Annotated in this window: 957 protein-coding genes, 20 pseudogenes, 2 CRISPR repeat arrays, 9 riboswitches and 4 other annotated features (2 of these 992 cut by a window edge); of the genes and pseudogenes, 504 read left to right on the plus strand and 473 right to left on the minus strand. The window is 37.3% G+C overall.

Features of this window, described 5'->3' with window-relative positions; translation table 11 throughout:
• The 5 genes from LCP48_RS09685 to LCP48_RS09705 all read left to right on the plus strand — a co-directional run.
• A protein-coding gene (locus LCP48_RS09685) for an S-layer homology domain-containing protein (protein WP_253294153.1) crosses the window boundary here: on the plus strand, nucleotides 1–259 show its 3' portion. It extends 182 nt beyond the left edge of the window; only the last 259 of its 441 coding nucleotides appear in the window; its start codon lies beyond the left edge, outside the window; the stop codon is at nucleotides 257–259.
• Nucleotides 260–270: 11 nt separating this feature from the next.
• Nucleotides 271–612, plus strand: coding sequence for a hypothetical protein (locus LCP48_RS09690; protein WP_225340905.1), 342 nt, complete (start codon nucleotides 271–273; stop codon nucleotides 610–612).
• 210 nt (nucleotides 613–822) lie between these two features.
• Nucleotides 823–1,476 carry a hypothetical protein gene (locus tag LCP48_RS09695; protein WP_004228876.1) on the plus strand — a complete coding sequence of 218 codons (654 nt, stop codon included), beginning with the start codon at nucleotides 823–825 and terminating at the stop codon, nucleotides 1,474–1,476.
• A 126-nt stretch (nucleotides 1,477–1,602) separates the two neighbouring features.
• Nucleotides 1,603–1,755 carry a hypothetical protein gene (locus LCP48_RS09700; RefSeq protein WP_004228874.1) on the plus strand — a complete coding sequence of 51 codons (153 nt, stop codon included), beginning with the start codon at nucleotides 1,603–1,605 and terminating at the stop codon, nucleotides 1,753–1,755.
• Between the two features lie 179 nt (nucleotides 1,756–1,934).
• Nucleotides 1,935–3,095: an MFS transporter gene (locus tag LCP48_RS09705; protein ID WP_009370987.1), complete on the plus strand. Its 1,161-nt coding sequence runs from the start codon at nucleotides 1,935–1,937 to the stop codon at nucleotides 3,093–3,095.
• A gap of 339 nt (nucleotides 3,096–3,434) precedes the next feature.
• On the opposite strand, the gene LCP48_RS09710 is transcribed toward LCP48_RS09705, so the two are convergent.
• The 3 genes from LCP48_RS09710 to LCP48_RS09720 all read right to left on the minus strand — a co-directional run bounded on the left by LCP48_RS09710 (nucleotide 3,435) and on the right by LCP48_RS09720 (nucleotide 6,036).
• The gene (locus LCP48_RS09710) at nucleotides 3,435–4,601 is read right to left on the minus strand and encodes a Ger(x)C family spore germination protein (RefSeq protein ID WP_225340906.1); all 1,167 of its coding nucleotides are present in this window, start codon (nucleotides 4,599–4,601) and stop codon (nucleotides 3,435–3,437) included.
• Nucleotides 4,602–4,731: 130 nt separating this feature from the next.
• Entirely contained in the window at nucleotides 4,732–4,977 is a 246-nt protein-coding gene (locus LCP48_RS09715; protein ID WP_202341897.1) for a YkuS family protein, read from the minus strand.
• Nucleotides 4,978–5,058: 81 nt separating this feature from the next.
• A complete protein-coding gene (locus tag LCP48_RS09720) occupies nucleotides 5,059–6,036 on the minus strand; it encodes a dimethylarginine dimethylaminohydrolase family protein (protein ID WP_225340907.1) in 978 nt (325 codons plus the stop codon).
• Between the two features lie 118 nt (nucleotides 6,037–6,154).
• On the opposite strand from LCP48_RS09720, the gene LCP48_RS09725 reads away from it, so the two are divergent.
• The gene (locus tag LCP48_RS09725; protein ID WP_009371000.1) at nucleotides 6,155–6,352 is read left to right on the plus strand and encodes a hypothetical protein; all 198 of its coding nucleotides are present in this window, start codon (nucleotides 6,155–6,157) and stop codon (nucleotides 6,350–6,352) included.
• Between the two features lie 137 nt (nucleotides 6,353–6,489).
• Here the strand turns inward: LCP48_RS09725 and LCP48_RS09730 are convergent, their stop codons facing one another.
• On the minus strand, nucleotides 6,490–7,065 hold the full coding sequence (locus LCP48_RS09730) for an LOG family protein (protein WP_009371001.1): 576 nt from the start codon (nucleotides 7,063–7,065) through the stop codon (nucleotides 6,490–6,492).
• 64 nt (nucleotides 7,066–7,129) lie between these two features.
• Between LCP48_RS09730 and LCP48_RS09735 the strand changes: the two genes are divergently transcribed.
• Together LCP48_RS09735 and LCP48_RS09740 are read left to right on the plus strand one after the other, a co-directional pair.
• Nucleotides 7,130–7,462, plus strand: coding sequence for a MazG nucleotide pyrophosphohydrolase domain-containing protein (locus tag LCP48_RS09735; protein WP_009371002.1), 333 nt, complete (start codon nucleotides 7,130–7,132; stop codon nucleotides 7,460–7,462).
• Between the two features lie 10 nt (nucleotides 7,463–7,472).
• Nucleotides 7,473–7,916 (plus strand): GNAT family N-acetyltransferase, encoded by a 444-nt coding sequence (locus LCP48_RS09740; protein WP_225340908.1) that lies wholly within the window; start codon nucleotides 7,473–7,475, stop codon nucleotides 7,914–7,916.
• A 33-nt stretch (nucleotides 7,917–7,949) separates the two neighbouring features.
• Here the strand turns inward: LCP48_RS09740 and LCP48_RS09745 are convergent, their stop codons facing one another.
• The gene (locus tag LCP48_RS09745) at nucleotides 7,950–8,402 is read right to left on the minus strand and encodes an NUDIX domain-containing protein (RefSeq protein WP_004228856.1); all 453 of its coding nucleotides are present in this window, start codon (nucleotides 8,400–8,402) and stop codon (nucleotides 7,950–7,952) included.
• Nucleotides 8,403–8,497: 95 nt separating this feature from the next.
• Here LCP48_RS09745 and LCP48_RS09750 point away from each other — a divergent pair, with 95 nt between their 5' ends.
• Complete coding sequence (locus LCP48_RS09750) at nucleotides 8,498–8,998, plus strand: hypothetical protein (RefSeq protein ID WP_225341028.1); 501 nt, start codon at nucleotides 8,498–8,500, stop codon at nucleotides 8,996–8,998.
• Between the two features lie 67 nt (nucleotides 8,999–9,065).
• On the opposite strand, the gene LCP48_RS09755 is transcribed toward LCP48_RS09750, so the two are convergent.
• Nucleotides 9,066–10,238, minus strand: coding sequence for a multidrug effflux MFS transporter (locus LCP48_RS09755; protein ID WP_004228852.1), 1,173 nt, complete (start codon nucleotides 10,236–10,238; stop codon nucleotides 9,066–9,068).
• A gap of 288 nt (nucleotides 10,239–10,526) precedes the next feature.
• On the opposite strand from LCP48_RS09755, the gene LCP48_RS09760 reads away from it, so the two are divergent.
• From LCP48_RS09760 to LCP48_RS09775, 4 genes are all read left to right on the plus strand, one after another.
• Nucleotides 10,527–11,378, plus strand: coding sequence for a GNAT family N-acetyltransferase (locus LCP48_RS09760; protein WP_004228850.1), 852 nt, complete (start codon nucleotides 10,527–10,529; stop codon nucleotides 11,376–11,378).
• 103 nt (nucleotides 11,379–11,481) lie between these two features.
• Nucleotides 11,482–12,015, plus strand: a complete 534-nt coding sequence (locus LCP48_RS09765; protein ID WP_004228849.1) for a GNAT family N-acetyltransferase — start codon at nucleotides 11,482–11,484, stop codon at nucleotides 12,013–12,015.
• A 160-nt stretch (nucleotides 12,016–12,175) separates the two neighbouring features.
• Nucleotides 12,176–12,391, plus strand: coding sequence for a hypothetical protein (locus LCP48_RS09770; RefSeq protein ID WP_004228847.1), 216 nt, complete (start codon nucleotides 12,176–12,178; stop codon nucleotides 12,389–12,391).
• Nucleotides 12,392–12,527: 136 nt separating this feature from the next.
• The gene (locus tag LCP48_RS09775; RefSeq protein WP_009371006.1) at nucleotides 12,528–13,307 is read left to right on the plus strand and encodes a class I SAM-dependent methyltransferase; all 780 of its coding nucleotides are present in this window, start codon (nucleotides 12,528–12,530) and stop codon (nucleotides 13,305–13,307) included.
• A gap of 170 nt (nucleotides 13,308–13,477) precedes the next feature.
• Here LCP48_RS09775 and LCP48_RS09780 read toward each other — a convergent pair whose 3' ends face one another.
• Complete coding sequence (locus LCP48_RS09780) at nucleotides 13,478–13,873, minus strand: hypothetical protein (RefSeq protein ID WP_004228841.1); 396 nt, start codon at nucleotides 13,871–13,873, stop codon at nucleotides 13,478–13,480.
• 193 nt (nucleotides 13,874–14,066) lie between these two features.
• Between LCP48_RS09780 and nagZ the strand changes: the two genes are divergently transcribed.
• The 5 genes and pseudogenes from nagZ to LCP48_RS09805 all read left to right on the plus strand — a co-directional run bounded on the left by nagZ (nucleotide 14,067) and on the right by LCP48_RS09805 (nucleotide 18,930).
• On the plus strand, nucleotides 14,067–15,755 hold the full coding sequence (gene nagZ / locus LCP48_RS09785) for a beta-N-acetylhexosaminidase (RefSeq protein ID WP_225340909.1): 1,689 nt from the start codon (nucleotides 14,067–14,069) through the stop codon (nucleotides 15,753–15,755).
• Between the two features lie 87 nt (nucleotides 15,756–15,842).
• Nucleotides 15,843–16,067, plus strand: a pseudogene (locus tag LCP48_RS09790) (nucleoside transporter C-terminal domain-containing protein); the annotation flags it as partial.
• 156 nt (nucleotides 16,068–16,223) lie between these two features.
• Entirely contained in the window at nucleotides 16,224–16,652 is a 429-nt protein-coding gene (locus LCP48_RS09795) for a hypothetical protein (RefSeq protein ID WP_004228838.1), read from the plus strand.
• 165 nt (nucleotides 16,653–16,817) lie between these two features.
• Nucleotides 16,818–17,756, plus strand: a complete 939-nt coding sequence (gene trhO / locus LCP48_RS09800) for an oxygen-dependent tRNA uridine(34) hydroxylase TrhO (protein WP_004228837.1) — start codon at nucleotides 16,818–16,820, stop codon at nucleotides 17,754–17,756.
• A 280-nt stretch (nucleotides 17,757–18,036) separates the two neighbouring features.
• Nucleotides 18,037–18,930: an SDR family oxidoreductase gene (locus LCP48_RS09805; protein ID WP_009371012.1), complete on the plus strand. Its 894-nt coding sequence runs from the start codon at nucleotides 18,037–18,039 to the stop codon at nucleotides 18,928–18,930.
• Between the two features lie 166 nt (nucleotides 18,931–19,096).
• Here LCP48_RS09805 and LCP48_RS09810 read toward each other — a convergent pair whose 3' ends face one another.
• Nucleotides 19,097–19,588, minus strand: coding sequence for a DinB family protein (locus tag LCP48_RS09810; RefSeq protein ID WP_004228833.1), 492 nt, complete (start codon nucleotides 19,586–19,588; stop codon nucleotides 19,097–19,099).
• Nucleotides 19,589–19,815: 227 nt separating this feature from the next.
• Here LCP48_RS09810 and LCP48_RS09815 point away from each other — a divergent pair, with 227 nt between their 5' ends.
• From LCP48_RS09815 to LCP48_RS09880, 14 genes are all read left to right on the plus strand, one after another.
• Nucleotides 19,816–20,022: a helix-turn-helix transcriptional regulator gene (locus LCP48_RS09815; protein ID WP_009371016.1), complete on the plus strand. Its 207-nt coding sequence runs from the start codon at nucleotides 19,816–19,818 to the stop codon at nucleotides 20,020–20,022.
• Complete coding sequence (locus LCP48_RS09820; RefSeq protein ID WP_009371017.1) at nucleotides 20,022–20,513, plus strand: hypothetical protein; 492 nt, start codon at nucleotides 20,022–20,024, stop codon at nucleotides 20,511–20,513. Before LCP48_RS09815 ends, LCP48_RS09820 begins: the two co-directional genes overlap by 1 nt.
• Before the next feature lie 164 nt (nucleotides 20,514–20,677).
• Nucleotides 20,678–21,271: a VanZ family protein gene (locus LCP48_RS09825; RefSeq protein WP_004228827.1), complete on the plus strand. Its 594-nt coding sequence runs from the start codon at nucleotides 20,678–20,680 to the stop codon at nucleotides 21,269–21,271.
• Between the two features lie 156 nt (nucleotides 21,272–21,427).
• Entirely contained in the window at nucleotides 21,428–21,739 is a 312-nt protein-coding gene (locus LCP48_RS09830; protein WP_004228825.1) for a hypothetical protein, read from the plus strand.
• A 128-nt stretch (nucleotides 21,740–21,867) separates the two neighbouring features.
• On the plus strand, nucleotides 21,868–22,098 hold the full coding sequence (locus LCP48_RS09835; protein WP_004228823.1) for a hypothetical protein: 231 nt from the start codon (nucleotides 21,868–21,870) through the stop codon (nucleotides 22,096–22,098).
• Between the two features lie 89 nt (nucleotides 22,099–22,187).
• On the plus strand, nucleotides 22,188–22,694 hold the full coding sequence (locus LCP48_RS09840; RefSeq protein WP_009371020.1) for a GNAT family N-acetyltransferase: 507 nt from the start codon (nucleotides 22,188–22,190) through the stop codon (nucleotides 22,692–22,694).
• Between the two features lie 134 nt (nucleotides 22,695–22,828).
• Nucleotides 22,829–23,332 (plus strand): hypothetical protein, encoded by a 504-nt coding sequence (locus LCP48_RS09845; RefSeq protein ID WP_009371022.1) that lies wholly within the window; start codon nucleotides 22,829–22,831, stop codon nucleotides 23,330–23,332.
• A 243-nt stretch (nucleotides 23,333–23,575) separates the two neighbouring features.
• Nucleotides 23,576–24,073, plus strand: a complete 498-nt coding sequence (locus LCP48_RS09850; protein ID WP_004228816.1) for an RNA polymerase sigma factor — start codon at nucleotides 23,576–23,578, stop codon at nucleotides 24,071–24,073.
• Nucleotides 24,060–25,175 carry a hypothetical protein gene (locus LCP48_RS09855; protein WP_225340911.1) on the plus strand — a complete coding sequence of 372 codons (1,116 nt, stop codon included), beginning with the start codon at nucleotides 24,060–24,062 and terminating at the stop codon, nucleotides 25,173–25,175. Before LCP48_RS09850 ends, LCP48_RS09855 begins: the two co-directional genes overlap by 14 nt.
• A 214-nt stretch (nucleotides 25,176–25,389) precedes the next feature.
• Complete coding sequence (locus LCP48_RS09860; protein ID WP_225340912.1) at nucleotides 25,390–26,214, plus strand: copper amine oxidase N-terminal domain-containing protein; 825 nt, start codon at nucleotides 25,390–25,392, stop codon at nucleotides 26,212–26,214.
• A 147-nt stretch (nucleotides 26,215–26,361) separates the two neighbouring features.
• Nucleotides 26,362–26,679 (plus strand): hypothetical protein, encoded by a 318-nt coding sequence (locus LCP48_RS09865; protein WP_009371033.1) that lies wholly within the window; start codon nucleotides 26,362–26,364, stop codon nucleotides 26,677–26,679.
• A 501-nt stretch (nucleotides 26,680–27,180) separates the two neighbouring features.
• A complete protein-coding gene (locus LCP48_RS09870) occupies nucleotides 27,181–28,281 on the plus strand; it encodes an alpha/beta hydrolase (RefSeq protein ID WP_054548772.1) in 1,101 nt (366 codons plus the stop codon).
• A 163-nt stretch (nucleotides 28,282–28,444) separates the two neighbouring features.
• Complete coding sequence (gene topB / locus LCP48_RS09875; RefSeq protein ID WP_004228801.1) at nucleotides 28,445–30,574, plus strand: type IA DNA topoisomerase; 2,130 nt, start codon at nucleotides 28,445–28,447, stop codon at nucleotides 30,572–30,574.
• Between the two features lie 107 nt (nucleotides 30,575–30,681).
• Nucleotides 30,682–31,527 carry a hypothetical protein gene (locus tag LCP48_RS09880; RefSeq protein WP_004228798.1) on the plus strand — a complete coding sequence of 282 codons (846 nt, stop codon included), beginning with the start codon at nucleotides 30,682–30,684 and terminating at the stop codon, nucleotides 31,525–31,527.
• An 80-nt stretch (nucleotides 31,528–31,607) separates the two neighbouring features.
• Here the strand turns inward: LCP48_RS09880 and LCP48_RS09885 are convergent, their stop codons facing one another.
• Nucleotides 31,608–32,219 carry a TetR/AcrR family transcriptional regulator gene (locus tag LCP48_RS09885; RefSeq protein ID WP_004228796.1) on the minus strand — a complete coding sequence of 204 codons (612 nt, stop codon included), beginning with the start codon at nucleotides 32,217–32,219 and terminating at the stop codon, nucleotides 31,608–31,610.
• Nucleotides 32,220–32,421: 202 nt separating this feature from the next.
• Here LCP48_RS09885 and LCP48_RS09890 point away from each other — a divergent pair, with 202 nt between their 5' ends.
• From LCP48_RS09890 to LCP48_RS09980, 19 genes are all read left to right on the plus strand, one after another.
• Nucleotides 32,422–33,174, plus strand: a complete 753-nt coding sequence (locus LCP48_RS09890; RefSeq protein ID WP_004228793.1) for a glucose 1-dehydrogenase — start codon at nucleotides 32,422–32,424, stop codon at nucleotides 33,172–33,174.
• Nucleotides 33,175–33,735: 561 nt separating this feature from the next.
• Complete coding sequence (locus tag LCP48_RS09895; protein ID WP_009371041.1) at nucleotides 33,736–35,094, plus strand: aspartate kinase; 1,359 nt, start codon at nucleotides 33,736–33,738, stop codon at nucleotides 35,092–35,094.
• Between the two features lie 104 nt (nucleotides 35,095–35,198).
• Nucleotides 35,199–35,384 carry a hypothetical protein gene (locus tag LCP48_RS09900; RefSeq protein ID WP_004228787.1) on the plus strand — a complete coding sequence of 62 codons (186 nt, stop codon included), beginning with the start codon at nucleotides 35,199–35,201 and terminating at the stop codon, nucleotides 35,382–35,384.
• Between the two features lie 204 nt (nucleotides 35,385–35,588).
• The gene (locus LCP48_RS09905) at nucleotides 35,589–36,272 is read left to right on the plus strand and encodes an adenosylcobinamide amidohydrolase (RefSeq protein WP_004228781.1); all 684 of its coding nucleotides are present in this window, start codon (nucleotides 35,589–35,591) and stop codon (nucleotides 36,270–36,272) included.
• Nucleotides 36,269–37,225 carry an adenosylcobinamide-phosphate synthase CbiB gene (gene cbiB / locus LCP48_RS09910; RefSeq protein ID WP_009371044.1) on the plus strand — a complete coding sequence of 319 codons (957 nt, stop codon included), beginning with the start codon at nucleotides 36,269–36,271 and terminating at the stop codon, nucleotides 37,223–37,225. Before LCP48_RS09905 ends, cbiB begins: the two co-directional genes overlap by 4 nt.
• Nucleotides 37,212–38,306 (plus strand): pyridoxal phosphate-dependent aminotransferase, encoded by a 1,095-nt coding sequence (locus LCP48_RS09915; protein WP_009371046.1) that lies wholly within the window; start codon nucleotides 37,212–37,214, stop codon nucleotides 38,304–38,306. The genes cbiB and LCP48_RS09915 overlap by 14 nt, the downstream gene beginning before the upstream one ends.
• A complete protein-coding gene (locus LCP48_RS09920) occupies nucleotides 38,303–38,911 on the plus strand; it encodes a histidine phosphatase family protein (RefSeq protein WP_004228778.1) in 609 nt (202 codons plus the stop codon). Before LCP48_RS09915 ends, LCP48_RS09920 begins: the two co-directional genes overlap by 4 nt.
• Before the next feature lie 12 nt (nucleotides 38,912–38,923).
• On the plus strand, nucleotides 38,924–39,499 hold the full coding sequence (locus LCP48_RS09925) for a bifunctional adenosylcobinamide kinase/adenosylcobinamide-phosphate guanylyltransferase (RefSeq protein ID WP_009371047.1): 576 nt from the start codon (nucleotides 38,924–38,926) through the stop codon (nucleotides 39,497–39,499).
• A 20-nt stretch (nucleotides 39,500–39,519) separates the two neighbouring features.
• A complete protein-coding gene (cobS, locus tag LCP48_RS09930; RefSeq protein ID WP_009371049.1) occupies nucleotides 39,520–40,296 on the plus strand; it encodes an adenosylcobinamide-GDP ribazoletransferase in 777 nt (258 codons plus the stop codon).
• Nucleotides 40,269–40,865 (plus strand): histidine phosphatase family protein, encoded by a 597-nt coding sequence (locus LCP48_RS09935; RefSeq protein ID WP_225340913.1) that lies wholly within the window; start codon nucleotides 40,269–40,271, stop codon nucleotides 40,863–40,865. Before cobS ends, LCP48_RS09935 begins: the two co-directional genes overlap by 28 nt.
• Nucleotides 40,817–41,209: a bifunctional adenosylcobinamide kinase/adenosylcobinamide-phosphate guanylyltransferase gene (locus LCP48_RS09940; RefSeq protein ID WP_004228774.1), complete on the plus strand. Its 393-nt coding sequence runs from the start codon at nucleotides 40,817–40,819 to the stop codon at nucleotides 41,207–41,209. The genes LCP48_RS09935 and LCP48_RS09940 overlap by 49 nt, the downstream gene beginning before the upstream one ends.
• 31 nt (nucleotides 41,210–41,240) lie before the next feature.
• Nucleotides 41,241–41,735 carry an ECF transporter S component gene (locus LCP48_RS09945; RefSeq protein WP_009371052.1) on the plus strand — a complete coding sequence of 165 codons (495 nt, stop codon included), beginning with the start codon at nucleotides 41,241–41,243 and terminating at the stop codon, nucleotides 41,733–41,735.
• A complete protein-coding gene (locus tag LCP48_RS09950; RefSeq protein ID WP_004228770.1) occupies nucleotides 41,732–42,415 on the plus strand; it encodes a hypothetical protein in 684 nt (227 codons plus the stop codon). The genes LCP48_RS09945 and LCP48_RS09950 overlap by 4 nt, the downstream gene beginning before the upstream one ends.
• A gap of 437 nt (nucleotides 42,416–42,852) precedes the next feature.
• Nucleotides 42,853–44,586 carry an ABC transporter ATP-binding protein gene (locus LCP48_RS09955; protein ID WP_225340914.1) on the plus strand — a complete coding sequence of 578 codons (1,734 nt, stop codon included), beginning with the start codon at nucleotides 42,853–42,855 and terminating at the stop codon, nucleotides 44,584–44,586.
• Nucleotides 44,583–46,394 (plus strand): ABC transporter ATP-binding protein, encoded by a 1,812-nt coding sequence (locus LCP48_RS09960; protein WP_225340915.1) that lies wholly within the window; start codon nucleotides 44,583–44,585, stop codon nucleotides 46,392–46,394. Before LCP48_RS09955 ends, LCP48_RS09960 begins: the two co-directional genes overlap by 4 nt.
• A 41-nt stretch (nucleotides 46,395–46,435) precedes the next feature.
• Complete coding sequence (locus LCP48_RS09965) at nucleotides 46,436–46,855, plus strand: DUF1801 domain-containing protein (protein ID WP_004228761.1); 420 nt, start codon at nucleotides 46,436–46,438, stop codon at nucleotides 46,853–46,855.
• Between the two features lie 126 nt (nucleotides 46,856–46,981).
• The gene (locus LCP48_RS09970; protein WP_004228757.1) at nucleotides 46,982–47,965 is read left to right on the plus strand and encodes an alpha/beta hydrolase; all 984 of its coding nucleotides are present in this window, start codon (nucleotides 46,982–46,984) and stop codon (nucleotides 47,963–47,965) included.
• A gap of 2 nt (nucleotides 47,966–47,967) precedes the next feature.
• Nucleotides 47,968–48,639 (plus strand): response regulator transcription factor, encoded by a 672-nt coding sequence (locus LCP48_RS09975; protein ID WP_004228754.1) that lies wholly within the window; start codon nucleotides 47,968–47,970, stop codon nucleotides 48,637–48,639.
• A complete protein-coding gene (locus LCP48_RS09980) occupies nucleotides 48,636–49,625 on the plus strand; it encodes a sensor histidine kinase (protein WP_004228752.1) in 990 nt (329 codons plus the stop codon). The genes LCP48_RS09975 and LCP48_RS09980 overlap by 4 nt, the downstream gene beginning before the upstream one ends.
• Nucleotides 49,626–49,659: 34 nt before the next feature.
• On the opposite strand, the gene LCP48_RS09985 is transcribed toward LCP48_RS09980, so the two are convergent.
• On the minus strand, nucleotides 49,660–50,529 hold the full coding sequence (locus LCP48_RS09985) for a DMT family transporter (RefSeq protein WP_004228749.1): 870 nt from the start codon (nucleotides 50,527–50,529) through the stop codon (nucleotides 49,660–49,662).
• Nucleotides 50,530–50,638: 109 nt separating this feature from the next.
• Nucleotides 50,639–51,496, minus strand: coding sequence for a LysR family transcriptional regulator (locus tag LCP48_RS09990; RefSeq protein ID WP_004228746.1), 858 nt, complete (start codon nucleotides 51,494–51,496; stop codon nucleotides 50,639–50,641).
• Nucleotides 51,497–51,632: 136 nt separating this feature from the next.
• Between LCP48_RS09990 and LCP48_RS09995 the strand changes: the two genes are divergently transcribed.
• The 22 genes from LCP48_RS09995 to LCP48_RS10100 all read left to right on the plus strand — a co-directional run bounded on the left by LCP48_RS09995 (nucleotide 51,633) and on the right by LCP48_RS10100 (nucleotide 80,453).
• Nucleotides 51,633–52,841, plus strand: a complete 1,209-nt coding sequence (locus LCP48_RS09995; protein WP_216486904.1) for an MFS transporter — start codon at nucleotides 51,633–51,635, stop codon at nucleotides 52,839–52,841.
• A 29-nt stretch (nucleotides 52,842–52,870) separates the two neighbouring features.
• On the plus strand, nucleotides 52,871–53,251 hold the full coding sequence (locus tag LCP48_RS10000) for an SRPBCC domain-containing protein (protein ID WP_004228732.1): 381 nt from the start codon (nucleotides 52,871–52,873) through the stop codon (nucleotides 53,249–53,251).
• A 112-nt stretch (nucleotides 53,252–53,363) separates the two neighbouring features.
• The gene (locus LCP48_RS10005) at nucleotides 53,364–54,080 is read left to right on the plus strand and encodes a toast rack family protein (protein ID WP_004228730.1); all 717 of its coding nucleotides are present in this window, start codon (nucleotides 53,364–53,366) and stop codon (nucleotides 54,078–54,080) included.
• Between the two features lie 121 nt (nucleotides 54,081–54,201).
• Entirely contained in the window at nucleotides 54,202–54,726 is a 525-nt protein-coding gene (locus LCP48_RS10010) for a tubby C-terminal domain-like protein (protein ID WP_004228727.1), read from the plus strand.
• 32 nt (nucleotides 54,727–54,758) lie between these two features.
• On the plus strand, nucleotides 54,759–54,989 hold the full coding sequence (locus LCP48_RS10015; RefSeq protein ID WP_216486902.1) for an alpha/beta hydrolase: 231 nt from the start codon (nucleotides 54,759–54,761) through the stop codon (nucleotides 54,987–54,989).
• 466 nt (nucleotides 54,990–55,455) lie between these two features.
• Entirely contained in the window at nucleotides 55,456–56,022 is a 567-nt protein-coding gene (locus LCP48_RS10020) for a hypothetical protein (RefSeq protein ID WP_004228722.1), read from the plus strand.
• Nucleotides 56,023–56,645: 623 nt separating this feature from the next.
• Nucleotides 56,646–57,539 carry a DoxX-like family protein gene (locus LCP48_RS10025; RefSeq protein WP_225340916.1) on the plus strand — a complete coding sequence of 298 codons (894 nt, stop codon included), beginning with the start codon at nucleotides 56,646–56,648 and terminating at the stop codon, nucleotides 57,537–57,539.
• A 5-nt stretch (nucleotides 57,540–57,544) separates the two neighbouring features.
• Complete coding sequence (locus LCP48_RS10030) at nucleotides 57,545–58,156, plus strand: DUF4166 domain-containing protein (RefSeq protein ID WP_004228720.1); 612 nt, start codon at nucleotides 57,545–57,547, stop codon at nucleotides 58,154–58,156.
• The gene (locus LCP48_RS10035; protein ID WP_009371063.1) at nucleotides 58,125–59,681 is read left to right on the plus strand and encodes a YndJ family protein; all 1,557 of its coding nucleotides are present in this window, start codon (nucleotides 58,125–58,127) and stop codon (nucleotides 59,679–59,681) included. Before LCP48_RS10030 ends, LCP48_RS10035 begins: the two co-directional genes overlap by 32 nt.
• A 62-nt stretch (nucleotides 59,682–59,743) precedes the next feature.
• Entirely contained in the window at nucleotides 59,744–60,187 is a 444-nt protein-coding gene (locus LCP48_RS10040) for a hypothetical protein (RefSeq protein ID WP_004228713.1), read from the plus strand.
• 162 nt (nucleotides 60,188–60,349) lie between these two features.
• The gene (locus tag LCP48_RS10045) at nucleotides 60,350–62,032 is read left to right on the plus strand and encodes a methyl-accepting chemotaxis protein (RefSeq protein ID WP_009371065.1); all 1,683 of its coding nucleotides are present in this window, start codon (nucleotides 60,350–60,352) and stop codon (nucleotides 62,030–62,032) included.
• A gap of 71 nt (nucleotides 62,033–62,103) precedes the next feature.
• A complete protein-coding gene (locus LCP48_RS10050) occupies nucleotides 62,104–63,063 on the plus strand; it encodes a hypothetical protein (protein ID WP_216486900.1) in 960 nt (319 codons plus the stop codon).
• 142 nt (nucleotides 63,064–63,205) lie between these two features.
• A CRISPR array of direct repeats spans nucleotides 63,206–65,170; the repeat unit is 29 nt; unit sequence ATTTAAATTCCACTTAGTTAATGAAAACC.
• A gap of 776 nt (nucleotides 65,171–65,946) precedes the next feature.
• Nucleotides 65,947–66,684 (plus strand): CRISPR-associated endoribonuclease Cas6, encoded by a 738-nt coding sequence (gene cas6 / locus LCP48_RS10055; RefSeq protein WP_004228706.1) that lies wholly within the window; start codon nucleotides 65,947–65,949, stop codon nucleotides 66,682–66,684.
• Nucleotides 66,685–66,696: 12 nt separating this feature from the next.
• Nucleotides 66,697–68,400, plus strand: coding sequence for a Cas8a1 family CRISPR/Cas system-associated protein (locus tag LCP48_RS10060; protein WP_009371070.1), 1,704 nt, complete (start codon nucleotides 66,697–66,699; stop codon nucleotides 68,398–68,400).
• Nucleotides 68,393–69,271 carry a type I-B CRISPR-associated protein Cas7/Cst2/DevR gene (cas7i, locus tag LCP48_RS10065; protein WP_004228700.1) on the plus strand — a complete coding sequence of 293 codons (879 nt, stop codon included), beginning with the start codon at nucleotides 68,393–68,395 and terminating at the stop codon, nucleotides 69,269–69,271. Before LCP48_RS10060 ends, cas7i begins: the two co-directional genes overlap by 8 nt.
• A 12-nt stretch (nucleotides 69,272–69,283) precedes the next feature.
• Nucleotides 69,284–70,018 (plus strand): type I-B CRISPR-associated protein Cas5b, encoded by a 735-nt coding sequence (gene cas5b, locus LCP48_RS10070; RefSeq protein ID WP_004228695.1) that lies wholly within the window; start codon nucleotides 69,284–69,286, stop codon nucleotides 70,016–70,018.
• A gap of 46 nt (nucleotides 70,019–70,064) precedes the next feature.
• Complete coding sequence (locus LCP48_RS10075) at nucleotides 70,065–72,293, plus strand: CRISPR-associated helicase/endonuclease Cas3 (protein WP_004228693.1); 2,229 nt, start codon at nucleotides 70,065–70,067, stop codon at nucleotides 72,291–72,293.
• A 33-nt stretch (nucleotides 72,294–72,326) separates the two neighbouring features.
• The gene (gene cas4, locus LCP48_RS10080) at nucleotides 72,327–72,839 is read left to right on the plus strand and encodes a CRISPR-associated protein Cas4 (protein ID WP_004228691.1); all 513 of its coding nucleotides are present in this window, start codon (nucleotides 72,327–72,329) and stop codon (nucleotides 72,837–72,839) included.
• Complete coding sequence (gene cas1b, locus LCP48_RS10085) at nucleotides 72,836–73,822, plus strand: type I-B CRISPR-associated endonuclease Cas1b (protein WP_004228689.1); 987 nt, start codon at nucleotides 72,836–72,838, stop codon at nucleotides 73,820–73,822. The genes cas4 and cas1b overlap by 4 nt, the downstream gene beginning before the upstream one ends.
• Before the next feature lies 1 nt (nucleotide 73,823).
• Nucleotides 73,824–74,087: a CRISPR-associated endonuclease Cas2 gene (gene cas2, locus LCP48_RS10090; RefSeq protein WP_004228688.1), complete on the plus strand. Its 264-nt coding sequence runs from the start codon at nucleotides 73,824–73,826 to the stop codon at nucleotides 74,085–74,087.
• A 252-nt stretch (nucleotides 74,088–74,339) separates the two neighbouring features.
• Nucleotides 74,340–78,052: a CRISPR direct-repeat array (repeat unit 29 nt; unit sequence GTTTTACATTAACTAAGTGGAATATAAAT).
• Between the two features lie 213 nt (nucleotides 78,053–78,265).
• Complete coding sequence (locus LCP48_RS10095; RefSeq protein WP_004228686.1) at nucleotides 78,266–79,807, plus strand: right-handed parallel beta-helix repeat-containing protein; 1,542 nt, start codon at nucleotides 78,266–78,268, stop codon at nucleotides 79,805–79,807.
• 454 nt (nucleotides 79,808–80,261) lie between these two features.
• The gene (locus LCP48_RS10100) at nucleotides 80,262–80,453 is read left to right on the plus strand and encodes a hypothetical protein (RefSeq protein ID WP_004228683.1); all 192 of its coding nucleotides are present in this window, start codon (nucleotides 80,262–80,264) and stop codon (nucleotides 80,451–80,453) included.
• Nucleotides 80,454–80,515: 62 nt separating this feature from the next.
• On the opposite strand, the gene aac(6') is transcribed toward LCP48_RS10100, so the two are convergent.
• Nucleotides 80,516–80,950 (minus strand): aminoglycoside 6'-N-acetyltransferase, encoded by a 435-nt coding sequence (aac(6'), locus tag LCP48_RS10105; RefSeq protein ID WP_004228681.1) that lies wholly within the window; start codon nucleotides 80,948–80,950, stop codon nucleotides 80,516–80,518.
• A gap of 125 nt (nucleotides 80,951–81,075) precedes the next feature.
• Between aac(6') and LCP48_RS10110 the strand changes: the two genes are divergently transcribed.
• The 5 genes from LCP48_RS10110 (at nucleotide 81,076) to LCP48_RS10130 (ending at nucleotide 83,985) form a co-directional block, all read left to right on the plus strand.
• The gene (locus LCP48_RS10110) at nucleotides 81,076–81,672 is read left to right on the plus strand and encodes a class I SAM-dependent methyltransferase (RefSeq protein ID WP_004228679.1); all 597 of its coding nucleotides are present in this window, start codon (nucleotides 81,076–81,078) and stop codon (nucleotides 81,670–81,672) included.
• A 27-nt stretch (nucleotides 81,673–81,699) separates the two neighbouring features.
• On the plus strand, nucleotides 81,700–82,275 hold the full coding sequence (locus tag LCP48_RS10115) for a DNA-3-methyladenine glycosylase I (protein ID WP_004228676.1): 576 nt from the start codon (nucleotides 81,700–81,702) through the stop codon (nucleotides 82,273–82,275).
• Nucleotides 82,265–82,948 carry a DUF1963 domain-containing protein gene (locus LCP48_RS10120; RefSeq protein ID WP_225340917.1) on the plus strand — a complete coding sequence of 228 codons (684 nt, stop codon included), beginning with the start codon at nucleotides 82,265–82,267 and terminating at the stop codon, nucleotides 82,946–82,948. Before LCP48_RS10115 ends, LCP48_RS10120 begins: the two co-directional genes overlap by 11 nt.
• A gap of 377 nt (nucleotides 82,949–83,325) precedes the next feature.
• The gene (locus LCP48_RS10125) at nucleotides 83,326–83,526 is read left to right on the plus strand and encodes a hypothetical protein (protein WP_004228669.1); all 201 of its coding nucleotides are present in this window, start codon (nucleotides 83,326–83,328) and stop codon (nucleotides 83,524–83,526) included.
• Nucleotides 83,527–83,685: 159 nt separating this feature from the next.
• Nucleotides 83,686–83,985 (plus strand): GPW/gp25 family protein, encoded by a 300-nt coding sequence (locus tag LCP48_RS10130; protein ID WP_004228664.1) that lies wholly within the window; start codon nucleotides 83,686–83,688, stop codon nucleotides 83,983–83,985.
• 116 nt (nucleotides 83,986–84,101) lie between these two features.
• Here the strand turns inward: LCP48_RS10130 and LCP48_RS10135 are convergent, their stop codons facing one another.
• A complete protein-coding gene (locus LCP48_RS10135) occupies nucleotides 84,102–84,335 on the minus strand; it encodes a hypothetical protein (RefSeq protein ID WP_225340918.1) in 234 nt (77 codons plus the stop codon).
• A gap of 504 nt (nucleotides 84,336–84,839) precedes the next feature.
• Here LCP48_RS10135 and LCP48_RS10140 point away from each other — a divergent pair.
• From LCP48_RS10140 to LCP48_RS10150, 3 genes are all read left to right on the plus strand, one after another.
• On the plus strand, nucleotides 84,840–85,226 hold the full coding sequence (locus LCP48_RS10140) for a hypothetical protein (protein ID WP_004228661.1): 387 nt from the start codon (nucleotides 84,840–84,842) through the stop codon (nucleotides 85,224–85,226).
• Nucleotides 85,227–85,302: 76 nt separating this feature from the next.
• Nucleotides 85,303–85,923 carry an NAD(P)-dependent oxidoreductase gene (locus tag LCP48_RS10145; RefSeq protein ID WP_004228659.1) on the plus strand — a complete coding sequence of 207 codons (621 nt, stop codon included), beginning with the start codon at nucleotides 85,303–85,305 and terminating at the stop codon, nucleotides 85,921–85,923.
• Between the two features lie 354 nt (nucleotides 85,924–86,277).
• Nucleotides 86,278–86,433, plus strand: coding sequence for a hypothetical protein (locus tag LCP48_RS10150; protein ID WP_004228656.1), 156 nt, complete (start codon nucleotides 86,278–86,280; stop codon nucleotides 86,431–86,433).
• A gap of 196 nt (nucleotides 86,434–86,629) precedes the next feature.
• Here the strand turns inward: LCP48_RS10150 and LCP48_RS10155 are convergent, their stop codons facing one another.
• The gene (locus LCP48_RS10155; RefSeq protein ID WP_004228654.1) at nucleotides 86,630–86,830 is read right to left on the minus strand and encodes a hypothetical protein; all 201 of its coding nucleotides are present in this window, start codon (nucleotides 86,828–86,830) and stop codon (nucleotides 86,630–86,632) included.
• A gap of 197 nt (nucleotides 86,831–87,027) precedes the next feature.
• On the opposite strand from LCP48_RS10155, the gene LCP48_RS10160 reads away from it, so the two are divergent.
• The 3 genes from LCP48_RS10160 (at nucleotide 87,028) to LCP48_RS10170 (ending at nucleotide 88,275) form a co-directional block, all read left to right on the plus strand.
• On the plus strand, nucleotides 87,028–87,231 hold the full coding sequence (locus tag LCP48_RS10160; protein WP_004228651.1) for a hypothetical protein: 204 nt from the start codon (nucleotides 87,028–87,030) through the stop codon (nucleotides 87,229–87,231).
• Between the two features lie 209 nt (nucleotides 87,232–87,440).
• Complete coding sequence (locus tag LCP48_RS10165) at nucleotides 87,441–87,653, plus strand: O-methyltransferase (protein WP_009371080.1); 213 nt, start codon at nucleotides 87,441–87,443, stop codon at nucleotides 87,651–87,653.
• A gap of 64 nt (nucleotides 87,654–87,717) precedes the next feature.
• Nucleotides 87,718–88,275: an isochorismatase family protein gene (locus LCP48_RS10170; RefSeq protein ID WP_004228647.1), complete on the plus strand. Its 558-nt coding sequence runs from the start codon at nucleotides 87,718–87,720 to the stop codon at nucleotides 88,273–88,275.
• 37 nt (nucleotides 88,276–88,312) lie between these two features.
• Here LCP48_RS10170 and LCP48_RS10175 read toward each other — a convergent pair whose 3' ends face one another.
• Nucleotides 88,313–88,525, minus strand: coding sequence for a hypothetical protein (locus tag LCP48_RS10175; protein ID WP_004228646.1), 213 nt, complete (start codon nucleotides 88,523–88,525; stop codon nucleotides 88,313–88,315).
• A gap of 561 nt (nucleotides 88,526–89,086) precedes the next feature.
• Here LCP48_RS10175 and LCP48_RS10180 point away from each other — a divergent pair.
• Complete coding sequence (locus LCP48_RS10180; RefSeq protein ID WP_004228643.1) at nucleotides 89,087–89,968, plus strand: AraC family transcriptional regulator; 882 nt, start codon at nucleotides 89,087–89,089, stop codon at nucleotides 89,966–89,968.
• 12 nt (nucleotides 89,969–89,980) lie between these two features.
• On the opposite strand, the gene csaA is transcribed toward LCP48_RS10180, so the two are convergent.
• The 3 genes from csaA to LCP48_RS10195 all read right to left on the minus strand — a co-directional run bounded on the left by csaA (nucleotide 89,981) and on the right by LCP48_RS10195 (nucleotide 90,996).
• Nucleotides 89,981–90,313 carry a chaperone CsaA gene (gene csaA / locus LCP48_RS10185; RefSeq protein ID WP_004228641.1) on the minus strand — a complete coding sequence of 111 codons (333 nt, stop codon included), beginning with the start codon at nucleotides 90,311–90,313 and terminating at the stop codon, nucleotides 89,981–89,983.
• Nucleotides 90,314–90,400: 87 nt separating this feature from the next.
• Nucleotides 90,401–90,577 carry a hypothetical protein gene (locus tag LCP48_RS10190; RefSeq protein WP_004228639.1) on the minus strand — a complete coding sequence of 59 codons (177 nt, stop codon included), beginning with the start codon at nucleotides 90,575–90,577 and terminating at the stop codon, nucleotides 90,401–90,403.
• A gap of 77 nt (nucleotides 90,578–90,654) precedes the next feature.
• The gene (locus LCP48_RS10195; RefSeq protein WP_009371082.1) at nucleotides 90,655–90,996 is read right to left on the minus strand and encodes a DUF7668 domain-containing protein; all 342 of its coding nucleotides are present in this window, start codon (nucleotides 90,994–90,996) and stop codon (nucleotides 90,655–90,657) included.
• Between the two features lie 116 nt (nucleotides 90,997–91,112).
• Here LCP48_RS10195 and LCP48_RS10200 point away from each other — a divergent pair, with 116 nt between their 5' ends.
• From LCP48_RS10200 to LCP48_RS10215, 4 genes are all read left to right on the plus strand, one after another.
• Entirely contained in the window at nucleotides 91,113–91,397 is a 285-nt protein-coding gene (locus LCP48_RS10200) for a DUF5316 family protein (RefSeq protein WP_004228636.1), read from the plus strand.
• A gap of 272 nt (nucleotides 91,398–91,669) precedes the next feature.
• Nucleotides 91,670–91,978 carry a hypothetical protein gene (locus tag LCP48_RS10205; protein WP_004228634.1) on the plus strand — a complete coding sequence of 103 codons (309 nt, stop codon included), beginning with the start codon at nucleotides 91,670–91,672 and terminating at the stop codon, nucleotides 91,976–91,978.
• 106 nt (nucleotides 91,979–92,084) lie between these two features.
• Nucleotides 92,085–92,504, plus strand: a complete 420-nt coding sequence (locus LCP48_RS10210) for a hypothetical protein (protein WP_216486897.1) — start codon at nucleotides 92,085–92,087, stop codon at nucleotides 92,502–92,504.
• A 269-nt stretch (nucleotides 92,505–92,773) separates the two neighbouring features.
• Complete coding sequence (locus tag LCP48_RS10215) at nucleotides 92,774–93,586, plus strand: DnaD domain protein (protein WP_009371083.1); 813 nt, start codon at nucleotides 92,774–92,776, stop codon at nucleotides 93,584–93,586.
• Here the strand turns inward: LCP48_RS10215 and LCP48_RS10220 are convergent.
• Nucleotides 93,572–94,492: a phosphotransferase family protein gene (locus tag LCP48_RS10220; protein ID WP_009371084.1), complete on the minus strand. Its 921-nt coding sequence runs from the start codon at nucleotides 94,490–94,492 to the stop codon at nucleotides 93,572–93,574. The genes LCP48_RS10215 and LCP48_RS10220 overlap by 15 nt on opposite strands.
• Nucleotides 94,493–94,860: 368 nt before the next feature.
• On the opposite strand from LCP48_RS10220, the gene LCP48_RS10225 reads away from it, so the two are divergent.
• Nucleotides 94,861–95,637, plus strand: a complete 777-nt coding sequence (locus LCP48_RS10225) for an N-acetylmuramoyl-L-alanine amidase (RefSeq protein WP_004228624.1) — start codon at nucleotides 94,861–94,863, stop codon at nucleotides 95,635–95,637.
• A 105-nt stretch (nucleotides 95,638–95,742) separates the two neighbouring features.
• Entirely contained in the window at nucleotides 95,743–96,027 is a 285-nt protein-coding gene (locus tag LCP48_RS10230) for a hypothetical protein (protein WP_004228621.1), read from the plus strand.
• A 43-nt stretch (nucleotides 96,028–96,070) separates the two neighbouring features.
• On the opposite strand, the gene LCP48_RS10235 is transcribed toward LCP48_RS10230, so the two are convergent.
• The 4 genes from LCP48_RS10235 to LCP48_RS10250 form a co-directional block, all read right to left on the minus strand.
• The gene (locus LCP48_RS10235; RefSeq protein ID WP_004228612.1) at nucleotides 96,071–96,679 is read right to left on the minus strand and encodes a copper amine oxidase N-terminal domain-containing protein; all 609 of its coding nucleotides are present in this window, start codon (nucleotides 96,677–96,679) and stop codon (nucleotides 96,071–96,073) included.
• Between the two features lie 140 nt (nucleotides 96,680–96,819).
• Nucleotides 96,820–97,311, minus strand: coding sequence for a DUF2975 domain-containing protein (locus tag LCP48_RS10240; RefSeq protein ID WP_004228610.1), 492 nt, complete (start codon nucleotides 97,309–97,311; stop codon nucleotides 96,820–96,822).
• Between the two features lie 140 nt (nucleotides 97,312–97,451).
• Nucleotides 97,452–98,141 (minus strand): DNA alkylation repair protein, encoded by a 690-nt coding sequence (locus tag LCP48_RS10245; RefSeq protein ID WP_404805896.1) that lies wholly within the window; start codon nucleotides 98,139–98,141, stop codon nucleotides 97,452–97,454.
• Nucleotides 98,142–98,324: 183 nt separating this feature from the next.
• Complete coding sequence (locus LCP48_RS10250) at nucleotides 98,325–98,945, minus strand: hypothetical protein (RefSeq protein WP_009371086.1); 621 nt, start codon at nucleotides 98,943–98,945, stop codon at nucleotides 98,325–98,327.
• Between the two features lie 225 nt (nucleotides 98,946–99,170).
• Between LCP48_RS10250 and LCP48_RS10255 the strand changes: the two genes are divergently transcribed.
• The 8 genes from LCP48_RS10255 (at nucleotide 99,171) to LCP48_RS10290 (ending at nucleotide 103,739) form a co-directional block, all read left to right on the plus strand.
• Nucleotides 99,171–99,560 (plus strand): KGG domain-containing protein, encoded by a 390-nt coding sequence (locus tag LCP48_RS10255; protein ID WP_009371087.1) that lies wholly within the window; start codon nucleotides 99,171–99,173, stop codon nucleotides 99,558–99,560.
• Nucleotides 99,561–99,739: 179 nt separating this feature from the next.
• Complete coding sequence (locus tag LCP48_RS10260; protein ID WP_004228603.1) at nucleotides 99,740–100,294, plus strand: hypothetical protein; 555 nt, start codon at nucleotides 99,740–99,742, stop codon at nucleotides 100,292–100,294.
• Nucleotides 100,295–100,365: 71 nt separating this feature from the next.
• Entirely contained in the window at nucleotides 100,366–100,548 is a 183-nt protein-coding gene (locus LCP48_RS10265) for a hypothetical protein (RefSeq protein WP_225341029.1), read from the plus strand.
• A 126-nt stretch (nucleotides 100,549–100,674) separates the two neighbouring features.
• Nucleotides 100,675–100,893, plus strand: a complete 219-nt coding sequence (locus LCP48_RS10270; RefSeq protein ID WP_225340919.1) for a hypothetical protein — start codon at nucleotides 100,675–100,677, stop codon at nucleotides 100,891–100,893.
• A 417-nt stretch (nucleotides 100,894–101,310) separates the two neighbouring features.
• Nucleotides 101,311–101,778 (plus strand): NUDIX hydrolase, encoded by a 468-nt coding sequence (locus LCP48_RS10275; protein ID WP_004228595.1) that lies wholly within the window; start codon nucleotides 101,311–101,313, stop codon nucleotides 101,776–101,778.
• Nucleotides 101,779–101,807: 29 nt separating this feature from the next.
• Nucleotides 101,808–102,845, plus strand: coding sequence for a threonine aldolase family protein (locus tag LCP48_RS10280; protein WP_004228592.1), 1,038 nt, complete (start codon nucleotides 101,808–101,810; stop codon nucleotides 102,843–102,845).
• A gap of 94 nt (nucleotides 102,846–102,939) precedes the next feature.
• Complete coding sequence (locus LCP48_RS10285) at nucleotides 102,940–103,491, plus strand: DUF1697 domain-containing protein (protein WP_225340920.1); 552 nt, start codon at nucleotides 102,940–102,942, stop codon at nucleotides 103,489–103,491.
• 35 nt (nucleotides 103,492–103,526) lie between these two features.
• Complete coding sequence (locus LCP48_RS10290; RefSeq protein WP_225340921.1) at nucleotides 103,527–103,739, plus strand: hypothetical protein; 213 nt, start codon at nucleotides 103,527–103,529, stop codon at nucleotides 103,737–103,739.
• A 45-nt stretch (nucleotides 103,740–103,784) separates the two neighbouring features.
• On the opposite strand, the gene LCP48_RS10295 is transcribed toward LCP48_RS10290, so the two are convergent.
• Nucleotides 103,785–103,976: a hypothetical protein gene (locus LCP48_RS10295; protein WP_216486888.1), complete on the minus strand. Its 192-nt coding sequence runs from the start codon at nucleotides 103,974–103,976 to the stop codon at nucleotides 103,785–103,787.
• Between the two features lie 130 nt (nucleotides 103,977–104,106).
• Nucleotides 104,107–104,664, minus strand: a complete 558-nt coding sequence (locus LCP48_RS10300) for a carbon monoxide dehydrogenase (protein ID WP_216486886.1) — start codon at nucleotides 104,662–104,664, stop codon at nucleotides 104,107–104,109.
• Between the two features lie 176 nt (nucleotides 104,665–104,840).
• On the opposite strand from LCP48_RS10300, the gene LCP48_RS10305 reads away from it, so the two are divergent.
• Complete coding sequence (locus LCP48_RS10305) at nucleotides 104,841–105,641, plus strand: SDR family NAD(P)-dependent oxidoreductase (RefSeq protein ID WP_004228582.1); 801 nt, start codon at nucleotides 104,841–104,843, stop codon at nucleotides 105,639–105,641.
• A 64-nt stretch (nucleotides 105,642–105,705) separates the two neighbouring features.
• Here the strand turns inward: LCP48_RS10305 and LCP48_RS10310 are convergent, their stop codons facing one another.
• Nucleotides 105,706–106,209: a DinB family protein gene (locus LCP48_RS10310; protein WP_004228581.1), complete on the minus strand. Its 504-nt coding sequence runs from the start codon at nucleotides 106,207–106,209 to the stop codon at nucleotides 105,706–105,708.
• 468 nt (nucleotides 106,210–106,677) lie between these two features.
• Between LCP48_RS10310 and LCP48_RS10315 the strand changes: the two are divergent.
• Nucleotides 106,678–108,240 (plus strand): annotated as a pseudogene (locus LCP48_RS10315) (IS1182 family transposase); the annotation flags it as partial.
• 101 nt (nucleotides 108,241–108,341) lie between these two features.
• Here the strand turns inward: LCP48_RS10315 and LCP48_RS10320 are convergent.
• The gene (locus LCP48_RS10320) at nucleotides 108,342–109,214 is read right to left on the minus strand and encodes a DMT family transporter (RefSeq protein WP_009371094.1); all 873 of its coding nucleotides are present in this window, start codon (nucleotides 109,212–109,214) and stop codon (nucleotides 108,342–108,344) included.
• Nucleotides 109,215–109,427: 213 nt separating this feature from the next.
• On the opposite strand from LCP48_RS10320, the gene LCP48_RS10325 reads away from it, so the two are divergent.
• Complete coding sequence (locus LCP48_RS10325) at nucleotides 109,428–109,844, plus strand: GNAT family N-acetyltransferase (protein ID WP_004228579.1); 417 nt, start codon at nucleotides 109,428–109,430, stop codon at nucleotides 109,842–109,844.
• 418 nt (nucleotides 109,845–110,262) lie between these two features.
• On the opposite strand, the gene LCP48_RS10330 is transcribed toward LCP48_RS10325, so the two are convergent.
• Together LCP48_RS10330 and LCP48_RS10335 are read right to left on the minus strand one after the other, a co-directional pair.
• Nucleotides 110,263–110,712, minus strand: coding sequence for a DinB family protein (locus tag LCP48_RS10330; protein ID WP_004228578.1), 450 nt, complete (start codon nucleotides 110,710–110,712; stop codon nucleotides 110,263–110,265).
• Nucleotides 110,713–110,840: 128 nt separating this feature from the next.
• A complete protein-coding gene (locus tag LCP48_RS10335) occupies nucleotides 110,841–111,386 on the minus strand; it encodes a DUF7010 family protein (protein WP_004228576.1) in 546 nt (181 codons plus the stop codon).
• Nucleotides 111,387–111,755: 369 nt separating this feature from the next.
• Here LCP48_RS10335 and LCP48_RS10340 point away from each other — a divergent pair, with 369 nt between their 5' ends.
• Nucleotides 111,756–111,905, plus strand: a complete 150-nt coding sequence (locus LCP48_RS10340; protein WP_225340922.1) for a TetR family transcriptional regulator — start codon at nucleotides 111,756–111,758, stop codon at nucleotides 111,903–111,905.
• Here LCP48_RS10340 and LCP48_RS10345 read toward each other — a convergent pair.
• The 3 genes from LCP48_RS10345 to LCP48_RS10355 form a co-directional block, all read right to left on the minus strand.
• On the minus strand, nucleotides 111,873–112,283 hold the full coding sequence (locus LCP48_RS10345; protein ID WP_004228574.1) for a hypothetical protein: 411 nt from the start codon (nucleotides 112,281–112,283) through the stop codon (nucleotides 111,873–111,875). The genes LCP48_RS10340 and LCP48_RS10345 overlap by 33 nt on opposite strands.
• An 89-nt stretch (nucleotides 112,284–112,372) precedes the next feature.
• Nucleotides 112,373–112,564, minus strand: coding sequence for a hypothetical protein (locus LCP48_RS10350; protein WP_009371097.1), 192 nt, complete (start codon nucleotides 112,562–112,564; stop codon nucleotides 112,373–112,375).
• A 37-nt stretch (nucleotides 112,565–112,601) separates the two neighbouring features.
• Nucleotides 112,602–113,135 carry an HXXEE domain-containing protein gene (locus LCP48_RS10355; protein WP_225340923.1) on the minus strand — a complete coding sequence of 178 codons (534 nt, stop codon included), beginning with the start codon at nucleotides 113,133–113,135 and terminating at the stop codon, nucleotides 112,602–112,604.
• A 604-nt stretch (nucleotides 113,136–113,739) separates the two neighbouring features.
• On the opposite strand from LCP48_RS10355, the gene LCP48_RS10360 reads away from it, so the two are divergent.
• Nucleotides 113,740–115,512 carry an oleate hydratase gene (locus LCP48_RS10360; protein ID WP_225340924.1) on the plus strand — a complete coding sequence of 591 codons (1,773 nt, stop codon included), beginning with the start codon at nucleotides 113,740–113,742 and terminating at the stop codon, nucleotides 115,510–115,512.
• Between the two features lie 187 nt (nucleotides 115,513–115,699).
• Here LCP48_RS10360 and LCP48_RS10365 read toward each other — a convergent pair whose 3' ends face one another.
• Nucleotides 115,700–116,161 (minus strand): GNAT family N-acetyltransferase, encoded by a 462-nt coding sequence (locus LCP48_RS10365; protein WP_004228553.1) that lies wholly within the window; start codon nucleotides 116,159–116,161, stop codon nucleotides 115,700–115,702.
• Nucleotides 116,162–116,239: 78 nt separating this feature from the next.
• On the opposite strand from LCP48_RS10365, the gene LCP48_RS10370 reads away from it, so the two are divergent.
• From LCP48_RS10370 to LCP48_RS10395, 6 genes are all read left to right on the plus strand, one after another.
• Nucleotides 116,240–116,635 carry a pyrimidine dimer DNA glycosylase/endonuclease V gene (locus tag LCP48_RS10370; protein ID WP_004228549.1) on the plus strand — a complete coding sequence of 132 codons (396 nt, stop codon included), beginning with the start codon at nucleotides 116,240–116,242 and terminating at the stop codon, nucleotides 116,633–116,635.
• Between the two features lie 15 nt (nucleotides 116,636–116,650).
• On the plus strand, nucleotides 116,651–117,274 hold the full coding sequence (locus LCP48_RS10375) for an HAD family hydrolase (protein ID WP_004228548.1): 624 nt from the start codon (nucleotides 116,651–116,653) through the stop codon (nucleotides 117,272–117,274).
• Nucleotides 117,275–117,674: 400 nt separating this feature from the next.
• Complete coding sequence (locus LCP48_RS10380; protein WP_004228545.1) at nucleotides 117,675–117,995, plus strand: PadR family transcriptional regulator; 321 nt, start codon at nucleotides 117,675–117,677, stop codon at nucleotides 117,993–117,995.
• A gap of 56 nt (nucleotides 117,996–118,051) precedes the next feature.
• Nucleotides 118,052–118,393: a DUF1048 domain-containing protein gene (locus LCP48_RS10385; RefSeq protein WP_004228543.1), complete on the plus strand. Its 342-nt coding sequence runs from the start codon at nucleotides 118,052–118,054 to the stop codon at nucleotides 118,391–118,393.
• Nucleotides 118,394–118,554: 161 nt separating this feature from the next.
• Nucleotides 118,555–119,316, plus strand: coding sequence for an ABC transporter ATP-binding protein (locus LCP48_RS10390; protein ID WP_004228541.1), 762 nt, complete (start codon nucleotides 118,555–118,557; stop codon nucleotides 119,314–119,316).
• A complete protein-coding gene (locus tag LCP48_RS10395) occupies nucleotides 119,317–120,066 on the plus strand; it encodes an ABC transporter permease (protein WP_225340925.1) in 750 nt (249 codons plus the stop codon). It abuts the gene before it with no gap.
• Between the two features lie 102 nt (nucleotides 120,067–120,168).
• Here LCP48_RS10395 and LCP48_RS10400 read toward each other — a convergent pair whose 3' ends face one another.
• Both LCP48_RS10400 and LCP48_RS10405 read right to left on the minus strand, forming a co-directional pair.
• Entirely contained in the window at nucleotides 120,169–120,405 is a 237-nt protein-coding gene (locus tag LCP48_RS10400; RefSeq protein WP_009371104.1) for a DUF362 domain-containing protein, read from the minus strand.
• An 11-nt stretch (nucleotides 120,406–120,416) separates the two neighbouring features.
• A complete protein-coding gene (locus tag LCP48_RS10405) occupies nucleotides 120,417–120,926 on the minus strand; it encodes a YwhD family protein (RefSeq protein WP_004228535.1) in 510 nt (169 codons plus the stop codon).
• A gap of 590 nt (nucleotides 120,927–121,516) precedes the next feature.
• Here LCP48_RS10405 and LCP48_RS10410 point away from each other — a divergent pair.
• The 3 genes from LCP48_RS10410 to LCP48_RS10420 all read left to right on the plus strand — a co-directional run bounded on the left by LCP48_RS10410 (nucleotide 121,517) and on the right by LCP48_RS10420 (nucleotide 123,130).
• On the plus strand, nucleotides 121,517–121,867 hold the full coding sequence (locus tag LCP48_RS10410) for a PadR family transcriptional regulator (protein WP_004228532.1): 351 nt from the start codon (nucleotides 121,517–121,519) through the stop codon (nucleotides 121,865–121,867).
• A complete protein-coding gene (locus LCP48_RS10415) occupies nucleotides 121,854–122,852 on the plus strand; it encodes an HAAS signaling domain-containing protein (RefSeq protein WP_004228530.1) in 999 nt (332 codons plus the stop codon). Before LCP48_RS10410 ends, LCP48_RS10415 begins: the two co-directional genes overlap by 14 nt.
• Nucleotides 122,853–122,992: 140 nt before the next feature.
• Entirely contained in the window at nucleotides 122,993–123,130 is a 138-nt protein-coding gene (locus tag LCP48_RS10420) for a hypothetical protein (RefSeq protein ID WP_004228528.1), read from the plus strand.
• A gap of 169 nt (nucleotides 123,131–123,299) precedes the next feature.
• Here LCP48_RS10420 and LCP48_RS10425 read toward each other — a convergent pair whose 3' ends face one another.
• Both LCP48_RS10425 and LCP48_RS10430 read right to left on the minus strand, forming a co-directional pair.
• Nucleotides 123,300–123,710 carry a DUF3888 domain-containing protein gene (locus tag LCP48_RS10425; protein ID WP_004228526.1) on the minus strand — a complete coding sequence of 137 codons (411 nt, stop codon included), beginning with the start codon at nucleotides 123,708–123,710 and terminating at the stop codon, nucleotides 123,300–123,302.
• A 454-nt stretch (nucleotides 123,711–124,164) separates the two neighbouring features.
• Nucleotides 124,165–124,803 (minus strand): hypothetical protein, encoded by a 639-nt coding sequence (locus tag LCP48_RS10430; RefSeq protein ID WP_004228524.1) that lies wholly within the window; start codon nucleotides 124,801–124,803, stop codon nucleotides 124,165–124,167.
• Nucleotides 124,804–124,944: 141 nt separating this feature from the next.
• Here LCP48_RS10430 and LCP48_RS10435 point away from each other — a divergent pair, with 141 nt between their 5' ends.
• Complete coding sequence (locus tag LCP48_RS10435) at nucleotides 124,945–125,826, plus strand: gluzincin family metallopeptidase (RefSeq protein WP_202342820.1); 882 nt, start codon at nucleotides 124,945–124,947, stop codon at nucleotides 125,824–125,826.
• A 402-nt stretch (nucleotides 125,827–126,228) separates the two neighbouring features.
• Here the strand turns inward: LCP48_RS10435 and LCP48_RS10440 are convergent, their stop codons facing one another.
• On the minus strand, nucleotides 126,229–126,351 hold the full coding sequence (locus tag LCP48_RS10440; protein ID WP_081456919.1) for a YjcZ family sporulation protein: 123 nt from the start codon (nucleotides 126,349–126,351) through the stop codon (nucleotides 126,229–126,231).
• A gap of 238 nt (nucleotides 126,352–126,589) precedes the next feature.
• On the opposite strand from LCP48_RS10440, the gene LCP48_RS10445 reads away from it, so the two are divergent.
• The 3 genes from LCP48_RS10445 to LCP48_RS10455 all read left to right on the plus strand — a co-directional run bounded on the left by LCP48_RS10445 (nucleotide 126,590) and on the right by LCP48_RS10455 (nucleotide 128,391).
• A complete protein-coding gene (locus LCP48_RS10445) occupies nucleotides 126,590–126,934 on the plus strand; it encodes a hypothetical protein (RefSeq protein WP_225340926.1) in 345 nt (114 codons plus the stop codon).
• Between the two features lie 7 nt (nucleotides 126,935–126,941).
• Nucleotides 126,942–127,364 (plus strand): hypothetical protein, encoded by a 423-nt coding sequence (locus LCP48_RS10450; RefSeq protein WP_004228510.1) that lies wholly within the window; start codon nucleotides 126,942–126,944, stop codon nucleotides 127,362–127,364.
• Between the two features lie 61 nt (nucleotides 127,365–127,425).
• The gene (locus tag LCP48_RS10455) at nucleotides 127,426–128,391 is read left to right on the plus strand and encodes an alpha/beta hydrolase (protein WP_225340927.1); all 966 of its coding nucleotides are present in this window, start codon (nucleotides 127,426–127,428) and stop codon (nucleotides 128,389–128,391) included.
• A gap of 656 nt (nucleotides 128,392–129,047) precedes the next feature.
• Here the strand turns inward: LCP48_RS10455 and LCP48_RS10460 are convergent.
• Nucleotides 129,048–129,401, minus strand: coding sequence for a hypothetical protein (locus LCP48_RS10460; RefSeq protein ID WP_004228501.1), 354 nt, complete (start codon nucleotides 129,399–129,401; stop codon nucleotides 129,048–129,050).
• A gap of 189 nt (nucleotides 129,402–129,590) precedes the next feature.
• On the opposite strand from LCP48_RS10460, the gene LCP48_RS10465 reads away from it, so the two are divergent.
• From LCP48_RS10465 to LCP48_RS10510, 10 genes are all read left to right on the plus strand, one after another.
• Complete coding sequence (locus tag LCP48_RS10465) at nucleotides 129,591–129,815, plus strand: toprim domain-containing protein (RefSeq protein ID WP_004228499.1); 225 nt, start codon at nucleotides 129,591–129,593, stop codon at nucleotides 129,813–129,815.
• Nucleotides 129,816–130,066: 251 nt separating this feature from the next.
• The gene (locus LCP48_RS10470) at nucleotides 130,067–130,972 is read left to right on the plus strand and encodes an NAD(P)/FAD-dependent oxidoreductase (protein ID WP_004228497.1); all 906 of its coding nucleotides are present in this window, start codon (nucleotides 130,067–130,069) and stop codon (nucleotides 130,970–130,972) included.
• 182 nt (nucleotides 130,973–131,154) lie between these two features.
• Nucleotides 131,155–131,652, plus strand: coding sequence for a P-loop nucleotide/nucleoside kinase family protein (locus LCP48_RS10475; RefSeq protein WP_225340928.1), 498 nt, complete (start codon nucleotides 131,155–131,157; stop codon nucleotides 131,650–131,652).
• A 207-nt stretch (nucleotides 131,653–131,859) separates the two neighbouring features.
• Nucleotides 131,860–132,111 (plus strand) — a binding site (T-box leader).
• A gap of 78 nt (nucleotides 132,112–132,189) precedes the next feature.
• Complete coding sequence (locus tag LCP48_RS10480; protein WP_004228495.1) at nucleotides 132,190–133,551, plus strand: amino acid permease; 1,362 nt, start codon at nucleotides 132,190–132,192, stop codon at nucleotides 133,549–133,551.
• A gap of 199 nt (nucleotides 133,552–133,750) precedes the next feature.
• Complete coding sequence (locus LCP48_RS10485; RefSeq protein ID WP_004228493.1) at nucleotides 133,751–134,221, plus strand: peptide-methionine (S)-S-oxide reductase; 471 nt, start codon at nucleotides 133,751–133,753, stop codon at nucleotides 134,219–134,221.
• 305 nt (nucleotides 134,222–134,526) lie between these two features.
• Entirely contained in the window at nucleotides 134,527–135,960 is a 1,434-nt protein-coding gene (locus tag LCP48_RS10490; protein WP_225340929.1) for a hypothetical protein, read from the plus strand.
• A 64-nt stretch (nucleotides 135,961–136,024) separates the two neighbouring features.
• On the plus strand, nucleotides 136,025–136,315 hold the full coding sequence (locus tag LCP48_RS10495; RefSeq protein WP_039884734.1) for an RNA polymerase alpha subunit C-terminal domain-containing protein: 291 nt from the start codon (nucleotides 136,025–136,027) through the stop codon (nucleotides 136,313–136,315).
• Between the two features lie 18 nt (nucleotides 136,316–136,333).
• A complete protein-coding gene (locus LCP48_RS10500) occupies nucleotides 136,334–136,894 on the plus strand; it encodes a DUF4256 domain-containing protein (protein WP_004228486.1) in 561 nt (186 codons plus the stop codon).
• A gap of 250 nt (nucleotides 136,895–137,144) precedes the next feature.
• The gene (locus tag LCP48_RS23480) at nucleotides 137,145–137,261 is read left to right on the plus strand and encodes a DUF3953 domain-containing protein (protein ID WP_232735592.1); all 117 of its coding nucleotides are present in this window, start codon (nucleotides 137,145–137,147) and stop codon (nucleotides 137,259–137,261) included.
• A 407-nt stretch (nucleotides 137,262–137,668) separates the two neighbouring features.
• A complete protein-coding gene (locus LCP48_RS10510) occupies nucleotides 137,669–137,869 on the plus strand; it encodes a hypothetical protein (protein ID WP_004228479.1) in 201 nt (66 codons plus the stop codon).
• A gap of 173 nt (nucleotides 137,870–138,042) precedes the next feature.
• Here the strand turns inward: LCP48_RS10510 and LCP48_RS10515 are convergent, their stop codons facing one another.
• Entirely contained in the window at nucleotides 138,043–138,300 is a 258-nt protein-coding gene (locus tag LCP48_RS10515) for a hypothetical protein (RefSeq protein ID WP_225340930.1), read from the minus strand.
• A gap of 660 nt (nucleotides 138,301–138,960) precedes the next feature.
• Between LCP48_RS10515 and LCP48_RS10520 the strand changes: the two genes are divergently transcribed.
• From LCP48_RS10520 to LCP48_RS10555, 8 genes are all read left to right on the plus strand, one after another.
• Nucleotides 138,961–141,081 carry an S-layer homology domain-containing protein gene (locus tag LCP48_RS10520; RefSeq protein WP_225340931.1) on the plus strand — a complete coding sequence of 707 codons (2,121 nt, stop codon included), beginning with the start codon at nucleotides 138,961–138,963 and terminating at the stop codon, nucleotides 141,079–141,081.
• Nucleotides 141,082–141,225: 144 nt separating this feature from the next.
• Nucleotides 141,226–141,984 (plus strand): hypothetical protein, encoded by a 759-nt coding sequence (locus tag LCP48_RS10525; RefSeq protein ID WP_225340932.1) that lies wholly within the window; start codon nucleotides 141,226–141,228, stop codon nucleotides 141,982–141,984.
• A gap of 767 nt (nucleotides 141,985–142,751) precedes the next feature.
• Entirely contained in the window at nucleotides 142,752–143,063 is a 312-nt protein-coding gene (locus LCP48_RS10530; protein WP_004228469.1) for a hypothetical protein, read from the plus strand.
• Between the two features lie 50 nt (nucleotides 143,064–143,113).
• Nucleotides 143,114–143,722, plus strand: coding sequence for a hypothetical protein (locus tag LCP48_RS10535; RefSeq protein ID WP_009371237.1), 609 nt, complete (start codon nucleotides 143,114–143,116; stop codon nucleotides 143,720–143,722).
• Nucleotides 143,723–144,164: 442 nt separating this feature from the next.
• Nucleotides 144,165–144,362: a hemolysin XhlA family protein gene (locus LCP48_RS10540; protein ID WP_004228466.1), complete on the plus strand. Its 198-nt coding sequence runs from the start codon at nucleotides 144,165–144,167 to the stop codon at nucleotides 144,360–144,362.
• 703 nt (nucleotides 144,363–145,065) lie between these two features.
• Nucleotides 145,066–145,764 carry a hypothetical protein gene (locus LCP48_RS10545; protein ID WP_004228464.1) on the plus strand — a complete coding sequence of 233 codons (699 nt, stop codon included), beginning with the start codon at nucleotides 145,066–145,068 and terminating at the stop codon, nucleotides 145,762–145,764.
• Nucleotides 145,765–146,599: 835 nt separating this feature from the next.
• Nucleotides 146,600–147,031, plus strand: a complete 432-nt coding sequence (locus LCP48_RS10550; RefSeq protein ID WP_004228455.1) for a BrxA/BrxB family bacilliredoxin — start codon at nucleotides 146,600–146,602, stop codon at nucleotides 147,029–147,031.
• Nucleotides 147,019–147,807, plus strand: coding sequence for a class I SAM-dependent methyltransferase (locus tag LCP48_RS10555; protein ID WP_004228453.1), 789 nt, complete (start codon nucleotides 147,019–147,021; stop codon nucleotides 147,805–147,807). The genes LCP48_RS10550 and LCP48_RS10555 overlap by 13 nt, the downstream gene beginning before the upstream one ends.
• Nucleotides 147,808–147,977: 170 nt before the next feature.
• On the opposite strand, the gene LCP48_RS10560 is transcribed toward LCP48_RS10555, so the two are convergent.
• Complete coding sequence (locus LCP48_RS10560) at nucleotides 147,978–149,774, minus strand: UvrD-helicase domain-containing protein (protein ID WP_004228451.1); 1,797 nt, start codon at nucleotides 149,772–149,774, stop codon at nucleotides 147,978–147,980.
• A gap of 700 nt (nucleotides 149,775–150,474) precedes the next feature.
• Between LCP48_RS10560 and LCP48_RS10565 the strand changes: the two genes are divergently transcribed.
• The 4 genes from LCP48_RS10565 (at nucleotide 150,475) to LCP48_RS10580 (ending at nucleotide 153,474) form a co-directional block, all read left to right on the plus strand.
• Nucleotides 150,475–151,269 (plus strand): nucleotidyl transferase AbiEii/AbiGii toxin family protein, encoded by a 795-nt coding sequence (locus LCP48_RS10565; RefSeq protein ID WP_004228446.1) that lies wholly within the window; start codon nucleotides 150,475–150,477, stop codon nucleotides 151,267–151,269.
• 193 nt (nucleotides 151,270–151,462) lie between these two features.
• Nucleotides 151,463–151,942, plus strand: coding sequence for an RNA polymerase sigma factor (locus LCP48_RS10570; protein WP_216486709.1), 480 nt, complete (start codon nucleotides 151,463–151,465; stop codon nucleotides 151,940–151,942).
• Complete coding sequence (locus LCP48_RS10575) at nucleotides 151,939–152,448, plus strand: hypothetical protein (protein ID WP_216486704.1); 510 nt, start codon at nucleotides 151,939–151,941, stop codon at nucleotides 152,446–152,448. The genes LCP48_RS10570 and LCP48_RS10575 overlap by 4 nt, the downstream gene beginning before the upstream one ends.
• 249 nt (nucleotides 152,449–152,697) lie before the next feature.
• The gene (locus tag LCP48_RS10580) at nucleotides 152,698–153,474 is read left to right on the plus strand and encodes a basic amino acid ABC transporter substrate-binding protein (RefSeq protein WP_009371242.1); all 777 of its coding nucleotides are present in this window, start codon (nucleotides 152,698–152,700) and stop codon (nucleotides 153,472–153,474) included.
• Between the two features lie 59 nt (nucleotides 153,475–153,533).
• Here LCP48_RS10580 and LCP48_RS23420 read toward each other — a convergent pair whose 3' ends face one another.
• Entirely contained in the window at nucleotides 153,534–153,782 is a 249-nt protein-coding gene (locus LCP48_RS23420; RefSeq protein ID WP_004228442.1) for a hypothetical protein, read from the minus strand.
• Between the two features lie 351 nt (nucleotides 153,783–154,133).
• Nucleotides 154,134–154,571 carry a MarR family winged helix-turn-helix transcriptional regulator gene (locus LCP48_RS10590; RefSeq protein WP_004228438.1) on the minus strand — a complete coding sequence of 146 codons (438 nt, stop codon included), beginning with the start codon at nucleotides 154,569–154,571 and terminating at the stop codon, nucleotides 154,134–154,136.
• Between the two features lie 150 nt (nucleotides 154,572–154,721).
• Between LCP48_RS10590 and LCP48_RS10595 the strand changes: the two genes are divergently transcribed.
• The 4 genes from LCP48_RS10595 (at nucleotide 154,722) to LCP48_RS10610 (ending at nucleotide 157,242) form a co-directional block, all read left to right on the plus strand.
• Nucleotides 154,722–155,126: an Ohr family peroxiredoxin gene (locus LCP48_RS10595; RefSeq protein WP_004228436.1), complete on the plus strand. Its 405-nt coding sequence runs from the start codon at nucleotides 154,722–154,724 to the stop codon at nucleotides 155,124–155,126.
• Nucleotides 155,127–155,148: 22 nt separating this feature from the next.
• Nucleotides 155,149–155,775 (plus strand): nitroreductase family protein, encoded by a 627-nt coding sequence (locus LCP48_RS10600; protein ID WP_004228434.1) that lies wholly within the window; start codon nucleotides 155,149–155,151, stop codon nucleotides 155,773–155,775.
• A gap of 67 nt (nucleotides 155,776–155,842) precedes the next feature.
• Complete coding sequence (locus LCP48_RS10605; protein WP_004228431.1) at nucleotides 155,843–156,202, plus strand: DUF1304 domain-containing protein; 360 nt, start codon at nucleotides 155,843–155,845, stop codon at nucleotides 156,200–156,202.
• A 431-nt stretch (nucleotides 156,203–156,633) separates the two neighbouring features.
• Nucleotides 156,634–157,242, plus strand: a complete 609-nt coding sequence (locus LCP48_RS10610; RefSeq protein ID WP_004228428.1) for a hypothetical protein — start codon at nucleotides 156,634–156,636, stop codon at nucleotides 157,240–157,242.
• Between the two features lie 538 nt (nucleotides 157,243–157,780).
• On the opposite strand, the gene LCP48_RS10615 is transcribed toward LCP48_RS10610, so the two are convergent.
• Complete coding sequence (locus LCP48_RS10615; RefSeq protein ID WP_004228426.1) at nucleotides 157,781–159,439, minus strand: methyl-accepting chemotaxis protein; 1,659 nt, start codon at nucleotides 159,437–159,439, stop codon at nucleotides 157,781–157,783.
• 1,117 nt (nucleotides 159,440–160,556) lie between these two features.
• Entirely contained in the window at nucleotides 160,557–161,756 is a 1,200-nt protein-coding gene (locus tag LCP48_RS10620; RefSeq protein ID WP_225340933.1) for a site-specific integrase, read from the minus strand.
• 710 nt (nucleotides 161,757–162,466) lie between these two features.
• Between LCP48_RS10620 and LCP48_RS10625 the strand changes: the two genes are divergently transcribed.
• The 3 genes and pseudogenes from LCP48_RS10625 to LCP48_RS10635 all read left to right on the plus strand — a co-directional run bounded on the left by LCP48_RS10625 (nucleotide 162,467) and on the right by LCP48_RS10635 (nucleotide 167,408).
• Nucleotides 162,467–162,991 (plus strand): GNAT family N-acetyltransferase, encoded by a 525-nt coding sequence (locus LCP48_RS10625; protein WP_225340934.1) that lies wholly within the window; start codon nucleotides 162,467–162,469, stop codon nucleotides 162,989–162,991.
• A 1,446-nt stretch (nucleotides 162,992–164,437) separates the two neighbouring features.
• On the plus strand, nucleotides 164,438–165,265 hold the full coding sequence (locus LCP48_RS10630; protein ID WP_004228418.1) for an SH3 domain-containing protein: 828 nt from the start codon (nucleotides 164,438–164,440) through the stop codon (nucleotides 165,263–165,265).
• 796 nt (nucleotides 165,266–166,061) lie between these two features.
• Nucleotides 166,062–167,408, plus strand: a pseudogene (locus tag LCP48_RS10635) (IS1182 family transposase).
• A 174-nt stretch (nucleotides 167,409–167,582) separates the two neighbouring features.
• Here LCP48_RS10635 and LCP48_RS10640 read toward each other — a convergent pair.
• A complete protein-coding gene (locus tag LCP48_RS10640; protein WP_225340935.1) occupies nucleotides 167,583–168,104 on the minus strand; it encodes a helix-turn-helix domain-containing protein in 522 nt (173 codons plus the stop codon).
• A gap of 151 nt (nucleotides 168,105–168,255) precedes the next feature.
• Here LCP48_RS10640 and LCP48_RS10645 point away from each other — a divergent pair, with 151 nt between their 5' ends.
• The 16 genes from LCP48_RS10645 (at nucleotide 168,256) to LCP48_RS10710 (ending at nucleotide 176,498) form a co-directional block, all read left to right on the plus strand.
• Nucleotides 168,256–168,447, plus strand: a complete 192-nt coding sequence (locus LCP48_RS10645; protein WP_225340936.1) for a hypothetical protein — start codon at nucleotides 168,256–168,258, stop codon at nucleotides 168,445–168,447.
• A gap of 84 nt (nucleotides 168,448–168,531) precedes the next feature.
• Nucleotides 168,532–168,810, plus strand: a complete 279-nt coding sequence (locus tag LCP48_RS10650; protein ID WP_225340937.1) for a hypothetical protein — start codon at nucleotides 168,532–168,534, stop codon at nucleotides 168,808–168,810.
• A gap of 177 nt (nucleotides 168,811–168,987) precedes the next feature.
• The gene (locus LCP48_RS10655) at nucleotides 168,988–169,359 is read left to right on the plus strand and encodes a hypothetical protein (protein ID WP_225340938.1); all 372 of its coding nucleotides are present in this window, start codon (nucleotides 168,988–168,990) and stop codon (nucleotides 169,357–169,359) included.
• A 21-nt stretch (nucleotides 169,360–169,380) separates the two neighbouring features.
• Nucleotides 169,381–169,947: a Rha family transcriptional regulator gene (locus LCP48_RS10660; protein ID WP_004231498.1), complete on the plus strand. Its 567-nt coding sequence runs from the start codon at nucleotides 169,381–169,383 to the stop codon at nucleotides 169,945–169,947.
• Nucleotides 169,948–170,043: 96 nt separating this feature from the next.
• Nucleotides 170,044–170,250: a hypothetical protein gene (locus LCP48_RS10665; protein WP_004231497.1), complete on the plus strand. Its 207-nt coding sequence runs from the start codon at nucleotides 170,044–170,046 to the stop codon at nucleotides 170,248–170,250.
• A 93-nt stretch (nucleotides 170,251–170,343) separates the two neighbouring features.
• Nucleotides 170,344–170,772 (plus strand): ArpU family phage packaging/lysis transcriptional regulator, encoded by a 429-nt coding sequence (locus LCP48_RS10670; RefSeq protein WP_225340939.1) that lies wholly within the window; start codon nucleotides 170,344–170,346, stop codon nucleotides 170,770–170,772.
• Between the two features lie 32 nt (nucleotides 170,773–170,804).
• Nucleotides 170,805–171,185, plus strand: coding sequence for a hypothetical protein (locus tag LCP48_RS10675; RefSeq protein WP_225340940.1), 381 nt, complete (start codon nucleotides 170,805–170,807; stop codon nucleotides 171,183–171,185).
• A gap of 26 nt (nucleotides 171,186–171,211) precedes the next feature.
• Nucleotides 171,212–171,385, plus strand: coding sequence for a hypothetical protein (locus tag LCP48_RS10680; RefSeq protein ID WP_225340941.1), 174 nt, complete (start codon nucleotides 171,212–171,214; stop codon nucleotides 171,383–171,385).
• A gap of 24 nt (nucleotides 171,386–171,409) precedes the next feature.
• Nucleotides 171,410–171,544, plus strand: a complete 135-nt coding sequence (locus tag LCP48_RS23315) for a hypothetical protein (RefSeq protein WP_263643095.1) — start codon at nucleotides 171,410–171,412, stop codon at nucleotides 171,542–171,544.
• A complete protein-coding gene (locus LCP48_RS10685; RefSeq protein WP_225340942.1) occupies nucleotides 171,541–172,047 on the plus strand; it encodes a hypothetical protein in 507 nt (168 codons plus the stop codon). Before LCP48_RS23315 ends, LCP48_RS10685 begins: the two co-directional genes overlap by 4 nt.
• A gap of 61 nt (nucleotides 172,048–172,108) precedes the next feature.
• Entirely contained in the window at nucleotides 172,109–172,468 is a 360-nt protein-coding gene (locus LCP48_RS10690; RefSeq protein ID WP_216486826.1) for a hypothetical protein, read from the plus strand.
• A 587-nt stretch (nucleotides 172,469–173,055) separates the two neighbouring features.
• The gene (locus LCP48_RS23320) at nucleotides 173,056–173,178 is read left to right on the plus strand and encodes a hypothetical protein (RefSeq protein WP_263643096.1); all 123 of its coding nucleotides are present in this window, start codon (nucleotides 173,056–173,058) and stop codon (nucleotides 173,176–173,178) included.
• 299 nt (nucleotides 173,179–173,477) lie between these two features.
• Nucleotides 173,478–173,849 carry a hypothetical protein gene (locus LCP48_RS10695; RefSeq protein ID WP_225340943.1) on the plus strand — a complete coding sequence of 124 codons (372 nt, stop codon included), beginning with the start codon at nucleotides 173,478–173,480 and terminating at the stop codon, nucleotides 173,847–173,849.
• Between the two features lie 43 nt (nucleotides 173,850–173,892).
• Nucleotides 173,893–174,948 carry a hypothetical protein gene (locus tag LCP48_RS10700; protein ID WP_225340944.1) on the plus strand — a complete coding sequence of 352 codons (1,056 nt, stop codon included), beginning with the start codon at nucleotides 173,893–173,895 and terminating at the stop codon, nucleotides 174,946–174,948.
• Nucleotides 174,949–175,696: 748 nt separating this feature from the next.
• Nucleotides 175,697–176,233 carry a hypothetical protein gene (locus LCP48_RS10705; RefSeq protein ID WP_004224258.1) on the plus strand — a complete coding sequence of 179 codons (537 nt, stop codon included), beginning with the start codon at nucleotides 175,697–175,699 and terminating at the stop codon, nucleotides 176,231–176,233.
• Nucleotides 176,234–176,258: 25 nt separating this feature from the next.
• Nucleotides 176,259–176,498, plus strand: a complete 240-nt coding sequence (locus tag LCP48_RS10710) for a hypothetical protein (RefSeq protein ID WP_004224260.1) — start codon at nucleotides 176,259–176,261, stop codon at nucleotides 176,496–176,498.
• A 460-nt stretch (nucleotides 176,499–176,958) separates the two neighbouring features.
• Here LCP48_RS10710 and LCP48_RS10715 read toward each other — a convergent pair whose 3' ends face one another.
• The 4 genes from LCP48_RS10715 to LCP48_RS23485 all read right to left on the minus strand — a co-directional run bounded on the left by LCP48_RS10715 (nucleotide 176,959) and on the right by LCP48_RS23485 (nucleotide 184,850).
• Nucleotides 176,959–181,251, minus strand: coding sequence for a leucine-rich repeat protein (locus tag LCP48_RS10715; protein WP_225340945.1), 4,293 nt, complete (start codon nucleotides 181,249–181,251; stop codon nucleotides 176,959–176,961).
• 681 nt (nucleotides 181,252–181,932) lie between these two features.
• Nucleotides 181,933–183,717, minus strand: coding sequence for an ABC transporter ATP-binding protein (locus tag LCP48_RS10720; RefSeq protein ID WP_216485352.1), 1,785 nt, complete (start codon nucleotides 183,715–183,717; stop codon nucleotides 181,933–181,935).
• 228 nt (nucleotides 183,718–183,945) lie between these two features.
• Nucleotides 183,946–184,311, minus strand: coding sequence for a TlpA family protein disulfide reductase (locus LCP48_RS10725; RefSeq protein WP_225340946.1), 366 nt, complete (start codon nucleotides 184,309–184,311; stop codon nucleotides 183,946–183,948).
• Complete coding sequence (locus LCP48_RS23485; RefSeq protein ID WP_404805852.1) at nucleotides 184,308–184,850, minus strand: MauE/DoxX family redox-associated membrane protein; 543 nt, start codon at nucleotides 184,848–184,850, stop codon at nucleotides 184,308–184,310. The genes LCP48_RS10725 and LCP48_RS23485 overlap by 4 nt, the downstream gene beginning before the upstream one ends.
• Nucleotides 184,851–185,835: 985 nt before the next feature.
• Between LCP48_RS23485 and LCP48_RS10730 the strand changes: the two genes are divergently transcribed.
• The 4 genes from LCP48_RS10730 (at nucleotide 185,836) to LCP48_RS10745 (ending at nucleotide 191,469) form a co-directional block, all read left to right on the plus strand.
• A complete protein-coding gene (locus LCP48_RS10730; RefSeq protein ID WP_192807122.1) occupies nucleotides 185,836–187,158 on the plus strand; it encodes a M1 family metallopeptidase in 1,323 nt (440 codons plus the stop codon).
• A 1,134-nt stretch (nucleotides 187,159–188,292) separates the two neighbouring features.
• Nucleotides 188,293–188,832, plus strand: coding sequence for a GNAT family N-acetyltransferase (locus LCP48_RS10735; RefSeq protein ID WP_004224263.1), 540 nt, complete (start codon nucleotides 188,293–188,295; stop codon nucleotides 188,830–188,832).
• Between the two features lie 748 nt (nucleotides 188,833–189,580).
• The gene (locus LCP48_RS10740) at nucleotides 189,581–190,720 is read left to right on the plus strand and encodes a hypothetical protein (RefSeq protein WP_225340947.1); all 1,140 of its coding nucleotides are present in this window, start codon (nucleotides 189,581–189,583) and stop codon (nucleotides 190,718–190,720) included.
• 11 nt (nucleotides 190,721–190,731) lie between these two features.
• Nucleotides 190,732–191,469 (plus strand): hypothetical protein, encoded by a 738-nt coding sequence (locus tag LCP48_RS10745; RefSeq protein WP_216486188.1) that lies wholly within the window; start codon nucleotides 190,732–190,734, stop codon nucleotides 191,467–191,469.
• A 126-nt stretch (nucleotides 191,470–191,595) separates the two neighbouring features.
• Here LCP48_RS10745 and LCP48_RS10750 read toward each other — a convergent pair whose 3' ends face one another.
• The 3 genes from LCP48_RS10750 to LCP48_RS10760 are packed head-to-tail and all read right to left on the minus strand — an operon-like array spanning nucleotide 191,596 to nucleotide 192,705.
• Nucleotides 191,596–191,889: an RlpA-like double-psi beta-barrel domain-containing protein gene (locus tag LCP48_RS10750; RefSeq protein WP_004224163.1), complete on the minus strand. Its 294-nt coding sequence runs from the start codon at nucleotides 191,887–191,889 to the stop codon at nucleotides 191,596–191,598.
• The gene (locus LCP48_RS10755; protein ID WP_004224158.1) at nucleotides 191,819–192,049 is read right to left on the minus strand and encodes a hypothetical protein; all 231 of its coding nucleotides are present in this window, start codon (nucleotides 192,047–192,049) and stop codon (nucleotides 191,819–191,821) included. The genes LCP48_RS10750 and LCP48_RS10755 overlap by 71 nt, the downstream gene beginning before the upstream one ends.
• 14 nt (nucleotides 192,050–192,063) lie before the next feature.
• A complete protein-coding gene (locus tag LCP48_RS10760; protein WP_004224156.1) occupies nucleotides 192,064–192,705 on the minus strand; it encodes a hypothetical protein in 642 nt (213 codons plus the stop codon).
• A gap of 685 nt (nucleotides 192,706–193,390) precedes the next feature.
• Here LCP48_RS10760 and LCP48_RS10765 point away from each other — a divergent pair.
• Entirely contained in the window at nucleotides 193,391–194,083 is a 693-nt protein-coding gene (locus LCP48_RS10765) for a hypothetical protein (RefSeq protein ID WP_004224154.1), read from the plus strand.
• 234 nt (nucleotides 194,084–194,317) lie between these two features.
• Here the strand turns inward: LCP48_RS10765 and LCP48_RS10770 are convergent, their stop codons facing one another.
• Nucleotides 194,318–194,752: a hypothetical protein gene (locus LCP48_RS10770; protein ID WP_004224152.1), complete on the minus strand. Its 435-nt coding sequence runs from the start codon at nucleotides 194,750–194,752 to the stop codon at nucleotides 194,318–194,320.
• 216 nt (nucleotides 194,753–194,968) lie between these two features.
• On the opposite strand from LCP48_RS10770, the gene LCP48_RS10775 reads away from it, so the two are divergent.
• From LCP48_RS10775 to topB (LCP48_RS10985), 44 genes are all read left to right on the plus strand, one after another.
• Nucleotides 194,969–195,583, plus strand: coding sequence for a recombinase family protein (locus LCP48_RS10775; RefSeq protein WP_004224151.1), 615 nt, complete (start codon nucleotides 194,969–194,971; stop codon nucleotides 195,581–195,583).
• A gap of 283 nt (nucleotides 195,584–195,866) precedes the next feature.
• Nucleotides 195,867–196,754, plus strand: coding sequence for a hypothetical protein (locus LCP48_RS10780; RefSeq protein WP_225340948.1), 888 nt, complete (start codon nucleotides 195,867–195,869; stop codon nucleotides 196,752–196,754).
• 69 nt (nucleotides 196,755–196,823) lie between these two features.
• The gene (locus LCP48_RS10785; RefSeq protein WP_225340949.1) at nucleotides 196,824–197,612 is read left to right on the plus strand and encodes a hypothetical protein; all 789 of its coding nucleotides are present in this window, start codon (nucleotides 196,824–196,826) and stop codon (nucleotides 197,610–197,612) included.
• A 122-nt stretch (nucleotides 197,613–197,734) separates the two neighbouring features.
• A complete protein-coding gene (locus tag LCP48_RS10790) occupies nucleotides 197,735–197,896 on the plus strand; it encodes a hypothetical protein (RefSeq protein WP_004224145.1) in 162 nt (53 codons plus the stop codon).
• A 79-nt stretch (nucleotides 197,897–197,975) separates the two neighbouring features.
• Nucleotides 197,976–198,137: a hypothetical protein gene (locus LCP48_RS10795; protein ID WP_004230910.1), complete on the plus strand. Its 162-nt coding sequence runs from the start codon at nucleotides 197,976–197,978 to the stop codon at nucleotides 198,135–198,137.
• A gap of 91 nt (nucleotides 198,138–198,228) precedes the next feature.
• On the plus strand, nucleotides 198,229–198,432 hold the full coding sequence (locus LCP48_RS10800) for a hypothetical protein (protein ID WP_225340950.1): 204 nt from the start codon (nucleotides 198,229–198,231) through the stop codon (nucleotides 198,430–198,432).
• A gap of 3 nt (nucleotides 198,433–198,435) precedes the next feature.
• Complete coding sequence (locus LCP48_RS10805; protein WP_004230916.1) at nucleotides 198,436–198,669, plus strand: pilin; 234 nt, start codon at nucleotides 198,436–198,438, stop codon at nucleotides 198,667–198,669.
• Nucleotides 198,670–198,712: 43 nt separating this feature from the next.
• Nucleotides 198,713–199,171, plus strand: a complete 459-nt coding sequence (locus tag LCP48_RS10810; protein WP_225340951.1) for a hypothetical protein — start codon at nucleotides 198,713–198,715, stop codon at nucleotides 199,169–199,171.
• A gap of 39 nt (nucleotides 199,172–199,210) precedes the next feature.
• A complete protein-coding gene (locus tag LCP48_RS10815; RefSeq protein WP_225340952.1) occupies nucleotides 199,211–199,690 on the plus strand; it encodes a hypothetical protein in 480 nt (159 codons plus the stop codon).
• On the plus strand, nucleotides 199,677–201,077 hold the full coding sequence (locus LCP48_RS10820) for a toprim domain-containing protein (RefSeq protein WP_225340953.1): 1,401 nt from the start codon (nucleotides 199,677–199,679) through the stop codon (nucleotides 201,075–201,077). Before LCP48_RS10815 ends, LCP48_RS10820 begins: the two co-directional genes overlap by 14 nt.
• Before the next feature lie 20 nt (nucleotides 201,078–201,097).
• Complete coding sequence (locus LCP48_RS10825; protein ID WP_004230920.1) at nucleotides 201,098–201,523, plus strand: hypothetical protein; 426 nt, start codon at nucleotides 201,098–201,100, stop codon at nucleotides 201,521–201,523.
• Nucleotides 201,524–201,582: 59 nt separating this feature from the next.
• A complete protein-coding gene (locus LCP48_RS10830) occupies nucleotides 201,583–202,782 on the plus strand; it encodes a hypothetical protein (RefSeq protein ID WP_225340954.1) in 1,200 nt (399 codons plus the stop codon).
• Between the two features lie 91 nt (nucleotides 202,783–202,873).
• Nucleotides 202,874–204,310 carry a hypothetical protein gene (locus tag LCP48_RS10835; protein ID WP_225340955.1) on the plus strand — a complete coding sequence of 479 codons (1,437 nt, stop codon included), beginning with the start codon at nucleotides 202,874–202,876 and terminating at the stop codon, nucleotides 204,308–204,310.
• A gap of 200 nt (nucleotides 204,311–204,510) precedes the next feature.
• Entirely contained in the window at nucleotides 204,511–206,733 is a 2,223-nt protein-coding gene (locus LCP48_RS10840; RefSeq protein WP_225340956.1) for a VirD4-like conjugal transfer protein, CD1115 family, read from the plus strand.
• A gap of 1 nt (nucleotide 206,734) precedes the next feature.
• Nucleotides 206,735–207,442, plus strand: a complete 708-nt coding sequence (locus tag LCP48_RS10845) for a hypothetical protein (RefSeq protein WP_004230931.1) — start codon at nucleotides 206,735–206,737, stop codon at nucleotides 207,440–207,442.
• A 35-nt stretch (nucleotides 207,443–207,477) separates the two neighbouring features.
• Entirely contained in the window at nucleotides 207,478–207,717 is a 240-nt protein-coding gene (locus LCP48_RS10850) for a YdbC family protein (RefSeq protein ID WP_004230933.1), read from the plus strand.
• A 3-nt stretch (nucleotides 207,718–207,720) separates the two neighbouring features.
• Nucleotides 207,721–208,857 (plus strand): ATPase, T2SS/T4P/T4SS family, encoded by a 1,137-nt coding sequence (locus LCP48_RS10855; protein ID WP_225340957.1) that lies wholly within the window; start codon nucleotides 207,721–207,723, stop codon nucleotides 208,855–208,857.
• Nucleotides 208,854–209,594 (plus strand): hypothetical protein, encoded by a 741-nt coding sequence (locus LCP48_RS10860; RefSeq protein WP_225340958.1) that lies wholly within the window; start codon nucleotides 208,854–208,856, stop codon nucleotides 209,592–209,594. The genes LCP48_RS10855 and LCP48_RS10860 overlap by 4 nt, the downstream gene beginning before the upstream one ends.
• 371 nt (nucleotides 209,595–209,965) lie before the next feature.
• Complete coding sequence (locus LCP48_RS10865; RefSeq protein ID WP_004230939.1) at nucleotides 209,966–210,241, plus strand: hypothetical protein; 276 nt, start codon at nucleotides 209,966–209,968, stop codon at nucleotides 210,239–210,241.
• Nucleotides 210,238–211,137, plus strand: a complete 900-nt coding sequence (locus tag LCP48_RS10870; RefSeq protein WP_202341713.1) for a zeta toxin family protein — start codon at nucleotides 210,238–210,240, stop codon at nucleotides 211,135–211,137. The genes LCP48_RS10865 and LCP48_RS10870 overlap by 4 nt, the downstream gene beginning before the upstream one ends.
• 13 nt (nucleotides 211,138–211,150) lie before the next feature.
• A complete protein-coding gene (locus LCP48_RS10875) occupies nucleotides 211,151–211,384 on the plus strand; it encodes a hypothetical protein (protein ID WP_225340959.1) in 234 nt (77 codons plus the stop codon).
• Nucleotides 211,385–211,581: 197 nt separating this feature from the next.
• Nucleotides 211,582–212,700, plus strand: a complete 1,119-nt coding sequence (locus tag LCP48_RS10880) for an S-layer homology domain-containing protein (protein ID WP_225340960.1) — start codon at nucleotides 211,582–211,584, stop codon at nucleotides 212,698–212,700.
• A 74-nt stretch (nucleotides 212,701–212,774) separates the two neighbouring features.
• On the plus strand, nucleotides 212,775–214,826 hold the full coding sequence (locus tag LCP48_RS10885; protein ID WP_225340961.1) for a hypothetical protein: 2,052 nt from the start codon (nucleotides 212,775–212,777) through the stop codon (nucleotides 214,824–214,826).
• Nucleotides 214,827–215,002: 176 nt separating this feature from the next.
• Nucleotides 215,003–217,774, plus strand: coding sequence for a pLS20_p028 family conjugation system transmembrane protein (locus tag LCP48_RS10890; RefSeq protein ID WP_225340962.1), 2,772 nt, complete (start codon nucleotides 215,003–215,005; stop codon nucleotides 217,772–217,774).
• Nucleotides 217,774–218,097: a DUF5592 family protein gene (locus LCP48_RS10895; RefSeq protein WP_225340963.1), complete on the plus strand. Its 324-nt coding sequence runs from the start codon at nucleotides 217,774–217,776 to the stop codon at nucleotides 218,095–218,097. The genes LCP48_RS10890 and LCP48_RS10895 overlap by 1 nt, the downstream gene beginning before the upstream one ends.
• A complete protein-coding gene (locus LCP48_RS10900) occupies nucleotides 218,090–218,731 on the plus strand; it encodes a hypothetical protein (protein ID WP_225340964.1) in 642 nt (213 codons plus the stop codon). The genes LCP48_RS10895 and LCP48_RS10900 overlap by 8 nt, the downstream gene beginning before the upstream one ends.
• A gap of 22 nt (nucleotides 218,732–218,753) precedes the next feature.
• On the plus strand, nucleotides 218,754–220,697 hold the full coding sequence (locus LCP48_RS10905; protein ID WP_225340965.1) for a VirB4 family type IV secretion system protein: 1,944 nt from the start codon (nucleotides 218,754–218,756) through the stop codon (nucleotides 220,695–220,697).
• Nucleotide 220,698: 1 nt separating this feature from the next.
• On the plus strand, nucleotides 220,699–221,304 hold the full coding sequence (locus LCP48_RS10910) for a hypothetical protein (protein ID WP_225340966.1): 606 nt from the start codon (nucleotides 220,699–220,701) through the stop codon (nucleotides 221,302–221,304).
• Entirely contained in the window at nucleotides 221,301–222,341 is a 1,041-nt protein-coding gene (locus LCP48_RS10915) for a C40 family peptidase (protein ID WP_225340967.1), read from the plus strand. Before LCP48_RS10910 ends, LCP48_RS10915 begins: the two co-directional genes overlap by 4 nt.
• Nucleotides 222,342–222,357: 16 nt before the next feature.
• The gene (locus LCP48_RS10920) at nucleotides 222,358–223,275 is read left to right on the plus strand and encodes a hypothetical protein (RefSeq protein ID WP_225340968.1); all 918 of its coding nucleotides are present in this window, start codon (nucleotides 222,358–222,360) and stop codon (nucleotides 223,273–223,275) included.
• A 274-nt stretch (nucleotides 223,276–223,549) separates the two neighbouring features.
• On the plus strand, nucleotides 223,550–223,843 hold the full coding sequence (locus LCP48_RS10925; protein ID WP_066036880.1) for a hypothetical protein: 294 nt from the start codon (nucleotides 223,550–223,552) through the stop codon (nucleotides 223,841–223,843).
• On the plus strand, nucleotides 223,843–224,190 hold the full coding sequence (locus LCP48_RS10930; RefSeq protein WP_066036879.1) for a hypothetical protein: 348 nt from the start codon (nucleotides 223,843–223,845) through the stop codon (nucleotides 224,188–224,190). The genes LCP48_RS10925 and LCP48_RS10930 overlap by 1 nt, the downstream gene beginning before the upstream one ends.
• Nucleotides 224,171–224,632, plus strand: coding sequence for a hypothetical protein (locus tag LCP48_RS10935; protein ID WP_066036878.1), 462 nt, complete (start codon nucleotides 224,171–224,173; stop codon nucleotides 224,630–224,632). Before LCP48_RS10930 ends, LCP48_RS10935 begins: the two co-directional genes overlap by 20 nt.
• A gap of 19 nt (nucleotides 224,633–224,651) precedes the next feature.
• Entirely contained in the window at nucleotides 224,652–225,884 is a 1,233-nt protein-coding gene (gene mobP2 / locus LCP48_RS10940) for a MobP2 family relaxase (protein WP_225340969.1), read from the plus strand.
• A gap of 13 nt (nucleotides 225,885–225,897) precedes the next feature.
• Complete coding sequence (locus tag LCP48_RS23325) at nucleotides 225,898–226,023, plus strand: hypothetical protein (RefSeq protein WP_263643097.1); 126 nt, start codon at nucleotides 225,898–225,900, stop codon at nucleotides 226,021–226,023.
• On the plus strand, nucleotides 226,020–226,280 hold the full coding sequence (locus LCP48_RS10945) for a hypothetical protein (RefSeq protein WP_225340970.1): 261 nt from the start codon (nucleotides 226,020–226,022) through the stop codon (nucleotides 226,278–226,280). The genes LCP48_RS23325 and LCP48_RS10945 overlap by 4 nt, the downstream gene beginning before the upstream one ends.
• Nucleotides 226,281–226,293: 13 nt before the next feature.
• A complete protein-coding gene (locus LCP48_RS10950; RefSeq protein WP_225340971.1) occupies nucleotides 226,294–227,997 on the plus strand; it encodes an LPD25 domain-containing protein in 1,704 nt (567 codons plus the stop codon).
• A gap of 258 nt (nucleotides 227,998–228,255) precedes the next feature.
• Nucleotides 228,256–228,417 (plus strand): hypothetical protein, encoded by a 162-nt coding sequence (locus tag LCP48_RS10955; protein WP_318528175.1) that lies wholly within the window; start codon nucleotides 228,256–228,258, stop codon nucleotides 228,415–228,417.
• A gap of 98 nt (nucleotides 228,418–228,515) precedes the next feature.
• A complete protein-coding gene (locus LCP48_RS10960; protein WP_225340972.1) occupies nucleotides 228,516–228,749 on the plus strand; it encodes a hypothetical protein in 234 nt (77 codons plus the stop codon).
• A 138-nt stretch (nucleotides 228,750–228,887) separates the two neighbouring features.
• A complete protein-coding gene (locus LCP48_RS10965; protein WP_225340973.1) occupies nucleotides 228,888–229,295 on the plus strand; it encodes a hypothetical protein in 408 nt (135 codons plus the stop codon).
• Nucleotide 229,296: 1 nt separating this feature from the next.
• Nucleotides 229,297–229,476 carry a hypothetical protein gene (locus LCP48_RS10970; RefSeq protein ID WP_225340974.1) on the plus strand — a complete coding sequence of 60 codons (180 nt, stop codon included), beginning with the start codon at nucleotides 229,297–229,299 and terminating at the stop codon, nucleotides 229,474–229,476.
• The gene (locus LCP48_RS10975) at nucleotides 229,473–230,273 is read left to right on the plus strand and encodes a hypothetical protein (RefSeq protein ID WP_225340975.1); all 801 of its coding nucleotides are present in this window, start codon (nucleotides 229,473–229,475) and stop codon (nucleotides 230,271–230,273) included. The genes LCP48_RS10970 and LCP48_RS10975 overlap by 4 nt, the downstream gene beginning before the upstream one ends.
• On the plus strand, nucleotides 230,270–230,932 hold the full coding sequence (locus LCP48_RS10980; RefSeq protein WP_225340976.1) for a hypothetical protein: 663 nt from the start codon (nucleotides 230,270–230,272) through the stop codon (nucleotides 230,930–230,932). Before LCP48_RS10975 ends, LCP48_RS10980 begins: the two co-directional genes overlap by 4 nt.
• 43 nt (nucleotides 230,933–230,975) lie before the next feature.
• Nucleotides 230,976–233,111 carry a type IA DNA topoisomerase gene (gene topB, locus LCP48_RS10985; RefSeq protein ID WP_225340977.1) on the plus strand — a complete coding sequence of 712 codons (2,136 nt, stop codon included), beginning with the start codon at nucleotides 230,976–230,978 and terminating at the stop codon, nucleotides 233,109–233,111.
• A gap of 449 nt (nucleotides 233,112–233,560) precedes the next feature.
• Here topB (LCP48_RS10985) and aspS read toward each other — a convergent pair whose 3' ends face one another.
• Nucleotides 233,561–234,853 carry an aspartate--tRNA(Asn) ligase gene (gene aspS / locus LCP48_RS10990; protein ID WP_048394617.1) on the minus strand — a complete coding sequence of 431 codons (1,293 nt, stop codon included), beginning with the start codon at nucleotides 234,851–234,853 and terminating at the stop codon, nucleotides 233,561–233,563.
• A 105-nt stretch (nucleotides 234,854–234,958) separates the two neighbouring features.
• Nucleotides 234,959–235,172, minus strand: a binding site (T-box leader).
• A gap of 599 nt (nucleotides 235,173–235,771) precedes the next feature.
• Here aspS and LCP48_RS10995 point away from each other — a divergent pair.
• A complete protein-coding gene (locus LCP48_RS10995) occupies nucleotides 235,772–236,380 on the plus strand; it encodes a YpjP family protein (protein ID WP_009371247.1) in 609 nt (202 codons plus the stop codon).
• A 586-nt stretch (nucleotides 236,381–236,966) separates the two neighbouring features.
• On the opposite strand, the gene LCP48_RS11000 is transcribed toward LCP48_RS10995, so the two are convergent.
• The 3 genes from LCP48_RS11000 to LCP48_RS23490 all read right to left on the minus strand — a co-directional run bounded on the left by LCP48_RS11000 (nucleotide 236,967) and on the right by LCP48_RS23490 (nucleotide 239,937).
• On the minus strand, nucleotides 236,967–238,466 hold the full coding sequence (locus LCP48_RS11000) for an SH3 domain-containing protein (RefSeq protein ID WP_036219132.1): 1,500 nt from the start codon (nucleotides 238,464–238,466) through the stop codon (nucleotides 236,967–236,969).
• A gap of 623 nt (nucleotides 238,467–239,089) precedes the next feature.
• Nucleotides 239,090–239,527, minus strand: a complete 438-nt coding sequence (locus tag LCP48_RS11005) for a carboxymuconolactone decarboxylase family protein (RefSeq protein WP_225340978.1) — start codon at nucleotides 239,525–239,527, stop codon at nucleotides 239,090–239,092.
• A gap of 167 nt (nucleotides 239,528–239,694) precedes the next feature.
• Nucleotides 239,695–239,937 carry an NAD(P)H-dependent oxidoreductase gene (locus LCP48_RS23490; protein ID WP_404805860.1) on the minus strand — a complete coding sequence of 81 codons (243 nt, stop codon included), beginning with the start codon at nucleotides 239,935–239,937 and terminating at the stop codon, nucleotides 239,695–239,697.
• A gap of 169 nt (nucleotides 239,938–240,106) precedes the next feature.
• Here LCP48_RS23490 and LCP48_RS11015 point away from each other — a divergent pair, with 169 nt between their 5' ends.
• A complete protein-coding gene (locus LCP48_RS11015) occupies nucleotides 240,107–240,607 on the plus strand; it encodes an Rrf2 family transcriptional regulator (RefSeq protein ID WP_004230296.1) in 501 nt (166 codons plus the stop codon).
• 150 nt (nucleotides 240,608–240,757) lie between these two features.
• On the opposite strand, the gene LCP48_RS11020 is transcribed toward LCP48_RS11015, so the two are convergent.
• Nucleotides 240,758–241,060 carry a gamma-type small acid-soluble spore protein gene (locus LCP48_RS11020; RefSeq protein WP_225340979.1) on the minus strand — a complete coding sequence of 101 codons (303 nt, stop codon included), beginning with the start codon at nucleotides 241,058–241,060 and terminating at the stop codon, nucleotides 240,758–240,760.
• Between the two features lie 194 nt (nucleotides 241,061–241,254).
• On the opposite strand from LCP48_RS11020, the gene LCP48_RS11025 reads away from it, so the two are divergent.
• The 3 genes from LCP48_RS11025 (at nucleotide 241,255) to LCP48_RS11035 (ending at nucleotide 243,121) form a co-directional block, all read left to right on the plus strand.
• Entirely contained in the window at nucleotides 241,255–242,151 is an 897-nt protein-coding gene (locus LCP48_RS11025) for a TetR/AcrR family transcriptional regulator (RefSeq protein WP_225340980.1), read from the plus strand.
• A 226-nt stretch (nucleotides 242,152–242,377) separates the two neighbouring features.
• Nucleotides 242,378–242,824 (plus strand): HTH domain-containing protein, encoded by a 447-nt coding sequence (locus LCP48_RS11030; protein ID WP_225340981.1) that lies wholly within the window; start codon nucleotides 242,378–242,380, stop codon nucleotides 242,822–242,824.
• Between the two features lie 120 nt (nucleotides 242,825–242,944).
• Complete coding sequence (locus tag LCP48_RS11035) at nucleotides 242,945–243,121, plus strand: hypothetical protein (RefSeq protein ID WP_202342864.1); 177 nt, start codon at nucleotides 242,945–242,947, stop codon at nucleotides 243,119–243,121.
• Between the two features lie 283 nt (nucleotides 243,122–243,404).
• Here the strand turns inward: LCP48_RS11035 and LCP48_RS11040 are convergent, their stop codons facing one another.
• The gene (locus LCP48_RS11040; RefSeq protein WP_009371251.1) at nucleotides 243,405–244,058 is read right to left on the minus strand and encodes a FusB/FusC family EF-G-binding protein; all 654 of its coding nucleotides are present in this window, start codon (nucleotides 244,056–244,058) and stop codon (nucleotides 243,405–243,407) included.
• Between the two features lie 935 nt (nucleotides 244,059–244,993).
• Here LCP48_RS11040 and LCP48_RS11045 point away from each other — a divergent pair.
• Together LCP48_RS11045 and LCP48_RS11050 are read left to right on the plus strand one after the other, a co-directional pair.
• Nucleotides 244,994–245,641 (plus strand): class I SAM-dependent methyltransferase, encoded by a 648-nt coding sequence (locus LCP48_RS11045; RefSeq protein ID WP_009371252.1) that lies wholly within the window; start codon nucleotides 244,994–244,996, stop codon nucleotides 245,639–245,641.
• On the plus strand, nucleotides 245,631–246,614 hold the full coding sequence (locus tag LCP48_RS11050) for an HD domain-containing protein (RefSeq protein ID WP_004230286.1): 984 nt from the start codon (nucleotides 245,631–245,633) through the stop codon (nucleotides 246,612–246,614). Before LCP48_RS11045 ends, LCP48_RS11050 begins: the two co-directional genes overlap by 11 nt.
• Nucleotides 246,615–246,629: 15 nt before the next feature.
• On the opposite strand, the gene LCP48_RS11055 is transcribed toward LCP48_RS11050, so the two are convergent.
• The gene (locus LCP48_RS11055; RefSeq protein WP_225340982.1) at nucleotides 246,630–246,926 is read right to left on the minus strand and encodes a hypothetical protein; all 297 of its coding nucleotides are present in this window, start codon (nucleotides 246,924–246,926) and stop codon (nucleotides 246,630–246,632) included.
• Between the two features lie 186 nt (nucleotides 246,927–247,112).
• Between LCP48_RS11055 and LCP48_RS11060 the strand changes: the two genes are divergently transcribed.
• The 10 genes from LCP48_RS11060 (at nucleotide 247,113) to thrS (ending at nucleotide 253,659) form a co-directional block, all read left to right on the plus strand.
• A complete protein-coding gene (locus tag LCP48_RS11060; protein ID WP_216486265.1) occupies nucleotides 247,113–247,478 on the plus strand; it encodes a hypothetical protein in 366 nt (121 codons plus the stop codon).
• A gap of 165 nt (nucleotides 247,479–247,643) precedes the next feature.
• Entirely contained in the window at nucleotides 247,644–248,042 is a 399-nt protein-coding gene (locus LCP48_RS11065; RefSeq protein WP_036219134.1) for a MarR family winged helix-turn-helix transcriptional regulator, read from the plus strand.
• Nucleotides 248,042–248,389, plus strand: coding sequence for a DUF3147 family protein (locus tag LCP48_RS11070; protein WP_016993931.1), 348 nt, complete (start codon nucleotides 248,042–248,044; stop codon nucleotides 248,387–248,389). The genes LCP48_RS11065 and LCP48_RS11070 overlap by 1 nt, the downstream gene beginning before the upstream one ends.
• A 15-nt stretch (nucleotides 248,390–248,404) precedes the next feature.
• Entirely contained in the window at nucleotides 248,405–248,890 is a 486-nt protein-coding gene (locus LCP48_RS11075; protein WP_225340983.1) for a GNAT family N-acetyltransferase, read from the plus strand.
• Nucleotides 248,891–248,938: 48 nt separating this feature from the next.
• Nucleotides 248,939–249,403, plus strand: a complete 465-nt coding sequence (locus LCP48_RS11080) for a hypothetical protein (RefSeq protein ID WP_216486268.1) — start codon at nucleotides 248,939–248,941, stop codon at nucleotides 249,401–249,403.
• Nucleotides 249,404–249,526: 123 nt separating this feature from the next.
• Nucleotides 249,527–250,033 carry a hypothetical protein gene (locus tag LCP48_RS11085; RefSeq protein ID WP_009371258.1) on the plus strand — a complete coding sequence of 169 codons (507 nt, stop codon included), beginning with the start codon at nucleotides 249,527–249,529 and terminating at the stop codon, nucleotides 250,031–250,033.
• Between the two features lie 121 nt (nucleotides 250,034–250,154).
• Nucleotides 250,155–250,751, plus strand: a complete 597-nt coding sequence (locus tag LCP48_RS11090; protein ID WP_004230271.1) for a hypothetical protein — start codon at nucleotides 250,155–250,157, stop codon at nucleotides 250,749–250,751.
• Between the two features lie 11 nt (nucleotides 250,752–250,762).
• A complete protein-coding gene (locus LCP48_RS11095; RefSeq protein ID WP_004230270.1) occupies nucleotides 250,763–251,119 on the plus strand; it encodes a hypothetical protein in 357 nt (118 codons plus the stop codon).
• 14 nt (nucleotides 251,120–251,133) lie between these two features.
• Nucleotides 251,134–251,364, plus strand: coding sequence for a hypothetical protein (locus tag LCP48_RS11100; protein ID WP_004230268.1), 231 nt, complete (start codon nucleotides 251,134–251,136; stop codon nucleotides 251,362–251,364).
• A gap of 378 nt (nucleotides 251,365–251,742) precedes the next feature.
• Complete coding sequence (gene thrS / locus LCP48_RS11105; RefSeq protein WP_009371261.1) at nucleotides 251,743–253,659, plus strand: threonine--tRNA ligase; 1,917 nt, start codon at nucleotides 251,743–251,745, stop codon at nucleotides 253,657–253,659.
• A 124-nt stretch (nucleotides 253,660–253,783) separates the two neighbouring features.
• On the opposite strand, the gene LCP48_RS11110 is transcribed toward thrS, so the two are convergent.
• Both LCP48_RS11110 and LCP48_RS11115 read right to left on the minus strand, forming a co-directional pair.
• A complete protein-coding gene (locus LCP48_RS11110; RefSeq protein ID WP_004230266.1) occupies nucleotides 253,784–254,254 on the minus strand; it encodes a hypothetical protein in 471 nt (156 codons plus the stop codon).
• A gap of 172 nt (nucleotides 254,255–254,426) precedes the next feature.
• On the minus strand, nucleotides 254,427–254,597 hold the full coding sequence (locus LCP48_RS11115; protein ID WP_004230265.1) for an aspartyl-phosphate phosphatase Spo0E family protein: 171 nt from the start codon (nucleotides 254,595–254,597) through the stop codon (nucleotides 254,427–254,429).
• Nucleotides 254,598–255,210: 613 nt separating this feature from the next.
• Here LCP48_RS11115 and LCP48_RS11120 point away from each other — a divergent pair.
• A complete protein-coding gene (locus LCP48_RS11120) occupies nucleotides 255,211–255,669 on the plus strand; it encodes a hypothetical protein (RefSeq protein ID WP_100069633.1) in 459 nt (152 codons plus the stop codon).
• Nucleotides 255,647–256,204: a histidine phosphatase family protein gene (locus LCP48_RS11125; RefSeq protein ID WP_004230262.1), complete on the plus strand. Its 558-nt coding sequence runs from the start codon at nucleotides 255,647–255,649 to the stop codon at nucleotides 256,202–256,204. Before LCP48_RS11120 ends, LCP48_RS11125 begins: the two co-directional genes overlap by 23 nt.
• A gap of 50 nt (nucleotides 256,205–256,254) precedes the next feature.
• Here LCP48_RS11125 and LCP48_RS11130 read toward each other — a convergent pair whose 3' ends face one another.
• Nucleotides 256,255–256,806 (minus strand): GNAT family N-acetyltransferase, encoded by a 552-nt coding sequence (locus LCP48_RS11130; RefSeq protein ID WP_216486270.1) that lies wholly within the window; start codon nucleotides 256,804–256,806, stop codon nucleotides 256,255–256,257.
• Nucleotides 256,807–257,006: 200 nt separating this feature from the next.
• Between LCP48_RS11130 and LCP48_RS11135 the strand changes: the two genes are divergently transcribed.
• From LCP48_RS11135 to LCP48_RS11145, 3 genes are read left to right on the plus strand one after another with little or no spacing between them, the layout of a single operon-like run.
• Nucleotides 257,007–257,594 (plus strand): SMI1/KNR4 family protein, encoded by a 588-nt coding sequence (locus LCP48_RS11135; RefSeq protein WP_216486274.1) that lies wholly within the window; start codon nucleotides 257,007–257,009, stop codon nucleotides 257,592–257,594.
• 2 nt (nucleotides 257,595–257,596) lie between these two features.
• On the plus strand, nucleotides 257,597–258,079 hold the full coding sequence (locus LCP48_RS11140; RefSeq protein WP_404805898.1) for a GNAT family N-acetyltransferase: 483 nt from the start codon (nucleotides 257,597–257,599) through the stop codon (nucleotides 258,077–258,079).
• On the plus strand, nucleotides 258,076–258,510 hold the full coding sequence (locus LCP48_RS11145; protein ID WP_009371266.1) for a GNAT family N-acetyltransferase: 435 nt from the start codon (nucleotides 258,076–258,078) through the stop codon (nucleotides 258,508–258,510). The genes LCP48_RS11140 and LCP48_RS11145 overlap by 4 nt, the downstream gene beginning before the upstream one ends.
• Nucleotides 258,511–258,524: 14 nt before the next feature.
• Here the strand turns inward: LCP48_RS11145 and LCP48_RS11150 are convergent, their stop codons facing one another.
• Nucleotides 258,525–259,262: a class I SAM-dependent methyltransferase gene (locus LCP48_RS11150; RefSeq protein WP_225340985.1), complete on the minus strand. Its 738-nt coding sequence runs from the start codon at nucleotides 259,260–259,262 to the stop codon at nucleotides 258,525–258,527.
• A 343-nt stretch (nucleotides 259,263–259,605) separates the two neighbouring features.
• Between LCP48_RS11150 and ccsB the strand changes: the two genes are divergently transcribed.
• On the plus strand, nucleotides 259,606–260,775 hold the full coding sequence (gene ccsB / locus LCP48_RS11155; RefSeq protein ID WP_216486281.1) for a c-type cytochrome biogenesis protein CcsB: 1,170 nt from the start codon (nucleotides 259,606–259,608) through the stop codon (nucleotides 260,773–260,775).
• A gap of 164 nt (nucleotides 260,776–260,939) precedes the next feature.
• Here ccsB and LCP48_RS11160 read toward each other — a convergent pair whose 3' ends face one another.
• Together LCP48_RS11160 and LCP48_RS11165 are read right to left on the minus strand one after the other, a co-directional pair.
• A complete protein-coding gene (locus LCP48_RS11160) occupies nucleotides 260,940–262,130 on the minus strand; it encodes an amidohydrolase (RefSeq protein ID WP_004230253.1) in 1,191 nt (396 codons plus the stop codon).
• A gap of 13 nt (nucleotides 262,131–262,143) precedes the next feature.
• Nucleotides 262,144–263,673 (minus strand): AbgT family transporter, encoded by a 1,530-nt coding sequence (locus LCP48_RS11165; RefSeq protein ID WP_216486284.1) that lies wholly within the window; start codon nucleotides 263,671–263,673, stop codon nucleotides 262,144–262,146.
• Between the two features lie 150 nt (nucleotides 263,674–263,823).
• On the opposite strand from LCP48_RS11165, the gene LCP48_RS11170 reads away from it, so the two are divergent.
• Nucleotides 263,824–265,122, plus strand: a complete 1,299-nt coding sequence (locus LCP48_RS11170; RefSeq protein WP_004230250.1) for a hypothetical protein — start codon at nucleotides 263,824–263,826, stop codon at nucleotides 265,120–265,122.
• Nucleotides 265,123–265,271: 149 nt separating this feature from the next.
• On the opposite strand, the gene LCP48_RS11175 is transcribed toward LCP48_RS11170, so the two are convergent.
• The 3 genes from LCP48_RS11175 to LCP48_RS11185 all read right to left on the minus strand — a co-directional run bounded on the left by LCP48_RS11175 (nucleotide 265,272) and on the right by LCP48_RS11185 (nucleotide 268,483).
• Nucleotides 265,272–265,472 (minus strand): cold-shock protein, encoded by a 201-nt coding sequence (locus LCP48_RS11175; RefSeq protein ID WP_004230248.1) that lies wholly within the window; start codon nucleotides 265,470–265,472, stop codon nucleotides 265,272–265,274.
• Nucleotides 265,473–265,701: 229 nt separating this feature from the next.
• Complete coding sequence (locus LCP48_RS11180; protein WP_009371271.1) at nucleotides 265,702–266,328, minus strand: response regulator transcription factor; 627 nt, start codon at nucleotides 266,326–266,328, stop codon at nucleotides 265,702–265,704.
• Nucleotides 266,303–268,483 carry an ATP-binding protein gene (locus LCP48_RS11185; protein WP_009371273.1) on the minus strand — a complete coding sequence of 727 codons (2,181 nt, stop codon included), beginning with the start codon at nucleotides 268,481–268,483 and terminating at the stop codon, nucleotides 266,303–266,305. Before LCP48_RS11185 ends, LCP48_RS11180 begins: the two co-directional genes overlap by 26 nt.
• Before the next feature lie 190 nt (nucleotides 268,484–268,673).
• Here LCP48_RS11185 and LCP48_RS11190 point away from each other — a divergent pair, with 190 nt between their 5' ends.
• From LCP48_RS11190 to LCP48_RS11225, 8 genes are all read left to right on the plus strand, one after another.
• On the plus strand, nucleotides 268,674–269,582 hold the full coding sequence (locus LCP48_RS11190; RefSeq protein WP_004230246.1) for a hypothetical protein: 909 nt from the start codon (nucleotides 268,674–268,676) through the stop codon (nucleotides 269,580–269,582).
• Between the two features lie 47 nt (nucleotides 269,583–269,629).
• The gene (locus LCP48_RS11195; protein ID WP_004230245.1) at nucleotides 269,630–270,607 is read left to right on the plus strand and encodes a thymidylate synthase; all 978 of its coding nucleotides are present in this window, start codon (nucleotides 269,630–269,632) and stop codon (nucleotides 270,605–270,607) included.
• A 183-nt stretch (nucleotides 270,608–270,790) separates the two neighbouring features.
• Nucleotides 270,791–270,976 carry a hypothetical protein gene (locus tag LCP48_RS11200; RefSeq protein ID WP_225340986.1) on the plus strand — a complete coding sequence of 62 codons (186 nt, stop codon included), beginning with the start codon at nucleotides 270,791–270,793 and terminating at the stop codon, nucleotides 270,974–270,976.
• Nucleotides 270,977–271,020: 44 nt separating this feature from the next.
• Nucleotides 271,021–271,227 (plus strand): thymidylate synthase, encoded by a 207-nt coding sequence (locus tag LCP48_RS11205; protein WP_225340987.1) that lies wholly within the window; start codon nucleotides 271,021–271,023, stop codon nucleotides 271,225–271,227.
• A 105-nt stretch (nucleotides 271,228–271,332) separates the two neighbouring features.
• On the plus strand, nucleotides 271,333–271,746 hold the full coding sequence (locus tag LCP48_RS11210; protein ID WP_004230242.1) for an Rrf2 family transcriptional regulator: 414 nt from the start codon (nucleotides 271,333–271,335) through the stop codon (nucleotides 271,744–271,746).
• A gap of 70 nt (nucleotides 271,747–271,816) precedes the next feature.
• Nucleotides 271,817–272,443: an NAD(P)-dependent oxidoreductase gene (locus LCP48_RS11215; protein WP_225340988.1), complete on the plus strand. Its 627-nt coding sequence runs from the start codon at nucleotides 271,817–271,819 to the stop codon at nucleotides 272,441–272,443.
• A gap of 154 nt (nucleotides 272,444–272,597) precedes the next feature.
• Entirely contained in the window at nucleotides 272,598–274,016 is a 1,419-nt protein-coding gene (gene aspA, locus LCP48_RS11220; RefSeq protein WP_004230240.1) for an aspartate ammonia-lyase, read from the plus strand.
• Nucleotides 274,017–274,176: 160 nt separating this feature from the next.
• Nucleotides 274,177–275,421: a methyl-accepting chemotaxis protein gene (locus LCP48_RS11225; protein ID WP_216486291.1), complete on the plus strand. Its 1,245-nt coding sequence runs from the start codon at nucleotides 274,177–274,179 to the stop codon at nucleotides 275,419–275,421.
• A 126-nt stretch (nucleotides 275,422–275,547) separates the two neighbouring features.
• On the opposite strand, the gene LCP48_RS11230 is transcribed toward LCP48_RS11225, so the two are convergent.
• Nucleotides 275,548–275,937, minus strand: a complete 390-nt coding sequence (locus tag LCP48_RS11230) for a YhfM domain-containing protein (RefSeq protein WP_004230237.1) — start codon at nucleotides 275,935–275,937, stop codon at nucleotides 275,548–275,550.
• Between the two features lie 110 nt (nucleotides 275,938–276,047).
• On the opposite strand from LCP48_RS11230, the gene LCP48_RS11235 reads away from it, so the two are divergent.
• Nucleotides 276,048–276,428, plus strand: coding sequence for a PH domain-containing protein (locus LCP48_RS11235; protein ID WP_004230236.1), 381 nt, complete (start codon nucleotides 276,048–276,050; stop codon nucleotides 276,426–276,428).
• Nucleotides 276,429–276,590: 162 nt separating this feature from the next.
• Here the strand turns inward: LCP48_RS11235 and LCP48_RS11240 are convergent.
• Nucleotides 276,591–276,725, minus strand: a pseudogene (locus tag LCP48_RS11240) (acetyltransferase); the annotation flags it as partial.
• Between the two features lie 172 nt (nucleotides 276,726–276,897).
• Here LCP48_RS11240 and LCP48_RS11245 point away from each other — a divergent pair.
• The 3 genes from LCP48_RS11245 (at nucleotide 276,898) to LCP48_RS11255 (ending at nucleotide 279,638) form a co-directional block, all read left to right on the plus strand.
• Entirely contained in the window at nucleotides 276,898–277,173 is a 276-nt protein-coding gene (locus LCP48_RS11245) for a hypothetical protein (protein WP_009371280.1), read from the plus strand.
• A gap of 228 nt (nucleotides 277,174–277,401) precedes the next feature.
• Nucleotides 277,402–278,007, plus strand: a complete 606-nt coding sequence (locus LCP48_RS11250; protein ID WP_004230232.1) for a hypothetical protein — start codon at nucleotides 277,402–277,404, stop codon at nucleotides 278,005–278,007.
• A 464-nt stretch (nucleotides 278,008–278,471) separates the two neighbouring features.
• A riboswitch (cobalamin riboswitch) is annotated at nucleotides 278,472–278,656 on the plus strand.
• Nucleotides 278,657–278,882: 226 nt separating this feature from the next.
• The gene (locus LCP48_RS11255; RefSeq protein WP_225340989.1) at nucleotides 278,883–279,638 is read left to right on the plus strand and encodes a hypothetical protein; all 756 of its coding nucleotides are present in this window, start codon (nucleotides 278,883–278,885) and stop codon (nucleotides 279,636–279,638) included.
• 161 nt (nucleotides 279,639–279,799) lie between these two features.
• On the opposite strand, the gene LCP48_RS11260 is transcribed toward LCP48_RS11255, so the two are convergent.
• On the minus strand, nucleotides 279,800–281,737 hold the full coding sequence (locus tag LCP48_RS11260) for an elongation factor G (RefSeq protein WP_225340990.1): 1,938 nt from the start codon (nucleotides 281,735–281,737) through the stop codon (nucleotides 279,800–279,802).
• A gap of 182 nt (nucleotides 281,738–281,919) precedes the next feature.
• Nucleotides 281,920–282,106: riboswitch (cobalamin riboswitch) on the plus strand.
• 162 nt (nucleotides 282,107–282,268) lie between these two features.
• Between LCP48_RS11260 and LCP48_RS11265 the strand changes: the two genes are divergently transcribed.
• The 3 genes from LCP48_RS11265 to LCP48_RS11275 all read left to right on the plus strand — a co-directional run bounded on the left by LCP48_RS11265 (nucleotide 282,269) and on the right by LCP48_RS11275 (nucleotide 286,050).
• Complete coding sequence (locus tag LCP48_RS11265) at nucleotides 282,269–283,261, plus strand: ABC transporter substrate-binding protein (RefSeq protein ID WP_004230227.1); 993 nt, start codon at nucleotides 282,269–282,271, stop codon at nucleotides 283,259–283,261.
• Between the two features lie 51 nt (nucleotides 283,262–283,312).
• Complete coding sequence (locus LCP48_RS11270) at nucleotides 283,313–283,990, plus strand: precorrin-3B methylase (RefSeq protein ID WP_004230226.1); 678 nt, start codon at nucleotides 283,313–283,315, stop codon at nucleotides 283,988–283,990.
• Nucleotides 283,991–284,061: 71 nt separating this feature from the next.
• Nucleotides 284,062–286,050 (plus strand): S9 family peptidase, encoded by a 1,989-nt coding sequence (locus LCP48_RS11275; RefSeq protein ID WP_004230225.1) that lies wholly within the window; start codon nucleotides 284,062–284,064, stop codon nucleotides 286,048–286,050.
• Between the two features lie 470 nt (nucleotides 286,051–286,520).
• Here LCP48_RS11275 and LCP48_RS11280 read toward each other — a convergent pair whose 3' ends face one another.
• Both LCP48_RS11280 and LCP48_RS11285 read right to left on the minus strand, forming a co-directional pair.
• Nucleotides 286,521–287,717 (minus strand): class I SAM-dependent rRNA methyltransferase, encoded by a 1,197-nt coding sequence (locus LCP48_RS11280; protein ID WP_004230224.1) that lies wholly within the window; start codon nucleotides 287,715–287,717, stop codon nucleotides 286,521–286,523.
• Nucleotides 287,718–287,779: 62 nt separating this feature from the next.
• The gene (locus tag LCP48_RS11285) at nucleotides 287,780–288,697 is read right to left on the minus strand and encodes an alpha/beta hydrolase (RefSeq protein WP_225340991.1); all 918 of its coding nucleotides are present in this window, start codon (nucleotides 288,695–288,697) and stop codon (nucleotides 287,780–287,782) included.
• A 160-nt stretch (nucleotides 288,698–288,857) separates the two neighbouring features.
• Here LCP48_RS11285 and LCP48_RS11290 point away from each other — a divergent pair, with 160 nt between their 5' ends.
• Together LCP48_RS11290 and LCP48_RS11295 are read left to right on the plus strand one after the other, a co-directional pair.
• On the plus strand, nucleotides 288,858–289,334 hold the full coding sequence (locus LCP48_RS11290) for a dihydrofolate reductase (protein ID WP_004230222.1): 477 nt from the start codon (nucleotides 288,858–288,860) through the stop codon (nucleotides 289,332–289,334).
• A 59-nt stretch (nucleotides 289,335–289,393) separates the two neighbouring features.
• On the plus strand, nucleotides 289,394–289,888 hold the full coding sequence (locus LCP48_RS11295) for an HIT family protein (RefSeq protein WP_225340992.1): 495 nt from the start codon (nucleotides 289,394–289,396) through the stop codon (nucleotides 289,886–289,888).
• Nucleotides 289,889–289,902: 14 nt separating this feature from the next.
• Here the strand turns inward: LCP48_RS11295 and trhA are convergent, their stop codons facing one another.
• Entirely contained in the window at nucleotides 289,903–290,538 is a 636-nt protein-coding gene (gene trhA / locus LCP48_RS11300; protein WP_009371293.1) for a PAQR family membrane homeostasis protein TrhA, read from the minus strand.
• 275 nt (nucleotides 290,539–290,813) lie between these two features.
• Here trhA and LCP48_RS11305 point away from each other — a divergent pair, with 275 nt between their 5' ends.
• The 5 genes from LCP48_RS11305 to msrB all read left to right on the plus strand — a co-directional run bounded on the left by LCP48_RS11305 (nucleotide 290,814) and on the right by msrB (nucleotide 294,512).
• A complete protein-coding gene (locus tag LCP48_RS11305) occupies nucleotides 290,814–291,656 on the plus strand; it encodes a DegV family protein (protein WP_004230219.1) in 843 nt (280 codons plus the stop codon).
• A 373-nt stretch (nucleotides 291,657–292,029) separates the two neighbouring features.
• Nucleotides 292,030–292,959, plus strand: coding sequence for a GDSL-type esterase/lipase family protein (locus tag LCP48_RS11310; protein ID WP_009371295.1), 930 nt, complete (start codon nucleotides 292,030–292,032; stop codon nucleotides 292,957–292,959).
• 4 nt (nucleotides 292,960–292,963) lie between these two features.
• Nucleotides 292,964–293,545, plus strand: a complete 582-nt coding sequence (locus tag LCP48_RS11315) for a YpmS family protein (protein ID WP_004230217.1) — start codon at nucleotides 292,964–292,966, stop codon at nucleotides 293,543–293,545.
• 12 nt (nucleotides 293,546–293,557) lie between these two features.
• Entirely contained in the window at nucleotides 293,558–294,091 is a 534-nt protein-coding gene (gene msrA / locus LCP48_RS11320) for a peptide-methionine (S)-S-oxide reductase MsrA (RefSeq protein ID WP_004230216.1), read from the plus strand.
• Nucleotides 294,084–294,512, plus strand: coding sequence for a peptide-methionine (R)-S-oxide reductase MsrB (gene msrB / locus LCP48_RS11325; RefSeq protein ID WP_004230215.1), 429 nt, complete (start codon nucleotides 294,084–294,086; stop codon nucleotides 294,510–294,512). The genes msrA (LCP48_RS11320) and msrB overlap by 8 nt, the downstream gene beginning before the upstream one ends.
• A 199-nt stretch (nucleotides 294,513–294,711) precedes the next feature.
• Here the strand turns inward: msrB and LCP48_RS11330 are convergent, their stop codons facing one another.
• Entirely contained in the window at nucleotides 294,712–296,553 is a 1,842-nt protein-coding gene (locus LCP48_RS11330; protein ID WP_004230214.1) for a methyl-accepting chemotaxis protein, read from the minus strand.
• A 248-nt stretch (nucleotides 296,554–296,801) separates the two neighbouring features.
• Between LCP48_RS11330 and LCP48_RS11335 the strand changes: the two genes are divergently transcribed.
• Both LCP48_RS11335 and deoD read left to right on the plus strand, forming a co-directional pair.
• Nucleotides 296,802–297,020 carry a YozE family protein gene (locus LCP48_RS11335; RefSeq protein ID WP_004230213.1) on the plus strand — a complete coding sequence of 73 codons (219 nt, stop codon included), beginning with the start codon at nucleotides 296,802–296,804 and terminating at the stop codon, nucleotides 297,018–297,020.
• Between the two features lie 111 nt (nucleotides 297,021–297,131).
• On the plus strand, nucleotides 297,132–297,839 hold the full coding sequence (gene deoD, locus LCP48_RS11340) for a purine-nucleoside phosphorylase (RefSeq protein ID WP_004230212.1): 708 nt from the start codon (nucleotides 297,132–297,134) through the stop codon (nucleotides 297,837–297,839).
• 334 nt (nucleotides 297,840–298,173) lie between these two features.
• Here deoD and LCP48_RS11345 read toward each other — a convergent pair whose 3' ends face one another.
• The 3 genes from LCP48_RS11345 to LCP48_RS11355 all read right to left on the minus strand — a co-directional run bounded on the left by LCP48_RS11345 (nucleotide 298,174) and on the right by LCP48_RS11355 (nucleotide 299,647).
• Nucleotides 298,174–298,314 carry a hypothetical protein gene (locus tag LCP48_RS11345; RefSeq protein ID WP_202342116.1) on the minus strand — a complete coding sequence of 47 codons (141 nt, stop codon included), beginning with the start codon at nucleotides 298,312–298,314 and terminating at the stop codon, nucleotides 298,174–298,176.
• A gap of 183 nt (nucleotides 298,315–298,497) precedes the next feature.
• A complete protein-coding gene (locus LCP48_RS11350; RefSeq protein ID WP_216486297.1) occupies nucleotides 298,498–298,656 on the minus strand; it encodes a hypothetical protein in 159 nt (52 codons plus the stop codon).
• Nucleotides 298,657–299,428: 772 nt separating this feature from the next.
• Nucleotides 299,429–299,647, minus strand: coding sequence for a GNAT family N-acetyltransferase (locus tag LCP48_RS11355; RefSeq protein ID WP_225341032.1), 219 nt, complete (start codon nucleotides 299,645–299,647; stop codon nucleotides 299,429–299,431).
• Nucleotides 299,648–299,906: 259 nt separating this feature from the next.
• Here LCP48_RS11355 and LCP48_RS11360 point away from each other — a divergent pair, with 259 nt between their 5' ends.
• The 4 genes from LCP48_RS11360 (at nucleotide 299,907) to LCP48_RS11375 (ending at nucleotide 301,968) form a co-directional block, all read left to right on the plus strand.
• The gene (locus LCP48_RS11360; protein WP_004230210.1) at nucleotides 299,907–300,359 is read left to right on the plus strand and encodes a calponin homology domain-containing protein; all 453 of its coding nucleotides are present in this window, start codon (nucleotides 299,907–299,909) and stop codon (nucleotides 300,357–300,359) included.
• Nucleotides 300,360–300,457: 98 nt separating this feature from the next.
• Complete coding sequence (locus tag LCP48_RS11365) at nucleotides 300,458–300,832, plus strand: hypothetical protein (protein ID WP_009371299.1); 375 nt, start codon at nucleotides 300,458–300,460, stop codon at nucleotides 300,830–300,832.
• An 8-nt stretch (nucleotides 300,833–300,840) separates the two neighbouring features.
• Nucleotides 300,841–301,341, plus strand: coding sequence for an NUDIX hydrolase (locus LCP48_RS11370; RefSeq protein WP_009371300.1), 501 nt, complete (start codon nucleotides 300,841–300,843; stop codon nucleotides 301,339–301,341).
• A 72-nt stretch (nucleotides 301,342–301,413) separates the two neighbouring features.
• On the plus strand, nucleotides 301,414–301,968 hold the full coding sequence (locus tag LCP48_RS11375) for a hypothetical protein (protein ID WP_225340993.1): 555 nt from the start codon (nucleotides 301,414–301,416) through the stop codon (nucleotides 301,966–301,968).
• A 5-nt stretch (nucleotides 301,969–301,973) separates the two neighbouring features.
• On the opposite strand, the gene LCP48_RS11380 is transcribed toward LCP48_RS11375, so the two are convergent.
• Nucleotides 301,974–302,117, minus strand: coding sequence for a hypothetical protein (locus LCP48_RS11380; protein WP_202342122.1), 144 nt, complete (start codon nucleotides 302,115–302,117; stop codon nucleotides 301,974–301,976).
• 83 nt (nucleotides 302,118–302,200) lie between these two features.
• Between LCP48_RS11380 and LCP48_RS11385 the strand changes: the two genes are divergently transcribed.
• The 3 genes from LCP48_RS11385 to LCP48_RS11395 all read left to right on the plus strand — a co-directional run bounded on the left by LCP48_RS11385 (nucleotide 302,201) and on the right by LCP48_RS11395 (nucleotide 304,571).
• Entirely contained in the window at nucleotides 302,201–302,782 is a 582-nt protein-coding gene (locus tag LCP48_RS11385; RefSeq protein WP_009371302.1) for a hypothetical protein, read from the plus strand.
• A 601-nt stretch (nucleotides 302,783–303,383) separates the two neighbouring features.
• Nucleotides 303,384–303,797 carry a GNAT family N-acetyltransferase gene (locus LCP48_RS11390; RefSeq protein ID WP_225340994.1) on the plus strand — a complete coding sequence of 138 codons (414 nt, stop codon included), beginning with the start codon at nucleotides 303,384–303,386 and terminating at the stop codon, nucleotides 303,795–303,797.
• A gap of 120 nt (nucleotides 303,798–303,917) precedes the next feature.
• Nucleotides 303,918–304,571 (plus strand): DUF2306 domain-containing protein, encoded by a 654-nt coding sequence (locus LCP48_RS11395; protein ID WP_004230203.1) that lies wholly within the window; start codon nucleotides 303,918–303,920, stop codon nucleotides 304,569–304,571.
• Nucleotides 304,572–304,641: 70 nt separating this feature from the next.
• On the opposite strand, the pseudogene LCP48_RS23495 reads toward LCP48_RS11395, so the two are convergent.
• Nucleotides 304,642–305,238 (minus strand): annotated as a pseudogene (locus LCP48_RS23495) (YetF domain-containing protein).
• Nucleotides 305,239–305,495: 257 nt separating this feature from the next.
• Here LCP48_RS23495 and LCP48_RS11405 point away from each other — a divergent pair.
• Nucleotides 305,496–306,515: a serine hydrolase domain-containing protein gene (locus LCP48_RS11405; protein WP_004230201.1), complete on the plus strand. Its 1,020-nt coding sequence runs from the start codon at nucleotides 305,496–305,498 to the stop codon at nucleotides 306,513–306,515.
• A 52-nt stretch (nucleotides 306,516–306,567) separates the two neighbouring features.
• Here LCP48_RS11405 and LCP48_RS11410 read toward each other — a convergent pair whose 3' ends face one another.
• Nucleotides 306,568–307,245, minus strand: a complete 678-nt coding sequence (locus tag LCP48_RS11410; RefSeq protein WP_009371304.1) for a hypothetical protein — start codon at nucleotides 307,243–307,245, stop codon at nucleotides 306,568–306,570.
• A gap of 134 nt (nucleotides 307,246–307,379) precedes the next feature.
• On the opposite strand from LCP48_RS11410, the gene LCP48_RS11415 reads away from it, so the two are divergent.
• On the plus strand, nucleotides 307,380–307,853 hold the full coding sequence (locus LCP48_RS11415) for a hypothetical protein (protein ID WP_004230199.1): 474 nt from the start codon (nucleotides 307,380–307,382) through the stop codon (nucleotides 307,851–307,853).
• 20 nt (nucleotides 307,854–307,873) lie between these two features.
• Here LCP48_RS11415 and LCP48_RS11420 read toward each other — a convergent pair whose 3' ends face one another.
• From LCP48_RS11420 to LCP48_RS11430, 3 genes and pseudogenes are all read right to left on the minus strand, one after another.
• Entirely contained in the window at nucleotides 307,874–308,071 is a 198-nt protein-coding gene (locus LCP48_RS11420) for a hypothetical protein (RefSeq protein WP_009371305.1), read from the minus strand.
• A gap of 32 nt (nucleotides 308,072–308,103) precedes the next feature.
• Nucleotides 308,104–308,445: a hypothetical protein gene (locus LCP48_RS11425; RefSeq protein ID WP_004230197.1), complete on the minus strand. Its 342-nt coding sequence runs from the start codon at nucleotides 308,443–308,445 to the stop codon at nucleotides 308,104–308,106.
• Nucleotides 308,446–308,542: 97 nt separating this feature from the next.
• Nucleotides 308,543–308,847: pseudogene (locus LCP48_RS11430) on the minus strand (hypothetical protein).
• 254 nt (nucleotides 308,848–309,101) lie between these two features.
• Here LCP48_RS11430 and LCP48_RS11435 point away from each other — a divergent pair.
• A complete protein-coding gene (locus LCP48_RS11435) occupies nucleotides 309,102–309,626 on the plus strand; it encodes a GNAT family N-acetyltransferase (protein ID WP_225340995.1) in 525 nt (174 codons plus the stop codon).
• A 32-nt stretch (nucleotides 309,627–309,658) separates the two neighbouring features.
• Here LCP48_RS11435 and LCP48_RS11440 read toward each other — a convergent pair whose 3' ends face one another.
• Nucleotides 309,659–310,816, minus strand: coding sequence for a Ger(x)C family spore germination protein (locus LCP48_RS11440; protein WP_009371308.1), 1,158 nt, complete (start codon nucleotides 310,814–310,816; stop codon nucleotides 309,659–309,661).
• A 156-nt stretch (nucleotides 310,817–310,972) separates the two neighbouring features.
• Here LCP48_RS11440 and LCP48_RS11445 point away from each other — a divergent pair, with 156 nt between their 5' ends.
• Nucleotides 310,973–311,767, plus strand: coding sequence for a PhzF family phenazine biosynthesis protein (locus tag LCP48_RS11445; protein ID WP_004230192.1), 795 nt, complete (start codon nucleotides 310,973–310,975; stop codon nucleotides 311,765–311,767).
• Nucleotides 311,768–312,017: 250 nt separating this feature from the next.
• Here LCP48_RS11445 and LCP48_RS11450 read toward each other — a convergent pair whose 3' ends face one another.
• The gene (locus LCP48_RS11450; protein ID WP_009371309.1) at nucleotides 312,018–313,397 is read right to left on the minus strand and encodes an MATE family efflux transporter; all 1,380 of its coding nucleotides are present in this window, start codon (nucleotides 313,395–313,397) and stop codon (nucleotides 312,018–312,020) included.
• Between the two features lie 17 nt (nucleotides 313,398–313,414).
• Nucleotides 313,415–313,894, minus strand: a complete 480-nt coding sequence (locus LCP48_RS11455; protein ID WP_004230188.1) for a DUF6530 family protein — start codon at nucleotides 313,892–313,894, stop codon at nucleotides 313,415–313,417.
• Between the two features lie 243 nt (nucleotides 313,895–314,137).
• Here LCP48_RS11455 and LCP48_RS11460 point away from each other — a divergent pair, with 243 nt between their 5' ends.
• The 7 genes from LCP48_RS11460 (at nucleotide 314,138) to LCP48_RS11490 (ending at nucleotide 322,207) form a co-directional block, all read left to right on the plus strand.
• Nucleotides 314,138–315,769, plus strand: a complete 1,632-nt coding sequence (locus LCP48_RS11460) for a diguanylate cyclase (protein ID WP_004230187.1) — start codon at nucleotides 314,138–314,140, stop codon at nucleotides 315,767–315,769.
• A gap of 22 nt (nucleotides 315,770–315,791) precedes the next feature.
• A complete protein-coding gene (locus tag LCP48_RS11465; RefSeq protein ID WP_004230185.1) occupies nucleotides 315,792–316,154 on the plus strand; it encodes a response regulator transcription factor in 363 nt (120 codons plus the stop codon).
• Nucleotides 316,147–318,939 (plus strand): ATP-binding protein, encoded by a 2,793-nt coding sequence (locus LCP48_RS11470; protein ID WP_225340996.1) that lies wholly within the window; start codon nucleotides 316,147–316,149, stop codon nucleotides 318,937–318,939. The genes LCP48_RS11465 and LCP48_RS11470 overlap by 8 nt, the downstream gene beginning before the upstream one ends.
• Before the next feature lie 511 nt (nucleotides 318,940–319,450).
• On the plus strand, nucleotides 319,451–320,644 hold the full coding sequence (locus LCP48_RS11475; RefSeq protein ID WP_216486367.1) for an MFS transporter: 1,194 nt from the start codon (nucleotides 319,451–319,453) through the stop codon (nucleotides 320,642–320,644).
• Nucleotides 320,645–320,761: 117 nt separating this feature from the next.
• Nucleotides 320,762–321,298, plus strand: a complete 537-nt coding sequence (locus tag LCP48_RS11480) for a TlpA family protein disulfide reductase (RefSeq protein WP_004230180.1) — start codon at nucleotides 320,762–320,764, stop codon at nucleotides 321,296–321,298.
• 100 nt (nucleotides 321,299–321,398) lie between these two features.
• Entirely contained in the window at nucleotides 321,399–321,737 is a 339-nt protein-coding gene (locus LCP48_RS11485) for a hypothetical protein (RefSeq protein WP_004230178.1), read from the plus strand.
• A 245-nt stretch (nucleotides 321,738–321,982) separates the two neighbouring features.
• Nucleotides 321,983–322,207, plus strand: a complete 225-nt coding sequence (locus LCP48_RS11490; RefSeq protein ID WP_004230176.1) for a hypothetical protein — start codon at nucleotides 321,983–321,985, stop codon at nucleotides 322,205–322,207.
• A 50-nt stretch (nucleotides 322,208–322,257) separates the two neighbouring features.
• Here the strand turns inward: LCP48_RS11490 and LCP48_RS11495 are convergent, their stop codons facing one another.
• Both LCP48_RS11495 and LCP48_RS11500 read right to left on the minus strand, forming a co-directional pair.
• Nucleotides 322,258–322,770: a GNAT family N-acetyltransferase gene (locus LCP48_RS11495; RefSeq protein ID WP_216486369.1), complete on the minus strand. Its 513-nt coding sequence runs from the start codon at nucleotides 322,768–322,770 to the stop codon at nucleotides 322,258–322,260.
• Between the two features lie 395 nt (nucleotides 322,771–323,165).
• Nucleotides 323,166–324,041, minus strand: a complete 876-nt coding sequence (locus LCP48_RS11500) for a DMT family transporter (RefSeq protein WP_237497287.1) — start codon at nucleotides 324,039–324,041, stop codon at nucleotides 323,166–323,168.
• Between the two features lie 206 nt (nucleotides 324,042–324,247).
• On the opposite strand from LCP48_RS11500, the gene LCP48_RS11505 reads away from it, so the two are divergent.
• Together LCP48_RS11505 and LCP48_RS11510 are read left to right on the plus strand one after the other, a co-directional pair.
• A complete protein-coding gene (locus tag LCP48_RS11505; RefSeq protein ID WP_004230168.1) occupies nucleotides 324,248–324,739 on the plus strand; it encodes an Lrp/AsnC family transcriptional regulator in 492 nt (163 codons plus the stop codon).
• 22 nt (nucleotides 324,740–324,761) lie between these two features.
• Nucleotides 324,762–325,145, plus strand: a complete 384-nt coding sequence (locus LCP48_RS11510) for a VOC family protein (RefSeq protein ID WP_004230167.1) — start codon at nucleotides 324,762–324,764, stop codon at nucleotides 325,143–325,145.
• Nucleotides 325,146–325,193: 48 nt separating this feature from the next.
• Here LCP48_RS11510 and LCP48_RS11515 read toward each other — a convergent pair whose 3' ends face one another.
• Both LCP48_RS11515 and LCP48_RS11520 read right to left on the minus strand, forming a co-directional pair.
• The gene (locus LCP48_RS11515; RefSeq protein WP_004230166.1) at nucleotides 325,194–325,367 is read right to left on the minus strand and encodes a hypothetical protein; all 174 of its coding nucleotides are present in this window, start codon (nucleotides 325,365–325,367) and stop codon (nucleotides 325,194–325,196) included.
• Nucleotides 325,368–325,458: 91 nt separating this feature from the next.
• Nucleotides 325,459–326,304, minus strand: a complete 846-nt coding sequence (locus LCP48_RS11520; protein ID WP_225340997.1) for a copper amine oxidase N-terminal domain-containing protein — start codon at nucleotides 326,302–326,304, stop codon at nucleotides 325,459–325,461.
• Nucleotides 326,305–326,526: 222 nt separating this feature from the next.
• Here LCP48_RS11520 and LCP48_RS11525 point away from each other — a divergent pair, with 222 nt between their 5' ends.
• From LCP48_RS11525 to LCP48_RS11535, 3 genes are all read left to right on the plus strand, one after another.
• On the plus strand, nucleotides 326,527–326,691 hold the full coding sequence (locus LCP48_RS11525; protein ID WP_004230164.1) for a hypothetical protein: 165 nt from the start codon (nucleotides 326,527–326,529) through the stop codon (nucleotides 326,689–326,691).
• 99 nt (nucleotides 326,692–326,790) lie between these two features.
• Nucleotides 326,791–327,282, plus strand: a complete 492-nt coding sequence (locus tag LCP48_RS11530) for a GNAT family N-acetyltransferase (RefSeq protein ID WP_225340998.1) — start codon at nucleotides 326,791–326,793, stop codon at nucleotides 327,280–327,282.
• Between the two features lie 5 nt (nucleotides 327,283–327,287).
• Complete coding sequence (locus LCP48_RS11535; protein ID WP_225340999.1) at nucleotides 327,288–328,226, plus strand: DUF2268 domain-containing putative Zn-dependent protease; 939 nt, start codon at nucleotides 327,288–327,290, stop codon at nucleotides 328,224–328,226.
• Nucleotides 328,227–328,249: 23 nt separating this feature from the next.
• Here LCP48_RS11535 and LCP48_RS11540 read toward each other — a convergent pair whose 3' ends face one another.
• Together LCP48_RS11540 and LCP48_RS11545 are read right to left on the minus strand one after the other, a co-directional pair.
• Entirely contained in the window at nucleotides 328,250–328,729 is a 480-nt protein-coding gene (locus tag LCP48_RS11540; protein WP_225340195.1) for a DinB family protein, read from the minus strand.
• Nucleotides 328,730–328,815: 86 nt separating this feature from the next.
• The gene (locus tag LCP48_RS11545) at nucleotides 328,816–329,433 is read right to left on the minus strand and encodes a LysE family translocator (RefSeq protein ID WP_009371318.1); all 618 of its coding nucleotides are present in this window, start codon (nucleotides 329,431–329,433) and stop codon (nucleotides 328,816–328,818) included.
• 212 nt (nucleotides 329,434–329,645) lie between these two features.
• Here LCP48_RS11545 and fabZ point away from each other — a divergent pair, with 212 nt between their 5' ends.
• The 4 genes from fabZ to LCP48_RS11565 all read left to right on the plus strand — a co-directional run bounded on the left by fabZ (nucleotide 329,646) and on the right by LCP48_RS11565 (nucleotide 332,102).
• Complete coding sequence (gene fabZ / locus LCP48_RS11550; RefSeq protein WP_009371319.1) at nucleotides 329,646–330,071, plus strand: 3-hydroxyacyl-ACP dehydratase FabZ; 426 nt, start codon at nucleotides 329,646–329,648, stop codon at nucleotides 330,069–330,071.
• A gap of 283 nt (nucleotides 330,072–330,354) precedes the next feature.
• Nucleotides 330,355–330,849, plus strand: a complete 495-nt coding sequence (locus LCP48_RS11555; RefSeq protein ID WP_225340196.1) for a hydroxymyristoyl-ACP dehydratase — start codon at nucleotides 330,355–330,357, stop codon at nucleotides 330,847–330,849.
• Nucleotides 330,833–331,279: a DinB family protein gene (locus LCP48_RS11560; RefSeq protein ID WP_225340197.1), complete on the plus strand. Its 447-nt coding sequence runs from the start codon at nucleotides 330,833–330,835 to the stop codon at nucleotides 331,277–331,279. Before LCP48_RS11555 ends, LCP48_RS11560 begins: the two co-directional genes overlap by 17 nt.
• Nucleotides 331,280–331,355: 76 nt before the next feature.
• Nucleotides 331,356–332,102, plus strand: a complete 747-nt coding sequence (locus LCP48_RS11565; RefSeq protein ID WP_225340198.1) for a polysaccharide deacetylase family protein — start codon at nucleotides 331,356–331,358, stop codon at nucleotides 332,100–332,102.
• Nucleotides 332,103–332,145: 43 nt separating this feature from the next.
• On the opposite strand, the gene LCP48_RS11570 is transcribed toward LCP48_RS11565, so the two are convergent.
• The gene (locus tag LCP48_RS11570) at nucleotides 332,146–332,418 is read right to left on the minus strand and encodes a hypothetical protein (protein ID WP_009371322.1); all 273 of its coding nucleotides are present in this window, start codon (nucleotides 332,416–332,418) and stop codon (nucleotides 332,146–332,148) included.
• A gap of 131 nt (nucleotides 332,419–332,549) precedes the next feature.
• On the opposite strand from LCP48_RS11570, the gene LCP48_RS11575 reads away from it, so the two are divergent.
• The 9 genes from LCP48_RS11575 (at nucleotide 332,550) to LCP48_RS11615 (ending at nucleotide 344,432) form a co-directional block, all read left to right on the plus strand.
• Nucleotides 332,550–333,323 (plus strand): GNAT family N-acetyltransferase, encoded by a 774-nt coding sequence (locus LCP48_RS11575; RefSeq protein ID WP_004230149.1) that lies wholly within the window; start codon nucleotides 332,550–332,552, stop codon nucleotides 333,321–333,323.
• A 300-nt stretch (nucleotides 333,324–333,623) separates the two neighbouring features.
• Nucleotides 333,624–335,138, plus strand: coding sequence for a lmo1851 family serine protease (locus LCP48_RS11580; RefSeq protein ID WP_009371323.1), 1,515 nt, complete (start codon nucleotides 333,624–333,626; stop codon nucleotides 335,136–335,138).
• A gap of 68 nt (nucleotides 335,139–335,206) precedes the next feature.
• Entirely contained in the window at nucleotides 335,207–336,109 is a 903-nt protein-coding gene (locus tag LCP48_RS11585) for a CobW family GTP-binding protein (RefSeq protein WP_004230148.1), read from the plus strand.
• A 442-nt stretch (nucleotides 336,110–336,551) separates the two neighbouring features.
• Nucleotides 336,552–337,241, plus strand: coding sequence for a CAP domain-containing protein (locus tag LCP48_RS11590; RefSeq protein ID WP_225340199.1), 690 nt, complete (start codon nucleotides 336,552–336,554; stop codon nucleotides 337,239–337,241).
• Between the two features lie 221 nt (nucleotides 337,242–337,462).
• A complete protein-coding gene (locus LCP48_RS11595) occupies nucleotides 337,463–337,654 on the plus strand; it encodes a helix-turn-helix domain-containing protein (RefSeq protein WP_225340200.1) in 192 nt (63 codons plus the stop codon).
• A 179-nt stretch (nucleotides 337,655–337,833) separates the two neighbouring features.
• A complete protein-coding gene (locus LCP48_RS11600) occupies nucleotides 337,834–340,788 on the plus strand; it encodes an EAL domain-containing protein (protein WP_225340201.1) in 2,955 nt (984 codons plus the stop codon).
• A 119-nt stretch (nucleotides 340,789–340,907) separates the two neighbouring features.
• Nucleotides 340,908–342,341 (plus strand): spore germination protein, encoded by a 1,434-nt coding sequence (locus LCP48_RS11605; RefSeq protein WP_004230138.1) that lies wholly within the window; start codon nucleotides 340,908–340,910, stop codon nucleotides 342,339–342,341.
• Nucleotides 342,338–343,366 (plus strand): GerAB/ArcD/ProY family transporter, encoded by a 1,029-nt coding sequence (locus LCP48_RS11610; protein ID WP_225340202.1) that lies wholly within the window; start codon nucleotides 342,338–342,340, stop codon nucleotides 343,364–343,366. Before LCP48_RS11605 ends, LCP48_RS11610 begins: the two co-directional genes overlap by 4 nt.
• Nucleotides 343,356–344,432: a Ger(x)C family spore germination protein gene (locus tag LCP48_RS11615; protein ID WP_225340203.1), complete on the plus strand. Its 1,077-nt coding sequence runs from the start codon at nucleotides 343,356–343,358 to the stop codon at nucleotides 344,430–344,432. The genes LCP48_RS11610 and LCP48_RS11615 overlap by 11 nt, the downstream gene beginning before the upstream one ends.
• 43 nt (nucleotides 344,433–344,475) lie before the next feature.
• Here the strand turns inward: LCP48_RS11615 and LCP48_RS11620 are convergent, their stop codons facing one another.
• Nucleotides 344,476–345,822, minus strand: coding sequence for an MATE family efflux transporter (locus LCP48_RS11620; protein ID WP_048392901.1), 1,347 nt, complete (start codon nucleotides 345,820–345,822; stop codon nucleotides 344,476–344,478).
• A gap of 171 nt (nucleotides 345,823–345,993) precedes the next feature.
• On the opposite strand from LCP48_RS11620, the gene LCP48_RS11625 reads away from it, so the two are divergent.
• Nucleotides 345,994–347,070, plus strand: a complete 1,077-nt coding sequence (locus LCP48_RS11625; protein WP_225340204.1) for an undecaprenyldiphospho-muramoylpentapeptide beta-N-acetylglucosaminyltransferase — start codon at nucleotides 345,994–345,996, stop codon at nucleotides 347,068–347,070.
• A gap of 80 nt (nucleotides 347,071–347,150) precedes the next feature.
• Here LCP48_RS11625 and LCP48_RS11630 read toward each other — a convergent pair whose 3' ends face one another.
• Nucleotides 347,151–347,699 carry a GNAT family N-acetyltransferase gene (locus LCP48_RS11630; protein WP_004230128.1) on the minus strand — a complete coding sequence of 183 codons (549 nt, stop codon included), beginning with the start codon at nucleotides 347,697–347,699 and terminating at the stop codon, nucleotides 347,151–347,153.
• Nucleotides 347,700–348,241: 542 nt separating this feature from the next.
• Between LCP48_RS11630 and LCP48_RS11635 the strand changes: the two genes are divergently transcribed.
• From LCP48_RS11635 to LCP48_RS11675, 9 genes and pseudogenes are all read left to right on the plus strand, one after another.
• On the plus strand, nucleotides 348,242–350,269 hold the full coding sequence (locus LCP48_RS11635) for a diguanylate cyclase domain-containing protein (RefSeq protein ID WP_004230125.1): 2,028 nt from the start codon (nucleotides 348,242–348,244) through the stop codon (nucleotides 350,267–350,269).
• A 113-nt stretch (nucleotides 350,270–350,382) separates the two neighbouring features.
• Nucleotides 350,383–351,057, plus strand: a complete 675-nt coding sequence (locus LCP48_RS11640) for a response regulator transcription factor (protein WP_004230122.1) — start codon at nucleotides 350,383–350,385, stop codon at nucleotides 351,055–351,057.
• Entirely contained in the window at nucleotides 351,054–352,439 is a 1,386-nt protein-coding gene (locus LCP48_RS11645) for a HAMP domain-containing sensor histidine kinase (RefSeq protein ID WP_004230121.1), read from the plus strand. Before LCP48_RS11640 ends, LCP48_RS11645 begins: the two co-directional genes overlap by 4 nt.
• A gap of 232 nt (nucleotides 352,440–352,671) precedes the next feature.
• Nucleotides 352,672–355,497, plus strand: coding sequence for a 2-oxoglutarate dehydrogenase E1 component (locus tag LCP48_RS11650; RefSeq protein WP_004230119.1), 2,826 nt, complete (start codon nucleotides 352,672–352,674; stop codon nucleotides 355,495–355,497).
• Between the two features lie 91 nt (nucleotides 355,498–355,588).
• On the plus strand, nucleotides 355,589–356,857 hold the full coding sequence (gene odhB, locus LCP48_RS11655; RefSeq protein ID WP_225340205.1) for a 2-oxoglutarate dehydrogenase complex dihydrolipoyllysine-residue succinyltransferase: 1,269 nt from the start codon (nucleotides 355,589–355,591) through the stop codon (nucleotides 356,855–356,857).
• A gap of 338 nt (nucleotides 356,858–357,195) precedes the next feature.
• A riboswitch (Lysine riboswitch) is annotated at nucleotides 357,196–357,382 on the plus strand.
• A gap of 119 nt (nucleotides 357,383–357,501) precedes the next feature.
• Entirely contained in the window at nucleotides 357,502–358,359 is an 858-nt protein-coding gene (locus LCP48_RS11660) for a transporter substrate-binding domain-containing protein (protein ID WP_004230114.1), read from the plus strand.
• Between the two features lie 170 nt (nucleotides 358,360–358,529).
• Nucleotides 358,530–359,255, plus strand: coding sequence for an amino acid ABC transporter permease (locus tag LCP48_RS11665; RefSeq protein WP_004230111.1), 726 nt, complete (start codon nucleotides 358,530–358,532; stop codon nucleotides 359,253–359,255).
• Nucleotides 359,256–359,267: 12 nt separating this feature from the next.
• Nucleotides 359,268–359,999, plus strand: a complete 732-nt coding sequence (locus LCP48_RS11670) for an amino acid ABC transporter ATP-binding protein (protein ID WP_004230107.1) — start codon at nucleotides 359,268–359,270, stop codon at nucleotides 359,997–359,999.
• A gap of 262 nt (nucleotides 360,000–360,261) precedes the next feature.
• Nucleotides 360,262–360,459: pseudogene (locus tag LCP48_RS11675) on the plus strand (DUF6501 family protein).
• A 48-nt stretch (nucleotides 360,460–360,507) separates the two neighbouring features.
• On the opposite strand, the gene LCP48_RS11680 reads toward LCP48_RS11675, so the two are convergent.
• Nucleotides 360,508–361,575: a toxic anion resistance protein gene (locus LCP48_RS11680; protein WP_009371332.1), complete on the minus strand. Its 1,068-nt coding sequence runs from the start codon at nucleotides 361,573–361,575 to the stop codon at nucleotides 360,508–360,510.
• The gene (locus LCP48_RS11685) at nucleotides 361,572–362,222 is read right to left on the minus strand and encodes a 5-bromo-4-chloroindolyl phosphate hydrolysis family protein (RefSeq protein WP_004230101.1); all 651 of its coding nucleotides are present in this window, start codon (nucleotides 362,220–362,222) and stop codon (nucleotides 361,572–361,574) included. The genes LCP48_RS11680 and LCP48_RS11685 overlap by 4 nt, the downstream gene beginning before the upstream one ends.
• 416 nt (nucleotides 362,223–362,638) lie before the next feature.
• Here LCP48_RS11685 and LCP48_RS11690 point away from each other — a divergent pair, with 416 nt between their 5' ends.
• Nucleotides 362,639–362,851: a hypothetical protein gene (locus LCP48_RS11690; protein WP_004230097.1), complete on the plus strand. Its 213-nt coding sequence runs from the start codon at nucleotides 362,639–362,641 to the stop codon at nucleotides 362,849–362,851.
• Nucleotides 362,852–362,935: 84 nt separating this feature from the next.
• Here the strand turns inward: LCP48_RS11690 and LCP48_RS11695 are convergent, their stop codons facing one another.
• From LCP48_RS11695 to LCP48_RS11705, 3 genes are all read right to left on the minus strand, one after another.
• A complete protein-coding gene (locus LCP48_RS11695; protein ID WP_004230095.1) occupies nucleotides 362,936–363,202 on the minus strand; it encodes a CPCC family cysteine-rich protein in 267 nt (88 codons plus the stop codon).
• Nucleotides 363,203–363,268: 66 nt separating this feature from the next.
• The gene (locus LCP48_RS11700; RefSeq protein WP_009371334.1) at nucleotides 363,269–363,550 is read right to left on the minus strand and encodes an acylphosphatase; all 282 of its coding nucleotides are present in this window, start codon (nucleotides 363,548–363,550) and stop codon (nucleotides 363,269–363,271) included.
• A 45-nt stretch (nucleotides 363,551–363,595) separates the two neighbouring features.
• Nucleotides 363,596–365,323 (minus strand): globin-coupled sensor protein, encoded by a 1,728-nt coding sequence (locus LCP48_RS11705; protein WP_225340206.1) that lies wholly within the window; start codon nucleotides 365,321–365,323, stop codon nucleotides 363,596–363,598.
• A gap of 123 nt (nucleotides 365,324–365,446) precedes the next feature.
• Between LCP48_RS11705 and LCP48_RS11710 the strand changes: the two genes are divergently transcribed.
• The 3 genes from LCP48_RS11710 to LCP48_RS11720 all read left to right on the plus strand — a co-directional run bounded on the left by LCP48_RS11710 (nucleotide 365,447) and on the right by LCP48_RS11720 (nucleotide 366,857).
• Nucleotides 365,447–365,731: a DUF1033 family protein gene (locus LCP48_RS11710; protein ID WP_009371335.1), complete on the plus strand. Its 285-nt coding sequence runs from the start codon at nucleotides 365,447–365,449 to the stop codon at nucleotides 365,729–365,731.
• 221 nt (nucleotides 365,732–365,952) lie between these two features.
• The gene (locus tag LCP48_RS11715) at nucleotides 365,953–366,153 is read left to right on the plus strand and encodes a cold-shock protein (RefSeq protein ID WP_004230088.1); all 201 of its coding nucleotides are present in this window, start codon (nucleotides 365,953–365,955) and stop codon (nucleotides 366,151–366,153) included.
• A 212-nt stretch (nucleotides 366,154–366,365) separates the two neighbouring features.
• The gene (locus LCP48_RS11720; protein ID WP_004230084.1) at nucleotides 366,366–366,857 is read left to right on the plus strand and encodes a YkvA family protein; all 492 of its coding nucleotides are present in this window, start codon (nucleotides 366,366–366,368) and stop codon (nucleotides 366,855–366,857) included.
• Nucleotides 366,858–366,918: 61 nt separating this feature from the next.
• Here LCP48_RS11720 and LCP48_RS11725 read toward each other — a convergent pair whose 3' ends face one another.
• Both LCP48_RS11725 and LCP48_RS11730 read right to left on the minus strand, forming a co-directional pair.
• Nucleotides 366,919–367,734: a S1C family serine protease gene (locus tag LCP48_RS11725; RefSeq protein WP_225340207.1), complete on the minus strand. Its 816-nt coding sequence runs from the start codon at nucleotides 367,732–367,734 to the stop codon at nucleotides 366,919–366,921.
• Nucleotides 367,735–367,792: 58 nt separating this feature from the next.
• Nucleotides 367,793–368,431 (minus strand): hypothetical protein, encoded by a 639-nt coding sequence (locus LCP48_RS11730; RefSeq protein WP_004230080.1) that lies wholly within the window; start codon nucleotides 368,429–368,431, stop codon nucleotides 367,793–367,795.
• A 168-nt stretch (nucleotides 368,432–368,599) separates the two neighbouring features.
• Between LCP48_RS11730 and LCP48_RS11735 the strand changes: the two genes are divergently transcribed.
• The 4 genes from LCP48_RS11735 to LCP48_RS11750 all read left to right on the plus strand — a co-directional run bounded on the left by LCP48_RS11735 (nucleotide 368,600) and on the right by LCP48_RS11750 (nucleotide 371,904).
• Nucleotides 368,600–369,070 (plus strand): DinB family protein, encoded by a 471-nt coding sequence (locus LCP48_RS11735; protein ID WP_225340208.1) that lies wholly within the window; start codon nucleotides 368,600–368,602, stop codon nucleotides 369,068–369,070.
• An 80-nt stretch (nucleotides 369,071–369,150) separates the two neighbouring features.
• Nucleotides 369,151–369,708 (plus strand): TetR/AcrR family transcriptional regulator, encoded by a 558-nt coding sequence (locus LCP48_RS11740; protein WP_004230071.1) that lies wholly within the window; start codon nucleotides 369,151–369,153, stop codon nucleotides 369,706–369,708.
• A gap of 27 nt (nucleotides 369,709–369,735) precedes the next feature.
• Nucleotides 369,736–370,971 (plus strand): beta-ketoacyl-ACP synthase II, encoded by a 1,236-nt coding sequence (gene fabF / locus LCP48_RS11745; protein ID WP_004230069.1) that lies wholly within the window; start codon nucleotides 369,736–369,738, stop codon nucleotides 370,969–370,971.
• A 186-nt stretch (nucleotides 370,972–371,157) separates the two neighbouring features.
• Nucleotides 371,158–371,904 (plus strand): amidohydrolase family protein, encoded by a 747-nt coding sequence (locus LCP48_RS11750; protein WP_004230067.1) that lies wholly within the window; start codon nucleotides 371,158–371,160, stop codon nucleotides 371,902–371,904.
• Between the two features lie 58 nt (nucleotides 371,905–371,962).
• Here LCP48_RS11750 and LCP48_RS11755 read toward each other — a convergent pair whose 3' ends face one another.
• Both LCP48_RS11755 and LCP48_RS11760 read right to left on the minus strand, forming a co-directional pair.
• A complete protein-coding gene (locus tag LCP48_RS11755; RefSeq protein WP_004230064.1) occupies nucleotides 371,963–372,682 on the minus strand; it encodes a metallophosphoesterase family protein in 720 nt (239 codons plus the stop codon).
• A gap of 130 nt (nucleotides 372,683–372,812) precedes the next feature.
• Nucleotides 372,813–374,417, minus strand: a complete 1,605-nt coding sequence (locus LCP48_RS11760) for an ABC-F family ATP-binding cassette domain-containing protein (protein WP_004230062.1) — start codon at nucleotides 374,415–374,417, stop codon at nucleotides 372,813–372,815.
• Between the two features lie 595 nt (nucleotides 374,418–375,012).
• Between LCP48_RS11760 and LCP48_RS11765 the strand changes: the two genes are divergently transcribed.
• From LCP48_RS11765 to recQ, 5 genes are all read left to right on the plus strand, one after another.
• Nucleotides 375,013–376,992: an FAD-dependent oxidoreductase gene (locus LCP48_RS11765; protein WP_318528152.1), complete on the plus strand. Its 1,980-nt coding sequence runs from the start codon at nucleotides 375,013–375,015 to the stop codon at nucleotides 376,990–376,992.
• Nucleotides 376,980–377,199: a binding site (T-box leader), on the plus strand. Its footprint overlaps the gene before it by 13 nt.
• Nucleotides 377,200–377,243: 44 nt before the next feature.
• Nucleotides 377,244–378,917 carry an arginine--tRNA ligase gene (gene argS / locus LCP48_RS11770; RefSeq protein WP_004230056.1) on the plus strand — a complete coding sequence of 558 codons (1,674 nt, stop codon included), beginning with the start codon at nucleotides 377,244–377,246 and terminating at the stop codon, nucleotides 378,915–378,917.
• A gap of 130 nt (nucleotides 378,918–379,047) precedes the next feature.
• Nucleotides 379,048–380,223, plus strand: a complete 1,176-nt coding sequence (locus LCP48_RS11775; protein WP_004230052.1) for an MFS transporter — start codon at nucleotides 379,048–379,050, stop codon at nucleotides 380,221–380,223.
• Between the two features lie 208 nt (nucleotides 380,224–380,431).
• A complete protein-coding gene (locus LCP48_RS11780; protein WP_004230050.1) occupies nucleotides 380,432–381,580 on the plus strand; it encodes a TcaA NTF2-like domain-containing protein in 1,149 nt (382 codons plus the stop codon).
• Between the two features lie 7 nt (nucleotides 381,581–381,587).
• Nucleotides 381,588–383,360 carry a DNA helicase RecQ gene (gene recQ / locus LCP48_RS11785; protein ID WP_004230049.1) on the plus strand — a complete coding sequence of 591 codons (1,773 nt, stop codon included), beginning with the start codon at nucleotides 381,588–381,590 and terminating at the stop codon, nucleotides 383,358–383,360.
• Nucleotides 383,361–383,421: 61 nt separating this feature from the next.
• On the opposite strand, the gene msrA (LCP48_RS11790) is transcribed toward recQ, so the two are convergent.
• On the minus strand, nucleotides 383,422–383,943 hold the full coding sequence (gene msrA, locus LCP48_RS11790; RefSeq protein ID WP_004230048.1) for a peptide-methionine (S)-S-oxide reductase MsrA: 522 nt from the start codon (nucleotides 383,941–383,943) through the stop codon (nucleotides 383,422–383,424).
• A 173-nt stretch (nucleotides 383,944–384,116) separates the two neighbouring features.
• On the opposite strand from msrA (LCP48_RS11790), the gene LCP48_RS11795 reads away from it, so the two are divergent.
• From LCP48_RS11795 to LCP48_RS11805, 3 genes are all read left to right on the plus strand, one after another.
• Nucleotides 384,117–385,067 carry an LCP family protein gene (locus tag LCP48_RS11795; protein ID WP_004230047.1) on the plus strand — a complete coding sequence of 317 codons (951 nt, stop codon included), beginning with the start codon at nucleotides 384,117–384,119 and terminating at the stop codon, nucleotides 385,065–385,067.
• A gap of 64 nt (nucleotides 385,068–385,131) precedes the next feature.
• On the plus strand, nucleotides 385,132–386,331 hold the full coding sequence (locus tag LCP48_RS11800) for an AI-2E family transporter (protein WP_004230045.1): 1,200 nt from the start codon (nucleotides 385,132–385,134) through the stop codon (nucleotides 386,329–386,331).
• Between the two features lie 101 nt (nucleotides 386,332–386,432).
• Nucleotides 386,433–386,798, plus strand: a complete 366-nt coding sequence (locus LCP48_RS11805) for a cupin domain-containing protein (RefSeq protein ID WP_004230043.1) — start codon at nucleotides 386,433–386,435, stop codon at nucleotides 386,796–386,798.
• Between the two features lie 56 nt (nucleotides 386,799–386,854).
• Here the strand turns inward: LCP48_RS11805 and LCP48_RS11810 are convergent, their stop codons facing one another.
• Nucleotides 386,855–388,030, minus strand: a complete 1,176-nt coding sequence (locus LCP48_RS11810) for an aminotransferase class I/II-fold pyridoxal phosphate-dependent enzyme (protein ID WP_004230041.1) — start codon at nucleotides 388,028–388,030, stop codon at nucleotides 386,855–386,857.
• Between the two features lie 232 nt (nucleotides 388,031–388,262).
• Between LCP48_RS11810 and LCP48_RS11815 the strand changes: the two genes are divergently transcribed.
• Together LCP48_RS11815 and LCP48_RS11820 are read left to right on the plus strand one after the other, a co-directional pair.
• Nucleotides 388,263–389,144 carry an aminoglycoside 6-adenylyltransferase gene (locus LCP48_RS11815; protein WP_004230039.1) on the plus strand — a complete coding sequence of 294 codons (882 nt, stop codon included), beginning with the start codon at nucleotides 388,263–388,265 and terminating at the stop codon, nucleotides 389,142–389,144.
• Nucleotides 389,145–389,158: 14 nt separating this feature from the next.
• The gene (locus tag LCP48_RS11820; protein ID WP_004230037.1) at nucleotides 389,159–389,974 is read left to right on the plus strand and encodes an ATP-binding protein; all 816 of its coding nucleotides are present in this window, start codon (nucleotides 389,159–389,161) and stop codon (nucleotides 389,972–389,974) included.
• Nucleotides 389,975–390,020: 46 nt separating this feature from the next.
• Here the strand turns inward: LCP48_RS11820 and LCP48_RS11825 are convergent, their stop codons facing one another.
• Entirely contained in the window at nucleotides 390,021–390,815 is a 795-nt protein-coding gene (locus tag LCP48_RS11825; protein WP_004230036.1) for an enoyl-CoA hydratase/isomerase family protein, read from the minus strand.
• A gap of 367 nt (nucleotides 390,816–391,182) precedes the next feature.
• Here LCP48_RS11825 and LCP48_RS11830 point away from each other — a divergent pair, with 367 nt between their 5' ends.
• From LCP48_RS11830 to LCP48_RS11835, 3 genes and pseudogenes are all read left to right on the plus strand, one after another.
• Nucleotides 391,183–392,058 (plus strand): tyrosine-type recombinase/integrase, encoded by an 876-nt coding sequence (locus tag LCP48_RS11830; protein ID WP_225340209.1) that lies wholly within the window; start codon nucleotides 391,183–391,185, stop codon nucleotides 392,056–392,058.
• Between the two features lie 320 nt (nucleotides 392,059–392,378).
• Nucleotides 392,379–392,518: pseudogene (locus LCP48_RS23500) on the plus strand (IS1380 family transposase); the annotation flags it as partial.
• Nucleotides 392,519–392,971: 453 nt separating this feature from the next.
• The gene (locus tag LCP48_RS11835) at nucleotides 392,972–393,814 is read left to right on the plus strand and encodes a hypothetical protein (RefSeq protein ID WP_004230034.1); all 843 of its coding nucleotides are present in this window, start codon (nucleotides 392,972–392,974) and stop codon (nucleotides 393,812–393,814) included.
• A gap of 2 nt (nucleotides 393,815–393,816) precedes the next feature.
• Here the strand turns inward: LCP48_RS11835 and LCP48_RS11840 are convergent.
• Nucleotides 393,817–393,976, minus strand: a pseudogene (locus LCP48_RS11840) (IS256 family transposase); the annotation flags it as partial.
• A 96-nt stretch (nucleotides 393,977–394,072) separates the two neighbouring features.
• Here LCP48_RS11840 and LCP48_RS11845 point away from each other — a divergent pair.
• A pseudogene (locus LCP48_RS11845) lies at nucleotides 394,073–394,182 on the plus strand (transposase); the annotation flags it as partial.
• 574 nt (nucleotides 394,183–394,756) lie between these two features.
• Here the strand turns inward: LCP48_RS11845 and LCP48_RS11850 are convergent.
• The 3 genes from LCP48_RS11850 to LCP48_RS11860 all read right to left on the minus strand — a co-directional run bounded on the left by LCP48_RS11850 (nucleotide 394,757) and on the right by LCP48_RS11860 (nucleotide 398,082).
• Entirely contained in the window at nucleotides 394,757–395,611 is an 855-nt protein-coding gene (locus LCP48_RS11850) for a transglutaminase family protein (RefSeq protein ID WP_216485466.1), read from the minus strand.
• A gap of 61 nt (nucleotides 395,612–395,672) precedes the next feature.
• Nucleotides 395,673–396,638 carry an alpha-E domain-containing protein gene (locus tag LCP48_RS11855; protein WP_009371340.1) on the minus strand — a complete coding sequence of 322 codons (966 nt, stop codon included), beginning with the start codon at nucleotides 396,636–396,638 and terminating at the stop codon, nucleotides 395,673–395,675.
• Entirely contained in the window at nucleotides 396,592–398,082 is a 1,491-nt protein-coding gene (locus LCP48_RS11860; RefSeq protein ID WP_004230029.1) for a circularly permuted type 2 ATP-grasp protein, read from the minus strand. The genes LCP48_RS11855 and LCP48_RS11860 overlap by 47 nt, the downstream gene beginning before the upstream one ends.
• A gap of 76 nt (nucleotides 398,083–398,158) precedes the next feature.
• Between LCP48_RS11860 and LCP48_RS11865 the strand changes: the two genes are divergently transcribed.
• The 13 genes from LCP48_RS11865 (at nucleotide 398,159) to LCP48_RS11925 (ending at nucleotide 412,483) form a co-directional block, all read left to right on the plus strand.
• On the plus strand, nucleotides 398,159–398,572 hold the full coding sequence (locus LCP48_RS11865) for a hypothetical protein (protein WP_004230028.1): 414 nt from the start codon (nucleotides 398,159–398,161) through the stop codon (nucleotides 398,570–398,572).
• Between the two features lie 312 nt (nucleotides 398,573–398,884).
• Nucleotides 398,885–399,847: a tyrosine recombinase XerC gene (locus LCP48_RS11870; RefSeq protein WP_225340210.1), complete on the plus strand. Its 963-nt coding sequence runs from the start codon at nucleotides 398,885–398,887 to the stop codon at nucleotides 399,845–399,847.
• Nucleotides 399,848–399,904: 57 nt separating this feature from the next.
• On the plus strand, nucleotides 399,905–400,399 hold the full coding sequence (locus LCP48_RS11875) for a DinB family protein (protein ID WP_004230026.1): 495 nt from the start codon (nucleotides 399,905–399,907) through the stop codon (nucleotides 400,397–400,399).
• Nucleotides 400,400–400,561: 162 nt separating this feature from the next.
• Entirely contained in the window at nucleotides 400,562–400,711 is a 150-nt protein-coding gene (locus LCP48_RS11880; RefSeq protein ID WP_004230023.1) for a hypothetical protein, read from the plus strand.
• Between the two features lie 214 nt (nucleotides 400,712–400,925).
• Nucleotides 400,926–401,096 (plus strand): hypothetical protein, encoded by a 171-nt coding sequence (locus tag LCP48_RS11885; RefSeq protein ID WP_004230019.1) that lies wholly within the window; start codon nucleotides 400,926–400,928, stop codon nucleotides 401,094–401,096.
• A gap of 391 nt (nucleotides 401,097–401,487) precedes the next feature.
• The gene (locus LCP48_RS11890; protein ID WP_009371342.1) at nucleotides 401,488–403,206 is read left to right on the plus strand and encodes a putative bifunctional diguanylate cyclase/phosphodiesterase; all 1,719 of its coding nucleotides are present in this window, start codon (nucleotides 401,488–401,490) and stop codon (nucleotides 403,204–403,206) included.
• A 367-nt stretch (nucleotides 403,207–403,573) separates the two neighbouring features.
• The gene (proS, locus tag LCP48_RS11895; protein ID WP_225340211.1) at nucleotides 403,574–405,010 is read left to right on the plus strand and encodes a proline--tRNA ligase; all 1,437 of its coding nucleotides are present in this window, start codon (nucleotides 403,574–403,576) and stop codon (nucleotides 405,008–405,010) included.
• A 309-nt stretch (nucleotides 405,011–405,319) separates the two neighbouring features.
• Nucleotides 405,320–406,393 carry an SRPBCC family protein gene (locus LCP48_RS11900; protein ID WP_225340212.1) on the plus strand — a complete coding sequence of 358 codons (1,074 nt, stop codon included), beginning with the start codon at nucleotides 405,320–405,322 and terminating at the stop codon, nucleotides 406,391–406,393.
• Nucleotides 406,394–406,406: 13 nt separating this feature from the next.
• Nucleotides 406,407–407,093, plus strand: coding sequence for a Dph6-related ATP pyrophosphatase (locus LCP48_RS11905; RefSeq protein WP_202342171.1), 687 nt, complete (start codon nucleotides 406,407–406,409; stop codon nucleotides 407,091–407,093).
• A 287-nt stretch (nucleotides 407,094–407,380) separates the two neighbouring features.
• Nucleotides 407,381–407,707, plus strand: a complete 327-nt coding sequence (locus LCP48_RS11910) for an ArsR/SmtB family transcription factor (protein ID WP_202342172.1) — start codon at nucleotides 407,381–407,383, stop codon at nucleotides 407,705–407,707.
• Nucleotides 407,704–408,114, plus strand: a complete 411-nt coding sequence (locus LCP48_RS11915) for an SRPBCC family protein (protein WP_202342173.1) — start codon at nucleotides 407,704–407,706, stop codon at nucleotides 408,112–408,114. The genes LCP48_RS11910 and LCP48_RS11915 overlap by 4 nt, the downstream gene beginning before the upstream one ends.
• A gap of 103 nt (nucleotides 408,115–408,217) precedes the next feature.
• Nucleotides 408,218–411,388 (plus strand): ATP-binding cassette domain-containing protein, encoded by a 3,171-nt coding sequence (locus LCP48_RS11920; RefSeq protein WP_225340213.1) that lies wholly within the window; start codon nucleotides 408,218–408,220, stop codon nucleotides 411,386–411,388.
• Nucleotides 411,389–411,532: 144 nt separating this feature from the next.
• Nucleotides 411,533–412,483 carry a nucleoside hydrolase gene (locus LCP48_RS11925; protein WP_225340214.1) on the plus strand — a complete coding sequence of 317 codons (951 nt, stop codon included), beginning with the start codon at nucleotides 411,533–411,535 and terminating at the stop codon, nucleotides 412,481–412,483.
• Here the strand turns inward: LCP48_RS11925 and LCP48_RS11930 are convergent, their stop codons facing one another.
• From LCP48_RS11930 to LCP48_RS11940, 3 genes are read right to left on the minus strand one after another with little or no spacing between them, the layout of a single operon-like run.
• Nucleotides 412,484–413,608, minus strand: coding sequence for a Ger(x)C family spore germination protein (locus tag LCP48_RS11930; protein WP_225340215.1), 1,125 nt, complete (start codon nucleotides 413,606–413,608; stop codon nucleotides 412,484–412,486).
• The gene (locus tag LCP48_RS11935) at nucleotides 413,595–414,716 is read right to left on the minus strand and encodes a GerAB/ArcD/ProY family transporter (protein WP_004229999.1); all 1,122 of its coding nucleotides are present in this window, start codon (nucleotides 414,714–414,716) and stop codon (nucleotides 413,595–413,597) included. Before LCP48_RS11935 ends, LCP48_RS11930 begins: the two co-directional genes overlap by 14 nt.
• Nucleotides 414,717–414,732: 16 nt before the next feature.
• The gene (locus LCP48_RS11940) at nucleotides 414,733–416,259 is read right to left on the minus strand and encodes a spore germination protein (RefSeq protein WP_004229997.1); all 1,527 of its coding nucleotides are present in this window, start codon (nucleotides 416,257–416,259) and stop codon (nucleotides 414,733–414,735) included.
• Between the two features lie 416 nt (nucleotides 416,260–416,675).
• Here LCP48_RS11940 and LCP48_RS11945 point away from each other — a divergent pair, with 416 nt between their 5' ends.
• Nucleotides 416,676–417,557, plus strand: coding sequence for a GNAT family N-acetyltransferase (locus tag LCP48_RS11945; protein ID WP_216485473.1), 882 nt, complete (start codon nucleotides 416,676–416,678; stop codon nucleotides 417,555–417,557).
• A 333-nt stretch (nucleotides 417,558–417,890) separates the two neighbouring features.
• Nucleotides 417,891–418,406 (plus strand): hypothetical protein, encoded by a 516-nt coding sequence (locus LCP48_RS11955; RefSeq protein ID WP_225341035.1) that lies wholly within the window; start codon nucleotides 417,891–417,893, stop codon nucleotides 418,404–418,406.
• A 246-nt stretch (nucleotides 418,407–418,652) separates the two neighbouring features.
• On the opposite strand, the gene LCP48_RS11960 is transcribed toward LCP48_RS11955, so the two are convergent.
• Complete coding sequence (locus tag LCP48_RS11960; RefSeq protein ID WP_004229988.1) at nucleotides 418,653–419,510, minus strand: PhzF family phenazine biosynthesis protein; 858 nt, start codon at nucleotides 419,508–419,510, stop codon at nucleotides 418,653–418,655.
• Nucleotides 419,511–419,648: 138 nt separating this feature from the next.
• Nucleotides 419,649–420,857, minus strand: a complete 1,209-nt coding sequence (locus LCP48_RS11965) for an MFS transporter (protein WP_039884837.1) — start codon at nucleotides 420,855–420,857, stop codon at nucleotides 419,649–419,651.
• A gap of 134 nt (nucleotides 420,858–420,991) precedes the next feature.
• On the opposite strand from LCP48_RS11965, the gene LCP48_RS11970 reads away from it, so the two are divergent.
• Nucleotides 420,992–421,543, plus strand: coding sequence for a helix-turn-helix domain-containing protein (locus tag LCP48_RS11970; RefSeq protein ID WP_004229978.1), 552 nt, complete (start codon nucleotides 420,992–420,994; stop codon nucleotides 421,541–421,543).
• A 653-nt stretch (nucleotides 421,544–422,196) separates the two neighbouring features.
• Here the strand turns inward: LCP48_RS11970 and LCP48_RS11975 are convergent.
• The 3 genes from LCP48_RS11975 to LCP48_RS11985 form a co-directional block, all read right to left on the minus strand.
• A complete protein-coding gene (locus tag LCP48_RS11975; protein ID WP_225340216.1) occupies nucleotides 422,197–422,742 on the minus strand; it encodes a hypothetical protein in 546 nt (181 codons plus the stop codon).
• 301 nt (nucleotides 422,743–423,043) lie between these two features.
• A complete protein-coding gene (locus LCP48_RS11980) occupies nucleotides 423,044–423,676 on the minus strand; it encodes a hypothetical protein (RefSeq protein WP_004229970.1) in 633 nt (210 codons plus the stop codon).
• A 239-nt stretch (nucleotides 423,677–423,915) separates the two neighbouring features.
• Nucleotides 423,916–424,056: a hypothetical protein gene (locus LCP48_RS11985; RefSeq protein ID WP_004229968.1), complete on the minus strand. Its 141-nt coding sequence runs from the start codon at nucleotides 424,054–424,056 to the stop codon at nucleotides 423,916–423,918.
• 532 nt (nucleotides 424,057–424,588) lie between these two features.
• Here LCP48_RS11985 and LCP48_RS11990 point away from each other — a divergent pair.
• From LCP48_RS11990 to LCP48_RS12000, 3 genes are all read left to right on the plus strand, one after another.
• Nucleotides 424,589–426,118: a DHA2 family efflux MFS transporter permease subunit gene (locus LCP48_RS11990; protein ID WP_225340217.1), complete on the plus strand. Its 1,530-nt coding sequence runs from the start codon at nucleotides 424,589–424,591 to the stop codon at nucleotides 426,116–426,118.
• 154 nt (nucleotides 426,119–426,272) lie between these two features.
• Nucleotides 426,273–426,494 carry a TetR/AcrR family transcriptional regulator gene (locus LCP48_RS11995; protein ID WP_004229963.1) on the plus strand — a complete coding sequence of 74 codons (222 nt, stop codon included), beginning with the start codon at nucleotides 426,273–426,275 and terminating at the stop codon, nucleotides 426,492–426,494.
• Complete coding sequence (locus LCP48_RS12000; protein WP_225340218.1) at nucleotides 426,412–427,287, plus strand: MFS transporter; 876 nt, start codon at nucleotides 426,412–426,414, stop codon at nucleotides 427,285–427,287. Before LCP48_RS11995 ends, LCP48_RS12000 begins: the two co-directional genes overlap by 83 nt.
• Nucleotides 427,288–427,476: 189 nt before the next feature.
• Here the strand turns inward: LCP48_RS12000 and LCP48_RS12005 are convergent, their stop codons facing one another.
• A complete protein-coding gene (locus tag LCP48_RS12005) occupies nucleotides 427,477–428,385 on the minus strand; it encodes a C40 family peptidase (RefSeq protein WP_216485367.1) in 909 nt (302 codons plus the stop codon).
• 650 nt (nucleotides 428,386–429,035) lie between these two features.
• Nucleotides 429,036–429,638: a YczE/YyaS/YitT family protein gene (locus tag LCP48_RS12010; protein ID WP_216485366.1), complete on the minus strand. Its 603-nt coding sequence runs from the start codon at nucleotides 429,636–429,638 to the stop codon at nucleotides 429,036–429,038.
• A gap of 126 nt (nucleotides 429,639–429,764) precedes the next feature.
• Between LCP48_RS12010 and LCP48_RS12015 the strand changes: the two genes are divergently transcribed.
• Nucleotides 429,765–430,283, plus strand: coding sequence for a spermidine/spermine N(1)-acetyltransferase (locus tag LCP48_RS12015; RefSeq protein ID WP_004229956.1), 519 nt, complete (start codon nucleotides 429,765–429,767; stop codon nucleotides 430,281–430,283).
• A 45-nt stretch (nucleotides 430,284–430,328) separates the two neighbouring features.
• Here LCP48_RS12015 and LCP48_RS12020 read toward each other — a convergent pair whose 3' ends face one another.
• Nucleotides 430,329–430,946: an FMN-binding negative transcriptional regulator gene (locus LCP48_RS12020; protein WP_004229953.1), complete on the minus strand. Its 618-nt coding sequence runs from the start codon at nucleotides 430,944–430,946 to the stop codon at nucleotides 430,329–430,331.
• Between the two features lie 166 nt (nucleotides 430,947–431,112).
• On the opposite strand from LCP48_RS12020, the gene pdxR (LCP48_RS12025) reads away from it, so the two are divergent.
• Nucleotides 431,113–432,528 (plus strand): MocR-like pyridoxine biosynthesis transcription factor PdxR, encoded by a 1,416-nt coding sequence (pdxR, locus tag LCP48_RS12025; RefSeq protein WP_225340219.1) that lies wholly within the window; start codon nucleotides 431,113–431,115, stop codon nucleotides 432,526–432,528.
• A 69-nt stretch (nucleotides 432,529–432,597) separates the two neighbouring features.
• Nucleotides 432,598–433,029, plus strand: a complete 432-nt coding sequence (locus tag LCP48_RS12030) for a DUF2935 domain-containing protein (RefSeq protein ID WP_004229948.1) — start codon at nucleotides 432,598–432,600, stop codon at nucleotides 433,027–433,029.
• Between the two features lie 78 nt (nucleotides 433,030–433,107).
• Here LCP48_RS12030 and LCP48_RS12035 read toward each other — a convergent pair whose 3' ends face one another.
• The gene (locus tag LCP48_RS12035; protein ID WP_004229945.1) at nucleotides 433,108–433,473 is read right to left on the minus strand and encodes a hypothetical protein; all 366 of its coding nucleotides are present in this window, start codon (nucleotides 433,471–433,473) and stop codon (nucleotides 433,108–433,110) included.
• A gap of 348 nt (nucleotides 433,474–433,821) precedes the next feature.
• On the opposite strand from LCP48_RS12035, the gene LCP48_RS12040 reads away from it, so the two are divergent.
• The 3 genes from LCP48_RS12040 to LCP48_RS12050 all read left to right on the plus strand — a co-directional run bounded on the left by LCP48_RS12040 (nucleotide 433,822) and on the right by LCP48_RS12050 (nucleotide 438,544).
• The gene (locus tag LCP48_RS12040) at nucleotides 433,822–436,869 is read left to right on the plus strand and encodes a sensor histidine kinase (RefSeq protein ID WP_225340220.1); all 3,048 of its coding nucleotides are present in this window, start codon (nucleotides 433,822–433,824) and stop codon (nucleotides 436,867–436,869) included.
• The gene (locus tag LCP48_RS12045; RefSeq protein ID WP_225340221.1) at nucleotides 436,866–437,969 is read left to right on the plus strand and encodes a response regulator; all 1,104 of its coding nucleotides are present in this window, start codon (nucleotides 436,866–436,868) and stop codon (nucleotides 437,967–437,969) included. The genes LCP48_RS12040 and LCP48_RS12045 overlap by 4 nt, the downstream gene beginning before the upstream one ends.
• 71 nt (nucleotides 437,970–438,040) lie before the next feature.
• Nucleotides 438,041–438,544, plus strand: coding sequence for a GNAT family N-acetyltransferase (locus LCP48_RS12050; RefSeq protein WP_004229940.1), 504 nt, complete (start codon nucleotides 438,041–438,043; stop codon nucleotides 438,542–438,544).
• A 95-nt stretch (nucleotides 438,545–438,639) separates the two neighbouring features.
• On the opposite strand, the gene LCP48_RS12055 is transcribed toward LCP48_RS12050, so the two are convergent.
• Both LCP48_RS12055 and LCP48_RS12060 read right to left on the minus strand, forming a co-directional pair.
• Nucleotides 438,640–438,858: a hypothetical protein gene (locus tag LCP48_RS12055; protein WP_225340222.1), complete on the minus strand. Its 219-nt coding sequence runs from the start codon at nucleotides 438,856–438,858 to the stop codon at nucleotides 438,640–438,642.
• Between the two features lie 40 nt (nucleotides 438,859–438,898).
• A complete protein-coding gene (locus LCP48_RS12060; RefSeq protein WP_225340223.1) occupies nucleotides 438,899–439,372 on the minus strand; it encodes a DUF3888 domain-containing protein in 474 nt (157 codons plus the stop codon).
• A 90-nt stretch (nucleotides 439,373–439,462) separates the two neighbouring features.
• On the opposite strand from LCP48_RS12060, the gene LCP48_RS12065 reads away from it, so the two are divergent.
• Nucleotides 439,463–439,882, plus strand: a complete 420-nt coding sequence (locus LCP48_RS12065) for a hypothetical protein (RefSeq protein WP_036219159.1) — start codon at nucleotides 439,463–439,465, stop codon at nucleotides 439,880–439,882.
• Between the two features lie 32 nt (nucleotides 439,883–439,914).
• Here LCP48_RS12065 and LCP48_RS12070 read toward each other — a convergent pair whose 3' ends face one another.
• Nucleotides 439,915–441,396 carry an Lsa family ABC-F type ribosomal protection protein gene (locus LCP48_RS12070; RefSeq protein ID WP_225340224.1) on the minus strand — a complete coding sequence of 494 codons (1,482 nt, stop codon included), beginning with the start codon at nucleotides 441,394–441,396 and terminating at the stop codon, nucleotides 439,915–439,917.
• A gap of 699 nt (nucleotides 441,397–442,095) precedes the next feature.
• On the opposite strand from LCP48_RS12070, the gene LCP48_RS12075 reads away from it, so the two are divergent.
• From LCP48_RS12075 to LCP48_RS12115, 9 genes are all read left to right on the plus strand, one after another.
• A complete protein-coding gene (locus LCP48_RS12075; protein WP_004229931.1) occupies nucleotides 442,096–442,461 on the plus strand; it encodes a DUF2089 domain-containing protein in 366 nt (121 codons plus the stop codon).
• A 13-nt stretch (nucleotides 442,462–442,474) separates the two neighbouring features.
• A complete protein-coding gene (locus LCP48_RS12080) occupies nucleotides 442,475–442,861 on the plus strand; it encodes an SHOCT-like domain-containing protein (RefSeq protein WP_202342201.1) in 387 nt (128 codons plus the stop codon).
• Between the two features lie 9 nt (nucleotides 442,862–442,870).
• A complete protein-coding gene (locus LCP48_RS12085; protein WP_216485892.1) occupies nucleotides 442,871–443,152 on the plus strand; it encodes a hypothetical protein in 282 nt (93 codons plus the stop codon).
• Between the two features lie 360 nt (nucleotides 443,153–443,512).
• Nucleotides 443,513–443,690: riboswitch (cobalamin riboswitch) on the plus strand.
• 118 nt (nucleotides 443,691–443,808) lie between these two features.
• Entirely contained in the window at nucleotides 443,809–444,033 is a 225-nt protein-coding gene (locus tag LCP48_RS12090; protein ID WP_004229925.1) for a glutaredoxin family protein, read from the plus strand.
• Nucleotides 444,030–444,389 carry a class Ib ribonucleoside-diphosphate reductase assembly flavoprotein NrdI gene (gene nrdI, locus LCP48_RS12095; protein WP_048392755.1) on the plus strand — a complete coding sequence of 120 codons (360 nt, stop codon included), beginning with the start codon at nucleotides 444,030–444,032 and terminating at the stop codon, nucleotides 444,387–444,389. The genes LCP48_RS12090 and nrdI overlap by 4 nt, the downstream gene beginning before the upstream one ends.
• Entirely contained in the window at nucleotides 444,386–446,479 is a 2,094-nt protein-coding gene (nrdE, locus tag LCP48_RS12100; RefSeq protein WP_202342204.1) for a class 1b ribonucleoside-diphosphate reductase subunit alpha, read from the plus strand. Before nrdI ends, nrdE begins: the two co-directional genes overlap by 4 nt.
• Entirely contained in the window at nucleotides 446,467–447,435 is a 969-nt protein-coding gene (nrdF, locus tag LCP48_RS12105) for a class 1b ribonucleoside-diphosphate reductase subunit beta (RefSeq protein WP_004229921.1), read from the plus strand. The genes nrdE and nrdF overlap by 13 nt, the downstream gene beginning before the upstream one ends.
• A gap of 12 nt (nucleotides 447,436–447,447) precedes the next feature.
• Nucleotides 447,448–447,885: a dUTP diphosphatase gene (dut, locus tag LCP48_RS12110; RefSeq protein WP_004229918.1), complete on the plus strand. Its 438-nt coding sequence runs from the start codon at nucleotides 447,448–447,450 to the stop codon at nucleotides 447,883–447,885.
• Nucleotides 447,886–448,028: 143 nt separating this feature from the next.
• Complete coding sequence (locus tag LCP48_RS12115) at nucleotides 448,029–448,877, plus strand: stalk domain-containing protein (protein ID WP_225340225.1); 849 nt, start codon at nucleotides 448,029–448,031, stop codon at nucleotides 448,875–448,877.
• 83 nt (nucleotides 448,878–448,960) lie between these two features.
• Here the strand turns inward: LCP48_RS12115 and LCP48_RS12120 are convergent, their stop codons facing one another.
• On the minus strand, nucleotides 448,961–449,452 hold the full coding sequence (locus LCP48_RS12120) for a PaaI family thioesterase (protein ID WP_009371368.1): 492 nt from the start codon (nucleotides 449,450–449,452) through the stop codon (nucleotides 448,961–448,963).
• Between the two features lie 308 nt (nucleotides 449,453–449,760).
• On the opposite strand from LCP48_RS12120, the gene LCP48_RS12125 reads away from it, so the two are divergent.
• Nucleotides 449,761–450,357, plus strand: a complete 597-nt coding sequence (locus tag LCP48_RS12125) for a hypothetical protein (RefSeq protein WP_225340226.1) — start codon at nucleotides 449,761–449,763, stop codon at nucleotides 450,355–450,357.
• A 110-nt stretch (nucleotides 450,358–450,467) separates the two neighbouring features.
• Here LCP48_RS12125 and LCP48_RS12130 read toward each other — a convergent pair whose 3' ends face one another.
• Complete coding sequence (locus tag LCP48_RS12130) at nucleotides 450,468–450,854, minus strand: hypothetical protein (protein WP_004229908.1); 387 nt, start codon at nucleotides 450,852–450,854, stop codon at nucleotides 450,468–450,470.
• A 192-nt stretch (nucleotides 450,855–451,046) separates the two neighbouring features.
• Between LCP48_RS12130 and LCP48_RS12135 the strand changes: the two genes are divergently transcribed.
• The 11 genes and pseudogenes from LCP48_RS12135 to LCP48_RS23505 form a co-directional block, all read left to right on the plus strand.
• On the plus strand, nucleotides 451,047–451,541 hold the full coding sequence (locus tag LCP48_RS12135; protein WP_004229906.1) for a DinB family protein: 495 nt from the start codon (nucleotides 451,047–451,049) through the stop codon (nucleotides 451,539–451,541).
• Between the two features lie 47 nt (nucleotides 451,542–451,588).
• Nucleotides 451,589–452,143, plus strand: a complete 555-nt coding sequence (locus tag LCP48_RS12140; protein ID WP_004229904.1) for a GNAT family N-acetyltransferase — start codon at nucleotides 451,589–451,591, stop codon at nucleotides 452,141–452,143.
• Between the two features lie 14 nt (nucleotides 452,144–452,157).
• On the plus strand, nucleotides 452,158–452,919 hold the full coding sequence (locus LCP48_RS12145; RefSeq protein ID WP_004229896.1) for a glycosyltransferase: 762 nt from the start codon (nucleotides 452,158–452,160) through the stop codon (nucleotides 452,917–452,919).
• A gap of 201 nt (nucleotides 452,920–453,120) precedes the next feature.
• Nucleotides 453,121–454,065 (plus strand): serine hydrolase domain-containing protein, encoded by a 945-nt coding sequence (locus LCP48_RS12150; RefSeq protein ID WP_225340227.1) that lies wholly within the window; start codon nucleotides 453,121–453,123, stop codon nucleotides 454,063–454,065.
• Between the two features lie 332 nt (nucleotides 454,066–454,397).
• Nucleotides 454,398–454,964 (plus strand): TetR/AcrR family transcriptional regulator, encoded by a 567-nt coding sequence (locus tag LCP48_RS12155; RefSeq protein WP_004230345.1) that lies wholly within the window; start codon nucleotides 454,398–454,400, stop codon nucleotides 454,962–454,964.
• Nucleotides 454,965–455,021: 57 nt separating this feature from the next.
• Nucleotides 455,022–456,902, plus strand: a complete 1,881-nt coding sequence (locus tag LCP48_RS12160) for an alpha/beta fold hydrolase (RefSeq protein WP_004230346.1) — start codon at nucleotides 455,022–455,024, stop codon at nucleotides 456,900–456,902.
• Between the two features lie 719 nt (nucleotides 456,903–457,621).
• Nucleotides 457,622–457,810 (plus strand): GntR family transcriptional regulator, encoded by a 189-nt coding sequence (locus tag LCP48_RS12165; protein ID WP_009371371.1) that lies wholly within the window; start codon nucleotides 457,622–457,624, stop codon nucleotides 457,808–457,810.
• Nucleotides 457,811–458,277: 467 nt separating this feature from the next.
• Nucleotides 458,278–459,126, plus strand: coding sequence for an acetyl-CoA carboxylase, carboxyltransferase subunit beta (accD, locus tag LCP48_RS12170; protein ID WP_004230349.1), 849 nt, complete (start codon nucleotides 458,278–458,280; stop codon nucleotides 459,124–459,126).
• Entirely contained in the window at nucleotides 459,119–460,075 is a 957-nt protein-coding gene (locus LCP48_RS12175) for an acetyl-CoA carboxylase carboxyltransferase subunit alpha (protein ID WP_004230350.1), read from the plus strand. The genes accD and LCP48_RS12175 overlap by 8 nt, the downstream gene beginning before the upstream one ends.
• A 567-nt stretch (nucleotides 460,076–460,642) precedes the next feature.
• Nucleotides 460,643–460,834, plus strand: a complete 192-nt coding sequence (locus LCP48_RS12180) for a site-specific integrase (RefSeq protein ID WP_004230351.1) — start codon at nucleotides 460,643–460,645, stop codon at nucleotides 460,832–460,834.
• A gap of 515 nt (nucleotides 460,835–461,349) precedes the next feature.
• Nucleotides 461,350–461,448, plus strand: a pseudogene (locus LCP48_RS23505) (hypothetical protein); the annotation flags it as partial.
• Between the two features lie 45 nt (nucleotides 461,449–461,493).
• Here LCP48_RS23505 and LCP48_RS12190 read toward each other — a convergent pair.
• The 9 genes from LCP48_RS12190 to LCP48_RS12235 form a co-directional block, all read right to left on the minus strand.
• Nucleotides 461,494–462,375, minus strand: a complete 882-nt coding sequence (locus tag LCP48_RS12190; protein WP_039884867.1) for an alpha/beta fold hydrolase — start codon at nucleotides 462,373–462,375, stop codon at nucleotides 461,494–461,496.
• A 1,079-nt stretch (nucleotides 462,376–463,454) separates the two neighbouring features.
• The gene (locus LCP48_RS12195; RefSeq protein WP_004230355.1) at nucleotides 463,455–463,937 is read right to left on the minus strand and encodes a hypothetical protein; all 483 of its coding nucleotides are present in this window, start codon (nucleotides 463,935–463,937) and stop codon (nucleotides 463,455–463,457) included.
• A gap of 772 nt (nucleotides 463,938–464,709) precedes the next feature.
• Nucleotides 464,710–465,198 carry a GNAT family N-acetyltransferase gene (locus LCP48_RS12205; RefSeq protein ID WP_225340228.1) on the minus strand — a complete coding sequence of 163 codons (489 nt, stop codon included), beginning with the start codon at nucleotides 465,196–465,198 and terminating at the stop codon, nucleotides 464,710–464,712.
• A 57-nt stretch (nucleotides 465,199–465,255) separates the two neighbouring features.
• Nucleotides 465,256–466,608: an NAD(P)-binding domain-containing protein gene (locus LCP48_RS12210; RefSeq protein ID WP_039884869.1), complete on the minus strand. Its 1,353-nt coding sequence runs from the start codon at nucleotides 466,606–466,608 to the stop codon at nucleotides 465,256–465,258.
• 102 nt (nucleotides 466,609–466,710) lie between these two features.
• Complete coding sequence (locus LCP48_RS12215) at nucleotides 466,711–466,917, minus strand: hypothetical protein (RefSeq protein ID WP_004230360.1); 207 nt, start codon at nucleotides 466,915–466,917, stop codon at nucleotides 466,711–466,713.
• Between the two features lie 46 nt (nucleotides 466,918–466,963).
• Nucleotides 466,964–467,380 (minus strand): arsenate reductase (thioredoxin), encoded by a 417-nt coding sequence (gene arsC, locus LCP48_RS12220; protein WP_004230362.1) that lies wholly within the window; start codon nucleotides 467,378–467,380, stop codon nucleotides 466,964–466,966.
• A 12-nt stretch (nucleotides 467,381–467,392) separates the two neighbouring features.
• Nucleotides 467,393–468,451 carry an ACR3 family arsenite efflux transporter gene (gene arsB, locus LCP48_RS12225; protein ID WP_004230364.1) on the minus strand — a complete coding sequence of 353 codons (1,059 nt, stop codon included), beginning with the start codon at nucleotides 468,449–468,451 and terminating at the stop codon, nucleotides 467,393–467,395.
• Nucleotides 468,444–468,770 (minus strand): ArsR/SmtB family transcription factor, encoded by a 327-nt coding sequence (locus LCP48_RS12230; protein ID WP_004230366.1) that lies wholly within the window; start codon nucleotides 468,768–468,770, stop codon nucleotides 468,444–468,446. The genes arsB and LCP48_RS12230 overlap by 8 nt, the downstream gene beginning before the upstream one ends.
• A gap of 334 nt (nucleotides 468,771–469,104) precedes the next feature.
• Entirely contained in the window at nucleotides 469,105–469,545 is a 441-nt protein-coding gene (locus LCP48_RS12235) for an NUDIX hydrolase (protein ID WP_216485907.1), read from the minus strand.
• Between the two features lie 460 nt (nucleotides 469,546–470,005).
• Between LCP48_RS12235 and LCP48_RS12240 the strand changes: the two genes are divergently transcribed.
• Nucleotides 470,006–470,458 (plus strand): hypothetical protein, encoded by a 453-nt coding sequence (locus tag LCP48_RS12240; protein ID WP_221683289.1) that lies wholly within the window; start codon nucleotides 470,006–470,008, stop codon nucleotides 470,456–470,458.
• 402 nt (nucleotides 470,459–470,860) lie between these two features.
• Here LCP48_RS12240 and LCP48_RS12245 read toward each other — a convergent pair whose 3' ends face one another.
• From LCP48_RS12245 to LCP48_RS12260, 4 genes and pseudogenes are all read right to left on the minus strand, one after another.
• Nucleotides 470,861–471,334: an EVE domain-containing protein gene (locus tag LCP48_RS12245; protein WP_004230371.1), complete on the minus strand. Its 474-nt coding sequence runs from the start codon at nucleotides 471,332–471,334 to the stop codon at nucleotides 470,861–470,863.
• Nucleotides 471,335–471,345: 11 nt separating this feature from the next.
• Nucleotides 471,346–471,882: a DinB family protein gene (locus LCP48_RS12250; RefSeq protein WP_004230372.1), complete on the minus strand. Its 537-nt coding sequence runs from the start codon at nucleotides 471,880–471,882 to the stop codon at nucleotides 471,346–471,348.
• Between the two features lie 67 nt (nucleotides 471,883–471,949).
• Nucleotides 471,950–472,897, minus strand: a complete 948-nt coding sequence (locus tag LCP48_RS12255) for a helix-turn-helix transcriptional regulator (RefSeq protein WP_004230373.1) — start codon at nucleotides 472,895–472,897, stop codon at nucleotides 471,950–471,952.
• A gap of 141 nt (nucleotides 472,898–473,038) precedes the next feature.
• A pseudogene (locus LCP48_RS12260) lies at nucleotides 473,039–473,433 on the minus strand (NUDIX hydrolase).
• Nucleotides 473,434–474,041: 608 nt separating this feature from the next.
• On the opposite strand from LCP48_RS12260, the gene LCP48_RS12265 reads away from it, so the two are divergent.
• On the plus strand, nucleotides 474,042–474,188 hold the full coding sequence (locus tag LCP48_RS12265; protein ID WP_004230375.1) for a YrzI family small protein: 147 nt from the start codon (nucleotides 474,042–474,044) through the stop codon (nucleotides 474,186–474,188).
• 856 nt (nucleotides 474,189–475,044) lie between these two features.
• On the opposite strand, the gene LCP48_RS12270 is transcribed toward LCP48_RS12265, so the two are convergent.
• Entirely contained in the window at nucleotides 475,045–476,400 is a 1,356-nt protein-coding gene (locus LCP48_RS12270; RefSeq protein ID WP_225340229.1) for an FAD-binding oxidoreductase, read from the minus strand.
• A 515-nt stretch (nucleotides 476,401–476,915) separates the two neighbouring features.
• Between LCP48_RS12270 and LCP48_RS12275 the strand changes: the two genes are divergently transcribed.
• Nucleotides 476,916–477,170, plus strand: a complete 255-nt coding sequence (locus LCP48_RS12275; RefSeq protein WP_318528176.1) for a hypothetical protein — start codon at nucleotides 476,916–476,918, stop codon at nucleotides 477,168–477,170.
• A 94-nt stretch (nucleotides 477,171–477,264) separates the two neighbouring features.
• On the opposite strand, the gene LCP48_RS12280 is transcribed toward LCP48_RS12275, so the two are convergent.
• From LCP48_RS12280 to LCP48_RS12310, 7 genes are all read right to left on the minus strand, one after another.
• Nucleotides 477,265–477,810 (minus strand): TlpA family protein disulfide reductase, encoded by a 546-nt coding sequence (locus LCP48_RS12280; protein ID WP_225340230.1) that lies wholly within the window; start codon nucleotides 477,808–477,810, stop codon nucleotides 477,265–477,267.
• Complete coding sequence (locus LCP48_RS12285) at nucleotides 477,807–478,493, minus strand: ABC transporter ATP-binding protein (protein ID WP_004230380.1); 687 nt, start codon at nucleotides 478,491–478,493, stop codon at nucleotides 477,807–477,809. The genes LCP48_RS12280 and LCP48_RS12285 overlap by 4 nt, the downstream gene beginning before the upstream one ends.
• Nucleotides 478,490–479,239 carry an ABC transporter permease gene (locus LCP48_RS12290; RefSeq protein WP_004230381.1) on the minus strand — a complete coding sequence of 250 codons (750 nt, stop codon included), beginning with the start codon at nucleotides 479,237–479,239 and terminating at the stop codon, nucleotides 478,490–478,492. Before LCP48_RS12290 ends, LCP48_RS12285 begins: the two co-directional genes overlap by 4 nt.
• Nucleotides 479,240–479,283: 44 nt before the next feature.
• Nucleotides 479,284–479,736, minus strand: coding sequence for a nitrous oxide reductase accessory protein NosL (locus LCP48_RS12295; RefSeq protein ID WP_004230382.1), 453 nt, complete (start codon nucleotides 479,734–479,736; stop codon nucleotides 479,284–479,286).
• Nucleotides 479,733–480,998, minus strand: coding sequence for a right-handed parallel beta-helix repeat-containing protein (locus LCP48_RS12300; RefSeq protein ID WP_225340232.1), 1,266 nt, complete (start codon nucleotides 480,996–480,998; stop codon nucleotides 479,733–479,735). The genes LCP48_RS12295 and LCP48_RS12300 overlap by 4 nt, the downstream gene beginning before the upstream one ends.
• Nucleotides 480,970–481,611 carry a nitrous oxide reductase accessory protein NosL gene (locus tag LCP48_RS12305; RefSeq protein ID WP_004230385.1) on the minus strand — a complete coding sequence of 214 codons (642 nt, stop codon included), beginning with the start codon at nucleotides 481,609–481,611 and terminating at the stop codon, nucleotides 480,970–480,972. Before LCP48_RS12305 ends, LCP48_RS12300 begins: the two co-directional genes overlap by 29 nt.
• 200 nt (nucleotides 481,612–481,811) lie before the next feature.
• Nucleotides 481,812–482,405, minus strand: coding sequence for a class I SAM-dependent methyltransferase (locus tag LCP48_RS12310; protein ID WP_004230386.1), 594 nt, complete (start codon nucleotides 482,403–482,405; stop codon nucleotides 481,812–481,814).
• Nucleotides 482,406–482,726: 321 nt separating this feature from the next.
• Here LCP48_RS12310 and LCP48_RS12315 point away from each other — a divergent pair, with 321 nt between their 5' ends.
• The 3 genes from LCP48_RS12315 (at nucleotide 482,727) to LCP48_RS12325 (ending at nucleotide 486,135) form a co-directional block, all read left to right on the plus strand.
• Nucleotides 482,727–484,055, plus strand: a complete 1,329-nt coding sequence (locus LCP48_RS12315; protein WP_004230387.1) for a c-type cytochrome — start codon at nucleotides 482,727–482,729, stop codon at nucleotides 484,053–484,055.
• The gene (locus tag LCP48_RS12320; RefSeq protein WP_004230388.1) at nucleotides 484,052–485,092 is read left to right on the plus strand and encodes a cytochrome ubiquinol oxidase subunit I; all 1,041 of its coding nucleotides are present in this window, start codon (nucleotides 484,052–484,054) and stop codon (nucleotides 485,090–485,092) included. The genes LCP48_RS12315 and LCP48_RS12320 overlap by 4 nt, the downstream gene beginning before the upstream one ends.
• 614 nt (nucleotides 485,093–485,706) lie before the next feature.
• On the plus strand, nucleotides 485,707–486,135 hold the full coding sequence (locus LCP48_RS12325) for a HEAT repeat domain-containing protein (RefSeq protein WP_004230391.1): 429 nt from the start codon (nucleotides 485,707–485,709) through the stop codon (nucleotides 486,133–486,135).
• Nucleotides 486,136–486,544: 409 nt separating this feature from the next.
• On the opposite strand, the gene LCP48_RS12330 is transcribed toward LCP48_RS12325, so the two are convergent.
• From LCP48_RS12330 to LCP48_RS12345, 4 genes are all read right to left on the minus strand, one after another.
• Nucleotides 486,545–487,717 carry an anti-sigma factor gene (locus LCP48_RS12330; protein WP_004230392.1) on the minus strand — a complete coding sequence of 391 codons (1,173 nt, stop codon included), beginning with the start codon at nucleotides 487,715–487,717 and terminating at the stop codon, nucleotides 486,545–486,547.
• Nucleotides 487,707–488,249, minus strand: coding sequence for an RNA polymerase sigma factor (locus tag LCP48_RS12335; RefSeq protein ID WP_225340233.1), 543 nt, complete (start codon nucleotides 488,247–488,249; stop codon nucleotides 487,707–487,709). The genes LCP48_RS12330 and LCP48_RS12335 overlap by 11 nt, the downstream gene beginning before the upstream one ends.
• Before the next feature lie 347 nt (nucleotides 488,250–488,596).
• Entirely contained in the window at nucleotides 488,597–489,613 is a 1,017-nt protein-coding gene (locus LCP48_RS12340) for an LCP family protein (protein ID WP_009371664.1), read from the minus strand.
• On the minus strand, nucleotides 489,606–490,130 hold the full coding sequence (locus tag LCP48_RS12345; protein WP_004230396.1) for a sigma-70 family RNA polymerase sigma factor: 525 nt from the start codon (nucleotides 490,128–490,130) through the stop codon (nucleotides 489,606–489,608). Before LCP48_RS12345 ends, LCP48_RS12340 begins: the two co-directional genes overlap by 8 nt.
• Before the next feature lie 475 nt (nucleotides 490,131–490,605).
• On the opposite strand from LCP48_RS12345, the pseudogene LCP48_RS12350 reads away from it, so the two are divergent.
• A pseudogene (locus LCP48_RS12350) lies at nucleotides 490,606–491,116 on the plus strand (LysE family translocator); the annotation flags it as partial.
• A 565-nt stretch (nucleotides 491,117–491,681) separates the two neighbouring features.
• On the plus strand, nucleotides 491,682–491,957 hold the full coding sequence (locus LCP48_RS12355; protein ID WP_009371666.1) for a YqhV family protein: 276 nt from the start codon (nucleotides 491,682–491,684) through the stop codon (nucleotides 491,955–491,957).
• Between the two features lie 548 nt (nucleotides 491,958–492,505).
• Here LCP48_RS12355 and LCP48_RS12360 read toward each other — a convergent pair.
• Entirely contained in the window at nucleotides 492,506–492,826 is a 321-nt protein-coding gene (locus LCP48_RS12360; protein ID WP_004230401.1) for an ArsR/SmtB family transcription factor, read from the minus strand.
• Nucleotides 492,827–493,322: 496 nt separating this feature from the next.
• Between LCP48_RS12360 and LCP48_RS12365 the strand changes: the two genes are divergently transcribed.
• Complete coding sequence (locus LCP48_RS12365) at nucleotides 493,323–493,943, plus strand: class I SAM-dependent methyltransferase (protein WP_004230403.1); 621 nt, start codon at nucleotides 493,323–493,325, stop codon at nucleotides 493,941–493,943.
• A 162-nt stretch (nucleotides 493,944–494,105) separates the two neighbouring features.
• On the opposite strand, the gene LCP48_RS12370 is transcribed toward LCP48_RS12365, so the two are convergent.
• Nucleotides 494,106–494,999: a DMT family transporter gene (locus LCP48_RS12370; RefSeq protein ID WP_225340234.1), complete on the minus strand. Its 894-nt coding sequence runs from the start codon at nucleotides 494,997–494,999 to the stop codon at nucleotides 494,106–494,108.
• A 183-nt stretch (nucleotides 495,000–495,182) separates the two neighbouring features.
• On the opposite strand from LCP48_RS12370, the gene LCP48_RS12375 reads away from it, so the two are divergent.
• Nucleotides 495,183–496,052 carry a LysR family transcriptional regulator gene (locus LCP48_RS12375; RefSeq protein WP_225340235.1) on the plus strand — a complete coding sequence of 290 codons (870 nt, stop codon included), beginning with the start codon at nucleotides 495,183–495,185 and terminating at the stop codon, nucleotides 496,050–496,052.
• 45 nt (nucleotides 496,053–496,097) lie between these two features.
• Here LCP48_RS12375 and LCP48_RS12380 read toward each other — a convergent pair whose 3' ends face one another.
• Together LCP48_RS12380 and LCP48_RS12385 are read right to left on the minus strand one after the other, a co-directional pair.
• Nucleotides 496,098–498,254, minus strand: a complete 2,157-nt coding sequence (locus tag LCP48_RS12380; RefSeq protein WP_225340236.1) for an ATP-dependent helicase — start codon at nucleotides 498,252–498,254, stop codon at nucleotides 496,098–496,100.
• A 226-nt stretch (nucleotides 498,255–498,480) separates the two neighbouring features.
• Entirely contained in the window at nucleotides 498,481–498,930 is a 450-nt protein-coding gene (locus LCP48_RS12385; protein ID WP_225340237.1) for a GNAT family N-acetyltransferase, read from the minus strand.
• 487 nt (nucleotides 498,931–499,417) lie between these two features.
• Between LCP48_RS12385 and LCP48_RS12390 the strand changes: the two genes are divergently transcribed.
• The gene (locus tag LCP48_RS12390) at nucleotides 499,418–499,567 is read left to right on the plus strand and encodes a hypothetical protein (protein ID WP_004230408.1); all 150 of its coding nucleotides are present in this window, start codon (nucleotides 499,418–499,420) and stop codon (nucleotides 499,565–499,567) included.
• A gap of 98 nt (nucleotides 499,568–499,665) precedes the next feature.
• Here LCP48_RS12390 and LCP48_RS12395 read toward each other — a convergent pair whose 3' ends face one another.
• From LCP48_RS12395 to LCP48_RS12410, 4 genes are all read right to left on the minus strand, one after another.
• Nucleotides 499,666–500,484 carry an SPL family radical SAM protein gene (locus tag LCP48_RS12395; RefSeq protein ID WP_009371676.1) on the minus strand — a complete coding sequence of 273 codons (819 nt, stop codon included), beginning with the start codon at nucleotides 500,482–500,484 and terminating at the stop codon, nucleotides 499,666–499,668.
• 30 nt (nucleotides 500,485–500,514) lie between these two features.
• Nucleotides 500,515–501,048 carry a methylated-DNA--[protein]-cysteine S-methyltransferase gene (gene adaB, locus LCP48_RS12400; protein ID WP_009371678.1) on the minus strand — a complete coding sequence of 178 codons (534 nt, stop codon included), beginning with the start codon at nucleotides 501,046–501,048 and terminating at the stop codon, nucleotides 500,515–500,517.
• Nucleotides 501,032–501,652 (minus strand): bifunctional transcriptional activator/DNA repair enzyme AdaA, encoded by a 621-nt coding sequence (locus tag LCP48_RS12405; RefSeq protein ID WP_225340238.1) that lies wholly within the window; start codon nucleotides 501,650–501,652, stop codon nucleotides 501,032–501,034. The genes adaB and LCP48_RS12405 overlap by 17 nt, the downstream gene beginning before the upstream one ends.
• Before the next feature lie 85 nt (nucleotides 501,653–501,737).
• Nucleotides 501,738–502,451, minus strand: coding sequence for a 2OG-Fe(II) oxygenase (locus LCP48_RS12410; protein WP_216486241.1), 714 nt, complete (start codon nucleotides 502,449–502,451; stop codon nucleotides 501,738–501,740).
• 162 nt (nucleotides 502,452–502,613) lie between these two features.
• On the opposite strand from LCP48_RS12410, the gene LCP48_RS12415 reads away from it, so the two are divergent.
• Entirely contained in the window at nucleotides 502,614–503,525 is a 912-nt protein-coding gene (locus LCP48_RS12415; RefSeq protein ID WP_216486244.1) for a DNA glycosylase, read from the plus strand.
• Between the two features lie 1,646 nt (nucleotides 503,526–505,171).
• Here the strand turns inward: LCP48_RS12415 and LCP48_RS12420 are convergent.
• The 12 genes from LCP48_RS12420 to LCP48_RS12475 all read right to left on the minus strand — a co-directional run bounded on the left by LCP48_RS12420 (nucleotide 505,172) and on the right by LCP48_RS12475 (nucleotide 518,139).
• Nucleotides 505,172–505,591 carry a hypothetical protein gene (locus LCP48_RS12420; RefSeq protein WP_004230419.1) on the minus strand — a complete coding sequence of 140 codons (420 nt, stop codon included), beginning with the start codon at nucleotides 505,589–505,591 and terminating at the stop codon, nucleotides 505,172–505,174.
• Between the two features lie 286 nt (nucleotides 505,592–505,877).
• Nucleotides 505,878–506,798: an ABC transporter ATP-binding protein gene (locus LCP48_RS12425; RefSeq protein WP_004230421.1), complete on the minus strand. Its 921-nt coding sequence runs from the start codon at nucleotides 506,796–506,798 to the stop codon at nucleotides 505,878–505,880.
• Between the two features lie 11 nt (nucleotides 506,799–506,809).
• Complete coding sequence (locus tag LCP48_RS12430; protein WP_225340239.1) at nucleotides 506,810–508,021, minus strand: ABC transporter permease; 1,212 nt, start codon at nucleotides 508,019–508,021, stop codon at nucleotides 506,810–506,812.
• 17 nt (nucleotides 508,022–508,038) lie between these two features.
• Complete coding sequence (locus tag LCP48_RS12435; protein ID WP_192807162.1) at nucleotides 508,039–509,163, minus strand: ABC transporter; 1,125 nt, start codon at nucleotides 509,161–509,163, stop codon at nucleotides 508,039–508,041.
• Nucleotides 509,164–509,556: 393 nt separating this feature from the next.
• Entirely contained in the window at nucleotides 509,557–509,973 is a 417-nt protein-coding gene (locus tag LCP48_RS12440) for a GNAT family N-acetyltransferase (protein WP_004230427.1), read from the minus strand.
• Between the two features lie 603 nt (nucleotides 509,974–510,576).
• Complete coding sequence (locus tag LCP48_RS12445) at nucleotides 510,577–511,458, minus strand: phosphotransferase family protein (RefSeq protein WP_225340240.1); 882 nt, start codon at nucleotides 511,456–511,458, stop codon at nucleotides 510,577–510,579.
• Nucleotides 511,459–511,694: 236 nt separating this feature from the next.
• Nucleotides 511,695–512,951, minus strand: a complete 1,257-nt coding sequence (locus tag LCP48_RS12450) for a DUF4179 domain-containing protein (RefSeq protein ID WP_004230430.1) — start codon at nucleotides 512,949–512,951, stop codon at nucleotides 511,695–511,697.
• A complete protein-coding gene (locus tag LCP48_RS12455; protein ID WP_009371691.1) occupies nucleotides 512,948–513,448 on the minus strand; it encodes a sigma-70 family RNA polymerase sigma factor in 501 nt (166 codons plus the stop codon). The genes LCP48_RS12450 and LCP48_RS12455 overlap by 4 nt, the downstream gene beginning before the upstream one ends.
• A 169-nt stretch (nucleotides 513,449–513,617) precedes the next feature.
• Nucleotides 513,618–513,980, minus strand: coding sequence for a hypothetical protein (locus tag LCP48_RS12460; RefSeq protein ID WP_004230432.1), 363 nt, complete (start codon nucleotides 513,978–513,980; stop codon nucleotides 513,618–513,620).
• Nucleotides 513,981–514,020: 40 nt separating this feature from the next.
• Complete coding sequence (pdxR, locus tag LCP48_RS12465) at nucleotides 514,021–515,460, minus strand: MocR-like pyridoxine biosynthesis transcription factor PdxR (protein WP_216485444.1); 1,440 nt, start codon at nucleotides 515,458–515,460, stop codon at nucleotides 514,021–514,023.
• A gap of 133 nt (nucleotides 515,461–515,593) precedes the next feature.
• On the minus strand, nucleotides 515,594–516,886 hold the full coding sequence (gene hemL, locus LCP48_RS12470) for a glutamate-1-semialdehyde 2,1-aminomutase (RefSeq protein ID WP_225341037.1): 1,293 nt from the start codon (nucleotides 516,884–516,886) through the stop codon (nucleotides 515,594–515,596).
• Between the two features lie 26 nt (nucleotides 516,887–516,912).
• A complete protein-coding gene (locus LCP48_RS12475) occupies nucleotides 516,913–518,139 on the minus strand; it encodes a benzoate/H(+) symporter BenE family transporter (RefSeq protein ID WP_009371695.1) in 1,227 nt (408 codons plus the stop codon).
• A gap of 1,195 nt (nucleotides 518,140–519,334) precedes the next feature.
• Here LCP48_RS12475 and LCP48_RS12480 point away from each other — a divergent pair.
• Entirely contained in the window at nucleotides 519,335–520,294 is a 960-nt protein-coding gene (locus LCP48_RS12480; RefSeq protein ID WP_004230439.1) for a DUF2268 domain-containing putative Zn-dependent protease, read from the plus strand.
• A 1,274-nt stretch (nucleotides 520,295–521,568) separates the two neighbouring features.
• Here the strand turns inward: LCP48_RS12480 and LCP48_RS12485 are convergent.
• Together LCP48_RS12485 and LCP48_RS12490 are read right to left on the minus strand one after the other, a co-directional pair.
• The gene (locus LCP48_RS12485; protein WP_225341038.1) at nucleotides 521,569–523,170 is read right to left on the minus strand and encodes a DUF4179 domain-containing protein; all 1,602 of its coding nucleotides are present in this window, start codon (nucleotides 523,168–523,170) and stop codon (nucleotides 521,569–521,571) included.
• A gap of 1 nt (nucleotide 523,171) precedes the next feature.
• Complete coding sequence (locus tag LCP48_RS12490) at nucleotides 523,172–523,708, minus strand: RNA polymerase sigma factor (RefSeq protein ID WP_004230443.1); 537 nt, start codon at nucleotides 523,706–523,708, stop codon at nucleotides 523,172–523,174.
• 365 nt (nucleotides 523,709–524,073) lie between these two features.
• Between LCP48_RS12490 and LCP48_RS12495 the strand changes: the two genes are divergently transcribed.
• A complete protein-coding gene (locus LCP48_RS12495; RefSeq protein WP_004230444.1) occupies nucleotides 524,074–524,541 on the plus strand; it encodes a GNAT family N-acetyltransferase in 468 nt (155 codons plus the stop codon).
• Nucleotides 524,542–524,833: 292 nt separating this feature from the next.
• Here LCP48_RS12495 and catA read toward each other — a convergent pair whose 3' ends face one another.
• From catA to LCP48_RS12520, 5 genes and pseudogenes are all read right to left on the minus strand, one after another.
• The gene (gene catA, locus LCP48_RS12500; RefSeq protein ID WP_225340241.1) at nucleotides 524,834–525,484 is read right to left on the minus strand and encodes a type A chloramphenicol O-acetyltransferase; all 651 of its coding nucleotides are present in this window, start codon (nucleotides 525,482–525,484) and stop codon (nucleotides 524,834–524,836) included.
• 454 nt (nucleotides 525,485–525,938) lie between these two features.
• Nucleotides 525,939–526,481: a pyridoxamine 5'-phosphate oxidase family protein gene (locus LCP48_RS12505; RefSeq protein WP_004227952.1), complete on the minus strand. Its 543-nt coding sequence runs from the start codon at nucleotides 526,479–526,481 to the stop codon at nucleotides 525,939–525,941.
• Nucleotides 526,482–526,834: 353 nt separating this feature from the next.
• Nucleotides 526,835–527,832: pseudogene (locus tag LCP48_RS12510) on the minus strand (NADP-dependent oxidoreductase).
• Between the two features lie 31 nt (nucleotides 527,833–527,863).
• Nucleotides 527,864–528,174 (minus strand): annotated as a pseudogene (locus LCP48_RS12515) (ArsR/SmtB family transcription factor).
• Nucleotides 528,175–528,388: 214 nt separating this feature from the next.
• A complete protein-coding gene (locus LCP48_RS12520) occupies nucleotides 528,389–528,985 on the minus strand; it encodes an SCO family protein (RefSeq protein WP_004227948.1) in 597 nt (198 codons plus the stop codon).
• A gap of 585 nt (nucleotides 528,986–529,570) precedes the next feature.
• On the opposite strand from LCP48_RS12520, the gene LCP48_RS12525 reads away from it, so the two are divergent.
• The 5 genes from LCP48_RS12525 (at nucleotide 529,571) to LCP48_RS12545 (ending at nucleotide 534,107) form a co-directional block, all read left to right on the plus strand.
• Complete coding sequence (locus LCP48_RS12525) at nucleotides 529,571–529,906, plus strand: DUF485 domain-containing protein (RefSeq protein ID WP_004227946.1); 336 nt, start codon at nucleotides 529,571–529,573, stop codon at nucleotides 529,904–529,906.
• Complete coding sequence (locus tag LCP48_RS12530) at nucleotides 529,907–531,460, plus strand: solute symporter family protein (protein ID WP_004227944.1); 1,554 nt, start codon at nucleotides 529,907–529,909, stop codon at nucleotides 531,458–531,460.
• Between the two features lie 481 nt (nucleotides 531,461–531,941).
• Complete coding sequence (locus tag LCP48_RS12535; protein ID WP_004227943.1) at nucleotides 531,942–532,280, plus strand: DUF485 domain-containing protein; 339 nt, start codon at nucleotides 531,942–531,944, stop codon at nucleotides 532,278–532,280.
• Nucleotides 532,281–532,288: 8 nt separating this feature from the next.
• A complete protein-coding gene (locus tag LCP48_RS12540; RefSeq protein ID WP_004227940.1) occupies nucleotides 532,289–533,833 on the plus strand; it encodes a solute symporter family protein in 1,545 nt (514 codons plus the stop codon).
• A gap of 97 nt (nucleotides 533,834–533,930) precedes the next feature.
• Complete coding sequence (locus LCP48_RS12545) at nucleotides 533,931–534,107, plus strand: hypothetical protein (protein ID WP_004227938.1); 177 nt, start codon at nucleotides 533,931–533,933, stop codon at nucleotides 534,105–534,107.
• A 25-nt stretch (nucleotides 534,108–534,132) separates the two neighbouring features.
• Here the strand turns inward: LCP48_RS12545 and LCP48_RS12550 are convergent, their stop codons facing one another.
• The 7 genes from LCP48_RS12550 to parE form a co-directional block, all read right to left on the minus strand.
• Nucleotides 534,133–534,882, minus strand: coding sequence for a TatD family hydrolase (locus LCP48_RS12550; protein WP_004227935.1), 750 nt, complete (start codon nucleotides 534,880–534,882; stop codon nucleotides 534,133–534,135).
• Entirely contained in the window at nucleotides 534,872–535,621 is a 750-nt protein-coding gene (locus tag LCP48_RS12555; protein ID WP_004227933.1) for an ABC transporter ATP-binding protein, read from the minus strand. Before LCP48_RS12555 ends, LCP48_RS12550 begins: the two co-directional genes overlap by 11 nt.
• On the minus strand, nucleotides 535,596–536,369 hold the full coding sequence (locus LCP48_RS12560; protein ID WP_004227931.1) for an ABC transporter permease: 774 nt from the start codon (nucleotides 536,367–536,369) through the stop codon (nucleotides 535,596–535,598). The genes LCP48_RS12555 and LCP48_RS12560 overlap by 26 nt, the downstream gene beginning before the upstream one ends.
• Nucleotides 536,369–536,659, minus strand: coding sequence for a thiamine-binding protein (locus LCP48_RS12565; RefSeq protein WP_004227928.1), 291 nt, complete (start codon nucleotides 536,657–536,659; stop codon nucleotides 536,369–536,371). The genes LCP48_RS12560 and LCP48_RS12565 overlap by 1 nt, the downstream gene beginning before the upstream one ends.
• 1 nt (nucleotide 536,660) lies before the next feature.
• Nucleotides 536,661–537,656 carry an ABC transporter substrate-binding protein gene (locus LCP48_RS12570; protein ID WP_216486820.1) on the minus strand — a complete coding sequence of 332 codons (996 nt, stop codon included), beginning with the start codon at nucleotides 537,654–537,656 and terminating at the stop codon, nucleotides 536,661–536,663.
• Nucleotides 537,657–537,811: 155 nt separating this feature from the next.
• Nucleotides 537,812–537,922, minus strand: a riboswitch (TPP riboswitch).
• Between the two features lie 108 nt (nucleotides 537,923–538,030).
• Nucleotides 538,031–540,469 (minus strand): DNA topoisomerase IV subunit A, encoded by a 2,439-nt coding sequence (parC, locus tag LCP48_RS12575; protein WP_202340949.1) that lies wholly within the window; start codon nucleotides 540,467–540,469, stop codon nucleotides 538,031–538,033.
• Entirely contained in the window at nucleotides 540,466–542,442 is a 1,977-nt protein-coding gene (gene parE / locus LCP48_RS12580) for a DNA topoisomerase IV subunit B (RefSeq protein ID WP_004227922.1), read from the minus strand. The genes parC and parE overlap by 4 nt, the downstream gene beginning before the upstream one ends.
• Before the next feature lie 564 nt (nucleotides 542,443–543,006).
• On the opposite strand from parE, the gene plsY reads away from it, so the two are divergent.
• From plsY to LCP48_RS12610, 6 genes are all read left to right on the plus strand, one after another.
• Complete coding sequence (plsY, locus tag LCP48_RS12585) at nucleotides 543,007–543,609, plus strand: glycerol-3-phosphate 1-O-acyltransferase PlsY (protein ID WP_009371708.1); 603 nt, start codon at nucleotides 543,007–543,009, stop codon at nucleotides 543,607–543,609.
• Between the two features lie 19 nt (nucleotides 543,610–543,628).
• Complete coding sequence (locus tag LCP48_RS12590; protein WP_004227919.1) at nucleotides 543,629–543,919, plus strand: HesB/YadR/YfhF family protein; 291 nt, start codon at nucleotides 543,629–543,631, stop codon at nucleotides 543,917–543,919.
• A 187-nt stretch (nucleotides 543,920–544,106) separates the two neighbouring features.
• Complete coding sequence (locus LCP48_RS12595) at nucleotides 544,107–545,651, plus strand: spore germination protein (RefSeq protein ID WP_404805405.1); 1,545 nt, start codon at nucleotides 544,107–544,109, stop codon at nucleotides 545,649–545,651.
• A 25-nt stretch (nucleotides 545,652–545,676) separates the two neighbouring features.
• Complete coding sequence (locus LCP48_RS12600) at nucleotides 545,677–546,876, plus strand: Ger(x)C family spore germination protein (RefSeq protein WP_225340242.1); 1,200 nt, start codon at nucleotides 545,677–545,679, stop codon at nucleotides 546,874–546,876.
• A gap of 4 nt (nucleotides 546,877–546,880) precedes the next feature.
• Nucleotides 546,881–547,114: a hypothetical protein gene (locus LCP48_RS12605; RefSeq protein ID WP_004227917.1), complete on the plus strand. Its 234-nt coding sequence runs from the start codon at nucleotides 546,881–546,883 to the stop codon at nucleotides 547,112–547,114.
• 31 nt (nucleotides 547,115–547,145) lie between these two features.
• Nucleotides 547,146–548,294, plus strand: a complete 1,149-nt coding sequence (locus LCP48_RS12610; RefSeq protein ID WP_009371712.1) for a GerAB/ArcD/ProY family transporter — start codon at nucleotides 547,146–547,148, stop codon at nucleotides 548,292–548,294.
• Nucleotides 548,295–548,333: 39 nt separating this feature from the next.
• On the opposite strand, the gene metA is transcribed toward LCP48_RS12610, so the two are convergent.
• Both metA and LCP48_RS12620 read right to left on the minus strand, forming a co-directional pair.
• Nucleotides 548,334–549,269, minus strand: coding sequence for a homoserine O-acetyltransferase MetA (gene metA, locus LCP48_RS12615; protein ID WP_004227915.1), 936 nt, complete (start codon nucleotides 549,267–549,269; stop codon nucleotides 548,334–548,336).
• 123 nt (nucleotides 549,270–549,392) lie between these two features.
• Nucleotides 549,393–549,504, minus strand: a riboswitch (SAM riboswitch).
• 325 nt (nucleotides 549,505–549,829) lie between these two features.
• Nucleotides 549,830–550,564 carry a hypothetical protein gene (locus tag LCP48_RS12620; protein ID WP_009371713.1) on the minus strand — a complete coding sequence of 245 codons (735 nt, stop codon included), beginning with the start codon at nucleotides 550,562–550,564 and terminating at the stop codon, nucleotides 549,830–549,832.
• Nucleotides 550,565–550,929: 365 nt separating this feature from the next.
• Here LCP48_RS12620 and LCP48_RS12625 point away from each other — a divergent pair, with 365 nt between their 5' ends.
• Nucleotides 550,930–551,301, plus strand: a complete 372-nt coding sequence (locus LCP48_RS12625) for a nucleotide excision repair endonuclease (protein WP_216486832.1) — start codon at nucleotides 550,930–550,932, stop codon at nucleotides 551,299–551,301.
• 50 nt (nucleotides 551,302–551,351) lie between these two features.
• Here LCP48_RS12625 and LCP48_RS12630 read toward each other — a convergent pair whose 3' ends face one another.
• Together LCP48_RS12630 and LCP48_RS12635 are read right to left on the minus strand one after the other, a co-directional pair.
• On the minus strand, nucleotides 551,352–551,738 hold the full coding sequence (locus tag LCP48_RS12630) for a hypothetical protein (protein WP_216486816.1): 387 nt from the start codon (nucleotides 551,736–551,738) through the stop codon (nucleotides 551,352–551,354).
• 23 nt (nucleotides 551,739–551,761) lie between these two features.
• Nucleotides 551,762–552,544 carry a TrmB family transcriptional regulator gene (locus LCP48_RS12635; protein WP_004227908.1) on the minus strand — a complete coding sequence of 261 codons (783 nt, stop codon included), beginning with the start codon at nucleotides 552,542–552,544 and terminating at the stop codon, nucleotides 551,762–551,764.
• Nucleotides 552,545–552,669: 125 nt separating this feature from the next.
• Here LCP48_RS12635 and LCP48_RS12640 point away from each other — a divergent pair, with 125 nt between their 5' ends.
• Complete coding sequence (locus LCP48_RS12640) at nucleotides 552,670–553,440, plus strand: TSUP family transporter (protein WP_225340243.1); 771 nt, start codon at nucleotides 552,670–552,672, stop codon at nucleotides 553,438–553,440.
• A 40-nt stretch (nucleotides 553,441–553,480) separates the two neighbouring features.
• Here LCP48_RS12640 and panF read toward each other — a convergent pair whose 3' ends face one another.
• The 15 genes from panF to LCP48_RS12710 form a co-directional block, all read right to left on the minus strand.
• Nucleotides 553,481–554,926, minus strand: a complete 1,446-nt coding sequence (panF, locus tag LCP48_RS12645; RefSeq protein ID WP_216486813.1) for a sodium/pantothenate symporter — start codon at nucleotides 554,924–554,926, stop codon at nucleotides 553,481–553,483.
• Nucleotides 554,926–555,189, minus strand: coding sequence for a YhdT family protein (locus LCP48_RS12650; protein ID WP_009371718.1), 264 nt, complete (start codon nucleotides 555,187–555,189; stop codon nucleotides 554,926–554,928). The genes panF and LCP48_RS12650 overlap by 1 nt, the downstream gene beginning before the upstream one ends.
• A gap of 253 nt (nucleotides 555,190–555,442) precedes the next feature.
• Nucleotides 555,443–555,574, minus strand: a complete 132-nt coding sequence (locus LCP48_RS23330) for a Rossmann-fold NAD(P)-binding domain-containing protein (RefSeq protein ID WP_263643088.1) — start codon at nucleotides 555,572–555,574, stop codon at nucleotides 555,443–555,445.
• Nucleotides 555,575–555,709: 135 nt separating this feature from the next.
• Nucleotides 555,710–557,185 carry a class I adenylate-forming enzyme family protein gene (locus LCP48_RS12655; RefSeq protein ID WP_216486811.1) on the minus strand — a complete coding sequence of 492 codons (1,476 nt, stop codon included), beginning with the start codon at nucleotides 557,183–557,185 and terminating at the stop codon, nucleotides 555,710–555,712.
• A gap of 15 nt (nucleotides 557,186–557,200) precedes the next feature.
• On the minus strand, nucleotides 557,201–557,932 hold the full coding sequence (gene fabG, locus LCP48_RS12660) for a 3-oxoacyl-ACP reductase FabG (RefSeq protein WP_004227896.1): 732 nt from the start codon (nucleotides 557,930–557,932) through the stop codon (nucleotides 557,201–557,203).
• A complete protein-coding gene (phaZ, locus tag LCP48_RS12665; RefSeq protein WP_009371720.1) occupies nucleotides 557,916–558,827 on the minus strand; it encodes an intracellular short-chain-length polyhydroxyalkanoate depolymerase in 912 nt (303 codons plus the stop codon). The genes fabG and phaZ overlap by 17 nt, the downstream gene beginning before the upstream one ends.
• A gap of 12 nt (nucleotides 558,828–558,839) precedes the next feature.
• Nucleotides 558,840–559,844 carry a 3-oxoacyl-ACP synthase gene (locus tag LCP48_RS12670; protein ID WP_009371721.1) on the minus strand — a complete coding sequence of 335 codons (1,005 nt, stop codon included), beginning with the start codon at nucleotides 559,842–559,844 and terminating at the stop codon, nucleotides 558,840–558,842.
• On the minus strand, nucleotides 559,841–560,857 hold the full coding sequence (locus tag LCP48_RS12675) for a branched-chain amino acid ABC transporter permease (protein ID WP_004227890.1): 1,017 nt from the start codon (nucleotides 560,855–560,857) through the stop codon (nucleotides 559,841–559,843). The genes LCP48_RS12670 and LCP48_RS12675 overlap by 4 nt, the downstream gene beginning before the upstream one ends.
• Nucleotides 560,854–561,726: a branched-chain amino acid ABC transporter permease gene (locus LCP48_RS12680; protein WP_004227888.1), complete on the minus strand. Its 873-nt coding sequence runs from the start codon at nucleotides 561,724–561,726 to the stop codon at nucleotides 560,854–560,856. Before LCP48_RS12680 ends, LCP48_RS12675 begins: the two co-directional genes overlap by 4 nt.
• A gap of 16 nt (nucleotides 561,727–561,742) precedes the next feature.
• A complete protein-coding gene (locus tag LCP48_RS12685) occupies nucleotides 561,743–562,450 on the minus strand; it encodes an ABC transporter ATP-binding protein (protein WP_004227885.1) in 708 nt (235 codons plus the stop codon).
• The gene (locus LCP48_RS12690) at nucleotides 562,425–563,201 is read right to left on the minus strand and encodes an ABC transporter ATP-binding protein (protein WP_131520136.1); all 777 of its coding nucleotides are present in this window, start codon (nucleotides 563,199–563,201) and stop codon (nucleotides 562,425–562,427) included. Before LCP48_RS12690 ends, LCP48_RS12685 begins: the two co-directional genes overlap by 26 nt.
• Before the next feature lie 60 nt (nucleotides 563,202–563,261).
• Nucleotides 563,262–564,497 (minus strand): substrate-binding domain-containing protein, encoded by a 1,236-nt coding sequence (locus LCP48_RS12695; protein WP_225340244.1) that lies wholly within the window; start codon nucleotides 564,495–564,497, stop codon nucleotides 563,262–563,264.
• Nucleotides 564,498–564,850: 353 nt separating this feature from the next.
• The gene (locus tag LCP48_RS12700) at nucleotides 564,851–565,384 is read right to left on the minus strand and encodes a GNAT family N-acetyltransferase (protein WP_004227879.1); all 534 of its coding nucleotides are present in this window, start codon (nucleotides 565,382–565,384) and stop codon (nucleotides 564,851–564,853) included.
• 1 nt (nucleotide 565,385) lies between these two features.
• Entirely contained in the window at nucleotides 565,386–566,204 is an 819-nt protein-coding gene (locus tag LCP48_RS12705; RefSeq protein ID WP_004227877.1) for an alpha/beta fold hydrolase, read from the minus strand.
• Nucleotides 566,205–566,406: 202 nt separating this feature from the next.
• A complete protein-coding gene (locus LCP48_RS12710) occupies nucleotides 566,407–569,595 on the minus strand; it encodes a winged helix-turn-helix domain-containing protein (RefSeq protein ID WP_225340245.1) in 3,189 nt (1,062 codons plus the stop codon).
• 287 nt (nucleotides 569,596–569,882) lie between these two features.
• Between LCP48_RS12710 and LCP48_RS23335 the strand changes: the two genes are divergently transcribed.
• Nucleotides 569,883–570,011: a hypothetical protein gene (locus LCP48_RS23335; RefSeq protein WP_009371726.1), complete on the plus strand. Its 129-nt coding sequence runs from the start codon at nucleotides 569,883–569,885 to the stop codon at nucleotides 570,009–570,011.
• Between the two features lie 55 nt (nucleotides 570,012–570,066).
• Here LCP48_RS23335 and LCP48_RS12715 read toward each other — a convergent pair whose 3' ends face one another.
• A complete protein-coding gene (locus LCP48_RS12715; RefSeq protein WP_009371727.1) occupies nucleotides 570,067–571,047 on the minus strand; it encodes a diaminopimelate dehydrogenase in 981 nt (326 codons plus the stop codon).
• A 284-nt stretch (nucleotides 571,048–571,331) separates the two neighbouring features.
• On the opposite strand from LCP48_RS12715, the gene LCP48_RS12720 reads away from it, so the two are divergent.
• The gene (locus tag LCP48_RS12720; RefSeq protein ID WP_004227864.1) at nucleotides 571,332–571,643 is read left to right on the plus strand and encodes a hypothetical protein; all 312 of its coding nucleotides are present in this window, start codon (nucleotides 571,332–571,334) and stop codon (nucleotides 571,641–571,643) included.
• Between the two features lie 22 nt (nucleotides 571,644–571,665).
• On the opposite strand, the gene LCP48_RS12725 is transcribed toward LCP48_RS12720, so the two are convergent.
• The 3 genes from LCP48_RS12725 to yeiL form a co-directional block, all read right to left on the minus strand.
• Nucleotides 571,666–573,360 (minus strand): methyl-accepting chemotaxis protein, encoded by a 1,695-nt coding sequence (locus LCP48_RS12725; protein ID WP_009371729.1) that lies wholly within the window; start codon nucleotides 573,358–573,360, stop codon nucleotides 571,666–571,668.
• Between the two features lie 32 nt (nucleotides 573,361–573,392).
• Nucleotides 573,393–575,144, minus strand: coding sequence for a methyl-accepting chemotaxis protein (locus LCP48_RS12730; protein WP_009371730.1), 1,752 nt, complete (start codon nucleotides 575,142–575,144; stop codon nucleotides 573,393–573,395).
• A gap of 385 nt (nucleotides 575,145–575,529) precedes the next feature.
• Nucleotides 575,530–576,192, minus strand: a complete 663-nt coding sequence (gene yeiL, locus LCP48_RS12735) for a transcriptional regulator YeiL (protein ID WP_216486804.1) — start codon at nucleotides 576,190–576,192, stop codon at nucleotides 575,530–575,532.
• 97 nt (nucleotides 576,193–576,289) lie between these two features.
• On the opposite strand from yeiL, the gene LCP48_RS12740 reads away from it, so the two are divergent.
• A complete protein-coding gene (locus LCP48_RS12740; RefSeq protein ID WP_225340246.1) occupies nucleotides 576,290–577,441 on the plus strand; it encodes an MFS transporter in 1,152 nt (383 codons plus the stop codon).
• A gap of 36 nt (nucleotides 577,442–577,477) precedes the next feature.
• Here the strand turns inward: LCP48_RS12740 and LCP48_RS12745 are convergent, their stop codons facing one another.
• Together LCP48_RS12745 and LCP48_RS12750 are read right to left on the minus strand one after the other, a co-directional pair.
• Nucleotides 577,478–578,662: an oxalate decarboxylase family bicupin gene (locus LCP48_RS12745; protein WP_225340247.1), complete on the minus strand. Its 1,185-nt coding sequence runs from the start codon at nucleotides 578,660–578,662 to the stop codon at nucleotides 577,478–577,480.
• Nucleotides 578,663–578,914: 252 nt separating this feature from the next.
• Nucleotides 578,915–580,357 (minus strand): aminotransferase-like domain-containing protein, encoded by a 1,443-nt coding sequence (locus tag LCP48_RS12750; protein ID WP_004227859.1) that lies wholly within the window; start codon nucleotides 580,355–580,357, stop codon nucleotides 578,915–578,917.
• Between the two features lie 110 nt (nucleotides 580,358–580,467).
• Between LCP48_RS12750 and LCP48_RS12755 the strand changes: the two genes are divergently transcribed.
• Nucleotides 580,468–581,070 carry a LysE/ArgO family amino acid transporter gene (locus tag LCP48_RS12755; protein WP_054550253.1) on the plus strand — a complete coding sequence of 201 codons (603 nt, stop codon included), beginning with the start codon at nucleotides 580,468–580,470 and terminating at the stop codon, nucleotides 581,068–581,070.
• A gap of 42 nt (nucleotides 581,071–581,112) precedes the next feature.
• Here LCP48_RS12755 and ileS read toward each other — a convergent pair whose 3' ends face one another.
• The 6 genes from ileS to LCP48_RS12785 form a co-directional block, all read right to left on the minus strand.
• Complete coding sequence (gene ileS / locus LCP48_RS12760; protein WP_225340248.1) at nucleotides 581,113–584,205, minus strand: isoleucine--tRNA ligase; 3,093 nt, start codon at nucleotides 584,203–584,205, stop codon at nucleotides 581,113–581,115.
• Between the two features lie 61 nt (nucleotides 584,206–584,266).
• Nucleotides 584,267–584,505: a binding site (T-box leader), on the minus strand.
• 59 nt (nucleotides 584,506–584,564) lie between these two features.
• Entirely contained in the window at nucleotides 584,565–585,407 is an 843-nt protein-coding gene (locus tag LCP48_RS12765; protein ID WP_225340249.1) for a DUF2785 domain-containing protein, read from the minus strand.
• Nucleotides 585,408–585,426: 19 nt separating this feature from the next.
• Complete coding sequence (locus tag LCP48_RS12770) at nucleotides 585,427–585,993, minus strand: hypothetical protein (RefSeq protein ID WP_225340250.1); 567 nt, start codon at nucleotides 585,991–585,993, stop codon at nucleotides 585,427–585,429.
• A gap of 176 nt (nucleotides 585,994–586,169) precedes the next feature.
• Entirely contained in the window at nucleotides 586,170–587,138 is a 969-nt protein-coding gene (locus tag LCP48_RS12775) for a DUF3221 domain-containing protein (protein ID WP_004227846.1), read from the minus strand.
• Nucleotides 587,131–587,649 (minus strand): sigma-70 family RNA polymerase sigma factor, encoded by a 519-nt coding sequence (locus LCP48_RS12780; RefSeq protein WP_009371736.1) that lies wholly within the window; start codon nucleotides 587,647–587,649, stop codon nucleotides 587,131–587,133. Before LCP48_RS12780 ends, LCP48_RS12775 begins: the two co-directional genes overlap by 8 nt.
• 61 nt (nucleotides 587,650–587,710) lie before the next feature.
• On the minus strand, nucleotides 587,711–588,154 hold the full coding sequence (locus LCP48_RS12785; protein WP_004227844.1) for an Lrp/AsnC family transcriptional regulator: 444 nt from the start codon (nucleotides 588,152–588,154) through the stop codon (nucleotides 587,711–587,713).
• 141 nt (nucleotides 588,155–588,295) lie between these two features.
• Between LCP48_RS12785 and LCP48_RS12790 the strand changes: the two genes are divergently transcribed.
• On the plus strand, nucleotides 588,296–588,880 hold the full coding sequence (locus LCP48_RS12790; protein WP_225340251.1) for a DJ-1/PfpI family protein: 585 nt from the start codon (nucleotides 588,296–588,298) through the stop codon (nucleotides 588,878–588,880).
• A 52-nt stretch (nucleotides 588,881–588,932) separates the two neighbouring features.
• Here the strand turns inward: LCP48_RS12790 and LCP48_RS12795 are convergent, their stop codons facing one another.
• Both LCP48_RS12795 and acnA read right to left on the minus strand, forming a co-directional pair.
• On the minus strand, nucleotides 588,933–590,423 hold the full coding sequence (locus LCP48_RS12795; RefSeq protein WP_225340252.1) for an S-layer homology domain-containing protein: 1,491 nt from the start codon (nucleotides 590,421–590,423) through the stop codon (nucleotides 588,933–588,935).
• A 216-nt stretch (nucleotides 590,424–590,639) separates the two neighbouring features.
• Entirely contained in the window at nucleotides 590,640–593,345 is a 2,706-nt protein-coding gene (gene acnA, locus LCP48_RS12800) for an aconitate hydratase AcnA (RefSeq protein WP_225340253.1), read from the minus strand.
• Between the two features lie 557 nt (nucleotides 593,346–593,902).
• Here acnA and LCP48_RS12805 point away from each other — a divergent pair.
• Entirely contained in the window at nucleotides 593,903–594,565 is a 663-nt protein-coding gene (locus tag LCP48_RS12805; RefSeq protein WP_004227838.1) for a hypothetical protein, read from the plus strand.
• Between the two features lie 648 nt (nucleotides 594,566–595,213).
• On the opposite strand, the gene LCP48_RS12810 is transcribed toward LCP48_RS12805, so the two are convergent.
• From LCP48_RS12810 to LCP48_RS12835, 6 genes are all read right to left on the minus strand, one after another.
• A complete protein-coding gene (locus LCP48_RS12810; protein WP_225340254.1) occupies nucleotides 595,214–595,930 on the minus strand; it encodes a peptidoglycan recognition protein family protein in 717 nt (238 codons plus the stop codon).
• Nucleotides 595,930–596,196, minus strand: a complete 267-nt coding sequence (locus tag LCP48_RS12815; RefSeq protein ID WP_004227831.1) for a hypothetical protein — start codon at nucleotides 596,194–596,196, stop codon at nucleotides 595,930–595,932. The genes LCP48_RS12810 and LCP48_RS12815 overlap by 1 nt, the downstream gene beginning before the upstream one ends.
• A gap of 1 nt (nucleotide 596,197) precedes the next feature.
• Nucleotides 596,198–596,521 carry a hypothetical protein gene (locus tag LCP48_RS12820; RefSeq protein WP_009371739.1) on the minus strand — a complete coding sequence of 108 codons (324 nt, stop codon included), beginning with the start codon at nucleotides 596,519–596,521 and terminating at the stop codon, nucleotides 596,198–596,200.
• A 426-nt stretch (nucleotides 596,522–596,947) separates the two neighbouring features.
• Nucleotides 596,948–597,346, minus strand: coding sequence for a hypothetical protein (locus tag LCP48_RS12825; protein WP_004227822.1), 399 nt, complete (start codon nucleotides 597,344–597,346; stop codon nucleotides 596,948–596,950).
• Nucleotides 597,347–597,626: 280 nt separating this feature from the next.
• Entirely contained in the window at nucleotides 597,627–598,112 is a 486-nt protein-coding gene (locus LCP48_RS12830; RefSeq protein WP_004227819.1) for a GyrI-like domain-containing protein, read from the minus strand.
• Between the two features lie 168 nt (nucleotides 598,113–598,280).
• Nucleotides 598,281–598,619 carry a winged helix-turn-helix transcriptional regulator gene (locus tag LCP48_RS12835; protein ID WP_004227817.1) on the minus strand — a complete coding sequence of 113 codons (339 nt, stop codon included), beginning with the start codon at nucleotides 598,617–598,619 and terminating at the stop codon, nucleotides 598,281–598,283.
• Between the two features lie 105 nt (nucleotides 598,620–598,724).
• On the opposite strand from LCP48_RS12835, the gene LCP48_RS12840 reads away from it, so the two are divergent.
• Nucleotides 598,725–599,108 carry a RidA family protein gene (locus tag LCP48_RS12840; RefSeq protein WP_004227814.1) on the plus strand — a complete coding sequence of 128 codons (384 nt, stop codon included), beginning with the start codon at nucleotides 598,725–598,727 and terminating at the stop codon, nucleotides 599,106–599,108.
• Nucleotides 599,109–599,213: 105 nt separating this feature from the next.
• Here LCP48_RS12840 and LCP48_RS12845 read toward each other — a convergent pair whose 3' ends face one another.
• Genes LCP48_RS12845 through LCP48_RS12890 form a run of 10 tightly spaced genes read right to left on the minus strand, consistent with a single transcriptional unit; the run spans nucleotide 599,214 to nucleotide 608,130 of the window.
• The gene (locus LCP48_RS12845) at nucleotides 599,214–599,372 is read right to left on the minus strand and encodes a hypothetical protein (RefSeq protein WP_004227812.1); all 159 of its coding nucleotides are present in this window, start codon (nucleotides 599,370–599,372) and stop codon (nucleotides 599,214–599,216) included.
• Nucleotides 599,372–599,662: a hypothetical protein gene (locus tag LCP48_RS12850; RefSeq protein ID WP_004227810.1), complete on the minus strand. Its 291-nt coding sequence runs from the start codon at nucleotides 599,660–599,662 to the stop codon at nucleotides 599,372–599,374. The genes LCP48_RS12845 and LCP48_RS12850 overlap by 1 nt, the downstream gene beginning before the upstream one ends.
• A gap of 13 nt (nucleotides 599,663–599,675) precedes the next feature.
• Complete coding sequence (locus tag LCP48_RS12855) at nucleotides 599,676–601,385, minus strand: phage tail protein (protein ID WP_004227808.1); 1,710 nt, start codon at nucleotides 601,383–601,385, stop codon at nucleotides 599,676–599,678.
• A gap of 15 nt (nucleotides 601,386–601,400) precedes the next feature.
• Nucleotides 601,401–602,012, minus strand: coding sequence for a putative phage tail protein (locus tag LCP48_RS12860; RefSeq protein ID WP_004227806.1), 612 nt, complete (start codon nucleotides 602,010–602,012; stop codon nucleotides 601,401–601,403).
• Nucleotides 602,009–603,100, minus strand: coding sequence for a baseplate J/gp47 family protein (locus LCP48_RS12865; RefSeq protein ID WP_004227803.1), 1,092 nt, complete (start codon nucleotides 603,098–603,100; stop codon nucleotides 602,009–602,011). The genes LCP48_RS12860 and LCP48_RS12865 overlap by 4 nt, the downstream gene beginning before the upstream one ends.
• On the minus strand, nucleotides 603,093–603,509 hold the full coding sequence (locus tag LCP48_RS12870; RefSeq protein ID WP_004227801.1) for a DUF2634 domain-containing protein: 417 nt from the start codon (nucleotides 603,507–603,509) through the stop codon (nucleotides 603,093–603,095). Before LCP48_RS12870 ends, LCP48_RS12865 begins: the two co-directional genes overlap by 8 nt.
• Complete coding sequence (locus LCP48_RS12875; RefSeq protein ID WP_004227799.1) at nucleotides 603,503–603,943, minus strand: DUF2577 domain-containing protein; 441 nt, start codon at nucleotides 603,941–603,943, stop codon at nucleotides 603,503–603,505. Before LCP48_RS12875 ends, LCP48_RS12870 begins: the two co-directional genes overlap by 7 nt.
• Nucleotides 603,940–604,905, minus strand: a complete 966-nt coding sequence (locus tag LCP48_RS12880) for an XkdQ/YqbQ family protein (protein WP_004227797.1) — start codon at nucleotides 604,903–604,905, stop codon at nucleotides 603,940–603,942. Before LCP48_RS12880 ends, LCP48_RS12875 begins: the two co-directional genes overlap by 4 nt.
• 1 nt (nucleotide 604,906) lies before the next feature.
• A complete protein-coding gene (locus LCP48_RS12885) occupies nucleotides 604,907–605,605 on the minus strand; it encodes a LysM peptidoglycan-binding domain-containing protein (protein WP_004227795.1) in 699 nt (232 codons plus the stop codon).
• Complete coding sequence (locus LCP48_RS12890; protein WP_225340255.1) at nucleotides 605,602–608,130, minus strand: tape measure protein; 2,529 nt, start codon at nucleotides 608,128–608,130, stop codon at nucleotides 605,602–605,604. The genes LCP48_RS12885 and LCP48_RS12890 overlap by 4 nt, the downstream gene beginning before the upstream one ends.
• Nucleotides 608,131–608,438: 308 nt before the next feature.
• On the opposite strand from LCP48_RS12890, the gene LCP48_RS12895 reads away from it, so the two are divergent.
• Nucleotides 608,439–609,788, plus strand: a complete 1,350-nt coding sequence (locus LCP48_RS12895) for an IS1182 family transposase (protein WP_225340256.1) — start codon at nucleotides 608,439–608,441, stop codon at nucleotides 609,786–609,788.
• Nucleotides 609,789–610,114: 326 nt separating this feature from the next.
• Here LCP48_RS12895 and LCP48_RS12900 read toward each other — a convergent pair whose 3' ends face one another.
• Nucleotides 610,115–611,002: a hypothetical protein gene (locus tag LCP48_RS12900; protein WP_004230318.1), complete on the minus strand. Its 888-nt coding sequence runs from the start codon at nucleotides 611,000–611,002 to the stop codon at nucleotides 610,115–610,117.
• Between the two features lie 168 nt (nucleotides 611,003–611,170).
• Nucleotides 611,171–611,608 carry a LuxR C-terminal-related transcriptional regulator gene (locus LCP48_RS12905; protein ID WP_009370438.1) on the minus strand — a complete coding sequence of 146 codons (438 nt, stop codon included), beginning with the start codon at nucleotides 611,606–611,608 and terminating at the stop codon, nucleotides 611,171–611,173.
• Between the two features lie 141 nt (nucleotides 611,609–611,749).
• Here LCP48_RS12905 and LCP48_RS12910 point away from each other — a divergent pair, with 141 nt between their 5' ends.
• Complete coding sequence (locus LCP48_RS12910; protein ID WP_004230322.1) at nucleotides 611,750–611,989, plus strand: hypothetical protein; 240 nt, start codon at nucleotides 611,750–611,752, stop codon at nucleotides 611,987–611,989.
• A 200-nt stretch (nucleotides 611,990–612,189) separates the two neighbouring features.
• Here LCP48_RS12910 and LCP48_RS12915 read toward each other — a convergent pair whose 3' ends face one another.
• The 7 genes and pseudogenes from LCP48_RS12915 to LCP48_RS12940 form a co-directional block, all read right to left on the minus strand.
• Complete coding sequence (locus tag LCP48_RS12915) at nucleotides 612,190–612,894, minus strand: YetF domain-containing protein (RefSeq protein ID WP_004230323.1); 705 nt, start codon at nucleotides 612,892–612,894, stop codon at nucleotides 612,190–612,192.
• Nucleotides 612,895–613,165: 271 nt separating this feature from the next.
• A pseudogene (locus LCP48_RS12920) lies at nucleotides 613,166–613,884 on the minus strand (PBSX family phage terminase large subunit); the annotation flags it as partial.
• Between the two features lie 32 nt (nucleotides 613,885–613,916).
• Nucleotides 613,917–614,048 (minus strand): hypothetical protein, encoded by a 132-nt coding sequence (locus LCP48_RS23510; protein ID WP_404805418.1) that lies wholly within the window; start codon nucleotides 614,046–614,048, stop codon nucleotides 613,917–613,919.
• Nucleotides 614,049–614,144: 96 nt separating this feature from the next.
• Complete coding sequence (locus LCP48_RS23515; RefSeq protein ID WP_004230328.1) at nucleotides 614,145–614,372, minus strand: hypothetical protein; 228 nt, start codon at nucleotides 614,370–614,372, stop codon at nucleotides 614,145–614,147.
• 220 nt (nucleotides 614,373–614,592) lie between these two features.
• The gene (locus LCP48_RS12930) at nucleotides 614,593–614,829 is read right to left on the minus strand and encodes a DUF3953 domain-containing protein (protein ID WP_004230330.1); all 237 of its coding nucleotides are present in this window, start codon (nucleotides 614,827–614,829) and stop codon (nucleotides 614,593–614,595) included.
• A gap of 239 nt (nucleotides 614,830–615,068) precedes the next feature.
• Entirely contained in the window at nucleotides 615,069–615,590 is a 522-nt protein-coding gene (locus LCP48_RS12935; protein ID WP_009370434.1) for a GNAT family N-acetyltransferase, read from the minus strand.
• 175 nt (nucleotides 615,591–615,765) lie between these two features.
• Complete coding sequence (locus LCP48_RS12940) at nucleotides 615,766–616,200, minus strand: helix-turn-helix domain-containing protein (RefSeq protein ID WP_004230332.1); 435 nt, start codon at nucleotides 616,198–616,200, stop codon at nucleotides 615,766–615,768.
• Nucleotides 616,201–616,793: 593 nt separating this feature from the next.
• On the opposite strand from LCP48_RS12940, the gene LCP48_RS12945 reads away from it, so the two are divergent.
• Nucleotides 616,794–617,030, plus strand: coding sequence for a hypothetical protein (locus tag LCP48_RS12945; RefSeq protein WP_009370431.1), 237 nt, complete (start codon nucleotides 616,794–616,796; stop codon nucleotides 617,028–617,030).
• Nucleotides 617,031–617,145: 115 nt separating this feature from the next.
• Nucleotides 617,146–617,268 (plus strand): hypothetical protein, encoded by a 123-nt coding sequence (locus LCP48_RS23340; protein ID WP_004230338.1) that lies wholly within the window; start codon nucleotides 617,146–617,148, stop codon nucleotides 617,266–617,268.
• A gap of 386 nt (nucleotides 617,269–617,654) precedes the next feature.
• Here the strand turns inward: LCP48_RS23340 and LCP48_RS12950 are convergent, their stop codons facing one another.
• The 3 genes and pseudogenes from LCP48_RS12950 to LCP48_RS12960 form a co-directional block, all read right to left on the minus strand.
• Nucleotides 617,655–617,876, minus strand: coding sequence for a hypothetical protein (locus LCP48_RS12950; protein ID WP_004225265.1), 222 nt, complete (start codon nucleotides 617,874–617,876; stop codon nucleotides 617,655–617,657).
• Nucleotides 617,877–617,974: 98 nt separating this feature from the next.
• Nucleotides 617,975–618,797, minus strand: a pseudogene (locus LCP48_RS23520) (DUF2785 domain-containing protein).
• 257 nt (nucleotides 618,798–619,054) lie between these two features.
• Entirely contained in the window at nucleotides 619,055–619,240 is a 186-nt protein-coding gene (locus LCP48_RS12960) for a hypothetical protein (RefSeq protein WP_004225257.1), read from the minus strand.
• A gap of 146 nt (nucleotides 619,241–619,386) precedes the next feature.
• On the opposite strand from LCP48_RS12960, the gene LCP48_RS12965 reads away from it, so the two are divergent.
• Together LCP48_RS12965 and LCP48_RS12970 are read left to right on the plus strand one after the other, a co-directional pair.
• Complete coding sequence (locus LCP48_RS12965; RefSeq protein WP_004225253.1) at nucleotides 619,387–619,647, plus strand: hypothetical protein; 261 nt, start codon at nucleotides 619,387–619,389, stop codon at nucleotides 619,645–619,647.
• 177 nt (nucleotides 619,648–619,824) lie between these two features.
• Nucleotides 619,825–620,355 (plus strand): hypothetical protein, encoded by a 531-nt coding sequence (locus LCP48_RS12970; protein ID WP_009370427.1) that lies wholly within the window; start codon nucleotides 619,825–619,827, stop codon nucleotides 620,353–620,355.
• Nucleotides 620,356–620,397: 42 nt separating this feature from the next.
• Here LCP48_RS12970 and LCP48_RS12975 read toward each other — a convergent pair whose 3' ends face one another.
• The 4 genes from LCP48_RS12975 to LCP48_RS12990 all read right to left on the minus strand — a co-directional run bounded on the left by LCP48_RS12975 (nucleotide 620,398) and on the right by LCP48_RS12990 (nucleotide 621,572).
• A complete protein-coding gene (locus LCP48_RS12975) occupies nucleotides 620,398–620,583 on the minus strand; it encodes a hypothetical protein (protein ID WP_004225249.1) in 186 nt (61 codons plus the stop codon).
• Between the two features lie 135 nt (nucleotides 620,584–620,718).
• Entirely contained in the window at nucleotides 620,719–620,919 is a 201-nt protein-coding gene (locus tag LCP48_RS12980; RefSeq protein WP_082431438.1) for a terminase small subunit, read from the minus strand.
• Between the two features lie 51 nt (nucleotides 620,920–620,970).
• Entirely contained in the window at nucleotides 620,971–621,153 is a 183-nt protein-coding gene (locus tag LCP48_RS12985) for a phage terminase small subunit-related protein (protein ID WP_036218687.1), read from the minus strand.
• Nucleotides 621,154–621,305: 152 nt separating this feature from the next.
• Complete coding sequence (locus LCP48_RS12990) at nucleotides 621,306–621,572, minus strand: hypothetical protein (protein WP_004225240.1); 267 nt, start codon at nucleotides 621,570–621,572, stop codon at nucleotides 621,306–621,308.
• A gap of 1,230 nt (nucleotides 621,573–622,802) precedes the next feature.
• On the opposite strand from LCP48_RS12990, the gene LCP48_RS12995 reads away from it, so the two are divergent.
• The 3 genes from LCP48_RS12995 to LCP48_RS13005 all read left to right on the plus strand — a co-directional run bounded on the left by LCP48_RS12995 (nucleotide 622,803) and on the right by LCP48_RS13005 (nucleotide 624,103).
• Entirely contained in the window at nucleotides 622,803–623,144 is a 342-nt protein-coding gene (locus LCP48_RS12995; RefSeq protein ID WP_004225235.1) for a hypothetical protein, read from the plus strand.
• Nucleotides 623,145–623,366: 222 nt separating this feature from the next.
• A complete protein-coding gene (locus tag LCP48_RS13000) occupies nucleotides 623,367–623,630 on the plus strand; it encodes a hypothetical protein (protein ID WP_036218739.1) in 264 nt (87 codons plus the stop codon).
• A gap of 50 nt (nucleotides 623,631–623,680) precedes the next feature.
• Nucleotides 623,681–624,103: a ferritin-like domain-containing protein gene (locus LCP48_RS13005; RefSeq protein WP_009370424.1), complete on the plus strand. Its 423-nt coding sequence runs from the start codon at nucleotides 623,681–623,683 to the stop codon at nucleotides 624,101–624,103.
• Nucleotides 624,104–624,347: 244 nt separating this feature from the next.
• Here LCP48_RS13005 and LCP48_RS13010 read toward each other — a convergent pair whose 3' ends face one another.
• Both LCP48_RS13010 and LCP48_RS13015 read right to left on the minus strand, forming a co-directional pair.
• Complete coding sequence (locus tag LCP48_RS13010) at nucleotides 624,348–624,506, minus strand: phosphatase PAP2 family protein (protein WP_269799429.1); 159 nt, start codon at nucleotides 624,504–624,506, stop codon at nucleotides 624,348–624,350.
• 578 nt (nucleotides 624,507–625,084) lie between these two features.
• Entirely contained in the window at nucleotides 625,085–625,333 is a 249-nt protein-coding gene (locus LCP48_RS13015; protein ID WP_004225224.1) for a hypothetical protein, read from the minus strand.
• A gap of 193 nt (nucleotides 625,334–625,526) precedes the next feature.
• Here LCP48_RS13015 and LCP48_RS13020 point away from each other — a divergent pair, with 193 nt between their 5' ends.
• Nucleotides 625,527–625,724 (plus strand): hypothetical protein, encoded by a 198-nt coding sequence (locus tag LCP48_RS13020; protein WP_004225222.1) that lies wholly within the window; start codon nucleotides 625,527–625,529, stop codon nucleotides 625,722–625,724.
• A 215-nt stretch (nucleotides 625,725–625,939) separates the two neighbouring features.
• Here LCP48_RS13020 and LCP48_RS13025 read toward each other — a convergent pair whose 3' ends face one another.
• The 3 genes from LCP48_RS13025 to LCP48_RS13035 form a co-directional block, all read right to left on the minus strand.
• Nucleotides 625,940–626,260 (minus strand): DUF1827 family protein, encoded by a 321-nt coding sequence (locus LCP48_RS13025; protein ID WP_004225220.1) that lies wholly within the window; start codon nucleotides 626,258–626,260, stop codon nucleotides 625,940–625,942.
• A gap of 715 nt (nucleotides 626,261–626,975) precedes the next feature.
• A complete protein-coding gene (locus tag LCP48_RS13030; protein WP_009370423.1) occupies nucleotides 626,976–627,365 on the minus strand; it encodes a VOC family protein in 390 nt (129 codons plus the stop codon).
• A gap of 460 nt (nucleotides 627,366–627,825) precedes the next feature.
• On the minus strand, nucleotides 627,826–628,386 hold the full coding sequence (locus LCP48_RS13035; RefSeq protein WP_225340258.1) for a hypothetical protein: 561 nt from the start codon (nucleotides 628,384–628,386) through the stop codon (nucleotides 627,826–627,828).
• A gap of 273 nt (nucleotides 628,387–628,659) precedes the next feature.
• On the opposite strand from LCP48_RS13035, the gene LCP48_RS13040 reads away from it, so the two are divergent.
• A complete protein-coding gene (locus tag LCP48_RS13040) occupies nucleotides 628,660–629,601 on the plus strand; it encodes a DMT family transporter (protein WP_225340259.1) in 942 nt (313 codons plus the stop codon).
• Between the two features lie 136 nt (nucleotides 629,602–629,737).
• Here LCP48_RS13040 and LCP48_RS13045 read toward each other — a convergent pair whose 3' ends face one another.
• From LCP48_RS13045 to LCP48_RS13085, 9 genes are all read right to left on the minus strand, one after another.
• Nucleotides 629,738–630,217 (minus strand): GNAT family N-acetyltransferase, encoded by a 480-nt coding sequence (locus tag LCP48_RS13045; protein WP_009370420.1) that lies wholly within the window; start codon nucleotides 630,215–630,217, stop codon nucleotides 629,738–629,740.
• A 456-nt stretch (nucleotides 630,218–630,673) separates the two neighbouring features.
• Nucleotides 630,674–631,042, minus strand: coding sequence for a hypothetical protein (locus LCP48_RS13050; RefSeq protein WP_004225208.1), 369 nt, complete (start codon nucleotides 631,040–631,042; stop codon nucleotides 630,674–630,676).
• Between the two features lie 95 nt (nucleotides 631,043–631,137).
• On the minus strand, nucleotides 631,138–631,512 hold the full coding sequence (locus LCP48_RS13055; protein WP_225340260.1) for a DUF6713 family protein: 375 nt from the start codon (nucleotides 631,510–631,512) through the stop codon (nucleotides 631,138–631,140).
• 45 nt (nucleotides 631,513–631,557) lie between these two features.
• Complete coding sequence (locus tag LCP48_RS13060) at nucleotides 631,558–631,875, minus strand: YqfO family protein (RefSeq protein WP_004225206.1); 318 nt, start codon at nucleotides 631,873–631,875, stop codon at nucleotides 631,558–631,560.
• 121 nt (nucleotides 631,876–631,996) lie between these two features.
• Nucleotides 631,997–632,602 carry an ABC-2 transporter permease gene (locus LCP48_RS13065; protein ID WP_225340261.1) on the minus strand — a complete coding sequence of 202 codons (606 nt, stop codon included), beginning with the start codon at nucleotides 632,600–632,602 and terminating at the stop codon, nucleotides 631,997–631,999.
• Nucleotides 632,595–633,461, minus strand: coding sequence for an ABC transporter ATP-binding protein (locus LCP48_RS13070; RefSeq protein ID WP_004225204.1), 867 nt, complete (start codon nucleotides 633,459–633,461; stop codon nucleotides 632,595–632,597). Before LCP48_RS13070 ends, LCP48_RS13065 begins: the two co-directional genes overlap by 8 nt.
• A 5-nt stretch (nucleotides 633,462–633,466) precedes the next feature.
• Nucleotides 633,467–633,838 (minus strand): GntR family transcriptional regulator, encoded by a 372-nt coding sequence (locus tag LCP48_RS13075; RefSeq protein ID WP_004225203.1) that lies wholly within the window; start codon nucleotides 633,836–633,838, stop codon nucleotides 633,467–633,469.
• A 15-nt stretch (nucleotides 633,839–633,853) separates the two neighbouring features.
• Nucleotides 633,854–634,159: a YfzA family protein gene (locus LCP48_RS13080; RefSeq protein ID WP_225340262.1), complete on the minus strand. Its 306-nt coding sequence runs from the start codon at nucleotides 634,157–634,159 to the stop codon at nucleotides 633,854–633,856.
• 342 nt (nucleotides 634,160–634,501) lie between these two features.
• Nucleotides 634,502–635,347, minus strand: coding sequence for an MBL fold metallo-hydrolase (locus LCP48_RS13085; protein WP_036218683.1), 846 nt, complete (start codon nucleotides 635,345–635,347; stop codon nucleotides 634,502–634,504).
• Between the two features lie 485 nt (nucleotides 635,348–635,832).
• Here LCP48_RS13085 and LCP48_RS13090 point away from each other — a divergent pair, with 485 nt between their 5' ends.
• From LCP48_RS13090 to LCP48_RS13100, 3 genes are all read left to right on the plus strand, one after another.
• On the plus strand, nucleotides 635,833–636,339 hold the full coding sequence (locus tag LCP48_RS13090; protein WP_225340263.1) for a DUF3231 family protein: 507 nt from the start codon (nucleotides 635,833–635,835) through the stop codon (nucleotides 636,337–636,339).
• 442 nt (nucleotides 636,340–636,781) lie between these two features.
• Complete coding sequence (locus LCP48_RS13095) at nucleotides 636,782–636,898, plus strand: YjcZ family sporulation protein (RefSeq protein WP_004225198.1); 117 nt, start codon at nucleotides 636,782–636,784, stop codon at nucleotides 636,896–636,898.
• A 218-nt stretch (nucleotides 636,899–637,116) separates the two neighbouring features.
• Nucleotides 637,117–637,515 carry a hypothetical protein gene (locus LCP48_RS13100; protein WP_004225196.1) on the plus strand — a complete coding sequence of 133 codons (399 nt, stop codon included), beginning with the start codon at nucleotides 637,117–637,119 and terminating at the stop codon, nucleotides 637,513–637,515.
• A 225-nt stretch (nucleotides 637,516–637,740) separates the two neighbouring features.
• On the opposite strand, the gene LCP48_RS13105 is transcribed toward LCP48_RS13100, so the two are convergent.
• The 7 genes and pseudogenes from LCP48_RS13105 to LCP48_RS13135 form a co-directional block, all read right to left on the minus strand.
• Nucleotides 637,741–637,941: a cold-shock protein gene (locus LCP48_RS13105; RefSeq protein WP_004225195.1), complete on the minus strand. Its 201-nt coding sequence runs from the start codon at nucleotides 637,939–637,941 to the stop codon at nucleotides 637,741–637,743.
• Nucleotides 637,942–638,213: 272 nt separating this feature from the next.
• Nucleotides 638,214–638,342: pseudogene (locus tag LCP48_RS13110) on the minus strand (RCC1-like domain-containing protein); the annotation flags it as partial.
• A 95-nt stretch (nucleotides 638,343–638,437) separates the two neighbouring features.
• Nucleotides 638,438–639,313 (minus strand): cation diffusion facilitator family transporter, encoded by an 876-nt coding sequence (locus LCP48_RS13115; protein WP_318528153.1) that lies wholly within the window; start codon nucleotides 639,311–639,313, stop codon nucleotides 638,438–638,440.
• A 343-nt stretch (nucleotides 639,314–639,656) separates the two neighbouring features.
• Complete coding sequence (locus LCP48_RS13120; protein ID WP_004225193.1) at nucleotides 639,657–640,412, minus strand: SDR family oxidoreductase; 756 nt, start codon at nucleotides 640,410–640,412, stop codon at nucleotides 639,657–639,659.
• Nucleotides 640,413–640,572: 160 nt separating this feature from the next.
• The gene (locus LCP48_RS13125) at nucleotides 640,573–641,229 is read right to left on the minus strand and encodes a hypothetical protein (protein WP_004225190.1); all 657 of its coding nucleotides are present in this window, start codon (nucleotides 641,227–641,229) and stop codon (nucleotides 640,573–640,575) included.
• A 46-nt stretch (nucleotides 641,230–641,275) separates the two neighbouring features.
• On the minus strand, nucleotides 641,276–641,749 hold the full coding sequence (locus tag LCP48_RS13130; RefSeq protein ID WP_004225188.1) for a GNAT family N-acetyltransferase: 474 nt from the start codon (nucleotides 641,747–641,749) through the stop codon (nucleotides 641,276–641,278).
• A 269-nt stretch (nucleotides 641,750–642,018) separates the two neighbouring features.
• The gene (locus tag LCP48_RS13135) at nucleotides 642,019–643,494 is read right to left on the minus strand and encodes a methyl-accepting chemotaxis protein (protein ID WP_004225187.1); all 1,476 of its coding nucleotides are present in this window, start codon (nucleotides 643,492–643,494) and stop codon (nucleotides 642,019–642,021) included.
• A gap of 137 nt (nucleotides 643,495–643,631) precedes the next feature.
• Between LCP48_RS13135 and LCP48_RS13140 the strand changes: the two genes are divergently transcribed.
• On the plus strand, nucleotides 643,632–644,594 hold the full coding sequence (locus LCP48_RS13140) for an MBL fold metallo-hydrolase (protein ID WP_004225184.1): 963 nt from the start codon (nucleotides 643,632–643,634) through the stop codon (nucleotides 644,592–644,594).
• A 214-nt stretch (nucleotides 644,595–644,808) separates the two neighbouring features.
• Here LCP48_RS13140 and LCP48_RS13145 read toward each other — a convergent pair whose 3' ends face one another.
• On the minus strand, nucleotides 644,809–646,626 hold the full coding sequence (locus LCP48_RS13145) for a DNA ligase D (protein WP_004225182.1): 1,818 nt from the start codon (nucleotides 646,624–646,626) through the stop codon (nucleotides 644,809–644,811).
• Nucleotides 646,627–646,732: 106 nt separating this feature from the next.
• On the opposite strand from LCP48_RS13145, the gene ku reads away from it, so the two are divergent.
• A complete protein-coding gene (ku, locus tag LCP48_RS13150; protein WP_004225181.1) occupies nucleotides 646,733–647,554 on the plus strand; it encodes a non-homologous end joining protein Ku in 822 nt (273 codons plus the stop codon).
• A 31-nt stretch (nucleotides 647,555–647,585) separates the two neighbouring features.
• On the opposite strand, the gene LCP48_RS13155 is transcribed toward ku, so the two are convergent.
• Nucleotides 647,586–648,107, minus strand: coding sequence for an AAA family ATPase (locus LCP48_RS13155; RefSeq protein WP_004225179.1), 522 nt, complete (start codon nucleotides 648,105–648,107; stop codon nucleotides 647,586–647,588).
• 139 nt (nucleotides 648,108–648,246) lie between these two features.
• Here LCP48_RS13155 and LCP48_RS13160 point away from each other — a divergent pair, with 139 nt between their 5' ends.
• Complete coding sequence (locus tag LCP48_RS13160; RefSeq protein ID WP_004225178.1) at nucleotides 648,247–649,254, plus strand: serine hydrolase domain-containing protein; 1,008 nt, start codon at nucleotides 648,247–648,249, stop codon at nucleotides 649,252–649,254.
• A 14-nt stretch (nucleotides 649,255–649,268) separates the two neighbouring features.
• Here LCP48_RS13160 and LCP48_RS13165 read toward each other — a convergent pair whose 3' ends face one another.
• Nucleotides 649,269–649,799, minus strand: a complete 531-nt coding sequence (locus tag LCP48_RS13165) for a dihydrofolate reductase family protein (protein WP_004225176.1) — start codon at nucleotides 649,797–649,799, stop codon at nucleotides 649,269–649,271.
• Nucleotides 649,800–649,899: 100 nt separating this feature from the next.
• Between LCP48_RS13165 and LCP48_RS13170 the strand changes: the two genes are divergently transcribed.
• Together LCP48_RS13170 and LCP48_RS13175 are read left to right on the plus strand one after the other, a co-directional pair.
• Nucleotides 649,900–650,853, plus strand: coding sequence for a helix-turn-helix transcriptional regulator (locus tag LCP48_RS13170; protein ID WP_225340265.1), 954 nt, complete (start codon nucleotides 649,900–649,902; stop codon nucleotides 650,851–650,853).
• A gap of 90 nt (nucleotides 650,854–650,943) precedes the next feature.
• Nucleotides 650,944–651,990 carry a DUF418 domain-containing protein gene (locus tag LCP48_RS13175; protein ID WP_004225170.1) on the plus strand — a complete coding sequence of 349 codons (1,047 nt, stop codon included), beginning with the start codon at nucleotides 650,944–650,946 and terminating at the stop codon, nucleotides 651,988–651,990.
• A gap of 360 nt (nucleotides 651,991–652,350) precedes the next feature.
• On the opposite strand, the gene LCP48_RS13180 is transcribed toward LCP48_RS13175, so the two are convergent.
• Nucleotides 652,351–653,205 carry a hypothetical protein gene (locus LCP48_RS13180; protein ID WP_004225166.1) on the minus strand — a complete coding sequence of 285 codons (855 nt, stop codon included), beginning with the start codon at nucleotides 653,203–653,205 and terminating at the stop codon, nucleotides 652,351–652,353.
• 427 nt (nucleotides 653,206–653,632) lie between these two features.
• Here LCP48_RS13180 and LCP48_RS13185 point away from each other — a divergent pair, with 427 nt between their 5' ends.
• A complete protein-coding gene (locus LCP48_RS13185; protein ID WP_004225164.1) occupies nucleotides 653,633–653,869 on the plus strand; it encodes a hypothetical protein in 237 nt (78 codons plus the stop codon).
• A gap of 52 nt (nucleotides 653,870–653,921) precedes the next feature.
• On the opposite strand, the gene LCP48_RS13190 is transcribed toward LCP48_RS13185, so the two are convergent.
• Both LCP48_RS13190 and LCP48_RS13195 read right to left on the minus strand, forming a co-directional pair.
• Nucleotides 653,922–654,314: a RidA family protein gene (locus LCP48_RS13190; RefSeq protein ID WP_004225163.1), complete on the minus strand. Its 393-nt coding sequence runs from the start codon at nucleotides 654,312–654,314 to the stop codon at nucleotides 653,922–653,924.
• A gap of 685 nt (nucleotides 654,315–654,999) precedes the next feature.
• Complete coding sequence (locus LCP48_RS13195; protein WP_004225161.1) at nucleotides 655,000–655,551, minus strand: hypothetical protein; 552 nt, start codon at nucleotides 655,549–655,551, stop codon at nucleotides 655,000–655,002.
• Between the two features lie 216 nt (nucleotides 655,552–655,767).
• Between LCP48_RS13195 and LCP48_RS13200 the strand changes: the two genes are divergently transcribed.
• Complete coding sequence (locus LCP48_RS13200) at nucleotides 655,768–656,433, plus strand: response regulator transcription factor (protein ID WP_004225159.1); 666 nt, start codon at nucleotides 655,768–655,770, stop codon at nucleotides 656,431–656,433.
• Between the two features lies 1 nt (nucleotide 656,434).
• Complete coding sequence (locus tag LCP48_RS13205; RefSeq protein ID WP_004225157.1) at nucleotides 656,435–657,682, plus strand: sensor histidine kinase; 1,248 nt, start codon at nucleotides 656,435–656,437, stop codon at nucleotides 657,680–657,682.
• Between the two features lie 148 nt (nucleotides 657,683–657,830).
• On the opposite strand, the gene LCP48_RS13210 is transcribed toward LCP48_RS13205, so the two are convergent.
• From LCP48_RS13210 to LCP48_RS13280, 15 genes are all read right to left on the minus strand, one after another.
• Complete coding sequence (locus LCP48_RS13210) at nucleotides 657,831–658,379, minus strand: ferric reductase-like transmembrane domain-containing protein (protein WP_004225155.1); 549 nt, start codon at nucleotides 658,377–658,379, stop codon at nucleotides 657,831–657,833.
• Entirely contained in the window at nucleotides 658,369–659,274 is a 906-nt protein-coding gene (locus tag LCP48_RS13215; protein WP_225340266.1) for an FAD:protein FMN transferase, read from the minus strand. Before LCP48_RS13215 ends, LCP48_RS13210 begins: the two co-directional genes overlap by 11 nt.
• A gap of 28 nt (nucleotides 659,275–659,302) precedes the next feature.
• Nucleotides 659,303–659,563: a hypothetical protein gene (locus LCP48_RS13220; protein WP_004225151.1), complete on the minus strand. Its 261-nt coding sequence runs from the start codon at nucleotides 659,561–659,563 to the stop codon at nucleotides 659,303–659,305.
• Nucleotides 659,564–659,579: 16 nt separating this feature from the next.
• Complete coding sequence (locus LCP48_RS13225; RefSeq protein WP_225340267.1) at nucleotides 659,580–660,230, minus strand: copper amine oxidase N-terminal domain-containing protein; 651 nt, start codon at nucleotides 660,228–660,230, stop codon at nucleotides 659,580–659,582.
• Between the two features lie 310 nt (nucleotides 660,231–660,540).
• Nucleotides 660,541–661,746 carry an EAL-associated domain-containing protein gene (locus LCP48_RS13230; protein ID WP_004225145.1) on the minus strand — a complete coding sequence of 402 codons (1,206 nt, stop codon included), beginning with the start codon at nucleotides 661,744–661,746 and terminating at the stop codon, nucleotides 660,541–660,543.
• Nucleotides 661,747–662,200: 454 nt separating this feature from the next.
• Entirely contained in the window at nucleotides 662,201–663,304 is a 1,104-nt protein-coding gene (locus tag LCP48_RS13235; RefSeq protein ID WP_009370398.1) for a TFIIB-type zinc ribbon-containing protein, read from the minus strand.
• A gap of 14 nt (nucleotides 663,305–663,318) precedes the next feature.
• Nucleotides 663,319–664,650 (minus strand): SPFH domain-containing protein, encoded by a 1,332-nt coding sequence (locus LCP48_RS13240; protein WP_004225140.1) that lies wholly within the window; start codon nucleotides 664,648–664,650, stop codon nucleotides 663,319–663,321.
• A 162-nt stretch (nucleotides 664,651–664,812) separates the two neighbouring features.
• Nucleotides 664,813–665,187: a DUF423 domain-containing protein gene (locus tag LCP48_RS13245; protein ID WP_225340268.1), complete on the minus strand. Its 375-nt coding sequence runs from the start codon at nucleotides 665,185–665,187 to the stop codon at nucleotides 664,813–664,815.
• 11 nt (nucleotides 665,188–665,198) lie between these two features.
• On the minus strand, nucleotides 665,199–665,624 hold the full coding sequence (locus LCP48_RS13250) for an acyl-CoA thioesterase (protein WP_004225136.1): 426 nt from the start codon (nucleotides 665,622–665,624) through the stop codon (nucleotides 665,199–665,201).
• Nucleotides 665,625–666,060: 436 nt separating this feature from the next.
• Nucleotides 666,061–666,789 (minus strand): M23 family metallopeptidase, encoded by a 729-nt coding sequence (locus LCP48_RS13255; RefSeq protein WP_004225135.1) that lies wholly within the window; start codon nucleotides 666,787–666,789, stop codon nucleotides 666,061–666,063.
• Between the two features lie 210 nt (nucleotides 666,790–666,999).
• Nucleotides 667,000–667,170 carry a hypothetical protein gene (locus LCP48_RS13260; protein ID WP_153802591.1) on the minus strand — a complete coding sequence of 57 codons (171 nt, stop codon included), beginning with the start codon at nucleotides 667,168–667,170 and terminating at the stop codon, nucleotides 667,000–667,002.
• Nucleotides 667,171–667,982: 812 nt separating this feature from the next.
• Nucleotides 667,983–668,111 carry an IS3 family transposase gene (locus LCP48_RS13265; protein WP_004225126.1) on the minus strand — a complete coding sequence of 43 codons (129 nt, stop codon included), beginning with the start codon at nucleotides 668,109–668,111 and terminating at the stop codon, nucleotides 667,983–667,985.
• 208 nt (nucleotides 668,112–668,319) lie between these two features.
• The gene (locus LCP48_RS13270) at nucleotides 668,320–668,508 is read right to left on the minus strand and encodes a hypothetical protein (protein ID WP_004225125.1); all 189 of its coding nucleotides are present in this window, start codon (nucleotides 668,506–668,508) and stop codon (nucleotides 668,320–668,322) included.
• A gap of 197 nt (nucleotides 668,509–668,705) precedes the next feature.
• The gene (gene pbfA / locus LCP48_RS13275; protein ID WP_225340269.1) at nucleotides 668,706–670,076 is read right to left on the minus strand and encodes a (R)-1-hydroxy-2-aminoethylphosphonate ammonia-lyase; all 1,371 of its coding nucleotides are present in this window, start codon (nucleotides 670,074–670,076) and stop codon (nucleotides 668,706–668,708) included.
• A gap of 810 nt (nucleotides 670,077–670,886) precedes the next feature.
• Nucleotides 670,887–671,471, minus strand: a complete 585-nt coding sequence (locus LCP48_RS13280; RefSeq protein ID WP_004225119.1) for a type II toxin-antitoxin system HicB family antitoxin — start codon at nucleotides 671,469–671,471, stop codon at nucleotides 670,887–670,889.
• 566 nt (nucleotides 671,472–672,037) lie between these two features.
• Here LCP48_RS13280 and LCP48_RS13285 point away from each other — a divergent pair.
• Both LCP48_RS13285 and LCP48_RS13290 read left to right on the plus strand, forming a co-directional pair.
• Nucleotides 672,038–672,793, plus strand: a pseudogene (locus tag LCP48_RS13285) (glycosyltransferase).
• 233 nt (nucleotides 672,794–673,026) lie between these two features.
• Nucleotides 673,027–673,473: a GNAT family N-acetyltransferase gene (locus tag LCP48_RS13290; protein WP_004225115.1), complete on the plus strand. Its 447-nt coding sequence runs from the start codon at nucleotides 673,027–673,029 to the stop codon at nucleotides 673,471–673,473.
• A gap of 224 nt (nucleotides 673,474–673,697) precedes the next feature.
• On the opposite strand, the gene LCP48_RS13295 is transcribed toward LCP48_RS13290, so the two are convergent.
• On the minus strand, nucleotides 673,698–674,009 hold the full coding sequence (locus LCP48_RS13295; protein ID WP_009370389.1) for a hypothetical protein: 312 nt from the start codon (nucleotides 674,007–674,009) through the stop codon (nucleotides 673,698–673,700).
• A 271-nt stretch (nucleotides 674,010–674,280) separates the two neighbouring features.
• On the opposite strand from LCP48_RS13295, the gene LCP48_RS13300 reads away from it, so the two are divergent.
• Nucleotides 674,281–674,481, plus strand: coding sequence for a hypothetical protein (locus LCP48_RS13300; protein WP_004225113.1), 201 nt, complete (start codon nucleotides 674,281–674,283; stop codon nucleotides 674,479–674,481).
• Between the two features lie 440 nt (nucleotides 674,482–674,921).
• On the opposite strand, the gene LCP48_RS13305 is transcribed toward LCP48_RS13300, so the two are convergent.
• Nucleotides 674,922–675,623 carry a TraR/DksA C4-type zinc finger protein gene (locus LCP48_RS13305; protein ID WP_225340270.1) on the minus strand — a complete coding sequence of 234 codons (702 nt, stop codon included), beginning with the start codon at nucleotides 675,621–675,623 and terminating at the stop codon, nucleotides 674,922–674,924.
• 955 nt (nucleotides 675,624–676,578) lie between these two features.
• On the opposite strand from LCP48_RS13305, the gene LCP48_RS13310 reads away from it, so the two are divergent.
• Complete coding sequence (locus LCP48_RS13310; protein WP_004225108.1) at nucleotides 676,579–676,761, plus strand: hypothetical protein; 183 nt, start codon at nucleotides 676,579–676,581, stop codon at nucleotides 676,759–676,761.
• A gap of 124 nt (nucleotides 676,762–676,885) precedes the next feature.
• Here LCP48_RS13310 and LCP48_RS13315 read toward each other — a convergent pair whose 3' ends face one another.
• Both LCP48_RS13315 and LCP48_RS13320 read right to left on the minus strand, forming a co-directional pair.
• A complete protein-coding gene (locus LCP48_RS13315; RefSeq protein WP_225340271.1) occupies nucleotides 676,886–681,013 on the minus strand; it encodes a chitobiase/beta-hexosaminidase C-terminal domain-containing protein in 4,128 nt (1,375 codons plus the stop codon).
• A gap of 823 nt (nucleotides 681,014–681,836) precedes the next feature.
• Nucleotides 681,837–682,346, minus strand: coding sequence for a ClbS/DfsB family four-helix bundle protein (locus LCP48_RS13320; RefSeq protein ID WP_004225105.1), 510 nt, complete (start codon nucleotides 682,344–682,346; stop codon nucleotides 681,837–681,839).
• 233 nt (nucleotides 682,347–682,579) lie between these two features.
• Between LCP48_RS13320 and LCP48_RS13325 the strand changes: the two genes are divergently transcribed.
• Together LCP48_RS13325 and LCP48_RS13330 are read left to right on the plus strand one after the other, a co-directional pair.
• Nucleotides 682,580–682,783, plus strand: coding sequence for a hypothetical protein (locus tag LCP48_RS13325; RefSeq protein ID WP_004225104.1), 204 nt, complete (start codon nucleotides 682,580–682,582; stop codon nucleotides 682,781–682,783).
• Between the two features lie 162 nt (nucleotides 682,784–682,945).
• Nucleotides 682,946–683,407: a DinB family protein gene (locus tag LCP48_RS13330; protein ID WP_225340272.1), complete on the plus strand. Its 462-nt coding sequence runs from the start codon at nucleotides 682,946–682,948 to the stop codon at nucleotides 683,405–683,407.
• A gap of 465 nt (nucleotides 683,408–683,872) precedes the next feature.
• Here the strand turns inward: LCP48_RS13330 and LCP48_RS13335 are convergent, their stop codons facing one another.
• Nucleotides 683,873–684,034, minus strand: a complete 162-nt coding sequence (locus LCP48_RS13335; RefSeq protein WP_004225101.1) for a hypothetical protein — start codon at nucleotides 684,032–684,034, stop codon at nucleotides 683,873–683,875.
• 413 nt (nucleotides 684,035–684,447) lie between these two features.
• Here LCP48_RS13335 and LCP48_RS13340 point away from each other — a divergent pair, with 413 nt between their 5' ends.
• Nucleotides 684,448–685,872, plus strand: a complete 1,425-nt coding sequence (locus LCP48_RS13340; RefSeq protein WP_225340273.1) for a VanZ family protein — start codon at nucleotides 684,448–684,450, stop codon at nucleotides 685,870–685,872.
• A 1,715-nt stretch (nucleotides 685,873–687,587) separates the two neighbouring features.
• Here LCP48_RS13340 and LCP48_RS13350 read toward each other — a convergent pair.
• The gene (locus LCP48_RS13350) at nucleotides 687,588–688,022 is read right to left on the minus strand and encodes a hypothetical protein (protein ID WP_004225096.1); all 435 of its coding nucleotides are present in this window, start codon (nucleotides 688,020–688,022) and stop codon (nucleotides 687,588–687,590) included.
• 134 nt (nucleotides 688,023–688,156) lie between these two features.
• On the opposite strand from LCP48_RS13350, the gene LCP48_RS13355 reads away from it, so the two are divergent.
• Complete coding sequence (locus LCP48_RS13355) at nucleotides 688,157–689,071, plus strand: class I SAM-dependent methyltransferase (RefSeq protein WP_225340274.1); 915 nt, start codon at nucleotides 688,157–688,159, stop codon at nucleotides 689,069–689,071.
• Between the two features lie 161 nt (nucleotides 689,072–689,232).
• On the opposite strand, the gene LCP48_RS13360 is transcribed toward LCP48_RS13355, so the two are convergent.
• Complete coding sequence (locus LCP48_RS13360; protein WP_225340275.1) at nucleotides 689,233–689,616, minus strand: VOC family protein; 384 nt, start codon at nucleotides 689,614–689,616, stop codon at nucleotides 689,233–689,235.
• 142 nt (nucleotides 689,617–689,758) lie between these two features.
• On the opposite strand from LCP48_RS13360, the gene LCP48_RS13365 reads away from it, so the two are divergent.
• Entirely contained in the window at nucleotides 689,759–690,952 is a 1,194-nt protein-coding gene (locus tag LCP48_RS13365; RefSeq protein ID WP_225340276.1) for a Ger(x)C family spore germination protein, read from the plus strand.
• 47 nt (nucleotides 690,953–690,999) lie between these two features.
• On the opposite strand, the gene LCP48_RS13370 is transcribed toward LCP48_RS13365, so the two are convergent.
• Nucleotides 691,000–691,755 (minus strand): class I SAM-dependent methyltransferase, encoded by a 756-nt coding sequence (locus LCP48_RS13370; protein WP_225340277.1) that lies wholly within the window; start codon nucleotides 691,753–691,755, stop codon nucleotides 691,000–691,002.
• Nucleotides 691,756–692,022: 267 nt separating this feature from the next.
• Between LCP48_RS13370 and LCP48_RS13375 the strand changes: the two genes are divergently transcribed.
• Nucleotides 692,023–692,889: an AraC family transcriptional regulator gene (locus tag LCP48_RS13375; RefSeq protein WP_036218674.1), complete on the plus strand. Its 867-nt coding sequence runs from the start codon at nucleotides 692,023–692,025 to the stop codon at nucleotides 692,887–692,889.
• Nucleotides 692,890–692,905: 16 nt separating this feature from the next.
• Nucleotides 692,906–693,481, plus strand: coding sequence for a GNAT family N-acetyltransferase (locus tag LCP48_RS13380; RefSeq protein WP_004225089.1), 576 nt, complete (start codon nucleotides 692,906–692,908; stop codon nucleotides 693,479–693,481).
• Between the two features lie 645 nt (nucleotides 693,482–694,126).
• Here LCP48_RS13380 and LCP48_RS13385 read toward each other — a convergent pair.
• Entirely contained in the window at nucleotides 694,127–694,969 is an 843-nt protein-coding gene (locus LCP48_RS13385) for an alpha/beta fold hydrolase (RefSeq protein WP_009370372.1), read from the minus strand.
• A gap of 185 nt (nucleotides 694,970–695,154) precedes the next feature.
• Here LCP48_RS13385 and LCP48_RS13390 point away from each other — a divergent pair, with 185 nt between their 5' ends.
• Nucleotides 695,155–695,550: an SMI1/KNR4 family protein gene (locus tag LCP48_RS13390; protein WP_009370371.1), complete on the plus strand. Its 396-nt coding sequence runs from the start codon at nucleotides 695,155–695,157 to the stop codon at nucleotides 695,548–695,550.
• 77 nt (nucleotides 695,551–695,627) lie between these two features.
• A complete protein-coding gene (locus tag LCP48_RS13395) occupies nucleotides 695,628–696,113 on the plus strand; it encodes a tetratricopeptide repeat protein (RefSeq protein WP_004225081.1) in 486 nt (161 codons plus the stop codon).
• A 35-nt stretch (nucleotides 696,114–696,148) separates the two neighbouring features.
• Here the strand turns inward: LCP48_RS13395 and LCP48_RS13400 are convergent, their stop codons facing one another.
• From LCP48_RS13400 to LCP48_RS13420, 5 genes are all read right to left on the minus strand, one after another.
• Nucleotides 696,149–696,382 (minus strand): DUF3955 domain-containing protein, encoded by a 234-nt coding sequence (locus LCP48_RS13400; protein WP_009370370.1) that lies wholly within the window; start codon nucleotides 696,380–696,382, stop codon nucleotides 696,149–696,151.
• Nucleotides 696,383–696,657: 275 nt separating this feature from the next.
• Nucleotides 696,658–697,701, minus strand: a complete 1,044-nt coding sequence (locus LCP48_RS13405) for a phosphotransferase family protein (RefSeq protein WP_004225077.1) — start codon at nucleotides 697,699–697,701, stop codon at nucleotides 696,658–696,660.
• 13 nt (nucleotides 697,702–697,714) lie between these two features.
• Nucleotides 697,715–698,491: an SDR family oxidoreductase gene (locus tag LCP48_RS13410; RefSeq protein ID WP_004225075.1), complete on the minus strand. Its 777-nt coding sequence runs from the start codon at nucleotides 698,489–698,491 to the stop codon at nucleotides 697,715–697,717.
• A complete protein-coding gene (locus tag LCP48_RS13415) occupies nucleotides 698,488–699,723 on the minus strand; it encodes an acyl-CoA dehydrogenase family protein (RefSeq protein ID WP_004225074.1) in 1,236 nt (411 codons plus the stop codon). The genes LCP48_RS13410 and LCP48_RS13415 overlap by 4 nt, the downstream gene beginning before the upstream one ends.
• Nucleotides 699,724–699,873: 150 nt before the next feature.
• Entirely contained in the window at nucleotides 699,874–700,761 is an 888-nt protein-coding gene (locus LCP48_RS13420; RefSeq protein WP_004225073.1) for a LysR family transcriptional regulator, read from the minus strand.
• Nucleotides 700,762–700,901: 140 nt separating this feature from the next.
• Between LCP48_RS13420 and hutG the strand changes: the two genes are divergently transcribed.
• Nucleotides 700,902–701,867 carry a formimidoylglutamase gene (hutG, locus tag LCP48_RS13425; RefSeq protein ID WP_004225071.1) on the plus strand — a complete coding sequence of 322 codons (966 nt, stop codon included), beginning with the start codon at nucleotides 700,902–700,904 and terminating at the stop codon, nucleotides 701,865–701,867.
• A complete protein-coding gene (gltS, locus tag LCP48_RS13430; RefSeq protein ID WP_004225070.1) occupies nucleotides 701,864–703,048 on the plus strand; it encodes a sodium/glutamate symporter in 1,185 nt (394 codons plus the stop codon). The genes hutG and gltS overlap by 4 nt, the downstream gene beginning before the upstream one ends.
• A gap of 48 nt (nucleotides 703,049–703,096) precedes the next feature.
• On the opposite strand, the gene LCP48_RS13435 is transcribed toward gltS, so the two are convergent.
• From LCP48_RS13435 to LCP48_RS13460, 6 genes are all read right to left on the minus strand, one after another.
• Nucleotides 703,097–704,359: a polysaccharide deacetylase family protein gene (locus tag LCP48_RS13435; RefSeq protein ID WP_004225069.1), complete on the minus strand. Its 1,263-nt coding sequence runs from the start codon at nucleotides 704,357–704,359 to the stop codon at nucleotides 703,097–703,099.
• 467 nt (nucleotides 704,360–704,826) lie between these two features.
• The gene (locus tag LCP48_RS13440) at nucleotides 704,827–705,663 is read right to left on the minus strand and encodes a D-alanyl-D-alanine carboxypeptidase family protein (RefSeq protein ID WP_004225068.1); all 837 of its coding nucleotides are present in this window, start codon (nucleotides 705,661–705,663) and stop codon (nucleotides 704,827–704,829) included.
• 78 nt (nucleotides 705,664–705,741) lie between these two features.
• Entirely contained in the window at nucleotides 705,742–706,359 is a 618-nt protein-coding gene (locus LCP48_RS13445; RefSeq protein WP_004225061.1) for a histidine phosphatase family protein, read from the minus strand.
• Nucleotides 706,360–706,403: 44 nt separating this feature from the next.
• Nucleotides 706,404–706,823 (minus strand): DUF3995 domain-containing protein, encoded by a 420-nt coding sequence (locus LCP48_RS13450; RefSeq protein WP_004225058.1) that lies wholly within the window; start codon nucleotides 706,821–706,823, stop codon nucleotides 706,404–706,406.
• A 92-nt stretch (nucleotides 706,824–706,915) separates the two neighbouring features.
• Nucleotides 706,916–707,425: a TetR/AcrR family transcriptional regulator gene (locus tag LCP48_RS13455; protein ID WP_225340278.1), complete on the minus strand. Its 510-nt coding sequence runs from the start codon at nucleotides 707,423–707,425 to the stop codon at nucleotides 706,916–706,918.
• A 198-nt stretch (nucleotides 707,426–707,623) separates the two neighbouring features.
• Entirely contained in the window at nucleotides 707,624–709,312 is a 1,689-nt protein-coding gene (locus LCP48_RS13460) for an AAA family ATPase (protein ID WP_004225052.1), read from the minus strand.
• A gap of 93 nt (nucleotides 709,313–709,405) precedes the next feature.
• Between LCP48_RS13460 and LCP48_RS13465 the strand changes: the two genes are divergently transcribed.
• Nucleotides 709,406–709,837 carry a hypothetical protein gene (locus LCP48_RS13465; protein ID WP_225340279.1) on the plus strand — a complete coding sequence of 144 codons (432 nt, stop codon included), beginning with the start codon at nucleotides 709,406–709,408 and terminating at the stop codon, nucleotides 709,835–709,837.
• Between the two features lie 32 nt (nucleotides 709,838–709,869).
• Here LCP48_RS13465 and LCP48_RS13470 read toward each other — a convergent pair whose 3' ends face one another.
• From LCP48_RS13470 to LCP48_RS13485, 4 genes are all read right to left on the minus strand, one after another.
• Nucleotides 709,870–710,790 carry a helix-turn-helix transcriptional regulator gene (locus LCP48_RS13470; RefSeq protein WP_225340280.1) on the minus strand — a complete coding sequence of 307 codons (921 nt, stop codon included), beginning with the start codon at nucleotides 710,788–710,790 and terminating at the stop codon, nucleotides 709,870–709,872.
• A 398-nt stretch (nucleotides 710,791–711,188) separates the two neighbouring features.
• Nucleotides 711,189–711,503, minus strand: coding sequence for a YbjQ family protein (locus LCP48_RS13475; protein WP_004225046.1), 315 nt, complete (start codon nucleotides 711,501–711,503; stop codon nucleotides 711,189–711,191).
• A complete protein-coding gene (locus tag LCP48_RS13480; RefSeq protein ID WP_225340281.1) occupies nucleotides 711,503–712,219 on the minus strand; it encodes a nucleoside 2-deoxyribosyltransferase in 717 nt (238 codons plus the stop codon). The genes LCP48_RS13475 and LCP48_RS13480 overlap by 1 nt, the downstream gene beginning before the upstream one ends.
• 143 nt (nucleotides 712,220–712,362) lie before the next feature.
• Nucleotides 712,363–712,545 (minus strand): hypothetical protein, encoded by a 183-nt coding sequence (locus LCP48_RS13485; protein ID WP_009370365.1) that lies wholly within the window; start codon nucleotides 712,543–712,545, stop codon nucleotides 712,363–712,365.
• Between the two features lie 270 nt (nucleotides 712,546–712,815).
• Between LCP48_RS13485 and LCP48_RS13490 the strand changes: the two genes are divergently transcribed.
• Together LCP48_RS13490 and LCP48_RS13495 are read left to right on the plus strand one after the other, a co-directional pair.
• Nucleotides 712,816–713,982, plus strand: a complete 1,167-nt coding sequence (locus LCP48_RS13490) for an immunity 26/phosphotriesterase HocA family protein (protein WP_004225040.1) — start codon at nucleotides 712,816–712,818, stop codon at nucleotides 713,980–713,982.
• A 115-nt stretch (nucleotides 713,983–714,097) separates the two neighbouring features.
• Nucleotides 714,098–715,132, plus strand: coding sequence for a YdcF family protein (locus LCP48_RS13495; protein ID WP_004225038.1), 1,035 nt, complete (start codon nucleotides 714,098–714,100; stop codon nucleotides 715,130–715,132).
• A gap of 61 nt (nucleotides 715,133–715,193) precedes the next feature.
• On the opposite strand, the gene LCP48_RS13500 is transcribed toward LCP48_RS13495, so the two are convergent.
• From LCP48_RS13500 to LCP48_RS13535, 8 genes are all read right to left on the minus strand, one after another.
• A complete protein-coding gene (locus LCP48_RS13500; RefSeq protein ID WP_004225036.1) occupies nucleotides 715,194–715,661 on the minus strand; it encodes a hypothetical protein in 468 nt (155 codons plus the stop codon).
• A 21-nt stretch (nucleotides 715,662–715,682) separates the two neighbouring features.
• Nucleotides 715,683–716,150 (minus strand): DUF4259 domain-containing protein, encoded by a 468-nt coding sequence (locus LCP48_RS13505; RefSeq protein WP_004225035.1) that lies wholly within the window; start codon nucleotides 716,148–716,150, stop codon nucleotides 715,683–715,685.
• Between the two features lie 176 nt (nucleotides 716,151–716,326).
• A complete protein-coding gene (locus LCP48_RS13510) occupies nucleotides 716,327–717,127 on the minus strand; it encodes a hypothetical protein (RefSeq protein ID WP_004225034.1) in 801 nt (266 codons plus the stop codon).
• A gap of 17 nt (nucleotides 717,128–717,144) precedes the next feature.
• Complete coding sequence (locus LCP48_RS13515) at nucleotides 717,145–717,840, minus strand: DUF4274 domain-containing protein (protein WP_004225032.1); 696 nt, start codon at nucleotides 717,838–717,840, stop codon at nucleotides 717,145–717,147.
• Between the two features lie 13 nt (nucleotides 717,841–717,853).
• A complete protein-coding gene (locus LCP48_RS13520) occupies nucleotides 717,854–719,515 on the minus strand; it encodes a DUF6138 family protein (RefSeq protein ID WP_004225030.1) in 1,662 nt (553 codons plus the stop codon).
• Between the two features lie 65 nt (nucleotides 719,516–719,580).
• Nucleotides 719,581–720,642: a suppressor of fused domain protein gene (locus LCP48_RS13525; RefSeq protein WP_004225027.1), complete on the minus strand. Its 1,062-nt coding sequence runs from the start codon at nucleotides 720,640–720,642 to the stop codon at nucleotides 719,581–719,583.
• Between the two features lie 374 nt (nucleotides 720,643–721,016).
• Entirely contained in the window at nucleotides 721,017–721,565 is a 549-nt protein-coding gene (locus tag LCP48_RS13530) for a hypothetical protein (protein ID WP_004225024.1), read from the minus strand.
• A gap of 797 nt (nucleotides 721,566–722,362) precedes the next feature.
• Entirely contained in the window at nucleotides 722,363–723,085 is a 723-nt protein-coding gene (locus LCP48_RS13535; RefSeq protein ID WP_004225017.1) for an SDR family NAD(P)-dependent oxidoreductase, read from the minus strand.
• 374 nt (nucleotides 723,086–723,459) lie between these two features.
• Between LCP48_RS13535 and LCP48_RS13540 the strand changes: the two genes are divergently transcribed.
• Entirely contained in the window at nucleotides 723,460–725,016 is a 1,557-nt protein-coding gene (locus LCP48_RS13540; RefSeq protein WP_225340282.1) for an S-layer homology domain-containing protein, read from the plus strand.
• A 671-nt stretch (nucleotides 725,017–725,687) separates the two neighbouring features.
• Here LCP48_RS13540 and LCP48_RS13545 read toward each other — a convergent pair.
• Nucleotides 725,688–726,668, minus strand: a complete 981-nt coding sequence (locus tag LCP48_RS13545) for a DUF2268 domain-containing putative Zn-dependent protease (protein WP_225340283.1) — start codon at nucleotides 726,666–726,668, stop codon at nucleotides 725,688–725,690.
• A gap of 198 nt (nucleotides 726,669–726,866) precedes the next feature.
• Here LCP48_RS13545 and LCP48_RS13550 point away from each other — a divergent pair, with 198 nt between their 5' ends.
• From LCP48_RS13550 to LCP48_RS13570, 5 genes are all read left to right on the plus strand, one after another.
• Nucleotides 726,867–727,091, plus strand: coding sequence for a hypothetical protein (locus tag LCP48_RS13550; protein WP_004224247.1), 225 nt, complete (start codon nucleotides 726,867–726,869; stop codon nucleotides 727,089–727,091).
• Nucleotides 727,092–727,367: 276 nt separating this feature from the next.
• A complete protein-coding gene (locus LCP48_RS13555) occupies nucleotides 727,368–727,475 on the plus strand; it encodes a YjcZ family sporulation protein (protein WP_004224244.1) in 108 nt (35 codons plus the stop codon).
• Nucleotides 727,476–727,838: 363 nt separating this feature from the next.
• The gene (locus tag LCP48_RS13560) at nucleotides 727,839–728,123 is read left to right on the plus strand and encodes a hypothetical protein (RefSeq protein ID WP_004224241.1); all 285 of its coding nucleotides are present in this window, start codon (nucleotides 727,839–727,841) and stop codon (nucleotides 728,121–728,123) included.
• Between the two features lie 87 nt (nucleotides 728,124–728,210).
• Entirely contained in the window at nucleotides 728,211–728,687 is a 477-nt protein-coding gene (locus LCP48_RS13565) for a GNAT family N-acetyltransferase (protein WP_004224240.1), read from the plus strand.
• 206 nt (nucleotides 728,688–728,893) lie between these two features.
• A complete protein-coding gene (locus LCP48_RS13570) occupies nucleotides 728,894–729,634 on the plus strand; it encodes a hypothetical protein (protein WP_004224237.1) in 741 nt (246 codons plus the stop codon).
• Nucleotides 729,635–729,695: 61 nt separating this feature from the next.
• Here LCP48_RS13570 and LCP48_RS13575 read toward each other — a convergent pair whose 3' ends face one another.
• The 4 genes from LCP48_RS13575 to LCP48_RS13590 are packed head-to-tail and all read right to left on the minus strand — an operon-like array spanning nucleotide 729,696 to nucleotide 731,858.
• On the minus strand, nucleotides 729,696–730,049 hold the full coding sequence (locus tag LCP48_RS13575) for a YhjD family protein (protein WP_009370358.1): 354 nt from the start codon (nucleotides 730,047–730,049) through the stop codon (nucleotides 729,696–729,698).
• Nucleotides 730,033–730,368: a YolD-like family protein gene (locus tag LCP48_RS13580; RefSeq protein WP_004224231.1), complete on the minus strand. Its 336-nt coding sequence runs from the start codon at nucleotides 730,366–730,368 to the stop codon at nucleotides 730,033–730,035. Before LCP48_RS13580 ends, LCP48_RS13575 begins: the two co-directional genes overlap by 17 nt.
• 12 nt (nucleotides 730,369–730,380) lie before the next feature.
• Nucleotides 730,381–731,640 carry a Y-family DNA polymerase gene (locus LCP48_RS13585; protein ID WP_009370356.1) on the minus strand — a complete coding sequence of 420 codons (1,260 nt, stop codon included), beginning with the start codon at nucleotides 731,638–731,640 and terminating at the stop codon, nucleotides 730,381–730,383.
• Entirely contained in the window at nucleotides 731,637–731,858 is a 222-nt protein-coding gene (locus LCP48_RS13590) for a hypothetical protein (protein ID WP_004230548.1), read from the minus strand. The genes LCP48_RS13585 and LCP48_RS13590 overlap by 4 nt, the downstream gene beginning before the upstream one ends.
• Nucleotides 731,859–732,097: 239 nt before the next feature.
• On the opposite strand from LCP48_RS13590, the gene LCP48_RS13595 reads away from it, so the two are divergent.
• Both LCP48_RS13595 and LCP48_RS13600 read left to right on the plus strand, forming a co-directional pair.
• Nucleotides 732,098–732,754, plus strand: a complete 657-nt coding sequence (locus LCP48_RS13595; protein WP_036218725.1) for a cupin domain-containing protein — start codon at nucleotides 732,098–732,100, stop codon at nucleotides 732,752–732,754.
• A 97-nt stretch (nucleotides 732,755–732,851) separates the two neighbouring features.
• On the plus strand, nucleotides 732,852–733,334 hold the full coding sequence (locus LCP48_RS13600; protein WP_004230551.1) for a DUF3231 family protein: 483 nt from the start codon (nucleotides 732,852–732,854) through the stop codon (nucleotides 733,332–733,334).
• 48 nt (nucleotides 733,335–733,382) lie between these two features.
• Here LCP48_RS13600 and LCP48_RS13605 read toward each other — a convergent pair whose 3' ends face one another.
• The 5 genes from LCP48_RS13605 to LCP48_RS13625 form a co-directional block, all read right to left on the minus strand.
• A complete protein-coding gene (locus LCP48_RS13605; RefSeq protein WP_004230555.1) occupies nucleotides 733,383–735,989 on the minus strand; it encodes a cation-translocating P-type ATPase in 2,607 nt (868 codons plus the stop codon).
• A gap of 253 nt (nucleotides 735,990–736,242) precedes the next feature.
• Nucleotides 736,243–737,433 carry an MFS transporter gene (locus LCP48_RS13610; protein ID WP_004230558.1) on the minus strand — a complete coding sequence of 397 codons (1,191 nt, stop codon included), beginning with the start codon at nucleotides 737,431–737,433 and terminating at the stop codon, nucleotides 736,243–736,245.
• Between the two features lie 74 nt (nucleotides 737,434–737,507).
• A riboswitch (purine riboswitch) is annotated at nucleotides 737,508–737,607 on the minus strand.
• Between the two features lie 399 nt (nucleotides 737,608–738,006).
• Complete coding sequence (lepB, locus tag LCP48_RS13615) at nucleotides 738,007–738,567, minus strand: signal peptidase I (protein WP_004230559.1); 561 nt, start codon at nucleotides 738,565–738,567, stop codon at nucleotides 738,007–738,009.
• A 149-nt stretch (nucleotides 738,568–738,716) separates the two neighbouring features.
• Nucleotides 738,717–738,827 carry a hypothetical protein gene (locus LCP48_RS13620; RefSeq protein WP_004230560.1) on the minus strand — a complete coding sequence of 37 codons (111 nt, stop codon included), beginning with the start codon at nucleotides 738,825–738,827 and terminating at the stop codon, nucleotides 738,717–738,719.
• A 351-nt stretch (nucleotides 738,828–739,178) separates the two neighbouring features.
• Nucleotides 739,179–740,114: an LCP family glycopolymer transferase gene (locus tag LCP48_RS13625; protein WP_004230561.1), complete on the minus strand. Its 936-nt coding sequence runs from the start codon at nucleotides 740,112–740,114 to the stop codon at nucleotides 739,179–739,181.
• Between the two features lie 282 nt (nucleotides 740,115–740,396).
• Here LCP48_RS13625 and LCP48_RS13630 point away from each other — a divergent pair, with 282 nt between their 5' ends.
• Nucleotides 740,397–741,485, plus strand: a complete 1,089-nt coding sequence (locus LCP48_RS13630) for a M24 family metallopeptidase (RefSeq protein WP_004230564.1) — start codon at nucleotides 740,397–740,399, stop codon at nucleotides 741,483–741,485.
• Nucleotides 741,486–741,499: 14 nt separating this feature from the next.
• A complete protein-coding gene (locus tag LCP48_RS13635; RefSeq protein WP_004230565.1) occupies nucleotides 741,500–742,711 on the plus strand; it encodes an aminotransferase class V-fold PLP-dependent enzyme in 1,212 nt (403 codons plus the stop codon).
• 15 nt (nucleotides 742,712–742,726) lie between these two features.
• Here LCP48_RS13635 and LCP48_RS13640 read toward each other — a convergent pair whose 3' ends face one another.
• From LCP48_RS13640 to LCP48_RS13660, 5 genes are all read right to left on the minus strand, one after another.
• Complete coding sequence (locus tag LCP48_RS13640; RefSeq protein ID WP_004230566.1) at nucleotides 742,727–743,500, minus strand: IclR family transcriptional regulator; 774 nt, start codon at nucleotides 743,498–743,500, stop codon at nucleotides 742,727–742,729.
• Between the two features lie 364 nt (nucleotides 743,501–743,864).
• Nucleotides 743,865–744,293, minus strand: coding sequence for a MarR family winged helix-turn-helix transcriptional regulator (locus tag LCP48_RS13645; RefSeq protein WP_004230567.1), 429 nt, complete (start codon nucleotides 744,291–744,293; stop codon nucleotides 743,865–743,867).
• 25 nt (nucleotides 744,294–744,318) lie between these two features.
• A complete protein-coding gene (locus LCP48_RS13650; RefSeq protein WP_004230568.1) occupies nucleotides 744,319–745,074 on the minus strand; it encodes an SDR family NAD(P)-dependent oxidoreductase in 756 nt (251 codons plus the stop codon).
• A 159-nt stretch (nucleotides 745,075–745,233) separates the two neighbouring features.
• Nucleotides 745,234–746,238 carry an anti sigma factor C-terminal domain-containing protein gene (locus LCP48_RS13655; protein WP_225340284.1) on the minus strand — a complete coding sequence of 335 codons (1,005 nt, stop codon included), beginning with the start codon at nucleotides 746,236–746,238 and terminating at the stop codon, nucleotides 745,234–745,236.
• Nucleotides 746,228–746,731: an RNA polymerase sigma factor gene (locus LCP48_RS13660; protein WP_004230570.1), complete on the minus strand. Its 504-nt coding sequence runs from the start codon at nucleotides 746,729–746,731 to the stop codon at nucleotides 746,228–746,230. The genes LCP48_RS13655 and LCP48_RS13660 overlap by 11 nt, the downstream gene beginning before the upstream one ends.
• 195 nt (nucleotides 746,732–746,926) lie before the next feature.
• On the opposite strand from LCP48_RS13660, the gene LCP48_RS13665 reads away from it, so the two are divergent.
• Nucleotides 746,927–747,295, plus strand: coding sequence for a hypothetical protein (locus tag LCP48_RS13665; protein WP_004230571.1), 369 nt, complete (start codon nucleotides 746,927–746,929; stop codon nucleotides 747,293–747,295).
• Nucleotides 747,296–747,341: 46 nt separating this feature from the next.
• On the opposite strand, the gene LCP48_RS13670 is transcribed toward LCP48_RS13665, so the two are convergent.
• Complete coding sequence (locus LCP48_RS13670) at nucleotides 747,342–749,078, minus strand: ABC transporter ATP-binding protein (protein ID WP_009370345.1); 1,737 nt, start codon at nucleotides 749,076–749,078, stop codon at nucleotides 747,342–747,344.
• Complete coding sequence (locus tag LCP48_RS13675) at nucleotides 749,075–750,817, minus strand: ABC transporter ATP-binding protein (RefSeq protein ID WP_004230573.1); 1,743 nt, start codon at nucleotides 750,815–750,817, stop codon at nucleotides 749,075–749,077. Before LCP48_RS13675 ends, LCP48_RS13670 begins: the two co-directional genes overlap by 4 nt.
• Nucleotides 750,818–751,728: 911 nt before the next feature.
• Here LCP48_RS13675 and crcB (LCP48_RS13680) point away from each other — a divergent pair.
• Genes crcB (LCP48_RS13680) through LCP48_RS13690 form a run of 3 tightly spaced genes read left to right on the plus strand, consistent with a single transcriptional unit; the run spans nucleotide 751,729 to nucleotide 752,782 of the window.
• Nucleotides 751,729–752,094, plus strand: coding sequence for a fluoride efflux transporter CrcB (gene crcB, locus LCP48_RS13680; protein ID WP_036218665.1), 366 nt, complete (start codon nucleotides 751,729–751,731; stop codon nucleotides 752,092–752,094).
• On the plus strand, nucleotides 752,091–752,420 hold the full coding sequence (gene crcB / locus LCP48_RS13685) for a fluoride efflux transporter CrcB (RefSeq protein ID WP_009370342.1): 330 nt from the start codon (nucleotides 752,091–752,093) through the stop codon (nucleotides 752,418–752,420). Before crcB (LCP48_RS13680) ends, crcB (LCP48_RS13685) begins: the two co-directional genes overlap by 4 nt.
• Before the next feature lie 14 nt (nucleotides 752,421–752,434).
• Nucleotides 752,435–752,782, plus strand: a complete 348-nt coding sequence (locus LCP48_RS13690; RefSeq protein ID WP_004230577.1) for a hypothetical protein — start codon at nucleotides 752,435–752,437, stop codon at nucleotides 752,780–752,782.
• Nucleotides 752,783–752,812: 30 nt separating this feature from the next.
• Here LCP48_RS13690 and LCP48_RS13695 read toward each other — a convergent pair whose 3' ends face one another.
• The 3 genes from LCP48_RS13695 to LCP48_RS13705 all read right to left on the minus strand — a co-directional run bounded on the left by LCP48_RS13695 (nucleotide 752,813) and on the right by LCP48_RS13705 (nucleotide 755,351).
• The gene (locus tag LCP48_RS13695) at nucleotides 752,813–753,514 is read right to left on the minus strand and encodes an SIR2 family NAD-dependent protein deacylase (RefSeq protein WP_004230578.1); all 702 of its coding nucleotides are present in this window, start codon (nucleotides 753,512–753,514) and stop codon (nucleotides 752,813–752,815) included.
• A 54-nt stretch (nucleotides 753,515–753,568) separates the two neighbouring features.
• A complete protein-coding gene (locus LCP48_RS13700; protein ID WP_225341040.1) occupies nucleotides 753,569–754,195 on the minus strand; it encodes a trimeric intracellular cation channel family protein in 627 nt (208 codons plus the stop codon).
• Nucleotides 754,196–754,424: 229 nt separating this feature from the next.
• Nucleotides 754,425–755,351 carry a helix-turn-helix transcriptional regulator gene (locus tag LCP48_RS13705; protein WP_004230582.1) on the minus strand — a complete coding sequence of 309 codons (927 nt, stop codon included), beginning with the start codon at nucleotides 755,349–755,351 and terminating at the stop codon, nucleotides 754,425–754,427.
• A 162-nt stretch (nucleotides 755,352–755,513) separates the two neighbouring features.
• On the opposite strand from LCP48_RS13705, the gene modA reads away from it, so the two are divergent.
• Nucleotides 755,514–756,299: a molybdate ABC transporter substrate-binding protein gene (gene modA / locus LCP48_RS13710; protein ID WP_004230583.1), complete on the plus strand. Its 786-nt coding sequence runs from the start codon at nucleotides 755,514–755,516 to the stop codon at nucleotides 756,297–756,299.
• A gap of 3 nt (nucleotides 756,300–756,302) precedes the next feature.
• Nucleotides 756,303–756,959 (plus strand): molybdate ABC transporter permease subunit, encoded by a 657-nt coding sequence (modB, locus tag LCP48_RS13715; protein WP_004230584.1) that lies wholly within the window; start codon nucleotides 756,303–756,305, stop codon nucleotides 756,957–756,959.
• A gap of 37 nt (nucleotides 756,960–756,996) precedes the next feature.
• On the opposite strand, the gene moaD is transcribed toward modB, so the two are convergent.
• The 5 genes from moaD to LCP48_RS13740 are packed head-to-tail and all read right to left on the minus strand — an operon-like array spanning nucleotide 756,997 to nucleotide 760,507.
• Nucleotides 756,997–757,230 (minus strand): molybdopterin converting factor subunit 1, encoded by a 234-nt coding sequence (gene moaD, locus LCP48_RS13720; RefSeq protein WP_004230585.1) that lies wholly within the window; start codon nucleotides 757,228–757,230, stop codon nucleotides 756,997–756,999.
• Nucleotides 757,227–757,703, minus strand: a complete 477-nt coding sequence (locus LCP48_RS13725; RefSeq protein WP_004230586.1) for a molybdenum cofactor biosynthesis protein MoaE — start codon at nucleotides 757,701–757,703, stop codon at nucleotides 757,227–757,229. Before LCP48_RS13725 ends, moaD begins: the two co-directional genes overlap by 4 nt.
• Nucleotides 757,700–758,218 carry a molybdopterin-guanine dinucleotide biosynthesis protein B gene (mobB, locus tag LCP48_RS13730; RefSeq protein WP_004230587.1) on the minus strand — a complete coding sequence of 173 codons (519 nt, stop codon included), beginning with the start codon at nucleotides 758,216–758,218 and terminating at the stop codon, nucleotides 757,700–757,702. The genes LCP48_RS13725 and mobB overlap by 4 nt, the downstream gene beginning before the upstream one ends.
• Nucleotides 758,188–759,477, minus strand: a complete 1,290-nt coding sequence (locus LCP48_RS13735) for a molybdopterin molybdotransferase MoeA (protein WP_004230588.1) — start codon at nucleotides 759,475–759,477, stop codon at nucleotides 758,188–758,190. The genes mobB and LCP48_RS13735 overlap by 31 nt, the downstream gene beginning before the upstream one ends.
• 13 nt (nucleotides 759,478–759,490) lie before the next feature.
• Nucleotides 759,491–760,507 (minus strand): thiazole biosynthesis adenylyltransferase ThiF, encoded by a 1,017-nt coding sequence (locus LCP48_RS13740; protein ID WP_004230589.1) that lies wholly within the window; start codon nucleotides 760,505–760,507, stop codon nucleotides 759,491–759,493.
• Between the two features lie 107 nt (nucleotides 760,508–760,614).
• On the opposite strand from LCP48_RS13740, the gene LCP48_RS13745 reads away from it, so the two are divergent.
• Genes LCP48_RS13745 through moaC form a run of 3 tightly spaced genes read left to right on the plus strand, consistent with a single transcriptional unit; the run spans nucleotide 760,615 to nucleotide 762,171 of the window.
• Complete coding sequence (locus LCP48_RS13745; RefSeq protein WP_004230590.1) at nucleotides 760,615–761,109, plus strand: MogA/MoaB family molybdenum cofactor biosynthesis protein; 495 nt, start codon at nucleotides 760,615–760,617, stop codon at nucleotides 761,107–761,109.
• A complete protein-coding gene (mobA, locus tag LCP48_RS13750; RefSeq protein ID WP_004230591.1) occupies nucleotides 761,106–761,696 on the plus strand; it encodes a molybdenum cofactor guanylyltransferase in 591 nt (196 codons plus the stop codon). The genes LCP48_RS13745 and mobA overlap by 4 nt, the downstream gene beginning before the upstream one ends.
• The gene (gene moaC, locus LCP48_RS13755; RefSeq protein WP_004230592.1) at nucleotides 761,689–762,171 is read left to right on the plus strand and encodes a cyclic pyranopterin monophosphate synthase MoaC; all 483 of its coding nucleotides are present in this window, start codon (nucleotides 761,689–761,691) and stop codon (nucleotides 762,169–762,171) included. Before mobA ends, moaC begins: the two co-directional genes overlap by 8 nt.
• A gap of 49 nt (nucleotides 762,172–762,220) precedes the next feature.
• Here the strand turns inward: moaC and moaA are convergent, their stop codons facing one another.
• From moaA to LCP48_RS13770, 3 genes are read right to left on the minus strand one after another with little or no spacing between them, the layout of a single operon-like run.
• Nucleotides 762,221–763,237: a GTP 3',8-cyclase MoaA gene (gene moaA, locus LCP48_RS13760; protein WP_004230593.1), complete on the minus strand. Its 1,017-nt coding sequence runs from the start codon at nucleotides 763,235–763,237 to the stop codon at nucleotides 762,221–762,223.
• A complete protein-coding gene (gene fdhD, locus LCP48_RS13765) occupies nucleotides 763,238–764,053 on the minus strand; it encodes a formate dehydrogenase accessory sulfurtransferase FdhD (RefSeq protein ID WP_202341078.1) in 816 nt (271 codons plus the stop codon). It abuts the gene before it with no gap.
• Nucleotides 764,054–764,065: 12 nt separating this feature from the next.
• On the minus strand, nucleotides 764,066–764,413 hold the full coding sequence (locus LCP48_RS13770; protein WP_004230595.1) for a Na-translocating system protein MpsC family protein: 348 nt from the start codon (nucleotides 764,411–764,413) through the stop codon (nucleotides 764,066–764,068).
• A gap of 575 nt (nucleotides 764,414–764,988) precedes the next feature.
• On the opposite strand from LCP48_RS13770, the gene fdhF reads away from it, so the two are divergent.
• From fdhF to LCP48_RS13785, 3 genes are read left to right on the plus strand one after another with little or no spacing between them, the layout of a single operon-like run.
• Nucleotides 764,989–767,925, plus strand: a complete 2,937-nt coding sequence (gene fdhF, locus LCP48_RS13775) for a formate dehydrogenase subunit alpha (protein WP_225340285.1) — start codon at nucleotides 764,989–764,991, stop codon at nucleotides 767,923–767,925.
• A 4-nt stretch (nucleotides 767,926–767,929) separates the two neighbouring features.
• Nucleotides 767,930–768,409, plus strand: a complete 480-nt coding sequence (locus tag LCP48_RS13780) for a helical membrane plugin domain-containing protein (RefSeq protein WP_004230597.1) — start codon at nucleotides 767,930–767,932, stop codon at nucleotides 768,407–768,409.
• Between the two features lie 12 nt (nucleotides 768,410–768,421).
• Complete coding sequence (locus tag LCP48_RS13785; RefSeq protein WP_202341081.1) at nucleotides 768,422–769,468, plus strand: Mrp/NBP35 family ATP-binding protein; 1,047 nt, start codon at nucleotides 768,422–768,424, stop codon at nucleotides 769,466–769,468.
• A gap of 469 nt (nucleotides 769,469–769,937) precedes the next feature.
• Here the strand turns inward: LCP48_RS13785 and LCP48_RS13790 are convergent, their stop codons facing one another.
• From LCP48_RS13790 to LCP48_RS13830, 9 genes are all read right to left on the minus strand, one after another.
• Nucleotides 769,938–771,590, minus strand: a complete 1,653-nt coding sequence (locus LCP48_RS13790) for a M20/M25/M40 family metallo-hydrolase (protein WP_004230599.1) — start codon at nucleotides 771,588–771,590, stop codon at nucleotides 769,938–769,940.
• 30 nt (nucleotides 771,591–771,620) lie between these two features.
• Nucleotides 771,621–772,343: an amino acid ABC transporter ATP-binding protein gene (locus LCP48_RS13795; protein WP_004230601.1), complete on the minus strand. Its 723-nt coding sequence runs from the start codon at nucleotides 772,341–772,343 to the stop codon at nucleotides 771,621–771,623.
• A complete protein-coding gene (locus LCP48_RS13800) occupies nucleotides 772,318–773,013 on the minus strand; it encodes an amino acid ABC transporter permease (RefSeq protein WP_004230603.1) in 696 nt (231 codons plus the stop codon). The genes LCP48_RS13795 and LCP48_RS13800 overlap by 26 nt, the downstream gene beginning before the upstream one ends.
• A gap of 207 nt (nucleotides 773,014–773,220) precedes the next feature.
• On the minus strand, nucleotides 773,221–774,048 hold the full coding sequence (locus LCP48_RS13805; RefSeq protein ID WP_004230606.1) for an ABC transporter substrate-binding protein: 828 nt from the start codon (nucleotides 774,046–774,048) through the stop codon (nucleotides 773,221–773,223).
• Nucleotides 774,049–774,069: 21 nt separating this feature from the next.
• Nucleotides 774,070–774,816: an SDR family NAD(P)-dependent oxidoreductase gene (locus LCP48_RS13810; RefSeq protein ID WP_004230607.1), complete on the minus strand. Its 747-nt coding sequence runs from the start codon at nucleotides 774,814–774,816 to the stop codon at nucleotides 774,070–774,072.
• 11 nt (nucleotides 774,817–774,827) lie between these two features.
• The gene (gene gcvPB / locus LCP48_RS13815; RefSeq protein WP_225340286.1) at nucleotides 774,828–776,414 is read right to left on the minus strand and encodes an aminomethyl-transferring glycine dehydrogenase subunit GcvPB; all 1,587 of its coding nucleotides are present in this window, start codon (nucleotides 776,412–776,414) and stop codon (nucleotides 774,828–774,830) included.
• Between the two features lie 22 nt (nucleotides 776,415–776,436).
• Nucleotides 776,437–777,825, minus strand: coding sequence for an aminomethyl-transferring glycine dehydrogenase subunit GcvPA (gene gcvPA / locus LCP48_RS13820; RefSeq protein WP_004230611.1), 1,389 nt, complete (start codon nucleotides 777,823–777,825; stop codon nucleotides 776,437–776,439).
• A gap of 27 nt (nucleotides 777,826–777,852) precedes the next feature.
• Complete coding sequence (locus LCP48_RS13825) at nucleotides 777,853–778,623, minus strand: SDR family NAD(P)-dependent oxidoreductase (protein ID WP_225340287.1); 771 nt, start codon at nucleotides 778,621–778,623, stop codon at nucleotides 777,853–777,855.
• A gap of 320 nt (nucleotides 778,624–778,943) precedes the next feature.
• Nucleotides 778,944–780,335 carry a sigma-54 interaction domain-containing protein gene (locus LCP48_RS13830; protein WP_225340288.1) on the minus strand — a complete coding sequence of 464 codons (1,392 nt, stop codon included), beginning with the start codon at nucleotides 780,333–780,335 and terminating at the stop codon, nucleotides 778,944–778,946.
• Between the two features lie 552 nt (nucleotides 780,336–780,887).
• On the opposite strand from LCP48_RS13830, the gene rpoN reads away from it, so the two are divergent.
• Complete coding sequence (rpoN, locus tag LCP48_RS13835) at nucleotides 780,888–782,207, plus strand: RNA polymerase factor sigma-54 (protein ID WP_225341042.1); 1,320 nt, start codon at nucleotides 780,888–780,890, stop codon at nucleotides 782,205–782,207.
• A 113-nt stretch (nucleotides 782,208–782,320) separates the two neighbouring features.
• Here rpoN and LCP48_RS13840 read toward each other — a convergent pair whose 3' ends face one another.
• From LCP48_RS13840 to LCP48_RS13855, 4 genes are all read right to left on the minus strand, one after another.
• Complete coding sequence (locus LCP48_RS13840) at nucleotides 782,321–782,611, minus strand: hypothetical protein (protein WP_004230616.1); 291 nt, start codon at nucleotides 782,609–782,611, stop codon at nucleotides 782,321–782,323.
• A 93-nt stretch (nucleotides 782,612–782,704) separates the two neighbouring features.
• Complete coding sequence (locus LCP48_RS13845) at nucleotides 782,705–783,814, minus strand: PA2928 family protein (RefSeq protein WP_004230618.1); 1,110 nt, start codon at nucleotides 783,812–783,814, stop codon at nucleotides 782,705–782,707.
• 23 nt (nucleotides 783,815–783,837) lie between these two features.
• Complete coding sequence (locus LCP48_RS13850) at nucleotides 783,838–784,668, minus strand: CbrC family protein (protein ID WP_004230620.1); 831 nt, start codon at nucleotides 784,666–784,668, stop codon at nucleotides 783,838–783,840.
• Between the two features lie 25 nt (nucleotides 784,669–784,693).
• Nucleotides 784,694–785,002: an antibiotic biosynthesis monooxygenase family protein gene (locus LCP48_RS13855; protein WP_004230621.1), complete on the minus strand. Its 309-nt coding sequence runs from the start codon at nucleotides 785,000–785,002 to the stop codon at nucleotides 784,694–784,696.
• 88 nt (nucleotides 785,003–785,090) lie between these two features.
• Between LCP48_RS13855 and LCP48_RS13860 the strand changes: the two genes are divergently transcribed.
• On the plus strand, nucleotides 785,091–785,777 hold the full coding sequence (locus LCP48_RS13860) for an ArsR/SmtB family transcription factor (protein ID WP_004230626.1): 687 nt from the start codon (nucleotides 785,091–785,093) through the stop codon (nucleotides 785,775–785,777).
• A 26-nt stretch (nucleotides 785,778–785,803) separates the two neighbouring features.
• On the opposite strand, the gene LCP48_RS13865 is transcribed toward LCP48_RS13860, so the two are convergent.
• The 14 genes and pseudogenes from LCP48_RS13865 to LCP48_RS13930 all read right to left on the minus strand — a co-directional run bounded on the left by LCP48_RS13865 (nucleotide 785,804) and on the right by LCP48_RS13930 (nucleotide 799,341).
• Nucleotides 785,804–786,670 carry a DMT family transporter gene (locus LCP48_RS13865; protein WP_039884904.1) on the minus strand — a complete coding sequence of 289 codons (867 nt, stop codon included), beginning with the start codon at nucleotides 786,668–786,670 and terminating at the stop codon, nucleotides 785,804–785,806.
• Between the two features lie 184 nt (nucleotides 786,671–786,854).
• Nucleotides 786,855–787,817, minus strand: a complete 963-nt coding sequence (locus LCP48_RS13870) for an alpha/beta fold hydrolase (protein WP_004230631.1) — start codon at nucleotides 787,815–787,817, stop codon at nucleotides 786,855–786,857.
• A gap of 148 nt (nucleotides 787,818–787,965) precedes the next feature.
• Entirely contained in the window at nucleotides 787,966–789,327 is a 1,362-nt protein-coding gene (locus LCP48_RS13875) for a sensor histidine kinase (RefSeq protein WP_004230632.1), read from the minus strand.
• Nucleotides 789,324–789,998, minus strand: coding sequence for a response regulator transcription factor (locus tag LCP48_RS13880; RefSeq protein ID WP_216486028.1), 675 nt, complete (start codon nucleotides 789,996–789,998; stop codon nucleotides 789,324–789,326). Before LCP48_RS13880 ends, LCP48_RS13875 begins: the two co-directional genes overlap by 4 nt.
• 148 nt (nucleotides 789,999–790,146) lie before the next feature.
• The gene (locus LCP48_RS13885) at nucleotides 790,147–790,935 is read right to left on the minus strand and encodes a lipid II flippase Amj family protein (protein ID WP_216486030.1); all 789 of its coding nucleotides are present in this window, start codon (nucleotides 790,933–790,935) and stop codon (nucleotides 790,147–790,149) included.
• A 560-nt stretch (nucleotides 790,936–791,495) separates the two neighbouring features.
• Nucleotides 791,496–791,975: pseudogene (locus LCP48_RS13890) on the minus strand (kinase).
• Nucleotides 791,976–791,978: 3 nt separating this feature from the next.
• Complete coding sequence (locus tag LCP48_RS13895; protein WP_004230637.1) at nucleotides 791,979–793,247, minus strand: MFS transporter; 1,269 nt, start codon at nucleotides 793,245–793,247, stop codon at nucleotides 791,979–791,981.
• Between the two features lie 153 nt (nucleotides 793,248–793,400).
• On the minus strand, nucleotides 793,401–794,588 hold the full coding sequence (locus tag LCP48_RS13900) for an MFS transporter (protein ID WP_004230646.1): 1,188 nt from the start codon (nucleotides 794,586–794,588) through the stop codon (nucleotides 793,401–793,403).
• A gap of 222 nt (nucleotides 794,589–794,810) precedes the next feature.
• The gene (locus LCP48_RS13905) at nucleotides 794,811–795,680 is read right to left on the minus strand and encodes a metal ABC transporter permease (protein WP_004230650.1); all 870 of its coding nucleotides are present in this window, start codon (nucleotides 795,678–795,680) and stop codon (nucleotides 794,811–794,813) included.
• Nucleotides 795,677–796,549 carry a metal ABC transporter permease gene (locus tag LCP48_RS13910; RefSeq protein WP_216486032.1) on the minus strand — a complete coding sequence of 291 codons (873 nt, stop codon included), beginning with the start codon at nucleotides 796,547–796,549 and terminating at the stop codon, nucleotides 795,677–795,679. Before LCP48_RS13910 ends, LCP48_RS13905 begins: the two co-directional genes overlap by 4 nt.
• An 11-nt stretch (nucleotides 796,550–796,560) precedes the next feature.
• Nucleotides 796,561–797,289: a metal ABC transporter ATP-binding protein gene (locus LCP48_RS13915; RefSeq protein WP_004230653.1), complete on the minus strand. Its 729-nt coding sequence runs from the start codon at nucleotides 797,287–797,289 to the stop codon at nucleotides 796,561–796,563.
• Between the two features lie 9 nt (nucleotides 797,290–797,298).
• Nucleotides 797,299–798,213 carry a metal ABC transporter solute-binding protein, Zn/Mn family gene (locus LCP48_RS13920; protein WP_004230655.1) on the minus strand — a complete coding sequence of 305 codons (915 nt, stop codon included), beginning with the start codon at nucleotides 798,211–798,213 and terminating at the stop codon, nucleotides 797,299–797,301.
• A gap of 152 nt (nucleotides 798,214–798,365) precedes the next feature.
• Complete coding sequence (locus tag LCP48_RS13925) at nucleotides 798,366–798,527, minus strand: hypothetical protein (RefSeq protein ID WP_004230657.1); 162 nt, start codon at nucleotides 798,525–798,527, stop codon at nucleotides 798,366–798,368.
• A 205-nt stretch (nucleotides 798,528–798,732) separates the two neighbouring features.
• On the minus strand, nucleotides 798,733–799,341 hold the full coding sequence (locus LCP48_RS13930; protein WP_202341097.1) for a TetR/AcrR family transcriptional regulator: 609 nt from the start codon (nucleotides 799,339–799,341) through the stop codon (nucleotides 798,733–798,735).
• A 161-nt stretch (nucleotides 799,342–799,502) separates the two neighbouring features.
• On the opposite strand from LCP48_RS13930, the gene LCP48_RS13935 reads away from it, so the two are divergent.
• Together LCP48_RS13935 and LCP48_RS13940 are read left to right on the plus strand one after the other, a co-directional pair.
• Nucleotides 799,503–800,240, plus strand: coding sequence for an SDR family NAD(P)-dependent oxidoreductase (locus LCP48_RS13935; protein ID WP_004230659.1), 738 nt, complete (start codon nucleotides 799,503–799,505; stop codon nucleotides 800,238–800,240).
• Between the two features lie 125 nt (nucleotides 800,241–800,365).
• Entirely contained in the window at nucleotides 800,366–801,394 is a 1,029-nt protein-coding gene (locus LCP48_RS13940) for an S-layer homology domain-containing protein (protein WP_225340289.1), read from the plus strand.
• 40 nt (nucleotides 801,395–801,434) lie between these two features.
• Here the strand turns inward: LCP48_RS13940 and LCP48_RS13945 are convergent, their stop codons facing one another.
• The 4 genes from LCP48_RS13945 to LCP48_RS13960 all read right to left on the minus strand — a co-directional run bounded on the left by LCP48_RS13945 (nucleotide 801,435) and on the right by LCP48_RS13960 (nucleotide 804,821).
• Nucleotides 801,435–802,316 (minus strand): LysR family transcriptional regulator, encoded by an 882-nt coding sequence (locus LCP48_RS13945; RefSeq protein WP_004230666.1) that lies wholly within the window; start codon nucleotides 802,314–802,316, stop codon nucleotides 801,435–801,437.
• 208 nt (nucleotides 802,317–802,524) lie between these two features.
• The gene (locus LCP48_RS13950) at nucleotides 802,525–803,073 is read right to left on the minus strand and encodes a flavodoxin family protein (RefSeq protein ID WP_004230668.1); all 549 of its coding nucleotides are present in this window, start codon (nucleotides 803,071–803,073) and stop codon (nucleotides 802,525–802,527) included.
• 181 nt (nucleotides 803,074–803,254) lie between these two features.
• Nucleotides 803,255–803,857: a hypothetical protein gene (locus LCP48_RS13955; protein ID WP_004230670.1), complete on the minus strand. Its 603-nt coding sequence runs from the start codon at nucleotides 803,855–803,857 to the stop codon at nucleotides 803,255–803,257.
• A 253-nt stretch (nucleotides 803,858–804,110) separates the two neighbouring features.
• A complete protein-coding gene (locus LCP48_RS13960; protein WP_225340290.1) occupies nucleotides 804,111–804,821 on the minus strand; it encodes a TspO/MBR family protein in 711 nt (236 codons plus the stop codon).
• A 353-nt stretch (nucleotides 804,822–805,174) separates the two neighbouring features.
• Here LCP48_RS13960 and LCP48_RS13965 point away from each other — a divergent pair, with 353 nt between their 5' ends.
• The 3 genes from LCP48_RS13965 to LCP48_RS23430 all read left to right on the plus strand — a co-directional run bounded on the left by LCP48_RS13965 (nucleotide 805,175) and on the right by LCP48_RS23430 (nucleotide 808,901).
• Nucleotides 805,175–806,074, plus strand: a complete 900-nt coding sequence (locus tag LCP48_RS13965; RefSeq protein ID WP_004230677.1) for a MerR family transcriptional regulator — start codon at nucleotides 805,175–805,177, stop codon at nucleotides 806,072–806,074.
• 394 nt (nucleotides 806,075–806,468) lie between these two features.
• Nucleotides 806,469–808,040 (plus strand): phytoene desaturase family protein, encoded by a 1,572-nt coding sequence (locus LCP48_RS13970; protein WP_004230679.1) that lies wholly within the window; start codon nucleotides 806,469–806,471, stop codon nucleotides 808,038–808,040.
• Nucleotides 808,041–808,097: 57 nt separating this feature from the next.
• Nucleotides 808,098–808,901 carry a methyl-accepting chemotaxis protein gene (locus LCP48_RS23430; protein ID WP_288584739.1) on the plus strand — a complete coding sequence of 268 codons (804 nt, stop codon included), beginning with the start codon at nucleotides 808,098–808,100 and terminating at the stop codon, nucleotides 808,899–808,901.
• A gap of 115 nt (nucleotides 808,902–809,016) precedes the next feature.
• Here the strand turns inward: LCP48_RS23430 and LCP48_RS13985 are convergent, their stop codons facing one another.
• The 3 genes from LCP48_RS13985 to LCP48_RS13995 all read right to left on the minus strand — a co-directional run bounded on the left by LCP48_RS13985 (nucleotide 809,017) and on the right by LCP48_RS13995 (nucleotide 812,066).
• The gene (locus tag LCP48_RS13985; RefSeq protein ID WP_004230683.1) at nucleotides 809,017–809,553 is read right to left on the minus strand and encodes a DUF6143 family protein; all 537 of its coding nucleotides are present in this window, start codon (nucleotides 809,551–809,553) and stop codon (nucleotides 809,017–809,019) included.
• Nucleotides 809,554–809,803: 250 nt separating this feature from the next.
• Complete coding sequence (gene ade, locus LCP48_RS13990; protein ID WP_225340291.1) at nucleotides 809,804–811,549, minus strand: adenine deaminase; 1,746 nt, start codon at nucleotides 811,547–811,549, stop codon at nucleotides 809,804–809,806.
• A gap of 94 nt (nucleotides 811,550–811,643) precedes the next feature.
• On the minus strand, nucleotides 811,644–812,066 hold the full coding sequence (locus LCP48_RS13995) for a pyridoxamine 5'-phosphate oxidase family protein (RefSeq protein ID WP_004230687.1): 423 nt from the start codon (nucleotides 812,064–812,066) through the stop codon (nucleotides 811,644–811,646).
• Nucleotides 812,067–812,230: 164 nt separating this feature from the next.
• Between LCP48_RS13995 and LCP48_RS14000 the strand changes: the two genes are divergently transcribed.
• From LCP48_RS14000 to LCP48_RS14010, 3 genes are all read left to right on the plus strand, one after another.
• The gene (locus LCP48_RS14000) at nucleotides 812,231–812,857 is read left to right on the plus strand and encodes a YczE/YyaS/YitT family protein (RefSeq protein WP_004230690.1); all 627 of its coding nucleotides are present in this window, start codon (nucleotides 812,231–812,233) and stop codon (nucleotides 812,855–812,857) included.
• A 145-nt stretch (nucleotides 812,858–813,002) separates the two neighbouring features.
• Nucleotides 813,003–813,290: a PadR family transcriptional regulator gene (locus tag LCP48_RS14005; protein ID WP_036218718.1), complete on the plus strand. Its 288-nt coding sequence runs from the start codon at nucleotides 813,003–813,005 to the stop codon at nucleotides 813,288–813,290.
• On the plus strand, nucleotides 813,277–813,882 hold the full coding sequence (locus tag LCP48_RS14010; protein ID WP_004230695.1) for a DUF2812 domain-containing protein: 606 nt from the start codon (nucleotides 813,277–813,279) through the stop codon (nucleotides 813,880–813,882). Before LCP48_RS14005 ends, LCP48_RS14010 begins: the two co-directional genes overlap by 14 nt.
• Nucleotides 813,883–813,930: 48 nt before the next feature.
• Here the strand turns inward: LCP48_RS14010 and LCP48_RS14015 are convergent, their stop codons facing one another.
• The 8 genes from LCP48_RS14015 to LCP48_RS14050 form a co-directional block, all read right to left on the minus strand.
• Entirely contained in the window at nucleotides 813,931–814,566 is a 636-nt protein-coding gene (locus LCP48_RS14015; RefSeq protein WP_004230698.1) for a 50S ribosomal protein L25/general stress protein Ctc, read from the minus strand.
• 82 nt (nucleotides 814,567–814,648) lie between these two features.
• Nucleotides 814,649–815,845: a staphylopine family metallophore export MFS transporter CntE gene (gene cntE, locus LCP48_RS14020; RefSeq protein ID WP_004230700.1), complete on the minus strand. Its 1,197-nt coding sequence runs from the start codon at nucleotides 815,843–815,845 to the stop codon at nucleotides 814,649–814,651.
• The gene (locus tag LCP48_RS14025) at nucleotides 815,842–816,654 is read right to left on the minus strand and encodes an ABC transporter ATP-binding protein (RefSeq protein WP_004230702.1); all 813 of its coding nucleotides are present in this window, start codon (nucleotides 816,652–816,654) and stop codon (nucleotides 815,842–815,844) included. The genes cntE and LCP48_RS14025 overlap by 4 nt, the downstream gene beginning before the upstream one ends.
• Nucleotides 816,648–817,520 carry an ABC transporter ATP-binding protein gene (locus tag LCP48_RS14030; RefSeq protein WP_004230704.1) on the minus strand — a complete coding sequence of 291 codons (873 nt, stop codon included), beginning with the start codon at nucleotides 817,518–817,520 and terminating at the stop codon, nucleotides 816,648–816,650. The genes LCP48_RS14025 and LCP48_RS14030 overlap by 7 nt, the downstream gene beginning before the upstream one ends.
• Nucleotides 817,521–817,537: 17 nt before the next feature.
• Entirely contained in the window at nucleotides 817,538–818,341 is an 804-nt protein-coding gene (locus LCP48_RS14035; RefSeq protein WP_004230707.1) for an ABC transporter permease, read from the minus strand.
• Nucleotides 818,341–819,282 (minus strand): ABC transporter permease, encoded by a 942-nt coding sequence (locus LCP48_RS14040; protein ID WP_004230709.1) that lies wholly within the window; start codon nucleotides 819,280–819,282, stop codon nucleotides 818,341–818,343. Before LCP48_RS14040 ends, LCP48_RS14035 begins: the two co-directional genes overlap by 1 nt.
• A 5-nt stretch (nucleotides 819,283–819,287) precedes the next feature.
• Nucleotides 819,288–820,895: a nickel ABC transporter substrate-binding protein gene (nikA, locus tag LCP48_RS14045; protein WP_004230711.1), complete on the minus strand. Its 1,608-nt coding sequence runs from the start codon at nucleotides 820,893–820,895 to the stop codon at nucleotides 819,288–819,290.
• Nucleotides 820,896–821,056: 161 nt separating this feature from the next.
• The gene (locus tag LCP48_RS14050) at nucleotides 821,057–821,761 is read right to left on the minus strand and encodes a YjjG family noncanonical pyrimidine nucleotidase (protein ID WP_004230713.1); all 705 of its coding nucleotides are present in this window, start codon (nucleotides 821,759–821,761) and stop codon (nucleotides 821,057–821,059) included.
• 273 nt (nucleotides 821,762–822,034) lie between these two features.
• Here LCP48_RS14050 and yfkAB point away from each other — a divergent pair, with 273 nt between their 5' ends.
• Entirely contained in the window at nucleotides 822,035–823,147 is a 1,113-nt protein-coding gene (yfkAB, locus tag LCP48_RS14055; RefSeq protein WP_004230715.1) for a radical SAM/CxCxxxxC motif protein YfkAB, read from the plus strand.
• Nucleotides 823,148–823,251: 104 nt separating this feature from the next.
• Here the strand turns inward: yfkAB and LCP48_RS14060 are convergent, their stop codons facing one another.
• The 6 genes from LCP48_RS14060 to LCP48_RS14085 form a co-directional block, all read right to left on the minus strand.
• Nucleotides 823,252–824,469, minus strand: coding sequence for a hypothetical protein (locus LCP48_RS14060; RefSeq protein WP_009370308.1), 1,218 nt, complete (start codon nucleotides 824,467–824,469; stop codon nucleotides 823,252–823,254).
• 13 nt (nucleotides 824,470–824,482) lie between these two features.
• Nucleotides 824,483–825,310 (minus strand): hypothetical protein, encoded by an 828-nt coding sequence (locus LCP48_RS14065; protein ID WP_004230717.1) that lies wholly within the window; start codon nucleotides 825,308–825,310, stop codon nucleotides 824,483–824,485.
• Nucleotides 825,307–825,996: an ABC transporter ATP-binding protein gene (locus LCP48_RS14070; protein ID WP_004230718.1), complete on the minus strand. Its 690-nt coding sequence runs from the start codon at nucleotides 825,994–825,996 to the stop codon at nucleotides 825,307–825,309. Before LCP48_RS14070 ends, LCP48_RS14065 begins: the two co-directional genes overlap by 4 nt.
• Nucleotides 825,993–826,382, minus strand: a complete 390-nt coding sequence (locus LCP48_RS14075; protein WP_004230719.1) for a GntR family transcriptional regulator — start codon at nucleotides 826,380–826,382, stop codon at nucleotides 825,993–825,995. The genes LCP48_RS14070 and LCP48_RS14075 overlap by 4 nt, the downstream gene beginning before the upstream one ends.
• Before the next feature lie 703 nt (nucleotides 826,383–827,085).
• On the minus strand, nucleotides 827,086–828,081 hold the full coding sequence (locus tag LCP48_RS14080; protein WP_004230720.1) for an LLM class flavin-dependent oxidoreductase: 996 nt from the start codon (nucleotides 828,079–828,081) through the stop codon (nucleotides 827,086–827,088).
• A 74-nt stretch (nucleotides 828,082–828,155) separates the two neighbouring features.
• Nucleotides 828,156–828,581, minus strand: a complete 426-nt coding sequence (locus LCP48_RS14085) for a hypothetical protein (RefSeq protein ID WP_004230721.1) — start codon at nucleotides 828,579–828,581, stop codon at nucleotides 828,156–828,158.
• Between the two features lie 215 nt (nucleotides 828,582–828,796).
• Between LCP48_RS14085 and LCP48_RS14090 the strand changes: the two genes are divergently transcribed.
• The 5 genes from LCP48_RS14090 to LCP48_RS14110 all read left to right on the plus strand — a co-directional run bounded on the left by LCP48_RS14090 (nucleotide 828,797) and on the right by LCP48_RS14110 (nucleotide 833,875).
• Nucleotides 828,797–829,564, plus strand: coding sequence for a sulfite exporter TauE/SafE family protein (locus LCP48_RS14090; protein WP_004230722.1), 768 nt, complete (start codon nucleotides 828,797–828,799; stop codon nucleotides 829,562–829,564).
• A gap of 154 nt (nucleotides 829,565–829,718) precedes the next feature.
• Nucleotides 829,719–830,237 (plus strand): RNA polymerase sigma factor SigV, encoded by a 519-nt coding sequence (locus LCP48_RS14095; RefSeq protein ID WP_004230723.1) that lies wholly within the window; start codon nucleotides 829,719–829,721, stop codon nucleotides 830,235–830,237.
• Complete coding sequence (locus LCP48_RS14100; RefSeq protein WP_004230726.1) at nucleotides 830,230–831,120, plus strand: anti-sigma-V factor RsiV; 891 nt, start codon at nucleotides 830,230–830,232, stop codon at nucleotides 831,118–831,120. The genes LCP48_RS14095 and LCP48_RS14100 overlap by 8 nt, the downstream gene beginning before the upstream one ends.
• A gap of 149 nt (nucleotides 831,121–831,269) precedes the next feature.
• Entirely contained in the window at nucleotides 831,270–832,394 is a 1,125-nt protein-coding gene (locus LCP48_RS14105) for a GerAB/ArcD/ProY family transporter (protein ID WP_004230728.1), read from the plus strand.
• On the plus strand, nucleotides 832,394–833,875 hold the full coding sequence (locus tag LCP48_RS14110) for a spore germination protein (protein ID WP_004230729.1): 1,482 nt from the start codon (nucleotides 832,394–832,396) through the stop codon (nucleotides 833,873–833,875). Before LCP48_RS14105 ends, LCP48_RS14110 begins: the two co-directional genes overlap by 1 nt.
• Nucleotides 833,876–833,914: 39 nt before the next feature.
• On the opposite strand, the gene LCP48_RS14115 is transcribed toward LCP48_RS14110, so the two are convergent.
• Nucleotides 833,915–834,334: an SRPBCC family protein gene (locus LCP48_RS14115; RefSeq protein WP_225340292.1), complete on the minus strand. Its 420-nt coding sequence runs from the start codon at nucleotides 834,332–834,334 to the stop codon at nucleotides 833,915–833,917.
• Between the two features lie 290 nt (nucleotides 834,335–834,624).
• Complete coding sequence (locus LCP48_RS14120) at nucleotides 834,625–836,385, minus strand: ABC transporter ATP-binding protein (protein WP_202341111.1); 1,761 nt, start codon at nucleotides 836,383–836,385, stop codon at nucleotides 834,625–834,627.
• Between the two features lie 415 nt (nucleotides 836,386–836,800).
• Between LCP48_RS14120 and LCP48_RS14125 the strand changes: the two genes are divergently transcribed.
• On the plus strand, nucleotides 836,801–837,562 hold the full coding sequence (locus LCP48_RS14125; protein ID WP_016994674.1) for a TerC family protein: 762 nt from the start codon (nucleotides 836,801–836,803) through the stop codon (nucleotides 837,560–837,562).
• 199 nt (nucleotides 837,563–837,761) lie between these two features.
• On the plus strand, nucleotides 837,762–838,271 hold the full coding sequence (locus tag LCP48_RS14130) for a ferritin (protein ID WP_009370301.1): 510 nt from the start codon (nucleotides 837,762–837,764) through the stop codon (nucleotides 838,269–838,271).
• Between the two features lie 638 nt (nucleotides 838,272–838,909).
• Here LCP48_RS14130 and LCP48_RS14135 read toward each other — a convergent pair.
• From LCP48_RS14135 to LCP48_RS14215, 17 genes are all read right to left on the minus strand, one after another.
• The gene (locus LCP48_RS14135; protein WP_004231442.1) at nucleotides 838,910–840,082 is read right to left on the minus strand and encodes an iron-containing alcohol dehydrogenase; all 1,173 of its coding nucleotides are present in this window, start codon (nucleotides 840,080–840,082) and stop codon (nucleotides 838,910–838,912) included.
• 17 nt (nucleotides 840,083–840,099) lie between these two features.
• Nucleotides 840,100–840,945 (minus strand): AhlS family quorum-quenching N-acyl homoserine lactonase, encoded by an 846-nt coding sequence (ahlS, locus tag LCP48_RS14140; RefSeq protein WP_004231440.1) that lies wholly within the window; start codon nucleotides 840,943–840,945, stop codon nucleotides 840,100–840,102.
• A gap of 23 nt (nucleotides 840,946–840,968) precedes the next feature.
• Nucleotides 840,969–842,390 (minus strand): aldehyde dehydrogenase family protein, encoded by a 1,422-nt coding sequence (locus LCP48_RS14145; protein WP_004231438.1) that lies wholly within the window; start codon nucleotides 842,388–842,390, stop codon nucleotides 840,969–840,971.
• Between the two features lie 100 nt (nucleotides 842,391–842,490).
• Nucleotides 842,491–843,492 carry a LacI family DNA-binding transcriptional regulator gene (locus LCP48_RS14150; RefSeq protein WP_225340293.1) on the minus strand — a complete coding sequence of 334 codons (1,002 nt, stop codon included), beginning with the start codon at nucleotides 843,490–843,492 and terminating at the stop codon, nucleotides 842,491–842,493.
• A gap of 72 nt (nucleotides 843,493–843,564) precedes the next feature.
• On the minus strand, nucleotides 843,565–844,785 hold the full coding sequence (locus LCP48_RS14155; protein WP_004231433.1) for an RtcB family protein: 1,221 nt from the start codon (nucleotides 844,783–844,785) through the stop codon (nucleotides 843,565–843,567).
• 104 nt (nucleotides 844,786–844,889) lie between these two features.
• Nucleotides 844,890–846,740: a dynamin family protein gene (locus LCP48_RS14160; RefSeq protein ID WP_004231431.1), complete on the minus strand. Its 1,851-nt coding sequence runs from the start codon at nucleotides 846,738–846,740 to the stop codon at nucleotides 844,890–844,892.
• 256 nt (nucleotides 846,741–846,996) lie between these two features.
• On the minus strand, nucleotides 846,997–847,881 hold the full coding sequence (gene rbsK / locus LCP48_RS14165; RefSeq protein WP_216486051.1) for a ribokinase: 885 nt from the start codon (nucleotides 847,879–847,881) through the stop codon (nucleotides 846,997–846,999).
• Between the two features lie 301 nt (nucleotides 847,882–848,182).
• On the minus strand, nucleotides 848,183–848,773 hold the full coding sequence (gene leuD, locus LCP48_RS14170) for a 3-isopropylmalate dehydratase small subunit (RefSeq protein ID WP_004231426.1): 591 nt from the start codon (nucleotides 848,771–848,773) through the stop codon (nucleotides 848,183–848,185).
• 32 nt (nucleotides 848,774–848,805) lie between these two features.
• Nucleotides 848,806–850,215 carry a 3-isopropylmalate dehydratase large subunit gene (gene leuC, locus LCP48_RS14175; RefSeq protein ID WP_004231424.1) on the minus strand — a complete coding sequence of 470 codons (1,410 nt, stop codon included), beginning with the start codon at nucleotides 850,213–850,215 and terminating at the stop codon, nucleotides 848,806–848,808.
• Between the two features lie 17 nt (nucleotides 850,216–850,232).
• Nucleotides 850,233–851,333: a 3-isopropylmalate dehydrogenase gene (gene leuB, locus LCP48_RS14180; RefSeq protein WP_004231422.1), complete on the minus strand. Its 1,101-nt coding sequence runs from the start codon at nucleotides 851,331–851,333 to the stop codon at nucleotides 850,233–850,235.
• Nucleotides 851,334–851,517: 184 nt separating this feature from the next.
• Nucleotides 851,518–853,053, minus strand: a complete 1,536-nt coding sequence (locus LCP48_RS14185) for a 2-isopropylmalate synthase (RefSeq protein ID WP_004231420.1) — start codon at nucleotides 853,051–853,053, stop codon at nucleotides 851,518–851,520.
• The gene (ilvC, locus tag LCP48_RS14190) at nucleotides 853,040–854,074 is read right to left on the minus strand and encodes a ketol-acid reductoisomerase (protein WP_004231418.1); all 1,035 of its coding nucleotides are present in this window, start codon (nucleotides 854,072–854,074) and stop codon (nucleotides 853,040–853,042) included. The genes LCP48_RS14185 and ilvC overlap by 14 nt, the downstream gene beginning before the upstream one ends.
• Before the next feature lie 86 nt (nucleotides 854,075–854,160).
• On the minus strand, nucleotides 854,161–854,676 hold the full coding sequence (ilvN, locus tag LCP48_RS14195; protein ID WP_004231416.1) for an acetolactate synthase small subunit: 516 nt from the start codon (nucleotides 854,674–854,676) through the stop codon (nucleotides 854,161–854,163).
• Complete coding sequence (gene ilvB, locus LCP48_RS14200; RefSeq protein ID WP_004231414.1) at nucleotides 854,673–856,439, minus strand: biosynthetic-type acetolactate synthase large subunit; 1,767 nt, start codon at nucleotides 856,437–856,439, stop codon at nucleotides 854,673–854,675. The genes ilvN and ilvB overlap by 4 nt, the downstream gene beginning before the upstream one ends.
• 485 nt (nucleotides 856,440–856,924) lie before the next feature.
• Nucleotides 856,925–858,595 (minus strand): dihydroxy-acid dehydratase, encoded by a 1,671-nt coding sequence (gene ilvD / locus LCP48_RS14205; protein WP_004231412.1) that lies wholly within the window; start codon nucleotides 858,593–858,595, stop codon nucleotides 856,925–856,927.
• Between the two features lie 360 nt (nucleotides 858,596–858,955).
• On the minus strand, nucleotides 858,956–860,278 hold the full coding sequence (locus LCP48_RS14210; protein WP_004231409.1) for a D-arabinono-1,4-lactone oxidase: 1,323 nt from the start codon (nucleotides 860,276–860,278) through the stop codon (nucleotides 858,956–858,958).
• Nucleotides 860,266–861,441, minus strand: coding sequence for an amino acid deaminase/aldolase (locus tag LCP48_RS14215; RefSeq protein WP_004231407.1), 1,176 nt, complete (start codon nucleotides 861,439–861,441; stop codon nucleotides 860,266–860,268). The genes LCP48_RS14210 and LCP48_RS14215 overlap by 13 nt, the downstream gene beginning before the upstream one ends.
• Before the next feature lie 798 nt (nucleotides 861,442–862,239).
• On the opposite strand from LCP48_RS14215, the gene LCP48_RS14220 reads away from it, so the two are divergent.
• Entirely contained in the window at nucleotides 862,240–862,497 is a 258-nt protein-coding gene (locus tag LCP48_RS14220) for a GlsB/YeaQ/YmgE family stress response membrane protein (RefSeq protein WP_004231402.1), read from the plus strand.
• A 35-nt stretch (nucleotides 862,498–862,532) separates the two neighbouring features.
• Here the strand turns inward: LCP48_RS14220 and LCP48_RS14225 are convergent, their stop codons facing one another.
• Entirely contained in the window at nucleotides 862,533–863,231 is a 699-nt protein-coding gene (locus LCP48_RS14225) for a lytic transglycosylase domain-containing protein (protein WP_009370296.1), read from the minus strand.
• 186 nt (nucleotides 863,232–863,417) lie between these two features.
• Here LCP48_RS14225 and mscL point away from each other — a divergent pair, with 186 nt between their 5' ends.
• From mscL to LCP48_RS14240, 3 genes are all read left to right on the plus strand, one after another.
• Entirely contained in the window at nucleotides 863,418–863,807 is a 390-nt protein-coding gene (gene mscL, locus LCP48_RS14230; protein ID WP_009370295.1) for a large conductance mechanosensitive channel protein MscL, read from the plus strand.
• A gap of 394 nt (nucleotides 863,808–864,201) precedes the next feature.
• Nucleotides 864,202–865,317, plus strand: a complete 1,116-nt coding sequence (locus LCP48_RS14235; RefSeq protein WP_026023403.1) for a methionine biosynthesis PLP-dependent protein — start codon at nucleotides 864,202–864,204, stop codon at nucleotides 865,315–865,317.
• Between the two features lie 3 nt (nucleotides 865,318–865,320).
• A complete protein-coding gene (locus LCP48_RS14240; RefSeq protein ID WP_225340294.1) occupies nucleotides 865,321–866,481 on the plus strand; it encodes an aminotransferase class I/II-fold pyridoxal phosphate-dependent enzyme in 1,161 nt (386 codons plus the stop codon).
• Nucleotides 866,482–866,534: 53 nt separating this feature from the next.
• On the opposite strand, the gene LCP48_RS14245 is transcribed toward LCP48_RS14240, so the two are convergent.
• Nucleotides 866,535–866,963, minus strand: a complete 429-nt coding sequence (locus LCP48_RS14245; protein WP_216486058.1) for an NUDIX hydrolase — start codon at nucleotides 866,961–866,963, stop codon at nucleotides 866,535–866,537.
• Nucleotides 866,964–867,032: 69 nt separating this feature from the next.
• Between LCP48_RS14245 and LCP48_RS14250 the strand changes: the two genes are divergently transcribed.
• A complete protein-coding gene (locus tag LCP48_RS14250) occupies nucleotides 867,033–867,524 on the plus strand; it encodes a GNAT family N-acetyltransferase (protein ID WP_225340295.1) in 492 nt (163 codons plus the stop codon).
• A gap of 30 nt (nucleotides 867,525–867,554) precedes the next feature.
• Here the strand turns inward: LCP48_RS14250 and LCP48_RS14255 are convergent, their stop codons facing one another.
• The 16 genes from LCP48_RS14255 to LCP48_RS14330 form a co-directional block, all read right to left on the minus strand.
• Nucleotides 867,555–867,893 (minus strand): cupin domain-containing protein, encoded by a 339-nt coding sequence (locus LCP48_RS14255; protein ID WP_004231385.1) that lies wholly within the window; start codon nucleotides 867,891–867,893, stop codon nucleotides 867,555–867,557.
• Between the two features lie 20 nt (nucleotides 867,894–867,913).
• Nucleotides 867,914–868,450, minus strand: a complete 537-nt coding sequence (locus LCP48_RS14260; RefSeq protein WP_004231381.1) for a hypothetical protein — start codon at nucleotides 868,448–868,450, stop codon at nucleotides 867,914–867,916.
• A 120-nt stretch (nucleotides 868,451–868,570) separates the two neighbouring features.
• A complete protein-coding gene (locus LCP48_RS14265; RefSeq protein ID WP_004231380.1) occupies nucleotides 868,571–868,723 on the minus strand; it encodes a YpzG family protein in 153 nt (50 codons plus the stop codon).
• A 108-nt stretch (nucleotides 868,724–868,831) separates the two neighbouring features.
• Nucleotides 868,832–870,004 (minus strand): amidohydrolase, encoded by a 1,173-nt coding sequence (locus LCP48_RS14270; protein WP_225340296.1) that lies wholly within the window; start codon nucleotides 870,002–870,004, stop codon nucleotides 868,832–868,834.
• A gap of 18 nt (nucleotides 870,005–870,022) precedes the next feature.
• Entirely contained in the window at nucleotides 870,023–871,210 is a 1,188-nt protein-coding gene (locus tag LCP48_RS14275) for a hypothetical protein (protein WP_225340297.1), read from the minus strand.
• Between the two features lie 224 nt (nucleotides 871,211–871,434).
• Nucleotides 871,435–871,749, minus strand: a complete 315-nt coding sequence (locus LCP48_RS14280) for a DUF3784 domain-containing protein (protein WP_054549218.1) — start codon at nucleotides 871,747–871,749, stop codon at nucleotides 871,435–871,437.
• An 11-nt stretch (nucleotides 871,750–871,760) separates the two neighbouring features.
• Complete coding sequence (locus tag LCP48_RS14285; protein ID WP_225340298.1) at nucleotides 871,761–873,044, minus strand: alpha/beta hydrolase; 1,284 nt, start codon at nucleotides 873,042–873,044, stop codon at nucleotides 871,761–871,763.
• A 13-nt stretch (nucleotides 873,045–873,057) separates the two neighbouring features.
• Nucleotides 873,058–874,137 (minus strand): DUF1648 domain-containing protein, encoded by a 1,080-nt coding sequence (locus LCP48_RS14290; protein WP_225340299.1) that lies wholly within the window; start codon nucleotides 874,135–874,137, stop codon nucleotides 873,058–873,060.
• A 7-nt stretch (nucleotides 874,138–874,144) separates the two neighbouring features.
• Nucleotides 874,145–874,522 carry a GntR family transcriptional regulator gene (locus tag LCP48_RS14295; protein WP_009370283.1) on the minus strand — a complete coding sequence of 126 codons (378 nt, stop codon included), beginning with the start codon at nucleotides 874,520–874,522 and terminating at the stop codon, nucleotides 874,145–874,147.
• Between the two features lie 555 nt (nucleotides 874,523–875,077).
• Nucleotides 875,078–875,455: a carboxymuconolactone decarboxylase family protein gene (locus LCP48_RS14300; protein WP_216486064.1), complete on the minus strand. Its 378-nt coding sequence runs from the start codon at nucleotides 875,453–875,455 to the stop codon at nucleotides 875,078–875,080.
• A gap of 203 nt (nucleotides 875,456–875,658) precedes the next feature.
• Nucleotides 875,659–877,038: an argininosuccinate lyase gene (gene argH, locus LCP48_RS14305; RefSeq protein WP_004231367.1), complete on the minus strand. Its 1,380-nt coding sequence runs from the start codon at nucleotides 877,036–877,038 to the stop codon at nucleotides 875,659–875,661.
• Nucleotides 877,039–877,119: 81 nt separating this feature from the next.
• Nucleotides 877,120–878,313: an argininosuccinate synthase gene (locus LCP48_RS14310; RefSeq protein WP_225340300.1), complete on the minus strand. Its 1,194-nt coding sequence runs from the start codon at nucleotides 878,311–878,313 to the stop codon at nucleotides 877,120–877,122.
• A 288-nt stretch (nucleotides 878,314–878,601) separates the two neighbouring features.
• Nucleotides 878,602–879,408 (minus strand): CPBP family intramembrane glutamic endopeptidase, encoded by an 807-nt coding sequence (locus LCP48_RS14315; RefSeq protein ID WP_225340301.1) that lies wholly within the window; start codon nucleotides 879,406–879,408, stop codon nucleotides 878,602–878,604.
• Nucleotides 879,409–879,482: 74 nt separating this feature from the next.
• On the minus strand, nucleotides 879,483–880,277 hold the full coding sequence (locus tag LCP48_RS14320; protein WP_004231362.1) for a MerR family transcriptional regulator: 795 nt from the start codon (nucleotides 880,275–880,277) through the stop codon (nucleotides 879,483–879,485).
• Nucleotides 880,278–880,388: 111 nt separating this feature from the next.
• Nucleotides 880,389–881,144, minus strand: a complete 756-nt coding sequence (locus tag LCP48_RS14325; protein WP_225340302.1) for an SDR family NAD(P)-dependent oxidoreductase — start codon at nucleotides 881,142–881,144, stop codon at nucleotides 880,389–880,391.
• An 8-nt stretch (nucleotides 881,145–881,152) separates the two neighbouring features.
• Nucleotides 881,153–882,142 carry an MBL fold metallo-hydrolase gene (locus tag LCP48_RS14330; protein WP_016995064.1) on the minus strand — a complete coding sequence of 330 codons (990 nt, stop codon included), beginning with the start codon at nucleotides 882,140–882,142 and terminating at the stop codon, nucleotides 881,153–881,155.
• Between the two features lie 347 nt (nucleotides 882,143–882,489).
• Between LCP48_RS14330 and proC the strand changes: the two genes are divergently transcribed.
• Both proC and namA read left to right on the plus strand, forming a co-directional pair.
• The gene (proC, locus tag LCP48_RS14335; protein ID WP_225340303.1) at nucleotides 882,490–883,293 is read left to right on the plus strand and encodes a pyrroline-5-carboxylate reductase; all 804 of its coding nucleotides are present in this window, start codon (nucleotides 882,490–882,492) and stop codon (nucleotides 883,291–883,293) included.
• Nucleotides 883,294–883,341: 48 nt separating this feature from the next.
• Nucleotides 883,342–884,352, plus strand: coding sequence for an NADPH dehydrogenase NamA (gene namA / locus LCP48_RS14340; RefSeq protein WP_048392367.1), 1,011 nt, complete (start codon nucleotides 883,342–883,344; stop codon nucleotides 884,350–884,352).
• A gap of 49 nt (nucleotides 884,353–884,401) precedes the next feature.
• Here the strand turns inward: namA and LCP48_RS14345 are convergent, their stop codons facing one another.
• Complete coding sequence (locus tag LCP48_RS14345; RefSeq protein WP_004231354.1) at nucleotides 884,402–884,680, minus strand: YuzB family protein; 279 nt, start codon at nucleotides 884,678–884,680, stop codon at nucleotides 884,402–884,404.
• Nucleotides 884,681–885,059: 379 nt separating this feature from the next.
• A complete protein-coding gene (locus tag LCP48_RS14350; protein ID WP_004231352.1) occupies nucleotides 885,060–885,275 on the minus strand; it encodes a DUF3955 domain-containing protein in 216 nt (71 codons plus the stop codon).
• A 224-nt stretch (nucleotides 885,276–885,499) separates the two neighbouring features.
• Between LCP48_RS14350 and LCP48_RS14355 the strand changes: the two genes are divergently transcribed.
• Nucleotides 885,500–885,943, plus strand: coding sequence for a hypothetical protein (locus LCP48_RS14355; protein WP_225340304.1), 444 nt, complete (start codon nucleotides 885,500–885,502; stop codon nucleotides 885,941–885,943).
• An 86-nt stretch (nucleotides 885,944–886,029) separates the two neighbouring features.
• Here the strand turns inward: LCP48_RS14355 and LCP48_RS14360 are convergent, their stop codons facing one another.
• From LCP48_RS14360 to LCP48_RS14485, 26 genes are all read right to left on the minus strand, one after another.
• Nucleotides 886,030–886,704 carry a serine/threonine protein kinase gene (locus LCP48_RS14360; RefSeq protein WP_225340305.1) on the minus strand — a complete coding sequence of 225 codons (675 nt, stop codon included), beginning with the start codon at nucleotides 886,702–886,704 and terminating at the stop codon, nucleotides 886,030–886,032.
• 356 nt (nucleotides 886,705–887,060) lie between these two features.
• Nucleotides 887,061–887,627, minus strand: coding sequence for an NADPH-dependent FMN reductase (locus LCP48_RS14365; RefSeq protein ID WP_225340306.1), 567 nt, complete (start codon nucleotides 887,625–887,627; stop codon nucleotides 887,061–887,063).
• Between the two features lie 13 nt (nucleotides 887,628–887,640).
• Entirely contained in the window at nucleotides 887,641–888,696 is a 1,056-nt protein-coding gene (locus tag LCP48_RS14370) for an LLM class flavin-dependent oxidoreductase (RefSeq protein ID WP_225341043.1), read from the minus strand.
• Nucleotides 888,697–888,712: 16 nt separating this feature from the next.
• Complete coding sequence (locus tag LCP48_RS14375; RefSeq protein ID WP_112118364.1) at nucleotides 888,713–889,654, minus strand: ring-cleaving dioxygenase; 942 nt, start codon at nucleotides 889,652–889,654, stop codon at nucleotides 888,713–888,715.
• A 56-nt stretch (nucleotides 889,655–889,710) separates the two neighbouring features.
• On the minus strand, nucleotides 889,711–890,154 hold the full coding sequence (locus tag LCP48_RS14380) for a MarR family winged helix-turn-helix transcriptional regulator (RefSeq protein ID WP_004231341.1): 444 nt from the start codon (nucleotides 890,152–890,154) through the stop codon (nucleotides 889,711–889,713).
• A gap of 99 nt (nucleotides 890,155–890,253) precedes the next feature.
• On the minus strand, nucleotides 890,254–890,874 hold the full coding sequence (gene cdaS / locus LCP48_RS14385; protein ID WP_004231336.1) for a sporulation-specific diadenylate cyclase CdaS: 621 nt from the start codon (nucleotides 890,872–890,874) through the stop codon (nucleotides 890,254–890,256).
• Between the two features lie 708 nt (nucleotides 890,875–891,582).
• Nucleotides 891,583–891,813, minus strand: coding sequence for a hypothetical protein (locus LCP48_RS14390; protein WP_009370265.1), 231 nt, complete (start codon nucleotides 891,811–891,813; stop codon nucleotides 891,583–891,585).
• Nucleotides 891,814–891,878: 65 nt separating this feature from the next.
• Entirely contained in the window at nucleotides 891,879–893,873 is a 1,995-nt protein-coding gene (locus tag LCP48_RS14395) for a methyl-accepting chemotaxis protein (protein ID WP_004231332.1), read from the minus strand.
• Between the two features lie 323 nt (nucleotides 893,874–894,196).
• A complete protein-coding gene (gene rnz, locus LCP48_RS14400) occupies nucleotides 894,197–895,129 on the minus strand; it encodes a ribonuclease Z (protein WP_004231330.1) in 933 nt (310 codons plus the stop codon).
• Between the two features lie 98 nt (nucleotides 895,130–895,227).
• Nucleotides 895,228–896,064: a class I SAM-dependent methyltransferase gene (locus LCP48_RS14405; protein ID WP_004231327.1), complete on the minus strand. Its 837-nt coding sequence runs from the start codon at nucleotides 896,062–896,064 to the stop codon at nucleotides 895,228–895,230.
• Nucleotides 896,061–897,560 carry a cobyric acid synthase gene (locus tag LCP48_RS14410; protein WP_225340307.1) on the minus strand — a complete coding sequence of 500 codons (1,500 nt, stop codon included), beginning with the start codon at nucleotides 897,558–897,560 and terminating at the stop codon, nucleotides 896,061–896,063. The genes LCP48_RS14405 and LCP48_RS14410 overlap by 4 nt, the downstream gene beginning before the upstream one ends.
• A gap of 132 nt (nucleotides 897,561–897,692) precedes the next feature.
• Nucleotides 897,693–898,229, minus strand: a complete 537-nt coding sequence (locus tag LCP48_RS14415) for a cob(I)yrinic acid a,c-diamide adenosyltransferase (protein WP_048392354.1) — start codon at nucleotides 898,227–898,229, stop codon at nucleotides 897,693–897,695.
• A 13-nt stretch (nucleotides 898,230–898,242) separates the two neighbouring features.
• Complete coding sequence (locus LCP48_RS14420; protein ID WP_225340308.1) at nucleotides 898,243–898,803, minus strand: nitroreductase family protein; 561 nt, start codon at nucleotides 898,801–898,803, stop codon at nucleotides 898,243–898,245.
• Between the two features lie 33 nt (nucleotides 898,804–898,836).
• Nucleotides 898,837–899,604: a uroporphyrinogen-III C-methyltransferase gene (cobA, locus tag LCP48_RS14425; protein ID WP_004231320.1), complete on the minus strand. Its 768-nt coding sequence runs from the start codon at nucleotides 899,602–899,604 to the stop codon at nucleotides 898,837–898,839.
• Nucleotides 899,601–900,239: a precorrin-2 dehydrogenase/sirohydrochlorin ferrochelatase family protein gene (locus LCP48_RS14430; RefSeq protein WP_004231318.1), complete on the minus strand. Its 639-nt coding sequence runs from the start codon at nucleotides 900,237–900,239 to the stop codon at nucleotides 899,601–899,603. Before LCP48_RS14430 ends, cobA begins: the two co-directional genes overlap by 4 nt.
• Nucleotides 900,232–901,599, minus strand: coding sequence for a cobyrinic acid a,c-diamide synthase CobB (locus LCP48_RS14435; protein WP_004231317.1), 1,368 nt, complete (start codon nucleotides 901,597–901,599; stop codon nucleotides 900,232–900,234). The genes LCP48_RS14430 and LCP48_RS14435 overlap by 8 nt, the downstream gene beginning before the upstream one ends.
• Nucleotides 901,600–901,610: 11 nt before the next feature.
• Nucleotides 901,611–902,732, minus strand: coding sequence for a cobalt-precorrin 5A hydrolase (locus LCP48_RS14440; protein WP_004231314.1), 1,122 nt, complete (start codon nucleotides 902,730–902,732; stop codon nucleotides 901,611–901,613).
• Nucleotides 902,725–903,510: a precorrin-4 C(11)-methyltransferase gene (gene cobM, locus LCP48_RS14445; protein WP_004231312.1), complete on the minus strand. Its 786-nt coding sequence runs from the start codon at nucleotides 903,508–903,510 to the stop codon at nucleotides 902,725–902,727. The genes LCP48_RS14440 and cobM overlap by 8 nt, the downstream gene beginning before the upstream one ends.
• The gene (cobI, locus tag LCP48_RS14450) at nucleotides 903,510–904,217 is read right to left on the minus strand and encodes a precorrin-2 C(20)-methyltransferase (RefSeq protein WP_004231310.1); all 708 of its coding nucleotides are present in this window, start codon (nucleotides 904,215–904,217) and stop codon (nucleotides 903,510–903,512) included. Before cobI ends, cobM begins: the two co-directional genes overlap by 1 nt.
• A complete protein-coding gene (gene cbiE, locus LCP48_RS14455) occupies nucleotides 904,210–905,430 on the minus strand; it encodes a precorrin-6y C5,15-methyltransferase (decarboxylating) subunit CbiE (protein ID WP_202341163.1) in 1,221 nt (406 codons plus the stop codon). Before cbiE ends, cobI begins: the two co-directional genes overlap by 8 nt.
• Nucleotides 905,387–906,520, minus strand: coding sequence for a cobalt-precorrin-5B (C(1))-methyltransferase (locus tag LCP48_RS14460; RefSeq protein ID WP_004231305.1), 1,134 nt, complete (start codon nucleotides 906,518–906,520; stop codon nucleotides 905,387–905,389). Before LCP48_RS14460 ends, cbiE begins: the two co-directional genes overlap by 44 nt.
• On the minus strand, nucleotides 906,520–907,179 hold the full coding sequence (locus LCP48_RS14465; protein ID WP_225340309.1) for a precorrin-8X methylmutase: 660 nt from the start codon (nucleotides 907,177–907,179) through the stop codon (nucleotides 906,520–906,522). The genes LCP48_RS14460 and LCP48_RS14465 overlap by 1 nt, the downstream gene beginning before the upstream one ends.
• A 12-nt stretch (nucleotides 907,180–907,191) precedes the next feature.
• Nucleotides 907,192–907,953, minus strand: coding sequence for a precorrin-6A reductase (gene cobK, locus LCP48_RS14470; RefSeq protein ID WP_004231302.1), 762 nt, complete (start codon nucleotides 907,951–907,953; stop codon nucleotides 907,192–907,194).
• The gene (locus LCP48_RS14475) at nucleotides 907,950–908,858 is read right to left on the minus strand and encodes a sirohydrochlorin chelatase (RefSeq protein ID WP_225340310.1); all 909 of its coding nucleotides are present in this window, start codon (nucleotides 908,856–908,858) and stop codon (nucleotides 907,950–907,952) included. The genes cobK and LCP48_RS14475 overlap by 4 nt, the downstream gene beginning before the upstream one ends.
• Before the next feature lie 14 nt (nucleotides 908,859–908,872).
• Nucleotides 908,873–910,540, minus strand: coding sequence for a precorrin-3B C(17)-methyltransferase (cobJ, locus tag LCP48_RS14480; protein ID WP_216486083.1), 1,668 nt, complete (start codon nucleotides 910,538–910,540; stop codon nucleotides 908,873–908,875).
• Nucleotides 910,541–910,544: 4 nt separating this feature from the next.
• Nucleotides 910,545–910,916, minus strand: coding sequence for a (2Fe-2S) ferredoxin domain-containing protein (locus LCP48_RS14485; protein ID WP_004231296.1), 372 nt, complete (start codon nucleotides 910,914–910,916; stop codon nucleotides 910,545–910,547).
• A 146-nt stretch (nucleotides 910,917–911,062) separates the two neighbouring features.
• A riboswitch (cobalamin riboswitch) is annotated at nucleotides 911,063–911,244 on the minus strand.
• A gap of 252 nt (nucleotides 911,245–911,496) precedes the next feature.
• Nucleotides 911,497–911,681, plus strand: a riboswitch (cobalamin riboswitch).
• Nucleotides 911,682–911,830: 149 nt separating this feature from the next.
• On the opposite strand from LCP48_RS14485, the gene LCP48_RS14490 reads away from it, so the two are divergent.
• From LCP48_RS14490 to LCP48_RS14510, 5 genes are all read left to right on the plus strand, one after another.
• The gene (locus LCP48_RS14490) at nucleotides 911,831–912,577 is read left to right on the plus strand and encodes an energy-coupling factor ABC transporter permease (RefSeq protein WP_225340311.1); all 747 of its coding nucleotides are present in this window, start codon (nucleotides 911,831–911,833) and stop codon (nucleotides 912,575–912,577) included.
• Nucleotides 912,578–912,580: 3 nt separating this feature from the next.
• On the plus strand, nucleotides 912,581–912,853 hold the full coding sequence (locus LCP48_RS14495; protein ID WP_009370241.1) for an energy-coupling factor ABC transporter substrate-binding protein: 273 nt from the start codon (nucleotides 912,581–912,583) through the stop codon (nucleotides 912,851–912,853).
• A 5-nt stretch (nucleotides 912,854–912,858) separates the two neighbouring features.
• Nucleotides 912,859–913,632, plus strand: a complete 774-nt coding sequence (cbiQ, locus tag LCP48_RS14500) for a cobalt ECF transporter T component CbiQ (protein ID WP_225340312.1) — start codon at nucleotides 912,859–912,861, stop codon at nucleotides 913,630–913,632.
• Nucleotides 913,629–914,465, plus strand: coding sequence for an energy-coupling factor ABC transporter ATP-binding protein (locus LCP48_RS14505; RefSeq protein ID WP_004231286.1), 837 nt, complete (start codon nucleotides 913,629–913,631; stop codon nucleotides 914,463–914,465). Before cbiQ ends, LCP48_RS14505 begins: the two co-directional genes overlap by 4 nt.
• 179 nt (nucleotides 914,466–914,644) lie before the next feature.
• Nucleotides 914,645–918,145 (plus strand): S8 family peptidase, encoded by a 3,501-nt coding sequence (locus tag LCP48_RS14510; protein ID WP_225340313.1) that lies wholly within the window; start codon nucleotides 914,645–914,647, stop codon nucleotides 918,143–918,145.
• Between the two features lie 100 nt (nucleotides 918,146–918,245).
• Here the strand turns inward: LCP48_RS14510 and LCP48_RS14515 are convergent, their stop codons facing one another.
• Together LCP48_RS14515 and LCP48_RS14520 are read right to left on the minus strand one after the other, a co-directional pair.
• Complete coding sequence (locus LCP48_RS14515; protein ID WP_004231281.1) at nucleotides 918,246–918,686, minus strand: GNAT family N-acetyltransferase; 441 nt, start codon at nucleotides 918,684–918,686, stop codon at nucleotides 918,246–918,248.
• A gap of 118 nt (nucleotides 918,687–918,804) precedes the next feature.
• A complete protein-coding gene (locus LCP48_RS14520) occupies nucleotides 918,805–919,893 on the minus strand; it encodes a glycosyltransferase family 4 protein (RefSeq protein WP_225340314.1) in 1,089 nt (362 codons plus the stop codon).
• A gap of 257 nt (nucleotides 919,894–920,150) precedes the next feature.
• On the opposite strand from LCP48_RS14520, the gene LCP48_RS14525 reads away from it, so the two are divergent.
• From LCP48_RS14525 to LCP48_RS14535, 3 genes are read left to right on the plus strand one after another with little or no spacing between them, the layout of a single operon-like run.
• A complete protein-coding gene (locus LCP48_RS14525; protein WP_004231279.1) occupies nucleotides 920,151–920,750 on the plus strand; it encodes a glycosyltransferase family 2 protein in 600 nt (199 codons plus the stop codon).
• A 30-nt stretch (nucleotides 920,751–920,780) separates the two neighbouring features.
• Nucleotides 920,781–921,809 (plus strand): polysaccharide biosynthesis protein, encoded by a 1,029-nt coding sequence (locus tag LCP48_RS14530; RefSeq protein WP_009370234.1) that lies wholly within the window; start codon nucleotides 920,781–920,783, stop codon nucleotides 921,807–921,809.
• Nucleotides 921,806–922,660, plus strand: a complete 855-nt coding sequence (locus LCP48_RS14535; protein ID WP_009370233.1) for an SDR family oxidoreductase — start codon at nucleotides 921,806–921,808, stop codon at nucleotides 922,658–922,660. The genes LCP48_RS14530 and LCP48_RS14535 overlap by 4 nt, the downstream gene beginning before the upstream one ends.
• A gap of 47 nt (nucleotides 922,661–922,707) precedes the next feature.
• Here the strand turns inward: LCP48_RS14535 and LCP48_RS14540 are convergent, their stop codons facing one another.
• On the minus strand, nucleotides 922,708–922,746 hold the end of the coding sequence (locus tag LCP48_RS14540) for an alpha/beta fold hydrolase (protein WP_004231273.1). Its footprint extends 714 nt past the window's final position; only the last 39 of its 753 coding nucleotides appear in the window; the start codon falls outside the window, past its right edge; its stop codon occupies nucleotides 922,708–922,710.

Raw genomic sequence — 922,746 nt, forward strand, 5'->3', positions numbered from 1 at the left:
ATTACTGTCAGGCTATGAAGATTTCACATTCAAGCCAAATGGCAATACAACACGTGCCGAAGTAGCAACTATCCTTATCCGCTTCATGGATGCAATGAAGAAAGCACCAGCCGATTTCACAGGGGTAAAAGAACTTCGTGAGGTTGCTAGTACTGGAACGAATATCTTAACTATGTCTAGTTTCGAGAAAACGAAATACGGTGGATATGAAGATGTTCTTGGAAAACCCCATAAAATAACACTGGGGTTGCTACAATAGAACATGCCATTGTGGATACAACTGGCTCTAAACCAAAAGATATTTTTAAAGATATGTTCTTTAATGAACAGAGCAACGATGAAGCTTTACTGAATAAAGGAATTTACGCTATCTACTATGAATACACATTCAAGCCAAGTAAAGACGTGAGGCTTCTAAGTGTTAGCAATGGTTCTGACATGCACTTTGCTTCAAACTTAGTTGTAGATAAAAATAAAGTTGAACAGTTTCATATAACATCCCCAACAGGTACATCAAAAAATGAATTTATGAAGGGTGAAACCTATCGCTTTTGGGCTTTAAATGGAGTAAAGGTTAAATCTGATGAAAAAGCTAAGTGGAAGAACAGATGATGGAAGCACGTTTATTTATGAAGTACCTAAATAGGAGTTGATAATTCCATTGAAACTAATATTTCCTATAGACGGTGCTACATCTCAGCCTACAGACGGATTGACTATTTTTAAATCGAGGCTTTTTTATAGGTTTCATTCCTTTTTTAGGTTATATATGTTAAATTTGGTATGTGATTCTTATATATTACCTTAGAAAGGAGGCAGCATATGGTTAACAATAAAAAGGCGTTTATCGGGTCAATCGTTATGTTGGGTATTTGTATGTGTCTGTTTTTTCCATATCCTTACAATGAAGCAAGTATGGCACATACTACATTCATGTCAATTCCTATCGAAACACAAGATGGATACGTGTTACTTGGCATCTTTGGCTCGATTTTATTTATAATTGCTATGATTTTACTACTTAGGAGCATCAACAAATATCATTTTCGAACATTTGTTATTGTAGTATTAATTTATTCATTTTTACCTCATTTGCTTATCGTGGCGTATCAAGAAACCTTTGCTAGTGGCATTATGGCCATTTCATACAAAGGGGATGGAGAATGTCGTTTTGATATGGTGGAAAAAGACTTAATGAATGGGGAATGTACCATTGTCTTACATAATCGAAGCAATGAAGCTGTGTCCTTTGATTTACAATTTATCGATACGAATTTTTTTAAAGGCGATAAGCGGATGGATTCACTTATGAATATAGCAGGGCCATATCATGTGACCATCGAGGCCAATCGTGAAAAAGCTATTCATCTAAAGGAATTACTCAATTTAACAAATGTTCCTAATCATATAGAGGGAGGTGGCTCCTCCGAGGTGCATGTTCAATTAATAGACGGTGACAAGGAAAGAACTTTATAAATAGTCCATGCGTGGAAAATATTTTGCGTCTTATACATAGTTTCAACGTTGCATTTGCTTTTGTGGTAAATTTGTATTAAATTATAGTAAGCTATGAATTGATCTTGAGAGAGGAGGCAAAAAGTCATGGAAACGATTTTCAGAAGAACGGCAATTGAGGTAAAGGCATTTTTACAATTAGATGATTTAGGCTCAAAGGGACCAGTCTGTGGTTTTTTAAGAAAACAGCATAGTGAAGGTAGTAACCGGAAGCTTTTTGCCTTTGTTAGTCATGTGTGAAAAATGACTTTTGAACCATACAAAGTAATTGGTAGACGCCGGTTTTATGGCGTCTTTTTTGTTGTGATAAAACGGAGAGAGGGTGAGTGAATTGCTAAAAAAACTAAGACAATTAAGGAATGTTGCAGTGTTCCAAGCGCTTCTAATTTAGAAAAATAATTAGAAGCGAGGAATTTACTATGAAAAAACAACCAATTTTTACTTCATCATTTCTTTTTCTATTCATAAGTAATTTTTTCATTTTTATAGGATTTGAAATGCTATTGCCTATTTTACCAGCCTATTTATTAAGCATAAACGCCAATCCAATGCAGGTAGGCTTGGTGACGACGGTATTTACAATAGGTGCCATTACGATAAGACCTTTTATAGGGTACTATTTAATGGATCATAAGCGGAAAAAACTAGCGATTGTGGCAAGTATAGCCTTACTCATAATTACAATGCTGTATCCATTGCTTCACACGATTTGGATTTTCCTATTACTCCGACTTTTCCATGGAACAGCGTGGGGTGTATCCACGACAGCCAATAGTACAATGGCTGTAGATAGTATCCCTAAAGCTCGATTAGGCGAGGGAATGGGCTATTTCTCGGTATCCACAACCGTGGGAGCGATTGTTGCACCAAGTCTCGGTATCCTTATTTACAGTACCTTTTCTTTTCACACGCTGATTTGGTCGTCAGCCCTCCTAAGCCTATTTGCGATCATAATGCTTTCCTTTGTGCATTCCACGGCCCCTACTCAAAATGATAAGCAGCCATTTCGATTTATGGAAGCGGTATTTGAAAAAGAAGTAAGGTTTCAGGCAGTATTGACTGTTGTGACGACGCTTGGTTTTGGCGCGATTATTACATTCTTAGTTCTTTTTGGTGAACAAAAGGGATTAAAGCATATTTTTCTATTCTTTCTTATCAACGCAATTGTTTCCACTTTAATACGCCCATTTACAGGAAAATGGTTTGATAAGCATGGACCATGGTCGATCATTATTGTGTCAGCGATTTTCGGTTTTCTATCATTAATCGTGTTATCCTATACTACAAATAATTTCACATTGATGATCGCCGCGATTTTATTTGGTGCAGGCTATGGCACCGTTATGCCGTGCCTACAAACCTGGGCTGTTCAAAAAGTAAGTGAAGCCAAAAATGGTGCAGCCAACGCCATTTTTCTTTCCAGCTTCGATGTTGGGGTAGGTGTGAGCGCATTTATCTTAGGAATTTTAGCTGAATGGATAAGTATAGAAATGATTTTCCGTCTTGTTAGCCTTAGCTTCCTTCTTGTCGCTCTGTTAGTCTATCGGGATTACATTCTTAATAAGAAAACAAACCATTAATATAGGAAGAAGGACCAGTCTCAAGTACTGGTCCATTTTCCTTTGAACTATAAAAACGTATTGGATCTTTAGTCCTAATAAACTTGCCAAATTTGATACTCTCTAGAGGTTTTGAGGTTTAAAGATTGTCCCACTCCAATCGTTTAATTCTAGCATCAAGGTTTCGATCTACGGTTATTTTACATAATAGCTTCTTTGTTCGCCAAACTATTCCTCCAAACCTTTATATCATCGTCTTGATCTCCTGTCTGTTAAAAGTTTCCTAAATCTTTTCCATTAATAGAGCATGACAAGATGGCCATAAGAAAGAGACCATGCCATTTGGATGGTCTCTACCTATTATTCAGTAATTGTTTCTGCAAATGTTTTACGGCCAGGGCTTACTTTATTAATATGAATATCGATTTTGCTAATGGAATCTTTGCTTAAAGGAATTTTGCCATCCTTCTCTAATCTCTTCCAAGCCTTTACATTACTACGATAGAGATATTCGGATAGACGAAAGACATCCGCATCCATTTTTAGTCCTTCCTCAAAGGTAGTTAGGATTTCTTCCTTGACGGCTTTTTCTACTTTTTTTCTTACCTGATTGGGTGTCAGCTTTCCTTTAAAACCATTTAAAATCGTATCGAATTTTAAATTTACCTCAAACTTTACGTCATTACCATTCACAATTGGCTTGACTTTGACATCTAGCTTTTTAATATCGACGGTTAAGTAATCACTTTTTTCATTATTTTCTAATTCGACGGTAATTTCTCCTTGCTTTGTTTCATCATTCATCCACTCGATTCCACGTGCCGATTTGCCTTTAATATAGCCTTTAAAACTATCCTTTGAAAGAATACCGACACCAGCAAAAACGGTTTCTGTTTTGGAGCCATCCATTGTTTCCCAGTTTTCGTTGACGGTTACGTAAGGAATTTTCATTTCGTGATTGGGCTCATTTAAGCCAATGACGAGCTGTCTTAAATTAACAGGCTCTACAAATGACTCCTGCTTCGCTGTGTTTTTAGGATTACTTAATTTGGTGGCAGTTGGTGATTTCTCTAACAATGGAGAAACTAATAAAACATCCTCAATAGGATCTTGGGTACAGTAAACCCAAATATGATATCTTGTCTCTCGAAAGCGTAGAAAAGTATCAATAACCGCAATCGCATGTTCATCTTTCATAGCACTCTCTGAGAAGAGAAGAAAGGTCATATGTCCCCAAAATACTTCTTGATCCATTGAACGATACAATTTGTAAATGGCTTCTTCTATTGTCTTACCCTTCGCTTGACCAATTTCGGTAGGCGCTGCATTAGGGTTAGCTGATTCTGTTTTCGCTACGTTAGCAAAGTTGATAATTTGTAAGTATGCTGTATATTCATTATCCTTATAGTCAACCCCCACACCTTGTACGTAATACATTCGTTGTGGCTCTGTTACATCCCAACAGCCGGATAGCAGTAGTGTAGTCGTCAGCATTAAAATAACAAGTGCAATCTGTTTTTGGCTCATATATCTCCCTACTTTTTGAAGTTCGTGTATATTAGTTTGTACAAGAACGCAAGGTATTATAAGTAGCGACCATTTAGTATGTAGGAAGTGCTGCTCTCGTCAAAATGACGTAAAGACAGCACTAATGATTTTAGTGGAAATATTTTTGGACGCGTTCAACGACCTCGTTTGCCGATAGTCCATCCGCATCTATCACAGGACCTTCCATAACTGGATCACTAATTCCCATGACATCACGATCCTGACCTGTAATGATACAAGCATCACATTTTTTCGCATCCTCTTCATTGCGAAGCTGGATGACTTCATAGCCTTGTGCTTTTAAAGCATCCTCGATATTCGTTAATGATTGTTCCACACCAATAATTCTAGACATTTCTTGTCCACCTCCTACAAGTAATGTGCCATTTCAGGTTGCTCATTATTCATACTATTTTTTAGTGGGGAGAGATAATTGCTAGAGATCCGTGCGTAATAGGGGTTGTGTACTACATTTAAAAGAACCGCCAAAGCTTCGAGAAATCGTAAAATCAACATATTCTACGGTGACACCTCTCTTCGCTAGTTGCTCGCCCATCCATGTAAATTCTTTGTCTGTCATATAGACTTCTTCATTAATAGGTAAGCCGTTAGTAGCAAGTTTTGCGGCATCCTCTAGGGAAACGTTAATTTTATCCCAATCTCTTAGCTGTTCGGGAATACCATCAATGAGTGCTTCCTCGCAGACAATCATTAGACCCTCTCTAACGAGGCTAAGCGCACAGTCGAGATGAAGAATGGTTGGATGAAGCGACACTTCGACCACCGTATAATCAAAGTTACTTGCTAAATTACGCAGCCACTGCACACCATTTTTATTGGAGGCTAGTCCTGAATTCCCGACGAAAACTGTTTTATCTAACACTAACACATCGCCGCCCTCTAAGAACGGGCCAGCTTCAGAATCTAAACCATCTGCCATATCAGGCTTTGGAATGGAGACATAGAAACATTGATTTTCATTTGCTTCCTGTGCTAAAAGATTACGTACTGGCAAAATTTCGTTGCGTCTATGTGGGAATCGAAGGGAGCCCTCGATTAAGAAATGGCCGATAGTGAAAAAGGGATCGCGAACGAAGAAATTGCTATAGCCATCTTCTTTTCCTACTTCTTTTTCATAGTCTGTTAAACGTCTTGGTACTTGTACTTCTACCCCGTATTTTTCTAATACTTTTTTTAAATTTGCTCGTTCCAATTCCCATTGCTGCTGTCTTTCTGGAAAGACATCTTTAAAATTTTTACCGAGTGTATCTACGCTTGCATAAAGTGCTAGTGTTTCTTCTGTTAAAAATTCATCATCTGTTGGAGCCTCCTTAGCTGGAAAAGCAAATTCCGATTGCGCCATGACAACTCGTTTTAAAGGAGCAAACTCACTTTTTACAAAAATATTCGTCATCTTACTGCCTCCTGTTGTATGATTTAGAAAAAGTAATGAAAATTTTTCCTGTGATGTTCCTTATCGTAAGATATATAGTTACTATATAGTCAAGGATGGGCTGTAAGGTGGTGAAATGATGGGCATTGCAGAAGTGTTGACCATTGTCTTTGTCGTATTAAAGCTAACAGATGTCATTACATGGTCGTGGTGGCTGGTATTATTACCAGCGATTCTTTCGTTTAGTCTGTATGCCATTATTGGGGTGGTGAAGCTTGGAACGGTATTGATTGCTGTGGTAGCAGTGAAAAAGAGGGAAAAGAAGGCGGACTTATGAAATCATAGTAGCCAAATCGCTAGTAATCTGAACGACTAGAACCATCATTTTTTTCGCGTTGTCATGTAGGATAGTAGTGGAGATTAGGTCAATAAAGAGGTGAGGTTCGTCCAATTAGGTCCAACCTCACCACGTTATTATTTGCTTAATTCATAGGTTTTCACAGCTGGAGGAACAAAGCTTTCGCATTTATCTAATAGGGCTGCTGCGTCCTCATCAACAATAAGTGCCTCACGATATTGTGCTTTTAAAAATTGTTCATTTTGCATATGGTCAAAGAATGATATTAATAAATCAAAATAGCGTTCCATATTGAAAATAGCACAAGGTTTTTGAAGCAGACCGATTTGATTCCACGTAAATACTTCAAAAAATTCCTCTAATGTTCCAGGTCCACCAGGAAGGGCAATAAAGCCATCTGCTAATTCCATCATTTTACTTTTGCGTTCATGCATCGTCTTTACAACAATCAGCTCTGTCAGCTGTTGATGCGCAATTTCACGTTCTTCTAATAATGTCGGAATCACCCCAATGACCTTGCCGCCTTCTTCTAGCACTGTATTCGCTACTGTTGCCATGATGCCTACAGAAGCACCACCATAAATAAGCGTAATTTGTCTTTTAGCTAATTCTTTTCCTAGTAAAATCGCTCCTTGACGATAAGCGTCGGAAGCCCCTAGACTGGATCCACAAAATACGGCAATACTTTTCATAGCTGATTTCCTCCATATCTGATCGAATTCTTTTATAGTATAATTTATTTTGAAGAGGAAGGAAATGGAGGAAGTAGAATTGGAACTAAATGACTTTCAACGCTGGGTAAAGGATTACTATGAAGCACGTGGCTGGTCAGAGCTTAATATTTTTACACGTATTGGCTTCTTGGCAGAAGAAACAGGTGAGGTAGCAAGGGCGATTCGAGCAATCGAGATTGGTAGAGATCGACCAGATGAAAAAACACAATCCTTTGAAGAAAATAAACAGGAGCTAATTGAAGAGCTAGGGGATGTCCTAGGAAATCTAATCGTGATTGCTAATCAGTACGATATTCCATTAGAAAAAATATTTGCAGCTCATCAAGACAAGCTGTTAAAGCGTTATCAGGAATAGGAGGAGCGAGATGCAATATCAAGTAGAGGTTTTACGGGGACAGCATGAGGATTTTACAAATTTTTTAAGCGAAAAAATTCGTGCCTATAATAATGAGCAATCTCCTTATCATCGCGAAAGTAGAAAGAAGGGTGCGGTTCTTCCTTTACAGTTAATCGTCACAGATCAACATCAGCAATGGATAGGTGGTATAACAGCTGAAGTCTACTGGGGATGGATAGAAATACATAAATTTTGGTTTAGTGAAGAATATCGTGGAAAGGGAATGGGCACAAAGCTCTTAGCACAGGCAGAGTTAGTAGCCAAGGACATGGGCGCAACAAAAGCCCTACTGACAACCTACGAGTTTCAAGCGCGTACCTTTTATGAGGCACATGGCTATCAAGTAGTGGGAGAAATTAAAGATTATCCACCAGGCAGTAGCTATTATACGATGGTGAAAGTGCTTCTTTAAGAATAGGCTGTCTAAGGAAATAGACAGCCTGTTTTAATTGACATCGCCCAAATAGATTGTTGTTTGCTGTCCTCGTATAAATTTCTGTAATGGTTGGGTAAGCGCTTTGGGGTAAAGTCTATATGTATGAAGCTTTTCAATCGGTATCCATTGTGTCCCAATTTGAAGACTATCTGGATTGGTTGGTTGACAAGTTTGCGTATTTACCTGACAGAGGAAATAATATTCTACCTGATGTACATCAGCGTCAAAGGCGGCATGCTCATGATTTTGTCCGATGTATTCACGGATAAATAACAGCTCTCCAATGTGAACGGAGGAGCCAATTTCCTCCAGGCATTCCCTTTGCAATGTCTTGTGAAAGGTCTCTCCATGCTCCTGTCCACCACCTGGGCAAAGGTAAAAGTAGCCCTCGACATCTTGATTTTTTGTTAGCAATAGTTTCCCATCCATGATGATGATGGCTTTGACAGAATTTCTAATCATCGACTTCTCCTTTTAATTGTTATTTTTCGTGATCATGACTAAAACGCTTCATGAATGTCTACCTTAGTAAAAAGGGGAGATGAAGCGTGTATTCAATGTCTAATTTTAAATTACTTGTCGAAAAACAGACTGAAATAGATACCATTTATCAGAAATGTAATGATTTAATTCAATCCAATGTTACACCAAAGCTAGATGCAGAGGTCGAGCAGTTTTTAAAGCTGGTTGAACAGCATTTGACACAGCAAGGTTTTACAGTTACGAATACATCAACAGGGCTAATCGCCAATTATCAAGAGGCTGTCATTAATGTAGACAAACATTCAAAGCATTTGGAAGAATGCTTTTTTATCAATTTAAATAGTTATGCTGAGGATCAAGTCTCTATTGTACTCGATATCTCACCAACGATGCTACCGAAAATTTCAAACCAGCTCGATGGCTACACAGATATTATTGAGCAAATGACGGATAAGCTAAAGCAAGCAAAAAGTCTAGAGAAAGCCTGTACGAATCCCAAATTTCTTTATAATACGCAAAGCAACAAAGTTTTTCATACCCCTCAGGAAGTGTTGGATTATTATTTTCAAGGATAGGAGAAGCCACCCTAAAATTTTAGGGTGGCTCATCTATTTTATAGGATTGGAAGCCCGCTTTCTTCCATTATCGAATAAACTTTCTCCCGCCAAGCCACATCATCAAGGATAGACCTAAGAAATAAAGTGGCATTGTTAGTAAAGAACCGTTGTGCAGTAAGCTCATGCCAGATGTGATGGCACTGACGAGTAAGTAATAGCCGAGACTAAAAATAGCGCCTGCTGTGCCAATCACATCCTGAAAATCTACTAACGCTAAACTTAAGCAATTAGGAAGTGCAATGCCTGAGCCTAGCAGTGTGATAAAAATAGTAATCAGCATACCGATGGCCATCATGCTCGCGTGTAAAGGTAGCGTACAGACGATGGTCAAAAGCAAAGTGCCACCAAGCATTACCAAACAGCCAACATGGATGATTTTTTGAGGCGGATGGCTGATGACGAGTCGCTTTGAAATCATAGCCCCTATTATGGAAGCAAGGGCAACGATAATGCCAAGAAATCCGTACAGGCCAGGTGACAGTCGGAAATGCTCAATGAATATAAAGGGTGCTTCGGCATAGTAGCTAAATAGAATACCATTGATGCCTCCAATTAGTAGACCATAGACAAGCACGATGGGTGAAGCGAAAATGCGTTTGACGACAGGCAAAATCGCAGTTCTTTGTCTTGTTGCAGGATTGGTTGTTTCTGGAAGTCTGCAATAAGCATAGATAAATAACAAAATACTCATGATGACAAGGACAAAAAACACGGCTCGAAAGCCCAGTGCTTGATCCACCCAACCACCAATCAACGGCCCTACCGCTGGGGTAAAGGCAATGACGGCTGAAATTTGAGCAAACATTGCATGGCGTTGACTTCCCGTCACACTTTCACGCAAAATGGTTTGCGTAATAATGGAGCCAGTGGCAGCGCCGAATGCTTGTAGCAATCGACTTGCTAATAGAAAAGGAATTGTCTCTGCATAAAAGCAGAGTAGGCTACCTATTCCATAAAAAATTAAACCGCCTAGCATGGCAGGTTTACGGCCAATCAAATCAGAAATCCATCCCCAGCAGAAAACGCCGAATGCAAAGCCAATAAAATAGATACTTAATGTTAATTGGACAGAGCTATTGGCTACACCAAGTGCAGAGGCAATGTCCGGAAGTGATGGTGTGTATATCGTTTCACTAATCTGTGGAAAAGCCACAAGAACAATCATTAATAATAAAGATGGTACTGCCTGTTTGTTCAACATATTGCCCTCCTACAAGCAAAATTCTACTTTGTTAGATACAAGTAGATTGCGTAGCTAGGGAAACGGCGGGACCATTATAAGAATACGTTCATAGGATGTCATGTTGAAATCACCTTTATATGCTTGAAGTAGGAGTGCATAGTCTAGCAACTATTATAGGCTATTTTACAATAATTATATAGTAATAATTGCTAAAGCTAAGAGATATTGCTTGTATATGGAAGGGGGATTTTGTAAAATGGAACAAACGTTCTTTTAAATTTGGATGACAGAGGGTGTATCTAATTGAATTTTGAGCTAACTTTATTTACTTCTACCGATATTCAGGGATTAATCGAGCTATCAGCTTCGGTTGGATGGGATTACGATGCCTACGAAATTGAAACGATTATGGCAGCAGGTAGAATAGTAGGACATAAAAATAGGGAAGGAAAAATAGTTTCCTGTGCAGCCATTATTCCCTACGATACAAATGTAGCTTCCATTGGCATGGTGATTGTGCATGAGCAATGCAGAGGTTTTGGCTTAGGTAGAATTGTTATACAAGCCTGTATCGATAGTGTTTCAGTAGAAACAGCGATTATGCTCGTAGCTACAAAAGAAGGACAACCTTTATATCAAAAGATGGGCTTCACGACGGTTGAGCATGTACATAAATATTTGGCAGACAAATTTGTTGAGACGACAAGAGAATCCGATTTTTTAGGCACCATCAAAGAATTTCAAGAACAGGATTTTGAACAGCTTGCCAAACTTGATGCAGCAGCATTTGGGGATAGTAGAAGAATCTTTCTGCGTAAAAGAATACAGCAGGCACAGCGCTGTGTTGTTGTGAAAAATCAAGACAATCAAATGATTGGCTATGGCTTAACGATCGCGGGGCCGATTTATCTTCTTTTAGGACCAATCGTCGCGCCAAGTAAAGAAATAGCGCATGATATTATCAATGAATTGGCTAAGGGCTATCAGGGGAAATTACGTATCGACTGTCCATCTGTTCAAATGGAGCTTGGTCCAATTTTACAACAGAGTGGTTTTACGATGGCTGCAACACCACCTGTCATGATCCGTAATGCCAAAAAAATACCTACAAGAAATCAAACATTATTTGCTCTAGCAGCACAAGCCTTTGGTTAATCAAACGTGCAAGCCTACTTTGAGGTTTGCACGTTTATGTTGCTAAAAAAGGATTTTGAAGGAAGAGTAGAGAATGATATGGATGGTAGAGGAGGGGAACAGCATGTTTCCAGAATTAGAGACAGCAAGACTGAGATTAAGAGAACTCACAGAGGAGGATGTTCCAGCAATTTTTCGTTGCTTTTCCAATGAGGCTTTAACACGCTATTATGGGCAGGAGCCTTTTGCCGACTTAAAGCAGGCCGAGCAATTAATCAAGCAATTTGCCAAAACCTTTGAGGAAAAGCGCGGGATTCGTTGGGGAATTGAACGAAAAGACTCGAATGAAGTGATTGGTACAGTTGGCTTCCATTTATGGTCAGCGGCACATCAGCGAGCAGAAATTGGCTATGAAATTCATCCTGATTACTGGCGGCAGGGTTATACAAAAGAAGCTGTGCAGAAAGTAATTGCTTATGCTTTTGGGGATATGAACTTAAACAGGATTGGAGCCGTTGTTTTTTTAGAGAATGAGGCATCTTCCAAGCTTTTAATTCAGCTTGGATTCCAACAGGAAGGTATATTGAGGGACTATATGTTTCAAAAGGGACAAGCACATGATACATTTATCTATTCTTTGTTAAAAAAAGATGATTAACGTAGCTTTAGCGCTTTTATAGAATAATCATTTACTTGGAAATGGATAATAAATAATAATTTAGATCGAGTTTTGAGGCTGCTTTTTTCGGTTATAGTTCTTATATGAACAACAATTCATAAGTTCGTGTAAAAAAGTAACAGATGAGGGGCTGGGTGTTATGGAGCAATATAGCACAGCTTATTTTCAAAAGCTAGATTTACTGTCAAGCTTATACGCAGGACAGGCTGCTTTAAAGGATTCCATTCCAACAGAGAAGGTCAAGCGAATGGAGCGGTATCAACAAATTGAAGCGGCGATTACAAAACTAAATAACGAAATTAGAATAATTGAACGGACCATATTAAAGTCCTCCCATCCTACTAGAAATAGTTAATGGTAGCTCAACCCATGCATAACCTTGCATGGGGTTTTTCATTTGATAAGGTAATCTTATGAATTTTTATAATAATTATAGATTTTTCTTATGGGTGATCTACTAGTACACTAAAATAAAGGGGAGTGTGAAGAGAATGGGGATTGATTTCCACAATCAGCAACATCGTACGTCTTATACAACAAGACAGGCAGATAGCTTATGGAAGGCAGCGTTAGCGAAACATATTCCTTTTCATCGTATGGGAAAGGCCGTAGATATCGGCTGTGGCGGAGGAATTTATGCCAAGGCACTTGTCGACATGGGGGTGGCATCTGTAACAGGTGTAGACTTTTCACTAGCCATGCTAGACGGAGCGAAAGAAAATTGTCGAGCATATCCGCAAATCACATTTGTCCAAGGAAATGCTTTCAATACAGGGCTTGCAGGGGATACTTTTGATATCGTGCTTGAACGAGCCTTAATTCATCATATACAAGATGTCAAAGCATGCTTTCAAGAGGCTTTTCGGCTTTTACAGCAAGGCGGTTATTTTATCGTACAGGATCGCACCCCAGAGGATTGTTTACTTCCAGGGGATGCTCATCATATAAGGGGCTATTTCTTTGAAAGTTTTCCTTCGCTTATTCAAAAGGAAGTAGAGCGCAGACACACTAGTCAGTTGGTGACAGAAAGCTTACAAGAAGTAGGCTTTCAAGAAATGAGTGAGTTAAAACTATGGGAGACGAGACAGGTCTATGCCAATAAGGAGCAATTATTGGCTGATTTACAGGGCAGGGTGGGGCGTAGTCTATTACATGAATTGAATGACAACCAATTATCGACCCTTCTTGAGGATATAAGGAATGCGATCACAACAGAAGGTTCCATCATGGAAAAGGATCGATGGACGATTTGGATCGCTAAGAAAAAATAATAACCACCTTCTGGAGAGGATCAACCCTCTCCATTTTTATTCGATTGCAGCAACAAAATCTTCCTCCGCTTTCACAGAGCTATCCGTCAATTTACAGGATTTATCCGTCACTTTAGGATTGCTATCCACTACTTTACACATTTTATCCGCTTTCCCAGAGCAAACCCTCATTATTTAGCAAGTGCTAGCAAAAATTCATCGCGGTCTGCTTCTTCCTGCATTTTACTATCGACAAGCATTGCACCTGATTGAACACTTGTGATGTCGTTGTCTACAAGAAACTGTACATTGACCTTGGCTACTTCATTGTTAACCGTGCAATCACCCTCAAACTCTACAACATCCTGTCCCTTTTGTGTTTCAAAATAGACCCAATATGGATTTTCACAGGCAGAGGCAAAGGCACTCTCCAAAGTTTTTGTGCTATTTTCATAGGAATAGTTTTTTACGTATGTAATATATTCATTGTCTGTAATATCTTTTTGTGGACCATAGAAGTACCAAAATACCGCTAAGATACCGATTGGCACAATCCACAATATATTTCTTTTACTTAATTTCCCCATATGTTATATCCCCCTTTATGTGAATATTTTAACATCTTCTTTTGCATTTTTGCTAGCTTACGATAATATTTTCTATTGAAGGCTGCGATTCTGTAAAACAGCGTGCGCTTTGAATTCAGGTGGCAGTTATGATAACGTTAGTTGATAGATTTGTTTCGATGTCGCCAAATGGCTTGGTGAAGGAGGTTTTTACATGCATAAAAGAAGACGTGGTGTGTTGCTAATTCTTGTGCTGATGTTAATGGGTCTAGCCTTTTTTATCGGCATGAAAATGAGACCAGTCACACAACCGACTAGAAATCCTGAGACAACGCCCGTTCAAGAGGATGCATCCCAACAGGAAGGTGGTTCAGAGAATAGAGAGGTTCTCATACAGGATATTGCTCAATTCGCACGAGAAGGAAAAGTACCTGATGTGCCATTTGCAGCAGGAGATACAGAACAACAAGTGGTTCGTGAGCAATGGGGAGAACCGCAGCAAGTTACTGAAATTGCCAATGGACAATATGAAGATTATGAGGATGTGACGATTGGTTATCGAGGTTCACAGGCCTTCGATATCCGTTCATCGAAAGAGACTATCAAAAGCATTCATTTAGCAGATATTAAAAATAAGTTGGGTGAAGCTGATGAAGTTCGTTACTATCAGGATCCATCAACCAATCAAATTATTCTTGTCTACCATGTAAATGCCAGTTATCAACTAAAGTGGATCTTACCGAAACCGACTGACAGTGATGCCAATCCTACCGTTCATCATATTTCGGTCTATACGGAACTGAAGCCACAAGCGCCAGATATGGTGGAACAAATGACATTGGACGAGAAAATCGGTCAAATGATGTTTGCAGGTGTTTCAGGCACGACGCTTCAGCCGGAGACAACAAGTCTTATTCAAAAGGCTAAAGTAGGTGGCTTGATTCTTTATGGCAATAATCTTGAAACACCCCAGCAAACGGTCACATTGATGAATGACATAATGGCTGCCAATTCGAAGAATCAGCTACCACTTTTCCTTGGCACCGACCAAGAGGGTGGAAAAGTAGTCAGATTACCAGGCGCTTTAAACAATTTCCCAACGAACCGAAAAATTGGGGACATTAACCAATCCAAGTTTTCATTTCAAATAGGCCAATTATTAGGGGAGCAATTAAGGGCATTTGGCTTCAATCTGGACTTTGCGCCTGTATTAGATGTCAATAGCAATCCGAATAATCCAATTATCGGGGATCGTTCGTTTTCCAATGATCCAGCTATCGTCAGCCAATTGGGCATTCAAACAATGAAGGGTCTGGAGTCGGAGCATGTTATTCCTGTCGTGAAGCATTTCCCAGGGCATGGTGACACATCTGTGGACTCCCACTTAGAATTGCCAAAGGTGACAAAAAGCTTGAACGATTTGAATCAGCTAGAGCTTGTCCCATTTAAAGAGGCCATTAACAGTGGTGCAGATGTCGTCATGGTCGCACATATTTTATTGCCAAAGATTGATCCCCAGTATCCTTCCTCAATGTCGAAGGAAATTATCACGGGTATGCTAAGAAAGCAACTGGGCTTTGATGGTGTTGTGATGACTGATGATATGACGATGAAAGCCATCACGAATCATTATGCGATCGGGCAAGCAGCTGTTGATTCAATCAAGGCTGGTAGTGATATTATTTTAATCGCGCATGAATATGCCAATATGACAGCAGCGATAGAAGCGGTGAAGGTAGCTGTCAGCAATGGGGAAATAACAGAGGAACGCATAAATGAAAGTGTCCAAAGAATCCTAAAACTAAAAGAAAAATATCAGCTTGTCAATCAGCCCGTGCCAGCAGTCGATATCAACAAGCTTAATACGGACATCGAAAAAGTTTTGAATACGTATATGAAATAAACGCTAAAAGGGACATACAGCTACCAGTGTATGTTCCTTTTTGTGAATGATGGATAGGGTGAGAATGGGGATAAGGAATTCAAATATGAATTCGTTGCCATGCTGGACTTCGTTAAAATCCAAGATAGCTTCAGTGAGCGTACAGCAGCGATTGTCTCTGTTTTCCTCATATCCTTTGCTAACGTTGGCTCGATTGGTACTATCGTAGATGCCGTAAAAGGGTTAAATGAAAAGCAGGGCAATGTGGTGGCACGCTTTGGATTAAAATTGCTATACGGTGCCTCACTTGTAAGTGTAAATAGAAGAAATTAGAAGAGCATATTTTAGGCGTATTAATCCCTAAAATAGGCTTTTTATTGATCTTTTGACGGGTGAAAAGCATTGTAACTTTCTTCCACAATTTTCGTTTGATATAGTATGAGGTTTAATTGTACCAATAGTATAAGATTCAGAAGAGGATGGATTAGAATGAGAACTTTCTATCATTGTTTACTCATGTGGATACCTTTTTTAGTGCTGTTTGCCTTAGCAGGATTTGGCTTAGAGGTTTTAGAAGGAAGAAAAATCAGAACATCAGAATATATGATGGGATTTCGTGATTTAGGCGTTGGTTATATGTTCTTAATGGGTTCTTTTGCTTTTATTCTCTATCCGATTTCGTTTTTACCGCTAACATTTATTGTGGGTCGTTTTATGAAAAATGGGCTGTTCAAAGTGGTTCCCTTTACTTTATTTGGTGGGGCAATAGGGGCTTTTTCTTTAACAATCATCTATGATTCGCGATTTATAGAAGAATATAATGTAAGTATTGTTAATTCCATGCTTATTTTTGGGATTGCGGGTTTACTCTACGCTTTAGTAGAAAATGCGGTGAAGAAAAATATAAAATTTGTTTAACGAATAAATGTGTCTTTTTTCATCTAGCGGAATATGGAAAAATATTTCTACTCATTTCAGTCTAATTACCGATAGCATATTAACGGATTATCCTTTATGGTTAATAGGTCGTAAAAGACACTATCAGGAATATCCTGCAAATATTGAAATGATAGGTGGAAAACAATGAATTATCAAGTTTTATTATATTACCATTACACGAAGATTGAAGACCCAGAGACGTTTTCAGCAACGCACTTAGCAATGTGTAAAGAAATCGGTTTAAAAGGTCGTATTTTAGTAGCCAATGAGGGCATTAACGGGACTGTTTCGGGGACGATTGAGCAAACAGAGCAATACATGGCAAACATGCAAGCAGACCCATTATTCGAAGGCATTGTCTTTAAAATGGATGCGGCAGATGGTCATGCATTCAAAAAAATGCACGTACGCCCACGACCGGAGTTAGTCAACTTAGGCTTAGAAGAAGACGTTAACCCACATGAATTAACAGGTCGCTACCTGTCACCAGAACAATTCCTTGCTGAAATGCAAGATGAAAATACAGTAGTATTAGATGTGCGTAACACGTATGAATACGATGTCGGCCATTTTCGTGGCGCGATTCGACCAGAGGTAAAAAATTTCCGTGATACACCAGAATGGGTCCGTGCAAACCGTGAGCTATTCGAAGGGAAAAATGTTTTAACCTATTGCACGGGTGGTATTCGTTGTGAGAAGTTTTCAGGTTGGATGAAACGTGAAGGCTTTGGCAATGTTGGTCAATTACATGGTGGTGTGGCAACATATGGAAAAGATCCGGTTGCAAAAGGTCAATTATGGGATGGGCAAATGTACGTTTTCGATGAGCGTTTAACAGTGCCAATCAATCAAGTAGAGCATGTGATTGTCGGTCGTGATCACTATGACGGTGAACCTTGTGAACGTTACATTAACTGTGCAAATCCTGAATGTAACAAGCAAATCATCGCATCCGAAGAAAATGAAGCAAAGCATTTAGGTGGCTGTACAATCGAATGTACAAAGCATGCGCGCAATCGCTACATCGTGCGTCACAATTTAACAGAAGAGCAAGTAGCTCAAGCAATTGAGGCGTTAATTTAAACAAACAAAGCGTTATTAAATATCTTTCATAACCTAGTTTATAAAGGTTCTTAAAACACTCAATGTAAGTGTTCAAACTATCCATTTCAACATTGGACTAGTCTGCTCGCTTATATAGGGTGTTTTTTCTTTTGTAAGAAGAGTAAATGACTCAATCATTGGTTCTGATGCTGTTTAAAGTAAATGTTCAAAGGGTATTCAACAAAATGTAACAGGATTTAAAGAGTGCAAGCACGCAAAGTGTTTGTCACTAACTATTCAAAATAGGAGATGATAGTTGATGGGAAACCCACATCTAACCGATCCACGTAAAAAATTTCATACCGAAAAATTCCCAAATCAAGAACAGAACACGCCAGCACTACAGCATGGAATGATCCCCAAACCTGACTGCGGAGAAGAATCATATAAAGGATACAATCGTCTAGAAGGGCGCAATGCCTTAATTACAGGAGGCGATTCTGGGATTGGCCGTGCTGCTGCTATTGCCTATGCACGTGAAGGAGCCAATGTAGCCATCCAATTCTTCCCTGGTGAAGAGGAAGATGCCAACGTCGTTAAAGAATTAATTGAAAAAGCAGGAAGAAAAGCATTACTGCTACCGTATGACTTGCGAGAAGATAACGCAGCGACAGAGATTGTTACAAAAACCGTGGGAGCCTTTGGCGGATTGGACATTCTTGTATTAAATGCTGCGCAACAGATCGCACAGCCATCCCTAAGTGACTTAACAATTAAACAAGTGCAAGACACTTTCAAAGTAAACATCATCAGCATGTTCGAGAGCGTAAAAGCTGCTGAAGAACATTTGGAACCAGGAAGTGCAATTATCACCACCACATCGGTTCAATCTTTCGATCCATCCTCATCTTTAATGGATTATGCCGCGACAAAAGGTGCTATAAGCAACTTTATGGTATCCCTATCCTCGTACTTTGCTTCTAAAGGTGTCCGTGTCAATGGTGTTGCACCTGGCCCGATCTGGACGCCGCTTCAGCTGGATAACGGGAAATTAGAAGGAGAAATACCTGAGTTTGGTCAAAATACTCCTCTCGGCCGTGCGGGACAGCCAGTAGAGCTTGCACCAGTGTATGTTCTGCTTGCCTCCGATGAAGGAAGTTATATCACGGGTCAGATTTATGGAGTGACAGGTGGTAAGCCGATAGACTTGTAAACTTACTAAAACCACTTTTGACATTAGTGATGTTCCACTGATTATGGTAGAGAAACAGCTTAAAATGGATAATGAAAACGAATTAAATGATATGCCCCCTATAGTTAGTAGTTTGTCTCTAACTTGAGGGGGCATCTGCATTTCCATCACCAATTGGAATCATCGATTATAAGTAGGAGCGCTTAGCAGGCCATGAACCTTGTAGTTTACGAAGTTGAACAATTTGTCCTGTATGGTAAGCGTCGTGCAAAAGGATATTTAGATATTGTTGCCAAACTGGAAGAGCGGGACTAGGTTGATCTAATGCCTCTTCTTGAAGGGATGCTAATGAAGATTTTAAGGCATCATGTACGTGAAGTGTTCGTTTCACTGTTTCTTGCCAAGCATCTTCATCATGGGCTTCTCCTTGGACAAACGTTTCATCATTATTTTGTGGAGCAACAAATGTCTCCTCTTTATGTAAGCGAGAAAGTAAGCGCTCTTTAAAGATTAATAAATGGTTTACATTTTCCCAAATCGTATTAGCAGCATTACCTTCTGGTTGCCAACTAGCTTGCGCAGCAGTGAGATTCTTTAATGCGTCTGATAACGGTGGGTACCATTCCTCTTCGTAAAACACCTGATTGACTCCATTTTGCAAGAGCTCTTTTTTACTCATTTGGATAACCTCCTTTTTGTAACGCTCAAAACATTCCTTACTATTAATTTATCAAATTTTCCGAAAGTAGTACATAGTAATAGAATTTTGTTGTTCTTTACTCGACATTGCCATTTCATCTAACTAAAAATCAAATTGTAAAGTTTGCTTGACATACGTAGTGATGTAAAGTAAACTTTACTTAACATTAAATGTATAGTTTGCTTTACATTTATAAAGGAGGCATTATGAAAAACAGAATTCGAGAATTACGAAAATTGAACAAGATTACGCAGGAAGAGTTGTCGAAACAAGTTGGCGTTTCACGGCAATCAATCATTGCTATTGAATCAGGCAAATTCAATCCATCCTTAGAGCTTGCCTACAACATATCCAAAGCGTTCAATAGCACAATTGAAGAAGTGTTTATATTTGAAGAGGAGGAGAATGAGTGATGGAGATTAATATCTGGGGTATGATTGGTTTGTATGGGGGAGTGATTGGTGGACTCCTTGGATGGTGGCTAGGACGAAAGAAAGCTAGAAAAAACAGTGGTTTAGACGAGCTGTACTATCATATTTGGCAAAAGGCCAGATCCTATTCTTGGTATGTGACATTAGGAGCGCTGTATGTTTTCTTTACGTTACTCAATTTTGGGATTGAATTAAGCACTGCTATGGTTTTAGGTATCCTTTTATTAACACACGTAGCGAGTTGGGGAATCATTGGGATTATTTTGACCATCAATATGTCCAGTGCAGCCCCGTTACAGCCTACGCGTGTGAAGGTGGGCCTATTCGTCTTCATGACGTCCATTATTGTATTCACGATCATCTCGATCCTGACGACAAACTGGCTGTTTTTATTATTTAGCATTCCACCTAATTTAATTGCACTTTTTACGGCACTTATTCCGAAGCGAAAAGATTCCGAGGTAACCTACTAAACTTCATACGAATATCGTACCGTTTTTTCTCCTATAGATATGGTGGTCTATAGGGGTATTTTTTTATATATGACATTAAAAGCATCTAAATGGAAAAATGGTTTTGACTAACATTGTTAAAATAAGTAAAATGATAGTTGTTACAAAATTTAGGAGGTGTTTACTTGCATACAAATTATGTTCTATATAATATTGTTCCTTTCGGATTTTTAGTGTTGTTGGTCTATATTTTTATAGATGTATTTCTTGATTACTTTAGAAAGGAAATCAAGCCTAATAAAAGACGCGTTACTTTATATAGCTTTCTCTTCTATTTACTATGTTTACTTCAAATTAAAGTAGGGGGAATAACACTTTTACCTCTAAATCCAGCAGACAAAAGTAGGAGTTTTATTACAGCTAATGATTGGTTTGGAATTTTTGATGGTATCCACTTCAGTATGTATTTGTGGAGCTATTCAGCTATAGTTTATAATTTTTTATTATTACTTCCTTTAGGGATATTTTTATTCGTTCTTTTCCATTTTAAAAATCGAAATAAAGCCTTTTTTCTAGTGATATTGTGTTGTTTAGGTATAGAGCTTTTACGTCTACTATTAGGGTCGTTTAGTTTAGTTCCTAGGAACATTGGTTCTGTAGATGGTATCTTCTTACTATGTAATATGCTTGGTGGAATAGTTGGTATATTAATAGTGAAAATATGTACGCAAATACAAATGAAGCGAAAAGATAAAGTTTATAATGGTAGTTTTAATTGAATAATAGTTTTCGGCAATGGGGCGCGTTTATAAATCAACGTGTCTTTTTCTTTTAAAGGGCAATATTGTTGAATAATACAGTTATTTGAAACCTTTCCTGCAATTTACCGTTAAGTATTGTTAAACAGCAATACAAAATAGAAAGAGGGATTCGTTATGATTGGTTGGCTTACTATTGGCAGTCTCTTACTAGGCCTAATCGCTTGGATTCTTCCAGTTATCTATCTAATGGGAAATAAAAAACATGAACATTCTAATTGGGGCGTCCTTTCCGTTCTCAGCATCAGTGCCTGTGCTATTTCAATTAGTTTTCAGATGTTCTATAATTATCATTTAGTAAAAATTGAGGATTGGACGGCACTCATGGACACGACACGTGCAGTCGTGATAGCCACAGCAGTTCTTCTCATTTTTACATTTATATTAAATGGACTTACTTTTATTGTATACCGACAGAACAAAAAGTAGGATAGTAGTTTCCAGTGTTTTAAGAGGGAGCACATTTCGCTAATAAGATGGGTTTATTGTGATCTTTGTAGTATCTAATTATTATAATAAATTGCGGTGAAATTCAATTCTATAAAGGGAGTGTAAAGGTGGACCTACTACTTTGGGTAACAATTGGTTTCATAATAATTGGATTTGTTGTGCTCGCTTCTATGAAAAAAGATATGGAAAGTAAGGTCGCTTTTTTAAAATTGAATATGGAAGAAGAGGAAAATTCATCAAAAGCCAAATCTGTAGTTTGGTGGATATGGAGTACCACTGCTTGGGGGATCGTAAGTCTGTTTCTTGTTGTTTGGTGTTTTCATCATTACTTTGGGTAACTTTTTGCTTCAAATGGGTAAAAACAGGTACTGCACATTGCTAAATGAAATATTGTAGCAAAATAAATTAAAAGCAAAGGGTGGGCATTTTGCAGATAATCGAGACGGAACGATTATATCTTAGAGCGTTAAAAATGGACGATCATCATGAATTATCAAAAGTGCTTTCCGATCCAGAGTCTATGCAATATTATCCTCATCCCTTTAATCAAGAAGAGGTTAAAAATTGGATCAGATGGAATGAGAAAAATTATAAGCAATATAATCACGGACTATGGGCAGTTATTTTAAAAGATGGGCATAAATTTATCGGTGATTGTGGAATAACCATGCAGAACATTGACGGTGTATGGTTACCTGAAATCGGGTTTCACATTATTAAAGCGTATTGGAATAAAGGGTATGCGACAGAAGCGGCATCTGCTTGTAAGGAATATGCATGGCATGTTCTGGGTTATTCTGAACTATTTTCATACACGACCTTAAAAAATATCCCATCCCAAAAAGTTGCGGAAAAAATCGGGATGGAAAATTATAAGATTTTTGAGAAGAATGGTGAACAACAAATCGTTCAAGTTGCCTACAAAAATATATGAATATGGAGTAACTCATTTTTTATTCCAGAAAAGAGCGCGTTTATATAGGAACGTGTCTTTTTCTTTTATAGAGTTGAATAGCATTCTTTTTGGGAATTTAATATTTATGCGAAAATTTGTCAAAGGGGGATGGAATGAAGAAGCATATAAAAGGTTTAGTACCTTGCGTTTATTTGATGTTGTCGTTCTTTGTACTATCTGGCTGCAATGCTCAAAAAAGTGGTAATACTTATTATTTATTATTGATGGGTGAAAGTGAAAGCTGGAATCTAACTGGGTATGAAATTGTTATCACACCAGAAGACTTTAAAGCAGGATTTGGGACCTTAAAAATGAAAAACGTCAATACGTATATGACAGATTTCTTCCACTTTGAAACGCATGTGGTTATCGAGAGTGATGATTCGGTAGTTCATACTGGTTCAGTTACTGGTGAGACGAATATAGCAGAATATACAACTGGTGCTATTGCAGGGCCATACATCAATAAAAATGGTGACTTTATTACACTGAAAGATATACATGAGATTTATGTGGTCGTTGAATGGTGGGATACTAGTAAGAACGAAAGTATAAAAGAAAGAATAGATTTATTTAACAAATCGAAAAAAGAACAGTCCTTCTTGAAAGAACTATAGGTAAAGTTGAATAACGATCTTCTGGGACGCTTTTCTGAAATAATAGAAAAGCGTCTTTCTTCATGAAAAGGGCCACTATCAGTAAGCCCATCTAATACATAGGTACTGTTGCATCATCTAGAAGTGCATTGCATACTACTGCAATCTTGATAAAAAGGCTACTCTAAAATATTTCCAGGAGATTGAACAATTTTTTAGAAAACGAGCGTCTAAGTAGTAGGATTGAAACGAGGTGAGTTGTTGTTGGAACAAATCGTAGAACAATATGGTGAATATTTGTATCATCTTAGCTATTTATATATGAAGGATTTTCAGCTTGCAGAGGAGATTACACAGGACGTACTCATGAAGTACTTATTACGTAAAGACGATTTTAGAAAAGATGCTTCATTGAAAACGTATTTAACCCGTATCGCTATTAATTGCTGTCACGATGAACTACGTAAACAAAAGAGAAAATCATTTATTTCAAAGCTTTTACCACTAGGTAGAACGGAACCCTCCGTAGAGCAAACATATATAGCAACTGAAGATTTTGCAACTTTACAGCAAATTGTCTTTGCATTACCACTTCATTATAGGGAAGTTATTGTACTGTTTTATTATGAAGAATTTGATGTTTCTGAAATTGCTAGTTTATTAAACGTCTCACAAAACACTGTTCGTACAAGGATTCGTCGAGCGAGAGAATTGTTGAAAACAAATCCGGAACTGGAGGCAATATTTTATGAAGGAATTTAAAGACAAGCTAAAAGAAGAATTGCGACAAGATGCCCCATTTACAAACGACATAAAGCAACGAATATTGCAAAAGAAACCCATAAAAAGAAAGTTTAACTGGCAGGTAGTCTCTGTATCTATTGCAGCCTGTTTCATTATTGGGTTAATGCTATTCGTCGAATTTTCTCAAAAGAATAACCTACAAACTGCAAGTCAGCAAACTGAGCTACTACCGATTGTCGATGATGTTTCTTCGTTAGACATCATTCAACCGCAATATGCCCATCTACTTGGGGAACAATGGATGCTGCATTTTTTGCCAATGATTATCGATAAGGAAGCCCCCATTACGTATGGAGATTACATTGCTTTTTATGGAACGGATGGGCTTGTCGTTTCAACTGTATTAGGATTAGGGAATGATCGTGTAACAATGAAGCAAGGGCAAATTTTAGTAGATGATACCCCGTTAAAAGTTCATGGATTAAATGAGCAAATAAAAAAAGAGGAAATGAATGACCCAATGAAAAATCCTTACTTTTTTCATAATTTTGGAACAAGACCAGCGCCATTCAATGACAAATCGATTTCTGCGAAAGAAAAAGAAATGGTTGTTTATGACAGTGACGAGGGTCATACCATTATGAAAATTAGTGAGGGGCAATTAGTCGGTAAGGTCGTAGGCTTTCAAAATTTTGAGCTAACATTTGAATTGACTGAACAGGAGCAGCAAGTTTTTGATGCCTTTAAAGCGGATTATAATATTGAAAAGTTAAAAAATATGACACCCCAAGCGATTACTAAAATGTTTTTAATGAGTGATATGGAAAAAGATTTTGAAACATATGAAGCATTGTTCACAACAAATAGGAACGATGAAACTGAAAGTGTTCGAAGATATTATGAGAAATCGAAAATCGTACGACAGGAGTTGTTTACAAAGGAAATAAATCGCCTTATTATCGCACATCTCTTCGCGGGGTTAGAACATGCAAAGTTTGAGCAGCAAACAGATACAACAGGGGTTATAAAATTTATTTCACTTGAAGGACCAATAGAGCTAAGTATGGAAAAAAATGCCCAAGGAATTTGGCAGCCAGCCTTTAGTAGAGGAATTTATTAGAGAAAGTATATCAATTCTAGTTGATAATTTTCATCAGTATCCTTATCTAACAATTGGACGCGTTTATTTCGAAACGCGTCTTCTTTTAATAGGTCATGTAGATTGAATAAAGAATAGAATAGTTTAACGATATATGTGGATTTTTATGGTAAAATATTTAGTGAAATGTATTTTTGGGGAGAATAGTGAGTTTTAAGAAAAGGAGTGTTCAAAGTTGAAAAAAGTGTTCTCAGGAATTTTTCTTGTGTTGATTCTAATCATGACTTCATCACCTACATATGCAGCCGATTTTCAAATAAAAGTTGACGGTGTTACCATTGCATCTGATGTAAATCCAGAAGTTAAAAGTAATCGGACAATGGTTCCTTTACGTGTAATTAGTGAAAATTTAGGGGTAAATGTTGTATGGACGGATGCCCAAATCACCCTTACTAAAAACGATATACAGGTAACACTAAAACTTAATCGTAATCAAGTGGTGAAAAACGGTAAAACAGAAACGCTTGATGTAAAGCCATATATGAAGAATAATCGTACTTTTGTTCCGATGCGTTTTCTTGCCGAAACATTTGGCAGCAATGTCACTTACAATAACGGTACAGTAACAGTTGAGACACAGCCTCTCTTTATTGATGGTATAAAAGTAAAAGCATTGCAATACGAATATCATATGACATTAGGCGGAGTCATACAGCAAATTAATGGGAATGGTTATAACGAAGCTATTTATAATACTTTTATAAAAAATAATAGAAGTAAAGTCGAAGCACCTACTTATAATCCTTGGGATGCTCATCCCATTCCAGTAGGGGACTATGATAAAAATGCGCAATTTGATTTTTTAGACCAAGACTCGAACAGTATCAAACGGTTTGATATTTATTTTTCAACAGGGGACTTAGGCGGAGTATTGGTGCATGATACTACTGCAAATCATTGGTATGCATACAGTGATACCGCAAGACTAGGCATACTTCAATTAATTGATAATGCCTCGATGAACGGCTTTGTGACGGTTATGAGTAATACAGTTCCATAAGGTGGATAATAGTGTTTTACTATTGTTTTAACGGAATTACTTTAATAAGGAGTAGAGCCTTTTTCTACTTAAACAAAATTGCAACTTTGTTTGTACCATTACGCAGGTTTATATTTTCATGTTGTCAGAAGAAATGAGGTAATTTATTTGGATGAATGGAAGAAAGTTGTACTTAGTTTACTCGAAATCATTGTAATTCTATCGATTGGTTTACTTTTTACAACTTATATTTTAAGACCTATATACGAGAATTTTGGAATTCAATTTACAGGTGACGTATGGGTAAACTGGTTTGGATTATCGTATATTTTATTCGTCTTATACTCGTTGATTGTCGGTATTTTTATTTTTCAGGAAAGTAATATCTTTAAACAGCGACGTACATCCGTAATCTTTTGGCTCATTTTTATTGGTTCAATTTATGTAGTTTTTATTCCTTTTATAAAAGGTGAAAATCCATTTTAAGACTTCTATTATAGTTCATTATTTCAACAATCCCAAAATCTATTACCGACACAAAGTAGGATAAAAATCAAAAACTGCATCCATTTAGATGCAGTTTTATTTTTTTCTAATCAATATTTCACCAAGTGGGATTCCAACCACAACAACCAAAACCGTTAAAATTAACAGCGCTCTAAAAATAAAATATGCAGCTTCATCAAACATCGTATCCCTCCTTTTTTTACAATACCTACCCCATCTTTAGAAAAAATTATTGTTGTGTTTTAATAATATAGTTTACGCAAGGTACGTATGCAGTTTTTTTAAAAAATTTGTGGTCTTCAGACATTTCTTTAGTAAGGTCATTTTAATCCTTTAGAAAATGGAAGAATAAAAATTTTGTAATGCTATACAAGATCTTCAATCGTTATTTGCTAAAGAATGAGCTAAAGGTTAATAATCCTTTACCCGAGATAATAAATAGTAAACGATACATAAGTAAATTTAATGGGGGTTATGATGATGAGGGTAGCGAAGAAAATAGCCAAGATAGCAGGAATCCTTCTAGTTATACTAACTTTGTTTATGGGGATTGGATACGCTATTCTTGTGATTAATCCGTTAGGAAATAAACCAGGCAAGCCAGTTGCGGATATTGAAGACAAGGTGGAGATTTGGGGAGAAGAAGTGGCAGGTAATCATTCGGGAAGTAAGCTTGATGATATGAATATTAAGGGCAATCCTAACAGACTTTTGGCGACATTCAAATTTTCCACTGGCATTGTGGGAGAAGACTATAAAGACAATGAAGCGGCCATTGATACCTTTACCTATGTCCATGAAATTGAAGGGGGCTATGAAAAATCAACCTATGAAGATGAGCCCTATCTGATTCCTTATACGGTCGCGAACAGTGACAGTGCCGTCATTATTATGCCAGGTGGTGGTTATGGCTTTAAGGAAATGGATGGAGGAACAGCGGAAGGAAAGGAAGTAGCTGCATCATTAAATAAAGCAGGTATTAATGCATTCGTTCTCCACTATCGTTCCAATCCCTATGAGTGGCCTATTCCACAGCTAGATGTTCAGCGTGCCGTCCGATTTCTACGTTATCATGCCAATGATTATGGTCTCCATCCAGATCGAATTGGTTTAATAGGTTTTAGTGCTGGAGGCTATCAAACGGGTAGCTTTATTAACCTTATTCAGGGAGAAAATCTGTTTCCTGCTAGTTATCAGCCTGATGCCATTGATGCTGTTGATGATCAAGTAGCATCAGCTGCTATGATTTATCCTGCATTGACGTATCGCTATAATGTGCCCATGCTCTTTGCTTCTTTTAATGATGAAGATGTCAGAAATCCAGAAAAACGTGAAGAGCTCTTGCAGCAGACAGATTTATCTACGCATTTCAGAACAGCTCATATACCTCAGTTTATAGCTTATGGGACAAAGGATTTAGCAATCGGGGTAAAAGGTCCACAGGAATATATCCAATCTGCACGAAACGCAGACGCGGATGTGACTGTGATAGTAGCAGAGGACCAGAATCATGGCTTTAAGCAGGAATACTATATGCGAGCGTATCTTGAATGGGTAAAGAAAATTTTTGCTTCTTTATAATTCGCTTTAAAAGAGCTCAAAGATTTTAGTAAGTGCTATTTTATATGGTTTAAAGTAAAATAGTAGGAAGGTATTTCACCATCAACTCAACTAATCTGATTAGTTGAGTTTTATGTTTTTATAGAAAAGCTACTAAAATATTGTAAAGAAGATGTGATGATTAATGGGGAAAATTGCTATATTAGCAGAGAAACCATCTCAAGCAAGAGCATATGCAGACGCCTTTAAAGTGAAGCAAAAAGAGAAAACCTTTATTGAACTGGAACCTTGTTCTACTTTTCCTCATGGTGCAGTTATTACCTGGGCGGTTGGTCATCTTGTTGAATTAAAGGAGCCGAAAGAATATCACAAGGAATGGGAGAAGTGGTCGCTTGCTTCATTACCGATCATTCCGCAAAAATTTGAAGATAAAGTGGTCTCTAAAATGTATCCACAATTCAATGCAGTCAAAAAAATCTTTAGTGATCCCCAAGTAACAATGATTTACAACTGCTGTGATAGTGAACGGGAGGGTTCAAATATTTTCTACTCCCTTTTGAAAATGACAAAAGTCAATAAGCCAGTTAAACGTTTATGGATCAATTCATTAGAAGTGGAGGAAATCCGAAAAGGTTTTAATCATATGCAAGGTAATGAGCGGGACTTGCTGATGTACCAAGAAGCTAAAACGCGTCAAATTAGCGATTGGTTAGTGGGTATGAACTGTAGTCGCCTCTATACGCTGCTGTTGCAGAAAAAGGGCTTCAAGGGCAGTATCTCCATCGGACGAGTACAATCGCCAACCGTCTATTTAATTTATAAAAGACAGCAGGAAATTGAACAGTTCAAGCCTGAGAAATTTTATGAAATCGAAGGGGTATTTAAAGCTCAACATGGTGTGTATAAAGGGAAGGCAAAGCTAAAGACAAAAGAGCGGGCTGAGGCAGTGCAGTTATTGCAACAGCATGGGATTGAACCGCATGATACAGGTCTCATTACAAGTGTCACGAACAAAACGAAGCGGATGGCACCACCTAAACTACATGCGCTATCAACTTTACAAGCGGCTGCCAATAAACGTTGGAAATACAGTCCATCACATGTGTTGAAACTTACGCAATCACTTTATGAGAAAAAGCTCGTTTCTTACCCACGTACCGATTCACAGCTCATTACGCATAATGAGTTTCTCTATTTAAATGAATCATTAGGAAACTATCAGCAGCTCGTGGGAAAAGCATTTCAGCCAATCAATCGAGGGAAGAACAAGCGCTATGTCGACAGTGCCAATGTTGGGGAGCACTATGCGATTATTCCAACGAAAAAAATACCGACGGCCAAAGCGTTGCAATCCATGAATGCGGATGAACGAAATATTTATTTTGAAATCCTCAATACGACACTCGCTATGTTTCATCAGGATTATGAATACGATGAAAAAACGATTATCACGAATGTCAAAAATGTAGAGTTTAAAACCGTAGGGAAAACAGAGCTTGTCAAAGGTTGGAAAGAATTATTTTCAAATGAGACAGAGGTGCAGGCGCGTGAGGAGTCTTTACCTGTTGTGTTCCAAGATGAGCTGGTACAAAGTAAGATTGCTATACTAGAAGGCACGACAACACCTCCGAAGCCCTATACAGAAGGTCAACTCATTACGATGATGAAAACCTGTGGTAAATCGGTTGAGGATGAAGAGGAAATCGAGGTGCTGAAATCGATTGAAGGGATTGGGACGGAAGCAACTCGGAGTGGCATTATCGAGACGATTAAGAAGCATGGATTTATTGAAGTACGAAAAAATATCGTGAGCATTACACCTAAAGGGGAGCTTTTATGTCAGGCAATTGAAGGGACATTACTGTCAAGCCCTTCCATGACGGCTAAATGGGAAATTTACTTACATAAAATTGGTAAGGGGGAAGGCTCTGCCAAGCATTTTATTGAAAGCATAGGCAAGTTTATTCATCAATTAATAGCAGAGGTGCCTAAACAGTTAGAGTCTCTGACAATTGAAGCTGAGCAGTTTAAACCAGCCGTGGTAAAAGATATTGCCATCTGTCCAGCATGCAAGGAAGGGAAAATAGGCTTGCGTAAAAGCTTTTACGGTTGTTCGAATTATAAAAATGGTTGTAAGCAAACGTTCCCACAAAGGCTATTAGGAAAAAAACTAACGGAAAAAAACATTCATGATTTATGTAAGAGTGGTAAAACTGCTTTGATGAAAGGCTTTAAATCACAGAGTGGCAAACCATTTAATGCAGCCCTACGTTTGGTAGAAGGAAAAATTGAATTTGAATTTAAAGAAAAGTAAATGCTGATAGTTTCAAAGGACTTCCAACATGAAAGTAGGTTAGTGTGTTTGTATAGGACATGCTATCCTATTTTTAAGTAAATCAGTCACCTAAAAGGAGCGATGTAATGACGACTATAAAAGAAATTGGCAGCTTATGTCTGACAGATAGTGATGGATACATTATTAATCAAGCAGATTGGAATAAAATCAACCCTATTTTTCTTCCTGTCATCAACGATGTGGTTCATACCTATCGCACCCTTCTCCAAGATGACTTACATAGCCTATATATAAGGGGATCAATTCCAAAGGGGATAGGTATTGAAGGGGTAGCTGACTTAGACACCATAGCGGTTACGAAGCAAAAGCCTAAAAAACAGCAGGTAAAGCGGATAAAAGAAGTAGAACAAGCGTTAACTCAAAACCATCCTTGTGTAGATGGGATTGAGCTAAGTGTATTCGGCAAAGAAGATATTTTAAATACGACATCTTTTTCAATCATTAGTTTCATCCTCCAAACCCATAGTATATGTGTCTTTGGAGAGGATTTAATACCTCGATTATCAAGATATAAAGCGGACGAGGCTTTAGCGAATGACCACCTTATTCATTTGCAGGGGCAAATAAAAAATGCCTGTGATGATCTTCAAGATAATGCGGATACAGAGGATATTAAAGATTGTTGCAAGTGGATTATGAAAATTATTGTAAGAGCAGGGCTTGCACTTGTCATAACGAAGGAAAACACCTATACAAGGGATTTATACCCCGCCTACAAACGGTTCTCGGAATATTTCCCTGACAAGGAAAGCGACATGAGAAGGGCACTTGAATATGCAATAACACCCATAATCGATACGAACGTTTTGTTATTGTTTTTAAATGAATTTGGAACGTGGATGGTCAGTGAAGCTGAGAAATGGTTACAATTCTATAACCCTACTAGAGAATTAAACATGAAAATCGTATAACTTTCGAGACAAATAGAGAAAGGTAATCACATATGCGTTGTGATTACCTTTTGTTGTTAATTGGAATTTGGTGTTCTGCTTTATTTTTCAAAAGGGTTGTCAATATAAGGGCCTTTAATGGTAATACGCATTAACTGGGTCGCCATAAATTTGGGGGTATAGGGCATATCATTTTCTAACCACCAGACGATTACTTCAAGAAAGGCGGCTGCATAAAAACGGACGGCCATTTCGCGCGGCACGGTCAGCTTTTGGTCGTCAGGCTCCATCATTTGAATGCCGCTCGAGACAAAATTGATAATAATGTCTTTAAGGCCATCGGAGAAATAAGGGATATTTTTTTCCGTGAGATAGACCTTGTATAGCTTACTATTCAGCGCTATTTGTTCAAATAAATGCATAAATGTCTCATGTGGTTGGTCATAATTTGGTAATAAATCAAAATCCTTCTTCTCTTCGAAGGGTGGATGAATACTACTTACAAGCTCATGCAAGGCTTCTTCTGAGCTTTGATAGAGAAGGTCTAATTTATCACGGTAATGTAAATAAAAAGTGGCACGGTTTAATGTAGCCCGTTGTGTAATATCTTGTACCGTAATCTTTTCATAGCCTTGTTCATCAATTAATGCCACTAGTGCATCTCTTAATAATTGGCGCGTTCTGATGACGCGAGGGTCCATTTTTTTCGACATGTTAAAGCTCCTTGTATTAAATTTTCTATTTAAACAACAGTCCGATTGCAAGTGTTGTGAAAGCATCATGATGGGCTTTGGTGTTGTTTGCCCTTTTTCAATTGCGCGTTATAATTATATTAACGACACCGTGTCGATAATACAACTAGTTGTTAACGTATTCACGAATTGTTCATTTATATAGAAGAAAGGGAGTTTTATGATGGGTCGTTTAAATGGGAAAGTAGCAATTATTACAGGAGCAGCAATGGGAATGGGCGCTTCTGAGGCAAAACTATTTGCACAAGAAGGCGCAAAGGTCATTGCAACCGATGTACAAATCGAGCCCTTGAATAATTTAGTAAAAGAAATTAAAGAAAATGGTGGCGACATTATTGGTCTTCAACATAATGTTACTTCTGAGGATGAGTGGAAAGCAGTGATTGCCGAGGCTGTAAAGGCATATGGCAAAGTGGATATCCTCGTCAACAATGCGGGCGTTTCATCACCTAAAACAATTGCCAACATGGAAATGGCTGAATGGAATAAAATTATGGATATTAACCTGAATGGTTGTATCATTGGCATGAAATATGTGATTCCTGAAATGCAAAAAGCTGGCGGTGGTTCAATTATCAATATTTCTTCGATCGGTGGAATCGTGGGAATGGCTGGTACAAGCCCTTATACAGCAGCAAAAGGAGCGCTTCGTGTGCTTTCTAAATCGGCTGCGATTGAATATGGTAAAGATAAAATTCGTGTGAATTCTGTTCATCCAGGCATTATTGTAACACCAATGACAGCGCCTACGATGGAAGAGGGCGGTGCATTGCCATACTATCAAGCTTACACGCAATTACCATACTTCGGTGAACCTGAAGATGTAGCTTATGGCGTAGTGTTCTTAGCGTCAGACGAATCCCGCTTTATGACAGGCGCAGAGCTCGTAATCGACGGCGGCTGGACAGCCATTTAATCCAATAGCAAAATCAAAACTAGGCATCACTCAACGTGAGCCTAGTTTTTTTATGCAGATGAGGGAGAATACCCGCGAATCGAGTGAAGATACACGCGGTAGAGAAATGAATACCCGCGAATCGAAGGGAAAAACACGCGGTAGAGAGGCAAATACCCGCGATTGATCAATAACCCCTCGATACGAGAGAGAACCCTCATAAATAAAAGAAAAAGCCTTGCTGAAGGAATCAACGATACATATAAAAATAGCACAAACATAGTGGATATTTGTGCATATCATAAATGGAGAAAGCGTTTTCTTCATTATATAGAAGAAAGTCAAAACGAGAAATTTCACGATTATGTCAACGTCACGAAAAAAAATTCACAAAAACCTTAACTATTTCATGTGAAATCCGTATAATAAATCAAACAGTACGAAAATTGTCCATATTTCTCGAAAAATTGCGTGAATTTTTTAAATTGTATTGACGTAGGAAACGATAATTTGTACACTGTGTACAGTCAATTGTTTTGTGGAGGAATACAATTAATTTGAAAAAGTTAGGATTTGATAGATATGATCGTGTGTAAATTTGGTGGAACATCTGTAGCAAGTGCAGAACAAATACAAAAAGTAGCAACCATTGTAAAATCTAATCCGGCGCGTAAGATTGTTGCCGTTTCAGCACCAGGGAAACGTTCTGGTGACGATATAAAAGTAACAGACCTATTAATACAATTAGCAAATGCAGCGTTACAACAAGAGAATACAGAGGAAAAATTGCAGACTGTTGTGGATCGTTTTAGAGCGATTGCGGACGGTTTGGGGCTAGATAATGCCATTTGTGACGTAATCACAGAAGATTTACGTGAACGTGTACAAGGTGACAAAACAAATGTGGAATTATTCATCGATAGTATTAAAGCAGCAGGTGAAGATAATAACGCCAAGCTTATTGCCGCTTACTTTAATGCCGTTGGTATGCCCGCACGCTATGTCAGTCCTAAAGAAGGTTTAGTGGTCAATGATTTACCAGAAAGAACCTTTGCATTACCTGAAGCGTATGCTAATTTAGCCCCTTTAAAAGACACAAAAGAAATTATTGTGTTCCCAGGGTTCTTCGGTTACACTAAAGCGGGCGTATTGCGAACATTTGACCGCGGTGGCTCTGATATTACAGGCTCCATTTTAGCAGCAGCCGTTGAAGCGGAGCTGTATGAAAACTTTACGGATGTGGATTGTGTGTTCTCCGCGAATCCGAAAGTCGTCAACGATCCAGTGGAAATTAAAGAAATTACGTATCGCGAAATGCGCGAATTATCATATGCAGGCTTTTCAGTGTTCCATGATGAAGCGTTAATGCCTGTCTACAAGATTGGGGTGCCCGTTAACATAAAAAATACAAATAATCCAACAGCCCCAGGTACACGTATTGTACCAAGCCGTCCTGCAACAGGTCGTCCAGTTACAGGGATTTCGGCAGACAGTGGCTTTTCAACTTTATATGTCTCTAAATATTTGATGAATCGTGAGGTAGGCTTTGGACGTAAGCTACTCCAAATTTTAGAAGATGAGAATATTTCTTATGAACACACACCATCTGGTTTAGACGATATTTCTGTCATCATGCGTTCGAATCAACTAACACCAGAAAATGAAGCACGCATTCTTAGTCGTGTGAAAGAAGAGCTACATGCAGAGTATGTAGAAATGCGTCACGGTTTTTCCATGATCGTGATTGTGGGCGAAGGGATGCGTCATAACACAGGATTAGCTGCCCGTGCTGCCACAGCGATTTCAAAAACTGGCGCAAATATTGAAATGATTAATCAAGGTTCTTCTGAAGTGAGCCTCGTGTTTGGTGTCCTTCAGGAATATGAAAACCGCATTTTACAAGCGTTATATGAAGAGTTTTTTGCCCATGCAAAAGCATAATGACACAATCATCACTAATCCAAGTGTTTCTTGCTTGGATTAGTGTTTTCTTTTTGCTGAGAATACGGTAAAATCGAGGGCGTACATAGTTGGGAGGGTTATTCGTGAAAAATTTAACAATTGGTATGCTTTTTTCAGTCATTGGAATACTTTTTGTCTGTTTAACGATTATGGATATTTTACCGTCATCGACAAAAACAATGAAAATTGTTTACATAGGCATTGGGTGGGTCTTTATTATCGTTGGCTCTGTTATCCGCTTTAAGAATCTCAAACAAAAGCAGCAATAACACTTTGAAAATGGAATTGTGACAATCGCCAAAGTTGTGATACAATTTCAAAGAAAATAAATAATTTGAGTATTATGAAGTTGTTATGCTGTACAAATGTTCAGAAGGTTCAAATTTTAATAAAGAATCGACCGTACAAATTCTTCTTTGTAAGAATTTGTTTTTTTATGTTCCGTCATAACTTTATCGGGAGGAGGCGATTGATTGCCTATACTTACTAAGGACTGCATTCATATTTTTGACGATTATGTTGCCCTTCAAACAGCTTCAGCCATGAAGGTTGTATCCTCAGCCATGCATAACCCAGGCTTTGGTTATTATACGTATCTGATGAATCGAACGGTGCCTATTACCTATGATGAACGACAGCCACATCAGGAATTGCTGCAGTTTTTGCAGGCACAGCATTTCCCGCATGACAAGACAGTGGCTATGATGACGGCTGTCCAAGCTAAGTTTGCGACTATTCGTGACTTTACATATGAGGGAATCCACCTTGTCATTATGATTACCGCAGGGCTTGGCAATGCGGTGGATATTACCCGTGCTTTTCAACGAGAGGAGCAGTACCATGCAGGCACCATTAATACTTGGGTGCTGATCAATGGCAAGCTGTCTGATGAGGCACTTTTTCAGGCAATGATTTCAACTACGGAAGCCAAGGTCAAGGCTTTAGTAGATGAAGGTATTACAGATCCAACGACAGGCACACTAGCTACAGGTACATCTACTGATAGCTTACTTATTGCCTCGACAGAAGAAGGGGACTTCCATCAATATGCAGGTCCCATCACCATGCTGGGCAAGGTCATTGGCTATGGTGTTTATGAAACGATGTGTGAGGCGGTTAGGAAATACAAAAAAGATAAAGAGGAGAGGTCTAAATGATTGCTATCGTGATTGCCTGCATCATAGGGCTTATTTTTGATTTAGTAGTAGGGGACCCTCCGAAGCTTCCTCATCCTGTACGCTGGATTGGACACTTGATTCAATCGCAAACAGCTTTATGGAATAAGGGTAAATGGCGCAAGCTACGTGGGACAGTGATGGCACTTGCTGTTGTTGGCACGACCATGTTTGTAGTGACGCTGGTTCTATTATTAAGCTATCAGGTGAGTATCATTTTTGGCATCCTTGTAGAGGGTCTTCTGATTGGTATCGGACTGGCACAGCGGAGCTTGAAGGAGGCGGCGATGGCTGTCTATGTGCCACTTGTCAAAGGGGATTTTGCCGAAGCACGTGTTAAGCTGTCTTGGATTGTCGGACGTGATACCGATAAACTAGGCGAGGATGAAATCGTGCGTGGTGTGGTAGAAACGGTTTCTGAGAATACAAGTGATGGTGTGACAGCTCCACTCTTTTATGCCTTTTTATTTGGGGCAATTGGTTTATGGGGCTATAAGGCTGTCAATACATTGGATTCGATGGTGGGCTATAAAAATGAAAAATATAAAGACTTTGGTATGTTTTCAGCCAAGCTTGATGATGTACTGAATTTTATTCCAAGTCGCATTACAGGCTTACTGATCGTGCTTGGTACGAAAAATGAAACAGATCGTTCGCTTGGCAAGCGCTTAAAGCGTTGGGTACAGGACGCAAAGAAGCATCCTAGTCCAAATAGTGGCTATTTAGAGGCAGCGACTGCAGTGCAGCTTGGTGTACAGCTAGGAGGAAAAAATACGTATCAGGGCGTTGTCTCTCATCGAGCAATTATGGGGGAAAAATTAGTGCCATTAACGAAAGAACATATTGCAACGTCCATTATTCATATGCGTATTGCCACAGTGCTGTTTGCGCTTGTTATGTTAGCGGTGGAGGTGTTAATTTATGCAGTTACCTAATCATGGTGCAAATCCGCAAAATGTTTATCAGCAATTAGGTTTAATGATGCCTGAGGTGGTGTATGATTTCAGCGAAAATGTCAATGCGGCAGGACCACCAGCCTTTGTGGAGGCACGTTGGCGTACTTTTTATCCACTAATTCAGCGCTATCCAGATCCAGATGGAGAACCTTTTTTAACAAAGGTCGCTGCTTTTCATCAAGTAGCGAAGAATACGATTTTACTAGGCAATGGGGCTTCAGAGCTTTTTAGTGTACTAGCAAGACGCTATGCCAATAAGCGTGTCATCATTGTGCATCCGACTTTTTCAGAGTATGAGCGAACATTGCGTGCAGCAGGTGCTACGATTGTTCCTATTGTCGTGACGGATTTTATCGATTACACATTGCCATTAGAGCAGCTACAGCAGGAAATGATGACGGCAGATGCTGTTTATCTTTGTACACCTAATAATCCGACTGGCGTACTGCCAAATAAGAAAGATTTACTCGCCTTAATGGCACACGGAGCAATCGTTAACTGTGAGCTTGTGATCGATGAGGCATTTATGGATTGGGTAGATGAGGCGCATTCGCTGATTCCGTTTAGTGCACAAAACCCACATGTTATTGTTGTTCGTTCGATGACTAAAATGTATGCGATCCCAGGTTTACGACTTGGGTATTTGGTTGCACAACCTACTATTGTGAGCTCCTTAAAAGATCTGCTGCCGCATTGGAATTTAAATGCCTTTGCGCTTGTAATTGGGGCAAGCTGTTTAGACGAGCAGCACTATTGTCAGCAGGCAATTTCCTATGCCACAGCGCAAAGGGAATGGCTGCATCGTTACTTACAAGACAATGGCTGCCAAGTAACGAATAGTGTGACGAATTATGTGTGCTTCTCCTTACCGAAAACACAGCAAGCCGATGCCTTTTTCACCTATTGTCTTGCACAGGGTGTTGTGCTGCGTCACACAAAAAACTTTCAAGGTTTGCAGGGTGAGTGGTTCCGTATTGGCATAAAAGACATTGCAGCCATGACATCTTTACATAATTGTCTACAAGCGTGGTTTAACGTAAATAAGGGGAGAGAAAAGTGACAACTTTTTATCTAGTAAGACATGGGGAAACGAAATGGAATCAGGAGCATCGACTACAGGGGTGGCTGGATTCTCCATTAACGGAAAACGGTAGAGCAGCGGCTGAAAAACTTCACAAGCAACTGCAACAGATTCCTTTTACCGCTGCATATTGTAGTTCAAGTGGTCGTGCAAGAGAGACAATGGCTATTTTGATGGCCAATCGCAAGCTGCCTATTGCCTATGAAGATGATTTACGGGAGATCTATTTAGGGAAATGGCAGGGGCAGACAATCGACGATATACTGGCGACATATAAGCTTGATTATGAGCTATATACGAACTACCCTGCGCAGTTTGTTGCGAGTCATACAGAAAGCTTTGGAGCCGTAACAGAAAGAGCGATGTTTACATTAAAAAAAATAGCAGCCCAACATCGCAATGAAATTATCCTCATTGTCTCCCACGCTGTAACGATTAAATGCATCATCAATGCTATTTTACAGCGCAGCATTAGTGAGCTATGGGCAGCCCCGTACATTCATGGGACAAGTGTGACAGTGATTGAACGGCAAGGTCAACAATGGCTTGTGAAGGATATTGGTAATCTACAGCATTTACAATAGGAGGTGTCCTACATGCCGCTTATTTTTATTACAGGTGGTGTACGTAGTGGTAAATCCCATTTTGCAGAGCAAGCAGCGCTTCAGCATTATGAGGCGCAGGCAAGTACAGCGAAACGCTTGCTCTATCTGGCTTCGGGTATTGCCTTAGATCATGAAATGGAAAAAAGAATCTTACGGCATCAGGCAGATCGCCAGGCCCAGCCTATTCAGTGGCTGACGGTGGAGGCTCCCTATGCAATTTCTGAAGTATTTGAGACACTTCAGGAGGGAGATGTGGTGCTGTGGGATTGCGTGACAACGTGGCTGACCAATGCTTTTTACGAAGGCTATGACAAGGGGACACCCTGTTTACAACAGCCTGGGTGTTTAGCTAATAAGCTACAGGCCGTCAAGCAGGCGATCTTGTCACTACTGAAGAAGGATTTGACTTTTTTTGTGGTATCCAATGAACTGTTTGATGAACCTCCTTATGCTAGTGATGAAGTAGAATTATACCGACAAACGCTCGGACAGTTCCATCAATGGTTGGTTTCTATGGCACAGGAGGCCTATGAAATGAACTATGGCATTGTAAAGAGATGGAAATAATCAAGAAGGAAGGCAAGAGGATGAAAAATTTTTGGCATAGCCTCCTACTGGCATTTCAATTTTTTACGGTATTGCCAGTACATAAAGAGCTTCCGTTAACGAGGTCCACCATCACAGGCATGTTTGCTTGCTTACCATGGATAGGTGCTTTAATGGGAACAACGGTGGCAGCCGTACTTTATAGTCTTATGCAGTGGACAGCAAGCAGTGAAGTGATGCTAGCTTTCACTGTGATAGGGCTATTTGCTTTATGGACAGGTGGTTTGCACTTAGACGGCTTTATTGATATGGGCGATGCCTATTTTTCCTATCGAGATCGAGAAAAACGATTGGAGATTTTAGATGACCCTCGTGTGGGAGCGTTCGGAGTATTGGCTGTGGTGTTTTTATTAATGGGGAAATTTGTTATTCTACATGAGCTTTTTGTGCAGCAGAGGTTCGCCTTGTGGATGGTACTATTCGTCCCATTTCTAACAAGAGTGGGCATGAGCTTTTATTTTATGTCACTCCATTGCTCAAAGGAAAAAGGTCTTGCTTATTTTTTTAAGTCTCATATGAAGGCTAATCGATTAAAAGTGATCATGCTGTTATCGCTCGTATTGGCGATGACGGTTGTTTTTATCAGCACGCAGCTCTTACTTCTTCCCGTTGTCCTAGTCGTCGTTTTAGCTATTGCACTTTTTATTTTTCGACAATTTACGTTGCGTAATTTTGGTGGAGTATCTGGCGATTTACTGGGTGCCTCCATTGAAGGAATGGAGGTTGTACTATGGGTGACATTGTTACTGTGTGCTTAATGCGGCATGCGCCTACAAAAGAGAATCTTGAAAAGCGTTACCTTGGTTGGACGGACGCACCATTAGCAGATACAGCCAAGCTTGCTGTTGTGGATGCATTTGTTAAAAAAGTATATGGCAGTGATCTACAGCGCTGTCGACAAACGGCTGCTCATTATTTTCCCAATGCTAGCTACCAGGCAGAGGCATCCCTTCGAGAGACGAACTTTGGTGCATTCGAAGGGAAAACCTATGAGGAGCTAAAAATGGATGCTCACTATCGGGCATGGATAGATGATCCAATCCGTACACCCCCTCCACAGGGGGAGGCATTCGATGATTTTATGAAACGTGTTGTAGATGGATTTCATTATTTACCTAAAAATGAGGATAGCTATTATTTAGTGGTTCATGGTGGGGTTATTCGTGCCTTACTTGTTGCCTTTGCGCCAACAGAACAGCCTTTTTGGTCCTATCAGGTGCCACATGATAAACAATTTGCTTTAACATTTACAAGAAAGGCTTGGGAGGAGGGAGCACGATGCATGTCTTTATCGGAGGTGCCTATAACGGCAAAACCGACTATGTGAGGCGCTTGTATGAACAGCAACAGATGGTTATGATTGCTGGCGAACTACCTGAGGTAGCGCCCGCCTGTGATGTCCTTGTCCTAAAGAACTTAGAAAAATGGCTTGTGACACAAAATTTGGAGGAAGATGAACTAATCGTTCAAAAGGTGCTAGCAACCTTACAAGAGATTGAGCAGCATTGCACACTCGCACTTATTGTGACGGATATGGGGCGTGGAGTTGTGCCAATGGAAAAACAAGCCCGACAGCTACGCGATACCTGTGGTCGTCTATACCAAGCTTTGTTCAAGGAAGCAGAGCAAGTTGTACGGATTTGGTATGGAATAGCTGAGCCATTGAAGTAAAGTAGACATTCAACAGAAAAGAGGGAATGAAATGGAACGACAAAAATTAAGAAAAATGGTTTTGACAGCAATGGTAGCGGCCATCTGTGCAGTAGGGGCAATGATTAAGGTACCAACGTTTATTTCAACGGCTGCACTGGATTCGGCTCCTGCCTTTTTAGGTGTTGTCTTTCTATCCCCCATCTTAGCAGGGGTTGCTGGATTGATCGGGCATTTTATTACGGCATTAACATCTGGCTTCCCATTAGGACCATTACATATTATTATCGCGGTAGAAATGTGGATTGTCGTATGGGTCTTTGGGGTGATGCATAAAAAAGGCTTACACTTTTGGAAATGGCCTGTTGCCTTAGTATTAAACGGTATTGTAGCGCCACTCCCATTCTACTTTATTATTAGTCCAGCATTTTTCTGGGGTGCTTTAGGCAGTATTCTGATGGCAACGGTGATCAATTTAATTATTGTCGCGGTAGTTATGCCCATTCTATCAAAGGTTTTTGTGCGTAAGGAAGGTCGTGTACAGTGAGAAATGCGATGAAAGTTGGCACGTTCATTGCAACAATGGATAATGCTGCAGCCATTGGACAAAAACCGCAAGATGTTGTGTCAGCACCCGATCAACTGACGGCCTATATGACAGCACGTGTGACCTTTTTAGAACAGCTAGCGGCACAGGCACTACCTGTTCAAGTTCTACTTGCGAATTTTTCTGGAGATGCCGCATGGTCTCGCTATGAAAAAGGTATACAGCAAGTGTTTGCAGAGGCAGATCTTACATGTCCAGCCATTGCGGGGAGTACGGAATCCAATATGCCCACATTGCAGTCAGGCTTAGCTGTTACAATGCTTGGAGAAATCCAGCAGCGTCGAGCATTTGACCACGATCAGCTTAGCTGGTACACCTATGGCCTGCCGCTTGTAGGGGAAGAGGTGTTGGCACAACCTGAAGATGTGGCGCAGTTGCTGCCTATATACAAGGCATGGCAGGCAGAAATTGTTCAGCAAATATGGCCAGTCGGATCAAGGGGGCTACAAGGAGAATTTGCCCGTCTGTTTGGGGAGCGACATGTGGAATGCGCCCTTGATGGTGCAAAATCAGCAGGCCCCTGTACGGTCATTTTGCTAGGAATTGCTGCAGACAATGAGTCACAGGCACAAAAAATTTTCCTGCGAAATTTTGAGAAACTACACATTTCTGAAAAGTGATGGGGCTTGGTTTGAGCAAATGATTGTTTCTTGGGACAGGTCCAGATAATCCAGAGCGAGTGTTATTTTACTTCGATCTAATCCTTGCTCTGGGTGGTTCCTTACTTAATTAACAGGATGACGCTGAATCTAAAGTAGCTGGCTGCTGCTTGTAAAGGAAAATGCCCGCTCTGAAAGGTGAGGAAGTCGCTCCTGAGCATGGTAACCACACTCCAAAGTGGAAGAAAGCCGCTCCTATAGAAGTGGAAATTCGCTCTAAAAAGTCACCCCTCTCCAAAATCTGCATAGAAATCAGATTTTTTCTCCTTATGAGACTCTTCAACTCAATTAAACCACTCCAATAATATTACGAGACCCGAAAAATTATTTATCAAATGGGAATGATTTTCAGTTATAATGAGGAACGAATGGGATTTAAATAGAACGGAGACGAATGTATGCAGGCAATTAAACAATTAGGGCAGTATTTAGGGCCTTATAAATTTTTCACCTTGATTGCACCGCTATTGATGGTACTGGAGGTGACGATGGATTTAATTCAGCCGACTATCATGCAGCATATGATTGATACGGGGATTGCCAATGGGGATAATCGCTACGTATTGACTATGTTTGTGTGGATGCTTGGCAGTGCAGGGCTCGGACTTATTGGTGGGGTTGGTTGCTCGTATTATAGCTCAAAGGCGGCGATTCATTTTGCGTCGGATGTTCGTCAGGCTCTTTATGAGAAAATGATGACTTACTCAGCCAAGGAGCGAGATGCTTTTACAACAGGGAAGCTGATTACGATTTTAACGAGTGATGTGGAAAGTATTCAGCGTGCTTTTATGATGACGCTGCGTATTTTTGTGCGTGGGCCATTGCTCTTTATCGGCGCAGTGATTATTGTGTTTGTCACAGCGCGTGAGCTTTTTTCCATATTGCTCATTATCGTGCCATTGTTGATTATCGCAATGTACTTTTTCACAAAGTATTCGGGTGTATTGTATCGTCGTGTTCAGGAGGCGATTGATGCCGTCAATACGAAGTTACAGGAAAATTTGGCGGGTATTCGTGTAGTTAAAGCCTTTCGCCGTGAAAAACAGCAGGTAGCACAGTTTGGAGAATTAAATGAGGCGTTGACGAAACGTTTTATTACAGCTGAGCAAATTGTCGGCGTGCTTGTACCCTTTACGATGTTTGTTGTCAATCTAGGGATTGTAGCGGCGCTTTGGCTTGGAGCCATTAAGGTAGATGCGGGTACGCTTCAAGTGGGCGTTATTCTTGCGTTTATCAACTATTTAACGATTATTTTAAATGGACTGATGTCCTCTAGTATGGTGCTGATGCAAATAGCGCGAGCCTTGCCTTCAGGAGAACGCATTGTGGACGTATTAAACAAAGAGATTGCTGTTAAGGAAGCTGAACATACGCTGACAGATCCAATAAAAGGGGCCATTGACTTTGATCAGGTGAGCTATCGTTACTATGAAACAGCTGAGGATGTCCTTAAAAAGATTTCATTTTCGGTCAAACCAGGGCAAACGGTCGGCATTATTGGGAAAACAGGTAGTGGTAAATCGACGCTGGTGAAGCTATTACCTCGCTTATTTGATCCCTCTGGTGGCGAAATCCTCATAGACGGAAAACCGCTAAAATCCTACTCACTCGCAACCCTACGTGAGCATATCGGATTTACCTCTCAGAAAGCATTATTGTTTTCTGGGCCGATTGAAAAAAATATTCGTCTCGGTAAGGATGATGCCACAGCTGAGGACATACAGCAGGCATTAGAGGCCGCCTGTGCCAGTGAATTTGTAGAGCGACTTGATAAGGGCATAGCGCATGAATTGTTACAGGGTGCTACGAATCTTTCGGGTGGACAGAAGCAGCGACTTGCATTAAGTCGTGCGTTTATTCGAAAGCCTGCCATTTTGGTGCTGGATGATACAACGTCAGCGCTCGATAGTGCATCGGAACAACATGTGCAACGAGCTATTGCCACCTATTATCAAGACACAACGACCTTCATCGTAGCGTCGAAAATTGCCTCCATTCAGCAGGCAGATGTTATTTTGGTACTAGAGGATGGCGACGTTGTTGGGCAAGGAACCCATCAGCAGCTTCTACAATCCAATGCGCATTATCAAGCAATTTATGCGTCACAGCAAAAGGCTGGTGAACAAGAATGAGCCAAAGTCAACCAAAGCAAATGAATTTTGGACGTGGACCGCGTATGGGGAGACCAGCTGAGAAGGCGAAAAATCAAAGGGAGACATTGTCACGTGTATGGCACTATGTCAAGCAACAAAAAGTAGGGCTGTTTTTCTCTATCCTTTTTGTCATTGCCTCGACCTTTTTAAGCCTTGCGGGGCCCTATATGATTGGACATATTATAGATGATTATATTATGAAAAAGGATATCGACGGAACGATTCGTTTAGGCATCCTGTTGGCCGTTATTTTTACAGTAGCCTCTATTCTGACATGGCTGCAAACCTATGTCATGATTCATGTGGCGATGAAAACCATTCGGACATTGCGATTGGAACTATTTCAAAAGCTTCAGACGCTGACATTACGTTTCTTTGATCAGCGGGCACTTGGGGATCTAATGAGCCGTGTGACCAACGATATTGATAATTTAAATACTGCACTTGCGCAAAGTGTTACGCAAATCGTGTCGTCCATTTTAACTGTAATTGGTGTCAGTATCGCCATGTTTACATTAAGCTGGCAATTAGCAATCGTGACATTGATTATTATTCCGCTGATCGTTTTCACAACCAAGCAAATCATTAAACGCAGCAGTAAAAATTATGCTGCACGGCAACGGGATCTTGGGAAGCTAAACGGCTATATTGAGGAAATGATTACAGGTTCGGAGGTACTTACGCTTTTTGGTAAGGAACAGCAAACGATTGATACGTTCCATCAGCAAAACGAAAATCTACGAAACTCTGCCCAACGAGCAGAAATTACCTCTGGCTTACTAGGTCCGATTAATAACTTTATGAATAATTTAGGCCTTGCTGTCGTCATCGGAACAGGTGCCTTTTTAGCAGTAAAGAGTATTGTTACAGTGGGGATTATTGCCGCCTTTGTGACCTATACACGGCAATTTTTCCGTCCGCTTAACCAGCTATCTAATCTATTAAACACCTTCCAGTCTGCTATTGCTGGGGCAGAGCGTGTTTTTGAGATACTAGATGAACCCTCAGAGGTAGCCGACAAGCCTAATGCTATCAAGACGGCATCGCTCAAGGGGGATGTTGTTTTCAAGCAAGTATCATTTAGCTATGAGCCAAATAAGCCTGTGTTAAAAAACATTGACTTCCATGCCAAGGCAGGAGAGACATTTGCTCTTGTTGGCCCAACAGGCTCAGGCAAAACAACGATTATCAATTTATTAACACGTTTTTATGACGTCGATCAAGGTGAGATTTTGATTGATGGGCATAATATTGAACACTATCAGATGGCGACGATTCGCCAAAGAGTCGGTGTGGTTTTACAGGACACCTATTTGTTCTCGGGAACGATTCGTGAAAATATTCGCTTTGGGAAGCTAGATGCGACAGATGAAGAGGTTGTGGAAGCGGCAAAAATTGCGAATGCCCATCATTTTATAAAATATTTACCAGCCCAATACGAAACGCCCGTACAGGCAGGGGGAGCCAATTTAAGTCAGGGGCAGCGTCAGCTTATTGCGATCGCGCGTGCGATATTAGAAAATGCAGATATTTTAATTTTGGATGAAGCGACATCAAGTGTGGATACCCAAACAGAGGTGGATATTCAAAAAGGCTTACAGCATTTAATGCAGGGACGCACAAGCTTTGTCATTGCCCATCGACTCAAAACAATCGAAAATGCCGATCAAATCCTCGTGATTCAGCAGGGAGAAATTGTCGAGCAGGGCAATCACCAAGAGCTGATGCAGCAGCAGGGGATCTATCGTCATCTTCAACAAAAACTATTGTTAGAGCAGGTAGAATAGGGAATAATAAAGGTACATCTTCCAGAAGGCGAGGGATTGACATGTATGAATTAAAGACCAAAGAAACCGATGTAAGTGTCATTGAATTTATTGAAAGTGTAGACCATCCAAAAAAGCGAGAAGACGCCTATCGATTATTGGACATCTTTACAGAGGTCACAGGCTATGAAGCCAAAATGTGGGGACCGAGCATTATAGGTTTTGGTAAATATCATTACAAATATCAAACAGGCCATGAAGGAGATGCCCCACTAGCTGCCTATTCCCCTCGCAAAGCGAAAATTAGCTTATATTTTGCTCCAGGGGATGAACGTGAGCAATTATTACAACAATTTGGTAAACACACAACAGGAAAAGCCTGCGTTTATATTAATAAGCTAGCTGATGTGAATGAAGACATCTTAAAAGCCCTTATACAACAAACGATCGATTTTTTACGAAAAACCTATCCAGATGCTTAATCAAGAGAGCTGCCTATTAGTTAGGTAGCTTTTTTGTATGAAATTTATCTATTTTCTCCAAAAGTTTAGTAGAAATTTATTTTTACCGTGTATCCTTGCAAGTATCAACGAAAAGAGGAGATACGTATGAAAAAGAAAGCAAAGAAAATGATTGTCTATATGGGGGCATTGATTGTGCTCGGAATGGTGATAATTTGTATTTATCACTATAGCTTAATACAGAAGGAGTCAACTATTTTACAACCTAACGGCACATTAAACAATGTAGATGGACAAAACATCCATGTTTATCAGGAGGGGGCTGGCGAGGATACATATATTTTTATGGCTGGCTCAGGTATCGCAGCACCCGTATATGAGCTAAAAGGGCTGTATCGTAAGTTTTCACAGCATCATCAAATTGCAGTAGTGGATCGAGCTGGCTATGGCTATAGCGACGTAGCCCATGATGATAGAGGAATCGATACGATTGTAGCGCAAACACGACAGGCACTTCTGCAAAGTGGGCTTGAACCGCCCTATGTTCTTGTGCCACATTCCATTTCTGGACTAGAGGCCATTTACTGGGCGCAAAAATACCCAGAGGAAGTAAAGAGCATCATCGCTCTGGACATTGGCTTACCTAGTCAATATGTAAAGCATAAAATGGGGACGGTCGATCGTTGGATGGTAAGGGGAATGCATCTCGCTACTAAGCTGGGCTTACATCGACTTATGCCATCTCAGGTCCATAATCCGCAAGTATTGAACATGTCCTTTTTAACAGCACAGGAAAAGGAAATCTATCAGGCATTGTCCTTTAAGCAATTTTTTAATGAGGATATGCAAAATGAGCTGTTACAGGTCTACGAAAATAGTTTACAATCAGAACAGCTCAAAAAGCCGCAAGACACGCCTATCTTACTGATTGATGCGATTGCGGAAGAAAATAAACATTCGAAATATACGAAGCAAAACCGACAGGATTATGCTGACTTTGCAAAGCAATTCACTAATGCACAGGTGAAGGAGGTCAGTGGGACACATAGTATTTATCTCTATCAGCCAGATGCAATCTATCAACTGGCAATGGAATTTATGAAAACAACGGGTGATGAGAAAGGTCGATAAGTATGAAAGGATTTAGAATCTTAATTATAGAAGACGATCACATGATTGGTGATCTACTACAAAAAATAGTGAAGCGTGAGGGCTATGAGGCAATCTGGAAAACAGATGGCAAGGATATGATGGCGCTGATTCAGCAGGTGGATTTAGTCATAATGGATATTATGCTGCCAGGAGAGGATGGCTATCAATTAAGCAAAAATATTAAACGATTAGGCTTAAATATTCCAATCATTTTTCTATCGGCACGTAACGATATTGAAAGTAAGCTAGAGGGGTTGATGGTCGGCGAGGATTACCTAACAAAGCCATTTGATCCGCGAGAGCTGTTGCTAAGAATGCAAAAAATGCTAGCACAACAGTATGGTACATTTACGCAAATTCAGCATTTATTGATTGATGGGGAGCGCCGTCAAGTATTTCATCGTAGTATCCATGATGAAATCGCCCTGACAGCGATCGAGCGAAAAATTTTCTTTTATTTATTTGACAATCGAGACAGAGTGTTAACAAAGGAACATTTTTTTGATTATCTTTGGCCGCTCGATGAACGCAATCATAATATTTTGAATGTCCATATTAAAAAAATTCGAACAAAGCTACAGGACCCAGCAGGCACTATTGTGCAAAACATTTATGGAGAAGGGTATCGTTTAAATACCTATAATAAAAAATGACCTTAAAAACAAAATACCGTACTTTATTATTTGTAGCCATTGGGAGTGTGCCGGTTGTACTATTAGGCATTAGTGTGGCCATGTCAATTTTGTATGACAAGGCCTTTAAAATGAAAAATGACGGTATTCCGTTTCATGAGTCTTATGCCTATCCTGTGATGCTGATTGCGTTTGTGCTAGCGTTAGGAATGCTCGCATGGCTATTTTCCACATCGATTCATTCGTTACTATCCAAAATCACACTACTTAATAAAACAATACGAGAACTAGCGAGTAATGAGCGAATACCTGACACGTTAACGATAAAAAGTGAGGATGAAATCGGGCGGCTTAGCCAATCTGTCAATCTCTTAATTGAGCGTACAACTTACCGAGAATTAGAGCTTGCCCAGCAACAGGAGCTTCAAAAAGAGCTGCTACAAAAGTTGCGACATGACATCCATACGCCGTTAACGGCTATCCGCTTGCAGCTGTTTTATCTAGAGGATCAACTACAGGGGCAGCCCAAATTAGTGGAATCCTTACATGCACAAATTCAATATATCACGAATTTAACAAATGCATTTCAGTTACAGTCCTTTGATACGAGTGAACAGTCCTATGTCATGCAGGAGGAGGTTCAACTTGTCCCATTGTTACAAATGATGATAAAGAAGTGGCAGTATCTATATCGTATGCAGAATATTACGCTGCATTTTCAGCATGATGATTTACAAGCAACTTGGCTTAGCAATGAATTGTGGCTACAGCGTTTATTCGATAATGTCTTTCAAAATACATTAAAGCATGCCCAAGCATCCAAGCTAGAGGTAACGATCAAGGACGGGCAAGTTGTCATGTGTGATGATGGTATTGGCTTTACGCCTGAAGATGAGCATGGCGGACTTGGGCTTAAAATCATTCAGGATATTGCTAAAACACTGAATATCGAAGCTCTCTTACAATCAAACAAGCAAGGCACGACCTTCTACTTTACACACCAATAAAAAACAACGGCAGCCTTTGCCGTTGTTTTTTCTTTTACACTGATTTTCGTTGCTGCAGTAAGAACAGGGCAAGTCCTAGTAAAATGACCAAAATACCGATCCCCTGTTGAACGGAAATCATCTCATCTAAAATAAAATAAGCTAATATACAGGTGCCGATTGTTTCGCCTAAAATACTCATGGAAATCACCGTTGTACTTAACCATTTCAACAGCCAATTAAAAATAGTTTGCCCAAAAATCGTTGCAATGACAGCCAGCCCTACAAGGGACCACCAGGTGGAGGCTGAATAATCGAAAAATGATTCTTTCATAAAGAGGGCATAAACGGCTAAAAAGATCGAGCTACTGCCATAGCCGATAATGGAATAGGGAATGAGCGATAAATCCTTGCGCACTGATTGCCCAATAAAAAAGTAGGCTGTAATAATACCTGCCGCAATAAAGGCAAGAATATCGCCATAAAGGGCTTGTCCACTAATCTGGAAATCTTGCCAGCCAATAATGAAGCAGCCGATGATCGCTACGAAGCAGCCAACAATCGCTCCTTTCGAAAATCGCTCTTTAAATAAAAAATAGCTACCTACTAAAGAAAATAGTGGCTGTAGTGTCACAATGACGGTTGAACTAGCCACAGAGGTGTAGTTTAATGATTCAAACCATAACACATAATGACAGGACAAAAATAAGCCTGATAAAATGCCAAGTCCCCACTGCTTTTTCGATAGGCTAGCAAGCTCCTGCCGCAAGTCCTTCTTTGCCAATAAAAATGGAAGAAGCACTAGCATCGCAAAGAATAGTCGATAAAAGGCCGTAATCGCTGGTGGCGCATCAGCTAGCTTAACAAAGATTGCTGAGGTAGATAATGCAAATACTGCAAAAAATAACGAGATGTAATAAAACATGATGTACTCCTAAGCATTTACAAGATTAATAATGACAAACCTATTATAGTGTAGTCCGTGTGAATAATATAGGGTTTTTAGAATATTAGCACCAAATAGGTTTATGGAGCTAATTCTGCTCAAGCAAGGATTCAATGACCTGTTTTAATTGCAGGATGAAGGGCTGCTTACTGTCATCTTTTTTATAGATATAAACTGTTTCGATCGCATTGTGAAGCCCGTCTAAATCATAAAAATGCAGGTCAGGACAAGGATAAAGTGCTAGTAATTTGGTATTTAATACAGCCAATGTGTGCTCGATTTCAAGAAAATCTAAAATACTACTAACCGATTTAATCTCCTTCATCGTAAAAGGTACCTGTTTGTCAGTGAGCCATTGTGCTAATGCATGGGTATACATGCAGCCCTTACTTAACACAAGCAATGTGACAGGTGTTCGTTGTTCAAAGTCGATGATAGGAGCGGAGCTTGAGATAACTTCAAATGTCTCTGTGGCTAGTACATCATAGTGTAGATCGCTATAATGCTTGATTGGATTACTTGTTAATGCGCAATCTATTTCCGCCAAATGAACTTTGTGATTTAAGGCTGTACTTGATTCCACAGTGAAATCAATATCTATCGGACTTCGACTAGTTTGCAGTGCGTTCATGATGGATGGACCATATATTTTTATGGTTGTATGAGATGTACCAACCAAAATGCTCGTTTGTGTAGGGCCGATGGTATGTAAAAAGTCTTCATATTGCTCGGTAACTTTCTTTAAAAACTGTAAATAATGTTGACCTACCTCTGTCAGCTTTAAGCCTTGGGGTGTTCGTTTAAAGACGTCCTGCCCAATTTCACGCTCCATTTTTTTCACCTTTGCTGTTAAGGCAGATTGTGTATAATTGGTAATTTCAGCCGATTTACTCAAGTTTTGCCTCTCTAAAAGCTCCATTTTTAAGGCAATTTCTTCAATGTTCATGTTGTTCCTCACATACCTATAGATTTTTTTAATAGCCGCTATCATTTTCCTCCATTTTACGTACGCTAGCTGTCCACGTACACTCTAGATAATGAAAAGGTAGACTGCAAAAGCAGTAACCTGATGGAGGGTTATGATGCATACATATTATCGATGGGTCGTATTGCTTGTGGCTACACTTTCGCAGACAGCCGCAACCTTTGTGACCTACGGAATGGGGCCAGTTGCCTCTTTTTATCAAATGGAATGGCACTTAACGTCCTTCCAAACAGGGCTAATTGTTTCAGCCGTCAATATAGGGCCAATTTTCTCCATGCTACTATTCGGCTATCTCATGGATAAAAAGGGAGAAAAGCAGATTATTGGATGGGGCTCGATACTACTGGGCCTGTCAGCCTTATTGCTAATACCCGTGAATCATTATACGACATTGCTTCTCGTATTAATAGTTGTGGGGATATGGTATGGCAGTGCGCAAACAGGTGGCAGTACTGCTATTGTGAAATGGTTTCCTAACAAGCATCGAGGACTGGCTATTGGGATTCGCCAAACAGGTATTCCGATTGGAGGTGCATTGGCTTCCACTTTGCTGACCTATTTGTATCAACATCATCATCTATCCTCTGTCCATTTAGCACAGGGCTTGATGGCGGTTGGTGGGGGACTATTATTTTTATTGCTGTACAAAGAGCCAAAACAGCATGCCACCGCTACGGCACCTCTCATTCCTTTTAAAGAGAAGATGCGTGCTATTCGGCACAATCGAGCGCTCTATCCTTTATTTTTTGTGGGCATGGTCATGATGTCCCTCCAAATGATTATCATTGCTCACTTTATGAGCTATTTACATCATGAAGGTGGGTATACATTAACCGAGGCAGGGCGCTATTTAAGTCTGATTTTACTTGGTGGGATGCTTGGGCGAATTGTACTTGCTTGGATGAGTGATCAATATTTCGCTCAAAAACGAGAGCCTTTATTAGTGCTCGTCATGGTCGCTACATTTCTGATGGTGGGCTGTTTGCCCTTTGTCATACATAGCAAGGGCCTCATGATTATTTTTTGCAGTGTATTTGGGTTTTTAGCGCTTGGCTGGTATTCCATATATATCACTTGTGTCACGGAACAATCCGATTCGCAAGCAGTAGGACTGACAGTTAGTGCAGCGTTAACGATTAACCAGTTCTTTATTGTTTTGGCACCAACAGTTTATGGATTATTGGTTGCTGTTTTTTCCAGCTATCAGCTCGCTTTGGATGTCATCGCTGTGATGGTCATACTGGGGGCATTTCACTTATACAGAACATCCCAAAGTAGTATAACTACTGAAAGTTCGGTAAAATAATGGAAAAGAGGAAATGGAGGTTGCTGCGAATGACCAGTTCGATTTGGATTGAGGCAAAGATTGATAAAGTATGGCAAGCGATTACAGAGGAGCAATCCCTCTCCCAATGGTACGCAACAGGCTCCACATGGGACATCCCTATTCTAGCAGCTGGAGAAAAAATGACATGTACTTTAATGCCAAATGCACATAATCAGCTTTCTGAAAAACTGCCGATGGAGCTAACGATTCAGCAAGTGAAGAAAAATAAGGAATTTTCCTTCTATCTAGAAGTGCCTGAAACATTAATTGCTATTACGCTAGCCGAACAGGGTAATGGCACTACAGTGAGCTTTAATTCGCCAGGCTATGCTGCCTCTCTAGCGAATTTAAAGGCATTGCTTGAGGGGCATAACATTCCTTATCAGTAAGCCTCTCTACGTCTTAGGTCTTAGATGAAATTCAAGCGTAGGGTCGTATTTTAATTTCCCTTCTCCTATATAATGAAATTATTGGTAGATTATACGGTGGGAGGAAATAATAGTGAAAAAATTAGTGGGTTTAGGTGTCGTGATAGGCACGTCAGCATTGGTATTATCGGGGTGCTTTTCCTTTATTCCAAATAAAATGCGAGAGGAAGCCATTTTGGTGGAAAAGGATAAAGCGAAAGCATTAGAGGTAGATATTGATTTAGGTGTTGGCGAAATGAATGTATCGAGTGGTGCAAAGGAATGGGTGGAGGGCAACGCAGAATATAATGTAAAAAAGCTAGCCCCTCAGGTAGACTATGATGTACATGGCGATACAGGAGAAGTAGAAATCAAGCATAAGGGCTCAACAAAGCTGGGGCTCTCCAATATTAAAAACACATGGGCGATTCAACTGAACGACAGCATCCCGATGGATCTGACTGTGGAAACAGGTGCCTCTCTTGCCAACCTCGATTTACAGGGTCTTCAGCTGGAAAAACTCGATATTGAATCGGGTGTCGGTGATCTAACGGTTAATCTAGGTGGCGACTGGAAGAAGAGCTTTACAACAACTATTGAAACAGGTGTCGGTCAAACAACAGTTATTTTACCTTCAAAGGTTGGCGTGAAACTAACGACGGAAAAAGGCATTGGCTCGTCTAATGTGGAGGGTCTTATGTCAAAAGGGAATGGTGTCTATGTCAACGAAGCTTACGACAAGGCAGATGTCGTGCTAGAGGTCAATTCGGAATTGGGCATCGGGGAAATTACCTTTAAGTTAGATCGATAGAAAATGGAGTAGGCCACTTTATTGAAATAGCCGCAATAGGAGCGTCAAATACATCCTTTGTATTTGACGCTTATTTTATGGTAGCTTTAAGAAAAGCAATTGTTTCAAAGGAGCGAATAGATTGAAGACCTATACATACAAGCAACCAGCGGCCATTGAGTCAACAGAGACCGTTACGATTTTAAATGAAGCGGGGGAGGAATCGTCCACCGTTCAACGCGTGTATGCCAATGCACTAAAAAAAGCATTCGATAAAACGATGGACTATCGTTATTTCGTTCGTTTTGATGTCCACGATCGCAATGGTCAGCCACTTTTTACGTGTAAAAAAGTATCCCGTCGTGGGCGCGTCCATTTCCGTGGCAAGGATTTAGTAACAGGTAAAGACTATATGATTGCTTACGATGGCTGGCAAATCATGATTCCCGATTTAGTCATTACCGATGGCGAACAGCAAATCAAGCTTAACAAAGAAATGGAGGACTGGTCTGTTTTTACTGTGAATGAACAGCCTATCGCACGCTGGCAAGCGACTTTCTGCGAGACACATTTTGACATTACGCTGCAAATTGAAGACAGCAGCCCCATTCAGCAGGAAGCCTTTTTTATTGCCATCGGACAGGCAGTGCTGTTTGTTGGGGCTTAAATAAAGGTAGATGGAAGAAAGGGCTTGATGAAGTGCTAAACATATTACCAGCAAAAGAGATTTATTTAGAGGGAAATGAGCATGCCCTATTGCTTTTACATTCCTTTACAAGTCATACAAGAGATATGAAGAAAGTAGCCACTGCACTACATAACCAAGGCTATACTTGCTATGCACCGTTATATCGTGGACATGGCACTCATCCAGAACAGTTATTACACGATCAGGTAGACGACTGGTGGCAAGATGTCGTGAATGATTGAAGGCTATCCGATAATTTCGGTCAGTGTTTTATCCAGCGAAACATTTTGACATTAAAGCTTACCCAATCAATGGGTAAGTAGCTAGAGCAATTTAGAAAAAAATAGGTGCACCCAATCGTTAGGGAAAATCTAATGACGAGGTGCACTTTTTATATAGTAAGTTTCATACTAAATTAAAGAATCTTTTGTTTTTGTTTCTCCAGTTGGATTCTTTCGTATTCCACCTCTAATTCTCTGTGTTTAATCAAATATTCTTTTTTTATTTGATACACTTTAATCACACTCAAAATCGCAATAACAAAAGCAAATACAAGCATTAATAATTGTATATTTGAGAAATACAAAAAAACACCTCACTTTCTTTATATATTATACATTTATCTGGATTATATGTATAATAAAGATAATGTTACATTATCCATAAATGTAATATTTTAACATAAATAAAACAAGGAGGTTTACTGTGATGAAGAAGCTTCAATTTTTTATTTGCAGTTTGATTGTTACGTTAATTGTTGCTACAATTTTTCCGAATTTTGCGAATGCTGATGAATATGGACGTAAAGAAAGTGTTTTAGCCGAATCCATCTACTATAACTTGGCTACGCAAACATTAGCGTTTGATGAAGAAGCAGCTCAGAAATTATATCATTTCACAGATGAAGAATTAAATTATTACGAATCTCTTGAATCACTATCTCCTAATGAGGTTCATCATAAACTTTTAACCTTTGGGCTAGACATGAACAATTATGAAGGCACAATTATTTATAAAGAAAATGAAGATGGAGAAGTAACACCATATGCTGTCATAGCATGGCTTGCAGGAATTGGTTTGGTTTCTTTCATAGGCTATTTCTTCTGGGACCGATACTTGACACATAAAGAAAAAATGAATTATATGAACAAATGCTTTGCACAGGGAGGGAATCCAATCATTGACTCCCGAGATGATGCTGGTTTAAATGGACAAACCAATGCTACTGAGGCTAGAAAAATTGGTGGATATAATTTTGCGTGTCAAAAACCATAACATTTTGTAAAGGACCCTTCAAGACCATAATTTTGAACAGGAAAAACAACAGCCCTTCTATTAATAGAGGGGCTGTTGTTACAGAGTGTCGACAAACTAAATTCGTAACAAAAAGTTATCATAAGTCGGCATTTAACTTTAGTTTTCTATGTTCAAATATTTTTCTGAATCCTAGAAAATAAAGGGTTTGGAAAATCTGAAAAAATTGTACTTATAGCCGTTTAATTTAAAAATAATAGACAAAGTCGAAAAAATCGACTTTGTCTACAGTCTGAAACAACAGCCCTTCTATTAATAGAGGGGCTGTTGTTATTTAAATTTCTAGCTTTGTCGGCTCATCCCATAGACTCTGGAGAGTGAATGAGTGTAAGAACATAAAGGCATGCTCTTGATGCCTGATGTGAAGAAGTAATCGGACATGGGTATACCATTATCAATAAAGCCTAGTATTCTCGTTAAAACTATTTAAAAACATAGTACAAACGATACCATTAGACTCAAGTCATCTTTTCGATTCAAGTTTTTTATTTTTATTGAGAAACGTAATTTGCATACCCATTTAATAGAAGGTTATCAATTTACTGCTATAATGATAGTGGCTTCATCAAAAAAGGAGTGAGTTTATGAGCAGAAAGCCTATTTATGTCGAGATAGACATTCAGGCTCCTATAGAGAAAGCGTGGGATTATACACAAAATCCTCAGCTGCATGAGCAATGGGATTTACGTTTTACATCGATTACATATAGTCCGAAAAAAGCAACTGAGGAGCCACAGCGTTTTACCTATGAAACGAAGGTCATGCCAGGCTTACAGGTAAGCGGCTGGGGAGAAAGCAAGGGGGAGCATCATAAAGAAAATGGCACGCGAACATCCTCACTGCATTTTGGTACGCCTCAAAAGCGCTCACCTATAGCGGAGGGAAAGGGCTATTGGCAATATATCCCGCATCAACAGGGGCTGACATTCCTGACCCAATATGATTATGACACACGCTACGGCAAGCTTGGCGTATTCTTTGATTTACTTTTTCGTCCATTAATGGGGTGGGCGACGGCACTCAGCTTTGATGTTTTAAAAAGATGGCTAGAAAAAGGAGAAAATCCTGCTGCACAGTATAGACGATTCTTTTTAACGATGCTCATGCGTCTATTCTTTTGCTTTGTCTGGTTCTATCATGGTCTTGTACCGAAGATTATCCATTTACATCCGCAGGAATTAAAGATGACGGCTTCATTACTAAATCATGCAGATTATCTGGTTATTTGGATAGGGGTTGCGGAAATTCTCTTTGCTTTATGTTGGCTTTACCCGCGAGGAAAACGCTGGCTCTTTGGTATGCAAATTATCATTTTTCCGCTCTTGACGATAGCTGCTACTGTTGCGGACCCGACAAGTGTACAAGCACCCTTTAATCCACTTACCTTTAATAGCGCTTTATGGGTGTTGTCGATTGTCGGCTTTAGCTTAAGTAAGGATGTACCGAGTGCTCAAAGTTGCAAAAGAAAGCGAGGATAACAAGGATGACGATCTATCAAACAATATTAGGGGATGATTTTGCGAGACTTCATCCGATGCTACAGCAACGTTATGCGTTACCAATAGATGAACCATTTTTTGCTCAGGGCGTGATGCATCAAATAAAATCTGGTGCTAAATGGATGCGTCCCTTCTATACACTGGCTGCGAAAACGCGATTTCTGTTCCCAGAGTCAGGGGAGGATATCCCCTTTACTATTTCGAATACATGCAGAGTCCTGCCAAGTGGGGAACTAGAGGTACTATGGGAGCGCACCTTTTATTTCCCGCAGAAAACAAGACATTTTGATGCAAGGATGACCATTGATCCAATCCAAAAAATTGTGAGAGATTATTTAGGCACACCCGCTCTTTTTTATTCTGATTTGCACTTTACGGTGACACGAGCGGGGACACTAGTCATTCGGTCAGGTAAGCAGCGGTTAGTCCTCTCGCGTTTCGAATGCCCGATGCCTAGACTGTTAGAGGGCCGAGTCATTGTAGAGGAAGGCTTTGATGAATCGAAAAATGTCTTTACCATTCATGTCTCCATTCATAATCCATTCATAGGGAGGCTCATGTTGTATGCTGGTGAATTTACGCAACAATCGAAGTAATTTTATTTTTTTACTAGGGATTTTGTTCACGGTGATTTGCTTTGTGCGAAGTGGACAACCCAATTACTTATGGTTACTAACAGTTGCTCAACTGATTTTTGTTCCCACCATGGTTTCAATGGTTGTCGATGTTACAAAAGCGGGCAAAGCCATCATTATTGGGATGATGCTAGCCGTTACACTGCTGCATTGGTCGACGGATGGCTTATTGGCTAATGTTTTGGCAGGCATGTATGTACTGTATACCTTCTATATTGCCATACAAGGCGTGAAAAGATTTTTACAACGAGGCTTTACGAATATTGCGGAGTTTGCTATCGACATGGGGCTTTTCTACCTAGCTCTTGGTGGTTTGTGGTTTTTCGCCTATGTCGCTAACATGGATACGGGTTTTTCACCATTAATAACGTGGTTAACAGCGATTCACTTTCATTATTCAGCTTGTTTATTACCCATTTCCGTAGGACTTTTAGGTCGATTACATGATAGTAATGGGTATCGTGTCATGGTGATGATATTGCTAGCAGGACCAATCCTTGTTGCGATAGGTATTGCCTTTTCCGTTCTCATCGAAATCATTGCCGTTGCTCTTTATATTTTCGCCATTTACGGCTTGTTTTTCGTAGCGCTCAAAACAAAGCTTCCGTTTGAACAGGGGCTATTGCTGAGGATTTCCTATGGAGCGCTTTGTCTGACGATTCTTGGGTCTTGTCTGTATGTTTACAGTCGTGTCAGCGGAAACTTTTCCATCGGCATTCCAGAAATGCTTCAATTCCATGGTGTGATCAATGGTGTTTTCTTTGGGGCTTTAGGGGTCATCGCCTGGCTAATGGCTGTCCCCCCAACAACACAGCGTCCGTTTGAGTTCCCTGTAAGCCAAATTCGCGGGAAGCTCCATCATGAGAATATACCACACCCTGGCTTGGTCGATGCCTTACAGGATTTTGTCAATACAGCAAAGCTACCGCCTGTCATTCCACATTTTTATGAGCATACAACGACCTATCGTCTGTTTTCGAGGGTGCATTGGAAGACTTGGTTTCGACCTTTTGCCTTTCTTTATCAAGGCATGGGTCGTTTTCTCCAACAGCTCAATTTACCCTTTTCCAGTAAGCAAATTGAAATGACGGGTAGCATTGTTCAGGTTGATTCTGCACAAGATAGCCGTCCGTCTCCACGTGCATGGATTCGGACAATTCATCAGCAAACCGTTTTTGTCGCGATTTATTCGAAGCACACAAGCAACGAAACGACCTATATGAATATAGCCTTACCACTCCCGTTCTCAACAATGGTTGGTATTTTGTATGCCTACGAAGAAAATGGTCAACTACACCTAACAAGTCGCCATGCTGGAGAAGCAGGAATTTATTTGGCGATAGGAAAAAATGTGATGAGGCTACCCTTACAGGAGCATTTTCAAATTTCTGCGGTAGATGACAAGACATTGTCAGCACTTCATCAGATGACGTTATTTGGTATTCCGTTTTTACAAATTGATTATCACATTAAAAGAAATGCATAGATTGGCAGGAAATGCCTCATCCAAACGAGAAGGTCCTATATAGAGACAAAGAACAAGGAGTGATGGATGACTTGCGTTTAACAAAAGGAATTTCTGGTTTCGATGCAGCGCATTTAATTGAGCAGGACATGCGCATGTTTCAGTCGATGGTGTACCATTTAGTGACAAGCGAACAACGAGCGAAGGTGCGGCAATTTATCGATCAAGCGCCCTTTGTTTATATGCAGGCATTGATCGAAATCGATGGAGAAACACTGACGATCCTTCATCATCGTTTGATGCCGTACATCGCCTTTGCCAGGCAGGAGGAGAGTAGCTTTACCTTTTTATCCAAGCCTCACCTGCATAAATATTTTCCTATGCGAAAATGCTTGGAAGCGGAGACACTTACAACATTACTAATAAAGGATGAGGCGTTCCATAGCCTATCTACTACAGAATGGAAATACGTCTCTTATTTTAATAGCCAAACCATTGGCGATGTAATGTTCAATGGCTGGGATTAAGAATAGTACTAAAGGCGTACGATAAAAGATGCTATAAAAAACATTATATTGACCAAGTTATTTCTGGAAATATAGCAAAAATTCCTAAAACCGCTAATCGCCCTTATTAAATGGTAGATTTTTAATGATGGAATAGATTAGGAAAATAAGGGGTTTTTGCAAATGAAGTTCAAAACAATCAGTAGACGCATTGTTTTTTCCTTTAGCATTGTGATTGCAATCGTGATGGGATATATTGTTTACAATTACTTTGCCATCAAGCAAAGCAATGATGCGACAGAGCAAATAGTACAGCAAGAATTACAACTATTAATCATCGATTACGAGCAGGCACAGTCCATTGATTTAAGAATAGCGGCAGCTAGAGGCTATGTGCTTTCTGGGAGAGAAAAGTATAAAGAGATATTTCAGGATAATGTTGCAAAGGAACTAAGCAATGAAGAAAAACGATCAGCATTCTCTTCCTCAGGCGAATTCGGACAATTTGCGGAGATGTCTAAGGAATGGAACCATTATATTGAACAAGAGGTATTTTCGGTATATGAACAAGGGAACACCAATCTGGCTACTCAAAACCTCACAAAAATGGATGACACAGCTACAACTATTCGTGAAGGCTACGAAGGCTTAGCTGAGCAACGAAAACTAGCCATTAATGAAGTAGGGAAAGACAGTGTTGCCGCTGGGGAACAGAAACAGCGAATTGCCATTATCGTAGGTGTGGTGATTGTTCTTCTAGCAGTGATAATTGAGCTATTAAGTGCTCGTGGTATTTCAAGACCACTCGTGACGTTAACCAAGCGTATGCAACAAATGACCAATGGCGATTTAAGTGAGCCGCCTTTGAAGGTTCAATCGAAGGACGAAGTGGGACAACTGATGGAAGCGACTAATACGATGTCAGCTATATTAAATCGTCTATTAAAGCATATTCAAACGGTGTCCAATGATGTGGCGGCACATGGTGAGGAGCTTCTTCAGTCGACCTCAGAGGTTAAAACAGGAACAGAGCAAATTGTTCATACGGTTACAGAAATGGCAAGTGGGACAGAATTACAGGCAGGTCACGCCTCTGATGTCGCTTCCTCCATGAGTGATTTTGCAAGCAAAGTCACTACGGTTCATCACGGCAGTAAAGATGTTCTACAGTATTCGCAGAACGTAAAAGCTTTAACGCAAGAAGGTAGAAGCTTAATGACCACTTCCACAAAACAAATGGAAGCCATCCAGCATACAGTAAAGGACGCGGTGAATCAGGTAAATGGCTTAAGTAAGCAAACACAGGAGATTTCTAAGCTTGTGGCGGTCATTCAAACGATAGCTGCCCAAACCAATTTACTCGCATTGAACGCAGCGATTGAAGCAGCTAGAGCTGGGGAACAGGGGAAAGGCTTTGCCGTGGTGGCTGACGAGGTTCGAACGTTAGCCGAACAGGTCGCCTTTTCCGTCGATGATATTACAGCGATTGTTAGAAAAATCCAGGATGATTCCGATACAGTAGCCACCTCGCTAGAGCAAGGCTATGAGGAAGTAGAAAAGGGCACAACGCAAATGGCCGCAACCAATACGACATTCTATCGAATTGCGGATGCTATAGAGGCCATTGGGACAGGCATTGAAGGTATGTCAGTGGAGCTAGCAGAGGTTGTTCACAATACGGTCACGATTAATAAAGCAGTCGATGAAATTGCTGCTGTCTCCGAACAATCAGCGGCAGGCATTCAGGAAACATCGGCTACCATTGAGCAAACGGCAAGCTCCATGGCGGAAATTAAACATAGTGCCGAGCATTTAGCAGAAATGGCTGAACAACTAAACGCCCTGATTTGTCAGTTTAAGCTATAAAAATTACCTGTGGATTTCAAACTTCCCTCACATTTCATCTGTATACTAAGGGATTGGAAGGTGGAATCATTTTGAGAAAATATTTACTTTTATTATTGATGAGTACTTTATTCATGGCACCCGTTGCCTACGCCCATACGATGGATAAAAGTACACTATTCACGGATGTCCCTGAAACAGCCGCCAATATTCAGGACATTATGGTACTACACAGTATTGGGCTTCTTGGGTACAATGGCAAGGATATGGCCTTAAAACCAACAGACAATCTTTCACGCAAGGACTTTGCAGGCTGGGTAGGTGGCTTTTTCGGCCTTGAGGGAGCCACAGTGGATGAGCTAGCACAAGCAGCTCAAAAAGAGGATTACGTGTCTTCGCTAGAGGGAGATATAACGTACAAGGAAATAAATACAGCACTTTTTCATCATAAACTTGAGCTAGCCAATCCTGACGCAACCATGACGAAAGAAGAGTACATTGCATTCTTAACAGAGCACCTTACATTTGATATGGGCGGACATACGCTTATTCAGATGGGCGGCTTTGCAGAAGGACCAACGGGTACGATTGAAGACGTAGTCACAGGTGACCAAACAGGAATCATCATCGACGGTAAAACATACATGCTGTCAGGACACCCTCGCATCTTTGCCGATTCAACAGATGCCAAAAGCTGGGTAGGGCAACAGCTAGAACGTTCTATTTTTACAACAGGAGCGGATCACCATCATGGACATGACGGTGGGCAAGAGGAAAGCCATGGGGATCATGCAGAAGGCCATGGCGACAGCCACGAGCATGAAGCAACCGCCTCGAATGAAGCAACACTACAATATGTGCAAATTAGCACTGCACAAGTGGTGAAAGAGGATGCCAAAGAAATGGAGTCTTCGAACGCTACTCCAAAAGAAGAGCAACAAGCAGCCGCAGCAGATGACACAACATCCAACTCAAACACAGTATGGATGATCGCCATCCTAGCAGCACTAGCCGCTATTTTTGTTATTGTATTTGTGAAACGCAAGAAATAATGTAAATGAAAAGAACCAGCAATGACCGAGGGGATTGGGTTGTTGTTGGTTTTTTTAGCGAATAATAGATTGCAAGGGTTTAAATGCCACTTGCTAATAAAAATGCCTTCAGTTGGACAATATCTTCCTAACCTATTTACTTATTATAAATCCACTTAGTTAATGAAAAACGAAATATCTTTATCAGCTGTCGATTTCTTCACAAAATTTAAATTCCACTTAGTTAATGAAAACCCCCTGCTGTTTTCATCATATTGATTAAGTTACCTTATTTAAATTCCACTTAGTTAATGAAAACCCAACAGCTGTTCCAACGCCTATAAGAGTCTCTTTAATATTTAAATTCCACTTAGTTAATGAAAACCTTGATTCTCTTAACCTATTCAAAAATCGATGGTGGTATTTAAATTCCACTTAGTTAATGAAAACCTCAGACTTTAATTCAGCATCACGCTCTGGTGAAACATTTAAATTCCACTTAGTTAATGAAAACCCAGAAGTACAACACATAAGTGATGTTAAACAAGTCCATTTAAATTCCACTTAGTTAATGAAAACCCTTTAGTTCTTTACCATCCTTAATCGCGCGATAAAATTTAAATTCCACTTAGTTAATGAAAACCACAGAAAATGACGTTTGAAGATATGCTGATGGTTTAATTTAAATTCCACTTAGTTAATGAAAACCACAATTTACCACAATATCAAAGCTGTCATCTTCGGAATTTAAAATCCACTTAGTTAATGAAAACCGGGAACAAATTTTAAGTTCCTTAACTGAAATAAATGAATTTAAATTCCACTTAGTTAATGAAAACCTGTATGTGAAGCTTTTGCATACTTATATAATGAAATATTTAAATTCCACTTAGTTAATGAAAACCCCAACGTATCAATATGAATGGTGCTGTAATGGTGAAATTTAAATTCCACTTAGTTAATGAAAACCGAATGTTCCAGATCCACCAGTATTACCATTAAGTCCATTTAAATTCCACTTAGTTAATGAAAACCTCGGCTTCCACACGTTTTACACCTTCCTTTTTCACATTTAAATTCCACTTAGTTAATGAAAACCGTTTGTGTTACCAAGAGGTGCTCCCCTTTCTCTCTTATTTAAATTCCACTTAGTTAATGAAAACCCTGTTCCAATTTGTCTAGTAGGATAAAACCGCAATCATTTAAATTCCACTTAGTTAATGAAAACCACATCAGGTTGGGGTAGTAAATCAGTTAATTTTGGATTTAAATTCCACTTAGTTAATGAAAACCTTGTGTCTGGTTCATGCTGTTGCCTCCAACAATTCATTTAAATTCCACTTAGTTAATGAAAACCTGCAACTGGAACTACAATGCAAACAAAAGTTGATACATTTAAATTCCACTTAGTTAATGAAAACCATAGCCATACACGTATATCACAATCAAGAAACAAGAATTTAAATTCCACTTAGTTAATGAAAACCTGAAGGCGTTCTACGTTATGACGTAGATGTAACGTTATTTAAATTCCACTTAGTTAATGAAAACCCTTTGCCCCTTTTCCGAATTTCATTAAGACTTGATAATTTAAATTCCACTTAGTTAATGAAAACCTGAGCACGCATTTTTTCAACATCTACCGTTGTTTCATTTAAATTCCACTTAGTTAATGAAAACCTCCATGTATTCGTAACCTAAAGCCCGCTTCAATAATTTAAATTCCACTTAGTTAATGAAAACCCTTTGCATGAATGACACTATGACAAGATTTTAAGGATTTAAATTCCACTTAGTTAATGAAAACTGGCATTCCACACAGTTTCAATTACAAACTTCACAGCATTTAAATTCCACTTAGTTAATGAAAACCCATCCATTGCTAATGGATGTATATTGCAAATATGATATTTAAATTCCACTTAGTTAATGAAAACATCGACTGTCATAAACAACTCGATATACTTTGTAAAATTTAAATTCCACTTAGTTAATGAAAACCTTATTACCACTAGAAGAAAAAAGACACGTATTCAATTTAAATTCCACTTAGTTAATGAAAACATACAAACTCTTTTGAATGAATTTACTGCTATTTCATTTAAATTCCACTTAGTTAATGAAAACCCACCTTAAGCATAATCAAAAAAACCTTATTTTTCAACGCTTTATCAGGTTGTACTTTGAGACTAATATCATTTTTTTGCAGTCAATCTGTAGTTTGAAAATTTCCCTTTGTTATTCAAGTGCCTCAATGCTTGGCATGGAAAGCATTGAAGGGATTTAATGTTGTAAAATGATTCACTGCAATTTTTATAAAGAGGAGAAAATCCATTTTATTCAAGTAATAGTTCATGTCGAGCACATTCTCATAGGGAGTTTTGTATCTATGTTAAATATTTTCATGCTTTATAAATTTGCCTTACTTGTGTTACATCCTCATCATGTGTAATCGGCGTTTAGTGAAGAGGGTAAAGGAAATTAAATGAAGTTTGTTAGAATTACTAAAAGTAATCAGCTATGTAAAAAACCTACTCGAAATAGTCTCAAGTAGGCTCTTTTGTAGTTTTTTTTAAGAAAGTAAGAACTTGAAGTAAGTAAATTTCCACATAGTTAATAAAAAATGAGATAGTTTTCTAAAAAATTAAACATTATTTAAAAATATATATTTAAATTCCACTTAGTTAAACATGATTTTCCTATCTTATCAATAAAAGCTAAGAAAATAAATGAGAATAAAATCACAAAATAAATAGTTATCCTATATAGTTTTAATAATAATTTAATTTTTAGAAAATATTGACTAATTGTGAAAAATAAATTACTATAAATGTAAATTAACTCCTAAAAATATCCTTACTATATCTAGGAGTAGTCTATGAAATAAAAAGGAGGTGAAGCCAAATGAGGTTGCAGATCATTATGGAAGCGGAGAAAATACCTAAGCATTATCATTTTTTAGCTGGGAGTGTAGTTAAAGCCGGACTATCTTCTGTCAATCCAGAATTAAAGGAAAGTTTGTATAGCTTTGAGGAACATCAAGCTAACAAGGCGATGCGTCCTTTTACAGGAGCGATTTATTTAAATGGTTATACGCTAGAAGGTGATGAATTTATCATCCATCAAGACATTCGTATGACCATTTCTTCTTCTGATATAAATTTTATGATAACTCTGTATAATGGCTTACTTGAGCATCAGCAAATGCAATATAAGTCATACACCCTACACATTAAGCATGTTAAATTTTTATCTGAAAAATTACCTACAAAATCTCAAGCTCTATTTAAAACAAACAGCACCATCGTTATTAAAGATAAAAACAATCAATATTTAAATATTGATGATCCTGATTATGAGAAGGAATTGAATTATGCAGCAAATGAATGCCTAAAATCTGTTGCTGGGCGGACATTGCATCAGCCACTAGTTTTTACATCAGTAATGATGCATAAAAAAGTTGTGCAGTTAAAGCATGACAAGCTTAAAAATTTAAATGAAAAAGGAATTCTTTATTTGAATGGTTTTGAAGGAAGCTTTGTACTAGGAGGACATCCAGAAGATTTAGCTTTATTAACGCAGACGGGTATTGGTTTTAGAAGATCACAAATGCTAGGCTGCATTGAAATGGTGAATGAGTAGGAGGTGAAGTGAATGATTGAACTACAGTTAGATGAAACAATTTACAATGCCAGTATTTTGGGACTTTGCCGTGTATTTGACTATGCAAAGCTAGAGTATAGTAAGAGCGATTATCAGACTATTAGTTTTCCAGAAAGCAATTTAGCGAACTTTGAAGAACATTATTTTGCCTATTTATCTGCTCAATATGGACATGAAACAAATTACTATAAAATGACTAATCCTACTATTGTAGAGTTTTTATTAAGAGCGAAAACTGACATTGGAGATGAAAAAAACTTAGAACGGCTCAATGCCCATATTGAAAAAGTGAAATACTGGCTGTCATCGAATAGTTATAAGAATGTCTATCCATTTCTGTCTGCGATTCCATTTGATTTTTTAGAGGCTGCAAAAAGTTTAAAAAAGGTAACACAGAGGAAAAAAGAAACCTTGGAAAAAATTCAGCCTCAAATTGGAGACGCTGTGGACGCATTACTACAAATTGTCGAGCATTTAAAGCATAAGGATGCAAAGCGATTTATCATCCCACGTGTCCTTACATATCAAGTTATTCAAGGTTTTTGGTCCAATGTCTCCTTCCTAAATAGCAATGCAAGTAAAAAGGATCTCTATGAAGAATATTTTAATTACTTCATCAAACCTGCTCAAGATTTTCTAACGTCAAAGAAAGATGAAAAAAAGTATGGAAAAAATAAATTAACATGTGCGTGCTGTGACAATAAAATGAAGTCTATCTCAGAGGCATTTGATCTTACTTGGGTACAAAATTTAGGGGTTGATGGGGCAAGAAAATCCTCGCATTATTGGAACCATCAGCGCAATCTATTTATTTGTCCAATCTGTAATATTGTGTATAGTTGTCTGCCATTAGGCTTCACATTGAAAAATGGGATAGGTCTCTTTATCAATAGCAATCAATCCATTGTCGAGTTACTAGCTTACAATAAAATTCAGTTACGCAACGATAGAGGAGAAGAATATACACGCGATAAGCTGGAGGAAATGGCATATTCAAAAATTATCAATGAAATGTATCAACACGCAGAAAACAAGAAGAATGTAGAAATTGACAATATCCAGATTGTTAAATATGACAAAAATAATGAATCCAGACCTTATACATTCAATATGTTATCCCGTGACAAAGCACAGCAGCTTTATGATAACCGGAATGACTTCCATTACTTGACGGGGAAATTTGTTAAGGAAAACGGAGACTATATAAGCCTCTATCAAGAAGTTATTCGACGTTTTTATAATGGACAACGCTTTAGTGATTTACTCTATCGTTTAATACGTTTAGTAATCGATGATAAATATACGGATACTTTTTCTATCTATAAAATTCTGAAAATTTCAAATTATGTATTAAGTGGAGGTTCACATTATATGACAGATAAAGAGTTAAGAAGTATTCGGATTAGCGGCTACGAATTAAGAAAAGTATATCGAGGTCAAGAAACAAAATTAAATGCTATTTCACACCGTTTGTTAAATGCTTTAAAAGTAAAAAATCCTAATAAATTTATGGAAACAATTGTACAGGCATATAGCTATAAACGCCATGAAAAATTAGGTATCCCCCTATTTTTCACAACAACACTCAGTGATATTGAAAAATTCCAAACAATTGGCTACGCATTTTTAATAGGATTAAATGGAAAAGATTTCAAAAAAGAGGATATGGCAAAGGAGGAGCAAGTAAATGAATAAAAAAGGATTAACAGTCAGTATGATAGTTGAAGCAGAAAGTGCCAACTATGGTGAGGGTGTTGGCAACGTTGCTTCTTTGAAAAAAATTTCCCGTGGAGATCATGAAGTGTACACGTATATTTCACGTCAAGCATTGCGTTATAACATTGTCGAACAAATGGATATCAATCACACGCCATTGGGTATGGATGGCTCCGTTATTCAATTTCACCCAGATGCAACAATCGCAGATTATCCTGAAATTGATTTGTTCGGCTATATGAAAACGGTAAAACCACCGAGAACTCGTGCTGCCGTGGTACGCTTATCCAATGCTGTCGCATTGGAAAGTTATAATACAGATTTAGAATTTTTAACGAATAAAGGGTTGTTTGACCGCCATAAAAGTGCAACAGCTAATGAGGAATTAAGAGGTGGAAATATTGCACAAAGTGAAATTCATAAATCCTTTTATGCATACACACTAACGGTGGATTTAGATAAGATTGGGATTGATACAAACGATCAAATTGAAATTCCATTAGAGGAACGTGCTAAACGTGTTATTTCTTTATTACGTACATTAAAATTTTTATATCGTGATATAAAAGGGCGTCGAGAGAATTTAGCTCCAATTTTTGCGATCGGTGGTGTCTATGATTTAAAAAATCCATTTTTCGAAAATCGGTTAAAGCTTCAAAATAATAAGCTTGCCGTTGCAACGGTTGAGGGAATTTTAGCATTGGATTCACATATTCAACAACATACACATGTTGGCTTAGTCAAAGGATTATTAGCAAACGACGAGGAAATTGAGCAAAGTTTACAAGCAAAACCAATGGCAGACTTCTTCGCGCAGCTAGAGCAGTCTGTATCAGATTATTATAAGTAAGCAGGTGAACATATGAAGGGGATTCGGATTGAGGCTTATCAGAACCTAGTGAACTACAAAAAGCCTACGAGTTTTCAATTAAAGGAATCATATCCATTGCCCCCGTACTCAACTGTTATTGGCATGGTGCATGCGGCATGTGGCTTTACCAGTTATGTGCCAATGCAGGTGAGTATTCAGGGGAAATATCATGCAAAGGTCAATGATTTATGGACGCGCTATGAGTTTGCTGGTAGTTCGTATGAGCAAGGTCGCCATCAGTTGAAAGTGGAGTTATCAGATGGGAAAGCACAGGGGATTACACGCGGTGTTTCCACAACAGAGCTATTAGTAGATGTCGAACTAGTATTGCATATTGTACCAGAGGACAAGCAATACATTCCAATCATTATTGACGCACTAAAATCACCTGCTGAATATTTATCACTAGGTAGACGCGAGGATTTATTGCAGATTAATGTAGTGACGGAAGTGGAGTTAGAAATTCAAAAAATGGATGAAGACAAGAGAGTTGATTTTGATATTTTTATTCCGCAAGCGATGACCAAGAATGATATTTATGGAAAAGTCGGTACATCCTATCGTTTAAATAAAACATATAAATTATTAGAAATTGCTAAAGGAAAGCACATTCGTCAGTGGGAAAAGGTGATTGTTTCCCATGTACCGGCTTCTTCAACTAACTATCTTGCTGCATATGAAAACGTGCTTTTCGATAAGGATGGCTATACCGTATTTTTAGTATAAGAGTGGGGGAATGTTCTCCATTCTTTTTTTATAAGGAGGTTTGTAGATGTTTGAAAAGCTACTAGCAAAATCAGCAACAAAAACATCCGCCGCACAAACGATTATTGAGCATACAAACCATTTAATTAAAAAATGGGAAATATTTCGTAAGATTTATCCAAATGCACTGTCAAAGAAAGATTGGGACATTTTATTACAAGCGGTGAAGTACCATGATTTAGGAAAGGCAAATACCAAATTTCAGAATAAAGTACGCACAATAGAAGAGCGTATAGAGGATTTATTTCCTGAAATAGATGAAATTCCTCACAATTACTTAAGCTGTGCTTTTATGCCGATTAAAAATCTAATCACTCACTATGGTAAAGAGGATGCTACGTTATTAATTTTAGCTGTTTATTATCACCACGAACGAGCAGAGCAAAATATGTACGAGAGTGGTGATGAGATTAAAAAGGATTTACAAAAATATGTGTCACTATTAAATGATGATTTTAATATTCGTGAAGAACCTAAATTTGATTATCGAAAATTTACCGATCGAACATTTCTTAAAAACCGTGAGCAACTGTATCGTTTCGTTCGCATAAAGGGCTTTTTAAACAAGTTGGATTATGCGGCAAGTGGAGATTATGAAGTTGAAATTCCTCCTGAAGATTTACCGCAAAAAATGAAAAAGTATTTTGATAATAAAAAGCGCACTAGGAATGAGTTGCAAGACTATTTATATACTCTCCAACAAGAGAATCATATAGTCATTGCGTCAACGGGGATTGGGAAAACAGAAGCAGCTCTTTGGTGGCTTGGTAATGACAAGGGCATTTTCACGCTGCCATTAAAAGTGTCCATCAATGCGATTTATGACAGATTGATTAATGAAATTGGTTGCAGCAAAAAGAATACAGGATTGCTACATAGTGGTATGCATGCTGAATATGTCAAACGTGCAGATGAGCAAGACCTTGATTTAAAAACGATTACACATGCGAAAAATTTATCTATGCCGCTTACAGTGACGACAATCGATCAAATTATTGATTTTGTCGGGTTATATCCAGGCTTTGAAATGAAACTTGCCACATTAGCCTATAGCAAAATTATCATTGATGAAATTCAAATGTACAGCGCAAGATTAGCTGCCTTTATCGTATTAGGGTTGAAGTATGTTACGGATATAGGCGGTAAGTTTTTAATTATGACTGCCACATTACCACCACTTTTCATAGAAGCGTTGAAACGATTGGAAGTGCCATTTGAAAAACGAGAAGACCCATTTTTAAAATTCGCTGCCAATAATCAGCCAATTAAGCGTCATTTTATGCAAATTGTTGAAAAGGATTTGACGATAGAAGAAATTTTAAAGCATCCAATGGAAAAAAAGGTATTAATCATTGTGAATACGGTGACGAAAGCACAGCAATTATATAAAGAATTTGAAGAAACAGGGGTAAAGGCTTCTCTTTTACACAGTCGTTTTATCACCAAGCACCGTCAAGAAAAGGAAGATGCAATTTTAGCATTAGGAAACAAAGATTGCCTAAACACGGGAATATGGATTACTACACAGTTAGTAGAGGCAAGCGTTGATATTGATTTTGATATTTTATTTACTGAGCTTTCAGAGGCATCAGGTTTATTTCAACGTATGGGACGTATTTATCGAACGCGAGATTATGTAAAAAACATACCAAATATTTACGTTTTTACAGGCGAGCCATTGCCATCAGGTATTGCGAACAACAAAAAATCTGTTGTTGATTTTACAATTTTTTCTAAATCCAAGGAAGTGCTACTGCAATATAACAATCAGCTAATGGATGAGAAAATTAAAATGGAAATTGTGGAGCAAGTGTATAGTAGAGAAGCTTTAGGAGCAGAGTGCGAATATATTCAAACATTCGATGAAACATTAGCTTGGTATGAGGATTTATTACCTTATCAAGAGGAGAATAAGCCGACCTTAAGAGATATTCAAAATCAATTGGTGATACCATATGGTGTTTATAGGGAAAATGAATTAGAAATAGAGAATATAAAGAATGAATTATCTAAAAGATTAGCATGGCAGGCGAAGATTAATTTGTTAATTGAATTGCAAAAATTCACAGTGCCTATCGCAACTTGGGCATATGATAATGCAAGAAAACGAAAAAATGGAGAGGTTACTTCAACAATTAGAGTTGATCGCTATACAGAATATCCAGTTGTGACCTATCAATATACAGAGGAACTCGGCTTAATTTTTGTAAATGATGTAGATGCCTTCTTTCAATAATTATGGAAAATACCATACAAGGAGTGAAAGCATTTGCAATGGGATGATTTAAAGGCAACCGGTTTGCAAGTCCAATATTTGAAAGTATGCGAGCGCAAGCTATGGTTACATTCACATCAACTTGGCTTTGAGGATGAGGACGATAAAGTACAGCAAGGGAAGGTATTGCACGATACGTCCTATCAACGCCAAAAGTCAAAAGAAGTATGGATAGAAAATTTAATTCGGATTGATATGATGGACAAGCATTATGTAGGAGAAGTTAAATCTAGTAGTAGAATGGAACAGGCTGATAAGGCGCAGCTTCTATATTATTTATTCGTACTTGAGCAAATGGGGATATATCGAAAAGGCAAAATACATTATCCAAAAGAAAAACGTGTTGATGATATTGAATTAACGGAAGAGGATAGAGAGGCCATTCCTAAATGGTTAGCCCAAATCCAACAAATTATTCAGCTAGACAAGCCTCCTAAGAAGAAAAAATTAAGATATTGTACAAAATGTGCTTATTATTCATTTTGCTGGGTAGGTGAAGAGGAATGAAAAATGTATATTTATTTAATAACGGAAGGATTCAAAGAAAAGATTCTACTATTTATTTAGTATTCGAAGATGGTACGAAAAAAACATTACCAATAGAAAATACAGAAAATCTACATGTATTTGCGGAAATGGACTTTAACACCTCTTTTTTTAATTTGATGAATCAAAAAGATGTAAATATACATTTTTATAATTACTACGGCTACTATTCAGGTAGTTACACACCTAGACGAAAAAAAGTGGCGGGCTTCGTTGATGTCCAGCAAGCAGCCCATGTAATGGACTTGAATAAAAGGTTGTATATTGCACAACAATTTGTCTATAGTGCTATTCATCATATGTTACGCAATATTCGTCGCTACAAAGATGAGGTAGAGCCATTCATCAATGAAATAACGCAACTAAAGAAACAAGTTGCAGATGCTACGGATATACAAACCTTAATGGGCATAGAGGGGAAAATTCGCTTTACTTACTATCAATGCTTTAATGCGATTATTAAAAATCCTGATTTTCAATTTACAAAGAGAGAAAAACGTCCGCCTACAAATCCAATTAATGCACTTATTTCATTTGGCAATAGTTTAATGTATACAGCTGTATTATCTGAAATGTACAAAACGCAATTAAACCCAACAATTAGCTATTTACATGAACCAGGTTCTCGAAGATTTTCCCTATCTCTGGATATTGCAGAAATCTTCAAACCGTTGTTAATGGATAATTTAATTTTTATGTTAATAAACAAAAAGATGATTCGTGCGGAACATTTCGAATATATCGAAGAACATATTTGCTTATTAAACGAAACAGGACGTAAAATTTTTATTGCTGAATTCGAAAAACGAATGAGCACGACCATTAAACATCGAAAATTAAACAGACAAACCTCTTACCGATTTTTAATTCGTCTAGAATGTTATAAATTAATTAAACATCTGATTGGTGATGAAGATTATAAAGCATTGAAAGCGTGGTGGTAGCGTGTATGTACTGATTGCGTATGATGTGGATGTGAAACGGGTGGGAAAAGTCCATAAAGTATTGAAAAAATATTTAACGTGGACACAAAATTCTTTATTTGAAGGAGAAATTACTGAAGGACTTTTAAAACAATGCCTAGCTGAATTAGCAACAAAGGCTAATCCGAATATTGATTCAATTTATGTTTACCGAATTGCCAATCCTGAAAATATGAAAAAAACTGTGTATGGGGTCGAGAAAGATTTTGAGAGCATGTTTTTATAGTCATCTATTCTATTAGTAAAGACTAGAAAAGTGAGTATCGATCGTATTCAAATTCTCTTTTAGTAGAATTGCAGTGAATCATTTTACAACATAATATTCCTTCCAGGCATATCATACCTAGCTTTGAGGGCACTTTGATTGCAAAGGCAAATTTCTGGACTACCGATTGACTGCAAATAATCATATTTGTCGTAAATTACAAGCCGTCAAAGCGTTGAAAAATAAGGGTTTTTTGATTATGCTTAAGGTGGGGTTTTACATTAACTAAGTGGAATATAAATTTGGATTTCACGATAGATTTAAAGTTTTTAGATCCCGTTTTACATTAACTAAGTGGAATATAAATGATGTCTTTGCAGGGTAGGAGGCACTGATTATGTCGTTTTACATTAACTAAGTGGAATATAAATCTATGAACCAACTAGTTAATGACTTAAGAAAGTCTTGTTTTACATTAACTAAGTGGAATATAAATGATGAACGCTTTTCGAATGAAGTACTAAACGAATTAGTTTTACATTAACTAAGTGGAATATAAATCCAGAACAATTAGATATTATTGCCGAGTACGGAAGGTTTTACATTAACTAAGTGGAATATAAATAACAGCAGATAAAAGAGAAATACTTCAAACACCACTGTTTTACATTAACTAAGTGGAATATAAATATTGATTTTTATTAATCGTTATATTGCACTCTTGAGTTTTACATTAACTAAGTGGAATATAAATATGGTATGTAACAAAAATGCGTGGAGATCTGCGCTGTTTTACATTAACTAAGTGGAATATAAATGATCTCAATTTAACAGTGGTAAATGCACTGGTAGCTGTTTTACATTAACTAAGTGGAATATAAATTTTGATAGAGTAATTATTAGACACGCATGTTCGCGTTTTACATTAACTAAGTGGAATATAAATTATATTATTCATGGGCGGTTTAGGTACTGGTAAAACGTTTTACATTAACTAAGTGGAATATAAATTGTTGTACGGAAGTTTTGCTGTATATAACGGTAATAAGTTTTACATTAACTAAGTGGAATATAAATAACAATGCTAAAACGAAAATGAAAGAGGTTGATTTAGTTTTACATTAACTAAGTGGAATATAAATGAAATAAATATCGAATTTATTGGTAAAGCCGTTACGTTTTACATTAACTAAGTGGAATATAAATAGTGGCTGATGATGTTTCAACTTTAAGTGCTATGTGTTTTACATTAACTAAGTGGAATATAAATTTAATTGAACTAAAAGAAAAGTCAGGTGTAAAAAGAGTTTTACATTAACTAAGTGGAATATAAATGGCGAATGTGCTAAAGCAACACCTCGAACAGTAGCGTTTTACATTAACTAAGTGGAATATAAATAAAAATAATTACAGCGTGGATGATGTATCAGAGCTGAGTTTTACATTAACTAAGTGGAATATAAATTTAACACCAGCTACAGCAAAAGCAAAGCGCCAAGAGTTTTACATTAACTAAGTGGAATATAAATGTCATCCACAAGGAAAGTGAAGTCGTATGCTGAACCGTTTTACATTAACTAAGTGGAATATAAATTCGAATGAAGCAAGACCTAAATCACTTTCTACACTAGTTTTACATTAACTAAGTGGAATATAAATCCTTCAGCTGATTTGTTTGTACTGTGCTAATCATAGTCGTTTTACATTAACTAAGTGGAATATAAATATAACAGGCAAGCACCAAGATGGCGAATATAAATATGTTTTACATTAACTAAGTGGAATATAAATATTGGTAAATCAACGATTTTAAATCTTATCCATAGGTTTTACATTAACTAAGTGGAATATAAATTCCGTAGATTGCGTAGTAGTGCTTAGACCAACAAAGTTTTACATTAACTAAGTGGAATATAAATATTGGTAAATCAACGATTTTAAATCTTATCCATAGGTTTTACATTAACTAAGTGGAATATAAATTCCGTAGATTGCGTAGTAGTGCTTAGACCAACAAAGTTTTACATTAACTAAGTGGAATATAAATATTGCTCCAGTAATGACACCAGTAACAATTCCACCAGTTTTACATTAACTAAGTGGAATATAAATATTAATTGATCAAATTGAGCAAATACGCTTTTAACGTTTTACATTAACTAAGTGGAATATAAATTTAGTTGCATCTGTTTTAAAGGCAAAATCTAAAAATGTTTTACATTAACTAAGTGGAATATAAATTGCAGGTTGGGATACAAACGCTGTTATGGAAGCGAGTTTTACATTAACTAAGTGGAATATAAATATCAAATATTGATAGCACACGTTCAACGTGGTTTTCGGTTTTACATTAACTAAGTGGAATATAAATAATAATTTTGATGAAATTAAAAAGACAGTCTCCCAGTTTTACATTAACTAAGTGGAATATAAATTAAAAAGTGCATTCATTTCTTGGGGACATTTTGAAGTTTTACATTAACTAAGTGGAATATAAATCAAAGTTTATCATTCTATTTAACAAATAAATGAACGGTTTTACATTAACTAAGTGGAATATAAATGGAGCTAACGGATAAACATTCGGATAAACGCCTCCGTTTTACATTAACTAAGTGGAATATAAATAGCATTGCGAATGTTAAACCATTACAAGAGTATCAGGTTTTACATTAACTAAGTGGAATATAAATTTACAAGGTTTACTTGAAAAAACAATAGGTTCTAGTTTTACATTAACTAAGTGGAATATAAATGGAAAAGATGCAGATTTAACAGAAATCAATCAAAAAGTTTTACATTAACTAAGTGGAATATAAATGACACACCATTATTTACAGATATAAAAACAATAACGTTTTACATTAACTAAGTGGAATATAAATTTTTTCGATACTTGCCTTTCCAAAGTGGATCAAACAGTTTTACATTAACTAAGTGGAATATAAATAATAACAGCGCTGATGCAAAATTTTCTGTGTGATTCGTTTTACATTAACTAAGTGGAATATAAATGAACCCGGCATTCGTGGAGTGGATGATGGGGTTTCCGTTTTACATTAACTAAGTGGAATATAAATATCAAATGTTTTTAACTCTTCGCGCATTTGATCATAGTTTTACATTAACTAAGTGGAATATAAATAACACTGATGCCACAAAAGCTCGTAAAGTAACAAGTTTTACATTAACTAAGTGGAATATAAATGGTTTAATCGTGGCTTATGCAAATTAACAGTAATCGTTTTACATTAACTAAGTGGAATATAAATATCGAGATTGTCATCAAACGAAAGGGTGAGGGTTAATGTTTTACATTAACTAAGTGGAATATAAATAGATTCAAGATTGAGTTGGAAAGCTAAAGCAATACGTTTTACATTAACTAAGTGGAATATAAATAACAATGTGGTCAATGTTTTTAATGATAGTGATACAGGTTTTACATTAACTAAGTGGAATATAAATTAATAATGTTGGTCAATCACCAGGAGTAACTATAGGTTTTACATTAACTAAGTGGAATATAAATTGTAGCATTCTTGAAAGAGTAGTTGGCAGGCTGTTTGTTTTACATTAACTAAGTGGAATATAAATGTTAGAATTTGTGTAAGATCATCCAACTCGTTGTCAGTTTTACATTAACTAAGTGGAATATAAATATTAATAAATTTATAACTATAAGTAATCGTATCAGGTTTTACATTAACTAAGTGGAATATAAATATTACGGAATGGTTCTCACGATAGATCGATATTTAGTTTTACATTAACTAAGTGGAATATAAATAGAGCATGGCGACACATGACGTTAAAACAGGGGTTAATGTTTTACATTAACTAAGTGGAATATAAATTGTAATCTGTGAAGCTAGCATCATGTGACTCAGGTCGTTTTACATTAACTAAGTAGAATATAAATTATGCTAATAAACTAATTCGAATTTTAGATAATAAGTTTTACATTAACTAAGTGGAATATAAATAGACTCTAAAACCCCGATACCAACCAAAAAAACGAACAGCAGACCCTTAACCGCTGTTCATATTTAAGCCTAAAACCACCCCACTTTCATTAAACCGTCAAACATTCCAAATAAACGCCTGCATATTCCAGCAATTTTACACAAAATTGAATAAGCACAAGCATGTTCGGTATATAAATAGGGTACGAACATTTTTTGGTTAGGAGTGTGTAAATGGCTGTACTTGTGGTGAAGAGGAGTATTATGCATCGTTATCAAAGTATCGGGCAGGCGATTGAAGAGGCGGCGCCTGGGGATATGATTGAAATTCGGGATGGGATTTATGAGGAAAGCTTGGATATTGCCAAGCGGCTGACGTTGTATGGGGTTGGCAATGTGACCATCAAGGGTGGCGTATTTATTCGCTATCAAACACCTGTCGCGATGCGTAATTTACGGTTCCGGCAAGGGCAGGGGCTGTATGTGAAAGGCGATTTACAGCTTGAGAATTGTGTGATTGAGGAGCAATTGATTCGAACGCAGATGATGGTGAGCTATGGTAGTTTGCTGATGAAAAATTGTGCAGTGCTTGCTACGCCACTGAATCATTTTGGTTTGCGTGTGGCGAATGGTTCCAGTGTTATTCTAGTCGACACGACATTTGAGCATCATCGGAAGGCACAGATTATCGCTCAAAACTGTGAGCTGACCTTGACGAATTGTATGCTGTTGGAAGGGAAGAAGCATGGTATTTTTGCGATTCGCCATGTCAAGCTGACAATGGAGGACTGTGAAATTCATGGTCATGACAAGGCACAAGTAATGGCTGCGTCGAGTGAGATTGCGATGACCAATTGTCTAGTTCACCAAGGGCAAGGGGTAGGCATTCAATTGTTTGATAGCACGACTTTCAGGATGGATGGCTGTGAAATAAAAGAGCATCTTGATACCAATATGGTGGTTCATCGCAGTGAACTAATGGTATCTGATTCTATTTTTTCAGATGGTCAAAGTCATGGGCTGTATCTTGGAGAAAAAACCGAAGCTAAGTTCTATGATTGTCAAGTTTCTCGGCATGTCAAGGCGCAGGTGTTGATTGAAAATAGCAAGGTGGAATTTCATACATGTCATGTTCGCAATGGCATGGCTGTCGGGCTTACCATTGTGGATGAAGCAAATGTTTCGATGAACCAATGTAAAATTCAAAACCATCAGCAATTTCATATTATTGTTGATGCTAGTGGATTAAAGTTACAGCAATCGATTATTCAATTTGGGCAATCAGGGGGTGTTTATGGTAATGAACATGCCAAAATCATGATGCATCATACAACGATTCGAGAGCTGCAAAGCCACCATATCTATATCAACAATGCCCGATTATTTACACACTATTGCACCTTTGAACAAATGGAAGGAAACGGAATCACGTGCATTGATGCAATTTTTGAGATTGCTAATAGCTATTTTAAAGATGGTCAAGAAAGCTCTTATGCCATGATTTGGTCAGATCAATCAATGGGGCGTATTGAAAATTGTAGGGTGGATAAGGCGGCTAGACCATTTTTAGCGTTGTCCAATAAATCCTTATTGGAAATGCGTCATACAGATATAGCTGCAGTAAAGGCTCCAGCGGTGGTCCAGGAAAACAGCCAATTATTTGTGCAAGGACATGTACAGTCAGCGACATGGCAGAAGGATACAGTATCAAAGGTTTCCCAAATTGAGGACATGAAAATAGAAATAGTGAAACATGATATTAAAAAAATAATATAAAAGCCGATTATACAAATAAGACAAGTAGTTTCAATTTTGAAATTACGTTTTTATGGATTCGTGTATTGATGTTTTATATATGTGAAAAATGGGTAAAGGAATACATTTAAGCTGTAAATTAATTTTAATTTGTGCAAAAAAATCTATAATTCGACAAAATGCAAGAATATTTTTATAATGGTATAGATGTCTTGTTGCAATTACTGCAATATTTTGAAATATTCCACAGGAAAACTTATACAATCTTTGTATAAGTTATAACCAACATAATAAAAGTTTTTACTTAATGTAAAAAAAATATTAAATAAATATGGATAATAGATTGATTATTTTCCATGTTTAAACCTATAATTAGTAAAAATGGTTCATGCAATAAGATAAATTTTCGTTAATTATGAAATGGGAGTAATGATTTTAAAATAATAAATAGAGAGAGTATTGGGGTGATATGAGTATGTTTGGGCTGACAAAAGAAGAAATTATGTTAATGCTAGAGGAGATGGAATTAGCAGAGAAGCAAAAGAATGTAATTGCTGATATCTTACATCTAAATAATATGCGAATCGAACAACAACTCGCATTAATGATCCATTTAATCATAGATGAGCGCGAACGAAATATTTCCAACAATACATATCTAAACTAAAAAATGTCGAAAAATCACAGGTGTTATGTTTGCAACGCCTGTGATTTTTTTGTCAGCCATTTTTATAATTTTTTTGTGAAGCAAATGATGCGATTGGCTTCTGTAAAACCGAGCTGAAGATGAACCCTTAGGCTTTCGTCATTGCCCCATTCACAGTCACTGGCAAACTCTAGACAGCCCCTATGCTTTGCCCATTGCTCACATTTCTTCACAAGCAGTCTTGCATAGCCCTGCTGGCGATAGTCCTCCCTCACGAAAAGGCCTTCTAAATAGCCCACTGGACTCGAGTCGGTGCCTTCTACATAATCTGTTCTTAACTGGCATTGGGCAAATCCAACGGCTTCGTCATCGTCACAGGCAAGGAAAATAGCTGCGTTTTCTTCCTTTAGCAGCTGTGTCATCTCTTCGGTAAATTCCTCTAGTGTATGATTGGGCCAGAGTAGTAGGGCTAATGAGGCTGCAGCATGAGCGTCCTTCTGCTTTGCTTGTTGTATCATGAAATCTTCCTCCTTTGTAAAAAATGAAACAAATTGTTTTGAAGTACGTACAAACTAGTAAGCGTTTTTATTTTAAAGCTCTAATTTCTATTTTAACAATTTTACTTGAAGGGGGGAGTCCAATCATGTCACTCTTGCAAACGTTAATTGAACAAGCGAAAAAGCCAAATGGATGGATTGGCTCAACGATGCTACAAATCATGAATTTTGCCCATCGTGGTATGAATGCATGGTTCATCAGGCAAGGAGCTATCAATGACGGTGATCGTGTATTAGACATAGGTTGTGGTGGTGGGAAAACGCTCCAAATTTTATCCAAATTGAATCCAAATGGTATAATATATGGGATAGATTTTTCCACACAGGCAGTGAAGGAATCGATCAAATTGAATAAAGCAAATGTTGCCAGTGGTAGGGTCTTTGTGAAAGAAGCAAGCGTTTCAAACATTCCATACGATGATCAGTTTTTTGATGCGATTACGGCCTTTCAAACGCACTATTTTTGGCCATCCTTGGAGCAGAATGTAGAGGAAGTATGGCGGGTTCTGAAAAACGGTGGGAAATTTATTATCATAGCAGAGCTCTACAAGATGAACTATCATATGAAAGCCTATCAAACACCTGAGGCAACGAAGCAATTATTAGAACGTATCGGTTTTCAAACCGTTTATGTCACGGAAAAATCAAGTAAAGGATGGCTTTGCATTACAGCTATTAAGTAAAGGATACATAAAATGGAGGGTATAAAAATGAAAAGATGTGATTGGGTCAAGCTAGATGAGCCTTTGTATGTGGAATACCATGACAAGGAGTGGGGTGTACCGGTCTATGATGACCAGTATTTATTCGAGATGCTTTGCTTGGAGGGGGCACAGGCTGGCTTGAGCTGGTGGACGATTCTCCAAAAGCGTGAAGGCTATCGTGAGGCATTTGATCAATTCGATGTGGAAAAAATTATCCATTATACAGCAGACAAGCTAGAGGAATTGCAGCAAGACACACGGATTGTTCGCAATAAATTAAAAATAGCTAGTGTGGTGACAAATGCTAAAGCATATCTCCAAATACAGGAAAAGCATGGCTCATTCTCAGATTATATTTGGGGCTTTGTAGATCACAAACCAGTTATGAATGAGTGGGCATCCATCAAAGAGGTGCCTGTGACGACAGAAGTTAGTGATCGTATGAGCAAGCAATTGAAGAAAGATGGCTTTAAATTTATCGGTAGTACAATATGTTATTCCTTTATGCAGGCAGTGGGCATGGTAAACGACCATACAACGGATTGCTGCTGTCGACAAAAGGAGCTAGCGGATGGCCATTGAACAAATTCGGGCTCAATTAGCCAAGCAGGCCACGATTTTTCAAACGGGTGGTATTCGACCTACACATGATTTATTGGAAAGCTGGATTGGCTATGTTGGCTGGTCCTTGCCAGAAGAGCAGCCACCATCTGGCTATCAGCCGCTCGCTACGTTCTTTCTAAAAGACCTACCCTACGTACCGATGGCATTAAAGCCTTTTCAATTAGTCACAGTCTTTGTTGATGAACGTCTATTAGATCATCTCATGGAGGATGATCTTTGTTCTTATTTTGATATTAGAACGTACACCACTTTGGAAGGCTTAGTGAAGCGCGAATGGCAGCATAAACAAATTCGTGCATTTCCACTCCTACCGCAACATATGACAAATGACTATCCAACATGGGATGGGGGTGGTATTCCTGCTCAATTGGAGGAAGAGATTCTGACATTGGAGCAGGAAGAACAGCTCGACTATTTTGAGGATATCGTTGAAAACCTCTATCCGTTCCATAAAATTGGTGGCTATCCGAGCTTTTGTCAAAGTGGCGTTGATTTTGGTGACGATGCGCCATTTGTCCTTCAAATTGCCTCCGATGCAAAAGCACGTTTGAACATTGTGGATCATGGCAATTTTTATTTTTTCTACAATCCAACCATCCAGACTTGGCACGTCTATTGTGACTTCTACTAAAGGGATGGGGGCTTGTCTCTTTCATGAATTGTTATCATGATGAACCGGTAAATCAGATATAAGCCAGCGTACGCCCCTGTAATCAGAAAGACTGGGTTTAAGAACACAGCATGAATCGTTGTCATAAAGACCACATCCTCAAGAATAATGTTCGTTATAGCTGTAGCGGCAATCGTGCTAAACAGAATCGCAGCAATGACGCCTAGTATGTTGAAAAGAAAGCGAAAGCTAACCCATTTGTGCTGAAGATACACCATAAGGCTTGGGATGCCAATCGTGGCAGTCAGCATGAAAAATATCATAATATCACATCCTTTCTTTCAGATTGCCCTTGTTCGTTCATGCATAAACATAGAAAAAGATAGGAGGGAAACCGATTGCGATGGCAAGAAGGAGAGTTAAAAAGCACAAGGAAGGTGAGAAAAGTGGAGCATAAAACGGTGGTCAAAAATGGCATTGGCTTTGGTTCGGTTTTAGCAATTACGATCTCATGGAGTGTGCATCACTCCATCATCTGGGCAATTATCCACGGCTGTTTTAGCTGGCTGTATGTTATTTACTATGCCATCATGCGCTAAGCCTGTAGGTCAACCTATCAACTAGAATGTTGTTTGAATAAAAATAACATTGGGTACATAAAAACAAAGCGTTCATAATTTTTAATGAGCAAGCATAAATAACAAAGTGCTCTTTTTCCAACGTACCAATCGTATGAACGTAGAAGAAAGGTTGATAGAATGACACATCAAGTAACGGCTTTAAGTAATGTTAATGGTAATGCTACAGGCGTGGAAGGTATATTACAAAATGTAGCATTTATTTTATCGACGTTTACGATTCCTTGTCCGCTTCGCGAATATGTGACAAGGACTGATATTCGTAAACCCTTCCAGCGTATGAAGAAAATAAACACAAAACGCCTCATTGAATGTATCCAACGTTTTGAGCCACGAGCTGTCGTAGTGGATGTTGATTATCTTGGCGATGTGAATAGAGGAAAATTAGAGCCCATTGTCAAAGTCATTGTCAATGAATAGCTGAAAAATATGAATTCTGCCAGGTATGGTTTTCGCGAACCTGGCAGAAGATTAAATGTGCTTATAGTGGTAGGATTATGGTATATGAATTGGTGTCAAATAGGATAATGGAACAGTTACGCGTTTCTAATGGCAATAATTTGCTGGCAATCAATGATAAGTGGTGTTGCTGCTGCTGCATCTACCTCTAAGAATGTAGCACAGCAAGTTTTAGGATCTAAGCTGATGAAGAAAATTCCTACAAAGCTACCGCCACCTGCTAAAATAACATCTACCAAAGTGCCAGGAGATAAGCATCTTAATTGATGGCAAATACAGCCTTTACACTTGTGATCTTTGGAATAATCCATCTCGTAGTAGTACTCTTCCTCCTCTTTTTTGCAGGAGCAAGAATCCTCCTTATGTTCCCATTTACAATGGTCATCCTTTTCATGACACTTACATCGCTGGTGTTTCTGTTCCCATTTGCAATGCTCATGCTTCTGTTTGCATTTGCATTCTTCTTGTTTGTGTTCACATTTTTTTTCTAAATGACAATAGCATTTTACATATTGTTCACAGCACTTTTCTTTTTTATGATTCCAATTCATATATTGACTAAATCTACTATCCTGCATCTTTTAATCTCCCTTTTTGTTAGTTTTTTAGTAATGGTAGCGCTAACCTTTACATTTCTAATCTATGAAGCCACAAACAAAACTTCTTGGTAATTTGCCCTCTGTACAAGAAGAAAATTATTTTTTAATAATTAAAGAGAGAAATAGCCATACATAGCTGTGAGAATAATAACAATTTCAGGGCAAAAGATTGCTAGACTTCCGCCTGTAAATTTCATGGAGAAATGGAGCGAATGTATGAAAAGTGTTCTGCAAATCTTCTTTTTATTCATGTGCTTACTGGTTGTGATTTCATTGTGGAAGGCACAAAGGGAGCCTTCTATTATAGCCCCGAGCCCTGAAAGAGCAACTCCCTATGCAGAGGAGCTTGGCGAAAAATTACAAGCTACGAATTTTACAAAACAAGTGTTACAGGCCATACGAGCGGCAGGCTACTCACCTGATAGTACAGTCGGTTATCTAATAGACTCTCCAGCGCATCAAGTCATCACTATTCAATTACACGATGGGGAAGAAATTGATGTCAGTACAGAAAGTGAAATTCAATCGATTATCGATGAGCTGGCCCAAAAGAATAATATGCATTTATTTATGGTCGATGTTCAACTACTAGAGCGTGAATAGTCGAGGGAAGGCACTGTGATTTGTGCCTTTTTACATATAAAGGGAATTGTAATATAATAATAAAAGAGGTGAAAAAATGAAAATATTAATATTAGGCGCGAGTGGACGTGTCGGCAGCCAGTTGGTGGAACTAGCAATAAAGGATCAGCATGAGGTCACCCTTTTAGTTCGAAATCCTGATAAATTACCGCACCATCACCAACAGCTGTGTGTAATGAAAGGTGATGTTTTAAACAAGCAGGATATCGAGCAGGCAATGCATCATGTAGATGTGGTGGTGAGTGCATTAAATACAGATGGAGGCACTACATTATCGGCTAGCTTACCATTGATTCTTGAAGCGATGACAAAGCAACAGTTGACAAGAATCATTACGATTGGAACAGCTGGGATCTTACAAAGTCGTGTAACGCCAACTCTTCTTCGTTACCAATCAACGGAATCGAAACGAAAATCGACCTTTGCTGCACAGGAGCACCAGCGTGTATTCGAACAATTAGAGCAATCTGCTATGGATTGGACAATTGTTTGTCCTACTTATTTACCTGATGGACCCTGGACAGGAAACTATCGAGCAGAACGCAACTTCTTGCCAGAGGGAGGTAGCGAAATTTCTGTAGCGGATACAGCAGATTTTGCCTACCAACAAATCTTTAGCGAGGAATTCATGAAAACACGTGTCGGACTAGCCTACTAGAAAAGAGGAAATACGGTGAAATATATTCTTGTCATCATCGAGATGGTAATCATTGTCGTTGGGTGTACCTTTCTCAGTATAACCATTGAAGAAGTGCCTGTAATGTGATGCTGCAAGTCTATGGAGGTATCATTGTTTTCACCGGGTCATTCTACCTCAAAAAAATTGCGAAATTTGGTAAGCAATAATCACTTTTACACAAGGATAGTCTAAATGGACTTATCGTTTTAACCTTTTTTCATCCTAAAACGTCCAAATGATAGCTATTTTAGTGAAAAAATATACTGTTATTTTCCTTTTTATAGAAGGTTTGCTATACTTTATGTCGAATATATCTATTGAAGAGGTGATTGTATGGACAAGGAGATAACAAATAACTATCAATATCCTAAACACCTAACAAGCCTTGATGGAATCGAAACGACAGAATTATATGTCATCAAGATAACAAAGGAACAAGTGGATAGGTTGATTGAGGATATCGATCAAACATTAAAGACGTCGACATGACGTCTTTTTTCATGCCAAAAAGGCCACCTTCCAAGGAAAGTGACCTCAAAACAGGAGAGCTGTGGAAAGGCTAGATTTGCTTTACACTACTATTTGTATGTAAAAGTAATCTTGTTAGCTAGCCATTTGCCTGAAAGATAGATGAAATTTACTCGATTTTCTAGCATCGCAGTTCACCATCCATATATGTACTACCTCAGTTCTTCTGACAGGAAAAGGAGTAATTCAAGGCCAAATAATCGCGTATGATAGTAGGCTGTCCGCCATTTTCGAGACATAGCTTACTGGCAATTTTAATTTCCTTCTGATTATAGTGAGATTGTACCCCAATTAAAAATATGCCTGACAGTATCAATAATGTACCGATGCCCAACACATATTTTATAACCCTTTTCACTCATCTTACCTCCATTCCGATACGTTTACTATTGTCTAACATATGTTGGAGCATGAAAGCATTATGTTTAATTGGCAATTTGTATACGTTTGTACATAAAAGGGGTGTTTTAGAAATGAAGGATCTGGATTTAGAGAGCATATGAGAGAGGTACATCACCGTGGAGGGTGCCGCAGAGGCATGGAAGGCGCGTTACAGTGAGGAGCAAAAGGCAAAGCGATTTCATTTTTAGAGATGTGATGCTGCATGTGAAGCGAGCAACCATTAAACAGCAATTAGAACAGCCAGAATTTCAATCCATTCAGCAAATTTTAGTCGGTGAATTAAAAGCCACCGATAAGAAAATGAAACAAACGACAGTCTACAAGAGGAAGATAACGCACATGAAATTATATAGATGAGGTATTTTATCAGTACGATGCCCTATTAGAGGATGTCCTGTCCTCCATTGACGAAAATGGTATGCCTGCTATTTCTGTGTCTCGATCATCAGGAAAGCTGTTGACGATGCTTGTATTGATTACTAGGTTAAAGGCTATTTTAGAAATTTGTCTAGCGAGAGGAATGGAAGGGAAAGGCAAACTGACATCCCTAGAGTTAGAGGATAAATATGCACAGCTGGCAGCCAAGAATTTTTGCCAAGGCAGGCTTTGCTGAGCAGGTAACGTATAACAGATCCTGCATTGGAAAGCCTGAAAAGCTTATGGCAACAGGACAGTGTTTTGATTTCTTTTTCATTGATGCTGATAAGGATAACTATGAAAAATGGCAACACCCAAGTGCCATTGGGGATGGCATGACGGTTTCAAAAGTTATAAAATAATGCATATCAGAAATTAACTATTAATGGTAAAATATTGTTAGCAAACGATAAGGGAGAGATGCTTTTGAAGCAAGCACTAGTGGTCATTGATGCACAGCAAGAATTAATCGAGGGAAATCAGGATGAACAAGCCGTCTATCGCAAGGATGAATTGCTTAAAACCATCGATGCCGTTATTCAAAAAGCTATTGAGGCAGAGGCACATATTATCTTTGTGCGTGATCAGGATGTAGCTGGTGGAGAAGGGGAAGGCTTTCAGGTACATCAAGCGATCCAAGTACCGACTACCGCTGTTTATTTTGATAAACTGGCTACCAACGCTTTTTATAAGACAGGCTTACTCGATTATTTACAGGCCAATAAGGTAGAGCATTTGGTGATAATGGGCTGCAAAACCGAGCATTGTGTGGATACAGCAGTTAGAGCAGCAACTATACAGGGCTTTGATGTCACTTTGGTGGGAGATGGCCATTCAACAAATGGTTCCGACTACTTATCACCAGAAGATACGGTTGCACACCATAACGACATCCTACATGGCCATTATAATGTGGATCATTTCTCACTTGTACGAAACGCCGACGAAGCATTATTTGAACCCACACACAATAGTTATCGCTAATTATAAAATGACCAAGAATCGAGGTTCTTGGTCATTTTTACATATAGAAGTGATTGAGCAACCAACCTATAACAGTACTCAAGATACCAACTACTATCAAGACCAGCCCATGGGTCGGTGCTTGATAATCCTTTTTAAGTACGATGCCCATACAAATTGCCATAAGCCCACAAAAAGCTTGGAATAGGAGAAGGGCAGCTACCACATTGACCCAACCTAATATTAGAAGTAATAGCTTACTATTCACCATTTATTGTTCTCCTTCATCTTTTCTATGTAAAAAAAGTGCCATACCTAACATGCCTAGTAGTAGGATTGAAAAAAATAATAGACATTATCGCTTGATACACAATGGCAGTTATAGCTAAAAACAGTAAAATAATCAATAGGATGAGACGCAGTAGAAATTTTGCTTTTTTACGAATGGCGAAAAACATCCTCATCATGAAAGGATTTTAAAATAATTATAGGAATGAGTATGCAAATGCTTGTACCACTGGAAAAGACGATTCATGTTACTGCCTCCAGCTCAATAGACAATTTTTACAAATATTGTAACGGAAATTATGATGCGACACAATGATCTTTTATTTTCATAGGGCCACTGTGCGACCAGTGACCCTAAGTATCAAGTCAGGAGGTGTAAGGCTAAAATTAGCTTTACACTATTATATGTATGTGAAAGTAGCTTTAAAAGCTAGTTATCTGCCTGTTCGATAGATTATTTTTTGGAAGGCGACTAAATGGGGCACCAATTGTCGGATGGAGGGCTACTATTCCTGCTAAAGTAATGATAAGGAAGGTGATAGAAGTGGATTCTTTAACAAGGTTGAATGAGGCGATTGCGTATATCGAGGCCAATCTAACAGAGGAAATTGATGTGCAAGAAGCTGCGAGATTAGCTTATTGCTCGGAATATCATTTTAAACGTATGTTTTCCTTTCTGGCAGGCATCTCGCTGTCTGAGTATATTCGTCGTAGGCGTCTAACGCTTGCCGCACTGGAATTATCAGATTCATCTATGAGAATTCTCGATATCGCGATTCGTTATGGCTATCGCTCTGCAGATGCATTTACAAGAGCCTTTCAGCAAATGCATGGCATCACACCATCGGAGGCGAGGCAAAATGGTCAGCACCTAAAAGCGTTTCCACGAATGACCTTCCAACTTACCATACAAGGAGGTTGTGAAATGAATTACCGACTCCAACAAAAAGAAGCGTTTCACATCGTTGGTCTCATGAAAAGAGTACCTATCGTTTTTCAAGGAGAAAATCAAGCGATAACTGAAATGGCACGTTCATTAACATTGGAGGATATTGGGCACCTAAAAAAGCTATCGAATGTAGAACCAATGGGAATTATCCAAGCCTCCACTAACTTTTCCGAGAGCAGAATGGAGGAAAAGGGCGAACTTGATCATTATATCGGCGTAGCCACAACCGAAACGTCTCACTATTTTTCACAGTTGGATGTACCCGCTTGTACATGGGCTGTCTTTGAAGCAGTTGGACCATTCCCACAAACACTGCAGGAAACATGGGGGCGCATTTATGCGGAGTGGTTCCCATCATCTGGCTATGAACAGGTTGCTGGTCCAGAAATCGTGCGTCATACAAGCACGGATTTTTCCTCACCAACCTTTACAAGTGAAATTTGGATACCTCTTCAGAAAAAGAAGCCTCTTGCATAATGCGAGAGGCTTTTACTGTATTTTCGTTCCATTGGGTAGCTGCTGATCAGGCGTTAACAGAATTACATCTCCCTCCACAGGTACACCACCAATGACTAATACCTCTGACTTAAAACCCGCAACGCGACGTGGTGGGAAATTAACAATCGCTACTACTTGCTTCCCAATAATGACTTCGGGTGTATAACGCTTCGTAATTTGTGCAGAAGACTGTTTAATGCCCAGCTCTTCACCAAAATCAATTTTCATTTTAATCGCAGGAACCCGAGCCTTTGGTAGTTCCTCTGCCTCTAATACCGTGCCGATTCGTATATCAAGTGCTATAAAATCTTCTATTGTCGCCATCACTGTACTCCTTAAGTTTTATGACAATGTTAGCATTTAATAGAAAAAAATACAAAAAAGAAGAGCACATAGCGTGCCCTTCTCTCGTTAACGACGATGCTCTACCAGGTCAATCGCACCTAACACAATGTGCGCTAAGCCAAAGCCAAAAATCGTATTGGCCACCATTTTGTTAGAGCCATGTTTTTGCTTCATTGCATAGCCTGCCGCCGTAACAGCTGACCCAAGTATAGTGGGGATTAAACCTTCACGAATTCCATTCATAAATTGATCCCTCCGTCGTATGATTCGGCGTGAGTTTCACACCATACTTACTATGAACGTTTGGCGAGGATACTATACTAGGCATCAACCGTATCAATCATAAAAGCAGTAATCTCCGTTTGATCTGCATTTGTATAGGCCTTGCAAAAAAGAACCACAGCACTTTCTTCATCATCAAACCATAAATAACGAATTTCTGTTGTAAAGCAACTTTGGTCATCCATTTCATACACATCAATAGCTACGGAAGCTTCATCCAGCGGCCATGTTAAGGTACCTTGCAAGGCGAAAACCTCCTGCAGAAAAATAGCAGTATCCTCTGTTAATATCTTCGCCTGTTGAAGTTTCTCATATCTATTATGTACTAAATCATCTAAGGTCATTTTCGTTAACGCTCTTATTTTGTCTTTCATTTGCATAGCCTCCCTCCTTATAGTTATTTTACTGGAAAAGGAAAAATTTCGTATAGGAAAATAGGGGTTTATTGAAACGAAAAAGAGCGGTTAGCCGTATAATAAACGAAGGAGGGCTGAAAATGAAGTATATAGGCATTGGCACCATCTTGTCCATTCTAGGTGTGATATGCTCCATTCTCATATGGGGTACAGAGGAAGCCCATTTGCTTTCAGGGCTACTCGGTGGAATTTTCATCGTTTCTGCCATGTTATTGTCTGGAGCCATTGCAAGCGGAGATAGAATGCGCGCCAATTTCGCAACAGAAACAAATGAAGACAGAAGTGAACGAAATCTCCTCATGAATAACGCTTTACTATTAGCCATACCAAACATTATTGTAGCAATCTTTGCATATTATCTATGAAGCTAATAGTGGCCAACAATCAGAAAAAGCATTGTATTCATCACATTTAGCATTCAAACCACCGATTTGAAGGAGCAATCCAATCTAAGCGATTCTATCCATCAAAAAGAGCGTTGTATCCGTCACATTTAGCATTCTATCCACCACATTTTACAGGCTATCCATCAATCTTTACATATAAAAATCATAAAAAATGTCACATCTACCCTAGGTGTGGCTTTTTTCGTTGCATTTAATAGAGAGGAGTACATTTGCAATAGAGAGGTGGTACTATGCAATTAACAGATGGTACACAGATATTTGACACGGATATCATTGATGAGGCTGCTAAAAAGAGGGAGCGTGATGAGCAGGAGCGGGAGATGCTCAACGCCTTTGCCCGCTATGCTTATCTACGATATAAGCAAATACGAGACAAAGTAAATCCGCGAAAATGTAAATATATGTATATTCATCAGGTGCGTCAGCAATTAGCATTACCTGCTAGACTACAGCGTGTTTGCAAGCTGCTAACGATGACAGAAGAGGAAGTTCTCTACATTGTAGAATTTGTGCGGAAGTATTTGAAATACGTTAAATAAGCCTCATCTTCATAGATGGGGTTTTTTTACATAATTTCTAGGGAGAATTGTTTCTCAACACCCGCTCCATATAGTATGATGAACGTGTATAAAGGAGTGAGCGTAGTTGAGATTGATTAAATTTCTAGTGGTAATTGCTCTATTCGTTGGTGTAGTGGGGTATGGTGTGCTGCATTTCGGCACAAAATTTGCCTCTGAAAAAATTGTAGATACCTTGTCGACAGAATTAGAAAATAGCGGACAAAAGGAAGACATCAAAAGTACCATTGAAAATGACCCACAATTAAAAGCCTATATGGAAGAGGCGAAAACGGTCGATAGCAGTACATTACCGTTTACGACAAAAGAAGAGGCAACGAAAGTCCTAATTCAAAAAGTGGGCATTACCGATTTGAACGACATGCGTGTAAAATTGCAGGACGGCTCGATGACGCAGGAAGAAGCACTGCAAATGGTGGAAGGCAAATTATCCGATGAAGAGATTGCCGCTTTAAAAGTCATCGTCTATAAAGAGCTTTATGAATAAAAAAGCAGAAGCAATTGTTTGCTTCTGTTGCTTTCATTATACTTACAGATCATGATTATATTTCCATCTAAATCTTGAAGTAGGCAAAGTCATCAAAACGTTCTATAGCATGAATTGGAATGCCTTTGTCTTAATAGGAATTCGCTAAAAAATTCATTTCATCTGCTTAAAAGGGCATGCTTCATGGCATGTTCTTTTTTTTTATGTCCCATTTTTAAAAATTTTCTTTATATAGTTAGAAAGGACATTAGATGGAAAGAGGGAGCGTCATGATTTATCGAGTAGCTAAAAAGGAGAATTTTGTGGTTTTGGATAAAGCATTCTTAAATGATGAGCAATTAAGCTGGAAAGCAAAGGGTCTGCTTGCCTATATGCTGTCTTTGCCAGATGATTGGTCATTTAGTCTTGCAGATTTAGCAATTCGTAGTAAATGTGGGCGGGAAGCGACAGCCAAAATTTTGGATGAACTCATAGAGGCGGGCTATCTTCAAAAAGTACAGGAACGAGGAAAAGACGGCAAGTTCGGTAGGGTAGAATTTTTCGTCTATGAAGCATCAAAACGTGCTGCTATACCGTCAACGGGAAATTCGTCAACGGTTGTACCATCGACGGAAAAGCCCACACTACTAAATAATAATTTACTAAATAATCAATTACTAAAAGATAAAGATGATAAGGAGTCTACTAGCACTGCCCATCACTTTTATGTGCAACAAGGCTTTGGCAAACAAACAACCTACATTGCTAGTAAAATTCGTCATTGGCTCACTATTTTTTCAGAGGACATGGTCATCTATGCGATGAAGCTAGCGGTGGAGCATAATGTTTTACGCTGGCGGTATGTAGAGAGCATCTTACAAAATTGGTGCGATCAGAATATAAAGAATCTTGCAGATATTGCTATCGAGCAGCAACGTTTTCAAGCCCGCAAGCAGCAAGTGTCATCACATTCTAAAGCCAGACGACGGGAAATCATTCCGCAGTGGTTTCAGCAGCGTGGCGATCAGGAACCAAAATCTCAGCCAACAATTGATTTTGCAGCAGAACGACAAAAAATATTAGCCCTCTTACGGAGTGAATAAATTCTCCACATACCATAAAGGTTTAATCGATGAAAAGTCATCATGGTCCTGTAAAATCATGTGAATTCTTTCCAACGCATCGTCAAAGGAGCGTGGGTCATAGTGACGAGTCCAAACAATGGTTGAAAAGACAGTCATGGCTGCATAGAGAGCATATAACCGCCAAAACATATCGTCTGGTGCAGATGAAAAATAGCCATCAATCTGCCCAATACAATAGGGGATACTTTGTCGTCTACTAAATAAGGCAAGATTATAAAAGTCATGATAAGGATCACCCACATCATAGCCATTAAAATCTATCACCCCATTGTAAGTATGTCCTTTACAAATAATGTGACCGAGATGAAAATCATCATGAAGCAGGGTGATGGGGCGTTGCTTTAACAGTGGTAAGTGCGTTTCAATAAAGCGCAATAGTTTAGCTTCTTGTGGAAGTTGATAGGCATCTTGTTGGTATGCCTTCAAATAGCTAGAAAACTTTTTGAGCTGTGTTGTCTCCCAATGAATTATTTGCGGAGGGCTCACTTGATGTATTTTTTTCAATTCTTTCCCTGCCGCAAGACCAAGGTGGAATTGCTCAGAGTCAGAAAGTTCCTGAATAATTTCATCTGCTGGTGTTTCTTCTAAAAAGCTAACGACCATTGCGGATACGCTGGCTTCCTGAAACAAGGTATAGTCAAGGGCTTTATGTGTTCTTACACCTTGCTTTGCTAACTCTTGGAGCAAGGAAAACTCTACTGCACGTTTGTCATGATGTGCTAGATCTGACAAGCGCACCAAATAGCGCGTTTCACCTACTGTTACCAGATACTTGCTATCAGGTGAATAGCCTTTGTTAATTTTCACTAGCTGTGTAAAGCCGTGTAAGCTTGGTAATTGACGAATAATCTCTACTGCCTGCACACTTTCTTTCCTCGCTTTCAATATTTTAGAAGAACTAAAATACTACAGAAAACAATACTTTGTCAATGCTTGGAAGCGAGAAAAGAGGTTATAAAATCATAATGAAAAAATAGTAAAAGAGCACAACTAACTAGAAAACACTTTTGTGCGCGCATTTACTAATAGTAAGTGGATGTCCTTGTGACATTCACTCTTCATAGCTTCGAGGAAAGAGAGGTGAAACGATCGCAGTAGCCTTAAGCGCGAAAAGAAGCTAATAAGCCTCAAAAGGAACCTCTAATTATTTGTTGTTTACCCTAAAAAAACCCAAAAAGACAAAAATAACATAGCGTCAGTCACTAAAAAATAATAGGAAAGGATGGTGCAACATGAGTTATGTTATTGAAAAACAGATGATGTCAGGGCTACCGAATCAGACGCTAACGGCAGTCAAATACATTGTGGCGCATGAATCAGGTAATGGCAGCAATACAGGTCCAAATGCATTGGAAAACGAAATCGCCTATATGAATCGAAATAAAGCCAATGCCTTTGTTTCTCACTGGGTAGGTGGTGGTGGAAGAATCGTGCAAGTAGCCCCAGTCAATCGCGTGCAATATGGCTGTGGACCAAAGGGAAATCCGTATAGCTATGCCCAGGTGGAACTGGCACGGACTGCTGACAAGGAACAATTTAAAAAGGACTATGCAGCTTATATTTGGCTGTTACGTAAACTTGCTATAGAGGCAGGGGTTCCCACTGTTTTAGATGGTAGCGGCAACGGCATTAAGTCACATCGATGGATTGCGGAAAATCTAGGAGGCACTACGCACAAAGATCCTTTTGACTATTTAAAAAGTATGGGGATTACAGAAGCACAGTTCCAGCAAGATATTAAAAATGGGCTTGAGGAGGGATTAACAGTGTCACAATATAATGAGCTAAAACAAGAAATAGAGACGTTGAAAAGCATACTAGCTGAAAAAGCTAGTTTACAAACAAGCAGAGAAGTGGGGGCAGCCCATAAAGAGGCTTGGGAGTGGGCAATTAGCCAAGGCATTATCCGAGGCGATGGAAGTAAAAACATGAATCCAGCAGGCGCCTTAACAAGAGAGCAAATGGCGACCATGCTGAAACGCTATTACGACAAATTTATAGCCAACTAATTGTGCAGGATAAAGCTCCTAGTCATCGCGAGCTTTATCCTTTTTCATTAAATAAAGGTTTTTTCAAAATTTTGTCGAATGTAGTAGAAGAGAGGAGGGGTTTTGATGTTAACCAAAATAAGAAAAGTAAAATTTGAACAAGAAAGAAAAAATCCATTATACCAGGTGGTGATGGAATGTCCCGATGGTAAGCAACTCTATGTAAAATTTGATTATACGTATAAAACAAAAAATTTCTGGCCATTAGAAGTGAATTATAATAAAAAGAACTATGGTGCAAAGCTAGCATGGTATACAAATGAAGTCGAGAATATGACAGTGGCTTTATTTCTAGAAACGATTGCTGGTAAAATCAACAAGAAGTATGATTTTAACTTTAGGAAACAATAAAAAAGCAGCACCTTGTAGGAGCATACTGCTTAAGACTTGTCCATTATTTAGTTGAGATATAAACAACAAGTGCTGCCTCATCAAATGTTACATTTGCGCCAAGTGCTTGACTGACAAAGCGTAAAGGCACCATTGTTGTACCTTGATATATTTCAGCAGGATGGCTGAGTGTGATTGTTGATGCAGAACCATTTGTATCAACATAAGCCGTTTTATTCCCCACACCAATCACAATTTTTTTACTGTCCTTTGTTGCTGTTACTTTTTTCGTTGCATTATCATAGCTAACCGATGCCCCAAGAGATTCAAAAATTGCCTTCATTGGCACTAAGGTTGTGCCATTTTTCATATAAGCGCTAGGCGTATAATTTTGCTTCACGTCATTTAAATAGACAGCAACCTTCGTTAATACAGGTGCTACCGTTGCTTTAGGTGCTGGTGTAGAATAACTTTGACCGCCTGAAGAAGACCCTGTATTATTGCCACTACTGCCATTATGATAATGATAGCCAGAACAAAGCCCTTTAGCCTTTGATTTGTCAGAACAGTTGTGACCGCCATTGCTATCTAAACGCCCTGGATGTGCGCTCGCAATAGAGGCTGTGGTGAAAAATAATGTAAGCATCGCCATCAACAAAACCAATTTCTTCATATAAATCCTCCAATTATCAAAATATGTAATTATTATACTATTGAAAAGAGAATTTTGATATGTTTTTATAGGAAATTAGTTTTAAATACTTTCGAAACATGAAAAGGCACTACCAGTCAAGAATGGTTAGTGCCATTTTGTTATATGGTTAATTGATTTTCGTTTTGGAGATCAATGGCTTTTTGAAGTAGTCGATGCAGAACGGCTGCGAAGGTTGCAATCGTACTTGTTACAAAGATGCTGATGAGTGTCAGTGTAATAATTCCTGTAATATCTTCCTTGCCAGTAAACATCATCATAATTGTTGCAATACCTAGCACAAGGCCGGCTATAATCGTGAGAGCACAATTTTTGATCGTTCTCAAAGCTCGTACAGAAGATTTGGAGAAAGCTTTATGCTGGTCGATGTTCGTTAAGAGGCGATAGGTCTGATACAACGCTGTGTAATAGGGAATACATAGTACATACACATAGAGTAAAAAAAGATAAGACAAATAGGAGGATGCGGGATGTGCCACTGCATCTCTACTTGCCATCCCAGGTAGCCATAATAGTCCTAAAGCTAATACAGGGATACCTAGCAGTATGATCACACTCTTTAGGAAAAGGGTTGACCCCTTTTTATGTTTCATACAAATCACCTCACTGGTAATGATATATTGATTTTAAAATAAAATTTATCGTTTTTCAATAAAAATATATTATCATTCATTGATTTTTCATTTAAAAAGACATCCATCCTTATGGGATAGATGCCTTTAAAATGCGATGATTAACATCTCACATATTTACGTTTAAAGCCAATTCTGCCTCGTTCTATTTCCTTTTGAATTGTTTCATAAGCATTTAGCTGCGTGCTTTTTTTGTTGTCTCGCTTCATCTCTACAGGACCAATCGCCTGTGCGGTTGCTACTGCTTGTTCGTGGAGCGGCACATAGGAAATAGCTACTGTGTATAAAAAATTATTCATGGCCGATTTTGTGCGTTCAGGTGCATCGTGAATGGTATTTTTTACGATTTCCAGCATATGAGCTAGCTTGCTCTCGGAAAATTCGCTGTCCTTGCGATTCCCTAATAGCCAGCAATAGCAGCTCCAGCCTGCAGACATTTTCAATTCCTCACCACTGGCAATCCACGCATCCGCCACTTCCTGAGCAATCGGTGCCTCTGCTAAAGTAACCGCTACTACATAATCCGACAGCATATAAAAATAAGCTGCATCGATCCATCGATTAAAATCTTCCACAGTCATGGCTTTTGGATCTGCAATGACGCCAGCAAAGTACATTGCATCATAGTTACCAGTGGCATAAAGCTCTTCTGCTAGAGTTTGATCGATTTTAATTTTCTTCGCAATAGGCTTCATGGCACCTGTTGCCACACCAAATAACGGCTCATGGGCGCCATTTGATATATACATTTTTTTCGTCCGTTCCTTGCCAAGAGCCTCTAGCTCCTGCATCACCAATTCAGCATTCAAAGTAGCACTTCCTTTTTTTCTGTTTTCTCGATTATTTTTATTATCCTATAAAGAATGTCTTTTTGTAATGGAATAAAAGCATATCATATTGGAATATAAAATATCATATCTGAATATATTTTTGTCAGTCATTTTATAGAGATGGAAGTACCAAATTACAAGTAGCTAGAGCCTATTCCAAATAAACATAAATTGAGCTGCATCCGATTCGAGGGCAATTTGATGATAGTCCGTTGAATCATCATCTGTGATCAAGCGACCTTTTTGTACGTTTAAAATGGCGTGTTTAACAGAATCAGGGTGTTCGACCGCATAGTGGGAGTCCTTTAGAAGAGTGAGGGCAGATCGACATTTATGCTTATCGATGCGCTCATTTTTTCCTTTAAAATACAGCTTAATTAAATAGGGTACATCGTCAATGATTAAACCGAGTTCAGGATTGGAACGCACAATTAAATCGTCGCAATACCAATTCGCCTTACCTGGTTCAAACCACTGAACGTTTTTATTTTTTACAAATTTTATATAGGCTTTAACGGCTTCTTGGTAATTTTTCTGGCGTGCAGGTAGGGCATTATCCACGAGGTCGAGTAAATAGGTATCATTAAAACGATGTTCATGGTATTTTTTTAATCCATCACGCAAGGCTTTCCAATAATCTTTTATTGGATGGTATTCTCCCTGATATTTTATATCCTTCACAAACTTTGTTTTTGCTGCGCTTCCCTTCATTGTGAAGTCTGTAAATTGTGTTAAACCAATAGATGGCTTTGTGAGCGTCGTCATTTTTCCATCACCCTTCTTTCATCATCGATGACATACTATAGATTAGTATTATATTGGAAAGGGTACATGTATATGATTGATGGGTTTGTTAACAATCCGCTCCTAACAGCGTTCTATTCCAATAAGAAAATCAATTTTTTAAAAAAATATGTTTAGATGTGTTTTGACTGGGAATATAAATAGCGAGCTAGTAAAAAGCTCAAAAAATATTTAGGAGGAATAGAAATGGCTAACAAGCAAAACAATCGCAACAGAAACAACAATGAAAACATGTCTGTCGAAGAAGCGGGACGTAAAGGCGGAGAAGCTACCTCCAGAAATCATGACCGTGATTTTTATGAAGAAATAGGACGTAAAGGCGGCGAGGCTACGTCTAAAAATCATGGACATGAATTTTATCAAGAAATTGGTCGCAAAGGTGGAGAAGCTACGGCTGAAAACCACGGCGAAGAATTTTATGAAGAAATTGGCCGCAAAGGCGGAGAAGCTACCTCTGAAAAGCACGACGACGATTTTTATGAAGAAATAGGACGTAAAGGTGGAGAAGCACGCAGTAAACAGCGTAGTAACAACTCCAACGGCAACCAAAATCGTCGAAATAACAACAATAACTAATCACTTTTAAATAGCTTGAAACCCGTCACACACAGGGCGTTTGTAGTTTTAAACTACAGGCGCCTTTTTGGTTGTTAAGTTCCTCTCAATCCACAGGATAAATTTGTTGAATTTCTCCTAATTGTAGTATATATTTAATCCGCTTCTACTTGTTTTTAGCGGAAATGAGGATCGAGAGAATGACACAACTTAAAGAAAAAGTACTATTTCAGGTAATTCAATCCGTCGTGCAGACTGTGAACATGACGGTTAAGATAAAACAAGACGATTCAGGTATTAATATGAGTTATAACTTTATTGGGGATTATGTAGGATTTGATGCGAAACGATTAGTAGAGGCAAGAAATGAACTAATGTTTCCAACTTCACTTGAAATTTATGTCAAAACAATGACCCTACATGAGCTAGGTCATGCAGTGGATCGAGAAGCATTACAAGCATCACTTCCACGTACAATAGAAATCTTTACAATGAAAAAGCAACATGCCTTAAAAGAAATATATCGTCAGGAACAACTACTAGCCATGCTGATTGAAGAACATAAAATGAATATTCAATTTGAGCAAACAGCTTGGGAAAATGCATGGATGCTTAACCGTACACATCGCTTAGTTCCTGAAAAGGACTTTGACAATATCAAACAGCATAGCCTAGCGACCTATCAGCGTTTATATGAGCAAGATTTACAAGTTTATCACCATCTTTTGAACCAGCAGCTGGTGCAATTAGTTTAGCTAGAAATAATCATTTCATACCGTCGCGGGAATAGATCAAACCAAATAGGGCAATGTAATACTACTTGGAGGTGATCATTTTGACAAAGGGCAAGCAATATAAACGTCAGTCAGAGTTGGCGGAATTAGCGACAGATTTAAGTCCAGATGATTTAGATGTGCGCGAAGAAAATGCTTTAACACAAGAGCAAAAGAAAAATTCGAGCGAAGGAAATCATTCAAAAAAATCTGCCACACGCAAATCGCAATCATAACGTAAACACCACAATCAATTCCGATTGTGGTGTTATTTTATCTATTGCCACTTTTACATAGATCTCTACTAACAATCGTTGAATTAATGTTACAATTTATAGAATGAATGAAAGGAGCTGGAATAAATGATTTTATTTATCGTATTTGTTGGAGTTGTCGTTGTTATAGGCATCGTCAGTAATGCAAATAAAAATCACAGCAAATCACATGAGCACAATCACCATATCCATTCCACTAACGAATTTTCAACAAATGATGCATATCTTTCCTCCCAGGACAGTCAACAATGTGCTGATTCTAGTGCCACTTCGAGTGACTCATCCTGTGGCTCCGGCGGGGAATGAAAGTGACCCTTCTGAAATATTGAGAGATTGATTGAGGTGATCCAAACTAAGGAGAAGCCGCTCCATAGTAAGCTTCAAGCGATACACCTGTAGAAGAACCACCCCTAAAGAGACTTCAAAGTAATCGAACTAAGAGGAAATTTTTATAGCGTTACTAAAGAATAGGAGATCAGCTTCTCTCTGATCTCTTCCATTGTAGAGAAAACCCAACAGCTTTAATAAAGCATCCTCGACTAAACTATGATGCCTCTTACTTTTGAAGAACAATTTCAGCATATTGTATGAGGAGAGATGAACTGTTATTTTAGATAAAAGGCAATGACAGTATTTTTAGATAAACAAATAGCGTAAAAGGGACAAAATACCGTAATATATGAATACAAGAAATTAAGAAATGGATAATTTGGGAGGAGAAAGATGGGTTATATAATGGATTTACGACAAAAAATTGGAACTCAGCCCCTCATTATGGTGGGTGCGAGTATACTTATTATCAATGAAAACAATGAGCTACTCCTTCAGCTACGAAAGGATAATAACTGTTGGGGGCTGATCGGTGGTTCGATGGAATTAGGAGAGTCTCTGGAAGAGGTGGCCTTGCGTGAAATGTATGAGGAAAGTGGATTGATGCCTGAATCCTTAATGTTTCTAAAAATGTTTTCTGGTCAAGAATTTTATTATCAATATCCTCATGGGGATGAGGTATTTAATGTTATTGCTGCCTATGAATGTCGTAGTTTTACAGGTTTGATAAACTATGATCAAGACGAGGCAACTGCTATAAAATTCTTTCCACTGCACCATTTACCTGAGAAAATGAGTCCACCAGACCAACAAATCATAAAATATTATGTTAATAAGGTTGTAAATGAAAATGAGGAATAGATAGAGAGAATTTGGAGGTAGTAGTTGATATGATTCGATTCGAGAATGATTATGCAGAAGGTGCCCATCCACAAATTTTGCAGCGGTTAGTGGCAACAAATGAAGAACAATCTCCAGGGTATGGTATGGATGAGCATTCCGAAAAAGCAAGAGCGTTTATTAAAAAAGCGATTGCAGCGGAGCAGGCAGACATTCACTTTTTAGTTGGTGGTACACAAACGAATATGACCGTGATAGCGTCTATTTTGCGTCCTCATCAGGGCGTCATTGCTGCGAGTACAGGGCATATTGCAGTGCATGAAACAGGAGCTATTGAGGCAACGGGTCATAAGGTGCTGACATTGCCTAGCGATGATGGCAAACTAACTGCGGCACAGGTGAAAGCCTGCTATGATGCGCACTGGCTAGATCGCACACATGAGCATATGGTGCAGCCAGGCTTAGTGTACATATCTCATCCTACGGAAAATGGCACGACCTATAGTAAAGCAGAATTAACAGCCTTACGAGAAGTTTGTCAAGACTGTGACCTACCGCTGTTTATCGATGGTGCTCGTTTAGGCTATGGACTAGTGGCACAAGACAGTGATTTATCTCTCGCTGATATCGCTAAGCTTTGCGATGTATTTTATATTGGTGGCACTAAAATGGGTGCATTGTTTGGAGAAGCAGTCATCATCGTGAATCCTGCTTATCAAAAGGATTTCCGCTACATGATCAAGCAAAGAGGGGGGCTGCTTGCCAAAGGTCGATTATTAGGCATTCAGTTCGAAATGCTATTTGAAGATACGCTCTATATGGATATCTCCCATCATGCGGTAGATATGGCCATGCTGATACGACAGGCATTTCTCGATAAAGGCTTCGCAATGCGCTATGATTCAAAAACGAATCAGCAATTTCCAATTTTACCAAACCATCTACTTCCAACGTTAGAAGAAAAATATTCCTTCTCCATTTGGGAAGCATACGATGATACTCATACGGTTGTGCGCTTTTGCACAAGCTGGGCTACGACCAAAGAAAATGTGGATCGCTTAATAGAAGATATCCATCAATTAGTATAGCTAATCAAGCTGCGCCCTGCATGAAAGGGTGCAGTTTTTTCCTATTATTCCCTAATTATTGCTATACTATAGATAACAGGAAAGGTGGAAGCGAATGACTAAATACGTAGCACTTTTAAGAGGTATTAATGTAGGTGGGCACAATAAATTAAAAATGGCTGAATTGAGAGACGCGCTGCAACCACTGGGGCTCCAAAACATTCGGACATATATTCAAAGTGGCAATATCCTGTTTGAATCGAATGAATCAGAAGAATTTTTGCAACGGCAAATTCAAGAGACCATCCAAAGTACCTTCACTATCACGAATACAGTAATTATCCGTACAGCTGAAGAATTCCGCTCTATTGTGAACAATTGTCCTTTCTCAGAACAAGACTTAGCAGATGCAAGTGCTACAGCTACAGGGGAAAGTCTCCATGTTGCACTGCTTTCAACAGTTCCAACTGAAGAGAACGGTGCTAAGTTATTACAGTATGTAAGTGAAAAAGAGCGCTGCATTATCAAGGGGAGAGATGTCTATCTTTTATTTTACGATAGCATTCGCAATGCCAAACTTAGTCAACAACTGCATAAGCTAGAGGTGCCTGCTACAGTTCGCAATTGGAAAACGATGATGAAGCTTAAGACGATGATTGATGAGTAGGGAAAATCATTTTTTCTAAAAGGAGGCATGTTTAGATGAGACGGGATCAAGTAGGTTATTTTATTTATCCTTTTTTGTACTTCATTGTTAGAACGGTGAATCAATGGAGGAAGCATGAGCCGATTGCATGGGGAGAAAATATAACGATGATTGTCATCACAATGGTCTTCATCTATTTCTTTGTTTGGATGTGGAATTGGTCCAAAAAGCCGTATCAATGGGGAAAGAAGAATAAGAAAGAAACATAAAGCAAGAGAGCAAATTTCATTATTGAAATGATGCTCTCTTGTTTTTTACTTGAACTTTTCAGGTTTTGTAGCTTTAATAGAGGCAATTTCTCCACATTGCGTACAGACAGTGAAAATAAGGGGTGAACCTGTGGAAAAGATGGTATTCACGGGTCTTAAAGCAGCATAGCCATCTAATTTCCCTTCAGAAAAAGATTGACCCTCACAGGCTTTACAACTATAAGTATTTGTTTCCATATTCTCACCTCGTAATGTAAGTTTAAGGAAATGATAGCATAGAAAAAACTACAGCGATATGCATCACTGTAGCTCAGAATTGGTTAATACCCTTTGAGGTTTTCTAAAGTATTATAGCATAACAACATATTCATTGTATAGATGAAGGAAAATATATAGATGTTGCGACTTCGTTTGACTTTATCGAATTGGCTATTTGAACGAAAAGATTGGGTGTTTCCTGATTCGTGCTATCTTTATAAATGCCGAGAAGATAATGTAAATTGCTTTCTTCAAAGACAAAGAAGTTAAAAAGCAGCTGCTCAAAATAAATTCCCTGACGACCATCTTGCAGTATATATGCTTTTCCTGAAAAGCTCACTTTCGGTTTGAATAGGTCGAACATTTTAAAAATATGCTGTTTCATTTCGTTATGAACATAGAGAATGTTAAGTGAATCATACATGCCATAGTGATGATCTTTGTAAAATCGACCAAACTTATGTGTGATGGAAAACGGGGGTAAAACAGTTGGGAGTTTAACCTTACTATAATGCTGTTCAAATTCCTTCACAGCCGCTTCAACTGATTGAGAGCCAGCTTCATCAAATTTTCCCTCAAAAGTGGGTGGCTGAGGATGCGCACTTGCATGTTCCGTGGTTTGGTAAAATAAAAAAATACATAGTGAAAAAGTAATTTTCTTTAGCATTTGCTTGCACGTCCTTATTTAAATAGCACTTTATAGAAGTATTTCGATTCAGGATGAAAATATACGTGTTTACATTTAGAGATATTAGTTTAAAAATAAATAGTTTAATGTTAAACTATTTTACGTTAGGAGAGCTGATTTGCTCTTTTTCGTGTGAGTTGAAGGAGGAATTGAAAATGAATCGAGTAAAAAATAAAGTGGCATTAGTGACAGGTGGAGCTTCTGGTATTGGTTTATCAGCAGCTAGCTTGTTAGCAAAAGAGGGCGCAAAAGTAGTCATTGCTGATTTTAATGTAGAGGGTGCTAAAGAAGCAGCAGCAAATTTAGTCAATGATGGGTATGAGGCGGCAGCCGTTTTCCTTGATGCAGGGGATGCTTCCTCCATTGAAGCGGCCGTGAACTTCACTGTAGAACGATATGGCTCCTTAACGGTGCTCTTTAATAATGTTGGTCTAACTAACCTGAAGAAAGATTTAGATGTATTAAATATTGATTTAGATGAGTGGGACCGCTTAGTCAATGTGAATTTAAAATCTATATTACTAGGAAGTCGTTTTGCCATTCCATATATGCAAAAAGCTGGTGGGGGCTCAATTATTAATACGGCTTCTATGGCTGCGTTCGCCAGTGACCAAATTCGTACAGCCTATGGGGCAACAAAAGCAGGTGTGGTGAATATGACAAGAAACATTGCCACACAATTTGGGAAGGATCATATCCGTTGTAATGCGGTTGCACCAGGTCTTATTTTAACACCTGCCGCGAAAAACAATATGCCAGAAGAAATGCTGGCAATTTATGCGAAATTTAATGCGCTACCATATCATGGAGAAGCGGATGATATTGGCCATGCAGTTGTATTTTTAGCCTCTGACGAATCAAAATTTATGACGGGCCAAACACTGCAAATTGAAGGCGGACATTACCTCGCTAACCCAACCATTGCTGATACTAATAACTGGCTAGCATCTTTATAGTTAATAAATAAAAGAGGTTGTCTTAAAAAATAGACAACCTCTTTATTATTTGGCACAAGCTTAGCTACATTTGAGGAGCTTCCAACCCAAACTGAGCCCATTCCTCTTTCGCTGGACCATAAATACCTGGAACAGTTAAACCAGCCTGACGCATCAGAACCGTCATTTGACCGCGATGATGACCTTGATGCTGTAGTAAAAATAATAACAGGGAACCATTGGGCATTTGTTGACCAATAAATTCAATCGTTTCAGTCATTGTCTTGTCAGTCCATTGCGATTGTATCGCTTCCACAAAGGCTTCACTCGCTTGGTGATAGCCATCTGCAATGAACTGAGCAGAAGTAGGAACTGGAGAATCCTTTGCTGGGGCTTCAAACGCTAAATTCGAATTCGAGGTAATAATTCGAATTGCAGTAACCGTGTGCCAAGCAATGCGTCCTAAAGTCCAGTTTTCGGGAGTGATTGCCTGATGTAGCGATTCATCTGTAAGGTGATTAAGTAATTTTTGCGTAGCAGCGGCTTCAAATGCCCAAGACTGTAAAAAATGATCGATTGTTTGAAACATGAAATCCCTCCAAAAATAGCCTATGATGTATTATTTTCCTATGCTCCTAAAAGAAAAGCAAGATAAAGCACTGCATAAAGGGGAAGGGCAATAGAGAGCAGGATGTACATGCTCCATTCACCAATCGATAATTTTCGTTGCCACCTCGTTAATTTTAGCTGTCGACAATAAATCATACTAGCAAGTAAAAAAATTAATAAAGTAAAATCCTTTAAGTTATCTAAAAAGATGTTCAGAATATCAACTCCTTTAGGCATTGGCAATATATGTGTCAACAAGACGTTCAATGACCATAAGCTGAGCCAACATAAAAAGAGGCTGGGACAAAACCCACCTCTAAATTAAAAAGCCTGTGAAATTTTACAATCAGTAAAATTTCACAGGCTTTAAATTTTTTCATAAAAAATAAGGATCACTTCTGATAAAATTAAGTCACCACAACAAAATTATACAGAAAGAAGGATCCTTATGTTTAAAAATTATAACATGAATCAATTAGTTTTGCCTTTAGATTTAGAAGTAACAATACAAAAAAGTGATATCTCCTTCCATGTCCACCATTTAGTTGAAAGTATCCCGTCAGAAGCGTTTGAACCATTTCTTCGAAATGAGGGCTGTCCCGCCTACCATCCACGCATGATGCTTAAAATTATCTTATGTGCTTATACACAATCTGTCTTCTCAGGGCGTAAAATTGAAGCCCTATTAAAAGATAGTCTTCGGATGATGTGGCTAGCTCAAGGGTATGAACCAAGCTATCGCACGATCAACCGTTTCCGTGTTCAACCAGAAATGAAAGAGTTGATCCGCCAATGTTTCGTCCAATTCCGTTGCCAGTTGGTCCAAGAAGAATTAATTGATCAGGAAGCTATTTTTATTGATGGAACAAAGATCGAAGCCAATGCGAACAAATTTACTTTCGTGTGGAAAAAATCCATCGAGAAATATCATAACGGATTAATTGAAAAATCAAACCAGTTATATGATGAGCTACTCGAGAAAGAAATCATACCCGAAATTGAACGCGAAAATGTAGAAGAATTAGCAGTAGAAGAACTCGCCCAGATGGTAGAGAAAGTAGACGAAGTGATTTCTGAGTATGATCAAAAAATAGAGGATTCATCGGATGTAGCTGAGCGAAAAGCTTTAAGAGCCGAACGGAAATTCCCAAAGCACGCTCGCAAACAATTAATCGACTATATTGTACGTAAACTAAAATATCAAAAAGACTTTGAAATCTTTGGCATGCGAAATAGTTATTCCAAGACGGACTCAGATGCCACATTTATGCGAATGAAGGATGACTATATGAACAATGGTCAATTGAAAGCAGGTTATAACATCCAAGTCGCAACAGAAGGTCAATATGTGCTTGCCTACAGTATCTATTCGAATCCAACGGATACACGTACCTTAATCCCGTTTTTAGATGAAATCGAACAACATTATTTTGATTTACCAAAACACATCGTCGCAGATGCTGGATATGGCAGCGAACAAAATTATGATGATATTCTTTTGAATCGTAAACGAGAAGCCTTAATTACGTATAACTTGTATTTAAAAGAACAAAAGAAAAAGTATAAACAAAACGAATTCAATACAGCCTACTGGGATTATGATGAAGAAAATGATCAATACACTTGTCCGAACCAACAACACCTTGTATTTAAATATCGTACCATGAAAACGGATCAATATGAATTTACGCGAGAGTTTAAGGTATACGAATGTGAAGACTGTTCCGGATGCCCATTCCGTTCATTATGTACAAAAGCAAAAGAAGGAAATAATCGTAAGTTACTAGTGAATGAGAAGTGGGAACAGCAAAAAGAATATGTAAGAACAACGCTTTCAGAAGAAAAAACGAGTACCATTTATCGTCAACGCAAAATTGACGTGGAACCAGTTTTTGGATTCTTGAAGGCTAATTTGGGTTTCACTCGATTTTCTGTACGAGGGAAATCGAGGGTAGGAAATGAAATGGGGCTCGCATTACTGGCCGTGAATTTAAGAAAGTTCACAGCCAGTAAGTATGGAGACGGCATAAAAAATAGAGAAATCCTAATTTGAATTCATTCAAATTAGGATTTCTCATTTATTGAAGCTAGTTATGTCCCAGCCTCTTCGATTTATTCGTCTCGAATGACAATAAAAACGCCACTAAAAATTAATAGGGAGCCTATCCAAAAGGAAAGCCCAATCGTCTCTCCCAATAAGAGCCAGCCTAAAAAGGTGCCAACAATCGGTTGAAAGAAGAAAAATAAGCCGCCACTAGACGCATTCATTAGTTGAAGCCCTTTATTCCACAATAAAAACCCACCGGCTGTTGAGATAATGCCTAAGTAAAGCAAGCCACCTGAAATGGTCGGCTGTAAAACACTTGCCAGATCTAAATTGTTTAGCCTTGGAAGGACAAAAGGGGTCAATAGCATCACGGCAATCATAGATGTATAGGTTGTGACAACAATTTGTGAGTAATCGCTTGGTACCTTTTTGACGAATACCGACATCAATGCCCACGTTAAGGCAGCAAGCAGTAAATAGAGTCCGCCTAATTGCTGTGTCACATCGATTTGACCATTGCCTACAACGATTCCAACACCAATCGTGGCAAGAGCGATGGACAAGCATTTTTTCAGCGTAATACTTTCTTTTAAAATCAAACGGGCGAAGACAACCATAAAAGCAGGGGTTGTAGCAGTAATAATTGCTCCCATCTGCGCGGTGGATAGCATTGTGCCCATTTCCTGTGTCACAATTGAAATCGTGTTCCCAATAAGGCCAACAAGAAAAATGATCAGCCAATCTTTTTTAGCTATTTTCCAGGATTGCCTCATCATGATCCCAATGATCCCGAGTGCAATCACCGCAATCAGATAGCGCATCCAAACAAGCTCTAATGGTGGCACAACCTCCACCACTACTTTAACAACTACATACATGGCACCCCAAATACTCGCAGCAAGCGATAAACAGATGGCACCGATTATTAGATTTCTCATGTTTTTTTCCTCCGTTTTCATAGATACCTATGCCCTTAACGGAGAAAAAGCGCTTCTACCGTTAAGGAAGAAGAATTGCTGGTACGTCCTGTTCAAATAATGGAGCAAACATCATAATTATCCCACCATCCTCAAATCATTTTTTATTAGTATAATAGAGTAAACATCGTTTTCATAGAGAGATTTCATGAAAGCAAATAGAGGAGGATGAAAATGGTAATAATTCAATACAAGATGGAAGAGAAGGATTTGCCAGTATTAAAGGAAGTCTATCAATCTGTTGGGTGGAGGAAACATGATGAACAGATTATCAAACAAGTTTTCGATGCAAGCACACATCAAGTATTCGCCGTGGTAGATGGAAAAATAGTGGGCTTTGCTAGAGCTTTGTCAGATGGCGTATTTAATGCCGCCATTTACGATGTGGTTGTGCATCAAGCCTATCAAGGTACAGGGATTGCTCGTTTACTGCTAGAGGATATGATCGTACAGTTAAGGGAGGTATCCTGCATTCAGTTAATTGCCACAACAGGGAATGAACCGTTTTATGCAAAAATGGGCTTTAGAAAATTGAAAACGGGTATGGCCATCTATAAAAATCAACAACTAGCTCAAGAATATTTGGATTAAAGGAAATGGTCGGAAACCCACAAATGGTTTCCGACCTTACGATTTCACGCCATTATTTTTAGACTGGATGAAATAGCTGTTAGTTGATACCTGCTTATAGTGCCCTATATTCCACTCATTCAGGTTGATTAAATCCTTAAGGAATTTGGGGACAGGGCAATTCCAATCTACATTTACTATTGTTAGTGGGAAATGTAGCTGTAAGTATATGAACTGAATCCAAACCAGCATCCTCCACTACAAACTCCATCCATAATTGATATGGTTTTCTGAATGTCGAGAGCTTATGTGATAAACAGTTATACAGGTCTATATGTGCTCTCTTCGTATCTTCAAACCATAATGTACGGAAATAACGCCTTTTCCCACTACTGTTCCTCCATTTAAAAAGCTATTCCTTTCATTACTTTGCCCTTTATTAAAATAATGGCTTTGGCAATCCATTAAGATGCGCGATAACGGAGATTTGCCCAACATGGTAAGCTTCATGTGAGTAAACATGATGAAACAACCAATTAAGTGTAGAGACGGAAGGTGGCGTCCAACTATCAGAAAACTTCGGCACCTCGACTAATTCATTGAGCTGCGATTCGTCTAATGTATGTAGAATGTCATCCGTATAATTTCTAATTTGAATATAGGAATCTAGTATTTCCTTGGGCGAACAATTATCGTGAAGGTTTAACATACAAGGTTTCCTAAGTCCAATTTCATTCACCCAATAGTCTTCGCTACTTGATAAATGAGATATAATCCATGCGACATTATTTGGATAAAAATCAGATGTCTTAAACCAAAATGCCTCATCAAGTGTGCTTAGGTAAGGGATTAACGTTTTCCTAAGATCATTACGATATGGAAATAGCACATCTATACATCCTTTCATTTATTAATAGGTTTGTTGTAAAGGAACAAGTATGGGATAGGAAATGAATACTTTATTTCTCAAGTTGAAGGAGGTCTGGAATATTAAAAAAATCACCTAGAGGAAGGTGATTAAATCGGATTGACTTTAAGTTCTCTTAGAATTAAAAGCACGCCCATTCCATACACAATAGAAATGGCTAAAGGTACAAGTGTGAAGGCTTGATCGACAAAGAAGCCACCTAAAATCAAAGCAGAAAAGCAAACGCCTAAAGTCACAAATAAATAAGCCTTACTTTTATAAATCCATATGTATGGCAGAAAATGAGAGCCTGCAAGTAAACCTATTGTAAAGGGAAGGTATTCAGGTATGTTCATATACACAATGATAAATACAGGTATGTAAAAAGCTTGAGGAGCGGCAACAATTCCTCCTAACGTCCCTAAAGGATTGCCAGTAGCGTTTAAATTAATCCCAAGAATTTTACTAATGCCAAAACCGATAGGGAAAATGGCACCTAAGCCAAATATCCAAATTAAACGTACAGCTTCAATTGGTAAAAATAAGGGCATTAGAGTAAAAAGTAAAAAGACAACCGCACCAGAAAGTAAAATGGGAAAACCCTTCTTTACTTCACCAATCATTTCCTTTTGTAAATCTTCCAGTGTTTTATCCATCAACGCACCATCCTTCATAAAATAAATAGAATATAACCTATAATATACCAGTATATTTCTATTTTTACCACAGATGATTTTAAATGGATTTTTTTGTAAAGATTGCGATGAAGAAGACCAAGATGATTATTAAATTTGTTGATTAGTGAAAGAAAATCATTTCTTTCATCTTTCTTACGTTATAAATACCTATGGAGATTTGACCATATTGATTTTGGAATTGGAAAATGAAATGGTCGTCACCTTCTATCTATAGAATAGTTTTTACCATTAACAAAAAGGCCATCTACCCAATCATCAAGCATGTTTAAAGGTTACTCGCTTTTTTTGTGTCTCAATGTTAGCATTGTAGAATATTGGAGGTATTATATGGGACGAGATAAAAAATTTTCTGAACAAGACCTTTGGCATCATACACATCAGCTTTTGCTATCTGTTGGATATCAAGGGTTTACAATGAGCTTGCTTGCACAAAGTATTGGCGTATTAAGGGCCGCAATTTATAAACATAATCGATAAGCCTAACGGTAAGTTGCCTTTGCAAATATTGATCCAAATAACACTCGTTACGCCTGTTGGGAGTGCAACCGCTAAGACAAAACCAACAGTCAACAAATGGTCATCAAACAAAACGGTGGATAAGAAATATGCCCATAAAGGCATCAAGAGATGAAGAAAAAGGATGGAGAATAAAATGAGTATTGGATGCTTCATGAAAATTTTTACATCTTTAAATTTCATATGTAAGCTTCCTGAGAATGTCATAAAGGCAAATAGCCAGGAGACAAGGAATAATAAATGATGTCCAATGCTTTCTAAGAATACACCTACAATTAAGCTTAATGGGGTCAGGATCGCAATGTATTTTTGGAGAAATACATTCAGTTTTTCTAACATACAAAGACCTTCTTTTTTTATCTGATTTTATCATTTTATTATAATCGTAGGTAAATTTACCGTAAAAAAAAGCAGAAGATTTACTCCTGCTAAGAATTTACATGTTTTTTATCGGTTTCTTTAGTAAACGGCATCCATACGATGCCTACGATCAATAAAATATTACCTGTCCACCTAACCCATAAGTAATAAGGATGGTCTTTTAAAAAGTACAACGAGGCTAGGATAATAAGCATCCCAATACCAATCATCCATTTTAAATAAATCGGAGTTTTTGCCATTCTACTGCCTCCTTTCTGTCTTTTCATGAACATGTATCTATATCACTCTTTTTCCTATCCAATGCGCAGTAAAGACAATAGGGAAAAATAGTATGCCAAAAGGCAGGCTTAGCAAAACGATATGCCAAGTAAGGATGCCACTAGTAAACAAAGATTTAAATAAAATAATGCTATAAGGAATAATAATGATGGCTGATGTTATCGCTCCTGGTGTGATAGAGCGAAATAATAGCGATTGTCCAATATGGGTAAAAGCATGGATAAAGAAAACAAGTGTGACAGCTGTGAATAAATAAATAGTAAAAGCGATTCCGTTTAGAAAATAGTAGTTAGCCAGAATGGTAGAGAGACTGACAAACAAAAAGATAAATAATACAGCAACAGCAAATTGTGCGGTACTCATTGAAAATTGTTTTACCACTTTATCGGCTATTTTTTGGGGTAATCTTTCATACAGCTTATGACGATTATTTTGAAACCATTTCTCTACCATAATAATTTCTTCAAAATCGTGGATAATAAATAAAATAGGAAACAACCAAATTAGTGTTTGTACATTCAACCATTCCATATGAATACCTCTCTCCTTATCACTATGCTGGAAGTGTTACTAAAAATACCATATTTATATAATATATGTTAATAATAACATATTAGAAAAAGTTGTAAGCTAAGATTCTTTTATTATTGAATCTAATTATTAAGAAATCGGGTATGAAACTGTTAGTGAAATCGATAAACGTAATAGACTAAACGAGGAGCCATTCACGTTATGAAGGAAAGCAAATTAAAATCGTCAAGTAGAAAGAGGCTGAGCGCTATTGTTAGCTAAAATTACGGGGAATTTTAAACGAGGTAACGAGAAATTGGCTAAACATCAAAAAGGGAATGAAGGTTAAAAAAGATTTATTGAGATAATAATTATGCAAAGCGAATAGTAACATATTGAATTGGTTTTTCCTTTTTAAGGCAGGCGTTAAGGGGGTTAGTACGATTATTTACTGTACGGTTCTCTTTTATAAAAATACAAGCACTTGCTTTGTCCAATGAGAAGGGGAGATAAATTAACGCACAATTAGCGGATTTGAATTTTTTGTTAATTATTAGCTCATTTTACCATTTAGCCGATAACCTATGATATTCTATATTAGAATAATAAATTTGGAGGCGGTAATATGTATTACAGTAATGGTAACTATGAAGCTTTCGCACGTCCTAAAAAACCTGAGGGAGTCGATGAAAAATCTGCTTATCTGATTGGCTCAGGTCTAGCCTCACTGTCAGCAGCATGTTTTTTAATTCGTGATGGCCAAATGAAAGGTGAGAACATTCATATTCTTGAAGAGTTAGATATTTCAGGAGGAAGTCTAGATGGCATACTTAATCCGACGAGAGGGTTTATTATTCGCGGTGGACGAGAAATGGAAGATCATTTTGAATGCTTATGGGATTTATTCCGTTCCATTCCCTCGTTAGAAGTAGAAAATGCTTCCGTTTTAGATGAATTTTATTGGCTTAATAAAGAGGATCCTAATTATTCAAAATGTCGATTAATGAAGGATAGAGGCCAAAGACTTGAGGATGATGGCAAGTTCACTTTATCAGACAAATCCTCAGAAGAAATGATTAAATTATTCTTTACGCCTGAGGAAAAATTAGAGGACAAAAAAATCACAGATGTTTTCTCAGATGAATTTTTTGAATCGAATTTTTGGCTCTATTGGTCCACAATGTTTGCGTTTGAAAAATGGCATTCTGCGATGGAAATGCGTCGTTATATTATGCGTTTCATTCATCATATTGGCGGATTACCAGATTTATCGGCCTTAAAATTTACAAAGTATAATCAGTATGAATCGCTCGTGCTGCCAATGATTAAATACTTAGAAAGTCATGATGTTGATTTCCAATATAATACGGTTGTAGAAAATGTTTTAGTTGATAAGGTAGGAGACAAAAAAGTAGCTCATACATTGGTGTTACGAAAAGATGGTGTGAAAAAGAATATTGAACTAACAGAAAATGAGTTAGTGTTTGTGACAAATGGTAGTATTACAGAAAGTACAACATACGGGGATAATAATACGCCAGCCCCTATCAATAAAGATTTAGGTGGCAGCTGGTCCCTGTGGAAAAATATCGCTGCCCAAGGTGAAGAGTTTGGTCGACCAGAAAAGTTCTGCGATAATCTACCAGAGGAAAGCTGGTTTGTTTCCGCTACCCTGACAACATTAGATGATCGTGTGGCTCCATATATTGAAAAAATTAGTAAAAGGGACCCATACGCTGGTAAGGTCGTAACAGGAGGGATTGTTACAGCTACTGATTCTAATTGGATGCTAAGCTATACATTGAACCGACAACCTCACTTTAAAAATCAACCAAAGGACCAATTAGTTGTTTGGATTTATGGCTTACTATCAAACAAGCCAGGTGATTTTATTAAAAAAAGTATTACGGAATGTACAGGCATTGAGATTGCACAAGAGTGGTTATACCATATGGGTGTACCAGTGGATGAAATTCCAGACATTGCACAAAATTCTTGCAATACGATTCCATGCTATATGCCTTACATCACTTCTTATTTCATGCCAAGAGCAATGGGTGATCGTCCACTTGTTGTGCCAGAAGGATCAGCTAATTTAGCCTTTATTGGCAACTTCAGCGAAACCGCAAGAGATACAGTCTTTACTACTGAATATTCCGTAAGAACGGCGATGGAGGCAGTCTATCAACTATTAACGATTGACCGAGGTGTGCCAGAGGTGTTTGCGTCTGCCTTTGATGTTCGCACATTATTAGCATCAACGGCTCGTTTGCTGGATGGTAAAAAACTAACAGATATTGAAGCACCATTTATCTTAAAGCAAATCGGTAAATTGGGTATTCATAAAACAAAGGATACAATCATTTATGATTTACTGAAAGAAAGTAAACTAATATAGTGTTGAAAAAGAGACAAAGCAGTTTGAGGGGCTTTGTCTCTTTTTTTTATAGCCAGTCTTTTACATAGGCAAGTAAACCGATCAACGCACCTAACCCCATGCCAATAAAGACAGGCACGACGAGGTTGGCTTTCTTGTGTACGGTTTTCATTTCTTCCATTGAAATCCCTTCTTTCTCATCACATACTTAAAATTCTAAGCGCATCGTCTGGTTCGTATCCTTGAACCCGTGTTTTTCATATAAGGATTTAGCGCCTTTATTTTCAGTCAATACATTTAACTCCAGATAGTCCAAGTGACGATAGGCTGCCCATTTTTTCGCTTCATCTAATAAAGCAGACCCAATTCCTTTGTTTTGGTAATGCTTGCCAACAATCACATCCACAATAAAAGCATATTTGTGTTCAACCAAGCAAGTATAGGGTGGGGTCGTTGTTTCTTGAATTAGCAAAAAGCCTACTACTTCGTTCTCGAATGTTGCGATTAAAATATCTGAATCATCTTCAATGATCGTAAACCTGATAAAGTTGGCATCTTGTTTGGCAGGTTTGATATATTTAGGTTGAAGAATCGACATCTCAAAAAAAAGCTCTTGGTATAAACGTTCAATTTGCGGAATTTCATCGAGCGTTGCAGTTTTTATTTCCATACTATCCCTCCGTCAGTTTTAGCATCATAGTAAGTAATATTTTACATTAATGGTTGATTAATAGAAAGGGGAAGGCACATGAGGTTATGGCATATAGATTTAATTGCGTATCTACCAAAGGGACAACTATTGTCGCAGTGGAGAGAGCTAAATAGCATATTTGCGAAAGAGGATCAGCATATACTGATTAATTATATATACGAATACCCGAAAGAAGACTTGTATTTGTATACCGAAAAAGTCATGGATGAAATGAAGAAGCGGGGTTACCAAATTCGAACCTTCGAAAAAAAGAATAACTACTTTAAGGGTTTAGGCCCAGTAAAGGATAGGAGACCCTTTCAACAGCATCATAATCAGGAATATCTTGAAATATGTTTTTATAATTTAAAGGAGAAATTTATAAGAGGCCAGAAGGATTATGAAGAGGAAATGTATCAGCAATTATGCGCATATATAAATAACGTGCTTTAACTAGGAGGGGTATACATGTTAAGAGCGATTATATTTGATGTAGATGGAACGATTTTGGATACAGAGCAAGCGATTTTACAGTCATTGCAAAGAACCTTACGAAAAGAAACACAAAAGGATTATCCGTTTGAAGCATTACGATTTGCTTTAGGCATCCCAGGAAAAGATGCATTGCAGAGGCTCAACGTGGATGACATAGAGGCTGTGCATCAGAAATGGTCTGCGGCTGTGCTGGATTTTTCACATGAAGTGGCTGTTTTCAAAAGTCTAGAGGAAGTTATTCAGCACCTTGCAACAAAGCCACTACAATTAGGGATTGTCACTTCTAAAACAGCGCAAGAGGTAGTGGATGAGTTTGAGCCGTTTGGGTTAAGTGAGTATTTCCAGCATATTGTAAGTGCCAGTGATACGGAAAAGCATAAACCACACCCAGAGCCGCTGTTAAAATGTCTGGACGCATTACAGGTAGCACCAGAAGAGGCCATCTATATTGGTGATTCTATCTATGATTTCCAATGCGCAAAGCAAGCAGGCGCCAAATTTGCCCTTGCCCATTGGGGAGCTAAATCCACCATTGGCTTTGAGGAGGCAGATTACGTTTTTTATGAGCCAAAGGATATTTTAGCAATCGTTAAGTAGCATGAAAAATAGAAGATGGTGTCCTATATTTCACACCATCTTTGCCTATGAGGAAGGTAAATAGTTAAAAAGGTTAAGACAGTTAAATTCCCAATATCTACAATCACATGGGATAAGATATTGAACGTAAATAAATGGCTCACCTGATATGGATAAGTACAGTCGCTTCATAAGAATGTGAAAACTTAATGAAAGAACATGGAGTTGCGTAGGCAGCTCTTTTTTTCTTTCTTGAGTAGTGGCATCAAAAAATTTATAAGAAAAATAATTGACACTCGAACTACTCGGTGCTACTATGTAGTTGTAATAAGTATTACTTGATAGCTCTCAAAAGCGAAAAAAATTTACCTAAGTACTAAGTTATACAGAATAGTGAAGCAAAAAAGAGGTGGTTCTGCATATGGAAAATTTAACGGAGATGCTGAAGGGGTCTTTGGAAGGCTGCGTACTGGAAATCATTAGCCGTCATGAAACCTATGGATACGAAATTACCCGACGCCTGAACGAGTTAGGGTTCACTGAAGTCGTGGAAGGGACGGTCTACACCATCCTCGTGCGTTTAGAGAAAAAAAAACTGGTGAATATTCAAAAGAAACCATCAGATATGGGACCGCCCCGCAAGTTTTACTCACTTAATGAGGCTGGACGTGACGAACTAAAATTATTTTGGGAAAAATGGGATTTTATCTCGTCAAAAATCAATGCGCTTAAGTCTTTTTAGTTTCATATGATAATGCGTCTGATCTTTAGCTTGATAATACAAAGGAGGAAAATAACGTGATCGAATTGTTCAAAAAAATGATGGGTGATAAAAAAGAGTACAAGATGATGATGGCACGGGTCGAACAGCTGCCAGAGGATTACCAGTTTGTATTTAAAAAAATTCAAAACTACATGTGGAATTTCACAGTGGGCAATGGGATGGATATGCTGCACATGCAATATGAATTGATCGAGTTGTTCGAAGCTGGGGCAGCGGAAGGCAGACAAGTGCTGGCAATCACTGGCGAAGATGTAGCGTCTTTTGCTGATGAGCTAGTGGCAAACGCAAAAACCTATATCGCCAAGTACCGTGAAGATTTAAACCAAAGCATTTTGAATCGATTAGGAAAAAAATAAATGGATCAGTAATACCGACTGAATAGCTACTTTCATTGTTGCCTTCGCTATTCAGTTTTAATTTCATACGGTACTAAGTTATACAGGTTATCAGTTAGACTTAGTAGTTAAGAAAGGGCAATCTACTCTGCAAAGAGATTTTTAAAAAGGGAGGAAAAAGGATGAGCAAAAATGCGATTTCTGTAAAAGGGTTAAAAAAATCTTTTAAAGAAAAGGAAGTTTTAAAGGGAGTGGATTTTGAGGTGCGGCGTGGCGAAATTTTCGCATTGTTAGGCTCAAATGGAGCAGGAAAAACGACGATAATCAATATTCTCTCCACACTGATGAAGGCTGATGGTGGCAAAGTAGCGATTTGCGGTTTTGATGTCCAGCACCAACCAGATCATGTTCGTCAGAGCATCAGCCTGACAGGGCAGTTCGCCACTTTAGACGGTATGCTCACAGGGCGGGAAAACCTGATTATGATTGCCAAGTTGCGAGGGGTTTCCAATCCCGCTCAAACCGCAGACAATCTACTCGCAAGATTCAGCCTGACAGATGCGGGCAATCGTCGAGCAGACAATTTTTCTGGCGGGATGCGGCGCCGACTTGACATCGCCATGAGCATAATTGGGACGCCAGCAGTTATTTTTCTAGACGAACCAACGACAGGGCTTGACCCTGAAGCACGCATGGAAGTCTGGGAAACAGTCAAGGAGCTTGCAGATGGTGGCACGACCATTTTGCTAACGACCCAATACCTGGAGGAAGCCGAACAACTGGCGGATCGTATTGCCATCCTACATGAAGGAAAAATGATAACGACTGGTACTCTGATAGAACTTAAAGAGATGTTCCCGCCAGCAAAAGTAGAGTACATTGAGAAGCAGCCAACATTGGAGGACATTTTCCTCGCCATCATTGGCAAAAAGGAGGAGATTTAAATGAAGAGTAAAACAGGGGTATTGCTAGGGCGTTTAATGCGTAACATTATGCGCAGCCCTGATACAATAATCACGGTGGCGATTACGCCAATTATCATGATGCTACTATTTGTCTACGTATTTGGTGGCGCAATAGACACAGGTACAGCCAACTACGTTAATTATTTATTGCCAGGAATCTTATTGATGGCCATTGCATCGGGCTGCGCTTACACTTCCGCGCGGCTGTTTACAGATAGAAAGAGTGGGCTGATGGCACGTTTTATCGCCATGCCCATCAAGCGGTCGTCTGTATTGTGGGCTAACGTGTTGGCCTCGCTTATTTCCAACGCGCTTACTGTTGTAGTCGTTATCCTTGTTGCGTTCTTGATGGGTTTCCGTTCTAGTACGGATCTCTTGGATTGGTTTGCGGTAGCTGGCATACTAGGGCTGTTTACGCTAGCACTGACATGGTTGGCAGTCATTCCTGGATTAGCAGCAGGGTCTATGGAGGGGGCAACAGCCTATTCGTACCCGCTGATTTTCCTACCCTTTATCAGTTCGGCCTTTGTTCCCACGGAAACCATGCCTAAAATTATCCGTGCGTTTGCTGAGAACCAGCCCGTTACCTCAATCGTCAATGCAATTCGCGCCCTCTTATATGAAGGCTCTGTGAGTAATGATATCTGGCCCGCTCTTATGTGGTGCATCGGCATCATAGTCATCGCATATTTTTTCGCCATTAAACAATTTAAACGCCAGTTAGGCTAAATTCGTCATTATCAAATAAGCCATACGAACAAGTCGATTTCTTATTGTATAGGAAATCGACTTGTTCTTCCTTCTATTCAATTTATAGAGATAAAGACAATGCTAATTTCGAAAATGATTTCGTGCTAGCAGGGTAGCTGACTGATATTCAGAAGGCAACTCGTCCTCAAAATAAATCGCTTCTACTGGACAAACTAATTCACAAGCTCCACAATCAATGCAAAGGTCTGGATCAATTACATATTGGGTATCTGTCATAACAATGCAATTTACTGGACAAACATCCAAACAGATAGCCGCTTTTTCATCCCTGCATAATTCTGTAATTACAAATGCCATTATAAATCCTCCTATACAGACAACTGGTGTTTTAATTCTTCGGGTGAGTGTTTCCAATACGCTTCATTAAATTCAGATAAAAACTGAAAAAGTAGCTTTTTTGAATGACTATCCATATGCTGCAAGAGAAATTTCCCTTTCAGTGCCTTATCTAAAAAATTTACCTGCTCTGGCAAAGATTTATAGCCAAGCTTAATACGACGTTCTTCTTTTGATACCCGTACTTCACTTGCGGTACATCCCGCATAATAGGGGCCATTTTGATTAACCTGAATCGCTACCCAAACTATCCAATAACGATAATAATCGCTACTAGCATGAGCTAGATCAGGTGAAAAACGAACTTTTTTTTCAATTTTACTTCGTCCGTGTAAGGCTTCTAAATCTATAAACACGTGCTCTTTTTCACAATCTATAATAATTGACGTTACATTATTTAGATCAAGGGTACCTACTCCGTAACCTCCATCTCCGTCAGTTGAATCGTTACTTAAAATTGTAAAATGCATTTTCTCTTTCATAGAAGTCACCTCGACACATTTGTATTTCCTTATTAATAAATAGTTAATCGGTCTGAACATACAGTTTTTGCTCATAGCAAAACGCATAAAAAAACATCACTGTACGCTACGTTGTACAAGATGTTCTACCTGTTGGTAATTTTTCAAGTACAAATCTAACAAACACATTACGTATAGTTTTTATAAATTAAGATACTTGAACGTTTTAGTAGTAATTTTTTTCTATACGTAATGGTTGTCTAGGATTTTTCCTCATACTTTTATCGTTAAAAAGTATAAATACAATATAACGTCTAACATCAATGATTGTCTTCAGACTAATGTCTGAAATGTTATGTATTGGAAATTTGACGATAATACAGTGATTGGACCTTTAATTAACGGAACGTGGTTGCTATCAATTTTGCCCTTTCTTTTTAATTGGTAGAAAGCAAGTATCTGTAAAAGAGACAAAGACTCCTGTGTTGAAAAACAGCTTTTTTTCTATAAAGGAAAATAAAATTGCTTGTTGTTGTAACAACAATAGTGTACGATACATAGTATAAGTTATACAGTGTATGTCATATAGTAAGTGAAATTGAGGTGAGTAAATGAGTACGTTACTGAATTCATTAATGACAGAACTTAGGAGAGGAACACTGACATTAGCAGTTTTAAGCCAATTACGAACACCGCAGTATGGATATTCACTTGTTCAATTATTAGAAGATTCGGGCATTAACATCGATCAAAGTACCTTATATCCATTGCTTCGCCGTTTAGAAAAACAAGAGTTAGTGACAAGTAGCTGGGATACCTCTGAGAGTAGACCCCGCAAGTATTATGTATTAAGTGAATATGGATTAGACGTCTTTTTGCAATTGAAACGAGAATGGATTAATAATTCAAAAGAACTTTATGAGCTACTAAAAGGAGATGAGGATAGAGATGAATCTGACTGAAATTTATATTCAAGAAGTCACGCGGAGGCTGCCTGAAAAAAATCGTGAGGATATTGCACTTGAGTTACAATCAACCATTGAGGATATGCTGCCTGATGATTACAATGAGCATGATGTAAAGGAAGTGCTGGAAAAGTTAGGGAATCCAGCGGCGTTAGCGAGTGGTTATCGTGATCAACCAATGCATTTAATTGGCCCTCGCTATTTTGATGTATACCTCTCGCTACTAAAAATGATTATGCCCATTGCCGCTGTTATTGCGGTCATCTCCCTGATTGCTGAATATTTTATTGGATTTGGTGGGGAAGAAGCAGTTATGAATGTTGTCCTCAATATGATGGGTGCAGGAATATGGAGAATCATTGAAGTAGGCATACATGTCTTTTTCTGGCTAACACTTGTATTCGTCATTTTGGAACGAACAGATAAAGGAAAAGAGCAGCATCCATTATCAGCAAGTCTTAAAAAATGGACTCCTGAGGATTTGAAAACCGTCATTTATATTCCGAAGAAAAAAGCAATTCCCAAGCTTGAAGTATTTGGCTATTTAATGTGGACGGCCATTTGGGCAACACTATATTTTTATGCAAATCATCTTTTAGGTATATATGAAGGTGGTGGAGAGGGTCTCAAGTTCGTAACCCCAGCTTTAAATCAGGATGTTTTACTTCGTTATTGGCCCATTGTGATCGTTGTCATTGCTCTCGAAATTGGGTTAGCTCTCTACAAACTACTGAAAGGGCAATGGACGAAAAAGGTGGCAATCTTTAATACAATTGTGGAGCTTTTCGCAACCGTTGTATTCATTGTGATAGTAAGTAATCCGAATTTAATGAACCAAGAAAGTATCGCATACATGAGTAATTTATTTACCACATCTACTAAGCAATTTGAAATATGGCTAATTGGCGGCATAATCATTATATTTATTGTATCTGCGGCAATCAGTATATTCGACGGCTTCCGCAAGGCTCGAATTCGTTAATTCATCGTTGTTTAGCATTCAATTAGCACGCAACCATGGATACTTTACTTAAAGATGGCCTCCATATAGAGCCATCTTTTTCTTTTGAAATCTATGTAGGATGAAGTGAAATGACATAAATAAACAGTGGGGGAATTAAAATGGATTTACTAATTGGAATAGCAATTGTACTAATTGTGTTTTTCTCTTCAAGCATAATAGAGAGAAAGTTAAAATCGATTGAAAGGCAAAACAATCGCATAATAGAAATACTAGAAGAAATAAGAGATAGGAAATAAATAGAGTCGTCTACGAACAGCGAAGTTTAGTATAACGATGAAATACCCATCAAAGTAAGACACAAAATCTAGCTTTGACGGGGTGCTTTTATGATTACATCTACCATAGATGAAAAAAAACGCACGACATTCAATAAAGGGACAAGTCTATGATTTTAATGGGAAGGTATTATTCAGGCAGATATTTATACGTTTTGAGATGTGTGTGATGAATCAATTTAACATCTGGTCCTGAAGAAATTTCATAGGTCATTCGATCCTTTCCAATAGGAATCCATTGTCCGCCATCGGTAGGTTCAATTTCAAATGTAATTTGCATTTGAAAGCCTCGGAAATGGTTTCTTTTTGTATCAATCACTTCAATTTTCCAAGGCGTAATATGAGGGGAAACATCCTTTCTAATCGTTGAATAATAATTGGTCAAATCTTCTTTAATATAAGGAGTAAGCAAAAGCATGAGCAAATCCTGCAATCTCAGCACGTCAGAATCCTGTGTTGGTTCAGCTGTTGAAGCGGGTATTGTTTGAGATGAAGTAATTAGCACAAGGGAGAATATAAAAAACAGTAAAATCTTTTTCATTTTCTTCCAAACACCTCTTTGTGATCTTTCCCTAATGCATTGTATTGTTACCTTTCTGGAATGAAGTATGTATGATCGAAGTAAAGGTGTTCGAGTATAGGTTATACAAACAATTGAAGATATTTTCTGACATGTCGATTGGCAAAAATAAGCTGCGATACGGTTCATCATATTAAATGGTGTGGAACCAATCATTTTGCCTTGTATATTTTGATCAACATAGGTATTCGATAAAAAATTTAAAATAACTTCTAACATAAATCTACGTCCCATCATTATGTATTGGATGGCGAGGAAGTGTGCAATAGGCAAAAAAATAGAAGGGACACGGTTGGAAGTGCCCCTTAGTAACAAATCGGGAGGTGCCGTGTTAAACGAATACGCTTAACACTACTTCTATTTATATGATAAGATTACTTGGTTTTATAGACCATCATCTTGCATATGTTAAAATTTACACGTCATAGCGAAGAATGGCTATTATCCAGTCCTTTACTAATAGTTCCCATTGTAGCTGTGAACTGTCTAAGGGAAGAGAGAGACTTTGCAGCTCTTTAGGGAGCAAGTGTATTTTATGACGTATTATTTCATTGTCAGGTGATTCTGTATCAATAAATAAAAGATAGCGTCCGATTAAATCTTCCTTATACATAGATGGATAATCAAGGGCTTTTAATACACGTGTAGAAAATTCCACACCATTTAGGTTTACTTCAAAATGTCCCCGCACATTAAATTCACAGCGAATATGTGTACCAGGTAATCGATATAGCGCTTGTAGGAAAGCAGCTAATGTTCTTTCACTAATGAAATAGGTTTTCCAATAGTATTGACTTTCTAAATGTTTACTTGAATTAGCATCATATGTATCGTACCTTATTTCGATTGTTGTTTCTGCTTCGTTAGATTTTTTCCTAGTGAGGTAGTGCCGTGCAATTTTTTTAATGGTGTGATGATCTAAGTCACATCCATAGCTCAGAATAGTTACTTGTCTACGTTGTGCTTTGGCGAATAACCGCATTTCTAAATTTGCATCACTATTTAGATCCCAGCCATAGCGTGGGTTGTAATGAATACATGTACTTTTGTTCATTGCGACCTCCTTTTTCCCATGTCTACTACCATTATAAATAATTTTGTCTAATTTTCCTGATTTTTCTTTTAAAAATGAAACTTTTGGATTTATGTTTCGTATAAACTGGAAAATACTTTTTTACTTTTTTGGGAGGTAGTTATGGCTAAATGGAGAGGCACAATCCTTCTTTGTACATTGCTACTAACAGCCTGTACAGCAGAAACCGTTCAACCTAAAGAACAAATACAGGAAGAGCAAAACGATGAAAATATGGTCGTAACAAAGGATGGCAAGATAACCTTTGAGATTAAGAATGAGATTGGTGTTCCACAAGAAAAAGTAGAGGCTATAAAGGATGAAATTGTGACAGCATACGACCACATAAAGGATTCTATACATACTTCCTACACGCCATCTGAGCACATTAACGTATGGTTTAAGGAAGACGGTCTATCCTGGGGGTTTGCATCGAAAATCGAACTAACTGGTGTTCAAGAAGATTCCTATCCACTTGTCCATGAAATGACCCATTCTTTACTGGGCTATGGCAACAATTTCGGATCAGACCATGGCTATTTTACACAAGAGGGTTTTGCGAGTTATATGGAGGATCAATATGGAAAAAATAAATTATACTTTGAAAAATACATGAAGCATTATTTGGATTCAGATAAGTTAATTCCCATTAGTAAGTTAATTGATCCAAATCAAGATGATGTCTATTTTCGCCCAGCACTTTCAAGTGAAGAACAGAATCGAGTCATGATGGAGATGAGCTACACGCATGCGGCATCATTTGTTAAATACTTAATTGATACCTACGGACTCGAAAAGTTTGAACATATATACAACGAGAAAGAACTAGCGCAAAAATTAGAGGAAGTTTACGGAAAGAGTGGTAGTGAGTTAGAAAAGGAATGGTTAGCATTTATTCAACAACAACAAGGGTTTACGCATGAGGAAAAATTTAAATCAGGAAATTTTTATGATATGAATACAATTCTTCTTCAAATAGACCCAAAATATTTTGCAAAGGAATAATATTTTTCTAAATATTTAAGTAAACCCAAGTGCTCTTTATTTGGAGCTCGTGGGTTTACTTGTGTATGAATTCGGATGAAACTGTCTATGTAATAAATGAACGCCCAGTAAAACGCACAGACCACCAATGCTTCTTAATAATATATTTTTGAGAAATACAGTGTCGTCAACCGTAATGACAATCAACAAAGGGCCAACCATAATCAATGCGATGCCTAGCAATGCTTTAATTACTCTCAACATGTAGAATTCACCTCAATTTTACCATTTCAGATTTGATTATCGCACGATTGTCTGAAAATGAAAAGGGTCACTAGGCTGGTAAAGTGACCCTTATAAAATAGCTAGTATGACCTTACAAACTTTAGGAGTCTGTAAAAGGTTAGGTGCTAATTGGGATGATTAGTACATGAAAGAAGCGCCAACAATAATTAAAAGAATGAATAGAACGACGATTAATACGAATGTTGAACCGTAATAGCCGCCACCGCCAGAGTCGCCGCCATAATAGCAGCTGTTGTTCATGTTACCTACGTTTCCGTTGTATCCCACTGAAAATCCCTCCTTTCTACAACCTATAATATGTGTGCTGGCAGAAAGGAGAAATGGTATTTACCCTATGGTTCTAAAAAATGCTGAAAACATACTTGTAAATTATTTTTATAGAAGAAGGTTTTTATTTACTTAATTTTTATTTTTTTACATAATTAGAGAGTGGTGTTTTAGGTTTGCAAGTAAAGTTAGAAAAGAAAGCGGGCGTTACATGCTAAGGGAAAAGCTAAAGCAAAAAATCATAAGTGAACCAACTGAATGTATGGCTTATTTAACAGAATTAGTGAAGTCAAATCGAATTTATGATGGGGAAGTATTGGCAATCATGATAGATGTTATAACAAATGGACCTGATCAATTAACCAACACGCAGTGGGATGTCTTGTTAGATAAGGGTTTACTACCTGATCTTTATGTAGAATGTGGTGGCTGTGAAGAGACCATTCCCTGGTCAGAAATGTACCGTGCGATTTTCATAGCGAGAGATCATTATTGTCCCTTTTGTAGATATTTAGCAAATAAAGAGAATACAAGGTTATTAGACGAGGATGGTTGAGGCAATAATGAAATGGTTCATGATAATCGCCGAATGGCTATTGTTTTTATATGTGTTAATTTGTCTATTGAGCTTTAACATAATTCACCTTGGAAACCTTCTCTATGTGGATATGCCGCATGAAGAAGCGATGGCTGTGACAACATCCTTTGCGCAGACATCACTGTTTATTATAGGTATAGGTGTTGTTTGTTTTTTGTATATGAAATATTTATGGGGCAGTAATGCTTATAAAAAGTCAAAGGCAGTGATCTGGGGAAGTCTATTTGCCTGCCATGCATTGGCAAGCGGTTTTTATTTGTTCATGCGATATGGGCTTCTATGGAATCAGCATGAAGCAATGGAGCTTTTATTATCGACTTTGATTAGTTTCATTTTAACCATTCAGGCAGTTATGAAATATTACGTGTGTAAAAGGACCGAAACTTGATTGTGTATAAAATGCAGGAACGATTGATGGCAGTGAAATAGTCAAAATATAGGTGAGAAATATGAAAAGAGGATTTAAACGCATTATGTTAATTATATTTACAATTATTATTTCATTATTGGTGTTGATTCTTACTTTGAGCTTTATTAATCATAAAATACAATTATCAAAAGAAGAGGGACGATTTGTTCCAACTGGGCAACTTGTAGAAGTTAATGGTCATCAAATGCACGTTTATACAGAAGGAAAAGGAGAAGATACCCTTGTTTTTATGTCTGGTGGTGGTACGAGCTCACCTGCATTAGATTTTAAATCTCTTTATACTTTGTTAAGCGATAAATATAAAATTGTTGTTGTTGAAAAGGCAGGTTATGGATTTAGCGAAGTCACAGATATTGACCGAGATATTGATACAATTCTAGCTGAAACAAAAGAGGCACTTTTTAAATCAGAAATTGAAGGTCCATATATTTTATTCCCTCATTCGATGTCTGGCATTGAAGCCTTGAAATGGGCGCAAGACTACCCTGATGAAATAAAAGCTATTATTGGATTAGATATGGCTGTTCCTGCTGTATATGAAGAAATATCTATCAATATGTTCCTCGTTCGATTAGGTGCTTTTACTGCTAAGACTGGTTTGATCAGATGGATTCCAAAACTATCAGAAAGTGACGCAATAAAATATGGGAATTTAACAGACGAAGAGAAAGAGTTGTATAAAGTAATTTTTTATCGAAAAACATTGACTAAAGATATGGTAAATGAAATAGATCACATAAAAGCAAATGCACAAAAAGTCAAAAAAGCTGGAATGCCGAACATTCCTATACTTTTGTTTTCATCGAATGGTGAGGGGACTGGTTTTGACAATCAAAAGTGGAATGGAATTCAAAATGACTTTATTAATAGAATTGATAAAGGTAAATTAATTGAGTTAGATTCTTCACATTATGTTCACAGTATTGACTATAAGCGAATAGCTGATGAATCAGAGGCGTTTATAGAAAATTTGCATCGTTACTAGCGATTATGTAATAGGCGCATTAATTAACTACTATTGAGTTGCAAATGCAGCTCTTTTTTTCTTTATTAAACTAACCGAGTAGTTTAGTACTATAATATATGGGGAGTCCACATGTTGAAAAAAATAATATTATTTTTTTCTCTACTAGCTGTTTTGTTAGTTACTTCGGGTTGTTTGAATGGTTGGACAAAAAATAACTGTACAAAAACGAACTGGTGAAGAAAGTATTTTTGAAGACTTTAAAGAAGTCAATCAAAAAAACAAGTGGAAAAAGCGATTGATATAGTGAAAAATGCTAATTGGATAAATAAAAAAGTAGAAATGGCACGCTATGCGGACTACCAATTTCAATTTCCATTTAAGATCAGTAGCGAAAACAAAATAGCCTCTTATTCGCTTTGAGTTAGCCAAAATGGTGAAAATTTAGAAATGGTTACGGATAGTGATAATTATGTGAAATTAACAAAGCAAGATTCAGAAAATCTCTATGAAATTTTAATAGGAGAAAAATTAATAAAATAATGCCATGTTTTGAATACGCTTCAACTAACAAAGTCTTAACTTGAAGACCAGTGGTAGTGTTTGACTTGCGTCCAACAAACGGGCCAGATAACGAAAGGTTCAAAAACGATGCTTTGGAGATTTTTAAAGTTACACTACATTTTAAAAACAGCATCTATTGTGCATCCATATGGAAGCTGCTCTTTTTCAGCGTAGATGTTGACATAAAATATGATTTTTGCGTTGCCAACAGTATGCGTTTCTTCTTTATCTGCATATACTTCAAAAAAATCAATCGTGTAATGTTTATATCCATCTTTCTCCATGTAACACCAAACTTCATTAGCTTTTCGTGGATCAAGGCCTTTAGTATGTAAAAACGCGACAAGCGTATTATTTTTCATAATTTGCTCCGCATAAAAAATACAATCCTCACATATGCAATGATCGACAGTACCAACAAGTTCTCTCTTTGCATAAAATTGCTCATTTAATTGTTTCGTGTTCATTATGCCCTCCAATAGATTAATGGTTTAATTTTATCAATAATTCAAAAATTTTTGCACGTTTTTTTATTCACATAACGAAGTAGAGTGTTGAAAATAAATGTAATATATTTAAAAAATGTTTGGATAATATATGTTAGAATGGTTATTAATTACACAATTATCGATTAAATAGTTTCAAGGAGGTTGTTTATGAAAATAACCGAAGGCTACGGCAAAGTGATGATAGATGATTTTGAATTTTATGGTGAAATTAAACAAGATAAATGTTCTAAATGTAACTATAATTTAGTATATTACGATGATTTTGATTCTTATTTTTGTCCCAATTGTAATAGTTGGACTGAATCAAAATGTAGTGACCCTACTTGCAAATATTGCTCTAATAGACCAGAAACACCTTTAACTCACAAATAACGAAATTAAACTCCCATGAAGGGACTTAATCATCTTCCATTGTCTATAGAGACATGCTAATTTCGCCCTTCGTTGATGGCTATCTAATTGTGCGCATTTCTTTAAAAAGGAATGCGTTTTTTTAATGTAAAATAAACAAAAACTCCGCGTTATTAGTGTGTAAAGAATGGAAATCCATGATGTAGGAAATAATGTAGTTCTCAAATGCAAATTACAATTCAAAAGAAAAGCAAATCATTGCGGAGGTAAAAATGACTGTTCTTGATTGTATCATTATAGGCGGAGGTCCTTCTGGGTTAAGTGCTGGCTTAACTTTAGGAAGAGCTAGGAGAAATATTGCATTAATGGATGATGGGACAAATAGGAATAGAGTGACACAGGCGTCACATGGATTTATTACGCGTGATGGGATAAAACCACAAGCGTTTAAAGATATTGCGTTAAAAGAGTTGGAGAATTACCCGTCTGTGTCCTATCTTAATGCGACAGTTACTGAAATAATAAAGGGTATAGATAATGAGCGTTTTACTGTCAAAACATCTACGAGTCAGAAATTTGTTTCAGAAAAAATCATACTCGCCACCGGTGTTCAAGAAATATTTACTATGCCAAGTATAAGAAAGTTTTATGGGAAAAGTCTATTTAGTTGTCCGTATTGTGATGGCTGGGAGCAAAAGGATAAGCCATTAGTGGTGTTGGCAGAACAAGAAGAGCATGTACTGCATTTGACCAAGTTAATTTATAATTGGTCACAGGATTTGGTTGTCTTAACGAATGGAGCTCACTTATCTAGAGAAGGTAAAATGGAGTTACAAAAACACAAGATCAAAGTTATATCAGAGAAGATAAAAGATCTCATAGGTCATGATGGGTACTTACAAAAAATAGAGTTTGAATCAGGAGCAACCATTATAAGGTCGGGTGGATTTGTTGCCCCATCTTATTATCGCCCCAATCAGTTTGCTCAGAAGCTTGGCTGTGATATTGATGAAGATGGAAAAGTGATAACAGATGGTGTTGGTAGAACAACTCAAAAAAATGTCTATATTGCAGGGGAAACCGAAAGATCTAAACCATCCACTTTAATGATTTCAGCTGCTAAAGGTAATAAAGCTGCTGTTTCAGTAAATACTGATTTAACGATGGAACGCTTTTGATGACGTCATAACACTTGGAATAGGATCTTAGCAAAAACATATCAGCTAATGTATTTTTAAATATTGTGTTAGAGTTACTATAAGAAATGACAAAGAACGGATTTTGATTGTAGAATCCGTTTTTCTTGTTGCAAAAATTATAGTTTTACAAGGGTAATAAAAAAGCGCGGAGGAATAAAAATATGAAACAAGTGGGGACTCTATACTTTTTCTGTGGAAAAATGGGGGCAGGAAAATCAACAAAATCAAAACAATTGGCTAAAGAAAAAAATGCGGTCCTTTTATCTGAGGATGAATGGCTTTCCTCTCTTTATCCCAATCAGATCACATCATTTGAGGACTATCTAAAATTATCAGCACAGCTCAAGCCGATGGTGAAAAAGCATGTCCAAAACATATTGAGTGTTGGTACGGATGTAGTAATGGATTTTCCAGGTAATACTCAAAAACAGCGAAAATGGTTTTTGGATATAGCGTCTGAGGTTAATGCAAACCATCAACTAATTTTCCTTAATTTAAATAACCAGCAATGCTTGGTTCAAATTGCGCAAAGGCATAATGAACAACCCGAAAGAGCAGCTTTTGACACGGAAGCGATGTTTATTGAAGTTACTAAATTTTTTGAAGCACCAGAAGCTTCTGAGGGTTTAAATATATGGGAGTTTAGTGGGGAAGAATAACACAGAGTTATCAGGCTCGCTTATTAAATGAACGTCATATTTTTCTTAAACTAACAGGGGTATTACTTGAAGAACATAGGGCTGTTTAGAAATTAGCTATTATTGTCATTTGTAATGTATGCGGTTTATGAAGAATTTTTTAAAATTATATTGACAAACTATTTTTTTTCTGTAAAATGAAAAACAATTCAAAAATATTTGTATAGAACAAAGGCTATGAAAAGAAGTAGTATCAATTATTTTTACGAACAGAAAGTTACCGGTCGATGAGAGGTGCATGTAAAACAATTGAGAATTCATCTTGGAGCTGTGTACCGAAAGGATTATTCTAAGTAGGCTACGCCGGTAAGCACCCGTAATCATGTGCGAGAGTATCGTCAAATGACCGTACTTCTTAAGGTAAGTAATGTGAATTGCTTATAAATTAAAGGTGGTAACACGAGTTGAATCGTCCTTTTGGTTAATCCAAAGGGGCGTTTTTTTTATTCCTTTTTTGAGCAAGTATTTGAAAATCTAAACGCATGGGGAGTAAGCATTATGAAAGATAATCATCAAGATTCACAACTAAAGCGGGAATTAAGCACGCGTCATATGCAATTAATTGCACTTGGCGGGTCCATTGGGGTCGGTTTATTTTATGGCTCTAGTTCAACCATTCAAATGGCTGGACCATCTATTTTACTAGCTTATTTAATTGGCGGGTTAGTTATTTTCACCATTATGCGTGCATTAGGCGAAATGGCAGTAGCAGAACCTGTATCAGGCTCGTTCAGTATGTATGCGAATAAATATTTAGGGCGCTTTGCTGGGTTCTTATCTGGATGGACATATTGGTTCATGTGGATTGTCGTGGGCATGGCAGAACTAACAGTAGTCGGTGTATATATTAACTACTGGTTTCCAGATATTCCACAATGGGTAACTGCTTTTGTCGTCCTTGTGATGATGACGCTTGTAAATTTAGCAAATGTAAAAGCATATGGAGAATTCGAATTCTGGTTTGCGATGATTAAAGTTGTGGCAATTATCGGTATGATCGTTCTAGGATTAGCCATTATTTTCTTTGGTGTCGGCAACCACGGTGAAGCAATTGGCTTTGATAATTTATGGGCACATGGTGGCTTCATGCCAAACGGTTTTCATGGTATTTTAATGTCACTCGTATTAGTTATGTTCTCATTCGGTGGGGTTGAATTAGTGGGTATTTCTGCAGGAGAAGCAAAAAATCCTAGCAAGGCCATTCCATCAGCGATTAACAACATCGTTTGGCGTATTTTAATTTTCTACATTGGGGCGCTAGGCGTTATGATGGTTATTTATCCTTGGAACGAAGTTGGCTCAGAAGGTAGCCCATTCGTTCAAATTTTCGATTACGTTGGTATCCCTGCTGCAGCTCACATTATTAACTTTGTTGTCATTACAGCAGCAATGTCTGCATTTAATAGTGGCTTATACGGTTCAGGACGTATGCTACACAATTTATCAGTACAAAAAAATGGTCCAGAGTATTTTAGAATAGTAAGCAAAAATGGTAGTCCAAGTCGAGGGATTTTATTTTCTTCAGCTGTGTTATTAATCGCGGTTGTCTTAAACTATGTAGTACCTGAAAAAGTGTTCATCTATATTTCTGCTGTTGCGACGGTTGCAGTTATTACAAGCTGGATGATTATTTTATTTGCACAATTGAAATTTAGGAAGTCAAAAACGAAAGAGGAAGTAGCCAAACTGAAATTCAAAATTCCACTTTACCCACTTTCTACGTATATTGCTATTGCATTTTTATTAATGGTGATTGTGCTAATGGCGTTTATTCCCGATATGCGTGTTGCCCTATATGTCGCACCAATTTGGTTTTTCATCTTATTTATTGGCTACAAAGTAATACATGTTAAGAAGTAGTTACATCTTTTCATATTGATACTTCTACAGCGCAGACATATTGTAAAAAAATTCTTTTGGTATACTCGATTCGTTACATTTATCTAAGGTTTAATAATTTTTATCCATTAGTAAAGAATGTGATGAGTGCCTTTCTTTATGAATAGGATCCTAATAAAATTAGTATTTTGATATATAGTAGAAAAAAAGGAGAGTCATGATGGAAGTAGTATATTTGGCAGGTGGATGTTTATGGGGCGTACAAGCTTTTATCAAAACGCTACCAGGAGTTATGTTTACAGAAGCGGGAAGAGCGAATGGAACAAGTCGTACGCTTGAGGGCGATTATGATGGATACGCTGAATGTGTAAAAACGAGGTTTGATCCAACAGTTGTATCCATTCGAGATTTAATGGGCTATTTATTCGAAATCATTGATCCTTACAGTTTGAATAGACAAGGACAGGATGTTGGCGAAAAATATAGAACAGGCGTATATAGTGAAAATCCTGAGCATTTAAAAGAGGCGAGGGCATTTCTAAGAGAGCGAAATGATTACGAGCTTATAATGGTTGAAGTATTGCCCCTTACAAACTATGTCAGAAGTGCAGAGGAGCATCAGGATAGATTAACCAGATGTCCAAATGATTACTGTCATATTCCAGCAGAAATTTTAAATAAATATAAATGACGGAATTCACGAGACCTTTCTATGTGCTAAAACGCAGAAAATTAGAGGGAAATGATTAATCTCAGCGAGTGCTATTGATGAAACAAGAAAGCATATTACTGTTACCCCGTCCTAACTTGGAACGGGGTTCTTCTTATTTAGAAGGAAAGGATCAGCAATTCTATATAGAGAGTTTGGATTAAATCATTTTTAGCAAAGGGGTATATCAAAACTTTATTACTTACAGCACCCTTATGTTGGTATAAAGTAGTAAATGTAGAAAAATTACATAGATATTACATAGTGTTGAAAGGTTGAATGTTAATATGAAAAAAAGTTGGTTGTTATTATGCCTCATGGTATTGATGTGCGGATGTTCAAATCAATCCAAGGAGGAGCCTGGGGTCGAGGCTAGCGCCGAACAAGAAGCGGCATCTAAGTTGGCACAGGAAAAGCAGTTGGTAGATCGTCAATTATATGAGAAATTATCTGAGGCTGTTGAGACAATAGGCTATACATACGATATGCAAACATTTGCTGAAAATGAGTATAATCAGGGCGTTTTATATTCAGAATTAATCGATTTTGATAATGATGGGGTTCAGGAGGTTTATGCCTTCATGAAGGGAGTAGACTACCCATTATCTGCATATACACATCGAAATAAGGATAATTATATCCAAGAAGTTTGGACGGGAAATACGAACGGTGAAAGCGCTATTCTATCTTTTTCAAGTGAAGTTGATCAATTGGTCTGCTCAGCCTGTGATATGAATGTGTCTTTAGTCAAAGGTCAGGATGGTCGAACGTTCATCAAAATGTTCTCCAATCAAACAAGTCAAGGTACTACGGTTGACAAGATCTGGATTTATGCCAAGGAGCCAACTAACTCAGCAATGGAGTTAGTTATTACTGGCTATACAATGGATAATAACAATGTTGAGGGTATCGACTATTTTTTAAATGGTGAAGTAACAGATCAAGCCACATATGACACAGCTTTTGCCCCATATACTGGAGAGGAACGTTCCATATTAATTAGTAATTTTTCTGAGAAAAAATATGGTTTCGATTATACTAGTCCAGCTAGCAATGTTGGCACAGTCCTTGCTGCCCTTGCACCGAGCGTAAATAGTATTGTTGGGCAAGAAGCATTGCTAGAAAAGAAGAAAAGGGAAGAAATCGTCAGTGCCTTAGGGGAATTTCATACAGAGAGACGCATCCATCATCAAGACAAAAAAGTCGTCCAATCTTTAGTGTTAGATGTTATTCAAAAGTCCAATCTCGACCATGAGTATTCAGACATGAGTGAAATGGTGTTTGATGGGGCCTCCGTCAAAGCAAAATACAAAGAAACATTTGGCGTTGACTTAGCTATCGAGAAGATGAATTTCCCTTCCAGAGAGAGCCAGTCCATTATGTCTTATGAAGCAGGGAAGTTTTATATCTATCCAACTGGTTTTTATTTCGATGCGATTGACCGCCATTTTCAAGATGTCTATAAAGTCAGAGACGATTTATTCTATGTGACCATCTTAGATAATGAATTTAATCATACTGAATACTCGCTCTCAAAGGATACAAATATTACATCAGAGGAAATGTTTGCGCAGGATTTTGCAAGTTGGCCTAAGGAAGCACGAATTTGGCTAAAACCAGGGATACAAAGATATGCTGTGGTGAAATATATGGATGGGGTACCGAAAGTTCAATACCTCGGTGCACAAAACTTAACAGATCAACAAATAGAGGCATTCTAAGTTTCCCTAGCAATCCCCTAGATTGATATATGGTAAAATGGACAAAAGCATAAGGTTTGGAGGGATGACGTTGGCAGAAAAAAGGTTAAAAATTTGTGAAAAAGGACATCCATTTTACAAAAGCACAGATTGTCCAAGCTGTCCTACCTGTGATCAGGAAAATAAACCTAGCAGTGGCTTCCTTTCCAAGCTGAGTTCACCTGCAAGAAATGCATTCGTACACGCAGGTGTTGATACGTTGGAAAAACTATCTATGTACACGGAAAAGGATATCTTAAAAATGCATGGTATTGGACCAGCCTCCTTACCGTTTATGCGATCATCATTGAAAGAAGTAGGCTTGTCATTTAAATAAGTGAGGGGGAAGACAACAATGTCAACGAAGGAATTATCACAAGAGCAAACCGAGGAACTGATCAATACTTTGCAAGTTCGCTTCGAGAAAAATACATCTCGTCATGTAGGGCTTGATTGGGCAAATGTCCAAGCTAAGCTAGAGGCTAACAGGGAGAAACTATGGTCGCTCCACGAAATGGAAGCAACAGGTGGTGAACCAGATGTAGTAGGCTATGATGCAAACACGGACGAGTTCATTTTCTATGATTGTTCTGCGGAAAGTCCTAAAGGTCGCAGAAGTTTATGTTATGACCGTGAAGCATGGGAATCTAGAAAAAATCATAAGCCTGAAAATACGGCTATGGACGTTGCCAAGGACATGGGCATTGAGCTGTTAACAGAGGAGCAATATCGCCAACTACAGGAGCTTGGCAAGTTCGATTTAAAAACATCAAGCTGGGTACAAACACCTGACAACATTCGCAAACTCGGCGGTGCCATCTTCTGCGACCGTCGCTATGACATGGTCTTTATGTACCACAATGGGGCAGAATCCTACTACGCAGCAAGAGGCTTCCGTGGATCGTTAAGAGTTTGAAAAATAAAGGCATATGCCGATCTGCGGATGAGCATATGCCTTTTTCTATGGAAATATAGTTATGCCAATGTCTTTCTAGTTAGCTATAAGCTTTATTTAGTGTATGATAAACTAAAAGGGGAGGTGGAGAATTATGTTAAATTGTTTAAAAATTATTTTTTCCATCACAGGCATATCTCTCGCCGTTTACGGACTAATCACACAAGATTTCCAATTGAATTACCTCATGATATTGTTCTTAGGCCTTTTCATGTTCACTCTAGGCATTCAAGAATTCCAAAAACAGCGAACAGTTTATGGTTGGTTCCTAATGGGGGTATCTATATTTTCAATCTATGTGTCCGTTCAAAGCTTTGTCTTGATTTAAAGGAAGCAGCCACTGTTAATTTTCGTAATACCATACATCGATCAAGTCCTTCCAGCCATTTTCATCAATCACTTTCAACTTATATAATGGCCCTATATTGGTATGGGATTCAGTTGAAATTTGCAGGGCATTTTTTATTCTGTCGATGTCATCGGCATGTTCAATAGTCCGTCTCTTTATCTCACGATTTGCCCCTTGTCCCATCACAATTACTTTTTGAATTTCATCAGGAAATTCAAACGTTTTTTCCTCCGTTTTAACCGTTTCATTTACACTCTACAAGAATTAACAAAATGAATAATAAGAATATGACTTAATGCTAATCATTTGATGGGGCAGACCGCTCGTCGCTCATACTAAAGGTTTTTATGCTATAATTTACATAAATTACATAATGAGGTGATAAGATGGAGAATGAAAAATTAGTGTGCAAGGCTTGTGGTCGAGATAAATTTACGACTGGACAGGTGGGAGGTACTACAAGCCAGGGCAATATAAGGCCTATAGGAGCAATAATGGCGGTAGGGTCACCACTCCAAATGACTTTTTGTAAAAACTGCGGGGAAGTTGCTTCATTTAAAGTGGTAAAACCACAGAATTTTAAATAATCGTTGAAAGGGTCACTGATAGGAAAGTGATCCTTTTTATATAGTGGACGTTTAAAAGGGGATAAGGATTTAAAAACATCCATGATGTTCGACTTTGGTTAATTGAATACCATGATATGAAATCAGCCTTACAAGACAAAACACCCTCTAATAGGTTAAAGGGTGTATAAAAACTAGATAGAATTTCGATAAGCTCTCAAAGTTGAATGTAAGTTTGAATTCGAACTTGCGATTGATTTTTTATAGTTATACATACCTAATGGGCTTAAATGATTAGAACTAGATCCTAATAACCCTTGCTTTACTGCGCTTTTTAACGTTTCAATTTGTTTGCTAGATAGTTTAGAAGTTTTACTTTCTTCAAGAATTTTATTTACATTATTTATTTTTTCTTGATCCTCTTTTGATGTAGCTTTAACTTCCTTGCTCATTTGTCGCGTCAACCCATAATACTTAGACGAGGATCTACGTGACATTAAATATTGCATGTTAAAAAATTTTGTCGTCATCATGATAAATTGTCACCTTCCCATTCACATTTTTAGTTCCATAGTTGTTATCGTACTGAACTTGAAAAGATTTAGTATATTTACTTTTTTTAGTAATTGATTTTCAGGGTTAAACAGACCAGATGATGGCACCTGTAAGCATTGAAAAAACGTTGAGACACACTAGCAAGAACACAGTATTAAGTCAGTAGGATATAAACTATCATATCTACCACTGCCGAAGAAGCATATATTGAATATGAAAGTAAGCGTTAATTACTGTTTGTTTTGCCATTAATATATATTTAACGGATGGATTGAATTACAGAAGGAAAAAAAGTAATAGGTAAAGAATACTTATTGTAGAAGACCTGTTAAAACTAGATGAGTTTGTTGATAGGAGGGATACAATTTAACAAGTAATTTGTGATGATAAAGCTCTAAGTAAAATGAGAAGTCGCTGCACAAGCAACGAATAATTCTATGCTGTTAATAATTAACAGTACTATTAACGTTTGTTAATAGAAACGACATTAAATGGCTATAAAATTAATAATTGAAGATGAAAGATACTTATTCCAAACTAAACTAAGGAGTGTTATTTTGAAAAATATTATAATTAGTATAGTATTTTTATCAAGTTTTGTCGTTTCATTTCTTTCAGTAAATACAGTCACCTTTGCTGCAGTTGATTTCTCTGATATTGAGAATTCCTATGCAAAAAATGCTATCAACGAGTTAGTGGAAAAAGGCATTATAAATGGTTATCCAGATGGTGAATTTAGACCAACATCAGCAATTACAAGACAAGATTTTGCTATAATTTTAGCGAAAGCACTGGATTTGAATCTAACTAACTCTCCAAGTACTCCAACATTTACCGATATTCCAACAACTCATTATGCTTATCCAGCTGTCGAAGCAGCAGTTAAAGCTGGATTAATAAATGGGACAGGTGATAGGAAGTTCGGGGTTGGCTCAGGTTTAACACGTCAAGAAATGGCTACTCTATTTGCTAGAGCATTAGGTGGCGAATCTATGGTCCTTGGGGAGCAGCTTACTTTTGATGACCAACATAAAATTTCTGCTTGGGCAAGGGATGCGGTAGGTTTTGCAGTAGCATCAAACCTAATGACAGGCGATACATTAAATCGTTTCAATCCACAAGCAATAGCTGAAAGACAACAAGTTGCCCTTGTTGCGTCTCGGTTTTTAAAGCAGATTGATAAAGTAACACCAGAACCAGAACCAGAACCAGAACCAAAGCCAGAACCAAAGCCAGAACCAAAGCCAGAACCAAAGCCAGAACCAAAGCCAGAACCAAAGCCAGAACCAAAGCCAGAACCAAAACCAGAGCCAACCCCAACCCCAGATTCTACACCAACCCCAAGTGTAATTCCTGTAGTCGGGATTACATTGAATGAGGTAATAGAAAATCTTCAAATTGGTGAAACAAAGACACTAACAGTAACGGTTGTACCTGCAAATGCGACAAATAAACTTGTGAGATGGTCTTCATCAGATTTGAACGTTGCAACTGTTAACGGACAGGGGAAAGTAATAGCGACTGGTATAGGGACTGTGACCATAACAGCAACAACAGTAGATGGACTAAAAACGGCTTCAGTTACTTTCACAGTGACTCATAGCAATGGTGCAGCGATTACTGGCGTAGGAACGTCATCATCTGTTTTACAACTGGGAGAGACTACTAGTAGAACAGCAGAAACAACCGAATCAGGCACCATAACCTGGTCATCAAGCAATACTAGTGTTGCAACAGTTCATTCTAGTACAGGTGAAATTACTGCTCACACACCGGGCACAACAACCATTTCGTATACTAGTAGTAATGGTAAAATGAATTCTGTGAGTCTCACTGTATATGATGAGGCAACAGAAAAAAGCCCAACATATTCGCAAGTACTGCAAATGGACGAAGTGATAACAGCTTCAGTAGGAGCAGGCTTATCTGCAACAGCAACAAACAAAAGTTTTGTAGCTGAACCCACAAGTGTAGCGACAGTGAATGCTACAACTGGCCAAGTAACAGCTATAAGTGCAGGTAGCTCCGTTATTGCGTATGTAGGAATGAATGCTAATGGCGTAGTAATTGAAAAAGGTACGGCAACTGTGACAGTTCATCCACAAGCAGCAGTAGCTGCAATACCCATGGTGCCAGCACCTTATTCAGTTATTGGCTGGGGCTCAGCAGCAACTAATTTCACGCCTCTAGGAGTCGGACAATCCATCATCTGGACTGTAACAAATGGTACAGGAGCTGCAACAATTCAGCAAAGTACAGGGGCTATAAGAGGTGTTACAGCTGGTGATGTAAAGGTAAACTATAAAATAGTGGATAATAATACTAGAGTAGTAGCTTACAAGTCAGCACCCGTAACGGTTACTATTCCAGATACACCAAGAGTTAATATTTCACCACCATTTGTTGATGGTGGGACAATTTATGGACCTTATATGATGTCAACTAATGTAAATTTGACGGTAGCCATAACAGGAGAAAATAATTCTACTGTCATTTTCAGCAATCCGAGAAGCAATGATGACAATATTGCTACTGCAACGATCACAGGTCCAAATCCCTCAGGACATGTTTCTTTAAATGTGCAGAAGAATGGTATTGGGGAAGCGCAGATAACATTTGATTACACAGATATTAACAATAATACTGGGTCGATGACATGGATTTTTAATTTCCAATAGAACAAATTTTACAAGCTAAAGGATGCGTCTAGCGACGTGTCCTTTTCTAGTGCCTTTCATTCGTTTGAAAGTGGTTTACGGTAATCTATTATATTGAAAAATATGGAAAATATTATATAATGTTTGAGAATGGAGTGAGTTTAAGTGAAACCAGAATTCATAGTTAAAAAATTGAATGAAGCAGTTAGTAAATACATTGATTTAAAAGATTTCATTACTGAAAATGAAATTACTCAAGTTGTTGGTGATAGTGTGAATGTGGTTAAATTTGTTAACAGCGCCACACGCTATATATCTAATAAAAGGATGATGTCGTTTTTAAATGGGCTGTCAATTAATGAACAATTAACAGAGTCTGAAATTAGCAAACTAACTGATTACATAGATAATGAGGAAAAAGCTGAGTATATAGCAAATGCATTTAGTAAAGTATTTCAATCAAATTCTAATTCAGCTTGTTATATTATGGGGAAGATATTATCTTCTGTAATTGAAAAGGGAGAGATAATATCACATGAGGAGTTAATTGCTTTTAATACACTAACATATCTCTTTGATAAAGATATAGAGAATTTAAAAATATTGCTAGATTTTTTTGATGAAGAAGCTTATTCTGAGAGATCGCTTCCTGTGGTAGATATACGAACAACCTTTTCGTATTTAAATTATATTAATCAAAGTCAAGGAAGTATGTATTTAACAATTGAAAAACTATTAAGTAACGGAATCATATTTAAAATTTATGAAGCAAATACAGATTTTGGTAAAACTGAGGTGAGAGTTGAAAGAGAAAGTTATTGGGAGGTAGCCAATCTTCATAATCCTCCACAAACACACATAAACGAAAAATATGAATTATCAACGGCAGGAATAGTACTAGAGAAAATTATTAATAGCTTATAAAAAGCTTCATTTCTTCTAGCCAATAATAAAAGCGTGCTGAGAGAGCTTATCCAAATTTTAAATGCAAAATATTTAATCCTAAAGTTAAAAATCAAGCTTGAAATAGAAACAATGATGGGAAATTTTATAAAAACAGCCTTTTCAACAATTCTTACATCAGCTATAACTACAATGGTAATAAATTTGAAATAGATTTTGACAATACGATTATTTTTTTGGCATATCTATTATTATTATGGTTGGTTTCTTTAGCTATAATTTTATGTTCACACGAAAAAGAGATAGAATTGAAATTTTATTAGTTATTCTTGTACTAATTAAAAAGATAAGTAAAGTTATTTGTTATATCCCATTTCGAGTGGTCGGCTCAGAGAACAAAAGTTAATTCTTTGCATCGGTGAAAAAACAACAGATGTTGTGCCTACCCCTTAAAATTTTACTGAAATATTGTAATTGTTGACATTTTTTCCAAAAATTTTAGTGTTAGTTTAGATAATTGATAATATTTGTCGTATTTGTCAATTATGTAATTTAAAAATAAATAAGTTATAGGAGTTGATACGATTAATAAATCAAAGATTTATAAAGCGTTATTAATTTTGTTACCCATTAGCTTACTATTGAATTTATTTTTTGTAGTGAAGTTTACAGAAAATAATTCGAGGAAACAAGAATACTTCATTTACAACCTAAACTTCAAATTATATGAATTAAATTTAGCAATAAACAATCAAAAAGAAAACGATTGGTAGGATCCTCAAATTGTAATGAATCAGCTAGAGAAGGTAGAAGGTTTTTTAGTTGATTCGGTAATAACTAATAATTTTGCCAGTAGTGTGTTGAATGAAAAAGAGAAAAAGATGCTACGGAGCATATCCAATTTTTTAGAACCTTTGCCAAAAAGTGATTTATTTGAGGTAGAAAAATGGGAAGAAGCGGATACAGAATACATTTTAAGGGTTGGAGAAGCATTAAGTTTGTCTAACTATACTGCTAACAGCTTCCCTGAGCAAAGTTGGAGTTCAGTTGTAAAACAATGGGAACAACTGGTTGAGGCATTTGAAACTGATTTTAATTAAGAAAATGTAGAAAGGATGAATTAGGCTTCACGGAAGATATTGCTCCAAGTGTGACAAAAGAAGAATATGTTGAATATTATCAAGATTTAACTGCTGCAGAGGAACCACAGAATGTTACGAATTATTACAACTTTGTTTCCAATAAATTTCTACCTGAAGGGACTTTGGAAGTAACTAAATATTCTGCGGAAGAAGCTTTTAGAGAAATGAATAAACCAGAACAGTTTGCTGTTGGTACCAATAATAGTACCTGGTTAGCAATGACTCTATCTTCTACAAAGTTTTCAAACGGACGAGTATTGCTGAAAAATGAATTTATGTGGAAAAAAGGGCCACAGGTATTCTTTAAAGATGCATTTGCGATTACACACTCTGCAAACGTTGTAAGATATGACAATACTATTAATTTCCGTTATATATTTAGAGATATTCACGGATCAGACAGATATTATACAGGATCAAACGAAAAAAATAATAATGGAGTAGCAACATTATTTGATATAAAAGGCGAACCAGGCTACTCTCATACAGGCTATTTATCAGTCGAAGCAAATAGATCGATTTCTAGTGATATTAGATCAAATATATTTGGTCATTATACACATATGACAATTAGATTTACTGGTTCGGTAACAATTACTACTGAGATATTTCATTAGGATTGGCAGCAAAAGAAAGTAAAGCAGATGACGCGTCTATTACACATGTATGGTAATAAGTAAGTTAAAAATTTGAAAATATGCACATCGTTTCGTCCACACAGCAAATAGCCATCTATCAGATAGTTCGTATAGATGGCTATTTTATCTAACTTTAGGGATGAACTGAAATCTAAATGTAAGATGCTTGTTTCGGTAAAATTACTGAATTTGAAGGGCAGTTTGATACGCCTGAATATAGAGATAAAACTCTTATTGCATTAGCTAGTTGATATATAGATGAAGTAGAAAAATTTATCAGTGATTTTGAATTGATAAAAATTAAAACATCAGTAATTAAGAGAGCCTTCCACAGATAATTGTGGAGTGCTATTTTTAAACAACAAGACCTAAGAAATGCACTGTACCGAGCAGTGCTATTTTTATTGAGGAGGCGATTCACATGGAGCAACGAGTTGGAAAATTAGAAAATGACATGACCGATGTGAAAACACAGCTTGCTGTTGCTGAATCAAATATTAAGGAAATTCGCGAGGATATAGGCAGAATTAAAGATAATACAACTTGGATATTGAGATTACTTATTGGCGGTCTTGTAAGTGCAATATTGCCTTTTATTATTAAAGGAGGATTGATGTAATATGAAAATCGACTGGAAAGTGCGTCTACAACACAAACAATTTTGATTATCATTAATCGCATTATTACTTGTGCTTGCTAATCAAATAGCGGGCATTTTAATGTTGATATTACGATTTATAATGCTCAAATTACAGCCATTTCAGAGACTGTTTTTTACAAAAGAAACACTCAAAGCTGTATTTCGTAATTACCTTATGCAAGCAGTAGACAAAAAGCTTATTGATATATCACATCTAGATAAATTTAATGCTGGTACACTGACTAACGGTGATTTAAAGGGATAAGAAATTATCATTACGCAACAAACATACTAAAAACCATAAGACCGGCAAAGATATTTTAGGCGAGCTGAACTTAAAACATAATAAAAAGTGGCAATTCTGTTAAAAATATTGTTGAATTTAAGAATGAAACTAAATAACAATGTCAAGTCTTTTAGTTTGAATTTCACTAAAAATGTTGCTTTTATAATATAAAATAATAAAAAATGCGCCAAATAATGACGGTATAAGTGGCGTGATTTGGCGTACTTTCAAAATAATTAATTTAACACCGCCAAAAAATGGCGGTGTAGGCGTCAGAAAGTGGCGTAAAAATAATGTTGAATTTCTATTTTGAGAAATGGTAGGATGAGTTTAACTCGAGGATTACTAAATTGCTATAGCAACTAGTTTAACTATAAGGAAAAGGAGATTTATACAATGAAAAAAACAATTTCTTACGTGCTAATAAGTTGTTTATTTTTTGCATTTAATCTAACTCCGGCTTTTGCTAGTAGTAATGAAGATCACACAATTGAAAACATTGTTTTTCAAGAAAGTTCTAGTGTTAATGAAAGGGTAATTAATACCTTAGATGAAAATGGAATAGAATATACTATAGAAGAAAATAATATTATCCTCAAAAATCCTTCTCCTGAATTGGTGGAAGAAGCAAACGGTTTAGTAGAAAAAAGCTTTTTAAATGAAGTAAACTCACAAGAAAATACCATTAATCAAATTTCTCCATTTGCTGCTACGTATCCTACAAATTGGGTACATAATCCACTTTACGACACATATGGTAGTACTACAATTGAAAAAGCTGGTAAAGTAACTGTCGCCGCAGCAGTATCGTATTATTTAATTAACGTTACAAGTATCTACAATAAATTTGTAAGATCTGTAGTAGCAGCAGTTGGAACTTTCTTCTTTGTAAATGGTGGGACAACGGATAAAGTATACTATACTTCAACACATGCTTGGAGAGAGTTAGGCCCTGGTTCATTCAGTCCAACTAATGGGCAATTCTTAGGTGACTATGAAATAATGAGATATGAAAAAATAACAAATGCTGCAGGGGATATTGTCGATAGAAATACACGTTATGCGAAATCGACTGTTATTGAACCGATTTTTTAATAATATTAATAAGGCATAAAAATTAAGTGTTTACTTACTAGTTTTAGAGCTTGGATAAAGGAGGAACAGATGTATAGAGCTTTATTAAGATATATCGCTGCTATTTTTGTTTTGTTAATAAGTTCTTACTTTATTTTTGATGAATCATTTATGAAGGCACTTAAATTTACAATTCTTATGGGTATAATTTTCGTAGTATTTGAATTTCTTGATAAAAACAGAGATAAAAAGAAGGACTAAACATGTATCATTTCCAAAGCCCAGGTACTCAATTAATTTTAAGCCGGGGCTTTTTTATGTTTTTATTTACTGTCTCTCTTACTTTTTACATAAAATTAGAAAATCTTTTAGTGACCAAATGAAGAAAAGTAATGGTAAAACAGTGATGAATAAAAACCCTAAAATGAATGAAATCATAGTGATTTCTTCGCTATCAGTTGCCATAACACCGATGAAAAGCAGTCGCACAAAAAATCAAGAAATTGGCCACGCAGGTAATGATAAAGATATAAAATGGGTATACATAATAATCCGAACGATGCGAACGTCATTTAACTCACCTCAATTTCAATTCTGAAAATTTCCCCTTAGAATGTTAGACCTATAAAATCTTAACAATGTATTGTTCTATTTCATCTATGTAATTATTTCCATAAACTAATACTTGATAAAATACAAAACCACTATCCGTTACACAAAAAAAGTCACCAAAATCACGAAAAAGTCACATTTCCCCCGAAAACCCACGAAATCAGGCAAAAAGCATGTCTTTGTACATTCACACGAAACCTTGCTATAATAAGGTTTGCGAATACATAGGAAAGAGGGTAAAAGCATGAACGCTTATGATGAATATATGAAGCAGGTTGTGAAGCCGATGCGTGAGGAGCTTGTGGAGGCTGGTTTTACGGAGCTAACGACTGCGGATGCGGTGAATGAATTTATGGCGGAGACGAAGGGAACATCGTTAGTGGTGATTAACTCGGTTTGTGGTTGTGCTGCAGGGCTTGCTCGTCCAGCGGCGCGTGAGGCAATTGCAGCGGTGAAGCCAGATCATCTTGTGACGGTGTTTGCGGGGCAGGATCCAGAGGCGACTGCGGCGATGCGTGGTTATTTTGAGGATGTGCCACCTAGCTCACCATCTATGGCGATTTTAAAGGATGGGGAGTTGGCTTACTTTATCCCACGTGAACAAATTGAGGGATTCCCTGTGGAGCAGATTGTCTCTCATTTAACTGGCGTGTTAGAGCAAACATGCGAGAACTAAAAACGATTGTGACGACAGCGGGCAGACCAGACGATGTATCGATGGCGCTCGCTGCTTTTGCGTGTCAAGAATTAGGTGCTGCGTTTGAGCCACGGAACAAGCGCTCTGTTCGCAAAATTTCGCAGGAGTTGCAGGCACATGTGATGGTCGCTGGGAAGAATCGCTTCGAGTATTATGCCTATGGGGCGCAGGAGCCGTTTTTCTTTCACCCCAATTCTGCGGCGTTTCGATTAAAGCGTGTGGCCCGTGGTGAGGCAGAGCCTTTTTTGGAAGCGGCACAGCTTCAACTGGGGGATTCGGTGTTGGATTGTACGTTAGGTTTAGCGGCAGATGCCATGTTAGCGGCTTATACAGTGGGTGAAGCAGGTCGTGTTGTCGGACTGGAAGCAAATCCAAATGTAGCGTTTATTGTTAGACAGGGGATGCAAGCCTATGATACATCCGAGCTACCGTTAACTGCCTGTATGCGACACATCGAGGTAATACAGTCTGAGGCTGTTCGCTATTTAAAAACCCTACCAGACAACGCATTTGATGTGGTTTATATGGACCCGATGTTTGAGAAGGTTATAGAAGAGGCCAATAATTTTCAGGCATTACGGCTAGCAGGGGAGCATGTCACATTAACCGAGGAATGGGTTTATGAAGCCAAGCGTGTAGCGAAAAAGCGTGTGGTGTTAAAGGCACATTTTCGCTCAGAGTGGTTTGTGACCTATGGCTTTCAGCAGCATGAACGGATAACTGCAAAATTTCATTATGGAATCCTAGAGGTCTGAACAAAATCTAATAAATGGCTAGTACGAAAAATAGAACAGTATGTTAGGAGAAATATACTAACATACTGATTTTGCTATTCATAATTCCTGGAGCTTTTGTAAATAAAATTTTAATATTCATTTATATATAATTTTTTCTTGAAAATTCTAGTTTTTTAAGATTGCTCAATTTAAAGAACAGATATTGTTTGTTGAAGCAATACCTTCATTTCCTTTGCATAGGATTCTTTATGGAAATTTTCAGCGTGAATGTACAATTGCTCAGAGGCTCTTGTAATACCTACATACATGGTTTTTCGGTATTTCAATGCCTCTTCCTTTACAGAAGTAGAGATGAATCTATCTGTATCTAATAAAAATACAATTGGAGCTTCTAATCCTTTAGCTGATTGATAAGTAGTCACAATAATTTTCTGCTCAGTCGATGCTTTTTTCTTTATTAGTTCGGCTTTTGCTTGCAGTACTTTTGGAAGTGCTTTGATAAAAGCCTGGGCTCTATACCAATCTTTACAGAGTACCATTATATCGTTTGGAGTGTAGCCAACTTTATAAATCAATTCCTCAATCTTTATAGCTACTTCTTCAAGTTCTCCTTCAATCGTACCAATTCCATTTTCGACCGAGTTCTCATACTCAATTTCCTTCATGGGGCAATAAAACTTCTCTACCTCAGCCTTTAATTTATCATCTACACTTAAAAATTGCAGAGCTAAATCAATGTGTTCATTGGCAGAACGATAGGCTTTTTTTAGTAATTTACTTCTGCCGCGCATGTCTAAAATAGGGTCAATTTCTGTCCAAGGTGTATCTGTTGAACGGTAGAGACTTTGTAAGCGATCACCAGCTAAAAATAAATTAATGCTGTTTTTTTCTTCTTTTTTACTATCAAAAGTTTTAAAAGGCTTACAGCTTTGAACGGCTAAACGGATCCAATCGTCTAAAAAATCTTGGTATTCATCAATTAAAATTGCATCATATTTTGGTTTTGCTTTTTCCAAGGACAAACTTGGTAAATCATAGTCCCACCATTTTTGCTGTTCATCACCAGATAATTTGGGAATAGGGACATGAGCTACATCTAGTGCAAATTTATGAAAGGTACTAATTTCCATATTTTCAACATGTATATCTAAAAATGATAAATTTTCTGCTAAGCTTTTAACTTTTTGCTCTAGTTTTGTGGCTAAGCTTCTATTGTAAGTCAGAATACGAATATTCCAATCGGGATTTTCTCTAAGTAAATGAATAGCTCTTGCTAAAAGCATAACTGTTTTTCCACTGCCAGGAACACCTGTTACCATGTAATGACCATATGAGATATTTTTGGCAAACCGTTCTTGCTCGGCATCTAATGCAGTAATTAATTCCTGAGTGTAATTTTCGTTTGTAGATAATATTTGGATTTCTGGGAAAATAATAGTTCTAATTATCTTTAAAAATTGAGGACTCACAGGCTTAATTTCTGAAAATAGGTCTGATATTTCTAAAATGTTAAAATCCTCTGAAAGTAGATAGTTGGCATGTTTTTGATCAAAAACATCTGCTAAGTGATTTTCTTCAAAGGCAGCTCTTTTTAGATGAGGTAAAATAGCATAGGAAGAGAACTTCACATCGAGTTCACCTTGCGCGTTGTATAATCTATCATCCATTGAGAATAAACCTTCTAGCGACTTATAGTATTGACCAGCTTTAAATACAGGATTTTCTAATTTCTCACCGTGGATATTTTTAAATTCTAGACGAGTCCAAGATGCTAGGTATTCAATACTCCAATCCTTCATTTCCAAAATACTTACGCCTCTTAAACAATCAATCAAAATAAAATCTGGAATAAGATTTTTAATTTTGGGTTGAATGTAGAGGTAGGCATCGCTTTTTTGTGCTTTATATAGATTTTTAATTTTATTGAGCATACTGCGCTCACCCTTAGTTAAGGTAGGAAGATCATTTGGTATGATATGTAGCAAGTTTTTAACCCCCAAATATTAGTATATTATGCAATATTTTAAATATACTATATATTGTAAAAAAACACAACTTTAGTCTTGTAGTAAATTGGTATTATTCAAAGTTAAACATTTGGGATCTAAATTACGAACTAATCTTCAGCGAAGCTTTATAAGCATATTAAGCTATATAATTGAAGTAGAAAAATATATATAAAATTATGTTCCATATATTTAATTTTACATATTAAATTTGTTGTGCTATAATAGAACACGTGCTATTTTAGGTAGCATATTTCCGTAATCTGGCATTCTGCTTTTTGTTTTTGTAGATACTTATTCACACTGGCGCATGCTTTGGGGCTGCAAGGACGCAAAAGATGGTAGGGTTTGCGTTGCTTAAGTTAGAAGGCACACAGTGGAATTTTACCGCGGTGATGAAACGAATCTGGTTTCAAGATAATATTCCCCAGACGATTGGGTTGAGACTTTTACAATTTACGAGAATGTTACCTATAAATACTAAAGGGGTAGTTTCGCAACAGCGAGGCTGCCCCTTGTCTAATTTTAAAGCCTGTCATGTTCAACCATGACAGGCCTTTTTGGTATACATTACCGTTTACTCTCTTCCATAAATAAGTGATAATAAAAGCATGAATTTTAGTAAAAATCTAAATTCTGCATAAAAAAATCAGAAAAATCAAAAAGGTGAGGGATATCAATGGGAAATATCGACACACTATCGACGAATGTCGTGACACAATTAGAAGAAATGGTTACACGGCAGGACAATATGGATCAGCTAGTATCACGCTATTGCCAAGAAAGACTGCTTTATCGTCTATCTGTCTCCTCCTATGATGATCAATTTTATCTAAATGGGGATCTACTATTATTTGCTTTAACAAATGGATTGGTGAAGCCTTCCCAAGAAGTCACGCTGACAGCGCAAGCAAGCGTTCATCAACACGATATAGTGAAACAGGCCTTTAATGAAATTTGCTCACTATCAATACCAGCGGATGGTATTGAATGGAATGCGCAGCAGATCAGATCGTCTGTATCGAGTGACAATATTCAACTAAGCATACCAGCTACATTGGGCAAAATGACTGTATACATAGAAGTAAGGATTACCTTTAAAGAAAGATTGCGAATAACACCACAGACTATTATTTTTCCGAGCTTGCTAGACAATAAGGCTGCGGTGGTTTATACATATCCAACAGAATTCGTGCTTGCACAAAAATTTATCGAAATTTACCAGTACCCAGCATTAGAAAAGACTGAAAAAACAATAAATGAAGTACAACAATTGCTACAAACTCAAACTATTGAAGGACGAAGATTGCAGGCATATATTGTGGACTTATTTGATCGACATCATTTTACAATCGAGCTAACTTCTACACTCGAGATGTCAGGGATTCTGAAACAATTCTTTATCCCTATTTATGAAGCTATCTTGGCTGAGGACGAATTTTTCAAGCAATGGAACAATCGAGTTTGGCAATGAGGAGAGGGACCCGCAAATCATCTACGGTTTGCGGGTTTTTGCATGGCTATTATTCAGTAATTTATGAGGGGAATACATTTGTATGTCCCATGAAGGGTCTCTTCTTTTATTAAAATGTAAGCTAAAGTGTAGCTGTTGCACGAATAGATAAAGTTGAATCGTATTATGTCATGAAGGAGGTTAGGTGAAAAATATGATAAAGTTTGCTGGCTTAAGTGTGCAAGAAATTGTTCAAACATATAGTGACACCCTTATACGAATTGCTGTGCAACAGACCAAAAATATGGCTGAGGCGGAGGACATTGTGCAGGAGGTTTATATGACACTGATGAGGCAAAACAAGCCCTTTGCTCATGAAGCACATTTAAAGGCTTGGCTCATAAAGGTGACATTTAATAAGTGCAAGGATTATTTTAAATCCTCACGTGTGAAAAAGACAGTACCCATTACAGATGAAATGGCCTTTATTGCAAAAGAGGAGCAGATGGTTCTTACTGAAATTTTTGAGCTTCCTTCAGAAGAGAGAGTCATTGTTTATTTACATTATTACGAGGGCTATACAACCGCAGAAATGGCTGATTTATTAGAGATCAACGTAAATACAGTAGGCTCAAAGCTCAGAAGGGCACGAATGAAGCTGAAAACGATTCTAGAAGAGGGGAGCAAAGTATGATGAATGCTTATAAGAATGTGATGAAGCAGATTCATGCTTCTGAGGAATTTAAGCGTAAGATGCAGGAAGAGATGATGGAATATGAAAAGAGGTCCTTTATGAAAAAAGTAAGAATTAGTGTTGGAAGCTTAGTAGCCTGTGCAGTGATTGCTGTCCTTGCTATGGTAAATATAAATCATGATACACCAATTGATTTGACGGAGAGAATTGTTGCGGACCATTCAGCTCCTGCGGCAAGTGCGCTAGTAAATATCGAAGGGACCATTACAGAAGTCGGAGAAGATGGGCTGAGCTTTACATTGGATAACGGTATGGAAGTAGTCGTGACAGATAAAACCAAAATAGGAATAGATGGACCGACAGCACCACCTAAGGAGGAACAGCTATTTGAGCCTACTTTTAGAGTAGGTAATTTAATTGGTGGCTATACAGAAGATACCTCATCACACCCAGTTCAGGCTGCTGCCATTTATACAAATTGGAATTTTGAACATCCAATACGATAAAGATTTAGATGCGCAAAAAGAATTTCCTATGGGAGATTCTTTTTTTATATCTTTCTATTAACTATTTATTCCTTTTTATCCTAAAAACGAGATTGAATAATACTATTTATAAAGAAATGATTATTTTTATACAAAAAAGTATTGTCTAAAGAGAATATTGTCACTATAATTTACGTAATAGTCTTACATTTCCGAATTGCGAAAAATAATACGCATTATGGAAAAAATATCATACTAGGGGGATGGGCTATGAAAAGAAATTTAATGGTGTTGCTTACAATTATGGCAGCTTTCACGCTAGTTTTAGCGGGTTGCGGCTCGAAAGACAATACATCATCAGGTGATGGAGATAGTAAAAAAGTTTATAAGGTAGGTACTGAGGCTACATTTGCACCTATCGTATCTCTTGATGATAAAGGGAATATTGTAGGGATTGATGTGGATGTGCTACAAGCAATCGCGGATGAAATGGATTTTGAAGTGAAGTGGGAAAGTATTGGTTGGGAGCCTGTATTCCAAACAATTAAAAATGGTGAAACAGATATTGGTGGTGCAGGAATTACCATTACGGACGAGCGTAAGGAAACATTTGATTTTACTGAGCCGTATTACGAATCTCAATTATTAATCGTGGTGAAAGAAGATTCAAAGATCCAATCATTGGATGAATTAAAAGATAAAAAGATTTCTGTACAAATTAATGCTACTGGTCATATGGCTGCCAAGAAGCTACAGGGTGAATCTAGTCCCAACATTCTTGCTTTCGAAAATCAACCAATTGCTATTCAAGAGATGCTGAATGGCAACGTAGAAGCGGCAATTGGAGATAATTCAGTTGTTTATGAATATATCAAGGCACATCCAAATGACAAAATCAAAGTAATTAAAGATGATTCCTTCGAAAAAGAATACTATGGTTTCATGGTTCAAAAGGGGAACAAAGAGCTTTTAGATAAGTTAAATGAAGGCCTTAAAAAGATTAAAGAAAACGGTAAGTTAAAAGAAATTACAGGTTCAGACTTTTAGTAATAAATAAACCGTAGAAGCTCACCTCAAGGGGAGTTCTACGGTTTATTTTTTAGGTGCTAGTCTTGCGCTTCAGCAACTGTTTTGACCCGTTCTAAAAATTGTACGACTACTTTGTCCGATGCAAACAATAAAAATAATTTGACGAACCATTTTAACGCATTATTTGTTACGGTATAAGTAAAGGAAGTCACTGTTTCATTTATTTTGTTTAAGTCATAGTAAGCCGTAATTTCAAACATATTAGCGAGTACAAAGCCTACTTTCAATATTTTTTTATCAGGTGCATTCGAATTCTTACGCTTCAATACGTTTTCCTTCTTTATATTTTTGGCGATAAATACTGCCAACCACTTCTTCTGTTACTTTTACAGGCTTGTTTTCAAGTACCTGTGGCATAATCTTCTGCATATCAGATAAAGAGCCATCAAGTAATTTCCAAACGTTTTTGATGGGGGCATTTATGTTTATTTGTCCATGTTTTCATCCAAACACCTCAACTATAGTCACATGATTATTAACAATTTGAAGAGATGAGGGAGAGAAAAACAAAAAAGATTGAAGCCGATGTAGCTCCAACCTTCTTATTTGCACTGACAGGTCTACTTTATTAGGTTTGCTGATGGGGAGACTAATCCTATTAATGGAACAGCTATGCGTTAGTTTTCATCTTTTATTTTCCAGTCGTTGTAAACGATATCTTGAAGTACATTTTTCAGTTGTACAAATTGCTGCTCTGAGATATTAGATTGCTTCATCACTTGGCGGGACACTTCAGGTAGCTTCCTTCTTACATCTAAGCCTTCCTTGGTTAAATATATTTTCATTAATCGTTCGTCCTCCTTAGAACGCTCACGACAAATGTAATTCTTTGACTCTAATTTTTTTAACAACGGTGTTAATGTTCCTGAATCTAAAAATAAACGTTGGCCCAATTCTTTCACCGTTATCTGTTCGTTTTCCTCTAAAGCTAATAAAGTGATATAGCCTGTATAAGTAAGATCGTAAGGCTTCAATAATAATGTATATTGTCGAGTGATTTCCTTTGATGTTGCATACAAAAGAAAGCACAGCTGATTATCTAAATGATTAGGCATAAAAATCCCCTCTTAAAGTTCTTCTACTACCATTTATATTAAAAATAAAGTTCCTACTTGTCAAACGCAATTAAATTGTGTACAATTCAATTTGTAAAAATTAGATTGTACACAATTTAATTAATAACAAAAGATAAGGGGTTTTCAGTAATGAAAGAATTATACGCAACTACAATGATTAATGAAGGTGGCCGTAGCGGCACATCCTATGCAGAAGATCAATCTTTATCGTTAAAAATTGCACCACCAGGCTCAAAATTAGCCGATGTGACAAACCCAGAACAATTATTTGCAGCTGGCTATAGTGCTTGCTTTAATAGTGCATTAGATTTAATCAAACGCCAAAAGAAACTAAAAAATGCATCAACCATTAAAGTAACAGTGAAATTAATGGAGCAAGCTTCTTTTGACTATGTACTTGCTGTGGAAATCGAAGGGCATATTGAAGGACTAGCAGTGGAAGAAGCACAGGAATTATTAGAGGTCACACATACGGTGTGCCCATATTCAAAAGCCACAATGGGCAATATTAATGTAACAATAAAAGCAGTTTAAATTGTGAAAAGAGGGAAACGACATGTTATCAACAACACCATTAAAACAAATGATGCAAATGCGTAAATCTGTTCGTAAATACAATGCAGAGACTAAAATTCCGCGTGAAACAATCATGCAGCTGTTGCAGGATGCTACTTCAGCACCTTCTTCAAGTAATATGCAGCCATGGCGCTTTCTTGTGATTGATGATAAGGAAATTCAGAAGAATATTAACTTCTTTTCATTTAATCAAGAGCAAATCGAAACAGCCTCGGCCATTATTGCTGTCATTGGTGATATAGAGATGTATGTAAATGCTGAGGAAATCTATGCAAAAAATGTGGAGCTGGGCTATATGCCAGAACCAATTGCCAATAAGCTTGCACAAGATGCGCTGACAATGTATGGTTCAGCACCAACAAAAACATTAGAAAATATCGTACACTTTGATGCTGGCTTAGTATCGATGCAAATCATGCTATTAGCGAAAGAAATGGGCTATGATACCGTTCCGATGGGTGGGTTTGATAAAGCAAAATTCGCTGAATACATGGAATTACCAGCAAATGAAATTCCTATTTTATTATTAGCCATTGGTGAAGCGGCAGCCCCAGCATATGGTTCTTCACGCCTACCAATAGACCGCATTGTTCGGTTTAATAAATAGTTTCAAGCAATGTCCTTGATACACGTGAGGACATTGCTTTTTTTAAGATTTTTTAGGAGGGAATAGGATGTCTTCATTAACTTTTATGTTAAGCTTAGTCGTAGCAGCTGAGCATTTGTATATTATGTATTTAGAAACGTTTGCAACTACTTCTAAACGAACAGCAAAAACATTTAATCTGTCTGAAGAAGCGTTAGAAAATGGAAATGTTCAAGTTCTTTTCAAAAATCAAGGCGTTTATAATGGTCTGATTGCGATCGCCTTATTGTATGGATTATTTTTGTCACATCAGCAAACGGAAATGGTTGCCATTTTCTTAATTTTTGTAATCATTGTCGCTTTGTATGGAAGCTTAACAAGCTCTAAATCGATTCTATTAAAACAAGGTGGACCTGCTATTTTAGCACTTATTAGTTTATTTTTTTAAAGGAATCCCTACAGAATGCGTAAGATGTTAGTTAATCATAAAAACTTAATGTAAACTTGTCACCCTATCCTACATATCAGGAGCTTTATCAAAGATATAAGCAGAAGCCAAAGCAATGGTATTTGGATACTGTTCTTTATAAATAAATGCTTGATGCATCTGTAACTGTTAGAAAAAGTATTATTGTTCAATGCGTTAAAAAGATTAAATGATATAATTTTTGATGGAAATATTCGTCAAGATATTACCTACCATCGATATACGCTCAGCTAAGCGAAAGCTTGGAAAGGACAACTTTAATTTCAATTAAAACACTCATGTAGAGAGTGGTTGTTTTTTGCTATAGGGCCATTGAAGGTAGTAATGCTTATTGTGAAAATGGGTATAATTTGAAATAATTTAATGAAACACTCATAAATGGGAGGGCGAAAATGCGGTACTTTACAGGTTACAGCTTGTTAATAATGTTCACCTTGTTGTTGTTAATTGGATGTGCAGGAGTTGAAAAGGAAAAATCCCCATCAAATACTAAAATAACCATTGAGCCCTACAACATGAGTGAAAAAGAAACTTTACTCATCAGTAAAACAGGTGTAGAGCAAATTAATTTTTTCAAGTTGAATGGCACTTTGAAAGAAGATGATGATTTGCAATTTTCAGTGGAAGTGTTTGAAAACGGGAAGTTTAAAGAGGAGTTACTAAAGACTTGGGGTGAACTCGAGACAAAATATAATGATAGCCTTATTTCTTTTGGAATAAGTGACAGTAGGGACGAAGACCATTCTTTAAAACTGTTAAATGGTATACCTTCTGGGCTTGCGACAACATTTTATTCGAATAACATGACAACTTCATCTTTCAGCTTACTAATGGACGAAAAAATGACTTTAGAAAAAAATAAACCTATTTATTTAACAGCGTGGCTAGGCACTACTAAAAACGAACTACATTCTGGTAGAGGCAGAAATGGGGAACTACCTCCGGGCATTGAAGGAGCTGAACTTGCATTTTTTTACAAAGTGCTATGGACGGATAAATAAAAGAGATAAGTTCTATTGACATTTGAATTTTCTAAATAGGTCATTTTCGATTCTAGCTATCATTTAGGTGTAGTTTTTAATGGGTAAACTATTTAAAAAATACTGTAGAACTTATATGAGAAAAGAACTTAGAATAGTATTGAACATTTGTTGAAAACCAATGGCGATCACTATCCTGTAGTGGATGAAGAGTTTTTTTCTTAATACAAAAGGGTTAGGGACTAGAGGTTTGTTAGGTTGAGCAAAGATTAAATTTATATTACAGGAATTATAGGGAACACAACCGATAAAAAAGAAAAGATTAAGAAATTGTAGTTTATTAAAGATTGTTCACTAAGCAATTAATTTTTCGGTAGTGTAAGGGGTGGGAAATCTCACCGTTAGCATACTTAAAGCAAAAGCGACAAGAGCTTTTAGAAATTTTAATACACATAACCTAATTTAAGTGAGGTAAGCAAAATAATGATTGAACATTGGCAAGACACTTCACCAAGTGCCTTGCGCAATTGTTCAAGCTACCGTACCTTTTAAAAATGTTTTACAGTGAAAACTTATCTATCTCTTTTCTTAGTTGTTCCGCGAATATGTTCAAGTCATGAGCTTTTTCTGATACGATGTTGATGCTCTTTAATTGTTCTTGTGCAGATGCGGAGACTTGCTCTGTTCCAGCGGATGTTTCAACTGCAGAACCAGAAATATTGTGAATTGAGCTAATAATTTTCTCCTTGCTCTGATTCATTTCAGATGAAAGCTGCTGAACATCACGAGCAACTTCAATTGTTTCATCTAATGCCTCTTTAATTGTATTGAAAATATTGCTAGTGTCTGTAGCTGCCTTTGCATTTTGTTCAACGATTTCAATGCTAGTTTTGATTTCCGTTACAGCACTTTTCGAAATTACTTGAATGGCTGTAATTTTATTTTTAATAATTTCTGTTGCGTTAGATGTTTGCTCAGATAGTTTTCGAATTTCATCAGCCACAACTGCAAAGCCTTTACCAGCCTCGCCAACCCGAGCAGATTCAATCGAAGCGTTAAGAGCAAGTAAATTTGTTTGCGAAGCAATTTCTGTAATTGTATTAACAATACTCGAAATGTCAGAAGATGTTTTATCAACTTCTTGAACAATTGTACTAACTTGCTGTGATGAATCACGATTTTTTTCGGACCATATGGAAAGCTGCTGAACAGTATCTACACCTTGATTGCTTAAATTATCAATTTGAGCTGTCATTTTTGCAATTTTTTCAGTATGCTCAAATAGAAGGTCAATATTGCTTGAAAGCTGTTCTAATTGTTCGGCTCCTTTTTCTGTATCATATGCCTGCTCCTCAGTGGATTTAGCAATTTCGCTAATCGCTATACCAATTTCATCCGTTGTTTGTACAGTATCATCTGCAATTTGTAAAAGTGTTGTAGATGATTCTACTAACTCATTACTTGTAGTTTGAATACTGATTGTTATATCTCTCAGTGCTGACCGCATTGCTATGATGCCTCGAGCCATTTGTCCAATTTCATCTTTATGATTAGATAGTTTTACTAATTCCACACTTTCATGGAAATCTAAATTTGCGGTTTGTTGGAGCGTATTTTCTAAACTTTTTAGTGCTCTAACGATACGATCAATAATCCACCACATTAAGCTACCAATAATTAAAAAACTAGCAATACCAATAATGATTTGAAACATTAAAACAGGTTCAATAATTGATTTGATTCCACTTTCAGGAACTCCAATGTCCATAACACCATAAAGTTCGCCATTACGGTAAATAGGCTCCATAATATCATAAGTCCATATACCTTGAACTTCTGCATACCATCTCGTAAATTGTTTTACCCCTTTAGTGGCTCCTTCTATTGTGTAGTCATCCTCATATACTTTGTTCAACTTATTTGAGTCACTATGTGCAACAGCTTGGACATTTTTATCGATAATAATTGCGTATGTTACATTGTCCTGTTGCACTTTTGTATCCACTAATTTTTGTAGTTTAGGGATTGGATCTGTTTCAGAATTTAAAATGGTCTCGGCTTGTTTTGCCATTTCAAAAACTTGCTCTTGAGCCTTTTCTATTAGAACTTCTTGGCTCTTTTTATTAACAATCCATACAGCTAAGCCCGCATTAAGAATGGAGGCTACTAATAGTAATCCTAATGTGAAAAAAAGTAACCGCTTTTTAATGCTCTTCATATATTTTCCTCCAATATCAAAGTTTTTATGGTTTAGTCTCTCTTAGTAGATATTAATGCGTAGTAATCAAAATAAAGTTTCTAATAAATTCAAGCCAGTTTGAAAATCTGGAATAGAGTTAATCGATATATAATAAATATAGGCTTAACTACTTGATAACTTATTAAAAACTTTGGTAGTTTTATCAAACTTAAAAATAGTATTATATAAGGGAAAAATAAAGTCAATACAGATTTTGTAGAATAAACGCGAATTTTGTATAAAAATAACATTAATTCAAATTATGAAAAAACTTACAATCATCGTTTGGAAATCCATACATAAAAGTATTTTAATTGATACTACTATTTGATTAGGCCCTGATGCTCAAGAACATGATATTCTTGATTATCATTTGTCCTAATTCACTCTTCATTCAATTTGTACTAGTCGTTCACTTCACAGGTATCATCATCTCTCAACCGTTTACCTTTACAAAAACTGGTTAGCAATATTTAAAGGTAAATATGAAAAAGAAATACCTCCAGAGTGGATCGATAATTATGTAAATAGATAATATGGAGATTTAGAATATAATCAACAATATTTGAAGAATTAATTGTTTCGATGAACCAAATAGGATAGGTAGCATAAAAAAACAGTAAGATATGATCGGTCCTCAGCATGCATAAGATTAGATGCGTGCTTTTTCGAATGAATTTGTATTAACTTTATAAATTGTCTCTGGAATATCGCCAACTAAAGTAGCAACTGAAGAAGAGGTTTTTTAAAATTTAATTCCAAGGCTATGATCGGCTAATGCCGAGACTTTCTTTGTAACAAGATATAGAGGAAAATGGGAATCATTTCATTGATTTCAAAGCCGTTTATATTAGCAATAGTATGTCTACCTTTCATTATGATAAATTCTGCCAAGTAATATTTTTTAGCCCCAACTCTATGCATTGTTTTGCGTTACTATGCAGGAGAAAGAAAAATAAAGAGCCCCTAAAAGCTGTATGTAACAGGCTTTTGGGGGCTTTGTAGGGTGCATAATGCAAAATAAAAAAATTAGTCCGTGAAACATTAAATAAATGACAAAAATATTGATTTATCAACGTTTACACGGACTATTACATTAATTAGCCCCACTGCTAGCCCCAGAACCGCAATTTAAACTTCTACTGAAAACCTCCACTGATTGTTCTTCTAACTCTTTCATTACGTGGCCGTAAATTTCATAAATCATTGCTGGAGTATTTCCTAAGCGCTGAGCAATTGCTTTTACGTTCTGTCCGCTATTTAATAAAATTGTTGCATGGGTATGACGTAAACCATGAAAAGTAATTTTTGGTTCTCCGTCATTGTTTAATATACCAGCTTTTAAAATTGTATCTCTAAACATTTTATGAATGGCAGCACCATGCAATAGGTTATTGAAAGTATTAATAAATACAAATAACTGATCGTCTAATTGTTTGCCATGTTTTAATAAAATTTGTTTACACCATACTTGGTATTTTTTTAATTGATCAATGACAAGATCATCCACCAAAATTCTTCGATAACTATTTTTAGTTTTAGGGGTACGAGTACCAATATCATCACGTGTACGTTCAATTGTAATTATATTATTTTTGAAATCTATATTTTGCCACTGTAAGCCACAAATTTCACCTTTGCGCATACCTGTATAGACGGCTACCAACAAAAAAGTATAACCCGTAATATCTTCATACTTTTTTGCTGTGTGGAGAAATATATTTAATTCTTCGATTGTTAAATAGTTGTAGGTTTGTTTTGTTAATTCAAATTCGTTTTTTATAACAACTTTGGTAAAACGATTGCGAATAAGTAATTCTTCTTCGACAGCTGCATTAATAGCAATTTTAAAGATTGAATGAAATAAATTAACTGTACCAGGTTTAAATTTTTGCTCCAATATATCAATAAAAACCCTTTGATACGTTAAACGATCTAACTTTTGTAGTTTATAGTGGCCAAGTAGTGGCTTAAAATGGTTTTTAACCGCTAATTTACGTTGTTTCATCGTAGTAACTTTCCACTTGTTTTTATTCATTTCAAGCCAAGTATCTAGCCATTGCCCAACAGTTAAATTATCATATTCTATATGCTTTGTTTCGCCTTGTAGTGTTGCAGCTTTTACTTCTAGTAGTGCTTTCAATGCTGCTTTTTCTGTTTTAAAGCTGCTTTTTTTCTTCTCTTTTCTAATTCCAGCTGCGTTATAAAATTTGTGACGATACATCCATAGTTTTTCGCCTTTGGCATTGAAATAGTAGTATATTTCTGGTTCTTTTTTTGATTTATATAACTTCATTCACTTCAGCCCTTTCAAGCTTGGCAGCACGTAAGTCTGAAAGAATATAAAAGAAGTCATGTAGTAATCTTTTTTTGATAACTACATAATTATTATAATTGGTGTTATTACAAATTTGCAAATTGAGGTTTTTGATTAGTATGTTAAATCCTGACAAAGATAAATAAGTGTTGTTGGAATTAAATTAGATGTGCTCATTTTTATTGTGAAGTGTGAGTTGTATCTTTAAAGCAAAGTTTAACCGTTTGTAAGAAAGTTGTACTGTGGTGAATACTGTTTATAAAAAAATGAACTGTTTTTTTAGATCTTAGAATGATAATTTATAAAATTTGATAAAAAAATATATTATATACAGGATTTTCCCTTATTCAACAATCGGGCCATATTGTGGAATAAGGGGTCTAGTCAGATTTATGCGGATTTTACAAAGGTAAGCAAAGAAATCTGCCAAACGACGTTTTGCGGACTTTTTTATTCAAAGAGGAAGGAGAATCTAAGTTGATAAAAAACTTGTTTTTGGTTATTCTTTAAGTGGCTTTTTTAATTGAGACATAGTAATGAATTAAAATTGGTATGTCATTTGAAAGGAATAATGTTCGATGTTTAAACAAAAGAAAATGAAATTCGAGGTAAACATAATTTAAGCAAGCGTATCATACCTCTATAAACTACGTTTGCTTAAAGATATGGAGCAACATATGAGAAATAATGTGAAAATTGTAGAAATGACTCTTGAAAATATAAGTGACTATGATGATAAAAATCAAACATTTGAAGTTATAGGTAGATTAATTCCAACATATCGAAATGATTGTTGGTCATTTCAAGAAGAAATTTATGAAAAATCTTTTGAATCAAAATATCAAGAAGAAAATGGTCTTGAAGATTATATTGGAAATGAAGATAGTATTGCTTTTTTATACTATTTGGGAGAAGAATGTTTAGGGCAAATCACTTTATCAAAAAGTGTCACCCAGTATGCTTCTATCGATAGGCTTATTATCTCTAAAAGTCATAGAGGAAAAGGCATAGGTACTGCATTATTAAATAGAGCTAGAGAGTGGGCTTTAGAAAAAGAAATGAAAGGTTTTACGCTTGAAACACAAGATACTAATTTGCTAGCTTGTCGTTTTTATTCTAAAAATGGATTCTCTATTGGTTCGGTAGACAATATGCTTTATGCTAACTCAAAATATTTTAAAGAAAAAGCTGTGTTTTGGTATTTGAAATTTTGAAGACTTTCTTTAAGGATTAATAAAGTATACAAAATAAATTTAATACACGTTCCCAAATTAAAGCTTGGAAACATTCAAACAGCGACAAACACTGATTTATCAGTGCTTGTCGCTGTTTTTATTAGAAAATAACGCTCTGAGACGCTGCGAAAAATAATTTTAAAGAAGACTGTTCGATCCACTTGTTCTGAACGGCGGTAACATATAAATAGAATCTCAATGAAATGTTAATTAAGGACGCTTTGGATACTTTTTTATTCAACTATCGGGCGCGTTTGTGGAACAACATAGGTAGAAAATGAACAATCTTTTTTATAAGAACCAATCTTAAATCTGCTAGAAACGAATCCATTTTGATCAATATTTTTTTCAAAATGAATTCATTTTATTTATCATAAAAAGTTTGTGGGGTTTTTTATCAAACTTAATTTCAAAGCAACAGATATTTATGATAATATTAGATTTCCGTAAATGTGGATAATATTGAAGTTACTAAAAAATTTGAATAGTATTAGGTATAGGAGGTTCGACTTTGGATTTAAATAAAATGAAAGTTCTGTCGTATGATGAACTACGAGCTTAATATAAGATCTTCCTACATAGCCAAGGCATTTCAAAAACTACTATCAATACAGCTTTTACGGATACTTTCTATCTCTGGAGGAAAGGAAGCCAGGAGCTGTTTGGAATGCAGTGAGCGCTACAGATTTTGAGAATGAAGCAAGGGGAGCATTAATAAAGTCTTTATCTGAGAACTCGACTGGTAACGTTAATTCACTTGTAAATGGTTACTTGTCACATCTAAGAAGGTTCCGTTTATTTAACTACCGAGTCCGTTGCCCCTAAGCAGGAAAAGACAGTTATGAGTTCATATACTCGTAGAAAGAAATTAGACATAGATGTTCCTTATCCTTCAATCGAGCAGGTTGAATTTTATCTTGAAAAATGGGATCAGCTTGAGAACTACCATCTGCAGGAGGACGCACTTAATAAATTGTTCCTTGAACTATGTCCGAGCAATAAAGATATTATTGACATTCTTTTGAAGACCTCAACACTTAATGATTTTTATAGTACAAACATTTTCTCGATCTATCCAGTGGCTAAGCACATATGTTACCTAGAATTGATGAGAGACTTAAAGCCGGTGATGTTACCCTGGTTGGGGATATCCAATCTGTAACTTTCGGAGAGAAAAAGAAGAATCTTTATTCCTTTTAGTTCTGTATATTCTATGGCTTGGATCAATTTAACCTAAAAAATTGATCAGTATGTCTGGTTGCTTGGGAAGCGTTACTTCCCAAGGAAATACTGAAGGAAAAAGCCAAATTAAGCTATTTAAAAAAGAAAATCCTCACCTTATTCTATCCAAGGTACAAAATGGATGGATATTGCTACTTAAATCATTTCAAACTCAATTCTAATTTTATTTAAAAGGAGAAATAAATGGACAATTCATCTAGAGAATTTTTTGAAGCTATTAGAAAAATACAGACAATGATGAATTCATTTCAATCAGATATAGTTAAAACGGGATTAATGTACAATGACCTAGCAAGAAAGGCTAGTACAATGCTTACAGAGCCATTAATGAAATGGCAAGAATTTAATAACTCGATGAATTCAAGTTTGATAAAAGCACTGCAGACTCAACAAAAATTATCTTTAGAGGCATCTAATACACTTAAAAGATCTATGGAATTAGCAACTTCATTTGGATATTTAGCCAATGAAATTCGTAATAGTATTCCTTTTGAAGAGCTTGCAGCAATCGATTTTGGTTATATTGATGAAATGGATAGTGTTGAAGATGATGTGGAACTTACGGAAGAATATAAAGCTTATATTCAACAAGAAATTCAGACGCAACTAAGTGCTATTAATGAGGAAGAAGAGCCGACAGCTACGACCTACCAAGAATTTTTTGTTAAGCTCTCAAATAGTATACCTGGCCAGATATTATTCTCAATATTACTTTGTATCTTTTCTCCTCTGTCAAACGTAGTTTCAGAGGATCTACAGGAGTCCATAACTGAAGTATGGGAAGATGCATTTGAAATTGATTTAACTGGTGAATATAATGCCACTATTCGTAACGAAACTTACTTGCGTCAAGGAAATTCAAAAACCGCTCCTATAGTTCTTCCACAAAAGTTAAAGACTGGCCAGTTTGTAATTGTGAACAGTAGAAAAGGGAGTTGGGTGAAAATAATGGTATTGGTTGGCGAATCAACATACACTGGTTGGGTTGAAAAATCAAAAATCCTTAAATAATTATTAATTCTTTAAAACGGAAGGGTATGTTGATCGGGTTGGGATGAACTGCCTATCGAATGCAGTCGCGAAATATTATTGTGGAGATAGCTAACAATTTGTAAAGTGACAAATACTGATTCCTTTATACATTCCACGTTTGGATAAATGGATAGAAAGCTTTTTATTGGTAAACTTCAGACAATCCAGAGTAGGGAAGCTGATATTGACTATTTTGTAATAGGAACAGATGAAAAACAGAAAGTGCAGCTGATTGGATATGTTCGAAGCTGAATTTATTAAATGTTGCTGTGACAAGAGCGAAACAGAAATTTTATATTGTTGGTGATAAAAAAAGATTTAGTAAGAAAAATTATTATATTAAAATTGTTCAGTATTTAAATATGTATACAAAAGACACTCCTTCTAGAAACGAGAATATCGAGAAAGAAAAAAGGTTATTAGAAAAAAGGATATAAATCGGAAAAATTTTACCACAGCATTTTTAGTTAAGAGCTGTATTTAGGGATTCGCCAACTTTGGCGAATCCCTCAGACTGTAGACAAACTCAATGAATTTTGAGTTTGCCTACAGTCTTTTTTCTTTTACAATAAAATAAAGTAAAGCCGTTGATTTCCACTACGGGCGGACGCTTTCCGCGGGCGGGGTCGAGCTGCTTCCCTCGCTTCGCTCAGTCCAGGATCTCGACTTTCCCGCTTTTCCCGCAGGAGTCGCCACCCTTCGTTCCAATCAACTTCTACATAAAGAATTCCTTATTCATCTATTGATAAAAAGTACACTTTCGAGGTGATCAACCATGATGACGAAAAATCAAATCAATGAACGTGAACAATTAGAAATGCTAACGATTGATCAATTAGTTCCCCAAGATCATTTAGTACGAAAACTAGAGGCGGCTATTGATTTTTCATTTATCTATCCTTTAGTAGAAAACCTCTACTCTGCCAAAGGACGCCCTAGTATTGATCCTGTTGTTCTCTTTAAAATGACGTTTATTCAGTACGTTTTTGGTATACGGTCCATACGTCAAACCATCAAAGAAATTGAAACGAATATGGCGTATCGTTGGTTTTTAGGACTTGGCTTCCAGACAGAAGTCCCGCATTTCTCTACCTTCGGTAAAAATTATGTCCGTCGCTTTCAAGACACTGATATATTTGAGTAGATATTCTATCGTATATTAAAAGAGATTATGCATCAAGGACTCCTCCATGCAGACCATTTATTTATCGATTCTACGCATGTGAAAGCGAGTGCGAATAAACGAAAGTATGATAAAAAAGTTGTGCGAAAAGAAACACGGGCTTATGAAGAGAAACTTCAATTAGAGTTAAATATTGATCGTGAGGAACACGGAAAAAAGCCCTTTTCCCCGAAGAAATTTGAAAAAGAAGAAAAAGAAATAAAGGAAAGCACGACAGATCCTGAAAGTGGGTATTACGTGAAGGATGAACGTACGAAACAGTTTGCGTATTCTTTTCATGCAGCGACAGATGAAAAGGGCTTTGTCTTAGGTGCCATTGTGACTCCGGGAAATGTGCACGATAGCCATGTATTGCAGCCACTTGTTGAAAGAGTCATTCAAAACGTTCAAAAACCAATCGCTGTTGCGGCAGATGCAGCCTATAAAACACCAGCGATTACGAACTTTTTATTAGAGAATCAAATGTTGCCTGTTCTTCCGTATACACGTCCTAAAACGAAAGATGGATTCTTCCGAAAGCATGAGTATATATATGACGAGCACTATAATTGTTATCTTTGCCCACAAGGGCAGATATTGAAGTATGCAACAACGACGAAAGAAGGATATCGGCAATATAAATCGAATCCTTTGATTTGTGCGAAGTGTCCAAGCCTTTCCCAGTGTACAGAAAGTAAGCATCATCAAAAACTCATTCAACGCCATATCTGGGAGTCGTATGTGGAGGAAGCTGAACATTTACGCCATTCCTATGACATCAAACAAATCTATGCAAAGCGCAAAGAAACGATTGAGCGTGTCTTTGCCGATGCAAAAGAAAAGCATGGTATGCGATGGACAACCTTAAGAGGTCTAAAAAAATTGTCCATGCAGGCGATGCTTACTTTTGCTGCCATGAATTTAAAGAAACTGGCTACTTGGACGTGGCAAGTAGCTTAAGAGAGCAACTATGCTCGAAGAGTATGTTGGATTTGGTAATCTATTACCAAATATCAAGACGACATAGGAAGAAAAATGATAAAAGCCCTCGAGAGTGACTTCTCGAGGGCTTTTGTCTACAGTCTGAGGGATTCGCCAACTTTGGCGAATCCCTTTATTTCTTATTCTTAGTTTTTAACTGGATTCTTTTCTTTTTGACTTTGGTAATGCTGATAATGTTTTCCCCTTTTTCCCAGCTTCTAATTCCTTCCGATAAGCCTCTAGTTCAGCTTCAATTTCAGCATCTATACTCTTATCTTCAGTAGTAGCTGCTGTTTCATTAGAAATCTTAAAAATCGCTTCAAGTTCATCCATTAATTTCTCACGTATTTCACGATCCAAATTCATATAGCTTCGCATGATTGCAATTTCTAAATCTGTGAGTTTATTCTTTTTAGCTTGCTCATCTAGGGAAAATGTTTCTGATGTAATAAACATTTCCCCTTTACCAGTCCTTAACCAGTTTTCGCTAATGTTAAATTCTCGAGAAATGTCTTTAATAATACGATCCGTTACAGTTTTAGTTTTTTTTCTTTCTATGTCTGATAAAGAACCTTGTTTTAATCCAATTTTTAAGGACATTTCACTTTGTTTAAGCTTGAGTACTTTTTCTCTTAGATATTTTATTCGCTCATGAATATCTAAATTACTATTCAAATTCTTTCCTCCCTCCTATATAGATTATTCTCATCATATCAGTAAAAAATCGGATAGTCTATAAAATAAAATAGAAAAACGTATTGATTAAATAGATTATCTATAATAATATATAGTTAATCCGATATTGACGAAAGGAGTTAGATAGTAGATGGATATTATTTTAAACATTAAAGATAAACCTTCATTTGAACGTATGGTGCATTTGTTGGGGACTTTAACAGAAGAACAACAACGTTCAATTGAAAATTACATCAAAGGTTATGAATCGGGTATTCAGGCTGGTATTCGTATTAGTAAAGCTCAGAAAAATGAATTAAATGAAAATCAGATTTTAGTTTAGTGATATTGCAAGAAACATATTTGTAGTGGGTGTGGACTATGGGTATAGCCTTTAATAATTACGTTGGAGAGAGGAGTCTAGAATATGCAACCAACAATCGCTGAACCACCATTTGATAAACAATCATCTCAGAAGTATGTAAAAAAAAAGTTGGATGAAGCACTGCTTGAAGCATTGTGGGAGCTATGGTATGTCGATGCAGATAAACTGTCTGCACTTACATGTATGTCAAAAAGATGGTTGGAGGATGAAATTTTTTGTGATGTACGGATGCGAGCGATCGAAGTTAGAAAAGTAAAAAAGCGTTGGTGGCCTGCAAAAGAGGCACGTGAGGTAATGAAGGAAATTACAAGTCACTGGTAATAGTTGATGGCATTTTAAATTATAAGCTTGGCAGCGCGTAAGAGTAGAAAATCATATTATTGCTATTTATTTGGACTTTCATCTCATACGGCATAAATACGAGTGAGGGTCCAAGTGAAGGACAGAATGTACCCTATGATCGTTTAGTGCTATTGAATTTAAAAGGGAGGAATATTGATGCAAAGGTTAGATCAAATTAAATCATTTATCAATATGGTTTTACAAGTACAGCAAGATTTCGAGGATCATTTTAAGACCTATCAAGATGTCTATTTTTTCAACCTCAATCCGCGTTTTGTGAGAATACAACAGGATCTTCAGACGGAAGCTCTGAAACTAGGCATTATCAGTATTTCTAAAGATCAAAATAATAAAATTGGCAATGTATTGCTAACAAAAGAAGCTTTTTTGGCCATTACCACTAAAGACCAACAACAGCCCTGGTTTAAAGATATGGCAAATGAAAATTGGCTAATTGAACACTATAAAGTCACAATCGATGGGATAGAAATGCGGAGCGTAGATAGTAGACAAAGAGAAACAGTTTAATTATAGAAAGGGGCATTAGTTTTGACACTACAACAATTGCTGGAAGGTCATCAAGAAATTGTTTTCGTGAATGATAATAAAGCTTTTACAGATAGTCGGATTATTGCAGATGTTTTTCAAAAAGGACATGACAAGGTTTTACGCGATATACGTAACTTGAAATGTTCAGAAGCTTTTCGTCTCGCCAATATTGGCGAGGCGGATTATCTAAATGGACAAGGGCGAAAAATGCCAATGTATGTCTTAACATTTGATGGATTTGTTATTTTGGCTATGGGTTATACAGGTGAAAAGGCAATGCAATTTAAAGAACTTTACATAGCTGCATTTAACCATACACATCAATTACTAGCTGATCGACAAAATACTTTAATCTTCAGTGAGCAGCAAGCTATAAGTCGTGCGGTAAAAGAGAGATTATCTATTATTTATCCAAATCTATCACCTTATGCTAAGAGAAAATATTTTACTACTTTATATAAGGAACTAAAGCAACAATTTCAAGTGTTGTCTTATAAAGATATTCCAAGAAGTTCATTTGCTGAAGCACTAGCAGTTATTAATAGTTGGAAATCGCCAAAGGTGTGAGGGAGATGTTAGATGTAATATGTTTTCTCATTATTTTAATTTGTTGTTTTTATTTATATCTAATATAAAAAATAAAAAGTTGGGAGAGTTAAAAATATGCCTGAATCAAAAAAAGGTACTCTTGTTTCATTAATGACTATGTCATTTTCAGATGGAATGGTCCATAAAGTGGGTTTTGTTGTATCTAAGCTTAGAAAACATGGGGATTTGACAACAGTTGTGCAACAAACAGCAGCAATCAAGAAGAGTAGTTTATCGAGATATGGACAATCCCTTTTTGATGCATGTTTTAAGGGTTGGTAATAGCCAAGCACTACATATAAGAGTGAAGAACTAGCGTACAATGTTTAGTTTTTCACTTACTTTTATTTTTCAAGGAGGGCTGTCACTGTTGAAATGGCTAAAAGAGAAGATAAAGAAGAGTTAATCAAATGGGTAATGGACAAATGTTTGCAAAAGTATTTTGAAATGGAGTTACAGGCTAATGCTAGCCATTTACCTAGCATGACTAGTCGATGGACTGATACACCAATGCACTCGAATGGTTTTCATAGCTCTACAGAAACGGCAGCAATTAAAAAAGCTTCGGCAGCTGAATGGGTGGGAGCCTTTCATTCCAATTTAGAGTCTCTGCCAGAGTTACATCGTAAGCTGATTCAGCTTAAATATTTGTCGAAAAGCTCAGATGGTAAATATCTAAGTGACGACTTAGTATACACAGAACTGAATTTAGGTCGTACTGCTTATTATCGTTTAAAAAAGGATGCACTTTATTGGTTAGGACTTCAACTTGCTGATGATTCGATTATCCGAAGTGAGTATTGACGACAAGTAAACATTTATAAAGGGTGGAATATATGAAAATAAAAGCAAGCCTAATGATCTTGGGGTTATCATCGCTATTTTTTCTTAGTGGATGTGAAGAGGAAGAAGAAAAAGAAGAAAAAATATCAGCAACGTTTCTCCAATTGGAAAAACAAGATGATGGAGCATATGCAATTCTTGCAGACGATACCAATAAGGTTTATTACAAAATGACGATTTCCTCCTATGAATATAACCATTGGAACATAGAGGAAAATACGCTGTTAGAAAATCTTGCTGTAAAAGAAAAATCAGCCTTATCTTTTATTGGACCTTTCCCTGAATCAATGACAATAAAAAAAATTGAAATCGGTGATAACTGGTATCCAATTGATGAATTTGATTATTTTGAGGAAGAAGATATGTCGAAGTGAGGTAGCTCAAATAGGTGGTGCCATGCATGGGATTAATAATTTATCTGTTTGTGGGAAGCTTGTCTATGTCACTAATATTAGGACATTATTTCCCTAATTTACATGATCTCATTATTAATGGTTTATCGATTCTCATTTGCTTACTGTTACCGATTATTATTGTTATTTTTTCTAAATGGTTAAAAGTAAAACTTCGGTGATGCAGCAACAAAAGGAGCGTAGCTATGTTTCAACGATTTTTTCGTAGTCCAATACAAGAATTAAGATTAAAAGCTGAACAGGGAACATTAGATTATTTAGTGTTCCTCATTGAGTTTTTAACTAATGAATTTAAAGGAGGTTCTATTGATGTTAAGTGAAGAAACATTTAAAAAAATTAGGGTTCATAGCAGCATATGAGTTTTTATTTGGAACAGATGAATATATGGTGGCTGAATCTGTTACAGATGCCGTTGGGGAATATTCTGAGTGGCAAGAAATTAAAGAAGAAAACGACTTTAAAATAGAAACATACAAACAAATTTTTATCAATTTTTTTAACAAAGTGGCCACTATAGATCTTTCCTCTGCCACAACAACCTATTATAACCCTTTAAAGGTTCAAAAGGATGGAATACTGATGAATACAGAATTTGCTTATAAAGTATCTCCAGCAGCCAAATTAGCCCATGATGCAGAAGGAAATGCTGCACCTGCATTTGTGAAAATCAAGATAGACGTTGCTGAAGAATATGCAACGACAAAATATAATGAAGCACAACTTAGACTAATACCTTTTGTAGCAGAACAAGCAATGACATCTGAATGTCATATACAACCTATCTCGATAGAGGCATATGAGGCGGAACATAAAGAAGGATAACAGCACAATAGAAAGATATTGTGCAATAGGAAAATAAATGAAGAATAAAGGAGAAGAGGATATGACAATTCAAGTTAATGGAGAAAGTATCTTTACTAAAGAAACGGCTAACGTAAAAATGGCTGAAGTTATAGAATGTCCGGATTGTGCATTTGAATTTGGCGTTATACATGAGCAATCGGATAGAAAAGGCTTATACACATGCCCTAATTGTGAGGCAGCTAATTATGAAGCGCTGTATTTACAACAACAAAAGGAAATTCGGGAAGCAGCTGATTTGCATTTAAAAGCAATTCTTGAACTACAACGAATTCAATCATTGGTTTCTAAAGTTGATGATTCAGTACACCGTCCAATTGGAGTAGCTTTAGTTGAATTAGAAGAAAAGTTTCAAAAAATCCATGATGAATGGAGCAAGTGATACTGAACACTTTGACCAAAGGAAGGAGTAGTGATTTTGTGCTAGTTTTAGCTTTTATTTTTATAGTGCTTTTATTAGTAAAGCTATTATTTTTAGTGGTTATTTTGAGTGCGTGTATTGAAATAACTATGCTCCTAACCATAGGTTATTCTCCTAATTTAATGAGTAAATTTTTTAAGCAACTAAGACTAACTAGGCTTGAGAAATTTGTAAGAATGACTAAAAAAATGGGCTAATGATAGTTATGAAGCATTGGCTTACTATTTATAAATAGCATTTTGTATGGAAAGGAGGGCATTAAGTGAGGGCTATTACAGTGGTACTTTCAGTTTCTGCGTTGATATTTACCTTATGAATTGTATTCTTCGGAGATATTATTTATCTGTAGCTCTAGTTGTAACTTCTTCAATTTTATCTGTATTTATTTTAGTATTTGGTTTTAATTATTTAATAGATTATTTCGAAATCTTCGCTAAATGGTTTTTTGAATAGTTACTCAACTTAACGTCAAGGAGGGCTTTCAAATCCATTATTTAAACTTTAATGCAAATAGAAAAGATATTTGAATTTAAAAGGGCGTGGTAAATATGTTTAAAGATAAAGAAGGTACTCTAAAATTCTTGGCAATATTAAGTCTTGCTAGTTTTGGTGGACTATTCTTTATAAGTAATACACCACTAAAAAATGATATAGAGGTAGCATCTTTATAAGGAAATAAATGTATCAAAGAAAGAAATGGTGCCATTTTAGAAGAGGACCATTCATTAATAATAAAATATACGATGGAATCCGAACGATTTGACATATTTTGTTATAACGAAATGATCACAGATATGAATAATCAAAATGTCAGTAATATATGGGAAACAAGATATGCCGATAGCTCTATTGTTAAATGGAATGAAAAAGAATACGTCTTTACAAGACCTGATAAAAGATTTGTTATTACTGATGACAATCTTAGTACATTATTAAAAGAAAATCGTAACTAGAGGGGGAGAAGGACGGTATGTTAACAGAAAAGGATATTGAATTATTAGAGTATATGGATTATCAAGTTATGAATAATGGGATCGATGGCTGGTTTGGTAATCGAGCTTATGACAAAATGTTTGAGTTCCTTGAATTATTACATAAAAGAAATTCTGAATTGGTTCAGACAGTAGCAGCCATATTTATCAAAGTGACTGTATCAGGATTAGGCTATTACCAACATCAACATTCTATTTTTATTCCTGAAATTAAAGAAATATACAACGAGTATAAAGAGGCAATAGAAGAGTACAGTAACCAGTATAATCAAGTTGCTAAAGACTTCATGAATAGTTATGGGTTGGAAGACTGGGGAACTAAATTTAGAGAGCAATTCGATACTAAATAGCTGTTTTAGCATGAAGATTAAGAATGGAAGGAGGAGCAGGAAGATGAGTGAAAGAATAGTAGATGGAATGCAGTTTTTCGATGAAGAATTAAAGTATTTAAAACGTTATGAACTTGAGTATGTATATGGCTCAGAAAAAAAACTGACTGCTTCTTCTTTAGTTACTTACATATTACTACGCTCGCTTTGTGATGAGGTAGGGCTTATCTTGGAGCAAGATTTCAATTTAAAGGAAGAATGCGAAAAACATAATCTTCCGTATAGTTCAATACATAATGGTTATCACCGTCTTTTTGACATTGGTTTATTACATATTGACCGTATAAATGGTCGTACATATATTCAATTACCAGTAGTAGCTGCTTATGTGCCAACTGCAACAAATACTAAGATACCTGGGTATTTTCTTGTACCCAAAGCAATTTTTAGAAGTGGCTTTTTAAGAGGTTTTATTAAAGGCCGTGATGTACGTGGTTTATTAGGCTTATTGGACCTTATAAATGGCCTGTATAGGGAATCTAAACGTAAGAGTAAACAATGGTTAAAACGTAAGAAAATCACGTTATTCAATAAATTAAAACAGTCTAAGCATGTTTTTAATAAGTGGTTAAAACGTGTATTCTATGGCAAGAATAGTTTGATCCAGGTTAAACAAGAAATAGAAGGTCTATTTGAATTGGCGTTTGTAGAAAACGTCTACAGAGAAAGGAAGCACGATGCCAAGTTCGACCAATTCCAGGCATCTGCACACAATACATTATCTTCTTTATTAAGATCCAGCAGTGTACGTTATACGAGCGATGAGTTACAGGATATGCAGTATGCTTGCAAGCAAGAAATCATTACGCCAATGTATTATGCGGTGGAAGCGAATGAAAACGCAATGTCTACAGTGAAAGCTGTCATGGCCGACATATTAAGCGCAAGTGTGCGAGAGCTTGAACGTCAAACTGATAATATTCAAGTTCTAGGGGCGTACTTCCGCAAGACTCTACGGCTTCAGACAAAACGTATTTTCCAAGAGGAGCAGCCGTTACGCTATCTCATCGCCAGCTCGTACAAAGATGCAAATTGGGATGTACCCGAGCAGTTTCAATAAGAGCCTTTTCTGAAAAAAGTATTCAGAAAGGGCTATTTGTCATGCAGGCATACATGTATCTTTACCATGTATATCTTAAAAAAATAGAAGAATAGAAAATTTGTTGGTAGGACCAGGAGAATATCCAGGAGCCTACCTTTTTTGATGGCATTTCAATCCAATTCGAGCTGTGGAATAGTCCACTTTTGAAAATTAAATCCATTTAGTTATGTGGATGACTTATCTTGAAGATTGCTCATTTCGTGGATAATTGAAGTGATTGTATGAATAAACCATTCCTTTTCGTCATTTTTAGAGGATAAACCATTTCCAAAAATTAATAAGTCGTCAAGGCCTTGCTATCATTGGCTTTGCCAGCTTAGTAATTGCTCTCTATTAATATATGAATACTATATTGATTACTATGTGCTGTTTTTTCTCTATTATTTATTCTATTACACTTTCCTCATCGATGACGAGGTTGAAGTTGGTTATGTTTTTCTTTCTATCAAAGAAAGAATGAAACCTTTAAGTTATAAATAATGACCATAATATCTTATAAGATATTCAAAAAAACTAAACAAAAAAAATTCAGATTCTTCATCTGAAACGATAGAACAAATAAAGTATCGGTGCTTTATTTTGGCAGAAATTTTACACACATAATTGTTAATAAAAGTAAAAATGATAATCACTTAGTGCGAAATTTTGAATTTTTATATAAATATACTAAAAAAATGATATAATGTTAAAAAAAGGAGGTAATTATATGAAAAAACTTTTATTTTCTATTTTTTCACTCGTATTAATATTCTCACTTGCGCCTCTTAAGCAAGAAAATGTTTCAGCTACTGAGTTGGAACAGGAAACGGAAGATATAAATATAGAACCTCTTGGTATCGATGGTCCAGGGGATGGGATTCCTTATTGCAACCAAACCTTTACTAGTTTTAATAATGATGATTCTTATGTAACAATACAGACAAATACCCAATCAGCTGATCGTTCAATACAGTGGGGTTTTCACATAAGATCATCAGCTTATTCTAAATATAGTCCTACAACAACGGTTGGTATCGGTACTGCAACTGTAAATGGTGTTATGATTAATTCGCCGTATTCAAATCACACAGCAGCACCAGATTATAATTTCCATGGTAGTTTGAAAAATTATCAAATTATGTTAACAGGCAAAAGCCAACCTCTTAAAGCCAACGATATTGTAACTCTATTCTTTAGAGCACATTCATCTAACGGTGCAAATAGTAGTGCTACTTCGGTTGACCTGAAATGTAGAGTATCATAAACTTTCCATATAGGGGGTTAAATAGATGGCTCTTAGATGGAATAAGGAAAATATTATTTTCGATAGCTTACATGAAGCAGATGTATGGGCCGACTCAATAGGAAATGAGATTTATGCAAGACTATATGATGGTTATGATACACCAGATTATAAAATAGCTTATTCCTTAGCTTTTAGACTTGCTGAAATGAAAGAATTCAGAGTAATTACTGAGATTTCAATAGATAAGGAAACAAGATATAAAGTCTGGGTAATATCTGCTTAGAATTGATTACACTTATTTAAAACTTACTCCTTGAATACATCTTGAAGCCCCGAATTGTAGACACTTAAAAGTGAAAACTATTCGGGGTTTTTTGTTTTATAGCGAAACACTTTAAATATCTATGGGAATAAAAGTGGTATGTGATTGGATTCATCTATTAAATATTAAATTTAAAGCCTATTAATAAATGTGTGGTTTGAAATAAAGTTGCGAAGTTTATAAAAAAGACACGATGTTTAAAACAAAGTCGCGATAGTTATAAAAAAGTTGCGAAGTTATACCCCTTTGGATCACTGAGACCAAAGGATTTTTATAAAAAGGTAGTATTCCACAAACGGGCCATATTATTGAATAACAATTTTTAAAGATATATTACCAAACGACGCTAACGTTCTATCCTACAAAAAAGACACCTATCTGATGGGAGTTGAATCCCAATCAGACAGGTGTCTTTTTTGTCTTATTTTTTCATCGTCATTTCTGTTGCAGCTGCTTCAATGACTCCGATTGCCCAATGACTAGCCGGTACATCACGGAATGTTGATTCGGTGATGTTTTCTACTGTTGGTCGTTCAAATAATTGGTTCAGGACTTTTACCGCTTGTGCACGTGTTAACGCACCATTCGGATTAAACGTTGTCGCACTGTTTCCAGTCATAATGCCGAGGGCACTTACTCTTTCAATCGATGAGGCAGCCCAATGGCTTGCTGCAACATCGGAAAAGACTTTTCCGGGCTTAGCGGTTTGACAATACGTTTTCGTGTCATCTTGTGCACACACTGTATCTACCCAGCGTGCGATGACACCCGCCATTTGGGCACGGGTAATTGTCCCATTCGGGTCAAATTTGGTTTGGGTTGTGCCATTAAATAAACCAGCTTGTTTCACAAACTCAATCGCATACTTCGAAGTATTCTTTTCCGTATCTTCAAAAGTTACTTCGGCTGTTGGAATTTTCCCATTTGTTAAGAAACGGGCTAACATTGTTGCCATTTGAGCACGTGTTACCGAAGCATTTGGTTTAAATGTGCCATCTGGGTACCCTTGAATGTAGGGCACTAATCGGTTTGTTTCTACTTCCTCTTTCTCTTCTTCTTGCACTTCTGAAGCATACACTAAGCTAAATGTGGAGAAATGATCGACTTCAAATTGGAATCCTTTCACACCTGGTTCAAATTCTACTATACGACCACGTTTTACTTCAGTTGTTGCGTCACTATGCTCAATATAAACAACCAGTGAGGCCATTTGTTCTGCTGTTAATGCAGCCGAAATTGGTAACGTAATCGTTATCGGACGATTTTGTAGATTCGTTTCAATCGTTACCGGTGTCCCTAACAATGAAAGGGTTGCTCTATTTGGCATCGCCTGTTGAATGTGTTCATTTTGTCGCACATTCGCCTGAATCATTTCCTGTTGTTGTGCCTTTACAGGCATAATGCGGAAGAATATATCCTCAGTGATCCCATTAAATGCGGTAGATGGCATCATCAAGTGTGCTAATGCTGTTTGCATAAAAAGATTCGTTTGTTGCTTGTTTAAATAGAGCCCAGCCGTTCGTGGGAGATGTAAAATCGCTTCTACTGTCGCCGTTTCTGCTGGGTATACGAGACGAATTGTTCGTTCCTCTTGATTCGACATTTGTTGTACTTGTACTTGAACAGGTTCCAATAAAACGTTTGCATGATAACGCACGATTCCTTGTTCAACCGTACGAATAATAGGGATGACACCTGAAGGCATCGGTTCCACTGAGTCGTCTGGTTGTGGTACCGGTGTCGTCTCTGGTACGGTTGTTGGTGCCTTCACCGTAATGGTAGCCGTATCAAATGAACTGCCGTAAGTAGCCGTAACAGTCACCGTACCGGGTGCGATTGCAGTTAAGGTACTTCCTTGGATCGTCGCAACCGTTGGATCGCTTACTGTAAATCCGGTTTTCGCCGTTTGATCTTGCGTAGTGCCATCCGAAAGGTTTTCTATTAGTTGGAAGTTTTGTGTGCCTCCAACAGTTAGTTGCCCTGTTTTAGGTGAAAGACTAATGCCTGTTGTTGTGACAGGAGCTGAATTCACCGTAATGGTTGCTGTATCAGATGTGCTGCCGTAAGCAGCCCTGACGGTCACCGTCCCAGGAGCAATCGCTGTTAAGACATTATCTTGCATCGTGGCGATGGCTGAATTATCTACTGTAAATTGGGCATTCCCAGTTTGATCTTGGGTTGTGCCATCCGAAAGGTTTTCTATTAGTTGGAAGTTTTGTGTGCCTCCAACAGTTAGTTGCCCTGTTTTAGGTGAAAGACTAATGCCTGTTGTTGTGACAGGAGCTGAATTCACCGTAATGGTTGCTGTATCAGATGTGCTGCCGTAAGTAGCCCTGACGGCCACCGTCCCAGGAGCAATCGCTGTTAAGACATTATCTTGCATCGTGGCGATGGCTGAATTATCTACTGTAAATTGGGCATTCCCAGTTTGATCTTGGGTTGTGCCATCCGAAAGGTTTTCTATTAGTTGGAAGTTTTGTGTGCCTCCAACAGTTAGTTGCCCTGTTTTAGGTGAAAGACTAATGCCTGTTGTTGTGACAGGAGCTGAATTCACCGTAATGGTTGCTGTATCAGATGTGCTGCCGTAAGTAGCCCTGACGGTCACCGTCCCAGGAGCAATCGCTGTTAAGACATTATCTTGCATCGTGGCGATGGCTGAATTATCTACTGTAAATTGGGCATTCCCAGTTTGATCTTGGGTTGTGCCATCCGAAAGGTTTTCTATTAGTTGGAAGTTTTGTGTGCCTCCAACAGTTAGTTGCCCTGTTTTAGGTGAAAGACTAATGCCTGTTGTTGTGACAGGAGCTGAATTCACCGTAATGGTTGCTGTATCAGATGTGCTGCCGTAAGTAGCCTTGACGGTCACCGTCCCAGGAGCAATCGCTGTTAAGACATTATCTTGCATCGTGGCGATGGCTGAATCATCTACTGTAAATTGGGCATTCCCAGTTTGATCTTGGGTTGTGCCATCCGAAAGGTTTTCTATTAGTTGGAAGTTTTGTGTGCCTCCAACAGTTAGTTGCCCTGTTTTGGGTGATAGAACTATGCCTGTTGAGTAAGTGGGCCACTTTGCATAAATTATCATAGGTGCTGTAACCGTATATGTCCATGAAGTAGTATACGATTGGTCCTCGAACCATCCGTGAAAAGTAGCTCCTGGCTTGGCTTGGTGATTAAATGCTGTCTGACTAAGTCTTGAAATTTGTCCTTTAAATTCAACTTGATTTAGCTGGTTATTATAAAAGGCAAAAGTCCCAATACTAGTCACACTAGAAGGAATGGTCACATTCGGTAGCTGGTTAGACGCAAAGGCAAAACCCCCAATACTGGTCACGCTAGAAGGAATGGTCACATCCGTTAGCTGGTTACTATAAAAGACATAATCCCCAATACTGGTCACGCTAGAAGGAATGGTCACATTCGTTAGCTGGTTAGACGCAAAGGCAGAAGCCCCAATACTGGTCACGCTAGAAGGAATGGTCACATTCGTTAGCTGGTTATTATAAAAGGCAAACTCCCCAATACTGGTCACGCTAGAAGGAATGGTCACATTCGGTAGCTGGTTAGATCGAAAGGCAAAAGCCCCAATACTGGTCACGCTAGAAGGAATGGTCACATTCGTTAGCTTGTTATTATAAAAGGCATACTCCCCAATACTGGTCACGCTAGAAGGAATGGTCACATCCGTTAGCTGGTTACTATAAAAGACAGAATCCCCAATACTGGTCACGCTAGAAGGAATGGTCACATTCGGTAGCTGGTTATATCGAAAGGCAGAAGCCCCAATACTGGTCACGCTAGAAGGAATGGTCACATTCGTTAGCTGGTTAGACGCAAAGGCAGAATCCCCAATACTGGTCACGCTAGAAGGAATGGTCACATTCGTTAGCTGGTTAGACGCAAAGGCAGAATCCCCAATACTGGTCACGCTAGAAGGAATGGTCACATTCGTTAGCTTGTTAGATTGAAAGGCAAACTCCCCAATATTGGTCACGCTAGAAGGAATGGTCACATTCGTTAGCTTGTTAGACGCAAAGGCAGAAGCCCCAATATTAGTCACGCTAGAAGGAATGGTCACATTCGGTAGCTGGTTATAATAAAAGGCAGAATCCCCAATGCTAGTCACGCTAGAAGGAATGGTCACATTCGTTAGCTGGTTATTATAAAAGGCAAACTCCCCAATATTGGTCACGCTAGAAGGAATGGTCACATTCGTTAGCTTGTTAGACGCAAAGGCAGAAGCCCCAATGCTGGTCACGCTAGAAGGAATGGTCACATTCGTTAGCTGGTTAGACGCAAAGGCAAACTCCCCAATATTGGTCACGCTAGAAGGAATGGTCACATTCGTTAGCTGGTTATACGCAAAGGCAGAATCCCCAATACTGGTCACGCTAGAAGGAATGGTCACATTCGTTAGCTGGTTATATCGAAAGGCAGAATCCCCAATACTGGTCACGCTAGAAGGAATGGTCACATTCGTTAGCTGGTTAGACGCAAAGGCAGAATCCCCAATACTGGTCACCGCTTGACCATCAATAGTAGGTGGAATAGTGACGTCTTTTGTTGTTCCTTTGTAACTTTTAATGGTAACGCCTGTACCATTTGGATTTGTTAAAAAATCGGATTCACTATTCGCAGCACCATAGACCGGTATATTTCCCCATTGTAAATTGAGGAGTAACACGATTAGGAATAGACTAGCTAGTTTTTTCATATAGTAAGTCCCTCTCTTTCTTGTGATTTCTATGTACGAATAACGTCAACTTCTCTAGCATTCAGAACATACAAAAATAAAAAATAACATACAAAGGTTAAAAATAGGTTAAAAATTTAAAATTAAGTAATTATTTTTTATACAAACCCATTCAAAATAACGTTCCCAAATAAAAGTTTGGGTAGACACAAAAGCCAAGAAACGCTGTAAAACAAACGTTACTTGGCTTTTTCATTGGATATTGTTTATACAAAGGTATATAAAGAGAGTTTACAATAAGACTTTTCAAAATATTGCAGAAAACATTGTAGGGGTGTTATATGAATAAAAACCTATATATGGAGACTTTCTAAATCTGTATTCTTCTCAATCCTATATTACAATTGCTGGTGGTTTAGGTGAAACGATCTTCAACAAACGGGCGCAATTGTTGAGTAACATAGATGGTCTTCTGTACCATCACCATTTATTAATCAATCAGGAAATCAAAGGAATTGTAAAACAACATATAACGTTATCTATCCAGTTGGCCTCAACTCTCTCTAAAACTATTTTATCAAGAGGGGAGCCTTATAAAAAGTAGAGCATAAAATATCCAATTGGGTTTTTATGCTCTACTTTTTTGAATTATGAAGAACAGGGGGTTGGTCAAAAAACTTTTTTTAAGAAGCTGTTTTAATTTTATTGGTACCAAACAGCTTGAGAATTATACATATCATAATAAACGCCTTTCTTCATTATTAAATCTTCGTGATTTCCAGTTTCAACAATTTCACCTTTTTTCATAACTATAATTCTATTTGCAATTCTAGCAGATGCCATTCTATGCGATATAAAAATTGCTGTTTTATCCTTAACTAAATCAATGAATTTTTCAAAAATATAAATTTCTGTTTTGGGATCTAAAGAAGCTGTGGGTTCATCTAATACAATTATGTTAGAGTCTTTAAATAACGCTCTTGATAAGGCGATTTTTTGCCATTCGCCGCCAGATATATCAACACTGTCAGGAAGGATTTTTCCTAGATTAGTTTTAATTCCATTAGGTAATTTTGAAATCAAACTATCAATTCCTATTTCATTTACTACTTCATTCAATTTTTTCTCATTGTTTAATTCTGAGATATTGCTAAAAGCTATATTTTCCCTTACTGAGTATGAAAATTTTACGAAATCTTGAAATATTACTGTTATATTGTTCCTTAGACTTTTTTCTTCTATTTGTCTAATTTCATTTTCATCAAATAATATATCTCCCCTTGTAGGTTGATATAAACCAACTAAGATTTTTATTAAAGTACTTTTTCCCGATCCGTTGTCACCTACAATAGCAATTTTTTCATTTTCTTTTATATCTAAGGAAATATTTTTTAAAGTGTAATCTTGATTCATAGGATATTTATAAAACAAATTGCTAATTCTTATATTTTTAACATCTGTTATATTAACTGTTTTCCTTACCATATCTAGATTATTTTCTATTTTACTATTTTCAAAATCTATAAAATCAAAAAAATCTTTGACATATAGGCTACTTTCTAATATAACAGCCAATAATAATGAAATGTGATTAATTCTTTGTTGCAATTCTTTCATGGATTGTATTATTGTAATGAAACTACCAATGCTTAAATTCTTTGTATTTATTATTTTAACAGTAACAATTGTAGCTAATGCGTATAAGATAGCCGAGAGTGTATCCAGTCCAATATTTGTATTTCTTTGTTTCTTAAGAATATGTATTAACCTAGTATTATTGGTTAATATTATCTTACTCCATTTTTCCAAAAATATATTTCCTAAATTAAACAATCTGATCTCTTTCGTGCTTTGTTTGTCACTCAGTAGTCCATGTATATAATTTGCTTCTCTTAATTCGCTTGATTGTCTAATAAGTAAGTTAAATTTTGCTTGTCCATATTTATACTGAATTATAAAGGTTGGAATTCCTACTACAACTGCCATAATTACTAGTATCCAATGAATAAAAAATAAAAAACTTATAAAAGATAAGATACTAATAACATTTTGTAAAGATTCAAATATATTTTTAACTGGTCTTAAAAACCTTGTCCCATAATTATTTTTTATGCGAAAATGATGATTATAAAACGTAGGTAATTCAAAACATGTATAAGGAACACTAGTTAGTTTATTCATTATCATTTTACCCAATTCGTGATGTAGTAGTTGTTCCATATTTGTATCTAAAACATTCAAAAAATTAGTGATTCCTGATTTAAGTATTGCAACAACTAATTGAAGTATTATTAATTTAATAATTAAAAACATACTACTATTATCACCTTTTGCAAAAAATGCAATTTCATTAATTAGTGCTTGTAGTATCCATAACTCTGCAAATGGCAGTAATCCATTCATAATTCTGAAAAATACAGAAGCAAATAACCATGATTTTTTTATGTGATAGATTAACTTAAAGGATCTAATTAAATATGAGATCATCATAATTTCTCCTAAAATTAAAGGTCAGGTAATAGACTGCCAGAGTCTATACTTTTATCAAAAAACAATTTTATGTCTTATGAAGATTTATAAAATCGTAAATAGGATATTAATAATTCAAAATCTTTTTTATGATTAACTAGACCTTTCTCCAGCACTTCATCGTCTCTGGAAAGTAGGTAAGCAAAAGGGAAACCAGTAATTCCAAGGTTATGAAGTTGTTCATGTTTAATTAATTTGAATACATTCTTGTGCCTGTTCATGGGTTGCTAACATCAGTATATTGAACTGCAAATCTTTGTATTCTTTCCTCAATTCATCTAGATAAGGATAAACTCCTTTACAAACTTCACAACCATATGAAGTAATAATTAAAACAGTGGCTTCTTTAATTTTAGGTTTTGTAATCGGATTACCTTCAATGTTTTTTAGTAGATTCAATGGATAGAGCTCACCTTTTCTTAATCCATCTTCACTTTTAGGAAGTTTTCTTTTTGTAGATGAGTCAATCAATATTCTATATAAATACAGTATCATTACAGATAAGATAAGAAGCAATAAGTTAATTGTAAGAAAAAATATTAAGTTGATCATGTTTTTAGTATCCGCCTTATTGTAATTAATTTTTTATAGTTTTTAGATAAATAATAAAAAACCATAATGTTAATACTAGAAAACCACAACATGAATTTCTTCTCGAATGAGTAAGTTGTAATGCCAATCTCTATTTTGCACAAGAAAATAAAACTTAATAAAATGAAAAGAAATATTATTCTAGGGTATGTAGATTTCCCTAATTTTTCATCAGACAGCTCTCCAAAACAATTACAACTTATTTGTAGTCTTTTTATCTGACTATATAAAGCCGAAATAAAAAAAGAGAGAATTAAGAAAAACAATATAACCTCTCCAAAAATACTTGTCCTTTTAAAAATAATAAGCGATGAAACGAGTATTTCTAGGGCAAGAATAAATATAGCAGCGATAAAAGAAAAGTTATTATTAAAACCAAAGGAAAAGAAAACATTTTGAAATTGTTTGAAGGTAAATAATTTAGAAATAAATGAAAAAAGGAAGATAGTACTTATTAAAATTTTAGTAAATAACACTAATTCTGCAATAAGCTTACACACCTTTCTAATAGTACAAAAGACAAGAGTATTACCTTGTCTTTTGTACCCTTAATTACATTTTATTAAAAATACCCACATCCGCAGTGTGTTCTAGGAGGTTCCGATGCAAGAGGAGTATAACAGTATTCTACTGTTGCTTGTCCTCCAACTCCACAAGGGACAGTAGAACATACAATCTTGTCGCAATCGCTTCCCATTGGTTGGAATTCATCCATAATAAGTTCATCCATAATAAACATCCACCTTTCTTTTTTGAAATTCTTAACAATATATGTGATAAAATTGGATATATTACAAATATATAGAAGTTGATTGTAAGTTTGTTTAAGTCCACAACTACAATAGTCCATCACACTTCTGTATTATTTTTGTTAAGCTAAAACCGGCTACCACTGCAATTGAAATGAGAGCCACTTTATATCAAAATAGTCCTTACTTTAAATAACTATTATTATGAATATTCTATCGTTTGAGCGTTTTTCATTTTTTAAAGACAGCATTAACAGATTGACTCACACACCGTACACACATTATCTACATAATAAGTGGCTCTTAACTCATTTACAAACGAAGGAATGGATAGAAAAGAATAATTTTTAGTGGCTCACATTTAATTTGCAAAAACACACCTCCAAAATATTATAAAGTTTTTCATTAATCAATTGTCTTTCTATATAAGAATGGCAGATTAGGAACGTCGCCTATGCTTGGAACTCATTTTGCCATATTCACTCACTTTTAAAACACTTTATTCCTATTGTTAGATTAAAAATAATGTATAAATAAGGTATAAATTGAAATTTTTATTAATATATAATATAAAAATACAATATTTGTATTGTAAATTAATAAAAATTAAAGATTTGAGGTGAAAATTATAAAAAAGAAATTATTTTTTATATGTTTACTTATATTATGTGTAATGTTCGTTACTTGGAAGTTAAATAAACCAGTTAGTAATAGCGAATCAACGATTTCTAACAAAATGAATAGAAAAGCGTTCGTACCAGAAGGGATCAGTCCTGGAAATTTTAGCAAGTACGATATATCACTGAGGATGGAAAATGACGGTAAGTTCCAATTAGAAACAACTGTATTGATCAAAAATCTATCTACGGATGATTGGGAACAATTAATTTTCTACTTTATACCTAATATGTTTACAAAAAGTGTGTCATCTGAGCTGGAACATCCCTCGAAAGTTGATTTTCATAACATTTCGATTGATGGAAAAAAGGTGAATTACACACTAGAAAAAGATACATTAAGCATGATGCTTCTGGAAAAGTTGAAACCTAATCAAGAAATTAAAGTTAATTTTTCATATGAACTAACCATTCCTGAAAAAGGATTAAGATTCACGAAAAGTAATAGTAATTATCATTTAGCTCAGTTTTATCCAATGCTTGCCACATATAGAAATCATAAATGGAACAAGGAAGCGTACCGCGATAGAGGAGAGACATATCATACTGCATTTAGCAATTTCAAATTAACGTATGACATTCCTAAAGAGTACACCTTGGTTTCTTCATTTGATCAAGAAGTATTTCCAAGTCCAAACAAAGGTTTACTTGAAGTTGAGAATGTGAAGGAGATATTTCTTGCTATATTAAAAGACCCATTACTAGTAGAAAAAGATGAGGGCATTTCCATTAGATTATTTGGATTTGAGGAGAAAAAAGAAGAACTATATCAAGAAATAGTAGACGAGGCTACCATTGCATTAAAGTATTTCGAAGAAATTATGGGGCCTTATCCTTTTAAACAATTAGATATTGTAATAGATGGAATGGGTATGGAGTATCCAGGAATTGTAACAGCTCATTCGATTTATAATAGTGGTCCAAGCAATTCACAGCAACTTAAAAGTATGGTAGTTCATGAGATTGCTCATCAGTGGTTTTATGGGATAATTAGTAATGATCCATATAATAATGCTTGGTTAGATGAAGGTTTCGCAGAATTTGCTACTAGTCTATTCAAGTATGCGAAATTGAAACAAAGTGAAACTTATAATTCGATGTTCAGAATTGACCCAGAACGCGAACTTCCAGTAAATCTACCTCTTGATCAATACGATGAATCTAATATGAGTTCATATGTTTACGGAAAATCCGCCATAATGTTATGGGCATTATTTAAAGAAAAAGGAGAGTTAAAAGAAGCTGAAGAATTTTTAAAAACTTATTATCAATTTTATAAAAATAAAGAGATTGATTCTAATGAGTTTATGAGATTTACAAGATACTATTTTGATTTAAAAGATGATTCATTATTTGAGGGTTGGTTACAGCTAGAAAATTAAAAATGAATATTTGATTTTTTAATCAATAGGAGCATTAGACTATAAAGGGAAAAATTGTAGTAATGTAGGAAGTAAGAGTAAGGAAAGACGAATTAAAAAGGCGACTGTAGTTTTATAAAAAAGATTGATCATTTATAACAAAGTTCGATTATTTAAAATAAATATTGATTAAAGATCCTGTGTTGATATGCGGGATCTTTACTTATTCGACAATCGGGCCAGATTGTGGAATAACGCCTCTAAAGAAATTTAGGTTAGCCGTCATCTTAAAGACTGGATTATAATAAACAAAAGAGGTGACTGAGATTTCTATAGCAAAGATACTTTTTTTCCCGATAATAGTAGCATTAGTTACCACATTAAGTATCGTGTTTATCGAGAGAATATTCCAATCGGATATAATGCCTCCTTCGACGGCTGAGAAAATACTGTTTTCTGTACTGCTCTATTTAGGAATCTATTTATTTACTATTATCCTTGTAGTCCCTATTGAAATTTATTTAACTAATAGAATAAAAAACAAAATACTTTCTTTTGTTCTAACAAATGTTATCGGTTTAATTTTGGTGGGTTGCATTGATATTTGGTTCTTTACTCTTGGTGGTTTTATGTCTATATATTTGATTTTCCCATTGTTCTCAATTTTAACGTTAATACGATTCAATTCTGATGCGAAATAAAATATATAGAGAAAGATGACTGAAGGTTGGTTATCATTTCATTCAATATTCAACACTCGGGCGCAATTCTGTAACAAAGATTCAGCGCTCGTTGCCATTAAAGGGCCAGATTGTTGAGTAACATTCTTTTATGAAATGTCCCCAAACGCAAGCATGAAAACATTTTAATCAGCGACATGCAGTGTTAAATTAGTGTTTTTAGCTGTTTTTATTAGAAAATAATGCTCTGGAAAATTGTTTTAAAGAGGATTGTTCGAATCACTTGTTCTGAATGTCAGTAACATATAAATAGAATCTCAATGAAATGTTCCCTAAGGACGCTTTGGGTGCATTTATCATCAGTTGATGGGAGAAATCGGTTCGTTTAAAAGGTGTACTGGGGATAATGGCGAAATAGTAAAGAAAGTTGAATTGTAGAGGGGCGAATTTATATTTTCGGAAGTAGGGAAGAAAAATGATTGAATTAAGAAAAATTACTCACGATAATTTTGAGGCAGTGTTGAAGTTAAGCATAACAGACGAGCAGAAAGGAAATGTGGATTCCAGTATATACTGTTTGGCTAAAGCCTATGTAAAGATAATCAACGACGAAAAACCTCCTATGATTTTCGCTATATACAACAATGATGAAGTCATAGGATATGTCGATATTGGATTTTTCGAACTGGCGGAAAGTGCATTTTTATGTGAAAAATATGGAGATAAATCTACTTATGGACTTAATCGCTTTATGATTGATAAAAAGCATCAAGGCAAAGGATTTGGCAAACAAGCAATGATGAAAGTTATTGATTACATAAAGTCGTTTCCACAAGGGAAAGCCGATGCAGTTGCTACATCATATTGGATGGTAAACGAAGTCGCTCGGAAGTTGTTTGCGTCTGTCGGTTTCGTTGAAACAGGAGCGATATGGGACGGACAAACAGGGGATAATTGGAATGCAGAAAGAAAAGATATAGAGTATGCAGAAGTAGGTGCCAGACTCGGATTATAAAGCTAACCAGTCTGGAATTAAAGGTAGCTAATTTACTTACAGAGGGCTTAAAACAAATAGCAATGAGTTAAACCTTACAGCAGCTAGCGTAATTCATACAATTCTATACAAAATAACGGTCCCAAATGAAAGTTTGGAAACGGACTTCAAGGCCAAGAATGTTGTTAAATCAACGTTCTTGGCTTTTGGTATGAACATTATTTATGCGTTGTTTTATGCACTTTTGGTAAAAGTTAGTCATGGCAAAGGTCTTGAAGTATTTGAAGTAATGTTGCACCATCTTCTTTGGTGAATATAATAGAGTATAAAATTGAAGTCTTATCGTTTGTAGATCCGCATAAATCTGACTAGCCTTCTTATTGTACTAACGGAGTGCTAGATAACGATCTTCAACAATCGGGCGCGATTGTGGAGCAACACAGGTAGAAAATAATCAAACTTTTTTATTAAAACCTAACTTATAACTGCTAAAGAAAAACCCCTTTTGATCAATCTTTTTTCAAAAGGGATTCTTCTTAATTTAACATAAAATAAGGGTTTGCAAGGTAATTTTACTCAAACTTTAATTCAAAGCTACAGTTTCTCCACTAACTAGTAGCGATAGAACAAAGCATAATTTTATTTGTTATAATTTAAGTGATATATATAAAATAAGTAATAATATGGATAATTAACTGATTCTACATAGTCAAGTGACATTCAAGAACTAATTCGTTCCACATTTAAGCTAAAGAGAGTAGGGATGTTTATGTATAAAAAGCTTTCTGCGGATGAAAGAGAGCAACAGCTATCAGCATTAACTATAAAACAACGGAATTTTTTGGAAAACGAAATGAAACGTGGTAGACGGACAGTATTAGAAAACGTTATGAGAGAGGAAAAAATCACAGCACTCAAGTCCATAGATATAACTCTTCAAGAAGATGAGATGAATGTCGTAGATTGGTTGATTTCCGATTACAATGATTTTGGTCCAGGTAATCTAGATGGGCGATGCGCCTGTGGTCGACGACTACGATATATGTTTACCGTTGAACATCAAGTGACTCGGACAAAAATTCAATATGGGAAGGATCATTTGAGTGCATTTTTAAATATTGAAGTGAATGAAATAGATGGCGTTATAAATGAGTTAGATAAGATTGATTATGAACTAGATGAACTTTTATGGAAATTAAATAATAATGTGTACTACCACGAATACTACAATAGAATCCCTGATAAAACAGTAGTTTCTGAAAGCATTAAAAGGCATTTTGAAATGAATATTCCATTTTTAGATCGACAAATCAATAGGTTAAATAAATATTTTCAAAAACAAATGGAAGCATTAGAGGAAGAACAACGTAAAATTCAGCGTGAAGTTGACCTTGAAGAGCGCCAGAAAGAAAGAAGACGAATTGAAGAATTACTTCAGGAAAAGAAAAATATTGAGGCCACTTTAGAGGTTGTAAGAAAGGCTCAACGCGAAATTGAAATCAAAAGACAACAGCAGGAAAACGAACGTATAGAAAAATTGTCACAAGAAAAAAAGATGATAGAAGACAAACTAATTGAATCAGTAAAAGCACAGCTCGGCTATAATGCTGCTTTCGATGAAGTAGCATATTCACTTGTATTGAACGGTCAACATAGCGCGGTAGCAATTAGTCATATTATGGCTAATGATTTTGGCTTTAATAAGCATTTTTCTGTAGGCATTATGCATCGTCCCTTCATTTATTTTGATGTATTACTGGCTTTGAAGAAACAAGTGGATAAAGGATATCTTATTATGGATGAATCATCAAATATAGTGGATTGTATTTTCTATGTGAATCCTTACCGTGAGGAAGATAGAAGTAATGAATCCGAGGAGTTGCAACAACAAACTTTTTCACTTTTTTAATGGTAAATAATTTGGATGAGATAACTCATATTTTTGTTTATTTTAATGATTTTGATGCAATACTTGATGGATTTTACTTAGTTTCAGAAAATGATTTGTCCGATTTAAAAAGTTTGAAATCAGCAAGATTTATAATAAGAGATATAAACGGCAACGAAGCTTGGTTTAATAATTTGAATTGCGGTTATGGCGGTATAGGACCATCTTACTCACAAAAAGTACTTGAGAAACTTGGTATACCATCAGACAAGTCCAAATGTGTAAAAGATAGTAGTTATGACATAGTTAAGTATTTTAAAAATGAAAAAGGGGAGTTTGAAGTTTATCCTATTGAAAGTGCAATTACGAGAAAATCAGAATGTAAAGCAACTTTATATTATCACAAGGGAAAAATAGTTTGTTTGCAAGTTGAAGAGAATTACGTGTCTTATATGGATGATAAAACAAAGTTCTTATATGAATATTCATCGATTGTTCCCAATCCTAGTGATATTATCCTGTTTAATAATAGAGAGTCTGCTATTGAGCATGGATATTTCACAAAAGATTTTTTTGGTAATGATAAGGTTTACCAAGTAATATTAAGAGATCAGCATGGTAGGGAACTTTGGTTATGCCCTCCTGTTCATGATAATAGCGCCTTGAAATATCAAAAAAGTGTAAATGAAATATTAGAGTTTTGTGGTCTAGATGTAAAGTTTGAGGAAAACAAACATAAGAAAATATTAAACCGAAACAAGTTCCAGTAGAAGTAATTGAAATAAATAGCAGCTTATAGTTAATTTACATTAAAAGAATTGATTATAAAAGCACTCAAAACAAAAAAATCACACACATCAGACAAGTCTAGGTTGTGTGATTTTTATTTTCATGCATTAATATGCTGTGTAAGCAATATTTTTATTTTTTTCTCCAAATTCATTTGCGTTTTTATCATTAGTAGCATTTTTGAGTCCAAAATACACATCAAACCAATATAAATCTCTTTTTCTATTTAAATCACCTGTGTCCGTTACTTTAAAAATAGTTTTATTACTATAACCTTCTACATATAAAGCATTTTTTATGAGTATAGTAGAACCAAAAGGAAATATAGTATCATGGTTTGATGTTGATTTTTGATGAACAGCAACAGTCATATACTGTTTTTGGATAACTTGCTCCACCATGCCCTATTTTATTTCCTGTATAACCAGTTACTACACCTGCAATATGTTCAGAGAGCGCTTGTGTTTCGATGTCCGGTGTTTCGATGGCCTGTGTTTTCGGTGAAAATGTAAAAATAAATATAAAACAAGTAAGTATCGAGATAACTGCATTTTTCTTCATGAATACAACCCCTTTTAGTTTTTATATTGTTCTCTTTCAAATTCTTCTTCTAGCTCACCCGTTTCTGCATTGAACAATAAATAAATCATATTTTCCTTGGACTGGTCCCATCCGATAACCATCACAATTGGAATGTTTTTTTGCGAGTCTTTAGTAAAACTAAAATTATATCCCTTAGCAAAAGTGTCTCCGGGATAAATTTTGGTGATTTTTTGAGCCCTTTTTAGTAATTCAGGTGTATCATACTTAAATTCTTCAACACTAGAAATAAAGTGACTTTTAGGCATAGCGTTTAATTCATTAGGAACATGTACTTTATCTAGTACCTTTCCGTTTTGAATAGTTATTAAATAATAGTCTTTTTTATTTGGTATGCCAAATTCAATGCTCCAGTACTTTCTTCTGCCTTCCATTCCTGTTGGCGTTTTATCTTTGTCAACACTATTTCCACTATATAACATTGCTTCTTTGTTCCACTGAAGAGCCTCTTTTTGGGCAATCTCAATTGCTTCTTTTAACGTTAAACCCATTTCCATGTCAGGAGAAAAAGCAACTTCAGATTTTTTGCTCGAATCTAACGTTGTATCGTGGTCTGTACTTTGTTGACAACTTGCTAAAAATACACAAATGAAAAGAAGTAAAAAAAATTTCTTCATTAATTCCTCCCTCCAAAGAAAATTAATTTTAGTTGGTATAAGAGTAATTTATACATATAATTTCAAATACCTTCCATTAATTAAAATTTTTATGAAAAGGTCTCTTCGATTTCTATTTACCTAGAAGAACGCCAGAAAGAAAGAAGATGAATTGAAGAATTACTTAAGGAAAAGAAAGAAATTGTGGCCACTTTAGAGGCTGGAAGGAAGGCTCAACGCGAAACTGAAATCAAAAGACAGCAGCACAAGAAAATAGATGATAGAAGACAAACTAATTGAATCAGTAAAAGTACAGCTCGGCTATAATGCTTCTTTCGATGAAGTAACATAATTACTTGTATTGAACGGTCAACATAGCGCGGTAGCAATTAGTCATATTATGGCTAATGATTTTGGATTTAATAAGTATTGCCCTATTTAAATGGACCAAAGATGAACTAGGTCCTACAAGTGTATTTTTATGGTCAACCGATTAACCAGGTCCTGCAGCTGAATATGTTTGGATTGATTGCCCCAGTGATGAGCAGGTCATCTGGCCAAAGCAAAGAGGCTTAATAACTAGCCGCATTAAAGGTGGCTTTATTCTTAAAATTTTAGTGTTTCATGATTTTACATTAAAAAGTTGAATAAGACGAAAAAGGTCGAATACATTATGATATCTGCTCATATCGTAAAATGAGAGGAGGTGGGATTTATTAAAAAGAAATTCCTTATTGTAGTCTTAAGCATCATGGGGGTACTATTATTAAGCTTCGGATTAGCTTCTTTAAATGGTTCTGCTGAAAATAACATTAGTCCACCACCAAAAAGTGCTGAAATTCAAATGTTGGAAAAGATAGAAGTAAAATTAGTGGGGAAATATAAAATAGGTACCTATAGTATTAATACTCATGTTGATAACAATTCGAAGGATATAGATATTGATGTTCTTGGAAGCCAAGAGTATTATGATTCAGTAAAACATGAAATCAAAGATGTTGTGAGAAATTTGATTAGGTCAACTAAATTTGAAAAATATAATGTTAATGTAAAAAAAGGTGAAATTCGTCAAATGATAACAGAAGAAGAGTTAGAAAGAAATAATTTATTGGTTGAGATCGCAAAAAAAATTAATAATGAATTATCTAATGCTTATCCAAACAAAATTGATGGAGGAGTAGATATGAGAATTCCTCCACCGGAAGATCCCCAAGAACTAATTGTGGAAGTAAGTACATTGTTAGATGGGGAAAAACAAGTAGATATTGGTAAGGAAATAGAAAGGACAATATATACTACATTAGAGAAAAAGTTAGCCTCTAATAAACTTTTAAAAGAAAGTACCGTGAAAATATACATTTATAATAAGAATAAAGAAAAAATAAAAACATCTTTATAAAAAGATGTTTCAGACTGTAGACAAAGTCGATTTTTTCGACTTTGTCTATTATTTTTAAATTAAACGGCTATAAGTACAATTTTTTCAGATTTTCCAAACCCTTTATTTTCTAGGATTCAGAAAAATATTTGAACATAGAAAACTAAAGTTAAATGCCGACTTATGATAACTTTTTGTTACGAATTTAGTTTGTCGACACTCTGAAATATCTTTATAAAAAGATGTTTTTTTTCTTTAATCATAAAAGCTTAATGTAAACTTGTCACCCTTATCAACTAAAATAGAGAATTGTACTCTATCACCTGCATTAAGATTACCAATTTGAACAGTTCCTTTATAGTCATCTATTGAATTAAGTAAAGTAAACTTTTTAACCCCATTAACAAAATAAGTAGTATGGACATAATTTGAACTATAAAAAGTGCTTTGCATATCTATTTTAAAATTCCCACCATCAGTCGCAACATATTCATTAGTCAACCATGCTACTCCTGCTCCAAGTGTTGGATTTTGTTGTCCTTTAAAATCCCATTCTCCAGCCCCCAAAGGATTTACCTTTGAATCACTATCAATTTCTGTTGCATAAGTATAAAAAGGAATTGCAAAAGTAGTTGCTAAAGAAATCATAAAAACTAATAACAGAATTTTAAATCTAAATAATTTATTCATAATAAAACTACTCCTTTTCCAATTTTTTAATTGCTATTAATTTAATTCTATAATATTGTAAAATATCCTCTTAATATAAAAAATTATATAGTATGTATATTTAAATCTATTTTCTGTTCATTATAAGTAGACTCTAGCTGAACAAAATAGAATGTAGTAATATCAATGTATTAGATTGTTCATTATAAGTTGTTCAATTAAAGGAGTCGATACATAATGATTTTTGGTTATGCACGGGTTAGTTCTGTTGATCAAAATTTAGATCGCCAGCTGAAGGAGCTTGAAGCTTTCGGATGTGAAAAAATTTACAGTGAAAAAAAGTCAGGAAAAGATTTTGCTCGTTCTGTTTATCGTGAAATGAGATCGAAAATGCGGTTTGGTGATGTGCTGGTCATTCATGATTTAAGTCGTTTCGGGCGGAACAAACAAGAAATCCTTAATGAATGGAAGCAAATAACAGAAGATGAAATTGATATTGTTGTTTTAAATATGCCAATCCTTGATACACGAAAATATAAAGAACTAGCAGGAGGTGTTGGCCAGCTGGTGTCCGATCTCGTTTTGACACTTCTTTCGTGGATGGTTGAAGAAGAACGAAATCGAATTAAAACAGCACAGTCAGAAGGTATCGCTATTGCTAAAGAGCGTGGAGCTTTCAAAGGCAAGCCTAGAAAATATCATGCTGAAGCAAAGGGAAAGGATCGTCTTATCTATAATGTAGTGGTCCAATTATTAAAACAAAATGAATCAGTAGTGAATATTCATCGAGAAACAGGTCTTGCTAGGAACACTATTTATTCAATTAAAAGGCAATTAGAATTGGATGAGTAAACCATCTCTAACAACAAGGATGCAGTTGATAAAACAAGGGCAAGCGATACTTCGTACAAATCGCGTACAAAATGCGTACAAATCGCGTACAAAATGCGTACAAATCACGTACAAAATGCGGACTTTTTTTCGGAAAATCTGTGCTAAAGTATTAGTATCAGAAGATTATGTCCTGAAGAAAGAAAAAATTTTGACAGGATACATAAAGGGTCTTTCCTATTTATAGGAGAGATCCTTTTCGCTTTTGAAATATTAATATTTTTGATGGGAGGGAAAAGAGAAAATGGAAGAACGTCCAAAGCAACAAATCTATGGGTATGAACTTGAGCCAGTGGATATTTCAGATATGTTGTCTTTTGTAGAAAGTAGGCAGGAAGTACACGGCAATAAACCAAAAGTTACTTTGAGCATGTACGGAGATGATGGAAAATGGCATGTTGACGCAGCTGTACGCTACAAAGGTCGTGAAGGAAAGGATGAGTTTCAACCTTTCTTATTAAAATCCTATAAACAACTGTGGCGTGCGGAAAAATATGCGAAGGAAATTGCTGAAGAATATGGCTTTTCAAATGAAGGACTTAATCCTTCATTAACTAATACAGAAATGTTCTTACAGTATCAGAAACGAAAGCATGTAAAGGATACATTCACAAAAGACATGCAAAATGAAATCGAACAACATGGTACTGAATTAATGAAGGTTGTCGAAACACAGGCAGTTGGTGAAGAAAATGACCAATCTTTCTTAACGAAGAAAGAGGTGGAACATTTAATAAGTGAGCAATTTAATCGTATTGAAATAGGTATCGAACAAATGCTCAATTCTGTGGATCCACAATCAAAGAGGAAGACATTCGCTGACTATCGTGATGAAATGAAAAATCTTCTAAAGGAATGTCGCCAGCATTTCAAAGATTCTATTATTGAACGTACATTAACATCCAAACAAAAAATGGATGACAAGGTAATTGGGCTACGGAATGGTGTTCGCGATAGTATTTCCGAAGTAAAAGATTCAGCTAAATCAAAGTTGATGCAAAGCATTCTTTATATGAATGAACGTTTAAAGGACTTTACAACTGTTATCGATCAAAAACTGTACGAGCATGAACCAGTACAACTTGATCGAAAGCAAAACAAAGCTATGGCTGCACAAGCTCATGAACGATAGGGATTCCCCAAATTTGGGGAGTCCTTTCTATTTTTAAAAACTAAGATACTAAAAAAGGATGGGATTATAGTGAAAATGACAAAAAACCTTAAACGTAAAATGATGGCTGTGCCATTCGCTGCTATGGCATCTATGATGCTAATGACATCAGCATTTGCTGCAGAAACAGAAACAAAACCAGTTAACCAGGTAGATCCAATTGTAGAAGTAGCACCAGTAAAAGCAACAACGCAGCAAAAACTACAATCAAACAATGATAGTGAGCGTCGACAAGCATTAGAAGAAACGTTTAACGTGAAGCTTTCTGACACAGATATTTGGGCAGATAAAGCAGGTGAGTATACTTATGATATGTATGGAAATAAGCATGAGTATACACCACACGAAGCACTTAAAGCATTAAAAGTTTATGCAACAAATGCAAATCGCCAAGAGTTAATTCAATACGGCATTCGAGAAAATGACTGGCAACCATATCGTGCATTTGAAGCTGAAAAAACACCAGCGTACTTTGAACTTGTCGATGGTAAATACGAGTACAATAAAATTTTCTGGGGAAATTTAATTGAACATGATCTTACAAATTTTAAAACAAAATTGGCCGATAACTGGAATGACCTTGAAAAGCGCGCTGTAATTGAGGCTGAAATGAAAGCCTACATTAAAAAGCAGGCTGCTATTTTTAATGAAGCTCCTGGAATCGTTCCTTACGTAATTGGACTTAATCACACTGTAACTTTGGCGAAAGAAAATGGTGTTGCTGAAGTAGCAAAAGATTACTTTGACAGTAAATATAATCATCCTGATGTTATGGCAAAAGGTATCTTTAAAGATGGTTCTAATCCATTTAAAAAATAATGTGTTTGATAGTTTATTAATGTTCGACAGGCAGCTTGGGGCTGGAACTAAATATTAATGCATTCAAGAGAGGGGGCGTTGGCCACTCTTTTTTTATTGCCCTTGAAGGGAGGTGGAGAATTTTGAATAACTACAAAGCAGAGATCACTCTAGCTATTATCGTTTTAGTTTTATTTGGTGGGATGGTAGCCTTTGCTACTGGTGTAGTCGATCCTCTAATGGCGAAAATCGGTGCTGGATGGACGAAAATGGTAGACAACGTATTTGGCGGAATTGGCGTTTAAAAAGACAGCCTTTTAGAAGAGATCGTGAGGGACTCTTCTTTTTTTATTGCTCTAACTCAATTGAAGGGAGGTATAGGAATTGAATAACTACAAAGCAGAGATCACATTAGCCATCATCGTTTTAGTTTTATTCGGTGGAATGGTAGCCTTTGCCACTGGCGTAATCGATCCTTTAATGGCGAAAATCGGTGCTGGATGGACGAAAATGGTAGACAACGTATTTAGTGGAATTGGCGTATGAGAAAGGCTTAATTCAGCCCTGTAGGGCAGTCATGAGGAGCAGAAGATAACGATCTTCTGCTTTTTTATTTTATCGAAAGGAGAATTACAAATTGACACCATCAGAAAGAAAGCGTCAAAGCAAAGTAAAGCCAGAAGGATTTGCTGATATGGAGGCCCTGGTAAAACAAATATTTGAAGCACAAGAACAGTCTTATTTTGATTGGCTTCATCAGCAGCACCAAGCCCAAATAATCAAATTTAATTTAGAAAACAAAGGAATAATAGCTTCTCTAGCTAAAGAAAGGGAGGTATAACGTATGGATAATGCCATTACGCTGATTAATGAGATTGCCAATGATGTACAAAAGTTTGCTCCTGCAGTAGCTGGTTTGGTTTTAATTATCATTGGTCTTGTTTGGATGTTTGCAAAAGATCCTCAAAAGAAAGAAAGTGCGCAGTCTTGGATGATGAACGTATTTATCGGATTCGCCATTGTTTATCTAGCTGCATCTTTCGTTGCTTGGATGACAGGAAAAGTATCTGGATTCTGATCTAATATTGTACTGAGGGAAAGCAAGGGAAGGAGAAAACAATGTGTTACGAAAATTATTGATTCGTTTCAAGGATGACGGTGATTACTTTCGAGAAATTGATGAAGAACGGAATTATTTTTTTACCGAAGCAGAAGGAATTATTGATAGGATTCGTGACAGAATTGCAAAAGAAAAAAGGGCAGCCTCTACCAAGTCTTTTGAGTTTTGGATTGATGGCCAATGTTTAGTTATCAGCCAAGTTCATTTTGACAAAAAAGATAGCCTCCAAAAACAGCTTGAGCATACAATTCTAACATTTGATAGTTGGGAAGAAGATATACGACATAAGTATGTCAACACCCTAAAGGAGTATGTTGAGGAGGAAAAGCAGCTGTTTATTAATAAAGAGTTTGCGACATTTGCGATTCGCTTTGATCAACTATTCGGTGTTTCTGCTTTTGAACCGTTCCCTATTTATTTAGATGGTTCACAACTAAATCAAGTATATGGGACCATGTAACCACTTGTTAGAACAGGCTTTTATGCAGAACTTGAGCAAATGATGGCAGCTATAAAAACTGCTTTAGAAAAGTTAGTCCTCGATGCTCAAAAGACTTTGCAAGGTGAGCAAACAGACTTTCTTCAACAGCAGAAACTGTTAGAGGAGAAGGTAAATTTGATATTGCAAGAGGATACAGCTTTCAAACAATTTTCTCAATATGCTGGTGCAAGTTTTCAGTCTGTAGGAAAACATCGTATTGAGGCTTTATGTCCCAATTTCAAACTATATCAGGCTGTTCAGCTGATCCTTTTTTCAACTTTTGTAGAACAATATAGTTTTGCTGAAGCTTACGAAATTCATTTAACACTGGTTACGGCTTTAAAAGAAAAATATGATGCTATTTTATCGCAAGGCTTCTCGCTTGCTAATGATGAAATGATTGAATCTCTTGTTTTAAGTCCAATTTTACAACAATTTAAGTTGGATATTGAAAAGCAATTACAGAGAGATGAGGTGAAGGAGGATGAGCCACAATAAATTACTTTATCAAGATATAAATGAGATGTTGGCCGAATTAAATGCAAAGGATCGAGGCAGATATTTCATTTGTACGTGTCCAGAGTGCCAGCAACAGGAAGCGTTTATCTATAAAAACAATATGAATTTCATTCAATGCAATCGAGAAAATAGTTGTGGTGAGCGTTTTATTTTATCCTACGAAGAAAAAGAGGCTGAAATCTCTTACTCTACTGATCAAGATAAAAGAAAGGGACTTAGCGTTAAGGAGTCTAAGCAGCTGGCCGACTTTACAAAATTAATGAATCATGTCCTACAAAATATCGAAAGTGACACCTTAGACAAGGGTTATCGAGGACTTTCACGTGCAACTACTTCCCCGTTCATTGCTGATTTTTCTAATCCAGAAGGCGTGAAATTTATGTTTGAATATGCGAATGGATTATTACCGAAGAATTATGCGGATAATCATTGGATGTGTCAAAGAAACCTTGTCTTTCCGTTATTTAGTGAGGATGGTCGTATAGATCGAATTTTGTTACGTTCATCCATTAATCCAAATATTGAGCCTAAAGAAATACAACTAGTTGTGAATCCCTCAAATGAAGCGAGGGATTTTTTTGTTGATATTCCTGAAGAGGCAAAAACCGTTGTTATTGGTGAAGCTATTTTGGACAGTTTATCATTTCGTGAAATCGATAAAACGCTTGGAATTATGGCATTAACAGGTTCTCGGAAATACCGAACTCTCTGCAACTATATAAAAGAAAATCCAGAAAAATTTCAAAATAAGCGATTTCTTATTGCTATGGACGATGATGTTGCTGGCTATAAAGCTTCCAAAGAAATCGCTAGTTGTCTGGAAGAAATACATGCTGATTATCAAATTTTTATATACCCTGAAACGTGTAAAGATGGAAATGACTTTTTAGTAAAGGAAAAGGAAAAATTTCAGCGATATGTTCAGTTTTTTGATAAGAAATTTGAGTCAAACAGCAGAAATTATATTGATATTAAAAAGTCCATGCAACATGTAGTAATATGCAATTCGAGAATGGATGCTTTATCGTTCCGAAGTGTTGATGCAGAATGTGGCGTATTAGTTATACAGGGAGAGGACAATGTTGATTTTAAAGAACCTATCCAGAAACTAATGTTAAACAGGGATTTACAGCATAAAACATTTATTTTAGCTATGCCACATACAGCTGAAGGTCAGAACAAAACACATGAGTTGATTGGATTTTTTGAGAAAATGAATTTAGAGTACAAAGTTTTTGAATATCCTGATGATGCCTTATCGCCAATAAAATTTTCTCTGGATGATCATAAGTCTTTTGAGAAATGTGTTAATCAACAACTTTTCAAAAAAGAAAATCAAGTGCGGAAACTTCAATATGAACGATAAGACACAAGGAAGGAGATATTATGACGACTTTTTTGAAATGGTTTGTACCACTACTAGCGTTCGTAGCTTTTATAGGGTTTATTGCCTACGGGGCATCAGTTCAGAATATAACGACACGTACAATGGCCGAAACTGAAGTGGTTTTGGAAACTGCTCATGTAGGAGCCATTCGAACAGGCTTAAATGAGCAGGGACGATCAGAGAAGGACGCTTTGTATATAGACAAAAAGGAATTAGTAGAAAATTTGTTGACTGAAATTGCAGCAACTCAAAAAAATCTTACCTACAAGCTCCAAGTAAATTATGCATTTGTAGATGCAGGAGGTAAAGTAACATCCATTGATAAAGATATTCGCGGTATCCAATACCGTATTCGATATATTGATGAAAAGGGTAAAGTGAAGGGTACTGCTGAACGACACTTAACACTGAATGAATTAGAGTAGGTACTCACCAAATTTGGTGAGTGCCTTTTACTTTAAGGGGAGGGTGGTGAAGCACAGGCATGTCAAATCTAAAAGGTGCAATTTTGGCGATGGCACTATGGGTTGGTGTAGTGTTTCCTTTCTTATTAAGTTTTGGAATCGACTCTTTGCAACAACGTGCTTATCTCAGTACAACAGAAAAAATAGCAGAGCTTCTTAAACAAGAAGGTGGCGTTTCCGAACAAGTACAACAGGTAGCGAATAATTTAAAGGGCAAAGGCTACATAGTGACCTTTTCTAAACCTAGTTTAGTTCAGTTTGGAGAAGAAATTGTTATTAATTATCAATATGAGTATCAAAATGTACGTGGTAAACAAAAGTTAGCTACACAAAATAAAGTGGTAATAGACAAACGTATAGTCGCAGGTGGCGGTAATCCTACCACGCCAAAGGAACCTCAAACATATTCTGTGACAACGCCTGAATCGTTAAATGCCAATGGTGAATTTACGTTTAACATACCAGGATTAAAAAATATACTAAATGTAACTTCAAATACTGGAAATGTTGAAATTGTGCGTGTTAACGGTGAAGAAGTAACAGCGAGAGTTTCTAATGGAGCCATCTCAAAGAAAGTTCAAACAGGTGGAGCATTTATTCCAGCTGATACGAAATTTGTTCGAGTTACAGAAAAACGAAGTAGTCCTAGAGTAGCGAAATACTTGAATTATAACCAAGATGGGTATGTAGGTAAGTTACAATACGTTGGATATTCAGGAACAGCACCAAGTAAACAAGTAACAGGTGATAATTTATGTATACATTTGGTAGCTGGAAGCTTTTCATTTTATGTTTATAAAGATGGGGATTGGACTCGTACTAGCGGAACAACAGCGTGTAGTAACACTGTTTTCAAGTACAAAGAAACAGATTCAAATGGTGTAACTTGGGTAGGTGATTTAATTGATTATGTGGATACCTTCTTTGATGAACCTAAGTATGTTTATAGATCTGGAGAATCATCACTAGAATTATTAAACGGTGTCGAATATCCAAATAAACCTGATCTTAATTCCATTGTCCCTAATCCTAAAAATGGAGATACCCTTGAAATTTTAGCTACTAAGGGTATTCGTAAATTTACTGGTATAGTTTATGACAATTCTAAAGGTAATCCAAGTTGGGATTACGAAGGATACGTCACAAGACCAGAATCAGATACACGTACTTACGCCAACTACTATCAATATCAACTACAATTTGAGTATATGAGTAATTGAGGACGATAAAACTTTCTACCTTTAAGTGCTTGAACCGAAAGGTTTAGCAGAATGGTGAGTCATTTCACAAGAAGGGAGTGAGAGATTTCATATGTCTAACCTAAAAGGTGCTATTCTGGCCACAGCGTTGTTTGCAGCTGTGGTTTTTCCTTTTCTTCTCATGATGTCTATCGATGCTTTCCATCAACATGCCTTTTTAAAGATGACAGAAGAGGTTACAGAGCTTGTCAAAGAAGAAGGCGGTGTATCTGAACATGTTTCACAAGTAGCTGAAAGATTAAAGAAAAAGGATTTAACGGTGACTTTCTCTAAGCCAGGACTTGTTAAATTTGGAGAAGATATTGTTATTGGGTATGAATACAACTATCAAAATGTGCGTGGTAAGAAAACGCTAGATGGTCAAGATAAAATCGTGATTATGAAGCGTCCCACTGGTAAAAATGGTGGTAATTCTAATGAACCTAATCTGCCAACTGAAATTGCAAAGTCATACTCTACAAAAACACCTGAGTCATTGCAGCCAGATAAAGAGTACACATTTACGGTACCAGGATTAAAAAATCTACTGGGTGTATCTGCAGATATGGGGAAAGTAGAAGTTGTACGTGTTGAAGGGGAGAAAGTGACCGTTAAAGTATCAGGTGGAAAAGTAGTAAAAACAGTACAAACAGGTGGAACAAATACGCTGGCAGACGAAAAATATGTGACAGGTGAAGATACAGCTGCGTATAACCAAAATGGTTATACTGGCACCCTAGAACGCTATCTTTATAGTGGGAAACTTATGCCAGCTGATAGTAAGGTGATCACGACAACTAAAACATCCTTATTTACTAGCGTTTTCCCAGGTTCTATAGACTATGGATCGGACGGGTATAGAGGTAATTTGTTGAAGAGTGGAGATCCAGTTAAAACGATTTTTAGTGGTGAATACACACCTTCAGATACAAAATGGATAGAGGGTGCTACAGCTGAAGAATACAATGAAAATGGTTATACAGGCAAGCTTGAAAAGTATCTTGTAAGTGGAACGTATATTCCAAGCGATACTAAGTATGTTCAAGACCAAAATTCAGCCAATTATCATCAAGATGGTTACTTTGGATATTTAGAACGTTATCAAGTTGAAGAATTCACTACAATAAGCGAGGTTTATCCTAACTTGGGGACGGGTGGTTGTTCTCATTTTTATTATATGAATGGACAATCTTTAACTTTAGTAGATCGCACGATTGATGGGGATACTACAACTTGCTTTTACAGTGGATATATTTTGGTAGATAAGTATAAAGGAATGGTCACAAAGCCTGCAGTTGATACACGCGTATATGCTTATAAGGGGACAGTAACAAAACCAGCTACAGATACACGTATTTATGAGTACGTCCAAAATTACACTGGTACAGTTACAAGACCTGAAATGGATTCACGTATTTATAAGTACCGAGGAACCGTTGTAAGACCAGCCTCTGATACGCGTACTTATGAGGATTATTACCAGTATGAATTGAATTTCCAATACAAATAAGGTGAGATATATGAAAAAATTTCTCAAAAAGACAATTTGGTTTTTGTTTTTTACATTTGTAGCTGCTATAGCTTATATAAATACGGACTATGGGAATATTGCCCCTCAAAGAGAGCAACAAGAAATCAAACACGTTCAGATGTAACTACTACATCCAGAGCGTGTTTTTTGTTGGAATTTGAAAGAAAGGAGTAAGGTCTATGAATGAAACAAAATATTTACAACGTTTAGCACAACCTAAAGGACTTCTTGTTTTCTCTATAGTTTTTTGGTCACTCATGTTTTTTGTTTCGAATTTTGTGCTTGCATTCCTTCAATCTATACTGGCATCGTTCCATCAATTCCAGGCAGATCCCAAGAGTGTATCTTTTTCGATTGATTGGCGAAGCTTTTTAGATTTTCAGTCAACTTGGATTCCGTTTTATATAGGGTTTGCAATTCTAAGCACGATAGGATTTGTGAAATTTATCTATAAAATTCGCTTGAATTTTGTGGATTTGAATAAAGGGCAGCACGGCACTAGTGAATTTGAACAGGTGCGTGAATTAAAAAAGCAATACAAAATTATACCTGCTGCAGAAAAAGAATATGACGGTGATGGTGGCGTCATTATTTCAGCTTTACAGGAAAAAGGGCGTCCGTACCGTCTATTAATCGATGAAGGACCTATTCATACGATGGTTATTGGGATTACGAGATCGGGTAAAGGGGAAACTTTTGTATTTCCTCAGATAGATGTACTGAGTCGAGCCAAAAATAAGCCCTCCTTAGTTGTCAACGATCCAAAAGGGGAACTTGCAGCTGCTAGTTATGACACGCTAATTGCTCGTGGTTACGAAGTGCATGTATTTAATTTAATACAACAATACATGGGAATGGGATTTAATCCATTACAAGTAGTTATCGATGCGTGGAAATCAGGAAATACGAGTTTAGCGCAACAGTATGCGAATAGCGTAGGGTTTATGCTATACAATGATCCATCAGCAAAAGATAAGTTTTGGTCCAACTCAGCTCAATCTTTGGTGACAGCAATCATTTTAGCTTTGACTGAGGATGCGTTACTGACTGGTAAAGAAGATACGATTAACTTATATTCGGTGGCTAATTTCCTGTCTACACTTGGAAGTGATACTAACGCGGAAACAGGTGAAAACGCATTAGATTTATTTTTCCAAGCCAGAGATGAGGTTAATCCAGCTCGTATGATGTATGCAACAAGTAACTTTGCTGCTGGTAATACACGTGCAGGAATTTTCTCATCAGCGATGGATAAATTGCAAATTTTCACATTAGAACCCAATGCAAAACTTACAAGTTACAACAGTTTAGATTTAACAGAAGTTGGATTTGGCGACAAGCCAATTGCGATTTTTATGGTAACGCCTGACTATGATAAATCGAACCACGTTTTGGCCAGTATTTTTGTGAGTCAATTATACCGAGTAAATGCTGAGAAGGCTACGATGAGTCCTAGCGGAAAAATGAAACGCCAGGTACATGCTTTACTTGATGAGTTTGGGAATATGCCAGTAGTGGATGGTATGGACGGTATGGTTACTGTAGGGGCTGGCCGAGGGTTTAGGTTCCATTTAATTATACAAGCTTATTCTCAAATGAAATCCCTGTATGGTGATGACGCAGATACAATCATTGGTAACTGCTCTAACCAAATATATATTTTAACGAAAGATAAAGCGACAGCAGAACAGTTCTCCGCGCTCATTGGTACAAAAACAATTACAGATGTGAGTCGTAGTGGAAAATTACTGTCTACAGATAAGTCGCATAGTGAATCCGTGAAAGAACGTGCTTTACTTATGCCAGATGAATTAATGCAGTTAAAAGAAGGGGAATCTGTAGTCGTTCGTGCTAATAAGCGTCAAGATAATGAGCGTAGAAAAATTGTGCCTAAGCCTATTTTTAATACGGGCGTTACAGCTGCTAAGTTCCGTTGGGAGTATCTAGCAGAGGACTTTGATAATAGTAAGTCCATATTATCTCTACCCATTATGTCCACTAAGTATCACAATTTAAAGATGTCTGAAATGGTCTTCACTTCAAAAAGTGAAAGAGACCTTTTTGTATGTATGTCTTCAGCAATGAGTACAGCAGAGTTTTCTAATTTGACAAGTACCTTGTATCAGCTATTACAATCAACGGATGATTATTTAGATGAAATTCCTACCTGGTCATTTTTACAGCTCTTTAGTTATCTTACTTATGGATCAACGATTGAATCAATACCTATTGAACGTAGAATTTTCAAGGAGTTAAAAAAATACTTACCAGATAAAGTTTTGAGGGAATGGACAAGTATTTTACGAGAACAACGTGAAAAAACGATGCAAAATAAAATGTCTTCAGCTCAAGATGAAAAGATAACAACTATTCAAAAATTGATTATGGAAGGGAGTCAATAAGATGTTTAACGAGTTGTTAAAGGAACGGTTGCTTGACGCTCATTTGGAGTTTTTCGGAAAAGATAAAAAGAAATTTCTAATCCATCGTATTTTATACGCTGTGGTTGTAACCATGCTGTATACAATGATTATTATGGTGATTAAAAAACCAATATTGTTAATTGGTTTACCAGCTGGCTTTTATCTAGGATGGAAATTTGCTTATATAAAATTGCTGGCAACCAAGAAAAATATTGATGTAAAAAATTCCTTTTTATTTCCGCAATTTTTGCAGAGCTTCATAGCATTACTACCGAGTTCAGGAAATGTCTATCAAACATTGAAAGTAGCGTTGAAATATACGCCTGATCCATTGGATAAAGAATTGATCAAACTTATTCAGAAAATCGAGAATGGAAATGATCGAAATGCCTATTTAGAATTTGCGGATTATATAGGTTCTAGTGAGGCTTACATGGTTATGAATATGATTTACCAATTTAGTGAACAAGGTGTAGAAAAGGAATCTATACAGGAATTAGAGCGATATATCCAAAACCTTCAGGAAAATAAGGTTGATGAATTGATACAACATAAGATGAATGCGAGCGATAAATTTGGTTTATTTCCAATTCTAATATCGCTTTTTTTAGTGGGTGGATTTGCTGGTGTCATTTTCTTGCACTACATGACGAATGTGACAGATGCATTAAATACCATGCCTAAATAGATTTTAAACATTATGACAAAGGAGGATGGTGGTGAATGTCTAAGGAAACGTTTGAAATTATTGAAAATGTTGCCCTTTTGCGAACTGCTGATACGGGATGGACAAGGGAATTGTCAAAAGTAAGTTGGTATCATAAACCAACTACTATTGATATACGGTGGTGGTCTCCTCAAAAAGAAAAAGCAGGAAAAGGCGTATCACTTACGATGGAAGAAGCCCAACTATTGTTGGAAGGATTGCAAAAATGTTTGTCTATTGAACAAATGGAGGTATAAAAAATGAACGTAATGAGCGATCAGGAACGTCTAGAAGAAAGAATTAATGAAATATTGGAGCAAAGTTTTTTAGGGCCTTATTTGAAACAATTAACTATCACAGATATTAGATTTAATGGTACACAATTGAGGATACAAGATAATGAGAAAGGCCGATATTTTCCGCCAGACCAGCCAAGTAAAGAAGAAGTCCAAAAGCTCGTGAAACAAATATCTGATATTCAAAAAGGAAACTTTTCGCACGCTGAGCCACAATTGGATACAGAAATCGGTATTCTACGAATCAGTGGTACACATCAACGTATTAGTATTGACGGTGTTAATCTTGCCATTCGTGTTTCTCGCCCTCATTTAGCGATTAGTTCAATAGCTGCTTTAGTGACGGGAGATCATGAACCTCTAGAGCGATTGTTTAAAGTATTAATGCTAGCAGAAAGTAATCTTATTATTTGTGGACGAACAGGTTCAGGAAAAACAGAATTTCAAAAATTGTTAGTTGGATATACAGCTGAAGATGCAAACATTGTATTAATTGAAGATACAAGGGATAGTCATATAAAAACATTATATCCTGAAAAGGATATTACAAGTTGGAAAACGATACCAGGTGTGTTTGAAATGAGCGATGGTGTGAAAGCAGCACTTCGAAATAATCCAGATTGGACCATTATCGCTGAAACCCGAGGTGCGGTATCTGCGGATGTACTTGATAGTGCGAAAACCGATCATGCCATTATCACTACTTTACACGCTAAAGGTGCAATGAATATTCCATCTCGTTTGATTCCGATGATTCGACAATCCCCTGCTTATGCGATTATTGATGATCAGTTAATTGGGAATGAAATCGTAGAATTTTTGCGTTGGGGTTGCTATTTACAAGGGACAAGGACCAAAGAAGGAAAAACTGTTCGAAGAATCAAAGAATTGGCCGAGTATACGGAGTTTACTTCGAAAGGAACAGTAGGGAATTATGTGTATAGAGAAGTGAAAGTAAGGGACCAAGAGACAGGTAAATATCGTATTGAACAACGCTATCAACCTTTATCAGAAAAGACATTGGCAGAACTAGAAGATAAAGAATTAATTCATTTAGTTCCAGACGAATTTTTGCCAAAAGGAGGCAGTAAACAGTCATGAAACAATTATTAAAAGAAGCTCGTGTGTTGTTCTATGGCTGGGAAATCGCGTTTTATTTACTAATATGGTTCTTGGCCAACTATCAGTTTTTCTATCTCATTTCAAAAGAGCGCACCATTAGTATTATTGTTGGCTGCATAGGTGCTCTCTTTTTCTTTTTTGTCTTTACGGTACAAAATCGTCAATTAAAAAAGTATCAAATGCATTTAAGTGAGTTATTGAAGTATGTCACAAACATGATTTTCTTTCTACAAACGGGTGAAAATGTTCTTCATGCATTCAAGGAAACGAAAGCAACTGTCCATCCAGACATACAAAAAGCAATTGAAATCAGTATTCAACAGTTAGAAAAAGAGGCTCAATTAAATACAAAACAGTTTGAAAAGTATGATTTTCCAACCTTAGATCAGTTTCATCAAAATTTAAAGATTCAATATGAGCATGGCGGTAATCCAGGTGACTTATTTAGCCAAATACATAAAAACATGATATTTGAGCTAAAGAAACGTGATGAATTATACCGTAAACGTAGAGGTTTCGCGATGGCTGTGTACATGTTGCTAGGCATGGTAATGGGGATCTCATTAATGCTGCGTTTTATTGTAGGGGAACTATGGGACACTTTTTTAAGCGTTGGCTTTGCTGGTATAGGTGTGTTATTAATAACACAAGTATTCGCCCTTTTGAACCTATACTTTTTACAGAAAAGAAGTATGGATATATCGATTCGCTACTAATTTGTTCAGTACTAAAGGATTCGCCAAAAATGGCGAATCCTATTGAGATATTGAGGTGACAAAATGAGTGTTTTGGAAAAAACCTCTTTAGTAATTTTTAATTTGATAATAAACGTTGGACATGCAGGATTATTGTATTTAAGTTTGAGTTATTATTTGCATGGAGCAAAGACTACAGCTATTACTGGTTTTTTGTTTTTGTTATGTTTGGTTATTTTCCAATGTCTTCAGATTGTTAAATTTGTAGAGCAATGTAAATACAGAAAGGAAGGTTATTTTTGATTGTTTCTATAAGTTCTTAATTTTGTTGTAATTAGCAACACTTTAGGTTATAATAATACTATCAAGTAAAGGGTAAGGGGTGTAAAACGATGGAGAAATCTTTAAATTACGAACAAACTTTTAAAATTGAAGTATTAAACGAATTTTCTAATGGTGTCTATGCACGATTACTAAATTTTATCTTGAAAAATGGTGTTGATAAAAACGATAGTAATAACTTTTATGTTAGTCTGTTACAACAGTTCTCAGAAATGCTTAATGTAGACTTATTTAAAATGTCAAATGTCGAATTAGATAATGTTAAGTCTTATTGGGAGAATATGAACGATTACATTAAAGGAATCACAAAGGAAAAATCAGCATGAATAAGTTTGATCTCGCTTATTTTTCAGAAGATGAGTTCCAGGAACGTTTGCAATTTACCATAGATAGATTAAGTAAAAAAAAGAAGCCTTTTCAAAAGCCAGTTGCTTATCTTTTAGGGGGACAAGCAGGTGCAGGGAAAACTACATTACATGCTATTATAAAGGATAAATTGAACAACGATGTTATAACCATCGATAATGATACCTTTAAACAAATGCATCCTAATTTTGATTTACTGGTTGAAAAATACGGTAAAGATTATGTGGCACATGTAACGCCCTTTTCTAACAAAATGACTGAAGCCTTGATTGAACATTTTAGTAGCCAGGGTTTCAATTTAACTATTGAAGGCACTTTACGAACAATTGAAACGCCTATGCAGACTGCTACATCTTTAAAAGAAAAAGGCTATGAAGTCAACCTTTATGCAATGGCAGTATCAAAAGATTTGTCTTATCTAGGTACAATAGAGAGATATGAATCAATGTATTTAATCGATCCACAAACAGCAAGATCAACTGATAAGGTTATCCATGACACAATAGTTTCAAATTTGCCTGATAACCTCGATATGCTTTTTAATAGTGGTTACTTCGCTGAAATTAGTCTTTTCACAAGAGAAGGAACCAAAGTATATTCTAGTGTTGATACGCCTTCAATTAGTCCAAAACAGATTATTTATGAAGCTTTAAATCAAGAAATACCCAAAGATGTGTTGATTAATAAAATTGATCATATTATCCATTTGACTAAACACAACAATCATCAAGTGCCAGATTTGTTAAATTGGCGAAAAGAACTGATACGACAATCTATTTCTCCTTTCCAAGACAATGAGAAGAAACAAGACAAAGTATTTAATAAAGTAAATAAAAATAAGGTTTTTGAACGTTAAGGAAGCGATGGCATTGGAGAAAGTATATTTAAGTCAAACCGATATAGGGAAGATGACTGAGAAGGTTGGATGGGGAGATCGTCGGAAAATTGCTGTTCTAATAGGCAGAAATCAATTTCCTCCACACGATGTACGAATAGGGAGTACGAAAGGTTGGAAAAAAGAAACGATTGACCAGTGGTTCGAAGACGTAGTGGAGAAAGATTTAAAGAAAAAGCCAAAAATACCTCTGAAGCCACAAGTCTAAGGTAGCCTAAAACTATGAGAAAAGTACACATAAAAAAAGAGGATTCGCCAAAAATGGTGAGTCTTTTTTCATGGAAATAAATTGATTATTTTAACAGATATGGTATAATGTAGTTATAGAAACTTCCTATTTAATAGTTATTGGTTTGAAATATAGATTGAGCAAAAAAATACCATTTGTTGAAGGAGGAAAATGAAATGAGAAACAAATTATTTATGGCGACATTAGCAGCTGCTATTGCTGTTCCAGTGATGGTGGCACCTATTCCAACTCATTATGCTGAGGCTGCAGGAACAAAAGGAACTGTAGTATTGGCCAATAATCCTTTCAAAGATGTAAAAGTAAATTCTCCATACTATAAAATTATTCATGAAATGCGAGATGCTGGGATCATTCAAGGCTATGAAGACGGTACTTTCCGTCCAGATACAACAATCAGCCGTCAACATGCTGCTGCATTAGTTAGCCGTGCGCTGAAAATCAATGATTTAACACTTGAAAAAACAAAGGAATTTAAGCAGCCAAAGGATCTACGTACAGATAGTCCTTTTTACAATGACATCAAGGACTTAGTAGAGGCAGGGCTTTTAGAATTAGACAGCCAGGGCAATGTAAACCCGAATAAGCCTTTGACACGTGGGGAAATGGCGAAAATTATTGCTGTAGCTTTCAATCTTGAAGTGAAGGCAGATTATGTGTTTGGGGATGTAAAAGGTTCAAAATATGAGGAATATGTGAAAGCATTATATTCAAATGGCGTAACGACAGGTTATGAGGACTATACGTTTAAATTGAATGGTTCTTTAACGCGTGTTCACTATGTCCTTTTCATGCACCGTGCTATGAATATAGATGCTGATTTTGTAGCAGAGCCAATTCCAACACCAACACCGAAACCAACGCCAGAACCAAAACCTGATCCTAAACCAACAACTAAGAGTCCAGTTAAGTACAGCGATTGGAGCTATCAGGATATTAAAACAAAAATCCCACGTCCAGCTGGCTATGTAGCAGGTGAACATGAGAAGAAGAATGCTGAATCTTTGTCAGAAATTGTGAACGAGAATGGGCATGGTTTCAGGACTAGTTTTGATATAGAAGCAAATTCTCCAACAAGGACTTCTTCTACATTTTTTAAAGGTTTTGAAGATGAACTGCGTTACAGTGCTGAACAAGTCGGTGTGACTTATGAGGAATATGTCAAGATTATTAATCGAGTGATTGAAACAGGAGAAGTCTATAGTAGTGATACGTTTGCTATGTACTTTAATTACCAGAACGGAAGGATATATCAGTCTGGTGTTCGTAACAACTAATGTATAAATAATAATATTAAAAAGACCTTTTCAATTTGAAAGGTCTTTTTTGTATGAGGAAAGGGAGAATTTTCATGTTGAAAAAGGCATTTTCTTTACTTTGCTTGGTTGTATTATTATTATCAACTTTTAGCTTTGATAATAGTACGACAATTAAAGTAGAAGCAGCTACTACTGTGCCTATTAAAGATACCATTACTCTTACGGTGAAGTTTCCTGATACTGTAGGGGAAGGTTTTGGTGTGGAACCGACTAATCCAGAAGATATTCACATGATGGTAGATAGTCAAGGGCGAAGTCACCCCCACCGTACAGGATGGGGGGCTATTCAGTATTCTTGTGTACGTACTGATACTGAATATATTGCTGGGTATGATAGCTATGGAAATCCTATATGGGATGTTCATACGGTATCAGGTTGGAGACAAGGGAGAGACTACAGCACAGAAGATAGCCATGTTCCCCATCAACCTTCCGAAGTTAAAAAAGAGATCGTTGAAAAGTATGGACAAGAGATGTACGAACTAGCAGAAGCTGCAGGCGCTGTATTCTATTATGACGACACAACACCCATTCCTGCTCGTTTCCTTACAGGAGATATAGGGGACTATAACCGACGAGTAAACGGTACAACAGGTCGCTATTCGATTTATTATAAAGACACTACCTATACTGATAGTCATTGCCAGAATGGAGAAAAGGCTTATTTTTATCGAAATAATGATTTCTTTGTCACAACAACTTTTGATGTTGTGTGGAAGGAGCCAGAAGATAAGCAAGGAACAGGTTTAGGGAGAGCATATTGGGAATTAGAAAGAACCGATAAAAATGGACCAAGTGAAGTTGCTGTCTACAGTAGCTTCCAGGGAGAATATGATAAACATGTTGCTGTCCGAAACATTAAACATATAGTAGATCTTGATACAAAACATGTTGAACAAGAAGGACCGATTGAATTTACGATTAACGCGAAACAAGTACAAAACAAGGACATGCAGTATGGCTTTGAATATGAATATACCAACAAAGAAATTGGTTGGGTATGTACAGGAGCAGGGGAGGATCAAGAATGTCATTGGGATGATCGTCCCGATTGGCGAGCTGTCCAAAAATTTGAATTGAACGGTTCTATACCAGTAGATCATCAACAAAAGAAAGCCGAAAAATCGGATAAATTAGATGGTGTTTTAGTGAAAAAATGGGTCGTGGGTAGAGAAGATAAGTATGGTCCATCGAAAGAGTCAAAAGCTTATTATGAACAATATCATCGTGCTGAAGGGAATGTATGGCAGGATGAGATAAAGTTAAAGACACAAACTACTTTGCCTATGACACCAGGGAAATTATTGTATAGCGTAGAGTTACCTTCAGGTAAACATAAAGACGGTGAGTTTTATCCACTTATGAAAACACAAAGTTCGGGTACTTATAAAGCAGCTGAATTAGACGAAAGCCTACAAGCTGAGTTTGAGGATGGCGTACAGCTTCAACAAAAAGTATTGAAAGATATGGGGATGAAAGGCGATCAACGTCAGTTCGAAGGAGAATTTGTTTCTGATTTGTTTTTCACGGCTTCAGGAACTGGCTTTATGTCAGGCTATAAATATGCTGAAAAAGTGAAGCAAGCGATTAATAATGATCAAGCACTACCGAGTTTCGCGCAAGTAATACAAGAGGGTGCAGCTAAAGGGGAAGCAGACTTTGTTCAATACACAAACGTGCCATTTGAGGATGAATGGGTCTTTACAAGTTCAGAAGAGGATCTTCCTCACTTACAACGTTATTCTTTACCAATTACACCGTATTCTCAATTAATGCCGAATGAAACGTACAAAAATCAATTAGAGTTAGTGGATATGGGATTAAGCGATCTGAGCTTTACATTTGATCAATCCTTTAGCTTTGAACATTTCTTATTTGGTTCGGGGTATGATGATGCCTGGATTATTGAGCAGCCAGAATCAAGAGTGCCTGTGACTGAATTTGAGACGGTGGAGTTAACGCATGATCAAGTGAAAAAACTTGCTAAAGCTGAAAGACAACACTCTAATAACAAAATTCATAACTTCCGATTTGTGGATCGAACTTTCCCTGATAAAGTGAGAGAAATCAGGGGCGCGCGATAAAATGACTATGATTTATTTGATAATCACTCCTATCCTAGTCTTTGTTATTTCATATTTTTGTGCAAGATATGTCGTATGGCCAATTTTTAAGATAATTAGTCAAATAGATAAGGATTCACCAAAAATGGTGAGTCCTTTTTCTTTGAATGTAGAAAATAAGAAGGGAGGATTCGTTCATGGAAGATAATGAAATTATCGAGAAACATAAGATACTGGAATCCATTTTGCATGTGAGTGATGGCTTTCTTTGGCAAGATGTGTTTAGGGCGCTTGGAAGTGGCATTATCTACACATTAAGCTGGTTGAATCAATTATTAGAAGACATAGTGACCAAAATTATTACACTCAATGATTTTTATGCTACGGGCGCAATGGGAGAGTTTATGGATAAAGCAAGACCATTAATATGGATTGTATTCTTTATAGCTCTTGTGGTTCTGGGCTTTCAATTTATGTTAAATAAAGTGGAAAAACGTAATGAAATTCTACTGAATATTGTGATGGCCGTATGTTTTATCGTCATCATTCCAGATTTAATGTCTAATATGCAGAAGATTATTGGTGTCGGAATTGAACAAATGAATCCTGAAAATGAGACGCTTGCTAGTAATATGATCAAAAGTAATGTGGCTGACGTTTTGTATTATGCCGAACATGATTTTCAATTTGCCAGTAGTACACGTGGGGATGAAAGTTCACCTCCAAGACCTGCAAGTAAAGAAAATAGTTCCATAGGAACTACAGATTATACCTATGCAAATCGTTTTTCGGATTCATCAGCGTTGCACATCCCCTTTTTACAAAAGCTTGACTTGCACGAAGATGATGGCTGGCTTTTTAAAGAAGATTGGGTAAAGCAATTAAGTGATGAGTCTAAAGAGGTTTTAAAAACGAAATCAGTTCCGACAGGTGTTGGCGACAGTTATCAAGTCGAAGAATTACAAGATAATGCCGTCCCTATGACGAAAATAGGTCGAGAAACTTATTATCGTTATCATGTCAATTGGCTGTCTTTAATAGTGTCCTTACTGGTAACGTCTATTGCGTTAGGTATCACAGTTTTAAAAATTGGCCGTGCTATTTTTGATCTAGCGTTCCATCAAATTTTTGGTATGTTCATTGCAGCTAGTGACCTTACAGGTGGACAACGGACAAAAAAAGTATTGGTGGAAATGGTCAATACTTTTGTCGTGATCTTTATAATGACGGGCCTCCTCCAACTATTCGTTTTGTTTGTGAATTGGGCAAACGGATTAAAGACGGATATTGGGATGTTCGGTGTCGTCATACTCATGATTGCTGGTGCTTGGGCATTGATTGATGCTCCTGATATTGTTCAACGTATGCTTGGTATTGATGCAGGTTTACGCAATGGATGGCAAGCGATGATGGGAGCTTATGCAGGAGGTAAAGCATTGACAGCTGGCGCACAGGCGCTTAAAAACGTAGCTCAAAAAGGTGCTGCTACTGTAGCAGGTGGAGCAAATATGGCGAAGAGAACTGTCGAAGGAATGCGTACAGAAACACCGTCAGAGGTAGGAAAACGTACTTCTGTGCCAGCGATACCTGGTAGTGGCGATGTAAAAACCATGCCAAAATCAAATGAACATCATTCAAATTCTACTATGGGAGGTACTTCAGCTTCAGATTCTATCCCGTCATCAGGTGAAAGTGATGGATTGAATGCATATGATCAGATAGCTGCAACTTCACAAGATTATGAGCCAATTCCGTCTAGTAATAACAGTAACCAGGTGGGTATGTCAGGAAGTATAGGAAGTGTTCAACCTGGTCAAATACCAAGTCAAGGTGGAAAGGAAAAAGGAAGTCCATCAATCCAACCAAAGACAGTAACAACACCAGCTAAACCACCAACAAATACAAGCACAAGTAATGTTTCACAAAGGGGTGCTATGCAACGTCAAGAAAGTCAATCTATATCAGGAAGTCCTAGTGTTGATTCTTCAATACAAAGTGTAACTGGTCAAGATGGCAACATTCATCAGGGACCAATTCAGCGACAAGAACATGAGCCAATTCCATCTAGTGAAGCAATCTCGTCTGAAGGGATCTCACTACAGCCAAGTACACCAGGCGTGACAAGACAAGTAGATACAGCAGCAACTATTCCAACAGGAGGTCCAAACGTTCGTCAAACAAGTGAGGCAATCCCGTCTGAAGGGATCTCACCACAGCCAAGTACACCAGGTGTGACAAGACAAGTAGATACAGCAGCAACTATTCCAACAGGAGGTCCAAACGTTCGTCAAACAAGTGAAGCAATCCCGTCTGAAGGAATCTCACCACAGCCAAGTACACCAAGTTCGACAAGTTCAGGAAATGTTCCAATGAGGTCGAACGTCCGACAAACGAGTGAAGTAATCCCACCTGGAAGGGTTACACAACAGGCAGGCACATCAGGAGTAATAACACCATCGAGTACAGGAAATGTGTCGACAGGTTCAAACAAACGTCAAACAAATGAAACAATCCCATCTGTAGGAGTTGGACCACAGCCAAATACACCAGGAGTGACAGCTCCAACGGTTATAGGAAATGGGCATCAAACTGTTACTAGTGGGGTAATTCAACAAGGTTCATCAGGAAATGTCCAACATGTTGCACCGCAAAATTCAACACAGGCACAAGTAGTTAGTCAACCAACAGGAGGATCAAACGTTGTACAGCAAGGACCAGTTGTTTCGACTGTAGGAGGACAAGGTGGTACTGTTCAGCCTAATCAAAAGTCAACTACCATTGATCCTAAAACATATGGACATAAACAGGTGGTGCATACAAATACAATTCTTGGTGGTAATCCATCTGTCCAACAATTGAAAGAAAGCGTGACACGTGCCGGTAATAGTGGTTTTACACTTGGTCAAAATATTCGTCGTATGACCAATAATATAGGAAAAAGAAAAAGACAAGGGAGTGACCAAGAATAATGTATGATATTCCAAAAGAAATTAAGGCAAAGCCTAAAATTGTTGGTTTAGAAGTAAAGGAGTTAATCATTTTATTGGTTAGCTTCTTTCTTTTTTTCACCGTATTAAAAGATTTAGTACATGGTATTTTGTTTATTCCTTATATATTGATGGCAAGTGGTACCTTGTTTTGGATGGTGTTACCTTCCAGGAATAACCCGCGACTCAAAAACTACATGTCATTGTATTTATATTTCAAGCGTAATAAATACACTTACCATGCAGTAGATGTCAAAAAAATTATGAATGATTATTTATATGGAGAGGGGGATCATCGTGAATAAAGAGGAAATCAAGCCAATTATTGTCCCTTCTTATACCGAGGAAAAAGTGTCTAAAAAAAACTTCCTTAAAAAGTATCCTTTTTTTCTAAAGAATAAAAAGGCAAAAAAGAAGATTGAAAGAAAATCTCATGTTTTACGGAAGACCCCCATGATTATGCCATTTATCGATATAACTGACGAGTACATTGTGATGAAAAAAGGCTATTTTATGGAGATCTTTCAAATTATGCCTCATGATTTACACTCACTAACGGATAACGATATAACAATAAAACTTTTAGAAAAAGCACGCTTTTATCGTAGTTCGGCTTCTCAACATAAAGTTGTCGGTTTAAACTTTCCAGCCAATACAGAAAAGCAGAGGCTCTATTGGGAAAGAAAAAAAGAAAAAACGACAGATCCATTACGTTTACGTATTATCAACAGAAAGATATTTGAGTTACAGTTTTTAGAACGCGAACGGACAAACCGTGAATATTTCTTGTTTATCTATGCCGAGTCAAATCAGATTTTAGAAGACGAGAAAAAACAAGTAGTGAGAGGGATGCGACAATCATTCCCTTTGCAAACCTTATCAAATGAAAAAAAGCAAGACATTTTATTTATGATGTCTAATCAAAATTCTAAATTATAAGTTGAGAAGGGGATGTTTAACGATGAAGCTATTAGACTCTTTTAAGAAGATGAAGCAGCCCGATGAAATGAAGCAAGACAAAGAGTATAATCCTACTTTTTTAGCTGCCATACAGCCACAAGGTGGCATTCAATTTAAAGATAAGTACATCCAAAAAGGAGACGGTTATGAGGCCTGTATTCACATATGGGACTATCCAACGGGTGTATCAAAATTATGGTTAGAAAAAATATTTTCCATGCGTGATGTCATTGTTACGATGGATATTGCCACAATGCCTAAAGATGAAACTGTAAGTGCCATTAATAAAAGTATGTTAGAGCAGACCGTACGTTATTCAAGTGGTAAACATCAATCTGAAAAAATGGATGCTCAAAATAGTTATCATGAGTTAGAAAGACTTTATCAGGAAATTTCACAAATGGGTGAGGTGGTAAAGCTTGTTGATATTCGTTTATTTGTACATGCCAAAACAATGCATGAACTGGAACAAAAAGTACAAGCAGTTGAAACGGATTTAGTTTCGTACGGATTTAAGGGGACGACATTCCTTAATGAAAGTAGTTGGGAATGGCAGTCCCTTTTTGTTCCTTATGAAGAGCAACAGACGTTTCCAAATAAAAGAGAAAGTAAAGGCATACCAGCGCTTTCATTAGCTGCAGGTTTGCCTTTTCATTTTTCTGAGCTTAACGATCCCACAGGAAGTTATCTAGGTACAACATTTAGTGGTGGTAATGTCATATACGATTTGTTCCATCGGGATAAAAAGCGTCGATACTATAATGCGGTTGCGGTTGGGACGATGGGAGCTGGTAAGTCAACACTGCTAAAAAAGCTCTTTACAGACAATGGTTGTCGAGGGAACTTTATTCGAGGATTTGATGTAACAGGCGAATTTGAAACAACTGTTAAAACTCTAAATGGCCAATTAATTAGTCTTGACGGTTCACATGGAATTATCAATCCTTTACACATCTATCGAGTAAGAGATGGTTCAGATCAAAAAAGTGAAAAATTAAGTTTTATGCAACACCTTTCAAAATTAGCTACGTTTTATCAATTTTTAGCAGTCAACCCTACGACAGAAGAAATGGAAGAATTTAAGAAAGTAACGCGAGAATTTTATCATTCTTTAGGGTTTGAAGAGCGTATTGAAACAACAGGCGTGACACAGTTAAAAAATGAAGAGTACCCGATTTTCAGTGATTTCCTAGTGTATGTACGTGATGAGTTATATGAAAATGCTGCAAGACGTATCATCCGACCTGAATTATCTATTGCACGGGCTAATCGATTAGAAAAAATTGAATTGGTCATCGATAACTTGGTAAACACATATGGCCATTTATTTAATGGTCATACAACGTTACCAGCATTTACGAACGAACAAATCATTATGTTCTCTATTAGAAATCTCACAAGATTATCAAAGAATATTTTTAATGCACAAATGTTTAGCGCACTTTCACTTATTTGGGATAACCTCATTCAAATTGGTGCGCCTCAATTGAAAGCTATCTATGAAGATCCTAATTTTAATGTAGAAGACGCTATTCGATTTTTGGTCTTTATTGACGAGTCTCACCGCATAGTCAATGCGGAAAATGTGCTGGCAGTTGATTACTTAATAGAATTCGAAAGGGAAGCTCGGAAATATCTTGGTGGATTGGTATTCGCAACACAATCCATTCGCGATGTTGTACCAGAGCATGCGGATTCAGAAGTTGTATCGAAGATTCGTACCTTATTTGAACTAACACAATACAAATTTATTATGCAGCAAGATGCCAATACGTTAGATGCTATGCGAACTATTTTTGAAGGACAAATTAGCGATAGCGAGTTGGCTGAAATACCTCAATTGCAACAAGGAGATTGTTTATTGTCCATAAGTGGTGTTGGAAACCTGATGTTTTCTGTAGAAGCATCTGAGGAAGAATTAGCTATCTTTAGAGGGGGTATGTAGTATGCAACGATCTACCATGTCAAAATTAATCTTGGTACTATTCATTGGTTTGGTCATGTTAGGTTTCATGATAAAAATGTTCTTCTATGATGGTAAAAATAAAGATGATACAGGCTTTGAGGGAGAAAATGAATACAGCTACACAGAACCAGTAGAGGAAGAAAGAACAGACTCAGAGACGGAAACCGATAAAGATCAACAAATACCTGTAGGGAATACTGAAATTGATTATGACGCTGAGTATGGGGCTAAATTCGGTGAAGATAAGGTACAGGCAGCAGAGAAATTAGCGGAAAAAGTTATGCAAGCTTGGTTAGAAAATAATACAGATATGGAGATGTGGAAGGAAATTTCTACAGCTCCTTTTTTAATTGTTGTGCAAAATGAAGTAATGGCTCCAAAGGATCAACTAACAAGGAAAGTCCAGTCACTTGATGTTTCTCCTACAAAGGCTTCAGGAGATCAAGATATACAATTCATGGTCTATGCCACATGGGATGTGCTGTCTGCAGGTAAAAAAGTTAGAGAACAATCCAACATGTATAAAATATCTTTGACACTTTCTGAGTCGGGAGAATGGTTTGTAAAAGAGTTGAGTCGTGTATGAAGCAACTCATTAATTTTATTGGACAGCAGATTAGTAAAAAGATTTTGGTATGGATTGCAGGGTCGTTAGGGTTTTCGTTCTTTGCGATTGTAGCTGTCATTTTGTTGGCCATCATCATGATAATAGGTGCAGTAGGAGGCTCAACAAACAGTCATTCTATTGGAGGAAATGGTTTATCAGCTTGTTCTGTGACAGGAGAAATCGATGAAGTAAGCTGGAATGCAGCCTTTTCAAATGCAGGGGCTTTCACTGGAAAAGGAGATTTATTTATTGAACTTGCACGATTAAATGGCATTGATCCTGTATTGGCTGCAGCGATTGCTTTTCATGAAACAGGGCGAGGTACATCCAATGCGGTTGTAAATAAAAACAATCCAGGAGGCATCATGGACCCAGCTACAGGTTGGTCCAAGTTGATGCATTTTTCCTCATTAGAGGAAGGGTTGTCATACACAATGGCGAATTTAAAGCGTCGAATTATTGATGACGGACTCTCAACAATTGAGTCATTAGGGAGCGTTTATGCACCCATCGGGGCAGCAAATGATCCGAACGGATTAAATGCACATTGGGTACCAACGGTCACGAAATTTGCTAGTGAGTTGGGTGGATTAACGATGAATTGTTCGCCTATGGGTTCTCAAATTGTTGGAAATGAAGCTTTTAAAACGATTTTAAACGAGATGTTAAAGTACGAAGGCTGGTCCTATGTTTGGGGTGGCTACAATCCAAATATGGGCTTTGATTGTTCAGGATTAATGCAATGGTCTTACGCAAAAGCAGGCATCCAACTTCCACGTACAGCCTATACACAATACAAATTTGCTCAACCAATAACACGGGATCAATTGCAACCAGGCGATTTAATTTTCTTTAAAAGTGCTAATTACGCACCAGTTACACATGTTGGTATGTATGTAGGAAACGGAAAAATGTTTAACTCGCAAAACGATGGCGTGCGTTATGATGACGCGTTAACAGGTTATTGGGGATCTGTCATTGTGGGTTATGGAAGAGTGGCCGATTTCTCTGAATAAAGGAGGGCGTTAACTTGTGAAATTAAAAATAAATAAAGGCTTAGAAAATAAATTTTATGTAAGTGTGATGTCGTTTCTCATCATTAGTTTTTTGATTATCTTCACATCCAAGTTGTGGATGTATGATGATAATCCAATTAAACAAACACCTTTTAATAAAGACATAGTAGGTTTAGAACAAACGACATTAATCTTAAAAAAATGGCACTATAATCCCGAAAAAGGGTTCATGGAAGTATTGCTGGAAACACGACACACAGGTTCAGATAACGTAAAACCTACATTTGCATTTGCGGCCAAAGCGTCGAAATCATTGGAGTCATACCCTGTGAAAATTATCTATCAAAAAGATAATCAGTACGTTCTTCATATTTCAAAAGTGCCTGAAGAGTATTCTGTTATTGGTTTATTTGTTAAGGAAATTCGTGATCAAAAAATACTTGAAAGTGAGGCAAGGGACAAACTGTTGGCTGAAAAAGGCGCTGTCGATCCATCAGCTGTTTTAGATTTACCACAGCCAAAAGAAAAAATTATTGTTGGCGATTATCGAAAAATAAGTGAGGATAAAACCTTGAAAGAAAAGACACAGTTCGCCTATCAAGAAGAATTTATTGCGCTTGAAATTGACCAAATTGATAAGAAGATTCGTACGTTGGAAGGAGAACAGATTCCCTTACAAGATGACATTATTGCTTCAATACAAAACGAAATGAAGCATCTAGAAAGTGAGCTTGCCTATAAGACGGAAGACGAAAAACAAGAAGTACGTCTACAACTTGTAAAGAAAAAAACAGCCATTGAAAACGTCAATGAGAAGAAAAAAGACTATCAAAATCGACTAATAGAATTACAAAATAAACGAAAGAAGTTGCAAGAAAAAATTGACATGATTGGGTCCGATGAAATGAAAAAGAATGTAGTTGAAGTCGAATAATACTAGTAGTAAATGGATTGATTTTAGAAAAAAAGCTAGGAAGAAAACAGGAAGAACGTAAGAAATTTCAGGAAGAAAACAGGAAGAATTGCTCTTTTTTATGGGGACACCGAAATACTAGGCTCTGCCTAGTCTATCACCCCAGGTGATAGCAGATTTCCCTTATGCTCTTTCACTCAATAGCCTGCGCTCGCAGGCTATTTTCAGTTTCGCCTCTTTTAGAGACGAAACGCTCAACGCCCTAGCGACTTTGAAGTAAAGGAGAGATTGCACAATGGCCGAAATAAAGGCACGGGTTGATCCAGCATTAAAGAAAAAAATAACAAGCATGGCCAAAAAAAAGAAGATGACACAAAATGATTTTATTAATCTTCATTTGAAACGAATAACGACTCCAAATTTATTTCAAGAAGAAAAAAATCGCTTCGAAGAAATGCTGGGGATGCATATAGAAGTGTTTGCAACATTTGCAAAATCGAATGAAGAGTTGCTGAAGAAACTGATTTCAATTGAGGGCATTTTAAACCAAGAAGTTCAAAAGGTTTTTGAGCAAGAGGTGAACGAATAATGAGTGACATATTAATTCGAGATGTCGATGAATTAGCAATAGATAAAATTGATAAAGCTGCTAAAAAAGCAAAGGTGTCACGCCAGGTTTATTTAAAATCCTTGCTTGAACGAATTGCATATTTTGATGTGTTCATTGAAGAACGAGATCGCTTTGAAAAGGTTGTAATGTCTTCACAGAAACAAATGGAACAATACTTACTACAGCAAAGTGAACTATATGAAAGTGTATTGCGAATTGAATCCATGCTGTACTTATTATTAGATAGTGATGCAGAAGAAATAAATCAACAACTGACAGAATTAGTAGGAAAGGAAGTGAAGTTAAGTGACAGTAACGAAAAATAAAAAAAATTTCTGGTTAACGGATTCTACAATACTAAAGCTCGAACAGTTAGCAACTGAAAAAAATTTAACTCTTGGTGGTGTTATAGAGTACCTAATTGAGACTCTTTATGCTCATGAAACTTCTCAAAATCAAGCCCTTTTAGCAGAAGTAGAAGCAATGATGCACAAACATTTACACAGTATATTGGAGCCAATTACAGAAGACTTAAAACGAGTACGTATAACAGGGAATGTTATTGATCGTAATACTCAGATGATGCTTGAATTTTGGAATCACTATTTCATTATGACAGATGCAAAACAGTTAGGTTCTACTGATCGATTAAAAACAGTGCCTTTTACTCAAGCTGAGGAATTAATAAAAAATCGTATTGCACATAATCGTCAAAAGAAAATCGATCAGGAAACCAAAAGAGCTTTGCCAGATAATCAAGGTTCTTAATGGATAGAGGGAGATAAAGATGAATAATTCTCCTGGCGTTGTTTTAAAAAGTCGCTTTGTTATGCCATCCAGCGAGGAGTATCAGGATTTTATTAGTTATATTGATCGTGATGCTGCGAAAGTGAAGGAGAAAATTATTACTGATGAAAATGATTCCTTTTCTGTTTTTTATCAGTATATGGACTATATGGGAGATGAAAACAAGCAAGGTGCATTGTTTTCATCTACTGAAGATATTATCAATATGGATCAAAAAAATTCATTAAAAGATTTGTTCAAGCAGGCTCAAGAAAATGGTTCTCCACTATGGCAAGATGTGATTAGTTTTGATAACACTTGGCTACAAAAGTATGGATTAATGGATGAGGGTGGACAGGTTAATGAAGTGAAAATGAAAAATATTGTGCGCGCTGCAGTAAACGAAATGTTAAAAGGAGAGAATATGATCGATAGTGCGGTATGGTCTGCAGCTATTCACTACAACACAGACAACCTTCATGTTCATATAGCGACAGTTGAGCCGATACCTACACGGGTTAAAAAGTGGACAAAGAATTTTGAAACAGGTAAATGGGAAGAACAACTACGTGCCAAACGAAAACAAGGTTCCCTTGATAAAATGAAGTCGAAAGTGGCCAACCTTATAATGGACCGCACAAAGGAACGCAATCTTATTACCGATTTGATTCGGGGAAGTGTGAATTTAAAAAAAGAAAAAGAAATCGACTTATCTACACACCGCCAAACAAAAAAAATATTTCGAAAAGCACTTCAACGATTACCTCCAGATCGATCTCAATGGAGGTACGGCTATCAGTCTATTAATGAGGCAAGACCATACATTGATCAGATCGTTGATATTTATTTAGATCGTTATTATAAAAATGAAATGAAAGATCTTCATCGCCTACTAGATGAAGAAGTCGAAGTCATGAGGGAAAAGTACGGTGAGGGCAGCAAGTATCAAAACTATAAACAAACAAAATTAGATGATTTAAAAAAACGTATGGGTAATGCGGTTTTAACTGAAATGCGTGCCTATCAAAAAGAAAGTGATCAACGATTGTATGAACTATCTAAATCTCAAAGGAAGTATCAAGCTCCTATGTATCGTCAAAATTTACAGGTTTCTAAAGGGTTAAATCAGGCACTAAATAATTTGAATTATCGGTTACGAAAAACGTATCACGACTTTAAAAAAGAACGAAACATGGAAGAATTTGACCGCATGTTAGAAGGGTATGAGCGTTAGAGGAGGTTGTTAAATGTTCTATCAAGTCAAATGTGAACTATGCAATAAAGTTCTTGATGTAGTAAAAGAACCCTATCAAGGGGCAAAGTGTATGTCATGCATTGAAAATAACCTAGATAAAAAGGATGGGGAAAAATGAACAACATTGTATATGCATTTATTAAAGAGTTAGAAGAACAGCTTGTTACGCTTCGAGTAAATAGTGTAGATCTAAAAATAGATCTAACAGAGGATAATCGACAGTTTATCTTTGGGGCAATTCAACAAGGTACATTTATTGTGCCATTCAATCAAGAAAGCCATGAAATAATTATGGATACCTCATTACTTGAATATTTTCCTGAAACAGAACGTCATGAATTAGCAGATGCCCATTTGATACCTGAAGAACTTTAAAGGAGTAGAGATTATGGTGATGACACGTAAAAAATATACAGCAAAAACAGCAGAGGAAAAGCAAAAAGAGATCGAAGAATTATCAGAGAAAATGACCAATCAACTAAGCTCCTATTTTATAACTGAGGATGCTTTAAAAGAGCATTTAGCTTTTATGTCGATATTTTATAACTATTCCTTGCGTAACATGGCTTTGATTCAAAATCAGTTCATGGGTGCAAAAGCAGTAGGTTCATTTAAGTTTTGGCAGGACAAGGGTGTATCTGTTAAAAAAGGTGAGAAGGGGATTCAAATATTTGTCCCTACACCTGTCACATATTTTAAACGGGATGATGAATGGATACAGATGCAATTCGCTAATTCAAGAGAGAAAGCACAAATTAAAAATGGCGTGCTAGAAACTGAAAAAAAGTTGTTTTTTAAAATTGGCCATGTATTTGAATATACCCAAACAGATGCAAGAGAGAAAGGGATGCCTGTCTCTGAAATCTTTGGCCAGTATCACCAGGATGGAGTGATAGAAAATGAAGGTGAAATGTTAGCAGCCTTGCATAAAGTATCTAAAAATATTGGGTTTGAAATATTACCAGTACCTCCACGTGAATTAGGAGTAGCGAAAGGAGTTGCTTATCCATATGAAAAAATAATTGCCTTAAACCCACGAAATACAGCTTACGAAAATGTTACTACGTTACTTCATGAGTTAGCACATGCTAGGCTGCACACTCCTGATGTTCGAGATAGCTTTACTACAGCAGAACGTGAATTTCAAGCAGAAATGGTGTCCTATGTCGTGGCCAGTCGATATGGAATTGATACTGAAAATTTTAGTCTTTCTTATTTGGCCAGCTGGACACAACAAGGTAAAGAATTAAAAGATAAAGAGATGTTATTAAATGGTGTGAGAACAGCAGCGAGTGAATTTATAGAAACCATCGATAATCATTTTTTAGAAATACGACGTGCAAAAGAGAACGAATTAATGAAGCCTGTGCAGCTGCTATTAATCGAGTACGGGGCTTTATCGAATGCCAGCTTGCGTGCAATTGAAGCTGAGGACTTAAAAGAAATTATTCATGACATAATCACTAATAAGGTTGAGCAATTACAACATCCAGCATTTAAACAGGAATTGGATCAACTTAGAAGTGTCAGTGATGATTTACTTACCTTTGAGCAAGTAAATGCAGATTTTATCCAGGTGTTTAATAATACGTTTAAAGATAATTTTGCCCTCATTAATCAGCAAGAAGTGACTAATCCGAAGATCCTAATCCAATGGTCTGAAAGTGAACTAATGTCTAATGAATTAATGGGGTTTGCTGAAGGAAATGAACGCATGGCGCTGCTTGAAAAGGAAGTGTTTTCTGATAAAGAAAAAGCATATAGTTATCTCAAAACTCGATACCATGTATTAATTCCAAACGGAGATACAGTCGATCTAGTTAATCCAGATCGATTGGATATTGGTGATGGAGAGTACAAGAGTCCATTTGATCAACTCATTGCAGAAAATAAGCTAACTGATCCGCAACATCAGGAAATTTTAAAGGAACTCACTTTGTATGCTGATGAAAAGCAGCGTGGTGGCCAATTAACTGAGTCAGTCCAGGTAGAGAAAGAGTTGCAACAAAAAATACCTGGTGCTCATGATGAAGTATTGAAAAATGAAGTGGGTACCAAACACAAGCGAAGATGTATTGCATATGAACGTTAAGGAAGCGCAGTCAATTTGACTAGCGTTATTTTTATTGAAAAATTAAAGAGGCTTGTCCCTTCAAGCCTCTTAAAAAGTATGTAAAAGAACGCTTGTTCTCCTGATTTAATTATAATATGTCGGGAGGAAAAAAGCTATGAACATTAACAAAAATACTATTTATAACATGGATTGCCTAGAGGGTATGCAGTACATACCAGACAAGAGTATCTTATCCTAACTTATACAAATCCAGGTGACACAGTGTTAGATAACTGTATGGGAGCCTTTACTACAGCTGTAGCATGTGACAATACAAAACGTTCCTGGATTGGTTTTGAGTTGGATTCAGAATACTGTGAAGGGGGGAGAGAACGAGTAAACGAAAATAGACAAAAGTTAGGTTTAAAACCAGTTGAAATTTTGTCCTTAAAAAAGTGAAAAGTAATATTTAATTTTAAAGAGATCAGGACTCATCAAAATTGGCGAGTCTTAGCAGTTAAACAACTATTGTTATTATCATTGAGGGAGATGTGTCTATGGCTGAAAAAATAAAAATGATTGCGGTAATAGAAGTTGATGAAAATATAGCGAAAGATCACAATTACAACATTGAAGAGGAATTCAAATGGCTAGTTGATAGTGGTATATTTTTAAGAAATCTTGTGAATGTTCCTCCTGATTTTGATATAAATGATCTGCAGCAAGAAAATAAACTAATGAAAGAGAAAAAAACAATTAGAAAACAAGACAAAGGATTTTATGAACGTTAGTGAAAAGATTTTTAAAATCTAACAAATATTCAAAGGCTAAGGATTCATCAAAATTGGTGAGTCCTTTTTCTTATCAAAGGGAGTTTTTCAGGCTTTGTAGATCAAATTTAATTATTTAGAACGGAAGGAGTGTGTAATATGGCAATTTTAAAGCCTTTAAAGAGGTTGAGTGAGTGTTTCTTGATATTAACAATGCTTTATTTAAGTATCGATGGAGTGTGTGTATTAACAACCTTTATCAGTAGTGACAATGTACGTGAAGGTATCGAGGGGCTTATGGTTTTTTTAATTACGACTTCCTTCGCATTGTCACTAAGCTTGAAATTTACATTTCGGACGTCAAAAACCATATTAGAATCCTTTTTGCTTTGTTTATCTTTATGTACATTGTTAGGCTTATCGTTTTTAGGAAACCAGGAAAGTACAACATTAATAATTGTAATTTATCTTGTTTTAAATGCGGTTCTATTTTTAGTTCAGAAAATAATTATTCATAAAAAGCAGAAACAACATAATTTAATTGTTAATGATAAAGGAGGAGTTTGAAATGTCAGAAGAAACAAATGAAGATATTATTCAACCATTTTCTGTAGAATGTCCCTGGTGTGAGAGGGAGCAAAAAATATATGAACAAGAGCAAACAGTAGGCTGTACATCGCATAAATGTGAAAGTTGCGGGATAAGTTTTGCCATTTGGCACTTAATTGAAGAGAGGTATAACAAATGAAAAAATATAGATTAGGTTATGATTATGTATTTTTAGCAGATACGCCATTTATGTACAAAGGCGTTAATATTGGGGCCACAAGCGTAAATGTGTTGTTTAAAGTGTTTGATACTAAAGGAAACGAAAAATTATTTGAGTCAGAAAATGAATTAAATGAACAAAAAATTGATTTTGGTAATGGAAATTCATGTTATTTATTTGAATTTATTAGATGTTTTATTGATACAGAAAATGTTTTGAATTTTGAACCCAATATAAAACTTTTAAGAGAATTTGGATGCTCTTATACTTTGCAATGGGAGAAAACGTCATATACAAAAGATATTTTGATTAATGGTGTTCTAAATCCTGAAGATGTTTCAGAAGTTGAGTTTATGGAACTGATGAAAAATAATATGGAATTATTTGATATTCGTGATAACTACCCAGCTCAAACAACTTCGTTTTTTACACAAGAAATAATCATGTTGCACGATTACAAATTAAAAAACGTTCCTGTAAATTATGGGCTTGGTAAAGAAGAAACTGTTTCAAAATATCGCTATGAATACAACGGTGAAAAATATTTAGTTGAGGTTGTACTTGATATAGGAAATATGATTGAGGTTGCGGTTTTTGAGCTTGATGATAATACCATAAAGTACGTTGGAGATACAGGGGAAAATGTATTCTTTGTTTTTAATACGATGACTGTTTTAGTAAAAGATTTACAAAGTTATGTGAATAAATGGATTGAAGAACATAAAGAATTGATTTTTCATGGGAATTGCTTACTTGAGGAGGTAGTGAAAAAATGAATTTAATTAAATTATTGAACCAAATAAACATTGATCAAACAATCACTGCAAATCCTATACATTTTTTGTTATTTAAAGAATCTCACTTTGAAAATCTCTATATGCCTATGTACTGGGGTGGATATGGACGACTCTTCAATAAAGAAATCTTAAATGAATTTTTTAAAAATGAAATTTCATATGATGAAATTATTCAAGCTGTAGATTTAACAACATTAGAGTTGCCCTATCAAAATGAATTTCTTCCCTTGATTAAGGAACGATTAGAAGAAATAAAAAGCCTTTCTGAACCAGTCCTTAACAGCGAAAAGATGAATATATTAAACTCACTTATTCTGTCATCAAGTGCATTTGTTTCATTACCTTATATCAGGAAATCTATTCACAAGCACGAACTTATAACTTTGTTAGCTTTAACTGAGTGGGAATTTTGGTTTCAAACTTGTTCAGGATGGGGTGTTAGCTATACCGCACTCACTATAAAATTCAATAGCATTTTCGATATATCTGAGTTAGAAATATATTTACCTTATGATGAACTGAACCAGTTACTAGATAAGCTTCAGTTTCAAAATGAAGAACTTTATAGAAACTTAGAATCATCTAAAAATATAGAAGAAAGTGAACTATTTGCAAGGTTATCTAACTTGAATATGTAGCCTGTTTATTAAAGTCAAAAATATATAAAAGGTGGTTATTAGAATGAATACAGTCATATTAGCCGAAAAACCTTCACAAGCAAAAGCTTATGCCGAAGCTTTTGAAGTAGCAAAAAGAGAAAAAACACACATTGAACTAAAACCTTGTAGCACATTTCCAGATGGAGCAGTCATCACATGGGGAATTGGACATCTTGTTGGCTTGAAAATGCCAGGGGAATATCGAAAAGAATGGAAAAACTGGGATATTAAAAATTTACCTATCATTCCAGCACAATTTGAGTATAAGGTTTCTGAGGATAAAAAAGTTCAATTTAATGCTGTAAAGAAGCTAATTAATAACGCTGATGTAGTAATCAACGCATGTGACATTGATCGTGAAGGTAGCAATATATTCTATTCTACTTTCAACATGACAGGTGCAAAAAATAAAACGATTAAACGGCTCTGGATTAACTCACTTGAAGTAGATGAAATTGTCAAAGGCTTTCAATCCTTACAATCAAATGAGAAGGATTTATTAATGTACAGCGAAGCAAAAACTCGTCAGATTTCTGATTGGTTGGTCGGCATGAATGCTAGTCCGTTGTATAGTTTGCTCATACAAGGAAAAGGTCTTAATACCAGTTTAAGTGTTGGTCGTGTACAATCCCCGTTGGTTTATATGATTTATCAACACCAAAAAGAGATTGAAAATTTTGTATCTAAGCCCTTCTTTGAATTAGTTGGCCATTTCAAAACAGTAAATGGAACATATTCAGGAAAGGCAAAGGTTAAGACCGATACATTAGAAGAATTAACTTCACTTTTACTAGGACATAGCCTTGCACTTGAAGAAGAAAACGAAGGTGTTGTTCTGGATTTAGATAAAAAAGAAAAACGTACAAAATCACCCAAATTACACTCCTTATCGACTTTACAGGAGGTTGCGAATAAAAAGTGGGAGTATAGTCCTGCAAATGTCTTAAAAATAATGCAGTCACTATACGAAAAAAAAATCTGCACTTATCCACGTACCGATACAAACTTTATCACTGAAAATGAATTTTTATACTTGTCAAATAACGTAGAGCAATACATGAAATTAATCAATGTTGACTTTTCACCTAATAAAGAAGCTAATAAACGTTATGTAGACGGTTCTAAGGTCCAGGAGCATTATGCCATAATACCAACTAAGACAATACCAAATGAAAGTACAATAAATGCTTTAACTGCTGAAGAAAAAAATATTTATGATGAAGTGCTGCGAAATACGCTGGCTATGTTCCATAACGACTATATTTATGAGGAAATGAAAATTGTAACAGCTGTACATGATATTGAATTTGAAACAGTTGGAAAAATCGAGCTAAACAAGGGTTGGAAATCTTTATTTATGCAATCAAGTAACGATGAGAATAATAAAATAGAAGCCGATAAGGTACTTCCTAGAGTTTCAAAAAATGGAAAAGTGATAAGTGTACTCCAAAGTAAAGAAGGGCGTACAACGGCTCCAAAGCCCTATACAGAAGGTGATCTAGTTAAAGTAATGAAAAACGCTGGGAAAACAGTAGATGATGAAAGTGATAAGGAAATCTTAAACAAGGTGGAGGGATTGGGGACTGAGGCCACACGTTCTAGTATCATCGAAACCATTAAGAAAAATGGGTATATTACAGTAACGAAAAATATTGTTTCTGTGACGAATAAAGCCAAGATTTTATGTGAAGCAATAGAGGGTACTTTACTTGCAAGTCCTGTAATGACTGCTAAATGGGAAGGAAAGCTAAAAGAAATCGGAACTGGAAACAGTTCACCTGAGAATTTTATTTCTAATATTAAAGCTTTTATCATGAATTTAATTCAGGAAGCACCGAAAAAAATAGGACAAGTTAGTAATATAGAGCAAACAATAAAGATAGAACAAGCAAACAATAACAAAGGTAACTGTCCTTGTTGTAAGAAAGGTCAAATGATAGATCGTAAAACTTTTTATGGTTGTAGCGAATATAGAAATGGTTGTAAGTTTTCAATTAATAAAATTATCGCAACTAAAAAGCTTACGGAAAAAAATATAAATGATTTATTAAATAAAGGTATTGCGTCAGTCATAAAAGGTTTTAAGTCGAAAGCTGATAAATTATTTGATGCAAAACTGAAAGTAACTGGTGACAAAGTGACATTTGAATTTAAATAATTTATTTTACGGATTCACCAGATTTGGTGAGTCCTTTTAATTTGAGTTAACTGAATAAATGATGAATCGAAGGAGACGAGAGAATGTTAATTATCAGTTGTTAGAATACTTTAGAGTTTCCAATCAGGATATAAGTGTATGGAGTAACCAAGCTAGTCCACCATTATATGTATATTGAGCTGATACATCGATTTATTACCTATTAATTTTAATGTTGCACAGTTGGAATAATGTATTCCAATCGGGCACTGTTCTGAAATAAGGAGAGCGACGTTATTCATGAAAAGGGCCATATTCATGAATAACTGATTAGATTATATACCAAGGAGATTGTGAACAAATGTACGTAAACCAACGAGGCAGGATAGTAGTATTCATTATAAAAACCAAAAAGCCCACTATTTGAAGTGGGCTGAATTAAGATCCAACAATAAAGCTTAATAGACTACTCAAGGTGTTAATCGATTGATGTCTCGTGGAAAAGCACTTGCCTCCCGAACGTTTGTTAATCCAAGAAGTTTGGCTGTTAAACGTTCTAGTCCAATAGCAAAACCTCCATGCGGTGGAACACCATATTTAAATGTGTTTAAATAATTTTGGAAGTTTTCCTCGTTAAGTCCTTTTTCTCTGAATGATGCTACAAGCATTTCATATTCATGAATTCGTTGGCCTCCAGATGTGATTTCTAGACCTTTAAATAAGAGGTCAAATGACTTGGTTAATCCGTTTTCCGCAGGCATTGTATACATGGGTCTATTTTCTTTCGGATACTCTGTAATAAAGACAAACTCACTCCCCGTCGTATCTTTTATATATTTTGCAATCAGTTTTTCTCCTTCGGTATTTAGGTCACCATCTGGCATTTCTTTTTTAAAACGATTCTTTAAAATTTCTCTTGCTTCATGTAATTTTAGTTTTGGAATATCAGTAATAGTTGGAATCTCAATATTCAAAAGCTTTAACTCGTTTTCATTTTTTTCTTTTACTTTCTCAAACATATATTTTATAATTTGAGTTTCTAGCTCCATTAATTCCTCATACTCTTCAATAAAAGCCATTTCAAGATCCAGAGAGATATATTCATTTAAATGTCTTGATGAGTTGTGCTCTTCTGCACGGAAAACTGGTCCAATTTCAAATACATACTCAAGACCTGAAGCCACCATCATTTGTTTATAGAATTGAGGAGATTGTGCAAGGAATGCGTCTTTCCCAAAATAATTTAAATTAAAAACATTGGCGCCACCCTCCGCACCTTGAGAAACAATTTTTGGTGTAAAAATTCTGATAAAATCCTTATTTGTTAGATATTCACGAAATGCCTCTTCAAGAGTTGCTTTTATTTTAAAAATTGAAGCTATTTTTTCATGACGGAGTGATAATACTCGATGGTTTAAAAGGTTCTCAAGTCCTGTGTTTACTTCTTTTTTATTTACCTCAAAAGGTAGTAAATCATTTTTGTTTATCACTTTCACTGATTTTATTAGCAGTTCAACGCCAAGTACTGTGTTATTTGTTGGAACGATTTTTCCGATAACTTCTATAACACTTTCTGTTTCTATAATGACGCCAGCAAGTTTTCCTTCTAAAACACATTGCAGTTCACCAGTTCGCTCTCTTAGTACTATAAAACTGATATTTCCAAGATGTCTTATTTTTTTTACCCAACCTTGGACTTTTACCATTTCTCCCACTTTATTAATACACTCTTTGGTAAGTGTACGTTTTAGATTTGTATGCATGATTTTTCCTCCTAAATTTTTTAACTTTTTTCTTTTATCATCATCGTCATCATCCACGGACACTCACCTCCTTTAAATATAAAAAGCTCCCGCCCCTGACAATTTGTCAGGGACGAGAGCCTATCTCGCGGTACCACCCTAATTGCTGCATTCACAGCCAACTCAAAGCTTTTTAACGGTTGCAAACCGTCTATCCTTACTTTTTTCAGGATAACACTCACAGGTGTCTTTCAATCATTATTTAACACAATCTTTTCAGCTACCGATTGCTCTCTTTCGTTAAAGGGAATGACATACTTTGTCTGTTCTTCGTTTTTTTAATATTTAAAAGTCATTATACCCTTACTTTTTTTCATTTTCAATAAAATTGTTAAATTTTACTACTAGTTTTTATATTTTTGAATTTAAAAGATTTTGGTAATAGAATTTGTTTTAGTAAACGTATTCCAGCTTCTCGAAAGAGGTCTAAAGCTGGACATTATACAAAATCCGATTACTAAATTTGAAATTTTGCTTACACGCTGCCAAGAATTATTAATATTATATTAGCCCCAACAAGCCCCAACATAGTCCCAAAATGAGCCCCAACTGTGTGCATTATTTTGCGTTACTATGCAATGTAAAGGAAAAATGAAAAACCCCAAAAGACTGCATATAACAGGCTTTTAGGGCTTTGTAGGGTACATATTACAAAATAAAAAAATTAGTCCGTGAAACATAAAGATGATAAGTAACCTAACATTAATAAAAGACCAATACCCATTGCGATGCTCATGCTTTGTACCTCCTTTAAAAAAACGACACATTATTCATAAATATTGTACAATGAATTATAGAAATATGAAACCTTTTAATGGCGAGAACGTATATAATAATAGGAGAATTACCAATTTGTACATAAAGAGTAGGTGACAATAAATGAAAACGTGGGTTAAGAAAAGTATAGTCATCATGGTTGCGTTTTTAACATTTGGTTTAATAACGCCTACACATGAGATTTGGGAAGCATTTGATCAAAATCCTTCGAACCGTGCATCCATCGGCCCTTCATCAGGGACAAGCACTGCTTTAGCTGGTGAGCATGATGATAGCAGTGACGAGCAGCTACAGATACAAGAGGAAGCGATTGATTATAATGCCTTACTTGTGGATGCAGCTAGAGAACAATCGTACATAAAATTTGGCACAAAAATTGGTCCAAAAATTAGCAATGAATTCGACAGCATCATCTTCCCGAAAATGGAGGAAGCCATCGCAATGACAGTCGCTAATCTTGATGATCAAACTGCTGCATCTTTAACCATCTCTGAAAGGCCAAGTGGTAATTACGGTGAGAAAATTTTCAATGTCATCAATAATGAAACAGGCACAGATTTAATTCGTTTCCATGTGCGTACAGAAAAAAGACCGCAGGAAGGCTACTACTACAACTTCCATTACCACAGTGTCGAGGACAACTTCATGGCACACAACAACCTTGGCGATATATATTGGGAAAAAAACACACCACCTAAGTGGTTGTCATGATAATTATAAAACACTCGTTTACATGACGAGTGTTTTTTTGTGCGATAACATTGATATATCAGCGTTTGTAAAAAGTCATTTAGTTATAACTCCGCTGATGGATGCCCTTTTAAAAGATTTGCGCCAAGAGTATTTCGATCTCAAAAGACAGCTTGTTCAGCAAAAGATACGGATCATAGGATGGACTAATGTAGATGAATATTTCAGTGATGTACAAATAGCAACTGCTGGCAATGATGTCGTGCTTCGATATGCCAACCAAGCACTACCACTCAAGTAGTCATATTAATGAGAAGGTTTAATCATTCTGAGAAACTAAATCGTTTGAAGAAATAAATAATTTCTAAAGAGCCGTTTCGATAGAAAGGGGGAGGTCTTTCATGGGAGTATGTGAACTTAAGCTAACGGGTGCTTTCCTTCAATATGAACAGAACTTGTGTTTAGGATTGATTACCCGATATGCAAGTCCCTTTGTTATGCTTTCACAGCCTCTCCCGTAAATCTACATATGGCTTTATAGCACCATTTAGTCAAACATATAAAAGAAAGGTGACTTTTATAGTCACCTTTTCACTTATATAGCAATTTATTTATTGAATATTTGCTCATAACGGTGGAAGAATGCCACTGCGTGCGCTCTTGTGAGAGAATCATTTGGTTTAAACTCTGCATCCGTTTTAGTAGTTGTTAAGTCGAATTCACGTAGAAACTGGATGGCTTCTGGTTGAGATACTGTTTTTCCATAATGCATAGATGCTAGGATACGAGCAAAATTACCACGTGTGATGTCTTTGGCTGCATATACCTGTTTAGACGCTGAATTACCACCAAGCGTTGGTAGAGCATACTTACTCGCTAGTTGATAGTTTACATCTGCACTCCATGAAGAACTAGGTTTTGTTGAAGCTAATTCCTCTGACTTAAAGTACCGGAAAAGTACAGATAACATCTGATTTTCTGTTAAATTTGTGTTTGGTTTCAGTAAGTTTTCATATTTCTTTGTGGCAGGGTTGTATACGTTTTGATAACCGCTGATAAGCCCTTTGTTGACTGCCCATTGAAAATCCTCTGCCCAGTACTGGTCTGCCTTATAATCAGCGAACTTTGATATATCTATACTACCTACTGGAGTTGTAGGTGTTGGCGTTGAAGCTGAGTAGTTTAAATAACTTGATGCTACATAACCCTCTGTCCCATCATTTCTTTTCACAGGATACCAAACAAAATGGTTTTTCTTCGTTGATACTGCTTCATATTCAAAAGGGCCCGTAATGGTAACAATTTCACCTTTACGTAAAGTACCCATAGAAGGACTATCCGTCGTAGGTCTTGTTCTAACTGTTACATTAGTTGTTGCACTAACTTTTTGATTTGTTTTAAAAAAGTACTTTGATTTTGTTAATGGTAAATCAAAATCATAGTTCATCGCTGAAAATTTAATATTTTCCCTGCTGTTAGAGTCATATTGAAAATGTTCGCGTGTAAAAGGCAGCTCTGCTAAGTCTATTAATTCTAATTTCTCGATAATTTGGAGAATTCTTTCTTGATAGGCATTTGCATTTCTTTCACCAGTTGCTTGGACAAAAGGACTATTTACTGGCTTAGTACCGTTATAAGCCATGATAGCGAAGTACCAATGTTCTAATACATCTTTTTCCCCTCCGTTGATGCTAGGCAAATCCTTCCGCTTAAACATATCATCCAGAGTCTCAACACCAGCTCGAATATTATAAACAATATCGCTTTTTAGTCTATCCTGATTGTAGCCAGCTTGATTTGTAATTTGCATAATGCCAATTCCATTATCAGCTGTCACAATCGCTTTACCATTCCTATCGAAATGACGCCAATTTCCACTTTCACCTTCCGCTATTGCCTTCACAATTTCAGGAGGAACATTATAACTCAGCGCTGTTTCGGTTAACAAACAGTTCATTGTGGAATAATCAGGGTTGACCTTCGATGCCGAATCATACTTACATGTTTTTGCAATATCATTAGCTAATACATTTTCATCTATATTTATAGTTAGAGAGAGGGCACCAATGACAATACCACTAATCAAGGGTTTCAATATCTTTTTCATCTCTAGTTATTACACTTCCTTTCATATTTTCCCAAGTTAAAAGACTCAGATATATGTTATCATAAACCCAATATTTGGGATAGGGGTAATATTCAATGTTTCTTTCATTTAACAGGGCTGAATGATAAATGATAGCCCTAACATATATTGATTCGGTGAAAGGGTTGGAAATAGTGATACTATTTTAGTGAACAAATTCTGTTTCATTTGGAGTAAGTGTTAAGACTTTTTTAAAGGAGTTTGGGTGAAAACGCAATACTGATAGGGAAAGGTATGGAAAAGTATGTATCCCGGAATTTTGAGATGATGTGGAATATCACGGATTACTTGGTATTGAAGGTATTCAAGATGAACCTGTTCAAAGGAAATAATTATTGAACAGAAACTACCCCAAAATTCCTTCTGTTAGTATTTTTAAAAGCAAGAAAATGAAGAAAACAGTCGCTTGATGGAGGAATGTGGGATTGAATTTGTCTTTTCTTGCGCTTACCCGGGAAATTTTTTTATTTCCTAAAGTTACATTTTGTTAAAGGGAGATAGGGGGGACTGACAAATGAAAGTACGACTCCAATTAATATCAAACTACTATAAGAAAAATAGCTACCTGTTAAGGCAGCCATTTATTATTCCGCAACATTCCCCATAGCAATAGAAATTCGATTCCAACTGTTAATTTGATTAATCAAGATAACCAAATCGACATAAGCCTTTTCATCAAAATGCTTGCGAACACGCTCATATAATTCATCAGGAACGCGTTTTTCTGGAATAAGCGTAATATGTTCCGTTAATTCTAATGCTACTTTTTCAGTTTCTGAATAAAAAGTACATTCTCTCCAAGCGCTAATGCAGTATAAGCGCTGTTCAGTCTCTCCCATTTTCTTAGCATCAGCAGAGTGCATGTTGATGCAATAGGCACAGCCATTAATTTGAGAAGCTCTAATTTTAATGAGCTCACGAAGTTTTCTCTCAATACAACTCTTTTTAGTGTATTTTTCCATTTCCATCATTACCTTCATAGCATCTGGTGCAATTTCATAATAATTCATACGTTGTGTCATGGTGATTCCCTCCATTATTTATTAGCTAATTCAACTGATAATTGATCCGCTAGATAAAGTGCATTTTGTAAGACATCTTCTGTATTCAATAAGGCTGTTCCTTGAACACGAAGAATATTAACATCTTCTATGCCAAGAAAGGCAAACATTGATTTAAGGTAAAAATTTCATTCATGCGTTCCATTTTCTTCGTGTGTTAAAGGATCTCCATTTCGTGAATGTTCCCAGCCACTTAAAACAATTTTATCTATCATCGGAATAACGTCTTCATAAAGATTATTTTGCTCAATAACTTCATCATGCTGTTTATTTTCTTTGTATGTTCCTAGAAAAAGGTCCAATACCTGAAGGCTCAAAGATGTCTTTGAGTCCACTTCAGGGTGTGCATTTATCACAAGTAGTTTACGCATAAAAATACTCCAGTTAAATAAAGATTTTATTAATCGTTGATTTACTTAATCGTTGATTAACTTTGTCTACAATATACGCTTTTCATGCTTGTTTGTCAAACTGATTCATTTATGTATGGCTAAATGTGTTACTATCATGGTAAGCAAAATGTTTTAAGAGGGTGGAATAATGAAATATAGTGTGATGGTTGAATATGCCCTACACAGTCTTGTTTATTTAATTGATGTTCCAAAAAATGAAAGTATAGGAATAAAGGATTTATCAGAATTTCAAGGATTATCGGAGACCTATCTTTCAAAAGTTTTAGGGAAATTGTCCAAGGAAGGCATCGTTAGCTCGGTATCTGGCGTAAAAGGGGGTTATCGACTCAATAGAAAACCTGAAGATATTACATTTTGGGATGTTGTGCGAGCGGTTGAAGGTGAAGAGCCGATATTTCAGTGTAAGAATATTAAAGCGAATTTTGCTTATCTAAATAAAAAACAAAAGTGCGAATCTTGTTCAAGTCAATCGAACTGTACAATCAATAGTGTCATGCTGGAAGCGGAAGAACACATGCGAAATTATTTAAGAAGCAAAACGATAGCGTGGTTAGAACAAGAATTACTGCGGACTCTACCAAAGGAGCAAATAGAAGAAGCAAAAAATTTTTTTAAAAAAACAAATTGATAGAACTTCATCGAATCATTTTAGATGTATGTAAATTCGGTTTACCTGAATGAAAATCTTAAGCGAGAATTTCATCTTGAAGGAATCAACCAAAATTTTCTGAGAAACAAAAAACCGGCAAGGATGCCGGCTGCGGATGTTGAATGAAAGCTATTTTGAATTATTTTCGTTTGCAAATTTACCAGAAGCAAATTTTTTGTTTGCTTCAGCTTGTTGAATTTGTTGTCTGATTTGGTTAACATCAGTTTCATTCCCAAATTCAACGTTCATTGAATTCATTGCATTCATAGAACCAGAAGCCTGTTGCTTTTTAGCTTCAGCTTGTTGAATTTGCTGTTTGATTTGATTAACATCAGTCTCGTTCCCGAATTCAACATTCATTGAATTCATTGCGTTTGGAGCTGCATTAGGAATTTTTGAGTTGAAATTTTGGTTGTTGTTATTATTCGCCATTAAATATCACCTCCTGAAAAATAGTCTGTGCAGAAGGTTTTTTACTATCCATACATTTTAGAAAAATCTAACCGATTTGGACTGGCACTACAGAATGAGGACCTCTTGCATCAAATTTACATAGTTTAAGAAATCTAGTTTTCCTAGTATAATTGTAGTCAGTTCGTTATTGTGTTTAGAGATTGGAGAAATGTATGAAAGATCGTAAACAAATCGTTATCGAATCAACATTACAATTATTTACCGAAAAAGGGTATCAGCATACATCGGTTCAGGATATTTTAGATAAAGCAAATATTTCAAAAGGTACATTTTATAACTATTTTTCATCTAAAAATGAATGCCTGAAAGCTGTATTAGAGCAAAATCGCCAAGAACGAAATGTTTTAAAAGAGGAAATTTTAGTTGGTAAGAAAAAAGATGATGTTGACGTTTTAATTGAACAATTAATCGCCACATTAAAAATTAAAGAAAAATATAATTTAATGCCTTTATTTCGAGAAATCTCCTTTTTGCATGATGAAGAGTTGCAAGAAATTCTTGCGGAACATCGCTTTCATGAAATTACCTGGTTAAAAAACAGATTCTATGATATTTATGGAGAAGAAGGAAAGCACTATTATTATGAGTGTGCGGTCGTCTTTTTTGGCACATTCCAATATTTATCTTTTTATTGGAATTTGGCTACTAATATGACGATAGATCTAAAAAAAGTGGTTACTCGGTCATTGAAATATGTAGAAAGTTTTCTCCCAGAAATGATTAAGAGTGGAGAAATTTTATTAGAACCACAGGAAATGTTTTTGTTAGAAAAGGATTTAGCCTATAAGTCCATCACCAGTGAACAAATACAAGAGAGATTAGAGAAATTTTGTAAAAAAATCTCGACAATCGAACTTCCACAAAAATCACTCGAACTTTCTAGCTTGCTTTTGGATGAAATGAAGAGAGAAACACCCCGCATGAGTGTTTTAGAGATCATGCTACAGCCATTTCGTGCTTCTTTCGCTGAAACAATTTATAAATATGAAGCTGAAGAAATAGCCAATCTTTTCTGGCTCTATATGAAGATGAAAAACAGCAAGGCATAAATGAATGATTGAATGACTAGACCAGCTTATTAGCATAAAGTTGGTTTTTTCTTTTGAATTCGTTGGCTAACAATTCTAGGGAGGGGTAGTAAGTCTTTATCCCCTAAAAGCACTACCACTGTTATTACGATTTCCGTTTTTTTATTAATACTGCCACTTTTATGGCGTCCTGGTTTTTAATCTCGTTTCATTTTGAATAATTAATTGTGAAAAGAGGGTTACGACTGTGAAAAAATTGAAGGATAGGGCAGAAGTATCTTTTGTCACGAATATTTCCCGATACGATTATCTGAAACAGCAAATTCAAGAAGTGGCTGAAAAATTTAGTTTCAATCATCAGCAGCTTGCGAAAATATTTGATTTACCAATGAAGGAGCTAGATAGTTTATTGAATAACAAGGGAAGCATTACGAAGGAGCAGCTGGATAAGATTGAACGAAAAATAGCTATGTTATATGCTGGCTTTGAAGGCTTTGATGCAAGGGAAAGAGCCGCATTGCTTTTGAATGATCTCATCAAGGAATACATGTTTTCCACGGATAGTGTCGCGAAAATGATTCATGTAGAGGAAAAGGACTTAATTGATTTTAGACAAGCGTTATCGATGGATAAGAACGTAGAATTGAAAATTTGCGTGAATAGTATCATGCTCCATTTTGTATTACATAACTAACGACAAGCCCTGGTATTACAGTATTCCTTGGCATAAAAGCTTCATGACTTCCACGTTTTCATTCATATAGTAATGACGAGAACCACACACAGTAACCTCAAAAAATATGGGGGTTCCAAAATGAAAAATGGCAATAAAGTGTATATGCTTTTATTTATCGTAGTTTTCTTATTTTCTACAACCGTATATGCTGAAGAAAATAAGGAAGGTATTCTTGTATACCATGTCAAATATGATTATGAAGCTATAAGTAAATTTGGGGGCATGACAGTGCAGGAATACGACCAAGAGTGGTGAAAGGTCTTTCTATTGCAGAGATGGCGGAGAAAAAAGGAATTGCTAGAAGGGATGTAGAAGGCTACTTTTATCAATTTCATTAAGAAGAAATGCAAAAATGGCGAAAAAAGGGTGTCATGACGGAAAAACACTATTTCCATCTTGTCTACGGATTAGCGGATGAAATAGAGAAATTTATTGATCGTAATCCTAACCGATAATATTTCTCTTTACCCTAAAAGTTGATCTTTATAAAGTTTAAAGGCAGAAATGTTGCTTGCACAACATTTCTGCCTTCTTTCATTTATTTTTGTGTGATACGCTCGAAAAATTCCACTGTTCTGTTCATATCCGTAACATGTTCATTGCATGTTTGACTATCTGCACAAATGTAATTACTGTGGTTGGTAAACGTGCCTACCACCTGTCCTTTAATGGACGTAGTAAATAAGCCTACATCTGAATGGCGATTACAGATAGCGCAAATGCCACGAACCGTGTTATGAGCAAATATCCCTTTGATCCCTTTTAGCTGCCCATTTTGCTCAAGGACAACATATTTCCGATGTGTGCCAGCATCATCCCAAGCAAGATAACAAATTTGCTGAAAATCGAGTGCTTCTAGATTTGGTAGCTTGAGCTTCTTTTCCTTTTTAAATAAGGCTTTAAGCGTACTAGCGGTCACCGGCTTGAACGGGATGACATATGGTTTTAATTGCTCTAAAAATGCATCACCTTGTGCACGATCCGTGACAGCAAAAAGCTGTTCAATCAGCATTGTTTCTGCTGCTGATAATGCTAATTTTGTCGATACCTCCGTATCAACAAGGCCACGTACTGCTAGGATAACGTTTTTATCCTTTGTTGTTGTCAGTGCATGTAGAATTTTATTTAATTGCTGTTCTAGTAAATGATAGTTGGCAACCGTTAAAAACGGCTGAATTGTTTGTAGTTCCATTTGAAATCTCTCCTGTTTATTAGGCTATTTGATTACATTTTGGCCTAAAGAGATCATTCAATTTCTGTTAGTTTATAACTTAAACTTGACCTCTTTGACCTAAAGAAGTCGTTCTAGAGCATGCATTACAAGTGAATGCGATCATTTAGATCCCTCCTTTAAAGGAAACATTGATTTATATGGGTTTTATATGAGGTTTTATAATAGGTTGAATTAAACAGGCGACCAATTTAGATTAATTTGTTAAAATTTTCAAGTCAGTCAGGTGACCATAAGTGCCTATAGACATATTAACATGTGAATGTCCTAATTGCTCTTGAATTGTTTTGAAATTAGGATTGTTTAATTAATTTTAATGAACTAATTATTTTTCTACCGTAAAAAAGGATAAAGTAAATTAGTGTAACATTTATAAAGAAATAAAGTGTATTAAAGTGAATTTGAGTAATGCCATTTTTAGTAAATAAAGCAAATGCGGATGATAACTCATTCTCACCGATGTAACTTATAAAGGGGAATGGGGCTCCAAATATGTTAGAACCATAAGATGCAATGAAGATGGACAATACACTCATTATAATGCTAATCCATAACAACGACTTTTTGTTTGTACCTTGCATAAAGTCATCTCCTTTTTATATTTTAACTACCCAATATAATTATTATATCGTAGAAAGTGGAATGTGGTAATATTTTGGGAATTTTTATTGAAACATTATCCAGAATGTTTATTGTAATTTAAATAAATATCGTTATTAAAACAGCTTTTGACAATTTGATAAATGATAAAGCACTGTTTATTTTCTGAATTGTTGAAAAGGTAATAAATTGGTATAATGGACTGAATTGGTTAATGAAGGGGGATTTATGATGAAACAGATGACTGAACGTAAATTAATGAATGCTTGGAGAATTTATACATTGTAGGAGGCACTATGCTATTAAATAAACAAGGTTTTGATTTATGGGCCGATGGATACGACCAAACGGTACAACACAGTGAGGAAAAGGATCAATACCCATTTGCAGGCTATAAGGCGATTTTAAATAAAATTTTCAATGAAGTGATGGCTGTTCCCGCTTCCACTGTTTTAGATATTGGCTTTGGAACAGGGGTATTAACGGCGAAGCTTTATGAACAGGGGCATTCGATTTATGGCTTTGATTTTTCTGCGAACATGATTGCCATTGCCAAGGAAAAAATGCCAGAGGCTCACCTAATGGAGTGGGATTTAATGAATGGCTTGCCACAGGAGCTATTACAGCAGCCCTATGATGCGATTATTAGTACGTATGCGCTCCATCATTTTACAGATGAGCTAAAGGCTTTGTATATCACACAATTATTACAGCACCTATCACCAACAGGGAAAATTTTAATTGGCGATGTAGCTTTCCAGACAAGGGAGCAGCTGGAGCAATGTCGTCAAGATAGCAAGGGATACTGGGATGAGGATGAATTTTACTTTGTCCATGAGGAGCTAAAGGTCTCCTTAAAGGAAATTTGTGAGTTAACCTTTTACCCACTATCGCATTGTGGTGGAGTCTTTGTGATTAGTCGGAAGAATATAAATGCTGATTAGTGACCCCTTATATGGGGAGTTCGAAATCAATGGTTTGTTAGAGGATTTGATTGTAAGTAAGCCAGTTCAACGCTTAAAGGGTATTCATCAGGCTGGGGCAGGCTTTCTAGTAAATAGCAGGTGGACTATTTCAAGATTTGAGCATTCTGTAGGTGTCATGCTGCTTATTAGACAGTTTGGCGGTTCATTGCAGGAGCAGGTGGCAGGCTTATTACATGATGTCTCCCATACCGCTTTTTCCCATGTGGTGGATGTTGTCCTTGAAAATGAGGCGGAAGATTATCATGAAGCAATATTCATGGATGTTATCAAACAGTCTTCGATACCTGCGATTCTTAAAAAATATGGCTACCAGGTAGAGAACATACTCGATACATCAAGGTGGTCGTTACTTGAACAACCTGCTCCAGCATTGTGTGCGGATCGTATAGATTATACATTAAGGGATATGTATTTTTATGGAAATTTAACTTTGGAAGATATCCAAAAATTTTTACAGGACTTATTCGTTTTTCAGGGGGAATTGTGTGTTAAAACGATTGAGCGTGCAGAATGGTTTGTGAAAATTTATTATCAGGAAGTGTTAGATTTTTTCTTGCACCCTTTAAATATCTATGCGACTAGTTCGTTAGCGAAAGTATTAAAACTGTCGCTAGCAAAACAAATTCTAACGCTTGAAGATTTCCTCAAGACTGATCATGAGGTATTGCAGCAGATGAAGGCTTCACATGATCAAGACGTTCAAGCTCTTTTACAACAATTACATGAAAATGTAGAGGTAAGAGAAGAACAAGAGAATCATGACATTCATTTTCGTAATAAAGTGCGACTCATCGATCCAGCTATCTATCATCAACAGCGACTATGGAAGGCGAGCGAGGTATCTAACCATGTCAAAGCAATGAATATCTCTGCTTTGGAAAGGTTTGAGCAGGGTGTTTATGTGAAAATAATCAAGGAGGAGCTGTCATAGGGCAGCTCCTTTTCTTTAGGCCAACATGGATAAATGATATTTGCCAGAAAGCATAAATAGGGCATACGTAGCGAGCGCGCTCATAACAGAAATGCCTGGTTTAAACCAGCTTGTTAGGAGGAAGGTGAGCACAGTAAATAATAGCATGCCAACCGCTCCAAATACCGTGTTTTGAAGAACAATATGAAAGGTATCTTCTTTCATATTTTTCATTTGCATGCCCATATTAATGAGCGTCAATATCGGTAAAGCCGTAATGATACCTGATAAAAATAAATACTTTGATTGGCTAAGTAGTAGCGCTAGTACCATGATTGTGCCACCTACTAAAAAAGTAGAGAAAGTATAACATAGGATACCCAAAATTAAATTCAGAATAGAGTGATAATACTGTAGAAGGTAAGTGTTCACAAGTACTCATTGATCCTATTTAGCAAGAAATGCAGAAAGATAGATGTTTATGAAAAATAGATAGAATATTTGGGAGGGGGGTGAGTTGTGATGTCTATTCTATCCTTTATGCTTTTATATGTAGTAGGCATACCAATCTCCACGCTGTTGCATGAAATTGGGCATGCATTGGGTGTTATACTATGTTCAAAGGAACGAGCCCATGTTTATTTAGGTGCAAAAATTCTTCCTGATAGCTTTCGTGTAGGTCGTATACATTTCCATATTCGATGGGGATTTTTTGGCTTCTGTACCCCACAAAACGGGAGTAGCTTAACGCGCAAGCAGTCGCTCGGATTTATAGCGGGTGGTCCTATCATGACTTTAGCCGTATTACTTTTTGCCAGCTATCTTGCCCGTTATTTGCTGCTTATGCAGGGATACACTATTTTTTCAATAGCCTTTTTTATTTGAATACTTTTCAATTTCTTGCAACACAGGTTTACCCTCAGATGGCTATCAGATGCTAAGCTTACTGAAGAAAAATATCTGAAAATAAAAACTTTAACGAGGTCGCTTTTAATGTATCGTTGTATACGATATAATCGTTTTGAACGATATATTAAAGGAGTTATTACAATGATTAAAGATATAAATGATTATTTTACAACGATATTCTATCATCTACATACAACCCATGAAGATGTTATTTCCCATCAGAGTGTGCGTATTTTGCAAATGATACAAAAGGAAGAGGAAGTGACGGTGCGTGATATAGCAGGGTTACTAAATATTTCTCCTAATACGGCATCAGAGCATGTGAAAAAGCTAGAGCGTCATGGCTGGGTGATGAAGGAGCGTGCAAGTGACGACCAGCGTAAGGTCATGCTACATTTGACAGCAGAAGGGCTACAAGTGCTGAAGAAAAACTCGGAGCTAGATGATGATAAGCTACAGCATGCTCTTAATCAGCTAACTGAGCAGGAACAGCAAGCCATTCTACAGGCGTTTCGACGTCTAAGTGAGGTGGCAAAATAATGTATACATTCTTTAAAATTTTGAGTTCAGCAGCCATCATTGGCGTTGTGACGGAGGTTGCACGACGATTCCCTACCTATGGAGGAATTATTGCTGCGTTACCATTGGTGAGTATTTTAAGCATTATTTGGCTGACCGTGCAAAGTGAGTCGAGTGAGCATATTCAACGCTTTACGGTAGGCGTTATCGTTGGCTTGCCTGCAACGATGTGCATGCTATTTGTGATTTACATGGCGATGAAATCCTCCGTACATATTGTACTAGCTATTGGACTTGGTGTGCTATCCTGGGCTGTATTTTTAGGCATACAAAAAGCGATTGCAGGGGTTTTTCATATTTCCATTTAAGAAGGAGTTTATAACATGACGATTATTGCCATACATGAAGTACCAAAACAAACTGTAAGCGAATTTTTTCAGGAGCATTGGGGTTCAACGGAGATGGTCATTTCCAGTGGCATTTATGACTGTAGTGATTTAGCGGGCTTTGCTTTTATGAATGAGCAACAAATGATGATCGGTTTAATCACCTATATCGTGCGGGAAGAGGACTGTGAAATCATTTCGTTAGATAGTACGGTTGAGGGGAAAGGTATTGGTTCTGCTCTTGTGAAAGCGGTAGAACAAGCAGCAATGGAGCAGGGCTGTACAAGCATATCACTTATTACAACAAACGATAATTTACATGCATTGAAATTCTATCAAAAACGAGGCTATTGTTTAATAGAAATACTGCGTAATGCAGTGGAAAAGGCAAGAGCCTATAAGCCTTCTATCCCACTCATTGGTAATGATGGTATTCCAATACGAGATGAAATACGTTTACAAAAACAACTTGACTGTCAATAAGTCAGGTTGTTTTTTGTTATACTGGTGAGGAGGAAAGAGAGGGAAAGTATGAAAAAAATACTATTTATTTTAGTACTGAGTGTGCTTGTGGTAGGAGCAATCTTTATGATTTATCTCAAGAGCAATCCACCACTTATTATTCAAAGCTATACCAGCAAACAAGGCAATGAAGCAATCAAAATCATCGCACTTGAAAATACAGGGCTGCGTGAAATTAAGCTAAAGCAAATACTGGTGAATGATCAGCGTCCTGATAACGCGAAGCTTGTAATAAGTAAGTCAGAACCTTTTGAGGCGGAAACAAAGCTAGAGGGAAATGATCAACTATCTTTTCATAAATTAGCACAGCGAACGATCGTACCTCAAAGATACATAAATCAACAAGCTATTGGCGAGCAGCCACAGCATTATGCAGTACAAGTTCTAGCATCTAACAACCAGAAAGTAACGATACACTATGAATACTTAAAAATACCTTTTACGCTTACAGTTGAGCTTCAAGCCAACAAATAATCACTTTTTGTCTTATCCTTTATGCCTGTGTCAATTTCTAAGATTGTTTGGTGAAAAGCTCCTATCCCTCCTAGAACATGGTAATATTGCATTAACAGCAATTGTGATACTAGGAGGGACCTAATGGCATTTATCATCTTGGGTATAGTACTATTTATCTGTGTTATCACTGTGGCTTTAGTGTTTATGAAAAAGCTATTAAAAAATGATATTATGCTTGAAGTGACAGCCACTTGTGAAGGGAAAAATGAAGACAATCAAGCGATTATGAAGATATATTTTAGGTATTCCATTGGACGTCTTGCCAGAAGGAAACGAGAAATGATAGGCAGTATTGAATGGTCTGAAGGGTGGATGCCTGTCAGCTATAATTTAAAAGAACATGGCGTGTATCATGAAGAACGACTTCTGTATGCGACGAATGAGCAAACGTATTCCACCTTTGAAATCAATGCGACGAATGCGCTTGATGAGCAAGGACGTGGAGAGGGCTACGTGGTCCTTGTATTAGAAAAGCCAAATACCTCTCATATGTCCCGAGCGGGTGTTATTCTCGCTGTGACAGCCAATATGGTTACATATCAATTATCAGACTCCGCTAGCTGGCACAATGATATGCTAGCGAACTAGCTATCCAATGTATTGGATAGCTTTTTTGGTATTTACAAGTAAAAATAGGCTGTTTATGGAACCAATTGCGGAAAATAACGTATAGAAAGAAGAAGGACTTGCAGGAGGAAGGAGGATATAGATGTCCGAACAACATAGCAAATACAATGATTCAAGGCTTGTTACCATAGATGAGGAAATATGTGCACTTTTGCAGCAACGAAAAGAGCAAGCTGCTCATAATCCAGGCTTGCCTTCGGATGATACCATTTCGAAATGGGCACAGCAATATGGTTTCGATGATACTTTTTTAGCGTTGTTCTTCCAGTTGATTAAATCAGAAAAATACTATACTTCAAAGGTAGAACCATCAGGCTTCCGTCACTATATCCCTGTATTGAAAACGGTAGCAAAGGGAGAACGTTTGTATACGGTTTCTTATGTTCGTCAATATGACAATGCAAGTGTGGTGCAATTATTAATCGATTGGGATGAGCAGCAAGAACCTCAGCTAACGATTCAGCAAAAATTACAACGAAAACATTTTGGTCTATACATTGATGCGTCCTATGAATGCCGAAGTAAAGGTACAGGTGGCTCAAATGGACATGAAAGCAGTACGTATGTGGTGACACCACCCTTGCCAGATGATTTAAGGGGGCTTCATTTTGTTTTTACAGAATACGAGGATGCCTTTGAAGAAAAGCCGACAGGGTGGGCTATCACCATACAAGGTTAGGGGGATATTTAATGAAAAAATGGATGTTTCCACTTGCCCTCATCATCCTATTGACAGCTTGTCAAAGCCCCAAGCAGGAGATACATTATATCGCCAAAAGTGAGCATTGGAAAGCCATCTATCATAGTAATGGTGAGGTGGGCTTACGCTTATTTTATCTGGGAGATGATGATGATTTGGGGCCTTTAGAAATTACGATTGAGGGGACAAAAGAATTCCAAAATTTAAGTGATGTTCAGTTAAATAAAGATGGCTATTATTCCTTCACCAAAAAAGAAAGTGAGAAAATCTTTAAACGAGAAACAAAGCCAATAATCCATGTAGAATGGCAATCTGAAGATGAGACCTTAGAAGTGAAAAATCATTAGGGGGTAATAATAAAATGCGAATTGAACAGCGCGAAGATATAGTGATTATTGATGGGCTAGAAATCAGCGGTACGATTCAAAAAAATCAACAATGCCCGAGTTGTCAAAATTCCATCATCTATGATGACACGTTTGATAGTTATTTTTGTGCGATGTGTAATGAGTGGCAAGAGGAGGCATGTGATGACCCGCATTGTCACTATTGTGTACAACGTCCAGAACGCCCATTGCAAGTCCGTCGCTAAATTTTTTTCTTTTTTAGGGTTTGACAAAGAATTTACTATTCGTTATAGTAATTAACAATTTCATACAAAATGAAATGGGCAATGATAAGGACAAGAGATGCGATTAACCATTTTTAGAGAGGGAGGCCTTGGCTGCAAGCTTCCTAATGTCGTACTCCCATCTTACTACCTTGGAGCCGTGCTTGGAAACTTGCACCGTTTTTTGCGGCGTTACTGCAAAATCAATGAGCCACTAGCTTATAAACTAGTGGGAATTTGGGTGGAACCACGGGTAAACAACACATACTCGTCCCTTAGTAGGGACGGATATGTGTTTTTTTTATCTACACAATTATGCCAAGGTGTAATTGATTTTATTACTAAAAGGAGTAGAGAAACATGTCAAATCAACGTATTCACATTCAATTTCCAGATGGTCAACAACAAGCATTTACAAAAGGTGTGACACTAACCGATATTGCACAAGCGATTCGTCCAGAGCTTCGCAAAAAGGCAGTCGCCGGGAGTGTTAACGGAACCATCATTGATTTGACGCGCCCGATTATGGAAGATGCACAAATTACATTGTACGATGCAAGCTCAAAGGAAGGGATCGAGGTCATTCGCCATTCTACGGCCCATTTATTCGCTCAGGCAATTAAACGACTTTACCCACATGCACAATTTGGGGTAGGACCAGTCATTGAAAATGGCTTTTATTATGATATAGATATTGCTGATACACTGACACCGAGTGATTTGCAGCAAATTGAAAAGAAAATGAAACAAATTGTTCAGGAAAATATACCTGTTCATAGACGCGAGGTGTCACGTGAAGAAGCGAAGCAATTATTCGCCCATGATGTGTTAAAGCTCGAGCTGTTGGAGGCAATTCCTGCAGATGAGCTAGTTACGATCTATGAGCAGGGAGAGTTTTATGATTTATGTCGTGGTCCACATGTCCAGTCTACAGGCAAATTACAGCATTTTAAATTAATGCATGTGTCAGGCGCTTACTGGCGAGGCGATAGCAAGAATCAAATGCTTCAGCGTATTTATGGCGTTGCCTTTGCTACAAAAGAGGAACTGCGGGATCATTTTATCTTCTTGGAGGAAGCAGAAAAGCGAAATCATCGCAAGCTAGGTAAAGAGCTATCGTTATTTATGTTTTCAGAGGAAGCACCTGGCATGCCCTTCTATTTAGCCAATGGTCAAATTTTACGCAATGAACTAGAATCGTATTTGCGACATTTACAAGCAAAATATGATTATAGGGAAGTACGAACACCGCTGATGATGAACCAACGCTTATGGGAGCAGTCAGGTCACTGGGATCATTATAAGGACAATATGTATTTTACGCAGGTGGATGACCAAAGCTTTGCCTTAAAGCCGATGAACTGTCCTGGGCATATGCTGATTTTCAAAAATGCCTTACATTCCTATCGGGATTTACCTATACGTATGGCAGAATTTGGGCAAGTGCACCGACATGAGTTTAGTGGCGCCTTGAATGGTCTGTTACGTGTACGAACTTTTTGTCAGGATGATGCCCATATTTTTGCCACACCACAGCAAATTGAGGATGAAATTGCACTGGCCTTAAAGATTATAGATGAAGTGTACAACGTCTTTGGATTTGCGTATACGATTGAATTATCGACACGTCCAGATGATTATATGGGTGATTTGGCACTGTGGGATCAAGCAGAAGCAGCACTTGAAAATGTCCTAAACAATTTAGGCATTGCCTATACAATTAATGCAGGGGACGGGGCTTTCTATGGACCGAAAATTGACATCCATATTAAAGATGCAATTCAACGCAGTCATCAATGTGCAACGGTTCAGCTTGATTTCCAGCTACCAGAGAAATTTGATTTAACATATATTAATGAACACAACGAAAGGGTGAGACCTGTTGTTATCCATCGTGCAGTGTTTGGCTCAATTGATCGCTTCTTAGGTATTTTAATCGAGCATTTTGGCGGAGCATTCCCAACTTGGCTGGCACCACAGCAAGTGCAAGTTATTGGGGTGGCAGAGGCACATCAAGGCTATGCCAAGCAAGTTGTTGAAGCTTTACAACAGGCAGAAATCCGTGTGCAATTAGATGATCGCCAAGAAAAGCTCGGCAAAAAGATACGAGAAGCCCAATTGCAAAAAATACCATATATTGTGGTTATCGGCGATCGTGAGGTTGCTAACCAAACTGTAGCTGTTCGCAGACATGGTCAGCAAAATGCCAATGATAAGTCACTACAGCAATTAATAGAAGAAGTCACAGCAGCCATTCAACAAAAAAGTTTAGCTTAATTCAAGTTAAGAAAGCTTGCGATGCATGTTCGTCACTCATCGCAAGCTTTTCAATTGTTAAGAAATTTTTACTTCTATTTTTTTGAAATGACTACTAGAATCTACATGGTGTGCATACAATGAATTAAAGGTGCTTGGAACTTTCTTGAAAATGCGAATGTCCCAGTATTACTTCTTGTGTTTCAGCGTCGATGACAAGAAATTTGCGATAGGATTCATCGGTATTGTGCTGAAAGGATGCTAAAAAATAAACTTGTCGATTGGGATGAATAAAAGTATGTTGAGAGAGGTCTATTGTTTCCTGTTTACCATCTGTTTGTAAATAAAAACGTTTTGTCGCATTTGCTACATCTTTAAAAGCCATCTTTTGACGAATATTCAATGAAGCATTGGTATATTCCTCATAAATCGCACGATTAAGCTGCTGATAAAATTTGTCCTCATCACGAAACGATTGAAATTGGTTGTTTGGGTATTGATATAGTGTATTTATTTCAGTTGGTGTGCAAAGTGTGGGTGATGTATTGTCTACTGAATGTTGAGGTGGCAATAATATTTTGGAAACAACCATAAAAGTTAAGATGAATACGTGCATCATTCAACCTCCAAATGTTTTCTTATCAAAAACATCGCCTACTTTTTCATTCTCTATACATTCTGAGAAATGGCTAGGTGAATGCATGTATCATCCCCGATAAAACCAGCCAATAAAACATGGCCTGGCTTTATCATATCTATACTTTCTTCTATTATATGCCTCGTTATGATTAGGAAGCTTGTGCTTGTTTTAAATATCTATTAAGTAAGACATCCAATTCTTGACTGTAATCTACTACAATAGGGTGGGTGAAACCAAGATCCTTTGCTTTTTTATACATAATTCTTCGTTTAATCTCAATTTCCGCCTTCAAGAATTGTTTAAGTAATAAGTTAACCAAGATATTTTCCTCCTAATTTTTTATCCATATTCTTGAAATAAATTTCTATGACCTCGATTCAACTTTTTCATTGTATATCACTTATATTAAAAAAAATGTCACATTGTGTATCGTTTCTCAAATTCGTAATTTAGTCATAGATAAGGAACTTCATCCTATTTAGCTCGATTGAAAATTTTTATGTATTATAGATAAATAATACTGTGAATTTCCCCTTTTATAGAATTTAATACATGACTTAAAACCCTATTCATGTGCTGGATAGGGTTATTCACGTTCTTTGTTTTAGAAAATATTAAGGGGAAAATAGAGGAGTATTAAGTCTTTTATACTAAGAAAAAAGTTGTGATTAGAGATTGAATTTTCCGATAATTAAGCGCAGAATTCATATCTTGTCACATTTTAGCAAATTCCCTTTTTTGTTGTTTAGAAATGGGGACATTTCATTGTCTATGGTGAAATGTTGAGAATTTTTGAAATTAATGGAATAATAGATGGAAGCTGAGGTGATGAAGCACATGATGAAAAAACTGGTTTCCATCATTGCTTTTTTAAGTTTACTAACGGCATGTGAAAGGGGGAGCCCTTACAGGAATCGACCATTGTGTATGACATGGATACGACATCGACATCCACTGAATTTAGCTATGTAGCGGATTTATCTTTGGAAAAAAGAGAGGCCTATCAAGCATTTTTAAACGATGGAGAAATTCGTCATTTGCAGACCTTTTCGCCAGAGGAAATGCTGCTAATTATGTTTGATTTAGTGGAGGAACCTCGTATGGATGCATTGTATGCGATTACTTACAGCAATGATGCATTCCCCACAAAAGAATTGTTTGAGCAATACTATACGGATTCACTTGCAGGTGATTTGCTTGTTACCGAATTCATGTATAGATTTTATGATCGAATAGCGGTTAATGAATCGAGCACCCCTGATTTACAGGTCGTTCAACTGGAAATTTCCGTTGGGAGTCAGCGCTACATCAAAACATATACCCTGCAACAGCAAGAGGGGCTTTGGAAAGATGAAAGAGGAGAAACAGATGACCGAAATTTTTTTTGTTAGACACGCACATGCCCATTATTCAGAGGATGAATATCATCGTCCACTATCTGATCAGGGACAAAGGGATGCAGAGCGTGTCACAAATCTTTTGAAGCATCATCCAATCGATGCAGTTTATGCTAGTCCTTATCGAAGAGCCATTCAAACAGTGGAGGGGATTGCACATGCTCGTCATTTACCCATCCAAACGATAGATGCTTTAAAAGAAAGACAGCTTGCTACTGGGAAGCTGGAGGATTTTCATGCAGCAGTGCAACGGGTGTGGGAGGAGCCAAGCTTTGCATGGGCAGGTGGAGAGTCCAATCAAGAGGCGATGGCTCGTGCTACTCCAAGTTTGCAGCGCATCCTTCTTACTCATCCAGAGGAGTCTGTTGTTATCGGTACACATGGCAATATCATGGCATTGATGATGCAATATTTTGATGCCCAGTACGATTATGCATTTTGGCAAACGTTAAGTATGCCAGATATCTATCGATTAGCCTTTCAAGGTCTATCCTTACAGGAAGTAACACGCGTGTGGCAAGAGGACTGAACAAAAAAGAGATACTACAGCGATCATAGTATCTCTGTTGTGCTATTTAGTTAATTCCTCTCCCATTCCGAGCGTAAGAGGCCAAATAAAACTACGTCATGGAATGTACCGAAGCGGAAGATTTCTTGGCGTAAAATGCCTTCTTTTGTGAAGCCACATTTTTCATAGGAGCGAATCGCTGCTGGGTTAAAGCTAAAAACCTGAAGCTTGATTTTCTGAACAGCTATATATTGGAAGATAAAATCAATGAGCGTGTTCATTGCATCCGTGCCATAGCCCTTGCCGTGCCACTCTTTTCCGATTGAAATGCCCACAGCGCAAGTACTATTTTGCCAATTCACTGCATAAACGCCACAGGAGCCGATCAGCTGATGGGACGCTTTTTCATAGATGCCGAAAAAGTATTCCTCCTTCTTCCCACTGATACTGTTAAAGAAAGCGGTGTGATCCTCTACAGTTTGTGGAAAGGGAATCTCATCATTAGCAAGTAGCAAAGAGGTGATTTCGCTTTCAATTGCTATAAAAGCCTCTAGGTCAGCAGCAGTCATTTGCTGTAAAGTGATCGATTGCCCTGTTAAAAATGTTGTCAAATAGTTTTCCATTATTATATTCTCCCTTGTATAAGGGCTGCAAGTAGCGTTACAACCCTACGATTGTTCGAAATACTTTCACGTCTACTGCATCTTTCACACTCATAAACCCACCCCTTTTTTGTGAATACTTACATAGTAGCATGAGGGACTAAGAGAATGGAAGAAATTATGCTAAAATATGTCCTAGTTAAAGAGAGAGAGGGATAAAGATGCGCACAACATATTTTACGAATTTATTACAATACTTACCACAAGAAGAGCAGCAACAATTACAACAGGCTTTTGGTGCTTCAGATGCACAAATTCAGGCCCTGTTAGAAGTATTTCCGAACTGCCCGCAAGCTTTGATGGAGCTATTACGGGATGTCAATGGTACATATTATTGTCAGCATGGGCAAGAGACTATTTGTGTTCTAGTGCTTGGCTCTGATTTAGGGGATTATCCGTATTATTTAAAATCGGTAGAGCAAATCGTGAAAGATTATCATGACAAGCGTGAAACAATTTATGAGCGCTACCAGGAATTTTTAGCGTATGTGGAAGTAGATGAAAAGATTAATATGCATGTCCCGTTAAATGAACGGCTCTGCTTTGCTGATTGTATGAATAATGGGGGCACATCAAGCCTATATATTGATTTTACGCCAAATGAAGCGGGACAAGTTGGCCAGGTGGTTCGTTATGTCCATGATCCTGATAGCTTTGAGGTGATTGCAGCTTCGTTTGAGGATTATTTACAGCAACTTATAGAGGGAGACTATGAATTCACCGCTATTTACGAGGAGGAATTCGAGTGACTATGCAGCTCATGTTCTATGAGGACAAAGCAAAAAATTTAGTAGAACAATATACCCTAACAGAAGAGCAGCTACGCTATACAAAGTCTCCAAAAGATAGCATTGCACTTGCTAAGCAGGATAATAGTCGACATGCCATTTTAGCAATGGACGGTAACAAGCTAGTCACGTTCTTTGTCTTACATGAAAAAGAGGGGGTGACGCCTTACTCCTCTAATGAACAGGCGCTATTAATCCGTTCCTTTTCCACTGATTTTTATGAGCAGGGCAAAGGCTATGCCAAGACAGCACTTCAATTATTGCCTGACTTTGTTCGCAAGCATTTCCCATACATCAATGAGCTGGTGCTTGGGGTCAATGTGCCAAATCGAGCTGCTCAAGAACTTTATAAGCGATGTGGCTTTGTCGATGAAGGCAGACAGGCAATGGGAATTCGAGATGAGCTAAAGGTGATGAGCTATTATATGAAGGAGGCTGAAAATTGAGCCACAATATAATTGAAGCAAGAATGGAGCATTTACAGGCACTTTGTACAATCGATCAAGAAGTAATTGGAGATTCATCCAGAGCGGAAGAAATTCAGCAAGCTATCAAAGAGAAACGCTGTTTGCTATACCAATCCGCTGATACCATTGGGGGATTTTTGCTATTTAGCAATGACTTTTTTGGCTATAGCTTTATTTCCTTAGTCATTGTCAAGCCGTCCGAGCGCAGAAAGGGAATCGCATCTGCCTTAATGACCGCTTATATCCAAATGGCTAAAACAGCAAAGGTTTTCTCCTCTACAAATCAGTCCAATAGGCGTATGCACCAGCTTTTTCATAATCTAGGCTTTGTCAAAAGCGGTTTTATCGACAACTTGGATGAGGGAGACCCAGAAATTATTTATATGAAACAAGCCTCACCACAAACATAGGGTGAGGCTTTCGTTTATTTTTTTGCTTTGATGAATAAAAAGGATGGTCTGCGTAGCTCCTTTTCAATAGAAGGAAGCTGTTGAATGGCTGCTGTGCTTGGAATTGGTTCTACGATTTTATCAATGGTTAACCCATGGGTAATCAATGTATTGACCAGTGTCGCTATAGTGCGATGATATTTGACAACACCATCCACCAACCATGTTTGCTCACGCATGCCTTCTTCCTGGTAATGATCCACAGCATAGTGTGAACGTTGATGATTGTCATCATATACCCAATTATCATCTGTTGTATGACGAGCTGTAGCAATAGGATGCTCTACAGAGAAAATAAATACACCGTTAGGACGTAGCATGTGAGCAATTTGACCAATGACCGCATCGAAATCTTTGACATAATGAAGAGATAGGGAGCTGGTTATACAATCAAAGCTAGCCGAAGGAGCTTCATAATCCTCTATTGCCTGTAGCCGATAGTCAATTTGTGGGTGGGCATGCTCCTGTTTAGCGACGGACAGCATATTGCTCGAAACATCTAATGCGGTTACGTGCTTGGCTTGATGGTCGATACAATACTTGGCGAAATCCCCCATACCACAGCCAATATCGAGTACCTGTAAATTTGTCAACGGTGGAAGTAAAGACTTCATCGTGGGCTGCTCCAAAAGACGGTTATAATTAGATGCTTTTTGTCTCAATGTCTTGTATTGATGAAAAAATATCGGATTATCATAAATATTTTGTTTCATTAAAAGCCTCCAGTTTATGAAACATAACGTTATGTTATTTGTGCGCATCCTTATTGTCCCATGTAGATAGAAAAAGAAATAGACTTTTATTACAATTTTTTGTAAGATGTAGATAGAGGCATACCATTTTTTGATACAGTCATCTTCCATTTAATGGGATATTTTATCGTTCCCTCTACATAATGATTGATCCTACCAAGCACATCCCCATCTCCATGTCATAAAAATGTAACAATTTGAAAAAATAAAAATATTTAAAGGGAAAACATGGCACTTCTTACACGCTATAACGTTCTTACTATTTGGAAGCATATTCCGAAAAAGAGACGTTGGAGGGATTCTATTGAATCAAGAAAGTTTATTATCCATTAGTAGCAATGCCTTATTTATTGCCTTTATTCTACTACTCATTGCTATTGTGCCATTAGGGCTAGCAGTCAAATCAAAGAGAAAAACATTCGGTAAGCTAGGCCTATTGCTCACTTATATAGCCTTTGCCCTACAGCTCGTGTACTTTGTTGTCAGATGGGTGGCGGTTGACCATGCACCTGTCAGTAATATGTATGAATTTATGACGTTCTTTGGCATCATGCTTACAGGAAGTTACTTAATTATCCATTTCTTATATAAGCAAATCGTGGTAGGCTTATTCACGATTCCTGTATCCTTAATCATCCTTGGTTATGGAAGCGTTTTCGCAAAGGAAGTATCGCCGCTTGTTCCATCATTACAAAGTCACTGGTTAACGATTCATGTCATGACTGTGGCCTTTTCTAGTGCCATTTTATCTGTATCCTTTGCTACAGGTTTAATTTACTTATTAAGAACGCTAGATGTTTCCAAAAAATCTATCAGTACATACGGTCTTGAGTTTGTGCTGTATTGTTTGGTGGTTGTCATTGGCTTTATTGGCGTATCGACGTTTTTCAGCCTTGCCACAGAAGAGGTGCAGGTACAATTCGAAAATGCACAGGGACAGCAAGAAAAAGCCACTTACTCCATGATGCCCCTGATTGTAAGTAAAGGAGCCGTCACCGAAAAGGGCGAAGCAATCGGTGGTGTCGAAATCACAAATAAAATAGATGCCAAGAAATTAAACTCGATTGTCTGGGCATTTATCGTAGGGACTATTTTATATGGTGTCATTCGATTCATCACAAGAAAATCAGTGAGTGCCTTGCTAAAGCCATGGACAAGCCGCGTACAGCCACAATTAATGGATGAAATTTCCTATCGGGCTGTTGTTATCGGCTTCCCATTATTTGCATTAGGTGGCCTGCTATTCGCCATGATTTGGGCGCAAATTGCCTGGAGTCGCTATTGGGGCTGGGACCCGAAAGAGGTATGGGCATTAATTACCTTTTTATTCTACGCAGCCTTCCTCCATTTCCGCCTATCCAAAGGCTGGGAAGGAGAAAAAACAGCCTGGTTGGCCATTATCGGCTTCGGCATTATTGTGTTCAACCAAGTATTTGTCAATCTAGTCATTGCCGGCTTACATTCCTATGCCTAGCTGGAGGTAGGGGGCTTGACCCAAAGTGAGAGGAAAGCGCTCAAACGGAAGAGTGAACCTCTTAGCTTTGGCCATCCTTTTCTTCTTATTAAAATATTCAACCTTAAAATATTCAACCGAAAAAAGCATTACGAAATGCATTGAGCACTTCGTAATGCTTTTTATTAATTATTTTTTGCGAAGTAGTCTAGCGTTGCTTGACCTAAAACGTTGGCGGCAATTCGTAATGAGCGCTCGTCGATATCGAATTTCGGATGATGGTGTGGATAGACTTCCTCCCAATCAGGGTTTTTCGCCCCTGTGAAGAAAAACGCACCAGGGATTTCCTCTAAGAAATAGGCAAAGTCCTCACCACCCATATTCGGATCAACTATTTCAACCGTCTCTACATCTGCAATTTTCTCTGCGGAGGCCATTATATGCTCAGTCTCTGCTTCATGGTTCACAACAGGCGGATAGCCTCGCACATACTCATACTCGTAATCGGCTTTTGTTAAATAACAAGTTGCCTTTAGTAGCTCTTCGATTTCATGCTCTAACAAACTACGCTCCTCCTCGTGAAAAGTGCGCACCGTACCCTTCATGTACACTTGATCGGCAATGACGTTGAATGGATTTAATGCCTCAATATGCCCAATTGATACTACTGCTGGACGTAATGGGTTGATGCGACGTGCCACAAGCTGCTGTAAATTTGTAATAAACTGAGCTGCAAGGACAATGGAATCCTTGGTGTCACTTGGGTTTGAACCATGGCCGCCCTTGCCTTTTATCGTTATATAAATACCATCTGCTGCAGCCATTAATGGTCCTTTAGCTGTTTGCACTTTGCCAAGATCAGTTGGTGCCCATAAATGTGTCCCAAAAATAACATCTACACCTTCTAAGCAGCCATCTCTAATCATCGAAATAGCTCCACCTGGCGCAAGTTCCTCAGCATGTTGATGAATAAAGACGATTGTGCCTTCTAAATCATTCTTCATTTGGTTAAACGCCTTCGCTAAGATTAAAAGGGAAGCTGTGTGTCCATCATGGCCACAAGCATGCATACGCCCTTTAATTTTTGATTGGAAAGGTAAGCCGGTTTCTTCCGTAATGGCTAAAGCATCAAAGTCTGCACGCAACGCAACTGTTTTCCCTGGTTTCCCACCAATTAGCTTTGCCACAACTCCATTGCCACCTACACCTTCACGAACCTCATGACCTAACGCGCGATGAAAGGCAGCAATGGTTTTCGGTGTTTCTACTTCCTCAAAGGAAAGCTCAGGATTTTCATGAAAATGACGACGAAGCTGTATTGTCTCTTCTTCATAATGTTTTAATAAATCTGCTAACTGTTGTTGTAAAGTTGTCATTCACTAACACTCCTTATTTTAAGTAAATATAATCTCCAGGACCAAGCGGTAAACCGAATAGGAACCAAATGGCGAAGAGGATAATCCAACCGATTGCAAAAAACACCGAGAACGGCAATAAAGAAGAGATAAGCGTACCAATTCCGATATTTTTATCATAGCGCTTTGCAAATGATAGTAAAATCGCGAAATACGGTAACATAGGGGTAATTGGATTTGTAATCGAATCACCTACACGATAGGCCATTTGTGTAACCGCTGGAGAATAGCCTAAGTATAAGAACATTGGTACGAAAATTGGTGCAAGTAAAGCCCATTTTGCAGAAGCACTGGCGATTAATAAGTTGACAAAGGCACAAATTAAAACAAAACCTATCATCATTGGTAAACCTGTAAAATTCAATGCCTGTAAAAGCTCTGCACCTTTAATGGCTAAAATAGAACCAATATTGCTCCAATTGAAAAAGGCAATCATTTGTGAAGCGGCAAATGCCAATACTATAAATGGCGCCATATCTGCAATGGATTTAAAGATTTTCTCTGCAACTTCCTTATCGTTTTTAACCTCCTTCGCTGCAATCCCATAGGCAAGGCCAGGTAATAGGAAGAAGAATAACATGATAGGGACAATGCCTGCCATGAAAGGTGAGTTTAAAAAGCCACCTGTTGCAGGATCACGTAAAAGTCCATTCGATGGGATGACTGTAAAAGCAATGACTAAAATATAAACTAGCGTGACGATTCCAGCCCATTTCAAACCTCTCTTTTCTAAAGCTGTCAATGGCTCTAGCTTTTCAATATCACCATGGAACGAACCAAAGCGAGGCTCTGTAAACTTCTTTGCAACCCACGTACCAATAATGACTAATAAAAACGTCGAAGCAATTAAGAAATAGTAGTTCATCGTTGCGCGACCAGTGTACGCGGGGTCTGCTATTTGTGCTGCTGATTCTGATATCCCTAATAATAATACATCTAGAGAGCTAATTAATATGTTCGCACTAAATCCTCCAGCTACAGCCGCATATGTAATAATTAAGCCTGCTAATGGATTTCGACCAATACTCATAAAAATCATGGCAGCAATTGGTGGTAAAATGATAAATGCCGCGTCAGCCGCTAAATTACCAACTAAACCTGTAAAAATGATAAAAGGTACTATTAATTTTGTAGGTGCTGACATCACAATTTTCTTCATGACAGCTGAAATCAAGCCTGTTTGCTCAGCTAAACCAATACCAATCATTGTCACGATTACTAGCCCTAATGGAGCGAAGCCTGTAAATGTTGAAACCATTTGCGTTAAAATTAAGATAAGCCCTTCTTGACTTAGCAGATTTTTTACTTGAATGACATCTTCGGTCCCAGGTTGAATTGCTGAAATACCGAGCATGGATAAAACCCATGATAAAACTAGTACTACACCTGCTAGAATAATAAATAATGTGATCGGGTCTGGTAGCTTATTACCTGCACGCTCGATATTATCTAACATGTTGTCAACCCAAGATTTTTTCTTAATTGTTTGTGAATTCCCTTGCATAATTTTCATCTCCTTTTATACTTTATTAGACTTAACCTTTAAAAAACCAATGTCTCTATTTTAAGACATTGAAATTCTATGTCCTTTATACAAAGAAACCATATTTTCTGACTATTTTCAATATTTATTTTTTATTAAGGAGCTATATGTATGTATAAAATTAATGTTTTTACCGCAAAACGCTCGCTTTCATGGGTTCAACAGCTTGAAAAAATTAAACCCTCTTTTTGTCAATTTCATTACTATGCTTATACTGATTTTGAACATTTGAATGAGCTTTTAGAAAAGTATTTGGAAGGGGGAGATGGAGCGCTTTTTAGCGGGCAAATACCATATTTTTATGCTCAAACACATTTTCAAGAAGCAACGGTACCCATGCATTATTTTGATATTTCGGAGCGTGATTTTTACCGTACCGTTACGGAGCTTTTTTATGAAAAAAAGATTGCTATGAATCGCATTGCCATCGACTTTTGCTATGAAGAAAATGGCTATTTGGGCATTCATGAATGGTCGATAGGAAAAAAACCTTATCTTTTTAGCCAAACGATGAGCGAGTACGCAAGTAGCGATATTGTCGATAAAGCTGCTGAATGGCACATACAATTGCATAAGGAAAACAAGGTTGATTTGAGCTTTACCCGCATTGCAGAAATACGTGAGCGCTTAGCAGATCAAAATATACCATTTATCGCTTTTTACCCGTCTCCATATGCAATGCAATTAACATTAGATCATTTTCTCAATCAACTGCAAATTCGACAGCTTAACCAAAATAAAGTAGTGGTAGTGCATATTTTAATTCCGATTGATAAATCGAATATAGAAGACCTAGAATATCGGCAAATTGCCCTATATAAAACGATATTAGATTTCAAACAACTGTATGCTAGCTCATTTATCGTCCATCGTGAGGCATCCTTTATTGCAATTATCACGACGTATAAGCAATTTTTAAGTACAACGAATCGTTATTCACATTGTCATCTAGTTGATTTTTTAAATGAGAAGCTATCGTTTCCTGTTAGAATCGGGTGGGGTATTGGTGACTCTCTAATTGAAAGTCAGGAGTTTGCTAAAAAAGCCGCAACCCTATGCTCCTCAAAGGAAACGCAGGGATACATTATTGAAAATACACGAGAAATCGGGCCTTTACTATATGGAACGATGCTACAGTTTGACGATGAAAAACAACAGCATCTAAAAAATTTAAGTACGACATATGATATTCCCTTATTACAATTACAAAAAATAGAAGCGATGCTGGAAAAACTAACGACAACGATCGTCAGTGGGGAACTCCTCAGCACTCATCTCGGCATTACGGTACGCTCTGCCAACCGCATTTTAAAGCAGCTCCATGAAAAAAAATTAGCACACGAATTACCAAGCAACATATCCACCACGCGTGGACGACCAAAAAAGTATTATCAAATTCATTTATATTAGTCAGGATGGAATGGCTACCTTCGCAAGTTGATAAGATGATCGTAAAGGTATAGCGGGGGAGTAACTCGGATTTATAAATCCTGAAAGGGAAAAAGAGACATCCATTTACGAATGTCTCTTTTTATATGCACGTCTATGTTAAGTGAAGATTATAGTTTCACTACATTCGTTGCTTGAGGTCCGCGGCTGCCTTCTTCTACGCCGAATTCAACTTTTTGGCCCTCTTCTAAAGTTTTGAAGCCATCAGATTGGATAGCTGAGAAATGTACGAATACATCGTTGCCACCTTCAACTGCGATGAAGCCAAAACCTTTTTCTGCGTTAAACCATTTTACTGTACCTTGTGTCATGTAAACACCCTCCCAAAAAAATTCAACAATCAATTGCTTCTATCACATATAAAAAACCTATTCAAAAGCTCATATTACTTTTGAATACGTGTTTTTAATCATCGCAATGAAGTAATGTAATTATTACCCTTATTATAGTACAGAATTGTTTGTATATCCAGTAAATTCCGTTTTTAGTAAGGAAAAATTTACATTTGTAATCTTATAGTAAAGAAACGCTATTTCCTCATTATTTAATCCATGCTTTTTCCTTCGCAACGATGACAGCCTCTGCCCGCGACTCTACATTCAGCTTGACGAATAGCTTGGATAAATAGTTCTCCACTGTACGCTGGGTGACACCTATTGCAGAGGCGATGGCTTTATTTGTACAGCCCTGGGCCACAAGCTGAAGTATTTCCTGTTCCTTGTCGCTCAGTAGAACCTCCTGCTGCAAATTCGGTAGGTTGGTGCGTTGTTGAACAAAGTCTAAGAAATCGGCTGCAAGTAAAATCTCACCTCTTATGGCTGCTTGAATGGTTTGAATCACTTGCTCCTTTGTCGCCAGCTTTGATAAAAGACCATCAATTTTTTTCTCAATCAATAGCTCATAATAATCGGAAAGTTCGTAGCCTGTGTAAAGTATAATCAAAGCATCAGCTTGTTTTTTCTTAATCATCTCTGATAATTGAATACCGTTGATTGGCTTCATATTGATATCAATGAGAAACAACTGAAAGGTATCTGTATCCATTCTTGATAAAACGGCTGCGCAATCCTGTTCTGTTTCGATTTGAACATTGGCTAAATCCTGCAACAATGTTTTCGTACCATCTAAAACGACAGGATGGTCATCTATAATAAGTATGTTCATCATATGAATCCCCTTCCTCTTGTATTTGTATATAAATATGCATGCCCTCGTTAAGGCTCGATTGAATCGTAATGTCACCATTAAAAGCACGGACACGTTCACGAATGCCATTAATGCCCATTGATGCAGAGGACTGTATTAAATCGTCAATGTCGCAGCCTATACCATTATCATCGTATCGAAGGATAAAGCCTTGAGGAATAGCTTGTAATTGAAGCGAAACCTCTGTTGCTTCGGCATGCTTGATTGCATTATTTAACAGCTCCTGCACGAGACGATAGACTACGAGATGCAGGGTGACATCCTGAAATTCTACACGATCAATCTGTGCGCTTAATAAAAAATCAGCCCTTATTTTTACCTTTTGAATGAGTTTTTTTAATGCCATTTGTAAACCAAAGGTATCCAATAGTGGAGGACTCAAGTTCTCGCAATATTCTCGTAAGTCCTTCGTTGCATTTAATAGCTGCTCGCGTATAGCTAGCACGGTCTCCTTTTGAATAGTAGGGGAGCCAGCTAGGACATCAAGCTCTCTGGCTAAATGAAGCTGCTCCTGCAAAATGGTGTCATGTAATTCCTGTGCTAAAATACTCTTTTCCTTCTCAATAATATTCCATAGCAATTTATCGAGCCAAGGAAGCGGTGTATCACTGGTATTTTTTATATGCTGAATTTCACGCACTAAATCCTCTATTTGCTGTAAGTTATTGATAAACATCGACACATACAGTGCAAGCAATTCTAACCAAAGCAGCTCTTCCTTTTGCAGAGCATGGCGTATTTCTAACATAATCTTTTCCTCACCAGCATCATGTAACAGTAATTGCGGATAGTAGCTTACATGCTGTGGAGAATCGTCTGTTATGGTACAGATATGAAACGCTGTTGTTCCAAGCTTCTCGGTGATTTCATATTTAAAACGATCCAATAATTCTTGTTGATTTTTTGCTTTGCCCATGCGCTGAACGGCTGCATATAAATTATGTACATAATTTCCAGTAGAAGAGAAGATAATTTTCCGATACTTAAAATCAATGCGTTCTTTTATATAAAAGCTCGCAATGATCACCATAAAGACAAGTAAAAAAATACTTGTGACATGCACGATGGATAGCTCCCCCATAAATAACAGGGCAATCCCTGCTGTCAACAGAAGCGCGCTGAAAAAGGCTAGCGTTGAATAATAGCGTAATCGTGATAATTGGTATTCAATATCGAATAATCGTTCGTTCACCTGAATGAACAGAAAAGAGAACGGAATAAATAATAAAAACAATGCGGCAATTTCAGCGTGTAATATCGGCTTATGTCCTAATATTTCAGGTGTAACGAAGAATAATAAAAAGGGTAAAAACGGCACGATAAAGGCAAGCGCAATTAAACGAATTTTGGCCAATTTTGTACGTAAGTAACTCGTTACTAAAATAAAAATTGCATAGAGCACTAGGACAGCAAATAAGCTCAAGTTCAAGATAGGTGTGATCGCACGTAATGTTGGCACCACTTCCTCCAGTAAAATGATAAGTATTAAAACGTACAGCCATTTGCTGTGAGGATAGGTCCACTTGATTTGCAGGTATTTGAAAAAGTGTTGTAAAAAGTGAATAAAGAGAACCATGCATAAAATAATACAGCTACTAATGACAAACATCCCAATCATATTTCCTCTAGCTGATGCGCCAGTACTGATATAGGCGGTTGAACAAGTTAATAAAAATAGGATCAATAAAAACGTTGAAAGATTATTTTGATTGCGTCGCCAAACATAAAGAGCGACTCCAAAAGCTAGGAAAAAATAAAAGATGGGGAACAAAATTTGTAAATATAATTCTTCTGGTATGTCTCGATGTTTGACAGCAATGGTTTGAATACTCTTATCAGCCTTTTGGATCGTTAATGCATTGGCGCTTCTAACGATCATTTGCTGTTGAACGTAGCGATTCTCCATGGCTGGCTGCCCATCGATAGCCACAATAATATCCCCTTTTTCAATATTTTTTTGCGCTGCCCATAGAGGGTAATAGCTATCCACAAAAACAGGCTGACCGTTTGTCGTATCGAGAGTGAGACTTACAAAGGGTGTTTTGATGGTAATACCTAACACATAAATACCGAGTATTAAGTATGTAAGAAAAATACAATAAGTACATTTTTTCATTGTTAAACCTCTAATTTGCTTATGATCATAATCTCCTATATATTATCGCTAATTATTGATAAATTTGGAATACCGAAATAACGAGTTTCGGAAAACCACTATTGTTTTTTCGGAATAACGAAATAGTGTTTTCGGACATGGCTATGATAGGGTAAATTTAATCATTAGTGACGAATAGGGGGACTTCTGCGTGAAAAAAGGCATTTTAACACTTTTACTTTTTTTTCTCATCGCTATGATCACCATTCCATTGACCACGAAGGCCAAAACGGTGAATCAGGATAAAGTCGAGGTAGAAATTGGTCTCATAGGTAGTGATCATCATTTTGTCTATAAGATTCCGAAGCATTTACATAAGGATATGCCCTATGCAGAAATGAAAAATGGCATTCAAGCTTCCTTAGCTAATCATTGGAAAATTGGAGAGACTCGTTATGAGGCCAACAAATCCGATGTTGCCTATACCTTTTATATTCAGGATTTATTTCAAGAAAAGCAGGATGGTCAGCTAAAAGTAGCTATACCCTATCGTCATCTAGTAGGGATGTTTGGCGAGCAAGATCCTATTCAATTGCGTATTTTAGCAAGTAAATTATCCAAGTGGACTGTCAATACAAAGGATTGGACAGCGCTTGGCTTTATGGAGCCCTTTACTTTTTTGAGTGAACGTGAATATGTCTATGAGGGAGCAGTCCAAGAGTTATTAAACCAAAGAGTAGGCCATTTTGATGGCACCATTCAAAAAAGTCAGTTGCTTGTATACAGTGTCATTTATTTTTGCTTTATGGCCATCCAACTGCTTGCTTGTCTTATTTTATCCAGACGGTTAAAAAGGAAAATCATTGAAAATCCAGACAATATGCATCAGTTCCGTAAACTCAATTACCTGTATCAATTGGTGCCGATCTTGATTATTGTCGCACAAATCGTGTTCCTTGTATTATCGGGTCTGATTACAGCATTTGGATTATACTTTAGTCCTGGCATTGATTTATTAGTGATTGTTGGACCTGTTTTATTAAATATCATCCTGCTGCCCACTTTTTTCGTCACAACAGAGAGTGAAATTTCAAGGGAGCTCAACAATAATTCGTTGTGAAATGGTATAATGATCAACAGCAAACTTGAAGGAGCTGTTGAAGAAAAATGACGCATCCAGAATTCGCGTACTTAAATTTACTACAACATATATTAGAAAATGGCACAAAGAAAGAGGATCGAACGGGGACAGGTACATATAGTGTCTTTGGGTATCAAATGCGTTTTGATTTAAGCAAAGGTTTTCCTCTTCTAACGACAAAGCGTGTGCCCTTTAAGCTTGTAGCAAGTGAATTATTATGGTTCATTAAAGGGGATACCAATATCCGTTACCTATTGCAGCATAACAACCACATCTGGGATGAATGGGCATTTAAAAAATGGGTGGAATCTGATGAGTATACAGGCCCTGATATGACAGATTTTGGTCGACGCTGTTTAGTAGACGAGTCATTTAACGCATTGTATCAAAAGGAGCTTGCCTCATTTTGTGAACGTGTCTTAACAGATGATGACTTTGCACAGCAATATGGAGATCTCGGAAATGTCTATGGCAAACAATGGCGCCATTGGACAACTTCTGATGGCGAAAGCCTTGATCAGCTACAGGATGTCATTCATCAGATTAAGCATCAACCTGATTCACGCCGTATCATTGTCAATGCATGGAATCCTGAGGATGTCATTAATGCGGGCGCAAAGGGCAGTAAAGCTGCATTACCACCGTGCCATGTGATGTTCCAATTTTATGTAGCAAATGGTAAATTAAGCTGTCAGTTAATGCAAAGAAGCCTTGATACATTATTAGGCTGTCCATTCAATATTGCGTCTTACGCCTTATTAACACATTTGATCGCACATGAGTGTGGCCTAGAGGTTGGCGAATTTATTCATAGCATTGGAGATGCGCATATTTATGCGAATCATGTGGAGCAAGTGAAAGAACAGCTATCACGCGAGCCAAGAAACCTACCAACATTGCACATCAATCCAAATAAAGCATCCATCTTTGATATAGAGCTTGAGGATTTATCGATTGAAGGATATGATCCACATCCTGCGATTAAAGCACCGATTGCCGTATAATGCTAACAGCAGCCATTTTGGTTGCTGTTTTTTCAAACGAATAGCTAGGTCTAACTATTTGTTTTACGAAATAGGCAAGTAGTTGGATGACTGGATGAAAAGAAATTGATTATAGTTATTATGGTATAATTAGCATTATTTGGTATGATGGGAATAGTCCATTATATTGTAGGGGTGATAGTTGTGAAAAATACAATGGTACTTCTAGTAGATGAATATGATCGACAGCAAAGTGAGCCAGAACAAAGCATGGATTCTATGCAACATGCTTATTCTTGTAACAAGATCGAATTGTCGCAGCAGCAAATTCAAGAAATGATGCAAATCATTGAAGAGATTCGCTTGAAAGGCTATAAAGATACACTATAAATGTAAGCGCCTCCTAAGCTATAATGACTATGGAGGTGTTTTTTATGAACGTTATTTTTATCGATTCTTTATCTGGGGAAGAGCTGCTACATATGGTGTCACAAGATGTAGCAGGCATTTTGGCAGCATCACAAGGAGAAAGTGTGACATTTCCTGTAGGTCACTTTAAATATGAATTTCATAATTTAGATTTTTATGAGGAAAACGGTCAAATACGACAGGAATTAGTCATTTACGTAAAAAAAATATAAGCGATACATTAGCAACAGCATATCGGGGAACAATATATACAGGTGACAGTACTTGACTTTTTTCTGCACCTGTAACTATAATAGTTACAACGGGTGGTGATACATATGGTGAACAGTCGATTTTCGGTGGCGATCCATATTCTTTCGCTCATTGCTACAACATCTGATAAAAGTCTCCTTACGTCCGATTTTATAGCTGGAAGTGTGAATACCAATCCAGTAGTCGTAAGAAGAATGATTGGTGTACTAAAAAAAGCAGGCTTACTTTCTTCTCATTCTGGCATGGCTGGCTATGAGTTATTAGTAGAGCCTAAGGATTTAACACTCTTAGCTATTTATCAGGCAATTGATGGGCCAGAGCAGCTATTTGCCATTCATGATGAGCCAAATCCAGCGTGTGCAGTAGGTCAAAAAATCCAGCATACATTGGAGGGGGTTTATACATCTGTTTGGCTGGCAATGAAAGAGCAATTACAAGCACAGACGCTACAGGATGTGCTAGATCAGCTTCGTACTTAGACGGAGATGGTCTTCTTGTATCTAACCTGTAACTAAAATAGTTACAACTAAATCTTAGGAGGAATAAGTCATGAAAATTGCCGTAATTGGTGCAACAGGGAAAGCAGGACAAAAAATAGTAGAGGAAGCTGTACAACGTGGTCATGAGGTCACAGCCATCGTTCGTTCAGCAGCAAAAGTGACAGCTGCTATTCCAGTAATTGAAAAAGATGTGTTTGATGTGACGCAAGGTGATGTAAAAGGCTTCGATGTCGTTGTCAATGCATTCGGTGCTCCAGCTGGACAAGAAGATTTACATGTCAAAGCGGGTCGTCATTTGATCTCTATTTTCCAAGGTATTCCTACAAAATTAGTGGTTGTAGGGGGAGCGGGCAGTCTATTTGTGGACACAGAGAAAAAAGTGCGTGTGATGGATACACCGGATTTCCCAGCTATGTATTTAGCAACAGCGCAAAATCAAGGACAAAACCTACAGGATTTACAACAATCATCCATTACTTGGACATTTATTAGTCCTGCATTTTTTGATCCAGAAGGACCACGTACAGGTCACTATACAGCAGGAGTCGACCACTTATTAGTAAATGACGCGGGGGAAAGCTATGTCAGCTATGCCGATTACGCAGTGGCTGTCGTCGATGAATTAGAAAACCCACAGCACGTTAATAGCCGTTTCACAGTAACGTCAAATAAATAATAAATGCAACCGAGCGTAGGAAATGCGCTCGGTTTTTTGTGATTTTTTTGCTTTTTTGAAGGATTTTTTTCGTTTACAGAAAAATGACTGTTTACAATACGACTTTTATTAGCTACTATCAAGTGTGAGTATTACATAAAAGGAGACGACAATAATGTCAACACAACGAATAGAAAAAGATTTTTTAGGTGAGCGCGTATTACCAGCAGAGGCGTATTACGGAATTCAAACACTACGTGCTACGGAAAACTTCCCGATTACAGGCTACACAATTCACTCTTCACTTATTAAAGCAATGGGGATTGTGAAGAAGGCAGCTGCATTAAGTAATATGGAAGTACACCTATTATCAAAAGAAATTGGTGAGGCAATTGTCGAAGCAGCACAAGAAGTGATTGATGGCAAATGGGATGCTGAATTTATCGTAGACCCAATTCAAGGTGGAGCAGGTACTTCCATTAATATGAATGCCAATGAAGTCATCGCTAACCGTGCCCTAGAAATTTTAGGGAAAGAAAAAGGTGACTATCACACAGTAAGCCCAAACAGTCATGTCAATATGTCACAATCAACAAATGATGCTTTCCCAACAGCTATTCATATCGCTGTGTTAAATTTAATAGATGAATTATTAGTAACGATGGATTATATGCAATCCGTTTTCCATCAAAAAGCAGAGCAATTTGCTCATGTCATTAAAATGGGTCGTACGCATTTACAGGATGCCGTGCCAATCCGCTTAGGACAAGAGTTTGAAGCTTATTGCCGCGTGATCAATCGTGACATCGTACGCATTCGTCAAACACGTCCAAATTTATATGATGTGAACATGGGTGCAACGGCTGTCGGAACAGGCTTAAATGCCTTCCCAGACTACATTAAATCTGTTGATGAGCATCTTGCTGAAATTTCTGGTTTACCATTAAAAGGTGCAACGCATTTAGTGGATGCCACACAAAATACAGATGCCTATACAGAAGTATCAGGCGCTTTAAAAATCTGTATGATTAATATGTCTAAAATTGCTAATGACTTGCGTTTAATGGCTTCAGGTCCTCGCGCAGGCTTAGGAGAAATCCTGTTACCAGCTCGTCAACCAGGTTCTTCAATTATGCCAGGTAAGGTCAACCCAGTTATGCCTGAGGTGCTGAACCAAGTAGCCTTCCAAGTAATTGGGAATGACCATACGATTTCTCTTGCATCGGAAGCTGGCCAATTAGAATTAAACGTAATGGAGCCTGTATTAGTATTCAACCTAATCCAATCCATTAGCATTATGAATAATGTTTTCCGTGCGTTTACAGAAAACTGCTTAAAAGATATTGAAGCAAATGAAGAGCGCATGAAAGAATATGTAGAAAAAAGCGTAGGGGTGCTAACAGCAGTAAACCCTCACATCGGTTATGAAGTAGCTGCTCGTCTAGCACGTGAAGCCATTCTAACAGGTCGTTCAATTCGTGAGCTTTGCATTGAAGAAGGCGTCCTAACAAAAGAACAATTAGACTTAATTTTAGATCCATATGAAATGACACACCCAGGTATTGCGGGTTCAAGTATCATGAAATTAAAATAAAACGAGCAATGATGGACTGTAGACATGCCCTAAAAAGCTGTCTATAGTCTTTTTTTGTAGACCTTTCCTCATATAAAAATAGAGCGTATCCTTATGCGTTTTAGGATTATTCAACTATAATAATGGTATGGAATACATATTTTAGTTGGAGGAATTTGGAATGAGTTTACGAAAAAAGAGTTTACTTGGCTTTTCCGCTTTAAATGTTTTAATGATCGTTATTTTATTTATTGATTTAGCCAATGTAACGACATTAGATTGGTTTTCTACCGTGTTAACAATTGTCGGAATCGCTATTACACTATCTTACACCGTGTATGTCCACTACAAAGTGATACTGCCTATCAAACAAATTACAGAGGCTGCACAAGGAATTATGGCAGGCCAATTAGATACAGTGGTCATTGAAGTTCGTGACAATAGTGAAATTTCTCAACTAGCAAAATCCTTTTTAGAGATGCAGGAACAATTACGAACAATGACACAAAAAATTGCGCACAGCTCTACAGATTTATCGGCAAGCATCGAGGAATTATCTGCGAGTACGAATGAAATTACGCTTGCTGTGGAAGAAGTAGATCAACAAATGGAGAAGACATCAGAGGGCTTGAAGCAAGCAGCACAATCGGCTAATGATAGTGCTGAATCTATGCAAGAAACCGTTGATGGCATTGAGCGAATTACAGTAGCCACACAAGATGTGTTTGTGCATGCGAAAGATGCTAGCGAGATAGCAGGAAATGGTGCAAATATTTTACATGTGGCAAAAGAACAAATGCAATTTATTTCCTCTTCAACAGAAAAAACAAGTGGATTGATGCAGCAATTATCCCTTAAAATGTCAGATATTAAATCAATGACAGATATGATTACGACCATTACAGATCAAACAAATCTACTAGCATTAAATGCGGCCATAGAAGCAGCGCGCGCTGGAGAGCATGGTAAAGGCTTCGCCGTTGTAGCTGAGGAAGTGCGTCAATTAGCAGAACAATCCAAGCATTCTGCTACGCAAATTGTGGATTTAGTTGTAGGAATAGAAAGTGATACAAAACAAGTAGCCTCATCAGTAGAAGATGATTTGAAAAATGTTCAACAAGGAGTGTATGTCATCGACGAAGCGACCAAATCATTTGGCACGATTTCACAGCATGTTAGTCAGATGACAAGTCAACTGGAGGATATTTCGACGACAGCTGAGCAGCTTTCAAGTAGCGCCAATGAAGTGGCATCCACTGTGACAACCATCGCAGCTGGCATGGGCAAGCTATCGAATTATACAGAAGCTGTTTTACATTCAATGGATGAGCAAACAGCCTCAATGCAAGCAGTTAATCATGTCACACAGGATTTAAGTGTCCAAGCGGATAACTTACAAAAGTTAACTAACCAGTTTCAGGTTTAGGCAATGAAAAGGTATTTTTCTGGGTTTTTAAGCCCTAAATAAGCATCTTCACCAATACTACGAAAAGCCACAAAGTAGAAATGATGGACCATAAAAACACTTTCCTAGAATACATGGAAAGTGTTTTTATGGTCGAACCAGCGCAATTAGTTTCCCAGTGATCTCCTCAGATAGTGTGTAGATCGTATGCGTATCCTCGACATGCATCAAACTACTGTTTTGCCCTTTATCACCTAACCAAAGATGATAGCCATATTTGTTTCCTGCCTTGTCCACTATTTGTACATCATATTCTGGCGAAGCCATATTGACAACACCCTCGTTTTTGACAGCAGTTGCAATGGCTTGTTGGAATAGTGTAAGTGATTCTTCATCCTCATATTTTTTAATAAAATCACGGTTTATCTTGCCAAATTCAGCACCGTTAGAAATGCTGACCTTAGCTAATTCATCATCTGGTTTTTCATTACATCCTAGTAAAACAACGGCTAGTAGAGACACTAAGGCAACTATCATTATTCGCAACCACTCACCCCCTCTATAGGCTAAATAATACCACCATTTCCTGTCGTAGTTCTCACTTCTTTGTAATACATTAAATAAACGAGAGCGAAAGGGGACAGATAGTGGGCTTATTTGATGGATTGATCGGCAATGCAAGCGAGGTGAATTTAGAAAAACTACAGGAGGAGGTCCATAATTTATTAATTCCAAACGAGAAAGTCAAGAACGCCTATAAAATTATTAGAGACACATTTATTTTTACCAATAAACGATTGATCCTCATTGATAAGCAAGGAGTGACTGGCAAGAAAACAGAGTATCATTCCATTCCCTATAAAAATATCGTTCATTTTTCAGTAGAAACAGCTGGAACATTTGATTTAGATGCAGAGCTCAAAATATGGGTGTCTGGCAGTTCATTACCGATTCAAAAAAACTTCAATAAGGCGACAAATATTTATAAGGTACAAAGCGTCTTAGCACAGTATGTGTTAGGGACGTAATGAAGGTGCTAATAGTCCATGTGCACAACCAAAAGCCCGCAATAATGCGAGGCTTTTTTGTCGTGCCAGAAGCGGACGGTGTAAAGGATTTTAAGTCGGCTTCATGATTACGGTAGGCTCGAAAATACTGATAAGCGTAAATAAGAGCGCCTTGCCGAATTCTTATTCAAAGACAATCATTTCTCCGACTTCTTTAAACCCGAAGCGTTTATATATATTCTTTCCATCCTCTGATGCCTGTAAGACTACGGGCTTTTGCTTATCAATTGTTTGACTGAGTAGGAATTGAAACATCTCACACTCAGGTGGAGAAAAGTATATATACAATGTATAGACTCTTTCTCAATTGCGAAATGCAATCTCGTGAAAAATAGTAGAATGTGTACTCTACTTATCAGGTGATTAAATATGGTTATTTTCTTCTATTATAGGATTATGTTTCCATATATAATATATTATAGAGAAAGGTGTGGAGAAACTGAAAGTATCTAATCAAATGAAAGTAACTATTATTGTTTGTCTAATCGGTTTTATCTTTGTAGGTTACTTTACAGCAAAACAGTATATCCAAGTGACTAATTGTAAGGAATTATCCCGAGATGGGCTGCTGTATGACGAGGAAATGTGTTACCGCAATCATGGTAATAAACAAGAGGTAGATGATTGGGAGCAATATAAGCGAGATATGAAAGATGCTAAGTTTAAACATGACCTATACGAAGAAGTTAAAAGAATAAATAAATAAGAATAAACTAGGACTGCTCTTAATTGAGTAGTCCATTTTATTTTGGTTGTTTTCGTAAAGGTTGTTGTTATTGAGCTAACGTCGCAGTTTAGTAGAACAAGCAAAATGGATTTTTGTTCGTTTTAAATGTAAAATTTATTTAAAATTGGTATATCTTATTTTTAAGTATTAAAGTAAAGAAACAAGTTAACAAAAACATTAAAAATCAACTAAGTCTAGGGGGAACTTATGTTAATTTCTACAATAATTTTGGGTTGGATAGGAATAGTGATTTTTTTAATTATTGTTTTTACATTTCAAAAGTTGGTTAAAAATAACGAGTTTGCTTTGATACATAACTTAATGGCTTTGATGTATGCAATGTGGTTTCCTTTACCATTGACTTTGTATCAATTATTAAATTCGGAACTTCTACAAGTGGGGACAATATTTGGCTTAGTTTATTTAATTTTGCTAGTGATTACTATGACACTTCAAACAGGTCATATTACATATATAGTAAAACATAATGGTAATAAATCAATTACAGATAAACAAGGAGAGTATATGATGGCAACATTATCTAATCCTTTCGAAGGATTGGCAAATGTTTTCAAAAGTATTTGGGCATTATTTTTAGGAATTACTTTCTGGAATGGTGGAGAAATATTAATGGCAAGTATTATGTTTTTATCCAGTTTACTAATTTTTTATTATTTATTTATAGTACTGGATACAAGTTTAGTAAAGCGAGTCAAGTTATTTTCAAAGGTAAAAGCCAATAATTTTCTAGTTAATCTTGAAACGTTACTTTTCTTCATAATTTTGATGAGTTATATTACCTTTAATTCTTGATGGATGGAAGGAACGAACTTTGTGAAGAATTATACTTAGACTAATTGAGTGCTTTAGTTAAATTTCGATATACTAAATAAAAAACAATCTTTGAGAATACAGCCTTTATTTTTCTCATCCAATCTATCCAGTGTATATATCCTTAAAATCTGATGGACACAATATTTCATTCAAACCTAAACAATCGCATAGATAAACTCCGTACTCAAATCGAGTACGCAGATTCCCACAAGGGTTAATTTTTGCCTTACAGTTTGTCCAAATGATAACCTTGCAAATTGACCTCACCGACCAATTATGGAGGTCAGGTTTGCGTAAATTAGTATAATTAATAGGGTTATCTCATTAATTTGGGATAGCCCTTTTTTTGTCTTTTGACAAATACTAGAATACATATTACAATTTAAACCAGAAATACAAAAAGAATATCTACTCTACATGTATTAGTGTGTTAAATTACAATTTAATATTAATAAATAATAGGTGCGTTTATCTCTTGATAACGCTTAAAAGGGAAGTCGGTGTGAATCCGACACTGTCCCGCAACTGTAAATGTGAGCGACTTTTCAGTATCCACTGTCTTTGGACGGGAAGGAGAAAAGAAGCGATGATCATGAGTCAGGATACCTGCCTGTTACGAGTACACACCATAAACCTACGAGGAATAGGAGGTGGCATATTGACAAAACAGAATGCTCTGTTCGTCACAGTACGTCAAACGCCCATAGTAAATGAAAGGGTTCACAATCGAACTCATTCACATATACTTAGGGTTTGTTTGGCATTGTGTGATGAAAGAAGATAAAATGAAGGATTTCCTCAAAAGTAGGGAGTCCTTTTTGTTTTGAAAATATGTACGCAAAGGGGAAGCACGTATGACAAATATTCATGTAACGACAATGTTGGAAACGCCTTTTGAAGATCTGAACATTTGTAAGCAACCACGCACAGAAGTTGCCAAGAAAGCGAAAACAAGAATGGTGGTCGAGTCTCTGATCGATCAATTATTAGCAACGAAGCTGATTCGCAATGATCGCTTCTTTGAGCAAATTTTATATAATAAAGAAATTATTTGGATACAATATGGGGATGTGGACGGTCATCTTTTAGCGAAAGCAGCCATAGCAGATGAACTGAAAACAAAGACGAATAGTTTTATGATGTACATGCCGACCAATCCGATTGTCTATGAGGTCAATGGAGAAGCGTATCACTTAATTACGCGCATTGATTCTACACGCGCAAAGCCCAACCTTGACCGTCTCTCATTGGAGCCAAAGCCTGTTTTAAGTGCCGCTCGTGTCAATGACTTATTATGCTCGATTGTTATGCGCTTTTACGAAACGTATTTACACGATTTAGCGCCTCACCATGACAAACTCATCGCATTTGTACAGCAGGAATATGCCCAGTTTATTGAAGCAGTGCAAGCGTTAAATGATTATCATTTCAACTGGCATCCACGTGGCAACGGTCACGAGCTTTTACTGCAATTAATTAATCATCTACAACTTTTAAAAAGTCAGCCAGGTAAGGTACTAATTGATTTTACAAACAAGCATGACTACGTGATAGTTGAACCCGCTTATTTGATGGACAAACCAACAAAGAAGGCTGTAGGTGCACTATAAAAACAAGCCCTCCATTATTCGGAGGGCTTGTTTTGATCTTGCGCTATGAATATCCGCGAAAGCAGGAAAAATACCCGCGGAAGCAAGTGAAATACCCGCGCTAGTGCGACGAATACCCGCGAAAGCAAGTAATGCCTTCACGCGAACAAAATCACCCCATCCTACAGGCAATGCATGGCTGCCTGTGCTTCTTGCCATGGAACCGTATACCCTTTGCCCTTTGCACAAAAGATACTAGAGGAGCTATACTCAGGGTCTGCATTTTTATCGTAGCCAATCTGTGCAATCACATCCTCTGTATTATGGCACACATCATAGCCATCAAATTGGAGTGTGAGTGCACCTTTCCCATTTGTATAGGCGGCAAAGGTTGTACTGTAGCTCATTAAAGTGGCAACAGGCGCACGACCTGTTAGGATAACATTCGTTTCGGATAAAATCGGGTCATCGAATATGCCTGCTGCTTGCTGAATATCAGTCATCATACGACCGATAAAGTCGTTTGAAGCCTTCATTTTAAAGCGATAATAGGGTTCAAGTAGAACATTTTGTGCCTGCTCCAGCCCCTGACGTAGGGCACGGAAACTGGCTTCACGGAAATCTCCCCCCGATGTATGCTCATTATGCCCGCGACCTGTTAGAAGTGTAAAATGAATATCTGTTACAGGGAAGCCTGTCAGTAGCCCATGATGATCACGCTCAAACAGGTGCTTTTCAACAAGGCGCTGATTGCCTACAGATAAATGATCGGCATGACAGGCATTGCTGAAGGTATTACCTGTTCCACGTGGATTTGGCTCCATTAATAAATGAACTTCGGCATAATGCTTGAGGGGCTCGAAATGACCATAGCCTGTTACGGGGGTCGCAATGGTTTCCATATATAAAATTTGCGGCTCACCAAAGGAGACAGCTATTGAAAAACGCGTCATGAATACCTCTGTCAGGACCTCCAATTGAATGACACCCATAATATGCACATGGATTTCCTGAAATTTTTCCTGCCAGACCACACGCAAGGACGGCTCTTCAGCTTCGAGTAAACGGAAAAACTGGAGCACTTCCTTGATATGCTGATCGCCCTCATATTGAACCTTTGCCTGTAAGGTTGGGACAAGCTCATAGGGCTGGGATAGCATCGTTGTACCGATTCGATCCCCAATGTTTGCCTGGCTCAGTCCTTTGACAGCGAAAATTTCTCCTGCCTCTATCTGTTGAACGGTCTCATAGCGACTGCCGTTATAAAGGCGAATTTCGGTTACTTTTTCTGTTACTTCGCCAAATGAAAATTCATCCCGCACATGCAATGAACCCTTGACCGCCTTCATAAAGGTTAAACGTTGGTGACCATCATGACGAATTTTAAAAACCTCTCCCTCAAACGGGGCATCCTTGTCAAAATCGGTACACGTTAACAGTGGGAGCTGGTCAAGAAATTCCTGAATGCCCTCATCTTTTAAGGCAGAGCCAGCAAAGCAAGGGAAGGCACATTCATTTTTAATCATTCCCTGTAATTGAGCAAGACACTGTTCATGCTCCAATGACTCATTCAGAAAGGCATCAAGCAATTCTTCGTCGCGCTCCGCTAGCCATTCCATGATGCTATTTGATACATAGTCTGCTCGCAATGGCTCATCGATGAACAATATATGCTGTGAGCAATCTTTGCGAAGCTGGCTGATGACAGCCTCCACATTGGCACCCTCACGATCTATTTTGTTGATAAAGAAGAAGGTAGGGACATGGTATTGACGTAAAAGTTGCCATACTGTTTCTGTGTGGCCTTGTATCCCTTCAACAGCGCTAATGATCATAATGGCATAATCCATCACACGAATGGCACGCTCCATCTCAGGGGAGAAATCGACATGCCCTGGTGTATCAATCAATGTGTATGTATCATTGCCAATGCTCATACGCCCCTGCTCGGCAAATATCGTAATGCCTCGTCTGCGCTCCAGCTCGTGATTATCAAGAAAGGTATCCTGATGATCAACTCGACCACGGGCTTGGATACTATTTGTATGAAAAAGTACTTGCTCAGAAAAGGTCGTTTTCCCTGCATCCACGTGCGCAAGTACACCAATTGTTTTGTACATAAGAAATCCTCGTTTCTATAGAATGCTATCTTTTTATTGTAACAGAATACTAGCTTCTATATTTCTTGTAAAATAGTTCGTCTTTATGTCGAAATAGTGCTAATATAGTGATGATTATACTTTTAGTGTCATCCTACTGATTGCGCGATAAATTTTCTTCTGCTAGTCTATCAATAGTATTGACCATTATAGAACGTATTGGTGCAAATGGCATTTGTCATTTGCTTAAAAGGGAAATCGGTGCAATTCCGATGCTGTCCCGCAACTGTAAATGGGGAGTCTATACAGCATGCCACTGTAGGGAAACTATGGGAAGGCGTATAGATGATGAACCTAAGCCAGGATACCTGCCAGTATGTATTTTTTGACTAAGAACCACGAGGATGGTGATAGTGATACAGGTAATATACCGTTATTTCACTATGCTACTCTCTTGGCGACAAGAGGGTTTTTTTATGCCCTTCCAACCACCTAGGTAGTAAAGAAATCCCTGATTTCTTTCTATATTTTAACAACAAAGGAGAAAAGGACATGAAGAAATGGAAAAGTATATGGCTAATGATGATCATTGCCTTGATCGCTGTTTTAGGGGCTTGTAATGCAAAAGACAAAACGGAATCAGCAGTACAAGGTGAAAAGGTTGAGCCATCTGAGGCGGCAGCCGAAGTAACCATTGAAAACAATGACACAAGTCAAACATATACGGAAGCACCAACAAAAGCGATTAGCTTAAATCAGCATGTGACAGAAATCATGCTAGCACTTGGCTTAGAGGATTCTATGGTAGGGACAGCTTACTTAGATGATAAAATCTATGAGCCATTGCAAGAGGCATACGATAAAGTCCCTGTGCTTTCTGATCAATACCCAACGAAGGAGCAAGTCATTGATGCCGAGGCAGATTTCCTATATGCAGGCTGGAAAAGTGGCTTTGGCGAAAAGGGGGTAGGCACACCAGAAGAACTTGAAGAATTAGGCATCCATACGTATTTACATACGGCTTCCAACATGACAAAGCCAACATTAGAGGATATTTTCACTGATATTCGCCATATCGCAAAGATTTTCCGTATTGAGGATCGTGGCGAAGCTTTAATTGATCAAATGACGAAAGATGTAGAGGCAGTACAAGCTAAATTACCAAAAGATAGCGAAAAATTACGTGTTCTTGTGTTTGATAGCGGTGAAAAGGATGTATTTACAGCTGGTCAAAACTTTATGAATGAGCTTGTGACAATCGCAGGTGGTCAAAATATCTTTGGTGATGTGGAATCAGGTTGGACAACTGTATCGAAGGAAGATGCAGTAGACCGCAACCCAGAGGTAGTTGTCGTGATTGATTACGGTGAAACAACGGCAGACCAAAAGATCCAATTCTTAAAAAATGATCCAGCATTGAAGGAGATGGAAGCGGTCAAAAATGAGCGCTTTGTCATCCTGCCACTTTCAGCAGCGTCTGAAGGGGTTCGTGCGGCAGAGGCCATTGAAATTTTAGCCACGGGCTTCTATCCTGAAAACTTTTAATCCATTCGAGCTAGCGTTTTGCTAGCTCCTTTTTTATAAGGAGCGATAAAAATGAACGCATTTCAAAAAAATGTACCAGATCAAACATTTGAAACACTGAACCGTCATGGTGAGTTTACCCGTCTAGCCGTTAGCCCTGGCATTATTAATAAGCATTATACCCCTGCACAATTCCAAAAAATAGCCGAAATTGCTGGCGAAAAGGGGGCGATAAAGTATTCTGCTTCCTATAGTATACTCTTGTCCATACCAACGTGTGATGCCACAGAAGCGGTGCAAGCCTTACAGGAAGCGGGTCTCTATGTTGCTCCCTCTGGTCCAATCATAGCCATGAAGGCCTGCGATTTTTGTGATGGGGAGAAAATGGATGCTGCTCCAATAACCGAACAGCTCTATCATGCCCTAGCGGGGATGAAGGTACCTGCAAGAGTGCGTGTCAATATTAATGGCTGTGCATCAGCTTGCTACAATGCAGTCTATGATGATATTGGACTCGTTTACCAACAAGAAAGCTTTGATGTCTATTTAGGGGCAGTACCGATGGGAGCAAAGGCACAGGCTGGCACGTTATTCGCTAAGAGGGTAGACGTCACACAAATTGAAGATTTTTTACTGCTTCTGATCAACCTATATAAGGAGCATGCTCGCCCAAATGAGCCCTTTTACAAATTTTATCGAAGAACGAAGTACGCAGAATATTGGGAACTAGTAAAAAATTCAATTAAATAGCAGGGATATTACTTAGGGTGTCGAAGTATTGTAGTAAGGCACAGAAAATTACAATACAAAGGAGCAAGAACATGACATCGAAACAAGGGATTCAACCAGAAGATCTTTATCACTTAAAATCAGTAGCAGATCCACAGCTTTCACCAGATGGGACAGAGGTAGTTTATATAGAGACTCGTATGGACGAGAAGAAAAATGACTATATATCGAATTTGTTTTACATAAACTTGAAGGACAAAACACCACAGCAATGGACATTTGGTGAAGATAGAACGAGTTCCCCTGTTTGGTCACCAGATGGTAGTCAAATTGCATTTTTGTCAACGAGAACAGGTAAGTCACAAATATATGTTCTTTCGAAAGCAGGTGGAGAGGCAAAACAGGTGACACATTGTAAAAATGGAGCGACATCCCCTGTCTGGTCACCATGTGGCAAGAAAATTGCTTTTTCAGTCGTGCTAGGGAAAGATGAAACCATCCTAGATAAAGCGGAGGATGAGAAGAAAAAGGATAAAGAACTAAAACCACTAGAAATCGAGAAAATGAAACACAAATCGGATGCTGGTGGATTTATTGATATGGAGCAGTTTACCCATATTGCCATGGTCAATGTGGAATCAGGAGAGCTAGAACAAGTGACAGAAGGCAAAGAGTACTTCCATCTGGGTACTTGGTCGCCAGATGGCAAATACCTTACGTATTTAGCAGATAAAGCGGAGGATTTAGATTTCTCATTCAATGTGGATATCTATTTATTGGAGTTAGAAACGAAACAGAGTCACAAGCTAACAGAAGGTTCGGGTGCATATTACCAAACGGCTTGGTCACCGAATAGTCGTTATCTTTCTTTTGTAGGTGGAGAACGTGAATTTGAAAATGCCACACAAGCGAAGCTTTGGATTTATGACATGGAGCAAAAACTACTAAACTGTGTAACAAGTGAATTTGATGCGCCTGTCGGTGATTTTGTCATCGGTGATTTCCTGCAAGGTGTAGCGTCACCACGTGTTCAATGGATGAATGATAATCATAGCTTCTACTTCCAAGTCACAGATCACGGCAATGCGGCGATCTATTACGGAAATGTAGATGGCGAAATTTACCCAGCTATCCATGATGATCAATATGTTTATGGCTTCTCACTTGATGCGCAAAACGATCAGGCTATTGTGGCTATTAGCACAACGACCAATCCAGGCGATCTGTTTTATGTGAACCTAAAAACGGGTGCCAAAGAACAGTTGACGTCCATTAATGAAGAATTTTTAAAGACCAAAACATTAGCTGTTCCAGAGAGTATAGAATTTGAAGGTGCAGAAGGCTGGAAGGTCAATGGCTGGATTATGAAGCCAATTGGCTATGAAGCAGGGAAGAAGTATCCTCTCATTCTTGAAATCCACGGTGGTCCACATGCAATGTATGGCAATACCTATTTTAATGAATTCCAAATCCTTGCTGCACAAGGCTTTGCAGTGCTTTACACTAATCCGCGTGGTAGTCATGGCTATGGCCAAAAATTTGTTGATGCAGTACGTGGCGATTATGGTGGTAATGATTATGCGGACTTAATGGCAGCGGTAGACTACGCTCTGGAGCACTATGATTTTATTGATCAGGATCGTCTAGGAGTAACTGGCGGAAGCTACGGTGGTTTTATGACTAACTGGATTGTGGGCCATACAAATCGCTTTAAAGCAGCTGTGACGCAGCGCTCCATTTCGAACTGGATTAGCTTTGCTGGTGTCAGTGATATCGGCTATTACTTTACAGACTGGCAAATTCAAGCAGGGCTCGATGATATAGAGAAGCTATGGCATCATTCGCCGCTGAAGTATGTAGACAAAGTGGAGACACCATTATTGATTTTACATGGTGAAAAAGACTATCGTTGTCCAATTGAGCAGGCAGAGCAATTGTTTATCGCCTTAAAGTATCGTAAAAAACAAACAAAATTCGTGCGTTTCCCTGAGGCGAATCATGAACTGTCAAGAAGTGGAAAGCCCACATTGCGAATTAATCGACTTGAATATATTCGTGATTGGTTTGTGAAATATCTATAATAGGGTGGCCTAAGAAGAGAGTATCTTCTTAGGCTACTTTTAATAGAGAAGACCTGTATGATGGTTTATAAACGATTCAATTTTAAAAAAAATCTCATGGTAAAGGATTTGTTCACCTTTATGATAAAGGTCCAAATATCTTCTCTACTTGCTTTATCATCATATAAATAAATTGTTGTATAAGGACCGTTATTTAATGATTCCCAATGAACCGTTTCTAATGTAGTCCCTTCTCTTGTAGATGGAATATGACGTGTTGTTGAATCTAAAAAATAATAGGGACTTTTTCTTCAAACATTACAGTTGTTATTATAACTGCATCAAAATTTGAAAGGTGCTTCATCATTTGAACATGCAACTAATACTAACAAACTTACGATAATTAAAAACTTTTTCAAGACTTTACTTAGGTAGAATCAACTTTTTCTCACATAAAAAAAGAATCACAACATGGTGTGATTCTCGATTGGTTAGTCGATTTTCTGGATGAACACGACCTTCAGATAATTAAATTCAGGGTATTCACGTGGTACACGGAAATCCTTCGGTAAACCGTATTCCTCGACAATTTTATAGCGTGTACGCGTCTCTTTAAATGCTTGGTCAATAAAGCCTTTGAACTTTTTCATGCCAAAGCTGGCATTATTTGTGGAAGCCACAATGATGCCGTTTTTAGCGGTAATGGCAATCGTGTCCTTTAGTAATTTAGGGTAGTCCTTTGCCGTTGAAAAGGTCATTTGCTTCGTACGTGCAAAGCTAGGTGGGTCTAATACGACAAGGTCAAACTGTAAAGCATGACGCTGTGCGTATTTAAAATAATGGAAGACATCCATGACTTTTATATCCTGTGCCTCATAATCAATATGATTGACACTAAATTGCTCAATCGTTTTGGCTAGACTGCGCTTTGCCACATCTACACTCGTTGTCTTGATGGCTCCTCCTAGAGCGGCTGCCACAGAAAATGCTCCTGTATAGGAAAATGTATTCAGCATGTCTGTATTGTGGGCATAACGCTCACGAATAGCCAATCGTACCTCACGTTGATCGAGGAAAATCCCTGTCATGGCGCCATCGTTTAAATGCACCGCATAGGTCATACCATTTTCCTTCACCATGATAGGAAATTCTCCTGGCGTGCCCATCACAAAATCATCTTGCTCGATATATTGTCCTTTGCTATCAAAGCGTTTTTTCTCATAAATCGCTTGGTAGTCCACTGTCTCAGCAAGCGCCTCATACACCACTTCTTTAAATGAGTAAATGCCCTCACTATACCAGCTTACCATATAGTAGCTGGTAAAAAAATCAATCGTAAGACCGCCAATGCCATCTCCTTCACCATTAAACACACGAAAGGCTGTTGTGTTTTCATTGCTAAAAAATGCGGCACGATTGTCGATGGCTTTTTTGAATTTTTTTATAAAAAAAGCTTTATCGATTGTTTCATTCGCATCGGTCGTTAGCACCCAGCCAATGCCTTTATTTTGGATGCCGTAGTAACCTGTTCCAATAAAACGGTTATGGTGATCCATGAGCTTGAGGAGTGTTCCTTGCTCAGCAGGTAAACGTCGTGCATCAACCGCATCTTTTGAAATAAGGGGGAAGCCTTTTCTTAATTGATCAGAAAAGGGCTGTTGTATTTGTAGAGCTATTGTTTGTGTCATAGTGTCATCCTTTAAAAAACGTTTTGCTCTATTATCGCACTGTTTGCACGGGATAGCCAAACTTATTTCAGGAATTGCGCAATTTTTGTCACGGTTTCAATCGTTACTTCTTCAAAATAATTCATTTTACTGAAATAACTATGGATTAAACCTGGCATTGTAATATGTTCCACTACCACACCAGCAGCCTTTAACTTTTGTGCATAGCTAAGACCCTCATCAAAGAGAACATCTGCCTCTGCAGCAATAATGAATGTTTTGGGCATGTTACGGACTTCCTCTAGTTGAAGCGGGGACACAAGTGGATTTGTGAAGTTTGCTTCCTCTGTATAGTGATGAGAGAACCACTGCATGGCTTGTGTATCTAAGCCGTAATCTTCACCATATGCCACATAAGATATTGTTGAAAAATCGACATTTGTGACAGGATAGATGAGTGTTTGAGCGTGTAACGATGGTCCCTCTAGTGCAGTAGCTAAGTATGCAACCACAGTAGCCAAATTTCCGCCAGCACTGTCCCCAGCAACTGATAATCGACTTGCATCGCCACCTAAGGCTTCCATATGATCGTACACCCATACTAAGCTATCGTAGGCATCATGTAAGGGTGTTGGGAAAGGATATTCAGGTGCTAAGCGGTAATCCACTGATACCACAATCGCCTGTGCCTGGTCTGCTAATAGCTGGCAGCCTGCATCGACAGATTCTAGATTGCCATAGACCCAGCCTCCACCATGATAATAAACAATAACAGGTAATGTTTTACCGAGAACGGGCGTATAAAGCCGAACTGAAATTTGTTCGCCATCTCGCACTGTAATTTTGTGATCCTCAATGGATGCTAGCTTCGGTTTGTGTGCAGATTGCCATTGTGTAACCGTCCGCATGGCTCTCGCTTCCTGCGGTGAAACTTTGTAATAAGGTGTACCAGTACGCTGAGCTTCTAGATATTGAACAGCTTCTTTTCTTAAAGTTATCATCTTCATCATTCCTTTATTGTGAGGTTTGTTATTCCTATTATAAACTATTCATATAATTTTACTAGGATTTAGGTGTAACAAATGTTTATTTATTTAAAAATAGGTGAAATAAGCGCATTATGTTTATAATAAAAGGGACGAAAGTATTTGGAGGGACAGTATGATTTCTTTAATTGTGGCACATGATGACAATCACGTCATCGGATATAACAATGGGATGCCCTGGCATTTACCTGGGGATCTGCAGTATTTTAAACAAAAAACAATGGGCAAGCCTATGATCATGGGACGTAAAACATTTGAATCCATCGGTCGACCACTTCCAGGGCGACGCAACATCGTCATTACACGTGATGAAAACTATCAGGCAGAAGGCATTGAAACTGTGACTAGCTTGGAAGAAGCTTTAGCGCTAGCTGGAGATGTACCTGAGGTGATGATTATTGGCGGCGAGCAAATTTTCCGTTTAGTGATGGAGATAGCTGATCGCTTGTATATCACAAAAATTAATCATGCCTTTCAGGGAGACACCTATTTCCCGAGCTATGAGCAAGATTTTGTTCAAGTCTCTTCAGAGGAGCCTGAAACAGCCCCAGAAGGCTATACATTCCAATATCAAATATTTGAACGAAAATAACAGCGAGAGAAGTACGGTTTTGTAGGACCGTCCTTCTTCTGTAAGTAGGGGGAATATTGATGCGTAAAATAACCTTATCGAGTGGAGAAATTGCACATGTTGATTGTTTGAGCTGTGCCATCACTAGTGGACAGGTAGCACCCAATGGAGGAGTAGTGATTGAAACAGATTATTTTTACGCTCACCAAGATGTAGCGTATCCTATCAAGGGATTAGTCATTTTAGCCTCCAAGCGTCACATTCATTGCTTTGATGAATTAAGCGATGATGAAAAACTGGACTATATCAACCTCTTAACAACAATCAGAAAGGCTCAAAGGGAAGTATTGGACATAGAATACGTTTATTATTTTTACAATGAAGATACGACCCATCACTTCCATACTTGGATGGTGCCACGCTATGAGTGGATGCATGCATTTGGGCGATCCGTGGAATCCTTAAGGCCAGTTTTACTTCATGCTCGAAATCAATTGAATCATGAAGAGAATGAAAAAGAGGTAAGGGAAGGCATTATGTTTTTAAGAGAATACATAAAAAATCGCTCCATATGATGGGAGCGATTTTTTTATAAATAGAAGTACACACACGCGTACATAGACGCACAGCCCGCTAGTACAAAGAGATGCCATATCGCATGATTAAAGGGCAGAGAGCGCCATGCATAAAAGATGGCTCCAATCGTATAAAATAGCCCGCCTGCTAGTAGAAAAGCAAAGCCATGTAAACCTAAATACAGATAAACGGGCTTAATGGCAAATATAATTAACCAGCCCATGCCAATATAAAAAATTAATGAAAGTACTTCAAAGCGATTAATAAAGAAACATTTAAACAATACACCAAGCACAGCCAATGACCAAATAATACATAGTAGCGTCAATCCAAGTGTACCACCAACGGCAATTAATAAAAACGGCGTATAGGTGCCGGCAATTAAAATATAAATGGACGAATGGTCCAAAATAGCGAAAAAGTTTTTATATTTTTCTGGCATACTGTGTAGTAATGTAGACATTAAAAACAGAATGATGACAGACGCTCCGAAAATGCTGAAGGTTGTAATATGTAGGGCATTTCCTGTTTGTACGGCTGCTAACAGTAGAACAACCAGTGCTGGAATACTAGCAATGAAACCAATACCGTGTGTTATGGCATTCCATAGCTCTTCCCTCCATGATTTATAGTCAAATGAATCAACCATTTGAAACACTCCTTTCGTTCATACATTTACTATACCCCAATAATTTATAGATGAACATTTACATTTGTCATATAGTTCATATCAAAAATGTCATAAGCCTGTCATATTCTTTGAGGGGCATTGATAGACAAGAGGTAGGTGAAAACGCTATAGTATCCAAGGTAGCGTTTACATGCGAGCTAGGACAGAGCTTTGCCTAATGACAAATGTCATGTTTACATAATGATTCATTAGTCTATATAATAAATTTTAATGAAGTAAAAGGATGTGTCGAAGTGAGACGAATTCATATAGTAACGGACTCAACTTGTGATTTAACAAAAGAAGAAGTAGCACAACATGGCATACATATCGTGCCTTTAACGATTCAAATTGATGGTCAAACATATACAGATGGAGTGGACTTAGAGCCACAATCTTTTTTAGGCTTAATGAAAAATGCAAAAAATTTACCGAAAAGTTCACAACCAGCACCAGGTAAGTTTAAAGAATTATATGATGAGCTCGGTAAAGAGGGCGATCAAATTATCTCCATCCATATGACTGGCGGTATGAGTGGAACGGTAGAATCAGCCCGTCAAGCAGCACAAATGACAGATGCTGATGTGACAGTCATTGACTCACGCTTTATCGCGATTGGTTTAGCTATCCAACTACGAGAGGCCATCCGTATGCGAGATGAAGGCGCCACTGTGGAGGATATCGTGGCACGTTTAGAAAAGGTGCGAGACAATACACATTTATACGTTATTGTAGACACGCTCGAAAACTTAATCAAAGGCGGTCGGATTGGTAAAGGAAAAGGCTTTATCGGTTCTCTCCTAAACATCAAAGTCATTGCCAACCTTGAAGGTGGCGTATACAATCCTGTGTCAAAGGTACGTAGTCATAAACAAGTAGTCAATTTTTTATTTAAACAATTCCAAGCAGATACAGCTGGAAAAACAGTGAAGGCAGTCGGCATTTCCCATGCAGATGGCCTCGTAACGATGGGCAACCCATTAAAAGCGCTGATCGAAGAAACTGGCTTTAACGATGTTGAAATTGCCTTTACATCTCCAATCATCTCGACACATACAGGTCCAGGAGCAATTGGTTTTATTTATTTTGCAGAATAATAAGAAGGAGCTACTACATAAGTAAATGTAGTGGCTTTTTTTATGCTTGGATCTCCTAGCAACTTTGACAGAGGGATGAGCAGTTTTCGACTAACTATGAGCGTCCTCAATCAAAATGTGATCACTTTGCTAACAAAAAAGAGCGGCTCCAATCAAATTGTGAGCGTTTTTCGACCAAAGAAGAGTAGCTTCAATCAAACAGTGATCATGGTGCCACCAAAAATAATCAGAAATCTTCCTAATTATTTATCATTATTGAGTGAGGAAATTTGGCAAGAGCACAAAATTATGGAGAACTAAGGGGAAGTCACTTTTCATTGCGACATGAACTATTCTATAATAGAAGTAATAGAAAGGGATGGAAGGTGGTCAAATGGACATTTGGCGATTTATGTTGTCATGTTTGACCGTCTTAGTACTAAGTGGTTGTGCAATATCAATCGATGAACCGAATCCGCAAGCAGAACCTGAAGGTGAGCAAGCAGGAACGGAGCAAGATATACCGCAGGATGAGCAACAAACAGAAGATGAGGAAAAAACATCTAAGAATATGTTGACGCAAATTTTTGAACATTTTTTTGAGCCATCAGCAGAGGATTTATCGCAAATTGATGAAGAACAAGCAAAGCAACTACATTACTTGGCACTGGGAGATTCGTTGACAGATGGTGTCGGTGATGAGTATAGTCAAGACGGTTATGTTGGAAGATTAGCAGATTCATTGCTCGCATGGCCTTCGATTTCGGATGTAGAGGTTGATAATCGGGGCAAACGTGGTAGACGCAGTGATCAGCTACTAAAGTTAGTGAAAAAAGGGCATTATGATGAAGAGCTGCAAGAAGCCCAGCTAATTTCCTTAACAATGGGTGGCAATGATGTCATGAAGGTCGTCAGGCAGGATTTATTTAACCTGAAACGTGATGCTTTTGATAAGGAATTATTGGCATACAAGGAACGTTACAGCAAAATCGTAGAAGGCATTCGTGCTAAAAATCCGACAGTGCCCTTATTACTCATTGGTTTTTACAATCCTTTTTCGATTGTAACCAATGAGGCGAATGAATTTGATACGATTATCACAGAATGGAATAATGTGATTGAGGAAGTAGCCAGCAAGGATTCCAATGCTTGTTACGTATCAGTAGAAGATTTGTTTGATTCAAATGAAGAGCTCGTCTATCATACAGACTTTTTCCACCCGAATGCAAAGGGGTATGAAAAAATGACAGAGCGTATACTAGCAGCAATGGAGCAGTGTGGTATGGAAAAAAAGATTAACAAGGCAATAGGCTTCGAGGAGTGACAAAATGAATAAATGGAAAGTCGCGTTTTTCGCCTTAGCGGGCACAGTGCTTTTTGCAATCCTCCTCGTCGTTTTTTTAGCAACTAGACCAGTGGATGATGTCCATGTTGCGAAGAGTTCAGCAGGTGAAAGTGAAAGCAAAGGGAATGTACTCGTGGTGCAAACCACAACAAAGGAATTAGAATCGATATCAAAAAAATACCTAAAGGATGCAGCGAAAGGCTCTCCTTTACCACTGGATTTCACAATTGGGGATGATATTCAATTACGTAGCACACTGACGGTATTTTATACGGAAATCCCTATCTCCATGAATTTTGACCCCATTGTGGATGACAAGGGGAATATTATTTTAAAACAGACAGGCATGAATGTAGGGTTATTAAACATTCCACCAGAAACGACAATGAAAATCATGCGTGATTCGGTGGAATTTCCCTCTTGGATTACCGTGAATCCGAATAAAGCAGAAATATATATTGATTTATCGCGTATTAACATTGCCTCTGGTTCACGTGTACGCGCTAAAGAGTTGGACTTACCAAAGGATAAAATCTTATTGGAAATTATTGTTCCTGGTGAATAAGGAGTGAAATGAATGGCAAAGCAATATGCAACATTTGCGGGAGGCTGTTTTTGGTGTATGGTCAAGCCCTTTGACGAAACACCTGGGATTGATTCCGTAATTTCAGGCTATACAGGTGGACATGTTGTAAATCCTACCTATGAACAGGTTTGCTCGGAAACAACAGGGCATGTGGAAGCTGTACAAATCACATTTGATGATGAGTTATATAGCTACGAGCAGCTACTTGCGATTTATTGGACTTTAATTGACCCAACAGATGCAGGTGGTCAATTTTACGACCGTGGAGAATCCTACACAACGGCTATTTTTTATCATAACGAAGAACAGCGTGAGCTAGCTGAACGTTCAAAGTCGGATTTACAAGCGTCTGGCAAGTTTGATAAACCAATTATGGTAAAAATCTTACCTGCCACTACGTTTTATCCGGCTGAGGATTATCATCAACAGTATTATAAGAAAAATCCAATGCACTATGAGCGCTATTCGATTGGATCAGGTCGTCGAGCGTTTCAGGAGCAACACTGGGGGAACAAACATGAATAAGGAACAACGTTTAAAAGAATTAACAGAGATGCAATACTATGTAACACAGGAAAATGGCACAGAGCCACCATTCCGTAATGAGTTTGATGACCATTTTGCAGAAGGCATCTACGTAGACATTGTGTCTGGCAAGCCTTTATTCAGCTCACTCGATAAATACAACTCAGGCTGTGGCTGGCCAGCTTTCACAAAGCCGATTGAAAAAGAACAGGTAACCGAACATTTCGATACATCTCACGGTATGCGTCGTGTGGAGGTACGCAGTAAAGAAGCGGATTCGCATCTAGGACATGTTTTCCCAGACGGTCCAAGTGAGCGAGGCGGCTTACGCTACTGCATTAACTCAGCAGCGCTTCGATTTATCGCAAAAGAAGATTTAGAAAAAGAAGGCTATGGCGAATACCTAGCACTATTTAAATAGTAAAAAACCTGGCAAGGTAGCTCCTTGCTAGGTTTTTTTATGGTCATGAGACACAGCAGATTAGAAGGATAGAAATCTGAAAGTGGAGGATAAACCTGAAAAAGTAGCGGATAGATTGCTCAAAGTGAAGGATAGCCCCGCAAAGTTAAGGGAGGACCAATAAAAAATTGGTTCTCCCTCTCTCTTTCAGTCAGTTCGCTTAAACTTTAAACTCGCTCACGAGGTTGCGTAGGCTATCTGCTTGTTGGGCAAGCTCAGTGGCTGCGGCGTTGATTTCCTGCATGGAGGCGGAGCCTTGTGTAGCTGCTGCCGCAGATGTCACGGTGTTGGCCGCGGATTGTTCTGCGTAGGCATTGACATGAATGAAGTCACTTGCCACCGCATTGCTATTTTCAAGCGTTGTTGCAATTTTATTCACCATGGCTGCAATGATGGATGTTGTTTCCTCGGTGTGCGATAAAATGTTGGCTAAGGATTGATTTGTTTCGTTTGTTACTTCAACGCCTCGGATGACCGTTGTCACACCCTCGTGATTTTGAGCAATGATGGATGTGACCTCATCTTGGATAGATGTGACAATCGATGTGACCTCTTTCGCTGCACTTTGGGATTGCTCTGCTAGTTTGCGAACTTCATCGGCTACGACAGCAAAGCCTCGTCCATGCTCGCCAGCTCTTGCCGCTTCAATCGCCGCATTTAAAGCGAGGAGATTCGTTTGCTCAGAAATGGCCGTGATCGTACCAATAATAGACGTAATATCCGCAGATTTACGACCTAACGCTTCCACAGTAGATGTTGTAGAAGCCATTGTTTCTTCAATGGATTGCATGACGAGTGATGATTGCTCCACAGAGCGGCTACCCTCATCGGCTGCTTGCTGCATGGCGATAGAGGCACGATGGACAGCACTCGCTTGCTCATTTAATTGATGCATGGAATGCTCTAAGTCGCTCATTTTTTGCTGCGCACTATTCATACTGGAAATTGTATTGTCACTATCACTCGCAATATCTGCTGTCGCATCCGCAATATCCTGAATGGTACGTGCATTTTCATCTGCTAAGGACATTAGCTCCTGACTGCTGCTTGATACATGATCCGCCAACTCACTTACGCGTCGAATTAAGTTAGAAATCGACTCAATTAACGTATTTGTCGAGGCTGCAATAATCGAAAATTCATCACGATTACGCACATTTACACGTCTTGTCAAATCGCCTCCTGCTTGCGCAATATCAAGGATAGAGTCATTAATCGCTTGGGTATTACGTTTTAATGATTTAAATAGCATAAAGCCAAAAATTACAATCGCTAAAAAGCCAACGATTGAAACGAGAAAGAATGTAGTGATAGAAATATTTACCTGCTGGTTAAGCTTGTCTAATTTTGTTTTATTGGAATCGTCCATGACAGTATTAATGGTCTCAATGTTTTGATCGATATGTGTTTTCATTGTTTCCCCAGTAGCACCCATCATCAGTTTACGAGCCTGCTCAAGACCGAGCTCATCACGCATTGTCATGACTTTATCTGAATAATCAAGGTAATTTTTATAATATTGCTCGATTGCCTGCATATGACCGAGTTCCGCTTGTCGATCCTGAAATTGATCTTTCAAAGCGGCTAGCTTTTTATTAATGGTATCTATTTTTAAATGATAAGAAGTAGAATAAATGCCGTTACCCGTAATTAAATACGATTGCTCTAAATTGGTCAGTCTAGCAATCTCATAGGCAAGTTGATTCACCGTTAGTTGCTCCTGCACATTTTTCTTTGTGAAATCTTCCATTTGGTGCTGCAAGTTTTGTATATTGACATAGGATAATATACCCATAACACCGTTAATTACAATAAGAAGTGCAAACATAATAAGCACTTTACCCCGAATTAAATGGTAAAAACGTTGTCGTTTTTCTTTAATAGGAGGGGGATTTTTCCCAGTTTCCCCTTGTGTAGAAGCTTTCCTCTTCTTAAAAAAGCTAAAAGTAAAGAGAGACGGGCGTTTTTTCGCTGTACCATGGGTTTTTTTAGTCTTTTTCATCGCCATCACCTTCCTATTTTTTAAATAATCGATTTCAATTTTATCTTATTTTGCTAGATTTTTCTATCTTTATTTCTAAAAATTAAAATTTTTCAGATAAAATAACTATGACAAAAGTCAGGATTGACCATGAAAATAGTTCTAAAATCATAAGTGGGTAAAATATAGTAGTAGTGGAATTTATGACGAATGCAATTTTTTTTGATACACTAGCGAAAAGCAAATGCGTAAAAAGGGGAATTTGTTCGATGAAGAAAAGTTTTTATTTATATGTCCTAACCTATCGAGGTGGCGATTGGTCTGACCCTGTAGTACGCTTTGCAGAGGAAGTGTTTCATGAGCATAATTTTCCAAAGCAGAGCACAGACTTTAATGAGTTGTCCGACTATATAGAAACCTATGCAACGGAAAACTTAACAATCCAGACCTTTGATACTTTGTGGACACTTTATGAGGAACAAGCATAATTGTACGAAAACTATAAATAATTTTGTAGTTGCTAGACGTCTAGCATTGCGTAAATGACAGAAACACAGTATTATTTATAGTGATAACTGACAGAAAAGAGGGATTGCAGTATGAGTATTCATATTAATGCAAAAAAAGGTGAAATCGCTGACACAATTTTACTTCCAGGAGATCCATTACGTGCAAAATACATTGCGGAAACATTTTTAGAAGATGTAACTTGCTACAACGAAGTACGTAATATGTTCGGATATACTGGTACGTATAAAGGGAAACGTATTTCTGTACAAGGAACTGGTATGGGTGTGCCATCTATTTCGATCTATGCAACAGAATTAATGCAAGAATATGATGTTCAAAAATTAATCCGTGTAGGTACTTGTGGTGCAATTCAAAAAGATGTGAAAGTACGTGACGTGATTTTAGCGCAAGGAGCAACATCTGATACACGTATGAACCAAATCATTTGGGGTGGTGCTATTGATTTCGCACCAATCGCTGACTTTGATCTTTTATTAAAAGCATACAATGCAGGTAAGGATGCAGGTCTTAACTTACAAGTAGGGAATATCTTCACAGCAGATTTATTCTACTCAGATGAGCACCAAAACGAAAAATTAGCTCAATACGGCGTACTAGCTGTAGAAATGGAATCAGCAGCTCTTTACACATTAGCGGCAAAATTCGGTCGTAAAGCACTTGCTGTACTAACAGTAAGTGACCACATCATTACAGGTGAAGTAACGACAGCTGAAGAACGTCAAACAACATTCAATGATATGATCGTGGTAGCATTAGACGCAGCGATTCAAGACTAAGCGTATCAAGGATTTATGGCTTGGATTTAACATCAAAGGACAAACCTTTACACGAATTGCCTGTTAGGTGACTGAGTAAATCAGAGCCTAATGGGCTTTTTTAGTGTCCCGTCAAACTTTCATAAACAAGCCATATGAATTTAATGAATGATTAAATGGAACGTTGTGAGAGACATGCTAGAGGTTTTCGAAGTGATTGACGTGGCATTTACAAATGGACTTGTGTGTAATTTTAAGCACAAGTACCTAGTTTGATGCATGACGGGAAATTGTTTCAAGTGTCGAATGGTTGATGAAATCTCTTATGTACGTTTTAATTTTTTATTGATTTCCTCTAATAATCTGGATTGCCTTTTTTATTGCTTAGTTGTACGGATAGCAAACCAAAGGAAAAAACAATTGGAACTAGAGAAAATAGTAACCAGAAAATCGAGAAAGCACTAATTAAAATATCTCCTGAATTATAAGTATTCATAAAACAAATCCTACTGCTTTTAATCTATTCATCATGAAGTATCCTCTCTTAAAAGAACTACCTTTTTTCCTGGTTAGCTGAAAACTCTATCGTAACATAGTAAGGTGTATGAGTTAGTACAGAGATAGTAAGTAGATAAAAGTTGAGATTTACTAATACCGCAGGCAATAATAAGCCTATTAATTAGTGTTTTTTTCGCTCAATTGTTTTCATTAGCATTAAACAGGTAATGCTTATAGATGCAATTATATACCATACTGTTTTAGATGTATCACCCCAAGAGTTAAGCGTTGCAATAAAAATCATCATTAGTAATAGAGCGTAAACTAAATAATGTCGCATATAATAACCTCCAAATAACCCTCTATAAAGAAATCATAACATAGCAAAGTATTAATTGGAAGTAAAATGGTAAATAAGGGAATGAGGTTTACTTCAGCTACAGTAGGCTGCAAGATAAGCTCAATTCTTTCAACTACGAAGGAACTTACAACAAACCGAAGCAGCCCTTTAGCAAAGTTTTGCGAGGCTATGCGGTTTGTTGTAAAGCAGTGGAATTATTCATGGATGAGCAAGACACGCGGCTCTATGTGGCTGATACAGCCCATTTGCCAGGACATGGACAGGTTATGGAATTTCCTCGATATGCATGAGGACTGCTGAAAAATTTGTTAGAGCAGTTTCAGCAAACACAAAAGGTAAATCCACTCCTAAGTTCCATTTGCTATTGCATGAGTTGCTTGATACGATTTATGAAAGAAAGAGTATCGATATCAGTTTTGCGACACATGATCAAGCGATTTAACAGGCTGTTACCTAAATATGAAGTCGATTAATAAAATAAATCTTAAAGGTCACTTATGATGAGTGGCCTTTGTTGTTGTAAGATAACTACATATATTTATGAATAAGATCTACGTTATCAGGAATCTTTGATAACATTTTCCTGATTTGAAGAGAAAAATCAATTTTATTTTACTAGTTTTTCTATAGCTTCTTCGATATCTTTCCATTCGTACACTAACTCTTTTAACACTTTCCCACCAATTGTAATTTCTAAGCTACGCCCCATAATGTTCATAAAAATAACGTGTTTTATTCTATAGCTAAGACTTCAACAAATATATTGGTAGTTTTTTTGATGAAAGTAATGAAAGATTTCCTTCAGCAATTGTTTTCCTATCCCTTTTTCGTGATGTCTTCTAAAAGATAGAGCGTTTCTACATAATTGGAATAGGGTAGGGATTGAGTCTCTTTTACTTGCAGATGTGAAGCCAATAATGTCGCCTAATTCATTTTCAGCTACTAGGACATACTTCGTTTTGTCGGCAATTTGTTGTGTCCAACATTGCGTTTTTTGTTCGTAGGATAATTTACTTTAATAGTTTGCTGGCACAATATGCTTATAGGTTGTTCACCAACTATCAACATGTACTTTTCCAATACCTTTCGCATCTGTATAGTTGCCTTTCTAATGATGAAATTTATCACCTCCTATTAAATCTTTATAAACAGCATGATAACATCTTCTATAGTTTATTTACTTAATAAGGTAAAATATGAAATGTAAGGTTTATAGAGGGGGTATATTTTTGAAAAATAAGTATATGTGTACGATTAAAATTAATTTAGAGGGCGGAGATATTCAATTTAATGTGTCAAATGATGAACAACTATTTAGTTTTAGATCTGGTTTAGCCTTTATAGCCATCCCACAATTTTTCTCCACGCTCATCAGTTTTTATCAAGGTAATACAAATGAAGTAAAAATAGATTGTCACGGAAACTATGATTACTATATTTTTTCCAGCGATGGTGAATACATATTAATTGAACATAAAAGTCATTATCCTATCGAAAGAATCTTTAATTATCAATTTACTCTTAAGGGGTATCTGGAGGCTATAGATCAAGGCTTCAAGAAATATTTGGAGCAGTTAGAGAATGAAGGCATCTTCCCATTGGAAAATCATGCATTTGCTGATCCATTAGGGGAAGATGTTTTAAATGCTTTCTATAACTTTTCTTCATTATTAAAAGCTTGAATAGCAATGAAAAAATAAACGTATGACCGCTTCAAAATAGAAGCTCTCTTTTACAGATAAATTTTAGCAGCCGAACCAGACAAGGAGGAGGGTGAACCTTGAAAAAAATAGGTTTACTAATAGTAGCTCTTTTCGTAGTAAGTTGGGTCTTTATTGATAGCAATAAATTATTATATCCTCCTTTGCCAATCGATTCCCTTACACCAAAGGAAGCCATACAAAAATTAAATGCATCCTCCTTTGATTTAGTGGTTCTCTCCAATGATAAGAAGGCAACTTGGTACCTCACAGCCCTCTCAGCTAGGGGCATACAGAAGGTAGACGATGACATTCAGCAAATGATGGCTAATGAAGGATGGGCATTTCTTGAAAAAGAGGGGAGCGGGCTATTTTTCGAAAAAAATGATGAACGTTCTATTGTGACGACGGAAATGTGGACAAAGCAGTATGTGCTTGTTCACATTCAGAAATGAGGTGCTCAATGGAAGTCTGGGATCTCTATGATAAAAATCGCAAAAAAATAAATAAGCGTCATGTGCGTGGGACAAAATTAGCAGCTGAAGATTACCATATCGTTGTGCACGTATGGATTTGCAATAACAAGGGAAAATTCCTTCTAACAAAAAGACATCCCAATAAACATTATCCTCATTTATGGGAATGTCCGGGAGGCTCTATAATGGCGGGTGAAAGTAGTTTGGACGGGGCTATTCGTGAGGTGGAAGAGGAAATCGGGATATCATTATTGAGGACTAATGGACAATTAGTCAAGAGTGAGCGTCGTGATTGTTTCAATGATTTTTACGATGTTTGGTTATTTGAACAAAGCATTGAAATTTGTGACACCATGCTTCAAGAGGAGGAAGTGACAGCGGTTCAATGGGTCACAAAGCTAGAGCTTGAAAAGATGCTTCGCGCGAATAAAGTAGTACCGACACTTCGCTACTTTACGTCCATTTTTAACGATAAGACTATGCCATGATAGCGATCAGTGCCAGCATAATTGTGATTCAGTAGGTTAATCTATACTCAAACAGGATAGAGGAGCGTTAATATGAACAAGCGTATTCTTATTGGACTATCTTTATTTGCGTATGTTTCCCCTTTTTATTTGGTTTCTGCAAAGGACAGTGATTCGCCGCAACCTCTTGAAGAATTTCTTCCTGAAATCGGCTATAAAACAGTAGAGGTAGCCGTAAAAGAGTTCGAACACCACTATGATAAAGAGCTGAAGCTACCCATAAGAGTACCGCCAATCAGCTTTACGCATCATTTTGGAAGGTTTAGTGATTTAGAAGGAGAAATGAATGATCAGCTGGAGGTGGTAATGATCAGTGATCAATTGCCACAAAATCATTTCAAAATCAAGGTTCGACCAGTTCAACATAAACTGTCATTTGAAAAATATAAAACGGATGTATTTAAGCTGAAAAATGGTAGTGAGGCAGCCTATATTGAAAATCCACGAATTGGTTTTCATTTACTCGTGTTTGAAAGAGACAATTGGCAATATGTCTTTAGTATTGATCGAGATGTGGCAGATCAAGTGACGGCTGAAGTCCTGATTGTTATTGCTAATTCGATGGATTATCCAAAGCAAAAGTATTAGCCCTTCTAATTTTTATCCTTGCCTTTCAGCTCTTCTCGTAATGTCTTTAGTTCCTCCGTTTGCTCCAAAATAGTTTTGTTAACTCGTCTAATGGAATCATATATAGCAAAAATTCCCGCAAAAATAAGAATGATAACTAATAATTCCATCTTGCACCTACTTTCTATTTATACAATGATTGTAACAGGAATTTCCAAATGTATGAAGAATTAGTTAGGTGGAGGTGCTTGTCATGCAGAGATATGTTTATCATATGGTTCCAAAGGAAATGGTGGGTCTTGAGCTCATGCCTTTAAATAGGTTAGGGGCAATGTATCCACATTTATATGAACGATATTCGAAAAAATATTTTGATCATCCAGAGAGGCCGAAATTATTCATGAAAGAAATTCCTCAATTAAATTGCTTGTGGAATGATGTTGTTCATTTCCTACCAATCCATCCTAGTCATCTATATAAGACATTAACAGAGCTAGGTATTGCAACGAAAGAAAGCCTAATGTTTTATCAAATTCCAATCCAAAAACTAGCGGCTAATCGTAATGCGATGTACCTGTATTCTAAGGAACACTATAAAGGGCCAGCAGGGGCCATTGCTGCAGAGGATATAAAACTACTGTCATTACCTGATTACAGAGAACTAGAAGAGCTACCATCAGCAACTGTAGACTATTTCCAAACGGAGAACGAAAAAGGGAAGAACTTTGGGCTTTTTGCGTATATTCCGCACCTCTTAAGCTTAGGCAATGTCAACGTAGGCGATGTGGAAATCATTTCGTGGAATCAACATAATCCTAGTATGAGCACTAATTGAGGTGGGGAGAGAAATAGGGTTTGCCGAGTTGCTGGCTACCCTTTTTTGTAGCAAATTGAATGACATGGAAAAATAATCCATCTTTCTTCTGCTTCATAATAGAGTATGCCAGCAACATACCTTCTATTAGCTTCAATGGATACTTTCAACGGCGCAAACACAATTCTTTCTCCAGCTCATTCGCTATGATCCCTAGTAAACTTTTGAAAAACGAGTTGAAGCAAATAGACAATCAATCGAAAGATAAGTAGATAGAAAAAGGCCTCAATGAAGCTTGTAGCTAGTATTATTACATAACGACCGAAATCTTCTAGCTCAAGAAAAGTATATTTTTGTATATGCCAATCAAAAAATAATGCTTTGTAACTCGTCCCCAAAAAGATAGGTATGAACAATAGCCAATAAAAGCGAGGTAAACTAAATTTATAGCCTTTAACCAGCAAGGTACTCCCTCCTCAATTTTTAAACCATCATAACATAAAAGATAATTTTCAGGTATATTATGGGAATTTTAAATGATGATATGAATTTGCTATTTATAATTATAGTAATTTAAGGGATTTTAAGTAAGTGAAAACGACGCTCAGAAAGGTAGAATTCCATGAAATTGATTCAATCAAGCAAGACTCATCCCCAAGTGAAAACATTATTAGCCTATGCCACTTCCGAAAAGAAAGTGGAGAAGGAATATTCATTGTACATTGCATGTCCAGAAAGATTATTGTATGGCTATACCTTTGAACAAGACATTGTTGGTTGTATAGGAATTGTTAAAAGAGAGGCAAATCAGTGTGAAATTAAACATATAGCCGTATCGCCCGCTTATCGGGGAAAAGGTATTGGACGTGAGATGATTCGGTATGTGGAAGAACATCATGTATTTTCTTCTATTTACGCAGAAACAGATCAGGACGCAGTGATATTTTATAAAAATAACGGCTTTCATATTACAAGTTTAGGAGAAAAATACCCTGGAGTGGAACGTTTTGGCTGTCTATTAACCTACACTACCTAATGGTTAATTCGTTGTACTGTCGAAAAACGTCCACTTATGTGCTTTTTCCGCCCTCTTATTTGTCTGTGTTAAAAGATAGGAGATTTGAATGGTACGCTAACATAGAAAGGAGCTATAAAAATGAAACAAAAATTGTGGTGGATAATATGTGGCTTGGCATTATTCATAGCAGGCTATTCAATTGTTCAATATTTACTATTCGATGCACAAAAGGCTGGATTTGTACAATTAAAGCTTATGCTTAATGCTACATTGCATTCATTTTGGTATATTGTGCTCTATATACATATTGTATTCGGTGTATTAGCTCTCGTCATCGGTCCTTTTACGTTGTCATCAAAGTTACGAGAGCAAAATGTGAAACGCCATAGACTACTAGGCAATATCTATATGGTAAGTATTTTGTTTGGTGGCTTGGCAGGACTTTATTTAGCACTGAACGCTACAGGAGGATGGGTAGCACAACTAGGCTTTACTTTATTATCCATAGGGTGGCTCTTCACCATGTTGCAGGCGTTGGTTCATATTAAACAAAGAAATATCCAAGGCCATCAGAAATGGATGCTAAGAAATTATGCCTTAACCTTTGCAGCTGTGACATTGCGAATCTGGCTACCTTTGTTTACGGTATTATTTGGCTTTAATAATTTTCAGTATAGTTATGCCTCTATCGCTTGGCTATGTTGGGTGCCAAATTTAATCGTGATGGAATGGTATATCCAGCGTAAGCTCATTGCGTCTAAAGACAAAGGATATGTTACAAAGACGACTTGACTTGAATTTATTCTTCAAGCATTGGGATTAAACAGAGCCTAATGCTTTCAATGTTGGCAATTATTTTTAATTAGTATCTAAAAACATGCAAATTGTCCTTTTGGTCCATTGTGGCAAGAAGGACATCTTTTATTTCTAGGTTATAGAATTTTAGTTGACTCATCAACCATTGCTCAGAATGCTTGATTTTGCTAAGCTCATGGTAATCAATTTTTCCCTCTTTAATAAGAACAGTGGGAAAAAAAAGGGTTCGGGCTGTAAAGTTATATCTGCTCGTGTTGGTGTTTGGTAGGGTGTGTGCAAAAAACTTGAAATCGATCCGTCTGGTTCCCATAATGTGAGTGTTACATTTTGAACTTCTTCAATTTTTTCTTAACTCTGATAAAAGTAAATCTACTGATATTCTAGCCTTTTGTAAGTTGGCGCTAATAATTTGCCCATTTTTAATCAGGGGAATCGGCGGGGAGTCTATCAAATGACGAAAGGCAACCCATTTTAGGCTCAAAAAAACACCGACGAGGTAGAGCGCAACTAAAACGGTCATGGTAATCATGGAACCCTTCATTCCTAAACCTTCATCAGAGAAGGGATGTGCGATCATATTCCCAAGTGTGATAGCCATTGCAAAATCCAGCATTCTTAACTGAGAAATAGAGCGTTGTCCCATAATTTTTGTTGCGAAAAGTAGGAAGAAAAAAGCGACAATGGCTCGGAGAATCCATTGAATAGCAGGAAGTGATTCTTGACTATGAAAAAATTCCACAGCGACGCATCCTCTTTTTTTCTTATTGTTTCCTTCCGTTACATGATTATGCGGATCTTCAGGATTGAAACGAAATAGACTTGTAAAAATATGTTCAAAACGATATGGTTAAAATAAAAAAGCTATTATTTAGTAATTTTAAGAAAATCAGGAGAATACCTATGCGAACAAAATTACAAAATATTTTAATCGACATACAAGAGAAGGTTAATTTTTCAGGAACGGTGCTAGTGGAAAATCAGGAGAAGGTTGCCTTAGTTAGCCAAAGTTTTGGCTATGCGAATCGCTCAGAGCAAATCGACAATCATGCCAAAACTCGTTTTGGCATTGCCTCTGGCTGTAAAATTTTTACTGCAGTCGCTATTTGTCAGCTTATTGAAAAAGGGAAGCTTGCATTTGACACGAAATTATGCGATTGTCTGCCTGAACATTTTAAGTATTTCGATGAGCACGTAACCATCGCTCATCTGCTAACACATACGTCAGGAATACCCGATTATTTTGATGAGGAAGAAATGGAGAATTTTGAAGCGTTATGGGTTGAAAATCCGATGTACCAGCTTCGAACATTGCGGGATTTCTTATCATTATTTCAGAATCGTCCAATGAAATATAAAGTCGGTGAGCGATTTCACTATAATAATGCAGGATATATTGTATTAGGGTTAATTGTAGAGCATGCAACGGGTATGGATTTTTCCGATTACATTCAACAACATCTGTTCGATCGGGTGCATATGACGGAATCAGGCTATTTTTCGTTAGATTCTTTGCCAGCTAATACAGCATTAGGGTACATAGACAACCCAGATGGAACCTGGAAAACAAATATCTATTCTTTACCTGTAAAGGGGGGTTCTGATGGGGGGGCATTCGTAACGGGGAAGGATATGGCAAAGTTCTGGAGTGCACTGATGAATTTTGAACTTTTAAATGAAGATTTAACAAATCAGCTATTAATGCCACATGTTGAACTCAATGAAAATGATAGTTATGGCTATGGTGTATGGATTAAGAAGAATAGTGAACAAGCAATACTGAAATACCATGTGATGGGGTATGATCCTGGCGTGTGCTTCCATTCAGCCTATTATCCTGCCTCCTCCATCAAAGTTGTCGTATGTTCCAATAAATCTAAGGGAGCTTTTGATATGATGAAAGGAATAGAGGCTACCCTATAAAAGAATAGCGCTTGTCTGTGAAAAAGATTACAGACAAGCCTATTGCTAGTTATTAAGTAATGCCACCATGTATATTACAATAATACTCGATCTCAATAATATGAGGTGAGGATACACCATTATATGAATAGTAGCCACCGATCGCAATATTGTAAGCACTGCCTTGATCTTTAATGGAAGGGTCATAGCCCGTTTGCGTCCAGTAGCCTTTACCCTGTTCAATTGTAGAAGACAAGGAATGCATAACCGAAAATAACTGTCTTCCACCAGGAATGTCCATGCTTAGTTGGGTGTCAAATGAACCATCCACTCGAATCATTGTTCGATGTGCCCCCATATGTAATTCAACGAATTTCGGTACTTTAACTGGAGAAAAAACTTCCTTATTATCGACTACGACATAAGAAGTGTCTATTCTACCTTTTAACATGTCTTCAAAATCTTTCAATTCAAGCCAATAATTTGCTGAGAATGATGTGATGGGATCTAGCTTAAAGCCTGTCCCATACTCTTCATTTAGTTTATTGACAATTGCCGAATATTCTTTATAGTAGTATTCTTTCTGCGCTAGCGTTAAAACTAATGGAACAGGTGCCCTGACAGATTCCGCAGTGATTATTTGTTCATCTACTGATGTAGATAGTGTTGAGGCTGCTTTGTCATTCTTTTCACAGCCTGTCAGGAAGATGGCTCCTACTAAAATGCTTGTCACCAAATATCTTTTCAACACCTTCACCTCCCAAAAATGAATAAAATCTATTATACCATACATAAATGTGAATAATTTCATTTATTTGGTAAAATAATAGTTTCGTAGTATATTGTAGAGAGAACGACAATTAAGCAAGTGTAAGGGGCGGTATAGTGGCAATTTTAAAAGATGATTCGAGTCAGCCGAGTTGTGAGGTAGAGTTAGATATTTTAATGGTGAATGAGGAAAGTGTAAAGTTTCGTATTGAATTTCGCTTTGGGCCAGCTTTCCCAGCGATAAATACTGAGATTTCCTGTTTAAAAAGAGATTTCCTTCAATTATTAGAAGACATAACACAATTGGAGCTTGCTTATTTAAGTATGCTGGAGCCGCATGATCCTGGCCTATGCATCTATCATATCCCTCATTATGGCGAATATTTTTTTCCTGGATACGGTCTCTTTCAAATTCCTGAAGAGGAGAGGGAGGAAGCAGAGCAACGTTATAAATTAATGTTTGTACTAGATGCTTATGAAAAGAATCATTATGGTGCAAGAGAATGTGGGCCTGCATTATGTATTATTGTGACGATGGAACAAATTCGCGTGTTCATTACCACTTTGCGAGAACAAGTAAAGATATTCTAAAGGAAAAGGTGATACAACGGTCATTCATTCTCTTCTACAACGATGCTATAGGATAGGTTGAGACGATCACATACCCAATTTTTAAATAGATGATCAATTTGTTTTTTTATTTCATCGCTAGGTAATTGCTCATTAATCCCTAATTGTTCAAAAGAAAATGTTTCCTGAATTTGATCGGTATATTTCGTATTAAAGGTAAACGTAATGAGTTTAGACACGTTGATTTTCCTCCGTTTTCTAGCGTGTACATTTATGAGCCAATTATTAGAAATTGAATGTCGTTGATATTTGTAAATAAATTTTTTATCTTTGGGTAAAAAGAATAGAAAATGCTGTCGGCTGAATTATCATTAATATAGACAGTGTAAGTAGTATAATTTTCTAGCAATTGCTTTAATTGTTGGATTATTTGTTCATTCGGTTTTTCAGCTTTTGTTTCTTTTTCTAGTTCAAGAGTGATTGCTGTCGTCATATTTTGTATATCTAATTGGCTTGCAGGGCGATTAAATTTTTTCTGACTAGATAAAATAACATCGATTTCTTCAGGTGTAAGATCTTGTTCAGAAATATTTTTTCCTCCTCTCCAATTCATTGTTTGTCAAAAGGCAACTTAACAAGTATGAAATTTATTAAGTGTTTTTGTTAAAATGTAGTATAAACTCTCGTGCATGAAGGTGCAATAGTTACCATTAAGGAGCAGTATACTTCTGCTTTCTTCGTTTCTTTTGCTTATAGGTAAGATAAGAAGTTTTTAAGGAAGCATAACTTCCCATTGCTGCATAGCCATAAAACCAGCCCATGAATAGTCCTGCAAGTAGATTATGTCGGTGGCTGATGAAAATAGAAATGAATAAGCCGACAACTAGTGCAATGGTCGGAACCCAGAAAGGCTTTATATGATACATTTTCTTAATTAGTTGGGTAATAATCATAACTACAGGACTGCAACGACGGCATCCAAAAAATTTGTATGTATGAGTGGAAAGTGTTTCATTCCGTTCACCTCGCATTGACAATTGACAACTTATTGTGGACATAGAAATCATTGAGGATTTGTTGAGAGAATGTATAGATAGCTATGGTAGACTTACTCTGTTGGGGTGCACAAGCAAACAAACACGCACAAAAGGGACAGGGCAACTAGCCTTGTCCTTTTAATAAAGTAGCACCAAATGGAAATAGAGATTGCAATAGCCAGTTGATAAATGTAAAATTTGATTCATAAATCTACGATAAAAGAGGTATATGATGTTTCCAATATTACATACTGAACGATTAGTGTTAAGGGAATTATCGAGTTCTGATGGACAAGCTCTTCTTGCGTGCTTTTCGAATCCTGAAGTTTTGCGCCATTATGGACAACAGCCCTTAACGAGCTTAGGTCAAGTGCAGCAAATCATTCAAAATTTTGCCAACAATTTTGCCGAAAAACGTGGTATTAAATGGGGCATTGCATTAAAGGAACAAGAAGGAATTATTGGTACAATCGGCTTTCAAGAATGGTCAATAGAGCATCGAAGAGCGGAAATCAGCTACGCCCTTTTGCCTGAATATTGGGGAAATGGCTATGCTCAGGAAGCTGTTAAACGAGCTATTTCCTATGGTTTTGAAGAAATGGATTTAGTACGGATTGGAGCCATTGTATTTAAAGAAAATGAAGCTTCCAATCTACTATTGCAAAAAATAGGCTTCGAACAAGAAGGCTTATTAAAAAAATATATGCATCAACATCATGTGCCCCATGATACTTATATATACTCACTTATAAAATAATAGGGAGACCAGATTCCTATAAGGACATCTGGTCATTTTTTGATGGTTTCTGTAAAAGTTTTTCGACCTGGATTGATTTTGGCTACATCCACATCAATTTTGCTAATTGAATCCTCTGATAATGGGATTTTTCCATCTTTCTCAAGCTTTTTCCAAGCCTTGACGTTATCGCGGTAGAGATATTCTGACAATCGATAGATATCCACATCTAATTTTAGGCCTTCTTTATAGGTTTCCTGGATTTCCTTTTTCACTTCTTTTACAATAAGCTCTTTCAGCTCTTGTTCGGTTACTTTTCCTTTAAAACCATTGATGGTCGCATTGATTCTCAATTTGACTTCAAATGTAACAACCTCTTGTTTAACAAGTGGTTCCACATCGACATGTATTTTCTCAATACTCACCGTTAGTTCTTCCTGGTCACCTGTGTTTAATTGAAAGGTAATCTCTCCACGATTTGTATAGTTATGCATCCATTGACTGCCACGAGCCGCAGTGTCTTGTACGAACCCCTTAAAGCCATCTTTCGATAGGACACCAACCCCTGAAAAATAGGTTTCCTCTACTTGCTCCTCATCTGTTTCCCAATCGTCTTTAATGGACACATAAGGAATTGTTACTTCATAACTTGGCTCATTTAAACCAATGACAACATCTCTTAAGTCCTTTGGTTCAATAAATGTTTCTTGTTCTGTTGGGTTGATTGGGTTACTTAATTTTGATGAGGATAACGAATTTCTTAAGATAGGTGTGACAAGCAGTATGTCTTCTACTGGGTTTTTTGTACAATACACCCAGATTTGATACCTAGTATCGCGAAAACGTATGAATGTATCGATGACAGGAATAATGTGTTCATTTTCCATAGCCTGCTCTGAAAAGACCATATATCGCATATGCCCCCAAAAAATTTCTTGATCCGAGGAGCGATATAATTTGTAAATGGCCTCTTCTATTGTTTTACCAGTGGCACGACCTACTTCAGCAGGCGCCACCGATGCGCTAGGTTGTATAGATTTCGCGACATCAGCGAAATTAATCACTTGTAAATAGACAATATACTCGTCGTTTTCGTAGTCTACACCTACTGCATTTATATAGTACATTCTTTGTGGCTCCGTAATATCCCAGCATCCAGCGAGTAAGGTCGTCAATCCGATGATCAATAAAAAGTTGAAATAAGTTTTCATGGTTTCTCCACTCGAATTGCTCTTTAGTTGTATTTTATAGTGTTAGCTTAGACAAAAGACGGCTTTTTTATAAAGTGCTTGCTGAGGAAATGGTATTTGGAAAATCATATCCAATGAGCCGATTTTCAGGTATGATGAGGCAAGGAGGGGAGAACGGTGACTAGTATTTCATATTGTCTAATTAATACATTTACGAATGAGCTATATAAAGGAAATCCTGCAGCAATATGTCTATTAGATGAAGCTATTTCTGAGGAGGCCATGCAAATAATTGCACAGGAGATACCTGTCCCGACAACAGCCTTTATTGAAAAAAAACAGGTTGATTTTTCGCTGAAATGGTTTACGCCAAATAAGGAAATACCCATTTGTGGTCACGGCACCCTTGCTAGTGCCTTTGTGCTTTGGCAGCAAGGAATTGTGCCAAAGGAGCACACAATTACATTTCATACAGCAAGTGGTCCTTTACATGCCAAGTGGCAACATGAACGAGTGGAAATCGCCATCAAAACGTATCCAATTGCTGAAATGGAATGTCCTTCAGCATTGGAGGACTGGTTAGGATGTAAGCCCATCTTTGTAGGGAGGACCGAATTGGATTATATCGTGGAAGTAGGCAATGAAGACCAAATTACACAGTTTGAACCTAACTTTTTTGCGATGAAGCAGTTTCCTGTTCGAGGAATTTGTCTAACTAGTCAGTCGAAGGAAGAAGGCATTGATATCGTATCTCGCTTTTTTTCTCCAGCACAAGGTATTGACGAGGATCATGTAAATGGTTCAAGTCATGGTGCACTAGGCCCTTATTGGTGTGAGAAATTATCTAAACAACAGCTTGTCAGCAAACAACTTTCTAAACGTGGTGGTGTACTCTATGTGACCCCTCACCACAACAAGGTATTGATTGCAGGCGCAGCAGTTACAGTCTTGCAAGGAGAATTAAACATCTAGTTACGGTTTAAAAGGAGATTTATATTTGAGGTAACTGTTTTTTGTTTTGGTAATTATTCCTATTAGAAAATTTGAAATTTGTTGTAACCTTTTTCAATGTGAAACGACTACTCTATTAGTAGAATACAAAAGAACTAAAGCAAGTAGTAACATTCACTTTTCACAAAATGACCAGGGCTCAGTTTTGAGTGCCTGGTTATTTTGTTGCCATAATAAAAGAGGGCTCGCACATGGCATACCCTCTTCGATTTTATTCGCTCAGCATAGCTTTTAATGTTCGTTTTTGCCAGCCTAGCTTGAAGTATGCATATTGCATAATGAAGTGGACGCAGAAGGTGATTGGATAGGCTAACCAAACACCATTTAGTTCTAGTGACGTATGGTGAGATAATAGGAACGCTAATGGTACCTGTACAACCCAAATCGTAATGACTAAGAAGATGGTTGGCCATAATACGACACCCGTCGCCCGCATTGTAGCAGAAACAGTTTGTGTGTGTCCGAATATTAAATAGCTCCAAAAGGCGATATATAAATAATTCTTGGCAATAAGCACAGTCTCATGTGAATCGATAAAGAAAGCCAAAATAGGCTCTGCAAACAGATACATAATGAGTATGATCGCGCCACCTAGAAGATAATTAATGCGCACACCCATTTGTCGGATTTTTTTAATCATCTCTGTGGAATTAGCCCCTAACGCCTGTGCTACAAAGACAGATGTAGCAATGGCAATACTCATTGCTGGGACTTGAGCATAGCTAGCTACCTGATTGACAACGCCATAAGCGGCAGTAGCATCCGAACCATAGCCATTCACAAAGCCAATAACGGCAATTTCGGCCACTGAAATGGCAACCATGCTAATACTGGCTGGAATGGCTAGCTTTAATAAGGACGTTAAAATATCTTTCTTTAATTTAAAATGCTGTAAGATCGTTTTATCAAAACGTAGTAAATGCTTTGTTTTATGCAAATAGGCTAACAACAGGATCATTGTCACCAGGTTTGATAACACGGAAGCATAGGCAGCCCCATTTAAGCCGAACGCAGGCAACCCCATCCATCCGAATACTAAAGGGGGGAGGAAGGCGATATTTAACACGACACTAATTACTAAAAATAGAAATGGGGTTTTGGAATCACCGACTCCTCGCATAAAGGTTGTATACACCAAATACCAAAACATAATCGGTAACGTGAAGAAAAGTATTTGGGCATAACTAATACTCATGTCTAAAATATTCGCAGGTGTCTGCATAAAACGTAAAATCCATTCGATGAAAAAGCCACCAAAAATCGCGACAGCGATTGATAAAATGGTTGTAAAGGCGAGTGTTACACCAACAACCTCTTTCATTTTGGCATGATTACCAGCCCCAAATGTTTGCCCGACTAAAATAGAGCTTCCTGAACCAATGCCAATTGCAAAGGCCATTAAAAAGAAGAAAAATGGAAAAAATGCCGAAATGGCTGCTAGGGCATCGACCCCTAAATTGCGTCCGACGATAAACATAGCAAAAACTTGGCCAACAGATTGCAGCACATTCGCTAGCATCACGGGAATTAAGAAATTAAAAAAAGCTTTGCGTAGCTGTTGATCATCCTGTAACATTTGTTCGTTCATCATTAAGTTCCTCTTGAGTTTTAATAACCCATTTCTTTTAAGATTCTTGAAAGTGTGCGTAGGCGTTCACCAATTAGCTCACCATCATTAGTAAGTGCTTGCTGAAAAAGCTGAATATCCTCTTTAATCTGTTCATTTTCTGTGCAAACTTCCACTGTCATGGCATCTCCCTGTAAGCCTACACGATTAATTACAGGGTTTTCTTCATCATATAAATGCTCATGACGATAAGCCTCCTTAAAATAAAGTTCCGTTTCACACACTAAAATAGCGAGATCAAGTACGCGGTGTAGGGGAAGTTCTTCTGATTGGCGAGACCACTTGCCACCTGTATGCCGCCAAACCTTCGCAGAAATATCAACCTTTCCTCGATCATTCCATTGTGCCAGACCAAGGGAAAGCCCTTGTGCATCTGTTTGATAAGCCGTGCGCCCATCAATATTGGCATAATTTTCTGCCACGATGACAGGTTTATGTTTTAAATGTGTTGGAATTTTCATGTATCCGTACTCCTTATCATTTCGAATTTAGTAATTTAGTAAATTACTGCTTTAGTAAATTTAGCATGAAACGCTTCTATAAGTCAATCGAAAAGAGCAAAGTTGGAACCCTTTCTTTTAAGACCAGCAAAAGATGGGCTTAGCGTAAGGGATTCATTACAATAAACGTTCAAAATCTGCCGTGGTTTTTACAAAATAGTAAGTTATAATTTATAGAAGTATGATTGATTGGAGAGAAATAGGATGGAAACAGCTAAATATCACCGAATGGTTTATACACGTATATGTGAAAATTTACAAAAATGGGATAATAGTGACTTTGTTAGAGAAGACGAGCTCTATTCATTTTTACATACGTTAAAAGGCACCGCTGGATCAATCGGTTTACATGAATTAACGTCGATTGCTCGTGAAAAGCTAGAGCTTTTGAATGAAGACAGTAACAAGCAATGGACCAAATCAGAATGGAAAAAGTACCTTGCTCCGTTTATTGAAAGCGTTCATTTTTATCAAGAAAATAATTCAATGGCTCAACATATAGAACATCCTACAACCATCATTAAAAATCCAGCAAAACAAGATTTTATTCTGATAATAGATGATGATGTGGTATTTATTTCCTATTTAAAAAATGTTTTAGAGAAAAAAGGCTACTCTGTCATTGCAGCTCATAATGGTAAACGAGGATTAGCGTTAATTTATGAATTGCAACCATCCATCGTATTTCTAGATATCATGCTTCCAGATTCTAATGGCTTTTCTATTTTAGACAATATTAAAAAAACGAAAAAAGAGCTCATGTTTGTGACATTGATTAGTAGTAATGATAGTAAAGAAAATCGCGTTCGCACATTGGAGATGGGTGCTATGGATTTTATGGCAAAGCCCATTGATGAAGAGCTATTAGTTGCTTATGTTTCCAATCGCTTAGCCTATAAAAGAGAATTAGAGCAGGCTATTGTCATTGACGAATTAACCCAAATTTATAATCGTAAATTTATGGAATCACAAATGAAGCTTTTCATTAAACACCATCAGCAAAACAAAGAACATTTTTCGATTGCGATGATCGATTTAGATTATTTTAAAAAAGTAAATGATACATATGGTCACCTAGTAGGTGATGAGGTGCTGAAGGGTTTCGCTTCATTGGTGAAGGAGCTAAAAGGAGCTGAAGAAATTGCTTGTCGCTTTGGTGGAGAAGAATTTGTGATTTTAATGCCCCGTACTACTAAAAAAGAGGCATTTATTTTTATTGAAAAACTTCGTACCTCCATGGAGAAAAAGATATTTACAGCAAATGGAACTAGCTTCCATGTTACATTTTCTAGTGGAATCGCAGAAGCCACTTCTACCAATTTACATCCTAAAAAGATGCTAGAAGAGGCAGATCAAGCACTATATACGGCCAAGCAATTAGGGAGAAATCAAACGATCATCTTTGATAACATAGCTGCTGTGGAGAAAAGAAAGGTGAAAATCAAGATCGTTGTCATTGATGATGTATATATTATTCGTGATCTGATTACCAATCATTTTAAGCATTTGGAGGAAAAAGAGGATTATATGATTGAAACACTGGCATTTCCTGATGGCATTAGTTTTCTGGAAGCCAATTGGTATGACCCTGAGTGCAAATACATTATCTTATTAGATTGGATATTGCCGAAAATGGACGGCATCGAGGTGCTAAGTAAGATAAGAGAGCAACATGCTTCAAGTAATGTAATCGTCTCCATGCTAACTTCACGTGTGGGGGAAGAATACGTCATGAAGGCTTTCATTAATGGGGCGGATGATTATATTGTGAAGCCGTTTAATGTGGCTGAAGTATCGGAACGCATTATTCGTTTAATTCATCAAATGTTTCTTTAATGGGAAAGGGAGAAAAGACAGGATGGCTAGAATTTTAGTAGTAGATGATGAAGAAATATTACGCATGTTAATACGTGAAACCTTAGAAGATTTAGAATTTGATATTGATGAGGCAGAGGATGGCGAGGAAGCCCTAAAAAAAATGATGGAAAGCTCCTATGATTTAATGATACTCGACTATATGATGCCGAATTTAACAGGAATTGAGGTGATCGAGCTTCTCCCACCAGAGATTAAAATGTCGATGCCTATTCTCATGCTGACAGCTAAATCACAGGAAAGTGATCGTCAAAAGGTATTTGATTTAGGGGCAGATTACTTTATGTCCAAACCGTTTAGTCCCATTAAGCTAATGAATTTGGTGGAGGATATCTTAAATGATTAAGTCTACATCCTTGCTGAATAAAAGTATACGAAGCCAATTCTTTAAAATGCTGCTTTTTCTAGTTGCTAGCTTTTTAATCATCATTGCTGCTTTTCTTGTCGTAGTCAATGCAAGTCAAAATGCCTTGCAGCAGAAGAGAGAGCAAATGTATGAAAAATCAATGCTTGTCGATGAATTGGAAGAAAATTTTAATGGCATATTTTTTCGAGCAAGGGGCTATTATGCCTTTCAAAATGAGCAGGAATTAAAGCTATTGTATGAAAATTTGGAGACGTTTGAAGTTCTATTACAGCAGTTTTCGCAACTCGATTTAACAGAAGAAGAACGAGGGCTCTATAATGAGCTAGTTGATTTTCATTATAATTATAAAACAGTTACTCTCCCAAAAGCGTTAAGCTTTGCGAAGATGGGGGATTATGAGGCTTTGCGAGAACTTTCGAATGGCGGAGCAAATGACCTTGTCAATAAATTTATTGCCTATACAAAATCCTATAAGAAAAAAACAGACCACTCCTTAAACCAAATTTTTAGCAAGACAGTGGAGCAGGGGCAATTATTTACTTTTATTTCGTTAATGATTAGCGGTCTCATTTTCCTATTTGTTGGGGTCATTTTACGAAGAGTGCTGAATAATATGATTCGACCAATTGAACAATTAACACTTGCGACAAACGCTTTGGCGTCAGGGAAATCCATTGATTTAGGTAATCTTGTACAAAAGGAAGATGAGTTAGGCATTTTAGCGAACTCATTTCTTAAAATGATACTCTCCATTCAGGATAAGGAAGAGGTACTGACCACTCAAAATGAGGAGCTTTTAGCGCAGCAGGACGAGCTTCAAGAAAATCAGCTACAATTACAAAATTCATTAAATTATTTAGAAAAGTATAATCAATTAAATCATGTACTAACCTTTACGTTAAATAAACAGAAACTAATCGATAATCTCCATAATTATTTAAACGACATTTATCAATATGATACGAGTGTGCTGTATTGGATGGAGGGCAATGTGTATGCGACAAAAGGTTTATCACACCAATCTGCTGCAGCCCTAGTTGAAAATTTTGACATGGATAAACAAGCAAGATTAAAGCAGGAAAAATCCTTTGTTATTACACGTCAATTGACAGCAAATGAAAAAGGAATTGCACAAGAGTCTTATTATGCCTATGACTTGTATTCTTCCGTGTTTAATTCTAAACGAGAGCTAGTCGCTATATTAATGGCCACACGAGAGGGGCATCCCCATAATGAACGGGATATAGATAGTTTAAACGGACTATTAAATCGTGTGTCCATCGCATTTGAACGTATTCTTATGTATGAAGAGGTAGAAAAATCGAGGACGTTAAATCAAACGATTATTGATAATGTCAACGAAGGTATCCAGTTAGTTTCTGTTACAGGCGATACCATTCTTATCAATAGAGCGCTATGTGGTATTGTCAACTTCTTTAACTTGACAACAGAAACAAGTATCCCTAAAGAGGATTGGCTACAGCATTTTCAAAAATGTAGTGCCCAACCAGATGAATTAATTGAATTTTTAGAGGCATCTATTATGGAGAGCTTTGAGGATACACGAAAATACCGCTATTGTATGACGGCTGAACATGAAATCTTTGTCGAGGTATATGCAACTTGTCTTTTTGATGGGCAGGAAAAAGTAGGCACAATTTTTGTGCATCGTGATATTACAAGAGAATATGAAGTAGATCAAATGAAATCCGAATTGGTGAGTACGGTAAGTCATGAACTGCGAACGCCTTTATCGAGTGTACTTGGCTTTACAGAGCTTCTGTTAACGAAAAATATAAAACCCGAACGGCAAAATAAGTATATCGATACAATCCATAGAGAAGCGGTACGACTAACCAATCTTATAAATGACTTCTTGGATTTACAGCGAATGGAGTCAGGCAAGCAGCAATATAACATGGAGACATTACAATTAAATGAAATAGCCTTTGAAATTGTCAATCGCTTCCGACATGAGCAAAAGCATAATGTCCATCTAATTGATAAGGCAAGAGAGGTCTATGTCAATGCAGATCAAGATAGACTCGTTCAATTATTTATTAATTTAATAGGAAATGCGATTAAATTTTCTCCACAAGGTGGGGATGTGGAGATTTTGTTAGAAAACAAAAATAATAGTATCCAAGTGAGTATAAAAGATGAGGGCATCGGCATATCTAAACAGGATATTGCTCAGTTGTTCCAAAAATTCAAACGAATCGATAATAGTTTAAGACGTAAAATAGGAGGGACTGGACTGGGTCTTTCCATTTGTAGAGAAATCATCTTAAAGCATGAGGGAGAAATATGGATAGAGTCAGAAGAGGGACAAGGTACTACTGTATACTTTACTTTACCACTTGCAAATAACACTATCACCTTCGATGAAGAGGATGTAATGGAGGATAGCAATGGCTTAAACATGATGATTGTCGAGGATGACTTAAGCTTAGCTCTACTGTTGTCTGAAGAGCTAAAAAGCAAGGGCTTTACCGTGATTCATCATCATGACCCAAAAAAAGCTTTTGAAGATACACTCAATACGCCTTTACTTGGTATTGTGATTGACATAATGCTTGGCGAAGAAATGAGCGGCTGGGATTTAGTCCGTGCACTAAGAGAAAGAGAGCATACAAAAGAGATACCAATTATTATATCTTCAGCATTAGATGAGGTAAAAGAAATGGTGGACCAATTTCAAATTAAAAAATACTTAACCAAACCATACCCACCTGAAGAAATATCAAAACTGTTTGTAAAATAATAGGATAGCTTCATTTATTGTGCGTAGCATTATATTGTAAGTAAAATATGAGTGTCATAAAAACTTTACTAGATGAAGCAAAAGCGTTTGTCGCAAGTTGCTCCATACAACCAGACATTAACCTGAAATCGATCAACGAGAAATATAAGTTTTGCGAAATTTTCTTCATAAATGTGTAACCTTTGTAAAGCTGGTACGACTACTGTACTAGTAGAATACAAAACACTAAAGCAACCTAGTAGGTTTCACTTTTCACAAAAAGACCAGGTCTCAAATTTTTTGAGAACACCTGGTCTTTTTGCGTGCTGGCAACAAAGTGGAAGTAATGCTAAAATAAGAAAAATACTTTAGAATGTTCTTGAAATTTAATCAAAATCACGCATAGAAATTGAAAAAATGAAATCCCCCATCGTTTTTTCAACTAGGCGTAAAAAGGAGTTCAGACATGCAGGTTCGTCCAATTTAAAAATCTCCCAAGTAAAAATAAAATCTAAATTTTGGGGGATAAAACATGTTTAAAAACCGATCTTTTTCACTTTTATTGACAGGTCAATCTTTAGCGGATATTGGTGATATTCTCTATATAGTAAGCGTGATTAGTATAATTTATCGTTTCACCAACTCGGCGATTGCTACTTCCTTTGTACCATTTATTATTACTACTTGTATGTTGATTTCCAGTCTGTTAACACCTCTTATTACGGCGAAAGTGTCGTTGAATCAATTGCTAACTATTTCTCAGGGCTTTAAAACAGCAGTCCTTTTGGGTCTTGCCTTGTATGTAGAATTGATAGGAGATCAGCCGATGATTGGCTTTGTGTTTTTACTGATTGCGATGGTTGCGTTTTTGGATGGTTGTGCCAATCCTATTCGTCAATCCTTGCTGCCTCATTATGTGGAAGAAAAGGATTTATTGCGAGCAAATAGTATTGCTGAAACGGTTATCCAATCCATTCAAGTGGGTTCTTGGTTTGTTGGCAGTTCCTTGCTTCTTCTCTTTACACCATCACAGCTTATATGGGGCGTTGTCGTCCTTTTTTTCATGGCAACATTGCTTTTAAAGCTTTTACCAGATGTGGCACGTATGGAACGTCCACAAACAAAGAAATGGATGTTATTTATGCAAGGGTGGCAAACCATCCATCAAACGCCTGTACTAAAAATTGCTGCACGTATGGATTTACTGGAATCGATGGCAGGTGCAGTGTGGGTCGCAGCGATTTTACTTGTTTTTGTAGAAGAAGCATTGCAGGCTTCTTCTCAATGGTGGGGTTATCTCAACGGCATTTTTTTTATCGGCATGATTATAGGGAGTATGATTTGTTTAAGATGGACCAATTTTATTGAGCGTAAGAAAGCTATGTTCATAAGTGGAGGTGCGCTGTTGTCCGCTATTTTTACATTATTCTTTGCGGTTAGTATCACACCATTGATGGCTTTACTCTGTTCTTTGCTGATTGGCTTATGTGGGCAATTAAAAAACATTCCACAGCAAACCATCATTCAAACAAGTGTCTCAAAGGAGAAATTACCAACGGTGTATACATCGTTGAATGTCATTGTGACAGGGGTATTCGGCCTTTCATCTTTAATGATGGGCATGTTGTCAGAATGGTATGGGATACGAGTTGTTTTTTTGCTTTCAGCTAGTATGCTACTTCTCGTAAGTGTGATTGCCTATAAAAATAAAACATCATTCACGTAAGAAAGAGTAGCCCTTACTTTTAGAGTAGGGGCACTTTTTTATAAAAAGTTCATATCCTGTTAGTTGATAGTATGGTAAAATATACAAATATTTGTATATTTTAAAAGGAGAGTTAGTATGAATCGTAAAAAAATAAGTTTCATTATTTCTGCACTTATCATAGCAATTTTTATTGGTGTGGCATTAAAAAATGTTTTTTTCCAAGCATCTCTTACACCCTCTATGACTGTTTTGGAGGATGGCACCAAACAAATTAATTATGAAACTGCATTAACAAAGCTAGATCAATCTGCCACAACGTTTGAAGCATATAAGGGGAAAATAGTAGTAGTGAATTTTTGGGCGTCCTGGTGTGGACCTTGTCAACAGGAAGCACCTGAACTAGAGGCATTTTATCAACAAAAATCAAAGGATGTCGAGCTACTAGCCATCAATGCCACAGCTTATGATAGCTATAAGAAGGCGGCAGCGTTTAAGGATACCTATGATTTATCATTTCCTATCTTCCTAGACGAAGAGGGAGTACTACAGAAAACGTTTGAAGTGGTGAATTATCCTAGTACCTTTATCTTTGATGAAGAAGGGAAATTACAGCACAGCGTGAAAGGCGAACTCACTCAACAACAATTAACAAAATTGATTGATGATCTCTAAGAACAAAATAAGTTTTATGGACAATATAGTTAGAAAAATGAAACTTTTCACAAAATGATGCGTAGAAGTAGCTGAAGAAAAAAGGAAGGGGGCTCCTTTAATGCAACGGAAACACATGATTATTATCATCATTGCGTGGGTTGTAGAAATATCGTTGACGTATTGGGTTGCCACAATATTCTCTGTGCGATTTATCGAAGTGATGTTTTTCACGGGCATTGCCTTTACCTTAGGAACGTTTTACTTTTCGAGTAGCGGTGGAGCAATGTCGAGGCTTTATACATCCCAAGTGAGTGCACAAACAGGGATCATTCATGAGCGAGAGCGGTTTAAGGTTAAACTTGGCCCCATATTTATAGCGTCACTGATATTTTTCCTTATTGGATTGGTATTCTTTATTTTACTTGTAACAGGCATTATTCCACCACAAAAGGTGTGAAAGTTATTGGCTTCTACCTGCAAAAAATCAAGAGGGCTAGGTGCTCATTTTGATTTTTTTGCGCTGTATAGAATTTGTAGAGTGCTATAGTATAAAATAGGCTTCAATAATTGTATTTTTACAATTAGAAAGGAATAAAAGAGTAACTATTATACTAGAATTACCCTTCATTATTAGTGATTTGTCGTGCAAAATATGTATATCTGTGGAGGTATACAATATGTTAAAGGAGCTATCAAACCGCAGTGCCCCAAAATCGAAACCAACAAAATAGAGAGAAGAGTAGACACCAAGAACCTGACGTTCAGTATAATGCTATGCTAGAAATTCAAACAATGGAAAGTAGCATAAAAAGATACATAACAGTGCATGGTGATCACTTGAATGCAGCTGAATATCATTCTTTACTGCAAATGATTAAGAGTTTAGAGGAATTGAAAACAGCGATTAAAGGTGTCTCATTAGATTAGGCACATTCTTTTATATTGGATGACCTGACAATACGGTTTGTCAGATCATCCTAGGAATTAATCCACCGATAATAAGTAAAAGTGAAGTTTTGACCATTCATTTCAAATGATTCTCCGCTTCTATCCAATTGTTTAAAGCCGTTTTTTTCTAATACTTTTTGAGAGGCTATATTGTTCGTCGTTGTTTGTGCCTCAATGAGGAGCATGCCTTGCTTGCGCATAAGGTCTAATACTAATTGTAAGGCTGTATGGGCAACCCCTTTCCCACTAAATTCTTTTCCCACTCGATAACCGATATGGCCTAATCGTTGATCCTTATCAATATCGATTACATTGATTCTTCCTATAATTTCTTCAAGTTCATTTTTTATTAGATAGAAATAGGATAGCTGTTGTGCTTGTTCCTCTAAAAGCATGTCATTTTTTCTATTGAAATTTGGTAATTCGTAATAGTCATCCCCTCGACTTGGGATTGTTTTTTCAAAATAGGCCCTATTTTTAACCTCAAATGCATATAAGTTTTCAAAATCTCCCTGTGTTAATTTTTCTAATCGAATTTTCATGGCATCTCCAATCAATTTTGATTTTTCTTTATTATACCTGTAGTCTAGGGCTAATCTCATCTATTTTTTGATTGTTCAGATTTTGTAGATGTGCGATTAGTACAGTGGTTGCGTTCATAGAACATACGTTAGTTATGATTGGAGCTGACCTAGGAGGTGAAATAGGCAAAAGTGAATAATGTGTTTTTTGTACTGAGATCATTGGGTCAGGGATTTGAAAACGCTTTGCTTCTTTCAGCCATCTATTAAAAATATCCACTTCCTGTGGCGTTGCCTTCACTAGTTTTTCTGAATGACTTATTTGAAAAGTTTGGGACGCATGCACTTTTGCCAAATGGATTTACGAGATTTCGATTTCCAACATCACACGCTGACATTAGATGGAGAATGGCTATTTAGAGCACAGCCTGAGGCGTCTTCGTTTTAAAATGTGTGAATAAGTAGCATCCCAAAATCACGATGATTCCCCCAATGCCTTGCAGCCAGCTTAGCTGTTCACCGATAAATAAAAACGCGAGCAATGCTGTAAAAATGGGATTAAAGTTTAGAAAAATACCAGAGGTTGTAGCACCTAATTGTTGAACGCCAATATTCCAAAATACCATACAAACTACTGTAGAGATGACCCCTGTATAAAGAAGCGAAAGAATGAAAGTGGAGTCGATTTCAGAGAAGGTAAAATCATTGATCGTGAATGGGACTAGGATGAGCACCCCAAACAAACCTGCATACAATGTCGCCATTAATGGAGAGGTTGTTTGCATAGCCCACTTACTACATACAGAATAAAGTCCCCATACGCAAACGGCTGCCATCATCCATAAATCTCCTGTATTCAATTGGAAGTGCCATAACAGCTGCCAATCTCCTTTTGAAAGGACAAGAAAAACACCAATGAAAGAGAGTATCATGGCCAGAAGCTGCGAGCCATTTATTTTTTCTTTCAGAAAGGCGAAGGAAAAGAATGCGATGGACATGGTATTCATTGTAGAAATAAGACCAGCATTCGTGGATGTTGTCCGCTCCAACGCTAAAAATTGAAATATATTAAACAAGGCAACACCTGTAATGCCCATTAGGAATAATGGCACAAGAGCGGCCTTAGCAGGAATCAATTTCTTCTCTTTCCACCAAACGAACGGTAGCAGGACGATCACCGCGATCAGCCATCTGACCAACGTTAAGGTCATCGGTGAGGCATGAGCCACTAGCGTCTTAGCCACAACAAAATTGCCTCCCCAAAGTAAGCTCGTGACAAGCATTAAGCCCATATAAAATTTAACCACAGTATAGGTACACTCCTTTTACTTCTATGTATAATAAGAATCATAGCACTATAAGTGATTTGTCAGTATAATATTTTGTGTAATTGAATTAATTTGAAATAATCGAAAGTTATTTAACAGATATCGAAATAATGTTTTGAAATCGTGTTAAAAACTTCCTTGTCTAAAAATAATCAAAAGAGGAGAAAACAATGGAGGATATAAAAAATAAAGGATTAGATAATGTGGATCTGCAAATCTTAGCGATTTTACAGCGAGAGGTTCAGATTAGCAATGCGGAACTAGCTAGACGGGTGAATTTGTCCCCACCAGCAACTCATACAAGAGTGAAACGTCTAGAAAATGAAGGCTATATTGATCAACAAGTTGCGATTTTAAATCAGGAAAAACTAGGATTTGATTTATTGTGCTATATTTTTATGAGCACGAATATTCATCAGGAAAAGCAAATAGAGGAATTAGAAAACCGCTTGAAAACAATGTCCGAAATTTTGGAATGTCATTGCTTAACAGGTGCCTATGATTATTTGTTAAAGGTCGTCATTCGAGACCGCCAAGACTTAGACCAATTCATCCGAAAATTAAATAAGCTTGGCGTTTCTAGAATTCAAACGAATTTATCCTTACGGGAAATTAAATATTCTACAGTGTTACCGATCGAAGAAAATAGCAAGCCTGAGTAAGGTAACTCAAGGAGGAAATCAATTGAATATTATTGTCAACAGTATCTTTGTACAAGATCAGGAAAAGGCACTAGCATTTTATACGGAAAAGCTAGGGTTTGTAAAAAAGGAGGATGTCCCAGTAGGAAAATATAGATGGCTAACGCTTGTGTCGCCTGATGATTTAGAGGGCACTGAGCTATTACTTGAGCCAGATGAGCATCCTGCAGCAAAGGACTATCAAAGGAAGATTTTCGCTGAAGGCATTCCAGCAACAATGTTTGGAGTTGCTGATTTAGAAAAGGAGTATAGTCGTTTACTGGAGAAAGGCGTTGAATTTACACTTAAGCCGACAAAAGCGGGAGAAGTCACAATAGCAGTTTTTCATGATACATGTGGCAACCTTATTCAGATTATACAAAGATAGTGTAGAAAAGCGTGTTTTGATAAAAAATATCAAAACACGCTTTTCTCATTACTCAGCCATTACCAAACCTTTATCATCGTTCAAAACGTTTAGATCTTCCTTTGGCTGTGCATTTACGGTCTGTTCTTTGGCTTCTGCTTCCTCGCTGGGCGGAGCTTCTTCCGACGAACAAGCAGATAAAAGGAATAGTAGCGCTATACTAAATGACAGGAATTTCTGCATGAGGCAAACCTCCATCAATCAATTGTTGATATGAATATTTTGCACATCTTTTTACAGAATATGTTGTGTATAGCTGCCATTAAAAATTTTTTTAAGCAACTGTATTACTAATTATTTTGCTAAAGCCATTATCATATGCATTATTAATCAGCTGCTGTATTGACTTCACTGCTTGCTCAGAGAAAATATACCAGTTATCGCCATCGAAATCATGGAGTAAATACTCAGGATAGCCTTGTAATAATTCCTCTGGGAAAGGTTGATTTAATGTATAGATATCATATTGTTGAACACTGTATTGATCATGGCTCATAAAATCAAATTGACCAAGCTTGTAATAAGATCCAGGAGTTTCTAGATTGAGGTGCCAATAATAATCTTTCGGAGCCTCTACTTTGTCGCCTTTCTTTTCTTGGAAAATATTGAAAAGCGCTTGGTGGTAGGCATTGCCTTTGATGTCCTGAACGACACCACCCATTGTCATATGGTATTCATAGCGTAATACCTTAATTTTTTCATCTTCAATTCGCAATGGTTCAGTCGTAATGTTCACTGTGCCTTCATTATAATGCACTTGGCTGCCGAATGTTTCAGCAATAAAGCGAATTGGTACATAGGTGCGATTGTTTTTCATGTATGGTTGTACATCCAATTGCTCTTTTTGACCATTTTTAATGACTGTTCGGTTATTAAGATTCAATTTAATAGTTGTTTGATCCATTGAAAGGGTGATTTGTGAATCCTGCCAATGAACTTGTGCACCAAGATTTTCACTGATTACTCGTAATGGCACCATTGTTCGATTGTTTTTTTGCTCAGGTGCTGTATCAGACTTTACCACAACATCGTCGATTTTGATTTGTGGAGTTGCGGCATCAGCAGGTGTTGCTACAAATAATGTAGATGTTAAAAATAGCCCTGTAAAAAATTTTTTCATGGTATATAACCTCCTTATATTTTCACATTTACCACCATCGGAAATTTTACCATAATATTCTTTAATATATAATAAAAATCTTACTATTTTTTCTCTAAATTCAATAACCGTTTTAATTATCAAATGTATAATGACACAAAGTCACCATTGCTAATAGCTACTTTTTGACAGCGTATAATCTGTATTTGTTCTCGAATACTAACGCTGAAAGGAGGTTATTGAATGAAGTTTTTGACATGGGGCATTGTTGGTGCGGCATTATTTGCTGTGATGAAAGGCTACGGGAAATCAAATCAAGGACAAAAGGATAGCTTTCAACAAACAACGACGCCTGTACAATTAGTCGCCAATGCGAATCCGCTGACAGCCAATACACCGAAACAGTAGAACAAAAGCTTATAGATTACTTTGATCTATAAGCTTACTATAATTTTACATAAATATCCTATCATTGGTATAATAGATTGTGAGAAAAGGGGTGTATAGATGCTTCATTTTACAAACTATCATGAAGATGATTTAGAAGAAATTTTGCAATTATTTTACGAAACCGTACATAGTGTAAACGCAAAAGATTATACACAGGCCCAATTGGAGGCTTGGGCACCGTTAGCCATACAGCCAGTTAAAGTAGCGACTTGGCAAAAGACTTTAAGAAATAATAAGACCTATGTCGCACGGAAGCATCAGCAAATTGTTGGCTTTGGGGATATGACAATGGAGGGCTATTTAGATCGACTTTATGTCCATAAGGATTTTCAAGGACAGGGGATTGCATCAGCCATCGTAGATTTACTAGAAGCAGACGCAAAAAAACTTGGTCTTACCCATATTTACACGGATGCTAGTCTTACAGCGAGACCATTTTTTGAACGGAAAGGATACCAAATCATGCAAACACAAACAGTCGAGCGACAGGGCATATCGTTAATGAACGTTAGCATGATTAAAATATTTATTGATGAAAAGGATGGATGAAAAGGATGAATTATGTAAAGGGTTTTGTTGTATTACTGATGTTATGTTTCATGCTTAGTGCCTGTGCACAAACAGAAAAGCCTTCTAATGAGAAACCAGATGTAGAAAGTATCACAGTTTCATTCGAACATCCTGAAACAAAGCAACCATTTAAAATAATTCATGCTTATGAGCTTTTTCAAAACTATACAGAAAAGGTAGAAAGTGACCCAGATCGTTCGCCATTGGACATCTATCGAGAAGAGGTCATTGATCCTGTTTATAGTGCATGTTTTGAGAATGGTGAATATATAAATATGGCTGAGACGGTGTTGAATATCACGCCCAAACAATTGAAAGAAAATCAATTATTAAGCGAAAAAATTGATAGGGAAGCAACTGAAAAGAGTATCAAAGAGGGTCTATTCAAATCTTCTGAATTTCTTCCAACTAATAATGAAACAACGGTATGTGTGTTTCCAGCCACAGATGTTAACGCCAATATGGTAACGATAGGTGCAGGTAAAATAACAGCCCTCTATAATAAATATTATACCGATGAATCTATCAGGGCCATTATCGCTCATGAATATCATCATAGTGTTGCAACTGAAAACCGCCCACGTGGTGAAGATAAAGTGCTAGATCATCTCCTATTTGAAGGAAGGGCTGTGATGTTTGAAAAATTAGTTTATCCTGATTTGAACTTTACGCGAGTTGATTTAGATTACAACAAAGTCTACTGGGCAGATGTTGCAGCAGATTTGGATAAGCCTGATCTGAATCGTGCATTAGATATAATTAGAGGTGGAAATGATCTACCCTATCAATATGGATATAGTGAGGGCTATAAAATGGTAAAATCCTATCTTGATTTGCATCCCAATGTATCGATAGAGGAGTGGACCGCCTTAAGTCCGAAAGAAATTTTTGAGAAAGGCAACTATCTTGAAAACTATCAATAAACAAGTAAGCAACAGACCGAGTATCAAACGCGGTCTGTTGCTTCATTTAGGCATCGATGAATGGTTAAAATTGCTTGTAAATGCATCCCTTCATGAAAGATGGTGCGTAACAGTACTTGTTCAATGGTTTGCATACCCATATCAATAGGACGGAATTCCTCTGACAATCGGTGACCATACTGCTCCTTTAATTGGGCAGGCTGCTGAGCCAAATACATTTTTAACTCCTCAAAGGATGGCGTTTCGTCGTCAAAATGCTTTGGCGATGTACCAAACCCAAACCATTTCTTGAGAGCTTCTAGTTCTGTATTCTTTTCTTTTGTTAATGCCTCTATCCATAAATATTGATCGAGATAAACATGACCCATATTCCAGCGAATATTATTATGATATCCAGCTGGGATGATGTTCGCTTTTTCTTCTGACACATGCTCCAGTAAGTGAAGGAACTCGCCACGATAATTGGCTAGCTGCTGAAATAAATTTTCTTGACGTTGATTCAAATGTAACCCTCCTTTTTAATATTATTGGCTATAATCCTCCATTTTCCTGCAAAAAAAGAAGAACACTTTTTGTGTTCTTCTCCAAATTATCTACTTTGTGTCTGTAATGCTAAACGGACACCGAGACCGATATAAACGAAGCCAACTGTCTTTTCGAGCCAGCGTGAGCTACCGCCTGTTTTTGTAAAGATTTTTTCACCGATGAAGCTTGTAAGAACTGCGAGTAGGATTGTATATAAAGCACTCATCACGACAAATGTTATTCCGAGTGTTAGCAATTGGCTTGTGACAGACTGCTCGTTATGCTGAACAAATTGCGGTAGGAAGGCAAGGAAAAACAGGGCCGTCTTTGGATTGAGGATTTCTGCTAAGAAGCCTTGACGGAATGAAGTACTAGCAGGACTATGTTCAACAGTCGGTTGCTCAATTTTCTTTGGTTTTGTGAGGAGCATCTGAACACCTAAGTAAACAAGGTATGCCACACCAATATATTTCACCACTTCAAAGGCAGTGGCTGATTTCATTAAAATAGCAGAGAGTCCTAAAACAGCTGCTAATGTATGAACCAAGTCACCAAGACCGATACCTAAAGCTGTATAAATACCATTCTTTTTTCCGCTTTTTAATGTTTGCGTAATGGTAATAATAACCGCAGGACCGGGGATTAAAAATAATAAAAGAACTATTGCGATAAAAGATAACATGCGAAACCATCCTATTCTAATAAACTAATCATTCTAGGGTGAATGCATGAAATATTATATTCTAGCTATTGTGTGGCTGTCGATAAAGAAATATTGAAAAAATAATGAAAAATAATTCAGAAAACTAATGAATAATACTAATGAAATTTTATTACCTAGTACTAATATTTAGTGTTAGAATAAGATTATAAAAATACGTTGGAGGAATTCATATGTTAACAAGTCAACAATTACAAGCTATTTTGCCACACCGTTATCCATTTCTTTTGGTAGACCGTATTGTGGAGTTAGAAGAAGGCAAGCGTGCCGTGGGGTTGAAAAATGTAACGATTAATGAAGCGTTTTTTACAGGTCATTTCCCACAGTATCCTGTGATGCCAGGTGTGCTAATTGTTGAAGCATTAGCACAGGTTAGTGCAGTGATTATGCTGACAAAGGCTGGGAATGAGGGAAGATTAGGTTTATTGGCAGGAATTGATCATTGTCGCTTTAAAAAGCAAGTAAAGCCTGGTGATCAGCTACATCTAGAGGTGGAGATTACGCGTGTGAAGGGCGCTGTCGGGAAAGGCAGAGGGATTGCAATGGTAGATGGAGAAATAGTTTGCGAGACGGATCTTGTTTTCGCTTTTGGATCTTAGAAAATGGAGGTTCACGGTTGAATTACACATTGATGCTTTTTATCGCCATCATGCAAATAGCGCTATTAGCGAATATTACGATTGCTAAAGGCTCTTGGGATGGGTAGATAATGTGGCTTTGTACGGTAAGTTTTTGTTTTCGCAACAGCTATTTTTGGATTAAGTAGAGGACGGCGAAAAGACACTCAAAAATAAACGACTTTGCTTCCATTCGTACTACACGGCTCTCTTTCCTTCATATAATAAGTGGAGTGAAAGTTTTAATATGAGAGGATGAGGAGGTTTGAGGGTCGCTTTTATAGAACACAAAGAAGAACAGCTACAGCCAGAGCAAGCGTTGGCGCATGATTTCTGTGATCAATTTGTGCAAAAGATGCATAAAAATATATTGCATAAACAGCTTGATGAGGATGTATATCAGTCCTATTTTGTTATCCTTCAGCAACAATATACAAGGCAAGAGCTGCGATTTATTGTCTATCTGTTAAAGGTACAGGCAAATGAGATAATACGCATGAAGCCCATGTTTATTACCATGAGTGGTGTTATTTTATCCATGTTTACATTGCTTGCTACAACCATGAATAGCAAACTCATGATCGGCATGTCGCTTGTCCAAATTGTTGCATTAGCCGTCTTGAGTTTTAATGTCGCCATTATATGGATTTCCTTTAAAATTGAAATCGAACATAAGCGGGTGCAGGCAGTGATTGCATTATTAGATTATTACGTAACAATTGTTTCCGAAGGGAGTGACCTTCATGCAAAAGACAGTTGAACAATTACATTATTGGCTTATAAAAGTACCAGAAGTATTTCGTGTGATGACGGAAGCGGAAATAACACAACGCCCTGCTCCAAAAAAATGGTCCAAAAAAGAAGTAATCGGTCATTTATGTGATTCGGCTATTGTCAATCTTGAACGATTTCTTCAAATGCAGTATGAAGCTTCACCCTATGTAGTGACTACATACGACCAAGTACAATGGGTCGCGTTACAGGGCTATCAGGAATTACCAATAGAAGATATTTTAATGTTGTGGACAAGCATCAATAAAAAAATCATGTATGTACTGGACCACCTTGCTGAAGAGACATTGGCCCAGCCATGTGTGTTGAATCAACAACAAAGGACATTGGGATGGTTGATAGAGGAGTATATGCACCATCTGGCCCATCATATCCATTATCAAATTTTTAATGAATGAATGCGAAACATAAGCATTTTTTTAGGAAATCCTCAAATAATAAAGTACGAAAATAATTATTTGGGGACGTGAAAATGTGAAAAAGTTTTTATTGCTTTTACTACCACTTAGTCTAATCACGGTGTCGCTTTTTTATGTAAAAGTGAGTTCTTCTGAAAATAAAGGAAGAAAGTATTATGAGGAAGCAGGTCAAATTCTTTGGGAAATTCAGACAGATGAAAAAATCATTGCCTTAACATTTGATGATGGGCCACATCGCAAATATACAGCGAATATCCTTGATGTATTGGAAAAATATAATGCAAAAGCAACCTTTTTTATTGTCGGTCAAAACGCAGAAAAAAATCCTGAGCTGATTACAAGAATGTATGACGAAGGACATGAATTGGCCAATCATACTTATACACACCCTTTAAGAACAAATGTTACCAATTTAATGAAAGAAATACAGCAAACAGATGAAGTGATTGCAGGGATTACAGGCTATCAGCCAACATTATTTAGACCAGTTGAAGGACAATATACAGATGCGATGATTGATGCAATTTCAAAAAAAGGCTATAAGGTTGTTATGTGGTCTTGGCATTTAGATACGCTTGACTGGAAAAGCCCTGGTGTTCATCGCATCGTGAATACGGTTTTAAAAGGTGTGAAGGCAGGTAATATTGTCCTATTTCATGACGGTGGGGGAAATCGAGCGCAAACGGTTCAGGCAATGGAACAAATCATACCAGAGCTTGAAAAACAGGGCTATCAGTTTGTGACAGTTTCTGAATTACTGGAAATCCAAAGGACACATAAGAAAATGGAAAAAAAACAGTAGTGTTGAAGCTGAAACGTCTTCAACACTTTTCTTTATGTAAAGGTTATTTAAGCATTTTTTTGATTTGTTTAAGCTCAGCAATTAAATAATCAATTTGTTTCTGCATATTATCTATTTTAACTGTTTGATTCCCATTTCCATTATTAGTTTGAGAAGAATCATTGTTCGCGTTTTGGAGCGCTTCTAATGCGAGTCCCGCTGCAATGGTTTGTAAACCATCCCCTAATGTTGAAATGGCTGTGCCAATATAGGATAGCTTAGCCACATAAATTTCTATGGATTCATTGCCTTGGCTCGGTTTATTATTTCTCCCCATTATTCTTCCTCTTTACATTTGTCATTACTTGCATCATATGTGACAACAAGTGAAAAGGCGATTCCAATGATCGTTGAATGATTCACTAAAAATGGTAAAATTAGCACAATCAACGGATTGGGGGACTAGTATTGACAAAACATGTAGAGCTGATTGAAATGAATAGTGAGCTGTTAGAGGGGAAGGGCAGCTATTGTTTACGAAGCAAGAAGAAAACAGAGGGCTATCAGAACAAAAACAAATGGCTTAATCAACAATTTGAAAAGGGCTTACATTACATACAAGTACTTGAAAATCAAAAACAAGTAGGTTTTATAGAATATACGGACGCGGAATACTCTTCAAGAGTTGTACATGCAGATGGCTATGTGGTGATTCATTGTTTATGGGTAAGTGCAGTGGGCAAGGGCTATGGTACACAATTACTGAAGAAATGCTTAAAGGATGCCAAGGAACGTAAGAAAAAGGGAGTGGTGGTCATTACGAATGGCCAAACTTCCTGGACGCCAAGCAATGATTTATTTTTACAGCACCAGTTTCAACATATGGCAACAGCGCTCGATGATTTTGAATTATGGGTCTTTCCATTTCATGAAAGCGTTGAACGGCCATACTTTCCTGATGATTGGCAGGAACGATTAAAGAGGTTTCCTCATTTAACGATTTTACGTTCCTTTCAATGTCCCTATGTAGACGTCGCCACGGAAAATATTCAATTAGCTGCCAAAAAATTAGGACTGATGCCCACGTTGGTGGATCTTCAAACGAGAGAAGAGCTGATGGAGAAATCACCGACACCATATGGTATTTTTTCAGTCGTTTATAAAGGACAATTGATTTCCTTTCATCGATTAACCGTGCATTCCGTATATAAAAAACTGCAAAAGCTTATGGATAATTCCTGATAGGATGCAACTTTTTTGGACACTGGCACGTTATATTCTTATAGCATTTCTAGGATTCTTTGAGTTTTTTGTTGACTGCTACTAGGAAATGAGTAAAATTAAAAGGCAGTACCATAATATGCCTAAATTTAGTAGTATGAAGGTTGAATAGGTGCTGGAATGCTAGTTAGAATGAAGCATGATGGGACAAGGTCTGTCATGAAATTTTGACAGTCTTTTTCTTTTCGTCTTCTGGATAACCTGTTAAGATGGTAGTAGTGTGACAACAAGTTAGTGTAAATGAGAGTGGTGACAATCAAGATGGATGAACAGAAAAAAGAAAGTACAGAACAGCAGCAGGAGCCGATTCCAGCTGAAATAAAGCCGGCAGGACAATTTATACAACTGAAACCGTTTAAATTTATCATGCTAATGTTCTTTACAATTCTTATTACGGCAGGTTTAACAATATTTGCGTTAACCTTTGGTGATAAGAAAGTAGTAGAAGTGAAAGTTCCGATTGAACGAGAGGAATTTACAAAATTATATGAAGCATTTGATTTACTGAAAAATAACTATTACCAAGATATTGACGATGAAAAAGTGGTCGATGGTGCGATCAATGGTATGTTTGATGCATTAGGCGATCCTTATTCTGATTTCATGGTAAAGGAAGAAGCGGATCAATTTAATTCGGGCTTATCTTCGAGCTTCCAAGGAATTGGTGCAGAAATCCAAGAACGTAATGGTTATATTACAGTTGTGTCACCTATCAAAAATTCTCCTGCTGAAAAGGCAGGCTTATTACCAAAAGATATTATCTTAACAGTTGATGGGAAAAGTATTCAGGGCTTAAGTGCAACAGAGGCAGTTGCACTCATTCGGGGCGAAAAAGGAACACCCGTAAAACTAACGGTAAAACGTGGCGAAAATACGGAACCCATTCAAATGACGATTGTTCGTGATGACATCCCAGTCGAAACCGTTTATGGTGAAATGCTTGATGGCAATATTGCTCATATTCAAGTTACATCATTTAGTGAACAAACAGCCCAAGAGCTTGAAAAGATCCTTACTGAGTATGAAGGCAAAGGAATGAAGGGCATTGTATTAGATTTACGTCAAAACCCTGGTGGCTACCTAAAGGCTGCAGTCGATATCTCTAATTTCTTTGTGCCAGAAGGAAAAGCGATTGTGCAGGTACAAGAAAAAGATGCGGAGCCTCAAATTACAAATGCCATTGCGGGTAAAAAATATAACCTACCGATTACGGTACTAGTTGATAGTGGTAGTGCTTCAGCCTCTGAGATATTAGCAGGAGCATTAAAAGAGTCAGTTGGTGCTAAAGTTGTCGGTGAAACATCATTCGGTAAAGGGACTGTCCAAAATGTTACACCATTAAAAGACGGCTCTAATTTGAAATTTACGACAGGTAAATGGTTAACACCGAATGGCAACTGGATTAATGAAAAAGGAATTGAGCCTGATGTCAAAGTTGCGTATCCATCCTATGCCTCTTTACCATACTTGAATGCCTCTTTAGAAATGAAGACAGGCCTACAATCTGACTCTGTGAAAGCAGCTGAGGAGATGCTTCAGGTGCTAGGGTATGAGCCTGGTGAAGTAGATGGGATCTTTGATGACAATACCGCACAGGCAGTAGAAAAACTACAAGCAGCGAACAACCTTGAAGAAACAGGCATTCTAACAGGTAATACAACGTATGCATTAATGGATGCGTTACGTGCAAAAATGAAAGCTGATGATCCTCAGTTACTAAAAGCGAAAGAGCTTCTTGTAGGAACAGCCGAAAAAACAGAGGAAACAACAAACTAACCATGTAGCTGTCGCAACAGTTGTCTTTCACGGCATCTGCGACAGCTTTTTTTATAGGAGGACCTAATATGAAAGATGTGTACCTATTTAGTGGCTTCTTAGGGAGTGGCAAAACATCCATGCTGACAGATGTCATTCGCCAGCTAAAAGAAAAGAATTTAAAGCCTGCTGTTATTATGAATGAGCTCGGGAAGCTACCATTTGACTCACAGGCAGTGGAAAAAGATATCCCGCTCAAGGAGATGCTAGAGGGCTGTATTTGCTGTTCAGGTGCTGAAAAAACAGAGGCACAAATTCAATCTCTTCTATTAGATAGTGATTTTGATGTGCTCATTATCGAAACAACAGGTGCAGCACATCCTGTAGAAGCTTTGGATGCCGTTTTTTCACCGCTTTTTGCAGATCAGCTCAATGTGAAAGGTATTATCACGGTGGCAGATTCTAAGCTCTGGCTACACCGTGATACGTTAACACCACAAGTGCGCTCTTTATTTCTAGAGCAGATTCGCCATGCACATCTATTATTAGCAAATAAAACAGACTTATTAACAGAGGCAGAGCAAGGTCAGGTTGTCTATGAACTGCAGGGCTTAAACCCCCATGCCTTTATATTGCAAACAACAAATGGACGTGTACCACTTAGCTTATTAGAGGGGCTGAAGGCAACGACACAGGTCGATAAAGCAGATATAGTTAAAGCACCAATAGCCTCAATGCAGCTAGGCTCTCGCTTAGTAGATTTCACAGATCAGGAATTTACACAGGAGCAGTTTGAAGATTGGGTGCGTGCATTACCTGAAACGATTTATCGTATGAAAGGCTATGTACCAATTAAGGGCATCAAAAACCCAATGTTGTTCCAATATGCTTATGGAATGGTGCAATGGCTCCCAGAATATCTAAAAATGCCAGCAAAACTTGTTATTATTGGAGAGAATGTCGTTTCTTTACCTGTTATTGGGACTAATTGAAGAATAAAGCAACCTGTGAATTTTGCACCTGAACAACCCGTGTAGCTTTACACAGGTTGTTTTATTTTTATGTAAATGAAATGTAATGATTTTGTAACACAATTGTAACATTAGACTAACATGAGGCTACGACACTAGCCATCTCTAGGGTGATGCCAAGACAGAAATAAAGCAAGGCGGTTAAAAAATGAGTGTATAAAACATACATTTTTTATTCATATTAGCTGTTTATTTTCTAAAATATTTACTAGTTTAGGAGGGGTGTCAACCCTCTTTCAAACGTAAGTATTTCATAGATTGGTTAAACCTGCTAAAAAATAACGCGAAAAAAACGTGATTTTTCGCGCATTTTCTTCTTCGTTGGTGTAGTTAGCAGATGTTGGTAAGATTTTAATGAAAATCATCCCTTACGATTAGTGGCAGAGAAGGAGGAATTGCAAACATGAAAAAAACACTAACTGCAATTTGTGCAACATTTCTTTTAGCAGCTCCAATTCAAATAGCTTCTGCTGCTGCAAATACAACAGAGGGGAATTCCGTACAGCAATCAACAAACTGTAATGTTTATTATTATAAATGGTCAAACAATAATCATAAGTGGACGATTAAACTTCCACAGGCATCGACACCATCTAATGAGACGCCAACAACAAATAATACAACACCAACAAAGCCAAATAATAATCAATCATCACAAAATGAAAAGCCAGCAACACCACCAACTACTTCAACACCATCAACAACAACTTCAGATGTGGACGCATTTGAACAAGAAGTAGTAAAATTAACAAACGCTGAGCGTACAAAAGCTGGTTTATCAACACTTCAAACAGATGCAAAATTAATGGCTGCAGCTCGTGAAAAATCACAAGATATGCAAACAAATAACTATTTCTCACATACGAGCCCAACATTTGGTTCACCATTTGATCGTATGAAAGCTTTAGGTATCGCTTATAAAGCTGCAGGTGAAAACATTGCTCAAGGTCAACGTTCACCACAAGAAGTAGTACAAGCGTGGATGGACTCACCAGGACACCGTGCGAACATTTTAAACGGTAAATTTACACACATCGGTGTAGGTTATGTGAAATCAGGTAACTACTGGACACAACAATTTATCCAAAAATAATCATTTATGAATAGAAAGATGCTCTATAAGTCTATAAAGGCTTATAGAGCATCTTTTTTTATTGAATTAATGGTAAAATTTGATGAGTAAGGGAGGATAGAATTGAAACAATATAGCATAGCAATGGCGATTTTCTCATTAGCCATGTCGTTTTTAATAGGAGCTGGCTCATCGCCACCAGTTTAAAAGAGCAGCCAAAGGAATCCGTGTAACACCAGCTATTGTCACAACAAGAGGCAGCTGATTATTTAGGAATCAGTGTAGTGGAAGTGCTAAAATTAACAGAAGTGCCAGATGGATCTAATGGTTACATAAGCGAAATCCCTCATGTAAAGGTAGGGGACAAAGTCTATTATCCAAAGCAAGCCATTGATCGCTGGCTATTGGATATGGAATTAATCGTAGTACCTTAAGAAAAACACATAAACTATTTCTTTGGATAGGGGCATCCCCTAATAAAAAAGAGCGCTCCCTCCAGCGAAAAACGGTCGATGAAACTTTTCTTTCTCTTTTCTAAATAGTAGTTTTTAAACTGTATTTTGGGGGAATTGATAAATAAGTAGTGGGTAAAAAGTAGGGAGAGGTGAGATGGATGAAAAAGCCGAATCTATTAAAGCAGTTTTTTACAAAAGAAGAAAGACCGCATACGTTTGCGCTGGCAACAGCTCAAGACCATCGTTTATTTTCATATGCCATGTCCTTTGCCAAGTATCACCCCGATATGATGATTGTGTTTGCGGCAGATGGCGAAATTATTTACGTCAATCAAGAAGCACTCTATGAACTATTACAATATCGACCTAGTCATGCAGAAGATTTCAAGAAAATTCTGACTGATGTAGATTATAAACGATTAAAAAGAGCGTTCAATCGAACATTACGAGGAAAGTCGGTCAAGATTGATATTGAAAGACTACAGCATCAAGGACAAAACCTAAGCCTCGTACTGACGTTTATACCAATCAAAAATGACGACAATCAGGCCGAGGGGCTCTATTTAATCATTGAAGATATGTCCACGTATTCAGCCATGAAGCATCAGTTAATGCTACATGAGAAGCATTTAAATTACGCCCAGCATATTGCGGCAGTTGGGAGCTGGGAGTACTTTATTCAGCATGACAAACTGTTTTGCTCAGATAACTTTTATCATATTTTTGGCTTTGCACGTTCAGATAACGATGGTATTGATCACGTTTTCCAGTTCATTCATCCAGATGATTATGAAAGGACATATGATGCATTTAATCATGCTCGAAAAGGGACTAATTTTGACAGTGACTTCCGAATTTATCACGGTAAAACCAATGAGCTGCGTTTTCTACAGGCAGCCGCCGAAGTCATATGGAAGGATGACAAGCCCTTTAAGATGATTGGGGTTGTCAAAGACGAAACGGCTTTCAAACTACTTGAGAAAACACTAAATGATACATTAGCCAACTATCATTCTATCTTTGACAATTTAGATGCAGGGATTTGGATGCGAGATTCCATTCGTGGCAATATGCTGTTCGCCTCTAAAGGATTGGAAGGAATTCTTGGTATTCCATTAGCTAAGCTTTATGATGACTCAGAAGTATGGATTAATATGATTCATCCTGCACATCGTGAGGAGGTATTAGCGTATACTGATCATCTCGCTTCAGGCAAAAGCTATCAAGTGATTTATCGTATCCTAACGGGGGAGAATCAGACAAAGTGGTTGCTGGAGCAAATTGTGCCGAGACTAGATCAGCAAGGGGAGGTCAACCATATTTTCGGCTTAGTAACGGATATTACAAAGGAGATTGAACGAGAAAAGAAGCTTAATTATTTAGTGTATTATGATGAATTGACAGGTTTACCAAATCGCTTGAGCCTACATGATAAAGTTGATACCCTATGCTTAGCTGGCGAACCCTTCGCACTATTATATATTTCGATTAACCGCTTTCATATCTTAAATAATGCGCTAGGTACGAAAATCGGTGATGAGCTTCTGCGCACGGTGACCAACTACTTTTCAACACTAACAGATGATCACAGTTACATGGCACGTTTAGACAATCAGCATTTTATCATTGTCATGAAAAAATATGGGAGCAAGCAACATATTTACGCGCTGGCTAGCCGTATACTGAAAACCTTTGATACACCTTTTTCGATAAAAGACTATCGCTTGCACCTATCTGCTAGCATTGGTATTGCTTTTTATCCAGAGGAGGGCTTATCGAGAAACATTTTATTAGAAAATGCGTATTCAGCTTTATGCTATGCGCAACAGCAGGGAAGGAATCGTTTTCATATTTATGCCTTTACGGAGGATATTACTTCCTATAAGCAGTACGTGTTAGACCGAGATATGCGACAAGCCATGTTAAATGAGGAATTCGAATTATATTTCCAACCATTGGTGGAGCCGCAAAAGGGGATTATCAAGGGTGCAGAAGCGTTAATTCGTTGGCATCATAAAGAATGGGGCCTTGTGTCACCTGGTGAATTTATTCCATTAGCGGAAGAAAACCATATGATTCATATCATTACAGATTGGGTGATTAAAAAAGCATGTGCGTTGTTACAGCACTGGAAGCAGCAAGGGCATGTGCTGCGAACAATTAGTATTAAGATATCGCCAATCCGTCTGATGAAAAAGGGCTTTATTCAGTTTGTCCAAGAGCAATTACAGGTAAATTCGATTGACGCGCATTATTTACAGTTCGAGATTAGCGAAAGCACCATCTTAAAAAATAGTACAAGTGTGATGACTGTTCTCGAAGAATTACAAGACATGGGTGTCAAAATTGCTATTGGTGATTTTGGAACAGGCTACTCATCCTTAGAATCATTGCGAACATTCCAACCAACGACACTCCATATCTATGAAGCGTTTATCCGTGAAATTCGTCATGATCGTCCGATTGAAAATGGACTTATTTCAGCAACGATTTATTTAGCCAAAATGCTTGGTATTCAGGTAGTGGCAAAAGGAGTTGAAAGTTACGAGCAATTTATCTTTTTAAAGCAGCAAGAATGTGATTATTTGCAAGGTAGTATTTATACGAAGGCTGTTCCCGCGAAAGCCTTTGAAAAAATGCTGACACAAGGCATTTTAACACCACAAAAAGCCATTGTTCATAAAAAACCTGTGGTGGAGCGACGCAAATATTATCGTTTTCAATTCCCGGCCTATGTGAAGGGCTTCATGACAATTATTGAAATGAATGAACAAAAGCTTAACATTGGTCATACCCCGATCGTCATCGAAAATATTAGCTTAGGCGGTATGAAGATTCGCTCTTCTTTGAAGCTACCCGTTAATCAAACGATGAAATTTAAATTTAGCTTTATTTTGATGAATCAATCATTTAACCTAGAGGGTACATTTAGATGGACCTTAGAAGAAAAATATCAAATCTACTCTTATGGGGTCGCCTTCAATTTGACGCAGGAGGATGAAGGGAAATTAGCCCCGATTATCAATCGAATGACAGCCTTGCATAATCAACATGAAAAAATAGAGGGAACGCCCTTTATGTATGAGGATATTGAAGCTTATTTTAAAAAATAGCTGATCATGAAGATGCCCAAATGTTCTAGAGGGCATCTTTTTCATGGCGTGGAATCACACGAACTAAGCGTTTGAAATACACGAAAAATGCCTATACTCTCCAGTAGAGGAGGCGTTTTATGGATAAAGTGGAGTATATGATGAAAAGCCTACAAAAAGCATTCTACCATTCCTCGGATTTGACCGTCAGACAAATAGATTGGCATGAAGGGGACACGGCTATTTTATGCTTTTACGCTTCTCTTGTTGATGCGAAGGAAGTACAAAAAATACTGGATACGATTTATGCACGTTTAGATACAGAAAAACCTTTTTGGAGTGAAACCTTACTTACAACACTCGAAAATTTTGCGCTACCGCAAGCGATTGAACGGGTTTGCCAAGGTGAAACGCTCGTGATTTTACCTGACACGGGAAAAATGCTAACGTTAGCGATTACCAATGAAGTTCGTCGTAACCTTGAGGAGCCGAACAATGAACATATCCTGCGGGGCTCCCATGAAGGTCTTGTGGAGCGAGCGGATACCAATTTAACGTTGATCCGAAAGCGAGTGAATAATCCCGCTCTTGTGGTCAAATCTTTTACAATTGGACAACAAACTAACACAAAAGCTTATTATCTCTATATGGATGGAGTCATACAGCCTGAGACCTTACAAGAGATGGAAAAGCGGATTGCGGACATTAAAATCGACTATTTTTATAGTATTGGCCAGTTAAGTGATGTACTAGAGGATTCCGTGTTATCGCCGTTTCCGCAATTGTTAAATACAGAGCATCCAGATCGTGTGGTAGCCCATTTAGTGGAGGGTAAAGTTGTGGTCATGACCAATATTTCGCCGTCTGCCTTGATTGGCCCTGTGACATTTTTCTCTTTCTATCAAACACCTGATGACTATAATAGTCGGGTAATGGTTGGCTCTTTTTATAAAATCGTGCGTTTACTGTCGTTTGTAACGGCAGTTTTTTTACCAGCATTTTATATTGCTGTGATTAGCTTTCACTTTGAGGTATTACCTTTAGAATTAAGTAATCAAGTGAAAAATGATGTTAATGATATACCTTATCGACCGTTAATTGAAGCGCTGATCCTTGAGATTATTATGGAGCTCATTCGAGAATCAAGTATTCGTTTACCACAATCAGTAGGGCAAACGATTGGGATCGTAGGGGGATTAGTGATAGGAGATGCCATTGTAAGTGCGGGACTCGTGTCAAACTTAATGGTCATTGTTGTCGCCTTAACGGCCATTTCAAGCTATGTTGTTCCGTCTGTTGAATTGAATAGCACGATTCGCATGCTCCGTTTTCCGTTTATGCTACTAGCCTCATTATTTGGGTTTTTAGGCATTGTGGTAGGAGTTGTCATCCTATTAATTCATTTAATTAGTTTAACTTCATTGAAACAGCCGTATTTTTCACCTATCGTACCATTTCAACCGAAAGCTGTTTATAAAATTTTTTTACGCTGGCCCTTTATTAGACCGACAGTCCAAGTCACTTCCTTTCAACCACCGAAGGATGAAAAGGGAAAAAATGAGGATACACCATGAATTTTTCTCTATCAAAGGCGCAATTTTTTTTACTACTTTTTATCATTCAGACAGGTATTGTCTACATTGCCTTTCAAACACCGTTAATCATATACAGCCAACATAGTGCATGGTTTGTATTCATCCTTGCAAGTATCTTCCATTATGGCTTGCTGTTATTTTTTGAACGCTATTATCAATTTTTCTTTTTAAATGGGTTCTTTCGCTGGGTCTATCTGATCTATTGGTTATTAATAACAGCTGTATTAATTGCCTATATGGGGTATGTTCTGGCCTCATGGGTCTTGCCCCGAACACCTGAATGGATTGTTGTCATGATGATTGTAGGGCTATCTTTGTATGCCAATTTAGTTAGACCAGAAACCATCATCAATATTGGTGTCATGCTAATTCCTATCATTTTCCTCTTTGTCATTTTTTTAATGCTGGCTATTCCAGATTTAACGTGGAGTAATCTTTTTCCCGTTGAGTGGAACAATACTAGGCAAATCATGGCGGGCATGATTCATAGCATGTACGCTTATTTGGGGATTGAAATGTACCTCCTTTATCGTCCATTTCTCAAACAGGATTTACAGGTAAAGGGAAAACCATTATTGGTTTACCAACTCGTTATTTTTATCTTTTATTTTATTTCGGTTGTCTTTACACAAATGTTCTTTGCTTTGGAGGAGGTTCAACTAATACCAGAGCCTATTATGTATATTTTAAAATCACAGGAAGTGAATTTTGTAAAACGGCTGGATATTTTTTTCATCTATATTTGGCTTTCTTGGTCCATTGTTACGGTCATGATCTACGGTTTGTCCCTTCGTGTGCTTTATTTGTCAAAAAAACGGAAGCATCCGAAACGAAGTATTGTTTTTTTTCATCTTCTCTTAGCCATCCTGCCGCTATTTGTCATGCAATTTCAGCGCATTGAGTTTATCAAAAATTCTATACACTACGTACTCATTGTGTTTACGATTCTACTACCAATGATGATAATTTGTTGGAATAAATGGAGGGGAAAACGTGTATCGTAAAGGGATTATGCTCCTCTTGTCTATGTTACTTGTAGCTGGCTGTTGGGATGAACGACTTTATAAAAACGCTTCCGTTGTGACGCTCGTTGGGGTGGACGGATATATAGGGGCATACAAGGGATATTATGCCTATCCGAATACAGCAGCTCAGCAAAATGAAGTGATTGAAGCGGACGGCATTTCACCAAGAGATGTACGGAATCAAGCCAATTTAAAAGTAGAACAAACACTTGATTTATCTGAGTTATCGACCATCCTTGTATCGGACCAAACGGTAAGAGAGCCTCTTTATGATATTTTGGATATTTATTTTCGTGATCCCCAAAACCCGATTTCGATAAAAATTGCTGTAACAGAAGGGGATGTCAAGCCGTTTATAGAGCTAACAAAGGATTTAGCAGGGGGGGCAGGAGGCTATTATGAACGTTTTATGGAAAGCACAGAGGAAAATACAATTTTTCCAAAATTAGATTTACAGACGGTTGGCTCCATGCTATTTGAACAGACAATTGATATAGCACTTCCGTATATTCAGTTAAGTGAGGATAAAAAGCATGCTGTTGCGGAAGGTGTCGCTTTGTTCTCAGGTCAAACGTTTACGGGTACAATATTAACACCAAAACAATCTCTCACGATGCTTCTCTTAATGAATCAACCTAGCAAACAAGCGCGGATGAGCTATATGTGGAAGCATGATGGAAAATCGATGCCAATCACGGCTGATGTTATTCATATCAAGCGTCAATGGACGGTGAATGAGGAATTAAAAAGAATAGACATGGATTATCTCATAGAGGTAGAAATTGAGGAATTTGCACATGACCATTTATATAAAGACCCCGTTTTCAAGGAGGTTCAGCAGTTGATTCAAGATCATGTGCAGGGAGAGTTTGAGGAGGTTTTGCGGATTCTTCAAGGTCAGCAATCGGATACGTTGGGGATTGGTCGATATATTCGTGCTTATCACCCCAAAATGTTTCAGAAGGATTGGCATGCTGTCTATGCATCCTTACAGCTAGTGCCGTCTGTTCAAGTGAAAATCATTCGCACAGGTGTTTTACGCTAAAAAAATCGCCTTTCTCAAGTTAGAGAAAAGCGATTTTTTGTTGTTAAACAGTGACTCTTTTTTGAACAACCAATAGACGAATTAAAAGAGTAATTGCGCCCATTGTTAAACCTGCCACAAGGCCAATCCAATAGCCAAATGGGCCGAAATCCGTATGTGTGGCAAGGGTATACCCAACTGGCAAGCCAATTACCCAATAAGATATAATGGCCATGATAAACGTGATCATAACATCTTTATAGCCCCTCAATGCACCTTGTACGGGTGCTTGTATTGCATCAGATAGCTGGAAAATGGCTGCGTAGACTAAAAATTGTACGGCATACTCAAGTACCATCTGATCTGTCGTATACATATGTGCTACAGGTTCACGTAAAATAAACAAGATGCAAGCTGATATAAAGCTAAATAAAATGGCTGTGCCGACACATAGATAACTATACATACGAGCATCTCGCATGCGACCAGCGCCAATCTCAAAACCTACTAATATTGTGACACCCATAGAAATACTGAGCGGAACCATGTATAACAGAGAAGTGAAATTGATGGCAATCTGATGGGCTGCTATGATTTCTGTGCTAAAATTACTCATCATCATGGTCACAGCAGAAAAAATACTTGTTTCTGCAAATAGGGAAATACCGATCGGAACCCCAATCAATAAAATTTCCTTCCATCGAAGCCATTCAAGCTTAGGCCAATCGTGAAACAGACGGAATCGTTCGAACGGTACTCGTTTAGCGATGATCCATACTGTAATCATGAATATTAGCCAGTACGTTATTGCTGTCGCTACACCAGCTCCGACGCCGCCAAGCTCAGGCGCACCAAATTTGCCGAAAATAAAGATATAGTTCAGCACGATATTAATGGGTGTTGTCATTAAGGTAATGATCATCGTGACCCGTGTCTGACCAAGGGCGTCAATAAAGCAACGCATAACAAAAAATAAGAAAAGTGGCAAAAGACCCGCACACATCGCATAGATGTAGCCTTTTGCAATGCTATGTACAGCAGACTCTAAGTTCATCTTACTAAGTATCCAATCAATGCCAAAGAAGAGTCCTGTAAAAATAAGGATCGCCAGCAATATGGCGACATAAATGCCTTGCTGGACTGCCTTTTTTGCATCCATCTCTTTTTTCGCTCCCACAAGCTGTGAGACAATTGGCGTAATAGCTAGGAGTATACCTGAAAGTCCAGTATAAATCGGCATCCAGATAGAGGAACCAATCGAAACACCTGCTAAATCAACCGTCCCGTAACGACTGGACATTAAAATATCAAAAAATGAAATAAGATAAATAGCTACCTGTGTCACTAAAATAGGGACAATCATTTTTAAGAGTAGCACGTATTTTTCCTTAATTGTGGATGTTTGATACATATTTTCTACTTCCTTCATGAACATAATGAACAAGTATAGCATATGTAAAGAGAGAAAAGCTGAAATTTTCATGCTTCATCTATATCTTTTCGTCAGCATATAGTAAAATAGAACACTGTAAACAAAAAGTAGTGCTAACTACAATGGTTTTTAAGGAATAGGAGAATTTGTGTGAAACAACAAACAATCATTTTAACCGGTGGTGGGACAGCTGGCCATGTATCGTTAAATCAGGCGATACTCCCGTCTTTACTAGAACTTGGTTATGATGTCCACTATATTGGCTCAGAGCAAGGTATTGAAAAAGAATTAATTGGCGAGGCGTTCCCCGATGTTCCGTTTTATGGCATTGCGAGTGGTAAATTGCGTCGTTATTTCTCCATGAAAAATTTTACAGATCCATTTAAAGTGCTTGCTGGAATGATGCAGGCTTTTCGTATTCTTAAAAAAGTGAAGCCACAGGTTGTCTTTTCAAAGGGAGGGTTTGTCTCTGTGCCCGTTGTGATGGCAGCGAAATTAGCAGGTGTGCCAGTCGTCATCCATGAATCTGATGTCACACCTGGTCTTGCCAATAAAATAGCCTTACCTTTTGCTTCCCATGTATTCACGATTTTTGAAGAAACACTGAAGCATTTACCTCAAGAGAAGGCTACTTGCACAGGCTCCATTATTCGTCCTGAGTTATTTGAGGGAGAAAGAGCAAGGGGGCTAGCTTTCTGCGGCTTTTCTACTTTAAAGCCTGTTTTACTTGTTATGGGAGGGAGTTTAGGCTCTGTTGTCTTAAATGAGGCACTACGTAAAAACTTACCAGAGCTCCTCAAGCAATTTCACATCATTCATTTATGTGGGAAGGGGAATTATGATGAAGCACTGGAGGCAATGCCAGGCTACAAGCAATTTGAGTATGTGACAACAGAGTTACCTGATTTATTGCATGCTGCAGACTTTATTGTGTCACGAGCAGGCTCTAACTCCATTTTTGAATTTTTAGCGCTTCACAAGCCGATGCTATTAGTACCTCTCTCAGCGCAAAAAAGCCGTGGAGATCAAATTTTAAATGCCAACTTGTTTAAAAAACAAGGTTACGCAGAAGTGTTACAGGAAGACGAGTTGACAAAGGAATCTTTTATGAAGTCTGTTCATACACTAACAGAGCGTAAAGTGGAAATGGTGGAGACAATGGCAAAAACGCAAAAACCAAAAACACCAGATGAAATGGCGTCATTAATTTTACGGTACAAGAAATAAGTGCTATTTGAAAAAAGAAAAGAAGCTATGAGGTAGGTCGAAATGACAAAACCTTATAGCTTCTCTTTTATATATACACACTACATTGCTTGCTCTTCGCCTTCTTGCATTTGATGTGCCGTTGTTAGGTAGAATAAATCTTTTGGAATTTTAAATAAATTAAATTGTGCCTCACCGCTATTAACCTGCGCTAATAATGTTGGATGACTTTCATTGGCACTCACCACATAGGGAAGCTTTAAAGCAGCACGCTGTGATTTTAAATTTTCAACACGTATACGGAGAAAGACCGTATGAAAATTATAGTCAAAAAATAACTCGTTCAAAAATAACATTTTTGCTTTTTGATTATAACCTTTACCTTGGTAAGGGAGTCCAATCCACGTTCCTAGAAAGCCTGCACCGTCCTCCACATCGTGAATACTAATGGTGCCGATTGGTTGACCCCAATCATCAGTTATGGTCCTCGAGATAGCGAGTCCTCTCGCTTCCTCTTCAATCAGTTGTTTTGTCATAAACCAATATTCATCAGCGGATGTGGCTTTTTGACGGACAAAAGGGAATACAGAAGGGTGTGATAATAGCTCATAAAGCTCTGTACATTCATGCAGGTCTCGATGTTTAAGCATACGAAACGCCTCCTTTACTAGGGTAGTTAAAACAATTCCGTTGAAGCATAAAGAAGAAAACTAAAATTCGTACTGGAATTAAAACCCAAAGAACTAGACGTTATAACTATGATATTCCATAATCTCCCGCTGTCTTACTGATTTCGACCATACCGAAAAAAGGCTAGTTTTTTAAATATAATATAACATATAAACTGCTTGATGCAATCATTTTGCTCGTAAAAAAACAAAATTTGAGTTTAATAGTCAGTAAATTCTGATAAATGAAATGTGATTATCCATAATATTGTTGTTTTTTAGCATTAAGACTAACCTATCAATTTTAACTAATATTAATCATTTATCTACATCTTTAGTAGGATTGTTGGCTTGTTATAATAGGTAATATATCAAATATTATCCTTAAAAGGATATAATTTTTACGATTCTAGAAAGGTAATTTTTTATTTTTATGTTATAATAGTAGTATTATTTTTAATCTAACAACACATACATACGAACATTTCTATCATGATGGCAATGGCTTTTCTGGAGGTGACAGCATGGAGTATATTTTAAGCGAAGATTTCTTTAACTCATTATTTATTGGCAAGGATTTTGTTTTTCTCGTGAAAAAAGTAGGGGACGATTATCAATATATTCGCTTAAATCAAGCAGCTCAGGATCTGTTATCGAATGAGGCGATTGGCAAAATGATTTCGACCGTTACCTCAAAGCGTAATTTTTTGATCATTCAGAAAAATTACCATGAGGCCATTAGAGAACATAAACAGGTTGACTATGTAGATTATGCATATGTTCAATCGGAGGTTCGTAAATATGAAACATCCGTCAGACCGTTGAAATATAAGAATGAAGACTATATATTAGCCATCACGAAGGAAATACTCTATGACCGCAGTATTGAAGATAAATTTTTATTTATGCGGTCCATGTTTGACCATGCCTTTTTCTCAACAGTCATTTTATCGGCTGAAGGAATGATATACGAAGTGAATTCAAGCTTTATGGAAGATTTTCAATTAGATAATGAAGCCGTCAAACAGAAAATGTTTGTGGATTTACCGATTATTCCAAAGGAAGAAGTTGAACAAATTAAAATTTGTTTGCAAAAAGCTGCAAGAGGGGAAAACGTTGGTGAGAAGTTTATTAAATTGCATACATTGGACCAGCAGGAACGTATGTATTTACTGTCACTATCACCAGTGATGCAGGATGATAATTCATTTGCCATTTTTCTTATCATGCAAGATTTTACACAATTTACTTTACAAAAAGCAGAATTACGTTCGAAGTCTCATGGACTAGAGGTCTTTAAATCTGCATTAAATTCAGCTACAGCCATTGCTGTATTAGATCATGAGGGGAACATTACCGAAGTGAGTGAGATGTTTTTACAGGCTTCTGGCTACACGGCGGAGGAGTTAATCGGTCAGCCCTTCGCATTGATTGAACCACGATTCCGTGGGCAAAACCTTTTTCAAATAATTGAAGATAAGCTGGACACGATGGGAATGTGGCGTGGAGAACTTTGCTATCGAACGAAATATCATGCCGATTACTGGGTAGAAGCTACCATTGTTCCATTAAAAGATGAGTTTGGTCAAATTGAACAAATTTTAACCATTAACTATGATATTACGGATAAGAAAAGAATGTTCACAGAATTAAAAAATATTGAACGTACTTTCCGACTTATCACAGAAAATACAAATGATTTAATTGTGATTACTAATGAGGATGGCATCATTATTTATGCTTCCCCGTCCTATGGTATTTATTTAGGTTATGAAAATGTAGAGCTACAAGGACAGTTTTACAGTGACATTATTGATCGAGAAAGTAAAGACGAATGGCAAACATTCTTAAATAATTATACAGGGCAAACAGATTCACAGTTTGAACTTTTACTGAAGGCGAAAGATGGAACCCCAATATGGACAGAAGGAAATGTCACGGTTGTGCACGATCCTGAACGTGAAAAAGTTTCCCAAATTATGATGGTGTCTCGTGAAATTACGCATCGCAAAGAAAGGGAAAATGATTTGCTGTATCTAGCGTATCATGATGCTTTAACACAGCTACCTAATCGGCGTTTTTTAGAAAAGGAGTTTCCTCAAATACTAGCAGAAGCAAATGAAAATCAAACCTGTGTGGCGATGCTCTATATAGATGGTGATGATTTTAAAGAAGTAAATGATCGCTTTGGCCATGAGACGGGCGATGCGTTTATTCAGCGATTCGGCAGTTCCTTGAACAAAACAGTTCGAAGCCATGATATGGTTATTCGAATAGGTGGCGATGAATTTATTGTCATCTTAACTGGTTTAACAAGAGATCAGGAAAAAAGACATCATCAAATTATGCATATTATTCGACGGATTCGTGATGAATTAGCAGAAGGCTGGATGATAGAGGACCATCTTTTTACACCAACTGCTTCAATTGGCATTGCCTATTACCCAGACCATGCTCGAACATTGGATGAGCTAATGGATTTAGCTGACCAAGCATTATATAAATCAAAAGAGTCGGGGAAAAACAACCTCTCTATTTCCGACATACACTAAAAAAGTCTGTCCACAAGGTTTTCCTTGTGAGACAGACTTTTTATTTGATGTTATGCTATAACAGTATAGGGATAAAAATCCTACATCGTTATTTTGGAATAGAAGGTGATACGATGCCTAAGAAGATATTGTTGGTAGAAGATGAAAAGCATATCGCTCGTTTTGTGGAACTTGAATTACAACACGAAGGCTATGAAGTGAAAACTGCCTTTGATGGTCGAGAAGGATTGTCTTTGGCAACGTCGGAAAATTTTGATGTCCTTTTACTGGATGTGATGTTACCAAGTATTAATGGGATAGAGATTTGCCGTCGTATCCGAACACAATCACAAGTGCCGATCATTTTATTAACGGCACGAGATGCTGTGATGGATCGTGTAGCAGGACTCGATGCAGGAGCTGATGACTATATCGTCAAGCCTTTTGCAATTGAAGAGCTGCTGGCTAGAATACGAACGATTTTACGTCGTGTCACGCCAGAGCAGACAAACAGTGAATCTTTATGCCTACGGGATATTGAAATAGATGTAGCTGCCTATGAAGTTTTCGTTCAGGGGAATAAACTTGATCTAACAAAGACAGAATATGACTTATTGAAACTATTAATCGAGCACAAAAATAGAGTATGCACACGAGAGCATATTTTAACATCCGTTTGGGGCTATGATACGGATATCGAGACCAATGTGGTAGATGTTTATATCAGACATTTACGTACAAAGCTCCCTGGGGCGATGAATGATTATATTGAAACCGTTCGCGGTGTTGGGTATGTGATGCGAGAATGAATAAGTTAAGAAATTATTTACGTCAGCAGTCCTTGCAAAAAAAATGGATGCTGACCTCAAGCAGTGTCATCTTTATTAGCTTTACGATTATTTGTGTAGTCGTCTATCTTTCTCTGCATACATGGTTATTAAATGATGAGGAGAGTAAGGTCAATCGGACAAGTAAGGATATCATCTCTTTTTTAGAGTCCCAAGGCCCTACAATTACCATTCAGCAAATTCAGCAAAATACAGGCTTGCTCAAATCGATTGCGGATCGTGATGAGACGGTCCGAATATTTAATGCTGATGGGGTGGATATTTTACGAATCAATGATACCTCTGCTGCAGCACCACTTAATTCGTTGCAAGAAATTTTTGAGATGACCATTGATAAGCAAGATGTGTTGGTCATCAATGAACCGATTCGGATGGGTTTTTTCAAAGGCTATATTCAAGTGATTCATCCGTTAACTAGTTTTCAATCTCTCATGCGTTATCTCTTGACAGCCATGCTGATTGCAGGGTTAGGAGCCTTAGTGTTATCTGGCTCTATTGGCTATTATCTAGCGAACTATTTAATGAAGCCACTACACGAATTGCGAGCATCCATGAAAACTGTGATGGATCAAGGATTTAACGAGCCTATACAGCTATCCTATACATCACATGACGAAATTGGTGATTTACTGAAGATGTACAATGCCATGATGAATGAACTGCAAATCTCATTTACCCAGCAGCAACAATTTGTCGCCGATGCTTCTCATGAGCTGCGTACGCCCATTCAAGCAATTGAAGGGCATCTTTCTCTTTTAAAAAGATGGGGCAAACATGATCCTGCTATATTAGAGGAATCCATTGATACCTCTTTAACAGAAATTGCTCGTATGCGCAAAATGATTGAGGAATTATTAGAACTTGCACGGCGTGAGCAAAAAGATGAAACAAGTGAGGCCGATGCACTAGTGGTCATCGAAGCAGTGATGGATGAGGTAAAGCGTGTTCATCCTCAAGCGCGAATGTCGCTGTCGAAACATGGTGATATAGGTCCGTTATTTATTACCGAAAATGCACTAAGTCAAATCGTTCGTAATATAATAGAGAATGCTATTCGTTATTGTGAAAAAATTCCTGAGATCCAAATTTCTATTTCTGTTGCTGGAAATTATGCATGTTTAGAAATTACTGATAATGGTATAGGAATAGCACAAGACAATATTCCGTTTATCTTTGATCGTTTTTATCGAGTGGATGAAGCAAGAAATCGCCAAATTGGTGGAACAGGCTTAGGGCTTAGTATTTCGAAGATGTTACTTGAAAAATATAATGCCACAGTAGAAGTCAAGAGTGAGGTTAATATTGGAACCGTTTTCTTGCTGAAAATCCCGCTAAAATATTAAGAAAAATACATGCTTTATTTCATTATTCTATCCTTTGCGAAAAAAATTGCTTAATTTGCTAAAAAGAGTTGTATTTTTTGTGAAGAGTAGTAAGATTGAGATGGAAAAAACGTTCTTTAAAATATGGAAAAGTAGTGTGAAACATTCTTTTAAAGAACGGCTAAATATTATATAATTAATTGCAATTTAATTAATGGAACTGCCGAAAGGCAAAATTTGGAGGTCATTTTTCATGTCGAACAACGTTACAACTGTAAGTTCTCCATGGTCAGCTTTCTCTGGTCCTAACCTAGGATATGTGATGGAGCAATACGACTTATTCTTACAGTCTCCTGAAGAAGTAGAACCGGAGTTAGTTTCTTTATTCCAACAATTTGGTGCACCAGTAGTAGTAGAAGGTGAAGTAGCTGTAGCTAGTCATACAGCAGCGGCTCCTGCTGGCGATTACAAAAAAGTGTTAGCCGCTGTAAAACTAGCAGATGCAATTCGTTCACGCGGTCATTTAGCGGCAGATATCTATCCTCTGAAAAACCGTGAACTACAAACAGCTCAAATTGAAGAAAGCGCGTTCAACTTAAGCGCTGCAGATTTAGCTGAAATTCCTGCAGCAATCTTCTTCAAAGATGTGCCAGCAAACGTGAAAAATGGTAAGGATGCAATCGACTATTTAAAAGCTATTTATACAGATAAAGTAGCATTTGAATATGGTCACGTAGTAGCTACTGAAGAACGTGATTGGATTCAAGCGCAAATCGAATCAGGCTCATTCAAACAAGCATTATCTGCGGATGAGAAGAAAGCCTTATTAGATCGTTTAACTCGCGTTGAAAATTTCGAGAAATTTATTCATAAAACTTTTGTAGGACAAAAGCGTTTCTCTGGTGAGGGCTTAGATACGCAAATCGTTCTATTTGATGAAATTATTAAAACGGCTGAAGCAAAAAAAGTGGAAAACGTACGTATTGGTATGGCACACCGTGGTCGCTTAAACGTTTTAACACATATTTTAAATAAACCTTATGACATGATGTTCTCTGATTTTGCACATGTTTCCAATGATTTATTTATGCCAGAGCATGGCCGCCTTGAAATTACAAAAGGTTGGACAGGTGATGTGAAATACCACATGGGTGCTTCTTACAACCGTGAATCTGGTATGAATGTGAAATTGGCTTACAACCCATCTCACTTAGAAGTGGGTAATCCAGTAGTACTTGGTGCTACTCGTGCAACACAAGATGATACATCTAAACCAGGGCAACCTATTTTTGACCGTACAAAGGGCTTAGGCATTCTTGTACACGGTGATGCTGCATTCCCAGGTCAAGGGATTGTAACAGAAGTGTTAAACTTCGCTAAAACAGAAGGCTTTACAACAGGTGGAACAATCCATATTATCGCAAACAATATGATCGGATTCACAACAGAACATTATGATTCTCGTTCTTCTGTGTATTCTTCTGACCCTGCAAAAGGCTATGAAGTACCAGTAATCCATGTTAATGCAGATAGCCCAGAGGCAGTAGTGCAAGTCGGACGTTTTGCGGCAAACTACCGTCAAACATTTGGCAAAGACATTATTGTGGACTTAGTAGGTTACCGTCGCCATGGTCATAATGAAACAGATGACCCAACAGTGACAAACCCAGAAACATACAAATTAGTGTCTAAACATGAAACAGTGCGTGCATTATATGGTGCACAATTAGTGGCAGAAGGTCTTGTAACTGCTGATGATGTAGCGGCACTAGATACAGCTATCTATGCAGAAATGCAAGCAGCCTATGACCATGTCAAAGAAATGGCAGAAAAAGATGATCATCATCATTTAGAAATGCCAGAAGAATTAAAAATAGAGTTCCCACAAATTGATACAGCAGTAGGTGCGGAACGTTTAGAAAAAATCAATGAAGAGCTTTTAGTGTTTGAAGAAAACTTCGAACCACAGAAAAAGCTTGGTAAAATCTTAGAAAAACGCCGTGATGCTTATGCGTCTGCAAAAGTTGACTGGGGTCATGCTGAAACTTTAGCGTATGCAACGATTATTCAAGATGGCACACCAGTACGCTTTACAGGTCAAGATGCACAACGTGGTACATTCTCTCAACGTCACTTAGTACTGCATGATAAAAACAATGGCAATGTCTTCACACCACTACACCATATTTCTGGTGCGAACGCATCCTTTACAGTACACAACTCTCCGCTGACTGAAGCTGGGGTAGTAGGCTTTGAGTATGGTTACAACCTAGAAAATAGCCATGTACTAACAGTATGGGAAGCACAATTCGGTGACTTTGCGAATATGGCACAAGTGATGTTTGATAACTTTATTTCAGGGGCACGCTCAAAATGGGGTCAAAAATCTGGTCTAGTTATCCTTTTACCTCATGGTTATGAAGGTCAAGGTCCAGAGCACTCTTCAAGCCGTATGGAACGCTATTTACAAATGTCAGCTGAAAATAACTGGTTTGTAGCGAACTGTTCAAATGCTGGAAACTACTACCACTTATTACGCCGTCAAGCAGCATTATTAGGTACAGAAGGGGTACGTCCACTTGTAGTCGTATCACCAAAATCATTATTACGTCACCCACTAGCTGCGGCGAATGCTGAGCAATTAGCAAATGGTTCATTCCAAGAAGTGATTGAACAACCAGGCTTAGGGGCTAAACCAGAAGCTGTAGAGCGTATCGTTTTAGGTACAGGTAAAGTGATGATCGACTTAGCAGAGCGCGTGAAAGACGGCGAGGGCTACGATCACCTACACATTATTCGTGTAGAACAACTTTACCCATTCCCAAAAGAGCAAGTTGCTGGTATCATTGCTAAGTATCCTAATGCAAAAGAGATTGTTTGGGTACAAGAAGAACCTAAAAACCAAGGCTCATGGAATTATGCATTAGAAACATTATATGAACTTTCAGAAGGTAAAAAACTTCGCTATGTAGGCCGTCCTGCAATGAGCTCAACTTCTGAAGGGGATGCAGATTCTCATAAAGCAGCACAAGCAGCTCTTATTGAAGAAGCGGTTGCTGAGCCAGTAAAGGTTAAATAATCATATATCAATTTTTGAAACCGGGCTACTTGCCCTTAAGCAGTAGCCCTTCTATGTGCGTCATGCACGTTAATCAAAGGAGGAAATGAAAGTGGCTGAAATTAAAGTCCCTGAATTAGCAGAATCGATTACAGAAGGTAGTATCGCACAGTGGGTAAAAAAAGTGGGCGATCGCGTTGAAAAAGGTGAATTCATCGTTGAACTTGAAACAGATAAAGTAAACGCTGAGATCATTTCTGAAGAAGCAGGTGTATTAACACAAATTTTAGCTGAAGAAGGCGATACTGTACTAGTTGGTCAAGTTATCGCAGTAGTAGAAGCAGGCGAAGGCGCAGCAGCAGCTCCAGCAGCAGCTCCAGCGGCAGCACCAACTGAAGCAGCGCCAGCACCAGCAGCGCCACAAGCAGTATCTGCACCAGTTGCAGCAGCTCCAGTAGTAGAAGAAACTTCTGGTGAGCGTGTAGTTGCATCTCCAGCAGCACGTCGTCTTGCACGTGAAAAAGGAATTGACCTTGCAGCGGTATCTCCAGTAGATCCACAAGGACGTGTACGTGTACAAGATGTAGCAGCTCACGGTACAGCACCAGCTGTAACGCCAGCAGCACCTACATCCGTAGCAACTTCAGGTGGCCCAGTAGTATTTACACCAGCAGCTAATTCTGACCGTGTAACAATTGAAAAAATGAGCCGTCGTCGCCAAACAATTGCAAAACGTTTATTAGAAGTTAAACAATCAACAGCAATGTTAACAACATTCAACGAAATTGACATGACAAACATCATGGCACTTCGTAAACGTAAACAAGAAGAGTTTGTAAAAGCAAACGACATCAAACTTGGTTTCATGTCATTCTTCACTAAAGCTGTTGTTGCAGCACTGAAAAAATACCCATACGTAAACGCTCAAATCTCTGGCAATGAAATTCATTTAAATAACTTCTTTGATATCGGTATTGCTGTATCAACTGAAGAAGGTTTAGTCGTACCAGTTGTACGCGATGCAAATAGTAAAAACTTTGCAGAAATCGAAAAAGATATCGCTAACTTAGCGACAAAAGCTCGTGATAAAAAATTAGGCTTAAATGACATGGCTGGTGGATCCTTCACAATCACAAATGGTGGTGTATTCGGTTCATTAATGTCAACACCAATTATGAACGGTACGCAAGCTGGTATTTTAGGTATGCACTCAATTGTAAACCGTCCAGTTGCAGTAAATGGTGAAGTTCAAATCCGTCCAATGATGTATGTAGCACTTTCATACGATCACCGTATCATCGATGGTAAAGATTCTGTAGGATTCTTAAAAACAGTTAAAGAATTAATCGAAAATCCTGAAGATTTATTATTAAATTCATAATGCCATTAAACCCTGCGAACAATGTTCAGCAGGGTTTTTGTATGACAAAGAGTATTGACCGATTCTATGCTTGAATGAGTACGAATGTTATATCGTTTAGAGGAGCAAAGAAAGAAAAAACGCGACTTTTCTCACATAGAGAACATACTCTATAATAAATATTTGTTGTAATTTTCAGAAATATCAACAAAAGTTCAACGATTTAAAGTGGAAGCAGAACGCACAATATCCTAATATTGTCATTAGTCAGAAAAATGTTAAAATCGTCTTGACGAACATATTAGTTTTATAGTAGTATCTAAATATCAATTAAATAAACAAACCTCACGAATTGTTACCAGTGAGGTAGAGGCGCGGTATTTATTAGTTCATTGTTGAGTAAAAGCAAGCGAAGACGCAATGAAGAAGGAAATATCGCCGAAGTATAAAAGGAGCTCGTACTTTTATACTGGGTCTGCAGTGAATAAGTGCAGGACTGTCCTAGTAAATGGATTTCCAGATTTACTAGGTTGTGCTATCTCGGAAACATGGAAATTATAGTGAGGATTTGGGCAACTGTCATAAAAGGTAAGACCTAAGTTCAATAAACTTAGGTCTTTTTTAGTACAGTTGTCTTATTTTTTTACAGAAAAGGGGAGTTTTTCATGAAAAGAAAATGGTTGTTAGTAATGATCTCTATCATGACGGCAATTGTGCTAGCTGCATGTGGCACAAGCGACAAAAAAGAGGGCGGTTCAAGTGATGCTGGAACTGACAAAGAAGAAGGCGGCGGTGAATTCCGAATTGGCATGGAGGCTGGCTACCCACCGTTCAACTGGACACAGCAAGACGATGCGAATGGCGCAGTGAAAATTGCGGATAATGCAGAATATGCAGGTGGCTATGATGTACAAATGGCAAAGAAAATCGCTGAAGGTTTAGGCAAAGAGTTAGTCATTGTTAAAATGGAGTGGGACGGATTAGTTCCAGCGCTACAATCGAACAAAATTGATGCAATTATTGCAGGTATGTCACCAACAGAAGAACGTAAGAAAACAATTGATTTTACAGAAAACTATTATACTTCTGATTTTGTTATGGTTATTAAAAAAGGTAGCAAATATGAAGGCGCAAAATCGATTCAAGACTTCTCAGGTGCTAAAATTACATCACAATTAAATACATCAAACTATACAGTTATCGATCAAATTAAAGGCGTAGAAAAGCAAACAGCAATGGAGAGCTTCCCAGCAATGCGTGTAGCGTTAGAAGCAGGTAAAATTGATGGCTATGTAGCTGAACGTCCAGAGGGCATTTCCGCTTCTGCAGCCAACGATAAATTCACATATGTAGCATTTGAAGAAGGCTTTGATACAGACCTATCAAATACTTCAATTGCTGTAGGCTTACGTAAAGATGACGCAAATCGTGAAAAAATCAATGAAATCCTAAAAGGCATTTCAGAAGATGATCGTCAAGCCATTATGGAAGAAGCTATTTCTCAACAGCCCGCAGCACAATAATGACATGGCACGGACTAGCAATTAGTCCGTGCATGATCATTTCATCATTATCAAAATGAGAACCTCTCTACATAATGATAATGTCCTAGCGTGACAAATCATAGAATGGTAGAAAGAGCTAGGACACAAAAGAAATAAACGAGCAAGATGACATTGTTAGGAGGAACATCATGAGTCTTGAATGGATACTTTCAATTATTGAAAACAACTGGCAAATGTTTTTACGAGGTGCGTATTATACGTTACTGATTTCGAGTATTAGTACAATTATTGGTGCATTTATCGGATTTTTCATCGGAATTATGCATACGATTCCAGTTCGTAAAAAAGGTGTGAAATTTTATAGCTTAAAGCTCATTAATTTTATACTAACATGCTATGTTGAATTTTTCCGTGGTACACCAATGATTGTACAAGCTATGGTTGTCTACTACGGATTAGATATCGCATTCGGTATCGATATGCACTTTATTACAGCAGGTATTTTAGTCGTTTCCCTCAATACAGGGGCCTATATGGCAGAAATTGTTCGTGGCGGTATTGTATCAATTGATAATGGTCAATACGAGGCAGCATCAGCAATTGGCATGAATCACTTCCAAATTATGCTTCATGTAGTCTTACCACAAGTAGCACGTAATGTTTTACCAGCTACAGGTAACCAATTAATCATGAATATTAAAGATACAGCCGTATTAAATGTCATTGGGGTAACGGAATTATTTTTCCAAACAAAATCAATTTCGGGTAACAACTTCCGTTATTTCGAATCATTCTTCGTTGCATGTGTTCTTTATTTCATCATGACATTTACCGCATCTCGCATCCTTCTTTATGTTGAAAAACGTCTAGATGGTCCTGATGCCTATCAAAAAGAACAAAAAGAAGCTGTATAGGGGGACGCACAAATGGCAGTCATTAAAATCGAACATTTAAGTAAATCATTTGGACGTAACCAAGTGTTAAAAGATGTGAATTTCCAAGTGGAAAAAGGAGAGGTAGTTTGTTTAATTGGCTCCTCTGGCTCTGGTAAATCCACATTGCTTCGTTGCATAAATTTATTAGAAACGCCAAGTGGCGGTCAAATTATTTATAAAGGGGAAGACATCCTAGATGAAAAGCACAATATTCAAGAATATCGTACACATTTAGGGATGGTGTTCCAGCAGTTCAATTTATTTAACAACCACAATGTCATAAGTAATTGCACAGTGGGCCAAATCAAAGTGTTAAAACGTTCGAAAAAAGAAGCAGAAGAAACGGCGCTTAAATACTTGAAAATCGTTGGCATGGATCAATATGTGAATGCCAAGCCTCGTCAACTCTCAGGTGGACAAAAGCAGCGCGTGGCCATCGCTCGTGCCTTATCAATGAATCCTGATGTTATGCTATTCGATGAGCCAACATCCGCATTAGACCCAGAAATGGTGGGTGAGGTGTTAAAGGTAATGCGTCAGCTAGCAAACGAGGGCAATACGATGCTCATCGTGACACATGAGATGGAATTTGCCAAAGAAGTAGCAGATCGAGTTGTCTTTATGGATAAGGGTGTAATTGTGGAGGAAGGCCCTCCAGCACAAGTATTAGTCAATCCGCAACATGAACGTACGAAGGAATTTTTAAAGCGTACATTAAAATAAGCACAAAAAAGTGAGTCCAACCTGTTGGACTCACTTATTTTCTAGAATTCCATTCTGCATAAAGTACAAAGCAGATTGCGAATGCTACAGCAATGATAAAAAACCATTGCGGAACACCACCAAAACTCATCATAACACCTCAAATATTCATTTTTTTGGATAGAATAGGTATAGTATTTCTTTTTTCTCCACAAAAGACCAAAAATATTATAAAATAAGCAATAGACATTAGCTTTTGCTAGTAAAGAGAGGTAGAGAGAATATGTTACATTTAAAATGGAAAGATGCGCCAACATTATGAACGGTTACTTGCAAACATACAAATGCATCGAAATACTTAGTATCAAACGTATTAACAGTAGGAAAAGGTTATGAAGTGAAAAATGAAACAGACGAGTTCGTTTTTATCATCGACAACACAGGTAATGTCGGTGGCTACTATAAAGATTATTTTGAATAAAAACAAACAGGGTGGTTCAGAACATTTGCTGAGCCACCCATTTTTTTGTTAATCTCGCTGATAGCTGCTAGCACCCGCCACATCCTGTAGCTGCTGTTTCTCTTGTTCAGTTGCGGTATGCAGGGCAAAAACATCTTTAATTGCTGTTTGCAGTTCTTGCTGTGTTTCTTTAAACTTCGAAACTTGCTGTTCAAACGTGGGACTTGAGAAGCGATCATGAGCCCTTGATAATCGCTCCTCTAAACGTGCATAATGATGATCCATATGCATCGACAACATCATCGCCAGTTGGTTTTTCCAGAGCGGAATCAAGGTAACGATAGAAAACTCAATTTTTTCAGCTAAGGTTTGATTGGCCTGTTGAATCATACGGATTTGAGGAGCTGTTTGCAGGGCGACTTGCTGTGATACTTGTAAATCATAAATACGTTGATCCAGTCTTTCGATTTGAGCAGCAAAGTCATTTAATTGCTGAATTGCAAGTGGCTGTTTGGTTGCTTGGACACTCGTTATTTGTGCAGGTAGTTCTACCTCAATGGCTTGCTGCTTTTTCATTTGTCCTGCGGCAATGGCTGTTGCCAATTCCTCAAAAAATCCCCGATTATGGGCATAAAGCGCCTCTAAGTTTTCGACATCTTTGATCAGCTGGAGCTGTGCACGCTCCAGCTGTACACCAATACGTTCCACCTGTATACTAATACGCTCAAATTCTGTGAGTGTTTGCTTCACATTAGGCTCGGTTTTGCCAAAGATTTTTTTGAAAAAGGTTTGCTTCTTAGGTTCCAAAGCAGTCGGATCTACTCGATCTAACGTCTGCATTAAAGAATCCAGCATTTGACCAATTTTAGTGACATCTTTTTGCTTTACTTGAGCAAGCATACGGTCGGCAAATTGAGACAGAGCTCGCTGTGAATCTTGCCCAAGGGACAGCAATGATTCAAAATCAGTCAAATCGATTTGACTGGCATACAGTAATGCACGACTTTGTGCAAGAGGCGATAGCGTTTCATAAGTCGCCATCGCCTCGTTTTGTGGAGTTGTTTCTAAATAGGATTGGACTAGTGGAGAAAGCCCTGGTATGGTATTTAATTGAAATGCGTGTTCGTTTGCTGTCATTTATCATCGCCTCGCCAGTCCAATTGTTCTCTACGTCTAAGATTGGAACGATTTGCGAATTCAATCTCCATTTGCAGATGATCGATATCATTTGCAAGCGCATCCTTTAAATCAATTTGAATTGTGTCATTCAAATCAGTTAAGGTTTCGCGTGTTTTGGATAAAGTTAATTGAATTTCCTTATCCTTCACAGGCTGCTTGGAAAGCATCGTATATTTATCCGTTAATTCCACAGCAGAAGGTAAGTGCGCATAGAAAAATGGTTCCACATTATAAAATTTACGTGGGTCTGTCTTGACGATCTTGACGATATTTTTAGAGATACGCGTCATTTCAAGTAGTTGTTTAAAAGCAGAAACAGAACGTACACGTAAATAGTTTTGACTCAATGTTTGAATATGCTTATTGGCTGTTAATACTTGTGTTTCAATGTGTTTGAACTCTTCTTTTGTGATGCCTGCTATTTGCATGACTTTCTTTTTTTGTCTATGTTTCAGCAACGCTGTACTCGTCGCATAGGAACCCGCAAACAGTAAACCACCAAGGAAGAATCCAGGATTTGCCGCAATGGCTGCGATAGAAACAGTTGTGAGCGAAATAAGAAAGCTGGCACTATGTCTAGAGAAAAACTGTCCGACACTAAGCATTGTTTCATCCTCCTTGCTTTTCAATATGTCTATCTTCTTATACGAAATAATCGACATAAAGTTTCATTGAAAATTAATCCCTTACATAAATTTTACTGCTATTTGTGAACTTTCTCAATGATAATACATAGAATAAGTGAGTTGTTTCGATGAATAAGTCGGTTTTGTAATCCTAAGGAGCCATTTTGACATCGAAATGAGCGATTTTTTGCATCTTGATCTCTGAATAGAGGAGCATAATTTGATTCAAGAGCGGCTTCTGCCTCAGAGCGAGCGGATAAGTGAGGTCCATGAGCGGCTCCAACTCGAAAAGGAGCGGTTTATTCTCTAAGAAGAGCATCTTCATCCAGAATGAATGAGTCTTGTATGAAACTTTTTCCAAATGAATTCGTAACTGATACAAAGGGGGATATAGGATGACGAAAATTTTTCTGGTGTCTATTACAAAAAATACCGATGAACCAGTAAGTGAACAGAAAGTGAAAGAAAAAGCCTTTGAGAAAAAATCAAAATTAAAAGCCTATTTAAGCAAAGAAGGTTATATGAAGGAATCTAAAAATCAATATGTGAAAATCACGGATGAATCAATATTAGTGGCTGCCATTCAAAAGATAAAAATCAAAAAATGATGATAAGTCATGTTCTTAAGAGCATAACTTTTTTGATTTCATTAAAAAGTAGAGAAGTAATCATTTTCCAGTGTTGACTGATCTCTAGACAAATGGCTTCCAGTTTGAATCTTTTTCGTCTTTTTCGTTTGGTTTTCTTACAAACGCAATACATCTTTCTTCGCACGCACCAATTATAATGAAATTTTTCTGTGCTTGCCTTAAAGAGGATGTATTAGCTCCACCTACAAAGTCATTATCATAAAATTGAACGCTGTCATCTTCCCAAAAACAAATTTCACATATTTCGTATGTACCTGGTGGTTTTCCATTCAATGTCTTATATCCGCAACAAGGACAAGTAAATTTCATTATTATCACTCCAATATATTTTTCGATAATTTTATCATAAAAACAACACTACAAAAAAGTCAGACATTAAACAATGTCTGACTCCATACGTATATAGCCTTTTAAATCATCGTATAATTCTAAAGAAAATGAATTGGAATCGGCTTGGGGACTCACGCCTTTTAGGACAAAAAGGAGAAATTCATTGAGTGCCTTTTCTGAGCCCTCCACTTCCACTTCAATTTGCTCTGTGTCATTCAATCGACAGTATCCTTTTAACCCTAATTCGATAGCTTTTTGCTTGATGAAGAATCGGTAGCCTGTGCCGTAGACATCACCAAAAAATTTTATACTTGCTCGTTTGTTCAAGGGAATACCTCCTACTTAATGGAGGAGAGGGGCGATCCTCTCCTTTTATTGCATGACACGTTCTTTTTCTAAATAGGTAATTAAGTTATTAATGTGATAGAGTACATGCTTAGATGCCTCATCGACTTCTTTTAGATGAACATCAGCTTGCTCGATATGCCCCGCTTTATGGGCTTCAGCCGCAAGCTTCGCTGATTCATGGACGCGTAAATGATAGCTATCTAATTCATGATAGTCCTGTAAATGACCGAAACGTTCGACTGTGCGAGGCGCTGTGTACCATTTGCCAAGTCGACAGTCTCTGTGAGAAGAAACATCACTTGGATCAACGTTTTCTAGGCCAAGGAACATATTATAAATGCGCCATTTCCATAAAATATGATCCGCCTTCGATAATTGTAGTTGGGCAATAGATGAAAGCTGTACATTATTGTTAGCAATAAGATCATTACGGAAACGGTTAATTTCTTTCCCTAATAAATGAATATCACTGGATGTATTATGACTATAATCACGAATATCTTCCTGCAAGCTTGAAATTTCGATCATTCTTGCTGAAACTTCATCAATTGCGGCTGCTTGTTCCTGGGAAATGGCAGCCGTATTTATCACATCTAAATTAATACTCTCAATCGCTTGAACAATGGCATTTAATAATGGTAACGAATCTTTTGCTTCAACGGTTGCTTCTTTAATAATAGCTGTCGTATCGGTAATCGAGTTAGAAACATCATTCGAATAACTCTTTAAATGATGAACATTAGCGGATACTTCACTTAGCGCAGCTACCGTGTTTTCAGCAAGCTTTCGTACTTCCTGTGCAACGACCGCAAAGCCTTTCCCATGTTCGCCTGCACGCGCTGCTTCAATGGAGGCATTAAGTGCGAGTAGATTCGTTTGATCGGCGATTTGGTTGATTAATGTGACAACCTGCTCAATATCATTTACCCTTTTTTGTAATTCTGAAAATGAGTCAACAATGGATGCAAAGGTCTCTTCTGTTTTAAAAATCTCCGATAGGGCATGCTCAATAGCGTTTTTACCTTTTGTAGCATGGTCAACCGATTCAGTTGTTTTCTCTGATATATGAGAAGACATACGTGCAACCTCATTGATAGAAGCTGCAATCTGTTCTGTTGCAGCAGTAGAGGATTGAATCTCTTCATTTTGCTTATCTAGGCTAAAAACTAAATCTTTCATGTACATAATTTTGGCATTGACATCCATTAAAGAAGATATTTCTCCTACCACATTTTCTATAATGCGTTCTGTTAACACTTCCACTAATAATTCTTGATCGACATTGACAGCGGATTGGAATGATTTCATATATTGAAATGCTTTATTTGGCTTGATACCAAAATTGTGTAAAATATATGTAGTAATATAGAAGGCAAATTGGTTGAAGACAACAATTAATTTACCAGGCTCATATTGATGCTTACGGAATAGATTGAAAAATTTGACAGTTTCATCTACATAATGATCATCACGCGTTGTTAAGAAAAACTGTGTTAAGTATTGATTAATATTTTCTTCACTAATGATTAATTGAGAGGTAGGGGATATCTCGCTTAAATAATGGTGAAAAATGGCATTCATCGAAGGGGTAATATCCTTGAGCTTTTGATAGAGTGCCTTTAAGTGCTCCTCATCCTGTGAATTGAAATGATTGAAAGCCAATGTTTGGTAAAATCGGCCTGTTGCATGTAAATCTGTACCACGTTTGAGTAGTTCTTCTAGCTCTGCTTTAGGTCGAATACTTGAAAACATAAAAATACCTCCAAAAAGTATGAATAATAAGGTAATAATAGCATAATTCAGGTGGTTTTAATAGACATTTCAATTGTGTTTGCTAAAATGAAACTATCTTATGACAGCAAGGAATGGGCAAATATGTATACAATTATTTACATGAAAGCGGACTATGAGCCTTGGTGGAAATTTGAAGGCTGGGAAGCTTATATTCAAACTGAAGATACATTTGACACGAAGGAGCTCTTTGAACGTGCATTACAGCAAAGGTTAGCGCATTTTCGTTCCTCTTATGATAATGAGGCAACGAAAGAGGAGCAGTATTGGGCTTTTTGGTCTGAGGATGAAAGCTTTTACTGTGAGGCTTGCGATGATGATGCACAAGTATATCATGGAATAATTGCGTGTAAAATAGAAGAGAAGTAAAAAAATTTTGAAAAAAAGTAAAAAAGAATTTTTCTTATTTGACAAAATTATGGATGGCAGTTATACTTAACTTAACAATTTAATTGCTTCACCGGAAACATGAATTCACATATTACAAAAAGTGATCGCGTTAGTTCGGTACTCTTTGTAATATGTGAATTTTTTTCAATCGCTGAAGAAATTACATATTGTTCACTTTTATTTTTTGGAGGTTTTCTTAAATGAAACAAGGTACAGTAAAATGGTTTAACTCAGAAAAAGGTTTTGGATTCATCGAAGTTGAAGGTGAAAACGACGTATTCGTACACTTCTCAGCTATCCAAGGCGAAGGTTTCAAAACTCTTGACGAAGGTCAAAAAGTGGAATTCGAAGTTGTAGATGGCAACCGCGGACCACAAGCTGCTAACGTAACTAAACTTTAATTCTCAGTAATTAAAATTACTTTCGTTAAACCCAAGACATCCTATGCAAATAGGATGTCTTTTTTGTATCATTTGCAAGTTTAAGGATTACAAATCCTATTTTAGGTTAAATATATAGTAGTGGCGGATAGCCATGCAAAGTAAAGGATAGCGCTATAAAAGTAGCGGATAACCCCGCCAAAATAGCGCATCGCTTGTAAAGAAGGAGGCAGATGAATGTGAATAATGAAGAAAAATTGCCTGAAGAACAGGAGCAACAAGATTTTTATCAGAAACTACGTACAAAATTAGTAGCTTTTCTTGGGTCGAAAAAGGGAAAAAGTAACAAGTTTACTCCGTATTTAATGTTTGTGCCTGATTTATTTCATTTGTTAATTAAAACAGTAACCGATGCGGGTGTAGATAAAAAGAGTCGTGCATTAATTGGGGCATCCATTGCGTATTTTGTATTGCCGATGGATTTAATGCCAGAAGGACTGCTAGGCTTTGGTGGCTATTTAGATGATGTTGTACTAGCAACTTTTGTGGTAAATACCATTATTAATAAGTTGGGACCACATGTAGTGGAAAAGCATTGGACAGGGGATGACAAGCTTTTACATGTGCTACAAAAGGTTGCAGAAGTGAGTGATGAGGTTGTTAGTAAAATTCCTGTAAAATCGCCAATTGCTCAGTTCGTCAAGCAAGAAAGTAAAGATAAATAATAATATTATGTAAACCTAAGACATCCTAGAAAAATGAACCTGTCATAAGCAGGTTCATTTTTTATTGCTCTTTTAATAAATTTTGGATTTGTTGTACAGGTACAAATAGGCCAACATTTCCAATGGGCTCATATTTCATCGTGGCAAAGATAACTCCAATGACTTCACCATGTTGATCGATTACAGGGCTACCACTATTGCCCCGATAAACAGGTGCTTTTAGCATCCTAACTGGCTCCTGCCAATCTTCTAATTGGATGGCTTCTAGCAATGTTCCTTCATTAGCGATGCCGGTGAAAGCAAGTGGATTTCCAATAAAATAGACATGTTCATTAACAGTGTAAGGTGGATCTTCTGCAAGAGGTAGATAGGGAAGTTGCTCGTCTTGCACCTGTACAAAGGCTAAATCTACGGCTGGATAGCTCTCGACTAATGTTGCCTCCATCAATCCCTCATCAGGAAAGACGACTGATAGTGTTGAGGCATGTTCGACTACATGGGCGTTGGTGACAATCAGACCATCTGGTGAGATGGCAAAACCAGTGCCTTTACTGGAGCCTGTTGAAATTTCAACGACTGCCTTTTTATAGGTTTGTATATCTTCTTGTGCAGAGAGCCGCGTTGAAACCTTGATAAATTCAAGCGCAGGTATGGAGTAGATTTGAAAAATGAGGGCAAATGTATTGAAAAACAGCACTAGTGCCATACCCCACACCATCCAGCGTACAAGAGGCTTTTGTTTTTTGGGCTTTTTTCCATAAATGCGTTCTTCTCGCGCCTGTGCTAATGCTTTTTGCTGTTCCTCGAGTACAAGTTCAATAAATTCTTCTTCCGTTAATTCATCTGGCTTTGGTGTTGCATTATGTATATCACTCATTGATTGGCCCCCTTTGCTAAAAAACAGACGCCCAAGCAGGACGCCTGTTTTCTTTCAATTATTCTACTTTTTGCAAGGTTGATGTCACAACAAATGGCTCATCTTGCTCTGTTTCCATCGTATCTTCTTTGCGAATTAGACCAATGTCCTTTGCAAAATATTTGGTTGTGGTCATTTGATCTTCAGAGCGACTTAGCTGGATGACATCTTGATAGACCGTTGTACCAGTATCAACAGTAGCAGTCGTTGATTCAATGGTCCAACCTTGAAAGCTTGTCCCGACTTGTAATGGCTTTTGAAGTACGGTTTCCAGTACAGGATAAGAAGCTGCCTCAGCAATACTTGGCATGCTTGGATTACTGTCAACAGGTTCTCGATAGACAAGATCAATACTTGTATCCGTTATGCGGAAGATTTTTAATAGTGTGACACCACCATTATCCTCTATTTGTACGATATGCTGTGTATCGAGGTAGGTAGTTTTTAGTGTGAAGCTAGCAAATTCATTTCCTTCCCCTTGAAAAGAAGCAACAGATCCATCGGGTGGAAAATAGGAGAGAAGTGACGTTTGATCTTGTTCCACTGGTTGCTTGTCTTCCACAGATGGTGTTGGAGCTGGCACAGGCTCTTTCTGAACTTCTTCACGACAGCCAGCTAGTAAAAATACTACAGAAAGTACTAGAACAGGGTATCTCATGGGCACACTCCTTCGCTATTTTCTTTCATTATACGTGAACGAGGCGTGTTATACGAATAATATGAGATATATACATAATATTATTATGTAAACTATTTAGCGAAAACTTGTAACAGCATGGAAAATTATCTATGATAGAATTGAAGTGAAAAAATGGGGGGCAAAGACATGTATAGACATGTAGATGATTTCTTGCAAGAATGGTCAACTGCATCAAACGGGACACTACAGGTATTACAGGCTTTAACAGATGACAAGCTTCAGCAAAATATTGTAGAGGGTCACAGTACACTTGGTTGGTTAGGCTGGCATTTAGTTGGATCAGCAGGATATTTTAGCTATCTAGCAGGGTTAAAAGTACCCATGATTCGTCAAGAAGATCCTGTGCCAACGACAGTGGCTGAGATCGTGACAGCCTATGAAAACGTAGCAAATGGTATTAAAGAGGAAGTGGCTAAGCTTTCGAATGAAGATTTACTAGAGGTAGTAACAGGCTTTAAAGCACCGATGCCAAAAGGGGCTTTATTACGTATAGTAATTGACCATCAAACACATCATCGTGGACAAATGACGGTCCTACTACGTCAAGCAGGTTTACCAGTACCTGGCGTGATGGGACCAACAAAGGAAATGCAATAATTACGCGAGCAGTAGATAAATCGATTATCTGCTGCATTTTTTAGATTGACACTTACCTACTAGTAAGTTAGTATAAAGCCATGACAAATAGAAAAATGCAAATTATAGAATTAACATTGAAGAATATTCAGGAAAAAGGATTCACATCATTTAGTTATGAGCATTTAGCAAAGGAGCTTGGCGTCACGAAGGCCAGTATTCACTATCATTTCGAGAAGAAGGGAGACTTAGGGATTGCTGTATGTGAAAGAATTCAACAAGGATTAGAGAGAACTTTTACATTGATGAAGGAGTCCACTTTGCCAGCTGAGGAAAAGCCATTTGCCTTTATTATGCAGCGAATAAAATTTCTAGAGCAAGACGGCATTTGCCCTATATCAGCTTTACAGGCGGATTATCAAGAATTACCGCAACCAATGCAAGAAAAGCTTCAGCAGCTTAGTCAAATGGAAATCGATGTCTTTGTTGAGCTATTGAAAGAAGCTAAACAACAGGGCGCACTCCAAGCTACTAATGATTTGGAGGCTCTAGCTGTATTACTTATTTCAAGTACGAAAGGGGCCTTACAATATAAACGTGTTGTAGGAGAAGCGTTCTTTCTAAAGATGCTAGAGCAATTAAAGGAACTGTTAAAGTAAGACATGAAACAAAAAGGAGCGATGTGCATGGTACGAAGAGTCGTTGTTACTGGATATGGTGTTGTTTCCCCGTTAGGTAATTCGGTATCAGCCTTATGGGAGAATATTAAAGCAGGAAAATCAGGGATTCAAAAAATTCAAGGGGAGGCATTTAACGGCATTAATACACAAATTGCTGGGACGAGTACGAATTTCGATGCAACGCTGTATATGGATAAAAAAGAAATCAGTAAATATGATTTATTTGTGCAATATGCTGTTGCCGCTGCCCAACAAGCTCTGACACAAGCTAATTTAAATATGGATCAGGTAGATAAGGAGCGTTTAGGCGTTTACATTGGCTCTGGCATTGGGGGCATTGAAACGATTTTAGAAAATCATCAAGCGATGCTCAATCAAGGGCCTAGGAAGGTGTCACCGTTTATGGTGCCGATGATGATTAGCAATATGGCTGCAGGGATTCTAGCGATTAAAACAGGCTTTAAAGGGCCAAGCTTTTCACCTGTTTCAGCTTGTGCAACTGGTAACCAAGCCATTGGAGAAGCTTTCTTAGCGATTCGACATGGCTATGCGGATGGCATTTTAGCAGGTGGAGCGGAGGCACCCATAAATCCACTAAGCTTTGCAGGATTCTCACGTATGAAAGCTATGTCTACAAGAAATCAGGAGCCAACAAAAGCGAGCCGTCCATTTGATAGCGAACGAGATGGCTTTGTCATGTCAGAGGGGGCAGGAATCGTGTTCCTTGAGGAATATGAACATGCCAAACAAAGAGGTGCTACGATTCTCGGTGAGATTGTTGGTTACGGTGTGACAACAGATGCTTATCATATTACAGCTCCTGATTTTACGGGTGCTGCCAATGCCATGAAGCTAGCATTAAAAATGGGTGATATCGATGGGTCAGCCATCGATTATATCAACGCACACGGCACAAGTACTCCAGAGGGAGATAAATCTGAAACAAAAGCTATTAAACACGTTTTTGGTGACCATGCCTATCAACTAAAGGTTAGCTCCACAAAATCGATGACAGGACATCTCTTTGGCGCGGCCGGTGGAATTGAAGCCATTATTACATTGAAAAGTATAATGGATGGCATTATTCCACCAACCATCAATTATGATACACCAGATCCCGAATGTGATTTAAACTATGTTCCTAATGAGGCGCTTCATCAAGACGTTAACTTTGCTCTATCCAATGGGTTTGGCTTTGGCGGTCATAATGCTGTGCTAGCATTTAAAAAATTTGAGGATTAAGGCATTAGCTATTTGATAGAAAGAGTGGTATGAATTTGATTGTTCATACCATTTTTTACGTTTGTTTTATTCACTTGAAAAGAGAAGAGGTAAGTCAATAAGTTTTCCTTATGATAAATGGCTAGAAATTTGTATTATAACTTATGGTTAGAGTATGGTAAATTCGAAGGAAAAGGGGGATAAATGATGCGAATCTTTGATGCACACTTTCATATCATTGACTTTCATTTTCCGATTATCGAAAATCAAGGTTATACACCACCAAGCTATGTAGTAGAGGATTATCAAAAGGATACAGTGAGTCTACAGATAGCGGGAGGCGCCATTGTATCAGGATCTTTTCAAGGATTCGACCAAGCCTATCTTTTAAAAGCATTAAAACAACTGGGTCCAACATTTTGTGGGGTAACACAATTACCTAATACGGTTACGGATAATGAGATTGTACATTTACATAACAATGGGGTACGGGCATTACGCTTTAATGTAAAACGAGGTGGCTCAGAGGATTTATCGCAGCTAGATACCTTTGCACGACGGGTTTATGAATTGGTCGGCTGGCATAGTGAATTATATATCGATGCGAAGAAATTACCAGAGATAGCCTCGACAATTGAAGCATTACCAGCCATCTCCATCGATCATTTAGGGTTGACGGAAGAGGGGCTGCCACATTTATTAAAGCTTGTTGATAAGGGCGTACGTGTCAAGGCGACTGGCTTTGGTCGTGTGGAGCTGGATGTGAAGCATGCTTTACAAGCGATTTATAATGTGAATCCAGCTGCGCTGATGTTCGGAACAGATTTGCCATCTACAAGAGCCAGACGACCTTTTAATTATGGGGACGTCGAATTGATTCAACAGCTATTCGATCAACAGGCGGCTGATAAAATCCTCTACGAGAATGCGTGGCAATGGTATTTCCAGCGTTAAATATAAAAAAGAATCCATGCTGGTATGAAAATGGATTCCTTTTTTGATTGTGACGGTACTAAGCATTTCGATAGTTGGCAAACATAATTTCATTATAATACTGATCTAATTGAGGCATACCCAGCTCTTTTGCAATCCTTAGCTCAGCCTCGCGGTCATATGCTACTCTAATAAATTGGATGGCATTGTTTGACTGTGTTCCATCTAGGATGGCATAGGAAGCAGAAGTTAGGTCAAGTGAATTACCAACACTTCCTACATTACAAAGAATTCCTTGTTTATATGTATGTAAAAAAGTTGTATGGATATCGCCATAGAACACAATATCAGGTTGTTTCTTGTAATGGATTGAGTGGGTTACTGCATTATTCTCAAACATAGATAAACGCTTTTCAAGCGGATGACTCGGTAAGATACGTTCAAACTCGCTCCTTGGAGACGCATGGAAAAATCTAATGAGCTGTTCATTTAATTCTAGATCAATATGGAAGGGTAATGACCCGAGATATTGATAGTCTTTTGCTGTTAATCGATCTTTAAACCATTGGAGAAAATCATTGTCAGTAGGGGATTGAATAAATACGTCCCAATTGCCTCGTACGACTTGTTCACAATTTTGTTGGATAAGTTCAATACAGGCAGATCCTTGAGGGCCCTTGCCAATCAAATCACCTAAACAAAAAATTCTGTCAATCTTTCTTAAGCGAATGTCTTTTAATACGGCCTCTAATGCTGTTTTATTCCCATGAATATCTGATATAATTGCAATTTTCTTCACGAAGTTTACCCCTCTCATTAATGCTATACTATGTAATTCAATAAAAATCCTTTTAATCCTTTAAAAACCATATAAACGCAAAAGACAAAAAAATCCTCGACCCACTACGGGTAGAGGATTTTTGTAAAGCCTAGCTTAAGCCTTGGCTATCTTTCCACTCTAGGAATTCATCATATGTTAACTGCTTATCTAAAATAGAGCCGTCTTCACGAATTTCGATGACACGGTTAGCAATTGTTTGGATGAACTGATGGTCATGGGATGTGAAAATCATTGCGCCTTTAAAACGAATTAAGCCTTCGTTCAATGCTTGAATAGATTCAAGGTCAAGGTGGTTCGTTGGTTCATCTAATAAAATAACATTTGCTGTCGCAAGCATCATTTTCGATAACATACAACGTACTTTTTCGCCTCCAGAAAGAACAGCAGGAGATTTCTTCACTTCTTCACCAGAGAATAGCATACGTCCTAGGAAACCACGTAGGAAGCTTTCTGTTTCATCGTCTGGTGAATATTGACGTAACCATTCTACTAATGTTTTTTCAGAACCTTCGAAGTACTTGTCATGATCGTTTTCGAAGTAGCTTTGAGATGTCGTTACACCCCATTTGAATGTGCCAGCATCCGCTTCTTTTTCTTCCATTAAAATATCAAGAAGTGCTGTTTTCGCCATTGGGCTACCAAGTAAAACAATTTTATCTTCTTTGTTCATCGAGAAGCGCATGTCCTTGAATAGTGTTTCGCCTTCATGACTTGCCGTTAGACCGTCTACTGTTAGGACATCGTTACCAATTTCACGGCCGATTTGGAAGTTGATGAATGGATATTTACGGCTTGATGGCTTAATATCATCTAGCTCAATTTTATCCAGCATTTTTTTACGAGATGTTGCTTGCTTCGATTTAGAAGCATTGGCAGAGAAACGTGCGATAAACGCTTGTAATTCTTTAATTTTCTCTTCTTTTTTCGCATTTTGGTCTTGTGCCATTTTTTGCGCCAATTGAGAAGATTCATACCAGAAATCATAGTTCCCTACATATAATTGGATTTTAGAGAAGTCCAAATCCGCAATATGTGTACATACTTTATTTAAGAAGTGACGGTCATGGGATACAACAATAACTGTATTTTCAAAGTTAATCAGGAACTCTTCCAGCCACTGAATTGCCTTTAAGTCAAGGTGGTTGGTAGGCTCATCGAGTAATAGTACATCAGGCTGACCAAACAGTGCCTGTGCCAGTAATACTTTCACTTTGTCAGAACCTTCAAGATCGCCCATTAGCATGTAATGAAGATCATCGGAGATACCTAAACCGTTTAGTAGTGTAGCCGCTTCTGAATCAGCTTCCCAACCGTTTAGCTCTGCAAATTCACCTTCTAACTCTGCAGCACGCATGCCATCCTCATCGGAGAAATCTTCCTTTGCATAGATAGCGTCTTTTTCTGTTTTCACGTCATATAGGCGTTTATTCCCCATAATAACTGTATCGAGCACTGTATGCTCATCGTATTCGAAGTGGTTTTGTTTCAGGACAGATAAACGTTCGTCCTTACCCATCGATACATTTCCTTCCTGCGCTTCAATTTCACCAGAAAGAATTTTTAAAAATGTTGATTTACCGGCCCCATTTGCCCCAATTAAACCGTAGCAATTGCCTGGTGTGAATTTTATATTTACGTCTTCAAATAGTTTACGATCGCCATAGCGAAGACCTACATTACTAACTTGAATCATGCAAGTTCCTCCTTTTTTCACAATGGCTCTAGTATAGCATGAAATATGTTCCATAGTCTATAAACATTATTAAATCAAGGTTTGGCGTTCTTTTCACATTTTTTGTTAAACATAAACTGAATTAAAGATACAATAAAAAAGTTAAATTTGGTGTAACTTTCTTTGAAATTGAGGCGTCTATATTGTAGTGTGATTAACTATTTTTGAAAAAGAATAGAAAAATGACATCATTTACCACGGGGATTTTAGTTGCTTATTCACAAAGGTTTCGTCTAAAATGATTCTGACTGTTTATATATCAAGTAAATCATCACTGGTGCCCACAAGCCCATCCCCGTTTTGAATGCCAGCTATTTGTGGCTCTTTCATTTATTCTAGATAGATGTTGCTAAAGTTAGACTAATCACATCACAATCCTCATAAATGATTTCATTCATTTATCTTGATGATAATTTCATAAAAAATGCTGTAAGCCAATGAATTATTCGTTGTTGATAATGATATGCCTACGTTCAACTAGGACATTCAGCCCTTGTGGCGGGAATGATGATTAAATAAACACATCGGTGGAAATTTTAACAATTGGAGGTATATTATGGGTAAGGGCTTATTATGGACAGCCACTTGTGTAATAGTAGTTTTACTTGGATTTGGTAGCTACTATTTTATTAAAGAAATAACAAACTCTATGGCATACAATAAATTAGTAGATGAGTATAAAAAGCCAGAACCAATTGAACATATAGAGGAAGAATATGATGTTATTGTCATCGGTGGTGAACCAGAGGGTGTAGCTGCGGCTGTGGCTGCGGCTCGAAATGGTGCGAAAACATTGCTGGTTGAAAAACGACAAGAGTTAGGTGGATTATTTACATATGGTATGCTGAATTTCCTCGACATTCCTCGTAATGGCCGTAACAACTCGATTAGTGAGGGAATATTTAAGGAATGGCATGAGCTTGTTAGAGGGAATGACGCTTTTGGCATTGTTGGTGCTAAGGCAGCCTTTAAAAAGCTGATCGATGAAGAGCCCAACTTAACGTTATCCGTGCAAACCGAGGTTGTGAAAGCGAATGTCAAACAACAACAATTAACGTCTGTGGAATTAAAAAATGAGTACGGTACATATGTTGTAACGGGGAAATCATTTATAGATGCTACACAGGATGCTGATTTTGCTGCCTTGTCGGGCGTTCCTTTCTTTGTGGGTGGAGAAGATATTGGCATAAAGGATAAGCGTATGGCTGTGACGTTAATGCTACATTTAAAAAATGTCAATTGGGATGAAGTTAAAAAAGCGGCTAATTCCGGTGTATTTGGCGGTGCTAATTTAAATCATACGGTGATGTGGGGCTTTACAAAGCTACATGATGAATACAAGCCATTACAAGAGGGCACAAGATTACGAGGGTTAAACTTAGCTCGTGTAGATGATGAATATTTCATCAATGCCTTACAGATTTTTGGTATTGATGGCTTGAATGAATCCTCAAAACAAGCGGCGATTGTCGCCGGGAAGAAAGAAACGTTACACATTCTAAAATATTTACAAACAAACTTCCCAGGGTTTGAAAAGGCTGAAATTGTCAGCTATCCAGAAGAACTCTACGTCCGAGAAACGAGACACATTTGGGCAGAGTATCAATTACCAATGGCAGACCTGTGGAAAAATAGTGATCAGTGGGATAGCATTGGCATTGCCTCTTATCCAGTCGATGTGCAAGCGCAAACGCCTCATGATTATGGCTATGTGATCGCTGCACCAAAGCAATATGCTATTCCTTTCCGTTCGTTAGTACCGAAGGATATTGATGGCTTACTGGTTGTCGGACGCTCTGCTGGTTATTCATCACTTGCAGCTGGTAGTGCACGTATTGTTCCAACAGGGATGGTGACAGGTGAAGCGGCTGGGACTGCGGCTGCTCTTGCACAGAAGCACGATGTAACCTTTAGAGACATGAGTAAGGATAAACCATTAATCGCTACATTACGAAAGCAATTAGCTAAACAAGGTGCCTATGTTGATTCATTTTCAATTGAGTATCCATATCAAGGAGAATGGTATGATGAAGCCATTCAAACGCTCATTAATTACGGCCTTGTAGTGGGCGGCTATGATAATGACCTAAAAGTAGACAGTAAGGCGACGAAAATAAAGTTTGCTAAAATGTTAAAAGAGAGTATGTTACGTGCTGGTGGAGAAAGTGGATCAGGAATGAAGGACCAACTCGAAATTGTCATCAATAAGGTTTATAATCAAGGAGATGAAGCTATTGAGCGAGATGAGCTGGCTCAATATTTGGCCGACGTCCTTATCGGTGAATCCAATGCGACCAGCTGGGATACATTAGTAGAAAAAGGAATTATCACGGAGAAAGTAGCGAAGAAAGTCTCTGACAATAAGGAATTAAAATTAAAAGAGATGTATGCCATTATGGCTGATGTGATTCAGTATGTAGAAAAAAACGTTCCTCCTCGTGAGGAGCGTTTTTTGCTGAAACGGCAACGTAAAAAATGGTTGACGCCAATAAGGAAATCCTGTAATATATGTCAAAATCATAGAAAAATTCGATGAAAAAGAGAGTAATTGATGGGATGACTGGCAAGCGAGTTAGGGATGGTGGGAGCCTAATGCAGGAACCATGAATGAAGCGCACTTTGGAGAAGGTTCTCGAACAAGTAGTAGAGAATAGCGGGGCGTCACCTCGTTAACAACGGAAAGTGGTCATGTTACATGACAACTAGAGTGGTACCACGGGATTATCATGCTCTCGTCTCTAATTATAGAGGCGAGGGCTTTTTTATTTGAACAGGAGGAGGAGTAAAATGAATCAACTAATCGCCGACAGTATAGCAGACGCATTAAAGCAACAAATAATAGGAGAGGAAATAGTGTCATTATTAGAAAAACCCAAAAGTTTGGAGCTTGGGGACGTAGCCTTTCCATGCTTTACTCTAGCAAAAGTGTGGAAAAAATCACCGCAAAATATTGCAGCACATATTGCAAGTCAAATAAATCATGACAGCATTGAGCGTGTGCAAGCTGTTGGTGGCTATGTTAATATTTTTCTCGATCAACAAAAGGTGACGCAACAGGTGTTACGCAAGATTCTGCGCGACAAGCAACAATATGGTACTACGCCAACAAAGATGGGAACGGTCGTCTTGGATTTTTCCTCTCCTAATATCGCAAAGCCTTTCTCAATGGGACATTTACGTTCAACGGTCATCGGCAATGCCTTAGCAAATATTGCAGAAAAAAATGGCTATCAAGCCATTCGTATTAATCATTTAGGGGACTGGGGTACACAGTTTGGCAAGCTTATTGTTGCTTATCAGCTTTGGGGTGATAAACAGGCCATTTCAGCGTCACCGATAGAGGAGTTATTAAAGATTTATGTGAAGTTTCATGAAGAGGCAGAGCAAGACCCAACGCTCAATGAACAGGCTCGTGCCGCCTTTAAAGCATTGGAGGACGGTAATGAAGAGGCACAGGCATTATGGCAATGGTTCCGAGATGTGTCATTCGTAGAATTTCAAACAATATATGAGCTATTAGGAATTCATTTTGATGCCTTTACAGGTGAAGCCTTTTACAATGACAAAATGCCGTCCGTTGTAACAGAATTAAAAGAAAAAGGGCTCCTCGTGGCATCAGAAGGTGCGTATGTTGTGGAGATGGAGGAGATGCCTCCATGTTTAATAAAGAAAACGGATGGGGCCACGCTTTATGCGACGCGTGATTTAGCAGCTGCCCTGTATCGCCAACAGCACTACCAGCCCCAAAAGATGTTCTACGTTGTTGGCAATGAGCAGTCCCTCCACTTTAAACAACTTTTTCAGGTCATCGAAAAAATGGGCTATCCTTGGGCAAAGAATCTGCAACATGTGTCATTTGGCATGATGCTGAAGGATGGTAAAAAAATGTCTACGCGTAAAGGCAAAGTGGTGCTATTAGCTGATGTACTAGCAGAAGCTATAACGACAGCACAGCGTAATATGGGGCAGAAAAATCCTTCTCTGCCTAATAAAGAGCAAGTCGCAAAGCAAGTGGGGGTTGGAGCGGTAATTTTTAATGATGTAAAATCCTATCGTCTCAACGATATTGAATTTTCAATTGAGCAAATGATGAATTTTGAAGGAGAAACAGGGCCATACGTACAATATACATATGCACGTATTTGCTCTATTTTAGATAAAGCGAAAGCTCCGACTCAAGATATACTATTCAAATCTTTAGGAGAGCAGGCTTGGCCGATGATCCTATTACTAGAACAGTTTCCTAAAACAGTAGCTATGGCTTTTGAGCAGGCTGATCCGTCCCAAATAGCGAAGTATGCCTTACAACTGGCACGTTTATTTAATAAATATTATGCACAGTACAAAATATTAGCAGATGACGAACAGCAAGCATCCCGTCTTGCTCTATGTCAGAGTGTTGCGATTGTTTTAAAAGAGTCATTAGCCTTATTAGGTATTGAATCACCTGAAAATATGTAATTAGCATTAGCCATGTAAAGGTAAACTGTCCAATCATTGACCATCCATCGAAAACATGATAAAAGGATAGAGGAATCCATGCAAGCTTTTCATAAATGAAGGCTGCGTAATAATAGAGAGGATCAAACAAATGGCTAAAAAGCATTGGACCGTATCACTCACCTTCGTGGTCATTAGTATATTTTTTGTCGCTCTTAATATGAGACCAGCTGTCACGGGAATAGGACCGCTTTTTAATGTCCTCATGACATCCTTACAAGTCTCGAATACAAGCATGAGCTTTCTCACTGCTATCCCCGTTTTTTGTATGGGATTATTCGCACCTTTGGCTGTCCCGCTTCAGCGAAAAATGGGCACGAAATCAGCTATCACCCTTTTAGTGGCGATTCTTGTCGTCGCGAATGGGCTACGCTTTTTCCAAGCAAGTTATCTCTTGCTCATCGTGACAAGCTTTGCGGCAGGCTTAGCGATTGCAATGATTGGTCCTATTCTAAATGCATATATTAAGAAAAAGTTTCCAGAACGCTTTACGACAGTAGTCGGTATCTATTCATTCGGTATAGGCGTAGGGGCTACTTTAAGTGCAGCCTTAACCGTGACTTTTTATCAGAGTTTCAGTAAAAGTTGGACAATCGCCCTTGGTATGTGGTCAATCCTTGCTATAATTGCTCTCGTTATATGGCTAGCGGCAATTCCATCCGAACACAACGAGCAACTACAACAAGTAACTACGTCAGAAGAAGTCCGTAATCCGTGGACATCTAGACGTGCCTGGGTAATTTTACTGTACTTTGGTTTGCAAACATCACTCTTTTTCTCAATTATGTCATGGCTTACGCCGCTGTTGCAGGATAAAGGCCTGTCATTAGAGGCATCCAGTGCCATGCTAACAATTATGTCTATTGTACAAATGATAGGAAATATGGCGGTCCCAATTCTCATGGAAAAATGGCCAAGTCGAATGGCCTGGCTACTAGTGTTTAGCTTTGTTGGCGTGATTGGTTTTATGCTACTCTGGCTGACAGCGGGTATTTACCTATGGCTGGCTGTTTTATTAATTGGTATTGTGCTAAGTGGGCTATTTCCAATCGGACTATTGTTGCCTCTTGATGAAGCCAAAAATGATCAGGAGGCCACTAGTTGGTCATCTATGGTGCTGGCAGGTGGCTTTATGGTAAGTGCCATTATCCCCATTCTAATAGGCGTTTGCTATGACCTAACAGGCAACCATACATGGACGTATCTGATCTTTGTATTATTAATGCTCGGCATTCTAGTAACGACAGGACTATTAAGGAAAAAATGATTGTAAGAGACATGTGTCAGGTTGCACATGTCTTTTTTTGTGAAAATTATTTTGAGGTATGATATCCTTCCATCCTCACAGCAAATTTTGGCTTCCGTCAATATTAATGGGTAGAAAGAAATGACTTTAAGGTAGTTGCTGCATTTTTCTAATATTATTTAACTTATAATAATATTATGTAAACTTGAAACATTACGAGTCCTTGATTATGATAGAGAAGAGAGAATGTAGAATAGAAAGTTTTGGTGAAGGTATGTATAAAAAAGTGCTCATTTTAGGAGCGACAGCTTTTCTTGTCGCAGGCTGTGACAGTCAAATAGGGACAGGATGGTTTCAAAATAAAAAGGCAGAGGTGGAAACAGAGGGAGCTGTGACGAAGCAACAGGAAAAAATTGTCCCAGAGGTCAAAGTGATTGGAGAGCATGGTGTTGGAGCAGGCATTATTATCAGGCAACAGGATGATCAACTGTATATTTTAACGAATGGCGCACTTGTGGCATCCAAACCAACTGCCCTCGTTCAATTTGGTCAGGACAAGCTGGTAGCAGCAACTATTCATGTCATGTCAACAGCCTATAATATGGCCCTGCTACGAGTAACCTATCAAGCGGAAGTGCAAGTGCCTAATTTATATGAAGGAGAGCTAAATCAGCTGGCTGTTTATGTGAATGGCTTACCCTATACGATTCAAAAATACCAAGATAGAGTAGCGGCCTATTATATAAAAGCGGAACAATCGATCCCTCTAGGAAGCCCTGTCATGGAGGCTGAAAACGGAGCCATAGTCGGATTATATTTTAATCGACAACAGCAAGGGCAGTCACAGCCATACATATTGCCTATAAAGGAATTCCAAGCATCCATCGATGAATGGATTGAGGAGGGCATGACAGCCAGTGTACGACTTTCCCAATCGAAAAACTTATACCCCTATATTGAACAAGGGGATAAAGAAGCTGTACAGCAAGCAGTCGAACAATATGGAGAAAATATATTTGCGTATAATACCGATGAAATTAAGCTATTTTTAGATACGTTTCACAAGCATTTAAAGGGGGCTGTGACAACCCAGGATGCAAATGTTATGAAACCGATTGTCGGGACAGAGGCCATACAAGAAACCTTGGCTAGTATGGTTGCCTATTATGCTTCCAAGCAAGCCAAAATTCATTTCTCAGACACGGATATTCAGGCAATTCGGGTAGAAGGACAGCGTCTTATCGTCCAGGCTAAAACGGAATATATCCTGACGAATGCTGCTGGACAGGAGGCACTTGCCTACTCCAACATGTTGTATGAGTTAGAAAAAAATGAACAGGGCGAGTACAAGCTACTTGGTCTCACAAACAAGGAGTGAATTTTGCATGGAGCAAGCTAGACAAATGCTACAGCATCATTTTGGCTATGATACCTTTCGCCAAGGACAAGCCCAAATTATTGAACAAACATTGCGGGGGCAGTCAAGCCTTTGTGTCATGCCAACAGGTGGAGGGAAATCCATTTGCTATCAAATTCCAGCGTTAATGCTTGAGGGGTTAACCATCGTGATTTCGCCACTGATTTCACTGATGCAAGATCAGGTAGAGGCTTTACGTACAGCAAATATTCCAGCAGCCTATATCAATAGTACGCTGAGTGCACAGGAAGTGGATGAAACCATGCAGCTTGCTAGTGCGGGTTATTTAAAGCTCCTCTATATTGCACCTGAACGACTGGAAAGTACTACGTTTCTTCAAGCATTGTCGTATTTATCTGTCCCATTACTTGCGATTGACGAGGCTCATTGTATATCGCAATGGGGGCATGATTTTAGACCAAGCTATCGTTCGATCCACAAACTTTTTACGCTATGGCCACAAAAACCCACTGTTTTAGCGCTGACAGCCACTGCTACTCCAACAGTTTGTGATGATATTCGTCAATTGTTAGCGATTGATGAGCAGGCAACGGTCATGACAGGCTTTTCACGTGAGAATTTGGCACTTTCGGTGTTAATTGGTGAAAATAAAGAACGTTATGTAAAAAATTATGTACAACAAAATAAACAGGAAGTGGGCATCATTTATGCAGCTACTCGAAAAGCTGTGGATGCCATTTATGATGTGCTGAGTCGCTCTGGTGAAGACGTTGCGAAATATCATGCAGGTCTATCAGAGAACTTGCGAATGGCTGAACAGGAGCGGTTTTTAAAAGATGAGGCACGTATCATGGTGGCAACGAATGCTTTTGGTATGGGTATTGATAAAAGTAATGTGCGCTTTGTGTTGCATTATCAAATGCCTCGTAATATGGAGAGCTATTACCAGGAAGCGGGTCGTGCTGGCCGAGATGGTCTGCCAAGTGCTTGTATTTTATTGTATGCTTCAGGGGACGTTCAAACACAGCGTTTCCTTATCGAACAGTCACAGGATGAGGCTCGTATTACACAGGAGCTAGCTAAACTCCAAACAATGGTCGATTATTGCCATACTGAGGGCTGCTTACAGAATGCGATTTTAGCGTATTTTGGAGAAGTAGAGGACGAGCCATGTGGGCGTTGTAGTAACTGTATTGATGGGCGAGCAGTGACAGATGTGACAGAAGATGCGCAAAAGGTGCTGGCCTGTGTTGTGCGTATGGGTCAAAAATTCGGTAAGACCGTGGTGGCGCAGGTGTTAATTGGCTCTAAAAATCAAAAGATAGCTGAATTTGGCTTTGCCCGTTTATCGACCTATGGCATTTTAAAAGGACAATATGCCTCAAAGGATGTCTCTAACTTTATTGAATTTTTAATTGCAGAGGGCTTGCTGGCCGTGAAGCATGGTACATTCCCTACAATTTATGTATCAGCTGAAGGCAAGGAAGTGCTACTTGGCAATCGACAGGTCATGCGCAAGGAAGCTGTCACAGTGAAGAAGCTAGTGGATAATGATCCATTATTTGAACACTTACGGGTATTACGCAAAGAGATTGCCGATGAGGAAAAGGTACCACCATTTGTTGTATTTTCCGATAAAACGTTACGTGATTTATGTGATAAGAGACCAACTGTATTGGAGGATTTACGACAGGTGAGTGGTATAGGGGAAGTGAAATTTGAGAAGTATGGTCAACGCTTCTTTGACGCACTACAATCGTTTTTAGAAGCCTCTATTTAATAAATTTGTTGCGATTGTAAAAAAGAGAGATGTCTCCAGCTTGTGGGACACCTCTTTTTTATTATTTTTCCCAATGCTTTGCAATGAACGTATCACGCCCAGAAACAGCACGGTCTTGCTGATAGTGTTCAGTCTCTTTTTTATAATAATCCTGGTGATAATCCTCTGCTGGGTAAAAGCGTTCAGCATCTCGAATTTTGGTTACAATAGGTTTATCAAAGCGTCCACTATTGGCAAGCTTTTCTTTCGAGGCCTCTGCGATTTGCTTTTGCTCATCTGTATAGGTAAAGATTGCGGTAGTATAGGATTCACCACGGTCATGGAACTGTCCATACGCATCCGTTGGATCAATTTGCATCCAATAAATATCAAGGAGCTGCTCATAACTAAAAATAGCAGGGTCGAATTCGATTTCGACTACTTCTAAATGACCTGACGTTCCTTTTTTGACATCTTCATAGGTTGGGTTTTCTAAGTGGCCACCCATATAGCCTGAAGTGACTTTATGTATACCGTCCCACTCGACGAATGGCTTGACCATACACCAAAAACAGCCGCCAGCAAATGTCGCTTTTTCTATCATTTGAATCATCCTTTCTTTTGTGAAAATATTATAGCATTGTTTGACGCCAAACGTGCAAATGGGTGTAAAATAACGTTTAGATAGAAAAACATGGAATAGATCCTTTTTATAATGAAACTTTCTAGCTAATCAATCGTTACATTAACTATATCAAAATAGAGGAGTTAGTTGTTATGGAAGAGCAAGATTATACAAGACGCTCCCAACGTCCTAAAAAGCGTCGATTACGTAAAGGGAGAGCATTTTTTACACTATTACTATTGTGTATCATTGTGATTGTCGGCTATTCGGTCATGCAATATCGTAGCGGACTTGAGCTAGCCAACGATACCAAAGTTGCACAGGAAGAATTTACGGGTGATAGCATCAAAGGGGATATCGAAAACTACTTGATTTTAGGGATCGATACACGTGGAGAGGAAAAATCACGGACCGATACAATGATGGTATTATCCTGGAATAAAGCAAACAACGACATTAAACTCGTATCCTTTATGCGTGATATTTACGCGGATATTCCAGGCTATCAATCCTATAAGCTTAATACAGCTTACTACCTAGATGGTGTTCAGCTATTAAAGGATACATTGACAAATATGTTTGGCCTACCAATTCATCATTATGCACTGATTGATTTTAAAAACTTTGAATCCTTAGTGGATATTTTAGCCCCAAATGGTGTGGAAATGGATGTTGAAAAGGACATGTCTGAAAATATTGGGGTAGAGTTAAAGCAAGGTGTTCATCGTTTAAATGGACAGGAGCTACTAGGTTATGCGCGTTTCCGTCATGATGCAGAAGGAGATTTTGGGCGTGTTGCACGTCAGCAAAAAGTGATTGAAGCATTAAAAACGGAGTTATTAACACCTACGAATATGTTGCATTTACCAAAATTTGTTGGTGCGGCACAGGGCTATATCACAACAGATTATTCATCTACTGAGGAAATGCAGCAAGTGCTTAAATTGCTATCAAAGGGCAAGGTAAACATTGAGAAAGCAACCATCCCTATCGAGGGGAGCTATCAATTCCAAAACTTTAGCCATGCGGGCGATTCTATTGTCATCGATGTGGAGCAAAACAAAGCCTTTTTAAGTGATTTTTTAGGTATTTCACTAGAGTGATGTTTCGCAAAAACCAGCATTATCCTGTAATATAAAGGTAGAGCATTTGGATAGGGGTGGATATATGGAAAAAGAGAGACCAAAAGAGCGTTCAAGCCTGTTAGCAACCAAGTTTATTCGTTTTTTAGGTGGTAGAAACCTATTATTTACACTGGTAATTTTATTACTGGTGGCATGTGTTATTTTTATGTTTAATCAAGTTTCCTTTATCTTTACCCCGCTACAAGTTTTATTTGAAGTAGTCATTTTACCAGGGGTACTAGCCGTCATTGGTTACTATTTATTACGCCCATTGCTGGCGATTCTAGTACGATGGCGCATACCAAGAATATGGGGTATTTTAATCCTCTATATTGCGGTCATTGGTGTCATTACGTTACTTGTGGTGCTAGTCTATCCGTTTTTACGCGATCAGTTCACGAATTTAGCACAGGAATTCCCAGAGTACTTCATGGCCTTTACGCAAAACATTGTAGAATTCCTAAATCATTCACGTTTCAATGAGTACTTAGATAAAATTAGTTTTAATTTTGATGAAGTTTTGAATAACTTCACAACGGATATGGTAAAAACAGTGAAGGATATGGCGACCAATGTAGCACAGGGTGTGGCATCTGGTATTACCGGCTTCCTATCAACGTTAACAGGTATTTTGCTTTCACTTGTAACGGTGCCATTCATTCTGTTTTATTTACTAAAAGAGGGCGAAAAATTACCGAAATTTATGCTGAAAGTGTGCCCACCACGTATGCGTAAAGAGGTAACTGACATTTTCCATGACATGGACAAGCAAATTAGTTCGTACATACAGGGACAGATTTTAGTATCCATGTGTATTGGGGCAATGGTAACGATTGGCTTCTTAATTATTGGCATGAAGTATGCTTTATTGCTCGGCTTCCTTGCCATGATTACAAGTGTGGTGCCTTATTTAGGACCCGTTATTGCGATCACACCAGCAGTCATTATCGCTCTTGTTACATCCCCATTGATGCTGATTAAGCTAGCGATTGTATGGACAATCGTTCAGCTAATCGAAGGAAAGTTCATTTCTCCGCAAATTATGGGGAAATCACTCAGTATTCACCCGATTACGATTATCTTTGTACTATTAACGGCAGGCTCGTTATTTGGAGTCCCAGGCGTTATTTTAGGGATTCCAGGCTATGCAATCTTTAAGGTACTTGTCACGCATTTATTCAAGCTCTTTAAGCAGCGCTATAATCGCTACGAAGATGACGTTCATCAAAAATATGATATCTAATAAACGACCAGCTACTGCTAGCAACGCAGTAGCTGGTTTTTGCTGTGGAAAATAGCATTATGCTATTCTAGTAGTAGAGTCAAAACAAGGGGGAAAAGGAAATGGCATACATACCGATTAATTTTCAAGAGAAACTGGCTAAATTTCAAGAGCATTGGTCTCCAAAGGTCATTGCTGAAATGAATAATTATCAATTCAAACTCGTCAAAGTTCAGGGGGATTTTGTTTGGCATAAGCATGAGGATACGGATGAGGTATTTATCGTCCTTGAGGGGCAATTAATTATTGAATTTCGAGATGGTCAGGTAAGCTTGTGTGCAGGAGAGATGTTTGTTGTTCCTCGCAATGTGGAACATAAACCCTTTGCAGCTTCGGAGTGTAAAATTCTGCTTGTAGAGCCGACGGGTGTCGTGAATACAGGTGAGGAGCAATCAGAGCTTACAGCTGAAAACGATGTGTGGATTTAACCTCCATAGAAAAAGCCCTTCCAACAAAACGTTAGAAGGGTTTTTACATTGACTAATTATTGCTTTGCTAATAATTGTACTTGTGCTAAGCGATCCACTGCTTCTTGCAGAAGTTCCTTTGGTTGGACTAATGCTAAACGTAAATAGCCTTGTCCAGCTGTACCAAATACGGTTCCTGGAACTGTGACAACACCTACTTGTTCAATCAATTGAAAGGCTAATTCTGTACAATCCATATTATAGGGATATTTAGCCCATACGAACATCCCACCATCAGAGGGTGCTGCTTCCCAGCCTAAAGCTTGTAAGCCATTCATCAGCGTTTTATGGCGCTCTGAGAAAGTGGCACGTAAGCTTTCCGTAATATCCTCAGCGTTATCCAATGCTACGACAGCCGCATCCTGAATTGGCTCGAAAATACCGAAATCTAAATTTGATTTTAATTGCTTAATAACCGCGATCATTTCTGCATTTCCTGCGATATAGGCAATACGTGTACCAGCAAGGCTAAAGCTTTTAGAGAGGGAGTTAATTTCCATACCGACTTCTTTTGCTCCAGGAGCAGCTAGGAAGCTAATAGGACCATCTCCCGTAAAATAGAACTCTGAATAGGCTGCATCATGGAGGACGATGATCTTATACTTTTTAGCAAAGGCAATGACTTTTTCAAAGTACGCTAATGACGGCATTGCTGGTACAGGATTTCCTGGTAAGTTTAAAATCAATAGCTTTGCTTTCTGTGCAATTTCTTCTGGTACAGCGTCTAAATCAGGTAAATAATCGTTGTCGGCTGTTTGAGGCATGTAATAAGGTGTTGCGCCAGCTAAGTGAATCCCTGCGTCATACGCTACATAAGCTGGGTTTGTGGATAAGACGATGTCTCCTGGATCACAAAAGGCGATTGGCAAATGGACTAAGCCTTCTTGCGACCCCATTGTTTGAATAATTTCTGTTGCGGGATCTAAATCAACATTACTACGACGCTTATAGTAGCGACTTACTGCGTCATAAAAACGCTGTGTGCCAGTCAGTGTATAGCCATAAGATTCAGCTAAACCTGCACGATAGGAAAGATGCTCACGTATTTTGGCATGTGGAGGAAGATCAGGGCTGCCTAAGCTTAAGTCAATTAAAGTCATGCCCTTTGCTTGCTGCTCGCGAGCAAAATTTTTCAAATCTCCGAAAATTGCTGGTGTAAATGATGACATTTTTTTAGATGGTACGATTTTCAAAACTAGTACACTCCTTGTAGTTGTATAACAGAATAGTAGTTCACATTTTATCATACTGAAGCGCAGAAAGGGACAGATATTCTGAAAAAAGAAAATATTTATATAATGAAGAGGATGTGTGCATAGTCTAGCGAAAAAAGAATTTCTACCATTGGGAGAAGCTACTATAAATTCCTTCAAAGAGGAAAGTGTATTATACTGAGTATAAAGCTTTTCAGGTGGGGTGAGTCTTATGAGAACAGAGCAAGAAATGTATGATTTAATCCTAGCCACTGCACAACAGGACACTAGAATTCGTGCTGTTTACCTAAATGGCTCAAGAGCAAATCCGAATGGTCCAAGGGATATGTTTCAGGATTTTGATGTTGTGTATGTCGTAACAGACATAGCCTCTTTTTTACAAGATGACAAATGGATTCACGTATTTGGTGAGCGGCTGATGGTGCAGGAGCCTGATCTACTGGATAAGGGGCTTGGCTTGGACAAAGACTTTTCTTATAGCTATACATATTTAATGTTATTAAAGGATGGACATCGCATTGACCTTCGCCTATTATCGACACAAGCTATGCTGGATGAATATGGACAAGACAAGCTGACAGTCCCTTTACTCGATAAGGATCAGCTTTTGCCACCTATCTCTCCATCTTCAGATTGTGACGATCATATTAGCCCGCCGACTGTGGGGCAATTTGCCAGCTGTACCAATGATTTTTGGTGGTGCTTACAAAATGTAGCCAAGGGCATTTGGCGAGACGAGCTCCCATATGCCAAGCAAATGTTTGAGGAAACGACAAGGCAGTCCTTACATCAAATGCTCAATTGGTGGATTGGTCAGCATCATCATTTTCAATTATCTACGGGCAAAATGGGAAAGTATTTAAAAAACTATGTGCCAGCTAATTATTGGGCATTGTACGTAAAAACCTACGCTGACGCAGACTATGCTAACATGTGGAATGCCCTGTTTGCGGCATGCACACTCTTTCGAAGCATCGCAAAGGAGGTAGCCCATCACTTCCAGTTCGCGTACCCTCACGAGGATGATGCTCGTATGTCAGCCTATTTGAAGCATGTACGTACATTACCACCAGATGCGAAAATGATTTTGTAAGGGGGAAGAGGGCATTGAAGGTTTATTCATTAAGTGGACCAAGCGGCACAGGCAAAAGTACAAGTGCGCTGGCCTTTGCCCATAAATTAGGCGTAGAGGCCATTGTTGATGATGGATTACTCATTGTGAATGGCGTCAGAGTGGCAGGTCTTTCTGCTAAATTCGAAAAGAATACAATTACTGCTGTACGACGTGCCATTTTTACAGATCCAGTTCATCGTGAGGCTGTCCAAAAGGCGCTAGCTCATCATCAGGTACAATCTATTTTACTGATAGGCACATCCACTAAAATGACGAATAGTATTGCCAAGCAGCTAGAGCTGGGTCCGATTGAACACTATTATAATGTTGAAGATGTCCGTTCATTAAAAGAAATTCAAAAAGCACGCTTTATCCGTCAAACACAGGGCAAGCATGTTATGCCGATTCCATATAGACAAGTGGAGCAAAATTTCTTTAAACGATTGGTGCAAAAGGGCATGGAGATTTTTTCTTCGAAACGAGAAAAAATCGGGGAAACGACGATTGTACGTCCTGATTTTCAGCGTGAATATATAGAAATCAGCAAACCTGTTTATGTACAGCTACTGACATACTGCTGTAGCCAACAGGCAATTGTACAAAAGGTTGAACAAGCACAATTTGTGCTAGGGGATCAGGTTCAAGCTATCCTCACTATACAGGTGAAGTTGCCGATTGATTATCCATTAGCAGCGCGTTTAATAGAATTACAACAAGCTGTGCAGCAAGATTTTTATCTACATTTTGGCTATGAATTAGATGCTATTCATGTACATGTAAAAACGGCTTTGCAAAAGAAAAAAGCATAAAAAACAGGTACTCCGCTCGCACGTTGGCGTTAAGAGTACCTGTTTTTTATTTAGGCTGGCGCGTGAACTGTGGCTGGCGTTTTTCCACAAAGGCACGACAACCCTCTGCGAAATCACTGCCTACAAATGGCGAAGAGCCTTGCCATAAGGTCGGCACACTATCGAGACATTCTTGAACAGATTGCTTCACGGCAAGTAAGGATTCAGGCGACATTCCTGCAACCAGCTTACCCATTCGAATCATGTATTTATTTAAATCTTTTTCAGCTACTAGGTAGTTAAGCATTCCCAGCTTGAAGGCTTCCTCTGCTTTAAACATTCGTCCTGTAAAGACTAAATCCTTGGTTGTGGCAGGACCAACGAGCTGGACTAAACGCTGTGCAAATTTGTTATTTAAGGTAATTCCTAATTTACCGACAGGAATGCCGAGCTTGGCCTTTTCAGAGCCAATGCGGATATCGCAGGCTAAGGCTAATTCCAAGCCAGCGCCCATCGCAGGCCCATTGATAACGCCAATCGTTGGAATCGGTAGGCGCTCAATGGTAGAAATGGTTTTTTCCATATGTACAAAGGCTTCTTCAGCTTGTTCAAGAGAAATGGCATTGAACTCTTTAATATCAGAGCCCGCTGTAAAGTTTTGGCCAGAGCCTCGTAAAATTAGTACTTTATTTTTCGGATTATCTAATACTTGTAGGGCAATCTTGGCTAATTGATCCCACATGTTTGCGGTTAATGCATTTTTTGCTTGTGGTCGATGAATCGTAATAATCGCTAGTCCAGCTGTTTCTTGATAAATAATTTTCGCATCTTCTGCTTCCAGTCGAGTCGTTTTTACTTGCATATCGGAAAGCCTCCTACATGTTAGTGTCTATCTTTATTATATAACACAATTAACCATAAACACGAAATGATACGAATTTTCACATAAAATTGCATTGTTATACAAGAATGTAGGGAATAGTAAGCAATTATTGTACGACAACAGGGGAGCGGAATTTACTATTGTAAGAAAGCAAAAATGATGAGAAACTACTTTAGGAACATATGTTTCTTCATTACGTAAAGGGCATTTGAATGGTAGAAGCGGGTTCCTGTTATAGAAATACAGATTATCCGACATTACAATATGATAAAATGAAATTGAACCTACGCACCCAAAATATAGTAAAATACAAATAACACACGCAAAGTAAACAAGGAGGGACGATATGATTACACTCAAGGAAGCATGGAATAGCTATGTATTACTGCTGCAATCATTGAAAAAAAGTCCTGCCACAAAAAAACAATACAATATGGACGGGCAGCAATTTTTAACTTTCGCCCATAAGCAAAACTACTTGTATGTAGATCATCAATTGAAAAATTTATTACAGCTTTACTGCGACTATTTAAAGGAAACTTACAGTAATAGCAATACTTTTAATCATAAAATAGCGACATTACGAGGCTTTGTAGACTTTCTTTTTTTACGAGAATGGGTGGAGCCTTTTGATTATCAGCAAATTTTACAGCCGAAAAAAAGACAAAAAGAGGCACTGCAAGCCCTGACAAACAAGCAGATCATGCAAATTGCAAACGTATGGCCCACCTATTTCCAATATGCTAAAACAAAGGAGCATGCATGGCTGGCAAGACGCAATGGCTGTATCGTTCAAGTGTTGATGGAAACTGGTTGTAAGCCTGCCGAGCTCGTTCGCATGAAATGGACTCACTTTAATGAAGAAAAAGCGACTCTTTTTATAGCCAACCGAAATGGACGTCGAGAAATAAAGTGTTCACCGATCCTTATGGACATGCTCGCACAGTATAAAAAAGAGACGACCAATTTACATGAGCAAGAGGTGGGGGAATGGGTGTGGGTAAGTGAGGCTAGCCATTCAAAATCAATTTCAACAAAGACAGTTGAGCGAATTTTCCAGGCAATTTCAAAGGATATTGGGATGAATGTCAGAGCTACAGATTTACGCTATACAGTCATGCAAAAGGCATTTCAAAGTGAAAAAACTATCGAAAATATTCAGCAAACAATGGGTTATGTAAGAAAATGGGTATTAACAGAAAGGCAAGGGCGTTTTGAATAATTTTCTAACAAAAGAATCGGAAAAGAACAAAGGTTTCAGTATTTATTATAGAATACTAAAAAATAAACTGGGGTCTTTATGAGTTCTATCAAAAGGTTTACGTTTTTTACGCCCAGGCACTTGATTAGCTTCAAGATGCCAATCCGAGTTCACCATTCTCGACAATCTGAAACGCTAATTTGATTTAGATTCAACGCATACGAAATACTTACGGCCATCAAGAAAAATTCTCTTATTAACGTACCAGACACTCGATCTCCATTTGTCGCATTCGATGGGGTTGACTGGTGATTTTTTCCTCTCTCTTACAATCTAACAAACTTCAAATTCAAACGATTCGTAAACGTCTGATTAAAGTAGCGAGTAAATTAGTAAAGTTTGTTGGACACTCGTTTCAGTTTAAATTGTCGTCTACTTCCACTTCCTTTGGGTTGTTCTGACCAGAAAGCAAAAATTACAATTTACACTAAACCGTCTTTTAAAAAAATCAAAATCGTATCAAGGGATTAAGGGGAAGTCTGCCCAAAAATCAATTTTCTCCCAATATCTTTTTCAGAACCTCACTCAGTACGCATTTCCCTCAAAATGAGAATAAAGTAAAAATATTACATTTTTATAAAAAAATTTATCTACGCTATAATTATCTATTCACAAAAAATCAAGTGTCTTTTTACAAAGTTCGTAATAAATATTACTTTCGTTATACGAAAAAAGAAAATAGCGCCAAAAAATGGCGGTGTTAATGGCGGTATTTGGCGTGATTTGCAGAATAGTGTTTAATTACCGCCGATAAATTGGCGTGAAAATTGTATTGTAATACCATTTATGTAAATGTTAATATTTTATTAACTTGATCAAGTTGAAGCAAGGTTGTTAAAATTTATTAAAAAATTTAGGACTTAGGAGAAGAAACATGAAAAAAATCATTTGTGGCGCAGCAATAGTTTTTGCTTTTTCAACTGTCGCATCTCCAACATTATTGACATTAGCACATTATGAAAATAACATAGAATTATCATCAGAATTTAATTTAGGTAAAAATTTTAAGCTGCTTTATGATAAAGAAAATAAATCAGCTTATCAAATAACAGATGAGATAGGCAATACTTATGAGTACGTTGAAGAGGTAATCAGTAAACCGGATGGTACTGATGAAATAACACAAAAAAAATTTATGGTCTTAGCAGGAAACCAAAAGGAATTATTAGATGAGAAAGTGATAAGTATTATGGAAACAGCGACAGATATAATCATTAAAGAACTTTCTAATGCTTATAGTACAGATGTAGTAATAAACAAAACAGATACACAAATTAACTTTGAATCCACTTTAGAACACCAATATTCAAATATAAATCCTGAATTAAATACATTGGCAGCATCAGAACCTACATCAGGAGGTTCTTATATCGCCGCTATTCGTTGGGAAGAATCTAAAAATAATAATACAGCATATGCTATTTTTGGTACTAAGTCTAAAACTACAACTAAGCAACAATGGCAATATAGAGATTTTAAAGCAGCAGCTAACAGCATAGTCACGGAAGAAAAAAGTATTGCTACAGCAGGTTTAGGTGGTGTCGTTGATGCAGTCTGGGCAGCAGTTAAAGGTGGAGATCTTTTGTCCTGGGAATTAATAAAAAAGGTATTTGGTAAATTAGGAAAGGCTGTACCTGCCGTTGGAACCATTATTACTGTTTATACTTATATTAGTTTATGTTTAGATGCTAAAGAAAAATATGATGCTATACCTTGATGAGAGTTGAAGCCAATTCGCTCGTATTTCACGTAAGCTAAAATACTGTCAGTTCTGTCGCCAGAAGCGTATTCATCCAGCTTCTAAGAGCGTACGAAAAACTTTGGTAATATTTTGTTTGTTTACTAGAGCCTCAAAGATTTCTGTTGTAAACTGATTCATAGGGAAGACCTCTTTTCTAGGATTGGTTGTGAACTTAACTCTACCAAGAAAAGGGCTTCCTTTTTTGTCGTCCTAATTACACAAAATATTTTATACTCTGGCAATTCACGTAATGGCTTGTATTCACGCACATTCATACAGAATACGGTGAATTAAACATCCAGATTCCATGTGTTCGCAATGAAACGTTTAAACAGCACCTAATAACGCTCGATTACAACCAAAACCGTTCCTTTCCTTCGAATCCTTCGAAAAAATCTATTGAAAAATCAAGAAGTGATAATCTATAAGAAAAGGGCTGATTGTCATTTACACAAAAATATTGACAGTTCCCCTTGAATGAGTAATTGTAAAAAATTTATAAGGAATGATCTATTTTGAATATCCTTATTAGTGTCCTAATAATTATTGTTTATATCCTGCTTATGTATTTTATTTTTGGGATTTTAATGAAATTCATGAAGCGAAGAAGTTCTGACTTCATTGTCCAAATTTTTCCTGGGTGGATTTTAATATTATTATCAAGTTGTTGTATAGTATTATTTTCCCCATTATATTTCACATATCAATTTGTTTTTAAATTTATTATGTTTACCTCCATAGGAGTTTGTTCTGTTTCATTTTTCCTATTGTTTGTTATAAAAAATATAAGCTTAGATAAATATAATACTATAATTTTAAAATTGAAAAATAATAGGAATATAAAATAAATTTTATAACAAAACGTGCAAAAAGTCGATTACCTACAGTACAGGAATCCGACTTTTTTGGCACGTTTTGTTATAAATAATTTAACGCTTTGACGTTCACTTTAACGGTTAAATGATGCTTTCCACCTGTATAAACTCCCTCAACAGGACTTATATCGGAGTAATCGCGACCAATACATAAAATAATATGGTTTTCTAATACTTCCACATTATTTGTGGGATCAAGACCGATCCAGCCAATACCTGGAATCATGACTTCTACCCAGGCATGTGTAGCGATATCTCCGATGAGGGCTGAGTTTTCATCGACATATAGATAGCCACTGACATAGCGAGCTGGTATTCCTTTCGCCCGTAAAACAGCAAGCATGACATGGGTGAAATCCTGACAAACACCCCGTTTTAATGCAAATGCCTCACTTGCTATTGTAGTTACATTGGTCGCTGTCGGGTCATACTCAAAGCTAGAATATAAATACTGCATTAAATTAAGCGAAAAGAGCACAGGATTTTCAGCATGACCGATCGCATGATAAACTTCCTCTAGCTGCTGCTCTGTCATAAATGTAAAATGTGTTGCTTTTAAATACGGTAAATAATGCTCATAGAATAGCTGTGAGTGAAAGATGGTCTGCATTTCGGGCGAATATTGAATACGATGAATAAATGGCGCACGCTGAATACTAACAATTGAAGATGTATGAATTTCTAGTATCTGATGTTGCTCTGGTATATAAAAAGAACCAACTGTATTGCCCCAAATATCCGTATGCTCACGGGTTAGGGAGGATGGCGTAATGGCAATTCGATAAGATAACAATCGCTGACGCTCATCGCTACGCGGCTTTAAACGAATAGTATTCAAGCTTTGATCGACTTCAGACTCATATTGAAAAATATTTGTATGCTGAATTTCAAATTTCATCGTGTCCGCTTCCTTCTGCTTACTGACTTGCCTGTTGAAAGGGAGCTGTGGTGAATTCCTTTCAAGGTTGTACGCTGGGTTCATATAAATGATAGATTGTCGAAAAGGCATCACTAAAAGCCATACATTGAGACAATCTTTCCTCCATCATTTTTAGGGTTTCCTCAATAGTCATTTGCCAAAAATCAATATGATCGATTGCAAGAACAAGGCTACTAATATCCGACTGAAGCGTTAAAAATCGTGAGGATAAAGAATCATGTTCAATAGCCGTTATGGCTTCTTCTATTTTCTTTACACAGAACATCACAGAACATGGGAAATGCGCATCTTGGACTAAATAGCGAATGACCGTTAGTAAATTGGTCTGTCGATGCTTCCGCATGAAAGATTCTCTTGCTGCGGAAAGATCCAATAAAAAGGTACCATCATCCTCTAATAGTGACATACCTGTTCGCTTCTGTTGTTCTACGATTATCACGATCATCCGAATGGTTTTTTCTGCTCGTTCAAGCCATTTGCCAACCTGCATAAAATAGAAGGGAAGATCGCGATCCATCGAGCCCTCAATTAGCCCTGTCTCCATCCATAAAGTCTTTCGCACATCCTGTAAAAAATCTTGAAGGGCAATGAGTGGAATAGGTCGTTCTCTTTTTAGTATGGACTGTTGCTTTGTTAAATAAAAGGAATTTTGAATTTCCCAAAGTTCCGTTGGCATACTATCACGTGTAACCCGTGCATTTTCCCGAATAGCACGTAATGTGGCATGAAGGGCATTGCCATTTTTCTCAGAAAACAGAAGATAATCAATCAAAGGGTTAACACGAATCGTTGTGTAATTTGCTAAATACTCCTCCTTAGAGGCACAAATATTTAAAACAGCCTCCCAATGATCAATATAATCATGTTCTTGCCCAGATTGCTCCAACATATTCAACAGCTGTACCTGTAATATATGTGCATTTGTTTGTGTACGTTCACTATAACGTGCCATCCAGTACAACGCGTCGGCTACTCGACTTAGCATGCTGCAATTCCTCCTTTAAAATCCACGTATCCTTTGCACCGCCCCCTTGAGAGGAATTCACCACAAGAGACCCTTCTTGTAGTGCCACTCTGGATAAACCACCAGGCAACACATAGCAATCCTCACCCTTCATGACATAGACACGTAAATCAACATGGCAAGGATAAAATCGCCCATTCTGGAAGGCAGGTGCTCTGGACAATTTAATTGTGGGTTGTGCAATGTATTGATAGGGCTGTTCAACAATTTTTTGCTTAAATAAAGCAATCTCTTCCTTACTCGCATGTGGACCAATTAACATGTCATAGCCACCAGAGGCTCCTACGTTTTTAATAACGAGCTCGTGTATATGCTCTAGCACCCATTCACGCTGACTGTCATCTCCTAGATGATAGGTTTTCACATTCGGTAGAATAGGCTCTTCCTGTAAATAATAGCGAATCATCTCAGGCACATAGGCATACATTGCTTTATCATCTGCCACTCCATTCCCAACGGCATTCAAGATGGATACATGACCTGCTTGATAAGCAGCCATTAAATGTGGAACACCTAATAAAGAATCCTCACGAAAGACAGTAGGATCTAGAAAGTCATCATCAATCCGCCGATAAATAATATCGATTTGCTGTAGGCCATAAATGGTTTTCATATAGACCTTCAAATCATGTACTACTAAATCACGGCCCTCGACGAGCTGGATGTTTAAATGCTGGGCTAAAAAAACATGATCGTAATACGCAGAATTGTACATGCCTGCTGTCAGGAGTACAGCTTTAGGCTCTCTTTCTGCTTGCATGGAAGGTGGGCGATGGGCAAGAAGTGCTTTTTTCATATAAGCCATTTGTTTATCAAGAGGTCGAATCGTATGCTTGGAGAAAAATTCTGGGTATACTTCCTTCATCACATCCCGATTTTCAAAGACATAGGAAATGCCAGAAGGATTGCGTAAATTATCTTCGAGTACATGATAATCACCTTTTTCATCCCGAATTAAATCAATCCCTGCTAAAAATATATGATTCGCAATTGGTACTTGAAGTCCTCTCATGATTGGTTTGAAATATGGATTATTTTCAACAAGCTGTCTCGGAATAAGACCGTCCTGAATGATCTTTTGCTGTCCATAAACATCCTGTAAAAATTTGTTGAGTGCCTCCACACGCTGTTTGACACCTGCTTCAATCATGGCCCATTTGGTTTGAGGAATAATAATTGGGATACAATCAAAAGGCATAGTACGTTCTGTTCCATCTTGTGCACCATATACCGTAAATGTAATCCCTTGTCTGAGAAAGCTTGCTTGCGCTTGACGGTATTTTTCTTCAAGTTGCTCCCGCGAAAAAAAGGTTAGCTTATGATGAAAAGATCGATAATGAGGCTTTGGCTTATTGCCATCAAACATTTCATCGAAAAACAGACTAGAATCATATAAATTCATCATATGGATCGCCTCCGAATTCAAGTAGTAGTGAAAACATGTTACACTGTGAATAAATACATAAAAGGAGCTAACAACCATGGCCATCATTAATTTAATGCAAGCATATGAATTAGATAAACTATCCAAATTACATTTATCAGACGAGGAAATTTTACGAGCTTTGCGTTCGGGGGATGTATCAGCTTGGCAAGAACAAGTGCCAAACTATGAATTTAGCGAGACAATGGCTCTATATCAGGAAGGGGAACAAAAGTTCTTAGATGCATACAATGGCCATTATCGAATCAAGTATGTAACATTACCAGGCATCCAACGTTTATTGCAGCTACGCTTTCAATTAGAAGAAGGGAAGGATTACCAACTAGTAGAAACAGGTATCCAGCATTTAACGTGTGATGAGGAAACAGTCACAAGACTTCAGCAAATGTTATCGACAAACTGGTCACTAACAAAACAAGAGGATGGGAATTATTCAGTTTTTGTAAAATAATCCCATGTGTGTTGTGAGACGAATTGACATGGGCAGTTACCCATCTATTGTTTTTTCGAAGCGTCTCACAAAGCAAATAAAGTCTACTAGATTTTAATATTCATTTACCGTGAACTTTATGCCTAAAATCCTATAACTGTCACAAAATAGTTGTAACAAAAACCCTCTTTTTAAAAAGGGGTTTTTTTATTAACTTCAAACAGAACATTTGTTCTAATATGCGAAAAAGGGCATTTTTTTTCAATAAAGTTCCCAAATTTATATTTGGGAACGTTTTTTCATGGTAAAATAGAGCAAATAGAGGTGATGAGTATGCAAAAAACAAAACAACCAAAATTTATGAAGGATTTTCTTGTCTATTTAACAACCATCAAAGGAAAGTCTCAGCGCACAAGAAAAGAATATGAATATGACCTGACCTTATTTTTCCGCTTCTACAAAGCTGTCCAGGAGGATTTGGATATAGAGAATTTAGCTACCATTGATATTGGCACTATTACAATAGAAGAAATACGCGAAATGACATTAGAGGATCTTTATTTATTCATGGAATATTGCGAAGTACAGCGAGGTAATTCTGCTGCTGCCCGAGCACGAAAAGTGGCCACATTAAAATCCTTTTTTAACTATTTAAAAGGCAAACGTCGACTTATCGAGGAAAATCCTGCAGATGAATTAGAGACACCCAAGATAGGCAGAAAACGACCCATTTATATGAACCTACAAGAAGCTACACAATTTATAGATGGGATTAAAAGCAATCAGGCATCCCCGAGAAATTATTGCATGATGATGTTTTTTTTAAATTTAGGAATACGTGTCACCGAGCTATGTCAGCTTAATAAGACATCCATTCAAGGACGTTATTTAACCATAATTGGGAAGGGGAACAAAGAGCGCACCGTCTATTTAAATGATAGCTGTATGCAGGCACTTGCAGACTATGAAAACAGTGGGAAGACACCCTATAAAGGAGAAGGTGAGGAGCCACTTTTTGTGTCACAAAAGGGAACACGCTTCACAAGACAAACCGTTGCCAAAATTGTTAAACGTATTAATCAGCAGTCAGGTCTTCAAAAAGAACGACTTACACCACACAAGCTACGCCATACATCCGCAACGATGATGTATAAAGCAGGGGCAGATATCCGTAGTTTGCAGCACATTTTAGGGCATTCTAGCGTTGCAACCACGCAAATTTATACACATATTGAAGATGAGCAGCTACAGCATGTGTTAGAGAATAATCCATTTAATATTGTTCGGGAAAGATGATTTTCTCCCCTCCATATCGAATATATAGTAGAAGACCTAATGAAAGGGGAGCCAAGGATGTCAAACGTCAAAGAACATCTCGATACCACAAGAACACAACTGCTTCAGGAAATTCACTTATTGGACGATACAACCTTTAATAAAAAACCAGATGCACAAAGCTGGAGTGTGGCACAAATCTGTCATCATCTCGTATTAGTAGAGGAAGCAACAAAGAAAGCCATTACATGGGGATTAAAGGCAGAGGAACAGTCAACACCCGCTCGAAAAAATGTTCAGCTCATCTTAGATCGAACAAGAAAGTTCCAAGCACCACCTATTGTAGAGCCAGCAGAAGAGCCTTTCACTGTTCAAGCGATGCTGGATTTACTAGCTACAACAAGAAAGAACCTCCTCGCCTTTTTGCAAACAATCGAGGAACCTGAAGCATTAGCTAAGCGCGCTGTGAAGCACCCAGCCTTAGGAGAATTACCACTCGACCAATGGATTGAAATGGTCTATATGCACGAGCAACGTCATATCAAGCAATTACAAGAAATCATTAGAGAGTAACATGCATGAAAGGAATTTGGCTACAGGAGAGGAGCTAAATTCCTTTTATTGTTATTCAATTTTTCTGTTATAATCACTTGACGTGCTACATAATCTGTTATATATTAAATAAAAATAATAACAACTGTTATAAAACAGTTTTCGTTAGAGGAGGAAATTTAAATGTCAAAGTATCGTGATGGTTATGAATTTTATTGTGAAATGTGTGAGCGCTATGGATTGGAGCCAATTTCTTTCCGTTACTATGTATTACAATTATCACAGCAACAACTTTCGGCTTACAATATGCAAGCAAAACAATTAGGAATTTAAAAGGAGTGATTATGACGGAAGCCGCCGTGAATATTTTATGAAAAGCCCAGCCATACTAAATAAAATGGTCTGGGCTTTCGTGATTTCAGCAAGAAATTTCAGATAATTCATTGACAAGCACAGTAGTCTGTTATATATTTTTAAAAAAATAATATTTCTGTTATATAACAAAAAACTAGACGTAAAATAGGGAATGTGAAAGGAAGTTATGAGGATGACAGATTATCGAGAAGGTTATGAATTTTATCGTCAAGTATGTGAGGAGCATGGGCTAGAACCTGTTAATTTTCACTATTACATTTCAAGTTTGTCCCAAGAGCAATTAGATGCCTACAACATGCAGGCGAAATCAATAGGGGGTTCAATAGAATATGAGGTCTCTTGACATATAAAATGCCTTACTTCCTATGTGGGACAGTAAGGCATTTTACTTTAACAAAAATTTTACAAGACATTCAAACATATTATATAAAACTTTTATATTTTGTATTAAAAAGATAAATAGCCTAAATAAACTATTTAATATAGTTCAAAAGTAGTGAATAACTATATATTTAGACAATTACAAGGAGGTTATATCCACTAATTTTTGTCTATTTTATTAAAAACTATCAAATGTAGCTTTGAATGTTTTTGAGATTTGGGTTGAATTAACTGCTTTTCTAAGACTATAATATAATTACATAAAAAAGGGCGATATACCACAACTTTATACCTCGCTGTAAGATAAAGCAAAAGTACCAAACCCTTCATATTTTAATGAATGGAGAATGAAAATGATGAATATCACGCCTAGTAGTGTTAATCAAATGAACTACAGTCTAAAAGAATTACAAGATATCTTTTCCGCCATGAATAGTTCCATCATTGTAGCGATTACAGATCGTACCGGAAAAATTACATTTGTTAATGATCATTTTTGTAAAATTTCGAAGTATACGCGTGAAGAATTAGTGGGTCAAGATCACCGTTTACTAAATTCAGGCTTTCATCCCAAATCTTTCTTTAGAGAGATGTGGAAAACAATCGGTAATGGCGATATGTGGAATGGCGAGGTGTGCAATCGTGCGAAAGATGGCAGTTTATATTGGGTGAAAACAACGATTATCCCGTTCCTAGATGAACGAGGAAAGCCGTATCAATATATTGCCATTCGCGTAGATATTACAGCGCAAAAGGACATTAAAAAAATTACTCATATTGCCTATCATGATGAACTAACAGGGCTACCAAATCGTCGCAAATTAGAACAGCGTTTAGAAAATGAATTTCATCAATCTCGACGTACAGGAGAGAAGTTTGCGTTATTTTTCATTGATGTGAATCGTTTCAAACACATTAACGACGGACTTGGTCATATTATTGGCGATATGTTTTTAGTGGAAATGTCCAATCGTCTGCGCAATATTGATCATACTTCGAATTCTTTCTATCGCCACAATAGCGATGAATTTGTCATGATTTTAAATGATGTCAGTCGCATTGAGGAAATGGCTAAGGAAATTATTGGCGTCTTCCATGAAAGCTTTATTGTCGATACCTATGAGTTTTATGCGAGTATTAGTATCGGCATCAGTGTATTCCCAGATCATGCAAACTCTGTGGAAGAATTATTGAAAAATGCGGATATTGCTATGTATGCGGCAAAATCTACACGTGGTAACCAATATCGCCTCTATCGTGATAATATGGACGAGGCCAATGATAAATGGCTTTTGCTGGAAACGAAATTACATCAAGCATTAAAGCAAGATCGTCTAGAATTACATTATCAGCCTAAGATCGACTTAAAAACGGATTCTGTTATTGGGATGGAGGCATTGCTACGCTGGTATGACCCTGAATTAGGTCATATTCCGCCAGATCGTTTTATTCCATTTGCAGAGGATTGTGGACTGATTAATGATATTGGTGTATGGGTTTTACGTAAAGCCTGTGCTCAAGCACGTCAGTGGAATGAAGTACATGATTTATCATTGCGGGTAGCTGTGAATATTTCACCAATTCATATTAGTACAGGTGGCTTTGTGGATATGGTGCGTAGTGTCATTGCAGAAACAGGCATTGACCCTAATTTATTAGAAATTGAAATTACCGAGATGAGTATGCTTGATTATACGGAAGATTTAATTGATACTATCAAGCAATTACGAGAACTAGGTATAACTATTTCATTAGATGATTTTGGGACAGGCTATTCATCGTTAAATTATTTAAAAAAATTCCCGGTGGATGTGCTTAAAATTGATCGTGCCTTTGTCCGTGATATCGTACCTGAGAAGTCTGGAATCGCTATGATTTCAGCCATGATTTCATTAGCACATGCCTTAAACCTCCAAGTAGTAGCTGAAGGTGTAGAGGAGGAAGCTGAATTAAATGTTCTGCGTGAGCATGGATGTGAGTATGTGCAGGGCTATTATTTTAGTAAGCCTTTATCTGTAGAAGATTTTACGAATCTCATTGTTAATACTGTCACAAATAAATCCAGTTATTAATTGCTATTCCTGAATGATTTTGCTAAAGTGGGATAAAGTAAAACTGTTAACATGATAAACCATTTGATGATGTGGCCAAGTAAGTAAGAATTGTGAAACAGAAAATATAGCACCTGCTGAGAGCTATATCACCGCTTCTTGACTGAACACCTACCACGGAGATGTTATGCAAACATAACCGAGTCGTTTTCGTTACCAAACGTGAGAGGGCTTTATAATCTACGTAAAGCTAAATCAAGGTGGTACCACGTCATGCCAGCACAAAGACGTCCTTATTCAGAGGACAGCTTTGTGCTTTTTTCTTGCTTCAGCTAAATCTTTATACGGGTTGAACAAGTATTCATTTAACAAAATTGGAGGAGAACACATGTCAAAACAACTAGAAGATTTTTCGAAATGGTATATCGATACCATCCAAAAAGCCGATTTGATGGATTATACACCTGTTCGAGGCTGTATCGCCTTTAAGCCAGACGGCTATGAAATTTGGGAGCATATTCAGGAGGAGATGGATCGTCGCTTTAAAGAGACAGGACATCGTAATGCCTATTTCCCAATGCTTATTCCTGAATCCTTCTTCCAAAAGGAAAAGGATCATATCGAAGGGTTCTCCCCTGAGCTTCCTTGGGTAACCGAGGCAGCAGGGGAACAATTAGAAGAACGACTAGCCCTTCGTCCAACATCTGAGACGATGATTGGTCATCTTTACTCTAATTGGATTAAAAGCTACCGTGACCTACCAGTGCTGATCAATCAATGGGCAAATGTCTTCCGTTGGGAAAAGAAAACACTGCCTTTTATTCGTACATCAGAATTTTTATGGCAAGAAGGGCATACAGCGCACGTGGACGAAGCAGATGCTCGGCAGGAAACAATGCAAATGCTAGACATTTATAAAGAAGTCGTAGAACAGGTACTAGCAATTCCTGTCTATGATGGACAAAAAACCCCTTCTGAGCGTTTCGCAGGGGCTGTCGATACGTACTCTATTGAGGCAATGATGAAAAATGGCAAGGCTGTGCAAGCAGGAACATCCCATTATTTAGGGACAAAATTTGCTGAAGCCTTTAATATCAAGTATTTAAATAAAGCGAACCAGCACGAATACGTACACACAACATCATGGGGAACTTCCACACGTTTAATTGGTTCGGTTATTATGGTGCATGGAGATGAGCAGGGACTTGTTTTACCTCCACGCATCGCACCAACGCAAGTCGTTTTAATTCCAGTTGGGCCATGGAAAAAGAACCCTCAAATCATGGAGCATTTAGATGAGATTTTTGCAGCCTTAAAAGCGAAGGGTATTCGTGTACGTCTGGATGATTCAGACCAATCGCCAGGCTATAAGTTCAATGAATGGGAGCTAAAAGGCGTGCCTGTGCGTGTTGAATTAGGGCCGCGTGACCTAGAAAACAAGCAAGCTTTACTGAAAGCGCGTGATGAAGAAGAAAAACGAACTGTCGAATTAGCTTCAATCATCACAGCTATTGAAGAAGAATTAACAACCATGCAAACGCGCTTATTAGAAAAAGCTCGTCAATTCCGTGAAGCAAATGCTCACACAACAATTGACACATTTTCACAATTACAACAGCACATTGACACAGCAAAAAACAATGGCACAATCCCAGGCTGGGTGCTTGCTGGCTGGTGTGGCGAGGATGCATGTGAGGAAAAAGTAAAGGAAGAGACGAAATACACATCTCGCAACATTCCTTTCAATCCACCAACAACGAAAACCACATGTATTGGCTGTGGTAACGAAGCAAAACATACAGTTTGGTTTGCACAAGCTTATTAATTAACAAAGCATGAACAGAACGCCCGAACAATTATGAAGCACACTAGGTTGTTTTATAATTTAGTTCGGGTTTTTAATGTTCTGCTAAAAAGAAAGCGCTTTTACCAAAGACTTTACTTCCATTTAGATAGTCAAAATTCTCACTCTTGTTTCTCCATGGCTCCTCCAGATAGGCATTGATCCAACGAGCTGTCTTCATCACTCGTAATGGTATTTCCATCTTAGCATCTATCGCCAAGTTCTCATCATGATTGTGATAAAATAAAGGGACGTTTGCTTCTGAAAAATCCTAAAGAAATGAGGATATGAATGACAGTATTACAAGAAGTATTTCATAACTATCTGAATATCAAATTTAACCGGGGATTACGAGCTGTTCACATGAATGATTTCGAATATGTTTTATTAGAAGATACTAGCGCAGAGCTCTTTTTTATTGATCACGAACAGGGGACATTTTTGGAATGGTCAGAGGCATTTCAACCACAAAATCCGCAATATGTTCAAAAGCCCGGCTGGCAGCCTATGCTTACATCTTGTTTCAAGCAGCTAGATGTTTATGATGAGCAAGTATGTTATTATTTGCTCTACACAATAAATGCAACAACTAGAATAATTCCACGGAACCCGTATAACAAGATGAATGATTTTATGAAAAACTATTGCTTCTTTCAACTTGCTCAATTAGAGCATATCACGATACTCAACAAAGAGCAGAAACAACAGTTAAAGGACTTTTTATTCTTTTTCTATCTGTATACCCATCCAGTGAATGAGGAAACGCTTTACGCTTTTTCGTTCAAAGAAGGAACTTTAATTCATGCTAAAACGAATATCAATATGGAGCAATATTTTTCTCATTATCATGCTTATATTTGTCAGCATAAGCAGGACCGAACATTAGTAACACCACATGAGATAAATGCTTGCAAGAAGCTGACAATCGAACTATTGAGAAGCATCGAAGGAAAATCAAAAAGACTCGTTATGCCTTTTGAAGATGGCATAGAGTACTTACATCTAATTAATAATGTAGATGATTTTTTACATATGTTTAATCAAAATAATAAGGCATTCTATCAATTGCTTCATAGCTTTCAATTCGATCATCAATCGAATCCTTATCGTGAGCATTGCTATAGTATGCTATTACAGAATTATGTCACTTATATTTTGACTTTTCACTTTGATGACCTTATTCAGTTAATAGCGTATTTCCATGACTTACCATCAATAGGTAGGATGATTATCAATAAAATTTTTGTCGATACCATCTTTATGCAAAAGATGTTGAAAGAGGCCAATATTAACATTCATCATTATCCAACGATCATAGAGTTTTTTGACGAGGAGGCTAGAAGCATATATCTTGATGAACAGTAAAGGAGACAAGGAAATGACCAACACAACAGGCTGGAAACAGAATGCACAAAATCGCACATTTATAGCTTCATTTAGTGGTGGCAAGGATAGTGTTTTAGCTTTATATAAAGCATCACAGGTGGGCCGAGCAATAGGGCTTATCGTGATGCTGGAGGAAGAAGGGAAACGTTCAAGGTCTCACGGGATGCCACCTGCGCTTATCCAGGCACAAGCTGACTCTATTGGGCTGCCAGTCTATACTGCTGCAGCAAGCTGGGCGGATTATGAAGAAGTATTTGTAGGTTTATTAGTAAATGCAAAGCAGCAGGGAGCTGAAGTATTAGTAACAGGAGACTTAGATATGCCTGAACATGGCTGCTGGCACGATAAAGTCACTAAAAAGGTAGGTTTAAAGCTAGGCATGCCATTGTGGGAGATGAACCATCGTGAGGCTGTCGATGAATTTATTCACTTAGGCTTTATTACAATGATAGTCACGGTCAACCTATCTTTGGGCATGACGGAGGACGATTTAGGGCGTGTGCTTACCCCTGAATATGTAAAGGAGCTTGAAGCCCGGAGCATTGACCCATGCGGAGAAGGCGGCGAATTCCATACGACCGTCATTGATGGACCTCTTTTCCAGCAGCCAATTGCGGTGCGTAAAGGTTCCGTTATTAAAGATGGAGACTACGCCTTTTTACCTTTAGAGCTAGCATAAATTCACATCAGAAAACCTTTATTGGGATGCGCAATTCATGACAATACGGGTTTTCTTTTGAGGCGTATTGTTATTCTGTTACATGCCTCCATAACAACTGAAGTTAACAAATGAATAATTACCCGAAAGTACACAGGCTCTCCTCTGTACTTTTTTGTATTCCAGCTAGTTATTCCTTGTAGGTATAGAACTCCTATCACTTTGTCCAAAATAATATTTGACTGGACACTAATTGGTGTCATATAATTAAGACACCAATTAGTGTCCTATTAGAAAGGGTAGTGGTTTTGAATAACAATCATCAAGAGCGTGACGTTTATGTAGCCATTGCTGACCCTACAAGACGAAAGTTGATCCGTTTATTGGCAGAGGTAGATGAGTTACCGCTTCACGAATTAACCGCTCAATTTGATATGGGGCGTACGGCTGTCTCGAAACATTTAGCCATTCTAAAAGATGCAGGCCTTGTTCTTGCACGCAAGGAAGGTAGAGAGACGAGATATCGATTGAATGCAGCTCCATTGAAAGAAATACAAGATTGGGTATCGTTTTATGAAGGTTTTTGGAAAGAAAGAATCGCGAAATTACATCTATTATTGGAGGAAAACAAATGAAACCAGATGTATCATTAGATTTTAAATTTACAAGCTCCATCGAGCAAGTATGGCATGCTTTAACTGACTCAGATACACTAGCAAAATGGATCTGGAGCAATGACTTCCAACCAGTTGTAGGACATAAATTCCAATTCCGTGCTGAACCAAATGAATGGTGGGACGGTATTGTAGACTGTGAGGTACTGGAAGTGGAAGAGCCTTACAAATTATCTTATACTTGGACAAGTGCTGGCGAAACAACAACAGTTACATGGACATTAACACAGGAAGCAGATGGCTCGACTCAGCTTCATCTTGATCAAGGTGGCTTCAGTGAAGAAACAAAAGCGCGTCAAGGTGCAATCGAGGGAGCAAAATATGCTTGGACAAATATGAGTGCACAACTTGAAAAAGTATTAGCGTAGTATAAATTAAATAACAGCAAGAAGAGCGCAATTCCGTAGCAAGAATTGTGTTCTTTCATGTTCAGTCCAATCTTTTAATTTTCTTAAATGGAAGGATAACTAAATGAAAATTAATGAACTAATTGCCAATAATATTAACCGTCTAGATGTCGTTTTATCCGACGATCAATCTTTAGCAATAGCAGGTTTGTCTGGCTCAGGGAAGACGACATTTTGTCAAACGATTGGAGAAGAATCCAAAAAACGTCTTGTATCTTTATTGCCAAAGGCTGAATATCAATATTTATTTCCAAACATTATGGAAACGAACTTCAGTGCCATCAAAATGGAGGACATGCCCCTTGTACTTTTTCTAGGAAAATCCTCAATCTCTAGCAATCCACGTTCCACAATTGGTACACATACAGGTGTTTTTAAAGAAATTCGTAACCGACTGGCAGATGAGTTTCAGCTATCGCCAGAGATGTTTTCCTTTAACAATGCGTTAGGCTGGTGTCCTGCATGTAAGGGGCGAGGCACGACAAAAAATGTAGAATGTAAAAAATGTTTGGGTAAGCGCTATAGTCCAGAAGTGGAGAAGTATAAAATCACTTTATGGAATGAACTCTATAGTATTTCTGATATTCATCATTTAAGTATAGAGGCCATCTATTCCTTATCAAAAGAATTAAATATCAGTGAAGAAAAACAGCATATTCTGCACAATATTATACAAATGAATATTGGCTACTTAACCTTAAATCGTGTTATGGGAACTTTATCAGGTGGAGAATTAACAAGGCTGTACTTAGCAGAATTCATGGCAACAAGCGAAAACACCGTGATTATTGTTGATGAAATTTCTGTGGGTCTTGACCATAACACCTTACTAAAAATTTTAGAGCAAATACAACAGCTAGGCGCTAAAAACCAAATTTGGTTGATTGATCATTCTGATACTGTGTTAGACACGGCAGACGAGCATCTATTCTTTGGACCAGGTAGTGGAAAATACGGAGGAAAAATCGTTGAAGAATCTCCACGACCAAAGCCTATCTATTGGGAACGAAATCCAGCAGCACCAACATCCTATTATCAATTCCGAGATTTATATTGCCGTAATATCCAAATGGATGCAATAGACATTCCACAAAATCGACTTGTTACCTTTACAGGAGAGTCTGGTTGTGGGAAATCAACGCTTGTTAATGAGTGTATTGCTAAAGATTTTATCAAACGCTATCCAAAGGACAAACTCGTGATGGTTGGGCAAGATCGTAATCAATCCATTACGAGTCGTTCCACTGTCGCAACATTCCTCGATATTAAAAAGAAACTAACAAAATATAGTGAGGACATTGATGATATTTTCCAGCGCTCGATTGAAGATATTATCGATGAACTACCTAATGAAGATATCGCACATAAACGCTTAAGCTTATTGATTAAGCTTGGACTAGGCTACTTAACACTTGAGAGAAAAACGCAATCTCTATCGACTGGTGAATTCCAATGTGTGCATCTAGTCTCAGAGTTATTTGCCAACGCTCGTAATCCCCATACATTATTTATTTTTGATGAGCCTTCTAAAGGGCTATCTCAGAACATTTTAAACCAATTTATCGATAGTGTAAGGGACATCCTAGAGGATGAATCTATCTCCATCATCATGATTGAGCATAATGCCTATATGCTGGAAAGCTCTGATTTTGTTGTTGACTTCGGTAAAAGACAGCAGGAGCCTGTAACACATCTAAATGTAGTTAGCCATGAAGATTATTTTAATCAGGATAATCATTCAATGGGTTCAACTCCATTACAAATCACATCTACACTCGCATTAAGGAAGGGCATTCAATATTTAGAAGACAACCATATTAGCTATTTCAAAAATGCGGAAAATATATATAAGGGTGGCATCTTAAAGAGCTTATCTTCCATGGCTCGTCTGATTTACGGTGAATATGAATCGAACAAAATTGCCCCAGTTGTTGCCATTGATTTGGAAAGACATTTATATAGCCAATATAGCTTCCTGTATGAAATAGGTGGTCTAATCAATCATATTGTGGCTGCTCATCCAACAAATAAGGATACGAGAAGCTTCGATTTTTATAGCCAAGAAAATCATTGTCCTAGCTGCTCTGGTCGATTGGAAATTGAAAAATTCGATTTTGATCTTGTGGTACAAGACAAAAACGTGCCATTTTGGGACGGCCTTCTACATCCCGATATAATGGAGGTTTTAAAATACTATCAACATTCTAAATTAGAATTTCTCTTTGAGCAGATTAAAATAGAGCTGGGTCAGGACATTAGTAAAAGCTATCATGATATGACTGAGGAAGAAAAGCATACATTTTTATATGGTTATTGGGACAAGTCCTTTTATGATAAGGCAACAAAATCCTCGAAAAAGTGGGAGGGCTTTAATTTTATCATTGGTCGTTATATCGTGATTTCAAAATCCATTATGAAAGAGCAAATGAAGGAAACAAGAGAAATGGTACCATGCCCAATTTGTCATGGGACTGTGCTCAACCACCAAAAGAAATTACGATTTGGGGACACAGATATTCGTGACTTAATTCGCCAGCCGCTTGATGAAGTCATCAACATTGTAGGCAACTTACCACAATTAGAAAAAATCAAAGCCATCGTGGGCGGAGACATGTCACTGCTACAGGATGTTTCCTTATTGCCAAGGGAAACACAGGTATCCCTAAAAATGCTGGAATTAGAGCTAGCAAGCTTTGTCGGCTATGAAATCGTACTACAAAACGCTTTTCCTTTTTGGGCCAAAATCAAAGATAATCTAGAGCGCATCAGCCATAAAAATCAAGTGACCATCTGTGATTTTGCCAATATACAGGAGACAAGAGAAACCATCATCGATCAATATTTTACGAATGGTAAATATAAAAAACTAACATATGTATATGAAGCATTTGGCTACAAGAAAATCGTAACCCAAATCAATAAAGTCAAAGCCAGTCATTCCTGTCCATTCTGTAAAGGGAAAAAGGTGCTCTCTGAAGATGGACTGCATGATGGAGTCCATAAATTAACCGTGCCCTGTGTAAGCTGTGGCGCAAGTGGCATTAATGAGGAGGGACGCCAGCAAATCGTTGATGGCATTGATGTGGAAACATGGCTAACTGGTACTGTAAGCGATGTTGTGACAGAGGGCTCCCATCTTGAGACCGTTGCCAATATTCCTATTTTTAATCGTATACGCGAATTGAATAAGCAGGAAATGATGGCAGTCTATCAGTTCCTCCAATCAAATCACTAAATCATCAAACCCATGTGCTTCGGCATATGGGTTTCTTTCGTTGGACTAGAATTACTCACTCATTTTTCCACAAAAATTCATAATTCGTGTCATCTTTGATTACTATAAAGATAACAGTAATGGTAGTAAAAGGGAGGACATGGTTTGGTAAAAAAAGTGCTGTTATTCGGGGATATTGGCATTGATGATACGGTGGCATTGATCTATGCACGGCTTAATCAAGAAATAGAAATTGTGGGACTCGTTGCAGATTATGGCAATGTATCGCGAGAGGATGCGGTATCCAATATTTATTATGTCATGAAATTGTTCGACTTCCCTCAAGGAATTCCTGTGATTTTAGGAGCAGAAGTACCCTTAACAGGAGAGCAGCCGACCTATTACCCAGAAATTCATGGTAAACGAGGACTTGGACCCATCATTCCAAATGATAATCACGAATTAAAAATTGAGAACTTTTTTGAAATCGTCAACATTATTGAAAGGTATAAGCATGATGAGCTAATTATTGTCAATATTGGGCGATTAACTTCACTAGCCACGATGTTTATCCTTTATAAAGAGCTTATGAAAAATATCAAGGAATTTTATATTATGGGTGGAGCATTTTGGGTGCCAGGTAATGTAACGACAGTGGCTGAAGCGAATTTCCATGGTGATCCCTTTGCCGTTAATATTGTGCTTACCTATGCAACGAATGTGACAATCATCCCTTTAAATGCGACACAAAAGGCCATTGTCACACCGGGGATGGTAGACTATATTGACTCCTTTGGCAAAACAAAAATTCTAAAGCCCTTAATGGAATACTATACACGTTTTTATAAAGAACGGGACCCCTCACTTCTAGGAAGTCCCGTGCATGATGCTTTAACACTAATGGCAGTTATTTATCCTGACATGTTTATTTATGAGTCCTATCCTGTAACCGTTGTCGACAAGTTAGAAGGACCTGCAAGGGGGCAAAGTATTGCCGAGACAAGACCTTATGAAAATAATAATGGCGAAAAAAAGCATCGTATTGCTTTTGATATTCATTATGAACATTTTTTCCAAAACTTTTTATCGATTATGACAGGGCAACCATTTCACTAGTTATTCAAAAACACCATCCCTTAAAATTGTAAAATCAACATGGACATTTACCTTCATGTCTTTATATATTTTTTGCCATTTATCCTTTGTTAGCTTAGAATGTCTTACTTCGCTTCGATATTTCTCACCAAAGCCAAAGATATCAGACTCAACTTCCTGACTATGAGCAATCACTCTACGTATTTCCTTTGACAATTTTTTCTCGATTGCTTTTTCCAGTGCCGCCACACTTTTTGGGTCCCCTTGATTGATATCAGGGTACACCTCTAATACTCTCGATTTGATTTTGATGTTCAGGTCAAATGTTGGCGTATCCGCATCAACTAACATCATTTCTCGTTTCGACTGGATTGCATCAAAAGCTACCGTTATTTTATTGGCAGGCTTTTGAAGAATTTCGGAAGGTACATCTTCGTTTTCCAGAACGGTTTCATATAAACCTACTTTAAAGGTATCTCTGACAATCTTTACGTAAAAGCTATCTTTTGCTGGAAGGGTACTGACCATTTTGCTGCCTTTAAAAAGTGCTATCCCACTTAATTCCACCAGCTCGTCATCTCTTTTAATAATAGGCATGGCAAATTCTTTTCCAGATGAATAATAATCATGGGCAATTTGATGAAGTGTAGAGGAAATCATATATTCCTGCTTGACATTTTGTTCAATCAACCTAAAAATATGCTGCCCAATATCCTCAATATTTTGATATTCGTATTTCAGTAATGTTTCTGTTTCACCTTCTACAATAGCCATAAAAATCCCATTGCTGACACTTGCGTTTTCTAGGTTTGTATCAATATAGTAGCGAAGGTCTTTTTTTGCCAATTCCTCTCCAAATAGGATGACTCTCATTTGACCAACCATGATTTTTTTCGAAAGCTTACGATTGGCTTCCATCCGATTTCCTTTACTCGTATCGTTTTCTGTAGACAGAATTTCCACATTGCTTTGAAATTCGGGGTTTACTTCACGAATAACAGCTGTTGTCTTTATTTTATCCTCTGTTCCTACATCATAGCCGACTAAAGTAGTTAATCCAACTTTATCCAAAATATTGGTTTGTGCACATCCATATAAAAAAACAAAGGAGAGAAGAATCATCCATCTTCCTCTAAGTTTGTTCATTCTTTTTCACCCTCTTTGATGTGAAGTTCTTCTTTAGTCGTGCTATTGGCCAAAGTAAAATAGGGTAGACAAAAATTACGTAAAATGCAATTTGTCCAAACACCGTGTTAATTGTATTAATCTGTGTCCGTGTTTGAACCAATAATGTTCCAATTAAAACGATGAATGAAAAGAGCCAAACAAACGACTTTTCACTTATCGGGAATAAACGAATTGCTCCGCGGTACGCAGCCCATAAGTATAGACAGAGATTCGGTAAAATGATTAGCATCCAAAAACAAACAGCGACAAATTCAAATCGTTCCATAAAGGGGAAGCTGATAAAACTAAATAATGTCAAGGTTGCCCATATCGTTTTCAATAGCTTGCCTTCACTGTAATATGCAATGGACACCATCATCACGGCTAAATAGATGATGGTTGTAGCTAATAGTCCTAAATGAACAGGTTTTCTAATTTTTTTCTTGTCTTTTACAAAGGGGTAAATCACGTTTAGTATTTCAAAGCCGATGATGGTAAAGGTCATTGATTGTGCCCCTTTTAAAATGGAGCGAATATCATTTTCTAAAATAGGGAAAAGGCTTTCTACTGTAGCAAATTTTATGGGAAATGCTAACATTGGGAAAATCCATAAGGAGAGAATGATACTAAAAAAAGACACGCCTACAATGACACGAAGCCCTCCTGTAAAGGCATAGATAATAATAATTAATAAAGTTGCTGACAGGAACCAGGTCTCGATGCTAGGAAAAATCCATGCTTGTATAACTTCAATATAATTTCGTAAAACTGAAAAGAACGCCACGGAGCAATAGATGACATATATTGCATTTAAAAAATTGCCAATCCATTTGCCAAAAATATCAATTTGAATTCCGTAAAGGTCATTAGAGCCGTAAATTTCTAATGTTTTAATCATACAAAACGTAACAATATGTGTGGCAATCCCAGCCAGTAAAACAGAAATCCATGCATCCTGTCTTGCATCCTGATAGATAATGCGTTGAAATCCCTGTATACCAACCCCAATTTGAGCACCATGTAACACAAAAAAAAGCAAATAAGCATTGATCATATCTTTAGGGCTAAGTTGTATAGGTTTTCCCATTTATTTCACCTTCAGTTCAACTTTTATCAGGTTTCACTGGCTCTGGGACAAATTTATGCTCATCCTTTGGTCTTGTCAAAGCAGGTCTTTTCGCTGTTAATGGGACAGGCATTCTAATAATACTATCCCGCATTTCCTTCAACCTCGGTGGATAGAAGGGCGACATGTACGGAGCACCCAAGCTTGACTGACGTAACAAATGAATAAGAATAAAACAAAAAGCCAGCATGATACCATAAAAACCCCAAAATCCTGCAAGTATAATAATAGGGAAGCGAATAAGACGAATCACATTGCCCATCATATAACTTGGCGATGTAAAAGAGGCTAGGGCACTTAACGCAATGATAATCAGCAATATATTACTGGTAATCCCCGCCTGTACAGCAGCTGTTCCAATAACGATACCACCAACGATACCAATTGTTTGTCCAATTTTTGTTGGTAATCTAGCTCCTGCTTCTCTCAGTAGTTCAATAATAAATTCCAGCAGCAAAGCCTCAAATATCGGTGGGAAAGGAACCAAAGCCCTTGATTCACTTAATGGTACGAGAAAGGCTTGTGGAATCACTTCATAGTGAAATGTCAGAGCTGCCACATAAAACGGTGTTAAATAAACAGATAAAAAGAAGGCAGCCAGTCGTAATAAACGAAGAAAAGTAGCAATTTGCCACCTTAAATTTTGATCTTCTTGACTTTGAAAAAACTCAGTAAATCCTTGGGGGCAAACGATGGCCATTGAACTACCATCTACGAGAACCCCAATTTTTCCGTCTAAAATGCCATCACAAAATCTGTCAGGTCTTTCCGTCAAAAGCATTTGTGGAAAGACAGATAGTGAATTATCATCAATCATTTCAGCTAATACGGCACTATCGATAAGTTCATCGATATGTAGATCTGTGATTCGTTGCCGCATTGTTTGAACCATTTGATCATTGGCAATGCCACGCATATATAAAAGAGAGACAGAGGTACTTGTCCTTGCACCAATTTTTACTTTTTCATTACAAAGATTAGGACTCACTATGTAGCGACGAATCAAGGAAACATTGGTAGATAGACTCTCATTAAATCCAACCTGTGTACCAATTACCTGCGATTCATTTTCAGGCGCTGACAATGCTCTAGACTCTCTGCTAGCGATATTGGCTAAAATAGTCTGTGGGAAACCATCTATATGTATCACAACATAACCATTGACCATCAATTCTACTGTTTCCCTTAGTAGACCGGTTTGACTAACTTCTGCAATAGAAAGGGCCACCTCAATTGCCTCAGGTGTATCATGAGGCTTGCTCTGTAAATTAGCAATAATATCATTATTTAAAGTCTGATCATCAATCAGATTATCGATGTAAATAAGAGTGACGTTTGGTGGAAGAGATTTAATGATTAAATCGGCTGGATGATTCGTTGCATTTTTAATCGATTGAATAAAATGATCTGTGGCATGTGCAACCCTCACAAGATTTTCTTTAGGCGCCTCTTGAACTGGTTGTTGTTGTTTTTGTTGTTTGTTGAAAGGTAGTTTAAATTTCATAGTAATTGGTAGGCTCCCTTCATTGCTAACTCGTTTATAGAATAGGCTTTAAAGGGGTAATCTATACTTATTTCATTTATTTTCATCATGTAGACATATCTAACAATTAACGGTAATATAATAGTATTCTTAAAAACAGAAGGAGATTAGCCTTTTTTATGCTAAAACTAATTATCGCAAATTAAATTCCAATGAATTTAATAAAGGGGTCATTCTATAATTTTTTAAAATTATAGGATCTATTTAGTAATGCCCTTTTGCGATAAAAGAGAAGCATAATGATGTCTAATCCACAGTTATATTTTATATAACAAAGGACTCTATGAGCTTGTTCTCATAGGGTCTTTTTCTGTTTTTAGGAGGTGATGATTCCTACAAAAATTAGCGATTGAAACATAAAATAGGAGGGAATAGACGTGGAAAAATATGAATTAGTTAGTGATTATCGTCACAATGAAAAATTAAAGGCAAGTTTTAATGATTTAGCAATGAAAACATTTGGTCTGGATTTTCGAGGCTGGTATAACAAAGGCTATTGGAATGACCAATATATTCCTTACTCATTTGTACAAGCAGGAAAAGTAATTGCGAATGCTTCTATTTATAGGATGTCGATTCGCGTAAATGGTGAGCGATTAAAGGGAATTCAGATCGGTACAGTGATGACGGATGAACATTATCGTCATCAAGGCTTGGCAAAGCAGTTGATGCTGCATCTCATGGAAGAGTACGAAGGTGCCTGTGATTTCATGTATCTCTTTGCCAATGAAACAGTACTAGATTTTTATCCGAGGTTTGGCTTTACGAGAATCCATGAAAGTGAATACAGCTTAGATCTTACCACACGACCTATTCAATCAAAGCTGACCAGCGTCCAACAGCTGACAATTGAGCAGGATCTAGCACTTCTTGAAGAGTATGCAAAAAATCGTTATATCCATTCTAGTATGATTGCTGTTGAGGAAAATGAAAGTTTATTAATGTTTTATTTTACGTTAGTTTTCCCTCATGCTATTTACTATTTAGAAGAATTTGACACAATAGTATTAATGGAGGAGGAGGAAGGGGTATTAAATATTTATGATATCATCTCTTTACAGGCAACCAATGCAGAGACTGTATTAGCAAGCATTATTAAGGATACAACAAAAAAAGTAGTATTCTATTTTACACCTGACTTTACAATCGAAGGTATGACAGCCACCATCACCACAAATGATGACGATGCCTTATTCATTCTCTCGAAAAAGCCCTTCTTACAAGGGCACTTTATGTTTCCTTTAACATCCCATTGCTAAGTTGGATGATCACTTCTAGCTGAAATATGAGCGACATTGGATAAAAAGTGAGCGCTTCGAACAAGAACAAGAGCGCTTTAACATGAAATTGGATCACATTTTCACATACCATAACAGCCTTTTTTAATTGACATTATAAATATTGGGCATTTCTCTATAGGATGGTATAGATAAAGTTATTTCATTAGGAGGAAGCAATGTATACAGTTGGTGTCAGCGTTCCTCATTTTCATCTGTAGAACGCATCATTCAATTCCGATTTTTCGATTATTATTAGATTAAGTGAAGAGTTAATTTTGTGGAGTAGTCAAGAGTTTAGATTTATTACGATTGATGATGCCTATTCTACTGGCAGTAGTATTATGCCACAGAAAAAAACCTGATGCCGCTGAGCTGATACGAGGCAAAACAGGATGTGTAGATGGTTCACTGACTTCACTCTTAACAACAATGAAGGGCTTACCACTTGCTTACAATAAAGATATGCAAGAAGATAAGGAGCCATTTTTCGATGCATTGGACACCGTATTATCTTGTCTACAAATTATGTCAAAAATGATTGCTACGATGAAGGTGAACAGTGAAAACATGAAAAAAGCAGTCAAAGGAGGTTTTCTGAATGCAACAGAGGTTGCTGATTATTTAGTGAGCAAAGGCGTTGCGTTCAGAGATGCACACAGCATCGTGGGTTCCATCGTTATTTATTGTGAAGATCATGACAAAGCCATTGAAGATTTAACAATGGATGAATTGAAAGAATTAAGTTCGTTCATCGATGACGATATCTATGACTATATTGACTATCAAAATATTTTAAATAAAGGGATTAAAGTAGGTTTATTATTATAATGAAGCAGAGAAAACGACTTAGTTGAAATGCATGACGGGCTTCTAGGGTGGAAAAAAGGCAAGGCATTCATTGAGGATGTGCCACTTGAGCAATGGAAACGAATCGGTTATGTCTCACAAGCTCATAAAAGGTAGCAGATATTGAAGACAAACACATTGTTCAATTATAAAAATGTGTTTGTCTTTTTATCTATTGTTCTATTTTTAAATTCAGAAAATCTACAGTCTGAGGTTGAGAAATTATTTTCACTCCATTTTTTCTACTTCTAAACATTTAGTTTCACAGTAATAGCCTTTGCCGCCGACAAAAACTTTTTCTATTTCATTCTTGCTATTGGTTGCTAATTTCACTAATATTTCGGAAGGAGAGTGTAAAGAATAACCTTGTTCAAATATATAGACTTCTTTTTGCAAGTGGTGCTGTTCATAAAGGTAGCAAGCTAATGCACCGTTAGAAGTGCCAGTCGCTGCTTCTTCATTGATGTCATATAGTGGGGCAAAATTTCTGCAAATAATTCGATTGTCATTAAACGTATACAGATGCGTCCCGACAACATGATAGTACTCGCTGATTTCTTTAATTTTTTCAAAATTAGGTTGCAGTGCATGTAATTGTGTTTCGCTTGTTATCGGAATTAAAATATCTTTTAGACCCGTGGAGACAATTTGAATTGGGTATTGATTGTCTATATCTTGAATGTCAAAACAATCGATAAACTCGTTTGGAGAAATAATATCATAGAATATCGGTTTGTTTTGTTCCATGAAAATGATGTTATCTTTTATGGTAATAGTAAGAACACCGCTGTTTGTTTCAATCGTATAGCGATCCTTGAAAAGTTTATTTAAATGCATCAGGATCGTGAAAGAGCCAATTGTGGCATGACCACATAAATCAACCTCTTCTTTTGGTGTAAAATACTCAAATTTATAATCAGCCATTTCAGATGCTGATATAAATGCGGTTTCCGCATAGCCCAATTCTTTAGCTATCGCCATTTTTTGAGTAGTAGTCAATGTATTTTCATTCAATACCACTCCTGCTTTATTCCCGCCTTGGTGATCCTTGCTAAATGCACTTGCAACATAAACGGATATTTTCATAAAACATCTTCCTTCCTCATTGTGAATTGTAGCATATAAAGAACTACGTAAAAATGTTGTTGGATAAATTTTTCAGCATCTAAAATCTAAAAAAATAGATTGTCACTTTCTTTAAACACGGTTTTAAGATTCCTTAATTCATCTACTAGGAAGTACGCGAATAATAGATGATTCCATCTTTGTTTTAACCTTTAACGTCAGCACCATGATAATGATGATGATGAATAATAAGGTGATAAGGGCAACATCAAATGTATTCGTCATATCTTTGATAACACCAACAAGCATAGGAATGATGCCGCTAATGATATAGCCACCGAATTGAATCATCGCTGTCCATTCACTTGCCTCTTTTGGTGTAGTCGTAGCATCTAAAGGTAAAATCATTGCTAATGGGAACAAACCACCAGCACCGATCCCAGTTAACGTCGCACAGAAAATGGGCGAGATGCCGCCCAGAATTAACATCAAAATGCCAATAAAGGAGCTTGAAGCACACAGTAGCATCCAAGGCTTTCTCTTCACGCTGTTATTAATGATAATGGGAATAATAAAGCTACAAATCATTTGCATGACAGAAAAAATAGTTACCGTTGTTGCGGCGTAGGCATCACTATATCCCATATCCTGTACTTTTGGAGCGAGCCATGTCGCGAGGGAATAATAAACGCCAGATTGTAAACCGAACATGACCATAAGGAGCCAAACATATCGGTTTCCCCAAGGTAGTCGACTTTTTTGACTCGCAGATTTCTCTAATGGCTCTTGAGATTGTTTGGATTTTTTGATAATTGGAATCCAAACAATAATACCCATAAGAGCGAATACCGACCATATCGCTAAAGCTGCATTCCAGGATTGATGAAAAGCATGCATAGCAGGCACAACTAAACCAGCACTCAAAGACGCTCCAATTCCCATACCCGCAGAATATACACCAATCATCGTAGAAGAATATTTAGGAAATTCCTTTTTGATATAGCCTGAAATCAGTGGGCCTGTAATAGCAATACCTATCCCACTAAGAATAGCTGTTACTAATAAAAATAAAGGAAAAGTCGCCACTAACCGTAAAGCTGTTGATACACCAATTAATAAAACGGATAGCCCAATCGTCCATTCGATACCCCATCGTTCACTTAGTTTACCAGCCAATGGGGCAAAAATCCCCATACAAAATACGGGAAGTGCTGTTAATAAACTTACAACAACACTTGTCATCTGCAAATCCATTTGAATATTTTTCAATACTGGCGAGATAGATGTGATCGAAGCTCGTAAATTCATAGATAGTATAAACAAAGAAAAAACGCTCCAAATAATCGGAAAGTTTTTTGATTTCGCCATCACTGAAAACACCTCTTTTAGTTATTATTTGATATACTATAGTTAACTTTTAAATTTAAAAAACAAACTATAATTAATCGATTTGTATACTATAATATACTATTTATACAAAGTCAATGGGAGGGGTGCGCAGAATGCAGGAGGAAAATATCGACTTATCTGGACAAGTTGGAGGAAATTTGCGAGAAATTCGAAAAAGCAAAAGGATGAGTTTAGAGGAGCTGGCGAAAGTCAGCAATGTTAGTAAATTGACGTTAGGGAAAATTGAACGAGGGGAAACGAATCCGACTGTAAATATTCTTTGGAAAATTTGTAGAGGACTTAATATTCCGCTTGTCGCTTTACTATCTTTTGAGGAAAATATAGAGGTTCATCGTTTTGGCTCAGACTACCAATTCGTAGGTCATAATAACGACTGGTTTGTTGATCCATTATTCAAAACAAATGGGACTGAGTGGTTTAGAGGTCGTCTTGAACCGAATAGTGAATACAGCGAGTGTCACCTAGCAGGCTCCGAGGAAATTGTGCTCGTATTAAATGGGCAATTGGAGCTAAAGGTCGGAGAGAAAACCCATCAGCTAAACCAATGGGATGTCATTAAATTCAAGGGTGAAGAACTTCACACGTATATCAATCACTCGGATGAAAAAGTACATTTAATGCTGTCATTAACGTATAAGCTCTAAATAGCTTCTAGTAATTTTGTAAATTATAGCCAAGTGGATGGCTGAGAAAGTGCTTAAGTGGATGGTTTAAATTCGCTAGGAAGTATTGAAGATAGAGTCATGGATAACAACTATCCATCAAGGCTAACTACTATCATGGCAGTGTGGATGGATTCACAATTATTCACACAAGTAATGAAAACTGTAAATTGGGAAGGTGATAGAGGAACCTTGACTGCTATGCCGAGGACGTTAGGGAAGAGGTAGATCGCTAATGCTAGTAGGTTAATGCTTCACAGATGTTATTGGAAAAAATCGCTATAGCCCACTTTTAATAAAGAGGTTATAACATTCACAACACCGATTGTTAGAGTTGTCTGAAAGCTTTACCTATTCGACCAATTTCATTATTAGCTTTAGCTGCTGATGAAAAAACCAAGGCAGTCACTACTTATTATATTTTAAGGTCAACGAAAATATAGAAAGGATATAGCTACTCCTTATATATTCAATTAAAGCTAGTTAAAAGCATCACTTAGCCACCTAGCTCGGCAATACCATCAGCGCGCTAGGTGGCTGGCTGTTTTTATAGAAAGATTGAGTAAATAGTTAAGCAATACTATCTGATTATAAAAGTTTCTTGATTACTCAGTTAGTGGTGATGATATACAATATTATTTTTTAGTTACTATATTAATGCCTGCACTTGCAGTACCTATTAAATTAACTGGGAAGTTTACCATTATTGATGAGATATAAAATACCATTAATAAACAATCTCCAACTGATATAGATAAGGGTGAAATATTACTTGATGCGAAAGCAATTTGTCCGAAGGTTACTACTGGTAATGTTATAGGGGGAGTTAAATCAACAAAGGCACTTGTACCAGTGAACATATTACTTCCAACGGGTGCATGAAAAATTTGAGCACGGATTGTAACAGTTCCTTCTACTAAAGGTAATGATCCTAATGCAGAAAATGACGCTGAGATAGCTGTAATGTTACCATTACAAGGAACTGTGAAGGCTTCACTTGTGTTTCCATTTAAGTTAATGACATTATTTATAATAGAAACAGTATTTGCAGTACCGAACCCTATGCTACTTGCGAGTCCAACTAGAGCTTGAATATGTGATGTTGAATTTCCAGTTGAGAATGCAATTATAGTGTTATCAGTGGTAGAAGAAGGGTTTAAACAGTTGGTTTCTTTAGCCACAAATGGTCCTGATTGATCGCATGCTCTAAATGTTGACAATCAACTATTATATCGACAATTATCCATACAAGAACTTATCCCCTTTCTATTTTTAATATGTAGTAAAGAGTATTAGGCATGAACAATAACCTTATGTCTGGGTAGTTAATGTGAGTAAAAACACTTTCAAATGGTTCACAAATGAACTACATATAATATAGATAAGGAAGATCACTTTGAGCGACAAGTGATCCTTCTTTTTTATACGTCCAATTAAGTTTCTTTAGTCCTGAAAGATTATGATTTATAAGGAATACAGGTTTTAGTCATCGCATGTATATTTAAATTCCGGATTAGTCTGAATAAAATATCCACTTCTAACTTGCCCTGCCCAATTCTGTAGTGCTTCTTTCCACGCTACACTTTCAAAAAACTCATCTACTGTTGTTGTTTCAGAAAACCAAATTAATGGTGTGAAGGGTGCAAGGGGTCCCGCATCACCCCAAATCCCCCCAGCTTTAATCGTACTTTGTTTCACAAGAAGCAAGGGGAGCCCGTGTTGAAAAGACATGGAAGGTTCTATTTGCATGAAAGGTGAATAGGGTTCTAATTGATCCGTACGACGTGTTGGCTTTAAAAGGGCAGCTATAGTTCCGTAACTAGAGTTTACAATTCTACGGACATTTTCTAAAGTGGTGTTAGGATACTGGTCTGTATTGGGTAGTGTTCTAGGGAAAAGAAGAACCTCTTTTATTTCATTAAACATACGAATAATGAATCGCTGCTCTTGTGATAATGGTGGTTGCGATGGCCCCAGAGTAAATAGGTTCTGATGGCTAAAAAAAATAGGTATCCGGAAAAAAGCACTCGCTGCTTCATTGAAATCATCAACAGCTTTATAAAACTGATCTATTTCATTATTAGTAGCATTTTTTCTAGTTTTATTCTCACTCAATTTTTTATCACCTCCTCACGATAACTTATTCATAAGTTGGAAGGGAGGTTTGTGTTTACATACAAAATTCACTATTCATTTTAGTATTCATGAATCTTTTTAAATAGATATTTATTTCTAGGATTATATATTATTTATGAAAAAATAAAATGAAACTAATTATTCGTCTGTTCAACATTTTTGTTTCAGAAAAATCTTTGCCTGCACATTTATGGTTCTTATGAAGAATAACTTAACTCCTATTTTTCCATGTTGTAAACACCACAGAATAAAAGTGCACCTTTTAACTGTTTCTTATCAACAAAAGTTTGAAGATCCATTGATTTTGCTAGTGCTTCATTAGTATTATCGCCTTTATTCGACTGGCAATTTAAGTCCATGCTGAATCACCGTCAATAAATAATTGATTTGAGACATTGGCCTGTAAATATTTGAGCGCCTGATTAACTTGTATAATTGGTCCTAGATATTGCGGCAGAAACATTAGTGTTTCGCGTGGTCACTGCTACTTACAAGAAGTCACCCCTATCATTTACGAATTAATAAGGGAAGGATTATTTATAAAAATAACGACAACAAAAAAGTCGCATTCCAAGAATTCAGGAATCGACTTTTTGTGAAAAAATTATATAAAATACATTGAAATGTGAATAGTCTTATGATAAATTTATAGAGATAGACACTATATAATTATTTCACCGCGCATTATCCCTATCTTAATTATACAATACAATTTATTGTGTCGTCAACAATTTTATTTTTTTGAGGGGTGGTTGCGATGAAATTAACAGGGGCAAAACAGCAGATTGGGGGAACAAACACACGAAGAAGCTCCATTCTTTGACACAATCAATGGCTTCCTAAACATGTGAATGAAATTGAAAAAGATAAAGAAAGTAGGACTGATACTATATGTCAGAGAAAACCATTTCAGTTGAGACAAAAGCGCCATATGGCATGATTGCCATTTTATTTATCGGGGCCTTTGTTGCTATTTTAAATGAGACCTTACTCAACATTGCACTACCAGCCATTATGGACGAATTCGATGTGAAAGCCACTGCAGTACAATGGCTTTCAACAGGCTATATGCTAATTAACGGTATTTTAATTCCTGCCAGCGCGTTCTTCATTCAACGATTTACGGATAAAAAATTATTTATTACAGCGATGGCTCTGTTTACATTAGGTACATTTCTGGCTAGTATTGCACCTGCATTTGGTGTGTTATTAGCAGCACGTATGATCCAAGCTGCAGGCTCAGCAATCATGATGCCTTTATTAATGAATGTGATGCTAACTGCATTTCCAGTTGAAAAGCGAGGAGCTGCAATGGGGATGTTCGGTCTTGTCATGATTACAGCTCCAGCGATCGGGCCGACGCTTTCTGGTTGGATAATCGAGCATTATAGCTGGAGAATGTTATTTGATCTTGTGCTACCAATTGCCATTTTAACTTTAATTTTTGCAGCCTTTAAATTAAAGGATGTGACACCACAACGTGCCATTAAGCTCGATGTAATTTCTCTTATTCTATCAAGCATTGGATTTGGCGGCTTGCTTTATGGCTTTAGTTCCGCAGGTGAAAAAGGATGGGATCATATCCTTGTATATGGAACTATTATTATTGGGACGATTGCTTTAATTACGTTTACCCTTCGTCAGCTACGAATGGATGAGCCCATGCTTGAGTTTCGGATTTTCAAATATCCAATGTTTGCCTTATCCTCAGCCATCTCCATCGTTATTTCGGTGGCGATGTTCTCGGCTATGATTTTAATGCCTATTTACGTACAAACCATTCGTGGTATTTCCCCAATGGATTCAGGTCTACTCATGCTGCCTGGTGCCATTGTGATGGGCATTATGTCTCCGATTACAGGGAAGCTCTTTGATAAATACGGGGCAAGAAGCTTGGCTGTATTTGGCTTGATCATTACCATTGTTACGACATATTACTTCAGTAAAATTAGCATGGATACAGCTTATTCTACATTGGTGCTGCTGTATACATTACGTATGTTTGGGATGTCTATGGTAATGATGCCCGTGATGACAAATGGTTTAAATCAGCTACCAGCACACAATAATCCACACGGTACAGCTATGAACAACACATTACAACAGGTTTCTGGTGCGATTGGTTCTGCGGTGCTGATTACGATTATGAACAATAAAACAACTGCCAAGGCAGAGGAACTGGCTGCAGGTGCGATGAACAATATGAGTGCCAATGCAGCACAGGCTACGACACAGTCTGCCAGCGAAGTAAAACAGCAAATCTTAAACGAAGCCATGCTGCATGGCATCAATTATACGTTCTTCCTTTCCACATTGATTGCGGCCATCGCACTCATACTTGCCTTCTTTATTAAGCGAGTTAAGCCTAACGATAATAATCACGCAGGTGGGGAAGTTGCTGGAAAACAGGTAGAGGAATAGATGAATGGGATAAAAAAACAGGCGTTGCTTATGCTGAGCAACGTCTGTTTTTAATACAAAGAACTTTAAGAATATAAAAATTAAATTGACATAGGAAACAACTTACAATACATTTTGATTGATTCATCAATCATTTTTTTGAAGGAGTTTTGAAATGAAATCTAAATTAACTATTAATGAAAAAAAGAAAATAAAACGATCCACTATTCTAAACGCTGCCATCAAATTATACAGCGAAAATGGTTTTGCAGAGACAAAAGTGGCAGAAATAGCAAAAGAAGCAGGTGTTAGTTTTGGAACAGTATTTACATATTTTGAATCGAAAGAAGCACTTTGGAATCATTGGCGCATTTCTCTTCAAAAATTACTTATTTGAATTATTTATCGGAATATCATTTATCTCTTTGCTATCTGTATTAATGACCATTTTTTTCATTACGGAAACCTACATACCCGAAGAACCTGCTAAACCATCAAATCAAAAACAAAATTGGGCATTAAAAGAAATGTTCTATAGTTTTTCTACCGTTTTAAAAGATAAATTGTTTATGTTTTACATTATAGGAGGGGTCTTAATCCTTTCATTGGAACAGTCTTTAACAAACTATATTGGCATTCGTCTCGAAAAAGATATACCTCATCAACTATATACATTCTTCAATATAGATTTCATGCTTGATGGCACAAAGATGTTAGGCTTTCTACGCACAGAGAATACCATTCTTGTGGTTCTCTTATCCAGTGTTATATTATTCGCCTTTAAAAAATGGCGTGATCGCTGGACGCTAGTTACAGGCATGCTGATCTTTTCGATATGCTTTAGTATTTTTGCTTTTACAAATAATGTGTTAATTCTTTTTATCGTTATGTTTATTGGAACAATCGGTGAACTGATGTATGTTCCGATAAAGCAGGCAATGTTAGGCGAAATTGCACCACCCAACGCTCGGAGCACCTATATGGCTTTTAATAGCATGACCCTCTATGGAGCAATGGTAGTTTCTTCACTGCTAATCATCATAGGGGAGTGGGTTCCACCTATTTATATGGGATGCTTACTTCTTCTACTAGGATTAACTGGTACATTTTTGTACTATATAGTTACAAAAACACTAGACGTGAGAGTCTGTGAGAAAAAAGAAAGTCAAGTACCTGTTTCTCAACTTTAATTTCGATTGAATAAATTTGAAAATAACTTACTAACAGAGTCCAAAATAATTTACTTGGAAATCCTAGTTGATTAGTCAGTACAATTCGTACTGGCTTTTCTCTATGGTAGTGGGGGAGTAAAAGAATGCTATTTCCTAGTAAGAATGAAAAAGGCATTCCATCCATAGATGAAATACCTTTTCTAGTAGTTATTGAGCTAATCGTTGGATAAAGGCTTCTAATTGGACCAATGTGACATTGTCGTTCACACCGAATGTGCCGTCACCTTTACCTACGGTTACTTTATTCGAAGCAAGGATTGCTACATAATTATTTGCCCAATGTGAGCCTGCAACATCAATAAATTGTTCAGCTGTTCCTTGCTGTGTTAAATGAAATGCTTCCACTAAGACTTTAGATAGTTGCCCACGTGTCATTGGAGACCCAGGATTGAATTTTCCATTATCATCACCCGTAAAAACGCCAATTTTTTTAAGTGCCTCTGCAGCACCTGCATATTGAGATGATGGTTTAATATCTGGGAAACTTGAATTTGTATTACTCGTATCTAAATGTAATTTATTGGCTAATCGAAGAGCTACCTCTCCACGCGATGCATAAATACTAAAGTCAATTTCCGCATCTTTTACTTCTCCATAATCAGAGAAGTTGGCAATACGTTTTGCCCCTACATAACGTGAACCCCAATAATATGGGTCATTCACTGTATCTACCTTAACCCCAGAACTTGTAGTAGCTGAGATAAAATTATTGTCACCTATGTATATGCCAACGTGTGAAACACCGCTTCCAGAAGTATTAAAAAATACGAGATCACCCGTTTTTAAATTGTCTTTTGAAATGGAAGTACCTTGTTGGTATTGAGCTTTAGATGTACGCTCTAATGAAATGCCTACCTTAGAAAAAACTAACTGTGTATATGCTGAGCAATCCACACCTGTCTTAATATCCGTTCCTCCATATTTATAAGGAGCTCCAATATATGCTTTGGCTGTATTTGTTATATCTGCTATTGTTGCCGCTTTCGCATCATGAATACCCATACCTGTAAAGAACATAAACGATGCGAAAATGGGCAGTAACCATTTTTTCTTCAAATCAATCTTACCCCTTTCAAAAAGCTTTCGCCTTTGAACTAAAGTAAGAATAGCATGAAATAGGGTAGAGTTATTTTTCAATAATATTACCGATTACCCCTAAACACCAAAATTGAAACCTTAATTTTAATTGTGTAAAACTTTTGCAATAATAATGGGCAATTTTACTAAAAATATATGAAATTAATGGATTTATAGGGACATAAGTGTTAATTTAAACGTTTTATCCAATTGAAAAATCGTTATTGTAATAGTGGCTTTCTAACATAACGGTTATTTAAACAATATTATTTTTGTGTGATACTCACGTTATGACACGAAGGATGGTGGTATAAAATTCTGCTTTTATGTAGTTCCCATAACTTCAAAGTCATTTATTGCTAAATAGGAATGGTTAGCCTTAATTTATGTATTTTTGAGCAATGGATACGTTAAACTATGATAGAAATAATAAAGAAACATACGAGCGTGATAGAGAAATTAAAATCGAATGAATACTAAACGAGAAGGAGGTATTCCATTGCAGCAAATTTTTAATGAAATAATAAAACAGGACATCAAGCCATTTTCAATCAATACGGTGTGGAACTTAGGGAAAATTAGGCATCAAAACCAGAACTCATTCTTGAGCGAGTATCTGGTTTTATATTTTAGGAGTTGTTCAGTATATTATCTAGTATTCTTCCAGTTATCGGCATAAAAAAATGGAGGATATAACCACCTAAGCAAACTGTTAATAATGTACCGACACCGATGGGGCCATTAAAAATGATAGCTAACATTAAAAATAAAATATAAATAAGGGTTCTTGAGAAGAAAACCGTTTTTCTTGTTAATTCTTTGATGATCAAAGTAAGTCGATCTACAGGAATTGGTGCAAAATTTGTATGTAAATAAGTTGCCGTTCCTAACCCAACTATAACTAATCCAGTTATAAAACAGACAGCTTGGCTAAACCAAAGATCTGGTGATACTACATCGTGTAATAAAAATAACCATATATCAATCCCTATGCCAGTGATCAATGCGGTGAGCAACCCTAAAATTTCAGGCCTTGTTCTAGCTAATAGGGAATTACTACCTATTAATAGGAGAGCTAAGAGAATTTCCCAACTACCTACAGTTAGCCCCACATTTTTAGATAATCCTACTAGAAGCGCATCGAAAGGTGATGTGCCGAGTTTAGATTGTATCGTGAGCGAAATACCTAGCGTTAAAATTAAAATACCCACTACATAAAAGACATATTTCAACTAAAAGACCTCCTCCTAAATTTTTGTTGCAAATACAACAAAATTGCGTTAAATTGACTATATACTCTTTTTATTGCATTTGCAATATAAAATCTAGTAAGAGTTTACGACAAAGGAGTGGAATCAATGTCTGTTAAATTAGAGAAGTGTGAGCACGCAAATTTAAAACAGCTTCAAGCAATAAGTATTGAAACATTTAATGATACATTTAAAGACCAGAACTCCCCCGAAAATATGAAGGCTTATTTAGAGCGTGCCTTTCATAGGCAGCAGCTAGAGAAGGAATTGGCCAATTTGGATTCAGCGTTTTATTTTATCTATTATGAGGAAGAAATAGCTGGTTATCTAAAAGTAAATGTCAATGAAGCACAATCCGAACTAATGGGGGATGAGTCATTAGAGGTGGAGAGAATTTATGTTCGACATCAATATCAAGGAAAAGGGCTTGGCAAATACCTTATGAATAAAGCAATAGAGGAGGCTGTGGCTCAAAACAAAAAAAGCATTTGGCTAGGGGTTTGGGAGAAAAATGACAGTGCCATCGGTTTTTATCAGAAAATAGGCTTTGTCCAAACAGGCGCCCATTCATTTTATATGGGTGACGAAGAACAAATTGATCTTATCATGACGAAAACACTTGCCTAAATGTTATGGCAGAAACGTTGATTCACAACATTTCTGCCTGCTATTTTAATGGCTTCTATTTTTCTTCATCGCCTCAGCTAACGCATCAGCATGTGGGTTTTCCTCTTTATAAAGTTCCTTTATTATATGGGCGTAATCACTAGCATTTCGATTTTGACTTAATTTATAGGCTGCCTGCACTTCTTCCACCTTTATTTTAAACCCCTTTATTCCTTTCATTTCTTGCTGCAAAAGCTCAGGAGATAGTTTATCCCATAACACAGGATTTTCACGGAATGACTCATATTTTTCAAGTAAGCTAGTCAAATCTTGTTCTAAAGCTATTCCTTCAATCAGACTTGCCTTTCCATATACATGGACAGCTTGATAATTCCAGGTTGGTACATTTTCATGCTCATACCACGAAGAAGAGATATAGGCATGTGGACCATTAAATATTACGAGAATGTCTTGTACTTCCTCAAAGGTCTTCCATAAAGGGTTACCATAGGCTAAGTGACCAGTCAAATAATAGTCATTCTCGATTTTTTTCAGCAACACGGGTATATGGGCTGCAATTGGCTTACCTTTTCTTATTGAAACGATTGTTGCGAAGGAATTATGTTGAATAAATTCTTTGATTTCTTCTAAATCCGATACTTTATAATACTTAGGAACATACATGGAAATCTCTCCTTATACATAAAATCATCGCGAGTTTTTTGAATAAAAAAATAACTATGCAGGGATGTCTTTACATTTTCTACTCAACAATGTAGATTTTATTATAATCAATCACTGGCACCCCTTAAAAGTGCCAATAATGCTATTTTCAAAGGAGCCAAGCATCATGCTCGAAATGACCCCAAACCTGAATAATGAGGAGCCACTTTACCTTCAATTATATAACTATATAAAAGTAGAAATCCAAAATGGAAAGATAAGGGCTCAAAGTAAATTGCCGTCTCAGCGTAGTTTAGCTAAACATTTACAGATTAGTCGCAACACAGTAGATGCAGCATATCAGCAGCTTCTTGCAGAGGGCTATGTGATAAGTAGAGAGCGAGATGGACTATATGTGGTTGACCTTGAAAAAGGTTATTTTCAAGGAGGCCCTCATCATTTTGAACCACAATTAGCGACTCAGCAGAAACAAGACCGACCAGCGATTAAGTACAATTTTAATTATGGGGATATTAATCTAAAAGATTTTCCCTTTAAAGTATGGCGTAAATTATCGATGCAGAGCCTTGATGAAGAACAGGCTCATCTCCTTTTATATGGAGATCCACAGGGAGAGCTGGAATTAAGAAATTATATGACAAGCTATCTTTATGAATCAAGAGGGGTGCAATGCAGTGCAGAGCAAATCGTTATAGGAGCAGGCTTGCAGTATCTTCTGGGTATCGTATGTAACCTAATTGGACGAAATGAGCTTTTTGCTATGGAAGATCCAGGTTATTATCGCGTTCGTTACCTGTTTAAAGATAATGGTATAAAGGTGAAACCAATCCCACTTGACGAGCATGGTATTCATATCGATCCGTTGAGAAATAATAATATCAAGGCTGTTTATGTCACACCCTCCCACCAATTTCCCCTTGGAACGGTTATGCCTATCTCAAGAAGATTAGCATTACTAGAGTGGGCTAAGGAAGAAGATGCTTATATCATTGAGGATGATTATGATGGGGAATTTCGATATGCTGGAAAACCGATTCCTGCACTACAGGGATTAGATTCAAGTGATCGCGTCATCTATATGGGCACCTTTTCAAAATCTTTGATTCCAGCCATTAAGCTAAGCTATATGATATTACCTAGAAAATTAATGGATTTATTTCATCAAAACCATTACTATGTTCAAACTGTGTCTAGACTCCATCAGCATACGTTACAGCTATTTATAGAGAGTGGGCATTGGGAGAGACATTTGAATAAAACACGAAATAGTTATAAGCGAAGATATGAGGCATTACTAAAGTCCATACAACAAACGTTCGGGGAAAATGGGAAAATTTATGGAGCCAGCAGTGGCTTACATATTTTACTTGAACCAAATAATAAGATGACTGAAGAGGAATTGATTGATACAGCAAAAATGGCTGGTGTTAAGGTCTACCCAACATCTATTTTTTATGCAAATCCCTTGGTTGTTCAGCCCGCAAAGGTATTACTTGGATTTGCTAATCTAGCGGAAGATGAGATTGACAAAGGCATTAAGCTATTAAACAATGCCTGGGTTAACAGTTCTACTATGAAGTAAATCTCTTTGAAAGTTCTATTTCCACATTTCTTGTATATACATAATAGAGATAAGTGGGAGGGGAGTTTTATGCAATTTTATTATGGCCATCAAATGCCATTACGTGTATTAGATGAAGCTGAATTTTGGAAACATCAAGAAGAGGAGCATACAGTAGTAATCAGAGAGCTTGTGAAAGATTTGGAGCAGCAATATGTCGATGCGTTAAAGGAATGGGAAACAGCTTTCGCTCAAACACATCAGCAAGTTGTGAGATATATAGAAACCGTCAATCGTTCACAGGGACAAGTTTCTCCAGCTTTGTTTCAGGATATTTTACAGCTTACTTCCTTCTGTCTGCAACAGAGTGATCAATTTATTCAATTTTGCCGAACGCTTATGCAAGAAAGTCAACCGATAAGCGCCAATCCGACAGCTAAAGTTGTATTAAATCATATCATTGTAGAATCCGAATATTTTATCGGGATTGCTCAAACCATTTTATATCAACAGAAATACTAGGTCTTAGCGTCTGGAAAATGGAGTTTGGAGAAGGGACATTTGCCATACTCCATTTTCAGGTCGCTATACCCCAAAATATTAACTATTCGGAATTTTCTCTTTATATTTAAAAGAGAGGAGGCTTAATGAATAATTTTTAAGTGTATCTGTGTGAACAAAGTCATTTAAAATACTTTCAATTGAATGACAATGTTGATTGATTAAATTAATTTCTTCTATATAATTTGAATCAATCAATACTTCTTTTAATGTTTTAAACACTACTTTCTGCTCGTTAAATAAATAAACCAGTTCAAACCTAGCGTTCACTATTAGAGTGGTAATCTCGGGAAAAATAATTCGATCCTTTAGTACTTCAAGAATGGAATCCACGGATTTTACTCCTTCAATAGCTTGTAAAGCTGAAAAAACACCATTTAATAACTCTTCAAAATCAACCTTCATCAAAATCCTCCATCAATCAAAATCCTTTTTGATCATAACATTTTTTCAGAAAAATTTTAATGATTAATATTTTCCTTCAATAATGTGGAAAGACTATTTAGACAATAGTAAGTTGTTGAAAAACAAATCAATTCACATGCTTGAAGAGGTTAATAAAAATCCTTAATCTGCTCATAATCGTTTTTTTAAGATAACAACAAATAAAACATCAAGAAAGGTATTATTATTGTTTGTTTAGATTTTGTTCAAACACAGTATGCTACTATCTCAAAAGGGGTTGATTGTAAAAACTGTGAGCAATAAGATGTAAAGATACATCATAAATGATCGATCTTTGGGGGCACGGAAATGAAAAAAAATATCATAATTATTGTCAGTATAATCATGCTTTTTGTGATTGTTTTTTTGATTGGTAATTGGCAATATTTCTCCAATAATCAGCCGAAAATTATACATAAAGGTGTAGGAAAGTTAGAGGAAGAGCAATTATTAAAGCCTGTAAAGCTAGAAGGCGAATGGGCATTTTATCCAAATGTATTAATTTCTTTGGGGGATAATTTTGATAGCTATCAACATAAAAGACTGAATTTAAATGTACCCTTCAATTGGCAAGCATATGTAGAGCCAAATGAAGAGGGGCTTTCGGTGGGAACCTATCACGTCAGCATAGAGGTACCATCAGATGGATTTTATGGCCTATATATTCGAACGATTCGTCAAGCTAGTCGTGTATTCATTAATGGCGTTGAGGTAGGGGCTAAAGGAAATCCAAGTACCGTTTTAAGCGCGTATGCATCTGAAAATGATGATAAATATACCGTGTTTTCTCCTAGTGTCAATAAAAAACTAGACATTGTCATCCATGTTGCCAACTACAATTATCCTCAGGCTGGAATTGTTTATCCTATTGAATTTGGGACGATGCAGACTATTCAAAAGCATTATCACTGGAAAGTGTTTTTAGATCTAGTAGTGAGTATAGGTCATATGATAGTTGGTGCGATCTATGTTTTTACATTTTTACAGGATCACAAGCGTAAAGAAGAGTTATTCTTTGGTCTTTTTACTATTTCATTAGGTTTTTATATGTCGTTTATCAATCAAAAAGTGTTTTTCCTGTTATTTACTGATCTATCAACGGTTAATCAATTGCGTCTGCAATTAGGAATCATTCCACTTGCATTGCTTGCTTTAACATTTTTTATAAATGCGATGTATCCACAATTACTAGAAAGAAAAATTTTTTACACGCTTGCCATATTGCTTGGTATCGTGTTTGTTATGTACGGTATCTATAATCCCTTTACAAAAAATGAAAGAGCCTCTTCAGAATTTGAAATGATTATGAGAAAAATAATCTATATTAGTGTCACGGCTCCGGTTATTTTCTATAATATATGGATGCTTATAAAGGTCATGCTAAAACGTCTAGAGGCTGTGCGTTATGTACTAATAGTTATTACAGCGATTAGTTGTTATTCCATTTTACTCATTTGTAACTTTTTATTTGGGACGCCTTTTGACTATACAGAATTTTTGTTATTTTTACTAATATTATTTGGCTTTGCCTCATTATTAAATTATCGTGCCAATCAAGCTGTTTTAAAAATAGCCGCATTGTCAGAAGAATTGCTTGAACATAACCAAATGAAGAATGAATTTCTTCTGAAAACATCGCATGAACTCCGTGCCCCCCTAAACGGAATATTAAATTTATCCAGATCCTTAATGGAAGGTGCTCAAGGACCATTAAAACGATCTCAACAGGAGCAAGTTATTCTAATTCACAGTGTTACACAGCGTATAGGCCATTTAGTAGAAGATTTATTGTTTTCTTCCAATCAAATGACAGGCGAAGTAAGGATTAGTCTACGTAGTGTATCTCTGTCTGTTATACATGAAGTAGTGGCCGAAATTCGTAGTGTAATGCCCAAAAATAGTCAAGTAAGGGTAGCCGCAGAGATAAACTGGGATTTGCCAAAGATCTTCACGGATGAATTACGCTTTAAACAAATTTTATATAACTTGCTGCATAATGCGATTAAATTTACACAAAACGGAACAATCACAGTCACTGCGCATGTTGAACAGCAGCAGATGGTCATCCAAGTAAGTGATACAGGCTGTGGAATTCCAACACAAGAGTTAGATCGTATTTTTAACGCCTTTTATCAAGGAAACCATCATCATAATAAAGAAGGGTTAGGTTTGGGACTAAGTATTACTAAAAATATTGTTGAAAAATTAAACGGTAACATTTATGTGACAAGCACTGTAGAGGAAGGTACAACATTTACATTTACAATGCCTCTCTCAACATCAGAAAACGTAAGTAATGAACAAGCTACCATTACATCGCATACTGATACAGAAATACAGCTTCGATTACCTCTTATTTATAAAGGAAGTGATAAAAAAATACTGGTGGTAGATGACAACCATGTTAATATAAAAGCTTTAACGGAAGCATTAAGTTTAAAGGGATATACAGTGATCGCCGTAGATAATGGCTTTGATGCGATCGATTATATTAAAACCAATCATGTAGATTGTATGTTAATCGACCTAATGATGAATGGGATGTCAGGTTATGAGTTATGTAAACGTGTACGTAAACAATATGATATGCTGGAACTACCCATAATTATCTTAACTACAGTTATGAAGCAATCTGACTTACTGCAAACGTTAAAAGTAGGGGCGAATGATTATCTACAAAAGCCGATTTCTACCGATGAACTTTTTATTCGTATTGAATCTTTATTGGCTGTTCGACAATCATCAATCGATGCGATCGAAGTAGAAATGAACTACTTATATTCACAGGTCACACCACATTTTGTATATAACACCCTTAATACGATTATTGGTTTAAGTTATACAGATATGGAAAACACACGTGAAGCTCTTTATTGTTTAGCCACTTATTTCCGTGCAAAATTGAATGTTCATTATCGAAATAGCATTGTCCCCATTGATGAGGAGATGGAGCTTGTAAAAGCCTATTTATCGATTGAAAAAATGCGCTTTGGAGATCGTTTACGTATTAAATATGATATTGACGAATCGATACAATTAGGAATCCCTGCTTTGTCTATTCAACCACTAGTTGAAAACGCAGTATTCCATGGAATTTCTAAGAAAGTAGAGGGAGGGACCATTGAATTAAGCCTACAGAGAGAGGGACAATTTGTAAGAATTAAAATCTATGATAATGGTGTAGGAATTTCAGAAGAAAAAGTGCAACAATTGCTAAATGAAGAAAGTACAAGAATTGGCTTTATGAATCCATTAAAGAAATTTAAATTAATAAAAAATGCTAGTTTACGAATTTACAGCAAAGAAGGAAAGGGAACAACAATTGTCATTTTATTACCAGCGGGTGGTGGCACATGAATATAATGATCGTTGATGATGAAAAATTGGCCATTGATGTTTTAACGATTATGGTTAAACAACTTGCCCAATTTCAGATTAACATTAAGGGAACATTTACAAATTCAACTGAAGCCCTCCAGTTTCTTGAAAAAGAAATAATTGATGTAGTGTTTTTAGATATTGAAATGATTGACACACACGGTATGCAACTTGCAAAGCTGTTACTACACAAGCAACCATCCTTACAAATTATTTTTGTTACAGCTCATACACAATTTGCAGTGGAGGCTTTTGAAGTAGAGGCAACAGATTATTTATTAAAGCCTGTACATGAAAAACGACTGATTATAGCGTTAACAAAAGCACAGAAAAAAATGGTCGTTACGGTGGCGCCGAGGGTTGAGAAAAACTCATTATATGCGCATACATTAGGCAGCTTTTATCTACTGGATGTTCAACATAATGTGATTAAGTGGCGTACGAGAAAAGTACGTGAACTATTTTTATATTTACTATTTCATCAAAAAAGGCCTATGTTAAATGCAATTCTTTTAGAGGAATTGTGGCCAGATTTGGACTTTGAAAAGGCAGCTAGTAATTTACATACAACTATTTATCATTTAAGAAAGATATTAAAGGACAATGGCATTCAAGATCCAATACTCTTAGTCAATAATCACTATAAATTAAATGCTCAAATTCAAACTGATTATGATGAGCTGAATCAACTATTGGAGCAGGAACAACATGATGAGAAATCCATTCAGCAGTTATTGAATTGCTATGAGGGTGATTTTTTAATAGATGAGGAGTATTTATGGGTTAATCAAATCAGGCTCCGCTTAAAGCAAGCTGTATTACATGTACTTGAACAGTATATAGCACGTCCAAACGCTGCACATACTTTATTAAAGTATAATTGCCTACAAAAGCTATTAGAGCTAGACGAATATAATGAATACTATATGTTTCAATTGTTCGAATTCTTAATTCAACAAAATAGAAAACAAGAATGTATAAAATTCTTTGAATCTATAGAGGCAAAATTAGCTGAAATTGATCTCGCTGTGCCAGAAAAATTTTATAGAAAATACAACGAGTTCTTACTCAACGTTTAGAAACGATTTCGGAAAAGTAATTTCTGTTTTAATAGTAGGTAATAATTTTATAAAAAGGAGATGCTTTCGGCATGCAAAAGATTGAAATAATTGAGCTTCACCATATTGAGCAAGATTTGGAGAGGCTTACTGAATTATTGATTATGGTCGTAGATGAAGGAGCATCCGTAGGTTTTTTACCTCCACTCACACAAGAACAAGCGATAAAATATTGGCAATCTGTCTTAGCGTCAGATGTCTTACTGTTCATTGCGAAAATAAATAATGAAATTGCAGGTAGTATTCAATTGCATTTAACTAGCAAACCAAATGGCATTCATCGTGCTGAAATTTGCAAGTTAATGACACATCCCAACTTTAGACGCAACGGTATTGGACGAGCGCTGATGCAACAAGCAGAGGAACGAGCAAAACAAGAAAACCGCTCCTTGCTAGTTTTAGATACGAGAGAAGGGGATCCTTCTAATAAATTATATAAATCATTAGATTATCAAGAAGTGGGGAAAATTCCGCAATATACTATTTCACCAGATGGAGAATTAGAAGCAACCGTAATTTACTATAAATTCATTTAATCATGGTATCGAATACAAAAAATAACTGAAAACGTATAGAAAGGGAGCTCTTAAAAAATGAAGCCTAACTGATGGAATCAGTTGGCTTCATTTTTCTATATATACCACGGCAACAAATCCTCCATTTTCTTACCTGGCTTACTTGTTTTATCTGTTACGATCCATGTGCCGTCTTTCTTTTGCAGTTGATAGCTTACATTTGTACCATCCGCCCTTTTAAAGAGCATATAGCCGATTTTACCCTTGATAAAGGTGACAGGGTCTATGACATTTTTGTAGGGAATTTTTCGCTCAGGAAATAAAATATGGGTCACTATTTCCTCGGCAATCATAGCAAGGGATTTCATATCATTATTAATGATATTGCAATTGATCGTATCGGTAGGAAGTATATGATGCTAAGTCCAGCTTAAAACTCTGCTTTATATCTAACAGTGTTGCCCTATAGAATGCGTTTATTGCCTTTTCTACATCATCTGCCTCATGTATATAGCGAAGTGTGCTGACACCAGTTGGACTGACTTCAAACGTAATGATTTCCTTACTGTAGGGTGGGGAATGTGCATGCTCAAAGGTCGTAACTTCCACGCTAACTTTAAAGCTAAACTGACTTTCTTTGACAATTTTTAAAATTTTCACATCATACAAGCCGTACTGCTTAGGATAGCCGTAGTAATGATCAATTTCCTTTTCAATAAATGGATTAAGGATTGTAATGAATGTGTCCCTGATTAGTTGATCATCAGCTAGTTCACTTTGCGCATAAATCTTACATGGCACAATGAACATAGTGAAGATAGCCATTAAAACATAAGCAAATTTTTTCATGGAATAGTGACCTTTCTGCAGGATGATACTTTATAGAGTGCACCAATCACAGCAAATTATCGAGCATTTTTAAAGAAAGGGAATTGAACAATGGAAAAAATAATAATGCCCTTTTTATGTATGCTTTTGTTATTTCCAACAGCTACTTCGGGGTCAGAACCTGAAGGCTTAAAATGTCCAAATCCAGATGTATTGATGGAAACAACGGAGAAAGACAAAAATGAGCTTAGTCAAGCATTAGCTGACATCATTCCAAAAGTATATGGCTCAAGCCCTGATTATCAGGAGTGGCAAATTGAGGTGATAAAGCCCATGCCCATATTAACTGGCATGGAGGAGAATTACTATAAAATGGCGGTGAACTTCTGTGGAGAAAATGTGGCTAATCACTCCTGGTTTGTTCGATTAAGGTTTCCAAGATTACTGCCAGCGCAAAGTGCATCACTAGGTGAGCTATATATCGTGAAAGAGACAACTACTAAATGGGTCCATTGGTTTCAATATCATTAAAAAGGAAGAATCCATAAAATGGATTCTTCTCTTTACGACATCGCTACCGTTTTCGTTGCTATAGTTTGTTGAAATGCCTGATCATGCTCAACAATTACCATTGTGAGGTGGGAGCTTTTTATGAGCTCTTCAATCTGCATGCGTGAATAGATATCAATAAAATTGAGTGGTTCATCCCAAATATATAAATGAGCCTTCTCACACAAGCTTTTAGCAATCAGCAGCTTTTTCTTTTGCCCACCAGAATAATGAGAGATATCCTTCTCAAATTGAATACGCTCAAAATCCATCTTGCGCAGGATTGATTTAAATAACGTCTCATCAATACCATGCTCTTCAATAAATTCCGATAGCAATCCCTTTAAATGGGATGTATCCTGCTGAACATAGGAAATGACTAGACCTGAAGCTAACTTTATCGAGCCTGTATGTTGGATGGGTTTACCTAGAATAAGTTTTAACATACTACTTTTTCCGCTTCCATTTTTGCCATCTAAAACAACTCGATCCCCTTGTGCCACTTTGAAGCTAATAGGCTTATTCACGATATGGTCATCGTACCGAATCGATACATCCGTGACAACAACCATTTCTTTTGATGGATATGCCAATGGCTCTACTTTCAATGACTCAGTTTTTTCCACATTTTTTAGCAGCTTTGATTTTTCCTCAATAGCTCTTTGTTGTCTGGATTCCAAATTCTTTGCTCGTTTCATCATTTTAGCTGCTTTATGCCCGACAAAGCCTTTGTCCAGCTTTGAACCTGAATTGGTTGTGCCATTTTTGGAGGCTTCCACTTGATTAGACCAACCTGACGAACGCTTTGAGGATTGTTTTAATCGGTCGATATCTTTTTGCAGTCGTTGATTGGTTACTTCTTCGTGTTCCTGCTGACGATCAAAATTTAACTTCCAAGAAGAATAATTTCCACTTTGAACGTCAATATTGGCTCTATTAATCGATAGGATATGGTCAACACAGCCATCTAAAAAGCTTCTGTCATGTGAAATTAAAATAAATCCTTTTTTCCTGCGAAGATAATCGGAAACCGTCTTTCGTGCATCCGTGTCTAGGTGATTGGTTGGTTCATCAATTAATAAAAATTGACCCTCTGTCAAAAACAACGCAGCAAGCAGCACCTTTGTTTGCTCGCCATTGGATAATGTTTTAAAAGGACGATACATGACCTCCGCATCTACATGTAGGTAAGCTATTTCACGTAGACATTCCCAATCCTCTGCCTGAGGACAAATTTCCTCAAATATTTCGTGGGTATATTTATTTGGATCAGAAACTGGATAGGGGAAATAAGTGAAGTCTACAGAAGAGATGATTTTTCCGCTATACTCATAATTTCCTAATAACAACTGAAAGAATGTTGTTTTACCTCGGCCGTTTCTACCGATAAATCCAAGTTTCCAATCCGTGTCGATTTGAAAGTTGACATTCTTAAAAATATTGTCAAAGCTACTTGGATAAGAAAAGTTTAAGTTTTGTACTTGTATCATGGACATGATAATTCCTCCTTTGTATTACAACAGTTTACTTTTCATACAAAGTCGGTCTATCCATCTATGGTTGATTTCTCCGTATAAGCAGATGGATATTAACGACTTATACGGAGTGTTACATGCGTCACAATAGTTTCTGAATCGCTCATATTTTTCCTCTCCTTTATGGGTAAATGAAAGGTGCAAAATCAACTATGAAAGCAAGAAAAAATCCCTCCACTTGTGCATTGGAAGGATTAGTCTTTCACTAAATAAATACGATTTGCCATTTGTGTCATGACAAATAAAATGCAAACTGATTGTTAAAAATGGATAAACTAACCCTATATTTTGTGTTTGAAATCATTCAATTCAAATAAAAATATAGTTTAGTTCTTCATTGTCCATTCATCAGTCCTCTCATAATTGTCTTTTTATAGTAACAAATTTTTTTACAGAATACAATGTAACCTTATTTTCAATTCTAAACTGTCATGATCTAACTGATGTCGCTAGCTACCAGTAGAAATAGAAAACACATACATAGAGTAAAGTTGACTGTGCTATGATTGCTTACGACAAGCAATACAGCAATGATTAATTAATATTTTTAATTCAATAATTAATTTTATTTATTTTATAATTAAAAAAATCAATTTTTATTATTTACATATTTAATTTCTTTGTTATATAATCAACTTAACTTAAAGGAAGGAGTTCACTATGGCTTATCAAGTAATCACAAATTGCCCTGTCTGCAGTAAAACATTAAAAATTACGAAGTTACAGTGTTCTCATTGTCACACGACCATTGAAAATGAATTTGAATTGTCGAAGCTAGCATCCTTATCACAGGATCAGCTTCATTTTGTGGAAGTGTTTTTAACCTGCAGAGGAAACATTAAAGAGGTTGAAAAGGAACTGGGTGTTTCGTATCCAACAGTTCGAGGCAAGCTAAACGACATTATTTCATCCCTTGGCTATGCTCAAAAGAAGAAAAATGAAGTAGACGAGAAAAAAATTGTAAGCATGCTGGAAAATGGCGAAATCACAACGGATGAAGCCATAAAGCTCTTAAAAGACGAATAGGGAGGAACGGACCATGAAAGAGGAAATCACAAAAGTGTTAACCATGATTCAAGAGGGAAAAATTGATGCGGATAAAGGATCAGAGCTGATTCAAGTGCTACAACAGAAAGAAGACTCTGAGAACAAATTTGTGGAAAAAACAAAGTATTTAGAAAAAACATTAAAGGTTCGTGTTGTATCCACCGAAAATGATAATGTTACGGTAAACTTGCCGATTAAACTTGTCAAAGCCGTATTGATGGCAGGACACAGCATCGCTGCGAGTATTCCACAATCAGAAAAATACGTAAAAGATATCGACATCAATCTTCTACTTGAAGCAATCGAAAATGAATTAGACGGACAAATTGTAGATATAAAATCAGCAAACGGGGATTCCGTTGCAGTCTTCATTGAGTAGAGGCAACGAATGATGCATGTAAAAGTGAAAGCAAAAGATGTTCGCTTTACAGTCCCAGTTCCCTATATTGTGCTAACCATTGTCCTCTCCATATTAACTTCCAAATGGATTCAGCTACAAGCCAATAAGTGGACAAAGGCATACTTCGATCGAAAGAACATAGACTTTACCTTTCCGATCATCGATAAAGAAATGCTAAAGCCGATTATCAAGGAACTACAAAATTATAAGGGAGTCGTGCTAGTCGATGTCAAAGCTCAGGACGGGACTGAGGTTAAGATTAGACTATAATCTCAATGATAGAATGGTAAGAGCATGTTATGATAAAAGCATGCTCTTTATTAATTTAATGAGCATCATTTGAAATGGGTAAGAGATGATCATTATTTCAGGATTTATGATAGAAGCTACTATTTTTCAATGGTACATAAAATAGAACATTTCTTTCAGAATTCTAGATACATTTTGATAGATAAACATGTACATCGTCTAAAATAGATTTTTGATTTGGGTATAAGCGATTAGTGGTAATCTATTTGGAACTACATAATTAAAAATACTGAATAATCCAAAAATAAAGAAGTTTAGAATCTTGATTTACTTTTCATTTGAAGGATGGTACACTTAAAACTATTGAACAACAACTATATATTGTGTTCGTTTTACAAAGGTACTACTACATGTAGTTTAAAAGGGAAGTTCGGTACAATTCCGACGCTGTCCCCGCAACTGTGTAGCTGACGATGATTGCAACCACTGTGCATTTGCATGGGAAGGGAATCAGAGAATGAAGCAAAGCCAGGAGACCTGCCTTTATAAAACAAATTTATCATTTCTTCGGGGATTAAGAGATGGGAACGTCAGTATTTTTGGTATGTTAACGTTTCCATTTAGCCTATCTCTCTAGAGGAGATAGGCTTTTTTATTTTATGAAAAGAGGGATTTCTATGAAACTTTATACGAAAACAATTTGTCCAAAATGCCTATGGGTAAAATCTGAGCTACAACGTGCAGGACTTGAAGCTGAAATTGTTAACATCGATCACGATGAACAAGCAAAGCAAACGATTATTGACGCAGGTTTTTTAAGTGTGCCTGTTTTAGAGATGAATGAAACTTTTATAGGAGATGTTCAGGAAATTGTTTCTCAAATTGAGTTGATTGCCCTATGATTGTTTACGCGAGTCGTACAGGTAATGTCCGAAATGTTGTATCCAAATTAAAGGCAGAATGTATCGAGCTCTCGGAGGAATTGCGATTGAACAAGCCCTATCTTTTAATTACCTACACAGATGGTTTAGGTGACATTCCAGCAAAGGTACAACGTTTCTTAGAAAAAAACAGGGATTTTTGTAAAGGAGTAGTTGCCAGTGGCAATAGTAATTTCGGCCATCATGTATTTGGCGCTGCTGGTGAGAAAATCGCCGCTACCTATCATGTACCCTTAGTAAGGAAATTAGATTTACGAGGTAATCAAACGGATTACGAAGCAATACAAACGTTTTATGAAACGAGGGTAATGAGATGAAAACCTATTTAAAGCTTAATAATGACGTACTGAATCGTTATAGTACAACTGGATTACTTGAGTTAGAAAAGGACCGCGAAGCTACGCGCCGCTACTTTTTAGAGTATGTTAACGTACGTTTGCGTTATTTTATAGATATTGAGGAAAAAATTCGCTATTTAGTTGATGAGGGCTACTATGAGAAAGCATTTATCGATATGTACGAGATGGAATTTATTAAGAAGCTGTACAAGAAAGCCTATGATTATAATTTCCGCTTCCCATCCTTTATGAGCGCAAGCAAATTTTATGATAGCTATGCTATGAAAAGTCGTGACGGGGAAGAGATCTTAGAAAAGTATGAGGATCGTATTGTCATTATTGCTTTGTATTTGGCTCAAGGAAACACGGCTCTAGCAGAACGCTCTGTCGAAGCAATGATGGAAGCCTACCAGCCAGCAACACCAACTGCTTTAAATAGTGGTAAGAAAGCACGTGGTGAATTAGTTAGCTGCTTTAAATTATCAATGGATGACTCCATGAACAGTATTGCTGAAAATATTGGCTATTGTTTAGAGCTATCACGCCTTGGTGGTGGAGTAGGGGTCAACTTAACAGATTTACGCCCTTTAGGTGATCCAATTAAAGAGATATTAAATCGTGCAAGTGGTGTCATCCCAGTAGCAAAACTGTTAGAAAATTCTTTCAGTTATTCGAATCAGCTAGGGCAACGAAATGGCTCAGGCGTTGTTTATCTAAATATTTTCCATGCAGACATAGAAAATTTCATATCATCAAAAAAACCAAATGCTGACGATAAAATTCGCCTCGCAACTCTTTCAACAGGGATTATTATACCTAGTATTTTCTTCGAACTGATGAAACGTGATAAGGATATCGTCTTGTTTAGCCCATACGATATTTTTAAAGAATACGGTAAACGTATGTCTGAGATTTCCATTTCAGACATGTACTACGAGCTACTTGATAACCCAAAAATTCGTAAAATTAAACGTTTAAATGCACGGAAGCTTTACACAGAGGTGAAAAAAGCACAATTTGAATCAGGCTATCCGTTTGAAATCTTTGATGATAATGTCAATAAGGTACATCCTTTAAAAAATATTGGACGTGTCAAAATGTCCAATCTATGTACAGAAATTCTGCAAGTGCAAGAGACAAGTATCATTACGGATCAGGATCAACCAAATGACTATGGATTAGATGTATCGTGTAACTTAGGTTCCATCGATATCCATGCAGCAAGTAAAGTGAAGGATTTCGGCGCATTAGTCGATACAGCGATGCACCTACTAACAAATGTATCGCAAATGACGCATATTAAAAATGTACCGTCTGTTGCAAAAGCCAATCAATTAATGCATTCTGTAGGGCTTGGCTGTATGAACCTCCATGGGCATCTGGTGACGGAGGGCATCCTGTACGGCTCAAGAGAGTCGATTGATTTCATGGATCACTTTATGGAAGCGATGAACTATTATTCACTGAAATCTTCGATGGAAATGGCAAAAGAAAAAGCTGCAACCTTCTATCGATTCGAGGACAGTGATTATGCATCTGGTAGCTATTTTGACCAATATATCAATAAAGCTGAAGAAGAATTGTCACCTGTTGTATTGAAGGCGCTTGGCAATATTCCAATCATCACAAACAAGATGTGGGAAACGTTAAAGCAAGATGTGATGCAATACGGGCTATTCCATTCCTATCGTTTGGCTATTGCCCCAACTGGTAGTATTTCATATATTCGTAGCTGTACGGCTTCAATCGCTCCATGTACAGAGCGCGTAGAGGTTCGTGATTATGCCGATAGTAGAACCATTTATCCAATGCCTCATTTAACAAATGACAATAGTCATTTATATGTGGAGGCGTATGATGTGAATCCGTATGATTTAATTGATTTATATGCAGCTTCTCAAAAGCACGTTGACCAAGGTATTTCCATGACGCTTTATGTAACAGACAATTGGACAACCGAACAATTGGCTAAAGTATACATTTATGCGTGGATAAAGGGCATTAAGTCCGTTTACTATGTTCGTCAACGATTACAAAGCTTAGAGGAGTGTGTAGCATGTCAAATATAATTTATGAGGCAGTCAATTGGAATAAAGCAACAAGTGAACTTGCCCAAATATTTTGGGACCAGCAATGGAAGCAAATTTGGTTTCCAGAAGAAATTGCGGTCAGTAAAGATATTAAACAATGGAAAAGCTTTGAGCATCAGGACACATATAAAAAAGTATTTGCAGGATTAACCTTACTGGATACTGTACAAACAAATATCGGAATGAATCGTGTTGCCGCTTATACAGATGATTTACAGGAGAAGGCTGTGCTAACCGTTTTTGATGCATTCGAGGCGATACATGCCAAGTCCTATTCTTATATTTTCACAACGCTTTGTACAAACGAAGAAATCGATGAGCTATTTGAATGGGTCAAGAAAAATGAATTTCTACAGTATAAGGCCAATAAAATCGCAGATATTTATAATAGTATTGAAGAAGGCAATCCAGAGAGCCTATGGAAAGCGATGTTCTCATCCGTTATGCTTGAATCTTTCCTGTTTTATTCTGGCTTTTTCTATCCACTATACTTAGGGGGACAAGGCTTCCTACGAAACAGTGCCGAGATTATTTCACTGATCTTGCGTGATGAGTCTATCCATGGGGTAGCAGTTGGATTTTTTGCTCAAAATCTATTCAAGCAATTTTCAAAGGAAAAGCAAGAAGAGCTACATTTGTGGGGCTATGAGCTATTATTAGATTTATATCAAAATGAAATGAAGTATACAGATGATATTTATGCGGAAACAGGATTATCACCTGAAGTGCGAGCCTATGTACGTTATAATGCTAATAAAGCATTAATGAATGTCGGCTTTGAAGCCATGTTCCCAGAAGAAGAAGTCAATCCAATTGTGATGAATGGTATTCGTAATGAAGGCTCCACATATGATTTCTTTTCACAAAAGGGTGCTACCTATGCCAAGGCAAAAGTTGCGCCGATCACAGATGACACATTCAATTTTAATCGTTAAGGATGAAGAACAATGAATCTAGAAGTAAAAATTAAAAAAGTTCACGCTGATGCCATGCTACCGATACAAGCCAACCCTGGTGATGCAGGCATGGATCTCTATTCCATAGAAGCAGTAGAAATCCCAGCAGGCGTAGCCAAACTCATTAAGACAGGTATACAGATTGAATTACCTAAGGGAACGGAAGCCCAAATTCGACCAAGAAGTGGACTAGCATTAAAGCATAGTGTAACCGTACTGAATAGCCCAGGCACTATAGATGAAGGCTATAGAGGCGAAATCGGTGTTATTTTAATCAACCATGGTCAAGAACCATTTACCGTAGAAAAATCAATGCGCATTGCTCAAATGGTTATACAATTTGTTCCTTCTATTCAATTAGTGGAAGTAGATGAATTATCTCAAACAGAGCGCGGAACTTCTGGATTTGGCGCAAGTGGTACGAAATAGCGTGTGTATATAAACCTCATAAAGTTTACTTAAAAATCCTGCGAAGATGCAGGATTTTTTTGTTACCGTTGCTAATAACAGAAGGAAATAATAGGGTTCATATGGAATGAAGTAATGATAGCGAAGTAAAGGAGCTAATAATCATGAAAAAAATATGTTCAGGTATTTTCCTTATGTTGATTGTCCTTCTTACATCTATCACAACTGCTGCAGCAGCTAGTAGTCAACTAAAAGTGGACGGTATGACAGTACAAACGGATGTGAAGCCCGAAATAAAAAACAATCGAACAATGGTACCTTTACGCGTGATTAGTGAAAATTTAGGGGCTAAAGTTCATTGGTCGGATGGCCAAGTGATACTGACCCAAAGTGAGATGAAAGTCAGTTTAAAGTTGAACAGTAGTAAAGCCACAGTAAATGGAAAAACGGTATTATTGGATGCAAAGCCATACTTAAAGAATGGACGCACCATTGTACCATTACGTTTTCTAGCAGAAACCTTTGGCTGTAAAGTTCAATACGATCATTTAACGATCTCAATCGATACAGAGCCATTGATGATGAAGGGTGTGGAAGTGAAAGCATTCCTTCATGAATACCACATGACAATGGGGGGAGTAGTCGAGCAAATCAATGGCAATGCCTATATGGAAGAAATGCACCGTATATTTACTAAAAATATGGGCAAGAAGATAAAACAGCCTAACGACTACACATGGTCTGTCCATCGCACCGTAATTGGGGGCTATTATAAAATGGGCCAATATGATTTCCTGAACAAGGAAGGTAGTAGCATAGCACGTTATGATCTCTATTCGTTGGTGCAATCTTCAGATAAACCTTTGACTGGACAGCCAGACGTGTTGATTTATGACGCAGCTGTTGACCAATGGTATGAGTTTAACAAAACTGCCAGTGACGCTATTTATTCGTTATTGGAAACTGCCACGAGAAATGGCTTTGTGACAGTTATTAGTAATACAGTTCCTTGATTATGAATCCATTAAAAACGCAGTAGAAGAGCACATCTATGAATAAGATGTGCTCTTCTTTATTTTAGTGAGGATAAAAAATGCTAATCATTTTTATTTAGAAAAGTACTAGGCATTACTACAAGGACAACTGTTCCACGAGCACAAAGCGTATCCTGCGCGTAAACTTCAGTTTCTACTTTCCATTTCTTCGGATGAATTTCTTCAACAGTGCCAATTGCCTTTAAGGGAACATCTTGGGGTGTTGGCTTTAGGAAATCTACATGAAGGTTAGCCGTTACAAATCGAGGTGGCTCCGCTCCATCATCAATTTCATGTCCATTTTTACGATGCAAGGCAAGCGCTGCCGACCCTGTTCCATGGCAATCAATTAATGAAGCAATTAAACCACCATAGATAAATCCTGGAATACCCATATATTTTGATTCAGGTGTATAGATTGTAATCGTCTTATCACCATGCCACCCCGTGCGAAGATGATGACCATCATCATTCAAACGGCCACACCCATAACACCAAGCGATATCATCTGGATAAATATCTTGAATTGCTTTTTCTACTTTTAATTCTTCCATTCTTCTCTCCCCAATACTCTAGTATTATATGTTTCTCATCGAACGTTAATCATTTAAGTATAATTAATCATTGCCATTCCATCAATAAAAATCTAAATATTCCATCTATTTAAACTAAGTAAAAAAGCACTACCATAAAGTTGGACAAGTTTTATAAATGACAGATGGGGAGGGCTGGTATCAGGAAGAAGGAAAAGCTGCATAGCTTGTAAAACGCTGGCATGGTGCAACAAAAGAAAGATGGTATACTAAGATCGTTACATTTTTCTTTTACCGTGCTGAAGAAGGAATTAAAGGAGTCAAAAGGGATGTCATTAGAAAAGATAATCGATTGTATTTGCAAGGAAGCAACCAATAAAGACAGAAAAAAATTAGAAAAATTATTAGAACAATTGTACAATTATGAAAGTGCTAAAATACTTGATATTTACCCTTATCAGATACAAAGTAATGAAAAATATAGTCAAGTTGAAGTATTCTTCGATAAATTAGAGATGGTCGATTTCCAACAAAAAACGCAGGATTATCATACGTATCAAAAAAGTCTAGAAAAATTCGAGAGATTTTTTGAATTGATGTGGTTAAAATCATCTGAATTTTATGCATTTTATTATTTACCAGATCCTTTAGATAAGGATCAAATGTATTATAAAGTCTACAAGAATGAATGGAATAAAATTATACCTAAAGATCGTACAGAAGGCATTTTATTAAACATTGATGAATACACAATGTTAATTTCACTAATAAAATTAGCTGTTTCGGACCATCTCCCTTTACATTTTATTTTACCTGAGGAGAATATTGTATTTAGTGGGAATGGCTTAGCCTTTTTAATTTACAACCAACATAATCTTGAGTTATTAGAAAAGGTTGCTAATACGGAGGGGCTCTATATCCGTTGAAAAAGTGAGAGAACATTCCCAGCAACATGAAGCTAGATAATATGAAACATACCCTAAAAAAATAGCAACAATCTATGTTTCTTACAGATCGTTGCTACTATTATTTAAAATCATTTATTTTGCTCTCGATAATTAATGGCCTCTTTAAATTCATCGGTAGCTAGGATATTGTAGAACATATTTCTACTGTTTACGTTTGCTATTGTCCCCGTGACTGTATTGTCTATCCATAGGTAGTATTCATCATCGTTTAGTTTGATCTTATACTGCGGAGCAATTTCGTTATCGACCTCACCGAATTCTCTAGCTTTTTTAAATGTTTTTTCTATAATTTGAATATCTTTCGCATCGGAGATTTGTTGTAAAGTATCGGGCTGCACTTCATCGAAATTAATTAATTCTTGAATTTCTATCACCTTTGCTGTTTCTTTCTGATCGTTACAAGCAACTAACGCTAAGGAACAAATCATGAACAACAAAATTGTTTTTATTTTCACCTTGTCTTCACCTCTTTTTGTTCAATCTAGTATATTCCCTTATGAACATTTCTTCAAACTGCAAAACCCTCGAAGTATTTACATATTCTAACAGTCTAAAAAAGGTTTAACCATAGCATAAAAACTTATCTGAGAGCTTTCCCCTTGAATGGAATTTATAGTATGCTGATTAAAAGGGAGGAGAGGGATTTTATGGTTAAACAATTGATTGTTGGGGATACAACACAGGAATTGGCTTCTACTCGTCGCATGCTGGAACGCTTGCCCGACGAGTATATGACATGGAGACCACATGAGAAATCAATGACACTAGGAGGTCTGGCCACGCACCTAATCAATCTGCTAAACTGGCAAATGGCTATTTTAAAGTACTTAGACTTTGATCTTTCCACCGTTCCGTTGCGACGAGAGGCATTAGAAAAGCGAGCTGACATTCTGGATGAGTTCGATACAAACGTAAGAAAACTGGAAATGATGCTTACTGAATGTGATGAGAAAACGCTCGGAGAGGAATGGACACTACGTCATGGTGACCATATTATTCGCCAAGAGCCTCGAGCAATTGCGTTCCGCACCTTCGGATTAAGCCACATGGTCCATCATCGGGCGCAACTTGGGGTATACTTGCGACTTCTCGATATTCCAGTACCAGGCATCTACGGCCCCTCTGCAGACGAAGAAGCCTAGTAAACTACTTCCATGAATCACTATTTAGAAAGGTATGAGGTGTTTGATTGACTAAGATAATGAAGAAAACAGAACGATTAATTATTCGATTAATGGAAGAGGGAGATTACTCTTCTTGGCTTACGCAATATGAAAATCGTTTACCTTCCCAGCATAAATACGATGAAGGTAAATTAGATATGAGCATCTGTACGAAAGAATGGTTTCGTGATTTAGTTACTAAGCATCATCAGATGGCTGAGGATGATAAGGTGTATGTATTTGGCGTATTTAGAAAAACAGATAATACGCATATTGGGTTTGTAGACTTTTCCACAATTATGAGGGAAGAATTTCAATGGGCTAGGTTCGGGTATACCATTCATAACCATTTTTGGAGAAAAGGTTATGGTAAAGAGGCTGTAAAGGCAGCGATTGATCTAGCATTTGAAAAATTAAATTATCATCGAATAGAAGCTCATATAAACCTCGACAATACGGCATCTATAAAATTAGCAGAAAATGTTGGGATGCTTTATGAATGCACGAGGAAAGGATTCATATACGAGGACAACAAGTGGACTGATCAGCTGGTTTATTTTATAAATGCAGAAGACATTTAAAAGGGAGGAGCTGTATGTACGACATGGAGAACTCTTTAGAAGTGCAAAAGAAAGAGGATATAAAAATTTCAATAGTCATACCAGCCCATAATGAAGAAAAATACATTGGAAAATGCTTAGAATCTATTTTAAAGGCTTCCAAATCCTTTGAAAATCAAGTAGAGATTATTGTTGTTTTAAATCGCTGTACAGATCGAACAGAGGAAATTGCCAAATCGTATAATTGTATCCTACTAAAAAATAGCGATAAGAACCTTTCGAAGATTAGGAACGCTGGCGTTGATATAGCAAGAGGGGAAATCATCGTCACAATTGATGCCGATACACAGATGAACGAACATGTGTTATCGAAGGCAGTGGAGAACTTAAGCACAGGTAAGTACATTGGCGGGGGCGTTACAGGAAAGTTTGAAAGAATGTCCTTAGGAATTTTTGTTTCAGCTTTGTTATTAATCGGACCACTATTTTTAAAATATGGTGCAATTTCTGTAGGCATCTTTTGGTGCTACAAAAAAGATTTTCAAGCAATTAATGGATTTAATGAAAATATGCTCATGGCAGAAGATGCCGATTTTGCTAAACGATTAAAAGATTGGGGAAAAAAGAACGGAAAAAAATACGGAACAATTCAAAATGGAATGATCACTTCAAGCAGAAAATTTGATAAGCATGGAGACTGGGTTTTACTTAAACGTCCTAAAATGATCCTAGCATACCTTAAAGGTACAGATCAGAAACATGCGAATGAAGCATATTATGAAAATGAAGATCGATAAAAAGAAACCGTAACGTTAATCTTACAATGATTAACGTTTTTTTGTTATGATGCAATCATTCTAGCTATATTAAAGAAAAGAATTGAATAATTTTTTATAATAAATTATTCTTTATTACATCAATATTGATGATTCATTTTAGCGAAAGGATGGGGATTGATATAGCTGACGTCAATGTGTCAAACCCTAACAATCAGAATGATGAATAACTTTGAAGATTTAATAGAAAAAGAGTATTCCAATATAGCAGGCATCGCTATTAGAAAAGATAATCATTTAATTTACGAAAAATATTTTGATGGGTACACCCCAGATGATGCTTTGCATATAGCATCTGTCACTAAAAGTATCATCTCCATTCTTATTGGAATGGCAATTGATAAAGGATATATGAAAAATATAGAACAGCATGTGTTAGATTTTTTTCCAAATTATACAGTGAAACGTGGCGAAAAAACCATTCAAAACATCACCATCGCAAATTTGTTGTCAATGACTGCACCCTATAAATACAAGTCAGAGCCTTATACGAAAGTATATTCAAGTGATGACTGGGTAAAAGCTGCATTGGATTTGCTAGGGGGCAAAGGTAGTATTGGGGTGTTTAACTATTCTACCGTTGGCACACATATTTTATCAGGTGTTCTTACAACTGCCACTGGTCAATCTGTTCTTGATTTCGCTACAGAAAACTTGTTTAAACCTCTTGCAATCAAAGCTCCCACAAATACAACTATACAAAATAAAGAAGACTATTTCGCTTTTCTGAAGGATAAATATGTCACTGGCTGGATAGTAGATCCTAAGGAAGTAAATACCGCTGGTTGGGGACTTACGTTAACAACCCGGGATATGGCCAAAATAGGTCAGCTCTATTTAAATGGGGGTGTATGGAACGGTCGCCAAATTCTTTCTTCTCAATGGATAGAGGACAGCACTAAAGTACAAAGTCGATCAGGAAAGCTGACCTATGGTTATTTGTGGTGGATACTTGATGATTGCTATGCAGCTTTGGGGGATGGTGGAAATGTAATTTTCATAAATCCTCAAAAGAAGATGGTCATTTCGATTGCTTCGCGCTTTATGCCACGTGCCAAGGATCGTGTTGAATTGATTCGAAAACATATGATGCCATTGTTTGAATAACAGCTAGGGATAATAAAAACGCCATTTTGATCAGCATCAATCAAAATGGCGTTTTTATATTGAATGAAGGGTATTAATGAATCAATTTTGCAAATCATCTTTAAAGGGCATAAAAGCATCTCCTTTATTGACTACAAAAATAATACAAGTGAAAAATTACAAGCCATCCAAAACAGTTTTGGGATCCGTTCAACTTTGTTCAAAATGACATTTTTAGCAGTAAAATCAATTAAATCATCGCTTTTTTGATCAAAATTTTTTTAAACTAACAAAAATACTTGCAACACCCATTGTAGTACTGTATAGTACTAATTATGACAAAGGTAAAATTAATGAATCAAAAACGTGTAATTGAAGTAGCTGCAACATTATTTTTAGAAAAAGGGTTTGCTTATACAAGCATGGATGAATTAGTTCGTGTAAGCAAAGTTTCAAAGTCTAATGTGTATTATCACTTCTCTAATAAGGAAGAATTGTTGGAAGGGGTCGTTGATTATTGGATTGAAATGTATCAATCTGCAATAGAGGACTTACTATCTCAAAACCAATTATTAGTTGAAGATCGTATCAAATTGTTTTTAAAGCAAATATCACAAGGAGTTCAGACCAGAGAATATAAGGGGAGCTGTCCATTTATTACGCTTTATATTCAAAGTCCTACAAATGCCACAAAAGTAAAAGAAAAAATAGGTCTTTTTTTTAAAGGCTTACAAACGAAAGTTTCTCTATTCCTTAAACAAGGGGTAGAGAATGGTGAATTTAGAAAGACAATAAATATTGACGAGGTTGCATCTCTTTTTATTACAAATCTTGAAGGAGCGCTATTTATTTCAGAAACACTGGAGGATGCAACTGTAATCATGAAAACAGCAGATCATTTGTTTAACTTGCTTCGATAAAAGAAGCATTTTTTTTACATCAAATTAGTACTACACAGTACTACTAGGAGGATTTTTATGAGAACAGTATTTTTAACGGGTGGAACAGGTTTTATTGGAAAGCAATTAGTGAATGAATTAGTCAAAGAGGATGTGAACATTCTTCTTTTAGTGAGGTCGAAAAGTAAAGCAACACACATTTTTCAGGAAAGAGGCATCTTAAAAGAGGAAAATATGCACTTTATTGAAGGTGATTTAACGAAAATAGACTTAGGTCTAAGTGCTGAAGATAAGGAGTTGGTATTGAAAACGGATGTGATGATTCACGCAGGAGGCTCCATGGATATTCAAGCGACAAACAAAGAGGCAACTTCTGTATTTTTGAATGGCGCCAAACATATTAGTGAATTCGCTAAAAGTATTCATCAATTGAAGGGCTTGCAGCAATTTATTCATGTTGTAGGTTATATGAGTCCATTTGATGCTAATAATAGCAAGGTTGCGATAGATGTATTTAAAGAAGGAAACAAATTTTTAAAAATAAAAAATCCATATGAGAAAACAAAATTTTTAGCTGATCTTTATATCCGTCAACAGGCATCAGCAGTAGGTTATCCGCTGTCTGTCATTAATCCGCCAACTGTGGTTGGGAGTAGTAAAACAGGGAGTACAGAGCAGATAGCAGGATTAGGTTTGCTTGTGACAAGTATGCGAAGAGGGCTCATGCCAGTGATTCCTGGAGGTAAGGGATATAGGTTGCCACTGATTTCAAACGATGAGTTTGCGAAGTTTATTGTGCAGGTTTTCAAATTGGAGCAGCCGGCTATTCAAACATATACACTTGTTGATGACAAAGAGAACGATCCGAACATTGCTGAATTACTAAGTGTTATGTCGGAAAGTATGAATATGAGGGCACCAAAAATCTCTGTTCCAATGCCGCTTATGAAAACAATAATGAAAAGTGGAGTAAGTAAAATAACAAACATTCCTTCTGATGGACTGAATTTTATCACAAAACGAACATTTTCAAATGGTTCGGTGAAAAACATGAGGGGGGGAGATTGGTTTAAGAAGAGGAGTGTCATGAACTTTTTCCCTGCCGTAGTAGCTGATCTGGATTATCGATTGATGTATCAAAATGGAAAGCATCATCATTTATTTGAGCGAACATTATGCGATAACAATACCCTTTACCAATTACAAGGAGAGGGGAAACCGTTTATATTATTACATGGTTTATTGAGTGATGGAGAGGATTTATTTCCTTTAGGAAAAGAGCTTCATGAAAAAACAGGCCGTCCTGTATGGATCATGGATCTTCCTGGTTTGGGACGTTCTCCTTTTAAACGAGAGAAAAATCTTTTAAATATCTATTTGAATGTAGTAAAAAAGTTATTGGAGAAAGCTACTAACGGTGCCCATCTAATTGGTCATTCATTTGGTGCGTATATTCTTTTGGAAGCATTAGTACAAAAGTACATAGATAAGAAGTATACAATTACTTTACTTCAGCCACCTGTTGCCAAAAAAAATGCTAAATCAATAAATGTTCCTCAATTTATAAACAAATGGACATTGAAATTCGCAACTACTAATTTGATAGAGCGTTATTTATTAAGTAATGGTTTATTTGAAAATATGGAGAGCATCCCTGAACATTATATTCAAAAAATAAGTAAAAGTTTTACTTCTCCTAGAATTTTAAACACTACCGTTCAGCTTAACAGTTTACTATCGAAAAACGTTCAAGGTGATTTCAATGAAGTAACAAAGTATAATCTTCACATTATTTGGGGGGATTCTGATAGAGGCTACTCTGCTCCTAAGCATCTGGGTAAGGTTGATTTTGTTCCATATGGTCATCATTTTCCTCTTAACCATCCGAGTGAAACGGCTAATTTGGTCATAAAAAACAGTAATGAATTTGCAAAAGAAGCTGAGATCTTGCTTCGGTAAAACTACTATTTAGTGTCCTTTCTACAGGTAGCAGTGAAAATTACTGATATATTACAGCCGAAAAAGTATACACCTAACCAGTTGTCGAAATTTATTTGACGACTGGTTATTTAGTATTGTTCTTCAGAAGAAATTATAATGAACTTCCATGTTGTTTATTATAAGTAGTTGAAGTTATAGGTAAACTCAAATGTAATCAAAATTATGCTGTTAATTAAATTTTTCAAGTAAGTTGAAAGAGTTGGTGTTACTGCGTTGGAAATTTATATCAAAGATATGCTTAAAATCTTACCTAGATCCAAAGTTTTTCATCTAGTTCAAGAGCTGTTACTAGAAGATGAATTGCTTTACATTGAGTGAACGCTTGAAAAGCGCTTTGGTAGACCTCAAGTGAAAATAAAATATGCACAAACGACGAAATGAATATGAAATTGAAGGGAATTTTAGGAACTGCATAAATTTTTATGCATTTTTTTCTTTACTTTCAAGTAATTATTTTGTAAGATAAAGCCAAATTCAAAAGTGGCCAGACCACTTTTGAATTCATTCAGTAAGAGACGCCATCATCTGAAGGTGGTGGATTTTGTTTCTTTTATAGTAGGTATCCAAACACCTATTGAATGAAGATAAAGCCTTTGGATGCATTGTTTATCTGCGCGAAAGGAAAGCGACAGCGATCATTATGCCAAGGCGAATAGATTGACCGAGGAGTTGATCGTATGGATAAAAAAACCGAACAAAAGAAAGTGTTTTTAGATATCGTCCAACAATTACGACAACTTATTAAAATAGAAAAAATACAGGCTGGTGAAAAGTTACCCTCCGAAAGAGTCCTTTCAGAACGTCTAGGTGTCGGGCGATCCTCTGAGAGAGGCATTGCGAAGTTTAGAATTGTTAGGTCTTATTGACAAGAGACATGGAGGAGGTACATTCCTAGCTTCAACACAAAAGCATCAGCTCGTAGAAATGGTTGTTTATATTAGAAGATGAAAAATCAAAAAAGGATGTCGAATTAACGCGACAAATTCATGAAAAGGAAGCCATTCGCATTATAAGTTGTACAGATACTATGCGAGCACTACCAGTGTAGGACAGTGTTTTTGTAAAGCTAGAGATAGAAAGTACGATTAATTGTCGGGATGTTTTACGAGAAATAATCATTACGTCAGGAAATCGTCTTTCACTAAAGGTCTGGTTTCAGTTAGCAGTTTATGAGGGTGACAGTTTAAATCGAAACTCAACAAAAGTAGCAAAATTAATTATTCAAACGATGTTGAAATCGATGCAACTTGGCTATGAAAAAGAAGTATTAAAAGATTACGAACAGTGGATGAATGCTGAACAATTCATTTAGACAACATAGGGGGAGTCAAACATGGCAATACGTAACCTATTTAGTAAAAAGAAAGAGGACGGACAGGAAAAGGGATTTCCAAAAGGACTTATGACAAAATGTCCAGAGTGCCGTCACATTCAGTTAACAAAGGAATTAGAAAAAAATCATAAAGTGTGTACAAATTGCGACCATCATTTCAAAATGACTGCACAGGAGCGCGTAGCTTATTTCTTAGATGAAGGTTCATTTGTTTCAATGGACGATCATTTACAAACAAGTAATCCACTCAATTTCCCTGATTATGTAGAAAAAATTTCAGTGGCTAAACAACAAACAGGATTAAGCGAAGCTGTACTGACTGGGGTAGGTACTCTTGATGGAGAAGAAATTGTTGTAGCCATTATGGATTCTCATTTCCGTATGGGCTCAATGGGCTCCGTTGTAGGAGAAAAAATCACACGTGCCGTTGAAAAAGCTATTGAATTACGTGTACCAGTTATTATCTTTACTGCTAGTGGTGGAGCGCGCATGCAAGAAGGTATTCTATCATTAATGCAAATGGTAAAAACGAGTGTGGCATTAAAACGTCATAGTGAAGAAGGACTATTATTTATTTCGATCATGACGCACCCTACATACGGTGGCGTTTCAGCAAGCTTTGCTTCTGTTGGAGATATTAATATTGCAGAACCGCAAGCATTGATTGGCTTTGCTGGTCGCCGTGTAATCGAAGAAACATTAAGAGAAAAATTACCAAATGATTTCCAAAAGTCAGAGTTTTTACTAGCGCATGGTCAGCTTGATGCAATTTTCCATCGGAAAGATTTACGAAACCAAGTAGCAATGCTTGTAAAAATGCATACAAAAGGCGGTGTGCAACATGTCTAAAAATTTAGCTTTTGAAGAACCAGTAGTACAATTAAGAGAAAAAATTGATGAATTAAAAACGATTGCTACAAAGGCAGATGTTGACATGACAGGCGAAATCGAAAAGCTTGAAACACGTCTAACACAGCTAGAACAATCTATTTATGCCAATATGAAGCCCTGGGATCGTGTACAGATTGCTAGACATCCAGAACGACCAACAACTTTACAATATATAGAAGCGATGTGTGAAAACTTTATTGAGTTACATGGAGATCGTAAATTTGGCGATGATGCAGCTATTCTTGGAGGAATTGCTCTCTTTGAAGGTCAGCCCGTAACAATTGTTGGACATCAGCGCGGAAAATCAACGAAAGAAAATATTCGACGAAATTTTGGTATGCCACACCCTGAAGGATATCGTAAAGCATTACGCTTAATGAAGCAGGCTGAGAAATTTAAGCGCCCAATTATTTGTTTTATTGATACAAAAGGAGCCTATCCAGGTAAGGCAGCCGAGGAACGCGGCCAAAGTGAAGCCATTGCTAGAACTCTCTCTGAAATGGCGATTCTAACAGTACCAGTTATTAGTATTGTTATTGGGGAAGGCGGAAGTGGCGGTGCAATTGCATTAGGCGTAGCTAATCGAGTCTTTATGTTAGAGAACTCAACGTATTCGGTTATCTCGCCTGAAGGGGCTGCATCGATCTTATGGCGAGATGGTAGCCTAGGGAAGCAAGCTGCAGAAGCAATGCGGATAACAGCACCTGACTTAAAAGAGCTTGACGTTATTGATGGAATAATCCCTGAAATAACGGGTGGAGCACACCGCAATGTTGCGAAGCAAGCATTTAATATAAAAAAGTGTATAAGCGTCACACTAAAAGCATTGAATTCTTTAAATGGCGAACAATTAATTGACGATCGCTATGAGAAATTTAGAAAGATTGGACAATATACAGAAGCTTAAATTTATTTTTAGGTTTTTGGACATGTAAATTTGTTCGTAAAGAGATAAAAAATCAACGTTTGCAACAAACTTTTAATCAAACTTTATTCCAAACCAACATGAGCTAATATCGATTCTATTTAGAAAATCGTGAATTAAAGACTAAAATATACAAAAGTTAATTATAATAATTCGATATTAAAATAATCGTTTTTTATCAATCATGTTTTCATGGGTTATTTTTATTTTTATAGTTAAAACATTTGAGTGTCTATGAGGAATAAAAAAGGAAGACATCAAAATCTAAACTTATTTGACAATTAAGTAAAGTTTAGATTTTGATGTCTATGTACATCCATTTTGTCTCACTATTATTAGTATACTTTTCAATGAAACATAACTTCCTATAATTTATATTATGTAAACTAAAATTATTTGGCGTGGAGGAGGGCTGGAATCCGCCAACACCCCATAGTATCTGTACTTTTCGACTTATAATTTTCAAGTTCACTCTCCTTTTTTACGATAATGGGATAATTTTGTACAGATAATAATTATTGTTTAATACGATTTCTGGAGGTTTTATACTTGCAACTACATGCTGCCATTGATGAATTTGTTTTGTATATCGAGATTGAAAAAAATTACTCAGTTAATACGGTTACGAGTTATGAATACGATTTACAGCTCTTCTTAAGCTTTTTAAAGGATCATGGCTGTTCAACCAGTTTAAATGAGATTACCAAGACCCAAGTACGTCGCTTTATCCAGTATTTATGATAATCACTAGAACAAAAATCTCGTTCGGTCAAACGTAAAATTTCATCCTTAAAATCGTTTACCCAATATTGCTTAAACAATACCTTTCTAAGATTTTACGCGAGGGATTGAATCGCCAAAGACCGCTGAAAAACTTCCTGTCTATTTGACATTAACGGATTTAAGCAGCTATTTGACTATTTAGAGCGCGCCCAATCACACTTTTCGATGCAGAAATGAGCTAATTGTTTAAGTTATTAAAAACTGGTCTAAGTCGTTCTGAACTTGTTTCATTGACATGGCAACAAGTTTATTTGATCGATGAAACGGTTCGAATTGATAAAAAAAGAAAAAAAGAGGGGATATTACCCCTCCATCCACACTTAATCTCCCTTCTGGCACCTTTATAAAGCGTCTAAAGTCAGCGCTCCCACCTACCCGCTTCACGCTGCATCATTGCGGCACATTTGCGACACTGATGTGGACAAAATTAAGAAAACGTTGACTTACGAACACTTCAAGAACTTCTTGGTCATGAAAGTATTACATCAACTCAAGTCTATACCCATGTTAAGTTTGAACAGAAAAAGAAAGCCATCGATTCTTTTCGTATTTTTTTATTGCTCTACATTTAGATAGAAAGAAATTAACCGTAATTATTTTAAATACATATGAAGTTGTTAATAGGTAACCAAAAATTTTATTAATTCATCATACATTCTTTCCGAATCATGCCCGAGCCAAATTAAATGACCCCAATTTTGAAGAATACAAAGTTTCGAATTTGTGATGTTATGTTGTGCATGATATGCATGTTCAACAGGTGCAGCACTATCATTTATACTATGTAAAATTAATGTAGGACACTTAATTGAGCGTAAATCAGCTACAGAAATTGTTCCAGTTTGTGATAAGTCAATCATAAAACCATATCCAGAGCGTTGTCTATTGTTCATTTTACGAAACATCTCAATATCAACATCAGTAATTTGAGCGACTACTTCAATATAAGGCAGTTTACTAAAAGAAGGGACCATTTGTTTAAACATAAATTCGGAAAATCGGTTACTTAAGTGACTAATTATTCTCCAAGTATATTTTTCTATAGTAGGACGAAATAAAATTTTGGCTGCTTTATATTCCATATCTTTAGATGCAAGCCATTGTTTCGTTACGGCCGATTGTAGAGTAAGACTTCTTACACGTTCTGGATAATTAGAAGCAAAAAAGATTCCACTTGGTCCTCCAGCAGAAATGGCAATTACATGTACCTTTTCGATATTCAAATGATTGAGTATAGTTAAATAAGCATGGCAGGCTGTTTGAAGATCTTTCCCGAGAAGTGGATCTGTATTACCATATCCAGCTCTAGAAGGAGTTATTATTGAATAACCTTGTTGCAATAATTCAGCGTAGCCAAACTCTTCTTTACAATTAGAATGGCCACCATGAAACACAAGTATTGGTGTACCTTTTCCGATAATTGAATATTCCATTTTTCTTCCAATATCGTCAATGAAATGATCGATAACTCTTTCCTGATAAAGCTCCGTTTCCCCCATTGAAGTCTGCACAACTTACACCCCTTTTTTTAAAAAAAACTTAGAATATTGATACATATATAGGATCTAATATCGTTTTATTCTTTTATTAACTTCTTGTACATTTAGTTCTACAAAAAAATGCATAACCCTGCCTTTTTAGATGAGAAAAGAATTGCACGATCATTATATTGAATCTGGATCTTTAATGAGAACGAGCGCTATTTCTTCTTACAGTATCACACTCAATTGTTGAATATCACATGGGAGTTTTTTCAACATTATACACTATAAACGGTTCAGTCCTTAAAACTTCTTTTGCATTTTCTGAGACAATCATAATACGGACTTCTTTTGCATTTGAAATGATTCTTAATATACGAATAAGAAATGTCCAGACTTGTATATGAACAAGAATCTACAGACCCTTCGTTCATGATATTGGTTCACACTCTACAACAGTTGTTGGGCTCCCCATAGATTTTTATCAGCTATGATTTTGTCAATTAGTTCGATACCATCTTGTTTCTTCATTTCCATGTTTACATCCCTCCAAACTCTTATATGCTGCTTTGCTTCCAGCTTATCCCTCTATAAGTAGCCATCTATTCGGTCTATTCGGTCTATATCCCGATGTTTTCTGTGCTTCGGCGGGATGTCTCCACCTCCTCCTTGTTTCTTTCAAGATTTGAGTTTGTTCTGTCCTTCACCATAGTTGACTTGGCTCATCTGACTATCACTAGTCAAATTGTTAATTAAAATAACCCTCAAGAGACCTCCCCGGGTAAGCACAGCCACTTTCCTCTCATATAACCGCCAAATTTACTGTATGGGATTCGAACAGTATTAGACTTCGCTTTGTTATGCAAGCTTATCCATCCTAAGCCAGCCTTCTATCTGATTTCTGTTCAACAGTTTGAGAGTTTGCGTCTGATTACCTCCAGATTCCACGTCGCCATGGACACCCCTGTCTTTTGCTAACAGGTCCTACTGCCAAGCCTGTATGGACTTTTACCATCGAGTTGTTGTACATGTCGGGCACACATAAAAAGCGTTAATCCATTTGGATCAACGCTTCATTTATTCATCTTGTTTAAAAATTAATCTCTTTGCTTAACTAATACGAAACAATAAGCTATAAAAACAGTGGTCAATAGTAACGCAAGTAATGTCCATCCATTAAAGAAGATATTATTTGAATATGTGTTAAGTAATGGAATTTGAGTTATTTTAGTAACTGAATCATTATTTTCAAAGACTAATAATCTAAATTCTCTTGCTTCTTTAAAAGTAAAGAAATATATAATACTCGAAAGAAGGAATGAAAATATAATTATTATTTTATATTGCATTGTCTTGAAAGTTCTTTTAGCAAAAGAATATGCCATTTTAAATGTACCAATAATCGAAACTATCAAGAACGGGATTAAAAATACTAAAGGAAAGAGTCCTGGATTACCATTACTAATATTATTCTCTGAACTACCTATCAAAACTGGTTCAGTTAAAAAATTAATCAAGTAAAAGGCGATAGAAGTTACAATAATGTTTAAAGAATAAAAAAACAGTGATAATTTATTCACTTTTCCCCCTCACAATCTTTAAATTATCTACTCATGTAAACTGTATTGATTTTATCAGATATACTTGTCCAACTTACATAATTAGTAGATGTATTATATTGTCCACCGTTTGGATCTTTATAACCTACCTAATTTCGCCTTCAGTGTCATAACCATGTATTAGTCTCCAATGGTAGTTTTCTCCACTAAGTAATAACCATACTGCTCCAACAGGATTATTATCGTTTATCGCTGTTTGGATACCTCCAAATGTTGGTGCACCACTAGAATTATAGTTCCATCCTGTCATGTCATGATTTAAGTGAAGTTTTAGACCATTTCAAATAATTTCAACTATTACCATCTTTATTATGCTCCCATAGTCGTTGAAAAGGTTTTTCTGAAATTAGATTCCACAATTCTTGGAATGTAACTTCCCCCTTGTTATTAATTATAAAAACAAGATAACTAAATCATTAAATTCATCCATCCTTTTTAAAATTGATGATTTTTGGAAGATAAACTTTAAAAATGAAAAAAGATGATATTGATAAAAAATTCTAGATGAACTCCATAATAACAGCCGTTTATAAATGAGCGAGCTTGAAAGAAGGGTACATCTGTCCTACCCATCAGTAACGGAACGTGTAAGACAAGTTGATTATGAGAAATTAGGTTTACCAATCCAATGCATAATTGAAGCCACTGTAAAAATGGTGACTATAAATCTTTTTAAAATTATATCGAAAAACTTCCTAGTATAGAATTTCGTGAGCATAACAGGGAGCGCGTACTATATGTTTAATCTTCTTTCCATTAAAACTGTATCATGCCATATCCCATCTAACTGAGCAATTTTTTCTCTTGTACCAACAATTCGAAAGCCCATCTTTTTATGTAATTGAATACTTGATGTATTGATGGCAAAGATGGATGATTGGAGTGTCCAAAAACCTACCTTTTCACTTTCTTCAATTAGTATTTTAAATAGCTTTGAAGCAATACCCTTGCCTTTATGATCACTTGATAGATAAACAATAACTTCTCCCACTCCAGAATAAACAGCGCGTGTAGAGACAGGGGAAATACTAATCCAACCAACTACTCTATTGTGTTCTTCTGCAACAAAGCGCAAGGCCGCATGATGTCTTTCATCCCATACCTGTTTACTTGGCACAATTGTTTCAAAGGTTGCCATCCCTGTTTCGATTCCCTCTTTATAAATCTTTAATACCTCTTTTAAATCCTTCTTTTCCATTTTACGAATAATTAGTGTGTCCATCCCATTTCCCCCTTAGTATTTTAAAAGGACTGCTAGCTTGCGCTAACAGTCAAATTTTTAACAACATGAATTTGATGGATCAGAAAGATTTATACCGCATACACCTGTTTCAGGTAACTCCAATTCCACACGTTTGGAAGCTTCTTCATCTCCTGATAAATAAGCTGTTATGGAACGAACCTGTTCATAGCCTGTTGCCATTAAAAATGTGGGTGCACGTCCATAACTTTTAGCTCCGACAATATAGAAGTCCTTTTCAGGTTGACGTAGTATTTCTTCACCATGCGCCCTTACTGTGCCACAACTATGAACATTTGGATCAATTAGTGGCGCTAATGCTTGCACACTTTCTGTTGCTGAGTCAATCGAAAGGCGTAATTCGCTGTTAATTGATAGGTCTGGTCGATTTCCCGCATTGACAATAAGCTCTTCAAATCCTGTTAATACTTTTTGTTCTCCGTTTATAGTACCAACAATATGGATGTTCTCTTTTTTCTTCACCTGTGAGATATAGAAAGGAGTTATTACTTCAACCTTACCTGTAACTACTAACTCATGGATGCGAATACCCAGTGCGCCACGTGCTGCCAACGCATCTTTTTCCTCCCCGCCATAGGCCTCCTCTACAGATTTTTTACGCATAATCCACACAAGCTTTGTTGTAGGATTATCTTTTTGTAATTCAGCCAAAGCTAATAAGGTATTGATCGCTGAATGACCACTACCAATGACAGCAACCTTCTTATTTGCATATCTCTTAGGATTCGTATTTATATCTGGAATACCATACTCAATGTGATCTGCTAATGCTTTTTCATTTTGCAGCCATACACCTGTAGAATTTGCTGGGTTTGGATTTCCCCATGTTCCTGTTGCATCAATAACTGCTTTTGCCTCAATAATATCGATGTCATCCTCTTTTTCAACATAAATATTAAAGGACTGATTGAATCGATTTTTTGATTTCATTTTATCATTTAATTGTCGTGAAATACCTACTACTTTTGCGTTCAATCGGATACTTGGTTTTATTTGTTTTAATTCTGCCAAGGGTTTTAAATAAAGATCAATTAACTCATGCCCTGTAGGTATTGTTTCTAAGCTAGGTTCTACCCAATCAGACCCCTCTAATAATGATTTAGCAGCTTTATTGATGTTATAACGCCATGGAGAAAATAATGTGACATGCCCCCAGGTACGGATATTGTGTGCTATTTCATTACCAGATTCAAGTAAAATAAATGACTGGTTTTGCTCTACTAAATGAGCAGCAGCAGCTAAGCCGATAGGACCTGCACCAATTATGACAATCGGTAAATTCTTATTGGGGTTATTAACACTCTCCTGTACTTCAATATCCTTAGTAGTACAACAAGATCCATTTTGGTTGATTACTTTTAGTGTTTTCATCATTAACTTCTCCTCTTTTTTTCTTTATATAAGCATTTACTTATATAAAATGTATTTTTTACGCCTAGCACTTGGCTAGACGTTTATACTGTGCATGTGTAATTAACACATTTCAATTTCAATTTCTTTTATAGCCTTTTCAAATTGCAACCAAGTAGAAGTGCCGTAATGATCTCTATCTCCTTTAAAAAAGAAATCAAATGCAAACTTTTTAGCCTGATTCAATGTGTATTCTCTACTTTTCATAATTAACATTAAATAAGCGATAAAATAATTTTTAGTTAATACGCTAGCATGGTTTACTGTCATGATTGTATCCTTCATTCAACGGATTGAAGTATTTCTAATAGAAGTATTACAGCTCCTCAGCTACAAATTGTTCAATGCGTTTACCAATTGCATCACGAACATTTTGAAATACAGCCCACTTCTCTTCATCCGTACCTGTCGCTTTCGCTGGATCCTCAAATCCCCAATGCTCACGACGAACATGAGGAGGTGTCATCGGGCATTTATCTGCTGCATCTCCACATAACGTGACTACTAACGTGGCGTTATATAATGTCTCCATATTAATTAAATCGGATGTATGATTTGAAATATCAATTCCTAACTCTGCCATCGCTTTAATTGCATTCTGATTTACCCCGTGTGCTTCAATACCAGCACTTTTAACTGTCCAATTGGTTGGTAGTAGCTTTTTTCCCCATCCTTCAGCCATCTGACTTCGACATGAGTTACCTGTACATAAGAAATAAAGTGTATTTGTCATAGTAATTGCTCCTTATAATTTAATGGTTTTAAAGTATTTTTTCTGCCAACGTAGGGCAACCCATACAAGTCCGATGAGAACAGGTACTTCTACAAGTGGACCAATAACAGCAGCGAATGCCACGCCACTGTGAAGGCCAAACACGCCAACTGCTACCGCAATCGCCAGCTCAAAATTGTTACTTGCAGCTGTAAAAGAAAGGGCTGCTGTGACAGGATAAGATGCACCTACTTTACGGGAAGAGAAGAATGACACAGCAAACATAATGACAAAGTAAATAAATAATGGGATTGCAATTCGTACCACATCAAGTGGCAGTTCTACTAATTGCTCACCCTTTAAGGCAAACATCATCACTATCGTAAATAACAGGGCAATTAAAGTAAGTGGTGAAATTTTTGGCAAGAATTTTTCCTCATACCACTGTTTCCCTTTTGTTTTAATGCCTATCCATCGTGTGAGGAACCCTGCAGCAAATGGTATCCCTAAGTAAATTAGAACGCTCTTAGTAATTTCCCACATAGAAATGGATACATGGAAATTCTCTAAACCAAACCAACCAGGTAATACATTTAAGAAAAAGTAAGCAAAAATTGAATACGTCACGATTTGAAAGATGGAGTTAAACGCAACTAAACCAGCTACATATTCACGGTCTCCACGCGCTAAATCATTCCATACAATGACCATTGCAATACATCGAGCTAAACCAATCATAATGAGTCCTGCCATATATTCAGGGTAATCATGCAGGAAGATGATGGCTAAAAAGAACATTAAGAACGGTCCGAGTAACCAGTTTTGAAAAAGCGATAGTAAAAGCACTTTCCAATCCTTAAAGACCCGCCACATTTCCTCATATTTTACTTTCGCTAATGGTGGATACATCATGACAATTAACCCGATTGCAATTGGTATGGACGTTGTGCCAATAGACATGGACTCTAACGCTTCACCAACATTAGGCATGGTGATACTTAATACAACACCTATTCCCATCGCAACGAATATCCAAAGGGTAAGGTAACGATCTAGAAAAGAAAGCTGTTTTGTTAAAGATTCATTACTCATTTATATTTCCCCCTACATGGCAACAATCTGTATCACAGTTGCACCCGTTTAAAGGCTGAATTTGTTCTAAAATGCCCTTCATCAGTGGCGTTTGATCCTCTATTAAACGGTAATGTTTCCAAGTCCCTACTTTTCGTTCCGTAATAATGCCTGCCTCCTTTAATTTTCGCAGATGTTGACTAACGGCTGGTTGTGAAATTCCTAACACATCCACAAAATCACATACACATACCTCCCCATTTTTCATACATGCAAGTAATTTAATGCGATTTAAATCAGCTGCTGCTTTTAATTGTTTTTCAATTAGTGTGTTTTCCATTTAGCTGCACTCCTTATATAATCATTTGCTTATATATTAATTTAAATAAAGTCACCTCGATAAGCAAAGGTGAATTAATCCGTATATAACTATATTATTATATTATGATTTAATGTTTTGAATTGCAACAGATTTTTGTAGATTTAGAATAAAGATTGAGCAAAAATACCTCACAAACCTTTATTTTACGTTAAATAAGAAGAATCCCTTTTTGAAAAAGATTGATCAAAAGGGATTCTTCTTTAGCAGATTTAAGTTAGGTTTTTATAAAAAAGTTTGATCATTTTCCAACTTTGTTGCTCCACAATGGCGCCCTATAATGGAAAATGTATAACTAATATTTCATCTGCATATTATCTTGTAGTATTTTCTCTGCAAGTTTAATGTTTTCTTTTAGAAATAAAGGTAGTTCCGTATGTGCAAGAACCTCTGATGTAGTCATCCAAATAACATCATCCACTTCTTCAGTACTTTTAGCGTAAGGTTCTCCAGATTTATGATGACATAGGAAAACTATATCGATTACATTTATCCCTGATTCTGTCACGAAGGAGGAGCTATTTACATATTTAATGCCTGTAATTTCGCTACCTACTTCTTCAAAAACTTCTCGTTTTAATGTTCTTTCCAGAATATCAGACGAATCACCTTCAATTTCACACTTTCCTCCTACTAATGAGAGTCCTCCACCAGCATGCTCCTCCTTTTCACTTCTGCGGATTAAAAGCCATTTCTCATTGCGACGAATTGCCCCTTCTACATTTACTACAAACATACAATACCCCCTAAAATTTATACTTTATCCATAAACACTTGGCCTATTTCATTTCGTAGACGGATTTTTTTCTGCGGAAATGCGCCGGGTTATAGAACCTTCAAACAATATTCTGTTAATCATATCACACACCAATTATTACCACCACGACTCAAGCACTTTAATTTGAACTAATAATAAACTAATTTTTTAGATTATTCTCAATATTAATCCTCCTAATTTCTCCAAAACCCTTATTCAACAATATGGCCCGATTGTGGAACAAGAAAAAATCTTGCTTTTATATTTCGTATAAACATTGAGCTTTAGAGATTAAAAGTTCGATAAAAAACGCGACAACTTTAAAAACTAATCCCTTGATTTTTGTTAAAATGTAAATAAGGTTTGTTTGCTTTTATGTTAAAATTTTGTAAAATAAAACGGAAGACACATATTTTTACAACTTGGGAGGGGCTATATTATGCGAAGTAAACGAATTAAATTAGCAATTGTCGCAATTATTCTTGTCCTTTGTATAACTGGTATTCTATTTTATTCAGAATATGGAACAAAGAATTTTGGAGATGAACTCATTACAAACACTGATAAATTTGAAGAAGTTGTTGATAGCATTTCCGTTTGGGAAATGAACGGTGGTATAGATAACAAAAATATATTTCTCGTTAACAAAGACGATGAATTATATAACGAAGTACGCAGCATTTTGAATAACTGGGAAGCAAAACGAACGTTATTCAAAAATATGGATGTCTCTAACTCTTATTACAAAATAGTTTTCACTAATAACGACGATCCTACTAGTCCAATTAATATATTAATTTCCAAGGATGGAATGGTTAACATTAACGCAAGAGAATACGAACTTGTCAAAGGCGATTTAGTTGAATTACTTAATATCGCTAAATATGAATAATCAATCGAGAATGATGAATCTCAAGTGCCTTGTATTCCGCTGCAAGTTCGCATGGATTGGTGGAATGCTTGTTGTATGGTGAAGTCCTAAATTTTCTGATTTCTGATTCGTGCAATCATTGCGGAAAGCTCCGTAAGCTAAATAGATCTTTTATTTTACATCTATATGGTTAAGTGAACCAGATGTAAACAATTATAAATGGTGACTGTTTTTATAATAAAGGCGGCCTTCCACAAACTAATCTGTGGAGGACCGCTTTTAATTTGTTCTTATTTACTTAACAATCCTCGTCTCGTGAATTCAGAAGAACAGAACGCTATTCAACAATAGCGCCCAATTGTTGATGATTGTTATCTAACTAAAGCACTCTAAAGTTTAAGTGAAACTGTTCACAACTTATAATCAGTGTTTTAGGAACTCGGATAACGCCTGTTCCTCACCATCTAACATCGAAGTAACGATTGTCATAAAATCTTCAGCTCCAATTTCAAAATGACCTCGACGGAATGGATATCCCCAATTGCGATTTCCACGTGTAAAAGTGAGCTGGTTTAACAACAATGCAATCTTAACTTCTCGACAAGGAATATAACGCATATCTCTGCGAAATGGCATAAACGACTCCGACACTTGATGTTTGTAAGTATCGTTGTCCGTAACCTGACCAATAGCAGTAAATGCTTGAACTGGCTTCCCTTTTAACATGTCTGTGCGAGGGGAATAGTATATCAGCCAATCACCTGGAGACATTTTACGCAAAGGTGCTGCCTTACCGTGGCACAACTGTGCAAAACCACCTTCTATGGCTAAATTTACATGAGAAGCGGATACAACGCCAATCCAATATCTGCTTTTCTGACTTGTTTTATTCGACATGATGCATCCCCCTACTCTTCAAATGCTAAACTTTTCAACCGATCCAGTTGTAAAAAATGATGTCTGTAATGCATGTCAATCAACATAAACCATTCCTGCGCGTTTAAAGCACCGAACGCCGGATGAAGTATCTTGTTACTTACAGGCGCTTGTAGTAGAACTGATTCCGTATTCCTCATCCGTTCCACTACATTGTGAAGTCCATCTACCAAATGCTCCATGCTCTCTGGTGGTTGCGGAGTATAAATCGGAGAAGCAGGAACCTTAATACGAACAGCAGGAAATTGTTCTAGATTAAAAACAATCTTACCCTGCTCAGTTTTTTCCTTCGTTGGGTTCAATGTCGATTCTCTACCAGCTAAACATTGCTCGACATTATGTAGATGCATGAAAGCTGATTGTATTAAATGTACATACATCTGTCCAATGGACCAATCTTCTTCGTTCAGCTTTCTATGTAATTTTTCCATATTGAGTTTTGTCAGTTCTTCCAAATATCTTTCTACTGTAAGTTCAAATGACTTCAATACTTCCTTTGTACTTTTCATCCTTTAAGCAGCTCCTCTTCATTTTGGTATAGTCACAGTATAAAAGAACACTACTGACAGGTGTATGTCAGTAGTGTTCTAAAATTTTTTTCGCTACTTCCCGAATCTTGAAGCGTAAAGACTTCGGCTCAATCACCTCGATATCTCCGCCCCAGCCGAGTAAATGATGTAATAGTTCCTCTGGATACCGAACACGAAATTGAAAGATTACATCCTCATTCCGCTCCTCAATGGATGCAATATAAAAATTAACTGCTTCAATGATTTTGTCGGCAATTTCGGGGTTTGCTCTCATTATTATTCTTTCATCTCGATTGTCAGGTGGCCGATAGCTACTTAGGTCAAAATCATTTGGTAGAAGAAATTGATCTTCCAACACAGAAAGGTCGGACATCCGGGACAAGCGGAAATGTCGCATTTCTTGCCTCATTTCACAGTATGCTAGTAAAACCCAATTTTCATGGACAAGTGTTAATCCATATGGAGAGACCACACGTTTATGCTTCCGATTCCCATCTGTTTCTGGCATTTTTTTAATATACATAAAACTGATTTTGCACTGTTTCAAAATTGCATCGCGAACTTGATTAAGATACGTTTTTACCCGCTCTTCAGTTGACTGCTCACCTATATGAAGCAGTCGCATTGTTTCTCGAACAAGCCTTGACTCGTTACGAACTGACTCCGACAAAGTAGCCTCGATTTTGCGTTTAGCGGACTTTGCATTAATACCATAATCTGTATCCAACCTTTGCTCGATAAAATCAGCTCCCATGAGCAGGGAGACGGCCTCTTCTGCTGTGAACCTAACCGGGGGTAGAAAATATCCTTCCATTAAGGAATATCCCTGACCAGGGGCGCCTAAAATGGGAACCCCAGCCTCACTTAGTGCTTGAATATCCCTATATATCGTACGCACACTTGTTTCAAATTGAGAAGCTAAATCTTCTGCTCTCAGTGTTTTACTTCGCTGTAATTCAAGCGTGATTGCAAGCTGCCTCTCCGTTTTGTTCATTTTTTCCCTCCACCATTTCTGCATTCTATTACGGTACTTGTCCAATAGTTGAATAATAGCAAGTACTGTATGTGGGCTATATCCCTAAAAGTGAGCTGCCTATGCAACTCAGTATTCTTCAAGCAAAGCACCCGTTTTAGCTTAAATATTTTCTTTCATCTGTTTGGTGTTAATCAGATTTAACAACCTTTTGTTCAATTCCCAACGCCGTTTTATTGCTATCCCATTTCAAAAGTGTTACTGCCTCTTCAAAACATAACCATTCATAGTTAAGGTGCTCTTTGGATAATGATATATCTTTTGTAGGAACTTTAACACCAAATGAAAATTCATTTAATACATAAACGACTTGTCCCCAAAGGAAATTACTTTAACTACATCTTCTACTGCTAGTGAAGTAATGCAATATATGGATAATCTCTTGTAAAGCCAGCCTCTTCAAATACTTCTCGTTTAGCAGATTCAATAGGAGTCTGACCCTCTTCTCCACCACCAGCTAATCCCTGCCAATATCCATAATCACTTCTCTTAAAAATTGCATATTCAACCCGTGAATGTGAACACCGAGTGTGCCATGTACTGCCAAAACATCTTTTTCTTCGCCGCCATAGGCTTTTTCTACAGATTTTTACGCATAATCCACACTAGCTTTGTTGCAGAATTCTAGCCGAATGGTCACCATCAATAATTGCAATTTTCTTTAGTATTCATATGTATGTCTGGGATACCCTACTCAATGTGATCTGCTAATACTTTTTCATTTTGTAGCCATACCCCGGGTTTGGATTTCCCTATGTACCGCACCATTCCTAACGCTTCACACTTCAATAATTAGGAAAGCTTAGTAAAAGATGTTTACAAACAACGTAAAGTTAGTTATACTTACTAAGTAATCAAAAAAATTCTTAAGGAGGTCGAATAAAATGATCGTTATCGTTAAATTGGTGTCATTGGTAGCTACAACTTCAGTAAAAATGAAAATCACACATTCGACCACATCGGAATGGACCGCTTAAGATTTTTTTGTAAATAAGCATACCCATACCGCAGGGAGAAGTGTCCCCCTGCGGTATTTTTGTGCCTTTTTCACCGTAGGGGAGTCTCTCTACGGTTTTTTTATGGCCATTTAAGGAGGTGATAATAAATGATATTAAACTTTTTTGCGCTCACGATAACTATTACCAAACGTAAGATCTCTCTTGAGAAAGCACTTCGTGATGAATATGTGGAAAAAATCTTTGAAGAGAACCGAAGAAAAATAGACGATTATATTCGTATTCGTCAATATTAATCTTGTTAATTAAAAAATATGAAAGGTGGGAATTGAAATGTTTTATATGATCAAAAGACGTTATGCAGTTTTATGGCTGGAGAAAGACACAACCACCAGATGAAGTAATATAAAGTGATAATATAGCTAATGTTATAATCTCAGTTGAGCTAACCCGTTCTAATCTAGGACGGGTTGCTTCAGGAGGTATTATGCACTTTTTTAAGTGATATGTTACACAAACAACTTGATGTAGTTTAAGAAAATGCGGAATTACAATGTTAAAAAAAATAATTCTAATGCTAAAAATCGTAATTCCTCGATACTAAAATTGAATTTGGCAATTTTTATTTTAATTCCATTGTTCCGCCTAGTTAGCTATCCATGTAGTGCAAAAACAGTACCCGAATATTGAAGTTCGTTATTCATTTAAAACAAACTAAAAAGTCACTTTCCTTACAGAGAGGAAAGTAACTTGTAGTCTTTTTCAATGGCCTGATTGTGGGACTACTCTATTGTTACTCAATAATTATCAATTAGATATGTATATTGGACATGTCTAGATTAAATACTATTATTTATACGAATAACCTTTTGAGCGATCAATTATGAGGAGCATCCGATAACCAGTAAGTTGTGACCAATTTACTTATATTATGTAAACTAAAAATTATTTGGCGAGGAGTCGGGCTTGATTGCGTCTACTACCCATGCCATTGCAATAAACCCGCCTTCTTTGCATGAGGATTTTAAAGCTTCATCATATTTTAGACAAGTACTTTTATTTAATTAATTTGAAACGAAGATTTACAGAACGTTTATAGTATAGCCGTAAATTATCTCTTATATAGTGATCATTTCCTATTTCAATTTAATTTCATTTTAATCCCTGTGGAAACCTAAATACATTAAACGGATCATACTTTTGGTTAACTTGTTTCAACCTCTGTGCATGGCCTCCAAAGTATTCCTTATCATAATTTTTAAGCTCACTTATAGGAAAATTCACATAAGAACCTTTTGTCATATTTTTAATCATTTCAAAACGCTCACGAACCCACTCCTGATTATCTCTTGCATACTTATCCTCTATCCATACAGACTGGACACCCATTATATATTTAGCATCTCTATAGTAAAAAGCCGTTTCTTCTTTATCAATGTGCTTGATTTCTCCTCCTAATGCATAAAAAGAAATAGCAGCATATACAGAACCATCCGGAGGACTTTGGACACTAGTTCCAATATTTTTAAGCTCTTCTACTGTATAGTTTCTTTGTACAAACCTACCAGTGGATTTAAATTTTTCGAAAGGTGGATAGGTTGCCTCTACCTTTTTCACTGCTTCTAGAAAGGAAGATTCTTCTAAGTTCAATCGAAACCCTTTACTTTCTGCAAAAGGTTGTAAAATCTTTTTTGCTAATTTGGATGGACCGTAAAAGAAACCAGTTCCGAAAATTCCTAACCCTTCATTTTCAGCGTTATAAAAGCTTGTTACTAAAGTCATTCGTTTATCCAATTTAGGCAACCAATTTTGCCAAATATTCATGACATCTATTTGCTTAGCCATTGTTGTATTTACATAATAGAATCTAATGAATGTGACAGAACGTTGTGTTGGTTTTGGTAACTGAAAAGTCATGCTAATAACCACTCCAAAGTTACCTCCACCTGCACCTCGACAAGCCCAGAAAAGATCAGCGTTACAATTTTTATTTGCCTTAATAATCCTTCCCTCGTAATCTACTAATTCTAGTTCTAGTAAACTATCACACCCCAACCCATAAAGTCGACTGGAGAATCCCCATCCTCCCCCGAGTGTAAAGCCAGATACTCCGACAGTGGGGCAAGTTCCACCAGGAAAAACATATCCATTGGAGCCAACAAAATCATACACTTCCGTGTTTTTTGCTCCAGCTTCCATCTCTAATATGTGTGTTTTCTTATCTAGTTTCAGCGTATTCAATCTACTAATATCAATTACAAGCACGAAATCACCATTAGAATAGCCTTCATAATGATGTCCTCCAGACCTAATGCGGATATCCACACAATGTTTACGTGCCCAATGTATGGCATTCACAACATCTTGTCTTCTTTCACAATAGACAATGATCAATGGAAACTTTTGATTGGCACGATTCCATTCTTGTCTTGCTTCATTGTAGTTAGGATCTTTTACGGTTACTACTTCACCAGTTAGCCCTTTTAAGAACAATGAATCTTGCTCCATTTCAGTCACCTCTATCAACACAATAATAATTTTTCTACTAGTTTATTCTTTTGGTTGAAAGTGGTTTAGGTTTTAGGCTGATATAATTGACTACTGTAGCTAAATATAATGAGTTAGTTTAGAGTTAAAAAGCATGCAAATCCATCGGAAGTTTATTGAAAAAGCACGCTAAGTTAAATACCTGAATAATTGTCAAACAATTAATCCTAACTCTTAAGTGATTTAAACAAAATTAAAGAGCATCATTCTTATTTGTAAATGATGCTCCTCTAAAAAACGTTCCTACTTATCTTGTAATGATTTATGATTTAGAAATGTATTTAGTCTAAGTTGGCAAAATTAAAGGGTAAGAAGGTTTTTTTCGTCTATCAATGTGTAGAAAACTCCGCATATAACTTGTACATCAGCATCTATCCTCTGTTAGAACAAAATTACCTAATTGAGTTAGAACATAGTGGTTTACATGGGGAATTCCACTACATGAAGGACATCTATTTGGTTGGCCAAATAAAATCATCAATCGATTTATTTGTCTAGCATTTTTATATTTAATCTACCTTGGCTTTAAATCATGGTTATTACGTAGACAAAAGGGTATGATTTCTGCACCATCTATGCCAAAGGAAATATCTATTCCATTTTGTATTTTCATGATTTTACTAGGTGTCATTATGCCACTCTTTGGAATTTCTCTTATTGTAGTTGTTTTAATTGAACTAATTTTTGGATTTACAAAAAGGAATAAAACCGCCATTCAAGGAAGAAAATAACGAACAATAAAGTATACTCATAATAATAAAAACCAGGTGCTAACACAATAAGCTCCTGGTTTTTATTAATATTAAGTTAATATCTGTAACGTTCTTACAAGCTTTTTATAATATTATCTATATATGCCTCATCAATGGGTCCATAAACTTCATGAACAATCTCTCCATTTGCGCTTAGAAATATTGTAGTGGGTATTGTAAAACCACCGAATCGCTTTCGGATATCCCCAGTTTCATCCAATAAAATAGGTAAATCCCATCCCTTTTTAGTAGCATATTTAGTTACCGTTTCTATACTTGCTTCGGTATCAGTTGCATTGACTGTGACAATCTGTACATCTTTTTTTGTGTCATAATAATTTTGCAAGCGTGGCATTTCCTCATTACAAGGTCCACACCAGGTAGCCCAAAATACAAGGACAACCGGTTTACCTAGATAATTGTATAATGTTTTTGGTTCGCCTCTGAGATTTGGCAATTCAAAATTTCGCACTGCTCTATCTGAAAGTTTTATATCTGATGTGTTAACTGTACTACCAATTATTTCTTTAGAAGTTTCAGTTTTATCTGAATCTAAATAGCTAATAAAGACAATACCAATTAAAATTAAAACAACACTTGCTGAAAGCCAATTTTTCAAGACCTCTCCTCCCCTAAATACAATTTCAACCATAGGGATTCTAAAGTTTCTTCCGAATATTGTCTTTTCAGGCTCGAAATATTACCAGACGCAAGAATTTTACCTTTATGAATGAAAATTACTTCATCTGCAATCTCCTCTACTGTTGATAGTAGATGAGTAGAATATAAGATTAATTGACCTTTCTTTCTTTCTTCCTTTAAAATTGATTTCACTCTGTTGATCCAATACGGATCTAGACCGTTGGTAGGTTCATCTAAAATATACACTTCGCATTCGCCTAACAGGCTTTGTGCAAAGTTTAAACGTTGTCTCATTCCTTTTGAAAGCTCACTAACAAAACTATTTTTATGCTCGAATAGATCAACTAACTGTAAGATATCATCTTGACTCTTACTATTAATCCCCTTTAGCTTACCTAAAAGCTCAATAATTTCTTTCACTTTGAGTGTAGTTGGAAAGTTTAAATCATCAGGCATATATCGTACTCTTCCTTTGGGAATGCCAGTTATAGTCCCTTTATCTAAGGGTAATTGTCCCATAATCAGTTTCATTAATGTACTTTTTCCAGCACCATTCTCCCCCACTAATGCTACAATTTTCCCACTTGTAAGTTGATAGGTAACTGGACCAATTTGTTGTCCTTTACGATATGTAATCACAACCTCTTGTAGCTCTATCATCTATAGCTCTCCTTACGTTTCAACTTTAAAAAAGCAAGACAAAGTGGAATAAACCACCATACTATTGTGATACCTATTATCAAGCCAATCCCTAGACTAGTTTCGTAAAACTGTGATAAATAATAAAACGACTTCCCTAAAATACCTGTTTGTTCTATTTGAATTAAATAGATATAGCGGAGCCACTCAATAATATTAATATGAACATGTGTATAAATTATTTTTTCATAGACGTGTTTTGGAATAATGGTTCCAATTGCCATTACTACATAATTACTCAATAATGTAAAAACTGCCCATAGCCCTAGACTAAAACCTAATGCCTGTAATCGATGTATGGAAAAAGCGCCAATCATTACACTTATAGCACTAAAAACAACGATAATAACTGTTGTTAATACAAGAAACTGACTATCTATATGAACGCCACCAAAGAAAGAACCTACAATTAAAATAACTGCCTCTGTAGTTGCTAAAGCAAATAAAAAAATGGATACTAATGCAATATATTTCGCCCCTAAATAATGTGCGATACTAACAGGATATGATCGTATTAATTGATACCATCCTGATTCTATATCAGCAGCTATACTCATTGCTCCTATTGTCAAAATAAATAAAGGAAACAAAAAAAGTAATAAATTTAAGAGAGAGGCTTGAAAGCGGTCGAATCCGCCCGCATCCGTGTTTAACTGTTGCAACATCAAAATAGCAACAAATAATACAATAAAAATACCAAGCAACATGTAAATCCACTTACTCCGGAAAAGCTGTTTTATTTCCGATTTAATCAATGTTCATGCACACCCCAATTAAATGACGTTACTAATTCTTCGTATCCAAGAGGCTTACCCGCACCATTTTCTTGCTCATAAATTGCTGCGTCTCCAATCGACGCAAAGGCAAGTACACCATAATTCATGGGTGTCCAATAATCCTCATTATATAAATAAGCTGCCGTTTTCACATCTATCCATTCTTGCTTATCATTTGATTTGATATAAGCTGCTGCTACTTCTTGCTCTGGACTTTTCAAATATTCAATTAAACAACCTAGATCATCAAACACTAAATAATCATTATTCTTGAAAATTACTTGCCCTGCATAATCAGGATGCGTAATACCCATGTTACAAACAATACAAATATCCGTCTCTGGATCAATATCTCGAGGTTCTATGGTCTTCTCCGAACAACCCATCAAAAAAAGTCCAATTACTACTAATAAAATGATCTTTTTCATTTCAATTTCCTCCAACTTAAAACTAGTACAATCAGTAAAGCAACGCCAATGCTAAGATGTTTTCCTGAAAAGGATACTTGCCAAGGCTGACCCTCACGAACAATGGGTTGCGCATCCATTAGAGCATTTGGTTCTGATATTTTGTTATCCATCTTTTCTAATAATCCAGTGGCTGTACTCCCAATAAAATATTGATAGTATTCGTTTTTTAATACCCATTTACCGAAAGTAGACGTTGCAATGTAAACACTATCGCCATAGCCATCCTCATCGAAGTCTTCCCCTTCGTAATCATCATAAACATTCGCTCTAAGTGTTATGCCTTGGGACCCACTTGAAGCAACGAGCACATTTCCATAAAGTTGATTGTTTGTAACAAGGACATCTTTTGGCTTTATATTTTTAAATACTAATAAATTACTAGCAAATATATTACTGGACATATCTACCGTATCTGCCTGCTGTAATTGAACGGCTATAGAATTTTCACGAATGATATTATGGACCACATTTACTTTTGAAGTTTGATAAAGTGTAATGCCAGAACTATTTAAAGTATTTTGATGTTTAATTGTGTTCTCTTCTATATCTACATTATTTGCCATCATGGACATTACCCCTGTTATATGATGTGAGTAGTTATTCTGAAGTAATTTCATATCGCTACCATACATGATATGAGTCCCGTAACGTCCATACGTAATCGTGTTTTTTTCGATTGTAACTTGTCTGCTATTCTCTAAGTAAATCCCATCTTGTGTTTGTGTAATAGTACTATTTTTAATATGAATACCTTTAGAGTTATAAAGAGAAATACCATGGCTTTTTTCTGAATAATGACCAGATTTACCAATAATGTCTACTTCAGCAATTTCACTATTTTCTACACCATCGAAGTAAATAGGAAACCTTTTTGTTTGAAAAGAATTTTGGGTTATTTTTATGTTTTTAACTTTTTTTGCAACAATGCCTTGCTCTCCAAGAAATTGAATGTCACTAATCTCTACATCATTAGCTTTAATTTCTATTTTTCCAGTGAATTTAACACCTTTGTTTCCGTTTATTTTAATAGGTTCTTTTATTAATAAATTTTCTGAATATAGTCCTGGTTCTAGCTCTAAAATCTCACCCGACGAGAGACTATCAATCTGCTGTTGTACGCTCTGAGCATATGCAGGTGTTGAAAATCCAACTATGCAGAAAAAAAGGGCAAGTAAACTGCCCTTTTTCATATTAGTGACTATGTGTTTCTTCAGTTCCATGCTGGTCCTCACTATGTTGTTCATGGTCCCCTTTTTCTTGCATCATTTTTTCACGACGTTCTTTTGCTGCTTGTTTAATTACGTCTAATTCTTCAACTTTTGCGGTTGGATTTTCTGAAATATAAGCTTTTGCATCTTCTTCAAAGGCAAAGAATATATACCCCCAGTTCATAGGGGATTTCATATCCGTTTTAACAGCTGTAGCTTCCTCAACATCTATCCAATTTAATGTTATATAATCTCTCACAAATTTTTCATTCGTTTGATTTTGAACCAACTCCGCATTTAATAAACAGCCAATGTCGTCATAAAATGCAATCGATCCATCTGGTTTAACAGATTGCGCAGAAAAAACGCCTAGGTCATGGTCCTTTGTATATACTTTCATATTACACATTTCACAAACAGTATCCTCTGCTGGCTCTTGTAGACGATCATCTATTTTCCACTCAGCAGTGGATGCTAAATATGTAACTTCATTCTTCGGTTGCTCTGAAACAACCTCTTCATGTGTGGGCTCCTGTTGAGTGTCTTTGTTCGTTCCTGTTGTACTATCCTCATTACATGCATAAAGAGCTAGCATAAATGGAACAATTAGAAAAACTTTCTTCATACCTTTACCTCCAAAGTAATTATTTTACTAGACATATTTACTTTACTAAAAAGTTGTGAAAAAAATTAGAAATTAAAGTGACAATAATATTCTTTTTGAATAGTTAAAATCGATTACGTGAAGATTCGCTCCTACCACAACCTTACTATTTCTTTGAGATCTCCTTGAAGAAATTGTATTTTTAATTGTAAAAAAATGTCTTATTTTTCTATAATAACTTGTATGACACGGCGAGTATTTGTTTGGAAAGAAACTTCATATTGTTCTACCTCCCCTGTGAAGTAATGTTTTAGTTTATAACGCCTAGCCCACCTTAATATATCTTCAGCATTATATAAATAAGCCATTTCGTTTGGTCCTCCTGTATTGTATAAAAGCTGCGCATATTCATACACCTCAAACATAAAAACACCATTTAATTTAATAGAGTTCATTATTTTTTCCAATATCACTAATTGGAATTTGTGCTGAAAATGACCAAATACCATGATTGCACCATCATAAGTTTCTTGAGGTAGCTCATACTCTATTAAATCTGCTCTTATTGTAATAATTGATACACCATTCATTCTTGCTAATAACTGCACCTTTGCTAGACCAGATGAAGTTGAATCATAAACTGTTATCTGGTGTCCAAGCTTCGCTAAAAAAACCGCGTTCGCTCCCTCTTTCTCTTCATAGGCAGCAATTTTGGCTTGTTTAGGAAAATATTGAACTGCTGAGGTAATAAATCGATTAGCCTCAGTTCCATATATATATAATGGTGGACTAGCTTGCTTACTCCATATACTCATACCCTTCCTCCTATTTGTAAAAAGCTTCATTTTTTAACTATATTGTTCCTATTAACATGACCATTATAAAAAACAATTGAGAAATTCAAATGAACTTTATGCAACAAAAAATAGAATTTCATTTGTATAACCTATAGGGCTGCTATAAAAAATAGGGCTAATAAAGAGAGCCCAGTGTAAAGAAATTCTTGTTACTTAAACTATTTTGACAAAACAATGAAATATAGTTCCTTTCAATTTCACATATTACTCATTCGATTTTCAAAACTATTTAGTATGATTGCGTTGCATTTGATTAAAAAATGAAAGGAAGAGGGTAATATGAATTTTCCATCCGTGGATTATACATGGTTTGGTAATGGCACTGTGATTGCTCTTATTGCAATTATTCATGTGATAATTAGCCATGGCATCGCGATAGGTACATCTGTTTTAGTTGTATCGACTGAATATCGAGCGATGAAAAAGAAGAATGAGAAATTAGATCAAATAGCAAAAACAATGTTGAAATGGGTTTTAATCATTACTACAACTATAGGAGCGATGACTGGAGTAGGAATTTGGTTTTCAACCACAGTTATACAACCAGATTCCATTTCTTCTTTATTGCGTATTTTTTTCTGGGCTTGGGTGGTTGAATGGGGAGCGTTTATCTCAGAAGTAATTATACTTATTATTTACTATTATACTTGGGATAAATGGAAAGAAGGCGAACGTAAACGTAAACATATCATGCTGGGCGTAGCACTCAGTGTTGCTTCATGGGTGACAATGGTGATCATTACGGGTGTCTTAGCTGCAAAATTAACACCTGGGCGTTGGATTGAAACTTTTTCATTTTGGAATGCATTTCTCAATCCAACCTACTTCCCTTCACTTGGATTCCGCATGTTTTTAGCAATTATGCTAGCAATATCTTTAGTATCATTTTTTATCCGTTGGCGTATTAAAGATAAGGCTTTACGTACAGAAGTTTTTCGTGTATTTGCATTCTGGGGTGCTATCTCTTTACCTATGACTTTTATCATAGGGTTATGGTATTTATGGTCCATCCCAACTGAAGCCTATAATATGATTGTCTGGTCTACAGGGATGTCCGAGGTGATCTTCAAAAGTTTAAATATCTTAGGATTTAGTATACTTATTATTTTCTTAGTATGGCTTGCAAAAAGTCCAAAAACTGTCCCATGGATTCTATCAATAGCAGTGATGTTCTCATCCATTGGTTTTATTGGGGAATTTGAAGTTGTAAGAGAAACAGTAAGAAAACCCTATATTATCTATAACTACATGTATGCGAATGGAATGTTAGCAAAGAATGAAGAAAAACTTAAAAAAGAAGGTTATTTGGCCAATGCGACGTGGGCAAAAGAAAAAGAAGTAAACGAAAATAATATGGTTGAAGCGGGTAGAGATGTATTCGTTGGTCAATGTATTACCTGTCATACAATAGATGGGTGGAGAGATACAAGAGCCTTGTCTAGTAGAATGGTTGGTTGGGATAAGGAAGCCATTATGTCCTTTGTTCCGAATATGCATTTTGCACAAGTAGCAATGCCTCCATTTATGGGGACTGAAAAAGAAATTGAAGCTTTAGCTACTTATATTTTAACAGTACTTGAAGAGGAAGAAGAGGTGTCTACAAAATGAACTATTTAAGTTTTGCTTTAATTTCTTCAGATAACCCTTTACCAATACCTGCACCGATTGGGTTACTAGAAATTCTTATCGTTGCGACATTTATTTTTCATATCATTTTCGTGAATTTTACAATCTCATTGACTGCAGGAGCAGTTGGATTAGAAATTACGAGTATGATCAAAAAAAATAGTTTATTTGATAAAATGGCGCAAATTTGTTCATTTCATGCTTCCATACATAAGAGTATTGCAGTCGTTCTAGGAGTTGGCCCATTACTAATTGTGAGTGTCTTGTATACACAATATTTTTATTCTTCAACTATTTTAATAGGAAAGGCTTGGATGAGTTTATTAATCCTATTGATTACTGCATTTCTTCTGTTATACATTTACAAGTTCACTTGGGATCAATATCAAACCAAAAAATTACTTCATATTAGTATTGGTTTATTGGCAATGTTGATTTTATTCTTTGTACCCCTTATTTTTATTGTTAATGTAACTTCTATGTTATATCCAGATCGTTGGGGAGAAGCAGAGGGTTTTTTTGAAAGCTTAGTTTACTATCCTCAAATTTGGCAACGTTACCTACATTTCATGCTAGCAAGTTTAGCAACAGGTGGATTTTATATGTTTGTCTATTTTGCTTATCAGAAGCGGAAGCAGAAGAGATTAGAGGAACATGAGCAATCATTAAAACTTCTTGGTGCAAAAGTAGGCTTTTGGATTACAATTGTTCAGTTGGTAGCTGGTTTCTTATTATTATTTTCATTTGATACGAATATTCGTATGCTTTATTTAGGCGAGGATTTATTGTTAACATCTTTACTCATCATTTCTATTGTATTGACTGTCATTCTTTGTATGCTACTATATGCAGCAGGCTATAAAGATTCTACTAGTTCTTTTCTAGCCTCTATAATTGTATTCACTTTTGTTATAGGAATTATGGGATGGATGCGACATGAATTAAGGGAAGCCTATTTATCTCCATATCTTGACGAACATCCACGAACAGAAGAAGGAATTGAATCTACCTCTGAATGAAATTAATTGTATTAATCATGTTTCTATATAACGTAATCCTCAATCCCGTTTTTCTATTGGATAAACGGGATTGCTTTGTTATTAAAACAATATATCACTTCATTTAATTGAAATTATTTAGCTTAAACTATGAGATAAAACTTCTGCTCATAGATAAAATAAAATGTACATTGTAATGCACTCTAAGTAGATTCACTATATAAATCACTCTGATCAAATTGTCTTTTCATCATATTTTTCCCCTATTATAGGTATTACTTTAATTGTTGCTCTACTGTTTTATTAAAAACTAAACAGCCACACCTGTTTAGATGTGACTAGTAATACCATACTCAAGTATTAAGGTTACTTACGTACTTAAACTTCACTTTTATTTTACAATTTCTAATTGCTTCGCATTATAAGTTAAAATATCCTGAACTGAATTTAAAGTTCCGTCTGGATAACTTCTTAATTCAACCAGTTTTGCTTTATCTAAGAAACGAATGGCAACAGCAATATAGAAGTTATATCCTTCCCTTCGATTCTTCGCTATTTTCACCAAAACAACGTATAATAAGAGAAACAGAAGAAGAATTCATTTTTCCTCTAGTTAAAAAAAGAGGTGCAATTACTTGAAACAATTTGAAACAGCATTACCAGAGCAGTATGAAACATTAAAAAAACAGGCCAATTATACGTCTAGCTGGCGAGAGCGTTTAGACGCAGTCGAAAAGTTATCAGCTTATCAACATGACAAAATCATAGATTTATTAAAAAATCGTATGCAGCATGATACTGTCAACAAGGTGCAATTAGCAGCCTATGAAGCACTTGCGGCGTTTGGCGAGGACGTAGAGAAGCCATCACCTGCACGTTTTGATATTATTAAAGGAACAGAAAAAATTTTCCTGCGTGTTAAAAAGAGCTTGCCGAAGGACCATACAGTGGCAGACTTTGCGGATAAACTAAAACGTATGCGTTTAGATGTCTTTGACGCGTATGAAGGCGACAAAGGTGAACAATTTATGAACTGGTTAGAGGAACGTTGGACAAAACTATAATCAGCAGTTTTGCGATTTATGAAGGAAAGTCATTCTCTCCGCTTATGGAGGGAATGACTTTTTCATATCTTACGCTGCGGTTCATCGAAACCAATATTAAATTGTCTTACTTCTTTTCTTTGATCATCTATCTTTATTGATTAATGATAAAACAAACACCTAATAAAACTAACCTGCTCCTTTAGTTTAAGTGGAAATTTTCACAATTTCTTTGCTCCATAACATTTTTGATTAAATATGTTACTCAAGTAAATGGCTCTATAATGAGATCGAGCGCTAATCCTTATTACAAAATCGCGCCCGATTGCTGAAGTTCGTTTTTTAACTTACAATTAAAAAAGTCTTATATCATATTTTATACAGATTTTTTCTTCTCATTAAAAGGCTCTCACTGTAAAGTTTTTTACCACTAATTTAATTTCAACCGTATCGGATCAATCTCTTCTGTTATTTTTACAGTAGAAGGCACTATTTTGAAAGTGTTCGGTATATTTTGTAAATCGTTAAATTGTGCTCTATAAATGGTACGATTATTAGTACGTTTTTCATCAAATTTACTAGAATTTCTATCAGCAACAACTAAGCGATTATCGATTACAATATTCCATCCCATCGGCCTTATCTTTGGTTCACCTTCCGTAGAAATTTGAATGTGCAATGAATTATTTTCAATTTCTATTGAATCTACTGTATATTCTGCGTTTTCAAATTGAAATGGTTGCGGCTGTTGCGGATTTACTTGCGTCTCATTTAAATTGTGCACAATTTTTTCCATAGCAAACACTTCTAATACAGTTGACTTAGTATAGCTTGGGACAGAAACCGAATAAATCATTTCACCTAATACATTAGTTCCCCTACCACTAGAAGAACTATTGATTAACGGTTTTTCTTTTAATCTATGCCCTGCAATCAATTCACCCGCATCATTTTTAAGGGCAAAATGGACATTTGTCCGAACTTCACCGAAAAAGAAATCTTCCATTTTATCAATTGGTGGATTTAGAAATTCATCATATTCATAACGAGTTAGCATTTGACTGTATAAATTTTCATAATAACGCTGATTTTCATCATTGAATTTTACACGAAATTCAATATCCATGTTTTCTCCATCATTAACCACTTGCTCGATTGAAACATCCAAAAACGGTGCATCTAAGCTAGGTTTTTGGTTTTGTTCACTTGTTTTAAGTACCTCCTGGTCACCACTGTTAGGTTCGATTAATTCCGCTGGTTCATCAATTGGCTGTGCAACTTCACTGGGCATTCGATTCCAATAATAAAATCCGAAACTTAAGAACAGAACTGCAGCACTAATTACACTAATTTTCAAACTATGCCACAATTTCTTACGCTTAGTATTTGTTTGAATAAGCTGCATAATTAGATCCGCTTGACTACTATGTTTAATAATTGGAGTATTAAGCTGTGCAAATAAAGTTTGCTGCTCCTTTCTTAATTGCTGGTATTCATTTTGACAACTTTTACAGGTTTGCAAATGGGCTTCAAGTTTCTCCAACTCATTAGCTTCTAAAAAGCCTTCCACATAATCTTCTATCAGTAACGAATCACATTTCATAAAAATAACCTCCCTTTGTAGTTCCGATTGATCTTAATTTTCTTTTGCTACGGTGCAGTTTGTTACGTACTTCGTTCAGAGAAATTTGAAGCACTTCACTAATTTCATCGTAGCGAAGCCCGTTCACAAATTTTAGCAACAACACGAAATACTCGGTTTCATCTAGCTGCTGTAGGAGTTGTTCTAATTGCTCATTTTTCTCACGTAATAATAGAATTTTTTCTGGATAACGACCGTCTGCTATATCCATATCTATTGATCTTGCTTGCTGCTTATATTTTCTTAAATAATCAAAACACTTATTGACAACAATCCGATAGAGCCATGCATTAAACGACCCTTTTTTTTCATACTTATGTAGGTTATAGTACACCTTAATAAAAATATCCTGAACGATATCTTCTGCAACTGTACGATTACGAACAATTCGTATAACAGTGGTAAATACTTTCTGTTCATAATGTTTGATAATATATGCAAAGCAATGATCTTCTCCGTTCTTTACTCGTGCAATCACTTCATCTATCTCCATCTGATTCACCTCCTTACTACTATAACGATCAATTCTTTATTTCCTCTCAGAATAAGTTTAATTTTTTCTATTGACGGAGTGCTGCAAGGGAAATGCGGATTGACAACACTAAGAAATATACATCGAACGGCAAGGCATAAACGTCTAAATATTAGTGTATCTAGTGTTTTCGCTTCTTGCATAATAAGCTGTATAAATAAAATTTATAGAAAAAGCCACGAAAATGAACTGCACCCCATTATTAAATTGTGTCTAACAATGGGAGTGCAGTTCACGCTCATGGCTTTTTCAAGTGTTTCCAAACTTTGATTTGGGAACGTTATTTTGTATGTGTTTGTATATTATACTTAGTTAAAGGTCGTTAAATTATCTGATATAGTATTTAAAAAATCTTTTTCAAATTTATAATAAAATTTACCCTCAGTCTCACTTAATGTTATGGAATCCGTTTGCATTCCGTTGCTTAAAGAAACCAATTTTATTGACTGAATTTCTAGCTGATTTTCTAACAATGAATCAAGTGATGTATTCGTTTCCATTTGAGTAAACATTTCTTTTAATTGTACTGGTGACATTTCAACTTCCATTTTATTAATTATAGCTTGCAATAGATTTACGAGATTTTCTTCATTTAGATTTACACCTTCTGTGGCTGCCATTAACAATGCGATAACTTCTTCACCGCTAAAACGCTGTAATCCTTTTTCAAATTCAAATGCTACTTGTGTGATTGCTCTCACTCGAATATCTTCTGACAAATCGTATTCTAATCCATTTACAGAATCAATGAGCGTTGAAATAGTTTCCACATCAATTACTGAATAATAATCAATTGGTAAAGCTACTAATTTTGAAACAGTCGTTTTTACATTATCAGCGCCCCCAAATTTATATGCAAACAATAATTTATCGTACAAAGGTGTCCCATCATTATTAGTCGATACTGGTGCATATGTCTCAGCAGGGAATGATACAACTTTCATCATCTTTTTATCTTTATTATAAGTAAGTAATAGATTTAGATAAATTCTATTATCCATCTCTTTTGATTTCACCGTAATTAATGTAGTTGAAACCTTCTCTTCTTCAACCACTTGGTTACTTGTAGTACGTATATTAGATTCTTTAGTCAGATTTCCAGAGAGTAATGATGGCAAAAATAAAAATAAACATAAACCTATTATTAATATAGAAACTGTTACTGGTGCAAATTTTTGTAGGAAAATAGGTGACTTTTTTTGCATATGAGAATCCCTGTCTATTTTCTTGATTTGTTCAAATACTTTTTGACGATCTTCTTTCGTAAATTGTAGTTCTTGATTTAACTTATTAGAAAAGTTAGTTTTTGAACGTTTCTCATTCATTAACTTCTGCCTCCTTTATCATCGACTCTAATCGTTGTTTTGCTCTTCTTAATCGAGTTTTCACTGTATTTACCGAAACATCTAAAACATTGGCAATTTCATCAGTCGTCAATGAATCGTAGTAGTATAGATAAACCACTTCCCGATATACTTTTGGTAGAGAAAAAATCGTATCTTTAATTTCTTCATTATTGTATTTATCAAGTACTGTTTTTTCTGTTGAAGGTAATATTGACTTCGCCGTTTCATTAATAAAACTTTTTACGTGTACCATTTTGTAATTCCAACTTTTCAAATAGTCCTTACATTCGTTAATGGTAATACGATAAAGCCATGTTTTAATTTGTGCGTCAAAGCGAAATGAATCAAGGTTTTTGTAACATTTGATAAACGTATTTTGAACCATGTCCTTCGCAATCTCTGCATCTTTCACATATGAAAACGCTAATCGTACCAACTCATTACCATAATCAATCATCAATTTTTCTAGTATGAAATCATTTTCTTCTCTACCCAATCTACTTCCCTCCTTCTCAACCTGCTCCCAAATTCTTCTATTAGACGATTATCAATTCAAGAAAGGTTCAATTTTTAAAAATAACTCCAAAATATCCGTTACCGACTTGTAACAATTACGATTGTAAGTGCTGAAAACAGGTGGGTGTTGGATTTTTTAATTATTTGATCAACCTTTCCATAAATTCTATTGATTGCTCCTTTTATAATTCATTGATGTCTGAATTATAGACGCGATTTTTTGAAGGTGAATGACTCTTGTCTAATCATCTATTCTTCTCTCTTACTATTTCATAAGAATAGACTAGCATTATAATCATGTTGGATTAAATTAATGATATCAACCTTGATATGAGAGCAAATCTAAAGAGCATGTTTTGAAAAGATTGTTCAAAACATGCTCTTATTTATTGTGGCAGATTAAATTCTCTTTCAATTACTTTAATATCGATAAGGGCACCCCAAAAACAGATGGAGGTGCTGATACCATGTATATTGTTGATAGAAGTATTTCACAAGGTAAAAGAGCTGGTGTTTATTCTGTATTCGGTATTATTACTGGCTCCTTGGTTTATACGTTATTTGTTTCTTTTGGCTTAAGATTATTGATGTGATTTATCTCGTTTATCTAGGAATTAAAATGGTATTTGATAAATCCAACATAGGTTTTGAAGCGTCATCAAGTAAATTAAACTTAAGAAAAATTTATAACCAGTTTTAACGAATCCAAAAATCTCGTTATTTATTATTGCTTTTCTTCCGCAGTTTATAGATGTAAAAGCATCAGATCCTGCTCCTTTTTTAATATTAGGGCTTACATTTACAGCAACTGAACTCCTATAGTGTTTATTTGTTGCTTATTTCTCCTCGTACGTTACTAAAAAACTAAGAGGAAACCAAAAATTAGGTATGCTTCTGAATAAAATAACGGGAATGATATTTATTTGTATGGGGTTAAAGCTACTTCAAACAAAAGCTCCACATTAAACTTGTAAAATAAAACAATGCCCCCCTACCTAATGAGTTCCTTTCAAATTTGAAGGGACTGTTTCTTAATTAATATCCGTTCGTTTACTGCAGACTTTATTTCTGACATTCTTTCAATATAGTGATGATACGTTTCCTTCCACTCCTTATTGAAGTAAAGCTCCTTTAGTTGAAGAAGGGATATCTTTTTTCACCTAGGGCTACAGGGAATCCTCAACTTACTAATAGTTTTTTGAGTGCTTGTTTTGCTCCATATTTTAATCTAGCTCCAAGGCTACTAGCAAATCCCCTCAATTAATGAAGATATTTGGAAAACCTGCATCTTTTTTAAGTACCATTGAAAGAACTATTTTTCCCATACTATTTCCTATTAAAAACAGAAAATGGATTTATAAAACTGATTTTAATTCTTGAACTTTTAACTAGAAAATCACTTCATATAAAGCATTATCTAATAAGAATATTAGATACGAATCAGACATATATTAATTTTAGTATTTCATTAAAACAAAAATTTATTATTCTATTCATGTTGGAATTATATTAAATTTTCTATAAAGATAGGATGATGACAATTATTGAAAAGTCGGTTCTTGCGATGGTTATTTTACGTGTATTGTCTGGGAGTATTGAAGTAAGTGCTGGGTTGTTGATGCTAAAGTTAAATAATTTAGAAAAAGCATTTTATATTAATACAATGCTTGCTTTGGTTGGGCCAACCGTTTTAATCGTAACGACAGCAATTGCCTTATTTGGACTAGCAGATAAAATACCTGTGACGAGAATCATTTGCTTATTTACAGGTATAACACTTATTATTATTAGCTCACATATTAAGTAAACATAAAATATTACTAAAATAATAATTATAAAGTATGAAAATGCCAGAATATGAAATTAGTAAGTAGATTGATATCTTCCCATCCACCATTTTGGACATAAGTCTTCTTCTGTCTCGAACATTTATTTTATAGCCTGATTCCATTCATAATCTTTGTTAAACTCTTTATGAATCACATAACATGTTTATCCGTCCATTTGAAAATTTTTTTATAATTCTTCCTAATCATGTTCATTAAATCACTGTAGCGTGTGACGACGCTGCTTTTTTTTATGTATAATTAGCCTTTGCTTGCACAAATTAGTATTGAGTGTATCGCACGCACTTATACGGTGGTGGCGTTGGTTGACCGTCACGACCTCCCTCAATAAGGGTTACATTACCTCTGTAACCCTTTTTTATTTCTATTCAAATTAACATTACACTACATCAGGTAGGTTTCTACTTTGGATTAACCTTGATCAAACCTTTACGACCACTAACCCGATTTGTAAGTGTACTTCCCATCTTACTCAGTACTACAAACCTTGCCTATATTTAATTTCCCTTTAATCTACATGGTTTACACAGCACGCGACATCAGCATGAACATCTACTAAAACCGTATCAAACATTTCAAGAAGTTCACGAATACGCTCATTTCTCAAACTATAGTAGCAATATTTTCCTTCATTACGACCAACAATAATGCCACAACCTTTTAAACAGGCTAAGTGTTGAGAGATATTAGACTGATTCCCCTTTAATTCCTCGACGATTTGAGATACTGTCTTCTCTTTCTCTTTGATACACTCTAAAATTTGAAGTCTTACCTTATTTGAAAATCCATGAATTAGTTTGATTTTTAAATCAATATTTTTTTCTGTCACAAAATCTCCTCCAATTCATATTAGACTTAGCTAATATGTTTTGATATGATCATATTCGATATCACTACTATGTGTGTCAAACATACTAGCACTACCTAATATGTCTGTCAAAAATTTTCAAAAATATGGGTCTCTCTTCAGCTAATAAACGTAGGCATCCTCAAGTTAGATTTTTTACTTTCCGAAAAGGAATATCAGTTTAAATTTGGGACAGGTTTCGCAACTGGCTGGACACTTGTAGTAATGGCTTTAGGGCTAACAAACCCTGTTAAAGGCTTATTATACATACTTATTTATGTACTTGGCTTTCAATTCCCTTTCTTAAGCTTTCACTATTTATTGGCAAATTACGTTTCTGCAGATGAATTATGATTTTCGTGGGGATTTTATGATATTTTGATATGATGACAAAGATATTGCGTGGGTCACTCCTATTTTTGGAGGGGACACAGGATTTTAGAAGCTCTTACGCTCTGTAGAAAGGTTGGATGTAGCATTGAATAATACGTGGAACAAAATTATCTATAAAATTGGCTCTTCCTTTTACGATAAACTTTTTAACACAGGTGCGTTTTTAAAGACTAGAAAGAGGATTTTTCAAGAAGTACCTTTTCAGCGTAAACAAAAAATCCTCTATGTAGGTATTGGTACTGGGGCTGATTTAGAATTAATCAACTATGTTGATTATGATATAACTGCCATTGATTATTCTCCTGATATGCTAGCGAAAGCTCAACATAAATTCGAGCACTCTTCTATCAATTTTTTAGAAATGGATGCTCAAAAAATGTCTTTTGCAGATGAATCATTTGACTATATTGTAGCTAGTTTAATTCTTTCTGTGGTTCCTAATGAAAATAAATGCTTTGAAGAGATGATAAGAGTTTTAAAGAAGGATGGTAGAATTCTTATCTTTGATAAATTTGCTCCTAAAAATCAAAAACTAACGCTAACAAAAAAATTGGTAAGGCCATTTATAAGTATGTTAGGAACAGATATTGGACGAAGTTTTGAGGAGTTGTTTAACCAAAATGATTATAGGCTCAAAATTATAAGAGATGAATCTGTTATGTTAAAGGGTATGTATCGATATATTGAAGTTATTAAACTCTCTTAGCTAAATCATATAATCGCAATGAATGTTTCGGAGAAAACTCATCAAGGAGCTCAAGCATCTTATCAGAGCTTAAAAAACAACAATCAGTCCAAATAAAATTGGCTGATTGTTGTCTTAGTAATGGAATAACCTTATAAATGGTAAATACCATGTAAGAATTTGTTACTCTATTTGTTTTTTCATGAGTTGTTTTGAAAAGTTAAAGGATGGAATTTCGCTAACAAATGTAGAACCTAATAAGAATACCCCTCCGATAATTTGAACTAGGGTCATTTGCTCTTGCAATATCATTGCAGAAATCAAAATAGCTACAAAAGGATTGACATAACTGAGCATCGCAATACTCTGCCCTTTCAATTTTTCCATTCCCGAGAAAAACAACCAAAATCCAATCCCTGTATTAACGATACCTAAAATTAAAATAAAAGGAATAGATGCGCTTGATAATCCAAAAATCCCAAAGCCTTCTGTCAAAAAAACATACGGCAGCAGTAATAATGCGGTCGTTCCAAGTTGAATAATGGTCAGCTCCAGCTTGTCCATCTCTTTAATAAATTTGTTTAAAAGTAACAAAGCAGCATAAAAAGCAGCTGCCATCAATCCAAAGATAAGTCCAAGGAAATCATCTGATTCCGTTGCACTCACCCCTTCTCCTACAATCATTATCATACCGATCATTGCAATGACAATGCATATTATTTTTTTAATGGATAATGGTTCCTTAAGTACAACAGGTGAAAGAATCATTACAAATACTGGTGCAAAATAATATCCTAGTGTGGCATTGGCAAGTGATGTGTGGTCGTAGGATTGATAGAGAAAAATCCAGTTTCCTCCCAATGCAACGCCTGAGAGAATCAAAAATAAAGCATTCGTTTTTACTAAATTCCAGGATATTTTTTTCTTCATTATGGAGAAGATGAGCAGTAAAAATAAGCATCCTAGGAAACTACTTAGTAAAGCCCTTTCACTCGCCGCTAAATTAATGTTACGAACAACTAAACCGATGGTGCCAAAAATAATCATCGATACGATAAATTGAAATTTAGATTTCATGGTTTACTCCCCTAACCTACCGCATTTTAATAGATACTATTAGATGCTTTTTCCTTCCTTTTGTCCCACTCCCTTTCAACTTGCTTTTGTAATGGGAATAGCATAGCATACACATAAGTATTACAAAATTGAATGTTTATCATGTTATCTATAACAAAATAGCATGCAAGGGAGGATAGCGTTATGAATATCCAAAAATATATGGCCTTTGTCAAAGCAGTAGAATATGGGAGCTTTACAAGAGCTGCCGATGCATTAAACTATACACAGTCCGGCATCAGCCGTATGATCAACGATTTAGAATCAGAATGGGAAATATCCCTTTTTGAAAGAAGTCGTGCCGGAATCAGCTTAACATCTGATGGCTTAAAGTTACTGCCCCAATTACAACGTATATGCAATGAGCATGAAATGTTAATGATGCAGATCGATGACTTACATGATATCCAATCAGGAATCATTCGAATTGGTACATTTTCTAGTGTAGCAACCCATTGGCTACCTTATATGATCAAATTCTTTAAGCAGGATTATCCAGGGATTGATTTCGAGTTACTATTAGGAGATTACACCGAAATCGAAAGCTGGATTATCCAAGGTAGGGTCGACTTTGGATTTTTACGACTGCCAACAAAAGCTGAAATGGAAACAATCTTTGTAGAGCAAGACCGTTTGTTGGTCGTCATTCATCAGGATCATCCTCTTGCTGATTGCGATAAATTTCCTATAAGTGAACTATTGACCAGTCCATTCATGCTTTTAGAAAAAGGCGCAAAAGCTGAAATCTCCGAAATTTTCGAGAAGCACAATATCTCGCCGCACATTTCTTTTACAACATGGGACGACTATGCCATTATGTCAATGGTGGAAAACGGATTGGGAATCAGTATATTACCTGAACTGATTTTAGAACGTATTCCTTACCAAATTATTGCGAAAGAGCTCGAAGTACCTGCTTTTCGAACTATTGGAATGGCGATGAGGGAGCAAAAATCGCTGTCACTTGCAGCAAAGAGATTTATAGAATATTTATCCTATAGAAAGAGAAAATAGCACTACGATAAAAAGCGTATTCGAAAAAATCTCGAATACGCTGCATTAATCTTCGACCGCTTCTAAATAGCCTTGCTGTAAACATGTATCCGTCATAAACTGCTTTATCCCTGCATCAAATGACAATTTGATCGTGCTACTTGTGACCTCCAAAATTTTGCCTTCTCCAAACATCACATGCTTCACCTTTGAGCCCACGATTAACGCTGACTCCGTTGTAATTGTCCGATCATTACGGTATTGCTTCAGTGCTTTCCCCGGACTTTTCGACGCTTTCTTTGGTAATTCCTGAGGTGAGACGATTTGCTTTAACGCCTTCATGAATATTGATGGCACCACACTTGCTTTAAAACGCTTGCTGTACGAAATTAATTCCAAATGGCGAATTGCACGTGTGATACCGACATAAAAGAGCCTTGTTTCTTCCTCTATTGCTTCTTCCGTCTCACTAGGTAAAATCCCATCAATTAAGTCAATCAAATACACACGGTCATATTCCAAGCCTTTTGAACTGTGTAAGGTTGTTAAGGTAATGGCATTTATTTCATTTTTCAGATGTGATGTACGTGCTAAATTTTCAAGGTACTTCAAACGACCCGCAAATTCGGTCATCGTCGACGTATTGCGAGCAATTAGTCCAAGTACATTCACAATATCTAGTAAATTTTCATAATTAAAACCGAGGTCCTCGCTCATTTTCTTTAAGGCACGCTCATAACCAAAATCATAACGGATATGCTCTAGCATGGCTGTTGGTGTTGTTTGATCAAATTGAATGCTATCATACGTTTGGCGAATTCGCTTAATATATTCAGGCTGATAATCCTTTAGCTCCACATGCTCTAATAAAAGTGTGAATACACAGCCATCTTCTGGCACTTTCTGTAGGGCCTTAAATTGCGTTGGTGTAATATAAGCATTCATTTTTCTGTAAATTTTTTCAAATATTGAGATATTTTTTGTATTGTACGCTAGACGCATGAAGTTCATAATATCCTCCACGACCCAATGCGTAAAAAAGCGTATGGTGGAATCTTTCATATAGAAAGGCAGGCCCACTCTATCTAACGCGTCCATAAGTGGAATGGCTGACGTATTATTTCGATATAAAACAGCCGTTGAGCCACGCTTAGACAAGCTTTTTAACTGATTCACTACATATTTGGCCTGTAAGCTGTAATTCTCTAGGATTTTAAACGAGATTGGCTCTGCTGCAGGATTTTGCGTAAACATTTGTTTGTTATATCGCTTTTTATTGCGCTGAATGAATAGATTGGCTGGCGCTACAATCGAGGCAGATGAACGATAGTTTTGTGTCATTAGTAAAACTTGTGCCTCTGGATAAATCTTTTGGAAATTCAACAAATAATCTGGCTCTGCACCACGCCAGCTATAAATGGCCTGATCCTCATCGGCAACGACGCATAAATTTTGATGGACAGCGACAAGCTTCTCGATGATTGCATGTTGAACAGGCGATGTATCCTGACTTTCATCCGTTAAATAAAAATCGTATCGACGCTGATATTGCGCCAACACCTCTCGATTTTTGGTAAAAATATCATTCGCCATTAACAGCATATCGTCAAAATCAATAAGCAAACGATCGCAACCTGTGCGTTTATATTCCTCATATCGCTGCAAAATCTCGACTTTTTTTGGCACCTTTACTTCTGCCATTGCCCATTCCTGTTCTGGCAACATTTTATTTTTGATGAACGTTATGTACGTCAGTAGCTCTTCTAACTGATCTTCCGTAATTTTCGAGCCATTTAATTGTTCAAAAATCTCACGAAGCACCCGTTTTTTTGACATAACACCAGGCTTGTCCGCTTCTTCCATAATCCCATATGAAATGCCCTGACGTTCAAGTGTCTCCCGCACCACTTGAAATGCTAAACTATGAATCGTCGAGAAATCAACTGGTGGCAAATGCGGAAAAAACTTTGCAAAACGTGCCCTCATATCATTTGCTGATGCCTTACTAAACGTAACAGCCTTGATGCGAGCAGGCTTAACACCAAGCGCCTCGATCATATAGCCAATACGCATAATAATGGTCGTCGTTTTTCCTGAACCAGGAGATGCCAATAGTAGCAACGGTCCATTCGTTTGCAATACGGCCTGCTTCTGCACATCATTTAGATAAACGCCAAGTGAACGCTCCTTTTCTTCAAAAAATGCTTTTTGCGCTCCATTCATATCATTTACTCCGTTCTAAAAAAATCTATTTTCTATTATACCAGATGATACTGCTTAACCTCCTAAGATCATTAAAAGCAACTGTAGCTCGACTACTACTCATTCAAGTAATTAATAGTCGTTAAGGAGATTGGTTGCCTCTTCATCATTTTTAAATCTTTTCAAAAACAAAAAAGCGTATATACAAAATGTACAACGCTTTTTAGTAGCTCGTTAGTGAAATTTATTATTTGGCTATCCATTCATATTGAATATCAGCTAAATTCTCTTCATTTTCATGACCTCTACCTATAATTTTAAATCCATGTCTTTCATAAAATCGTTGAGCATTTTCATTAACCTCAAATGTGTATAAAGTTAATCGCCCATTTGCTTGTTCTTTTACTTTATCTAGTAATGTATGCCCTATGCCCATCCCTTGATAGTCAACATGAATATATAGTTGGCTTATTTCCTCTTCGTTATAGGCAATCATGCCAACTACGTTTTCATCCATTAACGCTAAATCGATGTGAAACTGTTCAGCTAATAGATGATTTAAGAAATATACATGCCTTTCAAAGGTGTGAATTTCTTTCTGACCAATCGCCTGTTCCTTACTATCTCGCCACATAGCAACTGTTTGTTCAGCGTATTGGGGGTTATATTGCGTAATAATTATTTTGTATTGGTCCACTACGATGCCTCCTTAAGTGCTATTCGTTGTTGTTGGCGAATTACCATTCTACACAACTTCGGATACCGTTTCATTGGTTAATAAAAAATATCGCCTGTTTACTATCATCTTATATTATTTTAATACAGGAAACCACTTGAGATAAAGCCTATCTAAACAGGATGACTCGCTTTTAAATCCTTTACAGATATAGGACATTCCTGTATGCATCAATTTATATAGGACGGATTTATCTTGGATATATGGAGAAAATCCTTTTGTGCATATAGGTTTTACTATCCCCAAAGTCATTCACATCGACTACAATAATTATTTTCTCGACTTGTCAATGTCGTGATTCAAATCTACCCCTAGTTTGAACCGTATGCCACTTTTCCAGTTATAGGTACTTCTTCATAAAGTAAAGCACATTTCTTGAAGAATTCATTGTAAGTTCTACGGATAAAAAACATCTTCCACTCACACTAATGGTGGAGGTGAGTTGAAAATGGGAAATAATAAACATAAAAATAATAAAACGCAGGACAACAAAAAACAGCAGAATCAAAATCAAAATGCTAACAATGAACGTAAAAACAGAGAAGAGTTTGCTGAAGAAGTAGATTTCAGTCAAATTCAAAAGGAAAACAAACGTTAATAATATTATCATGTAAAAAAACCCTAATACTCACTTTTCAGTAAAGATGGGTATTGGGGCTATTTTATAATACATCTTTTGCACTTTACTCACTATTTTTACGGCTCAAACCCAGTCTGGCTTATATAAACATGATCTTCTGGAAAGATTTCAATAAATCGGTTATATACTTTTTTTATTACATCTGGTCCATACCATTCTTCTAAACCAAGTTGGTCATATTTTTTCCCAATCTCCAGTTTTCTTGTGCGTTTTCCACCACTGCCATCTCCCATGAAGTAGTCATCTATACATATTCGATCGACGAGTTGCTTCAATTTCAAAGGAAAATATTCTCCACTTGGTAAAATGGGAGCGATAGCAACTTGGGTCGGTATGTCCGCAGCTGCTAATTTTTCCAATGTCTTAAAACGCGCCTGGATTGGAGGCGCCATTGGCGTAAAATGTTTACGTATCGTTTCCGAATCTGTCTCAATTGTCATACTTACCCGCACTTTTTCTTTAAATTGTCGCAGTAAATCAATATCTCGACTGACAAGTGGACTTCTCGTCTGTACAAATAAAAAGTCAGGGAGATCCTCTAGCATAATTTCTAGTAAAGATCGCGTCACTTTTTCCTTATGCTCTATGGGCTGATACGGGTCTGTACTTGAGGACATAAAAATGGTTACTGGTCCTTTGGCTTTGGCACGATGAAGCTCCTTTTTTAATATATTCGCCGCACCGTTTTTAACATCTACCCAACTTCCCCACTCCCCTTCTCGAAAAAGAGATACAGGCATTTGACGTACATAGCAATAAGAACATCCAAATGAACAGCCTGTATAAGGGTTGAGTGAATGCGTATAGCCAGAAAGAAAGCCAGTTCCTTTATTCAGAATGGTTTTTGGATTTTTATAAAGGATTTCACATTTCATACGGAACCCCCATTCCATGTACGGTAAGTATTACGCATTGCTAGACAAACCTTGCTTTTCAAGGTCCAAAAGCAATTTCTTCATTGCTAATCCGCCCCGATAGCCTGTTAAAGAGCCATTCTTTCCTGTTACACGATGGCACGGTACAGTAAGTAACACTGGATTAGCCCCAATAGCCGCTCCCACAGCACGAACAGCTGCTGGTTTATTGATAGCATGGGCAATGTCTGAATAGGATTTCGTCTGCCCATAAGGAATTTCACAAAGTGCTTGCCAGACTGCTAGCTGAAATGGCGTACCTACGTACTCAAATGGGATAGTAAAGGTTTGCCTCTTTCCTGCTAGATACTGAATGATTTCATTGACATAGGGTTCAAGCTTTTCCTCATCTTCAACAAAAGGACTTCCTGGAAAGCGTTTCTTCGCCCATTCAAACATTTCCTCGATTGGTTTGTTCTGTGAACCAACAAACACAAGGCCCTTGGAGGTAGCAGCAATATAAAAATGCCAATCCTCAAACTTGAGTAAAGACCAAAAAAGGGTTGGTTTATTTTTTATTTCCATCATTCATTTCCTCCATTTTTCTCATTTGACGAAATTGCGCTGGGGTCTGACCTGTTTTCTTTTTAAATAAAGTAATAAAATAGGGCGCATTCGCCATACCCACACATAGGGCAATATCGCCTATTGCTTTATTCGTCTGCATCAAATACTTTTTAGCCACGTGTACGCGAACTTGTTGAATATACTCAACGGGCGTCATGCCTTTAATCTTTTTAAATGTTCGATGCATATGATAGGGACTCCCATGACAAATCATTGCTAATGATTCAAGCGTTAATTTTTCAGCGAAATTTTGATCAATGTATGCTGTGATGATATCAACCCACTCGCTATCAGGCAAATTTTCATTAGTAGGCTTGCAACGTTTACAAGGGCGAAAATTTGCGTGGAGTGCTTGTTCTGCTGTTGCAAAAATACATACATTCTCTTTTTTCGGAACGCGAGACTTACAGGATGGTTTACAGAATATCCCCGTTGACTTGACAGCATAAAAAAATTGATTGTTGTACGCTGTATCATTCGTGATAATGGCTTGCCATTTTTCATCTGTCATCATTTCTACATTATTCAAAATATCATTTTCATCATTCATAGGCTCATGCATTTATCTCACCTCTCCTTACAATATACTCCCTAAAAATTCACCATGTACAATTCTAGATATGGAATAGCAAGATATTGAAGTTTTTTTATTTAGAATCGTGAAAAATGATGCCAAGACCGTATCGTTCTCCAGCAGTAATCGTACTTACTCCATGACGAACCGTATGTTTATAATATCCCCTTTTCCCTAGAACAGGTCTATGGTTTGTAGGAAAGATGAGCGCACTGCCTTGATCTAACGTAATGACATGTCCCCTACTCTGAGCACGTGGAATTTGTTCCACTAGGAGTGATTCTCCACCAAAAAAGTCTTGTTCGCGTTGATTTAATACAAATACTACTTGAAACGGGAAAAACACATCGCCATATAAATCTTGATGCAAACAATTAAAGCCACCTGTTTCATACTTTAAGAGTAACGGTGTCGGTCTAGTTTGTTCATATTCTTTACAAGTGTTCAAAAAATCTTGAAGCTGAGCTGGAAACTGCGCTGTTTTCTTTAAATAACCTAACCATCGATTAGCTGTTTTGGCCAATTCTTGATAAAAGGACTCTCTTAAACTTTGGATGATTTCAGGCAATGGATAGGAAAAATATTTGTATTCCCCCTCCCCAAAGCGATATCTCGTCATATGAATGGTCGTTCTATATGGCTCTTCTGTACTATACATCCCTATTAAGAATTCACATTCCTCTTTTGTTAAGATTACTGGAAGCTTTGCAAATCCTTGCTTATCTAGTTCATGTTGAATGGAATCCCACTCTAAGCTGCCAACACGTGTTTGAATATCTTGGACCATCTTTATTCCCTCCTTAGCCTTCTTAATAACTAACACTATAACCTCATCAATAGAAAAAAATAAGGCGTTTAGAATGGAATAGCAAGATAACAAAATGAGTAAAGCTACTTTTATGGTAAAGTAAACTAACAAACTGTGTATGTTGTAAAGGAGAATGAAAAAGTGATATGGCATGACGTTGATGATGTGATGATCATTACCTTACCAGAAAATTTTGATATGAATGCGAATCTAGGCTATTTAACAAGAGAAAAAAATGAATGCATGTATGAAATAGAGAACGATATCATCATAAAAGTGATAGCCATTGGAGAAATGCAGTCTTTAGTACAGATAAGCGTAATTGATAATCAACAAATGGTTGTTCAATTCCTAAATGATTCTAGACCTATTGAGAAGTGGGAACGGGAAAAAATTGTCACATATATTCATGAATGGTTTGATCTTGATAACGATTTAACACCATTTTATGAAATGGCAAATTCAGATCCATTACTTCAAATACCTGCGCAAAAATTCTCTGGATTACGAGTTATCGGCATTCCCGATTTATTTGAAGCATTATGCTGGGGCGTTTTAGGGCAACAAATTAACCTTGCCTTTGCCTACTCTTTAAAGAGACAATTTGTAGAAAGCTTTGGCGATTCTATCGAATGGAATGGTAAAAAGTATTGGGTATTCCCTCCGTACGAACGAATTGCACAGTTAACACCTACTGACCTAGCAGCTATTAAAATGACAGTTAAAAAAAGTGAATATATTATTGGCATTGCAAGACTAATGGCAAACGGAGATTTATCGAAGGAACAATTAAAGAAAATGGATTTTAAAGAGGCAGAAAAAAGCTTAATCAAAATACGAGGAATCGGACCTTGGACAGCCAACTACGTGCTAATGCGTTGCCTAAGGTTTCAGACAGCTTTTCCAATCGATGATGTGGGTCTGATTAATTCAATAAAATCATTACGTAATATGAACCGAAAGCCTACGAAAGAGGAAATTTTAGTGCTCTCGATACCATGGAAAAACTGGGAATCCTACGCTACCTTCTATTTATGGCGTGTTCTCTATTGAATCATTACAACTAGGAAAAAGGAAACCGTTTTGATAAAAGATATATCAAAACGGATTCTTTTAATCATTTAATACTTGTAATCTATCACACTCACGCCAATTAATAAGAAAACATTATTTACAATCGGTATATAAATATCAAAATGCGGATTATTCGGATCTTAATCAATTGGATATTGTTCATGTTTTAAGAGCATATAAGGATAACTGTAAGGAAAATAAGATTAATGGTTTAACAATGGGATTTGCTCCCCCACTGTTATAAGTAATGAATATAATGAACATAGAGGAGCTGCCTAAGGACTGTTTAATTTTTTCCGTTATTCAGGTATGACCTTAGGAGGTATATATACAGGATTAAATTTTGTTCTGCCAAGTATTCTCAACTTTATTTTATTGAGTGCCTTACTTTTTCTTATTGCTCTCTTCCAGTATCCTAGTTTAAAGAGTAGAACTTTATAACAAAATTTTATGTCATAGTTGCAGTCATACTGGCTTGGTTTTCCCTTTTAGGCTAGTTGAAGCTAGTTGAACGTTAAAGATTTTACGTTAACAAACAAACTTTCCTGTTACAACTTTTCAGTTTTTTAAGAGCAAGCTGCACAAGTTTGTTATAGAACATACGTCCTAATTATGCGACAATTCAGGCTAACGCCTAGGACATTCATCTCTTCTTACTCACTGGGCTACACCCTTCACGTTCCTTGAAGTGGAGTCTTATGTCAGAAAATGGTAAAAAATGAAGTGTACTTGCAGCATCTTTAGATTTCCTCACCAATAAAGTTGCCGATTAAGCCCATAATGTAGGCGATGCTTTCTTTTGCTACCTTTCGTTTCACTACTGTGAATTTATAAAACTGCCTGCTTGGACGTCATTGGCAGCTTAAAGGAGTTTGATCTTACATGATGGACTTGAAATTCAATTTTGATGCTTGATCCTCAATCCATAAAATGCAGTAAAAGTTCAAAATTAATTATTTATAGTTAGTCATAAGAAAAAAATCAGATGTTACTTCTATAAAATTTATAGAAATAAGCGCCTAGCCCTATATCTACAATGATAGGACTGGCGCTCTTAGCTTACTCTTCTGAATGGTTAGATTTTTTTAATTGTAAAAAATCATTGAATCTCTTCCTAGGCTTAATAAAATAGTAAATCAAAGGAAGGGATACTAGCACAATAGCAATAGCATATTATTGCTAGCATTGTGCATTCCATATGTAAATTTGATACAGACATTTTTGATATTCAAACAAATCGACCTTCGTTAGAAGAGATATTTATGAATGACTAACAACAAGAAAGCAACTACTTTTAAAGAAGTTGCTTTCTTGTTGTTTTTTCCATGTTAGATGGCTTTACTTTAAAAATTTCTCGTTAAGCCGTTAATGGGTTCCAATAAAGCAGTACATTATTGTAAAGATCAGCATAAAGGTTAAAACTGCTCCTAGTACATTTTGGTTATACGTATTTTTTCCATTTATTAGTTTTTTTAAAAAAGTAGTGAAATTTAAAAAATGTAAAACTCCTAAGACTGGTATAACAAACAACGTTATAAATAACATAAAGTACTCCCCCTTTTTTTTATTTTATAAAGTAACAAGAATTGCCCATACAAAAAATCAAATAAGCGACATCTTTAGCTTCATAAAAAACAGTCCCATACTTTTTTATCCACCCAGAAAAAACCTTCATGCGAACACGCTGCTAGTAAACATTGTTTATCTTCATAAAACATTAAATCCTCTGGTAATTCTGGCGTAATCCAACCAAAAAGTGAGTCGCTACGCTCCTTCAAAAATTGAGCAGTCGTATCGTTTAATAGAAAATAATAAACAAATGCCGTATTTTCGCCAAGCGTTGTCGTCTCCCATTCATTTTGAACCTTTCTTTCGATAAGCTGACTTTTAATAGGAGTCAATAGCCCATCAACAGCCGCTAACCGTAATTCTTCATTTTCCATCAATTGTCTGTTCTCAACAAAGGCAAAGCGGTTACATCGTTTCGCTAGTATATCAATAAGATGTTGATAGCGTTGCCCCATCATATTTTCAGTAATCATCATCAATTTTCATTCCTCCTCCTTTTCTATACTCAATTCAAAGCGCTCTATTTCAATCAAATATCCCTATAGGCCCCATTAAAAAAGAGCTGCGGGTAGCAACTCCATGATTTTGAATGAAAGCCATCGTAGAAAGCACTATGTGATTATTTCCTCCCCTATGCTTGTCATAACGAATGGATGCAAAATCATAAAAGCTTCTGTTGATTAGTTCCTGCATCCATTCGTTCTATTGAGAATGTGTAACGATTACACCTTCCCACATCATCTAGCATAGGATTCAAAAAAACTAGGTCACATTTTTATACTCATGATAATACATAGAATACAAATCATTTAATGTCACTTTTCCAAATGCAAAATCCACTACATTTCTCTCCACTAAAAAAGATGTAAGCGAACTTAATAAAGCGGCTTCAGAGCTTGGTAAATGAATTAATGTTATTCCATTTGTAAGTGTTTGAAGCTTTATGTTTGGAAACAGCTCGTACAGTTGTTTTTCAGTTGTACTCGTCATATTGTTCACACGAATCGTTTTAATATGGGCTTGACTGAAGCCTTCTATTATTTGGTTCGTATCCACTAGTTTTCCTTCGTTAAACAAGAAAATTCGATCTGCATATTTCTCTAAATTGTCTAGTAAATGCGAGGCAATAATAATCACCTTCCCCTCCGCCTTTTTCTTTACTAATATCTTCGAAATAATTTCTACATTATTTGGATCAAGACCGTTCATCACCTCATCCATCATCATAATGTCCGTATTCGTAACTATTTGCATAGCAAAGCAAAGGCGCTGGCGCATACCCAGAGAATATGTGCCTGTTTTTTTATTTACATAATGCCCCATATTTAATATTTCAATGGTTTCATCTATAAGTTTTAAATCGGATTGCCACATGGTTGCAAACATTTTTAAATGTTCACGCCCGCTTAAGTGATTATACAAGTCACTTTGGTCTGGCATCATCGACACAAAACTATGAATTTTTACTTCATTTGATTTATTCGAGTAGCATAGTCCATCTTTAAATACTACTTTCCCTTTCATAGGCTTTATATAATTCATCAACACATTCATAAATGTGGATTTTCCTGTTCCATTTGGTGCAACAAGTCCAATCATTTCACCTTGCTCAAATGTCATTGAAATATCATTTAACACTTTATTTTCCGCAAATTGCACAGTAATATTTTGAATATCAATCACCTGTGTCCCCCCTATTTAATTAGCTTATAACGTCTATTCATAACAGTAAGCAGCATGAATAAAATGACGACTACAGCTAAGACAAGTAGCAACTGTAATCCTAAATTGAAATCTAAAGAATCGTTCATATAATAAAAATTTCGTTGTTTTGAAACAATTTGTCCCACTTGAATGTAAGAAGTTGGGTAAATTTGAATATCCCAAAAGTAACCAACATATCGGCTGAAATAAAACTTTTCGCCAAAAATAAGGAGTAAACCTATGGTAAAATTCATCATCTCGTTACGGAATAGGATACTGCACAATAGTACAACGTTGATAATGACAAAGAACCAAGTAAAAAGCAAAATGAGGGTTTGTCCTAAAAACATCCCTAAAGTCATCGGTTCAAATTTACCTTCCTGACGCCATTCGAGATGAGGAGCATACATTGGTGAAGGTAAATTGAAATTTCCAAAACCGGATTGTAAGCCTATAATAATGAGCCCAGCAAAAAGTGGTACAAATAATACGAAGCTACCTAGTAGTGCAACAATCATTTTCACCAATAGCTTTTTCCAATCGCTAACAGGAAATCCTTTGATAATGGATGGATGACGTTGATCTTTTGTGACGATATCAATGGCTAAAAGTAGTACACACACAATTAAAATAACAGGTAGTAATCCCTTTAATAAACGCTCGAATGTTTGAAGCGCTGTCCGTTGTTCGAAAATTTCCATTGATAATTCATAATTTGCGTTCGCATACGTATCATAACGGGCTGCCTGCTCTAAATAAGCATAAAAGGCATCATCTTCTGCATAATCATTATTTTTTATAAAATACTTTGAGTTATAGGAGAATGAATCACTTTTGTATGTAATCGCATTCGTAAAGTAATACCAATCACGAGTTACCTCTGCATATTTTTTTAGATTCCCTTCATCTAATGCTTCTAATCTCGCTTTATCTATTGGATTAATTTGCTGAAATATCTCAATTGCAAAGATGATGGCCGGATGTAGTCTATATATGTTTTGCCCCTCCATCGAATCTAAAAATTCCTGCCGTGTTAAATAGCGAGCCTCAATTTCTTCATATTCGACTTGTTCAATCGGATCATATGCATGTGCTATTTTAAACACATAAAAGAAGGTTGCAAAAGCAAGCAAAAAATAGATGGCTAAGTTTTTCTTATTCGTAAAAAATTGTTTGAATTCAAATTTGAAATAACTCCACATGCTAATGAGTACCTCCCCTATGCCCTTTTGATTTTTCCTGTTGAGAAAAACGTTTTAATAGCGAATAACATTAAAATAATACAGATAAACAATATGATTAATCCTAGATTCATCGTAATATCAACAGGCTGTGCTAAATCTACTGGTACGCCTCTTAAAATATCATTGAAGTTCATGAAATTGAAAGGATTATAGGGAAATACACTAATTAAAGATGGGAAAATCATCGGTAAAAAGAACAAGATAAAGTGCACGAATAATGTTAGATACATATTTTTCAGTAACACATTCAAGATAATCGACAGCAGCATGACGAAAATGGAAATGACGAACATATAGCCAAGGCTCATCGCGATATATTGGATGGAAGAGATTAATACAGCATCTCCTACGTATATTCCTACTGGATCTAGTGGGTTTCCAAGTCCATTTAATACCCAAAATGGACTAGCGCAAATAAAAATGAGTAAAAAGCTTGTGATGATGGTGAACAAAGAAATCATACATTTGGATAAAATATAGAAATCAAAACGAACAGGAAAGCCTTGAATTAAACTAGAATGCTCAAAATCATCTAGCAAAATAGAACTTGTTTGGAAGCTAATAAATATGTACCAGCCTGCACCTACGTAACTAAAGAAAAATAATAAGAAAGGTATGTATTGAAATAAGTCGGTTATTTTATCCCTTCCCGCATCATTCATCCATTTAAAATAAAGATAGTCCATCGAATTTTGTAATTTAGAGGGTAATAATTCTGCGATGTCATTGTATCCTTCTAATTGGAATGCCTCTTGTCTTAATTCAGCAAGCTGAAGTGAAGCCTCATAATACATGGATTGTCTGTCCATCGTTAATGTGGCTATTTGCAATGCAATCTTACTTTTTTGCTTCGTTAAATTTTTAAATATGTCGCTGCCATCACCTGTTTCCGAGGCATCCTTCACTTGAAACTTTGATAGTATCGCCTGTGTTGAATAATAATCACCCTTTTTCTCAATAAGCTGATTACCAACGGCTTGTGCCTTTATATAAAACATAAAGCCAAAAACGATCATGACAACAGCAATTAGTGCAACTAAATTTCTTCGATTTGCTCGCTCTATCACTAAACCTACTTTTAATGCTCTTAACACTGGCATCCTCCTCGCTTTTTATTGTGATAGTCTTTAGAATACTATGATAATGCTTAGTGGATATTTTTTCAATTTTTTGTATTTTGAAGGTTATGAATAGTACGAATAAAAAGGTTGCTACTTGTTGGATGAATAGCAAATAAATAATATGAAAATATAAAATTTAGTTACTTTTAAATTACTAAACTATTTAACGATTGAAAGTATCTTTCTTCTTATTTTCATGTTAGGTATTTATAGATTTAAATTTTGTATAGTAATTATCTAATGGACTGCTTCTAAAACAGATATTTATGTTACTGGTACATTCCATAAACGACATAAGTAAAAGGACTGCTTTTAACAGTCCTTAAAATGATCAACTATTTAAAATGGCTTGTTTGCCATGTTCCACATAAGTTAAAGCGAAAATTCATAGCCAGTATAATTAAACATATTCCTGAATCTTATCTTTTCTGCAACTGCAACAGAAGACTTGTTCATATCCATACAATCCCAATAGGCAATCCAATTATTCTTTAAACATTCTTGAACATAATCGTATGCGAGTGTTTGAGCTAGTTTTTTTCCTTGGTGAGTCTCTATAGTTTCGATATCTATGCCATGTACATTTGCAGCAACAATGCCTGAAATACATGTACTCACAATCTCATTACGATGAATTATACAATAGCCCATGCCTTTAAGGAGGAAAATATCAGTTGAGGACCAAAAATCTCCTATTTTGGATTGTAAAAAGTCGATGTTATTGATTGAATGATCCTTATTTTCAAGAAGTGTAGCAGTGATTTTAAAAAGCTCGTATTCATAATCCATTTTGGGTACAATATCTCCTTTATAGTCACCCTGCTGTAAAGTGTAAACTCTTTGAAGCCAGTTCCCTAAATGGCGATGTTCAAAGCTACTACGAGTATATTTTTAATGATCGTAACTAAAATAGCCAGTATTAATACAATATTTGAATAATTGCCCTTATTAGTTGAAGAAGCTTTCGTTTAATTACTCTTGTTCTCTAGCCTTTCAGCTAAATCATGAAAATCTTGCATTGATGATTTTTTAGCTAACGCGATCCCTTTTTGAATAGATATAAAAGGAATGATTAAACACCATTTTATAAATCGCTTAGATTAGCACCAATTGTTCTAAAAGGAACTAGGTTTGCACTTGTTCCTCATGATTTATTTGTATAGTATTGATGAAGGTCATTATATTTCCATCGACCTTAATCACTACAAAAATAAGCAACATGAATACGTACATGATAAATATTCCTTTCCAAGTGTTTTTAAGCACATTCGCAAACTTCCTTCCACAAGCTTCTTGTTAGTTGATAACTAAAATTTTAGTTATGCCATTCATACCATTATCGTCTTATTTTATGTAAAATAAGGAAATTATATCATTACCTACTAACATAAATTAAATTAACCAGCACGGATAGTTTGAATAGAAAAGGGCTCTACTCCATACTTGAAGGAAAGCACCTAGATAGTTAAATAACAAAACATTAAAAAATTCATATAATCCATTTACAAAATAATCATATACGTTATCATCAATAATCTTTTCCCCGTACCCTTCAAAAAATATGACTTTATCTATTTCATGTTCAAAAGCATTGGGTTTTGGGCGTATAGCCAATGATACGTCATACCTTGGGTCACCATAAGCTCCGCTTCCCCAATCAATTACTCCTGTGATGACTCCGTTGGAAACTAAAACATTATCAATTGTAAAGTCTCCGTGAATAAAAGTTTGTTTATACAAGTTAGGTTTATTTGTTTTAATATATTCTAATAATTTCTCATTTCCATCTACTTTATAATTTTTCAAATTATATTCAGCTTGCTTTAGCATATGGTCAATCCATTTTTGTTCACAAATTAACTCTTTTGGACATGGGGTTGTATGGATTTGAAATAGGAGTGCACCAAAATTAAATATCATCTCTTGCCGCTTCGCTTTATTTTTCTCGCTGAATAAAGCAGTCCTTAGTGTTTCCCCCTCTAAAAACTCAAGGAGAGCCCAGGAATCCCTTTTGTTATTTTGTTCAACAAATTTCTTTACTTTTGGAACAGGTAGTTTGGCTTGATCAGTCAAACAGTTTAATACAGATACTTCTCTATTCAACCAAGAACAAAATAATTCTCCCTTTGTCCTTTTCAATGCATAAACCCCTTTATTATTTTCAATTAATCCAACATCGGAGGTGTAACCTTGCCGTGGAAACTTTATAGAATGAATCTTGTTAAGATATTCTTTAATTTCACTTGGAATTTCATCGATATGTATTGGTTGCATTGCGTACACCCCATCTAATAAGAATTTTTACTATACCTAATTCTTCTTTTTATTTATTAAAATTCCTTCTTCAACTAAATAGCATCACTATTTTAACTAGAAAAAAGATTCTACTCGATACTTTAAGGACAGCATCTCTTTAGTTCAGTAAATAGATTTTTTGATAATATATTTCTTGTGAAATAAAGCAAAGCAGCTATTCAAAAAGGTTCGTCTTTTTGAACAGCTGCTGCTTTTTATTGCAATGGAATGCTTACTTCAATATTTTCCCCAATCGGATGAGGGTAATAGTTTAAATATAGCTTAGCTTTTCCATTATATTCTTCAAATTGTGATGTCTCCACTACATACTGCTCGTCTCGTGAAATGGTCAAACTTTTGAATTCTAATGGCGTGCCATCTTCTTTTATGGCGTCAGAGAGCTTTAATAATTTGCCTTCATTATTTTTATTCATCTTAACTGCTACACTTTGCTGCACTATTGAAATGTCCCCCTTAAAATAAGGAGGCTTCGTAAGTATCTCTTTTGTGCCAAAATCAACTTCGATAAAATCCTCACCCTTTGGCACAGCTTGAACGGCGCCAATCATAACCGTCAATGACGCTGGATCATCGAAATAATTACTTTGCAAATAGAGCGTAAATTTGCCATCGCGAATATTCCCGTCTGTTGAAATGTCATTTCTAATACTTTCTCTACGTTCACCGCTTTCTGTCATGATGGCAACATCATCGAGCGCTAATAGTTGCATTGTATTATCTTTGGCTACCTCAATATCGAGTGCCACTTTTAATGGCGAACGGCGAATTTGTGTAATTGTAAATTGCTGCCCATTGACATCGATCGTACGATTGGCAGTAAAAATTTTCTCCTTTGCAATCTCGTTTTTCAGTGAAAACGGTAAAGATATTTCAATGTTACCTTTCTCTTCATCCTGAAAGTGAAAAACTGCTTTAAAATCCTTGGAAGTATAGGCGATAGGCTTTAAAAAACTATATTTCACTGTTGAAGAGATGTATGTTTGATTGCTTGCATTCATGGTAAACGTACAGCCGCATTCAATCTCCTCATCTCCTTGAAACAATTGAACTTTCTCTAAATTTAATTTTGAAATATCAAATGAGGCATCAGCGTCATAGAACAGGACAAATCCTAAATTATCGGCAATCACGCCCTGCAGTGTAAGTGCTAGACCTTTTCTAGATTGCGTCACATTGATTTCTTCATAGTATTCATGATCTACAATATCTTTTATTCCTTTATTTATTGCAATCGCTGTGACAATTGCTTGAAAGCCAGGTATTTTGGCAACTTGGCTAGCAATCGTTGGCGAGACGCGAATTGAAAAGAGAAGGCTTAGGCAAAGCATGGAGATGCATGCAACCGAAACAATGCGCTTCTTTCTTCTTTTTTCTCGTTGAACTTTCCGAAACATGTCCATGCGAACTTGTTGCAGTTTCTCCTTTGGAACGTCAATTAATGATTTACTCATAGCCAGTCCTCCTTTTCTCTAGCAAAGCTTCTAAGCTTCTTTAAAATGTGATGAAGCTTCGATTTCACAGTACCCTCAGGAATTTGATTGAGCTCAGCAATTTCTTTGTTTTTTAGTTGCTGGAAATATTTCATATAGAGGAGTTGCTGCTCCGATAAAGATAAATGTTCCAATAATTTCTCCATATCTGAGTAGATGACCCATTCAGATAGGTGGTGTTCCTCAATCTGAACAGTCGGTGGACGTTTTCGTAAATGGTCTTTACAACAATTGATTAAGACACGCACAAGCCATGTTCTGGCATATTCGTGCTGTTGTACGGTATGCATTTTTTTGAGTGCCTTGTAAACAAGCTCCTGCATCACGTCCATAGCATCTTGCTCATTTTTCATATATGTAAAGGCCATGCGATATAAAATATCCTCATCCATTTCAATCAATGAAAGTATCGCTTCTTGATCTCCACGTATAGCACGCTGCTCTAATTCAAATTTCATCCTTTTTCGCCTCCTTCTCTCATTAGACTCAACATTGTTGCATTTCGTTCAAAATTTTTGAAACTTTTTAGGAAACTGTCATTTCAACACATCTCCCCATTAATAGTAAGAAGCGATTGCTCTAATTGAACAATCGCCTCTTCCCCTAACCTGTATGTATTGGTAAACATTAAACACCATAATGAATCATCCATTTATCTTGCTTTATTGCTTCAGCTATTTTTTTGATTAATTCTTCAAGTTCTGCAGATTGGTATTCGACATTGGCTTCACTCACCATATTTAAAAATTGTTTATGGGAGCTCGGTGGTATCAAGGTTATCCCCCAATAGGCGAGACTTTTAAATGGCCTATTTGTGTTGTGTGCAAAAGTTTCGAGGTGATGTATTTTTTTGCCAAAATTCTTTGAAAGCAGTTCATCAAAGAGGTCACCATCTACACCGATGGAATTGTATTTTTCAGGTTCATAAGCAGCATACTCCTTGTCTTTTTCTATACAAGCAATGATCCCAAACTCATGAATGTATGGCATAGTATCGCAACCTCCAATTCCCTTTATGCCCGGCTAATGATTACGTTTTTTGCAAGAGAATCTTTGCAAGACGAAAAATACCTTCCTCAATGGCTTGTTCATCAATTTTAGCAAAGCCTAGTACCCATCCTTTCCGATTATTTTCTAAGCAATACTTGCTCAGTGGATAAACACGTATCCCATTTTCGAGTGCGAGGTTCGTCATTGCTTCTTCATCAAACGATTCTTCCGCCTCAAGAAGCATATGCAAACCCGTTTCAATGCCACTTAGCTTGAAACGTTCGGCTAGTCCTGTCGCCATGATTGCCTTTGTCATCGCTTCATGTCTACGTCGATAGACATTTCTAGCTCTCCTCATATGACGCATAAAATGACCGTGCTCAATAAAATGAGCAAGCGTTAATTGCTCCATAATGGGAAGATGCCGATAGGTTAATTGTTGTACTTGCGCAAGCTGGCGAATGGCATCTTTTGGGCCGATAACTGCCGATATTCGTATGCCAGGAGCAACCATTTTAGAAAAACTCATCATATATAATGTGTTGTGGGGTTGTTGGCTAAACAAAGTAGGAAGCGGGCCACCTCGATACCTAAATTCACCATCATAATCATCTTCTACAATCCAAAATTGATTTTTCGCAGATTTTTGCAGCAATTGTTGTTTGCGTGGCTCAGACATTATGACACCCACTGCACATTGGTGAGAAGGCGTAACAAAAATAAGCTTGGTTTGTGGATCAATCTGCTCTACTTGTACGCCATACTCATCCACGGGCACAGCGACAACATTCATACGCCTATATTTCATGGTCATCCAGGCTGCAGGAAAGCCCGGATCTTCAACAGAAACCGTTTCTCCTTCTTTTAGAAGGGCTTGGGCAATCAGATCGATGCTATGCTGCGCGCCAGAGGTTAAGATGATTTGGTCAATCTCTACATGAACACCTCTTTCAAATGTCAGGTAACGTTGAATCTGTTCACGGAGCGGTGTGAAACCGTAGGCATCGCCATAGCCCCAATTGGTCAGATCTGTTTCTGCTGAAGCCTGTAAAAACGATTGTCGCCAAGTTTTTCGGAAATGCTCGTCCAAATACGGCTCATGGGGACAAAAATCGATTGCGACGTTTCCATTTTCTTTGCCTCTAAACCAACTGTTTAATTCATCAACTGCCACGTTTAATAAAGGTAATGTTGGCGTAGATGGTCCTTGAGGAATCACCTCATCTGCCAAGTTGGTTTTAAATCCCCATTCACTTACTCTTGTTCCTCCACGCCAATTTGTCACGGTATACCCTCGACTAAATAATTCCTCATAAACAATTTGTATAGTTGAGCGAGAAACACCTACTAATAAGGCGAGTTCTCGGGATGGAGGAAGTAACTCCCCTGGTGGCCATTTGCCTGTTGTAATATGATGAATAGCTTGGTCAAGTAACTGTTGCCATATAGGATTTTTATCGTCTCGGTTAACTTGTAACATTCAATTCACTTCCAGTTAGAATAGAGATTGTTAAAATATGCGAAAATTAATCGTTTTGTATAGTCAATAAGTATTATACTATCAAATCGATCATTTTATAGATATAGGATGTTTGTAGTACACCTTGCATCATCTAATTACATGATAACATCCTTTTAAAGGCTACATCTGCAGCATGAATCGTTCTATCAATATCATGTATGGAATGAGCAGTCGAGATAAATATGCTTTCATATTGAGAAGGAGGTAGAAGTATACCCTGTTTTAGCATTTCTTTATAAAAACGGCGAAACATCTCAGCATCTATTTTTTGAGCATCATCAAAATTTTGTAAGGGATGATCGATGAATGCGTAGCCAATCATTGTCCCAGCTTTCGTTGTTTTAAGTGGAATATGGTTGTTATGAGCTACTTTTGATAAGCCTTGTATAAGCCGATCTGCTAACGCTTCGATATACGAATAACTGTTATGATTTAATTTATTGATTGTGGTATACCCCGCTACCATAGCGATTGGATTACCCGATAAGGTTCCAGCCTGATAAATACTACCTTCAGGTGCAATGTGATTCATGATTTCTTTTCTTCCACCATATGCCCCAACAGGCATTCCTCCACCAATGATCTTTCCTAAACATGTTAAGTCTGGTTTTATGTTATAAAGCCCTTGAGCAGAGTGGTAATCTATACGAAAACCAGTCATGACCTCATCGAGTATAAATAGGCCACCATATTTTGTAGTGAAAGAACGTATTGCTTGAAGAAATTCAGGGTTAGCTGGTATTCCCGCCATATTGCCTGCAAACGGTTCTACGATAACTGCTGCAATTTGTGAGCCATATTTATCAAATATCGTTTTCAGGACTTCGATATTATTATAAGGAATGGAGATTGTATGCTTAGTAATCTCTAAAGGTACACCCAGACTATCAGGAAGGCTGAATGTAGCAATTCCTGAGCCTGCCTTTACTAATAGATGATCACTGTGCCCATGATAGTTTCCATCAAATTTCACAATGATGTCTTTGCCAGTAAATCCTCTAGCTAGTCTAATGGCGCTCATTGTTGCTTCTGTACCCGAATTAACCATTCGAATCTTCTCTATGGAAGGTAAGCGAGTAGATATTAATGTGGCTAGCTTATTTTCTTGTAAAGTTGGCAATCCAAAACTTGTCCCCCTCTGGATGGCTTCAAGAAGTGCATCTGAAACCTCCTTATCTGCATGTCCATGAATTAATGGGCCCCAAGATAGCACATAATCTATATAGCGATTGCCATCAATATCATATATGTTTGAGCCTTTCCCATGACTCATAAAAATTGGCTCCATCCCAACTGATTGAAATGCTCTCACTGGGCTATTTACCCCACCAGGCATAAGTTTTTTTGCTATTTCGAAGGCTTCTATTGATTTCGTCGTATCGATGTTAAAAACCACCTTTCGTAGTGATATTATCTTTGTCTAATTTGTTGTCCCTCATTTATGCTTTGCTGTTTTCTGAGCAATGGAACATTCATTAATAAATGTGCGCCCAAACCTGCTACAAGCCCCCAAAATGCCCCGCCAACTCCAAGTAAAGTAACATTTGCGGCTGTTGCTAAAAAAGTAATGAGTGCTGTTTCGCGTCCAATTGGATTTGTTAATGCATTGGCAAGGCTACTTCCAATTGTGCCTAGCAACGCTAATCCCGCTAATGTTGCAATGAACGTAGCTGGGAGAATTAAAAACAATGCAGCCAATGTTACCCCAAAAATACCGACAATTATATAAAAAATGCCACAGACAATACCTGCAATATAACGTTTTCTTGAATCCTCATGAGCGTCCTTCCCCGTACAGATGGCTGCTGTAATTGCTGCTACGTTAAAAGCATGTGATCCAAAGGGGGCTGTCAGGAGTGATCCCAATCCTGTTACAATCAAAATCGGATTGGCACTCGTTTTAAATCCATCATTTCGCAACACTAGCATGCCTGGCATGTACTGTCCTGTTAAGGTAATAATAAAAAGCGGCAAAGCGACACCCAATAATGCATGTAGAGAAAACGTTGGCGCAACAAATACAGGAGACGCGAAGGCTAACTCGATATGGCTGAAATCTACCTGCCCCATACTTATTAAATAAATCAAGCCAATGACTAGCATACCGACAATTGCATAGCGAGATGTAAACCTTCTTAATACGATATACGTAGTAAACAGGACGATGACAAGTAAAGGTTCCACTTTCGCACCACCAAAGGCTGAAATACCAAATTGTAATAAAATACCTGCCAGTAAACCTGAAGCAATGCCTGGCGGAATGAGTTGGACAAAACGTTCAAACATGCCTGATAAACCTAACAAAACAAATGCTATTGCAGAAATAATATAAGCACCAATGGCTTCAGCATACGGGGTAACCGCTAAAGCCGAAACAAGAAACGCTACGCCTGGTGTTGACCAAGCTGTAATAATGGGTTCACGGTATCGGTAACTTAGCCAAATACCCGTTACCCCCACACCAATGGAAATCGACCATATCCATGATGCAGTCATTTCTGGACTTAGACCAGCAACCTTGGCAGCCTGAAACACCAAGATAAAAGTGCCCCCATAGTTAACTAAGACAGATATAAAAGCAGCGATGGTGGGCGACAGGAAATCACGCACATTCAGTGAAACGGATGTTGAGTTCATACACTTTCCTACCTTTCTACAAATTATTTTAATCCCTTCTTCATACTAGGAATTCATCACGTATTCTCGTCCTTTAAGGACTGTTTCCTTCCTTTGTGGAATGTCGTTTTCCTATTGTCATTAGCCCTCTTTATGTAATGTATAATTCCATAAAATTCCAATTTGCTTGATTCCAAGTAACGCTTTACTTGTCGCTATCTAATAAAATGTCAATCTACCTGAACTAAACAGAAGTAGCACTCCCCCTCCTTGCTAATAAATGAACGGTCTTAGCATAACGCAATACGGATTGATAAAAAACATCCAAAACTGCGAATTTGAGCAGTCCATAAAATTAGGTACAATAAAATAACCACTATCCCTATAGTGTAGTTTTATAAAAATGACTAATCGTTAAAAACAAAGATTGATCATTCATATTAAGTTTGATAAAAATCCTGTGTTGAAATGCAGGATTTTTTTGTCAACAAACGGGCCATTTAATAGAATAAAATACAATAATTATTGGACGCGAAGATTGTGAAGATTACTTAAACTAATGGTGCAGGTTAGTTGAAGTACCATCTCCTTTTTATATTGGAACTTTCATCTAAATACAAACGTTAAACTTATAAATTCTCTACTGTTATTAATAGTTTTGTGAAATAGAAAGGGGACTTTTATGAAATCCAATCTTTTGGTGTGGGTATTTTTTCTTCCTTTATTCTTATTTTTCAGTTTAATGCTATATATTGAAGTTTCAATTTATTCAGCTTTGCCTCCAGAACTAGGTGGAAGGGGTTTTTGGGTGGAATTTAAGAATGCTTGGTATCGTTCAATTTGGTTTTATGCAATAGTATTGTTATTTTCCTTCTTGCTTTATTTGAAGTTTTTACATAAAGGAAAATAAAGAATTAATAAACTTTTGCTGTTGAACTAACGGTATGCTTTAGTTTAGCAAGAATTATGCTTATAATCTTCCACAATCGGGCGCGATTCTGGAACAAGAATCAGCGCTTTTTTTAATTAAAGGGCCAGATTATTGATAAACCTTTTCAATAAAATTGGACATTATTGTTGAATTATTGAGTAAAAGATTTTGAAGCTTTTCACTTAAACTAACGGGGCAGTTTAGTTCAAGAATTGATAGACGAAAAGGGACTAAAATATGGTAATATTATTTACAAATAGTCTTTTTTACATAAGGGGGATTTTTTTGAAAAAATATCTAAAAATTGTTGTTGTTTTTATTCTAATAATTTCATGTCTAACCCTTACTTCTTGTACAAAAACAGAAAAAGAGCAAAAAATACTTGACAAAGAAATGGTGTTCTCATTTGAGCACCCTCAAACCAAACAAAAATACAAAATCATTTATGCCAATCAACTGTTTTATCCGTATATTGAAAAGGTCAAAGATAATCCGAATCTTTCAACCTCGGAAACCTTAGAACTGTATAATAATGAGATTATTCAACCCATATATCAAGATTGTTTTGAAAATGGAGAATACCTTCATATGGCAGAAAACCTTCTTAATACGATTCCTAATGGGTTAACAGAAATAGAAGTGGTAAGTGAAAAAATGGAGACTCGTAAAGCAGAAATCAATCAACTTATACAAGAATCCCTTTTGAAATCAGCTGACCTCCTACCCTCTCAAAGTGATGTAGCAGTTTGTGTATTCCCTTCCTCTACCAATAATAGGAGGGCATTCGCAGTAGGGGCGGGCAAAATTATTATCCCACTTAATCTAAATGGTTTGGGGGATGCTTTAAAGTCAATCGTTGCCCACGAATACCATCACAGTGTTTGGGCGGAAAAGCATGCCAATGGGGACAGGTTTTCTGTTTTGGATAATATGGTTTTTGAAGGAAAAGCGGTCATGTTTGAAAAATCTGTATATCCTGACTACGACTATACTCCGATTTACTTGACTTACAACAAGGTTTTGTGGTCTAAAGTTAAACCTGATTTAAAAAATTATGACAGTAATCGTAGTTTAGAAATTTTAAATGGCGGAAAAGGGTTGCCGATATCTTACGGCTATAGTGAAGGCTACAAGATGGTTAAATCCTATCTTGACTTAAATCCTGATAAAACTCCAGAGGAATGGACTGCCTTAAGTGCAAAAGAAATTTTTGAAAAAGGAAACTATCTTGAAAACTATAAATAACAAATCTATGAATGAATTGACATATATTATAGGGGTAAATATATATTAAGAATTAGTTAAAAATAATTGAGTTGCGTATGCAGCTCTTTTTTTCTTATTGAACTAACCAGGTGCTTTAGTTCAAAAACGATCTTCAACAATCGGGCACTTTTCTGAAATTAGGAAAGCGTCTTTCTTCATGAAAAGGGCCAGATTGTTGAATAACAATTAAGGTCACCAAAGGACGCTTTGGGAGCTTTTTTGTTAATGGTATAATATATTTAAAATTCCTTTATTAGGGTTGCTTGTGCGAGAACTATACTGTCAATAGATTGTCTTGGAGGAGAAGTGATTTTAAATGAATAGACGAAAATTGTATTGGGTATTACTTGTTCCTAGTGTTCTTATATATATTGTAACTTTAATTTTATTGCCTGAAAGTAAAAAGAATTATTCTGTATTTATAATTCTCTTATTTTGGATTGTTTATTATGGTGTTATTAAAATAAATGATTTGAAAAACAAACGAAGAAAATTATAGGGCATTTAATTGAAAAACCGATCTTCAACAATCGGGCGCAATTCTTTAATTAAGAATGCGTCTTTTTTCATGAAAGGGCCATATAGTTTGTAACATACTTTTGTCCCTATAGATACATCCTCATTGATTATTCAATACCTTTTTATAACGAAAGGTGTTTTTATTTATCTCGTTTTTAGTTAATCCTAGCTGAATATTGATTACAACAAATGCACCTATTCTGATGGTTTGTTGAACAGTCAAATTAAAGAGGAAATTCCTCAATTAGATGTAGATGTATTGTATTTAGCGGTCGTGGAAAGCTTTTTGAGGCAAAGCTTACGATACATAAACACAAGCAGAGCAAACAAAAATCGTTCGTTTAGATGCGTTAAGCGTTGAAAAGCAATTATCTTTTCGAAAACAACAACCAAAGAAATAGTAAAGCGTATTTTGAATTAATCAAAACACGCTTTTTTTATACTCAAATGAATTATTCTTTTATTATCATGTGCCTTCAAGTAGCGTTACCTTTAGATGAGTTACAGTTAAAACACCAAGCAGTTGTGTACTGTCGCTACGAAAAGACTTACATAAAATATTTGTGACTGCCGTTTCACTTACGTTACATAAAACATTTGTAACTGCCGTTTCACTTACGTTACATAAAACATTTGTAACTGCCGTTTCACTTACGTTACATAAAATATTTGTAACTGCCGTTTCACTTACGTTACATAAAATATTTGCTGAAAGAAGTTATACTGCAAACGATTTACTGTAAAACAATAGTTTTCGCTCGATCCTCATTGACAGTATAAAGGAAGAAGTTTAATGTAATATCTTTTTCTTTTATATTTTTAAATGTTTCTACTTGTTTGTGTGTTCTTAACACTCCGTCATTAGAACGAGTTTCAGCAAAGATTCTTTTGCCATTCTCATAAATAACATTTTGTGTGATACCTCCAAATTGCTCGTTCTTACTTTCTGATTCAACAATTAAATCATTACCTTTCGTATAGTAGGTAATATCAATTGGATACCCGTTTAATTCTGCATTTAGAGTCTTTGGAACTTCAGAAATATTTCTTAGCTCTACTTTGTCTTGCTTTCCAGCTTCATAAGAAATCTTCGCATCATTTAAAGTAAGAGAAATTTCTTTATTCGTAATATCCTTTATCAGCCCCAATGTTTCAAAAGAAATATAATCTTTAAAATTATTTCCCGATAATTCCTGTTCGCCAATTCGTAATTTAAACTGACGATAGTTGAAATGAGCTATATTAGAATTAGAATCTATATATTTTTCATCAAAATAAAGCTTTACTTCACTTGGTGTAATAACAAGCTCGTTAAATTGAAGTTGCTGAGAGCCTATCTCAATTGTTTCGTCTATATCCATAACAAATGTAGATTTTTTAGCAAGATCCTGATTGTATTGGAAATCCAGGCTCCACGTATCTGGTTTATAACTTACTGTATCAGTATAACTTAAAAATACCCCTAATTTTTCTACCACTTCTTTTTGAATTTCTAGTGTATCACTGCTTTTAATGACATTTGGTTTTGGACGTTTATGAGTAACGCCAAAACTCGCAATGTTTTCACCTTGAATTTTATAAGATAAATATGCGTTTTCTATGTTATTGGACTCCTCCAGATCGATAAGATAATCCAATGTATATTGCCCGTTTTGATATCCATTTGAAGTGAATTCTATATGTGATATTCCATCTTGATTAATAGTAATTTTTTCAGGGAACGCGTTCGATTGAACCACATCTTTTAACTCTACACTTTTCAACTGTGTCTCCTTTACACCTCCAAGTTGAAGTGTGACATTGCTGTTGTGCGGGATTCCCTCATCTGTATGTAGAATCCCTACTAATTGATCCGTTTCCTGATTATATACTGCGTTAGCCTCCAACTTTATTTCTTTTCCGTCATTTATTTTGAGTGATGCTTGTTCGAAATCTGCTGCATCGATTGGATAATCATGATCAATATCTAAGCTAAAGTTAATAGTAGTACCATTTTGATCTGAAATTACATTATGGATATTTAATACGCCAGCTTCGTTTTCTACAGTTTTATTGACTTCCTGTCCAAAGCCATTTTCTAAAGAAGTAATAATGCCTGTTCTATTCATATTTCGCATCCAGTCCAAGATTTCTGTTGTATATTTAGCAAATACAGGTGTGGCTGATAAAACAATTGTGAACATAATGGCGGTTAATATAACTTGTGGTTTATAGCTATGTTTTTTAGTTTTATAATTTTGATTTTGTTGTTTACGGATGATTTTACTCCACATTTCATTCTCATTAGGATAATCTACTTGATCGTACTTCACTTTTTCTTTCATTAAATCGTCCATATTATTCACGATGATCCCTCCATTCAAATAACAAATTTTCATCTACTTGGATAAACTCTTTCGTTAATTTTTTACCTTTAAAAAGCCTCGATTTAACCGTTCCCTCAGGGATTTTTAGAATTTCAGCGATTTCTCTATCTTTACAATCATGCACATATTTCAATATCATTACCTTCCGTATACGAACAGGCAATTTGTTCATTAAGTCGACTAACTCACTTTTATTTTCATTGAGCTGTATTGTACGCTCAATATTTTGGGATTTGTCAACTCGCATCAATGATAGGAATTCAAAATTTTCTTTTAATAGCAGTCTTTTCATTTTCTTTAAATAATTTCGAGACATATTCATAGAAATACTAAGTAGCCAAGATTTTTGATTTTGTATAGATTGGAAATCTTCACTCAAAGCTTTTGCAAATACATCCTGACAAAGGTCCTCTGCATCGTATTTATTTTGAAGCATGTAATAGCAAGCTCTGAAGACGTCCTTATAATATGTTTGAAACAAGACCCTTTCATCGCTAATTTGTTCCACATTCCCACCTCCTTTTCCGTTTTCTACACAAGTAACAATTTAGCATTATAAATAGTTCATTTTTTCAAATGGATCATCTGCCTTCGAAATTGATGGAGAAAGCACCTTATCTATTCAAAAACACTTACTTTAATTATAAATCTTCTTTACCTAACGGCGTGCTTACTTTAACAAGCAATCGGGCGCGATTCTGTAATAAGAATCAGTGCTCGTTATCATTAAAGGGCCAGATTGTGGAGTAATACTACACAAATAAATTAGTATGAATGTTAAAATATAGATATATTTGTAGAAAGTTCGCATAAATTTACTGAACAGTTCAGTGTATCAATTTTTTTACAAGTCATTCAAAATAGGAGATTAAAATGGATATTGTCTTAAAGAAAATGTCAGAAAAAGAATTTACAATTTATTTAGAAGATAAGGTAGAGAGATATAGCAAAGTTCAATCAGAAAATGTCCATGAGGTAAGTAGCGAAGATCCTCTTTCAAAAGCACGTAAACAGTTATATAATCTACTTCCTCAAGGAATAGCAACCTCTAATCATCATTTATATAATATATATGAAGATGATTCGTTAATTGGATTTGTTTGGATAAAGGTTGAAAAGGAAAAGAAAAGTGCATTTCTTTATGAGATTTTTATTTTTGAAGAATACAGAGGTCAAGGTTTCGGGACTAGAGTGATGAAAAATGTTGAGGAGTGGTTAGAACGGGAAGGAATTTATTACTTCAAACTTCATGTTTTTGGAAGTAATGAAGGGGCTAGGAAACTATATGAGGAACTCGGATTTGAAATAGCGGGAATAAATATGCTCAAAACTATCAACTGACATTTAGTAATTTGTTATATGGAAGTAACGAGGGCTTTAGTTGAATCACAACCTTCTACAATCCGGCGCAATTCTTATAAAAGGATTTGTGTCTTTTTAATTAACATCTTTAAAAGTGGTTTTGCATACTTGAAAGAAATTGTTCAGTAACTTGAGTGGACATAGGAGGAAAGCATATAGACAATAATCTGATACAAGGAATACAAAATAAGGCACATATACTACCTTGTTTTAGGTGCAGGTTAGTAAAAAACACCAACTAAAAGAAATTAGTCAGTGTTTCGTGTTTAATTTATACAAGAAACTCTAGTTTATTTTCTACAAGAGTCTGAAATCTATCCATAAATAGTGCTGCATGGTAACCATCGCAGACAGAATGATGAACCTGCAAGGATAAAGGTAAATAAATATTACTAGTTTTATTGATAAACCTACCTGCAGTGATTATCGGCAAACAATAATTTGGGCTATTATTCACGTTTAAGTTAAAACCAGTAAAAGAAGTCCATGGAATCATAGAAATATTGACGACATTTTCAGGGATCGGTGTTTTAGGAAAAAGCTTTCCTTTACCATTGAACTTCTCAGTATCGGAAATATAGTTCTCATAAAACTTTTTAAAACCTTCATCTGTATTTGTATAAATGGCTGAAAATAACTCTGATTGCTTATCAAAGATAGTATACATTGGGACTACCTTATCCCAGTATCCAAACTCTCCAGCAGAATTAAAGTTCATTCTAAAATGTTTATTTGAATTTGCTACATGAGTAATTAAAAAGATGAATACAGGATAGAATTTATATCCCTTATCTTTTGTAATTTTATAAAGTTCGGTAATATCAATAGTTCTGGTGATGCTAAAGCTCGTTTGTTGATTTAAAAAATGATTGAAAATTTCTTTTCGTTCCCAATTATTAATATCAATTTTATTGAATCTCATCTTATAAAGCCTCCTAAAATTTAAAATCTAGATAATTTTAGGAAGCTAATTGGACTGCTTTTTTCATAAGATCATTCCTTTTATTTTATATAAGTCAATCTTAACATATAATTACGGTTTCGATTATTAATTTAGATTTGCATAGCGAGCTTACTGCTAATCCAAAAACTACTGAACAATATGAGGACATCATGCAATAGCTTATTCTTCAATAATAGGGCGCAATTGTAGAACAACATAGCTGAAAAATGATCAAACTTTTTTATAAAAATCTCATACTTATCTAAAGAGAGCAACTCCATTTTGATCAATTTTTCAAAATGGAGGTTTTGATGTTGCTATTAGATAAGGATTAAGGGCTATTGGTTAATCCATCTTTATTCCAAAGCTACATATCTGACTAGAGTTAGTGGTGCTTGCAGTGATTTGATGTACTAATTTCTGAAAACCAATACTATGTATGTGGGATTTTCTCAATATTGAACATCTCCCCTAAGGCAATTGGATTTTCTTTCGCGGTAATATGTTGAGGATCAATACGGTAAACTTGAACAGGCCCTCCGAAAACGGCTGATCGATATTTGTCCACGTGTTGCTGGGATAAGGGGCGATTATAGTAACCAGGTACATATTTATTTATCATTTCTTGCAACATGTGTGTCGCTTCATCCAAATCGAAAATTGGCTGAGCCTTGCCAAAAACCATGACACTCATATAAGCCGTGTCCGTCTTTGCAGGTACTGGATTTGTAATGGTTCCATATTCATCACAAACCGTAAAGCAAACCTCTGGATTCTCTTCCATCACTTGATTTCGTCTCCCGCCAGTGGCTCCATGGAAATAAAGCACTCCATTTGTCCACACAAAATTAAGGGGGACAACATATGGCAGATGACCATCAACCATACCCAAATGCCCAATGCGAGCTTGCTGCAAAAATGCATCAATTTTGTTCTTGTCCAACACTTCTCTTACTTTATAACGTACCTTATCCATTGTTATCACTCCTACTTGTAGTATGATGTGATTTTATCAACCTTTGGATTGAATAAAAACGTCCATAACAACAGCAATTAAGCAATCCATTTTCCACTTAAACAAAGACAAAACCACCGTTCGAACAAATAATGCTCAAACGATGGTGCTATTTTTTAGGAGATAGGTAATTATAAGCTTATTGGCTGACTAACTTTGCTATATTTGCCTTCAAAGAACGCAAGTGGTGAACCATCGCTCATCTCACTATTGGACTACATCTATCCTACAAAAGCAGAAGCCTCTTATTTTATTGGAGGCTTGTGGTTATTACGTACTTTTCACTTAAACTTTGCTAAAATACAACATAAAGGCTATTTCATTTTTACGATGATCTTCCCTTTTGCTCTACCTGACTCCGCATATTCCATCGCCTTTTGAGCATCTTCAAATGAAAAAGTTCTATCAATGACTTGTTTGATTTTACCAGCTTCAATTAAATCGGCGATTATGCGTAATTGCTCGCCACTTGGTTTCATAAATAAGAAGGAATATTGAGCATGATATTTCTTTTCAAGTGAGGTCAGTTTATGACTGGCTGCTGAAAATAATAATGTTTGAAAAATCCTGAACCATATTCTTTGGCGAAACGAGCATTCGGCCTGCCTGATACGGAGACAATTTTTCCACCATCCTTGATAATCTCGAAAGATTTTTCTAAGGTCTTTCCTCCGAGCGTATCAAAGACGGCATCATAATTTTTCAGAATAGCTTCAAAGTTTTCTTTCTTATAATTAATCACTTTATCTGCACCCAAAGATGTAACTAAGTTTGCACCAGCTTCGCTAGCCGTTGTTGCCACTGTGGCGCCCATTACCTTTGCTAGTTGTATAGCAAAGGTACCTACACCACCAGAGCCAGCATGAATTAAAATCTTTTGACTTTTTTGTAATTGCATGATGTCATGTAAAGCTTGGTATGACGTTAAGCCAACCAGTGGGATTGATGCAGCTTCCTCAAAGCTCAAATTTTTAGGCTTTAGGGCTATGTCATCTTCATGAATCGAGATATATTCCGCAAAAGTACCAATTTTACTCTTCTTTGGACGTGCATAAATTGCATCTCCTACTTTAAAGCGCGTCACTTTTTCGCCAACCTTTACGACGACCCCTGAAAAATCATTTCCAAGGATTAGTGGCATTTTATAGTGGATTAACAGCTTCACTTTCCCATCACGGATTTTAAAATCAATCGGATTAATACTTGCTGCATGGATTTCAGCAAGTACCTCATATTCATTTATTTCAGGTGTAGGTACTTCTTTCATGCGCATTGGGGCTTTGCCATATTGATCGATCACCATTGCTTTCATCGTTCATTCCTCCAGATAACCTACTATATTGTCAATAAAATTCCGTTAACAACGTCTCAATATCCAAAACAAGATCTTTTAACGAACCTAGTTTTGTCCGTATATCTATATAGTAAAAGTTTTTTGTACCTTCTTTGCGCATTAAAATAACACCAGCATCTCGCAAAATCTTAAGATGATGTGACACAGCTGGCGAGATAAATGCGTTTGTTCTGTGATTTCACCTACACGCAATCCCGTTTGACAATCTGTGCTCATTAATACCATTAGAATGGCTTGTCTGGTTTCATCACCAATTGCTAATAGTACCTTTTGAGAATTTATAAAGTCTTCCTTAATCAAGTTAAGCTGGTCTTGTTAATTCATTTAAATCCCTCCTCTTACTAATCAGTTGAATAGTTTAAGTTAATGAACCATTGCTGCATAAAACGAGACAATATTGCCGTATTCGGTGCAATATTGGGAAAGTAAATCGAGACGAATGATTTTTTAAAGGCGTACATCTTACTTTCCCCTCTTTCCATAAAAAAACACAAAAGTCACATGGACTTCTGTGTTATTTGCTCTCCTTAATAAGAGCTTTCATATCTCCAACAATTGTTTCAACTGGTACGTTTGTCGCGCCATCATAGTCTTTTACAACTGTGCCGTCTGCGTTTACTAAATAATAGCTCGACATATGTATGACTTGGTCTGAGTTAGGATCGTTTTTAACTAATGAATTAAATGATTTACGTGCAAATTGTTCAATGAATTTTTGTTGATAGCCCGTTAGTAGCTGCCATTTGCTTTCATCTACAACATTATACGTATTTAAGTAATTTGTTAAAACATCAGGCTTATCCACTTCTGGATCCACGCTAAATGCCACAATTTGATAATCTTCAAGGCCTTCATCCTGTAGTGCTTGTTGAACTTCTGTCATATTAAATGTCATGGGTGGACAGATTGTCGTACAGTTTGTAAAAATAAACATGGCTAACCAAGGCTTACCTTTAAGATCATCTAGGGTCACTTGTTCATTTTTTTGATTCGTTACTGTGAAATCTTGAACCTCGAGATTTAATGTTGGTTCAAACTTGTAACTACCGCAAGCAGCTAGAATGCTACTAAATGCTAGAACTAAAACTAGCAATATACTTTTCTTTGTCATTAGTGGTGCCCACTTCCCTTCATTTCATCACCTTATTTTATTCATTATAGAAGCTAAACACAAGATAATGGACTTACACCCAGATGGCTATTTGTATAACATGTGAACATTAACTGATTCTGGAATTCCGCCTCACTAATTATTCCAAATGACACATCCTTTTTAAAAATTTTTTCATAGCTTTTTCTTATCATTTTCGTTATTTCCCAAAATCTCAGATAATTGTTATATAACAAATTATTTCTACTTAACAAGCTACCCTGGAATTTAATAGCGGAATAATAAAATACAGAAAATTCTCTTTTATGTTTGTATTTTCTCCTACATTCATTTTTATCAACAACAAACTATTTTAACAATATTATTTCATCAGAAAACCATACACTCTTTTAAACAGAATTTTTCTAATAAATCCTTAATATTTCTATGTTATTTCCTCAAAATAGAAGTGACTAAAAATTATAAAAAATCAAAATTTAGTATTGCATTATAGGAATCTCCCCCATAAAATAAGTGAATATAACGACGAACGAAAAAGAAATATGTCGTTTAAAACAGAAATATATAACTTTAGGGGGAATAATAATGGCGAATGTTTCAAGCAAAAAACAGGCCCAATCAATTGATTATCATGCAATTGAAGCAATGGAATCGTTTAATAGCTTTGTAAAAAAGAAAAATACCTTTCTTTTCTCGATTACAGCAGTGTTTTTAATTCTTTATATCCTGCTTCCGATTCTTGCTTTCCAGCCTGTACTACAACAAAAATTCTTCGGAAATATAACGGGTGTATGGGTTTATTCTGCAGGACTATTTATCATGACCATTGTGCTTTGTACAGTATATGTAAAAAAAGCTGCTTCATTCGATAAAGCTGCAGCTGCTGTTCTTGCAGAGTATCAGGCGAAAGGTGGAAAATAAATGAACATCGTATCCATAGGTTTCTTTTTAGCTATTGTTGGCTTAACACTTGTTGTTACCTATATTGCAGCAAAGCGTACATCTTCTGCAGCTGATTTTTACACTGCTGGCGGTGGTTTAAAGGGGTGGCAAAACGGCTTTGCGATTGCTGGTGACTATTTATCTGCAGCAGCCTTTCTTGGGGTGTCTGGTGCAATTGCCTTAACTGGCTTTGATGGTTTCTTCTTCTCTGTAGGCTATGTAGTAGCGAATTTAGTACTGCTTTATGTCATTGCTGAGCCAATGCGAAACTTAGGCCGCTACACGTTAGCAGATATGTTAACGGCTCGTTTCAATGAAAAACGAATTCGTGGTGTGGCAGCGTCTGGTACCATTATTATCGTAATTCTTTATATGATTGCACAGCTAGTAGGTGCTGGTGCATTGATTAAGCTATTATTCGGTATAGAGTATTGGATTGCCGTATTAATTGTCGGTGTTATGATGACAACTTATGTATTGTTTGGTGGCATGACAGCGACTTCTTGGGTGCAAATCATTAAAGCAAGTCTATTATTATTCGGGACAGGTCTATTAGCGGTTTTAGTGCTAATGAAATTTGACTTCTCTCTTATGAAGATGTTCGACACAATTGCAGTAGATCATGGCGAAAAGTTCCTTGTACCTGGAATTAAGTATACAAGCACAATCGACTCGGTTTCGATGATGATGGCTTTAGTTTTAGGAACATCTGGTTTACCACATATTTTAATGCGTTTCTTTACAGTAAAGGATGCAAAGACAGCACGTGCCTCTATTTCTTGGACAACTTGGATTACAGCCATTTTCTTCTCATTAACAATTTTCTTAGGGTTCGGTGCATTAAACTTTGTAGGTTTAGATCAAATTCTTGCTGAAAGTAAGGCTGGTAATACAGCTGCTCCGCTTCTTGCGCATTACTTAGGTGGAGATGTATTGATGGCATTTATCGGAGCAGTGGCATTTGCGACTATTTTAGCTGTTGTTTCTGGTTTAGTACTAACAGGAGCTTCTGCCATTTCTCACGATATTTATGGAGAAATCATTAAGGGTGGTAAATTAACAGAGAAGCAACAGGTAGTAGCAGCTCGTACAGGCTCTATCTCGATTGCGATCGTGTCTATTATTCTCGCTCTGTTTGCACAAAACTTAAACGTTTCATTCCTAGTGTCATTCGCCTTTTGTATCGGTGCATCAGCAAACCTACCTGTGATCCTTTATACAATCTATTGGAAGAAATTTAATTCTACAGGTGCTGTAACTGCGATGGTAACGGGGCTAGTATCATGTTTAATTTTAGGAGCAATGGGACCAAATGTGTGGAGCCCTGTTGAAGGTGCAGCAATCTTTGTTGGACAACCACTTGTGCCACTTGCTGTTCCAGCGATTATTACAATTCCATTAGGCTTTATTGCTGGATACCTAGGTACTGTCCTTTCATCTAACAAAGTACCACAGGAAGAAGCAGAACGTATTTATAAAGAAATTCGTGTGAAAGCAAATACAGGTGTGTCTGTCTCTGATATTTCACATTAATATTTATACACCTCCTGCATAATGAATCCTAATTCAAAAAATGCAAAAAAATAGGCAAAAAATTCGATTTTTGGTCGAGTTTTTCGCCTTTTTTGTTATTCAATATCTACCAATTTATTTATCGAACAATATTATTTTACTTCCAAAAAACAGAAAAAATCCAATTTTCACTAGGTAAATAGTGTTTATTTTTAATTGAAAAAACAAGATTTTTTTGTAAATTTACCCTTCGTTTTTTGTCAAGAATCTAGATTTCTCTTCACTTCATTTATTTATCTGAATTTTCTAAAACCCTTTATATTCTTGGCTTAGCGCCATTTTTTCTCACTTAGGAGTATTTTCTGAAAAATTTTTTTTACATAATTTTTCTGAAATGTATTGCAATTTTGTGAACTGTTTCATAAAATGAAAATGTGAATTCACTAAACTAGCAAAATCAAGTCTTGAGGTAGAAAAAATATACACAAAATGGGGAATGTTAATGGCGAACAATCAAGCAAAAAAAGGTATCGTGATTGACTATGATTCAATTGCAAATCAGGAATCATTTAAGTCTCTTGTACGAAGAAAGAACTCTTTTCTTTGGTCTATAACTGCCATATTTTTATCGGCATACATGTTGTTACCAATTCTGACATCGTACACGACCATTCTACACCAAAAGGCATTTGGGGAAATTACTTGGGTGTGGATCTATGCAGCAGGTCTCTTCATCATGACATGGGGGTTATGTCATTTATATGTAGCAAAGGCAAACAGCTTCGATAGAGAAGCAAAAGCGATTATCGCTGAATACGAGAACGGAGGTGGCCGCCGATGAGTAACGGAATGAGTTTTACAGCCATATTCTTCTTCGTAGCCATTGTTGGTTTAACATTAGTTATTACATGGTGGGCATCTAAACGTACATCTTCAGCAAGTGATTTCTACACTGCTGGTGGTGGCTTAACAGGCTGGCAAAATGGACTAGCTATCGCTGGTGACTATTTATCAGCAGCATCCTTCTTGGGTATCGCTGGTGCTGTAGCATTATTTGGATTTGATGGATTCTTCTTCTCTATTGGTTATTTAGTAGCTTACTTAGTGGTATTATATATCGTTGCTGAGCCATTACGTAACCTTGGGAAATTTACATTAGCTGACATGATTACAGCGCGTTTTGATAACGCCAAAGTTCGTGGAACAGCTGCTTTAAGCACTATTACAATTGTTTTATTCTACATGATTGCACAACTAGTTGGTGCAGGAGCACTTATTCAATTACTTTTAGGGATCGACTATTGGATCGCCGTATTAATCGTAGGGTTCATGATGACAACTTACGTACTATTCGGTGGTATGACTGCAACATCTTGGGTACAAATTATTAAAGCTTGTCTTTTAATGTTGGGTACAGTTATTATTTCGTTCTTAGTATTAAAAGAGTTCGGCTTCAGTATCTCTACAATGTTTAAAGAAATGACAACGGTTACTGACAGTGGTGCTGCTTATTTAAACCCAGGTCTTAAATATACAAATGGACTTGATACAATTTCTATGTTAATTGCGTTAGTATTAGGTACTGCGGGTCTTCCACATATCTTAATGCGTTTCTTCACAGTAAAAGACGCGAAAACAGCTCGTTCATCTGTTATTTGGGCTACTTGGATCGTAGGTATCTTCTACGTTCTAACAATTTTCTTAGGCTTCGGTGCAGCAGCATTCGTTGGGAAAGAAGATATTATCGCAGCAAACGCTGCTGGTAACATGGCTGCCCCACTTCTTGCAGAAGCACTTGGTGGCGACATTCTATTCTCATTCGTTTGTGCAGTAGCATTCGCAACAATTTTAGCGGTAGTAGCAGGTCTTGTACTATCTGGTGCATCTGCCCTATCTCATGATATTTATGGACAAATTATCAAAAAGGGTAAAATTACAGAAAAAGAGCAAGTTCTTGCAGCTCGTATCGGTTCGATTACAATCGCTGTTATTTCTATCCTATTAGCACTTGGTGCACAAACATTAAACGTGGCATTCTTAGTATCTTTAGCATTCTGTATTGCAGGTTCTGCTAACCTTCCAGTTATTATTTACACAATTTATTGGAAACGCTTCAATACAGCAGGTGCTGTTACTGCGATGTTAACAGGTTTAATCTCTGCGTTAGTATTAGTTGCTATGTCTCCAAACGTTTGGAATCCAGTTGAAGGTAAGGCAATTTTCGTTGGTGATCCATTAATTATGTTAACGAACCCAGCCATAATCTCTGTACCACTTGGTTTCCTTGGTGGTTTCATCGGCACATTACTTTCTAAAGAAACAGATGATGCGAAGTATCGTGAAGTTGACGTTAAAGCAAACACAGGTATTTCTGTACAGGACGTATCTCACTAATACACTCGACAGCCTCGTAAGTATCTTGCTTACGAGGTTTTACTTTTTCTCCCCTATTCGCTACTATAGAATTAAAAATGAATTGGAGGCGATGCTCATGTCACAATCTAAAGCTAAAAAGAAGCGGATGCACATTAAACGCACCGTTGGTAAAGATGTTGAAAAAAATCGACAATCTATCTCTTTTAGTACACATGAACGTCTAACGAAAACAAAAAACGAAAAATTAGAGCATGATTATACGAAATATAAAAAGCAGTATAAGGACGAATAACTCGTACCTATACTGCTTTTTCTTATTAAAGCCGATAAAATGTTTTCGTGTTTTGCGTAATAATTTTGGCCGCTTCTTGTGTTGATAGCCCTTTGATGGAGGCAATCATCTCAATCGTTGAGTGCATCATCCAGGGAGATGTACGCTTCTTCGTAAACGGTCCCTCAAACGGCCAAGGACCATCCGTTTCTACCATCATCAAATCAATCGGATACGCATCAATTAGCTGTTGAATTTCCTCTTCGTACAAGCAATCTGGGGTTATGGAGATAAAATAACCACGCTCTATCATGCGCTTCACAATAGCTTCATCCCCTTTAAACCAATGAAAATGGGCTTCGTGAAGCTGATGCTTTTCCAGCAAATCACACACAACATGGGCGTCCTCATATACTGCGTGTAACACAATTGGCTTGTCCAGTTCCTTCGCCAATACAACAAAACGCTCTAATAACGCCACATAGGGACGTTCATCAATCCCTTGCTCTTGTCTTAAATAATAAGGTAGACCCACCTCACCAATAGCAACCATGTCATCCTGATGCGAACGAATCCAATCGAATAATGCTGTCTCATCATTTGGACTTAGTAAAGGCTGTTCAGGATGAAAGCCAAAAGCAGCCTTTACTTGCTGATAGCTTTTCGATAAACGCAACGTTCTTTCACAAGAGGAAAGTTGCATGCTAACCGCGATTACAGCTTTCACCTCTTCTAATAAGGAAGGAATTTCCTCATCGGTGTACTGATCCAAATGAATATGCGCATCAATCAACATACATATCACCCTTTTCCTCCTGTAAATACATAAATAATTGTTGCTTTAACGCTGTGAATGCTGCAGAATGTCGAATTTCCTCTTTCCGAGGTCTCTCAAATGGCACGATGATTTCCTTTTTAACGGTTGCTGGACGTTTGGTTAAAACAAGTATGCGATCTGCTAAAAAGAGAGCTTCCTCAATACTATGTGTAACAAATAGAATGGATTTGCGATACTCTTCCCAGATAGATAAAAGCCATGCTTGCATTTCCAGTCGAGTAAATTCATCCAACGCAGAAAATGGTTCGTCTAAGCATAAAATTGGCTTTTCACTGACCATTGCTCGAATAAAGGACACACGCTGCTGCATACCTCCAGACAGTTCGTTCGGGTAGGCATGGATAAAGGAGGCAAGGCCAACCTTTTCTAACCATTCCTTGGCACGTTCAATATTCGGTTTATGCTGTAATTCCTCTACAAGCGTGACATTTTCTACTATTGTACGCCAGGGTAATAGACACGGTTGCTGTGGCATATAGCCAATCGTTCCTTTTTTTCGTTGGATATCCTCTCCATTTAGTAAAATGGCTCCTTGATCAATTGGCGAAACACCACCAATTAATTGAAAAAGTGTGCTCTTACCACTGCCTGAAGGACCAACAATGGCCACAAACTCGCCATCCTTTACGTCAAAAGAAAGTTGATCAAGTACTTTTAGTGCATCGAAGGATTTAGCGATGTTTTGAATGCTGAGCATGATAGCCTCTTCCCTTCACCATAAATTTTTCAATTAAACGAATACCGCTAAACAATAGTAAGCTCAAGAGAACAATCGCAAAAATTGCCACAAATACGCGATCTGTACGGAAGGAGGACTGGGCTAGGGTCATGTAAACACCAATACCCTTTTTTGCACCAAGCCACTCCGCAATCACAGCCCCCATCACACTATATGTAGCCGCAATTTTAATGCCTGAAAAAATCGCAGGATAGGCATAAGGCCATTCCAACTTCCAAAAGGTTTGTGCCTTTGTAGCACCAACCATGTCAAAATAATGCTTTAATGCTGGAGCTGTTTGTCTAAATCCATCCATCGCTGCAATGACAATCGGGAAAAAGCACACAAGACAGATAATGATAAGCTTCGGTAATAAGCCAAAGCCAAACCAAATAATAAGTAGCGGTGCCAAGACTAGAATAGGAACATTCTGCGACATAATAAGAATTGGATAAAACAGTTCTCGAATAAAATTAAATCGATGTAACACTACTGCCACCGTTAGCCCACAAGCGATGCCAATGGCCAAACCTAGTAGAGCTAGCTGTACCGTAGCAAATGCATGTGGTAGAAAGGTTTGATACGACTGGATGGCCTCCGATAAAATACTACTTGGTGCGGGTAATAACCAATGAGGAACTTCAGCGAACCGCACGATTAGTTCCCATATGAATAAGAGGAAGGCGATAAAAATTATCGTCCTTCCCTTCTGTAATGCACGTTTCATTACTGATATTTCTCCGTTAATGTATCCATCGTAATACCCGTTGGCTGATATAAAATTTTCACTTGTGTAATGACATTGATGGCACCAAGCTCGATCATCTTCTCGTTCATTTTTTCAATGATTTGGAGCAATGTTGAAAGCTCACCTTCCATCGTTGTTTCCAATGGATGTACCTCATATTTCACCCCAGAAGCATCGATCACCGCAATTGCTGCATCTACATACGGTATAACATCTTCATATTTCTCTGTCTTCGGAATGATTTGTACACTGATTAATGAATTTGCCATCTTATTTGGCCTCCTTTTTAGGTAAGAACTCATTAGTAAAGGCTTTTTTCGCATCAAATTCGCCCTCTAGTACTTGATTGCTAGACATCCATTTCGCATAATTTTCCCACACAGAAAGCTTTTGCTCTCCCCATTGCTTGGCATCATCCTGGTATTTATCAGCCAGCCATTCCTGACTTTTATGCACTAACGCTTTATCTAAATCAGGGGCCGCTTCGATTAAAATATCCGCCGCTTCACTTGGGTTTTCAATTGCGTATTCATAGCCCTTCGCTGCCGCTGCCACAAAGGCTTTGACTACATCGGGGTTGTCCTGTATCATTTTTTCATTTGTAGCTAAAACGGGCGTATAATAATCTAATTGATCACTATACTCTGTAAGATATAGCATATTAATCTTTTCCCCACGTAGCTCAGCCTCAATACCAGTCCATGCATAATAAATCCAAGCAAAATCAATGTCTTTTTCCATCATTGTGAAGAAATCTAAATCCCCTGCATTGACAATATCTAGCTTATTAATATCTGCCTTTTCTTTTTGCATGAGTGATTGTAAGACGGCTTGCTCTGATGGCGAACCCCAACCACCATAGGTTTTACCTTCAAAATCCTTTGGCGATGTAATGCCCTTTGAAGCAATAGAAGCAAAGCCAGATGTATTATGCTGTATAATTGCTGCGATTGAGACCAGCGGCACATTCTGTACTCGTGCCTGTGTTATGCCTTCCTGATAGCTCACGCCAAAATCTGCCTTGCCAGAAGCAACAAGCTGATCTGCGCCCGCCTCACCAGGCATAATAATATCAACATCTAAGCCCTGTTCCTCAAAATAACCGAGTTTTTTCGCAACATATAGTCCTGTATGATTTGTATTCGGCGTCCAATCCAGTACCACAGACACCTTTTTCAGCTTGTCAACAGCCTGCTTATCCTCCTTGTCACTACAGCCTGCTAATGTTAATAGTGCTACCATTAAAATAAATAACCATTTCTTCATGCAAAAGCCTCCCAGTTTGTAATATGAAAGTGTTCATGAATGAATGTTGTCACCAAAAGAAAGCGTATATACAATGTTGGCAAGTTGTTGCTCGAAACATAAAAAAACGCCTAGGATTCCTCCCAGACGTATCGCAATCAATCTTCAAAACTTTGCTTTTTTGAATAGATGTTCCCTACGCTGGTACGAGCCAAATCAGGTTCAAAGGGTCAGCGTCTTTCGGACACAATCTCAGCTAGCAATTACTAGCCCCCCTACATTCTTTCGCTATGAACTTTTCGATGATTATTATACCCATAGTTTCACTTAAATGACAAGGTGCTATTTTTGAAAAGAGCTTAAAGCCCAGCACTCCTAAGAGACTGGGCATTCTTTTAGCTTGGTTTCTGTTCTTTTTTGGCTGTGACAACATGAGAGATTGCCCCATCTGTTGCAATATCCACTTTAAATGAACCGTTGGAATGGCGATCCGCACGAGACAATGCTTGCACGTCTATCACCTCTTGAACACCTTTTTCAGTTTCAATCACAACCTGCTCCCCGTCTGTTGCTTGAACAACTGCCACAATTCGGTGAGGGTTAGCTTTTAACTCCGTTAATACTTTTAGTCCACGTTTTGCACGACCTGCTACTTCAACTTCAGCGACATTCATTTTCTTCACGGCCCCACGCTGTGTCACAATCACTACATATTGGGTAACATCAGGCTGTAATACATTGACGCCAACTAAGGCTTCTCCATCTTTTAGTGTGATCCCTTTCACACCGCCTGTTTTCACACCTGTCACAGGTAGTTCCTCCATTGGGAAACGAATCGCATAGGCTGTATCCGTTGTGAGCATCAGCTCCACGCCATCTGTTACAAACGAGGCATAGATCATCGCATCACCAGCCTTGACGTTCATCGTTTTAATAGGCTTTGAATAACGTGTCACTGCATAGTCTGCGAGTGGTGAGCGCTTAATTTGACCATCTTTTGTGGCTGTGAAGACATACGTATTTGGCTGTTCAAATGTTTCGAAGCCATAAACCGCAATAATCGATTCATCTTCCCCTGTTGGGACAATACTTGAAATATGCTGGCCGAGATCCTTCCAGCGTATATCAGGCAGCTCATGAACAGGCTGATAAATATAATTGCCTCGATTTGTGAACAGCAATAGATGGTGCTGTGTATTTAAGTTTGCTTCATACAATAAATAATCTGAATCCTTCATGGCAAAATCTTGCCCATTTGAAGCGGCATGAGAACGTGTGGATGTGCGTTTAATATAACCATCCTTCGTTACTGTTACGACAACCTCCTCACTTGGCACAAGGACATCCAATGTAATTTTAATTTCTTCAATTTCTTGCTCAATCTTCGAGCGGCGAGGCTCTGTAAAGCGTTTCTTAATATCAAGCAGCTCTTGTTTAATAACACGCACAAGTTTAGCCTCACTTTGTAGAATCCCCTCTAGCTTCGCAATTAACTTATCTAACTCGTCCTGTTCCTGACGAAGCTCTGTAATATCCGTATTCGTTAATCGATATAATTGCAGGCTTACAATAGCCTCTGCCTGTACTTCTGTAAAATCAAACTTCTCTTGTAAATTAAGCTTTGCATCCTTCTTATCATTAGAAGAACGAATCGTCGCAATGACTTCATCTAAAATAGAAAGAGCTTTAATTAATCCATCTACAATATGAGAACGGTCCTTTGCCTTTTGCAAATCATAAATGGAACGGTTTGTTACCACTTCTTTTTGATGGGCAATATACGCATCTAGCAATAATGGTAATGTCATCATCGTAGGACGACGATTATGAATGGCAATCATATTAAAATTATAAGCTACCTGTAAATCCGTTGTTTTAAACAAGTACTGTAAAATTCCTTGTCCTGGTACATCCTTTTTCAGCTCAATTACCACTCGTAAGCCTGTACGGTCTGATTCATCACGAATTTCCGCAATGCCTTCTAGTCGTTTATCTACACGTTGCTCATCAATTTTTTTCACAAGATTCGCTTTATTTACATCATATGGTAACTCAGTGATAACAATTTGCTCTTTACCACCCTTGATTGGTTCAACAACTGCTTGTGCACGGACGATGATTTTACCACGACCTGTTTCATACGCCTTTTTAATGCCATCAACACCTTGAATGATGCCACCCGTTGGGAAATCAGGCCCTTTCATCACCGTCATTAATTCATCTACAGTAACATTGGGCTTGTCTAAGCGCATCAACACAGCATCCAGTACTTCATCTAAGGCATGTGGTGGAATATCTGTCGCATAGCCAGCGGAAATCCCTGTAGAGCCGTTGACTAAAAGGTTAGGAAAACGTGCTGGTAAAACAGTTGGCTCCATATCCTGATCATCAAAGTTTGGCACAAACTCGACCGTTTTCTTGCCAATATCTCGTAGCATTTCAGCAGCAATAGCAGATAGTCTTGCCTCTGTATAACGCATCGCAGCTGGAGGATCGCCATCGACTGACCCATTGTTCCCGTGCATCTCAATGAGCATATGACGTGCCTTCCAGTCCTGACTCATCCGTACCATCGCTTCATACACAGAGCTATCGCCGTGCGGATGATAGTTACCAATTACGTTACCCACTGTTTTTGCGGATTTACGGAACGGCTTATCATGTGTGTTGCCCTCCGTAAACATCGCATATAAAATACGGCGCTGTACTGGTTTAAGACCGTCACGTGCATCAGGCAACGCGCGGTCTTGAATAATATATTTACTATAGCGACCAAAACGGTCACCCATCACTTCTTCTAACGGTAAATCTTGGAACTTTTCTGTACTACTCATGCTTGGTCCTCCTCTTGTTGGATGAATTCATTCTCTAGAATGTTAGAATCATCCTCCATACCGAAGTCTACATTGGCTTCGATCCATTTACGACGTGGTTCTACCTTATCGCCCATTAACGTCGTGACACGTCTCTCCGCACGTGCACCATCCTCGATTGTGACACGAATCAATGTCCGTGTTTCAGGGTTCATCGTTGTGTCCCATAGTTGGTCTGCATTCATCTCGCCAAGACCTTTATAGCGCTGTAATATGTAACCCTTGCCAACCTTTTTGATGGCCTTTTGTAAATCGCTTTCTGTCCAAGCATATTCAATGATTTCTTTTTTTCCAGTACCTTTTGAGACTTTATAAAGCGGCGGTAGTGCGATATAGACCTTCCCAGACTCAATAAGTGGACGCATATAACGATAGAAGAATGTTAATAGCAAGACTTGAATATGTGCCCCGTCCGTATCCGCATCGGTCATGATGACTACTTTATCGTAGGCAGAATCTTCCACCGCAAAATCCGTACCAACACCTGCTCCAATCGCATGGATAATCGTTGAAATTTCTTCGTTTTTCATAATATCTTGTAGTTTGGCTTTTTCTGTATTGATTACTTTCCCGCGCAATGGCAGAATCGCTTGGAATGTACGGTCACGACCTTGTTTAGCAGAGCCACCCGCAGAATCACCCTCGACTAAATACAGCTCATTTTTTGCCGCATTACGTGACTGAGCTGGCGTTAATTTTCCAGATAGGATCGTACTACCCTTTTTGTTTTTCTTGCCATTTCGTGCATCCTCACGCGCTTTACGAGCTGCTTCACGCACTTGCTGCGCTCGAATCGCTTTACGAACAAGAGAAGCTGATAACTCTGCATTTTCCTCTAGCACATACAAAATTTGCTCAGACACTACGCTATCCACGGCAGAACGAGCCTCACTTGTCCCAAGCTTGCCCTTTGTTTGTCCTTCAAATTGCAGTAAATGCTCTGGAATACGAACAGACACGATCGCTGCTAAGCCCTCACGAATATCTGTCCCCTCAAGGTTTTTATCCTTGTCCTTTAACAAGCCAATTTTTCTTGCATATTCATTAAAGACACGTGTCAATGCTGCCTTTGCACCCGTTTCATGTGTACCACCATCACGTGTACGGACATTATTAACAAATGATAAAATCGTTTCTGAATAACCATCGTTATACTGGAAAGCGAACTCTACTTCGATTTCATCCTGTACGCCTTCTACATATTTTACTGGATGAAGGACATCTTTTTCCTCATTCAAATACGCAACGAAAGCCTCGATGCCATTCTCATAAAAGAACACATCGCTCTTGCCCTCCTCGCGCTCATCAATTAATTCAATTTTTAAGCCCTTTAATAAAAAGGCTGATTCGCGTAATCGTTCTGCTAACGTATCATAATTGAATTTTGTGACAGAGAAAATTGTTTCATCTGGTAGGAAATGAACAAGCGTTCCTGTCTGCTTGGTCTGCCCAATATTTTCAAGTGTTGTGACAGGCTGTCCTCCATGCTCAAAGCGTTGACGATACTTTTTACCATCGCGATGAATTGTCACCTCTAAAAATGTTGAGAGCGCATTCACAACGGAAGAACCAACACCATGTAAACCTCCACTTGTTTTATAGCCACCTTGACCAAATTTGCCACCAGCGTGTAACACAGTAAAAATAATTTCTGGTGTCGGTTTGCCCATTTTATGCATACCGGTTGGCATCCCACGTCCAAAGTCGCGTACACTCATACTTTGATCTTTATGAATTGTGACAATAATATGAGATCCAAAGCCAGCCAGTGCTTCATCTACCGCATTATCTACGATTTCATACACAAGGTGATGAAGTCCACGGCCATCCGTCGAACCGATATACATGCCAGGTCGTTTGCGTACCGCTTCTAATCCTTCTAATACTTGTATAGCGTCATCATTATAGACGCTAGGTGACTGTTTATTCGTCAAAAAAATTCCCCTCCAAAAAACAAACACATGTTCTATTTATGTTCTCATCCTAATAATAATAGCATTTCCTGTCAATAGCTAGCGACAGGTCCAATAAAATTTTAAAAATTGCTCACAGTTTTGATTATTTTTATTAATAGTAAACATCTTCAACAGTTGCTTAAAATTGGTATTTGAGCAAGACAGACTGCTTCTAGCTTCCATCATCATTTGACGCATTGAAGCCTACTAAGTTGCAAAATATAGTTGTGATGCTTGCAAATAGAAGCACACTACCTCGTGTCTTGTGATTAAACAGGATAAAGTTAGACTTCTATTCTACCAAAGGAATGAACGATTGACAAAATTGCCATTTTGCCTATATTTTTATAAAGGTTTTAGTGCTTCCTACAAATTTATGTCTAAAAGCCTAGTCCTCGCTAATAGATTCTCTTTTGTATTGATTCAAGACTTCGGATGAAATCTCCTTCATAACATTGTAGATTAGCAAGAAAAAGTGTAAAATACTTGTTACAAACTATTAGTACCAAGTGATGGACTATGAATGAAAGGAGTCCAACTATGATCATCAATGGACTTATTATTTTATGTGCTTATCTAATCGGCTCTATACCTTCTGGATTATGGATAGGCAAAATTTTTTATAATACCGATATTCGTGAACACGGGAGCGGTAATCTTGGTGCAACCAATACTTTTAGAACATTAGGGAAAAAGGCTGGTATTATTGTTACGGTGATGGATGTCCTAAAAGGGACTGCCGCTGTCTTACTCGTGACACTTCCTGTTTTCTCTGATACTACACTCCACCCTTTATTACTGGGGCTTGTCGCCGTAATCGGTCATATGTTCCCGATCTTCGCCAACTTCCGTGGTGGGAAAGCTGTGGCAACATCAGCTGGTGTATTATTAGGCTATTCTTGGCCACTCTTTGTCCTACTATTTATTACCTTTATTGTGACCTTAAAACTCACAAAAATCGTCAGCTTAACATCAATGATAGCCGCTTTAGTAGCGCTTATCTATGCAATCGTTTATTATTTTATTACAGGTGACTTTGCATTAGGCATCTTGGTAGCCTTTTTATTTACCTTTATTATTTATCGTCACCGTGCCAATATTGCTCGTATTAAAAACGGCACCGAACCAAAGGTAAAATGGCTGTAGGAAGAGAGGAGCATTTGAAATGAATATTGCATTGACAGATGAAGCCCTACAATGGTTCAAACATGAAATGGAAGTTGAACCTGGTGATACAATCCGTTTTTATGCACGTTATGGTGGCTCAAGTCCGTTTCATGAAGGCTTTTCACTAGGCATGACACGTGAGGAACCTATTGCCATAGGTGTGCAGACAGAAATTGATGGTGTTATTTATTATATTGATGAGAAAGATCTTTGGTTCTTTAACGATCACAATTTACATGTTGATGTTGATACAAGTAAAGATGAATTACAATACGACTATCGTACATAAAGCAGTCTGTCCTTTCAATAAATGAAAGGACAGACTGTTTTTTATTTATTCCAAAACAAGACACACAAAAGTCGCAAGGAATGTGATATTGCCACAAATAGCTAGATTTTTCATATCTCTTTCGTTTATCTCTCAAAAAAATTGTCCATTCTAAAGGTAATGAACCACCAATTGAGGAGGAAAACACATGTCCATGTCTAACCATACCGATACCTCCCCATCCCATACAACGAACGATTTATTGTATACTTCCCTATCTAAAAATATAAAAATCATTCAACAGTCACTAGGGCATAGTAATGATATTATCATACGGGAAATTGCCATTGGAGAAACTGATCCCCATAGCCTCGCCATTATTTCCATTGATGGCTTATCGGATAAAACGACTATTTCTGATTCTGTTATCGATAAACTGATGGCAAATATTGAAGAAGAACAAGATATTGAAATAACAACCATTAATCAATATGTTCGGAATTCCTATTTAACGGTAGGCGATGTGACGAATATTGAGCATTTCACAACACTCTACAATGCCATTCTCAATGGTGAAACGGTTATTTTATTAGATGGCTTTGCCGAAGGGATTGTGACAAGTACTAGAAGTGCCAAGGATCGAGCTGTCACAGAGCCATCGACGGAATCCGTAATTCGCGGACCGAGGGAATCCTTTACGGAAACCTTGCGTACGAATACAGCGCTCATTCGTCGCAAAATAAAAAGTCCGAATCTCTGGATAAAATCACGCGTTATCGGAGATGTGACACAAACAGATGTAGCAGTGATGTATATAAATGGCATCGCCAGTGACAAAATCGTCGCAGAGGTATTGGCTCGATTAGATCGTATTAATATTGATGGCATTCTGGAAAGTGGCTATATTGAGGATTTTATTCAAGACTCAAAAAACTCTATGTTTCCAACCGTCTACAACTCTGAACGTCCTGATGTCATCGCAGGTGAATTATTAGATGGCAAAGTGGCGATTCTAGTTGATGGCACACCTTTCGTCTTAGTCGTTCCAGCGCTATTTACATCCTTTTTACAATCAGCAGAAGATTATTATCAGCATTGGATGATTAGCTCACTTGTACGTATCTTGCGTTTCTTTGGTATCAGTCTAGCATTAGTAGCACCATCCTTGTATGTGGCGATTACTACCTTTCATCAGGAAATGCTACCGACACCCATGTTAATTAGCATTGCTTCACAAAGGGAAGGCGTACCCTTTCCTGCAGTAGTAGAAGCGCTTATTATGGAGGTTGCCTTTGAGGTCTTAAGGGAAGCTGGACTTCGTATGCCTCGAACAATCGGTCCTGCGGTATCCATTGTAGGTACTTTAGTTATTGGACAGGCAGCAGTTGATGCAGGCGTCGTATCCGCTGTAATGGTAATTATTGTAGCCTTAACAGCGATTTGTAGCTTTCTATTCCCTGCCTATGGCTTATCGAATACGATTCGTGTACTACGTTTCCCATTAATGATCTTAGCTGCTATGTTTGGTTTATTCGGTGTAATGTTTGGCATTATGCTAATTACTCTTCATCTATGTAGCATTCGTTCATTTGGTGTACCTTATTTAAGCCCATTCGCACCGTTGGTATTACAGGATCAGAAGGATGCATTTGTGCTGTTCCCGCGTAGAAAATTACTTACACGACCTCGTTTAGTCAATCAAAAAAATATTGTTAGAGGACATAACTATACAAATGTAAAAGGCAGGAAATAACTTCAGGATAAATGAGGAATAGAATATGGCAAAATTAAACTGGATTTGCTTACTATGTATCCTCACTTTACTGTTAAGTGGTTGCTGGAGTAAGCGAGAATTAAATGAATTAGCCATTGTGGTAGCACTAGGCATTGACAAAATAGATGAGGAATATGAAATTACAGTTCAAATTGTCGATCCTAGTGAAGTCTCAGTGCGACAAGCTTCCACTCAACGCTCACCTGTCGTTAGCTATCATTCGAGAGGTGAAACCATCTTTGAGGCCATTCGCAAAATGACGACTATTGCAGCACGAAAACCTTATTTTGCCCACCTTCAAGTGGTTGTATTAGGGGAAGATCTCGCGAAAGAAGGCATGAGTGATGCACTTGATTTAATTGTAAGGGACCATGAATTTCGTAAGGATTTCGACGTCATTATGTCTCACGATGCAACAGCAAAGGAAGTATTAAATGTACTAACACCCATCGAAAAAGTTCCTGCTAATAAAATGTTAAATTCTCTTGATGTCTCTGAGAAGGCTTGGGGCTCCACGATAGCTGTTAATATTGATGAATTAGTCAATACATTAAGCAATAAGCATAAAGGGGCGTTAATTTCTGCTATTGAAGTTCATGGCGATAAGAAATTAGGGGTAGATCAAACAAATGTGCAACGTGTTAAAACACCTGTGCTATTACGTTATACAGGTTTAGCAGTCTTTAAAGGCGATAAATATATAGGGCTACTGACTGAGAGCGAAAGCAAAAGTATTAGTTTTCTTAATGACAAAATTCAAAGTACGATAGAAATCATCGCCTGTCCTAATAAAGGGACTTTGTCTACTGAAATCACCCAATCCACTACAAAGGTGAAAGGGTCATTTAAAAACGGGAAACCGAAAATCGATGTCCATATTAATGTAGAGCAGAATGTTGGAGAGGTCGAATGTGTTATCGATCTTACCAAAAATAAATCGATTGATTACGTTAATAAAAAAACAGCCCAGGGGATTGATGAACGCATTGAAAAAACTGTAGAGAAAATTCAACAGCAATATGAAGTCGATGTTTTTGGATTTGGGGATGCCCTACATCGGGCAGATCCAAAGCAGTGGAAAAAAATCAAGGATGACTGGACTTCCATTTTTCCAGATTTAGCAGTGGCTGTTCATGTAAAGGTAACAACCCAAGGTTCAGGTACGATGCAAAATTCATTATTAAACAAGCCAAAGGAGGAGTAATGAGATGGTACTAGCCGTAGCTATCTTGATTATTGCAATCATTGTTGCGCTTATTTTTATTCCAAAGCTAAAAAAGCAACAGGATAGAAAAGCCATGATTGTATTCTCCTTTTTGCTACTTATTGGAACGGCTTTAAATATGGGGATTGCCCTTAAAATCCATATTCCTAGCCCATTAGATTTGATTACCTTTATCTTCACACCGATTAGGGATTACATTGTGTCATTCACAAAATAGAAGGATGGATTGAGAAATGGAGGGTAACTAGATGGAAAAAGAGATAATTAGTTCAAGACAGTTTACGATCGTTACCTTCCTCTATTCTATCGGTACAGCGATTTTAATTATCCCTTCGAGTATTACTGGTGCAGCAAAGCAAGATGCTTGGATAGCGGCAAGCATTGGTGTTCTCCTAAGTTTACTGGTCCTAAAATTATTTTTAACACTGGCCAATCAAACACCATCCCTAAACTTTATTGAGGCCAATGAAAAAATTCTTGGGCGATTTCTTGGTAAAATCACAGCGATTTGTTTCCTGATTATGACCTTTCTTTCCGCTGGAGAATTACTCTATTTTATCGGTATTTTCATGAAAACGGAAGTTATGCCAGAGACACCGACATTAGCATTTGCCCTACTGTTCAGTATCCTTATTATGTATGCCGCTTATTTAGGGATTGAGACCTTTGCCCGTTCGGCAGAAATCCTCTTCCCATTGTTTATCTTTATTTTTATTTTTTTCGTCCTTAGTATCACCCCTCAAATTACATTTGAGAATATTCAGCCTCTACTAGAAGCGACCAAAGCATCTATGTTTTATAGTATTGCACGTTTTATGAGTATCTTTTCCTTTCCATTAATTGTATTATTGATGCTCTATCCTACTGGCGTCAATGTACAGCAGTCTGCACAAAAAGGGCTATATATTGGGGCAATCTTTGGCGGAATCGTCTTAGTTACGTTGATTGTCCTATCGATTCTTGTATTAGGTCCTGAAAACACAGCATCAAGGACATTTCCTAGCTATGCCTTAGCCCAAAGAATATCCATAGGTAATTTTTTACAGCGCATTGAAATCATTATGGCATTTATGTGGATTACGTCTATATATATTCGTACATTTATGTATTTCTATACGACCGTTGTTGGCCTCGCACAAATTTTAAAGATCAAGGATCATCGCCCACTCATTATACCGATGGGGATAATTGTCATTGGACTTTCTCAAATTGCTCATCCAGATATTGTGCATTCTACAAATTATAATAATGAAATTTGGCCAATCTTTTCCTTTATCTTCACCATTTTATTACCCATACTTTTGCTGATTGTGGTAGTTATTCGAAATCGTAAATCCAAAGCTCAAAATAACGAAACACCTCAGCAGGAAACAGAAAATGACAATCAAAAAGTCTAATTTCTTCTATGCTTAAAAAGAAATTAGACTTTTTATTAATTAAATATGATATTCGATTTCATCTACAAAATCCCATTCATATGGTGTTTCTTGGTAAACATAGTAGTTCAACCAGTTAGAGAATAATAGATGCGTATGGGCACGCCATGTATTCATCGGCACTTGTGTCGGATCGTCATTCGGGAAGTAGTTTACAGGAACGGCGATATCTATGCCCTTCGCCACATCGCGACTGTATTCATCGGCTAGCGTTGTCGCATCATACTCTAGATGCCCCGTAATCATAATATTTTTATTATCTTTTGATTGTACAATAAATACCCCAGCATCCTCTGAATAGGATAATAATCGTAGATCTGGATGATTGCGAACCTCGTCAATCGAAACAGATGTATAGCGTGAGTGGGGCGCAGTAAATAAATCACTAAAGCCACGTACCAAATCTACAGTTAAATCTGTAATCACATGGGAATAGACGCCTGAGCATTTAGCAGAAAGCTCAACCTTCCCAATGCCATAATGATGATACAATGCAGCCTGTGCCCCCCAACATATATGTAGCACAGATGTCACATTCTTTTTAGACCAATCCATAATTTCTGAAATTTCCTGCCAATAGTTGACCTCTTCAAAAGCCATTTTTTCTACTGGCGCACCAGTTATAATCATACCATCATAGCGGCGGTGTCGAATCTGATTGAACGTTGTGTAAAAAAGCTGCAAATGGGATTTACTCACATTTTTAGACTCGTGTGTGGCTGTATTCAAAAAGGTAATATTCACTTGTAATGGTGTATTCCCCAATAAACGTAATAATTGGAGCTCTGTTTTTTCTTTTTCAGGCATTAAATTTAATATTAATATATTTAATGGACGGATTTGCTGTGTTTTCGCACGATCTTCTTCCATGACGAAGATTTTTTCCTCACGTAAATGTTCTCCAGCTGGTAAATTTTTCGGAATATTAATTGGCATCTTGCTTTCCCCTCTCTCTAATCACTCTCTTTTAGCAAACCTTGCTTGCGTAGGATGCAACGAAATTAAAAAATCCTCCTCATTCCATACGAGATAGAATGAGAAGGATTTTTTTCACGTCCACTCTTATCTCTCAAAGGAAAAAATCCTTTGCTGGAATTAGCACCTTTCTAACAATTGTTAGAGGTTGCTGAAGCGTCATCGGGCCAAATCCCTCAGCTTCTCTTGATAAGATTATTTAATTATCTTGAATTGTAACACGAACTAGTTAGAATATCAATAATTCATAGAATATTTTGTGATTCATGTGCATGTTCCTTGCTCATTTGATGTACACTAAGCTTGCTATATGGGGTGTTTCTACATTTAAAATTTATGGTAAACATGCCGTAATTATGAAATATTGTATGAATCTAACTAGTTTTAATATGGGAGTATTACAATTGCCTATTCGTTTATTCCACTACTTATAAAATCTATGTAATCTTCAATATCTTATACTTCTGAATAAAAGAAGTGTATAACATTTAGAAATAAAAAAGAGGGAAACTCCCCCTAAGTTATTTATACATATTCATTGCTATTTCAGTATAAATGGCATTTGCTTTTTCAGCAGTGATACCAAATTCTCTAGCTGCAAGTTCAGCTACTTGCGGATCATGTATTTCTGGAACATATGTATCACCATAATTTGTTAGTTGATTAAATTTATCTTCCATAAAATCATAGATTTTTTTCTCTTCTATTTCTTTATCTAATTCTGCTGTAAATTCTTCCATATTTTTATCATATGCAATTTTGATTTGATTGTACTCTTCTGTGAATAATTTTTTAGAAACATCATTATTTACAATTTCTTCAATTATTTTCGAGTACTCTGAAAATCCATCTTCAAGCATGGCATCTTTTGTGTTTAAATTCTTAATAATTTCATTTAAATTGTAAGTTTTATCATCGTTTTCAGTGAAGTATATTTGATTTAACGCTGTATTATATTGCTGTGTGACATAATCAAAATCCTCACTTTTCAAAGAATTATTGAATATGTTTAAATCTTTTTCTGATTCTTTTATGTAATATGTTTCTATTAAATCTTTCATCCCTATAAAATCTTCATTTTCCTCGGCTTTTTTCACCTCATAAACCAACAATTCTGTAGGATTTAGAGATTCAATATATTCAACTCTGTCTTGCTCTTTTTTTTCTTTAATGAAGCCATATATTATACTCCCACCAAAATATACTATCAAAACAGTTGATAGACTATAAAAAAGCGTCATTTTAAGTTTATTCACTACGTCACTTCCTTCGCAATATAGTTGGTAATACAGTTATATTTTACCACAACCGAATATTAAAAAATAACTATTTAATGAGCGTGTTACAATTGTTTTATCTAAGAAGTAAACAAAAAGAAGCTATCCATTAAGAATAACCTCTTTTCAATGTCATTCAATGTAAAAGTGTCAATCTTCACATCTTCTTTTTGAATTTTTATCTTGTTCGCAATGTTATATTTTGTGATTCATGTGCATGTTCCTTGCTCATTTGATGTACACTAAGCTTGCTATATGGGGTGTTTCTACATTTAAAATTTATGGTAAACATGCCGTAATTATGTTACCATATACTTTTAGTAAGAGAGAGGAACGTGAATAGTTTGATTAAAATTGAATTTCCAAAACCAGATCTAGTAATCCGTCAACGTGAACAAGATTTAAAACCAGGTGATGTGCCAATCACACCTTACTTCGGTTTTATTGACTTCCATAAAATCACACGTGATAAAGGCGGCATTTTCTTATTCTATAATGACAAGAATGAGCTATTGTTTGTTGGGAAAGCACGTAAAATTCGTCAACGTATTAAAAAACATTTCCAGGATAATGTATCTCCGATGAAAAACCATCGTGATGAAGTGTTCAAAATTGAAGTCTATGAAGTAGAAGATCCAATGGAACGTGAAATTTACGAAACATACGCGATTAATACTTTCCGCTCTAAATATAACGTAGACAAAGTCTTTTATTAGGCATCTCATAAAGAAACCGAAATCTCATCTAAAGATTTCGGTTTCTTTTATCACATAATGGTCATACGATCAATGGGCGTACTCTGACCGTTTATTCGCAAATCAATGGTATCAAGCTCATGATTCTTGACGGTGATTTGAAAAACAAAGGGCTGAGCCTCTTTCCTTTGCTCGCTGCCTTCTTCTAACTGGATGATAAGCCTATTTCCCTCAGCTGTAATACTTGCCAATACATTCCCTTTTGAATAATAAACAAGGTAATATGGAGCATCCTTTTCATGTAATAGTTGTATTCTGTCATTAGAAACAATATTTTTTTGGACATTATCTGGGACAACCGTTAGCTCATGAATCGTTGGTGGTTCGGATGGTGGTGTAGCATGACAGGCTCCTAGCATGAGTAAGCTCATTAAACCTAGCAACACGAATTTTTTCAAGTTACTCCCCTTCCCTTATACGACTATTCTAAGAAAAAAGCTTTCCGCTCCTTAGCAATCCAGTCTTCTAACTCCTGATCATCCCGTTTTACTAACCGATTAATGAGTACATCATGCCATATATAATCCTCTAACAAATAAATATGAACCGAATCATTGGTGATAAAGGCCGTCTCTTGGGTAGATGGAGAATGACCATAAATCATTTCCTGACCATCTACCGATAAGATAAACCAATGCGGTGTCGACGCTTTTTTTGTATAATGTGTGGCTCTGTGCTGGTCAATAGAGGCGAGATGCTCTCCTACATATAACGTAATGCCATGAACAGGAACATGCAACGCCACCTCTTGCAAATCTTCACGTAAGGCATCATACATATCTTCCCACATCGATAGCATCACTTTTTTCTTCGCCTTCTTTAGAAGTGACTGACAATAGTTGATAATGGGTTCCTTGCCCTTCAGCATGACCACTTTAGGCTCAGCTTCCTGCACTTTTTCCTCTAATTTCTCTAGTTTCCCGCTTATAGACGTAAAATTGGACTCCCAGCGCTGTTGCATTTGCTGTAAGAACACAGACACAGGCATTGCCGAATAGGTCGTTTGTTCTGCGGTCTCTTCTTTTAACACGATGCCCTTTTCTACAAGGATATTTAAAATATCATACACTCTTGCACGTGGTATGCCAGAATTTTTACTAACCTGATAGGCACTGACATGACTTTGCTGAACAAGTGCCGTATAGGCCTTCGCTTCATATTCTGTAAAACCCATTTCTTTCAGCTGGGTGATTAATTCCTCCATGTAATCCCTCCATTATCTTTATTATAGGCTACCTTTGTGAAGATTTGCCAATGAAAAAATAGGGTTTACAGCGTAAATAAAATTAGTTACTATTTCAGTAGTAACTAATTCTAAAGAGGTGTCATATGTTGTTTGAAATCGATGTACATATTCTCATACTATTAATTTCATTTGGATTTCTGGCGGCTTTTGTTGACTCAGTAGTGGGAGGGGGCGGTTTAATTTCACTACCAGCCTTACTATTTGTAGGGCTCAATCCAGCCGCTGCTGTTGCCACGAATAAACTAGCAGGAGCTATGGGCTCTCTCACTTCCTCTATTTCTTTCTATCGTTCTGGCCAGTTGGACATTCGCTCTGTCCTCAAATATTTTCCGCTAGCATTTATCGGATCATTATGTGGTGCATGGACTGTACATCTAATCAATCCAGCATTACTAAAGCCATTAATGCTTGTTATGCTGGCGGCTGTTGGGGTATATACGATCTTTAAAAAGGATTGGGGTGCCGTCGCTACTGTAAAAAATCTATCTAAAAAACATTTGTTTTTATTTATGCTGCTATTATTTGCTATTGGTTTTTATGATGGATTTCTTGGTCCTGGGACAGGGTCCTTTTTAATCTTTAGCTTCTTACTGGTAGGCTTTGATTTTTTAAAGGCGGCTGGTAATGCGAAGTTTTTAAATTTGGCGAGTAATGTGGCTGGTGTTTGTATGTTTGCTTACTTAGGTCAAATTCATTATGTTTATGGTCTAGTCATGGGCATTGCGCAAATTGGTGGGGCTATGCTTGGCTCACGCATGGCAATCAAAAAAGGAAGTGGCTTTGTCCGCACGCTATTTATTGTTGTTACGATGACATTACTTGCGAAAAATGCCTATGATTTTATGATGCATTAAAAGAAACGCCACAGAATTTGAAATCTGTGGCGTTTTGGCGTTAAATCATAAGCTTTTCGTTTTTAAATTTATGACTAGTGGACAAACTGACAAGCACAAAAATAAAGAAGGATGCGACAATTGGTATTGTGACTGTATGCATACCAAAGACAGAAGGATAAAACCGATCAATCATAATGTACAACAACATGCCTGTAATCATCGACGCAATCGCTCCGTATTTATTCGCTTTTTTCCAATACAATCCTAAAACGACTGTCCAAATAAAGACAGCCTCTAGTCCACCAAAGGCAAATAAGTTCAACCAAACTAATAAATCAGGTGGATTGAGTGCAAAGATGACAACCGCTAGGCCTATGACTGTTGTTACAATAAAGCTTGCACGCTTTATCTCTGCATCACTAGCTTTCGGCTTCATATAATTTAAATAGATGTCTTTGACAACTGTAGAGCTGACAAGCATTAGTAAAGCATTAACCGTTGACATTGTCGCAGCCATTGGTGCAGCTAAAACGATTCCTGCTAAAAATGGCGGTAATACCTTCAATGTCAGGAGCGGCATGACTTTATCACCAATTTCAATGCCAGGTATGACAGGTCGGGCTAACACCCCAATTAAATGCATGCCAAACATGATTGTCCCTATGGCAATCGTGCCAATAAGAATCGCTTGATGCATACTTTTGGAATCCTTATAGCTCATCGCACGAACCGCAATTTGCGGAAGTCCTACAACCCCTACACCGATGAGAATCCAAAATGTCGAGACATACAAAGGTGTTAAATCTCCTTGTGCGCCAAATGGTGACACAAAGTCAGGATTTTCAGCAACCAGTGAGGCCATTATATTGTCGATGCCTCCACCTGCCACAATCGTGCCGATTAATAAAATTATTGTACCAATCACCATAATGGAACCTTGGACCGTATCTGTTAGCGCAACCGCACGGAAACCTCCAATAATCACATATACTAACACGGAAATCGCAAAAATAAACAGTGCTGCAGTGTAGCTTAAGCCAGTTAACGACTCAATTAAGCGTGCCCCCCCAACCCATTGAGCCATCATAGCCGAAAATAAGAAAACAATGATGCTAATGGCTGATAAAATAACAATGACATGGCTTTTGTAGCGTTCGCGTAAAAAGTCGATTAACGTAATGGCCTGGTAACGACGAGCAATAATGGCGAATTTTTTCCCTAATATCATGAGCACAAAATAACCTGCTGGTAGCTGAGCCATTGCCAGTAATACCCACCCAAGTCCTTTTGTATAGGCTACACCCGGTCCTCCGATAAAACTACTCGCACTGCCATATGTAGCAATCATCGTCATCGCAAGGATAAAACCACCCATTTCACGACCACCTAGGAAATACTCCTGTAGGAATGAATTAGAGGAGCGTACATGCTTATTGGCCCAAATACCGATTCCAAATATAATAATTAAAAATAATAGCAATGGAAATACAACTTGCCAATGCATTAGCGATCCACCTCCTCATCATCAAATGGTACCTCTTTGAAAAAGAGTTTCATCACAATCCAGATAAGAAGGATCATAAAACCTGTCCCAGCGATACAGCTATAGAAAAACCAGGCAGGAAAACCAAATACATACGTGTAATTTTTTGGATCTCCTGAACCTAATCCATAGGCAAAGCCAAACCAAATCGCAAAGTTGACAAGGACGAGTCCAATTCCGATAAGCGCCTCTCGATGCGCTATTTTAAAGCGTTGATCTTTCACATGTAATCCCCCTTACCTACTCTATTTTACTGATATGTCGGTCTGATGGGAAGAGATGTGAATAAATAAGGGTAAGTTATATAGAAATGATTTTGTTATACTAAGTAAAATGTAAGGAGAAAAAAGTTGGCTGATTCTGACGTTTTTCACACAAACCTAACTTTCCCTCACAATTATGTAGACATCTAAAACAAACTGCTAATGGAAATATGTAAAAACCTTCGTCCATCTAGTTAGACGAAGGTTAGTTAGTTTATAATGGTCGCTTTGCCCAAGGTTGAAGCGTCCCGACGATATGAATAGGTGGATCCTGTTGAATGGCAACAATGACACCTTGCGATATTTCCTCATGCGTCAGCCATCTCGCATGACCTTCTTCCATCATAAAACTTGTCTTTATTGCAAACGAGCATGGAGCTTCAATTGCCCTGTTCCACCAATAACTAATGCGTGGGCCATTTATGTGTCCCTCTCTTATTTCGGATTTAGAAAGACTAGCGTATCTTCCTTCTCATCATACTTAACAGATAGATGAGTCGACAAGCCTATACAATGCCTTTTTATCGATTTTACCAACGCTTGTTTTCGGTAGTTCGTCTAAGAAAATCATTTGTTTTGGAATCTTATAACGACCTAATTGTTGATGACATAGCTCATTAAGATCATCTAATAGAGAGGCTACCTGATGGGGACAAACAATAAAAGCTGTCACGATCTCACCCCAATAGTCATCACCTACACCAATCACGGCCACCTCCCGCACATCTGGATGCCGTAGTAGACATTGTTCTACTTCCTGAGGATAGATATTTTCACCACCTGAAATAATCATTTCTTTTCTACGCCCAACGATATAAAAATCGCCATCCGCATCCATCATCGCTAAATCCCCTGTTTTCAACCAGCCATCTTGCAGGATATTGGCGGTTTCTTGCTTGTTATTCCAGTAAAAGCGAAACATATGCTTCCCTCTTACCAATAGCTCTCCTACTTCTCCAGGTGCACAACTTTTTCCTGTAAGATTGATGATTTTCGCTTCATTGAATTGCATACTTTTCCCGACAGCCCCCTTTTTTGCATAGGCACGCTCTCGGTCAATATAAAAATTATTGGGTCCTGCTTCTGTTAAACCATATCCCTCTTTAAAAAATAATCCCTTATTATAAAAAGCATCATAAATAGGATGAGGGCACGGGGCACCGCCAGATAAAAATACCTTCATAGAAGGAAATTGATTTTCCTGAAAATACTTCGTAGCAATCATTGCTTGATACATGGTTGGCACAAAAAGCGAAATGGTCGTTTGATATTGGTTCGTTGCTTGGAGAGCCTCTTCTGCATCAAATTTATCGCCAATAATGACGGTTCCTCCCGCCATCAGTAAGGGAATGCATAAAGCATTTAAGCCACCAGTATGAAACATCGGCATATAATTTAATGTCCGATCTTGAGCATGTAGACCCCAGCTAATAATAGTATTCATGGCATTCCAATTGACCGACAAAAAGGATAGCACTACCCCCTTTGGCTGACCCGTCGTGCCTCCTGTATAAATCATTAACCACGGATCATCCACATCCACGTCTTGCCTACTTGGTTGTATCTCCTTCTCATGCTGGCTAACGTGAAGTGAAAACATTTTTTCTAAAACCAAGGGACAATGACTATCCTCTTCGTATAATAGGATAGCAGGGGTCGCATCCGCCAAAATTTGTGTTAGCTCCTCCTTGCTTAAGCGCCAATTTAACGGTACATAAATGAGCCCACGTAGCCCACAGGCAAATAAAACAGCAAACAATTGGATATGATTTTTCGCAAAAACAGCGACTCTACTTCCTTTTTGTAGCTGCTGACGCTCGAAAAATTGACTCCATTTGCCGATTTCCTCAGATAATTGCTGGTAGGTCCATTGCTCCTTTGATGTTAAATTAATCAAGGCGATGTGGTGAGGTGTTAAAGCTGCACGTTTTAAAATCCATTCTTGCTCAACAAACATCTTGACTACCCCCTATCACATCATAATTGCGCCATCCACATGCAGAGTATGCCCATGAACGTAGGAGGCCTCATCAGATGCTAAAAATAAATAGGCATTGGCAATATCACGTGGTGTCCCTAAACGTTGTAGGGGGACGATTGATCGCATTTGAGCCAAAATATTTTCAGGCATTTTTTTGACCATATCTGTTTCTGTAAAGCCAGGTGCCACTGCATTAACATTAATCCCCTTACGCCCTAATTCCTTCGCCCATGTTTTTGTCATACCTACAATCGCTGCTTTTGTCGCTGCATAATTGGTTTGACCAACATTGCCATATACTCCACTAACTGAGGATGTATTTATAATTTTGCCTCCACCTGCTGCCGCCATATAGGGAATGACCTCCTGTGTACAATGGAAGACACCTGTCAAATTGACATCTAGCACCTGCTGAAATTGATCCTCCGTCATTTTTGTCAGCATGGCGTCTCGTGTAATCCCCGCATTATTCACTAAAATATCAATCCGTCCTGCCTGTTCGATCACTGCCGTCACCAGCTGTTTAACGCTCTCTCTACTTGCAACATCTACTTGTATAAATACAGCATTTTCACCTAGTTGTTGTGCTGCTAGAATGCCTGCTTTATCGTCAAAATCGGCGATAAACACCCATGCCCCCTCCTCGATAAAACGTTCAGCAGCCGCATAGCCAATACCATTTGCAGCCCCAGTAATGATAGCCACTTTATTGTTCAAACGCATACTGTCTTCCTCCAATTTCTAAAAAAGCTTCAATTTCAGCTGTCAATTGTGCTAAATCATCGATTAACGGTGAATGCCCACAGTCTTTTAGACCTACAAACTGTGCTGTTTTGCCTAAATCCTGTAATAACTCTGCATTCATTTCCTCTGTAATCACCAAATCACGATCCCCTCGTAGCACTAAAATTGGGATATGAAGCAACATGGCCTCCCGAGAGCCTTTTGCCACCTCATTATCAACAGCGCTTATGTTAAATGTATTGAGCGCATGATATACTTCTGCTAAATTGCGCTGTGTAAGCATATCCTCTACATATTCTTCATATTTTCCTTCGTTTGGTCGATGATGCGTATAAATTAATGCATTCCATATAGACTGTAAGCCTTCCGCATTTTTTTCATCGTAGAAGCCTTGAATAAGCTTTGTTTTGGATGTATCCACCAATACCTCCTCATAATGATAGGCTCGCTTAAAGGAGTCTGGATTGCCTGTTCCTAAATCCGTGTAAAATGGATAGCCACGTGTAGAAGCAGACGCAAGTAAAATCAGTCTTTGACAGTATCCTGGATAATTTGCTGCAAACTGCATACAGACAGCTCCACCTGTTGACCAACCAATCATATCAAAGCTTTGCAGTTGTAGTGCATCCACAAATAGCTTGACATCATCACTAAAATCTTTAATAGCTGTGATTGGCTTAAGATAGGATGATTCACCAAAACCACGTAAATCTATCGCGTAAATGGTGTATTTGTCGTCTAAAGCATCCATCAGAATATCCCAATGCTTAGAAGATGTCATATTGCCATGTACTAACACTAAAGGATGACCTCCACCTGATCGCTTGCGATAGGCCATTGTCTCTCCATTTGCTAGTTGAATCGTTTTTACCATGCCATTTCCCCCTTATCCCCAACGTATTGTGATAGCGCCCCATACATAGCCAATGCCAGCACTAACAAGCGTCACAATATCGCCTGCTTGAATTTGATGTTGCTCCTGTGCTAGCTGTAGGGACAATATTTGATCGATCTGACCTATATGTCCATAGTCTTGCAAATAAATAGACTGCTCCTGCTGTAAGCCAAGCTCCGTTAAAATATAATCATGTGCAGATCTTTTCATGTGCAACATCGCTAAATAATCTAGCTGATCGTCACTGTATCCACTTTTCGCTAAAGAACTGCGAATGACCTTCAAAAAATTGCTTAAAGATTTTTGTTCTAGCCGCTCCTTCATCCCAATGGGGTCCAAAACGTCAAGCTTATATAAATTTTCGGTTAAATGGGTTGGGGTTAATGGATTTTTCGTTCCCCCGACTGGCACGACTACATCCTCTGAGAAAGAACCATCCGTTATAATATCTGTCTCTAGTAGCAGATTTTTTTCATAGTTTTTTTGTAATAACATGGCGCCTCCACCAGCCGCTAAATTGTACATAAAGCGCGTTCGTGGATTGCTGTAATCGATAAAATCAACATTGCGATAACCACCTGCTAACAGAATGGTTCGTATCGTGTCATCTGAAGCCATTAGGCTTTTCGCCACTTTCAACGCCATGATTGTTGTGCCGCAGCGTAATTGCACATCAAATGCCCATGCATTCACTGCACCAAGCTCCTCCTGCATTTTAATGGAGGCTGTCCAGAGTGGATATTCCTTATGTTCCTCCCCCATATAGATGACAACATCAATATCCTTAGGGTCTATATTCGCTTTTTGAATCGCCTCCTGTGCTGCCCAGATGCCCATTTGCACTGTATGATCAGACTTATCAGGGATTGGCTTTTCATGAATGCCCATTTTTTGACGGATAATGTCCTCAGGAATATTGGAAACAGCCGCAATTTCCTGCGATGTCATCTTCTGTTGAGGTAGATAAATACCCGTACTTACAATACCAACTGTCATTCAAATCGCTCCTTTTCCTGAGGCAGGGGACCTGTTGTTTTTCGTTGCTTTAGCCTTCCTCGCCACTTCCAAAAGAGCAATCTTAATGAGCCAATAATACCTTTTGGGAAGAAAATAACGGCTAAAATATAGAGAATCCCGAAGAAGATAATCCAACGTTCAAAAATAGGATAATCTCGTGCAAGCCCCGACAGTGCATGTTGCGCATATTCAATGACCGCCGAGCCTAATAACGGCCCCACTAAAGTACCAACCCCACCGATAATCGTCATTAACAATGCATCCAGCGTAATATCCATGGCCATCACACTCGTGTTAACGAAGCGCAATGACACTGCATATAAGGAGCCAGCAAAACTTGCTACAATGCCTGCCACAACTGAGGCAATGACTTTATAGTGCAACGTATTAAAGCCTAATGATTTCGTCCGCTGTTCATTTTCACGAACGGCAATTAAAATACGGCCTGTTGGTGAATTAACAAAGCGGTAGAGCGCCAAAAAGATGACAACCAAGCTTGCTAGCACAAAGAAATAGAAGGTCATTCGATCTCTAAATAGATCAGGTGCTCTGAATGTAAAGCCATCATTGCCATACGTAACAGAGCGCCACTTTTCAGCTAAGACTAAAAATAACCCCGAAAAGGCTAGCGTCAGCATCGCAAAAAAATGACTTTTTAAGCGTAAGGTTAATAAACCTACTAAAAAGCTAATGAAGCCTGCTAGTACCATACCAATCACGATGGACAGTACAAAGATCAAGAGTGTGTGATCCATCTGCTTAAGCATGACTGCTGTTGTGTAGGCACCAATGCCGAAGAACATGGCGTGCCCAAAGGAGACGATGCCTGTATAGCCTAGTAAAATATCATAGCTCATTGCCAATATCCCAAAAATAAAGATTTGTGTGAGTAAAATAAGTAGTGTCCTTGAATCATTGACAAAAGGAAGGATAATAAAAATGACAAGTAACAGGAAAAAAGCGAAAGTACGTAAAGATATTTTGTTGTTCATGATGTCCGCTCCTTTCGCATCGCAAACAGCCCCTGAGGACGGAAAATTAAAACGATGGCCATTAAAATCATATTGACCGCCAGTGACAGCACAGGGACATAATAAGCCATAAAGCTACCTGCTAGCCCTACTAAAATCGCTGCAAGCAAGGAGCCGGAAAAACTACCCATACCGCCAATTACCACAACAATAAAGCCTAAAATGGCATACTCCATGCCCATCTCCGCATAAATCACACCTGAATAGGGAGCCATCAACATTCCACTAAGTGCCGCCAGAGCAGCGCCCACCATAAAGACGTATAAAAATACACGCTTAATATGAATACCGAGAGCCTGCGCCATTTCCTTATCCTGCACCCCAGCCCGAACGATCAAGCCAATCTTCGTACGCTTCAGCATGTATTGGAAAATACCAAAAATCACAAACCCTATGACAATAATAAATAAACGATATTTAATGATGATCACATCACCAATTTCCCAGCTACCTGCTAAATAACTTGGTGTTTTTACTGCCACCCCATTTGGTCCAAAGACCACCTTAATAAGCTCCTGCAACACGAGCATCAGCCCTAAGGTAATTAAAATTTGCTGAATATGATTGCCGTAAACAGGCGTAATAATGAATTTCTCTGTCAGCAGTCCAAGCAACGCTCCGGTCACAATCGCGCCTATAATCCCAACGATAAAACTTTCTGTCAACATATAGGTAAAGATGCCCGCATAGGCCCCCCAAACAAAGAGCCCACCATGCGCAAAATTCAATACATCCATTAAACCGAAAATTAATGTCAAACCAGCTGCTAGCAGAAAAATTAACATCCCAGTGGCCAAGCCATTAATGATTAAATTGACCAATAGCTCCAATGATAGTCACCCCCCTCTATCCAATGCCAAGATACTTGCGTTTTAGCTCTTCATCATCAATCAAATCCTGCATATTGCCCGAATTTACTGTTCTACCATCATCGATTAATGTATAGGTATCACCAATTCGACTAGCCATTATAAAGTTTTGCTCCACTAGAACAATGGACGTTTTCTTTTTCATTTCCACAATCGCTTCCATCACTTTTTCCACAACTATCGGAGCAAGTCCCTTGGAAGGCTCATCTATCAATATTAATTGGCTATCATTGATAAAGGCTCTTGCCATGGACAGCATTTGCTTTTGACCACCCGATAAATGCCCACCAGCCTTTTTCCAAAACTTCTTTAAGTCAGGAAACAGCTCTAGCACATATTGCTGTCTCTCTAATGTGGCTGTATCCTCCTTGCGCATCGCTACCTTCATGTTTTCCTCTACCGTTAAATCTGCAAAAATCCCTTGATTTTCAGGTACATAGCCGATTCCTAATTTCGCCACCTTATAGGTAGGACTTTTTTTAATCGATTGGGAGTGAAAGGCAATGTCACCCTTTGTTGCAGGCGTTAAACCCATTATTGTTTTCAGGGTGGTCGTTTTCCCTGCGCCATTGCGTCCGAGCAGTACAGTAACCTGCCCCTCCTTCGCTTCAAAATTAACGCCCTGCAAAATATGATATTGACCAATATGCGTGTGAACCTCATTTAATGTCAGTAAGGTGGTCATCGTACAGCCCTCCTAAATATGCATGTTGCACAGTATCATTATTCATAATTTCTTCTGGTGAGCCATCTGCTAATAGCTGACCATTGAACAACACCATAATAGAATCCGATAAATCCAAAATCATATCCATTTTGTGTTCAATGAGCAAAATGGTTTTATCCCCCTGCTGTTTTATGCTTCGAATAATTTCTAAAATCGTAGGTACTTCCTCTAATGACATACCTGCAGTTGGTTCATCGAGCAGTAGAATTTCTGTATCTAACGCGAGTAGCATGGCAATCTCAAGCTTTCTTTTCTCTCCATGGGATAGCATTGTTGTCAGGGCATCTCGTTTATTGTCGAGTAACACAAGTGCCAATAACTCCTCCGCTTTGTCCGTCATCGCCTGATAGCTTTTGTAATGGCGGAATAGCTGATAACGAATTCTCTCCTTGGATTGAACGGCTAAACGAACATTTTCGAGAACCGTTAAGTTTGGAAAAACATTGGTAATCTGAAAAGATCGTCCCAATCCCATTCGAGTTCTTTCAATGGCCGACTTTTGTGCAAGTGATTGCCCTTTAAAATAAACATCACCCGCAGTTGGCTTTAGCTCACCACTAATCAAATTAAAGAAGGTTGTTTTCCCAGCACCATTCGGCCCAATAATGGACTTTAAATGCTTCTCAGGCATTTGAAAATTAACGCCATCTACAGCCGTATGTCCCCCAAAACGAATTGTTAAATTATCTGTATATAATATAGGCTCCATTCTCTACTCCCTTCCTTCTCACATTTATGTAGAGAGACAGCTATGCTGCCTCTCAATTCTTTAATTCATAACGGGCGGTGCTGTCTCTTCAGGACTAAGCTCCCGAATAAGTACTGGTACTGGATAATCCACATCATCTTGTTGCTCTAAGCGAATCGAATACATGGATTGTAGAGCCTGGTGATCCTCTTCACGGAATGTCATTGTCCCTTTTGGTGTTTCAAAGGACATACCTTCCATAACGTCGATTAACTTGTTGGCGTCTGCATCCCCATCCGATTGTTTCAATGCCTCCACAATAGCAATCGCCGCAGACATGCCGCCAGGCGTAAATAAGTCGGGCACTTCATTGAAACGTTTTTGATGTTCATCTACTAACCATTTATTGACATCATTTTGAGGAAGTGTATGATAATACACCGAGAAGCCTTCCATCCCAACCAATGGATTCATAAATTGAAGCGCAATAATATCTGGCGCACCCGTCGAAATTTTAATGCCCTTTTCTTGAATTTTAAGATCTGCAATTTGATTCCATGGTGAATTTGCTCCTGCCCAAACCACAAACAAATAGTCTGGCTTCGCATCAATCACCTTTTGCAAATTGGAAGTAAAATCTGTTGCAGCAGGATCTGCATACTCCTCTAGTACAATTTCAGCCCCTAATTTCTCCGCTGCCGTTTTAAAGGCATTCACACCATCCCAGCCAAACGAATAATCTGGCGCAAATGTAGCAATCTTCACACCTTTGCCTGCAATAGCCGCTGCTGCCGCATAGGCATCCTGTGATGAATTACGACCTGTTCGGAAAATATACTCATTGAACTCTGAACCTGTAATACTGTCAGCCACTGCAGGCTCTACCACCATAATTTTTTCATACTCCTCGGCAAGCGGTAGAACAGCAAGCGTATCACCCGAGCTTGAAGAGCCGACTAAAAAATCAACCTGATCATCTTCTAAAAGCTTTGTCGCTTTTTGTACAGCCACCTCGGGCTTTGTTTCGGTATCCTCATATACAATTTCTATTTTCTTACCATTGACCTCCATCGTGCCGCCTGTTGCATACTCAATTCCTAAATCAAATCCTCGCTGCGTCTGCTTCCCATATGACTCAAGCGCCCCAGTTAACGATGCAAGCACACCAATCTTAATTGTGCCGCCTTCCGCAGTAACCGCCTTCGTCTCCCCATCAGAAGAATCCGCTTCCGTTGCACCCTCTTTCGTATCCCCATTACAAGCCACCAACACCACAGCCAACATCACTAAAAGAAACCAATACCACTGCTTCCTCATCCCATATCCCCCTTCAAAATAAGCTCCCTAGAAAGCGCTTTCTTGCTATGACAACACTATATAAAAGTCCAGTTACAAATTAGTTACAAGCTAGCTGGCTCAAATATAAGCCACCTAGCTCTGTCCCGAAAATGGAGCGAAGCAGAATGGCAACTAAACAACATTTCTTAAAACAAAAAGCAAGAATGTTTAGAAATCAACATTCTTGCTTTTTAGAGTCCACATCTATTTTTCTTATAATTTTTTTCTCATTCCCTACTGCATTTAATTGCAGTGATACATCGGATTCTTATTGCTCTTTTCCTTCTGCATAGCTTTATACCCCTAAATAAGATGACTTTTAATCGTACGCTTCATGATAACCATTCCTGTTTCAACATACTATACAATAATGAATCTCGCCAAACGCCGTCTTGCATTAGCATGTTTTCACGTAATATTCCTTCCTTTGACATTCCTATTTTCTCTAACACTTTGGATGATCCAATATTTCGAGGGTCGCAGGTTGCATAAATACGATGGAGCTTTAATGTTTCAAAGCCGAAAGTCATCATCAATTTAGCACTCTGCGTTGCTATTCCCTTACCCCAATAATCAGGGTTCACGATATAGCCAATCTCCCCGACTTCATTTACAAAATCCCTAATCATGATTTCTACCGCACCTATTAATGTTTCTTGATGAATAATAGCAAAAACATATCGTTCCCTTGGTGTTTGTGTTGCTTCTTCGAGAGCATCCTGAATGAATTCTTTTGTATCCTCTTCTGAATTCGGTCCCCATGTTTGATACCTACAAACAACCTCCTGAGAGGCATATTTATGCACATCAACCCAGTCTTGCTGCCTAAATTCTCTTAAAAATAATTTATCATTTGCAAGTATCACTTTAATCCATCGCTCCCTCTACACGATTCAACCATTCACTCATCAGCTCGGTAAACAATTTAGGTTGCTCGATCTGCAAATTGTGGCCAGCTCTATCTAAAATGGCGAAGCTTGCTCTGGGAAACTTCTCTAGAAGTGAAAACGCGTCCTTATAGCCAACCACAGAATCTTGTTTACCCAGCAAAAAGAGACTTGGCTTATCAAAGGACTTTTCGTCAACGGTAAAGGAAAATCCGTAGCTTTGCTGAATTTTTTCTAAAAATGCCTGATCCGCTAGATTACACCCTGCCAACACCTCTGTTGAATAGCGCTCCCAATTATAGGCATCTAAGACAACTTGATTAGCCATAAAATCATCTTGCTCCTGCTGACTTAATGTTGATAAAAAAGCAGTATCTGCTTGTACAATACAATGCGGTGGCACCGTACGTTGTTCTTTTTCAGGAATGATGAGAGGACAAATAAAGGCAGTACCTAAAAGTTGATCCACTGATTTCCTCATAATACCGCGCGCTAAATAGCCACCATAAGATTCACCAACCAACAAGTACGATTCTTGTGGAATGATTGTGTGTATCAATTCGATAATCGCTTCTAGCATTTCATCCGAGTTCTGAATCGATGAATAGTCTGTTGTCTTCCCCATTCCTGGAAGATCCAGATAAATACGTTTCCACCCTTCACGTTCTTTAAATACAGGCTCCATACAGCCCTTCATCAAACGATGATCAGGAGAAAAACCATGTAGCATGATGATAGGTATCCCTGTTCCAATTATTTCGTAGTAAATTTTCGCTTTATTTGTCTGACAAAATGGCATTGTTGTTCCTCCAAATAGGTTACATTTTTTTCTAGTTTATATTAGACTACGACACTGTGGAGCGAGTTGACATGGTTTATGAGCGGCTCTACCCTTAATTAGAGCGCTTTGTCTACTCTTAGGAGCGGGCCTCCTCAATAGGAGGACTTTCATATTACTTAGGAACAGTTCAATACACTTCACTTAGCCTAAACAACACTGGCTAACCCATTATCAAGTCATAGACCGCCATGGTAGATTCCATCGGGGTTGTGTTAAGCTCCTGTTGTAATTGCTGAACACATTTTTCATACCATTTTAAGGCAAGAGAACGATTATGGAGCTGGTAGTGGCTGTACATGAGCAGGCGATACGCTTCTTCCCAGAGTGCATCCTCGCGTAGCATCTTTTCTGCGAAAAAAATGGCTTTTTTATATTGCTGTTGCCTTGTTGCATTTTGTGCTAGTCGTTCCAAGACTTCGATATATAAAAATTGTAGCTTTTCACGGTCCTGCGTTAGCCAGTCGATTTGCTTTTTTTCCGCATAGAGCGCATCCGTATAGCTCGCTTCCGCTAATAAGAGCCACTCGTTGGACAGCTGTGGATCAAATTCGTCGATTCCTAAGCTGTAATAATAGTGAAAGCGTTCAACATCAATTTGGAGAAAAGCAATATTTTGTAACTGATACATATTATTTTTCCGCTGAATGAAAAAGCTCTCTTGTCTTGCATGTCGTTGTGGCTCCAACACTTTGAGTAACGTATTTAAGACCACCTTAAAGTCTCGATCCAAGGACTCGACACTACGATCGGGCCATAATGCCTGTGCTATTTCTTCCTTTGGTGTAAAGCGATGGCGATGGCAGTAGAGGTACACGAATAATTCCTTCGATTTATCACGTTGCCATTCTTTGTCTTCCAGCTTTCGTTGTGTACGAATTACATGTAAACTTCCAAAAAGATTCATCTGTATTTCATCATGCGGATAACTAATACTATCCTCGACCTGAAAATGACTTTGCAATGCTAAGATAGCTGGATGCTCCATCTGGCATTTTTGACTAAATTGCAATAGCTCGTAAAAAACCATTCGATTGCTCGGACCAAGTATCGTTGGTCTTTGTAAGAAGTATTCATAGCCATTTGAAACACATAGTTGTGCAAACTGTTGAAAATACTGTTGAAACGGCTTCTTATTACACTCTTTCAGGGCAATCATTGATTGATAAAATAACACATGCATCAAGCCATTGCGATCACCGCACTCCTGAAATAGTTGCTGTGTCTTCTTTAATAATTGCTTCGCTCTCCCCATTTCTTGCTCAGTAAGGATGATTTTTACTTCTGCTAAAAGAATAAGCGCAGTCATCCAAGCATCTTGAACTTGCTCCGTTTCCTGTAAGCCCAGTGCTAAGTATTTCTTCGCCGCTACCATATCGCCTAACGAATGTTTGACAATGGCTAACCCCATATATGGCTCAGCCTTCACACGAGAAATATTAATGGCATTCATGAGGGTCAATGCTTTTTCATAGGCTTGACATGCCCCCTGATGATCTGGATAATCCATTAACAGCAGGGCATGAGCCTTTCTGATATAGCCAACCGCCTCTATGAAAATAGACTTCTCTTTTATTCCTCTTCGAATGCCATGTTGGGCAGCATACCAGGCTTCTTTGCCCTGACCTAACAATGCATAAACGAAAGCTGCCAGCAGTTCACTTTCGCGATGGGTTGCAACAAGCTGAGGCGGTAATTCAAGTCGCTGCGCTAATAACTCATTGGCCTCCCGTAGTTGTCCTGTTCGTAGTAAAACACGTACATCAACATTTGCTCGCTGTATGACATCCTCTGGCAATGCGACGTCCTCCATAAAGAGCTGTGCACCCTTGGCCTTCCCTAGATTCACTAAATTTTCAGCGTATTGCCGTTGAAGTTCTAGTAATTCCTCTTTGCGCAATGGTGTATGTTTCGCTAGCTCTAATGCTTTCTCGAGATATGGCTCTGCTAAAGCAGGTTGAATGGTGTCTAAGTAAATATGGGCTATCCCAGCTTGAGACTTTGTCATAAATAGGTGATCCCGCTGCTGCTGTGCGAGGATTGCACATTTTTCATAGGATTGTTTCGCTTTCTCATAATAAGCTCGGTAGCGATGACATTCACCCTCAAAATAATTTAATTTATAAAATTTATCTTTTTCCTGTATAGTGAATCGATTGATTTTATCTAGCAACCATTCAAATTGACCAGCCCGTACGATTGATTCTGCATGAAGCTGTAGGAGCTCTCCGCAAAAATGATGATCATTCGTTTTAAAGGCATGATACAGGACAGCTTGAATATTTTGATGTTCTACATAATACAATGCTGCTTGTTTATGAAGGTCCGCATGTTGTGTTGGATACTGTCGCCATTTCATTTCTAAAAATCGACTAAACAATGCATGAAAACGATAGTAGCCATCTGTTGTCACAGGTTGGATAAATAAATGACGCTGAGTTAATGCATTCAGCATTTGCGCAATCTCAGCGTCATAAAACGCTTTCAATAGCTCCGCAGAAAAGGTAGGAAAAATCGCCAATTTTAAGATGGTCTCCTGCTCAGTAGCAGTCATCCTACTATAAACTTCCTCTGATAAATATGTGAATAGCTCATTTGTGGGAATCGTCAGCCAATGATCTAGCGAAGCATGATGCCATTGCTCTGCCAATAAGGAAATGCTAATGGCCCAGCCTTCAGTGATCTCTAATACTTTTTTCATTTCAGCCTCGGATAAATGTACATCTACATATTCTTCAAAAAACACTGCAATCTCCTCAGTTGAAAATGCCAGTTCGTCCTCTTTTATAACGAGCCATCTTTTTTGTAGCTTTAATTTCCTCATAATATCCCAATTGGGTAGTGTTCTGGAAGCCAACATAAAATGAATGCTGGGTGGAGCAAATTCAATGATTTTTTCCATGAAATAATTAATAGGAAAAACATGATCTACTAGGTGAAAGTCGTCAATCACGATGAGAAGAGGCTCGTCTATATCGCAGAGGCAATTGACAAAAAGCTTATACCATCGATTGAGCTCATCCATTTTTGGAAAGCGCGATAATTGGTTCCACCCATCAAATGTATGACCAAAATTCGGTACGACGCGCTGTATACTAAAAAAGAGGTGCCTCAAAAAGGGTAATAAATTATCATCTTCATCAGAAATACTATACCAAGAAAACGTACTTGATTCGGTTGCAAGAAATTGAGTTAGAATGGTTGTTTTACCGTACCCTGCTCCACTATGCAAAAAAGTACAAGTATGATGACGAGTTTTCTTTAGCGTTCGTATTAGTGTTGCTCTATTAATGCAATGCGTGGATGGATTGGGCGCCATACATTTTGATTGAATAACAATATCTGCTGTCATATAAACATAACCTCCATATTTTGTAAGGTTACAAAAATTTCTACAAAAATTCAGATTATTAAATTATTGACAGTTTACCATATTTTTTATGTATTTTTATAGATTTTATCCCCATTTTTTGTTTGAGGAATGGAAGTAGAATTTAGTTTGTATTTTCTTCCTAATTTTTGTACTCTGTTATATTACTAAAATTTAGAAGGAAAGTGGCTAAATGAACCGCCTTTAAATATAGAGATTATACGAGTTCCGATTATAATGGAACTGCTTTACTGAGCGAAGGAATTTGAGTGAAGTATGGATATGTGGTTATTGCAATTCCAAAAGACTTAGTACCATTTATGAAAGAAAATTTAACAGTGGCAACTAGAAAGGCTATTCTTGCTATAAAGGAAGCATTACTTTTAGCAAAAAATTAGACTTAAAAAAATTCCCGATTATCAACTCAATGATAATCGGGATCATTAGCTACGTTTATAGTAATTCTTTACGTAATTCAGCAGCTGATTTTGGCGAAAGCAGGCTGAATGGGATATCAAATACTGTTTTCGCACCTTTATCACCCGCTTGACTTAAACGGTGTGCTGCACGTGCATAAGCCACTAATACACTAGATGTAAAGTTTGGATTACTGTCCAGTTTTAATGAGAATTCGAGAATTTGTTTATCGTTTGCACCACTGTCACCACTGCGAATGACAAAACCACCATGTGGCATACCAGTATGATTTGCTTTAAATTCATCTTCAGAAATGAAGTTCACTGTTGTGTCATATTCATCGAAATAGTTAGGCATTGTGACAATTTCTTGTTCAACCTTTGTTGCATCTGCACCTTCTTCTAATACAACCCAACATTCACGTGCATGTTTTTCACGTGTTGTTAGTTCAGGGTTTTCACCGTTACGAACTCGTTCTACCGCTTCTTTAATCGGTAATGTGTATTGAACAGCATTTTTTACGCCTTCAATACGACGAACAGCATCTGAATGTCCTTGACTTAGGCCATCGCCCCAGAATGTATATGTTGTACCAACTGGTAATACTGATTCTCCAAGTAGACGATTTAAAGAGAATAGACCTGGATCCCAACCAACTGAGATAACAGATACTTTACCAGATTTTTGTGCCGCTGCATCTACAGCATCGAAAAATTCAGGAATTTTCGCATGTGTATCGAAGCTATCAATTGTATTAAACCATTGTGCAAAATGTGGACCTTGCTCTGGTAAATCTGTTGCAGAACCACCACATAAAATCATAACATCAATGTCGTTTTGGAATTTTTCAGCGTCATCTACTAAATATACGCTCGCATTGCTTGCTACGTTTACTGTTGAAGGATCACGTCGTGTGAACACTGCTACTAATTCCATATCTGGATTTTGTGAAATGGCATACTCCACACCACGTCCTAAATTTCCATATCCTACAATACCTACTCGAATTGCACTCATTAAAAATTCCTCCTAACGATTTCGCGACTTTGTGAAAACTTTCACGTTAAATCTAATTACAATAATACTTCGTGTTAGAAAAATTCACAATAGTTTGAGTATGAGTTTTTTAAAAAGAATTTATATCAGTTTTCTATGGTTTATATCCCATAACGGTATGAATACGGTTACAAATTACTAAATCTTCCATGTACCTTAAAGTTATTGTAAAAGCCTTGTAAATAACGGCTATTTTCCCATCTAGTCTTGTACAATAAATGTAACGACAAAAGGGGGCATGTTGAATGAAAAGTACTGGTTACTCATCAAGCACAGCATTGGCACAAGGAGAACTACTTGCATTCCATATGACACAAAACTCAATGAACAAGCATAGTGAATCGATACAAAGTGGCAGTAAGCAACAAGGAGATTATCTAACAAATAATCATTTATGTATCGGTGTTTTACCTTTTGACGTTTTAGAAAACATCCCTGACCTCTCCATCCAAAAAAACAAGGTAAATGAAGTGGACTTTTACCATAGTGGAAAGGATATCGCTCGCTGGTTCATTAAAAAAAGTGAATACAACAAAAACGGATTTGACTTCATCTAAAGAAGTCAAATCCATTTTCAATTTATAGCTTATAAAACTGAATTAATTCCTCTAGTTGATCGGCTGTTCGGGTTAACTGATCTGCACTGCTCGTAACAACTTGAAGCGAGCTACTGGATTGTTCTGCTGATGCGGCAGTTTCCTCCACACTCGCTGCAGCCTCCTCTGTTACAGCAGCTATTTCCTCAATCATTTTACTTACACTTTCACTATCCCTCATGACGATTTCAATTCTTTCAGATGTATCTTGAATAGTAATCGTCACCATTTTAACAGCTTCATTAATATTTTCAAAGGTATGCCCGGTCATTTTCATTTGCTCTGAACCCCTTGCGACTTCTACATACCCCTTTTGCAGAAAATTTGTTACCGTGTTGGTTTCTTGTTGTATTTTCTCCACAATGCCTGTAATTTCCACTACAGAATAGGAAACTTGTGTTGCCAATTTCTTTACTTCCTCTGCAACGACAGCAAAGCCTTTTCCAGCATCACCTGCACGAGCCGCTTCAATTGCAGCATTCAACGCTAATAAATTCGTTTGGTCAGAAATCTCTCGAATCACAGTGACAAGCTGATTAATTTCTTGAGACTGCTTTTCTAAATTGTTGACATTTGTTACTGTCCCCTCAAATACCTCATGGATGATGGACATTTGTAACAAGGATTGATCCATTAACTCTTTTCCCTGACCAGTCATCTCTAATATGTCATGTGACTTCTGAAATATATGCTGACCATTTTCATTCATTTCACAAATATTTTTAGAAAATATCTCCATTTTAGAAACCATTTCACTTGCTAAATTTGCTTGTGCTTCGGTACCTGAGGCAAGTTCTATCATCGTTTCAGTTATCTGCTCTGATCCATTAAATACATCCTTTACAGATTGTGCAATATAGCCAATTTGTTGATGTAATTCCTTCGCAGATACTTTTACCTGCTGCAATAACTGATTATTATTTTCACTAACAAAATTAGATGCCTTCATCAGTTCTGCCACTTCATCTTGAAATTTAACTTTTAATGGTGGATCAGTTAAATCACCTTCAGCAATTTTTTGTAAACGTTTCATAACCAATTTGATAGGTTTCACTATACCATTTGTTACAAATAGGGCAATAATAATTCCTGTTAGAACTATCAGAATAGTGAAAATTGAGTTGAATTGAATATTTTTATTACCTATTTCAATCACTTGGATACCTTGTTGTAATACCTCCTTTTTACGCTCGTCAGCCATAGCTGTAAAACCACTCATTAATTCTCTTGCGTAGTCTTGAGCCTCCCCATTTAAAATCGCTTCAGCTTGTTCGATTTTTCCTTGCTCAAAAAGCGGAAAAACATTTTCAACAATCATTTCATTCCATTTTCTTCCTAACAATAGAAGCTCCTCGGTCTTTGGAGATTCCGTTTGTTGTAGCAACTCTTCTTCTAGAATACTGGCTTGCTCAGCATATTTCTGAAACTCATTCTTATAAGAACTATCGCCTGTCAAAATATAGCCTCTAGCTAATGCAATTTTTTCTGCTGTGTTAAAGGCCATTGATTGATCCAGCATAAGCAATGGTAGCTGCTCTTGCATGATATGATCGGTATCTCTATGAATTTTTTTCATCGATTCAATGGTAAAAATAGAAAGAATGATCATTAGCAGTAAGACAAGCAAAAAACCAAATAAATTTTTCTGTCTTACTGATTTAAGTTTAATTATGCCCATCTTTATTCCTCCAGAAATGTTTAAAAACCCTTTTAACGTTCATATTGCTGTTTTTCACTCACTAAAAGAGCTTTTAATTGCTGTAACTTATCCACTACTTTATGAGAAACCAAGGTAATTTCACGAAGATAAGCTTCTGTTTGATCTTTGTAGCCATGGTTGAATGCCTGTACAGCTTTTTTTGCCAGCTCATGGATGAGCATATGGGGTTCTTCGAGCTCTTTGAAAATAGCTTTATCTCCAAGCAATGTTTTTCCTAACCCGTAATACCATTTACCGAGACGACAATTTTGATAGGAGGCTATTTCTTCTTCGGACATTTTTTCAAATCCTAATAGTAAATTATAAATTTTCCAACTCCAGAGCAAATGATCTGTAATCGCTAATTCGATAATATCTTCCTGACTAATGATGTAATTATTTGAAATCGTTTTGGTACGGTAATCATCAATCATATTGCTTAGTTGGTAAATGGAGGAGCCCATATGAAATACAATTTCCTTACTTTTCACCATGCTTTCAGTGATATTTTGATTGCACTCAGCAATATAATTAGCCGATGCAGCTTGACTTTTAGCTGTTTCTGCAATCTCCCCAAAACGAATACCTTGCTGCTGAATGGTATCATTTAAATTTGTAAGTGTTTCTGTAATCATCGCTGTATCGACTACGCCTTTATGCAAGTCTTTGGCGAACTGCTGTGTAACGTCTTGTATGTCTGCTGTTATGAGCAGTAATTCATTGATGTCCGTATGAATAGAAAGTACGGACGATTTTGTATCATCAGCCAATTTACGTATTTCTTCCGCAACTACTGTAAAGCCCTTTCCTGCCTCTCCCGCTCTTGCTGCCTCAATTGTTGCATTGAGTGCAAGAAGATTCGTCTGATCAGCAATCGATTTAATCAACTCCATTAACTTCGCCACACTATTTACATGGTTTACTAAAAGACCGATATTTACCTGCATTGATTTTTGGTTTTCATCCGTTACCTGCAAAATAGACGTAATATGTTTTAAAGAGGCGAGGTCTTCATTTAATTCAAACAATGCTGTTTTAGTCTGAGCAGAAATATCGCTTACAGAAACAGCAATTTCTTCAATGCTGTTTTCCAAATCCTGCATCGATTGATTTGCGGCAATAATTTCTTTTTGCTGCACCTCCTGGAACTCTATTAGTTCTTTGATTGAAACGAGTTGTGTATTATATTTAATAATTTCTCCTAATCCTGTCACAACAGAATTAGCCTGGTTTTCAATATAGGTTTCAAAGATAATTTGCTGATCTATATTTAATAGGCTTTCGAATGCAAGTAAAACATCCAGCATATTTTTAGGATTTCGAGCTAATTCTTTTACGATAAGCGGGATCATCAATTGATTGATTAACATATAGATAGCAATAATTTGATTAGGTAATATCCCCACACTCAAAAGTATGGATGATAATTTTCTTCTTTTAAAAACATATTGAAGATTTAATTCGTCCTCAAACAAGCTCTCAAAATAGTCATCGATTAATTGCCTTTCTCCACCTATCTCCGGGTACTTCTGAGCTATTTTTGCAAAGTCCTGTACGTCATATAAACGTTCAGTTAGGTTGTCTAAAATTTCCTTTCGATTATTTTCATAGATAGTACGTAAATAACGAACTAGCTCTCTTCGATTTTTCGAAAAGGCTAAAAAATCTAACTTTTCTTTAAATCGCTCATTGGATTCTATATCTGAATAGTTTATTGCAGAAAAATAATTATAATCTCCAGCTACTTTCCTAGAAAAAAACATTTTTCACTCGCTGCATAGCTCTAGCAAATGGGCTAAAGGCATTGCAGCTCCCCCCTTTTTATTATTCTTATTTTTTCTCATGTGTTTCTTAGCTGTCATAACTAAAATTAGTATAAACACATAAATTAAGAAAAACAATCTATAAAATATAAGATTTTAGTTCAAATTATATTCTAAAGAACCATTAAAAAAGACCTATATAAATTTACTATTCTACTATTTGAAAAATACAGGAGTTTTATCACAGTTCAATTCTGTACAGTGAAAGAATACTTATTTTGCCTAGAATAATTATTTTGAATTAGGCAATTACGCTCTCCTCTACAATAGAAAAAGGAGGATCTCAAATAATTTTTTAAGACCCTCCTTTATGGAATGGTTATTTTCATAGTATTTCCTGTGCAAGCTGGGCTAGACGGGTTTTATCAATAATTTGATAGCCCGTCTTACGCTTTTCCAAAATCCTCTCTTCACAAAACTGTGCCAAAACATATAATAAATGGCGATAAGAAACTCCTAAATACTCACAGATTTCCGTATGTTTTTCCTTGTAGACACCTTGGTCGGCAGATAATTGGATAAAGGCTGCTAAGCGATTTTCCAGCGGATAGGCCTGATTTTGTGTATATTTAGATGTCATTTTTGTCGCTTTTTCCCCTAAAAATACACAAAGTCTACGTAAAAACAAAGCATCCGCAAGTAACTTCTCCTTACATGACTGTGTAATCGAATAGCAAATTGTTTTGGTGACGGTTTGTATCCCCTTTGTGTACCTAGCCTCATTTAACAATTCAATTTCCCCCATAAAAAGAGGAGCTTCTAGGTATTCAATAAGTGAAACCTTCCCATTTTTATGTGTCATATAGAGCTTCGCCTTTCCTTCTATCATGTAATACACGGTGTCTGGAAAGGAGCCTTCCTGGAAGATCCACTCCCCCTTGTCAAACTGGCGGACTTCTAAATAGGGATTGATATCAAATGAGAAAAAATCATCAATCGGATATTTTTCAAGATAATGGGTACGGGCTTCAGCTGTTAAAATATGCATTTTTTACTCTCCCCTATAAAAAATATGAGATATCTCACATTATTGTAGCGATGAACATGCTATTATTCAACATAGTTAATGGAGGTACGGAAATTATATGAACAATCAACGATGGCTTTCTCAGAATTTCTTTACATTTTTTATCACTTGGGGCATTTTCTTACCCTACTGGACAGGTTGGCTGGTGGATGCGAAACATCTAACCGTCTCGCAGGCAAGTGTAGTGATGGGCTGTGGGCTCCTAGCTCGTGCCACATCCAACCTTTTCTTCTTCCCAGCACTTGCAAAATATGTACACAATAAACGACTCATTACCATTTTAGCAATAGGCTCGTTGCTAACTGCCTTGCTCTATATTCCAAGCACAGGCTTTACTGCATTATTAATCGTGACCATTTTATTTAGTGTTTTTTACCCAGCGCTATTACCTGCTGTGGAAAGTAGTGCAGCTACGCTTGTCCAGTATGGCAATATTCATTATGGTAAAAGCCGTTCCTATGGTTCATTTGGCTTTGTCATCGCTGTTTTAATTATTAGTATGCTGACAGGCGTTTTTGGAAAGAACATCATCTTTTGGAGCATGATTATAGGGTTGATGGGCATGTTACTTATGCAGCAATTTGCAACACCAAAGGAATTGCTGGTAGTCCCAACAAAAGAACAGCGTGCAAAATCATTGTCGATGAAAACACTATGGACTATCAAAGGCTTCCCGATTGTTTTATTCATCGTCATCTTGCTCCAGGGTTCACATGCCTCCTATTATAGTTACGGTTATATTTATTTAGAAGATTTACAGGTTGATCCATTCTATATGGGTATGATTATTAATATCGCTGTTATTTGTGAAATTCTTTACTTTATGAAGGCTGATACGTTATTGACAAAATGGCACTCATCGTCCTTATTACTTTTAGCAGCGAGCGGCTCTTCCCTACGTTGGTTACTAATCTTTATGTTCCCAAATGTCTGGGTATTTATCGCTTCTCAAACCTTGCACGCATTGTCCTTTGCATTAGCCCATTTTGCCTTTATTCGCTACTTAACAAAAGCACTACCTAAGGAACAAATACCCAATGCACAGGGTTTATACTCTGCATTAGCTATGGGCTTAAGTACGGCCATCCTTACATTTTTAGGTGGCTATTTATACGAAATATCGCCAGGTCTGTCCTTCGCGGCCATGCTCATTTGTACTATACCAGCCATCGCTATTTTGCTCCTGACACGCAAAAAATATCAATATTAAACTAAAAGCAGGTGAGAACTTCCTCACCTGCTTTGATTATTTTGGATAATAGGAAAAACCAGGATATTTTACTACAGGCCATTTTTCTTTTCTGAGAGCCTCAAGCAACTCAGGACCAACCTGCAAATTACTTTGCACCAATTCTGTCGGCGTTAACGCCATCCATTGATTTAAGGATACATCCTGGAATCGATCACTTTTAAACATTTCTAAAAACCATAATGGCTCTGTTCCAGTATTTTCAATATAATGCCCCGTCGCAAATGGGACATAGCCAACATCTCCCGCCCGATAATCAAATGTTCGAGCCGTTCCATTTCCTATAAAAACTGTCATACGGCCTTTTCCTTGCAGATAATATTGCCATTCATCGTTGTTTGGATGCCAATGCAACTCTCGCATCGCCCCTGGCTCAATTTCCACCAGTGCAGCCGCGATATTTTTAGAGATTGGGAAATTAGTCGAATCGACAATGCGCACACTGCCTCCAGGTGTTTTTAATGGAGACTGTGCCAACAGACGATGTTTAAAGGTTTGGGGAACCTCCCCATAAGGAGATGGCACTTTCTGAGAATCAATTGGCCCTGGAACTCGATCCTGATAAATATATATTTGTTCACTCGGGATGTGATCGAAAGCATGGATAGGAACCCCAAAATTCGCTGATAACACTTCTTTTGGCGTATGAGCAAACCAATCTGAAATTGACAGTGTGTTCAGATCAGAGAAATGCCCATCATCAAATACTAATAAGAATTCACAGCCATCCTCAAGTCCTTGAATGGAATGAGGAATGCCAGGTGGAAAATACCATAAATCACCGGGTCCCACATCCGCTATAAAGTTACAACCATTTTGATCGACAGCTGTAATGCGAGCATGACCAAGCAGCATATAAGACCACTCCGCCTGTTGATGCCAGTGCAGCTCACGTACGCCCCCTGGTGCCAAACTCATATTCACACCCGCCAAAGTCGTAGCAATCGGTAATTCACGAACCGTAATTTCTTGCGACCACCCACCTTGATTTAAGGTCATATGCGTGTCTGAAAACGAGAATCGTAAATTTGGAATCAAACCCGCATCAGTCGTTGGTGGCACTAGCATATCAGGATTTTCTAAGTCCCTCATAATATCCCGTGGTCCCTTATCCACCCCTCCAGCCCCATCACCTCGAATAGGCTGAGGCACCTGAAAATAACCCGGTGGCAAATTTTCCAATCGTTCACCTCTTTATGTTGGTAATCAAAATAAAATACTTCTATTCTTCTAAAATGTATGGATACAAGGCTTGGATTATTCACTTTCTTTTCTATCAGTGGGTTGGGTGGCTAAGTGTGGATACTTAATTGAGAGAGGAGCTTGCTATATGATCACTTTTCACTGATTTTGGAGTGGGGTCCTACTTCTTTGATCACTTCTCAACCTATTTAGAGCAACCTTCTATCGTTTCCCTAACTTCAGAGCAAGTCCTTACTTACTCTTTCGTCCAATAGCCTCCACCGCACATTCATGTAGGATTTGTAAACCTTCTTGTAATTCTTCATAGGTTGCATAAGCGTAGGATAGACGAATATGATGAAGATCTTGTGGATCGTAGATATAGCCGGGGTTGATTAATACTTGCTGCTGCAACAGCTTCATAAAGAAGTCTTTATCTACAAGCGGCTCATGAAACTTGAGCCAAATATAAAAGCCCCCCCTTGGTTTGCTCCAATTCGCCACATCTGTAAATGTCTCCTTTAAAAGCTGTTCCGTAAAATCGGCTCGCTCCTGTAATTGTTGACGTAATCCTGCGAGATGCTTTTCATATTTTCCTGATTGCAGCCAATGTAGGACAATTTCTTGAGAAATGGCACTTGAGCCATAGTCTGTTTGCATTTTTATATCAGCTAACCGCTCAATGACAGTGGTTGGACCAATGAGCCAGCCAATGCGTAGCCCTGGGCTTAAGGTTTTAGAGACGCTGCCAATATAAAGAACTTGTCCGCTATTATCCATGGCCTTAAGCGGCGGTGATGCCTCTTCAAAAAGCAATTCATGATAAACATCATCTTCTACAATCGGAATCCGTGATGCCTGACAGGCTTCATATAGCTGTTCTTTTTCTCTTGTTGTCCATACATGACCTGTTGGATTATGTAAAGTAGGAATGGCATAAAACACGGCTTGTTTCTTTCGTTTCCTTTGCGCTAATGTTTGAGCAAGCTGTACATCACGTTCAATGCTAATTATTTGCATGCCAACCGACTGAAAAGGGTGAACAGAATTTAAGTAGGAGGTTGGCTCCTGAAACACAATAGACCCTTGCTCTAATAAGCCAACAGCAATTAATTGTAGTGCCTGAAGTGCACCTGAAACAATACAGACGTTTTGAGGTTCAGCAGGAATGCCTCTTTTTTGAACATATTTACAAATAGCTTTACGAAGCTGATCATTGCCTTGTGGCGAAGAGTAGCCTAATGCTTTGGGTTGAAAGGATAGCTCTCGCAGTGAAGCTTCTATTTCCTCGGTAGGCAACAAACTGGGTGCTAGCTCTCCTGTTCCTAAACGAATTACATCCTCGCGCTGTTCGTATTCGTTAATTAATTGGATGGTGTGGTAGTTTGGCTTGTGGATGCTTGTTTCGATATAAGTTTGCCAATTCGGCTGTGTTTGTTGGATTAATGCATGCCAGGAATTGTGCGTAACATAAACACCAGAGCCTACTTTTGCTTCAAGAATGCCCATTGCTTTTAATTCCTCCAAAGCCTGCTGAACTGTGCTACGATTCACATTGAACTGCATGGCCAGCTGTCTTTGGGTAGGTAGTTTTGTCCCTGCTGCCCAGTCTCCTCGCTCCACATTGGCTGTTATCCACTGTACAATCTGCTGCTGTAATGTATTATCACTTCTTCTATTCGGCTGCCAGCTCATGTTCCTTCTCCTTCCATGCTATAGAATTGGGTGGATAAAAAACCATCCAATTGGTCGTTTTCTTTTAGTTATACCATATCTAAAATAAGTAAAGAAAGGAGGAATGGTCATTGGAAGCTTTTCTTCATGGGATCATTTTAGCATTTGGACTCATTTTGCCATTAGGTGTACAAAATGTTTTTGTTTTTTCACAAGGTGCTACACAACCAAGTTTATTACGCGCTTTGCCAGCAGGTGTGACTGCTGCGATCTGTGATACACTGCTTATTCTACTTGCGGTATTCGGTCTGTCATTAATTGTTCTACAGTTTGAATGGTTGCGTATCACTTTAATGACTATTGGTATTATTTTTTTACTTTACATGGGCTATAGCATTTGGCGTTCAAATCCAGCAAACACTGAAAATAGCGAAGCATTGCCTATAAAAAAACAAATTCTCTTCGCACTCTCTGTATCACTTCTAAATCCACATGCTATTTTAGATACAATCGGTGTTATTGGTACAAGCGCATTAAAATATAGTGGAACCGAGCAAATAATGTTCACTGTTGCTTGTGTGTTCATTTCCTGGCTATGGTTTTTCGGTCTCACATTGACTGGCGCCTCGTTCAAAAAACTAGACGGCTCTGGAAAATTGATGCGACTATTTAATAAATGCTCCGCCGTCTTTATTTGGGCAACAGCATGTTATCTCGCAAGTGGCTTATTTTAACGTACATAGAAAAAGCTCAGGAGGTAACCCTGAGCTTTTCTTTTATAGAGTAACAAATAAAGTGAGCTTTTCATTAAACAATGCCGTCTCAATGGATTTTGCATGAGGCCATTGCTCACCATAATGAATAGCTTTAACTAATACATTTTCTTGTAATAAAGCTTCGTGCTGCTGAATCATGAAAAGTACCCCTGCACTACCATTAAAGGCAATCGATACATATTGCGCCACTGGTAGCTGCCATTTTTTTCGTGCATCTTGTATTGTACGAATTAATTCTCGTATTTGCCCTTCTTGTAGTAAGCTCTCTGTAAGTTGAACATTCATCAAGACACGGCAAGTGCTATCCTCCGCTAAAATATAATGGTCCTTGACGATTGATTCAGCTATTACATGTTTTCTTAATAATGTTAGCTGTTGACCGTCCATCATGAGATCCACAGTTTCATGATGTTGTAACCTTTGTTTCTCTTCCTCTGTTAATGACAACACATACTCTTTTACTTGATGAACCTTTGGACCAAATGCCGCTCCCGCTGTTTTAAAATTTAATTTATAATGCACACTTTCATAGGCTGAAAAATCATGTGTCCATCTACAAGCTTTGATGTTTAACTCATCCTGAATGAGTTCGCTATAGGCTTGGTAATCCGACAGTTCACCTTTTAGGGCAACAATGAGTTCACTTAAAGGCTGCTTGACCTTTATTCCCTGACTATTGCGAATGCTACGTCCAAGTTCCACAACTGTTAAGACCGTTGCCATTTCTTGTTCAAGCTTCACATCCACTAGTTGATCGTCGAATATTGGATATTCCTCAAGATGAACACTTTTTCCACATAGTTGATGGTAGATATCCTCTGCTATAAAAGGTGTAAACGGTGCTATTAATTGACAAATGGATGTCAGTGCCTCGTAAAGTGTGCTAAATGCACCTCGTTTATCTGCTGTCATTCCATTTGCCCAAAATCTAGCACGTGAACGACGTATATACCAATTGCTTAACTCTTCCACCAATTGACCAATTTCCCTTGTAGCCTGTGTAAATTGATAATCATCCATAGAGGTTGTGACAAGCTGGATAGTGTGATGTAAGCGGGACAATATCCAATGATCTAGCTGTGAACGTGTACCTGTATTTGTAGCATCATACGTAAAATTATCGATCTGGGCATACATGTCATAAAATTTAAACGTATTGTCGAGTGTATCCACCAGCTTAGATTTCGCATCTAAGACAATTTTCTTCGAAAAACGCTTTGGATTCCATGGTGAGCTATCAACTAAAAATGCCCAACGTAGAGCATCTGCTCCATACTCCTCGATTAACTCAACAGGCTCTAATGCATTGCCTTTACTTTTGGACATCTTCTGTCCATGCTCATCGAGTACATGCCCTAACGATAGCACATTTTTATAAGGTGGTTTTCCTGTAAACAAGGTCGATACTGCTAATAAGCTATAGAAAAATCCTCGCGTTTGGTCGATGCCCTCAATGACCACATCTGCTGGAAACTGATGATGAAAGTTCGCTACATCTTCAAATGGATAATGCTGTTGGGCAAATGGCATTGAGCCACTGTCAAACCAAACATCGATAACTTCAGGCGTACGTTTCATGTCGCCTTGGCAAACAGGACAGGTACAGACAATGTCATCTATAAATGGCTTATGGAGCTCTAATTGTTCATTGACAGCTCCTTTGGCTAATTGTTGTAGCGCAGCAACACTGTTAGGTGCCTCCTCATGATTGCAATCCTGACAAATCCACACATTGAGTGGTGTTCCCCAATAACGATTACGACTAATATTCCAATCCACTAAGTTTTCTAGGAAGTTGCCAAATCGTCCATCCTTAATATGGCTAGGGTACCATGTCACCTGCTGATTATTTTGTAAAAGCTGCTCTTTTAATGCCGACATTTTGATAAACCAGCTATCTGTTGCATAGTACAATAATGGTGAATCACAGCGCCAGCAATGCGGATAGCTATGCTCATATTTTTCTTTAGCAAATAAAAGCTCTTTTGCTGCAAGCATTTTAATGATGTCGACATCACAGTCCTTCACAAAACGTCCAACAAGCTCAGGTACCGCTTCTGTATAACAACCTTTATGATCAACTACATTGACAAAGGACAAGCCATGTTGCTGCACCGTTTTATAATCGTCCTCTCCATAAGCAGGTGCTATGTGAACAATTCCTGTTCCACTATGCTCTGTCACATAATCTGCCATGACAACGATATGCCCTTTATGGACGGTTACATAGGAAAATGGCGATCGATAGGAAACACCTGCAAACTCCTGTCCGTCATGCTCACTTAATATTTCTACAGGCTCTGTAAAAACCTTTGATACCAACGATTTGGCTAGTATATAGATATTGTTTGCATGCCTTACACGGACATAGCGAAGAGCAGGATTCATAGCCAAGGCTACATTGGCTGGTAATGTCCAAGGCGTCGTTGTCCAGCCTAAGATATATTCGTCTCGATCCTCTAGCTTAAACATTGCAGTAACGGATAAATCCTTAACATCCTTATAGCCCTGTGCCACCTCATGAGAGCTTAAGGAAGTTTGACAGCTAGGGCAATAAGGTGAAACGCGATGTCCTTTGTATAACAGTTTTTCCTTGTGAACATGGCTTAAAATATGCCACACAGATTCAATATAGTCATTACTTAATGTTAGGTAAGGATCTTCCATGTCAAGCCAGTAGCCAAGCTGCTCTGTAAAAGTACGCCATTTTTGCTCATAGGTAAAAACGCTCTTCTTACATGCTTGAATAAATTGCTCCACCCCGTAGTTCTCAATCTCCTGCTTTCCTGAGATCCCTAATACCTTTTCTACCCCTAATTCCACAGGCAACCCATGTGTATCCCAACCTGCTTTGCGTTCAACTAAATAGCCCTGCATTGTTTTGTAACGTGCTACCACATCTTTTATGGTTCTACCAAATGCATGGCCGACATGTGGTAAACCATTCGCTGTTGGGGGTCCCTCATACAATACAAAGGGCTGCTGTTCAGCGCGATTACTTACGGATTTGGCAAAGGTCCCTTCTTGCGCCCATAATGTACGAATCCTTGTTTCTCGTTCAACCGTTGTTTCTTTCTTTTGTTCTTTCTGCATATTAGTTCCTCCTATACAAGCGAATTTGTATAAAAGGCATACAAAAAACCCCGTCCCAAGGAAAAGGGACGGGGTTAACCGCGAATACCACCCTAATTCTATTGACACGAAGGCCAATAGCACTCAGCAACGTACAATCATACGTGTTCTTTTTAACGGTAGACACCCGGATTAGCTTACTCCATTCAGCTAATCTTCTCAGAGAGGATTTTCATGTAACACCTGCACACCGACTTCCACCAAATGTCGGCTCTCTGTAGAACAAAGTGAAACACTACTTTTTCTCATCAACGAATTTGTATGCTTTTATTGTCCTTCATCTTAGCAAATTACCAATTGTGTGTCAACGGTGGACAATCTTAATAATTTTCATTGAGACAAGTCGCAATACATTGATGGAGAACAACATATTGTGGCTGATGAAAGGTTTGAATCAAAAAGCTCTTCAGCAATGTTTTACTATTGAATAGCACTATGCTGTATTGTTCTTCACTCAGCTGTTCCTTCATTGAGGCTAAGGTTAATGGCATTTGCTGCACTATATGGATGACTTCATTTTGTTCCAGCCCTTGCTCCAACATCGCGACTATTGGCACCAATAGTCGTTCATCCTCATCATGGATAAAGACGTAATTGGGTTGTAAATAGATGGACCATAATGCGTGTAACATATCGGCATAGGCTGTTTTCAATGATTTTGGATTTTTCACCAGTTCATCGATAGCATCTGAAACATGCGCCACGCTATGTGCCCATCCCTTGCCAGTCACATAGCCTCTTACATCCTTTTCAGATGATACATAGTTTAGTAACTTTGTTTGACAGTCCTCTATGCTAGCCTTGGGCAAAAAATTATCCTGTAGATCTCTTGCTAAAATAAGTGCTACTAATAATGATGTAAAGGAGCGAGTAAAGACCCAATCCGATTCCTTTTCTCCAATTCCCTTAACTAATAAATGGTTTAGGCTATAATCCCATAGCTCCGTTAAGCAACGATGGTCTAGCAAGTTTTTTTCTAAAATCCATTCATAAAAGCTGCCATAAATATAAGTATCTCGTAGCTCACTATCAATAGAACCTATATGTGCTAACATGGAATGCACAAGCTGCTCTTGATTTTCTAGCTCCATTATTGCTTGCCCCTTTTTCAATGCCTTTAATCGATCCCTTAATTCTTCTTCCTTCAGTACATCTTGTATCAACTCTTTGACTCCCCTTTGCTTATTTATTTTGATACTCACTCTCTCGGTATATCCCATCTAACTTCCAGTTCTCATTAAAACGGACATATGTAAATTCCTTTTGCCAATTATCTTGGTGTACAATCACCTTACTACGCCAAGGAAAGGTAAATGCATTCGCCTGCCCCTTTCGCACATCAGCTATATCATCCGCTACTTCAAGAAGCGTCGTAGGCTTCATTGTATTGTGCATCAAATAAAGCTGTCGATCTGAACTATCCTCAAGCTCCTGCATTACTTGCTGATGGAACGCAATCACCTGCTGATTTGCCTGATAAAGTGAATAAACGAGTGAGCTCCCAAATAGCAGCATCAATGTTGCCACAATCACAACATGCTTTTTCTTTAAGCCTATATAAAATGCCCACTTCTTTTCCTTGTTGTATAAATAGATATAGATTGCTAGACTAATTGGCCATAAAAATAGTAGCTGCCAAAAGAGGACAACCCAAAAAATTTCTCCATCCGAGACAAAATATCGAATGCAAAAGTAATTCAACAGCCATAAGGGCATTGACCAACGCCAAAAGGATTCTTCCTGTGACATACTTTTTAAATAAATCAGTAGAAGAGGTAAGCTTAGGAAAAACGCTGCGCATTATCTAATATAGCAAATACCAAATCAACACCTCTATTTTAGAAAAATATTACAACTATTGTATATGAATCCAACTTTAAAGAAAAGGCTAGACATTCTAAAATCATTGAATGTCTAGCTTCTTGTTAGGGAGATTCCTTTACTATTTTCATCTCTACGATATCCTTATAATCAATGAATGGCTGAGTGTCATCGTTCCCAATCGACTGTCTATACTGTACTTCTACCCGATCACCAACTGATAGTGTTTGCGGAACATCCACTAGAGGGAACCATGTACCATTACTATGTTTTTGCACTAATTCATCTACAGATTTTTGCCCAACCTCGCTAGCCAAGACGCCTGAGACAACTAAAAATTCATGTTCCTTGATTGCTAAGACCGTTCCACTTCTGATGAGCTTCATTTGGCTGTCCTTTTCTGGGATTTTATATTTTTCTCGTAAGGAGGCAATGTCTTTATGATAATGTTGTTCTAAATATTTCATGGCTGCTTGCTCGACAAGCCATGTACGAATGGGATTACTTACATCCTTATAATCGGCTTGGCTTACCTCCCATAATAAATCAAATGTAGCCATTTTATAGGCAATTGGCTTGCCATAGTTCTCTATAAACCCTTCGTTTGTGACTTGCAACATTTGCAGAAGCTTATCATAAGTTGGCCGAGTATCATCCTCATAGCTCCACTCTTGCATGAACTGTTCGAGTGCCTTATCTACTTGCTCTTGTGTAGGTTCTAGTTTTTTCGATTGCGCATAAGCAAAGGTCGATTCAAAATATAAAAAATTATCAAAGCTTGCCTTATATAAACGATTCTTTCCGTTCATAAAAGAATCAAGTTGTAAATATAGCTCTAAAATCCGCTCATCTAATACGGGTGGAATAGTAGAAGCTTGCTGTTGTTGTACATTATATTGCTGATATATAAACAGCCCTATGCAGACACTTAAAATCATAGCCAAAACACCATATGGCCAGCGTTTTGCAGATTTTTTTTCATGGCGTTGCTGTAAATGCTGAACCACATTTGTCATCACACGCTTTTTACTTTCTGATAAATCCCTTACTACGCGAGCATCCATTTTACTCATGCAGGAGCACCTCCCATTCAACATGCTGTAATTGTAGCTTCAATAACTCTCGCCCACGACGTAGCCTTGTTTTGACGGTGCTTTCAGGAATCGTTAACAGCTCTGCAATGTCTACCACAGGCATTTCTTCAAAATAAAAATGTATAATGACCTCTCGCTGTTTGAAAGGGAGAGCTAGAATCGCATTTTCAATCAAAGTACGTTCATCTTGCTGTACAAGCATATCTCTTCTCATAACGGTTTGCTGCGGAAAAATCCTCTGTTGCACTTGAATTTTCCGATAGGTCCAGCTGCGTAAATAATCTTTACTTCGATTACTAACTAATTTCGATAAATACGCCTTTAGCTCCCCACGTTCCTCATAGTTTTGCTGATTATCGTAGAATTTAATAAAGACATCCTGTACGATATCTTCAGCACTTTGTAAATCTCTAACATAGTAAAAGGCAAGACGAATAAGCCTCTCTGTATGCTGTTCCATTATTCTTTCCAGTTCATGAATTAGCAACATTCTTCCTCCTCTCTACCCTATAAACGGTGCTCACGGCTTCGAGGTTTGCTTTTTTTGTCATTTACTCCAAATCATTGTCAGCAAATGGTGTAATCACCTGTTTTTCCGTCGAAGATAACACGATATTAGTAGAAGGTGTACCATAGGGCATAGCCGCATCAATAAATTGTTCTAATGTTTCTACTGAATAGGTCGCTAATTTAACAATATAGCTAATTTCCCCAGCCACCCGATAGCATGCCAAAACATCAGGATGAGCATTACAAAATGAAGAAAGACTTTTACAATCGATGGACTTAAATAAAATAATGGCTTCAATCGTACGCTCCATCTTTTTCAGATTTACCTTTGCATGATAGCCTTCAATCACACCCTGCTCCTCTAGCTTTTTGACTCTTTCAATAACGGCAGGAGAGGATAAATGAACGGTAGTGGCTAATTCCTTCATCGAGATTTTGGCATTTTGCTGTAACTGCTGTAAAATTTGTGTATCAATATGATCCACGGTCCATCACCTTTCTAAATAAATTATTTATGGCATAATACCTTTTCAAATAAAGTTTTTTACCTATAATCCATTATACAACGTATGTAATCTTTTCTCCCTTTTGTTTACAATAAAAGCAATAAAGGAGGCAAAATATTTATGAAAAAAATATTGTTACTATTATCAAATGGCTTTGAAGCGGTGGAGGCAAGCGTCTTTACTGATGTGCTCGGCTGGAATAAGTGGGAAGGTGATGGAACAACAGAAGTGGTTACGGTCGGCTTGCATGAACAGCTGCAATGCACCTGGAATTTTAAAGTAACTCCTGAAAAATTGCTCCATGAAATTGTATTAGAGGACTTTGATGCATTAGCGATTCCTGGAGGCTTTGAGGAAGCCGGTTTTTATGAGGATGCGTTTAGCGAGGAATTTCAGGCAGTCGTTCGTCACTTTGATGAACAGAAAAAACCGATTGCAACAATCTGTGTAGCTTCTCTTATTTTAGGCCACAGTGGAATTCTTCAGCACCGTCAAGCAACAACCTATAATCATCCAACAAGTAAACGTTTAGCACAGCTAAAAGGCTATGGCGCAGCAATTGTCAACGAGCGCATTGTGCAAACTGATCATATCATCACCTCCTCTAATCCAGGAACAGCCTTTGATGTTGCCTTTCGCTTACTAGAAACATTAACATCTGCGTCAAACACAGCGAAAGTAAAAGAATTAATGGGCTTCTACTAGCAAAAAAAAGTAGGCTTATACCAATATACTTGGCATAAACCTACTTTTTGTATTATTTACTTACTGGTGCTGTTTCTGATGCACTTAAATCCATTTCCTTTGCATTGTCTAGCACATCTTTTGGAATCGTAATTGTCGTTACCGCATTGAAATCATGATATTTGATCGTTGTTTGCTGTCTTGTCTTGATCGAATTGCCTTCTACTTGCATCTTTAATGTCATATCCATAGCAATTTCTTCTACATCGAATGTTTCTTTATTAATTAATAATTTATATGTGAGACCATCAAAGGAAATATTGCCTAATTGTGCCTCTAGATCGGCTTCCAATCCTAGATCCATTGCGCCAAGCTGCTGCTTCACTAGCTCTGTGAATTTATCGCCAGAGCCTTTTAATGTTAACTCATAACGGTTTGCTGATTCTACTAATGTGAAATCTTCAGCAAATGCTTGTAGCATCTCCAATTGTTCAGTTGCATCTGGCTGCATTCCTGTTTGGCTCAGTACATCTTCAAATAATTGTTTCGGGAACTTTACCCAGGCCTTTTGTTCTGCCTCATACATATACATACCATCTTTAGCCGTCATATACATTTTAATCGGCAAATTAATCGCTTCACCGCTTGTTGGATCTGTTAAAGCCATTGAACCATCAGCAAAGAATTGCATTGGCTCTGTAACAATTTCCATCTTCATGTTGCCTTTAGAATCCATTTTCATGGTTTCCTTACCATCGTTTGCCTCTACTGTCTGAGAGATCGTCATGGTAGCCTTCATGCTTTTTAGCTCTTTTTGCTTGGCTAATGTTTTCGTAAATACTTCCTCTAACAAAGCACTATCCTGTGTTGTAGTAGGCTGTTCTTCTGTTACTTGCTCCTCTTTAGGCTCTTCCTCTTTTACTTCCGTTGTAGGCTGTGTATCCTCAGCTAAGCCTAATGCGTTCACAATAAATGTTGCTAACTGACCACGTGTAACATTTTTATCTACACCAAATTCTGTGGCAGTAACACCCTTCGCAATGCCTGCCTCATACAGGGCTGTTACTGCATCTGCAAATGGACTATCTTGCTGTACATCTGTGAATGGACTTTTACCTTCTGCTGTTAAACCTGCAGCCTCTGCTACCATTACCGCCATTTGACCACGAGTAATTGTGTCATCTGGACGGAATGTATCATCCTCATAGCCTTGTACAACGCCAAGATTAACTAATGTAACAATCGCTTTATAGTATGGGCTAGATGAGTCGACATCCTTAAAATTCGGATTCTCGACAGCCGTATCCGTTGTAGTTAGATGAAATGCACTTGCTATCATCTTCGCTGCCTGTCCACGTGTTACATCCTTTGAGGGCTTAAATGTACCATCTGGAAAGCCATTAATGATGTCTGCTGCATGCAATGTGGAAATACTATTAAAATGTGCATAATCTTCGCTCACATCTGAAAATGGACTAGCCGCCGAAACAGGTACTACCGCAACAGCAGTAACCGCCATTGCAGCTGTTGCCGCTGTATAAAACTTATGTTTTTTCTTTGTCATAATCAATCGTCCCCCGTTTATGTAAAAATTTTATCCTTACCTATTAATTTTACCGAAAGAATTGGAAAAATGCTAGGTTCATTGGAAATTAAATTATAATTATCCATTAAATCCGTCATTTGGTGCTATTTATACATATTTTGGCCACTTCTATCCAACACTCTCTTAATAAATAAAAAAACCGACCTCCTAAGAGATCGGTTTTTATGGTGATGATTACTCAGCAGCTTTTGCGCGTAGAACCATTTGTAGGATACCACCATGACGGTAGTAGTCTACCTCTACTTCTGAGTCGAAACGAGCTAAAGCTTGGAAAGTTTTAACTGTGCCGTCTTCAGATTTAGCAGTTACTGTTAAGATTTCACGTGGTTTTACGTTGTCAGTAATGTTAACAGAGATTTCTTCTTTACCAGTTAAGCCTAATGTATCAGCAGATTCACCTGGCATAAATTGAAGTGGAAGAACACCCATCATTACTAGGTTAGAACGGTGGATACGCTCGTAAGATTGTGCGATAACAGTTTTCACGCCAAGTAGGAATGTACCTTTCGCAGCCCAGTCACGAGAAGAACCCATACCGTAGTCGTTACCAGCAAGTACGACTAAGCCAGTACCTTGTTCTTGGTATTTCATACATGCGTCATAGATGTACTCTACTTCGCCTGTTGGCCAGTAAGTAGTGAATCCACCCTCTGTACCAGGAGCAACTTGGTTACGGATACGGATGTTTGCAAATGTACCACGCATCATTACTTCGTGGTTACCACGACGAGAACCGTAAGAGTTGAAGTCACGGATTGCAACACCGTTTTCAATTAAATATTTACCTGCAGGTGTTTCTTTACCGATTGCACCAGCTGGAGAAATATGGTCAGTTGTGATTGAGTCACCGAACTTCGCCATAATGCGTAAGCCGTCTAAGCCTTTAATAGCTTCTGGCTCTTTTGCAAGACCTTGGAAGAATGGTGGGTTTTGGATGTAAGTTGATTTGTCATCAAATGTGTAAAGAGACTCAGTTGATGTTTCAATTGCATTCCATTTTTCGTTCGCTGTGAATACAGTTTCGTATTCTTTTTGGAATAACTCACGGTTAACAACAGTACCTAATACTGCATTAACTTCTTCAGTTGATGGCCAGATATCAGCGAAGAATACTTCGTTACCATCTTTGTCTTTACCAAATGAATCTTTTTGTAGATCGATATCCACTGTACCAGCAAGTGCATAAGCAACAACAAGTGGTGGTGAAGCTAAGTAGTTAGCTTTTACAAGTGGGTGTACACGACCTTCAAAGTTACGGTTACCAGAAAGAACGGAAGTTACGAATAAGTCATTTGCTTTAATTGCTTCTTCGATTTCAGGTAATAATGGACCTGAGTTACCGATACATGTTGTACAACCGTAACCTACAGTGTTGAAACCGATTTGGTCAAGGTATGTTTGTAAACCTGAATCTTCAAGGTAACCAGTTACAACTTTAGAACCTGGTGCTAAAGAAGTTTTTACCCATTTCGGTACTGTTAGTCCTTTTTCTACAGCTTTTTTCGCCACTAAGCCCGCAGCGATTAATACGTATGGGTTAGAAGTGTTTGTACAAGAAGTGATCGCAGCAATCGCAACAGCACCTGTTGGGATTTCTACATCGCCTTCAGCGAATTTCGCTACAGAAGTTTTTGCGAATTCATCTTCTGTTAAACCGAAACCTTGTGTACCTTGTGGTGCCACTACTGCTTCTTTGTAACGAGAACGCATTTGAGATAGTGGAATTAAGTCTTGTGGACGTTTTGGACCAGAAAGGTTTGGTTCGATTTCAGCTAAGTTTACTTCTAAAACGTCTGTGTAAACTGGCTCTAATGTTGGATCGAAGAACATGTGGTTCGCTTTTAAGTAAGCTTCTACAACCGCAATGTGCTCTTCGTCACGACCAGTTAAACGCATGTAGTTTAATGATTCTTCGTCGATTGCGAAGTAACCACATGTAGCACCATATTCAGGAGCCATGTTAGAGATTGTCGCACGGTCAGCTAGTGGTAATTTAGATACGCCAGGTCCGAAGAACTCAACGAATTTACCAACTACGCCACGTTGACGTAATACTTGTGTTACTTTTAATGCTAAGTCAGTAGCAGTTGTTCCGTTTGGAAGATCGCCAACTAATTTAACACCGATAACTTCTGGAATTGGGAAGTATGAAGGCTGACCAAGCATACCTGCTTCAGCTTCGATACCACCTACGCCCCATCCAAGAACGCCGATACCGTTGATCATTGTTGTATGAGAGTCAGTACCTACTACTGAATCTGGGAATGTTTCGAATGTGCCGTCAGCATTTTCGTTTACGTGTACAACTGGAGCTAAGTACTCTAAGTTTACTTGGTGAACGATACCTGTTGCTGGTGGTACAGCACGGAAGTTATTGTAAGCAGTTTGAGCCCATTTTAAGAAGTTATAACGCTCAGCGTTACGTTCAAATTCTAGGTCCATGTTCGCTTGTAATGCAGATGCATTACCATATTTGTCAACTTGTACTGAGTGGTCAATTACAAGGTCAACTGGAATAGCAGGGTTGATTTTGCTTGGGTCGCCGCCCATTTCTTTCATTGCAGAACGAAGAGATGCAAGGTCAACAACTACTGGTACACCAGTAAAGTCTTGTAATACAACACGAGAAGGTTTGAATGGTACTTCTGCCTCTGGGTCAGCACCGTTACCCCATTTTGCTAATTCGTTTACGTGTTCTTCTTTAATTACATACGCATCATATTGACGTAAAACAGATTCTAATAATACTTTGATTGAGTAAGGAAGGTTTGAAACTTTTGCAACGCCAGCTTTTTCAATCGCAGCTAAGTCATAGTAATTGTAAGTTTTACCATTCACTTCGAATGATGCACGGCTGTTGTGTAAATTACCTTGTGCCATTTGCGGATCCCCCTAATATATATCTTTTTGAAAAGGCTTTAAAAATGTGTAGCATCTTTTCTCCAATACCCATGATAGCGCATTTATATTCATAAGTAAATTACATTAATATTATCTTTTTTGATAAGCATAACTTATGACCTTGGTTTCTATCCTGATGTTTTTAATTTTTTGATGTGCATAATATCAAGGTTTTGTATTAATGAAGGTTTCTATACCTGTCTAACGAAGTGTATCTAAATGTATTTAACTGGGGTACGATGTGGGGTACAAACTGGGGTACGCGCACTTTTTGTAAAAAGTGTACCCCAGTAGAAAATAATACAAAAATTCACCCGGACAGGTATATATAAATAGTAGAAATCATAACAAAAAATTATTTAGAAATACTTACTTCTACTTTAAGATTATAATTAAATTCTTCGCAGTTAAACAAAAAGATCCCACATAATAGGGCTATTTAAAAACAATATTAATCTACATTTATATTACTGACAACACCTTCCAATATTGATACAATTTTATTATTACAACTCATACAAGGAGCAAATACTTATATGAAGAAACTCATTTTAAGTGCATCACTTATTCTTACACTAGCACTAACTGGATGCGGTGAAAGTGATTCCTCAAAACCAAAAGAAACTGTAAAGAAAGCATCATTAGAAGAACAAAGCAAACAATTTATAGATGAAAATTTAGAAGGGAAAACAATAGCGGATTTTACAAATAAACTACTAACTGTAAAAGATGAAAAATTGGTGGATATGATTATTCTTGGCCATAAAAACGGAAAACAATTTGAAGATGATTTTGATTTACTTGGTAGGAAAGCAACTGCTTCTGGTGTAATCACAGAATTTGTATTTGAAAGTTCAAATATTGGTCAAAAAAGAAGAAGAGAAGGTTCAACTACTGCTGTACGTGCTGATAAGTTTATTATCTATATGGGCAATAGAGACATTGAAAACTACGAGTTCATTGATTACGATGAGCTCTTTGATAAAGATAAGAATAAAGAAGATTTTTTCCTTGGGGTTTATCCAGAAGAAATAACAAACTTTGCAGTAATTGATTTAGATCAAGAAGCTGAACTAACAGTTGGACAACAAATAACAGTGGAAGGGATTATTTCTAACTACGTGTTAAAGAAAGACTATTCAGATGAAAGTAAAGTCGAACAATTTAATGTCTTGTTAAATGATGCTGTATTAAAATAAAAAAATTAACCAGGTACTCATTTGAGCGCATGGTTTTAGTTTATAGCTTCTGGAACTTTATCAAAATCAAAACCCTTAGACGATACAATTCTTAATGATCCTGATGCGGTTTTCTCTAAATATTGAACTTTACAATGTAGCATTGGCTCCATCCACGTCACGTCTCGCTCAACCTTGATAACGATTTGTTTAGCTATTTCTTCTTAAGTAGAATATTAACTTTTATTTCTATATACAAAACATCTTGATTTTCCTAAAATGGGAAATAGCAGATATGAGCAGAGAGGAAAATGTAATTGATAAATTGCCCTAATTGTTTAGCCAATAATTCATTTGAAGAAGTAAATAAAGATGGTTACTGTTTATATGTATGTGAATATTGCAATTCTGTAATTGAAAAAACACCAATTTCGAAGGAGAAAATTGTTGATGAGGCTTTGCCTTCACAAAAGATTTTTACAACTACACTCGAACAACCTCCAGAGTATAATCAAAAAAATATAGATACCTTTAATTTAATATTTATTGGTGTATTTATTTTTTGTTTTTTACTACTTTTATACTTCTTAATAGTATAATGTTAAACAAAAAGACCAGCTCGGCTAAATTTTAGCTTTGCTGGTTTTAGCGAATTTACGGAAACGAGCATTATTTACTACGCTGCTCAATAATAATCTTCAAACCTTCAAAATCCCCACCTGTCATAGTACCCGCATCGAATTTATCAAGCCAAGACTTATCAATCTTGCCTTTATCTACAGCTTGTTTAATGTAATCACGAACTGCTGCTTTAGTTGTCTCATTTGAGAATTGCATTTTATCATCATCCTTTTCTGTTGGTTTTCCTATTTCCATCGGATTCATTGCTTCTTCAATTCGTTTCAAAAAACTATTCCAACGATTTTCTGTCAATATACGGTGGGGACAATACTTGCTGTTCCAGTCCTGATGTTTCTTCACTCGCTCAATGCCCCAGCCATATTGCTTCAATAATTTTGCAATGTACTGAACTGTATTTTCTTCAGCCACTCCATAACGAACACCACCACTTTTGCTGTAGCAGATTTCTATTCCAATAGAAATACGGTTGCCTTTCTTTGATGCCTTAGGATCCGAACTATTTCCACCATCTCCACAATGCCAAGCGTTACGATTAAACGGAATAGCTTGAATCACCTCTTTATCATCTACCGCAACATGATAAGATACTTGATTATTGTTATTGATCATATAAGCAATTTCCTTAGCAGCTGGTGCATCATTTGCTGTATTGTGCACAGTGATAAATTGAGGCACCATGGTGTATGGCGTCTTGATTGAATATTTGTTTGCAGGTAGAAAGGTTTGTTTGAACGTATAAGCCATTACTGTTCACCTTCCTTTTTAGCTGCCTTTAACAAATCAAATGTGCCTGACGCTGTTAGTCCTGCTATAAAGCCAGAAATCAACATAACGTACAGTGGAAATTCAGCTAAAGGCCATAATACCAAACCAATAAAAATACCAATCACTACAGACGTGATCGGCATGTATTGAGTATTAAGATTAAACGTCTTTTTAAGTACCTCTGCAACTGCTAAGACAATTGCAACCATCATCATTGCAATCATAAAAATATTAGTTAAATCCATTTTATGCACTCTCCTTGTTATAAGTATGTTTCTCAATACGGTCAACTCGACCCTCTAATGTTGAAAGACTTGAATGAATTCCTTCTAATGCGTTCGCTGTCCTTTCTTGTGAATCATTAGAACGTTCTAAATGCGTCATCAATGCTTTTTCCCGTTCTTTTGATTCGTCACGATGCGATTGATCTAATTGAATTAAATAATTGAAAATGTAACGTCCAGCAATTAATACAGCAATTATTAATATAATAGATAAGTAAATCCATGGATTTGAACTATTGGCCACTTTTTCAGCGATCCCTGCCCCTGTTATTACTAAAAGCTCCACTGCCCTCACCTCAACATAAAAAATAGCACTGCTCGGCACAGTGCATTACTTAGGTCTTGTTGTATAAAAATAGCCCTCCACAGATGATTGTGAAGTACCTAACACTTGTTTCTTGTTATTTAAGATTTTTACAGTCAACAGTAATCTTAATTTTCTGCTTAGACATCATATTTTTCAGGTCAAATAATAATTCAACATAATCTTCAAAAGTTTCTATTAACATGTCAGGATTATAAGATACCTTGTCAAATCTACCCTTAACATTATTAATACTTTGTAATATTTCATGGAAATCACTATAAATTATTTTGTCCATCAATAATTGAATTTCAAAATCTAATTCAGGTAATGCGTTGACCCTTTGCACATAAAAGTCAATATCTAATTTATTATCATAAAAATACTCAAAGTAAGAAAAGTTTGTTTTTAAATCTGTTTTAACTCTAGGTGCTTCTTTTTTTCAAAGTCAAAATTAAAATTATCATTATTACCCTTATTTTTAAGTGTTTTAAATTCGGCATATTCTAATCCAGAAAGTTCTTTTATACATTCCATAGAAGCATTCATTCTACCTAGAATTCTATTAAGTGGTAATACAAGTCTTTTGGTTAACTGATTCTTTTTTATTTTACTCGGTACAAAAATGTCCATGAAAAAGAAAAAATATGCTGCTAAGAAACTTGTAGATAAAGAAAACAGCACAATTCCAGTTTCATATCCGTGTTCCCAAAACTCTGGTGACTCGTCCAAAACGAAACCGATTAAAATGATACTAATCAAAGAAGATAATGCTATTAAATGAAATAAATATTTTATAGATTGCAATTTATCACCCCTGTATTAATTTATACAATTATATCAGAGGATTCACCAACAATTTACAATAATCTTTACCATCTAACATTCCCACTAAACTATCCTAATTCCATGTATGAGCAACTAGATATCTTAACCCTTGTACTACTTTAGATAATAAATATAACGTTAAGCCTTTGCATGCGTAGTTTGTATTACTGAACAATATGGAACAATAGACAACAAAAAAACCAACAAATTGTTGACTTAACTTGTTATACTAAGCCTCGTTTGTTTAATTAAGAAAACATTATTTTTTTACAATCGGTATATAAATATCAAAATGAGGATTAATCGGGTCACAATCAACTGGATAGTGTTCATGTTTAATCGGCATATAAGGATCATAGTAATCTACACCAGCTTCTCTATATGCAGTATAGTCACTATCAAATAACCATTGATGTAAATCAGTGTAGGTCTTTTGTATATCGTCTCCTTTATTATGTGTCGTTTTCACATACGTCCATTCAGGAACCCATATTTCAATCATCCCATCAGGAATTTCCTGTTCCTCACTCACTTCATACATGGCGTAATATGCGAATCCATTCTCAATCAAATGATAAGATAGACCTAATTGAACATTAGGATTCACCTTATTTTCTATCTCATCGGCACGGTCTTCAACTTGTTGAATGACGTTTTTTAAATTCGGTACAATTTCAGCGAATGTTCCCTCCCATTTTAATCCTACTGTCCGATAGGCCGGTAATGTTATAATTTCATAACTCAAATTTTTCTCTCCCTCTCTCCTAAAGAGTCATAAATTCCTTTTAATATTTTTCGCCATCTATGGAAGAATCACCTTCTTTCACTAAACTGCAGTTAGTTCAAAAAGATAATCTATGATTAATGAACATTTTGGAACAATTATCTATTACATCAGCCATACAAAAGATACTTAATTATTAGAGTTTTTTTCTCCCCACTCACATAGCTGTTCCAAAACAGGTAGTAGAGTTTCTGCTTTATGTGTGAGACTGTATTCAACTTTAGGAGGAATTTGTGGATACTCTTTCCGATTAACCATTCCATCTGCTTCCAATTCTTTAAGTTGTGAACTTAATGTTTTAAAGGTAATAGCTCCTATTCTTCTTTTCAAATCATTAAACCGAACTGTTTGATTTTCTGCAAGAATATAAATAATAAGCATTTTCCATTTACCACCAATCACTGATAATGTATATCCGAAAGGTGTTTCTTGAATATTCCCCTTCTCTTTATAGTCAGCCATACCCATATTTACACTATCCTTTCTGGTAGTACCTTTCAAAAAAGTGCGTACTATTTTTTTGTTTGCGTTCATTTTATACTGACATTACTTTGAAGTAAAGGAGAGAAAAAAATGAAAAATGTTAAAATCTACAATCATGATCTTTGGGATCACGGTATTTCCCAAGGTTATAGTGTCAACGGCACTATCTACATTTCAGGGCAATTTTCCCACGATACAGAGGGGGCATTCGTTGGCGATGGCGATATCGAGGCACAGACACGACAAACTCTTGAAAATCTAGATCGTGTTCTAGAAGGGTTTGGTGCAACGAAGTACAACCTCGCTTATCTGGAAATCTATTTAACAAATGCAAAAGAACACACCGAGCCAGTCATCCGACTTTTCAAGAAATACATGGAACAGCATCGGCCAGCGGGTAGCCTCATTGGCGTGAATTATTTGGCATCCCCAGAGCAACTAATCGAAATCAGCGCAGTAGCACACACAGACTAAGTAAACAAGGAAAGTTATAAAGGGAAATAAACTGAACCCCGAATAGATAACACTTTTAGAAAAAGTAAACCAATTCGGGGTTGTTTTTTTTTATAAATTATACTATTAAACGCCTTCAGTAGCTGTTAGAATATAATCTTCAACAGCCACTCGGTAATCCTCATTCGTAATATCATCAATTACATAAATTTGATTTGTCTTTGGATTAAGTCCACCTGCCATAATTCTTTCAGCTGCGATTCTTACTACTACTTGATTGACCATTATAAAATTCCTCCCGCGTCATTTTCTGTTGCCAAAAGCAAAGCATCTTCAAGCTCTCGTATTTGTTTTTCTTGTGCGTTCTCTATTGGTTGCAGTATTACTTTTTTATTTTCAACATCAACACCAACAATCATATTTTTTGAGTAATCTATTGATCCAAATGGAATATCAATAAATTCAATAACTTCGTCTGGATCTCGTTGAGTATCTGCATTATGAATTTCACCAGCGATAAATAATATATTTCTTGATGCTTTATTGTAATAAACTCTGTTTCCTACTTGTAGCATTTAGTTTCCCCCTTTATTTAATTGCCCAGTAATCAAATAATCCAGTTCCATTTGGGTAAGCTGCGGATACATTAAAACCGCCATTAAATACCGAAAATGTGTTGTTCATTCCATTACCATTTATCAAGATTAAAAATTCACTTGCTGTGAATTGTTCGTTATACATCCCTTTAGCTTGAATATTTGCATTTCTGGCTTGGAGCATAATTGCTCGCGGCTTGAATGGTAACCCACTTACCGCAAATGTCGTTCGGAGATTGTCACTTGTGATAGTACCTGTACCAGCTTTGATATTACTTAAATTTCTAATGTTAGCAGCAGTCGTCGCATACGATGCGTCAGGCGCGGTGTAAACACCCATGTCAGTGACCGCCTGATTAACTGCAGCCTTACCATCACTGACAGAGGACTTTAAATCAGCTAAATTGAATAAAATCCCATCATTACCTCTGACTAATATTGAGCCGTCTTTTAATAAAGACATCGCAAGAACACCGTTACGGATAAATTCAAATCCAAGATCATTTTCATTATTGGCATTAAATCTCATTAATGAGTAGTGAGATTGGTTAGGTGTTCTAAAAACAAGACTTCTTACCCCACCTTCGATGACCACATCTTCTTTAGTTACGAGCAGACCAGTTATAACGTTACTTCCGTTCTTAGTCACAAAGCTAGATGTTTGCGCTGTCCACGGGTAGCCACCAGCAGTAGGACTTCCTGTATCCATTGACGTAACTGTAGCCTCATTCGTAGCTGTGAATACACCTTTAGCGCCTGTAGCGTAACCTTGTACAGCCAGACTAACAGTCATAGGGTTAGAAGCGCTAGGTGCTTTTCTAACTTCGATAATCATATTAGTACCGTTGAACACTGCTCCACTAATGTAATAATCTCTAGCAAATGTAGTAGATATAGTCTCTATAGTCATATTATTTAACTTAACACCGCTGCTGTCATAACTACCTACTTGAAATAATGCTGTAGCGCCACCATGAGACTCTGACCCTCCCCAATAAGTAGTGATAGCTAATTTTACTGTTCCTGAAAACCTACCATCGAAAGGAATAGTTATGCTTAGCACTTCAACGTTCGTATTACTTTTCCAAGAAGAGTTAGGGAAGAATATTACCTTTTCTGCGTAGTGGTCACTTAAATTCATAACAGATACATCATTTTTAACACCTTTTTGCCATGAGTTATCAACTTTAGGTTTCATTTGTTCCGAATGTTCAGTAAGCGCCGTTTGTACCTGTGCTACTTTTCCATCCACATAATTACGAGATGCAATAATAACTGTAGGATCAATCGTTAGTTTTACGACATCAGCATTATTTGTTTCAATAACAAAATGAATTAATGTTTCCTCCGACACGCCCTCACTTAACTGAGGTTTATATTTCTCTGGATATTGTCCAATGGCTATCAAATTATTTTTTTCATCAAAAATACCAATCTCACGAATCGTAAAACCACCTGCTGTTACGGGGATCACAGCATCAATAATAATACGATTGCTATTAGTTGGATCAATCGATAGTTCAGCAATTGGACCTCTCCAAACTTCGTGTACTAAAGCTGTTTGGTTTTGTTTTGGTACATAGTGAGCACCATTTCCATCGCCTAGTGCAATGTACTCTAACCCCACCTTCGTCTGTGTAATTTGGGCATTGGCTATTTGCGCTAACCCTATGTTTGTGATTAATGTGCCGTATTGCGCCACAATATCACTCCTCTCCTATATTGGCATTATTGTGATTGTTGAGGCTGTTTTGATGCCTGCTAGGTTGTTACTACGCATATGCCGCTCGATGGTACCGAGATTTAATGGATGCAACGTGATATCAGAGCCGGTTGCCATAAAGCTCGGCATGTAAACATTGCCTTCAATTTTAAATTTCCGGGCCATTCGTAAAGCTATATTTAATGGTACAATACGTTCAATTAAGTTTTTTGCTTCCCTATAATAAATCGTTTCTGGTGTAACAAATAACTCCATTTCAAATACAACAATATCTAGGTTCATTTCATACATATCTTGACCTAATAACGCATCCAGCATATTTTTTAGGTATTCGTACACTAACGTTGAGATTTCTTGCATTCTCGAAAGTAACCTTGCCTTGCGGAAATCTAAAGTTTCCACCCGTCGATCTGCAATAATGCCAAAATCTTTTTCACGTATTGTAATGGCTGCCTCTTCTGAAGATAAAATAAATTGATCCTTTTCTATATAAAAAAAAGCTTCATCGAGTTTACTCCAGTCTGTTACAACTGTTTCGGACAACTCTTGAAACTCTCTAATATCTCGATAGTATGATGGAAGTTCATTCATAAAGTCATTGCTCATGCGACCACTTCCTTCAATATAATTTCCGTAATTACAGGTATCTCTTCGATTAGATTAATATTACTTTCTACTCCATTTAATCGTGTGATAGTAATATCCTCTACTCCATCAATCTCTAAGAGTTTCGATTCAATATGCGTGATGCGTACATTGATATCTAAATCCTTATACCAATTTGCACGTAACTCCGAGACATATGCTTCTAGGATTTCATTAGCTTGCGCTTCGATTTGTCCAATTGTAGCCCCATTTAAAATAAGCTCGCATTCAATGGTGATCCCAACTTCTCCGACACCCTCGACAATAACACTATGACCAATCGGTGCGGTGCCGTATCCATCTCCTTTGAATTCAACGGGGTCAATAATCTCTTGCACATATGCAATAAATTCAGGTGTAGGTGCATTAAAATCAGAATCAATAATAATCACTTTTACTGTACCACCACCGTATGGAGCACGTCTTAACCGCACCCCACCAACACCTTGTATGGCACGCACTTTTTTACGATAATCTGCCCGATTGCCACCAAATGCTTTATCCCTAATATGTTCCAAATACTTTTGGTACAGGGATTCATCCGTTTCCTCATCTTCACCTGGTACAATAACATCTGCTAGCAGAGCTCTTCCTAATTTATTATTTGCATCGACAGGAAGTAAATCACCATAATCTCTGTTCCCTACAGCCCCAGCCGTTTGCGCCTCTACTTTAAATTTTCCTGGTTCTATATTTTCTATTACTTGATACAACAAATCATCTAATCTGTAAAGACTGTTTAAAGCAACTTGCAAGGGCTGTCCATCTCGATCAGTGAAGATAGCTCGTCGTATTGCTTTACCTGCCTTTTTACGTTCTACGCCAAATTCGTTGACACGTTTTTCAAGATCAATGCCGTCAGCTGTAGCCGCAAAAGTACGACGATATAGCACCGCCATATCCCAGTATGTTTCAGCAAGCTTGAATGCCGTAGGGGCAATTGCATCATAAATGATGCTTCCTTCCCGCTTATCTACATCATCTGGAACACGTTCAAGCAACTCTGATACTAATTTTTCAAAGGTTTGAGCTTCCAAATATTCAAGCAAGTCTCACCGCCTCCTTCAGTAGCTGTACATCACCGTAAACCGTATGCGCTACAAATGTAACCAAGACATCCTCTTTCGTAGTAAATTCTAAAATGAAATTCGATAGACTTGTAATACGTTCATCTTGTAACAAGGCTTCCTGAATGCGTCTACCTAAATCACCGCGTACATATAACTCATCTTGACCAATCATATTTTCAAAACCATAGTCGTCGGAATAAATCAGATGCTTGAAGCGCACTGTATTTAATACTTTAAAAATGGCTTGTTCCATTGCCTTTTGGCTATCTATAAAACCCCCACAGCGTCCTTTCACAAAATCTAGTTTATAGGTTCGTGTGGGCAACTGTGCCGCTTCGATTATCTCAATGTCTGGCGTAATTGTTACCCCGTCTGTAGGCACTACCATACTTTATCCCCCTCTTTATATCTATCTGATACAAAATATCTTTGCCCTCCCTGCACCCTATGCAACACAACTTTATCACCTATTTTAAGCCCATCTTCAAAAATAAATTTTGCGTATTTCATGTCATATTTTTCATAAGGATTAGGTTCAGATTCCCTTATATTTTTTCGTGAAGAACTTGCTTGTTTCCATGCATCTCCCATACGGCCACTAGAAAAATTCTGTGCATATTCATAAGCAATTGAAACTATACGTTCATGCCTTGTCAAATGCTCAGCCACAAGTAAAAACTCATCCGTTAAGATGAGCTTGGAATGGACTTCTATTTTAAGTGGCTTCGATTCAATTACTTCACCTACAACGATATTGACTGGATTGGATGCTTGGAAGGCAGCCATGGCCGTTGTTTTGATTAAATCTAGTAAACTCATCATATCACCTTTAATTCTAATGACATTGTATGGACTTTAGGTGTCCAATCATGGGTGCAAGTATCCACCAAAAACAATTGTTTTAACCCTAGCTTTTCGATGAAGATAAACACCATTTTGCCTGCTCGTACACGCCAGTCACCTAAACATTTCAAAGATAGTTTCTTTTTTTCTTTATTGTGTACAGCTAGTAATGCATCTAACAGACTCTCAATTTGCGCTTTCGTCATATTTTCATCTACTTTTTCGTAATACTGTAATTGTCCCCATTTAGAGATATTGTTACTATCCTGCGCTATAAATACCCGTCTCTTTGATGCCTTTTTATCATCTAAAACGAGCTTAATGCGATTGTAACTATCATCTATAGAGATGGAATAATCATAATCATACAAAAGACTTTCTTCACCTATATAAAAATCAGTAGGTGGGATAACTAAATCTTTAATATTATGAAGCCCCAGCGAGCCAAAATCGTCCATGAAAACAAAACTTTGATTGGTTGCTACAATAGCCGAATCAATGTATTTCATAATGACATCTAAGGCTTTTTTATCTTCCTCTATCATTGCTGGTGCTTTATAGCCTGTCTTCGTAGATACACTTAATTTTAATTTAGCTTGGCTGCATATTTGAGCTATAGCAGCCTCGGACTGCATTGATTTCATGACAAATGTGTCATTGAACATTAAATACCTCAGTTGGTCATAAGCAGTAATCTTAAATTCGCTGCTTTTCCCCAATCCAGCTTTAAATGAATAACCATAGAAAATTTTGTTCTTCTCATCAGTTACCCTTACAATCGCACCAGATATAATTTTATTTTCGAGTGGCTTCGGATTTAACAGATTAACATTCAGTTCAGAAGCTTTTCCTGTTTTTTCTGTTTTCCAACTAATTGACGTGACAGGGATTTCATATATCTTTCCATCACGATTGTCGATTAATACTTCTATACCTGTCACCTCATTTCTTAGCTGTCCACTCAGGCGGTATTTTTACTTTTAAGCCAATAGGTAATTTTCTTAACTCACTGTCCTTTATTCCATTCAACGATTGTAGCGCCTTGTAGTTTGCTCCATTTCCGGTATACTTTTGAGCTATCTTCCAAAGCGAATCCCCTTTTACTAAACTATAAGTCTGCGGAATAGGTTTAGGGTTATCTCGCGGAGCTACCTTTTTAGCAACTGTTACTGGCTGCTTAGTGGCCGCTACCTTTTTAGTGGCACTCTTTTTTACTACTTCCATCTTTTTGAATCCAAAGGGCACATGTTTTTTAAAAGAAATCGTGTAGTCTACATCTTCTGTGCCAAATTGATCCTTTGGTTCAAAGCTTTCAATTGTCACCAATTCATTAACGGAAAAGGAACCACCAACATAAATAAAGCGGATAACCGTTTCTGCGGCCATCCACTTGTTTATCTGATCTATATATATCTGAGGCTCTCTGAATTGAGTTTCTGCATAGTGAGTATCCTCAGCAGGGAAAAATGATGAGAAAGCAAATTCTGTTAGTTTCATTGGTTTAGGTACATTAACTGTTCCCTTTTTGGCAATGGAAAATTCTTCACCATCAGCGGTGTTTTTAAAAGGGAGTTCAGGCGGATTTACAGGTATACGAAAGCCCTCGGTATCATTTTTAGCACTAAGATAGATGCCTATCATGTATATACCCCCTCAACTGAACGATCTTGCTCATCTTTTAACCACTTCACAATTTGTTTGATTAGTTCCTGCAAGTCCACATCTTTATGAATATCACCTGAAAATTCAATTTTAGGATCACTCTTAATATGCTGCACTATGGTCTTATTATTGTTGGTAATAGGTGAAGCGGAAACATTTTCACGGATGTCTTTTGAAACTGCAATGTCATCTCTTGACGGAGCGGTTAATGTTTGGGATACGAGATCATTAATTTCCGTTGCATTGCCACCTACCCTAGACAAATCACCAAACTTATTAAGCATCTTCTCCATTTTGCTACCTGTAGTATCCTCAAACTTATTATGAACCTTTAAATTTGGTGTTAAAGAAACAATGTTATTAATCGCCTTACCCTCTGCAATATCTTTAAATATCTCAAGATATTCGTCTGCAAGGTTTATTTTGTCCTCAATCTTTTTGACCTTATCAAGCTTACCACCTTTTAATTTTCCTTTGTCTGGATCTCCTGCTGCACCTAATCCAGATTCAGAAGGAGCGGTTTTTACAACGTCGTCCATTAAGCTTGCTTTATCAAGAAAAGGATTTTCTTTATTTTTATCATTTTTACCTAATCCAGCTAAACTTTTTGCCTTATCAACTAAGCCACTCACTTTATCAGCAGCGCTCATCATACCGTCATATGCCCATTCGTTTGCTTTATTAAAAGTATCTGGGATACTAAAGAGCTTGGTCTTAGACAAACTAACTACGTTTTTATCACTGGTTGGAGCTTTAATATTTGCCGCAAAGTTCTGCCAATGCTTTGTAATAACATTTGATTTACCAGTCTGTAACTCACCTATTTTACCGAAATTAACACCAGGTATTTTATTAACTAAGGTGATTAATCCATTTACAGCCTTGATGGCAATGTTAACGCCTGCAACAAAGGCATTTCCTAACGCTGTTGCAGCACTATCAAAACTCCCTGTCATAGCTGACATATTTTCGACTACCATCATAACCAAATCATAAAATAATTTTTTTACTGCATAAACGGGATCAATAAATAAATTAATAAAGAATTCGGCAAAAATTGTTAAGAAATTTGCTATATTTATAAATTGATTGAGGATATAGGCTCCTAATGCTGCGAAAATGCCTGCTACAAACCCAACTACCGTGGCAGTCTCTTCACCCCACATAACCATGGCCATTACTACTAAGGCAATTACTGTAATGATGGCAATAAGTACCCACGTTATTGGATTTGAAAGAAATGCAGCATTTACAACCCATTGTGCCGCTGCCCAAGCAAGAGTGGCTACTCTAATTAAACCTAATATTGCATATTTAGTTGCTAGTATTGCTACTATTGTTCCTATAATCGTTCCTAAAATAACTAAAATAGGTACCACCAAACTAGCATTATCATACATAAACTGGCCTATAGCCCCAATCATGTTATACAATGCCTCAAGAATCGAGAATACAAATGATAGCCCTGATACAAAAAGATTAATAAACACCATTGCATGCCCTGCTAAAGTTCCGAAAGCATTGGAATTTACAAATTGTCTAAAACGTACGAATAACGGCTCGAAAGCTCGCTGTGCCCAGTTATTCAAGACTGTCATAGCATCAGCAAATGTCAGTGGCATTTTATTAAATTTGTCTTCAATTTCCGTAGCTGCTGCAAATAAAGATTTTTTAATAATATCAGCAGTAATTTCACCATCTGACGACATATCCTTCAAGCCTTCCATTCCAACACCTGTAGCATCAGCAATCGCTTGGCCTAGGAGCGGAGCATTTTCCATTATTGAACGAAATTCATCGCCCTGTAGTCGCCCTGAAGCCATCGCTTGTGTCAATTGGTACATACCTGCTTGTTTCTCTTGTGTCCCCGCTCCTGATACGCTAAATGATTTATTCATAAGCTCTGTAAAACGTAAAGCTTCATCATTGCTTGCAAAAGCATCTTTAGCTAATAGATTTAACTTAGCAACACTTGACGCTGTATCGTTATATGAACTTAAACTTCGTTGAGATGCCCTATAAATCTTGTCTTGCAACTCCTTCTGGGTCTGCAATCCGTCGTTAATATTAGCTAAACGGGCATTAGTATTTGAATAATTATCAGAAGCTTGTGTAAATTTACTAAACCCGTTAGTAATGCCTTGAATAGACAGGTACGCAGTTGTAAAACCCAATAGATTAGTTAACAACATACGTACGCTACTGGTGGCCGAATTCGCACTATCTCGGACCCCATTTAGACTATTTCTTAATCTATTTCCTGAAGTTTGCCCCTCGCTACCTGCCAACCTAGCACTTGATCTTAAACGCTCAAAAGAAGCACTTGCACTTTCTATGTCTCGCCGAGCTCTCTGTAAACTGCGCATATCACTAGCTCTATTAGATGCTGTGTGCATTTGTTCCATTGCCCTAATGGTACTATTCATTGCTTTCATCATTTTTTGAAGAGTGCCAGTCATTTTATCTGTTAATGACATTGTTGTGCGTACAGACAGTTTAATCATCCTCCTCTCTAGCCAAAATAAAAAGCACTCAATAAGAGTGCTTCAGACTGTAGACAAACTCAATGAATTTTGAGTTTGCCTACAGTCTTTTTTCTTTTACAATAAAATAAAGTAAAGCCGTTGATTTCCACTACGGGCGGACGCTTTCCGCGGGCGGGGTCGAGCTGCTTCCCTCGCTTCGCTCAGTCCAGGATCTCGACTTTCCCGCTTTTCCCGCAGGAGTCGCCACCCTTCGTTCCAATCAACTTCTACATAAAGAATTCCTTATTCATCTATTGATAAAAAGTACACTTTCGAGGTGATCAACCATGATGACGAAAAATCAAATCAATGAACGTGAACAATTAGAAATGCTAACGATTGATCAATTAGTTCCCCAAGATCATTTAGTACGAAAACTAGAGGCGGCTATTGATTTTTCATTTATCTATCCTTTAGTAGAAAACCTCTACTCTGCCAAAGGACGCCCTAGTATTGATCCTGTTGTTCTCTTTAAAATGACGTTTATTCAGTACGTTTTTGGTATACGGTCCATACGTCAAACCATCAAAGAAATTGAAACGAATATGGCGTATCGTTGGTTTTTAGGATTTGGCTTCCAGACAGAAGTCCCGCATTTCTCTACCTTCGGTAAAAATTATGTCCGTCGCTTTCAAGACACTGATCTATTTGAGCAGATATTCTATCGTATATTAAAAGAGATTATGCATCAAGGACTCCTCCATGCAGACCATTTATTTATCGATTCTACGCATGTGAAAGCGAGTGCGAATAAACGAAAGTATGATAAAAAAGTTGTGCGAAAAGAAACACGGGCTTATGAAGAGAAACTTCAATTAGAGTTAAATATTGATCGTGAGGAACACGGAAAAAAGCCCTTTTCCCCGGAGAAATTTGAAAAAGAAGAATGGAAAGAAATAAAGGAAAGCACGACAGATCCTGAAAGTGGCTATTACGTGAAGGATGAACGTACGAAACAGTTTGCGTATTCTTTTCATGCAGCGACAGATGAAAAGGGCTTTGTCTTGGGTGCCATTGTGACTCCGGGAAATGTGCACGATAGTCATGTATTACAGCCACTTGTGGAAAGAGTCATTAAAAACGTTCAAAAACCATTAGCTGTTGCGGCAGATGCAGCCTATAAAACACCCGCAATTACAAACTTTTTATTAGAGAATCAAATGTTGCCTGTTCTTCCTTATACACGTCCTAAAACGAAAGATGGTTTCTTCCGAAAGCATGAGTATATATATGATGAGCACTATAATTGTTATCTTTGTCCACAAGGACAGATATTGAAGTATACGACAACGACTAAAGAAGGGTATCGTCAATATAAATCGAATCCTTTGATTTGTGCGAAGTGTCCGAGCCTATCCCAATGTACAGAAAGTAAGCAACATCAAAAACTCATTCAACGTCATATTTGGGAATCATATGTAGAGGAAGCAGAACATTTACGTCATTCCAATGACATCAAACAAATCTATGCAAAGCGCAAAGAAACGATTGAGCGTGTCTTTGCCGATGCAAAGGAAAAGCATGGTATGCGATGGACAACCTTAAGAGGTCTAAAAAAATTGTCCATGCAGGCGATGCTTACTTTTGCTGCCATGAATTTAAAGAAACTGGCTACTTGGACGTGGCAAGTAGCTTAAGAGAGCAACTATGCTCGAAGCGTATGTTGGATTTGGCAATGTATGACCAAATATCAAGACGACATAGGAAGAAAAATGACAAAAGCCCTCGAGAGTGAACTTCTCGAGGGCTTTTGTCTACAGTCTGAAACACTCGTTAAGAGTGTTTTATTTCATTCACTATTTCCCACATTCTATTATCTGCTTTAGCAATTCCGTTATGATAAACTAATTAATCTTCCCCTTTAATGAAAACAAACGCTAATCCTAATTACAAAATATTACTAATAGGGGTAGCACCATGTGTATTTTTAGTCAATCCCAATTAAGTAATTCAACCTAAAATTCTATTCTATATTTTTTTTAGCTGCGTAATCACCATAAAAGTAAGTGTCCCAAAAATCACCATATTTTGGAGTGGCAATTATTGTATATTCCCCATTTTCCTCAACTTCAAACAAAACTACACTATTATGTTCCCATCCCACAAATTGTTTTGAGTCATCTACGAGCATATAGATGCTGTATATTCCCTTTTCTAATACTTCACTTTTTTTGAAGTCATCAATTAATTCTTTGGCGTTTGGAATAGTGTGTTTATTTTCATTTATGTCAAACTCAAATTGGAAATTTACCACGCCTATTTTCGATGCATACCTTCCATACCTGTCATCACCAATATTATTTCTTGGGTCGCTTGGTACCAATGTAGGTAAAAGTTTAATAGTATCTATCTTTTGTGTCATTTTAAAATCGTCAAGTAGCTCTTGATAATTACCTACACCTATCTCAATATTGTCGTAGGGAAATATTGAAACAGGTCCATTTCTTACTGGTTCATATTCATTAGGGTATTTCACTAAACCATATTTTGTTATTAGCTGTTCAACTACTTGAACTACCTTTGGATGTTGCTCAATATATGCACCCTTGAATTGTGAAAGGTAAATATCGTCATGACTGCCCTTCCCTATAACCTTCAATGTATCTCTATCAATCATTAGGTACGGATAAGCACGATATGGCTCTTTCATTTCTATATATGTTTGATGGTCAATACTTGCAAACCAGTTATTACTTGCCTGAATAACAGAAAACTCTCCTTGTATTCCATAGTTTGTTTCTAAATATTCTTGTATTGGTTGATTCAGATCATCTTTAGAGAAACATCCACTAAGAATTAGGATTGATGTACTTGCTAAGATAACTTGAATCAATCTTTTAATACTCTTCATTTCCTAAACTCCATTTCCTAAATTTTGATAATATTATAACATTTTCCGTTAAATAAGCTACTCCGTTAGCTTAAGTACATATTTTCACAAACTCAACTAAAGATTGAAGTTACTCCACAATATGGCCCGATTGTTGAATAAATGTTTTAAAAAGAAGCAGCCTTTCGGCTACTTCAACATCTGACTCAAAATATTATTTCTTACTCTAAAAATTGTTGTGCTAGATAACCCCATATGCTTGCCAATTGCACGCATGCTATCCCCATCTAGCAGTCTATGAAGGACCTCAACCTCCCTGTCACCAATCACGTAAGGCATACGCTTTTGCACTTCTGCTATCTTTTGCTCGTATTCCTTAATTCGATAGTTTAGCGAATATACACGGCGTTGTACCTCTGTGAATACTGGATCGCTTGTACCTCCACTAGCCTTCGGTAATGTCGCTTCAATGCCATACATAGCTGTTTTAGCTCCGATGTAGCTGTTGTTATCCATCTTCGCTACTGGCTGTCGTGCTTCCTCAACGGTTTCAACCATCCAGCGATAATTCTCAATCCACTGAATTAAATTCTCTTTCGTTACTTTGATTTGCCCTTGTTTGCCCATTAGGTTTGCCCTCCTACGGTGTGATATACTAGAGTTGTGAACACCATCAAAGGGCATAAACCAATTCAAGCTGTAGCGTGTGCAAACGCCGCGGCTTTTTTTATGTTACAATTTACATAAAATACATAATGAGGTAATTGTATGGAGTTCTTAAAAGCTTTTGCATTTGGTGGATTAAGCGTGCTATCTATCATGTTGCCAGTATTAATGTTAATGGTTGTTGTAATTGGTTGTATCGTTATTTTCTCGTCATTTTTTGAAAAACTACTCCCAAAAATAATTTATAAACCTCTTTTAGTTTGTGTGGTTCTAGTTGGTTTTTATATTTGGGCTGTGCCCATGGATATGGGATTTCGTGAATTTTTTAGAGCGATTTTTTAATCGCTCTTTATTCGTCTTATCCTTATAATGTGCAATAAATAAATTAAGCTTCTATTAACCAGTACAAGACAAATTTCAAATAACTCGGATTGCTTTACTACTTCACTGACTGTTTTACTTCTCATTTCACTAGCAAGCATGAATATTAATAATGCCTGTGATTTAGAAATTTTCTTTGCTGTATAATCTGTTTCCCCTTGTCACTTGTTAACTTTCAAACTAATGTACAATGATCCATCTGTTTGAACTTGGGCAAAATAAACGTCTTTTACGTTTTGAACCTTTTGCTTTTTCAACTTCTTCATAAGCCAGTCTTCAGTTAATTCAAGTTCAACTAAATTTTCGTAAATAAGCTGACCATCCGAAATAACTTCTGTTGGCAAATATGTCGGAGGTGCAATGTTTGCATGGACATCTTGCTTAGTAGCTACTTGTACTGAGGTTTTTTGTAAAACGCTAAGCTTACCATCTGTCTCAAGTATTGCAAATTGTATATCCTGTACTGAAAAAATTGCTTTCTCCCTTAACATCATTGTTAGCTTGTCCATATGCAACCGATTTTTCTTTAAAGAAGATTCTAGAATTAGGCCATTTTGAATGACAATAGTCGGTTTATCATCAAATAATACTCGTGCTTTTTTAGATTTTAAAGAGATGATGGTTATTAAAAATGTTAAAAAAGCCCACCAAATTAACGATATTAATCCATCCAAAAAAGGTGTTTCAGCTACCGCGGCTATTTGAGACGCGATAGAACCAATTGAAATGCCTGTTATATAGTGGAAAAAAGTTAGTTGACCAAGTTGTTTTTTTCCAAGAAGTCTTGCCAGAATAAGAAGTACAAAAAAAGAAAATAATGTTCTAAGAGTCATTTCCCAAAAATTAAGTGTGAAAAAGTGATCCATTCAACCTTGTTCCTTTAAACCATTGTTGAATAATAGCATGTACAAGAAACTCCTTCTAATGCTAATTTATGAGAATTTGTTCAGTACAACTATAGGCACCTTTCTACACTGCAATACATAGAATACATTTGAGGTAATTCATCACTCTTAAAGTAAAGAGGATATTAATTAAAATGAATAAAAATAATTCACAACAACCTTCTGTGACTACAGAAATTCAGATAGCAAGACTTGCCTATATTGGGGCCTCAATTGCAATTCTGGGCGATGATACCCGGATTGCCCCAAAGTGCTCATAGCCCCAGTCAACAGCAGCAAAATATTTAACGATGTTGAGTTTTTCGAACTCTTCACTAGCAATATAGTTTCGGTCCTTATTAAAGTCCTTGTATATGATCCCTTCTGCCGACAACCATAAACCGTGAATATCTCGATCTGTAAACATTCCGGATCCAGAAAGATGTTATCAAACAAAGTGAAATGAAATACCTTGATATTTAATCTTCCACTTTAAAGTAACTGTCCATCTTTATCGATAATGTCTGTCTTAACTGGATGTGCTGGATTTTCTGGGTTAGTACCTAAGAGGATTAGAGCCCCTGGATATGAACACCGTGAGATAACCTCTTTGACAAACATGTCATGTAATGCGGTACCTTCGTTAAAAAATCCACCTGCTGCAGTAAAACCACGTGCCTTTTTCCATTCATCCGCATTGGTTCCATCAAAGCAATAAACCTTATTACCGAATACACGAACAGCATTAGTTTTATCCAACTTTAATTCTTTGCCTAAGATAGCCTCCATATCATCAAGCACGTTACGTCGAATACTTGCTTGTGTGGATCCACCAATAATAAAAGAGAGCCATTGGTTTTCGAACTTGGCAATGTGCATTAAAAAAAGCAGTATAAGAACAAATGTCTTACCCGCCCTCTTCGCACCACTAGCAGCCAATATTTTAGGCTTTTCATGAATAAAGCAGTCCATAACCTCTTTCTATTTGGGTGTGAGTTCTGCCATTATCCATCACCTGCCATTTTACGCAGCATCTTTGCAATTTCGTTTTCTTGGGTTGTTGTATCTCCAGATTGAATCTTTTCGATTTCTAGTTTTGTTTTATCGATACCTAACTGCATCTGCTTAAGTTTCAAACGACGCTCATCATCCTGGTCAGCCATCTCAACAAATTGACGAATAGAAGAACGCAACTCCCCAATTGCTCTAGATTGAGCAGTGAGTAGTTGCGCCTATCGTTCCCATGCGAATTGGAATTCATATTCTTCCTCTGTTACAGCCTTTTCTACGCCTCCACCATCCTCTTTTGAACGCGGATAGTAATCGTATTTTGCCTTTTTGAGCTCCTTAATTATTTCGTCTTTAGATTCGACGTGCATAATCCTTTGAGCCCTTATGATTGCAGCATACTGTATCTGTATTTGATCCCAGATTAAATCGGCCGGAGAACGCTCGTTCATCGCCTCCATGATTTCGAGTGTTTCTTCTGGTAGGAACTTTTGAAAGAAAACATGTGTAACAGCAGCAGTGTTCCGTTTTGTAAATTGGTTTGGTGGATTAGGATTACCTTTATTTCCAACAGCGTAGGTATTGCCTTTTGGGGCTCCTAACTGACTTTCTACAGTTGCAACCTTCTTAGTTTTGGACGAAGTTCACATATAAACCACTCCTTAATGTTGGTCATAGTAAAGCTGTGAATTGATACATTGATAAATAAACCGCAAATAAAAATAGCCCGATTAATAACCAACCATAAACTTTTCTCTCGCTCTGAAATGCTTCAATTCCTTTAGTTAACATGAATAAACCTGAGAAGAATACCATTAAAAAAGTCAGATCGTAATCCCGTGTTATAAGTAGGTAAGCTGAAAGAGAGACAGTTATGATAGCAAAAACAATTTGTAAAATGTTAAGCATAATATTCCACTCCTCTTTAAATATCATATAACAAAAAGAGAAGTCATGGAAATGATTGTAAATATTTAGCCTTTAATATTAATTAAGATTCCCTTAAAAAATATAGGCCGGCCTACCTCCGAGTTTACATCATATTTTTTCTTTCACAAAACATGATACATGTTTTTCATTTGTTCCTTTTGTTACATTTGTTCCAAACATTATATTTACAATTTTATTAAAGCACCTTCAGTTTAGCATCAGAGTTTAGATAATACCCTATTAAGGTTATTCCATTCGTATGTGAGAAGATTCAATTCCTTACCTGCAATTGTTAGCTGTTCGGATTTAATTAAATTTGCACCATAATACTCATAAAAATAACGAGTTCTATTGTCTTCTAATACCTCCACAAAAACTTTATTGAATCCGAGTTCTTTAAATTGAAGAAAGAGTTGTTTCAATAGTTGTTTTCCAACTCCCTTTCCATGATATTCTTCAAGGAGATAAATAGATGTTAAATCCCCAGAATTAGGGACATTATTACTTTCTCTTTTTCCGCAATCAGCAAATCCTACAATTTCACCCTCATTATTTTCTGCAACAAATACATAATTCCCCTCTTTTGAAATATTGCTATCCCATAAATCAGTTCGTTGTTCATATGATAATTTCTCTAAAAATCCTTCAGGTATGATGTTTTTATAAGTAGATCTCCAACTATCAACGTGTACTTTTGCAATACCCTTTGCATCAGTCAACATAGCTTTTCTTATGTTCATTAAATACACCTCTTAAAAAAGTAATTAAAATATATATTCCGTTCTAATACTAATAATCCTTTTTCTTAAAGCTTGACCCAATAACTTAAGAACATTTCTTTACAATCTCTTTATGTTACTAAACAATCTTGCCCGATTGTTGAACATATGTTATTAAAATGAAGTAGCTCAATGGCTACTTCATCATCTGACTCAAAATATTATTTCTTACTCTAAAAATTGTCGTACTAGATAATCTCATATGCTTTCCAATTGCACGCATGCTATCGCCATCAAGCAATCTATAAAGTACCTCAATTTCTCTATCTCCATGTACTAACGAAATACGTTTTTGCAACTCTGCAATCTTTTGCTCATATTCCTTAATTCGATAATTTAGTGAATAAACACGGCGTTGCACTTCAGTATACACTGGATCACTTGTCCCACCACTAGCCTTTGGTAATGTTGCATCGATGCCATACATAGCCGTCTTAGCCACAATGTAGCTATTGTTATTAGCTTTCGCTACAGGCTGCCTTGCTTCCTCAATCGTTTCAACCATCCACCGATAATTCTCATTCCACTGAACTAAATCCTCTTTTGCAACTTTAATTCGCCCTGTTAACATAGTTTTGCCCTACTATTCCCACACTGGTAGGTATGGTATAATAACTTAACGAACAAGCCATCAATGGGCATAAAGCAATTCGAGCTGTAGCGTGGGATGACGCTGCGGCTTTTTCAAAAAAAGGAATGATGATATGAACCAATTAATTCAATATATCAGCTACAAACCAAGCTTGTAGGGAGTGCTGTTTCTTCCCTTGACCTCCCTGCAAGCTTGGGTTTCTCAAGGGAGCTGATATTGTTGAAAAATCGTTCTAAAACCTATATTCGCCATCAGAGAGAGCGAATCATTCGAAAGAAATGGTCAATTTTAAAAGATGTAATGTTACGAGAAAGTGAGTTCATGCCTGTACGTGGTACATTAAGCAAAGGAAAAATTCATTGCTCATGTAGAATGTGCCGATACGAGCAGTATCACTCGATTCCAAAAGCCAAACATAAAGCAAAATTAAAAGCTATGAAAAAGGAAATAGACGATTATGTCTATTTCCATTTTTCGTATTTCCTTACATCCTTTTTAGTTTGCTTTACCAGTTACGACACTGTAGCTTTTTTGTGTTAAAATTTACAAAAAATACATAACGAGGTAATGCTATGGACATATTTACAGATATATCAAGCATCAGAAGTCTGTGGTTATTAATACCACCAATGATCTTACTACCAGTTGTAATGATAGGATGTGCTGTAATTTATAAAATCCTATTGGGCAATATTTTGCCAAAGAAGATTTACAACTTTTTGCTTGGCCCAATTGCCCTTCTTGGATTCTTTATTTGGGCTATCCCAATGAACATGGGATTTTATGAGTTTTTTAGAGCGATGCTTTAATCGCTCTATTTTTATTTAATACTCAAAATGTTCAGTAATTCATATTAACAATGTAATTTGTTCCATTGAACAACCTATTGTATAATATAATTAACAAATATTAGGGGGTTCCGGAATGAGTTTATTCGTTGCTTCTACCTTTGCAATGATTGCTTTAATCATTGCTTTACTTAATGACATGAAGATTAAGAAATTAGAGAAACGTATCGAAGAACTTGAAAAAAGCAAATCGAATTAAACACTACTATCTTATAGATGGGAATCCCATCTTTTACTGAACAATATCTTTCTGACACGATCCTCAAAATGTTCGGTAATAAAAAATGGTTTTAACACCCAACTTATGTTAAGCTTAAAGCGAGATATAATTTACATAAATTGGAGGTATACAAATACCTGGAAATTTACGTTTTATTGTGCAAGTTGTTTCAACAATTTTAGCTATCATCTTTGTTTTCATGAACTTTTTGGGGCATTGGACAGCAGACAGATTCTTTCAGATCATATTTTTTATTGGTATGATTTTCGCTGTTTTCAGTGTAGGTATTGAAACGGAAAAAAAGCTAAGAAACAGAAGCTGATTGGAATATAAGCCAATTGGCCTTTTTTACTGAACAATATCTTTCACTTGCTCCCATCATCCCAATTCCACAAGCTCAATTGCCCTTTAGCTGGCACTGGCTCAAGTAAAACTTTCATTGTTTTCAGCTCCCATTCATATCGACCATCCATAAAATCACCAAAGTACAGTTCATCACCCTCTAATTTTTTTCCGAATTCCATGCCTGCAGCACTTAACTTAGGCAACGGTGATAGAGAATATGTACTCACTTGAAAATAATGCAAAAAAAGTCACTCACTGTTTTTCTAATGAGTGACTTTCTTTATAAGCCTAACTGGCTATAATCTCTTCAACTTGGGGTGCTTTCCCCTCATTTTTTTAATTAAGAATAGTAAACTTTTTCTACTTTATATAATGTATGCTCGATAGTCGAGCAGAGAGTGGCATCCACTTTGTAAAATTTAACACGAAAGTATAAACTTTTCAAAAAGTTCTTTATATTATTTTTTTGCTTAAAGGCAGGGAGAAATTCTGAATTTTTCTCCACATCACCGAAACTTTGAATCCATTGCTCTACATGAGCCTGACTAAGTATTTTTCTATTTAAAACACTAATTATGGATTTTACCATTCTCTCATCTTCCCCATCGGAGTAAATTCGATCTGTTATGGTCATCTTTTCGTAAACCAAATCGAGGATAGTTAAGAGGTCATTTTTATCCAGTTCGGAACATTGTGCCAAATCATCTAAAGCATCCGCTGCATGGGCTATGGCATGAGCCCAGCCTTTTTTCTTCGTCATACCCACGGTAATCTCGCTCTTCTTGTACACTGTAAAATACTTTCTCTTTTATGTGATGAATTTGCTCACTTGAGAGAAATGGTGATTCTCTATGCCTTGTGAAGAGGAGCGGTATGACTAGCATGGAGAAAGATCGAGTAAAGACAGAGTCTGTATTTGTTTCACCAAGCTTAAAAAGCAAATGGTTTTTATCCAAAACAACCGGAAGAAGTTGTTCTAGTTCGTTTGCTGTTAGAGTATTATCAGGAATCCAGTGTGATAAGGTTGTATAAATTAGCTCATCACGTAGTTGGGCATCCAAAGAACCGATGTTATTTATCATTTCTAGTATCAACTGAAATCTATCGGGAGGTGCTTGGTACCCATTTTCTTTTATTAATATCAACTTTTCTTTTAAATTCATTTTACACGCTCCTACTAGGAATTATCTGAACTAACTTTTTCAAGGGTTTCTACTAACTATACGGCTTTTTCCGTACCCTTCTTCCCTTCCTATATTGAATACTAATTTTTTCTCCTTTTAAAAAAAACATCTGTTCACTTATTTAATTATAAGCGAACAGATAATGAACATTCCATATTTAAACAGCTTCATTATTCATTAACTACTTTTTGGCTCTTTTTGTTTCATTCTACTTTGTAACAACGGGTATGATAGTTTCATTCTCTGCGGACCATTCTGATTACGTTGTAACCCTTTGCCCTTAAAAAGTTGAAAGCAACATCGTCTGTTAGTGCTTTATGTTCTTCGTGTGTTAAATGTAAGCTTGATAAACCTATAATTGGTACATTGTCAGGCTTGCGTTTGAATAAAAATTTTACTGGCACTATTACTTCATAGCTCATAATCTTCACCCCTTTTTATAGATATTCCTACATTTTAGGTTAATTCCCTTCCATAAAATCGATGACCGACTTTTATTTCTATGTACAAAACATATCTAATTACCTAAAATGGTAAATAGTAGTTAGATATATTGAGGTGAATATAAATGAATAATTGTCCTAATTGTTTAGCCAGTAATCCTTTTAAGAAAGTATATAGAGATGGTTTAGTATTTGTGAAATGTGAATATTGTAATACGATTTTTGAAGATATTCCAAAGAGAAAAACGAGAGAAGTGTCGGAGAGAGTACGAAACGAAGTCCAAAATGATGTGCAAAAAGAAAAATCTTCAGGTAAGGCTCTAGCAATTGGCATAGGACTTATGATCCTTTATTTTATTATTGATACGATATCTAAACTTTATTAAATTATAAACTAAAAGTTTGTTATATGAACAAGGGTATTTATGCTATCTCAGTCTTTCTGTTAAAAGAATGAAAAAAGCCCAGGCACAAATATTTAAGTACCTGTGCTTTTTATGTACACGTATAACGAAGTTTCCTAAAATGATAAATAATCCATAAAAAGGTGAGGAGGGGTATTTATGAAAAATTGCCCTAACTGTTTAGCTACAAACTCATATAAAAAATTTCACAAAGAAAACACTGAAATATACGTATGTGAATATTGTGGTGCAGTATCAGAAGATTATACAATAGAAACTCATATAGAATTTAATCATTCGGAAACAGTAAGAGAGTCAGAAAATAGAACCTACTATTATAAAGAAGTGACTCCATCAAAATGGCCGAAAAAAATCGCACTAATTTTGATTAGTATAATAGGATTATTGGTAATTGGACAATCCATAGAATTGTTTTTTTCAGACGAAGAAATGCCAATAAATCAAATCTCAACCATTACGCCCGAAAAGTTTCGAAAGCTCAAAGTAGGTATGAGTGAAGAAACCGTAAAAGAAATCGTAGGATACTGGGCCTTGCACGAAGATGGAGATAAACTTAATTATAAGGGAGAAAACGGTGTAGAAGAAAATTCTAGGGTAAGTTTAGAATTTTATAATGGTAAGTTAGAAGCTATATATGAATTCGGATTAATTACAAAAAGGAAATATTAATATGGTTATCCATAAATTACTTTACTACTCTAGCAAAATTATTTAGACCAAAACTGCATTGGACTCGGACAATTGCACATTAAATAGATCATGTGAAAACTCATTAAACTTATTACGATTTAGACGCCCAAACTTGGTTGCTAATCCATCTGAATATGCAGCAGCTATTACCCGCTTATCAGGATTTTCACCCAAATAAAAAGACGGAAACGATTCTGTTACCGTCATACTTTTACCATGTCGTGGAAGGATCTCTATAATATAGATAACTGTTCACCATCAACCACACGTTGGAGCACATCATAAATTAATTCAGTATGACGAAAGTGCTCATAATGGCCAAGATGTACATATTCAACATAATCACGGTAGAAGCGGCTTGCCGATTTCATCATTTAAAATTTCCTCAACACTGTCAACTAGTTGCTGTTTTAGCCGCATGATTTCTTCTTTTATACCTTCAATTACCATCAAACGATGAGCATTTCGATTAGCTGTTATATAGTCGCATTGATATGCTTTTCGATAAGATTTTGTAGCATTGAAGTATTTAACGTTATACATACAAAAAAGCAACTGTTTATCGTTGAGACCGTCACTTGGGACAATATCAAACTATACAGTTGCTTGCGATTCCGCTTCAAGACGATCATACCAGCTATCTTTGTTTTTCCACCCACGTATAGTTCCCTCAGATCCACCTAGTTGCTCAGCTATATCCTTTAGCTTTATATCACCGTTATGAGCTTTGTAAAAATTATACGCTTGGTCACGTCTTGGATCCCTTGCTCTAGCCATATCTCATTTGTTTGTTTTGTAATCACCCCATTATGCTAGTCGCTTAATTCAATGAAAATAAAAAACCACGCTCGAATGAACGTGATCTAAAAGCTATATTTATTTATCAAAAAAACTCTATTACACATAAAGTATAAATAAACTTTTGTATTTTATTCATCCGGTAATGACTCTATGGAATCACATTTATTACATGTAATAAGCTTAGCTTTAAATTCTATACTTGTTGAAAGTTTCTGCAACATACTTAACTCAATAGCCAACTTTTCTATTTCAACAAATCCCTGACTTTGCAATCTAGAAGTGTCTAGTTCAAGCTGTTTTAATGACTGTTGAATTAATTCTAAATTCTCCATATATTTTTCTAAAATCTTTTCAGTATCCAAAATATCATCCTGATTGGTTGTGTCTTTAATCATTTAACGACTCTTCCTTTCTCTCTATAAAGTCATCTTTACCATGTATATTTTTAATACATGAGATATTAATTAACATCTTAGGAAATGGAATAAAAACACCTTTTAAATCCTATTTAATTAACACCATTATAAAGGTGTTTAACTTATTTAACAAATTACCATTTTCATAGTTAATTGCATAATAAAAAAGCCACACCTATTGGTTATGGCTTTGTAAATTAATTAAGGAAGTACATACATAACTGTCACTGCTGCTCCAAACGGAAGAGCCCCATCCCTGTTACAATTCTGACAGATAATAAATCACATTTATTTATAGCATAGTTAGCTGTTGTTGAACCACAACAATTGGGGTTTGCAGCAGTATTTGGCCCTGTTACTGAAGCAATAACACCTGTTGAAATCGGGTCAGTAAAACCACAGCTTCTACTAATAACTTTCTTCAGCCGTTACTGTATCTGCAGCTGTTAATGTATTATCACGTACATTTTAAACTAATCCAGTTATGATGGCATTTTCGGGTATATATGGGGCTTAGAATCTAAAGAAACATTGATTTTTCTCACAACCCGTACATATTGTTTGCATTTAGGCTTTTATAAATACCAAGTGAAGAAAGATTTACGTGCCCGACCTCCCCTCCATTTTACACCGGATATTATTACATTTGGCACATTTGTAATAGTTTAAGACTGTTTTCTCAAAGACTGTTGCTTCTGGTTTGGCTATCTTCTTCAACTTAAGCATCCGAGAGTTGAAGTAGATTTCTTCACAAATTTGTATTTTTAATTAATTATTACTGTTCACACGCTTCTTTATTTTTCTTATGTCAATTATAAGCCATTTTAAGATTGCAATTATTAGTACTAAAAGTGGTGTTGCCTGGGCTATGAGAAACCCTATCCAAAAATCATTCATAGTACTGGTTGGAGAAGCTGTACCCATTCCACCTACCCAAAAGGACATTGGGATTGAGATTACATTGAATCCCAGACTAATCATAACAAATCCAATATTAGGTGTTACTACTACGGTATTATGTCTTTGTATATGAATTCACCTTTGTTTACAGATTCATTTATATTACACTTTCTACTAAACAATTCACACTTTGCTTTTATTTTTAAAGTAACTTGATTAATAAGTCTATTTAATGTAGAAGCGTAATGCATATTATGTAAATGTAATCTGCAGATTATTAGTCTTTCGTTAAAAGGAGGTGAAAATTACATGCCTTTAACTACTGGTCCAATTGAAAATACAGGAAACCTACCAGCTAATGCCTCTAGCGTTCGCATCAAAGTTCTTAATCTCACTGGCGGTTTATTAACAGGAGTAGTAAGGGTTTTCAGACTAAATGGCACGAGACAATTATTATCAACAACTCCTTTTGCTGCTAATGCTAACGCTTCTACTTTTGTCACGCCAAGTGTAGGTGGATCCGCTCAATATGAAGTTGAGATTGTTCCTAATCAAACAGGCGGATTATACAGCGTTTACGGTCGAACAGCTTCAGGTGTAATCATCGATGCCCAACGATTTGTGAACTCAGAATTAACACCGATTCTTTAATTTTATAAACAGATTTCACTGTTGAAATCTCGGAAGCCTTATACTCAGTGATAAGGCTTTTCGTATTTTATCAATTCCTCTTCCAATTTCTTTATGATTGGAGCATCATTTTGTTGAGTTAAACCCTACAGTAAATTTTTATCATCACCTTTCTATACTGCAATACATAGAATACGTATGAGGTAATTCATCACTATGAAAGAAAAGGGGATATTAATTAAAATGAATAAAAATAATCAGCAACCACCTTTGGAAACAACAGAAATTCAGATAGCAAGACTTGCTTATATTGGTGCTTCGATCGCAACTTTGGGCGACGGTCTATCTGCTGTTGCAGCAGGTTTAGCATTAAATGCTTTAGAAAAATCAAGTAACCAAGATCCTCAAGTCCAAAATAGTGACCAATCTAAGGAAGTAGAGGATCTTCAAAAGCAGATAGATTATTTAATAAGTGAATTAAAACAAGTAAAAAAATCGATGCGATAAAACTACTTTAAAAAGTGACATTAAAAAATAAACAAAAGGAGGGTAAACCTTTGCAATACTTTGTACAACCAACTTCAAACAATAAATTAATTCTCGATCTAGTTAAAGCCATAAACGGAGAATTTAATGCTATTCGATTTTATGAACATTTGGCTCAACTAGCTCCAAATAAAGAAGTTAAAAATCGTATACTAGAAATACGAAAAGATGAAATGAGACATTACCAAGGTTTTGTTTATACCTATACTTACCTAACTGGTCAACAACCATCTCCACAGATAAACAAAACATTACCACAGAATTTTAAGAGTGGTATCCTAACTGCATTTAAAGATGAACAAGAAGCAGTTGAATTTTATCACCGTGTTGCTAGAGAATATAATATTCCTTATATTAGTAATCAATTTAGTTCAAATGCTTCAGATGAACAGAATCATGCAGTTTGGTTTTTATTCTTTATTAACCAATATTGATAAAGAAGCATTACCGACTAAACGTCGGTTTTTTTATTTATTATCTGTACGTATGAATAATACTTTCAATTAACTACATAGCTATAAAAAACTAAACTTGTATATGTTAATTTCAAAACAAACTCAGCTGTTCATATTTTTGTTCTTTGACAGATTCATCCACTATTTCAGGCACATTCTGCACCATTTCTTCTATTTTTTGCACCTTGCTTATCGTTAAAATTAGCCGCTTCTAGCGTGGTTCTTAATCTAACTTTTCTAATAGCCTGTAGTTCCTCTCCATTAGTGTTAATTTCGAAAGTGTAAAAGCAGAAATAATTCCAATAAGAGCACCTACAATTACATCTAAAGGATAATGAACTCCTATCCAAATAAGTGAAATTCCGACTAATATAGCAAGCAAAATTCATAGAATCCATTTTCCTTTTTTAAATAACCAAAGAAACATACAGAATGAAAAAAATAATATGGTATGATCATTTGGAAATGAATTATTTATTGCTTTTTCTATCAACTGATTTGTATTCGAAAGGACAGCCAATGGTTGGTGATTAAAATGTAATAACCCTAAATTTCCCTATCACTTTGATTTATAAAACTCTTTATGATTAGTTGTCTCAATTGCTCGTTTCTACACGTACAATTGAACGTGTTTTTTTTTTTGCATATTCATAATGTATAATTGAATCAATCTGGATAATGCAATATTTACCACTTTATGTTATCCTTATATAAATTATTAGGAAGCCTCGGGGGTTGTTATGCGTTGAAAATACATTCTACAAATAGATATATCATATTTATTTTCGGTATTACTTTGATGATAACTGGAGTGGGAAGATTATCTGGTTTCCTTGAATATGATTCAGTTATTCCAAATCAATCTGTTGCACTACTATACATACCTATGGGCGTTTTTGTAATGTTCATTTCTTACTTTGTTAAACCAAAAAAAGAAAAAGGTTAATAGTTTACTATCTTTCAAGCACCTTCCTCATATTGTGTAGTTAGAAACTGTAAACAACCATCCTTGAAATATCTCTTTAATTCTCTTTTCCTAACAACCATTTCTTTATTGTTATTTACTAATCTTACATACTTACTATTCTTTGTTAGTTTGAAAGTATAACTATCGTATGTTTCAACTTTAAAACCTATGGTATAGGTTCTGCGATACTCTAATTTGCTAGGTAGCCAACCTAGCTTATGACGTAACATAAATGGTTTCATAAAACATACTCCTTTATTATCAATTCATATCAATTTACTGACAGCCTATATTGACTTTCGCACTTTTGTACTTCCTCCATCAACATCAAATACTCATATTGTGCAATAATCAAACCAAACCATATTTTCAAATATTACCTAATCATGTTATTATTTCGTAAGTCATTACCTAAATATCAGGAGTTGTTATAAAATGAAAACACATTCTAGCATTGGACATATCATATTTGTTTTAGGCATCGTATCACTTTCAATCGGATCAGCGAGATTAACAGGTGCCCTAGAATACAATTCATTTATTTCAAATAAATCTATTGCAATACTACTCATTGTGATAGGGGTTTCTGTTATGTTCATTTCATTCTTTGTAAAACCTCTAAAAGTTAAATAACTTTACAGAACAATATCTCTTAGATATTTAACTCCAATTGACCTGTTATTTCTTGTACATGATCATTCCAAGCAATTTGATAATTACTTGCTATCAGAGTTAGCAGGAACAATTTAAAAAGCCTCTAACAGTCGAAGTGATAGTTGCCAACTACGTTTAAAAAAGACTATTAACGATATAACTAGTACTCCTATTATTTTATAAGTGACCTGACTTTACTGAGAAAGTGAATTAATTTTTTTATTACGAATATGAACAACCCCTGTATTACTAACTTTTATATTCACTTCTGTAATGCCTCTTTTTAAAATATGTTCTATTGCATATCTAATCTCCCATTCTTTTACCTGACCAAGATCATTTGAAATACTAGCATGGCTAGATTTCTTATTTTCACTATGAATAATGACTGTCCCTTCACATTCGTATACCTTTACAACACCACCCATAAAACCAGAAGCAATAGTTACAACATCGACTCTTTCTTTTGTTATATCTCGAAATGTTTTAGTTGGAAAATTATATATTTTTGCCATTTTGACCTCTCCTTTTTCAGAACATTCGTTTGTACTTATAATAGAACAAGCGTTTGCTCTTTAGCAAGGAAAAATTTATGAAAATAAAAAAACTTTGTTATTTGATAGTGATTAAATTCTTTCTTCTAAATACTATAAAGCTAAGTTTTATATATAACTCCTTAATTTTTTCATGATTTAAATACAAAAAAATCCGGGCTCAACATTAATTGAGTACCTGGACTTTTTGTCGTCGGAGTATTGCTTTTGTAGATTAACACTTCTACCTGTACAACTTCTGAACAAAATATCATAAAATCTCGGATAATTTTATTGTTTTGCTTTCATTGTTATAGACTATCTTCTATAAATCTGCAATTTCACGGACTGGTCCGTTGCAAGTAATGTGTCAATTCTTTCATTTTAATAAATCTCTCTAAAACTATTAAAGTGGGGTATAAATTGAGGTGCGGTTTACACCGAACCTCCCCACCCCTTTGATATCAAGGGGTTTCTATACCTGTCTAACAAAGCGTATCTAAATGTATTTAACTGCGGTACGCGCACTTTTGTACCTCCGTTTGTACAATGCATATTCAGTCGCTATTGAAGCACCACTTTCTTTCCAGTAATCTTGCTGTTTTATTAATACCTCCAGTAGGTTTAGCAGACTGTAGATCAACTCAATAAGGTTTGATTTATTTAGTAAAGTCCCAAGGGCAATGTTCACATTTTTTTAAGAAGCTTCTTTACAAATCATTAGTAAATTGCCATCTAAATCTTTGAACACAAAATAAAAATTGTCCTGAATCTCTGTAACAAGTTCAACATTATTTTCTTTCATAAATTGATAAGAAGCTTCAATATCATCGGTTAAAAGCTGAATTGACGGAACTTGGTAAGTAGAAATATCACCATCTTCTTTTCTCCACTTTGGCATGGAATCTAAAATTAATCCAGCTGTACCTTTCATGGGTACCACGAATAAATGTCCAAAATATTCTTCTCCCCCTTCCAAACCAAGTATTTTTCTGTACCATTCTTTTGCTTTCTCTAGGTTACGAACTGGAACAAATACACCTCCAATTCTGTTTTTTATTGGTGATTTGTAATCATGGCTAGTCACAAATACATCCTCCTTAATAATTTATTTCTACTTGTGGAACTCTATATTTTTTCTATTTCAACATGATATTCTACTATTCCTTCTTGCACTAACCCAGATAAGTTGAAGGAACAACACTTTTAGAAATAACTAAATAGAAGCAGCTTAAAATATTGTTTCTCATCTTCAGACGTTCGTTTCAAACGTTCAATTAGAACGTCAAACAGCTTTAATTATTGGTATATTCTAATCCTTTATTTTCTAAACACCTCATTAGTGGCTGGATTTATCATGTTACTTCATAGAATTTTGCTCTAGTCTTATAGATTTGCTGCTACTACGTATACGATCCCTAATCCTTTGCCTCCTTGGCGAAAATAAAAAGCCATGAGATCCATCAAGAATTAGGAGCAAGTACTTCTTCCCATCTCATGGCACTCATAGCATCTAAAAAGAACACCCATGTTAGGTGCTCTTCCGATCAATTTTTCTTGTTTAAATCATCTGGATAAACTATCGTGTTAATTACATCTCCATTTGATTCATCTTTAAAAATTACTTTGACTTTATAATCCTTTTCATCCACACCATTAAATAATTGATAGTACATACCTGTTAAAGCTAGTCCGAATGAGGCCATTGTATCAAGACTATTATCAAATTCTTCTTTGTTTACAGATAAAGTGAATTCTGAAAAAGATTTGTCATAGGTTACATCTTTAATAGATTTGAACTCTTCACTTGCTTTAAGCTCATCTACACTTGCTAGAATGCCTTCTTTTAAACCTTTCATCATTTCTTTATGTTCTGTTTCAGACATTTTATAAGTTAAAGAACCATCATCGTTCCTACTGACTTCCTTCATCCCACTGCTTTTTGCCTTTGAAATAACAGAATCAATGTCCTGACCCTCAAAAAATAGAGCTGGAATAGTTACTTCTACATCCCCACCATCTTTGCTACCTTTTTCCTGGCCCTCACTACAACCAGAGATCAAAGCACCTAGTAATAAAAATAATGGTAGTATCCATTTTCTTGCCATTAAATCTCCTCCTCATACTCCAATATACAGAATTTGAAGAGATTACACTATACTTTATTAACATACAGCTCTATTTCTTAACCTCTTCTATACATGAAACATCATTTCTTCGTCAACTTTAATGTGCTTAAACTGGTGACGTTCGACATCATTAATAAAATCTATTTCCTACTAAGCGTTCAATGCTTAACTTTATAAAATTCAACACGTACTTTGATATAATCAATCATGCGTTGTTTTACATTTCTTCAACAAAGGTTGTGATGAATTTTTATGTTTGCAGTACTTTTGGCTATAAGTATTGGAGTTATTTTTGCTGTGCAAACAGCCATTAATGCTCAATTAAGAAAGTTTGTGATTTCTCCTTTTTTAGCTTCCATGATCTCCTTCGCTATTGGTGTCATCTTCTTAACTATTACATTAGTAAGTAGTGGTTCATCACTGGGGATTCCATTAGATTTATTGTTGACCCAACCTATCTATATTTGGTTGGGGGGAATTGGTGGCGCTATTGCGATAACTACTAACATTCTTCTGTTTCCTAAATTGGGAAGTGTGCAAACGGCCATCCTACCGATCTTTGGAATGACTCTCATGAGTATGTTCATCGATCATAATGGCTGGTTTAATGCAACACAATATTCCTTTGGTTGGAATCGAATCTTTGGCATATTACTAGTCTTACTAGGTGTCCTTTTAGCTACAGCTATACGAAGCAAGAAAAATGACCAATATTCACCTCAAATAAATAAGGAGAGGATGTTGAATCAATGGATTTGGCGAATAGTAGGCATACTAGCAGGAATGTTACTAGCTATCCAAATTGCTGTTAATGGGCAATTAGGAAAAGTTCTTCACTCCTCTTCTCATGCAGCCCTTGTTTCATTCTTTGTTGGTACTATTACCTTGATTATAATTGTTGGGTTAAAGGATCGTTCTTACACAAATATTAAAGAGCCTTTTAAACAAGCTGCTCCTTGGTGGATATGGACTGGTGGGATCTTAGGAGGATCTTATGTTCTCATCAATGTGTTTCTTGTCAATCAAATTGGTAATGGCCAAACTGTAGTCCTTGCTTTATTCGGTCAAATCACTGGTAGCTTGCTGGTACAGCAATTCGGTTTGTTTAACTCGATAAAGAATCGTATTCAACCATTACAAATAATTGGTTTAATGGTGATGATAGCTGGTGTATTTTTAATTAGGCTATTTTAAATAATTTCCTTTGTTAACTTAACCTTGAACGATGAAACTCTTTTTCAAGAATGGATGCGACATTTCCCCCAAAACATAAAACCAGAGTTCATCTACGAAATGTAGCATAAACTCTGGTAATGATTGTGGTCCATCTTTATTTTATTAATTGCCTCATGATGATTTCTTCGCCGATGCGTCCTATTAGCCTTTCATTCGTATCTTCAAACCCTACTTTTACATATAGTTTCTGTGCTGGTATATTATCTTTGTCTACAACTAAAACAATTTCATCGCAATTAGGAAATTCTGCTTTAACAAACTCAACTAGTAATGTCATTCCTTCTTTTGCGTAGCCCTTCCCTTGTTCCATATGATTAATTGATAATGCAGATAAGAGCATCGCATTTCTATTCGTAGAATATTTTTTAACTCGTTCATTAGAATTTAGGAGAAAGAAACCAACAGGTGTATTTTCACTTAGAATTACAATGCGATGCTGTCCTTCGTTAATTTCCTCAAAATTGCTCGGCAGTGCAGAAAATTGTTGTTGCTCTTCAGTAAGTACAAAAGCGTTCAGTTCTTGCATATATTCACTTGAAAAATGCTTTAATACTACCTTCTTCAATTTTTCCATTACGTAATTCTCCATTCGCTTTTCTATACTTTACCACTTTATTAGCTGGTGGTCATTCATTTATTTGAAATTTCGAAAAACACGTACGTTAGATAAATAAATCACCTAATAAATGCCTAGGCTCAACATTAATTTGAGTATCAAGGCATTGTTGTTACTTATACTTACTTTTGGATATGGTTACAGGGATAGTGGTAACCATTAATATTAACCCTAGATAGAGAGGATATTTTAAACATGCATTCGTTGAATACCCCAATAAATAAGGCATACCTATTAAGGCCATAACTACTCCAATTACAAACAAACCCATTTCAATTTTTCTAATCATATTTTACTCCCATCCCTTACCATTTCTTACTCATTTTCTAACGCTAACCCTATAACCAGAGAGGCTTTATCTGGAGCTTCTTTAAAATAAAAGACACCCCTCAGAAATAAGGAATGTCTAACTTTTTATCTATACACATCTAACAGATTTAACAAATATCTTTCTAATTCATTAATCGCAAACAAAACTTCCTTATGAAGTCTATCCTCGACAACGCTATCATCATTAAAGACCTCTAAGTATTTATTCACTTCTATAAAGAATTTTTCATACTCCTGTAAAAACTTATCAATCGTTTGATCACCAGGTGTTACAGATAAATAAATTGTTTTAAATAAATTAAAATCACTATACGCATTACTTAAAAAATAGATAGCCAGTATTCTATCGTTATTAATATACAATTTCACAAAAGATAGATTTTGTTTCAATTTTTTCAATGCATTGATAAGATTGTTCGTTTGCTTCAACATATTTGCCGTATTACTATACATCTGATAATCACCTCCATCTTTATAATAAGCAGAAAACCTACAAATTGGAATAATTTTCTGCAAATTACTAGCTGAAAACTTCGCTTATAATACAATTAAATCGAAATATTAATTAATAATGCTAAATGTATTACCGAAAGGATCCCCATTGGATAAATAATGGATCTTGAAAAGCTATTTTTAAATTCATTTCGAGGATGCCTTTCAAAAAATAAATGCAGGATGGCATGAATGATAAAGAATAAATCAAGGACCCAAAACATGATGGTTTGATAGTGACTGAAAAGTAAGGAAAGGATGAATACGTAAAGAAACAGGTGAATAAAAGTGAATACTTTATAAGCCTTTGCATCTTCCATATCTTTAAGTATTATAAACAATCGCCACTCAGAGCGTCTTATTGCATCCATTTCGTGCAAAAGAAATAAAGAAAAGTTAAATAAAAAAAGAATGAGTAATAAATCAGGCATATAAAACCTCCTACAATCTATATACCAAATGTTACTATAAAATCACTAACGAAATACTAAGTAAACACGCCTAAATATGTCGATTTGTAGGACTAAGAAGGCTTTCATTCTTTTTCTTATTACCTTTTTTACTTCATTAATTTTTGCATAAAGACATTTAAATTCCATATTACATTCAGTTCCAAATGGAATTTCTCCTCTTTTTCCGTTAAATGGTACAGCTTTATTTAATGGCCTCCAATATCCTTTTGTAACAGTGTAAGAAACAACATGGTCATAATGACCAACTGTTAAAACCCCTAGTTTATGTTCAATCGATTCTTCTGGTAATAAGACTTCAAACTTTACAAATTTTATATCCATTCGACACCTCAAACGTATTATGTTATCGACTCCATCCATCCCTTATATATAGGTTCAAGTGGCACCATTCTAAAATTGGTCACCTTCCTTAAGTAAACCTAGACAACTACACAGCACACAATCAGAAGGCTTTTCGTTGGTAAATAATATGTGTAATTCCCCAAGAAATAATATAGATTAGCATAATAAAAAGTGTTGCCCCTGTATATAAAACCGTAACGGATGTATGATCTACAAAATCAATAATTGTTGTTAAGTGTTCATTCATATACAATGCAATTGGTCGTGAAATCCAAGTTAAGAGGATAAAGCTAATAAGTATAACCGTTGTAATATACCCCTGTTTAAAAATCTGAAATAATGGGAAGGTAAGCGCACCAAATAGTAAGAATAAGCCACTACCAATGGCAATGTCAGATATCGTAAAATGTTTATTGAAAGCTAGAAGCGCTAGACTTGTAACACCTATGGATAAAATCATATAGACAATCGCTCCAAGATAGCGGGATGCGATAATTTCTGTACGTGTGTATGGCAAGGAGTTTAATAATATGTTCGTCTCAACTTTTTCATCGTATGCATACGTGTTAAAGGGAATAAAAATACTGGCGACCAGAAAAATTAAAACGGGTGGTGCCCCCAACAAAATAAAAACTAAGATAAAAGGAATAAAAAGCAATAGCTGCCTTTTCTGTAGTATGACATCGCGTTTAATTAAATTAAGCATGATGGATGCCTCCTTTAAAGTAATACATGATATCTTCCAGAGAGGCACGTTCAATAATAACTGTGTCTCCAAAAATATTTTTCGCTGCTTTAATATTATCCGTTAATGCTTCAAATCCTGTGGATGCACGATGAACATGGACAAATGCTTTTTCAGTGTCTCTATCAAGTAGATTCAACTCACCTTTAACGAGCGCATAGTTTTCAGCTACATCGTGTATAGATTGATTAAATACTAATTCCCCTTTCTGTATAAAAGCTATGTAATCTGCGATACGATCTAAATCAGTTGTAATGTGCGTAGAAAAGAAAATAGTGCGATTGCCATCAACCATTAATTCCTGTAATAGATCTAACAGCTCCCGTCTAAAAATGGGATCTAATCCTGCTGTTGGCTCATCCATAATAATTAGCTCTGCATGATGTGAGAGGGCTATTGCTAATGAAGCCTTCATTTGCATCCCTTTTGAAAATGTTTTGATTGCTTTGTTAAGCGGTAGTTCGAATTGTTCTACGTATTGATAAAATAATGTATCGTCCCAGCGCTTGTAGGCAGGTGCAACGATACGTTTTATATCTTTTAAGTTCAACCCTTCAAAAAATATATTGCCATCGTATACAAACCCAATGCGCTGCTTAATCTCCTTCTCATGCGTCTTGTAGTCCAATCCAAAAAGCTTAACTTCTCCAGCATCTGGCCTTAATAGATTCATCATCGTTTTTATCGTTGTGGACTTACCCGCTCCATTCGCTCCAATGAAACCCGTTACAAAGCCTCGCTTTACCTGTAAATTTATATGATTTACGGAAAAGCCTTTGAACCTCTTTGTGACATTCTTTAACTCGACTACATTTTCCATCCCTTTCACTCCTCGTATAAAATCTTCAATAATTCCTTTAGTTCATCAAGAGACAGGCCTATTTCTCTGCTATTCGCAATGACCGCACTTAGCTGTTCCTCAATAACCTTCAGCTTCTTTTCCCGTATAACCTCCAAATTTTGCTCCGCTACAAACGATCCTTTGCCAACAATGGAATAGATAAAGCCTGCCTTCTCCAATTCCTCATAAGCCCGTTTTGTTGTTATTACACTAATTTGTAAATCCTTTGCGAGGTTGCGCATGGATGGTATGGCTGTGCCCTCCTGTAGTTCACCTGCTAAAATAAGTGATTTAATTTGATTCGTAATTTGTTCATAAATTGGCTCCTTTGAACTGTTCGAAATAATTATTTGCATGCCAATCCCTCTTCTTTATTTTTTTGAGAATATCGTTGAAAAAATACTCCCTAGTGCTGCAATCAGTATAGCAATAACATGGATTGTGATGAACATATTAAAAAAAGGAAAGGAATAAGGCGTTATCCATTCGGTAAAAAGCCTCGAATCCAAAATCCATCTTCCCATTCTGGCAACTAAATTATTACTATCGTTCATGTTCGGCTCCAGAGCAGTGCCATCGACCGCGATAAAGATCAATTGAACAATTAAAAATATACCAATAGTGATGATCCATCGTTTTAACCGATTACTTTCATCCGCATTTTCAGTGCCTATCACTTAAACAATTCCCCCACAAATTCATTATATTGTATATATACTATATAAACATTATATACACAATTAAAAAATTTGTTCAACCACTTTTTTGTGTTTAAAGGAAATTTTACCGTGAAATGAGCTATGGCATTCAAATACATAGAAGGAGCCTATTTTGATAGCTATTATCAAAACAGGCTCCTATTAACTACTTGGCCATTGATTGTGTCTTGTCATGCAAATATGTTCATTCTGCAGTTGCAATCTGATAATTTATGATATAATGAATCATCTGACTAAATTGGCAAGACAATGGCTGTAGCGTGTGACGACGCTGCGGCTTTTTCTTTGTTTATTCCTTAATTAATTTAAATATTTACCCTGCTTGGGTAGTGCGATTTGATCAAAATCATCGACAAGTTTTTTTAGATTGCTTGTCAGTTCTTCGCCCTTCATTGGTAATCCGTGCCCTGTGATGGCAACGGAAGGTTTTAGTATGGCTAATTTTTCAATAGATGCTCGAGCAGCCAGCCAATCTGTTGTAAAATATTGAGGGGGACCACTGATTTCTTTTGTCTGTGTAATCACCTTATAAAGAGATTCTTGTTTGACCGTAACAAATGCATCGCCAGCAATAAGCACCTTATCCCTTTCACGGAATAAAGATATATGCCCTGGTGAATGGCCTGGCGTATGAATCCATTGGAAACCTGCCATAAATGGAACACTACCATCAGAAGGTAAAACTTTGAGGTTACCACCTAAATTTATAGCTTCATTTGGAAAAATAGGTGACATTTTAGCAACCAAGCCGTTATTGACCGTTGGATCAGGCTCTGGATAATTTTGTGTTCCAGATAAAAAGGGTATTTCCAATCTATGCGCATAGACAGGAACATCCCACATCTCTATTAATTCTATGATTCCTCCGACATGATCAAAATGACCATGAGTCAGTATGATTGCCTTCGGTCGAGACTTAGAACCATAACGTTCTTCAACAACTGAAATGATCTCATCCGCACTTTTGGGCATCCCCGCATCTATTAGCACAAAATCTTTCATCTGGGGTTCACCATAAAGTACAATATTTACAATTTGAATCGTGTATTGATATAAATCAGGTAAAATGTCTATACCTACACCGCTTCCAACAGAAGTTGCTGGGATAAATTTATAATCTTCCCCGTAATTCAAATTCTTGTCCATTTTAAATCATCTTCTTTCATTAAGTCATTGGAGGTTTAAGCATAAGAATGAAGTTTTATTTATGGAAATGCCACAACTGTAGAGGGTGGCATACTTATCTTCTTACTTCTTTTCTTTTTTATTGAAGGATGTTCTTTCTTTTGCTCTCGTTCCTCTTTTACTGCTTCTAATTCTTCAGGATTAAATTTCATTGCTAGTTCTTGTTGCTCTGCTTCAAAACACTCACCTCCAATATGCTTTAAAGTGGTCTTCCTTAAGAAAATCTATACTTTTCACTTTTTCAAAGCTATCAAACGTATAAATAACCAAAAAACATCCATTCTATAAGTGCGTAGTGTCTCACTACTTAAAGAGCTGCAGAGATTTCTTTCTCTGTGGCTTCTTTTATTTTTTAAAAATTTTATTATTAAAAGTGAATTTTACTTATTTTTTCAGCCATACTAACATGGCTTTAATGGCGAAAAATAAGAAAAGGATGTGTACAGATGGGTATTCTTGGTGGAAATCCAAAAGATGAACCGTTGCATTATGGTGAGGTATTTAGTGTGTGGTCGGGTTTAATTGCAGACTATGGCATGATTTCTGGCTATCAAACATTTTATAATCATGCTGGTGATGAAGATCTTAAAAAAATTATTGAAGATATCATCGAAACATGCAGGGAAGAAGTAAAGCAATTAGAAAAAATTCTAAAAACAAACGGGATTGCACTACCTCCTGCATCACCTGAGAGACCTGTAGCAAGACTTGAAGATATTCCTCCAGGTGCTAAGTTTAATGATCCAGAAATAAGTGCTGCCCTTACTGCTGACCTAGTAGCTGGATTAGTTGCATGTAGTCAGGCAATGGGTACTTCTACTCGTGAAGACATCGCATTAATGTATGGGCAATTCCATATGGCGAAAGCTCAGCTTGGCGCAAAACTTTTACGTTTAAACAAAAATAAAGGCTGGCTTGTACCACCACCATTACATGTTAATTATCCTGAATAATTTAGTACTGTACTCATAGACACGTAATCAGAAATTTCGAGGCACTTTAGGGGTAGATTGAACACAGTCCTGGCCTGAAAGATAAAATATTTTTAGCTGTAGCGTTTGTAGACGCTGCAGCTTTTCGAATGTATAAATAGACTATAATTGTATCGCACATTTCAACACACTTCATAGGCTGTGACGTTGGTTGACCTTTATAGTCTTATTTTTATTTTAAAGGCAATAAACTATGCACAATGAGTTAACTTTTCATATTAATAGTAGTGTTAAGCTAATCTAGTTTAACTTGTACCTCCCGAATTGTTACTTAGGGTCACTTTCAGCTGAGTGACCCTTCAATATTTATTCATTTATTTAAATCTCGTTTTAAATTCGGTTATTTGGCTTGAAGCTTTCTATACTTTACATATTCTAGCTTCTCGAAAGGAGGGACTTTCATATGGGATATGAAGTTTACGGTTCAAACTATGGCAAGCATGATAATTTATCATTCGCTCTAATTGTTGTCCTCTTTATTCTTTTAATTATTGCTGGCGCTACTTTCTTATATCATTAATATTTACCTTCTAATATCCTCAAATATTCATACTAGGATCAAAGGGTCGTCTCCCACCTTGGTGACCCTTTTTTACTACTTACTTTGTAGCATAGAAGCATATATGTAGGAAGCTTACATATGTCAAGTTTGTTACTCACACAGTGTACTAATCTAACAAACAGTTCATAGAATATATCAAGCATAATTAGGGCTAAAAATAACAAAGGAGAATGCCTATGAGCATTGATTTTATTACACTTGCCCCAACAGTCATGCAGGTGTTTAAAGCAGGAGATGCAAATCCAAAAAAAGTAAAGCGCATTGTTTATGGACAAGCTACCTCTGATGCAAATGGAATAGCCACATTATATTTTACAGACAATGCATTAGCTAATGGCAATCCTCTCTTATCTACTATTGACTATGCAGTGGCAAGTGTATACTCGACAAATTCAACGATAAACTTAAGACCGAGAGTTCAAATGAGAGAGAAGAATATTAGTGGGAAATATGTCTCTGCTAATATTACAAATATTAGTGGTGTGACAGTATTAGGAATTAGTGTATTAGGATCAGAAAATCCAGTAAGTGGCGTTATTGTAGATTTTATGGTTTTAGGTAGTTTTGATTTGTAGACAGGTCATACTGAACAAACTCCCTCCTGTTGCTTTTACATTCTTTATTAGATGGTAGACCTTTCTTGGTAAAACCTCACATCCTCACTTCTTTCGTCGAGATAGGCAAGTAACAAATTATTTTGATGTGAAATGTAATGAGAAAAAAAATAAAGACAAAGTCGAAAAAATCGACTTTGTCTACTGAAAACACTCTATTTAAGAATGTTTTTCTTCATTTAAAAATTAAAGTTTAACGATGTTAGCAGCTTGTGGTCCACGTTGACCTTCTTCAACTGTGAATTCAACTTTTTGACCTTCTTCAAGTGATTTGAAACCTTCACCTTGGATAGCTGAGAAGTGAGCGAATACGTCTTGTCCGCCTTCTACTTCGATGAAACCAAAACCTTTTTCTGCGTTAAACCATTTTACTGTACCTTGTGTCATTTAAATGACCTCCAATAATGTTATTAAATAAAATCATACAACTTCCAAAGAAAAAAATTCACATATTACAAAAAGTAACTAACAAAACACGATTACTCTTTGTAATATGTGAATTTATTATTTCTTTAAGAAAGATTCTATTACATACAGTATATGATAAAAAATCGTATTAGTCCAGTGTAAAGTGAAATTTTTTATCAATGAAAGGCTAAAACTTGCATATACCACCTATTTAAAGGGGTAAAATTAGTCATTTCACCGCCATTAAGTAGCTACAGATTATTTATTGAGGAGTTGGAAACTACATTACATTGGCCTTCATTATTCCTGCTCACAGCTAACATCGTGCCGTCAGCCTTTAGCCCAACTGTATGACGATAACCCGCAGCTATAGCAGCTAGAGGCAATTGTTTTTGTATTTCAATAGCAATATTCCTTACCTTATTAATCCGTATATTTTTTGAAGCTGACTATTACATTTTAGGACATAATTGCCCTATGCTTCCTTAGGCTCTACATGGACATGCACTTCATAAACCCCTTGCTCTTCCACCATATTTTTTTCAACAACCGAAGCAACATCATGTGCTTTCGTGATATCTAGCTTTGCATCTACAAGTATAACGACATCAATTACCTCATTATTACCATAATTTCTTCCTCTGATTTCTTTCAATCCTTTAACGCCATCTATTTTTAAAATAATCTCTTTGTATGTTTGAAGAATTTTCTCATCAAACCCATCCGATAGTTCATGAGAAGCTTCCTTAAAAATCTCCCAAGCTGTTTTACAAATGATGAAACCTACAACGATCGCAGTTACTGTATCTAACCAAGGCATATGTAGTTGTGACCCTAAAATTCCTACAGCGGTTCCAATACTTACCCAAGCATCTGACAAATTATCTTTAGCTGCAGCCATAACCGCTTTACTATTGACTTTTTCAGCCAATTGTTTGTTGTAACGATAAACAAAATACATCACCAATGCTGATCCTACCCCTACATAGGCTGCAACCATATCCGGCGACTCTTTTCCACCCTGAAAAATGGAAGAAAAACCACCGACCAATACTTGAATACCAACGGCCATCATAATAAATGAAGCGACCATTGATGCAATGGTTTCACTTTTCCAATGACCATAGCGATGATCATGATCTGCGGGTTTTTGTGAAAGCTTTAGTCCAATAAGTACTGCAATAGAGGCAATAATATCTGTCGTATTATTCAATCCATCCGCTTTTAAAGCTTCTGAACCACTCAAGTAACCAATGCCAACTTTTATGATGGATAAAATTATATATGAAATAATACTGATGATGGCACCACGTTCACCTAATTTAAGATTATTATATCTTTCTGCTTCCAATTCACTTACCTCCCACTTACGTACATTATGATCATAACAACTCAACATCGAGTGGGTCTACAGCAACCTTTTTGCACTACTATACATAAGTAGGAGGAATATAAAAGTGTTGATGAGGGGAAAAAATAAAGCCATTAGGAAGAAACTCAGATACTGGTTCAAAGCCTAGAAATTATTATACTAACCGAATAAAATAGTAGTGTATCTGTTCTTTAAGATTTTTTCCTCCAACGAACACACCTAACAAACCTTGGTCATTTCCATTTTCGGAAGTGACCCTTTTTACGTACTTATAAGCACGTAAAAAACCTTGCCACAACTGTAGCAAGGCTTTTCATCTCAATTATCCTCGTAGAAACCCGCCCTCTGAGTGGATTATTTGTCCAGTTATCCATGTAGCCTCCTCGCTAGCAAGAAAGCTAATCACCTTGGCCACATCCACTGGTGTCCCAATCCGCCCCATTGGAAATTTTGGTAACAGATAACCCCTAATCTCATCATTCATCCATGTAGAATCTGTTGGCCCTGGATTGACAGCATTGACGGTAATGCCCAGTGGTGCTAGCTCCTGTGCTAATGATCTAGTAAAGGCGGAAATTGCCCCTTTCGTTGCTACATAGGCTAACTCTCCCATCATAGGACCTAAATCTTGACCAGATGTCATATTAATGATTCTCCCTGAATTTAAATTAGCTTTTTCAAAAAGACGTGCAAATTCCACACAAAGTAGTAAGGTTGACCTCATATTCACCGCGTAATGTTCGTCTAATGTTTGAGCATCTAACACTAGATAACCATCTTGTGCTGAATGGGCAGCATTATTTACTAAAATAGAAGGTACACCTAGTTTTTCGAAAACCGTTTGGAGTATCGTTTTTGGAGCTTGGGAATCTGATAAATCAATCGACAATTCTTCACATGAAACACCCTTACTCAAAATTTCCTGCTTGAATTCTCCTATCCACTTACGATCAGCATGCCAGTGTGTGAAAAAAACATTGACACCGTCCGTAGCCAATCTTCTACAAATAGCTGTTCCAATATCTTGAGGGTGGCTTGCACCTGTAATGATTGCTATTTTACGTTTTGTTTTATTCATTTCTTTTTACCCCCATGCTTTTTGATGGTTATTGAGATTATTAATAAAAAAAAGAGCATCACCATAATGGTCTGCTCCGTTTTTAGAAATCAAAGCACTTACACTGAACATCCTTTGAAATGACCACCATACCTAGTCAAACAAAATTCGTGTTAATTTTCTAATCTAAAACTTTAATCTGATTTTGAACTTCAATAGAAAAGGCTTCTACATCAAATTGATGCTGCATTATCGTATCTTTTGCTAACTGTTGAGCCTTCTTTTTAGCCTTGTCATTTTTCTCTTGTGTTATATTAATTCTTACTTGAATTTTCTCAGACGTCATACTATGGTCAATGCTGAAAGTGCCAAAATTTTGTGCAAACATTGCCTCAAACAGATTGGCCATGACATCATTATAACTTAGCCGAGTTGAGATCGCTTCTGCTGGCTCATAGAGTTGCTTTAATGTTATTTGAAAAGAGATGGGGTTTAATTCATTAGCTGTGATAACGTCCAGCATTGTTTCTTCTATATGTTGCTTTGTCTTGTGATCGACCTTGTCGGGTAATGACACAAGGAGCTCTATTTTTCCATTAGGTAAAATTCCATAATCTAATAGAAAGCTATAGGATTCTTTGCGCAATGTATAAGAAATCTCACTAATTAAAAATTGATATTGCTGAATATAACGCAATAATTCATCATTACTAGGTTGTGACATAGAAACATTGGTTTTTTCTGCATATTGAATAGGTGCATTTGCAAAAAAGAAAAATGCACCACAAACAATGCTTAAAAGTAGAAACCATAACGTAAATAACCTTTTAATTAACATGTATAGCCCCCTTATTCGGGACTATATGCCAATTATCTAAAGTAAATTACGGTAGAATTTTATAAAACAACACACGATCTTGATTTTCACCACCATAATTACTATGAATGGACATATTATCAATCACCTTGTCACCCTTTTCCATTCTAAAACCGAGATTCTTGTGGAAGGCGATGGACACTTCGTTAATAGGCGACGTAACACATTTCACAATATTTCGATGGTATTGCTTCACCACATGAAAGAATACATCATATAATCTTTTTGCAATATTCTGTTTTCTGTAATCAGGATGGACCCCAACAAAATGGATAAACGCTTCATTTGTTTTGGACTGCGATAAAAAGCCAATGAGGAAGCCGATAATTTCGCCATCCTTCTCCATAATCAGGCTCGTATTTGTAAAGTGATCAAAAAATAATTTAGGAAGCTTATCTGACATATTCCTACCGCCCCACCACTCATTAATCAATGGAGATAAAGTATAGTAATCTGAACTCTGTACACTACGAATGTTCATGGAATCCCTCCTCCTTTTCAAGTCATACAACAGATTTATAGTCTGAATATATCTACAGCTATTATATAAATGGTGACAATCACCACAGCAAACACACTACAAATGCATATTTAAGTTATTGTGCTGCGGCTCATACAAACTCAAAACAATCACCATAACCAGATATGGATAAAACAATGTAGATGAATACTATCTATATACCCTCCATCTAGGATGGTTAATCCTACTCTTATTTTACCCTACCATTTATTTCAATATCAATGGTTCTATTATACCTTTGCCATGACTAATGACTTTAACGTGTTACTTAAAGCCTGAATATGATTTGTCGTATCCGTCATGCTTACTAGAAGCTGATTTTCGTCCTCCACTGAATGTAAAATAGCTCCAGTAGAAGTTGCATTTTGCTCCGTCATGTGATTCAGTTTTTCAATTTGCTTTTGGATTACTTCGAATTGTGAGATGGCACTGCTTAATTCATGCATCCCTCTTGTTAAATCTGTATTCGTTTCCGTAAAAGAATCCTTTAAACTATTAAAGAAATGACTGACATCCTGTAAAAGCTGTTCTCCATGCTGGAGTGCCTTTTCACCGTCATCAGAACGTTTATGGGCCTCTGTTGATTTTTCAAACAAGGTTTTTGTTACATTGGTAATGCTGACGGTAATAGCAGCGCTTTCTTCTGCTAGCTTACGCACTTCATCTGCTACAATCGCAAATCCTTTTCCGTGTTCTCCCGCTCTAGCCGCTTCTATTGCCGCATTTAAGGCCAATAGATTAGTCTGCTCTGCAATATGGGTAATCCCCTTTAATAAACTATCCACCGTTTGTAGGCTGTGTTGTAGCTCGTTAACAGTTTCCGCAGTTGAGCCCATCGCATGACTCATGACGTTCATTTGAGTCATTGCATCCTGCATTTTATCCCATCCTGCTAATACTTCTTGTTGTAGCTCAGTAGATTTAACGACCGTATCCTTCGAAATTGTCAATGTTTTATTGACAAAATGAACCGAGTCACCCATTGTGCCGTGAATCATTTGTAAACTGGATGCCTCCTGCTGAATACTTGCAGAGATATCCTCTGTTGCTACTAAAATTTGCTTACTAGAGCCAGAGATCCTTTGCATTGTTTGTTGGAACTGCGTGACATGCTTGTCCAATGCCTGACTGCTCTTTTCGATTTCCTGAAATGTATTTTGTAGTTGATTGAAGGATGCTTGCACTTCATTTTGCTGGATTTCTGCATGTTGAATCAATTCATTCCCCCATTTTGCCAGCAAATAAAAAGCTATAATGACCCCATTCATGATTGCCAGAAGTGTCACAAAGACAATGGTGTCATCAAATGGTCCTAACAATGATGACGAGTTGACCATATATAAAATGAAAAAACTAAGATTAGTTAAAATCCCAAAGAAAACAATCAATTCTTTTTTAAAATACAGGGCAATAATAGCCACTGTGCACAGTAAAATATAATGTTTATTTAATGAAAAGCTATCAAGCAAAAATAAGGTAAACACAACACTTGATGGAATGAGGCCAAAAATAAAGCCTTTGACATACGTTTTTATAGGTAAAAAATAATTACATACCGCCAAGGCAATAACAGCTAACCCAATAAATAAAAAATGGATGCCCTTTGATAGAATCATAGGTCCACATATTAGAATGGCCAAAATTGAGATAATAGCCAAATTTACACGATGAACTTTTCGTGTATCATAACGAATTTTATGCTCCATTACTATCCCCCTAAAAAAATGAATAGACATTCAGTTTAATTTTCTATTATTATATAGTATAACAACTACTTTTTGTAGCTAAATATTGCATTGATAAGAATAATTAGCTTTTTTTGAAATAAAAGGGGGAAATTAAATTGACTAGCGTCCAACAAATCGCACCAAATTTCTACTGTATCGATACATATGATTTAGGTCGAGAGCAGCGAACAAGCTCCTATCTATTAATGGATGAAAAGATAGCTCTCATCGAAACTTCAGCCAGCCCATCTGTACCTTATATTATGGAAGGGTTACAGAAATTAAATATTGCCGTAGAGGATATAGACTATGTCATCGTGACACATATTCATTTAGACCATGCAGGCGGAGCAGGGTTATTTTTGCAAAGCTGTCCCAATGCTAAATTAGTGGTTCATCCACGGGGCGCAGCCCATATGATTGATCCAAGTCGTCTTATTCTCAGTGCTAAAGGGGTTTATGGCGCTGAATTTGACCGCCTTTTTGATCCAATTGTGCCCATTGACGCTGCAAGAATTATTGAAGTTCTTCATGAACAGCGTTTGCAATTAGGTCAACATCATTTAACGTTTTATCATACTGAGGGACATGCTAAGCATCATGTTTCAATGCTTTATTCCGCAACAAATGGCTTGTTTGTAGGAGATACAACAGGCGTTCGCTATCCCGAAATGGATAAGGAAGCAATCGATTTAATCATTCCGTCCACCTCTCCAAATCAATACAACCCTGAAACAATGGAACAATCCTTAAAATTGTACGAAAAGCTACAAGCAAGTGAATTATACTTCGGTCACTATGGGGCTTATAAAAATCCAGCAGAAGCCTATCGTCAGGTGCGCTATTGGACACCGCTCTTTTTAGAAGAAGGTAGAAAAGCGCAAGCAGCATCCAGCCAGTTCCAAGAACAAGTTCACTACTTAGATGCTCGCTTAAAGGAACTTTTATTCAACTATCTACAGGAAAACAGCATTCCGTCCGATCATCCTGTCTATCAAACCATTCCATTCGATACCATTGTGTCCGCAATGGGCATACTGGATTACCTCGAAAAAGCAAATGCACAGGTTCCACTTTAACGGCAATAAGAGGTGTTCCCCATGACATTGGGGACACCTCTTTTTTAGAAGCGCTTATAGTACTGGTCAATGCAAGCTTTTCGTAAAACTTTTCCTTTTGTATCGGAGGGCGCTCTTTTTTCAGGTGAACCCACTTACTTTTCTGATCAAAGCGCTCCAAACCTCATCAGTAGTGACCATGCCCTGTTCCACATATAGAGGCTTATCCTTGTCCTCATTCCTTTAATTGATCTAGAACTGCTTGAAAATTTTGTTGCTCCCCTACTTCACGAAATAATTGAAAGGGATTGCTCATTTTTTTCATGCGCTCCATGACAAAGGGAATCGTAAAAAGTGTTGGTGTTAGGTTTTCATTGACCTCCTCCCATAGAAGCGGTGTGGCTACTAAACCCATTTCATTGCCACGAGTGGAATACGGGGCAATGATGGTCTTGCCCTCTGCATGCTGCACATAATCTAAATATAATTTTTCATGACGATTCTTCTTTAAACGCTCAATTGTATATAAATTTGGCTTTTGCTCACATAAAAAGCGACAAACAAATTCTGTAAATATACGTATTTCTTCATAAGTAAATGTATTGGCGGGTAAAGGAATATATAGCTGTAAACCTTTTCCACCTGATGTTTTGACAAAGGATTGTAGCTGAAAATAATCAATAATGTTCTTTAAATCAAGTGCTCCTGAAACGGCTAATGAAAATTCTTGTACTGAAGGAGGATCTAAGTCGAAAACGATTTCTGTCGGGTATGGAGAATGATGTGTTTGAAATGGAATGTGGAACTCTAATGCCAGCTGATTTCCAAGCCACAATAACGTTTCCAAGTTATTACACACGATATAATCAATATCATCCATCAAAGCTGTTGCCACAAAATTAGGCATTTTTTCTGGTCTACTTTTTTGATAAAAACCTTCACCTGGAACACCATGTGGATAGCGTATTAGCGTTAGAGGGCGATCCTTTAGAAAAGGCATTAAATAGGGCGAAATATTTTGCAAATAGAACAAGTATTGATCCTTTGTAATACCCGTATTCGGCCATACAGGCTTGTCTGGATGTGTGATAGCAACTGAATCAGGGATAGGATACAGTTGACGTTGCATGTGCAACCAACGACAGTCCTCAGGTGATATCTCTAATCGAAAGGCATGAAATCTAGGTTCCCGAAGCTTACTACCATCAAAATCAATACAGGCAATATCAACACAAATCGAAGGCTCAAGTTCCCATAGCTCCTTTTTACGCAGTCCATTAGTCTGAAAGAATTTGACAAGTATTCGATGCTCTTCCTCTGTCATTCCATGCTTAAACGTAACGACTTCTCGTAATTCATTGTCGTCAAAAACTGCACCATGAAAATAACTATTGCTATGGTCATATTGTGTGACAATGACTGTGACATAACGCCAATTTTTTATCTTTAACCAGTGATTTGATCGTATATTTTCAAGCCATTTACTTGTTTTCTTCTTAGCGACAATGCCTTCCCCATTGTAAAGCTTGATGGACTGCCATAAGCTCTCATGCTCCTCACTACCATGTATGACTTGGATAGGCGTTGGATTCTCATAGTTTACGCTTGGCCATTTGAACTTCGTCGCAAGCTTGCCCAATTGCTCCTTACGCGTTTTTAAATAGTGGTTTTGGAGAGATTCTCCTTTAAGGGTTAAAACATCAAATGCTAGATAGTGAAAAGGACATGAATGAGCATGTTCCTGAATCACGTCTTGATTTTGCATTCTTCCCCTCTTCTGAACAACGGCAAAATCACTTTTATAATGATTGCGTAAATAAACTAACTCCCCATCCAAGGTTAGGGGTAAAAAGGTTTGGATGGATGTATAGATTTGCTGACAAAAAGCTAAAATTTCGGGAAACAAGTGATTTAAAAGTCGTCCATTTCTACTAATGAGCTTCGGCTCCTCATCCCAAACTAATAAGCAGCGAAAACCATCATATTTTGTTTCAAATAGCCATTCATCTCCACTAGGAACATCGTTTGTTTCCGATAAAAGCATTGGTTTCATTCCGCTATACCTACTTTGCTTTTTATATTCAGTGTTTGAAGATTTCATTTTAAGATACATAAAAAACCTCAAAATACATCATAGTAAGAAAAACGAGGTGACAACAATGCATACAGTGTGGAAAGGCAGTATTTCCTTTGGACTTGTTAATATTCCTGTGAAACTACATGCTGCTACTGAAAATAAAGATGTCAAATTACGTCAGCTTCACAAAGACTGCCATACGCCGATTAGCTATAAAAAGGTTTGTGAGGGCTGTAACCAAGAGGTAACAGATGAGGATATCGTGAAGGCTTATGAATATGCCAAAAATAAATTTGTTGTGTTGGATCAAGAGGATTTAGAAAACTTGCGTAAGGAAAATGAAGATAAGGCTGTGGAAATTATTGATTTTGTGCAATTAACTGAAATCGATCCAATCTATTTTGAACGCACCTATTTTTTATCACCCGATTCGACGGGAGCCAAAGCCTATTCATTGTTACGAAAAACATTAGAACAATCAGGGAAAATTGGCATTGCCAAAATCGTTATCCGCTCTAAAGAGCAACTTGCCATTGTGCGTGTTTATCAAAATGCCCTTGTGATGGAAACAATTCACTATCCAGATGAGGTAAGGAGCATTGGCGATGTCCCTAATATTCCAAGCGAACAGGATGTAGTACAAAAGGAGCTCGATACAGCCCTCATGTTAGTGGAACAACTAACAACTACATTCAACCCTGAAAAATATACAGATGATTACCGCAATGCTTTATTAGAACTAATTGAAGAAAAGAAAGCTACAAATACGATATCTACAAGCGATAAACAACGTCCAATTCCTGAAAATGTCACGGATTTAATGACAGCTCTACAGGCCTCTTTAGAAAAAACAAAAAAGCCCGCTACAAGAAAACGGACTACACGTACAAAGAAAAATGCTTAAGAACAAGCGTATCCTGTCATCGGGATACGCTTTAGAATTGTCGAAAATAGGAATCTAGATCCTTTTTGCGCTGAATCATTAAAAGTTTAGCCAATACAGCATGTTGCTGTTTAAAGAATTTAGGCTTTCCTACCCTTTCAAAGCGTTTATTCCAACGAAACATTTTAAAAAAGATCGAAAAAGTAGGTTGATAGTGAGCTTTTTCGAAGCCCATTTTTTGTTTTATAAATCTTTTTATTATACGAAAGACTCGAATTTTATAAGGCGTATCGAGAAAGATAATGCAATCAGCTTGCTGGAAGCTATCAACAACCCACTTCTCCTGATGGATCCCCTCTATAATCCAACTGTTTGTTTGGAGAATGGTTTGTAAGTGCTCCTTTTTTTCTTCATCTGTTCTTAAAATATCCCCTGATTCCTTTCGCATCCATGCCACATTATCAAGCTCATAATAAGGAATCTGCAAGGTTTTAGATAACTTCCTCGCCAATGTTGTTTTCCCACTGCCAACGGACCCAATGCTATGTATTTTTTGTGGAAACGCTTTTGTCACAGAACCCCTCCATTATATGTACCTTTGTAGAAATAATTCCTTTATTATACAATAGATTTCAGCTTACATAACGATAGTTTTCCAAGAACATTCATTCCCAATTATGGTATGATGAAGGAAAACTAGGAGATCTTTATTCATGACAATACATGAGCAAATGTCGCAACAACAAATAGCTGGCCTCAGCATTGTCTATATAAAGGATGGTGAGCTTCAGAAAGCAGAGTGCTTTGGTCTATCAGAGGTCGGGAAAACTAACAGAATCAATACCGAAACCATCTTCAATGCCTGTTCAATTAGTAAACTAGTTACAAGCATTTTAGTGATGAAGCTGGTCGAGCAAGGTATCGTAGATTTAGATGAGGATATTAATCAAAAGCTCACATCTTGGAAGATGCCAGAGCATAGCTACACTCAGGGAAAAAAAGTAACATTACGACATTTGTTAAGTCATCAGGCCGGGATTATTGACCCTAAAGGCAGCTTCTCTCCCTTACATTCACTATGGCAGAGGCCTTCGATGGTCGACTTATTAAAAGGTACAACTCCTTATTGTTCCATACCAATCGATAGTACTTTTGAGGCTGAGCAAGAATTTCACTATTCCGATGCTGGCTTTTGCATTGTTCAATTGCTAATTGAGGATACAACAGGCTCAAGTTTTTCAACACTCATGACAGACCTGATTTTTCAACCACTAGCCATGACAAATAGCTTTTTTTCTTCCGCAGTCCCAACTGCCAATACAGCAAGTGGTCATCAGAAAGATGGCACCCTAACAGCACAAAGATACCCTATTTACCCGTATGATGCAGCTTGTGGATTATGGACAACACCGTCAGATCTAGCAAAATTATTACAAGAGGTAATGCAGGCTATCAAGGGAAAGGGTACACTTGGTTTAGCTTCAATTCATGAGCTAATTCGTCCTCAGGGCTGTAAAGAATGGATGGGCCTTGGTGTATTTCTTGATGGTGCTGGTGAGCAGCTTGAAATATCCTCGCTTGGCTGGGGTGTTGGCTATCAATGTATGCTAGTGGCCTACCCCCACCTAGACAAAGGCTTTGTGGCCATGATTAACACCGATACAGGCATCCATCAAATGCAAGGTCTCTTAGGAGAAATCTATCGTTCCTTTATCAAATAAAAAAGAGGCGTGATTTAAGCCTCTTTCTTTACCTCATAATGCAGTTGTACCATTTGACCATATCGTTTTGTTTCCAATAGCCTTAAGTTTTCGAATGGACGTGGAGATTTAAACAAGGGTATTCCTGAGCCCAGTAAATGCGGTGTAATCGTAATAATCCATTCGTCAATTAGCCGCTCCTGTAAAAAAGCATCTAGAAGCTCCCCTCCCCCTACCATCCAAATCTTTGTGCCTTCTTGCTCTTTTAAACGTTGAGTAAATGTGATGACATCCTCTTGGATAAACGTCACATGCTCATTTTCCCCAGTTTGAGTTGTTGAGAACACATAGCATTTTTTATCAGGATAAGGGAACGGTTTAATATGTTCTAGGATATAATCATATGTTCGTTTTCCCATAATGACGGTATCAATAGTTTGATACATATCAGCGTAGCCATTATCACCCTCTCCCTCTGTTTCCTCTAGCCACTGTAGATCATCATTTTCCTTGGCAATAAATCCATCTAAACTCCCTGCAATAAATACCAGTGTTTCCCTTGACATTACCTCAGCTCCTCTTCTTTTGAAAATCTCTTGTACAATCTCTATACTAAATATAAAACATGACAACTATTGGCATGATTAAATAAAAAGGTGAAAAAATATGACCAAAGCTAAACGATTAATTGATATTTTGCTATTCGTCAGTGTGAAAAAGAAATTTACAGCGCAGGAAATTGCCGACACCTTCCATATTTCCGTGCGAACGGTGCATCGTTATCTTTTGGATTTAAGTGATATGGGGCTACCCATTTACGCAGAACAAGGAAGACATGGGGGCTATACGGTGCTATCAAATGCCATTCTCCCCCCGATATTATTTACTGAAGAAGAGGCGGTCGCCATTTTCTTTGCATTTCAGTCTTTGCACTATTATCGTGATTTACCCTTTAATACTGAAATGAAGTCTGTCTCTCAAAAGCTGTATGAATCCTTACAGAAGGAAGCCAAGAAAAAGGTGGATACGCTGCAATCCTATATTGCCTTTTGGAACCCTAAAAGAGCCATTACAACACCACTCCTAACGGACGTTTTAGAGGCTATCATCAACCAATCACAACTGCATATCCAGTATGAATCGAAGTCTGGCATCACCTCTAAGCATATCCAGCCTATTGGGGTGTACGCTCATGATGGCTTATGGTATATGCCTGCGCTACTGCTATCAAATGAAAGAATGTTACTCTTCCGTGTAGATCGAATTAAAGGCATAAAAGTTAGTGAAACAAACCGTAAAACGACGATGAATTTGCAGCAATGGCTTGAAACTGACTATGAGCCTCAGCAGCCTATTCGCTTATATGTAGAATTAACAAGCGAGGGCGTTCGTCAATGTTTAAGTGAGCCCCATCTTGAAAAAGCGGTTGTTCGACATAGTGATGGAACAGGTTATATCGATACGATCATCGATCAACATGAACTCCACTTTAATAGCTCCCTATTCTTTCGTCTTGGACAACATGCGATTGTCAAAGAACCGCAAGCACTAATTCAGCTTATACGTCAGCATGCACATGAGCTATTAGCGATTTACCCTGAGCCATTAGAGCCTCTATAAGATGACAATTTTGTCAGATTCACGTAACATTCATCGTTACTACTTTTAAAAGATCTTCCTTATAATGAGTTTTGAAGGAGGAGATATACGTTGCAACCGACCAACAGTAATAAACGAATTGATACATTAGATTATTTAAGGGGGTTCGCCTTACTGGGCATTATTTTAGTCAATATCCCCTCATTAATGTGGATTGAACCACCTGAATTGGCTAATGATATTGCCTATAGCCACTTTCTAACACTTTTTGTAGAGGGCAAATTTTTTATCATTTTTTCATTTTTATTTGGAATAGGATTCTATCTCTTTATTTCACGCGCACAGGCAAGGGGCGAAAAAGCCTATGCCTTATTTAGTCGTAGACTTTTGATTTTACTGTGTATGGGGCTTGTGCATTTTTATTTCCAACCCGGTGAAGCCTTAACTGTCTATGCTATTTTTGGCTTTGTAGCCTTACCTTTTTATAAAATGCGCAAAGACATCAATCTCATCCTTGGGTTCATCCTACTAGCCATCACCGCCTATTTTGGTCTAAAAATTTTAATGCCATTTCCACTGATTTTGCTTGGTCTAGCTGCTGGTCAATATCATTTATTTGAAAATATCTCGTTACATCGAAATAAAATCAGGTTAGTGACGATTGTAATGGGCTTTATAAGCATGGCTAGCTGGTTTTATCAATGGCAGTATGTCCCTGAGCCTCTTGTTAATATCCAACATTTGCCCAAAGATCAGCTAGAGCCTCATATTACAAATATCGAGCAATTTTCATTAATTGGACTACAGTTTAGCCCATTTGCTTCTGCCTTTTACATGGGAACAATCATCCTATTATTACAAAATACTTTGTTCCAGCGACTATTGGCACCGTTAAAAGCATATGGGCGCATGGCCTTGACTAATTACTTGGGGCAAACAGTGCTCATTCTCTTAATTGGTCATGCTTTCGGTTTAATCGGACAACTTCGCTATCTTGAATCTTTGTGGATTTGTTTAGGCATTTATGTTTGCCAATTGCTCTTTAGTAAGCTATGGCTATACTTTTTCCGCTTTGGCCCTATGGAATGGCTATGGCGAATCGGGACATATTGGACAATTCCTCCCCTACGACAAAGTAAGGAAGATTATTTATCGTAAAGGATAAATACCTATCAACTTGGTGGTAAACATCATATATTGGTAATGTACCCTACTCGCTTTCCATCTTTGCTCATATCTTCAGCAAGAAACACATCCCCATTTTATGTGGTCACCGAAGTGACTAATTTAAAAACAGCGTTAATCCATTGTTAACGCTGTTTCTTTTACTTTTATTAAACCTAAAAAGTGAATCATTGGGGGGTACTTTGTGGGGAATAGGTATTATAAGCTAATAAAGTTACTGGGACATAAACATACAAGTCACGGGATTATAAAATCCCGTGACTTGTATTCATTGCCATTATTTTTCTCTTGCAAGCAAGTATAGCTCTTCATCTTGATAATTGGTTCACTGTACTAAATACGGGTTAATGCGCCATCAGGTTTGGGAATTTCTTGAACTGCTATCTGATTCATTTTACAAAAATGTTTAAAGAATTGTTGTGCCAACTCCCGTTCTTGTGGGTCACTTTTCAACGATATGATATCAAGTAAAATTTGAGCCATCCATAAATTTTCGAAATAACGATATTTCCCCGTCTTCCATGTCATTTTTTCGGGGAATTTTTCATTCATATAATATTGCCAGAAAAGTAACTGATCCGATTCCTGTTCTGTCAGTTGAATTCTGTATTTTGAATGGGCAGGAATATGTCCATCTTCACACAGCTTGCCAACGAATTTTTCATTCACCATATAGACACCTAAGATGCGTCTATCACTTTCAGGCTGACTGGAATCTCTTACTGTTAAAAGGACAGCGCTATTTTGGTGCAAGCGGCTCGGCTTGTTTGGCTTTCCTTTGTTACTACCACTCTTTAATATACCTGAAAAAACATTCCACTCTGAAACAGAACTATTCTGTTCCTCTGAATCACACCAAAAAACCATCTGTGATGAGGGATGCAGTTTATGATTACTCATAAGTTTTTCGTGTTCCAAGCGAAGCAAGAGTTCTTTCCGTTGAAGTTCTTTTACCTCTTCCATCCGCGATTCTTCTTCTTTTCGTTCAATTTCCTTTTTTTGTATGATTTCCTCAAGTAACTTAGCATCACTTTTATCATGTATTGTTAGGTGCTTTCCAAATACATCTGGAAAAACAAACCTTTTATTTTCTGATGCAAAATGTATTTCAATACTTGAATCATTTTGATTAACTATACTACCTATGCCAAAACGCTTGTGTGTAACTTTCTTATTAATTAGATTCATTCATCTAGTCCTCCTTATGGAATAAAAATTAAGTTACTATTAGATAGTAAATTTTCTCCAAATAACTTCTTTAAACAATTTCGAATTTTTCTTCCGTTTAAAAATAAAAAAACGTATCCAAATTCTTTCTGCAAAATAGGACATCGGAATTCGAAATACGTTTATAAAAAATTATCGTAATACTATTATAACATTTTTTAATAAAATTACAAATTTATTATTGACAACTCATTTTTACATGAGTTAAAATATTCATTTATCCTCTGAATGTCATTTGAATCATCTTTGAAAAGACCATAAACTTCTGAAAAACGCCTTATAAAACCAACTGTCCCTTGTTACATACTTTGATGCCCATAAATTCTTCACCTGTTACTTATCCTTAGCATACAATGCAACTAATACCCTTTTTTGTAGGGCGGATTATATGAAGCAAAATAAAGGTAATCGGAATAGTGAGGGATTGGAATCCATGAGTCCAGCAGCTAAGCTGGCTGTCGCGATCACAACACGTGGAGACGCTCTAGCGACCATTGCGGCTGGTCTTGCGTTAGAAAATGAGTTGAAGGAAAATGAAAGTAATAGCAATGATATTGACAAACTACAAAAGCAAATTGACGAATTAAATGATGAAATGAAACAATTAAAAAGGATGTTACGTTAATACCATGTTACACAAAAACGACAATACCACATGGATATTGTCGTTTTTCAGGCTATTTAGCAGCCCAAAGTTCAATCTCTATTTTTATATCTGGTAGCCCTAATGCTGATACATAAGCAATAGTCATAGAGGGATAGGAATGACCAAACATTACTTCCCATTGCTGATCGAAATGATGCCAATCAATCTCCTCTGTCGCCCATATATTCACCTTTACCACATGAGATGCATCCAATCCCTCAGTTGCTAAAAGCGCTTCAATATTTCTAAATGTATTGGTGGTTTGTTCAATTAGATCTGTAGGCAGTTGATCATCTTGATCAACCCCAATTTGTCCAGAAAATGCAAACAATGTTGCATCTTTCGGAATGATTGTCATGTGGCTATATTCCCCCACAGGGCTAGGTACCTGCATTGGAGTTTTACGTATAATGTTTGTTTTCATATTCTCTTCTCCTTTAGGATCGTATTTTTCTAAAAAAGGGCAGACTTATCCCTCGTTCGTTGATTTTAGAAAAAAACAGCTGTGGAGAACCCTATACCCATGCTTAAAAAACGAATAGCCCTTTTTTTCATGTGAATTCTCCTCCTTGTCCCTAAAGTTATGTTCATTTTACCATTTCTATCCTACACAATCAATGAAATACCCAAACTATTTAGCATTTCATTTATTATTTCTCAGGCAATTAACTATTCAACTATAGCAATCACAACATATATATAGTAGTGTAAAGCTAAACTAGCCTTACACCTCCGAAATTGTTACTAGGGTCACTCCATCCCAAGTGTCCCTTTGCCTAATAGAACTAGGTACCCCTCTTTGGCGTACCTAGTTTTTTCGTTATTTTGGGGTCGTGTCGGTGGCTAAGTTTTGTCCACTTCCATTACAGCTAGTATGAATTCTGAGGTGTAGAATTCTTATACGGAAATATACCATACCCAATACAAGAACTATAAACTTAAATATAATTACACATTACACTTCCCTAATGCGATCATTTTGCATTAAGCTCAAATACTAGAAATTCTTTGTCTAAAACATTGTTTATAAAACAAATATATAGAAATGAATACAATAGGCAACAAAAATGTTAAGCTGAGTAATTATGAGCCGAGTCATGTTTACATGACTAAGAGATAAAAATATGAATCCCTCCTGCAATAACACTTAATGCGGCTATGGAAATATGGATTGTTCGTAAGCTTCGATTTTTTCTATAGTTGAAAAAATTCATTCCTACGATAGCAGTAATAGACAAAAGAATAATTGCAATCAAGCCAATAATTCCTTCATTCTCCAATTCACCCTCATTAAAGTACATGATTAACCCATGACCTATACCTAATAACAATGCCATTATGCCAAAAAGAATATGATATCTACCTATTAACTTTGCTGCAGATAAATATAGCCCTTTAGCTTGTGGGAATGTACGAATTACAGACTTCATGAAGGTTCGAATAGGAAAAATCATACCAGCTGCACCAATTCCTATGAATGTACACCAACCAATTAATTCACCAATATCCTCATAACGTCCTTCCTCGTGTTGTTGTCTACCGTTATCCTCATAATCATATTCATCTTTTCCATCAAAAATATCATCTGCATAAATGGGATTTACATCATACATAAAAAATATAACTACCAATACTATCCCAAAAATTTTTAAATATCGCATAGGAGATCTCCTTCCATATTGAGTTTCAACATTAGTCTAAGCAAACAATATGAAAAAAATCTGAAAAACGGCACTAGAAAAAATTACGATATTTAACTAAAATTTCTTTTTTGACTTAGAATAAGTAGAAGGTTGGTTGCATAAAAAATTCAGGTGGATTTCATAATGTTGTTATAAATTAGTTATACTGAGTATAAAAAAGGTAGGGGAGCTTCGTTGAAAATACTGATAGCAGAAGATGATAATCGGTTAAGGAAAAACATTGTTCACATCATTCAAAAAGAATTTCATCAGGTCGATGCTGTAGATAATGGTCAGCATGCATTAGAATACATACTGTTTCAAACTTACGACCTCGTCATTCTAGATTGGATGATGCCAGAATTAAGCGGTATTGATGTGTGCAAAGAAGCTAGAAGAAATGGTTATGAAGGTGGCATTTTAATACTAACAGCAAAGGATGATAGCAATGACATCATCCTTGGATTAGATGCAGGTGCTGATGATTATGTTGTTAAACCATTTAAAATGGAAGAACTCTTAGCGAGAATACGTGCCATTTTAAGAAGAAAAAATAAATCCATTCATCAAATTATTCAAATTGATGATTTAAAGTTATATTTGGATTCCAGGACACTTTATAAAGATAATCAAGAAATACTATTAACTAAAAACGAATTCTTATTGTTAGAGTACCTTTTTATCAACAAAGGCATCGTTCTTACTAGAGAACAAATTTATACACAAGTATGGGGATTTGATCATGAAATGACTAACAACAACCTTGATGCGTTAGTAAAATTAGTTCGTAAAAAAATCGATTATAATCGATCAAAATCCATTATTGAAAACATTAGAGGAATAGGATACAGAGTGAGGTAGCATGTTTAAGAAAACTCGTAAAAAATTAACTTTATTTAACTCCATTTATTTTATAGGCTTTTTCTTTGCTTTTCTTATTATTCTTTATTTTTCATTAGTTCAATTAATGAATTATCAACAAGTAGAAGAACTAGAAACTTATTACGAAGAACAATATCATGACTTTTTTGAGCACAAAAATGATAATGAAGGGAAATTAGAATTTAACCCAAATGGTATGTATTTTTACTATATTTACACAAAAGACCAGATACTAGTCCACGGTGACGAAAACTATCAAGGTTTATTTAAAGATCTAGAAAAAATCATCCAAACGGAAAATCCTTCTAAACGATTTGTAAAAAATTTAAATTGGCGCGATAAACATCTTTTAATTTTATCGAAACCCATTCAGACTAACGATGAATTCCTAGGATATATTGTTATAGGCAAATCGACCACATCACAATATCATTTTTTTCAAAAAATGATTTTACTGTTTATAGTTTTAATTATAATTTTTACAATCATAATTGGATTCTTAAGTTACTACATGGCAGGAAAAGCCATGATCCCCATTCAACATGCACTTGAAAAACAAAAAAATTTTGTTTCAGATGCTTCTCATGAGTTAAGAACACCGCTAAGTGTATTTTATAGTTCACTCGATATTTTAGAATCTGATGAAGCTAATAATATGAGTGATTTCGGTAAAGAATTAATCGAAGATTTAAAGCATGAAGCAGCGTTAATGAAAGAGCTATTAGAGAAACTATTATTTTTAGCCCGACATGACAAAAATCGTATTCATTCAACTAAAGAAAAAATCTCCTTAACAGAGTTGCTTATAACGATTAGTAGGAAGTTTAAAAGAGCGTTACCAAAAACAATCGTTTTCGAAACAGAAATCCAACCTAATGTTGAATTTATTGGAAATTCAAATAATATAACTGAATTAATTTATATATTATTAGATAATGCAGCCCAGTACACACAAAAAGGATCCATCTATCTAAAGCTTTTACAGACTGATAAAATGATATATATCTACATTGAAGATACAGGCATTGGGATTTCTAAGGAAGACCTCCCTTTTATTTTTGATAGATTTTTCCGGAGTGATGCTGTGAGAAACCGAAACGGAACAGGACTGGGACTTGCTATAGCTGATTCTATTGTTCAAGATCACGGAGGAACATTAACAGTTCAAAGCGAGTTGGAAAAAGGTACAACATTTTGTATTCAATTTCCTCTTTATAATAAAAAGTAGGTTATTTATCGTTACTTGATGGATAAACCATAGAATGGCATTACATGAATCAGTAGTGCCATTCAACTAGGTTATTTTTTTGAGCTACTTTGGCAGTCTAGCTAACATGGAGAAACTGCCTTTCCTCCATTCAAGCACCGCTTACTTGCTAACCCCTTGCTTTTTGATCTTTCTTCTTAAACCCATCACTCATCAACCTTACAAGTAGTGCGATCATTATAACCATTACCGTACTACTATAAAATAAAATTACTAACATTTGATTAGAGTCAGTACCAATGAATAGCCCATGAATAAGTGATAATATCCAAGCAGGTAAAACAAGAAAATGCATCTTCTTCCAAAGTGAGAAGTTCATTTTATTTATCCATATATCTGATGTTACAAGAACTATTAAAAATAAATAAAAAGCTATGGTTCCCAGCCCAGACAACAATGGCTGATAGTTCGCGCTAAAAGGTAATACGATATCAGCAATAGTATAGGGTTCGTATTGATCAATCATTAGTAAAAGTAAATGTACAATAACAGTTATAAATCCCATCCATCCACTCATTTGATGTAATTGAAAGTACAAGTTTTTATTGGACTTGAGAGTAGAAGATTTCCTTAGTAAACCAAACAAAATGGACATACTGAAGTAAAAATAACTTAAAAGCCCTAATAGTCGAATCCATTCCCAAGTACTAAATAACATCTAACTTTTCTCCTCCTTTCAACCAATATATACTTCCATCATCTTTTGCTATCAAGCAAGCGCAAGACATCTGTAGTTTGTCAAACCACACTTGTAATTCTTGTTCATTTAATAAAAAAGCAAGTTTTGTTGCTACTTCTGCTTGACATAATGAGTTTGTTATTATTGTTGTTTGAACGATAGGGCTAAGGATTACCTCTCCAGTTCTTCCATCTAATAAGTGATGCTTTTCTTTCCCCTGCTGTTTCCAACTTCTAAATATACGATTTGAAGTGGCAATTGCTCCATTTTGAATTCTAATTGTACTGATTTCTTCGTGTATATGAAATGGATGAGCAATCCCAATGGTCCATGTCTTGTTGCCTGACGACCACATTTTCATATCTCCACCACCATCTACAATTCCAAACTCTGGAGAAATCTGTCTAAGCCAATCAGCTATTTTTTCAACTACATATCCTTTGGCAAATCCACCTAAATCAATTAATTGATTATCCGTTTTTAAAACTTCATTGTGCTCCAAAAAAAGAAATGGCTTATTTGCCTTTTTTTCTATTTGTATTGGCTTATACTTTGATTCGTGAAAAGGAAAGGATCGATCATACCCATGTTGTTCTAAATGTAATTTTAAATACGGAGAAAATATATTATTAGTTAATGTATAATAGTTGTCTGCTGCTTTTAAACAATCGTATAATGCAGGAGTAATTTTGCCTATTTCTCCTACCTTTAGTTGATTAATTTGATTTAACTCATTATTTGGCTCAAATCTTGACCACTCTCTTGCAACGTATTGCAACCATTTCACCACTTTGTCTTTCCAATCAATTTGTTGTGTTCCAGCAATTTCAATATAAAAGTTTGTATTCATCGTGTTTAGTGATAAGGTATCCAAGCAATTTCAACTCCACTTCAAACTAAGTTTAGGATCGTTTGGTCGTTCGATCGGTCCGAATTTTATTTGGTTGTTGTAGCTGATTCACTCCCACAATTTCAAAATTTGTCCAATCCAATTGAACAAGTTCCCTTTCTCGGTCTGACATTTTTTTTGATTGTTCATTTGTCAAATTTAGATCAGCTATGTTTGTATCTGATGGAACATGATTAAATTGCGTTAATAGTAAAGAAGATAATATTACTCCAGAGGTACCTAATATCCATTTAGCTTTCTTTTGATCTTTCATTTAATCATCTCCTTTTTTATTTTAATAACTTCAATACAACAGCGTTATTCATTTCTTGCCATTCAGCCACATAGCCCAAACCATTTGAAATTACACTAATTGGAACATATATATTATCATTCAAGTAAAATGTAACAGCTGGTATCGGTGATTTTATCTCGTTATAGTACACAACATTTGTCCCCGCACGAAAAATTAGTTCTGTACCAGCTTTATTAATTTCTAATATTTTACTATTATCATAATTAACTACTTTTGCACCTAAAAGTTCAGCAACAATTTTACCTGGCACATATATTTCACCATCTAAAGGAATCAAGTAAAGTGACACTGTATTATTATTATTTTCTAGTTTTATTTGAATTTCTTTCGCTTCTTTAAAGGGTAACTCTCCTTTATTTACATAAGTCGATCTTGTCCAAATATTCCATGTATTACTATTTGTTTCAAGGTATCTTTGGTCATAATATTCGTACTCATCCTCTTCTTTATAATAATCATCATCTTCCTCGTCATCATCATCATCATCATCTTCATAATCATTGTGCTTTTTATGAACATCACCCTCGTATTTTTCATAATCTTCTTCATCATCCGCATTTGCTATTTTGACATCAACAAATGGCCAAATTAAAATCATAATTAGAAGTATTTTGATAATCCTCATTTTTTCAGCTCCTTTTTGTTATTTCCATCTTAATTAAGCTAAATGAAAAAATACTGAAAAAACAAAATCGTTCATTCCAAATTTAACAAATGTATTGCTTGCCCTTTTTGTTTCGATAGAGGTAGGTAATTTTCTATGAGAATTTAAATAGCATTCTTGATTGAAATCAAAAAAATTGCCTTCTACAAAAATAGAAGGCAACTTCAGTATTTTACTAGGCTTTTAGGATTCTCCCATCATACCTAGTTCACTAAATATATCGAATTGCAATTGTACTCCTGATATGTTGTCACTAAAGAAATTACTAATATTATCTAAAGATTTTGTGCTCATAAAGATAGTCATAGGAAAGGTCAACAAACAAATATTCATGCTCGTTGATCGCAATGGAGAATGTTCTTGTAATTTCTCCTGTTTCAATATCCCGATACAATTCAGAGATTTCCCCACTTTGATCGTTGCGCATTTTAATAATTGTTTGAAGGAAATAAGGACGCCAGCTCCAATTTTTATTGATGGCACGCGGCTGTAGCTCCCAATTCCCATCAATTCGCATAACGTTAGGCGTTAACTGGAATCCGTCCTCATTACAAATATAGAGACGGAAGGAGTAGCTATCCAATAATTCAGCTAAGTACTCTAAATGGGAGACATTGTCGCTTGTTGGTTTCACACGGTGAACAATCGCCTCTAATTCCTCCCTTAATTTTTTCAACTGCAAATATTGCGCCTCTAGCATTTTCTTTTCGGAAGTAATAAATTGCTGGCATTCTTTTTTAAAACGTTCCTTTAATATATCCTTATCAACAAAAGTCATAGCTGGATTTGCTAGGTATGGCCCTTGATAAAATCTACCACCATTTTTCCAAGCAAATTGTAGTTGATAAACCGTTTCAATTTCTTCAAATAATAGATTCGCTCCAATTTTATAAGCTAGGCTACCAATGGCAGAAATCATGTCCGATTGAGCGGACCAAGAATCGTAATTTAAATCACGTGTATTGACTTTTAAGATATGTGGTGCCAATAGCGCAATATGCTCTAAATGACTTTCGGCGCCTACTTCCTGAACGGCAATTTTCACCCCAAACGTCGTAAAATAGCGTAGGGCGTGATGTAATTTGTTAATATCCCCTATAAAACGATGCTCTGATACGACAAGTACGATACGCTGTAAATCTTTTTCCTCTAGATATTGTTGGATAATATTAAAATGACTTTCACCAAAATCTTGCATCAATAAATTTGGATTGCTTGGAATATAAATATCAATTTCTGGTGCAATTTCATCAATTTTGGCTAATGCCGCATGTAAAATTTTGTGTTCCATATCAATTCGATATTCTTCTGGAATATCTTCATTGTTGACGAAATCCTTTAAATTAATTTGCTGACCTTGAATTTGTAGATATCCGGAAATTTCGTAGGCAATCACCGTATGCGCGTCTGCGCTAAATATCGGTTGATAATACCCATGTATTTGATCTAAATTTGTTAACACTTCAATTGCGTCCATCATCGAAACCTCCAATATGAATAACGTTTTCGTTGTTATTCAAAAATAACATTACATTTATCATGACTAGCTTAAAAAATGCTCTCTGACTGTATAATAAGTTGTTTAAAGTAAAATCGCAACTTCACTACTCATCATTTATGGCAAATCCGCCCTCATTTTTAACCACCACTGCATTAGTTGATTTTTATCCATTCTAACGATTTTCCTACATAGTAAGTTGCTTTTTACACCATCTTGCAACCTTATGCTTTTGTCCATCCAAGGCTGTTCTAATATTTTACTCTCCCTTTAATCTATGCAACTTGACGCAATGACAGCCGTGATAATGGATGATGATTATCCTATATAAGCCAATTAATTCAGTCATTTACCCAGTATTTAAGGACAATTTTATGAAAAAACAGTATCCCAAAAGGACAACAAAAGGCTCCTACTGGCATACTGTTTATTTTTATTCAGACATAAAGAAATACCAAATCAGAGTGATGACTGCTAAGGATAAAATAACAGCAATTGTTACGCGAAGCGGCGAGATAGGAGCATTGCCGCCAACTCGACCCGTTTGTCCATTCACCATAAAGCGGTAAACCTTCTCCTTATAGCGGAAAGAGGATAACCAAATGGGTAACATTAAATATTTGTATGTAATATCATCATGGTTTGTGGAAAAACGTAGATTGGATACTACATCCGCCCTATTTTCCCAACGAATTTTGGACGTAATCTGCGCATGGAGATGATCATGAATTTCACTTTTTGCTTGGCTCCAGCCATCCTGCAAACCAACACTGTAACGCTCTGATAAAAATCCAGCTACATATTGGGGTTTATAGGCCTTATTATTAAGAAGATTAAATGGTTCAATTTTTCGCATCATGTCCCGATCATAGCGTGTTGTGGCACTCACTAAATGATCGTCTATAAATTCCTGATAAAAACCACTTGTTGAATACCAATCTGTTTCAGTATGCGTTTTACCATCTTTATCCGTAACCGTTCGATGTCGTCCATATCTTGCGGAGTATCTGGAGCTTGTTTTTGAATCAAATGTCCAATACGGGAGGTATACCCCTTTAAAGGCATCAGGCTTTGCACTTATTTTGGCAGCCTTTGGTGTAAACCATCGACCTTTGATCCATTTCTGAAAATGTTCTCCAGCCTGCTTATCTGTTACTTCAAAAGCACATACGCCATTGGGAGCAAGCGTATTTTCAGCGCTCGCTTCCATGACCTGATTTGAGCCGCAGTAAGGACAACTGTCAGCGACCTGCAGGGCATCATAAATTGTCTCGGCCGCACAAGCTTTACAAATAACTGTTTTCTTCTCCACGCCCCAATTGAAATTCCCACGTTCCTCTGCTTTTAAGAAGTCCATTTCCTGAGCAACCTTTTCCTCTTCTTGTTCAGGGGTTGCAATTTCAGATTCAAATCCACAATACGGACAAGTCAGCTTACCTGTAGCAGGATTAAACTCAATTGATGCACTACAGGACGGACATTCTGCATCAAAGTCAAGTTTTACTTGTTTGACATTTTCAACTTCTTGCGTTGACATAGGTCATCATCTCCTTACTTGACATCCTTTTCATCAAAAACATCGCCGCATTCTGGACAGAATTTAGGCGGATTGGCAGGGTCCTCTGGTGCCCACCCACATTTATCACATGCATAGAGTAAAGCACCAGCTGGTTTTTTAGAGCCACACTCGCTACAAAACTTTCCTTTATTCACCGCTCCACATGTACATGTCCAGCCCGCTTCCACTGGTTTTGCTGCCCCGCAATTTGAACAGAATTTCCCTGTGTTGTCATGACCACATGCACATGTCCATGTTCCAAGTGCTTTGGCTGATTGATTTTGCAACGCAGCCTGAGCCATTTGCGCTTGCTTATTTTGCTCATTCATTTGATAAAGCTGACCAGCATTGACTCCACCTGCTTGTGCAGCCATATTCATCCCCATAAAGCCTGCCATAGCGCCACCATCATTGTTAGCAGCTGCAATCATCGCTTCTGCCTGAGCGCCTGTTAAATGGGCAGCAGCCATACCTGGATCACGCATGACCGCATTGCGTTGTAGTTGTTTTATCATGGCTTCGTCTTCCTCAGAAGCCTTCAGGGTACTAATGCCAAATGACACAACAGCTAAACCACGTGTAGCAAGCCACTTTTCTGATAATACCTTATTGAGTGCGTCTGCTAAGGCAACCGTATGCGCAGGTATTTCACTATAACGAACGCCACTTGCTGAAATTTGTGCAAAAGCTGGCTGTAACGCTGTCATTAATTCTGATTTTAACTGGCTATCAATGGCCTCTCGCGTAAATTCACGCTCTACATTTCCACATACATTTGTATAGAATAATAACGGATCAATGATTCTATAAGAATACTCACCATGGCAACGAATGGCAATGTCGATATCTAATCCGATATTACGATCAATAACACGGAATGGAATTGGTGCGGGAGTACCATATTTATTCCCAACAATCTCCTTTTTATTAAAATAATAAACTCGCTGATCTTTAGCAGGTTCCCCACCAAATGTAAAACGCTTGCCTATCTGTTTAAATGTTTCTATTATGCCTTGGGATAAATCTGAGCCGTACATAATCGAAGGTTCTGTTGATGTATCATAGACATATTCCCCAGCTTCTGAAGAAAACTCTACAACTTTTCCCTGTTCAACAATCATCATACATTGCCCTTCATTGATGGCAATAATCGAGCCATTGCTAATAATGTTGTCATTTCCTTTATTTGAACCTCGTTTAGAAGTGCGTTTAATACCCTTAGTTACTAGAACATCTGAGGATAATGCCTCACAATAAAAATACTCACGCCATTGATCCTCTAAAACACCTGTTAATGCCCCAACGCCTGCTTTCAATAAACCCATAAATATTCCCACCTTCACATTGATGTTTAGCTTATTTTAACATCTCTTCATACTATGTAATACGCAAAATCAGACAAATTGTTTCATTTTCTTCTTATCAACAAAAAAACGAGAAGCGCCAATGATATAAATCATCAGAACGTTCTCGTTACTTTTTCTGTATTAGGATAAGGCAGCAATTATAACAAGCACCCACGCAACAATAAATAACATGCCACCAATTGGCGTAATCGCACCTAGCTTTTTCACACCTGTCACGGCTAGCACATATAGACTACCAGAGAAGAATACAATCCCTGTAAACATCAAGTAGCCTGCCCAAGAAAGCAAACTAGAGCTTCCTAAAAATGCATCATTGGATAGAATGCCAAGGGCTAGAATCCCTAAAGCATGGTACATCTGATATTGCACAGCCGTTTCCCAAATGGCTACATAATGCGGTGAGGCAAACTTATCCTTGAGTGCATGTGCACCAAAAGCACCTAAAACAACACCAAGAGCTGCCAAAATAGCGCCTAAAGCTAGAAACATTTCCATCTATTGTTCTCCTATTTTGCCTCGACGGCAATTTCTTTATATTTGGCATCCCAAGCTGGGTCAATCTTACTTAATGATACCGGTCGCAATGTATCCTTATGCGCAAGAATATGTACGGATTGAGCTGTGGCTGCTACCGTGCCATCCTCATGTAAAATTTCATAGCCATACGTCGTTCGTAAACGATCATGCTTTTCTACCCAAGTGCGCACCGTCGCCACTTGTCCATAATGCATGGCTGCTTTATACGAAATCGATAAATCCATCACTGGCGATACATAGCCATCTTTTTCTAAGGCAGCATACTCAAAGCCTGCATCACTTACAAGCTGGGTACGCCCAATTTCCATCCAAATAATATAGTTCGCATGGTACACCACGCCCATTTGGTCTGTCTCTGCGTACCGTATTTCAATCTGTTTCTCACTCACAAACATTTTCTTCACCTCGTCCTACATTATAGCGCAAAAGTGTTGATTTGGTGGGGTTTTTGCTCTACTGATTAGAAAAAGTTAATAAATTGTAATTTAAAAAAATTTGAAATTAGATTCAGAAAAATATTTGGTGAAAAATATAAGTTTCCGTTTTTACCCGTTGGCAGATGCTGTAAATCAGAAATGGTACCTATTTTTACACGAGAAAAATTTGATGTAAATGATTAAAACCAGGTACTCATTCGAGCGCCTGGTTATTTTTTTAAAATACCTCTGGAAAAAAAGATTACCCTTGCATCATTGCTTGGCTAGTCTTTAATCTTATTAAAATATCTTTTGAGTTAGTTTTTAGTTACTAATACTTGATCAGCTTTAACCCATTCTGCACCTAAATTGTACCAACCGTCTTTAGCTGCATGTACTTTATACGTTCCTGGTGCTAATTGGCGTTTAAATGCTCCATTAGGAGAACTATACGTATGAATAGTAGTTGTAACAGTTGCATGGTGATAAGCAATAGTTCCATAAGCATTGTGGATATAGCCAGATCCAACATTATAGTATAGAGTTCCATCAGCTGCATATTCTCTTTGACCATACACTTTGTATTTTCCACCAGCTTCAAGTTGACCGATAATTTCATATCCAACATTTTGAACACATTTGCTTTCTGAGTAATTGTAATCGTTGCCCAAGTTCCATCATAAGTATAGTAGCTAACTGTTGGCTTGTCCCCGTTTAAATAAGGCATAGGATCTACCGCCTCCGATTGAGACACTCGTGCTTTTTCATATATTTCAAAGTGCACGTGTTGACCAGTTGAACTCCCACTGTTCCCCATAACACCAATTTTGTCACCTTGATTAATAGTTTGACCAACAGAGACACTAATAAATTGTAAATGAGCATAAAGTGTATCATATGTTTTCCCATCAATACTGTGTCGAACTATCACATAGTTTCCGTAACCGCCATTACATGTATTACCGATAGAGCCATTATTAGAACAACCACCAACGGCTTTGTTAATCACACCCGCAGCAGAAGCGTGTATAGGTACATTGGCGCTACTATTTGCAATGTCAACTCCATAATGCATTGAACCACTTCTCATGCCATAAAGGCTTGTATAAATACCTTCAGCTGGTTTTATAAATACCTGTTTCATCAAACATTCTCCTTTTTTGAGCTGTCTATATTTTAGTAGTATCAGATTGAATAATATATTGATATTCTTTAAGTCATAATTAGGTAATTACCAAAGATATATACTGAAATTAATAGAGAATTAATAGAATAAGCCCATTACCAATTAGCTAATGGGCTTAAGCTTTTAATTTATTTCTTATATAACTTAGTTATTCTTTCAAAATACTCTTTAATTAAGTGTTGTAATTCCATTATTCATGGCACCAGCTAAACCCTGAAGTACTCGAGATGCCCCAGCATTTGCTTTAAAACCAACATGAGTTGACGCAACATAATATGGGCTAGTCAAAGATGTTCCTGACTTCGCTTTAATTGCATTCCCGATAGTCGTATTAACCAAAGTATGATCTCCATTCCAAGTCATTGAATAGAGATAAGATGTGACAGAGATCGGATCGTTAGCATCTTGATAAGCAAGATTCAAGAAGCCACCTTTACCTGTACGACCTGCACTATCCGTCTCACCATCTTTGGCAAATGAACCCTCTTCATATTTAGAAGGTCCTTCTAATCCACTTTTTTGATAGTCATACCATTTTTTCGCTTCGGCTAACCAACCATTTGCTTCACTTGCTCCTAATGCAACAAAATTAGGTGCTCCAATTTCAAATGATTGATTTGAATAAGCAGTAAACGTTCTATAATAATTGGCTAATTCTGTAGCAACTTATGAACATACATGAGTAGGCAAAGCAACCACTTGGCTTAACTGTGGAGCTTTAGTAGATAGCTCTAGCTCAGCACAACGATATGCTCTCGCTGCAAAATTAAGCCCCATTACAATTAATGAATTATATCCTGCCGCTGGGAAGTAACCTCTTACCTGGTTAACATTAGAAGCGTTTCCGTCTTTGTAAATACCTGCCCCCATAGGTAAACATAATTCAGTTTGGCCATTATTCAGACGTGTATTACCAAACTTAGTACGTAAGCTAGTAGCTAAATAAACGTTGGCAAGAGAAGAATAAAGAGCGTGCAAAATACATTAGCGCACGATCAAGAGCGCGTAGCTTTATTAAAAACCACGCTTTAGAGGAAGATTTAGAGGAGTTTATGGAATTGACTCTAGAACGCAAACAAATATTAAATGAAATGAAAATAGACCAAGACGGCATGTAGCTGTGAAGTGAACCCTTAAAGTTAGAGTTTTATTTATGCAGCTAATCGGCTGGCATAAGCTCGGTATTTTACCGGACCCATGCCGGCCAATTTTTGTTTAATTCGATCGTTATTATAGTAATCCATATACTTTTCTATTTTCTTCTTTAACTTTTCATTCATGTTTTCCTCCTTGCCCAATTTAGTTATCCGTAAGAATCCCTAAATTGTTCAAAAGTGTATTTGTTCTCGTTCTTTATAGCGTCTGGGAGAAAAAAGACAAAAGAAAAAGCCACTCAAAATGAATGACTCAATCTCAAGCTTAGTATTAAATTCTGGCACTATAAGTTATTACTTATCTTGCCAACAATTTTGTTAGTGGCACTACGATTTATTGTAATCGCTCTAAATCCTGATATTCTTTCATATAAGGACCATCTTCTGCAACAAATGAATGATACAATGCCTTTACTGCAAAATTTTTCTCTAAACCCATTTCAGATTTTAGCTTTTTTAATTCATCATGCAATGTTCGATGTTCATTTATAAGCTTTAGCATAATTGTCTTATTATATTTCATTACATCCGTCCTTTTTGTTTACAACATGAATGCTATAATACACTATTTTTACTTATAGTCGCAAGAACAACCTTGAACACCCCCTCCTCCATCGACCTTTGTTTGTTTTGGAATGGTTACATCAAGTTTCTTTATATAATAAAAACACCCCATATGAGATGTTTAGTTGCTTCAGTCTAGTAAATTGTATAAATTCTTCATAAATCTATATTACTTTCTAAAACCTCCTGGATAGATTGTTCCAAAATATCCATTGCCAGTTCTAATTGATGTTCCTTAATGATAAGTGGTGGAGTGAGAGTAAGCACATTTCCTTGGGATACTTTAAAGCTTAATCCCTTTTCCATACATTTATACATTACTTGCTCTGCTTCAGATATAGCTTTTTCTTTCGAATGGCGGTTTAATACTAATTCTACTCCGTATAAAAGACCGATTCCTCGAACATCACCTATAATTTCATATTTTTCTTGCATCTTTTTAAGACGTATTCTCATATAGTTTCCTAATTGATTAGCCTTATCAATTAATTTAAAATCCTCGATATAATTAAGAGTAGCCAATGCTGCTGCACAACCTAATGAACTTTTTTCATGAGTGTAATGACCGAGTGCAATATCTTGGGCAACATCAAGGTCTCCTTTTACGAGCATCGCTGCCATTGGAAATACGCCTCCACCCAATCCTTTTCCCAATAAAACAATATCTGGAATAACTCCAAAGTTTTCAAAAGTGAACATTTTACCTGTTCGCCCTAAAGCTGTTGGAATTTCATCAAAAATCAATAATATATTGTTCCTATCACAAATATTACGTAAACGTTGATAGTACTCTTTTGGTGGGATATGCACGTCTGTACAACGAACAGGCTCTAAAATAATTGCACCGATTTCATTTTCTCTTTCAAGTACATATTCTAAATAATCAAGGGATTTAAATCTACCATTGTCATCATCAAACAAACCACGATATGAATTGTAAGGAGCTATATGCAGACTCCCTGGCATTAAAGGACCCATACCGTTACGGAAGAGTGCTTCTCCTCCAACTGAAATAGCGTCTAAAGATGCACCATGAAATGAATCCCACATAGATATAGTTTTAAATTTACCTGTTACCTTTCTAACAAGTTTTAAAGCCATTCCAACAGCTGAAGTTCCCCCAGGAGTCAATAGTACTTTATTTAAACTTTCTGGTGCAATGTCAACTAATTTTTTTGCCAACTGGATCGCAACTTTATTTGTATAACGTCTTGGTGAGAATGGAAGAATATCCAACTGCTCTTTTACTGCTTGAATAACATACTCATTACCATAACCTATTTGATGAACATTATTTCCGTGAAAATCCATATACTTTCTTCCATCTATATCCTCTATGTAAATTCCATAGCTTTTTTCAATAATATTTAAACAAGGAGTAGAAAGAGATTGATGTAAATAATACTTGGAGTCATCGTTTAAAAGCTCAAATGATTCTTTGCTCAAGTGTTTTCCTTGCCATAAAGAACGAGTTTTTGTTAAATTAATGTCCCCCTCTGTTCTTAAAACTTCAATGTTTTTTTCCATTATTTCTTCTCCTCTCATTGTAGGAAATTAATTCTTTTACCTAAACAAAATAACATATGTTTTTTAATTAGATATTAATATCTTGTAAATCTTTTCACCTAATCACATTTATACGTAGTTGTTATGAATCAATAATAATAACCTACGCTCATAGAACACTGACGAATCAAAGGCGAGAAACTTTGCTCGATACTTACTTTTCAACCCCCACGAAGGATGTTTTGATTATAATTTGTTTATAACGATTTTTTCTCTAACAATAAATTGTGTTTGCCTTTTAAATGGTAAAAATTTTTGTCGAATCTCCAAATGCGAAAGTAAAGCTGCATGAGCACTTGCTTCATCTTTAATCATTGGTATATGTTTGCTCTCAAAACCACACCAAACTCTGCCCTCTCGACTCGAAGTGTTTTGGCTGTTTGACGCAGTTTTCAAAGCAAAAGAAAAAAGCATCATAAAGCTATTACAGCTATTACAATGCTTTTATAGTTCTTGTTTAGACAGGAATAAGTTAAAGTAGACAAGGATTCGCACCTTGTATGGTAATTTTCATGGTATCACGTTTATGCCCGATCTTGCTGGAGCTTCAGCGCCCTATACAAAGAGCCATTAGCTACACCACTACATTACGTCTACCTATTCCGCCACTACTCCTTTACATCAGCCTTACTCCTACCGAACCTACCTCCGAGTTCACAATACAAATTTTAGATCACAAACGATCGTTCATGTTTTACATTTGTTCCTTTTGTTTCTTTTTCCTTGTTGAATTGAGTACCTATTAGTTCAATGAAAACCATGTAGATGGAATCATTTATTACCACGTTGCTTTAGTATTACATTTTCAACATATTGGCTGAATTTCTCCTCTGCATCGGAATAAAATTTGACACTAAAGAGCAAAGGGTCCATAGGGTATTTAAGTTTTTTTTGATTGGGAGAATCAAAATTATCATATTCCACTTTCGTAGAATAATCTTCAAAATAAATGTCCCACATTCCTTGTTCATTTTTATACCCAATAGCTTCAATATAATCATCATTTTCTTCGTCATAATATGTGATATGCCAATGACGACCTTTTAAATGCTCCTTTATTTCTTCAGCATATGGTTCAAATGATGTCTCTATCTCCACTAATTCCATCCCTTCGGAAAGGTCATTTCTATTTAAATAGGAGGGTTCAGGAAGCTCTTCATTGTCATAAAGGATTCCAGCCAAAGTGTAAGCTAAATCCTTTTTGGCATCTTGTATTGCTTTATGTCTAGTTTCTCTTCTTGTTAATGGATATTCCCATCCATTTTCAAGAAACAGAGTAGGGAAATAAACACAAAATATTCCTTCATCATCTTGCTGTATGAAAGCCGGATAAATTAATCTATCGAGATTTACCATAGCTACACATCCTTTAAATACTCTATTTCTTTATAATAAATTATTTTAGGCAAATTGTAATGATCAAATCTCAACTGAAACGCTGCATTATTTGAAGCAAAAACGTCCCTAAGCGTCGTTGGTAAACATTTCTTAAAAGCTTGTTATTCAACAATCTGGACCTTAATTGAAAACGAGCGCTGTTTTTTGTAACAGAATCCCGCACGATTGAGAAACAACTTTATTGTTACTCAGTAAAATCCACCTTTCAATAAAGAGAAAGCAAAAGGGTTATCAGGCAAATACAAATCATGTGACGAGTAAACAATAAATACTAGGTACTCAATTTTATATGAGCGTCTGATTATTTTTGTTGATCTTATCAATGCAACAGATAGTGAACCTTGCAATAGCTTTGGCTCTAGCCACGCCACTTTTGGTTCTGGTTACAATTTGATTAGCGCTTTTAGCTGTTATGAAGTCGCTATATTTTGAATATATTGTTATGAAATTTCCATAAAATAATTTATATGTAAATGATATACTTTTATTAAGTACTAATTATAATAGGGGAGAGGGATTTTTCTATGTCCGAAAGCAAGCAATTTATTAAGGATATAAATGAAAATAATGTGAAATTTTCCGTAATCATACCCGCTCACAACGAAGAAAAGTACATCGGGGGATGCCTAGAATCAATCGTCAAAGCTGCACAACTTTATAAAGATCAAGTAGAAGTGATTGTTGTGCTTATCGTTGTACAGATAGAACAGAGGAAATTGCAAAGTCATACAATTGTGTAACATTGATTAATGAAGATAAAAATTTATCCAAAATTAGAAATGCAGGAGCAGCACTAGCAAAAGGAGAAATTCTAATTACAATTGATGCAGATACTCGAATGACTGAACACTTGTTATCAGAAGCTGAAAAGCATCTAGCATCTAATCAATATATTGGAGGCGGCGTAAACGGAAATTTGAAAGAATTTCGCTTGGAATCATTGTTTCTACCTTTCTCTTGATTATTCCCTTATTGTTTAAAGATTGATTTCTGTAGGAATTTTTTGGTGCTATCGAAAGGACTTCCAAGCACTAAAAGGTTTTAATGAGAAGATGCTGATGGCTGAAGATGCTGATTTTGCAAAACGATTAAAACAATTAGGTAAAACAAATGGTAAAAAATACGGAACAATAAAAAATGGTATGATTACTTCTTGCAGGCGTTTTGACCATTATGGGGACTGGATTTTACTTAAACGACCTAGTATGATTTTAGCTTATCTAAAAGGCAATAATCATAAGGCTGCAAATGAAGCCTATTACGACAATCAAGCAAGATGATAACGAGTAGACTCAATTGTCTTATATAAAAACAGATACATCTATGGGCAAATTAATGGAATAGCACTTACTAAATTACAGTAAGATATTGAATATAATTACTTGTTTTTTATACTTTTAAGGAGGCGTTGTCGATGAGAAATTATTTATACTTGATTGGGCGAAAAAACAAGGGGATAACGTTTCAATAGCCCATAAACTACGTGATTCCCCTTCAAAGGGAGCGTACCAGATTGAAGAAAATTTATTTAAAGCCTATTGATAAAAGTAATTGGGAAGAAGCAATTAGATTATCTGTTAAAGAAGAACAACAAACATTTATTGCATCCAATCTTTATTCTATTGCAGAAGTTCAATTTCTAGATAATTTCTATGCAAAAGGTATTTTTCTTGAGAATAAAATGATAGGATTTACTATGTTTGGTATAGACCCTGATGACCATAATTATTGGATTTATAGACTTATGATTGATGAAGAATTTCAAGGTAAAGGTATAGGTAAACAAGCAATATATCAGGTTATTGAAGAGATAAGACGAAATAATACTGCAAACGTTTCTTTAATAATGATTGGATATGATCCTGAAAATCTTACTGCAAAATTTGTCTATAAAAAGGTAGGATTTATTGAGACTGAATTATCATCTTGGGGTGAACAATTAGCTAAGTATTCCTTGTAAGCACTTGATTTTACCACAATGAATATTTAGACTATTAAATTAAAGGGTCAGATTGTGGAGTAACATAAATAGGAAATGATTAAACCTTTTATAAAAAAATGAACCAATTTCATTATTAAGAGCGTGTTTTGATCAATTTTTTACAAAACACGTTCTTTTTATGTTGCTTCTTCATTTAAACTCCCTGCTAGTTTAGTATAAACTCTCAAAATTCAGTAACATTATTATATACTAATATACGTTTTACATTCCTCCACAATCTGGCCCGATTGTGGAACATTCTGACTCAAAATATTATTTCTTACTCTAAAAATTGTCGTACTAGATAATCTCATTTGCTTTCCAATTGCACGCATGCTATTCCCATCTTGTAATCTATGAAAGACTTCAACCTCTCTATCCCCTTCTACAAATGGAATGCAGTTCTGCACCTCTGCAATCTTATGCTCATATTCCTTAATCCGATAATTTCGCGAATATACACGACGTTCTATTTCTTCTACCTTCGCTACCAGCTGCCGTGCTTCCTCCATCATTTCAACCATCCATCGATAATTCTCAATCCACTGAAGTAAATTCTCTTTTGCCCTTTTAACATAGGTTTGCCCTCCTAAGTTGCGTTATAATGACTTATCTGAATAGCCTAAAAGGGCATAAACCAATTTGAGCTGTGGCGAGTGATGACGCTGTGCTTTTTTTAGTTACTGTGTAATATGTTCATATTGTGCAGTTGTTTGTTGTATTCGTGTGAAATATATCAGGTTTTTTATGCTATAATTTACATACATTACATAAAGAGGTGATATTATGGAAAATAATAAATTAGTTTGTAAGACTTGTGGTAAGGATTCCTTTATAAGCGGTCAAGTTGGTGGTAATAGTAGTTCGGGTAATATAAGACCGATTGGTTCAAAAATGGCTTTTGGTTCACCAATTCTTATGACTTTTTGCAAAAACTGCGGAGAGATTGCATCACTCAAAGTTGCTAATCCTAAAAAATTCATATAAAACTTCTGTTTAGGGTCACTTCCAACCTAGTGACCCTTTTTCGTTTCTTTCTTTTCAACTAATCTCTGCTACGGTTTTATCAATCTTTTCTTGCCATTTCTTCTTTACTTACATAGTCAATACTCCGTTGAACGTAACAATGTTCACTTTTGAATTATTCATTTCTATGACGAACAATTTCAATTGCTTCGTTCAGTAATTCATCATCCATCGCTGGCAAATGCATCTATTGTGGCGAGTTCCTTGCGACTTGTGAAAGAGCGACACCATGTTATTGTGGATGTAGGTCGTTGGTCTGTTTTTCTCTATATTGAGGTTATTGTAAATACCAAAGGACCTACCTCCGCGTTTACATCATATTTTTCTTATTACAAAACATGCTGCAAGTTTTACATTCGTTCTAAACATTTTATTAAAGCACTCATTTATAACAATTGCGACTATCTTTTTGAATCCCACATTTCATCCTCTAAATAATCAAATTTTCTCGCGTGTTCTACTTCCTGAATGGAAACTTGGCGTGTTAGTTCATCTGTTTCAGAGATATGGTATGAATCCCATTCGTCATTAACGGCAATTTCTTCAGGGTCTTCATATAATTCATCATAATCTTCAAAATCCCCTTCAAAATCGGAAGGTGTTTCAGAAGTTCCATATTTCGCCACAACTTGAAACATATCTTCATAATCATGAATATCATCCTTGTCATCTCGGCCAGCAAAAGAATTGTCTACTGGAGGAAGCATCACTTGCTCTTCAACCGGTCGATCTGTTGGAACGTCTTTTGCAGTATGTTCAATACAAAAAGAGGTATAAGGCAGTGCCACCAATCGATCATACGGGATATCTTGTTGACAAACTTCACATACGCCATAGGTACCATCCTCAATCTTTTGTAAGGCCATATTTACTTTTGCTAACTCATCATTGTCATGGACCTTTAACGCCATATCTTTTTCACGCTCGTATAATTCGGTACCCAGATCTGCTGGATGATTATCGATTGTTGACAACTCATCAACTGAATCCCGTAAACTATCTCGTTCTAAATAATCATCATCTGTATCCATTCTTCGTTGGAGCGAGTGTTTTTGCTCAATTAACCTATTTTTTAGCTTTGATATCTTCTTCTCATTTAGCATTGTCATCACGTCCTTTTCATTATTATGAACGAATTTGATTGAATTATTTGTTTGTAAGGATAAGTTTAAAGACAAAATACTCTTTAATAAATATGCCAAATATAATTAGTTTAGCGTGCGTGCGAATATGGATATATTATATCCGCATGTTTTCTATGCCCTTTTACATTGTCCTAAAAGTTATTGTCTTCGAATAAAATGCCATTACATTTGATAATTGGAGGCTATTTATGAGTTATTATTATCATTATATTTAAAATAATGTTCAGTAACATTCCTTTGTTTTTATGACACTCACCAATGAAAACAGAGAATAGGTTAACTAAAAACACAATTTGTGTTAACCTATATACATACCATTATTTGGAGGTGAATGTGTTGACTGACAAAAATAAAATATTACTTAGTTCGGTTGGCAGTTTGGCTTTATTTACTTTAGGAGGATATAGGATATTCACTAGCAACTTAGAAGCTATGTCCATACTAGTAGCCTATATTTTCTTTATTTATGGATTTATAGGCTTTGTTTTTAATGTAGTAAAGTTGTCAAAAATCCCACGTACTTAGCATTGCTTCGTTGCGATGCTTTTTTCGTTTGCCATAGTCCCTGCTTTCATCTGCACAAAAGTATGATTTAGTCGGGTTTTTGCTCTAAGGAAATTGGAAGGGAGAAAAATAGAGGGATGCTTTTCTTGATAGTTAATATAAATAGCGATTTTTCTAACATGATATTTACTACCATCTAAACTTCTATAAATACTTTTAAGTGGGGTATACTTATAAATAGTTTTATACATTGCATGAGTAGTTACTCTTATACATACAATGCGTCCCTCATTTACCTCCAACTGAAATAATTGTATTGAAAGAAAGGTTGGATGCTAATCTTTGTTTAAAGAATCTGCTTTTGGAGTGGAGTAAAAATTAGTGCTTATTTAAATAAGGGGATGATCGATTGAAAAATATTTCTGGTTTGATTGGATTTATTTTTATTGCCTTTGGCAGTTTACTAATGAATATCACTGAAAATGGAGAGACATTTACAAATGTAACATTCAAGATTTCAGGGTTCTTTGCTTTAATTATCGGTTTAAAATTTATTTTTCCTAATATGGGCTTTATAAAAAGTAAAAAATAACCAAGTAATCATATGGACACTTGGTTATTTTTTGATTAATCAACAACTTTTCAGTGTTATAGGTTAATTGCAAACAACCCAGCACCAAATCAATATAGACTAGTGCTGGATTGTTTTTTAGATACTACTTAAATTCAATTTCCTCTGCCGAAGCCCCTTTAGTATACGTAATGGTCGCTCCATCAGGTAAATTTCGTATTTCTTTTATATTTTTTCCTTCGATAATAATTTCACCAATTTTCGTACCTTTAAAGTCAATAATCGCATTTCCTTTTTTGGGACTAATCGTTACTGTTTTATCTGCAAATCCTTCCCCATGGAATTCAGCATATTGACTAAATACTGCAATTCCATTTTTAATTTTCGTATTTTTCCCTAACGATAGCGAAATGCTTGGGCGATTCATTATTAATTTACCTGTTTTGTAGTTATCATAGTTGTAAACATTTTCAGGTGTTATTGGTGTGGGTATTTCCTCATTGTCTGCTTTCAAATCAATTTGAACTAATACTGGGTCATGATCTGATGCACGGCCTTGTGCTTCTGTAAAGTTCGCATTTATATGAATCAAGTCAATTTCTGTAACGTCAGCAAGCTTATTCGAAACTAAAATATGATCCAACACTTGATTGTTTCCTTGGAAGAAGTACGTAAAACGATCTTGCTCTGGGGCTTTATCTATCATATTCGTTAAAACATCACCTTTTAACGTTTGAAGAGCTGGTGTGAATTCAAAATCGTTCATGTCCCCTGCTACAATGATATTTAAATCTGGATTAATGGCAAGTCCTTCATCCATAAAATCATTGATGGCTTGAGCAAGTTGAATACGTTTCTTAACTGATTCTAGCACTGGTGGCTGAGTTGGTCCCCAAAGTGAACCATCTCCCCCTTTAGAATTTAGGTGAGCCCCGATAATCACTACACGTTCTTTCTGAAATTCAAATTCGGCTGCAATTGGTTTTCGTGTATCTACAAATTTTGATGGATCAACAAAGCCAGGATTTAAAGTAAGGCTTCCATCTGCTGTCCACGTATTGGTTTGGTCACCCATCCCTTTTATACCTGACACTAATGAAACACGATTTGGATTATATAGGTAGCCTACACGAATATTACCGCCAGGTGCACCACCTACTGTATTGTTAATTGGCATGACATCAATCCAATCATACGCAGGACCACCCGCAGCTTTAATTGCATGAATTAATCGCATATAGCTTTCCGATGCATCTGCATTTCCTGAATCAGTTTGTCCATCATTATCTTGAACTTCGACTAATGTAATAATATCTGGTGATTTCATATTATTCACAAAGGTCGCTGCTATTCTGGCCACTTTTTCGTTTGATGTATTGGCAGGATTATTTGAAAAGTTTTCGATATTATAGGAAGCGACATTTAACTTGTCCGCTACTGGTTCAAGATGCGTCACCTCTTGCTGAAGATTCGCTTTTGTCACTTCTGGGAAGACTTTATTTGTGTTCAGTCGATAGCCATCTGTAAAATTTTCTACAAATCCGATAAGGGCATCATTAAAACGATCACCTGAATCATAGTTTTTCCCTGCTACCCCTTCAAGCATAATTTTTTCTGGGTTATAATCATCGGCCGCTATATTTAAACCGCCATTCACATTGAATGTATTATTTGTCGTGCTCGGTACAACAATTGGCGAATCGTTATTATAAATCGGTCCTATCACTCTCGCATCTGGGAATGATACCAGCATATACTCGATAGATTCCCAAAAATCGATACCATCTTCTTGTGGGTCAAAAATTGCAAAACTATCATTATCGATAATTTTATTTGGTGGCAACAGATCCTCCCCTATCACAAGGGCTTCTGGAATTCCTGCTGTACCTGTTTTTGTAATATTTGTTGCTGCAATTTGTGTATCTGTCAATCGAGAGTTGCCACCAGCCTCTACTACATTTCCTGATATGTTAATAACGTCCCCTACTGCTACATTATGTCCTGTCTTGTTTACTTTGATAGCAGTTGATTTTACGCCATCAAATGACGACTCGTTTTCTTGCATAATGAAGCTAGTTGAATTTAAAACGAATGTTACAATTCCCACCACATCATTTACTGTTAAATCAACATATGGTGATTTATGGCTTGCCCCTTGAATATCGCTAATCTTGGCATTTTTAGTATCAATAATTTCATAAACAAATGTAGCAATTGCACTGTTTGTTAAACCTTCTTTCACTGCAATCGCTTTAAGCGTCATTGGTTTATTAACAAGGATTTCCTCTGTATACTTTGCACTAGCTGTTGTTGGCGTTGAGCCATCCACTGTGTAATAAATCGTAGCTCCTTCCGTCATTGTAGAAAGGGAGACTTTCGTGCCAGCTGTTACGCCCCCTACGTGCGAAGCTTTGATATCCTGCACCTTTGTTACATCTTCAATAACGCGAAGTGGGAGCAATTGGTGGTTTGTATATTGACCAACAATTCCTGTAATTTCCCCATACGTTTTTCCACTCACTAAACCAGTGTCTCTTGTTTTATCGTAAATAGCAAATGGGCCTACTTCATCAGTACCTGTAAAGTTTTGACCCGAACCAGTAACGGTAACATTTTTAAGTGAAACTAGTTTCGATTCATTGTCTTCTGTGACCTCATTACTTTTAATAAGATGTGGCTCTGGTATTGTCGAAGGAACAGGCATACCGACAAGTGAAATATTCGTTAATTGCTTTAGACCGCTATATTCATCTACGCGTCCTTGCACCGTCACCCGATCACCGACATTTGCGGCAAGACTATCCACAGGATAAATGGCTATCGCCGCCCCATCTTCATCTTGAATGTGCGCTGTAGCTGTTTCTAATTTGGCTGTCACGATCCCTGATACGATAACAATTTGCCCGATTTCTTTATTACGAGCTTCCGTAATGGATATAACGGTTGGCTCTTCTTTAACTGTATAATTAAAGGATGCAATGTCACTATCATCTAGGCCTGTTGCAGTAGCAAATGCTTTTATAGTCATGGCTTCATTTACAACTATCCCTGCTGCTGCATCATACACCTCACTAGCTACTGACGGTTCAGAACCATCGATTGTGTAATAGATGGTTGCATTTGGGATATTTGTAGACAATGCTACTTTTGTTCCTGCATAAACTTCGCCTGTTGCTGGTAAAGCCTTAACTTTCTCTATTTGTGTTGGCTCATAGTTTGATACTAATTGGAAGCTTTCCGCGCTTAACGTTTTTAATTGATAGGTCCCGTTAAAAATTGACGCAATCCCTGTCACTGTGATGATATCATTGTTATTGAAACCATCTGCTTCAAACTGAGAGAACTGATAGCCTGTGCGGTTATCATGGCGAATTAACAGTTCGTTATTTGCTGCATCGACTGCTTTAAATTCAAATGTACCATACGTACCAGATGGCGCTAAATCTTTAATCTTCACATTTTCAAGTGTGATTAATCTACCTTGTGTGCTATCATCTGCAATCGGAAGAGTCACTGTTTGCGGTTCAGGTGCTGTCCCTGTAGAAATCCGTTCAATTGTCGGTGAATTAAATTGAACTTCTCCACTATATAAACTAGTTTTCCCTGTGATGCTGACAATATCTCCAACAGCTAAGCTCCCTGCTTCTGCAGAACTAGAGAAGACATATACCCCTGCTGTCTTATCCTGTACATAGAAGGCCTTGCCTCCCCAGCTACCAGGTGTTGTCGTAACCGTCCCTTGAATTTTTACTGTGCTGTCTGTTCCAACAGCTGCACGAGCTTCGGCAATTGTTGCTGTCTCGGGAGGATTTGGTTCAGTAGTATCGTCCCCAACAAACTCCATTGAAGTTGGTGATTTTAGCCCTGCATGGTTACCAAAATATTTTTCCAGTGAACCTGTTATTCTAACTTTTTTCCCAAGATTACTTGGGTTAGTAAATAATCCAAAATTGGCTCTATAGGAGCTTGGTAATTGAATATACAGCATTTTCGTGACATCTGTTTCATCTGGTGTATCAGCAATCGCAATATTTGTGTCACTATCTGCTATCACAGAATAAGAAGTTTCGCTTTTGGCGAATCCTACTATATATCCCTCTACAGTAACATTACTCTTTACTGCGGTTGGATCAAATTGATTGACCGCTTCCCCCACTCCAATAGCTTCTGTCGTTTCGGCCTTTACAACTGTGAAGTAAGGTGAAATCATAGAGATTACAAGTAAAAATGATAACGCTATTTTAGTAACGACATTACATTCATATTTCTTCATTCGCTTAGCTCCTTATGATTTTAATCTAAAATAATCTTTTCCTTAGGTTTTACATGGAAGTTATTATTCAATTACTGTATTCCCTTCAACGGTTAACCCATTTAAAGAGAGGGTACATTTGGCGCATAAATGATTAAATCCCCCGAAATAGTACCTGTACTACCAGATGGCATTAAAGAAATTCATATTTAAAGCTTCTCCAACATACAGATGATTAGTTTTTTTCGGGTTTAAATATACCATCATGGAACGATCATTAAATTATTAATCTTTTTATAAACTTGTGGCGAGCGCTGTACATCCTTGTAATCAGTGCTACTACTACCACTGAAGCTGTTAATGCGTTTCAATATATTTACTCATACTTAGAGTAATCCCTCCCTGTTTAATAAAGATAAGTTTTAAATCCTATTAACACAATTACTGGTAATTATCAAACAATACCAAAATATTGTTTAACATAATAATTTTAACAGAAAAATAATAAATACTTTGTTATTTAATATGAATATTCTAAATTCTATGTAAAACAGTACATATTTATCTTTTACAATAGTCATTAGAATAGTAGTTTTATATTATGTAATTACATTTTCGTATGTATAAAAGCGCTAATGTACCTACTCAGCTCCATCAGGCATAAATACAGAAAGATTGTTTCCTGCTCATTCCCTACCACCTTCTTCTTATGAAGCATCTAGATACAGTAAAACGACTCATAGCCCATCACACTTGTTGTCATAGTGGATAATAAAAAGCCTTCCATTTGTGGAAGGCTAAAGTAAATTCGTTTGGTTTGTTATAGTAAGGAACATTCAATTTTTTAAAGGTTCATCTTCTTCCATTTACGAATTTTGGTTCTAAAATTTGTAAATGGAGCAACTGAGTTAATATGAACCCATTTCCAAACAGGCCAATTAGCTTGTGTTTTTGCCCATCGTCTTTGGTCAACTTCAAATAACTCCTTTTCTGAAAGGGTATTTAACCACTCACATAAATGATTGACAGCTTCATTCAGCATGGATTGTTGTTCCTTCAAAGAGTACTCTCCGTATTGTTTATAAAAAGAGTTATACAATCCACTTAGATTATTCCATTTATAGCCTTCTGCAGGTGTATGTACTTCTTCTCCCTTTTGTTCTTTTTGCTCCCAATGAAGCAAAAGATTTATCCATCCAAGTTGATAAGAAAGATTTTCAGACGGCGTTTTATCAACTTCTTTCATCCGTTTATTTTTTAAGATTTCGGGTATATCATTAAATTCGGCAATATATTTTTTATACTTTTCGTCAATCGTACTAATTAATTCTTCTTTGTTGGCATACTGTCTCACTCTATTTCCCTCCCTACCATCTATTTCTTCATGTTCAGTCTACCATAATGCAAATACACTAATTTTTACATTTTATTAAAAAGTTGTTATTTGATAAGTGTTACCTTCTATCTTTTCAGTGGATGTATAAGTAACCAAAATTTACACACACTAACCTTTAGTGTATTACCCATAATGAATGAACAGAGGGTTTTATTTCTTATGTGTGATGATTAATAATAGAGGTGCTTGAAGTGACTACATTCGGAAAATGCTTATATATCGCATTCTTTATCATCATTTTTTTATTTACAACCATTTGGAATTATATTAAAAATGGTCATTGGGCTTTGCTAGAAAATTTATTCTTTGCCTTTTGGGTGGCCAGCTTCTTATTCATGGCATTACTACTTAGAAGTAAAAAAGAAGAATCGAAAAAAGCTGAAAATAGAAGCTGATTTACCTGTTTTAACTGACTAGTGTTAAAATTCTCATCTGTATTTGCTGTAGCTCTAATAAGCTGCAGCTTTTTTATTGTTGCACTAAACTAGTATTTTATCCGTACATTCAAACTTAAAATGTTATACTATTCAAAAAATACTTTTAGGAAGGAAACGTGAATGATGGAGGCTAAGACCATTTTGTTAGATCAACTTTTAGCTAATGCAAATGACCCAAGTTGGTATATCTCATTTTCTGAAGTCGTAGAAGGGCTATCTGAAGCAGAAGCCTTTTGGAAACCCGATTCTTCTAGCCATAGTATGGCTGAAATTGTCCAACATCTAATCTATTGGAATGAAATTTGGCAAATACGGTATCGAGAAAATCAAGTGAAGGCCCCTTCGCAAACAAATAATGCAAATACGTTTCTAGTTAAAGAGGAGGTAACTTTCAATGAATTAAAAGAAAAATTATTACATATCCTACTTAAGTGGCAAGAATTAATTGAGGAAGAGCAACTTTTATCTCTCGTAAATGGGTTACCTGTGAAAGCGCAATGGTGGGCTATCATATCTAATGCCGCTACCCATAATGCCTATCATATTGGACAGCTCGCCTATTTACGTAAAATGGAAAAATAGACATTTATATGCTATACTCTTAAAATAGGACTACTGTTAATAGTCCTATTTTTGTTTGCCGCCGCTTATTTAACACAAATACCACCAAAGGAAGATGCATGTGAGCCTAGAAGAAATTACACAGATCTATTCATTTTACTTCTTCACGACACCAATTTTAGTAAGATTAATTGTATTTAATTTTATTTTTAAAGCCCATAAACATACTATGGTTATTGTATTGGATGCGATTGTTTTAATATCAACCACGATTTGGTTAATATTGATTAGAGATGTCATTCTCCCTCTGCCTTCGTTAACTTTAAATGTATTTAGTGTACTTTACATCCTTTTGATTATTGACATTTCTCTCAATTATTATCGCTTAAAAAGGAAGCGTCCTTGAAGTAAAATGCCCAATTCATACATATAAACAAGCTCCAAATAAAAGAAAAAAGCATCTCTTTTCAAGATGCTTTGCTCTTACTATTGGGGCAATTCTTCTGGTGTTTTCTCAAATTCAAGTATATGTCCATCAACTTTTGCTCTTTCTAGTTCCTCAATAAATTCTTCCTTACGTTCATCAAGTCTGGAGTCAAGTGTGTTTTGATAACCCGGAAATAGATTGTAATCTACTGGTTTCCCCATAAGTTCACCTCTTATTCTCAGCTTTTTTATTTATTATAGGGTATATTGATATTTTCTGACAATTGTTTATGTCAATTTTGATTACAAGGACTGACAAGACAATACAACGGAAGTCTTATAAAAAACGCCTACCTATACTTTATTGCCCATAAAATTATGCTGATAATTCGAAACAGTAAGGATTATCTTTGCCTCTAAACGTGCATTTTCCACAAATTTTGTTGATAATTCCCAAACTGTTCCCCCCCCTTTTTACGGAAAATAAAAGCATATTTACTATAAGCACTTTCCTTCAATTAGATATGCCGTACAATCTTAAGAAATCTTCATAATTTTTCTCAATAATTATTAATAATTACCATTTACAATAAGAAAAGTCGACAATAGATTAACATAGTTAGGAGCATCTTGTCTTGGGCGTTACAGATATTATGAATAACATTCGGATTTTAATGTTGCCAGTCATCCTTATGATTGGTGCTGAGTTCTTACTTATTGGACTTTATTATTTCCTCTATCATAAAAACCAACAGTCAAATCGAAAAAAAATAAACTTTAAGCAACTGATACTTGTAGCACTCTTTATCGGCTATATTGTTTTTGTGTGTGAACTAACGATTTTTGGGCGCGGTTCTTCCCATTTCATGCAAATGAATCTTCAACCATTTAGTGGCTATATAGATGCATGGAAGAAATACTCGTTACGTGATCTTCAAAATTGTATTTTCAACATTTTAATGTTTGTACCGCTAGGCGTTTTCTTACCTTTACTTTTCTCTAAATTCAAACTGTTTAAATGGCTTCTTCCTGTAGTGGTGATTGCAACCTTATCCATTGAAACGTATCAAACACTTACAGGAGCAAGGATTTTCGAGCTTGATGACTTAATCAACAACTCGCTTGGGGGGATTATTGGATACCAGTTATATAGACTAGGATCTTCTATTGTTCAGCATAAAAAAATAAAAGTGAAAAGCTTGATCGGAAACCTAGCCATTCCACTCATGATGGGTTTGATTTTTATTGGCATGATGATTGTCTACGCTCAACAGGAATTTGGTCATTTAGCCATTAACGCCTACACAAAATCAAATATGTCGGATGTTGATGTAACCACCTCATTAGATTTACATACAGCATCTACCGTTGCTCCCGTGTATAAAAAAATTATTCATACAGATGAAGTTGAGACTTTATTGCAAAAGAAATTTGATTTAGCAGAGTTAAGTCGGCAGGATATTCGTGGTGATCGGGAGCTTTTATTAAAAGATAAAGCAGAGAACCCGTATACGTTATTTATTAATTCAGAGGGAAATTGGTCGCTAACAGACAATCGTTATACGCCTGTGCAACCTTCTTTAGCTGTGCAAGAAACACTCGTGAAGAAGGCAAAGAGCATGATGGATGAGCTTTCTCTCCTTCCTAAAGATGGGGCGTTTACAGCTTTGGATAATGGCGTATTTGAATGGACGCTTCCTGACCAAGCTGAATTGAACCAAGATTATTGGCTTGGTGAAGTAGAGCTCGGTTTGAAATCAGATGGTAGTATGTATTCATTATCGTATAATATTCATGAGCATCAATTAATCCGTGAAGTCAATATTTTGTCACCTGCAGAGGTGTATGAGCGAATTAAGAATGGCGAATTTCCACAGATAAAATATAATGCACTTGTAACGGAAGAAGAACTATTGATAAAAAAAGGCGATCAACTTACTGTCGATTTTATAGAGCTCTCTTATATGTACGATACAAAAGATTTCTATCAACCCATATACAGAGTTTCTGGCACACTAAATGGAAAAAGTTGGTTCACATTGATTCAGGCGAGAAAATAGCTTTTTTGATACTGTTTACTAAGGAAAGCCAGACTTGATACTACGATGAGAATGGCAACCGCCTGCATTGGGCAGTTGATCACTATCAGACAGAAGGCATTCGGGAAACAACCTTCCTTACCGAAAATGTTATTAAATACCATCGCACACTGTCTACTTATATGAATGTCTTAATACAAGCTAGCTATACGATAAGTACGGTGAAGGAACCTATGCCTTCAGAGGAAATGCTAAAAATATTCCAGACATGTAGGAGGAACTACGGATACCTATGTTTTTAATCATTGCAGCAGAGAAAAAATAATCACTGTGTGCTTATGTATTGGGTATCGCTAATATCACATATAAACAAAAAACCAGGTGCTCCCCAAAAGAGAGCATCTGGTTTTATTGTGAAAGTGAATCTTACTAACTTACTTAGTTTTGATTCGTTATAATACTACGACAACTTGAGGCGCTGAACAAGTTAAAATATTTTCCAATAGGATTTTAGGGGAAATTAATGCTTTTTCGAGAAAATAAATCATTCTATCAAATTTTATAGTTTTCTTACTTTCATTAAAAAAGAAATAATGAAATCTCATAAATGACTAACCTTTGCTAATGACACATGGTCATTTACCAATGACAGCCCCATTGAATAGGTGGATGACTGTTTGCTATTTTCACATAATTTAAATTATGTTTCTACAAACTGAAATTGATAACAATGCTCCCCCTACTCTAACTGAATAATTAATGAAATTTACTTCTTTATTCTCGCATGGTGATACCGAAAGCAATACAAGCTAGACATCTCTATTACAAACATATAGGTCTCTATGATCTTAACTATGATAGGTGAAGCAACTATACTTAAATTAATTTCTCCCTTTTATAACTTTTTCGTGCTATTAATAAAACATGCTGAAGAAGCACAGTCTGCTAAAGGAACATTAAACAAAAAGACCAGTCACTCTTTTAAAGAGAACGTCATTTTGCGTTTAGGTTGAAGACTATGAAAAATCTTCTTTCATAGATTAACATATTATACTGAACAATATCTGAACAACCATACAAAAAAGACTAGATTCTCACATAAGGATGTAAGCTCTAGTCTTTTAAGTGAAAGTGAATCTTACTAAATCTTGTCTAGCTTTAGATTCAAATTACAATACGAATGAACAGGCTAAAGGTTTCATAAATTCTTTATTTTTTCTTTAAAATATAGGACCACCACCACAAAAAGACCAGGAAACACGAAAAAATGTGAATCCTGGCCCTTTTGTGAAAAGTGAATGTTACTAGTTTGCTTTAGTTCTTTGTATTCTACTGATGAGTTAGACGGCTGATGTTTTAAAAAGTTACACATTCTTAAAAATTTTTTACGTTACTAATTAAATGGCAAAATCAAACACGCCGTCAGCTCCATCTACCATACTAATTGACATAGCACACGCTCCCTCTGACTCGTATAGGCTTCTTTTTCCTGTAAAGATATTTGTTCTTCAGCAACTACAATACCTTTAGCCCATATTTTCCCCTCCGAACCCGTGTCACTCCAGTTAAATTGTTGTGTGCCTTTATTTTCACATCATATCAGATACCGAGTTCTTCATCAGAATGGTCACTACAAAAGGAGGTGTGAAATTCACCATTCCCAGTTGGTTCATCTCATCATTCACAGGGAATATCTATGCTGTATCCCTACTTATTTAGCTTGTGTTGGATACTAACTAATTCTGTGAATCTTCCGTTGCTTTTTCTAAAAGACTAAAAAAAGCATTATCTTTTATCAGCTCAAAGCTTTCATTTGTGTTAAGGAGAACCAATATTTTATTTTTAGAATCAATGAACATCGGGTAGCTTGTATTGAGTGAAATTGTCATTCGATAATCGTAATCAATAGTTTTTATAGTTGTTTTTTTGAATGTTGCATGTTGGAAAGACTGTATCAATTCTTGCTGTGTTTCTTTTGATATTTTCATTTCAGAAAAGATATCTTCTTTATCTGTATCTATACGATGGAGCGTTATAGTGGCATTCTCCACTTGAAAATTAGCATTTTCCAACAGATCTGTAGCAGAATAGCTTTGCTCTTTCCATATAATGAGCATACCACTAACAATTACTGCTAAGAGTAAAGATAAGGCTATTATAAATTTTTTCATATTACTCCTCTTTCTCAGTATCTAAAGCTTGACAAAAAAATGTTTTTATGCTAAAATTTACATTTAAATAAATATTATATATAATAGGATTCTCCTGGCCAGGGGAATCCTATTTTTTGTTAAGGAGTGTTGGTATGAATCAACAGGAGTCTAGTATCACTTCATTAGTGGCTGCCTTTAGTAGAGCCTACCATAGCCAATTTGATACACCAAAAATTGTTGATGATAATATAGCCAAAGAATTGATTTCACAAGAAGAATATGAAAATATTCAAGCTACTATGATACAAGACGTTGAATTTTTTAATAAAGATATCGCTACAAAGTTTAAAGACAATTCAAAGGAATTAATAAAATGGATTACACAAGTTCAACTCTCACCAACTCCTTTGGCACGTGCTGCTTATTGTGAAAGAGTCTTGCATAGCGAAATACAGCTTGGTGTCGAGCAATATGTCATCTTAGGTGCTGGCTTCGATACTTTTCCGTATCGTCAGCAACAAGGACAAACCAGGCTAGAAATTTTTGAGGTGGATTATCCCATTACGCAGGCATCGAAAATGAGAAGATTACAGGAAGCTTCTCTCCCCCTCTTGAATCATTTGCATTTTGTACCGATGGATTTTACAAAGCAATTTCAATCTCAATTATTTTCAGAGCAAGGCTTCCAATCAAAAAAAACATTTTTTAGTCTATTAGGTGTTTCTTATTATTTAACAAAAGATGAATTAGCAAGTTTACTCAATCATCTATTTGCCTTAGTTCCAGCAGGTAGTTCCATTGTTTTGGATTATGCTGATGAATCTCTCTTCACGGAAAAAGGACTCTCCAATAGAGTAGAAAACATGGTCAAAATGGCCGCACTTGGTGGTGAACCAATGAAATCATGCTATGCTTATGAGGACATGGAGAAGATGCTAGATCGATTAGATTTGCTTATATATGAACATCTATCTCCTACAGCGATTCAAGAGCTGTATTTTCAAAATCGAACAGATTACTTGTGTGCTTTTGAAACTATCCATTACATGCATATTGTTAAAAAATAGGTTCACCCTATTTAATTTTTCAAAATTCTAAATTTTCTTTTTATTACCCAGGCAATTAACTATTTCAATATAGAGAATTAGTATACTATAGTAGTGTAAAGCTAATTAGCCTTACACCTCCTAGATTTGTTACTAGGGTCACTGTTAACGCAGTGACCCGCTTATAATGATTGACAAACACCTAAAGGATTCCCATCAGGGTCATAGAAGGTAAAAAATTTGGTGTCCCCTTCTCCTTCTAAAGCCTCGACTTGAACATGATGTTCCACTAGAAATAAATAAGTCTCTTCAATATTTCGAGAGAGGAAATTCACATATTTCCCCACACCAAAGTGATTGTCTGGAAAATGACATGGCTGATGCTCCTTAGCTTTTACTAAGCAAATGACCATCGGAGATTGTTCAGTAATCTTCATAACTGCTGCGCCCGCTTCTATATATAGAAGCTTAAATCCAAGTATTTCCTCATACCATTTAGCCGATAATTTGGGATCTTTTATTGGAATAAAAATGGCCTCTACACCTTTAAATAAAGATTGCTTCATTTTTCTTACCTCCCTTTCACAGTTTGTGTTCTTCATTTTATTCTCCTTTAAAAAGATACATTGAGATTTCTATTATTGATTATTTTGTCTGTCTTTTGCTTATCCTTAATAGTATCGGAAATGTCTTCTTTACCTAGAGGAGGTGTCCACCATCAAACACAAGGTATCATTCATCCTATTGCTGTCAGTACTTCTTTTATTAGGTGGATGCTGGAATAAGCGGGAGTTAAACGAACTAGCTATTGTTACGGCTGTTGGAGTGGATAAATCGGACGAGCTATTCGAAATTTCTGTTCAGATTGTTAATCCAAGTCAAGTGGCTTCGAACAAAGCAACTGGCATTCAAGTCCCTGTTTTTACCTACCATGCTAAAGGGAAATCTTTATTTGATGCCATTCGAAAATTAACAGCGCTAACACCTAGAAAGCCTTATTATGCGCATGCCCAAATTATTATTATTGGTGAAGAAATGGCTAAGGAAGGTATGAATAGCGTTTTAGATTTATTTCAAAGAGACCCAGAAGGACGAAGTGATTTTAACTTTATTGTTTCTCATGATTTTACTGCACAAGAAATATTAAGTGTTTTAACCCCTTTAGAGGATGTGCCTGCTAGCAAAATGTTTAAATCATTAAAGGTTTCTGAAGCAGTATGGGGGACAACAGAATCTGTTATTCTTGATGATTTAATCCAATCTTTAGGCAGTATTGATCATAGTGCCGTCTTACCCTCTATTCATATACATGGTGATGCGGATGCTGGAGATTTTAGCTCGAATATAGAAAAAATTGATAGCCCTGCACAATTAAAATATGGTGGACTGGCTATTTTTAAAAATTATAAACTCATCGGCTATTTAACAGAACAAGAAAGCAGAGACTATAATTTTTTAAATAATAATATAAAAAGTACATTTGAAATTATTGCTTGTCCTGAAGAAGGGAAAATCTCAACAGAAATTATTAATTCTTCTACTAAAATGACAGGTCATTTTCAAAATGGTATACCTTCGATTTCCATCAAACTCGAGATTGAGCAAAACGTTGCAGAGATAAGTTGCCCATTGGATTTAACAAAATCAAAAACCATCGATGCTTTAAATAAAGAAACGAGCAGACAAATCAAGGAACGGTTAGAACGTACACTTCAAACGATTCAACAAACCTATCAAGCCGATTTATTAAAATTTAGCAATGTACTATACCGAGAGGACTATCAAGCATGGAATAAAATTAAAAAGAACTGGCTAACCCTCTATCCTGATCTTGAAGTTCAAATTGAAGTCGATGTGCATACAAAAGGAATAGGAACTGCAACAAAATTAAAGCTTGACTAATTCGTAAAAATGACCAGTACTCTTTTAAGGAGTACTGGTCATTTTAATTAACGTACCGCTTCAAACGTTATGAGTGACGTTTCTTCAGTTGGTTGTTGAAGGAACTTATAATGCGCAGAACAAGTTATTGCAGAGAAGCCAACACTTTGTAATAGGAGCTTAAATTCCTCAAGCCCATACCAGCGTAATAAAAACTTTTGCAGTTCCGTATCACTTAATGTACCTTGTTGCCACTTCTCATATTTTAAAACCATCAACGTATATTGCTCCACCCAATTCATGGCAATCGATTTTCTTTCAAGGGCAATTCCTTCATCTTGTGAAATTTGATGGTAAAATGTCGTAATTTCTCCTGTTTTCCAGTCTGTAGGAAGTAATAAATCTACTAGGAGTCTCCCACCAGGGACAAGGTGCTGATACATAGAGGTTAATGCTGATAGTGCTTCTTGATGATTTTCAATTAAACAAAATGAGCCTGTAGGCATAACAATGGCTTCGTATTGTTGACCTAAGGTGAATTGGCAAATATTTCCCTCATACAGCGCTGGCGTCAATCCTCGTTCTTGGCATCTTTTTCGACAGGATGCTAGCATTTCTGGGGAATGATCAATTCCTTCTATATCAAACCCTTTTTCCATGAAAGGAATATAGAAACGTCCAGAACCAACCCCTGCTTCTAAAATCTTCCCCTTTACACCTTGCAGACGTTCTAGATAATATTCAATATCTCCACCAAGCGAGTATCCAACTGGTTTTGTAAAATCATAAAGTGCTGTGCTTAACGGTCCGTAATTTTTGTACATATTTTCTCCTCCGATTGTTTGCGGAAGAAATCAACTAATCTATTTATTCTCCCGCACCTTTATTATATTCAATGGGAAAACAGAGCTGACTATCATTATCTATCACTCACTTTCTTGTAAATTTAGTTAAATTATACATTTATTTATTGTTTTAATCAAGGTTTCTATTGATTTCCTATATAGTACAATTTAATGTACAAATTAGCACAAATTATCAAAAAACCCTTCCTATTCAACGGTACCATTGAGTTAAGAAAGGATGATGGTATGGATTATTTTGAAAGAATTCAAAACGCCATAGAGTTTATTGAGAAAAACCTACATGAAAAGTTAACGATTACAGATATTTCTTCTCAGTCTTACTTTTCAGCATTTCATTTCCAACGACTTTTCCAAGCCATTACAGGTTTTTCTGTGCAGCAGTATATTCGCAACAGGAGACTTTCTGAAGCAGCTTCCTTATTAGCAACAACAACGCAAAATATACTTGACATTGCAATCAACTTTCAATATGGTTCTCAGGAGGCATTTACACGGGCATTTGTTCAGTATTTTGGTGTCACACCTGCTAAATACCGAAAAGGAGCGAACTCCATACCATTTCAAACCAAAATGAACTTTTTGGATTATAAACTGGAAGGAGAACTCCCTATGCAACGACCAGAAATACTTCACTTATCTAAAAAACGTATTACAGGCTATGAATACAAAACGTCCTTACAAGACGAACAGTTCTATGCAGAAATCCCAGGCTTTTATTTGGATTTTGGTCAGCAGCAATACTATGAGCGAATCTCATATAAGGTAGCCCCTAATATGGCGTATGGCATTTCTACAAACTTTCAGGAGGATGGCCGGTTTTCCTTTATTGTAGGAGAGGAAGTCGAAATCTTTGAGGAGCAATTAGAGAAAGGCTTCACCCACATAGAAATTCCTGCTGGTAAATATGCAGAGTTTACATTGAATGGCACTGCGGAAGGAATTCAAAATACAAGACGTTTCATTTACGGCGTATGGTTGCCAAATTCAAATTATGAGCGCGATACGGGTCCTGATGTTGAAATAACCGATGTCATGCAATCTATTTATCCACATGAGATGAAAATGAAAATCTACATTCCCATTAAAGAATAATAAAGGAGCAAGGTCGATGAATATTGAGAAAGTATTTAAGCAATTCCCAACCTTACATTCAGCTAATTTACAATTAAAAAAAATAGAAGAATCACATATACAAGAGCTATTTGCTATTTATGATAATGACAAGGTATTTGAGTATTGTGGCATCATCCCAAAACACAATCTTCAAACCGTTCAAAAAATGATTGGCCATTTTGAACGTGATTATACAAAGAAAAGCAGGATTAAATGGGGGATCTTCGAAAAATCACAAAGTGAAAAACTAGTAGGGATTATCGAAGCGATGGACTTTAATCAAAAAGTAAATATGGTAACAATTGGTTACTATTTAGCTGAAGCATCCTGGGGAAAAGGCATTGCATCAGAGGCAGTTGCAACAATCGTAGAATTTTTATTGGAAGAGGTAAACGTTAATCGAATACAGGCAGAAGTCATGCCTTTAAATGAAGCCTCGAAAAAGGTTCTATTAAAAAATGGATTTTTAAAAGAAGGTCTTTTGAGACAAGCTTCATTATGGTCTGGCAAGGGTGTTGTTGATTTAGAGATATACGGCTTATTGAATGGCGATTACGACTTGAAAGACTAAACTCTACTAATGAGTTTAGCCTTTTCTTATATTGTACAGATAAATGGACATTTTACCATCTCCTAAAGGGCTCTTTCACATAGACTAGAAATAGATGACTCATGCTAGCATGACATTATAATCATAAAGGAGCGTTTTAGAAATGGATGGAAACAGATATTTAACACGAATGAATTGGGAATTTAACAATTATCATAAATTTTCTAAATGCTATTGTGAATCAAAGAATGTTTACTTTGGTCACTCTCCCAGCGTAGATCATCCTATTATTGAGGAAGATTCTTATAAAATAAAATATTATAATAGTCCCCAAATTGAAAAAAAATATCAGAAACAAAATCAAGTTAAAAAGCATTGTCAAAGCTGTATTTGTAGTCACTTAGAATGTTTTGAACCAGGGACTTTAGTAGATGTATACCTCTCAGATGGCAGCCAATTTCTAGGACTATACTTTATTTATCTTCTTCCGCAAAGCTGCTGCGGGTACTTCCTTCAAATCGATGATAGGGCACGGCCTGTCATTATGGACTGTCAAAACATTGACGCAATACGTAAAACTTGTTGAGGTAGTTGATACTCTGGCTTTTCTCTTTTCATTATTAAAATAGGCTGGTTAATTGCTATACAGCATAACCAGCCATTCGACTACACTTCGTTTATCCATTGAATTAGCTGTTCATTAAAACATACAGGTTCTTCAAACATAGGATTATGACCACTTTTTTCAAAAATGACTTTCTTTACATGGGGAATATGATCTACTGCATCCCATAATGAGATAGGGGCTACTAAATAATCATACTTGCCTAGACCTACAAAAATTGGCTTGTTAACTTGTAGCATTTGTTGTAAAAGGTTCTGCTCCGCAAAAGCTACTCCCCATAGATAATCAATAATTTCCATATTCGGATGAACGTTATCCCACATAGAGGTAGCATTGAACATAAAATCATAAAAGCTATGTGCCCCCATACGAATACACATATGAACAAAGCGTCGTTCAGGCTCCTTCTTTAGATCCTGCTCCAATAAGGCTATATCGTGCGCAAATTGATGTTTACGCTCCATACTTGCATGTGCCTCAAAATAAGACAAGCTTTGCTGCTGTCTTTCTTGACTATTCGATGTTGCTGTATTTAATAGTACGAGTTTTTGAACATGCTGGGGATAAGCTTTGGCATACGCCATTGCCATAAATGCATGGCCTGAATGTCCTAAAACAATCAAATCATCTAGCTGTAGGATTTGCCTTGCATACTCCATATCCTTCACTATTTTGTCCAATGTATAATCTTCTTGCGTAAATGCTTGAGCTGGCTTACCAAAACCTCGATGATCTAAAAAAATTACCTGGAAATGTTGGTAAAAGCCTTCTGAGAACAGACGTGGATAATAAACACTACTCCCCACCACTAAAATTGGTTGGCCTTGCCCCTTTATACAATAGTTTAATTCAAATCCATCACACATAAGTTTTTGATATTTCATGATCTTCATCCTCTTTTCTATTTTTGTATCTTCACTCCCTTCCCTTTTGGTTTCCCCGTGTTTTTTCCATTGAACGCTCTAGCATTCTATCACCCCAGTAAATGTTATTATTTACATTAACAATATCATTCCCAAAGATTCCTAGCAATGAAGGATCGTGTATACTGAATAAAAGGAGAATGTCTATGAAGGAAGATCTAATAAAGCGTTCGCGGTCATTTTTATTTAATGAGAAGCATCAAACGTTAGTGGGTAAACCTGCAAGTCAAAGAGAAATAATAGAGGCACAGCAACAACTTCATGTACAGTTTCACAGCGATTATGTAGCGTTCATTGAAACGTTTGGTGGGACATATGCAGGTATAGCAATCTATGCTTTTTCTAATGGCTCAAGTCTAGGAAACGAAACCGTTGTCGATTTAACAATGGATTTTCGTCAACAATATAAAGAGTTCCTATCTCCAAATATTTTAGAAACTAGCTATGTTAATTCAATGGATGCTGGGGGTAATCCCATTTTCATCGAGCCATCAGGCCATGTTTTTATTTGCGATTATGATTGTGGAGAATTAAGCGAATAGCTGATTGATTTGAGTTGCTGATAGAAGATTGTTTTTATGAATGGTAAGTTACTTAAGTAAAGATGAGGTTACATATAATGGACAAACAATTAGAACACGTACTTACATTAAGAAAAAACGGACAGCTTGAGGAAGCAAATCAATGTATGGTGGCACTGGTCAAGGAACAGCCTCAAAATGCTTATTATCAATTTCAATGTGCTTGGACATTTGATTCTTTAGGGCAGGAAAAAGAGGCAGTTCCGCATTATGAAGAAGCGATAAAGTTGGGGCTAGAACCAGAAGTTTTAGTGGATGCCTACCTTGGTTTAGGGAGCACCTATCGGACTATAGGACAATACGAGCAAGCAAAACGGATCTTTGAACAAGCCATTCACGAGTTCCCCAAGGCTGAGCATATCAAGGTCTTCTATGCCATGACACTCTATAATCTTGGTGAACATGCAAAATCAATGGAAACATTATTGAACACGATATTACGCACAGCCAATCATCAAGGCATTCAAGATTATAAAAAAGCTATTCACTACTACAGTGATAAGCTAGATCAAACATGGTTATAAAAAAACAGGCTCCTATTCAGGGCCTGTTTTTAGCATTATGATCCGGAAGTTTGCTTTTTGAATGTAGAAGATAACGCCATAATCAAGAATGTAAGTATGCCGCTAAAGATAAATAAATAGCTCAATGGTATTAAAAAGAAGTTCTTCTCTACTATCGTCCCATCTGCTAGTATCTCATCTCCTATAAGGCCTTTTATAAATAAACATACAATCCCCATGATCATCGGAATTGTGGCAAGTAAATATTTTTTCAATATTTCTTCCTCCATATTATTAAATCCTTGTGGGTATTGATGATAGCGTTATTTTTATTATAAGTCAATTATTTTTTATCGAAAAACAACAAATTATTATTGATTAACACTCCTGACCAAAAGAACAAACGTTCCCCATCTTTTAATTTCTTGTACGTGATTTATTATGTTTTTTGAGTAAATTTTGAGCGAGTTGGCATAAATAATTACATTAATTAATGTCGGATAATCTGTTATACTGAGCGATAAAAAACAGCTACTTTGTTAAAAGTAACCGTTTTTCCATAAAATCATATTGATTTAGAAGCTTGTTGTATGAGGGCAGCGACCATTTTATCCATCTGAGCAAAGCGATCATCCTGCGTTTGCCCTTTAACATAGCGATAATAGATTTGCTGACAAATAACGGCTAATTTGAAATAAGCTAATGTGCAGTAATAATGAATAGCTGACACATCTCGCCCACTCTTCTCCGCATAACGATCAATAAATTGCTGTCGGGTATAAAAGCCTGGTAATACAGTTACTGGTGGTTCACCAAGTGCATATAATAGCATTTTCGGGTCATCCGCTTGCATCCAATAACTCATTGCTACACCAACATCAGCAAGTGGGTCCCCTACTGTTGCCATCTCCCAATCAAAAAGGCCAATCATTTCGGTATAGTCCTCGGAAAACATTGCATTATTCAATTTATAATCATAATGAATAATGGTTGCCTCATGATTGGATGGAAGATTGTTTTTTAACCACTCTGTTAACATCGCTACTTCTGCATGTTCTGCTGTTTTCGCATGTTCATACCGCTCAATCCAGCCATGCACCTGTCTTTCAAGAAATCCGTCAGGCTTCACAATATCCTTTAATGGTGTGTCCTGATAAGGAATAGCATGTAATGCAACTAAAGAATCAACCATCATTTCGGACAATTGACGTGCTAGCTCCTCTGTTGGTTCTGTGTCTTTTGGAAAATGTGTATCAAGGACGATTCCTTTTTTGCGCTCCATTAAAAAGAAATCACTACCGATAATGTCTCGATCCTCTACATAGACATATGGTTTTGGAACCGATGGTAAAAATGGATGCAGTGCCGATAAAATCGTAAATTCCCGCTTCATATCATGCGCTTTTTTGGCAACTGGTCCAAGCGGAGGACGACGTAGAACAGCTTCAAAATCAGCTATTTTTAAACAATACGTCAAATTGGAATGCCCTGCACTAAATTGTGCTATTTCAAGCTTCCCCTGTGGAAGCTCAGTAAAATAACTCTCTAAAAAGGCATGTAGTTTATCAACATCTAAACGTTCACTTGACCTTACTTGCATCGTATCCATTCTATTTCCCTCCTTAAATAATGGAGCTCATGCCCCCATCTACTACAATGACATCCCCAGTTACATAGTCCGAAGCTGGTGCTGCTAAAAATAAAGCTACGCCCTTTAAATCATTTTCGGAGCCTAATCGTTTCAACGGTGTAACACCCATCAAATAGTCTTGTCCACGTTCGATTAAGGCATTGGACATTTTTGTAGGGAAAAAACCTGGTGCAATGGCGTTGACATTGACTCCCTGTGGCCCCCATTTGACAGCTAAATCCTTCGTTAAAGTAATGACAGCCCCTTTACTCGCGTTATAGGCAATCGTATCCATAAAGGCTGGTAGCGTACCACCTAGTCCAGCAATAGAAGCAATATTAATGATTTTGCCGCTTTTCTGCTCTAACATAATTTTGCCAACGGCTTGGCTGAATAAAAATGTTCCGTTGACATTGACATCAAATACTTTTTGCCAGGCTTCGTAGGGCATATCAATGGCAGGTGTTCCCCATGATGCGCCACTGTTATTGACTAAAATATCAATTCTACCAAATGTTGTAATCGTTTGGGCCACCACATTGGCAATATCCTCAGGCTTTGTGACATCACAGGCTAGGGCTAATGTTTGAACACCAAGCTTTTCAAGTCCTGCGGCAACCTCCTCACACGCCTCCACCTTTCGTGAGCATAAGACCACATTGGCTCCTGCCTCTGCAAATCCTTGTGCAATTTGTGCGCCGAGTCCACGTCCGCCACCAGTCACAATCGCTGTTTTACCTTTTAAGCTAAATAACTCTAGGACCGTCATTTCACCAGCTCCTCTTGTTTGTTGGCATGCTTTTTCAATTCTAGTTTAGCAATGGTATTACGATGCACCTCATCCGGTCCATCCGCTAAACGTAATGTACGAGAATTAGCCCATTGTGCAGCAAGCGTAGTATCTGGCCCTACGCCAGCAGCACCAAATGCTTGGATAGCTCGATCAATGACTCTGAGTGCCATATTTGGAGCAACTACCTTAATCATAGCAATTTCAGCCTTTGCCTCTTTGTTGCCTACTGTGTCCATCATATAAGCAGCCTTCAATGTTAAAAGTCTTGCTTGCTCAATATCCATCCGAGATTCCGCAATGCGCTCCCGCATTACCCCCTGATCTGCTAGTGGTCGATGAAATGCCTGCCGTGCTTGTACACGCACACACATTTCCTCTAATGCACGCTCTGCGGCACCAATAAGACGCATACAGTGATGAATTCTCCCTGGCCCTAGTCTGCCTTGCGCAATGGCAAAGCCTTTTCCTTCACCCCATAAAATATTTTCCACCGGTACACGCACATTGGTAAATGTAACCTCACCATGTCCCTCTGGTGCATGATCGTAGCCAAAAGCCGTTAGCATACGCTCTACTTTTACCCCTGGTGTGTCCATCGGTACGAGAATCATAGACTGTTGCTCGTGGATAGGGGCCGTTGTATCTTTATGCTTGCCCATAAAAATAGCCACCCTACAGCGAGGATCCCCAGCACCAGTTGTCCACCATTTATGGCCATTTAAAATGTATTCTTCTCCATCGCGTTCAATGCTTGCCTCAATATTTGTAGCATCACTGGATGCAACGGCTGGCTCCGTCATCGCAAAGCAGGACCGTATTTCGCCTCGTAATAATGGTTCAAGCCACTGTTTTTTTTGCTGTGCCGATCCATAGCGTACAAGTACTTCCATATTGCCTGTGTCAGGTGCATTACAGTTAAACACTTCGGGGGCCAGAAGTGAGCGGCCCATGATTTCACATAAAGGTGCATATTCTAAGTTGGTTAAACCTGCCCCATATTCACTATCTGGTAAAAATAAATTCCACAAACCTGCCTGTTGTGCCTTCTGCTTCAGCTCCTCCATAATCGGTGGAATCGCTCCCCAACGATCCTCCATTGCCTCAACCTGTGCAGCATAAACGGCTTCATTTGGATAAATGTATTGCGCCATAAAATTCTTCAGCTTGTCCTGTAACTTCTCAACTTTTTCACTATAGGAAAAATTCATTAGAAGATACCCCCTTTGCTTGAACTTCGCAAAATGAATGAATGTTCATTTTCATTCTTACAATAAATGTTACCGCTATTTTTCTAGTAAAGCAATGTTCTATTTTTGAATTTTCTAACAAAAGAGAAAATTCATTACTATGAACTGACATCATTTATTTTCAAAAAACTGTACGATATCCTTCAGTAATTGTCGGATGGCTAATGGTAAATGACGGTTTTTTAAGTACACTAGATAGACATTGCGACTTAAATTCAGACCCTCTATTTCTTTTTTTACAATCGTTTTGGCAGTCGGTCCTTGCAAGTAATTTTCAGGTAATATGGTCACTCCTAAATGTTCTCGTACAAGCGATACAGCGGTTTCAAAACGCTCAATTTCAAATTGGATATTGATGCTTTTACCAGCCTGTTCAAATGACGTTAAGATATCTCGTCTTGTTTGAAAGCCCTCGGTACTGATAATAAATGGTTCTTCACAAATATCTGAAATGGTTAAAGTATCCTTTTGGGCTAACGGATGATGTAAAGGTAATACTGCGACCAACCGTTCTTCATATAAAGTTTGAACTTCCAACTCTGGATCATCCATTAGCTGATTGGTGATGATTAAATGAGTTTTATAGCTTTTCAAGGATTTTTTCACTCGCTTACTACCTAAAATATCGACTAAGTGAATTTTCATGTGAGGATAGTCTTTTTTATAGTTGGCGATTACCTTTGGCAGCCAATACTTAATAGATTCCATGACACCAATGGTGATGTCCCTCGTGCCATGAACAATCACTTCATCCATTTCGATTTTTAGCACTTCCATATTTTTTACAATAATTTTTGCTCGTTCAAAAAGTAACTCTCCAGCTTCTGTTAATTGCAGATTTCTAGTATTTCTCTCTAATAAGGGGGAGCCAATCTCTTGTTCTAATTTTTTGATCGCATTACTTAACGAAGGCTGCGAAATATGCAGTCTTTCTGCGGCTTTTGAGAAATTCATCTGTTCTGAAACAGCGATAAAATAGTGTAATTGTTTAATGTCCACCTATAGATACCTCCCAGATTTATAGTTAAAAGCTATAGATTAATATTAATTATATATTAGTAATTATAATTATGTGAATATATAATGAATTACAACAATACTTTTTCTACAATAATATTCACAATGGGGTTGATAAATTTATGTACACAATGACAGATCAAAAACAATGGAAAGGTCGAATAGATTCAACGACAAATACAAGCAGCTTTCGTTTACATCAACAAGTAAAAAGAGTTGCGATTAATGATGTAAGCGCTTCAGATAAGAAAAGTGCTGCTATTGTTGGTTTTATCTGCGATGAAGGGGTACGTCGAAATCAAGGCCGTGTAGGGGCAGCAAATGGTCCAAACGCCCTACGAGAAGGCTTAGCCAGCTTACCGTGGACATTTGAGGACGATCAGCAAATTATTGATGTTGGCAATATCGTTTGTCTAAACCATGCTTTAGAGGAGGCGCAACGTGAGCTTGGTGAAGTCGTAGCAACAGTACTACAAAAAAACATATCATGTGTGGTGCTAGGTGGCGGGCATGAAACGCTGTATGGCCATTATTTAGGTGTTCGTTCTGCTCTACCAAAGGAAGCTAAAATCGGCATCATCAATATAGATGCTCACTTTGATTTACGACCATATGATGAACAACCTTCGTCAGGTACGATGTTCCGTCAAATTTTAGAGCAGGATCCACACGCTGACTATTTTGTTGTTGGTATTCAACGCTACGGCAATACAAGAGAACTTTTCGAAAAAGCTGATGAATTGAACGTGAAGTATGTTTATGAGGATCAAATGACGGTAGCCTACCAACAACAATTAACGGATGCATTACAACATTTTATGGATAAGCATGATTATATTCTTTTAACATTATGTATGGATGTATTGAATGCAGCATTTGCTCCAGGTGTAAGTGCTCCATCACCGTTTGGGCTTGACCCATCGACTGTGCGCTCCATTTTGCAACAAGTCACTTCACACCCTCACACCCATTCATTTGATATATGTGAGGTCAATCCGTTATTAGATGAAAACGGATGTACAGTGAAATTAGGGGCCTATTTTGTGTATGAGGCACTGAACAACTTACTTAGGGGGCAAGGTTCATGATCGAAATTAATCAAATTACAACGGTATTCCTAGCTGTTGCACTCTTTGCATTAGGAAGCTTTCTTATCAATAAAATAGGCCTTTTAAAGCGATTCTGTATCCCAGCACCAGTGGTTGGGGGTTTATTGTTCGCTGCTCTTGCTACCATCTTAAAAACAACGGGTATTTTAGAAATATCACTTGATACTTCTTTACAAAGCTTATTTATGATTACTTTCTTTACGACAATTGGCTTAGGTGCAAGCTTTAAACTTGTAAAGCTCGGGGGTAAATTACTGATTATTTACTGGCTAGCATGTGGCTTCCTAGCGTTAATGCAAAATGTCATTGGGGTATCCCTGGCCTCACTTATGGGGATTCATCCGTTAATCGGTATGATGGCGGGTACCGTTTCTATGGAGGGTGGTCATGGCGCTGCAGCTGCATTTGGCCAAACCTTAGAAGATTTAGGGATTTCTTCAGCTATGACAATTGGTGCTGCAGCCGCAACATGTGGTCTAGTTGCTGGTGGCTTAATTGGTGGACCAATTGTCAAATATTTAATAGGTAAATATAATTTAACACCAGATGAACAAGAATCAGAAGAAGTCCAATATGAAAATAAACATGAGCAAATTACATCGGATTCGTTCTTTACACAAGTCTTATTAATTACTTTCTGTATGGCTGTTGGTACGTATGTCGGCACACTATTCTCTGAAGCAACAGGTTTCGTTCTACCCGGCTATGTAGGAGCAATGTTTGTGGCTGTATTAGTGCGCAATATTATGGATAAATTCAAACCTGAAGCCATTAATATGAAAAGCATCTCATTAATTGGAGATGTCACATTAGGTGTATTCCTTTCCATGGCACTCATGAGTATTAAATTATGGGAAATTGCTGATTTGGCACTACCATTATTCATCATTGTTTTTGCGCAAGTATTCTTTATTGTTGTATTTAGTATTTTTGTGTTATTTAAATTACTTGGCAAAAACTACGATGCTGCTGTTATGGTAGCAGGTTTTGCAGGACATGGTCTAGGCGCAACACCAAATGCCATGGCCAATATGTCAGCCGTTGTGCAACGCTTCGGGCCTTCTAAAAAAGCCTTTCTTGTCGTACCGATTGTTGGCGCATTTTTAATTGACGTATTTGGAATTCCTATTATTATTACAACTATCAATTTATTTAAATAAAAAAGAGCTTTGCATTCGTCCTGAGTAGACGATTGCAAAGCTTTTCTATTATTGTAATATCTCACTTACTGTAACAAATTCATAGCCTTGTTTTTGTAAATAAAGAATAACATTTTCTAAACCATTGGCTGTCGTTTGATGGATATCGTGCATTAGAATAATACTCCCATCTTTTACAGAGGCTTTGACATACGCTAAAATTTTATCTGGATTGTGATGTTTCCAATCCAGTGTATCAATCGACCACAAAATCGAGGGGATTGTCATGACAGAACGTACTTGGTCATTGGTCGCTCCATAGGGTGGACGGAAAACAGTTGGATACTGCCCGATGGCTGCATAAATAGCGTTACTAGTGCCATTGACTTCTTGTTTAACGCCTGCTATAGATAAGGTCGTTAATTTTTTATGGCTCAAGGTATGGTTTCCGATTTCATGTCCTGCTTCATAGACTTGTTTAACGATTGTAGCATTTCTTGACACGTTTTTACCTACCATAAAGAATGTAGCCTTGGCATCGTATTTCTTTAATGTTGCCAAAATTTGTGGTGTGACCTTAGCATCTGGCCCATCATCAAATGTTAAGGCTACCCGTTTTTTTGCGCCTTTTGCTACTGGCACACCTTTATTATAAATTTTATTATCTATTAACTGAATATCGGCTAGCTCAGAAGCTTTGACATACCCTTTTTGGTCACCTGCTTCTACATAAGCCCAACCAGCAAGTGTTATGTAATACTGGACAGTCGTTTTATTGGGAAGTGTTCCAAGAACTTCTCCGTTTGGACTAGCTGTTAAACGTAATTCAGCACCAGCAACAGCATTAATTTTTTTCTTCGTTGGAGCTGGTTTTTTTAATGCGTTTGTCGCTACATACCCTATCTCCTCGCCATATTGAACGAAAGACCAACCACCAGGTGCTGTGCCATATACATAAATCATTCGTCCTTCATAGAGCTGTCCTACATGCTGGGCATGTTGACTTGGGGCTGTAAATAATGTTGTACCACCCTTTTGAATCACTAGGTATCCCTCAGACTTCAACTTGACTAAAGCATCCGATGTGACATAGCCCTCCTGCTCTGGCGTTTGAATATGTGTCCAACCTTTACTTACTTTTGTTACTGAAACAAAGCTTCCTTTCGCAAGCTCCCCGATCTCCGCACTATTCGTAGAAGCTTCTTCAAAAATAACCGTATCTTTGACTACCTTGTGAATCACCACTGACCCTTCAGCATTTACTGAAAGTTGCCCTGCCAAGATGCACATCATAAACGTCAAAACGATGGCAAAGGGTAAAAATTTTTTCATTGTTCTACACCGCCCTTAGATGTCTTCCATGTCTGTTTGCTAAAAAATTGCTAAGATTTAACTTTCATTATAGAGTAAACAACCCTGCCATAAAATAGTAATAATCAACTAGATTCCCTTTTACAATGCTACTAAAATTCGTATTTTAGTAAATACTTATACATTCCTCCTTCCCTTTTTACTGAGAAACTATGCATAGGTTATGATAATTAAATGATGGTGGCTTATTTTGTAGATTTTTTGTTAGCTCCTTTTTCTCATGCTGCTAAACGGCCTACGGACTTAGGTGAGTGACCTTCTCCTTACTGGGAGAGGGCTCTCACCTCTTTGAGCAGCAGCTCTCCCCGTATTTGATGGTTCCTATAAAAAGCTGGTTATCCACCACCGAACCTCAGCTATATAATCCCCCTTTTTATTAAGACGTTAGGAACCATGAAAAAGTTGAGGTCTTTTCATTAATTTTCCTGCTATAAAGCTTCGAAGGCCGTTAGGGCATCTTCAATATGTGGGGGTGGGGTCCATATATAGCTAGGAGCATTGGTTGTAATGAATAAAAAAGATTTCCCTTCTTTCTCGATTATGGTCGCCAGACACAGTCCTGCTTCTGGGGTATAGCCTGTTTTTCCACCTATTATCGGACTGTCTAGACCCGGTAATTTTGTAAATAATGAGTTTGTGATGATTAATTGATTGGGTACATAAGTTGTGTAGCTTTTTGAGGTAAATATTTGATAAAAGGTAGGATTTTCTAATGCATACCGCAGAAGCTTGCTGATATCCCGCACGCTGGATACATGTGCCTCATCATGTAGGCCACTGGTATTAACAAAATATGTGTCATGCATGCCTAATTCTTGCGCCTTGTTATTCATCAACGTGACAAATTTGCCCTCACTGCCAGCGACAGCATCTGCAAGTGTTCCTGTTGCATCGGCACCTGAGGCAAGGAGTGTACCATACAATAAATCCTCCGTCGTGACAAAATCTCCTGCCTGAAAGCCTGCCATCGAAGCATTTTGTGCCGTATAGTTCGCAATCGTTTGGGGCTCTACAATGGTTTGTGTTTGTAAATTATCTGTCATCTCTATGGCAACGATGGCTGTCATGATCTTTGTTAAGGATGCAGGATAAATAATAGCATCCGCATTTTTTTCGTATAATACTTCGCCCTGTTCATTGAGTAACAAAGCATTTCGACTATGTAATGATGGCAGTTCTAGATGTGTGAATTCATATGTTTTGCTTGTATAATAAAATAAGAAAACCATAATACAAATACAGCCTAATAACATCCATTTTTTCATAAAAAACGCCTCCTACACATTATAAGAGGCGGCATTTCTGAATATTCCTTGAGAAAAATGGGATGCGCTCAAATATTTTCACAGGTAAAAATCATCATCGAAATTTGAACTAATTCTTGTCATCTCTTTATTTGTTAATCTGAACATTACATCTTGAGAAACCTCTAACTTGAGTGTCTCTTCTTTGCTTAGACCCGCATAGACGCCGCGTAAAATACGACCAGTCAAGCCATGCGAGACAACAATCACTTTTGAAAGTGGTTGAATCGTTTCAAGTAAAGCAGTTAATCTCTTTACAACCGCTTCATAGGTTTCCCCATCTGGTGCACGAAAATACCAATTGAAGGCATCTGTGTTCGTTAACAAGGCAGGCCATTGTTGCTGTATTTCCGCCATGGTTAATCCAGCCCATTGTCCCACAGCAACCTCTGTTAAACGTGGATCCTGCCTCACCTTGTTGCTGTCATAGCCCAGTGTTTCACAAAGTATGGCTGTGCTTTGCATGGCTCTTCCCATTGGACTTGATAGGATGGTCCATTCATCTGCATCGCCAATGAGTGATTTCAGCATGCGCGCATTTTGCTGAACCTGCTCCCGACCACGCTCAGTGAGTGGTGAATCAAGCTGTCCTTGATATCTCCCTTGTGTATTATAATTTGTCTCACCATGGCGAAGTAAGTAGATCATTTGCTCCATTTTATATCCCCCATTCTGCTCCCCTTATTAAAGTAAAATTGCTGTTAAACTAACACCAGCACATAAACAAAGCTAAGAAACAAGCATAAAGGACTATACCATTTTGAATCATTTTGAGCAAATGTGGAATGCTTAATCGTTTTAAAAATACCAACATACTTAAAATCACCAATTGCTCGTAGCAAAAATACTAGCGCACAAACGATACTTCCTACTTTTGAAAAAATAGAGGCTTGAAAAAATGGCATGAAGCCTCCTTGTACAAGGATGATACCACTTGCTAGCATCACCAGCATGGCAACACAGAGCGTTCCCCATTTTCTAGGCGTAAAAACGGCTTGTTGGCTGCCTTCTTTCATAGGAATAACAGCTTCTGTACCCCATCGACCACCAAAGGCCCAATAAATATGTAGGATACTAATGAGCCCTAATAGTACCACTGCGACAATTGATAAAATAAACATGTTCTACCTCCTCTTCACATTTACATACGCTACCGTATGTTCTAGCGTTAAATATAGTCCCTCAAAGCCCATATTAGCTCTGAGAGACCTTCTTACTGTATTAACAGCTTAATCATTTTTTCGAGATCGAAATGAGGATTGGCTTCAAATCGTGTCATCCAGCCTATATAGGTTAAATAAGCTAATCTTGCACGATCAGTGGATTCGTCTATGCTTATACCACTTTTTTGATAGAGTGTCGCCACACAGGCTATTCGCTGCTCCTCTATTTGAACGATACGCGTTGCGACATCTGAATCATATTTGGCCCAAGCATAAATACCTATCTCCATCTTTTTATTTTTGTGAAAACTTATCCGTAAAAGCTGCTCTAAAGTAGCATCAACTTGCTCCATATTTTGAATAATGGCCATTGTTGCATGGTTTTCCCAATAGTCTAGCATGGCATCTAAAAGTTGTTGACGATCACGAAAATAATGATAAAAGCTACCTTTACTAATGTTTAATGATCGAGCCAGTGCTTCAATACTTACTTTATGGACCCCTGCTTCTGCTAATTGCTCTAGACCCGCTCTAATCCAATCCTCTTTCGTTACTTGCATAATCGCCCTCCAAAAAATACGTTAGCGTATGTTTTGTCTTATATTACCACTTTATACATCTTTCATCAACTTTTATCGTTTTTATGGCGTACATTAATATGATTATTCACTGTAACATGAACTGTTACTAGTCGTGGTAAAATACATGCACACACTAAAATAAACACTAATAGCTTTTTCATGCGTCTACTCCTTGTCTTAAAAAGTATTGTCAAACAACTTTTCAGCAATGCCCTGTAAAATATCTTGCTCCTCAAATGTCATGAGTTCTTCTCTCGAGATTATTGCCTGTTGAATCAATCGGTTTGATTGGATCGTCACTAGTTTTTCAAACAAGTTTCGAATATAACGACCATTCGAGAAATTAGGGATGGTTTCAATCGGCATATGACGTAGTTGTGTTTTCATATGTTGGGCAAATGCTTCGCCAAATTGATAATCATTCGTTTGACAAAGCATCGCAAAAATATCATAGAGTTCATCCGTGCTAAAATTATCAAATTGTACAAAATGATTAAAGCGAGATTTAAAGCCTGGATTAGATTGTAAAAATTCTTCTATTAGCTCTGTATAGCCCGCAACAATAATTACTAAGTCATCACGTAGATCCTCCATTACCTTTAATAAACTATCAATAGCTTCCTTCCCAAATGCATCCTGTTTATCATTCATTAATGAATAGGCTTCATCAATAAAAAGTACCCCGCCCTTTGCCTTGTTAACGACTTCCTGAACCTTTAATGCTGTTTGTCCAACATAGCCAGCGACTAACCCTGCACGATCGGTTTCCACAAAATGCCCACTTGAAAGGACGCCAAGATGCTTGTAGATTTGGCCAATAATGCGTGCCACTGTTGTTTTACCTGTGCCTGGATTGCCCGAAAAGACAAGATGATACGTAATAGGAAAGCTTGTTAAACCATGATCCACACGCAGACTTTGAATTTTAATAAAGTTTATTAAATTATGTAATTCCTTCTTTGCATTCGGAAGACCTACAAGACTATCTAATTGTTTTTGTAGCTTGGCAATCTCTTGCTCGACTTCAGGTGTAATGCGTAACCGCTCATCGTTGATAAATTCACCACTATAGATAATTTTGCCTTCTTCATTATAATAATCGCCTCGTCCATGTTTTTTGCCTTGAACGAGGTCACCAATATAGGAAGCTTGCCCATTGGCATAATAGAGCGTTCCTTGCCCTGTCATCATATCCTCTTTAAATTGCCCTTCCGCTTCTAGTATTCCATCCCTAGCATATACTTTGCCTTTACCATGCTTTAAGTCCTCAAAGAAATGACCTTCATAGTGAAGTGTAGTTACACCACGTGCAAGCTCCTCAGCTGTTGGTGATTCCGTAGGATAATAAAGCTTCCCAGCCCCTTGCAAATGATGCCAAATAAAATCACCCTCATATTGTAAAAATCCATTTGGATAGTATTGCTTGCCTTTTCCCTTTTTCATGCCGTGGACAAAGTCACCCTCATACTGCGGTTGATTTAAATGTGGATACTGTGCTCGTAGTGTTTGATAAGGGCTAATTACTTCTTCTTCATAATATAAAACACCATAGCCATCCATTAAATCATTGCGAAAATGACCTTCATAATGGATATGCCCATCCTTATATAAAATGCCATGACCCTGTTTTTTATTTTGTATGAATTCACCCTGATAAATGAGTTGTCCTTTCAAATACATAATGCCATTGCCTTGCTTCATATGATTGACGAATTCACCCTCGAATAATAATTCTCCCTCTTGATCAAATAGCGAGCCTTTGCCGTCATAAATATCGTGACCAAAATCATTCTTCTTGACGCCACCTCGATACATGATGATGCCACTTGGGTAAAATAGTTCTTTTTCTTCATGATTATGTGTCATTTAATTGCCTTCCTTCATCATTTCAGTATATGCTCAATTATAGCGTGGAAAAGAATACATATGTGCGAATTTTTAGAATTTAAGGAGACGAGCATGAAAAAAAGATACAAACTACTTCTAGGCATTTTACTACCACTACTTATTCTGTATATCTCGACAATGCTGTTAACACGAGACACCGATTTTACAACAGAGGTAACAGAACGTCTCGAAATGGAGGAAATTCATGAGATTGAAATTATTCGTTCCTCAGATGAAAAAACAGTAACGATTACTGACGCAGCAGAAATCAATCAAATTATGCTACCGTTCAAGGACCTACCTTTAAAAAAGGTGTGGTTTTCGAATTCTGATTCTCATGAAGCATACTGGCTAACACTCTCAATTAATGACAACAGGGAAATTGGCTTGCGTTTAGATGATGACCAGCATTTATTCGTGTATTTATATGAGGAAAATTACATGAAAGATTATAAGCTCACTAAGGATATCGATATGACATTTATCAAACAATTGTTTCAGTAAGCGTAAAAACCCGTGCATGTACACACGGGTTTTTATATGTAACGATAATTTTGCTGCATAGCTTGTACGGTCTCAATGATCTCTTCTCTCAGTTCAATTGGCTCTAATACCTCCATATCGGCTCCTTGACTTAGCAACCACTCTTTCACGCCATATTCCAACACTTCTGCCTCAAAAACATATTCATGATTGTTTTGTGAAACTAGGTGGGCTGTTGGGAAACGACTGTAGACTATTTCAGGAGAACGACCTTTATAGAGAAGACGTATATGAGTAAGGTCATTAGCGTCCTCTACTTGTAATGGATGTACAGATGGAAATTCAAAATTGATAGCCATTTCACGAAAATGCTGAATACGATCCATTCTGTAAACAGTTGGGATGTCTTGATTATCTCCTATCAAATAAAAATAATGTGTTGAAAAGATAACAGCGAGCGGCTTTAAAATTTTTGCAGTTGGAATCGCTTCACCCTCCTGTAAATAATCAATGGTAATGACCTTTCTCTTTTGAATGGCTGTGGAAATTCCCCATATTAAGGACAATAATGACTTGTTTTGATGAAGATCTTCATATACAACTTTTTCATTTAATAACAGTGGATCGACTGCTACATGTGAGAGAAGTTGATCAATGATCTCACCAATATCCGATTTTACGAGAGCTTTTGAGGCAATCAGAATTTTAACGATGACTAGTACCTGTTCTTTAGATAAACGATTGTTTTTTGTATTTATTAATTTATACACTTTTTCTGAACGCACATATTGTAAATGGTAATCTAGCTTAGCCTTTTCTAGATACGTACGAATTTCATCGATATCCCGTTGTATGGTTTTTTCGCCAACCTGATGTGTCAATGCTTCTTGCTTCTTGTTGATTCCTTGGCCATCCATCAAGCGATCAAACATCGATAGTACGCGATAGCCTTTGCCTTGTTGTGAATCTACCATATATCCCACTCTTTCTTCTATCATGCCCAGCTTGCAGTATATTGGCCATAAATAGCCCTTCTACTGATTGCGTCCAGATTTTTTGCGAGTTGCTCAAAAAGCTCCTCTTCAAAATCTGTGACCTCCTCCGCTTGGGCTTTTATCTTGATTCAGTTGGTGTTTTGACACCTACTCCATTTGTGCATTCATCTCATTATCTATAAACTGAATCAAGATAAAACTTCTACTTTATTGGTATAATTTGTACTATACGCATCCTATAATAAATCACCATTCAAGCAGCACAATAGACTGTATTTTTGACATAATTAACTAAAATTTTACAGCATTTTAGATGAATGTGTCACTTTTTAACCATTGAAAAAGGACTTTCATTGAATGAAAGTCCTGCTACTCTTTTATTTGAATTTTACAGCTGTTCCATATACCAATACTTCGGATGTACCATCCATGACAGATGAAGTAGCATATCGAACGCCTACAACTGCATCTGCACCTAATTGTTTGGCTTCCTCTACCATTGCCTCTGTGGCAATTTCACGAGAGCGCACAAGCATCTCCGCATACTCCTTCATTTCTCCACCTACAATATTGCGAAGTCCTGCTATCATGTCACGACCAATATTTCTAGATTGAACTGAATTCCCTTTCACTAGCCCTAATGTTTCCATAATATCTTTTCCTGCCACCATGTCTGATGTAGCTAATAGCATCATGATGCCTCCCCGTTCTGTAGTTTTTGTATGGCTTTTACAGCCTCTTCAATAGAAGATGTAATCATGCCATTGCGTTTAATTAACCCCACAACAAATAAATTACGATAAACAAACTGATTCTCTAGCCCATCTCGGATCAGTGCCTCTATTTTTTGCATATTGTCCCGCCCTTGCTGACGAACATCAGTTAGCACACCAATAATAGGACGATTCAGCATCGAAAACGCACCTATCTCTGCGGCAACGCCAGAATCGATTTCCACCCCATCTAATACAGCTATCAGAACATCGCTACTCTGTAGCATCTCTAAATCTGCTTGGGCAATCGCTAAGCTATCTGCATAGGCAGATTTATCATTGATGGCTTCATTCTCCTGGGGTAGGTATAATGCGATGCCTGGCACTGCCTCGCGAATAGCTGCTGCCAATTGTTCATTTACAAAACGATCGCCTAACGAAAATAACCCATTTGCTAAATATGCTTTCATGTATAAAACTCCTTCATCAATTGTTTTTTCAACCATAATTTTATGTCTGCCTTTTTCATCAATAAATGTTGATCGTATATCGAAACCATGTTTGAGGTTGGTAATGAGCATGGCTTTGAATGTATTTCTTCCATATGTACGAACTTTGTAAAAGCCTAATGTCTTGATATGTTCATGCTGTTGTTTCATTAATTGACTTGCAATTCCCTGACCTCGATGTGCCACATGAACGCCACCCAACCAACTATCAATTACACCTTTGCGTAATTGCGTCCAGATTTTTTCGAGCTTGCTCGAAAAGCTCCTCTTCAAAATCTGTGACATCCGCTGGGGCTTTTATCTTGATTCAGTCGGTATTTGGACACACATTAAATCAAAGAGAACAATTGTGCATTCATCCCATCACCAATAGAGGTGGCGTTTTCTGATGAATCAAGATAAAAAAGACCATCTGGATGTGGGTAGCCTAGTTTAAAGCCCATCAATGTGTCATCTTCCACTGCCAATATGCAAAGAAGGCCTTCTTTCTTTTCTAGCTTTTCGAGTGGCAAATTAGCTCCATCAAAAACGTGCGCGTGGATTTATTGTAATTGTTCAAGCCAAGCATAGGGTATGCCTTCAATCGTCACAATATGCATATTCATCACCTCTGTCTGTCATTATAGCAGTTCTATAGCCTGAAGAAAAAGGTAGGCATCTGCTCCAAAAGCAATTATTATCACTGCATAAAAGTAACTATTTTCCATCTAAGCTATTTTCGACAACCACCAAATTCAGTATACTTGACCAAAATACAAAACAATAGCTAGGAGGAAATCCGATTGACACCATTTACTAGTTGGTTAACCAATTCATTGCGCCCCTATTTCGGCCTACATACTTTAGAAGCACATTGGGAAACGATTCCGATTCGAGAGGATTATTTTATTTGCCTTGAAGGTGATCTCATTAAAAAAAGAATTTTCGTGAATGAGCATAGCTACCAAGAAGCGGATGTTGACATTTTAACGCGTAATCGTGAAGTCATTGTCCCTCAAACCGCGCGTGGAAAAGAAAAGAAATTGAATTATACCAATATCTCCGCTGTGAAAGCTGCAGGCGTTGTTTTTTCTGCTGGACTAGGTAATGAAAACCATCCATCTAGCTATATCACGGCTCGTAACACTAAAACATATTACCAGCTACCATTAACAGGCTTTGAGCATTTAACGACTAAGTCGGCTCTCTTGAATTGGTTACAGCAATTTCCCTCCCAGCTTCCTGCAGATTACTCAGACAAGCTAGAAAAGCTAACCAAGATGAAAAGTCTACGCTATAAGACTGTGCCAGGTGATATTTTTCGTGTAGAAATCGATTTATTTGTAGATGGCTATGTGCTTGTCATTGGCGATTTACGACAAATGCAAAAGGATCATCTATTTGGAGAAGATAGTATTTGGCATAATGTAATGACAATGCCATTGTTTGTACGGCCCTATTTATTGACAACGACTGAGCGCCTGCCTTCTCTTGAGGAAATCATATCTGCTCCATTGGCCCCTCAAACCCATATTGTGATGGATGACCATTTTATGCGAGGATGCTATGAAAAGATAGGCCATAAAATGTTAACAGAATCCGATATTGTATTTCCAATGGGCTATGGCGTGACACTAAACTATGGGAAAGAGCCCCGATATCGTCTATCCTGGGGGACAGGAACAATTAGTAAACCTGCACATTCCACTTCTTATCAAACAGCTAGCCGTTTTACCAATCATGGTGTTTATGCAGGCGTTGCCAGTGATTGGTTGAAGCAAGAGGAAGGAATTGTAACAGAGTCGCTAGATCATCCTCACTTCCACGAAGATCGTCAGCGGGCACTCGCTGAATTTAATTTACCAGAAGATATCTCCTACGATGACTTTAATCGCCAGACGGGTGGATTGACCCGCACCCAATATATTCATTACCTCAATAAAACCTATCATCGTACACACAAAAAATAGAGGGAGCTTCTAGATGCTCCCCCTCCACTTTTTCATCGATGGTTGATTTCATCCAATAATTACTTATAATATAGAGATATCATTAACCAACTCCATCACTAGAGGTGTATTTTGTATGTATTTTGGCATTATTCCACTGATTCTTTTCATCGTTTTTCTTATTTCTTACTTCAAAGACCCAAGAAAAATGATCAACGGGCTATTCTTTAATCTATTTGTCTGTTCATTTCTGCTATTCTGCGTCATTCTATCTTTGGCATCTGACCATTACTTTTTAAGGCTGATTGTCATTATTCCACTAATTGCTCTTTTCATCTTAATTCCTTTTGGCATTGTTGCTTTAATGTTTGGTTTATTTTTAAATGCGAGAGTATTAATGAAGCGAGAAGGTAGACGTTTAGCCAATTCCTTAACATTACTTGTGGCCATTGGCATTTTACTTTTTATCCTATTACCGATTCTCAATCCAGCAAGTTTGTTTTCAGTCCACCTCCAGCCCATTTTTGGTGGAATTTCACTCATTACGTTTTATTTTTTTATCCATTTATCCAATTTTTTATCTGCTTATTTTCTCTACCAATTCAATCGCCCTCGATTGAATCAAGATTTTATTATTGTGCTAGGCAGTGGATTAATTAATGATAAGGTGCCTCCACTTTTAGCTAGTAGAATTCAAAAGGCAATTGATTTCTATCATAAGCAAGCAGCAGTGACTACTCCACCTACCATTATTTTCTCTGGTGGACAAGGTCCTGATGAAAATCTACCCGAAGCTGAAGCGATGCAACGATATGCGATTGAAAAAGGCATACCCATTGAGCAAACACTTCAGGAGAACCGCTCTGTGAATACCTATCAAAATATGTTATTTTCTAAGCAGCTTATGGATGCCCGGAAACAGGGTGAAGCCTACAACAGTATTTTCACCACGAATAATTTTCATCTTTTTCGTGCGGGTATTTATGCAAGACTCGCGGGCTTAGATAGTCAGGGCATTGGCTCTAAGACAGCCTTTTATTATTGGCCAAATGCGATGATTCGTGAATATGTAGCGATTGTTGTAATGGCACGAAAACGACATATGAAAATGATTGGACCTATTGTGATCATTTCAATTGCGTTATCTCTATCCAGCTTTTTCTTTGTATAGGTTCTAGCATATGGATTCGTTCACTTTTTATAGAAGGTGTTACGAATCCTTTTTGATGCTATCATACCCAAAATTTCTTCAGCTGTTGTTCATATAATGTCCCATAGTAAAGTTTTCGAGGATAGTGTTGTTCTTGTAATACCTGGTAGAGAATGGATTGCCCTTCCTCATAACGAATCCTCTCCTCACAATTATCAAATAGTTTTCTGGTCAGCTGTCTTACTAGGTGAACATCTTTTGTGTTCACTCTCCAGCCAAATTGAATTAAATCCAGTTGATCGAGCGGATCTCGATAAGTATCAAGTACCACACAGACATGTGGCTGCTTCTTATTCGCAAATACTAAAACATGTCCTGTATGAATGGATTGACCAAAATAACGTTCGTAAATCTCTGCTATAGGTACTTGGATTCCAAGCACATCCATGATCGTCTGTAAAGTTGGATGTGCTATATAGTCATCGCTTGTCTCATCTGGATATTCAACGAACTCCATGATGGAAGCCATCATCCAAAAATCATAGGTCATTTCCAATCACTCCAACTATTTTTATTGTGGCAAACGGTTAATCGCTTGTTCCACCGTCTGAATAAGATAGGCTAAGTTGGACTGCCATTCGGGCCAACTCTTGGACTCTTGCCATAATTCTACAATCTCTCTACTACCATGTTGATCAGATACTTCATCTCTAATGTCCTGTAAATACCGCAATATAAATGTCAAAGAGCTTTCATCTACTATCCATTGTATTTGCCTATCCTTACTTTCTTGACCATAAATGGTTCCCGTATGCAGATAATGACTATAAAGTTCTGCCAAAGCCAGGGCACTTATATCGTAGAAAAAATCAATATCCTCAAATGTTTTACCAAAAAAGCCTTGCTGTTTCATTGCCTGTACAATACCCGATAATGTTAGCTGATTGGATTCCTTTTGCTGTTCCATAAACTCCTGTAACAACGCCACTACATCTAATCCTTCATCACTTTCCAATGCTTTGTATCCCCAAGCCCCCATCTCACTGCACCTCTCTTTTTTTATTGTAGTAAAGCTCTGGTAAACATAAAATTGGCACATTATTAGTGCATGACCATGGCAGCAGTCCATTATGATATGCGCTCTTAAAATTCCTTCGCTATATCAATAATTCTCAGCATCCTTTGGTGCGTTTTTTGATCGAATACTGCTCCTTTTTATAGGTAGGAGCCAAAGTAAAACTTCATCTTTTCTTGTGAATAGCCATCCTGTCCTCTCCAAGTAGCCATTGACATAAAATCCGTTCCACGTCCACGCTCCTTGCGATAATCATCCTTTGATACGAGTAGTCCCGCGTAACCCCAGATTTCCATGACCACATCTCGTTCATGTTGATTGGACTTGAAAACATCTTTCCAGCGCTTTTCAAGTTGTCTAGCTGCATCTGTGTCGTTACAGAATTCTATTGCTGCTACCATCTGTTTTAAGATGGCTACGTCATCCTCACTTACATTCAATGCTTCTTGTTCTTTCACTAGGCATTCTAAGTCTAGTAAACAATAGACAAGCCAATTGAGGCGAACCCCTCCCCACTTGATGCGTTCAAAATTAAGCACATTTAAATCTTCATTGACATACGTATCATTGGACATGATTTTCCGCTCATTACAGTAGCCACAGCCACTATAGGAGACCAATGCCACAGGTTGTTCATCATACGTATGCATTGGTAAATCATGCGTTAGAGCCCAGCTCGAGAAGGCACTACGTAAATGTACTTTGCGCGTCGATAAGCTATGCAAAAATGCCTTTACCACAAGCTCCTTTGTTAAAAATTTCTCGTGAAGCTGTTGCAATCTTTGTACACATTCATCATGGGAAATCGTTAATCGATCAAACATCAAGCCCTTACTTTTAGCATATTGAAAATCTTCCTCTGTATAGGTATAACCACCTGAACGCCATCCACCAGATTGCCAATAGGTTTGCATTAATATTTTCCTTGCTTTTTGGTCCATTACTCTCTCCTCGCTAGCTAGCACTTTAATTTTTCTTGTAAGGTTAGTGCCATCTCTTTCCATGGTCGCTTCCAATTGGAACTCGCTATCTCTTCCTCTGTTAGTGCTAGCCAATATTCTCCTTCCATTAGCTCATACATGTCTAGCATGGTAATAGGGGCACAAACTGGATTAGCTAATGCTGCGAGCATAGGCTCGGGGCCATCATCCCAGTTATAGCTATTGACAATGGCATGTAAAATAACAGCAGATGATACCTTGCTTATGCGCTGGCACATTGTATTGAGAGAATCCTCGTATAAAATGGCATCAACTTGCTGTTGTTCTTCTGCATTCAAAGTTAGACGGATTGCACCTGGTGTATCTACCAATAAATCAGCTATTCTTGCATGCTCCCTTGCCACAAACCAAGCTGTCGCGGTAATCCCCTCTGGCTCAGATAAATTTACACCCTTTGCAAGTAGTAAAGAAATCACTTCTTTCTGCTTAAACTTTACCGCTTTTTTAAGCGCTGTATCACCAAGCTTATCTCGTGCCTCCAAGTCTATATGCTGTGCCAAAAGAAGCTTGATTCCTTCATGTGGCATTCGATTCGTTATAAAAAGCATCAATGGTGTTCTCCCACGTGCATCTCGCTCATTTACATCTAATTTACTAATGGCCTCCCGAACGACCTCTAAATCCTTGGATTTACTCACTTCCGTCCATTCCATTCGTCTACCCCCTTCAGGAATCCATCCATTGCCGTAATTTCTCAAGCTCTTCCCTTATGGGTGCTGATTCTTGCTTTAGTCGCTGAGCAAGCTTCTTGGAACTACCGAATATTCGATATAAAACAAATGGACGCTGATAATCTGCTTTCTGTTCAAGTTCTTGTCCGAGTGCCACGAGCAAATCTAAATCCATGATGTCAATGTTCTTTATTGGCTTAGCTGATTCACTTGCACCAAGTAAAATAGCTACAAACACAGGCATCATCTCTACTGATAAGCCATGAGCTTCAAGAAAGGCTTCCGCATAAGCATCTTGCACGGATTGATGCTCTGTATCAACGAGTAACATGTATCGTTGAACAAGCGGAAAATAATCCTTACTATAAAGCCCTAATCCAAAAACCGCATAGGTGCTGGGCATAGCTGATTTTTCGCTCGGCTCAACATCCTGATACCAAGCAAATTCCTCCATAGCAAGCTCGGAATAGTCCGCTAATAAAGGGAAAAGATTTGGATATTGTAGGCAATTGGCGAAAAACTGATGAAGCTTTGATTTAGCTAACTTTTTAATTGGAAGATAATTTTTCGCTTTACTCTTTAAAGTCAGCTTATAGCCCTTTGGAAAACCTTCTTGTAGCAGTTGAATGATATAGTAAAGGGCTTCACGATAAGCGTTTTCCTCTTCTACCATCACTCGTATATCAATCGTTTGTAAAATATCATTTGCCTGTCCTTGGCATACATCCCGCTTTCTAATACTTTCAAAACGCCCGCTTCCTTTTTCCAAATAATTAGCTGCCTGCAGCGAGCCAAGCTGCTTCGCAAGTTCCAAGTATTCTAATCGTGTGGCTGGCTCTTTTTGACCAACCTTCAACGCGACATAAAGAAAGAAATCTAGTTTTTCCTGCTCTAGTTGTTGTACCGAGTCCTCTGTTTTCAATACCCACTCTTTCCTATAATTGCCCGCTTGTTCAAAATAGTGCGTTAAAAAATGCTCCTCTGCCCACTGCTTAAAGGCCATTGTATAATAATAAATCCATCGGTCTAAACGTTCTTTATTCGCCCGATGCTTTTCTTGAAGCCGGTGAATAAGTGGTTCAACTTCCTCAGCTGTTTGATGGAAAAAATGTGGATTGACCAAATGCTTCGCAAGGAAAAACTCATCATTGTCACTTGGTCTGACTGGTAGCTCTGCCATCACCTTTGTTTCTATAAAACTTGCCAGCACTTGTTTCGTTGACGCTTGTTTACGATTATTCAACAGCTCCTTTTGATAATGAAGCACCGTTTTATCATGTTCAAATTCCAGCACTACCTCAAAGCGGTAATCAAAAAATCGGGGACCGTATTGCTCAGATTGAAATACTTCCTCTGTTTTAGTACATAAAGCACTAAAAAGCTCTTCAATATGCTGGACATCTGTAAATTCTTGTATGTATGAACCCGCTTCCACCTTATAGGAACTATCACTCCAACTAAATGGCTCATAAACATCTATAAAGATTGTGCCATTCGGACTTTTTCCCTTTTTCCAGGCAACTTTCAAATATTGAAGGATGCCTGCTTGTAACTTACTTTGCTCTTTCAGCCCTGTTATTCGTTTACTCTCTTGTTGATAAACAGCCGTGAGTTGCTCCCACACAGCCGCTAGAAAATGCTCTACACACTGCTTCACTGTACATCTTCCCTTTCTATTGTTAGAGAAAAATCTCCCGCTAAAGCCTTAGCGAGAGATTCATCTTATCCGATTGTTTTCACAACCGCTCCTTCTTGATTTTTAATATGTGTCTTCAAAATTTGAAAGCTTACGCCAGCTAAAGAAGAAATAGTGAATTGACTTTCTTGCGGTATCAGCCTCTGACTTAATTCTTCTACTGCTGCCTTGTTCAATGTAATCGTGATTTCTTGACCATTCTCAGAATAGCCTACCTGTGGGCCTGCTCTAAATATGATCGTTATTTGTTGACCGACTAAGGTAAGATCTTTATCTTTCAGAATGCGTCCACGTAATAATTTACTAATGACAGCTGCTTGCTTTGCCCCAAGTTGAACAACATTAGACGGTTTGTTAAACCAACTCTTTTTTTCTACTTCCCAAGCGAGTTGATCTACGAAAAGAAACCCCGTATTAGAACCATCTTCCTCCATTCCTCGCACAACTGCCTCGGCGACTTCAGGATTTTGTAAGAGAGAAGTTCTTGTTAAATCCGTAGTATAGCTTGGTATTTGCTTCATGCCAGCCTGTAGTACACCAAGCGTATTCCACGTCTGCATCGCTTCTAACTCATCCTCTGAAATACCAACCATTTGGATAAACTCCAGCTTGCCATTTGGTGTATCAATTTCAGCAAGCTCTGGATCATGTGTAAAGGCTAGTGCAGTTAATTGCGTGTCAGCATCAAGGCAAATCGGACCATTTGCATCCAAATAATCTCCGGCTCTAAAAACATTTCCACTATTAAACACATATCTGCCCATATTCTGTAGTAAATTCAATGCCCAAGCAGGTGGCTCTTCCTCATCTAGTTGACGTACTAGTCGAAATGTTAATTCAAATCCATATCCACTATAGTCCTTGTTTTCAAATTCCTTTTCATATAGTTCCGAAAAGCCATATGTAACAAAATGCCAATGTGGGATGGATGTTTCGCTTTTATAAACACTAATTCCATCTAAAGGATCTTGTCCTCCTAGTGAATAGGGAATTAAAGTTCCATAATGCTTTGGCTCCTGCTCACCATATACCTGTGCTAATGCCTGATCAATCGCATCCCAGCCAACTGCTGCTATTTCATCACTCATTTCCATATCCTCCTTGCTGATATTCACTCGTAGAACGTACGTATCTATTATTTATGATAGCAATTTTATGGTGACTCTTTTAACAGGAATAAGACTCATTTCCCACTTTCCAGTAACTAGGTTTATTGACATTCTATATGGGGTAAATATGACTAATATTGATGGCGCCTTAGCGTAATTGCGTTCAGTTTTTTCGAGCTGGCTCGACTAGTATTGAGAAACCCATTGAATAAAAAACTACAATTTGTATATTCATCTCACCACTGATAATGAAGGGCGTTTTTCTGTTGAAAGATAAAAAGACAATCCTCTTGCAAAATAGAAGATTGTCGCGTGAGTGTCTATTTTACGATTTAAACGTCAGGTAGTGTATGTTAACCATATAGCATAGCTGGTTCACGAACCGTTTGTAAATAATCTGCCAGTTTCCCTGCAAATACTTTCTCTAAATACGGTAATTGCGCCAGACAATGAGGCGTCATTAATGCTGGGTTTTGAACTATTTTTAGCCCTCCCACCTTTAGTAGCGTCGCTACAAACTGGGAACAAAAATAAGCACGCTCACGTCTCACTTCTTTTTGCATCACCACACCAAAAAGTCCGATAAAATTATATTTATAGCGATCTCGATTCCAATACATATAACGGACAATTTTCGTCATATCTAAATATTGATAATGGGATATACGACAGCGATAAATAACACAATCCGCACACTCAAATAGCCCTCTTTCTGCATCCTCTCGTAAAAAGCCACCACTTAACGGATTGTTCAATTGCCTTCGACCAAAGCTATACATCTCAAAAAGCCCCTCATCAAAGGCTATGGATGCATGATTCATCTCCTTGCCCGTATACATGCCGATCGCTTTTGATAATAACGTCCCTGTTTTGGTTAATACTATGTAAATCGTATGTGCCATATCTTCACCTACTTAATATTCTCTCTCCTACTACCAATACGTTTTAAATCTTCAAATGGTTTCGTTAATTTCCTTTTTTTATAATTATACACAGCGAATCTTAAATATTTCCTAGTAGAACCTGAAGATTTTCTTAAGATTTAATAGGCTGGAAGTATTTTTAGAATTGGTTATGACGATGAAAGGATGTTGATTTTTTTACTACCTTTATTTATATGAGCTTTATTGTAGTGTTATGTGTGAAGGGATCGTGAAAATTTTTTCTAAGGCAAGGAATCTATTTCTCCTTTTTATTAAAAAACGCTACTCACTATTGACTAGCGTCCTGTTGTTGAAAAAAGGTGATGTCAACGGTAGAAAATTTGAAAGGCAAGGGGTTGATTTCCGTTCGCTCCAGGGTCTCATCTGTGACGCTAACCCTTCTGCAAAAGTGTCTTTACTTTTTTCATACTAGCATAGCAATCAAATAGTCCAATATCTTATTCTTAGGGGGATCGGATTTTTATTTTCAATGTGGAGAAGTGATGAGTGACACCCCCTCCATAAAGAGTAATGAAAACCTTTGCTAAAAAACCATTTTGTGGGTTGGGGTGAAAGGCTACTTGACTCCCGTGGGATAACATAAGACAGGTGAGCCACTAAACGGAGCGATAACGGAAAAGCGGCTCGACGCTCGCCCACAGGAAAGCAAGTAGCCTGCAAGGGAAACCATTTTCAATTTTCACAAAAATTCTATGGATGGTTTTGTTTTTCAACACTATGACGCTACTCAATTTTGAGTAGCGTTCACTGAGTAATCATGCATTTAAATCCGTTATGGCTGGGACATTAATTTCTTTTACACAGGAGACTGCTGATAGATTAATGACACATTGCACAAGAGATACAATATCTTGTACGGGGATTCGTGTACCTTCATATAAATGAATAGCTTTCTCTGCCCCTTCTTCATAGGGTACTTCTGCTGCCAGTTCACCAGGATTAATGCATGTGACAGCAATTTTATCTTTCCTTAAATGTTCTCGTAGTGCATTTGTAATGCCCCTTACGCCGAATTTGGATGTGACAAATGAAACTTGTGCATTGTTTGTATGGTCTAAGCCTGCTGTAGAGCCAATTAAAATAATTTTTCCATGCTCTGCTTGTCTTAAGTTGGGTATAAGTGCCTGTATATATGTAATAGTAGAGGTTAGATTGATATTGATTAAGTTCGAAATATCCTCTACTTCATCTTTATCAAATGTATAATTATCTTCAAAACCATGCTTTTCCCAGACACCCACATTATAAATTAATACATCGAGAGGAATGCCTTGTAACACTTCTTTTAAAGTGGAAATTTGTTGTTGGCTAGACAGATCAATGGATAGCCAGTGACGATTTACTCCGTCATTTAGTTCTAAACTATTAGGTCTCGTTCTTGCTACCATCCATACTGTATCACCTTTGACAGGTAAACCCTTAACAAATGCATCTCCCAATCCTTGGCTAGCTCCAAAGATAATAAAATTCCTACTCATATTACCACCCTTTCTCATGACAAAATGTAATGAAAACCTATATCTTTTACCCTAGGCCGATCAATATATTCTTAAGTGAAAGGAATTTCTGCCTTTCAAAATTATCGCTACTAACTGAAAAGAATGAATAACTTTCACCTTATTTGATCTTAACGTATTTAATGCTATTAATCTCTTTTTATCACTTGAACTTGCCACTGCCTCTTTTATGATTGTCGTATGATAATTATTGTGAAGAGAACCTAAAGTAGTTGCAGTAACATCTATAAATCTAGTTAGCTCTAGGTCACTTTATATTTGTTATTCATTACCAATAGAATTTATCTGTTTAAACATGCTATCATTTTGTGGATATTGGTTAAAGCAGGTGAAAGATGAAAAGAAAGCTTATTTATACAATGATGTTCGTTTTATTCTGTTTCGTTTTTTTAATGAATCCCATTTCTGTCTCTGCAAGTGGCTTTGATGATATAAAAAAACTGCCGAATCAAATGCAACAAGAAGTACAGGATTTAACAAAAAGAAATATTATTAAGGGGACAACACCGACAACTTTTTCCCCAAACTCTACAATTACTCGTGGTCAAGTTGTCATCATGATGGGACGCTATATCGAACAGACTGGCATAGCGAAGGTTGATAAAAATTGGGAGGAAATGGATCGCTTTATGGATATGCCCCTGCGTGTGAAGGATCGTGAATTGCTAAAGTATTCAACTTTACTTTACGATAATGGCATCTTTAAGGGAGAAAATGGACGTCTAAATCCATATCATCACATGACACGAGAACAAATGGCACTAACGTTAAACCGACTTATGGTATTAGCCCGAAACTATTCATTGATTGACTATGCCTATGATTTGCAAAGTCATGTAGTGGATATACAGAAAGCAAATAAAGAAGCTAGACCCTATATAGAGGCACTTAATGCTTTAGGCATTTCCAATGTAGATACTTTCAATCCCAAAAACAGTGTGACACGTGTGCAGTTTGCTTCTTTTTTATCAAGAACAATCAAATTAATTGAGCGCAATCACCATGTTATTCATTTTGAAAAAACAGCTGAAGCGCTAGGATTCCAAAAAATTTCAAATGTAACAACAATCAATAAATCCCATTTACAAGTGTCCTTTTCTAATTCACTTCTTCATATTTATGCACGCTATGATGGTAACTTTGCCATCGACGAAGAAGTGCTAATTGAAGGGACTAGCCTTTTTGGTCGCCCTCACGAATCACGATTACAGCTAAGAAATCAATTTATGCAATCAAATGCTTTCTCCATTGTAAATAAATACATTCCAGGTCAACATGGATATATTAATATGAATCTTTTCTTAATGCATAGTTTTACAGATGCGCATTACAAATTATTAGATACAGGAAGAGAATATGGATCAGAAGCAGGATATATCGATCAACAAGGTGTATCTATGTATTTCATAAACAGTGATTCGGGCATAACAGAGCATACAGTCAATGGAAATGTATTATCTATTGATAATGAAGAAATTATAAGAACACCGAAGACTGTACACTACCGATATTATTTCGACTATCAAGGTGTCATGGTATTTGATACAGATGCCATGAATCATATCGGTGATAAGCGTTACACAGTAACAAATGGTGGAGACGTTCTATTTGAAGGAAAAGTATTAAAAGATCGTACATTTTATTATTTACCTATCATTCGACCTGTACCTTTTCATACCTATAATGATGATTTCAGTGGATTTACGTATACCGATGATGTGACTTTGCAACAAATATTAGCATTCCATAAAACGGACGGACAAAAATCAAGTATTCCAAGACAATACATGCATCCAAAGGTGCTAGTGATTGATGGGAAGAAAAATATATATGGTACAATTAATCTACGGGATGCAACATTCGGGACTTTCGAAGAGATTAAAAATTATTAATATTCTTATAAATAAAGAAGCCATGTGGTGTTGTTATGTTTTCAACACCACATGGCTTCTTCGTTTTACAGTTTATTCATTGTCCCAAATCAGATAATATGACTCGTGGATTGGTAGCTATAATAAGCTGGTCTTACGCCATTAATTGACATAATATGGTTTAATGGCAAGACTTAAATTATGTGCCAAAAATTTTCTATTAGAAAGAAAATATAAATTCAACCATCGCACACAAGGAAAAACCACCTGTTATTTATCCATGATGCCTCAGATGATACCTATAATAAAAGCTTTACACCCTTATTTTAATTACTTTTCAATTTACTTACAGTGGTAATGTTCTTAAGTTCTTTCACATACATTAATGTCGGGATAGCACCTTTAACATCGCCCCCAAGATGTTTTTGTACAATGCTATCCCTTTATACATACTCTGTTTAGTTGGAAATTTCCGCAAGATTTAATACATTAATAAGCCGTTGCATTATTCTTGGGAAGGTTCTCCTCATTACATAAGCCACTGCCATTTAAAACCGTCGTGACTTATGTCGTTTTTCGATTGAGAAAGTCCTATCATTATTACGTTGCATGTTTTACGAGTCCATATTGTAATCAGTAAAAGTGCTCTGTCTTTAATTTTGAACCCTCACAAATAAGTGTCTTCAAAATAGTTATTGATAGTGTTCTAAGTATTTTCCATGTTCGAAAATTTCTTGTGCACTTAAGGCTGTCCAATCCTCTGGTGTTTGATCAGGATGCAAGTCAAGATAGGATTTAACCATCTTATAGCCTTCACTGTAACCATAATTTTTTGGTAACCCTTTTCCACCATATAAGATGTCTGAGGTACGATTACTGTCGTACTTATGTAAATCAGGTTCTACTTTAGACCATAATTCCTTGTTGTAAGTTACATTCTTTGCTGTATAGCCGTAGTCGGGATAAACAGTTTTTTCAAACATGACCGCTTTTCCTTCAAAGACGATACTATCCAATACCGAAGCTCCGACATCTTTATTAAAATATTTTTCCGCCCAAACGCTGTGATGGTATTCGTGGGCAACAGTTGACTTTATACCATCATCCAGAACATTTAGATAAAGCGGGAGGATTATTTTGCCCGCTCCAACTGCGAAGGGTATTCTATTATTGGTTGCGGAAGGGAATACACAAACGGCTACATCGCTTTGAGAGGGTAAGAGGTCTGCGGATTTCAATAGCGATTCTTGAATAAGTTGATTGATTTCTGCTTTATGCGTCTCCATTTTTTCACTCACCATTTGTATTTCTGTTAGCCTGCTAGGAACCGTATTAAGCAGGTTTTCTGCCATATGATAATATTCCCCATTTTCAAAACAATCCTGGTAGATCGGTTGAATAACCTCCTTATTATACAGTTCCAGAGTTTCCGAGCTTGAAAGATTCGGATTCTCTTTGACCTTTTCCATATACGGATAAAACAGTTGATTGGCATGAATGATTTTGTAGTTTTGTTTGGTTTGAGGGTGCTCAAATGAGAACACGATCTCTTCATCATCTGTTATTTGCTTTTTCTCATGAAGTTGGCTCTCACTTTTTTCTGTTGGTGTACAGGCAGCAAGCATGAGTAATAAGAAGCCTAGAATAAAGGTGATTCCCTTTTTAAATTTCATCCATTTTCCTCCCGATCGTTAATAACTAGCAATTCTTTATAACCCCATTTATAGATTATATTACCATATAAATAGTAATGAAAGAATGATCGATTTGTCAGTATTTAGTTAGCATCTCCAACAACAGAGTGTACGATTTGTGAAGGTAAGAACCTTTAGCCACTCCTTTCATATATTATAGTGAAAGGAGTGGCTATTGTGCCTTGGCAACATAAAATTCCGTATTTAATCGGTCAGCCTGTTGGTGTTTCTTTTACAAATGGTCAAGGAACTTCTGGTGTCCTCTGTGGCGTATCTGGAGGAAAACTTCTTGTTCTTGAATATTTGTATCAAAGTCAATTTGCCTTAAAGCAGTACGACCTTCATATGATTCATGATGTGAACGGCTTTCCCCCTTGTCATACGCAGCAGCCGTTATACTAAAAAACATCCTAGAACGGATGTTTTTTTACATCGTGTTGAATACCAAAACAATTAGTAAAATTTGTTTCATTATTCTTGATGCTATTTGAGCATTTTCTAGTGCTATACAGGCTAACAACTAGCTCAAGCTACTATTCCATCATAATAATAAAGTAAAGCTTTCACCGCTTTATTCCCGAATGAAGGGACAACTCATTTTTTCTCTAGTTGTAGCTTGGCTCGCTCCCCCCTTTTTGTCCTATACATACTTTAGAAGAAAGAAAGGAGGTGTGTTTCATGAGTTACTGTGGCGGGGACAATGGAAGCGGCAATAGCTCTACATTCGTGCTTATTGTTGTACTATTCATCCTTCTTATTATCGTTGGTGCTAGCTTCATGTGTTAATTGATCGTCTCAGGCTTTAGCCTCTGTTCCATTACAGAAGCTAAAGCCTTTTTACAATGAATCGCTACCACAGCTATTCTGTCTAATCTCCTTCCTTTTCGTTTTTTTCTAGCTCATTTATTTTTACTCACAATTAAAAGCTAGTAATTTAGATAGATAACTATCTTAAACCGCTAGCTTCACATAATAATAGTAGTGTAAAGTTCTTTCCACTTTACTTTACACTCCTTTTGGTACTTGGGGTCACTTTCGTCCGAGTGACCCTGTTCTAGCAACACACATTTAGTTTCTCCTTTTCCCTATCAAGCGGAATCATCGGAACATTCCTACAACAAATTCGTTTTTATAGGAAGGAGGAAAACAATGGGAATTAATTTAAATCTCTGGTCATTTATCTTATCTTTGGGCTGTATTCTATTATTTTTTCTATCAGGTTCAATGAAAGACTTCTTTGACACCTATCTTCATTTCCATCCATTACTGTTGACACTACTCTTGTCTTTTGTCTGTTTTTACCTAAGCCTGGTCGGTATGAAAAATGTTAACAATTTAACGACCTTGCTTCGAGGAATTTTAACAATGGTCATTACACTCATTGTGATGATTAGTATTTCTTTTATTTTACTTTTTGGTACCCTTTTAAGTTAAAATGACCTACCCCCACATTATTTTAATACAAGCCTCCTTGACGAACGTTTGTTCTATAGTTAAACTATTAGAAAAGGAGGCTTTTTTATGCAAGAAACAACGAATATTGAGTTAGTACATTTCTCTGAAAGCTATGTAGAGCAGTTAGATCGTTTTGAATTACCTGAAGAACAACACCAATTTACGGCACTTCCTCAAGAGATTTCAATCGAGAAGGTCGGACAGTATCCAATTGTGATTTTAAGTGGTGGCGTACCTGTCGGCTTTTTTGTGCTTCATGCAACGGACAGAGTCCAACAATATTCTAGTAATCCTCAGGCAATGTTACTAACTGCCCTGTCCATCGACCATCAGCAGCAAGGTAGGGGCTATGCTAAAAAGGCTATGTTTGCACTTGCTGATTTTGTGAAGCAGGAATTTAAAGAATGTAATGAAGTAGTGTTAGTCGTCAATCATAAAAATATAGCTGCACAGAATTTATATGTCAAAGTAGGCTTTGTGGATCATGGAGAAAGAAGAATGGGACCTATTGGTGAGCAGATCGTTATGAATTTGCCATTGTAAAGAAATCGTCACTCATTTGCTTTTCAAAATGCGAGACGTACCTTACAAACAATGGAATTCTATTTTCCCCTACCATCTCTAAGAATTTCATTGTTACATCTCCACTCCCTGGCATATAAGCTTTTCCTTTAAGAATTCAACTGCTAGGGGTCATTTTTGTACAGTATAATAAAGTCAATAAGCTATAGAAAAGGTGGCTCTAGACATTGAAAAAAGAGATGTGGCTATGGTTATTAGGAATTTCTCTACTAGCTGGATGTAGTGTTACTGCTCCAAACGAGACAGTAAACACCCCTGCCGAACAGGTCTCACCACAGCTGGAGATACAGCATGAGGCTCCATTGATCGCCGTTTCCGATGATGAGAAGGTGAAATTATTTGCACGAAATGAAGCACAAAATGAAATTACAGAGGTAACTTTAGATATTGATGGTAAGCGGAAAAATTTTGACTGGACAATTCCTGATACAGGAACTAAACCTCAGTTATTCTACACAGATCTGACAAATGATCATAAGGAAGAGGCTGTTCTGATTATCCAAACGGGACGAGGGACTGGCCTTAATCACTATGAGATGCATGTTGTAAATGGAAAAGATTTATCGGAGATGAATGTCCAACATTATGAAGACATCGTTGCACATACTATTGAATCAACGATTACTAAAAATAATGATGGCACATTAGCGATTACGATAAAAGCACAGGGAAAAGAATCTACATTTGATTATGATTTTGATCCAGCACCAGATATCAATCAAGCGCAACTTGCTTTCGGTGGTGTGGTCGTTTATACAGTAGCAAATCAAAAAATAATGTTAAACATCCCTGGATCGATTGGCATCTCACCTATTTATGTAGCCGATGTTCGTATTACCTATCAATTTGATCGTACTAACAATGAATTTCTAGTTGAGCAAATTGATGTGAAACCTATCGAGAATTAAAGCCGCCAAAAGCTGACCACTCCTGTCATCAGCTTTTGGCTTTTTCATCGTAGACATAAGCCTAGGCATTGTGTAAATGTTTATTCATTAGCTCTTCGACTTGGGTTTTTAACGCTTGATTGGCATAGCGTAGTACCTCATCATTGCCTGCCGTAGCCACCTGCACATCACTAAAGTAATCATCAATTCGATGCCAGCCAACTAATCGTATTTTTTGTTGAGCGAGCTGACGTTTTAATTGAAAATAATCTTTGTGTAGCTGCTTTAATAAAGCATCCATAGCAGGTAAAAATACACGCTTCATCTTAAAATGCTCCGCCACTGTTAGATCGTGCTGTAAGGATTTCACAGCTAAATCAAGCAGCAAATATTGATGTAATAATCGTCGTTGCTCTCCATTAATCACATCCATCATCTTCTATACGAGCAGCATAAATGTATCTTAACGGGATGTGCTTCGTTGTGGTAATGGTTTCTAGTAGCAGCTGGTCCTCGTTCATCGCTTGAATGGTACCTACCCATTGCACATAGTTACCATGTTCCCATATAGTTAACATAATATAGTTATGCTGTGTGAATGCTTGTGTGATTATTTGCTGTAATTCTTCAAGCTCCCATTCAGCATGTTCCCGAGGCAACTCTGTCAACACCTCTTGTTTCCATGCCTTCAAAAGCATTAAATGCTCTGGTAGCATCATCGCTGTCCATTTCATCGTGCCTCTATCTCTTATCATTTTTTTCACTCCTTATGCTAAATGCCCGCCCACTAAGCGATTCCGTGAAATAGCTGTACCAGCGCTGGTATAGGAGGCTGCGCGTAATAAGGCCACCACTCCATATTTTCTACGAATCGCATCCATGACATGACCAATGACCTGCCGCTGGTCCTTACGCTCATCAAATAAATCAAGCTGAATGCTACGTTCTGGCTCTAAGTTTGTCAATCTAACAGATAATTGACGCGCTGGCTCACCCGCAAAATGCTCATCTAGTAAGGCCAGACAAGTCTGATACATAACAAGGGTCTCATTGGTTGGACTTTCCATGGTTCTTGAGCGATGGAACCCTTTCGTCATCGCATTGCGACTGTAAGAGAGCCCCAAGCTAACAGTCCGCCCGACATAGCCTGCTTCCCGTGTACGTCTCATCACATCCTCACACATTTCGAGGAGTACAACTGCAATATCCTTTCGTGTGTGATAATCCTTCATGAGCATTTGGCCCTTCCCAAAGCTTAATGCCGCATTGTTCACCAATGGCTCACCTAATGTGGAGAGATCAATGCCCCATGCATGGTAATAGTATTGATTACCCATAATACCAAAGCGCTTTTCTAATTCGGCTAAATCGGCATGGGCTAATCCACCGACTGTTTGGATGCCCATCGCATTTAAATTGGCTGCCATCTGTTTCCCAATCCCCCACATATCAGACAGAGGACGCACGGGCCAAAGCTTTGTTGGGACATCGGCATAGGTCCATTTGGCAAAGCCTGTTTTTTTTGCCTCTAAATCTAACGCTAATTTAGCCATCAACATGTTTGGTCCCATGCCAATGGCGGACGGAATGCGAAACTTTTCATAGATGTCTTCCTGAATCAATTTGGCTACCTGCTCAGGCGAACCCCAAAGTTGCTCTGTGCCTGTTAGATCTATAAAGCTTTCATCCACACTATAAACATGGATCGCCTCTGGAGGGACATATTGTGCAATCAGACGCGTAATGGCCATGGACATCTCTAGAAAAAAGGACATTTTTGGTTCAAACAACTTAATATCTGGATGTTTGGGAATTTCATAACGCCGATTCCCTGTTTTAATGTTAAATTTTTCTTTCATCACTGGTGATGCAGCTAGCACAATACTGCCAGGTTGTTCAAAATTACCGATGACGGCAATTGGATCTGTCAGCACATCTAGCCCTTCTAGCATGGCAATACAGCTTGCATAAAAGCACTTCATATCAATACAAAAAATATCTTTCTGTGGGAAGTCGTTGTAATTCATATCACCTCAGACTCCCGTTGGAGAATGGGCAGAAGGGCTAGAACATTGTTAATATGAAACGTACGCTTCGCTAGCCTTGTAAAACAAAAGGCGGTAAAGGAATCACCTTGAATGTGGATGATTTTCACGCGCCTTTTCGTAATGGCACCTGATTTCGCTAGATACATCATGTGGACGATTTGGTGACGATGCATGGCTTTTCTCAACTGTTCTTTCATGTTGAATGCTCCTTTACTGACTCTGTTTGCGATCATGTTGAACAGAGTTTTTGATAACTAAGAACAAACGTTTGTGTTTTTATTATACGCACGTATGTTCTGAAATAGAAGTGGTAATTTTAGCTAATTTTTACCCAGACAGAGGCTAGCTGTAGCTAGGCATTTGTGTAAGTCTAGGAGCACCTAAAACATAATCTATGATGATGAATAGCTCAATTTATATGAGAAAGGATGTAAGTATCAGCTCAAATATCGATTATAGCTCCCCTTCTGCAGCGTTCACTTTTGATGTCAATAAAAGTACGCTTTTTAAAAAAGACTCCCGAAATTACATTAATATTCTCGGTGTAGAACAATTAAATACATTAGAAAATACATCTTTGCTTGATATTTTTTTAAGTAAAGACAATGTCATCGAGCCACATTATCATCAAAATGCTGCAGAGCTTGTCTATTGTATTGCAGGAGCAGCAACGGTTTCTCTATTGAATCCCTTTACCAAGAAAATTCAACACTATCCTATCAAGCCTGGGCAGGTTGCCAATGTACCACAGGGCTGGTGGCATTATGAAGTAGCCACAGAAGATGACACGCATCTACTTGCTATTTTTGATGCGCCAACGCCAGAGGTCATTTTAGGCTCTGATATCTTAAAATTCACACCAGCCAATATGATGGCCCATACGTATTGTTTAGATGAAGAACAATGGAAGAAAACAATTGCACCGATTGTTCCTACGACTTATATCGGACCAGCAAAAGGCTGCAATCGTGTCCGATCAGCAACCGATCAAGCCCCTTCTAAACCAACCATGCCACAGCAATATATGAAACCATGTCCATACCCTTATCCCTATCGTTACCCTCCTATGTACCCTTATGGCACCTACTATTAGCGACCTCTTATACATTTTTTATTGTAAAAAATGAATAGAATGTCATTTACTGCTACATCCTAATCTTAAATCAAACTAAGAGTTAGGAAGTGTCAGGATGACAATGATAAATGAAAATCTAGCATCGTTACGATTTAAGGAGATTTTCAAGCTTTGGTCACAGCTTGGGATCAATCAAGGCTATATTGCTTCCAGTCATGCTTTTTTTAAGCATACGCGTGATAAAAACTTAAAAATCCTTACATTGGAATTTATTCAATGTTTAAAAGAGGAAAATAAACAGCTAACACTGCTATTAAAGGAAAACGGTGTGCTGGCACCAACAGCATCAATAGAATACAGTAAAATGAAAATAACGGATATTCGTGGGAAATCTTTCATTAATGATGGCGAAATAAGTGCTATTTTATCGATGAATATTGCCTCCTCTTTGATTGCCGTAAGCCAAGCTTTAGAGCTGGCAGTAAAGAAAACACATCTAACCAAATATAGTGAACTCCATATGCGTTATGCGCTACTTGGAGCGAGATTGATTGACCTAAGTAAGAGTAAAGGCTGGTTATTAGCCTCTACTCACTAAAAAGAAGCCTCCGTTTGATTAACTAACGGAAGCTTCCTTTTTTAATCTTTATCGATTTCTCACGAACAGTAGCTTATACCATTGATTGACTAGGAATGGTAACACCGATAGGCTATAAATAAAGCCCAGCTGTGCTGGTGTTAATGGAGCTACCTCAAAGACCGTTGTAAGCATCGGCATAAATAAGACCATGTGTAAACTTAGCACACCAATGATAAAGGCGAACCACGTATATTTATTCGAAAATACACCAATCGCAAAGATGGATTGTTTGGATCGAGAATTAAAGCCATGCACTAACCTTGACAGGCATAGTGTTGTAAAGGCCATCGTGCTTGCTGTTAACGTATCGCCTGTCGATAAACCAATTTGAAACGCAATAATGGTGGAGATGGCGATTAATATCCCTTCAAGCACAACTTGTGTGGTAAATTTTTTATTTAATAAAGGAGTATGAATGTTTCTAGGCTTGTCCTTCATTGTTTTCTTATTATTTGGCTCTAAACCGATGGCAATAGCAGGCAGACTATCTGTTAATAAGTTGATGAATAGAAGATGGACAGGTGCAAAAGGAACAGGTAAGCCCAGAACCGTTGCATATAACACGACAAAAATAGCGCCTGCATTTCCAGATAATAAGAACAGAATGGCATTTTTAATATTTGTATAGATGCTACGGCCATTGGCGATTGCTTTAACAATTGTTGAAAAATTATCATCCGTTAAAATCATGGATGAGGCATCTTTTGCAACCTCTGTGCCTGTTACGCCCATAGCCACCCCAATATCTGCTTGCTTCAAAGCAGGTCCATCATTGACACCGTCTCCCGTCATGGCAACCACATGTCCTTTATCCTGCCATGCTTTAACAATTCGAATTTTTTGAGCTGGTGTCACACGGGCATAAACTGAATAATCCTGTACTTTATCTTGCAGCTCTTGATCCGTTAAGCCTTCGAGCGCATGTCCCTCTATAGCTTCAGCTGGATTTTGCAAAATACCAATTTGTTCGGCAATCGCGGTAGCTGTAATTTTATGGTCTCCTGTAATCATGACGGGTTTAATACCTGCCTTTATACAGCTTTCCACAGCCTCTTTCGACTCTTTTCTTGGAGGGTCCATCATCGCAACTAAGCCGACAAAGATTAAATCTCGTTCCGCTCGTGGATCGACTTTTTGTAGAGGCAAGACCTCCTTATAAGCAATGGCTAGCACCCTTAAACCATTCATAGAAAAATCACGATTCACTGCCTCGATTTTCTGGCGATGCTGCGGGGTGATCTCAAAAATACCTGTTGATGTTTTGATTCGCGTCACTTTTGGTAAGAGTACATCCAGAGCCCCTTTGGTAATCATGATGGGCTGCTTGTCCATCTGATTGACAGTGCTCATAAGCTTCCTCGTCGAATCAAATGGAATTTCAGCCAAACGTGGATATTGCTCACGTATCTTCAATTCATCTAAACCATACTGTTTCCCCAACTTCACGAGCGCAATTTCTGTAGGATCACCAATTTCTTTGTGGTCACGCTCGACAGCGTCACTACATAAAAGCGCTTTTACCATTAGTTCTTTTTCCACTGGATTTATTGGATTGAGCCAATCATGAGGAATTTTCTTCTGGTCCACAAAAACTTCCTGTACCACCATTTTATTTTCTGTTAAAGTACCTGTTTTATCAGAACAGATGACCGATACACTCCCCAAGCTTTCCACAGCATACAGCTTGCGGATGATCGCATTTTCCTTTGCCATCTTTTGGGTGCCAAAAGCTAATACGATGGTCACGATAGAACTTAAAGCCTCAGGGATAGCCGCCACAGCAAGAGATACAGCAAACATAAAGGATTCCACTAAGGCTCGTCCTCGGATAAGATCAATCGTAAAGATTGCTAAACAAATCAGCGTAATCCCTAAGGCTAATTTTTCACCAAATTGATCGAGGCTAATTTGTAATGGTGTTTTCTTTTCCTTGGCTGTATCGAGTAAATTCGCAATTTTTCCGATTTCCGTCTGCATCCCAATTGCCGTAACCATCACGATGCCACGTCCATTGGTCACAAAACTTCCTGAGTACACCATATTTTTCTTATCCGCAATGGTGATATTCTGCTTCCGAATGGGGTCTGTACTTTTTGCCACAGCAATTGATTCGCCTGTAAGAGAGCTTTCGTTGATGTGCAAATTATGGCTTTCTAGTAGTCTTCCATCCGCATTAATATAATCGCCCGCCTCCAACATCAGAAGGTCGCCTACTACAATTTCTTCAGAAGGAATTTCTACTAGTTGATTATGACGCATGACCTTGGCAATGGGAGAGGTCAATGCTTTCAGATTATCTAATGATTGTTCGGCCTTCACGTGCTGCACTGTACCTAAAATGGCATTTAAAATAACCACGATCATGATCACAATGGTGCTTTCTACTTCTCCTAGTAGAAAGGAAACGAAGGCAGCAACGAGTAAAATGATGACCAATAAATCTTTGAATTGGCCCATAAAAACAGCCAACGTACTTGTCTTTTTCCCTTCCTCTAATACATTATAGCCATAGACCTGTTGCCTCTTTTGGACGTCATCATCAGTCAAACCTTGCGTGGTGACGTTCAATATCTTCATAACTTCAGCAGATGATTGTTGATGATATTCAGTCATTGAGTTCTCCTTCCATTTACAAGATTTGAAAGTCTCCTACTATTTTTCTTAAAAATAATATTCGCTCTTAAAATCTCAAACTCCTCAAATCTGTAAATTCATTAACTACAACAATCTATTCCATAGGTAATTAGAGTATGCTAAGAAACCATAGAGAATTTAAATTTGGGAAGAGTACGAAAATAGATTCATGCAAACCAATTAAAAAGGTATTGGGATGGCTTTCCCAATACCTTTCAGAACTATCGTTCGATTATGAATTATGATGTGCTGACTGATAATCTACGTGCTGCTCCTGTCCAAGAGGTGCCCTTTTAATAGAAAAGATGGCGCAGCCTAATGCACAAAGAACTAGAATCGTACCAAAGCTAGCTAGGTGCATAACGGACCCTGTCCAAGCAAACATTGCGCCACCCACTGCTGATCCGATAGAAATACCAATTTGCAGGGCTGCTGTATTTAAGCTTTGCTGAATATCTGATGATTGAGGATCCGCTTGAATTAAGTAATTTTGTAATGGCGGTGTCAGTGCCCAGCTCAACGCACCCCATAAAACCGTAAATACTAAAAACAGTGGAAGGGCAATAATTGTATAAGGAATACTAAATAAGACAATGGCAAAAGCTGAGACAATTAAAATTATGGCTTTACTTGTGCCAATTTTATCACTCACCCATCCACCTACAGCATTCCCACTAACAGAGGCAATACCAAAGATTAAGTAACAGATACTAATCCATGAAGCATTCATATCAAATGCCTCTACTAAAAATGGTGTTAAATAGGCGTAGAGCATGTAATGACCCGCTAGCATAAATAGGGTAGTTAACTGTGCTGTCAGGATTTTTAAATTGGCCAGCGATTTAATTTGCGCCTTAAGTGGCACTACTTCTCCAATTGGCATTTTTTCAAGTAATAAAGCAATTAATATCATTGAAATCGTTGATAGGATACTAATACCCAAAAATACGGCTCGCCAGCCAAACGCTTCTGTAATAAAAATACCCATTGGCACACCGATCACCAGCGCAGAACTTACACCCATAAAAACAAGCCCCAGTGCTTTAGCACGATGGCGAGGCTCTACGATTTTAGTTGTAATCGTTAATGATAAAACAATCACTAGCGCTGTACTCATAGCTGTGAAAATACGTGCGATTAGCACAATGATAAACGTTGTACTAAAGAAGGTCATTAGATTTCCTAACGTAAAAATAAATAAAGAAATAAGGAATAAGCGCTTCCGTTCCACCTTGGCTGTCAAGGATAGTAGGACAGGCGCAGAAATCGCATAAACAAGTGCAAAAATAGTAATTAATTGTCCCGCTGTCGCTAAAGACACATCTAAATCCTCTGCAATATTTGGCAGGATTCCGCCAACAATTAATTCAACTAACCCTACTGCAAAGGTAGTCACAGCAAGAATATAAACTCGCCAATTCATCGTAATCTCCCCTTCGTTACACGTTCATTTTTGTAGGAGATTGTTTTAAAACAAACTAAAAAAATCCTGACTACAAAAATGAAGCAAAGTTTTGTAGTCAGGATTTTATGGTTCCTGGTAGAGACCCTCAATCCATATTATTGAGGTTATACAGATCAAATATTTACTTTAGCTATAGTAGCACATCAAAATTTCATTGACAATAGCTTTTTTCATAGAATTCATTGCCTCTAAAAATCTTTTTGGCAAGAGAAAATTTCGATTTTCTGCTTATATTTCGACGAATTTGACCATATATAGTAACATACAATAACTATTTTACGAGGTGATCGTTTGCGTATAGTAGGATTTGTCTGCTATTTTTTAATACTATTTTATGGCGTAGAATTAGTAGAAGAAGCGTTCACAAATGAAGAACCAGCAATGCAATCTCCCATGAAAAGTAAGCCATCGCCCATCAAGGAAACCGTTGAAAATTCAAGGATTTGTGTCTATTATCCCACGTATAAAAGCTGTACCGATTTACCCCAACAATAAAAAAGAGGCTACTCAATGGAGTGACCTCTTTTTTCATCATTTTGAGCCAATATGAAAATGACTAAATGGATAGAGTATTAATTTTGATTCACCATATACAGCATCCTCTGAAATTAAACCATAATGGCGACTGTCACTACTTTTTAGGCGATTGTCACCAAGCACAAAATACATGCCCTCTGGCACTTCTTTTTCATTCACTAATTGTTCCAATGTAAAGTTTTCCGTAATGCGTAATTGATTAGGATCATCCGTTTGACGGTTCACATAATCTTCTTTGTATGCTTTGCCATTGACGTACAATACATCATCTTTCATTTCCACTTTATCCCCTGGAAGACCAATGACACGTTTAATATATAACTCATCTTCAACAGGTGATTGGAAAACAATTTGATCGAAACGCTCGATTTTACTTGTTTTGCTTACAATAATAATATCCTTATCGTGATAAGTCGGATACATGGATGCTCCCTGCACTTTAATCGGTGCAAATAAGAATTGCTTACAGCCAAAAACAACAACAGCTGTAATGACAATAATTTTGATGTAGGATACTATTTCTTTTTTAAGATTGGATGTTTTTTCCGCTTGCATGCTCATTCCCCGATACTGTTTTTTTAATAGTATAACATTTTCTCACTATTATTGACGAATGAATAACACAAATTGTTTCCTATTCATAGAAAAATAGACAAGGCTACAAAGTAACATTGTCTAGAAATTGATATTTTGCTGTTTCATCGTTATGAATGGTTAGTTTGTGTAGCAGAGTGATGCTGCTCGTTTAATAAATCTACTGCTAATACGATACCCACTGGTAATGCAAATGCTAATAAAATTGTGCCTACAATCATCACAATCACTCCTTTAACCATTTCTAATGTCAGTATACACTTAATTTTCTGATATTTCAAGAAATATCGAAAAATGATGAATAACAGCAAAAAAATCATTCAACTAGGCATGCACCCTACCTGAATGATTTTTTATCCCTTACATAAATAATTTTAAACATAATACTTGTAGGCCTCTTATTGCTGATTGGACTGGATTTTTTCGCACTTTACGTTTAGGTACATAGCTTTGCATGCAATGATTCAGCGCTGTATACCTCAGCACCTGGGTCCTCCCATTCATTCATCTCCCTCCCTTCGTGGCCAAAAAGTTTACAACTAGTATGCGACATTTGTAAGCAACTTGCTTCCTTATTTTTGTAAATGGTTTTTTAAATCTGTTTGTATTTTTTGAAGCTCTGCCTCATTCGGAATATAGTACCAAATGCGGTTAATCCTTTCACCATCTCCCTCTTCAAACGATAACTGCTCAATATCCTTATCCATTTTTTTATAAATACTTTGTAGCTGAATAAGGTCCTTCACCGAAAAGTTCATGCGAACATTGTCGCCTAGTACATTCAACATATCGGTTGCTTTTAATAATGTTGATGGTGTGGAGGCTTTTTTCATCACCGCTTCAATGATTTGACGTTGTCGAATTTGGCGTCCAAAATCACCTCGAGGATCTTCATAACGAATACGAGAAAAAATAAGGGCCTCATTACCATCTAATGTGATTTCTCCCTTTGGATAATGGTATTCGTCAAAGGTTAAATCCATATCATTATCGATTGTTACGCCACCAAGTGTATCAATAATTTGTAAAAAGCCCTCCATATTAATAAAAACATAATAATCAATGGGAATATTTAAAAAATTTTCGACCGTATCCACAGCCATAGGGACGCCTCCAAAGGCATAGGCATGATTAATCTTATCTACCGTATCATGACCAACGATTTCTGTTCGAGTATCACGGGGTATACTAAGCATTTTCATCGTCTGCTTTTCAGGATTTACAGTGATTACAATCATGGTATCGGAACGTCCACTATCATCTTTACGTTCATCGACCCCAAGCATTAGAACCGAAAAGGGATCTTTTTTAATCACTGTTTTTTCTTCTGGTTGTGCTGCATCTGTTGTTTGAATAAGTGGTGTATTTATTTTATTCATAGTTTTTTGGATGGTAAAGTAGGCAGTACCTATAAAAATTAAAAAAATTGCTAATAGGCTACCAACAATCCACAGCCATAATTTTTTCTTGCTCTTTTTCTCTTTTGAGCGTTTCATGTTTTTTTCCATACATAAGTCCTTTCTTGCTTAACAATTTTGCCCCTCTTTTTGACGTATTAAGTTGGAAAAAAGTTTATCTAGTCTACTTATATGCATAATGAACGAAAAAAAGACGTACACTAGTATTTACTAAATTTACAACATACTATTCCCTCATTTGTCAATTATCTTCTTTCTCCTCTATCAAAATGATGCTATCTTAATTTATTGAAAATTCATTATTGTTGATATATACTAATTTTCAGATACAACGTCTCTATAATAGAAACGTTTTTCAGGAGGGATCACTCAATGTTTCAGAAAAGAAGAGAGCAGCTCATTTCCCGTATGCAGCAACAGTCAATTGATGTAGCAGTGCTAGTACCAGGGTCAAACATGTATTATTTTACAGGTCTTCAGTTAAAGCAAAGTGAACGCCTAACGGTAGCCGCTATTACTGCTCATCATCAATTATACTTTCTCGTTCCACAAGTAGAATTAACAAAAGTAGACTTGCGGAATGGAGAGACAATCTTATCCTATTCGGATGAGGAAGGACCGTCACAGGCCATCCAGCAACTAAAAAAAGAACTAGAAACAGCGCAGACACTTGGCGTTGAGTTTGACACCATGCGCGTGAAAGAACAGAAAGCTATCGAAAACCTTACATATGACAATTTATGTGATATCGGTGAAACCATTCGTGATATACGTATGGAAAAAGATGAACACGAAATAGCCCTCATGCGTCAGGCTGTACAGATTGTCGAAGAAAGTCTTGCAGCCACATTACCGATTATTCAAGCTGGTATTTCAGAGATGGAAGTCGCAGCCCAATTAGAATATGAAATGAGACGACGTGGATCAGAGGGAACACCTTTTGGAACCATTGTTGCTTCTGGTTATCGAGGTGCGCTTCCTCATGGTAGAGCGAGCACAAAGAAAATAGAGACAGGTGAATTAATCGTCATAGATTTTGGCGCGATTTATAAGGGCTATGTGGCGGATATGACTAGAACAGTTGCTTTAGGAGAAGTTTCTCCAACACTCAAAACCATTTATAGCATTGTGAAGCAAGCAAATGAAACAGCCATAGCAGCCATAAAACCAGGTATGACAGCTCATGCCATTGATGATCTGGCAAGAGGCATTATTCGCGATGCCGGCTATGATGATTATTTCACACACCGACTTGGCCATGGCATTGGTTTAAGTGCACATGAAGAGCCTTATATGATGCAGCGTAATCAGCTAGTGTTAAAGCCAGGCATGGCCTTTACCGTGGAACCAGGAATCTATGTGCAGGATGTTGGTGGTGTTCGTATCGAGGATAATTTAATCGTCACAGAAAATGGTTACGAAAATTTCATGACCTATTCGAAAGAATTAATCATTTTATAAGGTTGGTGTGTACAATGATCGATATGAGGAAAATACAACAGGATATGCCGCTACTTGAACACTATATTTACCTAAACACAGCTGCTGCATCTGCCATGCCACAGCCAGTAGTGGATGAAATGACTAGCTATCTTCAAAAACAAGCAAGTATTGGTCCCTACTTGCCCTCTTTTCGTCAAGAAACGTATGCTCAGGTAGAGGTTATTCGAGAAAAAGCCGCATTGTTCATCGGCGCAACAAAAGAGGAAATTGCCTTTGTGCCAAACGGTTCAGTGGCGATTAATTATGTCGCAGGAGGCTTGCCATGGAAACAGGGAGATGAGGTCATAGTGCTCGACACAGAAATGTTGAGTAACTATGTGCCTTGGCTTGCCCTTCAGCAGCAAGGGGTACAGCTGAAAGTGTTAAAAACCAATGATGAATATATGGTAGATTTATATGCACTTGAGCAACTCATCACACCACAAACGAAATTGATTACCTTTGCCCATATGTCTAACGCTGCTGGGGCAATCCAGCCCGCCAAAGAAATATGTCAGCTCGCCCAGCAACACCATGTACTAACATTGATGAATGCCAATCAAACACTTGGTTTAACACCGATTAATGTTGCCGAACTTGACTGTGACTTTCTAGTTGCATGTGGGCGGAAATGGCTACGCGGCCCTGAAGGATCAGGTATTTTATATGTACGAGAAGCACTCATTCCAACATTGACGCCTATTATGATTGGCTGGGGCAGCACCCAGTGGGATTATCAGAACAATGCCTATTCTTTTGTAGAAACCGCTAAACGTTTTGAGCCAGGTTGTCCAATTATTCCAAGTATTTTTGGATTAGGGGCAGCTATTGATTATGCGAACAATATCGGTATCCACCACATATATGATCGTGTAAAGCAGCTAACAAACTATTTAATTGAACAGCTTGCCACCATTCCAGGCATTGTCTTATATGGTCCTCAAAATAGGGCTCATCGATTATCGATTACGCCATTTAACATTGAAGGGCTGTCACCAGATGAGCTAACCAATGCTTTAGCAGAGCATGGGGTCATCATTGAAGCTGGCACATTTATGGCGAATACCATTATGGAACGCAATCAGATTTCTAAAATGGCACGTTTTTCACCACACTATTTTAATACGTTTGAAGAAATTGACAAGGCCGTATCCATTATGAAAAAAATTCAAGCAGAGGCTCAAGATAGACATTCACTATCTTGAGCCTCTTTTTCATGCTTATTCATGATATAATTTAAAGCTGTATTGATCGAAATAACGTTGAATATTCATCGCTCCGTATTGAAGAACATTCACCATTTCAGGTAATTTCTCCTCTGTTGGCTTACGATAAATAGGACCAGCAATTGTTAAAGAGGCAATGACTTCTTTTTTACTATTAAAAAGAGGTACACCTAGCCCAAATACTGAATGAGAGTACTCTCCCGTTGAAAAGCACCAGCCTTGCTGTTGTATTTTTTCTAAATCGGCTAACATTTCATCAGGGTCAGTAATGGTTTCAGGAGTTAATCTTTTCATCCCATGCTCCATGATCTCCTTTTTTCTCTCTTCAGGTAGATAAGCCATGATGACTTTACAAGATGCCCCGATATGTAGTGGTGTCCGGGTGCCAATCGACACTGAAAACTTAATGGTTTGAGAGCTCTCAGCTATTTCTACTGTGACACCATCTGTGCCATCCAACCAAGTTAAAAATACGGATTCTTTGATGGTATCTGCAAGGTTGATCATAATTGGTAAAACAAAGTCAGAAAGATTTAATTTATCTTTAACCATCTGGCCATATTCTAGAAAGCGAAGCCCTAATTCATATTTTTTTGTCTCCGGATTTTGAATAAGAAAGCCTTGTTTTTCGAAGGTTGCTAAAATCCGATAAATAATGGAGTGACTAATATCCATCTCTTTCGCTAGCTCACGAACACCCCATGTAGGATTTTCCTTATTAAAATATTTCAGTACCTCCAATGAGTTATCTAATGTTTTTAATGTCATTTCACACCTCAAATGTCTCTATAATAGAACCGTATTTTGATTATAAAATGAACACGGGCCATTTTCAATAAATTCAACTATTTTACAATTAGATTTTAAATGCACGATTTCATTTCAAGCTGTTCCTATGGACATTCGGATTGTGCTGAGCATGGCTATCACCTAAAAAAGGAAGGCTATCCGCTGGAATCCTCTTTTTATCCGTCACATTTTGAGTTTTATCCGCCAGTTTGGACATTCTATTCACTTAGAGCCATTCTATCATGCAAAAAAGAAAGCTATCCGCCAGTTTACGTACCCAATCCGCCTAAACAAAGAAAAATCAACCCACCTCTTAAAAGGTAGGTTGATTTTTTTTACATGGTTATTTCTGCTGGATACCCTGTACTAATTTTTCTTGAATCCGCAAGTATTGGGCAATTTCCTCATCATCTAATACTTCAAAAAGCTGTACAAAGACCTCTTTTCCGATAGATTGAGCCTTTGCTAAAGCACTTTGACCCTCGTCTGTAATTTGTAAGCGAATGGTGCGGCGGTCGGATGGATCATATAGTCTTTCTGCTAATCCAAGTTTGACCAGCTTTTCGGCAATGCTCGTCATAGCACCTTTTGTATAGCCGATTGTCTCAGCTAATTCGGCTTGTTTTTGAGGGCCTTTGACATGTAGCTCATTTAAAACTAAAATTGGTGAAATTCCTAAAGGATATGGGAACGCTTTTGTAAAACGTATAATATTCGCATTGTTCACCTGTTCAATCATATGAATCAGTTTAAAAATATTTGTCTGTTTCAAAAAAATCCTCCTCAAACGCTGAGAATTAATGAAGCATTAGTGAGCCTCCATCCACCATAATCGTTTGACCTGTAATGTATTGAGAATCGTCAGAAGCTAAGAAAACAGCTACTCGACCAATATCTTGCTCAATATCACCAAAACGGCCTAACGGGATTTTACTTCTCACCGCTTCATAATACTCTGGCTGTGCTTTTGCCCATGCTTGTACACCTGGTGAATCAGCAAGCGGACTAATGATATTGACATTAATACCAAAACGTCCCCATTCATTTGCGGCAACACGGGAAATACCACGAATGGCTTCCTTGGCAGCGGCATAAGCAGCCTGTGTTTCATGACCTTGAATGCCTGCTCCAGATGCAAAGTTAATAATATTACCCTTAGTTTCTTTTAAATGCGGTAGGGCTGCTTGCATTAAATAGAAGGTTGGATAAAAACCTGTTCCAAATGACAAATCAAGATCTGCTTGTGTAGTTTCTTCTATTGTAACTTGTTTAGCAGCATGAGCGTTATTAACTAGCACATCTAGTTTACCGTATTTTTCTACGACTGTATCAATAATTTTTGGTAATTGGTCGCGTTCCATTAGATTAGCCTGTAAAAACATAGACTTCGGAGACATTTCTTGTAATTCTTTTGCCATTGCCTCGCCTGCTTCTGTATTTAAGTCAACAATTGTCACAATCGCCCCTTCCTTTACCATAGCTTTTGCCATTCCACTACCAATACCACCTGCACCACCAGTTATGATGACCACTTTGTTTTGTAGCTTACCCATTGAATCAACATCTCCTTCTTGGTTATCTGTTAATAGTTTAACATTAAACTATTTAGTTTTAAACTAAAATGTTTCAGATAAAAAAGCCTATTCTAGAGAAGTGTTAATCCAAAATAAGCTTTTCTAAAATTGATTGTCCGATTACTCTTTTCCAGCGCTCTATTTCTGATTCGATATTACACCAAATATAGACCCTTTAATGTAGGATTGTCCTTGTAAAGACTGCAATTGCTCTGGAGTACCAGTTACTACAGCCCCAGTTATTTTCACATCACTTTTCTCTAGGGTTCCATTTTCCCCTACTAAAGCTTGATAAACCTGATTTGTTTCCCACTCAAAGTTCTTGCTTTTACGAAGAAGCTCAATGTTTCGAATAAAGGTCTCAACCTCGTCGTTTGAAGAGCGTCGAGGTTTTGGTTTGGATTGCTCTGATTGGAAGCCGTAAATGTATGGATCATTGGCTGAAATAGTATTCTGTCCTTGCTTAAAAAAATCTAGTGTAGCATCTGTATAGGCATCCACCCACCACCAATCTACTTGTACTTCAGAAGGTAGCTTGCTTTTAATTTCACCAAAATTATAGGCATCATCAAAGGAAATAGCTATTTCTACTAAAGTATTTTTCTCCAATTGATGCAGTTTACTCATATTATCTTGGTAATGATCGTAGGAAATCCTTGGATGATAAAAAAACATTTCTCGGTCACCTGTGTAGTCATTAAACCGTTCGAATTGATATGTTTCTGCCAGTGATTCTGAACCTTCTATCTGGATAGAGCTAGAAATGGACGTTCGTGTAAGCATTCCAAATAAATTATAATCGCTTTTGATAGGCTTCCAAATATATGGACGATGCTGATCTCCAAGCACCTTATAGGTTGTTGTTGTTATTTTCCCTCCCAGCAAATGATCGTCATAAGCCTGATTACTAATTTGGACATTGGGCGCACTTATTTCGTTAAATAAATGAATATCATCCATTACTTTTTGCGCGCTATTTAACGATAAAGCCCTCAGCCCATACCATAATGCTATTAGCACAATGGGGGTAACGACCAATGTAATCCCAATCATTTTGACTGTTGACCAAAACCTTGCCTTTCTCATTATTTTTTTCGTTTGTTTATCATCAAACAAAAATTCATTTTCTTCTTTATTCATCATGAATATCCTCCTTAAATCGTTCTGTAAATTCTTCCCTAGCACGTCTGACATGCGTTTTTAGTGTGTTTTCATTCTTATTCATCAAGGCTGAAATTTCCTTATACGATAATCCCAGCTCATATTTCAGGATTAATAATTCCTGATGCAAAATGGATAGCGTTTCGAGTGTGTTCTGTATGTCCTTTAATTTTTCTTTCTTTAGCATCTGGATCTCAGGAATATGAAGGAATGAAGTCAATTGAACCTCATCTAATTCTGTTGTTGGATGACGTGTTTCTTTTCTCTTGAGATCATAAAATTGATTGGTTGCTACGCGATATAACCAACTCATTACTTTGTCTGACTGAATTCCATTTTTATGTAATAAAAATTTATAACATGTATCTTGGACGATATCTTCTGCATCCTCATGGGCTAATCCACGTTTTCTCAAATAACGATATAGCAGCGTTCCTGCTTGCTGTAGAAACGCATTCATTGATTGCTTTACCATGTCCACCTACCTTCTGCCTATACAACGCAGAACTCCATGAAAAGTTTACATATTACAAAAAGTTCCCATTAATTATTTTAGTTTAATGAAAACCAACAACATTTATTTTCAAATACATACAAGCATCTTTTTAATTTGACAAGAATATACTGTAGCAGCTAGCTAAAATCACTTTCAAGAAAGGAGTTGTGGATAATGGGTGCTAAATGGATAAAGGTTTCAGTCTTTTATTTATTAATTGTTTTTGCTTTTGGCCTGTTTATGCATTATACGGTTCAACTTCAATGGAAAGCGACACATGCTCATATTGGTGTGGTAGGTTGGCTGACTACTGGATTCATTGGTTTAATTTATTCGACTTATAAAAATGCTGCGGAGACAGGTCTCGCCAAAGCACAGTTCTGGCTTTACAATCTCGGTTTACCCTTCCTTTTTGTTGGCATGATGATGGTGTATTGGGATGTACCACGCTGGTTATTTGAGCTTTTCGTGTCTGGTGGTGGAATTGCTGTAGCGCTGTCTGTCCTGTTATTCTTTGTCAATGTCTTCAAATATGTAAGATAAATAGAAAAGCCCCGCTTCAGTTGAAGTGGGGCTTTTCTAGCTATTACTATTGTTGTAAGGAGTTCGCCTGCATTTGATACATCTTGTCATAAATGCCGCCAAGCGCTAACAGTTCATCATGCGTGCCGTTCTCTACAATTTTTCCTCGATCAAGCACAAGGATACGATCTGCATTTTTAATCGTTGAAAGTCGATGGGCAATAATAAACGTTGTCCGTCCTTTTTTCAGGACATCCATCGCATGCTGAATAATTTCTTCCGTTTCCGTATCAATATTCGATGTCGCTTCATCCAATATTAAAATGGCTGGATCAAACGCCAAAGCACGTGCAAACGAAATCAACTGACGTTGTCCTGAAGATAAGGTACTGCCCTTCTCAATAACTGGCTCCTCATAGCCATTTGGTAAATTAGCTAAAACACGTTCTCCCCCGACAGCATTTAAGGAAGCTTCTATTTTCTCGTGAGAGATGCGCGGGTTGTTTAAGCTAACATTGGATGCAATCGTACCCGTAAATAAGTAAGGGTCCTGTAGCACAATACCCATATGTTCACGCATCGTTTGACGTGGAACAGAGGTAATATCAATGCCATCAATGGTTATTTTGCCTTTTGACGGGTCGTAGAAGCGGAACAACAAGTTCATGATGGAACTTTTCCCTGAACCTGTATGACCAACTAAGGCAATTGTTTCACCTTGATGTGCTTCAAATGACAGGTTTTTCAGCACATATTCATTATCTTTATAGGCAAAGGAAACATCTTCGAAAACCACATTTCCTTTATATCGTGGGATGCTCTTTTCAGAAACAGGCTCACCATTCGTATCGAGCACCTCAAAAACACGTTTACCTGCAATGAGTGAACGCTCAAGCTGTGAAAACTGGTTCACAATATTCGTGATCGGATTAAATAGCTTTGTTAAGTAATCAACAAATGCATACAATGTCCCTGCCGTAATCACTTCAGTTGCTGTGAATGAGCGTGTACCAAAGTAGAAAATAAAGACCGTAAACATGATAAGTCTTAACGTATTCACAAGGTTAAAGGATGTAGCTGAATCTAGCACCAACAGCTTACGTTCATACGCATAATGCTCATTATTCATGTCATCAAATTCCTTCGTCATTTGCTGCTCACGACGGAACGCCTGAATAATTGTCATGCCCTGAATGGATTCATTAATCATGGCATTAATATCTGCAATTTTTGTACGAATGACATCGTTGTATTTAGAGGCAAATTTTCGATATAAAATCATCCACACATAAACAATTGGAATCATGGTTAAAGCAAGCATTGCCATTTTCCAATTTAAAATAAAGAGCGCTATATACACCCCAAAAATAGAAATGAAGCTCGTCGCAAAATTGGATAGTACCTGTACATATAAATTCCGAACTGCCTCTGTATCGTTTGTGACACGCGCAACAATTTTACCCGCTGGTAAATTGTCAAAGTATTGGATCGGTAAAGTTTGAATATGTTCAAAGACATCTTTACGTAATTTTTGGATGACACGGTTTGCCCCAATTTGCAAATAAATATACATAAAATAACGTAATATGGCTGTTGCAATGGCTAAAAGTAAATAAACAATGAGCAACCATGTAATCGGTTTGATTTCTATATGACCGATTGTCATGTAATTATCTATAATATGTTTCGCAATAAACGGTCCAACAAGCTCTGTGAATACGGCAATTGTTAGGAAGAATAAACCTAATAGTATCGGCTTTTTAAAATACATCGCATAGCGTATTAAACGTTGACTCGTACTCATGAGGCACCTCCTTCTAGCTGCTGACGGTCAAATTGCTCTTTATACCATCCTTGTTGCGCAAGAAGTTCCTCATGTGTTCCCTGCTCTACAATTTGCCCATCATCCAGTACGATGATGACATCGGCATGCTGAATACCAGACAAGCGATGTGTCGTAATAATCGTCGTTTTACCTTGACGTTCACGCTGAATATTTTCAATAATTCTTGCCTCTGTCTTCGCGTCAACAGCAGAAAGCGAATCATCCAGCATTAAAATTTCAGGATCTTTAATTAAAGCACGAGCAATAGACACACGTTGTTTTTGACCGCCTGAAAGAGAGACACCCTTTTCTCCAACAAGTGTTTCAAGGCCCATTGGTAGATTGTCTAAATCCTTTTCAAAATAAGCGGCACGTATCGCCTGCTGCAACTCTGCTTGTGTTGCATCTTCTTTCCCAAATAATATATTTTCACGAATAGTTCGTGAGAATAGCACATGATCTTGTGGCACATAACCAATCCAATCGAGGATCTGCTCCTTCGTTTGAGCCGTAATATCGATACCGTCAATGGCAAGCTGTCCCTGACCAATTGGGTATTCTCGCAATAATTGACGTAGGAAGGTTGTTTTACCTGCTCCAGTTTTGCCTACAATGCCAAGGGTTTGACCTTTTTTCAAGGAAAGTGAAATCTGCTGTAGGTTTTTCACCTGACTCATCGGATATTGGAATGTTAAGGCATCAAAGCCAATCGCATTTGGTGTCGCAATCATTTGGGGATTCGGAATATTTCGAACATCCGCCTCGTAGTTCAATGTTTCCTGCACGCGATCTAGTGAGGCATTCCCCTGCTGCATAACATTGATGAGCTCACCAATCGCAAATATCGGCCAAACAGCCAAACCTAAATAAACATTAAACGTCACCAGTTGCCCAACCGTCATCGCTTCTGTTGCCACTAAATGAGCTCCGTAACCAAGTGCTACAACATAGCTAATGCCTGTTCCAACTTTTGTAATCGGGCCAAATAAAGCATTGATTTTCGCTGTATGAATATTTTTCGCATACACAACTTCACTCATATCTGCAAAATTAGCTTCATCCTTTTTTTCCTGCACATAGGCACGCACCACTCGCACTCCTGCTACAGATTCCAGCACACTATCGTTTAGTTCCCCAAAAGCATCTTGTGCCTTCATATATCGCTCATGAACAATTTTCCCTAAATATTGAATGAGGATCGCCATAATAGGGACTGGTAACATGGCAAAAAATGTGAGCTTCCACGAAATCATATAGCCCATCGCAAAAATGATAAAGCCCATATAAATCGTTGAATCAATCAACGTCATAATGCCAAAACCTGCTGTCATGGATACGGCATTCAAGTCATTTGTTGCACGTGCCATCAGGTCACCAGTACGGTTTTTTTCATAAAATGTTGGGGTCATGCGTAAAAAATGCTGCATTAAATTACGACGTAAAATTTTCTCAAGGTTGATAGCTCCTTCAAATAGTCGGAATTGCCACACAAAATTTAATAAATAGCCCCCAATAATAATCCCAATAAAAATCAAGACATACTTTGTTAAAATAGCTGGTGTCATTTCTCCTGCAGTCAATAGATCTATAATAGAACCGAGTAAATAGGGAGGGACAACCTCTAATCCACTGGCAACCATTAGTAGAATAATGGCCACCGTATATTGCTTCCAGTATTTTTTAAAGAACCAGCCTAATTTACTTAACACATCAAACATACATCATAACCTTCTTTCCTCCGTGCTGTTGTGGATGACTACCCACTTTCTAGAAATTCCTTTTTGAAAATCATTCTTCTAACAGTTTTTGTCATATACATACACTCCTTTTTTGTTTTCACTACAACCTTTTTTGCACAAAAAAAGACACATACCCTAAAAGAGTAAGTGTCTCTTATAAAAGGCAGGATAATTCCATGCCTAGTTCTGCAATAGTAAATAAAGCGTTAGGCACGGACAATGTATGTAACTGTGATTGAATTTGATACTGATAAAATTAACATTGTCATGCCCTCCTTTAGTTTATTTGTTATAGTGTTCTTGAAGATTATCACACTATAGAAATATTTGTCAACTATCACCCTGTTATTTTTTATCATTTTCAGGAAATAGTTAGCGCTTTAAAGCATTGAAACGCTCTAAGGAATCAAAGGGAGAACATGCTTAAAATTACAGTGTTGTCTATAACCTTACAATAATTCTACAGCACAAACATTAACCTAAAGACTGAAATACACGACTAGTGATTTTGATACCAAATAGCAGACAATAGAATATTCTCTTTGCGTCTGTTGCACTCCGTCCATATGCTTATCATCATCTTTATTTAGTTATTTATTATTTAGTTATTTATTATTTAGTAGTGTCGTGATTTCCGTTTATGGTTTAGCCGTCATCGGGTTTTCCGTCAACGGATTCACATAAGATGAACAAGAATTGTCCATGTAATAAAATACATTTCATTTTCCATATATAATATTTCGAAATATTATTTCATAAGCATTTATAACTTTCTATACACTATATACATTTTAATAATCGATTTGGGGACATAACTTGAATTGAAATATTTCTAAAATTTTTGTCTCATGATACACTTTCATTATAGTCATTTTCAGTAAGGGGTTTTTATGTTGAGGTCATTTCTAGCCGTGGGAATTGGTGGAATGCTTGGTGCCATCTGTCGATATAGTCTGAGTCTCGCCGTTCCCAATACAGAAATATTTCCATTCACAACACTGTTTATTAATTTACTGGGCTGCTTTTGCTTAGCATGGCTTTTTACTTCTTTTATAAAACGCACACCTATTATACTAGGAGTAGGTACAGGGTTTTGTGGCGCTTTTACTACCTTTTCGACATTTTCCTTAGAGACACTATTACTCCTAGAAAATAGCGAGTGGCTACAGGCTGTACTCTATGTTACAGTGAGTGTTTTAGGTGGATTAGCTTGCACTTGGCTGGGAATACGACTTGCTAGGGGGCGTATTGCATGATTTTAGTTGGAATTGGAGGATTTTTTGGCGCTCTCTCTAGATTTTATTTAGGAAAATTACTTGTACATCCCTATCCATGGGCGACTTTTATTATTAATTGTACAGGCTCCTTTGCGCTTGGTTTCTTATTTGCCCTACATCTTAGTGATTGGTTATGGCAATTAATGGGCATAGGTTTTTTAGGAGCCTACACAACTTTTTCTACTTTTGGATTTGAATGTCTACAGCTTATAGAACAACAAAAATGGAGACAAGCCATTAGCTATATTGCCAGTACCTTGCTAATTGGCATACTTAGTGCAGCTATTGGTTATCTAGTCGTATAAAAGAGGGTGAACTATTGACACTGCCGTCAAAAGAGTTACTGGAGGAATTAGAAGTTGAAATAGAGCAAACGCTCTATTCATTGATTGACCTAGAATTAGAGGAAAATTACGCTACCATGAATACACAATTTGCGCAATTACTTGCCAAGGTTCAGACAGCCCAGTTGATTGATTACAAGCTGGATGTTCTCGTTGAACCTCAAGCTTTTGCACCTGAAACTTGTATTCTTTTACAGAGCCTCATAGAAGCAAAGGCGAGACCAAATAAAAGGCATAAACTGTTAACACATCGTATGATTTTGAAGATATGGTTACGAAAAAACCCACGATTCATGAGGGAATTTCTACCCCAAATGTTTTAGGCGCCACTTGGAATTGCAAGGGCGCCTTTTTTAGATTTGAAGTGTTTGCAACACTTCTTTTATTTTCCCTCTCACCGTCAGATCAAATGAGGTTGTCTGCTGTGAAATATCCATATTAATATAAACGGCTTTTCCTGTTGTCATCATAGGCAGTTGGTTGACGGGATACACCTCAAGACTCGTTCCAATGACAAGGACAAGTTTAGCTGTTTTGATTGCCTCCATGGAACGGTGCCAGCTTGCTTGTGGTAGGCTTTCTCCAAATAGCACGACATTTGGACGAAGTTTCCCACCACAATGGGTGCAATTAGCCTTGTTTAAGAAGCTTTCCATGCCAGCAGCCTGCTGGCAACATTGACAACGAATAGACCGAATGGAACCATGTAATTCCTCGACGTATTGACTTCCCGCTAATTGGTGAAAACCATCCACATTTTGAGTAGCGATTAGCGACACTAAACCTCTTTGTTCCCAATCAGCTAATATAAGATGCCCCTCATGGGGAGCCACCTTTTCTAGGTTTTCAATACGTGTTTTATAAAATTCATGAAATAAAGAGTAATGATTTGTTAATGCTTCCGTTGTTGCGACAGTTCTTGGATCCATTTGTTTCCACCAACCAGATGCTGAACGGAAATCGGGAACTCCACTTTCCGTTGACATGCCCGCTCCTGTTAGAATCACTGTATTTTTTGAAGATAGTAACCACTCGCGTAAACGTTCTATTGCCATTTCCCCCCTCCTTTTTTCGAATTAAAACTACCTTCACCTATTTCGACAATCAACCTATTTTTCCTTTGCATTGTTATAGGAATGTTGAAAAGGAGGCTTCCATTTTAATTTATTATTCACAGATAACATGCGAATCACTACTATAAAAATAACAATGACTGACAATTCAAGCGGGCTGTCCCACCCTAACCATATACAAAGGGCACATACAAATGTTAGGACAGCATGGATTTCTTCTCTTAATGCAAGCGGTGTTCTACCAGCTAACAAATCTCGAACCATCCCTCCACCAACACCAGTAAACATCGACGCTATAATAATGATACCTAGGTCGTGATGCAAGCTTTTTGCTAACAATCCGCCTTGTATGGCGAAAGAAGCTAGGCCAATTGAATCAAAGAAATAGCCCCAGCGGTTCCAATGATGAATCCAGTTCCTTTTGACAAATAAAATGGTCGTCAGCGTGACTAAAACGACTAATAAGGATTGCCGTTCCCATATATCTGACACAGGGATATCCAGTACAACATTGCGGATAATGGAACCACCATAAGACGTTGTCAGACCAAGCACAAATATACCAATAAAAGAATAGTTGGCCTGTAACGCAACAAATGCTCCACTAATGGCGTAGGCAATCATGCCAATGATATGTAATACTGACCATGTCACATCATCCATCTCCTTTTTACTATACAAAAAAGCCCACCATAAAATAGTTGCGCATTGAATACGCAAGCTATTTTATGGTGGGCTAATATCCTAGCAGTAGTACCTACTAATTTATCCATCTCACCATGTATCATAAAAGAATATAGCTGCTGTGCCATACTAATTGACACAACGACCATAAAATTTCCTAGTTAGAATTGTAATTGATTTTTTTATTAAACTCAATATGAATTTTTGATTATAACGTTTCATACATGACTTGGCCCATTAAAGAGATGTCATAATCTCCTAATGCAGCTACTTCAGATTGGAAATCAGGTGTATTTAAAATCTCCTTCACCATATCGATGAGCGGTTGATTTTCTGGTGTTTTTAATAACACAATATCGTAACGTTCAGTGACCATTGGTATAAAATCGACCTGAATAAGCTTGGCGATTTTTTCAATGCCAATCCCAACATCTGCACGTCCATTGGCAACTGCAGAGGCGACATCGAGGTGGCTCATTTCTTCATGGGTATAGCCTGCAATCGTGGATGGAGCGATACCGTGAATGCGCAATTGCTCATCTAACAGCGTACGAGCACCTGAGCCTTTCTCACGGTTGATGAATGTGAATGTCTTTGTTTGGAAATCTTCAAATGTGCGTATTTCCAGCGGATTCCCCTTTTGAACATAGAAACCTGCTTTACGTGATACAACATTGATGAGCACAAAGGCATGGCTGACAAAGATTTTTTTTACATAAGGAGTATTATAATCCCCTGTATCCCCATCAAACATATGTAAACTCGCAATATCACAGTCTCCGTGATACAACGCCATTACACCATTAAAACTACCTTCATGTGAGCGTAATACTTTCGTAGATCGTCGTTTCTCGATATATTTTGCTAAAATATCTAATACTAAATCTTGCCCACTCACTATAATTTTCGCGTGATTTTTAGTCGGAGTGGCTATGGAAGCCTGTGCCACAGCTGGCATACTACCTGTTTTTCGTTTTTGTATATAGGTTTGCAAGTCAGCACGATCTACCCGCATTTGCCGTCCTACGCGGAAAACTGGCAAATCACCCTTTTTCACTAAATCATAAATTGTTAATTTTGAAACCTTTAATAATTGTGCAACCTCTTCAATCGTATAGGATTGTTCTTGTGACATGTAAAAGTTCTCCTCCTATAAGCCTCTATTTACATGGTAACGTATTTATAGCTTTATGAACATCTTGACATTTTCTACCCTTACTAACTTTCTTTTTTATTTATATCTGATTATAATTAGTTATGTCTTGTTATAACGAGTTATAAAAGGAGTATATTCATAGTGAAAAAATTTTATCGTTTATGTACGACACTGTTCGTACTAGTTGGACTATTAGCAGCCTGTGGTGACCAAGAAAAAGAGGCAGCAACAAACGAACCTGTTGAACTCACGATTTCTGCGGCGGCTAGTCTACAGGATGCCTTAGAAGAATTGAAAACAACCTATGAAAAACAACACGATACAATCAACATCCTCTATAACTTTGGTGGTTCAGGTGCTTTACAGCAACAAATTTTACAAGGGGCTCCTGCAGACCTTTTCTTTTCCGCAGCAAAGGATAAATTTGATGTGCTTGTAGAGAAAGAAATGATCGATCAAAAGCTTGGAACGGATCTTTTAGCCAATGACTTAGTATTAATCGTGCCTAAAAACAATGAAAAGGAAATTCAATCCTTTGAAGATTTACAACAAGCAGGAAAAATTGCACTCGGTACGCCCGAAACGGTTCCTGCTGGACAGTATGGTGTGGACACATTAAAAAATATGCAACTTTGGGATTCACTCGAATCAAAAGTAGTATATACAAAAGATGTACGTCAAGTACTTACTTATACAGAAACAGAAAATGTGGATGCTGGGATGGTCTATAAAACAGATGCCCTTGTCTCTGATAAGGTCAATGTCGTGGCAACTGCCGATGATGCTATGCACGCACCGATTATTTATCCTGTAGGTGTTTTAAAAGCTAGTAAACATGCACAAGAGGCGGAGGATTTTTATCACTTTTTACAAAGTGATGAAGCGATGGATGTCTTTGAAAAGTATGGATTTAAAGGGGCTCAATAAAACATGAGTACCGATTTTTGGTCTCCACTTAGGCTTTCGATCGAAATTGCTTTTGTTGCAGGGATCATCGCTAGTATAGCAGGTATTTTAATAGGGAAATGGATGGCAACCCATGATTTCAAAGGTAAACTAGTGCTAGAAACGGCATTGCTATTACCATTGGTATTACCTCCTACAGTAGTCGGTTTCCTGCTTATCGTCATTTTCGGGAAAAATAGTATGTTAGGAGATAGCATTATCTGGCTATTCGATCAACCTATCATGTTCACATGGTGGGCGGCCGTCATCGCTTCTACAATCGTTGCCTTTCCATTAATGTATCAATCAGCTAAAACTGGCTTTGCCTCTGTCGATCGAGATATTGAAAATGCAGCACGTGTGGATGGGGCGAATGAATGGGAGGTCTTTCTTTATGTATCCATTCCCCTTGCATTAAAGGCACTTGTTGCTGGTGGGGTTCTAAGCTTCACACGTGCTTTGGGTGAGTTTGGAGCGACACTCATGTTTGCGGGAAATATTCCAGGGAAAACACAAACAACACCGCTCGCAATATATATGGCCATTGATTCTGGAAACATGACCCTTGCCTGGACATGGGTTTTGTGTATGATTGCTATTTCCTTCCTTTTACTTCTTACTATCCATATCCTGAAAGTATAAAAGAGGTAGTTGGCTCAAGCCAACTACCTCTTTTTGCTCATCCCCCACTGATCGGTGGAATAAAGGCGATTGTGTCGCCAGATTTAACAATCGTCGTATCCGTTGCAAATTCCTCATTAACCGCTGTCATGATCTGTTGTAATGATAGCTGAGGGTAGCGCTTTTCCATCCACTCTTTTAACTGTGCAACTGTCACATCTGACAGCTCTACTGAGAGCTTTGATTCACCTAGTGCTTCCTGTAGGTGGGCAAATAATAAAATGTTAATCACAGGTTTTCCTCCTCCTGAATGGCTGGTTTCCCTTGCGGATAGGGAACATTTTCTAATTGATCACCAATCCACTCTGTCCCGTCCTCCCAATGTTCTTTTTTCCATATAGGCACGATTTGTTTTATGCGATCAATTGCATATTCATTCGCCATGTAAGCTATTTTACGATGCGGTGATGACACAGCAATCACTACGGCAATATCGGAAATAGCTAAATGCCCGACACGATGGGTGATAGCCACTTTTGCTTCTGGCCACTCTTCTTGTATTTCCTTTGCAATCTGTTCAAACATTTTAATCGCCATTGCTGGATAGGCTTGATATTCCAAATGCATTGTTTTTTTACCATTCGTCATTTCACGCACTGTGCCGATGAATAATGTGATGGCTCCAGCATTTCGACTAAGGACTTTTTGCCTTACTTCCTCCACATCTATCGGTTGATCGATAATTTCAAATAACGCTGTCGTCATCGTTTTCCCCTCATTTCTGTCAACAAAAATTCCATATATTGTGATTCTTCATAAATCGAAAAAGCAGGGATTGCAAGGGATAGATCAAGCGGACAGCTTGGCCAATAAATTACACAGAGGATATTGGTTACTTGCTGTAGCAGTACTTGGTCCTGAGCAGTGCGCAGCAGCACAACCTTCGGATAATGTTCATTTTTATACCCTTCAATTAGCATGATATCCAGGGGAAAAGAATCATAAATCGCAAGTATATCAGCCAATTGCCAGCTATTTTGGTGGATACTCATACGTAAAGTACCCGCCCCCTCCACTGCTGTAACAACCGCACCTGCTTGCTCATGCCGACTACTATCCTTGGAAGTTTCGATCGTCGGTACTCCACCATGTCCATGATGCTTAATGGTTCCTACCCTTAGCCCTTCCATTGTAGCCTGCCTGATCAATTGCGCCATCAATGTTGTTTTCCCACTATTTTGATAGCCCACTATCTGTAAGATTTTTCGATATTGTCCCAAGGCCACTCACTTCCTTGCAAATCTTCTAGCAAAAGGACATCCACTTGCATACCCTTTTCATAGCCTCTAGAGCCACCTGGTAAAACAATGAATGCATTGGCTGTCGCTAAAGATGAAACTGCACTCGATTTATCGAACCCAGATGGGACAGTTACGAGCTTCCCTTTTTCATATTCGATACGAGCTCGTACAAAGCGTGTAAAGGGATTTGGCTTTGTAAAATCAGCCCCTAAAATAGCTTGCTCTCTGCGTAAATGTGGTTGAGTATGCCCATATGCAGAACGTATAATCGGACGTACAAATAGCTCAAAGCCAACATAGCAGGCTGAAGGATTACCAGAAAGACCAAATAATAATTTGTCGTTGCGAGCAGCAACCGTTGTCACACTACCTGGACGCATCGCTATTTTATTAAACAATACCTTTGCATCGATCGCCTCATAAATAGCTGGTAAATAATCATAATCACCTACGGAAACGCCACCCGTTGTAATTAAAATATCTACTTCCTGTAAGGCTTTTTCTACGTTTTCAATACATAATGTAAGATCATCGCTCAACTTGCCGAAATATTTCACTTCTGCCCCAGCACGCTCAATTTGCGCCATCATCATATAGGCATTACTATTGCGAATCTTACCTGGCTGTAAAGCTTCACCTGGCTCTAGTAATTCGCTACCAGTGGCAAGCACACCAATAACTGTTTTACGATAAACAGGTACTTGCTCGTAGCCAAAAGTAGCAAGTAAGGCCATCACACCCGGGTTAATATATTGGCCTTGTTCAATGAGGACTGCGCCTTGCTGTACATCTTCCCCTTTATAGGAAATATTAGTACCTGCTTCAAAAGGTCGTTTAATCGACATATACTTTTGATGATTTTCTTCGAATGTTTGGGTTAATTCTAGCATGACCACTGCATCACATCCTTGCGGTATCGGCGCCCCGGTCATAATGCGGACTGCTTGATGATCGCCAACTACGTCTTCATAGACATAGCCTGCGCCAATTTCTCCAACGACTTGAAAGCGGACTGGATGCTGTGAAGATGCCTCTTGACTATCGATGGAACGAATGGCATAGCCATCATACGGTGAACGATCAAAAGCTGGTACATCATGATCGGCTCTAATAGCTTGTGCTATAAAACGTCCATGCGCTCGCATTAATGGCACATGCTCCTTTTTTGCTTGAAAGGCATAGTCCATTACACGATGAACGGCTTCTGCCACAGGAATTGGTTGTCTTTTTTCTACCATTTGGTACACTCCCTTAACCTAATAAACGATAATAAATGCTTTTGGCTTTCTGTATATCTTGTATACCATGTATCACGACTCGCCCATCTTGGAAAATAACGATTCGGTAATCGTCCGCTTGGCAAGATAGCAAATACGGATTAATCTGAACTTCTCCGTGGGAACGGAGCTGATTTGCCAGCTGGTCGAGCGAATAGTAGATAGGCTTTGGTGGTCGAATTTGTACCGCGTCTCGGCCACAAAGGATCTGTAATTTCGTTTGATTTTCATAGGATAGGTAAGGATAGGTCGGCTTGTCGCCACAGGATGGACAATCTCCCTGCCTTATTTTCTCCACATTGATTTCATAGTGTTGATTGTGCCAAACATCAAACGTTAAGTAGCTTTTTCGTAAGGCTTTGTCATCCCCAACAAGCAGCTTGAAAACCTCTGCCACTTGATAAGCAGCTACGATTTGTACCGTTGGGCTAATAATTCCTACGGTATCACAAGTCATCCCAGTATGAGGCATCACGTTTAATAAGCAATGCAAACAAGGTGTTTTGCCTGGCACAATTGTATAAGTCGCACCATAACTACCCACACAAGAGCCATATACCCAAGGAATACGATATTTTTGGGCAAGGTCATTCATGACAAAGCGAACATCAAAATTATCGGTCGCATCGACCATCACATCAACATCTTCTAGTAATGGTAGCAAGGTCTCTGTGCAAGCATCCATAATGCCGACATGAATTTCTACCTCTGTGTTTATTTGTTGGAGACGCTTTTTAGCTGCGATAACTTTGGGCATTTTTTTTTGTGCATCTAGCTCTGTATATAATTGCTGCCTTTGTAAATTACTCCACTCTACATAATCACGATCAATGAGGGTCAGCCTGCCAATACCCGCTCGCACAAGCGCTTCTGCACTAGCACTCCCCAATGCCCCCGCACCTATGATAAGGACGTGTTTTTGCTGAAGGGATTGTTGCCCTGTTTGTCCGATGGGGTGAAATAATTGTTGTCTAGAATATCTATTTTGCATACGTATGAGGCCTTTCTTTCTATGAATTTTCGTTTGACCTTTTCATTTATAGCATTATAATAAAAGCAATGTTTTTTAGCAAAAACGCATTTGAAGGAGGTCTTACTGTGCATCCCACACATCAGCAGCAACCAATTCAAGCTGCCATTTTAACGGTCAGTGATACACGCACAAAGGCAGATGATCATGCTGGTCAGCGTATTCAGTCCTTACTACAGGAAGCTGCATTTGAAGTTGTAGACTACCAACTAACAAAAGATGAACCGCTCGATATCACTCGTTATGTTAAAAAATGGTGCAGCGATCCAACAATTAATACCATTATCGTTACGGGTGGAACAGGATTTACACCAAGAGACCAAACCTATGACACCATTCTGCCTCTGTTTGAAAAAGAAATGATGGGGTTTGGTGAATTATTTCGAATGCTCAGCTATGAAGAAATTGGCCCAAAGGCGATGTTTAGTCGTGCCACCGCTGGAAGTCTCCAGCAAACAGCCATTTATGTTTTACCAGGCTCCACAAATGCGGTGACTTTGGCTATGACGAAGCTTATAGTACCTACAGTCCAACATTTTGTCGGTGAGTTAAAGCGCTTATGAAAATTGCAGGTATAGTGTTAGCTGGGGGTCAATCCTCTCGCTATGGACAGCCAAAAATGTTTGAGATGTTTGCTGGACAGCCATTATATAAACATAGTCTCATAGCCCTGCAAAAAAATCAGCTAGATCCTCTTATTATCGCTACGAATGCGCACTTACAACATCAGTTTGGACAGGAAAATGTCCAATGGGTCATTGAAAAGCAGCCACATCAAGGCCCTCTTTTTGCTTTGCATCATATCATGACAGCCTATCCTGATGTGGAATGGTTTTTTGTCGTAGCAAGCGATATGCCTTATATGAATGCAGAATTTATCCAAAAAATGTTAGGGCTGATTCATGACACTTATGATGCCATTGTTCCGACCCAAGCACTACGCGATCAGCCATTAGCTGCATTATATCGACGTACTGCTTTACCAAAGGCGACACAATTAACGGCACAAAATAAACGGAGTATGAAAGTGCTTTTAGAGCAACTTCGTGTTTGTTATGTCCCTTTTGATGACGATAGCTCAACATTTATCAATATCAACGCACAACAAGACTGGTCACAAACAAGTAAAAAGGAGTTTAATAATGAATAATTTTACACACTGGAACGAAGAAGGTCGTCCTAAAATGGTCGACATCTCCACAAAAGAAATCACCACACGTACAGCCATTGCACGCAGTACGATTCTTTTATCCGATGCGGTCTATGAAGCCATCCAACAAGGTGGCATTAAAAAAGGTGATCCGACGCAAGTTGCGCAAATTGCAGGGATTATGGGAGCTAAAAAAACAGCTGATATCATTCCCATGTGCCATCCCATTATGCTACAGGGCACTGATTTCCAGTTTGATTATGAAAAAGGAGAGAATGGCTATGAGCTCCATATTCAAGCCACTGTTAAATGTAATGGAAAAACGGGTGTTGAAATGGAAGCTCTCACTGCTGTGTCTGTCGCTGCACTAACTTTCTATGATATGTGCAAAGCCGTTGATAAGACGATGGTCATCAAAGAAACTTACCTTGTTGAAAAAACAGGTGGGAAAAGTGGCACTTTTGTGCATAAATAAACAGAAAAAATTCGGCCTTATTGTGCCGATTTTTTCTGTTTTTTACACGTTACCCCCCAATATGAGACATTTCAATTTTTGACGTTTTCCTTTTTGCCATCGTTTGTTCATTGCGTTCATCTGAATAACGATCATTTCTTGTTTCCCAAATGCTCGTAATGCACTTGATGATGGCAGCATCATCTTGCCCTGAACGTAACAATTCCCTTAAATCCGTGCCTTCTGTTGCAAATAAACAAGTGTATAATGACCCTTCTGCAGAGATACGAGCACGTGAGCAATTGGAGCAGAATGAATCTGTTACAGATGAAATAACACCAATCTCACCTTGAGCGTCTTGATACTGATAACGCGTTGCCACTTCTCCTTTATAATTGGGGGCTACTGGTTGTAATGGCGTAAACTGATGGATTTGCTCAATGATCTCTTTTTTGGACACCACATCATCCAAGCGCCAGCCGTTCGAATTCCCTACATCCATATATTCAATAAAGCGTAGAATATGTTGTTTTTCTTTAAAAAACTGTGCCATGGTAACAATATCTTGTTCGTTTTTCCCTTTTTGAACAACCATATTAATTTTTACTTGTAAGCCCGCTTCTGCAGCCTTTTCAATTCCCTCTAACACTGGCAATACCTTGCCTCTATAACCATTCATCTCGAAAAAACGCTCATCATCAAGTGAATCTAAACTAACAGACACTCGGGCTAAGCCTGCCTGTGCCAATGGCTGTGCGTATTTTTTTAATAACGAGCCATTGGTTGTTAAAGCAATATCTTCTACACCCTTTATGCGGTGAATACGGGCAATTAATTCGGGTAAATCACGACGTAGCAAGGGTTCCCCACCTGTAATCCGTATTTTTTTCACGCCCAATGAAACAAAGATTTTTACTAATCGTTCAATTTCATCAAAACTTAATATTTTATCAGACGGTAAAAATGCGTAATCTGGACCAAATACTTCTGCTGGCATACAATAGCGACAGCGAAAATTACAACGATCTGTCACGGATATTCTTAGATCTCTTAACGGTCTGTGTAATTGGTCTTGTAGATTCGTCATTTAATCTCCTTCTTTCAATTCATTAGCTGGTAATAGGATGCGCTGTGGATGTGTATAAATATTCAATGTCTGTTGCCGAATAAAGCCAACCGTCGTAATACCAAGCTGCTCTGCTAATTGCAATGCTAATTCGGTTGGTGCTGATTTTGATAACACAATGGAACAGCCTATTTTGGAAACCTTTAGTAAAATCTCTGATGATATTCGTCCGCTAAAGACGATAATTTTATCTTCCATACGGATGTTGTTGCGTAGGCAATAGCCGTAAATTTTATCCAAAGCATTATGACGTCCAATATCCATGCGACTTAGGACGATGCCATTTACATCACAGAGTGCAGCATTATGCACGCCACCCGTTTTCTTAAAAATATCGGCACTATCCTGCATCGCATGCATTAGACGGAAGCAATCCTCGGTCGTTATTTGCACATGGACTTGATCCATTTTTTTCGCTACTAATGCATCGTTCGTAAACACAAATCCTTGTCGACTCATCCCACAGCAAGACGTAATATAGCGCTTGTTTTGCGTCTGTTGGTAATAAGGATTAATATGCTTTGTTTTAATATGCACAAAACCCTCTTTCTCTTGGTGCCAAATTTCCTCAATATCCTCAAAACTACGAATCACTCGTTCAGAAGCTAAGTAGCCAATAACCATATCTTCCACATACTCCGGTGTACAGACCATCGTGACAAATTCTTGCTGATTAATTTTTACGGTCACAGCGTATTCTGAAACAATTAAATCAACCATTTCTGTCACTCGTTGTCCTTCAACACGCACAATTTTTCTTGTCATTGCTCGATCCATAAGGCACCCCCTTTATTCACTGATATGCTTTTCAAAAACAAAGACGGAAATCGCAAAATCCTCTTCAATTTTAATATCTGAAAATAAGTGAAGTAATTTGCTGCCCATCAATTCCTCCATACCCTCTGGTGGCGATTGTCTATATAAATCTTGAATCATACTCGTCCTTGCAGCATGCACCATTTTCAGCCCTTCTGGTGTACTGGCAATAAACTTTTCTGTCGGAGTGATATTTCCGTATAAGGTAGATACAGCCATATTCTCGACAAAAACGGTATGAATACGCTCCGGACCTTTACCAAATACTTCCTTCCTTAACTTTCGAATCATGTCATTAAATTCGTGGATTTTTTTAGACATAGCAACGATTCTCCCATCATAATTAAACTTTTTTAGGCAAATGGTTATGTAGGCCACCCTTACAGTTTGTTAATGATATAGCAACTTTTAAAAAAATAAAAGAGAAAATACTTTTTGATAATTATTCTCATTTAATAAATTTTGTGATAAATATTGTTCATTTTGAAGGAAAGGGCTATAATATGCATATCACAAATGGAATTAATTTATTTTGATCCCTATGTTACGATGTTGCATAGGGTTTTTAATAGTTGAATTCTATTGTAATCAAAAAATAAAAGTAGATTGAGTTTTTAGCAAGACCTGCTAAGAATTTTATCCACCATGAATTAGTAGCATGTCTAGGACATGTGATTTCATGGTGGATTTTTTTTATTTTTTCAAAACCGAGACATGGATAACATGTTATGATCTAGCAATTTACCTATTTTGAGGTAGCTTCAAAAACCATTGGGAATTACAATGATAACAAGACAATCTTTTCAACAATCACCAACTCGATTTGTTATTCCCTTTTGTCTTAAGCTGTACCATGTTATCCGATTCGACTCAAAGTGCAAAAGGAGGAAGTTACCTTGACTCAAATTAATATTAATGGCGTACCGTATGAAGTAAAAGAAGGAGCTACAATCCTTGATACCATTAATCAACATGACATTCCGCATCCACAGATTTGTCATGTGCCTGCTGTTAACCCAATTGAAACATGTGATACATGTATCGTGGAAGTGAATGGCCAATTAGTTCGTTCCTGCTCTACAAAGGCAGTAGACGGCATGAATGTATTCCTAACTTCTGACAAAGCAAAAGCGGCACAAACAGAAGCGATGGACCGTCTACTCGAAAATCATTTACTGTATTGCACAGTTTGTGATAACAACAATGGCAATTGTGCATTACACAACACAGCTGAAATGATGGAAATCGAGCATCAAAAATATCCCTACCAACCAAAAGTTGATCCTCATGAAGTGGATATGTCACATCCGTTTTATCGATATGATCCTAACCAATGTATCGCTTGTGGTCAGTGCGTAGAGGTTTGTCAAAATCTACAGGTAAATGAAACATTATCCCTTGATTGGGAAGCAGAAAGACCACGTGTCATTTGGGATACGGGCGTTGCTATCAATGATTCTTCCTGTGTAAGTTGTGGTCAATGCGTAACCGTATGTCCATGTAATGCCTTAATGGAAAAATCCATGCTTGGAGAGGCTGGATTTATGACTGGCCTCAAACAGGATATGTTAGATCCGATGATCAGTTTGATTAAGGAAGTTGAACCAGGCTATAGCGGTATTTTTGCCGTTTCTGAAGTGGAAGCAGCCATGCGTAGTAAACGCACCAAAAAAACAAAAACAGTATGTACTTTCTGTGGTGTAGGCTGCTCGTTCGAAGTTTGGACAAAGGGTCGTAAAATTTTAAAAGTACAGCCTTCCGATGGTCCAGTAAATGCGATTTCTACATGTGTCAAAGGGAAATTCGGCTGGGATTTTATCAACTCTGAGGAACGTATTACAAAACCACTCATTCGTAAAAATAATGAGTTTGTGGAATCGTCGTGGGATGAAGCCCTGGATTTAATTGCAACAAAACTAGGTGGCATTCAACAACAATATGGCTCGGGTTCTGTTGGCTTTATCTCCTCTTCTAAAATTACAAATGAAGAGAATTACTTAATTCAAAAAATGGCCCGTCAATTATTTGGAACAAACGATGTCGATAATTGTTCTCGTTATTGTCAATCTCCTGCAACAGATGGTTTATTACGTACAGTTGGCATGGGAGGAGATGCTGGTACGATCAAAGATATTGCTAAGGCTGGACTTGTCATTATTGTTGGGGCTAATCCAGCTGAGGGACATCCTGTTTTAGCAACACGTGTGAAACGTGCACATAAATTACATGGTCAGAAATTAATTGTTGCTGATATTCGTAAGCATGAAATGGCAGAGCGTTCCGACATCTTTATGCGTCCAAAGCAAGGTACTGACCAAGTTTGGTTAATGGCTGTTACCAAATATATCATTGATCAAGGTTGGCATAATGAAGCGTTTATTCAAGAAAACGTCCTTCATTATGATGATTTTAAACAAGTACTTGCAACCTATACACTTGATTATGCACAAGAAATGACTGGTATTAGTAAGGAAACATTGATCGAAGTGGCTGAAATGATTCGTGATGCAGATGGGACATGTGTTCTTTGGGGCATGGGTGTAACACAAAATACTGGTGGCTCCTATACATCCGCAGCGATTTCAAATTTACTTTTAGCAACTGGGAACTATCGTCGTCCAGGTGCTGGTGCCTACCCACTTCGCGGTCATAACAATGTGCAAGGTGCCTGCGATATGGGGACACTTCCAAATCTATTGCCAGGCTATCAAAGAGTCACAGATGACGAGGCACGTGCAAAATTTGAAAAAGCCTATGGTGTCCCTATTCAACCACAGCCTGGTCGAAATAATATGCAAATGTTAGATGCGATTATGGAAGGGAAAATGAAAGCAATGTATTTAGTAGGTGAAGATATGGCACTCGTTGACTGTAATGCCAACCATGTAGATGAGGTGCTTTCACAGCTTGACTTTTTCGTTGTCCAAGATTGTTTCCTCTCACGCACAGCACAATATGCAGATGTGATTTTACCTGCTGCGCCTTCGCTTGAAAAGGAAGGTACATTCACGAATACAGAACGTCGCGTTCAACGTCTCTATCAAGTTTTACCAACACTTGGTGAGTCGAAAGCAGATTGGGAAATCTTACAAGAGGTTGCTCGTCGTTTAGGAGCAGATTGGCATTATAATCATCCAAGTGACATTTTTGATGAAATGGCGAGCCTATCTCCCCTCTTCTCACAAGCCAACTATGAGGTTCTAGAGGGCTGGGGAAGCTTCTGTTGGGGTAGCCATGATGGTAAGGATACGCCCTTATTATATGAAGATGGCTTTAACTTCCCTGACAAAAAAGCTCGTTTTGCTTTAAATGATTGGGTGCAACCTGTTGAGTTTGAAGCACAATACGATTGTCATATTAATAATGGCCGTATGCTTGAACACTTCCATGAAGGAAATCTAACTAATAAATCGAAAGGTATTCAATCAAAAGTACCTGAAATTTTCGTTGAAGTATCACCAGAATTGGCGAAAGAACGAGGCATTGCAGATGGAGCCCTACTTCGTTTAGTGTCTCCATATGGTGCCTTGAAGCTAAATGCTCTTGTTACAGATCGCGTACAAGGAAACGAATTATTCTTACCAATGAACTCTGTTAGCAAAGATTCAGCCATCAACTTCCTAACTGGTCCTGCAGCAGATGTGAATACATCAACACCAGCTTATAAACAAACAAAAGTACGAGTAGAAGTGCTAAAAGCAAAAGGTAAATCACCACTTCCTCGCACAAACCCACGCTATAAAAAGCGTCATCCTCAAAATGGTGTTGAGGTACAACGAAAATGGAATCGTCCTGGCTACGTTCACTTAACAACCATAAACGAAAGAGAGTGAGAGCATGGCTGTACCCATTACAGGCATTAAAAAACAACAATTAACGGAAGAACAACTAAAGGAACAAAAATTAGACAATCTAAAAGAACTGCTTTCTGAAAATGAAGAAGCCGTCAATCAAGTGTTTAGTATTATGGCTGAATTAAATGATATCGGTGCACTAGAAGCAGCAATGAAGCTACTCGAAGCCAAAGAAGAAGTGGCCCATATTGCACTTGGACAATTAACACGTAAGCCTGTAACCAATATCATTAATAATCTAATGGGTGTTGCGGGAGCATTGACGGAGCTCAATCCTGAAACAACGACTAAGCTGATCGAAGGCTTAAATACAGGCGTAGATGAAGCCAGCAAAGCACTTGAATCAAATGAAAAGGTCAGTGCCTTTAAGCTCATGAAAATGTTAAATGATCCAGATGTCAATCGTGCGCTCAGTTTTGGGGTTCATTTCTTAAAGGGACTCGGCAAAGGCTTAAAAGAATAAGGTGGTTCCTAAATGTTAACAAAAGAAAATGTTGTAAACACATTGAAACAGGTGAATGATCCTGAGCTACAACAGAGTATTGTAGATTTGAATATGGTACGCAATATCCAATTACATGACAACCATATTGCGCTGGATATTATTTTGACCATTCCAGGATGTCCGTTAAAGGCAAAAATACAGCAAGATGTGGAGGAGGCCTTACAAGCACTTGGTGCCTCCCATGTTACCATTAACTTTGGTGCAATGACAGATCAGGAGCGACGCACATTAACAGCCTCTCTACAAGCAAAAAATGTAACTGAACAAGGAATGCCAAACATGCTACTGCCTAATTCTGGTGTTCAATTCATTGCCATTACAAGTGGTAAAGGCGGTGTTGGAAAGTCTACGGTGACCATTAATTTAGCGGTTGCACTTGCTCGTCTTGGCAAACGTGTAGGTATTTTAGATGCTGATATTTATGGTTTCAGTATCCCTGCCATGATGAAGATTGATCAAAAGCCTACCATGCTTGATCAAACGGCGATTCCCGTAGAACGTCACGGCGTAAAAATAATGTCGATGGGCTTTTTTACAAATGACAACCAGCCTGTTATGTGGCGTGGTCCTATGCTCAATAAGTGGATTCGCAATTTCCTTGTCAACACGCTATGGGGAGATTTAGATTACCTCCTTATCGATTTACCACCTGGTACAGGAGATGTTGCGATTGATATGGCTGCGATGATTCCACAAGCTCACGAAATCATCGTGACAACACCGCATCTTGCCGCTTCTCATGTTGCTTCTCGTGCAGGCTTGATGGCGCAACATACGAAACACACGATTCTTGGTGTTGTTGAAAACATGGCCTATTTTGAAGGTCCTGACGGTCAAAAAAACTATCTATTTGGACAAGGTGGAGCCAAACAATTAGCAGATTTATTGCAGGCAGATGTAATCGCTCAAATTCCTTTTGCTCAACCTGAGGAAAATACAGGTTCCTCGGTCTATGATGAAGAGTCGATAATCGGTGAAGTGTTTAGTCATTTAGCAGAAGATCTACTCTATAATTAACCCTTGATTTGTTTTTTTACCAAGCACTAATCTAAAAGCTGATACAAATGAAAACACCTTTCGTTGAAATAAGGGGATAAGCATCCCGAACAATCAACGTGAAGGTGTTTTTTATGTGAACAAGAGTAAGTTATTATATAGAAGAAAGAAAAAAATAAGATAAGCAATAGTCCCTGCCAAATATTGCGTCTACATTTTTTTATCTTAGGTACACTTCTTCAGTCACATCATCTGTCAGAAAAAGTTACCTTGTATATAGATTGAGACTCTATCTATTTGTAATATCAACAAGAAGTAAAAAAGGAATGACCATGAGCATGTCCCCTAAAGGCACAGTCAATCATCCCCCAATCGAGATCTTTCTGACCGAACTCTAAGAACAGGTCATTGAAGGTTATATTAATTTTTCATAGGAGTTATCTCCTATGCATGTTCATGATGCTACTTTAAACGAATGCCATGATACACTTTAATTTTCAAGTAATTTATCTATTACTAGCTTTGTTAAATTAGGCATTATTTCCATAGTATATTTCAATTCTGTTCTTTCATATCTATTATGTGCATCATAGCCATATGGTCCAATATTGATTGCAGGGATATTTAATTCTCTAATGGCATCATAATTTACATAATGTTTAGTTCTCCAGCTAGGGTTATTGTTAACAACTGAATTCACACTATCTTCATCGACATTTATAGCCACGCAACTCATATCACAAATATGAGGGAAATAATTTTTCTGTACAATAGGCTTATCATAATGTGGTTGAACTTTTTCAACTGCATAATCTAAGGCGGTTAGTAAATTTTTTTCTTTTTCATTTTTACCAGTTACTTCTACACATGGTGAGTACAATGAAGAATAAAAAATAATGATTGCAGGACTCTTATCCTTGGTCCACTTCCAAACTTCTTCTACCACTTTTGCAGAAAACATGCGTACATCTAACTCTTTATTTTTTAATAATTCGTGTTTAAAATTTTTTATATGCTCTTTATAATTGTCCCCATATTCAACAATAATTGATTGTTCTAATTCTTCATAGAACAATACCCTCGTCTTCCATGGCAATTTTGTATATTCCTGCCCACTAATTTCGCAATATCTCTTATAATGATGATTTAAATTAGCTATTACATTATTAAATGCAATTTCAGCATGGACTTTTAACTTTTCTAACACATCTTTAGGTGACCATGATTGCACAAAGAAATTATAATATACATATGAAGCAAGAGCTGTCTGAACTGTATAAGTCTCTTTAAAATCAGTTTGCTTCAAACTTACAGGTGGCATTGGTGTTTCTCCTAACGATTTATCACATAGCTCTGGGTTATATGCAATTTGTCTAGTTAACTCCGCAGCAATATAGTTAGGGTCGATTCCTTCAAAACTAGAGCCTACATGGCTTTCCACCCCAGTTATATAAAAAGAAGGAAGTAGCTTACCAACGCTTCCTTTATATATATATCTACTTTCATCCCCCTCATACTTAGGAGCAACAAAATCGGAGTTAATTAATGCCGCGTAATCAAACCCATGCTCTACTTTTAACATTTTTAAATCATTTAAACCAGACAATACGCCATGAGAACTATCCTCTTCATCGCATTCAGCAAAAAATACGATATTTCCATTCAGTTCCTCTGGGTGATCTGAATAATATTTTAATAGAAAATAATGGCTTGCAACACCGCTCTTCATATCAAGTGTTCCTCTTCCAAATAACCAATCATTTGATTCTAAATGCTCTCGAACCAACGGCGGAACTTCTTCACCCTTTAACGCTTCATGCAGTTCATTAGGAAAACAAGCTTTCTCTTTCAAACTATTATAATCATCGATACCCACCGTATCTGTATGTCCCATTAGCACAACCGTTTTATTACTATCTCCTTTAGTCCCTTTTACAAATGCAAACACATTGTACCTTTCAACCTCATCATTAATTGTTCGTGAAGTAAACACATATTTAGGATTTTTCAGGAAATAAGGTAAATTAGAAATTGTTTTAGCCAATGACTTTGATATGTTAATTTCCCCTTCAGTATTAACAATGCTTTCAATATTTACAAGTTCGTTCGTAACCTTTAATACTTCTTCATACGTTTTTAACATCTCTCATCATCCCCTAATTAAAGATAATAATTATAAAACTTGTTGCAAAAACTTAATCGTTCTTTCTTGTTTTGGCGCTTTAAAAATTTCTACTGGAGAGCCCTCTTCAATAATTTTGCCATCTGCTAACATAATCACCCTATCCGCAACTTCCTTAGCAAAGCCCATTTCATGGGTTACGACGACCATCGTCATTCCATCTTTAGCAAGGTTTTTCATCGTTTCTAAGACTTCTCCTACCAACTCAGGATCCAAAGCTGATGTTGGTTCATCAAATAACATAACACTTGGATTCATTGCCAGTGCTCTAGCAATAGCAACTCGTTGTTTTTGACCACCAGATAGTTGTTCAGGATAGTAATTAGCTTTATCAGCAAGACCTACTCGTGTTAACAAATTCATAGCAAATTTAATCGCTTCCTCTTTACTTTGCCTTTTCACCTGAATTGGTGCTTCTATTACATTTTGTAAAACACTTAAATGGGGAAATAAATTGAAATGTTGAAATACCATCCCCATATTTTCTCTTACATGATTTAAATTAGTTCTTTTTACATCAATAATCTCATCATTAATGCTTATCGTACCTGAATCTAATATCTCCAAAAAATTCATACATCGTAATAAAGTGCTCTTCCCTGATCCACTAGCCCCTATTAGAACAACCACTTCTGATTTATTAATTTCAAGATTGATACCTTTTAAAACCTCCAAGTCACCAAATGATTTAGAAAGCGATTTCAACTTTATCACGTTTTTTCCTCCTTCCAACATCCAGTCGACTTTCAAGTTTATTAAATAATAGCGTGAATAATAAGACTAAAATTAAATAGTAAATTCCCACAACAAAGTATGTTTCAAGAGGCATATAGTTGTATGCTTGAGTTGACAGTGCATGGTTAAACAATTCTGATACTGCGATATAAGCTACTAAAGACGAATCTTTTAACCCTATGATAAATTGATTAGCTAATGCTGGAATCGCTCTTTTAAAACTCTGTGGTAAAATAATTCTTCTCATTGTTTTAAAATATGTCATTCCTAATGATCGACCAGCCTCCATTTGGCCTTTATCAATAGATTGAATGGATCCACGAAAAATTTCTGCAATATATGCTCCTGAATGAATTCCGAGCGCAATGGATCCTGCTGCAAAGTCTGATAAAGTAAAAATACTAGAAATACCGTAATACAAGAACATAAGTTGTACGATTAATGGCATACCACGAACAACAAAAATGTAAGCGTTAGCAATACTTTCCAAGATTTTTATATTGGATACTTTGAAGAAGGCAAACACTAACCCAATTACACAAGCAATAAATAAAGAAACAATTGTTAATTCAATCGTTAAAACTGTCGCTTTTAAAAACTCAATGCCATGCTTTTGAAATATTGATGTTACATTTGTGAGAAAATCCATATTAATCACCTAACCTCTTTTAAGTATGTGGACGTAAAAGACAAACACTCCTATAGATAGCTAAAATTTATTAATAAAATTAGATTTTGGTGGGAAGTAAAATAGAAAGAATTTTCAATCTATTTAGTCCGCAATTTTAATATTTTAGAACAATTAATAGCTATGCCTAGTACGGCTTTAGCATACTAGGCACACTATTTTGAACAGTTATTCTAACAAGTCTTTCCCAAACCATTTCATACTTATTTCTTTATACGTTCCATCCTTAACCATCTCTTCAATCGCCTTATTAATCGCTTCTAATAAAACTTCATTATCTTTATTAATCGCCACTGCAATTTCTTCTCTTTTAATGACCTCTCCTAGGGCTTGAATCTTCAATCCTGATTCTTGCATGGCTGAAATACCTACAATTCTATCAGTAATTACTGCATCTAGCCGACCTGGTGGAAGATCCTGTAATGCATAGATTTCACTAGGGAATTCTTTGATTTTATCTGTATATTTCTTAGCATCTTCAACATACGTACTAGCTTGCATAACGCCAATCGTTTTTCCCTTTAAATCTTCTACCGTTTTAATGTCATTATTTTCACTCGAGATAAATACTGTAGCACCTGAAACATAATAAGGGATTGAAAAGTCGACCTGTTTAGACCTTTCCTCGGTAGCTGTCATACTGCCAATAATGGCATCATATTTATTTCCTCGTAACCCTTGAATAATTGTTTCCCATGGATTTGTTACAGGATTTGCTTCAAGCCCAATCCTTTTTGAAATTTCTTTCCCTATCTCAACATCAAAGCCTACTAATTCTTGATTTTCCTTATAATTTAATGGTTTGAGTAAACCACTCATTGCAAATGTTAACTTGCCATCCTTAACCAATTTCATTTCTGTTGTTACACTTTTATCCTGATCCTCATTTTTTGCATCCGCAGTAGCTGGAACTTGTGTATTTGTTTTATTTTCCGAACATGCCGCCATCAGCGAAATAACCAACACCAATAATAAATAGAATATATTTTTCTTCATTAAATAACCCCTTCCATTTAATTAAGCTAGCTCTCCACCATCAATAGCAATTGTTTGTCCGGTAATATAAGATGACTCATCCGAAGCAAGGAAAGCATATAATGCTCCGACTTCCTTAGGATCTGCATGTCGTTTCAGAGGGATACCTTCATTTACAACTTCCAACATATCTGGTGTATACTCAGCCATTTGCATAGGGGTTAGTACGTATCCAGGGCATATCGTATTAACTCGGATATTTGGAGCAAGCTCCAATGCCATTGTTCGTGCTAAAAGATTAACCCCTGCTTTTGAAGCATTGTAGTCAGCATAGAATGGATGTCCTGTCACTCCATTTGTAGACGCTGTCATAAGTATGACACCCTTGCCCTGCTCCATCATCATTTTTGCGGCTGCTTGTGAAGTATAAAATACACCGTTAAGATTAATGTTTAATACTTTACTCCATTGTTCAGGACTAATATCAAGAAACTTATTGCGAATGCTAATACCTGCATTCGCAATAAAAACATCTACACCACCTAAATCCCTCTTTATATTCTCAAAAACAGCGTTTACATTTTCAGGATTACTAACATCTACTACATAGCCTTTAGCCATTCCGGGATTTTCTTTTATCGACTGTTCAATACCCTCTTTATTAATATCTAAAATAGCCACTATCGATTCTTCTTCTATAAAACGTTGTGCGGTGGCTAATCCTATACCACTAGCACCTCCTGTAATAACTACTCTCTTATTTTTTAAACTTCTATGATTGGTGCTCATTCATACACCCCCTAATGGTTATTAATTAATACATCCTTTTTATTTTTCACCTTTTGTAGATATACCCTCCATGAAATACACCATTTAGAAGGCTCATCTAAATAGTCTGCTTCTATTAACTGATGAATTGTACTATTTTGCGGTGCTGCTTTAACAGTTTCTGGCGTTTCGTACGCTTCTTTAGAAATCTGCTCAAGCGCTTGAATATATTCATCTAAATCTGCCTTAGAATAAGATTCTGTTGGTTCAAGTGTAAATGGTTGCGGAACAATATAAGGATGATGACTAGTCCAGTAATGTAAACCAAAGTCAGTCATTCGGCGCTGTACATCCTCTGTTGTAACACCTGTTTCTTTCTCCAACTGCTCCCAACTATAACGAACTTGCTCTAATCGTTGCCCTTGTATATATGGCACACTTACACCACGAATTTTTGCTACTTTACTATACAGATAATTGTTATTTAATACGGCTGTCTCTGCCACAGCTTTAAGTCCATCTGTGCCTAATGCCCTAATCCAAGCATAAGAACGCAAAATCGTTTGAGCTACCCCATGGAAAGATCGTACTTTTCCAATCGAATGCTCTAATTGATCATTTAACACATATTGGTCTCCCTCTTTTTCAACAATTGGGCCTGGTAAATAAGGCTTTAATTCTTCTGTGACCCCAAGAGCCCCTGTTGCTGGTCCTCCACACATGTGAGGTGCTGCAAATGTTTTGTGTAGATTGAAAAAACACATGTCAAAACCTGCTTCTCTTGCACGTGTGATTCCTAACAGTCCATTGGCATTTGCCTGATCGTAATAACAAATTCCACCAACATCATGTACTATTTTCGTAAATTCTTTAATTTTAGAATTATAAATCCCTGTATCTTCAGGGTTAGCGACAACAAAACCAGCTGTTCTTTCGGATACAACTTCTTTCAATTTATTCATATCCGGAAAACCATTTTTATCTGGATGAATAGTTATTATTTTATAACCTTTGACTACTGCGGTTGCTGCTTGAGAAGGGTGTGAGAAGATGGTTGTAATAATTTCATTACGTTGATCTGCCTCACCTTTTACTTCAAAATATTTGCGCACAATCGATGCCATCGCAAACAATGCTTGTGTACCACCACTTGGTTGGAAAGAGAAACAATCCATCCCCGAAATCTCACGCATCGCTAAGTCCAAATTGTGAATGATTTCTAGCATTCCTTGGACAGTACTACCCCCTTGTAAAGGATGGAGTTCCATTATTTTAGGATTACGAATAAGCAATTCATTAATTTTTGGAATATACTTCATCGTACAAGTGCCTTGTCCAATTTCAACATTAAAATCAGAGCCTAATGTTTCTTGCGATAGTCTTACATAATGTCGTAACACACGTGCTTGACCTATTTCTGGTAAATTCGGTTTATTTGTTCTTTTCATTTTCTGAGGTAAGGATGAAATGCCATCCCCGACTGCTGCTACAATCTCATTTGAAGGTTGCGGAACTTCTACTCCGACTTCTCCTGATTGATGTAACTCAAAAATGATAGGTTCATTCCATTTAGCTTGATGAAAATCTTTATTTACATTCTCTCTTAGAATCTTATCCACGTTAAAACTCCTTTCTTCCTATTTAATATCCAACAATTGTAGCTAAAGCATTGACTAACTTATCAATATCCTCTTTAGTGTGAACTTCAGTTACACAATAAAGTGCTGCTTGACCGTATTCCGGAAATTCCAACGATAAGTCTTTACCACCGAAGATTTTTTGCTCAAGTAACCGTGAATTGATTTCTTCTACTGTTAATCCTGTATCGTTAAAATCTATAATGAACTCTTTGAAAAATGGAGAGGTAATTCTTGAACCCCGAATATTGTTTATAGAATTCAATTGCATTACTGCATACTGACTGTTTTGCATAATGGCTTGACCTAACTCGTACATGCCATTTGGTCCCATTAATGATAAATACACACCTGCTGTAATTCCCCAAAGAGCTGTTTGTGTGCCTACAGACTCCTTACCGTTTTCTCTATCTGCAAAGGACGTACGATCATAGGCAATGTCACCAAAACCATATTCACCTTTCTTCACAGTCGGAATAATACCGAACAATCGTGATGGATATTCATTAACAAATTTTGGATCATTGTATGTTGCAATAAATCCAGCTTGCCCTCCACTATAATTCATGTGCATACCTAATGGTTGAAGATCTCCACAGACGATATCCGCTCCATATTGACTTGGTGGTGCCAATACCCCTAGAGAACTTGGATCAACTCCTACTATCATAAGTACGCCATATTTTTTAGCAAGTTGTGAAATTTCCTGACCTTGCGACTCGATAAAACCTAAATAGGATGGATTTTCAAAGTAAATAGCTGCAACTTCGTTTGACAACTTTGCTTCTAAATCGGCTAAGTCCATTAATCCTGTATTAAGATTGAATTTTATTCCTTCAAATGATAACTGTGGTGTACCATAGTTTGTAATAACTTTTCTGCGTTCGGGAGAAAGTGTATTAGCAAGTAATATTTTCGTACGCTTTGTAATCCGACTCGCCATACGAATCGATGTAGATGCAGCTTGGGCCCAATCGAATGTAGGAACATTCACTACTTCCATATCCACAAGCTCCGCCATTAAGCTTTGATATTCAAATAATGCTTGAAAGCGTCCATGATCCTCATAAGGCTCTCCTGCATAAGCTGTTAAAAACTCTGCACGTTGATTCACTTCATCACATACGGCTGGTATGAAGTGTTGCCAGCAACCAGCTCCTAGAAAATTAATATATTCATAGGTACTTATATTTTTATTTAAAAGACCCTCAATATGGCGTCGTAACTCTAATTCATTCAAAGCTTTTGGAATATTCATGGTACCTTTAAAATGTAAATCCTCTGGAATACACGAATAAAGTTCCTCAACGGATTGAACACCAATTTCATCTAACATTTCTTGCTTTACCTCAGATACCATATTGGGGATATATGGATGGACCTTTTTACTCATTTAATTTGCCTCCCTCTATAATTATTTTTAGGCTAAGCCGCCACCATCAACTGTTAATGTCGTTCCCGTAACCCAAGCAGATAAATTACTTGCCAAGAATAGTACCCCCTTAGCAATATCTTCAGGTGTTCCTAATCTTGCTAACGGTCTATCAACAGCTGAACTACGTAAGAAACTTGATTCATCTATATTTAATTGTTTTGCTTCTCCACGAAGTAATGGCGTATCTGTATCTCCAGGACAAATGCAATTTACGCGAATATTTTCTGGACCATGATCAATAGCCATAGCCTTTGTTAAATTTACAACCCCTGCTTTTGCAGCACAGTAAGATGCTGCTTTGTCTCCACCTTTGATTCCCCACCCAGAACCAGTATTAATGATACTGCCACCATTTCCTCTCATGAGTGGGATTAAGTATTTCGAAAGTAGATAGACCCCTTTTAGAGAAACATTAATAACCGCATCCCAATCTGCTTCCTCTAAATCCACTACGGTTTTTCTACGGATAATGCCTGCATTATTAAAAAGTACATCGATTTTTCCGTATCTCTCCTGTATAGAATCAGCCACACTTTTGCAATCTTGTGTATTCGTTACATCACATTTTAAAAACTCAACATCTAAACCAGCTTCTTGAAAGCTTTTTTCTGTATCCTTACCTTTTTGTTGATCAATATCTAAAATCACAGTTTTAGTTCCCAACTCACTTAATAATTTAGCTGTTGCATGGCCAATCCCTGAGGCACCTCCTGTAATCACAGCCACCTTACCTTCCAATTCAAAATAATCTACCAAATAAATCTTCCTCCTTCCCTTTGCTTACTATATATCTAGCAAAATACGTGCCAAGTGTAGAAACAAAAAACCATTTACCATTTTAATCTACAAAATATCAGAAATTTCTGATGTTAATGGGTTTTCAAAATATGTATCGTAAAAGATTCAGCAATATACTAAATTTCCTTTTGCCATATTTGTCAATTCCGTTGTCATTTTTGTCATTAAAATTAGCCATAAAAAAACACAAATACCTAGGAAGTTCATTTTAAATTCCCCATTAAAGAGGTGAGAAATTTAAAAATCTCTAAAAGCAAGGTATTTGTGTCAAACTTAAACTATAAATTTACACTTTTTAGTTTTCTATAAAGCGTTCTTGTACTTATGCCTAATTCTTCAGCAACACGTTCTTTTCCAGCAGTGTCATTTCCATATATAGAGAGCATTTGGTAAATGACCTCCAATTCTGTATCTTTCAATAGATTAGAATTGCTATAAAGATTTTGTGCTTGATTATTCTCGATGATATATTTCGGTAAGCTTTCCCTTGTTAATTGTAAGGAATTTTCCATTACCATACTGTACTCTAATACATTTTCTAACTCTCTTATGTTCCCTGGCCAAGAGTATGATTTCAATTCCTCCAAAAATTCCTGCGAAAAATCTTTAATAAATTTCCCTGTTTTATGCTGAATCTTTTCAAGTAATTTTACAATCAAATATTCTATTTCATCTGTTCTTTCTTTTAAAGGAGGTAATGTTAAAGGGATCACATTTAGTCGATAATATAAATCCGAACGAAACTCACCTTTTCTCACCATATCTTCTAAAGGTTTATTTGTCGCAGCAATAATCCTTACATTTACTTTTCTAGGCTCAATTGCTCCGACTCTATAAATAAGCCCATCTTGCAAAACTGTTAATAGCTTCGCTTGTAAATGTAATGGTAATTCTGTAATTTCATCGAGGAATAAAGTACCTTTATCTGCTACTTCAAAATAGCCCATTTTCCCTTTTCTTCTAGCCCCTGTAAACGCCCCTTCATCATAGCCAAACAACTCGCTTTCAAACAAGTTTTCTGGAATGCTTGCACAATTCAACTCTATAAATTTCCCTTTGTGTGTAATGCTATTTGAATGAATATATTTCGCTAATAAACTTTTCCCTGTTCCCGTCTCTCCTGTTATGACAATTGAAGATGGGCTATTCGCAATACTACTTAACTTACTCTTTATAAGTTGTAAGTGAGGTGCGTTGCCTAATACATATTTCGTATCAAATCCTTTTTTATTTTCAAGCAATAAATAGGATCCTTCGTTGTTCAAGGCATTCATAATCATATCTCCCAACCGAGCTAACCAATACTGATATTCCTTCGGCTCAGATGAAAATTTTTTCTCCCCCTCATCTGTAAAACTGACAAATGTCAAATATCCGAAGTGACGATCTCCTTTTACTAAATTCATTAGCATTTCGACTTTAGATGGACAGTTATTTTGGAACCTACAACCAGAACACACTTTCATTTGACCAGGTTTTTGTAAATATTGAACAGATTTAGAATAATACTTCTGAAAGAACGGAAGGTGTACCTGTATCCCTTTTTGCTTTCTATATTCTTCCGTTGCTATAAAAACTTCACCATTCGAAGTGAAATAGGCCATTTCCAATTGTAATAGTTCACCAAATGCATCCAGCATAGATTGCACTAATTTTTCGGCATTCAACATGATATTCCCCCCACAAAAATCGAAAAAGTAATATAGCCAAATTGTTTATAGTGAAAATAGCTCGTAATAGTCCGTAAAATAGTTAATAGATTAGGTTTCATGAAAATTACACCTTTTACGGAAGTTTAATTATCTTATCTTTTTTAATTCGCCAAAAGTTACATCTTACCTTTATAATTTTCTTCAAGTTCGGATTATAGAGAATGACTTTCCAAATAGTCGAAACTTGTAAGTGGAATCCTCAACAGAAAAGCCACCCAAAATTGAATTGCCCCATAAAAGTTAAACAGAATATCCAACGTTAAATGGGCATTCCATGACTGGGTAGCTAACATTTATAACTATGTCTATATTCTATATCATCCTCTAAACTAGAAGTCTATGTCATTCAACAACAGCTCATTGATCTTTATCTGCTTTCCTACTCATTGTAAGAACTATTTACCTTAAACATTATGTTTTTTTTACTAAATATCTGATCCATTATAGACAAAATTTGTAGATTAGATAATAATAACATTACATAGAGAAAATGAGGTGATTCCCTTGAAAATGAATTTAAACGTCTCACAACAAATTACTCAAACGTTGACAACTGAACTCATTCATCAATTGGAACTACTACAATACTCCAGCTCCGAATTAGAACAACATATTTATGAGAAATCAAATGAAAATCCACTATTAACTGTCATTGAGAAAAGCATGAATCACACAAAGGATATTGTAGACCTTGCCACAATGTCCATAAAAGGTATTCAACCTAAGCAAAAGCAACAGTATGATTTCATTCAAACTCGATTAACACAGCAACATTCATATATTACCCAACTACTCGATCAAATACCTTTACATCTAAATCTTACACCACATGACAGAGAAATTTTAAAATATTTCATACATAACCTCGATGAACATCTATTTTTAAATGTAGATTTATCCAAAGTTGCTAAATCATTTAACATCTCTTTAGACCATATAAATACACTGTTAGATCTATTACAAACATTCGAACCTCTTGGCGTTGGCGTTAGAAATATGAAAGAGTATTTATTAATTCAAATTTACAATGATATAGAAGCCCCACCATTTGCAGCTCCATTCATTCAACATCATTTAGAACAAGTAGCTAATTTATCAATTAAATTGTTAAGTACAACTTACGACATTTCAATAGAAGAAACTCAACGAACAATTCTATATATAAGAAACCTAAAACCCATCCCAGCTTCATTGGATAATAATGCTACTAGCGCGTATATTATACCTGATATAATCATTAGCAAATTGAATGGGGAATGGATAATAGAACTAAATAATCGGTTTTTACCTAAAATAGAAATTAATCAAGATTACGTAGATCTATTAAAAGAGTCCATTGAAGATTATGCCTATTACCAACAATGCATGAACGATATTATAGCTTTAACGCAAGGAATAGCTCAACGTGATAAAACTTTATACAGCCTGACACGATTACTGCTTGATTTACAGGCTTCATTCTTTGAACATGGAATAAAAGCCTTATCTCCTATGCGTTTAAAAGATGTTGCACAAGCATTAAATATGCATGAATCCACTATAAGTCGTGCGGTTAAAAATAAATTTATCCGTACACCACATGGAATCTTTGCACTCCAGTCTTTATTTACAAAAGGAATTATCAACGATTCAGGAAAGCTTGATTCTGTGTCCTATATAAAAAGTCGCATTAAAGAATTAGTAGAAAATGAGAATAGAAAAACTCCTTTATCAGATCAACAACTAACTGAAAAATTAGAAACTGAGGGTATTCGAATTTCACGACGCACAGTTTCAAAATATCGTAAAGAATTGAACATAGCCAATTCATCTAAACGCATTTATTTATAAAAAACTTTATTATCAATTACTTGTAAGAGGTTAAAGACAAAATAAATACCCTGCATTATGGGATTGACTGTCTCAAAAACGACTGTCAGTTCCCAAATGAAGGGTTTTTTCGATTACTTATAACCAGCCTTTTGTAACACCTGCATGAAATAAAAACGATACGTATTTTTTACAAATGTCTCTAGGGGTAGCCCTACATTCACTTGATATTTTGTAAATATAAAATAAAATCGTTTATCCCACTTTAGGCGTAATAACTCGCCTGCTTCTTCGCCATACTTCAGCGTAAATTCTTCCATTAAAGGTTCGACCATCTCATAACAATAATCTTTTAAATGGGCCAGTGCTTCAATATCCTTGTCCCTTTGAAAGCGTATAATCCACTCTACTAATTGCTCATCCATATTCGCATGCCGTCCTTTTAATCAGAGTTTCTTCCTATTAAATTATACTCCTTTTTTGGCGAATCAAAAAAAGAACGATATTTCCAGTAGATTTCACTCATCAATAGGACGATTCCAGCGCAGATGATAGTGAACAGATCTCTTATTCATTTGTTTGTCCAATACCAGTAATCTATCACCAGCTTGAATTATGTAGCGATTCTCTAAAGTCCGTACAGCGGGCTGTTGCTGCTGGGAATTAATGATGCCAATATTGCGTTCCCACAATATTTGATGTTTGTTCATATCATAGAGCAATAACATGTGTTCAGCACTTTCTCGCTGTGTTTGTCGATATGAAACAAGAGCCGTTTTTTCTATGATATCTACATCCACCACTTTTGGTTGTAAATTTTCATAGGCTTGAATGGCTGGCTCGGTTAGGACAGCTTGACTAAAATCTCGAATGCCCTGATAATCCTCTACAGGCTGTGGATGTGTAGCAAAATAGCCCGGCAACTCTGTCTCGATGAAAAAACGGGCAGATAGGTAATCTTGAGCCTTCGCATCCTCACTTAATGTTTTACCATCAAAGCGATAGAATTTGCCATCGACCCCCTCCAAATATAAATGGTTCTCTAGGACAGCCATTTGATGTGCATTATTGCTCAATATCGCTATTAATGACGGATGGTACGTTCGAAAATCTTTTTCAGAAAGTAGTTCTTTACCTGTTTCCATATCTACCAGAGATAATTGACCAAATTCATCATCACGATGATGGACAAGAACACCACCCATAAATTCCCCAAGCAGTGTTTCTTTATAGGAAACTGATTTTGTCCATTGCTTTTCACCTGTTTGTAAATTCACAGCTACTAGGAGATGGTGGGCGATTACATGCGTAATACCATTCGATATCCCATTATTTTCTGAGCCTTGCACCATTTGAACAGCAATACTTTGTGAATCATCTGTATAGATAGGAGAATCTGATTTGATGGGAAAGCCTCTCCCTGCTAAGCCAAAAACAATCATTAATAGATTACTGACCAATAAAAAAGCAATGAGCAAAATGCTAGAAGTAACGAGGCGTTTACGTTTCATGACGATAAACATTAACAGTAAAAATCCTATGCCCAGCACGATGCAGAAAAAAATATCATGGATGAGCCAACCATTTAAACGCCATGAATAGATATATCGTTGTAGAAATTGTTCCACTTCTCTACCCCCTCAAACAACGATTAACTAAAATCTGAATAAAGGACATAACGGTCACATTCCAAGCATTGAAATAAATAGCCTTGATGATGCCCATTGTTCATTAAGGATGCAGAAAGTTCTTCTTTTGAAAAGCCGGTATAATTATCAAATTGATCCTCAATTCCTAGCTCTACTAAATCACGCCAACCAACATAGCCGATAAACGCACAATAGTCAGAGCAATGTGCCACCCAATTATTGCCCTGCCAGCTTACATAGCCAGGCGTCCGAAAGAGTACTTCCTCAGCAAACTTGGGGTTCGTAACCTGTTCATCATCCATTAAGTCTTGCTGGAAAGAACCATCATATTTTTGAGCTGCTTCCCCACTATGGATGCAGGAAGGACAAAGATAATCTACGTCCTCAATTGCATAAATACCACCAGTATAATAGACATCCACTTCTTGCTCGCAACAATCACATACAACGATTTCATCTGTTACAAAAATTTCAGCCTCTAGAGGGTTTGGTAGGTATTTAAACATTGGAATTTTCGTTTTAAGCTGCTGATGGTCTCTAATTTTTCTTGGCAGCAGAGGATTCACCGAATTTGGTTTATCTATGTAGGTCTGGAGAACGCCATACTTTTTTCGATCCTTTTTATCGTCTTTATTCATAATGACAGTAAATAACTGATATGCCTCAGGATACATCCTAAGTAAACAGTAGACCTCTACTAATATCCTTAATGTTTCTTCTGTTTGTTGAACCTGCTTTAATTGATCTTTAAAAATATGCATTTGATTAATGGTTATCGGATTGGAAGGATTAAATTTTTGTCTTAGTTCGTGCCATTCTTCCACAATCGTCATAAAAAATAGGCCTCCTTCTCACTTGCTATTTGGCAAATGAATAATCTTTTATCAGTTGGCAGATTTCCACTTTATAGTTTGTGTACCATTTGTCTTTACCCAATTGTTGTGCTGTTAAATGCTTAGCATTGTCTTTCCATGCTTGGATAGCCTCTAGCGATTCCCAATAAGACACTGTTATGCCCTTTCCTTCCTCATTTCTAACACTTTCAACACGAATGAAGCCAGGCTGTTGCTGTGCTAAGGCATCGATTAGGTCAGCCATCTTGCCATAGCCATCCCCATCTTGCTCAGTTCTTTGCGATGTAAAAATCACTGCATAATATGTTTCCATTTATTTCTCCTCCTCTATTACTTTTATTGTAAACCATAATGACTTTGACTAAAATCTAAATATAGGACACTGAAAGGATTGTGACAGAATGGGAATTAATCCAAACATGGCTGAAATAGCGGCCCTTCTTGGTGAAACGTCAAGGGCAACCATACTTGCTAGTATGATGGACGGTCGTTTTCATACGGCTAGTGAACTAGCATATATGGCTGCCATCAAACCACAAACTGCTAGCTTTCATCTTGCTAAATTAGTAGAAGGAAAGCTGATAAAAGTTGAAAAACAGGGCCGTCATCGTTATTTTCAATTGGCTGGTGAGGACATTGCTCATTTTTTAGAGTCATTCCTAGCCATCTCTCCACCACCTGAAGTACGTTCATTAAAGCAATCGAGCCAAATCAAGTTATTACAGGATGCTAGAACTTGCTATGATCACCTTGCTGGTAAATTGGGTGTCCAATTAACGGAATCAATGCTTAAGGCAGGCTATCTTACATTGGAGGGTAAACAATTTGTCCTGACAGATGAGGGCACATTATTTTTTACGACATTCGGAATCGATTTAACTGCTTTAAAGAGAAAACGACGATCCTTTTCTCATGCCTGTTTAGATTGGAGTGAACGGCGTTATCATTTAGCTGGTGCACTAGGCAGCGAGCTATTAAATCAATTTTTCAACCTCGATTGGCTTATACGTGTTCCCTCTATTCGCGCCATTCAAGTGACGGAGAAAGGGAAAATAGGCTTTAAAGAGGTCTTTCATTTAGATTTGTAAAATAGGAAAGGGCACGGAGTTATCTCCTAGCCCATTTCTCTACTAAAAGTACTGTTTACTAAATAAATGCCCATGATGATGAGTAAGCCGCCAACCATTAGTGATGGTTTTAACGGTTCATCTAATAACAACCAGCCTGTTAATACGCCAAAAAAAGGAGCTAAAAATAAATAGGCACTTGTTTTCCCTGGATCACTATTTTGCAGAAGATAATACCACCCTGCAAATTGAATGATGGAGGAAAAAATACTAAGCCACAATAGAATAAATAACGATTGTAGGTTCACCATAAAAAATGGCTGTTCTAACAATAAACTTCCTATTAATAAGAGTAAGCCACCAAACAACATCTGATAAGCCGATAAAGTCCACGTATCAAATAACACGCCCCATTTTTTCACTAATAGGGTGGCAATGGCCCAAAAAACAGCAGATAGCAAGCCAAAAAGGATACCTATTTTCAATTCAACTTGTGCCCCCATCGTGATGATCACGCCGATTAAGCCAAACAATACTCCTATCCATTGATAGACATGGTAGCGTACTTTCATAAAAATGGTGGCAAAAATCACAACTAGTAAAGGGTTTGTAAATGTTAATATAGAAGACTCACTTGCCGTAATGGTGCGGAGACTTAAAAAAATACACCCCATCACACCTGCTGTTTGAAAGAGCCCGATCATGCATAACTTGAACCACTCCCTCCTTGTAATAGGATGAGGTCTCTTCAAGATGATAACAACGATCGCCATGATTATACCAGCCAATATAAAGCGAAGGGCAGCTAATAATAAAGGCGAGGCATACGGTAAGCCTAATTTAACAATGGCAAATGATGAACCCATTAAAAAGGTCGTTACTACTAATAAAGCAATAAATTGATAATTTTTCATCCAATAGCTCCTTACCTGATAGAATAATTGTTCTACGTACATTATAATCAGGAAGTATTTCAATGCTCATCGAAGTATGGATTACAACTCAATTGAAAGATTTTATAAGATTTCGTAAGGAAGAGGATAGTATTAAAAAATCTTACCTCCAAAATACAAAAGCAAAGAGGTAAGATACTATGGATTATTTATTTTGCATAAACGATCTGACGTTGTCTACGATTTCCTCCGATTTTGTATGGTGTAAGTAATGATCCCCATCCAGTGTGATTACTTTGCCGTATACGGAATGTTTGACTTGTTCTTCATGCAGCGGTATCCAGTTCTTTTCAACTCCACCACTTTTCGCTTGGACAAATAAGAGAAGAGGTAAATCTTTAGGGAATGTAAGAGTTTTGGCTGCCGTGAAATTTTTGCTAATATGCTCTAATTCATTTGAAGTGCTTGTATTATAAAAGTTTTTGAGTGTAATCATCCTAATTTGCTCTTTTGTGTCGTCATCATACGGAAGACCTGCATAGGGATCATCTGAAAATTTTATAAGAATTCTTGCAATCCCTGATTTTTTTAGCAGCTGTAACGACTTAATTGGAAACTTCGTGTCCATACCACCCTGTGTAGGGACACTGCTATCAATCCCGACAAATCCAGTTACCTCATTGGGATATTTATTAACATAATCGAGTCCATAGATGCCTGCTATCGAATGGCCCATTAGCATATACCGATCAATCTTTAACTCCTGTAAAGCTTCATGGATTTCACTCACAATATTCTCTGTGCTTCGTTCTTTAGCTGTATCCTCACTTAAGCCATAGCCAAAGGGCTCTATTGAAACGATTTTATAATAGGGAGCTAGTTCATCTATCAATGGCTTAAAATCAAGCGTCGGTGCTGCAGTCCCAAAGCCAGGTAGTAATACGATGGTTTCAGTACCCTTTCCTTGAATAGTGACATTCATCTTTTCCCCATTAACGGAGACGAGCTGACCGTAGGGTTCTACTTTTCCTTGCTCTATTTTGTTGCAAATAATGTTTATTGTAAAAACAATGACAAGTAACCCCACAATTGATATACCAAGGACTGCCATTGATTTCAGTAAAACACGCATAAATTTTTTCATGTTTGATGCACGAGGGGGATTCACCTTTACTCGTGCCTCCCTCCTTTACTACGATTATTCCAGCTACTTTTGAGCTGTTAGTGTTACTATAAAGGAGAGAGATGTCTTCCGCATGACGACAAGATGAACACAAGATGAACAACAAAAAAATGTTACGACAAACATTCTCTCTTTAATTTAAGGTGATAGGTAATCTGACAATCATTGTCGTCCCATGCCTAAGCTCACTCTCGACTTCAATTTCTCCTCGATGTAGCGAGACGATTTGCTTTACGAGAGCAAGCCCCATCCCACTGCCGTCATACTTGTGACTATGGGAACGATCAGCCTTGAAAAACCGTTCGAATATACGTTGCTGATCCTCTAAAGAAATCCCAATGCCTCTATCCGTTATTCGGACTGTCACATGATTTGCACTTTGCTTCATGCTGATCTCAATCGTAGCATTAGCATTTGAAAATTTAATACTATTCGTAAGAATATTTGTCCATACCTGATGTAATTGATCGTAATCAGCCATGAGGCGAACAGCCTTCAACTGAAGCTCAAAATCAATATTACGAGAGGACCATTGAGGCTGGAGGGAGACTATAACACGTCTAATTTGTTCATCTAGACTGAACGTATCGAGAAGCATTGGCTGTGTCTTTGATTCTAGTAAGCTCAGCTTTAAAAGGCTATCACTCATCTTAGACATTCGATTGGCCTCTGAAATGATGATATCAAGATAACGGCGTTTCTCGTCATCCGTTACATCGACTTGTTTCAGTGCTAATGCGTAACCAGAAATGGAGGTAAGTGGAGATTGCACCTCATGAGACACATTTGATACAAAATCCCTCCTCATTTGCTCTAGCTGCTGTAACTCCTCCGCCATGTCTTCAAAGCTTTTAGCCAACGTACCTAACTCCCCTGATTGCTTAATATTTAATTCGACATTGAAATCACCACCAGCAATATGTTTAGTGGCTTGTGTTAGTTTTTTGATTGGCTTGACTAAAAACATCGCTGCAACTAAAAACACAACGCTTCCAATAATAAGGGCATAAGTAGCAAAATTCAAAATCAACTTAATGGAAAAAGAGGTTGAAGGTAAAGAAATCGTTTGGATAAACATCGCTCTCGTTCCTATTTCAGTTGTTAGAGGTATGCCGACAAGTATGGATGAAATACCACTTGGAATTACTTGAATGACCTCTCCATCCAGAACAGCTTGCACTTGTTCCATTGTTACAGGGGCTAACTGATTGCCATGAAGCTTTCCGTAAGACGTAAACTGCCCTGTTTCTTCATAAATGCGAATATGATAGGATTCCAGCTGATGCATATCACGTATAAAACGATCTGCTTCATGATATGGCAATGTATCAAAAATTTGTACCATGTCTTGTCCAAAATTTAATAAGGGAATTTGCAAGTTTTCATTTAATTTATCTTTAAATACCCATGTTGCCATGAAAAAAGAGATAACCGTTCCCCCAATGACAGCAACTAGAAAGATTAAAACGACGCGTGTATATAAAGATTTAATCATTCCTCAACCTCAAGCCTATAGCCCAGACCCCTTATTGTGTCGATATGAAAATCAGTGATGGTGTTGAAGCGCTCACGCAGGCGCTTAATATGTACATCGATGGTTCGATTATCTCCCGCATAATCAATCCCCCAAATTTGATCGATCAGTTGTTCTCTTGTATAGACTTGTCCAGGTGTTTCTGCAAGCTTATATAATAATTCAAATTCCTTGAGTGGTAGTGAAATAACATCTTTTCCTCTCATTACTTTATAGGTCTGACGGTCCAGCGTGACTTGACCAAGTTGAATGGTCTGCGAATGGCCAATTCTGTAGCGCTTTAAAAGTGCCTTTACACGTACAGTTAGCTCTAACGGATCAAATGGCTTTGTTAAATAATCATCCGTTCCAAGCTCAAAGCCCTTCACTTTTTCCCATGTCTCTCCTCTTGCAGTCAGCATCAGTAGAGGAAGATCCGTATTCATTTTGCGGAGCTCCTTACATAGTGTCCAGCCATCCATCGTTGGCATCATAATATCCAGTACAACAAGATCAATAGGTGCTGAGCCGTAGATGGCTAATGCTTCTTTACCATCTCCTGCCTCCATTGTAGTGAACCCGTCTTTGCGCAGAAAAAGGCAAACAAGTTCACGAATGTTCGCATCGTCATCCGCAACAAGTATCGTCTTCATACATTCGTTCCCCTCTTTTCGAATCTATTATTCACCCACATTATACTATATAGTTTCTTTACTTCTCCCCTACCACACCTCACGATTAATTGCTGTGTCCTAAAAGTAAAAAACCACTTCCTAAAAAACATAAAGGAAGTGGTTCTAATCAAGCAATTAGCTTTGCAAACCATGCAACGTAATGAGCCCCTGGAATCAATAATAACTGTGCCACAATGGTTCCTAAAAATCTGGAAAACATCATCATAACAGACATTCTTTTCAGGTCTAGATAGCTTCCTCTCTTATTGATCACATCATCTGCTAGAATGGATATTTTCGGGTCAATGAATAGGATTAATAGTATTGTTGCAATGCCATTAATTAATCCAGATGCCATAACAGCCGTAGTCTTTAATTCTGGTACTAATAATGTGGCATACAATGCAGATAAAACGCCAATCGTATAGATAGCTGTAATGACAATATTGATGACAAATAATTTAATCGGGATATCCTGTAGACGAATGCCTTTTAAATAACTAAAATTTGGTGTATGAATATGCTTAATCCCCCGTCTTACATAGTCAAATGTAAAGCCCTTTTTCAATAAAGACGGGATTGAACCTCTTTCCTCAGCCAAATGAACGATAGCTCTTGAAAAAATGGCTACAAAGGTGGGGATAAGTAAGATTCCTACTATTGTTCCAAGCGAAGCCGCGCCAATAATTAGTCGAAATTGATGTTCTACAAATGTCATGGCATTATCCGTAGGTGCTGTATCAACAAGGCTCCCTGTAAATGGTTGTTGCATCATATTTGCTAACCTCGACACCATGACCATTACATTAAAAAGAGATAAAGCCGATGCTAGTAATTTGACACGTGCTCCTGATAAACGTACGGCATAGGCAAGCGTTTCAATCGCATGAATGATTAAAATAAATAAATAAAGCAATCATGATTAATTTTTCTGTTATTAAATCCACATATGTACCTACTCTTCGCTTTCTAACGATTTAATAATATTGTAACGCTTATGCAATAAAATAGTTCCAATTGAAAAAATGTGATGTCAACGGTAGAAAATGCAATTTTAAAAGGCGAGGGGTTGATTTCGTTCCGCCAGTGTCCTTTCCAGGGGCCCCGCTTCACTCACTTCCGTTCGCTCCAGGGTCTCCTCTGTGACGCTGACTCCTCCCCAATCAACCATTCTACAAAAGTGTCTTTCCTCTTTCATACTAGCAGTAGTGAGAAGTGATGAGTGACTACCCTCGCCATAAAAAGTAGTGAACACCTTTGTTTTATTTAATAAATTTTTCTAAAATGGAGGGCTACTTGAATCTTCTGGGATAGCGATACAGGTAAACCCCTAAACGGAGCTGTGTTCGCCAAAGAGGAAAGCAAGTAACCTGCACGGAAATCCATTTTTACCTTTTACAACAGCTCTATTGATGGTTTTGTTTTTCAACACTATGAAAAAAACTCACCCTAAGAAAGGGTAAGTTTTTGTTACTGCTATAGTTGCTTTACCATCAATTTTAATCGATCATCCTGTGACATCTCTTCCGTCAGCAGCGTTTCTACATCCACCCAAGATAATCATGCGGATTCCACCAAGCACGTAAAGAATCTTCCCCGAAGTCATTTTTTTTGGCGCTAGAATGATGACGAATAACGGTTTCCTCAAAAGATAAATCAAAATAATAAGTATTGGCCTTCTGATCATAGAAGTGGATTAAATCTTTTAACATAGCTCCATAACGACTGGTATACTATTCCTTCTACAATGACAACTTCACAACGACCTTTACCATCCTCTGCGATTTGCCGAATTAATTCAATAGAAAGATTGCCTTCTCAATCATGCACCTTTAACATATCACGTCGGACAACATCTTGCGCAATCAAAAGTGTACGATGTCCAACATAATCCTGAAGTTTCTTTGCAATGGTCGTTTTCCCACTATCTGAATTTCCTCGGATAATAATTAGCATAGATTAAGCTGCTCTTCTAGACCAAATGACAACAGGAATCAATACTAACGACAATAGCCCTCCTGCTAGGGACAACACTGCATAGCTTGAATTCGCCACTACCATACCTGATAGCGCACCACCTGATGCACCTGCCAATGCCACAAAGACATCCATTTTCCCCTGTGTTTTTGCACGGGTAGAAGGCTCCGTCGCATCAACAATTTGAGCAGTTCCACTAATTAAGCCGAAGTTCCAACCTAATCCCAGTAAAGAAAGTGCCACAATGAGTAACACCATGGAATCGCTTGGTGCAAATGCAGCCACTACGCCAGCGAGTAGTAGCGTAATACCTGAAGCAATACTCATTGCCGTACGTCCGATTTTATCAACAAGCATACCTGTGACGAGTGATGGCAGATACATAGCACCTACATGAAACCCTATCACAATACCAACCTCAGCTAATCCATGTCCATGATGTTTCATATGTACAGGTGTCATTGTCATGATGGCCACCATGACAATTTGTGTCAGGACCATAACTGTTGCTCCTACCGCTAGGCCTCTTTTATTGCTTGATATAGGCATGGATGGTGTTTGATTTTCTTTGTTCATTTTTTGCTTATGTGCCTCTATGGCTTTCGCTATCTCTAGAGGGTCAGGACGCAACATAGTAAATAATACAAGCCCCGCCATAATAAAAGCCAAAGCAGATAATAGAAATGGACCCGCTAGAGCTGGAATACCGATAGACAGGGCCACTTTTCCCATCCATTCTACTAAATTTGGACCTAAAACAGCACCAAACGTGGTCATAAGCATGGTTGTACTGATTGCTGTAGCACGTTGCTTATTATTGGCTAAATCTGTCCCGGCATAGCGTGCCTGTAAATTAGTTGCCGTACCAGCTCCATAGATTAATAGAGAGGCAAACAATAACACAATACTATTCATTAAAGTAGCAAGGACTACACCTATTGCACCAAGTCCACCCACTATAAAACCTGTTGATAAGCCTATGCGGCGACCATAACGCTGTGATAGTTTTCCTACAATGAAAGCCGCGACCGCAGAGCCTAATGTAAATAATGCAGAGGGTACACCCGCATAGGCATCCGTTCCAAGCATTTGTTGTGCCAGTAGAGCGCCTACAGTAATACCCGCCGCAAGTCCAGCTCCACCAAAAATTTGGGATAAGCTAACAACTATCAGTACATGCCTATATAGGTTTTTGAGTTTTTCTGGTGACTCAATATAGGACACAATTGACTCTTGAGATTTTTCAACCATTTTTCAACCTTCTTTCTCTATGTATATCAAACAAGATTACTTGAATTAATGAAGAAGGAACCGTCTCCATCTAGACAGTTCCTTTCCTATGCTACCACCTTTTTATACCTCTACCGTACTTCCCAATTGGTGTCATGCATAAAGGACATGCTATTAATGTGCATGCATAACGACTTTCTTTTTCTTAGCGTAAAATAAGAAAGTAGTGGTTAAACTTAAGCTTATGATTCCGAAAACAAGTCCCATACCACTTAAACCAATTACATCTAGCATCATGCCTGTCGATAAAAGCACGATTTGAAAGACGACGGAATCAATCATGTTGCGGAATGAGAAAAAGCGTCCATGGAACTGTTTGGGGACTTGCTTTTGGAAGATTACCATTGTTGTTGGAAAAAAACAGCCAACTGAAAAGCCAAAAACGCCAAATGCCACTAAAGCGAAAAATGGAATATCTGCCAGTAATAATAGGAGCTCCATTGAGCCGATAATAAAGGCTAATGAAAAAAGCAGTGTACCCATTTGTACACGGTCAGCAATCATTTTCAAACCAGCTGCACCAAGCATAAATCCGATACCTTCCACCGTATACAATAATCCTGAAATTGTGGTAGATTGATGAATTTCAGCTATTTTCATAATTACTAAATTAAAAGAGCCTAAAAATAATGTAGGAATTAACATTAAGACAAGGGTCATCAAGACGACTGGATGCTCTTTGATCATCGGTAACACTTCTTTAAAATTCCCTTTTTCTTTGTTTGTCATCGTTTCAGTAGATGCTTCATCCAATTGCAATAAACTAGTAATGACAAACATGCCTAAATAGACAATAAATGAAATAATATATAACCATTTTAACTCAAAAAAACTGAGCATAAACCCGGCAGCGGCTGTACCGATGATCCTTGAAATGGTTCTCGCATTCATTTGCCAAGCATTTAATGTAATTAAATCCTGTTCCTTCGCAATCATGGGAATAATAGATTGCAAGGCAGGCATATAAAATGCTGCTGCTATCTGCAGTGTGATTAAAAATAGAATCATCCAAATGACCGAATTAGTATAAAGTGCCATAAACATAAATAAAACACTGATGATGCGTCCAATACTCGCCAACTGGACAACCGTTTTTTTCTTCGATTGGTCAATGATACGCCCTGCCATTGGACCAACGACTAAGCCTGCTAAAATACCACAAGAAATAATTAATGATTTGTGAAAGTCAGAAGGTACTACCTCTTGCATAAAGGCTAAATTGCCAATAATGCCAGCCCATAAGCCGAGACCTACGACAAATTCACCTAATAAAATAATCCATACGTTTCGATTTCTCCACATGCTGTTCTCCTTGTTGCTATCATAAAATTTATCGTAACAAAATTTTAAATATTCGTACATAAAAATATAGAAAAATTTGCTAGATGCTATGCTACACTTTCTCTTTCTAGTTTATCTTAACGAGTATACTATTTTTCCTAGAAGGCGTACTCATTCAAAAGTTTGAACTTGCCCCCAATAGAAAAAACATCGTTTGATGAGCGTATCAAACGATGTTTTTCGTTAAGAGGTTTCTAGTTTATGAACAAGTGCTTTCTTTCTACGCTCAACGATTTTTTGACAGATGAACGTCACGATAAAAATGAAGCCGACTGTTGTCGCCATCATACCTGCTATAGAGGTATCCCAGAATTTCGCTAAATAATAGCCAATGACGGAAGCAGCAGCTCCAAAGAGCATACTATAGACAAACATTTGCTTAATCGTCTTGCTGATTAAATAGGAAGTTGCAGCTGGTCCAATTAACATGGCAACCACTAAAATGGCCCCTACACTATCAAAAGCTGCCACTGTTGTAAACGAAATCGATGTCATAAAGCCATAATGAAGAAAGACAACAGGAATGCCAATGGTTGCTGCATACACAGGGTCAAACGTCGCAAGCTTCATTTCTTTAAAGAATAGAAGTAGGAACCCAATATTAATGACGAGGACGAGCAAGAGCATCCATACTGCCTTAGGCATTGCCAGCCCAAGCAATGTCCATTGATCCCAAGGAACAAAAGCAATTTCTCCCATTAAAACATGCTCAACATCTAAGTGCACATTGCCTGCAAATAAGGTGATAAGGAGAACACCTGCTGCAAATAGAGATGTAAACACTACGCCTATCGCTGCGTCTTCTTGAATACCAGAAGAATGTAATAATTGCACAAGATAGGCTGTTAAAATCCCTGCAAACGCAGCACCTACCAACATCCAAAAGCCATTCAACGTTTGGGTAATAAGGTAGGCCATCACGATACCAAAGAGTACTGTATGACTGATCGCATCTGCAATCATGGACATTCTACGCAAGATGAGGAAGACACCTGCAATTCCACAAGTTATCCCAACTAACAGTCCCGTGAATACAACCCAAAATTCGATCATCTTACATCACCCTGCTTTCGAAATTGCATTTTCCTACGATATTTACTAATTTGACCAGTTGGACTTATAAAATACGAAATAAAGAATATACCTGCTGCCACTAAGACAATTATCGGACCCGTCGATAACCCTGTTCGAATTGCACTAATAAAGGTTCCAGTTATGCCAGCGATACCTCCAATCGCAGCACTTAAAATGAGCATTGTGCTCAATTTTTTTGTCCATAGCCTGGCACTGGCAGCAGGAATAATTAATAGAGCTGACATTAAAATAACGCCAACAGCTTGTATACCTGTAACAATTGTCATAACAATTAAAACCGTTAATGTTGCCTTTAAAGCCTCTATTGGTAAGCCAATCCCTTTTGCATAAACAGGATCAAAGATCAGTAGCTTCCATTCCTTATAAAGCAAGAGACTAACTACAATAATGATGGTTGCACTAATAAAGAGCCACATTAAATCTGCCTTGGTCATCGTCGCTGCTTTACCGAAGATAAAATTATTCAGACCGCTCTGATTCCCCAGTGGGCTACGGTTGACCACTGTTAAAAATACAACACCCACACCAAAAAATACAGTGAGGACTAATCCAATGGCAGCGTCAGCCTTCATTTTTGAAAATGACACAATCCATTGAATACAATACACAGATAATGCAGATGTAATGCCCGCTCCTAGCATTAAAATCGGCAATTCCTTTTGACCTGTTAGCAGGAACGCAAGGGCAATGCCTGGTAATGCTGCATGCGCAGCAGCATCCCCAACTAGACTTTGTTTCTGTAAGAAGGAGAACGTGCCTGTGATGCCTGCTGCAATGCCAAGTAACATCGTTCCACTCAGTACCCACAATAAGTTACCGCTTAACATTATGTCCCTCCTTACACATGCTGCATCATGAAAAGTTTACCACCATATGTTTTTTGTAATTGCTCTGGTGTAAAAACATCTTCCGTTGCGCCTGATGCTAAAATCGTTTTGTTTAATAGAATCGTATAGTCAAAATATTCTTTAACGGTTTGAAGATCGTGATGCACAACAAAAATACTTTTTCCCTGTGCCTTTAAATCCTTTAAAATATCAATAATCGTTTTTTCTGTCGCAGCATCTACTCCTGCAAATGGTTCATCTAAAAAATAGATATCTGCATTTTGTGCAAGGGCTCTAGCCAGGAATACACGCTGTTGCTGACCTCCTGAAAGCTGCCCGATGGAACGCTCTGCAAAATCCTGCATCCCAACACTTGCTAAAGCTTGTCGAGCAACAATTTTATCCTGCCTAGACGGTCTTTTAAATAAACCTGTATGGCCATAACGCCCCATGAGCACCACATCCAACGCATTTGTTGGGAAATCCCAATCCACCGCATTACGCTGAGGCACATAGCCTACTACTAAACTCTTTGGTTCAAACACCTTCCCTAAAATTTCTACCTTTCCTACTTTATTGGGAAGCTGATTTAAAATGGCCTTTAAAAATGTAGATTTCCCTGCACCATTTGGGCCAATAATGGCAGCTAGATGACCTGTAGGCACTGTTACACAGGCATTTTCTAATACTGTTTTTTTATCATACGCCACTGATAGATTTTCCACTGTTAATGCATACATATTCTTCACCTACTTTAATGCATCGACGATCGTGTCGATGTTATGTTGATACATACCTACATACGTACCTTCTGTTGTTCCTTCAGCTCCCATCGCATCGGAGAATAATTCTCCACCGATGACAATGTCGTGGCCTTTCTCCTTAGCCCCTTCAATAACAGCTTTCATCGCCTTATCGGACACACTGGATTCTATAAAAAGAGCCTTAATCTTATTTTCTACTAAGAAATCAACCATCTCCTGAACATCTTTCACTCCATACTCTGAATCCGTACTCAGCCCTTGCAAGCCACGTACTTCAAATCCCTGACTTCTGCCAAAATAATTGAATGCATCATGAGCCGTTACTAATATTCTTTGTTGCTGTGGTATTTCATTCACCCGCTTTTCTGCGTAGCTTTGTAAATCATCCAGCTTTTTCAAGTAAGCTGCTTCATTTGTTTGAAAATCTGCTTTAAATTCAGGGTATTCTTCCTGAAGCTGTGTACTGATTGCCTTGACAACACCTTTCCAAAGCTCAATATCAAACCAAATATGTGGATCATGAAGCATGGCATCCGTATCACTGGCAAGCAGTTGCTTTTCATCTAATGTCTCGCCCACTGCCAAGACCGTTTTATCCTTCGCCATTTGTTCAAATATATCGAGCATTTGTCCTTCTAAATGTAAGCCATTATAAAAAATGACTTCTGCTTTATCCAATTTTGATAAATCACTTTGAGTTGCCTTGTAGAGATGGGGATCTACACCTGGACCCATCAATGCTGATACCTGTAAATGATCACCACTGATTTCTTTTATCGCATCTGCAATTTGTCCAGTGGTTGCAACCACAACGCCTTCTTTTTCACCCTCTGTTTCTGCTGAACAGCCTAATAATAGAAATGAGAGTGATAATACCACCACACCTAACCATTGTTTCATTTTCCTACCTCAACTTTCTCTTTATTAAGCAATTGTTTGAAAAAAGTGCCTAAACTACGAAGTAACCAATTGGCGGACAAGCCGTAAATTGTTTGTCATGCCCGCCCTAGTCGTATTTAACGCCAATATCCCAACTTTTTCCACGCAATACCTTAATTTATATTCATTTTCCTGATAAGCTGGCGCCAGCTCATCCAGAAAAGGATTAACATCATACCTGCGCCTACTGAGTCGGTCAGTTTCCATACGATTGCTAAAATAATTAAAATGGCCATTGGAAGAATCGTCAGCTTGAAATCACCTAAATCTTTCATTCACGCACTCTTCTTTCTTTGGAGATATTTTGTTTCCCTTAGGAAAAATATATGCTTAATACAAATAAAATTCAACTACTTTATAAAAATTTCTTTTAAAAAATTTTTTTCTTATAAAAAAATTAGTTTAGCCCAAACAAAAAACCCCTAATGCAGACATTAGAGATTCTTTTATAAAAATACATAGATTTGTTTTAATATAATTTCATTCTTCTTTTTCCAAAGGCTTTCCTATAAATTCAAATGCATAAATATGTGTTTTCGTTAATTCAATAATGTCCTTGATTAAAGCTTCTTCTGATTTTTCATAGCCACTTGCAATCCATTGCATCATCAATCCATAAAAGCCGTAGGAAGTATAATGCTTGAACATGTTCATGTTGACAGGCTGCTGATTGATCGTCTCAAATTTAAATTGCTCTTGATAAATTTTTGTGATCGTTAAGGGCATACGGGTGTGCAACCCAGGAATCGTATCTTCCACATTCAGCAGCTCGAAAAACAGACGGTGGTTATAAATGTAATGAATAATATTAAAGGATGGTGCTTTCAATTTTGTCGTATATACCTTTTCACCATATAGGTAGGGTTCACCTACTGCCACTTCCAGACCATTCAGCATTTGTTCTAGTAAATTCTCTGCTAGTTCAAATTTATCTTGAAAATGCACATAAAAGGTACTACGGTTATAGCCCGCTCGTTCTACAATATCCTTCACTGTAATGGCTTGAAAACCATGCTGTTTCATTAACTCGACAAACGCTTCATAAAAATGACGGCGGGTTCTTTCTTGTCTTTGTGTCCATTTTGGCAATTTTACTTCCCCCTTTTAGACATTTCAGGCACATATGTCTACTAGTTAGATATTTACTACGACATTAATGATTGTTTCCGTTTTCAGGCGTTTTACAATAAAAGTACACCGTGATTTACACAGTGTGCAAGAAAAAAGATTGTTTAAGGGAGTTGTCATGTATGAGGAAATTACAAGATAAAGTCGCAATTATCACAGGTGGTGCTTCTGGTATCGGTGCTGCAACAGCCCAATTATTTGTAGCAGAGGGAGCAAAAGTCGTGCTTGTAGACCTAAACGAGGAAAAAGGCCAAGCATTTGCAGCTGAACTACAGGCAACAGGCGCAGAAGCCATGTTTATCAAAGCAAACGTAACGGATGAACAGGAAGTAGCAGCTATTTATCAAACAACTATTGAGGCATTTGGCAAAGTCGATGTCCTTTTTAATAATGCAGGGATTGGTCGTGTTACGCCAACTGAGGAGCTTCCTTATACAGAATGGCGTCAAACTGTAAATGTAGACTTAGATGGTGTATTTTTAATGGCGCAGGCTGCCATCAAAGAAATGCTAAAAGCGAATGGTGGTACAATCGTTAATACAGCTTCGATGTATGGTTGGGTTGGCTCGCCAGGATCAGCTGCTTATAATGCAGCAAAAGGAGGCGTGATTAATTTAACACGTTCATTAGCATTGGAATTTGCTACGCGAGGGATTCGTGTCAATGCGCTATGTCCGGGCTTTATTGATACACCAATTATCCCAGAAGAAAGTAAGGAGCCATTACGTCAGATCACTCCTATGCAACGACTAGGACAACCAGAGGAAATGGCGAAAGCTGTTTTATTTATGGCATGTGATGATTCGACGTTTATGACAGGGAACACATTAACAGTAGATGGTGGCTACACAGCCCAATAACGACGTTTAAAATAATCGCTTCCCGACAATGGACAGCGATTATTTTTTCACTAGAAAAATTTGCAGTTTTTATCCATTTCCTGCAAACTATTACTAAAGCGAGCAAGAAAGGATGAAGACAACAAATGAAAAAATTAATAGGTACATTATTATTTTCTATTCTGATTATAGCTAGTGCAGGCAATGTACAAGCTGCTGGCTTTCGGGATGTATCAAAGGATCATTATGCCTATGAAGCTATTTTATGGGCAGAAGAATATGATATTGTTAATGGCTTTACAGACGGTACATTTAAACCGAATGCTACCATTACTGAACAGCAATTAGCAAAATTATTAGCCAATTTTTATGAGCTCGAAACGCCCATCGACGAATTAAAAAAGCAAACGCCTTCGGCAAACTGGTCGGATGATTTCTATAACCAGCTCGCAAGCTATGGGGTGCCTTTAAATGGCTATTTTGACAACCGAATCCGAGCGGCTACTGTGAAGCGTGGTGTAGTGGCACAGGCTATTGCTCATTTAGCTAGCGGTAAGAAGGGCTTAAATCAATCTATTCAATTTTTACTTGATACCTATATTTCTTCTGGGCTAAATCCACAGTATGAAGAGCGTAATTTACAAAAGTTTTATGGCGTGACAAGCAACATGACCCGTGCGCAAGTTGTCACGATGCTCTATCGTATGGATGAACGAAATTATTATGAAATTTCAGCAGATGCACAAGCAATTCATGAGAATGCCAACAACGTATCTTTAAATAATAGGGCAAAAAATGCTCAAAATCAGCTCGACAAATCATTACAGCAGGCTACTCCTAGTAAAAGCGCATGGGAAGGTGTGTATACCTATTACTATAAATGGGGTAAGGGTACAAATGAGTTTAACCGCCGTGATGCGATAATCTCCAATGCCACAAACAAGAGCTTTTCTATTGCTTTAACAGCGAATGATGGCACTGCTTCAGGTAGTGTAAACGGCACAGCCACAATCACAAGCAATACGAAAGCCCTTATGAATACATCCTCGAATGGCAATCGTTGTGTTGTCGAGTTTGAACGTTTATCCAATAATGCCTTAAAGGTGTCCGAGATTGATTGTCATGCTGAACGTAATGAAGGCACCAATTTTTCGGGTACCCTCAAGCAGCAATAATTTGTAAAAGAGTCTGATTCATTCAGGCTCTTTTTTCATCCTAAAAAGCTTCATAGCTATGTTTGGCGATGGCAATAAAATCTTCGAGACAAGGATGCATATGCTTATCTTTATGCCATGCAATATCTGTATAAATCGGCGCTAAATCAACTGTGGATGGTACTTCCATTAATTGCCCGCTTTCCAGCTCTTTCTCTACAACCATTTTAGGTAAAAATGTAATTCCTAACCCTGCCATCACACATTGCTTGATCGCTTCAATACTGGCAAATTCAATCATTTGTAAGGGCTTGACACCCTCTTGCTGTAGCTGTGCCTCTAAATGATTACGATAGGAGCACCCTGTTTCTGTTAACAGCATCGTTTCAGTTGATATTTGTTGAGCCGATAGAGGCTGACTAATTTCTTTGGCGGCACTCACAAAAACAAGCTGTTCCTGAATCAATCGCTCTCGCTTGAGCATGGCAGTTTCCTGATAAATGTCCGTTATCAATGCAATATCAAGTTTACCAGCTTGTAATAAATCCTTTGCAATAGCTGTTGTATGAACTGGCTTAAAAATGATTTTCACTTGCGGGTGTGCTTGTTGAAATTGCTGTAAAATAATTGGTAGTCGATAGACACACTGACTTTCTTGAGCCCCAATTTTTAAGACGATTTGTTCGGGCTCAGTGGACATAGCTTTTTTCAAATCACGATCTAGCTCTAGCATTTTTTTAGCATACTGTTGTAGACGGTTACCCTCTTCTGTCAGGACAATACGTTTTCCTAGGCGCTCAAAAAGAATAACACCCAATTCCTGCTCTAATGTTTTAATTTGGGCAGTGATACTTGATTGAGCGTAGTCAAGAAGCTGTGCTGTCTGAGTAAAGCTTAAGGTCTCAGCTGCCGTTAAAAACGTCTGAAGTTGCTTCATATCCATTCACTCAACCCCTTTAATTCAATTTTACTGATACATTTTTATCGATAGTAAATTTTACACTAGTTAGTAACTAAGTGAAAGGAACACAAGCTAGTGAACAAAGTAATAATGAAACGATGGAGCCAAGCCTGTTGCCATTCAAATTTAAATAAAAAAACTTATTTGGGTCATAATAGTTTCCAAATAAGTCTTTTGATCTTGCTATTAATTACTCGTTCCCTGCTAATTCTTTTTTTAGAAGATTAGCTGCAGATAACACTTTTAAATCTTGTAGAATGTCGCCTGGCTTGTTTCCTTGTCCTACAATATAAGCTTCAAATTTTGTCCCAATAAAGTCAAATATATATTGAAATTGCTGAATCATGGGTAACCCTTTTATATATGGCTCATCTCCACCAACTGCAATGACATATGCTTTTTTAGAAGACATCAGGGCCTTAAAATCAGGATAATCTGGATCCCTTAAAGTTTGCGACCATCGATCAATAAAATTCTTCATTATTCCTGTCATGCTATACCAATAAATAGGCGTAGAAAAAATAAGAATATCATGCGGAAGTATGCGGTCAATGATGGCGTTATAATCATCGTTAATATTAGAAAAGCCCTCCTCAGTATGACGCTTATCCATGATCGGCTGAATTAAAAATTCCTTTAAATAAATTTCCTCTACCATTAGGCCTTGAGTAACTAATTTTGTTAATGTCTCTACATTCCCATCAGGACGATTTCCACCGTAAATAACTGCTATTGACATTTAGTATCCCTACTTCCTTAAAGTTTTAACTAGTGTCCCCGTATATCAATAGCTTATTATGATTTCACAAATCGATAAAGATGATTATTTCGATATAATAAATCGAAAAATTCGATTACAATTAGCATGCATACTTAATATGTTCAATTAAACTAGGATAAAAAATGAAATCAATAGTTAGTTATAACCCCTCTAAATTATCCAACAAACTATACCCATATTTAGCAAATTGTTGTTTGACTTGGTTAATACAATATTCAATTCGTTTCTTTTTTTCTTCTTCAGAATATCCTATTGGGTTTTTTACACACGCACCCAAATCAATCCATTTCAAAGTGCTATTTACCGTATCCCAGTATATATGTTCAAATTTAAAATCAAAATCATATCTGTCTACATTCATCATATCTTTTTTTGCTTCAATCATTTTCAAAACAATTTCTTTTAATTCGTTGTTAGTTATGCCTTCTTTTAAAACCTGTGATAAAGTTTTACCATTCACTTTTTCTAAAAATAAAAACTCCCTTTTTTTATATGCATAAATTTTAGGAAAATAAGGACTACTGTTTAACTCTAACAATGCGTAAATATCGTTATCCCCTTTTCCTTCAGATAAAAATTTTTTCAATATAATTCCTTTGTTTTTCATTTCATAAACAATTGACCGTTTTCGATGTAATTGAATGATTTCAACTTCTTTACTCAATATAAGATTATATTCATATAAATAAATAGATTCTTTAGTCTCTTCTGGTAGATCATAAAAATAATTTGTGACAAGCAAAACTTGATTACTCCTTTCATCATAAGAAGATTCGACAAAAAGAGCTTATTCCCTTTATATTTCCATTATTTCTACATTCAAAAAAGTGAATACATTTTAATCATTGGATAAGAAGAATTGGATGAAAGGTCACCTAACTTTACAAAAAACCCAAACTACACAGAAGCTCATAACACTTCATTAGTTTGGGTTTCTTTATAAATAAATTTTCTTTTCAAAGCACGCTTTCTATCAAATATTATAGATACTTTAACTATATTCTTTTAGGCCTTCCAATGAAAATCCAAATTACCAGGAACAAACTATATATAAATGGCATATAGAAAATACTCCCTGCATCTGCTCCATTCTTGATAGCGATTCCTATAAAAGCCCAAATAATTACTAATGGAAAAAATACATCTTGCTTATAAACACGTATAAAAGTAGCTAGCACAGTCGCAAGAATAAGTAATAACTGTGCCCATATTTCCTCCGAGAGCCCAAACCCATCCCACTCATAATATTTAAGCACAAAGCTAATATTAGCCATCAACGCCACACTAATCCACCCTAGATATACAGAAAATGGAAGCCTCCCTGAAAAACGATTATCCTCTTTCGGGTAACTTACATACAGAAAAATTATATGAACCAATAAGCCGACCATAATAACAATGGACGTTATAAACAATTCATAATGCCAGCTCAACAACCATGCGATATTTAATAATGCAGTGATTACAAAGAGACCAAGCTTGCTATTTATACGATTAGTAGTTGAAGATCGAAATTGTTGTACAAGCCAAATGAATAATAAAAAATAAATCAAGCCCCAAATACTAAAAACATAACCCGCTGGAATAAACAATACATCTACCTGATTAGAAATTTCACCTGTCTTTTTCCCATTAATCCCCACCGTGCTAGCTAGTCCATTAATAATAACCATGGCGAAATAATTTATGAGTGCAAGCCATTTCATGTTCTTTCCCCCTCTCATTTACATCATCTAATTCAATATATTCATTACCCATTCCAACTTATAATTACTCCGCTTACATAACATGAATAAATTATTTAAAGCCATTAGCTTATCTATAAAATCGTATAGCCTACTCATTATGGTATGGAAGAAAAAACCAACAAATTGTCTCATTAAATTCCCCACCCTTATTTCCTTTTTATTCAATATTCAACCACTATAGTTATACAATTGTTGTACAACTTTTAAATATCTATATTATAATATGAAAAGTTGTAAGGTTTCGGAAAGCACTACGGCACACAAATACTCACAATCATGAATGTTACTAGCTATAGAAAGGCAGGGAAATAATGACACCAACAGATTGGCAATATAATATTACGCAGGTATCTGAAATCACAGGGCTATCCAAACAAGTGATACGTAAATGGGAAGAGCGCTACCAACTTGTTCATCCAAAAAGATTAGAAAATGGACACCGTGTTTATAGTGAAGAGGATGTGCAGCTATATTTAAAAGTACTTAGCCTTTCAAACCAAGGCTATTCTATAAAACAAGCAGTGACAATTGTACTTAGCAATCAAAATGTTTTAGAGGCAGTTACCCCCACAGTGTTGACCATAAGCGACAATGTAGATCATTTCTGTAATCTTTTATTGGAAGAAGGAAGACTTTGCAATGAAGTAGAACTAAATCGACTCCTGCAACAAGCAAATCATTCATTAGGATTAGCAAAATTTCTATCTCATGTGATTATTCCTTTCTTACAAGAGGTAGGAAGATTATGGGAAAAACAGGTATGGACCGAGTATCAAGAATCTGTTACTACAATGATTGTTAGAGATTATTTAGTACAATTAAGACGGAATTACCACTCTAAAGAGGATGCACCACTAATAATGGGCGCATGCTTACCAGGGGAGCATCATGAAGTTCAACTTCATATTTTATTGTTGCAAGCAATGATGACTGGTTGGCGATCATTCCTTGTTGGCAGTTCTCCAGCTGTTGGGGCAATTGAATCTTTAATCATACATTTTAAACCAAAGGTGGTTCTATTATCTGCTATGACTACAAGGCCATTTGAGTTATACCCTACTAGCATTCAGCAATTAGATGACTTCGCTGCAAAACATCCCTCTATTCGATTTTATATGGGGGGTGCTGGCTCTGAAGAGTATTTAAAAACACATTCCTTACATTCTATTGCTATTGCCAGTACTATTGATGAAGTTATAAATAACTTATAAACTCTCACTCTAAATAACATTTATTTTTAGTAGGAGTTTAACGTTTTGGTTAGAACTAGTACTATAAGCAAAAGTTAAAAAGTTTATTAATACTGCTATCCCTGTTTAAATAAGGCATTGTTCTTACAATCTATTTTATTGAGAAGTTCAACGAGAATATCATGGATGAAAGCATTGGTTACACATGCTTTTGTCTATGATTTTTTTTGCACGCAATAGCCATAAAATAATTTTTTAAATTTCAAGAATATATAGTTTGCACATCTTTGTACACTAATTGTATAATCGTTGTATAACTTTTGTACAATCAATAAATATTTTTATCTATTTATAAATCATGACTCAATACAGGTAGTGTTATAAGACTAAATAGCAGATACGGAGGGTTTTCACAATGAAAAAGGAGATTATTGTTATAGGAGCTGGTCCAGGTGGTTTAGCGTCGGCAATGCTGCTTAGCGCTAAAGGATTTAATGTCAAAGTTTACGAGAAACAACCCTATATTGGTGGTAGAACAAGTGAAATAAAGCTAGGAGAATATAAATTTGATATGGGCCCCACATTTTTAAATATGTTTTATATTATTGAAGAAATATTCGAGCTTGCCGGTAAAAATATACATAATTATATAGATCTAGTAAACCTAGATCCAATGTATGAATTAATTTTTCACGATAAGCGCATTAAAATGACTCGTGATCGTGAGGAAATGATTCGTCAAATAAATGAACTATTTCCAGGCAATGAGGGCTCTTTTGAAAAATATATGAAGGAAACTAATCACAAATTAGAAGCGTTAGTACCTGTATTGCAAGCAAGCATGAATCGTTATACAGATTTACTACAACCAAAAGTTTTAAAGGCATTGGGTGAGCTTGAAATCGGTAGATCTTTAATCGATACGCTTTCACGATTTTACAAGCAAGAGGAATTACAACTTGCCTTTACTTTCCAAGCAAAATACTTAGGCATGTCTCCGTGGGAAAGTCCTGGTGCATTTTCCATTCTATCTTTTATTGAGCATGCTTATGGTGTTTACCACATTACAGGTGGCATTAATAAGTTAACACAGGCAATGGCAAAGGTTGTACGAGAAAATGGTGGCGAGATCTACACGAACTGTGGCGTTTCAAAGCTCTGGTTGGATGGTCGAAAGGTAAAGGGTGTCATTTTAGATAATGGCGAAAAAATAGCATCGAATGAAGTAATAATAAATAGTGATTTTGGTCATGCGATGACTCATTTAGTCGAGCCTGGTGTTCTTAAAAAATACACTAAAGAAAAGTTAGAGAAGAAAAAATACTCTTGCTCTACTTTTATGCTTTATCTAGGTGTCAATAAAAAATTTGATTTGCCCCATCATACGATTTGGTTTGCAAAAAATTACCGAAAAAATGTTGAAGAAATTACTAACCATAAATTGTTGTCGGATGATCCATCTATCTACATTCAAAATGCAGTTGTAACAGATCCAACAGTTGCCCCACAAGGGAAATCAACGCTATATGTATTAGCACCAGTACCTAATAATTTCAGTCATATTGAGTGGGATACCTGTGAACAAGATTATCGTAACATGCTAATTGGGTTAATTGAGGACAAACTTGGCATTGAAAATCTAGAGCAATACATTGAAGAAGAACACATAATTTCACCGAAAAATTGGGAAGAGAATTTAGGTGTATATAAAGGAGCAACTTTTAACCTAGGTCATCAGCTTACACAGATGCTGACATTCCGCCCTCACAATAAATTTGAAGAATTAAAAAATAGCTGGTTAGTTGGAGGTGGTACACATCCAGGAAGTGGTTTACCGATTATCTTGGAGTCTGCCCGTATTACTTCTAATGGAATTCTACAAAAGCATGGTCTAGCACAATTAGCAGTGAAACCTTTACCTAAAATAGATCTCTTTAATACGGAACTCCATAACAAACCTAGTGAAAAAGTAATGTTGCATATCTAATAATCATTAAGTATGAATTAAATTTAGCTTAGCTACCTAATATAAGGATTTGAAAATATGAATATTCAGACAAAACATATGAATGAAAATGCAATTGTAGATTCAATGAAAAAAAATTTAGCCCTCGTAGAGTTTAACTTGAATAGAAAAGTGATTTGGGCTAATAAAAAATTTGCAGAGGTTCTAGGATATCAGGTGGATGAAGTTATTGGGATGGGTCATGAAAAGTTTTGTAAACCGGATTTTATACAAAGCCCAGACTATCATCTCCTATGGCAAGGTTTATTAAATGGAGAAAAATATGAAGGAAAAATTGAAAGAATAAGTAAAATGAACGATTCTATATGGCTTGAAGCAACTTACCTCCCCATTTTCAATGACAATAATAAGGTAAGTTCCATATTAAAAATTTCAACAGATATTACAAATCGAGAATTCAATACTTTAGAGATTATTGCTAAACTAAAAAGTATGCCTCAGGAGTTAGTAGAAATTGTTGTATCCAATTCAGAAGAAAACATAAAAGCCGTAGCATCACTTGCCAAAGAAGTTGACGCAATTAGAGATACTGTAAAAGTGATTCATACTATCGCTAAACAAACAAATGTCCTAGCACTGAATGCCGCAATAGAGGCTGCTCGTGTTGGTGAAAAAGGTCGCGGTTTTAAAGTCGTAGCAGAAGAGGTACGAAAATTAGCACTGAATGTGGATAAGGCACTTCGAAATATCGAATATAATGTAATGACTATAGAAAGTGATACGGAAAAGGTCGATAATATTACACATGATTTGAAGAAAGTTGTAACAGAAACTCACAATGAATTTAATAAAGCCATTGATAGATTCGAAAAAATGCTTTAACTAGTCAATAATACAGCAGCTAAAGTTCTCAATAGATATTTGAGAGCTTTAGCTTCTTTTTTCTAACTAATTAATATCACTATAAATTATATTCTACTAACAATATCCTTATTATTTAATGGTATTTTTTCATTTTTTCAAACCACCCAAATGCTATCTCAGCCTCTATACATTCATTGTCCTGTGTAACTAAAAAAATTACAAATGATTCACCAGATGGAAAAATAAATTTTCCATCTTCATCGCTTACTAAAGTACTTTGTGGTGGAACAATTCGTTTAAACGCATTTACTCCTTTATAGGGGTGCCCTTCAACAAGTTCAGCAAATTCAATTTTAACGTCTGGATTTGGTGGTGGATAAATGGCTGTATTAGTAGGCGTTACATTTTTAGAAATCATTGAATCCCCAGGAGGGATTGCATTAAACCAAATTTCAGCCAGAATAGGTTGTTTAGAATAATTAGTAATGGTAAACGCATTTACAAACAAATCCACATTAGAATATTTAGGATTACTTAAGCTTCCCCACGCATTTCTTCCTTTTTTTAAGGTAATTAATTCGGTTTGCCCAACAAAATATTGACCTAATAATGATTCATATAAAGGAGTAGGAATACTAACTATTTTCATAAATCGATCATTATTTTTCATTGTCAATCTCACCCCCTTTTATATATTAATGTATGTATTTTTAGTAGGGATGTTTAGACGAAAATATCTTACAAATAAGAGGTTGAAATAATCAACACGCAATCCTTAATTTTACGACTAATTCCATATTACAATGACTTGTAAGCATGTTTATAGTTCGTAAATGATGGTGAATGAGAGCTAGCACTAAATAAGCAATAGAAGAAAACGACCTAAAAGCTTAATGAAAGCTACTAGGTCGTTTTTTTATCTATGCTTCTACTGAGATATGCTGGAAGGTTGTCACATCAAATAATCCTGTATCTGTTAGCTTTAAAGCAGGAATAACTGGTAATGCCACAAAAGAAAACGTTAGTAGAAAATGGAAATCTAATATTGGATTAAGCGTCTTTAATGCCCTGTGCAAGCCTGCTAGCTGCTCCTTTGCCTGTTGAGCTGGTACATCTGTCATCAAGCCACCAATGGTTAATGGCATCTCCGCTAGAATTTGGCCATCCGCAACGATCACAAAGCCCCCTTGGATTTCCTGAATGCGTGTAAGCGCCAGGACCATATCCTCATCATTTGTTCCTACAACAAGGGCATTATGGGAATCATGAGCTACTGTTGTGGCTACTGCTCCTTTTTGTAAGCCAAAGCCTTTAACAATTCCTAAACCTGTCGTGTGTAGCTGATGATGACGTTCGATGACGGCTAGTTTCAGTAGATCTTGTTCTACAGAAGGGACGAAAAAACCATCCTTTACAGGTACATCCATTATTACATGATTGGTAATTAGCTGATTCGGCACAATCTCCATTACATTCGCCTTTGTACCCTTTGTGAATGCTAGTTGTAGCCTATCCTTTGTAATGGTTGGTAAATGGACAGATTGATGGATATGAGCAGGCACAACTGGCTCTTGACGATTTGTCAGCATTTTACCACTTTCAGCCACTTTCTGCCCATTTTTCCATACGGCCTTTGCCTGCATTGTTGACAAATTCTCTACTAACACAAAATCTGCCTTATAGCCTGGTGCAAGTACACCTCGATCTAATAAACGATAGCATTCTGCGGTGTTAACGGTTGCTAACTGGATTGCTTGCAATGGTTGCATCCCTTCAGCTATTGCCATGGCGATATCATAATTGATGCTGCCTTCGTCAATTAACTCATCCACATATTTATCATCTGTACAAAAACCAAAGCGACGAGCATTATGTGACTGGACAGCTGGCAATAAGTCACGTAAGTTTTTCGCGGCTGAGCCCTCTCGGATTAGCACATACATCCCCTGCTCTACACGATCAATGGCCTCCTCAGCCGTTACACACTCATGATCTGTGTGAATACCCGCAGCTCGATAGCCTGTAATTTGCTCGCTTTGTAAGCCTGCACAATGCCCATCAATGACTAAATTTGCTTCCTGTGATAATAAAATTTTCTGAAGCATGTCCTCTTGCCCATTTAATACCGCTGGGAAATCCATGACCTCAGCTAATCCTCGAACCTGTTCATGTGGTAGAAATGGCGCCAAATCCTTAGCTGTTAGTGTAGCGCCTGCATTTTCAAACTGTGTACCTGGCACACTTGATGGCAGCATCACAAAAATATCCATATCTGCCTTTTGTGCATCATCGAGCATAAATTGAATGCCTTCCGCTCCTGCGACATTGGCGATCTCATGAGGATCTGTCATCACCGTTGTAATCCCATGAGGAAGTAAAACACGACTAAATTCCCCTGGTGTCAACATAGAAGACTCAATATGTATATGACCATCAATTAAACCAGGAATGACATAGCCTCCTGCCGTATCCTCTTCCTGTTTAGCATGAAACTTATTCGTGCGATCTAGAGCAACAATCATACCATTTTTCACGACGATATCTGCTTTTTGCCATGTTAACGAAAAAACATCCGCAATTTGCGCATTTCTCAGTATAAAATCTGCCTCTAATTTTCCTTGAGAGGATAATACATTTTGTGTTAGCTGCTGTAAATTTATCGACATAACCTATACTCCCTTTTCTTTTAAGAACTATCATGCCAAAAAGATGCTAACCATTGCAACTATTTATCGCTACATCAGTAAAAAACGACCATTGTCAATGGTCGTTTGAAAATTCTAGCTCTTTAGGTGGCTGCCCTTTTTTATTCATTAAGCGCATACGAATAGGCTCAATCTTTAATGTCACCATTTCATCCTGATTGCCAATAAAGATACTCGTAAAAAATTCAGCTAGTTTATTTTTTATCCCTTCTTCATGTACTTCCGTAAGTTTCCCTTCTATTTCCACATACGTATCACCAAAGCCACCATTTTCGTAGCCATATAAAATATGGGTATATGGGTTTTTGCGTAGCTCTTCCATTTTTTCTGAATGTTTATTCGTCACTGTATACAATACAAAATCTTCATGCTGGAATGTCATGTATCGTGAGTAAGGCTTGCCATTTTCAACAGTTGCCAATGTTCCAATCTTTTCTCGATTTAATACTTCTAAAATTTCATCACGTACAGAAGTCATAGTATCCCATCCTTTCATCTATATACCTATTTTGCCCTTTCCCAAGAAAGCTAAACCGTATTTTTTTTGAAAAATGTGAAATGACAATCTTCGGGCATAATGAAAATCTATTGTTATAATAACTGGATGGACAACAGGAATTTTCGAATGAATGAGGGTTAATAATGAAACAAGCTTTTTTTACGCGCTGTTTGTTTTTCATAACAGGCATTATCGTGCTTTCTTTTGGTATCACCTTAACAATTAAAGGCCAACTTTTTGGAGTGGGCTCATGGGATGTACTACATATTGGCTTAACAAAAACAGTAGGCTTATCAATCGGTTCATGGTCCATTATTTTGGGACTTGCTATTTTAGCATTTGATATGCTGATTACAAAAAAATTCCCTTTACCTGGAACGTTTATCGATATGTTTTTGGCAGGCATTTTTATTGATATTTTCAACTATTGGTTACCTGATATTGATGGTTTTTGGATGCAACTTATTTCTTACCTTACAGGGTTAGTGTTACTAGGCTGGGGCTGTGGAATGTATATGGTAGCAAATTTAGGTATTGGACCGCGTGATACACTCATGCTGATGATGGTTCATAAGCTTGGCTGGAGTGTGACTCGCTCTCGTACAACAATGGAAGTAACAGTTGCAATCATTGGCTTCCTACTTGGCGGTCCTATAGGCATCGGTACGGTATTTATGGCATTTGGGCTTGGACCAATCGTACAATTTGCCTTATCCTATAACGAAAAATTATTTATGCGATGGACAGGCGTGAAAAGCGCTGTTGTCTAAACTTTAATGACAATGCAGTTTTTGCATTGTCTTTTTTTACAGTTGAAATATACAGTTCAACTATATATAATCAAACTATATAGTCTGACTGTATATTTGAGGTGAAGATGTGAAAAAACATAAATTATTACCTTTATCTGAAACCATGCATTACATTTTACTTGCCTTACGTGAACCACTGCATGGTTATGCGATGATGCAAAAAATTGAGGAAATGAGTGCTGGTACAGTAAGGATTGCTGCTGGTACTATGTATGGAGCCATTGAAAATTTATTGAAATATCATTGGATTACACCTGTTGAAACCCAGGATTCAAGACGCAAGGTTTATCAAACGACCGAAGAGGGTCTAGAAATATTAGCGGCAGAGCAACAAAGATTGCAGCACATTTTAGCTTTATATGAGGGAGCTGGCAAACATGATAAAATTTAAAGTCTTTTTTGATATCGAAAAGGAAGAGTGCTGGTTAAATGAAATGTTAGCTAAGGGTTGGCGATGCTCCAACATTAACTCAGCAGGTATTTATACATTTCAGCCTACTGAAGATCTTGAACAAGTTATTCGGATTGATTGTCAGCAGGAGCTTCGCAAAGAAAATAAAGCTACCTATAAGCAATTACATGAGGATTTTGGCTGGCGTATAGTAAAAGAAAAATCATATGATGGCACTTTTTATTGGACAAAAAGTAAAGATGGTAATGATGAATTATTTTCAGATCATGATTCCCACATTGCGAAATATAAACGTTTAATGAAACATGCAAGCAATTGGGCAATACTCTCTCTTATCTTCTTAATGATTTTTTATGGCAACGATAACGTCGCTCCCTTTTTCAGTATAAAAAGCGCATATTATACCCCAGGTTTATGGGATAAAGAAGGTGCTGCCTTCCTTTTTGCTTTTTTATTTGAAACACCCTTTGCCATCATGCGCTTTCTTCCACCATGGCTATTTTTAGCAACTTGTAGTATTTACATCACACTCTATTATCGTTATCGTAAATCCATACAGCAATTTTTATAGCAAATAGCAAGGAGCCTCTTACGCATTGTAAGGAGGCTCCTCTTTCCTTTATGCTTCTGGTTCAGCAGTATTTTGTCCTGTTGCTTCCATCACTTCTGGCGTATCGTCCACTGTATCATCTTCTTGTACGTTTTCAGCAGCTGGTGGTGTAATCGTCACAAGTGTGTAGTCATCCTCTTGTAAAATTTCAAACGAGAACTGTTGACGAATATCTCCGACGTATAGAGAAGTCCCGATGGCAACATGTGTAACATCTATTTCAATGGTTTCTGGAATGTCAGTTGGCTTCACTTTAATACGCACTTCACGATTAGGCTGGAGCAGGAATCCGCCATCAGCAACTCCCACTGCATCCCCAATTACAGTCACTGGAATATCCACTTCTAGCTCCTCTGACATATTGATGGATTTAAAATCCACATGCTTAACATTCCCTTTTAATGCACAACGTTGTACCTCTGTCAAAACTGCATTAATGCGTTTTCCTTCAACATCTAATTGGAAAACACTTTTCGTACCGTGTGTAGCTAACATTTTTGCAAAGGCTCTCGCATCTAACATAATTGCCGTTGATTCCATTTGAAAGCCGTAAACCACACCTGGAATGCCCCCATTTTGTCGAAGCTGTGTTAAAGAAGATTGTCGTCCCTTTTGACGTTTACTGGCAGTTAAAACCATATTCATCGAATATTTCCCCTTTCATGGAAACTAGTCTCATAAAAGGTTTTGCCTTTTCTATTATATTTTATACATAGCAAGCACGCGATTATTTTGTCAGTATGGTAGTGATAATTTGCCTCTCGGGATTACCGTTACGCAATACAACACAGAGTGCGATAATCGCTAAAACCGTACAAACCATAAACATGACCATATAGGACGTAAATTGCACAATAAAGCCCATCAAAAATCCACCCAACCCAAAGCCTAAATCATAGGTAGCTAAAAATAAACCTAGCAAAACATTTCTCGATTCTTTTGGTACAACAAACGACATATATGTAGTAATTGTCGGATATAGCATCGCTGAGGCAAGGCCATTGAAAACAGCGGAAATATAGACAAAAGAACCTATTTCAGGTAAAACAGCAAGCAGCGTTGTGCCCAATATGGAGCTGAAAAGCACACAGGCAATAAATTTCGGATGCCATTGACCATCTGAAGGAATAGAGCGTCGCAATACAAAGCGACTACCTACCACGACCAATGCCTGTAGTGTTAAATAAATAGCTGGATTCCCCACTCCCTCAGTCAGCATAAACAATGGTAAAAACGTGGTGATGGCGCCAAAAATAGCAGCACCAAGAACCATAACGATTGCTGATAGGATTAGCCCCTTGTGTTGTTTTGCCCCCTTCATGGCGGCTATCAGCTCTCTTGTTGTCACAACTTCTGTGTCTTCCTTTGCTTTTGGTAAAGGGGAGCCAATAAAAAACAGTAGTGGCAGAAGAGCCAACAAAACCACAAAGATCAATAAATGCTGTCTATCAAATTGCGTCCACAAGAGTAGCGCTACTGCAGGTCCATATAAACCCGGTACAACACTGGATAAGGAATACATCGACATGCCTTGCCCCCGATCATGATCGTGTAAGACATCTGTAATACCTAGCTGCATCGCCATGGAAAAGAAAGCTGTGATGATCCCCTGTAGGGCTCGTACTAAAAATACACTATCAATACCAAATACTACATAGATAAGCAGTGCAAGTGCATGGCCAATTAACAGCCATTGCATAATGGTATAAGGGCTATGCTTGGCGACCATTTGGCCAGCAAAAGGCCTTAATAGCATACAAACAAGCATATACATGGCCATCATGACACCAATTTCGCCCTCCAAGTACCCCCCATCCGCTGCTTCTAATGGAAAAATAACTGTCAACACGGCATTGGCGGTAAAAAAAATAGCCGCAAGCCCATATAATTGCATCATGCGAAGGGATAAAGGCTGAAGTTTCATGATACTTGCTCCCCTTGCAACGAAGAAATTTCTTGACGGCTTATAGGTAATCTAGAGGCTAATAAGCGCTGGCCGATCGGATGGGTCATATATGGAATTTGAGACACATCATGAAGAAATTCCACCACTTCCCCCTGGTCTACAACAGCTACTTCATCTGCAAACAAACTAACTGCGTGTAAATCGTGGGTAATAAATAAGTAACTGAGGCCCCTTTCCTGTTGCAATTGTTTCAGTAGTTTTAGGATACTGATTTGTACCAATGCATCTAAACTATTAATGGATTCATCCAAGATGATGAGCTTAGGGTCTGTTGCTATCGCCCTTGCTATAGTCACCCGCTGTAACTGACCACCACTTAATTGATGAGGGTATTTTTGAGCATCTCGCTCCGATAGTCCCACCTGTACTAAAAGTTCCTCTATTTTTTCTAGCCGCTGTTGTTTCGTCAACTGTAAATGACAATTCATTGGCTCTGCAATGATGTCTCGAATCTTCATTTTCGGATTAACAGCACTATGGCAATCTTGAAAAACGATTTGAATATTTTTTTGTAATTGCTTCTTCTCTTCTTTAGATGCCGTTACTAGATTAATATGATCGAATTGAATGGTACCGCTATCTGGCTTTTCCATACCAATTATCAGCTTTCCTAGTGTGGTTTTACCACTACCGCTCTCTCCGACAATGGCTAAGCAAACCCCTTGCTTCAAGGTGAACGACATATTTTTAACAGCTTCTACTGTTTCATCTTCCCCAAACCATTTCTTTTTTCGATAGGTTTTAGATACTTGCTGGATTTCTAACATCGACTTTCCTCCTGTCGTACCCAATAGTTCGTGTCTAGTTCATATAGGATTCCGTTTGTATCACCTGACCAGCTATCCACAAGTTTTTCGAGCTGATCATCCTTCCTTTTGGCTGCGACCAATGCTCTTGTATAGGAATGAACAGGGTTTTGTAATAGCCGTTCGGCTGGGCCGTATTCCATGATTTTCCCTCTTCGCATAACTACAATTTGATCTGCCATTCGAGCGATGACGCCAAGATCATGTGACACAATCAGCATCGTTGTCTGATATTGTTGCTGACAATGAGACAATTCCTCTAAAATCTTGAGCTGTGTCATCGTATCAAGGGCTGTCGTTGGCTCATCTGCAAGTAAAAGTTTCGGACGAAGACTCATAGCCAGGGCAATCATGACACGTTGAAGCATGCCCCCACTTAACTCGTGAGGATATTTTTTTAACAGTCTTGAATCGCTCAATTGAAAAAAAGCAAGTTGCTCAGTTGCTATGTGCAATGCTTGTTTTTTACTGAGCGATCGGTGTGCTTGTAATGTTTCAATCATATGCTCTCCTATTGTTATAATAGGATTAAACATAGCCATAGGATTCTGCAATATACATGCCACGTCATTGCCCCGAAGACCTCGCAACTGCTGTTCATCCATTCCCAGTAAGGAACGCCCTTCTAATAAAATGTCTCCCTCATAGTTTCGGGACTCCCGAAACAGTTGCAAGATAGCATAGCACAGCATCGTTTTACCGCTACCGCTTTCCCCGACAATGCCAAGCGTTGTACCAGTTGGAATCTGGAAATCAACATGCTGCACAACTTTTTTAAGTCCCTGCGCTGTTTGAAGCGTAATTGACAAATCCCTTATCTCTAACATATTGTCACCTCTTCTTCTTATACTTTGGCATCCATAGCCGTACGAAGGGCATCCCCAAACCAATTAAAAATAAGAACGGTTAATGAGATCATGATACCTGGTATAAACATAAGCGTTGGTTCACTCATTAAATAGGTTTTACTATCATTAATCATCATGCCCCATTCTGCCATCGGTGCCGTAACACCTAGCCCTAAAAACGACAGCTCCGAAATTAAAAGTATTGTGGAGCCAAGCCCGATTAGTTTTAACAAAAATATTTGTGGAAAGACAAACGGCAATATATGCCTCCTAATAATTTTTCGTTTCGGTACACCTGTCAGCCGTGCATATTGTACATAAGTGCTTTCTTTTAAAGAACGCACCATATTGCGAATAATACGCGCAAAACCTACCCACGACACAAAAATAATTGCCACAAACATATTTTTAATGCCGCCACCTAACGCACCTACAATGACAAGGGCAAAAATAAAATCAGGAATGGATAGAAGAACATCACAAATACGCATTAATACTAGATCAACCAGCCCACCGATATACCCCGCCAGACACCCTACGATGATGCTAATGATTAAGGTAATGAATAGTACGCCAGAGGCTAGCAGCAGAGAGGTGCGTGTACCATACAATAAACGAGATAGCACACAGCGCCCTAGGTGATCTGTACCTAAGGGGTAATGCATAGAAAATCCTTGTAATTTATTGGCTATATCTGTTGTATAAGGATCATGAGGCGCTAACCAAGGAGCAAATAGAGCCATCACCACCAGCACGAGTACGAGCAAGCTACTGATGATGAGTGGCAGATTTTTTTTCATTATAGAGCGCCTCCTTTCAGCCTGACACGTGGATCAACAACCGCACAAAGTATATCTGCTATAAAATTGATGGTGATATATAATCCCCCAATGATGACAATAAAAGCTTGTAGTACAGCGTAGTCCCTTGCTAACATGGCCTCCACAATAAAGTGTCCCACGCCAGAAATGGCAAAAACATTCTCAATAATCGCTGCACCCCCTAATAGACCACCACAGGTCATGGCAAGGGATGTGATAAGTTGTGGTAAAATGCCTTTGAAAATATGTGTACGCAAAATAACCGTTTCTTTTACCCCTCTTGCACGGGCAAAGAGAACATGCGGTTTCTTCATTTCTTCTCTCATGCTTGATCGGATGAGCCTAATATAATAAGGTATAAATCCTAAAGCCAGTGTTATCGATGGTAAAATGACATGAGCAAAACTTCCCCACCCCATAAGTGGTAAGACGCCCCATTTCAAAGCCACTGTGTAAATGAAGAGAAAGGCAAGCCAAAAACTTGGCATAGAGGCGATTGTAAAGATAGCTGTACGTGTAAACCAATCGAGCCACCCACTGTTTTTACTTGCAGACCAAATGCCAATAGCAAAGCTAATGACAATAATTATGACCAATGCTGTTATTGCTAAAAGCAATGTTGTCTCAAATCGTTGAAACAGTTCTGTTGCCACGGCCTTTTTCGACACAAAGGATGTTCCGAAATCTAATTGCAATGCATGGCTGAGCCAATCAATATATTGTATCCATAATGGTTGATCGAGACCCATTTCTTCACGCATACTTGTCATGGCCTCTTCAGTAGCTGGAATTTGATTGATTGTAAAATATGCTTCAACAGGATCAACAGGAATGAAACGGATTAATCCAAAGGCGATGATGGTTATACCAAGCAATGCCAGTAACATACTGGCTAGCCGTTTAACAAAGAATGCAAACATTTTGATTACTTCACCTCATATTGATTGAGTGGCACTTCAAATTGCTGCATAGAAAACGATAAATTGGTTAGACGTTGATTGGCCACCAAATAATTTGTCCGATAAGATAATGGCATGAAAATCGCCTCTTCATGAATGGTTTGTAAAATAGCTTCATACAAACTACGTCTCTCTGATTCATCAGTTGAGCGAATCACTTTCGCAATATTCGCTGCTAATTGTTCTGATTGTGCCATGCCTTTTAACGCATAATAGCCAATTTGCTTTTCCCCCGTCATCATCCGTAAATACATATGGGGATCATAAGGTGCCCCCCACGTATCATTCATAATGACATTGAACTCACCTGTTTTACTTCGCGTTCGGAAAAGTTGATCTTCTTCTCCAATCAATTTGACATCTACGCCTAATTCACGCCATGCGCCCTGTAAATATTCAAATATAGATTTATGCACTTGGTCATTACTGTTATATGGAATTGTGATGGTCAGTGCTTGACCGTCTTTGGATCGAAACGGAGCCCCTTCTTCAAAGATCCAGCCTGCTTTATCCAATAGTTGCTGGGCTTTTTCTAAATCATAGCTGTAAGACTCAAATGGAATATCACTATACGGAAATCCTGGAGCAAATAAAGACTTGGCCTCTTGTTCAATGCCATTTAATACATGTTCAATAATTGTTTGTCGATCAAAAGCATACTGCAAAGCAAGTCTGACATCTTTATCTTGCGTCACGCCATAGTCTGAATTGAAAGATAGTATTCTAGTAGAGGAAGGTTCAGAAATTAGCGTTTGATATTGGGGATTTTTCTCCAAAACTCGGAGTTCCTCAGGTGCTAATTGACCACTTCCGAAAATTAAATCAATATCTCCTTTTTCAAGTGCCATCATACGTGCTTGTGAATCAGGAATAATTTTGACGATGACTTTTTCTAGCTTAGGCTTCTCTCCCCAATAATGCTCATTACGTGAAAATTCAGCAAAATTGTCTTGCTTGTAATCAGTTAAAATCCAAGGACCTGTTCCAACCGCTTTTTCAATGCCATCTTTGGTTGTCCCACTTGCTGGGAAGCCACTATCCCCTAACATACGTAATGGACGAATCAACGTTAACTCCTGTAAAAATGGATAGTAAGGCTCTTTTAAATGAATCTGTAATTTCAGCTTATCTAAGACTTCTACCCGATCAATGACTGCCACCACTTCTAGCCAACTATGCGGTGCAATATTCTCCACTACAGTTTCGATATTACGTTTAACATTGTCTGCCGTAAGCTGAGAGCCGTCTGAATACAAGACATTGTCTCGTAATGTAAATATGTAGCTCTTACCGTCTTGAGACATTTCCCATGCTGTTGCTAATCCTGGCTCTATTTGCCCATCATTTCCATAGCGTACAAGCGGATCGTATATCATGGCCTGAGCAAACATTTCATTTGGTGCATACAGGTGTGGATTTACTTCTCCAATATCCTTTGGCCAAGAAATGGTTAAAACATGTTCATTTTCACCTTTTGCCTTGTCTTTTTTTGTCTTGTCATCTGAATTTCCGCAGGCCACAAGCATACTTCCACTCACAATCAATAGAACTAGTAAACTCATTATTTTTTTCAATATACTTTCCCCTTCACTTAAATAGTAATGATTACTATTATCATTCAAAATCGAATTTTAAATGATTCATGACTTTTTGTAAAGTAGATATTCAAAAATAAATCTTAAAGACATAAAAAAACACCTCCTCTGTCCACGGAACAAAGGAAGTGCCTTCTGTCTTAATATAGTGCTATTTTTGTATGCAATAGCTCATGTAACTCATGCAATTTTTTAATTTCATAATGTGGTTCAATATCACTCGTATTTTCAACATTGCGGATGTTAAACCAACATGTATCAATGCCTGACAGCAATCCGCCTTTAATATCTGATGTCAAAGAATCGCCGATTATAAGCGTTTTAGCTTTATCAAAATGCTCAATCCGCTCAAATACATAATCAAAAAAGGCAGGCATTGGTTTTTGATAGCCCGTTTGCTCGGAGATAAAGATGCCTTTAAAATATTGTGCTAAATCGGCATCCACTAGTCGTTTATTCTGTGTCAACGTTACACCATTTGAGACGACATACAAATGATAGTGATTAGCTAGTTGAGCGATAACTTCATAAGCTCCCTCTACATAATGGTGTGCTTCCTGTAAGTATTTTTGGAATAGTGATTCAAAGTAGACGCCATCGACCTCCATCCCAAATTCCTTTAAAGCAACCGCAAACCTTGTATTATGTAGTGTATTTTTTGTCACTTCCCCACGCTCAAAAGCTCGCCACATCGATTCATTAATTTCTTTGTAGCGCGCAATCATCTCGGGCGTAGTGGCTATCTTTTCCTCTCTAAACATGCGGTCTAGTGCTGCATTTTCAGCTAAATCAAAATCTAGTAATGTATCATCTACGTCAAACAATAAGATCTCATATTTCGTCATGTTCATTCCCACTTTCTTTGATGCATTGTGACTATTTACTCTATATCATGATAACGTTTTTTATGAAAAATAACAGTAAAATGTCCTATGACAGAATATTAGAACATGTATGCGCTTTATACACATGCTTATCCGTCCATTGAAACGAGGGAACTTTTTCTATATTGAAAAAAATATTCGACTAGCCCTAAAATAGCTCGTTCTGCAATTTCATATTTGAAATTATCGTTGAATATGAGACAATAGATTGCTAGAAAGGAAGATGTACGAAAGATGACGACCTTACAAAAAATAACACCTGTCTATGATCCTTGGGAAGCCTATTTAGATGTAGAACAACATGGACAAATGACACTCTCAAATATTGAATTTACAACAACAACACTTTGTAATATGCGCTGCGCACACTGTGCAGTAGGCTATACATTACAAAATAAAGACCCTGAGGCATTACCAATTGAATTAATTCTAAAACGATTAGATGAAATACCCCATTTAAAAACGCTCAGCATTACTGGTGGAGAACCTATGATGAGTAAAAAGTCCGTCCAGAATTATGTGTTGCCACTTTTAAAATATGCGCATGAACGTGGTGTACGGACACAAATTAACTCCAACCTAACATTGGAACCAGCACGTTATTTACTGATTGCACCTTATCTTGATGTCCTTCATATTTCCCATAACTGGGGAACAATCGATGAATTCGTCGAAACGGGCTTTGCAATGATGGAACGCAAACCAACATACGACCAACGTGCAGCCTTATTCCAACGCATGATTGATAACGCAAAAATGCTAGCTGAACATGGTGTAATGGTATCAGCAGAAACAATGTTAAACAAAAAAACTTTACCATACTTAGAACATATTCATCACCAAATTATCCATGAGATGAAATGTGCACGTCATGAGGTGCATCCAATGTATCCATCCGACTTTGCAAGTGCACTTACTTCTTTATCACTAGAGGAAACACGTGAAGCCATTCATCACCTGCTAGATATCCGTGATGACAATACATGGATGTTATTTGGTACACTACCATTCTACCCATGTAGCATGAACGAAGAAGATCAAAAGCTGTTACAACGTCTCCGTACTGAGAAGAATGTCACGATGCGTAATGACCCAGACGGTCGTTCACGATTGAATATCAATATCTTTACAGGTGATGTGATCGTTACCGACTTTGGTGACACACCAGCCCTCGGCAATATTGTACATGACGAACTACCATTGATCTTTGATAAATGGATGGCGACCGACTTGGCAAAATCGCTTAACTGCCATTGTCCAGCAGTCAAATGCTTAGGGCCAAATGTACTTGTAAAAAATATGTATTATCCAGATGCCGCGTTTGTGAGTGGCTCTGCTCGTGTATAAGTTCATCGATACAGACAGAAACTCCATGTTGAACAAAGACTGATCAACATGGAGTTTTTTTACATATGAAGTTATAAATTGTAGGTTATCCGTATTCCTGTTCCTTAATGCATCGTATATAATTGTTCGATCGTAAGTGAGGAATCCGCCTCTTGATTTTTCTTGTCTTCGGAAATGATTTTCCCTTCATAAATCAATCCACCTGTACGTAAATCAACGATAGACAACCACTGTCCATCGGAAACACGATATACTAAATAAAATTTTCCCTCTGCTATACGTAAATATGGAGCATCTTTCTCATTCGCAATGCTTGAATATTGAAGGGTTAAGGGTTCTTCCCACTGTTTCTTTTCAATATGATAACGATTCAGCGTTAGACCATTGGCTGAATAAACAGGAATGTATATCGTTTCTTTATGAATCCGCATTGACTTCCGATAGGGTTTTAATTCTTCTGGCATAGTCCATTCCTCTGCTTCATTCTTGGCATTATCATAGAGATATATTTGACTAGAGATAACTTCTAGCTCAGTATTTTCTTTTCGCTCACTGTATTTTTCTACCATATATAAATAATAATTTTCGTTTTGAGTAGTAGTATTGTATTCATTAAAAATACGGATACTGGAAGTGCCTCTTTCTTCTGACACTAATTCTGCAAGGATGGCATCCTTTACTAATTCCTTCTTCTCCACATCAATCGTATAGACATGCAACTCTTCCCTAGCCTTTATAAGATAGTTGGCTGATAAATAGTTTGTTGTTAAAATATTTATCTTTCCATCTCCTACGTAGACGTCATTCACATTAATCCAATCATAGCTAGCTTTGACTGGTATATCGATTTTAAAGGAAGAACTGTCATTTGTATTTTTATCAAGTGTATCAATTTGAAGCGTTACGACATTGCCTCTAGCTTCTTTTTTACCATCATCTAGAAACGTTGTATAAATCAAGCGTGCTTTGTCTTCAAAATATTTTCTTGGATCAAATTCTTTCCCTCGCATAAAATTACGGTGTTCCTCAATATATTTCCGAAGAATCATAGGTTCATTTGGGGCAATTAAATCGCCAAAAAAAGACTGATTATTGGGATTCGTGGAACCATCCTTTGATATGTACAACATATGATAAAGATCATTACTCTGATAACTTGTTTGAAGGATAAGATTTTCGATTTCTTCCTTATTTCCGCTGATCGTTTCAATTTTATAGGATCTGTCATTTTTCGAAGCCATTGCTGTTTTCTGGATATAGTAAGAACTGATAAATACCAAGATGAAGAAACAAATACTGATTGTTTTCCAATATTTTTTCATTGTTATACCTCCTCTAGACCCTGATTTTATATTTTAGTAAATGATTCGCAATCCAAATGGCACTTCCTAAAACGATCATGCTCGCTACCAGTACCATGAAGAAAATTTCAAGTGGGTAAAAGTAATTTGTATAAACATTAACTAATAGGATTGGAGCAAAAAATACCCCAAGTGACAGTAAGCCATAAAAAATAGCGTAAAAAATTCCTTTTAAACCATAACTTCGCTCAATTAAAATCGCGGTAAATATTACTGCCACGAAAAGTAATCCAAGTGCATATACTAGGATAAACTCTGTAAAGGTAGTCGGATACAGCCACCTCCACATATTTAAAGTAGAACTAGTATAAATTGAGAAATTTGATTGGAGATCGATTGGTATAATCTTATTCACTATTTGTTTTTCCATCAAAATTAGCAATATTTGCAAGGCAATCAAGCCAAGAACTAAAAGCATAATCGTCGTTAATTTCGCAAAATAAATGGCGATTCTTTCAGTTGGTAACATGAATAATCTGTAAATAAACGTATTTTTGCCAAACCAATCTCGATACCAAATAAAGAAAACATAAATCATCAACATGGCGATACAAAAAAAGATTGGCAGCAGAAACCATTCTGAATCAGTGAATCGATCGAAAGAAAAAGTCCCGTATTGCTCCACATACTGGTTCATGGATAACTGGTTTTCTGCCATCAACTGTTTAGCATTTTTCATATAAGTTTGTGAGATAATTCCTGCTCCCATAAGCTGGCTGAGCATGGTCAAGCCTATTAAAATCAAATACAATTTAAAAAATCGATTTACTTCAAAATGAACAAGTTTTAAATAGTTTTTCATGCTCGATATACCTCCCTCATCACATCAACCACTGATTTCCCTTCATTTTCACGTACTTCCTCCACGCTAAATTCCCTCAATACTGCACCGTCATCAATAAGGACTGCTTTATCAATCAAATGCTCAATATCACTAATTTCATGCGTTGTTATAATGACACCACGTTCTTCAATTAAATGGCTTGTAAACACCTCTGCAATCTGCTCACGAGAGAAAATATCAATGCCAGAGAATGGTTCATCCATCAGTAAATAATCGACATCAAGTGACAAACCCAGTAGCATATTCACTTTTGCTGTATTTCCTTTCGATAAGTTAGCAATACGTTCATTCGGATCAAGTTTAAAAAATTGTAGTAATTCTTCTGCCCTCTGAGGATTCCAGCTTTTATAAAAATCAGCCATGAACGTAAAAGCTTCATTGATTTTCATTTGTGGCAACATCGTTATTGTGTCTGGGATGAAGGTTATTTTTTCAAAACTTTCTTTTGTGATTTTTTCTCCATCCATTAAAATTTCACCACTATTAATTGGTGTGAGCGCCATAATAGCTTTCATAATGGTCGTCTTACCTACACCATTTATTCCTATTAAACAAGTAATCTCTCCTTTTTCTGCAGTAAAAGAAATGTCTTTTAAAACCTGTTTCCTGCCATATTTCTTGTTAACATTTTTTACTTCTATCATTTCGATTCCTCCGCTTCTCCGCTTTCGGCATCATGTTTTTTCTTTACAAGTTCCAATACTTCGGCTAACGGCACATCGATAGATTTAATAGAGCCTAAAAATAAGTCAACCGCTTCGATAATCAATTCCTCACGGACATTTTTAAGGACCGCTTCATCTTTCGTAATGCAGCTAGGCATATTCCCCTCTGTAAAAATCAATCCTTGTTCCTCCATTTCCTTATAAGCTCGTTGCGCAGTATTTGGGTTAATTTTTAACTGATTGGCTAATTCCCTTCTGGATGGAATCTCCTGTCCTGGCTCATAAAATCCCTTGGCAATTTGTTCTTTCAAATGCCGAATCACTTGGACATACACCGGGTCCCGATTATTAAAATTTATAGTCAAATAACTCAACTCCTCAAAAAATTAATTCCGCGTATTAACCACTTAATACACAGTACGTAGAATGATGGGTTGCACCTATCAACATGGACATATTTTTTCTCTCGTTAACACCTCAGCGTATTAAGCACTTAATACACCGACAATAAAAAAATGTATTAAACAGTTAATACACTTCTTAAAATGTATTATATGCTTAATACACATTTTAAGTCAATCACATTTATGGAAATATCTATCAATAATTAAAATCACAGCCAGTTGTACAAGTAGTATGTACATTATGGATGCAACTATTCTTTTCTTCAAACAGACGAGCGTTTTTATCTCATTGTTAACTGGTAATGACTGTATGTTTTCTTGTAATTATTTTTTAGCATAAAAAATATTTTATGTTCACAAGAGGTATAAGAAATAGAAGTTGAGCTATACTATTAAAGATTTCACTTCAAATCCAATGACTAGGAGGGTTAACCCGATGAGTGCGATTGATCGATAACTCAGAAGGACCATCAAAACTGAATAAGCTAAAGTACAGATTTCTTAGGAATATCTTAAGATCCTATGCGGAAGCGAGGCAGTGTGTCATGGAGCAGAAAATGTAAGTGGTAATCAGACCCGGAAATTTATTTCCGGGTTTTTCTAATTGTAAAGCCGTTATTCTAAATACATAAAAGCCATATTCAGATGAATATGGCTTTTCCTCTTATCTAATTAATTCCTTTGCAAGGAATCTATAGGTATTTAAACGACTTTCTAATTCATATTGATTGCAATTTAGCATCACTTCATCAAAGCCATAGCGTTCTTGCTCAGCGCTTAAAAAAGTAGCAATGTCTTGGGGTGTCCCGACAAGATTCGCCTTGCGATTATTGTCAATCGTCAATTTATCCATTTCAGTTAATGGATAATCCTTCGCTTCTTCGGGTGACATTGTTTGAATGATTTGCCCTTTCATTAAATGAAGTCGAGAAATATCAATCGGTTTAGCTAAATATTCCGCTTCTTCTAAGGTTGGGGCAACTGTTGCTGCATATGTCACAATGATTTGTGGTTTATCCATATAATAAGAAGGCGTAAAATAGGCTTTATAGGCATCAAAGATATCCTTTGACATATTGCCCGTGAAAAATTGTGCATACGAATAGCCTACTCCCAGCTGGCCAGCCTGCATGGCGCTCTGACCACTAGAACCTAGTAACCAAGCCTCTGGTAATGAAATATGAGCAGGAGCTGCAACGACTTGATCATAGACATGTTCACCTGTTTTTTGATTATTCATTAGTTTTAATATGATTTCTAGCTTATCATACTGTTCTGTGAAGCGTTGTCGTCTTCCCTCTGCCAAGGCATAGATAGCGGCATGATCACCACCAGGAGCTCTCCCCACACCAAAATCAATACGATTGGGTGCCAGCCCCGATAATGTTTTAAAGACCTCTGCTAGCTTATAGGGTGAATAATGCATCATCATGACACCACCCGTACCAATGCGAAGCCGCTGTGTTTTAGCAGCTAAAAAAGCAGCAGTTACTTCAGGAGCTGAACTCGCCAATGACTGGCTATTATGGTGTTCAGCAAGCCACATACGGTGATAGCCAAGCTCTTCACCTAGCAATGCCAGCTGTTCTGTACGTTGGAAGGCCTCTTCTGCAGAATGACCTTTAGGAATCGGCATTTGATCTAAAATACTTAATCTCATGTAAAACATCCTCTCTGTCTCTAGCTCCCCCTTTTACTGTAATACAGTTTGGATGATTTACAAAATAAAAAACCTTACTCATAAGCTAGTTGTTTCTTTTCCCAAGTGTGATAGACCATGCCAACAAGCTTTTGTTGTTGTTGCTGGTTTAATACGACATCTTTAAATTTCATTGCCTCTAGGGAAAATTGCTGCGTTTGTTCGTTCACGACAAATTGGAGAATAGCATGTCCTTTTGCGTCTTGAAACGTAATATCACCTGACAATTCTACAACTTGCTCCCCAGTTTTCGCTTCATAATAGCGCCAGTAAGGTTCAAAAAAAGCGTAATTAAAAGCATTTCGAACTGTGACATCTGAAAAATTCTCCAAATAGCCTTCCTTTACAGTATCAATATACTCATGATCTGTTATATCTTTTTTTGCATTAAAGACATACCCTACAAGTACTCCCATAAACACAACACAGAGAAATACACGTATATGATTTCCTAAACTCATGTCATCACGTCCCCTTTACGTAAAAACACCATCAACTACATAATACATCAAAATAATGACTCCAAGTAGAATTTTTTTGTGTTATGTAGAAATTATCGTCATTTTCTATACGATCACTTCATTTATTTCTATTAAAAAATAGCAGCTAGAGTATTTACAGCCTATCCTCAGTTCGCTACTATCAGATTATTATGATAGAAAAGAGATGACCTTTTGTGCCTTTTGATTTAGATGTAAATATTTTATTAATTTTAATCCTCTTCGGTTTTTTAGCAGCCTTTATTGATTCAGTGGTTGGAGGAGGTGGGCTTATCTCATTACCAGCTCTTATGTTCGTTGGTCTTCCTCCCTCTACTGCAGTAGCAACCAATAAATTGGCAGGTACAATGGGTTCCCTTACTAGCACAGTGACATTTTATCGCTCTGGTAAATTAGATATAAAAGCCGTCTATAAGCTTTTCCCCTTCGTCTTTTTTGGCTCTATGCTGGGTGCTTGGATTGTCCACTTAATGGACCCAAGTGTACTGAAGCCATTAATGCTGATTATGCTTGCAGCCGTTGCTATCTATACCATCTTTAAAAAAGACTGGGGCAGTATGACCACCTATAAACAATTAACCCCAAAGCGTTCTATTATTTTTGTTTTTGTGATTACACTTATTGGCTTTTATGATGGCTTTTTAGGTCCTGGGACAGGCTCGTTTCTACTCTTTGCTTTTCTCCTAGTTGGCTTTGATTTTTTACAATCAGCAGGAAACGCCAAATTTTTAAATTTCGGCAGTAATGTAGCTGCCCTCCTTATGTTTATATACTTAGGACAAATAAATTATGCCTACGGACTACCAATGGGTCTTGCGCAAATTGCAGGAGCTATTGTTGGTTCAAAATTTGCCATTAAACGCGGCAGTGGCTATGTACGTAAATTATTTATCGTTGTGACCATTCTATTACTCTTGAAAAATACATATGACTATTTTTCATGATCAGCCGTTATACTAACGTATGCCAATACTATAGAACGATCAAACTTATCTCAATTGGGGTAAGTTTTTTTCATGGCATCAACTTTTTCCCTCTCCTCGTACGTCTAGTAAATGTATACAATTTGACAATGTTAAAAAAGGAGCTTCTTTGGACATGAGAACAAGAAATGCATTTCAACATGAAGAGGTGTTTGTCCAATTCATTCGAGAACAAAAAGAGCGTTTTTATTTGCTCGCGTATAGCTATACAAAAAATGAACAGGACGCACTAGATGTTGTACAAGACAGTATCCAAAAAGCCATGCTTTCATTAGATCGACTTGAAAATGTGACCTATATGAAAAGCTGGTTTTATAAAATAGTTGTCCGTACAGCCATAGATTTTTTACGTAAGCATAAACGCTTACAAGTGACAGATGATGATACATTACAATATTTAACACCTGCTCAAGAGGATGTTTATGAGAACGTTGACTTGGAGCATGCGTTGGATGAACTCCCGCAAATGTATCGAGAGGTTGTCATTCTCCATTATTTCGAGGATTTAAAACTCGCTGACGTGGCGAACATCCTCGACATTAAGTTGAGTACAGCCAAATCACGTCTTTATAAAGCATTAAAACTATTGAAAATACAACTGGAAGATGTGAAGGGAGAAACTGCACATGGATAAAAAATTACAGGAGTTAGAGAAACAATATATGAAAGTCCCGATTCCAAAAGAGCTAGACTTCGTGGTTGAAAAAGCACTTAAGCAAGGTCAAAAAAAGAAAAAAAATCGTACACCTCAATGGGTCCTTGGATCTGCCGCTGCAGCCATGCTATTTACAGCTGGTTTAAATGTAAGTCCTGCAATGGCACGTACACTCTCAGAAATTCCCGTGGTTGGTAGTGTGATAAAAGTATTGACTTGGACAGAATATGAAGTGGCTGAAGATACTTATGATGCCAACATTAAAGTACCTTCTATTGAAAACTTAGAAAATCAAGATCTGGCGAATACATTAAATGAAAAGTATCGTGCAGAAGGTAAAACACTTTACGATGAATTTATGGCAGAAGTGGGCGATTTAAAATTAAATGGCGGTGGTCATTTAGGTATTGATAGTGGTTTCGAAATCAAAACTGATAATGAACAAATTTTATCGATCGGCCGTTATGTTGTAAATACTGTTGGTTCGTCTTCAACGGTGATGGAATACGATACGATCGATAAAGAAAACGAAATTTTAATTACTTTACCAATGCTCTTTAAAGATCAGCACTATATTGAAACAATTAGTGAAAATATTAAAGAACAAATGCGTACACAAATAGCTGAATCGAATCAAGATAAAGTTTACTGGGTAAAGGGTGCTGGCCTTGCCGATGAAGAGTCAATGGAAGAATTTACAGCCATTAAACCTGATCAGCAATTCTACATTTCTGATAAAGGCAAGCTTGTGATTTCCTTTGATAAATATGAAGTGGCACCTGGCTATATGGGCGTTGTAGAGTTTGAAATCCCAACAGATGTCTTAAAAGAAGATCTTGTAAGCACAAAATATATTCATTAATTTAGCTTACGTTTCCTATGATGAGGTATTGGATGATGGTGTCGTCCAATACCTCATTTTTTTCATAAAACCATACCATTTTCTGCTTATAAAGCCGACTTTTTTTGTCAAAGCTAATATGTATCAATCAATGTTAGAGGGTTTTCAACATGAAAAGTGTAGGATCAATCAGTATTTTACATGTCATCTTCCTATCAATGACTGTTATTGGCTTAAAAAATCATGTAACCATTATTCCTCCACTGCTAGATGTGGCCAAAAGAGATGGCTGGCTATCTGTATTGTTTGCTGGAGGAATTATTTTCTTTTGGCTATTTTTATTAGTATATATTCAATCGAAATCTAAACAGGAGCCCATCCGAGATTGGCTTGATTCAAAAATCGGGAAAATTGGCTCTACTATTGTTATTTATACAGTTGCTATTTTTTTAATGATTATCGCAGCTTTTACAATGATTGAAACACTGCAATGGGTTAATACTACATTTTTACCTCAAACACCTGTGATCATCTTATTATTTATCTATACCATTCTGTGTATTCTTCTTGTGGCGACTAGCTTACAGACAATTGTCATTTTAAACGTTTTTGTATTATTCGGTGTAGTTATCTTTGGCTTTTTCGTTGCCTTTACGAACATGCAGGTAAAAGATTATGAATTATTGCGTCCATTTTTTGAACATGGATTCCAGCCTGTATTGCGAGGCATGATTTTCCCTGCATCCGGGTTTATTGAGCTTTTAATGTTGCTATTTTTACAGCATCAATTTAAGGAACGTATTCGCTGGTACCATTTTGCTATTATGCTGGCCATTTTAGTAGGACTGACATTAGGACCATTAATTGGGGCCATTACAGAATTTGGACCGAATGAAGCAGCTAAGCAACGCTATCCTGCCTACGAAGAATGGGGATTAGTGACAATCGGTCGCTATATCGAGCATCTTGACTTTTTCTCCATTTATCAATGGCTGACAGGAACCTTTATTCGTGTTAGTTTCCTTTTGTACATTGTGGCAGATTTATTGAAGATGACAGGAGATCCGAAGCGTATATGGCAAATGCTTGCTCCTCCCTTCTTTATTCTTTGTTTACCATTAATCATGCTAAATGAAAGCCTATTTTTAAAAGTTAAAGGACATTATATTCTTACAGCCACTTTTATTTTTTTCTTTTTACTGTCAATATTTTTCGTAGTCGTAGCTTTCTTGTCGGATAAATCTTCTAAAAAGGGGAAAACTGAAAAACAAGATAGGAAAAGTGGTGAATCATAATGCCTCAGCAAGAACAGGCGCTAGATCTTAGTACGATTAGAAAATTATTTCAAAAATCGGCAGATATTCAATTTCAGGAATATATGTTTAATCAGCAGAAAGTACACTTTATTACGTGTGATGCTATGATTGATCAACAAATGCTTAATGAAGTGATTATTCAACGTATTCAGTATTTATATGATCATTTGGATGAGGTCCCCTTTGAAGAGAATATCGCAAGGCATCTTCATGTTCCAAGTATTCAAAAAGTACAAGACAAGGAACAGCTGATAACTTTTGTCTATAGTGGCTTCTTGTTGTTGTATTTTGATGAAGGCAATCTTTTATATGCAAGCAATATTGCCCACAAGCCGAATCGCCAGCCTGAAGAAACACGCATGGAGGTTCTTGTTAAAGGGCCCAGAGATAATTTCATTGAAGATATACGCGTCAATATCGCACTAGTAAGAAAACGCTTGCCGACCAACTCATTTTGTGTGGAAAAAGTGGAGCTTGGGAAGCGTTCAAAAACTACGGTAGCCATTCTTTATTTTGATGATATTGTGGATATGGATATTTTACATGGCATCAAAAAGCAGCTCGCTGCCGTTGATACAGATATTGTTTTTAGTGGCGATTTATTGATGGAACAGGTGAATAAAAATTCCAAGCTTTTTCCGAAGTTTGATTATACAGGACGACCTGATTATGCGGTTCAGGCCTTAGCAAGAGGACGCTTTATTATTTTTGTAGATGGCGTCGCCTATGCCATCATTACCCCTGTCAATTTGTTTCTCTTACTGAAATCAGCTGAGGATAATGAATATCCTATTATTTTCAGTTCACTCGAACGATTATTGAGAATATTTGGTATTTTAATTGGCTTACTACTTCCTGCATTCTGGCTTGCGTTGACAACCTATCACCAAAACCAATTGCCACTTCAACTACTCGCAACCGTTGTGCAAGCGAAGGCGGGCTTACCGCTCCCCTCTTCGCTTGAAATGTTGCTCATGTTGCTGATGTTTGAATTGTTTCGTGAAGCAGGCTTGCGTCTCCCTTCCGTTATTGGTGGGACCATCAGTGTTGTAGGTGGATTAATTATCGGGGATGCAGCCATTCGAGCAGGTGTAACCAGTCCTGAAATGATCGTTGTCATCGCTATTTCTACCATTGCCTCCTTTACATTAGTGAATCAGTCGCTTGTTACTTCGGTCAGCATATTACGCGTTGCCTTTATCTTTGCTAGTGCCTTTTTCGGATTATTTGGCTTCTTTGTTTCTTTATACCTGACATTGCTTTACGTAAGTAATATTCGAATTTACGGCTACTCTTACATGAACCTGGCAACAGATCTAAATTGGGCAACCATTAAAAAATCCATCTTTCGATTATCACCTAAGGGCTATACAGAACGTAACAAAGCACTTGCTCCACAGGATTATACACGAACTTCAAAAGGACATGAAAACAAGGATTCTCCAAATAAAAACAAATAGCATCCCTATCGATTGTGAAGGGATGCTATTTTTATTCGCTCAACGATTTTGGACTCTTTCTTTTATAAGGTCCAGTACACTTTCCCAATGACCTTTCATTTCTTCTCGTACTGTCTGATCAGAAAGATGTTCCTGATGAAAGCTAATGGTTGTTTTATTAACACATTTTGGTAAAATACGGATTTGTACGGTAGATGGTTTTGACCACTCTTCCTTTTGCCAAGTTAATCGAAGCTGCTCTAACGGTTTAACAATCCTGATTTCGCCTGACCCTGTCTTTGAGTGGTATTTGTGCCCAGGCTCAAATATAACTGAAGTGCTTTCACCCAGCCATGTACGTACCCCTTCTGTTGTCGTGAGCAATGCCCATGCTTGCTCCTGCGAAATTGGAAACGTCCTTCTAACCCCGATTTGAAAACCCACACTTTTCGTTTGACCGATGATTCTATCGTTACCCATTGCTTCACCTCTATTTCATGACCTTTATTGTGAACTGTAGTTCTATTCGATAAACTTGCTAAACATTCCTTCTATGATTCATAAATGAAAGCTCCATTTTCCATATCAATAATTTGACCTGACCCCCTTTGATTATTCGATGGTATTACCTTTCAATGGATTCCCTCTTTCTACATAAACCTTTATTAGGCATATTAGTGTGCTTTAGATACAACATGAGCAGTACAAGTAATAAGGGAAGCAACTAAAAAAGGGAAATTGTTTAAAAAAACAATCTCCCTTTCCTTCATTTACGTCAATTCCACAAAATCTTTCTGAACGCTTTGTTCTGTTTGTCCCTTGCGAAATTGAATATGATGAAGCTTTGCAAAAATCCCATTTTGTGCCACTAGCTCATCGTAGGTGCCATCCTCTTCAATGCCCTTCGGTGTCACAACTAATACACGATCAGCATTGCGAATAGTTGCCAGTCGATGGGCAATAACTAGTGTTGTACGATTTTCAGCAAGCTCTGTTAACGATTGCTGAATGATCATTTCTGTTTCTGTATCTAAGGCAGAGGTTGCCTCGTCTAAAATCAAGATAGGCGGGTTCTTTAGGAACATACGAGCAATCGCGAGTCGTTGCTTTTGTCCTCCTGATAATTTTAAGCCACGTTCACCTATTTGTGTATCATAGCCCTCGGGCAGCTCTGCAATAAATGCCTCTAGATGGGCTTTTTTCGCTGCCTCTCGAATTTCCGCTTCACTTGCATCTAATTTTCCATACGCAATGTTTTCACGAATCGTACCTGTAAATAAAAAGACGTCCTGCTGTACGATACCGATTTGAGCACGTAATGACGCTTGTGTCATATTACGTATATCGATACCATCAATCGTAATAGCGCCCTTTGTCACCTCATAAAATCGAGGAATCAATGAGCAGATTGTAGTTTTGCCAGCACCCGAAGGACCTACAAAGGCAATAGTTTGGCCAGCTTTTACATCAAATGTTATATCATGTAAAACCTGTTTGGATGCATCATAATTAAAATGAACATGATTGAAGGCAATATTTCCATCTAAATGTTTAATAACCTTTGCATCCTCACGATCTTGAATTTCTGGCTCCTGTTCAATTAATTCACGGAAACGCTTAAAGCCAGCCATTCCTTTCGGATAAAGCTCTAATAAAGCACTAATTTTATCAATTGGTTTAATCAGAACATTCGTGTATAAAACAAAGCTCACTAGCTCCCCATAAGATAATTTCCCATTAAAGCTTAGCCAAGCGCCGACTACTAACACCATTAATGTAAGGAGGCGCGTCATCATGTAAATACTGGCGTGTGTCCCTGCCATAATTTTATAGGCATATAATTTAGCCGTACGGAAAAATCCATTTTGCTCCTTAAAGCGTTTAATTTCAAATTCTTCATTTGTAAAGGATTTCACAACACGGACACCGGACACACTATCCTCTACACGTCCGTTCACATCAGCAATTTTACCATACATCGTTTTCCAAGCATTGTTCATTTTTATATTACTAAATGTCACGAGCCATGTTAAAAATGGCACCATAATCGCTGCAATCAAAGCAAGTGTTGGATTCACATTAAACATAATGGCAAAGGCCCCAACAAAGGTCATGATCGCAATAAAGAGGTCCTCAGGTCCATGATGGGCAAACTCACCTATATCAAACAAATCATTGGTAATGCGACTCATAATATGACCTGTTTTCGTATTATCAAAGAATCGGAATGATTGCCTTTGTACATGCGTAAATAATTCCTGACGCATATCCGTTTCGATATTTATGCCTAGTTTATGTCCTAAATAGTTAACGATAAAGTTCAATAATGTACTAATGGCATAAACAAGCAGTAATAGGACACTTATTTTCACGATCATGCCCCAATCTCCTGTTGGCAATAACTCATCGATAAACCATTGAACAGCCAATGGAAACGCAAGCTCTAAGATTGCTACAATAATGGCACTTGAAAAATCGATGACAAACAATCGTTTATGTGGCTTGTAGTAGGAAAAAAATTTTCTATACATGTTTGTCTCCTCTCTAAGTTGTAAAAATTTTGCCTATCTTTTTATAGTACCATTTGTGCAAACGTAACGGAAAAGTATTTTTTCTCCATAGCAGTATATTTTTATTTACTTTTATATTGTTGCATGTTACTATGTTAGTAAGAATTGAATAGCTTTTGACTTTATTGTCAAAGGGGAGTAGCTAGCAGATGCGATCGAAGCATCTGATTCACATTCGTCATTACATGGTATATTACCATCGGGTGTGATGGCATTTCTTGTCACACAGAAAACTTTCTGTGCAACGAACAGTTAATTGCTTAGCAAGACCTTTGCCTATTTTTTAGGCAGGGGTCTTTTTCTTTTGCTTAAAATAGGGAAAGAATAAGTTAGCAAGCCATTCATTTCTGTTCAACAATTAAAGGAGGCAATAAATTTGGAGGCAATATTTTTAGAATACGCATGGGTACTTGTCGTATTAATTGTACTAGAAGGTTTGTTAGCAGCAGACAACGCCGTCGTAATGGCTGTTATGGTTAAGCATTTACCAAAGGCACAACAACAAAAAGCTTTATTGTATGGATTAGTGGGGGCATTTGTTTTCCGTTTTGCCGCATTATTCCTTATTACAACGCTCGTTAATTTCTGGCAGATCCAAGCAATAGGTGCAGCTTATCTACTGTTTATGTCTATTAAGCATATTTATGATTCGCGGAAAGCATCCCAAAACTCCGAAGAAATTCAAGAGCCGAAAAAACAATCTGGCTTCTGGATGACGGTTGTAAAAGTAGAACTTGCTGATATCGCATTTGCTGTGGATTCTATTCTTGCAGCGGTTGCCATTGCTGTCACACTTCCACATATCGGTGATTTTGATATTGGCGGGATTAACGCAGGTCAGTTCGCAGTGATGTTCTTAGGTGGTATTATTGGTGTCATCATGATGCGTTTCGCAGCTCGTTGGTTTGTAAAGGTTCTCGACAAATTCCCATCACTTGAAACAGCTGCTTTCCTAATTGTCGGCTGGGTTGGTGTAAAATTAGCTGTATTAACATTAGCACATGAAAAATTGGGTGTGATTCCACACGAATTCCCCCACTCCACTCTTTGGAAAGCTATTTTCTGGATTGTCTTAATTGCTATCGCATTAGGTGGCTACCTAATCGGTGTGAAAAATCAAAAGAAACAAGAACAATAATAATGAAAAATCGCTTCGATTACGATCGAGGCGATTTTTTTATCTTCTTAAAACTATAAAAGAAGAGATTTTCTAATTGAGAACGAATATCAATTAACTTTTGCATGAATTGCTTTAAAAATTAAATTTTTTGTATGTTACTGCCTCAACACTGTATACTAGTAAAGAAGTCATTTACTGCAAAAGGAGGAAAACTTTTATGTTATCTGAAAAACTACACACAGCTCTTAATGAACAAATGAATTTTGAATTCTACTCTGCGCATGCCTATATGGCAATGGCAGCCTATTGCACTGATCAAGATTATGATGGCTTCGCTAACTTCTTTTTAGTACAAGCCGAAGAAGAACGCTTCCATGCCATGAAATTTTATAATTTCTTAAGTGATATGGGCTACCGCGCAACAATTCAAGGTTTTGAAAGCCCAGGCAATCATTTCGAATCCATTTTAGATGCCTTTAAAACGGCTCTATCACACGAAAAAGAAGTAACACGCCGTATTTACAATTTATCAGACATTGCTTTAGATGAACGTGAGCATGCGACAATGGCCTTCTTAAAATGGTTTATCGACGAGCAAGTAGAAGAAGAATCTACATTTGATACATTAATTCGTAAAATTGAGCGTATCGAAACTGACTCAAACGCAATCTTTATGCTAGATGCAGAATTGGCTACACGTACATTTACACCAGATGCGGAAGCGTAATATTTCTTATAAAAAAATCTGCCATTAAGGCAGATTTTTTTCATAGTGTTGAAAAACAAAACAGTCAATTGAAAGGTAGAAATGGATTTCCGTTGCAGGCTACTTGCTTTCCTGTGGGCGAGCGCCGAATCACTTCCTCCACTACCGCTCCGTGCAGGGCTTCGCCTGTCTCGCTATCCCACGGGAGTCAAGTAGCCTTCCACTCCAACCCACTGACTTTTTAGCAAAGGTTTTCAAATAAAGTGCAAGTGTTTACTACTCTTTATAGAGGGGTGTTGTCACGCTTCAATTCTCCACATTGAAAATAAGAGTTTATCCCACCTAAGAATACAGATATTGGGTTATTTGATTTCTATACTAGTATGAAAAAAGTAAAGACACTTTGCAGAGTGGTTGATTGGAGTGGAGCCAGCATCACTCCTAGGGGATTTAGCGTCACAGAGGAGACCCTGGAGCGAACGGAAGTGAGTGAAGCGGCTCCTCAGACGTCCCCTGGAAAGGACGCTGGCGGAACGGAAATCAACCCCTCACCTTGCAAAGTTGCTTTTTCTGCCGTTGACATCATCTTTTTCAACAACATGAAAAAAATCTGCCATTAAGGCAGATTTTTTTAGTTATTGAATCTTTTGAAAACCTCATTACGGTTCTCTTACCACTCCATCAAAGGCAGCTTGATAGATTTGATAGATATCTTCACGCTCTAATGGCATTGGACTTCGCGCTAAAATACGCGTTTGTTTTGTAGCATCCTCTGTTAGCTGTTCAAGTGCTGAGGCAGGGATATTGAATCCTTGTAATGTTGAGGGAATTTTCACATCTTGAACGAGTTGTTGTAAGGTGTCAACACATTTATAGGAAGCCTCTTCTTGCGATAAATAGGAAGATGATATCCCCATGGCATCTAAAATATCTTTCATTCGTTTTTCACAACTTTGACGAATATAACCCATGACATATGGTAATAGTACTGCATTGGAATCACCATGAGCTATATGGAACTGACCTCCCAGGGGATAGGCTAAAGCATGGACGCCTGCTACACCAGCATTGAAAAAGGCTAACCCTGCTAAATAGCTGCCATAACTCATATCTGTGCGTGCTTGCTTGTCTTGCCCATTATGGACAGCTGTTCTTATTGACTGGCTAATTAAACGGATAGCTTGTAGTGCAAGTGCATCTGTTACTGCATTCGCATTTACTGATACATAGGCTTCTATCGCATGAGTTAACGCGTCTACCCCAGTCGCAGCCGTTACCTTTGATGGTAAGGAAATCGTTAAGGCAGGATCTACAATCGCTACATCCGCTAATAAATAATCATGTGTCACAACATCCTTGGTCGTATCCAGTGATAGCACAGAAATATTTGTAACCTCTGAGCCTGTCCCAGAAGTGGTAGGAATTAAAATTTTAGGTAACCCCTTATTATCCAATGTTTTCGTTCCTGTTAGGTTTAAATAATCTGCAACTTTTCCATCATGTTTTGCTAATACGGCGGCAAGCTTCGCTAAATCTAGTGCACTGCCCCCACCTACACCAATCACCAAATCAAATGGATGCTTTCTCGTAAAATCTACTAGTTTTTCGCCAATTGCAAGCGGAGGCTCTGGTGCAATATCAGTATAAATGGTTGTTGTATAGCCTTTCTCAATCAAAGGCTTTTCGACATTGTCCGTTAGACCTATTTCTTTTAATAATGGATCTGTCACGATCAAAATATTGTGAGCGTTAAACTTCTTTACCTCTAGCAGAAGCTGACTTAAACAGCCCCAGCCAGTATAGCTAGCAGGCGTAAAGGTTAATTTATGCATGGCTTCTCTACTCCTATCTATTCATAATAGCCTTCCGTCGATTTTCTAAATGATTTAAATTGAATAGGATCATGGCCAAACCATACTTGTGAATTTGTTTCATGTGCTAGTCTTCGAATCCGTTCCACTGTTGTATTATAACCTACAGAATCATAGATAATGCCTGGTGGCTTGACAGGAGGGCCAAAGCTTTCTGCCGTATAAATGGCATCTGAAGCTAAGATAATACCACCTGTGTCAGGCATTTGAATATGCAAACCTAGCATTCCCCAAGCATGACCACTACCAAAATTTAATACTTGTATCCCTTCAGCTAGTTTTACATGATCCTCGCCACGTTTGATTAAGCGCCATTGCAGATTGTTTTTAATCCACATATCAATGTCACCCCAAACATAGGCACCGTCTTTTACGTTTCTAGCGTATGTTTGTAATGTGCCATTGAACTCATCTTCCTGTACAATAATTGTCGCATTTGTAAAGAGTTCTAAGCACCCTGCATGGTCGAGATGCAAATGGGAAGCAACAACATATTTGATATCCTCTGGACGAACATTTAATTCTTCTAGACGATGATGTAAATAGCATTCTTCTGGCATATTAATAGGAAATGCCTTTTGCGTAAATTCACCCCATCGCCCTTCTGGACCCATCGAGTTTGGATTGCATGCTGTATCAAATAGAATTTTACCTTCTGGATGATCAATCAGTACTGTATAAACAGGGAATTCAACAAATTCATTTGGCTGGTTTGGATGATCGATGGTTGCTGGATTGTGCATCGCAATCATATAATTTTTATCCATTCGCATCGTACCATTGTCCATCACATACAATTTTGGATGTTGTTTAATCATTTTCATTTTCCCATCTCCATTCGTGATTATTATTGGTTATTCCAAATTACTAGCTTCATTTCCGTCATTTCCTCTAATGCATATTTAATGCCTTCACGGCCTGTGCCGCTTTCCTTTACACCACCATACGGCATGTGATCTACTCGATAAGTAGGTACATCATTAATGATGACTCCACCAACGTGCAATGCTTTTGTAGCTTGAAAAGCTGTCTGAATAGAAGGAGTGAAGATGCCTGCCTGTAGGCCATAGTGAGAATCATTGATAGCCGCTATCCCTTCTTCAATGGTGGATACCTTATTGACGATAACAACAGGTGCAAAAATCTCTTCACAGGATACACGACTCTGTGGTTGAACATTATATAAAACAGTGGGCAATAAAATATGATTGTCAATGTGACCACCTGTAATTACTTGGGCCCCTTCAGCTACTGCCTCTTCAATCCATTGATAAGCACGCTGTTGTTCAGCTTGTGAAATCATCATAGCAAGATCTGTTTGATTATCCATTGGATCACCAATTGTAAGCTGCTCTATTTTTTCCTTCAGCCGTATTAAAAATTCCTCCACCATACTTTCCATGACATAGATACGTTGTAAAGAAATACAGACTTGACCTTGGTTGGAAAAGGCCCCCATCACAATGCGATCCATAATACGCTCAAGCTGTACCCCTTCGTCTATAATTACGCCTGCATTGGAACCTAATTCTAAGGTTACTTTCTTCAAGCCTGCACGATTGCGTAGAGAAATCCCTACCGCTGGACTTCCTGTAAACGTTATCATCTTAACATTGGGATGTGCTAAAAATGCATCGCCTACTAATTTACCTTGTCCTGTTACAAGATTAAAGGCACCTGCTGGTAAATTTGTTTGCGCCAATAATTTTGCCAAAAAATGGGCTGATAGTGCTGTTTGTGTGGCAGGTTTCAATACAATCGTATTGCCTGCAGCTAATGCTGGCCCAACTTTGTGTGCTACTAGATTTTGCGGAAAGTTAAATGGCGTAATCGCTGCCACAACACCGATTGGCTCTCTTAATGTATAAGCAAAGCGCCCCTCTCCATTTTTTGATGCATCCATTGGAACCATTTCACCAGTAAGTCGCTTTGCTTCTTCTGCCGCAAATTTATAGGTTTCAACTGTGCGATCAATTTCAGCGTAAGCATACTTTAACGGTTTGGCTGATTCCATTGCAATGATACTTGCTGCTTCATCTCTATTTTCTGCAAAAAGGGTGGATAACTGCTCTAATATCTCTGCTCGTTGAAAAGCAGTTAATGCAGCCATTTGAGGAGCTGCAGCATGTGCACTTTCAATGGCCTCCTGTACATCTTTTTCAGTGGCCATCGCAAAGTGTGCCAATACCTCTTGCGAATAGGGAGCTTGGATCTCCATCCATTGAGCAGTCATCTTCCATTCTCCATTGATCCATAAGCCCTTTTTCAATCGTAATTCACTCCTTTCTTTTTATGGTTACGTATTCATTTCAGAAAATAAAGAAATGAATACGTAACCATTTTGGTGTAAAAAATAAACTGATGGTCTATCAGTTTATTTTACACGTTGTATTTCTTGGGAAAATCTTAACAGACTCTGTTTGTCTAATGCAAGTACTTTTTTTCTCCATTACCTCAAATAATTTTTCGATAGCAATAAAACCTAAGTTCTCTTCTGATGTTAAACCTACTGTTGTTAAGGCAATAGAGTGATGTTTACTAAGCTCTACATTATCAATACCAATGATATTAAAATCTCTCGGAACCTGAAAACCTCTCTCTAAACAAAGATTCAATATTTCAATGGCAATGGCATCGGTAGCAGCACAAATAGCTGTTGGTCTTTTTTCTAGTTGTAAAAGCTCTGTAAACGCTCGTTCAATATCTATTTTATTGGTGTTCGTTAAAAAAGTAGGCACTAATTTTGCATCTAGCCCATAATCCTGTAAAGCTTGTTCAAATCCCAGATAGCGTCCATAGAAGGTGCTCATTTGATGTGGCCCCCCTATCCAACATAAAGAGTCATGCCCTAATGATAGGACATGATTGGTCGCAAGGTAACCTGCTTGAACATTATCAATTTCCACAAAATGTCTATTCTCTTTATGCTTACGGTTAAACATAATAAATGGAATAGCTAGTTTCTCTAGTTTATAAAATAAATCATCCTGATACAGCATAGAAGACAAAATAATTGCGTCTGCTTTCGTTTCTAAAACAGCATTGTAGATTGAATTTAGATTATCCTCTGTGCCAAAGTAGACATTCACTTTATAGCCACGTGCATTAACATAATTCACGATAGCTGTAGTTGTATCAACAAAAAAAGGGTTGTGTAAGGGCCCCGAAATCAATGTAATAATGCCTGTTTTTTTCTGAACAAGCGATCTTGCTATATCATTTGGCACATAGTTAAGCTCCTCTATCGCCTGCATTACTTTTTCAATTGTTTTTGGCTTTACAAGCTCTGGTGTATTCAATACTCTAGATACAGTTGTTTGTGAGACACCAGCATGCTTCGCCACATCTTTTGAAGATACCAAAAAAACCACCCATTTCATCATTGTGAAGCTATATTATACCATTTATAGAATAGTGATTATAGTGATGATTCCTTCTCTCCCTTAACCTTTTCGCTCATATGGCTTTGCAGCTTCACTCGCTTTAAAGTTATAGACAGGTTTAATCACTTTGACAATATCTACAGTTTCCCCAATCGCAGAAGTAATTTCTGTCATTGGCTTATAGGCCATTGGCGCCTCATCTAAGGTTTCTTCATTGACTGATGTTGTCCAAATCCCCTGCATCGTATCTTTAAAATCAGCCATATTCAAAGCTTTTTTCGCTGTGCGTCGTGAAAACATGCGTCCTGCTCCATGGGGGGCTGAATAATTCCATTCTGCATTGCCTTTCCCTATACAAATCAGAGATCCATCCCGCATATTCATTGGAATAACTAGCTTTTCATCTTTATTTGCACGAACAGCCCCTTTGCGAAGCGTCATCGTTTCTGTATCGATATAGTTATGAATCGTATCAAACGTATCTGTAAAATGCCAATCCATCTGTTTAGCAATGGTTTCTGCAATGGTCCAACGATTCATCCGTGCAAATTGCTGTGCAATCTTCATATCATGAATATAATCATAGAAAGCTTCCCCCTCTAAATATGACAAGTCTTTCGGAATGAACGGTGTTTGTTCTTTATAGGCCTGTATCATGGACTGAATCTCTTGTTGTCGTCCTTGCTGTTTCATTGCTTCTATTTTTTCCGTCAAATCTTCTCGACGTAAATTATCATAAGCTCTTTTTTGATGCCAATTAGCAACCTTTGCCCCTACATAGCGTGACCCCGTATGGATGAGCAAATAGTGCTGATCATCTTCATCTTTGGCAAGTTCAATAAAATGATTACCTCCCCCAAGTGTACCTAATGACAAGTTCGTATAGTCGTCTTTCAAGCCGCTTGCTCGAAATTGTTTACCTTCAAACTCGACAAAATGTCGACTTGGCGATACTTCTTTATGAATATCCTGCCCACTTGGTACATATGTGCGAATGATGGCATCGAGTTGAGCAAAATCAACTGTCGTTACGTCTAGTTGTGCTACAAATACACCACAGCCCACATCAATGCCGACAAGATTCGGTACAACACGGTCTTGCAATTGGATGGTCGTACCAATAACACATCCCTTACCCGCATGATAATCTGGCATAATACGTACTTTAGTGCCTGCCATGAAAGCCTGGTCTGTTAATTCTTGAATCTGATCAACAGCTGTTTGTAATGCTGTTTGCGCAAAAATTTTAGCATTCGTGAAGCGTCCATTTATTTCAATCAAGTGTATCCCTCCTTACTACTTATACGTAAAACTGGAATGATTTGTTTCATACCATAAAGAAAACGTTCTAAAAGCATGCTACTTTTAGAACGTTTGGTGAAAATCTAATCTTCATATTGGACAACTAATTTTTTGGGTATTTCGGGTATATCATTTGATTTTACATCTTCTTCCCTTAAGGCAAGCATTTGCAGGGAATATTTTTCTTGCACATCAAAAGGTATTGCAATACTTTCCATTTTATTATTCATTTGACTTCGTGCGAGTAAGCCATTGTTCGATAAATCAATGGCTAAAATAGCCTGAACAGTTTCCTCAAGCATAGTAATATCCTTCGATTTCAACGGCATTTGCTCATTCATTAAAAATGGTTGAAGATGCTCTTTTATATAACCCTGTGCTTCGATTAAGCAAGAAAATTCATTTAATTTTTCAGCATAGCGCTTTAACTGACGCTTATCTTTTGCACGTTGTTGATTTAGTTTTTGTACCTTTTGTTCAATACGGCGCATGCGTTCTTTCACTAAGTCAATTAAAACAGGCTGTGTGTCTCGAATTGCCTGTAGCATTGAAACCTCTGCCTGTTGTACCATGGCATATTGGGCGATACAAACCTCTTGCTGCTCGTTTAGTTTTTGAACACGCTCTTTGAAAAATTCATTTTGTGTATGTTGGCCAAAAAAAGCTTTCATTAGACCTTTACCATGAATTTTTTTATGTTGTGCATCTAAACGTTCATATTCGCGTAAATACTCACTGTGCATGTTGCGGTATTCACGCAACATTTGTTGATAGTGCACAGCAATTTCAGTAAATTCTTCCACCTTGGAATCGTGTAAATAATCATGTTGCGCTATCGTTTGTAATAGCTGATACAGTGTTTGAACCTGTTTAAACGTATTCGCTACCTGTTCATATTCTTGCTCATATTCTTTGACAATTGCTAAGTCACGTTGATAGCGAGAATATTCATATTGGGTATCGCCTGCGTATTTTTCAATATTCTCTACAGCAGATTGAAATGGATCTCGTTGTGGAATTACAGTCAATTCGAAGCGGAATCGTTCAAGCCATTGTAAGAAGCGAATTAGGATGGCATATGTTTTTTTATCACTGTTTTCAGCCACACGATGAATGTGAGTAATTAATTGATCATACTGACTTTTTTGCCAAAGCTCATGATTGTCTGTTCGTTTGGCTACTAGTGCATTAATGGCTGAAATCCCTATAAAATCACTCATCAAATGACCAATACGTTGTTGTTCAGATTCCATAAATGCTGTGGGATGTTCCTCATCATCGATGCCATTGATGACACATAAAGGTTCAACACCCTTATTTTTTAACGTTTCAATCAATAGAAGTTCAGCATCCATTGCCATTGAACCAGCGCGTAACACCCAGAAAATTTCATCAACACGATTCATAAGCGCCTCTGAAAAATAAGCCATTTCTCCCCCGCCAGCTTCTAATGACACAGAATCAATTATTGTCACGGATTTTAATAAATCATTTTTCAAATAGACTTCTAGGTAATCTAAATGTTCACGTAAAATCTGGGAAGCAAACGTATCGCCAGTTGTTAGTAGTTCTAATTTACTGAGATCAAATACAGCGACAACACCATCTAAAAAATAAGCTTTAATCTCTTCTTGCTCGCCGTATCGTATAAACGTATTTACACTTGTTGGATGCTGATCATCTACCGATAATATTTCGCGTCCTAGAAGTCCATTCACAAGTGTTGTTTTGCCCACCCGCTCTTTTCCAACTATTAAAATCATCGTCTGGTTATTGGCATCTTGAATGATTCGATTTAAATGTTTTGCTGTATCTTTCACATATGTATTTTGGACGATGATGCCATACAAGTGTCGTAGTTGGTCAACAAATTGCGGCAAAATATTATTCGCTGAGGTTGTATTTTCGATTGGCGTATTGTCAATGTTCGTCATCCTCAAAACCTCTTTTCGTATGTATCTATAAGACCATTATAAATGAAACTATGGCTTTTCTAATACATGGATGGATGAAAAGAGGTCAATATACTTATGCGATTATATGACAAATAGGAATTCATCCTTACACCAATTTCTTGTCTGCTTCATATATGATTACTACACAGACTAAAGGGAATAGTCCCAGCTATGAGTTTAGAAGTATTAGGGTTGGAGATTTCTCTCCAAGGTTGCTGAATAGCTGACCTTTGTCCTATTCCTCCAAACCAACCATACGTGCATAAACAGCTCCAAGTGCTGGCATTCCACCTTGGGCACCTAATTTCTCTACAGATAAAGAAGCAGCGATATTAGCAAAATATACAGCCTCATCCAACGATTGCCCTTCTACTAAAGCATAGGCTAAAGCCCCATTAAAGGTATCACCTGCCCCCGTAGTATCCACGACTGTTGTCATATAACCTGGTACATGAATTGGATAGGAGCCATCGAAATAACGTGCACCGTCACTTCCTAGCGTCACGATTAATTTATTAGGATATTTTTCTAAAACTTGTTCCACTGGCTCGTTAAAAATTTCAGCACATTCCGTTTCGTTAGGTGTTAAATAGGTAATATCCTCCATCCACTGCACATCAAAATTGGCTGCTGGGGCAGGGTTTAACAGTATCGGAACACCCGCTTCTTTACATAAATGAATAGCATGGGCTGTCGTCTCTTTAGGGATTTCAAGCTGTATAATTACCAAGTGACTTTTTTGTATCAACTCTTTTGAAGCTTCAAGATGGGATATGCTTAAGTCATAATTAGCTCCCGGAACGACAACAATTCGATTATCGCTATTGTAAATAAGTATATTAGCTATGCCTGTAGGAGCAGTGGTGCTTTTTACAAGGGCCTTTGTCTGAATCTGCTCTTTTTGTAAAGCGGCATGTAATGTCTCACCAAAATGATCATTCCCTAAACAGCCAACCATCGCCACCTCACTGCCAAGACGAGCTGCGGCAACTGCTTGATTAGCCCCTTTTCCTCCTGGAACTGTTTGAAACGAGTTACCTAGAATGGTTTCTCCCTGCTTTGGAAAAGCATTCATTTGTACAACTAAATCCATATTTAAACTTCCTATAACTGTAATCATGGAATTCCTACCTTTCATCTTTTGATAAAATAAAAAATAACTGAAATGAGCGGTATCATTTCAGTAGCTTAACAGTATAAAAGTTCGTATAAACTAAAAATTTTCGAAATACCTATCGACTGTTTTAGGGACGTTTTCAAAAGCTGGCTGGATTTGTCCTTTAATATACAAATAATTTGATAATGATAACATAGTGCCATCTTCGCATTTGATGTTTTCTTTATTATAAATAATTTCATATAGGAAATACACTACAAACAAAAACTGAAGACAACATCAAATTTGTCTTCAGTCATATCAATTAATAGGCTACTCGCTTCGCCTCATATGCGGCGATGTGGTCCTCATATTTAAAGGTTAAGGCGATTTCATCCCAACCATTCAGTAACGTTTCTTTATAGTACGGGTCAATTGTAAAATGATAGACTGTACCATCTTCTCCTGTTACGGTTTGCTCGACAAGATTTACTTCCATACTATAGGGCTTTGCTAAGCCCTTTGCTAAAATAGCATCACATTCCGATTCTGTTAGCTTAATCGGTAAGATACCGTTTTTGAAGCAGTTATTATGGAAAATATCTGCAAAGGAAGGTGCAATGACAACGTTAAAGCCGTAATCTAAAATAGCCCATGGTGCATGTTCACGAGAGGAGCCACAGCCGAAATTATCTTGTGCCACTAGAATTTTAGATTCTTTAAATTCAGGTTTATTTAACACAAAGTCAGCTATTTCATTCCCTTGTGCATCGAAACGCCAATGGTAAAATAAAAACTGTCCAAAACCTGTGCGCTCAATACGTTTTAGAAATTCTTTTGAAATAATTTGATCGGTATCAACATTTTTTCGATCAAGTGGTGTGATGACACTATTTACGATATTAATTGGTTCCATTTTTCAATCATCCCTTTCGAGTAAAGCAAGACTTACACCGTTTCCTTCACAAATTCACGTACATCGACGAAGTGACCTGCAATCGCAGCGGCTGCTGCCATTGGTGGTGACACTAAATGTGTACGAGCTCCAGCGCCCTGACGTCCTTCAAAGTTGCGGTTTGAGGTAGAGGCACAGCGTTCTCCAGCTGGTACGACGTCATCATTCATCGCAAGACACATCGAGCAACCAGACTCTCGCCATTCAAAGCCTGCATCTATAAATATTTTATCTAAACCTTCTGCCTCTGCTTGTTTTTTCGTTGTATGTGAGCCTGGGACAACGATGGCTGTGACCTTGTCATGCACCTTACGCCCTTTAATAACATCAGCAGCTGCACGCAAATCACTAATGCGTGAGTTTGTGCAGGAGCCAATGAAGACATGCTGGATGTCAATGGATGTTAATGGCTGTCCTTCCTCTAAGCCCATATAGGCCAGTGCTTTTTGAAGTGCCGCCTTGTCAGATTCATCCTCATAATCTGCTTGTGTTGGAACATGCCCAGAAACACCAGTACCCATTGATGGGTTTGTTCCCCACGTAATGATTGGTTCAATTTCTTCAGCTTTTATAATACGAACCGTATCGTACGTTGCATCTTCGTCTGAAGCAAGACTTAACCAGTAAGCGGCTGCTTCTTCCAATTTTTCTCCTTGCGGTGCATATTTGCGTCCACGAATATAATCGACTGTTGTTTGGTCAGGTGAGATAAGTCCAGCTTTTGCGCCTGCCTCAATTGACATATTACAAATGGTCATGCGTTCTTCCATAGATAGTTTGTGGATAGCCTCTCCAGTGAATTCCACAATATGTCCTGTACCAACACCAATACCGAACTTGGCAATGATGGCTAAGATAATATCCTTTGCTGCTACTCCAACTGGTAGCTCCCCTTCGACACGAATCTCCATCGTTTTCGGCTTATTTTGCCATAGCGTTTGCGTCGATAATACATGCTCCACCTCTGATGTCCCAATACCAAATGCAATGGCCCCAAAGGCACCGTGAGTGGATGTATGAGAATCCCCACAAACAATGGTTTTACCAGGCTGTGTTAATCCAAGCTCTGGCCCAATAACATGGACAATCCCTTGGTCAGGGTGTCCCATGCCTGCTAACTCAACACCAAATTCCTCAGCATTTTTAGCTAATGTTTCGATTTGATTGCGTGCAATGGGATCATGGATAGTTGGTAAATTTTTTGTTGGTACGTTATGATCCATTGTCGCAAAGCTTAAATCAGGACGGCGCACTTTACGTCCGTTCATGCGTAACCCTTCAAAAGCTTGCGGAGATGTTACTTCATGAATTAAATGAAGATCAATATATAACAGGTCCGGTTTGCCCTCTTCCTGATAAACAACATGTTTATCCCAAATCTTTTCAATTATATTTTTACCCATTGTCTTCACCTATTTCTTTAAATATATGTTGTCATAATACTTTGTGATACAAAGCTAGTATCAATTTCGTTAATTACCTTATCTGTCCATTCATTAGTTGATAAAATGCGACTGCCGTCGCGAGCAAGATCTGCTGTAAAGTAGCCATCATCAAATACTGCACTTACAGCGCGTTCAATTTCTGCTGCTTCTTCTTTTAAGCCGAATGAATATTGCAGCATCATTGCTACGGATAAAATGGTTGCAGCAGGATTTGCTACACCTTGCCCTGCAATTTCTGGTGCGGAGCCATGTACTGGTTCATATAAGCCAAAATTATCACCACGAATGGATGCAGATGGTAAAACACCTAGAGAACCAGTAATAACAGATGCTTCATCACTTAAAATATCACCAAACATATTTTCAGTAACGACTACATCATAGTGTCCAGGATTTGTAATAAGTTTCATTGCGACAGAGTCTACTAGATTATGTTCTACGATTACATCTGGATACTCTTTTTTCTTTGCTTCTACAACTTCACGCCATAAGCGACTTGTTTCAAGCACATTCGCCTTGTCAACAGAGCATAATTTGCCACCACGTAAACGTGCTAGTTCAAAGGCATTTTCAACGATACGCTCTACCTCTGCTTTAGAGTAAACCGTTGTATCAATTGCGCCATTTTCAGTACGCATACGTGGTTCCCCGAAGTATACGCCACCTGTTAGTTCACGTACAATCATTAAATCAACGTTCTCAGCCACTTCACGCTTTAATGGTGAAGCATCTAGTAAACTCGGGAACGCCTTTACTGGACGTAGATTGGCAAATAAATCGAAGTGTTTCCGAATTCGCAGTAACCCTTTCTCTGGGCGTAATTCAGGAGGGTTTTGATCCCACTTTGGACCACCTACAGCTCCTAATAAAATCGCATCACTATTTTCACACATCTCGATCGTTTCATCCGGTAATGGATTATTATGCTGGTCGATTGCAGCACCACCAATTGTTGCATATCCTAAATGAAATGTATGATTAAATCGTTTACCAATCACCTGTAATACACGCACAGCAGAAGCAACAACCTCTGGACCAATTCCATCACCAGGAAGTACTGTAATTTTTCTCTCCATCGTCAAAACACCTTTCTTTGTATAGCGTATTCGCTAATTTAGTAAAGACGCTCACCTACCTTTTATCAAAGTGAGCGTAGTCATTACGTCTAAGCGTAATTTTTGGTTAATTGATACAATACGCCATGACATCATTGCATCCGACTTGTGAATGGTACTTCATACAATTCACTATCTCAGAGACCTATACAGGATGTGCGCGAAGGCTTGCTTGTATTAAATGACGGTTAATAGCATTTAAATAAGCTTTTGCCGATGCTTCTAAAACATCTTGAGAGGAATTACGGCCTGTAGTCGAAACCTCATCATAGCGAATATTAATAACCGCTTCACCCAGTGCATCTCGTCCTTTGCCAACCGATGTCACACGGTAATCAATGACATGTACAGCTCCAGGTACAAGTTGCTCCAGTGTATTAAAAATGGCTTCTACTGAACCAGAGCCAGTAGCTACAACGGTTTTTTCTAGTCCCTCAGGTGTAAGCACAATGGCTGTCGCTGTAGGAATATTTTCAGTACCATATTGAACCTGCACCATTTTCAAATCAAAGAGTGGTACATCTTCTACTTGAACTTGTTGCTCAGTAAGAAGTGTGAGTAAATCTTCCTCTGTAATTTCTTTTTTACGATCAGCCAATTTTTTAAATTCCACAAATGCTTTGTTCAACTTTTCATCAGAAAGATGAAAGCCCATTGTTTCCGCACGATCACGGAAGGCTGCACGACCAGAATGTTTCCCGAGAACTAATGGTATTTCACCTTCGCCGATTAAAGCAGGTGAAATAATTTCATAGGTTTCTGGATTTTTTAAGACACCGTCTTGATGGATGCCCGATTCGTGTGCAAATGCATTTCTTCCTACAATCGCTTTATTTGGCTGAATCACAACATTTGTCAATTTACTGACTAATTGAGACGTACGTTTAATTTCTTGCAACTGAATGCCTGTTTGCACCTGATAAATGTCCTTGCGAATATGAAGTGCTACAGCAATTTCCTCGAGTGCCACATTACCTGCACGTTCGCCGATACCATTGATCGTTCCTTCGACTTGTGCAGCACCATTTTCTATTGCGGCAATCGTGTTAGCTGTTGCCATCCCTAAATCATCATGACAATGGGCGGAGAATTTTACTTTGTCAGCACCTTTGACATTTTCCAGTAGGAACTTAAATAATGCACCATATTCTTGTGGGGATGCATATCCTACAGTGTCTGGAACATTAATCGTTGTTGCACCAGCAGCAACCACTTCGTTCATAATTCTCACTAAAAATTCGCGATCAGAGCGGAATGCATCCTCAGCAGACCATTGTACAAGTGGGAAGAACTTTTTAGCGTATTTAACAGCCTCTACCGCTTGCTCCATCACTTGATCAGGCGATTTTTTTAATTTGTATTCCATATGAATAGGTGATGTGGCTAGAAAAATATGAATATGTGGCTGTTGTGCTACTTTTATCGCTTCCCATGTAGCATCAATATCCTTTTGGATACAGCGAGCTAGCCCCGTCACAATGGAGTTTTTTACTGTACCTGCAATGCGATGGACTGCATCAAAGTCACCGGGTGACGAAGCAGGAAATCCTGCTTCTATAATTGTCACACCAAGGCGCTCTAATTGTTTGGCAATTTCAATCTTCTCGGCTGTGTTTAAGTTGATCCCAGCAGATTGTTCACCATCGCGAAGCGTCGTATCGAAAATATCAATTTTTCGCACTTGTCGCCACTTCTCTCACAACTTTTTCTTTACCTTCGTTGATGAATGGCATCATAGCACGTAGTTTCGCGCCCACTTCTTCGATTTGATGGTTCGCACCAGCTTCTTTGAATTTTGTATATTCTGGACGACCATTTTCATTTTCTTGAATCCAACGACGAGCAAATGTACCATCTTGGATATCTGTTAATACATCCTTCATACGAGCTTTTACAGAATCATCGATGATGCGTGGTCCTGCCACATAATCTCCCCACTCTGCTGTATCTGAAACTGAGTAGCGCATTGTTGCCATACCGCCCTCAAACATTAGGTCAACAATTAATTTAAGCTCATGTAATGTTTCAAAGTAAGCTAATTCTGGTTGATAACCAGCCTCTACTAATGTTTCGAATCCTGCTCTTACTAGCTGTGTTGCCCCACCACACAGTACTGCTTGTTCACCAAACAAGTCTGTCTCTGTTTCTTCTTTGAATGTTGTTTCAAGAAGTCCACCACGGGCAGCACCGATTCCTTTACCATATGCAAGCGCTAAATCTTTTGCTTGACCAGTAGCATCTTGGTGAATAGCAAATAGTCCTGGTACACCAGCACCTTCTTGGAATTGACGACGAACTAGATGTCCTGGTCCTTTTGGTGCTACTAAAAATACGTCAACATCTGCTGGTGGTGTAATTTGACCGAAATGAATATTGAAGCCATGTGCAAACATCAATGCTTTACCAGCTTGTAAATGTGGCGCAATTTCCGCTTCATAAACTGCTTTTTGACGCTCATCTGGTAGCAGAATTTGGATAACATCTGCTTCTTGTGCTGCTTCAGCCACTGTTTTTACGTCAATACCATCTGCTTTTGCCGCATCGAAAGATCCACCTGGACGAACCCCTACTACCACGTCAAAACCTGATTCTTTAAGGTTTAAAGCATGTGCATGACCTTGTGAACCGTAACCGATAATTGCGATTTTCTTTCCTTTTAATACGTCCTCGTTGATATTTTGCTCATAGTACATTGTAGCCATAGTTAATTTCCTCCTAGAATATGTTTTGTTTTTTTAGCTTTAGATAACTTACGCTGTCTATAAAGCTATTCATTTTTATATGCAAACTATTTTAAAATAGAGAGCTGCGGGTTTGAGACTTTTTGTGTTTCACGAACGGAGGCAGTTGCTCCTGTACGTGTAAGTTCTTTAATGCCATATGGTCGAATAAGTTCGATAAAGGCATCAATCTTCTCTGGATGCCCTACTACTTGATACGTCACAACATTTTTGGCTGTATCAATAATTTGGGCACGGAACGGTTCAACAATTGAATTCATTTCCAAACGTAAATTTGGTGGGGAAATCACCTTTACTAGTGCTAGCTCTCGCAGAACAATCGATTTATCGGTAATGTCATTGACCTTTAACACATCAATTTGCTTGGATAACTGTTTCACTAGCTGTTCAATTTTGCGTTCATCCTCTACGTTGACAACGAAGGTCATCTTTGAAAAATTCGGTTGCTCCGTATGACCTACTGTAATCGATTCAATATTGAACTGACGCTTCATCAATAAACCTGTCAAACGGTTTAATACACCACTTTGGTTAATCACAGTTACGGTAATTACTCGCTTCAATTCTTTTTCACCCCAATCATTTCATGTAAGCCTTTGCCAGGTGCTACCATTGGGTAAACACATTCAAGCTGTTTCACTCGACAGTCAATTAATACTGGCTCATCAGACAGCAGTGCCTCACGGAAAATAGACTCTGCTTCATCGATTGTGTTAATACGATAGCCTTTAATGTTATAAGCATCAGCTAACTTAACAAAATCTGGTTGGATCGGCATAAGTGATGATGAATAGCGCTCTTCATAGAATGTTTGTTGCCATTGACGCACCATGCCTAGACAGCTATTATTCAAAATCACTATTTTTACTGGCAAGTTAAATTCCTGTAGGATGGATAGCTCCTGTGCCGTCATTTGGAATCCTGCATCTCCTACAATCGAAATAACTTTTTTGTCTGGCTTCGCAAATTGGGCGCCAATTGCGGCCGGGAAGCCGAAGCCCATCGTACCAAGTCCACCAGACGTTACCCATGCATGATCATTATTTAAATGATAATATTGTGCTGCCCACATTTGATGCTGCCCAACATCTGTCGTCACAATGGCATTCCCTTCAGTAACCTTGTGCACTAATTGCAATGCCTCTTGTGGTAGGATTTCTTGCGTATTTGTATCCTTGCAATACCATAATGGATATTCCATCGCATGATTCCTTAAATAAGCTAACCAATCGGCTGTATCAGGACCTTGGAAATCCTTTTTCAATAGTGCTTTTAAGGCTTCCTTGGCATCAGCAACAATGGGAATATCTGTCGGTACATTTTTGCCAATTTCAGCAGGATCAATATCGATATGGATAATCGTTGCATTTGGTGCAAATGTAGCTAGATTACCTGTTAGACGATCATCAAATCGTGCCCCAATATTGAGTAATAAATCTGATTTTGTGATCGCTGTATTTGCTGTAGCTGTACCATGCATCCCAGCCATCCCAAGGAATAAGTCATGTTCACCATGGATGGAGCCCAATCCTAGCAATGTGTTCGTTACTGGAATACGATATTTTTCTGCGAAAGTCGTTAATTCCTCACGTGCATCCGCAAAAAGAACACCTGCTCCCGCTAAGATGATTGGGTTTTTTGCCAATGAAATGGCTTGAATCGCCTTTTGCACTTGTAAATAATTTGGTTTATATGTTGGCTGATAGCCTGGTAAATAAATTTCATCAGGTGCTTGCGGTGGATTCTCTACATCAAACAACATTTGGGAAACGTTTTTTGGGAAATCCACGACAACTGGTCCCTTACGACCTGTGCTAGCGATATGGAAAGCTTCCTTCACAATGCGGGGAATATCATTGACATCCTGCACTTGATAGTTGTGCTTTGTAATCGGTGTTGTAATCCCCATAATATCGGCTTCTTGGAAAGCATCTGTTCCGATCACAGATGTCGCAACCTGTCCTGTAAAAACAACCAATGGAATAGAGTCGATCATGGCATCCGCAATACCTGTTACAAGGTTTGTTGCACCAGGTCCACTTGTGGCAATAACAACGCCCGTTTTACCTGAAACACGAGCATAGCCTTCCGCCGCATGAATAGCCCCCTGTTCATGTCTTGTTAAAATATGGCGAATAGGGTTTTTATACATCGCATCGTAAATTTGTAATACGGCTCCTCCAGGATAGCCAAAGACAATTTCAACCCCTTGATCATGCAATGCCTGCACTAATACATCTGCACCGTCCTTCGCTTGATAGGTTTGTTCAGCTGTTGCTGTTGTAGCTAATTGTTCTTGTTCATTGATTGAAACATTCGCACTCATCAAATTATGCCTCCTTCATTTCTTTCAAACTCACACAACAGTGTTGTAGATTAGTGAAGTGTCAATAGCTGGATTGACTATTCCTCTCATCCTTTTCGTTGAGAGGCTGTTCAATTGCATCGTGAAAATAATAAAAAGCCTTTTTCTCCACACGCAAAGAACTACCTTACGTAGGGATGAAAAAGACTTTCCATGGTACCACCCTTTTTTATAGCAAATAATTGCTACCTCGCGAATAAATGACTGCATTTATGCACCAATGCGAAAGACATCGCATCCAATATAGCGTCATAAAACATTTATTCATTAATAACGAGCACTTTCGACTATGCCCGGAGCTATCTAATGGTGTAAACACGTTTAATAGCCCACTCCGAGGGGATGTCGGATCTAGTTGTATCGCCGGCTTCCAGCACGACCGGCTCTCTGGTAGATACAAGGCTCTAGAACCTTTAACCTCATCAACGTTTTTATTTATCTAGTTGTTAAATTTTCATTACGCCTCCAGTAGAAGCGCTCGTCACTAATTTTGAATATCTTGCTAACCAACCACGTTTGATTTTTGGCTCAAAGACTGGTAATTTTGCACGACGTTCAGCTAAAACTTCATCTGAAACTTGTAAATTAATCGTACGATTTGGTAGATCAATTTCGATAATATCTCCGTTTTCTACTAAAGCGATTGGACCGCCTTCAGCAGCTTCTGGTGAAATATGGCCAATTGAAATACCTCGAGATGCCCCTGAGAAACGACCATCTGTAATTAATGCAACCTTTGTACCAAGGCCTCGACCTTGAATGGCAGATGTTGGTGCAAGCATTTCTGGCATCCCTGGGCCACCCTTAGGTCCTTCATAGCGAATGACGACTACATGGCCCTCTTTCACCGTTCCATTATCAATGTTTTCTTGTGCCGCTTCTTGTGAATCAAAGACGATAGCCTCGCCCTTGAATACTTTGATAGAAGGATCAACTGCCCCTACTTTAATAACAGAGCCATCTGGTGCGATGTTACCGAATAAAACTGATAATCCACCTACAGCACTATATGGATTGTCTTTTGTTCGAATGACTTGATCATTCGTGATGTGATAATCTTTGACAAGCTCACCCATTGTAACGCCTGCTACGGTTGGACGGTCTGGATGAATAGCACCTGGAATAGATGTTAATTCATTAATAATGGCACTTACGCCACCTGCTTTATTAATATCATCCATTGAAATATCTGAAGCAGGCATGATTTTTGCTAAATAAGGCACTCTTTCCGCTACTTTATTAATATCTTCAATGTTGTAATCTATCTCGGCTTCATTGGCAATTGCTAATGTATGAAGAACTGTATTTGTTGAGCCTCCCATTGCCATATCAAGAGCAAATGCATCATCAATTGCCTCTTTTGTAATAATATCGCGAGGTTTAACGTCTTCCTTGACCATGCGAATTAATTGTTTAGCTGCTTCTTTAATCAGCTTGTGACGCTCTTCAGAAGTGGCAACGATTGTACCATTTCCAGGTAAAGCAACACCAAGCATTTCCATTAAGCAGTTCATCGAATTTGCTGTAAACATGCCTGAGCATGAGCCACATGTTGGACAAGCATTATTCTCAATATCCAACAGCTCTTCCGCAGACATTTTTCCTGATTTGTGGGCTCCTACACCTTCAAACACAGATGTTAAGGAAAGCTGTTTCCCTGCTGCAGAAGTTCCCGCCTCCATTGGACCACCTGAAACAAAGATAGATGGTACATTCGTACGAACTGCTGCCATAAGCATTCCTGGTGTAATTTTGTCACAGTTTGGAATATAAAATACGCCATCAAACCAATGTGCATTAATAACAGTTTCAGCAGAGTCTGCTATAATTTCACGACTCGGTAAGGAATAACGCATACCTATATGCCCCATTGCAATACCATCATCGACGCCAATTGTATTAAATTCGAATGGAATACCACCCGCTTCTATAATAGCTTCTTTCACTACATCAGCGAACGTACGTAAATGAACGTGACCTGGTATTATGTCGATATAAGAGTTACAAACCCCAATAAATGGTTTGCCTAGATCTTTTGCTTTTACTTTGCCTGTTGCATATAAAAGACTTCGATGTGGCGCTCGATCTACGCCTACTTTAATCATGTCACTTCTCATTTTAAACGCCCCTCATTGCTATCCATACTATGTTCATTTATATAGACAAAATGTTCTGTCTTTTTATTTTTTGTTTATAGAGTAATAGTCTCTTAGACGATTACTGCTGTAAAGATTGTTGTTATCATAGTACGAAAAAAAGGTCTCGTCAACAGTATTTTTTGAATTGTTTAAACAATTCAAAAAATCTGTCAAAATTGAAATCGTTTACATGCTGATTAAGCATCAGTTTTATCTCGCTTTGATAATAATTTTGACATTTCGTTCAAATTTTAATTTTTTAATAATAAGCAAAAATGAGTAAATAAATAATTGCCATATATTTGAATAAGCTAAATCATTCAATCCTCAAGATAACGCTTACAATAGAAACAACTTTTTTAAGTATCCTGTAAAAAATACTTGTTCAGGATCATATTGGTGTCGAATATTTAAAAACTTTTCAATCTCTGGATACAACGCATAGACCGTTTGCGCTGTTAAATGATGTTGTTTTCCCCAGTGAGGGCGACCTTCATATTTTTGCATCAATGTATGCACCCATTTAAAATAAGGCTCTTCTGCCATTCCCTTATACATATGAAAGGCTATAAAAGCTGACTCACGCCCTTGTGTTGGACTTAAAAAACCTGCTTCGCCTGCTGTTGTTCGACACTCTAAAGGAAAATGCACATTAAAAGTCCCTTTTTTAAACGTTGCATGGATTTCCTCCAAACAAGCTTCAAACTGTGATAACGGGATGGCATATTCACTCTCTTGGAACTTCACGCTACGAGGTGAAGGATAAATTTCATAGCTTATCCCTACTTTTTCACTTTCTACCACATTGGCAGCCGCTATCTTACTCATGGTACCACTTAAACCTGGTTTCCACTTACAAAGCGCTGACATCGCAAAAAAAGCCCCATTTTCTACTATTTGTAGCTTTAATGTTTCTATTTTTTTATTCCATTCGCTTTGAAAGACGGGCGCGACCGTATTCATCCGTTTTACTTGAATTGTTTCACTACCTGGGAAATAAAACCATTCCACATGACGATGTTGACGAATATCCTCAGCAAATAACGAGAGACCATTTGTCAATGTTTCTCTTGCCCCCACATAATGTAAACCATATAGTGGTATGACCTTAATCGTTACTTTGACCAGAACACCTAACATCCCAAGAGATACATGCAGCGCTTCAGATAAATCATCCATCCCTCTCCTATGTTCCTGATAAGTACCAGTACCATCTACAAATCCCCATGCTTGGACAGCTGACGAGAGAGAACCAAGTGTAACCCCTGTGCCATGTGTGCCAGTTGACACTGCCCCTGCAATGGTTTGCTCCTGTATATCGCCCATATTGATTAACGCAAAACCGTGTTTTGCTAGCATCGGACCAATTTCATATAGGTAGGTCCCTGCCCATAATGTTGCCTCCTGCCTTTCCTCATTCACAGCGATTAATCCACGCAGATTATGTAAGGAAATAGCTATATGCTCAGGCATAGCCACAGCGCTAAAAGAATGAGCAGCACCTGTGACACGAATTGTCTTTCCTGATTGACACGCATGCTTCACAATTGCTGAAACTTCATCAATGGAGTGTGGTAAATACATTTCACTCGGATAGGAAATAACATTACCAGCCCAGTTTGTCCACTTTTCACCATTCCGCCATTTTTCTATAGAAAACATTGTCCATCCCCCCTATATGTTGTGTAATGTCCAGCGTACTTGTCCCCACGAATAGCATGCAGGGCCTGAAAGCGCTCACAAAGCTCTCCAGCCTTCGCATGTCGAAAATAAATGGTATCGCCAACATTGATACTTTTCTCTTTGACCTTTATGGGTGTTTGCACTTCCCCTGCTCCTTCTAGGCTAAGATATGCAAAAGTGGTAGGGTCATAGAATACAGGCAAACGATCCATCCCAATTGCTCCAGAAGCCGTATAGCCTCCCCCATGACAAACAACGATATTTTTTTCAGGCATTCTTGTTACACGTAAGGCAAATCCAGCAGCCTTTTCTAGCTGTAAATGTGTAAATTGATCGAACAATGCAGGTGCATAAAAAGCCGAGCCAACTGTAATTTCCGTTACTTCCTTCTGTTGATTGGTGTACGTCATACTTCCTGATCCCCCACCATTAACAAAGCGCAGATTTGGAAAATAAGCCTTGATATGGGCGACCGCTAATCGACGAAACTGTGTTACTTGCTTTTTGGCTTGTATTTGCATGGCTTCTATGACTCTACCTTTTACAGCATTTGCTGGACGATTGCCAACCCCTGCTATTTGAGCCTCATAGCCCATCGCTCCTACCACTTCAATTACAGGGGTGTTTTGTATGGTTTGTAAAAAAGGTGTCAACGTTTCAAGAGAAGACAATGACGAACGCTTTGTTCCAAAATACAATACTTTAAAATCATTTGACACATTAAGATCAATGCAAACCTGTACACGTACGCCAATCTCTTGTGCTAGTTTAGCCAATAGTTGGATATGTTCTGGTCTGTCTACCATAAAGGTGACGATTTTCCCTTCCTTTACAAAATACAACAATCGACGAATCGTTGCTTCCTCCATTACTGGATAGCCAAGCAATAAGTCATCAAACTGTTGCTCTAATAAAAAAAGGGTCTCTGTTGCAGTAAATGTCATTAATCCCACAACATTCACAAGTTTTTTCTGTATATAACGAAGCACCTCAATAGAACGAATCGATTTTGTTGCAATACGAATTTGTTTTCCACCACAAGCATCTTGAACCATTTGTATATTTTTATCTAGTGCATCTAAGTCTAACCATGCAAATGGCCTTTCCAAATCACAAAATGCTTGATCGAATCTGAACGTCATTTCATCACTCCCTTGTCTGTACTATGTATTTGACACTTAAAGGAATAATTCCTTTTTTCAGTTAATTAAACAAAATAAAACAACCGTGCGCCTGTTTTACAATAAGACTACACGGTTGTTTTAATATAGGATAAACATTTCATTCACCTTTCTATTAAATTGGTTACGATGCGTATAAGAAATCAGCTGCAAGATTTAGCATCACTAATAAATGCAAACCAGCAATTAAAAAGCCTTGACGATTTAAACGTTTCATAACAGCCATATTCATACGACCACGCTCCTTTTCTACATTATAATCCATTTATACAGAATTTTCAAACTATTAAAAAGTGGAAATTTACCCATTTTTCTTTCTCTACTCTAAAAATTCTCACAGGAAATAAGGAATTGTACAGGGAATTGACATTCTGTTTCAATAAATAATGTATTTTTTCACGAATGAAATGGCTATTGTAGTAAATAATTTAGTTAAATGGCTGTTTTTTATTGTTACTGGCGATTGGGCGTTGCATGCATTTCTGGTACGAATTGAATGCCTGAACATACTATAGAAGTAAGCGATAATCGGTGTATGTACAATATAGAAGTAATTGTCGTTAATGTGGCCATTTTCACAGTAATTTATGCAGTTGGATTAGCTATAAAGTGAGCACAGCAAAGGAGCTGCATTCATTTGTCTACAGCCTTATTTACAACATGTAATAATTACTAAACAAATCACAGTGTTTAATCTACTCCATTCAGGGTATAACTAAGTAATCGCCATTATATCTTAAATTTAAGGAGATGAAAGTAATGATTAGTTTCATTTGGTATTTAATTATTGGAGGAATTCTTGGTTGGTTAGCTGGCGTCATTTTAGGTAAAGATGTACCAGGCGGCATCATCGGGAATATTATTGCAGGTATTGTCGGTTCTTGGATTGGTAGTATGGTTTTAGGGAACTGGGGCTGGAGAGTAAGTGATTTCTACGTGTTCCCAGCACTAATCGGTGCTATCGTGTTGATCTTTATCGTCAGCCTTATTTTAAAAGGTATGCGTAAAGCAACTTAAATATGTAATGAAGAGCCATCCAGTGTGATGGCTCTTTATTTTTCTTCATGTAAAAGAACAGCTGCTTGGAGTTCATCGTGAAAATCATCATACAACTGGTAGTAATATAACACATCCTCGACATATTTCTCGCTATGGTTGTATTGATAAACAGCTTTCTTAATATTCCCTGTCGCAGCACCGTACTTAGATAAGTAATTCGCAGCACTAAATACTGCATCCTCAATATCATAAGGATCTGCTATTCCATCCCCATTTGCGTCTACGCCATATCCTCCGTATTTAGCAATTGTCTCAGGATTCATCAATTCATTTTTCGTGATGTTTCCTTTTCCTAAACCTGCGCATGTTGGATGCTGCCAGCCGACGAATGTACAGGGCATGAATTGCATATGCCCCTCTGCCCCAGCAGATGATACCATTGATTTTACCGTAGAAAAACGCGTTTCAATACGATGATGCGCAGCAAGTAATGTCCATGGTACCCCATATTTTTCTTCTGCAGCTACATAAACGGGAATGTATTGCTCAGGAATTTTCATATCGAAATGCTGTTGAATCTCCTCAATTGCCTTTTGCTGGACAAGCTTTTCGAAAATCGGTAATGTTTGAAGCTCCTTCCAAGCAAAAAATGTGAGGACATACACAGTAATTGCAATTGGAATCAATAATGCTATCATACCCAATTTTGTAGCGGGTGATAACATGGGTTTGTTATTCTTTTTCTTTGTCATACGTCACACCTAATCTAGTATTCTTTTTCTATATTACCAAATTTTCCGTCATGTGCAGTATATCTTTTCATTTTGAAAGATCGAAGTCTTCCAATTTCCACTATGAAAGCAGTTGAAAGGTTTGGTAAAAATATAGTAAAATACAGATTGATTCGTTTATTGGATATTAATAGGGAGGAATTTATTTTGTGGAAAGACTTTAAAGAATTTGCGATGAAAGGCAATATTGTCGATCTAGCAGTAGCAGTAGTCATTGGTGGTGCTTTCGGTAAAATTGTTACCTCCTTAGTTGAAAATATCATCATGCCATTGGTCGGTGTTTTAACGGGTGGTATTGATTTAACAAAGAGTTTTGTTTTTGGCTCAGGTGAAGCTCAAATCAATTTTGGTGTATTTCTACAATCCATCATTGATTTTTTAATCATAGCATTTGCCATTTTTATGGCCTTACGAATTATGACTAAGCTTACACGTAAAAAAGAAGAGGCAGTCGTGGAAGAACCAGCGCCTGAACTCGACGCCAAAGAAGAGCTTCTTAAAGAAATTCGCGACTTGCTAAAAAAAGAACAAGCCTAACATGTTGTTAAAGCATCTGTCTCTCATTTAATGGAGGCAGATGTTTTTATTTTGTATCCTTTACTTTTTGTGTTCTATTCCGCTACTTCAGAACCTATCCACTACTTTCTATCTTGTATCCGCTAACTTGAAATTATCCTCCACTTCTTTAGCTCTATCTTTATTCTGGAAGATAGATCACTCCATCAGAAAATAACAGGGATTATCTCACATACATTCACAATTAATCTCCTACTATTCCTAGGTGTTTAACTGTAAATAATCTAGCTAATTTTCAGAAATCACCTTGTTCTTCTTTAGTATCCATGTTAAATTGGTAACAATTATTGAGAATACTATTAAATTGAAAGCAAAAGTTGTTGCTTTTAATAATATTGAAGAAAAGAGTGACGTCATGACATTAAACAGAAGTATTGAAACAAAGCTTGTACAACTTGGTAATTTAAGTGACCCAGCAACAGGAGCTGTGAGCCCACCCATTCATTTATCGACTGCTTATAAACATACTGGGATTGGTGAATCTACTGGTTTTGACTATACACGTACAAAAAATCCTACACGTGCTCTTTTAGAAGCAGGAATTGCTGATTTAGAGGGTGGTGATATGGGCTTTGCCTGTAGTTCCGGGATGGCTGCCATTCAATTGGTGTTATCCCTATTTAAACCAGGCGATGAATTAGTCGTGCCAGATGATTTATATGGTGGTACATATAGACTTTTTAATTTCTTCCAAGATACTTATAATATTAAGCCTGTTTATTCAAAATTTGAATCGGTTGAACAGGTGGAAGCATTAATGAATGAAAATACACGTGCAATATTTATTGAAACACCAACAAATCCACTTATGCAGGAGTTTGATTTACAAGTGTATGCGGAGTTAGCACATAAGCATGGGGCATGGCTAATTGTGGATAATACTTTTTATACGCCTTACTTCCAACGCCCTATTGAATTAGGTGCAGATATTGTGCTTCATTCTGCAACGAAGTATATTGGTGGTCATAATGATGTTTTAGCTGGGCTAGTGGTTGCTAAAGGCACAGAATTAGCCGAACGCATTGGCTTTATTCATAATGGTAGTGGCATGGTGTTAGGAGCTATGGATTCATGGTTACTTATTCGTGGTCTAAAAACAATGCATCTACGCTTAAAGCAACATGATGCCAATGCAAAGGCGATTGCTGCTTACTTAGAGGAAGAAGAGTTAGTGACCGATGTCCTTTATACTGGAAAAGGTGGCATGCTATCATTCCGCTTGCAAAAGCCTGAGTGGATTGACCCATTCCTTCGTAACTTAAAGTTAATTACTTTTGCTGAAAGTCTTGGCGGTGTCGAAAGCTTTATTACGTATCCTGCTACACAAACACATGCAGATATGCCTTATGAAGAGCGTGTGGAGCGTGGCGTTTGTGATCGTTTATTACGCTTCTCTGTTGGCATTGAGGAAGCAGAAGATTTAATTGCAGACTTACGACAAGTGTTTGATATCCTTAGAAAAGAGGCGTAATTGATGAAGCAACGTATTGAAACAAGCCTCATTCACGCAGGTGTTCGTGATGGCTATAGTAATAAAAAAGGGGCTGTTAACGTCCCGATGTATCTGTCGTCTACTTTCCATCAAGAAAGTATAGATGAATTTGGAGAATATGATTATGCTCGTTCAGGCAACCCTACAAGAGATGCGTTAGAAAAAGCTGTAGCAGAGCTTGAGGGTGGCGTTCGTGCCCATGCATTTTCATCTGGTATCGCTGCCGTATCAGCAGCATTAATGCTGTTATCGCAGGGAGATCATATCGTCATGACTGAGGATGTTTATGGTGGAACCTATCGTTTTGTAACAAAGGTGTTGCCGCGCTTTGGGATTTCCCATACATTTGTAGATTTTACGGATCTAGCAGCTGTAGAAGCAGCAATCACGCCAGCTACAAAACTACTTTATATGGAAACACCATCAAATCCAATGTTAGGCATTACAGATATTCGTGGTGTAGTGGCGCTTGCCAAGCAACACCACTGCCTTACATTCTTGGATAATACTTTTATGACACCGTTACACCAACGCCCACTAGAACTTGGTGTAGATGTCGTCATTCATAGTGCAACGAAGTTTTTATCTGGCCATTCTGATATTATTGCCGGCTTAACGGTTACTGCCGATGAAAAGCTAGGTCAGGATCTCTACTTTATCCAAAATTCATTCGGTAATATTTTAGGTGTACAGGATTCATTCACACTTCTACAAAACATCAAAACAACAGATGTACGTTTTAGTCGTTCTGCTGAATCTGCACAAAAAATTGCTGTTTATTTGGCTAGTAATCCTCTAGTTGAGCAGGTCTACTATCCAGGGCTTGCTTCACATCCTGGCTACGCTATTCATCAACGTCAAAGCACAAGTCCTGGGGCCGTTTTATCCTTCCGACTACCAAGCTATGCAGCTGCAAAGGCATTGGTTGAGGCGATGACAATTCCAGTATTTGCGGTCTCTCTTGGAGGAGTAGAGTCTATTCTTTCTTACCCTGCAAAAATGAGTCATGCTGCTATGGAGCCAAAAGAGCGTGCTAAACGAGGCATCACAGATGGCCTTCTACGTTTTTCTGTAGGACTTGAGCATGTTGATGACTTAATTGCTGATTTTGCACATGCCCTAGAGATTGCTGCCAAGGCTTAATTGAATCAACATAAAAACCGCGTCCAGTTAACGCGGTTTTATTTATAATAGGTTCAATTTCTCACCTTTGCTAACAATCGGTATAAATAATCGCCATGCCCCTTTGCTAGCAGGGCATCTTGCTCAGCTGAAATCCAATAGAACGAAAAGATTAAATCCCTTTCGTTTAAGCCTGTTGGATGATGTTGCCATGCATCCCGTGTTTCATCGGATGTTAAATGATAAAAATACCGTTTCTGTAAAACACCTGATGGATGATTAAAATAGTCCTGTGCTATTAACGCTTGAACGACAAGTGTGGTTAGACTTGTTTCTTCTAGCATTTCACGTTTCACAGCGTCTAAAGGTGTTTCCCCTTCCTCAACCGTACCTTTGGGCACCTGGATACCTGCCCCAACTGAATTCTGTTCAAATACGAGTACCTGTAATTGATCCTCATGCGTTCGCGTAATATAGCCAAATGCTTTTTCAATTACTTGCATGAAAGTGACCCCCTTTGAATGATTGAATGTTACAATAAAGAAAAAAATTGGAATTGCAGGTGAAAAGTGTTGACACTTATTATACGACAGATGCAAGAAAATGACATTACTTTTGTACAAGAAATTGCTAGAATAAGCTGGCATCATACATACGAAAAAATCATTCCACGTGACATTCAAGATCGTTTTTTACAACTAGCCTATAGTCGAGAACGATTAATCGAACGTCTTATCAACAGTCCGTTTCTTGTTGCAATTTTTGACGAATGGCTAGTAGGCTTTGCTAATTTTTCAAATGTAACACAAGGTGAGGCAGAGCTACATGCGATTTATTTACATCCTCATATGCATGGTAAGGGCGTGGGTACCGCACTTTTACAGGAAGGACTACGCATGCTCCCAAATCTATCGTCTTTATTTGTTTGTGTAGAGAAAGAAAATAAAATTGGTATGCATTTTTATCAAGCAAAGGGATTTGTAGCAATAGAAGAATTTGATGAACAATTTGATGGTCATCTACTTAAGACAGTTAAATTGGTTAAACAATATGAAAAAGTGTAACGGTTCTTGCAACTACCGTTACACTTTTATTTATGTAAGATTTATCTGCTCCGCTTGGATAACAAGTGCTGTTAAGCCAGTTATACTACCAGATTCATGTGCCTGTCCTTGATGCCATAGTACTCCCTGTCCCGTCTTTATGGTGATTTTTTCACCATCTTCACCTCTTATCCATCCTTCGCCATTAATAACGATAAATAGCTGTGGAACAGGGGCTTCATGCATACCAACCACTCCACCTGACTCAATATAGATGAAACCGATCGTCGTAGGCACTTCTGTTTTGGTGATTTTTCTATAGAATGTATCGATGGATTGGTATTGATGAATGGGGTTTGCTAAATCTTGTGTAAATTGTATCAGTTGCATTTCGCAAAAATCCTTTCTTATTAGGCTAGTTCTTCTTCAGCAAATGCTAAAAGAGTTCCATCTTCTTTTTTGATATAAAAAGCAAATGCATCATAGCCATTTCTTTTAATCGTTTCCCAGTTAGTGGTTTCTCCATTGATAAGTTGAACATTTTCTTGTTCATCTACCTCATAGTCGTCTATTTCTTCGTCATAGTCGATGTTATAGAAAAATGATAATATGACTTTTGTTTCGGGTAAATTATATTTTTCTAGTGGACGGTTGTCACGGTGATTCTCTGTATACGCCTCACAAAATAGCGCATTATAACCATGTAGAGTCGCATCAAAGAGCAAAATTTCCTCGGCGGATAAAGGATCTTTAGCAACGATTCTAGCGGTTGGGCCTGTAATATAAGGCATTTCCTCCCCTTCAATCATTAGTAAATCACCGTAATACCAAATTTCAAATTGTTCATTGCCTGCACTAGAATGAAGCTGAAACTGGGATTCAACATCATCTAAAATTTGGACGTTTCCTGCAAATTGCTGTAGATAAATGGGAATAGGATTAATCATAGCTTTCCTCTCCTTTTCTGTTAGATATTACTTTCTTACAATATAATACATCTTTCTTAGTCATAAAGAAAAACCCAGAATTTTTTTCTGGGCTTGATGACACTTACTTTTCTAGCATGATTAAAACTGACGGGCCTTTGCTTCACTTCGCAAGAGACGGTTATGGAGAGTAATCTCCGTTTCACCATTTACTTGCGATTTTGATCGCTTAATCCTTGACCAGTTGCGGTGGATTTTTTGAGATTTGGGGTCTAGTTGTTCGAACCTACTCATTTTTCATCCTCCTCATCATTATAGATTTCATAAGTGAAATCTTCTTTATTATGACCAGCTAAGGTGAATTTATACTAATTTCATAAGAAGCTTAGTTACTTCACTTTATTAGTTTTCGCTTAACCAAGTTAACGCATATTGTACATATAATTCGGCTCCAACGCGCAAACCATCTTCATCGATATTAAAATGGCCGTTATGATGTGCCCAGCGTGTGTCCTTTTCTTTATTGCCTGAGCCTACTAGAGCAAAACAGCCAGGTACTTCATCTAAGTAAAAGCTAAAGTCTTCTCCACCCATTGTCGGATCATCAACATGATAAGCATCCACGCCAAAATGTTCAGCTGCAAGGCGCTCGACTAAGCTGGCACTCGCCACATCATTGTTGACGGCTTGTGTACCATATTCATAAACGACCTCTGCTGTGCCACCATAAAGTGAGGCAATCTGGTCAGCATAATGACGAATTTGCGCTTCGATATGTGAACGGACCTCTTGATCAAAACAGCGCACAGTCCCTTCTAAAATGGCATCTTCAGCAATTACATTAAAGCGTGTGCCAACCTCCATTTTTCCAATTGTAAGAACGGCAGGTTGAAGTGGATTGACTGTACGTGCCACAACTGTTTGGACATTCAAAGCAAACGTTGAAGCAATCATTACGGCATCAATGGCATCATGTGGGACTGCGGCATGACCGCCCTGCCCTTTAAAGCGCACTTTGAAAATATCAGCAGAGGCAAAGGCAGGACCTTTATTACACTGAATTTTCCCTGTGTCAATTTGTGACCAAATATGAATACCAAAGACGTTATCTACACCTTTCATTGCTCCTTGCTCTACCATCGCTTTTGCGCCTGTAGCTACTTCTTCGGCTGGCTGGAAAATAAAACGAACTGTTCCCTCAATTTCTTCTTGTACCGTATGTAATGTCTTAGCTGCAATCAGCAACATGGCTGTATGCGCATCATGACCACAGGCATGCATCTTACCATCCGTTTTAGAGCGATACGGAATATCTTCTCGTATTTCATAAACTGACAATGCATCCATATCCGCACGTAAGGCAACGGTTTTTCCTTCCCTGCCCCCTTTTAACTCCGCAATAATGCCTGTTGGCTCTGTTCGTCTATACGGAATACCAAGGTTCTCTAAATACGTTGCTACATAATTCGTTGTTTCATATTCTTCCCAAGAAAGCTCTGGCTCACTGTGCAATTTTTGACGAATCGTCACAAGCTCACTATTTAATTCCGCAATAATGCGTTTAATATTGTTCATGATTACTCTCTCCTTGTTTTATAACCAACTTACGAAAATACCTGCTAAAATAACAGATGTTATCGTTACACTAATGAAGCCGCCTACAAGCATCGGTGGCAACATATGGCTTAACAGTATTTCACGTTCTTTTTCATCGGTTGTGGACGATTTCACTACTTCATTCGTTAAAATATAATCTGCTGGGAACCCATAGAGCGCTGTTAAGGATACAGCAAACGCTAAATTCGGGCTGACCTTTAAAACTTTTCCTGCGATGAAAGAGAAAATATACATACCAATGACTGCTAAGACAATAGACACTACTAATGGCACAATAATACGCATCAGCATTTCAGGGGAAGCCTGTTTTAAGCCATCAAATATAAAGAGCATTAACCCCATAATGGCAAAACCGAAGCCATTTGCTTTTTGCAATGGTTGTCTTTCTAAAAAACCAAATGTCGATGCAAGGACACCAAACACTAGGCATAGCACTAACGCATTGACTGTCACAACAGGTGCTAATGCTGTAGATGTACCATACGCTAATAATCCAACAAGCGCTAAACGGAAAAATTTAAAGTATTCTGTATTGTACTTGGTAGGAATTTTCCTCAATAATTTTGGTTGCTCAGATGCCTGTTCAACATCTTCCTCTACCTGTGTTACCGATTGTATATTCCCTTGCTGGTGTTCTTTTAATAAACGTTTTGCTTCACGCTTCAATACAATGGACGTGATGGGATATCCTGCAAAACCTTGAATAACATAAATTACAATGGCAAAGACGGCTAAATCCTCTAAGCCAGCTGCAGAAGCGCCTTCTGACATCACTAGCGCTGCCACAACACCACCGACTAATGGTGGAACTGCAACAATCATCGTTTTTAAATCAAATAGCAAGGCACCAATTGTAAATAATATGGCGATGATGCCTACAATACCAGCTAAAGAAATAACGATGGCTTTCCACTGGTTTTTCAATTCCTTAAGGGACAGAAGTGTACCCATATTCGTAATTAATAAATACATTAACATCGTGGCAACGACTGGACCAATCCCGGCAATACTAACAATATCTTTCGGGAAGAATGTCCAATAGCCAATTAAAAATAATACCGCACAGACGAACACAGATGGAATCCACGCCTTCGTTCTTGTTGCTACGATATCTCCGATGTAAAGAATAGCAAGTACTATCGTCAGTGCTAACATTTGCGACATATCAAAGAATTCTCCTAACTTAGTAATTTTTTAATGTCATCTATAATAATACTAATTATTCTTAAAATTCTATTTTTACAGAAAAGAAGAAAAACAGCGCATGAACGAGCATATTCGTGACACTAAAATTACGGTTTTCCAAATATTTAGATTTTAAAGAATTTTCATAAAGCGCTTACAAAAAAATAGAACCATTATAAAATGGTTCTACTTTCTCTTACATGCTATTTTTTGAAACGATTACCTGTGTTCGCATAGATCAATAAAAATATCGTAAGGGCGACAAAAAGTACAAGACCTACATGAAATAACCATTGTGTATGGAAAAATTCGTTTAGTATCCATAAAAGGACACAAAAACAGTAGCCATACATCATTTTTCCCATAAATCTTGCCAGTGCCTTTTCATCATATTGTTCTTTATCTTCCTGTGCCATCGTATGAAAGCCTTCAAGTAGAAAAGCTCCTTTACCTTGCGATAGAACAATGGCGAAGATGAGAAACGGCAGCATGATTATTAAATAGACAAGTACTCCCAAGGTTCATCATCCTACTTTTCATTTTTAATAAATTGCTCAATTGCTGGTAGTAATTCTTCATGCAGTGGCAGCGAAGGGTCTGCATAGGTTGCTAAGTTTTTGGCGCGATCTGCCGGTGCCTTTTTCAATACGTGATTCATACCCGCTAGATAAAGTAATTTTGAGTCTTGTTTGCCTTTCTTCAATGCCTCAGCATCGGCTTCCTTCACTTGTAAATCCGTTGTTCCTTGTACTAGCAATACACGGCTTTTTACTTTTGAAAGCTCATTAGCAGGTTGATATTTTAGCAAGGAAATCAGGAAAGGCTGTACAGATGGACGGAAAAGGGCCTGTAGCTCTGGCGAAATATTTTTCACTTGCTCCCCTTGCTTTAAAGCTGTCAAAATATTCGTGGATTCATTAAAAAGCTTTGGTGCTAATTGACCTTTTAATTGCTCTAAAAGCACTTCATCTAACGATCTACCTGCACCGGCAATGGATACAAAGGATGCTACGCCTGTCTTTTGAGCCGCGAGCAAACCAATGAGTGAGCCTTCGCTATGGCCAATCACATGGACACTTGTGTAGGCTTTATCAGCCATCAATGTTTGGATAATTTGTACAGCATCATCAACGTATTGGTCAAACGTTCCATCCTCTTCCTTTGTTAAGAGCGCTTGATTGTCACCAAGTCCTCGCTTATCATAACGCACTGTCGCAATGCCCTGTTGTGCTAAACCTTCCGCCAACATTTTCAAGCTATTATTTTTTCCAGCCAATGCGGAATTACCATCTTTATCAGTTGGCCCCGATCCTGCTATTATCAGTGCCACTGGTGATGGAGATGGAGAAGCCTTTTCTACAGCTACCGTTAAGTTGCCGTTTTGCACGGGAATTTTTAATGTGTCATAGGTAACAGGTTGCTCTTTATAAGCCTTTAGTATTAAAGGAAATTTCCCACCATTTTGTTGAAATGTAGCCTCTATTTGTTCATTTTTGATTGTGCCATTAATGGCAATAGCAGAGCCGTTTAAATTGATGGACACTTTTACTTTATCACCTGTATACGTCACACTTTGAAATGGAAAATTAGATAAGCCCTGTGCTGGCACGGATAATGTACCACTTTCCTTCTTTAAATCGATAATAATCGGTAATGGTCCATTTGGCGTTTCAATAGTTCCTTCCCATTTTCCAATAAACTGTTCATTCATTGCATTTGTCCCCTTTGATCCTTGATGTTGTGCAGTGACCTCTTTTTGCCCACAGGCAGCTAAAAGTAAAATTGTACAGCAAATCAATAACCATTTTTTCATCTAATCTTCCTTTCTATATGAAAATCACCAATAAAATTGGCAGTAACGTAATCGCTATTAAGATGTAACACCATTTGTTCGCGAAATTTACAGTCCAACCAATCCCGAACTTTTTAGGCACTAATAAGGATGGATCATTTTTATTGCAATAAAAAATACCCCATTTCCAGTATTGATCATCTGTGGCAGCTGTTTCATTTGTATGTACCTCATCAAAACGTTCATTACTTTTACTGAGCTTCCAAATGAACACTAGTAAACCACCCAACGTAACGACATTAAAGACAAGAAAAAGTGGGAAGAAGTAGGGAGCCGTTTGGTCTTGTAAAATAACAGTTATATAGTGTAAAACAACAAATAGAATTGTCATACTAAAATTAATGGCTGCCAGGTACCAGCTTCCGTATTTACGCTGAGTTAACTCCCGATGAATGGATGCTTCTTTGGCCTGTGCACTTAATTGGATTTTGGCACTTTTCATGCCTTGACTCATCATGAAAAAACTAGTTTGTATTGCCAATAATATAAGCGGCATACTGATGACTGAGAGCCGCGATTTTTGAGTCCAACCATCGACCTCTCCTGCTCCATTCCAATGTGTAGCAAAAACCTCTGGGATTGTCTCATAGTTCATGTACGTAAAAGCAATTAATGCAAGTGTGATGATGATGGGTACACTAAAAAATATAGGTGACAATGTTTCCTCTTTCTGACGGATAGACAAATCTGTCACATATACTGTTTTTATTTGTGTCTCCCACTGCTCCTGCACCTTTAATTTTTTCGTTTTAACATGATAACTCATGTAAAGACCTGATGACAAAAGGAGCATGACATATAAAAGAATAAAGGAAATTAAAGATACCTTCTCCTCTTGTATAGGTGAATGATAGAGAGCGATTTGACCTACTAAAAATAAGCCGGTAATCCCTGCGATGATTTGGCTATAATGCTTCTTCCACAGCTTTAATTGTGGATGTTTGACATAAGGTTCGGGTATGGAAACACCAAAAACAAGTGTTTTTCTTGTTAAATGTGGGGTTATCGTTTCCATAATTCCGACAATGATAAAGATGCCTACAATTATAAGCATACTACCCCTACTTCCATTGTTTTAAAATTCGCTGGAACAAACTTGTCATTTGCTCTTTTTCGAGGCCTCGCGCAAAAGCCTCCGCCATGATAGGCTTCAAGGCATTTTCGACTTTTTCAACCTCCGTTTCTTCCAGCTCTCTCTTTTGACCACCAATAATGACCGCTTTTGCTTTCGGCTTCAATTCAATTAAGCCCTTCTCTTCAAGTTCATGATAACTTTTACTGACCGTGCTAACGTTAATGCCTAGATCTGTAGCCATCGAACGTACGGACGGTAAAGTATCACCATTTTTCAGCTCGCCTTGCGCAATGCATTCTATTATTTGATTGGCCAATTGTTTATATAGCTGCAATTCACTGTTTGGATCTAATTGTATTTGCATAAAACTCCCCCAATCTGTATTGCTTATAACCAAACAGAAATCTGTTATGTATAGAGTAATACAGATTTTCTCTAATGTCAAATGAAGGAATTTTTTATGGAGAGGGCTTTTTATGTGTGTAGAGAAGAGGTTTTGTCACAATAAGAGCGGGAGCCTTCCTTGGATGAGCGCTTTGAACTACATTTAGAGCGGGCTCTCCCCCCTTTGGAGCCCTTTGAGTCTCAGTTTGAGCGGATCTTGCGTACTTTAGATCTCATAGGAAACAAAAAGGACCCAGAATAATTCTGGGTCCATGGACACTTATTGCTTCTATTTGATTTTTAACTGATATGGTTTACACTTCTTCTTAATCTATAGCAAAACAGAATAGTCTGTTTCACCTTTAGGCTTAAGATTTATGAAGCTTCAACCTTCAACAGTTGTGGCGGACTTTCCTGAGATTCTTGGTCTTTGGGTGTTTGACTATTACTACTCATTCTGCATCCTCCCCATCAGATTAGATTAATAAGTGGTTCCTCTCTTATTATGAGCCTTCTTCTATTTTTTATACATGCTCTAGCTTTTTTCTGCAAAGACTTGTTGGGCTATCGTTAAAGCATTTTGCACTCTTGGAAAACCGATGTAGGGTACTAATTGTAAAAGTGCCTCGACCACTTCTGTCTGGGTCAAGCCTGCATGTAATCCACGCTGAATATGCGTTTTGGTTTGTGGTGCAGCACCTTGTGTAACAACTGCTGTTATCACGACAAGTGCTCGACTCTTTGCATCCAGCCCAGGTCGTGCATAGACATCACCGTAAGCAAATTCAATAATCATTTTGCGTAAATCGGGTGCGATATCGGCTAATGCATCGGATTTAATCATCCGTGCTGCTTCTTCCTCTGTCACATATTGTTTAATTGTTTCGAGCCCCTTTGTAAAACGTTCATTCATTTCTTCATCCCTCCTACATTTACTTATACAAAAACCCCAATTCCGCGTCTCCAGAATTGGGGATTGTCCTTCACATATGTAAGGTTCTCTTCTTCACGTCACCCTCTGGCTCAGTTGAAAAAGGATAAAGGTTTTCATAGTGCCTCACAGGACAGCTTTAATGAATATCTATGCAAAAAGTCACAAGGACATGCACGCAAAAATTAAATGGCTACAAGGCAGGCCTTCGCTTTTTCTATTTGGATTTTTACTTGTTCAAAGCCAGTACCACCTAAAGAATGACGGCGGCGAACAGCAGCTTCTGGCGCTAGTACATCATAAATATCCGCTTCAATTAAGGTACTTTCTTGCTGCATTTCTTCCAATGGTAAGTCTAATAAATAAATACCCTTTTGAATACATGTAAAGACAAGCTTACCAGTCACCTCATGTGCCTCACGGAATGGCATCCCCTTTGTTGCAAGGTAATCTGCTAGCTCTGTTGCATTTGAAAAATCAGCGTGAACAGCCTGATGTAAGCGTTCTGTGTTGACAGTCATTGTACGAACCATACCTTCAAAGATTTTAAGTGAACCAAGAATCGTATGAACAGTGTCAAACATCCCCTCTTTGTCCTCCTGCATATCTTTGTTATATGTTAATGGTGTGCCTTTTAACACCGTTAATAGGCCCATGAGATTCCCATAAACACGCCCTGTTTTACCACGAATAAGCTCTGCCATATCTGGGTTTTTCTTTTGTGGCATAATCGAAGAACCTGTTGAGAAGGCATCATCCAGTTCGATAAATTTAAATTCATCTGTAGACCAGATAATAATTTCCTCAGCAAAGCGTGATAAATGCGCCATAAGTAAGGAGGAATGACTTAAAAATTCCACGATAAAATCACGATCACTTACAGCATCCATGGAGTTTGCGTAAACCTCGCTAAACCCTAATAACTCTGCTGATTTTAAACGGTCAATCGGGAAAGTTGTCCCTGCCATTGCCCCAGCACCTAAAGGTAAAATATCAATACGTTTTATGGATTCTGTAAAACGTTGTTTATCACGCTCTAGCATCCAAAAATAAGCCATTAAATGGTGTGCAAAGGAGATTGGCTGTGCACGTTGTAGATGCGTATAACCTGGTGCAATCGTTTCAATATGCTCTTGTGCTTTGTCTAATAGTGTTTGTTGGAACGTCACAACTAAATCAATGGCTTCCTGCACACGCTTTTTCAAGAAAAGATGCATATCCGTTGCTACTTGGTCATTTCGGCTACGTCCTGTATGTAGTTTGCCACCGACAGGACCTATTAAATCAATTAACATTTTTTCTAAATTTAAGTGTATATCTTCATTGGCAACGCTAAATTCAAGCTCACCTGCGATTGCCTTATCTTTTAATTGGGCAAGACCACCTAGTATGGCCTCTACATCAGCTGCTGGTAAAATTCCTGTGGCACCAAGCATTGTGACATGTGCAACACTACCTTCAAGGTCCTCTAGCACAAGTTGCTGGTCAAAGCCAATGGATGCGCCAAATTCGTCTACCCATGCTTCTGCTGATTTTTGGAAACGTCCACCCCAAAGTTTTGTCATGTCAGCTCACCTTTTCCTCGATTACTTATCAAAAGGTGTAGTATAAGCACAAATGCCTCACCACACCTTGCTTGTTCAACATTACTTTTTATTCACAGATGAGTTCACTACAGTTGGTAGACCCCATAACTCGATAAAGCCTACAGCGGAAGCATGATTGAATTGATCTTCCTTCGAGTATGTTGCTAGCTTTTCACTGTATAATGAATTTGGTGATTTACGTCCTTCTACAATCGCATGTCCTTTAAATAATTTCACACGTACTGTACCATTCACATATTGTTGTGTTTGCGCAAGGAATGCTTCAAGAGCATCACGTAATGGTGAGAACCATAGACCGTCGTAAATTAATTCGGATAGTTTTTTCTCGATTACTGGCTTGAAGTGTGCTAATTCTTTTACAAGCGTTAAGTCCTCAAGCTCTTTATGCGCTGTTAACAGCACTTTTGCACCTGGAATTTCATAAACCTCACGAGATTTAATACCAACTAAACGATTTTCAACGTGATCGATACGTCCTACACCATGAGCACCTGCTACTGCATTTAATTCTTGAATTAAATCAGCAAGCTTCATTTCTTTTCCGTTTAATGCTACTGGTTTACCAGCTACAAACTCGATTTCCACATACTCTGCTTCATTCGGTGCATTTTCAATAGAAACAGTTAAGCCATAAGCTTCTTCTGGTGGCGACACCCATGGGTCTTCCATGATGCCAGCTTCATTCGCACGGCCCCATAGGTTTTGGTCGATTGAGAATGGTGAATCCAATGTTGCAGGAATCGGTACATTATGCTTCATTGCATATTCGATTTCCTCATCACGGCTCCAGCCCCACTCACGTACTGGTGCTAATACCTCTAAGTCTGGATTTAATGCTTTAATCGATACTTCAAAACGAACTTGGTCATTCCCTTTACCTGTGCAACCATGCGCAACAGCATCTGCGCCTACTTGATTCGCAATCTCTACTAGTTTTTTCGAGATAAGTGGACGGGAAAGTGCTGATACTAATGGATACTTTTGCTCATACCAAGTATGTGCTTGTAAAGAAATTAATGCATACCCTTCAGCAAATTCGTCTTTCGCATCCACCATATAAGATTCAATCGCCCCTACTTGAAGCGCTTTATTTTTTACGAACTCAAGATCTTTCCCTTCGCCAACGTCAAGACATACTGCAATTACGTCCCAACCTTGTTCTTTTAACCATGGAATTGCTACCGAAGTATCAAGTCCACCTGAATAAGCTAATACCACTTTTTTATTTGCCATTAAAAATGCGCCTCCATTGCTCTATCGATATGTATGTTTATACATTCATTTAAAAGTTTATACACGAATAGTATCATGTTATAAAAATAAATACAAGTGTATTTTTATAAATTCATAGACTTTTATTTTTATTGTCACAAGTAAGTCGTTCCTTGTATAAGGTTGGAAAGAATTCCATGTCAATTCACTCGAAAAAACGTTTTTTTACTATCTATATAAATGTATACTATATAAATTTAGCAACGGACGAAAAAAAAGAATCCATGATACAAACTGGATTCTTTCTAGTTACTTGGCTGATTGTATCCTATACAATACTTTTTTAGGATAAATCAAAATAAGTAGAACGGCCACCGCCGAATATAAAATGGCATTATACATAATTAAATCAATTAGGTTTCCATTAATGGAGCCGATAAAAAAATTAAAGAGCTGATGAATAATAATAGGAATGATTAAATTCTGATTGATCGTATAAAATACTGTCATGATGATGGTCGTAGCTATAATTGTTAACATAAAGAAGAAGCTATATTTGATCAAATCCATTCCCATAAACCCTGTTGTAAGCCATATCGGTAAATGCCACATTCCCCACCAAAAGCCTATGATAATTGAAGCTATTAATGGCGAATATTTCTTTTGCAGCTCCAGCAGTGCAAAGCCCCTCCATCCTAACTCCTCACCCAGTGGTCCTGACAAAAGCGTTTTAACAAAATAAAAACTGAGCATGCCCCATGAAGACAGCGTAAAAATAGGGTTTTCTTCATAATTATTCATGATTTGAAACAAGATCATGAGAAAGATAGCTGTTTGTATCATCACGATTAAAACAATTACTGAAAGTGACAATTTGTTTTTGAATTTTTGTTTGACAAAGTGGATAAAACGTTGCCCAGGATAGATTCTTGGAAATAGTAACGCAAAGGCAAAGGTGGATGACCAAGCCGATAGACAGCGTACGGTATCAAATAGCCAAGTAGGATAGCCTAATAGCTTGACGGCTCCTACAACACAGAAAAGTGGCCAAAAAATAATATTGGTTAAAATAATAAAGCTTGCTACTGGTTTTTTTAATTTCTTTTTTCTACGCAAGTAGATCCCCCATTTCATCTGAATATCTTCAGCATAAACCTAGGGGTTGCTCACAGGTCAAACCCATTTTGCCATTATTTTATCGGTACATACATTTCTAAAAAAATACGTTCAAGCCCTTCTTCATAAGTGGTAAGCAATAAGTTGATATAAACAAGCCCTAAAAGCTCATAGCCATTTTCCTTAGCTACTTTTCTTATACTAGCCTCTACTTTATTGTCTGTATTTTTGCCACCTGTTGACCAGCGCCCATCTTCAATAACTGTATAAAGACATTTGGGATGCGCTAAAACTTCACCTTTAATTGGATGATCGCTATTTTCTACTTTCCTGACAACCATAAATTTATTTTCGAGCATTCCGCTATCATCGAATCTAATAACTCTTCTTAAAGAAGTAAGAATTACCGCTTTCTTTATACTGTCTGCATTTTCTTTTAACGAATCATATTCATCATAGGCTGTATAATGATCTATTACGCCCATTATTTCTAATGGTTTCATTTCCTTTATAGTATACGTGCCTAGATATTGGCTAATTTTTTGACAATCCTCTTTTACAAGCTGGAGCTTTTTTAATTGTAGCTTTTTATAAGCTATTTCCTCTAACATTACTTGTTCTTTTTCTACTAACAATGATTGGATGCCCTCTATACTCTTGCCTTTTCTCAATTCCTGAATCTTTTTGATTTCAAAATCAATTTCTCTATAAAAATTGATTGTTGTGATATCGTATATATCAAAATGATTGTATGTTCTATACCCATTTTCACTATTTTGCTGGGGCTTTACTAATCCTTTTTCTTCATAAAATTTTAAGGTATCTCTAGAAACTCCTAAAAATTTTGCAACTTGACCAATTGTATACATCTAAGTCTCCTTTTCAACTCTCTTCCTCTTTACTACTATAGCTATAAATATATGTAAATATGAAAAAACCGTAGACATGCACGTGAAGCATGTTTACAGTTTCAAATATTGTTATTTCTTATGGAAAAATGATTTGCCTAACCATTCAATGGTTGCAGGGGCTAATGCATACAATTTACTTGATAATCCCATAATTCTAGGTAGATTAATCTCACGAACAGGACGATCAATCGTTTTCACTGTCTCTTGAGCTACTTCCTCCGCTGACAATAAAAAGCGCCCTAAGGATTCTCGGTAGCCACTTGTATCATTGGCTTTATCTAAAAATGGTGTATCAATGGGACCAGGATGGATGGCTGTCACTTTTACATTGTACGGAGCCAATTCCATACGCAACCCATTGGTAAAACCGACAATAGCATGTTTCGTCGCAGCATACACACTCGCTTTTGGTGTGGCCACCTTCCCAGCCTGAGAACCAATGAATATTAAATGGCCCTGTTTGCGCTCTATCATCTTAGCGGCTAATCGTTTGGCAAGATAAATCGGTACACTAACATTTAATTCAATCATTTGCGCAATATCCTCATCCTGTAAAGCAGGGGCTACAGCAAACTTCCCTACACCTGCTGAAAGAATCGCTACATCAATCGGTGGTAGCTGCGCACAAACATCATCAAGTGTATGTAAATTGGTTAAATCCGCTTGGATCACTTGAGCACCTAAACGCTCTAGCACCTTTAATGCAACGGCATTGCGACCTGTGGCATAAACGGTATGCCCTTGAGCTACTAGTAATTCAGTTATTTTTAAGCCAACCCCACTTGTAGCTCCTGTCACAAAGATTGTTTTGTTAGGATGTTTCATGTATAAACCTACTTCCTTTGAAATAAATAGATACCTGCTTCTGTCTTTGTTGACGTAATATACTCATTGGCCTCTAGGTAATCTAAATGACCAAGTGTTTTAGATAAAGTTAAACCAAGCTGATGCTGGAAGATAGCCGGATACAAGCGTTTTGTTACTTGGACAACTGTTAATTGATCATCGCCTAATAATTCAAAAACCTTCATTGATTGTTGGTGCTGTCGCTCTAATCGTTTATCAATTAACAACGGAATATCCTCTAGCTCTGCTCCATGCCCTGTATGCATCATTTTGACAGGTAATTGACGTAGAATTTCAAGGGATGCATTATATTGTAGTAAAGATTTTGTACGTCCTACAGTACGATCCAATGGTGGCTCTATTAATGGATTGGGTGTTATTTTTTCAAGCAATAAATCTCCACCAATCACATGATGAGTTTTTTCATCCCAAAAAATGAAGTGACTTTGTGCGTGACCTAATGTTTCGATTGCCTTTAATCCTGGATGCCCAGGAACTTCATCTCCATCTTCCAAAATTTGCGTTAATGGGCGTTCCCCTACAAGCTCCAATTCACGACGAACATGGACACTTTTTGCAATATATTCTTGTGGTACCCCATGCTCCAATAAACGTTCACTGTAAAATTGTTCATGATAGCGTAAAAAGTCTTCATCATGACGAAGCCATTTGTCATTATAGGCATGCCCTAAAATTTCTGCATATGGAAAAGCATCGACCCATCCCGCATGATCTGGATGATGATGGGTTAACACAACCTGTTCAATATCTTGCATGTCAAAGCCTGCTGCTCGAATCCCCCATTTTAAAGCATCATAGGCTTCCATTGTTTTTGGGCCAACATCAAAAATGCTAAGTGCATCGCCTTTTACAATAAATGCATTGACATCTCCTACTGCATAGGGTGTTGGTATTTCTATTTTGTATATAGACAAAGTTGTCTCCCCCTTTTCACGCACTTGTGAATACTGATTCATTCTATTTTACAAGTTTTTTCTGTTTTCGTCATCCTCCTGTTGACAGGTTGCCTATTCCTCACTATAATTTTGAATAATCTAATTATTTATGTGCGTTGAAGAAGACGAGTACGTATCTGGTGAAGGTGTTAGAGAGTGTTACATTTGCTGAGAGTAACATCACCCGCTCCCATTACCGAACCTACTTCTGAGCAGTTATGCAAACATAACCGTTTCCCTTGCGATAAGAGGGCTAAGAGTTGTGCCAACAATTGGCAAACAAAGGTGGTACCGCGGAAACGAGAGCGTTTTCGTCCTTCTAGATAAGGACGAGAGCGCTTTTTTATTTTGAACTGGAGGTTTTGTTCATGAAAAAAATTTTATTTATCGGTGCAGGCTCAATGGCGGAAGCATTGATGCAAGGCTGGATTAAACAAAAGGTGTTCACACCACAGGAAATTTATGTCACCAATCGCTCTGACAAAGAACGCTTACATTTCTTACATGAAACATATGGTGTCCATTGTGTGTTTGATCATGCGATTTTTGAACAGGCAGATCTGATTATCTTAGCGATGAAGCCAAAAGATGCTATTGCTGCTATGTGTGATTTAAAGCCTAAACTTACAGCGCACACTGCTGTACTATCTATTTTAGCAGGCATTGCGATTGATACGATTACAGAATTTTTAGGGAGTCGCCCAGTAGCAAGGGTGATGCCGAATACTTCCGCTACAATCGGCATGTCAGCAAGTGGCATTGCATTCAATAACGAGGTATCTGCAGACCAGCGTATCCTATTCCTCCAGTTATTAGAAGCTGTTGGCTCCGTTATTGAAGTCGATGAGGATCAGTTACATGCTGTCACAGCCCTTTCAGGTAGCGGCCCAGCCTATATCTATTATTTAATGGAAGCATTTGAACGAGTAGGGACGAAGGTAGGCTTATCGAAAGATACGGTGCGCTTGCTAATGACTCAAACACTTGCGGGGACAGCTGAGATGCTCAAGCAGTCATTAGATGAACCAGATGTCTTACGCAAAAAGGTGACGAGTCCTGGTGGCACGACGGAGGCAGGGATACAGGCATTAGAGCAATATCAATTTAATGAAGCCATCGAAGCTTGCATTAAAGAAGCCGAGGCACGATCTCGTTCACTTGCAAATGGGTAGCATTATGTGCAAAATAGAGTGTATCACTAGGAATTAGGAGGCTTTATTTTGAGTAAATTATTCGAACCCTATACATTGCAATCTATCACCTTAAAAAACCGTGTTGTGATGGCACCTATGTGCATGTACTCAGCACAAGACGATGGCATGGTAACACCCTTTCATTTCGTCCATTATGCAACACGTGCAGCTGGTCAAGTAGGCTTAATCATTTTAGAAGCTACTGGTGTTGTGCCAGAAGGTCGTATCTCAAATAAGGATTTAGGGATTTGGGATGATGCACATATTGAAGGATTAAGTCAATTAGTTGAGGGGATGAAAGCGTACGGCGCTAAAACAGGCATCCAGCTTGCACATGCTGGTCGCAAAGCAACAGTAGATGGCGAAATTTTTGCTCCATCAGCTATTGCCTTTAGTTCAGACTATAAAACACCAACAGAAATGACAGAAGAGGACATTCACTATGTCATCGAGGCATTTAAACAAGCAGCTATTCGTGCCGCAAAGGCTGGCTTTGATGTACTAGAAATTCATGGCGCACATGGCTATTTAATTAGCGAGTTTTTATCACCTGCTACGAATAAACGTCAAGATCAATATGGGGGCTCACAGGAAAATCGATATCGCATTCTACGTCAAGTCATCGATGCTGTTCGCAGTGTATGGGATGGTCCTTTATTGGTACGTGTCTCTGCGGAAGATTATGCGGAAGATGGTACAACAATGGATGACTTTATTGTTTTTAGCCGCTGGATGAAATCTCAGGGTGTTGATTTAGTTGATGTGTCAACAGGGGGCGTTGTACCAGCAGCCATCAATGTCTTTCCAGGCTATCAGGTACCACATGCAGAAGCGATTAAGCATGGGGCTGATATTCCTACTGGTGCAGTTGGTCTTATTACCACAGCCATTCAAGCCGAAGAGATACTCCAAAATAATCGTGCAGATTTAATATTCTTAGCGCGTGTTTTATTACGAGACCCTTACTGGGCACTACATGCAGCTAAAGAGCTAGGAGAAGACGTGCAGCCTCCCGTACAATACGTCCGTGGTTGGTAATTACATTTCCATCAAAAAACAGCTTGTGCTCCAGCAAGCTGTTTTTTCATTAGAAAAGTGGATTTTGTTTTAATTCTTCATCAATAGCCTGTACCAATGTCTCCGCGTCATCTGCTGTCACAACTTCCCCATTTACTATCGCAAAAATACCTTGCTCACAGATTTCACAATGGGATGTACAACCAGATTCCTCTATCTCAATATCTTCTCGTTCTACTAATACATCATACGCATCTGCCGCACCAAGTGCTAAATTAGTGATACAAAACTCCACTCTATTTTTTAGCTGCTGTGGTTCCTTCTTTTTTTTAAAAAGAGAAAATACCATGTTTATTGACCCCCTACTCTCTAAAAATAATCATACCACAATTCCATAAACTTCATGAAAACTGTAGCGTTAAGCAAAATGATTATCCTAAAATACTATTAATCTTTCAGCTCAATCAACATAAGTTTTTCTTATGAAATTAATGTACAACCATTAAACGAAGATGATCGCCTTGAAAAAAGGTAGTTACAAACTTATCATGCAAAACCTTCAAGTACAATTTTGCAGTCAACTAAAATAGCTATTTATGTTGTTCAATCAAATCATCAGTCTGATCCATACATCGTGTAAACAAAACTCCCACACAAATGTAGTGCTTTTATAAAGTAAATATTAAAAACAACCAAGCCTCTTATGTATGACCTGGTTGTTTTATCTCTTATTTAACGTATTGTGTCTTTTTAATAACCGATTTTAACGCCACCCCTACTACACATATAAATCCAATAAATAACAATAAAAATCCTGTTGGAATAAGAAAGAATGGTTCTTCTAATGTACCATCAGGTGCTACATTACTCCCTTTCACCATAAAGATTAAAAAACTAAGTACGCCTAATATGATTGGCATTAATGCAAAAATATATTTTTTCATAACTTTTTCTTCTCTCCTAAATATTTTTATGTTTAATTCCTACACGGCAGCTTTCTACAACTCGCCGTAACAATCATAAATCCAAAATATATTCCAAGTCAATCATTTTTTATTGATAATCAATAAATTTTTATTCTAATTCAACCAATCTCAAAATTGACATTTTGAAATTCTAACTATAAAATGACCATAATCTCAAGTGATAATATGGAAGGGTGATTTGTATGAACTATGAAGATTTAATGCAATGGAAAGGTTATTTGTTTTTAGATAATATAGTAGAGCCAGGGACAAACTCTTTGAGAGTTTCTATTTCTAGAGCTTCCGTCAGCGCCGAAAGCGAGGATATAAGTTTTGAGGAATATACTATAAATGATGTCTATCCTATTGAAATTGATAAGACATTACCGGTCATACATATAGAATTCGATTCATATGTAGCCTATACTGTTTTTGACGAATCATTTCATTTTGTCAATCAAGAAGATGATTTCTTGGGTAACTTAGTACGTCTTTTTACAAAATCAACTTATTTAGATTTTATAAGTAAAGGAACTATAGCTCTCGATATCTATTCCTACAAGGAGCTATTCCATTATCAGATTGTTTGTTTAGACCATATTATTGATATTGTCTCATTCGATAAACCCACTATTATAAGCGAATAAGTAGTTTTTAAAACAGTCAATGAAATTTTGTTGTCTGTTTTCTTTATTTCTATTAAAGCATCTCGTAAAAGGTAGCTCCCGTAAGTTCAATTATTTTTTAATAGAAACTTTAAAATATTTTTTGTAAACTCTTCGTATGAAGTATTCTTTCCACGTTGGTTATACCACTTTCGTATTGTTTCTACTAACCAAAACGGCACAGAATTTCCATCAATTAAATGATAGTATTGCTCATATCCTTTTTTTAAATGCTCCCATCGATGATCATTACCCTGTAGTGTGTACTCAGAGACATCAATTATTTTTGCCCTTCCTTTCTGTAGCAAAATATTTTTCAAATGAATATCACGAGGGTTAAGGCCCTTCTTCCGAACATATTCTCTTGCATCCTCCACTTCATTTATAACCTGTTTTGGAATATGAATACCTTGTAGAATGCAATCAAAAAGCGTTTTTCCTTCTTCGTAACTTAAAACAAGGTATTCGTCATGTGAAGCAAAGCATGTTGAAAAGAAAGGTGAATCTCCAAGTAATTGATACACATTTGCTTCAACTTTTACTTTGTGCACTTTGTCTTTGGCATATAGTTTAAATGCATACGCTGGGGCGGAAAGAGCTTGAAAAACAGCCGCATCTGTCCCAACACCTATACATTTCAAATCATCAGCTTCACCACTTATGGTAACCGGCTCGTTATTTGGATTTGAATAAACGTTTATTTTAGAAAGAGAACCTATAGCTTTATCCCAATCGTTTTCCATTTCCATCTCTCCCATCATTTGCATTGAAGTATACTACACTATCTAATTACTTTAGTAGGGATTCTATATCGCCCCTAACAATATTCAAATCTCAAGTTTCCTACACGTACTCTTTAATTTTAAAACGTTGGGAACTACTAGAAGTTTCTATATCCATTTCTCCATATGAAAGTATACGGCTTTGTTAGCTACAGAAGAACCAGTTCTATCCTTCATTTACCCTTAACCACCTTTATTAAAAACTCAAAGTGATTTGGGTTTTATTTTTATCCTGATTATCACCTACTTATAGCTAGCCTTGACACAAAAAGAAACGCTGTGTCATGCTACTTTCACAGCGTTTCTTCTATTAATCTTTAAAAATCATATTCAGCATCTTTTTTGGCTCGAATTTCTGCAAAAGCCTCTGTAACCATCACGGTATCCTCTGCTAACCGTTCTAAACGAAAAAGGACATCATCATTGACAATTTCTTTACGTAAAAAATCCTTTTCTTCTATAAATACATAGGTCGGTACGATGTGCGCTTTCATATAAGCAAGGATCGGCTTTAGTTGCTGTTCCACCATTAAATAATGCTTGGATGTACCCGCTGTAACAATGACACCGACAACTTTATCGCGGAAGGCATTGACAGGTAAAAGGTCAAAGATGTTTTTTAATGTAGCTGGTATAGATGCTTGGAATGTTGGCGTCCCAATAACAATCGCATCTGCAGCCATAATGGTTTCCGTCACATATTTTGTATCACCTTCATATTCAAAGTAATTACGTCCATCACTAAAAACTAGCTGATAGTCAGCAAGATCTAGTAATGTTACTTCATGCTGTGGGTATTTTTCTTGTAACATCTCGACCATTTTTTGCGTAGCTGTTCTTGTTTTTGAGCCGACAAGAGAACCCGCAAGTGCGACAATTTTCATAATGAGCCACTCCTTATTTTGCTGTATGTTTTTTTATCGCTGGCATAATATCATTGCCAATGATTTCTATGTTTTTCATCACTTTTTCGAATGGTACGCCACCAAAATCGATTTGTGCCATAAAGCGTTGCATGCCATATAGTTCGTACTGATAAAGTAGTTTTTCAATAATTTGCTCTTTACTGCCCACCATTAAAGCATCACGTGTATCAGGCGCTTGTGCAAATTGTTGCTTTGGATAGCCCCCACCACGAATAGCTTGGAAACCACCATTTAAATGTGGATACATGCCCTGTAATGCCTCTTTTGTTGTGTCTGCTACATAAAACAAGCTTGTTGTGGCAATAGGTAATTCATTTGGGTCAAAGCCTTTGCGGTCTGCCGCTTCGCGATAGGCATCCACTGATGGTTTAAAGTTGATAGCAGGTCCACCTAATGTTGTAAGCATCATCGGAATGCCCATATATCCTGCTTTAATGGCGCTGGCAGGTGGTCCACCCACCGCACGCCATATTGGCAACGAGCCGTTTTTTGGCTGCGGTAAAATTTGTGCATGATGGAGAGGTGCTCTAAATTGCCCTTCCCAAGTCACAAGCTCCTCGTCATTGATTTTCATAAGAAGCTCTAATTTTTCCTCAAAGATTTCTTCATAATCTTGTAAATCAACACCTAGTAAGTGATAGGCACCTACACGTGAACCACGTCCCGCTACTATTTCTGCACGACCATTTGATAATAAATCAATTGTGGCAAAATCCTCATATACTCGTACAGGGTCTGAAACACTTAATACGGTTGCGGAGCTAGACAATTTAATAGTCGAAGTTGCTTGTGCGATAGCACCTAACACGACCGTATGTGCCTGTGTTGTAAAATAAGACTGATGACTTTCACCTATGCCAAATACATCAATTCCAGCTTGCTCTGCTAATTGACTTGCCTCGACTAGCTCTTTTAGTCGTTGTTGAGCAGAAATACGCTCGCCTGTTAGTGGATTAGGGATATGATCACCTAAAGAGTACAGTCCGAATTCGAGTCCTTGTGCTTGATCAATACGATATTTTTCCATCATGTGTTATCTCTCCTTATTCTAGCGGTTCTAAAATAGCTTCAATTTCTGAACGTCTCTCTTCTAAAAATGGCGGGAGGTCTAACTCTTTGCCAAGTTCTTCGACTGCTGAATCTACCGTAAACCCTGGCCCATCTGTCGCCATTTCAAATAAAATACCGTTACGATCTCTAAAATATAGACTTTGGAAATAATAACGATCAACCACACCAGTACTATCCAATCCAAGCTCCTTAATTTTGGTATCCCATTGCTGTAATTCTTCAACGGTTGCAACACGTAACGCAAGATGGTGAATACTGCCTTTACCAGGTTTCTCGCTTGGTCCTTCTAATTCTTTGACAACAATCTCGCCAAGCACTTCCCCTTCTATCGATTGTAGAATCGTTTCTTTGTCCTTTTCTGCAATAACTGTATAGTGAAATAAATCTTGTAATAAATTGACCGTTCTTGATAAATATCGCACAGTGATTTCAATAGTCCCCATGCCTAAAATACGATGTTCCTGCGGTATATCATTTCCATCCCATGGTTGCCATTGAGCAGGCGTTTCTTGTCCTTGGTGGTTTAACAATACCATCCGTAAACCTTCATGATCTTCAAAAAATAAAGCCTCTTTGCCTGCATAAGTAGTGATATCGCTATGTTTAACCTCTAGCTGCTGAAAGCGTTCTTTCCAATATAGTAGGCTTTCGAAGCTAGGTACAAGTAAGCCAATACGTGTAATAGCATTCGTCCCTCGCACTGTACGCCCTGCAACAGGCATTTCAAAAAATGTTAATTCTGTACCTGCTGCTCCTGTTAAGTCTCCATAAAATAAGTGATACATGGAAGGGGAGTCTTGATTCACCGTTTTTTTCACACGTCGTAACCCTAAAATAGTTGTGTAGAAGTGATTATTCTGTTTACCATTTTTCGTTAACATAGATATATGATGGTGTCCGCTTAATTTGTTCATTAATTGTTCCTCCTTATTATTTTCACTTGACTAGGCAAGTGATTTTACAAAAAAAATTACACAGGCGGCAATTTTTTTTCTCGGCTATGTTTTTCAAGCTTTGTCATCGCAATATATAAAGATTTAATTTCCTCAGCTGTTAATACTTCTTCAAAAAACGAAGACTGGAAGTGAAGTTGACTAGGTGTTGCTGCATCAATCATTTGCTCCCCTTTTGATGTCAATGAGATGGTTTTCGTCTTCCAATTTTGTTTACGCTCGATTAGTCCCTCTTTTTCCAGTCGGGCAAGCATGCGGGACATGCCACCTTGTGTTACAGTTACTTTTTCTGCTAATTGAGACTGTGTAATCGGGGCATATGTTTTGATCTGGATTAACACATCAAATTGTGCTGTCGTTAAGTCGAAACGTTTTAAAAATTCATTCGATAACTGATTACTTTGCGTTGTAAAGCGCATCATCCGAATCCATGTTAAGGTGCCTAGTGTATGATTTCTCATGACTTCACCCTCCCTTCAGTTATCACTTTACCATGCAAGTGATACTTCCGCAAGAAAAATATCTTGAATTCAAGATATTTTCTAACATAGGGAGACTCCCTATATGATGCCAGGTGTTGTAACAGGATATAAATTGCCCTTAAGAGCAAAAGAAATTCTACCCGTTTCTTCTGATACAACCATTACAAGTGCATCACTTAGCTCACTCAATCCCAGCGCTGCACGATGTCTTGTTCCTAATTTCTTTTCCCCTGTATACCGCTCTGACAATGGCAGTACATTGGCAGCTGACTCAATTTGATTTTGATAGACAAGTACCGCTCCATCATGAAGTGGATTACCAGGGAAGAAAATCGATTCTAATAAAGAATGGGTTAAATCCGCACCAATATGAATACCAGGCTGAATTAGATTCTCTAAAGAATCCTGTCTTTGAATAACAATTAAACCACCATGTCTTCTCAAAGACATATTTTGCACACTGTGTGATAACTCTGGATACTTTTCAGTAAACGGGGAAAGATAACAATTTAAATAGAACGTTGCAGCTTTCATTTCAATTGTCATAAACTTCTCTTTAATTTTCTCAAAATTACCGAGGAGACAATTTGCATCGGTATCCATTTCCTGCACACTCTGTTGTAAGGACATGATCACTTCGAGAAGCTCATCTTTTAAAGTTTCTTTCATTGGTGAAAAATCACAATTTGTTGGATCCATATGATACACACCTCTTTATTTCATCACTGTTTACGATAGTTTTTCTCTCTATATGTTTTTTATTCTCTTTTAAGCAAAACGACTTCCTATTATGTTGAATAGGAAGTCGTTACATGTTGTTGCAAAAAGATGATGTCAACGGCAGAAAAAGCAACTTTGCAAGGCAAGAGGTTGATTTCCGTTCCGCCAGCGTCCTTTCCAGGGGGCGTCCGATGAGCCGCTTCACTCAATTCTGTTCGCTTTAGGGTCTCCTCTGTGACGCTAAATCCCCTAGGAGTGACGCTGGCTCCACTCCAATCACCCATTCTGCAAAAGTGTTTTTTCCTTATTTTTCATACTAGCGGTAGCGATCAAAATAGCCCATGATTTGCATGATTAGAAAAAGGAAAGGTTTTTATTTTTAATGTAGAAAAGTGATGCGTGACAACACCTCTTCATAAACCTTCACTTTATTTGAAAACCTTTGCTAAAAAGATAACACTTTTGTGGGGTGGAGTGGAGGGCTACTTGACTCCCGTGGGATAACAAGACAGGCAAAACTCTAAACGGAGCGGTAGCGGAGGAAGCGATTCGGCGCTTGCCCACAGGAAAGTAAGTAGCCTGCAACGGAAACCATTTTCACCTATCACAAAAATTCTATTGATGGTTTTGTTTTTCAACAATATGAAACGACTTCCTACTATGTTGAATAGGAAGTCGTTAATATTCTTACATATGCCCTGCCCGAATTTTTTTCACGATGCTGAAAGTCGTGTAGGCAGCAGCGGGTGCTAACACGACAATAAAAATAATCCACACAGTTAAATTATTTGTTGCTTTTAATGTTTCATAATTTGTCATGACAAAAATAATTAGACCGAATAATAGTAAATAGCTCAGCACATTTGGAAAAATGACGATTAATCGCAATAATGCTGGCGGCATCTTTTGTTGATTCATTTAAACCACACCCCTTTTTTCAATTATACGGGAATCTAGTGATTTATCGTACTATATTTTTCCTTTTATACTTTATATTTGCCTGCTGATAGTTGGAGGTTTTCCGCTGTTGTATTTAATTGGTCGATAAATGCGGTCATGTTCTCCATATTTTCGGCTTGATGTTTAGCCTTTTGAGCAACGGCATCAACATTTTGCGATGTCTGCTTAGCCAAGAGCGAAACATCTTCCATCGTAGCTGTTACTTCCTCTGTACTAGCAGCAATTTCCTCAGTGGAACTTGATACTAAATCCACTTGTGTTGCTAAGACCTGTACATCATTATGAATTCCTTCAAACGATTGCTGTGCTTCTTGTACGATTGCACGTCCTGCATGTAAGACATCTGCTGTCGCTTGGATGGTTGCTACAATATTGGCTGTTTCCTTTTGGACATTCATCACCACCTGGGTGATTCTATCCGCCGCACTCTTAGAATCTTCAGCTAATTTACGAACTTCTTCAGCTACAACGGCAAAGCCTTTCCCCGCTTCACCAGCACGCGCCGCTTCAATAGATGCATTTAATGCCAGTAAATTCGTTTGATCAGAAATTCCTGTAATCACATTTGTAAATTCCCCAATCATTGTAGATAGTTTTTCAAGCTCCTGTGTTCCAATCACCGCAAAATTTGTTTTCTCATGAATAGTCACCAGTTGCTTTTGTAAGGACTGCATAATTTGTAATCCATTTTCTGCGTTTTCCTCGGTATTACGCGAAATACTCGAAATTTCTGCTATGGATTCCGAAATATATTGAATGCTGCGTGCCAATTCCTCCATTGAATGCGCACTGTCTGCCGTATTATTCTGTTGTGCAAAGGAAGCCTGCGCTACCTGACTAGATTCGCCTTGGATAATAGCGGCTGATTCAAGTGTTTCATGAGCATTTTCTTGAATGGTATAGGTAGCTTCTTTTATTTGATTGGCCCCTTGCTTGATTTCACACATAATTTGTTGGAAATTATCCATCATCCCATTAAATGATGTCACTAATTGGCCAATCTCATCTTTTGCATGGATTGGAATACGCTTGGTTAAATCTGCTTCACCTTTACTGATTTCCTCTAAGGAATTGCGCACACTTAAAATACGCGAAACTTGCTTCGAAATAGACAGGCCCGTAGTGAAGAAAATCACACAGACAACAATCAATGAAGCTACAATTGTGCCTACCAAAATTTGCGAGAGAATAGCATTGGATACAATAATAGCTAAGTATGTACCGTTTGATAATGGCTTTACATATTGCGTGACACGAGTGCCATCGTAGCGCCCTGAAAATTCAGTTGACTTTTGTGCTGAAAATTGGGCTGGCTCAAAACCAATATCCGCTAAATTTTGTTTTGCTGTAGCGGCAATGGTTTGACCTTTTTCATCTACAATAGCGGCGAATAATACGGTTGAGGATAAATAGTTGTCCAGTTGATCGATATAGGATTCACTGCCGATACTTGCTTCTAAATCTAGTAGCTGCTGTCCATGGCGAGCCACCTGTACAATTTGTGGAGTTGCTGGATTCCAGCTACCTACCCCGACAAATTTGAAAAATTGATCATCGACATCGCGAATTTGTGCTTTTTGGACAATTTCTTTCGCTCTTCCATCTAAGAGTTGCATATATTCGGCAGCTTGTCCGTTTGGATCAGCGCCAAAGTTAAAATCAACAGTTGGAGCTACTGATGTCACTGTTGTATTCCCTTTATCATCTGTACTCCAAATCTCATCGATGCCACCACGCTCAGCAATGGCCTTTAAATCCTCATATGTAGCACCTTTGTCAATGATGTAAGAAGCCAATACAGATTCCGCAATCATTTCTTTTTCCATAATTTCTTCTGCTTTTTCTCTAGATTGGATCGCTCCTTCCAATCCCATGACAATGGAGTTGGCGATTGCTTCTCCATTGCTTTTTTCACTTTTATATGTAGCTTGATAAACATAAATAGAAAATGCCGCTATAATGAACACCACAATGCCCATAATCTCCAGAAGCATTTTCCATTTCATTGACTTTCTCATGATGAGATCCCCCTAAAAATTACGATTATTTCCACTTCATCATACAATATCACTTCCATATATTTCATTAACAATTTATTAAATATAAAATAATAAGTTTTGAAGAAGTTCAAATTGTCATTAATTTGTAAAAATTTCAAAATAGAAAAGCATGGAGGATAAAACTAACTATTTTGTACTAGTAGAAGCATGCAAAAAAGCATAATTCTCATGATTAAACAGTAATATTTAAACAAAATTATCTACACATCTTTAGGACTATAAATTAAAAACATCTATTAAAGGAATCTCCCCTAATAGATGTTTTCTATTTAATAATTATATCAGAATAATTTATTGTGTTGCCATGTATAAACGGCTTGATCAGCTGTTAGGCATGTATTCGGAAAAATCCCTTGTGCTTCAGCTAAAAATTGAGGTAAGTCGTATGGAAGAAAACGTGCGCTTAAATGATTTAATAATAAGTAGTGTGCACCAGCTTGCTGTGCGACTTTTGCAGCCTCCACATTTGTTGCATGACCGTAGCTTGCTGCTAAATCTGTTGTTGTACCATCAAAAGTTGCTTCATGCACAATGATATCAGCACCCATTGATAATTGGATTGCTTCTTCACAATATTTTGTATCGCCTAAGACTGACAATGTAAAGCCCTTTTTGGCTGGTGCCACCACGTCTTTCGCATGTACCACATCTCCATTTTCAAGTACAATATCGTGGCCATCTTTTAATTGCCCTAATAAAGGTCCCTTTGGAACACCAAGTGCCTGTGCTTTGTCGATTAATAATTCGCCTGGTAAATCCTTTTGTTCGATACGATACCCATAGCAAGGTACAACATGGCGTAATTCCTTAGCATAAATTGTAAAATGAGCATCCTCAAAAATAATGCCTTCTTGTACCTCTACAAAGCGTAAAGGATATGTTAAATGGGTTTTTGATAGGGCCAATGTTTGTTCAATCCACTGCTGTAAGCCAGATGGCCCGAAGATCGTTAGCGGCTCATCCCCACCTTGAAAGGAACGCGAGCTTAAAAAGCCTGGAAGTCCAAAAATATGATCTCCATGTAAATGTGTAATAAAAATTTTCGTTACTTTCCGTGGCTTTAACGACGTATGAAGGATTTGATGCTGTGTCGCCTCCCCACAGTCAAATAGCCACATTTCACTCACTTCATCTAATAGCTTTACCATCAGAGCACTTGTATTTCGTTCTTTTGAAGGCATGCCTGCGCCTGTCCCTAGAAAATGTAGCTGCAACATATGCCACCTCACTTCTTCTTTATATCGTTTTATTGTACCTTATCCATTCCCATAAGAAAAACCTTTGGTGTACAGTTTCTCCAAAGGTTTCTTGATTATTTTGGTTGCCATGAAACAAGCGCCGCATGGAAATCATGACGATAATAATAACGTCCATCCTTTTCTTCAATAAAAGGTAGTAGTGATTCCTCTACATGGGCTCGCTGGAAATTCGTCGTTAATATTTTTTTACTCTGCGTTGTCACAAGCTGCTCATAGCTTTCATATTCATAGACACGTTCGAGCGGGATAATCTGACAATCCGCGTAGATATCCATTTCATAGAGGAGATTCAAAAACTCGATATAATCTCTGCGGGGAAATTTAATGTCATAACCATACTTTTCATATAACTGTTCATAGTGTGGCTGAATGGGCCCTGTCGTCATCCCAATGATGGCACGCTTCCTCGCCAGCCGATTCATGTGAGATAAAGCTGCTTTAATTTCATACATTCGGTAAAAACAATTCACGCCCAAGACGATATCATGTGGTTCCATCTCATCTTGCTCTAAACTTTCCCACTTTGCATGAATATAGGAAACGTGCTTCTCCTGCGGCATACATTGTTGTAAGTAATGCAAAATGCTTTTAGAGCTATCCACACATGTGAGCTTGCTTACTTTATCAGCTAATGGAAATGTGTAATTGCCCCACCCAGGACCAATTTCTAATACAGAATGCTCAGGTTCAATCTTTTTTTGAAGCTCCTGAAAAATCAATGCAGCATAAGGGTCTGTTTGTCCCACTTTTTTACGTGCCACGGATTGCGCCCAAAATTGCTCCTCTAGCTGATCATTCACCATTCGTTCAGGCATATTGCCATGCCAGTCCTTCATGCCTTCCTGCCATAATGCCTCATAGTTAATGGCTAACGGTCCTTTTCTCGTCATATAGATACCTCTAAAGATAATATTTCATATATTTTTTTCATATCAAGATTTGCTCGAACATGGTCGGCTAACATATTATAGGCATCTTCTCTTCGTTCTGCGTCACTTTTCACATCACTTGGTAAAGCTGTTAGCCCTTTTTTCACTCGTATTTCATTGACAAGTTGACGGGTAAAGGTACGATTATGGAACAAGCCGTGGAAATACGTGCCAATCACTTGCTCATCTTGACTAACCGCACCATCTTCTCTTCCATCCTCTAACAGTAAAAACGGTGATACCGCATCACGTAAAATTTTCGTACGTCCTAGATGGATTTCATAGCCTGTCAATGTGTCCTGCCCTCTTACGCCTGTCATTTGCACCGTTTTTTTATTGCCTACAAAAATGGTTTCCATCGGTAATAGCCCAAGACCATCTGCAGATTCACCATTCCCCTCCACTGCTTCTGGATCAAGTAATGTTTCACCAAGCATTTGGAAACCGCCACAAATACCAATAATTTTAGTACCGCACGCACGTAAATGTGTGATGGCTTGATCGAAGCCCTGTGCTTTTAGCCAAGCTAAATCATCCATTGTACTTTTCGTTCCTGGCAGAATGAGTAAATCTGGTGTACCTAATTCATTGACATGACCAATTAAACGTACACCCACCTCAGGCTCATCTAAAAATGGATCAATATCGGTGAAGTTTGAAATACGAGGTAAACGAATCATGGCTACATCTACAGCAAATTCGCCTGGCTTTGGTTTTTTAAAACGTAGTGACGATAATGCAAGAGAATCCTCTGCTTCAATATTGACATCGACATAAGGAATCACACCAAGTACCGGAATACCCGTTTCGCGCTCCACCCATGCCAAACCATCATCCAGTAATTCACGCATGCCTCTAAACTTATTGATAATTAATCCCTTAACACGTGCTCGTTCTTCCTCATCTAACAATGCCAGTGTACCAACAATCGAGGCAAAGACACCGCCACGATCAATATCAGCAACGAGGACTACCGCTGCATCTGCTAAATGAGCCATTCGCATATTCGCAATATCGCGATCCTTTAAGTTAATTTCTGCTGGGCTACCAGCGCCCTCTAGGACAATAACATCATATGTATGTTGAAGCGTGCGAACTGATTTTTCTACGATTGGCATCGCTTCTTGCACAAAATTATTGCGGTAGCTTTTGGCATCCATATTTAAAAAATGCTTACCATGAACGATAACCTCTGACATCATATCTTGCTTCGGTTTCAGCAAGATAGGGTTCATATCTGTCGTTGCAACAACACGAGCCGCCTCTGCCTGTACCCCTTGTGCGCGGCCGATTTCACCGCCATCCTTTGTAACAAATGAATTAAGAGCCATATTTTGTGATTTAAATGGGACTACCTTCAGTCCATCATCTGAAAATATACGACATAGTGCAGTACAAATCATACTTTTCCCAACATCAGAAGCTGTTCCTTGAATCATGATTGATTTTGCTGGCATAGTCACTCTCCTCTGTAAGTATTCTAAGGCGAAGCGCGAGTATTTGCCTTCGTTTCGTGGGTATTCTATGGCGAAGCGCGGGTTTTTACCTTCGCTCCGCGGGTATTTTTCATCCAGCAATTGTAAAAGGCTTTAAAATTCTAGCCCTTTCACCGCTGGAATTCCTTCATCATAATAATGCTTTGTCGCCTCAATGGTTGACACTAAATCAGCCATTGCTAGTAAGGCCGGATTCGCACTTCGTCCTGTGACAACCAAATGCATTGTAGAAGGGCGGTGTTGGATTGCCTCGATGACTTCTGCTAGGGGAAGGACATCATCGATTGGAAACTTGGTGATCGCTAGGGCATTGTTCAGTTCATCTAAGACCAATAAATCAATGCTGTCATCCTGTAGAGCTGCCTTCGTTTTTTTCCAAGCCTTGGCTAATGCAGCACGATGCTCCTCAGGTGTTTTTGTCCATGTAAAACCTATGCCCATCTGTTCCATTTCTACGCCTAGCTTACGAAGGGCAATTTGCTCTCCATAAGTACGTTCTGGGGATTTGATAAACTGCAGATAACGCACATTTAAGCCTCGACCAACTGCACGCAATGTAACACCAAGAGATGCTGTCGTTTTGCCCTTACCTTCACCTGTATATACTAAAAACAAGCCTTTTCTTGCCATGCTGATAGCCTCCTTACAGCCATGTTGTCTTTTCTGCAAACGGTGTTCGTTTCTTGTCGGTTTGTTCTTGCTCCTGTGGGTAGCCAATAAATATTGTACCGACTACTTTTTGAGCGTCGCTTGCACCAATAAACGTATGCATACGAGGATCATGTACGAGGCCAACACCACGTGTACGCCAAACAAAGCCAAGACCTAGCTCCTCTGCTGTCAACCACATAGACATAATGGCACTACATACAGCAAAGATATTATCTTCTGTCGCATCTGTGTCTCCCTCTACTATGTCAGCTGTCACCACAATGGCTACAGGGGTTGTTTGTACAACCTTTAATGAACTTTCCACTAAATTTGGCTTCGTGGGAAAACGTTCTTGTAAATAAGCACTTGCCAATTCTTCATAACGCTTCATGGCTTCATCTTGAATGACATAAAAATGCCAGGGCTCACGCATCCGGTCATTCGGTGCATAGGTTGCTGCCTGTAAAATTTGCTCAATTTTTTCTTTCTCTACTGGTTGTGTCGTGTAATTACGAATCGCTCGACGTTTTTTTAATGCTTCAATGACTGTCATAGTGCTTCCTCCTTGTGCGCTTATAAGAAATGATTATGAAAAGGTAAGTCCTTGCTCTTCAAACCATTGAATTTTTTCACGTACATTGACAACCTCGCCAACAACAATCATAGATGGGTTATGGTACCCTTCACGTTCAATGATGCTGGCTATCTCATCTAGCGGCCCTGTAATCGTGCGTTGCTGAGCAGTTGTTCCCCACTCAATGACCGCTACTGGCGTTGTTGCCTTCCGACCATTTTCGATTAATTTGCGAGCAATGTAGGCAATATTACCGACGCTCATATAAAAGGCAACGGTATCTATACCCGTAGCTAAAGCGGGCCAATTCAAAAAATCTTGTCCTTTTTCTTCACGACCATGTCCAGTTACAAGGGCAAAGCTTGTCGCGAAGTCTCTATGTGTAACTGGAATTCCTGCGTATGCAGGAGCTGCAATTCCTGCTGTAATCCCCGGAACGATTTCATAGGCAATGCCATGATTTTTTACTATTTCAGCTTCCTCTGCGCCACGTCCAAAAACAAAGGGATCGCCACCTTTTAGGCGTGTAACAATTTTACCTTCTTGTGCTTTTTCAACGAGCAATGCATTTATTTCCTCTTGAATGAGATGATGCTTCCCAGGTAATTTGCCACAATAAACGAGCTCCGCATCCTTTTTTGCAAAATCAAGCAATTTAGGATTTACAAGACGGTCATAAGCAATTACATCAGCCTTTTGAATACATTCCAGTCCATACACAGTAATGAGCTTCGGATCGCCAGGACCTGCTCCCACGATATATACGATTCCATCCTTCATTGCGCTGCTCCCATCAATAGTTGTTGTAAATATGCTTCTCGTCGATCGATCTCACCCTGACGTGTCCATTCAAGGATGTTTGGCTCTAGCAATGCTTGTAATGCCGCACGTCTTTGTGGACCTTTATCATACTTAGCAGCAATCATTAATCGAGCTTGCTGTAAAAAGCATACATAGTCATCATAAGCATCATCGAATTGCTCTTCTAAATCTGCTTTAATCTTGCGGGCTAGACTTGGGCTTGCTCCCGATGTCGAAACAGTTACCACCAATGGACCACGGCGAACAGTAGCAGGCGTAATAAAATCACTTTCACTTTGTTTATCTGTTCGGTTGATTAATTGCCAATGCTGTGCTGCTTCTTGAACGGCTTCGTTAACTGCTGTCACATTCGTTGCAGCGATAATGAGAATGGCGTCATCTAAATCACGCGGTTCAAATTCCTTTTGCTTCCAAGTAATTTGCCCTGACGCAGCAAGTGACTGTAATGTGTCATGTAAGGTTGGACTGACAATGACGATGTTTGCCTTTGCTGGTAACAGGGTTGCTACCTTCTGCGTTGCCACGTGACCGCCGCCTACAATCACTACTGTTTTATATTCTAGATTGATATGAATAGGAAAATAATTAGTCATTACTTTTCACCTTCTTACAAGCTGTTAACCAATTGTCAACTAGCTTTGGGTTTGATACAAAATGGAAATGAGTATAGCCAGCCACTAAATTTCCTTCTTGATAGCCTTCTTTCTTTTTGCCAAAACGACCAATCGTTTCATAGGCTGCTGTATTGTGAGAACCACTATATTTGGAATAATGGAACTCATGGCCCTTCGCTTGTTCCTCAGCGCCAATTAAGAAATTATCGGCTGTGCCAAAAATTTCACGATAACCAAGTGCTGCTAGTTTTGTTTGCATCGCCACTTCTCCAGGAATTACCCCTACCATGTCATAGCGGTCGCCATGACTATTTGTAATGGCCTCTGTTAAATACATAAAGCCTCCACATTCAGCTAATGTTGGAAGACCTTTCGCAATGACTTGACGAATAGAGTCTTTAACGACTGTATTGGTAGCAAGTGACTCTGCAAATTCCTCAGGAAAGCCACCACCAATATACAAGCCATCAGCTTCAGCTGGTACAGGCTCATTCGCAAGCGGTGAGAAAAACTGTAGTGTCGCACCTTTCGCACGTAACAAAGCCAAGTTTTCTTCATAATAAAAATTAAAAGCTGCATCTCTTGCAACCGCTATACAAATATTTCGTGAAGGCTCCTCCCGAAATAAATGGCCTGATTCTTGCAAGATAGGAGCCTTTGTTAAATGTATTAATTGATCCAAATCAATCGTTTCCGCCATCAGGTTCCCTAGTTTATCAAAAAATGAATCTAGCTCTCCTCTTTCAATAGCAGGTACTAACCCTAAATGACGACTCGGGATACCGATCCCTTCCTCACGCTTTAGGTAGCCAATAACAGGAATGCCGCATTCTTGTTCAATAGCTGCCTTCGCAATTTCGTAATGACCAACACTACCAACCTGGTTCGCAATAACACCAACGATATTCGGCTTATCTGATAGTAATTGGAAGCCTTTCACAACTGCTGCTACGCTACGTGCCATGCTAGCGCAATTGACAATTAAAATAACAGGGCTCTCTGTCACTACGCTAATATCAGCAGCAGACCCAGCATCAGATAAAGGGCTTTTACCGTCATAAAAGCCCATCACCCCTTCAATAATGGACACATCTGCATCTCTACTTGCACGTGCCACAATATCACGGACTGCTTCGTGTGAAAACATCCAGCTATCAATATTACGTGATATTCTGCCCGTTACAGCTGTATGATAGGTTGGATCGATATAATCAGGACCGCATTTAAAGCCCTGCACCACGTTTCCTTTGTTTTGTAGTGCTTTCATCAGTCCAATGGTAAAAGTAGTTTTGCCTACCCCACTACCTGTACCAGCTAGTACAAAGCGATTTGTTTGCATGGACTTCCTCCTTAAAATAGGTATCTAGCAACCGAAATCGTAGCATTACCCGATTTTTTCTTCTCTAATAGAAGTGATGGAACCTGTGCATAGCGCATAGCTGCTGGTTCACTCACGCCGTATGCACCTGTATATTGAAAGACTGTTTCAGAGGGTGATGGAAATTCGATTTCATTTAATTCATCCGGTGTATACGTAACGAACTCCCAATCATATTTCTTCGTAATCTCTAAGAAACATGGCTCATCTTTCTTCAAATCAATCGTGCATAACGCTTTCACACTTTTTTTTGAAAGCTTTAGCTCTGCCAAGGTTTCATCGATTACTTGTTCAATTTCCTCTAACGATGTACCACGGTTACAGCCCATTCCTAATACAATGGATTTTGGTCGATAAATAACACCGTTTTCTAGAAGAACCTCTTCTTCAGGTTCAATGATTCGATCTGTTATTAATAATGTGGCATGGGGAGTTGCTTGGATAGCTGCCTGTGTGGACGGATAGATCTTAATTTGCTCTGGCATCGGTGTATCACGCATCCACCAATCCCGTTCGCCTGTTTCCTGTACAATGGCTACATGTTCCTCATTTACAACAGATGCACTAACTGGTGTCAATTTATCCGCACTATCCCATACCCAGCCAAAGCGGGCTCCAAATAAATCAACTGGAATCGTCTTTTGCACATCAGAAGCCGTTGTAATAATCGGATTTGCACCAAGTGCAGCTGCCACCTCGTGTGTGAGCTCATTGGCACCACCTAAATGCCCTGATAATACGCTAATAACATTTTCCCCTCGATCATCAATCACCACAACACCAGGGTCTGTCTTTTTATCCTTTAAAATCGGCGCAATCATTCGTACAACTGCCCCTAGTGAAATAATTAATATCAACCCTTTATATTGCTTAAATAGTGTTGGCAATAGCAGGCGCACTGTTCCTGTAAATAGTTGAATATGCTTTTCTTCTTCATCGCCTTGTTCAAATTTACTCATATAATATAAATCACTTGCTGCAAAGGTTTGCTGCAGACGACGTCCTATTTGGACACCATGCTTCGTAATGGCTACAACGGCATAAGAATTACGTTGATCAACCTCTGGTAACACACCCTCTTGTAACTCAATCACTTGTCTTCACACCTTTTCTAAAGCCATGTGTAAAGCTTGCATCATATAACTTCGAACGATATTGATCTTTATCATGAATGTTCGGATCTAGCGCCCAGCCCGCTAAAATCATCGCATGCTTACGAATACCATTCACACGCATCGCTTCATCTAACTCGATTAAAGTCGTTCGTACGATTTTTTGATCGGGCCATGAAGCACGTTGAATAACTGCTACAGGCGTGTCATCAGCCCAACCAGCACTTTGTAGCTCTTTAACAATTTTCTTCGTCAGCGTTGCACTAAGGAATAAGGCAATTGTACAATGGTGGCTCGCTAAATCACGCAGCTTTTCAAATTCTGGTACAGGTGTGCGCCCCTCTGCACGTGTTAGAATAAGGGTTTGGGTTAGATCAGGAATTGTTAGCTCAGCTCCGATAGCAGCGGCCGATGCAAATACAGAGCTAACTCCTGGAATGACTTCATACCCAATGCCTTCCTTTTTTAATAGCGCAACTTGCTCCATAATGGCACCATACATCGCTGGGTCCCCTGTATGCATACGTGCCACTGTTTTACCAGCATTGACCCGGTCCACCATCACAGCAACCATTTCCTCCAAATGCATACCAGCTGTACGAATGACCTCCGCATCTGGCCTAGCTTTCGCAATAAGATCCTCACTCACTAAAGAATCTGTATACATGACAACGTCCGCTGTTTGTAACATATGTAAACCTTTGACTGTAATTAAATCTGGATCACCAGGACCAGCGCCGACAATATAGATTTTCTTCATTATTTACGCACCACCATTAATGTTAAATATTCTAAATCGACCCCATCCAACTCACGCACATCCCAAATGATTTCTTCATCAGATGTTACCTTTGTCACCACGGATGCTTTATCTAATAAATCTAAATCGCGTAGCACTTCAAGCATTAAATCAATTACTTTCGCCACTTTAATAAAGACAACAGCATCATGCGTTTCAATCGCTTCACGCATTGCTTCGTAATTGTCATACGCAGGAATAATCGCAACACGATCATCGCCATCCGCTAACGCAATACCTAAGCGCGATGCAGAGCCATTAAACGAAGAAATTCCTGGTACCGTTCGAATTTCGACATCCGGATGCTTGTCCTGCATTAGCTTCATCATATGAATAAACGTACTATACAATAATGGATCGCCCTCTGTAACAAAGGCTACATCTTTGCCTGCTTGTAATTTTTCGTAGACAAGTTCTACTGACTTTGTCCATTCACGTTCTAGAACAGCCTCATCTTTTGTCATTGGGAATACAAGACCAAGCATATCTTTTTCTTCTGGATTAATATACACATCTACAATACGATGGGCATAGCTTTTACTGCCTTTTAGTTTTTTGGGGTAAGCAATAACAGGTGATTCCTGAATCACTCGAAATGCCTTTACTGTAATTAATTCTGGATCGCCAGGACCAACGCCCAAGCCATATAAAATTCCTAGATTACTCATGATTTTCTTCCTTTCGATAAGCGGAAATAATGTATATTGGATTTAATGGCACAAAGCGTGTCATATCTAAAATTGGTTTACTGCGTGCAAGCTGAGCCTGTAAAATGTCAACAGCAAAACCACAAGCTTTAAAAGCCTCAACAGCTTTATATAAATTTTCAATGGTCGCTGCATTTAATACAATGCGCCCATTTTGCTTTAAACGCTGGCAGCATAATTGCAGTAACTCAACCATTTCACCACCAGTGCCACCGATGAAAATGGCATCAGGGTCTGGAAAGTTGTCTAAACCCTCTGGTGCTTTACTATGAATAGCCGTTATATCGACTCGAAACTTTTGTTGGTTTTGAAGACAGTTTTCTAAATCAGGGGCATTTTTTTCTACAGCAAAAACTTGTCCCTCAGGAGCAAGCTTACCTGCCTCAATGGCCATTGATCCCGTACATGTGCCAATATCCCAAATAATGCTATCCCGTTGAAGCTGCATGGCTTGCAAACTTAAAACTCGAATTTCTTTCTTCGTAATAAGTCCTTTATCTGGCTTTCGTTGTGAAAATTCTTCATCATCAATCCCGAGTGTGTAGCGTTTCGGTGCTATTGTTTGTTTTAAAATCACGACATTTAAAGGAGAAAAATGAGTAACTTCCATTTCGTCGAGCGAGTACCAGCCACTTTTTTCGTTGTCGCCCTGTAAATTTTCAGCTACAAATGCACGATATTCCGTCATTCCAAAATGCTTTAGATATTTAGCAAGAGCATTCGGACTATTCTCTGCATCTGTTAGAAGTGCTACTTTCTTTTTGTTATCAATTCGCTGTGCCAAGCCCTTCATTGGTCGTCCATGAATACTCGTTACGTAAGCATCCTGCCAGCTCTCTCCCATTTTCGCAAAGGCAAGCTGGACAGAGCTCATATATGGATAAACCTCTATTTGTAGCTTTTTTGCTAAATAGCCTCCGACGCCATAAAATAATGGATCCCCAGATGCAAGAATCACGGTATTTCTTGTTTCTTCAGCCAATCTTTCAACAAGTGTTGAAAGACCTCCTTTTATCAGGATTTTGTCACCTCTAAAGTTTGGGAAAAAATCAAGTACTCGCTCACCACCAACAAGTACCTCACAGTCTTCAATCCACTGAAGGTATTGGGGTAATAAGCTTGCTAATCCGTTATCCCCGATCCCAATCAACTTCATCGATCGATGCAATGTCATCAGCCCTTCCTAATAATTGTCCCTGCATCGAATAGATCGATGTGGAAAGCGTTAAACCGCCCTTAATATGATGGATAGAGGAATAGCAACAGGCCTCACATAAACGATGGAAGAACGCATCATAGCCCTTCTCCATCATCATCTCACCTACTTGTGAAGCTGTATTTGCCTCCAGAACTTGTGCTATCGTTTCTCTATCTGCCCCTATATCCTCTGCCAGTTGTGCTAAAAAATTAAAATCGATTGGTGCACTTTTGGAATGCACCATCATGACTCCTTGTGCGACTTTAGAAAATTTCCCCATCATCCCAACGAGTGAAACTTGTTTGATGCCTAGACGCTTACAATGCTTTAATGTAAAACCTACAAAGTCACCCATTTCAATAAACGCTTCTTCTGCTAGATGTGGGTATTGTTTCATCGCAAACTTCTCACTTCGTCCACCTGTTGTCACGACTAAATGCTCACAGCCAGCCTCTTTCGCTACACTGATGGCTTGGACAATACTGGCCATATAAGCAGAACTCGAAAAAGGCACGACGGTTCCCCTTGTGCCTAAGATTGAGATGCCCCCAAGTATACCGAGTCGTCCATTTAACGTTTTTTTAGCAATCTCCTCTCCCTTAGGTACAGAAATCACCACATTCACGCCTCGAGTAATGTGAAATTCGTCCAACACACCTTGGACCGTGCTATAAATCATTTTACGGGGTACAGGATTAATGGCTGCCTCTCCGACAGGCACTGGCAGGCCAGGCTTTGTGACACGCCCGACGCCAATACCTCCATCTAAATGAATCCCAGGTGTATCTGCCCAGCTCACTGTGCCAACGATGAGTGCCTGATGGGTCGCATCAGGATCATCACCAGCATCTTTAATCGTTTCACAGCTGACAGCATTTTCTTCAAATATGCATTTTTCAATTGTAAAGGTTGCATCTCGACCAATAGGTAAATGAATCGTGCTTGTCTCTTGCTCCTCCTTGGTAATAAGGGCAAGCAGTGCAGCCTTTGATACAGCAGTTGCACAGGCTCCCGTCGTATAGCCGTGACGCATGTCCTTGGGGTCCTTTTTTGGCTTCCGCTCCATTATTTTCTCGCCTGTTCATCCGCTAAAAGTGAGATGGCATTTAAAGCAGCAACCGTCACTGTACTACCGCCTTTACGACCAACATTTGTAATGTACGGAATCCCCTCAAGTTTAAGCAGCTCTTCTTTTGACTCAGCTGCTGACACAAAACCAACAGGCATACCGATAATTAAATCTGGTTTTGCTAGCCCTTCTTTAATTAATCGAATCAATTCCAGCAATGCAGTTGGTGCATTACCAATGGCATAAATACCACCTTCATGTAATTTTGATGCCTTTTGCATCGAAATAATGGCACGTGTTGTATTTTGTTTTTTCGCTTCGATTGACACATCTTCATCCGCAATATAGCAATGCAAATCACCACCATGTTTTTGGAAACGCTTTTTACCAGAGCCACTTTCAATCATTTGCACATCTGCTATGACATGACGTCCTGCAAGAATAGACTTGATACCCGCTTCAATCGCACCTGGTGTAATGATGACACTACGGCCTAGCTCGAAATCAGCTGACGCATGGATAATGCGACGTACAATTTTCCATTCATCTTCTGAGAAGTCATGCTCGCCCATTTCCTCTGCAATAATAGAGAAACTGTAATCGTAAATTTTATCTGGGTCTACCGTTAATGGTTTAAAATCTGTTTTAAAATCCATGGGAAATGCCTCCTAAATTGTATGTTCAACAGCCTGTAATACTTCTTCAAATGTTGAATATTGTTGGCCGTATTGTATATTTGGTCGTGCAATAAGAATCGTTTCAATCTGGCATGCGAGAGCTGCCTCTAGCTTCTCATCAACTGAGCCCACTTTACCGCTTTCCTTGGTAATCATCAACGTCACTCCGTATTGACGAAAGAGAGCTTCATTTAATTCCTTTGAAAACGGACCTTGAATAGCCACAATATCTCGCTGCGCCACACCAAGTGCCTCACATTTTTCCATATTATCCAGTCGTGGAAGCATACGAGCGATTACTCTTGTGTTTTCTAAGCCCTGTAAAACCCTTGTAAATGTAGCGAGTGTTTTACTACCTGTTGTTAGCATAATGACACCGCGTTTTTCTGCAGCTAGCTGAGCTGCCTCCTCATAATCCTTTACAACAGTAATCAAAGGATGGGCATAATGTTCATGAGCTCTTTCATAGCGAATATAAGGAATCTTTGCCTGCTCTGCCGCTGCCATCGCATTTTTAGAGGCTTCCTCCGCAAATGGATGAGAAGCATCTACCACCAATTGATAGCCCTGCTCTGTCATGATGGTCGCCATTTCCTCAGCTGTCAGTCTACCGATTAAATGTGGCAGGCCAACGTCAGCAAGACTAGAGGCTGCCGATTCAGTGACGACCGTAGCGGTTACTGCATAACCTGCACGTTGTAATGCTAGGGCTAGATCCCTTGCATCACTTGTTCCTGCTAACATGAAAATCATTTTACCGGCTCCTCTTCATGATGATGGTCATGGTCGTGATGATCATGATGGTGATCGTGATGATGCGCATGATCGTGATCATGATGGTGATGATGATGTGCATGTACTGCCGCATAGGCACGATATTCTTCTAGATCTTGCATACCTGTTGATGTACCGTTGATTGCCTGTTCAATACGCTCTAATAAAACATTTTGTAACCGTTCATGGTAGCCAAAATAGTTAGCAATTTGAATATCACAATCTGGGTAAAGTTCAGTAAACTTCTCACACATACCATGCATGCGCTCCATCAGAATGCCTGTGAATAAAAAGTATGGTAACATGATGATTTTTTTTGCACCTAGTTTGACACAACGTTCAATTCCTTCTTCAACTCGTGGATCTGTGACACCCATAAAAGCACTTTCTACGTATTTTACAGGCAGTTTTTCCCATAGAAGTCGCGTGATCTTATAAAAATCACCATTAGCAGATGGATCACTGCCACCTCGTGCAATCAATAAAATCGCTGTTTCTTCCTGCTCTTGTTCTGAATTAAAGCCAATTTCAGCTAGGCGATCTTGTAAAATGGCAAAGATTTCATCATGGATACCAATTGTTTGACCATATGTGAAGGTAATCGTTGGATAATGCTCACGCGCATGCTCGATTTCCGCTGGAATATGCAGTTTTGAATGGCCTGCATGCAGTAAAATGATTGGAATTACATGTACCTCTGTAGCTCCCTTTTTCACACAGTTTGTAATACCTTCTTCGATGTTCGGTGAAGCAAATTCAAGGAAACAAGTTTCCACTAAAAATTGTTCATCAATACGCGGTGTCATTTGTTCAATAAATGTACGAACCTCATCATTTCCTGCTGCTAAACGGCTCCCATGGCCGACAAATAAAATAGCTTTCATCTCTCTACTCCTTACTAGTCGCCGCACGGAGCTGGCTCTACTTTTATTTTGGAAGACATATCTTGATACGTAAAATGTAGTATCTTTTTCACACGTTTAAAATATTTAAATAAGCGTTCATTTGGATGAGCATTTGCTTTATATTCTTCAATAATATCTGTAATGAGTGGTATCAACTGCTCAGGCTCCAGCCCTTCTACAACAGGCTGTGCTGCGTGAGCCGTACGACCGACTGGTTTTGCTCCAATAAAGACATCAAATTTACTTTTGCGGTAGACGATGCCAATATCATCAAATACAGCCCGATAACAGGCCATACCACAGCCATTAAAGCCGATATTTAATGTCTTCGGTAAGGACATACCGCCTAGTTTTTCTTGTATTTCCTCTGCATATGGTATCGAATCAGCCTTTTCACCGTAGCAAAAATCACAAGCCTTCAGTGATAACACATCACCAATTGGGGTTAATAAAAATCCTACTTCCTGTAATTTCTCTGTGATCTGTTCAGGGGAAGTCGTTGGTATTTTCAAATGAATTTGATGGTCTGGTGTGTATTCCATCGTCCCCTCATCCCCAACAACCTCTGCTAACGTCATCATTTGCTGGGGAGTAAAAAATTTATTGGCTACTCCAGGGCTTACTGCTAGTTCAAATATAGATTCTATTTTTTGCTGTACAAGCTTCGGTGTTACTTTGACTGCGCTTGTCCCTTTTACCATTGCAAGTGCCGCTGTAGCCATTTCAAGAGCTGTTTTTTTCGGCTTTGGCGTAGCGGCTATACTGGGTTTATTAAAGCGCCCTGCATTAGGGTCAGCCATAAAGTCATTTCGCGCTGTTCCTGTCTCTTGGTTCATTGCCCAAGGTTCATTTTCTTCGCGTAAACGTTGATGTGGACGTAATGGCTGTTTCTCTTCACCCAGGGTATATTTACGTTGGTAACCGCGGGGCGTAATCATCTTATTGTCATAGAAAAATGTTGACGAATTCCCGATAATTACAGTTGTCAGCATACCAATATCATGTTCTAGCATTTCAGCTAGTGTTGTCATGGTTACTTCTTGACGTTCTCGATAGGCACTTTTCACAAGCCCAACTGGTGTGTCTGGCGAACGATATTCTAAGAGAATTCGCTGAGCCTCGACAATTTGTCTTGTTCGACGACCACTTTTAGGATTGTATAAAGCAATGACAAAGTCTGCCATTGCAGCTGCCTCGACACGCTTTGCAATTAAATTCCAAGGTGTTAGATGGTCACTCAAGCTGATTGTACAAGCATCGTGCATAATAGGTGCACCAAGTATGCTAGCGCATGAATTAATCGCAGAAATCCCAGGAACAATTTCTACTTCAATTCCTGTTGCTTCTGTCCAGCCTAGCTCAATTAACACCTCATAGACTAAACCCGCCATGCCATAGACGCCTGCATCACCACTCGAAATCACCGAGACGATGCTCCCTGCTTCGGCTTGACGAACGGCTTCCTGTGCACGCGACACTTCTTCTGTCATGCCTGTACTAACAATCGATTTTGCACTTACTAAATCTTGAATCAGCTCTACATAGGTTTTGTAGCCTATAATCATATCACTTTGTTGTAAAGCCTCTACTGCACGTGTCGTAATATGCTTAAAATCTCCAGGTCCAAAGCCTACTACGAAAATTTTTCCTTTTTGCGCCATGTTGTTACCCCTCTTTCACCTTTTCGATCCCTTTAATGGCAGTTGTTTGAGCAGTACGCTGTAATGTACCTTCACGAAGTGTAAAGACATGTTCGTTGTATAAGGATTCATGATGTAAATCTTGTACTAGTGTTCTAGCATGCTCTGTTGATGGCACACGATACCAGTTCCCTTGGGGGTAAGCGATTACCACACAAGCATCCTTGCATCGTCCATTACAGCGCGTTCTTGTCGTATGTATTTCTTGATCGAGTGCTTGCCGCTGTATCTCATCTCGAATGGCTAAGGTAATTTCCTCCCCATCCTTTTTCATGCAGCTACTGCCATTGCAAATAAAGAGATGTGTTTTCATCCCCTCTAAATTCCAAGTTGTCATCTTCTGTCTCCCCTCATTTGCTTTTTGGAAAAAGAAAAACCTTTACTCTATAACGAAGAGTAAAGGTTTTGTAGAAGCCAAATAAAAACGAATAGAATGAAATACAGGTACTCGCTTTCGCTTCAACTTCTCCCTCCGAAAAGTTTGCATGCACAATCAAATAAGCAGGTTTCCTGACTTAAGCTTCATTTTACTGTCGCACCTTCCCAAGTTTGCACCAGTGGCTTTGCGATTTCATCAGCTATTACAGTAGCGGGGGCTGTATTGGATTTTCACCAATTTCCCTATTATCTCGAGCTATTCGAGCACTTATTGACATTTTATATGAAATTTTTATTAGAATTTTAAATAGAAAACTGTCTTTATCATATCTTATTTTTTTAAAATTTCAATATTTCTTTAAAAATTTATGACAAATTTATCAATTTTGAATGGAACTAGGTATGAAATTTATACAATCTATAAAATATTTGCGCACAACTCGTTATCAGAATATTCACTATTGACCTTTAATTAAAAAAATTTATAAAAGGTATAGCATATTTATGGAAATTCATGTTACACTTTGTCGTGAAATCTCACAATTTGAATGTTTTTCGGTGCAAAGTGCTTGTCATTTTGCTTAAAAGGGAAGCCGGTTTAAGTCCGGCGCGGTCCCGCCACTGTAATAGGGAGCTTTATAGAATATGTCACTGTCCAACGGATGGGAAGACCTATAAAGCATTGAACTAGAGCCAGGAGACCTGCCGAAAAATAAGTGATCGTTTCAGCCTACGAGGATAGGTGTGCGGCTTAGCAGATGAGAATGTTATTTGCTTTTTTAGCTATGCACTTTTCCACCAGTGGAGAAGTGCTTTTTTTGATTACGCACGCAATCTTCTAAAAATCTACTAATTAGTTAGGAGGAAAACTTTTTGAAATTTTCATGGTGGAAACTTAGTTATTTTTTACTGGCCTTTTTAATCGTGCCAAAACGTGCCTTTGCCATGCATATCATGGAAGGTTTTTTACCAATCGAATGGGCTATTTTTTGGTGGGTCATCTCTATTCCATTTATCATTCTAGGATTGCGTTCTATTCGAAAAACCGTTGATGAAAATCCTGAAACAAAAATGCTTTTGGGGCTTTCAGGAGCCTTTGCCTTTGTGCTATCTGCCTTAAAAATCCCTTCTGTTACAGGTAGCTGCTCTCACCCAACTGGTGTAGGACTTGGGACAGTACTCTTTGGCCCTCTAGCAATGAGTGTAATTGGAACAATCGTTTTATTATTTCAATCTTTATTATTAGCTCATGGAGGAATTACAACTTTAGGGGCTAATGCCTTTTCTATGGCTATTGTTGGTCCTTTTATTGCTTACTTTGTCTTTAAAGGTGCTCAAAAAGTAGGCGTGTCATTTTCACTAGCCGTATTCTTTGCAGCTATGCTTGGTGATTTAGGTACATATATTGTGACTTCTGTACAACTAGCACTAGCCTTTCCTTCAGAGGTTGGAGGCTTTATGGCATCCTTTACAAAGTTTGCAGGAATTTTTGCCTTAACTCAAATTCCTTTAGCCGTGAGTGAAGGAATTTTAACGGTCATAGTGATGAATTTCTTGAAAAAATACAATATTAGCGAACTAAAAACTTTACGTGTTTTCTCAACAAAGGAGGCACATTAACAGATGAAAAAAAATTTATTGTTATTAGCAATTGTTGTGTTATTAGCCATCATACCCTTGTTCATACAAAAAGGTGCTGAATTTGGTGGTGCTGATGGAGAAGCAGAAGCAGCTATTGGTGAAATCAATGCGGAATATGAGCCATGGTTTGAAAGTCTATGGGAGCCACCAAGTGGTGAAATCGAAAGCTTATTATTCGTGCTACAGGCAGCTATAGGAGCTGGCTTTATTGGCTACTTCATCGGCTATATGCGTGGCAAACATAAAGAAGGTTAACCATTATGTTACTCATTGATAAGTATGCCTATCTGAATAAGCTAGCGTCCGTTCATCCGCTAGAAAAAATGATATTTTCACTTGGATTACTTCTCATAACGCTCATCATGAGAGATGAACGACTTTCACTCATTACATTTTTTGTAATGAGTGCTTTTATCATTTTAGGTGCCAAAATTCCGCTTACATACTATGGCAAATTATTATTGCTACCTGGCTTTTTCTTATTAACAAGTCTTGTATCTATTTTACTTTCTTTTACATCATCAACGAATACACTCCCTGCCCATATTTGGTCGTTTACATGGAGGAATTGGACTGTCTTTATTGGGAACGCAAGTGTGTTAGCAGCGCAACAGCTGTTCTTTATTGTCCTTGGCAGCATTAGTTGTTTATACTTTTTAATTCTAACCACTTCCGTACAAGGAATATGTTATGTGCTACGACAATGGCGACTCCCCTCTTTATTAGTGGAGCTCGTCGAACTAACCTATCGTTTTATTTTTATGTTTTTAGAAAGTATGCAAAATATACATCTCGCCCAGCAAGCACGTCTCGGCTACCATTCACCGATGCAATGGCTACGCTCTGTCTCCATGCTTATTGTGGCATTATTTGTGGAAATGTTTCAACGTAGCCGAGAGCTCAACAACGCCATGCTATCACGTGGAGGCGAGGCCGTCTACTGGCAAGAGATGGGCTCTTATAGCAAGAAAAATTGGCTAGGCATGGCAGCTATTTTACTAGTCCTCATCGTATACGGAGGGTATTTCACATGACAACATTTTATTTTAAACTCAACCAATTATCTTATGCCTATGCGGATGGTACGAAGGCGTTATCAGATATTACATTAGACATTCCAAAAGGTAAAAAAATCGCCATACTCGGGCATAATGGCGCGGGAAAATCAACTTTATTTCAGCATCTTAATGGTATTTTAAAACCTACAGCTGGGTCGATTTTATTCGAAGGCAACGGTCTGGAATATAGTCGAAAAGCTTTAAAGACCCTACGCCAAAAAGTCGGCATTGTTTTTCAGAATGCAGAACATCAGCTTTTTTCAGGGACCGTCAAGCAAGATATAGCATTTGGCCCATTGAATCTCGGCTGGTCTACTGAACAAACGGAAGAAAAAATAGCATGGGCCGTTGCGCAAACCGAAGTGGAAGATTTGCTTGATAAACCCATTCATTTTTTAAGCGTAGGTCAGAAAAAACGTGTAGCCATGGCAGGTGTTTTAGCGATGGAGCCCTCTGTCCTTTTGTTAGACGAACCAACAGCAGGTCTTGATAATTATTATGCTGCACAAGTATTACAATACTTAGCCAAATTAGAGAATGGTGAGAGAACCATTTTACTAGCAACACATGATATACCTCTCGCTTATGAATGGGCCGATCTAATCATTGTTATGGAGGCTGGAAAAATTATTTACAACGGTGATCCAATCGCCTTGTTTTATGAAGACGAATTGTTACATCGCGCGCATCTTGAACGTCCATGGATTTTTGAAATGGTCATAGCTTTGCAAAAAAAGAAGCTATTGCAGGAAAATATCAAAATCCCTCGTTCCAAGCAGGAGTTACAACAATTAATAGAACAAATTTAAAGCTTTAAACAATGCTAGGTATACGAAAAACAAGCCGTGTTTAGCTGTCCGTTTTTTCGTTATACCTACCAAAAATTAAAATAGCAAAGAAAAATTTTCCTCCATTACGAAACTTTTCTAATCTTTGTCCGTATTACTATAGTCGAGACTTAATTTATAACACCAAGGAGAGATAACAATTGAAAAGTTGGTATAAAAAATCAGTCGCTGTTGTAGCATCCGCTGCACTCATGGTTCCTGCTGCTTCTGCCTTTGCTGAGGCACCACAGCATAAAGCGAAAAACATGCTGGCAAACAGTGCAAAACAAACAGAGAAGAATGAAGAAAAATGGATGAGTAAGGATACAATTGTTATCAAGCATTCAGGTCTTGATAAAAACGTACATAAAAAAATTGGCTCCAAGGTCATCCGCTCCATTCCTTCATTAGGTTATGATGTTGTACAACTAAATAAAGGCGTATCAATCGAAAAAGCCGTCTCTTACTATTTAAAGCAAAACGGGATATCTAGTGTGTCTCCTAGCTACGTCTATCATTCTTTCAATAATGAAGCTGATCCTAAGAAACAAGAGATGTATCATTTAAACCTACTGCAAATGGATAAGGCACTAGAATTAGCAGGCAACCATGATGTTACAGTTGCTGTCATTGATTCTGGTGTAGATTTTAAACACCCCGATCTAAAGTCACAAGTACTCCCACCCTATAATGCAGCAGCACCTGCTAATACTACTTATTCAGGCGATCACGGAACACATGTGGCAGGTATTATCGCCGCAGCAAAAGATAATGGCGTAGGTGGGCACGGGGTTAATCCGAATGCAAAGTTACTGCCAATTGATGTATTTAACGGCAAAGAAGGTGCTAATGATTTCATTATTGCACAGGGTATTCTTTATGCAATTGAGCAGGGCGTTGACGTCATTAATATGAGTCTAGGAGGCTATGGTGAATCTCCCCTGATGAAGGAAGCCGTTCAGAAAGCGATTGATAGTGGTATTACAATTGTGGCAGCCGCAGGAAATGAATCAACAGATGAATATTCCTTCCCCGCTTCTTTCGAAGGTGTCATTAGTGTTGGTTCAACAAATGAACGCAACAAACTATCAAGCTACTCCAATTACGGTCCGTCTGTTGATATTGTTGCACCAGGTGAAGACATTTATAGTACCGTTCATGATGCGAAGAAAGGATCATCTTTTGTCAAGTTTAGTGGAACATCCATGGCCTCTCCTGTCGTGGCAGGAATCGCATCTCTTCTTAAATCAAAAAACCCATCTTTAAAACCGCATCAAATAGAAGCGATTTTAGAAATGACAGCACAAGATTTGGGCGAGAAAGGTTATGATCTTACTTATGGTCACGGATTAGTTGACCCTGTAGAAGCATTACAATTTGATTTAAATAAATTACCAAAGCATTATTCAGAGACAAAGGAAGATCGCATTCAAAACGCCAAGGTCCTTACTAAAAATAAGCTAAATACAGAACAAGGTACTTTTGAACAGCAAGACGAAAAGAAATGGTATAAAGTCGATCTTGAAGAAAATGAATATGCTCAATTGACATTAAAAGGCGCTGACAAATACGACTATGCCTTTGATTTATATTTCTACCCAAATAGCGGGATTGGTGATGTAGAGCCCATCCATGTCAACGATGTTCGCGTAGGAAAAAAAGAAGGTTATCTATTTAAAGCAGATCAAAAGGGAACGCTTGTCATTGGTGTCAAAGATCATAATGGAAGCTATAGTTTAAAAGGCAAATCTACTTACATTTTCACAGCACAAACGACGAAGGACTTACCAATTGATACAGTAGACAAATCTACGATGGAGCCTATTAAAAAGTTCCCTTATAGTACAGCAGGTAAAAACTATACACTACTGTCAAAAGATCAACAACAAGATCAAGATTACTTCACGTTCTCTGTCAAAAAACCGACGACGTTACAATTTGATCTATCGGGAATTCCAGGTGTCACTGCTTCTATGGAGCTTTATCTGAAAGATGACTTTAATCCTGTGCCACCAGAAGAAATCGATCCAGCTGAAAATGATGAAGGTGAAGAAGAAGAAGCCTATCCAATGCAGACCGCTTATGGTACTGCAAAAGGTGAAGCGGTTCGTATGATTATCGATGCTGTTCCAGATCAAGAGTACGTTTTAAGTGTATCTAATGAAAGTAATAGCGAGTTTTCTATGGAGATGTTCTTTAGTGGCGGCATCGAAAAAGAAGAAACAATTAGTGAATCAATGATCCCTTACACATTAAAAGGTGAAGTAGTTTCCCTCCCACCTGATGAGGATGGTCTACCTGTAGATGAAGCCATGATCGAAGAAAATATCCCTGAGGGCCAATTACCACTTACAGAAAACAACATAAAAAAACGTAATGAAATTGACAGCTTGATGAGCATGTTAATGAATCCTACAGCTTCAGGCAATCTAGAAAATGTTGACCCTATCATTAAACAGGCAATCCGCTTTGAAATAGGCGAGGATCAAAAAGCTTATTTCCAAACAGATTATGACGAGGATTATTTCTTATTCAAAGCGAAGGAAGACGCTCTTTATAGCTTCAGCTTTATGAAAGGCATGAATCAAATGCCTGCAGGTACAGTATTTGAATATGATGAAAAAACAAAGGAATTAATTCCCGTTTCTTCCTTGACAAACGACCTTGGCATACTGGCGCTACTACTTGGTTCAGTTGGCAAGGAGGACGATGCAAAGGTTATTCCATTGAAAAAGGACAAAACCTACGTGGTAGCAGTTGTCAATGCTGGAGAACGATCTGCCGAGCCTTATACATTGAAAACAAAGAAAATAGGCGATATTCCAGCAGAGTACAATCCAAACAATCATGAGGAAGCAAAAGCGCTAAAAATTCAACCAGGTACTACTTATAAAGACCACCTGATTTATCAAGATGATGTAGATTATTACTACTATAAGCAACAAGGCAATGACGAGGTCATGAGTCTGCTTCTTTCTTCGGTTCCCTTTACAAATGAACAATTAGCTCAGCTACCTAAGGAACTACAAAAAGACTTAAAATTTGCAGGAGCTATCATCGAAGATACGAACGGCAATATGAAGATTGATGCCAAAGAAATGGAAACGGAAATTCCATTCGGACTAGGTGATAATATTCTTGAAATGTTACTTGGAATGATGGGTACAGACGATGTAAATACATCGTTTAAGGCGAAGAAGGATCGAGGTTATTTTATTCTAGTCAACAGTATGGGTCTTGGCCAAGTATCGATTCAGCCCTATTCATTGACATTGTTTGATCATAAGCTTGTGGATGAAGATGTGGATTCAAAATTAGTAAATGGAGTACCTAGCAAGCCATCTATTCTTGTGAAAAAGGATGAGAAATGGGTTGCAACGCAATATTTAAATGCAGGTATACCATTTGGCGATAAAGACTATTTTGAATGGAATAACGACCAGAAACGCGAAGTCTTCTTCTCGCTTCAAACAGAAAAAGCGTTGGATGGTGTTATTCGAGTATTAGATACAAATGGAAAAACCGTCAAAACATTCGATCTTTACGGAGTTGGAGACGCCGAGGTTGGTACGGTGGAGCTGGATGCGGGTAAATATTATATTGAAGTAAGTGAGTTTGATGGCAAAGCTAGCACACAACCTTATACACTTGAAATAAAATAGAAGAAATCAAACAAAATCCCTTAGATCATAACGATCTAAGGGATTTTTAAGATATAAAAGAAACATTCTCATCCAACGGTGAAACGCTCGCCAGTTCAGCTTACATAAAATATTTAACATAATTACAATATTCATCTTGTTTCATTTGTAGCTTTTCATAAAGCTTGCGGGCATTTACATTATCAGCCGCTGTTTGTAACGTAACATAGCGAGCATATTGTTGCTCACAATAATGAAATACCTTTTCCATCAATGCCTGGCCCACCCCTAGGCCTCTAGCATCTTCTGTTACATAAATATCATTTAAAATATAGGCACGCTGTAAAGCAATGGACGAAAATGTTGGATATAATTGTGTAAATCCAATCATCTTGTCATCCACCAGCGCGATGAAAATGACAGATTCTTTCAAGGCCAATCGTAATTGTAAAAATGCCTTTGCACTGCTTATATCTGACTCAATTCCATAAAATTGACGATATTCATCAAACAGTTTTGCTAAGTCCTCTAGTTCATTCATTGTTGCTTGTAGTATTTCCATTCTAGTCTCCCCTTGTGTCTACCCATGATTGTCTAGCTTTATAAAACTAGTTTTTATTATATAGGAAATACTGGTATAAAGAAAAGAATACTCCTCTCAATCCAGAAAATATTCACTTTTATTCACCTAAATAATTGGCAACCTTCTTGACGATCTGCCTCCAATTTAATTCCTTGCGGGCAAATGCTTGAAGCTGGACACAAGTATCTGTCAACAATGGTTCCTGTGCTGCAACTTGTTGCAATGTCTGACCTATTGCCTCCCAATCATGTGTAGGATGGATGGTACCAAAACGCTGTTGTTGTGTAATATCAGCAGCACCATCCACATCTGTTGTCACGATATAGCAACCATTTTTAGCTGCCTCCGCAAAGACATGGGCATAGCATTCGACTAAAGACGTTAAGCAAAAAATTTTAGCCTTGCGATACTCCTCCTCTAGCTTTATCTTATCAAAAATAGGTCCTACTATCGTCACTTGAGCGGCAAGTGGATGATTATCTAGTAATAGTCTCAGCTCTTCTTGAAATGAGACTGACATCGGCCCTACTAAACGAAGCTCCCAATCTGGCAGTTGTGCTGCGAGAAATGCCTTGACTGTCAAAATTGTTTGCTTCTCTGGTGCATCCAATCGCCCAACTGTTAGAATTCTATTTTCTTTCTCGTGAAACGGCACTGGCTCTGTGGGAAAATGTTCATAAAAACCATTGGGTATATGTTTAACATCTAATTGTGAAAAGTCTTTGATTGCTGTTTGAATAGATATGCATTCAGAGGTAAGGAGATCACAAAGCTGTAACAACTCTAAAAAATAGGGATAGGTTTTTAATCGATTTAGCCAAAATCGATTAACATCTAATTTCATATAAATTTTGCCATGTGGATTAAAGTGCTTATAGGTTTTCAAAATAGCTAAATAGGATGGATAGGGTCCAATAGCAAAGGCAATGTCGATGTCCCTTGCATGCTGGGCTAAATAGGCATTCATATTCGCCACATAATCATCTTCAAATGCGACAGACTCAAATTTTACAGTGGGAAAGACTTGTTGAAGAAGAGCTTCATTCATTTCTGTCGTGACAATAGTGACCTCATAGCCTAAATGTTCCCCCAGTAAAATAGGCACTAGACACAAATCTTTGAAAATATGGGCATCCGAAAGTTTGTAAGATTCCACGCTACAAATAAAGGCTATCCTTTTGGTCATCGTATCCCTCTTTCTAAAAAAAGCGCTCTCGCTAGTTTATGACCTCTCTTGCTAAACGTGCCTATGTTAGTAAATTTTCGCCTTTCTTATGCCATATCTCTAGTAAACATAAAAATTCTATCTAAAAACGACTCTCTTAAAAACACCCTAAAATAAGCAATTGCCTACAGTAGCATTACGTCTACGCATATTGTATTAAAGGATCTACTCAGTCACATAGAACAACTCTACTAATGAACCTAGAATGGAGGGATCAGATGAAGATTAGTTTTTTATCACCTGCATTTAATAGCGAAGAATGGATCGTAACGATGCTTGATAGTATTCCTAAAGAATATGCCTATGAAATTATCGTGGTGGATGATGGCTCTACAGACAATACGCTAGCCATTTTACAGGACTATCAGAAAAACTGTGCGGCTTTAAAAATCATCGTGCACTCAACGAATTTAGGTGCAAGTGTTGCCTACAATCGATGCATTGCAGAAGCGACAGGAGATTATATAGCCATCATCGATAGTGATGACCACTATTTACCTGCTATTCGCAATGTACTTGCACAAGTGGATGGCACTTTTGATATTTACTATTACAACATGATTATTAAGAATGGCTTTGCTTTTATTAAAGATGAATCCAACCGCTATTCCTTACCTGGGCAATTTAAGATCATCAGGAGAAGTTTAATTGGAGATGCGAAATTTACGATACGTAAAGATATTGCAGGAGATTGGGATTTTAATTGCGCCCTAATGGATAAAAATCCGACAAGTAAATATACTAACGAATTTGCTTATTGGTACAACTACCCTAGAGAGAACTCTGAATGTGACCTACATCAAAGAGGATTAAAATAATAGCATGCAGGAGGTGTAACGAACTATACAATGTTTACAGATAAAATATTATTGATTACTGGAGGCACGGGCTCTTTCGGGAACGCTGTATTGAAGCGATTCTTAAATACGGATATCAAGGAAATTCGGATTTTTTCAAGGGATGAAAAAAAGCAAGATGATATGCGGAAACACTATCAGCATACTAAAATCAAATTTTATATTGGAGATGTCCGCGATATCAAAAGCATTCACAATGCGATGTATAATGTTGACTATGTATTTCATGCCGCCGCTCTCAAGCAAGTCCCCTCCTGCGAATTTTTTCCCTTAGAAGCTGTGAAAACCAATATTTTAGGAACGGATCACGTACTAACAGCCGCCATTCAAGCTGGTGTTAAGAAAGTCATTTGCCTTTCAACAGATAAGGCCGCGTACCCTGTCAATGCGATGGGTATATCCAAGGCAATGATGGAAAAAACGTTTATTGCGAAGTCACGAATGGTTGATCCTCACCATACCCTAATTTGTGGCACTAGATACGGCAATGTCATGGCTTCACGAGGCTCTGTCATCCCATTATTCATTGAACAAATAAAGGCTGGGAAACCTTTAACGATTACGGACCCTCATATGACACGTTTTATGATGAGCCTTGACGAGGCGGTAGAACTGGTATTGTACGCATTCACACATGCTCAAAACGGGGATATTATGGTGCAAAAATCACCTGCTGCCACAATAGAAAATTTAGCACAGGCTTTACTTGAGATCTTTCAAGCGAACAACGCCATGCAAATTATCGGAACACGGCACGGAGAAAAAATGTATGAAGTATTATGTACGAAGGAAGAAGCAGCAAAAGCTATTGATATGGGCCATTTCTATCGAATCCCAGCGGATAATCGGGATTTAAATTATGGAAAATACCTCGATGAGGGCTCTCCAAAAATTACATTAACGGATGAATATAACTCGAACAATACCCAACAATTAAGTGTGGCTGACATTAAAGTAAAGCTATTAACATTGCCTCTTATACAAGAAGAGCTCCTTCATTGGACAGGAGGAAAACCATGAAATTTTTAGTGTTCGGTGCTACAGGCATGGCTGGTCATACCATTGCCATCTATTTATGTGAACAAGGGCATGATGTAACAACATACTCTCGAACCCCTTTTCCCTATGGCAATAATAGAACAGGTGATGTGACAGACTCCCATTTTTTAAGGTCGCTACTACTAGACAATGAGGTAGATGTCGTCATTAATTGTATTGGTGTTTTAAACAATGCTTGTGAGGCTCATCCTGCCCAAACTGTTTTACTGAATAGCTATTTACCGCATGCCCTTGTATCTCTCCTTGAAAATAGTCACACAAAGCTTATTCATCTAAGTACCGACTGCGTATTTTCAGGCAAAAGTGCTCCCTACTATGAAGATAGTGTATTAGACGGGGAAACCTTTTATGACCGCACAAAAGGTATAGGGGAAGTGAATAACGACAAGCACCTAACATTTCGTAATTCCATAATTGGTCCTGATTTGAAAAAGGATGGCATCGGACTCTTCAATTGGTTTATGCAACAAAAAAGTCCCGTCTATGGCTATTCGGGTGCTATTTGGACGGGAGTGACAACACTTACTTTGGCTAAAGCCATTGAACGTGCTGCACAACAAGATTTAACAGGACTCTATCATCTCGTCAATACGACAAATATTTCTAAACACGATCTACTGCATCTATTTAATAAGCACTTCCTGAACAAAAGTATAAAAATTCTTCCTCATCACCTTGTTCAAATCAATAAAACATTAATAAATACAAGAAATGACTTTTCATTTATTGTCCCTAGCTACGAAGAAATGATGATAGAGATGAAGGAATGGATATTGCAGCATAAAGACTTATATCCTCACTATTTTCAATGATCTATACATCAACTCCATTATGGATGAAGATTCGTAATGGGGTTCCCCTACCGAATAACTGTCCCTTCAGGTAATTGACCATCCTT

Source organism: Lysinibacillus capsici (genome assembly GCF_020217405.1).
Taxonomy (GTDB): Bacteria; Bacillota; Bacilli; order Bacillales_A; family Planococcaceae; genus Lysinibacillus; species Lysinibacillus capsici.

Bases quoted from the DNA above. Each gene is read 5' to 3' on its own strand.
- LCP48_RS10255 (WP_009371087.1), top strand. From the start codon at position 99,171: ATGGCTAACAAGCAAAACAATCGCAACAGAAACAACAATGAAAACATG.
- LCP48_RS12655 (WP_216486811.1), bottom strand. From the start codon at position 557,185: ATGTTTGTTGAGCAAGAATGGATTTTAAAACGTGCAGCTTTAACACCT.
- LCP48_RS12455 (WP_009371691.1), bottom strand. From the start codon at position 513,448: ATGAAATTTGAATTAGAGCAGCGTGCTATACGTGGAGATCAAGAAGCG.
- adaB (WP_009371678.1), bottom strand. From the start codon at position 501,048: ATGGAAATAAAAAATAAACCAACCCTTTTTTGGTCTTTACTCAAGTTT.
- LCP48_RS11070 (WP_016993931.1), top strand. From the start codon at position 248,042: ATGTATACATTCTTTAAAATTTTGAGTTCAGCAGCCATCATTGGCGTT.
- LCP48_RS13445 (WP_004225061.1), bottom strand. From the start codon at position 706,359: ATGGAGCAAATGATCTACTTACTTCGCCATGGTGAGACAAATTATAAT.
- LCP48_RS13095 (WP_004225198.1), top strand. From the start codon at position 636,782: ATGGGATATGAAGTTTACGGTTCAAACTATGGCAAGCATGATAATTTA.
- LCP48_RS13640 (WP_004230566.1), bottom strand. From the start codon at position 743,500: ATGACATTAAAAACATTAGATAACTCATTGGAGGTACTGAAATATTTT.
- LCP48_RS10960 (WP_225340972.1), top strand. From the start codon at position 228,516: ATGGCTGAAAAAATAAAAATGATTGCGGTAATAGAAGTTGATGAAAAT.
- LCP48_RS13455 (WP_225340278.1), bottom strand. From the start codon at position 707,425: ATGCAAGTAACGAAAGAGGATTGGATTAGAGCGGGTCTAGAGCAATTA.
- LCP48_RS14050 (WP_004230713.1), bottom strand. From the start codon at position 821,761: ATGACGAAATATGAGATCTTATTGTTTGACGTAGATGATACATTACTA.
- LCP48_RS14525 (WP_004231279.1), top strand. From the start codon at position 920,151: ATGAAGATTAGTTTTTTATCACCTGCATTTAATAGCGAAGAATGGATC.
- LCP48_RS11135 (WP_216486274.1), top strand. From the start codon at position 257,007: ATGCGCACAACATATTTTACGAATTTATTACAATACTTACCACAAGAA.
- LCP48_RS10865 (WP_004230939.1), top strand. From the start codon at position 209,966: ATGGAGAAATCTTTAAATTACGAACAAACTTTTAAAATTGAAGTATTA.
- LCP48_RS10410 (WP_004228532.1), top strand. From the start codon at position 121,517: ATGAGTACGTTACTGAATTCATTAATGACAGAACTTAGGAGAGGAACA.
- LCP48_RS11275 (WP_004230225.1), top strand. From the start codon at position 284,062: ATGACATCGAAACAAGGGATTCAACCAGAAGATCTTTATCACTTAAAA.
- LCP48_RS11315 (WP_004230217.1), top strand. From the start codon at position 292,964: ATGAATAAATGGAAAGTCGCGTTTTTCGCCTTAGCGGGCACAGTGCTT.
- LCP48_RS10400 (WP_009371104.1), bottom strand. From the start codon at position 120,405: ATGGCATTTGTAATTACAGAATTATGCAGGGATGAAAAAGCGGCTATC.
- LCP48_RS09775 (WP_009371006.1), top strand. From the start codon at position 12,528: ATGGGGATTGATTTCCACAATCAGCAACATCGTACGTCTTATACAACA.
- LCP48_RS13875 (WP_004230632.1), bottom strand. From the start codon at position 789,327: ATGATTAAATCTTTATATACACGCGTCGTTTTAATCTTTCTAGTTGCT.
- LCP48_RS10140 (WP_004228661.1), top strand. From the start codon at position 84,840: ATGAAAAGTGTTCTGCAAATCTTCTTTTTATTCATGTGCTTACTGGTT.
- cobA (WP_004231320.1), bottom strand. From the start codon at position 899,604: ATGAAGGATGGAATCGTATATATCGTGGGAGCAGGTCCTGGCGATCCG.
- LCP48_RS14530 (WP_009370234.1), top strand. From the start codon at position 920,781: ATGTTTACAGATAAAATATTATTGATTACTGGAGGCACGGGCTCTTTC.
- LCP48_RS12605 (WP_004227917.1), top strand. From the start codon at position 546,881: ATGGTACTAGCCGTAGCTATCTTGATTATTGCAATCATTGTTGCGCTT.
- LCP48_RS13780 (WP_004230597.1), top strand. From the start codon at position 767,930: ATGGCTGTACCCATTACAGGCATTAAAAAACAACAATTAACGGAAGAA.
- LCP48_RS11535 (WP_225340999.1), top strand. From the start codon at position 327,288: ATGAATTATGTAAAGGGTTTTGTTGTATTACTGATGTTATGTTTCATG.
- arsC (WP_004230362.1), bottom strand. From the start codon at position 467,380: ATGACAAATACACTTTATTTCTTATGTACAGGTAACTCATGTCGAAGT.
- LCP48_RS13805 (WP_004230606.1), bottom strand. From the start codon at position 774,048: ATGAAGAAAAATATATTCTATTTATTATTGGTGTTGGTTATTTCGCTG.
- LCP48_RS12230 (WP_004230366.1), bottom strand. From the start codon at position 468,770: ATGGAAAACACACTAATTGAAAAACAATTAAAAGCAGCAGCTGATTTA.
- aspS (WP_048394617.1), bottom strand. From the start codon at position 234,853: ATGCATACAAATCTAAAACGTACACTTACCAAAGAGTGTATTAATAAA.
- LCP48_RS13850 (WP_004230620.1), bottom strand. From the start codon at position 784,668: ATGACGATTGTGGAAGAATGGCACGAACTAAGACAAAAATTTAATCCT.
- LCP48_RS10715 (WP_225340945.1), bottom strand. From the start codon at position 181,251: ATGAAAAAACTAGCTAGTCTATTCCTAATCGTGTTACTCCTCAATTTA.
- LCP48_RS13315 (WP_225340271.1), bottom strand. From the start codon at position 681,013: ATGAAGAAATATGAATGTAATGTCGTTACTAAAATAGCGTTATCATTT.
- LCP48_RS14395 (WP_004231332.1), bottom strand. From the start codon at position 893,873: ATGAGAAAGTCAATGAAATGGAAAATGCTTCTGGAGATTATGGGCATT.
- LCP48_RS13245 (WP_225340268.1), bottom strand. From the start codon at position 665,187: ATGGAAATGTTTCTAGCTTTAGGCGCTATTTTGGCAGCTCTTGGTGTT.
- LCP48_RS11335 (WP_004230213.1), top strand. From the start codon at position 296,802: ATGAAGAAAAGTTTTTATTTATATGTCCTAACCTATCGAGGTGGCGAT.
- LCP48_RS10510 (WP_004228479.1), top strand. From the start codon at position 137,669: ATGGAGAATGAAAAATTAGTGTGCAAGGCTTGTGGTCGAGATAAATTT.
- LCP48_RS13830 (WP_225340288.1), bottom strand. From the start codon at position 780,335: ATGTTGAATGCCGAAAAATTAGTGCAATCTATGCTGGATGCATTTGGT.
- LCP48_RS11985 (WP_004229968.1), bottom strand. From the start codon at position 424,056: ATGGACTTAAATTGCCAGTCGAATAAAGGCGATAATACTAATGAAGCA.
- LCP48_RS09970 (WP_004228757.1), top strand. From the start codon at position 46,982: ATGAAAAAGAAAGCAAAGAAAATGATTGTCTATATGGGGGCATTGATT.
- LCP48_RS10610 (WP_004228428.1), top strand. From the start codon at position 156,634: ATGCGGTACTTTACAGGTTACAGCTTGTTAATAATGTTCACCTTGTTG.
- LCP48_RS12885 (WP_004227795.1), bottom strand. From the start codon at position 605,605: ATGATAGGCATCTATCTTAGTGCTAAAAATGATACCGAGGGCTTTCGT.
- argS (WP_004230056.1), top strand. From the start codon at position 377,244: ATGAATCAACTAATCGCCGACAGTATAGCAGACGCATTAAAGCAACAA.
- LCP48_RS14065 (WP_004230717.1), bottom strand. From the start codon at position 825,310: ATGAAAAACTATTTAAAACTTGTTCATTTTGAAGTAAATCGATTTTTT.
- LCP48_RS11440 (WP_009371308.1), bottom strand. From the start codon at position 310,816: ATGAAAACTTATTTCAACTTTTTATTGATCATCGGATTGACGACCTTA.
- LCP48_RS11210 (WP_004230242.1), top strand. From the start codon at position 271,333: ATGGTGAACAGTCGATTTTCGGTGGCGATCCATATTCTTTCGCTCATT.
- LCP48_RS13055 (WP_225340260.1), bottom strand. From the start codon at position 631,512: ATGCCTGATTTATTACTCATTCTTTTTTTATTTAACTTTTCTTTATTT.
- LCP48_RS13025 (WP_004225220.1), bottom strand. From the start codon at position 626,260: ATGGCAAAAATATATAATTTTCCAACTAAAACATTTCGAGATATAACA.
- LCP48_RS13610 (WP_004230558.1), bottom strand. From the start codon at position 737,433: ATGAATTGGCGAGTTTATATTCTTGCTGTGACTACCTTTGCAGTAGGG.
- LCP48_RS11815 (WP_004230039.1), top strand. From the start codon at position 388,263: ATGAGAACAGAGCAAGAAATGTATGATTTAATCCTAGCCACTGCACAA.
- LCP48_RS11120 (WP_100069633.1), top strand. From the start codon at position 255,211: ATGGATACGACATCGACATCCACTGAATTTAGCTATGTAGCGGATTTA.
- cas5b (WP_004228695.1), top strand. From the start codon at position 69,284: ATGAAGGGGATTCGGATTGAGGCTTATCAGAACCTAGTGAACTACAAA.
- LCP48_RS10360 (WP_225340924.1), top strand. From the start codon at position 113,740: ATGTATTACAGTAATGGTAACTATGAAGCTTTCGCACGTCCTAAAAAA.
- LCP48_RS09810 (WP_004228833.1), bottom strand. From the start codon at position 19,588: ATGAGTAAAAAAGAGCTCTTGCAAAATGGAGTCAATCAGGTGTTTTAC.
- LCP48_RS10120 (WP_225340917.1), top strand. From the start codon at position 82,265: ATGGCCATTGAACAAATTCGGGCTCAATTAGCCAAGCAGGCCACGATT.
- LCP48_RS13270 (WP_004225125.1), bottom strand. From the start codon at position 668,508: ATGAAATATAATAAGACAATTATGCTAAAGCTTATAAATGAACATCGA.
- LCP48_RS12520 (WP_004227948.1), bottom strand. From the start codon at position 528,985: ATGACAAAGAAAAGTATATTGCTAGTTTTAGTTCTAGCATTTAGTAGC.
- LCP48_RS12530 (WP_004227944.1), top strand. From the start codon at position 529,907: ATGAACATCGTATCCATAGGTTTCTTTTTAGCTATTGTTGGCTTAACA.
- LCP48_RS12090 (WP_004229925.1), top strand. From the start codon at position 443,809: ATGAAACTTTATACGAAAACAATTTGTCCAAAATGCCTATGGGTAAAA.
- nrdI (WP_048392755.1), top strand. From the start codon at position 444,030: ATGATTGTTTACGCGAGTCGTACAGGTAATGTCCGAAATGTTGTATCC.
- LCP48_RS13650 (WP_004230568.1), bottom strand. From the start codon at position 745,074: ATGGGTAAGCTACAAAACAAAGTGGTCATCATAACTGGTGGTGCAGGT.
- LCP48_RS09730 (WP_009371001.1), bottom strand. From the start codon at position 7,065: ATGAAAAGTATTGCCGTATTTTGTGGATCCAGTCTAGGGGCTTCCGAC.
- ileS (WP_225340248.1), bottom strand. From the start codon at position 584,205: ATGCAGAAAGAACAAAAGAAAGAAACAACGGTTGAACGAGAAACAAGG.
- LCP48_RS14475 (WP_225340310.1), bottom strand. From the start codon at position 908,858: ATGAAAGCTATTTTATTTGTCGGCCATGGGAGCCGTTTAGCAGCAGGA.
- LCP48_RS13905 (WP_004230650.1), bottom strand. From the start codon at position 795,680: ATGATCGAATTTTGGGTTGTATTCACGGGACTGTTAGTTGGGATAACT.
- LCP48_RS10280 (WP_004228592.1), top strand. From the start codon at position 101,808: ATGATTCGATTCGAGAATGATTATGCAGAAGGTGCCCATCCACAAATT.
- LCP48_RS12810 (WP_225340254.1), bottom strand. From the start codon at position 595,930: ATGGCTTATACGTTCAAACAAACCTTTCTACCTGCAAACAAATATTCA.
- LCP48_RS12175 (WP_004230350.1), top strand. From the start codon at position 459,119: ATGTCTAAAAATTTAGCTTTTGAAGAACCAGTAGTACAATTAAGAGAA.
- LCP48_RS12835 (WP_004227817.1), bottom strand. From the start codon at position 598,619: ATGGGTATGGCTGACTATAAAGAGAAGGGGAATATTCAAGAAACACCT.
- LCP48_RS12285 (WP_004230380.1), bottom strand. From the start codon at position 478,493: ATGATAGAGCTACAAGAGGTTGTGATTACATATCGTAAAGGACAACAA.
- LCP48_RS14240 (WP_225340294.1), top strand. From the start codon at position 865,321: ATGAAGCAACGTATTGAAACAAGCCTCATTCACGCAGGTGTTCGTGAT.
- LCP48_RS13620 (WP_004230560.1), bottom strand. From the start codon at position 738,827: ATGATTGTAGGCACAATTTTATTAGCATTTGCATTACCAGTGGGTATC.
- crcB (WP_009370342.1), top strand. From the start codon at position 752,091: ATGATTTTAGTTGGAATTGGAGGATTTTTTGGCGCTCTCTCTAGATTT.
- LCP48_RS11880 (WP_004230023.1), top strand. From the start codon at position 400,562: ATGTCAAAGTATCGTGATGGTTATGAATTTTATTGTGAAATGTGTGAG.
- leuC (WP_004231424.1), bottom strand. From the start codon at position 850,215: ATGGGTAAAAATATAATTGAAAAGATTTGGGATAAACATGTTGTTTAT.
- LCP48_RS11350 (WP_216486297.1), bottom strand. From the start codon at position 298,656: ATGCGACATTATTTAGTTTACGCTCTATTACTAATGATGATTTTTATT.
- LCP48_RS11795 (WP_004230047.1), top strand. From the start codon at position 384,117: ATGGAAGAGCAAGATTATACAAGACGCTCCCAACGTCCTAAAAAGCGT.
- yfkAB (WP_004230715.1), top strand. From the start codon at position 822,035: ATGACGACCTTACAAAAAATAACACCTGTCTATGATCCTTGGGAAGCC.
- LCP48_RS14245 (WP_216486058.1), bottom strand. From the start codon at position 866,963: ATGCAAGTAATTGAAAAAGCATTTGGCTATATTACGCGAACGCATGAG.
- LCP48_RS13385 (WP_009370372.1), bottom strand. From the start codon at position 694,969: ATGAAATATCAAAAACTTATGTGTGATGGATTTGAATTAAACTATTGT.
- LCP48_RS10650 (WP_225340937.1), top strand. From the start codon at position 168,532: ATGCAACCAACAATCGCTGAACCACCATTTGATAAACAATCATCTCAG.
- LCP48_RS11160 (WP_004230253.1), bottom strand. From the start codon at position 262,130: ATGACAACTTTACAACAACAGTTAGCAGATTTATTAAAACATTATGAA.
- LCP48_RS14025 (WP_004230702.1), bottom strand. From the start codon at position 816,654: ATGTTAGAAATCCAGCAAGTATCTAAAACCTATCGAAAAAAGAAATGG.
- LCP48_RS11185 (WP_009371273.1), bottom strand. From the start codon at position 268,483: ATGAAAAAATGTACTTATTGTATTTTTCTTACATACTTAATACTCGGT.
- LCP48_RS23430 (WP_288584739.1), top strand. From the start codon at position 808,098: ATGAATATTCAGACAAAACATATGAATGAAAATGCAATTGTAGATTCA.
- LCP48_RS13585 (WP_009370356.1), bottom strand. From the start codon at position 731,640: ATGAATTACAACGACTTCCCACAGAAAGATATTTTTTGTATTGATATG.
- LCP48_RS09925 (WP_009371047.1), top strand. From the start codon at position 38,924: ATGCCGCTTATTTTTATTACAGGTGGTGTACGTAGTGGTAAATCCCAT.
- msrA (WP_004230048.1), bottom strand. From the start codon at position 383,943: ATGATAGAAAAAGCGACATTTGCTGGCGGCTGTTTTTGGTGTATGGTC.
- LCP48_RS10150 (WP_004228656.1), top strand. From the start codon at position 86,278: ATGGACAAGGAGATAACAAATAACTATCAATATCCTAAACACCTAACA.
- LCP48_RS10130 (WP_004228664.1), top strand. From the start codon at position 83,686: ATGACACATCAAGTAACGGCTTTAAGTAATGTTAATGGTAATGCTACA.
- acnA (WP_225340253.1), bottom strand. From the start codon at position 593,345: ATGGCACAAGGTAATTTACACAACAGCCGTGCATCATTCGAAGTGAAT.
- LCP48_RS10690 (WP_216486826.1), top strand. From the start codon at position 172,109: ATGACAATTCAAGTTAATGGAGAAAGTATCTTTACTAAAGAAACGGCT.
- LCP48_RS10575 (WP_216486704.1), top strand. From the start codon at position 151,939: ATGATGAATGCTTATAAGAATGTGATGAAGCAGATTCATGCTTCTGAG.
- LCP48_RS13390 (WP_009370371.1), top strand. From the start codon at position 695,155: ATGAAGGAAGATCTAATAAAGCGTTCGCGGTCATTTTTATTTAATGAG.
- LCP48_RS13525 (WP_004225027.1), bottom strand. From the start codon at position 720,642: ATGAGTGATGAAATAGCAGCAGTTGGCTGGGATGCGATTGATCAGGCA.
- LCP48_RS13605 (WP_004230555.1), bottom strand. From the start codon at position 735,989: ATGACTGAATATCATCAACAATCATCTGCTGAAGTTATGAAGATATTG.
- LCP48_RS14220 (WP_004231402.1), top strand. From the start codon at position 862,240: ATGATTAGTTTCATTTGGTATTTAATTATTGGAGGAATTCTTGGTTGG.
- LCP48_RS13450 (WP_004225058.1), bottom strand. From the start codon at position 706,823: ATGTTTATTTTATCAATTGTCGCAGTGGTACTATTAGGGCTCATTAGT.
- LCP48_RS09750 (WP_225341028.1), top strand. From the start codon at position 8,498: ATGTCTAATTTTAAATTACTTGTCGAAAAACAGACTGAAATAGATACC.
- LCP48_RS10325 (WP_004228579.1), top strand. From the start codon at position 109,428: ATGGTAATAATTCAATACAAGATGGAAGAGAAGGATTTGCCAGTATTA.
- LCP48_RS10475 (WP_225340928.1), top strand. From the start codon at position 131,155: ATGAAACAAGTGGGGACTCTATACTTTTTCTGTGGAAAAATGGGGGCA.
- LCP48_RS13255 (WP_004225135.1), bottom strand. From the start codon at position 666,789: ATGAAACAGGTATTTATAAAACCAGCTGAAGGTATTTATACAAGCCTT.
- LCP48_RS10470 (WP_004228497.1), top strand. From the start codon at position 130,067: ATGACTGTTCTTGATTGTATCATTATAGGCGGAGGTCCTTCTGGGTTA.
- LCP48_RS11635 (WP_004230125.1), top strand. From the start codon at position 348,242: ATGGAGTATATTTTAAGCGAAGATTTCTTTAACTCATTATTTATTGGC.
- cobI (WP_004231310.1), bottom strand. From the start codon at position 904,217: ATGAGTAATCTAGGAATTTTATATGGCTTGGGCGTTGGTCCTGGCGAT.
- crcB (WP_036218665.1), top strand. From the start codon at position 751,729: ATGTTGAGGTCATTTCTAGCCGTGGGAATTGGTGGAATGCTTGGTGCC.
- LCP48_RS14420 (WP_225340308.1), bottom strand. From the start codon at position 898,803: ATGACAGTCATTGAAGCATTAAAAAAACGTCGAGCGATTCGTAATTAC.
- LCP48_RS10450 (WP_004228510.1), top strand. From the start codon at position 126,942: ATGAAATGGTTCATGATAATCGCCGAATGGCTATTGTTTTTATATGTG.
- LCP48_RS09740 (WP_225340908.1), top strand. From the start codon at position 7,473: ATGCAATATCAAGTAGAGGTTTTACGGGGACAGCATGAGGATTTTACA.
- LCP48_RS11270 (WP_004230226.1), top strand. From the start codon at position 283,313: ATGAACGCATTTCAAAAAAATGTACCAGATCAAACATTTGAAACACTG.
- LCP48_RS11025 (WP_225340980.1), top strand. From the start codon at position 241,255: ATGAAAGATCGTAAACAAATCGTTATCGAATCAACATTACAATTATTT.
- LCP48_RS23330 (WP_263643088.1), bottom strand. From the start codon at position 555,574: ATGATGGAAGAAGGTCATGCGAGATGGCTGACGCATGAGGAAATATCG.
- LCP48_RS13665 (WP_004230571.1), top strand. From the start codon at position 746,927: ATGGGTGCTAAATGGATAAAGGTTTCAGTCTTTTATTTATTAATTGTT.
- LCP48_RS13100 (WP_004225196.1), top strand. From the start codon at position 637,117: ATGAGCATTGATTTTATTACACTTGCCCCAACAGTCATGCAGGTGTTT.
- cbiE (WP_202341163.1), bottom strand. From the start codon at position 905,430: ATGACATTGCATCGATCGATGAAGTTGATTGGGATCGGGGATAACGGA.
- LCP48_RS12430 (WP_225340239.1), bottom strand. From the start codon at position 508,021: ATGTGGAGTTATTTCAAATTTGAATTCAAACAATTTTTTACGAATAAG.
- LCP48_RS11460 (WP_004230187.1), top strand. From the start codon at position 314,138: ATGGAAACAGCTAAATATCACCGAATGGTTTATACACGTATATGTGAA.
- LCP48_RS13330 (WP_225340272.1), top strand. From the start codon at position 682,946: ATGATGGAGGCTAAGACCATTTTGTTAGATCAACTTTTAGCTAATGCA.
- LCP48_RS11765 (WP_318528152.1), top strand. From the start codon at position 375,013: ATGGGTAAGGGCTTATTATGGACAGCCACTTGTGTAATAGTAGTTTTA.
- LCP48_RS10215 (WP_009371083.1), top strand. From the start codon at position 92,774: ATGATTTATCGAGTAGCTAAAAAGGAGAATTTTGTGGTTTTGGATAAA.
- LCP48_RS12990 (WP_004225240.1), bottom strand. From the start codon at position 621,572: ATGATTAAAGACACAACCAATCAGGATGATATTTTGGATACTGAAAAG.
- LCP48_RS11205 (WP_225340987.1), top strand. From the start codon at position 271,021: ATGAACGTTATTTTTATCGATTCTTTATCTGGGGAAGAGCTGCTACAT.
- LCP48_RS10250 (WP_009371086.1), bottom strand. From the start codon at position 98,945: ATGACGACGCTCACAAAGCCATCTATTGGTTTAACACAATTTACAGAC.
- LCP48_RS13910 (WP_216486032.1), bottom strand. From the start codon at position 796,549: ATGTTAAGCGGTAACTTATTGTGGGTACTGAGTGGAACGATGTTACTT.
- LCP48_RS13630 (WP_004230564.1), top strand. From the start codon at position 740,397: ATGTTTCAGAAAAGAAGAGAGCAGCTCATTTCCCGTATGCAGCAACAG.
- LCP48_RS09990 (WP_004228746.1), bottom strand. From the start codon at position 51,496: ATGAACATTGAAGAAATTGCCTTAAAAATGGAGCTTTTAGAGAGGCAA.
- LCP48_RS14465 (WP_225340309.1), bottom strand. From the start codon at position 907,179: ATGGATTTTAAAACAGATTTTAAACCATTAACGGTAGACCCAGATAAA.
- LCP48_RS12265 (WP_004230375.1), top strand. From the start codon at position 474,042: ATGATATTAAACTTTTTTGCGCTCACGATAACTATTACCAAACGTAAG.
- LCP48_RS12390 (WP_004230408.1), top strand. From the start codon at position 499,418: ATGGGAAATAATAAACATAAAAATAATAAAACGCAGGACAACAAAAAA.
- LCP48_RS09985 (WP_004228749.1), bottom strand. From the start codon at position 50,529: ATGTTTTATTACATCTCGTTATTTTTTGCAGTATTTGCATTATCTACC.
- LCP48_RS12715 (WP_009371727.1), bottom strand. From the start codon at position 571,047: ATGAGTGCAATTCGAGTAGGTATTGTAGGATATGGAAATTTAGGACGT.
- LCP48_RS14030 (WP_004230704.1), bottom strand. From the start codon at position 817,520: ATGTTAGAGATAAGGGATTTGTCAATTACGCTTCAAACAGCGCAGGGA.
- LCP48_RS10490 (WP_225340929.1), top strand. From the start codon at position 134,527: ATGAAAAAAAGTTGGTTGTTATTATGCCTCATGGTATTGATGTGCGGA.
- LCP48_RS09935 (WP_225340913.1), top strand. From the start codon at position 40,269: ATGGGTGACATTGTTACTGTGTGCTTAATGCGGCATGCGCCTACAAAA.
- LCP48_RS11920 (WP_225340213.1), top strand. From the start codon at position 408,218: ATGAAAATTAATGAACTAATTGCCAATAATATTAACCGTCTAGATGTC.
- LCP48_RS10165 (WP_009371080.1), top strand. From the start codon at position 87,441: ATGCACAGCTGGCAGCCAAGAATTTTTGCCAAGGCAGGCTTTGCTGAG.
- LCP48_RS11885 (WP_004230019.1), top strand. From the start codon at position 400,926: ATGACAGATTATCGAGAAGGTTATGAATTTTATCGTCAAGTATGTGAG.
- LCP48_RS13565 (WP_004224240.1), top strand. From the start codon at position 728,211: ATGCAAGAAACAACGAATATTGAGTTAGTACATTTCTCTGAAAGCTAT.
- LCP48_RS14380 (WP_004231341.1), bottom strand. From the start codon at position 890,154: ATGAGAAATCATACACTAGGCACCTTAACATGGATTCGGATGATGCGC.
- LCP48_RS12235 (WP_216485907.1), bottom strand. From the start codon at position 469,545: ATGTTTGTAGTAAATGTAGAAGGGGCAATTCGTCGCAATGAGAAATGG.
- LCP48_RS10655 (WP_225340938.1), top strand. From the start codon at position 168,988: ATGCAAAGGTTAGATCAAATTAAATCATTTATCAATATGGTTTTACAA.
- trhA (WP_009371293.1), bottom strand. From the start codon at position 290,538: ATGGTTGATTCATTTGACTATAAATCATGGAGGGAAGAGCTATGGAAT.
- LCP48_RS13505 (WP_004225035.1), bottom strand. From the start codon at position 716,150: ATGGGGGCTTGGGGATACAAAGCATTGGAAAGTGATGAAGGATTAGAT.
- LCP48_RS10320 (WP_009371094.1), bottom strand. From the start codon at position 109,214: ATGAGAAATCTAATAATCGGTGCCATCTGTTTATCGCTTGCTGCGAGT.
- LCP48_RS10200 (WP_004228636.1), top strand. From the start codon at position 91,113: ATGAAGTATATAGGCATTGGCACCATCTTGTCCATTCTAGGTGTGATA.
- LCP48_RS11040 (WP_009371251.1), bottom strand. From the start codon at position 244,058: ATGGAACTACAAACAATTCAGCCGTTTTTAACGGTTGCCAACTATCAT.
- LCP48_RS14100 (WP_004230726.1), top strand. From the start codon at position 830,230: ATGGATAAAAAATTACAGGAGTTAGAGAAACAATATATGAAAGTCCCG.
- cas7i (WP_004228700.1), top strand. From the start codon at position 68,393: ATGAATAAAAAAGGATTAACAGTCAGTATGATAGTTGAAGCAGAAAGT.
- LCP48_RS12860 (WP_004227806.1), bottom strand. From the start codon at position 602,012: ATGAGCAATGACTTTATGAATGAACTTCCATCATACTATCGAGATATT.
- LCP48_RS13560 (WP_004224241.1), top strand. From the start codon at position 727,839: ATGGGAATTAATTTAAATCTCTGGTCATTTATCTTATCTTTGGGCTGT.
- LCP48_RS13580 (WP_004224231.1), bottom strand. From the start codon at position 730,368: ATGATAAGAGATAGAGGCACGATGAAATGGACAGCGATGATGCTACCA.
- LCP48_RS10995 (WP_009371247.1), top strand. From the start codon at position 235,772: ATGAAAACGTGGGTTAAGAAAAGTATAGTCATCATGGTTGCGTTTTTA.
- cobM (WP_004231312.1), bottom strand. From the start codon at position 903,510: ATGAAGAAAATCTATATTGTCGGCGCTGGTCCTGGTGATCCAGATTTA.
- LCP48_RS14325 (WP_225340302.1), bottom strand. From the start codon at position 881,144: ATGAAACATCCTAACAAAACAATCTTTGTGACAGGAGCTACAAGTGGG.
- LCP48_RS11715 (WP_004230088.1), top strand. From the start codon at position 365,953: ATGAAACAAGGTACAGTAAAATGGTTTAACTCAGAAAAAGGTTTTGGA.
- LCP48_RS13195 (WP_004225161.1), bottom strand. From the start codon at position 655,551: ATGCGATATTTAAAAATTTTTGGGATAGTATTGGTAGTTATATTTTTT.
- LCP48_RS14060 (WP_009370308.1), bottom strand. From the start codon at position 824,469: ATGAAAAAATATTGGAAAACAATCAGTATTTGTTTCTTCATCTTGGTA.
- LCP48_RS13495 (WP_004225038.1), top strand. From the start codon at position 714,098: ATGTATTTTGGCATTATTCCACTGATTCTTTTCATCGTTTTTCTTATT.
- LCP48_RS14085 (WP_004230721.1), bottom strand. From the start codon at position 828,581: ATGAGTTTAGGAAATCATATACGTGTATTTCTCTGTGTTGTGTTTATG.
- LCP48_RS11855 (WP_009371340.1), bottom strand. From the start codon at position 396,638: ATGCTAAGTCGAGTAGCCGACGCGTTGTACTGGATGGCACGTTATAGT.
- LCP48_RS13235 (WP_009370398.1), bottom strand. From the start codon at position 663,304: ATGTCAACGCAAGAAGTTGAAAATGTCAAACAAGTAAAACTTGACTTT.
- LCP48_RS10480 (WP_004228495.1), top strand. From the start codon at position 132,190: ATGAAAGATAATCATCAAGATTCACAACTAAAGCGGGAATTAAGCACG.
- LCP48_RS12335 (WP_225340233.1), bottom strand. From the start codon at position 488,249: ATGGAGATAGATGAAGTGATTGCACGAGTAAAGAACGGAGAAGATCAT.
- LCP48_RS12030 (WP_004229948.1), top strand. From the start codon at position 432,598: ATGCAATTTTATTATGGCCATCAAATGCCATTACGTGTATTAGATGAA.
- LCP48_RS13120 (WP_004225193.1), bottom strand. From the start codon at position 640,412: ATGAATAAAACAAAACGTAAAATAGCAATCATTACAGGTGCAAGCCAC.
- cobS (WP_009371049.1), top strand. From the start codon at position 39,520: ATGAAAAATTTTTGGCATAGCCTCCTACTGGCATTTCAATTTTTTACG.
- LCP48_RS11890 (WP_009371342.1), top strand. From the start codon at position 401,488: ATGATGAATATCACGCCTAGTAGTGTTAATCAAATGAACTACAGTCTA.
- LCP48_RS11505 (WP_004230168.1), top strand. From the start codon at position 324,248: ATGGAGGATATAAAAAATAAAGGATTAGATAATGTGGATCTGCAAATC.
- LCP48_RS11865 (WP_004230028.1), top strand. From the start codon at position 398,159: ATGGCCATCATTAATTTAATGCAAGCATATGAATTAGATAAACTATCC.
- LCP48_RS11610 (WP_225340202.1), top strand. From the start codon at position 342,338: ATGAATTTTTCTCTATCAAAGGCGCAATTTTTTTTACTACTTTTTATC.
- LCP48_RS12305 (WP_004230385.1), bottom strand. From the start codon at position 481,611: ATGAAGAAAGTTTTTCTAATTGTTCCATTTATGCTAGCTCTTTATGCA.
- LCP48_RS12210 (WP_039884869.1), bottom strand. From the start codon at position 466,608: ATGAAAACACTAAAAGTAATCAACCAAAATGGATCTTGTTGTACTACT.
- LCP48_RS10415 (WP_004228530.1), top strand. From the start codon at position 121,854: ATGAATCTGACTGAAATTTATATTCAAGAAGTCACGCGGAGGCTGCCT.
- LCP48_RS09845 (WP_009371022.1), top strand. From the start codon at position 22,829: ATGAAGAAGCATATAAAAGGTTTAGTACCTTGCGTTTATTTGATGTTG.
- LCP48_RS09805 (WP_009371012.1), top strand. From the start codon at position 18,037: ATGGGAAACCCACATCTAACCGATCCACGTAAAAAATTTCATACCGAA.
- LCP48_RS11370 (WP_009371300.1), top strand. From the start codon at position 300,841: ATGGAAGTCTGGGATCTCTATGATAAAAATCGCAAAAAAATAAATAAG.
- LCP48_RS11405 (WP_004230201.1), top strand. From the start codon at position 305,496: ATGCGAACAAAATTACAAAATATTTTAATCGACATACAAGAGAAGGTT.
- LCP48_RS09980 (WP_004228752.1), top strand. From the start codon at position 48,636: ATGACCTTAAAAACAAAATACCGTACTTTATTATTTGTAGCCATTGGG.
- LCP48_RS11825 (WP_004230036.1), bottom strand. From the start codon at position 390,815: ATGCAAGTAAAAACGACTCGACTGGAAGCAGAAGATGCGAAAATTATT.
- LCP48_RS11170 (WP_004230250.1), top strand. From the start codon at position 263,824: ATGTATAAAATTAATGTTTTTACCGCAAAACGCTCGCTTTCATGGGTT.
- LCP48_RS10495 (WP_039884734.1), top strand. From the start codon at position 136,025: ATGACGTTGGCAGAAAAAAGGTTAAAAATTTGTGAAAAAGGACATCCA.
- LCP48_RS13810 (WP_004230607.1), bottom strand. From the start codon at position 774,816: ATGAGCACCAATCATAGAAGTTTAAAAAATAAGAGAGTAGTTATTACA.
- LCP48_RS14110 (WP_004230729.1), top strand. From the start codon at position 832,394: ATGCCTCAGCAAGAACAGGCGCTAGATCTTAGTACGATTAGAAAATTA.
- LCP48_RS14005 (WP_036218718.1), top strand. From the start codon at position 813,003: ATGCATTACATTTTACTTGCCTTACGTGAACCACTGCATGGTTATGCG.
- LCP48_RS11295 (WP_225340992.1), top strand. From the start codon at position 289,394: ATGCGTAAAATAACCTTATCGAGTGGAGAAATTGCACATGTTGATTGT.
- LCP48_RS13105 (WP_004225195.1), bottom strand. From the start codon at position 637,941: ATGACACAAGGTACAGTAAAATGGTTTAACGCAGAAAAAGGTTTTGGT.
- LCP48_RS12540 (WP_004227940.1), top strand. From the start codon at position 532,289: ATGAGTTTTACAGCCATATTCTTCTTCGTAGCCATTGTTGGTTTAACA.
- accD (WP_004230349.1), top strand. From the start codon at position 458,278: ATGGCAATACGTAACCTATTTAGTAAAAAGAAAGAGGACGGACAGGAA.
- LCP48_RS11645 (WP_004230121.1), top strand. From the start codon at position 351,054: ATGAATAAGTTAAGAAATTATTTACGTCAGCAGTCCTTGCAAAAAAAA.
- LCP48_RS11020 (WP_225340979.1), bottom strand. From the start codon at position 241,060: ATGGCGAATAATAACAACAACCAAAATTTCAACTCAAAAATTCCTAAT.
- LCP48_RS10885 (WP_225340961.1), top strand. From the start codon at position 212,775: ATGTTGAAAAAGGCATTTTCTTTACTTTGCTTGGTTGTATTATTATTA.
- LCP48_RS11080 (WP_216486268.1), top strand. From the start codon at position 248,939: ATGAAAAAAATACTATTTATTTTAGTACTGAGTGTGCTTGTGGTAGGA.
- LCP48_RS11935 (WP_004229999.1), bottom strand. From the start codon at position 414,716: ATGGGAAAACCTATACAACTTAGCCCTAAAGATATGATCAATGCTTAT.
- LCP48_RS10840 (WP_225340956.1), top strand. From the start codon at position 204,511: ATGAATGAAACAAAATATTTACAACGTTTAGCACAACCTAAAGGACTT.
- LCP48_RS11215 (WP_225340988.1), top strand. From the start codon at position 271,817: ATGAAAATTGCCGTAATTGGTGCAACAGGGAAAGCAGGACAAAAAATA.
- LCP48_RS14415 (WP_048392354.1), bottom strand. From the start codon at position 898,229: ATGGCAAGAAAAGGCTTGTTTTTAGTATATACAGGTGAAGGTAAGGGC.
- LCP48_RS13020 (WP_004225222.1), top strand. From the start codon at position 625,527: ATGAAAACACATTCTAGCATTGGACATATCATATTTGTTTTAGGCATC.
- topB (WP_004228801.1), top strand. From the start codon at position 28,445: ATGGGGAAAATTGCTATATTAGCAGAGAAACCATCTCAAGCAAGAGCA.
- LCP48_RS12930 (WP_004230330.1), bottom strand. From the start codon at position 614,829: ATGCTTAACATTTTACAAATTGTTTTTGCTATCATAACTGTCTCTCTT.
- LCP48_RS12705 (WP_004227877.1), bottom strand. From the start codon at position 566,204: ATGCCATTTTGTCAGACAAATAAAGCGAAAATTTACTACGAAATAATT.
- LCP48_RS13695 (WP_004230578.1), bottom strand. From the start codon at position 753,514: ATGGCAATAGAACGTTTACGCGAGTGGTTACTATCTTCAAAAAATACA.
- LCP48_RS11050 (WP_004230286.1), top strand. From the start codon at position 245,631: ATGCTGATTAGTGACCCCTTATATGGGGAGTTCGAAATCAATGGTTTG.
- LCP48_RS12945 (WP_009370431.1), top strand. From the start codon at position 616,794: ATGGACATATTTACAGATATATCAAGCATCAGAAGTCTGTGGTTATTA.
- LCP48_RS12610 (WP_009371712.1), top strand. From the start codon at position 547,146: ATGGAAAAAGAGATAATTAGTTCAAGACAGTTTACGATCGTTACCTTC.
- LCP48_RS13960 (WP_225340290.1), bottom strand. From the start codon at position 804,821: ATGAAATGGCTTGCACTCATAAATTATTTCGCCATGGTTATTATTAAT.
- LCP48_RS12475 (WP_009371695.1), bottom strand. From the start codon at position 518,139: ATGAACTCAACATCCGTTTCACTGAATGTGCGTGATTTCCTGTCGCCC.
- LCP48_RS10845 (WP_004230931.1), top strand. From the start codon at position 206,735: ATGTTTAACGAGTTGTTAAAGGAACGGTTGCTTGACGCTCATTTGGAG.
- LCP48_RS13225 (WP_225340267.1), bottom strand. From the start codon at position 660,230: ATGAGGATTATCAAAATACTTCTAATTATGATTTTAATTTGGCCATTT.
- LCP48_RS13800 (WP_004230603.1), bottom strand. From the start codon at position 773,013: ATGGATTTTCTCACAAATGTAACATCAATATTTCAAAAGCATGGCATT.
- pbfA (WP_225340269.1), bottom strand. From the start codon at position 670,076: ATGGAAAAAAACATTGAAGTTTTAAGAACAGAGGGGGACATTAATTTA.
- LCP48_RS11650 (WP_004230119.1), top strand. From the start codon at position 352,672: ATGTCGAACAACGTTACAACTGTAAGTTCTCCATGGTCAGCTTTCTCT.
- argH (WP_004231367.1), bottom strand. From the start codon at position 877,038: ATGACAAAACTTTGGGGTGGACGTTTCCAAAAATCAGCAGAAGCATGG.
- LCP48_RS10295 (WP_216486888.1), bottom strand. From the start codon at position 103,976: ATGGAAACAAATACTTATAGTTGTAAAGCCTGTGAGGGTCAATCTTTT.
- LCP48_RS14095 (WP_004230723.1), top strand. From the start codon at position 829,719: ATGAGAACAAGAAATGCATTTCAACATGAAGAGGTGTTTGTCCAATTC.
- LCP48_RS10145 (WP_004228659.1), top strand. From the start codon at position 85,303: ATGAAAATATTAATATTAGGCGCGAGTGGACGTGTCGGCAGCCAGTTG.
- LCP48_RS10430 (WP_004228524.1), bottom strand. From the start codon at position 124,803: ATGAACAAAAGTACATGTATTCATTACAACCCACGCTATGGCTGGGAT.
- LCP48_RS11775 (WP_004230052.1), top strand. From the start codon at position 379,048: ATGGCTAAAAAGCATTGGACCGTATCACTCACCTTCGTGGTCATTAGT.
- LCP48_RS09965 (WP_004228761.1), top strand. From the start codon at position 46,436: ATGTATGAATTAAAGACCAAAGAAACCGATGTAAGTGTCATTGAATTT.
- LCP48_RS12910 (WP_004230322.1), top strand. From the start codon at position 611,750: ATGGAGTTCTTAAAAGCTTTTGCATTTGGTGGATTAAGCGTGCTATCT.
- LCP48_RS09940 (WP_004228774.1), top strand. From the start codon at position 40,817: ATGCATGTCTTTATCGGAGGTGCCTATAACGGCAAAACCGACTATGTG.
- LCP48_RS12640 (WP_225340243.1), top strand. From the start codon at position 552,670: ATGTTGTTTGAAATCGATGTACATATTCTCATACTATTAATTTCATTT.
- LCP48_RS13410 (WP_004225075.1), bottom strand. From the start codon at position 698,491: ATGACGGTCCTAGAGTTATTTAGCTTAAAAGGTAAAACAGCGATTGTG.
- LCP48_RS11095 (WP_004230270.1), top strand. From the start codon at position 250,763: ATGAAAAAATGGATGTTTCCACTTGCCCTCATCATCCTATTGACAGCT.
- LCP48_RS12320 (WP_004230388.1), top strand. From the start codon at position 484,052: ATGAACTATTTAAGTTTTGCTTTAATTTCTTCAGATAACCCTTTACCA.
- fdhD (WP_202341078.1), bottom strand. From the start codon at position 764,053: ATGGATCGAGCAATGACAAGAAAAATTGTGCGTGTTGAAGGACAACGA.
- thrS (WP_009371261.1), top strand. From the start codon at position 251,743: ATGTCAAATCAACGTATTCACATTCAATTTCCAGATGGTCAACAACAA.
- LCP48_RS12900 (WP_004230318.1), bottom strand. From the start codon at position 611,002: ATGAAGAGTATTAAAAGATTGATTCAAGTTATCTTAGCAAGTACATCA.
- lepB (WP_004230559.1), bottom strand. From the start codon at position 738,567: ATGCAAGCGGAAAAAACATCCAATCTTAAAAAAGAAATAGTATCCTAC.
- LCP48_RS11450 (WP_009371309.1), bottom strand. From the start codon at position 313,397: ATGATGAACGAACAAATGTTACAGGATGATCAACAGCTACGCAAAGCT.
- LCP48_RS10980 (WP_225340976.1), top strand. From the start codon at position 230,270: ATGAATTTAATTAAATTATTGAACCAAATAAACATTGATCAAACAATC.
- LCP48_RS12905 (WP_009370438.1), bottom strand. From the start codon at position 611,608: ATGGGCAAACAAGGGCAAATCAAAGTAACGAAAGAGAATTTAATTCAG.
- LCP48_RS13510 (WP_004225034.1), bottom strand. From the start codon at position 717,127: ATGGACCAAAAAGCAAGGAAAATATTAATGCAAACCTATTGGCAATCT.
- LCP48_RS14365 (WP_225340306.1), bottom strand. From the start codon at position 887,627: ATGAAAATTGTCGCACTTGCGGGTTCTCTTGTCGGCTCAAAAACAAGA.
- LCP48_RS10485 (WP_004228493.1), top strand. From the start codon at position 133,751: ATGGAAGTAGTATATTTGGCAGGTGGATGTTTATGGGGCGTACAAGCT.
- LCP48_RS13130 (WP_004225188.1), bottom strand. From the start codon at position 641,749: ATGAACATTCGTAGTGTACAGAGTTCAGATTACTATACTTTATCTCCA.
- LCP48_RS14360 (WP_225340305.1), bottom strand. From the start codon at position 886,704: ATGGAAAACGATTGGGATAAAGCTATAGGTTCTCTTTCTAAAATAAAC.
- LCP48_RS12595 (WP_404805405.1), top strand. From the start codon at position 544,107: ATGTCCATGTCTAACCATACCGATACCTCCCCATCCCATACAACGAAC.
- LCP48_RS12190 (WP_039884867.1), bottom strand. From the start codon at position 462,375: ATGGGGGAAACGGAGCTTTATCAGGAAAGAGTTATCGATCATTTCATT.
- dut (WP_004229918.1), top strand. From the start codon at position 447,448: ATGAATCTAGAAGTAAAAATTAAAAAAGTTCACGCTGATGCCATGCTA.
- LCP48_RS10195 (WP_009371082.1), bottom strand. From the start codon at position 90,996: ATGCAAATGAAAGACAAAATAAGAGCGTTAACGAAAATGACCTTAGAT.
- LCP48_RS12440 (WP_004230427.1), bottom strand. From the start codon at position 509,973: ATGGATTATGAATACGAGCTTTTTAAAATCACTGCTACACTTCTTGAA.
- LCP48_RS12215 (WP_004230360.1), bottom strand. From the start codon at position 466,917: ATGACAGTAAACCATGCTAGCGTATTAACTAAAAATTATTTTATCGCT.
- cdaS (WP_004231336.1), bottom strand. From the start codon at position 890,874: ATGGATCCAACAAATTGTGATTTTTCACCAATGAAAGAAACTTTAAAA.
- LCP48_RS10100 (WP_004228683.1), top strand. From the start codon at position 80,262: ATGTTTGGGCTGACAAAAGAAGAAATTATGTTAATGCTAGAGGAGATG.
- LCP48_RS13440 (WP_004225068.1), bottom strand. From the start codon at position 705,663: ATGAAAAAATGGATGTTATTAGGCTGTATTTGTATTATGGTTTTCTTA.
- metA (WP_004227915.1), bottom strand. From the start codon at position 549,269: ATGCCAATTAATATTCCGAAAAATTTACCAGCTGGAGAACATTTACGT.
- LCP48_RS10805 (WP_004230916.1), top strand. From the start codon at position 198,436: ATGGATAATGCCATTACGCTGATTAATGAGATTGCCAATGATGTACAA.
- LCP48_RS13085 (WP_036218683.1), bottom strand. From the start codon at position 635,347: ATGGACAAGAATTTGAATTACGGGGAAGATTATAAATTTATCCCAGCA.
- LCP48_RS10855 (WP_225340957.1), top strand. From the start codon at position 207,721: ATGAACGTAATGAGCGATCAGGAACGTCTAGAAGAAAGAATTAATGAA.
- LCP48_RS11065 (WP_036219134.1), top strand. From the start codon at position 247,644: ATGATTAAAGATATAAATGATTATTTTACAACGATATTCTATCATCTA.
- LCP48_RS12145 (WP_004229896.1), top strand. From the start codon at position 452,158: ATGTACGACATGGAGAACTCTTTAGAAGTGCAAAAGAAAGAGGATATA.
- LCP48_RS11005 (WP_225340978.1), bottom strand. From the start codon at position 239,527: ATGACACAACGTATGAATTATTATGAAATTGCACCAGATGCTATGAAG.
- LCP48_RS10735 (WP_004224263.1), top strand. From the start codon at position 188,293: ATGATTGAATTAAGAAAAATTACTCACGATAATTTTGAGGCAGTGTTG.
- LCP48_RS11250 (WP_004230232.1), top strand. From the start codon at position 277,402: ATGTTAATTTCTACAATAATTTTGGGTTGGATAGGAATAGTGATTTTT.
- LCP48_RS13700 (WP_225341040.1), bottom strand. From the start codon at position 754,195: ATGGATGATGTGACATGGTCAGTATTACATATCATTGGCATGATTGCC.
- LCP48_RS11255 (WP_225340989.1), top strand. From the start codon at position 278,883: ATGACAAATATTCATGTAACGACAATGTTGGAAACGCCTTTTGAAGAT.
- LCP48_RS13535 (WP_004225017.1), bottom strand. From the start codon at position 723,085: ATGAGTAGGAATTTTATTATCTTTGGAGCTAGCCAAGGATTGGGAGAT.
- trhO (WP_004228837.1), top strand. From the start codon at position 16,818: ATGAATTATCAAGTTTTATTATATTACCATTACACGAAGATTGAAGAC.
- LCP48_RS13500 (WP_004225036.1), bottom strand. From the start codon at position 715,661: ATGACCTATGATTTTTGGATGATGGCTTCCATCATGGAGTTCGTTGAA.
- LCP48_RS11875 (WP_004230026.1), top strand. From the start codon at position 399,905: ATGTCAAACGTCAAAGAACATCTCGATACCACAAGAACACAACTGCTT.
- LCP48_RS12935 (WP_009370434.1), bottom strand. From the start codon at position 615,590: ATGAACATAAGAAAAGCTATGTTGACTGATGCAAAGGGTATTGCAAAA.
- LCP48_RS11735 (WP_225340208.1), top strand. From the start codon at position 368,600: ATGTATAGACATGTAGATGATTTCTTGCAAGAATGGTCAACTGCATCA.
- LCP48_RS10825 (WP_004230920.1), top strand. From the start codon at position 201,098: ATGACGACTTTTTTGAAATGGTTTGTACCACTACTAGCGTTCGTAGCT.
- panF (WP_216486813.1), bottom strand. From the start codon at position 554,926: ATGCATTGGCAAGTTGTATTTCCATTGCTATTATTTTTAATTATTATA.
- LCP48_RS13040 (WP_225340259.1), top strand. From the start codon at position 628,660: ATGTTTGCAGTACTTTTGGCTATAAGTATTGGAGTTATTTTTGCTGTG.
- LCP48_RS10695 (WP_225340943.1), top strand. From the start codon at position 173,478: ATGTTAACAGAAAAGGATATTGAATTATTAGAGTATATGGATTATCAA.
- LCP48_RS10230 (WP_004228621.1), top strand. From the start codon at position 95,743: ATGTTAACCAAAATAAGAAAAGTAAAATTTGAACAAGAAAGAAAAAAT.
- LCP48_RS11475 (WP_216486367.1), top strand. From the start codon at position 319,451: ATGTTTAAAAACCGATCTTTTTCACTTTTATTGACAGGTCAATCTTTA.
- LCP48_RS10670 (WP_225340939.1), top strand. From the start codon at position 170,344: ATGGCTAAAAGAGAAGATAAAGAAGAGTTAATCAAATGGGTAATGGAC.
- LCP48_RS12505 (WP_004227952.1), bottom strand. From the start codon at position 526,481: ATGGATAAGGTACGTTATAAAGTAAGAGAAGTGTTGGACAAGAACAAA.
- LCP48_RS13045 (WP_009370420.1), bottom strand. From the start codon at position 630,217: ATGGAAAAATTGAAGAAGGTAGTATTAAAGCATTTTTCAAGTGAATAT.
- LCP48_RS13915 (WP_004230653.1), bottom strand. From the start codon at position 797,289: ATGTATGCATTAACAGTGGAAAATCTATCAGTGGCGTATGATAAAAAA.
- LCP48_RS13000 (WP_036218739.1), top strand. From the start codon at position 623,367: ATGAATAAAAATAATCAGCAACCACCTTTGGAAACAACAGAAATTCAG.
- LCP48_RS12915 (WP_004230323.1), bottom strand. From the start codon at position 612,894: ATGGATCACTTTTTCACACTTAATTTTTGGGAAATGACTCTTAGAACA.
- LCP48_RS13035 (WP_225340258.1), bottom strand. From the start codon at position 628,386: ATGGCAAGAAAATGGATACTACCATTATTTTTATTACTAGGTGCTTTG.
- cas6 (WP_004228706.1), top strand. From the start codon at position 65,947: ATGAGGTTGCAGATCATTATGGAAGCGGAGAAAATACCTAAGCATTAT.
- LCP48_RS13250 (WP_004225136.1), bottom strand. From the start codon at position 665,624: ATGTTTGTGAGTGAGAAACAGATTGAAATACGGTACGCAGAGACAGAC.
- LCP48_RS12730 (WP_009371730.1), bottom strand. From the start codon at position 575,144: ATGTTTTTTTCTAGGAAAGTAGCTGGAGATTATAATTATTTTTCTGCA.
- LCP48_RS12015 (WP_004229956.1), top strand. From the start codon at position 429,765: ATGTCTGTTAAATTAGAGAAGTGTGAGCACGCAAATTTAAAACAGCTT.
- LCP48_RS09870 (WP_054548772.1), top strand. From the start codon at position 27,181: ATGAGGGTAGCGAAGAAAATAGCCAAGATAGCAGGAATCCTTCTAGTT.
- LCP48_RS13460 (WP_004225052.1), bottom strand. From the start codon at position 709,312: ATGACACATAATCATGAAGAAAAAGAACTATTTTACCCAAGTGGCATC.
- LCP48_RS11480 (WP_004230180.1), top strand. From the start codon at position 320,762: ATGAATCGTAAAAAAATAAGTTTCATTATTTCTGCACTTATCATAGCA.
- LCP48_RS13530 (WP_004225024.1), bottom strand. From the start codon at position 721,565: ATGGCACATACGATTTACATAGTATTAACCAAAACAGGGACGTTATTA.
- LCP48_RS14485 (WP_004231296.1), bottom strand. From the start codon at position 910,916: ATGACAACTTGGAATTTAGAGGGGATGAAAACACATCTCTTTATTTGC.
- LCP48_RS14120 (WP_202341111.1), bottom strand. From the start codon at position 836,385: ATGTATAGAAAATTTTTTTCCTACTACAAGCCACATAAACGATTGTTT.
- LCP48_RS12080 (WP_202342201.1), top strand. From the start codon at position 442,475: ATGAAAGAGGAAATCACAAAAGTGTTAACCATGATTCAAGAGGGAAAA.
- modB (WP_004230584.1), top strand. From the start codon at position 756,303: ATGAGTACCGATTTTTGGTCTCCACTTAGGCTTTCGATCGAAATTGCT.
- LCP48_RS12380 (WP_225340236.1), bottom strand. From the start codon at position 498,254: ATGAATGGAGCGCAAAAAGCATTTTTTGAAGAAAAGGAGCGTTCACTT.
- LCP48_RS10355 (WP_225340923.1), bottom strand. From the start codon at position 113,135: ATGGAATGGTTGAATGTACAAACACTAATTTGGTTGTTTCCTATTTTA.
- LCP48_RS12315 (WP_004230387.1), top strand. From the start codon at position 482,727: ATGAATTTTCCATCCGTGGATTATACATGGTTTGGTAATGGCACTGTG.
- LCP48_RS10530 (WP_004228469.1), top strand. From the start codon at position 142,752: ATGAATCAGCTAGAGAAGGTAGAAGGTTTTTTAGTTGATTCGGTAATA.
- ku (WP_004225181.1), top strand. From the start codon at position 646,733: ATGCATACAGTGTGGAAAGGCAGTATTTCCTTTGGACTTGTTAATATT.
- LCP48_RS12965 (WP_004225253.1), top strand. From the start codon at position 619,387: ATGAATAATTGTCCTAATTGTTTAGCCAGTAATCCTTTTAAGAAAGTA.
- LCP48_RS10405 (WP_004228535.1), bottom strand. From the start codon at position 120,926: ATGAAAGAGAAAATGCATTTTACAATTTTAAGTAACGATTCAACTGAC.
- gcvPA (WP_004230611.1), bottom strand. From the start codon at position 777,825: ATGAGTAAAAAGGTCCATCCATATATCCCCAATATGGTATCTGAGGTA.
- LCP48_RS13180 (WP_004225166.1), bottom strand. From the start codon at position 653,205: ATGAATCTAATTAATAAGAAAGTTACACACAAGCGTTTTGGCATAGGT.
- LCP48_RS13240 (WP_004225140.1), bottom strand. From the start codon at position 664,650: ATGGGTTTATTGAAAGCAGGCGTTGGGGCATTAACAGGTGTTTTAGAG.
- LCP48_RS13655 (WP_225340284.1), bottom strand. From the start codon at position 746,238: ATGATGAATAAAGAAGAAAATGAATTTTTGTTTGATGATAAACAAACG.
- LCP48_RS10665 (WP_004231497.1), top strand. From the start codon at position 170,044: ATGCCTGAATCAAAAAAAGGTACTCTTGTTTCATTAATGACTATGTCA.
- LCP48_RS11725 (WP_225340207.1), bottom strand. From the start codon at position 367,734: ATGAGTGATATACATAATGCAACACCAAAGCCAGATGAATTAACGGAA.
- LCP48_RS11165 (WP_216486284.1), bottom strand. From the start codon at position 263,673: ATGCAAGGGAATTCACAAACAATTAAGAAAAAATCTTGGGTTGACAAC.
- LCP48_RS11800 (WP_004230045.1), top strand. From the start codon at position 385,132: ATGGAAAAAGAGAGACCAAAAGAGCGTTCAAGCCTGTTAGCAACCAAG.
- LCP48_RS12870 (WP_004227801.1), bottom strand. From the start codon at position 603,509: ATGGTAGTGCCTACAGACGGGGTAACAATTACGCCAGACATTGAGATA.
- LCP48_RS11730 (WP_004230080.1), bottom strand. From the start codon at position 368,431: ATGAGATACCCTGTTCTAGTACTTTCTGTAGTATTTTTACTAGCTGGC.
- msrA (WP_004230216.1), top strand. From the start codon at position 293,558: ATGGCAAAGCAATATGCAACATTTGCGGGAGGCTGTTTTTGGTGTATG.
- LCP48_RS13070 (WP_004225204.1), bottom strand. From the start codon at position 633,461: ATGGAAAATGTAGTCGAGTTAAAGAATGTCACAAAGAGGTTCAAAGGC.
- LCP48_RS13705 (WP_004230582.1), bottom strand. From the start codon at position 755,351: ATGTCACAAGAACAATCCTATACGATTGAAGAGGTTGCACAATTATTA.
- LCP48_RS11955 (WP_225341035.1), top strand. From the start codon at position 417,891: ATGATGCCTATTCTACTGGCAGTAGTATTATGCCACAGAAAAAAACCT.
- LCP48_RS11035 (WP_202342864.1), top strand. From the start codon at position 242,945: ATGAAAAATGGCAATAAAGTGTATATGCTTTTATTTATCGTAGTTTTC.
- LCP48_RS14435 (WP_004231317.1), bottom strand. From the start codon at position 901,599: ATGCAAACAAATCGCTTTGTACTAGCTGGTACAGGTAGTGGGGTAGGC.
- LCP48_RS12020 (WP_004229953.1), bottom strand. From the start codon at position 430,946: ATGTATGTTCCTAAGTATTATAAAGTATCGGATTTAGAAGAAATCAAA.
- LCP48_RS12125 (WP_225340226.1), top strand. From the start codon at position 449,761: ATGTCATTAGAAAAGATAATCGATTGTATTTGCAAGGAAGCAACCAAT.
- LCP48_RS10975 (WP_225340975.1), top strand. From the start codon at position 229,473: ATGAAAAAATATAGATTAGGTTATGATTATGTATTTTTAGCAGATACG.
- LCP48_RS10380 (WP_004228545.1), top strand. From the start codon at position 117,675: ATGGAAAATTTAACGGAGATGCTGAAGGGGTCTTTGGAAGGCTGCGTA.
- LCP48_RS13895 (WP_004230637.1), bottom strand. From the start codon at position 793,247: ATGGTTGAAAAATCTCAAGAGTCAATTGTGTCCTATATTGAGTCACCA.
- LCP48_RS09915 (WP_009371046.1), top strand. From the start codon at position 37,212: ATGCAGTTACCTAATCATGGTGCAAATCCGCAAAATGTTTATCAGCAA.
- LCP48_RS12770 (WP_225340250.1), bottom strand. From the start codon at position 585,993: ATGTCACAGGAAGAATCCTTTTGGCGTTGGTCAATGCCCTTATGGCTG.
- LCP48_RS13965 (WP_004230677.1), top strand. From the start codon at position 805,175: ATGACACCAACAGATTGGCAATATAATATTACGCAGGTATCTGAAATC.
- LCP48_RS12695 (WP_225340244.1), bottom strand. From the start codon at position 564,497: ATGAGGAAGCAGTGGTATTGGTTTCTTTTAGTGATGTTGGCTGTGGTG.
- LCP48_RS13945 (WP_004230666.1), bottom strand. From the start codon at position 802,316: ATGGATATGAAGCAACTTCAGACGTTTTTAACGGCAGCTGAGACCTTA.
- LCP48_RS13135 (WP_004225187.1), bottom strand. From the start codon at position 643,494: ATGGAGCATAAAATTCGTTATGATACACGAAAAGTTCATCGTGTAAAT.
- LCP48_RS12775 (WP_004227846.1), bottom strand. From the start codon at position 587,138: ATGAGTAAAATGGATGCTCGCGTAGTAAGGGATTTATCAGAAAGTAAA.
- LCP48_RS10040 (WP_004228713.1), top strand. From the start codon at position 59,744: ATGGATGACTTGCGTTTAACAAAAGGAATTTCTGGTTTCGATGCAGCG.
- LCP48_RS10515 (WP_225340930.1), bottom strand. From the start codon at position 138,300: ATGAGCAAGGAAGTTAAAGCTACATCAAAAGAGGATCAAGAAAAAATA.
- LCP48_RS11600 (WP_225340201.1), top strand. From the start codon at position 337,834: ATGAAAAAGCCGAATCTATTAAAGCAGTTTTTTACAAAAGAAGAAAGA.
- LCP48_RS13050 (WP_004225208.1), bottom strand. From the start codon at position 631,042: ATGTATAGTAATACGGCAAATATGTTGAAGCAAACGAACAATCTTATC.
- LCP48_RS10190 (WP_004228639.1), bottom strand. From the start codon at position 90,577: ATGAATGGAATTCGTGAAGGTTTAATCCCCACTATACTTGGGTCAGCT.
- LCP48_RS13740 (WP_004230589.1), bottom strand. From the start codon at position 760,507: ATGCAAAATAGATATTCTAGACAACAATTATTTCACCCCATCGGACAA.
- proC (WP_225340303.1), top strand. From the start codon at position 882,490: ATGAAAAAAATTTTATTTATCGGTGCAGGCTCAATGGCGGAAGCATTG.
- LCP48_RS10755 (WP_004224158.1), bottom strand. From the start codon at position 192,049: ATGAAGAAAAATGCAGTTATCTCGATACTTACTTGTTTTATATTTATT.
- LCP48_RS13675 (WP_004230573.1), bottom strand. From the start codon at position 750,817: ATGTTTGATGTGTTAAGTAAATTAGGCTGGTTCTTTAAAAAATACTGG.
- LCP48_RS10705 (WP_004224258.1), top strand. From the start codon at position 175,697: ATGAAAAAACTTTTATTTTCTATTTTTTCACTCGTATTAATATTCTCA.
- LCP48_RS12550 (WP_004227935.1), bottom strand. From the start codon at position 534,882: ATGTTGATTGATGCGCATATTCATTTGGATCAGTACACCGATGAGGAA.
- LCP48_RS13415 (WP_004225074.1), bottom strand. From the start codon at position 699,723: ATGAATTTTTCCTATAGTGAAAAAGTTGAGAAGTTACAGGACAAGCTG.
- LCP48_RS09945 (WP_009371052.1), top strand. From the start codon at position 41,241: ATGGAACGACAAAAATTAAGAAAAATGGTTTTGACAGCAATGGTAGCG.
- LCP48_RS10965 (WP_225340973.1), top strand. From the start codon at position 228,888: ATGGCAATTTTAAAGCCTTTAAAGAGGTTGAGTGAGTGTTTCTTGATA.
- LCP48_RS12290 (WP_004230381.1), bottom strand. From the start codon at position 479,239: ATGTTGCTTGGTATTTTTATTGTATTATTTGTTGCTATTTTGATGTTG.
- LCP48_RS10275 (WP_004228595.1), top strand. From the start codon at position 101,311: ATGGGTTATATAATGGATTTACGACAAAAAATTGGAACTCAGCCCCTC.
- LCP48_RS13470 (WP_225340280.1), bottom strand. From the start codon at position 710,790: ATGGTAGATTCACAACAAGGCAAAGGCTATCGCGTACTATCGATGTTT.
- LCP48_RS13160 (WP_004225178.1), top strand. From the start codon at position 648,247: ATGACAATACATGAGCAAATGTCGCAACAACAAATAGCTGGCCTCAGC.
- LCP48_RS12435 (WP_192807162.1), bottom strand. From the start codon at position 509,163: ATGCCAGTGTTAAGAGCATTAAAAGTAGGTTTAGTGATAGAGCGAGCA.
- LCP48_RS12065 (WP_036219159.1), top strand. From the start codon at position 439,463: ATGGAAAAAATAATAATGCCCTTTTTATGTATGCTTTTGTTATTTCCA.
- LCP48_RS13295 (WP_009370389.1), bottom strand. From the start codon at position 674,009: ATGATGGAGGAAGCACGGCAGCTGGTAGCGAAGGTAGAAGAAATAGAA.
- LCP48_RS14035 (WP_004230707.1), bottom strand. From the start codon at position 818,341: ATGAAAAAAAATCTGCCACTCATCATCAGTAGCTTGCTCGTACTCGTG.
- LCP48_RS13880 (WP_216486028.1), bottom strand. From the start codon at position 789,998: ATGAAGACGATACTTGTTGCGGATGACGATGCGAACATTCGTGAACTT.
- deoD (WP_004230212.1), top strand. From the start codon at position 297,132: ATGAGTATTCATATTAATGCAAAAAAAGGTGAAATCGCTGACACAATT.
- LCP48_RS10000 (WP_004228732.1), top strand. From the start codon at position 52,871: ATGACCAGTTCGATTTGGATTGAGGCAAAGATTGATAAAGTATGGCAA.
- LCP48_RS10915 (WP_225340967.1), top strand. From the start codon at position 221,301: ATGAAGCAACTCATTAATTTTATTGGACAGCAGATTAGTAAAAAGATT.
- LCP48_RS23515 (WP_004230328.1), bottom strand. From the start codon at position 614,372: ATGAACGAGCGTTCTCCGGCCGATTTAATCTGGGATCAAATACAGATA.
- LCP48_RS12495 (WP_004230444.1), top strand. From the start codon at position 524,074: ATGGATATTGTCTTAAAGAAAATGTCAGAAAAAGAATTTACAATTTAT.
- LCP48_RS13545 (WP_225340283.1), bottom strand. From the start codon at position 726,668: ATGAAATTTAAAAAGGGAATCACCTTTATTCTAGGCTTCTTATTACTC.
- LCP48_RS12040 (WP_225340220.1), top strand. From the start codon at position 433,822: ATGAAAAAAAATATCATAATTATTGTCAGTATAATCATGCTTTTTGTG.
- cobJ (WP_216486083.1), bottom strand. From the start codon at position 910,540: ATGGCGCAAAAAGGAAAAATTTTCGTAGTAGGCTTTGGACCTGGAGAT.
- LCP48_RS12535 (WP_004227943.1), top strand. From the start codon at position 531,942: ATGGCGAACAATCAAGCAAAAAAAGGTATCGTGATTGACTATGATTCA.
- LCP48_RS13840 (WP_004230616.1), bottom strand. From the start codon at position 782,611: ATGGATGAGCAATTAGTAGAGTGGATTATACGCTTTCAAAGGGACAAG.
- LCP48_RS12245 (WP_004230371.1), bottom strand. From the start codon at position 471,334: ATGTCGAATAAAACAAGTCAGAAAAGCAGATATTGGATTGGCGTTGTA.
- LCP48_RS12985 (WP_036218687.1), bottom strand. From the start codon at position 621,153: ATGGCTAGAGCAAGGGATCCAAGACGTGACCAAGCGTATAATTTTTAC.
- LCP48_RS14260 (WP_004231381.1), bottom strand. From the start codon at position 868,450: ATGATTAATCCTATTCCCATTTATCTACAGCAATTTGCAGGAAACGTC.
- LCP48_RS11310 (WP_009371295.1), top strand. From the start codon at position 292,030: ATGGACATTTGGCGATTTATGTTGTCATGTTTGACCGTCTTAGTACTA.
- LCP48_RS11965 (WP_039884837.1), bottom strand. From the start codon at position 420,857: ATGGCGAAATCAAAAAACTTTCCGATTATTTGGAGCGTTTTTTCTTTG.
- LCP48_RS11055 (WP_225340982.1), bottom strand. From the start codon at position 246,926: ATGGTACTAGCGCTACTACTTAGCCAATCAAAGTATTTATTTTTATCA.
- phaZ (WP_009371720.1), bottom strand. From the start codon at position 558,827: ATGGTAAAAACGATTCAACTAGCAAATGGAGAGACAATGGCCTATCGC.
- LCP48_RS23340 (WP_004230338.1), top strand. From the start codon at position 617,146: ATGAGTTTATTCGTTGCTTCTACCTTTGCAATGATTGCTTTAATCATT.
- LCP48_RS13725 (WP_004230586.1), bottom strand. From the start codon at position 757,703: ATGACGACAGCGTTATTTGAAATTATCGATCAACCGATAGATGTGGAG.
- LCP48_RS10555 (WP_004228453.1), top strand. From the start codon at position 147,019: ATGCGAGAACTAAAAACGATTGTGACGACAGCGGGCAGACCAGACGAT.
- LCP48_RS10680 (WP_225340941.1), top strand. From the start codon at position 171,212: ATGGGATTAATAATTTATCTGTTTGTGGGAAGCTTGTCTATGTCACTA.
- LCP48_RS10455 (WP_225340927.1), top strand. From the start codon at position 127,426: ATGAAAAGAGGATTTAAACGCATTATGTTAATTATATTTACAATTATT.
- LCP48_RS11850 (WP_216485466.1), bottom strand. From the start codon at position 395,611: ATGAAATTTGAAATTCAGCATACAAATATTTTTCAATATGAGTCTGAA.
- LCP48_RS14515 (WP_004231281.1), bottom strand. From the start codon at position 918,686: ATGGAAATACTACAAGCAACAATGAATGAACTAGAGGACTTAGCAAAA.
- LCP48_RS11330 (WP_004230214.1), bottom strand. From the start codon at position 296,553: ATGAAAAAGACTAAAAAAACCCATGGTACAGCGAAAAAACGCCCGTCT.
- LCP48_RS14355 (WP_225340304.1), top strand. From the start codon at position 885,500: ATGAACTATGAAGATTTAATGCAATGGAAAGGTTATTTGTTTTTAGAT.
- moaA (WP_004230593.1), bottom strand. From the start codon at position 763,237: ATGACGAATCTACAAGACCAATTACACAGACCGTTAAGAGATCTAAGA.
- cbiQ (WP_225340312.1), top strand. From the start codon at position 912,859: ATGTTACTCATTGATAAGTATGCCTATCTGAATAAGCTAGCGTCCGTT.
- pdxR (WP_216485444.1), bottom strand. From the start codon at position 515,460: ATGTTACAAGTTAACCGAGACGATAAAAATCCTATATGGCAACAGTTA.
- LCP48_RS13165 (WP_004225176.1), bottom strand. From the start codon at position 649,799: ATGTCAAGGGAAACACTGGTATTTATTGCAGGGAGTTTAGATGGATTT.
- LCP48_RS11290 (WP_004230222.1), top strand. From the start codon at position 288,858: ATGATTTCTTTAATTGTGGCACATGATGACAATCACGTCATCGGATAT.
- LCP48_RS10540 (WP_004228466.1), top strand. From the start codon at position 144,165: ATGGAGCAACGAGTTGGAAAATTAGAAAATGACATGACCGATGTGAAA.
- LCP48_RS09960 (WP_225340915.1), top strand. From the start codon at position 44,583: ATGAGCCAAAGTCAACCAAAGCAAATGAATTTTGGACGTGGACCGCGT.
- LCP48_RS11150 (WP_225340985.1), bottom strand. From the start codon at position 259,262: ATGAAACAAAATATTTATGATAATCCGATATTTTTTCATCAATACAAG.
- LCP48_RS11835 (WP_004230034.1), top strand. From the start codon at position 392,972: ATGAAAAAAATCATTTGTGGCGCAGCAATAGTTTTTGCTTTTTCAACT.
- LCP48_RS11760 (WP_004230062.1), bottom strand. From the start codon at position 374,417: ATGATTCAAGTTAGTAATGTAGGTCTTCGCTATGGCGATCGTAAACTA.
- LCP48_RS13660 (WP_004230570.1), bottom strand. From the start codon at position 746,731: ATGGTAAAGCAATCAATGAATGCGTTTCTACAGCAAGCAGGAACGCTG.
- LCP48_RS14300 (WP_216486064.1), bottom strand. From the start codon at position 875,455: ATGAATGAACGTTTTACAAAGGGGCTCGAAACAATTAAACAATATGTG.
- LCP48_RS10235 (WP_004228612.1), bottom strand. From the start codon at position 96,679: ATGAAGAAATTGGTTTTGTTGATGGCGATGCTTACATTATTTTTCACC.
- LCP48_RS13355 (WP_225340274.1), top strand. From the start codon at position 688,157: ATGAATCAACAGGAGTCTAGTATCACTTCATTAGTGGCTGCCTTTAGT.
- LCP48_RS10930 (WP_066036879.1), top strand. From the start codon at position 223,843: ATGAGTGACATATTAATTCGAGATGTCGATGAATTAGCAATAGATAAA.
- LCP48_RS10110 (WP_004228679.1), top strand. From the start codon at position 81,076: ATGTCACTCTTGCAAACGTTAATTGAACAAGCGAAAAAGCCAAATGGA.
- LCP48_RS10570 (WP_216486709.1), top strand. From the start codon at position 151,463: ATGATAAAGTTTGCTGGCTTAAGTGTGCAAGAAATTGTTCAAACATAT.
- LCP48_RS10740 (WP_225340947.1), top strand. From the start codon at position 189,581: ATGTATAAAAAGCTTTCTGCGGATGAAAGAGAGCAACAGCTATCAGCA.
- LCP48_RS11280 (WP_004230224.1), bottom strand. From the start codon at position 287,717: ATGACACAAACAATAGCTCTACAAATACAACAGCCCTTTTCTGATCAA.
- LCP48_RS11620 (WP_048392901.1), bottom strand. From the start codon at position 345,822: ATGTATCAAACATCCACAATTAAGGAAAAATACGTGCTACTCTTAAAA.
- LCP48_RS11045 (WP_009371252.1), top strand. From the start codon at position 244,994: ATGCTATTAAATAAACAAGGTTTTGATTTATGGGCCGATGGATACGAC.
- LCP48_RS14295 (WP_009370283.1), bottom strand. From the start codon at position 874,522: ATGCAAATACAATTAGATCCAAACAGTGAATTGCAGCTATATAAACAA.
- LCP48_RS12570 (WP_216486820.1), bottom strand. From the start codon at position 537,656: ATGAAGAAATGGTTATTTATTTTAATGGTAGCACTATTAACATTAGCA.
- LCP48_RS12395 (WP_009371676.1), bottom strand. From the start codon at position 500,484: ATGAAATGTGAAATCCTTTATAAAAATCCAAAAACCATTCTGAATAAA.
- LCP48_RS11345 (WP_202342116.1), bottom strand. From the start codon at position 298,314: ATGAATACTTATAATTCAGGAGATATTTTAATTAGTGCTTTCTCGATT.
- LCP48_RS11960 (WP_004229988.1), bottom strand. From the start codon at position 419,510: ATGAAAATATCCGTTTATGTTGCAAGTGCATTTAGCAAGGATCACCAA.
- LCP48_RS12840 (WP_004227814.1), top strand. From the start codon at position 598,725: ATGAAAAATGTTAAAATCTACAATCATGATCTTTGGGATCACGGTATT.
- LCP48_RS14275 (WP_225340297.1), bottom strand. From the start codon at position 871,210: ATGTCGCAAATGTTAGCACTGACGATAGTACTTGCTATTCTTTACATC.
- LCP48_RS11585 (WP_004230148.1), top strand. From the start codon at position 335,207: ATGAAAGATGTGTACCTATTTAGTGGCTTCTTAGGGAGTGGCAAAACA.
- cbiB (WP_009371044.1), top strand. From the start codon at position 36,269: ATGATTGCTATCGTGATTGCCTGCATCATAGGGCTTATTTTTGATTTA.
- LCP48_RS10310 (WP_004228581.1), bottom strand. From the start codon at position 106,209: ATGTTTCAAACAATCGATCATTTTTTACAGTCTTGGGCATTTGAAGCC.
- LCP48_RS12060 (WP_225340223.1), bottom strand. From the start codon at position 439,372: ATGAAAAAATTTGCTTATGTTTTAATGGCTATCTTCACTATGTTCATT.
- LCP48_RS12070 (WP_225340224.1), bottom strand. From the start codon at position 441,396: ATGTCCATGATACAAGTACAAAACTTAAACTTTTCTTATCCAAGTAGC.
- LCP48_RS14225 (WP_009370296.1), bottom strand. From the start codon at position 863,231: ATGACAAAGAAAAAGAATAACAAACCCATGTTATCACCCGCTACAAAA.
- LCP48_RS11015 (WP_004230296.1), top strand. From the start codon at position 240,107: ATGAAATATAGTGTGATGGTTGAATATGCCCTACACAGTCTTGTTTAT.
- LCP48_RS13865 (WP_039884904.1), bottom strand. From the start codon at position 786,670: ATGAAAAATTATCAATTTATTGCTTTATTAGTAGTAACGACCTTTTTA.
- LCP48_RS10710 (WP_004224260.1), top strand. From the start codon at position 176,259: ATGGCTCTTAGATGGAATAAGGAAAATATTATTTTCGATAGCTTACAT.
- LCP48_RS10445 (WP_225340926.1), top strand. From the start codon at position 126,590: ATGCTAAGGGAAAAGCTAAAGCAAAAAATCATAAGTGAACCAACTGAA.
- LCP48_RS11570 (WP_009371322.1), bottom strand. From the start codon at position 332,418: ATGGGGAGAAATAATAAACCGAGCCAAGGCAATGAATCCATAGAAATT.
- LCP48_RS12720 (WP_004227864.1), top strand. From the start codon at position 571,332: ATGAAAAGTACTGGTTACTCATCAAGCACAGCATTGGCACAAGGAGAA.
- LCP48_RS14330 (WP_016995064.1), bottom strand. From the start codon at position 882,142: ATGAATCAGTATTCACAAGTGCGTGAAAAGGGGGAGACAACTTTGTCT.
- LCP48_RS11870 (WP_225340210.1), top strand. From the start codon at position 398,885: ATGCAAAAAACAAAACAACCAAAATTTATGAAGGATTTTCTTGTCTAT.
- gltS (WP_004225070.1), top strand. From the start codon at position 701,864: ATGATCGAAATTAATCAAATTACAACGGTATTCCTAGCTGTTGCACTC.
- LCP48_RS10300 (WP_216486886.1), bottom strand. From the start codon at position 104,664: ATGCTAAAGAAAATTACTTTTTCACTATGTATTTTTTTATTTTACCAA.
- LCP48_RS10580 (WP_009371242.1), top strand. From the start codon at position 152,698: ATGAAAAGAAATTTAATGGTGTTGCTTACAATTATGGCAGCTTTCACG.
- LCP48_RS11940 (WP_004229997.1), bottom strand. From the start codon at position 416,259: ATGAAATTTAAACTACCTTTCAACAAACAACAAAAACAACAACAACCA.
- LCP48_RS14160 (WP_004231431.1), bottom strand. From the start codon at position 846,740: ATGACGAACATTGACAATACGCCAATCGAAAATACAACCTCAGCGAAT.
- LCP48_RS11930 (WP_225340215.1), bottom strand. From the start codon at position 413,608: ATGAACAAACTTAGAGGAAGATGGATGATTCTTCTCTCCTTTGTTTTT.
- LCP48_RS09895 (WP_009371041.1), top strand. From the start codon at position 33,736: ATGATCGTGTGTAAATTTGGTGGAACATCTGTAGCAAGTGCAGAACAA.
- LCP48_RS10700 (WP_225340944.1), top strand. From the start codon at position 173,893: ATGAGTGAAAGAATAGTAGATGGAATGCAGTTTTTCGATGAAGAATTA.
- cas1b (WP_004228689.1), top strand. From the start codon at position 72,836: ATGAAAAATGTATATTTATTTAATAACGGAAGGATTCAAAGAAAAGAT.
- LCP48_RS14320 (WP_004231362.1), bottom strand. From the start codon at position 880,277: ATGTATACAATTGGTCAAGTTGCAAAATTTTTAGGAGTTTCTAGAGAT.
- LCP48_RS10815 (WP_225340952.1), top strand. From the start codon at position 199,211: ATGATGGCAGCTATAAAAACTGCTTTAGAAAAGTTAGTCCTCGATGCT.
- mobP2 (WP_225340969.1), top strand. From the start codon at position 224,652: ATGAATAATTCTCCTGGCGTTGTTTTAAAAAGTCGCTTTGTTATGCCA.
- LCP48_RS11225 (WP_216486291.1), top strand. From the start codon at position 274,177: ATGAGTTTACGAAAAAAGAGTTTACTTGGCTTTTCCGCTTTAAATGTT.
- LCP48_RS12165 (WP_009371371.1), top strand. From the start codon at position 457,622: ATGGATAAAAAAACCGAACAAAAGAAAGTGTTTTTAGATATCGTCCAA.
- LCP48_RS11680 (WP_009371332.1), bottom strand. From the start codon at position 361,575: ATGACAGCAAACGAACACGCATTTCAATTAAATACCATACCAGGGCTT.
- LCP48_RS14235 (WP_026023403.1), top strand. From the start codon at position 864,202: ATGACATTAAACAGAAGTATTGAAACAAAGCTTGTACAACTTGGTAAT.
- LCP48_RS13205 (WP_004225157.1), top strand. From the start codon at position 656,435: ATGTTTAAGAAAACTCGTAAAAAATTAACTTTATTTAACTCCATTTAT.
- LCP48_RS14520 (WP_225340314.1), bottom strand. From the start codon at position 919,893: ATGACCAAAAGGATAGCCTTTATTTGTAGCGTGGAATCTTACAAACTT.
- LCP48_RS12450 (WP_004230430.1), bottom strand. From the start codon at position 512,951: ATGAGTAAATCATTAATTGACGTTCCAAAGGAGAAACTGCAACAAGTT.
- LCP48_RS11395 (WP_004230203.1), top strand. From the start codon at position 303,918: ATGAAACAAAAATTGTGGTGGATAATATGTGGCTTGGCATTATTCATA.
- LCP48_RS11525 (WP_004230164.1), top strand. From the start codon at position 326,527: ATGAAGTTTTTGACATGGGGCATTGTTGGTGCGGCATTATTTGCTGTG.
- LCP48_RS13670 (WP_009370345.1), bottom strand. From the start codon at position 749,078: ATGAGTACGAGTCAACGTTTAATACGCTATGCGATGTATTTTAAAAAG.
- LCP48_RS13190 (WP_004225163.1), bottom strand. From the start codon at position 654,314: ATGAAAACAAACATTATACGTAAAACTCCAATGCAGGTACCTAGCCCT.
- LCP48_RS12355 (WP_009371666.1), top strand. From the start codon at position 491,682: ATGATGACAATTATTGAAAAGTCGGTTCTTGCGATGGTTATTTTACGT.
- LCP48_RS11530 (WP_225340998.1), top strand. From the start codon at position 326,791: ATGCTTCATTTTACAAACTATCATGAAGATGATTTAGAAGAAATTTTG.
- LCP48_RS12255 (WP_004230373.1), bottom strand. From the start codon at position 472,897: ATGAACAAAACGGAGAGGCAGCTTGCAATCACGCTTGAATTACAGCGA.
- LCP48_RS23315 (WP_263643095.1), top strand. From the start codon at position 171,410: ATGTTTCAACGATTTTTTCGTAGTCCAATACAAGAATTAAGATTAAAA.
- LCP48_RS11470 (WP_225340996.1), top strand. From the start codon at position 316,147: ATGATTAAGTCTACATCCTTGCTGAATAAAAGTATACGAAGCCAATTC.
- LCP48_RS10285 (WP_225340920.1), top strand. From the start codon at position 102,940: ATGACTAAATACGTAGCACTTTTAAGAGGTATTAATGTAGGTGGGCAC.
- LCP48_RS10305 (WP_004228582.1), top strand. From the start codon at position 104,841: ATGAATCGAGTAAAAAATAAAGTGGCATTAGTGACAGGTGGAGCTTCT.
- LCP48_RS10950 (WP_225340971.1), top strand. From the start codon at position 226,294: ATGGTGATGACACGTAAAAAATATACAGCAAAAACAGCAGAGGAAAAG.
- LCP48_RS13515 (WP_004225032.1), bottom strand. From the start codon at position 717,840: ATGGAATGGACGGAAGTGAGTAAATCCAAGGATTTAGAGGTCGTTCGG.
- LCP48_RS09710 (WP_225340906.1), bottom strand. From the start codon at position 4,601: ATGAGCCAAAAACAGATTGCACTTGTTATTTTAATGCTGACGACTACA.
- LCP48_RS10550 (WP_004228455.1), top strand. From the start codon at position 146,600: ATGAACGCTTATGATGAATATATGAAGCAGGTTGTGAAGCCGATGCGT.
- LCP48_RS11660 (WP_004230114.1), top strand. From the start codon at position 357,502: ATGAAAAGAAAATGGTTGTTAGTAATGATCTCTATCATGACGGCAATT.
- LCP48_RS13145 (WP_004225182.1), bottom strand. From the start codon at position 646,626: ATGAAACCAATGCTTTTATCGGAAACAAACGATGTTCCTAGTGGAGAT.
- LCP48_RS10590 (WP_004228438.1), bottom strand. From the start codon at position 154,571: ATGCCTAATCATTTAGATAATCAGCTGTGCTTTCTTTTGTATGCAACA.
- LCP48_RS13625 (WP_004230561.1), bottom strand. From the start codon at position 740,114: ATGGAAAAAAACATGAAACGCTCAAAAGAGAAAAAGAGCAAGAAAAAA.
- LCP48_RS13940 (WP_225340289.1), top strand. From the start codon at position 800,366: ATGAAAAAATTAATAGGTACATTATTATTTTCTATTCTGATTATAGCT.
- LCP48_RS13970 (WP_004230679.1), top strand. From the start codon at position 806,469: ATGAAAAAGGAGATTATTGTTATAGGAGCTGGTCCAGGTGGTTTAGCG.
- LCP48_RS13210 (WP_004225155.1), bottom strand. From the start codon at position 658,379: ATGTTATTTAGTACTTGGGAATGGATTCGACTATTAGGGCTTTTAAGT.
- LCP48_RS12805 (WP_004227838.1), top strand. From the start codon at position 593,903: ATGAAGAAACTCATTTTAAGTGCATCACTTATTCTTACACTAGCACTA.
- LCP48_RS13395 (WP_004225081.1), top strand. From the start codon at position 695,628: ATGGACAAACAATTAGAACACGTACTTACATTAAGAAAAAACGGACAG.
- LCP48_RS11110 (WP_004230266.1), bottom strand. From the start codon at position 254,254: ATGCACGTATTCATCTTAACTTTTATGGTTGTTTCCAAAATATTATTG.
- LCP48_RS13065 (WP_225340261.1), bottom strand. From the start codon at position 632,602: ATGCTTAATTTAATTAAACGCGATGTCATACTACAGAAAAGGCAGCTA.
- LCP48_RS09815 (WP_009371016.1), top strand. From the start codon at position 19,816: ATGAAAAACAGAATTCGAGAATTACGAAAATTGAACAAGATTACGCAG.
- LCP48_RS10075 (WP_004228693.1), top strand. From the start codon at position 70,065: ATGTTTGAAAAGCTACTAGCAAAATCAGCAACAAAAACATCCGCCGCA.
- LCP48_RS11860 (WP_004230029.1), bottom strand. From the start codon at position 398,082: ATGATGAATTTATATGATTCTAGTCTGTTTTTCGATGAAATGTTTGAT.
- LCP48_RS12795 (WP_225340252.1), bottom strand. From the start codon at position 590,423: ATGACAAAGAAAAAACATAAGTTTTATACAGCGGCAACAGCTGCAATG.
- LCP48_RS09820 (WP_009371017.1), top strand. From the start codon at position 20,022: ATGGAGATTAATATCTGGGGTATGATTGGTTTGTATGGGGGAGTGATT.
- LCP48_RS12960 (WP_004225257.1), bottom strand. From the start codon at position 619,240: ATGAGCTATGAAGTAATAGTGCCAGTAAAATTTTTATTCAAACGCAAG.
- LCP48_RS09890 (WP_004228793.1), top strand. From the start codon at position 32,422: ATGGGTCGTTTAAATGGGAAAGTAGCAATTATTACAGGAGCAGCAATG.
- LCP48_RS10290 (WP_225340921.1), top strand. From the start codon at position 103,527: ATGAGACGGGATCAAGTAGGTTATTTTATTTATCCTTTTTTGTACTTC.
- LCP48_RS14105 (WP_004230728.1), top strand. From the start codon at position 831,270: ATGAAAAGTGTAGGATCAATCAGTATTTTACATGTCATCTTCCTATCA.
- LCP48_RS12875 (WP_004227799.1), bottom strand. From the start codon at position 603,943: ATGATGAGTTTACTAGATTTAATCAAAACAACGGCCATGGCTGCCTTC.
- fabG (WP_004227896.1), bottom strand. From the start codon at position 557,932: ATGCGTTTGAACAATAAAGTGGCTATCATTACTGGGGCTGCAAATGGT.
- LCP48_RS14115 (WP_225340292.1), bottom strand. From the start codon at position 834,334: ATGGGTAACGATAGAATCATCGGTCAAACGAAAAGTGTGGGTTTTCAA.
- LCP48_RS10425 (WP_004228526.1), bottom strand. From the start codon at position 123,710: ATGAAAAAGATTTTACTGTTTTTTATATTCTCCCTTGTGCTAATTACT.
- LCP48_RS12560 (WP_004227931.1), bottom strand. From the start codon at position 536,369: ATGAAACGTGCATTACAGAAGGGAAGGACGATAATTTTTATCGCCTTC.
- LCP48_RS11500 (WP_237497287.1), bottom strand. From the start codon at position 324,041: ATGGGCTTAATGCTTGTCACGAGCTTACTTTGGGGAGGCAATTTTGTT.
- LCP48_RS10605 (WP_004228431.1), top strand. From the start codon at position 155,843: ATGTCTTCATTAACTTTTATGTTAAGCTTAGTCGTAGCAGCTGAGCAT.
- LCP48_RS12240 (WP_221683289.1), top strand. From the start codon at position 470,006: ATGCGAAGTAAACGAATTAAATTAGCAATTGTCGCAATTATTCTTGTC.
- LCP48_RS12850 (WP_004227810.1), bottom strand. From the start codon at position 599,662: ATGCTACAAGTAGGAAACAGAGTTTATTACAATAAAGCATCAAGAAAT.
- LCP48_RS13280 (WP_004225119.1), bottom strand. From the start codon at position 671,471: ATGGTAAATCTCGATAGATTAATTTATCCGGCTTTCATACAGCAAGAT.
- LCP48_RS10630 (WP_004228418.1), top strand. From the start codon at position 164,438: ATGGACAATTCATCTAGAGAATTTTTTGAAGCTATTAGAAAAATACAG.
- LCP48_RS10730 (WP_192807122.1), top strand. From the start codon at position 185,836: ATGAATAGAAAAGCGTTCGTACCAGAAGGGATCAGTCCTGGAAATTTT.
- LCP48_RS09720 (WP_225340907.1), bottom strand. From the start codon at position 6,036: ATGACGAATATTTTTGTAAAAAGTGAGTTTGCTCCTTTAAAACGAGTT.
- LCP48_RS11705 (WP_225340206.1), bottom strand. From the start codon at position 365,323: ATGTTTTCAAGTATTCGACCTAAAGCAGAGCTAGAAGAACTACTCAAA.
- LCP48_RS13060 (WP_004225206.1), bottom strand. From the start codon at position 631,875: ATGGATATAAAATTTGTAAAGTTTGAAGTCTTATTACCAGAAGAATCG.
- LCP48_RS12740 (WP_225340246.1), top strand. From the start codon at position 576,290: ATGAACAATCAACGATGGCTTTCTCAGAATTTCTTTACATTTTTTATC.
- LCP48_RS12075 (WP_004229931.1), top strand. From the start codon at position 442,096: ATGGCTTATCAAGTAATCACAAATTGCCCTGTCTGCAGTAAAACATTA.
- LCP48_RS12710 (WP_225340245.1), bottom strand. From the start codon at position 569,595: ATGACAGCAGATATTGTTATTCAATCAAAATGTATGGCGCCCAATCCA.
- LCP48_RS10675 (WP_225340940.1), top strand. From the start codon at position 170,805: ATGAAAATAAAAGCAAGCCTAATGATCTTGGGGTTATCATCGCTATTT.
- LCP48_RS12725 (WP_009371729.1), bottom strand. From the start codon at position 573,360: ATGGGCATAATTAAACTTAAATCAGTAAGACAGAAAAATTTATTTGGT.
- LCP48_RS09745 (WP_004228856.1), bottom strand. From the start codon at position 8,402: ATGATTAGAAATTCTGTCAAAGCCATCATCATCATGGATGGGAAACTA.
- LCP48_RS11605 (WP_004230138.1), top strand. From the start codon at position 340,908: ATGGATAAAGTGGAGTATATGATGAAAAGCCTACAAAAAGCATTCTAC.
- LCP48_RS14430 (WP_004231318.1), bottom strand. From the start codon at position 900,239: ATGACTAATTATTTTCCTATTCATATCAATCTAGAATATAAAACAGTA.
- mobA (WP_004230591.1), top strand. From the start codon at position 761,106: ATGAAAATTGCAGGTATAGTGTTAGCTGGGGGTCAATCCTCTCGCTAT.
- LCP48_RS10225 (WP_004228624.1), top strand. From the start codon at position 94,861: ATGAGTTATGTTATTGAAAAACAGATGATGTCAGGGCTACCGAATCAG.
- LCP48_RS13635 (WP_004230565.1), top strand. From the start codon at position 741,500: ATGATCGATATGAGGAAAATACAACAGGATATGCCGCTACTTGAACAC.
- LCP48_RS11780 (WP_004230050.1), top strand. From the start codon at position 380,432: ATGATAGAGAAGAGAGAATGTAGAATAGAAAGTTTTGGTGAAGGTATG.
- LCP48_RS09765 (WP_004228849.1), top strand. From the start codon at position 11,482: ATGTTTCCAGAATTAGAGACAGCAAGACTGAGATTAAGAGAACTCACA.
- LCP48_RS10115 (WP_004228676.1), top strand. From the start codon at position 81,700: ATGAAAAGATGTGATTGGGTCAAGCTAGATGAGCCTTTGTATGTGGAA.
- LCP48_RS13300 (WP_004225113.1), top strand. From the start codon at position 674,281: ATGGAAAATAATAAATTAGTTTGTAAGACTTGTGGTAAGGATTCCTTT.
- parC (WP_202340949.1), bottom strand. From the start codon at position 540,469: ATGAGTAGTACAGAAAAGTTCCAAGATTTACCGTTAGAAGAAGTGATG.
- LCP48_RS13375 (WP_036218674.1), top strand. From the start codon at position 692,023: ATGGATTATTTTGAAAGAATTCAAAACGCCATAGAGTTTATTGAGAAA.
- LCP48_RS13555 (WP_004224244.1), top strand. From the start codon at position 727,368: ATGAGTTACTGTGGCGGGGACAATGGAAGCGGCAATAGCTCTACATTC.
- csaA (WP_004228641.1), bottom strand. From the start codon at position 90,313: ATGGCGACAATAGAAGATTTTATAGCACTTGATATACGAATCGGCACG.
- LCP48_RS14265 (WP_004231380.1), bottom strand. From the start codon at position 868,723: ATGAGTAGGTTCGAACAACTAGACCCCAAATCTCAAAAAATCCACCGC.
- LCP48_RS13230 (WP_004225145.1), bottom strand. From the start codon at position 661,746: ATGGACGCAATTGAAGTGTTAACAAATTTAGATCAAATACATGGGTAT.
- LCP48_RS14350 (WP_004231352.1), bottom strand. From the start codon at position 885,275: ATGAAAAAATATATTTTTGCATTAATGCCAATCATATTAGGCGTACTT.
- LCP48_RS13185 (WP_004225164.1), top strand. From the start codon at position 653,633: ATGAAGCAAAATAAAGGTAATCGGAATAGTGAGGGATTGGAATCCATG.
- LCP48_RS10030 (WP_004228720.1), top strand. From the start codon at position 57,545: ATGACGATCTATCAAACAATATTAGGGGATGATTTTGCGAGACTTCAT.
- LCP48_RS13995 (WP_004230687.1), bottom strand. From the start codon at position 812,066: ATGACTTCTGTACGTGATGAAATTTTAGAAGTATTAAATCGAGAAAAG.
- LCP48_RS12670 (WP_009371721.1), bottom strand. From the start codon at position 559,844: ATGACAGTTGGTATTGTAAGTACGGGTATTTATCTACCTCAACAGAAG.
- LCP48_RS10395 (WP_225340925.1), top strand. From the start codon at position 119,317: ATGAAGAGTAAAACAGGGGTATTGCTAGGGCGTTTAATGCGTAACATT.
- LCP48_RS10595 (WP_004228436.1), top strand. From the start codon at position 154,722: ATGAAAGAATTATACGCAACTACAATGATTAATGAAGGTGGCCGTAGC.
- LCP48_RS10600 (WP_004228434.1), top strand. From the start codon at position 155,149: ATGTTATCAACAACACCATTAAAACAAATGATGCAAATGCGTAAATCT.
- LCP48_RS11285 (WP_225340991.1), bottom strand. From the start codon at position 288,697: ATGATAACTTTAAGAAAAGAAGCTGTTCAATATCTAGAAGCTCAGCGT.
- LCP48_RS10835 (WP_225340955.1), top strand. From the start codon at position 202,874: ATGTCTAACCTAAAAGGTGCTATTCTGGCCACAGCGTTGTTTGCAGCT.
- LCP48_RS11380 (WP_202342122.1), bottom strand. From the start codon at position 302,117: ATGGAATTATTAGTTATCATTCTTATTTTTGCGGGAATTTTTGCTATA.
- LCP48_RS14130 (WP_009370301.1), top strand. From the start codon at position 837,762: ATGTTATCTGAAAAACTACACACAGCTCTTAATGAACAAATGAATTTT.
- recQ (WP_004230049.1), top strand. From the start codon at position 381,588: ATGGAGCAAGCTAGACAAATGCTACAGCATCATTTTGGCTATGATACC.
- LCP48_RS10240 (WP_004228610.1), bottom strand. From the start codon at position 97,311: ATGAAACATAAAAAGGGGTCAACCCTTTTCCTAAAGAGTGTGATCATA.
- LCP48_RS11195 (WP_004230245.1), top strand. From the start codon at position 269,630: ATGACGCATCCAGAATTCGCGTACTTAAATTTACTACAACATATATTA.
- LCP48_RS11375 (WP_225340993.1), top strand. From the start codon at position 301,414: ATGAACAAGCGTATTCTTATTGGACTATCTTTATTTGCGTATGTTTCC.
- LCP48_RS12150 (WP_225340227.1), top strand. From the start codon at position 453,121: ATGAATAACTTTGAAGATTTAATAGAAAAAGAGTATTCCAATATAGCA.
- LCP48_RS10465 (WP_004228499.1), top strand. From the start codon at position 129,591: ATGAAAATAACCGAAGGCTACGGCAAAGTGATGATAGATGATTTTGAA.
- LCP48_RS14270 (WP_225340296.1), bottom strand. From the start codon at position 870,004: ATGAACAATATTAAACGCATTATTGCGGAATTAAATAGTGAGCTTGTG.
- LCP48_RS13090 (WP_225340263.1), top strand. From the start codon at position 635,833: ATGGGTATTCTTGGTGGAAATCCAAAAGATGAACCGTTGCATTATGGT.
- LCP48_RS13400 (WP_009370370.1), bottom strand. From the start codon at position 696,382: ATGGAGGAAGAAATATTGAAAAAATATTTACTTGCCACAATTCCGATG.
- LCP48_RS13075 (WP_004225203.1), bottom strand. From the start codon at position 633,838: ATGCAAATAATTATTTCGAACAGTTCAAAGGAGCCAATTTATGAACAA.
- LCP48_RS10780 (WP_225340948.1), top strand. From the start codon at position 195,867: ATGGAAGAACGTCCAAAGCAACAAATCTATGGGTATGAACTTGAGCCA.
- LCP48_RS11385 (WP_009371302.1), top strand. From the start codon at position 302,201: ATGCAGAGATATGTTTATCATATGGTTCCAAAGGAAATGGTGGGTCTT.
- LCP48_RS11465 (WP_004230185.1), top strand. From the start codon at position 315,792: ATGGCTAGAATTTTAGTAGTAGATGATGAAGAAATATTACGCATGTTA.
- LCP48_RS11130 (WP_216486270.1), bottom strand. From the start codon at position 256,806: ATGGAAAACTATTTGACAACATTTTTAACAGGGCAATCGATCACTTTA.
- LCP48_RS11520 (WP_225340997.1), bottom strand. From the start codon at position 326,304: ATGAAAAAATTTTTTACAGGGCTATTTTTAACATCTACATTATTTGTA.
- LCP48_RS11915 (WP_202342173.1), top strand. From the start codon at position 407,704: ATGAAACCAGATGTATCATTAGATTTTAAATTTACAAGCTCCATCGAG.
- LCP48_RS09880 (WP_004228798.1), top strand. From the start codon at position 30,682: ATGACGACTATAAAAGAAATTGGCAGCTTATGTCTGACAGATAGTGAT.
- LCP48_RS10260 (WP_004228603.1), top strand. From the start codon at position 99,740: ATGACACAACTTAAAGAAAAAGTACTATTTCAGGTAATTCAATCCGTC.
- LCP48_RS14290 (WP_225340299.1), bottom strand. From the start codon at position 874,137: ATGCTTATAATTGTAGGCATCTTTATCATTGTCGGAATTATGGAAACG.
- LCP48_RS10460 (WP_004228501.1), bottom strand. From the start codon at position 129,401: ATGAACACGAAACAATTAAATGAGCAATTTTATGCAAAGAGAGAACTT.
- LCP48_RS11425 (WP_004230197.1), bottom strand. From the start codon at position 308,445: ATGAATTGGAGAGGAGGAAAAAATATTTCTGAACAAGATCTTACACCT.
- LCP48_RS10890 (WP_225340962.1), top strand. From the start codon at position 215,003: ATGGAAGATAATGAAATTATCGAGAAACATAAGATACTGGAATCCATT.
- yeiL (WP_216486804.1), bottom strand. From the start codon at position 576,192: ATGCATATTTTAACAGCTGAAGCCCGTACCCATTATCTTGAAAAATAT.
- LCP48_RS12330 (WP_004230392.1), bottom strand. From the start codon at position 487,717: ATGAAATGTGATTCGTTACTGATAGAAGATTATGTGGAAGGCTTTTTA.
- LCP48_RS09700 (WP_004228874.1), top strand. From the start codon at position 1,603: ATGGAAACGATTTTCAGAAGAACGGCAATTGAGGTAAAGGCATTTTTA.
- LCP48_RS14410 (WP_225340307.1), bottom strand. From the start codon at position 897,560: ATGCCAGCAAAATCAATCATGATTCAAGGAACAGCTTCTGATGTTGGG.
- LCP48_RS12600 (WP_225340242.1), top strand. From the start codon at position 545,677: ATGGCAAAATTAAACTGGATTTGCTTACTATGTATCCTCACTTTACTG.
- LCP48_RS23480 (WP_232735592.1), top strand. From the start codon at position 137,145: ATGTTCACTCTAGGCATTCAAGAATTCCAAAAACAGCGAACAGTTTAT.
- LCP48_RS11630 (WP_004230128.1), bottom strand. From the start codon at position 347,699: ATGCTTAAACATCGAGACCTGCATGAATGTACAGAGCTTTATGAGCTA.
- LCP48_RS09955 (WP_225340914.1), top strand. From the start codon at position 42,853: ATGCAGGCAATTAAACAATTAGGGCAGTATTTAGGGCCTTATAAATTT.
- pdxR (WP_225340219.1), top strand. From the start codon at position 431,113: ATGCTCGAAATGACCCCAAACCTGAATAATGAGGAGCCACTTTACCTT.
- LCP48_RS13920 (WP_004230655.1), bottom strand. From the start codon at position 798,213: ATGAAACAATGGTTAGGTGTGGTGGTATTATCACTCTCATTTCTATTA.
- LCP48_RS10135 (WP_225340918.1), bottom strand. From the start codon at position 84,335: ATGGATTATTCCAAAGATCACAAGTGTAAAGGCTGTATTTGCCATCAA.
- LCP48_RS10620 (WP_225340933.1), bottom strand. From the start codon at position 161,756: ATGAAGTTATATAAATCAAAAAAAGAACCAGAAATATACTACTATTTC.
- LCP48_RS13475 (WP_004225046.1), bottom strand. From the start codon at position 711,503: ATGCTATTAGCTACATCAGACATGGTGGCAGGAAAAGATATTATGGAA.
- LCP48_RS10945 (WP_225340970.1), top strand. From the start codon at position 226,020: ATGAACAACATTGTATATGCATTTATTAAAGAGTTAGAAGAACAGCTT.
- LCP48_RS11560 (WP_225340197.1), top strand. From the start codon at position 330,833: ATGCAAAAGACAGTTGAACAATTACATTATTGGCTTATAAAAGTACCA.
- topB (WP_225340977.1), top strand. From the start codon at position 230,976: ATGAATACAGTCATATTAGCCGAAAAACCTTCACAAGCAAAAGCTTAT.
- LCP48_RS10905 (WP_225340965.1), top strand. From the start codon at position 218,754: ATGAAGCTATTAGACTCTTTTAAGAAGATGAAGCAGCCCGATGAAATG.
- LCP48_RS10370 (WP_004228549.1), top strand. From the start codon at position 116,240: ATGAGGTTATGGCATATAGATTTAATTGCGTATCTACCAAAGGGACAA.
- LCP48_RS10365 (WP_004228553.1), bottom strand. From the start codon at position 116,161: ATGGAAATAAAAACTGCAACGCTCGATGAAATTCCGCAAATTGAACGT.
- LCP48_RS10035 (WP_009371063.1), top strand. From the start codon at position 58,125: ATGCTGGTGAATTTACGCAACAATCGAAGTAATTTTATTTTTTTACTA.
- LCP48_RS13985 (WP_004230683.1), bottom strand. From the start codon at position 809,553: ATGAAAAATAATGATCGATTTATGAAAATAGTTAGTATTCCTACTCCT.
- LCP48_RS12035 (WP_004229945.1), bottom strand. From the start codon at position 433,473: ATGAAGGTTGATTTTGAAGAGTTATTAAATGGTGTTTTTTCAGCTTTA.
- LCP48_RS14215 (WP_004231407.1), bottom strand. From the start codon at position 861,441: ATGACGTTCAGATTCGATCAAGCATTTTGTGATTTGGAAAGGCCATTT.
- LCP48_RS14015 (WP_004230698.1), bottom strand. From the start codon at position 814,566: ATGAATATGGTTTTAACTGCCAGTAAACGTCAAAAGGGACGACAATCT.
- LCP48_RS12685 (WP_004227885.1), bottom strand. From the start codon at position 562,450: ATGACCACCTTACTGACATTAAATGAGGTTCACACGCATATTGGTCAA.
- ilvD (WP_004231412.1), bottom strand. From the start codon at position 858,595: ATGAGAAGTGACATGATTAAAGTAGGCGTAGATCGAGCGCCACATCGA.
- leuB (WP_004231422.1), bottom strand. From the start codon at position 851,333: ATGGAGAGAAAAATTACAGTACTTCCTGGTGATGGAATTGGTCCAGAG.
- LCP48_RS13335 (WP_004225101.1), bottom strand. From the start codon at position 684,034: ATGGGGAAACCAGTAGATTACAATCTATTTCCGGGTTATCAAAACACA.
- LCP48_RS12410 (WP_216486241.1), bottom strand. From the start codon at position 502,451: ATGGTCCAAGATATTCAAACACGTGTTGGCAGCTTAGAGTGGGATTCC.
- LCP48_RS14000 (WP_004230690.1), top strand. From the start codon at position 812,231: ATGAAACAAGCTTTTTTTACGCGCTGTTTGTTTTTCATAACAGGCATT.
- LCP48_RS12565 (WP_004227928.1), bottom strand. From the start codon at position 536,659: ATGGCAAATTCATTAATCAGTGTACAAATCATTCCGAAGACAGAGAAA.
- LCP48_RS10830 (WP_225340954.1), top strand. From the start codon at position 201,583: ATGTCAAATCTAAAAGGTGCAATTTTGGCGATGGCACTATGGGTTGGT.
- LCP48_RS12135 (WP_004229906.1), top strand. From the start codon at position 451,047: ATGGTTAAACAATTGATTGTTGGGGATACAACACAGGAATTGGCTTCT.
- LCP48_RS12250 (WP_004230372.1), bottom strand. From the start codon at position 471,882: ATGAAAAGTACAAAGGAAGTATTGAAGTCATTTGAACTTACAGTAGAA.
- LCP48_RS10420 (WP_004228528.1), top strand. From the start codon at position 122,993: ATGGATTTACTAATTGGAATAGCAATTGTACTAATTGTGTTTTTCTCT.
- LCP48_RS14375 (WP_112118364.1), bottom strand. From the start codon at position 889,654: ATGAACAAATTAAGCGGACACCATCATATATCTATGTTAACGAAAAAT.
- ilvB (WP_004231414.1), bottom strand. From the start codon at position 856,439: ATGAGTGCGAATGTTTCAATCAATGAACAAGAACAATTAGCTACAACA.
- LCP48_RS12750 (WP_004227859.1), bottom strand. From the start codon at position 580,357: ATGAGCTGGCAGCCGAATAGAAGAAGTGATAATACATTACAGCAGCAG.
- ilvC (WP_004231418.1), bottom strand. From the start codon at position 854,074: ATGGCTACAATGTACTATGAGCAAAATATCAACGAGGACGTATTAAAA.
- LCP48_RS12085 (WP_216485892.1), top strand. From the start codon at position 442,871: ATGATGCATGTAAAAGTGAAAGCAAAAGATGTTCGCTTTACAGTCCCA.
- LCP48_RS13925 (WP_004230657.1), bottom strand. From the start codon at position 798,527: ATGAAAGATTTAGGTGATTTCAAGCTGACGATTCTTCCAATGGCCATT.
- LCP48_RS14390 (WP_009370265.1), bottom strand. From the start codon at position 891,813: ATGAATCAACAAAAGATGCCGCCAGCATTATTGCGATTAATCGTCATT.
- LCP48_RS13540 (WP_225340282.1), top strand. From the start codon at position 723,460: ATGAAAAGAAAGCTTATTTATACAATGATGTTCGTTTTATTCTGTTTC.
- LCP48_RS12310 (WP_004230386.1), bottom strand. From the start codon at position 482,405: ATGAGTATATGGAGTAAGCAAGCTAGTCCACCATTATATATATATGGA.
- catA (WP_225340241.1), bottom strand. From the start codon at position 525,484: ATGAGATTCAATAAAATTGATATTAATAATTGGGAACGAAAAGAAATT.
- LCP48_RS12115 (WP_225340225.1), top strand. From the start codon at position 448,029: ATGAAAAAAATATGTTCAGGTATTTTCCTTATGTTGATTGTCCTTCTT.
- LCP48_RS10820 (WP_225340953.1), top strand. From the start codon at position 199,677: ATGAGCCACAATAAATTACTTTATCAAGATATAAATGAGATGTTGGCC.
- rbsK (WP_216486051.1), bottom strand. From the start codon at position 847,881: ATGATTACAGTTATAGGAAGTTTAAATATGGATTTAGTTGTACAAATG.
- LCP48_RS13950 (WP_004230668.1), bottom strand. From the start codon at position 803,073: ATGTCAATAGCAGTTATTTACGGTGGAAATCGTCCTGATGGGAATGTA.
- LCP48_RS10375 (WP_004228548.1), top strand. From the start codon at position 116,651: ATGTTAAGAGCGATTATATTTGATGTAGATGGAACGATTTTGGATACA.
- LCP48_RS11265 (WP_004230227.1), top strand. From the start codon at position 282,269: ATGAAGAAATGGAAAAGTATATGGCTAATGATGATCATTGCCTTGATC.
- LCP48_RS11990 (WP_225340217.1), top strand. From the start codon at position 424,589: ATGTCAGAGAAAACCATTTCAGTTGAGACAAAAGCGCCATATGGCATG.
- LCP48_RS09780 (WP_004228841.1), bottom strand. From the start codon at position 13,873: ATGGGGAAATTAAGTAAAAGAAATATATTGTGGATTGTGCCAATCGGT.
- LCP48_RS13575 (WP_009370358.1), bottom strand. From the start codon at position 730,049: ATGATGGATGTGATTAATGGAGAGCAACGACGATTATTACATCAATAT.
- LCP48_RS10750 (WP_004224163.1), bottom strand. From the start codon at position 191,889: ATGGTGGAGCAAGTTATCCAAAAACAGTATATGACTGTTGCTGTTCAT.
- LCP48_RS14080 (WP_004230720.1), bottom strand. From the start codon at position 828,081: ATGAGATTAAGTATTTTAGATCAAATGCCGATTCCTAAAGGTCATTCT.
- LCP48_RS13935 (WP_004230659.1), top strand. From the start codon at position 799,503: ATGAGGAAATTACAAGATAAAGTCGCAATTATCACAGGTGGTGCTTCT.
- LCP48_RS13855 (WP_004230621.1), bottom strand. From the start codon at position 785,002: ATGGAAACATATTATGCAGTGATTTTTACATCGCAAAGAACTGAGCAA.
- LCP48_RS10880 (WP_225340960.1), top strand. From the start codon at position 211,582: ATGAGAAACAAATTATTTATGGCGACATTAGCAGCTGCTATTGCTGTT.
- LCP48_RS09715 (WP_202341897.1), bottom strand. From the start codon at position 4,977: ATGTCTAGAATTATTGGTGTGGAACAATCATTAACGAATATCGAGGAT.
- LCP48_RS09770 (WP_004228847.1), top strand. From the start codon at position 12,176: ATGGAGCAATATAGCACAGCTTATTTTCAAAAGCTAGATTTACTGTCA.
- LCP48_RS11090 (WP_004230271.1), top strand. From the start codon at position 250,155: ATGTCCGAACAACATAGCAAATACAATGATTCAAGGCTTGTTACCATA.
- LCP48_RS11125 (WP_004230262.1), top strand. From the start codon at position 255,647: ATGACCGAAATTTTTTTTGTTAGACACGCACATGCCCATTATTCAGAG.
- LCP48_RS12970 (WP_009370427.1), top strand. From the start codon at position 619,825: ATGAAAAATTGCCCTAACTGTTTAGCTACAAACTCATATAAAAAATTT.
- LCP48_RS11805 (WP_004230043.1), top strand. From the start codon at position 386,433: ATGGCATACATACCGATTAATTTTCAAGAGAAACTGGCTAAATTTCAA.
- LCP48_RS10270 (WP_225340919.1), top strand. From the start codon at position 100,675: ATGATTTTATTTATCGTATTTGTTGGAGTTGTCGTTGTTATAGGCATC.
- fabF (WP_004230069.1), top strand. From the start codon at position 369,736: ATGGTACGAAGAGTCGTTGTTACTGGATATGGTGTTGTTTCCCCGTTA.
- LCP48_RS11995 (WP_004229963.1), top strand. From the start codon at position 426,273: ATGAAATCTAAATTAACTATTAATGAAAAAAAGAAAATAAAACGATCC.
- LCP48_RS09830 (WP_004228825.1), top strand. From the start codon at position 21,428: ATGATTGGTTGGCTTACTATTGGCAGTCTCTTACTAGGCCTAATCGCT.
- LCP48_RS12160 (WP_004230346.1), top strand. From the start codon at position 455,022: ATGAGAACAGTATTTTTAACGGGTGGAACAGGTTTTATTGGAAAGCAA.
- LCP48_RS14495 (WP_009370241.1), top strand. From the start codon at position 912,581: ATGAAAAAAAATTTATTGTTATTAGCAATTGTTGTGTTATTAGCCATC.
- LCP48_RS13125 (WP_004225190.1), bottom strand. From the start codon at position 641,229: ATGTTAATTAAAAGGTTATTTACGTTATGGTTTCTACTTTTAAGCATT.
- LCP48_RS10565 (WP_004228446.1), top strand. From the start codon at position 150,475: ATGGGAAATATCGACACACTATCGACGAATGTCGTGACACAATTAGAA.
- LCP48_RS12050 (WP_004229940.1), top strand. From the start codon at position 438,041: ATGCAAAAGATTGAAATAATTGAGCTTCACCATATTGAGCAAGATTTG.
- LCP48_RS14135 (WP_004231442.1), bottom strand. From the start codon at position 840,082: ATGCATAAATTAACCTTTACGCCTGCTAGCTATACTGGCTGGGGCTGT.
- LCP48_RS12460 (WP_004230432.1), bottom strand. From the start codon at position 513,980: ATGCCATACATTCATGAGTTTGGGATCATTGCTTGTATAGAAAAAGAC.
- cobK (WP_004231302.1), bottom strand. From the start codon at position 907,953: ATGATTTTCATGTTAGCAGGAACAAGTGATGCAAGGGATCTAGCCCTA.
- LCP48_RS09725 (WP_009371000.1), top strand. From the start codon at position 6,155: ATGGGCATTGCAGAAGTGTTGACCATTGTCTTTGTCGTATTAAAGCTA.
- LCP48_RS12780 (WP_009371736.1), bottom strand. From the start codon at position 587,649: ATGTTGCTAATTCATGAACTGGAAAGAATAATGGAACAGCATACAGAG.
- LCP48_RS23320 (WP_263643096.1), top strand. From the start codon at position 173,056: ATGTTTAAAGATAAAGAAGGTACTCTAAAATTCTTGGCAATATTAAGT.
- LCP48_RS12485 (WP_225341038.1), bottom strand. From the start codon at position 523,170: ATGGACGATTTAATGAAAGAAAAAGTGAAGTACGATCAAGTAGATTAT.
- LCP48_RS13790 (WP_004230599.1), bottom strand. From the start codon at position 771,590: ATGTTAAAAACGTATGAAGAAGTATTAAAGGTTACGAACGAACTTGTA.
- LCP48_RS12120 (WP_009371368.1), bottom strand. From the start codon at position 449,452: ATGGAAGAATTAAAAGTAGAAAAAGCAATTCAAGATATTTATCCAGAT.
- LCP48_RS14070 (WP_004230718.1), bottom strand. From the start codon at position 825,996: ATGATAGAAGTAAAAAATGTTAACAAGAAATATGGCAGGAAACAGGTT.
- LCP48_RS13380 (WP_004225089.1), top strand. From the start codon at position 692,906: ATGAATATTGAGAAAGTATTTAAGCAATTCCCAACCTTACATTCAGCT.
- LCP48_RS12675 (WP_004227890.1), bottom strand. From the start codon at position 560,857: ATGAACAACAAAATATCTTTACGTACTTTCGCTTTTTTCCTGTTACTT.
- LCP48_RS11545 (WP_009371318.1), bottom strand. From the start codon at position 329,433: ATGTTATCTTTTATCGCAATAGTTCTTTTATTATTTTTAATCCCCGGT.
- LCP48_RS11640 (WP_004230122.1), top strand. From the start codon at position 350,383: ATGCCTAAGAAGATATTGTTGGTAGAAGATGAAAAGCATATCGCTCGT.
- LCP48_RS10850 (WP_004230933.1), top strand. From the start codon at position 207,478: ATGTCTAAGGAAACGTTTGAAATTATTGAAAATGTTGCCCTTTTGCGA.
- LCP48_RS12375 (WP_225340235.1), top strand. From the start codon at position 495,183: ATGAATATCCAAAAATATATGGCCTTTGTCAAAGCAGTAGAATATGGG.
- LCP48_RS10020 (WP_004228722.1), top strand. From the start codon at position 55,456: ATGAAGAAGCTTCAATTTTTTATTTGCAGTTTGATTGTTACGTTAATT.
- LCP48_RS23325 (WP_263643097.1), top strand. From the start codon at position 225,898: ATGTTCTATCAAGTCAAATGTGAACTATGCAATAAAGTTCTTGATGTA.
- LCP48_RS12545 (WP_004227938.1), top strand. From the start codon at position 533,931: ATGTCACAATCTAAAGCTAAAAAGAAGCGGATGCACATTAAACGCACC.
- LCP48_RS09975 (WP_004228754.1), top strand. From the start codon at position 47,968: ATGAAAGGATTTAGAATCTTAATTATAGAAGACGATCACATGATTGGT.
- LCP48_RS14010 (WP_004230695.1), top strand. From the start codon at position 813,277: ATGATAAAATTTAAAGTCTTTTTTGATATCGAAAAGGAAGAGTGCTGG.
- aspA (WP_004230240.1), top strand. From the start codon at position 272,598: ATGTCAACACAACGAATAGAAAAAGATTTTTTAGGTGAGCGCGTATTA.
- LCP48_RS11690 (WP_004230097.1), top strand. From the start codon at position 362,639: ATGACGAAAATTTTTCTGGTGTCTATTACAAAAAATACCGATGAACCA.
- LCP48_RS10060 (WP_009371070.1), top strand. From the start codon at position 66,697: ATGATTGAACTACAGTTAGATGAAACAATTTACAATGCCAGTATTTTG.
- LCP48_RS09885 (WP_004228796.1), bottom strand. From the start codon at position 32,219: ATGTCGAAAAAAATGGACCCTCGCGTCATCAGAACGCGCCAATTATTA.
- LCP48_RS12975 (WP_004225249.1), bottom strand. From the start codon at position 620,583: ATGACGGTAACAGAATCGTTTCCGTCTTTTTATTTGGGTGAAAATCCT.
- LCP48_RS10770 (WP_004224152.1), bottom strand. From the start codon at position 194,752: ATGAATAAATTATTTAGATTTAAAATTCTGTTATTAGTTTTTATGATT.
- LCP48_RS11905 (WP_202342171.1), top strand. From the start codon at position 406,407: ATGACCAACACAACAGGCTGGAAACAGAATGCACAAAATCGCACATTT.
- LCP48_RS10440 (WP_081456919.1), bottom strand. From the start codon at position 126,351: ATGAACAACAGCTGCTATTATGGCGGCGACTCTGGCGGTGGCGGCTAT.
- LCP48_RS11390 (WP_225340994.1), top strand. From the start codon at position 303,384: ATGAAATTGATTCAATCAAGCAAGACTCATCCCCAAGTGAAAACATTA.
- LCP48_RS12890 (WP_225340255.1), bottom strand. From the start codon at position 608,130: ATGATTAAACTGTCTGTACGCACAACAATGTCATTAACAGATAAAATG.
- LCP48_RS10350 (WP_009371097.1), bottom strand. From the start codon at position 112,564: ATGGCAAAAACTCCGATTTATTTAAAATGGATGATTGGTATTGGGATG.
- LCP48_RS10925 (WP_066036880.1), top strand. From the start codon at position 223,550: ATGGCCGAAATAAAGGCACGGGTTGATCCAGCATTAAAGAAAAAAATA.
- LCP48_RS13735 (WP_004230588.1), bottom strand. From the start codon at position 759,477: ATGGTAGAAAAAAGACAACCAATTCCTGTGGCAGAAGCCGTTCATCGT.
- LCP48_RS09795 (WP_004228838.1), top strand. From the start codon at position 16,224: ATGAGAACTTTCTATCATTGTTTACTCATGTGGATACCTTTTTTAGTG.
- LCP48_RS10025 (WP_225340916.1), top strand. From the start codon at position 56,646: ATGAGCAGAAAGCCTATTTATGTCGAGATAGACATTCAGGCTCCTATA.
- LCP48_RS10205 (WP_004228634.1), top strand. From the start codon at position 91,670: ATGCAATTAACAGATGGTACACAGATATTTGACACGGATATCATTGAT.
- LCP48_RS11435 (WP_225340995.1), top strand. From the start codon at position 309,102: ATGTTTCCAATATTACATACTGAACGATTAGTGTTAAGGGAATTATCG.
- LCP48_RS23490 (WP_404805860.1), bottom strand. From the start codon at position 239,937: ATGCGTAAACTACTTGTGATAAATGCACACCCTGAAGTGGACTCAAAG.
- LCP48_RS10725 (WP_225340946.1), bottom strand. From the start codon at position 184,311: ATGATCAACTTAATATTTTTTCTTACAATTAACTTATTGCTTCTTATC.
- LCP48_RS13350 (WP_004225096.1), bottom strand. From the start codon at position 688,022: ATGAAAAAATTTATAATAGCCTTATCTTTACTCTTAGCAGTAATTGTT.
- LCP48_RS12690 (WP_131520136.1), bottom strand. From the start codon at position 563,201: ATGGAGCCTATATTATATACAGATAATTTAACAATTCGTTTTGGGGGA.
- LCP48_RS12555 (WP_004227933.1), bottom strand. From the start codon at position 535,621: ATGCTCAGCATTCAAAACATCGCTAAATCCTTCGATGCACTAAAAGTA.
- LCP48_RS10870 (WP_202341713.1), top strand. From the start codon at position 210,238: ATGAATAAGTTTGATCTCGCTTATTTTTCAGAAGATGAGTTCCAGGAA.
- LCP48_RS12405 (WP_225340238.1), bottom strand. From the start codon at position 501,652: ATGCATGAGCCTATGAATGATGAAAATGATATTTTGAATAATGTAGAA.
- LCP48_RS11720 (WP_004230084.1), top strand. From the start codon at position 366,366: ATGAATGTGAATAATGAAGAAAAATTGCCTGAAGAACAGGAGCAACAA.
- LCP48_RS10760 (WP_004224156.1), bottom strand. From the start codon at position 192,705: ATGAAGAAATTTTTTTTACTTCTTTTCATTTGTGTATTTTTAGCAAGT.
- LCP48_RS11900 (WP_225340212.1), top strand. From the start codon at position 405,320: ATGACAGTATTACAAGAAGTATTTCATAACTATCTGAATATCAAATTT.
- LCP48_RS12995 (WP_004225235.1), top strand. From the start codon at position 622,803: ATGCCTTTAACTACTGGTCCAATTGAAAATACAGGAAACCTACCAGCT.
- LCP48_RS11685 (WP_004230101.1), bottom strand. From the start codon at position 362,222: ATGCTTAGTGTCGGACAGTTTTTCTCTAGACATAGTGCCAGCTTTCTT.
- LCP48_RS12940 (WP_004230332.1), bottom strand. From the start codon at position 616,200: ATGTTAACAGGGCGAATTAAAGTTGCAAAAGAGGATTTAGTTCAGTGG.
- LCP48_RS12845 (WP_004227812.1), bottom strand. From the start codon at position 599,372: ATGGTCAATCAAGTAGTAGTAAGAATCGCAGCTGAAAGAATTATGGCA.
- ahlS (WP_004231440.1), bottom strand. From the start codon at position 840,945: ATGAAAATGATTAAACAACATCCAAAATTGTATGTGATGGACAATGGT.
- LCP48_RS12300 (WP_225340232.1), bottom strand. From the start codon at position 480,998: ATGGAACTGAAGAAACACATAGTCACTAATATGAAAAAGGGCAGTTTA.
- proS (WP_225340211.1), top strand. From the start codon at position 403,574: ATGTCAAAACAACTAGAAGATTTTTCGAAATGGTATATCGATACCATC.
- LCP48_RS10775 (WP_004224151.1), top strand. From the start codon at position 194,969: ATGATTTTTGGTTATGCACGGGTTAGTTCTGTTGATCAAAATTTAGAT.
- LCP48_RS10895 (WP_225340963.1), top strand. From the start codon at position 217,774: ATGTATGATATTCCAAAAGAAATTAAGGCAAAGCCTAAAATTGTTGGT.
- LCP48_RS11085 (WP_009371258.1), top strand. From the start codon at position 249,527: ATGGCATTTATCATCTTGGGTATAGTACTATTTATCTGTGTTATCACT.
- LCP48_RS11515 (WP_004230166.1), bottom strand. From the start codon at position 325,367: ATGCAGAAATTCCTGTCATTTAGTATAGCGCTACTATTCCTTTTATCT.
- LCP48_RS11485 (WP_004230178.1), top strand. From the start codon at position 321,399: ATGCAACGGAAACACATGATTATTATCATCATTGCGTGGGTTGTAGAA.
- LCP48_RS12895 (WP_225340256.1), top strand. From the start codon at position 608,439: ATGATGACGAAAAATCAAATCAATGAACGTGAACAATTAGAAATGCTA.
- LCP48_RS11175 (WP_004230248.1), bottom strand. From the start codon at position 265,472: ATGACACAAGGTACAGTAAAATGGTTTAACGCAGAAAAAGGTTTTGGC.
- LCP48_RS10615 (WP_004228426.1), bottom strand. From the start codon at position 159,439: ATGAAGAGCATTAAAAAGCGGTTACTTTTTTTCACATTAGGATTACTA.
- LCP48_RS10720 (WP_216485352.1), bottom strand. From the start codon at position 183,717: ATGATCTCATATTTAATTAGATCCTTTAAGTTAATCTATCACATAAAA.
- LCP48_RS12420 (WP_004230419.1), bottom strand. From the start codon at position 505,591: ATGATGATTACTGAAAATATGATGGGGCAACGCTATCAACATCTTATT.
- LCP48_RS13770 (WP_004230595.1), bottom strand. From the start codon at position 764,413: ATGTCTAAAAAAATCCACGAATTTAATGACATGATTCGAAAGTTAAGG.
- LCP48_RS13370 (WP_225340277.1), bottom strand. From the start codon at position 691,755: ATGTACAAAAATTACGGACCGTTAAGCACAGCACTTTATGATTTTACA.
- LCP48_RS11180 (WP_009371271.1), bottom strand. From the start codon at position 266,328: ATGATGAACATACTTATTATAGATGACCATCCTGTCGTTTTAGATGGT.
- moaC (WP_004230592.1), top strand. From the start codon at position 761,689: ATGAATAATTTTACACACTGGAACGAAGAAGGTCGTCCTAAAATGGTC.
- LCP48_RS12980 (WP_082431438.1), bottom strand. From the start codon at position 620,919: ATGTATAACGTTAAATACTTCAATGCTACAAAATCTTATCGAAAAGCA.
- LCP48_RS10970 (WP_225340974.1), top strand. From the start codon at position 229,297: ATGTCAGAAGAAACAAATGAAGATATTATTCAACCATTTTCTGTAGAA.
- LCP48_RS14345 (WP_004231354.1), bottom strand. From the start codon at position 884,680: ATGGTATTTTCTCTTTTTAAAAAAAAGAAGGAACCACAGCAGCTAAAA.
- LCP48_RS11695 (WP_004230095.1), bottom strand. From the start codon at position 363,202: ATGAAATTTACTTGTCCTTGTTGCGGATATAAGACATTGAATGGAAAA.
- LCP48_RS11970 (WP_004229978.1), top strand. From the start codon at position 420,992: ATGCAGGAGGAAAATATCGACTTATCTGGACAAGTTGGAGGAAATTTG.
- LCP48_RS14535 (WP_009370233.1), top strand. From the start codon at position 921,806: ATGAAATTTTTAGTGTTCGGTGCTACAGGCATGGCTGGTCATACCATT.
- LCP48_RS09705 (WP_009370987.1), top strand. From the start codon at position 1,935: ATGAAAAAACAACCAATTTTTACTTCATCATTTCTTTTTCTATTCATA.
- LCP48_RS11000 (WP_036219132.1), bottom strand. From the start codon at position 238,466: ATGAAAAAGATATTGAAACCCTTGATTAGTGGTATTGTCATTGGTGCC.
- LCP48_RS11665 (WP_004230111.1), top strand. From the start codon at position 358,530: ATGAGTCTTGAATGGATACTTTCAATTATTGAAAACAACTGGCAAATG.
- msrB (WP_004230215.1), top strand. From the start codon at position 294,084: ATGAATAAGGAACAACGTTTAAAAGAATTAACAGAGATGCAATACTAT.
- LCP48_RS11590 (WP_225340199.1), top strand. From the start codon at position 336,552: ATGAAAAAAACACTAACTGCAATTTGTGCAACATTTCTTTTAGCAGCT.
- LCP48_RS12635 (WP_004227908.1), bottom strand. From the start codon at position 552,544: ATGGAGGAATTAATCACCCAGCTGAAAGAAATGGGTTTTACAGAATAT.
- LCP48_RS14405 (WP_004231327.1), bottom strand. From the start codon at position 896,064: ATGACGAGAAAAGGACCGTTAGCCATTAACTATGAGGCATTATGGCAG.
- LCP48_RS11710 (WP_009371335.1), top strand. From the start codon at position 365,447: ATGTATACAATTATTTACATGAAAGCGGACTATGAGCCTTGGTGGAAA.
- LCP48_RS11230 (WP_004230237.1), bottom strand. From the start codon at position 275,937: ATGATAGTTGCCTTAGTGTCTCTACTAGCCGTTGTTTTACTAGGATGT.
- LCP48_RS12790 (WP_225340251.1), top strand. From the start codon at position 588,296: ATGAAAAAAATATTGTTACTATTATCAAATGGCTTTGAAGCGGTGGAG.
- ade (WP_225340291.1), bottom strand. From the start codon at position 811,549: ATGTCGATAAATTTACAGCAGCTAACACAAAATGTATTATCCTCTCAA.
- LCP48_RS10390 (WP_004228541.1), top strand. From the start codon at position 118,555: ATGAGCAAAAATGCGATTTCTGTAAAAGGGTTAAAAAAATCTTTTAAA.
- LCP48_RS10340 (WP_225340922.1), top strand. From the start codon at position 111,756: ATGGGACGAGATAAAAAATTTTCTGAACAAGACCTTTGGCATCATACA.
- LCP48_RS10500 (WP_004228486.1), top strand. From the start codon at position 136,334: ATGTCAACGAAGGAATTATCACAAGAGCAAACCGAGGAACTGATCAAT.
- LCP48_RS10175 (WP_004228646.1), bottom strand. From the start codon at position 88,525: ATGGTGAATAGTAAGCTATTACTTCTAATATTAGGTTGGGTCAATGTG.
- LCP48_RS13590 (WP_004230548.1), bottom strand. From the start codon at position 731,858: ATGAAAGAACAGTTGAGAAAAGCCATGCATCGTCACCAAATCGTCCAC.
- LCP48_RS14040 (WP_004230709.1), bottom strand. From the start codon at position 819,282: ATGTTTGCATTCTTTGTTAAACGGCTAGCCAGTATGTTACTGGCATTG.
- LCP48_RS13360 (WP_225340275.1), bottom strand. From the start codon at position 689,616: ATGAAGCAATCTTTATTTAAAGGTGTAGAGGCCATTTTTATTCCAATA.
- LCP48_RS11830 (WP_225340209.1), top strand. From the start codon at position 391,183: ATGATTACACTCAAGGAAGCATGGAATAGCTATGTATTACTGCTGCAA.
- LCP48_RS13435 (WP_004225069.1), bottom strand. From the start codon at position 704,359: ATGAAAAAATTTTTACCCTTTGCCATCGTTTTGACGTTTATGATGTGC.
- LCP48_RS13305 (WP_225340270.1), bottom strand. From the start codon at position 675,623: ATGCTAAATGAGAAGAAGATATCAAAGCTAAAAAATAGGTTAATTGAG.
- LCP48_RS14310 (WP_225340300.1), bottom strand. From the start codon at position 878,313: ATGGCAAATAAAAAAGTGGTATTAGCTTATTCAGGTGGACTTGATACT.
- LCP48_RS13220 (WP_004225151.1), bottom strand. From the start codon at position 659,563: ATGAAAGATCAAAAGAAAGCTAAATGGATATTAGGTACCTCTGGAGTA.
- nrdF (WP_004229921.1), top strand. From the start codon at position 446,467: ATGTCAAATATAATTTATGAGGCAGTCAATTGGAATAAAGCAACAAGT.
- LCP48_RS10645 (WP_225340936.1), top strand. From the start codon at position 168,256: ATGGATATTATTTTAAACATTAAAGATAAACCTTCATTTGAACGTATG.
- cntE (WP_004230700.1), bottom strand. From the start codon at position 815,845: ATGAAACTTCAGCCTTTATCCCTTCGCATGATGCAATTATATGGGCTT.
- LCP48_RS14285 (WP_225340298.1), bottom strand. From the start codon at position 873,044: ATGAAAAAATGGTTATTGATTTGCTGTACAATTTTACTTTTAGCTGCC.
- LCP48_RS09735 (WP_009371002.1), top strand. From the start codon at position 7,130: ATGGAGGAAGTAGAATTGGAACTAAATGACTTTCAACGCTGGGTAAAG.
- LCP48_RS13600 (WP_004230551.1), top strand. From the start codon at position 732,852: ATGACAATGATAAATGAAAATCTAGCATCGTTACGATTTAAGGAGATT.
- LCP48_RS14255 (WP_004231385.1), bottom strand. From the start codon at position 867,893: ATGCAACTGATACAATTTACACAAGATTTAGCAAACCCCATTCATCAA.
- LCP48_RS09995 (WP_216486904.1), top strand. From the start codon at position 51,633: ATGCATACATATTATCGATGGGTCGTATTGCTTGTGGCTACACTTTCG.
- LCP48_RS12590 (WP_004227919.1), top strand. From the start codon at position 543,629: ATGAATATTGCATTGACAGATGAAGCCCTACAATGGTTCAAACATGAA.
- LCP48_RS11670 (WP_004230107.1), top strand. From the start codon at position 359,268: ATGGCAGTCATTAAAATCGAACATTTAAGTAAATCATTTGGACGTAAC.
- LCP48_RS11075 (WP_225340983.1), top strand. From the start codon at position 248,405: ATGACGATTATTGCCATACATGAAGTACCAAAACAAACTGTAAGCGAA.
- LCP48_RS11455 (WP_004230188.1), bottom strand. From the start codon at position 313,894: ATGAAAATTCCAACACATTTAAAACATAAACCTGTCATCGTGGCAGAA.
- fabZ (WP_009371319.1), top strand. From the start codon at position 329,646: ATGTTAACAAGTCAACAATTACAAGCTATTTTGCCACACCGTTATCCA.
- LCP48_RS12815 (WP_004227831.1), bottom strand. From the start codon at position 596,196: ATGGATTTAACTAATATTTTTATGATTGCAATGATGATGGTTGCAATT.
- LCP48_RS10245 (WP_404805896.1), bottom strand. From the start codon at position 98,141: ATGCAGGAGCTAGAGGCTCTTGGCAAGGAACGGACGAAAAAAATGTAT.
- LCP48_RS10095 (WP_004228686.1), top strand. From the start codon at position 78,266: ATGGCTGTACTTGTGGTGAAGAGGAGTATTATGCATCGTTATCAAAGT.
- LCP48_RS13900 (WP_004230646.1), bottom strand. From the start codon at position 794,588: ATGTGGAGAAATCGAAACGTATGGATTATTTTATTAGGTGAATTTGTC.
- LCP48_RS10045 (WP_009371065.1), top strand. From the start codon at position 60,350: ATGAAGTTCAAAACAATCAGTAGACGCATTGTTTTTTCCTTTAGCATT.
- LCP48_RS12370 (WP_225340234.1), bottom strand. From the start codon at position 494,999: ATGAAATCTAAATTTCAATTTATCGTATCGATGATTATTTTTGGCACC.
- LCP48_RS11740 (WP_004230071.1), top strand. From the start codon at position 369,151: ATGACAAATAGAAAAATGCAAATTATAGAATTAACATTGAAGAATATT.
- LCP48_RS10335 (WP_004228576.1), bottom strand. From the start codon at position 111,386: ATGGATAAAACACTGGAAGATTTACAAAAGGAAATGATTGGTGAAGTA.
- LCP48_RS11495 (WP_216486369.1), bottom strand. From the start codon at position 322,770: ATGAAAATTCGATTAGAAAAATTAACACAGGGAGATTTTGAAAACTTA.
- LCP48_RS10435 (WP_202342820.1), top strand. From the start codon at position 124,945: ATGGCTAAATGGAGAGGCACAATCCTTCTTTGTACATTGCTACTAACA.
- LCP48_RS10910 (WP_225340966.1), top strand. From the start codon at position 220,699: ATGCAACGATCTACCATGTCAAAATTAATCTTGGTACTATTCATTGGT.
- nrdE (WP_202342204.1), top strand. From the start codon at position 444,386: ATGAAAACCTATTTAAAGCTTAATAATGACGTACTGAATCGTTATAGT.
- LCP48_RS13015 (WP_004225224.1), bottom strand. From the start codon at position 625,333: ATGAAACCATTTATGTTACGTCATAAGCTAGGTTGGCTACCTAGCAAA.
- LCP48_RS13265 (WP_004225126.1), bottom strand. From the start codon at position 668,111: ATGAATGAAAAGTTAAAGAAGAAAATAGAAAAGTATATGGATTACTAT.
- LCP48_RS09855 (WP_225340911.1), top strand. From the start codon at position 24,060: ATGAAGGAATTTAAAGACAAGCTAAAAGAAGAATTGCGACAAGATGCC.
- LCP48_RS12295 (WP_004230382.1), bottom strand. From the start codon at position 479,736: ATGAAAAAGATCATTTTATTAGTAGTAATTGGACTTTTTTTGATGGGT.
- LCP48_RS14460 (WP_004231305.1), bottom strand. From the start codon at position 906,520: ATGGAGCGGAAGCCAAAAAAGGACCCCAAGGACATGCGTCACGGCTAT.
- LCP48_RS10860 (WP_225340958.1), top strand. From the start codon at position 208,854: ATGAAACAATTATTAAAAGAAGCTCGTGTGTTGTTCTATGGCTGGGAA.
- rpoN (WP_225341042.1), top strand. From the start codon at position 780,888: ATGAATTTAAACGTCTCACAACAAATTACTCAAACGTTGACAACTGAA.
- arsB (WP_004230364.1), bottom strand. From the start codon at position 468,451: ATGAGTAATGAATCTTTAACAAAACAGCTTTCTTTTCTAGATCGTTAC.
- LCP48_RS14210 (WP_004231409.1), bottom strand. From the start codon at position 860,278: ATGTTTTCTATAGAAAAATGGCGGAATGGTGAAAAGTGGACAAACTGG.
- LCP48_RS12340 (WP_009371664.1), bottom strand. From the start codon at position 489,613: ATGAATGAGAAACGTTCAAAAACTAACTTTTCTAATAAGTTAAATCAA.
- LCP48_RS12525 (WP_004227946.1), top strand. From the start codon at position 529,571: ATGGCGAATGTTTCAAGCAAAAAACAGGCCCAATCAATTGATTATCAT.
- LCP48_RS14370 (WP_225341043.1), bottom strand. From the start codon at position 888,696: ATGGAAAAATATCGTATTGATCAAGCACAAGGACTCGAATTCGGACTG.
- LCP48_RS13170 (WP_225340265.1), top strand. From the start codon at position 649,900: ATGACCAAAGCTAAACGATTAATTGATATTTTGCTATTCGTCAGTGTG.
- LCP48_RS12270 (WP_225340229.1), bottom strand. From the start codon at position 476,400: ATGGAGCAAGATTCATTGTTCTTAAAAGGGCTAACTGGTGAAGTAGTA.
- LCP48_RS12205 (WP_225340228.1), bottom strand. From the start codon at position 465,198: ATGGACACACTAATTATTCGTAAAATGGAAAAGAAGGATTTAAAAGAG.
- LCP48_RS11580 (WP_009371323.1), top strand. From the start codon at position 333,624: ATGGATGAACAGAAAAAAGAAAGTACAGAACAGCAGCAGGAGCCGATT.
- LCP48_RS14505 (WP_004231286.1), top strand. From the start codon at position 913,629: ATGACAACATTTTATTTTAAACTCAACCAATTATCTTATGCCTATGCG.
- LCP48_RS10545 (WP_004228464.1), top strand. From the start codon at position 145,066: ATGAAAAAAACAATTTCTTACGTGCTAATAAGTTGTTTATTTTTTGCA.
- hutG (WP_004225071.1), top strand. From the start codon at position 700,902: ATGTACACAATGACAGATCAAAAACAATGGAAAGGTCGAATAGATTCA.
- leuD (WP_004231426.1), bottom strand. From the start codon at position 848,773: ATGGAACCAATTAATATCGTAAATAGTGTCATCACACCACTTGATCGA.
- LCP48_RS11100 (WP_004230268.1), top strand. From the start codon at position 251,134: ATGCGAATTGAACAGCGCGAAGATATAGTGATTATTGATGGGCTAGAA.
- LCP48_RS13785 (WP_202341081.1), top strand. From the start codon at position 768,422: ATGTTAACAAAAGAAAATGTTGTAAACACATTGAAACAGGTGAATGAT.
- LCP48_RS11260 (WP_225340990.1), bottom strand. From the start codon at position 281,737: ATGTACAAAACAATTGGTGTACTTGCGCACGTGGATGCAGGGAAAACG.
- LCP48_RS12045 (WP_225340221.1), top strand. From the start codon at position 436,866: ATGAATATAATGATCGTTGATGATGAAAAATTGGCCATTGATGTTTTA.
- LCP48_RS10345 (WP_004228574.1), bottom strand. From the start codon at position 112,283: ATGTTAGAAAAACTGAATGTATTTCTCCAAAAATACATTGCGATCCTG.
- LCP48_RS09695 (WP_004228876.1), top strand. From the start codon at position 823: ATGGTTAACAATAAAAAGGCGTTTATCGGGTCAATCGTTATGTTGGGT.
- nagZ (WP_225340909.1), top strand. From the start codon at position 14,067: ATGCATAAAAGAAGACGTGGTGTGTTGCTAATTCTTGTGCTGATGTTA.
- LCP48_RS11140 (WP_404805898.1), top strand. From the start codon at position 257,597: ATGCAGCTCATGTTCTATGAGGACAAAGCAAAAAATTTAGTAGAACAA.
- LCP48_RS10955 (WP_318528175.1), top strand. From the start codon at position 228,256: ATGGGAGCCTTTACTACAGCTGTAGCATGTGACAATACAAAACGTTCC.
- LCP48_RS13405 (WP_004225077.1), bottom strand. From the start codon at position 697,701: ATGGATACGATGCAAGTAAGGTCAAGTGAACGTTTAGATGTTGATAAA.
- LCP48_RS11750 (WP_004230067.1), top strand. From the start codon at position 371,158: ATGCGAATCTTTGATGCACACTTTCATATCATTGACTTTCATTTTCCG.
- LCP48_RS12445 (WP_225340240.1), bottom strand. From the start codon at position 511,458: ATGCAACCAATACATATCGATGAAATTCCAAGTGAAATTAAAGAATAT.
- LCP48_RS12155 (WP_004230345.1), top strand. From the start codon at position 454,398: ATGAATCAAAAACGTGTAATTGAAGTAGCTGCAACATTATTTTTAGAA.
- LCP48_RS13465 (WP_225340279.1), top strand. From the start codon at position 709,406: ATGAAAAAAAGATACAAACTACTTCTAGGCATTTTACTACCACTACTT.
- LCP48_RS13860 (WP_004230626.1), top strand. From the start codon at position 785,091: ATGGGAATTAATCCAAACATGGCTGAAATAGCGGCCCTTCTTGGTGAA.